The organism is Superficieibacter sp. 1612_C1 (assembly GCF_015234305.1).
In the GTDB taxonomy this organism is placed as follows: domain Bacteria; phylum Pseudomonadota; class Gammaproteobacteria; order Enterobacterales; family Enterobacteriaceae; genus Superficieibacter.
Genome location: NZ_JADGMI010000001.1, coordinates 1 through 919046 on the forward strand (window position 1 = coordinate 1; position 919046 = coordinate 919046).

Consider the following 919046-nt stretch of genomic DNA (forward strand, 5'->3'; position numbering starts at 1 on the left):
TAAACAGAATTTGCCTGGCGGCAACAGCGCGGTGGTCCCACCTGACCCCATGCCGAACTCAGAAGTGAAACGCCGTAGCGCCGATGGTAGTGTGGGGTCTCCCCATGCGAGAGTAGGGAACTGCCAGGCATCAAATTAGCAGTAAACCGGAGTGACATCCGGTCAGTGACAAAGAAATTCGGTGGAGCGGTAGTTCAGTCGGTTAGAATACCTGCCTGTCACGCAGGGGGTCGCGGGTTCGAGTCCCGTCCGTTCCGCCACTTATTAAGAGCCCTGAGTATTTACTCAGGGCTTTTTTTTATACTTTATTCATCCCGCCCTTTTAAACGCCTGTTAATGGCCGTACTCACTGAGAAAATCGATAAACGCTCTGATCCTCGCACTCACCGTTCTGTCGCTGTAATAGACAGCATTAAGCGGCATTTCAACAGGCACGCGCTTATCTGCCAGCAGTTCTACCAGTTCCCCGCGCTCAATTTCCTTATCAATCATATAGTCAGATAAACACGCAATGCCATTACCGCTAAGGCAAAGTTGTTTAAGCGTTTCACCGCTATTGGAAGAGATGCCACAAACAATCTCATAAAGCTGTGCGTCACAGCAATAAATGGGCCATGTATTCAGCGAGCCAGGCTCAGTAAAACCCAGGCAGACATGTTGTTTAAGTTCTTCCACGGTCTTTGGTTTCCCATGCCGGGAGATATAGTCCGGAGAGGCGATAATCTTGCGGTAGCTGGTCATTAATGGACGGGCGCGCAGGCTGGAGTCAGTCAGGATCCCGGCGCGGATAGCGACATCCACCTTACGTTCGATCAAATTGATAAACGTTTCTGAAGAAACCAGTGAGAGTGTGATGTCCGGATAACGTTCGCGGAAAGGTTTAATCAGCGGCATCAAATAATGCAGAAGCACGGGCGTGGCTGCATCTATACGTAATAAACCGCGCGGTGAATGTCGCGTCTCTATAATCTCATTCTCAGCCGCCGTCATTTCTTGTAAAACCACCTGCACGCGCCGGAAATAGCGTTCTCCCTCTTCCGTCAGGCTGAGCTGGCGGGTAGTCCGGTTTAGCAGGCTTACACCGAGCTTTGCTTCCAGCTTCTTAACCGTCCGGCTGATTGCCGAGTTTGCCAGACAAAGTTGTTCAGCGGCACGGCTAAAGCTTCCGCTTTCTACAACCGCCACAAACGTCGCGATTTCATCAGATGTTGCTTTCATTTTTGCCCCAAACGCAAAGCTATGCCGCTATTTTAGCGATCTTTGTTATTTAAACATTAACGTTTTTTGCAGGATAAAAACATTATGTAAAGCGTCATGAGGAATCTTTTGTTTACCAAACTCATCAATCTTTCTGTCGGTTAGCGTTGAAAGTATGCGCTAAAATCCCTATAACAATAGGAGTTGTTCGTTTTCCGGACCGGGTTGTAATTGAGGTGTAATGCCAAAAGTGCGAAAAAATACTTATGCAATGCGTTATGTCGCCGGGCAACCTGCGGAGCGAATTTTGCCGCCGGGATCGTTTGCGAGTATCGGCCAGGCATTGCCAGCAGGCGCACCGCTTAGCAGTGAAGAAAAGATCCGGGTCTTAGTCTGGAACATTTTTAAGCAGCAACGCGCGGAGTGGCAGTCGGTACTGCAAAACTTTGGTAAAGACGCCCATCTGGTATTGCTTCAGGAAGCGCAAACCACGCCCGAACTCATCCGATTCGCGACCTCGAACTATCTTGCCGCTGACCAGGTGCCGGCATTTGTTCTGCCTCAGCATCCCTCAGGCGTGATGACACTCTCTGCTGCACATCCGGTCTACTGCTGCCCGTTGCGCGAGCGTGAGCCGCTGTTACGCCTGTCTAAATCGGCACTGGTGACGGTCTATCCGCTGCCGGATGGCCGGTTGTTGATGGTTGTCAACGTTCACGCGGTCAACTTTAGTCTGGGCGTTGATGTCTACAGCAAACAATTGCTACCGATCGGCGATCAGATTGCGCATCACAGCGGTCCGGTGATTATGGCAGGAGACTTTAATGCCTGGAGCCGTCAGCGAATGAACGCGCTTTATCGCTTCTCCCGGGAAATGTCGCTGCGCCAGGTTCGTTTTACCGATGACCAGCGTCGCCGTGCCTTTGGACGTCCGCTGGATTTTATTTTTTATCGCGGTTTAAACGTCGGGGAAGCATCGGTTCTGGTGACCCGCGCTTCCGATCATAATCCACTACTCGTTGAATTCACGCCCGGCAAACCTGATAGATAAAGGATGTCAGGTCTGCCGTCGGGCAGACCTGTAATGGCGCTGCCCTTTTACTCTCACTCACAAAAGGACACACCATGACCACCACTACCCACCACGATCATATCAATAAACAATTTAGCTCACAGGCCGGAGCCTATCTGACCAGCGCCGTCCATGCTGCCGGTCGCGATTTGCAACAGTTGACCAGGCGTCTTGCCACTCTGCCACATGCTGAAGTGCTGGATCTGGGCTGTGGAGCAGGGCACGCCAGTTTTGCTGCCGCCAGTCAGGTCGCTCAGGTCACTGCTTATGATTTATCAGCGAGTATGCTGGAAGTGGTTGCCAGGGCCGCGCAGGAAAAAGGGCTGCATAATATTACGACCCAACAGGGCTATGCAGAGCACTTACCTTTTAATGATGAGCGTTTTGATGTGGTAATTAGCCGCTATTCCGCCCATCACTGGCATGATGTCGGGCAGGCGCTGCGAGAAGCAAAGCGGGTCTTAAAACCGGGCGGCGTGGTGATCATTATGGATGTCATGTCTCCTGGCCACCCGGTGCGGGATATCTGGTTACAAACCGTTGAGGCGCTGCGGGATACCTCACACGTCAGAAACTACGCCAGTGGGGAATGGCTGGCGTTGGCGAATGAGGCGGGCTTTATTACGGACGGCCTGACAACTGATCGTCTGCCGCTGGAGTTCTCATCCTGGATTGCGCGGATGCGCACTCCACAGCCCTTGAGCGACGCCATACGACTGTATCAGGAGAGTGCTTCTCAGGAGGTGAAAAACTATTTTGAATTGCAGGATGACGGATCATTTACCAGCGACACCATCATGTTTGAAGCTCACAAAGCGGCATAAATAAAAAAGGCACCGGGGGAAACGGTGCCTTTTTTGTCGTTCTGTCATCAGGAATCTGGCGTAGCACTATTTTTAACAAACAGCGTTATTCGATCGCCTGGTTGCAGATTATCCGTATCGCTATTCCAGCGCATCACATCTTTGATGTTTACGCCGTGATGCCTTGCAATGCTGGCGAGGGAGTCGCCTTTGCGCACGCGATAGGTAATGCTGTCGTCGTTGTTGGCCAGACGCTGTGCGCTACTACCAGCACCCACCGTCAGATTTTGACCAATTTTCAGACCTGAACCACGTAGATTATTCCACTGTTGCAAATCTTTCGACGTCACGCCAAGACGTGAAGCAATACCTGAAAGCGTATCGCCTGAGCGCACTTTATAGCTGCGGCTGGTGAGTGGCGTATTGTCAGCCAACAAACCTGGCTGGACAGCAGCGATTTCACCTGAAGCCAGAGACTCACGTAGCTGAGCGGCATGCTTTTGCGGCACCATCACATACTGAGGACCGCTGGCACCGAGGGTTGACCCCTTAACGCCTGCATTAAACGTCTTCAGCTTAGTGACAGACATACCTGCCATATCCGCCAACTGTGCCATCTCTACCGGGCTATTCAGGCGTACTCGTGCCAGTGCACGACTTTCATCGGTGCCAGGCAAGACAACACCATACCGTTTGCTGTTTTTGAGAATCTCGCTCAAGGCCAGCATCTTAGGCACGTAAATCTTCGTTTCCTGTGGCAATGAGAGCGACCAAAAGTCCGTGGGTAAACCGCGAGCTTTATTCGCTTTGATTGCCTTCATGACCCGACCTTCGCCGCTGTTGTAGGCCGCAACGGTTAACAACCAGTCGCCGTCAAACATGCGGTTAAGACGCTGCATCATGTCCAGTGCGGCCGTTGTTGAGGCCACAACATCACGACGCGCATCATAATTGCGAGTCTGTTTCAAACCGTAATTGCGCCCGGTGCTCGGTATGATTTGCCAGATGCCTGCGGCATTGGCACCAGACGTTGCGTGCGGGTTAAAAGCGCTCTCCACTATGGGTAGTAATACTAGTTCCATCGGCATGTTACGTTTCTTAACTTGCCCGGCTATCCAGTACATATACGGCTCTGCCCGTAAAGTTACATCGTGGAGATAGCTCTTGTTCTGTAAGTACTTCTGTTTCTGATCGCGAATCCGGCTGTTTTCCGGAATCCCCATCTTTAGCTCGTCGCCGATAAAAGCCCACAAGTCCTGATCCTGCCCAGAGAATGTTCCATCGTCCATCCACCGTGCTTGACTGGTAAACTTACCTGCTTCCCCTTGACCAGCTGCAGAAAGGCTCTGTGCGTGCTGTGTAACTTTGCCATCGTGCTGAGAAGACTGGCAACCTACAAGCAGGACAGAGGCGAATAATATCGCTTTTGCCTTCATGTGTGTGTCAATAGTTGCTTAAAAGACGACCGATCATAAAGGTGAAGCTGGCAAAACACAAGTCCGAATGTCAGAAATTATCTTTCTTTGCCCTTAACCAGGCAAAACGTTGTTCAGGTTGTTGCAAATTTGTTTCTTCTGAAATTACTTTAATTAAATCAATGTCATCAGTTCGTAAAAATAAATTTATCTGGCGCTCATTTTTCAGAATAACCGGAAGTGTCATCTGTTTCTTCGCGCGTAACCCTTTAACTTTAAGGTAATAATCATTTATGAACGAATCGTGCTGAAGGATACTTTTGGCAAACTCCATGTTTGATAAAGTATATTCATGTGCGCAACAAATAACCGTGTCTTCCGGTAATGCGTTAATCTTTTGAAAGGATTGATACATTTGTGCAGGAGTGCCTTCAAACAGGCGTCCGCAACCGCCAGAAAACAGTGTGTCGCCGCAAAAAAGGTAAGGATTATTGAAGAAACAAACATGGCCCGCGGTATGTCCAGGCGTAGCAAAAATAGTAAATTCGCTGCCCAAAACAGAGATCTTGTCGCCATCATTAACACGCCGGGTGGTTCCTTTATTTAGCGTCTCTTGTGGCCCATATACCGCTATATCCGGATAATGCTGGACGATTTCCTTCACGCCACCCGTATGATCGTTATGATGATGCGTCAAAAAGATTGCCGCTGGCTGCCACTTATTTTGCGCCAGAGCGTCCAGAACCGGACGGGCTTCTCCGGGATCCACAATGATACAACGATCGTTATCATCGCTTAATATCCAGATGTAGTTGTCCTGAAATGCGGGAATACTGTTAAGATTCATAATGACCTCATAAAGCGAAGCGGAAGAGTGTGATGAAACCGGCAAGGATTTCCCAGACAGCGCCATCCCCTAATCGCTGGAGCGAACTGCCCAGGGGGGAATACTATCGTGAGGCCCTGGAGCATCAGCTTAAACCGTGGCTGGCAAAAATGTATGGATTTCACTTGCTTAAAGTCGGCAATTTAAGCGCAGAAATCAATACTGATGCTTGTGCCATCTCCCATCAGGTTAATGTCTCGTTAAGCGGCGAACCGATGCAGGTCAAAGCCGATCCCTTGCATCTGCCGTTTGCTGAGAAATCGATCGATGCCTGCCTGTTGGCGCATACGTTGCCCTGGTGTCAGGATCCACATCAACTACTTCGCGAAGCCGATCGCGTACTCATCGATGATGGCTGGCTTATCATCACGGGCTTTAACCCGCTGAGCCTGATGGGATTGCGTAAGCTTGTACCGTTTATGCGAAAAAGGCCGCCGTCGAATAGCCGTATGTTTACCCTGATGCGCCAGATGGACTGGTTAACGCTACTTAATTTTGAAGTAATGCATTATAGCCGCTTTCAGGTTTTACCGTGGACGCGGCAGGGCGGGAAGTTACTAAGTACGCATCTTCCCGCGCTGGGATGCCTGCAAGTGATTGTGGCCCGTAAACGTACCATCCCGCTTACCCTCAATCCCATGAAACAGAGTAAAGCTAAGCGGCCGATAAGACAGGCCGTAGGCGCTACCAGGCAATATCGTAAGCCCTGAGGTCAGGCATCAGGCTGATAGCCGATGTCCTCCTGAGTGGGATGCGATGCCGCCGTACGTGCCAGTTCATCACAGCGTTCATTCTCGGGATGTCCGGCATGTCCTTTCACCCATTCCCAGCGGATTTGATGTTGCCCGAGCGCGGCATCGAGTCGCTTCCAGAGATCGACATTTTTAACCGGCTTTTTCTCTGCCGTCTTCCAGCCGCGTTTTTTCCAGTTGTGGATCCACTGGGTAATCCCCTGACGGACATACTGGCTATCAGTGCTCAGAACCACTTCACAATGTTCTTTTAAGGCTTCCAGCGCCACGATTGCCGCCATCAGCTCCATACGATTATTGGTGGTCAAACGATAGCCTTCGCTAAAGGTTTTTTCAGCCTGTTGATAGCGTAGAATAGCGCCATAGCCGCCCGGTCCTGGATTGCCGAGGCAAGAACCATCGGTGAAAACTTCTACCTTTTTTAGCATCTCTGGTAGACTTCCTGTGATTAAAAACGACAAGTCTGACACAAATGAACGATATGAGCACTGCTATTACACGACAGATCGTCCTCGATACCGAAACAACCGGTATGAACCAAATTGGCGTTCATTATGAAGGCCATAAGATCATTGAGATCGGTGCCGTTGAAGTGATCAACCGCCGTCTGACCGGTAATAACTTTCATGTCTATCTGAAACCGGACCGGCTGGTGGATCCGGAAGCGTTCGGCGTTCACGGTATTGCCGATGAGTTTTTGCTTGATAAACCCACCTTCGCCGACGTCGCGGATGAGTTCCTTGATTACATTCGCGGCGCTGAGCTGGTCATTCATAACGCATCGTTTGATATCGGTTTTATGGATTATGAATTCAGTAAGCTGAATCGCGGGATTCCAAAAACAGATACGTTTTGTAAAGTGACCGACAGCCTGGCGCTGGCGAGGAGAATGTTCCCCGGCAAACGTAACAGCCTTGACGCGCTATGCTCACGTTATGAAATAGATAACAGTAAGCGAACCCTCCACGGGGCACTGCTTGACTCCCAGATCCTCGCCGATGTTTATCTGATGATGACCGGCGGCCAGACCTCCATAGCCTTCGCCATGGAAGGAGAGAGCAAGCAGCAGGTCGATACCGGTATTCAACGTATCGTTCGTGCGGCCAGCAAATTACGGGTTATTTCTGCCAGTGATGAAGAGCAGGCCGAGCATGAATCACGGCTGGATTTAGTGCAGAAAAAAGGTGGCAGCTGTCTCTGGCGCGCCTGATAAGCCGGAAGATGCTGATTAAACCATCGTCCGGGCGATTTTTGCAGCAAACAATTCAAAACGTGAGAAAAACCGTTGACGATCTGAGAGGCACACCGTACTATTCGCAACGTTCCCAAGGGAACACAGCGGAGCGGTAGTTCAGTCGGTTAGAATACCTGCCTGTCACGCAGGGGGTCGCGGGTTCGAGTCCCGTCCGTTCCGCCACTATTCAGTTTTCGGGAGTTCCAGAACGTCCGAAAGAGTGAAAAAAAGGTATCGCTATCAATGCGATACCTTTTTTTTCGTCTGTATGTGTCTCTCCCGATTCCCGGGGATCGGCCACAAATGGTTTATGGAATGGTGCACAGGCCAGAAAGGCAAATGTCACAGGCTTTTTTTAATTGATGGCTGATAAATAAAGATGTATTCAAGTATTGGCGTCGTTCCCGTTGCTCGATATTGACGACAACTGAAGCAATAAACGATGGTATGACTCGCCGCCTGCTTACTGCCCTCGGTGTAAAAGGCAGAGCCTTCTGATTATGATCTGGGCCATGGGCTGAAGCTCTCTATCAGAACCATCAGTAAAAAATTAGCGTTTTCATTATCAGCATTCGGATTCAACTTATGTAATTTTGATGTTTAAAATTTATTTATAGAGTGGGTTGGTTAAATCTGATATTACATATAATGGCGGCAGTATTTTTTACTACTTGTTTATGGGGTGGTGATAATAAATTAATAAACCAGAAAAAATAAAAAAACACTCTACATCATTTTTATTTATGATGCTTATATTTCATTTGATTGTCATAAGATATATGAATGGTTTATTTTTTCCATATTACATGAAAATAGCGGTATAATGATTATCAGATTTGGGAGTGTTGATCCTATATAATACGAAGATAAGGACTCATCTATGAATATGAAGCCGCTGTCCGTTGTAATTTGCATCCTTTTACTGGCCGGATGTTCAAAATCATCATCTATTGATGGCAGGAAAACAGGAGCGGCTACACCGCGTATGGATGCGATTTCCACTTCCACATCACAGCTTACCGACCGGGATGTTTTTGGTGATGAGCTTACGCTGGATATTACGGAAGAAGATATTGAGAATGCGGTGGAGGAAGCCTCAAATGGGTTTGAGATCCCGCAGAATTCTGCCATTATTCTGGTGGAGTCAGGAGCACGCGCACCTGATGTTATTATGCAGAAGGAAATGCAGCGATATTACCGGGTTTCCACTTTCTCAGGCATTCCTGTCGCCAGGAAAAAACGGGCGGTTCAACCGGTAACACCTGTAAAGGAAACAGACAGCGACACGGAAAATTTTTCAGATAGCAAAAGCGGTGTAATCAACGCCAATTATATGCAGGCGCTGCGATACATCGGTGCAAAGGGAAGGCAAAAAACCATTGTGGTTTACTGGAGCGAACTGGAATCCGGAAAATATAATGCTGCCACAAAAGAGGTGGTCTGGAAAAAGTATATGGGTGGAAATATTTCTGGATCATCACTGCGCTATCTGATCCGGTTTGCCCTGGTAGATGTTGCGACCGGGGAATGGGCAATGTATTCACCGGTTAATACAGAATTGATGGCTGTTCCATTGACCGGAAAAGCAGATGAAAAAAAGGATATGACAGAGCAGCAAATTGCAGATCTGAAAAAGCAAACCTGTAAGATGGTGGTTGAGGATTTAGTAAATCGATATAGCAGTAAATAGTATTACATTATTTATGTATCAGCAGGGTTGCCGCAAATGAACTGTGGCGGCAACCAGAGTAGAGATAATTAAACTATTTTATTCTGGATACACCAGTAGAGTGTTTTTTGTGATAGCTATCATTAACGCAAAACGACTTGTCCGATAAAAATAAAAATGTCAGATTAAAAGAAATCCATTTCTTTCTGTTTTTATTGAGTATTAGTGAGCCAGAAATTGAATGTATATGATGCGATACTAAACTCACTTTATTTTCTGAATACCAGATATTAACAATAGATTTGAGTATAAATCATAAAATTATTTATGGCTTTTATTTTCTATCAGCGTCTTTTTATACTCGTCATATATTGTAATGGTATCATCATAGACAGTTAGTCTTGCTGAATAATCTTTGTTATTCTTGTATTTGTTTTTCATTGCGGATAGTTTGTGTTCAATATTTGAGCAATTTTCTTTAATAACACTTTCAACAATTTTGTAAGTTGTTTCTTCTAAGCGTGGGTCAAAGTCACTTACCCAAAGCTCGCAAGCATCAGCACTTTCAAAAAAATCCTGAAGATCTTGTGGCATTTTTTCTATAATAACTTTATCCACCGCAAATAATAAACTAGAGTGTAAGGTAAATAATATCATTAAAATAATTTTGAATAAATACTTGTTATTCATGACGTCATCCTAGATGGTGTTTTTAATCCATTGTATTTGTGATAGATTCATATTAGTTTTACAATATAGTGACGAAATTGAGGGGCGATAGCCAGGAAGCGCTCCATCACTTTGTGAGGCGTATTTACATTGTTTTTCGCGATAAAGAATAAATGAGCGATGCAGTTCCGGAAATGTTATTCTTGCTATATGAATATAAGGTTCGTAATCAATCGAGCCATCTTCATTAAGCCCTCTCGCTCCTTCAGTATCATATTGCTCTAGTCTTTTTTCTGCGCTGTCTTCCTCATGTTTTAACGCCAAAACGCTCTGCTGATATTTGTCCATAAGACACCAGTAAACTTTATCTTGCTGTATTAATAGGTCGTATGAACAATCAGATATTTTTATATCGTGTGCGTTTGCAATATTACATAACAATAATAAAGAAAAATATTTTTTTAGTTTCATTTGCATTCCTTAAATGAATTACCTTTTTTCACTCCCCTCAGCAATAAGGAGATTATAAATATATCCAACTTTTTCAGCATAATTCTTATCGCCTGGATTACTGGCTGTTGCTCTCTTTGGATCTCCATTATACTGTATTTGAATATTTTGTGGAGTAAACAATGTCCATCCGGGTATATACTGCTCTAGATGCGCTTTTTTATACTTAAGTTTATCTCCAGGGTGGATGATTTTAACTCCATTCAGTTTAGTAAGAACACTCTGTGTTGTATCTATTTTCTTGGCTATAGAACTATAGCCAAAATCGCCTTTAACGACTTCATAGTTATATACTTTTTCATCGTCATACACAATTCTATCTTTTTCTTTTTCTGACATTTTTATCATTAAAAGAGCAATGCCTGCCCGAATATTATATTCAGGATTACTTTTTATCATGTCAGTCTTATTTTTTAAATATTTGTCCCAAGTTTTCGGGACTATAATATTGTATTTTCTCGGACGAGCAGGAACTGTCACCTCGAGGATTCCTTCATCACCGATATTTCCTATCTGCATAGGTCTTGTTTTCCACGCGGCCGAAGTCGCACCTGTTTCGGTCCATATCATCGCCTTAACCAATTTCCAGTCAAGTGGTGTGTAATGTTCGATATTTTTTGACGTGGATAAATGCTGATTAATCTCAGACACAAGTTTCCTGATTGTATCATCATAACTTTCCCAGTCAGAATTTCCAATCACTTTTTTCCGCCCAGCCTTCCATTCATCAAGAGGACTGAGTTTTTTCTGTGGCGGTGTAACTGGCTGTTTTTGGTGGGGGTGTCCAGATCCTTTCCCTGTTGTCCTGGAATTTGTTTGGGATTTTGCCCTTGGATGTTCTGTTGCAGGAATGCCTTTTTGTCTGGACGCTGTGCGCGTTACCATGTGAAACCCTCCATTTGTTTGTAAAATTATTACTAGTAAACTCTCTCATCCCATAAACTGTATGCACTGGTCCCGGCAATGCAATGCTCCCAGTTTATTGATTCATATATAAAAGAAATGCTTTCTTGTGGCTGTAATTCGCTGTCAATGACAACATGCGCTATCGAGAAATTAATGTCACTAATCCGGGCGTTTGTTAATGTCAGCTTGTAAAACTTTTCATTAATGCCAAATCTATTTGTTCTATAAAATTCAAAAACACAGTTCAGTTTTTCATTGTCATTAATTGCTTTTCCCAGTAAAGGGGATGATTTGTCGACAGGTTTTTTTATCGTAACTGAATGATGATTGACATTTTGATCACGGCTTATCCCATGTGTTAGTTCATATACCATAATATGATCAATATGTTGCAACTGAGCTTTATTACCAATAGAGTCCAGTGAAGAACAACCTGCTGAAATCAGTCCCTGTTTTTCTCCGTTCAGTGTCAGATAAATTAAATTTGCCATGTTAATCTCCTTTTAGATAATGGTTATTTTCCGGTTTTTATATCCGCTGCCGTCTCCGGCAGTACATTGTTTTTCAGCAAAAACCAGCGGCTTAATACGCCATCCAGTTGTTCGCTAATCTGTTTTTCCAGCGCATCGGTATTTTTTCCCTGTGCGCGGTCATCCTGATACTGCGTCAGCAGGGATTCCAGCGGGGTTTCCTGGTTCAGGGTCCGCTCGGCCTGCCAGACAACATTTTTGATATATGAAAGGGTTAATCCCTCTTTTTCCCGCTGCATTACCAGGTCGGCGAAAGCCCTCAAATCCTGCCGGGTTTTCAGCCAGCCACGCAGTTGCGGGCTGTTTTGCGCGCGGGTTTTCAGTATGTCATTCCATTGTGCCGTCGCCTGTTGCTGTTGCAGACTCTCCGGCCAGCGACTGTCTGCGGTGCGCATCATCTGCATACCGGTCTCCAGCAGTTGCAGCGGCGAGGCTTGAGGAAGCTGTTGCAGCCGTTGTCCGTAACTGTCCAGTTCTGGCGAAGCCAGCCAGACCGTTGCTGCACCCTGTGCCGTATCCCTGACCTGCGCCAGTTGTTGCTGCATCGGATACACCTGCCACCACCAGAGTACGGCAGCCACAGCTGCCGTGCAGGCAACACCCGCCATAAAGCCTGTAATATTCAGGCCTGACGTGGCTCTACTCCCCGATTTTATATCCTCCACTGCGCCGTGGTGGACTTCCACCTTCATTTCCGGCAGGTCTGGCAGGGGAGAAAGATTTTCCCCCGTGGCAGGTTGCGTGCTCTCCGGTGCGTAGATAAGCGTCCTGAAGGTGGTTTGCGACGGCGTGTCCACGCTGCTTTTCGGCTGTGGTTCAAGTCGTTTGCGCGTGTTCTGCACAAAATACAGCAGGTTTTCTACATGCGGCTGGCGCTTCAGATCTACCTGCTGGAGTTTATCGCAGATAAGCTGTAGCGCGCGTTCAGTCCGGTAACCGCCCAACCAGGGAGAGTTCAAATGAAGCCCCCATATATTTGAAATGTGGTCTTGCGGAAATCGCCACCTGATACCAGCCCGGTTCGCCATCCACATCCATCACCTCAACCCGTGCGCCACGCAGAGGTTTACGGCTGCGGACGTCAGCGGGTGGGTTCTCCTGGTCAGCAACATACTGGCGAATCCAGGTGTTGAGTTCGCGCTCCAGGTCGCTTCTTTCTTTCCACGAACCGAGTTCAGGAATTCCTGCATAACGTGACTGTGCCAACCGATCCACAGTCTGGTCAGCCCGCAGGTCAGCGTGCCCACAAGCCATTCATCTTTACCGTGGCGCTGAATAAAGCGGTTCCGCTGATGTACAACGCGCTGGCTGCCGGTGAAATGCTGCCGAAAGTGGAACTGCACTGGTGGCGTACCTCTGTCGAAGGTAAGCAGGAGCACTATTTCACTACCCGCCTGACTGACGCGACCATTGTAGATATGAATCTGCATATGCCGCACTGCCAGGACCCGACACAGCGTGAATTCACGCAACTGCTCGCCGTATCACTGGCGTACCGTAAAGTTGAGTGGGAACACATCAAGTCAGGTACTTCTGGTGCCGACGACTGGCGTGCGCCGCTCGAAGCATAAGTATCAGTCCACAGCATCCCGCCTTATGGCAGGGTGCTGTTTTTTTATGTTCTGAATGAAAAAAGCAGTGTCAGTAAGGAGTTACGTTTTTTCACGGGAGATGGCGGACGCCGGAAACTTCGGCGGTACCTGAGCAGCCAGTCGGCGGGCTGTTACCGTACAGGCGATGATGACCTGTACCAGCGTGGACACCGCCTGAAACGGTCGGGGAACACGGAATATGAATACGACGCGGCAGGACGGATGGTCAGCCGCATAAGACACCGCGACGGGTACAGGCCGGAGCGGGAACAGTTCAGGTGGGACAGCCGTGACCAGCTAACGGGGTACAGTAACGGGAAGGGCGAGCAGTGGGAATACCGTTATGACGGCAGCGGACGAAGAACAGAAAAACGCTGCGATAACCAGGGAATTCGCCTCACGTACCTGTGGGACGGGGACAGTATTGCGGAAATCCGGGAATACCGCCATGATGTGCTGACCAGCGTGCGGCACCTGGTGTTCAGCGGTTTTGAGCTGGTGAGCCAGCAGGTGAGCCGGGAGCGACAGGTACACCCGACGGAGCCGGTGCGCTGGATGACGCGAACGGTTCATGCGATGAGTGAACAGACAGGCCGTCCGCTGATGCTCTTTAACAGTGCAGGTGAGGCAGTCAGACGTCCACTGGACATCACGCTGTGGGGGCGGACAGCGGCAGCCTTAACGGCAGACCCCGAGCTACCACGCAGGCGGGAGGATGAGGAAGCGGATCCCGGCCTTCTGTATGCGGGCCAGTGGCGGGATGCGGAATCAGGGCTGTGCTACAACCGGTTCAGGTACTACGAGCCGGAAAGCGGGATGTACCTGGTGAGTGACCCGCTGGGGTTGATGGGTGGAGTTAACCCGTATGCATATGTGCCAAACCCTCTATCTGCAATAGATCCTCTGGGTCTTGCTACGTGTCCTGTGATTAAGCAAAGGGTTCTGGATAATATTGCTGCGAGTAAGGCGGCGAGAGATGCATCTAAATTCCCTACAAAGAAAATTCCTGAATATGATCCCCGGATTAGGAAAAGAGCGGTTGAAGATCCTCGTGGACATCATTTCCCGTTCAGTTTTGATAAAACAATCTTGAATACCTCTCCTACTATAATTCGAGGTGGAGCTGAAGGTTATGCTGTTCGTGGTTATAAAAATGGTAAAGAGGTTATATATAATATTATTGTGAAAAACGGTGTTATTAATCATAGAGATATGATTGACGTTACAAAGTGGGGACAACGGAGTAAAAGTTTTGGTTGGCCTATTGATATTAATGATATACCGAAATTTGTTAACTAAAGGTTGGCTAAAAATGTTAAGCTTAATTATAAATTGTGAGGAAGGTGGGTGTTTAAGCCTTAATTCATTTATCTTAGAAGATGATTTTTTCAAGGCTAATGCAGTAGTTAAGTCAGATTGGTATGAAGCTAAGGCATCCTTTTATGTCTCGAAAGAAAGAATAGATGAGCTAGTTTCAGATTTAGAAAAAATGTCTCATGAGAGTAATAACGAAGTTGTCTTTATTAATGAGGATGGGAATTTTGAGATGAATTTTTCTATAGATTATCTAGGTAAAGTAAGGATTGCTGGTGTATTAATTAAAAGTATGATGGACTCATCTTCTCTAAATTATGAACTATACTCAGACTTACAATCTATAATGGATTTTTGTGGGCAGCTGAAAGCCATTGCAAATCAATAGGTTGATGAAGTTGAAATGATGATATTTAAAGCCGGAAAGCTTCCCCTTGGGAAAGACATTAAATCTTCCCGGCTTTTTTATTATCTAATCCACGTTCATCCCACTAAACAAGCACATCCTTAATCTCCTTAACCACCTGTTTAGGCTGTGTCCCTCAATTACATAATCTTCTGAGAAAAAGACGGATGCTCCCCAATTTTAACATCATAAGATAGTTTCTTGCTGTTTTTTCATAACGGGTAGCCACCCGACGGAACCACGCAGGGCAGACGGGCGATTGAATACCACTACCCGGATGAACGGACGGTCACGTGCTGCATCCTGCCGCCGGAAGGGGAGCAGGACCGGCACCCGGACGAGCAGCTGCTGAAAACCACATACCGTTATAACGCGGCGGGCGAGCCGGAGCACATTACCCTGCCGGGTGGCGAAACGCTGACGTTCACGCGGGATGAGGCGGACGGTTCATGGGGTGAGTGAACAGACAGGCCGCCCGCTGATGTTCTTTAACAGTGCAGGTGAGGCAGTCAGGCGTCCACGGGACACCACGCTGTGGGGACGGACCGCGGCAGCCTTAACGGCAGACCTCGACCTTCCGCGCCGGCGGGAGGATGAGGAAGCGGACCCTGGATTGTTGTACACCGGCCAGTGGCGGGATGCGGAATCAGGGCTGTGCTACAACCGGTTCAGGTACTATGAGCCGGAAAGCGGGATGTACCTGGTGAGTGACCCGCTGGGGTTGCAGGGGGGAGAGCAGACTTACCGGTATGTGCCGAACCCGAATGAATATCTTGATCCATTCGGATTAGCAAAAAGTTCGATTCCAACATTGATATCAAATCCTGGAAGAATAACTGGTGAGTTTAAAACTATTCGAGAGAAGTTAAGGCTTGCCAGGAACGGTGATGTTTCTGCACAAGCTGAAATTGCATATGCTAGATATATGCGTGGTCAGGGCAATCATGTATATTTTGATACACCACCAAATCGTTCAATATCTATGGCAGATTTCACTATTTATGGAGTCCAGGTTGATACAAAACTTTTGAGCGGTATTGGTGGCAATGCGGCTAAGAACGTTAGCAAGGGCGTGGGCCAGGTTGGTGACGGAGGGATTGTTCAGGTAATCAGGAGTTCCAATTCAAAAAATACACTTCAACAGTTTGATGAGTTTTTTGGTGGATTTAAACCTAATAACCCAACAGTTCGCATAGATGTAATCGACCAGTCAGTATTGGATCCTTTTTGGAGATTTTAAAATATGATTACCAAATCAAGTATTCTCACAGATTTCACGGATAAAAACAGATTAAGTGAGTCTATTTCTAATTTATTGTCGGTTTTTGATATCGACTTTACTATATTAAATTATGACTATTTTGATGTGGATGGGTATAAGGAATTTGTCAGGGGTGGTGCAATTTCTATTGAAGAGGATTTACGTTTCATTGACTTGCTAAGTGAAATTGATTTTCTGTATGAAATTGATTTTGGTACATCATTGAACTCAATTGAAAGTAATTATCTTCCATCCCTTACTGACTTTATATCTCAATCCTTATCAAGTCAATTAAGTTGTAACATGATAACCAGTTTTAAGCCATTGAGTAGTGATGAGTATTGCCCGGTAACATATTTCTCTAAAGATAAAGAAATTATCAATTTTATATGTTTTGCTTCAGATTTCTGGAGTAATGTATCTTGGGTGAAATTGGGAGTCAGCAATAAAAAAGAGTAAGCTAATTGCAGAGCCTTGGCCGTGCTATAACCGGTTCAGGCACTACGAGCCGGAAAGCGAGATGTACCTGGTGAGTGAGCTGCTGGGGTTGCAGGGTGGGAGACCTATCGGTATGTGCCGAATCCGTGTAGGTGGGTTGATCCTTTTGGGTTGGCGGCAACTTCTAAAATACTTAACAATTTAACATCAGCGAAAAATTTAACAGAGAAGAAGGCTGCTGAATTATTGGCGGGAGCAACCTCTAATACTCAACGAAGTAAATTACCTAGAGCAGTTTCAGCTGTTGTTGATAAAAAACCGGAAAGGTTTTCTTTGGGGAAAGTGAATGGCCTCATCCGATAGATATTCACCCCACTTTGCAGGTAAATATGCCTTCGACTAGTTTAGAATGATGGGCGATAGCGAATTGTGCAGAATTTAAAGGAGTTAATGAGGCATTAAAAGCAGGGGCTAAATTGGTGATCTTGAGGCCCATACAGTGTTGGTTAAAACAGGTGAAGCATTTCCAATGTGTAAAAACTGTCAAGTAACAATATTTGGTATAATTGTTGCTAGTGGGTAATATTATGTGTGACTTAATTGATTTTGCATCTAAGTATGGTAAGGTTACATTACAAAAAATAGATATTGAAGGCTGTTGCGAAAAATTATCTGAAGAAGGTTATTGCATATTTCCATTATTCCTTGATTTTATATCAAAATATGGTGGGGTTTATGGGTTTCATTCGGTATATAAAAATAATGATAAGAGTGAACAGTTTTTCATAGATCCTGAAAGAGCTGTTGATCGCATTTTTATTGAAAGAGTGAATAATTATATTGAAAGGTCCGGGGGCAATATGATTCCTGTTGGTGAATGTAGCAATGGTATATAACATTAATGTATGGTGAAAACGGTGCCATATACGGAGGCTGTGACGATTATCTTTGGAAATATGGATGCAATATATCTCTAGCAATGGATGCGATAATTAATGGTAAAGAAGCCATAGAAATACCAAATAGTGCATCCAATCCGTAGGTTGATGTAAACTTCTTTAAGTACTGGCTAATCGGGGGTGAGTCACACGAACGGCCCGGCTGCGGCTGGTCTACCACGATAGTGGCTGTCTGAAAGCCATTTAGCGGACAGATACTGGCGGAGTACCGCCAGGATGCACAATGCAGGCTGACGGAAGCGGATGCGCGGCTGAACTACCATCTGTTTTACAACTATGACAACGCGGGCAGAATAGCCCGCTGGTCGGATAACGACCAGACGTGGAGTTCTTTACATATGACACGCGAGGGTGGGTTATCGCCACTGGCGGGGCAGAAGGATACTATATGGGGTGAGTGAGCCGACAGGCCTTCTGCTGATTTCTTTTACAGCGCAGGTGAGGTGGTCCCGCAGGACACCACGCTGTGAGGGAAGACAGCGGCAGCCTTAACGGCAGCCCCCGAACTACCGCGCAGGCGTGAGGATGATGAAGCGGACCCCGGCCTTCTGTATGCGGGCCAGTGGCGGGATGCGGAGTCAGGGCTGTGCTACAACCGGTTCAGGTACTACGAGCCGGAAAGCGGGATGTACCTGGTGAGTGACCCGCTGGGGTTGATGGGTGGAGTTAACCCGTATGCATATTTGCCAAACCCTCTATCTGCAATAGATCCTCTGGGTCTTGCTACATGTAAAGTATACAGACAAATAACGCCTGATGATTTGGCTAGACTGGAACAAGGATTGGGGATAAAACCAAAAGGAATTAGTGGGTCAATTGCAGATCATGTCAATGGTCTTGATACCGGGCATATTTCAGCATCTCTCACAAAAGAAGCAACAAACCGGTTTAGAAGTGGTAATGGATTAATTGAAATTGACGTAAAAAAAGCCATACAAGGTGGGGCAAAATTCATTGATCATAATAACGTTCTTCAAGCGGCTGAAAAATTTGGTTCACTTATTACTAGAAGGGATGCCAAAAGGGCCTTAGAAGTCTTGTTTAAAGGCGAAATACCTTTTGATGCTATAAAAATCATTGGAAAATAAAGGAGTAATAAAATGCCTGCTTTGTCTGAGTATACAAATGTATATAATACTGCGTTGAATGTTCTTGATAAGAAAGGTTTTAGAACTTGGTATGATGATGAGGTGGATATGTTTTGCGCTGAGAAGGATGGATGGGATTTTATGGCGGAATCGCCTTGTGCTCTCCTTGGTATCGTATCTATCTTTGAATATAAAAAACCTAGCTCTTATAGTGAGTATTGGTGGAAGTTAGAAGAGAAAAAACTTTTCCCTGACACAAAAACGGAAAAACCATCTTATATATCGGTTATAGAAAAGAAATGATAATAAAGCCAGGGAACACCTCTTTGGTTCTCCCTGGCTATTTTTATCTGTTGTTTGCTAATACATTATCCTGCTGAATCTGCATAATCACCTTACTAGGCATCATGCCGAGCGCTAGCGGTTGCCCGGTCAGGCCGCATTGCGTTAGCCAGTCCCCCGCCAGATACAACTCGTCGTTATCCCGTATCCAGTCCACGCCGATATGGGCGATGTTCTTGTACCTCAACCAGTCTGTATTTGTCTTATCATTTGATTTAAAATGATTTTGTGCAGATAAAACTATCACGGTATGGCGGTAGCACATAAAATACGATGTAAAATGTTTGACTCATTACGCCCCAAATTAGGTAGTACGATCTACAAATTGGTTGGTTTCCTCCCTATGACCCGCTGGGGTTGCAGGGACGTGGAATACTTATGCTTATGTCCCAAATCCGTTAATATGGACAGACCCTCTTGGATTAGCTAAGTGCCCTCATGTCGAGTTAGCAAATAAAATTCAAGAGAGAGCAATTGACGGGAAGATCCCTAAAATAGCTCCGGGGAAAATATCTCCCAAGGGGTATCATGGTAGGCTTTCAGAGCAAAGAATGCAGGAGATAATTAAAAATCCTGATGGTGTATATGTTTCCACTGGAGGTAATAATAATATTATCCTTGCCAAGGATGGAAATATTGTGATTTTAGCAGGAAATAAGGCAGGAGCATATAAAGGGCAAACGATTGCATCTTATGGTTCTTCAGGGCCAAGAGACGAGAGTGGTGCAGCTATCTATGGTGGGCGAGCTAGTGACCCTGGGCTACCAATAACTGATAGCATGATTATAAATGGACAAATTCCGATCCCAGGTGGTGGATTTTTACCTCCTGCAACAGCTATAGTACTTTGAGGTTAACAATGAAAGCTATTTTTGGGATCTTGCCCATTTTAATGTTTCAATGAAAAGTCAGTATGGCGACATCTATGTGCTAGAAAATGACATAAGTAAATTTTTGGGAAGCAGTAATTTTAGTGAGATGGATTCGTTAGATTGTTTTTAATAGATAAGGAAACCAAAGAACTATCTTTTTTATTACTAAGCATACCATCGTACTTTTGTAGTTCACTAAATATAAGTTAATTAATGCTAGTAAATGGCATAATATAAAATTATCAGATTGTATAGATGAATTTGTATCTGATGTGACAATTCAAGATATGGCTTTCTTTTCAAGCGAAGAAAATACTTTAATTGTTACATCTGATTCGTCGTTAATTTATTATAAAACTCTCATTTCAGATGATCTCTATTTTTTTATTGAGCGATGATTTATCATACTGTGGTTTTGTGTTGACTAATGCAATCAATCATATTCCCGGGAATATTGAATCGTCAGATAAACAAGTGTTCAATTTACTTTTTTCAAGAATGCTTGATTTATGTAATCAGGAATTTTATGACGCAATGGATGAAAAAGATGAGTATTGCTTAAATGTTATAAATGCCTTGGAGAAGGATTGTTTATTTTATCAGAGTGTAGATAATAGGGTGCTCCAAATTATAGAATTTATAAAAAATATTAAATATACGTTTTATGATATAGATTTCGATTGAGGGTCGTGCCTCCAATCCGTAGCCATCAGTGATCTTTTATTGTGAAAAGGATCACTGATGGTGACGATTTTGACTCCGTGTTGTCTGTATTGCAGACATGCTCAATGTAACACCGAACAGCGGAAGATCCCAGTTCATCACCAGGATCGCTCTGTCACTTGCTACGTTTGATTACCGGAATATCGCCAGTATTATTCAGCGCACCGGGAAAATCTTTCAGCCACGCTTTAACTTTTCGCTGATTGATATAGGCTACGCTCATTCCTTCAATGCAGCCCCACAGTTCGAGGGTATTTTGCGGCGTAATAACGATGTAGTCTTTCATCACCCTAATTTTAACGGGCATCCTATTAATCAGGGAAATCGCATGAAAATCACATAAAATTCAGTATGATATAATGTCGTTCAAAGTCCGGATAGAAATCAATCTTAAAATACGGCCCTGAGGCGGGACTACCGAGCCAGCAGGTGAGCCGGGAGCGGCAGTTACACCCGACGGAGCCGGTGCGCTGGATGACGCGGGCGGTTCATGGGGTGAGTGAACAGACAGGCCGTCCGCTGATGTTCTTTAACAGTGCAGGTGAGGCAGTCAGACGTCCACTGGACATCACGCTGTGGGGGCGGACAGCGGCAGCCTTAACAGCAGACCCCGACCTTCCGCGCCGGCGGGAGGATGAGGAAGCGGACCCCGGCCTTCTGTATGCGGGGCAGTGGCGGGATGCGGAATCAGGGCTGTGCTACAACCGGTTCAGGTACTACGAGCCGGAAAGCGGGATGTACCTGGTGAGTGACCCGCTGGGGTTGCAGGGAGGGGAGCAGACTTACCGGTATGTAGCAAATCCGTGTGGGTGGGTTGATCCGCTGGGGTTAAGTAAAAGCTCGATATTAACCCGAGGGAGTAACGCTGGTCATGGATATGCTGCCAGTGTGAGTTCTGGAGGGCGAGGAACGGTGTTAGCCGGGCATGGGGGCAAGGTTTGGCGATAAAATGATAGTCCCAGAGGGAACTTCTATAACTATACCGAGAGATGGTATCAAGATATCTGATGTAACGGGAAGATTATTGGAATCTGGTAATATTGAGGATATTATGAAGGTTGCAAAAGATAATCCACGAGTAGCTGATGATCTTGAAGGATGGGTTACACATTTTCCTGGGTCTCAGATTCCTGACTATATATTAAAACCGTCGGTCAAACTTAATATATTGAGTAACTCAACTACAGTAGATTCGACAACGTATTTATCTCAACTAGTTACGTCTAATCAAGGTAATGTTATCTGGGCTGCTTGCACTGAGTTTCTAAAATAGAGAGGCTTTATGTATTTTGAAGATAATTCTGAATATACGTATTTTCTCCCTGAATGTGTTTCTTTACCGGAGGTTAAGAACATTGGATGGCTGGATTGTGAATTTCCTTTTGTTAAGGGGCAGGTTGATTTTTGTGTTGTTAATAAATTGATGGGAATAGTTCTAAGGGATAACAAATCCACTAGTTATATAGTTAATAGAATAAGAGGGTTCTATAAGTGTGTTTTTTGTGAGGATGAAATGATAAAAATCACAAATGGAGAGAATGTGGAATATCTTGGTATGAGTGAAATTTGGATACCATCAATCTGCGAAGGCGAGTACTATGCTTTTCCTTCTCTAATGCTGCACTATATACAATCTCATGAATATAGACCGCCAGACAAATTCATTGCATCTGTTTTGAATTTAGATTTGAATAAGAAATTCATAGCTCAAGATATTTATAAGGAAAGAATTAAAAAATTAAACATAGATTTTTGGTTTGGATGAAAGTAGTATTTGGGTGTTCATTACTCTAAAAAATTATAAATAATGTATTCAATTAATAGAAGATATTTTTTAGATAAAGGTACTATGACCTTTTCATGTAATGCTACAGAGAATGTAGTATTACAGCTATGACAGTTGCGGCTACCTGAGCGGCCAGTGGGCGGGAAAATACGGTACAGGCGATGATGTCCTGACCAGCGTGCGGCACCTGGTGTTCAGCGGTTTTAAGCTGCTGAGCCAGCAGATGAGCCGGGAGCGGCAGGTACGCCCGACGGAGCCTGTGCGCTGGATGACGCGAACGGTCCATGCGGTGAGTGAGCCGACAGGCCGTCCGCTGATGTTCTTTAACAGCGCAGGTGAGGCGGCCAGGCGGCCGCGGGACACCACGCGGGTGTACAGGGCTTTACAGATGGCATGGAAAAGCCGCGGCAGGCCGGAAAATATAATGTTCCACAGCGGACAAGGCAGTCAGTATATGGACCTGGCATGTCAGTAACTTCTGTGGAGATGCCGGATAAATCAAAGTGTCAGTCGTTGAGGAAACTATTGGGATAACGGCCTATTCAGAAAGCCTGAATCAGAAATGATGCAGGCTTTCGTCGTTTATACCCTCCACGCCTTCGATCGCAATTAACAAAACATAAACCAAAAATGTGCATTTAATTAACATTCGCACACATTTAGTGCGTTATGCGCACCAATAACGTGCAATCCTCCACCCGTTTTACTCCCGCTTACCCCGCCCTATAACCTCCCTGTAAAAAATAACCCTCCCATTATCAACCCTTTACCCAAAAAATCCAAAAAACTCCCGAACCAATACGTTATTGGTTCGTAAATTGCTTATTCATTAGAGCGATAAGTAAACATCCATACTAATAACTTATTGTTAATAAAAATAAAGCAATGATGAGAGCAGGCGAACCAATATGGAAAAACCGTCACGGTTTCTGGCAAATTCCAGCACCGCGCTTGAACAACTGCGTGGGCTGATCAACCAGCATGAGTCAACACCAGGCGTTCCGCTTCCCACCGAGCGTGAGATGGCGGAAATACTCGGCGTGGGGCGACGCGAAGTTCGCCGTGCGCTGGACGTGCTGGAAGAAGAGGGCCGCATCTGGCGCAAGCAGGGGAAGGGGACATTTATTGGTCCTGCTGCTCCGGTAGAGCCGCTGGCCCTTCAGGGGCTGGTGCAGCAAACTAACCTGCTGGAAATCATGGAAGCTCGCCTGCAACTCGAACCCGGCTTAGCCCGTCTTGCGGCGTTACGCGCCACCAGGGAAAACCTCGCGCTGATGCAGCGCATGCTGGAACGTATTAATAAGGTCAGCCCGGACGACCGCGATCTTAACGAATTGTGGGACAGTGCTTTTCACCGGGCTATTGCCGAGGCCGCCGGAAATCGCCTGCTGCTGGGGCTTTTTGACGCCATCGATGCTGTGCGTCGTGAACCTGCCTGGCAGCATCTGCGTGAACTGGCGCGTACGCCCGAACGTGTCGATCACTATAACTCCCATCATCACGCCATTATCAATGCGATCGTTCAACGTCAGCCCAACGAGGCGGCGGCCGCGATGCGCGAACATCTGCTCTCCCTGCAAAATGCCCTGATCCAGGCCATTCACCTTGAGGACGATATCACGCTATGACGACGATCCCCTTTAAGGAGTCCAAACCCGTACTACGCCTGCAAAACCTTAACGTCAAATTTGCCGGTTCGCCGGTCAGCGTGCTGGATGGCATTTCCCTGACTGTCGAGGCGGGAGAAACGCTGGCGCTGGTGGGCGAGTCCGGCTGCGGAAAAAGTATTACCTCGCTGGCGCTGATGGGGCTGCTGCCTGCTAGCGCACAGATTGTCAGCGGCGACATGCAGTTCCGCCGTCACGACCTGCGTAAACTCTCCCCCCGGGAATATGCCGATCTCCGTGGGCGCGAACTGGCAATGATTTTTCAGGAGCCGATGACCTCGCTGAACCCCGCCTTTACGCTTGGCGATCAGCTGAGCGAAGCGGTGATGCGTCATCAGAATGTTGGCCGTACTGAAGCAATGGCCATCGCCCTGCAAATCCTGGAAAAAGTACAGATCCCGGCGGCAGAAATGCGCCTTAAAGCGTATCCACACCAGCTCTCGGGCGGGATGCGCCAGCGTGTGATGATCGCCATGGCGCTGATTAATCACCCTCGTCTGTTAATCGCCGATGAACCCACGACCGCGCTGGACGTGACGATTCAGGCCCAGATCCTCGCCCTGTTAAATGCCCTTAAGGAAGAGACCGGCACGGCAGTTCTGATGATCACCCATGATTTAGGCGTGGTCGCCGAAGTGGCACAGCAGGTAGCGGTGATGTACGCCGGGCAGGTGGTGGAGCAGGGGAGCGTCGAGGCCATTTTTGCCGATCCGCAGCATCCTTATACCATCGGTCTGATGGGCTCGATCCCGTCTCTTGGCGCACGCAAAGGGCAGCTTTCAACCATACCCGGTTCCGTACCGCTACCCGAAGCGATGCCGCAGGGCTGTCGTTTTGCCACCCGCTGTCCTTTTGCGCAAACCCGCTGCCATGAGCATAAACCTTCCTTACAGACGATGGGTGTAAACCATCAGGTCGCCTGTTTCCGTGCGCCGCTGGAACAGCATATCGCGCTGGGAGAAATCGCATGACTATACCGATCCTTGAAGCCCGCGACCTGAGCAAACGCTTTCCGGGGCCGAAAAAACTGTTTACCCCGGCGCGTTATGTTACGGCGGTCGACCGCGTTTCGCTCGCCGTGATGCCGGGAGAAACCCTGGCCATTGTCGGCGAGTCCGGTTCGGGTAAATCGACACTCGGTCGCCTGTTGCTTCGTCTTCTGGCAGCCAGCGAAGGACGAGTCTTTTATCAGGGGGAAGAGATCACCAGCGCCACCGGCGCACGCCTGAATCAGCTGCGGCGTGAGCTGCAAATCATTTTTCAGGATCCCTTCGCCTCGCTGAATCCGCGCATGACGGTGGAGCAAATCGTCGGCGAGCCGCTGTGGCTGCATCAGAACATGAACAAGTCCGACCGTCGCTATCAGGTGGCCGAACTCTTGAAAACCGTCGGGTTGCCCGCCGCATGGGCTGACCGCTTTCCGCATGAATTCTCCGGCGGGCAGCGACAGCGTATCGGCATTGCCCGCGCCCTGGCGTCCGGGCCAAAACTGCTACTGGGTGACGAGCCGGTCTCGGCGCTGGACGTCTCGGTTCAGGCGCAGGTGGTCAATCTGCTGGAAAGCCTGAAACATCAGCTTGGTCTGACAATGATTATTGTTGCTCACGGTCTGGCGGTGATCCGCCATATGAGCGATCGCGTGGCGGTGATGTATCTCGGGCAAATCGTGGAGCTCGCCACTGTCGATGAAATTTTTGACGCGCCGCTGCACCCTTATACCCAGGCGCTGATTGCCTCCGCGCCGCAAATGCAGCCGGGCATGCAGCGCGATGCGCCGCTGTTACAGGGTGATTTACCGAATCCGGCCAGTCCACCCAGCGGCTGCCGCTTTCATACACGCTGTCCCTACGTGACCGATCAGTGCCGCCAGATTGAACCCATTAATCAGGTTCTGAATGGTGGACGGCAAATTGCCTGCCACCGCTGGCAGGAACTTAACCGCGATCGCAGCGTGATCCAGATTGCGCCGCCCTCTGCCGCCTTTTTACGTCGCCGCGCGCTGTTCGAACAGGCGGCAACCCACTCCTCTCTTCCACCAAGGAACTCATGATAATGACAATGCGTAACTCTCTTTTGACCGTACTGGGAAGTGTTATGTTGCTTGGCGCGGCGCTACCTGCGCATTCGGAAAACGTGCTGCGAATTGGTCTGGGTGCAGATCCGGATATGCTCGATCCACATCTGGCGCGGACCTACTATGGCCGATTTGTCTTCGCCTCGCTGTGTGATCGGCTGGTGGATGTGGATGAAAATCTGAAAGTGGTGCCGGGCCTGGCGAAAGACTGGGCGTGGAGCGATGACGGCAAAACCCTGACCATGAACCTGCGCGAAGGGGTGACGTTCCACGACGGCGAGAAATTTGACGCGGCGGCGGCCAAATACAACCTCGACCGGGCATTGACGCTGAAAGGTTCGCTGCGCAAAAGCGAAATCTCCTCTATCGAATCGGTAGAAGTGACCAGCCCGATGCAAATCGTCCTGCATCTGAAAACGCCGGACGCCGCGCTGCTGATGCAGTTGACCGATCGCGCCGGGGCGATGCTGGCTCCGGAAGCTGCCAAAAAACCTGACTTTGCCGCGCATCCGGTCTGCTCCGGTCCGTACAAATTTGACAGCCGCGTGTCGCAGGATCGCATCGTACTGAGCCGTTTCGACAATTACTGGAACAAAAGCGCGTATCACTTCGACAAAATTATCTATCTGCCGATCCCGGATGCCTCGGTGCGGCTGGCTAACCTGCGCGCGGGCGACCTGGACCTCACCGAAGGCATCGCCGCCAGCGATGTGAAAACCGTTGAGGCGGACAGTAAACTGGCGCTCGCCAAAGTCACCGGCCTCGGCTATCAGGGCATTACCTTCAATATCAATAACGGCAAGGTTCCGGCTAACGATCCGTTCAAAGATGCCCGCGTGCGCGAAGCCTTTTCGCTGGCAATCGACCGTGACGCACTGAATCAGGTGGTGTTTGAAGGGTTATACACGCCATCAAACCAGGCGTTCTCGCCGGTAAGCCCTTATCACGTAAAAGTGCCGGTGCCACAACGTAATGTGGAAAAAGCGCAGGCTCTGCTGAAAGCGGCAGGCGTGACCACGCCGCTGAAGGTTAACCTGCTGGTGCCGAACAACCCGACGTCACAGCAGGTCGGCCAGGTATTGCAGGCGATGGTCGGCGAAGCTGGCTTTACCCTTAATCTGCAAATGACCGAGTTTGCCACGCTGCTCGACCGTCAGCAGAGCGGCGATTATCAACTGAGTTTCTCCGGCTGGTCTGGTCGCCCGGATCCGGACGGCAGCATCTACAGCTTTATCAACAGCAAAGGCACCCTCAACGATGGCCGATACAGTAATGCACAGGTTGACGAATGGCTGGCTCAGGCGCGCCTGAGCAACGATCCGGCCGTGCGCCAGCCGCTGTATGACAAGGTAGTGAAACAACTGCAAACCGATATGCCGATTGCTTATCTCTACTTTGAACCGCGCATTTTTGGTCTGAATAAAAAAGTGCAGGGCTTTAAACCTTACCCGGACGGCATTGTGCGCGTAGCGGGTCTGACGCTGGCGCAATAACCGGCGCGAGGAGAAATCATGCTGGAACTGATTTGCAAACGGCTGTTGCTGGCGATCCCTACCTTATTGCTGGTGAGCATGATGGTCTTTGGCCTGCAAAAACTGCTGCCCGGCGATCCGCTGATCGCCATGGCGGGTGAGGAGCGTGACCCGGCGGTCATTGCCCAGCTTCGTGCGGAGCTGAATCTGGACGCGCCGATACCGGTGCAGTACTACAACTGGCTGACCCGCGCGCTACAGGGCGACCTCGGTTCGTCATTGCGCACCCACGAGCCGGTGACGCAGCTTATTGCCAGCAAGCTGCCGGTGACGGTGGAGCTGTCGCTGCTGGCGATGATCATCGCGCTGGTGTTCGGTATCAGCATGGGGATCCTCGCAGCGGTCAACAAAAATAGCTGGGTCGATCACGGGGCTAACTTTGTGGCGATCTCGGGGATCTCAATACCGCACTTCTGGTTAGGGATCCTGCTGATCCTGGTGTTTTCCGTGAATTTGCAGTGGTTACCCGCGTCAGGCTATGTGCCGTTTAGCGAAGATCCGCTGCAAAACCTGCGCACGCTGCTGCTTCCGGCGTCGGTGTTGGGAACCGGGCTGGCGGCAACCCTGATGCGTCATACCCGCGCCTCAATGATTGCGGTGCTGAAAGCGGATTACATCCGCACCGCGCGGGCGAAAGGACTACTGCCAAAAGCGGTGATTTTAAAGCACGCCTTTCGCAACGCGCTGGTGCCGGTAATCACCCTGACCACGCTGCTGTTTGGTGAGTTGTTGGGCGGCGCGGTGTTAACCGAACAGGTTTTCACCATTCCGGGCTTCGGCAAGATGATCGTCGATTCCGTTTTTAACCGTGATTATGCGGTGGTGCAGGGCGTAGTGCTGATTGTGGCCATTGGCTTCCTGTTGCTCAACCTGCTGGCGGATGTGCTTTACGTCCTTATCAACCCGAAAATGCGAGGCTAATTATGGCGGAACTCACAACGCAAAACGTGGCGCTGACAACACCGCGCGCGCAGAACCGGGTGCTGAAAAAATTCCTCGCCAATAAAAGCGCGATGATCGGTGCGGTCGTGGTCGGCATCTTCGTGCTGATTGCGCTGCTGGCACCGTGGATCGCCCCATTCGATCCGGTCAAAGCCAACTTCCTGACGGTGCGTAAACTGCCGTCAGAGCTTTACTGGTTCGGCACGGATGAACTGGGGCGCGACATTCTCTCGCGCATTATCTGGGGCGCGCGTACCTCGCTAATGGCGGGCTGCGTGTCGGTGATCATCGCGGTCGTCATCGGCGTGCCTCTCGGGCTGGTGGCGGGCTATTTCCAGGGGATCTGGGACGGGGTGCTCTCGCGTTTCATTGAGGCGCTGCTGGCCTGTCCCTTTTTGATCATGGCTATCGCCCTGGGCGCGTTTCTCGGGCCGAGCCTGAGCAACGCGATGATCGCTATCGGACTCTCCGCCATGCCGATCTTCGCCCGTCTGACGCGCGGGCAGGTGATCGCGATCCGTAACGAAGAGTATATCGACGGCGCGCGGGCCATCGGCCTGCCGGACCGCTGGATCATCGTGAAATACGTGCTGCCGAATGTGATGTCGCCGATCCTCGTGCAGGCCACGCTGGCGATTGCCTCGGCCATTATTGCTGAAGCCAGTCTCTCATTTTTAGGGCTGGGCCAGCAGCCGCCTAACCCTTCATGGGGCTCCATGCTCAACACGGCGAAAGGGTTTCTCGAACAGGCACCGTGGATGTCCGTTTTCCCCGGCGTCGCCATTTTCCTGGCGGTGCAGGGCTTTAATCTACTCGGCGACGGGCTGCGCGACGCGCTCGATCCGCGCCACGACTAAGGAGTCATGATGACCAAAGTGCTTGATTTTTCTACCGGTTACGCTTCACGACGCCCGCCGATGCTCGGTCATAATGCCGTGGCGACGTCTCAGCCGCTGGCGGCACAGGCCGGGATGCGAATGCTGCAACTGGGCGGCAATGCGGTAGACGCCGCTATCGCCACGGCAATGGCGCTCACCGTGGTAGAGCCGACGGGCTGCGGTATCGGCAGCGATGCGTTCGCCATTATCTGGGACGGGGAAAAGCTGCACGGCCTGAATGCCTCCGGGCGCTCACCGGCCAGCTGGCACGCCGACCTGTTTGCCGGTAAAACGGCGGTGCCGGAAATCGGCTGGGACGCGGTAACCGTACCTGGCGCGGTCTCCGGCTGGGTAGCGCTGGCGGAGCGTTTTGGCACGCTGCCGCTGACTACCCTGGCGCAGCCTGCGATTGACTATGCCCGTAACGGCTTTCCGGTATCGCCGCTGATCGGTCATCTGTGGCAGCGCGGCTATAACAAACTGAAAGATCAGCCGGGCTTCAGCGCCTGTTTTGCCCCGGAAGGGCGTGCACCGCGCATCGGTGAAATTTTCCGTAACCCGGCGCAAGCGAAAACGCTGGAACTGATTGCGCAAACCAAAGGTGAAGCATTTTATCGTGGCGAACTGGCGCAGAAAATTGCTGCTTTTGCGCATGAGCATGGCGCGCACCTGACGGCACAAGATCTGGCGAATCATCGCGTCGACTGGGTCGAACTCTTGTCGCGCGATTTTGCCGGTGGATCGGTGCAGGAACTGCCGCCGAACGGGCAGGGGATTGCCACGCTGATCGCGCTCGGGATCCTGGAGCAGTGCGATATTGGCCGTTACGATCCGGACTCGGTGCAGTCGCTGCATCTTTCCATTGAGGCGATGAAGCTGGCGCTGGCGGATCTCGATCGCTACGTGGCGGATGAAGCGCATATGGAGTTTGCCGCCAAAGAGCTGCTCAGCGACGCCTACCTGAAATCCCGCGCCGCACTGATCGACCCGGATCGTGCCTCTGATTTCACCTACGGCTCACCGACGCAAAGTGGGACGGTGTACGTCTCTACCGCCGATGCCAGCGGCATGATGGTGTCGTTTATTCAGTCAAACTTTATGGGCTTTGGCTCCGGCGTCGTGGTGCCGGATACAGGAATCAGCCTGCAAAACCGCGGCTGTGGTTTTGTGCTCGACCCGAATCATCCGAACGCGCTGGCGGGGAGCAAGCGACCGTTCCATACCATCATTCCGGGTTTTGCAATGGGCGGCGACGGTAAACCACTGATGTCGTTTGGCGTGATGGGCGGACCAATGCAGGCGCAGGGACATATGCAAATGGCGCTGCGCATTATGCTGCACGGGCAGAATCCACAGGCGGCGATTGACGCGCCGCGCTGGCGTGTGGTGCAGGGGAGAGAGGTGATTGTCGAATCGACCTTCAGCCGCAACGTCATTGCCGGGCTGCGTGAGCGTGGGCACCTTATTACCGTGGAAGATCCGCTACAGGATTATAATTTCGGCGGTGCGCAGGTAATTTACCGGATGCCGGAAGGGCACTACGTGGCGGCGACCGAAAGCCGCAAGGATGGTCAGGCGCTGGTCAGCTGACGCTAATGCCCGGTGGCGCTGCGCTTACCGGGCCTACAAAGTTTTTCTAACGTGCTGAAGTAGTGCGTCTTTATGCACCTGTAGGCCGGGTAAGGCGAAGCCGCCACCCGGCATTTTTATCACCCAAGGCTAAACGGGTCCGCATCCTGCCAGGCCGGAAACTTCTCCCGATACTCCTTCAGCGCCGTCAGCGACAGCTCGGCGTCAATCCGCGTCGCCTGATGCGGCTCGGCGGTGGCGAGGATCTCACCCTGCGGGGTGATCACCCGGCTATCCCCACGATAGTGGTGGCCGTTACCATCGGTGCCGACGCGGTTACAGCCCGCCACATACGCCTGATTCTCAATGGCGCGCGCCACCAGCAGCGCCTGCCAGTGCAGGGAGCGCGGCGCGGGCCAGTTAGCGACATACAGTGCCAGATCGTAATCATTACGGTTGCGAGACCACAGCGGGAAGCGCAGGTCATAGCAGACCAGCGGTAAAATACGCCAGCCGCGCCACTCAAAAATAACGCGCTCGCTGCCCGCTTCATAATGACGATGTTCCTCCGCCATGCGGAACAAATGGCGCTTATCGTAATAGTGAACTTTCCCTTCCGGCTCCACCAGCAGGAAGCGGTTCACCGGGCCGCGTTCGCTTTGCAATGCGGCGCTACCGGCAATCAGCGCGTTGGTTTGCTGAGCTTTGGCATGCATCCAGGCCAGCACATCATCCTGCGCCAGCGATTGCTGCGCGGCCTCCATCGCAAAACCGGTGGTAAACATCTCCGGCAGCACGATGATATCGCGCCCGGCGATCCCTTCCAGTTGGCGATCGAAATGGCGCAGGTTAGCCGGACCGTCCATCCAGACCAGCGGTTGTTGCAACAGGGTAATTTTCAGACCAGGCACGATCGTACTCCTCGTTTTACAGCATCCAGTCACTCTAGCATGGCATAAAAAATAAAAAACCCCGCCTGAGCGGGGCTGATAAGTGAGTGAACGTTATGCCGCTTCAGGCTTGCGCAATTTTACCGGCGGCTTTTTTACCGGTTTAGTCGCCAGCGCATCAGGCTCAAAATCGTCCACGTTGATGCTGCGTAAGCGGCTCTCTTCCGCCTTGATGAGCAGCGCGGCCTCATCCTGATTGATAAGCCCTTTGGACAGCGCGTTCTTCGCCAGTTCGTCCAGACGGGTAAATGGCAGATTTTTACCGATTTCTTTACAGATGCGCTGGTGAATGGGATCGGCCGCCATCACATCACGCAATGCCTCTTCCAGCAGCCCTACCGGATTATGCTCGTCCGGTGTCAGATACTGACCGCGGCCGATGCGTGCACGGGTAGCGCACGGCGTTTGCAGGATCTGGGCAACTTTATGATCAAGCTTATCGGACGGCGCATCATAGTGGCGGCCTGTCGGGAAGATCGTCGCGCCCAGCAGCCCGGCCACCGCACGGTTCGGGAAGTTGCGCAGCAGTTCGCCGATGGCGATCTCAGCCTGGTTGAGCGCATCCTGCACGCCCCAGTGAACCAGCGGCAGATCCGCTTCGTGGCGACCTTCATCGTCATAACGTTTCAGTACGGCCGAGGCGAGATAGAGCTGACTCAGCACGTCGCCCAGGCGGGCGGAAATGCGCTCGCGACGCTTCAGGCTACCGCCCAGTACCGCCATTGATACATCTGAAAGCAGGGCCAGGTTGGCGCTCAGGCGGTTAATATGCTGGTAATAGCGTTTAGTCGCATCCTGCGCTGGCGACGCGCTGGTAAGCCCACGCGTCAGGCCCAGCCAGAAACTCCGCACGACGTTAGAACCGACATGGCCGATATGTTTAAACAGCAGGGTATCAAACGCGTCGGCGTCGTTATTCTGTGCGGCGGCCATCTCATCCAGCACGTAAGGATGGCAGCGGATCGCCCCCTGACCGAAGATCATCATGCTACGGGTCAGAATATTCGCGCCTTCAACGGTAATCGCAATCGGTGCGCCCTGATAGGCACGTGCCAGGAAGTTACCTTCGCCCAGCATAATGCCTTTACCGCCGGTGATATCCATCGCGTCAATAATGGCGCGCTGTCCACGGTGGGTACAGTGATACTTCACGATGGCAGACAGCACGGCAGGTTTTTCGCCCAGCATAATGCCGTAGGTAATCAATGAGGCTGCGGCATCCATCACGTAAGCGTTACCGGCAATACGCGCCAGCGGCTCTTCGATACCCTCCATTTTACCGATGGAGACTTTGAACTGGCGACGGATATGCGCATACGCGCCGGTCGCCATCGCCGCCGACTTCAGGCCGCCCGTGGAGTTGGAAGGCAGAGTAATACCGCGTCCGACGGAAAGACACTCAACCAGCATACGCCAGCCCTGACCGGCCATTTTCGGCCCGCCGATGATGTAATCAATCGGGACAAACACGTCCTGACCGCGGGTTGGCCCGTTCTGGAATGGCACGTTCAGCGGGAAGTGACGGCGACCAATCTCAACGCCCGGCGTGGTGGTGGGGATCAGCGCGCAGGTGATACCGAGGTTCTCTTCGCCGCCCAGCAGTTTATCCGGATCGGTTAACTTAAAGGCCAGACCCAGTACGGTGGCGATTGGAGCCAGCGTAATATAGCGTTTGTTCCAGGTCAGGCGCATACCCAGCACCTGCTCGCCTTGCCAGTCGCCCATACAGACGACGCCGGTATCGGGGATAGCGCCCGCATCGGAGCCAGCTTCCGGGCTGGTCAGCGCAAAACAGGGGATCTCCTGACCGCGCGCCAGACGCGGCAGGTAATGATTTTTTTGCTCTTCAGTACCGTAATGCTGCAACAGTTCGCCCGGCCCTAAAGAGTTCGGAACGCCGACGGTAATCGCCAGGATGCCGGAGACGCCGGAGAGTTTTTGCAGTACGCGAGACTGTGCATAAGCGGAGAATTCCAGGCCGCCGTACTCTTTCTTGATAATCATCGCAAAGAAGCGATGTTCTTTCAGAAATGCCCACAGTTCCGGCGGCAGGTCGGCCAGTTCATGCGTGATCTCGAAATCATTCGCCATACGGCAGGCTTCTTCCGTCGGACCATCAATAAAAGCCTGTTCCTCGGCGGTCAGATGCGGCTGCGGGTAGCTGTGCAGCTTTTTCCAGTCCGGCGTACCGCGGAACAAATCGCCTTCCCACCAGGTTGTGCCCGCGTCAATCGCCTCTTTTTCTGTCCGCGACATTGGCGGCATCACTTTACGGAAGCTGCGGAATGCCGGAACGGAAATCATCGATTTGCGCATGGGCTTAAGATTAAGCGGGAGCAGGAGAAGCAAAACGGGTAGCAGCATCCACAGCGACCAGATGCCCGCCGCGCCCAGCGCCGCCGTCCAGGCAATTAAAATCAGACTACTCAAAACTAAGCTGACCCGGTGATAAAACAGCACGCCGAGCAGAATAACGGTGGCAACAATACTCAAAATCATCATAAAGAAAAGCTCCCTGGTTTGTAGGAGGTCTGACCACTTGTGATGATATGGTTGTAGTGGATGTTATTTTTTTTATCAATGTATTTACAATATAATTACAACCTCGCTCACATTGTTGCCGTTTTTCAGCGCACGGAAAATCAAAACAGCGGCGGATCGCCCCGGCTTCTGCTTCCCGCTTCTGGTGCGATTGGGTACACTGCATAGTGTCATTTTTATAAAATCTGAAGGATATCCTCATGTACCAGGATCTGATTCGTAATGAACTGAACGAAGCGGCGGAAACGCTGGCTAACTTTCTGAAAGATGAAGCCAATATTCACGCGGTCCAGCGCGCGGCGGTGCTGCTGGCCGACAGCTTCAAGGCGGGCGGAAAAGTGCTCTCCTGCGGCAACGGCGGTTCTCATTGCGATGCGATGCACTTTGCGGAAGAGCTGACGGGACGTTACCGTGAAAACCGTCCGGGCTACCCGGCGATCGCCATTTCCGACGTTAGCCATATCTCCTGCGTGAGCAACGATTTTGGCTATGATTATATTTTCTCCCGCTACGTTGAGGCGGTGGGACGTGAAGGTGATGTGCTGCTGGGGATTTCTACTTCTGGTAACTCTGCGAACATCATTAAGGCTATTGAAGCCGCTCGCGAGAAGGGAATGAAAGTGATTACCCTGACCGGGAAAGATGGCGGTAAGATGGCAGGAACGGCGGATATTGAAATTCGCGTGCCGCATTTTGGTTATGCCGATCGCATTCAGGAAATCCATATCAAAGTTATTCATATCCTGATCCAGCTGATCGAAAAAGAGATGGTTAAAGCCTGATGTTGCGGGGCGACCCGCACTGTTGTATGAGGTGAGCTATGTGTGAATTGCTCGGGATGAGCGCGAATGTGCCAACTGATATCTGCTTTAGTTTTAGCGGGCTTGTACAGCGCGGGGGAGGCACCGGGCCGCATAAAGACGGCTGGGGCATTACCTTTTACGAAGGCAAAGGTTGTCGTACATTCAAAGATCCGCAACCGAGCTTTAACTCACCGATCGCCAGACTGGTGCAGGACTATCCGATTAAGTCCTGCTCCGTGGTGGCGCATATTCGGCAGGCCAACCGGGGTGAAGTGGCGCTGGAAAACACGCACCCCTTTACCCGCGAGCTGTGGGGACGCAACTGGACCTACGCGCACAACGGGCAGATGACGGGGTATAAATCGCTTGAAACGGGGATGTTTCGCCCGGTGGGCGGGACCGACAGCGAGAAGGCATTTTGCTGGCTGCTGCATAAACTGACTCAGCGCTATCCGCGCACGCCGGGTAACATGCTGGGGGTATTTAAATATATTGCGAGCCTTGCCGGAGAAATGCGCCAGAAGGGCGTGTTTAACATGCTACTGTCAGACGGGCGTTATGTGATGGCGTTCTGCTCGACGAATTTGTACTGGATCACTCGTCGTGCGCCGTTTGGGCTGGCAACGCTTATCGATCAGGATATGGAAATTGATTTTCAGCGGGAAACCACACCGAACGATGTGGTCTCCGTGATCGCGACTCAACCCTTAACGGGTAATGAAACCTGGCAAAAAATTATGCCAGGCGAGTGGGCGTTATTTTGCCTCGGGGAGCGTATAGTTTGACGCCAGCTGCGGATGCACAATCTCGTGGCTCAGCGGCTTGCTGACCACGTAGCGTCCGTCAACGACGGAGACCATCGGCGGCTCCTGAGTTAGCGCAAAGTAATCGTAGCCGGGTTTCAATTGCTTCCAGAAATCGATATATGCGGAGTACTTATGCCGCTGCATATTGGCATCGGTCATACGGAACGGGTAGATGCTGACCTGCACCACCGGCTGACCAAACACCAGGGCTCCGGTAACAAACTGGAAGATCTCATCAATGCCGGAATCGGTCATGGCATAGCAGCCGATAGACACGCAGTTTCCGTGGATCATCAGGTATTTGCCTTCATAACCGTGCGCGCGATCGTACGCGTTCGGAAAACCAATGTTAATGGCTTTATAGAAGCGACTGTCGGGTTTTAGCTGGCTACGTTGTACGGTGTAGAACCCTTCAGGACTCTTGAAGTCGCCCTGACGCTGCTTAGGTCCCAGTCCGCCGGAATACTTGCAGATGTTGTAGCTATCAAGGAGCTGATACTTCTCGCCCATTTTGACGTAAAGATCGAGGGTGCGCTCTTCCTTAAAGATCTGGATGTAAACCGGCGACCCCATTAACTGCTGCTTATACTCTTTGTTCACCGGCGCTGCTGAACCGGTCAGGCCGGCAAATGAGACACACGGCATCAGAAGCATCGCAAGAAAAAATGCGATTATGCGCATACTGCTTGTTCCTTGATAAACGTTACCACATTGCCAGAACGGCAAAAGAGACCCGAAATCAGACTTATCTGGATTAGGAGCGCTCACATTAGCACCACCGTATTTTTTCGCAAGCCTGATGTACAGCGTTTACAAACAAGTTTGCGTTTAAACGTCTTTTTACGGACTTTCGAACGAAACGGCGACTGCTGTGCTCTGGACAAGGATAAACAGGCTTCTCAATTTATTCAATGTCACTGTATACTTATCCAGTGACTGACGGGGGCCGATGATGCGTAAGATCATACATGTCGATATGGACTGCTTTTTCGCAGCGGTAGAGATGCGTGATAACCCGTCCCTGCGTGATATCCCCATCGCTATTGGCGGCAGCCGCGAGCGGCGTGGCGTGATCAGCACCGCCAACTACCCGGCGCGTAAATTCGGCGTGCGCAGCGCGATGTCCACGGCAATGGCGCTGAAACTGTGCCCGCATTTAACATTATTACCAGGGCGCTTTGAAGCTTACCGTGAAGCCTCTGACCATATTCGCGAAATCTTCTCCCGCTATACGTCGCTGATTGAACCGCTGTCGCTGGATGAAGCCTATCTGGACGTCACTGATAGCCTTCACTGCCACGGCTCCGCGACGTTAATGGCGCAGGCGATCCGCAAGACCATTTATGATGAACTCAATCTCACCGCCTCGGCGGGTATTGCGCCGATTAAATTCCTCGCCAAAATTGCTTCCGATCTGAATAAACCTGATGGGCAATATGTCATCACGCCGGAAGAGGTGCCGAATTTCATTAAAACGCTGCCGTTAAGTAAAATTCCCGGCGTCGGCAAGGTATCGGCGGCGAAGCTGGAAAATATGGGGCTACGCACCTGTGAAGACGTGCAAAATAGCGATTTAGCGCTGCTGCTTAAGCGCTTTGGCAAATTTGGCCGCGTATTGTGGGAGCGTAGCCAGGGCATTGATGAACGCACGGTCAATAACGAACGGCTGCGAAAATCGGTTGGCGTCGAGCGCACGCTGGCGGAGGATATTCACGAATGGCACGACTGCGAAGCCATTATTGAACGTCTTTATCCGGAACTGGAAAGTCGGCTGATGAAAGTGAAACCCGATCTGCTTATCGCTCGTCAGGGCGTTAAACTCAAATTCAATGATTTTCAGCTTACGACCCAGGAACACGTCTGGCCGCGGCTCAATAAAGAAGATTTGATCGCTACCGCACGCAAAACCTGGGATGAACGCCGGGGAGGACGAGGCGTCAGGCTGGTCGGGCTGCACGTCACGCTGCTTGACCCGCAGCTGGAGCGACAGCTGTTGCTGGGGTTATAAGTCAGACCTTTAAGATTTAATAACCATTGCACAACCCGAATTTGAGTATTACTATACGCGCGTTTTCTACTCTCAATAACTGCAAAGGAGGTTCATCATGACATTTAATTCCCTGAACGCACTTTGCAGACATTTCCAGGATTAATCTTCCTTTATTGCCCTGGATTCGTCTGCCATTTCCTGATTTTTTAATTCATATATGGAATGGTATATGGGCAATTATATTCGTCCTTTATCCGATGCGGTATTTTCCATCGCTTCCGATAACCTGTGGATCGAAGGTTCTGCGATCCAACAATTACACACTACCGCTAAATTAGCGGGCATGACGCGCGTCGTCGGGATGCCCGATCTGCATCCGGGACGCGGCTATCCCATCGGCGCGGCGTTTTTCTCCCGCGGGCGTTTTTACCCGGCGCTGGTGGGCAACGATATTGGCTGCGGAATGGCGCTGTGGCAAACCGATTTACTGACCCGCAAATACAATGCGGATAAAACGGAAAAGCGGCTGGCTGAGCTACCGGATGTGGCGGACGCGCAGTGGCTGGCGGAAAATGTCCCCGCCGCAATGCAACATCATCCCTGGCGCTCCGCACTGGGATCGATTGGCGGCGGCAATCATTTTGCCGAGCTTCAGCAAATTGATAACATCGCCGATGCCGACACCTTCGCTCAGTCAGGTTTACAGAAAGCGCAGCTATTACTGCTGGTACACAGCGGTTCGCGCGGTCTGGGGCAGGCTATTTTACGTCGTCACGTCGAGGCATTTTCACATGACGGTTTGCCGGAAGAGAGCGACAATGCACGGCGCTATCTTAATGAGCATAACGATGCGCTGGCCTTTGCCCGCTGCAATCGTGAACTGATTGCCCGGCGGATCCTGCAACAGATCAAGGCAGAAGGCGAACCGCTGCTGGACGTGGCGCATAACTTCGTCGAACCCTGCACGGTAGCGGGTGAAGCGGGTTGGCTGCATCGCAAAGGGGCCACGCCGGACGGGCAGGGACTGGTGATCATTCCCGGTTCACGCGGCGACTATAGCTGGCTGGTAAAACCGATTATCAGTGACGAGAGTCTTTTCTCACTGGCGCACGGCGCGGGGCGGAAATGGATGCGCACCGAGTGTAAGGGCCGATTATCGGCAAAATTTACCCCGCTTCAGCTCAGCCGTACCGAGATGGGCAGTCGGGTGATTTGCCGCGATCGCCAGCTGATTTATGAAGAAGCGCCGCAGGCGTATAAATCTGTCGACAGCGTGGTGGACTGTCTGTTCGACGCCGGGCTGGTTACGCCGGTTGCCCGCTTGCGCCCGGTACTGACGCTGAAAACCGCAGGGGAGAAAAACGCATGATCTTATTGCAACTCTCTTCTGCTCAGGGGCCGGACGAGTGCTGTCTGGCGGTGCAAAAAGCGCTGAACCGTCTGGTTAAAGAGGCCGCCAGTGAGAAGGTCTCGCTGACGCTGCTCGAAACGGAGCCGGGCCGATTACCCGACACGCTGCGCTCCGCGCTGGTCTCGCTGGACGGCGAAAAGGCAATAGCGCTCAGCGAACGCTGGTGCGGCACGCTACAGTGGATTTGCGCCAGTCCGTATCGCCCGCACCACGGACGCAAAAACTGGTACGTTGGCGCGGCGCGTTTTACCCCTTCGGAGCAGGCGTTTTCCGCAGAGATACGCTTTGAAACCCTGCGCTCGTCCGGGCCGGGCGGGCAGCATGTCAATAAAACCGACTCGGCGGTACGCGCCACGCATATTGCGACGGGGATCAGCGTTAAAGTGCAGTCGGAGCGCAGCCAGCATGCCAATAAGCGGCTGGCCTGTTTACTGATAGCACATAAGCTGGAGCAGCGGCAGCAGGAACAGGGCGCGGAATTAAAGTCGCAGCGGCGGATGTTTCATCATCAAATCGAGCGGGGGGATCCCGTGCGGACGTTTAAAGGGATGAATTTCAGCGCGGTATCGTAACGGTTCTGAACCCAGCAAGCGTTTACCGCCGGGTTCATCATCAAAAAATCCGCGCCTCTGTTATGGCGCGGATATTATTACTTCTGCGGAATCGCCTTCAGCAGCTCGGTCAGCAGCGTCCAGTACTGGCCCACGCTTTCGATATGTACCTGCTCATCCGGGGAGTGCGGACCGGTAATGGTTGGCCCGATAGACACCATATCCATCTGCGGATACGGCTTCTTGAACAGACCGCATTCCAGACCGGCGTGGATCACCTGAATGTTCGGCGTTTTGTTGAACAGACGCTGGTAGGTTTCACGCACCAGCTGCATTACCGGTGAGCTGGCATCCGGCTGCCAGCCTGGATAGCCGCCTTTCGGCTGAGTTTTGGCTCCCGCCAGTTTACCCAGCGATTCCAGCATGCTCACCACGTAGTCTTTACCGCTGTCGATCAGCGAGCGGATCAGGCAGTGGATCTCAACGTTATCGTCAGTCATGGTAACGACGCCCACGTTCAGCGAGGTTTCCACCACGCCTTTAGCCACGTCTGAATTGCGGATCACGCCGTTCGGCGTGGCGTTCAACAGGTGCACAAAGCTGTCGCGAGACTGGGCGTTAAGCGCGCCTTTATCGGTGGTAGCGGGTTCCAGCACGATGGTCAGATTTTTTTCTTTGATCGACAGTTCGTTTTTCAGGATGTCCAGATAAGTGGCAACCTGCGTTTTTAACTGTTCTGCTTTTTCGGCAGAGACGGCAACGGTGGCAAAGGCTTCACGCGGGATTGCGTTGCGCAACGTGCCGCCGTTAAAATCCACCAGACGCAGATCCAGTTCGGCCGCATGGGCCGCCAGGAAGCGCGCCAGCAGTTTGTTGGCGTTACCCAGACCTAAATGGATATCGCCGCCGGAGTGGCCGCCTTTCAGACCTTTCAACGTCAGCTTAACGCTCTGGAAGCCCGCCGGGATCGCTTCGCGCGTCAGGGTCAGCCTGGAGGTAAAATCGATACCGCCCGCACAGCCCATGTAGATTTCACCTTCCTCTTCAGAGTCGGTGTTAATCAGAATATCCGCCTGTAACCAGCCCGCCTGTAGACCAAACGCACCGTCCATACCGGTCTCTTCAGTCATGGTCAGCAGCACTTCCAGCGGACCGTGCTCAACGCTCTCGTCAGCCAGCACCGCCAGCGCAGAGGCCATACCGATGCCGTTATCCGCACCCAGCGTGGTGCCGCGTGCTTTTACCCATTCGCCATCAATATAGGGCTGAATAGGATCTTTCGCGAAGTCGTGCACCGTATCGTTATTCTTCTGCGGCACCATATCCAGGTGCGCCTGTAACACTACCGGCTTACGATTTTCCATACCCGCAGTGGCTTTCTTACGGATCAGGATATTGCCCACAGCATCACGATCGACAAACAACCCTTTCTCTTTAGCCCAGCCCATAATGTGCTGCGCGAGTTCTTCTTCATGGTGAGAAGGGTGTGGAATGGAACAAATTTTGGCAAAAATATCCCACAGCGGCTGCGGAGATAGTTGAGACAGTTCAGACACGATAAGTCTCCTTTCGACTTTCTGCAAAGAGGCTTGCAGGTCAAGGGTTAGCAAAAAAGATCACACGACAAGTCAGGCTTGCGGATGAGCTTGAGAATACCACTTTATCCGGTTACGACCAGTATTAAGCACGCAAAAACACCCCGCAATACCGCTTAACACTGGTTTTTAGCGTTTCAGATCTCTATAATCTCGCGCAACCTATTTCCCCCTCGAACACTTTTTAAGCCGTAAAAACAGGCTGGGACACTTCACATGAGCGAAAAATACGTCGTCACCTGGGACATGTTGCAGATTCACGCACGCAAACTGGCCACTCGCCTGATGCCTTCAGAACAGTGGAAAGGCATTATTGCCGTTAGCCGTGGGGGTCTGGTTCCTGGCGCGCTGCTGGCGCGTGAACTGGGTATTCGTCATGTAGATACCGTTTGCATCTCCAGCTATGACCACGACAACCAGCGTGAGCTGAAAGTCCTCAAGCGCGCTGAAGGCGATGGCGAAGGCTTCATCGTTATTGACGATCTGGTTGATACCGGCGGCACCGCCGTTGCGATCCGCGAAATGTACCCGAGAGCACATTTCGTCACTATCTTTGCAAAACCGGCTGGCCGTCCGCTGGTGGATGATTATGTTGTTGATATCCCGCAGGATACCTGGATCGAACAGCCGTGGGATATGGGCGTTGTCTTCATTCCGCCTATCTCAGGTCGTTAATTTCCATGCTTTTCAGCGCCCGGTTTACCGGGCGTTGTTCATTTTAGCCTCTGACGCGTTACAATGAGCCTCAATGACGTCATCATGGAGGCTGCGCGCAATGACCCAGGCCAATCTCAGCGAAACCCTGTTCAAACCTCGTTTTAAACATCCTGAAACGTCGACGCTGGTGCGCCGGTTTAATCCGGGCGAACAACCGCTGATGCAATCCACGCTGGACGGTAAAAACGTTCCACACTGGTATCGCATGGTTAACCGCCTGATGTGGATCTCGCGCGGCGTTGATGCGCGTGAAATCCTCGACGTGCAGTCGCGCATCGTGATGAGTACCGCCGAACGTACCGATCCCAACCTCTATGATACGGTGGTCGGCTATCGCGGCGGCAACTGGATTTATGAATGGTCGAAGCAGGCGATGCTCTGGCAGCAAAAAGCCAGTCAGGAAGAAAATGCGACCCTCTGCGGCCGCCACTGGCTGCATGCCTGTAACCTTTACAGTATCGCAGCCTACCCCCATCTGAAAGGCGATGAACTGGCCGAGCAGGCGCAGGTGCTGGCAAGCCGTGCCTACGAAGAAGCGGCGCAGCGTCTGCCGGGACAGATGCGTGAAATGGAATTTGCCATTCCCGGCGGCTCTCCCGTGACCGGTTTTTTACATATGCCGGAAGGGGAAGGCCCTTTTCCCACTATCCTCATGTGTGGCGGCCTCGACTCGCTGCAATTTGACTACTACAGCCTGTTTGAGCGCTATTTTGCGCCGCAGGGAATCGCCATGCTGACGCTGGATATGCCCTCGATCGGCTTCTCTTCAAAATGGAAGCTGACGCAGGACTCCAGCATGCTGCATCAGCAGGTATTAAAAACCCTGCCGAATATCCCCTGGATCGACCATACCCGCGTGGCGCTGTTTGGATTTCGTTTCGGTGCCAACGTGGCGGTGCGGCTGGCCTATCTTGAATCGCCGCGGCTGAAGGCCGTCGCCTGCCTCGGGCCGGTGGTGCATTCGCTGCTTAACGATCCCCTGCGTCAGGGACGGGTGCCAGAGATGTACCTGGATGTGTTAGCTAGCCGCCTGGGGATGCACGACGCCTCAGATGAAGCATTGCGCGTTGAACTGAACCGCTATTCGCTGAAAACGCAGGGATTACTGGGTCGCCGCTGTCCGACGCCGATGCTGTCCGGCTACTGGAAAAACGATCCTTTCAGCCCGGAAGAGGAGTCCCGGCTTATCGCTTCGTCATCCGCTGACGGCAAGCTGCTGCCCATCGCTTTTAGTCCGGTGTATCGCAATTTTGACAAGGCGTTGAAAGAAATTACCGCCTGGATTAATCATAGATTTGGTTAATAGTTTGCTAATTTCTATTGATTTGGTAAAACAGTTGCATCACAAAAGGAGATAGCAATGACGTTACCGAGTGGACACCCGAAAAGCAGACTGATTAAGAAATTCACGGCGTTGGGCCCTTACATCCGTGAGGAGCAATGTGAAGATACCCGCTTCTTTTTCGATTGCCTGGCAGTTTGCGTCAATGTCAAACCGGCACCTGAAAAGCGTGAGTTCTGGGGATGGTGGATGGAGATGGACGCAGAGGAAAAGCGCTTTACCTATCGCTATCATTTCGGCCTGTTTGATAAAGAAGGTAAGTGGCAGCCCACTGAGATCAAAGATCCTGAAGTCACCGAACGTCTTGAGCATACCTTACGTCAGTTTCATGAAAGAGCGCGCGAACTGCTGAAGACGCTTGAGCTTTCTCTGGAGCCAGCAGAGGGTTTCTCCGAGCAGGTACTTAAATACCCGTCCTGAGACAGTGATAAACACGGTCAATAAAAAAAGCCCTGTCATGGACAGGGCTTTTTCGTATGAAACTTTAAAGATATCAGAACTGATAGGTCAGGCCAGCGGCCACGATGTCATCGCTGTTGATGCCAAGTTTGTTATCGTCATCAAGCTGGTTAATTTTATAATCAACAAAGGCGGACATGTTTTTGTTGAAATAATACGTCGCGCCCACATCGATGTATTTCACGATATCTTCGTCACCGACGCCTTCAATATCTTTTCCTTTAGACTGGACATAGCCCAGAGACGGACGCAGACCGGAATCAAACTGATACTGCGCGACCGCTTCAAAATGCTGAGCCTTATTCGCGAAACCACCGGAAATTGGCGTCATATTGCGCGTTTCGGCATACATGGTTGCCAGGTAAATATTATTCGCGTCATATTTCAGGCCGGTTGCCCAGGCTTCCGCTTTGTCGCCGTGACCGCGGGGAGCCAGCGCCAGATTCTGCTGATCGTCGGTACGATCAGAGTTAGTATACGCGCCGCTGATGGCGAAATCGCTGCCGCCGAAATCATAGGTCAGAGAGGTGCCGACACCGTCGCCGTTCTGTTTCTTAACGTCGCTACGACCTTCGTTTTTGCCCTGGTACTGAATGGTCAAATCCAGACCGTCGATTGCGCCGAAGAAGTCGGTATTACGGTAGGTTGCCAGCCCGCTGGAGCGCTTGGTCATAAAGTTATCGGTCTGACCGGAAGAGTCGCCGCCGAACTCCGGGAACATATCGGTCCAGGCTTCGACATCGTACAACGCGCCAAGGTTACGACCGTAATCAATCGAGCCAAATTTGCTAAATTTCAGACCAGCAAACGCCAGACGCGTTTTCTGCGTGCTGCTGTTGCCTTCTTCTTTGTTACCGGCGAATTCAGCTTCCCAGCGACCAAAACCGGTCAATTGATCGTTAATTTGCGTTTCGCCTTTAAAACCAAAACGCACATAAGTCTGGTCGCCATCTTTACTATCGTTATCGCTGAAGTAATGCATAGCTTTTACTTTGCCATACACATCAAGTTTATTGCTGTTCTTATTATAAACTTCAGCCGCATGTGCCGCAGAGGAGGCGACAACACCCATTACCACTAATGCCAGAATGCTCTTTTTCATTTTTAACCCTGCTTCTTTGAAAGACGTGCTAATAAATATCGGGCGACAGCCCCGTTGAAAACATGAAGGGTTTTAACGTTTGCACATGAACGATTTATGACAGTTTCAGAATATTTCTAAAATATTCATTTTAATTATGTTTGTAATGGTAATGTAAACATCAGCCGCTACGCTTGCTGATCCTGCGCAACAAAATGTCACGCCCGATGCCGCGAGAGTTGGCAAGTGCTCTCACTCCTGTTACAACATTTGCCTGATATCCATTTATGATTTGTATAACGGCAGAAAATGATGAGTGACAGCCAGACGCTGGTGGTAAAACTGGGCACCAGTGTATTAACGGGCGGATCGCGCCGCCTCAATCGGGCCCATATTGTTGAGCTGGTACGCCAGTGCGCGCAGCTACATGCCGCCGGGCATCGTATCGTTATTGTAACCTCTGGCGCGATCGCTGCCGGACGCGAACACCTCGGCTATCCGGAACTGCCGGCCACCATCGCCTCTAAACAGCTGCTGGCCGCCGTCGGGCAGAGCCGCCTGATCCAGCTCTGGGAACAGCTCTTCTCCATTTATGGCATTCATATCGGTCAGATGTTGCTGACCCGCGCCGATATGGAAGACAGAGAGCGGTTCCTCAACGCCCGTGACACCCTGCGCGCGCTGCTCGACAACAACATTGTGCCGGTCATCAATGAGAATGACGCGGTGGCGACCACGGAAATTAAAGTTGGCGACAACGATAATCTCTCGGCGCTGGCGGCGATCCTCGCCGGTGCGGACAAACTGCTGCTGCTGACCGATCAGCAGGGGCTTTTTACCGCCGATCCGCGCAGCAATCCCGACGCTGAACTGATTAAAGATGTTTACAGCATCGATGACGCGTTGCGCGCCATCGCGGGCGATAGCGTCTCGGGCCTCGGAACCGGTGGTATGGGCACCAAACTTCAGGCCGCCGATGTCGCCTGCCGGGCAGGTATTGACACTATCATTGCCGCTGGCAGCCGCCCCGGTGTGATTGGCGACGTGATGGAAAATCTCTCCGTCGGCACGCGCTTTCACGCCCAGGAATCACCGCTGGAGAACCGTAAGCGCTGGATCTTCGGCGCGCCGCCCGCGGGCGAAATCACCGTTGATGAGGGGGCAACCTCTGCCATTCTGGAACGCGGAAGCTCATTACTTCCTAAAGGCATTAAAAGCGTGACAGGAAACTTCTCCCGTGGTGAAGTGATCCGTATCCGTAGTCTCGATGGTCGCGACATTGCCCACGGCGTCAGCCGCTACAACAGCGATGCGCTGCGACGCATCGCCGGGCATCACTCTCAACAGATTGACGCTATTCTCGGCTATGAATATGGCCCGGTGGCGGTTCATCGCGACGATATGATCACCCGTTAAGGAGCGAAGTATGCTGGAACAAATGGGTAAGGCGGCCAAAGCGGCCTCTTACCAGCTGGCGCTGCTCGGCAGTAAAGAGAAAAACCGCGTTCTGGAAAAAATTGCTGATTATCTGGAAGCGGAAGCGCAGCAAATTCTGACGGCCAACGAGCAGGATCTGCTGGAAGCGCGCCGTAACGGCCTCAGCGACGCGATGCTCGATCGCCTGGCGCTGAACCCGGCGCGTCTGAGCGCGATGGCCAATGATGTCCGTCAGGTCTGCCAGCTGGCCGATCCCGTCGGGCAGGTGATCGATGGCGGCCTGCTGGATAGCGGCCTGCGTCTCGAACGTCGCCGCGTGCCGCTGGGCGTCATCGGTGTTATTTATGAAGCACGTCCGAACGTGACGGTGGACGTTGCCTCTCTGTGCCTGAAAACCGGCAACGCTGCGATTCTGCGCGGCGGGAAAGAGACCTGGCGCACTAATGCCGCAACAGTAAAAGTGATCCAGCAGGCGCTGGAAGAGTGCGGCCTGCCCGCAGGCGCGGTGCAGGCGATTGAAAGCCCGGATCGCGCGCTGGTCAGCGAACTGCTGCGCATGGACAAGTACATCGATATGCTGATCCCGCGCGGCGGGGCAGGGCTACACAAGCTGTGCCGCGAGCAGTCGACGATCCCGGTAATCACCGGCGGGATTGGCGTCTGCCATATTTTCGTCGATGATTCCGCAGAAATCGCGCCAGCCCTCGACATCCTTGTGAATGCAAAAACCCAGCGCCCGAGTACCTGCAACACGGTAGAGACGCTGCTGGTGCATCAGGGGATCGCCGGGCGTTTTCTGCCTGCGCTGAGCGAGCGGATGGCGGAACGTGGCGTTACGCTGCACGCCGACGCTAACGCGCTGGAAGCGTTACAAGCGGGGCCGGCGCAGGTTGTTGCGGTCAAAGCAGACGAGTATGACAACGAGTATTTGTCGCTGGATTTAAGCGTCAAAATCGTTGCGGATCTGGATGACGCCATTGACCATATCCGTCAGCACGGCACGCAGCACTCCGACGCTATCCTGACGCGCACGCTGCGTAATGCCGCACGTTTCATTAACGAGGTGGATTCTTCCGCCGTTTACGTTAACGCCTCCACCCGTTTCACCGACGGCGGCCAGTTTGGTCTCGGCGCAGAAGTGGCGGTCAGCACGCAAAAACTGCACGCGCGCGGCCCGATGGGACTCGAAGCCCTGACCACCTATAAGTGGATCGGCTACGGCGACGATACTATTCGTGCTTAAATACGGCCGGGTGATGCAAAAATAGTCGGTTGATTCATAAGACCATTGACGCATCGCCCGGTTAGTTTTAACCTTCTTCCCCGTGATTTACCGCTGGTAAGTTACTCCCTTCTCAGGGCCGATATAGCTCAGTTGGTAGAGCAGCGCATTCGTAATGCGAAGGTCGGAGGTTCGACTCCTCTTATCGGCACCAGTTAAATCAATAAGTTATAAAACATCCTTCCATAAAGTTTTCTGATTTTCCTTCTCTCGTGCCTGGTGGCGTGCGTACTTAGTATGGAATAACGACAAGCATATTAGTCCGGAAACCTCCATATCGATATTTATCATACTTACAGTATATATATCCCAGGGATCTGCCACCCCAGCCAGCACCCCATAAAATCAGCATTGCTTATTCTATTTACGGTTTTGCGCCCGCTAAAAAATACATTATGAATGGAGTTTTCATTATTGAAGGAAAAAAGGGATGAAAACAGGGGCATTAACTACCATCGCTTCGGCGTTACCAGAGTTCTGGAAGTCCGTCCTGATAGGCCGGGTTGGGAACGCTGCGATAAAACTCATCAAAATGGGAGGCGAGGGGATACCTGAAGAATCACATGCGGAATACGATGAGCTTCTGGTCGTTATTGATGGTGAGTTAGTATTACGAGTTGATGACCACTCAGTCACGTTGAAAAGCGGTGAATTTTACCTGATTCCGGCAGGAACCCTTCATTCTGTGCCTTCCGGAAGTTACGGTACCCTGTTATTAATTGATAAATAAAAGAGATTTGTCGGGGAGATTTTACCGCCTTATGCGAATAGCGCTGCATCGGGGGAAAAACCAGCAGGAAGGATGGCTATCAAAAGCTCTGGCGACAGCGACATCACAACTTCGCCAGATAATGCAGATGAAAAATTTTGTATAAGTCTTCCTGACCTGATGAGTTATAGCTGACGTTCGTAAGATTGGATAACGCGAATTTTTTGTGCTGCCGGTTCGTCTGTTTTATCGTGGATGATACTACAAGCGTGCTAACTGACTTTACGCTGGGATACAGATAAAAACCGCTACGTTCAATTCGTCAAGCCGCGTTATGCGCAAAATAGTAGCTTAATCACCACCATTGTTACTGGCTTTTTAAAAAAATGACGGTGAGCTAATGTAGACTACGGAAATCAGCATTCCCTTACAGAAGACGAAAATGCGTCAAGCGGCTAAAAATATTCTTTCTCTCTACCAGCGCCATGCTGACGCCTTCGCAAGCCAGCGCTCATGTGCGCTGTTCGAAAAAAGCTGGCTGGATAAGTTTATAGCGACAATGGAGGGCGCAGGGCATATCCTCGATATCGGATGCGGCAATGGTCAGCCCATTGCAGAATATTTTATTCAGCAGGGCTTTTTGCTCACCGGGATTGATGGTGCCGCCGCGATGCTTAACCGTGCCCGAAGTCGTTTTCCCGACCATTGCTGGCGTGAGCAGGGTTTTACGGTGATTGAGATGGTTAAAGAAGATCCACACTGCGCCGGACATACGATATGGCTGGCGAAAAAAGGATAGCTAAACAGCGCGAATACCGCAGTAACCATGCCTGATGCTACCGTTTATTCTGGTTTACTTCTGCGTCTTTCAGAAGCATGCGCTCGGCACGGTGCATCTGTTGATGAAGGAAGCTAACCTGCTTTACTTTGTCATTGCCTGCCTGGTGGTAGGCAACATCTGTTATCGCCACGCCTGTCATGCCGCATGCCGCCCGCTTTTTACCCGCAAATGTTATTTATATGTAAATAATGAGAGTGGCGCGCTTTGCAAAAAGAAAATTCCACGATGTTACGCTACGCTTTGCAAACACCCTCTGGAAAGCAGAGTACGCGCTCACGCGGCTTTGAACAGAACGTTAAACAGGCCAGTACAGCAGGCAAGACGGCTGTGATGCGCTCAACGTGTCCTCCAGGCAACCTGTCGACAAGTAAGTAGCCGTAAAAATGAATGTAAATGACGAAGATGAAATGCAGGCGTTGCGCGTTGCGCTGCAACAACGCCTTGAACAGTTATTACCTGTCGGCAACCAGCAGGATCTGGTCTGTGAAGCGATGCGGGGAGGGACGCTGGCAGCGGGAAAACGCATACGTCCGCTGTTATTGCTGTTAACGGCGCAAGACTTAGGGTGTCACGTTGAAAAGCCCGGGCTTCTCGATCTGGCCTGTGCGGTGGAAATGATCCACGCCGCCTCACTGATGCTGGATGATATCCCGTGCATGGACAATGCCATGCAGCGGCGCGGCATGCCGACGATTCATCGCCAGTATGGCGAAAGCGTCGCCATCCTCGCGGCAATCGGGCTGCTCAGCCGCGCGTTCGGCGTGGTGGCTGAGGCGAACGCGCTGCCGCCCGGCGTCAAAACGCAGGCGGTCACTGAGCTTTCCTCGGCGGTGGGTATGCAGGGGCTGGTTCAGGGCCAGTATCGCGATCTCGTTGAAGGCAAACAGGCGCGCAGCGCTGAAGCGATCCTCCTGACGAACGATCTTAAAACCAGCCGTTTATTCGATGCCACGCTGCAAATGGCGGCGATTGTTGCCGATGCGCCTGTACAGGCGCGTCAGCGCCTGCGCTGTTTTGCGCAGGATCTGGGGCTGGTTTTTCAATTGATGGACGATTTAACCGATGGAGTAAGCGGCACCGGAAAAGATATCAATCAGGATAACGGTAAATCCACGCTGGTTGAAATGCTGGGCGCGGAGGCCGTGCATCAGCAGTTGCGCGAACATCTGCGTAGTGCCGACGAGCATCTGGCAAGCGCCTGTGACAAAGGCACTTCGACAAGGCGTTTTATGCGGGCCTGGTTTGATAAACAAAAAGCGATGTTTGGTCTGGACTGGTCTTTACCGGAGTGCTGATGAAGGATCTGATTCAACGTAAAAACGACCATCTGGATATCGTGTTACATCCGACGGCGACTGTGAAAAAGTGCACAACGGGGTTCGAACAGTGGCGTTTTGACCATTGTGCGCTGCCTGAACTGAACCTGGATGATATTGATCTGCGGACCTCGCTGTTTGGTAAAACCCTCAATGCGCCATTGCTCATTGGTTCGATGACCGGAGGTGCCAGCCGCGCAGCGGAAATTAATCGTCATCTGGCACAGGCGGCACAAGCCCTGGGACTGGCAATGGGCGTAGGATCGCAGCGCGTTGCGCTGGAGAGCGATGTGAACAGCGGCCTGACGCGTGAACTGCGCCAGTTTGCGCCCGACATCGTTCTGCTGGCCAACCTGGGCGCAGCGCAAATTGCCTCCCGGAAAGGTCAGGATTACGCTCGCCGGGCGGTGGAAATGATTGATGCTGATGCGCTGATCATTCACCTCAATCCCTTACAGGAAGCCCTGCAACGCAACGGCGATCGCGACTGGCGCGGCGTACTCAACGCCATTGAAGAGACGGTAAAAGCCTTGCCGGTTCCGGTGATCGTTAAAGAGGTCGGGGCCGGGTTATCCGTTGACGTCGCGCGTCGTTTACTGGAAACAGGCATCGCCATGCTGGATGTGGCTGGTGCTGGCGGCACCAGCTGGGCAGCCGTAGAGGGAGAGCGAGCAACGACGGCTCACGGGCGTACTGTGGCAATGGCGTTTGCCGACTGGGGTATTCCCACTGCACAGGCGCTACACGATCTACATCAGGCCTTACCGCAGGCGCAGTTGATCGCTTCCGGAGGCATCGTGGACGGTATCGATGTGGCCAAAGCATTACGGTTAGGGGCAAGCATCGTAAGCCAGGCAGCAGGCGTTCTGGGAAGCGCAACCTCTTCTGCGCAGGCGGTGGTGGACCATTTTCAGATTATCCTAAATCAATTACGTATCGCCTGTTTTTGCACCGGTAGCGCCAGCCTCGATCAGCTTCGCCAGGCAACGCTGGTGCGTGTGTAATGGGCCACTTTGCGGTCATTACCCCTCCATTTTATAGCCATGTACGCGCGCAGGAAGCGCTGGCCCAGCAGCTTATGGCGCGCGGGCATCGGATTACCTTTATTCAGCAGGCGGAAGCCTGCACTTTACTCCGCGATGAGCGGATCGCGTTTTGTGCCGTGGGCGAACGTAGCCATCCGCCCGGCAGTCTGGCACGAACGCTGGCGCTTGCCGCGCGGCCTTCGGGGACGGGCATTTTCCGCATGATTGATAATCTGGCGCACACCACTGACATGCTGTGCCGGGAACTGCCTGGCGCGCTGGAAAAAAATGGCATCGACGGCGTGATTGTTGATCAGATGGAACCCTCAGGCGGGCTGGTCGCTGAGATGTTGGGCCTGCCGTTTGTGTCGGTGGCCTGCGCGCTGCCGGTCAATCGCGATGCGACTATCCCGTTGGCGGTAATGCCGTTTCTCTATGCCACCGATGCGCGCAGCAAAAAGATCTTTCGCTCCAGTACCGGGGTTTATGACCTGTTGATGCAGCGACAGAATAACGTTATCACGCGTTACGCCCGCGCGTTTGGCCTCGGCGAACGTCGTGGGTTGCACGACTGCCTCTCATCGCTGGCGCAGATCGGTCAGATCATTCCCGGTTTTGATTTCCCGCGCCGGCTGCCCGCCTGCTTTCATGCGGTGGGGCCGCTGCGTTCTGCTCAACGTGCGCCGTTCACGCCCGCCGATATGCAGAGCGGAAAGCCGTTGGTATTTGCGTCGCTGGGAACGCTTCAGGGCCATCGCTACCGTTTATTTCGTACCATTGCACGCGCCTGCCGTCAGGCTGATGTGCGGCTGCTGATTGCCCATTGTGGGGGATTAACGCTGGCGCAGACGACGCGGCTGAATGATATCGGTGCCAGGACCGTCGACTTTGTCGATCAGCCAGCGATCTTGCGACAGGCGCAGGTTGTGATCACCCACGCCGGACTGAATACCGTGATGGATGCGATAGCCAGCGCGACGCCGGTGCTGGCTATTCCGCTGGGATTCGATCAGCCTGGCGTGGCAGCGCGCGTGGTCTACAGCGGTATCGGCCGTCGGGCATCACGCTATGCCAGCCGGCATACGCTATCTGCGCATCTTGATGAACTGCTGAATAATCCGTGCTACCGGCAGCGTCTGACGGCATTGCAACCCGCGCTCAGGCAGGCGGGAGGTGCCACGCTTGCTGCACAGATCGTCGAACAGGCATTAACTACCCGTCGCCCGGTGCTGGCAGGGAGGGCACAATGCAGCAGCACTGGGATCTGATTTTCGTCGGCGGCGGTCTGGCAAATGGGCTTATTGCGTTGCGGCTGCGGCAGCAGCGCCCGGAATTGCGGATATTAATGCTGGAGGCTGGCGCGCGGCCCGGCGGCAATCACACCTGGTCGTTTCATCAGGACGATCTCTCAGCCGAACAGCATCGCTGGCTGGCCCCGCTGGTAGCGTACCGCTGGTCCGGTTATAACGTCCGTTTCCCGACACGCCACCGTACGCTCCCCGGCGACTATTTTAGCGTAACCTCAGAACGCTTTGCGGCGGTTATCACGCAGGCGATGGGCGATGGCCTGCTGACCGGGGTTTCTGCCACCCGCGTGACGCCGGAGGCGGTCACGCTTGACGACGGGCGGACGCTGACGGCAACGGCAGTGATTGACGGACGTGGTTACCGCCCCAGCGCGCATCTGATCGCCGGCCGTCAGGCTTTTTTAGGCCAGCAGTGGCGGCTCCGTCAACCGCACGGCCTGACGCGGCCCATTTTGATGGATGCCACGGTCGATCAGCGCGGCGGATATCGATTTGTCTATACGCTGCCCCTGTCGCCCACCGAGCTGTTAATCGAAGATACCCATTACATCGATCGCGCCACTCTCGATAACACGGTACTGCGTCAGCATATCGCGGAATACGCACAGCAGCAGGGCTGGATGCTGGATCGGCTAGTACGTGAAGAACAGGGCAGTTTACCGATTACGCTCGCTGGCAATGCCCGCGCCTTCTGGAATGAGGTGCATGATCAGCCCTGTAGCGGCCTGCGGGCCGGGCTTTTTCATGCGACGACCGGCTACTCTCTGCCGCAGGCGGTTCAGCTTGCGCAAGCCATTAGCCGACAACAGGATCTCTCTTCCGCGGCATTGTTTCATCTGATCCAGCAGACGGCGCTTCACCAGTGGCGCAAACAGCGTTTTTTCCGCTTGCTTAACCGCATGTTGTTCCTTGCCGGACGTCCCGATCGGCGGTGGCAGGTCATGCAGCGTTTTTACGGTTTAAATGATGGGCTAATTGCCCGCTTTTACGCCGGTCAGCTCAGGCTGACCGATATGGCGCGGATCCTGATGGGGAAACCACCGGTACCGGTGGGGGAAGCCCTGCGGGCCGCGCTCAACTCTTCTTCCCGGCTGCGAGCTTTCCATAATGAGTAAAACAGTAGTCATCGGCGCAGGTTTCGGCGGCCTCGCCTTAGCCATTCGTCTTCAGGCCAATGGTATTCCCGTGGTATTGCTTGAGCAGCGCGATAAGCCGGGTGGACGCGCCTACGTCTATCAGGATCAGGGGTTTACCTTTGACGCCGGACCAACGGTGATCACCGATCCTGGGGCAATTGAAGCGCTTTTTACGCTCAGCGGGAAGCGAATGGAAGAGTATGTGGATCTGCTGCCGGTAACGCCGTTTTACCGTCTGTGCTGGGAGACGGGGGAGGTTTTTGATTATGATAACCATCAGGAGAGGCTGGAAGCACAGATTAGACGTTTTAATCCGCAGGATGTCGACGGCTACCGGCGTTTTCACGCCTATTCGCAGGCTGTGTTTGAAGAAGGCTATCTGAAACTCGGCACCGTACCGTTTTTATCCTTCCGCGATATGCTACGCGCTGGCCCCAAACTGGCGAAGCTGCAGGCCTGGCGCAGCGTGTACAGTATGGTGTCGACATTTATTCAGAATGAGCAACTGCGGCAGGCCTTCTCATTTCATACGCTGTTGGTCGGCGGCAATCCGTTTGCTACCTCCTCTATCTATTCACTTATTCACGCGCTGGAGCGGGAATGGGGCGTCTGGTTTGCTCGCGGCGGCACCGGAGCGCTGGTGCAGGGGCTGGTGAAACTTTTTCAGGATTTAGGCGGCACCCTGGAACTGAATGCCCAGGTCAGTGGAATGGAAGTGGAAGATTCGCGCATCAAGGCCGTTCAGTTAAAAGATGGCCGACGCATTGAAGCCACCGCCGTGGCGTCAAACGCGGATGTAGTGCATACCTATGAAACATTACTGGGCCATCATCCTGTGGGCGCGAAGCGCGCGGCTTCCCTGAAGCGCAAACGGATGAGCAACTCGCTGTTTGTACTTTATTTTGGTCTGAATCATCACCACAGCCAGTTAGCCCACCACACCGTGTGTTTTGGCCCGCGCTATAAAGAACTGATTAACGATATTTTTACTAAAGCCACGCTGGCGGAGGATTTTTCGCTTTATCTGCACGCGCCGTGCGTCACCGATCCGTCCCTCGCGCCGCCGGGTTGCGGCAGTTATTACGTGCTGGCTCCGGTGCCGCATTTAGGTACGGCCGATCTGGACTGGACGGTCGAAGGGCCACGTCTGCGCGACCGTATTTTTGCCTATCTTGAGCAGCATTATATGCCCGGCCTGCGCGAGCAGCTGGTCACGCACCGTATGTTTACGCCGTTTGATTTTCGCGACCAGCTAGGCGCGCATCTGGGATCGGCATTCTCCATTGAGCCGATCCTGCAACAGAGCGCCTGGTTCCGGCCGCATAACCGCGACAGCCACATTCCAAACCTTTACCTTGTCGGCGCAGGAACGCATCCTGGCGCAGGGATCCCCGGTGTGATTGGCTCAGCGAAAGCGACCGCCGGGTTAATGCTGGAGGCGCTTTTATGAGCAACAGTACCCTGATGGATCACGCGACTGATACCATGGCGGCAGGCTCGAAAAGCTTCGCCACCGCCGCGAAGCTCTTTGATGCGACGACCCGGCGTAGCGCGCTGATGCTGTATGCGTGGTGCCGTCATTGTGATGATGTGATTGATGGTCAGGCTCTGGGATTTCCCTCCCGATCGCAGAGCGATGCCACTGCGTCACAGCGCCTGCTGATGCTGGAAACGCAGACACAGCGCGCGTTTTCCGGCGCGCCGGTGCAAGAACCTGCTTTTGCGGCTCTCCAGGAGGTGGCGACGCGGCACGCGCTTCCCCCACAGCTGGCGTTCGATCATCTGGACGGTTTTGCGATGGACGTGCGTGAAACCCGTTATGAGACCTTCGCAGACACTCTGCGCTACTGTTACCACGTCGCGGGGGTGGTCGGTCTGATGATGGCGCGCATTATGGGAGTACGTGATGAGGCGGTGCTGGACCGGGCCTGTGACTTAGGGCTGGCGTTTCAGTTAACCAATATTGCCCGTGATATTGTGGAAGATGCTGAGGCCGGACGCTGTTATCTTCCCGCAGAGTGGCTGGCGGCTGAGAATATAGCGCTTACGCACGTCAGCGATCCGCTACAGCGGGAAAAACTCGCCCGGCTGGCGCAGCGGCTGGTGACGGAAGCCGAGCCGTACTATGACTCTGCGCGGGCGGGGCTTTCCGGGCTACCGTTGCGCTCTGCATGGGCGATTGCCTCAGCGCATGGCGTCTACCGTGAAATTGGCATTAAAGTGAGCGCGGCGGGCGCACGCGCCTGGGATACACGGCAGGGCACATCACGATCGGAGAAGCTGGCGCTGCTGCTGAAAGGGGCATCTATGGCACTCCGCTCTCGTGTGTCTTCTCCTCTGCCGCGTCCGTCCGGGCTGTGGCAGCGTCCCGTGCGTTAAGCGTCTCACGGTGCGCTTCCTGCTTGCGGCTGCGCAGCGTCGCCTGTAATTTTTCCACCGGCGGTGCATAAAGAAAACCGAATGAAACGCAGCCTTCTTTACCGCGCACCGCATGATGCAGACGGTGCGCCATATACAATCGTTTCAGATAGCCCCGGCGCGGCACATAGCGAAACGGCCAGCGCTGGTGCACCAGTCCATCGTGGACCATAAAGTAGAGCGCGCCGTACAGCGTCATACCCGCGCCAATCCATTGCAGCGGCCAGACGCCTGCGGTCCCCACGGCAATCAACGCAATTGCCAGTGCTGCAAAAACCACAGCATAAAGATCGTTGACCTCAAACCAGCCGGTACGCGGCTCATGATGGGAGAGGTGCCATCCCCATCCCCAGCTGTGCATGATGTACTTATGCGCCAGCGTAGCGATGATTTCCATCGCGGCGACAGTTGCCAGAACGATCAGGGTGTTCCACAGCACAAGCATCGGCATTCCTCTTAAGACCTGTAAAGCGCGTTTCAGCGGCTTGCGTAATAGTAGCTGTCTTTGCAAAAAGCGTGATTTATCTCTGGTGGAGATGGGTAAATATGCTGGCCTGTCCGGTCATAATTACGTCAAAATACGCCTTTCTCTCTTAACTGGCGAGTAACATGAACAGCACCGTTTACGATGCCTTCCGTTGTCTGAATCTGCTCGCTACCGGCTCCCGACCGTTCGGCATTCGTGAAATCGGCCGTATGCTGGATCTGGATTCGGCAAAAGTAACACGGCTGATGCAAACATTGCTGGTGCTGGAGATGGTGCAGCAAAACGCTAAACGAAAATACAGTCTCGGCATGGGGATCCACCGCCTCTCCGCCAGCGCGATTCACAACTCGGCGTTTTATACGGCGGTACTGGATATGCTGGAGGAGACCGGAAGCCATTCGGTCTCCATCGTTATTGGCGTGCTGAGCGGCAAGGACGTGGTCTATTTACTGCATACCCGCGGCGGGAAAAGCATTGCCCGTGCGATCGGTAATTATGAATCGTTTCCGGTACGCGATTCAGTGATTGGGATTAAATTGCTGGCGACCATGAGCGATGAAGAAATTATCGATCGCCTCGGCATTCATGATTATCACCTGCTGAAAAAAGACATTGAAGAGGCCAGACATCATCAGGTGTTTGGCAAAGCTTACGGACCCGATGATTACCGTCTGGCCTGTATTATTCCCGGTATGCAGGCGGCGATCGCGCTGTCGAACATTCAGGGCGATCGATTAAATATTGAGAGCCTGCGCCAGTTTTTAGTCTCGGCGGCGCGAAAAATTAGCGGAGAGTCATTCCCCGGCGTTCAGTAATATCTGACAGCGTTCGGTGGTGAGTGAAACGGGCTGGCCGGGGCGATAAAGGGATGAGCCAATGCCCACGCTGTCGTAATAACGCAGATATTCCGCTGCGTTATCAACATCCACGCCGCCCACCGCGGAGAAAATAACGGCGGAAGAGAGCGGGCCTTTGATTAACTGCGGATAATTCAACGGTAGCGCGGCGGCAGGAAATATCTTCAGTACCTCCACGCCAAGTTCGCAGGCGGTGAAAATTTCGCTGGCGGTAAACACACCCGCGCAAATGCGCAGGCCGTGGCGTTTTGCGGCTTCCACCACGCGCGAGTCGAGATTCGGCGTCAGAATAAATTCCGCGCCCGCCTCTGCGCAGGTTTCAACATGGTCGGGCGTTAACACGGTTCCCGCGCCAGGTTGCACGCGGTCACCGAAGGCTGAACGCACACGTTTCAGGCTGATCGCCCAGTCGGGCGAATTGGTGGTGATTTCTACCGTCTTGATGCCATGATCCAACAGGCACGCGACCTGCTCTACGCTCTCCTGCGGCGTTATGCCGCGCAAAATGGCAACGATCTGCTTAGCAACTATCATGACGGAAGACCTCATTCAGTCCGGCAATGAGCGCCGTTTCAGCCTCAAGGGTAGAGCAGGGAAGCCCCAGCGCATCGCTGGCTTTCCGGTAATGGACAAGCAGTTCACGGCTGCCGATAAAACAAACCGGCGCGTCCCCCGGATGCCCCTGAAGTATTTCATGAGCAATCAGCAGCCCGGACAGCCATGCGCCCGCCGCCGCCGGGTCCAGCTCTCCAAGAATATAGCGACCGCGACAGCGGAACAGCTCGCTGACCAGCGCCTTCTCATGGCGTTCAATGGACTGCGCCGTTGCCACCCCGTCGAGAAACGCCTCGGGCGACGCGATTTGTGCGGGCAGCCCTTTACCAACCACCGAGTGATTGAGCACCAGATGATAAAGCTCTCCGGTCATCAGCGTTTGCAGGCTTTCGACGCGTTGCTGCTGACGATCCACCGTCATCCATTTGCTGTGAGTACCGACGGCAGCAAAGGTTGTGCTATCGCTCAGGGTCAGCGCGCCGGCCAGCTGCATCTCTTCGCCCCGGCAAATCTCGTTAACCCGGCGATCGCAGATACCGGGACGCAGGGTCAGCGGGTTGGACAATATGCCCGGCAGCGCCCGCCCTTTGCCCGTTAAATCAGAGAAGCTGAGCGGCAGTTCCATATAGCCCGCGTCGGCAATGCCGATATTGCTGCCGATCATCCCGCATAACAGTACCGGCAGGCGTTCGTCCCACGCATCGCCCAGCCGAAGCAGTTGCTCACGCAGAATAGCCGGAAGCGCCTCGCGCTGGCATTTGCCAACGCCGCAGGTATCCTGCACGGTGCGAATGACGTCGCCATTGCGCACGCTCATCGCACGAAAATTGCTGGTGCCCCAGTCAACGGCAATATAGTTCATCGACTGGCCCCCAGTGCTGCCAGCGACAGCGCATCGGTCAGATCGCGCAACTCTTCCCGCGTGACGTCATCAATGCGTTTTGCCGGTTCGCGCACCACATCGGTGGCGAAAATCCCGGCCTGATGCAGCACCGTTTTATGCACCGCTACGCCGATGCCAGGCTGAACGCCATAGCGCAGGAAAGGCAGGTAGCGATAGAACAGCGCCTGCGCTTCGCGGCGATCCCGCTGCCAGGCCTGAAGAATGGCATTGATCACATCGGGAAATTCGCAGGCGGGCATGGTGCCAATAATCCCCCGGCGCAGTTCTTCATAGAGAAAACCGGCGTTTAGCCCGCCAAACAGACCGATGCTGTCGCCCAGCGCCGTCTTCAGCGCGGTGATTTTTAGCGTGGTGGGAGGCTGCTCCACTTTGATATATTTGATGGTCAGAAAATCCTGGCACAGCTTAACCAGCGTCGGGACCGGCAGCGTAACGCCGGTCATCAGCGGCGCATCCTGGATCATAATGTCGATGTCGCAGGCATGGCAGATATCGCGCCAGAAATGGTAAATCTCGTCCGGGCCGGGTTTGACCACCGACGGCGGGTTGACCATCGCCACCTGCGCGCCCCAGCGCTGGACGCGCTGAATATCCTCGATTGCCACCGCGGCAGAGGCACCGCCCGCAGCGGCTACCAGCGGCAGATCGCCCGTCAGCCGCTTCACGCAGGCAAACAGCGCCTCTTTTTCACCGCCGGTGAGCGCGTAGCCCTCGGAAGCATTGCCGAACAGCGCCAGCCCGTCCACGCCCTGATCGAGCAAAAATCTCACCAGCTTCTCAATGGAAGCGAAATCCACCTCGCCATTTTCATCAAACGCCGTTGCCAGGATTGGCACATTACCTTTTAACATGTAGCCCCCATTACCGATTCGCGAACGCGATCTTCATTGATTTCAATACCCAGCCCGGCTGTCTGCGGGAGTTGATAATGCCCCTGTTCGCAGATCAGCGGCGTGTTAAGCAACTGGTTAGCAATGGCGAAGACAGGCGGCTGATACTCCAGCATAAAAAGATTCGGGATCGCCGCCGCCACATGGATGGAAGCCGCGATGCATGGACCCAGCCCGACGCTGAGATGCGGTGCAACCTGCAAATTCCACGTTTCCGCCAGCGCGGCGATATGCATGATTTCGCTGATGCCGGTACGGCCCACGTCCGGCTGGAGAATGTCGGCGGCGCGCTGCTCAATAAACGGCTTAAACTGGTAGCGGGTACGTTCCGTCTCGCCCAGAGCCACAGGAATCGGGCTTTTCGCGCGCAGCTCGCGGTGTCCGGCGATATCCTCCGGCAGTAGCGGCGCTTCGAGAAAACCCAGCCCCAGCGGATGCAGCGCGTTCGCCAGTTCTGCCGCCTGCGCGACGCTGTAGTTCCAGTGGGCGTCGAGAAAAATCTGTGCGTCTTCGCCCAGCGTCTCCCGGATGGCACGGACATTCTCAACGTCTTCTTTCACGCCGTAGCCCAGCGCGAGTTTTACTGCGGTAAAGCCTTTTTCCTGCCAGCGTTTTGCCAGCGCGCAACGCGCCGCAAGATCGGGTTCCGGCAGTCCTGAAACGTAACAGGGGATCGTGTCCCGGTACGCGCCGCCAAGCAGTTGATAAACGGGCAGGCCGAGAATGTTGCCTTTCAGATCCCAAAGCGCGATATCCACCGCCGCGAGCGCATCAATGTGATAGCCGGTGATATGCCCACGATCGCGCATCGCGTCATACATTTGTGAATTCAGGACCGCGCTGGCGAAGGGCGACTGCCCGGTCAGCAGTGGGGCGAATAAGTGGGTAATCAGTTCGGCAATCACCTGCGGCACCACCGGGGCCAGCGCTTCGCCCCAGCCAACATGTCCATCGTCGGCAGTGATTTTTACCAGGCAGGTTTCCATTTTGCGTGAATAGACGCAGCGATACTCGGGGCGGTAGTAGTAATCCGCCTGCTCTTCACTGACGCTGCCGCCCAGATACGCCTGTTGCGGCGTGATCCTGAGGGGAAAGCATTCAACTTGGCTGATTTTCATAACGACTCCAGGTCACGTTAATCGAGGATCTTGCCGGCGGTTTCTTTGGCGAACCACACGGCGATAAAAGAGATAAGCGCGGTGATCATCACGTACCACGCGGGAGAGAGCGGGTCGCCGGTCCAGGAAATCAGACTTGCCGAAGCCAGCGGCGTGACGCCGCCAAACAGCGCAACGGTCAGGTTATAGGCGATGGCAATACTGCCGTAGCGAATCGCAGTGGGGAACAACTCCACCATTGCCGCGCCGCAGCCGCCGTTAAACATGGCGACAAAGATGCCGAGCATGCTCATGGCGGCAATGGCATTCGTCACCGAGCCCTGGCTCATCACCAGCATCGCCGGATAGGTCAGGAGAATGAATCCCCCACAGCCCATGAGCATCAGCGGGCGTCGTCCCCAGCGGTCGGAAAGATAGCCGGTGAGCGGCATACAGACTGCCACGCTTAACAGTCCCAGCGTGGTAATAAGATAGGAGTCGGTGCGGCTGTAGTGCAGGTGCGTAGACAGATAGCCCGGCATAAAGGATTGCAGCACCCAGCTACTCACCGCTTTGACCACCACAAAGCCGGTACAGAACAGCAGTGCGCGCATGGAGGTGGACAGGGTTTTACGCAGCGGCGATTTTTCCAGTTTGCCGCTGGCTTTCAGTTTATGAAACTCGGCGGAGTCTTCCATATTGCGCCGCATATACAGCCCGCCGAGGCCCAGCGGTGCCGCCAGCAGGAACGGTATGCGCCAGCCCCAGTCATTCATCGCCGCCTCGCCCAGCATATGCGTCAGGAAAAGTACCAGTCCGGAACCGCAAACGAAGGCCATAAAGCTGAAGTTTTCGCTCCAGCAGGTGAGCGTTGCCCGGCGGTGCGGCGGCGCGCTTTCCGCCAGATAAGTAATGACGCCCGAGCTTTCGCCGCCTGCGGCAAAACCCTGTACCAGACGAGTCAGCACCAGCAGAATGGGAGCGAGGATCCCCGCCTGCTGCCAGGTCGGCAGGATCCCCATCACGAAGGTGGAAATCGAGGTAATGACGATAACCGTCACCAGTACTTTGCGTCGTCCGAGGCGGTCACCCATCGAACCGAAGAACAGCCCGCCCAGCGGACGCATCAGAAAGCCTGAGCCAAATACGGCGAAGGATTTCAGCAGCGCGACAGCCGGGTCGCTACTGACGAAAAAGTTGCTGGCGATAATCGCGGCCAGCGTGCCGTAAAGCCCGAAATCAAACCACTCGATAAAATGGCCGACGCCCGCCGACAGCATTATTTTGGCGGTGCGTCTGGCCGGCATTTTCTGCTGTCCGGCAGCATCGTCTCCGGCGTAGTGAATACCTGTTTGTTCCATGTAACCTCCTGAGGTTAAGCAGGGTAGCTGTCGGTGTGATGTTGTTGTTGTCAGTACGCTGAGTGTAGGGATTGCAGGCAGGCTGGCGAGTGCAGTGGCAGGTTGCGTGAGGCTTATCAAAGATTGCTGGCGCAAAGTGCTTCACATAGTGAAGCACTAACCTCCAGCGCCACGTAACGCATGCAGGAAGACTATCATTGCGTCATAATTTGTTATGTTATATTGTAACAATAAATATCAACATCACATTGAGGGTACTATTTTGGCGGTTAATTACAAAACTCTGGCGATGGCACTGGGCGCGCTGCTGGTTAGCGGACAGGCGCTGTCTCACGCGCACCATTCACATGGCAAACCGTTAACGGAAGCGGAACAGAAAGCGGCGGAAGGCGTTTTTGACGATAAGGACGTTAAGGACCGCACTCTGTCGGACTGGGACGGCGTATGGCAGTCCGTTTATCCGCTGCTGGTCAGCGGCGATCTGGACCCGGTGTTCAAAAAGAAAGCCGAAAAGGATAAAAGCAAAACCTTCGAGGACATTAAGGAGTATTACCGTAAGGGATACGTCACTGATGTTGCGACTATCGGCATTGAAAATGGGGTAATGGAGTTCCATACCGGCGACAAAGTGGACTCCTGTAAGTACGACTACGCCGGACATAAGATCCTGACCTATACCTCCGGCAAGAAGGGCGTTCGCTACTTATTCGAGTGTAAAGACGCCAGCAGCAAAGCGCCGAAGTACGTGCAGTTCAGCGATCATATCATCGCGCCCCGCCAGTCGGCTCACTACCATATCTTTATGGGCAACACCTCACAGGACGCCTTGCTTAAGGAGATGGATAACTGGCCGACGTATTACCCGTTCCAGTTGACCAACGAGCAGGTGGTTGATGAGATGCTGCACCACTGATCGTCTGGCCCTGCGCCTGGCGGCGCGGGGCCAACTAACGCTCATAGCTATCGTTGTCATCGCAGGTTGCCGCGGATGCGCTTACCTGCACATCATTAAATGACAGCCTGCTCACGCCTGAAATTTTACCGAACTCGGTCGCCTCAATAGCGATAGAGGATAACTGAAGTTTCTCGACGGGCCGTTCAGGATAGCCTTCAATAAAAAAAGCACGTGAAAAAATCGTATCGCCCGAACGGCGGGCGGTAATATCACTTAGCGCCACATTTGATACCTGCGTTAAGCCCGCCTCGCCGTCAACGCCCTCCGCCAGTTTTTGCCAGTGCGGCGGCTTATCGGTCAGATTACCTTTCTCGCCGTAGCTGTACTGCGGGAACCAGTTGAGCTGGATCATGACCGGAAAAGTGACGTCGGTGAGCGTCAGATGTCGTACCGCGATATCGCGGATAAACCCGCCGCGATTGCGGGCCGATTTGATGCGAAAACCGACGCCAGTGCCGTTAAACTGATTGTGTTCAATGGTCACCCGTTCAATACCGCCGGAGGTTTCGCTGCCGATGGTAATCCCGGAGCCTTTATTGAGCGTGCAGTGGCGGATAGTAATATCCCTGGCGCTGATGGCCTTTTGCGCCGCCTCTTTACCCCGGCCTGCTTTGATACAGATATTGTCATCGTTACAGGAGACCACGCACTTTTCCACGCGGACCTGTTCGCAGGCATCGATATCAATACCGTCGGTGCTGGGACCCGCGGAATTCGCAATCTGCACGCCGGTTACGTTAACGTGCGACGAATAGCAAAGATGGAGATTCCAGAAACCGGACTCGCGGCTGGTAAAATTATTCAGGGTAATGTTCTTGCTGTGGTAAACCACAATATTGCGCGGACGCTGACAGTCGTAATCCACCACCCAGCGCAGACCGCGGGCACTGTAGTCGGCCAGCATGCCGCCCTGTTCATCTTCGCCCCAGAAGCGATGCCACCAGACCGCGCCCTGACCATCAATAGTCCCCGGACCGCCGATCTGCACATCCTGACAGTGATTAACATTCACGATCCCGGCAGGCCAGACCATATCAATCCCGGCGACCCGGGTCTCAATCAGGGGATAGTCGGCCAGATTTTCGCTGCCCAGCAATACCGCGCCTTCCGCAAGATAAAGCGATAAGCCACTCTTCAGAAACAGCGCGCCGGTTAAAAAGCGGCCGGCAGGAATAACGAGGGTATCGCCAGGCTGCGCATCATCGATCATGCGCTGGAGAATATGGGTGATGACAAACTGTCCGTTGGCAAACGTATCCGGATGATCAAACGTAAGCTGCGCCATAAGGTGTCCTGTAAACCGAGATCTGAATACGGTTGTAGCGGATTATCGTCAGGAAAACCTTTTTCTGATGGACATCGTTATCGGGAGGATGGCAAAAAGGCCGTTAACCTGCCAGCGCGGGTAACCTGCCGGGTGACGCTTCGCTTGCTCGGCCTACAAAGTCACCTAATATCAATGCATTACGTATAACCTGTAGGCCCGCGCAAGCACAGCGCCGCCGGGCAAATGGAGACGCGCAGGCATAAAAAAGGACCGCCCTGAGGCGGTCCCTGTAGATCATATCGCTCGTAAATTATTTACGGGCGAGCAGGAAACCCAGCACAATCCCGACCGCACCCGCGATGGCTAAACCGCCCAGCGGATTAGTAGACACCTGGTCGCGAACCGTATCGGCTGCGTCACGTACCGCATAGCCTGCCTGCGATGCGTATTTACGGGTGGCACCTTTCACGGTGTCATCGTGGTTGTCAGTCGCGCGACCAAAAACTTCCTGCGCTTTACCCGCGGCTTCGTTTACTTTATTTTCTGCTTTCTCGAACATGTCAGGCTCCTTAGGTACGTGTGTACCTTAAGTATAGGAGCCCTTATGTCAGTGTGTAGCAAGTCCGGAAAATTCTCATCGCCTCGTCTCTTTCCCGGACGTGTCGGCTACCCGCGCGCCAGCGAGGCGCGAACATCGCGCCGCTGCCAGCGTTTTGCCAACAGGCCCAGGCCGCTACACAGCAGGTAATACACCACGCCAGTGAAAATAAAAATGGCGGTAGGGTAGATCTGAACCCGGTTATTAACCTGCCCGGCGACGGTGGTGAGTTCCGGTACGTTAACGATAAACGCCAGCGAGGTGTCTTTCATCAGGCTGATAAAAATACCGACCAACGAAGGCAGCACGTTGCGCAGCACCTGCGGCAGTAAAATAAGCCGTAGCGTCTGTCCGGGGCTGAAACCCTGCGTTTGCGCGGCTTCATACTGGCCGACCGGCAGCGCCTGAAGCCCTGCCAGCACCGAGTGCATCACCGAGGCGGCGGTAAACCACGCCAGCGCCAGCGTGACGGTGACCGCGCCGGGCAGGTCGCTGCCGGTGAGCATCGGCAGCAAATACCATAGCCAGAAAATAACGAAAATCAGCGGAATGCCGCGAATAAGCTCAGCCCACAAAAACAGGATTCGCCGTATGAATCCAGGATAGCGCCACGCGGCGCAGGCCAGCACAATGCCGCCGGGCAGGGCGAGGATCCCGGCACCCAGCGCCATGAGCAGCGTCAGTACCACGCCGCCTGGCTCGCCGTCAGCCAGTCGTCCCCACAGCAGATAATCGAGGTTATCGGTAATAACGGTAATATTCGCCAGCATCAGGCATTCCTCCTTTTTGCCGCAACGCGGGCGTGCTTCGGACCCAGACGGACCAGAATCGCCCCGGCGATGATACCGGTGAACAGATACAGCACGGTGCCAACGGCAAAGGCTTCCAGCGCGTGCGCGTTATAACTTTCGATCTGGCGCACCTGATAGGTCAGCTCGGCGAAGCCGATGCCGCTCGCCAGCGACGAGAGCTTCATCAAATTGAGATACTGTCCGATGATGGGCTGCCAGGCGTTTGCCAGCCCCTGAGGCAGCAGGATCAGCCGAAAAAGCCGCCACGTGGAGAATCCTTGCGCCAGCGCCGCCTCACGCTGTCCGCTCGCCACCGCCCGCAGACCGGATTCAATCTCTTCAATCAGGAAGGCGGAGGTAAACACGCCCAGCCCCCATGCCGAACAGATAAACTCCGGCGTCAGCCACCAGACATCGCCTGGCAGGATCGACCAGCGATGATCGGCATTAATAAAGTCGCGGAAAGCCAGCGGCAGCAGGTTCCAGGCGGCGAAATACCAGAACAGCAGTTGCACCAGCAGCGGCGTATTACGAAATAACGAGACCCAGACGGCCACCAGCCCATTGCCGACGCGCCCACCCGCCAGACGCAGCGCCAGAAACAGCACCGCCAGAACGGTTGCCAGCAGAATGCCCGCCACCGTGACCCATAAGGTGGTCAGAAAACCGGAAATAATCCATTGCAGGGGCTGCCCGGTCAGCACCCCCTGCCAGTCCAGTAGCTGATTCACTCCGGACGCTCCTGATGCAGCGGATCCAGCACTTTTTGCAGAAAGCGTTGCGCACGCGGATGGCGTGGCTGAGTGAAGAATTCCGCAGGCGGTGCCACTTCGCAGATATCGCCGCCGTCAATAAACACCACCCGGTCGGCGATTTCCCTGGCGAACTGCATCTCGTGGGTCACCACGATCATCGTGATGCCGCTGTGCGCGAGAGTTTTCATGACGTACAGCACTTCGCCGATCATTTCCGGATCCAGCGCTGAGGTCGGCTCGTCAAACAGGATGATTTGCGGCGAGGAGGCAAGGGCGCGGGCAATCGCCACGCGCTGCTGCTGGCCGCCGGAAAGCTGTGACGGCATATGCTGCGCTTTGTCAGTCAGTCCAACCTGATGTAGCAGTTCCAGCGCGCGCTTTTCAGCATCCGCTTTTTTCCAGCCGTGCACCGCTTCCAGCGCCAGGGCAATATTCTGCGCTGCGTTAAGATGGGCATACAGATTAAACTGCTGGAACACAAATCCCACCCGGCTGCGAAGCTGGCGTAGCGCACGTCCCTGCAACTGGCGGGTCGATTTATTGTCGACCAGTATATCGCCACTGCTCAGGGATTCGAGCTGATTGATGAGGCGAATCAACGTGGATTTACCGGAGCCGGAAGGGCCGAGGATCGCTACCACTTCGCCGGGGTTAATCGTTAAATTGATACCGTTTAATACGCGGTGATCGCCGAACGCTTTCACCACGTCGCGAAATTCAACGCTGGCGTTTTCCAGACGTGAAAAATCCGCAGACCCTGCTGCGGATTGAGAGAGTAAACCTGACAACATATTACTTTGCTTCGATAGTAAATGAACGTGGCTGTGGGGTTTTGGTGGAAGGACCAAACCAGGTATCGTAAATTTTGGCGGCCTGGCCGTTTTTCTCCAGATTCACCAGCTCGTCATTCACCGCTTTCAGCAGCGCCGTCTCGCCTTTCTTCACGCCAACGCCGATCTCTTCTTTACTCAGCAGATCCGGCAGGATCTTGAATTTCGCCTTGTCCGGCGCTTCCGCCAGCAGGCCCGCAAGAATGGTGCTGTCCTGAGTGATTGCCTGCACATTACCGTTACGCAGCGCGGTCAGCGCCAGGGGAATATCGTCATAGGCCAGCACGCGAGCCTGCGGATAACGCTGATGCAGCGCCTGCTCGCCGGTGGTGCCTTTTACCGCGCCAATACGGGCGCGGCTGTACTCATCCAGTTTGTCCGGGGATTTCGCCGGCACCAGGAACTGCTGTCCGGTGACAAAGTAAGGCGTAGAGAAATCAACCACCTGCGCGCGTTCCGGGGTAATGGTGATATCCGCGACGATCAGATCCGCTTTACCGGATTGCAGCAGCGGAATACGGTTCGCCGGATTGGTCGCCACCAGTTCCAGCTTCACGCCGAGCGCTTTAGCCAGTGCTTTTGCGAAATCCACATCGTAGCCGACGATGTCGTGACTTTTTGGATCGACCGAGCCAAACGGCGGGTTAGCGTCAAACGTCGCCACTTTTACTACGCCTGCGGCTTTGATATCCGCCAGCTGATCGGCATGAGCGGCGGAGCCCAGCGTTAACAGGCCCAGCGCCAGCGCCAGTGTTTTCATTGTGTGTAATTGATGTGCCATAGATTCCTCTGCGTACCCTGTTTTAGTTTTGTAGCGCTACGCTCCCACAATGCTTCATCGACCACAAAGAAGAAAAAGTTCTTATTTATGTCAGAAAAACTATAAGTAAAAACGATGTTATGACCAGGTAAATTGAATGAGTTTTTACTTCGCCAATGCCTGACGAAGGTCATCAATTAAATCCTGCGGATCTTCAATACCCACCGACAGACGAATAAGCTGCGGCGTAATGCCGTTCGCCAGCCGCTGCGCCAGCGGAATGGAGGCGTGGGTCATGCTGAAGGGCTGGCTGACCAGACTTTCCACACCGCCCAGGCTCTCGGCCAGGGTGAACAGTTTCAGTTTCTGGATAATGGTTGTGGCACGCTGGTCATCGCCCTTCACTACGATGGAGATCATCCCGCCCGCCTGCGACATCTGCCTGCGCGCCAGTTCAAAATGTGGATGCGATTCCAGCCCCGGATACCACACTTTTTCCACCTGCGGCTGCTGCTCCAGCCAGCGGGCCAGCGCCAGCGCGTTACTGCTGTGACGCTCAATACGTAGCGCCAGCGTGCGAATACCGCGCAACGTCAGGAAACTGCTGAACGGGTCAAGCACGCCGCCGATGGCGTTTTGCAGGTAGCCAAGCTTTTCCGCAAGTTCGGGGTTATCGCCCACCACGACCAGCCCCGCCACGACATCGGAATGACCGTTGAGGTATTTAGTCGCTGAATGCACGACGATATCAAAACCCTGCTCCAGCGGGCGTTGCAGTATCGGTGAGGCAAAGGTGTTATCCGCCACGCTAATCAGATGATGCCGTCTGGCGATGGCGGCAATTGCCTCCAGGTCGGCCAGTTTCAGCAGTGGGTTGGTCGGCGTTTCTACCCAGAGCATTCGGGTTTCCGGGCGGATCGCCGCCTCAATCGCCTGTACATCGTCTGGTTTCACCCAGCTCACCTGTAGACCAGCGGTGCGGCATCGTACGTTCTCGATCAGGCGGTAAGTCCCGCCGTAAACGTCGTCTACCGCCACGATATGACTCTCTTTATCAAGCAGTTCGAGCACGGTGGCGATCCCGGCTAGCCCCGAGGCAAACGCATAGCCGCGGCTGCCGCCTTCCAGTTCGGCGATGGCCGCTTCCAGTGTATCGCGGGTCGGATTGCCGCTGCGTGAATATTCGTAGCCGGTGTGCTGACCCGGTGCAGGCTGGGCAAAGGTAGAGGTGGCGTAAATCGGCGGCATGACCGCGCCGTGCTGGTCGTTAAACGCACCGCTGTGAACGCTAAGAGTGGCTAAGTTTTTCATAGGAGTTCCCTGTTATGACAGGCGGTTACGCCAGGTAGTTAACACATCGCTGCGGGTCACCAGGCCCAGAAAACGATGGTTATCGACAACAATCGCGACCAGGCCGCGATCGAAAATGGATTTGAGGGCGCTTTCCGGCTCGCGGCGGTCGATAATTTCTACCTCGCGGGTCATGGCGTCTTTAACCGGCAGGGCGAAACGCTGGCTGTCGCCTTTGACGTGGCTAATCAGATCCCACTCATCAATAATCCCCACCACCTCATCGTTGTTCAGCACCGGAAGCTGAGAGATATCGTACAGACGCATGCGGGCCAGCACGGTGGAGAGAGTATCGTCCGGCGCAGCGGTGACGGTGGCACCTTCATCATGACGCAGCGCGATAAAATCACTGAGATCGCCAGCCTGCGGACGGGAAATAAACCCCTGCTGGCGCATCCAGTCGTCATTGAACATTTTGGACAGGTACTTATTGCCACTATCGCAGGCGAAGGTCACGACGCGCTTCGGCGTGGACTGCGCCCGGCAGTAGCGCAGTGCGGCGGTGAGAAGCGTGCCGGTAGAGGAGCCTGCCAGTATTCCTTCAACTTTGAGTAATTCACGGGCGGCGGTAAACGCTTCGCTATCGGTTACCCGCAGCGCCTGTTTTACGCCGTCGAGATGGGAGAGGGGAGGAATAAAATCCTCGCCGATGCCTTCGACCAGCCAGGAGCCAGCGTCATCATAACGACCGTTTTCAACCTGATCGGCAAGGACAGAGCCTGCCGGATCGGCCAGAACAAACTCCGTATGCGGAGAGTGCTCAGCAAACCATGCCTGCAATCCACCAAGGGTGCCGCCGGAACCGACGCCGACCACGATGGCGTCAATACGTCCGTCCAGCTGCTCATACAGTTCCGGCGCGGTAGTGGTGGCGTGGGCCAGCGGATTGGCGGCATTGTTAAACTGATCGATATAAAACGCGCCGGGCGTTTCATCCGCCAGCCGCCTGGCATAATCCTGATAGTAAGCCGGATGACCTTTTCCGACGTCCGAGCGGGTGAGTAACACCTGCGCGCCAAGCGCCCGCAGATGAAATATTTTTTCGCGGCTCATTTTATCCGGCACGATCAGCAGCAGTGAATAGCCTTTCTGCGCGGCGATCAGCGCCAGGCCGAGGCCGGTATTGCCCGCGGTTGCTTCAATAATCGTCCCGCCGGGCTTGAGCAAACCCTTTCTCTCAGCTTGCGCAATCATCGACAGCGCGACGCGGTCTTTAATCGACCCGCCGGGGTTCTGGTTTTCCAGTTTTAAAAACAGTTCGCACGGTCCGCTGTCCAGCTTATGTAGCTGAAGCAGCGGCGTATCGCCGATTAAATCGGTCACAGAATGAAAAACGGTCATGGTATTCCACCAGCATTTAAGAACATGGCGGAATAGTAGATGCGCAAAAAAACGCTGATAAAGAATCTTTCTCTGTGGTTTATGCGTAAAGGTAATATAAACAACTGATTAGACATCAGGAAGGAAAGCCGTGCGGGGGTGCGCATGGATAGACGGCTAATTGTAGCGGAAGAATGCGCTTTACAGCGCTGTCAGCCGTCTGGCTCAGGAGGGCGTTATTCAGGCCGCGCATATGCTTTGCCGAATTCTCTCATAGCCAGCGAAGCCGCTAAGGCTGCTCTATAGCGCTTTTTGTTATAACTAATATCAATCAGTTTGTTTAAAAGATAATTTAGGCTGATTACTATCATATGGACGTCCATACTGCTAAACTGCCGTTCGCATCACAATTACGTAACACATAAGAAGCATCGGGTAACCAGATAAGATGATCCTACTCAGGAATATTTCGAAGATTTTTGACCACGGTAAGACGCCAGTGGTCGCCGTGGACAGCGTAGATTTAACGATCGAACAGGGGCAGATTTACGGCATTATTGGCTACAGCGGCGCGGGAAAAAGTACCCTAATCCGTCTGTTAAACGGGCTGGAGAAACCCAGCTCGGGCAGTGTGACCATCAACGGTCACGAGATCTCGTCGGCAAAAGGCGAGGCGCTGCGCCAGGCCAGACTGAAAATCAGCATGGTGTTTCAGCACTTTAATTTGCTGTGGTCGCGCACCGTGCGGGAAAACATTGCCTTTTCCATGCAAATCGCTGGCGCGCCGAAAGCGCAAATTCGCGCACGGGTGGCGGAGCTGATTGAGCTGGTGGGACTCACCGGGCGGGAAGACGCTTATCCTTCCCAGCTCAGCGGCGGGCAAAAGCAGCGCGTTGGCATCGCCCGCGCGCTGGCCAATAGCCCGGACGTCCTGCTCTGCGATGAAGCGACGTCGGCGCTGGATCCGCAGACCACCGATCAGATCCTGGATTTGCTGCTGGATATTAATCGTCGCTTTAAGCTGACCATCGTGCTGATCACCCATGAAATGCACGTGGTGAGGAAGATCTGCGACCGCGTGGCGGTGATGGAAAACGGCAAAGTGGTGGAAGAGGGCGAGGTGCTGGAGGTGTTTACCCGTCCGCAGCAGCCGATCACTCAGCAGTTTGTGCGTCAGGTGAGTCAATATAAAGAAGAGGAAGCGTTTAATCCTGATCTGACCAACGATCTGGCTGGCGCAGTCATTAAGCTGACGTTTACCGGATTAAACACCCATCAGCCGGTAGTAGGGGAACTGACCCTGCGTTACGGACTGCCGTTTAATATTCTGCACGGCAAAATGTCGCAAACCGCTCACGGCGTGTTTGGGCAACTGTGGCTTCACGTGATTGCAAACCAGGATCAACTGAACAATATCCTCGCGGATTTGCACAACAGCGGTATTGAATGCGAGGTGATTAAACATGCTTGATCAACTTTTACCCCATCTGAAATGGGACCAGCTGTGGGCGGCTACGCAGGAAACGTTATACATGACGGCGCTCTCCGGCATCGCAACCTTCGTGCTGGGGATTATCCTCGGGCTGGCGTTGTTTTTAACCGCGCGCGGCGGACTGTTCCAGAACCGTACGCTCTACAGCGTGATTTCGATTATCGTGAACGTGTTCCGCTCTATTCCGTTCATTATCTTAATCGTGCTGCTGATCCCGTTTACCAAAACGATTGTCGGCACCATTCTCGGTGCCAATGCGGCGCTGCCAGCGCTGATTGTCGGCGCGGCTCCATTTTACGCCCGGCTGGTGGAGATTGCCCTGCGCGAAGTGGATAAGGGCGTTATTGAAGCCACGCGATCGATGGGCGCACGTCTTAGTACCTTAATTTTTCGGGTTTTACTGCCGGAGTCCTCTCCTGCCCTGGTGTCAGGCATTACGGTGACACTGATTGCGCTGGTCAGCTACAGCGCGATGGCAGGGGTCATTGGTGCCGGTGGATTAGGGAATCTTGCTTATCTGGAAGGATTCCAGCGCAACCATAGCGACGTCACGCTGGTGGCGACGGTGACTATTCTGATCGTCGTCTTCATCATTCAGTTCTGTGGCGACGTTATTACCTCTCTGTTAGACAAACGCTAATAATACGGAAACCAACATCATGACGAAAACACTGACACTGATCGCCGCAGCAACCTTAAGCGCCATGAGCTTTGCCTCCTGGGCCGATACCCTGACCGTGGGCGCGTCCAACGTACCGCATGCTGAAATTCTGGAGCAGGCAAAGTCGATCCTCGCGAAAGAAGGCATCGATCTCGAAATCAAACCGTTCCAGGACTACATCCTGCCGAACACCGCGCTGGCCAGCGGCGACATCGACGCCAACTACTTCCAGCACATCCCGTATCTGAACAGCGTCCTGAAAGATCATGCTGGCGATAAGACATTCGACTTCGTCAGTGCCGGGGCGATCCACATCGAGCCGATTGGCATTTACTCTAAAAAATACAAATCGCTGAAGGATCTGCCGCAGGGCGGGAAAGTGATTATGCGTGATGCGGTGTCTGAAGAGGGACGTATCCTCTCCATCTTCGAAAAAGAGGGCGTGATCAAGCTGAAACCGGGCATCGATAAAGTAAATGCACGTATCAGTGACATCGTGGAGAACCCGAAAAAATTGCAGTTCCAGCCGAATGTAGAAGCCGCGCTGCTGCCGCAGATGTATAACAATGACGAAGGCGACGCGGTGGTGATCAACGCCAACTACGCCATCGACGCTGGTCTGGATCCGGTTCACGATCCTATCGCCGTAGAAAGCGGTGAGAACAACCCGTACGCCAACATCATTACCGTGCATCGCGGTGACGAGAAGAAAAAAGACATCGTGGAACTGGTGAAGGTACTGCACTCAAAAGAGATTCAGGACTGGATCCGCACCAAATATAAAGGCGCAGTCATTCCGGTAAACAACTAATTGCGCAGCGCCATCCGCTTTTACGGCGGATGGCGCAAGCTTGTTACCACCCGCGGCTCACCTGACTTACGCTTTTACGCCAGCCTGATGTAGGCCCGTGCAAGCGCAGCGCCGCCGGGCAGAGCCACACCAAATCTTACAGAATTTTCTTTTCCGCCAGATCGAGCGCGAAATAACTAAAAATCAGATCCGCGCCTGCACGCTTAATCGCGCCCAGACTCTCCAGCACCACTTTCTTTTCATCAATCGCGCCAGCCTGTGCCGCGAACTTAATCATCGCGTACTCACCGCTAACCTGATAAGCGCCCAGCGGCAGATCGCTGCGTTCCCGAATATCCCGCAGAATATCCAGATAGGCACCCGCCGGTTTAACCATCAGACAGTCCGCGCCCTGTGCCTCATCCAGCAGCGATTCACGGATCGCTTCCCGGCGGTTCATCGGGTTCATCTGATAGGTTTTGCGGTCGCCTTTCAGCGCGGTCCCGGCGGCTTCGCGGAACGGACCATAAAAGGAAGAGGCGAACTTGGTTGAATAGGACATGATCGCCGTATCAAAAAATCCAGCGGCATCCAGCGCCTGACGGATCGCCTGAACCTGTCCATCCATCGCGGCGGAAGGGGCGATGAAATCCGCGCCCGCGGCGGCGGCCACGACTGCCTGCTTACCGAGGTTGGCAAGGGTCGCATCGTTATCCACACCGTGCTCGCACAGCACACCGCAGTGGCCGTGAGACGTATATTCGCAGAAGCAGGTATCGGACATCACGATCATCTCCGGCACCGTCTGTTTGCAGATGCGGGACATACGTGCGACCAGACCGTCTTCTTTCCAGGCATCGCTGCCTGTGGCGTCGGTATGGTGGGAGATCCCGAAGGTCATTACCGAGCGGATCCCCGCGTTGGCGATGCGTTCAATCTCGCGCGCCAGATGCTTCTCGGGGATGCGCATCACGCCCGGCATCGCCTCGATGGCCTTGTACTCATCGATCTCTTCTTCAACAAAGATCGGCAACACCAGGTCGTTTTTGCTCAGTGTTGTCTCTTCAAACATGGCGCGCAGCGCGGGGGACTTGCGCAGGCGGCGGGGGCGAGTGATTAAATCGGTCATGATATGCCTGATGCTTGTGAAATATGACGTTATTGTACCTGAATTATCTCTATTGTGTTTTACTAAAGTTGCCGTTTAGCCGTGCCGTCCGGCGATTCCACTGATTATAGGCATCTCTCGGGGCGCTGAAATATTTTTAAATAGTTTGAGTGAATATAAATACGGCTTTCAATATTATCTATTATATATTCGGTTAATGGTGATGGGCGATTAATAACTAACGTTTTTCAGGGCGACAGGCGGCGCAATGCTCCTTGTTCCACGCTTTTGCAGTTTTAGGCGAACAGTTTTTATTATTTATTTTATGAATGCTTTTTTATGTATTTATGGGAATAATATTAAGTGGTCAATGTATTGATTTCTTTAACTTGATGCTTTTTAAGGCTTTTTTGTAATAGGTTTAGGGGTTTCAAGTTGCTCTTAATTTTGAAATGGCTTGTCTTTAAAGATAATTTGTCCGATTTCGGACTTTGGGCAAAGATTAATTGAACCTTCTACCCCTAAAACCGCATAATTCGGGCTGCAATGTAACATTACTTATTTTGATTGCATTAATTATTGATGGACCAACTAGATTACGTCCCTGAGGAGGGATGACAAATGCAAACCTGGAAAAAGAAACTGGTAGTATCTCAATTAGCATTGGCCTGCACTTTGGCGATCGCTTCTCAGGCAAATGCGACAACTTATGATACCTGGGGGTATCACGATAACGCTACAACTGCACTTGACTGGTCAAATATGGATGCGCCGGGCTCTGACGGCAACTATGTCACCTATAACGGCTTTGTTTATTACAACAATGCTAACGGTGACTTCGATCAGTCTTTCAACGGTGATACCGTAAATGGTACCATTTCTACTTACTATTTGAACCACGATTATACCGATGGTACAAATGGTAACGCGAACCAGTTGGATATTGCTAACTCAGTAATTCATGGTTCAATTACCTCAGAATTGCCGTTTGGTTATTATGGTACTCATATCGATGATCAAGGCACTCTTGTCTATGATGGTTACAGGTATAACAATGGTACCACTGTTGACGCACACGACTGGATCGATGGTGACGTATTCACTCTGAACATCGCTCATTCTACTATTGATGATGACTATGAAGCTCTCTACTTCACCGATAGCTATAAAGATGGCGATGTAGCAAAATCTACAGACGAAGCATTCTTTACCGCTCTTGGTGTTGCTGTAGATCTGAATGTAGAAAGTAATATCAATATTACTGATAACTCACGTGTCGCTGGTATTGCATTATCTCAGGGCGATACAACAGAAGATGCTTATACCACAGGCGATCATCAGTGGGATAACAATATCAAAGTGGTTAACTCAACTGTGACTTCTGGATCTGTGTATCCATTAGAAGAGATCACAGGACATTTTGGTAATTCTGATGAACCAAGCGACTACAACGGCAGCTATACTTCGCATGGCGTGACAGACGACACTGCCCTTGCTTTCATTGACAGTAACGCTTCTGATTACCGTATGGTAAACAAGGTAGAATTTGATAATTCTACCTTAATGGGAGATGTGTATTTCGAAAGCACGTTTAACCATGACTTCTCTGCAAATGGTCGCCTTGTTGACGGTTCTGATAAGGTCTACACCCATGGTGGCTGGGCTGATGATGACCAGAACGTTGATCACCTGACGCTGACGCTGAACCATAGCAAGTGGATCGGTGCTGCGTATATTGATTATCAGCAGGCAGAATATAACAGCACCTATGGCTGGGCTGACATCGCGCCAAACAGTCTGAATCCTGACGCATCATACTCTTATGATAACTGGGGCCGTACTGATAACGCCGATACCTTCCAGAGTGGTATCTTTGATGTTGTGCTGAACAACGGTTCAGAATGGGATACGACTAAAGATTCCCTGATTGACTCTCTGGCGATCAACACTGGTTCTCAGGTAAACGTTGCGGATGGTTCTTCACTGACCTCTGATAGCATCATTCTGAAAGATGGTTCAGCGTTGAATATCAGCGAAGATGGCGCGGTTGATACCGACAGTCTGACCATCGATTCTTACAGTACCGTTAAACTGTCTGATGAAGTCAGCGCATCCTGGGGTATCGATAACGCTGCTCTTTACGCTAACCATATCACCGTTACTAACGGTGGTGTGTTGGATGTGCAGACCAGCAATACCGGTGCTTCCAGCCTTTTCGAAACTGATACTCTGAACCTGACCAGCGGTGACGTTGCTCATAGCAATGATTACGTTAATTCTGGTGTCTTTAACATCCATAGCAATGACTATGTGCTGAATGCCGACCTGGTGAACAATCGTACTAACGATAAAACTCAGGTTAACTACGGTTACGGTACTATCGCGATGAACTCCGATGGTCACCTGACTGTAAACGGCAACGGTAACCTGGCAACAGACAGCAACACCAATGTTAATCCTGACGAAGTCGATAATAACGACAACGTGTATGCTGGTGGTAACGACAACGTCGTAGCCGCAACCGGTAACTACAAAGTCCGCATTGACAACGCTACTGGCGCTGGTTCTATCGCCGATTACAAAGGCAAAGAACTCATCTATGTTGATGATGTAAACACTGACGCTACCTTCAGCGCTGCCAACAAAGCTGACCTGGGTGCTTACACCTATCAGGCACAGCAGGAAGGCAACACTGTTGTTCTGCGCCAGATGGAGCTGACCGACTACGCTAACATGGCACTGAGCATTCCTTCTGCAAACACCAACATCTGGAACCTGCAACAGGATACTCTGTCCGACCGTCTGACCAGCTCTCGTCATGGCTTTGATGACAACGGCGGCGCATGGGTGAGCTACTTCGGTGGTAGCTTCGACGCTGATAACGGCACGATCAACTACGATCAGGACGTTAACGGCATCATGGTCGGTGTTGATACCAAAGTTGACGGTAACAACGCTAAATGGATCGTCGGTGCTGCGGCTTCCTTCGCGAAAGGTGACATGAGCGACCGTACCGGTCAGGTAGATCAGGACAGCCAGTCTGCCTACATCTACTCTTCTGCTCACTTCGCTAACAACATCTTTGTTGATGGCAACTTGAGCTATAGCCGTTTCGACAACGACCTGACTGCGACCATGAGCAACGGCGCATATGTTGATGGCAACACCACTGCTGATGCATGGGGCTTTGGCCTGAAACTGGGTTACGACTGGAAAATCAACGATGCAGGTTATGTAACGCCTTACGCCAGCATCAATGGTCTGTTCCAGTCTGGCGACAGCTATCGTCTGAGCAACGACGCCAACGTCGGTGGTCAGGATTACGACAGCCTGCGCTATGAAGCGGGTCTGAATGCGGGTTACACCTTCAACTACGGTGACCAGGCGCTGACTCCTTACTTCAACCTGGCCTACGTATACGACGACTCTGACAACGATTCCGACTTCAATGGCGATAACATTGATAACGGCGTTAAAGGTTCTGCGGTACGTGTTGGTGCGGGCGGACAGTTCAGCTTCACCAAAAACTTCAGCGGTTATACCGGCGTTACCTACCTCGGTGGCGGCGATGTTGACCAGGATTGGGCAGCAAACGCTGGTGTTAAATACACCTGGTAATCAGGTGCAAAGGGGAGGAAACTCCCCTGTTTTACCCTTTTGTCACAATGCCTGTCATGGATATGACGGGCATTTTTCGCAAGGAAGGCATAGACATGACTACTCTGAGTAAACCGCTAAACGAATTCAACGCGCTTGATAAATACCTGTCCCCTCATGGCACCCGCTTCGTGTGCAACGAAGGTGAGACCATTACCGTTGAGGGCGATCAAACGCAAAATTACACCATCGTCATTCAGCAGGGCGTCATCTCATTAAGCCGTAAATACAACGATATTCTGCTTGGCTTCGCTAACGCTCCCTTCATTGTCGGGCTCTCTGCTGGCGCGATAAAAAATACCAGCGACTACATTTTAATGGCGGAGAGCGAGTGCAGTGGTTATTACCTGCCCGCAGAAGCCACGCTGGCGCTGCTGGAACAGGGAGGGCTGTGGCGCGAGGCATTTTACTGGATGACCTGGCAGCACCGACTGCTGGAAAAACGCGATATCCATCTGGTAGGCACCAGCAACTACAATCAGATCCGCTCTACGCTATTAACAATGGCGCAATGGGACGACGCTTTACGTTCTCGCATTGGGGTGATTAATTATATTCAGCGGCGCACGCGCGTCTCCCGCTCCGTCATTGCTGAGGTGCTCTCAGCGCTACGACGCGGAAGCTACATCGAAATGCATAAAGGCAAACTGGTTAATATCAACCGTCTGCCTTATGACTATTGAGTTAAGAAGCGGGCACGACCAGCGGCTTATTACCGCTCAGCTCGCTTATCAGATCGTTTACGCCGTCGCTCATATTCATAAATTTAGTCAACGGCGAACGAGTGACCACCACAAAAGCACCAATATTATGCTGGGGGATCATCGCCATATAGGTGATGAATCCACCACCGCCACCCGTTTTTTGGATGATCCCCGGCCGGCCATCTTTCGGGGCCATATACACCCAGCCCATTCCTAACGCATCGGCCTTGCCAGGCACGTCCATTCCCGTTACGCGGGTCAGCTGGCTACGCTGATAAATCAACGTCTGCATTCTGTCTGCCTGAGTATTACGCGTATAGAAATCGGAGGAAAGGAACTGCTGCATCCAGCGCATCATATCGTCGGGCGTGGAATACACGCCGCCGCTACCAATTGCCGCCAGCGTATTATTGCACGGGCTGGCACCTTTCTCGGCCACCATCAGACGTTTGCACTGATCCGGCGACGGCGTGAAGGTGGTGTCTTTCATTCCGAGCGGGCGGGTGATCTGCTGCTCAAAAAGCTGCGAATAAGGTTTACCTGCGGCGTTCGCCAGTGCGTCAGCCAGCAAATCAAAGCCGAGATTGGAATAGGCCGCCTGAGAGCCCGGCGCGGATTTTAGCGTCGCGGTAGAAAGCCAGCTCCAGCGCTGCTCGCGGGTCGGCCAGACAAAGACCGCACGATGTGCCGCGCCGCCGGGCTGTTCACGTGGAAGCGCACTGGTATGGGTCGCCAGGTTGACCAGGGTAATTGGCGAGCCTTTATAGGTGGGTACCCGTGCGCCAGGCGGGGCGTATTTACTCAGCGGATCGTTCAGTTTTACCACCCCCTGATCGAGCAGCTTCACCAGTATTTCACTGGTCATCAATTTGCTGAGCGAGGCGATGCGGATCACTGAGTCAAGCTGAGGACGGACGTTATTACCCGGCCGCGTCTCGCCAAAGCTACGGAATACGCGCTGATTACCATCAATAACCACCAGCGCCATCCCGGTCGCCCCGCTGCCATAAAAAATATGGTTGGCGTAACGATCGACAATATCAGAGGCAAAAACCGGATCGGGTGAGGTCTGTGCGGCATGAGTGACTGGCACCGCGGCCGCATAAAGCGCGGCGAATAAGAGAAGGCAACGTTTCAACGAGAGGATCCATAAATGAATTGAGAAAACTATGCCTATTTATACTACTTAATCCGCCGTTGCAAAGCGTCTTTCAGGCGAATCGATAAGGGAAAAAACCAACCCCGGAAAAACAACGCATTTTTTTTACAGTAAAGCGGTCCCGGTTCAGGCGCTTACGTCGGTCTGAATGCCGCATCGCCTGTAATCCGTCGATACAATTCCTCACGCATCGTCAGAGGACAACGCTTTACGCTTGAGAACTTGATTTTGCAGCGAAGTCTGCGCCACCCATCACCCTAAGATCGATCCGGGAGCTCATATGTTTAACTCTTTTTTCCCAAAACCGGGGCCATTTTTTCTCTCGGCCTTTCTTTGGGGGCTGGCAGCCGTGCTGTTCTGGCAAACCGAAGGCGGGGCCTGGCTGCTGCATCTTTTTTCCGCTACTGCTGATGCACCCATCAGCGCCGCGCGATTCTGGTCTCCTGGCTACCTGGTGTTTTATGCGTACTATGCTGTTTGCGTCGGGCTTTTTGCCCTGTTCTGGCAGGGGTACTGTCCGCATCGCTGGCAGCGCTGGTCCATCTGGGGCACCGCACTGATTATTTTTGTTACCTGGTTTTTGGTAGAAGTCGGCGTGGCCGTAAACGCCTGGTATGGTCCTTTTTATGATCTGATTCAAAAGGCGTTGAGCAAGCCGAATTCAGTCAATATTGAACAGTTCTACCATGGCATTGTTACCTTCCTCGGTATCGCGCTGATTGCGGTGGTCGTTGGCGTGTTGAACAATTTTTTCATTAGCCATTACGTTTTTCGCTGGCGTAGCGCAATGAACGAATACTATACGAATTACTGGCCGAAACTGCGGCACATTGAAGGGGCAGCTCAGCGTGTGCAGGAAGATACCATGCGTTTTTCCTCCACGCTTGAAGATATGGGCGTCAGTTTTTTGAACGCGATAGTGACCTTAATTGCGTTTCTCCCCGTGCTGGTCACGCTGTCTGCGCACGTGCCCGACCTGCCGGTGATTGGACATCTGCACGATGGACTGGTGATCGCCGGGATCGTCTGGGCGTTGTTGGGTACCGCTCTGCTGGCAGTGGTTGGTATTAGGTTGCCAGGGCTGGAGTTTAAAAACCAGCGTGTTGAGGCGGCGTATCGTAAGGAGCTAGTGTACGGCGAAGACGATCCGACTCGCGCCACGCCACCGACCCTGCGCGAACTGTTCACGGCGGTGCGGCAGAACTATTTTCGCCTTTATTTTCACTATATGTATTTTAATATTGCACGCATTCTGTACCTGCAAGTGGATAACGTTTTCGGCTTGTTCCTGCTGTTTCCGTCCATTGTTGCCGGTACAGTAACGCTGGGTTTGATGCGCCAGATCCTCGACGTCTTTGGTCAGGTACGCGAATCCTTTCAGTATCTCATCAATTCATGGCCTACTCTGGTAGAGTTGATGTCGATTTATAAGCGTCTGCGCAGCTTTGAACGCGAACTGGATCAGCCGGACACAGGGGAGGCTGTTAACACCTATTTTTAACTACAGGGATGCCTGAATAATGGCCGCACCGCACACTAGCTCTGCCGTAATCACCGTATTAGCCGCCCTGATCCTGGCTGGCTGTAGTACAGAAAAAGCGCCGTTGAAAAAAGGCGAAAAGGCCATTGATGTGGCGAGTCTGGTGAAGAAAAAAATGCCAGCCAGCGTTAAAAATCGTGATGAATGGGCACAGACCCTTGCTCGCACTTTTGAGAGTCAGAAGCTGGCCCCAACGGAAGAAAACGTCTGCTCGGTGCTGGCCGTCGCACAGCAGGAATCAAATTATCAGGCCGATCCTGCCGTGCCCGGCCTGAATAAAATTGCCTGGCAGGAGATTGAACGTCGGGCGGCAAAACTGCACATTCCGGCGCTGCTGGTGCATACCGCGCTGAAGATAAAATCACCCAATGGCAAGAGCTACAGTGACCGGCTGGATACGGTTAAAACCGAAAAGCAGCTTAGCGCTATCTTCGATGATTTAATTGATACCGTGCCGCTCGGGCAGCAGCTTTTTGGCTCGTTTAACCCGGTCCATACCGGCGGGCCGATGCAGGTCAGTATTGCTTTCGCTCAGGAGCACACGCGCGGCTATCCGTGGAAAATGGAAGGCACCGTGCGTCAGGAAGTATTTACCCTGCGCGGCGGCCTGTGGTTTGGCACATACCATTTGTTAAATTATCCCGCCAGTTATTCCGCGCCGCTCTACCGCTTTGCCGACTTTAACGCCGGTTGGTACGCCAGCCGCAACGCCGCATTTCAGAACGCGGTCAGTAAAGCCAGCGGCGTGAAACTGGCGCTGGACGGCGATTTGATCCGCTATGACAGTCGCGAGGCGGGTACTACGGAGCTGGCGGTAAGAAAGCTGGCGGGGCAGCTTGAGATGAGCGATAGCGAGATCCGCAGCCAACTGGAAAAAGGCGATTCACTCGCTTTCGAGAAGACCGATCTTTATCGTGGGGTGTTCAAACTGGCGGAGAGAAAAAGCGGGAAAGCATTACCGAAAGAGGTGTTGCCGGGCATTCAACTGGAAAGCCCGAAGATCACGCGCAATCTCACAACCGCATGGTTCGCGAAACGCGTCGATGATCGACGGGCTAAATGCATGGCGCAGAATTAACCATAGTGACGCCACCGCAGGAGCAATGCTACAACGCCAAGGATCATACAACCTATCAGGAAGGGTACCAGCCCAAAAAGGGTACCCACCGCCAGCCCCATTTCAACATGTGGTCGACCGGTGTCCTGTATTTGCATTAACTGCTCATACACGCCCGGCGCATGCACTACCAGATTAAGGATCTGCGCGCCCACCCAAAAGCAGAGCAATACGAATAGCGCGTATGCAATATTCCCTGGAGTGGACCGATCTTTCTTTTTTCCACGCAGCATAGGTTTGGAAAAGGTGAACTCTGTCATACCGACCTCCCGGACGCATTCTTTCAGACTTCATGCCCGTACTGATGCTTAGTTTGACAGGTCATTACCATTGTCAATATCAGATTCATGGTAATTTCGACGCTGGAATTTTCCTGGTTGCATAAGTTTGTGTTGTGTCACAAATTTTTAACTTAAGTTTAACTTATGCCGCTTTTAAGAATTTCCGCACCTGCCACAGACGTCCGGCTGAAAATATGCGAGGATGCGCTTTTCCTCTGTCGGAGTTGTCATGAAGCTGCCTGTAAAAATCCGTCGTGACTGGCACTATTACGCGTTTGCGATTGGCCTGATCTTTATTTTGAATGGTGTGGTGGGGCTATTGGGCTTTGAGGCGAAGGGCTGGCAATCTTACGCTGTCGGGCTGTTAACCTGGGTTATCGGCTTCTGGCTGGCCGGATTAATCATTCGCCGCCGCCCCGAGGAAGAGACGACGGCGAAACAGGATTAGGGGTTTATCGTGCATTTTAACTGGCTGTTGGCGCGATGACGCTCCAGAGCCAGTTCGATCAGACGGGTGATGAGTGCAGAGTAGCCAAGGCCACTGGCCTGCCATAACTTAGGATACATGCTGATATTGGTAAAGCCGGGCAGGGTGTTAATTTCGTTAATCACCACCTTGTTCTCAGTGGTGAGGAAAACGTCCACCCGCGCCATGCCGCTGCATCCCAGCGCTTGATATGCCTGAACCGCGACGTCACGAATGTGGTCATTAATAGCCGCATCAATATTGGCCGGGACCACGACCTGCGCGCCGCCATCGTCAATATATTTGGTGTCGTAGGCATAAAACTCGCTATTAAGCACAACTTCACCGCAGGTGCTGGCCTTGGGATACTCATTCCCCAGCACGGCGCATTCGATTTCACGTCCTTTAATGCCTTGCTCGACAATAACCTTATGATCGAACTCAAACGCCAGCGCGACGGCCTGCTGGTACTGGGTTTCGCTGGTCACTTTGCTGACGCCGACAGAGGACCCCTGGTTCGCTGGCTTCACAAAGAGCGGCAGGCCAAAGCGCGCTTCAACCTCGGCAAAGGTTACGCTGTGGCGATTAGTGCGGGTCAGGGTCACAAAAGGAGCAATAGCCAGCCCGGCATCACGCAGCAGGCGCTTGGTGATATCTTTGTCCATGCAGGCGGCGGAGCTTAATACGTCCGAGCCGACAAAGGGCAAATTGGCGATGCGCAGCAGGCCCTGCAATGAACCATCTTCTCCCAGCGTGCCGTGGACGATGGGGAAAATAACGTCTATCCTGGCAGACAACTGCCCGTTAGCGGCATCAATAAATTGTTCCGTTTGTTTACCGGGAATATGGGCGAGGGTAGTCGTGGAAGGCGCGAGCGCGATGTGCGCGGGATCGTGAGCGTTCAGCAAATAGTGGCTTTCATCATTAATATGCCAGCCGCCTTGTTTATCGATTCCTAAAAGCACTACCTCAAAGCGTGATTTATCAATCGCCTCGACGATATTTTTTGCCGATTGTAATGAGACTTCATGCTCTGCTGATTTCCCACCAAAAACGATACCTACCCGCAACTTAGCCATTTCAACACTGATCCCTGGTAAACGTAAAACACATAACATATCACGTCAAAATCGGCCCTTCTGCCATAATCTTAAGTAAATCGATAAAGGGGGTGCAGTGAAAGGAAAAGGGTTGATTGTTTTCGCCTTACTGGCTGGCGCTGCGTGGTGGGGATATCGCTATCTGCCCTCATACTACAACCCGTTTGCGCCGCTTCAGCTTACCGATCCTCCGGGGCGCATCACGCAAATCAAATTACGTCGGCTTTCTGAGGATGCGTGTCAGGCATTACTGGCGCAGGCAAATAAGCAGCACCTTATTACCACTCAGGCGGTGGCGGACAGTGGCGGAACCTGCCCGTTAAGCAATGTCGTGCGGGTGCGCGATTTTGGTGATGTCAGACTAAGCAGCAGTTTTCTCGCCAGTTGCCCTCTGGCACTCAGTAGCGCACTGTTTGTTGAACAGCAGGCGAAGCCGCTTGCGCAGCAGCTTATTGGCAGCCCGCTGCGGCAGGTTGATCATCTTGGTAGCTATGCCTGTCGTAATATTTATCATCGTGAAAATGCCCGTCTGAGCGAGCATGCGACCGCGGAAGCGCTGGATGTGAGCGGTTTTCGCTTCGCCAATGGGAAACGCGTAACGGTATTGAAAGGCTGGCCCGACCCGCAAACGCAGCCTTTTTTACGCGCCTTACTCTCCAGCAGCTGCCATTATTACGGCAACGGTCTGGGCCCGGAATATAATGCGGCGCATGCCAACCATTTCCATCTTGGTATGCGCGGATATGGCCTGTGCCGGTAAAGTGAAATGGTATCAAAATGCGTAAAACGCATCTCTGGCCCTGAAGGACGAAGGATAACTTGTTACACTGTCAGCTAATGAGTAAAAACTTAATTACTATATACGTTTATGGAATCCTGGAAGGTTAATCTTATTTCGGTCTGGCTCGGTTGCTTTTTTACCGGGCTGGCGATCAGCCAAATTTTACCCTTCCTGCCGCTTTATGTCTCACAACTGGGCGTCACCTCACATGAGGCGCTTTCTCTGTGGTCTGGCCTGACCTTCAGCGTGACGTTTCTGGTCTCGGCGATTGTCTCGCCGATGTGGGGCAGCCTTGCGGACCGTAAAGGGCGTAAGCTGATGCTGCTGCGCGCGTCGCTGGGCATGGCGATTGCGATTTTGCTCCAGGCCTTCGCCACTAACGTCTGGCAGCTCTTTTTCCTGCGCGCGGTGATGGGTCTGACATCAGGGTATATACCCAACGCTATGGCGCTGGTGGCCTCGCAGGTACCGCGTGAGCGCAGCGGTTGGGCGCTGAGCACCCTGTCGACGGCACAAATCAGCGGCGTGATTGGCGGGCCGCTACTGGGTGGTTTTCTCGCGGATCATGTTGGTTTGCGCGCGGTATTTTTTATTACCGCTATCCTGCTCACCGTGAGTTTTCTGGTCACGCTTTTCCTGATTAAAGAGGGTGTCAGGCCGCAGGTGAATAAAGCCGACCGGCTGAGCGGTAAAGCGGTTTTCGCCACGCTGCCTTATCCCGGGCTGGTGATCAGCCTGTTTGTCACCACCATGGTTATTCAGCTCTGTAACGGTTCCATTGGGCCTATCCTGGCGCTGTTCATTAAATCAATGCGCCCGGACAGCGATAACATCGCTTTTTTAAGCGGTATGATTGCCGCGGTGCCCGGCGTCTCCGCGCTTATCTCCGCGCCCCGTCTCGGTAAGCTTGGCGACCGCATTGGCACCGCCCGTATTCTGGTCGCGACGTTATGCTGCGCGGTAGTGATGTTTTTCGCCATGTCGTTTGTCACCTCGCCGCTACAGCTCGGGATCCTGCGCTTTATGCTCGGTTTTGCCGACGGCGCGATGCTGCCCGCCGTGCAGACGCTGCTGCTGAAATATTGCAGCGATCAGGTGACGGGGCGTATTTTTGGCTACAACCAGTCTTTTATGTATCTGGGCAATGTGGCGGGGCCGTTAATTGGCGCGTCAGTCTCTGCCGTTGCCGGGTTTCGCTGGGTGTTCCTTGCTACCGCCATCGTGGTGTTGATTAACCTGTGGCAACTGATTGTCATGCTGCGTCGTACCCGACAGAACGGTTAATCTCATCGCTATTTATGTACAGACCGCTTTTTAGAGGGAACTTACTGTGGCGTAAATAGATTGCGTTATTAATGAGTCCTGAAAACAAAAAAGCATAAAATTAAACGCCAGGCATACGTTTTGCTGATAACAATGGCATCTGCAAGGCTGACCGCGCAAAATGATGCGGCTGTCTTGAAATAACCCTCGTTCTCATGTATTTATTAGCACGGCTTAATAACAGGTTTAACCGGATTCGTAAGGACATCGCGCCATGAAAAATCTTATTGCGGAATTACTGGTCAAACTGGGGGAAAAGGAAGAGGAATCAAAGGAACTGTTAGCGCAGGTTGAAGCGCTGGAAATTGTTGTCACCTCGCTGGTGCGCCATATGGCACAGGATGAACAGCAAAAGCTGATACACAGTATTGAATCCGCGATGGAGGGTGCCAGCCCGGAACCACCCATTCCTGACGGTGATAGTGAACTCCTGCGACAATACGTAAAAAAGCTGTTAAGGCATCCCCGCTCCTGATAGCAATAAAACGATAACCCTGTCATCGTTCTGTCATTTCAGGTTTATACAGTCTTCGTGTTTTATTTATTTCTACATGGAGACTGTATAAATGAAACATTCCGCTATATTAATTGCGTTATTTCCACGCTTAACATCCTCTGGTTGCCGGGCGTAACTGTGCCGGGTAATCGAGGCCCGCAGGGCGATATCACGTTGTCTGATGGTTATTTTAAGGGCATTGTTGTGCTGTCGGCGATGAAATTTACCTCGCCGGGTGGTTTTTTTAGCGCAACGGACCAGACTTAGAATGAACCTCTTACTGAAGGACGACATAATGAAAATAATATTTCTGGTTACCCTGGTCTTTGGCATGGTTATTCTTTCCACGGTGGGCGCGGCTGAAAAAACGCTTACCCCTCAACAACAGCGGATGGCAACCTGTAACCAGCAGGCGGCGGATAAAACGCTGAAAGGGGATGAGCGTAAGCGTTTTATGAGCGAGTGCCTGAAGGGTGGAAAAGCAAAAGATGAAAAAGGGCTCACGCCGCAGCAATTAAAAATGCGCGATTGCAGCTCGCAGGCGACACAGCAGTCGCTTAAGGGTGAAGATCGCAGCAAATTTATGAGCGGCTGCCTGAAAAAACAGGCGTAAACGAAACGGGTGAGACCGACGTGCCTCACCCGTTCTTGATCAGGCGCGGCTAAGCTGTTCTGATTTCTCCATACAGCTGACCATCGCTTCGATCACCGCCGCACGAAAACCACGTTCTTCTAAGACGCGTACCGCTTCAATGGTCGTCCCGCCAGGTGAACACACCATATCCTTCAGCTCGCCGGGGTGCTTACCGGTTTCCAGCACCATTTTTGCCGAGCCCATCACCGCCTGGGCCGCAAACTTATACGCCTGTGCACGCGGCATGCCGCCCTGAACGGCAGCGTCAGCCATCGCCTCAATAAACATAAACACATACGCCGGTGCCGAGCCGCTCACCCCGACAACCGGGTGAATAATGGCTTCGGCGACGACTTCCGCTTCGCCGAAGCTGCGAAAAATCGCCAGGGCTTCCTGCGTTTCGTCATCATTGACCAGCGCGTTGGGTGTCAGTGAGGTCATCCCGGCGTTAACCAGCGACGGCGTGTTGGGCATGGCGCGAATAATTTTGCGGTCGTGGCCCAGCGCGGTCGCCAGTTGTGCCAGCGTCACGCCAGCCGCAATGGAAATCACCACCGAGTCCTTATTAAAGCTGGAGGCGATGTCATTCAGCGTTTTAACCGTGATGGCGGGCTTCACCGCGCTGAAGACGATATCCGCTGCCTGCGCCACTTCCTGAGCACTGTGCGCCCCGTTTACACCATACTGCTCATGCAGCGCCGCCACTTTTTCCGGTGAGGGGGTATAGACCCAAATCTTTTCTGGCTGTACCTGGCCGCTGGCGATAAGCCCCCCGAGGATCGCTTTACCCATATTCCCGCAGCCGATAAACCCAATTTTTTTCTCCATCACCTTTCTCCGCGTGTAATTTATCTGGGCGATAAGCTTAACGCGGATTATTCTTCAGGGCTAAAGCTTCCTGCGCCCTGGCGGCAGATTGCAGGGGGCACTGAACAAACAGGAGTGAGGATGGCTATTTGGGTTGATGCGGACGCCTGTCCGAATGTCATAAAAGAAATTTTATTCCGCGCTGCCGAGCGCACGCAGACCACGCTTACGCTGGTGGCGAATCAGTCGCTGCGCACGCCGCCGTCACGCGTGATCCGCACGCTACGCGTCGAAAGCGGTTTTGACGTAGCCGATAACGAAATCGTCCGTCTGTGCGCGGCGGGCGATCTGGTGATCACCGCTGATATTCCGCTGGCCGCCGAAGTGCTGGCCAAAGGCGCAGCAGCATTAAATCCGCGCGGTGAACGTTACACAGAAGCCACTATCCGCGAAAGGCTGACGATGCGTGATTTTATGGACACGCTACGCGCTAGCGGGATCCAGACCGGTGGCCCGGACACGCTTTCGCAACGCGACCGCCAGCGTTTTGCCGCCGAGCTGGATAAATGGCTCCTCCAGCAAAAGAAATAGAAGTGCAGATAGGGGATGAGTAACAAATTATGCAATAATATGTTTACACTTTTGCTACCCTCTGACGCGATTACCTCGCTGTTCTCAGGGCATTAATCGCGTATCGTAACTAAAGATTTACATGCCTTTTTGTACTAGTTTGATAGTATATCGTTCTTTGGTGCAAATTCATTGCCTCGCAGTATTCGGGAGAATTCCATTTTATGACGCAACCCGTTTTCTTCATTGGCCCACGCGGCTGCGGTAAAACCACCGTTGGTCAGGCGCTGGCACAAGAGCAAAACTGGCATTTTGTTGATACCGACCACTGGCTTCAGGAACGGGCGCAAATGGACGTCGCAGGGATTGTTGCGAAAGAAGGGTGGGAAGGATTTCGCGCTCGCGAAACACAGGCGCTGCAAGCGGTGGCTGCGCCGTCCACGGTGATTGCCACCGGGGGCGGGATGGTACTGGCAGACGTCAATCGTCGCTTTATGCGCGAAACGGGGCAGGTCATCTACCTGCGCGCGCCGGTCGCCGTTCTGGCGGCTCGTCTCGAAGCCTTTCCGCAAGAAGGACAGCGTCCGGCGTTAACCGCTAAACCGCTTGGGGAAGAAATCCGTGACGTGCTGGCGGAGCGTGAAGCGCTGTACTGCGAAGCGGCCCACTCTATTGTCGATGCCGCGCAGCCTCTTGAGCGTATTATTGCCGATGTACTGGCGGCGCTAAGCCTGTCCGCGTCTGACAGCCTGCGTCTATACTCATAGTTCTGATAACGAATAATGAGGAATATCTATGCCGACCAAGCCTCCCTATCCGCGTAAAGCCCGTATTGAAGTGGTTGAAAAAGGGACCGATCAACCAAAAGTGACCTGGTATCAACTGCGAGCGGATCATCCGGAGCCGGATTCGCTGATTAGCGAGCATAATACTGAGCAGGAAGCGCTGGATGCCAAGCGGCGCTATGAAGATCCGGACAAGAGCTGAATCAGGCGGGTGTCCGTACCTGAATATATTCCTAAAGCATGATTAACCTGGTATGAATCACATTTTTCACCTGTTGAAAATGTTACCAAACGATTAGTATCAAGCTTTACTGGTACATTCCGGAAGCATTCAGGAATTTATATGCACTTTGAACGCTCACCTGCGGCTTCGCCTGCTGAGCGTTTTCCTCTCGCACCCTGGGTGCAGCAGGGCTGTATAAGTTTCGTAGTAACGGTAGTGAATAAGGTGACAGACATGAGTGCGACTTTGGCGATGTTAACGATTGGCGTAGTTCCCATTCGTGAAGTATTGCCGCTCCTGACCGAACATATCAGGGAAGACCAAATCACCCATATCAGCCTGTTGGGCAAAATGTCGCGTGAAGATGTTATGGAAGATTACGCCGTTGAGCCGGGAGAAGAAGCGATCCTGACCATGCTCAGCGATCTGCAACCTGCCGCCGTTTCACGCGCAAAAGTTGAGCGCGATCTCCAGGCGGTCATCGAGGTGCTGGATACCCAGGGCTATGATGTCATCATCCTGATGAGTACCGCTCAAATTATCGGCATGAGGGCGCACAACGCGATCCTTCTTGAACCCCTGCGGATCATTCCGCCGCTGGTTGCCTCAATTGTGGACGGTCATCAGGTTGGCGTCATTGTGCCGATGGAAGAGCTGATCGCCGCCCAGAAAATTAAATGGCAGGTGCTGGAAAATCCACCGCTTTATTCGCTGGCGCATCCGCTCTACTCCTCCGATGACGAGCTGGTTGCGGCGGGACGAGAACTGCTTGAGCGCGGCGCGGACGTCATAATGCTCGATTGCCTCGGCTTTTATCAACATCATCGCGATCTGCTGCAAAAAGCGCTGGATGTGCCGGTTTTACTTTCCAATGTCCTGATCACCCGGCTGGCCTCCGAGCTGCTGGTATAGTGTTAATTTCGCGTGACAGCAAGGGAGTTTGCCCCCTATATTGGTTAATCATCAATTGCTTATAAGGGTCAGCTATGCTTCAGAGTAACGAATACTTTTCAGGGAAAGTGAAATCTATCGGCTTTACCAGCAGCAGCACTGGCCGGGCCAGCGTCGGTGTGATGGCCGAGGGTGAATATACGTTTAGTACCGCCGCGCCGGAAGAGATGACGGTAGTGAGCGGCGCGTTGAATGTGTTGCTACCGGGTGAAACCGAGTGGAAAGTCTACACCGCCGGGCAGGTGTTCAACGTGCCGGGTCACAGTGAATTTCATTTGCAGGTAGCTGAGCCGACTTCCTACCTTTGCCGCTATCTGTAATATCACCTTTCTCGTCGACGGTGGGATGAGGTTATCATCCCACTGCGTTATTAGCGCTGAGCTTCGCCGCCCAACCCTTCTACCAGGTTTTTGATCAGGGCGGCCAGTTCGCCGGTCATCAGCGTAAAGTCGGCATCAAAGCGCTGGGCTACGTTTTCGCGTTCGATATCATCGTTCTGATCGCGCAGTTCATCGGCAAATTTCAGGCGCTTGAGTGAACCGTCCTCGCAGATCATAAACTGAATGCGTTGCTGCCAGTCCAGCGCCAGTTTCGTCACCACTTTACCCGCTTCGATATGCACGGCAATTTCATCGCTGACCAGATCCTGTTTTTTCGCCCGGATCACGCCGCCATCTTCCAGCATCGCTTTCAGTTCGGCTTCATCCAGCAGTTGAAAACCCTGCGCGACGGTGCCGGAGCGTACCCACTCGGTTAGCGTCAGCTCAATCGGGTTTTCCAGCGCCAGCGGGACCACCGGTAGCGAGCCGAGGCTCTTACGCAGCAGCGCCAGCGTATCTTCCGCTTTTTTGGCGCTGGCGCAGTCCACCATAATCAGATCGTTCACGGTGTCGATCCACATCATCGTCTGGTTAAAACGACTGAAAGCCCGCGGCAGCAGTGAGTGCAGCACTTCATCCTTCAGGGAATCTTTTTCGGTTTTCTTCAGCTTACGGCCCTGATCGGCTTCGAGCTTCGAGATTTTAGCTTCCAGCGCCTGCTTGATCACCGGGGAAGGAAGGATCTTCTCCTCTTTACGCGCGCAGATAATGATCTGCCCGTTAACTTCGTGGGTAAATGCGTCGCTCTGTGACCCCATCGGCGGCACCCAGCCGGTTTTCGCCATATCCTGACTTCCGCAGGGGGTAAACGATAGCTCGGCTAACTGCTTTTCCATCTCTTCGACGCGTAAGGAGATGTCGCGGCTTAGACGGTAAACCATTAAATTTTTGAACCACAGCATGATAATTTCCACGGCGTTGTCGTTAAATCCAGCCGGCATGATAACGAATTGTCGCTTTGCTTGCATTGCTAATCCGGGCTGGCGGTTTTACGCTTTGATATTGTGAACAATTGAGGACGAAAGTATGCGAATCGGGATTGATTTAGGCGGCACCAAAACTGAAGTTATTGCGTTGGGTGATGACGGGCAGCAGCTATTCCGCCACCGTCTGCCGACCCCTGCCCATGACTATGCGCAGACGATTGAGACCATCGCCACGCTGGTGGCGATGGCAGAAAAAACGACCGGCATGGAGGGCACGGTCGGCGTCGGTATTCCGGGATCGATTTCACCTTTCAGTGGGGTGGTGAAAAATGCCAACTCGACGTGGCTGAACGGTCAGCCTTTTGATAAGGATCTGAGCGCGCGGCTGAAACGCGAGGTAAGAATAGCCAACGATGCCAACTGTCTGGCCGCCTCTGAAGCCGTGGACGGGGCCGCCGCCGGGGCAGAAACGGTTTTTGCGGTGATTATCGGCACCGGTTGCGGGGCAGGCATTGCGCTGAACGGGCAGGCGTATAGCGGTGGCAACGGTACCGCAGGCGAGTGGGGGCATAACCCTCTGCCGTGGATGGATGAGGACGAACTGCGCTATCGTGCCGAAGTGCCCTGTTATTGCGGTAAGCAGGGCTGTATTGAAACCTTTATTTCCGGCAGCGGTTTTGCGACCGATTATCAGCGGTTAAGCGGTCGCTCGCTAAAAGGTAATGAAATCATGCGACTGGTAGATGAACAGGACCCGCTGGCGGAGCTGGCGCTCAGTCGGTATGAATTGCGGCTGGCAAAGTCGCTGAGTCACGTGATTAATATTCTCGATCCGCAGGTGATTGTGCTGGGCGGCGGAATGAGTAATGTCGACAGGTTGTATAAAACGGTGCCGCAGCTTATTAAAAATTGGGTGTTTGGCGGCGAGTGTGAAACGCCGATCCGCAAAGCGGTTCACGGTGATTCCAGCGGTGTACGTGGTGCCGCCTGGCTGTGGCCGCAGCGTTAATTACAGGTGGTGAGAACGGTTTTGCTCTGTACCCTGTTATGCCGGGTGGCGCTGCGCTTACCCGGCCTACAAAGGCAAAAATATCAACCATTTGCATTCATCGTAGGCCCGCGCAAGCGCAGCGCCGCCGGGCAGGTAACGCCCCGCGTCAGCGCCATATCCCGACCGTAAGCCCGCGCAAGCGCAGCGCCGCCGGGCAGGTAACGCCCCGCGTCAGCGCCATACCCCGACCGTAGGCCCGCGCAAGCGCAGCGCCGCCGGGCAGGTAACGCCCCGCGTCAGCGCCGTACCCCGACCGTAGGCCCGCGCAAGCGCAGCGCCGCCGGGCATGAAGCGCCACCGGTGCCAGCGCCATACCCCATCCCTGTTTTACCCTGTTTCGCTTGCCCACACGCGAATGACTCGTCGTCATTCCCCAACAGCGAATACTCTGTCGAGCTTGCTATACCCTAACCCGTTCACTTTTTTCACCTTAATCTGCACCGGGATGCGCTCCTTCATCGCCTCGACGTGACTGATGACGCCAATGGTTTTGCCGGTGGCGTTCAGCGCATCCAGCGCGTCCAGCGCAGCGTCCAGCGTTTCGCTGTCCAGGGTGCCGAACCCTTCATCAAGGAAGAGGGAATCAATGCGCGTTTTATGACTCACCAGGTCAGAGAGCGCCAGCGCCAGCGCGAGACTGACGAGGAAGCTTTCGCCGCCGGACAGAGTACGCGTGTCGCGTACCGCATCTGCCTGCCAGGTATCGACCACCTCCAGCTCCAGCGCATCGCTAACCTTCCGTTTGAGCAAATACCGGCCGTGAAGACGGGTAAGCTGTTTATTCGCCAGCCAGACGAGATTGTCGAGCGTCAGACCCTGGGCGAATTTACGGAATTTATCGCCGTCACGGGAACCAATCAGACCGTTAAGCAGGCTCCAGTCGGCCAGTTCCTGCGCGGCTTGCTCAATATGCTGCATCAGCGTCTGCTGGTGCTGACGGTTAACCGCATCCTGTTTTAACTGCTGGCGGATCTCGCCCTGCCGTAAGCCGATGTCGCGAAGCCGCTGATTCAACTGCTCCAGGGTTAAGCGGAGTTGCTCACTATTCTGCTGCGCCGAGAGTCCTTCGGGCATGTGCTGCTGATGCGCCTGCCGCTGGTTTTGCGCCTGAGCCGCCAGCGTCTGACATTGCTGAAGCTGGCTTTCCAGCGCTTGCTTCAGGGACTCCAGCTGGCGACGGGCCGGTTCATCCAGCAGTGCGGCCAGAAATGCTTGGCGATCGGCAAACTGGCTGGCGCTAAGCGCGGCATCAAATTGCGCCTGCGCCTGCTGTAAACGCGATTTTTCCAGCGTTTCCTGTTGTTGCAGGGTTTGCCACTGGCTCTCGAGCTTCACGCAGTCGTCATGCGTGCTGCGCCAGCCCTCCAGCGACACTGGCCCGGAAGTGACCGTTGCCCCGGTGTGCGGCAACGTTTCCAGTAAAGGAATAAGCTGCGCCAGCGCCTCCTGAAGGGAGGCCAGCTCCGTCTGGCGGGCTTGCCACGTCCGGGCCTCTTCTTCCCGTGCCGCCAGCCAGGCGGATTCATCGCCTTCAGCAGGCCAGCTCAGCGATAGCGCCTGAAGCGCGGTTTCCAGCGTCGTCCGCTGGGCAGTGATGTGTTGGGCGAACCCGGCGATTTGCTGGCTCAGCTCAGCAATTTGAGTCTCCAGACGTTGACGCTGACTAAGCTGATGGAGCTGCTCTTCATAGCGATCCTGCTCCTGCTGCCAAGGCGTGATGTCGTCCTGCGGTTGCAGGGCTATTTGCAGCGTGGCGCTAAGCGTCTGCCATTCTTGGGTAAGTGCTTGCTCCTCCTGAGTGAGCGTCTGGATCTCACTTTCGTCGCGTTGCTGCTGGCGTTGCAGCGCATCCGTCTGGCCGCGAAGTTTGCCACCTTCATCGGCCAGCGATCTGACCTCTTTTTCCAGCGCATCACGGCGAGCCTGATTCACACTGGGTTCGAGCGTGCGATACTGCTCGACAGCAGGATGGGTCGTAGAGCCGCAAAGCGGGCAAGGGTGGCCGGATTGCAGCAGCGCACGTTGGCTCTCCAGATCCTTAATGCGCGCTTCAAGCTGGCAAAGGGTCTGCACATCCACAAGCTGCTGATTTTTTTCTTTATAACGCTGGCGCAGATTGACAATTTTTTCATTTAACGCGGCGTATTCCGTCCGGGATGCCTGAACGGTGCCGTGTAGCTTTTGCAGGTTCTGATGGACGGCGGTCAGACGCATATGTAATGCGTTTAATCGCTGGCGCAGCGGGCGCTGTTGTGTATGACGCGCCTGCGCCTCGCTGACCTCTGGCGGCGTAAGGCCGAGCGTCACGGCGGGTAGCGCAGCCAGTTCAAGCTGATGGCCGGCTAATTGCTGCTGGCGTTGTCGTAGCTGAGCATTGTCGCGCGTTTGCTGGGCAAAGGCGTGCCGCCAGCCTGTCAGTTCGCTGCTCCACAAACGCCAGCGATCGTGTTCCTGAAGCCAGTCAGTCAGATGTTTATGCGTCGTTTGCAGCGACGCCTGCTGGTGTTCCGCGCTGGCCCGCAGTTGAGCGCGCCGGGTTAGTGCGGTTTGTAAGCGAGCATTCACTTCCTGCGTCTGCCGCTGCGTTTGCTCCACGGCGCTGATCTGCTCCTGGCAACGGCTCCACAGAGGACGCAACTGTTCTGCGGGCTGGGCCAGCGTTAATGCGGTCAGCTGCGGTTGCGCCTGAGCCAGCGCCTGTTGCGCTGCGGCGAGGGCCGTTTGCGAACGCTGATGCTCCTCATCCAGTTCGTGCTGGCGATTCAACCAGTTAAGATGGTGTTGCGTCTGCATTTGCAGGCCTGACTGCTGGCGTTCCTCGTCAGTAAGCGCCTGCAAACCTTGCTCCAGCGCCTGCTGCTGCTCCGCGCTGAGCAGGGCCACGCCGGTGGCCTGCGCCTGCAATTTCTCCAGCGCGGTACGGGTGGTTTTATGCTTTTCAAACACCATCGCTGAGATGTGACCATAAATCTCGGTACCGGTCAGTTCTTCCAGTAACTCTGCACGCTCGCCGGGTTTGGCATTCAAAAAGGCCGCGAATTGACCCTGAGAAAGCAGCATTGAGCGGGTAAAACGCTCGTAATCCAGCCCGGTCAATGTGGCGGTCAGCTCCAGCTTATCTTTCACTTTATCGGCAAGGATTTTACCATCGGCACAACGCGCCAGCTCCACCCGGGGAGCCTGCAAATTACCGTCCGGCTGATTGCGCGCCCGGTTCTGGCTCCAGAAAGCGCGATACGCTTCGCCTTTAACCTCAAATTCGACCTCGGCCAGACAGTCGGCGGTGTCACGGGTCATTAAATCGTTTTGCGATTGCGACAGCGTACTGAGGCGTGGCGTCTGGTGATACAGCGCCAGACAGATCGCGTCCAGCAACGTCGTTTTGCCTGCGCCGGTCGGGCCAGTGATGGCGAACAGACCGTTGCTGGCGAAGGGTTCTGCGGCGAAATCAATTTTCCATTCGCCTTTCAGTGAGTTCAGGTTTTTCAGGCGCAGACTGACAATCTTCATGCTTCATCCTCTTCGGACAGGGTTTCCAGCGTTTGACCGAAAAGGGTAAACAGCCGCTTTTGCTGAGCCTCGTCGAGATCTTCCTGTGTCAGTCGGCGCTCAAATACATCTTCAACACTCAGTTCGCTGAGCGTTTCGCGCAATTCACCTTCCAGAATACGCTGGCGGTGCTCGCGGCTGCGTCTGACTAAAAGCACCTCAACCGGTAAATCTTCGGTCAGGGCCTGGATGCGCCGCTGGATATCATGCAGGTATTCTCCGCTGGTGATTTCGATATCCAGCCAGACCTTTGGCGTCGCGGGCGCATCACGCCACTGCATAAGCTGCTCGCTGATGCTGGCAAAATCGCCTTTGATCACTGCCAGCGGCTGCGTGACGGGGACCTCAAGCGGTGTCACCTCAGCGAGTTTGCCCTCCGCAAAGGTGACAAGATTGACGCTTTTATTTTTTCCCGTCTCATCGAAGCTCAATGAAATGGGCGAGCCGCAGTAGCGAATATGCTCGCTGCCGTTAATTTTCTGCGCGCGGTGAATGTGACCCAGCGCGAGGTAATCAACGGGCGGAAAATTTTGGGCCGGGAAGGCGTCCAGCGTGCCGATATAAATGTCGCGCACGGCATCGCTTTTGCTGGCTCCGATGGTCGTCAGATGTCCGCTGGCGATAATCGGTAATGGCTGCTCACCCCGCAGCTCGCAGGCGTTCTGATACTGCTGCTGATAATAATCAGTGATGGCCGTCAACAGACGTTGCTGCTTCTGGCTGCCGGATTGCCCCGCCTGGCTAATCACCATGTCGCGCGGACGCAAAAACGGCACCGGGCAAAATACCGCGCCCGGCGTGCCGTCGCGCTTTAACAGAAGGTGCGGTTTGCTGCCTGCGCTGGCAATCACGGTTGTCCTGAGAAACGCCAGAATATCGCGGGATTCATTAAGCGTGGCCACCGAATCATGGTTTCCCGCCAGCACCACCAGATGACAGCCGGTCTGCTGTAAATCGACCACAAAGCGGTAATATAATTCGCGGGCATAGCTCGGCGGCGAGCCGGTATCAAAAATATCGCCTGCCACAATAATGACATCAACCTGCTGCGTTTGAGCGGTCTCCAGCAGCCAGCCAAGAAAAGCGCTATGCTCAGCGGCACGGCTTTTACTGTAGAAATTCTGGCCGAGATGCCAGTCTGAAGTATGAATGATGCGCATGTCGGTTCCGTGGCAAAAAAGCGTATAACGGATTATACCCCCTGAAGCAGGTGGGGGCGAAGCCGACTGTCACATCGCGTTTACGCAATCGTCACATGGTCATCTTTTTCATAAATCTGTCATAAATCTGACGCATAATGACGTCGCTATCCATAATGATGATAAACAGGGTAAAAAATGGCGAGACGTATTCTGGTCGTAGAAGATGAAGCTCCAATTCGTGAGATGGTTTGCTTTGTTCTCGAGCAAAATGGCTTTCAGCCTGTAGAAGCGGAAGATTATGACAGCGCGGTGAATCAGCTCAATGAACCCTGGCCAGATCTGATCCTGCTGGACTGGATGCTTCCCGGCGGTTCCGGCATTCAGTTTATTAAACATATCAAGCGTGAGGCACTGACGCGCGAAATCCCGGTGGTGATGCTCACCGCACGCGGTGAAGAAGAAGATCGCGTTCGCGGACTGGAGACCGGGGCGGATGATTACATCACCAAGCCGTTCTCGCCAAAAGAGCTGGTGGCGCGTATCAAAGCGGTGATGCGCCGCATTTCCCCGATGGCCGTTGACGAGGTCATTGAAATGCAGGGATTGAGTCTCGATCCCTCCTCGCACCGGGTCATGACCAGTGAAAGCCCGCTTGATATGGGGCCGACTGAATTTAAGCTCCTGCACTTCTTTATGACCCATCCCGAACGCGTTTACAGCCGTGAACAACTGTTGAATCATGTCTGGGGAACCAACGTCTACGTGGAAGACAGAACGGTGGATGTTCATATCCGCCGCCTGCGCAAAGCGCTGGAGCAGAGCGGGCACGATCGCATGGTTCAAACCGTTCGCGGCACGGGTTATCGTTTTTCGACCCGTTTCTGAGATCTGACAGGAGTGTGACGCGTGCTGGAACGTCTGTCATGGAAAACGCTGGTTTTTGAACTGATTGTCTGTTGTCTGCCTGCGCTGATACTGGGGGCATTTTTCGGTTATCTGCCGTGGTTTTTGCTGGCGGCGGTGACCGGGCTTCTGGTCTGGCATTTCCTTAATTTGCTGCGTCTTTCCTGGTGGCTGTGGGTGGATCGCAGCATGACGCCGCCGCCGGGTCGCGGTAGCTGGGAGCCTCTGCTTTACGGGCTGCATCAGATGCAGCTACGCAATAAAAAGCGTCGACGTGAACTGGGGAACCTGATCAAACGTTTTCGCAGCGGCGCGGAATCGCTGCCGGATGCAGTGGTGCTGACGACCGAAGAAGGCACGATTTTCTGGTGTAACGGTCTGGCGCAACAGGTGCTGGGGCTGCGCTGGCCGGACGATAACGGACAAAATATTCTTAACCTGCTGCGTTATCCCGAATTTACGCTCTATCTGAAGCATCGCGATTTCAGTCGGCCATTAAATCTGGTGCTCAATAATGGCCGTCACCTCGAATTTCGCGTGATGCCCTACAGTGAAAACCAGCGGCTGATGGTGGCGCGTGATACCACGCAAATGCACCAGCTTGAAGGCGCAAGACGCAATTTCTTTGCCAACGTCAGTCATGAACTGCGCACGCCGCTAACCGTGTTACAGGGCTACCTGGAGATGATGCAGGAGCAGACGCTTGAAGGCGCGCCGCGCGAAAAGGCGCTGCATACCATGCGCGAGCAGACGCAGCGCATGGAATCACTGGTGAAACAATTATTAACCCTCTCCAGGATTGAAGCGGCACCTGCGCTGGCCCTCAACGAAAAGATTGACGTGCCGATGATGCTGCGTGTGATAGAGCGCGAGGCGCAAACCCTCAGCCACGATCGCCATACGCTGCGTTTTACCGTGGATGATTCGTTAAAAGTGCTGGGCAATGAAGAACAATTGCGTAGCGCTATCTCCAATCTGGTGTACAACGCGGTGAATCATACGCCTGCCGGAACCACTATTTCGGTCAGCTGGCAGCGCGATCCGCATGGCGCGCTGTTTGCGATTGACGATAATGGACCGGGAATTGCTGCTGAACATATTCCGCGTCTGACCGAGCGTTTTTATCGTGTCGATAAGGCCCGCTCGCGGCAGACCGGAGGCAGCGGGCTGGGGCTGGCGATTGTGAAACATGCCTTAAATCATCACGACAGCCGCCTGAATATTGCCAGTAAGCCGGGTGAAGGAACGCAATTTAGCTTTTTGCTTCCGGAACGATTGATTGCCAGAAATTAGCGGATTTATCGCGCTTGTAAGAGTAACTTTCCGCAGACCAGCCCAGGCTGGTCTGTTTACTTTGCAGACAAGCGAAACGGATGCCATATCCTCGCGCCTGCTGCTTTTTTGTTCGAATGATCAGCCATCAGTTTTTCTGATAAGTGGTCTGTCATGCTGGCTGAATATCCCGAATTAGCATAATCATCTGGTTTTACGATCCCACCTTGCTTTAAAACGTTATAAGCGTTTAAATTGCGCCCCAGAGGCTGTCATACCGACTGCTTTTGCGTGATAAATCGAAAAACAATACTTCATCACGTCAGTCAGGGAGTATATCCCGCTGGAAATATATGCAATTGCTGCGCGATCGTTCCGCATGGAAAGCAACAATTCATTTACAACACCACATCCACAGGCAGTAAATATTTATGACCCATCAGTTAAAATCTCGCGACATCATTGCTTTGGGCTTTATGACCTTTGCGTTGTTTGTTGGCGCTGGCAATATCATTTTTCCTCCGATGGTTGGTTTGCAGGCGGGCGAGCACGTCTGGACAGCGGCCATTGGCTTTTTAATTACCGGGGTCGGCCTGCCGGTACTGACGGTCATTTCGCTGGCGAAAGTCGGCGGCGGGATTGATAGCCTCAGCACGCCGATCGGTAAAGGCGCGGGCATCCTGCTGGCGACGGTCTGCTATCTGGCGGTGGGTCCGCTGTTTGCCACCCCGCGTACCGCAACGGTTTCCTTTGAAGTGGGGATTGCACCGCTGACGGGTGACGGGGCGATGCCAACCCTCATTTACAGCCTGGTCTATTTTGCGCTGGTGATCGTGGTCTCTCTCTATCCCGGCAAGCTGCTGGATACAGTGGGTAACTTCCTCGCACCGATGAAAATCCTAGCCCTGACGGTGCTTTCCGTCGCCGCGCTGGTATGGCCTGCCGGCCCGATCAGCCATGCGATTGACGCTTATCAGACGGGATCGTTCTCTAACGGCTTCGTTAACGGCTATCTGACGATGGATACCCTGGGCGCAATGGTCTTCGGTATCGTGATTGTCAACGCTGCCCGTTCTCGCGGCGTGACCGAAGCGCGGCTGCTGACTCGCTATACGGTCTGGGCGGGGCTGATGGCGGGTATTGGGCTGACGCTGCTGTATCTGGCGCTGTTCCGTCTCGGCTCCGACAGCGCTACGCTGGTTGATCAGTCTGCTAACGGTGCGGCTATTCTGCACGCGTATGTTCAGCACACCTTTGGCGGGGCGGGAAGTTTACTGCTGGCGGCGCTGATTTTCATTGCCTGTCTGGTCACTGCTGTTGGCCTGACCTGTGCGTGCGCTGAGTTCTTTGCGCAGTATCTGCCGTTCTCCTATCGCTCGCTGGTCTTTATCCTTGGCGTGTTCTCTATGGCGGTCTCCAATCTGGGGCTGGACCAGTTGATTCAAATTTCAGTGCCGGTGTTAACGGCGATCTATCCGCCGTGTATCGCACTGGTTGTGTTAAGCTTCACCCGCCCATGGTGGCATAATTCATCGCGCGTGATTGCGCCCGCCATGTTCATTAGCCTGCTTTTTGGTATCATTGACGGCATTAAAGCCTCGGCATTGAAAGATGTCCTGCCTGCGTGGACCGAGCGTTTACCGCTTACCGAGCAGGGGCTGGCGTGGCTGATGCCAACGGTAGTGATGATTGTGCTGGCTGTTATCTGTGATCGCCTCATGGGGCGTCAGGTAACTTCCAGCGCACATTAATCGTTGCACGGCGGTTCGTTTAACCACGGAACTTAGGGTTTCGTGGTTTTTTATTTTTTGTGTTGAATGGCATTTGAAACGATGGAAAGTACTAACAAGCTGAAGCGGGGACTGAGCACCCGTCACATTCGCTTTATGGCACTCGGGTCGGCAATTGGCACCGGCCTTTTTTATGGCTCGGCGGATGCTATAAAAATGGCAGGTCCCAGCGTACTGCTGGCCTATATTATCGGCGGCGTTGCTGCTTATATCATCATGCGTGCATTGGGGGAGATGTCGGTCCACAACCCCTCTGCCAGCTCCTTTTCGCGCTATGCTCAGGACAATCTCGGCCCGCTGGCGGGCTATATCACCGGCTGGACCTACTGCTTCGAAATCCTGATCGTTGCCATTGCCGACGTTACGGCGTTCGGCATCTATATGGGCGTCTGGTTCCCCGATGTGCCGCACTGGATTTGGGTGCTTAGCGTGGTGATGATCATCTGCGCGGTTAACTTAATGAGCGTGAAGGTGTTCGGCGAACTGGAGTTCTGGTTCTCCTTCTTTAAGGTCGCCACCATTATTATTATGATCGTGGCGGGCATCGGCATCATCGTCTGGGGGATTGGCAACGGCGGGCAACCGACCGGCATCCATAACCTGTGGAGTAACGGCGGCTTCTTCAGCCACGGCTGGCTGGGGATGGTGATGTCGTTGCAAATGGTGATGTTTGCTTACGGCGGTATCGAGATTATCGGTATTACCGCGGGCGAAGCGAAAGATCCTCAGACCTCCATTCCTCGCGCAATCAACTCTGTACCGATGCGTATTCTGGTGTTCTACGTCGGTACGCTGTTTGTGATTATGTCCATCTACCCGTGGAATCAGGTCGGCACAGACGGCAGTCCATTTGTCCTGACGTTTCAGCATATGGGGATCACCTTTGCTGCCAGTATCCTGAACTTTGTGGTGCTGACCGCCTCGCTTTCCGCTATTAACAGCGACGTTTTCGGCGTGGGGCGTATGCTGCACGGCATGGCAGAGCAGGGCAGTGCGCCGAAGTTTTTCGCCAAAACCTCACGTCGCGGTATTCCGTGGGTGACGGTGGTGGTGATGACCTTCGCATTGCTGCTGGCGGTTTATCTTAACTACATCATTCCAGAGAACGTCTTCCTGGTAATCGCCTCGCTGGCGACCTTCGCGACGGTGTGGGTGTGGATAATGATCCTCTTGTCGCAGGTGGCTTTCCGCCGCCGCCTGTCGCCAGAAGAGACTAAAGCGCTGAAGTTTAAGGTGCCGGGTGGTGTGGTGACGACGATTGTCGGGCTGATTTTCCTGGTCTTTATCATCGCGCTGATTGGCTATCATCCGGACACGCGTATTTCGCTGTACGTCGGCTTCGGCTGGATTGTACTGCTGCTGATTGGCTGGATGTTTAAGCGCCGCCAGGCATAATTCCGCAGTATAACGTTTGCCAGCAATCTGAGACCGGGAGATATCCCGGTCTTTTTTTTGCTTACATTTGCATTCTCTCGTGCACTAAAAACCGATCTATCCTGAATGTTCTGCGCCCCCGGCTTCACCCCTGGAAAAACAGCCAAAAGAGGAGGGGGAGCGGCGCGGCTTGTGTCATGGTGGGCTGATTTTTTAAGGAAAGAGGATTGATGATGTTACATGCCTGGCATCTTCCCGTTGCGCCTTTTGTCGCGCAGCGACAGGAACGGCTAACTATCACGCTGTGGCTGAGTGGGGAACACCTGCCGACGCGTGTTGTCCTGCGCAGCGAGCTGGATAACGAAGAGATTTCACTGCCCATGCGGCGTTCCGCGCATGCGCCGCATCCGGGGGTTGTCGCATGGCGCGCGGACATCGATTTGAACGAAGGGCAGCCCCGTCGCCGCTATCTGTTTAAGCTGCTGTGGGAAAATCGACAGCGGTGGTTTGGCCCGCAGGGAATCAGTCAGTTTCCGCCTGCGCGCCTCGAACATTTCGCGCTGGATCTGCCCGATAGCGGCCCGGACTGGGTGGCTGACCAGGTATTTTACCAGATCTTTCCCGATCGCTTCGCGCGCAGCAAACCGGGGCCGATTGCTAAAGACAACGTCTACTATCACCACGCGGCCGGGCGGGAAATTGTTCTGCGCGAGTGGGATGAGCCGTTAACCGCCGAAGCCGGGGGATCGACCTTTTACGGCGGCGATCTCGACGGGATCGGAGAGAAACTTCCATATCTGAAAAAGCTTGGCGTCACCGCCCTTTACCTGAACCCGGTTTTTGTCGCCCCCAGCGTGCATAAATACGATACCGAAGATTATCGCCAGGTCGATCCGCAGTTTGGTGGCAACGTTGCGCTGCTGCGCCTGCGGCAGACTACGCTGGCACAGGGAATGCGGCTGATCCTCGACGGCGTATTTAACCATAGCGGCGACTCCCATGGCTGGTTCGATCGCCATAACCGGGGAACCGGCGGTGCGTGCCATAACCCGGAATCCCCCTGGCGCGACTGGTACAGTTTTTCCGAAGAGGGACGCGCACTTGACTGGCTGGGCTATCCGAGCCTGCCGAAGCTGGATTATCGGTCAGAAACGCTGGTCGATGAAATTTACGGCGGCGAGGACAGCATTGTTCGCCACTGGCTGAAAGCGCCGTGGAATATGGATGGCTGGCGGCTGGACGTCGTGCATATGCTCGGCGAGAACGGCGGTGCGCGCAATAATATGCACCATATCGCCGGGATTACGCGTGCGGCGAAAGAAGCGCGCCCGGATGCGTTTGTTTTTGGCGAGCATTTTGGCGACGCCCGCCAGTGGCTGCAAAACGATGCGGAAGATGCGGCCATGAACTACATGGGCTTCACCAAGCCGCTGTGGGCGTTTCTGGCGAACACCGATCTCTCTTACGATCCACAGGATATCGACGCGCAAATCTGTATGGCGTGGATGGATAACTATCGCGCCTCGCTCTCCCATCAGCAGCAGCTACGCATGTTTAACCAGCTCGACAGCCACGATACCTCACGTTTTAAAACGCTGCTTGGTAAAGACGTGGCGCGTTTGCCGCTGGCGGTGGTGTGGCTGTTTACCTGGCCCGGCGTGCCCTGTATTTATTACGGCGATGAAGTGGGGCTGGACGGCGCGAACGATCCCTTCTGCCGCAAACCGTTTCCGTGGGATAAACGTCAGCAGGACGGTGAGTTACTGGCGCTGTATCAGCGAATGGCGATGCTGCGTCGGCGTAGTCAGGCGCTGCGTCGCGGCGCTTGCCAGGTGATCTATGCCGAGGGCGACGTGGTGGTGTTCGTGCGGGTGCTGAAGCAGCAGCGTGTACTGGTGGCGATTAACCGTGGTCAGGCGTGTGAAGTGGTGGCCGGTGATTCGCCGCTGTTAAACGTTAAGGCGTGGTATCTGAAAGAGGGGAAAGGCACGTTTGAGGGAGATCTCCTGACGCTGCCCGCGGTTTCGGCTTCGGTGTGGGTGGGGAACTAACGCGCTCAATCAGCGTAAAACGTGCCCGGTGGCGGCTTCGCCTTACCGGGCCTACGATCTGGTGTGATTGAGAAGGCGGGCGTCAAACGTAGGCCCGGTAAGCGCAGCGCCACCGGGCATCACGGCGCGACAATACTTTGCCCGGTGGCGGCTTCGCCTTACCGGGCCTGCGATCTGGTGTGATTGAGAAGGCGGGTGTTAAACGTAGGCCCGGTAAGCGCAGCGCCACCGGGCATCACGGCGCGACAATACTTTGCCCGGTGGCGGCTTCGCCTTACCGGGCCTGCGATCTGGTGTGATTGAGAAGGCGGGTGCCAAACGTAGGCCCGGTAAGCGCAGCGCCACCGGGCAACGCGTACTACAACTCCCCCCGCTGCGCCTGTACCATCATCCGCGGATAAAATTGCCAAAATAGCGTCTCCAGCTTCTCATAATGCGCATCCAGATCGTGCCAGGAGTCGCGTAACGCATCAAGACGCGGACGGCGGCTGGCCATACCGTTCAGTACGTTCTGAATAAAGGCCATATCGCGATAGCGTTCCAGCCAACGTTCGGACCATAAGTAATCATTAAGATTAATAAAACGCGGCGGCGAATCGGGCAGAATGCCGCCAATCTGCGCCTCGGCGTAGCCCACGAACTCCACCAGCGGCAGTTCGGGCGAGACTTCTTCCCAGTGCAGCGAAAGAAAATGATCCCACATGACATCCAGCGTGATCGGCGCAACCCGGCGTGTCTCCGGGCGAAACCACTCCCGCGCCGTTTTCACTTCCGGCAGATTATCCGTCAGCACATCGATACGCCGGTGCATATAAATGCCGTCCACTACCGCCTGTGGGTAGAGCGACTGCGGATTACCGCGGACGAAATCCGCCAGTAGATTGCCCGACAGCGAACTGTCAGCGAGATGAGCGAGGTGCAGGTGAGCGAGAAAATTCATGGTTTATTGCTATCTCCGGCAGGGTAAAGGTTGCAGGGAAAACGCCCCGGCACTAGACTACCCGCCTCTTTATTTGTCCTGGTTACCGTCATGCGTCTTGCCGATTTTTCCTTTGAACTCCCTGAATCCCTGATTGCTCACTATCCGCAGCCTGAACGCAGCGCGTGTCGCTTGTTATCGCTGGACGGGCCGACAGGGGCACTGACGCATGGTACTTTCACCGATCTGCTCGACAAGCTCAACCCCGGCGATCTTCTGGTCTTTAATAATACCCGGGTGATCCCGGCGCGTCTGTTTGGTCGTAAAGCCAGCGGCGGCAAGATTGAAGTGCTGGTCGAGCGGATGCTGGATGATAAACGTATTCTGGCACATATTCGCGCCTCTAAAGCGCCAAAGCCCGGTGCGGAACTGCTGCTCGGCGATGATGAAAGCATCAACGCAACGATGACCGCCCGTCACGATGCATTGTTTGAAGTTGAGTTTCACGATGAGCGCCCGGTGCTGGATATCCTCAACGCCATCGGCCACATGCCGCTGCCGCCGTATATCGACCGCCCGGATGAAGATGCTGACCGCGAACTGTATCAGACCGTCTACAGTCAAAAGCCAGGCGCGGTAGCCGCGCCGACCGCCGGTTTGCACTTCGATGAACCGCTGCTGGAACGCCTGCGGCAGAAAGGTATTGAGATGGCGTTTGTCACCCTGCACGTGGGGGCGGGGACGTTCCAGCCGGTGCGCGTCGAGAGCATTGAAGATCACATCATGCACTCTGAATATGCTGAAGTGCCGCAGGACGTGGTTGACGCGGTGCTGACCGCCAAAGCGCGCGGCAACCGGGTGATTGCTGTGGGCACGACTTCGGTACGCTCGCTGGAGAGCGCGGCGCAGGCGGCGAAAAATGACCTGATCGAGCCGTTCTTTGGCGATACGCAAATCTTTATCTATCCTGGCTATCAATACAAAGTCATTGATGCGCTGGTGACTAACTTCCACCTGCCAGAATCCACGCTGATTATGCTGGTCTCGGCATTTGCGGGTTATAAACACACCATGAATGCGTATGAGCAGGCGGTTAACGCCGAATATCGCTTTTTTAGTTATGGCGATGCGATGTATATCACGTACAATCCGTCGGCGATTAATGAACGTGTCGGGGATGACTCCGCGGCATAAGCTTTTCACGTTGGACTGTTTTTCCGGCGTACTGGAGAAAAAATGAAATTCGAACTGGATACCACCGACGGACGCGCCCGCCGCGGCCGCCTGGTGTTTGATCGTGGCGTAGTGGAAACGCCTGCGTTTATGCCCGTTGGTACCTACGGCACCGTTAAAGGCATGACGCCGGAAGAAGTTGAAGCGACCGGCGCGCAAATCATTCTCGGTAACACTTTCCACCTGTGGCTGCGTCCGGGCCAGGAAATCATGAAGCTGCACGGCGATCTGCATGATTTTATGCAGTGGAAAGGGCCGATCCTCACCGATTCCGGCGGTTTCCAGGTCTTCAGCCTGGGTGATATTCGCAAGATCACCGAGCAGGGCGTGCATTTCCGCAACCCGATCAATGGCGATCCGATCTTCCTCGATCCGGAAAAATCGATGGAAATCCAGTTCGATCTTGGTTCCGACATTGTCATGATCTTCGACGAATGTACGCCATACCCGGCGGACTGGGACTACGCGAAGCGCTCAATGGAAATGTCGCTGCGCTGGGCAAAACGCAGCCGCGACCGTTTTGACGGGCTTGGCAATAAAAACGCGCTGTTCGGTATTATTCAGGGCAGCGTTTACGAAGATTTACGCGATATCTCCGTCAAAGGTCTGGTGGAGATTGGCTTTGATGGCTACGCTGTCGGCGGACTGGCGGTTGGCGAGCCGAAGGCAGATATGCACCGCATTCTGGAGCACGTTTGCCCGCAAATCCCGGCAGACAAACCACGCTACCTGATGGGCGTCGGCAAACCGGAAGATCTGGTTGAAGGCGTGCGTCGCGGTATCGATATGTTTGACTGCGTGATGCCGACGCGTAACGCCCGCAACGGTCATCTGTTTGTGACCGACGGCGTGGTGAAAATCCGTAACGCGAAGTATAAAAGCAATACCAGCCCGCTCGATGCCGAGTGTGATTGCTACACCTGTCGCAATTATTCACGCGCCTACTTGCATCATCTCGACCGTTGTAACGAAATACTGGGCGCGCGTCTCAATACCATTCACAACCTGCGATACTATCAGCGTTTAATGGCTGGTTTACGCAAGGCTATTGAAGAGGGTAAATTAGAGAGCTTCGTCGCCGATTTTTACCAGCGTCAGGGGCGACCCGTACCACCTGTCAACGTTGATTAATTTTAATAATGAGGGAATTTGAATGAGCTTTTTTATTTCTGATGCGATAGCAGCACCAGCCGCAGGTGCAGGCCAAAGCCAGTGGACGTTGATTCCGATGCTGGTGGTTTTTGGTCTGATTTTCTACTTCATGATCTTACGTCCTCAGCAGAAGCGTACTAAAGAGCATAAAAATCTGATGAGCTCTATCGCGAAAGGCGATGAAGTATTGACCAACGGCGGCCTGGTTGGTCGCGTCACTAAAGTGGCTGAGACGGGTTATATCGTCATCGCTCTGAACGACACCACTGAAGTGGTTATCAAACGTGATTTCGTAGCTGCCGTTCTGCCGAAAGGCACGATGAAGGCGCTGTAATTTATTGATTTCCCAAAGGGAACTGCCGTGTTAAACCGTTATCCTTTGTGGAAGTACATTATGCTGGTCGTCGTGATTATCGTCGGCCTGCTTTACGCACTTCCCAACCTTTATGGTGAGGATCCGGCTGTTCAGGTCACTGGCGCGCGCGGCAGCGCCGCCAGTGAGCAAACGCTGATCCAGGTCCAGAATACGTTACAAAAAGAAAAAATCACCGCGAAGTCCATGGCGCTGGAAGAGGGTGCTATTTTAGTGCGCTTCGACTCCACGGATACCCAACTGCGTGCACGTGAAGCGCTGGTTGACGTGCTGAGCGACAAATACGTCGTGGCGCTTAACCTCGCACCGGCAACCCCGCGCTGGCTGGCAGCCCTCAAAGCAGAGCCGATGAAGCTCGGTCTTGACCTGCGTGGCGGCGTTCACTTCCTGATGGAAGTGGATATGGACACCGCACTGGGTAAACTCCAGGAACAAAATATCGACGGCCTGCGCAGCGATCTGCGTGAAAAAGGCATTCCTTACACTACCGTTCGTAAAGAAAATAATTATGGCCTGAGCATTACTTTCCGTGATGCGACTGCCCGTGATGAAGCGGTTTCTTATCTGAGCAAGCGTCATCAGGATCTGGTGATTTCGAGCCAGGGCGATAACGCGCTGCGTGCGGTGATGACCGATGCGCGTCTGAGCGAAGCCCGTGAATATGCGGTCCAGCAGAACATCAACATTCTGCGTAACCGTGTAAACCAGCTGGGCGTTGCCGAGCCGGTGGTTCAACGCCAGGGCGCAGACCGTATTGTGGTCGAGCTACCAGGTATTCAGGACACCGCGCGGGCGAAAGAGATCCTTGGTGCAACCGCAACGCTGGAATTCCGTCTGGTTAACACCAACGTCGATCAGGCTGCCGCCGCGTCTGGCCGTATTCCCGGCGACTCAGAAGTGAAGCAGATGCGTGAAGGCCAGCCGGTAGTGCTGTTCAAACGCGTGATCCTGACCGGTGACCATATTACCGACTCCACCTCTAATCAGGATGAGTACAACCAGCCGCAGGTTAACATCTCGCTCGACAGCGCAGGTGGTAACATTATGTCTAACTTCACCAAAGACAACATCGGTAAACCGATGGCGACCCTGTTTGTGGAGTATAAAGACAGCGGTAAAAAAGATGCCAACGGGCGTGCGGTTCTGGTGAAACAGGAAGAGGTGATTAACGTCGCCAATATCCAGTCTCGTCTGGGTAACAGCTTCCGTATTACCGGTATTAACAACCCGAATGAAGCGCGCCAGCTCTCGCTGCTGTTGCGTGCCGGTGCGTTGATTGCGCCGATTCAGATTGTTGAAGAGCGCACTATCGGGCCAACGCTGGGTATGCAGAATATCAAGCAGGGTCTGGAAGCCTGTCTGGCTGGTCTGGTGGTTTCCATCCTGTTTATGTTGGTCTTCTACAAGAAGTTTGGTCTGATTGCGACCAGTGCGTTAGTGGCGAACCTGGTGCTGATCGTCGGTATCATGTCACTCCTGCCGGGCGCAACGCTAAGTATGCCGGGTATCGCAGGTATCGTCCTAACCCTTGCGGTGGCGGTCGATGCTAACGTACTGATTAACGAACGTATCAAAGAAGAGTTAAGCAACGGACGTTCGGTGCAGCAGGCGATCCACGAAGGCTATGCGGGCGCGTTCAGCTCCATCTTCGATGCGAACATTACCACGTTGATTAAAGTTCTGATCCTCTATGCCGTAGGCACCGGGGCCATTAAAGGGTTCGCGATCACTACCGGTATTGGTGTGGCGACGTCGATGTTTACCGCGATTGTCGGTACGCGTGCCATCGTAAACCTGTTGTATGGCGGCAAACGCGTCAACAAGCTGTCAATCTGAGGAGTGCGATGTGGCACAGGAATATACTGTTGAACAATTGAACCACGGCCGTAAAGTCTACGACTTTATGCGCTGGGACTACTGGGCTTTCGGCATCTCCGGTTTGTTGCTGGTGGCGGCCATTGTCATTATGGGCGTGCGCGGATTTAACTGGGGTCTCGATTTCACCGGCGGTACCGTTATTGAAATCACCCTGGAAAAACCGGCGGATATGGACGTGATGCGCGAAGCGCTGCAAAAGGCGGGCTTTGAAGAGCCGCAGTTGCAGAACTTTGGTAGCAGCCACGACATCATGGTGCGCATGCCGCCAACCGAAGGTGAAAACGGCGGGCAGGTACTGGGTAGCAAGGTGCTGAGCGTCATCAATGAAGCCACCAGCCAGAACGCGGCGGTTAAGCGCATTGAATTCGTCGGGCCGAGCGTCGGTGCCGATCTGGCGCAAACCGGTGCGATGGCGCTGATGGTGGCGCTGATCTCCATCCTTGTGTATGTCGGTTTCCGCTTCGAGTGGCGACTGGCGGCAGGGGTGGTTATCTCGCTGGCGCACGACGTGATCATCACCTTAGGGATCCTGTCGCTGTTCCATATCGAGATTGACCTGACCATCGTTGCATCGTTGATGTCGGTTATCGGTTACTCACTGAACGACAGCATCGTGGTATCGGACCGTATTCGTGAAAACTTCCGCAAAATTCGTCGCGGGACGCCTTACGAAATCTTTAACGTGTCTTTGACCCAGACGCTGCACCGTACGTTGATTACCTCCGGTACAACGTTGGTGGTTATTCTGATGCTGTATCTCTTCGGGGGTCCGGTACTGGAAGGCTTCTCACTGACCATGCTGATCGGTGTTTCCATCGGTACCGCATCGTCAATCTACGTGGCTTCGGCGCTGGCGCTGAAACTGGGTATGAAGCGCGAGCATATGCTCCAGCAGAAAGTCGAGAAAGAAGGGGCGGATCAGCCGTCGCTTCTGCCGTAAACTGGCTTTTATGTCATACTAAAATCCCGGTCATTTGACCGGGATTTTTTTACGCAGGCGTCAGGCCGGGGGCGCGTAAATTTCCGTTTGCGCCGTCATGATCACCGGTTGGATCTGCCCGTCTTTAAACGCCAGCTTGTCCAGGCACAGCATTCGGTGTCCTGCTTCGCTATCGCCTGGAATGCGCCGGTGATAGGCAATTAGCCAGCTATCGTCATTCCCGAGCGAAATACAGCTGTGGTGTCCTGGGCCGTCGGCAATGGGCTGTGCGGTGAGGATCACGGTTCTCGGACCGGAGAAATCGAATGGCGTGTCGCTGTCTGCGGCCACTGCCCGGTAGGTTCCATTCTTCCAGTTGCCTTCCGACCACATAAAATGATATCTCCCCCGGCGTTTTATCATGCACGGCGCTTCAACATAGCCGGGAATGTCGATTTCCCGGAACTTTTCGCCATTCTCAAAGGGAACAAATCCATCCATTTGCGGGTTCATCTGCGCGACGTTGCAGTGTCCCCATCCACCGTAATAGAGGTAGATTTTGCCGTCGTCATCGGCAAAAAGATGCGCGTCGATGGGCTGTGCGCCGTTGATAAAATGGTCAATAAGAGGGTGTTTAAGCAGCGCGCGGAACGGACCGGCGGGGGTATCCGCGACGGCGATTTCCAGACCGCCCTGTTCTTCATCGCGCTGAATGTCGTTAGAGGCAAAGATGAGGTAATACTTGTCGTGCGCGGCGACGATGGTCGGTGCCCAGACCGCACGCCAGATCCACGGAAAATCTGCCATCTCAACGATCCCCGAATGCTTTTGCCAGTGCACTAAATCCGGGGAGGAGAAGGCGTCAATATTGAGCTGCTTTTCATATTCCGTGAAGGAGCGCGTAACGTAAATCCAGTACTGGCCTTCGTAGAAACGTATTTCCGGGTCGGCATACCAGCCCTCGACCAGCGGGTTATGAAGCGTGACAGGCATGGTGTTTATTCCTTAACGTTAAGTTAATCAGCGAGCTGTTACGGTGAGATCCACGCGATAGCACCGACTCGCCTTTCGACGAGTCAGTGGGGTCAAGCGGGCAGGCGAGGGCACGCCTGTTCGTTATGATCAAAAAGATGACAACAGTGTGCCGGGAGGTGCAGCCTAACGGTGCTGTAGCACTGATGTTGATGATGGCCCGTGAGCTTCGCCGTGATGTCGCCGTCCAGATACAGACAGGTGGCGTCGCCAAGCTGCTCGATAAAATGGATACTCCGCTCAAGGACGTTCTCGCGCGCATCCGCCGTCAGGGTAATGTGCTCCGGGCGGACCCCTACCGTCACGTTTTCACCGCATGATAACTGCTTGCCGCTCACCCCTGCGCTCAGAATCTCACCACCCGGCAGCCTGACCTCCACGCGGTCAGCATGGATTTGGATTACCTGGGCGGGCAAGAAATTCATCCGCGGCGAGCCGATAAAGCTGGCGGTAAATTTATTGCGCGGATGTTCGTAAAGCGCCATTGGCGAGCCAATCTGCGCCACGCTGCCGTATTTATTGACGTTTTCGCCGCTGTTAAGCAGCACGATTTTATCCGCCAGCGTCATCGCCTCCACCTGATCGTGGGTGACATAAATGGTGGCGATGTTTTCAAATTCCCGATGCAGGCGGCCAATCTCAAGACGCATTTGCGCACGCAGACCTGCGTCCAGGTTGGAGAGCGGTTCATCAAACAAAAAGGCACCGGGTTTGCGCACGATAGCGCGTCCGATCGCCACGCGCTGTCGCTGCCCGCCGGAGAGCGCGGCGGGGCGACGGGTAAGCAGTTCCTCCAGCTGCAAGGATTTCGCCGCCGCGGCCACCTGTTTTTTTATCTCATTCTCGGGCATCTTCGCCATCTTCAGGGCGAAGCCCATGTTTTCCTCGACGGTCATATGGGGATAGAGCGCATAGTTCTGAAACACCATCGCGATGCCCCTCTCGGAAGAGGGGACCTCGGTCATGCGTTTATCATCAATATACAACTCACCTGCAGAGATCTCCTCCAGCCCGGCGATCATCCGCAGCAGGGTAGATTTTCCGCAGCCGGACGGGCCAACGATGACGCAAAACTCACCTTTGTTGATGGTCAGGTTGATATCGTTAATCACGATCTGTTTTGCCGAATACGCTTTGTAAACGGACTCTAATCGTATTGTTGCCATTGCCTTACCCTTTAATGTGCTTCCGCTTGCTTCTGGCGTCCGTCAACCCACGGGAATTCGGCGATGCGAATACGCGCGCAGCCGTAAGGCACCAGCGTGACCGTCGACGGGCACGACATTGCGTCGTACGCCGGGCTGTTCGGCACCGGGCCTGCCGAGTTATCCACGACTTTCCAGGTGGGGAGCCGACGTGCGCTGGCGCGCAGGGTCAGCGGGGCACTGGCTAGCGCAAACGGCTGCTCGCCGGAAGGCCGATAGTGGATCTCACGAATATCCGCGCCGGTTTCCGGCTGGACGTCGAGCGCATAGTTCCAGGTGGAACGTGGACGCACTTCCCAGTCGCCGGTGATCGCGCCGCCGGGAATTTTTTCCCAGATTTCGCCGGGCGTCAGCGCCATCAGCAGCGGACCGTAATAGAGGCTGACCGCGTTGTGATGACGCGGTTCAACGATAACCTCACGTTCAAAGATGACGGTAACATTGTCTCCGGTCTGCCACTGCCGGGTGAGGGGCAGATAGCCGCTTTCATTCACCACGGGAAGGGTATTGCCGTTGAGGGTGATAAGCGCGCCGCAGCTCCATTGCGGTATGCGCAGCCACAGCGTTTTCTCTCCGACAGGCGCGGAATGCACCGTAAAGATCAGATCGGCGTTGAAGGGATAATCGGTATCCAGCGATACTTTCCAGTCGCCCGATTCGACGGTAGCAGGGGCGTATACCATACAGGCCAGATCGCCTGCGCCGACGCGCATGAACAGGCTGTTACAGAACTTCGGCCAGCCCTGATGATAATTCGCGGTACAGCAGCCGAAGTTAGGCTCCAGACCGAAGGTATTACATTCGTCTCCGCTATAGGTCCAGTTGCGCTGGGCAACGCTGGCAGCAATCTGGTTCGGCTGTTGATGGTATTGGTGCGCCATCATGTCTGCGGTGATCCCGGCGGGCAGGGCGTTAAACGCGATGCGTTCGAGACGATCGGCAAAGCTGGCCTCGCCGTAGATCCGCAGCAGGTTTTCCAGCGAATACATTAATTCGACTATGGCGCATAGCTCCACGCCCTGTTCCGGTGCGTTGCCCGCCAGCCACTCATCGCCGGAGAACATGCCCTGCGCCTGCCCGTGGTGGCGATCCAGTTCGCTAAAGCAGCGCTGAATTTCTGTCAGCCGCTGGCGCTGTTGATCAATATCGTCATGCATGGCGGAGTATTTCATTCCCATCGCGACGTTAACCACATGCGTCAGATGAGAGAAATAGTTAACCGGGCCGGTGGGCAAATGATGGAGGATAAAGTCCGGCCAGTGATTTCCCTGCGCCAGCAGCAGTTGGGCAAGTTCGGGCAGTTTGTCATCATCCGGCTGCTGTTTCCACGCCCACAGTACCGGGAGAACGTTATCGGCGGCGCGGGCTTTCCCCCAGTCGCTCAGCGGGCGTTCAGGAAGATGTTGAAGCTGATAATGGAAGTAGCGCTGCATAAAAGGCAGAACGCGGGGATCGCTGGTGGCGTCGGCGTACTGCATCAATACTTTCAGCGCCACCATGCGCGGCCACCAGTCATTATTCTGCCGGGGTCCAAACCAGCCCTCCGCATCCTGACTATTGAGCATCCACTCAATCCACTTCTGCGTTTTCTTGATCAGCTTTTCATCATGCAGGCAGTACGCCAGCGGAAGCAGCCCGTCGAGGTAATAAGGGCCGCGCTCCCAGCTCTCGCCGCTACCGCCCAGCCAGCCGCTGTTTTCACCGACATCGGGCCAGACCTCTTCCAGTTGCCCGGAAAGACCCTGCGCCTGTAGTGTTAACTGACGCTTCAGCCATCCGAGAGGCTGGATATTGCCCGGATTAATAAACGACAGCGTTCCCGGAATGGCAGATACCGTATTTAGCTTCATGCTCGATCTCCATGAAATAATAGACAAGTATTGGATTAGCCTTTCGTGGCACCGCTGGTTAATCCGCTGACATAATGCTTTTGTAAAAACAGGAAAATAATGATGCAGGGCAGCATGGTGAAGGTGGTGCTGGCCTGGAGTAAGCCCCAGTTAACGGTGCCATACTGCCCGGAGCTGGTGGTAAACAGTAAAATAGGCATGGTGTAGTTCTCTGAATCGGTCATAAATACCAGCGCAACTAAGAACTCATTCCATGCGGCAATAAATGTGGTGACGATGACGGTGACAATGCCGGGGGAAATCATGGTCGGCATGACCCGGAAAAGGATTTTTAGCGGTGAGCAACCGTCAAGCTGTGCCGCTTCATCTATTTCTTTTGGAATGCTGTCAAAGGTGTTGCGCATCATAAAAACGCTAAACGGCAGCTGGAAAGTAATATAAACCAGCACCAACCCGATAATGTTATTTTGCAGCCCCATTTTGGTAATAATAATAAATAGCGGCGTCAAAATTGGCTGGAAAGGGATCATCATCGTTAACAGGATGATGACAAAAAAGAGGTTCTTACCGCGAAAATTAAAGCGTGAAAAACCATAGCCAGCCAGCGTGGACAAGATCACCGTTCCGATCACCGTCAGGAGTGATATTATCCCTGACAGCATAATTGCTCTGGTCATACTGTTACTGGAGAGCAACAGTTCGCTAAAGTTATCGATAGTGAAAATAGACGGCCACCATGTCGGCGGCGTCATTACCAGGTCGCCAGGGATTTTCAATGACGAAATAAATACGCACGCTAAGGGATACAGGAACCCTATCACTAACAGGCCATTAACCGCATAGAATAAGATCCCGGTGAGGGTGTTTCTCTGGCGGTTAAACTGTAAAACGACGTCGTTGCTCATGATTAAGCCCGTCCCTCTTTATCGCGTAAGAACCAGATTTGCAGAATGCTAATAACCATTAAGATGAATAGCTGGACAATAGATAACGCAGCACCATAACCCATACGACCATAAAGAAAGGAGTTGTTGTAAATATAAAATACGTTGGTGATGGTCTTATCCATCGGGCCGCCATTGGTAATAATATAAAACTGATCGAAAGCCAGCAGCGAGCCGGATACGGAGAGGATCAGCGTTAGCATAAAGGTGCGTCGCATCAGCGGCAGCGTGATGTAGCGTAGCCGCCGCCAGCCTGTTGCACCATCGACCTGCGCCGCATGATAAATATCTTTATCGATCCCCTGTAGGCCAACCAGCAGCAGGATCATGTTAAAACCCGCCGTTTTCCATAACACCATCGCGATAACGACACAGAAGCTGGCGTTAAAAGAATCCTGATAAATTACCGGTGCGTCAAACACCCCTAGCGAGACGCCGAGATGATTCAGCAGGCCGTAGCGCGGATCGAGCAACCAGCGCCACATAATACTGGCCGCGCCAAAGCCAATCACCGTAGGCAGAAAATAGACGCTGCGGAAAAACGCGACGCCGGGTTTGTGGTTCTCTTTCACCAGCGACGCCATGACCATCGACAGTATGAATATCAACGGCGTAATAATGATGGCGTACATAAACGTGAACTTTAATGCATGCCAGAAAATATCATCATCAATAATATTAAGATAATTCGTCAGGCCAATAAATTTGACCTTGCCAAACAGGGGCCACTTATAAAAAGACATCCATGCGGTCATAATGAGCGGGGTAATAAAGAACAGCCCCACGACGATCAGCACCGGCAGGATGAATAAAAACCCCAGATAACCTTTGGTGTTGTTTTTACGGAATTTCAGCCCGGACAATGCAGCATTTTTTTGTTGAAGCCATTGCTGAAAAAGCTGGGGTTGATACTCTTCTGTTTGTGTAGACATTCTCAACGCCTCACCGACAGGCGATCTGCCAGTAGTAACGTACTGGCAGAGGCCTTATTTAGAACGATTTTAGTAAATCTTACTGTTCCGATCTTTTTAAAATTTGCTTAATTTTATGGTCAGCCGTTTTCAGCGCGTTATCCACATCGCCTTCAAAAATGGATTTTTGTATCAGCGTCAGCAGCGGGCTATTTTGGGCATTAATGGTTTCATTATAAGGGACCAGATAAGGCACATGTCCTTTGGCCAGCGCTTTACTGGCCAGTAAATATTTGGCGTCTTTCTGGCTGTACGGATTTTCGCTGGCGTCCTGGCGCGTGGGAATATAGCCATTTTTCGCCAGGACTTCGATCTGCGTCTCTTTCGATAAGGTCCAGTTGATAAAATCAATGGCTTCTTTCTCATGCTTGCTACCGACCGGAATGGCAAAAGCGTCGCCGCCAGAGAAGGAGGCCCAGTCGCCTTTTTTCTCACCGGGGAAATAAGCTACGCCATAATCAATATCAGGGTAGTTATCTTTAAATACTTTAAAGGTGAATGCGCCAGAACCCACCATGCCGATTTTCCCGGAGGCAAACGAGTCGTTGAGGGAGGAATCGGCCCGGGAGAGCGGCGAAATTAACCCGTCTTTGTACATGTTGTGGAAAAAGGTGAGCGTTTTTTTGTTATTTTCTGAGTTAACCACCGAGGTTTTGCCGTCAGCGGAGACCAGATCGCCGCCGTTGGCCCAGAGATAAGGCACAAAGGTAAACGCCAGACAACCGGAACATCCGCCGGGGAGCGCAAAGCCGTAATAGCCGTCGCCAAGTTTGGTGATCTTCTCAGCATCCTCACGTAATTCCTGTAGCGTCTCCGGCGGTCGTTGCGGGTCTAAACCAGCCTCGCGGAAAAGCTTTTTATTGTAATAGAGGAAAGAAGATTCAGCGGCAAAAGGAACGCCATAAATATGGCCTTCATAGCTGCCAATCGCTTTCAGCGTGTCGCTAAACTGGCCTATATAATCTTTGGTGCCGATTTTGTCCGTCAGATCCACCAGCTGTTCAGAGCGGTTAAGTTCGGGGAAATAGACAATATCAAGCGCCACCAGATCGGGAGGATTCCCGGCGGCAATGGATGAGCTCAGTTTAGACATTAAGGAGGAGTTGGGAATGACATTCAGGCGAACGTTAACCTTATCCTGGGATTTATTGTATTCATTAACAATAACCTCCAGAGATGACTGATCGCTGCGGCCCCAAAAGGTTATTGTTTCTTTTGCCTGCGCAATTCCATTAAATGAGGCGGAAATAATACACGCGGCAACGGTGGTATGGACAAATTTAGAAATCATAAAATCCCCTAATTTGTTACGCTTGAGAATATTTACAACTTGATTCTCCGGGTTGTAAGTAGCAGGGGACCATAATTTTCCCTCTGCGATCCTGACCATCTATTTTTTCTATTAAACACTCACCGGCAATGCGGCCTAATTCTTTCAGTTGAAAATCAATACTGCTTAATGTGGGGCGGCACAATTCCGTGATGACCTGCCAGTTATCAAAGCTCACCACCGCTACATCGCCGGGGACGGATTTGTGGTATTCATATAACGCCTGTAGTACGCCGTGACCAATTAAATCATTCCCGGTAATGACGCCGTCGATCCCGATGCCCTGAGCCAGAAGATCCCGCACGGCGCTGTAGCCATGTTCCGAGGTCCAGCTTCCGTAGCTAAGAGGATAATTACGCAAACCCTGCGCCATCAGCACCTTCTGACAGCCCGCGTCACGCTGCTGCACGGCCATAAAACGCTCAGGCCCGGTGATTTGCACAATATTTTTGCAGCCCTGCTCGACCAGATGTTGACAGGCCAGCTCGCCCGCGCCGAAGTCGTCAGGCAGCACGCACATCGCATTGTCATCATCCACGTCGGTATAGGCATACACCACCGGCGTATTATTTTTTAAATTCAGCGGTTCGCGTTTATCCGTTTTGGCGGCGGTGACAATAATGCCATCTACATGTTTTGCTAATAAGGAGGCAATATGCCGTTTGAATTCCTGCGGCGAACCGCTGGCATTACACAGGAAAACGGAGATCTGCGCTTCTGCCAGCGCGCTTTCAATTCCTTTCAAAATAGGCAAACTAAATCGTCCGTAGCCGTCGCTGGATAATAAGCCGATGGTATAGGTTTTCTTCTGATGCAGCGAGCGGGCCAGTTCGCTGGGGCGATAATCCATATCATTAATGACGCGCGTAATTTTATCTTTGGTATGCTGACTAATCGACCCGGTGCCATTCATCACTTTGGATACGGTACTAATACTGACATTAGCCGCGCTGGCAATGTCTTTTATTGTGATGCGAGTTTTGTTATCGGCTTTTTTCATCATTTCTATTGCATCGGTTCGATCCTGTTGGCTGTGATTATAAAAAAAGGAAAACGTTTTCCTATTCGGTTTTGAGCAGAGTGAGAAAATGATCACAAATATACGCCGTGGATGACGAGTAACGTGATCCGTATAGCGTTTATACAATATTAAATATATTATTGAAATTAATAGGATGTGTATTTATATATCTGGAGATTATGTTTTTAGTTTTATAAATAGGCTCGGGGTATGGTTTATTAAATATTATTGACGATGTGATTATATAAATGCGAGCGGGGAAGGGGGAGCAGTAAAATAGCCCCCGATAAGTCGACAACACAGCCGACTTACCGGGAGAGCGGGGATTAGAAGTTATACCCTGCGACCAGATACCAGCCGAAGCCGTTAGACTTGATCGGCTCCGCCTGCCATACCGGCTGATCGCCATCGTTCCACTGACCACCGTTGTGGAAGTAACGCGCGACCACAGAGTAGTGCCAGTGATCGTAGTTCAGCCCCAGAACGTGACTGGAAGCAATGGAGTTGCTGGTGCGATACTGATCGTCGCCCAGGTCTGAACCCCAGTCAAAGTTGGTGAAGCCGATGTAGCTCAGGTGGCCGCCCCAGACGTCGGTGATCGGCACAAAGTATTTAATTTTGAAGCGGTAGCCATCCCACTCGTTTTCGTTAGAGGCACCGTAGTTTTGCCACTGGTACTTGGCATAAATGTTCAGATTAAGGCCAATTGGCAGACCGGTTTCCACGTCTGTACCCAGACCCATATACCAGGTGCTCTGACGACCCGCCTCGTTACGGCCCATATCGTAGATATAGTTGTTGGCGAAGTACCACTCTTTGAACGGGCCAACGCTCAGGTCGGAGTTGGTCAGTTTATCAATTGAAAAACGCGGTTCGATTTCGGTAAACAGTGGCGAACCGTGGTTCCAGATGCCGCGTGAATCGCCGTCACCGCCGAAGAAACGCGGCGCATCCACATAGCCGTAGAAGTCAAACCAGTCTTTTTTAGCGAACGCTTCGTATTCCAGATAGGTATCGTTACGTAATGCTGGCCCAAAGCGGGTGTGATAGCTGCCGACCACGTTGACGCTCTGATGCCACCAGTCGGAGAGGAACTGCGGTTTTTCCGCGTCGGCTGCCTGAGCGGTGAAGCCAGAAGAGAGCGCCAGCACTGCGCCTGCTGCAAGAATTGTATGTTTCATAGTTATGCCACTGTTTGAAAAATCCCTGACGGGAATGAAAAAGATGACTGCGCGTTACTAAATATTTCGAATTTCTGTGGTGCCTATTATAAGAATCATTGCTCACAAAAATATGTGTTGTTTCACATTCCTGTCACACACGTAATCGATTGCGTTCACGTTTGCGTACATTAACGGCGGCGATTGTACTGATAAGAGTGTTTGTTGCCAATATTTACCGGATTTAAATAAGTATGAGTGATGGTAACGGCCAGGCAGTGACCAGAAAAAACGATGGCAATCGGAAGCAGGGTGACAACAAAGACCGGTGGGTAAAGCAGGAATAGGGTTAGTGGGAACAAAGCCCAACCCGACAGCTGCGTCGGGTTGGGGCAATTATCCTGCGTCTGAAGGCTTACAGTACGTTGTCAGGGTTGCTGCGCGGGCTGAATATCATGGATTCGAACGAAACCTAATTGCTCAGGCGTAATACCGTTAAGCTGGAGCGGAATCTCAACATCGCTCGGAGCCAGCGTGCTGGCTGGAGCATTGATCAGCTGGTTCTTAACGTTAACTTCCTGATAATCCTGCGTCGTGCCCTGAAGTTGTCCCCACTCAACCGTGCCGCTGAAGGCTGGTAACGGATCGTTTGACTCCCCCTGAATACGCAGCGTGACGCGCGTGCCGTCTGCGTTCGGGGCAATATTTGCCAGCGACATACGCAGCATCCCAATCTGGCTGTTCAGGCGGGCTGGCGTATTCGCTCCCGGCAGCAGGTAGACGCCACTGGCCGATTTTTTATTCAGCGTATTTTGTTGGGTAATTTTTACCGTTTCCTGATTGAGCTGCGTCATCTCTTTATTGAGCGTACTGACGCTCTGATGCAGCTGGCGAACTTCACTTTGCGGCGCGCAGGCGGTCAGAGCAAACAGGCTTCCCAGCGCAAACACTTTCAAATAACGTCTTGTCATCGTGTCGATCCCTTTAAAAGGACAATTATTGTCATTATGGTAGAGGATAACGGCGCGTCTGCCATCGATCCATAGTCTCAAAAAAGCTCTTCCTTTGTAGTCCCGCCAGTTCAGGGTAAACTATAGGTCACATTCACCCCTCGTCAGGACGCGATATGCACTGCCCATTTTGTTTAGCCGTAGATACCAAAGTCATTGATTCTCGTCTGGTGGGTGAAGGATCTTCCGTGCGCCGTCGGCGACAGTGCCTGGTATGTAATGAACGTTTTACCACCTTTGAAGTGGCAGAACTGGTGATGCCGCGGGTGATAAAAAGCAACGATGTGCGCGAACCCTTTAATGAAGACAAGCTGCGCAACGGCATCCTTCGGGCGCTGGAGAAACGCCCGGTAAGCGCCGACGATGTTGAAATGGCGCTCAATCATATTAAATCGCAGCTTCGGGCAACGGGTGAACGCGAAGTTGCCAGTAAGATGATCGGTAACCTGGTGATGGAACAACTTAAAAAACTCGATAAAGTCGCCTATATCCGTTTTGCTTCGGTTTACCGTAGTTTTGAAGACATCAAAGAGTTCGGCGAAGAGATCGCCCGCTTACAGGATTAACCTCATGCAGGATGAAATATTCATGGCGCGAGCGCTGAAACTGGCGCAGCGTGGTCGTTTTACGACTCATCCCAACCCTAATGTGGGTTGTGTCATTGTGAAAGAGGGCCGGATTGTCGGCGAAGGTTATCATCGCCGTGCCGGCGAGCCGCATGCAGAAGTTCACGCCCTGCGTTTGGCGGGGGAGAATGCTCGCGGCGCGACGGCCTACGTTACGCTGGAGCCATGCAGCCATCACGGGCGCACGCCGCCGTGCTGCGAGGCGCTGATTGCCGCAGGCGTGACGCGCGTGGTTGCCGCCATGCAGGATCCTAACCCTCAGGTCGCCGGACGCGGGTTGTATCGCCTGAAGCAGGAAGGCATTGACGTCAGCCACGGGCTGATGATGAGCGAAGCTGAAGCGTTAAATAAAGGATTTCTCAAGCGGATGCGCACTGGTTTTCCGTATGTACAGCTTAAGCTGGGCGCATCGCTTGACGGACGAACGGCGATGGCGAGCGGGGAAAGCCAGTGGATCACCTCCCCGCAAGCGCGACGCGACGTGCAGCGTCTGCGCGCGCAAAGTCACGCGATCCTCACCAGCAGCGCGACGGTACTGGCGGACGATCCGCAGCTTAACGTGCGCTGGGACGAACTCTCCTCCGATACACAAGCGCTTTACCCGCAAGAAAGCCTGCGTCAGCCGGTCCGTATCGTAGTGGACAGCCAAAACCGCGTCACGCCTGAGCATCGCATCGTACAGCAGACGGGAGAAACCTGGTTTGCCCGCACCCAGGACGATGCGCGTGACTGGCCGCAGGGTGTCCGTACGCTGAAAATTCCGCCGCATAACGGGCATCTGGATTTGGTCGTATTGCTGATGCAACTGGGTCGTGAACAGATTAACAGCGTCTGGGTCGAAGCGGGTGCAACGCTTGCAGGCGCACTGCTTCAGGCCGGACTGGTCGATGAGCTGGTGGTCTATATTGCGCCTAAACTGCTGGGCAGCGATGCCCGCGGCCTGTGTGTTCTGCCAGGGCTTGAGAAACTGGCCGCTGCGCCCCATTTTAAATTCAATGAGATACGTCAGGTTGGCCCGGATATTTGTCTGCATCTGACTAACCTGTAGCGCCTGCGGTAAAAGAGAAGCAGCGCCTGAATTATTATGATAAAATCCGCCCCCCTGCGGGGCCATATGAACCCATAGGAAGAATATGAACATTATTGAAGCTAACGTTGCTGCCCCGGACGCTCGCGTCGCCATCACCATTGCGCGTTTTAACAATTTCATCAACGACAGTCTGCTGGACGGCGCGATTGACGCCCTCAAGCGTATTGGTCAGGTGAAAGACGAAAACATCACCGTTGTTTGGGTTCCAGGTGCTTACGAGCTGCCACTGGCGGCGGGCGCGCTGGCAAAAACCGGTAAATATGATGCTGTCGTGGCGCTTGGCACGGTGATCCGTGGCGGTACTGCCCACTTCGAATATGTGGCGGGTGGCGCAAGCAACGGTCTGGCGCATGTCGCTCAGGAGAGCGAAATCCCGGTTGCGTTTGGCGTACTCACTACGGAAAGTATTGAGCAAGCCATCGAACGCGCGGGAACCAAAGCCGGTAACAAAGGTGCAGAAGCTGCACTGACCGCGCTCGAAATGATTAATGTATTGAAAGCCATCAAGGCCTGAATTTTGTAAGGGGAATTCCGTGAAACCTGCTGCTCGTCGCCGCGCCCGTGAGTGTGCCGTCCAGGCGCTTTACTCCTGGCAGTTGTCCCAGAACGACATCTCTGATGTTGAATATCAGTTCCTGGCGGAACAGGATGTCAAAGATGTCGACATCGTGTATTTCCGCGAACTGCTCTCCGGGGTGGCGACTAACAGCGCATATCTCGACGGCCTGATGAAGCCGTACCTGTCCCGTCTGCTCGAAGAGCTGGGCCAGGTTGAGAAAGCCGTACTGCGTATCGCGCTGTTCGAGCTGTCCAAACGTGATGATGTGCCGTATAAAGTGGCCATCAACGAAGCCATCGAACTGGCAAAAACCTTTGGCGCTGAAGACAGCCACAAATTCGTAAACGGCGTGCTGGATAAAGCAGCCCCGGCGATCCGTCCCCGCAAAAAGTAATCTCCAGGCCGGAAGGGCAGAGCGGTCTCGCTCTGCCGCCGGCCTTATTCTTTGTTACTGCTGAGGCATAACGTATGGCATGTGGCGAATTTTCCCTGATTGCCCGTTATTTTGACCGCGTAAGAAGCTCCCGTCTGGACGTTGAAACCGGCATCGGCGACGACTGCGCGCTGCTCAATATTCCTGAAAAACAGACGCTGGCAATCAGTACCGACACGCTGGTCTGTGGCATCCACTTCCTTCCTGACATCGATCCTGCGGATTTGGCCTGTAAGGCACTGGCGGTGAACGTTAGCGATCTCGCCGCCATGGGAGCCGATCCTGCATGGTTAACGCTGGCGTTGACGCTGCCGGAAGTGAACGAGCCGTGGCTGGCGGCGTTTAGCGACAGTCTGTTTGAACAGCTTAATTATTATGATATGCAGCTGATTGGCGGCGACACCACCCGTGGTCCGCTGTCGATGACGCTGGGTATTCACGGCTTCGTGCCGCTGGGGCGTGCCCTTAAGCGCTCGGGAGCCAGACCGGGTGACTGGATCTACGTTACCGGTACGCCGGGTGACAGCGCCGCCGGGCTGGCGATATTGCAGGGCCGGCTTCAGGTTAATGATGAGGCTGACGCCGCGTATCTGGTAAAACGGCATTTGCGCCCAACCCCGCGCGTGCTGCACGGGCAGGCGCTGCGTGACCGCGCCAGCTCGGCTATCGATCTCTCTGACGGTCTGATTTCCGATCTCGGGCATATCCTGAAAGCCAGCGGCTGCGGCGCACGTCTCGATCTTGACGAGTTTCCGTTTTCTGCGCCGCTATTACGCCATGCCGAGCCTGAGCAGGCGCTGCGCTGGGCGCTGGGAGGCGGGGAAGATTATGAACTCTGCTTCACCGTGCCGGAGCTTAATCGTGGCGCGCTGGACGTGGCGCTGAAGCATCTGGGCGCGGCGTTTACCTGTATCGGACAGGTGGTTCCTGAAAGCGAAGGACTACAGTTTTTACGTAACGGTCAGCCCGTCACGTTTGACTGGAAAGGGTACGATCATTTCGCGTAATACGCATTGTTGACCCGGCCATAATATATGCAATGTCAATGCGTTACATATAACCGGTAGGCCCGGTAAGCGCAGCGCCATCGGGCAGAACCACAGCGGGTGCGTCAGCGCAGCTTTGCCGGGTGGCGGCTTCGCCTTACCCGGCCTACAATGTATGCAATATCAATGGGTTATACATAACCTGTAGGCCCGGTAAGCGCAGCGCCACCGGGCAGAACCACAGCGGGTGCTACAGCGCAGCTTTGCCGGGTGGCGGCTTCGCCTTACCCGGCCTACAATGTATGCAATATCAACGAGTTACATATGGTCTGTAGGCCCGGTAAGCGTAGCGCCACCGGGCAGAACCCGAATGGGTGCTACAGTGCAGCTTTGCCGGGTGGCGGCTTCGCCTTACCCGGCCTACAATGTATGCAATATCAACGAGTTACATATGGTCTGTAGGCCCGGTAAGCGCAGCGCCACCGGGCAGAACCACAGCGGGTGCGTCAGCGCAGCTTTGCCGGGTGGCGGCTTCGCCTTACCCGGCCTACAATGTATGCAATATCAACGAGTTACATATGGTCTGTAGGCCCGGTAAGCGCAGCGTCACCGGGCAGAACCACAGCGGGTGTTTCAGCGCAGTTTTGCCGGGTGGCTGTCTTATTTAAAACCTACCACCGGATGCTGTTGATACGGCGTTTCCAGCTCGGCAATCTGCTCAGGTGTTAACGCTAAATCCACCGCCTGCAACAGCTCATCAAGCTGCTCCTGCCGCGAGCTGCCGATAATCGGTGCGGCGACGCCGGGTTTACTGAGCAACCACGCCAGCGCCACCTGCGCCCGTGTTGCGCCAGTGTCTTCCGCCACACCTGCAAGCCGTTCGGCAATCTGTGCGTCGTTATCTTCTGTGGTGTTATACAGCGTGCTGCCAAACTCATCTGAAACCGAGCGGGCGGTCGTTTCGCCCCACGGGCGAGTCAGGCGACCCCGCGCCAGCGGGCTCCACGGGATCACCGCGACGCCCTGCTGGTAGCACAGCGGTAGCATCTCGCGCTCTTCTTCACGATAGATAAGATTGTAGTGATCCTGCATGGTAACGAACGGTGCCCAGCCGTGCTGTTTTTGCAGCGCCAGCGCCTGGGCAAACTGGGAGGCGTGCATGGATGAGGCACCGATATAACGCGCCTTACCCGCTTTCACCACGTCATTCAGGGCTTCCAGCGTCTCTTCAATGGGGGTGTTGTAGTCCCAGCGGTGGATTTGCAGCAGATCAACATACTCCATATTCAGACGGCGCAGGCTATCGTCGATGGAGCGCAGGATCTGCGCACGGGACAGTCCTTCTGCCAGATCACCCACCTGGTGATACACTTTGGTGGCGACAACGACCTCTTCACGACGCGCAAAGTCGCGCAGCGCGCGGCCGACAATTTCTTCACTGCTGCCGTCAGAATAGCTGTTTGCCGTATCGAAAAAATTGATGCCGCCTTCCAGCGCGCGTTGAATGATGGGACGACTGCTCTCTTCCGGTAAGGTCCAGGCGTGCTTGCCGCGATCCGGTTCGCCGAAGGTCATACAGCCGAGACAAAGGCGGGAAACCCTGAGGTCTGTTTTTCCTAACATGTTGTATTGCATGGTTCCACTCCTGCTATAAGGGTATCGTTAAGCATAGCAGGAGTGGGGAGGGGAGTTATGCGAGCCAGTTGCGGATTTTCGTTTCAATCCCTTCGGCATCAAGGCCAATTTCGGCACGGGCTTCTTCCTGGGTTCCCTGAGGAATAAAGAAATCCGGCAGGCCGAGGTTCAGCACTGGCACCGCTTTGCGCTGTGCCATCAATACTTCGTTCACGCCGCTGCCCGCGCCGCCCATAATCGCATTCTCTTCCAGCGTTACCAGCACCTCGTGCTGTTCGGCCAGTTGCAGGATCAGCGCCTCATCGAGCGGCTTCACAAAGCGCATATCCACCAGCGTAGCGTCCAGCGATTCCGCCACCTGCGCGGCGTCCGCCAGCAGGGTACCGAAGTTCAGAATAGCCACTTTCTCGCCCTCACGTTTCACGACCCCTTTGCCGATGGGCAGGGAGTGAAGCGGCTCCAGCGTCGCGCCGGTACCCGAACCGCGCGGATAACGTACCGCGCTTGGGCCATCGCTATAGTGATAGCCGGTATAGAGCATCTGACGGCATTCGTTTTCATCGCTCGGCGTCATGATCACCATATCGGGGAGGCAGCGCAGGAACGAGAGATCGAATGCGCCCTGATGCGTCTGACCATCGGCCCCGACGATCCCCGCGCGATCGATAGCAAACAGCACCGGCAGTTTCTGAATGGCAACGTCGTGGATCACCTGATCGTAGGCGCGCTGTAAGAACGTGGAGTAGATCGCGACGATCGGTTTATAGCCGCCAATCGCCAGCCCGGCGGCAAACGTCACCGCGTGCTGTTCGGCAATGGCGACGTCAAAATAACGATCGGGGAATTTGCGCGAGAACTCGACCATGCCAGAGCCTTCACGCATTGCGGGCGTCACCGCCATCAGCTTGTCGTCTCTGGCCGCCGTTTCACACAGCCAGTCGCCGAAGATTTTTGAATACGAGGGCAATCCGCCGCTGCTTTTCGGCAGTACGCCGCTGGTATGATCGAACTTTGGCACCGCGTGAAAAGTAATGGGATCTTTCTCGGCAGGCTCATAGCCGCGACCTTTTTTCGTCATAATGTGCAGGAACTGCGGACCTTTCAGGCCGCGCATATTCTTCAGGGTGCTCACCAGACTCAGGACATCGTGACCGTCAACCGGGCCGATATAGTTAAAGCCCAGCTCTTCAAACAGCGTGCCCGGCACCACCATGCCTTTAATATGTTCTTCGGTGCGCTTGAGCAGTTCTTTAATCGGCGGCACACCGGAGAAGACCTTCTTGCCGCCTTCGCGCAGGGAGGAGTAAAGCTTGCCGGAGAGAATTTTCGCCAGATGATTATTCAGCGCGCCAACGTTCTCGGAAATCGACATTTCGTTGTCGTTGAGGATCACCAGCATATCCGGGCGGATGTCGCCCGCGTGGTTCATCGCCTCAAACGCCATGCCAGCAGTGATAGCCCCGTCGCCGATCACACAGACCGTGCGCCGCTGTTTGTCCTCTTTTTCCGCTGCGACTGCGATACCGATGCCCGCGCTGATCGAGGTTGAGGAGTGGCCGACGCTCAAGACGTCATACTCACTCTCACCGCGCCAGGGGAAGGGATGCAGCCCGTCTTTCTGGCGGATGGTGTCGATTTTATCCCGTCGACCGGTCAAAATTTTATGCGGATAAGCCTGATGGCCGACGTCCCAAATCAACTGATCGAACGGGGTGTTATAGACATAGTGCAGCGCCACGGTAAGCTCAACCGTGCCAAGCCCGGAGGCAAAGTGTCCGCTGGAACGGCTCACGCTGTCGAGCAGGTAACGACGCAGTTCGTCGCACAGCTTCGGCAGGCTCTCTTTCGGCAAAAGGCGTAACTCCTGGGTGGAGTCGACCAGCGCCAGGGTCGGGTATTTGGCTATATCAAAACTCATAGAGACTCATCGCGGTGTTTGTTTATTTATCACGCTGGATTATGTAATTCGCCAGTGCTTCCAGTGCTGAGGTGTCGAGAGACTGTGCGGCCAGTTGACTGAGAGACTGGCGGGCATCGTCAATCAGATCCCGGGCTTTATCGCGAGCTTGCTCAAGGCCTAAAAGTGCGGGGTAGGTACTTTTGCCAAGCTGCTGATCGGCACCCTGACGTTTCCCTAAGGTCGCAGTATCGCCCACCACGTCGAGAATGTCATCCTGAACCTGGAAGGCCAGACCGATAGATTCTGCATATGTATCAAGAATGGGCAGTGCGTCACGTCCTTTATCGCCAGCGCTCAGCGCACCCAGCCTGACCGCCGCGCGGATCAGCGCCCCGGTTTTATGGCGATGGATACGTTCAAGCGCCGCCAGATCAACATGCTGTCCTTCCGCTTCCAGATCCAGCGCCTGTCCACCGCACATTCCCGCCACGCCGCTGGCCTGCGCCAGTTCTGCGACCATCGCCAGCCGATCGCGATCGGCAACATCCGGCATGGGCGCGCTGCTGAGGATCGAGAAGGCCAGCGTCTGCAACGCATCGCCAGCCAGGATCGCGCTCGCCTCGCCAAATTTAATATGGCAGGTGGGCTGACCACGGCGCAGATCGTCATCGTCCATCGCCGGGAGATCGTCATGGATCAGCGAATAGGCGTGAATACATTCAATGGCCGCCGCGGGCGCGTCCAGCGTCTGCGAAGTGACGCCGAACATCTCGCCGGTGGCATAAACCAAAAAGGGGCGCAGGCGTTTACCGCCTAACAATGCACCATAATGCATCGCCTCTACCAGCGGAGTGTTCTGAAACGGCTGCGGCTCAATAAACCGACGCAGCGCGCCGTTCGCCCGCTCAACACAAACGTGCAGTTGTTGGCTAAAGTCCATTTACTCAGCGTCCGGCGCAAAGGGGGTAAGAGGGGCCTCATCATTATCTGCCAGCAGGATCTGCACCCGTTGCTCAGCCTGTTGCAGTTTTTTCTGCCCCTGACGCGCCAGCTGCACGCCCTGTTCGAATTCGTTTAGCGCCTGCTCCAGCGGCAGGTCTCCGCTTTCCAGACGAGTGACAATTTGCTCCAGTTCGCTTAGCGCATTTTCAAAACTGGCAGGTGCATCGTTTTTCTTAGGCATAGTAAATGTCTGACTCTCAGTAGTTTCAGCTCAGGGGCTATGGTAACGGACCCGGAGTGATTAGCAAATAACGCGCAATGGTGAGGGCAGATGCACAGAATGACCGCGATGGTGGTATACTTGCGCACCTGGATGCAGCCGCAGGGTTGGGCTGCTGTACTATTCCCACTACAAGTCGCTTAAGACTTGCCAAAGAACCATTGCCGCCATGAAGTTTATCATTAAATTGTTCCCGGAAATCACTATCAAAAGCCAATCTGTGCGTTTGCGCTTTACTAAAATTTTAACCGGTAACATTCGTAACGTTCTTAAATCCCATAAAGACGATCTTGCCATCATTCGCCACTGGGATCATATCGAAGTTCGTGCTAAAGACGAAAACCTGCGTCCCGTTATTCGCGACGCGCTGACCCGCATTCCGGGTATCCATCATGTTCTGGAGGTTGAGGATGTTCCTTTTACCTCGGTACATGACATCTTTGAAAAAGCACTGGCGCTGTATCGCGAGCGACTGGAAGGCAAAACCTTCTGCGTGCGCGTTAAGCGTCGGGGCACCCATGAGTTTAGCTCTATTGAGGTTGAACGCTATGTCGGCGGCGGGCTGAATCAGCATATTGAATCCGCCCGCGTGAAGCTGACGAAACCAGACGTCACGGTTAATCTCGAAATCGAAAACGATCGCTTGCTGCTGGTGAACAACCGCGTAGAAGGGATTGGCGGTTATCCGATTGGTACGCAGGAAGACGTGATGTCGCTGATCTCCGGCGGTTTCGACTCCGGCGTCTCCAGCTACATGCTGATGCGTCGCGGTTGCCGCGTCCACTACTGCTTCTTCAACCTCGGCGGCGCGGCGCATGAAATCGGCGTGCGTCAGGTGGCTCACTATCTGTGGAACCGCTTCGGTAGCTCACATCGCGTGCGTTTTGTGGCGATTAACTTCGAGCCGGTGGTCGGCGAGATCCTTGAAAAAGTGGATGATGGCCAGATGGGCGTGGTGCTTAAGCGTATGATGATCCGTGCCGCCTCGAAAGTCGCGGAGCGCTACGGCGTTCAGGCGCTGGTCACCGGTGAAGCGCTGGGTCAGGTGTCCAGCCAGACGCTGACCAACCTGCGCCTGATCGACAACGTTTCCGACACTCTGATCCTGCGTCCGCTGATTTCACACGACAAAGAGCACATCATCGATCTGGCGCGTGAGATTGGCACGGAAGACTTTGCCCGCACCATGCCGGAATACTGCGGCGTGATCTCGAAAAGCCCGACCGTGAAAGCGGTGAAGGAGAAGATCGAAGCGGAAGAAGCGCACTTTGATTTTAGCATCCTCGACCGCGTGGTTGAAGAAGCCAACAACGTCGACATTCGCGAAATCGCCCAGCAGGCCGGGCAGGAGGTGGTGGAAGTCGAAACCGTCAGCGGCTTTGGCCCGAATGACGTGATCCTCGACATCCGCTCTGTCGATGAGCAGGACGATAAGCCGCTGAAAGTGGAAGGCATCGACGTGGTGACTCTGCCGTTCTACAAGCTGAGCACCAAATTCGGCGATCTCGATCAGAACAAAACCTGGCTGCTGTGGTGCGAGCGCGGCGTGATGAGCCGTTTGCAGGCGCTCTATTTGCGCGAGCAGGGGTTTAAGAATGTGAAGGTGTATCGGCCTTAATACTTCATACGCTGTGTTGTCTCGCAGCGTTACTTCCCGGCAGGCGTCTGCCGCCGGGTTTTTTACTCATAGTAATTATAAATCCCCGCCGCTATCACCAGTTGCGACGCCACTTCATGCGCTTTTTCACGCCCGACCAGCAGGTCGATAATCTTCAGGCCGAAATCAATCGAGGTTCCCGGTCCCTGGCTGGTTAACAGCTTCACGCGCGCATCCCACACTACACGTCTGTCCTGCCACTGTGCTTCGGGGATCTTATCTTTGAGCGCCGGAAAACCGGTCATATTCGCGCCAGGGAAAATATCGTGTGGCACCAGCACCGTGGCGGCAGCCGCGCAAATAGCGGCGACGATGCGCCCGGAGCGGTGGAACTGCTTCACGGTTTCGACCAGCAGCGGACTGTCGCGGAAACACTCCGCGCCTTTATTGCCGCCGGGCAGGATAATTACGTCGTAGTCGCCGTCGGCCACTTCGACCAGCGGCGCATCGGCGAGGATTTTCACGCCGCGTGAACAGGTGATAGTCAGGTTGCCATCGCTGGCGACGCTGGCAACCGTGACGTTAATACCGCCGCGAACCAGCAGGTCGATGGTGGTGACAGCTTCGATTTCTTCACTACCAGGGGCGAGGCATATCAGTGCTGCTGCGCTCATATTCACTCTCCTTTCGTTTCACCTGTTCAAACAGGCGGGTATTTTCCGGAACGGCGATCCCATGCGCGCGGGCGCGCTTAAGCAGGTAGCCGGTAATATAGTCAATCTCGGTATGACGCTGGCTGCGGATATCCTGCAACATGGAGGAGATATTGTCCGCCGTGCTATCAATAACCTGATAAACATAGTAAAGCAGATTTTCCAGCGAGGTATGGAATCCTTCGCGTTCCATCACTGCCGCTATCTCCTGGCACAGAGATTCAATTAATTCTGAATGACCACGCAACTCGCCGTTGCGGCAGTTCCACAGCGCAGTAATCGGGTTGATGACGCAATTAACCGCCAGTTTCCCCCAGAGGGCTGAATGGATATTGTTGTGCCAGGCGACGTCGGGGAGGACCTTTTGCAGGATATCTGCCAGCGTGCTGTAATCCTTCGGGTAGCTGCGAGCCGGGCCAATATGGGTGATCCCACTCGCCACGTGAACAATCACGTTGCCATCATGCCGCGCCGCGTGGGTGGTCGCGGAGACTAACAGCGGCTGTTTCAGGTTATGCAGCTCATCTACGGCACCCATCCCATTATGGATGAGCAGAATAGGGGACGTTTCAGGGAGGATCGCTGCCAGCGCTCGCACGGCGTCAGAAACTTGCCAGGCTTTAAGCGTGACCAGCAGTAAATCGCTCTGCGCCAGAAAGTCGGGATCGTTGGCTATCAGGGATTTGTTAAAGATCGAGCCATCCAGCTCAACCAGATTAACGCTGCAATACGGTTGCGGCACCCGTAGCCAGCCCTGTACATCATGCCCGCGTTTATGCAGCGCGGTTAGCCATAATTGTCCCAGTGCACCGCATCCGAGTACGGTAATTTTCATTCATCCTCCTCACCTGCAATACGTCCAGTATAGCGTTTTCAGCTATGCTTCTGGACAGAACAAGTTGAGTTATGCCGTGTGGCGGGTATTATGCATCGCAAAAGAAACGAAGGGAGAGGAAAAGATGCCATCTTTCGATATTGTCTCTGAAGTTGATCTTCAGGAAGCACGTAACGCGGTAGATAACGCCAGCCGCGAAGTTGAGTCACGCTTTGATTTTCGCAACGTTGAAGCCACATTTGAGCTGAACGATGCAAATAAGACAATCAAGGTACTGAGCGAATCTGATTTCCAGGTTAATCAGCTTCTGGATATTTTGCGCGCCAAGCTGCTCAAACGCGGCATTGAAGGGACGTCGCTGGACGTGCCGGAAACGTTCGTTCACAGCGGCAAAACCTGGTTCGTTGAAGCGAAGCTGAAGCAGGGCATTGAAAGCGCGATTCAGAAGAAAATCGTCAAGCTGATTAAAGACAGCAAGCTGAAAGTGCAGGCGCAGATCCAGGGCGAAGAGATCCGCATTACCGGAAAATCCCGCGACGATTTGCAGTCGGTGATGGCGCTGGTGCGCGGCGGCGATCTGGGGCAGCCGTTCCAGTTTAAGAATTTCCGCGATTAATGCTGTCGTCAGGGCGCGTAATATCGCCCTGACGTTTTTATACCGGTTTTATTGCCATTTCAATCTCAAAGCGGTTCGTCACTTTGCTGTCGATTTTGACGTACGCTGAATGTTCCTCTTTCACGACCAGCACTTCGCTAACGCCCTCTTTCGCCAGCAAACGTTCCTTCAACGCTTCGTCAGCCGCAACCTCCGGCGGAATTTCCACCCGCAGGCTACTAACATACGGCGGTTCTTTCATGGTGCTGGCGACCAGCAGCCAGAGCGTCGCCAGTAACGCGCCGGCGAGAAACACGGTCTGCGAGTCAAAAAGACCATCAACCCAGCCGCCCAGCGAGCCGCCAATCGCCACGCCGATAAACTGGCTGGTGGAGTAGACGCCCATCGCCGTGCCTTTATAGCCCGCCGGAGACTCTTTGCTGATCAGCGACGGCAGCAGCGCTTCCATCAGATTAAACGCCAGAAAGAACAACTGAACGCCAGCGATCAGTTCCCAGAAGTGCGGGCCTGCGCCCCACAGCACAATTTCGGCAATCAGCAGGATCGCGACGCACACCAGGAATACCCGCTTCATCCGCCGTTTTACTTCGGCATAAATAATAAACGGCACCACGGACACGAACGAGATCAGCATGGTGACCAGGTAAACCTTCCAGTGTTCCGCCGCCGGGAAACCCGCTTCCTCCATCTGGCCGGGGAGGGCGACAAAGGTCGACATCAGCAGAATATGCAGGCACATAATGCCGAAATTAAGCTTCAACAGTCCCGGCTCCATCAGCACTTTGCTAAAGCAGCCCTTTACCATCCCGGACTCGCGGTTCAGCACGTGACTGGTGCTATTGGGCACCACCCATAGCGTCAGGGCAATACCGACCGAGGCGAGGATGGCAATCATCCAGAACAGCGCGTTCAGCCCGAGCTTATGGGTGATCACCGGTCCCAGAACCATCGCAATCGCAAAGGTGATGCCAAAGCTGACGCCAATAAACGCCATCGCTTTGGTACGGTTTTGCTCACGGGTTAAATCGGAAAGCAGCGCCATCACCGCCGCGGCAATCGCGCCAGATCCCTGGAGCGCGCGCCCAAGAATAATGCCCCAGATGGAACTGGAGAGCGCGGCAATAATACTGCCGATGATAAAAATCGCCAGCCCGCCAACGATCAGCGGTTTACGGCCGATACGGTCGGAGAGCAAACCAAAAGGGATCTGGAAGACGGCCTGCGCCAGCCCGTAGATGCCAATCGCCAGGCCGATCAGCGCCTCGCTTGCGCCCTGGAGAGCCATGCCATAAGTGGTCAGAACCGGCAGGACCATAAACATGCCGAGCATACGCAAAGAAAATACGGTCCCTAAACCCCAGGTGGCGCGCAATTCGCCTGGCGTCATTTTATAATCGTTCATTACTACCTCGACGTGAAAATCGAACATAGTGTAGTGCGGCGAGGGGCAAGGGTAAACAAAGGGTTATTTAACAAATATTACATGGTGAAAACATTGTTCTAAAAATGAAAAAGGGGCCGCAAAACGATTCTGATAACCAGACGTAAGCCAGCGGACCATATGAATTCAGCTTCCTCAAATCCACGGATATCATCACGTCAGCACGATAACGAAACGTTATACGCTTAGACTTTATCCTCTCCGTTATAGCCGTCGCGCTCCTTTTTTCACTTCCAATATCCTTATATAAATTTTTTAACTTATTTATCAGCAGGTTAAAACAAAAATAATGATGGTTATCACATTATTTAATCAACTCTGTTGTCATGGTTTTTCCTGCGCATTACTTTGCTAACTCGAGTTAGCATTAGGGCAAAGCAGTATCGCAACGTTAACTTGAGCAGACTTTAACTACAGAGGTAGTACGTTACGTTTATCCGCCAGTGAAGGGAGGCGATGGAGATGTCAGTAGAAAAAATTGGCTTTATGCAGGATTTATGCCGCGTGAAAAATGCATCCAGCGGTCGGGTGTCAAGCTGGGACCAAAGCGGGCGCAATCAGGATTACTGGATGATACCGGCAGGTGAAACCGTCAGATTGGCGGATATCAGCGGGAGCGGGTGTATAACGCATATTTGGATGACCCAGTTTTGCCGGAAGATTATCGGTCCAGGGTTGATCGACCCGACGCTGGGGCAATACGTTGCGCCGATCAATGAAATCAATAATGCGCTGGGCGTCAGTTGGGAAGAACATGACGAAGCGTATTACCGTAAGGTGCTGCTGAAATTTTACTGGGATAACCAGCCTCAGCCCTCCGTTATTGTTCCGCTGGGGGATTTTTTCTGCATTGGGCATTCCATCCCGGGCAGCTTTACTTCACTGCCTTTTATGGTTTCTTGTCGTCCTGAAGAAAATTATAAGCCGGGCGCTACCGCCGCCTGTAATTGTTATCTGCCGATGCCGTTTAATGAGCGGGCGATTATTGAAGTAGAGAATCAGAACGATATTCCCTACGGACAATATTTCAACATTGATTTTGAATTTTATCCAGAAAAGCACGCTGCTGATATTGCGTATTTTCATGCATGGTGGAAACGCGAAAACCCCTGCAAAGGCTGGGCACCAGAGCTACAGGTTAACAGTCCGGAAGTCAATATCGCTAATGAAACTGGCGACGATAACTATATCCTTCTCGATATTGCCGGCGAGGGGCATTATATCGGCTGCAATCTCTCCGTTCGCCATCGCCAGTCGACATGGTGGGGAGAAGGGGATGAGATGATTTTTATTGATGATGATCCCGCCTGGCCGCCGACTATCCACGGTACAGGTACGGAGGACTATTTTAACCATGCGTGGGGAATGCAGGACTGTTCTGCGCCATTTATAGGTTCCTCTCTGCATGATTCACACGTGCCGGGGTTCCAGACCAGCTATCGTTTCCACATTACCGATCCGGTACATTTCAAAAAGCGAATTCGGGTGACGATGGAGCATGGTCACGCTAACCACCTGGCGGATGACTGGGCTTCAACCGTTTACTGGTATCAGAAGCTGCCTTCGCCATCGTTGACGATGCAGCCGGTTGAGGAGCGCATTCCGGCCAGACCCGGCGAGCCTTTTGCACCGCTGGAGGAGGTTGCGTTAAGCCCGGAAATGCTCAGGAGTAAAGAAAATGCCCGGCAACGACTGATGACGTGGCAGGAAAAAAGGCAGGCCGAGGTTGATAGAAAAATCGCTGCAACCTGGGTGAAAACGCAAAAAAATAAAGTGGTCAGCCCTTTTAGCCATAAATAAATATTAAGGCATACGCATTACTTTTTATATTTGCTGACGGATGCGTATGCCTGTTATTACCTTGTCCGGATTACGGGAATAATATTATGAGCTCACGTTTATCGGTTCTCGAAAAGAGCGCCTATGGCGCAGGGGATATGGCGCTGACCATATCTATTATTTCAGCTTCTATTTTAATTTATGCCTTTCTTGTTCAGGTGGTGGGTTTAACGCCTGTTGATGCAGGCTGGATTTTAATGATCGTCAGAACCATCGATGCGGTGTCCGATCCATTAATGGGGATATTGACCAGTAAATTTCGTACCCGGCTGGGACGTTACCGGCATTGGTTAATTATCGGCGCATTACCTTTCGGCGTTTCGCTCTGGTTATTGTTCACGACCTTCGGTCAAACCTATGGCGAGAAAATGGCGTGGTCTACCGGCGTTTATATTTTTAATAGCCTTTCATTTACCGTGCTGGCCATTCCCTATATTTCATTAATTGGTGTAATAACCTCCGATCCGCAGGAACGCCTGAATGCCAATGCGTTTCGCTTTCCGATGGCAAAAGTCGCCACGCTGATTGTCTCGACATTTGTTCCGTGGTGGGTCACTCAGGGGAGCGATCCTCGCAGTAATTACGCGATGGCATTTGCCGTCGTCGGCGCAGTCAGCGTGGCGATTATGCTGTTCTGCGCCTTCAACGTAAAAGAGCGCGTCATGAAGACCCAGGCAGCCGAACCTCTGGCGCGCCAAATCAAAGGCCTGGTCAGGAACGATCAGTGGCAGGTTATCAGCCTGGCGATGATCGTGTTGTTTATTGGTTTTCTGGTCAACGGCAGCGTTGCTATTTTGTATGGAAAAGAATTTGCGGGTGCCAGCGATGGGTTTGGCATCGCGCTATTTATGAGTATGGGATCGATAGGCGGCATTCTGGGTCCGTTGGTTTCCACCTGGCTTACCCGCTTTTACTGTAAAGTAAAAGTCTTTCGTTATTCCATGTATGCGTCAGCGTTGATGTCCGTTCTGGCATGGTGGATGGTAGGCAAAGGCGATATTTATGGCGCGACGATTTTTTATTTGCTGTGCTCGATCGTATCGCAAATCAATACGCCCATTCTCTGGTCTTCTATTACCGAAGCGTCTGATTACGGATTATGTAAAACCGGGATTGATGCGTCCGGGCTGGCAATTGGCATGATTTCGTTTTGTCAGAAATTGGGTATGGGGATCGCAGGACCCATTACCGGATACCTTCTGGCGTGGGTTGGCTATACGTCGCTGGGCGCACAGAGCGTGGAAGCGGTGGCCGGATTGTCCTGGATTATGCTCCTGGTACCCGCGTGTTTCTATCTCCTGACCGGATTCATTATGCGTTATTACTTTATTAATAATACCTATTACTCACAGATGATGAGCTCAGGCGTATTGCAGGAAATTGACGGGCCATTAAAGCCTGAGGCGGAATAAGCCACGACAAAAACCTGCGTGGTAACAGAATGCTACGCAGGGAGCGTTAATCGTTTTTTTTGCGGCTAATGAGCTTCATCTGTACTTTTATGGTTTCATTGACCGGATTATCATCAAGCGCTTTTCGCATAAGTTCAAACGCCTTTTCTGCCCAGCTATCTTCATCCTGTTGCATTGACCAGACGTTATTCCCCAGGAAACCCAACATAGGGTGCTCATCGAAAGTGCCAATATTAATATCGGCTGGAATGAAGCCAAAACGTTCGCGTAACGCGTCTATTGCCCCTTCAAGTACCGGCAGGGAGGAGGCAATAAACGCATCAGGTTTTCCATGAGCATCAAGCAGCTGGTTCATCATCTGGTAACCCCCTTCGTGGGAATTACCTGAGCCGGTCATGACCCAGCTTTCCGCAGGTAAGCCGCGTTCCACTAGCGCTTTTTGATAACCCGCTATGCGTTCACGAATGCTGGGTAGCTGTGGATCGCCCACCAGTAACCAGATTGGCAGTTTACCTGCATCGAGTACGCTGTTGGCGAGCGTTTCTCCCCCGGCAAAATTATCGCTCTCAACCAGCGGCGTCGTGGCAAAGGTGAAGTCCCTGTCCAGAAGAACCAGCGGCTTTTTGACCAGCCGTAAATGGTGCTGCTGGTTTTCCAGCGTGGCGGGCACGATGAACAGCCCGTCGACATTGCGCGCGATGAGGGATTTGACCAGTTTATTTTCATAATCAACGTCATCGTAGGTACAGGTGATCATTAACTGATAACCCGAGCGGCGGCAGCGAAGCTCCAGCTTTTCAGCGAGCGTCGCGAAAAATACGTTTGAAATATTAGGAACAATTAACCCTAACGTATCCGTTTTGTTCAGTTTAAGGCTGCGTGCAGAGTGATTGAGAACATAACCATAACGCTCAACGTGCGCGTGTATTCTGTTTTGTGTTTTGGCGCTAATTCGGTATTGCTCCGCTTTACCGTTTAGCACCAGCCGCACGGTGGTGACGGATAAGCTCAAATCGTTCGCAATCTGTTCAACTGTTTTGGCCATCTCTGCCTGTCTCTATCTCATTCATTACTGTGAATATTTCACCCTTATCCGGTCAGTATACCCCTTATCTGTTCATATCGCGTTCTCTCCCTGTCAGTTATTGAGATGTGATGCCGTTCACAAGTTGCAGTGAAATTGATTGTTTTTAGCGTAGTGGAATTCATATGCTAACTCGAGTTAGCTAAGGTTTTTATTTATCTATCTGAAAGTAAGGAGCGATTATGGCGGGTAAAACGATATTGCCGCGTGTCGGCATCCGTCCGGTGATTGATGGACGGCGGATGGGAATACGCGAATCTCTTGAAGATCAGACGATGGCAATGGCCCAGGCCGCGGTCAGTCTGATCACGCAGAAATTACGTCATGCCTGCGGAAGGGCGATTGAGTGTGTGGTTGCCGATACGTGCATTGCCGGGCTGGCGGAGGCCGCTGCCTGCGAAGAAAAGTTTGCGGCGCACAATGTTGGTTTAACGCTGACGGTAACGCCCTGCTGGTGCTATGGCAGCGAGACGATTGATATGGAGCCGCAGCGTCCGAAAGCGATTTGGGGCTTTAATGGTACAGAGCGGCCGGGAGCGGTGTATCTGGCGGCGGCGCTTGCCGCGCATAATCAAAAAGGGCTGCCAGCGTTTGCTATCTATAGTCAGGACGTCCAGGATGCGGGGGATACCGCTATTCCGGCGGACGTTGAAGAAAAGATCCTGCGTTTTGTCCGCGCCGGATTAACCGTCGCCGCTCTGAAGGGGAAAAGCTATCTTTCGTTAGGCGGCGTGTCGATGGGGATCGCAGGTTCCATTGTCGATCATGCTTTTTTTGAATCCTGGCTGGGAATGAAAGTCCAGGCTGTCGATATGACCGAATTACGCCGCCGCATCGACCATCATATTTATGATGAAGAAGAGGCCGAACTGGCGCTGAACTGGGCGCAACGACGTTTTCATTTTGGTGAAGATAAAAACACGCCAGCCCTGCGTCTTAGCGCGGAGCAAAACCAGCATGTACTGCGTGAAAGTTTGCTCATTGCGATATGCATTCGCGACATGATGCAGGGTAATGCCAGACTTGCCGACCTCGGCAGAGAGGAGGAGGCGCTGGGGTATAACGCCATCGCCGCGGGGTTTCAGGGGCAGCGTCACTGGAGCGATCAGTATCCCAACGCGGATATGGCAGAAGCGCTGCTGAACAGCTCTTTCGACTGGAACGGCGTACGGCAGCCAGCGATTGTGGCGACGGAAAACGACAGTCTCAACGGCGTCGCGATGCTGTTTGGGCATTTGCTGACGGGAACCGCGCAAATCTTCGCGGACGTCAGAACCTACTGGTCCCCGGCGGCCGTTGAACGCGTAACCGGGCATCAGCTTAGCGGCCGGGCTTCCCATGGCATCATTCATTTAATTAACTCTGGTTCGGCGGCGCTGGATGGCACCGGTCAGCAAATGGATACGTCCGGCCATCCGACGTTAAAACCGCACTGGCAGGTGACGCCGCAGGAAGCCGATGCCTGTCTTGACGCGACGACCTGGTATCCCGCTATGCGCGAGTATTTTCGCGGCGGCGGCTACTCTTCCAGTTTTCTGAGCCGCGGCGGCATTCCCTTTACCATGACGCGAATTAACTTAATCGCGGGCCCTGGTCCCGTTTTGCAAATTGCCGAAGGCTGGAGCGTGGAACTGCCGCAGGGGGTTCATCACATCCTTAATCAGCGTACCGATCCGAGCTGGCCAACTACCTGGTTTGCGCCGAGGCTAACAGGGCAGGGGGCTTTCCGCGATGTGTACACGATGATGGCGAACTGGGGCGCTAATCATGGGGTATTAACCGCCGGCCACGTCGGCGCGGATTTCATCACTCTGGCATCAATGCTGCGTATTCCGGTCTGCATGCATAATCTGCAAAATAAAGATATCTGGCGTCCTTCCGCCTGGGCGGCACATGGCATGGACGTTGAAGGTCAGGATTATCGGGCCTGTCAGAATTACGGGCCGCTGTACAAGCGTTACTAAACAGGGAGTCCCGGCATGCTTAAAAATATTTCGCCATTCCTCTCGCCGGCGCTGCTTAAAACGCTGGCGGAGATGGGACACGGCGATGAAATTCTCTTAGCCGATGCGCATTTCCCGGCGTACTCGCTGAGCGACAGAGTGATTCGTGCCGATGGGCTGTCGGTAAGCCAGCTACTGACGGCGATTATGCCGCTGATAGAACTGGACGACCGCGTTGAACCGTTAGTCATGATGGCGTTTGACGAAGGGAGAGCGGGAGAGGATATCGTAGAACAGCGCTACGGTAAGGCGCTTGAACCTTTCCGCACTGAGGTTCGCTTTGCCCGGATTAGCCGTGAAGATTTTTATGGAAGGGCACGTCAGGCTTACGCCATCGTGCTTACCGGCGAGACTGCGGCATACGGCAATCTGATCCTGAGAAAAGGGGTAACGGTATAAAGAAAAAAGGCATAGCCTGCGCTATGCCTTTTATAGGCTTACCAGACGTAAGCCAGCAAACTATGTGAATCCGGCACCATAAAGTCCACGGACATCATTACGCTCAGCGCGGTAATGGCGATAATGGAAAAGCCGAACAGCTTGCGCGCCCAGACCTTATCATCTTCCACTTTATAACCGCGCAGCGCCATGCCGAGCCACCAGACGCTTACCGCAGCGGCGACGATCAGATATTTATATCCGGCGTAGCCGCCCAGCGTCAGCATCAGCGTTGCCACGGCAAAGGCGATGATATACAGCGTAATGTGGTTTTTTGCCACTGAAATACCTTTCACTACCGGCAGGACCGGAATGTTCGCCGCCTGATAATCCTTAAAGCGGAAAATCGCAATGGCGTAGGAGTGGGGCATCTGCCACAGGCTGAAAATAGCCAGCAGAATAGCCGCGCCACTGTCGAACTGATTCGCGACCGCGCAGTAGCCAATCACCGGCGGCGCAGCGCCGGAGAGAGAGCCAATCAGCGTGCCATAGACCGAGTGACGTTTCATATACAGGCTATAAACGCCCACATACACCACGAAACCCATCACCCCCAGCCAGCAGGCCAGCGGGTTGGCACCGAACCACAGCAGCATAAAGCCAGCAATACCCAACAAGGTGGCATACACCAGCGAGACTTTTGGCGAGATCAGCCCCTTGACCAGCACCCGGTTTTTCGTCCGCTCCATCTTACGATCGATGTCGCGGTCGATATAGTTGTTGAAAACACAACCAGAGGCGACCACCAGAGATACGCCAAGCAGCGTATAGATGAACAGCGGATAGTTGATGCTGCCCTTTGAGGCCAGCAGGAATCCGCCAATCACCGAGATCAGGTTGCCAAAAATGATGCCTGGTTTTGTTACTTGCAGGTATTGCTTAAACATACTCGCCGCTCTTAGTGAAGCATCATGTTGTAGTTGAGGTTCCACATAATCCAGATCGAACCCACTACCAGGATGGCGATGATAATCACGGTAAAGACAAAGGCCGTCAGGTTCCAGCGCTCCTCAGAAGAGGTGTTCATGTGCAGGAAGCAGACCAGATGTACCAGAATCTGTACCACCGCGGTAACCAGAATGGTCCCGAGAATAGCGCCGTGCGATATCGCCCCTGTCATCACCAGCCAGAACGGGATCACCGTCAGGATGATCGACAGGATAAAGCCTGTCATGTAGGTTTTTACGCTACCGTGGGACGCGCCGTTGTGATCGGTTGAATGACTCATTACATCGCCCCCATCAGATAAACTACAGAGAACACACAGATCCACACCACGTCGAGGAAGTGCCAGAACAGGCTCAGGCACATAATACGCGTGCGGTTTGTGCTGGTCAGGCCACGACGGGACACCTGAATCATCAGGATCGCCATCCATACCAGACCAGAAGTCACGTGCAGACCGTGAGTCCCTACCAGCGCAAAGAACGCCGACAGGAAGCCGCTACGGTCAGGACCAAAACCTTCAGCAATCAGGTGATGGAATTCATAGATTTCCATTCCCACGAACCCGGCACCAAACAGGAAGGTGAGGGCAAGCCAGGTGATGACCTGGCTTTTGTTGTTTTTGTGCATGGCGATAGCCGCCATGCCGTAGGTGATGGAGCTAAACAGCAGCAGGAAGGTCTCTACCAGCACGAACGGCAGTTCAAAAATGTCCTTACCGGTCGGGCCGCCCGCGGTGCCGTTAACCAGCACCGCATAGGTCGCGAACAGGCATGAGAACAGAATGCAGTCGCTCATCAGGTAGATCCAGAAACCGAACACTTTGTTCGATCCTGCATCGTGGTGCCCATGGTCATGCGCATGGGCTGTGGTTTGATTAAAGGTGCTCGTTGCCATTATTTCAGCCCTGCCTTAGTGATTTCATCGAAATGCTGGTTTTCCAGTTTTTCGACTTCCGCTACCGGCACGTAATAATCCACATCTTCGTCAAAGCTTTTCACAATCCAGGTGATGATCATGCCTGCGAAGCTTGCGATAGCCAGCCACCAGATATGCCAGATCATAGCGAAACCAAACAGCGTGGTGAAAGCAGCAATAATGATGCCTGCGCCGGTGTTTTTCGGCATATGAATCTCTTCATAGTGCTGCGGCTTTTTGTACGCGTCGCCTTTGTCTTTCATTTCCCAGAAGGCATCACGCTCATGAACGTGCGGCACTACGGCAAAGTTATAGAACGGCGGCGGAGAGGAGGTAGACCACTCCAGGGTACGGCCACCCCACGGATCGCCCGTCAGGTCGCGGTTCAGATCGCGGTCGCGGATGGACACGTAGAACTGCGTCAGCTGGCAGAGGATACCGCAGGCAATCAGTGCTGCGCCGCCTGCGGCAATCATCAGCATTGAGTGGAACTGTGGATCGATCTGCTGGCTCAGACGACGGGTCATCCCCATGAAGCCCAGCACGTACAGCGGCATAAAGGCCACGAAGAAACCGATAATCCAGAACCAGAACGCGCGTTTACCCCAGGTTTCGTTCAGGGTGAAACCAAAGGCTTTCGGCCACCAGTAGGTCAGACCGGCGAAGCAACCAAATACCACACCACCGATAATTACGTTATGGAAGTGGGCGATCAGGAACAGGCTGTTATGCAGAACAAAGTCCGCGCCCGGCACCGCCAGCAGAACGCCGGTCATACCGCCCACCGAGAAGGTGACGATAAAGCCGATGGTCCACATCATCGCGGTATTGAACTGGATACGGCCCTGATACATGGTGAACAGCCAGTTGAAGATCTTCACCCCGGTCGGGATGGCGATGATCATGGTCGTAATACCAAAGAAGGCGTTTACGTTCGCGCCCGCACCCATGGTGAAGAAGTGGTGCAGCCAGACGATGAACGACAGAATGGTAATACAGACGGTTGCCCACACCAGTGAGGTGTAGCCGAACAGACGTTTACGCGAGAAGGTTGCAGCGATTTCAGAGAACACCCCGAACACCGGCAGAACCAGAATGTACACTTCCGGATGGCCCCAGGCCCAGATCAGGTTGATGTACATCATCATGTTGCCGCCCATATCGTTGGTAAAGAAATGGGTACCGATATAGCGGTCAAGGGTCAGCAACGCGACGGTGACGGTCAGGATCGGGAACGAGACGATAATCAGGATGTTCGCACACAGCGACGCCCAGGTGAATACCGGCATTTTAAACATCGTCATGCCCGGCGCACGCATGCGCAGGATGGTGACGAAGAAGTTAATCCCGGTCAGCGTCGTCCCGATACCCGAGAGCTGTAGGCTCCAGATCCAGTAATCGACCCCCACGCTTGGACTGTACTCTATTCCCGAGAGCGGCGGATATGCCAGCCAGCCGGTCTGTGCGAATTCGCCCAGGCCCAGTGACAGGTTTACCAGGATCACCCCGACCACCGTGAACCAGAAGCTCAGGTTGTTCAGGAACGGGAACGCAACGTCGCGCGCGCCGATCTGTAGCGGAACCACCAGGTTCATCAGACCGATAACGAACGGCATCGCCACGAAGAAGATCATGATCACGCCGTGGGCGGTGAAGACCTGATCGTAGTGGTGAGGCGGCAGAAAGCCTGCTTCGCCCGCCGAGGCCAGCGCCTGCTGGCTACGCATCATGATGGCATCCGCAAAGCCACGCAGCAGCATAACAATCGCTACGATGACATACATGATACCAAGTCGTTTGTGGTCCACAGACGTGAGCCACTCTTTCCATAACCAGGACCACTTACCGAAGTAAGTGATCGCCGCTAATACCGCCAGACCCCCGACGATGATGGCGGCGATCGTAACCATGATAATGGGTTCATGGTACGGCACTGCATCCAGTGTAAGTTTTCCGAACATCGTTTTCTTCCTCGGCCCCTTAGTGAGAGGATTCCGCGTGGCTCATGTCCATGCCTTCCATACCGTCGTGCGAAGCGTGCTCGCCTTCCGGTTGGGTCATGTCCATGCTCTTCCCGTGGCCCATAAATTTGTTAACAACATCTTTAAACAAATCGGGTTTCACGCTGGAGAAGTACTCCACTTTGTTATATTCGCTGGGCGCAGCGAGCTTATCGAACGTCGTCATATCGCTCATGGCGGTCGGAGACTGTTTCGCCTTCGCCACCCACTGATCGAATGCCGCACGGTCCGGTGTCGCGATAGCTTTGAACTTCATGCCAGAGAAACCTGGACCGCTATAGCTGGCGGAGATACCGTCATACGTGCCCGCTTCATTAGCGATCAGGTGCAGGTTGGTCTGCATACCCGCCATCGCATAGATCTGGCTGCCCAGACGCGGGATAAAGAACGAGTTCATCACGGAGTTAGAGGTCACTTTGAATGCGACCGGCGTATTCGCCGGGAAGGCGATTTCGTTTACGGTTGCAATGCCCTGTTCCGGATAGATGAAGAACCATTTCCAGTCCATCGAAACCACTTCGATGGTGATGGGTTTCTCGTCGTGAGCCAGCGGCTTGCTGGGTTCAAGCGAGTGCGTGGTTTTCCATGTCAGTACGGCAAGGAACAGGATGATCAGAATCGGCACCGTCCAGACCACAGCTTCCACTTTATTGGAGTGTGACCAGTTGGGGCTATACTTCGCATCTTTATTGCTCGCTCGGTACTTCCAGGCAAAACCTACAGCCATCAAGATGGCGGGAATAACGACAATCATCATCAGGCCAAAAGCCGTCAGTATCAGTGAGCGTTGCTCCAGTCCAATCTGTCCTTTGGGGTCAAGGAGTGCAGAATCGCAGCCACTGAGTAAAAAAGTGCCTGCGAATAATGACAACCATCCCAAACTTTTATTGTATTTCCTGAGTCTCATGTAACGACCTCAATTCCACGGGATCTGGTGGCGTTTAAAGAGTATGGTCATTTTAAGGGAAGGTTACATTACTGTAAACATGAATGGAGCAGTGTCAGTTAAGTGTTACTGTCTTCTGCCGTCTATGTCACACATGTTGCGCATTGTGTCTATTTTTCAACCAGCGCAGGCGCGGCGCGGGTGTTATAACGAAACCGGACGCAAAAGAAGGGCTGGCAGGGCAATTGGTATAACCATTGCTGAAAATATACAAATAATTAACAAATGCATATCAAATAAAAGACATTTACCGCGCAGGAAATTAAATCGCTAGCAGCTGAATCGGTTTAGGGGGAAATATTTTTTTGGAAAATTGCTAATAATTTCCAGAATTCTATAACGCACAAAACAACAAATATTTTAAAAAATAAAAAATGAGAGGTCGCCGTTATAATTACCCGCGGTGATTACAACGGTAAATAACATTTTCTTATCGCTGAGCGACCGGGATCTGACGCAGGGCGAGGTAATCCAGCATCCCGCCGCATACGACACCGGCTATGGCGATCAGTGCCCCGGCCTCCAGCAGCAGTGGCGCAAAGCCTATGCTGATTGCGCCTGTCGCGTTAATGATGACTGTTACCAGCCACAGACCAAGCACCAGGCAGCCCAGCATCAGCAGCCTTAGCGCCAGGCGATAGGCGCGGGGGAAGCGGGTACGCGGCAGGAAGCCCGCATGTTGCCGCGTATACTCCAGCGTCTGCCGACACACCAGTAACAGCAATAATCCCGGTACGGCAGCGACCACGCTGAACAGGTAGAACTCAGACCAGCCGTGCGCTTCGACAAACCAGCCAGCAATCGGACCAACATACACGCGTCCCACGGCTGAAAGCGCAGACAGCAGGGCAAACTGGGTGGCGGAGAAGGAGCGGTTACACAGCGTCATCAGTAATGCGACAAACGCCGCCGTCCCCATTCCGCCGCACAGATTCTCAAAGAATACTGCCGCCCCCATGCTGATCATGTTTTTATCCGTCACCGACAGCAGCCAGTACCCGGCGTTCGACGCCCCTTGCAGCACGCCAAAAATCAGCAGGGCGCGAAACAGAGACAGGCGCTGCATTAGGATGCCGCCGTATAGCGCGCCGATAATGGTGGCCAGCAGTCCCAGCGTCTTATTCACCACGCCGACGTCACCGGCATCAAAGCCCACGCCGCGGATCAAAAAGGTGGTGGTTAAGCTCATGGCAAAGGCATCGCCGAGTTTATAGAGCACGATCAGCAGCAGAATAAGCCAGGCATTGTTACGACCGAAAAAGTCACGCAGGGGAGCCGCAACGGCCTGCTCCAGCGTTTTGGGGACCGGGATGGTGTCTGCGGGTTCCGGAGCCAGTAGCGTGGCGATAATACACGGAATGAGCAGCGCCGCCATCAACCAGTACATTCCCTGCCAGCCGAGCCAGCGGTCCGCCAGCCACAACGCCAGTCCACCGGAAACCAGCATCCCAAGGCGGTAGCCGAGAACGCTTATCGCCGCCCCGGTACCGCGTTCTTCCGCGGGCAACACGTCTGTTTTCCACGCGTCAAAAACGATATCCTGCGATGCCGAACAGAAGGCGATCACCACCGCCAGCGCCGCCATCCAGCGCAGCTGGCTGCCGGGTTCGAGAAAGCCCATCCCGGCAATCGACAGCAGCAAAAGAAGCTGGGTTGCCAGCAGCCAGCCGCGTCGGCGACCAAACAGCGGCGGCGTATAGCGATCCATCAGCGGCGACCACAGAAATTTAAAGACGTACGCCTGACCGACCAGCGAAAAGAAGCCGATGGTTTTAAGATCGATATTTTCGACGGTCATCCACGCCTGGAGCGTGCCGGAGGTGAGCGCGAGCGGTAAGCCTGAGGCAAAACCCAGGATCAGCAGAATGGCAGATTTAGGCTGCCGAAAGCGTTGCAAATAGTGGCTGGACATAAATGATAAGCACTGACCCGGCCTGCGCCGGGTCAGTAAACAGAATTAATGCGCGTTCTGTTTGATGAAGTCGTGAATGCTGGTGTCCTGCGCCATATCGGCGATGGTATCCGTCAGGACGTTGTTAACCGCATTGGCGATGTTCTGGTTCGATGCCTGGAACGCGCCCTCAATAGAGTAATTAGCACGGTAGTTTTTGGTCATTTTACTGCCGTTCGCTGCGGTGGCGATAATCGCGATATCCGCTTTGGTGGCAATGTTGTAACGCACGTTACCCTGCGACACATCGGCGTACAGCTGGTTAACGATAATTTGCAGATCTACCGCACCGTTTGGTCCGATCATATAGCCGCGTGCGGACATCTGTTTCTCCAGCACTTCCTGCAACAGGAAACGCAGATCGCGGGAGGCCGTCAGGGTGACCTGCTGGTTGTCGCGGGTGACTTTCGCCAGCGCCTGATCCGGACGCTGATCCGCGCCGTTAATGCTCACCGTGACGCCCATCAGGCTCGGATCCTGCTGCGGCAGGGTGATTTTTGGTGAAACATCAATGGTCGTAGGCGGCGTGGCACAGCCAGCCAGCATAAACATAGCCATTAACGGAAAGAGTAATTTTTTAAACATTTTCAGGTTCTCAGCGCAATGTGTACTTATTAGAAGAAAATTCCCGCCATCATAACATCGCTAACAATTAGGGGAAGTGCCTGGCGCAGGTAAATTCACCATGTTGTCCGTTTTCTGACCTGTTAACATCTTAAGGGAGGATATCTGTGGCAAATCAGGGGCATCAGGCCGTTAACTTTACTCGTCTGACAGATAAAATCAGCTGAAAGCTAAATTTTTGTTGTCTAAATGTAATGGAAACGGTAAAAGCGGCTACGATTTAAAGGGATGGGCGACATCTCAACGTTGTCGGAGGAGTAAATTCATGATGATACGCGAACAAATCGAAGATAAATTAAGGGCAGCGTTTGACCCCGTGTTCCTCGAAGTGGTTGATGAAAGCTACCGCCACAACGTACCGGCTGGCTCAGAAAGTCATTTTAAAGTGGTTCTGGTCAGCGATTGTTTTACCGGCGAACGTTTTCTTAGCCGCCATCGGATGATTTACAGCACCCTGAGCAGCGAACTGTCTTCCACTGTGCACGCCCTGGCGTTGCATACCTACACGCATAAAGAGTGGGAAGGATTACAGGATACGATTTTCGCCTCGCCTCCGTGTCGGGGCGCGGGCAGCATCGCATAGGCAATCCTGGTTGCATCAATAAGAACTTTTCCAGTATGTTGCTACAGATTATGTGAAAACGGCCTGCGGGCCGTTTTGTTTTGTCTGAATTTTGCGCAAAATGTACAGCGTTCAGACAAAATTAGCCGTGAATTGTGAAAAGTGCAGCCGCACGCGCAATAACCGTTCTCGACTCATAAAAGTGATGCCGCTATAATGCTGCGTCTTATTTTTCGGAATGTCTTCGGGATGATTCTGACGCAGGGAATGGGTTTCTGATTAGAGAGAACATCCCGGTACTGTGAAACACAGACATGTTTCCAGGTAGAGTTGACCGAGCACTGTGATTTTTTGAGGTAACAAGATGCAAGTTTCAGTTGAAACCACTCAGGGCCTTGGCCGCCGCCTGACTATTACAATCGCTGCTGACAGCATCGAGACCGCTGTAAAAAGCGAGCTGGTCAACGTCGCGAAGAAAGTACGTATTGACGGCTTCCGTAAGGGTAAAGTACCGATGACCGTTGTTGCTCAACGTTACGGTGCTTCTGTTCGCCAGGACGTTCTGGGCGATCTGATGAGCCGCAACTTCGTTGATGCGATCATCCAGGAAAAAATTAATCCGGCCGGTGCGCCGAACTACGTTCCGGGCGAATACAAACTGGGCGAAGACTTCACCTACTCCGTAGAGTTTGAAGTTTACCCGGAAGTTGAGCTGAAAGGTCTGGAAACCATCGAAGTTGAAAAACCGGTTGTTGAAGTGACCGACGCTGACGTTGATACCATGCTGGACACCCTGCGTAAGCAGCAGGCGACCTGGTCTGATAAAGACGGCGCAGTGGAAGAAGACGATCGCGTTACCATTGACTTCACCGGTTCTGTAGACGGCGAAGAGTTCGAAGGCGGCAAAGCCTCTGACTTCGTACTGGCGCTGGGCCAGGGTCGTATGATCCCAGGCTTCGAAGACGGTATCAAAGGCCACAAAGCGGGTGAAGAGTTCACCATCGACGTGACCTTCCCGGAAGAGTACCACGCTGAAAACCTGAAAGGTAAAGCGGCTAAATTCGTTATCAACCTGAAAAAAGTTGAACAGCGTGAGCTGCCGGAACTGACCGAAGAGTTCATCAAACGTTTCGGCGTTGAAGATGGTTCTATCGACGGTCTGCGTGCTGAAGTGCGCAAAAACATGGAACGCGAACTGAAAGGCGCGGTACGTAACCGTGTTAAAACACAGGCTATCGAAGGTCTGGTTAAAGCGAACGAAATCGATGTTCCTGCTGCCCTGATCGACAGCGAAATCGACGTGCTGCGCCGCCAGGCTGCACAGCGCTTCGGCGGTAACGAAAAACAGGCGCTGGAACTGCCGCGTGAACTGTTCGAAGAACAGGCTAAACGTCGCGTAGTTGTTGGCTTGCTGCTGGGCGAAGTGATTCGTACCAACGAGCTGAAAGCTGACGAAGACCGCGTTAAAGGTCTGATCGAAGAGATGGCTTCTGCCTACGAAGATCCGTCAGAAGTGATCGAATTCTACAGCAAAAACAAAGAACTGATGGACAACATGCGTAATGTTGCTCTGGAAGAACAGGCTGTGGAAACCGTTCTGGCAAAAGCCAACGTGACTGAAAAAGCCACCAACTTTAGCGAACTGATGAACCAGCAGGCGTAATTTACAGCGCCTTTTGTTCGATGTTTGTACAAAAACCCGTCACCTTCCGGTGGCGGGTTTTTTTTGCTGCCGTTAATGCTCTGAAAGAGTGCCAAAACGCTATTTCAGTGTTAGCGTAACAGCAAAAGATTGTTATGCTTGAAATAGAGTGATGTCGTACCCATAACGGGGAGACGGTCGTAAAGTTTCTGACTGATATACCGAAATAGCGTTAATGCGTTTAGTAAGAGGCGGCCAACGAAGGGCAGCCTGAAGGATGAAGAAGTGTATAATCCGTCTACGTGGTAACCATCAGTACAGCGCTTTTTTCAATTATTATCCAGGAGACGGAAATGTCATACAGTGGCGAACGAGACAATTTTGCACCGCACATGGCCCTGGTGCCCATGGTCATTGAGCAGACCTCACGTGGTGAGCGTTCTTTTGATATTTACTCCCGTCTGCTCAAGGAACGCGTCATTTTCATGACCGGCCAGGTCGAAGACCATATGGCTAACCTGATTGTGGCGCAGATGCTCTTTCTGGAAGCGGAAAACCCGGAAAAAGATATTTATCTGTACATTAACTCGCCAGGCGGGGTAATCACTGCCGGGATGTCAATCTATGACACCATGCAGTTCATCAAGCCGGACGTCAGCACCATCTGTATGGGGCAGGCGGCGTCAATGGGTGCTTTCCTGCTGACCGCAGGGGCGAAAGGCAAGCGTTTCTGCCTGCCGAACTCACGCGTGATGATCCACCAGCCGCTGGGCGGCTATCAGGGCCAGGCGACGGATATCGAAATTCATGCTCGCGAGATCCTGAAAGTGAAAGGTCGCATGAATGAACTTATGGCACACCACACGGGTCAATCTCTTGAGCAGATCGAACGCGACACCGAGCGCGATCGTTTCCTGTCTGCTACAGAATCCGTAGAATATGGTCTGGTAGACTCTATCCTGACCCAACGTAATTGATGCCCAGGCAGTAAGTGTGCCGCTATACTATAGGTACGGCGGCACAACGCTTGCGAAGCGGCTTGCGCTTAAGAATGGCATTTGCGTCGTGATGTGCGGCACAAAGAACTTAAAAAGAGGTTTTTACTCATGACAGATAAACGCAAAGATGGATCGGGCAAACTGTTGTACTGCTCTTTTTGCGGCAAAAGCCAGCATGAAGTGCGTAAACTGATTGCCGGACCGTCCGTGTATATCTGCGACGAATGTGTCGACTTATGTAATGACATCATTCGCGAAGAGATCAAAGAAGTGGCACCGCATCGCGAACGTAGCGCACTGCCGTCGCCGCACGAAATCCGTCATCACCTGGACGATTATGTTATCGGTCAGGAGCAGGCGAAAAAAGTCCTGGCGGTTGCGGTTTATAACCACTACAAGCGCCTGCGCAATGGCGATACCAGCAACGGCGTTGAGCTGGGCAAAAGTAACATTTTGCTGATTGGCCCGACCGGTTCCGGTAAAACCCTGCTGGCGGAAACGCTGGCGCGTCTGCTGGACGTTCCGTTCACGATGGCCGATGCTACCACCCTGACCGAAGCGGGTTATGTGGGTGAAGACGTCGAAAACATTATCCAGAAACTGCTACAGAAGTGCGATTACGACGTACAGAAAGCCCAGCGCGGCATCGTCTATATCGATGAGATTGATAAAATCTCCCGCAAGTCTGATAACCCGTCTATCACCCGCGACGTGTCCGGGGAAGGGGTGCAGCAGGCGCTGTTGAAACTGATCGAAGGGACGGTAGCGGCCGTTCCGCCGCAGGGCGGACGTAAACATCCGCAGCAGGAATTTTTGCAGGTTGATACCTCTAAAATCCTGTTTATCTGTGGCGGTGCCTTTGCCGGTCTGGATAAAGTCATTGCTCACCGCGTAGAAACCGGCTCCGGCATTGGTTTTGGTGCCACGGTGAAAGCGCTGTCTGATAAAGCGAGCGAAGGCGAGTTGCTGGCGCAGGTTGAACCGGAAGATTTGATCAAATTTGGTCTGATCCCTGAGTTCATCGGTCGTCTGCCGGTGGTTGCCACCCTGAGCGAACTGAGCGAAGAAGCGCTGATTCAGATCCTGAAAGAGCCGAAAAACGCCCTGACCAAGCAGTATCAGGCGCTGTTTAATCTGGAAGGCGTAGAACTCGAGTTCCGCGACGAAGCGCTGGATGCAATTGCCAAAAAAGCAATGGCGCGTAAAACCGGTGCCCGTGGTCTGCGTTCCATCGTTGAAGCCGCGCTGCTGGATACCATGTACGACCTTCCGTCCCAGGAAGAAGTCGAAAAAGTGGTCATCGACGAGTCGGTCATCACCGAGCAAACCAAACCGCTGCTGATCTACGGCACCTCCGAAGCACAGCAGGCATCTGGCGAATAATTAGCCAGTTCATACAATCAGTTAATCAAAAAGGGGGGATTTTATCTCCCCTTTTATTTTTCCTTTAAACATAGCGTTGAATGTATGGGAATCATCCCCATATACTGAATCACATGTTAAAGATGCATGAAGTACAGTGCTATCTGTTTACCTGGCGGACACTAAACTAAGAGAGAGCTCTATGAATCCTGAGCGTTCTGAACGCATTGAAATCCCCGTATTGCCGTTGCGCGATGTGGTGGTTTATCCGCACATGGTCATACCCTTATTTGTAGGGCGGGAAAAATCTATCCGTTGCCTTGAAGCCGCTATGGATCATGACAAAAAAATCATGCTGGTGGCGCAGAAAGAAGCGTCAACGGATGAGCCGGGTGTAAACGATCTTTTCACCGTCGGGACCGTGGCCTCTATTTTGCAGATGCTGAAACTCCCTGACGGCACCGTAAAAGTGCTGGTAGAAGGGTTGCAGCGTGCGCGTATTAGCGCGTTGTCTGACGATGGCGAACATTTCTCTGCGAAAGCGGAGTATCTGGAATCGCCAGCGATGGACGAGCGCGAGCAGGAAGTGCTGGTACGCACCGCGATTGGTCAGTTTGAAGGCTATATCAAACTGAACAAAAAAATTCCCCCGGAAGTGCTGACCTCGTTAAACAGTATTGACGATCCCGCACGCCTGGCGGACACCATCGCCGCGCATATGCCGTTAAAACTGGCAGACAAACAATCCGTACTTGAGATGGCCGACATCAACGAGCGTCTTGAATATCTGATGGCGATGATGGAGTCCGAAATCGATCTGTTGCAGGTTGAGAAACGTATTCGCAACCGCGTCAAAAAGCAGATGGAAAAATCGCAGCGTGAGTATTATCTGAATGAGCAAATGAAAGCCATTCAGAAAGAACTCGGCGAGATGGATGATGCGCCAGATGAAAACGAAGCGCTGAAACGTAAAATCGATGCCGCGAAAATGCCGAAAGAGGCAAAAGAAAAAACCGAAGCTGAACTGCAAAAGCTGAAGATGATGTCGCCGATGTCAGCCGAAGCGACCGTGGTTCGCGGTTATATCGACTGGATGGTGCAGGTGCCGTGGAACGCGCGTAGCAAGGTCAAAAAAGACCTGCGTCAGGCGCAGGAGATCCTCGATACCGACCATTACGGCCTGGAGCGCGTCAAAGACCGTATCCTTGAGTACCTCGCGGTACAAAGCCGTATGAACAAGCTGAAAGGGCCGATCCTGTGTCTGGTAGGGCCGCCGGGGGTGGGTAAAACCTCGCTGGGGCAGTCCATTGCCAGAGCCACCGGGCGTAAATACATCCGTATGGCGCTGGGCGGCGTGCGTGACGAAGCGGAAATTCGCGGTCACCGTCGTACCTATATCGGTTCGATGCCGGGCAAACTGATTCAGAAAATGGCGAAAGTCGGGGTCAAAAACCCGCTGTTCCTGCTCGATGAGATCGACAAAATGTCGTCCGACATGCGCGGCGATCCGGCCTCTGCGCTGCTTGAGGTACTGGATCCTGAGCAGAACGTGGCGTTTAGCGATCACTATCTGGAAGTGGATTACGATCTCAGCGATGTCATGTTTGTGGCGACCTCTAACTCCATGAACATTCCGGCTCCGCTGCTGGATCGTATGGAAGTGATCCGTCTGTCCGGTTATACCGAAGATGAGAAGCTGAACATTGCTAAACAGCACCTGCTGCCGAAGCAAATCGAGCGTAACGCGCTGAAAAGCAGCGAGATCACCGTAGACGATAGCGCGATCACCGGCATCATCCGTTACTACACCCGCGAAGCTGGCGTGCGTAACCTTGAGCGTGAAATCTCCAAACTGTGCCGTAAAGCGGTAAAACAACTGCTGCTCGACAAAACGCTCAAACACATCGAAATCACTGGCGATAACCTGAAAGATTTCCTTGGCGTACAGCGCTTTGACTATGGCCGTGCGGACAACGAAAACCGCGTGGGGCAGGTTACCGGTCTGGCGTGGACCGAAGTGGGCGGCGATCTGCTGACTATCGAGACTGCCTGTGTGCCAGGTAAAGGCAAGCTGACCTACACCGGCTCGCTGGGTGAAGTTATGCAGGAATCCATCCAGGCTGCGCTGACCGTGGTCCGTGCGCGTGCGGAGAAGCTGGGCATCAACGGCGACTTCCACGAAAAACGGGATATTCACGTTCACGTTCCGGAAGGGGCAACGCCGAAGGATGGTCCGAGCGCCGGTATTGCCATGTGTACCGCGCTGGTATCTTGCTTAACCGGCAACCCGGTACGCGCCGATGTCGCTATGACCGGTGAAATTACGCTGCGTGGTCTGGTCCTGCCGATCGGCGGGCTGAAAGAGAAACTGCTGGCAGCACATCGCGGCGGGATCAAAACGGTCCTTATTCCTTACGAGAATAAACGCGATCTGGAAGAGATCCCGGACAACGTGATTGCCGACCTGGAGATTCATCCTGTGAAGCGGATTGAGGAAGTTCTGAGTCTCGCATTGCAAAATGAACCGTCAGGAATGCAGGTCGTAAGCGCAAAATAGTGACCTTGCGCAAAGAGCGCTAATAAAAATAGGGCTGGCAGGCCAATTCGGACTTGCCAGCCTTTTTTTGTATAGCTAATTTAGATTGCTGGGCTGACACGCCATAGGTAACGAGTGTTGTAAGGGCATGTCAGTCCTGTTATAACTGCTGCGCGGTCGTACGATGAAGGATTCATGTACGATATAAATTATAAAGAGAGGAAGAGAACAGTGAATAAATCTCAACTGATAGATAAAATTGCTGCAGGGGCTGATATCTCTAAAGCTGCGGCTGGACGTGCGTTAGATGCTTTAATTGCTTCTGTTACTGAATCTCTGCAAGCCGGAGATGACGTTGCACTGGTGGGTTTTGGTACTTTTGCTGTGAAAGAGCGTGCTGCCCGTACTGGTCGCAACCCGCAAACAGGTAAAGAGATCACCATCGCTGCCGCTAAAGTCCCGGGTTTTCGCGCGGGTAAAGCGCTGAAAGACGCAGTTAACTGATCGTCTCCCGTAAGGGATGTGACACAGTATGAGGGCGCATCATTTGATGTGCCTTTTTTATTTGTGATGAGGGATTTCTGCTTTTGCTGCTGACAACCGCCCCGTTTTCTTGTCACAATACCCCCTTACGCGCAGGGTTCGTGCTATGCTGCGCGACGTATAAAGTCATCTACAGCGGAGCGTTGTTACACCATGATGGACAACTTACGTACGGCGGCTAACAGCCTCGTACTCAAGATTATTTTCGGTATCATTATCGTGTCGTTCATTTTGACCGGCGTGAGCAGCTACCTGATTGGCGGTAACAATAATTACGCCGCAAAAGTGAATGGCCAGGAGATTGGTCGCCAGCAGTTTGAAAATGCGGTTGCCAGCGAGCGTAACCGGATGCAGCAGCAGATGGGCGATCAATACTCTGAGCTGGCGTCTAATGAAAATTACATCAAACAGATGCGCCAGCAGGTGCTGACTCGTTTGATTGATGAAGCGTTGCTCGACCAGTATGCCCGCGAACTGGGCCTCGGCATCAGTGACGATCAGGTTAAAAAAGCCATTTTCGCAACCCAGGCTTTCCAGAACAACGGCAAGTTCGATAACACCCGCTATAACGAGCTGGTGAACCGTATGGGGATGACGGCCGATCAATACGCGCAGGCGCTGCGTAATCAACTGGTGACTCAGCAATTGATTAATGCCGTGGTTGGCACCGATTTTATGCTGCCGGGTGAAACGGATGAACTGGCGGCGCTGGTCTCTCAGCAGCGAGTGGTCCGTGAAGCGACTATCGACGTGAATGCGCTGGCAGCGAAACAGCAGGCCAGCGATGCAGAGATTCAGGCGGCCTACGCGCAGAATAAAGGTCAGTTCGTCTCGCCTGAGCAGTTCCGCGTAAGCTACATCAAAATGGACGCAGCATCGATGCAGCAGAACGCGTCTGACGAAGAAATTCAGGCGTACTACGATGAGCATCAGGATCTGTTTACCCAGTCCGCGCGTAACCGCTACAGCGTGATCCAGACCAAAACCGAAGCTGATGCGAAGGCGGTACTGGATGAGCTGAACAAAGGGGCGGATTTCGCCACCGTGGCGAAAGAAAAATCCACCGATATCATCTCTGCCCGCAACGGCGGTGATATTGGCTGGATGGACGATGCGGGTACCCTGCCGGAACTGAAAGACGCGGGCCTGAAAGAAAAAGGCCAGATCTCCGGGGTCATTAAATCCTCCGTAGGTTTCCTGGTGGCCCGTCTCGATGACACTCAGCCTGCGAAAGTAAAACCGCTGGCGGAAGCGCATGATGACATCGCCGCGAAAGTGAAACAGGAAAAAGCGCTGGATGCGTACTTTGCCCTGCAACAGAAAGTCAGCGAAGCCGCCAGCAATGACAACGAGTCATTAGCGGGTGCAGAGCAGGCGGCAGGTGTAAAAGCGGTTGAAACCGGCTGGTTTGACCGTAACAGCCTGCCGGAAGAGCTGAACTTCAAACCTGTCTCCGACGCGATTTTCAGTGGCGCGCTGGTCGGGCAGAACGGCACGCCGGGTAGCAACTCTGACATCATCACCGTTGATGGCGACCGTGCTTTTGTGATCCGCGTGAGCGAGCACAAAGCTGAAGCCGTTAAGCCGCTGGCAGACGTGAAAGAGCTGGTAGCTGCGAACGTCAAACGTGAGAAAGCGACGCAGCAGGCGAAGCTGGATGCCGAGAAACTGCTGGCTGCCCTGCAAACGGGTAAAGGCGATGAGGCGATGAAAACTGCGGGTCTGAACTTTGGGGAAGCGAAAACGCTGACCCGTACAGGTCAGGATCCGGTAAGCCAGGCCGCGTTCACGCTGGCGCTGCCGGCTGAGGGCAAACTGTCCTACGGCATTGCCAACGACATGCAGGGTAACGTCGTACTGCTGGCGCTGGATGAAATTAAAGCCGGAACCATGCCAGATGAGCAGAAAAAAGCGATGGTACAGGGGATCACCCGTAACAATGCGCAAATCGCCTTTGAAGCGCTGATGAGCAATCTGCGTAAACAGGCCAAAATCAAATACGGCGATATCGTCGAGCAGCAACAATAACGAGCTTGCTTCCACAATTTTGCAACTCGTTGCAATAACCAAAGGCCGCTTTCGCGGCCTTTTCCATTTTTGAAATTCGCCATTTGTTTCCTGTTTTGCATCCCGCTATCGTGGCTTCGCTGTCAACAAACAAGGAGATAACAGCATGAAAAGTGGAATCAAAATAGCGCTCATCACCGTCGCACTGACCTGTGCCGGGATCAGCTTTCAGGGGCTGGCTGCACAACCTGCGACAAAAGCCCAGGCGACGCAAACCGCATCTGAGGCAAAACCAGCCGCGCACGCTAAAGCAGTTGATGCGGCGAAGGCCAGCGATGATGAAGGCACCAGGGTGAACGTTAACACGGCCTCGGCTGAGGAGCTGGCTCAGGCGATGAACGGGGTAGGGTTGAAGAAAGCGCAGGCGATCGTCAGCTACCGTGAAGAGTATGGTCCCTTTAAGTCGCTTGAGGATTTGCAGCAGGTTCCGGGGATGGGCAGCTCGCTGGTGGAACGTAACCTTGCGCACCTGACGCTATAAATTTCATCTGAAGAGTTGCACGGCGGCAAATTTTTGCCAGACTAAAGAGGTCATACCAGTGGTGTGGCCTCTGTCTCTTATTACAACAATAAAGGTTATCGCGCTATGCAGACTCAAATCAAAGTCCGGGGCTTTCACCTCGACGTCTATCAGCACGTGAACAACGCCCGCTACCTGGAGTTTCTGGAAGAGGCGCGCTGGGACGGGCTGGAAAACAGCGACAGTTTTCAGTGGATGACCGCGCACAACATCGCTTTTGTGGTGGTCAATATTAATATCAACTACCGCCGTCCGGCGGTGTTGAGCGATCTGCTCACCATCACCAGCCAGTTACAGCAGCTTAACGGCAAGAGCGGCGTGCTAAGTCAGGTAGTAACGCTTGAGCCAGAAGGGCAGGTCGTTGCCGACGCGTTAATCACTTTTGTTTGTATCGACCTGAAAACCCAGAAAGCGCTGGCGCTGGAGGGAGAACTGCGGGAGAAACTTGAAGCGATGATGCCGGGAGAAGGGAAGGCGGACTAACGCCGTCACCGTGCCGGAAATGCCCGGTGGCGGCTTCGCCTTACCGGCCCTACGATTTGGCGCAAGCAATTGATTCACAAGGTATGATTAAACAGTAGGCCGGGTAAGCGCAGCGCCACCCGGCATAACTCACGCCAGCCCGGTTTTTTCCTGCATTGCCGCTTTCACCGCCTTCGAGTCCGCCAGATAGTGCTTTAGCCCGTTGGCGCGCAGGTTACAGGCGGCGCACTGACCACAGCCATCGCCCTTAATACCGTTATAGCAGGTCAGCGTTTCACTGCGCACCAGATCCAGCTTGCCCCAGTAATCGGCCAGCGCCCAGGTCTCGGCTTTATCCAGCCACATTAGCGGCGTTTCAAAGCGAATATCTTTCGCCATTCCCAGACTGACCGCGTGATTAAGCGCCTTTACAAATTCATCACGGCAATCCGGGTAGCCGGAGAAGTCGGTCTCACACACGCCGGTGATCACCGCTTCCGCTTTCACCTGGTAGGCGTAAATCGCCGCCAGCGTTAAAAACAAAATATTGCGCCCCGGCACGAAGGTATTGGGAATGCCGTTTGCGTCGGGTTCATAATCCGGCACAGGAATGCTGTCGCGGGTCAGGCTGCTGACCGCCAGTTCATTCAGCAAGGTCACATCCAGCACTTTATGCGCTCGCGCGCCCAGCTTGAGCGCCAGTTCGCATGCCACATCAATCTCTGCCCGATGGCGCTGACCATAATCAAACGTGACGCAATGAACCTCGTCATACTGATGCAAAGCCTGAATCAGGCAGGTGGTGGAATCCTGTCCTCCGCTAAAAACCACAACGGCGCGTTTCATTACTTTTCCCGCTCATAACATAAAAAAGCTATGGTAACGTCTGCGGGCCACGACGACCAGCTTCTTCACCGTATTGAAGCCGGAAGCCATGCCGAACAAAAATCAAACCAGCCGCGGGTGTTGAGGCGAATGCCGTTTACGCCCGGCGGCGCGCTGACCCGATAGTGATAATTAAACAGCGGCGTCAGAATAGCCTGCGACATCAGGGCGGCGAAAACCCGCTCCAGTGCGGCAGATCGCTGCGGTGCGTCTGGATGCCGCTGCACCTGATCCAGCGTCGCTTTCAACTGGCTGAAGTGTTCGTCACTGAGCAGCGCAGGCCACAGCGGATCGCAGCGCAGCCACTGTTCAAGCGTGTATTCCGCCGACTCGCCAATCAGCCTGTCGCCCATAATGATGTCTGCGCGCGTCAGGTCGGCACATCCCTCCCAGTTTTTCGCATCATAAAAAATCAGCGTCAACTGACAGCCCTGCGCTGCCATCGCGGCTTTAAGCTGTTGCGCCATGGTATGCAGTTCAACGGGAAGATGGTAAAGCAGCGTTAAGGTTGATGGCAGCGGCGTGTCGTTATGTGCTGAACCTTCCGGAATCGCCCAGCCGGGCAAAAGTTCATGACTGGGGGTAATCAGCCCCTCATCCAGCGGCAGCGTTTGCAGTAGGGCAGTGCGGTGGATCAGGTCGATCACCCGCTGCGCCTGTGGCCGGGTTAATCGCTCGCTCTGGCGCAGGGCAAGGTAGCAAAAGCCGAGGCTGATACTATTGCTGACCAGCCTGAGCTGGCTCAACTCTTCAGGATCCCCGATGGCAATTTGCACCGGATGACGACAGCTGGTCCCCAGATCCTGCTCAAAAAGCTGCGGCGTGATCCAGTATTCGATGGCCTTCAGCAGGGGATGCGTCAGGTGATAGCGGTCGTGGTTTTCCAGCCGCACCAGTTCCGGCTCGAAGATTTTCAGGCAAAACGGCCCGGTGCCTACCGCCGGATGTTCCGGATGAGCCAGCACGCTGCAATAGCTGGCAAGCCGGTGCGCCAGCCAGTAATCCGGACGATCAAGAATGAAGGTCAGGCATTGCGCGTGAGTCATCTCAATACGGCTGACGCTGGCAAATAGCCTGCGCAGGGCAGGCAGCGTTAACAGCATCTGCAAACGCGCCTGAAGTTGCCCGGTGGTAACCGCGTCGCCATTGTGCCAGTAGAGCGTAGAGCGGATATAAAATTGCCAGCACAGCCCGTCGTCTGAAACTTCCCAGTGATGAGCAAGATCGCCCTGTGGCTGCGTCGAATCCTGTGAAAAGCGGGTCAGCCCGGAGAACACCTGCTCCGCCAGATGCTGCTCTGCGCGGCCGGATAAAAAGCCCGGATGCAGCGGCTCAAGCGGCCGGTAATAAGGAATGCGCAGGGTAGGCGTATTGTTTTGCCACTGACCGCCGAGAAAAGGGTGTAACAGCGCCCGCAGTTCAATCGGTGCCAGCTGGGCCAGTTCAAGCGCGTTGTGCTGCTGGCCTTTATTGAGTGCCTGCTCCATCATCTCATTGCGCAGCGTCACCGGAGAAATCAAAAACGTCAGCATGCCGCGCTTCCCCCGTCCCGAACGGGCTTCCCAGCGCAGCCAGCCCGCCTCCTGTGCCTGGCGCAATAGCGTGCGCATATGCCGATCGCTGCAAAAACAGCGGGCGGCCAGTTCGGTAATGGTGACTTCCTGCGGCTCACCATCCGAAGGTTGCCACAGGCGCTGATACTGATTCAGTCGATTAAGCAGTCGCATAAAAACCCGGAACAATATTCATCAACTATTCACTATTACTTCCGTATATCTCAGTGGATACTTCAGAGCAAGAGAATTGCATCACTTAGCGGAGAAATTCATGGTCAAACTGGCTGCATTTGATATGGACGGCACATTATTAATGCCGGACCATCGTCTGGGAGATCAAACGCTGACGACCCTGAAACGCCTGCGCGATCGCGATATTACGCTGACGTTTGCCACCGGTCGTCACGCGCTGGAAATGCGCCATGTGATTGGCGAACTGGCGCTGGATGCCTTTCTGATCACCGGTAACGGAACGCGGATCCACTCTCTTGAAGGAGATCTGCTTCACCAGCAGGATCTGGCTCCCGACGTGGCTGAAGCTGTTCTGCACGGCAAGTGGCAGACCGATGCCAGTATGCACATCTTCAATGACGACGGCTGGTTTACGGACAAAGAGGTCCCGCTCCTGCTTCAGGCGCACGCCTTTAGCGGCTTCCGTTATCAGATCCGCGATCTACAGCGCGTGGCGAGTGATGAGGTGACGAAAATCTGTTTTTGCGGCGAGCATGACGATCTTTGCCGTCTGCAAATTCAGCTTCAGGAAGCGCTGGGCGACCGCGCCCATCTCTGTTTCTCTGCGCTTTACTGCCTGGAGGTTCTGCCGGTGGGATGTAATAAAGGCGCGGCGCTTACCTCGCTAACTCAGCATCTCGGCATTTCAATGCAGGAGTGCATGGCATTTGGCGACGCGATGAACGACAGCGAAATGCTCTCCAGCGTCGGGCGCGGGCTGATTATGGGCAACGCCATGCCCCAGCTTATCGATGGTCTGCCCCATTTAACGGTTATAGGAGACTGCCAGACGCAGGCGGTATCCCATTTTTTGGCTCACTGGCTGGATACTCCACATCTTCCTTATTCCCCCGAATAGCAAGATTTTTTCCAGCAAGCCAGGCCGTGTGCCTGGCTTTTTTTATTGATTTTGTGAATATAAATATTTTCCTAAAATCGCTTTGTCCTGTTCTGTATCTTACTTTCCTCTCTCGCTGAATAGTAGTCTCCTTTCGTGCAGTATTTTTAACAGAGGGATTTGACGATGAGCGGAAAACCAGCGGCACGGATGGGCGACATGACCCGGTACGGTGGCCCGATAGTTCAGGGTTCGGCGGGCGTCATGATTGGGGCACCGACGGGCGTGGCCTGCTCAGTATGTCCGGGCGGGATGACCTCGGGCAACCCGGTGAACCCGCTGCTGGGGGCGAAGGTGCTGCCGGGGGAGACGGATATCGCGCTGCCCGGCCCGCTGCCGTTTGTGCTTACCCGCGCCTACAGCAGCTACCGCACGAAAACACCTGCTCCGGTCGGGATACTGGGTCCCGGCTGGAAAATGCCGGCGGATAACCGATGGCGCAGGCCGCCGTTTCCGGCTGGTGCTGACCACACAGGCGCAGCGGGCGGAGGCGGCAAAGGCCGCTTCCGGTACCATCATGGCCGCCGCCTCCCCTTTTCCGGTATCTCTGCCGCCTTATACGGAATACGGCCGGGATAATGGTATCCGCCTGTCGCAGGTGTGGCTGGTGGCTGACCCTGAGTACCCGGATGCGTTGCCCGCCACGCCGCTGGCGCGCTATGACTACACGCCGCGCGGGGAACTGCTGGCGGTGTACGACCGTGGCGGCGTGGCGGTGCGTCACTTTGAGTATAACCCGCAGCATCCGGGGCGAATGACCGCGCACCGCCACGCGGGCAGGCCACAGATGCGCTACCGCTATGATGAGGCGGGACGCGTCACGGAGCAGTTAAACCCGGAAGGGCTGAGTTACCGCTACCGGTATGAGAAGAACCGCGTCACCATCACCGACAGCCTGAACCGTCGGGAGATACTGCACACGAAAGGTGAAGGTGGCCTGAAACGGGTGGTGATGAAGGTGTCAGCCGACGGCAGCGTGACGCACAGTGAATTTGACCCGGCGGGACGCCTGATGGCGCAGACGGATGCCGCCGGGAGAAAGACAACGTACTGGCTGAATGTGGCGAACGGCACCGTTTCGTCGGTGACCGGCCCGGACGGCAGAAAGACGCAGTTTTACTATCAGGGCGGACAGCTGACATCCGTCATTTATCCGGACGGGTTACGCAGCAGCCGGGAGTATGATGACAGGGGCAGGCTGACGGCGGAGACGTCGCGCACGGGCGGGACAACGCGGTATTTTTATGCCGACCTGCGGAGTGAGCGGCCTTCTGCCATGCAGGACGCCACCGGCAGCCGGAAGCAGATGACCTGGAGTTCTTACGGCCAGTTGCTCACGTTCACCGACTGTTCAGGATACGAGACGCGGTATGAGTACAACCGCTTCGGCCATCCGGATGCACGACGAGCGGACGCACCGGTATGAATACGACAGCCAGCACCGGCTGGTCCGTTATGTGCGCACGCAGTACGGGGAGACGCAGGTGGAAAGCCGGTATGTGTACGACCCGTCGGGCCGGCGCATCAGTAAGCGGATGTGGCGGCGCGAACGCAGCCTGGCGGGGTATATGGCGCTGACGAAAACGCCGGACGTGACATGGTACGGCTGGGAGGGGGACAGGCTGACGACCATCCAGACACAGCAGAGCCGCATCCAGACGGTGTACGTGCCGGGGAGCTTCACGCCGCTGGTGCGCATCGAAACGGACAGTGCAGAGCTGGCGAAGGCGAAGCACCGCAGCCTGGCGGAGAAGCTTCAGCAGGAGGGGAGCGGGGACGGCCAGGACGTGGTGTTCCCGGCAGTGCTGGTGCAGATGCTGGACCGGCTGGAGGGCGAGCTCAGGCGCAACGCGGTGAGCGAAGAGAGCCGGGCATGGCTTGCGCAGTGCGGGCTGACGCCGGAGCAGATGGCGGCGCAGCTGGAGCCACGGCATGAGCCGGAGAGGAAGCTGCACCTTTACCACTGCGACCACCGTGGTCTGCCGCTGGCGCTGATTAACCCGGACAATACGGTGGCGTGGCGTGCGGAATATGACGAGTGGGGAAACCTGCTGGTTGAGGAGAACCCCGAACACCTGGAGCAGCTGATAAGGCTGCCGGGACAGCAGTATGATGAGGAGTCGGGGCTGTATTACAACCGGCACCGGTACTATAATCCGGGACAGGGAAGGTATATCACGCAGGATCCGATTGGGCTGGAGGGGGGATGGAATCTTTATACGTACCCCCTGAACCCGATAGTAAATATAGATCCATTAGGTTTAACCTTATCTGATATACCAATCTATAAATTTAATAGTCAAGATGAAGCTGCGCTTTTTGCCATAAAAATGTGTAATAGCACATCAATTATAGAAAATAGAGAGTATGGTGGGTTAGTTTGTAAAACCTCTAATAATAAATATATTGCAACTGAAGCTAAGCAGGGAAGCTTGGCTGGTTTTTCTCCGTCAAATAGCTCTTGTCCTTTTGGCTCGACTAAGGTTGGTGATTATCACACACATGGCTTTTACTCTGATCTAAACGGGAATCCAGTATCACCTCAAAATGATGCATATGACTCTTTACATTTTTCACCGCAAGATATTTCTGGGATTGCAAGTGATGGCATAGGTAATCCAAATTATACTGGCTATTTGGGGACTCCAAATAATAAATATTATAAGTTTACCCCTGAAACTGGAAAAGTTGAGGGAATGAAATGAAATATTTTATTTTTACATTTATTTTTCTAATTCCGTTAAGATGTATGAGTGAGAAAGTTGTTTTTTTAAATGAAATACAAACAAAAACTATGTATGTTGCTTTTTCACATTTTAGAGAGCATACAAACTGGGGTTCATTTAATACCATAATACAGGATGATGATGAAAATATTAAAATTTCATTCTATTGTAAATCTCATCTGGAAGAAACCCGTGGTGGAGGTATGGAGCAAATTATTTATATAATCTCAAAAAAAGATTTTAGAATTAAAACCATAAACAAAAGTTATAGCAAATGAAGTAATGTAAATTATTGAGTAATTGGTGAATGTTATATCGTTTTTGCAGCGAGAATGAGAAAATACACCATTATCGTTATGACACCCAGCACCGTCTGGTGCATACCACCAGTACCGGGCTGGACATTACCCTGCCGTATGCCACGGACCCGGCAGGGAACTGGCTGCCGGACCCGGAGTTTTATCCGCAGAGCCGCAGCACGGTATGGGCGGATAACCGCATCACGGAGGATGCGCAGTACCTGTACCGGTATGACCGTTACGGGAGACTGACAGAGAAAACCGACCGTATCCCGGAGGGCGTTATCCGGATGAACGACGAGCGGACGCACCGGTATGACTATGACAGCCGGCACCGGCTGGTGCACTATGTGCGCACGCAGTACGGGGAGACGCAGGCGGAAAGCCGGTATGTGTACGACCCGTCGGGCCGGCGCATCAGTAAGCGGATGTGGCGGCGCGAACGCAGCCTGGCGGGGTATATGGCGCTGACGAAAACGCCGGACGTGACGTGGTACGGCTGGGAGTGCGACAGGCTGGTGACGGTGCAGAAACAAGAGAGCCGCATCCAGACGGTGTACGCGCCGGGGAGCTTCACGCCGCTGGTGCGCATCGAAACGGATAATGCCGGACTGGCGAAGGCGAAGTACCGCAGCCTGGCGGAGAAGCTTCAGCAGGAGGGGAGCGGGGACGGCCAGGTCATGCAGTTCCCGGCGATGCTGGTACAGATGCTGGACCGGCTGGAGGGAGAATTGAGACAGAATGCGGTGAGTGAGGAGAGCCGGGCATGGCTTGCGCAGTGCGGGCTGACACCGGAGCGGATGGCGGGTCAGCTGGAGCCACGGCATGAACCGGAGAGGAAAATCCACCTTTACCACTGCGACCACCGTGGTCTGCCGCTGGCGCTGATTAGCCCGGACAATACGGTGGCGTGGCGTGCGGAGTATGACGAGTGGGGAAACCTGCTGGGTGAGGAGAATCCGGCGCACCTGGAGCAGCTGATACGGCTGCCGGGACAGCAGTATGATGAGGAGTCGGGGCTGTATTACAACCGGCACCGTTACTATAATCCGGGGCTGAGGCGGTATATCACGCAGGATCCGATTGGGCTGGAAGGGGGATTAAATCCTTATACGTACCCACTCAATCCTGTTGAGCATATAGATCCTTTGGGGCTGGCTGATGTAACGCCACAAATGATGTTTGGGGCTAATTTTTATAATACTATGCAGGGTGCAAATGTTGGGTTCGTCCCGAACCTGTCAGATGAAGAAAGAGCAAAAGCTTTAGACAATTTTTCAAATATGCGTGGAATATATGATCCCATGGATAAGTATATTCAAGGTTGGGTATACGGTTCCGCTTTATATGCTTCCGTATCTCTGGCTGCATGTTCCTCCCCTGCTTTCGCCATGTCTGGTGCTTTAACTGGTGGAGCTAATGCTTTAAATCAAATATGGAATGGTGGGAATTTTAGTTTTAGTGATGTATATATGGCAACGAATGCAGGGATTCTAACCGAAGGCCGTGGTCTGTTAGCCACAATAGGTATAAATTTTGTCGGATATTCAATCAGTAATATGATTAAGGGAGCAACTCAGACGAAGGAAGGTGCTGTTGCAACGGTCTTTGGTTCAGTTATCGGCTTTGGGGCAGGGAAAGTTGTTGGAACAGTAGCTAATGGCACCACTACTACAGCAACTGGGGCAGTGATAACTGAAATGGCCACAAGTACAGCGAATGAGAATCTCAATGAGTAAGAGTAATAAAATGGATGCTGAGCGAAATCCTTTTAAATTTATTATGGTTTTTATAATAAGGTATTTTATAGTGTTAACAGTTGTATTTTATCTGGTACGATTTGGTATAACCGCCTTGGTTGGGTTAAAAACAGGAGAATTCAATTTTGATTTTCGCAATGTTTTTTTAAAATCCATTAAAGATGGTCTATTTTGGGGGGTGGTATTTGGCATCGGTGAATGGGCAATGCGAAAAGCAAAGGCGATCGATAAAGGCAAAAAATAGAGCGGCAGACGCTGAGTGACCCGCAAATGGGGGTACTATTATGGCAGCATGAAAAGCAGTAGTCATATAGTGAATAGGGAATTAGCGAACCGATTTAAACCAGATAATCTGACATTTATGGAGCGGCTATGTAACGGGAAGGAAGCCAAGGGATCCCGGAGGATGCCATCCGGATGAACGACGAGCAGACACACCGGTATGACTATGACAGCCAGCACTGGCTGGAGCACTATGTGCGCACTCAGTATGGAGAGACGCAGGCGGAGGGACGTTATATCTACGACCCGCTGGGTGGGTAAACGGGTATGGAAACGCGAGCCGGTCCACTGGAGCGAAACGCGGACGGAGCTGTCGCGCAGGCCTTATGAGACATGGTATGGCTGGGAGGGCGACAGGCTGACGACGATGCATACACCGCATAACCGCGTCCAGATGGTATACGCGCCGGGAAGCTTCACGCCGCTGGTGCGCATTGAAACGGATAATGCAGTCGGATGGCGATATTCAGCCTGTCATATTATCTTTGCAAAATCGTTACGCGATATCATAGCTCTGTGCCATTGAAGCGTTGGCATACATACTCTACGATATCGCGTTAATCAGTCGTTATTCAACCAGCCGCGCGATTTCCGCCTTCCACGGCGTCACATCGCCAATATTTTCCGTGACCCACTGCGGATTGTAATAGGTCTCCAGATAGCGCTCGCCACTGTCGCAGAGCAGCGTGACGATAGCCCCCTGGCGTCCCTCCTCGCGCATTCTGGCAGCCAGTTGTAATGCCCCCCACATGTTCGTGCCGGTGGAGGCCCCGACTTTGCGGCCAAGCTGCGTTTCCAGCCACTGCGCGGTGGCGACGCTGGCGGCATCCGGTACGCGCAGCATCTCATCCACCACGTCGGGGATAAATGACGGCTCCACGCGCGGGCGACCAATACCCTCAATCTTGCTGCCGACCGTGCTGCGCAGGCTGGCATCGCGGGTCTGCCAGTAGTCCATAAACACGGAGTTTTGCGGGTCGACGACCGCTAAGCGGGTGTTATAACCCTGACAGCGAATATAGCGGCCAATAGTGGCGGATGTGCCGCCGGTGCCGGCGCTCATCACGATAAACGACGGCACCGGATGCGGTTCGTTCTGCATCTGGCGAAAGATACTGTCGGCAATATTATTATTGCCGCGCCAGTCCGTTGCGCGCTCGGCAAAGGTGAACTGATCCATATAGTGACCGTTCAGCTCGCGGGCCAGCGTTTCAGAGGCGGCGTAAATCTCGCAGGCGCTTTCCACAAAGTGACAGCGGCCACCATAAAATTCGATTTGTTCGATCTTACGTCTGGCGGTGCAGGCAGGCATCACGGCAATAAACGGCAGCCCCAGCAGGCGGGCGAAGTAGGCTTCCGATACTGCCGTTGAACCTGAAGAGGCTTCGATGATCGGCGTCCCCTCCTGGATCCAGCCGTTGCACAAGCCGTAAAGAAACAGCGATCGCGCCAGACGGTGTTTCAGGCTGCCGGTCGGATGGGTACTTTCATCTTTCAGATAGAGTGGGATGCCGGTAAATCCCGGTAGCGTCAGACGAATAAGATGCGTGTCGGCGGAGCGCTGATAGTCAGCATTAATTTCACTGATGGCATGATTTACCCAGGTGCGGTTCATGGTGGTTTTCCGTTTGTCATTTTGTGCCCAGATTAGCGAATCGCACGGAAAAAATTGTTGCTATTTAACCTTTAAATTACAATTGAAAGAGAAATTTATTCTCCGGGAGAGGACAGTGTTAGATAAAATTGACCGTAAACTGCTTTCACTGCTTCAGCAGGACTGCACCCTGTCTTTGCAGGCGCTGGCGGATGCCGTTAATCTGACCACCACCCCGTGCTGGAAGCGGCTGAAAAAGCTGGAAGATGACAAAGTGCTGCTCGGCAAAGTGGCGCTGCTGGATGCGGAAAAGCTCGGGCTGGGACTGACCGCCTTCGTCCTCATCAAAACCCAGCATCACAGCAGTGAGTGGTATAACCAACTGGTGAAGGTGGTCACCGAACTGCCGGAGGTGCTGGGTGTCTGGCGCATGGCAGGGGAGTATGACTATCTGATGCAGGTGCAGGTCGCCGACATGAAACGCTACGATGATTTTTATAAACGGCTGGTGAGCCGCGTGCCAGGCTTATCTGACGTCACATCAAGCTTTGCGATGGAGCAAATCAAACATACGACGGCGCTCCCCATCGACTAATTTCCCGGCGTTATCGTCGGGCCAATCGGGAATTCAGGATTTTATCGCGTGCGATTATTTGCTCAACTAAGCTGGTACTTCCGCCGGGAGTGGCGACGCTATCTCGGGGCAGTAGCTCTGCTTATCATTATTGCTATTCTGCAACTGATCCCGCCCAAAGTGGTGGGCATCATCGTCGACGGCGTCACCCAGCGGCACTATAGCGCCACCCAGGTGCTTCAGTGGCTAGGGCTGATGGCGCTGATTGCGGTAGTGGTGTATCTGCTGCGCTACGTCTGGCGCGTGCTGCTGTTCGGTGCGTCCTACCAGCTCGCGATTGAGCTGCGCGAAGATTATTACCGCCAGCTCAGCCGCCAGCATCCTGAGTTTTACCTGCGCCACCGTACCGGCGACTTAATTGCCCGTGCGACTAACGATGTCGATCGCGTGGTTTTTGCCGCCGGGGAAGGGGTATTAACCCTGGTCGATTCGCTGGTGATGGGCTGCGCGGTGCTGATCGTCATGTCCACGCAAATTAGCTGGCAGCTAACGTTGCTGGCGCTGGTGCCGATGCCGGTGATGGCAATGATGATCAAGCGCAACGGCGATCAACTGCATGAGCGTTTCAAACTGGCACAGGCGGCGTTTTCATCGCTGAACGACCGCACCCAGGAAAGCATGACCAGCATCCGCATGATCAAAGCCTTTGGCCTGGAAGATCGCCAGTCGGCGCTGTTTGCTGCCGACGCTGCCGATACCGGGGCGAAAAACCTGCGCGTTGCCCGCATTGACGCGCGTTTCGATCCCACCATCTACATTGCGATTGGCACGGCAAACCTGCTGGCGATTGGCGGCGGGAGCTGGATGGTGATCAACAACACCTTAACCCTTGGCGAGTTGACCAGTTTCGTTATGTATCTCGGGCTGATGATTTGGCCGATGCTGGCGCTGGCGTGGATGTTTAACATCGTTGAACGCGGCAGCGCCGCCTACAGTCGTATCCGCGCCATGCTCTCTGAAGCGCCAGTGGTCAACGACGGAACCGAAACCCTGCAGCCGGAGCGCGGCACGCTGGAGGTGGCTATCGCGGCGTTCCGCTGGCCGCATGCGGCGCATCCTACGCTTAACAATGTCAACTTCACGCTAAAACCAGGGAAAATGCTGGGAATTTGTGGGCCGACCGGCGCGGGCAAAAGTACGGTGCTGGCGCTGATCCAGCGGCACTTTGACGTCGATAGCGGTGAGATCCGCTTCCACGATATTCCGCTCCCTCACCTGCAAATCGATAACTGGCGCAGCCGTCTGGCTATCGTCAATCAGACGCCGTTCCTGTTTTCCGATACCGTTGCCAGCAATATTGCGCTGGGCAAACCGGGGGCTACACAGGAGGAGATTGAGCAGGTGGCGCGCCTTGCCAGCGTCCACGAGGATATCCTGCGTTTGCCCCAGGGATATGAGACGGAAGTGGGCGAGCGCGGGGTGATGCTTTCCGGCGGACAAAAACAGCGCCTTTCCATCGCGCGGGCGCTGCTGGTCAATGCGGAGATCCTGATCCTCGACGATGCGCTTTCGGCGGTCGATGGTCGCACCGAACATCAAATTTTGCATAACCTTCGCCAGTGGGGCGAGGGGCGTACCGTGATTATCAGCGCGCATCGCCTCTCTGCCCTGACCGAGGCGGATGAGATTATCGTTATGCAGCACGGGCATATCAGCCAGCGCGGCGAGCATGAAACGCTTGCCGCCCAGCCAGGCTGGTATCGCGATATGTACCGCTATCAGCAGCTTGAAGCGGCGCTGGACGACGAGCCGGAGGAGGCCACCAATGCGTAGTTTTGGCCAGTTATGGCCCACGCTCAAACGTCTGCTGAAATATGGCTCGCCCTGGCGTAAACCGCTGGCACTGGCCGTCGGAATGCTGTGGGTCGCGGCCATTGCGGAAGTCAGCGGTCCGCTGCTGATCAGCTATTTTATCGACAATATGGTCGCAAAACGCACGCTACCGCTGGGGCCGATTTGCGGCCTGGCAGCGGCCTATATTGGCCTTCAGTTGCTGGCCGCCGGGCTGCACTATGCCCAGTCGCTATTGTTCAACCGGGCAGCGGTGGGCGTGGTTCAGCAATTACGCACGGATGTGATGGATGCGGCGCTGCGCCAGCCGCTCAGCGCCTTTGATACCCAGCCTGTCGGTGAGCTGATTTCACGCGTTACGAATGATACTGAAGTGATCCGCGATCTCTACGTCACCGTCGTCGCCACGGTACTACGCAGTGCGGCGCTGGTCGGGGCGATGCTGGTGGCTATGTTCAGCCTCGACTGGCGGATGGCGCTGGTGGCCATCACCATCTTCCCGGCGGTGATCATTGTGATGCTGATTTATCAGCGCTACAGCACGCCGATTGTCAGACGAGTACGCGCCTGGCTTGCTGAAATCAACGACGGTTTTAATGAAGTCATCAACGGCATGAGCGTGATCCAGCAGTTCCGCCAGCAGGCGCGTTTTGGCGAGCGGATGCGTGAAGCCAGCTATGCGCACTATCAGGCGCGCATGCAAACCCTGAAGCTGGACGGCTTTTTACTACGTCCGCTGCTCAGCCTGTTCTCCGCGCTGGTCCTGTGCGGATTACTGATGCTGTTCGGCTTTACCTCCGTCGGCACTATTGAGGTCGGGGTGCTGTATGCGTTCATTAGCTATCTGGGAAGGCTCAACGAACCGCTGATTGAGCTGACGACCCAGCAGTCAATGCTCCAGCAGGCGGTAGTTGCTGGCGAGCGCGTTTTCGAATTGATGGACCGTCCTCGCCAGGATTACGGCGGTGATGACCAGCCATTGCGCAGCGGAACCATTGATATTGAGAATGTCTCTTTTGCCTATCATCAGGACCGACTGGTGTTGCAGGATATTAACCTGCACATCCCTTCGCGCAGCTTTATTGCGCTGGTCGGGCATACCGGCAGCGGCAAAAGCACCCTTGCCAGCCTGTTGATGGGTAACTATCCGCTCACGCAAGGCGAGATCCGTCTCGACGGGCGGCCGCTGGCCTCGCTGAGCCACTCGACGTTGCGCCACGGCGTAGCGATGGTCCAGCAGGATCCGGTGGTGCTGGCGGATTCGTTCCTCACCAACGTCACCCTTGGCCGGGCCATCAGTGAAGAACAGGTGTGGCAGGCGCTGGAGACGGTCCAGCTTGCGGAGCTGGCGCGCGGGATGAGTGACGGTATCCACACGCCGCTGGGCGAGCAGGGGAATAATTTGTCGGTCGGGCAAAAACAGCTTCTGGCGCTGGCGCGTGTGCTGATTGATACCCCGCAAATCCTGATCCTTGACGAAGCCACGGCCAATATCGACTCCGGCACGGAACGGGCGATCCAGCTGGCGCTGGCGGCGGTGCGCAAGCAGACCACGCTGATTGTTATCGCTCACCGCCTGTCGACGATTGTTGATGCAGACACCATCATGGTCCTGCATCGTGGACAGGTGGTGGAGCGCGGGACGCATCAGCAGCTTCTGGCGGCGCAAGGACGTTACTGGCAGATGTATCAACTCCAGCTTGCCGGAGAAGAACTGCAGTCCGACAACCAGAACGAATCCCTGAGCGCCTGACGCACCACTTTCAGGCATCTCGCTCGCGACGGGATTTTCTGGTGCAATAACATAACGCATCATGCACCAGCATGGTGCGTTTTTTTTGACCAGCCACACTCTGAGCCCCGGTCACACTTTCTGCCTGCATATTCTCCGCGCTCCGCCACACAAAATCATTTCTGGCACGCCACTTGCTTTGTTCATCCGTGTGAGCTGCGGCCAAAACTGAATTCTGACTGGAGGGGATCTATGAAGCTGGTAACAGTGGTAATTAAGCCATTTAAACTCGAGGACGTGCGTGAAGCGCTCTCTTCTATTGGTATTCAGGGGCTTACCGTGACCGAAGTGAAAGGCTTCGGACGTCAAAAGGGGCATGCCGAACTTTATCGCGGGGCAGAATATAGCGTGAACTTTCTGCCGAAAGTGAAGATTGATGTGGCTATCGCTGACGATCAGCTGGATGAAGTGATCGACGTCATCAGCAAAGCGGCCTACACCGGAAAAATTGGCGACGGCAAGATTTTTGTCGCCGAGCTGCAACGCGTTATTCGTATTCGTACCGGCGAAGCCGACGAAGCGGCACTTTAACTCCTGGCACACAGTGATAGGGAACAAGACAATGAAGATAGCAACGATCAAAACGGCTCTGGGGATGGTGGCGCTGTTACCAGGTCTCGCCATGGCAGCACCGGCGGTGGCGGATAAAGCCGACAACGCCTTTATGATGATTTGTACGGCGCTGGTGCTGTTTATGACCATCCCCGGCATTGCGCTGTTTTACGGCGGTTTGATCCGCGGTAAAAACGTGCTTTCCATGCTCACGCAGGTGACGGTAACGTTCGCGCTGGTCTGTGTGCTGTGGGTGATTTACGGCTACTCGCTGGCCTTCGGCGAAGGCAACAGCTTCTTCGGTAACTTCAATTGGGTGATGCTGAAAAACATCGAGCTGACGGCGGTGATGGGCAGTTTCTATCAGTATATCCACGTTGCCTTCCAGGGCTCTTTTGCCTGCATTACCGTTGGTCTGATTGTCGGTGCGCTGGCGGAGCGTATCCGCTTCTCTGCGGTGCTGATTTTTGTCGTGGTCTGGCTGACGCTCTCCTATATCCCGATTGCGCACATGGTCTGGGGCGGCGGTCTGCTGGCGACCCACGGCGCACTGGATTTCGCAGGCGGTACGGTCGTTCACATTAACGCCGCCATTGCCGGGCTGGTGGGCGCGTATCTGATTGGTAAACGCGTTGGCTTTGGCAAAGAAGCGTTTAAACCGCACAACCTGCCGATGGTCTTCACCGGCACCGCTATCCTGTATGTCGGCTGGTTTGGCTTTAACGCTGGCTCAGCCAGTGCGGCTAACGAAATCGCGGCGCTGGCCTTTGTGAATACTGTCGTCGCCACGGCGGCCGCTATCCTGGCGTGGGTCTTTGGCGAGTGGATCACCCGCGGTAAACCTTCCCTGCTGGGGGCCTGTTCCGGTGCCATTGCCGGACTGGTTGGCGTCACGCCTGCCTGTGGTTACATCGGCGTCGGCGGCGCGCTGATCGTTGGTATCGCGGCGGGTCTGGCGGGACTGTGGGGCGTTACCATGCTCAAACGCGTGCTGCGCGTTGACGATCCGTGTGATGTGTTTGGCGTTCACGGCGTGTGTGGCATTGTCGGCTGTATCCTGACCGGGATTTTTGCGGCAACGTCGCTGGGTGGCGTTGGCTATGCGGAAGGCGTGACCATGGGGCATCAGGTGCTGGTACAGCTGGAAAGCATTGGCATCACGATTGTCTGGTCGGCAGTAGTGGCCTTCATCGGCTATAAACTGGCTGATATGACAGTTGGACTGCGCGTACCGGAAGAGCAGGAGCGCGAAGGTCTGGACGTCAACAGCCACGGCGAGAATGCGTATAACGCGTAATCGATATTAACGAAACTGAGTCGCTGGCCCGGCAGAGCAATCATGCCGGGCCTTATTGTTTTAACCGCGGTTACGCATCACCCCTTCCTGCACGGTTGAGGCGACCAGCACGCCGTCCTGAGTATAAAACTCGCCGCGCACAAACCCGCGTGCGCTGGAAGCGGAGGTGCTTTCCACGCTATAAAGCAGCCACTCGTTCATATTAAATGGACGATGGAACCACATAGAGTGGTCGATAGTCGCGACCTGCATCCCTTTTTCCAGGAAGCCCACGCCGTGTGGCTGTAGCGCCACCGGTAAAAAGTTAAAATCTGAGGCGTAGCCCAGCAGATACTGATGGACGCGTAAATCTTCCGGCATCGGACCGTTGGCTCGCATCCACACCTGACGCGCGGGCTCGGCAACGTGGCCTTTCATCGGGTTATGAAACTCGACCGGGCGGATCTCCAGCGGCTTATCACTGAGAAACTTATCTTTTACCTGTGGCGGTAACAAATGCGCCAGCGAGCGGGCGATATCGGTTTCCGATTTCAGCGAATCAGGTGCGGGCGCGGGCGGCATCGTTTTCTGATGTTCATAACCCGATTCCGGAGCCTGAAATGAGGCCGTCATATAAAAAATCGGCTTGCCGTTTTGCACAGCGGCCACGCGGCGAGCGCTGAAGCTGTTGCCATCGCGTAAAACCTCAACGTCATAAACGATTGGTTTCTGACTGTCGCCGGGGCGCAGAAAATAGCTGTGAAAAGAGTGCACCAGCCGTTCTTCCGGCACGGTCTCTTTTGCCGCATAAAGCGCCTGACCCACCACCTGACCGCCAAAAACCTGACGCAGGCCTAAATCTTCGCTCTGGCCGCGAAATAATCCTTCTTCAATTTTTTCCAGATTTAATAATGTCAGCAAATTGCTTAACGCCTGACTCATAGCTTTCCTCAAGTAAATAGCGGGCTGTGCAGTTCATTATAACCCAGAAAAGTAAGTGGTCCGATGGGTTCAAAAATCTGATTAACGGCCTGATTCCAGGCAAAAATAAGTGACTTGTGCCACACTTAATCACGTTGTCTTTCAGTTAACCACTCATCTGGTGGGAATCAATCTCGCAGTGCATAGCGTATAAGGAGAACGTAATGAAAGTCGTGCACATGTTAAGTGGTATTGCCGTAGCGGTTGCTCTGGCGGCCTGTGCTGATAAAAGTGCAGATATTCAGACCCCAGCACTCAACCCAAATACTTCTGGTGTAGCTTCAACGTCTGTCATAAAGCAGCCGAATGTTTCTGGTACGGTATGGATCCGTCAGAAAGTGGCATTACCGCCTGACGCCGTCCTCACCGTGACCGTTTCTGATGCTTCTCAGTCAGACGCGCCGTCGAAAGTCATTGCGCAGAAAGCGGTTCGTACCGACGGCAAACAGCCGCCGTACAGCTACGTGCTGCCGTTTAACCCAGCGGACATCCAGCCGAATGCCCGGATCCTGTTAAGCGCGGCGATTACGGTTAAAGACAAACTGGTATTTATTACCGATGGCGTAAAACCGGTTATCAATCAGGGCGGCACCAAAGTCGACCTGACGCTGGTCCCGGTTCCGCAGACGGCCGTGCCGTTACAGTCTAATGATGGTGCTGCAACGACGGTTCCTTCAACGTCGCCAACGCAAATTACGCCGTCCTCCGCTGTTCCTGCTCCGACCGTGTACTAATGACAACGCCCTCATCCTGAAAGATGAGGGCGTTTTAAAATACCCAGCGATAATGCTGGAGATCGATTTTCCCGCTCCCCGAGACCTGTACACCTTCCGCAAGCAGCGCCTGTCGTTGACGCTGAAGATCTGGTCCGGTCAAAGAGATAATCCCGTGTCGGTTTACCACCCTGTGCCAGGGAAGGGTCGATCCCTCCGGCAGACGCTTTAACACGCCTCCCACCTGACGCGCCGCCCGTGGCGATCCCGCCAGACGCGCAACATCACCATAGGTCGTCACAAAACCCTCGGGTATTGCCGCCACGATTTGCCACACGCGCTGGGGAAATGAGTCTTCTGGATCCATGGTCTGCTCCTGAATGAGGACGGTAGCCAGCATAAGCGCAGGAAGAGGGCGTGTGAAGTCAGAAAAAGCGCTTGTGCAATAAACCAGCATACGGTTCTCCCTGGCTTGCAATTGCCGGTCTCAGCAGTGATAATGCGCCTGCGCGTTGGTTACAACGCTCTCAATGGGGGCTCTGTTGGTTCTCCCGCAACGCTACTCTGTTTACCAGGTCAGATCCGGAAGGAAGCAGCCAGAGCAGATGACGTGTGTGCCGGGATGTAGCTGGCAGGGCCCCCACCCAATTCTTCAGTCTCAACTCCCTTTAATCTCCTGAACTCGCCGGTTTCAGCCTCCTTTTAGTGCCGTTAAGCCTCTCCACGGCTAAGTCTTCATCATTATTTTTTCCTGAAAAGCTATCGGTCATCATCCTGAAAAAATTCCTTCATTCTTCTGTCATAAATCACAGGCAGAATAACAATGAGATTAGTTTCGGGATAAGAATTATCTGTGGAACGCACAATAAATCAACGTTGTATATTACCTACAAGGGAAGCGTTAAACATGACTACTGTAGTCTTGAATGTCAAAATTGAAGAGACGCTGAAAGATAAGCTTCGTCAGTATGCAGAAGCGAATAATGAGAATTTGAGTACCGCAACGGAGAAATTATTGCAGTCGGCGTTCGAACTGGCCGATGATGTGGACGTTTCGGAAGATGACATTGATAGTCAGCATACTGAAGAGGAAGTTAATCCATTCACTCCTAAAGAAATCAAAGCATTACGAAAAATTCTGAAGAAGAGAAAATGAAACCACAAACCTCAGTAGCGCGTAGTTATACCGAAGCCTGTGAGCTGTTGCGTTCAGGCTATGTTAAACAGGTTCGCCTTAACTGGAATGTTGGCAGCGATGAGTTTTTTCGTATCGCGTCAGACTGGTGCGATACCGGGGCGAAAATTAAAAAAGAGGGCGGAAGCTTTATCATTTCGCTGAAAGGATTCCCGATCCCCCCTCAGCAATAATATTGCTGTCACACCTGAATCATTAAAGTGAAATAGCAGAACGTCATGATGACGAAAATGAGAAAGTTATTTTACCACCTCATCTTGTTCAGGGATGACGTTTACGGCGGGGATGTTACCCGCCGCTATTTTCTTTGGCGCATACGATTCAGGATACTTTGGTAAACCATTTCTTGCGATCGATGACGTCGCCATCGGTACGAAATATCCCGTCACCCGTATAGTGCAGGGTTTGCGGCCATTCCGGCTCAGGTTTAACGCGAGCGGCAACCACTTCAAAAATGAAAAAGTTGTAGCGCTCAATCATCGCGTCGTCGTACAGACGGCATTCGAAATTGGCATGGCATTCTGCAATGGACGGCGCGCTGACCTGCTGGCTTTTTTCCGCCGTCAGAGAGAAGGCGTCAAACTTACTGGTGGTCTCCGCGCTACAGTTGCCGATTTTTGCCACCGTGTCAGCCATCGTGACGTCGGGCAAATTAATCACGCATTCACCGCTCTGACGAATACGCTCAAAGCTGGCATTGCCTGCTGAAATCATGCAGCCTACCAGCGAAGGGGAGAACTCAAGGATGGTATGCCAGCCAAGCGTCATAATATTATCCTGTTCCCGCCAGCGGCTGCTGATAAGGACGACAGGGCCCGGTTCCAGCCAGTGACGAACATCTTCCACCGGCCAGCTTTGCTTTTTCATCGACGTTACCTCCTTTCGGTCCAGGCAATAAATGCCTGTTTATCAAGAGCCTTACTGTAAAGCCAGCCTTGCCCAAACTCGACGCCATGCTCGCGTAGCCAGGCTTCCTGCTGTGGGGTTTCGATACCTTCCGCCACCATTTTGAGATGTAGCGTTTTTGCCAGCGTAATGATGTGCGGCGTGACGTTGTTATATTCCAGCGCCTCAACGAAAGACTTATCGATTTTAAGCAGGTCGGCTTCCATCCCATGTAGATAGCTAAGACTGGAAAAGCCGGTGCCAAAATCATCAATATAAATAGCATGGCCCATTTTTCGATAACCTGCGATAACCGGGGCGCTCATTTTAGAATCGACAAAACTGCGTTCGGTCAACTCCAGCGCAATTTGTCCGGCATCAAGATGCCAGTAGGCGATATGCTGCTCCAGTAGCGTCGGGAGGGCGGGATTGCCCAGATCGGTTGCCGAAATATTAATGGAAATATGCAGATCCGGATGCTGTTGCAGCCACTGCCCTAAATCGGCGAAAACGCTCTCCACAATCAACTCCGTAAGTGGCGTTATAAGCCCGGTTTGTTCCGCCAGGGAGATAAAAATATCCGGCGCGAGAAAGGTGCCGTCGGGTTGCGGCCAGCGGGCCAGCGCTTCCGCGCCCGCCAGTCGTCCATCTTCAAGTACCATGATCGGCTGATAATGAACAACAATCTCCCTGGCGCGGATCGCCTCCAGCAGCCGCTGGCGTGGCGACTGAAGGCGGCGCAGGATGCGCAGGATGCGCAGGATAAGCCAGGCCGCCAGCAGGCTTACGGCCCCGCCAAAGGGAAGCCAGTACAACAACTGGCGTTGCCAGTCCCGATCCAGCGGGGTAGTCGAGGTCCAGGTCAGCGTGGCCACGTTGAGCGCCGGGTAGCGCGTAATATGGTACATAATATCGTGATGCTGGAACTGCGTCTGATGCGTGTGTATCGCCTGTACCCAACCGTTGTCCGCCAGCGGCGCGCTGCTGGCAATCACCAGGTTTCTTTTGATGCCGATCAGGGCGACGTTGATCGGCCAGGCTCCATAGGGCAGAACATCAATCAACGATTCGGGGTCGATCATCACGACATAGTGCGCGCTGCCGAGCGCGACCATATCATGCTCAATACCCAGATCGCTTTTTGCGGTATACCAGAAGCGATAGCCTTTGGGCGTCATCGCTAACGGCTGCGGAAAAGCGGCGCTTTTTTTGATGCCCTCCAGCGACGAGCAAACGGGCTGAAGCCCTCTGAAATAAAGGATTTCCTGAATATAGCGGCGGCTGTAAGAGACGCGACGCATCTCCAGTAAATGCTCGCGACTGCACGGTGGGACGTTAATCGCCTCCAGCCGTTGCAGCGCCTCTTCAGCCTGGTTGGCGACCATCGTGGTACGTAACATCACTCTGGCAGAAAAGCTTTCTAGTTCACCGGTAAAAAGCCGGGTGGCGTTTTGATGCGCCACCCAGACGCTCAGGCTGACCAGCAGTAGCGCGGTAATAATCAGTACAGCGGAGATCAACACGATCAGACGCCGGGTTCGCATAGTTGATCTTCCTGTCTGGCGACAAATGGCGCGCTACTAAAGAAAGTATCTGCAAATAATAGCGCTGGATCCGCTATTATACTTTGATCTAATTTAGCGAGAGCGCTATGAAAAAAAGCGAATTTGTTACGCAGGATCTGCTTAGTAAAATCTATCAGAACGATCCCTCTGGTTCGCGTAAACTTCCGCCGGAGCGCCAGCTTGCTGAAGAGTATGGCGTGTCGCGCTTCACGATCCGGCAGGCGCTGGAAAAGCTGGTACGGATTGGCGTCGTGCGGATTGTGCAGGGCTCCGGGATCTGGATCAACGCGTCGGCGCATAGCAATCCGCTGGTATACAACTCCATTACCGAAAAACGCTTCGATCAGATCCGCTTTCGAATGATTAGCCTGCATAAAAAGCGGCCTGACCGCGATGAGCAGCAGATTTTTGGCATCGGCGAAGAGACGTTTATCTGGCAGTTTTGCCGGCTGCGCTATGTCGATGAGATGGCCGTGCAGATTGAAATCTCGCGTATGCCGGTTACGCTGTTTGCCGATCTTAATCAGCAGGTGATTGAGCAATCGCTACAGCGATATGTGCTGAGCAAGGGCTATCAGATTTCACATCTGCTGACCAGTTATCGGGCGGTCAGCGTCAGCCGTGAGCAGGCAGCGCTGTTGGGCTGTAAAAAAGGCAGCCCGGCGATGCATATTAATAATCGCGGGATATTAAACGGCGGCCAGGTGTATGAAATCAGCGATATTATTGATATCAACTACACCTGCACGTATGTCATTCCCCACAATCGCGATAACCTCGCCTGGCGTCAGGGGGTGTGAATCGCGCCGTCGGCGAGGCGGCTTTGCGTCCAGTCGTGCGGGCGGTACACCACCGGATACTGCTTCGCCAGCGTTTCATCAAATGCTACCCCAATACCTGACTGCTCCGGCGGATAAATAAACCCCTCTTTAACCTGCGGCGCACCGGGAAAAACGGCGTCGGTAGCGGCAGAACGAGGAATAAACTCCTGAATCGCCGCGTTGTGCAGATGGATATTCAGGTGGGTATTCACCGCGACGCCAATGGGACTCATATCGCCCGGCCCGTGCCACGCGAGGCGAACGCCAAATGCCTGACACAGAACGGCCAGCTTAAGCGCAGGCGTGATCCCGCCGATCTGCGAAATATGGCAGCGAATAAAATCAATGCGCCGGTTCACGATCAGATCGTGCCATTCGGCAGGATTATTAAACAGCTCGCCCATCGCCAGCGGCACGCTGCTGTGCTGGCGGACCTGCTCCAGCCAGGCGCTCTGCTGGGGCGGCAGGATATCTTCGATAAACCACGGACAGTAAGGCTCGAGCTGTTTTGCCAGTTGTACCGCCTGCTGCGGAAACAGCCGCTCATGCACATCATGCAAAATATTCAGTTTTTCGCCGTACTTCTCCCGCAGCGCCCGGAACATGGCGACGGTGTTATGCAGGTACTCTTGTTGGGAATAATACGCTCCGGTAGTGGGATTATCCGGCGTACGCAGCTGCTCAGGCGTGCCGCCGTAAAAGCCGAGCTGGCAACGGATGTGCTGGTATCCCTGCGCCAGTAACCCATCGACAGCCGTGAACAGTTGTTCCAGCGTCTCGCCGCTGGCGTGCGTATAGGCGGCAATCGCGTCGCGTGATTTCCCCCCAAGCAACTGGTAGAGCGGCATGTCGGCCAGCTGCGATTTAATATCCCACAGCGCCATATCGACACCCGAAATAGCGTTATTCATCACCGGACCGTTACGCCAGTAAGCGTTAACGTTCATCATCTGCCACAGGTCCTCAATGTGATTGGCATCACGGCCCGTGAGCAGAGGCGTCAGATACTCCTCGACCATCGTTTTTACGGCCAGTGGACGCTGCTGGAACGTCGCGCAGCCGTGGCCGGTGACGCCTTTATCCGTGGTCACGCGAACGGTAACCAGATTATGACGGTCGGGACGGGTGACGAAACACTCGATGTTTTTGATGATGGTTGGGGTCACGGCAATTACTCCTGTGCTGCGGTGAACTCATTCACTGAATGCAATATGCTGATTATCATCCTCTAAAATTTACGGGCAGGTAAACGGTTTTTTTATTATTTATTTTGGTCAGTTATTTTTTATTTTTTTAATTAAAAAACGTACCAATTACAGGTTTTATTCCCTTTATCCTCTTTGTAGTAAGTAAAGTGTGAGCGCGTTCATATTTTATTGGTTTGTTTTGTCCTGTCGGTTTCTCTACCCTCTGTAACAGCACTTAACACTATCAGGGTAGCGGGCAGGAGTTGTTATGGGAACGGAAGAAGCGATTACCAGTATTATTCGGCTGGTGGGCGGGCAGGACAATATCAATAACGTCTGGCATTGCATGACCCGTCTGCGTTTTGATTTAGTGGATGATAATAAAGTCGATCAAAGTGAGATTAAGAAATTGCCGGGTGTGCTGGGCGCGCAGATCCAGAGCGATCAGTTTCAGATTATTATCGGTCCAAAGGTCAACGGCTGGTACGAGCAACTGCTGACGGCACTGGGGCAAAAAGCGCCGGCGGCCCCGCGCGGTAAGCAAGAGCGGAAAAGCCTGGTATCGCTGTTTATGGATACGGTATCCGGCGTGTTTGGTCCTATCGTACCGGCCATTGCAGGGGCCGGGATGATCAAAGGCTTGCTGGCCGGGCTGGTTGCGCTACAGGTGGTGCCCGCCAAAAGCGATACGGTGATTATCATCGATCTGATTGCCAGCGGCGTGTTCTACTTTCTGCCGTTTTTCCTCGCGGTATCGGCGGCGAAGATTTTCAAAACCAACGAATACCTCGCCGCCGCCGTAGCCGCCTGCCTGATGTATCCTTCGCTGATTGAAGCAGCCAAAGCCCTGGCGGCGCATCAGGACGGGGCGGCCAGCGCGTTCTGGCTGCTCGACGCGGTGCCGGTCCCGGTATTTAATTACGCCTCCAGCGTGATCCCGGTGATCTTCTCCATTCTGGCATTGAGTTACATCCATCGCTGGGTGGATCGTTTTATGCCGGACATCCTGAAAACGGTTTTTACGCCAACGCTTACCCTGTTTCTGGCGGCATTAGCGGCGCTGGTGATCATCGGGCCTATCGGTATCTGGCTGGGTAAAGCGCTGGCCTGGTTTATTGAAGGACTGTTTAGCGTATCGGCGAGTTTCGCGGGATTAATCGTTGGGGCCATTCGCCCGGTGGCGATTTTGACCGGTATGCATCACGCGATGACGCCCATTGCGCTGCAAAACTTCAGCGATCGCGGCTATGACATGCTGATGCCGATGATGTTCATGGCGAATATGGCGATTGCCGGTGCCACCTTTGCTATCTGGCGTATCAGTCGCGATCGCCAGGAAAAAACGGTGACGCTGTCGGCGGCTATCTCGGCGCTGCTGGGGATCACCGAGCCTGCGCTGTTTGGCGTACTGACGCGCTACAAGAAAGCGTTTATCGCGGCAACGGTTGCCAGCTCGCTGGCTTCGGCGTTCATTGCGTTCTTCGGCGTGCGGCTGTACGGCTATATTTTATCAAGTATTTTTAGCCTGCCAGCCTATATCGGGCCCTATTTTGTCTTCGCGATTTCCGGCGTGGCGATGGCGCTGATCCTCTCGTTTGTGCTGACGACCATGCTGGTTGGCAGAGAACCATGATCCGTTGCCACTCTGCACGCAGAGTGGTGCCTTTTACGCGAGACGCCACTTGATCTTTCATTACGGCCAGGCTATTTTAGTGTTATGTTATAACATATGAATTGGGGTTGTTATGAAACCGGATATCCATCCGCATTACCGTACCGTCGTATTTCACGACACCAGCGTGGACGAATATTTTAAGGTTGGCTCTACCATCAGGACCGATCGTGAAATTGAACTGGAAGGGGTGACGTATCCTTACGTCACGCTTGATGTCTCATCTGCTTCTCATCCTTATTACACCGGGAAACAGAAAACCCTGAGTAATGAGGGCAGCGCCGCCCGTTTCCAGCAGCGCTACGGGCGTTTTATTGGCGCAAAAAGGAGCTAAATTATGCAGGTACTCAATTCCTTACGCAGCGCTAAACAGCGCCACCCGGATTGCCAGATTGTTAAACGCAAGGGACGTCTGTACGTCATCTGCAAGTCAAACCCGCGCTTTAAAGCGGTGCAGGGACGTAAGAAAAGACGTTAAGCACGCAGGCTTTGCAGGGCGCGTTTCTGCCTGCCGTCGGCAGTAAAATTGTCGGCGGCAAGCCAGGCCCGCAGCGCGCGATCCACGGCGGGCCATTCACTGTCGATAATCGAAAACCAGTCGGTATCGCGATTGTGCCCCTTAATCACCAGCGCCTGACGAAAACGTCCTTCATACTGAAAACCCAGCCGCTGCGCCGCCCGGCGCGAAGGTTCATTCAAACTGTTGCATTTCCATTCGTAGCGTCGATAACCGAGGGTGTCAAAAGCGTAGCGCATCAACAGCCACTGGGCTTCGGTTGACATCGGCGTCTGGCTGAGCCGCGGTGAAAAGTGAACATGTCCCACCTCCACTACGCCATTATTGGCATCAATCCGCATCAGCGCCAGCGTGCCTGCGGGTAAACCGGTTCGCCGGTCGATAACCGCAAAATGGATCGGATCGCTCAGGTCAGATACGCTCTCAATCCACTGGCGATAAGCCTCTTCACTGGCGTCCGGTTCGCGTAATAGCCAGGTCCAGCTCCGGGTATCGTCGGCGGTGGCATACGCTGAAAACAGGGCGCTGGCGTGACGGCTTTCCAGCGGCTCCAGTCGGCAATAGTGCCCTTCAAGCGTAACGCGTTGGGGATGGGGGCGCGACTGCCAGTCGGGCAGGGCATCGCCCACGGGCTGACCAAATTGATTCAGTTCACTCATCATAAACTCCTTCAGTAGCTGGGAAGGTCAGCGTATGCTCACTGTGGCTCTATAGAAAGTGCCAGATCATTGGTTTTCAGTAGTACCACGCAAGAGAGGGCAGGGTGAATATTCCGGATGAAGCGTTATACAGGCTACTGCGACAGGCGCTGGAAACGCGCGCGACCGATACGCGCCAGCGCGCGCTATACCGTGTGCTGCGGGAGGTTATTCTTGCGGGTAAATTGCAGCCGCGCAGTCGTCTGCCGGGCTCGCGCATACTGGCAGAAGCGCTAACGGTCTCGCGCAATACGATAAACGCCGCGCTGGAACAGCTCGCCATCGAAGGTTACCTCACGCGCAACCGGCAGGGTACCACCGTTTCCCCTTTACCTTCTTCGCCAGGGGCCGACGTGTCATCTGCTCAGCCCGTCACGCTGGCCGCCCGATTACTACATTTGCCAGTCGGCACCCGTCGCGATTCTCCCGCGCTCTGGCTGACGCCCGGTTTGCCTGCGACCAATTATTTCCCGCTCTCTCTCTGGCGTCGCCTGCTGGATAAAGTGCTGCGCAGTGAAGGCAGTTTGCTGCTGGGCTATGGCGATCCGGCGGGAGAACCGCGCTTAAGAGTGGCGATTGCCCGCCACCTCGCGCTGTCGCGCGGCATTCATTGCGATGCCAGTCAGATAGTGATCACCGAAGGTTCTCTGGAGGGGATGAGTTTGTGTACCCACATTCTTAGCCAGGCGGGTGATGTGGCGTGGGTAGAAGATCCCGGTTATCCGGGAGCGAAAAGCGTCTTTATGACGGCGGGCCTGCGGGTTATCGGCATACCGATTGATGAAGAAGGCCTGGCGTTAGATAAAACGTCGGCGACACCCGCGCTGATTTTTACCTCACCGTCGCATCAGTACCCGCTCGGCCAGGTGATGAGCGCATCGCGCCGTCTGGCACTGCTGGAGTATGCGCAGCAGCAGAGCGCATGGATTGTTGAAGATGACTACGACAGCGAGTTTCGTTATAGCGGCGAGCCGATCCCGGCAATGCTGGGGATGCGGGAGAATGCGCCAGTGGTCTATCTGGGCACGTTCAGCAAAACGCTGTTTCCCGCTTTGCGCATTGGTTTTATGGTGATGCCGCCCGCGCTGGCGGAAGCGGTAAAACCGATCGTTGCAGCGTTATTGCGTGGCGGCCATCGCGCTGAGCAACTGGCGCTGGCGCACTTTATCGAAGAGGGGCACTATGCCCGCCATTTAGCCGCGATGCGCCGCCTGTACCGTAAACGGCAGGGCGCGCTGCGTGACGCGCTGGCGAGTGAACTGAGCTGTCCGCATCAGGTTCGGGGCGGAGAAGGGGGCCTGCACCTGACGGTGGTGCTGGACAAGGTGAACGATGTTGCGCTGGCAGAGCAGGCGCGGCGTTATCAGTTAGCGCCGGGCGCGCTCAGCCGTTTATATCTTGATCTCACCGCCGCGCAGTGCGGATTGATCCTCGGCTATGGCAATACGTCGGCTTCGCACTACCTGACCGCAGTACGTACGCTTAACCGGCTGATTGCGCAGCCTCAGCGCGGGCAAGGGTAAAAATATCATAGAAAGAGAGATCGCCTTTGGTGGCGATCATCTTCTGCAACTGCGCCTTATAGGGCTCTTCAACGCGCGGCGATTGCAGGATGTTGTTAATCAACTGCTCAGGAGCGAAACGGGTGTTATACCACTCGCCGTTAAAACAGACGCGGAAATCCAGCACGTCGATATCTTCATAACGGTAGCGGGGATTGACGTCAAAAAAGAAGAAAGCGTTGAACAGAATAAACAGCACCACCAGTAGCCAGACGGAATCTGCCAGCGTTTCGGAACGCAGCATTACGACCAGCGTGGCAAACCAGGCGATGTACATACCGACAAACAGGCCGGGATGATTGCGAATGAAGCTGATGCTAAAGCGCGGGCGATTATCGCGTTTTTCGCGGGCATTAAGTTCGTCAATGGTTGTCGTCAGCAGTCGCTGTATTTCTGTCATGTTGGGCCTTTATTCTTCTACAAACGCAGTGAAACATCCCATTTTAAGTTGTAATAAAGCCAACAAAAAGTAACAGATGGGTTGCGAAAAAGCATAACAGTTACACGGGGATGGTTTTAATCACCCGTGCCGGATTGCCGCCGACCACGACATTGTCAGGAACATCTTTGACCACCACCGCGCCGGAGGCAACCACCACGTTATTCCCGATGGTGACGCCCGGATTGATAATCGCGCGTCCGCCGATCCAGACGTTATCGCCAATCGTTACCGGTTTGCCCAGTTCAATGCCGCTATTACGCTCGGTGGGATCCAGCGGATGCGTTGCGGTGTAAATATGCACGCCGGGAGCCAGCATGCAGTTATCACCGATGTGGACAGGACACACGTCCAGCATCACACAATCGAAATTGGCATAAAAATTAGCGCCGAGATGGATATTGTAACCATAATCGCAGCGAAAGCTCGGTTCGATATACGCGCCCTCACTCTTGCCCAGCAGATCGCCCAACAGCGCTTTACGTACAGCACGTTCGTCGGGGTCGGTATGGTTATAACGATGGATTAAATGCCTGGCGCGCAGACGGTCTGCCCTGAGCGTTTCATCTCCAGGGCGGTAGCGTTCACCGGCGATCATTTTGCGTTTTTCTTCACTCATACGGCGCTCCTGTTTACACGGAGCTACCTTAAAGGGTATCCATGCCGCAGGGAACGTTCCCCGTCATACAGTGTGATGCGAATCCCATTTTACGGCTGAGATAAAGGAAAAAGAGGAGAAATCGTAACGTAATTCATATCCTGAATAATAAACAAGGTATTAGCGAATAAATTGCCATACAGAAGGCGGGATTTTATCGTAAAGCTTATTCATGGTCAGTTCTGCAAGACGATGATCGGCGGCTGAGTAAAATACAACCAGCTCATTATCTGATAATTCATATTTGTTCTTTTCAATGACACGTTCGAGGGTGTCGATTGTCTGACAGCGCCTCAAACGCATCAAATAATCAGTCTTGGTTAATGCTTTGTCAGTCATAGATGTACCTTGTTGATTGTTATCGTATTAGCAGGAGAGTCTCGCCGGATTAGCCTGGCTCACATTAACAAAGCAGTGAAACAGGTTATTACCGGATTTACGCCACTTCTGCAAATCCTGCGTGCTAATGCCATAGTTGCTGAACAACATAAAAGTGTCGTCCAGATATTCATCAATCTGCATAACCAGATTATTATCTTCGTTGTACTTAATTTTATAATTAAGCGCGAAGGTAGCAATGTGTTCGATAAGATCGTTTAACTGAAGGTTGATCGCCGAGGTGGGATCGTTCACCCAGCCATGATTGCTCTCATCGAGGTTGGCAATACAGTCATGATACAGGTTTTCACAGAGAAATTTAAGCTGTGCGATATCGTGTCTTTTTGGCGAGTATTCGTCCATAGCGCATCCCCTTATAAATGTTTTAGACACCTGCTAGCGAACACTGTGTGGGATGGATACAACTCACTAACCTGAAGCTTACGCTCATTCCTGATACTCTAACTATAATCTACTCTTAAACAGATTTCACCGCTCTGGAACGAAAAATTACAATTCTGACGTTTTAATACTTTTCTGAACACCGCAGCGTAACAGAAATGATTTTAAACATTATTGCGCAAACTTCGATTGCGTGCTCATGAGAAATAGGGCCCATGTTTCTATTATGGTGATGATAGCAGCCAGGAAATTTCTTAATATTATGTGATAATTCCGCTGACTTATTTGTCACACATAAATAATAAATGTTTTGTTGTTTGCTGCTCAGCACATAAAAAAGGCCGCTTGCGCGGCCCTTGTTATGTATCAGCGTTACGGATGCTTAACCGAATGACTGTGCTCAACATCTTCATTCTTGCGGCTAAAGCGGCGGCGAACCACCACGAAGAACACCGGAACAAAGAAGACTGCCAGAACGGTCGCCGTCACCATCCCGCCCATTACGCCAGTACCGACGGCGTTCTGCGCGCCGGAACCTGCGCCGGTACTGATGACCAGCGGCATTACCCCAAGGATAAACGCCAGCGAAGTCATCAGGATAGGACGCAGACGCATACGCACCGCATCCAGCGTCGCCTCTATCAATCCTTTGCCTTCTTTCTCCATCAGATCTTTGGCGAATTCAACGATTAATATCGCGTTCTTCGCCGACAGACCAATGGTGGTCAACAGCCCTACCTGGAAGTAAACGTCGTTGGTCATCCCGCGGGACGTCGCCGCCAGCAGCGCACCGATAACCCCAAGCGGCACCACCAGCATTACGGAGAACGGAATAGACCAGCTCTCATACAACGCCGCCAGACAGAGGAAGACCACGATCAACGAGATAGCGTACAGGGCAGGGGCCTGGTTGCCAGACAACCGTTCCTGATAAGACATCCCCGTCCAGTCGTAGCCGATCCCGGTAGGCAGTTTGCTCGCCAGCTGTTCCATCAGATCCATCGCTTCACCGGTACTCTTACCGGCGGACGCTTCACCGAGAATTTCCATCGACGGCAGGCCGTTATAACGCTCCAGACGCGGAGAACCATACTCCCAGTGGGTCGTCGAGAAGGCCGAGAACGGCACCATCTGACCATCGCTGCCGCGAACGTACCAGTTATCGATATCGCTCGGCAGCATACGGTATTTCGCCTGCGACATCACATATACTTTCTTCACACGACCGCGGTCGATGAAGTCGTTGACGTAGCTGCCGCCCCAGGCCGCGCCCAGCGTGGTGTTGATATCACTGATAGAGACACCCAGTGCCTGCGCTTTCTCCTGATCGATGTCGATTTTAAACTGCGGCGTGTCTTCCAGCCCGTTTGGACGAACACCCGTCAGCATATCCGAATGTTTCCCCACCTCGCCCAGAAGCTGGTTACGCGCCTGAGTCAGTTTTTCGTGGCCGAGACCGCCCTGATCGATAAGCTGGAAGTCGAAGCCGGTAGCCGTACCCAGTTCCACAATCGCCGGCAGGTTAAACGCAAACACCATCGCATCTTTAATTTGCGAGAAGGTGCCCGTCGCCCGCCCGGTGATGGCGGCAACTTTGTTTTCATCACCTGGACGATCGGCCCAGTCTTTCAGCGAAACGAAGGCGATACCGGTGTTCTGACCACGACCGGCAAAACCAAAACCGTTAACCGCAAAGACGGACTGAACGTTGGCTTTCTCTTTATTGAGGTAGTAATCCGTCACCTCATCCAGCACCTTCTGGGTACGTTCCTGCGTCGCGCCCGCCGGAAGCTGCGCCATCGTCAGAAACACGCCCTGGTCTTCATCCGGCAGGAAGGAGCTTGGCAGACGAACGAACAGGAACGCCATGCCCGCCACGATGATGATATAGAGCAGCAGATAACGCCCGGTGCTGCGCAGAATGTTACCTACGCTGTCGGTGTAGTGATGCGTGCTCTTATCAAAGGTGCGGTTAAACCAGCCGAACAGACCTTTATGCTCGCCGTGGCCCCCTTTCTGAATCGGTTTCAGCATAGTGGCGCACAGGGCAGGGGTCAGGATCAACGCCACCAGTACGGAGAGCGCCATTGCCGACACGATAGTAATCGAGAACTGACGATAAATAGCCCCGGTCGAACCGCCGAAGAACGCCATCGGGATAAATACCGCCGACAGGACCATCGCAATACCGACCAGCGCCCCCTGGATCTGCCCCATCGATTTGCGCGTGGCCTCTTTCGGGGGGAGCCCCTCTTCGGCCATCACACGCTCGACGTTCTCCACCACCACGATGGCGTCATCCACCAGCAAGCCTATCGCCAGCACCATCCCGAACATCGTCAGGGTGTTGATGGAATAACCAAACGCGGACAGCACCGCAAACGTGCCGAGCAGAACTACCGGCACCGCGATCGTTGGGATCAGCGTCGCGCGGAAGTTTTGCAGGAACAGATACATCACCAGGAAGACCAGGATGATCGCTTCGACCAGCGTTTTCACCACTTCGTGAATCGAGATCTGTACGAACGGCGTGGTGTCATATGGATAAACGATCTTCATGCCTGACGGGAAGAACGGCTCCATCTTCTGTATTTCAGCACGGATCGCGGTAGCGGTATCCAGCGCGTTCGCGCCGGTCGCCAGTTTGATCCCAAGGCCCGACGCCGGCTGGCCGTTAAACTTCGCCACTACATCGTAGTTTTCACCGCCCAGCTCAATTTGCGCCACGTCTTTCAGGCGAACCTGAGAGCCATCCGGGTTCACTTTCAGCAGGATTTTGCCGAACTCATCGGTTGAGGTCAGACGGGTCTGCGCAATGATCGAGGCGTTAAGCTGCTGGCCTTTCACCGGCGGCGTACCGCCTAACTGACCGGCAGCGACCTGGGCGTTCTGCGCGTTAATGGCGCTGATCACATCGACCGGGGTGAGCTGATAATTATTCAGCTTATTCGGGTCCATCCAGATACGCATCGCGTACTGCGAACCAAACAGCTGAACATCACCCACGCCGGAAGTACGGCTGATAACGTCCTGCATATTGGCGGCAACATAGTCGGAAATATCCTCCTGGGTCATGGTGCCGTTGGTGTTAATAACACCGACAACCATCAGGAAGCTACTTGACGACTTCTCAACGCTTACGCCCTGCTGCTGAACTTCCTGCGGCAGTAACGGCATCGCCAGCTGCAATTTGTTCTGCACCTGAACCTGCGCAATATCCGCATCGGTTCCGGACTCAAAGGTCAGCGTGATCTGCACTGTACCGGTGGAGTCACTGTTGGAGGACATATACATCAGGTTGTCGATACCGTTCATATTCTGTTCGACAACCTGGGTTACGGTATCCTGAACCGTTTTTGCATCTGCGCCAGGATAGGTGGCTGAGATCGAAATGGCTGGTGGGGCAATCGTTGGATATTGCGCCACCGGCAATTTGAGGATCGCAAGCCCCCCTGCCAGCATGATGATGATCGCGATGACCCAGGCAAAAATGGGGCGATCGATAAAAAACTTAGCCATGACTTAACGGCTCCTGTTTAAGTTAAGACTGAGTTTGTTCTGACTGGCCAGCGGCAGGCGCTTGCTCTTTTTTGTCAGAAGTGACTTCCTGGGCTTTAACCTGAGCGCCCGGACGTACTTTTTGCAGTCCTGTCACAATCACGCGGTCGCCGGTCTTCAAACCGTCAGTCACCAGCCATTTATCGCCAATCGCCTGAGAGGTTTTGATCTGGCGGACTTCAACTTTGTCGCCCTCACCAACCACCATGGCAGTAGCTTCCCCGCGCGGGGTGCGGGTTACGCCCTGCTGTGGAACCAGCAGCGCATTCGGGTTAGTGCCTTCTTCCAGACGCGCGCGGACAAACATGCCCGGCAGTAACGCATTGTCAGGGTTAGGGATCACCGCACGCAGAGTGATAGATCCGGTCGTCTGATCGACCGTCACATCAGAAAATTCCAGCGTACCGCTCTGAGCATAGGTCTTGCCGTCGTTGCCGATAACTTCAACCTTCGCTTTGCCGTTTTCCTGCTTCAGCGTGCCGTTGGCCATTTCCTGACGTAAACGCAGGAAATCATCGCTCGACTGGGTCACATCGACGTAAATCGGGTCCAGTTGCTGAACGGTAGCCAGCGCATTGGTTTGCCCGCTCTGCACCAGCGCACCTTCGGTCACGGACGATTTACCGATCCGACCGCTGATAGGGGAGGTCACTTTGGTATAGGCGAGATTAATACGCGCCGTTTCGACTGCGGCTTTCGCGGCAATGGCGGCGGCGTTCGCCTGCTGGTAATCCGCCTGCGCCGTGTCGTAATCCTGCTTGCTGATATATTGTGTGCCGATCAGTTTCTGATAACGGTTCACCGTGACCTGGGCAATTTTCGCGGCGGCTTCTGCCTTCGCTAAATCGCCTTTTGCACTTTCATAGGATGCCTGATAGGTGGCCGGATCAATCTGATAAAGCGAGACACCTGCTTTAACGTCGCTGCCTTCTGTAAAGTTACGTTTCAGGATAATACCGCTGACCTGAGGACGAACTTCCGCAATGCGAAAAGCGCTGGTGCGGCCGGGCAACTCGGTTGTCATTTGTAGAGGTTCAGATTTGAGCGTGACGATACCGACTTCCGGCATCTGTTGTGCTCCTTGTTGTTCCTGTTTGTCGTCACATCCTGTTAGCGCTAAGCTGCCTGAAAGCATCAGAACGACCGCCAGAGGCGTAAACCCTCTGTTTTTGTTCATAAGTAAACCTCAAGTGTCCGATTTCAAATTGATCAATGGCGCTATCGCTCATCAACCCATTGCTGCGTTTCTATTATCGTCGTGCTATGGTACATACATTCACAAATGTATGTAAATCTGACCTCTGTAAATTCACCTGCTTATGGCACGAAAAACCAAACAACAAGCACTTGCAACGCGCCAGCATATTCTGGATGTGGCGATGCGTCTGTTTTCTCAGCAGGGGGTCTCAGCAACCTCGCTGGCTGATATTGCCAAATCAGCCGGGGTGACGCGCGGTGCTATCTACTGGCATTTCAAAAACAAGTCAGAACTTTTCAGTGAAATATGGGAGCTATCAGAATCCAGCATCGCCGACCTCGAGATTGAGTATCAGGCAAAATTCCCGGACGATCCACTGTCAGTGTTACGAGAAATATTAATTTATGTCCTTGAAGCGACGGTCATGGTGGAGCGGCGGCGCTTGATGATGGAGATTATCTTCCATAAATGTGAATTTGTGGGGGAGATGGCGGTCGTCCAGCAAGCGCAACGTAGCCTTTGCCTGGAGAGCTACGACCGGATAGAACAAGCGCTAACCCGCTGTATTGAATCCAAAATGCTGCCTGAGGATCTGCTTACCCGCCGCGCCGCGATTCTGATGCGCTGTTATATCTCCGGCATTATGGAGAACTGGCTATTTGCGCCGGAGTCTTTTGATCTAAAAAATGAAGCTCGTGACTTTGTGGCTATTTTGTTGGAAATGTATCAGCGCTGCCCCAGCCTGTGCGCGCCCCATTCCTGAAAACCATGATTTTCCCAGGGGATACTACTCTGCTTTCCTGAGCCGTGATATTCTTCGCCCGCAACCATCCCCGGTGGAACCGGTCTATTAATCACTCACGCTAATACTATGCTACGCAACGTAAATTTACGGAAAGCTGTCGGCCTGTTTTTGCTGGCCTGGATGCTTTTTCTCGGCAGTTTTTCACCGCTTCAGGCTCGCGCCCCGGCGACAGGCGATGTCAATGACCGTGCTGAACTTCAGTCACAGTTAACGGCCCTTAATAAGCAAAAAGATCTCTCCGCTCAGGATAAACTCGTTCAACAAGATCTCACGGACACGCTGGATGCCCTTGATAAAATTGAACGGATCAAAGCTGACATGGCCCAGTTTCGCCAGCGGGTCGCGCAAGCGCCCGAAAAAATGCGCCAGGCGACAGAGGGCCTGAACGCCCTCGGTGATAAAGACAGTGATGACGAGACGCGTAACACCCTGGCGGCACTCTCGTTGCGCCAGCTTGAAGCGAGGGTGACGCAAACGCTGGATGATTTGCAGACCGCCCAAAACGATCTGGCCAGCTATAACAGCCAGCTGGTATCGCTACAAACGCAGCCGGAGCGCGTGCAGAACGCGATGTTTAACGCGTCGCAGCAGCTTCAGCAAATCCGTAATCGCCTGAACGTGTCCGGCGAAGCGGCGTTGCGTCCCTCCCAGCAAACCCTGTTGACGGCACAGCAGGCGCTGCTTAACGCGCAAATCGATCAGCAACGTAAAAGCCTGGAAGGCAATACTGTCCTTCAGGATACCCTGCAAAAGCAGCGCGATTATGTCACCGCCAACAGTAACCGGCTGGAGCACCAGTTGCAGCTATTGCAGGAAGCGGTCAACAGCAAGCGTTTAAGCCTGACCGAAAAGACCGCGCAGGAGGCCATTTCACCGGATGAAACCGCGCGTATCCAGGCCAATCCGCTGGTGAAACAGGCACTGGAGGTTAACCATCAGCTCAGCGAGCGGCTCATTCAGGCCACGCAAAATGGCAACGATCTGGTTCAGCAGAATATTAAAGTAAAGAACTGGCTGGATCGCGCGCTTCAATCTGAACGCAATATTAAAGAGCAGATTGCCGTGCTGAAAGGCAGTCTGCTGCTGTCGCGTATTTTGTATCAGCAGCAGCAAACTTTGCCTTCGGCCGAAGAACTGGAGGATATGACCAACCGCATCGCGGATCTGCGCCTCGAACAGTTTGCCATCAACCAGCAGCGCGATGCGCTTTTCCAGAGCGATGCCTTCGTGGCAAAACTGGAAGAGGGGCATGAAAATGACGTTAATGCGGATGTGCATGACGCTCTGATGCAGGTCGTCGACATGCGTCGTGAACTGCTGGATCAACTGAATAAACAGCTTGGCAACCATCTGATGATGGCGATTAACCTGCAAATTAATCAGCAGCAGTTAATGAGCGTGTCGAAGAATTTGAAAGGCATCCTCACCCAGCAGATTTTTTGGGTCAACAGTAATAAGCCGATGGACTGGGAATGGCTGAAAGCGTTTCCCAAAGCAGTCCAGGATCAGTTTGCCGCCATGAACATCACCGTCAACTGGGAAAAAGCCTGGCCTGCGGTGTTTATCGCTTTTCTGGCGGGGCTGCCGTTATTGCTGATGGCGGGGCTTATTCGCTGGCGTCTGCAATGGTTAAAGGCGCGGCAGGCAAAACTGGCCTCCGAAGTGGGGCAGTTGCGTCATGATAGCCAATTGCATACGCCAAAAGCGATCCTGATTGACCTGATTCGTGCCTTGCCCGTCTGCCTGATCATCCTCGCGCTGGGGCTGATCCTGCTGACGATGCAGCTCAGTATCAGCGACATTCTATGGGCGTTCAGCAAGAAACTCGCTATGTTCTGGCTGATCTTCGGACTGTGCTGGAAAGTGCTGGAAAAAGACGGCGTGGCCATTCGCCACTTTACGATGCCAGCCCAGCTCACCGGCCACTGGCGTCGGCAAATTGTGCGTATCAGCCTGGCATTACTGCCACTGCATTTCTGGTCGGTGGTTTCCGAACTCTCACCGCTGCACCTGATGGATGACGTGCTGGGGCAACTGGTGATTTTCCTCAACCTGGTGGTGATCATCATTCTGACCTGGCCGGTCTTTGTCGACAGCTGGCGGGATAAAGAGTCGCGCGGCATTCGCCTGGTGACGATCACCGTACTCTCTATTGTGCCCATCGCGCTGATTGTGCTGACGGTAACGGGATACTTCTACACCACGTTGCGCCTTGCCGGTCGCTGGATTGAAACGGTTTATCTGGTCATCATCTGGAACCTGCTTTACCAGACCGTGTTGCGCGGGCTGAGCGTGGCGGCACGGCGTATTGCCTGGCGGCGCGCGCTGGCCCGCCGTCAGCATATTATTAAAGAAGGTGCCGAAGGCGCAGAGCCGCAGGATGCCCCTGCGATGGCGCTGGAGCAGGTGAGCCAGCAAACGTTGCGTATCACCATGCTGCTCATGCTCGCGCTGTTCGCGGTGGTATTCTGGACCATCTGGTCAGATCTCATCACCGTGTTTACCTATCTGGACAGTATCACGCTGTGGCATTACAACGTCAGCGAGGCGGGCGTCAGCGTGATTAAAAACGTCACGATGGGCAGCCTGCTGTTTGCGCTGGTCGCCGCGATGGTTGCCTGGGCGCTGATCCGCAACCTGCCGGGTCTGCTGGAGGTGCTGGTACTCTCGCGGCTGAATATGCGTCAGGGGGCCTCCTACGCTATCACCACGGTGCTGAACTACGCCATTCTGGTGGTCGGCACGATGACCGTCTTCGGGGCGCTCGGCGTCTCGTGGGACAAACTGCAATGGCTGGCGGCGGCGTTGTCGGTCGGTCTCGGCTTTGGCTTACAGGAAATTTTCGGTAACTTCGTCTCGGGTCTGATCATTCTGTTCGAGCGTCCGGTGCGTATTGGCGATACGGTTACTATTGGCACCTTTTCCGGATCGGTCAGTAAAATTCGTATTCGTGCCACCACGATCACCGACTTTGATCGTAAAGAGGTGATCATTCCTAATAAAGCGTTCGTGACGGAGCGGCTCATCAACTGGTCACTCTCCGATACCGTGACCCGCGTGGTTATAAAACTTGGCGTGGCGTATGGTTCGGATCTGGACAAAGTTAAAGAGGTGCTGCTTAAAGCGGCGAAAGAGCATCCGAAAGTGATGCACGATCCTGAGCCGTCGGTTTTCTTTACCACATTTGGGGCCAGCACTCTCGATCACGAACTGCGTCTCTATGTTCGTGAACTGCGCGATCGCAGCTATACCGTCGATGAAATCAACCGCTCAATCGACAAACTGTGCCGCGAGAACGATATCAACATCGCCTTTAATCAGCTCGAAGTGCATTTGCGTAATGAGAAGGGTGATGAGCATCTGGAAGTAAAACGCGAGGTGCAGGGCGACGATCCGATGCCAGCGCCGCGTTAAATAGTGAAGGCCGATTTACCGGTAATGCCCGGCGGCGCTGCGCTTGCACGGGCCTACATATTTGTTCAACCTTTTGATATTGTAGGATTTTGTAGGCCGGGTAAGGCGAAGCCGCCACCCGGCATTACACCACTCAGCGGTTAGCGCCGTACCACCCAGTGCCTGATGGCGCTGCGCTTATCAGGCCTACATTTTCGTACAACATTTTGATATTGTAGGATTTTGTAGGCCGGGTAAGGCGAAGCCGCCACCCGGCATTACACCACTCAGCGGTTAGCGCCGTACCACCCGGTGCCTGATGGCGCTGCGCTTATCAGACCTACATTTTCGTACAATGCTTTGATATTGTAGGATTTTGTAGGCCGGGTAAGGCGAAGCCGCCACCCGGCATGATGAGGCTGGGCGCAGGTGCTGTTTTACACGTCACGCGATGACTTGTCCCCTTCCTCCAGGCAAGTTAATTTATTTTCAAAATCGCGCTGCACAATCGCCAGCGCTTTCAGCACCGTTTCCGGCGCTATCGCATGTTCTTCCAGCAGCATAATCAAATCGACGGCCAGTTTTACGTCGTCAGGGGCGTTTTCAAGTGACATTCTCTCTCCTGTAATTAGCGGGTCAGACGTGCCAGCACACTTTCGATATCGACCAGCGCGCGGTGGCAGCGCTCGATCCGGCCGGTAAACGCGTCAATTTCGCGCGCCAGACGCTGCTGATCGGCGAGCGACGTCGCCTGCGCATGCTGCTGAACGCGCTGCGCCTTCATCTCAATCAGACGGCGTTCAAACTCCTGGTGCTGGAGTCGCTTACGCTGCCATTTTGTAATACCGGCAGAGCCGTTATCCCAGCCGCGTAGCGTCCAGCTCGCGGTTTCGCGCGTAATGGCTTCAATCTGTGCGCTCAGATGCTCTGCCAGCCAGGCGACCTGCGGGAGCTGCCGCCGCTCCACCGCCTGGCACAGTTCGTCATAGTGCCCCTGTGCCTCATCAACGCAAGCCTGTAATAATGTACTGCGGGTTTTGAACAGATGACGATCGAAGCGGGCGCTCAGCGTGGCATAGTGCGCCAGTGGCGCAACGCGGGTGCGGAGTTCTTCGAGCTGTTGATGCAGAATATGCAGTAGCCGGGTGGTTTTCACCGCATTCTCTCCTGTAAATTACAACAGCTATGTTACATTAGCCGTTCAGTTACGTAACGATTCGTACTATGCGACGCACTATTCTACTCATCATTGGCTGGCTGGCGGTAGTCCTCGGTACGCTCGGCGTGTTTTTGCCGCTGTTGCCGACCACGCCATTTATTTTACTCGCGGCCTGGTGCTTTGCGCGCTCTTCGCCACGCTTTCATCACTGGCTTGTGTACCGATCGTGGTTTGGCGGCTATTTGCGCCACTGGCAAACGTATCGCGCAATGCCGCCGGGGGCGAAACCGCGGGCGATTATTATGATCCTGCTGACCTTCGCGCTCTCACTATGGCTGGTGAAGATGTTATGGGTGCGCATCCTGCTGCTGGTGATTTTAAGCTGCCTGCTGATTTTCATGTGGCGGATCCCGGTGGTTGATGCAAAACAACAAAAGCACTGAAGGGTAATAAACGCTGTTGCAATTGTCCGGCACAGCCAGTAAATTCGACCGTTTTCGAGCACGCGCGCGCCTGGTCAAAGGTTAAACAAAGGTTTCTTTTGATCTCTTTCGGCTGCGCGGTGAGTAACACCGTATTAATCAGGCATATATCTATGACCGCAACTGCACAGCAGCTTGAATTTCTGAAAAACAGCATTAAAAGTATCCAGGATTATCCAAAGCCTGGCATCCTTTTCCGTGATGTCACCAGCTTAATGGAAGACCCCAAAGCGTATGCGCTCAGTATTGAATTGCTGGTTGAGCGTTATAAAAACGCCGGGATCACCAAAGTCGTTGGGACTGAAGCGCGCGGTTTCCTGTTCGGTGCGCCGGTTGCGCTGGGTCTGAACGTCGGTTTTGTACCGGTGCGTAAGCCGCGTAAACTGCCGCGTGAAACCATCGCCGAAAGCTATGAACTGGAATACGGTACCGATCAACTGGAGATCCACGTTGATGCAATTCAGCCGGGCGACAAAGTGCTGGTGGTCGACGATCTCCTCGCTACCGGCGGCACCATCGAAGCAACGGTTAAGCTGATCCGCCGTCTGGGTGGCGAAGTGACCGACGCCGCATTTATCATTAACCTGTTCGATCTGGGCGGCGAGCAACGCCTGGAAAAACAGGGTATTACCAGCTACAGCCTGGTCTCCTTCCCGGGGCATTAATCCCCTGATGCACAACCTCGCTCAATGGGTGAGGTTGTGATAGCATTACCCCTTCATGAATCCACCTTCCAGCGTCAGAGCCAGCCAATGAGTTATCAGGTCTTAGCCCGCAAATGGCGTCCACAAACCTTTGCTGACGTCGTCGGCCAGGAACACGTGCTGACCGCCCTGGCAAACGGCTTATCGTTAGGGCGTATTCATCACGCATACCTTTTTTCCGGCACCCGGGGCGTCGGTAAAACCTCTATCGCCCGCTTGCTGGCGAAGGGACTTAACTGCGAAACCGGCATCACCGCCACGCCGTGCGGCGTGTGTGATAACTGCCGTGAAATTGAGCAGGGGCGCTTTGTCGATTTAATTGAAATCGATGCCGCCTCACGCACCAAAGTTGAAGACACCCGCGACCTGCTGGATAACGTCCAGTACGCGCCTGCGCGCGGTCGCTTCAAGGTCTACCTGATCGATGAAGTTCACATGCTGTCGCGCCATAGCTTCAACGCCCTGTTGAAAACACTGGAAGAGCCGCCGTCACACGTGAAATTCCTGCTGGCGACCACCGATCCGCAGAAGCTGCCGGTAACCATCCTGTCGCGCTGCCTGCAATTTCACCTTAAGGCGCTTGACGTTGAGCAGATCGGCCATCAGCTTGAGCACATTCTTGATGAAGAGAAGATTGTCCACGAACCGCGTGCGCTTCAGCTCCTGTCGCGTGCCGCAGACGGCAGCCTGCGCGATGCGCTCAGCCTGACCGATCAGGCGATTGCCAGCGGGGACGGGCAGCTTACCGCCGCCGCTGTCAGCACCATGCTGGGGACGCTTGACGACGATCAGGCGCTGTCGCTAATCGAAGCGCTGGTCGCGGCGAACGGCGAGAGCGTGATGACGCTGGTCAATGAGGCTGCGCTACGCGGAATTGAGTGGGAAGCCCTGCTGGTGGAAATGCAAAGCCTGCTACATCGCATTGCGATGGTGCAGCTTTCGCCCTCGGCGCTGGGCGCGGACATGGCAGCCATTGAACAGCGGATGCGTGAATTAGCCCGCACCGTGCCGCCGACCGATATCCAGCTCTATTACCAGACCTTATTAATGGGTCGCAAAGAGCTCCCCTATGCGCCCGACCGGCGGATGGGCGTTGAGATGACACTCCTGCGTGCGCTGGCGTTTCATCCGCAGATGCCGCTGCCGGAACCGGAAGGTGTCCAGCAGTCGTTTGCACCAGTTGCGCCGACGGCGGTGCTGACGCCAACGCAGGTGCCGCAACAGTCCGCGCCTGCGCCCGCCGCGCCGGTTGTTCAAAATGAGGCTACCAGCAATGTGCTGGCGGCCCGCAGCCAGCTTCAACGTGCTCAGGGAGCAACCAAACCAAAAAAGAGTGAACCGGCAGCCGCTTCCCGCGCGCGGCCGGTGAACAACGCTGCGCTGGAAAGACTGGCTTCCGTTTCCGAACGGTTGCAGACGCGTCCGGCGCAAGCGACTCAGGAAGCGGTTTCGGCGAAGAAAGAAGCCTACCGCTGGAAAGCGACGACGCCGGTAAGCGAGACGGCTAAAGAAATTATCGCCACGCCGAAAGCGTTAAAAAAAGCGCTGGAACACGAGAAAACGCCGGAACTGGCCGAGAAACTGGCGGAAGAAGCGATGGTGCGTGACCCGTGGGCGGCCGAGGTCAAACAGCTGCAACTGCCGAAACTGGTCGAGCAGGTGGCGCTTAACGCCTGGAAAGAGCAGAACGGCGATGCCATTTGTCTGCATCTGCGTCCTGCCCAGCGTCATTTAAATTCCTCCGGCGCGCAGCAGAAACTGACTGAGGCGATGAGCACGTTATATGGTAAGCCGGTTGAACTGACTATCATAGAAGATGATAATCCGGCAATTCGCACGCCGCTGGAGTGGCGTCAGGCGATTTACGAAGAAAAACTCGCGCAGGCGCGCGAGGCAATTATTGCGGATAACAACATCCAGACGCTGCGTCGTTTCTTCGATGCGGATCTGGATGAAGAGAGTATCCGCCCCATTTGATCTTACGCTATGCGCAGGATCGTCAACCGTTAATGAGAGAGAAGCCTATGTTTGGTGGTAAAGGCGGTCTGGGTAATCTGATGAAACAGGCCCAGCAGATGCAAGACAAAATGCAGAAAATGCAGGAAGAAATCGCTCAACTGGAAGTCACTGGTGAATCCGGTGCCGGTCTGGTGAAAGTGACCATCAACGGTGCGCATAACTGCCGCCGCGTGGAAATCGATCCGAGCCTGCTGGAAGACGACAAAGAGATGCTGGAAGATCTGGTCGCGGCGGCATTTAACGACGCTGCACGTCGTATTGAAGAAACCCAGAAAGAGAAAATGGCTTCCGTTTCCTCTGGCATGCAGTTGCCGCCTGGCTTCAAGATGCCGTTCTGATGCAAACCAGTCCGCTGTTAACTCAGTTGATGGAAGCCCTGCGCTGTTTACCGGGCGTCGGCCCGAAGTCGGCGCAGCGCATGGCGTTTACGCTGTTGCAGCGGGATCGCAGCGGCGGAATGCGCTTGGCGCAGTCGCTGACGAAGGCGATGTCAGAAATCGGCCACTGCGCGGATTGTCGGACCTTCACCGAGCAGGAAGTCTGTAACATCTGTGCGAACCCGCGCCGTCAGGAAAACGGGCAAATCTGCGTGGTAGAGAGTCCGGCGGACATCTATGCCATTGAACAGACCGGCCAGTTTTCCGGGCGCTATTTCGTGCTGATGGGGCACCTGTCGCCGCTGGACGGTATCGGCCCGCAGGATATCGGTCTCGACCGGCTGGAGCAGCGGCTGGAGACGGAAACGCTGAAGGAAGTGATCCTCGCCACCAACCCGACGGTGGAAGGGGAGGCGACAGCTAACTACATCGCTGAACTCTGCGCGCAGTACGGCGTGGAAGCCAGCCGCATTGCCCACGGCGTGCCGGTGGGCGGCGAGCTGGAAATGGTCGATGGCACCACGCTGTCACACTCCCTCGCCGGTCGCCACAAGATTCGTTTTTAACCAAACGGGAGCAGAAATTTTTGCTCCCGCTTGAAATTTTCCTGCCGTAACCCCATCTCACCCTCATCACTTTTTTTACCTGATAAACGGTATTGTTGAGGTTGAACACGATGAAAGGACAAGAAACTCGCGGCTTTCAGTCAGAAGTAAAACAGCTTCTGCACCTGATGATCCACTCTCTCTATTCCAATAAAGAGATCTTCCTGCGTGAGCTTATCTCGAACGCGTCGGATGCGGCGGACAAGCTGCGTTTTCGCGCGCTGTCTAACCCGGATCTGTATGAAGGCGACGGTGAACTGCGCGTGCGCGTCTCGTTCGATAAAGAACAGCGCACCCTGACCATTGCCGATAACGGCGTGGGCATGAACCGTGATGACGTGGTTGACCATCTGGGCACCATCGCCAAATCAGGGACTAAATCCTTCCTCGAATCGATGGGTTCCGACCAGGCAAAAGACAGCCAGCTCATCGGCCAGTTTGGCGTCGGCTTCTACTCGGCGTTTATCGTGGCGGATAAAGTCACCGTGCGTACCCGCGCGGCGGGCGACAGCGCTGAAAACGGCGTGTTCTGGGAATCTGCTGGCGAAGGCGAATATACCGTTGCCGATATCACCAAAGACGATCGCGGCACCGAAATCACCCTGCATCTGCGTGAAGGGGAAGACGAGTTCCTCGACGACTGGCGTGTCCGTTCGATCATCAGCAAATACTCCGATCATATCGCGCTGCCGGTCGAGATTGAAAAACAGGAAGAAAAAGACGGCGAAACCGTGGTCTCCTGGGAAAAAATCAACAAAGCGCAGGCGCTGTGGACCCGCAACCGCGCGGAAATCAAAGACGAAGAATACACCGAGTTTTATAAACACATTGCCCATGACTTTACCGATCCGCTGACCTGGAGCCACAATCGCGTGGAAGGGAAGCAGGAGTACACCAGCCTGCTGTACATTCCGTCGCAGGCACCGTGGGATATGTGGAATCGCGATCATAAGCACGGCCTGAAACTGTACGTCCAGCGCGTCTTTATTATGGATGACGCCGAGCAGTTTATGCCGAACTACCTGCGCTTCGTGCGTGGCCTGATAGACTCCAGCGACCTGCCGCTCAACGTTTCCCGTGAGATTTTGCAGGACAGCACCGTCACCCGTAATCTGCGCAGCGCGCTGAGCAAACGCGTTCTGCAAATGCTGGAAAAACTGGCGAAGGACGATGCGGAAAAATACCAGACCTTCTGGAAACAGTTCGGCCTGGTGCTGAAAGAAGGCCCGGCGGAAGATACGGCCAACCAGGAAGCGATTGCTAAACTGCTGCGTTTTGCCTCCACGCATAACGACTCTTCCGAGCAGACCGTGGCGCTGGCGGACTATGTCTCCCGCATGAAAGAGGGCCAGGAGAAGATCTACTACATCACCGCCGACAGCTATGCGGCCGCGAAGAGCAGCCCGCATCTGGAACTGCTGCGTAAGAAAGGCATCGAAGTGCTGCTGCTTTCCGACCGTATCGATGAGTGGATGATGAACTACCTGACCGAGTTCGACGGTAAATCTTTCCAGTCCATTTCGAAAGCTGACGAATCGCTGGATAAACTGGCGGATGACGTTGACGAAAGCACGAAAGAAGCGGAAAAAGCGCTGACGCCGTTTGTTGAGCGCGTAAAAACTCTGCTGGGCGAGCGTGTGAAAGAGGTGCGTTTGACGCATCGTCTGACCGATACGCCGGCGATTGTCACCACCGACAACGACGAAATGAGCACCCAGATGGCGAAACTGTTCGCCGCAGCGGGTCAGGCAGTGCCGGAAGTGAAATACATCTTTGAACTGAACCCGGATCACGTGCTGGTGAAACGCACGGCGGATACACAGGACGAAGCGCAGTTTAAGGAGTGGGTGGAACTGCTGCTCGATCAGGCGCTGTTCGCCGAGCGCGGTACGCTGGAAGATCCTAACCAGTTTATCCGCCGGATGAACCAGCTGCTGGTATCCTGATAGCGGCCTTGTGGTGCCCGGTGGCGGCTGCGCCTTACCGGGCCTACGGTTTTGCTGATGTGAATTCTCTGGCTTGACGTTGTGATGCCCGGTGGCGGCTGCGCCTTACCGGGCCTACGGTTTCATGGGGGATGCGCTGGTTTACAGTTTTACTGGCGTGACCGCTTGCCACTCGTAGGCCCGGTAAGCGAAGCGCCACCGGGCATTCCGGCTCCATACCGCTGCTTTTCTCCTCATTCTTCCCCATTAACCGTTTCAGCCCCGGCCCCTTCCTTGAGACAATAGCGTGATGGTGGTATCGTTTAGCGCTTTGTTTAAAAATGACAACCTTTGAGGGGATTTTCGTAATGCGTATCATTCTGCTTGGCGCTCCGGGCGCAGGTAAAGGAACTCAGGCACAGTTCATCATGGAGAAATATGGCATTCCGCAAATCTCCACCGGTGACATGCTGCGCGCCGCCGTAAAATCCGGCAGCGAACTGGGTAAACAGGCGAAAGACATCATGGACGCAGGTAAGCTGGTGACTGACGAACTGGTGATCGCGCTGGTCAAAGAGCGTATTTCTCAGGAAGACTGCCGCAACGGTTTTCTGCTCGACGGCTTCCCGCGCACCATTCCGCAGGCTGACGCCATGAAAGACGCTGGTATCGCCGTTGACTACGTACTGGAATTCGACGTACCGGACGAACTGATCGTCGACCGTATCATTGGCCGCCGCGTCCATGCCGCATCAGGCCGCGTATACCACATCAAATTCAACCCGCCGAAGGTTGAAGGTAAAGATGACGTCACCGGCGAAGAGCTGACCACCCGTAAAGACGATCAGGAAGAAACCGTGCGTAAACGTCTGGTGGAATACCATCAGATGACCGCGCCGCTGATCGGCTACTACCAGAAAGAAGCGCAGGCGGGTAATACCCAATACGCGAAAGTTGACGGTACCAAAGCCGTCAGCGAGGTGCGCGCTGAACTGGAAAAAATTCTCGGCTAACGCATTTCTCACCCGGTTCACGCCGGGTGAGTCTCACCTTTCACAGCGATTAGTTCCTCGCCCGCGCTTTTCAGCTACAATTATCAGCCGTTTTAATGGATAAGAGGCGGTAATGCGTCAGACGAAAACTGGTATCCTGCTGGCTAACCTCGGCACTCCCGATGCACCGACCGCCGGTGCGGTTCAACGCTATTTGCGACAATTTTTAAGCGATAAACGCGTGGTCGATACGCCTCGCATTCTGTGGTGGCCGCTGCTGCGCGGGGTTATCCTGCCGATTCGCTCGCCGCGGGTAGCGAAACTTTACCAGTCGGTATGGATGGAAGAAGGCTCCCCGCTGATGGTTTACAGCCGTCGACAGCAGCGCGCGCTGGCTGAACATCTGCCCGACGTCCCCGTTGCGCTGGGAATGAGCTATGGCAAACCTTCACTTGCCAGCGCCGTTGATGAACTGCTCGCCAGTGATGTCGATCATATCGTGGTGCTGCCGCTCTATCCGCAATACTCCTGCTCAACGGTGGCGGCGGTGTGGGATGAACTGGGACGTCTGCTGGCGAAAAACCGTCGCGTGCCCGGCATTACTCTGATCCGCGACTATGCTGATGATTCGGCCTACATTCAGGCGCTGGCGAACAGCGTGCGCGCCTCTTTTGCTACGCATGGTGAGCCGGATCTGCTGTTGCTCTCCTATCACGGCATTCCCCAGCGCTATGCCAATGAAGGGGACGATTATCCGCAGCGCTGTCGCGATACCACTCGCGAGCTGGTCTCCGCGCTGGAACTGCCGCCGGAAAAAGTGATGATGACCTTCCAGTCCCGCTTTGGCCGTGAGCCCTGGCTGACGCCTTATACGGATGAAACGCTGAAAATGCTGGGTGAAAAGGGCGTTAAGCATATTCAGGTGATCTGCCCTGGCTTTGCGGCTGACTGTCTTGAGACGCTGGAGGAAATTGCGGTACAAAACCGTGAATTTTTCCTCGAAGCGGGCGGGGAAAAATATGAATATATTCCGGCGCTCAATGATTCAGCAGACCATATTCTGATGATGGACGAGATCACCCGCCCTTATCGCTAATCGCGCCGCAGGCGGGGAATATGCTACTATTCTCCGCCTGTTAACTGCCATCAGAACCCTGTTCATGAAATTTCCCGGTAAACGCAAGTCCAAACACTATTTCCCCGTCAATGCCCGCGATCCTCTTCTGCAACAAATTCAGCCGGAAAGCGAAACCGGCACCTCATGGATTGTCGGTATCGATCAGACGCTGGTAGATATCGAAGCTAAAGTCGACGATGAGTTTGTGACCCGTTACGGCCTCAGCGCCGGGCATTCACTGGTGATTGACGATGATGTCGCCGAGGCAGTTTATCAGGAGCTGATGCGTGACAACCTGATCACCCACCAGTTTGCCGGCGGGACGATTGGCAACACTATGCACAACTATTCGGTGCTGGCCGATGACCGGTCGGTGCTGCTGGGCGTGATGTGCAGCAATATTGAGATCGGCGGCTATGCTTACCGCTATCTGTGCAATACCTCCAGCCGCACCGATCTCAACTATCTACAGGGCGTAGACGGGCCGATTGGCCGCTGCTTTACCCTGATTAGCGACAGCGGCGAGCGTACCTTTGCCATTAGCCCCGGCCATATGAACCAGTTCCGCGCCGACAGCGTACCGGAATCGGTGATTGCCGGCGCGTCCGCGCTGGTGCTGACCTCCTATCTGGTGCGCTGCAAGCCGGGCGAGCCGATGCCTGAAGCGACCATGAAAGCCATCGAATACGCCAAAAAGCACAACGTTCCGGTGGTGCTGACGCTGGGCACCAAATTTGTGATTGCCGATAACCCGGAGTGGTGGCAAGCGTTCCTCAAAGAACACGTCTCGATCCTTGCCATGAATGAAGAAGAGGCCGAGGCGCTGACTGGCCTTAGCGATCCGCTGCTGGCCTCAGATAAGGCGCTGGACTGGGTTGATTTAGTGCTGTGTACCGCTGGTCCGGTTGGTCTGTATATGGCAGGTTTTACCGAAGATGAAGCCAAACGCAAAACCCAGCATCCGCTGCTGCCGGGGGCGATTGCCGAATTTAACCAGTACGAATTCAGCCGGGCGATGCGCCATAAGGATTGTGTTCATCCGCTGCGTATTTTCTCGCATATCGCCCCGTATATGGGTGGCCCGGAGAAAATCATGAATACCAACGGGGCAGGGGACGGCGCGCTGGCCGCACTGCTGCACGATATCACCGCCAATAATTATCACCGTAATAACGTGCCGAACTCCAGCAAGCATAAATACACCTGGCTGACCTATTCCTCGCTGGCGCAGGTCTGTAAATACGCTAACCGCGTGAGTTATCAGGTGCTCAACCAGCACTCCCCACGCCTGACGCGCGGCCTGCCGGAGCGGGAGGATAGTCTGGAAGAGTCGTACTGGGAGCGGTAAGACAACCGATGCAGGGTGGGCGGGGTGCATAAACCTGCCCGGCGGCGCTGCGCTTGCACGGGCCTACGGTGAGTACATGGCGTGGTTCTGTTTGCCTGCAATAGATTGATATTATTGGTTTTGTAGGCCGGGTAAGCGCAGCGCCACCCGGCATAGCGGCTGCCTTGATTAATACCGATTAACCCGTCACCGCCTCTTCCATTGGCGGTTTAGTCAGCAGCGTCATCATCGTATTGGCAATTTCCCGTTCGCCCATCACCACCTGATTGGCCCCGCGCTCGGTAATGTAATCCACTTCATCATCATAATGCGCACGGGCGATAATCTCGATTGTCGGGCACTTCTCGCGCGCGGTCGTCACGATTTCGCCCGCTTCATAGCCGTTGGGGATAGTCAGCAGCAGCCAGCGGGCGCAGTCGAGATGCGCCAGGTTGAGGATCTCTTCATTGGCGGCATTCCCCAGCACCGCACGGATGCCGCGCTCGCGTAGCTCATCCACGCGGGTACGTGACGTCTCCACCACCACCAGCGGAATGCCCTGCGCCATTAGCTTCTCACCCAGCAGGCTGCCGACACGACCAAAACCGACCAGCAGCGCATGGTTGCAGATATCGACCGGAATTTGCTTTTCCTCTTCGGTCACTTCCTCCAGCGTCTGCTCTTCCAGCGTTTCGGTTTTATCGAGATAACGCTCAAGGAGGACAAACAGCACCGGGTTAAGCATAATCGACAGGATTGCGCCCGCCAGCACCAGATTTTGCCCCGCCTGCGGCAGCAGGTTGAGTGCCATCCCCAGGCCTGCAAGGATAAACGCAAATTCACCAATCTGCGCCAGACTGGTGGCGATAGTGAGCGCGGTACGCTGCGAGTGGCCGAACATGCGTACCAGCAGGAGCGCCGCCACCGACTTACCAAAAATAATAATCGCCAGCGTGCCCAGCACGGCCAGCGGCTGATCGAGCAGGATCATCGGATCAAACAGCATTCCCACCGAGACAAAGAACAACACCGCAAACGCATCGCGCAGCGGCAGAGTATCGTGCGCCGCCCGGTGGCTCAGCTCAGATTCGTTTAATACCATTCCGGCGAAGAAAGCCCCCAGCGCGAAGGAGACGTCAAACAGTTCCACCGCACCAAAAGCGATGCCCAACGCCAGCGCCAGCACGGAGAGGGTAAACAGCTCACGTGATCCGGTGGCCGCGCTGCGGGCCATGATCCACGGCACCAGGCGGCGGCCCACCACCATCATAATGGCGATGAACGCGACCACTTTACCGATGGTGATCCCCATATCCAGCGACAGCGACGCCAGCCCGACGTTGCCTTTTTCAAGCATCCCGGCCACCGCTGGCAGCAGAACCAGGGTTAATACCATCACTAAATCTTCGACGATCAGCCAGCCGATGGCGATTTGCCCGCGCTGACTATCAATAAGCTGTCGCTCTTCAAGCGCGCGCAGCAGCACCACGGTACTGGCGGTTGAAAGACACAGACCAAAAACGATACCGGTCATCAGCGACCAGTCCATTAGTGCGGCAAGCCCCATTCCCAGTAGCGTAGCGACCGCTATCTGTGCAATCGCACCGGGAATGGCGATAGACTTTACCGCCATCAAATCCTTTAAGGAGAAATGCAGTCCTACGCCAAACATCAGCAGGATCACCCCCAGCTCCGCCAGTTCAGGAGCCAGTTTGGTATCTGCCACAAAGCCCGGCGTAAACGGTCCGGCCAGAACGCCCGCTAACAAATATCCCACCAGTGGAGAAATACGTAGTTTATTGGCAAGCATGCCAAGGATAAAAGCGAGCACAAGGCCGCCGACAATGGTGGTGATAAGCGGGGTGGCGTGATGCATTCCGTCTCCTTTCGTGTAGGCGTTGATCCATTTTTGGCAGGAAACCAAAAACCCGAGTAATAGTTTATGACAAAATTAATCATCATGTTGATGAATTATTGTTGAATTTTGATGAAAATTGGGATTTGCCGCAAAAAAAGCACAGAACGGAAAAATGGGCAGGACAAGTGCGGGGCAGAGCAGGAACTACGCGGGAATGCAGCGGCCAAAAAACGCTTTTGGCCGCAGGAAACTACGCCTTATGCCGGTTATCAGGCAGGAATATAGTGAGTATCCCCAGAAGTGGCAGGAAAGCGCAGATTTTATAAACCAAATCAATACCGTGATGATCGGCGATCAGCCCCAGCACGGCTGCCCCAAGGCCACCCATACCAAAAGCAAAGCCAAAGAACAGGCCAGAGACCATCCCAATACGCCCCGGCAACAGCTCCTGGGCATACACCAGAATGGCCGAAAAGGCAGAGGCAAGGATAAAACCAATAATCACGGTTAAAATGCCGGTCCAGTAGAGAGTGGCATAGGGCAAAAGCAGGGTAAACGGTGCCACGCCAAGGATAGAGCCCCAAATCACATACTTACGACCAATTTTATCGCCGACAGGCCCGCCAATCACCGTTCCGGCGGCCACCGCAAACAGGAAAGCAAATAGATGAAGCTGGGCGTTTTGCACCGAAAGATCGAACTTATGCATCAGATAAAAGGTGTAGTAGCTGCTGATACTCGCCATATAAAAATATTTTGAGAAAATCAGGATCAGCAGCACGCTAACGGCCAGGATCACCTTATTACGCGGTAACGGATTCATCACCGGCGCAGATGTTTTGCCCTTGTTCACCCGGTGCTGCGCGGCATACCAGCGGCTGACCTGTGCCAGCACCACAATCGCCAGCAGCGCGGCCAGCACAAACCATGCCACGTTTCCTTTGCCATACGGCGCGATAATCACCGCTGCCAGCAATGGACCCAGTGAACTGCCAAAGTTGCCGCCCACCTGGAAAATGGACTGCGCCAGCCCATGACGCCCGCCCGAGGCCATACGCGCGACACGGGATGATTCCGGATGGAACACTGACGAACCCGTACCTACCAGCGCTGCCGCCAGCAGAACCGTACCAAAACTTCCTGCTAACGCCAGCAGCACCAGACCGCTTAACGTAAAGCACATGCCGATCGGTAACGACCAGGGCATCGGATGTTTGTCGGTCCAGTAGCCCACTATCGGCTGAAACAGCGACGAAGCGAGCTGGAAGGTCAGGGTAATTAAGCCGATCTGCACGAACGTGAGCGAGAACTCAGATTGCAGAAGCGGATAAATGGCCAGTATCAACGACTGGATCATGTCGTTTAATAAATGGGAAAGGCTGATTGCGCCAAGGATACCAAACGCAGTACGCGCTTTTGGCGGCGGAACGGTGGAGCGGGTTTCACTGATTGCCATAAATTTCACTTTTAATGGTTTTACGATGCAGGGGAAAAGCAGGTTAGAAATTATTATGCCGCTAAGATACCTGTCTGAAAGCACCGAAGGAAGTCGCATTCTGCAAACAAAGTTGTCTACTATTTGATTACGCGGTAATTTCGCCATTACACATTGAGTCAGGGAGAGAAATATGACGTTTTTAAAACGGGGCATCGCGCTGGCAGTGCTGACAGCCTGTACGCTGGCGAGCCTGTCAGCTCAGGCGTATGAGAAAGATAAAACCTATAAAATCACCATCCTTCATACCAACGATCATCATGGTCACTTCTGGCGCAGCGAATACGGTGAATACGGCCTGGCAGCGCAAAAAACGCTGGTTGATAGTATTCGCAAAGATGTCGCCGCAGCAGGCGGCAGCGTCCTGCTGCTTTCCGGTGGCGATATCAACACCGGCGTGCCGGAATCGGATCTTCAGGATGCCGAGCCGGATTTTCGCGGCATGAACTTGATTGGTTATGATGCGATGGCGGTCGGCAACCACGAGTTTGATAACCCGCTGAGCGTGCTGCGCCAGCAGGAGAAGTGGGCAAAATTTCCGTTCCTCTCCGCCAATATTTATCAAAAAAGTACCGGCGAGCGGTTATTCAAGCCGTGGGCGCTGTTCAAGCGTCAGGATCTGAAAATCGCCGTGATTGGCTTAACCACCGACGATACGGCGAAAATCGGCAACCCGGAATATTTTACCGACATTGAGTTCCGCAAACCGGCAGACGAAGCGAAGCTGGTGATTCAGGAACTGAATGAGACCGAAAAGCCGGACTTTATTATCGCCGCCACCCATATGGGCCATTACGATAACGGGGAGCACGGTTCTAATGCGCCGGGCGATGTCGAAATGGCGCGCAGCCTGCCTGCCGGATCGCTGGCGATGATTGTCGGCGGCCACTCTCAGGATCCGGTCTGCATGGCCTCTGAGAATAAAAAGCAGGTTGATTACGTGCCGGGAACACCGTGTGCGCCAGATCGTCAGAACGGCATCTGGATTGTGCAGGCACACGAGTGGGGTAAGTACGTTGGCCGTGCGGATTTTGAATTCCGCAACGGTGAGATGAAACTGGTCAACTATCAGCTCATCCCGGTTAACCTGAAGAAAAAAGTCACCTGGGATAACGGCGAGAGCGAGCGCGTGCTCTACACGCCAGAAATCGCCGAGAACGCGCAGGTGCTGTCGATGCTGACCCCGTTCCAGAACAAAGGTAAAGCGCAACTGGACGTCAAAATAGGTAACGTCAACGGCAGGCTGGAAGGCGACCGCAGTAAAGTGCGCTTCGTACAGACCAACCTCGGTCATGTGATCCTCGCCGCGCAAATCGCCCGCACCAACGCCGATTTTGGCGTCATGAGCGGCGGTGGCATACGGGATTCCATCGAGGGGGGCGATATCACCTATAAAAACGTGCTTAAGGTGCAGCCGTTTGGCAACGTGGTGGTGTACGCCGATCTGAGCGGGCAAGAGGTGATCGACTATCTGACCGCCGTCGCGCAGATGAAACCGGACTCCGGCGCGTATCCGCAGTTTGCCAACGTCAGTTTTACCGCTAAAGATGGCAAACTGAACGATCTTAAAATCAAAGGCGAAGCGGTCGACCCGGCGAAAAAATATCGCATAGCGACACTGAGCTTTAACGCCACGGGCGGCGACGGTTATCCGCGTCTTGACGATAAACCCGGTTACGTAAACACCGGCTTTATTGACGCTGAGGTGCTGAAGCAGTTTATCCAGCAGAACTCTCCGCTGGATGCCAATGCGTATGAGCCGAAAGGCGAAGTGAACTGGGAATAAGGTTGCTTTCGTTAATAGTGGCGAAAACCGAGGAGGGGATATTTCCCCTCCTCGGTGAATTTTCTCTGCCGGGTGAAATAATAACGGTGAGCAAAATGCACGCATACACGATAATTGCAACTGGCATAGTGATGATTAATCCAGCCAGGAGAAAAATCAATGTCTGACTATCCTGAGATCGCTCTACTCGGTCCGGGGGCTATCGGAACGACGATTGCTGCCGTACTGCATGAGGTTGATCGCACGCCGGTGCTTTGCGGGCGCACTGCGCATCCACAGTTAATCCTGCGTCACGATGAGGGTGAAATTGTGGTACCAGGCCCGGTATTGAGCGATCCGGCGGCTATCCATCACCCGGTCGAGTTGCTGTTTGTCGCGGTAAAAACCACTCAGGTTGCAGACAGTGCTGCCTGGCTGGCCGCGCTATGCGATAAAAATACCGTCGTCTGTGCGTTGCAAAATGGGGTTGAGCAGGAAGACCTGCTGGAGCCTTATGTCAACGGCGCAACGGTGCTGCCTTCGGTCGTATGGTTTCCGGCACAGCGCGAGGCGGATGCTTCGGTCTGGCTACGGGCGAAACCGCGCCTGACGCTACCGGATGTGCCGCAGGCCAGACGCGTCGCTGATGCGCTTAAGGGCACACGCTGTAGCGTGGAACTGGCAACGGATTTTATCTCTATCGCCTGGCGCAAATTGTTGCAGAATGCGGTCGCTGGCCTGATGGTGCTTGCTAATCGCCGCGCCGGGATGTTTGCGCGCGAGGATATCACTGCACTGGCTCTGCTCTATCTGCGTGAATGTCTGATGGTCGCGCGTGCGCAAGGTGCGGTATTAAACGATTCCGTACCCCAGGAAATCGTTGACGGTTTTCATCGTGCCCCGGCAGATTTAGGCACCTCGATTCTTGCTGACCGCCAGGCTAACCGCCCGCTGGAGTGGGATATCCGTAACGGCGTGATACAACGTTATGGACGAGCGCAGGGGATCCCAACACCGATTAGCGATGTGCTGGTACCGCTGCTGGCGGCAGGGAGCGAAGGGCCAGGCTGATGCTGTGAACGGCAGGTGAGATTGAAATCGAACGGGTTTCACGCCTTCGCGTGTCCGATCTGCTCGCACTGCGGAAATTTATCGTCCAGACTTAACCCAAAGCATAGTCTGCGCAGGCATTGTGCTTTACACTGCGCGCTGCAAAAATAGGGCAGATAAACGATTAATCAGGCGGTAATGGCGATGAACGGAACGATCACAACATGGTTTAAAGATAAAGGTTTTGGTTTTATCAAAGATGAAAACGGTGATAACCGCTATTTTCATGTGATTAAGGTCGCCAACCCTGATCTGATTAAGAAAGATGCCGCGGTCACTTTCGAACCCACGACCAATAACAAAGGATTGTCGGCGTATGCGGTGAAAGTCGTACCGGAAAGTAAGTACATCTATATCGCGGGCGAACGCCTTAAGCTTACCTCGATCAAGTCTTACCTGGTCTACAGTGAGGAAGTGCCTGCTGAGACCCGCATCGATAAAGAAAACGCGGTACTGTCCGTAGGCGTCCTGATGGGAAGTATCAGACCCAAATCAGCCGCAAAATCTGGCGAAATGCGCACGCTGAAAAAACTGGCGATCACCACTTTCCAGGGAACGACGTTAATTTTCTCGGAAGATGAGATTGACATCGATGCCACGGTGAAACTGCTTAAGGTTTGAGATTAACCCCACATTTTTGACCGGATTAGAAACGACAATGACAAAACTTACCTTACAAGAGCAGATGCTAAAAGCTGGCTTAGTGACCAGTAAAAAAATGGCTAAAGTGCAGAGGACGGCTAAAAAATCGCGGGTTCAGGCTCGCGAAGCAAAAGAGGCGGTGGAAGAAAATAAAAAAGCGCAGCTTGAGCGCGATAAGCAGCTAAGTGAGCAACAAAAACAGGCTGCCATCGCTAAAGAATATAAAGCCCAGGTGAAGCAGCTTATTGAAATGAACCGCATTAGTATTGCAAGAGGCGATATTGATTTTAATTTCACGGATAATAACCTCATTAAAAAGGTCGCTGTGGATAAGCCAACTCAGGCGCAGCTGATAAATGGTCGTCTCGCCATTGCACGTTTGGTGGTCGATAACAAAAATGAGTATGAATACGCTATTATCCCTGCCAGCGTAGCCGATAAAATCGCGCAGCGGGATGCGAGCAGCATTGTATTGAACAGCGCGCTAAGTCAGGAAGAGCAGGACGAAGACGATCCGTATGCCGACTTTAAAGTGCCCGACGATTTGATGTGGTAACAGACCATAGCTGTTACGCATCAGCCGCTTTCAGAACGGGGAGGCATGATGCATCTTGATCGCAGCATTGCTGACGGGATGAACAAAATGCAGTTCGCTGGCATGCAGCATCAGGCGCGGCGTCAGTTCGGTGCCTGGCAGCAGGCGACCCCCGTACAGATCGCATCCCAGAATAGGGTGGCCCAGCAGCTGACAGTGAATGCGTAGCTGGTGGGTACGACCCGTTTCAGGGGTAAGCCGGACTCGCGTCAAGGGCACAAGCACCTTGTCTTCCTGTTCCTGATAAAAGCGCTCGATGACCCGATAACGCGAGCGAGCGGGCTTACCGTGGCGTGAACAAATCGACATCAGCGGAAACCGCGCCGGATCTTTGGCAATCGCCGCGTCTATCACCCCTTCATCCTCCTCCAGATGTCCATAAAGCAGGGCGCTGTATCCTTTGGTGACAGCGCGCTGACTGAACTGCTGGCAGAGGGCGGCATTGATCGCCTTAGTGCGGGCAACCACCATCAGCCCGGACGTCCCGAAATCAAGGCGGTGAACCAGCGTGCAGCCGGGGAATAGCTGTACCAGCCGGTGATGCACCGAGTCGAGATTTTGCGGATTTTTTCCCGACAGACTGAGCAGCCCGGTGGGTTTATTGATCAGCACCAGGTGCTCGTCCTGATAGAGGATCTCTATCTCTTCATGGCACGGCGGGGCAATAAAGGTATCAAAAATAGTCGACATCAGGCTGCCCGGCGGGAAAGTAGGAGCGGATCATAACCAATTTTTAGCAGGCTGGCGAATGGTCAGCGATCCATCATAACGTTCTCTCCCGTGACCTCCGGATTACTCGCGCCGCGCAATATCAGCAAATTTGGCACCAAGCGTCTTCGCCAGATCGTTAGCCGCCAGTTCAATATCTAACCCGCGCTTGCCGCCGGAAACAAAGATGGTGGCAAACTGCTGGGCGGGAGCGTCTATCAGCGTTGGCAGACGTTTTTTCTGCCCCAGCGGACTGATACCGCCAACCAGATATCCGGTGGTGCGCTGCGCGAGCTGCGGATCGGCCATCTCAACTTTCTTCGCGCCCAGTGCTTTAGCCACTTTCTTCAGATCCAGCTGGGTCGCCACTGGCGTCACCGCCACCGCCAGGTTTTTGGCCTCGCCGTTGACGGCGACCAGCAACGTTTTATAAACCTGTTCCGCATTCAGACCGAGCTTGCGCACCACTTCATCACCAAAATTGGTTTCGCCGGGATCGTGATCGTAAGTGTGGATCTGGAAAGAAATCTTCTGTTTCTCAAGTAACTTAACGGCGGGCGTCATGATAATCCTTACCTGCAAGCCAACAATGCTTCAAGCTTACGCCTGAAGCCGCAGGAAAAAATAGTATAATCTTGCTTATTAGTATTGGCAGTAACGATGCTTTGAGCGACAATTCATCAACCGGAGTTCGCTCCGGCATAATAATAAAGATGAAATTCCTCTTTGACGGGCCAATAGCAATATTGGCCACTTTTTTATCAATTTGCGCGTAAGACCTCGCTCAATCGGGCGGGGAGTACGTCAACGCATGATCTCCGGCAGGCTGCCTTCACCATAGAGATGCAGCGCGCCCACCGCCACAACGTAGCGTCCCGCAGGTAGTGCGCGGAGCATATCGCGCCAGGCGCGGTTACGCTGATGCATCAACACATCATACAACCCTGCGCTGAAGGTATTTGGCAGCTTAACGTCATGAGCCGCGGGCGGATGTTCCAGCCACCAGCTGATCATCATCTGTAACAGCCGCGCGTTGGTGTGCCAGTGGGTGAGGGTATCGTCCAGCAGCGCCATGCCGTTATCGGGCAACTCGCAGAGCAGGGCAATTTGCCGCGCGGCACCTTCCAGTTCGACGATACGGATCTGTTCCACCTGCGCCGCCTGAATAAGCTGAAGATCGACACCGTATTCCGGGCGCAAACCCAGTTGCTGTGCCTGTGTTGCCTGTAGCGCCATGGCAATTTGCCACAGCGGCTGCGTGCTAAACAGCGAAAGCGACAGACCCAATTCGTCGGCCTTATTATTCAGTTGAGCTAACTGCGGTTCACTCAGACGTTCTTCCAGCGGCGGAAACACAGGCAGATCGTGAAAGGGCGTTTCATCGCCAGCGATATTGGCTTCAACAATCAGCGCATCGGCCTGCTGGATTTTTTGCCGCAGTTGCGGGGGAAGCGGGGACATATTCTGCGTCCCCATATGAATGCTGCCGACGAGATGAAACTCGCGCCCGCCGGGGAGCGAAATGTCAATGGCAGGCCAGGAGTAAGCATTGCCGCGAAATGCAGCGAAAAACGTTTTTAGCCGGTAAAACAGATCCATGCGGCCTCCCCTAATGAAGCCCCATGCTAGCGTGCGCCTGGACAGCGCGCAATGCAATTGTTAAGCCCGGGGTTTGGATTCGGATGTTGAGAAATCCTTGCTGATGTGGGAATGTTGAACTTCGATAGCTCAGGAGAAAGCGACGATGACGATACTGGTTACGGTTCAGGGGCAACTGATCACAGGCGACAAGCAGGTCATAGAGAGTATGGCTCCGGAAGGTCCCTTTGCCGCCGTGTTCGAGGATGACGGAAGCACGGGATATTTTTATGCTCTGGATACATCGGGTGACGATAACCCTATTCAGGATGCCCTGCATATTTATAATGCCGACGAGGTTTCAGATGGTGATATCCCTTCTGATGTAAAAATTGGATGGTCGGAGGATAGTAAAAAATGTGTCCTTTTGATCAATGGTTATCCACATGGCGTGTTTGATTTCGATGGTAAAAGGGGATATTGCCGAACCGGTTTTCCTCCTCCGGTAAGTCATGACTGGTCAAAGACCGGCCATGAATGGGATGATGCTGTTGACGATTTTTTCAGATAGCAAAGAGGCGCTTTTGCTACATAAATATCTACAGGCAGCATTACGCGTTGTAGTGCTGCCATGATGGAGCGTTATACCTAAAGTTGTAGCAGTTACCGGTTATTCTTTCGGTTTAAACCGCAGCAGCCGATTGGCGTTACTCACCACCGTAATCGACGATAGAGCCATCGCCGCGCCTGCCACCACTGGATTGAGCAGCGTACCGGTTAGCGGCCAGAGGATCCCGGCGGCAATCGGAATGCCCAGCGAATTATAAATAAACGCGCCCAGCAGGTTTTGTTTCATATTCCGCAGTGTGGCGCGGGAAATCGCCAGCGCATCCGCGACGCCCATCAAACTGTGGCGCATCAGGGTGATGGCCGCTGTTTCAATTGCCACATCGCTGCCGCCGCCCATCGCGATGCCAACCTCTGCCTGCGCCAGCGCTGGCGCGTCGTTAATGCCGTCGCCGATCATGGCTACCTGCCGACCTTCGCGTTGCAGTTGCTGAATGGCATCGGCTTTGCCATCCGGCAGGACGCCAGCGATGACATCGTCAATGCCCGCTTCTCTGGCGATGGCGTTGGCCGTCGTCTCATTATCGCCGGTCAGCATGATCAGCCGGTATCCTGCCCGATGTAAACGCTGGAGCGCCGCCACGCTGTCTGCCCGCAGCGGATCGCGGATGGCAAAAAGCGCAGCGGCTTTACCGTCAACCGCCAGTAGCACCGGCGTCGCGCCCTGAGAAGCCTGAGCGCCGATTTCGCTTTCCAGTTCCCCGGCGGCAATGCCGTTCTCTTTAAGCAACGCCAGGTTGCCCAGCAACAGCGTATGACCGTCCGCCTCACCGCTCACGCCCAGCCCGCGCAGGGTGCGAAAACCGTTAACCTGCGGCAGCGTGTGTTCCTGCGCTTTGTCGAGGATCGCGCGGGCCAGCGGATGACTGGAACCCTGCTCAAGCGCCGCGGCCAGCCGTAACGCCTGCGCCTCTTCAATAGTGCCTGCGATTTTTACCGCCACCACCTGCGGTTTGCCTTCGGTCAGGGTGCCGGTTTTATCGAACACCAGCGTATCCAGCGTGCTGGCGCGTTGCAGGGCATCGGCATCGCGGACCAGCACGCCAAATTCGGCGGCGCGACCGACGCCGGAGATAATCGACATCGGGGTGGCGAGACCGAGCGCACACGGGCAGGCGATGATCAGTACGGTGGTGGCAATCACCAGCATATAGACGATTTGCGGCGCAGGGCCGAAGAAGTACCAGATCGCGGCGCTGAACAGCGCAATGGCGACCACTACCGGCACAAAAATAGCGCATATTTTATCAGCCAGCTGACCGATTTGCGGCTTGCTGCTTTGCGCCTGGCGCACCATACGAATAATGCGCGACAGCGTGGTCTGGCTACCTACCGCGCTGGCCTGAAACAGTACGCTGCCGTCCTGAACCACCGTGCCCGCATGTACCTCGTCATCGGGGCCTTTTTGTTGCGGCACCGGCTCGCCGGTCAGCATGGCTTCATCCAGCCAGGCTTCACCATGGGTAATTGTGCCGTCTACCGGCACGCGATCGCCGGTGGTCAGGCGCAGCGTCATGCCAGCGGTGACTTCCGCCAGCGGCAGATTTTTTTCGCCCTCATCCGTCACCACGCGCGCAGTGGGAGGGGTCAGATCAAGCAGTTTTTCCAGCGCCCGGGACGAACGCTGACGCGCCCGCGCTTCAAGCATATGACCGAGATTAATCAGGCCAATAATCATCGCGCTGGCTTCATAATAGAGGTGCCGCGCTTCCATCGGAAACCACTGCGGCCAGAGATTGACGCTCATCGAGTAAAGCCAGGCCACGCCGGTTCCCAGCGCCACCAGCGTATCCATGGTTGCGGTTCGGTTGAGCAGGCTTTTCCAGGCGCTGCGGTAGAAGTGGCCGCCAGCAAACACCATCACGCCGAGAGTGATTATGCCGATGACCAGCCACAGGCTGCGGTTGCCCTCCGTGACCATCATGTTGTCACCGAGCATTCCCCAGACCATTACCGGAATGCCCACCGCCAGCGCGATAATCGCCTGCCAGCGGAAGCGTTTCATGGTGGCGATGGCCGTTTCCTGCTGGCGCTCGCGGCGTTTGAGGTCATCTTCAATCGCCTCTGCGCCGTAGCCCGCGTTTTCTACCGCCTGCACTAATTCCGTGGCGGAGGCGCTGCCCATTACCAGCGCGGTGCGCTCCGCCAGATTCACCCGCGCCTGCGTAACGCCCGGTACGCTTTGCAGCGCTTTCTGGACGCGTGACACACAGCTGGCGCAGCTCATGCCGCTTAACAACAGCTGCTGGCTGTCGTCATCGGTTTGCGCTGCCGGAAGCTCAGGGGTAACCGCTGTCAGCGCTTCCGACGGGATTGATGACTCCGCCAGCGGTTTAGCCTTTGGGTGGCTTAACTCAGCACCGTACCCGGCTTGTTTGATGGTTTCGATCAGCGCATCGGCGCTGGCGCTGCCGGTTACATGCGCCTCGGTAATGGTGACGTCCGCCTGCTCAACGTCAGGACGCTGCTCAAGGCTTTCTTTAACGCGTTTAACGCAGTGGCCACATGAAAGGCCATCCAGCGTCAGGTCAATAATGTGAGACATGTTCTAACTCCTGTATCATAGATCGTAAAAATATTGATCTTAGCAAGCACTTTCGCTAACTCTTACTAAGGTTAAACCTTCCCGCAAGGGGAAGGTCAAGGGGGAACGATGAATATTAGCGACGTAGCGAAAAAGACGGGCTTAACCAGTAAGGCGATTCGCTTTTATGAAGAGAAGGGGCTGGTGACGCCGCCGCTGCGCAGTGAAAACGGCTATCGCAGCTACACGCAACAGCATCTCGACGAGCTGACCCTGTTACGCCAGGCGCGGCTGGTGGGGTTTAATCTCGAAGAGTGCGGCGAGCTGGTGGAGTTGTTCAACGATCCTGCCCGCCATAGCGCCGACGTAAAAAAACGTACCCTGGAGAAAGTGGCTGAGATTGAGCAGCATATTGTGCAGCTTCAGGAGATGCGCCAGCAGCTTTTGACGCTGGCGGAAAGCTGCCCCGGCGATGAGGGAGCAGACTGTCCGATTATTAACAATCTTGCGGGCTGCTGTCATCGTCACGGTTAGCGTTGGCGAAAATAGTCATGACAAAAGCTGGCCCAGGAAAGCGCCAGCTTTATCTCAGGCGACAGGAGAAGACGCTCTGACGATCAGCACAATTCCCTCGACCGCCACTACGTCTACCGGGGTTCCCGCCGGAAGATCGGTGTCCGCGCTGACCATCCACGAACTGTCGCCGACGCGCATATGCCCGCGCCCGTTAATCAGTGCGTTATCCAGCGTGAAGCGGCGACCAATAAGCTGCTGTCCGCGCTGGTTAAGCTGACTGTCGGCGGGTTTTTGCTCGCGCACACGCTGTGCCAGCCAGCGCCACCACAGCCACGCGGCCAGCAGCGTCAGCAGGGCGAACATCAGCCCTTGCCACTCCCAGCCCAGCGGCAGCAGCCAGACCACCAGCCCGACGATCACCGCCGCAACGCCGCTCCATAACAGGTAGCCGTTGCCACCGAGCATTTCTGCGGCGAGCAGCAGCCCGCCGAGAGTGAGCCAGAAGACATGTGGATGCGTCAGGATCAGTTCCATCATAGGCGTTTCCGCTCGCTGGCGCTGTCCTTGATAAGTTCACTGATCCCGGCAATCGAGCCCATCAGGCTGCTGGCATCCAGCGGCATCATCACCACTTTACTGTTATTGGCCGAACCAATTTTTTGCAGCGCTTCGGTGTATTTCTGCGCCACAAAGTAGTTCACCGCCTGGATATCCCCGGCAGCGATAGCCTCCGACACCATCTGGGTCGCGCGGGCTTCTGCTTCCGCTGAACGTTCACGCGCTTCCGCCTGCAAAAACGCCGACTGGCGTTCGCCTTCTGCGGTAAGGATCTTCGACTGCTTTTCCCCTTCCGCTTTAACGATCTGCGCCTGGCGAATACCTTCGGCCTCAAGAATATAGGCGCGTTTAGTACGTTCCGCTTTCATCTGGGCGTTCATTGCATCGATAAGTTCGGCAGGGGGGCGCACATCGCGGATCTCGATACGGGTGATTTTAATGCCCCACGGGTTAGTCGCTTCATCGACGATATGCAGCAGGCGCGTATTGATGTTATCGCGCTGGGAGAGCATTTCATCGAGCTCCATCGAGCCAAGCACGGTACGGATGTTGGTCATCGTCAGGTTGATGATCGCCAGCTCCAGATTGCTGACCTCATAGGCCGCTTTCGGCGCGTCAATTACCTGAATAAAACAGACGGCGTCGATAGATACGTTGGCGTTATCTTTGGAGATGATCTCTTGGGAGGGAATATCCAGCACCTGTTCCATCATGTTGATCTTACGACCAATACGATCCATAAACGGCACGACCAGACTCAGGCCCGGTTGAAGGGTAGTGGTATAACGACCAAAGCGCTCCACCGTCCACTGATAGCCCTGGGGAACAATTTTCACCCCGGCAAAAACCACGATGAGCGCCACGAGAATGACGACGGGGATCACAATCAACATTAAGCAAACCTCCTGTTATGACTGACTCACTATATCCTTTATCCGCCGTCGGCTCAGGTCCGGGAACAGACTTAGTACAGCAGCGAATAAAGCTTGCGACGATACTGGCTGGCAAGGGCGTCGCCAGTGCCGAGCGCCGCGAGGATTTCCTGCAACATTTTGCGTGCCTGACCGTCTGCCGCACCAAGGTCTTTTTGCAGATGGCTAAAGAGTAACGCTAACGCCTCTTCATTACGACCTACCTGATGTAGCTGGAGCGCAAGCTGCGAGGCCAGCGCCGCGTCTTCCGGGCTCGCCGCGACCTGCTGCTGAAGCTGCTGAATTTCGGGCGTATCGGCGGCCTGTTTCAGCAATTCAATTTGGGCGACCAGACCCTGATAGCGGGTATCCTGATCCTGAAGCGGGATCGTTTTCAGCACCGCTTCCGCGTCTTCTGAACGATTCAGGGCGATTTGCGTTTCTGCCAGCAGCAGGCCGATTTCGCTATTCTGCCCGGAGAGCTGCCAGGCTTCTTTAAGCAGCGGCAGCGCGTCCGCGTGGTTGCCTTCTTCAATAAGCTGGATCGCCTGCTGCGCTTTCAGCTCTTCTTCACGCGGCAACACTTTTTCCAGCAGCGCACGGATCGCCTCTTCCGGCTGCGGACCCTGGAAGCCGTCGACCGGTTGTCCGTTCTGGAACAGATACACGGTCGGGATGGCGCGCAGGCCAAATTGGGAGGCGACCATCGGCTCGGCATCGCAATCCAGCTTCGCCAGAATAAATTGTCCGCTGTACTGGGCGGCGAGGCTTTCCAGCACCGGTGTTAACTGCTCACAGTGCTGGCTGCGTTCGGACCAGAAATAGAACAGCACCGGGACGGTCATCGACTGTTCCAGCGTCTGTTGCAGGTTCGTTTCGTTAATATTGACGATATTCTGTACGGACATAGTGCACTCTCTATAAGCTATTTTTGTAATACATGGGGGTCAGCGCGTTAGCTTCAACTCACCCCTGCAAAATTTTATCCATCAGGCGGCCCGGCAGCAGGCGTTTTAGCACGTTTACCGCATGGGTCACTAAGGTCACGGGATAGCGCATTTTGGGCCGTTCGCTGGTAAAAGCATGGCGCACTTTCGCCACGACCGCCTCTGGCCCGAGGGTAAAACGTGCGGCAATACCCGGATTTTCGACCGGCTTATCGCTTTGGGTCTGATTAACGTTTTCCGTAAAGCGGGTGCGAATGGGGCCGGGTTCGATCAGGCTGACGTGGATGCCGCTATGGCGCAGCTCCATGCGCAGTGCGTCAGACCACGCTTCCAGCGCGTATTTACTGGCGGCATAGGCACCGCGGCCTGGCGTAGAGATCAGCCCCATTACCGATGACGTCATGACAATCCGCCCCTCGCCGTGGGGGATCATCGCGGGCAGCAGCCGCATGGTGAGCTGATGTGCGCCAAAAAAGTTGGCGGAAAATTGCTGCTCCAGCTGGGTACGGCTGATGGTCGGCAGTTGACCATACACGCCGTAACCCGCGTTATTGAAAATGCCGTACAGGCGATTTCCCGTCAGGGCAATGACCTCGTCGGCGGCACCATCGACGCTCTCTGGCTTATCGAGATCGAGTAAAATTCCCGTCAGCCCCAGGCTATTCATTCGCGCCACATCGTCCGTTTTACGGCAGGCGGCCAGCACCCGAAAGCCCTGACGCTGAAGTTCAAGCGCGCTTTCCAGACCGATACCGCTGGAACATCCTGTTATTAAGACTGATTTTTGCATAACTTTACCTGAGTGCGCCCCTGCAAGATTAAGACTCATGTTTTACTAAAGGAGCCAGCCGCGTCGCCATCCAGTCGGCAATAAATGGCTGCGCGTCGGGGTTAGGGTGAATACCGTCGTCCTGCATCCACTGAGGCTTCTGATAAACCTCTTCCATAAAAAATGGAACCAGAGGAATATCGAATTCTTTGGCGAGCGCCGGATAGATCGCGCTAAAGGATTCATTATACCGACGACCGTAGTTAGCGGGCAGGCGAATTTGCATCAGTAGCGGCTGCGCACCGCCATCTTTAACGCCCTGGAGTATCTTGCGCAGCGTCGCTTCGGTCTGCTGCGGCTGAAAACCGCGCAGGCCGTCGTTGCCGCCCAGCTCCACCAGCACCCAGCGTGGTTTATGCTGGGTAAGGAGCGCCGGCAAACGCGACAGTCCCTGCTGTGACGTATCGCCGCTAATACTGGCGTTAATTACCGTCGTCTGCGGCTGCCATTTTTTATTTAACAGCGCAGGCCAGGCGCTGGTGGCCGCCATACGATAACCGGCGCTAAGACTGTCGCCCAGAATTAATAGCGTGTCTGCTGCGGCAGCGCGGAAGCTTAACAGAGCCAAAAACAGGAACGGCAAATGCCAGCGGAAAACATTGTTGAAGTTCATCGTCTTAAGAAGTCCGTCGGTCAGGGGGAGCATGAACTCTCCATCCTTACCGGAGTTGAGCTGCTTGTCAAACCATCCCAGACCATTGCGCTTATCGGCGAGTCGGGTTCCGGTAAGTCAACCCTGCTGGCGATCCTCGCCGGACTGGACGACGGCAGCAGCGGCGAAGTCTCCCTGCTTGGGCAAGCGCTGCACAAGATGGATGAAGAGGCCCGCGCCGCGCTGCGTGCGCAGCATGTCGGCTTTGTCTTTCAGTCCTTCATGCTAATACCGACGCTCAACGCGCTGGAAAACGTAGAGTTACCGGCATTGCTGCGCGGTGAAAACAGCCGCGAAAGCCGCGCGCAGGCGAAGGCGTTACTGGAGCAACTCGGGCTGGGTAAACGGCTCGATCATCTGCCTGCACAGCTTTCCGGCGGCGAGCAACAGCGCGTGGCATTAGCCAGAGCCTTCAACGGTCGACCGGGCCTGCTGTTTGCCGATGAGCCGACCGGCAACCTCGACCGTCAGACCGGCGATAAAATCGCCGATCTGCTGTTCTCTCTCAACCGCGAGTACGGCACGACCCTGATTCTGGTGACGCACGATGCGCAGCTGGCCGCGCGCTGCGACCGCCGTCTGCGGCTGGTAAATGGTCAGTTGCAGGAGGAAGCATGATTGCCCGCTGGTTCTGGCGCGAATGGCGCTCGCCCTCGCTGCTGATTGTCTGGCTGGCGTTAAGCCTGGCGGTGGCCTGTGTGCTGGCGCTGGGCAATATCAGTGACCGGATGGAAAAGGGACTAAGCCAGCAAAGCCGGGAGTTTATGGCTGGCGACCGGGCGCTGCGCAGTTCGCGCGTGGTGCCGCCGGAATGGATTGCTGAAGCGCGCAAATTGGGGCTGAAGGTGGATGAGCAAATCACCTTTGCCACCATGACCTTTGCCCGCGACACGCCGCAGCTGGCGAACGTCAAGGCGGTGGGCAATCTCTATCCGATGTACGGCGAGCTGCAAACCGATCCGCCGGGGCTGAAACCTGTCGCAGGCACCGCGCTGCTGGCCCCGCGATTAATGGCGCTGCTCAACCTGAAACCGGGTGATTCGATTGACGTTGGCGACACCACGCTGCGCATCGCGGGCGAAGTGGTGCAGGAGCCGGACGCCGGGTTTAATCCGTTTCAGATGGCCCCGCGCCTGCTGATGAACGTTGCCGACGTGGCAAAAACGGGCGCGACAGGGCCGGGCAGTCGCGTCAGCTGGCGCTATAAATTCGGCGGTACGCCGTCCCAGCTTGCCGCCTATGAAAAATGGCTGCTGCCGCAGTTAAAACCGGAGCATCGCTGGTACGGCCTTGAGCAGGATGAGGGCGCGCTGGGGAAATCGCTCGAACGCTCGCAGCAATTCCTTTTACTCTCAGCGCTGTTAACGCTGCTACTGGCAGTGGCCGCCGTGGCGGTGGCGATGAGCCATTATTGCCGTAGCCGCTACGATCTGGTGGCAATCCTGAAAACCCTCGGTGCCGGAGGGAGGCAGCTACGCAAGCTGATTATTGGCCAGTGGCTGCTATTGATGCTGCTTTCTATTGTGACCGGCGGCGTGCTGGGGCTGGCGTTTGAGCAGGTGCTGATTATCCTGCTTAAACCGGTGCTGCCGGTGGCGCTTCCTGCCGCGAGCCTGTGGCCGTGGCTGTGGTCCGCCGGTGCAATGACCACCATTTCCCTGCTGGTAGGTCTGCGACCTTACCGGCTGCTGCTGGCGACGCAGCCGTTGCGTGTATTGCGCCGGGATGTGGTGGCTAATGTCTGGCCGCTGAAAATCTATCTCCCGATCATTACCGTGGTGGTGGTCGCCCTGCTGGCGTGGCTTATGGGCGGCAGTACGCTGTTATGGGCGGTGCTGGCGGGTGCGCTGGTGCTGGCACTGCTGTGTGGCGTACTGGGCTGGATGCTGCTCAACGTCCTGAAGCGCCTGACCATCAATGCGCTGCCGCTGCGGCTTGCGGTCAATCGTCTGCTGCGCCAGCCGTGGTCGACGCTCAGCCAGCTGGCGGCATTCTCTCTCTCCTTTATGCTGCTGGCGCTGCTGCTGGTGCTGCGCGGGGATTTACTGGATCGCTGGCAGCAGCAGTTGCCGCCGGAAAGCCCGAACTATTTTCTGATCAACATTGCCCCGGAGCAGGTTGAGCCGGTTAAGCAGTTTCTGGCTGAGCATCAGGTGCGCCCCTCGACGTTCTATCCCATCGTTCGCGCACGTCTGACGCAAATCAACGGCCAGCCGACGGAGGGTAATAAGGATGAGGCGCTTAATCGCGAGCTTAACCTCACCTGGCTGAGTCAGAAACCGGACCATAACCCGATTACCGCAGGCCACTGGCCGCCTGTCGCAGGGGAGGTCTCTATGGAACAGGATCTGGCGAAACGGCTGGATATTTCCCTGGGCGATAGCGTGACGTTCACCGGGGACACTCAGGACTTCACCGCCAAAGTGACCAGCCTGCGTAAGGTGGACTGGGAGAGCCTGCGCCCCAACTTCTACTTTATTTTCCCGACCGGGGCGCTGGACGGACAGCCGCAAAGCTGGCTCACCAGTTTCCGCTGGGATAATGGCAGTAGCCTGCTGACGGAACTTAACCGTGCGTTTCCGACGGTCAGTTTGCTGGATATCGGCGCGATCTTAAAACAGGTCGGGCAGGTATTGGAGCAGGTCAGCCGGGCGCTGGAAGTGATGGTGGTGCTGGTAACGCTGTGCGGCGTGCTGTTGCTAATGGCGCAAATTCAGGTCGGTATGCGCCAGCGTCATCAGGAGCTGGTGGTGTATCGCACGCTGGGCGCGGGTAAACGCCTGCTGCGGACAACGCTATGGTGTGAGTTTGCCCTGCTGGGGCTGGTGGCGGGAGTGGTTGCAGCCATCGGCGCAGAAACCGCGCTGGCCGTACTGCAAACCCGCGTCTTTGACTTCCCGTGGGAGCCGGACTGGCGCTTGTGGGTTGTCCTGCCGTTTAGCGGTGCGCTGTTGCTCTCCCTGTGCGGCGGCTGGCTTGGCGTGCGGTTGCTCAAAGGCCGGGCGCTGTTCCGCCAGTTTAGCGCTTAGCCCTTGCTATGCGCCGATCGTCGGATCGGCGCATACTGCATCATCCTTCGCCATTCAGTGACACACTTCAAAACATCATGAAATAATTTCAATTACACCGGCTGGCGGAGTGTGACATCTTAGAATCTCCCTGCGTTTTGCGGGTGAAAAATAACAGCGCCGCATTGCACGGCGCATGCAAGACAACACCACATTTTATCCAGGAGAAATTATGGGACTGCGTCACAGCCTCCGCATCGCGGCTGGAACATTATTGCTGGCCTGCGGCTTACAGTTTGCCCACGCCAACAGCGATCCGCACACCATCGTCTTTGGCGTCGCGCCGGGACCTTATGGCGACATGGTAAAACAGGCGATTGCGCCTTCCTTAAAAGAGAAGGGCTATAAAGTCGTGGTGCGCGAGTTCAGCGACTACGTGCAGCCGAATATGGCGCTGTCCAACGGCAGCATTGATGCCAACCTGTTCCAGCACTCGCTCTATTTCGATAAATTTACCGCTGATAAAGGGCTGAAGTTGAGCAATCTTATCAGCGTGCCGACCGCCGGAATGGGCTTTTACTCGCGCAAGATTAAAAGCCTCGACGAGCTAAAAAAAGGCGACGTGATCACGCTGTCTAACGATCCGACCAACCTTGCACGCGGTCTGCGCTTCCTGCAATCGCTGGATCTGATCACCATCAAACCAAATATTGATCCGACCAAAGCCTCCGAGCGCGATATCGCCACTAACCCCAAAGGGCTGGTGTTCAAGCCGCTGGAAGCCGCGCAACTGCCGCGCACCCTTGACGGCGTGACTGCCTCACTGGTGAACGGTAACTTTGCGGTCGCCGCGGGGCTGGATCTCTCCAGTGCCATCAAGCAGGAAAATCTTGATGAGAACCTGAAAAATATTATCGCCGTGCGCACTGAAGATGCGGACAAACCGTTCGCGAAAGATATTGTCACCGTGGTCAAATCACCGGCTTACCGTGCGGTGATCGACGATCCGAAAAATATCTACAGTGCGTTCCAGAAGCCTGAATGGATGACGGCGGAAAAACAGTAACGGCGAGTATTTCTGAGGTTTGGCATGATTGAAATAGAAAAGGTCTGCGTCGATTTTACCGCAGGCCGCGGCCCCTCCACCCGCGCGGTGGATGAGGTCAGTTTACGTATCGCGCCCGGTGAGATCTTTGGCATCGTCGGCACCAGCGGCGCGGGCAAAAGCACCCTGTTGCGCACGCTGAACGCATTAACCCGTCCCAGTCAGGGCCACGTTAAGATTAACGGCGTGGAGATTTCGGCGCTGGAAGGTCAGGCTTTGCGTAAGGCACGTCAACGCATCGGGATGATTTTCCAGCATTTTAACTTAATGCACACCCGTACCGTGGCGCAAAACGTCGCCTTCAGCCTGAAAGCCGCGGGCTGGGAGCGCAGCAAAATTGCGCCCCGCGTGGCGGAGATCCTCGCGCTGGTCGGTCTGGCAGATAAAGCGAACCGCTTTCCGGTACAGCTCAGCGGCGGACAAAAGCAGCGCGTCGGCATTGCCCGGGCGATTGCCAATCACCCGGACGTGCTGCTTTGCGATGAACCTACCTCGGCGCTGGATCTGGAAACCTCTGCCACGATCCTCGCGCTGTTAAAGCAAATCAGTCAGCAAATGGGTATTACCATCGTGCTGATCACGCATGAAATGGACGTGATCAAGACGATCTGTGACCGCGTGGCGGTGATGTCTGGCGGGAAAGTCGTGGAGGAGGGCGAGGTCTTTGATGTGTTTGCCCATCCGCAGCATCCGTTTACGCAGCAACTGGTCTCGCATACCCTCAACCTGGACCTGCCGGAGCGACTGCGTCAGCATTTGCCGGGGCAATTGCTGAAAATCCTGTTTATCGGGGATTCTGCCGAACAGCCGGTACTTTCTGAGGTGGCGGTCAAATTTGGTGTGGCGGTGAATATTCTGCACGGCAAAATTGAATATATCGCTGAACGAGCGCTGGGCATTCTGGTGGTGCAGCTTACCGCCCCGAATGATCCCGCTGCCGTGGACGCGGCGGTGGAGCATATTCGTCAACGCACCGCGCAAGTGGAGGTGATCCGTGGATGACATGTTGCCTGATTTAACCCTGGCGTTTAACGAAACCTTCCAGATGCTCAGCATTTCGACGGTGCTGGCGATTGTCGGCGGCCTGCCGCTCGGCTTTTTAATTTTCGTCACCGACCGTCATCTGTTCTGGCAAAACCGGTTTGTTTATCTGCTCAGTTCGGTGCTGGTGAATATTATTCGTTCGGTGCCGTTTGTGATCCTGCTGGTCCTGCTGTTGCCGCTTACCCAGTTTCTGCTGGGCAATACCATCGGACCGATTGCCGCCTCCGTTCCCCTGTCGGTGGCCGCGATTGCTTTTTATGCCCGTCTGGTGGACAGCGCGCTGCGCGAAGTGGACAAAGGCATTATCGAGGCGGCGGAAGCGTTTGGGGCCAGCCCGATGCGCATCATCTGTACCGTGCTGCTGCCAGAAGCCAGCGCCGGGCTGCTGCGCGGCCTGACCATCACTCTGGTGAGCCTGATTGGCTACTCGGCGATGGCCGGAATTGTCGGCGGCGGCGGCGTGGGCGACCTGGCGATCCGCTACGGCTACTACCGCTATGAAACCGAAGTCATGATTGTCACCGTGGTGGCGCTGATTATCCTGGTGCAGATTGTGCAGATGCTCGGCGACTGGCTGGCGCAGCGGGCAGATAAGCGGGAACGGCGTTAAAGAAACTAGCTGGCCGAAAGGGTGATTCGGCCAGCTAGTTTTTAAAGCATTTAATTTTTTACAAGGAGTCAGGAATGCCCGATTCCTGTCGCTGACGCTGAGTTACTGCCTGCGGTTGATGACAAAGCCGTTGGCTATTGTATACACTGCTATGCCGGGTGGCAGCTTCGCCTTACCCGGCCTGTGAAAACCATCAATATCAAAAGCTTATTCTTAATCCGTAGGCCTGTACAAGCGAAGCGCCGCCAGGCATCATTCCACGGTATGACGTTTGTCAGTAGTCTGGGGCTGGGTACTGTCGCAAACTTGCACGCCATTTTCCCCTTCATATTTTTATAATCAATATATCTGGCTGGACTGCTATTTTTATAACAAATTTATAAAATTAAAAAATCTGCCATAATGACAGATTTCTTTAATTTATAATTAGAGATTTGCGACGTTATGATATACTTTTTGGACATCATCGTCATCTTCAAGGGCATCAACAAGTCCTTCAAAGATTTCTAAATCTTCTGGTGAAAGTTCAATTTCTGATTGAGCGATCATTTCTAATTCGGTTGTTGAGAATTCAGTAATTCCAGCTGCTTTCAGAGCTGCAATTCCTTTATGAAGGTCTGTAGGTTCGGTATAAATAACGATGTTTCCTTCTTCTTCGGTCACATCACGAACGTCAACTTCAGCTTCAAGCAAAATTTCAAAAATATGGTCAGGGTCTGTTCCTTTAAATACAATCACCCCGGTGTTGTCAAACATATAGCTGACAGCACCCGCCGCACCGATATTCCCGCCTTTTTTATTGAAAATCATGCGAACGTTAGCAATGGTACGGTTAACATTTGAAGTCAACGTTTCAACGATAATCATTGAACCACTTGGTCCAAAGCCTTCATAACGCCCCTGGACGAAGGTTTCATCTCCGCCACCTTTGGCTTTATCAATGGCTTTATCAATAACGTGCTTTGGAACTTGTGCCTGTTTCGCACGTTCAATAACGAACTTTAACGCTGAGTTTGATTCTGGGTCTGGTTCACCTTGTTTAGCCGCAGCATAGATTTCTACACCGAATTTTGCATATATATTAGACGTTGCACCGTCTTTAGCCGTTTTTTTAGCAACAATATTGGCCCATTTACGTCCCACTGGAACAGTCTCCTGGATAATTTATTTACATTACTAACAGGTTAATAACCTGCATGTTTTTCCGCCATATTATATCATAACATGTAAATTCTCGTCTATGAGAAATAAAAACATCTCAATTTTACGGGGTGTGACTTTAATTTTATTAATGGTTGATAGTGTGGGTAAACTATTTCCAGTTTTTTTTCTGGTTCTTTTATTTTTATTCTTAATAATTGAGCCGCAGTAATAATACATAATACAAGAGAAACAAAAGTAATAATTCAGGCCGAAACATCTGTTATTAACGTTGCCGCTGAACTGCTTACAGAGCGCTACAGGCTATGGTGCGCAGCGCCTTATTGAGAGTGTTTTCGCTGATCGGCTTACGTGGAGTGAGGTCACAGGGAAACCGTTTTAGCTATAGGGCAGAACTGTCTATCGGGACCAGTTAATGTAGTAAGCACGTAGCTGCTGGTCTTGACGGTTACACTCCCGGATGCGTTACGCCAGGATCTGGCCCGGCAATCAGGTGCGGTCCACATTCGTGAGCCTCTCAATTCCGTCATTTCTGCTGTCTCAGACCTTTCATCTATACTGACTATTGCAGTGGAAATTTGCACAGGAGGCCGCGCCGTGGTCAACGTTCTCATTGTGCTGACAAAGCAAGAAGCGCACAGACTGCAAAAGATACTTAAGGCATAGCAAGATGCAACTCAGTGCTCAGAGGAAAAGCGTTTAAATAACGTGAACATGTCAATGCGCTGATTAAACCGGGAGTTCCTGGCTTACACCCCAGAAAACTTAAAAATAATAAAATTCTATTTATCCGGGAGATAAAGAATGAAAATAAGTAAGTTTGTTTATTCCGCCTTAATCGGCGTTGTCGCCAGTTGCCGTTCTATGACGCCGATGGCGGCCCTCGCGGCAGCGCGCCTTGCCAGACGCGATACATCGGGCAGTCTCAAGCTGCTGGACCTTCCGCTATTCAAATATGGTGCGTTAGCGATGGGAGCAGGTGAGCTATTGGGCGATAAGATGAAGTCAGCGCCAGACCGCACCGTGTTTTTGGGTTTATCAGCACGTGTAGCCAGCGCAGGAATTGCGGGTGCCGCGTTGGCACCCGCGGGAGAAGAAAAAACCGGCGCAGCGATCGCTATCTCTGCTGCTGTGCCACTTGCCTATGTCACATTAGCGGCACGCAAAAAAGCCATGGCAGAAATTGGGCAGACCAGAAGTGGCTTGATTGAAGATACGCTCATCGTCGCTATCGGTGCGGCGGTTGTCTTCCTCGCAACACGGCCAAAACGTATTTAAATGTTCTCAGTCACGCCATAATGAAGAGCTCAGCGACTGCTCCTGGCACAGAGTGGTCGAAGCGAAAACGGATCTATCGGCTCCTGGCGCAGGCTGCATCACGATGCAGCCTGCTGCTTGATGAGAGTTTCAACATTCATAAATCCCTCAGGTTTATTTTTGCCATATTGTCACCAGAAGATTCAATCACCGTCATACTGGGCTCTTGTTTCCCGGAAATAGCTGGCGGATGTGATAATCCAGGACCACAAAGGCAGCATCCGCAGAAGCATTTCTTTTCCCATATCTGTAATCGCATAAACCACCCGGGGCAATTTTTCCTCATAATCATAGCGGGATATCAGCCCGTCCCGCTCCAGATGGCGTAGCGTTCGTGTCAGCATCCTTTGAGTGACATCCGTAAGGCAGCGGCGTAACTCTCCGTAGCGAAGAGGCCCGCTGGTACCAAGAATATGCAGCACGCCCAGCGACCAGCGATTACCTGCATGAGCCAGGATCTCACGCTTCAGGCCCTCATCATCGTTGCTTAATTCCTCACAAAATTCTTTGGAAAATTGCAACAGCGCTTCCCGTTCAGACGCCATATCACCTCCGGTATCATGCGTGTGCCTAATTGAACCCGACCATGTCAGCTGTCAGGATGACCTTTTAATACAACAGGACGCAATAATGAATACCGAAAAAAAACCTAAATATACTGTTCTGATACTCGGTGCAGGCGAGCTTGGTATACAGGTATTGAGAGCGATGAGCAGTAAAGTGCAGGAACATACCGATGTAAAAATTAGCGTGTTACTCAGAAGCGAAGCCGCTCACGCCGTTTCTGGTTCGCGCAAGACACGGCTGGATGAACTAATGAGGCTTGGAGTCACTGTGGTAGAGGGCGATTTGCAGGAAAACAGTGTTGATGAACTGAGTGCGCTATTTGCTGCTTTCGACGCCGTCATCAACTGTAGTGGTTTTGTCAGCGGACCGGGAACGCAAATAAAAATTACGCGGGCGGTATTGAAAGCGGCTGTAGCCCGCTACTTCCCATGGCAGTTTGGTGTCGATTATGACGTAGTAGGTAAAGGCAGCGGGCAACAAGTCTGGGATGAACAGCTTGACGTTCGCCACCTTTTACGCCAGCAAAATGCGACAGAGTGGGTCATTGTATCTACAGGTATTTTTACCAGCTACCTGTTTGAACCCGGTTTTGGCGTGATTGACGCGCAAAGTAAAACCGTCTGTGCGCTGGGAGACTGGCAGTACGCGATAACGCTGACCACGCCTGAAGATATCGGCCAACTGACTGCGGACATTTTCTTCCATCAGCCCACGTTGCGAAACGAGATTGTCTATATTGCAGGTGATACGCTGACTTATAGTGAGCTTGCTGATTTAATGCATGCTCACTGGGGCACTGACGTAAACAAAAAATTACTGGACGGGCAACAGCTTCAGGATGATATGCAGCGCAATCCGCAAGATGTCGGTGCAAATTACCGACTCGCTTTCGCACGGCCAGACGGCGTAGCCTGGAGTAAGAGCAATACTTACAATCACCGTAAGGGAATTGCAACTATAACGGCAAGTCAGTGGCTGGCAAAACAGCACGGGGTATAGCACTCCGGTAATGTTAAGTACAATTAACAGCGGTGCAGATCAAAATCAGATGCCAACGTCGTTACTCTCTGTTGTTCTTATCTTCAGCGCAAAAAAAGTCTCTGCAGTTTTGCTGACATTGTGGTTTACCCATCTATCCAAAGAGCCAGAGCTTAAAGTGATAGCCCTGATATAGTCAGGGCCCGCCTTTGCCCTGAATCAATTTTTCAACGTCTGGTTGAATTCACAGCACGAGGCGGACGAGCCAATTGAGCATAAGGTCCGCAGTGAGCGAGAAGCGGACATTGGCATGAAAAAAAGCCCCGGCGTTTAAGCTGAGGCTGTTAATTAAGCATGCGGCTCAATTCCGGCAGTTAAGGGAACAGTCAGCTTTCGTTCTGGCCGTCCATCCATACAAAATCATCAGACTGAACAAAATTAAGGCAGTCCCACTGAAAAAATCCATCTTGGTGCTGAGGTTGTCGACGATCACGCCACCGGCTGCCGAGCCTGCGGCTATAGCGACCTGAGCCGTGAAAGTGAACATCGCTGAACCTGCCTCAATCAGCTCGCCAGAGGCCTTGCGGTTATTAATATTCAGGCAAAGTGGTAACGCGCCCCATGCGGCTCCCCACAGCAGCACTCCCGCAACCAGCCATGCCGTACTGTGCCCTGCAGCCATCAGCAGCAGCGACACCACCATAACCAGCAGTGCTGTTGCCAGCGTACTTTTCAGGTGACTGCTGACAAAAGCAGAAGCCACAAAATTGGATACAAAGCCTGTTACGCCAAAGCCCAGCAGGCTCCAGGTGATTATGGCCGGCTCAATCCCGGCCTCAGCGAGCAGTGGAGCCAGAAACGTATAGGTGCCGAAGTGCGTACCAAAAATCAGTAAAATCAGCACAATACTTTTTCTCGCCTCAATGAGGCGAATAAAATTCATCAGAGAGGCAGGGCGCAGTTTGTCTTCAGCCGGCACTGACGGCAGAAAGATAAGCTGCAGGACAAGCGGCACGACGGCAATCAGCGCAGCGGCCATGAATGCTGTTCGCCAGTCGAAAAGGCCGGCGACAAACGTGCCGAAAGGCACCCCCAGAATCATGGCCGCCGTGACGCCGCCAAACACGGCCGCAATGGCCTTACCGGCGCTGTCCTGGCTGACGAGCCGGCCCGCAACAGCCAGCCCCATGGCCCAGAATGCACCAAGGCTGATACCGGCCAGCCCACGGCTCAGCAGCATGATATGCCAGTCCGGCGCCCATGCCGACATTGAAGCCGAGATAAGCAGCAGAAAGGAGAGCCCGATAAGCAGCCATCGCCTGTCCGCTCTGCCCGCCGCCATCATAACGCCCGGCGCAGCGACCGCGGCGAGCAGCCCCGGCAGGGTCATCATCAGTCCCGCCTCACCGGTTGTGATCCCATAATCACCCGCCACGTCGGGCAAAAGCCCGACCGGCAGGAACTCTGTGGTCACCGAGGCAAATGAACCCAGCGCCAGCGACGCAACGCCTGCCCACCCCCGGTTTTTTAGTCTGGTATTTTCCATATTCCGCGCTTATTTCAGGTTAACCGTAATGGAGCCGACCGCCTCACGCGACGTCAGACGTGCGTACCCTTTCTCAAACTCATCTGTGGGCCAGGTGCTGTCTATCATCGGGCGCACCGCTCCCCTGAAGGCCAGCTCGCTGAGTTTTTTCAGTGCCTCAACAGACTGCTCGCGGGTATCCGCATGAAGAGAGTAACCCTCGATAACTTTTTCAGAGGCGATAATGCTCAGCAGGTCAATTTCTGCTTTTCGCCCAGCGGTGAAGCCAATCGATACAATCCGGCCGCGCGGACGCGTAGCGTCAAAAAGCTTGCTGAAAATGGGTCCACCAACCGGATCGAACGCATGGTCGGCCCCCTTGCCCCCGGTAAGCGCATTCACCTTCTCCGTCACGTCCTCTTTCGTCCAGTCAACCGCAGCAAAGGCGCCGGCCTGAAGCGCCAGCTCCGCTTTTTCTGCGGACGACACCAGAGCAATGACTTTGACGTTGAGCGCGCGGCCGATCTGCACCAGGGCGTTGCCGACCGATCCCGTGGATCCGGACACGAGCGCGTATTCTCCCGCCCGTACCTGCGCGGTGCGGGTCAGGGCATTGAGCGCCGTCAGGTAGTTGACTGTCAGGGTGGCGCCTTCATCGAAGCTCATTGCGTCCGGCAGCGGCATCAGGCGCCAGTCATCCACGACCACCCACTCCTGAAAGAGGCCGTCCCGGGTCACACCTAAGTCATTGCCGCCAAAAATCGCCACACGGATACCTTTGTCCAGCGTGTCGCTCTCTTCGACGATGCCGGCACCCTCGTTTCCCAGCACCAGAGGCACCGGCGTGTTGCCAAAGCCCCCCGTGCGGATGGTATTTGACAGCTGATTAATGGTGGCGGCCTGCATTCTGACAAGAGAGGTGCCCGGACGGCGCTGCGGCAACCGACGCTCTTCAACGCGCATTTCTGGCGGGGCGTCGGCTTTGAAGGTCACAATCGCTTTCATGATGTTCTCCATGGTTCTCCCGGCACTGCCGGGCAGATTAGAAAATAATGCTGCAGGTAGTGAGTACCGGTGCAGCAGTAACGTATAGCGATCAGGATAAGCGCTGTGACTGAAAGAAAAAGTGTACTAACCTGTCATCTGTGTCCATGTGTATGGATAATCACTTTGGTGAATGAGTAAGATGAATCAGCTTCTGGCTATGCGCGCCTTTGTACGGGTTGTTGAGGCGGGCTCGTTTAATCGCGCCGCCGATCAGATGGGAATGCCGCGCTCCAGCCTGAGTAAACTTGTCAGCGATCTTGAAAAACATCTCGGGACAAAGCTTATTCACCGAACAACCCGAACCATTTCCGTGTCGGCTGAAGGTTTTGAGTATTTTCATCAGGCTGAACGGGTCATCGCCGCGGTGGACGCCGCCGACACGGCGGTCCGGGGGAAGAAACACAAGCCGGGCGGGCATCTGCGTATTGACGCGCCCGTTTCATTTGCCCATCGACTGCTTATTCCGGCCCTGCCGGACTTTCATCGCGAGTACCCGGACATCACCCTTTCGCTGGGCATCAACGACCGCACCGTTAACATTGTGGGTGAGGCCGTTGACTGCGCCATCCGCGCCGGCGCGCTCAGCGACATGACCATGATAGGACGTAAGCTCTTTGAGCTTGATTATGTCACCTGTGCCTCTCCTGATTACCTCGCGCGTCACGGCGAACCGACGTCGCCTGAGGATCTGCGGGATAATCACCGTATCGTAAGCTATTTCTTTGCGGCAACCGGTAAACCGGAGCCGCTTGTCTTCACCGCAAACGGTGACACGCAGGAAATTTACGCCAGCCAGTTTGCGGCAAACGAGGGGGACGGTGTGATAGATATGATCCTGGCAGGACTGGGCGTTGGTCAGCATCTCCGGCGCTTTGCTCAGCCGCACATTGACGCCGGTGACCTGATCCCGGTACTGACCCGCTGGAGCCAGCCTCGCCTGCCCTTTCATCTGGTGTACCCGCCTAACCGCCACCAGAGCGCCAGACTGCGCGTGTTCGTGAACTGGATGATCGAACGATACAGTACCTGACCGGCCGGAGGTACACCTCGTGATTATCCATCGGCATGAACACAGATGTCAGCTATACACACTTTTTCTGTCCTGCTGACTGAGTATGCTGATCCCTGATATCACTTCTTATCAGGAACAGCTATGAACGCTTTATTTACGCCGCACGCTCTCCCGGCGCTGGAACTGCCTAACCGCATTGTGATGGCGCCCATGACGCGTTCCCGCGCCGTAACGGAAAGTCCGGATGACGCCACCGCAGAATATTACGCACAGCGCGCCTCAGCAGGCCTTATCATTACCGAAGGGGCCGTCATTTCTCCGGAAGCCCGCGGCTATCTCTGGACGCCGGGCATCTATACCACCGGACAGATTGCCGGCTGGAAAAAGGTCACCGACCGGGTTCACGCCAAGGGCGGGCGCATATTTGCCCAGCTGTGGCACGTTGGCCGCATGTCGCATACCTCGCTGCAGCCTGACGGCCAGCTGCCCGTCTCTTCCGTCTGCTCCCGGTCGCTTAACTGGCCCGTTTTTGCCTGGGATGAAAACGGCCGTCCGGCTCAGGTCACCGCCAGCCCCGCCCGTCAGCTGACCGTGGATGAAATTCATCGCATCACTGATGAGTTCGTGCTGGCGGCCACATCCGCACAGGAAGCGGGTTTCGACGGCGTGGAGCTTCACGCTGCAGGCGCCTATCTCTTCGATCAGTTCATTAACGGCGGTATCAATACCCGCAGCGACAGCTATGGCGGAGCGGAAACGCATAACCGCCTGCGCTTTTTGCTGGAAACCGTGGATGCGGTTGTGGCCGCGACAGGCCGGGAGCGCGTCGGCGTGCGTATTTCTCCCGAGGCGCGCATTCACGACGGTCCGGGGTATGAGGACGAATTCAACACCTTCGTGACCCTGGCTAAAGCGTTGTCTTCACGTGGCATTGCCTACCTGCACATCAATGAAATGGGCACCAGCCAGCGCATGCTTGACGCCGTTCGTCAGGCGTTCAGCGGCACGCTGATACTGGCGGGCGAATATACCCGCGAAAAAGCGCTGGCGACACTGGAAGCCGGCGGTGCAGACCTGATCGCCTTTGGCCGTCCCTTCATCGGCAATCCGGACCTGGTGGAAAGGTTCCGCAATGACTGGCCGCTGACCGTTGCAGATCGTGATACCTACTACGGCGGAGACGAGCACGGCTACACCGACTTTCCGCCGTTTCAGAAGAGTGAACAGCGCGGCTGAAGATATCCGGGTGCGCCTTCAGGCGCACTTCTTATAGTGAATCATCAACGATGAGGAAAACCTGTGAAAAATGACACCAGCACGCTCCGGCTCGTTTTCCCCCAGTGGCAGGGCGGCGGCCCGATCGACACTTACGTCCCTGAGCTGCCGGCGGAGGACGCGTTCAGGGGGTATTTCCTGGGGTCCCAGCTGCTCAGTTTCCTTGCCCCTGAATCCAGCGGGCTAAAGGCCGAAATACCCGTCTCGCTGGATTTAGCCAATCGGACGGAAAAGAACGGCATTATTGCCTATGACGCCGTGGTTAAAAACACCCGGGCCGCGCTGAACGTCATACGCGAGCACGCGCCGGATCGTATCGTCACGCTCGGGGGGGAATGCTCCGTCAGCGTGGTGCCTTTCACCTGGCTGGCCGACAAATACCGGGATGACGTGGCCATCGTGTGGGTCGATGCGCATCCCGACCTCAATTATCCGGGCGAAGGCTCGCGAGGCTATCATGCCATGGCGCTCGCAAGCGTGCTGGGCCAGGGCGACGAACATCTGCAGAGTCTGCTTCCGGCAAGCGTTGACCCGTCGCGCGCCTTAATTGTCGGCCTGCGGACCTGGGAGAAAGAGGGAGGTACCCCTGAGCGCCAGCGCGAGCTGGGTGTGAAAAGCTGTCCACCGTCAGATGTATCCACTGAGAGCACTTCGGTCATCAACTGGCTGAAAAGTACCGGAGCCAGCAGGGTTCTTATCCATTTTGACCTCGACGTTGTCGATCCGTCAGACATGATTGCCGCCGTGGGCACCGATCCGGACGGTATGAAAATCAGCGAAGTGTCGCGCCTCATCAACGACATTGCGCGGGACTTTGACGTGGTCGGCCTGACTGTTGCGGAGCCTATGCCGCGCGTCGCCATCAGGCTGAAAAATCTTCTCTCAGGCCTGCCTCTGCTGCGTCAGGAGCAGAGCAGCAAACAGGAATGAGGCATCGGGTAGGTTTCTGAGACCGCCTGTCCCATGTTCATAAGGATGAACAGAGATGCCAGGCCGGTGTCATTCAACATTACTGTTCAGGCACTACATTAAATAAGTAACCGGGCCGGAGCGGCAGCGCTCGGGCCAGTAACCTTTAAGAAGAGGATTCTATGAGCAATTCAAAAACTGAAGCCAATAAAGCCGCGTTTCGTCTGCTGATTGAAGATGCCATGCCAAACGGTAACTTTGACGTTATCCGCAGCCTGGTGTCCAGAGAATGTGTGACCGAGCGCGCCGGGTTTGCCAACCTGTATAATGCCATCGGCGATGCTATTCCGGAGCGTGGCAACTTTCTTGAGTGGATCGAAAAGGGCTGGAAGCCGCTTTCAGAAGCGCTGAACGGCCAGAAAGTCACCATCCGTGAGGTGGCAGGCGACGGCAATACCGTCATGATGATGTGGGATTATGAAGTGCAGCATATCGGTACTTTTGCCGGCGCGCCTGCCACGAATAAGACCCTTTACTGGCAGGAGGTAGGCATGGCGCATTTTAATGACGAAGGTAAAATTGAAAAAATGTGGTTCATGTGTGAAGAGCTGAAGCTGGCCACACAAATCGGTTACAAACTGGAATTAGAGTAACTCTCTCATCAGCCCGTACGTGAATGCGCTGACGAGCTGCATAATTTGCAAAAAGTTACGAGCAACATCTCTGAGAGATAAATGAGTCAGCAACCTTAAAATGCCGCAATGTCCGCTCTTGGCACATAGCGGCCTAAGGCATCGTCCTTAGATAGCGATCTCCTGTAAGTTTCTTCTGCCCTGAATTAATCTCTTTCGCCAGCGTTTGCAGCTTTGCCTTCAGCCAGTTAGTCGCGCCTCGCTGAACGCTCCGTTTATGGGAATAAATCTTCACTTCAAACGAGCGTATTGCGAATGGTAATGGGAAAATCTTGATATTCATTGCCGGAATCAGTTTCTCAGCGGCAAAACGAGGGATCGCCATCAGCAGATCGCTTTCTGCAACAATAAATGGCGCGCTGAGCATAGACGGCGTTTTGATCGCTATCTGCCGTGTATGTCCCATCTGCTCAAGCTGTAAATCCACAACGCCCCGCTTTTCATTCCAGGGCGTGACAACAAGGTGCCGTGCGGCAAGATAATCCTCCAGCGTCAGCTGTGTTCGGTTGGTGTTGCCGATGACGACATACTCATCTTCGAACCAGCCGATCTCGTCCAGTTCCGGATGCCGGATATCATCCGACGTGCTGAATCCAAGTGCCAGATCCACTTCGCCCGCCAGCAGTTCCGTCAGCGCCGGGCTGTGCGGCAAATAGAGTAGCTCAAAGCGCAAGCCGGGCGCTTCGTGCTGCAGTTTGTGCATTAGGGAAGGGAAAATACAAAACGCGGTAAAATCCGTAATCGCAATCTGTAAACACTCCGTACTACCGGCGGCTGCAAAATCCGTTTGCGGCGTCAGCTCCTGATTGAGGAATCTCAGGGACGAAGCAATAGAAGGCGCAAGCTGTGTGGCGTATACGCTGGGGCACATACGGTGGCCTTCCCGGTAAAATAATGGATCATTAAGAGTGATACGCAGTCTTGACAAGGCATGGCTCAGCGCCGAGGTGCTCATGGCCAGTTCATCCGCCGCCAGGCGAACGGAACGGTGACGATAAATCGCGTCAAAAACAGGCAGAAGGTTTAAATCAAGTCGCCTCAATACTGGATGCATAATATTCATCATTTGGTGATTTCATTGCACTTAATTCTCCTGACAATAACCTTTATGCTTAGTGCCATCAATGTCGACACCATTCAGAAAGGACAGGAAAACTAATGAGTATCACGATTCGCCAGGCCCGCCCGGAAGATGCAACGGCAATTTACGATATGATCTATGAGCTGGCTGCATATGAAAAAGCGCCGGAAGAAGTGATCACCACGCCGGACGAGATCCGGAAAACCCTCTTTGGTGCAGACAGTAAAACCGAAGCGTTAATCTGTGAAATTGGAGGTAAAACCGTAGGGTATGCCGTTTTCTTCACCAGCTATTCCACATGGCTCGGGCGTAACGGTATTTATATGGAAGATTTGTACATTTCCCCTGATTATCGCGGCCAGGGTGCGGGAAGATCGCTGCTGAAAAATATCGCGCAATGCGCAGTGAAACGCCAGTGCGGCCGCCTTGAATGGAGCGTGCTGGACTGGAACCAGCCCGCCATTGATTTTTACCTGAGCATTGGTGCATTGCCGCAGTCTGAATGGGTACGCTATCGCCTTGATGGTGAAGCCCTACTGAAATTAGCCGAATAATAAAAGTATCTTAAATAGTGAGAAGATACCGTCGAAGCGGGGTCTTCTTCTTCTGTCATTATGACGCCTGTACTCTATTAACCCGAGCTCTTCAAACCGTCATTTAAGATATAGTCTGGAGATTTTTTATTACCTGTGGAGAGGTATGGCAAGTTTTACCGCGACTGTTGGCTGGAAAATCAATACGTTAAATGTCCGCTTCACGCCCTGAGACATTCGACAAGCTTTTTATGGCTTCAGTAAGGGCGACTTTCGCGCTTCCAGTGCCAGCAAGTATTTCGCTTCGTCGTATCGGGTTCAATGGCTTTTATCTTGTTGGGATAACGTAGCATCAGGTCTAATGCCAGCTCAGCATCCTGCGGATCATCCTTCGCACCGCTGGGCCAGAAAGCCTGTCGGTAGCGGGCCAGTGACAACGCGTGTACTGGAAAAACAGTGACAAATGGGTACTTCTGGAGTGCATACACCACCGGGCCTTTCTTCAGCTCAACGGCAATAGCAATCCTGCCTTTCACCCTCTGGTGTAACTCATTGAGCCAGATATCAAGTGCCTCAGGCGTATGTTCAATCACATGAAATATGCGATCACCGTTTTTAAACTGAACGCAGACATCGTGTTTTTTATCCGCCCAGTCCAGACCAACATGAGCAGCAAACTGATCTTTCGCAGTCATCACCAACTCCTTTTTATCGGGGATTGGTATGCATTCCACGCTCTTCGAAAGAAATATAGTCAGCAGTTTTTCTGCATGCCCTGAGTATTCGTTAGCGAACGTGGAGCACTTACTGGCTCGAAAGCAAAGCGGCAATCATCAAATCACATGATTCTGGCACAATATTCGTAACCAATAAGCGCATACCCTGAATCACTTAAAAGTGTAACTCTCAGGGTGTGAATGACTATATCTGGCACAGAGCAGACATGCGTACATTGCACGGTCCGCTTTGAACGAACAACGGACATATTGACTAAGTTGAAAAAAAACATTTTGAACGCTGTGTTTTTCAAAAGATGTCCGGCATTTAGTATCAATGCCGGATTGCCGATAACGCATTAAGGCACATTACTTGAAACGTTGTAGTCAGACCAACAGTGCTTTTGTTGCTAATGGCTTATAAGCGGGAAAATCGGTGTAACCTCGTTCATCTCCGCCGAAGAAAGCGTCACGGTTGTACGCCGCAAGAGGAAATGCATTTCGAATACGCTCCGGAAGGTCCGGGTTTGAGGTAAACAGACGACCAAAAGCAATCAGGTCGGCCTCATTTTTTTGCAACGTTTCTTCGGCATCTTCCGGATTAAAGCCGCCTGCTGCAATAATTTTCCCATGATAGAAAGCGCGTAAATCGCGGCTGGCGACCGGCTCCGCATACTGTCCCGCTTCCCTGTCGTCCGGTCCCACGATGCGGGGCTCTATGATATGCAAATAGGCCAGTTCTGAGCGATTCAGCTGTTCTGCAAGATAACGGAAGGTAGCTGATGGATCGCTGTCATGCATATCACCGTATATACCGCTTGGAGAGATACGTACAGCAACACGTCCCGACCCCCAGACATCCTTCAGGACGTCAACGGACTCAAGCAGAAAGCGCGCCCTGTTTTCAAGTGAACCGCCATAGCGGTCGGTGCGTTGGTTACTACCATCCAGCAGAAACTGTTCGGGTAAATAGCCATTCGCTGCATGGAGCTCTACGCCATCAAATCCTGCGGCTTTGGCCCGAATGGCTGCCTGGCGTAATTCATCCATGAGCGCATGAATTTCATCCAGTTCAAGCGCTCGTGGGGCGGGAAAAAGCTTACCTTCATAGGCTCCCTGCTTATTCTTGACCACACCATAGGTGTCTCTGGCGATGAGTGCGGATGGCGCTATGGGCTGGCGTCCTGATGACAGTTCAGGCAGAGACTGACGGCCCGGGTGCCAGAGTTGTAGCACGATCTGACTGCCGCGGGCGTGTACAGCCTCCACCAGATGCTGCCATCCCGCCTGTTGCTCGTCAGTGAAGATACCCGGCGCATCTTCATAAGCATTTGCAAAGGGTGAAACCGCCGTGGCCTCAGCGATAAGGAGCCCGCCGCGACTCGCGCGCTGGCGGTAATATTCAGTCATCAGGGTGCCAGGGATGCCGCCATGCACGGTTCTCATGCGTGTGGTGGGTGCCATGACGACACGGTGATCCAGCTGCAGTTTTCCTGCTGTAACAGGCGAGAATAACGTTTTCATAATAGGTTCCCCACGGTGAGCCAGAGCCCTCCCAAAAGGGCTTTGGCGCAATATCAAAATGAATTCAGCGATGCCGAAGATCCGAAATGTTTTTCCGGGACTTACAGTTAGGCCATAGTGTGCGCAACCTGAGCCGCGCTGATACCTTCCAGCGCCAGACCATAACCCAGACCTTCATCCACCAGACGCTTAAGACGCTGAGTCAGTGCAATCCTGGTATAGCGCGAAGTCAGTGGGGGAAGGGCTGCAATCCCGTCGGCAATTTCATGGGCGCGGGTCAGAAGTTTATCAGCCGGCACAATTTCATTGACCACACCCCAGTCCTTCGCCGTTTCCGCATCCAGCACCTGACGGGTCAGCAGGAAGTGGCGGCCGCGAATTGAGCCAATGACTTCCGGCCACAGAATGTGAACGCCGTCACCGGGGACAATGCCAAATTCGAAATGCGGCTTGTCCTGGAAAACGGTCTGTGGGGTGGCCAGAATGGTATCGGTCAGCAGGGCATACTCGCTGTGAAGCAAAACCGGGCCGTTGAGCGCGGTAATCATCGGAACTTCAATATCCAGAATGTTGCTCAGCACCTTTCTGCCTTCGCGCAGAATTTTGTCGAAACCTGTTGGGGAAAAGAAATCAAATCCTTCCGGGCTGATTGCATCCATGAAGGCATCACCTGAACCGGTAAGAATAATCACGCGATTTTCACGATCTTCGCCGATGGCATGGAACAACTCAACGAACTGCTCATGGGTATAACCGTTAAAAACCAGTTTTTCACCGTCGGTGTGGAACTTCACTTCCAGTACGCCATTTGCTTTACGGGTTAAAAGGGCGTTTGGGAAAGCATTACGATAAGTTTCAAACATTGACATGGTGGCGATCCTTGTTGTTACCAGTCCGAAGTGGCTGGCCCTGAAACAACAATATGTCATTCCTTTTTAATTGGGATCGCCTCGGAATTAGATAACAACTATTCCTATATGGAATTACTATTCCAACTTTGCCGCCATGATGGATTCGACAAAACCCGCGAACTGCCGCGCCTTGGCGCTGGCCAGACGGCCATTAGGGAAAACGGCCCACAGGTCGATCGAAGGCAGTTGCCATGATGTCAGCACCTTGCGGACAGCCCCGTTCCTTAATTCCTCTGCAAACATCCAGTCGGAGGCAATGCACAGCCCCATATGACCTAGCACGGCAGCACGCTGCCCTTCAGCGGCGCTGACGCGAATGCGACCGCTCAGGGTGGTGGAAACAACGGCACCCTGACAGGTAAATGTCCAGTGACTGGGCTGTGGGTTGTAGAGGATGGCTTCATGTTCTGCGAGCTCAGCCGGGGTATTAGGCTCACCTTTTTTAGAGAGATAGGCCGGCGTGGCAATTACCGAGCGGGCGCTGGTTGCCAGCTTTCGCGCGACGACTCCCGAGTCGGGCAGCTTACCCATGCGCAGTGAGACATCAATACCTTCAGCAATCAGATCGATCACCCTGTCATCAAGAATCACGTCGACATCCAGTTCCGGGTGTTCCTGCAGAAACACCGGGAGATGGGGAATGATATGCAGCCGGGCAAAAGTGGTTGCGGCTGAAATTCGCAGCTTTCCGGACAACCCTTTTCCAGCCCCCCTGGCAGCCAGCTCGGCCTCGTCGGCTTCCTGCAGGGCAGCCAGTGCCCGCTCGTAATAGCGTTGTCCAGCCTCGGTTGGCGTCAGGCCGTGCGTTGAACGTGTCAGCAATCGGGTCTGCAATCGTAACTCTAACTGGGCAACGATTTTGGAGACTGCAGGCTGGCCGACATTGAGTTGTCGGGCTGCAGCAGAAAAAGAACCCGTGTCGACGACACGTACATAGGTAGCCATTGCCTGAAATCGGTCCATGGTATTCCTTATAAGAATAGATGTTATCTCACGAGCTTACCTACCATTCCCCCAAGGTGCCAGCCATTATTGTTTCAACTTGTCGGGACCGGCCCCTCAACAATCTCAACAGGGAAATGACCATGATTGATATTTATGCATTCGCCACGCCTGACAGCATTAAGGTGCCTGTCGCACTTGAGGAACTTTGCCTGAAATATGATTTGCACGCGGTAAATGTGCGTAAAGGAGAGCAGAAGTCAGCCGAATTTCTCGCCCTAAATGCGCTTGTTCCACAGGGAGTATTGCCCGTCTTTTACAGCCAAAAGCATCGTTAATGTGCTGCTTAGGCAAGTTCATATAGCTAACGATCAAAAAGGATCGATTATTTATATACCTGACTAAAACCAGATCATGTCCGTCAACAAGAGCAGAAAGAGACGCATCGTTCTTTATGACGTGTCCCTGGCCAGTATGACCCATCCTGAGCTTTTGCAGGATATGTCAGAGGTCATTAACCGGAGTAAATGATGAAAAGAACTTTTTTAATTACGGGTGCTAGCAAAGGTATCGGGCTGGCACTGGCTCACAGACTGACCGGGGCCGGTCATCATGTTGTAGGGATTGCTCGGGGAGTTCCGGAGTATTTCCCCGGAACGTTAATTAGCGCAGATCTTGCCGACATTCAGCAGACACAAAGAACCTTTGAAGCGTTAAGCCAGCGATATGCATTTGATGGAATCGTCAACAATGTGGGACTGGTTAAGCCGCAGCGTCTCGGTCAGGTTGATTTAGCCTCTTTCGAAGAGGTTATGCGCGTTAATCTCAACCCGGCAATACTGGGAACACAGGCCTTACTCCCAGGCATGAAAGGCAGAGGCTGGGGAAGAATCATCAATATTTCCAGCCTTACCGTACTTGGTAGTGTGGAGCGGATCGCATATGCTGCAGCAAAAGCTTCACTGATCAGCTTTACCCGTAACTGGGCACTGGAGCTCGCTCAGACCGGTATAACAGTAAACGCCGTTGCGCCTGGACCAACTGAAACGGAGCTGTTTCGGGAAAATAATCCACTGGGGAGCGTGGGTGAAGAGCGATATCTCAAAGGCGTGCCAATGAAGCGATTTGGAAAACCAGACGAAATCGCGGCAACCATTGCTTTTCTGATGTCAGAGGATGCGGCCTTCATGACCGGGCAGACACTGTATGTGGACGGTGGTGCATCGATAGGAAACTTAATTTTCTGAAATCCTTGCGTTCTGAGGGGGATGGCTTGATTACCCCCTCAGGCAACAACAGTGTTTTTTAATGTCCGCTCCTGGCACAGATTTGCCCATCCGCTTAGGTTTATCCTATGCCATAACCCCACCCGATCAACATAAAGCTAATGCCCTTTACACCCTGTATACACCCAGCCTGCTCATCTTTATCGATATAAATCACCGCCATCTCCTTCAGGCCCATACCCGCATGTGTGCTGCTCAGCTATTGGCAGCAATCAATCATTCTCCCGACACACCCGACTCTCATCCCCTCATGCCCATAGCCAGCCCCCGGCATCCGGCGCAGTAAGCGGCGTTTCACCACGCCGCCAGCCACGCCTCCACCTCCGGCCCTGTGCCGCGAAACACAATCTTCCCGGCTTTTTTCTCCAGCTGATAGCGGTACATCGGGTCGTAATACTCCTCAAGCAGCGGCACCAGCCAGCTAAAGTGGGCGTCAGTGCTGTCGTTTTCACGCTGGCTGGCGAGGGCGAGATCCAGTAGCGCCGTTAGCTCGGCAAAGCGTTGCAGGCCGAGACGGCGGCGGATGGCAAACAGGCCGTGATGCAGGTAGTCGCTGTATTCCTGCCAGCCCTGTTCTTCACCATACGCCTGAGTGAAGTCATGGTACATACGGGTAAAATACTCCTCCCGTAGCCGCTCCAGGCGCAGTTCAAACGGATCTTCCACTACCACTACCGGCGCAACCTGCATCTGCAACCGCAGGCACTCCGGCAGATGGTTCGCGCCAATCATCTGGCCTTCATCTTCCAGCACCCAGCGCACCGGTTCCTGCTGCGCTTTTTTCAGCAGCGCCACCGCCAGATGATTTTCAAACGTTGCCTGAAAATGCTGCGCCTGCACGGTGCGCCCGAAAGAAGAGCCGCGATGGTGGGCCAGTCCTTCGAGATCGATCCCGCGGGCATGATCGCGCACATGCTGCGTTTTGCCATTGCCGGTACAGCCGCCAACCAGCACTATCGGATGCTGTACAAGCTCTTCCGTTGCCTGCATAGCCACCTGACGCAGCGCCTTATAGCCGCCGGGGATCAGCGGATACTCGACGCCATTTTCACGCAGCCACTGCTGTACGATATGCGAACGTTGCCCGCCTCGCGCACAACACAGATAGCCCTGCGGTGCACGTTGAGCGGCATCAATCCAGCCTGCGATACGTTGCGCACGCGTTTCGCCACTGACCAGTCGATGACCCAGCGCCAGCGCGGCTTCCGGTCCCTCGCGTTTATAGGTAGTGCCGACCGCGGCTCGTTCATCATCAAACATTAACGGTAAATTGAGCGCAGAAGGCATCGCGCTGCGCTGGAATTCGACGGGCGCGCGCACGTCAATCAGGGGAGTATCCGCGGCGAGAAGGGCGCGCAGCTGGGGGTCTTGCATCATGAATCAAACACCTCAAACATATTATCGCTCCATTCTACGCTCCTCTTGCGCCAGCAATTTGATTTTTCACCATCTTAGCCATCCAGCGTCGTTAAAAATCCGCTAATCTCCGGCTGACGCTGCTGAAACAGTCTGACGATATCGGTGACGGCTTTACCGGCATGATGAGTATGCCAGGCCAGACTGAGCGGAGACGGCGGGCGCATGGAAGGAATGGTGCAACTCACCAGCGCCTGCTGGTCAATCAGCGGCTGGCAGAGCGAGCGGGGCAAAAAACCGATGCCAACGCCCGCCATATGCGCGGCGATTTTGGTTTCAATATCCGGCACGATAATCTCCTTTTGCCCGGGCAGACGCCAGGCCACGCGCTTGGTTAAGGTGCGGGCGGTGTCTTCAACATTCACCGCCGGATAGCGCCGCAGTTGCGCTTCGGTCAGTAATACGCCGGGCTGATTGAGCGGATGATCCGGTGCCATTACGAAAAGCCATTCGACTTCACCCAGCGGCTCCAGGGCGATAGTCTCCGACAGCGGCTCAGTACCGGTCACCCCAATCGCCAGCGAAAAGCCGTCGTGTAAAAGCGTATCCCAGACGCCCATATAAATCTGCCGCGAAAAATGAAACTGGGTAAAGCGGTAGCGCTGCGTCAGCCACGCCAGCAGCCGGGCGATAGCAGTGGCATCATAAAGCAGATTATTCACCACGATATTCACCTGACGTTCAACCCCGTCGTTCACCTGCTGAAGCTCACCGGGCACGCTTTCCAGCCACGCCAGCCATTCCCGTGCCTGAGTGAGTAAATGCATACCGGCCGGTGTCAGGGTGACGCTGCGTGTGGTGCGGGTGAACAGCGCGGCTCCCATATCCTCTTCCAGCAGTTTGATGCGATAACTGATTGTGGCCGTGGTTTTGTATAGCCGTTCAGCAGCCCTGGAGAAACTTTCTGTTTCCGCCACGCTGATGAAGGTGCGAAGCGTTTCTTGATCGAGCATGCGTAATGGCTCCCGTTGCTGAAATGTCTTTCTCGCTGATTTTTAAGTATTTTTGCATAATAGCCTTTTGTAAATTGTGGACTAAATCTTGTTTTGGAAAAATATTCCAACTTTATGGTTGATGTCGACGCCAGAAGGTTTTAGATTGCATGACAGATAAGCCGTCAATGCCTTCAGGCAGGGTGAAAGGATTTTGGTTATAAGGAAACTATGATGAAACTTCAGGTACAACCGCTGAGCCAGCAGGCGTTTCAGGCGTATGGCGATGTTATTGCGACAGAGGATCGTGATTTTTTTCACATCAACGGCGGAAAAGTTGAGCGTTATCACGATCTGGCGAAAGTCGAAATCCTGGAGCAGGACCGCACCCTGATCAGCATCAACAGGGCGCAGCCTGCGGCATTGCCAATTGTGGTCACTGAGCTGGAACGTCATCCGCTGGGAACGCAGGCGTTTATTCCGATGAACGGCGAACAGTTTGTGATAGTGGTGGCCCTCGGGGACGACACCCCCGACTTAAGCACCCTGCGCGCGTTTATGACTAACGGTCAGCAGGGCGTCAACTATCACCGTAACGTCTGGCATCATCCGCTGTTTGCCTGGCAGACGGTCACCAACTTTTTAACCGTTGACCGCGGTGGTAGCGACAACTGTGATGTACTGAAGATCGCCGCACACGAACTGTGCTTTGCATGAGGTAACACGTGACGCTTCTGAACTTCTTGCTTAAGATGAGGGCATTTTTCATCGCTATGCTCAGAGTGTGAGCCGGAGTTTAGACGGGAATGACAGAAGTAAGAAGGCGAGGAAGGCCAGGCCAGGCAGAGCCGGTGGCGCAGAAAGGCGCGCAGGCGCTGGAGAGAGGGATCGCAATTTTGCAGTATCTGGAAAAAAGCGGAGGCAGTTCTTCCGTGAGCGATATCTCTGTGAATCTGGATCTTCCTCTCTCCACCACTTTTCGCTTATTAAAAGTGCTGGAGGCGGCAGATTTTGTCTATCAGGACAACCAGTTAGGCTGGTGGCACATTGGGCTGGGGGTATTTAACGTCGGTGCGGCGTATATCCATAACCGCGATGTACTGTCGGTCGCCGGACCGTTTATGCGCCGGCTGATGCTAATGTCCGGAGAGACGGTGAACATCGCGATACGCAACGGTAATGAAGCGGTGTTAATCGGGCAACAGGAGTGTAAATCGATGGTCAGGATGTGCGCCCCGCTGGGGAGTCGTCTGCCGCTGCACGCTTCTGGTGCAGGGAAGGCACTGCTTTATCCGCTCTCAGAACCGGAACTGCTTGATACCATTCTGAAGACCGGATTGCAGCGGTTTACGCCGACAACGATGGTCGATTTACCTGTATTGCAAAAGGCGCTGGATGCGGCGCAGCAGCAGGGTTATATCATCGATCAGGAAGAGCATGTTGCCGGACTTAACTGTATTGCTTCAGCTATTTTTGATGACGTAGGTTCCGTGGTTGCCGCCATCTCTATTTCCGGGCCGTCCTCCAGGCTGACGCCGGAGCGGTTTCTGAGCCAGGGGGAACTGGTACGTGATACGGCGCGCGATATCAGTAAAGCATTAGGGCTTAAAGCGCCCCAAATGTAAGCCAAACCCGCTCTCAGGAGCGGGGCTTTTTTGACATATTTTTAAGTTGGAAAATTTTTCCAAAATATGAGGTAGGAGAAAATGGCAAAAATGAGAGCCGTGGATGCGGCAATGTATGTTCTGGAAAAAGAGGGTGTGAATACCGCATTCGGCGTACCGGGCGCGGCGATCAACCCTTTCTATTCCGCAATGCGTAAACACGGTGGGATCCGTCACGTGCTGGCACGTCACGTGGAAGGCGCGTCTCATATGGCGGAAGGTTATACCCGGGCAACGGCGGGAAATATCGGCGTGTGCCTGGGCACCTCCGGCCCGGCAGGGACGGATATGATCACCGCGCTGTACTCTGCCTCTGCGGATTCCATTCCTATTCTTTGCATCACCGGCCAGGCACCGCGCGCGCGTCTGCATAAAGAGGATTTCCAGGCCGTTGATATCGAGGCTATCGCCAAACCCGTCAGCAAAATGGCGGTGACCGTCCGTGAAGCGGCGCTGGTGCCGCGCGTGCTGCAACAGGCATTTCATCTGATGCGTTCCGGGCGTCCGGGGCCGGTACTGGTTGACCTGCCGTTTGATGTGCAGGTTGCTGAAATCGAATTCGATCCGGATATGTATGAACCGTTACCGGTCTACAAACCGGCGGCAACGCGTCCACAGGTTGAACGTGCACTGGACATGCTGATCGCGGCGGAACGTCCGGTGATTGTTGCAGGCGGCGGCGTGATTAATGCTGATGCGGCAGACCTGCTGCAACGTTTTGCTGAACTGACTGGCGTACCGGTGATCCCGACGCTGATGGGCTGGGGCTGTATCCCCGATGACCATGAACTGATGGCGGGGATGGTGGGTCTGCAAACGGCGCATCGCTATGGTAACGCCACGCTGCTGGCCTCTGACCTGGTGTTCGGTATCGGTAACCGCTTTGCCAACCGTCATACCGGCTCCGTCGAGAAGTACACCGAAGGCCGGAAGATTATTCATATCGATATCGAACCGACGCAAATTGGCCGTGTTCTGTGCCCGGATTTAGGCATTGTTTCCGATGCGAAAGCGGCGCTGACGCTGCTGCTTGACGTCGCACAAGAGATGAAAAAAGCGGGCCGTCTGCCGTGCCGTAAGTCATGGGTTGCGGATTGCCAGCAGCGTAAGCGCACTCTGCTGCGTAAAACCCACTTCGATAACGTGCCGGTCAAACCGCAGCGTGTGTATGAAGAGATGAATAAAGCTTTCAGCCGCGACGTGTGCTACGTCACCACTATCGGGCTGTCACAAATCGCCGCCGCACAAATGCTGCACGTGTTTAAAGATCGCCACTGGATCAACTGTGGTCAGGCTGGCCCGCTGGGCTGGACCATTCCTGCGGCGCTCGGCGTGTGCGTTGCCGATCCCAAACGTGAAGTGGTGGCGATTTCCGGCGACTTCGACTTCCAGTTCCTGATTGAAGAACTGGCGGTGGGCGCGCAATTCAATATTCCGTACATTCACGTGCTGGTGAACAACGCCTATCTGGGCCTGATCCGTCAGTCGCAGCGTGCCTTTGATATGGATTACTGCGTCCAGCTGGCCTTTGAAAATATTAACTCCAGCGAAGTGAACGGCTACGGTGTCGATCATGTGAAAGTGGCGGAAGGTCTGGGCTGTAAAGCCATTCGGGTCTTTAAACCTGAAGATATTGCTCCGGCATTCGAGCAGGCAAAAGCGCTGATGGCGCAGTACCGCGTACCGGTCGTGGTCGAAGTTATCCTTGAGCGCGTAACCAATATTTCGATGGGCAGCGAACTGGATAACGTGGCGGAATTTGAAGAGATTGCCGATAACGCCGCCGATGCACCCACTGAAACCTGTTTTATGAAATATGAGTAAGTGAGGCGAACTATGTTACGTTTTTCTGCCAATCTTTCGATGCTGTTTACGGAATATGATTTTCTCGATCGCTTTGATAAAGCGGCGGCCTGCGGTTTTCGCGGCGTGGAATTTATGTTTCCGTACGATTACGACATCGACGTATTAAAAAATAAACTGGCGAGCAATAACCTCGACCATACGCTGCACAATTTACCGGCGGGTGACTGGGCGGCAGGGGAGAGAGGCATTGCCTGTATTCCGGGGCGCGAGGAGGAATTTCGCGAAGGCGTCGAGGCTGCGCTGCGATATGCACGCGCGCTGGGCAACCGCAAAATTAACTGCCTGGTCGGTAAAACGCCTGCGGGATTTAGCGCAGACGTTATTCACGCGACGCTGGTGGAAAACCTGCGCTACGCCGCCACTCTGCTGGCGCGGGAAAACATTCTGCTGCTGATTGAGCCAATCAACCACTTCGATATGCCGGGATTCCATTTGACCGGAACCCATCAGGCGCTGGCGCTCATTGAAGACGTCGGCTCTGACAATATTAAGATCCAGTACGATATTTATCACATGCAGCGTATGGAGGGGGAATTAACCCATACCATGCAAACTCATGCCGATAAAATTGGTCATCTGCAAATTGCAGATAATCCACGCCGGGGTGAACCTGGTACCGGGGAGATTAATTACGAGTATCTGTTTAATGCGATTAAAACGTCGGATTATGATGGCTGGGTAGGGTGTGAATATAAACCGCTCACCACCACTGAAGACGGAATTAAGTGGATTAAGCGTTACCTTTAATTTTTAACTGTTCAGGCAGCATTTATTTCTTCGTTCTTACGGAAGGGATTGCTGTTGCCTGAATTCGGGAAAAGTACGTTTCCAGAAAGAGGATTACTATGAAACTGGGATTTATTGGTCTGGGTATTATGGGCACGCCGATGGCCATCAACCTGGCAAAAGCGGGTCATTCACTGCACGTCACCACCATTGGTCCGGTGGCAGAAGATCTGCTGGCTCTGGGCGCAGTCAATGTTGAGAGTGCGCGCCAGGTCACTGAAAATTCAGATATTATCTTTATCATGGTGCCTGATACTCCTCAGGTAGAGGACGTTCTGTTTAGCGATAACGGTTGTGCAAAAGCCGCGCTGAAAGGCAAAACCATTGTTGATATGAGTTCTATTTCACCCATTGAAACCAAGCGTTTTGCCCGTCAGGTGAATGAGCTGGGCGGTGATTACCTTGATGCACCGGTCTCCGGCGGTGAAATTGGCGCTCGTGAAGGTACGCTGTCAATTATGGTCGGCGGCGAGCAGGTGGTATTTGACCGGGTCAAACCGCTGTTTGAACTAATGGGTAAAAATATTACCCTGGTGGGCGGGAATGGCGACGGCCAGACCTGTAAAGTGGCTAATCAGATTATCGTTGCACTGAATATTGAAGGGGTGTCTGAAGCACTGGTCTTCGCTTCGAAAGCGGGTGCCGATCCGGCGCGCGTCCGTCAGGCGCTGATGGGCGGTTTTGCCTCATCGCGTATTCTGGAAGTGCACGGCGAACGCATGATCAACCGCACCTTCAATCCGGGCTTTAAGATCGCCCTGCATCAAAAAGATCTGAACCTGGCGTTGCAAAGCGCGAAAGCCCTGTCGCTCAGTCTGCCAAATACCGCAACCTGCCAGGAGTTATTCAATTCCTGTGCGGCTAACGGTGGTAGCCAGCTTGACCACTCCTCGCTTATTCAGGCGCTGGAATTAATGGCAAATCATAAAATTAGTTAATATAAAACCCGCCGCAATATGACGGCGGGAATCATCATAAAATTTATTTTTTTGTTCCTCATAGCTGAACCCATAAGCGTTATTTCGATGCGTGAAAAGAGGGAATTATGGAACACCAGAGATCTATTTATAAACAACGCGGTTACAGTGAAGATTTATTACCTAAGATAGAGGAACAACGAACCTGGAAAAAATTTAACTATTTCACATTATGGATGGGGTCGGTACATAACGTACCAAACTACGTTATGGTTGGCGGCTTCTTTATTCTCGGTTTGTCAACCTTCAATATTATGCTGGCGATTATTCTTAGTGCATTTGTTATCGCATTAGTCATGGTAATGAATGGCGCTGCGGGCAGTAAATATGGCGTACCTTTTGCCATGATCCTGCGTGCGTCCTACGGGGTGCGTGGTGCGTTATTTCCGGGCTTATTACGCGGTGGTATTGCGGCAATTATGTGGTTCGGCCTGCAATGCTACGCTGGCTCGTTAGCTTTCCTTATTTTATTAGGAAAACTATGGCCTGCATTCCTGACTCTGGGCGGTGATTTTAATCTGCTGGGGCTGTCGTTACCTGGTCTGATTGCTTTCCTGGTTTTCTGGCTGATTAACGTTGGGATTGGTTTTGGCGGCGGTAAAGTCCTGAATAAATTTACCGCTATCCTGAATCCCTGTATCTACATCGTATTTGGCGGCATGGCTATCTGGGCCATCTCGCTGGTCGGTATCGGTCCGATTCTGGACTACCTGCCTTCCGGCGTGCAGAAGTCACAGAATAGCGGCTTTTTGTTCCTGGTGGTGATTAATGCGGTGGTAGCAGTATGGGCCGCCCCTGCGGTAAGCGCCTCCGACTTTACACAGAATGCGCGTTCATTCCGTGAGCAGGCATGGGGACAAACCTTGGGTCTGGTGGTGGCGTATATTCTGTTTGCTATCGCCGGGGTATCTATTATTGCCGGGGCCAGTATCCACTACGGTATGGATACCTGGAACGTGCTGGATATTGTCCAGAAATGGGACAGCCTTTTCGCCTCGTTCTTCGCCGTACTGGTTATTTTGATGACGACGATTTCGACGAATGCCACCGGTAATATCATTCCGGCGGGTTACCAGATTGCCGCTATTGCGCCAACAAAATTGACCTATAAAAACGGTGTGTTAATTGCCAGTATTATTAGTTTGGTTATTTGCCCATGGAAGCTGATGGAAAATCAGGACAGTATTTATTTATTCCTTGATATCATCGGCGGTATGTTAGGTCCGGTTATTGGGGTCATGCTGGCACACTATTTTGTGGTGATGCGGAGCCAGATTAACCTCGATGAACTTTATACCGGAGCAGGTGATTTTAAATATTATGATAATGGCTTTAACCTGATCGCCTTTTCAGTCACGCTGGTTGCCGTGGTGCTTTCGCTCGGCGGGAAATTCATTCCGTTAATGGAACCATTATCCAGAGTGTCATGGTTTGTGGGGGTTATTTTCGCCTTCGTTGCTTACGCCTTGCTGAAAAAGCGTAGCGTGGCGGTAACTAACCATCCACAAAACAATGCAATTTAACGTTCTACCAGGGATTTTTTAATTCACGGATGACTCGTACTCAAAAACTGTATCTATACATGGAGTATTAATTATGTCTTTTGATCTGATTATTAAAAACGGCACCGTTATTTTAGAAAACGAAGCCCGGGTGATTGATATCGCTGTGCAGGGTGGAAAAATTGCGGCTATCGGCAGCAACCTTGGCGAGGCTAAGCAGGTGATGGATGCCTCTGGTCTGGTGGTTTCTCCGGGCATGGTGGATGCGCATACGCACATCTCCGAACCGGGCCGCTCGCACTGGGAAGGGTACGAAACCGGAACGCGTGCGGCGGCGAAAGGCGGGATCACGACCATGATCGAAATGCCGCTGAACCAGCTTCCGGCAACGGTCGACCGTGCCAGCATCGAACTCAAATTCGACGCGGCGAAGGGCAAACTGACCATTGATGCGGCGCAGCTGGGCGGCCTGGTCTCCTATAACCTGGATCGTCTGCACGAGCTGGATGAAGTTGGCGTGGTTGGCTTTAAATGCTTCGTCGCCACCTGCGGCGACCGCGGCATCGACAACGATTTCCGCGACGTTAACGACTGGCAGTTCTTCAAAGGGGCGCAGAAACTGGCTGAGCTGGGCCAACCGGTGCTGGTGCACTGCGAAAACGCGCTGATCTGCGATGAACTCGGCGAAGAAGCGAAGCGCGAAGGCCGCGTCACGGCGCACGATTATGTGGCCTCGCGTCCGGTATTCACCGAAGTGGAAGCCATCCGCCGGGTCCTGTATCTGGCTAAAGTGGCGGGTTGCCGCCTGCACGTCTGCCATATCAGCAGCCCGGAAGGCGTTGCCGAAGTGACCCGCGCTCGTCAGGAAGGTCAGGATGTTACCTGTGAATCCTGCCCGCACTATTTTGTGCTGGATACCGATCAGTTCGAAGCGATTGGCACCCTGGCAAAATGCTCTCCGCCGATCCGCGATCTGGAAAACCAGAAAGGGATGTGGGAAAAACTGTTCAACGGTGAAATCGACTGCCTGGTCTCCGACCACTCTCCGTGCCCGCCGGATATGAAAGCAGGCAACATCATGCAGGCGTGGGGCGGCATTGCTGGTTTGCAGAGCTGCATGGACGTGATGTTTGATGAGGCGGTACAGAAGCGTGGAATGTCCCTGCCGATGTTCGCCAAACTGATGGCCACTAACGCCGCCGATATTTTCGGTCTGGAAAACAAAGGCCGCATCGCCCCAGGGAAAGATGCTGACTTCGTCTTCATTCAGCCCAACAGCAGCTATGTGCTGAAAAATGAAGACCTGGAATATCGTCACAAAGTCAGCCCGTACGTTGGCCGCACCATTGGCGCGCGTATTGCCAAAACCATCCTGCGCGGCGATGTCATTTATGACATCGAGAAAGGCTTTGCGGCTGCACCGAAAGGTCAGTTCGTTCTCAAGCACAAGCAGTAAGTTAATCTGAATCAATGCCCGTCTTATGAACGGGCATTCAGACCGCTGACAAAGTGGGTTGTCAGGGGAAACACCGGGATTGGGTTCCCGGAGGGAGGCCCAACCCGGTGGTCGCCCCGTGTTCCACGGACGGTTTGTCATCAACCTCAATGCCCGTCTTATGGACGGGCATTATTTCTTTCAGGGGATGTTTATGATTGCCTCTTCTGGTCGCCGTGAGAGTCTATTTTCAGGCTTTCAATGGTTTTTCTTTATTTTTTGTAACACCGTGGTGGTTCCACCCACGTTAGTTTCCGCTTTTCAGCTCCCCGCCGCGGCGCTTTTCACGCTCACACAGTATGCGTTTATGACTACCGGCATCGCCTGCCTGGCGCAGGCATTTTTCGGCCATCGGCGCGCCATTATGGAAGGGCCAACCGGTTTGTGGTGGGGGACGATCCTGACCGTCACGCTCGCCGAGGCCGCGCGAGGAACGCCGATTGCCAGCATTGCCTCAAGTCTGGCCGTGGGCATTGCGCTGTCAGCCGCGATCACCATTATGATTGGCATCAGCGGGTTAGGAGAATGGCTGGCACGCTTATTTAGTCCGGCCGTCATGGTGGTATTTATGCTGCTGCTGGGCGCGCAGTTAACCACCATTTTTTTCAAAGGCATGCTGGGTCTGCCTTTTGGGGTAGTCAGCGGCACCGTGACGGTCCAGATGACGCACTTTGTGCTGGCGGCGGCGGTAGCGCTGCTGGTGATTGCGATGATCGTCTTTCTTCCGATCAGGATGGGCCGCTACGCGTTGCTGCTCGGCACGCTGGCAGGATGGGCGCTATATCGCTTCTGTTTTCCCGCCGCGCTGTCGCTGACCGGCGACGTTCACTGGCCGTGGTTTCCGCTCGGAAGCGGCGGAGCATTGCGTCCGGGGATCATTCTGACAGCGATCCTGGCCGGGGTGGTCAATATCTCGAACACCTACGGCGCGATCCGCGGTACGGAATGTTTCTATACCGATGCTCCTGCCACGCGACAGACCTGGCGCGGCAGTTTTATTGTTTCCGGGCTGATGACGCTGGTCACCGTGCCGCTCAGCGTCGTGCCATTCTCCCCCTTTGTTTCCTCCATTGGCTTAATAACCCAGACCGGAGACAGCACCCGCCGGGCATTTGTGCTGGGCAGTCTCTGTTGCCTGCTGGTGGGTATTATTGCCCCGTTAACCCGCCTGTTTTGCTCATTGCCGCTACCGGTGAGTAGTGCGGTTATGCTGGTATCGTATTTACCGCTGCTTTTTTCCAGCCTTACATTTAGCCAGCAGATATCGCTGTCGAGCCGCAATATCTATCGTCTGGCGCTGCCGCTGTTTAGCGGAATATTTCTGATGGGACTCTCTCCGGTCTATTTGCAGGATCTGCCCCTGACGCTACGCCCATTACTGAGTAACGGGCTGCTGGTAGGCATTTTACTGGCGGTAGCGATGGAAAATCTTATTCCGTGGAAACGGATCCCCTGATTTCATATAAAAAGGATGAACGATGAAAATAGTTATTGCGCCAGATTCATTTAAAGAAAGTGTAAGCGCGGAGAAATGCGCGCTGGCGATTAAAGCAGGTTTTAGTGACGTCTTTCCTGACGCAGAATATCTCTGCCTGCCCATTGCCGACGGCGGTGAAGGCACGGTGGATGCCATGGTGGCGGCTACCGGCGGACGCCTGGTGACGCTGCCAGTCACCGGCCCGATGGGCACGCCGATGCAGGGATTTTATGGTCTGACGGGGGATGGTAAAACCGCCGTAATTGAAATGGCGGCGGCGAGCGGTCTGATGCTGGTGGAGCCTGAAGCACGTAATCCGCTGCTGGCGACCAGCTACGGCACCGGGGAGCTGATCCGTCACGCGCTGGAGGCGGGAATTCGCCATATCATCCTCGGCATCGGCGGCAGTGCGACCGTTGACGGCGGGATCGGCATGGCGCAGGCGCTGGGCGTGCGTTTTCTCGATGCCGATCAACAGGTGCTTGGCGCGGGCGGCGGTGAGCTGATGCGTATTGCCAGCATTGAGATGGCCGACCGCGATCCGCGTCTGAGCGACTGCCGAATTGAAGTCGCCTGCGACGTCGATAATCCGCTGGTCGGCGCGCGTGGTGCGGCGGCGGTATTTGGCCCGCAAAAAGGAGCGACGCCGACGATGGTCGATGCGCTGGAGCGTGGGTTGGTCAACTATGCGCAGGTTATCCAGCGGCTGACGGGGCAGGATGTTGCGCAGATCCCCGGCGGCGGCGCGGCGGGCGGCATGGGCGTGGCGGCGGGTGTGTTCCTGAACGCCACGTTAAAACCGGGCATCGACATCGTGTTAAATGCCGTTAACCTCGACGGTGCGGTTCGGGACGCGACGCTTGTGATCACCGGAGAAGGGCGAATCGACTCACAAACCGCAGGGGGCAAAGCACCCATCGGCGTCGCGCAGATTGCTAAACGCTATCATATTCCGGTAATTGGTATTGCCGGCGTGCTGGGCGATGGCGTGGAGGTGGTTCACCAGCACGGCATCGATGCGGTATTCAGCATCCTGCCTCGTCTGGCTCCTTTGCCCGACGTGCTCGCCAGCGGCGAAACTAACCTTCGACAGTGCGCGCGTAATATTGCGATGGCGCTGAAAATGGGTAATTGTTTCCAGGCATAATCAGCAAATTACGCAACCTCTAGGCCCGTGCAAGCGCAGCGCCGCCGGGCAACGGTGGCACGGCGTCAGCGCCAGCCTCGCCGTTTTGCCGGGTGGCGGCTACGCCTTACCCGGCCTACAATGGATTTATAATCAGCAAGTTACGCACCCTGTAGGCCCGTGCAAGCGCAGCGCCGCCGGGCAACGGTGGCACGGCGTCAACACCTGGCTCGCCGTTTTGCCGGGTGGCGGCTGCGCCTTACCCGGCCTACAATGGATTTATAATCAGCAAGTTACGCAACCTGTAGGCCCGTGCAAGCGCAGCGCCGCCGGGCATTATTCCACGGTATAACGTTTGCCAGCACTCTCTTTTCTATTGTTTTTATTATAATAAAAAAAAGCCACGGTGTTCACCGTGGCAAAATCCTACATAGCTAAAATAAACCTTTTACTCTCAACAGGGTGGTATTAAATCTCGACGTCGCGATTACAATCTTTTGAATAGATATAGCTGAACGCTTCACCACGTCCGACGCCATACCCGGCCTGCAATGAGTAGGCTCCCATAAAGATATAATCCCCTTTTTGTACCGGTACCCAGTTATTATCCAGGTTATAAACCCCTTGACCGGAAAGAATATAGGCACCATGCTCCTGGACATGGGTTTCGATATAGCCGTGGCTGGCACCGGGCGCGAATGACAGAATGTGCATATTCATATCAAAACCCAGATCTTTTGGCAGGAAATCCAGCAAAATAACATCATCCATGCCTTCATAATGAATGCGTTCCAGCTGGCTGGTATTGCCGCTCACCAGATAAGGCGCGTGCCCGGCCACCGGAATATAGCGACGTTTATACAGGAAGATCTGGCTGTCGCCACTCTGATCGTTGGTAAACGTCATGATGACGCCTGGCGGACAATACAGATAACCGCCTTCGGTTAAGCTAAAGGTTTTCCCTTCGGCCTGGGCGGACACTTTCCCGGAAATGACATAACAGAACGTTTCAATGCCTTCGCCGCCAAATCCTGCCGTATTACCGCCGCCCTGATGCAGCGTCACCAGATAATCGACAAACGTCGCGCCCAGTTTTGGCGTCGACAGGATCGTCGCATCGCAGTTTTCAAAGCCGGGAATGCTATTTTTTACCAGGCCATCAGGCGTCAGTAGCGCATAGTTACCGTGTTTAACAATGGCACGGTTTGCCAGTAGATCGTTACGATAACCGGTAACGTTATTCAGATATCCCATGAGTGATCCTTAATTTTTCCAGGCCAGTTGATACAGCATCAGCGCCAGCGTTTTAACGCCTTCCGCCAAATCGTCGATATGGGTGCGTTCTGCCGGGTTGTGGCTGATCCCTTTTATGCTGGGCATAAAAATCATGCAGGTCGGCACGCGCGGGGCGAAAATCTGCGCATCGTGACCAGCACCGCTGTGCATCACGCGATAATTCAACCGCTCTTTTTCACACAGTGCGGTGAGCTGCTGCACCAGCCCGGCATCCATCGGCACCGGGGCTTCATCCATCCACAAATCGATATCAATAGCGATATTCATCTCAGCGCAGATGGCGCGCATGTCGCCTTCGAGAACCTCGGTAAAAGCACGCAGCGCCTGCGCATCGGTATGACGGCAATCGATGGTAAAGACGGTTTTACCCGGCACCACGTTTACCGTATTGGGCTGCGGCTCGACTTTACCGAAGGTCAGCACCAGCGGATCGCCATGCGCTTTGGCTTTGGCGATCGCTTCGCAGCAAATGCGGCTGAAAGCGTGAACCGTATCGCGGCGATAGCGCATTGGCGTGGTGCCCGCGTGGTTCGATTCACCGTCAAGGGTGATGGTATAGCGGCGCTGGCCGACAATCGCGTTCACCACGCCGACGGACTGGCCGTTCGTTTCCAGTACGCAGCCCTGCTCGATATGCAATTCCACAAAGGCTTTAATATCCTGACGCGGCGTCAGCGGCGCGGCGGGCAACGCAAAGCCGCACTCATTCATCGCCGTCACGAAATTAATCCCGTGCGCATCGCTGATATTTTTTACCTCCGCCGGGTTGGCGAGGCCGAAAATATTTTTGCTGCCCCAGAAGACATACGGAAAGCGGCTGCCTTCCTCTTCTGCCATTGCGACTGCTTCCACCGTGCGCAGCGGTGCGCCGTAAGTCTCTTTTAACCAGCGCAGCGCCAGCCAGGCGGCGAGTGCGCCAAACTGACCGTCCAGATTGCCACCGTTAACCACGGTATCAATATGCGAGCCGCTTAAAATCACCTCGTCAGGAAATTGTGTTCCGGTCAGGCGACCATATAAATTTCCCACTTCATCAAAACGGGTGTCAAAGCCGCTTTCGGCCATGCGTTTTTTAAATTGCTGCTGCGCTTCCAGCCATTCACGAGAATAAAGTAGTCTGGTCATCCCGCCTGTAGGATCGGCCCCGAAAGAGGAGAGCCAGGGTAATGTTTCTGCGATGGCATTGCGAAAATGATTTAACATTCTTCGTACCTGTTTAAGATATTATTGAGCAAACGGATCGCCGGTTTCATACGAGCGCAGATATAGCGCATCAGAAACCAGATAGTCATAAATATCATTAACAATCTCGATACCTTCTATCTCAGACTGTTTTTCATTAATATCCAGGTTCTGCCCTGGGTAATAAACCTGCTTAAAGCCAGGGGCCGGAGCGATCGCATTTAATTCACGCATTGTCTGGCTTAAATGCTGACGGAATAACGCGCCGGAGCCAAAGAATTCAGGATTAATCACCACGTGGAGCTGTCCTAAATTGCGGCCGGAGTTTAAGTCATCGTACATAGAGCTCACCTGACGGCCAAAAGGCAGGTTGAGCAGAATGCCGGAAAGTACGTCGATCATCATCATCAACCCGTAGCCTTTCGGCCCGGCGGCGGGTAACAGCGCGTGTACCGCAAAAGGATCCTTCGTGGGATGCCCTTTTTTATCGACAGCCCAGCTCTCCGGGATGCTCTCATTACGCGAGCGGGCATCCAGCACCTTTCCCCACGCCTGAACCGTGGTTGCCATATCGAAGGTCAGAATCTCACCGTTTTCTGCCGGTGCACAGAAGGCGAGCGGGTTGGTGCCATAGTAGATTTCTGCGCCGCCAAACGGCACCACCATCGGATCAGACTGGCAAAAAGAGAGGCCGATTAACCCTGCTCTGGCTGCCATCTGAGTGAAGTAAGAAATGGCACCGCTATGGCCCATGCGGCTGATACCGACCACCGCCACGCCGTTTTCCTGCGCCATCGTGATGGCGTGCTCCATGCCCAGTTTGGCCGCGACCTGACCCGCCGCGTTATTGGCATGCAGCGTGCCGGTACAGGGACCGGATTGTTCAAAACGGAATGTGGGATGGCAATTCGTACCCCCTTTCGAGATCCGTTCCGCATAGTATTCCACGCGGACGGCACCATGCGAGTGAATACCTCGTGCGTCAGCATAAACCAGTACATCCGCCACCGTAGCGGCGTGCTCACGTTTAAGTCCTGCTTTGCTCAGCTTATTTTCGATAAGCTGATGGAGTGTTTCCCGACTGACTTTCATCTGTCTTCCTTTTTTACGACGGTGTAGAGCATGACTGCGGTAAACATACCGGGAAAATAAACTAAATTTGTGATCCAGACAGGCAAATAAATATAGTTAGAATTAATTTGATAATCATTTTGTCTTTTGTAGAGAAATTAAATTAATCACTATTTTTAAAAAACGGCCATCAATGAACGGGCGAATATTTAAATCCATTTGCTAATAAAATGAGTGTGACGTTAATCACTCTCTTCGCATTCAGATCTGTATACCGTGAACGCACATTAACCATGCTCGTTCAATTGCAATGAGTGCAATTACTGGGGAGTCGTTATGATCCATGCCTTTATAAAAAAAGGGTGTTTTCAGGATTCAGTCAGCTTAATGCTTATTTCACGGAAATTAAGTGAATCAGAAAATGTTGATGATGTATCGGTCATGATGGGGACGCCGGCGAATAAATCGCTGCTGGAAACCACCGGTTTCTGGCACGAGGATTTCGCGCAGGCCACGCCAAACGATATTTGTGTTGCGGTGCGGACTGACATCGACGACACAACGATTATGCAGACCATTCTTCAGCAGCTGGAAGAGGCGCTGAAAACGCTGGCGCAGGGCGCGAGCGGTGGGCAGTCACTGCAACAGGTCAGGCGCTGGGAAAGCGCCTGCCAGAAGCTGACCGACGCTAACGTCACGCTGATTTCAATTGCCGGAGAGTACGCTGCGGAGCTGGCGCATCAGGCGCTCGATCACAACAAAAATGTGATGATCTTCTCCGATAACGTGTCGCTGGAGGATGAAATTGCGCTGAAAACGCGCGCCCGTGACAAGGGGCTGCTGGTGATGGGGCCGGACTGCGGGACGGCGATTATTGCCGGCACGCCGCTGGCGTTCGCTAACGTTATGCCGGAGGGAAGTATCGGCATTATTGGCGCATCCGGCACTGGTATTCAGGAGCTGGCTTCGCAAATTGCCCTGCATGACGGAGGGATCACCCATGCGATCGGCCTGGGCGGTCGCGATTTAAGCGCCGGGGTGGGCGGCATTAGTGCGCTGACGGCGCTTGAGATGCTGGCAGCGGATCAAAAAAGTCGCGTGCTGGCCTTCGTTTCAAAGCCACCCGCTGACGCGGTGCGCCAGCGCATTATTGCGGCAATGAAAGCGAGCGGCAAACCGGTGGTGGCACTGTTCCTCGGCTACCGTTCTCCGGTTTCGCGCGACGGTAACGTCTGGTTCGCGACGACGCTGGATGAGGCCGCACGTCTTGCCTGCCTGCTGGCGCGGGTGGCGGATCGTCGTCAGGCGCTTTCTGCTACCCGTAGTGGTGTGATCCGTGGACTTTACACCGGCGGCACGCTGGCCGCAGAGGCCGCAGGCTTACTGGCAGATTATCTCAATGTCACTACTGACGCCGCGCACCCGCACGGGATGATGCTGGATGCGGCCGGTCATCAGGTTGTGGATCTGGGGGATGATTTTTATACCGTCGGGCGTCCGCACCCGATGATCGACCCTGCGCTGCGTAATCAGCTGATTGCCGATCTCGCCTTTAAACCGCAGGTTCGCGTCCTGCTGCTGGATGTGGTGATTGGTTTTGGTGCCACCGCCGATCCGGCCGCTTCGCTGGTTGAGGCGTATCAGCGTGCGCGTGGCGGACGCGATACCGATCAACCGCTGTTTGCCATCGCCACCGTGACCGGTACTGAGCGCGATCCGCAGAGTCGCTCCCGACAAATCGCCACCCTGGAAGATGCGGGTATCACGGTGGTGGATTCGCTCCCCGAAGCGACGCTGCTGGCCGCTGAGCTGATCCGCTCACCCATCCCACAGAACCATCTCAAACCCGCCCGATTGCTGGAAGGCGTGGCGGTGATCAACGCCGGGTTGCGCAGCTTTGCTCTCGATCTTCAGGCTGCCGGAACGCCGGTTATTCATTATCAGTGGGCACCCATCGCGGGTGGCAATAAAAAACTGGCTCGTTTATTAGAACGTTTGCAATAAGAGGTCCCTATGTATACATCACTGGCGCAAGCCAATGCCGCAGTAATTGAAAAAATTCGTTGTGCGCGTCCGCACTGGCTGGATGTAAAGCCCGCGGGTTCACTGATTAGCGTGTTAAATCAGGGGAAAACCTTATTGCACGCGGGGCCGCCGATGCGCTGGGCCGATATGACCGGCCCGATGAAAGGAGCCTGTATTGGTGCGTCGCTGTTTGAAGGCTGGGCGAAAAATGAAAAAGCCGCGCTGGATATGCTCGAAAGTGGTGAAGTCACCTTTATTCCCTGTCATCACGTTAACGCCGTTGGTCCGATGGGCGGTATCACCTCCGCCAGTATGCCGATGCTGGTGGTGGAAAATGCCACCGATGGCAACCGCGCGTATTGCAACCTTAATGAAGGGATTGGCAAAGTGATGCGCTTCGGTGCTTATGGTGAGGATGTCCAGGCGCGTCTGCGCTGGATGCGCGATGTGCTGATGCCGGTACTGAGCGCGGCCTTAAACACGATAGAACGTGGTATCGATCTGACTGCCATGATGGGGCAGGGCATTACCATGGGGGATGAATTCCACCAGCGTAATATCGCCACGTCGGCATTGCTGATGCGCGCGCTGGCACCGCATATCGTCCGCCTCGACCATGATAAGCAGCAGATTGCAGAAGTGATGGACTTCCTCAGCGTCACCGATCAGTTCTTCCTCAATCTGGCGATGGCCTATTGCAAAGCGGCGATGGACGCCGGGGCGCAAATTGAGGCGGGCAGTATTGTCACGGCGATGACCCGTAACGGCAATATGTTCGGCATCCGGGTGAGTGGGCTGGGCGAGCGCTGGTTTACCGCGCCGGTCAATACGCCGCAGGGGCTGTTCTTCACCGGCTTTTCCCAGCAGCAGGCCAACCCGGACATGGGCGACAGTGCGATCACCGAGACCTTCGGCATCGGCGGCGCGGCGATGATTGCGGCCCCGGGCGTGACGCGGTTTGTTGGTGCAGGCGGCATGGAAGCGGCGAAATCGGTCTGTGAAGAGATGGCGGAAATTTTCCTCGAACGCAATATGCAGTTGCAGATCCCCGGCTGGGATTTCCAGGGCGCTTGCCTCGGGCTGGATATTCGCCGCGTCGTGGAAACCGGGATCACGCCGCTGATCAACACCGGGATTGCCCATAAGGATGCGGGTATCGGGCAGATTGGGGCCGGTACGGTGCGTGCGCCGCTGGCCTGTTTCGAGCAGGCGCTGGAAGCGCTGGCCGACGCGATGGGCGTCAATTAAGGGCACCTGATGAACATCATCCAGCCCATCCTTGCCAGCCAGCACGCGGCGGATTATCGCCAGGCGTGGCACCTTGCGGGCGTCTGGCGGCGGTCAATCAATCTGTGCAGCGACAGCGGCGAATTGTTAACGCTGCACCGTCGCGGCAGTGGATTCGGGCCTGGGGGATGGGTGTTGCGCTGCGAGGATTTTGACGCGCTTCGCGAGGCGCTGGACGGTAACGAGAGGCCGCAGGTCATCGCTGAGGGGATGAGGTTAGGGGCATTCACTCTGCGGACGCCGCGAAAATACTGTTCGTTACGTCTGATGCCTCACGCGCAGCCTTCTGGCCTTGCCGGGCATATGCTGATGCAGGGGGAGGAAACGGGGCTGTTCGGTCTGCTGGTGCAGGCCGTCAGCGCGCCGCTCGACGCTGAGTTGCTGCACTATCAGCGGAGTTTTGCCGCCGCGCTTACCGGAGAGGGCGTTGACTGGCGTCCCTGGCTGGGAAAAGGGCCGGGGCTGACGCCCAGTCACGACGACACGCTCACCGGCATGATGCTGGCAGGCTGGTACTTCGGTGCCCTGAAGCCCGCCGTTGCCCGGCGTTTTTTTGCCGCCTCCGGCAATCTGGCAGAGGTAACGACTATGGTGAGCGTGAGCTATTTGCGCTACGCCGCCGAAGGCTGCTTTGCCTCTCCACTTCTGCATTTTACCCACGCATTAGGCCGTAGCCGCCGCGTCCCTGAAGCGACGGAAGCGCTGCTGGCGCTCGGCCATACCTCCGGGGCCGACACCCTGCTGGGCTTCTGGCTGGGCCAACAAATTATAAAAGGATAAATCATGAAAACGCTGGTCGTTGCCCTCGGCGGCAACGCATTATTACAGCGCGGGGAAGCGCTGACGGTAGAGAATCAGTACCGCAATATTGAGAGTGCCGTCCCGGCGCTGGCGCGTCTGGCGCGGCAGTATCGGTTAGCGATTGTTCACGGCAACGGGCCGCAGGTAGGGCTGCTTGCATTGCAGAATCTGGCCTGGAAGGAGGTTGCGCCTTATCCGCTGGATGTGCTGGTGGCGGAAAGCCAGGGGATGATCGGCTATATGCTGGCGCAGCGTCTCGGTAGAGAACCCGATATGCCACCGGTCACCACGATTTTAACCCGTATTCAGATAGATAAAGACGATCCGGCCTTCCACTCGCCGGAGAAATTTATTGGCCCGGTCTACGCGCCGGAACAGCAGAATGAACTGGAAGCCACCTACGGCTGGCAGATGAAACGCGACGGTAAATACCTGCGCCGGGTGGTGCCTTCGCCGCTGCCAAAGCGCATCGAAGAGAGCCAGGCGATTGAACTGCTGCTTAAAGAAGGGCACGTGGTCATTTGCAGCGGCGGCGGCGGTGTGCCGGTGGCGCAGAATGGTCAGGGAACGGAAGCGGTCATTGATAAGGATCTGGCGGCGGCGCTGCTGGCAGAACAGATCAATGCCGACGGCTTAATTATTCTCACGGATGCGGATGCGGTATATGAAAACTGGGGGACGCCACAACAGCGGGCAATTCGTCAGGCTACGCCGGATAAACTGGCTCCGTTTGCAAAAGCGGACGGTTCGATGGGACCGAAAGTGGCCGCCGTCAGCGGATACGTCCAGCGCCGGGGAAAACCCGCCTGGATTGGCTCGCTGACCCGGATTGACGAAACGCTGGCAGGGCAGGCGGGGACCTGTATTCGTTTATAATATCCGCCTCTGCACCCGATTTGCCGGGTGGCGGCTTCGCCTTACCCGGCCTACAACAATTGTGTAATCAGCGGGTTACGTTGAGCGTAGGCCCGCGCAAGCGAAGCGCCGCCGGGCATTACGCGCAACCCGCCTTACGCCAGTTTCCCCTGTGCCCAGGTCAACCCGCTGGCATACTCCGGCGGTAACAGCGGCATCAACGCTTCCAGAGTAGCGCTGAGGCGATCCGTATCACTGTCATTAAGATTAAGATGCCCCACCTTGCGGCCCGGACGCACCTCTTTATCGTACCAGTGTAGATGGACCAGCGGCAGCTTCAGCCAGTCGTAATTAAGATCGGTGCCGATCAAATTCACCATCACCGACGGACTGTCGATCACCGGCTGTGGTAGCGGCAGATCGGTGATCGCCCGTAAATGCAGTTCGAACTGACTGATAGACGCGCCGTTCTGCGTCCAGTGGCCGCTGTTGTGCACGCGCGGGGCCAGTTCGTTGATCAGCAACCCGCCTGGCGTAATAAAACACTCCATCGCCATCACGCCGACATAATTCAGTTCGTGCAGGATGGCAGAAAGCATCGTTTCCGCCTGCGCCTGCTGCTCAGCATTGGCGCGCGGAAACGCCACGCTGGTACGCAAAATACCGTCCTGATGCAGGTTATGCGTCAGCGGATAAAACACCGTGGCACCGTCATGCCCGCGCGCGCCGACCAGCGACACTTCGCCGCTAAAGTTAATGCCCTGCTCAACGATGCATTCGCCGTAGCAATCGTCCGGTAACTGTGCCGTCTCTGCCGCGCGTAGACGCCACTGCCCGCGACCATCATAACCGCCGACCCGGCGCTTAACGATTGCCAGCTCGCCGAGACGGGCAAAAACCTCCGGCCATTCGTCGCGATTTGCCAGCAGCTGCCACGGGGCGGTCGCCAGACCGAGTTTATCGAACAGCTGCTTTTGCGTAAGACGGTCGGCGATAATCGGAAACACATCGCGATTCACAAACGCCGGATGACGCGCCAGCTCGCGGGTCAGGGCAGTCTCCGGCCAGCGTTCGATTTCAGCGGTGATCACGCTCTGCGCAAACGGCACTGCTTCCGGTTCGGCATCCAGTCCGACCGGCCATACCGGGATGCCCAGCGGCTCACCTGCCTGACGCAGCATCCGGCCAAGCTGACCGTTGCCCAGAATACAAACCTGTTTCATGCTGCACCCCGCGGATCCGGATTATCCAGCACCTCGTCGGTCTGCGTCTTACGCCACTCGACCAGACGCTGATGCAGTTCAGCATCATGCTGCGCCAGAATTTGCGCCGCCAGCAGCGCCGCATTCGCCGCGCCCGCTTTACCAATTGCCAGCGTACCCACCGGAATGCCGCGCGGCATCTGGACAATAGAATAAAGGCTATCGACGCCGCTCAACGCCACGCTTTGAACCGGCACACCCAGCACCGGCACCAGCGTTTTTGCCGCGATCATCCCCGGCAGATGCGCCGCACCGCCTGCGCCCGCAATAATCACCTGATAGCCGTTCTCCTCTGCGCTTTCGGCAAAGCTGAACAGCTTATCGGGGGTGCGGTGAGCGGAGACAACTTCAACATGGTGCGGGACGTTCAGAACGTCGAAAATTTCGGCGGCGAACTGCATGGTAGCCCAGTCGCTTTTGGACCCCATCACGATGGCGACACGCGCCGGGTTATTGCGGGAAGACATGCGTCTGAAAACTCCTGTGGGTGTGCTGCACAGACTGCTAAGGCCACAAAGAATAGCATGGAAAAACGGCAAGGAAAACGGTTGCGTAGCTGAATAGACCGATGATGACTACCACAAATTAGAACGGAAAATAAATCAACTCCACATCATCCTGCGTCACTTTTACCATCGATCCTTCGCTGTGCCAGGCACCTAACACCACGCGAAACGCAGGCTCGCCATTAGCCGTAAGCTGATGCACTGCGGGGCGATGAGTATGACCGTGGATCAGCCACTGTACGCGGTGGCGTTCCATCGCGTTGACCACCGCCTGCGGGTTGACGTCCATAATCTCCAGCGATTTGGTGGAGTTCGCCGCCTTGCTGTTGGAACGCATTTTCGCGGCGATCCGCTGGCGCACGAAGAGGGGGAGGGCCAGAAACAATTTTTGCAACCAGGGCTGGTGAACTTTGGCCCGAAACGCCAGATAGCCTGTGTCGTCAGTACACAGCGTATCGCCGTGCAGGATCAACAATTTGCGGCCATATAGCTCGAGGACGTTTTCTTCCGCCAGCAGGATCATGCCGCTTTCGCAGGCGAAGCGCTTGCCGAGCAGGAAATCGCGGTTGCCGTGGATGAAGTAGCAGGGCACGCCAGCATCGACCAGAGATTTAATCGCTGCGGCAATTTCGCGGTGCAGTGGTACCGGGTCGTCATCGCCAATCCACGCCTCAAACAGGTCGCCGAGAATATAGAGCGCGTCGGCCTTGCGGGCATCACCCGCTAAAAAACGCAGAAAACCGGCGGTGATCGCCGGTTCTTCGGTACATAAGTGCAGATCTGCGATAAAAAGTGTTGCCACCAATTACTCGCTAACGTCCACGCTTTCAATGATTACGTCTTCTTTCGGCACGTCCTGATGCATGCCGCTGCGGCCAGTGGACACGCCTTTGATTTTCTCAACCACGTCCATGCCTTCAACTACTTCAGCAAAGACACAGTAGCCCCAGCCCTGCAAGCTTTCACCGGAGAAGTTCAGGAAGTCGTTATCCGCCACGTTAATGAAGAACTGAGCCGTTGCAGAGTGCGGAGCCTGAGTACGGGCCATCGCCAGCGTGCCACGGGTGTTTTTCAGACCGTTATTGGCTTCGTTTTTGATCGCTTCTTTGGTTTCTTTCTGACGCATACCGGGTTCAAAACCGCCACCCTGAATCATAAAGCCGTTGATCACACGGTGGAAAATGGTGTTGTTATAAAAACCTTCGCGGCAGTAGTCCAGGAAGTTTTTAACTGTTTCAGGCGCTTTGTCATCAAAGGTCTTGATTACGATATCGCCGTGATTAGTGTGGAATGTAACCATTTTTGCATCCTGTTCCGTTATAGTGGTGCGTCGACCCGACAGCGGGTCACAGCCAGAGGCATGTTATAGCATATGCGAGAGGTTCGATCATCCCGCAAAGTGTGCTGCTTCATCGCCAAATTATAGGTATTATACGGCTTTTACGATCCACACACGTCTACTACATGGAATCTTCGATGTTAAAAATTTTTAATACTCTGACGCGCCAAAAAGAGGAATTTAAACCTATTCATGCCGGGGAAGTGGGCATGTACGTGTGTGGTATCACCGTTTACGATCTCTGTCACATCGGTCATGGCCGTACGTTTGTCGCCTTCGACGTGGTGGCGCGCTACCTGCGTTTTTTAGGTTACAGGCTGAAATACGTGCGTAACATCACCGATATTGACGACAAAATCATCAAACGTGCCAATGAAAACGGCGAGAGTTTTGTTTCACTTGTTGACCGGATGGTGAAAGAGATGCACGCGGATTTCGACGCGCTGAACATCCTGCGCCCGGACAGCGAACCGCGCGCCACCCAGCATATCCATGAAATCATTGAGATCGTTGAACGGCTGATACAGCGCGGCCACGCTTACGTGGCGGATAACGGCGATGTGATGTTCTCCGTCGAAACCGATGCCGATTACGGCAAGCTGTCGCGTCAGGATCTGGACCAGCTCCAGGCGGGCGCACGCGTTGAAATCGCTGATGTGAAGCGTAATCCGATGGACTTCGTGCTGTGGAAGATGTCCAAGCCGGGCGAGCCAAGCTGGACCTCGCCGTGGGGCGAAGGGCGTCCGGGCTGGCATATCGAGTGCTCGGCGATGAACTGCAAGCAGTTGGGGTCGCACTTTGATATTCACGGCGGCGGCTCGGATCTCATGTTCCCGCACCACGAAAATGAAATCGCCCAGTCGACCTGCGCCCATGACGGCGAATACGTCAACTACTGGATGCACTCCGGGATGGTGATGGTTGACCGCGAGAAGATGTCGAAATCGCTCGGCAACTTCTTTACCGTGCGCGACGTGCTGAAGTACTACGACGCCGAAACCGTGCGCTACTTCCTGATGTCCGGTCACTATCGTAGCCAGCTTAACTACAGCGAAGAGAACCTCAAGCAGGCGCGTTCGGCGCTGGAGCGTCTGTATATCGCCCTGCGCGGCACCTCAAATACTGATGTGGCGTTTAGTCGCGGGGAGTATTACGAGAACCGCTTTAAAGATGCAATGGATGATGATTTTAATACTCCAGAAGCGTACTCAGCACTTTTTGATTTAGCTAAAGAGATTAATAACGCTAAACAAACGGGCAATAATGAGGAAGCGAACGCCGCAGCGACCATGTTACGTAAGTTGGCTAAGGTACTGGGCCTGCTTGAGCAGGATCCGGAAGCCTTCCTGCAAAGCGGTGCGCAGGCTGACGACGGTGAAGTGGCGAATATTGAAGCATTGATCCAGCAGCGTCTGGACGCCCGTAAAGCGAAGGACTGGGCAGCGGCAGATGCAGCACGCGATCGTCTAAGCGAGATGGGGATCGTGCTGGAAGACGGTCCGCAGGGAACCATCTGGCGTCGTAAATAACTCCGGGGAACGAATGCCGGATGGCGACGCTGACGCGTCTTATCCGGCCTACAAAAGTTAATACTCTACCTTCAGCGCACGAATAATGTAGGCCGGGTAAGGCGAAGCCGCCACCCGGCATTTTCGACGCAAGGGCAAACTTACACCAACCCTCGTTACCGTCTGCGCCACCACCACAGCATCCCCGCCAGCAGCACGCCCGGCAACCACACCCACATCAACTCTGACACAATAACCTGATGTCCGTAAGGCGTGGTATAGCGTGACAGCGCGAACGGCGCGACCTTAATCACCTGCCACGGCGCGAAAAAGCGTTCATCCGACCACGGCCATAGCCAGCCGACGCCTTTACCGCCGGTAGTGACCGAATCCAGCAGGCTATGCGACAGCAGCGATACGGTGAGAAACAGCCAGCAGCGCACCAGTCCGGCCTTAAACCATCGTCGCCCGGCCAGCACGCAGAGCAGCGGCACCACAAAAGCAAAAAGCAGGGAGTGGGTAAAGCCGCGGTGACCGAACATATTGCCGTACGCAATGCCGAAGTGAAAAGACAGCACATCCGCATCCGGCAGCATGGCGAGTACCACCCCGGCGAACAGCAGGCGCGGCGGGATAATGCGTAACCCCAGTCCAGCGCCCAGACACAGAGGAACGGCGGCATGAGTAATGATGGTTGGCATAACGGCTTATCCGCAACGTGATAATCAGGCCGTTATACGTCTGTCAGGCGGAGATGTACAGAAGGCGCGCTGGGCATCACTCTGAAAATCTCAGGCCGACTCGCGCACCACCAGTTGCCCCGAGAGCGTAACGCGCTGATTAAGCAATTCCGGCTCGTTGATTTTGCGGATCATCAGCGTCGCGGCCTGGCGGCCCGACTCTTCGCTGGCGGAGGAGACATAGGTAAACGATGGCGAGGTCAGATTCACATGCAGCATATCTTCAAACCCCAGTAGCGCCACCTGCTGCGTCAGAAACACATCTTTACCCACCGTGCGTCCGACCTGATGAATACCGTTAATACAGCCGATAATAGCATCCGGCGAGTGGCAGAGCAGGGCAGTGATGGTGTTGTTATTTTCCAGTAAATGCCGGGTGGCATTACTGACGGCGCGGGTATCTTCGCTACAGGCGGCAACCGCTTCATCACGATAGACCATCCCGCTTTGCGTCAATGCGCTGCGAAAACCTAACAGCCGTTGATGACGAATGCGATCGTTCTCATTGCCGCCAACATACGCGATGCTGCGATGCCCGCGCTCAATCAGGTAGCGCGTGGCAAGCGTGGCCGCCTGACGGTTGTCGCGCATCACCAGATTACACTCTTCCTCTATCAGTGACTGCGACACCACCACCAGCGGCAGCGGACAATGGCGGATTTGAGAGGGCAGTTTCGCTGAGGTCGTATCAGAGGAGAGATAGATAACGCCCGCCACACCCTGTTGTTTAAAAGAGAGCAGGCAGCGTTCCAGATGCTCGCCTTCGTTGAGCGGCTGGCCGAGAAACACCATAAACCCTTGCTTCTCCAGCTCCTGTACGATGCTGGCCATCACTTTAATCGAGTAGCTGTCGCTGAAGTCACGCAGAATAAGGCCAATCAGATTCGAGCGATTCGCGCGCAGGTTGGCCGCCGCCACGTTATGCACGTAGCCCAGCTTGTTGATAGCGACGTGGACTTTTTCAATCGTCGCGCTGGAAATTTTCCCTTTCTGACGCAGCACCAGAGAAACGGTAGAAACAGAGACCCCCGCTTCTCGTGCGACATCAATAATACTGACCTTCTTCAAGTCTGCTCCCTGAAATCAGATGCCTCGCCTCCTGAAACGGCTCAGGAGGCGAGGCTATCATCATTTGCCAATCATTGACGACATCGTTTGTGCGATAAACTGCGCGCGAGCACCAAAAATAATCTGCACGCCCTTATCGCCGACGTAGACCACACCGCGCGCGCCTATGCCGTTAAGCCCGTCTTTATCGACCATATCGCCTTTCGCCACTTCCAGACGCAGGCGGGTAATACAGGCACCGACAGAGTTGATGTTCTGCTCACCGCCAATCAGACCGATAATTTCCGAGGCCAGCTCGTCGTCTGTTTTTGCACTGGCATCAGCGGTGACTTCCGTGCGTCCCGGCGTTTTAACATCAAAGCGGCGGATCACAAAGCGGAAGGTGAAGTAATAGATCAGTGCCATCGGCACCCCAACGATAATCGCATTGAGGAAGTTGGTCTGATAGCCGTTAAACGAGGGCAGTATACCAAATGAGATGTAGTCGATAAGCCCGGCAGAGAACGATTTTGCGATGTGCGCATGGAGTAAATACATGCACATATACGAAAGACCCGCCATGATGGCGTTAAACACATACAACACCGGCGCGACAAAAATAAAGGTAAATTCGACGGGCTCGGTGATGCCGGTTAAAAAGCAGGTTAAGCCCGCAGAGAACAGGATACCCGCCGCGATCTTTTTGTTGCGGGTATGCGCTTCCTGATACATTGCCAGACAGGCGGCGGGCAGGGCAAACAGCATCAGCGGGAACTCGCCCTGCATAAATTTACCGGCGTTCTGGTAAGAATCGCTGCTAAAGGATTTCACGCCATCTTCCAGCATTTTGAACCAGATAGTCTGGTCGCCGTGGATCACCTGACCGGCCTGGGTAGTGTAATCGCCGAAGGAGTACCAGAATGATGGATACCAGATGTGATGCAGACCCAGCGGGATCAGCGCACGTTCGACAAGTCCAAAAATAAAGGTCGATGCTGCCTGATTATCGCCGTTCACAATGACCGACAGAGCATCAATCCCCGCCTGAATATGCTGCCAGATATAAGGTAACAGCAGGCCCATGATGAACGACAGAAACGCGGTAGCGATGGCCACAAAACGCTTACCCGAGAAGAAGCCGAGAAACTCCGGCAGCTGCATGGTGTGGAATTTGTTATAGCACCACGCCGCGAGGATCCCGCAAATCAGCCCGCCGAAGACGCCCATTTGCAGCGTCGGAATGCCGACAACCATTGCATATTTGCCGCCCTGCGACGCCATTTCCGGCGTAATGGACAGCATGGTACTGATAGTGATGTTAGTGACGAAGACTGAGACCGCCGCCGATAACGCTGCGATACCCGATTCCGACGCCAGCCCCACGGCCGAACCAATAGCGAACAGCATGGGCAGGTTGTCAAAAATGACCCCGCCCGCGTTCATCATCAGCGGCAGATGGAACTTGTCCCCGAACGCCAGCAATAAGCCGGCCGCTGGCAACAGTGAAATTGGCAGCATTAATGCGCGACCAATCATAGAGAGCTTTGAAAGCGATTTTACAAACCCTGATATCAGACTCATGCTGACTTCCCCCGGTGTTGGCACACTACGCGCCCGATCTTTTATTATGTGAGTATAACGTTTTAGTAGAACGTTCTACTTATCGTGTGAGATCGCAGTAAAACTGGCAACAGAAATTTCACCGCCAGTCAGAGGAAATCGTAATTCTTTGAAGTGGATCGGATAATGAGCCCTTATGACTAAGGGCTTTTCAGGAAAGGCTTATGCGGTAACGGTCACTTTTTGTCTGTCAAAGGCGACGGTCTGACCGGCCACGATTTTGCAGCGCTTGCGCGTTTCAACCGCGCCATCAACGGTTACCTGGCCTTCAGCGATGACAATTTTCGCCTGTGCGCCGCTTTCGCTCCAGCCTTCCAGCTTCAGCAGATCGCACAGTTCAACGTGCGGGTGTTTCCCTAAGGAGAATGTAGCCATCTTACGCGACCTCCACGTCGTGATACTCTTCGCAAGCCTGTAGTGTATTTTCAATCAGCGTGGCAACGGTCATCGGACCGACGCCGCCCGGAACCGGTGTGATAAATGAGGCGCGTTCAACGGCGTCTTCAAACACCACATCGCCGACCACTTTGCCGTTTTCCAGACGGTTGATACCGACATCAATCACGATAGCGCCTTTTTTGATCCACTCGCCGGGAATAAAACCGGGTTTACCGACGGCCACGATCAGCAGATCGGCATGTTCAACGTGATGACGCAGATTGCGGGTGAAACGGTGGGTCACCGTGGTGGTGCAGCCAGCCAGCAGCAGCTCCATACTCATCGGGCGACCGACGATATTGGACGCGCCAATGACCACCGCGTTCAGACCGTAGGTATCAATGTTATAACGCTCCAGCAGCGTTACAATCCCGCGCGGCGTACAGGGACGCAGACGCGGCGCGCGCTGGCACAGGCGGCCAACGTTATAAGGGTGAAAACCATCGACGTCTTTATCCGGACGAATGCGTTCCAGCACCTTCACATTGTCGATACCGGCAGGCAGCGGAAGCTGCACCAGAATACCGTCAATTGCGGTATCGTTGTTCAGCTTATCGATCAGCTCAAGCAGCTCGGCTTCGCTGGTGGTCGCAGGAAGATCGTATGAGCGGGAGATAAAGCCCACCTCTTCACACGCTTTGCGTTTACTGCCAACGTAAATCTGCGACGCCGGGTTGCTGCCGACCAGTACCACGGCCAGCCCCGGCGCGCGTTTTCCGGCTGCGATGCGGACCTTCACTTTTTCCGCAACCTCAGAGCGCACCTGCTGCGCAATCGTTTTACCATCAATAATCGTTGCTGCCATCAGAGAGAGGATTCCATCTGTCACAATACATAAGTGGGATGGTTATATTTTGTCAGAAGCGCGGCGTGCTGTCAGTCTTCGTTTTTGATATTCGTCACTTTTCAGCGGTGGGAGGCCAGCTGGGGCGCTTATTTACCGAGCATCCAGTTGTAAAGCCATTGACTCAGCAGGCATTGACCGTATAATTCCACGCGTTTCACCCACCGCGAAGCTATCCCGCTTCTCAGTGCGCCCTTAGCTCAGTTGGATAGAGCAACGACCTTCTAAGTCGTGGGTCACAGGTTCGAATCCTGTAGGGCGTACCATTTCTCCTGATATTTTGTCTCAAAAATACCCCAGCTTGCCCGAAAGCCGCAACGGAATGAGAGAGGCAGCCAGGCACTCACAAAAGCTTGTTCATATTTATCCCCGTAACGCAAAACCCATTCGCTGAGTACAGCTGTCTCGCCTGCTGATTACCCTCCGCAACCCGCAGTTTCAACTGCATAAATTCTTCCGCACGCAATTTTTGCTCAAGCGCTTTCATGGCCGCGCTACCGTAGCCTTGACGTCTGAAGCGCTCAAAAATATAAAAATCATTGATATACGCCGACTTCAGCACGGTGTCTGCCTTATACCAGAAATAACCAATATGCTGTTCCGAACCATCCTGCTGAAGGGTGATACACAGGACAATCTGGTCCGGCGTCTGTTCCGCCTGCGGAAAACTCTGTTCCGCATCGCGGGTGGCCTGCGTCAGCGCATCCTGTTCAGAGAGGCGATAATTTACCGTGATTTCAGCGGCGTAATCCTGAATGAAATAGTCGAGAAAAGCAGAAAACTCGTCCTTATGGATTGGCCTTAACGCGATCATAGGTTCTCCTGAGGGGACTACTAATAACGCCCATTTTTTTAAGATGATATCGCCAGTCCCGGTTATCAATGCCCACTATATTTGGCAGGCAAAGCGCCGTTATCTTGCTGAATGGCTGTGGTAAGGTCATTACCCCTGTACCGACATAAACGGCTAAACCATGCTTTCAGCGCTTGATAAATTAAAATCCCGCTACCCAAAGGCGCACGTCTGGTCGTTTGGCGACTCCGCTGAGATGGCGGACGAACTGGCACAGTTAGTGATTGCCGGCGATAAACAAGCCAGCTGTGGTTCGTTAGCCGCCTGGCAGCAGGGTGATGAGACGGTCTCACCGGGAGACTATCATATCGTGCTGGATGGGCGTGAAAATCCGGCCTGTGTGATCAGAACCACCAGCCTGAAAATGATCCGCTTTAATGAGGTCACCGCGCAAGATGCCGCCGCAGAGGGTGAGGGTGATAAGAGCCTGCAATACTGGCGCAAAGAGCATCAGGAATTTTTTACGCGGGAAGGAACGTTCAGCGAAGAGATGGAATTAATTTTCGAAACGTTCGTGCTGGTCGAATCCGTTCTGCGCGATTAAAGGGCGTTACGCGTCGTCGGGTTGTCACGCTAGCGTGATGGCCCGAGGAATATACTTATTCCTGTTCTTCGCTCCGCTTCCCTTGTCTGTCGTTTCGCCTTTAATATCCTAATTAGTTACAACATACTTAAAGGTCGAAGTAGTCGAAAAACGTTGGCCCCGATCCTGAAATAATAGTCTTTATTGCCAAATGAATTGTTCTTAATTCAGAACAATTGGTATTTATCTTAAAACAGGTAAATCATTATTTTGGTATTGCTTAAGAAATTAAGCATATTGTATTTGATAAATTAGGTTTTCATATAAAACAAAGGGTTATGCATTAAATTTAGAGGGGTCTTATTTTATTTTAAATCCTGTAATGTGACCATCCTCATAAAACCATTTTATCGCGATAGACGCCTGCGGATATTTCCTCCTATTGTATATGTATTGTATACAATTCGTTTTTAGCTATTTTCCCGATTCACGCTGTAAAAGTACGTGTATTTGTTGTGTCGCCAACACCGTTTCACATTACCGATTTATCACGCTGTAAATACATATAAAAATCATAGTCTTTATACTGATAATTAATGAGGTCAGCTGCAATGCAACTGGAAAATTCAAAACCTATTGCTGTACAAAGCGAAACCGGCACCAAAAGAACAAATGTGCGCTGGCTGGTGGTCGCCATGCTGTTTTTTATGACGCTCATCAACTATGCCGACCGTTCGTCCATTTCGCTGGCCGGTCCGCAAATGGCCAAAGATCTTGGCCTCAGCCCGGTGGATATGGGGATTATCTTCTCCGCTTTCGGCTGGGCGTACGTTATGTTCCAGTTGCCCGGCGGCTGGCTGCTGGATAAATTCGGCTCGCGACTTATCTATAGCCTGAGCATTTTCTTCTGGTCGCTGTTTACCTTAATGACCGGTCTGGCAGGCTTTGTGACTGGCGCGACGGCGGTGGCATTTATTTTCGCCATGCGCTTTATGGTCGGCACTTCGGAAGCGCCGTCCTTCCCGGCAAATAGCCGCATTGTCGCCTCGTGGTTCCCGGCCTCTGAGCGCGGCACGGCGGCGGCGATTTTCAACTCGGCGCAGTACGGCTCGACGGTGTTTTTTGCACCGTTAATGGGCTGGCTGGCCCATACCTGGGGCTGGCACTCGGTCTTTACGGTGCTCGGTTTACTGGGGATCGCCTTCCTGCCGCTGTTCCGTAAGATCGTGAAAAGTCCGAAAGAACATCCGCAGGTGAACGACGCGGAAATTGAGTATATCTCTGCTGGCGGCGCGCTCATTTCACTGGATGAAAATAAGGCCGCACAGCAAGCGCCGGAAGGGCCAAAGTTACGCTATCTTAAACAACTCCTCAGCAGCCGCATGATGCTCGGGACCTACCTGGCGCAGTATTGCCTGAACGCCATTGGCTTCTTCTTTATCACCTGGTTCCCCATCTATCTGGTGCAGGAAAAAAACATGTCCATTATGAAGGCGGGCATGGTGGCGGCCATTCCGGCGATATGCGGATTCCTGGGGGGATTGCTCGGCGGTTTCTTCTCCGATTTTCTGATCAAAAAAGGCGTTTCCGTTTCGGTAGCACGTAAGATCCCCATCATTAGCGGGATGATGCTGTGCTGTGTGATGGTGCTGTGTAATTACACCGATTCAGAAACGGCGGTGATCGCGATTATGGCGATGTCCTTCCTCGGAAAAGGCATCGGCGGTATGGGCTGGACGATTAATACCGATACCGCGCCGCGTGAAATCGCTGGCTTATCTGGCAGCATGTTAAATACCTTTAGTAATGCCTCAAGTATTACCACGCCAATCATTACCGGCTACATCCTGGATATCACCGGATCGTTCCATGCGGTGCTCTGGTTTGTCATTTCTCATGCTGTGATGGTTATTTTCTTCTATTTATTTATGGTAGGAAAAATTCAGCGTCTGGTTCTCAAATAAACCCGGTAGCATAAAGGTGGATGTCCATTATGGTAATAGCTGATACACCTGATACTAAAAGATCGTTGAGTCTGGTCGCGTATGACGAAATTAAAACGATGATCCTCAACCTGCATCTTAAGCCCGGCGCGTCGATTACGGAAATGTGGCTTATTGAGCGGCTACAAATGAGCAGGACGCCGATCCGGGAAGCATTGTATCGACTCCAGCAGGAGCATTTTGTTGAGCTGGCACCGCGTAAAGGCTGGTTTGTGAGCGACATAAAACTCACGGATATCAAAGAACTGTATGTGATCCGTGAAGCGCTGGAGGGGATCTCCGCACGCCATGCGGCAGAGCGGATCAGTGACGATGAACTGGTCAACATGGAGCAGTACCTTGATTCATTGCAGGTCCTGCTGGAGGAAGATGAAGAGTCGGTCGACGATCCGGGGGATTCTATTCATAACCTGATATTCCGATTTTCCGGTAATGATTTAATTAATGAAGTGATGTGTATTCACCTTGAACGACTGCAAATGTTCCATTTAATCACCAGCAGTCTGCCGGGCCGAAAATACCAGTCGTGGATTGAACACCGGGAGATATTTTTTGCCTTAAAAGCCCGCGATGGCGAACTGGCAGAAAATGTCATGCGCAAGCATATCCGTAGCAGCCTGGAAAGCCTGTTACAGAGTTTGATTGAAAACAAAATTGACTATCAAAAGGCAATAAACCAGTCACGGCCAGGTCAGTTGAAATAACAGCGACAACGACGAAGGAGTCAGTAATGAAAAAAGTTATTCTTTTCGGGGTAGACGGGTTATCGATGCCCCTGCTGCAACGTTACGCCGGGGAAGGCGCTTTGCCGCATATTGCACGCATGCTGAAACAGGGGGCAGCGACTGAACTGCTGCCGTTTATCTCCGCCTGGGGCGACATCAACTTCGTGACCTTCCTGAGCGGGCAGGCTGTAGGCACCTCATGGATCGGGCAGGGGATGCCGCAGGACAATGCGCGTACCGGGAATTTGCTGGAGCAGATGAGCAAACGGGATCTCCGCGCGGCGCTGGTGCATTTTCCGGAAAGCATCAACGCTGATAAAGCGCATTTCAGCTATGCGCCCTACTGGGGCCGCAGTGAAGCCTGGCCGGCGGAAATCTTTAAACCTATGGGCTACACCACCCATTACGCGGCGCGGACCGGCGATAAGCAGGTAAAACAGCAAAAACTCGGCTGGCCGCCTAACTCCGCGCTGGCCTACCACGACAAAGGCGCGTGGCAACCGCTGAGTAAAACGGCGGAAGGCTATCAGTTTACCATGACGGGTAATCAGGGCGAATCGCTGACGGCTACGCTAACCACACAGGAGAGCAAACCGTTACTGCAACTGGCCGGACGTGCCCTGGCACTGGAGCCGCAGAGCTGGAGCGAGTGGATCACCTTCGACGCGGCAGGTACCGCCTGCCAGGTGCGCTTTTATATCGGCGCGTTCGATCCGGCAAATGATGATGTCGAAATCCTGCAAAGCCAGGTAACGCACCGTCAGCGACTGTTGGCAAATTCGCAGGCTGGCGATCTCTTGAATACCCCTGCGCCGTTTTACAGTAAATGGGTGGTGAAGGCATCGCCGCAGGAGGCGTATTTGCAGGCCACGCTTCAGGAGGCGGAAGAGCAGTCGCTGTGGCTGGTCAACAGCGCGTTGGAGCTGACCCAGCGGCAGAATTATTCCTTGTGGGCGACCGTTCACCGTCTGGTGGATGAATCCCATCATAACTGCCTCGGCCAGTGCGACCCGGCCTCGCCATTCTACGATCCGGCCCAGGCGGAGAGCTATGATGACGTGATGCGCCAGTGCTATCAGGTGCTGGACCGCTCGATCGGCAAACTGATGCAGGAGATGGATGACGACACCGTGCTGATGCTGGCTTCCGATCACGGCGCGGTCCCCAACAGCTATATGTGCGATATCTACCGCTATCTGGAAAAACATCAGCTGGTGACGCTCAACGAGGATGGCCTGCCGGACATGGCGCAAAGCCAGGTCTATCTGAAAGATGAACGTGGCGGTCTGGAGATCTTCGTTAACCTCGCCGGACGAGAAGCGTCAGGCATCGTCAGCGAACAGGACTACGACGCGGTATGCGCCCGCACCTTGCTGGCGCTGGGCAACTGGCAGGTTGACGACAACGGCGTCACGCGTAACGCCGTGAGCCTGGCGCTGCTGAAAGACGATGCGGTGGGGATTGGTTTCTGGGGTGAGTGCGCGGGCGATATCGTCTTCGCCTATAACAGCGGCTTTGTCTGGGGCGTCAGCCAGGGCAAAGAGGATATCTGTCCGGTTGAGGTGCCGGGGGCAAACCACGGACCGCAAAAACCGACCGCCGAAACCACGCTCTCCAACAATTACGGCGCGCTGCTGATGTACGGCACAGGCGTTCGTCAGGGCTATTACCGCAACCGTAAAACGCTGGGGCCACACACCATGACCGCCCCGGCGGCGACCATTGCCCATCTGCTCGGCTTACCGCTGGACACCCTGGATGGGCGCGTTATGCACGATATGATTTTGTCACCGAACTCAGGCGTATGAGGACACCATGAAAATTACTGCGGTAAAGACGCATCTGCTGTCAGCAAAATTAAAGGAACCCTTTTCTTACTCACGCGCCCGCTACGACACGCGTACCGCCATGCTGGTCGAAATTGAAACCGACGAGGGGATTTGCGGCTGGGGAGAATGCTACGGCCCGGCGCGGATCACCAAAGCGGTGGTCGACGAACTGGGCAGCATGATTATCGGCAGCGATCCGCTGAACAGCGAGTTTATCTGGCAGGATCTCTATGCCCGCCTGCGCGATCACGGGCAAAAAGGATTGCTCATCGAAGGACTCAGCGGCATTGATATCGCTTTGTGGGATATTCGCGGTAAATATTTTGACGTCCCGGCGTATACCTTATTGGGCGGGCAACTGCGTAGCGAAGTGCAGGCATACGCAACCGGCCTTTACCGTCGCGACGGCGGTAACGCGGCGGACTATCTTGCGGAAGAAGCGGCCAGCTACGTTGAACAGGGTTTCCGGGCGATGAAGCTGAAGGTGGGCTTTGGCGTGGAGGAAGATTATCGCATCACCCGCATCATTCGCGAGACTATCGGTGATGATGTGGCGCTGATGGTCGATGCTAATCACGCCTACGATGCGGTTGCCGCTATCGCCCTGGCGCGCAAAATCGAGCCGCTGGACATTGCCTGGTTTGAGGAGCCGGTGCCGCCGGAAGATCTCGATGGCTATCGCAGGGTCAAAGCGGCAACCTCGATCCCCATCGCCGGTGGGGAGTGCGAATTTACCCGCTACGGGTTTAAGAACGTAATTAGCGCGCAGGCGATGGATATTCTCCAGCCTGATATCTGCGCCGCGGGCGGACTCAGCGAATGTAAAAAGATCGCCGACATGGCGCAGGCGTTTGGCATTCGCACCAATCCGCACGTCTGGGGCAGCGGTGTTGGGATTGCCGCATCGTTACAGTGGATGGCGCTGGTGCCGACCCATACCCCGGTCTCCCTCACGCCGGCACAGCCACTGCTCGAATTTGACCAGACCGAGCACCCAATTCGTCAGGCCATTTTACAAAGCCCGATTACCCATCATCGTGGTGTAGTGCAAATTCCGACTGCACCAGGATTAGGTATCGACATCAACCGCGACGCGCTGGCGTTTTTTAAACCGTAAATCCGAAAGGCGTTTCGCTGCTTTTTCATGAAACGCCTTTTATCAGGAGCAGTCAGCACTCATGACCGAAAATTTTATTGCGATTGACTGGGGATCGACGCAGCTACGCGCCTGGCATTTCAGCCAGGGTATCTGCGTCAATAGCCGTCAGCAGGAGGCGGGGATCACGCGGCTGGCGGGGCGTCATCCGCGCGAGATCCTGCATGCCATTACCGATGGCTGGCGGACGTCATCCACGCCAGTGGTCATGGCGGGAATGATTGGCAGCCAACAGGGCTGGCAGAACGTGCCCTATTTGCCTTGCCCGGTCATGCTCAACGACCTCGGCAGGCAGCTTTATCCGGTGGACGATGCCACCTGGATTGTTCCCGGCGTTAATATCGTCGATGGGCGCGACGTGAATATTATGCGCGGCGAAGAGACGCAACTGCTGGGCGCATGGCAACTGGCCCCGGCGTCGCTCTATATCCTGCCCGGCACCCACTGCAAATGGGCAGAGGTCGATAACGGCTTCCTGACGCGTTTCAAAACGGTAATGACGGGAGAGCTGCATCATCTGCTTATGACGCATTCGCTGATTGGCAATGCGCTGCCGCCGCAGATCGCCAATCGCGAGGCGTTTATTCACGGCCTTGAATGCGGGCTTCTGGACGGGGAAATATTAGCGCGTTTATTTGAAACACGCGCGGCCTGGGTGCTGGGAAAACTGGCGCAGGATGCGGTGAGCGAGCGGCTGTCAGGGCTGCTAATCGGCGCGGAAGTAGCGCAAATGACGCGCCTTTACGCTTCATTTGCCGAACGGCGAATTGTCATTGTTGGCGGCGAACAACTGGCGTTACGCTACCAGACGGCGCTGGAGCTCATCGGTATTCAGGCAGACATTATTTCCGGCGAAACTGCCTTTCTACAGGGCATCAGGAGCATGATTAATGAACGGGTCATTTGATATTTCACCGATCGCGATTTTGCGTGGGATAACCCCTGAAGAGGCGCTGAGTCACACAGACGTCCTGCTGAACGCGGGATTCACCGCGATTGAAATTCCCACTAATTCTCCGCGCTGGCAGCAAAGCGTCGCCAGCCTGGTAAAACGCTTTTCCGGGCAGGGTTTATTTGGTGCGGGTACGGTACTGCATGTGGACCAGGTCGATGAGCTGGCGTCGCTCGGAGGGAAGATGATCGTGACGCCCAACACCAACCCCGCCGTCATTCGCCGCGGCAGAGAGCGCGACATGATGGTGTGCGCAGGCTGCGCCACCGCCACCGAGGCCTTCACCGCTCTTGAGCACGGCGCGCAGGTGCTGAAAATATTCCCGGCGGCAAATTTTGGACCTGATTACATTAAGGCGCTGAAGGCGGTTTTGCCCGCAGACGTTCCGGTATTCGCGGTAGGCGGCGTCACGCCGAATAATTTGGGCCAATGGTTAGCGGCGGGATGCGCGGGGGCAGGGCTGGGCAGCGATCTGTATCGCGCCGGACAATCGATCGAGCAGACCAGAACGCAGGCGCAGGCGTTTATGGAGGCCTGGCGGCGTTTTCATGACTAATGCGGGAGAGTGACGTACTACTGGCGCGACGCCGAATATTGTCGTCGCGCCAGCGTTAAGCGTTATTTCTCTTTCGGCTCACCAGAACCTAATTCAACGCCGGTGATCGGCTCTACATCGGGCGCGGATTGCGTCCGTTGCGTCATGGCTTTCACCAGCGCCAGCTGTTCGACGGACAGGGTGACGGTCGCTGTACCATCGCCTCCATCGACAGCCGGTTGCGGATCGGCTACATATTCAAAGTTTTCGTCGCTATTCCAGCTTCCGCGCGGATCGTCGCCTTCAGACATGTTGTAATACACATTGCTGTATTGCTCGATAGGCGGCAGTTTACCAGGCGGGAAGTTGTTACGAATGGAATAAAGCGCTTTCTCAAAAGAGAGCATATGCGCGGCTTCACGCGTCATCAGGAAGCCAAGCGCATCTTTAACGCCGGGATCGTCGGTGACGTTGATTAAACGTTCATAGATAATTTTGGCACGCGCTTCTGCGGCGATGTTAGAGCGCAAATCCGCGGTCACCTCGCCGATAGTGTCAATATAGGCTGCGGTCCACGGAACGCCCGCGGAATTGGTCAGCGCTGGCCCGCCGCCATAGAGCAGGGAGGTGATATGGCTGTCGTTGCCATTGCTGGTCAGCGAGCGGTAAAGATCCGCTTCACTCTCTACGCCTTCGGCCAAATCGCCTTTAGCGCCTTTATTAAGCATACCGACCATGGAGCCAATGATTTCCAGATGGCTTAACTCCTCAGTCGCGATATCCATCAGCATTTCTTTACGACCGACATCGTCATCGCTCAACCCCTGGGTGAAATAACGACATGCTGCCGCCAGTTCGCCCTGCGGGCCGCCAAACTGTTCGAGTAAAAGGTTCGCCAGCCCCGGATTCGGCTCGCTTACACGTACGGTATATTGCAATTGCTTCACATGACGAAACATACTCACTCCTTCGCGCAACAGGCACGAAATAAATTAAAAGATTATTATTTTTTAGCTTCTACGCCGGGCGTTTCTGAACGCAGAAGAAATTGTTGGGTAACATTGGGGAGGTGCTCAAGCGCCCATTTCGCCATCGCTTCTTCTTCGGCCAGAATGGTTTTAAAGATCTCTACGCCTTCGGCGTCGCCAGCCTGTTCAGCGGCGGCAATGAGCGAGGTGTAGCAGGCAATTTCAAACTGCTCGAAAACATAGCTGCTGATCGCGCCCTTAACGATTTCATCAGGCGTAAACATGCCGCCGACCGACTGGCCGAAAGCCGCCATCTTGCTCATGGAATCTTTTACTACCGAACGGGAAATATCGTTTCGATCGAAAACGCTTTCCAGCAGGGCAATCTGATGTTTTGTCTCAGAAAGATGCTGCTCAATACGTGCTTTGAGATCAGGGTAGTTATCAATACGTCCTGCCATTGCTTCAAGCATCGATTCCGCTTGTTTTTCCATTGCATGAGCGTCGCGTAGCCAGTCGTGATAATGTTCTGTTTTATTCATTTTTAATCCTCATGAAATCTATTTAAATCGTCAACAGGGCCGCGCGCTTTATCGCGTGAAGAAAAAAAGCACGGCTAAAATAATATGCTAAATAAGAAGACTTACCTTTTAAGTAAAGCCGTCCTGTCGCAGAACGATTAGGGTAATAATGTCGGCATGCGGCAGGCTAAAGAAATGAGGTGAATAAAAACAGATTTCTTCTGTTTATATTCATCCTCATTATGGAAGCAATCTACAGATGATGAAATCCGTAGATCGCCTCATTAGCTTACGTATTAATCGTAATCAAGCCAGGTCTTACTTGCGTCCGCCGCCATGGCTTTGCTGACCGCCTTTTTTGCCAGCTTCGGAGGCTTTCTCGCGATCGTTAGCGAAATTACCGCCGCTCTTACCACCGCTCTGCTGACCACCTTTCTTACCTGCTTCAGAAGCCTTTTCACGGTCTTCTGCGAAGTTACCTGAACCACCACGATGTTCGGCCATTTGAACCTCCACGTTAGCATTTAAAAGTGATATAAGGCAGATTTAAGAAACTAAAATGCTGCCACGGAATTAACTGTAGTTGGTGTTGCCAGCTTCGCAAGGGATAATTTATTTCGAAGAGGAAAAGGGGACGAAGAGATATTTCAAAATAATCTGTTTATTGTCTCAAATGTAACTGCATGTGTTTTATATTGTTCAGTACAACGGCTGACTATATATGAATCAGTAACAAATACAGCAGGGTGAAATGTTTTTAGCAGCAAGAGACAGAATTCTCTTAATAAACGAAACGCCACCACCGGGTGGCGTTTTCTTTTTTATCGACTAGCCTGGCAGACTGCTATTTCTCCTCAGCATCGGGGTGATTCAGCCCCTCCTCAATCACAATCTCATCGATTTCATCGGCGTTGCCCGGATGATCGCGCCCGGAGAGCAGGTTCCAGCAGGCGATAAACAGCGCGGCGATCAGCGGGCCGATCACAAAGCCGTTAATGCCATACACTTCCAGCCCGCCTAAAGTGGTGATCAGGATCAGATAGTCCGGCATGCGGGTGTCTTTACCGACCAGAATCGGGCGCAGGATGTTATCCGCCAGCCCGACGATCACCACAAAGAAGCCAATCATAAAGAAGCCCTGCCACAGCTGTCCGGTGGCGAACAGATAGATGGTCGCAGGTACCCAGATGATCGCCGACCCTACCGCTGGAACCAGCGACAGGAATGCCATCAGCGCGCCCCAGAGAATGCTGCCGTCGAGACCCGCGATATAAAACGCCAGCCCGCCAAGTACGCCCTGAACAATGGCCACTACGACCGTTCCTTTCACGGTGGCCCGAGAGACGGCAGCGAATTTAGCAAACAGGTGATGCTTCATATACTTCGACAGCGGCAGCGCCTCCAGCGTCACGCGTACCAGATACGGCCCGTCTTTCAGCAGGAAAAAGAGCAGATACAGCATAATGCCGAAGCTGATAGTAAAGCCAAACGTTCCCTTACCAATCAAAAACGCGCTGCCCGCTAAATACTGTCCGCCTCTCAGAGCCACGCCGGAAAGTTTCTGTTGGATGTCGGTGGCGTTATCCAGATCATGCTCGGCAAGGAAATGCTGCGCCCAGGCGGGAAGATGCTCAAGCACTCTGGCGATGACTACCGGAAACTCGGTGTTATGCTGCTGCAACTTGCTGTAAACCAGATTGATTTCAAACGCCAGCGACGAGAGGATCACTGCCAGCGGCGTGAATACGATCAGGCATATGATTAATAGCGTAAGCAGCGATGCCAGCACGTTGCGCTCGCCCAGCTTCTCGCGCAGTTTGCTTTTGAGCGGATAGAAGATGATCGCCAGAATGGCGGCCCAGAGTATCGCTGAGTAATAGGGGGAGAGGACATCAAAAAATGCCCAAGTGACGATGATAAGTATCAGTATGAAAAAGCCTTTGGTCAGACCCTTGAATCTCATAAGTACATCCTGTAAATGCCATGTTTAACATGGGGTAGAGTATAGTTACAAACCGGCCATGTGTTTGAAACCTTACTGTTTTATTCATGGTTTAAACACCACAAGTGAAAAAGGGTCGATCGCTAATCGTTTACATTTTGCATTGCTTTTTATGCCATAAATAATAAGAAAATTATTGGTAAGAATATTATTCTGCCGCTTCGTTTATGCCATTGTCGGGCTTGCATTATAGTGGTCAATATAAGATTGCTCTGAGAGATATAGCGGTTTTTGGCGACTTGCGAAGCTGGGCGCAGCGACTAGTATTAACTCTGCTTAGCAAGGGCGCAGGCCCTGATTTATTAACCATAAACATGTAATGAGGTAATTGTTATGACTCAACATCGTGGCGGTTCAGGTAATTTCGCAGAAGATAAAAACCGTGCAGCTGAAGCCGGACGTAAAGGCGGCCAGCAGAGCGGTGGCAACTTCAAAAACGACCCACAGCGCGCGTCTGAAGCGGGCAAGAAAGGTGGCAAGAACAGCCATAGTGGCGGTCGTTCATCCTCATAACTCTATTTTTATAGCACCTTAATCAATTCAGTCCGTTACGGTTTGTATGTAGCGACACTGCTGTAGTGATTAACTGGCTATAATAACGTGATAGTAATGGCACCTTGATATTTGTCAGTGGTGCCACTTTATTTATTTCTTATTTTACGACGAGGTTATAATTATGCCAACGGTAAAGAGCCTGAACGATCTATTCATTCATGAATTATCAGATATTTACAGCGCCGAGAAACAAATTACCAAAGCATTACCAAAAATGGCCAGAGCGGCCACCTCGCCAAAATTAGTGGCTGCCTTTGAAGCGCACCTTGAGGAAACTCAGGGGCAGATCGAAAGACTCGATCAACTGGTGGACGTGACGGAAGGCGTGCGTATCAAGCGCATGAAATGTCATGCTCTCGAAGGGCTGGCAGAAGAAGCGCAGGAAATTATCGAATCCGTTGAGGCGGGCGAGCTTCGTGACGCCGGGCTGATCGGGGCGGCGCAGAAGGTCGAACACTACGAAATTGCCTCTTACGGGACGCTGAGAACGCTGGCGCTCAAACTGGGCTATAACGAGGCGGCGAAGCTGCTTGAAGAGACGTTAAAAGAAGAAAAAGCCACCGACAGCAAACTGACCGTTATCGCCGAAGGCGGTAAATAAAATCCTTCCCCCGGCGGCAGTTAGCTGCCGGGCTAGCCTTTTCTGACTCGCTTTTCCCCCCGCACTCTGTTTCCCATCGTTAATCCTTGTAACATTTAGACTTGATAATACAAAGAGAATGAGTATAGTTCTCATTCTCTTTGTTATTCGCAGGCGCAACAGGATCTACCTGCACGACAGTGAACGCTTTCACAGGGAAACACTGAGGCACACGGTGGAGCGCGCGTAAGAATGACCGGAACGTAAAATCATAATCCGGGATGCCTCCACGTTTTTGCTATTTTGAAGGTGAAGGACTTCCCTGATGAAAATGAAAATCTCCGCCCTTGCGCTGCTGATGACCGTCGCGCTGAGCGGCTGCACGGCGCAACAATCCACCGCGACCAAACCTGCCGCTGAACCCCAGAAAACCACTGTCGCTGCGCTGCCTGCGAATGTACAAAAACGCGATCTGGCGGATGGCCTGTATGAAATGGCGCTCAGCCCGAAAGGGGATGCGCTGTACGTTGCCAGTTCTGAAGGCTTCAAGGATGTACAGGGTGGGGTGATCTACAAACTTGACCCGCGCACGCTGAAAACCATCGGGGCCAGCCATACCGATCTGAAAAACTTTGCCCTCGCACTGTCTGATGACGGACAAACCCTGTATGTCACCAACTCTCTGGACGGCGGCGTCAGCGCCATCAACACCGCCGACGGCAAAGTCAAAAACCGCATTCTGTTCCCGGAGCGTAACGACGAAGGCTTCCCTTACGGCGCGCGCCAGATCCTGCTGCATAACGACACGCTGTATATCGGCGCGGTTGCCGATCCGGCCATCATCTGGGTCGTTGATGCGAAAACGCTGAAGCTGAAAACCCGCATTAAAAATACCGGTAAATGGATGACCGGTCTGCATTACTCCGCAAAAACCGATCGCCTGTATGCGGCCAATGGCGGCGGCGAAATTCTGGTGATCAATCCGCGCACCAATCGTATTGAACACCGCTGGAAACCGCTGGGTGATAAACCGGCGCTGCTGCTGAACATCGCAGAAGACAGCGAAACCGGCCGTCTGTTCGTTACCGACAACTCAAAAGCCAAAACCACGCTGGTGCTGGATATCCGCAGCGGTGACGTGCTTAAGCAGCTTGATATCGGCGACTCGCTGTCGGTGAAATACAACGCCAAACGGAACGAGATCTACGTCTCCCGTCGCGACGGCGGCAAAGTTGTCAGCCTGGACGGCACCTCTTACGCCGTGAAGCAGTCGTGGGATCTGCCACCTAACCCGAACAGCCTGGAACTCTCTGCCGACGGCCAGACGCTGTTCGTGACCGTGAAGCAGAAGTTCAACAAAGATCATTCGACCAGCGGACCGGATAGCGTCGTCCGCATTGATTTGACTAAATAAATATCCGGCCCGGAGACGGGCCTTTTTTTCACTTTACCCTTTTTTCGAGTGAATTATGCACAACACCAACGTTTCATTCCCGCTGCGTAAAACGCTGCTGGCGCTGGCCATCGGTGCGGCAAGCCATACCGTCTGGGCCGCCACTGCGGACGACAGCAAAACCAAAGAAGACACCATTGTGGTCCAGGCGACGCCGGAGGCGGATTTCACGCCGGGCGGCAACGATCTGGTCCCTGCCTACCTGGACGGACAGATTGCCCACGGCGGACGAATGGGGATGCTCGGCGAACAGAAGGCGATGGATGTGCCGTTTAACGTCATCGGCTACACCTCGAAGCTGGTTCAGGATCAGCAGGCGAAAACCATTGCCGATGTCGTCAACAATGACGCAGGCGTGCAGGCCGTACAGGGTTACGGGAACTATGCCGAAACCTACCGCATTCGCGGCTTTAAGCTGGACGGCGACGACATGACCTTCGGCGGCCTGCCGGGCGTGGTGCCGCGTCAGGTGATGGATACGCAGATGCTGGAGCGCATCGAAGTCTTCAAAGGCGCGAATGCGCTGGTCAACGGCGCGGCGAGCAGCGGCGTTGGTGGGATGATCAACCTCGAACCGAAACGCGCGCAGGATACGCCAAACGCCACGGTGGGCGTAGACTACACCTCTGACTCTCAGGTCGGCGGTACGGTAGACGCCGGACGTCGTTTTGGCGATAACAACCAGTTTGGCGCGCGCGTAAACCTGGTGCATCGTGAAGGCGAAACCGCGGTAGAAGATGATAAACACCGTACTACGCTGGCCGCCATTGGCCTTGATTACCGTGGCGACCGCCTGCGCTCCTCGCTGGACTTTGGCTACCAGAAAAAAACCTTCCACGGCGGTGAGACGGGCCTGAACATCAGCGGCGTCGATTTTATCCCCCGCGTGCCGGATCCGACCAAAAACTACAGTCAGAAATGGGCCTTCAGCGATATCGAAAACGAATTCGGCATGGCGAAAAGCGAATACGATCTGACCGACAACTGGACCGCTTATGCGGCACTCGGCATGCAGCACGCGCATGAAACCGGCGTTTACAGCGGGCCAAAACTGCTAAACGCCAACGGCGATGCCACCGCCGGTCGTCTGGATACTAACCGTATTACCGACGCCTGGAGCGGAATGGGCGGCCTGCGCGGTGATTTCGACACCGGCTTTGTCTCGCATAAAGTGAACGTTGGTTACTCGGCACAAATCGAAAAAGATAAAACCGCATGGACAATGTCGTCGGTTAACCCGACCACCAATATCTATGATAATCATGCGGTGCCAATTCCTGACAACGCGATCTTCGGCGGTAACTACTCCGATCCGCTGACCACCACCCGTAACCGTACTCAGGGCTGGCTGTTAAGCGATACCCTTGGCGTACTGGACGATCAACTGCTGTTCACGGTTGGCGCGCGTCATCAGAAAGTGGTGGTGCGTAACTACAGTAACGCCACGGGCGCGGAAGATACCACCAGCCGCTACACCGAAAGCCGCTGGATGCCGACCTACGGCGTGGTCTACAAGCCGTGGGAAGAGCTCTCCCTGTATGCTAACCATACCGAAGCGTTGCAGCCTGGTACCGTGGCACCGAGATCGGCTACCAACTACGGTAAGAGTACCGGTATCGCGCACTCCAAACAGAACGAAGTCGGCGTGAAAGTGGATTTCGACCGCGTCGGCGGCTCGCTATCGCTGTTTGAAATCAAAAAACCGTCTGCGCTTCAGGACAGTTTAACCGGCGTCTACGCGCTGGATGGCGAGCAGCGTAACCGTGGCGTTGAGCTGAACGTGTTTGGCGAGCCGACGCTGGGGCTGCGTCTGAACGGCAGCACCGTCTGGCTGGATCCGGAAATGACCAAAACCAAAGACGGTGCCAATAACGGTAAAGATGCGATTGGCGTACCGCGCTTCTACATGGTGCTTGGGGCGGAATATGACATCAAACCGGTGGACGGTCTGACGGCAACCGCGCGAGTGAACCACTCCGGTTCGCAGTATGCAGATTCGGCGAATACCAAAAAACTGGACGACTACACCACCCTGGATCTGGGCGTGCGTTACCGTATGCACCTGAATCAGGAGAAGAACGACATGGTAGTGCGTGTCGGCGTGGATAACGTTACCAACGAGAAATACTGGTCGGGCGTTGAAGATAACGGCACCTACATCTTTGAAGGTGAACCGCGCACGGTCAAAGTTTCCATGAGCTACGACTTCTGATTATAAGAGCACCTCGTAAGGCGGGCAGGGAAGCCCGTTCTCGCCGCATAACTTGAAGTGTGACATCTATAAGTGTTAAAAGGTGCCCCTTATTACAAATAGCACAGGGGTAGGGCGTGAAAAACGCGTCACTGGCATCCGGACACTCTGCGGATGCGTCTTCAGAAAATAATCCAGCATTACACCGGGGTTTACAAAACCGACATATTCAGTTGATCGCGCTGGGCGGCGCTATCGGTACGGGGCTGTTCCTCGGCATCGGCCCGGCGATCCAGATGGCAGGCCCGGCGGTGGTGCTGGGATACGCTATCGCCGGGATCATCGCTTTCCTCATTATGCGCCAGCTTGGCGAGATGGTGGTCGAAGAACCGGTCTCCGGCTCCTTCGCCCACTTTGCTTACAAATACTGGGGACCGTTTGCCGGCTTCCTCTCCGGCTGGAACTACTGGGTCATGTTCGTGCTGGTCGGCATGGCGGAACTGACGGCGGCTGGCATCTACATGCAGTACTGGCTCCCGGATGTCCCGACCTGGATTTGGGCGGCGGCTTTCTTCATTGTGATCAATGCGATTAACCTGGTTAACGTGCGTCTTTATGGCGAAACCGAGTTCTGGTTTGCGCTGATCAAAGTGCTCGCCATTATTGGCATGATTGGTTTCGGCATCTGGATGCTGGTCTCCGGCCATGGCGGCGAGCGCGCGACGCTGAGCAACCTGTGGGTCCACGGCGGCTTTCTGGCGACCGGCTGGCATGGTCTTATTCTGTCGCTGGCGGTGATCATGTTCTCCTTTGGCGGCCTTGAACTGATCGGCATTACGGCAGCGGAAGCGCGCGATCCGGAGAAATCGATTCCTAAAGCGGTCAATCAGGTGGTTTATCGCATTCTGCTTTTCTATATCGGCTCGCTGGTGGTCCTGCTGGCGCTCTATCCGTGGATGGATATCAAATCCAGCAGCAGCCCGTTTGTGATGATTTTTCACGATCTCGACAGTAACCTGGTGGCCTCCGCGCTGAATATGGTGATTCTGGTGGCGTCGCTGTCGGTCTATAACAGCGGGGTGTATTCCAACAGCCGGATGCTGTTTGGCTTGTCGGTTCAGGGCAACGCGCCGAAATTCCTCACCCGCGTCAGCCGTCGCGGCGTGCCGGTCAATTCGCTGCTGCTCTCCGCGGTGATTACCTCGCTGGTCGTGCTGATCAACTACCTGCTGCCAAAACAAGCCTTCGGCCTGCTGATGGCGCTGGTGGTGGCGACGCTGCTGCTGAACTGGATCATGATTTGCCTGGCGCATCTTAAATTCCGCGCGGCGATGCGTCGCAAAGGACGCCTGCCGAAATTTAAAGCGCTGCTTTCGCCGGCCAGCAACTATATCTGTATTGCCTTTCTGCTGATGATCCTTGGGCTGATGTGCACCATGGAGGAGATGCGTCTGTCGGCGATTTTGCTGCCGATTTGGGTTCTATTCCTGTTTATCGCCTTCAAATGTCTGCGTCGTAAAGCATAACCTTTCAATGCAACGGGCCTGCCGGATAGCGCAGGCCCTGTCCGCAACGATCTGCCTGAACCCTGAATTACGCGCCTGAAACGGCGGTGGATCGCTGCTGCTTTTTTGTTCGTGATCGCTCTCCCACTTTCACCTCAAGACGCTAGATCTTTATTTGTAATCGATTACTTTCAGAGTAAACGTGTTTTGTAATCGATTACTTTTGAGGGTGGAGCGAAAAATGGTATCTACAACTGAAACCACTGGCAGAGGAGGCGTTCAATACCGCCTGCTGGTGCCGCGTCTGTCGTTAATGATGTTCTTACAGTTCTTTATCTGGGGAAGCTGGTCGGTGACGCTCGGGCTGGTGATGACTCAGCACAACATGTCGCTGCTGATTGGCGATGCGTTCTCCGCCGGGCCGATCGCCTCCATTCTCTCGCCGTTCGTGCTGGGGATGCTGGTGGATCGCTTCTTCGCCTCGCAAAAGGTGATGGCAGTGATGCACCTGCTTGGGGCGGCGATCCTGTGGTTTGTGCCGCAGGCGCTGGTAGCGCAGAACGGCGCGCTGCTGATCGGCCTGCTGTTTGGCTACACGCTGTGCTATATGCCGACGCTGGCGCTGACCAATAACATTGCCTTTCACAGCCTGGCGAACATCGATAAAACCTTCCCGGTGGTGCGCGTTTTCGGCACTATCGGCTGGATTGTGGCGGGGATTTTTATTGGCGTGACCGGCATCTCCGATACCACCGGCATCTTTACTCTCGCCGCGATCTGCTCGGTGGCGCTGGCGCTCTATAGCCTGACGCTGCCACACACGCCTGCGCCCGCGAAAGGGCTGCCGATCCAGGTGCGCGATCTGTTCTGCGCCGACGCCTTCGCGCTGTTGAAAACGCGCCACTTCTTTATCTTCTCGCTGTGCGCCACGCTGATTTCAGTGCCGCTGGGTACCTATTACGCTTACACCGCGTCGTACCTTTCTGACGCGGGCGTCGGCGACGTCAGCACCGCCATGTCCTTCGGCCAGATGTCGGAAATCGTCTTTATGCTGGTTATCCCGCTGCTGTTCCGTCGCCTTGGCGTCAAATATATGCTGCTGATCGGCATGCTCGCCTGGTTCGTGCGTTACGCGCTGTTTGCACTCGGGGTGAATGAAGAAGCGCGGGCGCTGCTGTATCTCGGCATTCTGCTGCACGGCGTCTGCTACGATTTCTTCTTTGTCGTCGGCTTTATCTATACCGACCGTGTGGCGGGCGACAAGGTCAAGGGCCAGGCGCAAAGCATGATCGTGATGTTTACTTACGGTATCGGAATGCTGCTGGGCTCGCAGATCTCCGGCGCGCTGTATAACCGCCTGGTGGCCGGACAAACCGTGCCGCAGGCGTGGGTGACCTTCTGGTGGATCCCGGCCATTGCCGCCGCCGTTATTGCACTGCTTTTCCTTTTCTCTTTCCACTATAACGAGAAAGAGCCTGAGTAATTCTGGAGGTGTTTATGAAAACCATTAAGGGACCGGGACTTTTTTTATCGCAGTTTCTCGGTGACCAGCCGCCGTTTAACACCCTCGAGGGGCTGGCGGGCTGGGCGGCGGGGCTGGGCTATAAGGCGTTACAGATCCCCTGCCATAATAAGGCGATTTTCGACCTGCAACGGGCGGCGGAGAGCCAGACTTACTGCGACGAGGTTAGCGGCAAGCTGGCTGCGCACGGGCTGGTTATCAGCGAACTGTCCACCCATCTGGAAGGGCAACTGGTGGCGGTGCATCCGGCCTACGATGCGGCCTTTGATGGATTCGCGCCGCCGGAGGTGCGCGGCAATGCCGGGGCGCGTCAGGCCTGGGCAACCGATATTCTCAAACATGCAGCGGCGGCATCCGCACGTCTCGGCCTCACGGCCCACGCGACGTTTTCCGGCGCGCTGGCGTGGCCCTATTTTTACCCGTGGCCGCCGCACAACACCGCGCTGCTTGAAGAGGCTTTTGACGCGCTGGCGCAGCGCTGGCGGCCGATCCTCGACTGCTTCGATGAGCATGGCGTAGACGTATGCTACGAAATCCATCCGGGTGAAGACCTGCACGATGGCGTCACCTTTGAGCGCTTCCTGGAAAAGGTCGACAACCATCCGCGCTGCAATATGCTCTACGATCCGAGCCACCTGCTGCTGCAACATATTGACTATCTGACCTGGATCGATATCTACCATTCACGCATCAAAGCCTTTCATGTTAAGGATGCCGAGTATCGTCAGAACGGGCGCAGCGGCGTTTACGGCGGTTATCAGCCGTGGCTTGAGCGGGCAGGGCGCTTCCGCTCACCGGGCGACGGGCAGGTCGATTTCAAAACCATTTTCAGCAAGCTGGCACAGTATGATTACCCTGGCTGGGCGGTACTGGAGTGGGAGTGCTGTCTGAAAGACGGAGAAACGGGCGCGCGCGAAGGCAGCGAGTTTATCCGTCGCCACATCATTCCGGTTTCCACACATGCTTTTGACGATTTTGCCGCTGGAAACGGGGTGCGCAAATGATTCAGGTCGGTATTATTGGTAGCGGGTTTATCGGCCCGGCGCATCTGGAAGCGCTGCGTCGGCTGGGGGATGTCGAGGTGGTGGCGCTGTGCGACAGCACGCGTGAGGCCGCAGAAAGCAAAGCGCGGGCGCTGCATGTGCCGCACGCTTATGACAACGTGGACGCGCTGCTGGCGCATCCGGGGCTGGCGGTGGTGCATAACTGCACGCCGAACCATCTTCACGCGGCGATTAACCGGCAGATCCTGCGGGCGGGGAAACATGTTTTCTCCGAGAAACCGCTATGTATGACCAGCGAGGAAGCCCGTGAACTGGTACAGCTGGCGGAACAGGCGGGCGTGGTTCATGGGGTGAGCTTTGTTTATCGCCAGTTCGCGATGGTCCAGCAGGCGGCCAGTATGCGCCGGGCGGGGAGCGTCGGACGGCTTTTTTCCGCCCACGGCACCTATTTGCAGGACTGGATGCTGCTGGAAACTGACTACAACTGGCGGGTGGATGCCGGGCAGGGCGGCGCATCGCGGGCGGTAGCGGATATCGGCTCGCACTGGTGCGATACGGTGCAGTTTGTCACTGGCAAGCGCATTGTCGAGGTGATGGCTGACCTGTCGATTGTCTGGCCGACGCGTAAAGCCAGCGTCTCCGGCGCGGCGACCTTCAGCCATGACGACGACGCCCGTTATGTCGATCGCCCGGTTTCCACCGAGGATATCGGCTCGGTCCTGTTCCGTTTTGAGGACGGCAGCAAAGGCTGTTTTCACGTTTCGCAGGTCAGCGCCGGACGGAAAAACCGCCTGAGTTTTGAAATCAACGGCAGCGCGTGCTCCCTGGCGTGGGATCAGGAAACGCCGCAGCGACTGTGGATCGGCCAGCGCGCGCAGCCCAATCAACTGCTGAGCGACGATCCGGGCCTGATGAACGCCGACGTTGCCGCCAGCGCCCATTTTCCCGGCGGTCATATCGAAGGCTGGCCGGACGCTTTTAAAAACATGCTCAGCCAGTTTTATCAGGCGGTGCGGGAAGGGCGAAAACCGTCACGTTCTGAGACCTTCGCCTCTTTTTATGACGGCGCAAACGTGATGTATCTCATTGAGGCAATTGTAAAAAGCCATCAGGAGCAGCGCTGGATACGCGTCGGGCAGTAAATCAATGCCCGGTTCGCCGGGCAACGCTTTTGTGGTAGCCTGCAATTATTAACGCTAACCGCAGGATTTGCCGTCACTATGTCCATTCAAAAAATTGCCCGTCTCGCCGGTGTCTCGGTGGCGACGGTATCGCGCGTGCTCAATAACAGCGATACCGTCAAAGCGAAAAACCGCGAACGGGTGCTGGCGGCCATTGCGGAAAGTAACTATCAGCCCAACCTGCTGGCCCGGCAGTTGCGGACCGCGCGCAGTTATATGATTCTGGTGATGGTCTCCAATATCGCCAACCCGTTTTGCGCGGCGGTGGTAAAAGGTATCGAAGAAGAGGCAGAGAAAAACGGCTACCGCATTCTGCTCTGTAACTCCGGTTCGGACATCGAACGTTCGCGTTCCGGCCTGAAGCTGCTGTCAGGCAAAATCGTTGACGGCATTATCACCATGGATGCTTTTTCTAAGCTGCCAGAACTGTCTACGATGATTGGCGATGCGCCGTGGGTGCAGTGCGCCGAATATGCCGACAGCGGCGCGGTTTCCTGCGTGGGCATTAATGATGTCGATGCCGCCCAGCATGTTGTCTCCTGGCTGGCGGATAAAGGCCGGCAGCGTATTGCGCTGATTAATCACGATCTCAGCTATAAATACGCCCGCCTGCGCGAGCGCGGTTATAAAAGCGTGATCCATACCCGCAGTCTGGCGTTTCAGTCCGTCGAATATGCCAGTGAGCTGAGCGTGGCAGCCGGAAAAGCCGCCGCCGAAAAACTGCTGACGGCAGAGCGTCGGCCCGACGCTATTTTCGCCGTTTCCGATACCCTGGCCGCCGGGGCGATCCGCGCGATTGAACAGGCCGGGCTGAACGTGCCGGACGATATTGCGGTGGTTGGTTTCGACGGCACCGAACTGGCGGAGATGATCTCGCCCCAGCTCACCACCGTTGAACAGCCGTCGCATGAAATGGGCCGTAAGGCCGTCGGGCTGCTGCTCAATAAAATCGACAATCCTGACTCCAGAGCCGAGCGGGTGATGATGGCGTGGCATCTGACCACCCGCGCCAGCGCCTAAAAGCGTTTATCCAGCGTCAGGTAGATATTGCGCTGGGTATAATCGTAGAAATCGATATTGCTGTTAACCTTTTTGTAGACGAAATTCAGCTTTGGCATCACCGACATAAAATGCAGATCGCGATGCCAGAGTGACACCATCGCAATCTGCTCATCATCCCGACGGCGAACGCCGAAAATATCGTTGTCATCGTCATAATGACGTTTAGCGAGCGCCCCCATCAGGCCAGCCGACACGCCCCACGGCAGATCCGTTTCCAGCCCGCCGCGCAGGCTATAGCGCTGGTTGGTTTCGCTGGCGGTGGTAGTGTTCTGCCACGCCACATCGCCGCCGACGAACACCGACAGCCGCGCGTTAACCACATGCGACAGGGTAGTTGAAACGTAGCGGTTATCCCCGGCTAAAAAATCATACTGCGCGTTGTCGTAATGCAGCTTCTGGTATTCCAGTACCTGACTGACTTGCCACGCCGGAGAGAGTAAATAGCTGTACTCCATACGCATACCCGGCCCGGAGGAATAAGCTTCGGTGCCGTACCAGCGTTTCTCATAAAAGGGCAGCAGCGAGATCTGCTGACGAAAATCCTGCCAGCGATATCCGGCGTACAGGCGGCTGGTAATATCGTCGAAGCGATGATTGTTCCAGTAGCTTTTGCCCGTTACCGTGCCGAGAAAACGAAGGGAGTGGCGGTCATAAAGATGCACATCTTTTTGCAGCGCGCCGTTAAACCAGAAGCCTTCGCCACGCTGCGGATAAGCCTCTTTATTACGGATAAACAGCTTGTCGCCGATACGAATATATTTATTGGTCGAGGCGTTATTCACATTACTGTCGTTAAGATAGCTGAGGCTGAGATTTCCCGTCAGCCGATCCTGTGACTGGATGCGCTGAAGGTAGGCGTTGATGCGCTGCGCCACCTCAGGCGGCGGACTGGCGGCTCTCACCCGTTCAAAATGATATTCTGCGGCGTCGAACTGCCGGTCTTCGTATAACGCACGGGCGAGATCGAGGCGAACGGCGGCAAAATCGGGATGTTCGCTGAGGATCGCCCGATAGTTTTTAATCGCCTCGCCGTAGTGACCTTCACTGCGCGCCACGCCCGCTTTCGCATAGTGAATGAGTACGTTGTCCGGGGCGGGTGAGCGTTCGTAAAGAGGCAGAACGCTTTTCACCACCGGCCAGGCTTCATCGCGTACCGCCTGATCCAGTAATGCCTTCGCCAGCTCCGGCTGCGCGGCAAGCTGCTGGTCTGAGACGTGCAGCGTATCGCCGGAAACCGTTTCACCCGACGTTTTCGGCGTTAAGCGTTCGAAATGGGGGGCCGCCGGGATCAGGGTATTGTCCGTGGGAGCCGCCGTGGCGACAGCGGGTAAAAAACAGGTTAATAACAGGGAGCGCAGGCGCAGGGAGGACATACCGCAGATTACCATCATCAGGAAAACCGGCCAGCGACGCTGGCCGGTAAAATATTATTGTTTTGTTGCGCCAAACGACGCGCTTTTGCTGGTATCGGCGAATTCCGCGATGCCGCCCAGCTCTTCTGCCGCAGGACCGTTGAAGTGGCCGACAAAGGTGCCGTTATCGCCGCCGGACTGCGCGTCACCCCTGAAGCCACCGTCAACAATAGCGCCCTGCATCGCCACCGCTGAACCAAAATCGTCGTTGCCGGTGATATTACCGTTGATGGTTTTCGCGGCGAAATCAACGTTAAAGCTGGCGTCGGTGCGCACGCCGTCACGCATACCGGAACCGACATAGGTGGCGGTGCCCTGCGTTGGCACATTGGCTGCTGCGGTGCCTTCCCCACTGTAGAATACGCCGTGCTCGCCTTTTTCCTGCGACGTCCAGCTACCGAACAGGGTGTAGCTCATCGGGCCACAACACCAGCTGGTGCTGGAAACCCGGGTGCCGTCGGCTTTGACCAGCCCTTCCGTCCAGGTACCGCCAAACGTAATGCCATCACGGCGCATCTGATATTCAATGCCATCCGGCGTGGTGTAGGTGACGCCGGAAACGCTCCCCAACGTGGCCTTACTTTCCGGCGGCGACAGGGGCTGCTCTGGCGCTGGCGTGGTGCCGGTATCCGGCTGAGACGGTGTACTGGTTTCTGGTGCTGAACCACTATCATGATGACCGCCGCCACCGCCGCCGCCACAGGCAGTAAGCGCAAGAAGGGAAAGCAAAATTGCAGGTTTAAGGTGTGCCATAGTAAACGTCCTGTTTCAGAGGAAATATGCCAACGAGGAAAATAAGATTTTGGACATATTAAGACATATTTTTTTACATGGATTATAAGAATAGTCCTGGATGGGAAGGCAAGCGGATAATGACTTAACGGAAATTGAAATTAGCGAAATTGTAATAGTCTGAATTTTATAGCTTTTTATTAAGGTTTTTTTAATTCGTTATCCCTGCACCCTAATTATTAGTAGGGGTGAAATATCCCCGGCGGGCATTATTTTTAACCCGCCGGGGAGGTATTTTATCCTTTTACGGACACACAGCGATTATCGACTGCAATAAAAAGACGCTGGCGATAGGCCACGGCGACGACACCTAATAACACCATCATCACCGCTTCCACGCCGAGAAAACCGACCATCGCCCGCGGGTAATTGCCCTGGCCGTGGTGCGCCAGCGCCAGAAATAACGATCCCAGCACCGCAGGCCCTAATCCCAGCGTCGCCTGTTGCAGGGTGCTGAGGATCGCACTGCCCGCACCGGCATCGCAGGCGCTGATGTCTTTCATGCCCACCCGATAAAAGCTGTTGACGATCAACGCCTGCCCGTAGCCAATGAGTATGGTCGAGGGCACCAGCGCCAGCGCGGTGGTCGCGCTGTCAAAACGCCAGAACGTGTACATCAGCGCCAGCAGTCCCACCATCTGCACCGCCAGACCGGTCATCAGGATGCGCCCGGTGCTGTAACGGGCGATCAGGCGCGGGGCGTACAGTGCGGAGGCAAAATAGGCGATGCCGAGCGCAATAAAGCTGTTGCCGGACTGCCAGGGAGCCATCCCCAGACCTTTTTGCATCGTCAGCGCCATGCAGAACATAAAGCCAGACCAGGCGCTGAAGAACAGCAGGGCGATAACCATACCAAAACGGATGCTGGCAAGTTGCAGCAGGCGCGGCGGCAGAAGAGGTTGTCCGCCCTGAGATTGTTGACGCCGGGCGCTGGCACGCATCCACAGTCCCAGCGGCACAATCGCCAGCAGCGCCGCCTGCGTCGGCCACGGCCAGTGCAGTTCCGGACCCAGCGCCATCGGAAATAGCAGACAGCAGAGGATCACCGCCAGCAAAAAGGTGCCCAGCCAGTCAATACGGGAAGGCATTTCGCGACGCGTTTCCGGCACGTAGCGTCGGCTCAGCGCCAGCACCAGCAGGCAGATGGGCACATTGATAAAAAAGGCGTTACGCCAGCCCAGCCCGGCAATATCGGCGGAGACCAGCCAGCCGCCGCCCATCTGCCCGACGATAAAAGCAATACCGCCAATGCCGCCGTACAGGCTGATCGCCCGCGCGTGCGCCCTGCCTTTTAACGTGACGTGCAGCGTCGCCAGAATTTGCGGCACGATCAACGCCGCGCCTGCGCCCTGTAAAATGCGCGCCGCCAGAAGTTCCGTTATGGTAGTCGCCATTCCGCACAGCAGCGAGGCGACGCCGAATGCCGCCACGCCCCACATAAACAGGCGGCGGCGACCGTAGTTGTCGCCAAGCTTACTGCCCATCGCCAGACACACCGCGAAGGCTACGCCATACAGCGCGACGATAAGTTCAAGCTGGGTGGCGCTGGCGTGCAGCGATTGGGTGATCGATTCCAGCGCCACATTGGTAATTGAGGTATCAATCAGCGGCAGCATCTGGCCGGTTAACAATAAAATCAGGGCCGCACGGCCGGGTGAAACAGCAGACGTATTCATGGTCACTCCATTGCGTCATTCAGCGAATGGACGTAGCATCGCTGATATAAAAAACGGGTACCAGTTCTTGCTTATACTGGTACTGGCACTACCCTGCTGGAGAGACTATGAGCCTGATAAGCGAACGTGAAGCGCCGATCCTGCCGCAGGACGACACGCGCAAACAGCTCGGCGCGTTTTTGCGTGCGCGGCGTGAAAGCCTCGATCCGCAGCGCCTTGGCCTGCCGCGCAGCGGGAGACGTCGCACGCCGGGATTGCGGCGCGAAGAGGTGGCGATGCTGGCGGATGTCGGCGTCACCTGGTACACCTGGCTGGAGCAGGGGCGGGAGGTTAACCCCTCTCCCGCCGTAATGACCGCGGTTGCCGCAGCGCTGCAATGTTCGCCGCTGGAGACGCGTCACATTTTCGTGCTGGCCGGACTAACGCCGCCGGAAAGCCCGCAGCTGGCGCAGTGTGAAGGCATCAGCGCGGGCACCCGGCGGCTGCTTGACAGCCTGATGCCGCAACCCGCCAGCATTCAGAAACCCAATTTTGACATCGTCGCCTGGAATGACAGCTTTTGCCGTCTGATGGGCGTCGACTTCAGTACGCTGCCAGAAGCCGATCGTAACTGCATCTATCTCTATTTAACCCATCCCACCTGGCGTAGCCGCCTGGGCAACCCGGATGTCTTACCGACCTTCGTTTCGTATTTCCGCGCCGCCATGGCGGAGCATCGCGGCGAGGCGGCATGGGAAGATAAGCTGGCGCGTTTTTTTGCTGTCTCAACGGAGTTTGAGGCGCTGTGGCACCAGCGCTATGATGTCCGCGGCGTGGAAAACCAGCTCAAGAGCTTTAATCACCCGCTGGTAGGGTGCTTCAGTCTTCAGCAGATGTACTGGTACTCCGCGCCGCGTAACGGCTCGCGGCTGCTGGTATATTTGCCGGTAGATGAGGCCGGGGAGAAGGCGCTGGCGCGGCTGGATGCCGGGGCGTCTTTTTAGAGTGAGTCTTATGGAAAATTATTAGCGTAAGGTGTACTATGTACCCCGAAAGGAGAGTTTGACAGTGAGTCATGCGATAGAGTTTATAGAAACACCAATATTTACCCGTCAGATAAAACAGATAGCGACAGATGATGAGCTTCGCTTACTTCAAAAAGAGCTTATTGCCTCTCCACAAAAGGGCGACCTGATACAAAGTACGGGTGGATTACGGAAGGTCAGAATGGCAACCGGATCTCAGGGGAAGAGCAGTAGTGTGAGGGTTATTTATTTTTTAGCCACTGAAGAGGCTATTTATTTAGTGATGGCTTACCCCAAAAGCGACAAAGTTAGCCTGACCAATATTGAAAAGGCAGAACTGAAAAAACTGACTAAGTTATTAAAAGGCGAGGTATAAAATGACTTTTTTTGATGAGCTAAAACAATCACTTGAAGAAGCTATTGATATCAAAAAGGGTGTTAAAGGACCTGCTCGAGTGACTCGTTATGAAGTCGCAGATGTAAAAAAAATTAGAGAGCAGCTAAATGTTTCCCAAAGCGAAATGGCAAAAGCACTTGGTACGAGTCTTGATACGATAAAAAGTTGGGAATCAAGGCGGCGTAACCCTACCGGGCTGGCGGCAAAAGTGCTCGCGGTCATTCAAACTAACCCTGCTTTTTTTCATGAACTTGCTGCCCGCTAAGTCAGCAACAGGGCACAGCATATAAAGGCGCGCGACCCCTCGCGCGCCTGAACATTAACACTCGGTCAGCGTGGTGCTGAACGGCAGGCGGGATTTCGGCAGGGCAGCGTTGAAATCTTCCACGCTATGCTGGCCGACCGGCACCACGACCAGGCTGGTGTAGCCTTGTTCGCGCAGGCCGAATTCCTCATCAAGAATAGCAGCGTCAAAGCCTTCAATCGGCACGGCGTCCAGACCCATCGCCGCCACGCCCAGCAGGAAGTTACCGACGTTCAGGTAAACCTGTTTTGCCATCCAGTGATGATCGTCTTGCAGATCTTTACGGTGCATATCGGCGAAGAACGTGCGGCCTTTGTGGTTAGCGGCTTTGGCTTCGGGGGTGGCGAAGCGGCCATCGGCCTCTTCCTGATTGACTACGCGTTCCAGCCAGGCGTCATCCATCGCGGTTTTAGCGCAGAACACCACCACGTGAGAGGCATCACGCATTTTACGCTCGTTAAACACGTAGGTGCCGGCGGCGGATTTGGCGACGCGCGCTTTACCTTCTTCCGTGCTGGCGACGATAAAGTGCCACGGCTGCGAGTTGGTGCTGGAGGGGCTATAGCGCAACAGCGTTTTCAGATGTTCAGCCTGCTCGGCGGTCAGTTTTTTACTCGGATCGAATGCCTTGGTGGAATAACGTTTTAAGGCAACGGAAACAATATCCATAACAACTCCTGGTGTTTTTGAATGCGCACCGCGCGGGTGCGCCCGACGGGCAGCAGAGTAGCGCTGCCGGACGAAAAAAATAAAGCGGCTTACGTCGATAACTATTATCGTTTTGTGCGACGACTCTCAAAGGGCGGAGGCGGGAATATTCAACGCCTTGCCGTCATCAGGCTTTCTCGGTGGAAAGCGCGCGCCACATGGTTTCAAAACCAATGGCTTTAAATTCGCTGGCGCGGGCAGGTTCGCGCGTCGCAAACTCCATCGTGGTTTCGGCCAGCGCAAGGAAGCAGGCATCGCCGAAGGCATTGAACTCTTCTGATTTAAATACCGGCAGGATAGACTGGCGGCACAGCGTTTTCATCTCCGGGAACATATCTTCCACCTGCTGTTTTGTTTCTTTGGTGATCTTCTCGCTCACCGCCAGCTGGCGCACGGTGCGATTACCCAACGGGTTCTGCATGCCCCAGTCGATGTAGTTATTCCAGATGTAGCGGGTATTTTCCACCGGATCGACAACCGCCGGATCGCGATTAGCCAGCATTGCCCGACAGAGCTGCTGTTTAAGATGGAGATAAAGCGCGTTAAGGAGATCGTCCTTGGTGGCGAAATAGCGGAACAGCGTTCCCTCTGCAACCCCCGCGCTGCGGGCGATGGTAGCGGTTGATGCGGTGATCCCGGATTGGGCAAAAGCGATAGTCGCCGCTTCCAGTAACGCCTGTTTTTTATCTTCACTCTTCGGACGAGCCACTACGCTTTACCTTTCTGTCTGTAAAAACCACGATTGAAACATGCCCTTAGCGGCACTTCAACGGCGAATGTCAAAAAATGAAAAACGTCTTGACGACATTCGGTCTCTTTCTATAATGAGTGCTTACTCACTCATAATCAAGTCACATTACACCGTCTTACGGAAAAGGCGTGTTTCAGGTCAGGATATGAAGCGTCTAATAATAAGTGTGGTTGCCGTAATGATGATCGCCTGCGCAGCAAGTTTACCGTTTGTATGCAACGCCGGATTCGGCCAGGCCCCGCAGGGGAACGGGCTGACGGAAGTCGAAAAATCGCCGCATTACCGCGACGGACAATTTCATAATCAGCTTCCCACGCCGGGGTTTACCGGCAAGAAAAACATGCTGGCCGCGTGGTGGGAGTTTCTGACCACCCGGCGGGAAAACTCACGACCCGCGCAGCCGCTGCCGCTGGTGAAAACCGATCTGGCGAGCCTTCCGCCAGAACAGGAGGTCGCCGTCTGGCTAGGCCACTCCTCATGGTATTTGCAACTGGGCGGCAAACGTATCCTCATTGACCCGGTATTCAGCGCCTACGCCGCGCCGTTTTCGTTTTTGAACAAGGCGTTTGACGGCGACTATCCGTGGACGGCGCAGGGAATGCCGGAGATCGACCTGCTGATCATTTCGCACGATCACTACGATCATCTCGACTACGCCACCATTCGCGCGCTCATGCCGAAAATCCACCGGGTCATTACGCCGCTCGGCGTAGGTTCCCATCTGCGTTATTGGGGTATGAACCCGGACATTATTACCGAAGCCGACTGGAACCGGGCGATTACCGTCGATGACCAGTTAACGGTGCACGTTCTGCCTGCCCGCCACTTCTCCGGGCGCGGCCTGAAACGCAACCAGACGCTGTGGGCCAGCTTTATGTTCGTCACGCCGGAAGAGAAGCTTTATTACAGCGGCGACTCGGGCTACGGACCGCATTTTAAAGCCATCGGCGAGCAGTTTGGCACGGTGGATCTGGCGATTATGGAAAATGGCCAGTACGACGAAGACTGGAAATATATCCACATGATGCCGGAGCAAACGGCACAGGCGGCGGTCGATCTTAACGCCAGCGCGATTTTACCCGGCCATTCGGGGCGCTTTGTGCTGGCAAAACATACCTGGGACGACCCCTATAAAAGACTGGCGCAGGCCAGTCTGAATAAACCGTACCGGCTGTTAACGCCGCAGTTGGGCGAACCGGTAAACATTTCTGATCGTATGCATCAATTTAGTGCCTGGTGGGAATAACCCACCATTACAGTAGAGAGGGGGAGCCATATGACCATTTCCGCTCAGGTTATCGACACCATCGTCGAGTGGATAGATGACAATCTGCATCAGCCGCTGCGCATTGAAGAAATCGCCCGTCATTCCGGGTATTCAAAATGGCACTTACAGCGTCTTTTTTTGCAGTACAAAGGCGAAAGTCTGGGGCGCTATATTCGCGAGCGTAAACTGCTGCTGGCGGCGCGCGACCTGCGTGATACCGATCAGCGCGTCTACGATATCTGTCTGAAGTACGGTTACGAATCGCAGCAAACCTTTACCCGCGTCTTTACCCGCACCTTTAATCAGCCGCCGGGTGCCTATCGTAAAGAGAATCACAGCAGCACGCATTGAGACGGGTTCAGGGGGATGTCCGAATGATGTACCCCTTTAGCCGGGCGGCGGCTGCGCCTTACCCGGCCTGTAAAACCTGCTTTACCGATGGGCTATGCCTCCCCGTAGGCCCGTGCAAGCGAAGCGCCGCCGGGCATCACCGGCGGGGCGCTGCGCTTTTCTTACCAGGAATAACCCAACGTTGCGGTCATCGTCCGGCCAATACCGTAGAAGCAGGCGGTATCGCTGGCACATGACGCCACGTACTTGGTATTCGCCACGTTATTGACGTTAAACTTGACGGTTGCGCCCTTCAGGCTGCTGTTCAGCTCGCCCAGTTCGTAGCTCACCATCGCATCATACAGATCCACCGACGGCACTTTGAAGGTGTTCTTCGCATCGCCATAGCTGGTGCCGAGGTAGCGCATACCGACACCGGCAGTCAGACTTTTCAGCGGGCCGCGGGGGAAGGTATAGCTGGCAAATGCGGAAGCCATATGCGTTGGAATACGCGCCGGCGTTTTACCTTCGGTCCCGGCGACCGTGGTGCTGGCGACCTCAGCATCGGTATACGTGTAAGAGCCGATCAGGTTGACCGTCTCATCCCACAGCGCGGAATGGATCTCGGTCTCGATGCCTTTCGAGCGCACTTCACCGGCGTTTTCATACCAGCCCTCGGTGCTGTTATAGGTCGGCACGTTGTTCTGGCGCAGATCGTAAAGCGCCACGCTCATCAGCGTATTTTGTGCCGGCTGATATTTCACACCCACTTCCGCCTGCTTACCGGTGGTCGGCGCAAATGGCGAGACGCCCGGCGCACGGTTGGTTTGCAGGTTAGGCTCGAACGAGGTGCTGTAGCTCACGTAAGGCGAGAGACCAAAATCGAAAGCGTAAAGCAGGCCGGTACGCCAGGTAAACTTGTCATCATTCTGCTGGGTTTTATCGGCGGCGGTTAAATCAGTCGTACGCACTTCCGACCAGTCATAGCGCCCGGAAAGCAGCAACTCCCAGTTGTTCCAGCTCATCTGATCCTGAAGATAAACCCCCATCTGATCGAGATTTTGCTGCTCGTTGGTCATGGTAGCGAAAGTGCTTTCATCGACGTTGACGCCATAAACCGGCTGCGTCCAGTCCAGGTCGTACTGGCTACCGGCACCGCGTCCCAGATACTGCTTATCATGGCTGGATTTATAATCAAGCCCGCCAAGCACGGTGTGATCGAGCATCCCGGTTGCCAGATGCGCTTCAAGCTGGTTATCGAGGCCGAATTCATTGGTTTCGCGCTCCTCATGCTGCGCGCGACGGGTTAGCAGCGTGCTGTTGGCCGCGCTGTTGGCATACACCAGGTAGCGATACTTTTGTTTGATGGTGGCGTAACGGGCGTTCTGACGGAAGGTAAAAACATCGTTGAACTGGTGTTCAAACTCATAGCCCACCATCGTCTGCTCGCGCCAGGACTGGTCGTAGTTCGGATCGCTGACGTTAAAATCCCACGGAATATACTGGCCGTTGGCGCTGACCACCGTGCCGTAGTACGGCAGGAAGTTACGGTAACCGGCATCGGGATCTTTCTGGTAGCTGGTCAGCAGGGTAAAGCGGGTCTGATCGTTGGGAAACCAGGTAATCGCCGGGGCAATCGCCATCCGCGTCTCTTTGTAATCCTCCACCTGATTATGCTGCGTGCGGGCGATACCGTTCAGGCGGTACAGCACCCGTCCGTCGTCGCTCAGCGGGCCGCCGAAATCAAACGCGCCTTCCGCCAGATCGTGATTGCCGGTGCGGAACTGCACTTCATGAACAGGCTCGCTGGTGGGACGTTTGCTGGTCATGCTAATCAGGCCGCCAGGGTTAACCTGACCGAACAGCACGGAGGCCGGGCCGCGCACCAGTTCCACCCGCTCCAGCAGCCACGGATCGACGGTGCCGGTTTGCGATGAGGCGGTGGCCCCGAAGCTCAGGCCGTCGAGGAATTTTGGCACATAGCTAAAACCGCGTACGAACACTTCATCATTACGGTTAGATGAGCCGCGATACTCGGTAAACACGCCCGGCGTATAGCGCAGCGCTTGCGACACGGAGGTCACATCCAGCGCGTCCATCTGATCGCGTGTGACAACGGAGACCGACTGAGGCGTTTTGACCAGATCCGCCGAGGTTTTGGTCGCCGACAGCGTTTTGGTCGCTACCATCCCTTTCAGCGGCGCGGTGGGATCTTCACTGTTTCCCTGCGTGACGACCATGGTTTCCTCGGCTGCCTGCGCCGGATGGCTGACTGCGGCGGTGGCTATACTCATTAACCAGAGATGCATTATCTTATTATTTTTAAACATGTTTTAAATAAAACCCCGTGAACGATGCCATAGAAAAATCCCGTATTGACGACCTCAATAACGGGAGATGAAAACGTAAACGGCGCTAATGATATTGCAAATTGTTATCATTTGCATTAGCGTTGTTACAAATTTCATCGGGAACCGTGCTGTAATGAAAATGGCGTGGAGTGGTTTATTAATTGGGCTGAGCGCGACACCTGCGCTTGCCGCGAATTGTGATTCCATGTCGGTGCAGGGAGAACAGCAGGGCAAGTTTGACGCCAGCGGCGAAATTTGTTTTGTGCTCCCGGCGCTGGGTGAAAATTATGTTTCTGCGACGTTGAGCGGCGTTACCGATGCGCGTCTTCTTGATCGGAATAACCGCCGTTTGCGCACGTTGCTGGAAGGGGAGCCGGGCGACAGTGAACAAACGCTCTTATTTTCTCTGCCGCTGAATCAGCCATCCTCGCTGATGTTACATGGCGAAGAGGGCACGCGCTGGCGCTTTAGCTGGCGGATCAAAGAAACCGCTTCCCTTGCCAGAACGCAGGTGCTCGATCCGGTCAGTCCACTGTTGCAGCAATTAGCCCGCGAACTTCAGGCGGGCGGGTCTACCGAGGCATTCTGGCAGGACCGTCGCCAGCAGGGGACGCCGCTGGTCGAGCCTGTCGATGCGACCCATAAGCGGGTGACTTTCCTGTGGCGCGGCGCGCGGAATAACGTCTTTATTCTTGGCTCGCCTGCGGGCGACCACGATCCGCTGTTCCGCCTCGGCGACTCCGATGTCTGGTTCCGCAGTTATGTCGTGCCTGCCGATACACTGATGCAGTACAAGCTGGCTCCGGACGTGCCGGTGGTGCAGGGAACGGCGCGCGATCAGCGGCGGGCGATCCTGGTCAGCGCCCAGGCCGATCCGCTGAATCCCTCTACGTTAACAACCGATCGCGCCGATCGCTGGAATCGTTATTCATTGCTGGCGCTGACGCCCGCCCGCTACTGTACGCCGCAGCGGATGATGCAGCCGGTTAAACACGGCACGCTGACGCGGCAATCCTTTTACAGTCCAGCGCTCAACAATCAGCGCGATATCATTCTCTACCGCCCGCGCGTGGCGCAGCCGGCACGCTGGACGCTGATGTTGTTTGATGGTCAGGTGTATCAGGACGATTATCGCTTCGCCAGTGTGATGGACGACCTGATTGCCCGCCACGTGGTGCCGCCGGTGAATATTGTCTTCATCGACAGTCTGGATCATGTCCGCCGGGGTAAAGAGCTACCGCCGAATCCGGCGTTTGCCGATTTTATGGCGCATGAACTGGTGCCGTGGCTGCGGCAGAAGGGCATCCCGGTACTGCGGCAAAAAACGGTGCTGGCGGGCTCCAGTTACGGTGGACTGGCATCCTCCTGGGTGGCGCTACGCTACCCGCGCGTCTTCGGCAACGTGCTGAGTTTGTCCGGCTCGTACTGGTGGTCGCCGAAAGGTGAAGCGCCGGGCTGGCTGACGCGACAGTATCAGCAGTCGCCGCGCTACCCGATCCGCTTCTGGCTACAGGCCGGACGCTTTGAAAGCCAGGGGCCGGACGGCGGTATTTATCGTAATACCGAGACGTTTGCTCAGGTGCTGCGCGATAAAGGCTATCGCGCCAGCTTCCATCCGTGGTCCAGCGGTCATGACTATGCTGCCTGGTGTGAAGCGCTGGTGGCCGGAATGCGCGACTTTACCGGCTTAACCCGCCAGCGAAAACCAGCGACGCCAGACAAAGCGAATGATCAGATACTCGATAATGCCGAGCATCAAAAACCACAGGCAGAACAGCAGGGTATATAGCTGGCCGAGATCCATCAGATGAAACACGGCGACCAGTTTCTGCGCCAGTACCAGTCCGAGCGACGGTGCTGGCAGCAGCAGGCAGGAGAGGAAGGCCAGCAGCAAAATGCCGCCAGCGATGGTCAGGGATTCAAGCGGATGTTTCATGTACCGTTAATCTTCTGTTAAAAATCATCAGGCGCATTGTAAAGCCTGAGCCGGGGAGCGGCTAGCCTGCCGCCCAGATTTCAGCGTGCTTTTGCACCAGCCCGGTAAGCGAGCCGCCATCGGCGATAAAATCGCGCATATTCTGCGCCTCACTTTTACCCCCTTTAAGCATCACGCCGATATCGTCCAGCGCGCTGGTGGCATCCAGCTTGTCCGCGTAAGGCGTCAGCCGCTCAAGCAGCCGCGAAATATCGTCGGCGATAGTGCATTGCTCGCCAGAATGCACATCCGTCAGCACGCCTTGCAGTCCATAGCGACACGCCTGGAAGCGGTTAAATTTGTATAGCAGGTAGTCCCGCTCCTGATGTTTGAAGGGGCGCTCCGTTAACAGCCAGCAGGCAAGCGCCTGAATAAACCCGGCGGTATTCACCGCATGTGTTAACGTCAGCGGCGTGTCCATCACCCGGACCTCCACCGTGCCGAAGCCAGGGCTGGGGCGAATATCCCAGTGCAAATCTTTAATACTGTCGATCATGCTGGTATAGCTCAGGCGACGAAAAAGCCCTTCAAATTCCTGCCAGCTATTCACCCACGGCATCGGGCCGTTATCCGGGAAAGAAGAAAAAATATTCAGCCGCGAGGACGCAAATTTACTGTCGGACCCCTGAATATACGGCGAGGCGGCATTCAGGGCGATAAAATGCGGCACAAAACGCGACAGGCCATGCAGCAGATAAATCGCATCATCGCCACTCTGGCAGCCGACGTGTACATGTTGCCCGAACACCGTGGCCTGCTGAGTCAGATAGCCGTAATACTCCAGCGTTTGCTCATAGCGGGCGCTTTTACTTACCTCCTGCCGTTGCCACGTCTGAAACGGGTGCGTCCCGCCACCGCAGATTTGCAGGTGATGCTTTTCAGCGGCGCGCAGAATGATCTGTTGCATCGCCGAATACTCCGCCGCCACCTGATGAATATCCCGGCAAACCCCCGTCGCAATCTCCAGCATACTTTCTGTAATGTCGTGCTTTACTTCGCCCGCGTTCACATCGGCTTTCACGGCATCAATCAGCGTGGAAGACTCCTGACTGAGATCGTAGCCCGGCGGGTTCACCACCTGTAACTCCAGCTCAACGCCAAGGGTGAAAGGGTCGGAGATATGGAAATCGGGTAAGGGCATAAAAAACCTCTTATGTTGTGTTTCGGTAAGTATAGAAGGGAGAGACCTGTTCGTCGTATAAACTCCAGGCGGAGAGGGAATGTTGGGCACCGGCGAGAAATAATAGTTTTAACGAGGTGGCATGCTGGTTTTATTAGAAGCAATAAGTAATGCAGTGCGCAAAATTATATTGCAGGATTGTGTTTTTCTCTTTTTCTTTTCAGCAGGGTTGGAAAGGCAATTTTGAAACGGCCCTACAATATCAGGTGATAGCCAAAAAATTTTTTGCAGAGTATAATTCGGCTGTTAACTCACTATTTTTATAAGGATATATCAATGGATACCCCACTTATCACTTGCCCACACTGCCGCAGTGAAATTCCCCATGGCGCGAATGTCTGCCGGGGATGCCGGGCAGAGATCAAGTACGGTACGCCGAAATTTTTTATTTGGCTGGGGTTGCTGTTACCGGTTGTGGTGGGCTATTTTATCGCACGCTTTTTACATCTTACTGTTGGCGCAGATGAGACAGTCGCTTACGTCGTCTGGGGTATTGTCACTTTGGCGGGCTGGTATGGCTGCATCCGCATTTGCAAGCGGTTGTTCAAAAACTATGTAAGCTTTATCCGGCAGATGAACCGTTAATTTCTGCTTTTATCGTAGCAGGCGCATCACGTTGCCTGCTCCCACATTCCCGCCTGCCACATTTTTTGCAGAACTTATATATCATTAAGCATCATTAAAGTTATTAATAACAACCTCTGTAGTCAAATAATTTACTTACGGAATTGTTATTCACGTACTTTCTATGGTGCATTTTCACAACATATTTCCCAACCCCGGTGCAGCCATATTGTAAGCAATAAGAATATATGATGCATCAGTGGGTAATATCTCTGGCAGCTATAATTAATTCTGATTTTATCGCTTGCTTCACAGTTAATTTCAATAAAAAGCGATCTGGTACGCATCTTGCCTGTTAATTACGCCACTTATTTTAACAGGGACCATGCGATGACGAACTCCTTCTTTATACGTAAAGGTTATCTTGCTGCCGCCATCGGCATCATGACGCTTTCAGGCGTCCAGCTGGCGCAGGCCTCGACGCTGCGTATTGCGATGACTGCCGCCGATATTCCGCTGACGCTCGGACAACCGGATCAGGGTTATGAAGGAAACCGTTTCACCGGTATCCCCATTTACGATGCGCTGGTGGAGTGGGATCTGTCGCAGGGTGAGAAACCCAGCGGTCTGGTGCCGGGACTGGCTAGCGAGTGGCATGTTGATCCGCAAAACCAGAGCCGCTGGATCTTCACGCTGCGTCCAGGGGTAAAGTTTCATGACGGCACGGAGGTCAACGCTGATGCGATTGTCTGGAACGTCGGTAAAGTGCTGGACAAGAACGCGCCGCAATACGCGCCAGGGCAGATTGGCAATACGATTTCCCGTATGCCGACCCTGACCGGGGCTGAAAAAATTGACGATCAAACCGTCGTGTTGACCACCTCCGAACCCGATGCGCTGCTGCCTTATAACATCACTAACCTGTTTATCGTCTCGCCGACGGCGTGGCAAAAAAGGTATGACGCGGTGCCCGCCTCGACAGGCGATACGGCGGCGCGTAGCAAACAGGCATGGACCGATTTTGCCGCTCATGCAGTAGGTAGCGGCCCATTTAAAGTGGAAAAACTGGTGCCGCGCCAGCAGCTAATCCTGGCGAAAAACCCGGACTACTGGAATAAAGATCGCGTCCCACGAGTAGATAAAATCGTGCTGATCCCGCTGCCGGAAGCGAATGCCCGTACCGCAGCGCTGCTCTCGAAGCAGGTAGACTGGATCGAAGCGCCCGCGCCGGATGCCGTCGATCAGATTAAAGCCCAGGGCTATAAGATTTATGCCAACACCCAGCCGCATATCTGGCCGTGGCAGTTCTCCTTCGTCGACGGCTCGCCGTGGAAAGATATCCGCGTGCGTAAAGCCGCCAACCTGTGCCTGAACCGTTCTGAATTAAAAAGTTATCTCGGCGGCTATATGACCGAGGCGACGGGCATCTATGAAGCGGATAACCCGTGGCACGGCAAGCCCACTTTCCAGATCAAATACGACGCGGATGCCGCACGTAAATTGATGACCGAGGCCGGCTACAGCGAAAGCAAGCCGCTGCATGTTACGGTCGCCACCTCCGCCTCCGGATCCGGACAGATGCAGCCGCTGCCGATGAATGAATACATCCAGCAAAGCCTGAAAAGCTGTTTCTTCAATGTCGATATTAAAGTCACCGAGTGGAACACCCTGTTCACCAACTGGCGTCTTGGTGCGAAAGATCCGTCAGCGAAAGGGGTAGATGCCATCAACGTGAGCGCCGCCGTCAACGATCCTTACTTCGGCATGCTGCGTTTTTCCACCGCCAAAGCCTTCCCGCCGGTGGCGACTAACTGGGGCTATTTCTCCACGCCGGAGACTGAAAAGCTGGCGACAGCGGTGAAACATGCCTTTACCCCTGCCGAGATGGATAAAGCGGCCAGCGAGCTGCATGCCGCGATGGTCGATCAGGTGCCGTTCCTGTACGTCGCGCATGACGTTGGACCGCGCGCCATCTCCCCGGCGGTGAGCGGGGTGGTGCAGCCGCAAAGCTGGTTTATTGACCTCAGTCTGGTGAGTAAGAAAGAGTAATCATTACGAGGAAATCCTATGATCAGCACGCTCTTTTATCGCGTTCTACTGGCTATTCCTACCATGCTTGGCGTCGCCGTGATTTGCTTTTTGCTGGTGCAAATTGCGCCCGGCGATCCGCTGGTCTCGGTGATGCCGCCGGATGCCTCGGAAGCCCTGCGCCAGACCTTAATGCAGGCATATGGCTTTGATAAACCGCTGCCGCTGCAATTTTTTCACTGGCTGTGGCGGGCGCTTCAGGGCGACCTGGGATTATCCGTTGCCACTGGCAGGCCGGTGATTGATGAGGTGATGAACGCCGTCAGCTACTCGCTGCGCCTCGCGCTGCTGGCCACGCTGATTGGCTTTGTCCTCGGCAGTCTGTTTGGTTTCGTGGCGGGCTATTTTCGCAACAGCGCGGTCGACCGCGCAGCGTCCATCCTCTCCGTGTTCGGCGTTAGCGTGCCGCATTACTGGCTGGGGATGCTTCTGGTGATCATCTTTAGCGTGAAAATGGCGCTCCTGCCTGCCACCGGAGGTGGGCCGATTGGCGAAAGCGGCTGGCAGTGGGACTGGGCGCATTTGCAGTTCATGCTGCTGCCCGCCGTCACGCTCTCGGTCATTCCGGTCGGTATTATTGCCCGCACCGTGCGCTCGCAGGTGGCGGACATTCTGAGTCAGGAGTTCATCATTGGCCTGCGCGCCCGCGGTCTCAATGAGTCACGGATCTTTCTGCACGTGGTGAAAAACGCCGCGCCCACCGCGCTGGCGGTGATGGGGCTTCAGGTTGGCTATCTGATGGGCGGCTCGATTTTAGTCGAGACCGTCTTCTCATGGCCCGGCACAGGGATGCTGCTCAATACCGCCATTTTCCAGCGCGATCTGCCGCTGCTTCAGGGCACTATCTGGGTGCTGGCGCTGTTCTTCGTGTTGCTCAACCTGCTGGTGGATATCCTCCAGACCTCCCTCGACCCGCGTATTAAAAGGAGCTGATGATGGTGGATACCGTTACGACAAAAATGGGCTCCGTCGCGGCCCCCGCGAACGTGACGCACGGCTACTGGCGCGGCGTGATGATGCGCCTGCTGCGCGATCCGGGCGGCGTTGTGGTCGGCAGTATTATTTTGCTGCTGCTGATGCTGGCGCTGTTTGGCCCCTGGCTTATCACCAAAGATCCTTATCAAACGTCAATGTTTATGCGCCTGAAGGCACCCGGATCAGAGGGCTTTCCGCTCGGCTCGGATGAACTGGGCCGGGATATGCTCTCACGGCTGATCCTCGGCACTCGCCTGTCGCTGTTTATGGGCATTGTCCCGGTGGTGCTGGCCTTTTTTATCGGCGGTGCCATCGGCATTATCGCCGGTTATGTGGGGGGCAAGACCAATACCCTTATCATGCGCACGATAGACGTTTTCTACGCCTTTCCATCGGTACTGCTGGCAATTGCGCTTTCCGGCGCGATGGGGGCCGGGGTGGGTAACGCGCTGTTGTCACTGACTCTGGTGTTCGTCCCGCAGGTGACGCGCATTGCCGAGAGCGTCACCGCGCAGGTCCGCCATATGGATTATATCGAGGCTGCCCGCGCCACGGGGGCCAGCGCGCTGACCATTATTCGTGTGCAAATCCTCGGCAATGTGCTCGGCCCCATTTTTGTCTTTTCAACCGGCCTGATTTCCGTGTGCATGATCCTCGCCTCCGGCCTCTCTTTTCTCGGGCTGGGCGTGAGACCCCCCGAGCCGGAGTGGGGACTGATGCTTAACACGCTACGCACGGCGATTTACACCCAGCCGTGGGTGGCGGCGCTGCCGGGGGTGATGATTTTTATCACGTCTATTTCCTTCAATATTCTGGCGGACCGCCTGCGCGCCGCAATGGCGATTAAGGAGTAAACGATGCAACCTTTTATCAATGTCGATATCGGCGGACCGGCGCAGCCGCTGCTGAAAGTGAATAACCTGGTCAGGCATTTTCATCTGGGCGCACGTAAAGGTCATGAGGTAGTACGGGCCGTGGATAACGTCAGCTTTGAGGTGATCAAAGGCGAAACGCTGGGCGTGGTCGGCGAGTCGGGCTGCGGCAAATCGACGACGGCGCGCCTGCTGATGCAGTTGCTCAATCAGGATCGCGGCGAGCTGATTTTTGATGGCCTGGAGGTCGGTTCATCGCGCCTGCCGATGAAAGCCTATCGCCGTCAGGTGCAAATGGTGTTTCAGGACAGTTATGCTTCGCTCAATCCGCGGATGACCATGGAGGAGAGCATTGCTTTCGGCCAGCGCGTTCACGGCGTCAGTCAAAAAGAGGCGAAAGCCTACGCCCATTATCTGCTCGCGCACGTCGGGCTGGAGCCAGGGCGTTTTGCGCATCGCTATCCGCATGCGCTCTCCGGCGGCCAGCGTCAGCGGGTCAATATTGCCAGAGCGCTGGCGATGAAACCGCGCCTGATGATCCTGGATGAGGCGGTCTCCGCGCTGGATAAATCGGTCGAGGCGCAGGTCCTTCAGCTTCTTCAGGAGTTAAAACGCACGCTGGATCTGACCTATGTGTTTATCAGCCACGATCTGCACGTGGTGCGCTGGCTATCGGACCGGATCCTGGTGATGTATCTCGGCGAGGTGGTGGAGATTGGTCCGGCGGAAAAATTGTTCACTGATTCTGCGCACCCTTATACCCGTGCGCTATTAAATTCCATGCCGTCGATGGACCCGCAGCACCGCACCCTGGTGTCGCCGCTGTCAGGCGATCCGCCGAGTCCGATTTCGCCGCCTTCTGGCTGCCGTTTTCATACCCGCTGTAACCATGCCAAAGCGGTTTGCGCACAAACATCACCGCGGCTGGAAACGGTTGGCGAGGGGCACCAGAGCGCCTGTCTGATGGCACAGCCGGACTCCGCCTGGCATCGTGAAATTATCGTACAGGAGGTCAGCCATGTCGCATGAACCCTGGGTGCACATTCGCGATCTGCGGGTCGAATTTCGTCGCGACGGTCAGACGGTAAACGCCGTCAACGGTGTCTCCTTCGACGTGCAAAAAGGAGAGGTGATGGCGCTGATCGGCGAATCGGGATCCGGCAAGAGCGTCACGCTGCGTGCGCTGATGCGTTTGCATCCACCTGCCAGTTCATTTCTTTCCGGCACGTTGCAGGTAGGGGGTGAGTCGGTGCTGGCGATGAATGCGGCCCGCCTGCGCCAGTACCGTGGCGCACGCTGCGCAATGATTTTTCAGGAGCCGCTGCTGGCCTTCGATCCGGTGTATACCGTGGGCCAGCAGATCGAGGAAGGGCTGCGGCGTCACGAAGGATTGTCGCGTCAGGCGGCCAGAGCGCGGGCGCTGGAGGCGTTGCGCCAGGTGCGGATCCCCAGCCCTGAGCGGCGGCTGGATGCCTTTCCCCACGAGATGTCCGGCGGGATGCGTCAGCGGGCAATGATTGCGCTGGCGCTTTCCTGCAATCCCCAACTGTTGCTGGCAGATGAACCCACCACCGCGCTGGATGCGACGGTGCAGATCCAGATCCTGATCCTGCTGCGCGAGCAGCAAAAACAGCGTGACCTGTCGATTATCTTTGTCACCCATGACATCGGAGCGGCGGTGGAGATTGCTGACCGGGTGGCGGTAATGTACGCCGGTCGAATTGTGGAAGAGGCACCGATAGCGCAAATCCTTAACCAGCCGCGTCATCCTTATACCCGCGTGCTGCTGGGCAGCCGACCGAAAGACGGGCTGAAAAAAGGCGAGGCGCTGCACTGTATTCCCGGCTCACCGCCGGATCTGGCCCATCTGCCGCCGGGCTGCGCGTTTGCTGACCGCTGTGCGCATGCGAAGCCCGTGTGTCGCGAGCAGCAGCCTGTCACTGAACAGGCCGGGGAACGTCATGTGGTCAGTTGCCATCGCTGGCGTGAGCTGTCAGAGCCCGCCGCTACGTCTATTGCTGTTGCCTGAAACCGAGGAGAAAACCATGCAGGACGATCACCATGCTTTTATGCCTTACCCGTTCGTACCGGTACAACATGCGTCCAGTGGGCCACTGGCCGGGCTGACCTTCGCGGTGAAAGATCTCTTTGACGTAGCCGGGTATCCCACCGGCGGCGGCAACCCGCATATGCTGGCGCTGTCCGGAATTAAAACCGTAAACGCGCCGGTGGTGCTAACGTTACTGAATAACGGCGCGCGATTTATCGGCAAGACGCACACCAGTGAGCTGGCGTATTCGATGAGCGGGCATAACGTTCACTATGGCACGCCGCGCAACGGGGCCGCACACGACCGTATCCCCGGCGGCTCGTCATCGGGTTCCGCATCGGCAGTGTCCAACGGCGTGTGTGATTTTGCGCTCGGAACGGATACCGGCGGTTCAGTACGTACGCCTGCCAGCTACTGCGGCCTGTTTGGCCTGCGCCCGACGCACGGCCGTATTTCGCTGGCGGGCTGCCAGCCGCTGTGCGCCACGATGGATACCTGCGGTTTCTTCGCCCGCACGCCTGAGATATTCAGTGCTGTGGCCGACAGCCTGCTGGGAGACGATCCTCATCCGCCCGCGGCAATACAACTGGCCTGTCATCACGCCCTGTTTGATCGCCTTCCCGCACATAGTCAGCAGGCACTCCAGCCAGTGATGCAACGTCTGGGTGAGACATTTGGTGACATAACAACGATCGCCGGGGCGCTGCCGCCCCTCGACGACGTTTATATGGCCTTCAGGCAAATCCAGGGCTATGAAGCGTGGCAATCGCAAGGGCAGACGATTGAGCGCTACGGGCTGCAACTGGGGCCGGACGTCAGAGAACGCTTTTTCTGGGGCAAGGCGGTGACGGCGGCGCAGTTTGAACACGCCTGTCAGCTGCGCAAACAGTTTACCGGGTGGTGGGAGAGCCAGTTAGGCAATGCCATTCTGGTCATGCCCACCGTGCCGGATGTTGCGCCGCTGCTGAGCGCCACGGCGGAAGAAATTGAATCCACCCGCCGCCTTTCGCATGATTTGCTCCTGCTGTCGGTGTTGACGAAACGTCCGCAGGTTACGCTGCCTGCCGCCCATATCAACGGCGCTCCGCTCGGTATCTCATTACTCGGCCCCCGAAACAGCGATCGCCTGCTGGTTTCGCTGGCCGCCACCTTTTTTTCAGGAGAAGACGATGAGCAGTGATGTATTGACCACTCTGGCCGCAGAGATAAAAAATTCGCGTATTAACGGTGAACGACTCTGGGCATCGTTGATGGAACTGGCAAAAATTGGCGCAACACCTAAAGGTGGCTGTTGTCGGCTGACGCTCACGGATCTGGACCGACAGGGACGCGATCTCGTCATTAGTTGGGCGAAGGCGGCGGGGCTGTCCGTCACCGTCGACAAAATCGGTAACGTCTTTATGCGCCGCGAAGGGCGCAACCCGTCTCTGCCGCCGATTGTTTCCGGCAGCCATATTGATACCCAGCCCACCGGCGGTAAATTCGACGGCAACTACGGCGTGCTGGCGGCGCTGGAAGTCGTCCGCACGCTCAACGATCTGCATATTGAAACCGAAGCCCCGGTCGAAGTGGTGTTCTGGACTAATGAAGAGGGATCGCGCTTTGTGCCGGTGATGATGGGGTCCGGCGTCTTTGCCGGCGTCTTTGCGCTGGACAACATCTACGCGGCCACCGATAGCGAGGGCAAAACGGTGGGCGAGGAGCTGAAGAACATCGGCTATCTCGGCACGCAGACGCCGGGCGATCACCCGATTGGCGCGTATTTTGAGGCGCACATTGAGCAGGGGCCGATCCTCGAAGAGGAAGAGAAAATTATCGGTGTGGTGCAGGGCGTACTGGGGATCCGCTGGTACGACTGCATCGTCACCGGGCAGGAGTCGCACGCCGGGCCGACACCGATGCACCTGCGCCAGGACGCGATGCAGGTTGCCGCGCGCGTCATGCAGGAGGTGGTGGCTATCGCGCGTCGCAGTGAACACGGGCGGGGGACGGTGGGCATGGTACAGGTGTATCCCAACAGCCGTAACGTGGTGCCCGGTGAGGTTAAATTCTCTATAGACATGCGCAACATCAGTGACGACGAGGTGGCGAAAATGGATGTCGCACTGCGGGAATACATCAATACGGTAAGCCAGGAGGCCGGGATGGCGATTACGCTGGAAGAAGTGAGCCACTATCCTGCCGCACCGTTTCATCCTGACTGTCAGGCAGCCATTAGCAGGGCGGCAGATCAACTGGGCTACCCGTCCCGTCCCATTGTCTCTGGTGCAGGCCACGACGCAGTGTATATGAGCTATCTTGCCCCCACCGGGATGATCTTTATTCCGTGTAAGGACGGCATCAGCCATAACGAGATCGAATATGCCTCGCCGGAGCATGTGACTGCCGGGGCGAATGTGCTGCTGCAAGTCATTCTGGACTATGCAAGCGTCGTCTAGCGTCACCTTTCTCGCCCTTCCAGGAAGGGCGCTCAGCGGGTTACCCCATCTGCATTAATTGTCCCTTCAACACGTCCACCCCTGGCGCGATTGCCTGCGGATCAATCGCGTGAAAGCCCATGCGGAAAAAGTGATCCGGCGGTGCGTCGCCGAGAAAATGACGGGCACCCGGCTCAATCAGCACGCCCGCATGCGCCGCGCGCCAGGTGAGTTGCCGGGTACTGATATGCTGCGGCGTGCTCAGCCAGAAGGCATTAGCATGTTCGCTGCCGGCCATCATGTTGCACTCAGGCAGCGATGTGCGTAATGCGTCATGCAGGCGGTCCCAGCGGCGGGCAGAATCGTCATGATAGCGTCGCAGATGCGTTTCGTAGTGGCCCTGCGCCAGAAAATGCGCCATCTGATACTGAATATTGGTCGGCGGATGGCGGTACATGAGACGGCGCAGCGCGCGGGCTTCATCGATCAGATCCGGATCGGCGACCATAAAACCCAGCCGCAGCCCGGGCGACAGCGCTTTTGACAGGCTGCTGACGTAAATCACCCGACCGCTGCGGTCGCTGGCTTTTAAGGCGGGGAGCGGGTTAAGGGTAAAATTACTCTCCGAATCATAATCATCTTCAATAATCACCGCGTCATGACGAACGGCATGGGCCAGCAGCTGCTGGCGGCGCGCCTGGCTCATGGTGACGCCGGTTGGCACCTGATGTCCGGGCGTCACGTAGTAATAATCGCAGGCAGCGGCATCGTTAAGTTTTATACCCTCGTTGTCCAGCGGATGCGGCACGATGGCCGTTTCGCTCAACAGAAACGTATTAATGGCCTCGCGAAATCCCGGATCTTCCACTGCCACTCGCGTCTCCCGGTTCATCAGCAGACGGGTCAGCAGATAGAGCGCATTTTGTGAACCCAGGGTGATCAGGATTTCATCCGGCGAGGCGGCGATACCGCGTTTAGGCAGCACGCGGGTGCGGATCTGCTCAATCAACATCGGCACGTCCTGATCGATATGATCAACCACCCACGCCGGATCGCGCACTCCGCCGTGCAGCCAGTTAGCCGTGGCACGCCAGCTGGCGATCGGAAATTGCCGGGTGTCCGGCTGGCCATAGATAAACGGGTAGCGATAGTTCTTCCAGCCAGCGGGCTTCAGGATCGACTCCTGCTGACTGGGCGAAATTTTCATGCGTGTGCTCCAGGATGGTGCAGTTTCATCATGGATGAGCAGATCCTGGGCCGCAGAAGGGGGTGTCAGGTGGTAATCCGGATGCAGATAATAGCCGCTGCGCGGGCGGCTGATCAGATAGCCTTCACTCACCAGCCCCTCGAAGACCAGCGCCGTGGTATTACGTGAAACATGGAGCTGGCTGGCGAGCTGACGGCAGGAGGGAAGCGGGCTGTCTGGCGGAAACAGGCCGCTCAGGATCGCGCTTATGAGGGATTCGCGGACCTGCTCCTGCAAACCGCGCTGCCGGTCAAATTCCACATGCATCAGGTGTCGGATCATGGTGTCCTCCTCAAAATCTGCCTGTTAGTCATTCAGCAAATTCCGTACCAGCCTGAAAAGCACTGACACACGCGTTTAACGCAACTGGCTCTATTCAGATTGCAAAAAGGCTCCCTACAGTAAAAACGAATTTAACCGACGTGTGGGGTCGCTGATATCGGCATGCAATTTGCAGCGCATCAGCAATGGCTACCGCGTTTCAGGCAACGCAACAGAGGGCGGGGAAATGAAAAAATTATTGGGCGCATATTATCTGGCAGCGGCGGTGACGATGGCGTTTTCCTGCCACGCTATCGCCGCCGATTTACCTGAAATCGAAAAGGCTGGCACGCTGAAAGTGGCGACGGAGGACGATTACGCGCCGTTTAACTTTATGACCAACGGCCAGACCGACGGCTTTAATAAAGATATGCTTGAAGAGTTACGCAAATATGCCAAATTCAACGTCGATCAAAGCATTCTGCCGTGGACCGGCTTATTAGCGGCGGTCTCCACCGGACAATATGATATGGCGCTCACCGGCGCGGTGATTACCGATGAACGCCTGAACGTCTTTAATTTCACTCCGCCGTGGGCTTCCGCGCAGCACTATTTTGTCAAGCGTGCGGGCGACGACTCCTTAAATACCATCGCCGCGCTGAACGGCAAAAAAGTCGGTTTACAGGCGGGCAGCGCGCTGCTGGCGCGACTACCGGAACTCAAAGCGATGGTGGAGAAAACCGGCGGCAAGCTGGGGCCGGTGGTGGAATATCCCTCTTATCCGGAAGCCTATGCTGATTTAGCCAATAAGCGTCTGGACTATGTGATTAACGTGGTGATCTCGGTAAACGATTTAGTGAAAGCCAAACCGAAAGTGTTTGCCAAAGGTCTGGCGGTATCCGGTCCGGGCTATATGGCCTGGCCAATCCCCAAAAATTCGCCGGAGCTGCTGGCGTATATGACCAAATTTATGGATCACCTGCGCGAAACCGGCAGGCTGGCGGAGCTACAGAAAAAGTGGTTTGGCGAAACGTATGACAATCTGCCGAAAGAGCCAATTACCAGTGCCGATCAATTCCATAAATTAGCGGGTCTGTAATATCGTGCGGCGGGCAACCGCCGCCCGTGAAAAAGGGAGGGCAATATGGACGTAATGGCATGGCAATTATTGATTGAGGGCGCATGGACTACCCTTTGGATCTCGGGGCTGGCGATTCTGTGTGGCGTGGTTATTGGGCTGTTTATTGCCTTTGTCCGCATGATGAAATTGCCAGTCATCGATCAATTATTGGTGGTCTATATCAGCCTTGCGCGAGCGACACCGCTGGTGACGCTGGTGCTGTTTCTCTTCCTGTCGTTGCCGACGGTGGGAATTAATCTTGATAAAACCGTTGCCGCCATCGTCGCGTTAACCCTGAACACCTCTGCGTTTAATGCTGAGATTTGGCGTAACGCGTTTCGCAATTTTCCCCGCGAGCAGCGCGAGGCAGCGGAATCGGTGGGGATGCGGCGCTGGACATGGTTCCGGCATATTATGCTGCCGCAAATGTGGATTGAAAGTTTACCCGCGCTGGTTAATGAAATGTCCTTTTTAATTAAGGGCAGTCCGGCGATTGCAGTGATTGGGGTGGTGGATTTAACCCGTGTGACGAATCGGATCTCATCGGTGACCTACGAGCCGCTGTCGCCCATTCTGGCGGCGGCGTTGCTTTACATCATTATTATTGGCCTGCTGCTGCGCCTTCAGGGATTGGCGGAGCGGAAAGCCAAACGTCTGGCGCGTTAATGACGGGAGGAGATATGAATCAATGGGCGATTATCTGGGGTGCGCGTGAAAGCTTTGTTAACGGCCTGCTGGCGACGCTGGAGTTGTTTATTATTGCTGCTGTCGCAGGGCTGATGATCGGCATCATTCTGTGTTACTTAATGGAATATCAGAATAACGTAATTAACCGACTAATTATTGCCTTTGTCAGTTTAATGCGGGCCATTCCCTTTCTGATCCTGGCGTATCTGCTCTATTACGGATTGCCAGAAATAGATATCAGCCTTGAACCCTGGACCGCCGGATTACTGGCGCTGATTATTTATCACGGAGCCTACTTCTTTGAGATCCTCCGCAGTCAGCGGCGGCTATTTTCTGGTGGTTATATCGAAGCGGCAACCTCGCAGGGCTTTTCCCGCTATAAAACCTTTCGCCGGATTATTTTGCCCAATATCTTTTCATCGGCACTACCGCTGATGGGTAATCAGCTTATTATCTGCCTGAAAGACACCGCCTTTCTGTCGATTATTACCGTGCAGGAAATTACCGCAGCCGCTAACAGCGTGCAGGCGACCTGGTTTATTCCGTTTAATGCCTTTATTGTCGCTATTGCGCTCTACTGGGGGATTAGCATTTTGCTGGAATTACTGATTAAGCGGTTAAGTGTTTATGGAGCCAGAAGGGGATTAACGCATGCCTGATACTACAGCGGTGAGTGTAAAAAATGTCTCTAAGCAATTCGATAATATCGAGGTTTTGCGCGACATTAATTTGACGGTAGAAAAGGGGACGGTGGTCAGTATTCTGGGGTCGTCAGGATCGGGTAAGTCAACGCTGCTGCGTTGTATGAACTGGCTGGAGCAGCCGGATCGCGGTGAGATCCGCATCAGTGGTCAGCGTATCGGGGTGGATGAAGCCTCCGGCAAAAAGATGTCGCATCGCGAACTGTCGCGGATCCGCGAGCGGGTCGGGATGGTGTTCCAGAGCTTTAATCTCTGGCCGCATCTGACGGTGCAGCAAAACGTCAGCGAAGCGCTGCTCCACGTTAAAGGCATGAAACGCGCCGAAGCCAGCGACATTGCCCGTCACCAGCTGGAAAAGGTGGGCATGATGCACAAAGCGGACGCCTATCCGATCACCCTTTCCGGCGGGCAAAAACAACGGGTGGCGATTGCCCGCTCGCTGGCGATGTCGCCGGAAGTGATCCTCTTTGATGAACCCACCTCGGCGCTCGATCCTGAGCTGGTCAACGAAGTGCTGGGGGTGATGAAAGCGCTGGCGGCAGAGGGATATACCATGGTGGTGGTGACGCATGAGATGGAGTTTGCCCGCCAGGTGTCGGATGAAGTGGTGTTTCTGGAGAAGGGGCTATTAATTGAAAAGGCCCCGCCGGAAAAGTTCTTCAGCCAGCCGGATTCAGAGCGGGTAAGGCGTTTTTTGCAGAATAGCCGTTAATAGCCAGCCCTCTCATGGTGAGAGGGCGAAAAAATCAGTCGCGATCGATAGCAAATGGCTGCCAGGCCTGGCGCACCGGCATCACCTCAATGCGGTTAATATTCATATGGTCCGGCAGCGTGGCAATATAAAATATCTGTTCGGCGATATCCTGCGCGCTTAGCGGCGTGGTACCACGATAAAGCGTGTCTGAGGCGGCGCGATCGCCTTTGGTTCGCACCAGCGTAAATTCGGTTTCAGCGATACCGGGGGCCAGATCGGTTACCCGCACGCCCGTGCCCAGCAAATCACAGCGCAGGTTGTAGCTGAACTGTTTCACAAAGGCTTTACTGGCCCCGTAAACGTGACTGCCGGGATAAGGCCACTGTCCGGCAATCGACCCGATATTAATCATCGTCGCCCCTGCACCGTGGCGCAGCAGTGCGGGCAGCACCGCGTGCGTCACATTGACCAGCCCGCTGACGTTGGTGTCAATCATCGTCTGCCAGTCCTCCAGATCCACCTGCTGAGCTGGCTGCGGAGCCAGCGCCAGCCCGGCATTATTGACAAGGGTCGTAATGTCGGCAAATTCCGCAGGCAGGGCATCGATCGCCTGTTTCACCGCCGTGCTGTCACGGACATCCATTTCAATAATATGCACTGGCACCTGCTGCGCCAGCTTCTCTTTAAGCATTTCCAGACGTGATAGACGTCTGCCGCACACGATCAGCGACCAGCCCGCCGCGGCAAAAACCTGCGCTGCCGCTTCCCCAAATCCGGACGTTGCGCCGGTAATCAGCACCACTTTATTTGCCGTCATAATGTTCTCCCGTGTTGGTAGCCAGTCTTCACTATAAAAATCCCGATAAAGAGAGAACAGGGACAGACTGCCATCAGCGTTGTGACACAGGTGTCACACCTTTTTAACAAAACTGGCACTACCTCGTGAGGGTCCGGCGGCAGATGATGCAGACATCAACCATCATCAAAGAGGGGCAGCGAATGAAACTGGCACTTCAGGACGATATTGCAATCACCAATAACGATGTACGTCAGCTGGATCGCGCATATGTATTTCATTCATGGTCGATGCAGGGCAACCTCAATCCGCTGGTTATTGCCGGGGCGCAGGGGTGTGAGCTGTGGGACTACGAGGGCAATAGCTGGCTGGATTTCAGCAGCCAACTGGTGAATGTCAATCTCGGATACCAGCACCCACGCGTGCTGGCGGCGATGAAAGCGCAGATCGATGAACTGGTCACTATCGCCCCGGCGACCGCTAACCTGACGCGCGGCGAAGCGGCACGCCGTATTATCGAACTGGCCCCGGAAGGGTTCAGCAAGGTTTTCTTCACCAATGCGGGCGCGGATGCGAATGAAAACGCCATTCGCATGGCCCGGCTCTATACCGGGCGCGATAAAGTGCTGTCGGCCTACCGTTCGTATCACGGCAACACCGGCAGCGCGATTGCCGCCACCGGTGACTGGCGACGCGTACCGAATGAGTTCTCGCGCGGCCACGTTCATTTCTTCAATCCGTATCTGTATCGTAGCGAGTTCAATGCAACCAGCGAACAGGAAGAGTGCGAGCGGGCGCTGGCCCATCTGCGGCGGATGATTGAATGCGAAGGGCCAGCGGCGATTGCGGCAATTTTGCTGGAGTCGATCCCCGGCACCGCAGGCATTCTGGTGCCGCCAGCAGGTTATATGCAGGGCGTGCGGGCGCTGGCCGACGAGTTCGGCATTCTTCTAATCCTGGATGAAGTGATGGCGGGCTTTGGCCGCACCGGAAGCTGGTTCGCTTTCGAACAGGACGGCATTGTGCCGGACTTAATCACCTTCGCTAAGGGCGTCAACGCCGGTTATGTTCCGGCAGGTGGCGTCATTATCAGCGAGCCGATTGCCCACTATTTTGACGATCATTTCTTTGCCGGAGGGCTGACCTATTCAGGACACCCGCTGGCAATGGCGGCGATTGTCGCCACCCTGGACGCGATGAAAGAGGAAAAGGTGGTGGAGAATGCCGCGTATATCGGCGACAGCGTGCTGCGACCAGGGCTGGAAGCGCTGGCAGCAAAACACCCGCTGATTGGCGAGGTGCGCGGGCGCGGCGTGTTTCAGGCGATGGAGCTGGTGACGAATGCGCGGAGCAAAACGCCTGTAAGCCCGACGGAGATGGCGAGCATTAAATTCGCCCTGACCGAAGCAGGCGTGCTGAGCTTTGTGGTAGAAAACCGTATCCATGTCGTACCGCCGTGCACCATCAGCGCGGAGCAGGTGCAAAAGGGGCTGGCGATTTTTGATAGCGTTTTATTGCGATTTAGCGGGCTGGTACGGTAAGTCAGAAGCCAGAAGGTTAACGCGCGTCGGGTGGCAAACTGCCCGGCGGCGCTGCGCTTGCACGGGCCTACGGTGGGGACGGCGTGACGGCGGTGGTTTTGCCTGCCCGGCGGCGCTGCGCTTGCACGGGCCTACGGTGGGGACGGCGTGACGGCGGTGGTTTTGCCTGCCCGGCGGCGCTGCGCTTGCACGGGCCTACGGTGGGGACGGCGTGACGGCGGTGGTTTTGCCTGCCCGGCGGCGCTGCGCTTGCACGGGCCTACGGTGGGGACGGCGTGACGGCGGTGGTTTTGCCTGCCCGGCGGCGCTGCGCTTGCACGGGCCTACGATGGGGAACGGCGTGACGGCGGTGGTTTAACCTGCCCGGCGGCGCTGCGCTTGCGCGGGCCTACGGTGGGGGACGGCGTGACGGCTGTGGTTTAACCTGCCCGGCGGCGCTACGCTTGCGCGGACCTACGGTGGGGAACGGCGTGACGGCGGTGGTTTTGCCTGCCCGGCGGCGCTGCGCTTGCGCGGGCCTACGGTGGGGACGGCGTGACGGCGGTGGTTTTGCCTGCCCGGCGGCGCTGCGCTTGCGCGGGCCTACGGTGGGGGAGGGCGTGACGGCGGTGGTTTAACCTGCCCGGCGGCGCTGCGCTTGCACGGGCCTACGGTGGGGAACGGCGTGACGGCGGTGGTTTTGCCTGCCCGGCGGCGCTGCGCTTGCGCGGGCCTACGATGGGGGACGGCGTGACGGCGGTAGTGTAGCCTGCCCGGCGGCGCTGCGCTTGCGCGGGCCGACGGTGGGGATGACGTGACAACGTTAAATGGTTCTTTGTAAGGGGTTGATATTATGGCTTTTGTAGGCCGGGTAAGCGCAGCGCCACCCGGCATAACTACCACTGAACGTCGACCTGTCACACGGGCATAATGTGCTTCTGGCCGCGTGCCATCTCCACCGCATTCTGCCATTCATGCCACCGTTTTTGCAGGCGGCCATGACGTACCATATCGGGTTCGAAGATCGCATGTTCCGGTAAATACTGACGTAATGCGCCAACGTCCGCTTTCAGCAACGCCTTGCGCGCCAGCAGCGCCGCGCCAGTGGCGGAAAGCTCTGCGACGTCGCTGCGCATCACCGGACAACCCAGCAGATCCGCCTGATACTGCATCAGCCATCCATTCTTCGTCGGCCCACCGTCCACCATCAGCGCCTTCAGGGCAAAATCGCTGTGCTGACGCATGGCGACCGCCACGTCGGCAATCTGATAGGTGATCGACTCCAGCGCGGCGCGGATCAGATGCGCGCGCTTCACGCCCCGGCTCAGGCCGTGGATTAATCCGCGCGCCTGCTCGTCCCACCACGGCGCACCGAGGCCGGTTAACGCTGGCACAAAATAGACGCCAAGGGTGGATTCGACGGAGGCGGGCAGGGTATTTAGCTGCTGCGCCAGCTCCGCGGCGGGAAGCTCGCTTAAGCCGGTGCTGTCAGCCATCCACGCCACCGCATCGCCGGTATGCGGAATATTGCCTTCCAGACCGTATACCAGACGTTCGCCATCGTGCCAGGCCACGGTGGTCGCCAGCGTGTTAACGCCAAATTGCGCGGAAGAGACCGGGGCCATCACTGACGATCCGGTGCCATAGGTGGCTTTCACGCGCCCCTCTTCGCCCAGACTGTGCGCGAACAGCGCCGCGTGAGAGTCTCCAATCATCGCGAGGATCGGAATGCCATCCGGGATGCCTTTCAGCCCCTTCGTACGGCCAAACTCGCCGCTCGACGGGCGGATTTCCGGCAGCGCAGCATGGGGAATGCCGAACAGGGCCAGCATCTCCTCATCCCAGCCAGCGGTTTGCAGATTAAAGAGCTGCGTGCGTGAGGCGTTCGAGTAATCGCAGCAGAACGCTTCACCGCCGGTGAAATGCCACAGCAGCCAGCTGTCCACCGTTCCCAGACAAATCTCCGCCTCGGCAGCGAGGGCCTGGCCGCCTGGTACGGCATCCAGCAGCCAGCGCATTTTAGAGGCGGAAAACAGCGGAGCGACGGGCAGGCCGGTGATGGCTTTTATCCGCTCCTCGCTGCCCTGCTGACGCAGGCTCTGGCAAAACGCCGCTGTGCGTGAGCACTGCCAGCTGAGCGCCGGACCAATCGCCCGACCGTTGCTGCGATACCAGCCGACCGCCGTCTCGCGCTGGTTGCTGATCGCCAGCGCGGCGACACGATCGGCACCGACCGCGGCCACCGCCTGCGAGACCACATCCAGGGAAGCTTCAATCAGCAGATCCGCCGACTGCTCCACCCAGCCTTCGCGCGGCGTCTGGATCGACAACCCGCGGGAAAACGTCGCCACGACCTTGCCCGCCGCATCGATTGCCACCGCTTTCGCGTTGGTGGTGCCCTCATCAAGCGCAATAACGATCTCTTTACTCACCGACATAGTGTGCTCCGCCGTCCTTACTGGTGCAGGTAGGTGCTGACGCCGAGATAGCGCGTGAAGGCTTCGTGTAACACGTCGGCGCTGGCGGAGTGGTTCATCGCTACGTGATGCTCAAAGCCGTTGCGGCAAATCCAGTTCAGCAGATTTTCCAGATGCGGCACTTCAATTACCGCACGGCAGCCTACCGTATCCAGCGGATCATCCACCGATTTACCCGCGCCGACGTAAGCTTTGATTTCCCCGGTCAGGTCATCGGTGCTCAACCGGAAATAGGTAAGATCGCCGCTGCGAAAACGTCCGTGCACCGCGCCGCAGGTATTCTCTTTGCCGACGGTCGTACCGATGATATCCGCCGTGCCCATATGCGGAGTATCCAGGCTGGCGGCGGCGAAGTTACCGCAGTGAAACAGCACGCATTTGTTGCGATCGTCGCCGAAGTTATTGTTCCAGTCGGCAATCGAAGCCGGACTCATATTGCTGCTCGCCAGCGCGTACATCGACAGCGCGCCCATCACGTCCACTTCGCAGGCGCTAGGCATCAGCTGGCCGGACATCACGCTCATAATGGAGCACACGTTGATCCCGAGGTTTTCCTGAAGAGAAGTCCAGCACTGGATAGCGGTGGTGTCGATGTCGTTGGCAATCACCCATTCGCTGATCACCACGAACAGTTTCGCCATCGTCACCAGTTTGTCCGCCGGAATGCCGCTGGCGTCGGCGTTGTCGATCAGCAGGCGGCGTTTTTCATCCACGCGAATATCGTCGTCGCGCAGCAGTTTGATGCGGGTAAAGACTTCGGAGAGGTCAAGGGTTTCAACCGCAATACCGAGACGCTCAAGCAGTTTTTCGCTGTAGCGCACGGTATTAAAGCCCGCCGGACGAGCGCCGATGGCCCCGACGCGCACGCCGCGCATGCTGCTCACCACGCGACAAATCTGCTCAAACCGCTTCAGATCCTGCGCGAAGACCTCGCCATCCAGCGCGCAAACGTGCTGGGTTGTCAGGGTGAAGGGAATGCCGTACTGGCGCAGGTTATTACACAGCGAGATTTTACCGCAGAAGCTGTCGCGGCGGGTGGCAAGACCCATTTTATCAAGGTTGTCTTCCTGCGCCTGGACCAGCACCGGTACATTCAGACCGGACAGCCGCAGCGTTTCGGCGACGGCTTTTTCATCGCCAAAGTTCGGCAGCAGCACCACGACGCCGTGGATCTCATCGCGATGCGCGCGAAACAGCTCCGCGCAAACCTTCGCGTCCTGACGCGTTTCCACGCCGCCGAGTTCGGTCTGCGTTTCGTCCACCATAATGGTGTTAATGCCAAGGCGGGCAAAAAGCGCCACCGCCTGTTCACGCGCCTCAGCCACCAGGTAGCTGGGGAAAAATCCCCGGTTGCCAATAATGACCGCCATGGTTAATTGTTGCGGGATTCGGGACATTGCATAATCTCCAGTAAGGTTCAGCGTAATTATTGTTATCGTTGTGCCTGACAGAGCGCGGTTGCGTTTTTCACTACGCCTGCCGCGTCGATTTCATGTCGTGCGCGGGTGGAGGCGCGGTCGGCGGCAATAGCGTACTGACCATCGGGAATACCGAGTCGGCGCAGGGGAATGCCGCATCCTGCTTCCGCCAGCACTTCCGCCACCAGGCTGCCCACGCCGCCGTTGACGTTATGTTCTTCCACGCTGACCACCGCCTTGTGCTGCTTCAGCAGCTCAAGAAGCTGGGTGGTATTACACGGACGAATAGAAGGTACACTGATCACGCTGGCCTCAATACCGGCTTGCGCCAGTTGTGTGGCGGCCTCGACAATTTCATGCACCGTCGAACCCATCGCCACCAGCGCGACATCCGTACCTTTGCGCAGCACGTCAATATTGCCGGGCGTGAAGCGATAGTCGTCATCATGCAGTTCCGGCAGGGCTTTACCATCCAGGCGAATATAAACCGGGCCAATATGTTCCAGCGCGTAATCAATAATCTGTCGGCACTCCAGCGGGCTGGAAGGGGCGTAGATTTCGATATTGCCGAAACCGCGTAGTACGGAGATATCGTCAATACTGTGGTGGGTACTGGCCAGCGGGCCGTAGCTCGCCCCGGCATTCAGGCCGAACAGCTTGACGTTAGTGTTGTTGTAGCAAATATCGACTTTAATCTGCTCGTTGGCGCGGGAAATCAAAAACGGCGCGGCGTTACAGGTGACGGCGATTTTACCGCCGATGGCCAGCCCGGCTGCCGCGCCAACCAGCGTTTGTTCTGCGATACCGACGTTGACCAGACGGTCGGGGAATTTTTTAATAAACGGCGAGATTTTGGCGGTAGAGGTCGAATCCGCCACTACCGGCACCAGGTCCACACCGCGATCGACGGCATCAATAAAGGCATTCACCATCACCGTGGCGAGATGTTCGCTATTACTCATCTTTCAGTTCCTCCAGCGCCAGTTCAATCTCTTCACCTTTCGGCACCCGGTGGTGCCATTCAGGGCGTCCCTGAATAAAGGAGATCCCCGCGCCTTTCGTGGTATTGGCAATCACCACATGCGGTTTACCGTTAGGCTGTAACCCTTCCAGCGTGGCGACCACATCCGCCATGTCGTTGCCGCGGCATTCGGTGACTTCCATCCCAAACGCGCGCCATTTTTCATCCAGCGGATCGGTGTTCATGATCTCTTTGGTCGATCCTGCCAGTTGCAGGTTGTTTTTATCGTTAATGATGATCAGGTTATCGAGCTGATAGTGCGCTGCCACCAGCGCCGCTTCCCAGTTACTGCCTTCCGCCAGTTCGCCGTCACCGGTGATGGCGAAGACGCGACGTTTACTGTTACTGCGTTTCGCAGCAAGGGCGATCCCCACCGCCACTGGCAGGCCGTGACCCAGCGCACCGGTATTGAGTTCGATACCCGGCGTTTTGTGTTTCACCGGATGGCCAGGCAGATGCGAGTCCGCGTGTTGATAGGTAGAGAGCCATTCGACCGGAATAAACCCGGCTTCGGCGAGCACGCAGTAATAGCCGCCGACGGCGTGGCCTTTGGACTGAATATAAATATCGCGCTCGTCGCTCTCTTGCAGCGCGGGCGAGCAGTTCAGGATACGAAAATAGAGGGCGGTCAGCAGTTCGACCTGTGACAAATCAGCCCCGGTATGGCCCCCTGCCGGACTTTCCGCATTGAGGACAATAATGCGACGACGGACGGCACGCGCTTTTTTCTCAAGCTCCTCGACGGAGAGCGAAAACGGATTCATAAAGCACCTCTTGAATGTATAATCTGTTATGAATAAATATTCCAGCAGGGTAAAAGTGAACTCCGAACGTGGCATAACCAGTCAGGCTACATCGCCATTTCTTACTGCTCGGAATATATATTCACTACTGATTTATTATTCATGAGGTAAAGATATGCCTTGTTGAACGCTTTGTCTACGACAACAACCGTGTTGCTTTACAGAAAAGCGAGTACGATCACAAATGATCGCGCGTGCAGACGGCGGCTGGCTTGTTAAATATTCATCAATGCATAAAAATAACAGGCAGTAAATCAAGGGGAACACTATGTCTAAGCAGGATGAGCAGCGCTTGCTGGTGAAGATCGCCACGCTTTATTACAGTGAAAATAAAAAACAGTCCGAGATAGCCTCGCTGCTTCATCTCTCCCAGTCTTTCGTCTCGCGGGCGTTAACGCGCTGTCAGAAAGAAGGGCTGGTGAAAATCACCGTCGTGCAGCCGACCAATATTTTTGTCTCGCTGGAGAAAGCCATTGAGGAGCAGTACGGCATTCGCCAGGCGATTGTGGTCGATACCGGCGAAAACCCCGGTAACGCGCAGATCAAGCATGCCATCGGCAGCGCGGCGGCGCACTACGTCGAGACCCGCCTGCGCCCGGAAGACCTGGTGGGGATCTCCTCCTGGAGCAGCACCATTCGCTGCATGGTAGATGAAATGCATCCGCAGAACATCCGCGCGGCCGGGGTGATTCAGCTATTAGGTGGCGTTGGCCCCAATGGTAACGTGCAGGCCACGATCCTGACCCAACAATTAGCAGCGCATCTGGGGTGCCCGGCCTGGCTGCTGCCGTCACAGAGCATCGAACACTCGGTTGAGGAACGCACCCGGCTGGTCAGCAGCCCGGACGTTGCCGCAGTAGTGGAAAAGTTTGCTCAGGTGGACGTAGCGATTGTCGGCATCGGCGAGCTGGAACCTTCCCAGCTATTGAAAAATTCCGGTAACTATTACAACGAACAGATGCTGACACTGCTCTCCGAACGCGGCGCGGTAGGGGATATCTGTCTGCATTATTACGACGCAGCGGGTAACCCGGTTCTGAGCCATGAAGAAGATCCGGTAATTGGTATGGAGCTGTCGCAGATCCGCGCCTGTCCGCAGGTGATTGCGCTGGCAGGCGGACCGGAAAAAAGGAATGCCATTCGTGGGGCGTTGCAGGGAAATTATATCGATGTGTTGATTACGGATTACCCGACGGCGCGGAGTCTGGTGAAAGGCTGAAAATTCACGCAGCAGGAAAGTCATTTAAAATGGAAAAACGTATTACCGAAGCCAGTAAGTTTTTAAGTTTTGTACTGCGCCATCAGCCTGAAGCCATTGGACTGAGGCTGGACGCTGAAGGCTGGGCAGATATCAATGAACTGATTGTCCGCGCTACCAGCGATGGCAAGGTATTAACTCGCGAACTGATAACCACCGTCGTTGAAACCAGCGATAAAAAACGTTTTACCCTATCGGAAGACGGAGAACGTATCCGCGCCGCGCAGGGGCATTCGACGCCGCAGGTGGCGATAAACTACCCGGAAAAAAGGCCGCCCGAGTTTTTATATCACGGCACGGCGAGCCGCTTTCTTGAGGCGATTAACGCGCAGGGACTGCGCCCCGGCTCGCGTCACTATGTGCATCTCTCTGCGGATGAAGAAACGGCCAGATCGGTAGGTCTGCGCCATGGTAAGCCGGTGATATTAAAAGTAAAGGCGGGAGAGATGTATCAGCGCGGCGTAAAGTTTTATCTGGCCGAGAATGGGGTATGGCTGGTAGCGGAGGTAGGAAGGGCGTTTTTACTGGGTGAGACAGATCAATGATGAGAGCATCAAAAGGAGCCGTTGTACTTTGATCTGACTCAAAATGAAAATAACCGTAATAAAATCAACCTGATTTTATTTTTCACTTCTTAACAGGGATACCCATGCGCTTACAAACGATTCTTTTACTGTCAGGGATCCTGAATTTAACCGGATGCGTGGTCGCGGATATGGACTCGTCCAATTATCGCTACGTTCCCTGGATACAGGTGTTTCAAAAAGTGGATTCGACAGGTCAGACAAACATTCGCGAACGCAAGGAGGCGCTCTACAGCTGTGGCGTGGATCGAAGCGAAAACCTTGACGATAAAAACTGGGGATTAAACATTCAGCATGGGAATGAAACCCTGAAAGAAAGTGTCGACAGGAATCAAAGGATCTTCAGATGCATGGAAAGTAAAGGCTATCAGGTCTATGGCTTTGATGAATGCGGGCCACTGAAAAAGCCCAGCGGTTTATGCCCTAACTAAATACCGTATATCCCGTTTCTGCACACAGCATTAACATTGCTCCCTGCAATTCATAATAACGCTTTAGCGTAAAGTCATCCCTGACGGTTTCTCCGGCCGGTACACGCTTGCGCGCGACCGATGAGGCCATCTCTCGCTGTCGTCTTCCGGCCGGAGCCGGACTACGTCCATTGGCGTTAGTTCTTTTCTTCGTTCAGGCCTGCCAGTGTATGCAGGTACGGCACATGTTGAGCAGCAATTTCCGGTGTATTCATCGATTTCAACCAACTTCTGGCCTCATTGATTTCAACAAGTCGTTCGTCGCTGGCTTCCTCTCTGGCCATGTAACTAAGCTCATTGATAAGAGAAAAAACGCTTATCTCTTTTTCACTGAGCGCCAGGCTAAGTGCCGCTTCGCCAATAATGACGTGGCCTATCTCGTCTTCTGGAAATAACACTATAAAACCTCCTTTGGTACGAGTGGATGACAACCTCACTACACACTGTAGACCCTTGCTACGGATAAGACGCAAGATTAAGGCCAGCAAGACAAATAAAAGAGATATTCGGATTAATCGATAAAATACGGCGGCGTTAAGGGCGTCAGAGCACAAAATGGCAGCCAGAAGTTTCGCTTAAAGCGCGCGAGATGTTACACTGTATATACATCCAACAGTCGGAGGGGCTTTGACAAAAGATCATACAGGAAAGGGATTTGATTTAAGTGAACTTATCGGACAAGTTGTCGTTGACATGCTGGCACCCGCCAGGGTTATTACGGTCCACGATATTATCGAGTCGCTTCACAGCGTAATGGAGATAACAGAAAATCAATCCAGACGTGAAAACTGCAAGCTGTTGATTGAAACGCTTGCTCGTAAAATGCACTAAGGCATCTGGCACAAAAGGTTTTCTACCTCCAATACGAGGGTTATTTTCTACTCCGAACAGACATGCCGCCAGCAACGGTGCGATCTGCTCGAATCAGTGTGTATGCCGGGCGCTGGCTGAACGAGGAAAAAAGTAATCTTCATCTTCCGTTTTGCGACCCACTACGATTTCAAGACAGCTCCGCAGAATATCCAGTTGTACAACATCAGAGCATTTCTCAAGCTCGCTAATGAGACAAAGAATGATGGCCTTGTTAGTCAGCGTGACGTTATTGATCAGCAATTGCTTAATGATCCCATCAAGGACATGCTGCTCGGCGGCATACATATCTCCGTTGTCCAGAAACCACGCATGAAAGGCGGGTTGATTTGTTGTCTGGCGCATACTATTTCCTTCAGTGATTAATTTAAGCCGACAGATTGTATTGACGTAACCTCAGATTTTCAGCAGCTGACGACTCAGCTGCCGGTCAGATTACTTTCGTCAGGGATAATCTGCTCCGCAGGGACTAACTTTGCTTTTACCTGTGCCACGGCATGATTGAGTGCATGTGAATGCTGGCTATCCTTACTTGCATCCAGTGCGGTTTCCAGCTTCTGAAGCACGATCTCCGGGGTAAAAGAACATGTTTCATTCAGCAATTCCATCACAATGTCTCCAATAACGACATGGGTCTGGTTCTCTTTCATCTCTACTCTTCAGGATAATGATTAACCTCCTGGCAACAATACCGCTTCCTTGCTGCTGGAAGGAGGTCTAGTTCCGGAAAAGCAAACCTAACAGGTCCTGATAATGCTGTTTCTCTTCGCTGGATGACGACTGATCCATACGCGCCAGCAGGCGCAGACAAAGGGCTTTACGGTTCAGCGTTCTGCCTGATTTTAAAACCTCCACAACGATAGCGCCGAGCGTCTGTTGCTGAGAAGGCAGCGTTGCCTGACCGAGCAAGGCAGTAAGGTGGCTTGATATTGCATGGGATGGCATAATCTGTTGCATATTTAGCCTTGTTGTATGTTTAGTGTTGTCGATGGTGTTAAAGAAAGTTATACAATAATTGTAATCTTGTACAGGTTTTTTCTTGTTAGAAGTTTTCTGTTGATGGATTAATTATAAAAATCATTTTAAAACAGTAAGTTGAAGGAATGTAAAGTTGTACAATATTCAGAATGGCTAATGCAGAGTTGCCTTTATCAGGCTGTAGATATGCGAAAATGCTGCATGGTCAATGATGCGAGAAGGGGTGTTCACAGACAGACGTTGCCCGCGTTAATCGCTTATCGCGGGCAGAAACGTCTTACTTAGGCAGAATACCGTAACCTCTGAACCTGCCCGTTTGCTCTACAAAGGCGTTGTAATATTCATTCTCTTCAACCGTATTTTTCGCCGCAACCTTGACGTCAGCCGAGACCAGATCGCTGGTGGCCTGGAAGAACTCTTTTCTGACGTCCTCATGAATACCCGGATCGGTAGAGTCGTTGATCTTCTTCAACAGCGAAACTATTTTCTCCGCCTGCTTTTGCGTGGCCGGATCTTTAAATTTCGGTTCAGGAATACGGTAGTCGAAGACCGTATTCACAGAATCGCTGGCGTCACCGTTATCAGAAGACGGGTCGAGCTTTTGATTATATTCTTTTTCGAAGTAGGTCAGCAGTTCTGTTTTATCAAAACATTTGTTATAGATGTTGCCTTCGGTATTTTTATCAAGCGTCGTAATGTTATCAGGGAAAGGTTCACCTAACTGATATTTACAGGCAAAGAAAGTGTGGTCAATAATAGTGGCATTGGCACTGAGAAGCGGCATTTTGAGATTATGGCCGTTGATGGTGACCGCGTATTCCGCGGGTCTGAAACGCTGTTCATGTCCTTTAACGGCGTAGACTTCAGACAACATATAGTACATCTGATGATCCGGGTTAATAATCCCGCCGGTATTATTATCAAACACCATGAACTGATTTTTTTCACCCTTTGCGTTCACCATAGTGTGCATACCGGGTGACAGGCTCAGCTGTCCGGTTGCGCCGGGTTCCACTTTGTAATCCTTATCATCAACCTTAAAGGTCATCGTGTTATTAGTGGGATTACTGTAATGAAATTCCCCTTTGGTGCTGGTGGGATCCAAACTATCACACGCGGCAATGGAGAGAATAATTGCGCCCGATAACCCTGCTTTGACTGCCCATTTCATCAATATCATCCTTTTTTGCGATGTCTTATTAGAACAACTTATCATAATCGCTGGTGAGCGAAATGCTATGTTTATTGCCGGGTAGCAATAAAAACATATTCTCATCAAAACAGTGCTTTCGTTGTCCAGACGCGGCTGCGCCAGCGACGGTACATCAGCAGCGCACGTACCCCTTCATCGATGATATAGGCCAGCCACACGCCGACCAGCCCGAGACCGCAGGAAATGCCCAGCAGATAAGAAAAGGGCAGGCTGACAATCCACATCACAATAATGCCGCAGATAAAGGGAAACCGGACGTCGCCGGTGGAGTTAAGGCTGCTAATCACAATGATATTGGTGGCGCGGCCCATTTCAAGCAGTATGGCGAGCAGGAAAAGTTGTTTGGTCATCGCAATGATGTCGTGATTTGGCGTAAACCATTGCATGATTGGCTGCGCGAAAAGATAAATGATGACGCTTATCAGAAAGGCAATGACCAGGCCTATTTTCCAGCTTCGGATGCCCTGACGATAAGCGCGTTCAATTTCACCGGCTCCCGTCGCGCGTCCAATTATAATTTGCGATGCCTGGCCGATGGCGATAGCGAACATCGCTACAAACTGACTGATGCTCGAGGCATACACTTTGGTGGTCAGCGCCTCCGTTCCCAGGTACGCAATAATCGCCGTGACCACCAGTTGCGAACCAGCGTAGGAGAGGTTTTCGCCCGCAGAGGGCAGGCCATAACGTAATATTGAACCGAGCATCTTCTTCGAGCAGTGCTTCAGTTTTTGCCAGCGGAAGCGGTAGCCAATATATTTTTTTATCATCCAGACCGTGATCGCCATCCCCACAATATTGGCGAAGCTGGTGGCAATCCCGACACCGGTGACGCCCAAATTAAGATAGCTGAGCTGCCCGTAGAGAAATAAGTAGTTAAAAATGACGTTAATAATACCGACGGTGATGGGAACAATCATGGCCTGACGTACATAGCCATGCGTTCGCAGGATCGGTAACAGAGAGGAGTAAATCGCGATAATAACCGAGCTGCCGCCGATAATTTTAATAAACGGTGAACCAACGGCCACCAGTTGTTCGCTCAGACCAAGCCAGCGCAGGAAGGTATCGCCCAACACAATAAAAATGCCGCTCATCGCGATACCAATAATAAATGCCACCACCAGCCCGTTGGTGATCACTTTTTTGACCAGATGTTTTTTCTTCGCGCCCAGTAACTGAGCAATGACAATTTGCACGCCAACGGTCAGAAAACCATAAAAGATAACGGAGAGCGTCAGGATCTGGCTGGCAACGCCGGTTGCCGCCACGGCTTCATCGGAATAATGCCCGAGCATAAAGACGCTGACGTAATTCATCAGCAGACGAAGCAGTTGTTCGATAAAAATCGGCCAGGCAAGCGTATATAAGCCGAGTGGTAATTTATTATCTGTCCCTGACATAACTATCAATCTCCTTATCACTTATTTATTACAAAACGTGTCCCCGCTCTGGCATAAAAAAAGCGGACCGTCTTAGTCGACGATCCGCTTTTTATCATTAAGATACGCAATGATTTTTTGCTGAAGAATAATTATTGTGAATGTAATTGGCGTCCAGGTTGTCATCATTGCGTCCTGCTAAAAACCAGAAGCTAATGATAATAATCCCGTTGGTCATTATTCTCCATGATTTAATAACGAAGGCAGGTAGATAACTTTCCGCCTGCCGCGAGAGTTACTTGCCCTCAATCACCGCTTTTTGCGCCACCACCGCGGCTTTCTGCTGCATGCGGTTCTGCATCTGGTCGATAATCACCGCGACGATAATCACGATCCCTTTGATCACCATCTGCCAGAACTCACTGACGCCCATCATCACCAGACCATCGGCTAGGAAGCCGATAACGAACGCGCCGATCAGCGTGCCGAGAATGGTGCCGCGTCCGCCGGCCAGCGAGGTGCCGCCCAGTACCACGGCGGCGATGGCATTCATCTCAAACGCGGTGCCGTTGGCCGGATGGCTGGCGAGCAGTTGCGCAGAGACGACGATCCCGGCGATGGCCGCACACAGGCCGGAGAGCATATACACCAGCACTTTAATCTGCTTAACCCGCACGCCGGACAGTTCCGCCGCGCGTTCGTTATCGCCGATAGCATACACATGACGACCAAAGGGCAGGCGACGGGCAATGTAGGCGATGATCAGCGCCAGCACGATCATCATCCAGATGGCCCACGGAATGCCGAGCAGCGAGCCTGCGCCAATCTCGTCGAAACCGGTGTTACCAAGCTGCGGATTGCCCGACAGGCCGGGGAAAGTCTGGCCGTCGGAGGTAAGCATCGCCGCCCCGCGCAGCACGTACATCGTGCCGAGAGTACAGATAAACGGTGCCACGTTGTAACGGGTGATGATCCAGCCGTTAACGCCGCCAATCAGCGCGCCTATCAACAATACAATCGGCACAATCACCCACACGCTCGGGAAAATGGCGATGCCAAACATCGGCAGCACGATGCCTTTGGTGATAAGCCATCCGGCGATCATCCCGCACAGGCCAAGCGTGGCCCCAATCGACAGGTCGATCCCGGCGGTGATGATGACAAAGGTGATCCCCAGCGCCAGAAAGGCGTTGATGGCGATATGCTTAATCATAATCACCATACTGCCCGCCGAGAGGAAGCCCGGCACGGTGATGGTAAAAAAGCCGACGATCAGAAACAGCGCGATAAAGGTGCGCAGCTTCAGCAGCATAAGCAGGATATTTTCCCGCGACAGCGACGCCCCGGCGCGCGGCGCTAATGCGACAGACTGTGTTGTTTTCATCTTAGAACCCCTGAGCACTTGCCGTTACCAGTGCCGACTCTTCGGCCCGATCGCGCACGATGTCGGCGGTCAGTTTGCCGCCGGACATCACCAGAATGCGGTCCGATACCGCCATAATTTCTTTCAGATCCGACGTCGAGAAGACCACCGCAATGCCCTGTTCAGAGAGCTGGACCATCATGCGGAACACGTCCGCCTTGGCCCCGACGTCAATACCGCGCGTCGGCTCGTCCAGAAACAGGATCTTCGGATTGGTCAGCAGCGAACGTCCGATCACCACTTTTTGCTGGTTGCCGCCGCTGAGCGCCTGGATCTCCACCTCCGGCGAGGAGACTTTAATCGACAGGCTGCCGATGGTGCTGGCGACGACTTTTTCCTCATCCTTTTGCGCGATGGCAAAACCGCGCTGCAACCGTCGCCACAGACTGGCGATGGTGAGGTTGGTGGCGACGGAGGAGATGGGAAATATCCCCGTCCGTTTGCGATCTTCCGGGACCAGGCTCATGCCCATTTTGATGCGATCGGCAGGCGTCAGCCGCTGCGGCACCGGTTTGCTGTCCAGCCACAGTTTGCCGAGATAGTTGCGTTGCGTTCCCAGCAGGCATTCAAATAGCTCGGTGCGTCCCGCGCCCATCAGCCCGTAAATGCCGACGATTTCCCCGGCGTGAACGTTAAACGAAACGTCATTGACCACCGCATTGCCGCTGGCATTGACGCAGGTGATATGTTCCGCTTCCAGCACCGGTGCGCCAAAAGTGCGGCCCGGCGTCAGGAAGTTCGTCACCGGATCGCTGCCGAGCATTTCACGCACGATCCACGGCACGTCGATATCGCTTACCTTCGCTTCGGACTGGAACTTGCCGTCGCGCAGGATGGTTATCACGTCACCAATCGCCATCAGCTCTTCCAGGCGGTGCGAAATATAGATGATCGACACCCCCTGGCGGGTCAGTTCGCGGATCACCCGGAACAGGATCTCCACTTCGGTTTTACTCAGCGCCGAGGTGGGTTCGTCGAGGATCAGGATGTCCGCATCCTCGGCCAGCGCTTTGGCAATCTCAATCAGCTGCTGCTGGCCGACCTTCAGATTGCCCACCAGTTCGCGGGGAGAGATTGGCTGATCGAGACGCTTAAGCAGTCCGGCGGCGCGTTTTTCCTGCTCGGCTTCGTTAATCGGCGTAATGCCTTTCTGTAGCTCGCGGCCCAGAAAGATATTCTCCGCCACGGTGAGGTTCTCAAACAGGTTGAGTTCCTGATGCACCATACCGATGCCGTGCGCTGCGGCAGCGCGGGTGTCAGGAAAATGCACCTGCTTGCCGTTGAGCCACATTTCACCGAGGCTCGGCTGCTGCACACCGGCGAGAATTTTCATCAGCGTGGATTTCCCCGCGCCGTTCTCGCCGATAATCACATTTACTTTGCCGCGCCAGACGTTGTAATCCACATTGTCCAGCGCGATGGTGCCGGGAAAGAGCATCGAAATACCGCGCGTGCGCAGGATAATGTCATCCACAGGGCTGTCGCTCATTATTGTGCCTCCTGTTTCAGCTCCAGCGCGGCCGCGTTTTCGGCTTTGCCACCGTTAAGGGTCACGGCCATCAGTACGGTGGCGGTTTTACCCGTCCAGCTGTCGTCGATCTTCGGCAGGCTTTTTACGGCTTCCCGGTTATAGGCGCGCGACAGTTGGGCAAACTGTACCTGGTTAGTAAAATCTTCAAATTTAAATCCGGTTGCGTCGCGAATAGCGTTGCCGCGCATCACCGGGCCGGTCTGTACCTCCAGCGGCTGACCGTTAAATGTCATAATCAGTTTTTGTTCACGCTCGTTGCTAAGGTCAACGCGCTCCACTTTACTGGTGAGGCGGACGAAGACGCTTTCAGCTTCGGGTGATGGCGTTTTTAACTGCGTTGAGAGTGCGGTGGCGTCAAGCGCCTTTTTGTGTGCCGCATCAATCACGCGTTCCTGCCAGGTTTGTTGCGCGATCTGCTGTGGGGTCTGGTTGTCAAAGTTGGCTTTGGCGTTGGGATCGGCAGGCATAATCGGCTTGCCGTTCTCATCCAGATCCACCACCGTGCAGGCCGTCAGCAACAGGGTGGCACAACCCAATAGCGCGACACCCCATTGTTTTAACGACATAACGCCTCCGCTTACTTACTGAGGTTGAACATGTTCAGTTTGCTGGCGTTGGTTTCATCAATCAGCACGCAGTCCATCAGTTGTTTCTCTTCCTTCTGGGCTTTGCCGTTTTTCAGGAAGTAGTCCGCCTGCTCAACAGCCATTTGCGCCTGCTGCCAGCCAGGTTGCAGGACGGTAGCCTTGATGTTGCCTTTATTGATGATGGAATCACGGGTGTAATCGCTGCCGTCAAAGCCGACAACAACAACGTCTTTCTTACCTGCGGCTTTCAGCGCGGCTTCTGCGCCGAGCGCCATGGTGTCGTTACCGGAAATGACGCCGACGATATCCGGGTTGGTTTGCAGCATCGCTTCCATACGGGTGAAGGCTTCGGTCTGGCTCCAGTTCGCGGTCTGCTGAGCGACCATTTTCAGGTCGGTGTAATCATCCAGCACATCGTGATAACCCTGCGAACGAACTTTGGCATTGGTGTCCGACTGACGCCCCAGCAGTTCGACATATTTGCCTTTACCGTTCAGCAATTTGGCAAATTTCTCCGCACCTAACTGCGCGCCCTGATAGTTGTTAGAGACGATCTGCGCGACGGCGATACCGGTTTTGTTAATTTCACGATCGATAAGGAACGCCGGAACGCCTGCCGCTTTCGCCTTTTCCAGCGGACCAACGGTGGCGTCCGCGCCGGCGTTATCCAGAATGATGGCCTTCGCTTTGCGGGCGATGGCGGTTTCAATCAGCTGGTTTTGTTTATTTACGTCATCGTCATGAGAGGCCACCAGCGTGGTATAGCCCAGCTCTTTGGCTTTGGCGGCAGCACCGTCCGCTTCGGCTTTAAAGAACGGGTTATCGTGTGAAGGGGTAATAATGGCAATCAGACCACCGTCGGCAGCAAACAGCGAGCCGGACGCGGCGAGAGTGGAAGCCAGTAATACGGATTTTGCAAAGGTCATGTTCATCGTTTTCTCCACATTGAATATTTATTCAATAATGATTTATTATTCAAGTTAACGATAAAGCGCCCGACTCAAACTGTCTACGGTTTACGCAGGTAATTTCTTAAAAGGAGAAAAGGATCACGATCCTGAGGGGGTTTATTGCGTCACGGTGACGATCTGTTGTGCAATTTTTGCCCAGCGAAGGGTAAGGATTTGGCCTGCCAGACGCGGTGAAAAATGCGCGGAGGGTTGCAGATGCAGGCTGTCCGGGCCAATGGCGATGACCCTGGCGCTGTGAAAACCGGGATGGGGAGCGGCAATAGCGGACCAGGCTTTAAACAGGCTCTCTTTGGCAGAGAAGGCCACGGTTAACGCCAGCGGGAAGGGGAGAGGGGCGGCGCGCAGCAGCCTCTGTTCCTGGAGATCGACGATGCTGTCGGCAAGCTCATCGCTAAGCGCCGGAGTAAAAAGCGTCTCTAAATCCACGCCCACCGGCTGACGAGAAACCACCGCCAGCGCCGTTGACTCGCTGTGGCTGATGCTGCCATAAACCCCGGCAGGCCACAGCGGCTGACGCTGTTCACCTATGCCCGGCACGCCTTTCTCATCATATTCACTCAGTGCATGGATAGCGGCGATGCGTCCGGCGAGATGCTCAGCTTTACGTTTGCGTCCGGCGCGAGCGAGTTGAGCGTAGTGGGGTAGCCAGAGGAGATCTTGCTCGCCAAAGGTCGCCAGTTCGAAATCAATCCGGTGCAGGCGATGGTGGGAGAGGGGGAGCGTGGTATGAACGGTTATCATCATCAGCGGGTGAAAACCCCTCTCCGTGCAGGAGAGGGGAGGCTATCAGAAGTGCGTATTCACGCTCATATACCAGGTGCGGCCAGACTCGTTATAGGTCTCAGCGCCCGCGCCATACATATAACCCGTCGTGCCGCCGGTGGTCTGGGCGTTACCCGCACGCCAGTGACGTTTGTCAAAGACGTTATCCACGCCGCCGGTCAGGCTGACGTTTTTGGTCGCATCCCACGTCGCGCTCAGGCCAACAATGCTATATGGACTAACTTCGTTGGTTTCTGAGCCGGAGACCGGTTTACCCTGGTAGTTATACTTCTTCGGCTGCTGTTTGCCATACCAGGTCAGGGTGGACTGCACAGAGAAATCCTGTTGTACCTGCCAGCTCAGCGTAGAGTTAACCGTGTACTCCGGGATAATTGACAGGCGCTCGCCGGTCTCTTTGTTTTTACTCTGCAACATGTAGGTCATGTTGTTGGTCCAGTTCACGGTATCGCTGACCGGCACGTTAATCGTCCCTTCCAGCCCTTCCACCACCGCTTTAGGAATGTTTTCCCACTGGTAGATATCGGTAGTGACTGTACCGGTCCCGGTCTGGCTAATTGGCGAGTAACCCGCTTCAATCTTGTTACGATAATCGTTACGGAACCAGGTCAGCCCGGCCAGCCAGCCGTCGCGTTTGAACTCCAGGCCAATCTCTTTGTTGTTGCTGGTTTCCGCTTTCAGGTCATCGTTACCCATCATATAGCAGCCGACACCAGTGCCGCTGGCGTAGCAGCCCTGGCCTTTACTGTACAGAATGTAGTTCGGGTTGGTCTGATACAGGCTTGGCGCTTTGTAGGCGCGGGCAATCCCCATCTTCAGCGTGAAGTCATCGCCGAGACCCTGCGACAGGTTAAGCGACGGACTCCAGTTATTGCCCACGATGCTGTGATGATCAAAACGCACTCCTGGCGTCAGCATGGTGGTGTCGGTCAGCTCAATATTATCCTCGGTGAACAGCGAGAAGATCTCCGCTTTCGAGTACGGGCTGCGGTCGGTGCTGTCGTAGCCAGGAATATTGCCGCCCATAAAGGTCTGGCTATTCGATGCCATATCCTTCATGCGCTGCTGGTTCCACTCGCTGCCCAGCGTCAGGTTCTGATTGACCAGGAAGTCGAAGGGCAGGTTAACTTCACTGTGCAGCAGCACATCGTCTAAATCGATATCGACAAACTTCTGCGAGGCATTCGGATCGAAGATCCCTTCCGTACCACCCGCCAGACCTTCAGGCGTGCGCGAGTTACGCGTATGTTCGTACTGTGCCCAGTTACTGGTGGTAATGCCGTTATCCCAGCTGCCGTTCCAGGTGACGGAATACTTCTGGCGATAAAGACGGTTGGTCTCTTTGCCATAGTTTTTCTTCACCAGCGCGTTGGTATTGGTGTTCTGCGTGTCGCCCGCGTAGAGGTTATTCTGGCGGCTGTAGCCGGATTCAAACTCCAGCGACTGCATCGGCGCGAAGTCCCAGCGCAGTACGCCGTTGATATCTTTGTTTTCCACGCCTTCACGGCCAGCCGCCATCGTATCGGCGTAAATGCCGGTACGTTCCGACTGATGATTCCGGTTAATGTCCCAGGCGTCAGCCTGCGTTTTATCCAGGTTGCCATACAGTCGGAAGCTAACGTCGCCGCCCAGCGGACCGGTCAGATTAAAGTTGGTGCGTTTGGTCGACCCTTCATCTTTATGTTCCGGGGCGTCGAGATAGGTATCCCACGAGCCGTGCCACTCGCCGTCGCTTTTTTTGGTGATGATATTCACCACACCGCCCGCCGCGCCGTTACCGTAGCGTGCGGCGGCAGGACCGCGGATCACTTCGATGCGTTCAATAAGCTCCGGCGGCACCCAGCTGGTATCGCCGCGGGTGTCACGCTCGCCACGCCAGCCGAGACGGACCGAGTTACGGCTTGTGACCGGCTTACCGTCGATGAGGATCAGGGTGTTTTCCGGACCCATGCCGCGAATATCAATCTGGCGATTGTTGCCGCGCTGGCCGCTGGTGGAGTTACCGGTCAGGTTAACGCCGGGCATGGTGCGGATAATTTCAGACACATCGCGGGCGGGAGGATTTTTGCGGATCTCGTCGGCGGTAATGGTGGAAACGCCGGGAGCCTGAAGGTTTTGCTGTGCGGCGGTAACGACCATCGTTTCGCCGTCGGAGGAGGTCTGCGTTGAGGCAGCCTCCTCCGCATGCAGCGGAAGCGCTACCCCGTAAATTCCCAGATTGACCAGCAAGGCCAGGGAGTGAATTTTGTTATTCATTGTGAGTCCTGCTTTTCGTTGCCGCATCCCCGTTGCATCCTTCCCAGTGGGTGAGGTGCTGGCATTATCATTGCCTGGTTGCTGATAACCGGTTCATTTCCCTGAATCGCTCAGCCCATAGCATGTTTTTAGGATTTTGCGCTGCCACGGCGCGTCAATACGCTATTGCAAATGCAAATAGTTATCAATAATATTATCAATATATTTTAACGATTAAAAAAAACGCTCCGGTAAACATAGGGTTATTAATGTGGTGAGTTTATCTACGGGTAGCGATGCCTGGTGGGAAATCCAAACGGGTCCGCATATTACGCGCGAAGGGGACAACTATCGGGTCACATTCCGCTGGCGCGATCCCGGCGGAGCGCAATCCCAGGTGCGACGGGTGTGGATTTATATCACCGGCGTCACCGATCATCACCAGAACGCTGTCCCGCAGACCCTGCAACGCATCCCTGGCACCGACGTCTGGCAGTGGCAGACGCTTCTCGCGCCTGACTGGCGGGGCAGCTACTGCTTTATTCCTTCTGAACATGACGGCGATTTTTCGCCTGACGTCTTTATTGACGGCGCGCCGGATCGGATGGCGCTGCGTGAAGGGTGGCGCAAACTGTTGCCGCGCGCGGTGGCCGATCCGCTGAATCCGCAGAGCTGGAAGGGCGGGCGCGGCCATCCGGTTTCTGCGCTGGAAATGCCTGAAGCGCCGGTTCAACCCGGCTGGACTGCCCCGGCGCAGGAGTGGCCTGCGCCGCATGTAATGGAATGGCGCAGCGCACGGTTAGGTAATACGCGCCGGGTGTGGGTGTTCGCCACCGGCGAGGGCAACGCCGACCGCCCGCTGGCAATCCTGCTGGACGGCCAGTTCTGGGCTGAGAGTATGCCGGTCTGGCCCGCGTTAACGGCGCTGACCGATGAAGGCCAGCTTCCCGCCGCCGTCTATGTGCTGATTGACGTGATTGATACCGCGCACCGCAGCGTCGAGCTGCCGTGTAATCCTGACTTCTGGCTGGCGGTCCAGCAAGAACTGTTGCCGCAGGTTAATGCCGTCGCGCCGTTCACCGATCGTGCCGACAAAACGGTGGTCGCCGGGCAGAGTTTTGGCGGGCTGTCGTCGCTGTACGCCGCGCTGCACTGGCCGAAGCGCTTTGGCTGCGCGCTGAGCCAGTCGGGATCGTACTGGTGGCCGCATCGCGGCGGTAAGCAAACCGGAGAGCTTGAGGAGAAAATCGCTCGCGGCGAGCTGACGCCGAACGGGCTGAAGCTGGTGCTGGAAGCGGGCGTGCGTGAGCCGATTATTCTGCGCGCCAACCTGGCGATGCGCGAACAGCTTCAGCAGGCGGGACAGCCGGTGGAATGGCGGCAGGTCGAAGGCGGTCACGATGCGCTGTGCTGGCGCGGCGGGCTGACCTCGGGCCTGATTTATCTTTTGCAGCCGCAGTCATAACGGGAGTTGGCGATGCAATTTAGTAATCCTTTCGATAACCCGCAGGGGCAATTTTATCTTCTGCAAAACGCGCAACAGCAGTTCAGCCTCTGGCCGCAATCCGTTTCCCTGCCGGACGGCTGGGACATTATCTGCGAGCCGCAATCCCGGCAGGCCTGTGATGACTGGCTAACCGCCCACTGGACCACATTAAAACCTGCGCATTTTGCCCGTTAAGGAATTTGTTATGACCACTCGTCTGCCGCTGGTAGCCGCTCAGCCTGGGATCTGGATGGCTGAAAAACTCTCCACGCTGCCGAACGCCTGGAGCGTGGCGCACTACGTTGAACTTCACGGCGAGCTGGACGCCGCCCTGCTGCAAAAGGCGATTATTGCCGGGGTGATGCAGGCCGACACCCTGCGCATGCACTTTACGGAAGAGGAGGGCGACGTCTGGCAGTGGGTCGATGAGCAGGCTGAATTCCCGCTCCCCGCGCTAAGCGATCTGCGCGGGCAGGCCGATCCGCATCAGGCCGCGCTGGCGCAAATGCAGGCGGATTTACACCAGAATCTGCGCGCCGATAGCGGTAATGCGCTGGTGTGTCACCAGATTATCCAGGTCGGTGAGCGTTGCTGGTACTGGTATCAGCGCTATCATCACCTGCTGGTCGATGGCTTTAGTTTCCCGGCCATTACTCGCCAGATTGCGGCGATTTATCGCGCCTGGCGGCAAGGCGAACCCACGCCCGAATCGCCCTTTACCCCCTTTGCTGAAGTGGTTGAGGAGTACCAACGCTATCGCGATAGCGACGCCCGGACGCGCGATGCGCAATTCTGGGCGGAGCAGCGCCGCCAGCTTCCTGCACCCGCTTCGCTCTCTCCGGCACCGCTGCCGGGCAGGGCGGCAAGCAGCGATATTCTGCGCCTGAAGCTCAGCGCCAGCCGGATGGCATTTAATCAGCTTGCCGCCGCCGCGCCTCACTGCCAGAGAGCGGATCTCGCTCTGGCGCTGGCCGCATTGTGGCTGGGGCGGTTGTGCGGACGTAACGATTACGCCGCCGGGTTTATCTTTATGCGCCGGATGGGCTCGGCGGCACTCTCCGCTACCGGGCCGGTGCTGAACGTGCTGCCGCTGGCGGTGACTATCGATCCGGCTGAGACGCTGCCCGAGCTGGCGGCGCGTCTTGCCGGACAGCTTAAAAAAATGCGTCGCCACCAGCGCTATGACGCCGAGCAAATTATCCGCGATAGTGGACGTGCCGCGGGTGATGAGCCGCTATTTGGCCCGGTATTTAATATTAAAGTTTTTGAGTATCAACTGGATCTCGACGGCATCACGGCGACCACCCATACGCTGGCAACCGGCCCGGTGAACGATCTTGAACTGGCGCTGTTTCCGGATGAAGAGGGCGGACTGTCGCTGGAAGTGCTGGCTAATCAACAGCGCTATGACGAGGCAAGTCTGACACGCCATGTCTCCCGGCTGAACGCTCTGCTCACCCAGTTTGCCGCCTCTCCACAGCTGCGCTGCGGCGAGGCAGAACTGATTTCGGCTGAGGAGCGCCAGCAGATCGCCGGGATCAACCATACCGCGCATGATCTGCCGCTGACCACCTTAAGCGCGCTGGTGGCTGAGCAGGTGCGTAAAACGCCGGACGCGCCAGCGCTGGCCGACGCGCAGTACCGGCTTAGCTACCGCGAAATGCGCCAGCAGGTGACGGCGCTGGCGCTAATGCTGCGCGAGAAAGGGGTAAAACCAGGCGACAGCGTGGCGGTCGCCCTGCCGCGCTCGGTATTTTTAACGCTCGCGTTGCACGCCATTGTGGAGGCAGGTGCGGCCTGGCTGCCGCTGGATACCGGCTACCCGGACGATCGTTTACGGATGATGCTGGAGGACGCCCGTCCACAGCTGCTGTTAACCTCAGACGATCAGCGCCACCGCTTCAGCGATTTACCGGATCTGGAGACGATCTGCTATGACGCACCGCTGCCGCCGTCGGACGCGCCGCCGTTGAGCCTTTCGTGCCCTGAGCACACCGCCTATATCATCTTTACCTCCGGCTCCACCGGACGACCGAAGGGCGTAATGGTAGGGCAGACGGCCATCGTTAACCGCCTGCTGTGGATGCAGGATCATTATCCGCTGAGTGCCGACGATGTGGTGGCGCAGAAAACGCCGTGCAGCTTCGACGTCTCGGTGTGGGAGTTCTTCTGGCCGTTTATCGCGGGCGCAAGCCTGGTAATGGCGGAGCCTGAAGCGCATCGCGATCCGCTCGCCATGCAGCGTTTCTTCGCGCAATACGGCGTGACCACCACCCACTTTGTGCCATCGATGCTGGCGGCGTTCGTTGCCTCGCTGGATCCCGCCGATGCCGCCGAACGGTGCCAGTCTCTTAAACGCGTTTTCTGTAGCGGAGAAGCGTTACCTACCGCGCTATGCCGTGAGTGGGAGCAGCTTACCGGCGTACCGCTGCATAACCTTTACGGCCCTACGGAGGCGGCGGTAGACGTAAGCTGGTATCCGGCATACGGGCCGGAACTGGCGGCGGTGCAGGGGAACAGCGTGCCGATCGGCTGGCCGGTGTGGAATACCGGGCTGCGCATTCTGGATGCGATGATGCGCCCGGTGCCGCCGGGCGTGGCGGGCGATCTTTATCTCACCGGCATCCAGCTGGCGCAGGGCTATCTTGGACGTCCCGATCTCACCGCCAGCCGCTTTATTGCCGATCCCTTCGCCCCCGGCGAGCGGATGTACCGCACTGGCGACGTCGCCCGCTGGCTGGACAACGGCGCGGTGGAATACCTGGGGCGCAGCGATGACCAGCTAAAAATCCGCGGCCAGCGTATTGAACTGGGCGAAATTGACCGTGTGATGCAGTCGCTACCGGGAGTGGCGCAGGCCGTCGCCCACGCCTGCGTATTTAACGAGGCGGCGGCCGTGGGCGGCGATGCCCGACAGCTTGTCGGCTATCTCGTGTTTGAGTCCGGACTGCCGCAGGAGACCGACGCGCTGCTTGAACAGCTGCGTGAACGTTTACCGCCGCATATGGTGCCCGTCGTACTGATCCCCTTGAGTGAACTGCCGCTGAGCGCCAACGGCAAGCTGGATCGCAAGGCGCTGCCGCTGCCAGTGCTGACAGCGAAAAATTCGGGGCGCGCGCCGCTTCCCGGCACCGAGACGTCCGTCGCTCACGCGTTTTCACAGCTGTTAGGCTGTGAGGTAAATGATGTGGATGCGGATTTCTTCGCCCTCGGTGGTCATTCGCTGCTGGCGATGCGGCTGGCGGCACAGTTAAGCCGCCAGTTTGCCCGCGAGGTTACGCCGGGGCAGATTATGGTCGCGTCAACCGTCGGTAAACTGAGTTTGCTGCTGGAGTCGACCTCTGGCGATGAACAGGTCTCACGGCTGGGCTATGAGCCGCTACTGCCGCTGCGTGAAAGCCACGGCCCGACGCTGTTCTGCTTCCACCCGGCGTCCGGCTTTGCCTGGCAGTTTAGCGTACTGTCGCGTTACCTGCCTGAGCGCTGGTCAATTACCGGCATCCAGTCGCCGCGTCCGCACGGCCCGATGGCGACGGCGGCCACGCTGGATGCTGTCTGCGAGCATCACCTGGCCACGCTGCTGGCGCAGCAGCCGCACGGTCCGTACTACCTCTTCGGCTACTCGCTCGGCGGAACGCTGGCGCAGGGCATTGCCGCACGGCTTCGGCAAAGGGGAGAGGAGGTGGCGTTCCTCGGCCTGCTTGACACCTGGCCGCCGGAAACCCAGAACTGGGCGGAAAAAGAGGCCAACGGGCTGGATCCGGAGGTACTGGCGGAAATCGCCCGCGAGCGCGAAGCCTTTATCGCCGCTCAGCAGGGACAGGGTTCCAGCGAGCTGTTCACGGCCATCGAAGGTAACTACTCCGACGCGGTACGCCTGCTTACCACCGCGCACAGCGCACGCTTTGATGGTAAAGCCACGCTGTTCGTCGCCGAGCGCACGCTGGCAAAAGGCATGGACCCGCACCGCGCCTGGTCGTCGTGGGTCGGCGAGCTGGACGTGTACCGCCAGGACTGCGCCCACGTGGAGATAATTACGCCGCAGGCGTTTGAGTCGATAGGGCCGGTGTTGAGGGAGATTTTGGGGTAAAAGGTTGCCGGGGAAACCCGGCCTACGAAAAGCATCAATATCAACGGGTTATTTTAAATCTGTAGGCCTGTGCAAGCGCAGCGCCGCCAGGCATCATTCCACGGTATAACGTTTGTTAACAGTCTGAGATCTCTTCTTACCCCCGCGCCCCCCTTCGCCCCAGCGGTACCACCAGCGGCGTTCCCGCTACCGGGTCATCGATAATCACGCACTTCATGCCGTAGATCCTCTCAATCAGCTCCGCCGTGACGATCTCCTTCGGCGCGCCCTCGGCGACAATCTTGCCTTCCCGCAGGGCAATCAAATGCGTGGCATAGCGACAGGCCTGATTGAGATCGTGCAGCACCGCCGCCAGGGTATAGCCCTTCTCGCGGTTCAGCTCGCTCAGCAGTTCCAGCAGTTCAATCTGATGGCTGATGTCCAGCCAGGTGGTTGGCTCATCCAGCAGCATGATGGCGGTTTCCTGGGCCAGAACCATCGCAATCCATGCCCGCTGGCGCTGGCCGCCGGAGAGGGTATCGACATTCTGCCCGGCTAAATCAGTAATGCGGGTGGCCTGCATCGCGCGGGTGACCGCCTGCTCATCCTCCTGCCGCCAGCGGGTAAACAGCGGCTGGTGCGGGTAGCGACCGCGCGCTACCAGTTCCTGAACGGTGATATCGCCGGGCGTGGTGGCATTCTGCGCCAGCAGGCCGATGCGCTTTGCCACCTCTTTACTGGCAAAGCGCTGGATCTGCTCGCCGTCGAGATACACCTGACCGTGCGTCGGCGTCATCAGACGGCTTAAGGTGCGTAGCAGCGTGGATTTGCCGCAGCCGTTCGGGCCGATAATCGCGGTGAAATGACCGTCAGGGATCGCCACGCTCAGCGATTCGGCGATAGTTTTTTTGCCATAGGCCAGGGTCAACGTATCGCCGTGCAGGCGGGTTGAAGTGTCGGTCATCTTTTGCGTGACTCCTGAATAAGTAACACGATGAGGTAGATACCGCCGAGGCTGACGGTGACCACGCCCACCGGAAGCTGGTAAGGCAGGAAAACGCGCTGGGCGCAGAAATCAGCAGCCAGCAGCAGTAACGCACCACACATTGCCGACTGGGTTAAGCCCCAGCGCGTGGTGCCGCTGATACGGCGGGCGATATGCGGCGCGACCAGCGCGATAAACGAAATCGGTCCGGCGAGGGCGGTAGAGGCGGCGGTCAGCAGCACCGCGACCAGCATCAGCAGCAGGCGGGAGCGCTCAACGCTGACCCCCAGCGCGCAGGCGGTATCGTCGCCCATTTCCAGCAGCCGCAGCCGCCGCACCAGCAGGGTGGCACAGGCCAGCATGATGAAAATCAGTGGCGCAGCAGGCCAGGTTTTAGCCCAGGTCAGTCCGTTGAGCGACCCGGCGAACCATAATCCGGCGGACAGCGCCGTCTCCAGCGATGCTTTCAGCAGCAGCCAGGTATTAAAGGCCATCAGCATGGCGCGAATGCCGATGCCGATAATAATCAGACGAAAGGTCTCAATTCCGTTGCGCCATGCCAGCGCCCACACGATAAGCGCGGTCAGAATGCCGCCGATCATCGCCGCCAGGGTAATGGCGGTCAGATGCTGACCAAAAAGCACCATCGCCACCAGCACCCCACTCCATGCGCCGGTGTTCAGGCCCATCACATCCGGGCTGCCAAGCGGGTTGCGCATCAGCGACTGGAAGATCGCCCCGCTCACCCCGAGCGCAGCCCCGGTCACCAGCGCCATCAGCACGCGCGGCAATCGCCATTCGTTGACCACCAGAGCAATGTTGCGCGGTGCATCGCCAAACAGCGCGGCCAGTACCTGAGCAGGTTGCAGCGTCACCGCGCCGCTGCACAGGCTCCACAGGGCCAGCAGCAGACTGACTACCAGCAGAATGAAAAAGCAGATAATCAGACGGCGGGAAGGCGCGTTCATCGCAGACCTCCCGCCTGGCGGCGACGAACCAGCCAGATCAGCACCGGCGCGCCAATAAACGCGCTGACCACCGAAACACGCAGTTCCCCCGGCACCAGCAGCCGTCCGAGAACATCAGCAAACAGCAGCAAAGAGGGCGTCGCCAGCAGCGTGGCGGGTAAGGACCAGCGGTGATCGGCTCCCATCAGCCAGCGCGACAGATGCGGCATCATCAGGCCGATAAAGGCAATCGGCCCGACTACCGCCGTCGCACTGCCGCACAGGACGGTAATGGTCAGTAAACCCACGATCTGCACGCGGGCCACGTTGTTGCCCAGCGCGGTTGCCGTATCGCTGCCGAGGCTTAGGCTGTTCAGGCTACGACTGAGCAACAGCGCGCAGGCGGCGGCAATCGCGACCGGAATAACCACCACTTTCAGGGTTTGCAGGGTACGAATATCCAGCGATCCTGCCTGCCAGAAACGCAGCTGATCGTAAACGTCCGGGTTAAGCAGCGCGATGCCGCTGGAAAGCCCTTCCAGCACGGCGCTCAGCGCCACGCCCGCCAGCGTCAGGCGAACCGGGCTGAGCTGCCCTCCACCCTGACTGCCGGTGAAGGCAACCAGCAGCGTCGCCGCCAGCGCGCCGCAAAAGGCCATCATGAGTTGCTCCTGCGGGGAGGCGATACCGAGCAGGGCGGCACCCAGCACGATGGCAAAACTGGCACCGGCGTTGACGCCGAGAATGCCGGGATCGGCCAGCGGATTGCGGGTGAGGGTCTGCATTAACGCGCCAGCCAGCCCGAGGGCAGCGCCAGCCAGCAGTCCGGCAAGGGTGCGCGGCAGGCGCGCGTCAAGGACGATGGTGCAATCGGCGCTCTGGCAGGTCCCCGTCAGGGCATCTACAACCACGGTGAAGGGCAGAGGCTTTGCGCCAATGAGCAAACTGAGTGCGACGGCGGCCAGCAATAATATCAATAGTCCCGGTAGCGCAATGGCCCGAACCAGGGAAGGGGAGTGCGACATAACAGCTTCCATTGCATGATAATGATAGTAATTATCGTTATCGATCTTATTTGATTATGGTAGCATGTGCGGCGACAGAATGGGTATACACAAAATCAATCACAATGCATTCTGCCGGAGAATGCGTTAGGTACAGGCACCGTAATGAACCGACAATCCTGGCTACTGAATTTAAGCCTGCTAAAGACACATCCTGCTTTTCGCGCCGTTTTTCTCGCCCGCTTTATTTCTATTCTCTCGCTCGGTTTGCTGGGCGTTGCTGTCCCCGTGCAAATCCAGCTGATGACCCATTCGACCTGGCAGGTCGGGCTTTCCGTCACGTTAACCGGCAGCGCGATGTTTATCGGCCTGATGGTCGGCGGCGTGCTGGCCGACCGCTATGAGCGCAAAAAAGTGATCCTGCTGGCGCGCGGCACCTGCGGTATTGGCTTTATCGGCCTGTGCCTTAATGCGCTGTTGCCTGAACCGTCACTGGTGGCGATCTATTTATTAGGTCTATGGGATGGCTTTTTCGCCTCGCTCGGCGTCACCGCGCTGCTGGCGGCGACGCCTGCGCTGGTTGGGCGGGAAAATCTGATGCAGGCCGGGGCGATTACCATGCTGACCGTGCGCCTGGGGTCAGTGATCTCGCCGATGCTGGGCGGCATCCTGCTGGCGAGCGGCGGCGTGGCATGGAACTACGGGCTGGCGGCGGCAGGCACCTTCATTACCCTGTTGCCATTGCTGAGCCTGCCCTCACTGCCGCCTCCGCCGCAGCCGCGCGAACATCCGCTGAAATCGCTGGTGGCCGGTTTTCAGTTTTTACTCCGCAGTCCGCTGATTGGCGGTATTGCGCTGCTCGGCGGGTTATTGACCATGGCAAGCGCCGTGCGGGTGCTCTATCCGGCGCTGGCGATCAACTGGCACATGTCCGCCGGACAAATAGGGTTATTATATGCCGCCATTCCGCTGGGCGCGGCACTGGGCGCATTGACCAGCGGCAGACTGGCGCAGCGCGAGCGACCGGGGCTGATTATGCTCGCCACCACCGTGGGATCGTTTCTGGCAATTGGCCTGTTTGCGCTGATGCCGGTGTGGATACTGGGCGCGCTGTGCCTGGCGCTGTTCGGCTGGCTGAGCGCCATCAGTTCGCTGCTGCAATATACGCTGATCCAGACCCAGACGCCGGAAAATATGCTCGGTCGCATCAACGGGTTATGGACGGCGCAAAACGTCACCGGCGATGCCATCGGCGCGGCGCTACTCGGCGGACTCGGTGCCATTATGACGCCCGCGACGTCTGCCAGCGTCAGCGGGTTTGCGCTGGTGGCGACAGGCGTTGTGCTTCTGCTGGTACTGAACGAATTACGGCGTTTTCGCCAGTCGCCTCCCTCCGTGGAAGCAACCGGCAGCTAACGCTTATTTGAACTGTGACGCCAGACGTTGCAGTACCAGCATCGCGCTGTAGTAATCAAGGCGGAAGGTCTCGGTGCCCAGCGCCCAGACCTGTTTATGTTGCACCGCAGGCAGGTGGGAAAGCAGCGGATTGGCGTAAATCGCGTCGGCGTCCTTCTGGTCGCCGGCAAAGAGGAACAGCGACTGGCCGTTAAGGCCCGCCGCCAGATTTTCGCCGCCGAGCTGGATTATGTCGTGACGTTTGCCCTGACTCTGGCTGGTGTGCAGCCCGGCTGGCAGCGTCGCCAGCGTAAAGCCGAGCTGTTGCAGGAGCTTGCCCTGCGCCGAGTCGGCGGTCCACAGATTCGCGCTGTGGGCCGCAGCAGTATACACCAGCGCGCTGACCGGCTGCGGCGGCAGTTTCATCTGCTGCTTCACGGTCGCAAGCTGGCGATCGAACTCGGCAATACGGGCGGCGGCCTGTTTTTCCTGGCCGGTGATCTGGCCCAGTTCGGTTAACAGCGCCTGCCAGCTTTTATCGTCGTAATTAATGACCAGCGTCGGGGCAATCGCCGAGAGCTGGTCGTAAAGTGCCAGCGCGGAGTCGCCGCCGGTGGCGCTAATCAGGATCAGGTCCGGCATTTGCGCCGCCACCGCTTCGGCGCTGGGTTCGCCGATGTACAGGCGCGCGAGCTGGCGTTGTTTTGCCACCTCGCCCCACTGGCGTAAAAAGCCCTGGGCGTCGGCGACGCGGTTATTCGGGGTGGTCGCCCCGCTGGCGATCACCGGCGCATCAATCGCCAGCAGGGAACCGGTGAGGGTGACGCTGGTAGAGACAATGCGCAGCGGCTTGTGATCGAGCGTCTGTGTACCACGGCTGTCGGCGATCTGCCGCGGCCAGTCAGCCGCCAGCGCTGAGGTTACTCCGAAAAGAAAAAGGCACAGCATCAGCAGCGCGTCGCGTCGCAAAGAGAGAAAATTCACGGACCGGTATCCTGTTTTATTGTGGTGAATGCTTCTCATTTTCAGCTTTGCCTCACGCGGATGCAAGCCTTACCCGCACAAGATGCTATCCCCGGCGGTTGACACAGGGCAGTTTTGCTTTTAGGTTAGCGAGCCAAAATATAATGATAATTATTATCTTTATCGTTTTTGGAGAGGAATATGGAAACGTCACTGGCTGAAGAGCTTCAGCAGGCAAAGGCGACGCTAAGCGCCGATCGCTTTCTTTTTATGTCGCCGTTCCGCAGTTTCACGACGACCGGCTGTTTTGCGCGGGTGAGCGAGCCCGCCGAAGGGGGAGACCTTGCGCACAGCGCATTCCAGCAGGCGCTGACGGAGGCGTTCGCCCGGGCAAAAGCGGCAGGAATCGAAAAACCGGTGATGGTCGGTGCGATCCCGTTTGATACCACCCAGCCCAGCGAACTGTTTATTCCCGAGCGCCATGAGACCTTCTCCCGCAAAGAGAAACAGCACTCCGCACGCTACGCTGCCCAGCAGCCGCCGCTGAATATCACCGCGCGCCGTGAGATCCCACAGCAGGATGAGTTTATGGCGATGGTCGCCCGCGCTGCCGCGCTGACCGCCACGCCAGAGGTTGATAAGGTCGTCTTATCCCGCCTGATTGAGATTGCCACCGACGCGCCGGTTAACAGCGGCGAATTACTGGAGCGTCTGATTGCCCAGAATCCGGCCAGCTATAACTTCCATCTACCGCTCAGCGACGGCGGCGTCTTGCTCGGTGCCAGCCCGGAACTGCTGTTGCGTAAAGAAGGCACCCAGTTTAACTCGCTGCCGCTGGCCGGTTCAGCGCGACGCCAGCCGGATGACGTGCTGGATCGCGAAGCGGGCAATAAGCTGCTGGCCTCGGAAAAAGATCGCCACGAGCACGATCTGGTGACCCAGGCGATGAAAGCCGTGCTGGCACCGCGCAGCCGCCATTTAACGCTGCCGGAATCGCCCCAGCTGATCACTACGCCAACGTTATGGCATCTGGGCACGCCGATAACCGGCGAGTGTGACGCGCAGGAAAACGCGCTGTCGCTGGCCTGCCTGCTGCATCCGACGCCAGCGCTGAGCGGTTTCCCGCATCAGGTCGCGAAGAAACTGATCGCCGAACTGGAGCCGTTTAACCGCGAACTGTTTGGCGGCATCGTCGGCTGGTGTGACGATGAAGGTAACGGCGAGTGGGTGGTAACGATTCGCTGCGCCCGGCTGTATCAGAATCAAATCCGGTTATTTGCCGGCGCGGGGATTGTGCCCGCATCGTCTCCCGTCGCGGAGTGGCGAGAAACCGGCACCAAGCTTTCTACGATGCTGAACGTCTTTGGCTTACAGTGAGGAACGATGATGAGCATTCCTTTTACCCGCTGGCCTGACGATTTAGCCCGACGCTATCGTGAAAAAGGCTACTGGCAGGATCTGCCCTTGACCGACATTCTGACCCGCCATGCGCAGAGCGATAAGATTGCGGTCATTGATGGTGAGCGCCATGTCAGCTATCGCGAGCTTCATCAGGCTTCGGATAATCTGGCCGCCGCATTACAGCGTCAGGGGATTAAGCCTGGAGAGACCGCGCTGGTACAGCTTGGCAACGTGGTCGAACTCTATATTACCTTTTTCGCATTGCTGAAGCTGGGCGTCGCGCCGGTGATGGCGTTGTTCAGCCATCAGCGCTCGGAACTGAACGCCTACGCTGCGCAAATCGAACCGGCGCTGATTGTGGCCGACCGCGAGCACGCGCTGTTTGCCAGCGATGCGTTTCTGAATCAGTTTGTGGCCGAATGCCACTCAGTCCGGGTGGTGCTGTTACGTCATCATCAGGGCGAACACGATCTTGGCGCGGCGATAGCGCAACCGGCAGACGATTTTATCGCCACGCCGTCACCGGCTGACGAGGTGGCGTATTTCCAGCTCTCCGGCGGTACGACCGGCACGCCGAAACTGATCCCGCGTACCCATAACGACTATTACTACAGCGTGCGGCGCAGTAATGAAATCTGTCAATTTAGCGAACGAACACGCTTTTTATGCGCGCTTCCGGCGGCGCATAACTACGCCATCAGCTCACCCGGCGCGCTCGGCGTATTTCTGGCGCAAGGGACCGTGGTGCTGGCCGCCGATCCCAGCGCTACGCTCTGTTTCCCGCTGATTGAAAAGCATCGCATCACGGTGGCACCGCTGGTGCCGCCTGCGGTGAGCCTGTGGTTACAGGCGTTACAGGAAGATGGCAGTAAGGCCCAGCTCGCCTCGCTGGAGCTGCTCCAGGTCGGCGGGGCGCGCCTGCCCGCGACGCTTGCCGCGCGCATTGTGCAGGAGATTGGCTGCCAGCTTCAGCAGGTTTTCGGCATGGCGGAAGGGCTGGTCAACTATACCCGACTGGACGATCCGTTGGATCGCATTCTCAATACCCAGGGCCGCCCGATGTGCCCGGACGATGAAGTGTGGGTCGCGGATGCCGACGGCAATCCGCTACCGCGCGGCGAAGTGGGACGCCTGATGACCCGCGGCCCGTATACCTTCCGTGGCTATTTTAAAAGCCCTGAGCACAATGCCAGCGCCTTTGATGAGAATGGCTTCTACTGCTCCGGCGATCTGATTGCGATTGATGAGCAGGGCTATATCACCGTGCAGGGGCGGGAAAAAGATCAGATCAACCGCGGCGGTGAAAAAATCGCTGCCGAAGAGATCGAGAACCTGCTGCTGCGCCACGAGTCGGTGATCCAGGCCGCGCTGGTCAGTATGGAAGATGAGCTGATGGGCGAAAAAAGCTGCGCGTGGCTGGTGGTTAACGCGCCGCTGCGCGCGGTACAGGTCCGCCGTTTCCTGCGCGAGCAGGGCGTTGCCGAATACAAACTGCCGGATCGCGTGGAGTGCGTAGAAGCGCTGCCGCTCACGCCGGTCGGTAAAGTGGATAAAAAACAGTTGCGTCAATGGCTGGCGTCCCGTTCGCCGGTCTGAAGGAGAGAAAGTCATGGCCATTCCAAAACTACAGGCGTACGCGCTGCCCACCGCCAGCGATATGCCGGATAACAAAGTCAACTGGACCGTTGATCCCGCGCGGGCGGCGCTGCTGATCCACGATATGCAGGATTATTTCATCAGTTTCTGGGGCAATAACTGCCCGATGATGGAGCTGGTCGTCGCCAATATCGCCGCTCTGCGCCAGTACTGCAAACAGCACAATATTCCGGTGTACTACACCGCCCAGCCGAAAGAGCAGAGCGATGAAGATCGCGCGCTGCTCAATGACATGTGGGGGCCGGGGCTGACCCGTTCGCCGGAGCAGCAAAAAATTGTCGACGCGCTGGCCCCGGATGAAAGCGATACCGTGCTGGTGAAGTGGCGCTACAGCGCATTTCATCGCTCGCCGCTGGAGGCGCAGCTTAAGGCCACGGGGCGCAACCAGCTGATCATCACCGGCGTCTATGCTCACATCGGCTGCATGACCACCGCCACCGACGCCTTTATGCGTGATATTCAGCCGTTTATGGTCGCCGACGCGCTGGCTGATTTCAGCCGCGAGGAACACCTGATGGCGCTGAACTACGTTGCAGGCCGCTCGGGACGCGTGGTCATGACCGAAGAACTGTTGCCTGCGCCGGTGCCGAAAAGCAAGGAGGCGCTGCGGGCGCTGATCCTGCCGCTGCTGGATGAATCCGATGAACCGCTGGATGATGAAAACCTGATCGACTACGGGCTGGATTCGGTACGCATGATGGCGCTGGCGGCCCGCTGGCGGAAAGTGCACGGCGACATTGATTTTGTGATGCTGGCGAAAAACCCGACCCTGGATGCCTGGTGGACACTGCTCTCCCGCGAGGTGAAGTGATGCCCGGTTTTGACTTTCGCGGTAAAACGGTGTGGGTGACCGGAGCAGGCAAAGGCATTGGTTATGCCACGGCGCAGGCATTTGTAGAGGCGGGCGCGACGGTGACTGGCTTCGATGTGGCCTTTACGCAGCACGACTATGCTTTCGCCACCGAAACGCTGGACGTGGCGGATGCCGCGCAGGTCGCCGAGGTATGTCAGCGTCTGCTGGCCGCTTGCGAGCGGCTGGACGTGCTGGTCAACGCGGCGGGCATTTTGCGCATGGGGCCTACGGACGGTCTCAGCCTTGAGGACTGGCAGCAGACCTTTGCCGTTAACGTCGGCGGCGCGTTTAACCTGTTTCAGCAGACCATGCCACAGTTTCGTCGTCAGCAGGGCGGGGCGATTGTCACCGTGGCGTCCGACGCGGGGCACACGCCGCGCATCGGCATGAGTGCCTACGGCGCGTCTAAAGCCGCCCTGAAAAGCCTGGCGCTGACGGTGGGGCTGGAACTGGCGGCAAGCGGCGTGCGCTGTAACCTGGTGTCGCCGGGGTCTACCGATACCGACATGCAGCGCACGCTGTGGGTCAGCGACGACGCGGAACAGCAGCGCATTCGCGGTTTTGGCGAGCAGTTTAAGCTCGGCATTCCGCTGGGCAAGATCGCCCGTCCACAGGAGATTGCCAACACCATTCTGTTTCTTGCCTCCGATCTCGCCAGCCATATCACGCTCCAGGATATTGTGGTGGACGGCGGTTCAACGCTGGGAGCCTGAAGATGATCTGGAAACGCCATTTGACCCTGGATGAACTCAACGCCACCAGCCTGAACACCATGGTAGCGCATCTGGGGATCGTTTATACCCGTCTCGGCGATGATACGCTGGAGGCCGACATGCCGGTGGATGTCCGCACCCATCAGCCGTTCGGCCTGCTGCACGGCGGTGCCTCGGCGGCGCTGGCGGAAACGCTGGGATCGATGGCCGGTTATCTGATGACCCGCGACGGTCAGTGTGTGGTGGGGATGGAACTCAACGCCTCCCATCACCGCGCGGTATCGCAGGGGAAAGTGCGCGGCGTCTGCCAGCCGTTGCACCTCGGTCGTCAGAATCAGAGCTGGGAGATTGTGGTATTTGACGAGCAGGGAAGGCGATGCTGCACTTGCCGTTTGAGTACGGCGGTGCTGGGGTAACGGTGGCTTCTGCGAAGATAACACCCTCACCCGTTTCACTCCTTTGCCGCCCTAAAGTGATCCCGTTAACATTGTCATGTAAATAAACGGTTTTAGCTCAGATCTCCAGTGTTTCACAGTTGTTAAATCCTGCCGAATGCTCTAGAAACAAAATGTAACATCTCTCTGGCTGAGGCAGCGGAACACAACTATGAACAATTCAGGGAAATACCTCATATGGGCAGTGCTCTCTATTGTGGGCGCATTTGCTCTGGGCTTCATTGCCCTCAATCGTGGTGAACAGATTAACGCGCTGTGGATTGTGGTCGCGTCCGTATGCATTTATCTCATCGCCTATCGGTTCTACGGGCTTTTTATCGCCCGCAAAGTGCTGGCGGTAGATCCGACGCGCATGACCCCCGCCGTGCGTTATAACGACGGGCTGGATTATGTGCCAACCGACAAAAAGGTGCTGTTCGGCCACCATTTCGCGGCGATTGCAGGCGCGGGTCCGCTGGTCGGTCCGGTGCTGGCGGCGCAGATGGGTTACCTGCCGGGGATGATTTGGATACTGGCGGGCGTGGTGCTGGCGGGGGCGGTACAGGACTTTATGGTGCTGTTCGTCTCCACCCGCCGCGACGGGCGTTCGCTGGGCGAGCTGGTGAAAGAGGAGATGGGCGCGACGGCGGGAATTATCGCGCTGGTGGCCTGCTTTATGATCATGGTGATCATCCTCGCCGTGCTGGCGATGATTGTGGTCAAGGCACTGACCCACAGTCCGTGGGGGACGTATACCGTCGCCTTTACCATTCCGCTGGCGCTGTTTATGGGGATTTATATCCGCTATCTGCGCCCCGGCCGGATTGGTGAAGTCTCGGTCATCGGGCTGTTTTTCCTGATTTTCGCCATCATTTCCGGCGGCTGGGTAGCGGAAAGCGCAACCTGGGCACCGTATTTTGACTTTACCGGGATCCAGTTAACCTGGATGCTGGTGGGCTACGGATTTGTGGCGGCGGTGCTGCCGGTCTGGCTGCTGCTGGCCCCGCGCGATTATCTCTCTACTTTCCTCAAAATCGGCACCATCATCGGTCTGGCGATCGGTATTCTGATCATGCGTCCGACGCTGACCATGCCTGCCATGACCAAATTTATTGATGGCACCGGGCCTGTGTGGACGGGGAATCTCTTCCCGTTCCTGTTTATCACTATCGCCTGCGGTGCGGTCTCCGGCTTCCATGCGTTGATCTCCTCCGGCACCACGCCGAAGATGTTGGCGAATGAGGGGCAGGCCTGCTTTATCGGTTACGGCGGTATGCTGATGGAGTCCTTCGTAGCCATCATGGCGCTGGTCTCGGCGTGTATCATCGATCCGGGCGTTTACTTTGCGATGAACAGCCCGATGGCGGTGCTGGCACCGGCGGGTACGGCGGATGTGGTGGCTTCTGCCGCGCAGGTAGTGACTAGCTGGGGCTTTAGCATTACTCCGGAAACGCTGGCGCATATTGCTAACGAGGTCGGCGAGCAGTCCATTATCTCCAGGGCTGGCGGCGCACCGACGCTGGCGGTAGGGATGGCCTATATCCTGCACGGCGCGCTCGGTGGCCTGATGGATGTCTCCTTCTGGTATCACTTCGCCATTCTGTTTGAGGCGCTGTTTATTCTCACAGCGGTGGATGCCGGGACCCGCGCGGCGCGCTTTATGCTTCAGGATCTGCTGGGCGTGATGGCTCCCGGCCTCAAGCGTACCGACTCGCTGCCAGCCAACCTGCTGGCGACGGCGCTGTGCGTGCTGGCGTGGGGATATTTCCTCCATCAGGGCGTGGTCGATCCGCTGGGCGGCATCAATACCCTGTGGCCGCTGTTTGGTATTGCCAATCAGATGCTGGCGGGGATGGCGCTGATGCTGTGCGCGGTGGTTCTGTTCAAGATGAAGCGTCAGCGTTACGCCTGGGTGGCGCTGGTACCTACCGCGTGGCTGCTGATTTGTACCCTGACCGCCGGGTGGCAGAAATCCTTCAGCCCGGATGCGAAAGTCGGCTTCCTTGCCATCGCCAATAAGTTCCAGGCGATGATAGACAGCGGCAATATTCCGTCGCAGTATACGGAGTCCCAGCTGGCGCAACTGGTGTTTAACAACCGTCTTGACGCGGGGCTGACCATCTTCTTTATGGTAGTGGTCGTGGTGCTGGCACTCTTCTCCATCAAAACCGCGCTGGCGGCGCTGAGGCAGAATGGGGTGACGGCAAAAGAAACGCCGTACCAGCCGATGCCGGATAACCTGGACCAGATCGTCGCGCAGTCAAAAGGCGCGCACTAATTACTCTCTGAAGAGTCCCTCCCTCAACCGGGGGAGGGATGACGTTATGGAGCAGCTATGTTTGATACCCTTTCTAAAGCGGGAAAATATCTGGGGCAGGCGGCAAAAATGATGATCGGGGTGCCGGATTATGACAACTACGTTGAACATATCCGCATCACCCATCCGGATCAGACGCCGATGACCTATGAAGAATTTTTCCGCGAACGCCAGGACGCGCGCTACGGCGGTAAAGGTGGCATGAAGTGCTGTTAAATACGCAGGCTGATTTGCTCCTGGGTACAGCCATAGAGCGCGGCCAGCTTTTCGCGGGTGCGCTTTTGCGGTCGGGAATCCGGTGATTCAAGCTGAGAAACCGCGGACTGGCTGATCCCCAGCTTTTCCGCCACCTCCTGCTGTGACAGACCTCTATAAATACGCCAGGCGGCCTGTAAGCTCACTTTCTCGTCGCACATCACGGCGATGATTTCGTCGGGAATACCGACGTCGTCATATTCATCCTGTTCGCACGGAATATCTTCCCAGCCTTCCGCCTCGCTTGCTGTTTCGAACTCCGCCATTTGCAGGCGCATTTGGAAAAAGACGTCATACGGGATCACCACATACTGCGGGTTCCCTTTTTCGTCTTTAATATATTGAATTCCCATAGGGTGCACACTCCTCATGCAAATAAGTGGTGGATGTTCTGCGCTTAACCGCCACGATGTAGCAGATATCGCACAACTCGCCTTGCAGCATATAGATGACGCGGTAATCCCCCACACGCAGCCGATAATGGTCTTTGGGCACCGACAGCTTTTTGACGTCCAGCCTTAACGTATCGGGATCGCCGATATCGTATAGCGCCTGCCTGATCCTGCGACGGTACCGCTCATCAATCTGATAAAACCGCTTTGACGCACTCCTTGACCACACAAACTTCATTTCGACCTCCACTGTACGCTCTGTCTGAATATAAGTAAATAATAAGATAATTAGATTTTTACATTATCTTATATCGGACACCATAGAGCGGATCGGCAGACACGAAAAGCGGCAACATCAGGGATTACGAGCAGGATCGCAAATGCCTCTGTCAGGCGACAGAGGCGTGCAAAAAAGGTGGATTAACGGCCGAAAAATTCGACTTTTTCGATGGCGGCGCGCAGGGTTTCCGCGGTCAGGTTGACTGGCAGGAAGTGAATGGATTCTACCGGGCGCAGCGTGTGGGCAATCACCCGGTCCAGCTCTTCGCGATTGTTGATGTCCACCTCCAGCTCGGCCAGACGGGTGGGCAGATGAAAACGATGATACGCGGCATTAAGCTGCGCCAGCACGTCGTCCTGACCAAGCAGCGCGCTCTGCACCAGAATGCCGTAAGCGACTTTGGTGCCGTGAAGGAATTTCTCGGTTTGCGGCAGTACCGTCAGGCCATTATGCACCGAGTGCGCCGCGGCGACGCGGGTATAGCGCTCGCCCAGGCCGCCCACCATGCCTCCGCCTGCGATAATTGCATCTACCACATCACGAAAATCCTGGGTCAGTTCGCCGCGCTGCTGATCGGCCAGCGCCTGCTCGCTTTGCGCCAGCAGCACGTCGCGGATCGCCAGCGCGCCGTTAATGCCCAGACGTACTGTGAGCGGCAATTCCTCCGGCTGCGGGGCCAGCACCACCGCTTCATACCATTTCGCCAGCGTGTCGCCAATGCCCGCCAGCAGATACTCCGCCGGGGCGTTGAGGATAATCTGTGGTTCTACCAGCACGAGAAAATTGGCATCGTCAAAAATTTCAAAATGCAGCGCCTGACCGGCATCGTTGTACCACACCGAAAGCGGCGTCCAGGCCGCGCAGGTGGCGGCGATGGTGGGGATCGCCACAAACGGCAGGCCGAGACGACGCGCCAGCGCTTTGGCGGTATCCAGCAATGCACCGCCGCCGATGCCAATAATGACCGCGCGATCGTCGCCTGCGGTTTGTGCCAGTTGGGCCACGTCCGTTTCGCTACAGTGGCCGGTAAACAGGCAGCGTTTTGCGCCGGGAGCGTCAAAAGCCTCGGGCAGAAAAGGACGCGCGCCAGCAATGGCCCGTTCGCCGTAAATCCAGAACGCGCGTGAAAGTTGCTCATCGCTGTAGAAATCAGCCAGCCGCGCGAGGCTGCCGCGGTGGGAAAAATAGTTAGCGGGGCCGGGAACGACGCGAATATCAGTGCTGCTCATGAGTGTTGTCCTTATGCGTAATCGCTAACCTGATGTTATGTCTGGACATCCGGATGGCTAATAATATTTTGTTTTATGTTATGCCTTTTCTGTCGTTGCCAGTCAAGGTGTTCGCAGGAAATATACGCTAAATCAAAACATTAATAACGGGGAGCCGCAGCCGATGAAAGCCAATCGCCTTGAGATGCGTGGGATCGGGCTGGCCTTTGCGGGGGTTAAGGCCCTCAACCAGGTGAATTTCACCCTGACAGGCGGCTCGGTACATGCCTTAACCGGTGCCAACGGCGCGGGGAAATCAACGCTGATGGCGGTGCTGTCGGGCACCTGGGACCATTATGAAGGCGAGATTGCCATCAATAATTCGGTGGTGACTATTCGCTCGCCGCTGGACGCCAAACGGCTCGGTATTCATCTGGTGCAGCAGGAGGTGGACGTGGCGCTGATCCCCGGCCTGAGTATTGCGGAAAATATTATGCTCGATGCGCTGGCCGAGCCGGGTCATCGCTACCGCTGGGGTGAGATCCGCCGTCAGGCACGCGCCGCACTGGCGCAGCTTGATGTGGCGATGGACGTGCGGCGGGCTATTGAGAGCTGCTCGCTGGCGGAGAAACAGCAAATCCTGCTGGCGCGGGCACTCTCTCATCACTGCCGTTTTTTGATCCTTGATGAGCCGACCGCACCGCTGGATCGCCATGAAAGCGAGCGCCTTTTTACCGTGGTGCGCCGTTTGCAGCAACAGAGGATTGCGGTGGTGTTTATCTCGCACCGTATCCATGAACTGAAAGCCATCTGTGACACCCTTACCGTGCTGCGCGACGGCAAGCTGATTGAAAGCGGCCCCATGGCAACACTGAGCGCGGAAGCTATCGTCGAGAAAATGCTCGGTCATGAACTCAGCGATATTTACCCGCCGCGCCGTCCGCCGTGCGACGATCGGGTACTGCTGAGCGTTGATGGCCTGCATGATGCGACCCTGCTGAAAGATATTTCGCTGCGCCTGCGCCAGGGGGAAATCCTCGGCATCGCCGGGCTGGCGGGGGCGGGAAAAACCGAGCTGTGTAAGGCGCTGTTCGGCGCGACGAAAAGCCGCAGCGAACGGGGCGAACTGAACGGCCAGCCGTGGCGTCCGCGCGATCCGGCGGACTCGGTCGCGCGCGGGCTGGCGCTGGTGCCGGAAGAACGGCGCAAAGAGGGCATCTTTGTTGATGAGTCTGTCGCCATGAATCTGGCGGTCAGCGCCGATAACAGCTTTTCACGCTGGAGCCTGTTCGGACATCGGCAGGCGTGGCGCTGGGCGCAGGAGACCATCGCCCGCGTCGGCGTCAGAACCACCGGACCGGGGCAGCATCTGCGACGCTTATCCGGTGGTAACCAGCAAAAAGTCGCCATCGGCAAATGGCTGCGCGGCAACGCCAGCGTACTGATTTTTGACGAGCCGACCAAAGGCGTGGACGTTAAAGCCAAAACGGATCTTTTTCAGTTGATAGATGGCCTGGCGCGGGAAGGTCGCGGCGTGATTTACGCCTCGGGCGAATTTAGCGAACTGGTCGGGCTGTGCGATCGGATTTGCGTGCTCTGGGACGGGCGCATCGTGGCGGAAATTCAGGGCGAGGATGCCCGCGAAGAGACACTTCTCTATTACTCGACCGGAGGAACGGCGGCGTGAGCAAAGCCCTTTCAGTAAACGCGACGGCATCACCCCGTCAGCAATTTTTCGATTTTCTCTATAAATGGGGCATGCTGCTGACCGTGGTGGCACTGATCGCCATCTTTGGTCTGGCATCGGATAATTTTCTCGATCCCTTCAACATCATCAACATTCTGCGCTCAATTGCGATTGTCACGGTGATCGCGATTGGCGTCTCGATCTCGCTCACCGTCGGCGGGTTCGATCTCTCGGTCGGCTCGACGGCATCGCTGGCAAACTCATTGGTGATCTCGCTGTTTGTCTGGCACGGCTTCGGCTCCACCGGGGCGATCCTGCTGACGCTGGCGCTTTGCCTGCTGGTCGGGCTGTTTAACGCCTTTCTGATTGTGGTGCTGCGCATTCCCGATATGCTCGCCACCCTCGGCAGCCTGTTTGTGATCCAGGGCGTAGCGATGACCTACAGCTACGGCGGCTCCATCACCGAAAACATGGTGCTGCCGAGCGGCGAAATGGCAGAGGGGACCATCCCGGCGGCGTTTAGCCTGCTCGGGCAGGTGCCGACCATTGTGATCATTATGCTGGTGGTTACTGTGCTGGCGCAGCTCGGCCTGTCGCTCACCACCCACGGGCGGCGGATGTACGCCATCGGCGGCAATGCCGAGGCGGCGCGCCTGTCGGGAATTCGTACCACTCGCTATAAAGTGGCGGCGTACCTTATTGCTTCTTTACTCGCGGGGCAGGGCGGCATTCTGCTGGCCTCACGCATCGGCTCTTCACAGGTGAATGCTGGCGGCGGCTATCTGATGGATGCCGTGGCCGCCGCGTGGATAGGTTTTTCGCTGGCTGGCTCCGGTAAGCCCAATGCGCTGGGCACGCTGGTCGGGGCGGTGATTCTGGGCGTGCTTTCCAACGGGCTGGTGATGCTCTCCGTACCGTATTACGCCATGGACATTATTAAGGGGCTGGTGCTGGCTGGCGCTCTTGCTTTGACTTACTTCCAGCGACGTTAATCATTCAGGGGAAACAGAGAAATGAAAAAAATGACGCTTTCACTGCTGGCGCTCAGTTTAGTCAGCGCAATTCCGGGGTATGCCGCCACGCCTGCGCCGGTTCCTGCGGCCATCGCTGAGCATCAGGGGCCGATCCGTATTGCGGTGATCCGCAATCTGGGATCGGATGACAATACCACCCAGTTTGTTTCCGGGGCGATCCTTGAAGGTAAAAAGCTGGGCTTTAAGGTCAGCACCTTTCTCAGCAACGGCGACGACGCCAAATTCCAGGACTTTGTAAATCAGGCGATTAGCCAGAAGTATGACGGCATTATTCTCTCGCAGGGGCGCGATCCTTACGCTACCGCGCTGGTCAAAAAGGCGGTTGAGGCCGGGATTAAAGTCTCTGTCTTTGATACCGCGGTGAACGGCGACATTCCTGGCGTGACGGTCACTCAGCAGGACGACGCCTCGCTGACGAATTTGTCGTTTGGTCAACTGGTTAAGGACTTCAACGGCAAAGCCAATATTATCAAGCTGTGGGTCGCGGGCTTCCCGCCGATGGAGCGTCGTCAGGCAGCCTATAAGGAACTGTTGAAACAGAATCCGGGGATTAAAGAGCTGGAGTCTATCGGTGCGGTTTCATCCGACGTGCAGGGCGACACGGCGAATAAGGTCGGCGCGGTGCTGGCGAAGTATCCGAAAGGACAAATCGACGCCATCTGGGGCACCTGGGATGCCTTCAGTCAGGGGGCGTATAAAGCGCTGAAAGAGAACGGACGCACCGAAATCAAACTCTACAGCATTGATATCTCCAATCAGGACCTTCAACTGATGCGCGAAGCGGGCAGCCCGTGGAAAGTCAGCGTGGCGGTCGATCCGAAACTGATTGGCGCGACGAATGTGCGCTTGATCGCCAATAAGATTGCCGGTGAGCAGACGCCTGCCACTTATGATTTTAAAGCGGCGACAATTCCGCAGGCGCTGCTGGCAAGCCAGCCGGGGGCGGTAAACGTGGCGGGCCTGGGTAAAATCATTCCGGGCTGGGGTCAGACTCAGGACTTTATTGCACCGTGGTTTGCCACGCTGGAAGCGAAGAATAAATAACGCTTACCGCGCGGATTGGTTGGTCGGATGAATTTACAGGCCGGATAAGGCGAAGCCGCCATCCGGCAGAAGGAGGGAATATGGCGAATGATTTACCCACCCCCGATTACAGCCGCAATATGCGGCTGATCGGCCATAGCGATCAGGGCGGGCGTCCCGACGGCGTGCAGCTGATGGTACACCGCGGTTATGCCTATATTGGTCATATGGTGTCGCAGGGATTTTCGGTAGTCGACGTGCGCGATGCGAAAAACCCCAAAGCGGTTGGCTATGTTCCCGCGCCGCCGGGCACCTGGAATGTGCATCTTCAGGCGCATGACGATCTGCTGCTGGTGATTAACGCCCGCGATCTGTTCGCCGATGCCCGCTTTGCTGATGAGAAAGTCTACTACACCCGCCAGGTGGGCGAGACGGTCAGCGATGTGCAGGACAAAGGCTGGAGTGCCGGGCTGCGCGTGTTTGATATTTCCGTGCCCGATAAACCTCGCGAGATTGGCTTCCTGTCGCTTAACGGGATCGGCATTCATCGCATCTGGTACGTCGGTGGGCGCTGGGCCTATGTGTCGGCGCTGATCGACGGCTTTACCGACTATATTTTCCTCACCATCGATCTGGCCGATCCGCGGAAACCGGAAGTGGCCGGGCGCTGGTGGTTACCGGGCATGAACCCCGCAGCAGGCGAGAAACCGACGTGGCCCGAGGGAAAACGCTACGCTCTGCATCATGCGATTATTGCCGGAGATACCGCCTACGGAAGCTGGCGCGACGGCGGTCTGACGCTGCTGGATGTGAAAGATCGCACGCAGCCGAAGCTCATCAGCCACCGCAACTGGAGTCCGCCGTTTGGCGGCGGTACCCATACCGCCTTGCCGCTGCCGGACCGGGATCTGCTGGTGGTGCTGGACGAAGCGGTGCTGGATAATCAGGAGGATGGCGAAAAGCTGATCTGGCTGTTTGATATCCGTGAACCGTCGAATCCGGTGAGTATCTCCACCTTCCCGCAGCCGAAAGAAGCGGATTATGTGGCGAAGGGCGCGCATTTCGGACCGCATAACCTGCACGAAAATCGCCCCGGCAGTTTTATCAGTTCGACGCTGATTTTTGCCACGTATCAGAATGCGGGCGTGCGCGCGTATGATATTTCGGACCCGTATCGCCCGGTGGAAACGGGGGCGCTGGTGCCTGCTGCGCCAGCGAAGATGATGGATACGCGGCCCGGCAGACCGCGGGTAATTCAGTCCTGTGATGTGTTTGTGGATGCACAGGGGATTATTTACAGTACCGATTATAACGGCGGACTGTCGGTGATTGAGTACCGGGGGTAAACCATCCTCTCCCTGAGGGAGAGGGACCTGTCCAGCATCCAGGGTGAGCCATCAGCTGTATTGCCTTACCCGCGCAATCAACGCTTCCACGTTCTCAATTCGATCGGCAATCACGATGAGCGCCTTGCCGAGGGTAATAGCGTGACGCAGGCAGGCGTGGCGCATTTCCTCATCGGGAATGGTGTCAATGTCCGCCACGTGGGAAAGCCCCACGCTGCGGCGAATCAACTCCGTGCCACAGAACCCCACCGCATCGTGCCAGATTTTTTGCAGGAACTGCGAGACATAGCCGGGGTAGCCCAGCGCGTCGTCACGGCTTTTCGCCACCGCCAGCGCCTGAAAACGTTCGGCAAAGGTCGTCCATACCTCGCGGATATCCACCAGCCGCTGTTCGCGGGCGGCGGCGGCATCGCGAATGCCCAGGTGCCCCGGCGCGCCGCAGAAGTTGAGCAGCAAATTGCCGATGGCCGTACCGACGTCAAAACCGATGGGGCCGAAGAAACCGAACTCAGCGTCTATTGCTTTCAGGCTGCCTTCGGCGACAAAAATGGAGCCGCTATGGATATCACCATGCAGCAGCGCCTCGGCGTGGGAGAAAAAACGGTGCTTCAGGGCGGCGACCGCAAGCTTAAGCGCTGCATCATCGCGCAGCGCGGCCACGTTCTGCTCAAGTTCTGGCGGGTAATTATTCCGCTCGTGAACCTGATAAGGATCGTTAAAGAATAGATCCTCGGTGATCTCACACATTTCAGGGTTAACGAAATTCGCTACCTGCGCTTTTTTATGGTGAGGATGCAGCCAGAAATCGCTGGTATGAAACAGCGTTTGCGCCAGATATTCGCCCAGTTGACGGGGAGCCTGCGGGTAATTTACCCCTTTAATAAGCTCCCCACGCCAGATGCGATGGTCGGAGAGATCTTCCATCACCATCACCGCAAGTTCAGGGTCGAAATGCACAATATTTACCGTGTGCTGCGGACAGTGCTGATAATGCTCGCGCAGCGTCTGCGCCTCCAGCCGGGCGCGGTCAAGAGTTAGCGGCCAGGACTCACCCACGCAGCGCACGTAGGGCAGCGCCTGCTTCACAATAATGCGGCTCACGCCCTGCGCATCAAAGATCTTAAAGACCAGATTAAGGTTGCCGTCGCCCACTTCCTGCGCCCCGACCAGCGCTGACGGGTTTGCCAGCCCGCCAAATTCCTGCGCATACGCTACGGCGTCTCCGGCGCTGAACGTTCGATATTGCGACATTGCCTTACTCCTTCACTCTTTTTGATTAAAGCCATTCAGACGTCTATACATCTGGAATTCATCCTGACACAATGTGATACATCAACGCAACAGGGATTTAACGAGATGCAGACACTACAGACGACCAGCCTGCGGGTGAGCCAGAATCAGCTTTTTATCCTCGACCAGCAGGCGCTGCCGCAGAAGAAAATCTGGCTGCCTGCCGACAATGTGGGTGAGCTGGTGGGGCATATTCACGCCCTTCGGGTGCGCGGTGCGCCGCTAATCGGGCTGTCTGCCAGCCTGCTGTTAGCGCTGCTGGCAGAGCGCGGAGCAGGGCGAGAGGAACTGGCGGTGGCGCTGGAGAGATTACGCGCATCGCGCCCGACGGCGGTTAACCTGATGAACAATCTTGACCGTATGAAAGGGGCGCTGGCGCAGGCCGATTTTGTTCCGGCGCTGGTCGCCGAAGCGGAACGTCTGGTTGCTGAAGACAAACAGCTCTGCGAACGTATTGCCGATGCCGGAAGTGCCCTGGTGAAGCCGGGCAGCCGGATACTGACCCATTGCAACACCGGCGGGCTGGCAACGGCGGGTGTGGGGACCGCGCTGGGGGTTATCGCCCGCGCGCACCACCAGGGGAACATCGCCAATGTCTGGGTGGATGAGACGCGTCCGCTGCTCCAGGGCGGGCGACTGACGGCGTGGGAGCTGGGCGAACTGGGTATACCTTATCAGCTGATTACCGATTCGATGGCCGCCAGTCTGATGGCGAAAGGCCAGGTGGATGCGGTGTGGGTCGGGGCAGATCGCATCGCCGCGAATGGCGACGTGGCAAATAAAATCGGCACCTATTCCCTGGCGGTGCTGGCGACGTTTCACGGCATTCCCTTTTATGTGGCTGCGCCGCACACCACGCTGGACTGGCAGTGTCCGCACGGCGACGCCATCCCTATTGAGCAGCGGGCGGCCAGCGAAGTGAGTGGCGTGGCGGGCACTTTTGGTGCCGTGCAGTGGGCACCGCACGATGCGCAGGTTTACAATCCGGCTTTTGATGTTACGCCAGCCGCGCTGATCAGCGGCTGGGTGCTGGATACAGGCGTTGTCTCGCCGCAGACGGTGGCAGAGGGCATCTTCGCGCCAGGCCGCTAGTATCGGCTGAGTTATTATAAGGCAATTTGGACGTCTAAGCGTCTTGATTGCCAAATGCATTGAGCGTGTTATAGTGATTTTAACCGTCTCAAGTCAATGGATAGAAACAATGAGTAGCCGCCCTTTGATCCCACAAAGTAAATTGCCCACTCTCGGCACGACCATCTTTACGCAAATGAGCGCCCTGGCGCAGCAGCATCAGGCCATCAACCTGTCGCAGGGTTTCCCTGATTTTGACGGTCCGCGTTATTTGCAGGAGCGGCTGGCATACCATGTTTCGCAGGGGGCTAACCAGTATGCCCCGATGACCGGCGCGCAGGCGCTGCGAGAAGCGATTGCTGATAAAACCGCGGAACTTTACGGGCATCGCCCGGATGTGAACAGCGATATCACGATCACCGCCGGGGCGACCGAGGCGCTGTACGCGGCGATCACCGCGCTGGTACGCGAAGGGGATGAAGTGATTTGCTTTGACCCCAGCTACGACAGCTATGCCCCCGCCGTTGAACTGTCCGGTGGCGTACTGAAACGCGTGGCGCTTCAGCCACCGCATTTTCGCGTTGACTGGCAGGCGTTTGCCGCGTTGCTCAGCGATCGTACCCGGTTAGTGATCCTCAACTCGCCGCATAATCCTTCCGCGACCGTCTGGCGCAAAGATGACTTCAACGCGCTGTGGCAGGCGATTGAGGATCGCGAAATTTACGTGTTGAGCGACGAAGTCTACGAGCACATATGTTTTGCACAGGAAGGGCATGCCAGCGTGCTGGCGCATCCGCAACTGCGGGAGCGTGCGATTGCCGTGTCGTCATTTGGTAAAACCTACCATATGACCGGCTGGAAGATTGGGTACTGCGTGGCCCCGGCGGCGATCGGCGCGGAACTGCGCAAAGTGCATCAGTATTTAACCTTTGCTGTTAACACCCCGGCGCAACTGGCCCTGGCGGATATGCTGCGTGCCGAGCCGCAGCATTATCGCGAGTTGCCTGCGTTTTATCGCCAGCGGCGGGATCTGTTTATTAGCGCGCTAAGCGCCAGCCGACTGGAGATCTTGCCCTGCGAAGGTACCTATTTCCTGCTCGCTGATTACAGCGCGATTTCCGATCTGGATGATGTGAGCTTCTGCCAGTGGCTGACGAAAAACGCGGGCGTCGCGGCGATCCCGCTATCGGTATTTTGCGCTGATCCTTTCCCGCATAAGCTGATTCGCCTGTGCTTTGCGAAACAGGAATCGACGCTGCTGGCCGCTGCCGAACGGCTGTGCAAACTGTAGTTATTTAACAGTCCAGCCTTCGGAGTACTGACGGCCGCTGAACAGTTCCAGCAGGCCGTTAATCTGTTTTAAGCGCAGGACTTCGTCGGCATCCATTCCCAGCTCCTTGCCTATTTTTATGTCCTCCCATCCCAGCTGTACCAGTTCGCGGACAATCTCAGACATGGCGTTAATTTGATGGCGGCCACGGGCGCGATTATGACGAATGGTGGAGGCCATCTGTGAAGAGCGCCGGTCAGGTCTCTCTTTCAGGGTCGCCACGGGCACGTAGCCTTTCAGTTTTCGTGCCAGCGAACTTTTATGTTGCGCCAGCTGTTGACGATGAAAACCATCGACAATTTCATACCTGCCCCAGTTGTTTTCAGCGACGACGACGGGCTGGGTAAAACCATCGGCTTCCAGTGAACGGAAAAGCAGCCGGTTTTCGGGCGGCGCTACATTATTAGGATTATAGTTATTAGGCGCGAGCCTCTCATGTTTTACCCATAATACACAATCGACAGGGTTGTCACTAAAAGGACTAAATTCGTGTAACACCCGGCGGAAATTATTGATTGCCTCAATACGCTCAGCCTCTGGCAACTTATCAAGGTAGGCTGCCAGTACTAACATTATTCGCTGTTGCATAATATGTTCCACTCCTTGCGTTTATTTTTTATCCGTTCATTGTAGCGCTGGTAGTGCCCTGGTTTATTCGGGCTAAAAGAGAGCATCCGGCACCAGTAATCGTTATTGAGTAAAACCTTACATATACGTCGCCAGGATGGAATATCTTTTGAACCGATATCACCAGGTTGGGTATCAGGAATATCCATAATTCCCCTTTTTTGATACCAGTGTAAATAAACGGCAATTTTGTTACGGTAATGCTCGGCCGTTTTCTGCGGCATACTGTCGAGTAAAAAGAGCGCATAGCTCTTCCACGTATGGTTAGCGGGTTTCATTAACTGGCGATGGCCGTAAAATTTGCTGTCCTGCCCGGCATAGACACCGCCGCTATGAACGCCGCTCACCCGTTCGCACATCAGGCCCCAACGCTCCGGCTCCAGCACATGATACAACCATAGTCCCTGGCGCTGCTCCGGGCCAAAAGGCTCACAAATACGCATATAGCGCGGCGGTACCCCCGCCTGAAACATAAGATTGTAGAGCGGGTTATATGGCTGATGGCTTTTGGCAAACCACGTCCAGATATCGGCTGTTTTCCAGTCGTATATCGGATAGACATACCACGCATGTGCGCCGGGCGCGAGTGTGGTCCAGGGTTTATCATCCGAAAAGCGATGCTTACGCCGGGACGCAATCGACAGAAAACGATTATAAGATTCGTCGGCGCGGATGCCAACCATGACAGCGGCGGGGCGCTTTTGCGAGAACCATTCGGCAAATTCCTGAACGAAAACCTCGAACGTCATACCTTGTTTATAAAACGGGAAGAAATTGTGGGCGGTGATCGCGTATTCCGGCGGTTGCCTGACCCATTCGACCCCCGGCTCCCAGCATTGCCATTCAGGCGTGAATTGCGAAAGCGAATTTTGTGTGGTCAGCGGTAAAGCAACCCAATAAAACGTGTCGATGACATCGCTGTAGTAATCATGCAGACGTTCACAATGCGCGATGGTGCAAGAAAATTGTGCTTCCCAGTCAATAAACAGGACGCTGATTTTTTTCCCTGATTCGCGAGCAAGCTGGGCGGTAAGGTGAAGCATTAAGGTTGAATCCTTGCCACCCGAAAAAGAAACGCATACGCGAGGGAAATTTTCCAGCGTCCACCGGATACGTTCCCGGCTGGCTTCCAGAACATTCTGGACCAGAGGAAATTTATGCAGAGACATTTTTCTACCGCTTTGAAGGGTTGAATTAGATTAGCAGAGCTTATAAATAATCTGCGTTAAATAGCAAGAGGATTATCACGCATCTTTTTACGTTAGTAAAATATTTTATTTATATATGCGATGTGAATAATATTTTTTTTAATGATGCTACTGGGGCTGTATTTTATTAATAAGGTCCGCAAAGGTGGTATTGTTGAGAGAGGCGCGGTTATACATCATGTAGATATTAAAAGGGGAAAAGCTCACCGGGAGGGCAACTTTTTTCAGACCCAGCGATTGTTTAAATGCTTCATAAGATCCCTCAGTCATTAGTCCTACCAGATCGGTGGCACTGACTATATTCATAATACTAATAAATGAATCGCTGCGAAAGGCAATTTTGCGCCCCGGTAGAAACGTTTCGACTTCAGACTGAAACTGACGTAAACCGATTTCATTATTATCAAGAAACGTGAAATCTTCGCGTAGTAACTCTTTAAGAGTACAGCTACTGCCAAGGCGAGGATGCTCTTTTCGGCATACGGCGACGACCGGGAGTTGTTTATAAACTGAGCAGCAAATCGAACGATTGGTGGTAGGGGAGATCGAAAAAATAAGATCGGCTTTACGGTAAGCCAGTAAATCTTCTGCGGATTCCGAAGACATCAACATATCGTGATGTTCGATTTCAAACTGGCTACTTTGTAGGAAAAGGCGCAGTGGCTGGATCAATCCGGACGCCAACAGCAGCTGCGGACAATAGATAACAAAATTCTTACGCAGCGAGGAGCTATGGGTAATGTTGATTGTTTGTTCAATTTGGTTAAGGTTTTGTTCAAGGTGCAAGTGCAGGTTAATCCCTACCGTTGTTGGCGTGATGCCTTTTCCGGAGCGGATGAACAGCGGGTCATCAAGTTGAACGCGTAGCCGCTGTAAGGACTGGCTGACGGCTGACGGGGTAATATAAAGGGTGGCTGCGGCTTTACTGATACTCAAATGCTGATAGATGCATTCAAAAATAACCAGCAGGTTGAGATCGAATTTTTTAAGATCGTAGAGATTAGCCATAAACCAGCCTTATGAATTACAGTTTGACCGAGTGTGTTATATAATTTATAGCAATGAGTTTATTTTATATATCTACAAAACGCATGATTTTAAATCTGCTGGCGATTTGACTTAGAATAAAGATATCATAAAAACCAATACTTAACCAGACGATTTGCGGAAGTGACATGCATAACAACGATTGTTTACATTTCTGCGATGAATTAAGTTTTTGTACCCTGGGAAAATCTTACTCTGCTTTCGCTAAATTAATTATTCGTATAATTAATGAAAATAAGTATCGGTTGCGTTTCAGCGGTAGGGCTGCGGCACATAAACATGACGTCTATTGATAGATTCTGTGATTAAATGGTGTTGGCTATCAGAGCCATAGGCAGCGCCTGTTAAATCTTGATTGCCCTTTCAATTGTAGGGTGATGTAATCCCGGACTCTGGATCCCAGTCCAGCATTTGCCAGCCCATCGATCCTGGCTGCATTGAGATTGTTAACTTTTAAGTAACATTGTCAATGACGCCATGTTGCGCGATTGCATTCAATGTCCGGGGTTCACAGCATCGTCATGTGATAGTTGTTAGCTAACGCTTATTGATTTGATAATGGAAACGCATTAGCCGAATCATCAAAATTTCGTTACCTTACATCTCAACGAAAACACGGAGGAAGTATAGATGTCCTTGATCAACACTAAAATCAAACCTTTTAAAAACCAGGCATTCAAAAACGGTGAATTCATCGAAGTTACCGAAAAAGATACCGAAGGCCGCTGGAGCGTATTCTTCTTCTATCCGGCTGACTTCACCTTCGTCTGCCCGACCGAACTGGGCGATGTAGCGGATCATTACGAAGAACTGCAGAAACTGGGCGTGGATGTTTACTCTGTTTCCACCGACACCCACTTCACCCATAAAGCATGGCACAGCAGCTCTGAAACCATCGCTAAAATCAAATATGCAATGATCGGCGACCCGACTGCTGCACTGGCACGTAACTTTGAAGTGCTGCGTGAAGACGAAGGTCTGGCTGACCGCGGTACGTTCATCGTTGACCCGCAGGGCATCATCCAGGCAGTTGAAGTGACTGCTGAAGGTATCGGCCGTGACGCGTCTGACCTGCTGCGTAAAATCAAAGCGGCTCAGTATGTGGCTTCCCACCCAGGCGAAGTGTGCCCGGCTAAGTGGAAAGAAGGCGAAGCGACTCTGGCTCCGTCCCTGGACCTGGTCGGCAAAATCTAAAATTCACTGCGTCTTTCGCGCTACAGATGCGTTGGCTGCGCTTAATAACCCCGGTCACTTACTTAGGTAAGCTTCCGGGGATTCATAAGCTTGCCGCCTTCCTGTAACACGAAATACTGGTGAATTTCGCTCAGGAACGGGTGCATAGTGCCCGTTTCTTTTCTAACACCATGATTCAAGATGCATTCAGGCACCGCAAATAAGGCAGCTTGCATGATGATGTTTTAAGCCCAGGAGATACCCATGCTCGACACCAATATGAAAACCCAGCTCAAAGCCTATCTTGAGAAGCTGACTAAACCTGTTGAGCTGATTGCCACGCTGGATGACAGCGCCAAATCGGCAGAAATCAAGGAATTGCTGGCTGAAATTTCTAACCTGTCAGAAAAAGTCTCTTATAAAGAAGATAATTCACTGGCGGTGCGTAAACCTTCATTTCTGATCACTAACCCAGGCTCCACGCACGGCCCGCGCTTTGCTGGCTCGCCGCTGGGTCATGAATTTACCTCGCTGGTGCTGGCGCTGCTGTGGACCGGCGGACATCCGTCGAAAGAAACGCAGGCGCTGCTGGAGCAGATCCGCGATCTGGACGGCGACTTTGAATTTGAAACCTACTATTCACTCTCTTGCCATAACTGCCCGGACGTCGTGCAGGCGCTGAACCTGATGGCGGTGCTGAACCCGCGCGTTAAGCATACGGCGATTGACGGCGGCACCTTCCAGAACGAAATCACCGATCGTAACGTGATGGGCGTTCCGGCGGTGTTCGTCAACGGTAAAGAGTTCGGTCAGGGTCGTATGACGCTGGCGGAAATCGTAGCCAAAGTAGACAGCGGTGCGGAAAAACGCGCGGCGGAAGAGCTGAATCAACGTGATGCTTATGACGTACTGATCGTTGGCTCCGGCCCGGCGGGCGCGGCGGCGGCGGTCTACTCTGCGCGTAAAGGTATCCGTACCGGCCTGATGGGCGAGCGCTTTGGCGGTCAGGTACTGGATACCGTTGATATCGAAAACTACATCTCCGTGCCGAAGACCGAAGGTCAGAAGCTGGCGGGCGCGCTGAAGGCGCACGTTAACGACTATGCGGTAGATGTGATTGATTCCCAGAGCGCATCACGGCTGGTTCCGGCGGCGCAAGAAGGTGGATACCATCAGATTGAAACCGCCTCCGGCGCAGTGCTGAAAGCGCGCAGCGTGATCATCGCTACCGGCGCAAAATGGCGCAACATGAACGTGCCGGGTGAAGATCAGTACCGCACCAAAGGCGTGACCTACTGCCCACACTGTGACGGCCCGTTGTTTAAAGGCAAGCGCGTCGCGGTGATCGGCGGCGGCAACTCTGGCGTGGAAGCGGCAATCGATCTTGCGGGTATCGTCGAGCACGTGACGCTGCTGGAATTCGCACCGGAGATGAAGGCCGACCAGGTGTTGCAGGATAAAGTCCGCAGCCTGAAAAACGTCGACATCATTCTTAACGCGCAGACCACCGAAGTGAAAGGTGACGGCGCTAAACTGACCGGACTGGAGTATCGCGACCGCGTCAGCGGCGACGTGCATCACGTTGCACTGGCGGGCATCTTCGTGCAGATCGGCCTGTTACCAAACACCACCTGGCTGGAAGGCGCGATTGAGCGTAACCGGATGGGCGAAATTATTATCGATGCGAAGTGTGAAACCAGCGTCAAAGGCGTTTTCGCTGCGGGCGACTGCACTACCGTACCGTATAAGCAGATCATCATCGCCACCGGCGAAGGGGCAAAAGCGTCTCTTAGCTCGTTCGATTATTTGATTCGCACCAAAACCGCATAATCAAAAAAGTAAGATAATACCTGCAATGTGAGCGGGCCACCTTCGGGTGGCCCTTTTTTTGCGGTCCGTTGTGGGTGAAAGTGGTGGCGCTGCGCCACCGGGCAGGTAAGTCAAAAGCAGCCATGATGCGGTGTAATGCCGGGTGGCGGCTTCGCCTTACCCGGCCTACGCATGGTGCCTTCGTCGGGTTTTGTCCCGTAGGCCCGGTAAGCGTAGCGCCGCCGGGCAGATGTCAACCAGCGCTTAACGTTAGCGCACCACCAGCACCGGGATATGCGCGTGGCGGATCACGTTTGACGCGTTCGAACCTAACAGATGCGTGGCGATAGACGGATTGCGCGATCCAATCACCACCACATCGGCATTCAGCTCTTCCGCCAGCTCGTTTACCGCGTCGCGCACGCTGCCCATCCGCACATGAACCTGAATGCGCGACGGATCGATACTGAAATGCGCAACCATGGTTTTCAGGCGGGTTTCCGCTTCCTGTTGTAAATGCTCTTCAAAGCGACGGAGATCGGCGGCAAAACGCTGCATCGTCATACTGGCGGACCCCGGAAGGACGTGTAGCAGATGGATGACCCCTTTCTGCTGCGCCAGAAATTCTGCATGGCGGACAGCCTTATCGCTGAGCTCCATTTCAAAAACATCAACCGGCATAATGATAGTGTTATACATATCTGCTCCTCCTTGTGATTGCTGCTGATATCAAAGCATATTTTGTCAGGAAGAGATGTCTGCGGGCTCGCAAAATTGCCGCCTGTTAACGCAAGCGCTGTAAAGTTTTGTATCCGGATATGGCGAGATGAGAAGGGCGGAAAGAGGATGCAAAAACATCCTCTGAAAAGCGGCTGGCGCTTAAGGCAGAACGTTAACGCTGATAGTCACCAGCGGCTTCGGGCTGATAGAGTAGCTCAAGCACTTCGAGATGGGCAGACGCGCCGCCGGGGAGTTCCCAGTGAATTGAACTGCCCACTTCAAGCCCCAACAATGCCGCGCCCACCGGGGCCAGTACGGAAAGCTGAGTGCCGCTGTCGGTCATCTGCGCCGGAAAAACCAGGGTACGCACGCGCTCCTCACCGCTGGTAAGGTCGCGGAACCGGACGGTGCTATTCATACTCACTACGTTACCCGGCAGCGACTCGGGAGAACACATCTGTGCGCGATCCAGCTCTGCATTCAGCGCGTCGGCAACCGGCAGCGCGGCATAAGCGGGTTTCTCCAGCAGACGGTCAATACGCTCGGCATCAAACTCATTGATGATAATCGCAGGTCTGGACATTTTTTACTCCGTGTTATTGTTGGCAGCTATGCGCTGCAAAATCCAAAAGAAAACCCCCACCGTCAGAGGTGAGGGTTAGCTATGCCCATCATACTGAGAGTTGGCCTGACTTTGAAGTGACCTGGCGCACAGAAGTTAGCGCGTAATACCCAGGTGTTTTTTGCGACAGCCGTCACTTTTCATCATTCTGGATTATGCTTTTAAGCATCGTTGCATACGGCAGCGTCCAGGCGTAACAGGAGATCCCATGAGCGGTTTCGATAAACTTACTTTGAAAGACGGCAGCTATCTCTATTTTAAAGACTGGGGCAGCGGGCAGCCAGTGGTGTTCAGCCACGGCTGGCCGTTAACGGCCGACGCCTTTGAAGATCAAATGCTCTATCTGGCTTCAAAAGGGTTTCGGGTTATCGCCCACGACCGACGCGGCCACGGTCGCTCCGCGCAGCCCTGGGAAGGGCACAATATGGATCAATACGCCGACGATCTGGCCGAGCTTACCGCGCATCTCAATTTGCAGGACGCGGTGCATGTCGGGCACTCGACCGGCGGCGGCGAGGTAGCACGCTATATTGGCCGTCATGGCACCGGCCGCGTGGCGAAAGCGGTGCTGATTGGTGCCGTGACGCCGATTATGATCAAAACTGATTTTAACCCGGACGGCGTCGATAAAAAGGTGTTTGACGGCATCCGTGAAGGGGTGATCGACGATCGTGCCGCTTTCTTTTATGAGCTGACCAAAGCGTTTTATGGCTACAACCGCTTTGGCACCAAAGAGTCGAAAGAGGTGCGCAGGAGTTTTGTCCGCCAGGGATTGCAGGGGTCGATCAAGGCGCTTTATGACTGCGTCGCGGCATTTTCAGAAACCGACTTTCGTCAGGATCTGCAAAAGATGACCCTCCCGACGCTGGTGATCCACGGCGATGACGATCAGATTGTGCCGTTTGAAACCTGCGGCAAAGCAGCGGCGGAGCTGCTGCCCAATGCGCAACTGAAAGTGTATAAAGGCGGCTCGCACGGCATTTGTACCACCCACAAGCAGGATATTAATGTCGATCTGCTGACCTTTATTCAGTCGTAGAAAATGGGCCTGGCGTCACAGGTTTGTCGCCAGGCCAGAAAACATTTTGTTTTCTGGATAAAATAGCGCATCTGTTATTACCGGAATACGCTTCATGCCCGTGCTGTCACTCCCCGCCGATCAACAATTTTTTGCCGATTTACTCAGTGGGCTGGTGCTCAATCCGCAGCGGCTGGGGCGCGTCTGGTTCGCCAGCGCGCAAAAGATGGTCAACGCGGGTGAACTCTGTATCGACTTCCCGCGTCTGGAAGTGGTGCTGCGCGGCGAGTATGGCAACCGGCTGGAATCCGGGCAGCAACATATCGGCCAGGGAGAGATGCTATTTATCCCACCGCGCGCCGCCAATGCGCCGCGGTTTGATAAGCCGGTCATGGTGCTGAGTCTGGTATTCGCTACCGCCTGGCTGGGGCTGGCGTTTTACGATAACCGCGGCGGCGTTACGCCGGTGCCGCTGCGAAAAATTGAATTGCCGCAGATCCAGCGGGGGGAGGGCGAGGCTATCCTTACAGCGCTCACGCTGCTCAGCCGCTCCCCGCAGGATCAGGATATTATCCAGCCGCTAACGTTAAGCCTGCTCCATTTGTGCCGCAAAGTGGTTAACGCTGAGCCTGACAGAACGCAGTCGCGTCCGGCGTTTCTTTATCAGAGCATTTGTAACTGGTTGCAGGATAATTATGCCGAGCCGCTGACGCGGACAAGCGTGGCGAAATTTTTTAATATCACGCCGAATCATCTCTCCCGGCTGTTCAGCGAGCAGGGGACGATGAGCTTTGTTGATTATGTGCGCTGGGTGCGGATGGCGAAGGCGCGCATTATGTTGCAGAAGTACCAGTTTGCGGTAGGGGACGTGGCACGCCGCTGTGGCTACCCGGACAGCGACTACTTTTGTCGTCTATTCCGGCGTCAGTTTGGGCTGACGCCGGGAGAGTATCAGGCGCGTTTCCAGTAATCGTCAGAAAGTGAGCTCTGCGTTAAGCAGATCCAGAATGGCCTGGGCGTCGCGGGCGGAGAACAGCGCTTCGCGAAAACCTTTGTTCACCAGCTTACGCGCCAGTTGAGAGAACACTTTGACGTGGTTGATCGCTTCGTTTTCGCCCAGCGTCAGCATGATCACCAGTTCGACCTCGCCCATTTCCGATTCCCAGTCTATCGGGGCCGGGAGGCGGGCGATGCTGATGCTGGAGTGGCGGATCCACGGCGATTTGGTGTGCGGTATCGCCACGCCAAAACCGACGCCGGTCGTCACAATCTCTTCGCGCTGCCAGATGTCTTCCTCCAGCTCCACCGGCCGGTCGGTACGTCCGTTGACCGCCAGATTGCCGCACAGGTACTGGATCACCTGCTCTTTACGGGTGAGGTTATCCACGAAGCAGATATTTTCCAGCGCCAGCAGCGGACGGGCGTCCTCCTGCGGGGTGAAATCCGCAAGCAGTGCTTCTATTTCGTCCGCGCTTCGACATTCGCAGGCTTTATCAGCCAGCTCGCGGCAGGTCTGGCTATCAAGCTGGCGCAACAGGCTTTTGATCGCCGGGATGCGCGGACCGCTCATGCTGAGTTCATCCAGTTCCATGCCGAGCAGCAGCGGCAGATAGCGCGATTCGCCACCCAGTTCACCACAGATACCGACCCATTTACCGTGGCGATGAGCCACGCTGACAATCTGGCGCAGCATGCGCAGGAAAGAGGGCGTAATGGGATTGTACAGCGGCGAGACGCGCGGATTATTGCGATCCACGGCGTAGAGATACTGGGTCATATCGTTGGAGCCGATGCTGAAGAAATCCACCTCATCGCAGAAATGGTCGATGATATAGCAGACCGACGGCACCTCAACCATGATCCCCAGCGGCAGCGCGGCAGCAAAGCGTAGTCCCTGTGACTGAAGCTGGGGGCGTACCCGCTCCAGCTCCTGTTTCACCCACAGGATCTGATCCAGACTGTGTACCATTGGGATCATCAACAGCGCGTTGCCAAACGCCCCGGCGCGCAGAATCGCCCGTAGCTGAGTGCGAAACAGATCGGCAAACTCCGGGTAAATACGCACCGCGCGATAGCCGAGGAAGGGGTTTTCCTCCTGCGGAATGTTCAGGTAGGGCAGCGGCTTGTCACCGCCGATATCCATGGTGCGGAAAATAACCGGTTTGCCTTCTGCGGCCAGTAACACCTGCTGATAGGCTTCAAACTGCTCCTGCTCATCCGGCGCACGATCCCGGTCCATATACAGCATCTCGCTGCGGAACAGGCCGATGCCTTCCGCCCCCAGAGAAAACGCCCCCGGCGCTTCCAGCGCGCTGCCGATATTGGCGGCGACTTCCAGACTTTTACCATCCCGCGACAGGGCCGGTAAGGCGGCGGCCTGCGCCTGCTGATGAGCCTGTTTATCTGCAAGCTGGTGGGCGATAGCGTAATAGCCTTTGATCGCCTCGTTCGGTGTCATCACCAGTACCCCGCACTGGCCGTCGAGCACGGCCTCGCGGTTTACCAGCGGCGCAAGCTGGGCCACGCTAATGCCGCTCAGCACCGGCACTGAGGAGGCGCGCGCGAGAATTAAGGTGTGCGAGGTGCGTCCGGTTTTCTCCAGAATCATCCCTTTCAACTGGCTAAGATCGAGACTCAGAAACTGGCTCGGCGTGAGATCTTCGGCGATCAGCAGCGTCGGCTGCGTGAGGGTGCGGGTGACGTTTTGGCGCAGATCCGGCCAGGTAATATGCAGAAGCTGCTCGCTAATGTCGCGGATGTCGCTGACCCGCTCGCGCAAATATTCACTGCTGGAGGCGGAGAGTTTTTCGCTGATCTGCTCCATGTTGACGATGATCGCCGCCGCCAGCCCCAGCTTACTTTCCCGCATCAGACGGCGGATGTTGCTGGCAAATTCATCATCCTGAATTAAGGACAAATGGGCACTGACGATGGTTTTACTCTCCCCGCCCAGCACCTGAAGCTGCTGGTTAAACTGCTCGGCGAGCGCAGCGAGGCTGTGTTCAAGGCGGGTATTATCTTCCGGGCTGGCGGCGATGGCGCGATAGCACTCAAGACTGTCGCTGTGCCATAGCGTCAACATGCCGCTGCCGATACCGGCGGCCAGCACGGTGCCGGCGAGCAGATCCGGGTTTAAGCGGGAAAGCGAGCGGGGCAGCGGCTGGTTCACCGGGACGGAATTGATCGGTTGTTCGCTGTCGCTGTCGATAAAACGGTGTTCAAGATAATTTTCCAGCGCACGCCGCGCCTGTTCTTCGTCGCTACCGCTAATTTCAAGGCTACAGCTGTCGTTGAACAGCGTGCCGGTGCCGATCAGCGCCAGCGAGCTTTTGGCATCCGCCTGACTGTTGAGGCGGTGATTAATAAAACGGATATCGCTGTGCCACTGGCTGCACTGCTCTTTCAGCTCCCAGGCGGGGCGTGCATGCAGCCCGTTGGGTAGCGGGCAGAGAAACGGAATGGTTAACATAACGGCTCCTGTAAACGCAGAATCAGCATCTGAAATCCGTCAGATGAGCTACGGTTTCGGCGTTAGTGTGGGTTAACATCGCCACCAGAAGCTGGTGGGTAAGGGCAATATCATTAGCGTCGGCAATGGAGGCGGCGCAGTGGCCGTGGCGCGTTGGCGGGCCAATGACCACGGTCGGGACACCGGTGCCGCTAAGGTGTACCGCGCCGCCATCGGTGCCGCCGTTGCTGAACATGTCGATCTGAAGCGGAATATCGGCGCGGGCCGCGATATCTTCCACCCAGGCGGTCAGCTTCGGCGGGGCCATCATCGACTTGTCGTGGATCACCAGCATCGGACCCGCCCCGGTCTGGCGGTGGTTATCATGGCCGTAGTCGAAGTTTTTGGCCCAGCAGGCGGTGTCGAGGACAATCGCCAGATCCGGGTTAACTTTACGCGTGGCGGTGTGTCCGCCGCGCAAACCCACTTCTTCGCTGGAGCTGGCGACCAGCCAGATCTCCGCGTCGAGTGGCGTCTGGTACAGTTCGCGCAGCAGTGAGATCAGCAGATAGCAGCCGAGCCGGTCATCAAACGCTTTGCCCATCACCTGATTGTGCGGTAGCTCAGCAAAGGTGGTGTCAAAGGTCACACGATCGCCGGGGGCAATGCCGGCATCTTCGACCTCTTTCGCGCTGCGTGCGCCAATATCGACGCGCAGTTTACCCACCTCGTTATCCTGGCGTTCACCCTCCAGCAGGCCGCTGATTTTGTCGCCTTTGCGGGTGGTAATACGCACCGTTTGCAGCTCGCGCGCCGCCATCCGCACGTTGCCGATGGGCAGGACGTCAATCCCGCCCGTACTGGTGATGCTGCGCACGATAAAGCCCACTTCATCCATATGCGCGCAGACCATAATTTTCGGGCCGCTGCTTTCATTAAGCCGAATAAGCACCGAGCCGAGGCCGTCAAACAGGACGGGCTTGCCGAGGTTATCGGCTTCATTGAGGATAATCTGCCGGACTTCCTGCTCGGCGGCGGCAATGGCATCCGCCTCGCTTAAGGCTTTGAGTAATGCTACATCCATGATCCTTCTCCTGTCGCCAGCAGCGTTTTGGGCAGGGTATAAAGCACCTCTGCCCCGTCAGCCGTGACCAGTACAACATCTTCAATACGCACGCCGCCCTGGCCTTCAAGATAAATTCCCGGTTCAACCGTCAGCAGCATGCCGGGCTGTAAAATCGTCGTGTCGGTAGGGGAGAAGCGTGGGTTTTCGTGGACGTCAATGCCGATGGCATGACCGGTGTTATGGCCGAAATTCGCGCCATAGCCAGCCTCAGCAATGACGTTGCGGGCAGCGGCATCAACGTCACAGCAACGAACGCCGGGACGGATGGCCGCGATGGCCGCCAGTTGCGCGGTGAGCACGGTGTGATAGACAGACCACAGCGGCATTTTTTCCGGGGCAGGGTCGCGCCCTGTCACCAGAAACGTCCGCGTCATGTCAGAACAATACCCCTGGTATTGGGCACCAAAATCCAGCGTCACCAGCTCACCCGCCACGATAACCTTCTCAGAGGCTTTACCGTGCGGCAGCGCGCCACGCGGGCCGCTGGCAACGATGGTATCAAAGGAGGGTTTTTCCGCTCCCTGTTGTTTCATAAACCATTCCAGTTCCGCTGCTACTTCGCGCTCGCGCATTCCCGGCTGGATAAAGCGGCGAATATGCGCCGCGCTGCTATCCGCAATACGGCAGGCTTCGCGAATAATGGCGATCTCCTGCGGCGTTTTGATTTGTCGCAGCGCATCCAGCGACACGGCTACCAGAGTGGCGTTGAGCTGTGTTTGCCAGTCGCTGCCGGTTTGCCAGCTCACCTGTTCGCCCTCAAAGCCAATCCGCTGAAGATTTTCGCTGGCGATGATCGGGTTGACGATCGCCGGCATCGGCTTCTGGCTTTCCAGCAGATGAAGCTGGTAGCCGCTGGTCTGTTCTGCGACCTGCGCGTAGTAGCGAAAATCCACCACAATATGCGCCGTGTGCCGGGTGACCAGCACATAGCCTGAGCTGGTGGCAAAACCAAAATGTGGCTGCTTGTTTTGCCGTGAGGAAATCAGCACTGCATCCAGTTGCTGTTGATCGAGCCAGTCGCGAAGCGTAGCAAGCAGCGTCATGGTATATCTCCTTATCTTACAGCGAGTCGATCAACAGCTTGCCTCTGCGGTACTGAATGTTGCGCAGAAAGAGCACCATCAGCGCAGTGATCACTGCCCCCAGCACAATGCCAAACATATAGACGCCAAGATTGCTCACCAGCGGCCAGGCCCAGATAGCAGATTCCGGGAACCACTGCACGGCACCGAGCCATACCGCGGTGGTGGAGCCGACAATGGCACCGACCATATAGGACGGGATCGCGGTGATCGGGCTTTCCAGCGCGAAAGGTATCGCCCCTTCGCTGATCCCCATAAACGCGAGGAACATTGCGGTTTTACCCTGCGGATAAAGCTGGGCGTTGAACAGGCGTTTGCCGGTCAGACGACGGTCGAGAATGGTGGCCAGCCCCAGACCAATCGGTGGGATCACAATGGCGATAGAGCGTGCGGTCACGGGTAGCACGTGGTCAGTAGTAAAGCTAAAGGCAACAAACCCGGCCGCCTTGTTAATCGGGCCGCCAAGGTCAATGGCCGTCGCCGCCGAAATACCGGCAGCATACATCAGCATGCCTCGTTCACCTGCTGCGGTCAGCAGCGTGCGGATACCGCCGTTGATCCAGCCGCCAAACGGGGTGATAACGTAATACATCGCCAGCATGACAAAAATAGCGGAGAGGATCGGCAGCAGAAACGTTGTTTTAAAGGCCAACAGGAAGTCCGGCAGCTGGATTTTCTGATTCATCCATTTCACCAGATAGCCCGCCACGATGGAGATAATCAGCGCACCGATAAAGGTCGACGGCACGGGCGCGGTGGTCACCCACTGTAGCGAAGAGGGATCGAAATTCAGTACCTGCGTCGGCTGGGTAGACATCAGGCCGCCGATAAATCCGGCCGGGAAAGCCAGTTTGCCACCGATAGAATTGGCAACGAAGGCCGCAAACATCGGGATGGCAAAACCAAACAGCACGCCGCCAAAAGACTGCGATAGCCAGGCAAACTTTAATAATGAGAGATCAAAACCGGTAAATTTACCGGAATTGAGCGCATCCATAATCCCGGTATCGGCAGGAATATGTAGCCAGCTGTAAGCAATGAGCTGCGAAAAAGCGAGGATTACCCCACCCATAATCAGGGTGGGAACCATCCGCGAAATACCGGACATCACATGTTGTGGCAACTCGCCCCAAAAGCTATTGCGGGTGGCCGGGGAATTTTTTACCACGGCTGCCCCGGATGTGCCGGGGACGACCGTGGCGCTGCGTTTTTTAATGGCCATAAGAGGTATCCCTGAAAACAGTTATTGTTGTTCGGCGGCAATCAACTCTTCGATTTCTTTGATGATGCCCGCTGCATTTTTGATCGCGTCCTGAAGGGTGATTTCGTAAACATCACGGGTCTCAAAACGTTCGTTGTCTTCGGGGGTAACCGCAACGGAATGGATGATGATATCGGCCTCGGCAATATCCTGTGCAGTAAGGCGATTCTGGATACCATCCGCGCCCTGGGTTTCAATTTTGATTTCGTCGTAACCCGCTTCCTGTGCGGCTTCTTCAAGCGCCTGGGCTGCCATAAAGGTATGAGCAAGGCCCATAGGGCAAGCGCAAAGTGCAATAAATTTCTTAGCCATGATGAACTCCTTTTAGTAAAGACTGAGCGGATTATGGTCAGGAAAAAGGAGGGGGGTTATCAGACAAATGATGCATTCACTGCACAATTGATGCACTGAATCTGAAATGTGACGCGCGTCCGCTTATAAGTAAACGGCATGAGAAATTCCGCCGGGCAGCGCGTCAGCGGGATGAAAATTAATAGCCAACCGCGTCGAGAACAAACGATTTGCTACAGTTGCCGGGATGCGGCTGGGGCAAAAACGAGGCGGCACCGAGCGGGGAATTAATGGCGGACGATTTAATCGAGATTTGCATTTCCGTCATGTAAGCCGGATTACCGTTACAGGTGAGCTTAAAGGCGTTAACGTTACTGGCTCCAAACGTCTGGGCAACGGCGGCGTTAAACGCCGTGCGGTCGACCGTTTTGCCATAGTTTTCCGCGATAAATCGCCCCAGCGCGCTTTGCCTGACTTCCTGATTGAGGCGCACCATCGTGCCGACCCAGGCATCAGGATCGAAACCGAAACAAACGCCATGTTTAGCATATTCATAGCGCTCAAGGCAGGACGTGCCGCCCGCGCCCGGCATGACGCCATTCAGTTTGTCCGCCATTTCCAGCGAGATGCCGGTTTCCGCTGCCTGACACTTACGATTGGCTCGGGCTTCCGGCAGGTTGGGGACGGGGCGTGAGGCGCAGCCAAAGCGCATCCAGCGGCGGTCATCCACGCCGCGAGCGGCAATCGATTTGGGCAAACCGGGCCACAGGCCGTGAACGGTAAGAAACGCGGCTTTGTCGTCATTTTCTTTTTGCAAACGGCACTCGTCAGGCTCGTTACGCTGCCTGTCGTGCTGGCTCTGGCAAAAGCCCGTTTGCCAGGAAAGTGCCAGGACGTAGCGGTCAAAATCGGCATAGCGGGTCGCGACAAGCGGTGTCGCACCAGCGCTTGTCGCGCACAGCAGCGTGATACAGGCGATACGCTTCCTGAACATTTGTGATCCTGATGGTCTGGCTGAATTAATTACTGAAGATTATTAAAGCATAAAATGAGGCGACGAGAGGCGCGGAAAGGGAAAAAGCCCGGCGAGAACACTCGCCGGGCCAAAGATTAGTGTGCCGGAAGACCGGGAACGAGAATTTCTGTCGCGACGATAACCACAATCAGACCGATGATGACCGGCACCGAGGTGCGTTTTACGACTTCGAAAGGCGAAATTTTCGCCATCCCGGCCACCGCGACGACCACGCCGGACACCGGAGAAATGGTACGGCCCAGATTAGACGCCTGGAGCATCGGAATGGAAAGATAGGCCGGGTTGATGCCCGACTGATGCGCCAGTTTAGGGATCATCTCCACAAAGGCGTAGAACGGCGCATTGCCGGAGCCGGTGGTCATCGCCGCCAGCATGGTCAACACCACCAGTACCAGCATCAGGATAATACTGGCCGAACCAAACGAGGTGGCAATCGAGATCAGGCTTTGAATAAAGCCGATGGTGCTCAGCCCCTGCGCAAACACGCCCGCCGCGACCAGCAGCATTACCACGCCGGCAAAGGCATCCGCCATCCCGCGCCAGGCGACATCCAGCCCGGAGAACACGTTCTGAATATTAAAGCCGCGCAGGAATTCCAGCACCGCCGCCAGCAGCATACAGACAACCAGAATGGCGATGATGTGCAGTTCCGGTCCCCATTTACCGTCGAAAATCAGCACGCCGATAATCGGTGTAAACGGCAGAATGGCGTAGAACGACGGGGCGGTGGTGGTGATTTCACTGACATCGAGCATCTCAGGGACAATTTTCTCTTTCTTATCCAGATAGCGCTGCCAGAAGAAATGGGCAATCGCCATGCTGATAATCGCGGCGATAGAGATGGGAAGCGTGGTTTTAAAGGCAAAATCAATGAGCGGCATTTCAGCGGCTTTTGCCGCCAGCACTACGTCACCCGAGGTGGGGGAGAGGATAATGGCGGCAGGCGACGCGCAAATGGCGGCGGCGGCACCGCGGCTGATCCCGACGTTGACCATCACCGGGAACAGCGTCGCCATCAGCAGCACGCCCAGGCCGGTGGCGGACGAGACGGCGAGCGACATCAGGCAGGCGACGAAATAGGCGGCAATCATCAAAATATAGGGGGAGTTGATGTAACGCAGCGGTTTAGAGGCCAGCTTGACGACCATATCGTTGGCCCCGATATGGGTCATGTAGGCGGCGAAGCCACAGAGCATCATGATCATCATGCCGAGATCGCCACCGCGGCTCATCAGCAGGATTTTGATATATTCGACGATGTCGGTAGCTGAATAACCCGTGCTGGGGTTAGCCGCAGGTAATATTTGATGCCCCAGAATCGCGCTGAGGATCAGCAGCAGCAGACCGCCGACGAACAGGACGCCGGTCGCGGAATAACCTTTGATGATGTATCGGGCAACGCCGACGATAACCACCACTCCGATAAGGAGTTCAATAAACGTTAACATTATTATCACCTGTGAAGTGGTAACCCAGAGAAAATGCTGCCTGAACAGTAATATGTAAATAATCTGCGGGAAATGTGCCGAAAAAATGGACGATATGTGCTGATAAAAATCAATAAACCCGTGATTAAAAAAACGCGGTGAGTATATTTCATTCGACCTGCAAAGGGGAGGTTAAACATTCATTAGGTGAATATATTCAAGATGTGAATATGATATAAAAATGATAAATAAAAGTTAATATTTAATGAAATAACGCCTGAATCAAACACAAACGTAAATATCCTAAAAAATGCTTTAATTTAAAAATCTACGCTGCGTATACTCGCTGCACGATTCATTGATTTGCGAAATGATATGCACGCCTACTGGAGCCACCGCCTGCGCTTTCTGAAAAAGCATCTGCTGATGCTTTTGCTGGCGTTTGGCTGGCTGCTGATCCAGAGCCAGATGGCGCTTGCCTCTCATGATTGCGCCATCGCGCCGCAGGGTGAAACCGTCATGATGCAGCATCTGGATCACCAGATGACGCATCCGCAGGTCGCCAACGCGCCGTTGTGCGATAAGCACTGCGTGCCGGATACGGTGCAAAAAATCGATCATCCTCCGCTGGTGGCGCTGCCGATCGCCGTTACGCTCGACGTTGTGCCGCTGCCGTGCCAGGCCGCGCCGCGCAGCGAATGGTCGTTAACCCCGCCCGCGGTGGGTCCGCCCGCCACCATTCGCTTCTGCCGCTTCAGAGAATAGCCTTCCCGATAATTCGCCGTTTTTTTATCTAAAATTCACGATTATCAGGAGTTGCTATGTCTATTTTTTTCCGCGCGCTGGCTGGCGTGCTGCTCAGTTTTTCCCTGTTTGCCGCTCAGGCACACGATCATCAATCTACTGTCGCTGCGACAGGCCCGGTGTATCACGCCCAGGGCACCCTCAAAAAAATCACGCCACAAACGGTGACTATCGCCCATCAGGCGATTGCCGATCTCAACTGGCCGCCGATGACCATGCAGTTTGCGCTTCCGCCCGGTGCTGAGCGCGCGTCACTGACGCCCGGTGAAAAAGTCGATTTCACCTTTGTTCAGGGTGAGAGCGGTTATCAGATCGTTTCTTTGACCGCGCTGCGCTGATCCGGAGGCCGTATGAAAAAACCTGCGCTGAGCCTGTGGCTCGGCGGGGTCCTGCTCGGTCTGATCCATGTCTCTGCTCAGGCAGAGTCGTGGACCCTCGCGCAAACCCTGACCGCTGCCCAGCGCTATTCTGCCGGACTTTCCGCCAGTCATAATGAGGCCCGCGCGCTTGAGTCGATGGCGAATTCCGCCCGCGAACTGCCGGACCCAAAGCTTAAATTTGGTATTGAAAACCTGCCCGTGCAGGGCAGTAACGATCGCCGCTTCACCCGTGAAGGGATGACCATGCAGCGGGTGGGCGTAATGCAGCGTTATGTCAGCAGCGAGAAGCGCGAGCGTAAGGCGCTGACCCTGGAGGCGCAGGCGCAAAGCGTCACCGCGCAATCAACGGCGCTTCAGGCTGCCCTCCAGCGCGATGCCGCTCAGGCCTGGCTGGATCTGGCGCTATCGGAAAAGGCGCTGACGACGGCGCGGCGCATCGTGGCCGAAACCACCCGTCAGCAGGCGGCACAAACGGTGAGCGTCAGTACCGGCAGCGCGATGCCCGACAGCGTGCCTGAGCTTCAAATGACGCTCAGCGCCATGCGCGATGAGGTCACGCTGGCAGAACGCGACGTGCAGCTTGCCCGCGCGCAACTGGTGCAGCTTACTGGCGAGTCGGTGACGGCGATTGCCGGAGCGCTGCCGCCGTATCAGCGTTTACCCGCCGATGAGAAAACGCTCCAGCAGGGCGTTGCGCTGCATCCGGAGGTGATCGCCGCCGCACGGGAGGCCGATACCGCCAAATCGCGCTCGGCGCAGTCGGCCATTGCGGCCATTCCGGATGTCGAGGTTGAGGTCTATTACGCCCACCGGGCGGAAGGGTACGACGATATGGCCGGGGTGATGTTTACCGTCGACCTGCCGCTGTTCCAGTCGCGCCGTCAGGATAAAGACCATGCTGCCGACGTGTCACTGTCGATGCAGGCAAACGATCGCCTGGCGCAGACGGCGCGCGAACATACCGCCTAGCTCAGTTCGCTGATCGCCCGGTATCAGGCGGCACACACCCTCTGGTCGCGCCAGCGTGACGACATTCTTCCCTTACAACAGCGTCGACTGGATCTGTTAACCGCCCAGTACCGCGCCGGGCAGTCATCGCTTTCTGCGCTATTAACCGCGCGGCGCGATCTGCTCACCAGTGAACTGGCGGCCAATAAGGCCGAAAAAGAGGTTGCCCGTAACTGGGCGGCGAGCCGCTGGCTGATCCCTCAGGAGATAACACAATGAAAAAAGGACTTCTGGCCGCGTTAATTCTGGCCGTTGTAGCGGCAGGCATCGGCTATTACGCCGGACGGCAGGCTTCCCAACCGGCCGCGCAAACACCAGCGCAGGCCGGGCGTAAAGTGCTCTACTGGTACGATCCTATGGTGCCCGACCGCCGCTTTGATAAGCCCGGTAAATCGCCGTTTATGGATATGCCGCTGGTGGCCCGTTATGCCGACGACTCTCCCGCGCAAGGTGGCGTGACGATTAGCGCAGAACAGCAGCAGAATCTGGGTATGAAAGTGACGACGGTCGAAAAACGGCTGTTAGCGGCAGATTTTTCCGCCTTTGCCACCGTGACCACCGACGAGCGCAGTCTGCGGGTTATCCCTTCTCCGGCTTCCGGCGTGGTGGAAAAACTGTTTGTCCGGGCTCCACAGCAGTGGGTGAAAGCCGGAGAGCCGCTGGCGCAGCTGTGGATCCCCGACTGGACGGTGGCGCAACAGGAGTATCTGGCAGTGCGGCAGCTAGGCGACGCTGCGCTGACCCGCGCGGCCCGTGAACGGCTGGGGTTGCAGTTTATGCCTGCCGCCACTATTCGCGAGCTGGAGCGCAGCGGTAAGCCGCAAACGCGTATCACCCTGCGTGCGGAGCAGGCGGGTTACGTAGCAAAACTGGAGACCCGTGAAGGGGCGCAGGTTGCCGCCACCGCGCCGCTCTTTGAACTGGCCTCGCTCGATCCGGTATGGCTGATTGTCGATTATCCGCAGACGCAGGCCGCGCGGCTTGCGCCTGGCAGCGAGGTCATCGCACTGTCCGATAGCTGGCCCGGCGAGCAATTCCACGGGCAGGTGAGCGAACTGTTGCCGCAGCTTGAAACCACCACCCGGACGCTGCGGGCGCGCATTGTGCTGGAAAATCCGCAGCAAAAACTGAAGCCCGGCATGTTTTTAACCGTCAAAAGCGCACGGGCGCAGCAGGGTTTACCGGTGCTGGCGGTGCCGGAAGAGTCGCTGATCGCCACCGGTAATGATGCCCGCGTCCTGCTTACCGACGGGAAGGGGCATTTCAGCCCTGTCGCTGTTACCACGGGCATCACGGCGAATGGCTGGACGGAAATTAAAAGCGGTCTGCAAGAGGGAGCGCAGGTTGTTACCTCCGGCCAGTTCCTGATCGACTCGGAAGCCAGCCTGCGTAGCGCACTACCGGAGCATGCCACGGTTAAAACTTATGAAACCACCGGCGTTGTTCAGGCGCTGGACGGCAATATCATTACCCTTGCGCATCAGCCGGTGCCTGAACTGAACTGGGGCGCGATGACAATGGACTTTACGCTTAAGCGGCCCGTCAGCGGGATTAGTACAGGCGACAGGGTAACGTTCAGTTTCACCCTGGATGATGAACAGGGGGCAACGATCGTCCATCTGATGCCCGCCGGGGAGGTGATGAAATGATTGCTGCTGTGATCCGCGCCTCGCTGCGCAACCGTCTGCTGGTGATCCTCGCCGCCATCGGCATGGCCGTCTGGGGACTGTGGGCAGTGCAGCGTGCGCCGCTGGATGCGCTGCCGGATCTCTCCGATGTGCAGGTGATCGTCCGCGCCAGCTATCCGGGCAAAGCGCCGCAGATTATTGAGGATCAGGTGGCCTGGCCGCTGACTACCTCGATGCTGTCGGTCCCGGGGGCGAAAAACGTGCGCGGCTATTCGATGTTTGGCGATGCCTATGTTTATGTCCTGTTTGAAGACGGTGTCGATCTGTACTGGGCGCGCTCCAGGGTGCTGGAGTACCTGAGCCAGATCCAGTCCCAGTTACCGGAGGGCGTGACGGTGGCGCTGGGGCCGGATGCCACCGGGGTCGGCTGGGTCTATGAATATGCGCTGGTGGATCGCAGCGGTAAGCATAGTCTGGCGGATTTACGCGCGTTGCAGGACTGGACGCTGCGCTACGAGCTGAAAACCGTGGCTGGCGTTGCTGAAGTGGCAAGCGTCGGTGGGATGGTGAAACAGTATCAGGTGATCCCCGATCCGGCGCGAATGCGGGCGCTGAATATTACCCATCAGCAACTGGTTGATGCGCTGAAGGCTGCCAATCAGGAGAGTGGCGGAGCGGTGCTGGAGATGGGCGAAGCCGAGTATATGGTGCGTACCAGCGGTTACCTGCAAAACACCGATGCGTTCCGCCAGGTGGTGATCGCCAGCCGTGAGGGCTTGCCGGTCATGCTGTCAGATGTGGCAGATGTGCGTATCGGCCCGGAAATTCGCCGTGGCGTGGCGGAATTAAACGGCGAGGGCGAGGTGGCGGGCGGCATTATCGTCATGCGCTACGGGCAGAATGCACTGGAGACCATTCGGGCGGTTAAAAGCAGACTCCATGCGCTGCAACAAACTCTGCCGTCCGGGGTGGAGATCGTGCCGGTTTACGATCGCTCAACGTTGATTGAACACGCCGTTGAGACCCTAAGCCATAAACTGCTCGAAGAGTTTATTGTGGTCGCCGCAGTCTGCACGCTGTTCCTGTTTCATTTCCGCTCGGCGCTGGTGGCGATTGTCTCACTGCCGCTGGGGATCCTCGGCGCGTTTGTGGTTATGCATTATCAGGGAGTGAATGCCAATATTATGTCGCTCGGCGGCATTGCCATTGCCATCGGGGCGATGGTGGATGCGGCCATCGTGATGATTGAAAACATGCACAAAACGCTGGAGCAGTGGCGGCACGACAATCCCGGTCGCCAGCCGGAAAACGCCGACTACTGGCGCATCTCCGAACAGGCGGCGGTAGAGGTGGGACCCGCGTTGTTCTGTAGTTTGCTGATTATCACCCTCTCTTTCATTCCGGTTTTCTCACTGGAGGCGCAGGAAGGGAAGATGTTTTCGCCGCTGGCCTTTACTAAAACCTGGGCGATGGCGGTCGCCGCCGGGCTTGGCATCACGCTGGTGCCGGTGCTGATGGGCTATTTTATTCGCGGTAAAATTCCTGATGAAAAAGCTAACCCGCTTAACCGCTGGCTGATCCGCGCCTATGAACCGCTGCTGGATCGTGTTCTCCAGTGGCCGAAAGCCACGCTGGGGCTGGCGTTGGTTCTGTTGATCGTCACCTTCTGGCCGCTTAGTCGGCTGGGCAGCGAATTTATGCCGCCGCTGGACGAAGGGGATTTGCTTTATATGCCGTCAACGCTGCCGGGGATTTCTGTTCGTGAGGCGACACGGCTGTTGCAGCAGACCGACAGGCTGATTAAAAGCGTGCCGGAGGTGGAAAGCGTGTTCGGTAAAGCCGGGCGCGCGGAATCGGCGACCGATCCTGCGCCGCTCACCATGCTGGAAACCACCATTCGCTTCAAGCCCCGCGACCAGTGGCGTAGCGGCATGACGCCCGACAAACTGGTGGCCGAACTCGATCGCACGGTAACGATTCCCGGTATTGCTAACGTCTGGGTGCCGCCCATCCGTAATCGCCTCGATATGCTGGCGACGGGGATCAAAAGTCCGGTGGGGATTAAGGTGAACGGCAATAATATTGCCGATATTGAGCGTGTTGCACGGCAAATTGAAGGCGTGGTGAAGGACGTTCCCGGCGTGACCTCGGCGCTGGCAGAACGGCTTTCCGGCGGGCGCTACGTCGATATTACTATCAACCGGCTGGCGGCGGCGCGCTATGGCGTTTCGGTGCAGGAGCTGCAATCGCTGGTGGCGACGCTGGTAGGCGGCGATAACATCGGCCAGACCATCGAAGGACGTGAACGTTATCCTATTAACGTGCGTTATCCGCGTGAGTTGCGCGATAACGTCGATAAACTCCGCAACCTGCCGGTCGTGACCGCCAGCGGTAGTCAGATTGCGCTGGGCGATCTGGCGGACATTACGATCAGCGAAGGGCCGCCGATGCTGAAAAGCGAAAATGCCCGCTTGTCTAACTGGATCTATGTGGACTTGCGCGGTCGCGATCTGAAATCTGCCGTCGATGAGATGCAGCAGCGGGTGACGCAGCAGGTCAAACTGCCACAGGGTGTAACGCTCTCCTGGTCAGGGCAGTTTGAATATCTCGAACGCGCGACGGCGAAGCTGAAAATAGTATTGCCGGTAACGTTGATGATTATTTTTGTGCTGCTGTGGCTGACCTTCCGGCGTATTTCCGATGTGCTGCTGATTATGGGCACGCTGCCGTTTTCGCTTATTGGCGGTGTCTGGCTACTCTGGCTGTTGGGATATAATCTGTCAGTTGCTGGCGCGGTCGGATTTATAGCCCTGGCAGGCGTGGCAGCGGAATTTGGCGTCATTATGGTGCTGTATCTTAATCACGCTAAAGAGAAATATCGTCGCCTGGAGCCGGAAGGCGGTAATGCCACACTGTTACGGGCAATTCATGAGGGGGCCGTCCTGCGCGTGCGTCCTAAAGTAATGACCGTGGCGACGATTATGACCGGATTATTGCCGGTAATGTGGGGCAGTGGCGCAGGTTCGGAGGTCATGAGCCGCATCGCCGCGCCAATGATTGGCGGCATGATCACCGCGCCATTACTTTCTATGCTGGTTATTCCGGCGGTGTATAAGTTACTGCATCGGATGAAATAAACAGAGTGCGCCCTCGCGGGCGCACTCTGATAATAAATATTTGTCATGCATATTATTTTGGTTAATCCATTCTTGCAAAAAATAATTTACATTCCAGATGCATGGCGTTAGATTTATATTTTTAATAAGAGATTAAAAATGGATACGGTTGAAGAAGTTAATGGAACTTACTTTTATGGCGGCTTTGTAAATCTGACGCCTGCGGACCTATTCAAGGCTATCTTATTGGAGAAATTTGCAAGATATACAGAAATAGAATTGTCAGCAGCGTCGCTTATATTGTCAGGCATGCCTTTAATCCCTACCAGGACCAAACCTGGTGGTGCTGTATGGGGAACCAGTTTAGCTTCAATAATTTCTCGTTCAGCACTTAATAAAATACATTTTCCTGAAGGTTTTCATATGTATACGCCAATAGGTGTGAATCCCAGCAAAATTCATTTTGCTAAAACGAATAAGTTAGGTACAGTGATTGGTCGATACATACCGTATATAGGCTGGGCTGGCGCTGCTGCTACCGCATGGCGTATTGCCTATGAAACCAGGCGGCACTATAATCTTATCGCCAGACCTGAACATCGTATTCAATGGGCAGCATTTTAATGAGTATTGAAGAGAGAGTTAAACAACTCGTAATAAAACACGCCTGGGAAATGGCAGATGATTCTTCGTTGAGTAGTGGCGATAATCAACTCTTGCCTGAAGATGCTGAACAACTGTTGAGTGAATATTTTACGGTGTTTAATGTTGATGATTCATCCTTTGATTTTAGACGATATTATCCTAATGCCGGAATTTGGTTTCTTCCCAACTGCATCCTTCCTCGCTATTTAAAAACTGATAAAAATGATCCTGAGCCGCTGACGATTAAAATGCTTGTAGCCTGCGCTAAAGCAGGGTATTGGATATATTGAGCGAAACCTTTTACGAGCATTTAAATGAACTGGTGATCGAAAGGTCAGGCGAACTACAATGCAGGCAAATAAACCAGACTAACCTTATACAAACTTGTTAATTTCTCGTTTAGATACTTTATACTATCCTAATGCGCGAATTAACAGAGTGGTTATACATGTGAAAAAATTCAAATGCTTTCTTCTTATTATGTTTTTTATTGTGCCTCCGGCGTTTGCCTCAACCATCGGTGCGATGATACATGATGGAGCCACAACGCTCAGCGATAACGTCGCCGAAACCTGGCAGGAGCCGCAGCATTACGATCTGTATATTCCGGCGATCACATGGCATGCGCGCTTTGCCTACGATAAAGAGAAAACCGATCGCTATAACGAGCGACCGTGGGGCGCGGGGTTTGGTCAGTCACGCTGGGACGAAAAGGGGAACTGGCACGGCCTCTATTTTATGGCGTTCAAAGATTCCAATAACAAGATCGAACCGATTGGCGGCTACGGCTGGGAGAAAACCTGGCGGCCGCTGGCGGACGATAATTTTCGTCTGGGCTTAGGATACACCGTCGGGGCAACCGCGCGAGATAACTGGTACTACATTCCGGTACCGGTTCTGCTGCCGCTGGCGTCGGTGGGCTATGGACCAGCGACCTTCCAGATGACCTATATTCCTGGAACCTATAATAATGGCAACGTCTACTTCGCCTGGCTGCGTTTTCAGTTTTAAGTTCGGTAAAAGCACGCTGTCACGCGTGTCATCATGACGGCTGAGTCAAAAGGGCGAATAATGTGATGCACTTAAAAAAGTTAGCGCTTTTTATCACTTTTTCGCACGGTTGGACTGGACAAATCGCACCACAATTGTTGTACTGATACCCGACACAGCATTTGTGTCCTTTTTTCATGTAAAGGTAATTTTGATGTCTAAGATTAAAGGTAACGTTAAGTGGTTTAATGAGTCCAAAGGATTCGGTTTCATTACTCCTGAAGATGGCAGCAAAGATGTGTTCGTACACTTCTCCGCTATCCAGACTAATGGTTTCAAAACTCTGGCTGAAGGTCAGCGTGTAGAGTTCGAAATCACTAACGGTGCCAAAGGCCCTTCTGCTGCAAACGTAACTGCTCTGTAAGTTCAACGACAGCATGAATTCAAAACCCGCTCACAGGCGGGTTTTTTTTCGTCCATAAAACGCTCAGCGTGCGCCCGCCGCGGAAAATAACCAGAAGGCCATCGCCGTCATGGCGAAGGAGCCCAGCAGGTTGACGGCAATGTTTAACAGCGCCCAGCCAAACCGCCCGTCCTGTAACAGAAATACCACCTCGGCAGAGAACGTGGAAAAGGTGGTCAGCCCGCCGCAAAAACCGGTAGTAATAAGCAGCTTCCAGACGGGATCAACATCCGTCAAACGATTGAACCACGCCAGACCTGCGCCAATGATAAACGCGCCTAACAGGTTTGCGGTTAAGGTTCCCAGCGGAATAGCATGATGCAGCGGGTTAAATTTCATCCCCAGCCACCAGCGCAGCACGCTACCAGTGCCCCCGCCAATAAATACCGCTACCATGACTTGTAACACGGTTATTACCTGCTATTTCATAATAAAGACGATAGTGTAACGTCAGCGTTGCGTTGCTGGAACACCCGGAGTGTATATGATTATTGCCGCTGGACAATTTGCCGTCACGCCCCACTGGGAAACCAATGCGCGACGCTGTGTTAATTTGATGGCTCAGGCCGCAGAGAAAGGGGCCGCGCTGCTGGTCCTGCCTGAGGCGCTACTGGCGCGCCAGGAAGACGATCCTGATTTGTCGGTAAAATCCGCTCAGCCGCTGGACGGCGTGTTTTTAACCCTGCTACGGGAAGAAAGCCGCAAGAATACCATGACCACCATCCTGACGCTGCACGTGCCCTCTGCGCCGGGCAGAGCGGTTAATACGCTGGTGGCGCTACGGGGCGGAGAAATTATTGCCAGCTACGCTAAACTGCATCTGTACGACGCCTTTAGCATTCAGGAGTCGCGGCGTGTTGACGCGGGCAACGTTGTCCCGCCGCTGATTGAGGTCGCCGGGATGCGGGTAGGGCTGATGACCTGTTACGATCTGCGCTTTCCTGAACTGGCTATCGCTCACGCCTTACAGGGCGCGGAAATTCTGGTTCTGCCGGCAGCATGGGTACGCGGACCGCTGAAAGAGCATCACTGGGCGACGTTACTGGCCGCCAGAGCGCTGGATACCACCTGTTATATCGTGGCAGCCGGTGAGTGTGGCACTAAAAACATCGGTCAAAGCCGGATTATCAGCCCCTCAGGGGTGACGCTGGCGGGGGCCGATGATGCCCCTCAACTGATCGTGGCAGACGCCGACCGGGAGGTGCTTCAGCAGTTTCGCGCAAAATTACCGGTATTAGTTAACCGAAAGTTTGCGCCTCCGCAACTATTGTGACGTTTTTTTAAACAATGCTTGATTCACCTTGTTACAGATTGCTATTGTGTCTGCGCCGCAAATGTCCGTTAATAGAGACTGGTCTTTGTGGCGTATTACGCAGCCTGTTTTTTTGAAGAAGGTATCTATGGGTGAGATAAGCATTACCAAACTGCTGGTGGTTGCAGCACTGATTGTTCTGGTGTTTGGTACGAAGAAACTACGTACGCTGGGCGGAGACCTGGGCACGGCAATCAAGGGCTTCAAGAAAGCCATGAACGATGACGACACTACTGCGAAGAAAAGCGCAGCAGAGGATATTCCGGCAGAACGGATCACACATAAAGAGTAACAGCAACGCTCTAAGGCTTGCGAAAAAAAACCGGCACTATCTGAGGCCGGTTTTTTTATGGTAAATGTAAGCGGCTGTATCTCGCTTATTTGACCTCAATACCTTTTGCCTGCAAATCGGCATGGTAAGACGAGCGGACAAATGGACCACAGGCGGCATGGGTAAAGCCCATCGCCAGCGCTTCGGCTTTCATTTCATCAAACTCATCCGGGCTCACGTAGCGTTGCACCGCCAGGTGATGGCGGCTCGGTTGCAGGTACTGACCAAGGGTCAGCATCGTTACGCCATGACGACGCAGGTCGCGCATCACCTCGATGATTTCGGCATTGGTTTCGCCAAGCCCGACCATCAGGCCCGATTTGGTCGGGATTTCCGGGTGCGCTTCTTTAAAACGCTCGAGCAGCTTCAGCGACCAGTTGTAATCCGCGCCGGGGCGCACCTGACGATAAACACGCGGCACGTTTTCGAGATTGTGGTTAAACACATCCGGCGGCGTGGCATTGAGGATTTCCAGCGCCCGATCCATACGGCCACGGAAGTCCGGGACCAGCGTTTCGATGCGAATGGACGGGCTTTTCTCGCGGATCGCCGTAATACAATCGGCAAAGTGCTGCGCGCCGCCGTCACGTAGATCGTCGCGATCCACGGAGGTAATAACCACATAGCGTAGCGCCATATCGGCAATCGTCTGCGCCAGCTTCTGCGGTTCGCCCGCATCAGGGGTGACCGGACGACCATGCGCCACGTCGCAGAACGGACAGCGACGGGTACAAATGGCACCGAGGATCATAAAGGTCGCGGTGCCGTGGTTAAAACATTCTGCCAGGTTAGGGCAGGAGGCTTCTTCACACACGGAGTGCAAGCCGTTTTTGCGCATTGCCGCTTTGATACCCTGGATACGAGAGGAGTCAGCCGGAAGCTTAATTTTCATCCATTCCGGTTTTCTTAACATCTCGGTACGCTCGGTAGCGACGTTTTTAACCGGGATAAGGGCCATTTTATCGGCGTCGCGGTACTTAACGCCGCGTTCCATCACAATGGGTTTACTCATAGCATGCGTGTTCCAGTTGCGGATAACGGGGGAAAACGTTTCTATTCAATGAAATGTCGTATTTATCAACTATTTTTGAATAAACTCCACGCAGTATACCATTGATAGCGAGGGGAAAGCAGCCTGCCAGGACAGCTATTTGTGAAATAGTTGTTGTTTTTGTTCACATGCCCTGGCGGAAGTTGGCGATGTTTTTTAACCGAGAGAGATCAGAACGCCTGACGAATCGCGTTTATCACGTTTTGTAAAACCGGATCGCGCAGGCTCAGCTTGTTGTAATGCAAAGAAAATTCTAATTTCTCCTCGTTCAGCGGCGGATAGTCAATCGTACGCAGCGGCCAGCAGGAGGCAAAAAGACCGTGGATGAGGGCAGGCATGAGCCCGATAAGATCGCTGTCCGCTATCAGCGCCGCAATGGTAAACAGGTTATAGCTGCTAAAACTGACCTGCCGGTCCGGGAACAGTTCATAAATACGTTTACGCAGGTCGCCGTGGTTTTGCCCGTCCACCATCAATAGCGTGTGCTCATACTGCCGGAGCGTATCGATATTCATCGGCTGCTCCAGCGCTGGATGCCCCTCGCGGCAGACCAGTACCAGTTGGTCGGTATAAAGAACGTGATGGGCCAGCGCACGGGCGGTGATGACGTAACTGTCGATGACTAAATCGGCCTGAAACTGGCTCAATTTATCGATAGCGTCCGTTACCGGAATATTGCGCAGCAGCAGTTGTGGAAACTCTTTTCTGACCGCCTTATAGATGGTCGGCATCACCAGCGCGCCGACGGAGGAGGAGGTGGCAATGGTGATGGTTCGCTGCTTGTCATAGCTGCCGGTTAAATCCAGCGCGCCGAGGATCGACTCCATGCCCTGACTAATATACTCATGGAGATGGCTGGCGTAAGCGGTGGGAGTGACGCCCTGGCCTTTACGAATAAAAAGAGGATCGGGAAATATAGCTCGCAGTTTCTGAATCGACTGGCTAATAGCCGACGGCGTCAGGTTCAAAATTTTGGCTGCGTTAACAATCCCTTTATGCACATAAACTGCCTCAAAAATAGTCAACAGATTGAGGTCAATATTTCGGAGCGTGCGGAATATTTGCGGGTTATCGTCCTCACGCAATGGTTTTATTCGTTTTTCTGGCAGATCGTTGTAATCCACGCTTAGGCTCCATTTCCATTCACAGTATGAATGATAGTTGATGCAAATCTTGTTGTTATTATCGTCTCAATTATCGCAAGGGTGAATGATCTTTATCTTAAATATTAAAAAGTTACCTGCGTATCAAAGCGGTAGATCCCCCTCGCGTCAAAAAAACCACCGCGCTCTGCTACTTTCCAACTCATTCATAATTAAAGCAAATCAAGCGAAATGAAAATATAGAAAGTTCAGGAGGTTGTAAAGAAAAAAGGGGATAAAGCGGGGGCGGACGCCAAATTAACATCCCGCCACGCTTAATCAGTTAAGTAGGGATATATTCATAACCTGGATTGTTTAGCAGTGCTAAAAAATGCTCCACTAATACAGGGGAAATAGAATCGGGGGTGGCATCGTTGACCCATTCACTTACCTGCGCCATTTCCATTCCCGCATAACCGCAAGGATTGATGCGCAGGAAAGGAGAGAGATCCATCGCAATATTCAGTGCCAGCCCGTGAAATGAGCATCCTTTGCGAATGCGCAGCCCCAGCGAGCAAATTTTCTTTTCACCGACGTAAACGCCAGGCGCATCGGCGCGAGGATGGGCTTCAATGGCAAAGTGCGCCAGCGTATTCACCACGGTTTGTTCAAGCAGCGTGACCAGTTCACGGACGCCCAGCTTACGGCGCTTCAGATTAAGCAGGACGTACATCACCTGCTGGCCCGGCCCGTGATAGGTCACCTGACCCCCCCGGTCACTCTGGATAACAGGAATATCACCGGGGACCAACACGTGCTCGGCTTTACCGGCCTGGCCCTGAGTGAAAACCGGGAGATGTTCAACCAGCCAGATCTCGTCCGGCGTATTGTCATCGCGGGTATCGGTAAAATCGTGCATCGCCTGCGAGACGGCTGCATAGGGCTGAAGGCCGAGGCGGCGAATAAGGATGGTGTCCTGAAGCAAAACGGTATCTCCGGGGGAAAAGCAGTATCGGGATGCCGGGGATTATATCATAGCGGGGAATGCGTTACCCGGCGGGAACCGGGTAACTGAATGACTTAAAGCACCATCCGAACAATGTCGATGTTGCCCAGCTCTTCATAGAGCGTCTCAACCTGCTCAATATGGGTCGCGTTAATCGTGATGGAGACCGAGTGGTAGTTGCCTTTGCTGCTCGGTTTTATCTGCGGAGAGTAGTCACCAGGCGCATGGCGCTGTACCACTTCGACCACCTGATCAACCAGCTCAGGTTTCGCCAGACCCATCACCTTGTAGGTAAACGGTGTAGGGAATTCCAGCAGTTCGTTCAGTTTGGTTTTCATGTCAGCTCCGGCGTTACAAAAAAGAATAACTCCCCAGGAAAGGGGAGTTATCAGGATGAGTAGTATATGGGGGTGGAAACCCGCTTTTCAATAGGCTAAATGTTAACCAAACCAGTGGTGGAACATTAGCTTGATGTAATCAATGATTTTACCGAAGAAGTTGCCTTCCGGGATCTCCTGGAGCACCACCAGCGGGCGCTGCTCAATGACTTTGCCGTCCAGCTGGAAGTTGATAGTACCAACCACCTGGTTCTTTTGCAGCGGCGCGTGCAGTTCCGGATTGGTCAGCACATAGCTGGCTTTCAGATCTTTCATTCGACCGCGTGGAATAGTCAGGTAGACGTCTTTATCAACGCCAAGAGAGGCGCGATCGCTGTCGCCGAACCAGGCGGGCTCAGAAGCGAACTCTTTACCTGCCTTCAGCGGGTTAACGGTTTCAAAGAAGCGGAAGCCCCAGGTCAGCAGTTTTTTGCTTTCCGTCTCGCGACCTTTAAAGGTGCGACCACCCATGACGGCGGAAATCAGGCGCATCTGGCCTTCGGTTGCAGAAGCGACGAGGTTATATCCCGCTTTTTCTGTATGCCCGGTTTTGATGCCGTCAACGTTCAGACTGTTATCCCACAGCAGGCCGTTGCGGTTGGTTTGGCGAATACCATTAAACGTAAACTCTTTTTCTTTATAGATAGAGTATTCGTTCGGCACGTCGCGGATCAGCGCCTGACCAATCAGCGCCATATCACGCGCGGAACTATATTGCCCCTCGGCGTCCAGGCCGTGAACGGTCTGGAAGTGGGTGTTTTTCAGGCCCAGCGCCCCGACATAGCTGTTCATCAGACCAACAAAGGCATCCTGGCTACCGGCAGCGAAATCTGCCATAGCCACACAGGCGTCGTTACCTGATTGCAGGTTAATGCCACGGATAAGCTGCGAGACCGGTACCTGCATCCCTGGCTTCAGGAACATCAGGGAAGACCCCTTGAATACCGGATTACCGGTGGCCCAGGCGTCGTTATTGATGGTGACCAGATCGCTCTCTTTGAACTTACCGGCTTTCATCGCCTGTCCAATAACGTAGCTGGTCATCATCTTGGTCAGGCTCGCCGGATCGCGTCGCGCGTCAGCGTTTTGTTCTGCCAGGACCTTACCTGAGTTGTAATCAATCAGGATGTAGGATTCAGCGTCGATCTGCGGAACGCCCGGGATCATGGTTTTAATGTTCAGATCGTCAGCATGCGCGGCAGTAGCAAGCGTGGCAATGGACAGGACTGAGGTGAGCGCAAGGCGCTGCACGGAACGAACGGAGAAAGTGGTCTTCATGGTCAGAAAAACGACATCCGTGATGGAGTTAAAAAAAGTGCCCTACTATAGCAAAAGCTATACGGACCGGCATCTGACATTGCGCATGACTTTGTTAATGTCATTTACATAATCTGACAAAGCCAGATGCCACTAAAGTTAATTTGCGCCAGTGATGAATGACTGGAGCTGCGCTTCGTTTTGCAAACGTTGCTGTAAGGCACTGGCATCAGCTTTGGAACTGAACGGACCCAGCTGGATACGCCATACCGCGCCGTTTTGCATCACCCGACCCGGCACAGAAAATTGCTGGCCAAGACGCTGCTGATACTGTTGCGCACGAGCCTGATCGCTGACAGCACCGACCTGCACCATATAGTTCCCGCTGGCGGCGGCTGGCGCTGGCGTGGCAGTTGCTGTCGGGGCGGCGGCGGGCGCAGCACTGGCGGCAGGCGCAGCGAGGTTACCCGGCGCGCTCACCGGCGCATTCTGACCCGCAGGCGCGCCAGCAGGCTGTACGGCAGCAGGTTCACTGCTCTCCAGGACGCCAGAGCTTAACGTCGTTGGCGCACCGAGGAAACCGCTGCTTTTCACTGGCGCACCGGCTCCGCCATCTTCAGGCTGTAAGGTATCATTGCTGATTGCCCGAATGTTGCCATCAGACGGCTGTACGGCTTGCGGTGCAGAAGAGGCGCTACCCATACCCCCGCTGAGATCGGGGCGATCCGGGAGAGCATAGGTCTGCTTCGCCACGGTAGTACAGGCCATGCCCGGCCCGGAAAGCGTACCATCCTGCGCGACGATAATCGGATCGATGCGCACTTTGGTATTATTGGACGTATTCAGCCGATCGGCCGCCGCCCGTGAAAGCGAAATAACGCGATCGTTGCCATAGGGGCCACGGTCGTTAATCCGCACCACAATCATCCGGCCATTCGCGGTATTGGTTATCCGCGCATAGCTTGGGATCGGCAGCGTTGGGTGCGCGGCGGTGAGCTGCATCGGATCAAACGTCTCTCCTGAGGCAGTCAGATTGCTACCCGGCTCAGCGTCATAAATCGCAGCCAGTCCCGCCTGGCTAAAACGTGAAGGGTCCTGAACGATTTTGTAGCTTTTGCCGTCGCGTTCATAATCCTGATTGACCGTTGCGTTCAGAGGTTCATAGCGCGGATCGGCCCCGCTAATCTCTGTTGTCGGACCATTACAGACCGCTGGCTGCGGTGCAGCAACATTTTGCTGCTGCTGATTTCCCGTATCCGTACAGGCTGCCAGTAGTCCTGCTGCTATGCAGATCCCAAGCCATTGCTTACGCATTGCGCACCCCTTAAACGCTTTTTGACAACATTTTCCTGTGAGTATGGATCGACATAACGATACCAAACCCGGCCATGAGTACAATCAGGGCAGATCCCCCGTAGCTCACCAGCGGCAATGGAACGCCCACTACCGGTAAGATACCACTCACCATACCAATATTTACAAACACATATACGAATAAAATCAACATCAGGCCACCGGCCATGACCCGGCCAAAGGTGGTTTGTGCCCGAGCAGCGATCCACAATCCGCGCATGATCAGTAATACATACAGCGCCAGCAGAACAAGGAAGCCCACCAGCCCCAGTTCTTCTGCCAGCACCGCAAAGATAAAGTCGGTATGGCGCTCGGGTAGAAACTCAAGCTGGGACTGGGTGCCGTGTAGCCATCCTTTGCCACGTAGCCCGCCGGACCCGATAGCAATTTTCGACTGTATAATATGATAGCCCGCGCCCAGCGGATCGGTTTCCGGATCGAGGAGCATCATTACGCGCTGGCGTTGATAATCATGCATCAGAAAGAACCACAGGATCGGAATAAACGCGGCGACCAGCAGCACGGCGATGCCAATCAGCTTCCAGCTTAACCCGGACAGGAACAGTACAAACAGTCCGGAAAGGGCGATAAGAATGGAGGTCCCGAGATCGGGCTGCGCCGCCACCAGCAACGTAGGCATAAAAATAAGCACCAGCGCGATGGCCGTGTTCTTTAACGAGGGCGGACAGACGTCGCGGTTAATAAAGCGGGCGACCATCAGCGGCACGGCGATTTTGGCAATTTCCGACGGCTGGAAGCGCACCACGCCTAAATCCAGCCAGCGCTGCGCGCCTTTAGATATCGCGCCAAAGGCATCGACCGCTATCAGTAAGATGACGCAGAAAATGTAGAGATAGGGTGCCCAGCCTTCGTACACGCGGGGCGGGATCTGCGCCATGACGACCATCATCACCAGCCCCATCGCGATCTGGCCAATTTTGCGTTCCATCATGCCAATATCCTGGCCGCTGGCGCTCCAGATCACCAGTGAACTGTACACCAGCAGCGCGAGGATGATCAGCATCATCGTCGGATCGATATGGATTTTATCCCAGAACGACTTTTTATTTGGATTATCGGTCATGATTATTGGTCCTCCGCCGCCGCTGTCGCCGGGTTTTCTGCTGGCAGATCGGTGTTGTTATCACCGAGCATAATATGGTCAAGGATCTGGCGCATAATCGTCCCGACGGCCGGACCTGCGCCGCCGTTTTCCAGGATCATGGCAACCGCAACGCGCGGGTTATCGTAAGGCGCAAACGCCGTCATTAACTTATGGTCGCGCAGACGTTCGGCAATCTTATGCGCGTTATACGTTTCGTTCGCCTTCAGGCCAAAGACCTGAGCCGTACCGGATTTTGCCGCTACTTTATACGGCGCATTCATAAAATATTTATGCCCGGTGCCGTTAGGGCGGTTCGCCACGCCGTACATGCCGTCTTTGGCGATTTCCCAGTAGCCGGAATGGATATCACCTACCGGTGGCTGTTGTGGCTGTACCCACGGAACCTGTTTACCGTCTTCCATGGTGCTCATCAGGAAATGGGGCACTTTGACCACGCCGTCGTTAATCAGGATCATCATCGCTTTGTTCATCTGGATTGGCGTGGCGGTCCAGTAGCCCTGGCCGATACCTACCGGAATAGTGTCCCCCTGATACCAGGGCTTTTTAAAGCGTTTCTGTTTCCATTCACGGGTCGGCATATTACCCGAGCGCTCTTCGGAGAGATCGATACCGGTATAATGGCCATAGCCAAATTTACCCATCCACTCGGAAAGGCGGTCGATGCCCATGTCATAGGCCACCTGGTAGAAGAAGGTATCGGCGGACTCTTCCAGCGACTTGGTGACGTTAAGATGACCGTGTCCCCATTTTTTCCAGTCGCGATAGCGTTTTTCCGAGCCGGGCAGCTGCCACCAGCCGGGATCGAACAGGCTGGTATTGCGCGTAATGACCCCCGCGCTCAGGGCGGAAACCGCAACGTAAGGCTTCACCGTCGAGGCCGGAGGATAAACCCCCTGCGTGGCACGGTTAATCAGCGGCGTGTCGGGATCGTTCAGCAGTGCGGCGTAATCCTTGCTGGAGATGCCGTCAACGAACAGGTTCGGGTTATAGCTTGGCGTAGACACCAGTGCCAGAATCCCGCCGCTACGCGGATCGGTGACTACTACTGCGGCGCGACTGCCGGCCAGCAGAGTTTCAATATAGGTCTGAAGCTTGAGGTCGATCGTCAGATAGATATCGTGCCCGGCCTGCGGCGGCACCTCTTTTAGCTGACGGATAACGCGGCCACGGTTGTTGACTTCAACCTCTTCATAGCCGGTCTGACCGTGCAGAACATCTTCATAATAGCGCTCAATACCGAGCTTACCGATATCGTGCGTTGCCGCATAGTTTGCCAGTTTGTTTTCTTTATCCAGCCGCTCAACGTCTTTATCGTTAATTTTTGAGACGTAGCCAATGACGTGGGTCAGGGCGGAACCATACGGATAGTAGCGACGTTTATAGCCCTTCACCTCAACGCCCGGAAAGCGATACTGATTGACCGCAAAACGTGCGACCTGGACTTCCGTCAGGTTGGTTTTCACCGGAATAGAGGTAAAGCGATGTGAGCGGCTACGCTCTTTTTTAAAGTTGGCGATGTCTTCATCGTTAAGATCGACCACCTCACGCAGGGCGTCGAGGGTCTGCTGCACGTTGTCGACCTTCTCCGGCATCATCTCAATCTGATAGATAGTCCGGTTCAGCGCCAGCGGCGTACCGTTCCTGTCGTAAATAATGCCGCGGCTTGGGGCGATCGGCACCAGCTTGATGCGGTTTTCATTCGAACGGGTCTGGTAATCGGTAAATCGATTAATTTGCAGATTATAGAGATTGGCAACCAGCACGCCGGAAAGCAGCAAAATCCCCGTAAAGGCGACCAGCGCCCGGCGCACAAATAGCGCGGACTCAGCCGAATAGTCGCGAAAAGAATTCTGTAATTTCATCCGCTGCTTAGTCTACCCTGATCATCGTTACTCGCGGTGGTAGGGGTGGTTAGTGGTGATACTCCACGCCCGATAAAGGCTCTCAGCGACCAGTACCCGAACGAGGGGATGGGGCAGGGTCAGCGTAGAGAGAGACCAGCTTTGTTCTGCCGCTGCTTTGCAGGCAGGAGACAGCCCTTCCGGCCCGCCGATCAACAGGCTGACATCGCGGCCATCCTGTTTCCAGCGCTCCAGCTCAACGGCAAGCTGCGGCGTATCCCAGGGCTTACCGGGAATATCAAGGGTCACGATGCGATTCTTGCCAGCCGCAGCCAGCATCAGCTCACCCTCTTTATCGAGAATACGCTTGATATCCGCATTTTTGCCGCGTTTACCGGCGGGAATTTCCACCAGTTCAAACGGCATATCTTTGGGAAAGCGACGTAGATACTCTGTAAATCCGGCTTGCACCCAGTCCGGCATTTTGGTGCCGACGGCTACCAGTTGCAGCTTCACGCATTAACCCCAGAGTTTTTCCAGTTCATACAGGCGACGGCTATCTTCCTGCATCACATGGACAATCACATCGCCTAAATCAACAACGATCCAGTCGGCGGAGTTTTCGCCTTCCACGCCCAGCGGCAGCATGCCAGCGGCGCGCGACTCCTGCACGACGTGGTCGGCAATCGACATCACGTGGCGGCTGGAGGTGCCGGTACAAATAATCATGCAATCCGTAATACTGGATTTACCCTGAACATCCAGAGCCAGAATGTCCTGACCTTTAAGGTCATCAATTTTGTCGATTACAAAATCCTGAAGTGCTTTACCCTGCAAGAGTTCCCCCTGGGGATGAGATAATTAACAATAATAAACAGCCTGCCAGTATACCTGAAACGCAGACATTATCGGGACAAATGTCGCCGGGCAGACGTTTAAAAGTGGGCCATCATCCCACCCCTTGCACAGGAATGCATCGCCATTTTTGTAAAACAATTTTCAAACGGGCGTAAGGGCAGGAAAAGTCTGGCGCGGAGAATAGCAGTCTGCCGTAGGGTGTCAATGGGGATGACGCTGAGAGGGCAGAAAATTAACGGTAAAGGCCCTGCTGATGAATATACTCCTCCACGGCGGACGGCAACAGATCCTGACACGACTCCTGACGCGCCAGCCGCTCGCGGATCTCTGTGGAGGAAATGTTATACCACGGCGTTTCCGCCAGATAGATTTTCCCGGCGGGCAAAACGTGCAGTGCTTCTGGATCGTGGATCAGATGGCGTTCAAGCCACATCTGGCGGTCGGGGTCGGGCAGGGTGGACGGATAGCCCGGGCGACGGCAAACGAGCAAATGGGCGTAGTCGAGGATGGTTTCGTAGCGGTGCCAGGTGTGAAAGGTCAGGAGGGAATCCTGGCCGATAATAAACGCCAGCGGTTTATCCGCGCCTTGCTCTTCGCGCCACTCCTGTAATGTCTGCGAGGTCCAGGAGGGCGTATCGCGGCGCAGCTCCCGCTCATCAAGGGTAAACAGGGGCTTATCGGCAATCGCCAGTTCAAGCATGGTTTTACGCTGCTCGCTGCTCGCCACCGGCTGCGGGCGATGCGGCGGAACGTTATTGGGCATTAAGATTGTGCGATCCAGCCCCACAAGGTTAGCCAGCGTTTCGACTGGTTTAAGATGCCCGTAATGGACAGGATCGAACGTGCCGCCAAACAAGGCCTGTAATCTGGTCATATCACCCGTCAATGAAAATCTCTGCCAGCGCTTTATGACAGAGTAGCAGAGAAAGGCTTTCCACACTGGTCCACACGGACTGACTGTAATCCTGCTTGAGCGTCAGTTCGGCGCGGCTTAATAGCGTCACCGCCTGACGCAGCTGGTTTTCACTCAGACGATTAAGCGCCTCACCGACCATCGCGCGGCGGTTTTGCCAGACGCGATACTTATCGAACAGAGAACGTAACGGCGTATGGGCCATCTGCCGTTTAAGGTTTACCAGCATCAGCAGTTCACGTTGCAGGGTGCGCAGCAGGATCGCCGGTTCGCTGGCTTCCAGCTGAAGCTGATGCAGGATATGCAGCGCGCGTTTACTTTTGCCAGCCAGCAGCGCATCGACCCAGTGAAACGGAGTAAAGTGCGCGGCATCGTTGACCGCCTGTTCAACGCGCGGCAGGGTCAGTTTCCCGTCCGGCCACAGCAGCGCAAGCCGCTCCAGCGCCTGTGCCAGCGCCAGTAAATTGCCTTCGTAGCAGTAGCACAGCAACTGACTGGCCGCATCGTCTATCTGCAAGTTGTTCTGCTTAGCGCGTGCGGCGAGCCAGCGCGGTAGCTGCGCCTGCTCCGGCGTCTGGCAGGTCACCAGTACCGAGCGGTTGGCGAGGGCGGCGATCCACGGCGCATTTTCCTGCGCTTTAGTCAGCTTGTTACCGCGCACGATCAGCAGCAAGTCATCGTGCAACAGACTCACCAGCGTAGAGAGCGGTTCATTAAACGGCGCGCCAGGCCCGTTTTCCGGCAGCAGCAACGTCAGCGTCTGGCGACTGGCAAAAAGACTCATCGCCTGACAGAGTGAATAGAGGGCGTTCCAGTCGGTGCTGGCATCCAGCGTAAAGGTATGATGTTCTTCAAACCCTTGCGCAACGGCAGCCTGACGCACCGCGTCCTGGCTTTCCTGTACCAGCAGGGGATCGTTTCCGAGAAGCAGATACGCCGCGCGCAGCCCTTCAGAGAGCTGCGCGCGGAGTTGTTCCGGGTACAACCGAATCATCAGTTGCTCAGCGTCGTCGTTACACGGCCTGACGTTGGGGCAACCGAATCAGAGGTCGTAGCATTCTCTTCTTCATCGGCGGCCTTCACGCTTGGCAGTTTACGAATCAGCTGTTCAGCGGCTTTATCGTACATTTCACTGATAATCATGCTTTGCTCGGCATCTTTCGCCAGTGCGCGCTGCGGGTTGTCAAAGAACGAACGGTAGACCCGGGTATTGATAGGGTAGATATCGTGGCCCGGGATCAACACGGATGCGCTGACCTCCATCACCATCTGATACTCTGCCGTCTGACCGTTCTGGAATACCGACGCCGTATCCTGCGAAACAGACGCCGCGCCCAGACGCAGAGACGGAATATCTTTCCGCGTTGTCTCTTTTTGCTCTACAACCTCAATGCCGTTCAGACGCAGTTGATTGCGCACCGCGCGGCTCAGCGGGCCATTTGGATCGCCTGAGTCCAGGATCATCGTTTTCATGGTTGTCGGCACCTGCGTCGTACTACGCAGATGCCAGCCACAACCGGCGGTGGCAAGCACCGCCAAAGATAACAACAGAGTAACCAGATGTCGCACGCTTCCTCCCGCGTTTAACCCACAACCAGATTGAGCAGTTTACCCGGCACGTAAATCACTTTACGCACGGTAACGCCGTCAAGGTATTTTGCGACCAGATGTTCCTGACCCGCACGTTCACGAACCTGTTCTTCGGTAGCATCTACCGCGACAGTAATTTTACCACGTACTTTGCCGTTGACCTGCACCACAACCAGCGTGCTGTTTTCGACCATGGCTTTTTCATCCGCTACCGGCCACGGCGCATTGTCGATGTCGCCTTCACCGTTCAGTTCCTGCCACAGGGTGAAGCACATATGCGGCGTGAACGGGCTGAGCATCCGCACTACCGCCAGCAGGGCTTCCTGCATCAGGGCGCGATCCTGCTCATCTTCCTGCGGTGCTTTCGCCAGCTTGTTCATCAGCTCCATGATCGCCGCAATAGCGGTGTTAAAGGTCTGACGACGGCCAATATCGTCGGTGACTTTGGCGATGGTTTTGTGAACATCACGGCGCAGCGCCTGCTGATCTTCGCTCAGTGCATCCACGTTCAGCGCGGAAGCGGCACCTTTAGCGGTATGTTCGTACACCAGACGCCAGACGCGTTTCAGGAAGCGGTTTGCGCCTTCTACGCCAGATTCCTGCCATTCCAGCGTCATATCTGCCGGAGAGGCAAACATCATAAACAGACGCACGGTATCCGCGCCGTAGCGTTCAACCATCTCCTGCGGGTCGATGCCGTTGTTTTTCGACTTGGACATCTTGCTCATGCCGGTATAGACCAGCTCATGACCTGCGGCATCTTTCGCGTTAACAATACGGCCTTTGTCATCACGCTCGGTAATGGCGTCTTTCGGCGACACCCAGTTACGCTCGCCGTTTTCACCCACGTAATAGAACGCGTCAGCCAGTACCATCCCCTGACACAGCAGTTGTTTAGCCGGTTCGTCAGAGTTAACCATGCCCGCATCGCGCATCAGCTTGTGGAAGAAGCGGAAGTAGAGCAGGTGCATAATGGCGTGTTCAATACCGCCAATGTAGATATCGACCGGCAGCCAATAGTTCGCCGCTTCCGGGTCCAGCATGCCTTCATTGTACTGCGGGCAGGTGTAACGCGCGTAGTACCAGGAGGACTCCATAAAGGTGTCGAAGGTGTCGGTTTCACGCAGCGCAGGCTGGCCGTTCACGGTGGTTTTAGCCCACTCAGGATCGGCTTTGATCGGGCTGGTGATCCCATCCATTACCACGTCTTCCGGCAGGATCACCGGCAGTTGATCTTCCGGCGTCGGCAGCACGGTGCCGTCTTCCAGCGTGACCATCGGGATCGGCGCACCCCAGTAACGTTGACGAGACACGCCCCAGTCGCGCAGACGGTAGTTAATTTTACGTACGCCCACACCTTTGGCCGCCAGCTTGTCAGCAATGGCGTTGAATGCCTCTTCAAACGCCAGTCCGTCAAATTCGCCGGAGTTAAACAGCACGCCTTTTTCCGTCATCGCCTGTTCAGACAGATCCGGTGCGGAACCGTCGGCGGCCAGGATAACCGGCTTGATGGTCAAACCATATTTGGTGGCAAATTCATAATCGCGCTGATCGTGACCCGGAACGGCCATCACCGCACCCGTACCGTACTCCATCAGCACAAAGTTCGCCGCCCATACCGGAACCTCTTCGCCGGTCAACGGGTGAACCGCTTTAAAGCCGGTATCGACGCCTTTTTTCTCCATCGTTGCCATATCGGCTTCGGCCACTTTGGTATTGCGGCATTCATCGATAAAGGCAGCCAGTTCAGGATTTGTCGCGGCGGCTTTTTGCGCCAGCGGGTGACCTGCGGCCACGGCCAGATAGGTGGCACCCATAAAGGTGTCCGGGCGCGTGGTGTAGACGGTCAGCGTGTTTTCGTAACCGGTCACGTCGAAGGTGATTTCCACGCCTTCAGAACGACCGATCCAGTTGCGCTGCATGGTTTTCACGGTGTCCGGCCACTGATCCATATGGTCCAGATCGTTGAGCAGCTCGTCAGCGTAGGCGGTGATTTTAATAAACCACTGCGGGATCTCTTTACGCTCGACTTTGGTGTCGCAGCGCCAGCAGCAGCCGTCAATGACCTGCTCGTTCGCCAGCACGGTCTGGTCGTTCGGGCACCAGTTCACCGCGGACGTTTTCTTGTATACCAGACCTTTTTTAAACAGCTCGGTGAAGAATTTCTGCTCCCAGCGATAGTATTCCGGCGTACAGGTCGCCAGCTCGCGGCTCCAGTCATAGCCAAAACCCAGCGTTTTGAGCTGGTTTTTCATGTAGGCGATATTTTCGTAGGTCCACGGTGCTGGCGCGGTGTTGTTTTTCACCGCAGCGCCTTCTGCTGGCAGACCGAACGCATCCCAGCCAATCGGCTGGAGCACGTTTTTACCCAGCATGCGCTGATAACGGGAGATCACATCGCCGATGGTGTAGTTGCGCACGTGGCCCATATGTAGTCGGCCAGAAGGATAGGGAAGCATCGACAGGCAGTAATACTTCTCTTTACTTGCGTCTTCGGTCACTTCAAATGTGCGCTTCTCTTCCCAGTGAAGCTGTACTTTGGATTCTATCTCTTCCGGGCGATATTGCTCTTGCATGGCAGCCAGTAGTCCTGTTTTGCGAATAGCTACAACGGTAGCCGTTTAATGTGGTAATTAAGATCCGCATAGCATAGCCCAAACGCCCGCGCCAAAACAGCCTTTCACACACTCCCCCGGCGCAAAAAGCTTGCAGGAATTTACACACTCTGTGGTGCACTCAACAGAGCGTAGCGTAAATAACGTCTATCATTATAGGTAGTTAACGACCCAGGAGACGAAATGATGAACAAGGTTGCTCAATTTTACCGGGAACTGGTAGCCACATTAACGGAGCGGCTGCGCAATGGCGACCATGACATCGATGCGCTGGTCGAGCAGGCGCGCCTGCGGGTAACGCAAACCGGGGAGTTAACGCGAACCGAAATCGACGAGCTGATCAAAGCCGTGCGACGCGACCTGGAAGAGTTCGCCAGAAGCTATGAAGAGAGCCAGAGCGACGTCGCAGATAGCGTCTTCCTGCGGGTGATTAAAGAGAGCGTCTGGCAGCAGCTGGCGGATATCACCGACAAAACGCAGCTGGAGTGGCGAGAAGTGTTTCAGGATCTCAACCATCACGGCGTGTATCACAGCGGGGAAGTGGTGGGGCTGGGCAACCTGGTATGCGAGAAGTGCCACTTCCATCTGGCAGTGTATACCCCTGACGTACTGCCGCTGTGTCCGAAATGCGGGCACGATCAGTTCCAGAGACGGCCATTTGAGCCTTGATAGCCGCAAAGCGTCGGCGCAGAATGCACTTACACTGCGCCGGCGCGTTAGCACTCGTCAGGGAGGCGTTATCGCGTGCTGATAATCATATCGACAGGGATGAAACACGATGAAGCAATCTTTATTACCCTTTATCCACGGCCTCACCACGTTGCTCCTGTGTCTGGGCGCATTCTCCGTTCACGCTGATATCACCCTCACCGCCAGCGATGAGCAGCAAATTAATGCGCTGGTGGATCGCTGGAATGATGTGCTGAACCGGGCTGAGAACGCCCGGCCGCAGTCGCTTTATGCTGAGAATGTGGAGTGGTTTGGCAAGACGCTACCCGCGCAGCAGGTGATTGCCAACAGCCAGGCTTTTCTGGCAAAGAATAAGGAATATCAGCAACGTATTGTCAGCACGCTGAATATTCAGCCTGTAAGCGAGAGTGACGATCGTGTAATGGTACGTTTTGTGAAATCCGCCGGGCTGGAAACGTTTAAGGAAAAAAATTATCCGGCAGAGCTACAGATGAGAAAAACTCCCGCAGGCTGGCGCATTGTCAGCGAAACGGATGCCATTACTCGCGCTAATCAGAATAAAGATGTTTATGCCGGGGTGATCAAAGGTAAATTCGACGGCAAAAATAGTAGTTACGCGTGGATGAGCGATGCCGATCCGCGTACCGGCGGCATGTGCACCGAAGAGAGCGATTGCGACTGTACATTGTGGAACAGCGATCCTCATGTCAAACCGGTTAAAATATCACAATGTCTGGTAGGGCATATGGAAATGCTGTCCGGGCTGGATGATAGCGGCCGCGACCGGGTAGTGGCGTTTCCGGAATGGTGGACCAGCGCAATGCGTGTAGTGTATGTCTACGATATTCAGCAGAAGCAGTGGATCAAGACGATGTCGGGCTTCTCCATGAATATTAATCTCCAGGAAGCGGCTTCGGCGGCAGATCTGGTTAAACGTGATCCGCAGCATCCGGGTAAAGTGAAAGTGACGCAGGCCACCTTTGATGAGGCCGCGGAAGAGGCGACAACGGAAGTGGTAAGCCAGACGCTGTTAACGCTGAAGTAGAAGGTCGCTCCCCCGACCCTGAAATACGCGGGCGAAGGGGAGCGCGGCGCGTCTGTGGCTATCGCGGCGTTGACGCGTAATACGTTAGCCGCTCCGCCAGCAAATCAATGAACGCCTTACGGTCAATGTCCACCATCACGCTGGCGTTTGGTTTATTTGTCGTCAGGAAATAATAATCCACCACCGTCATGCCCTGCGTATATTTCCCTCGGGTTTCTACGCCAACCCAGCGATCAATAGTGGTAAATATTTCTGGTTTCAACAGCCAGGCAATAGTACAGGGATCGTGCAGTGGCGCGCCGCTAAAGCCCCATTTTTCATCTTTATGGTATTGCAGGAAGAAGTCGAGCAGCTCAGCAACGACGGTGGCGACAGGATTGCCGATGGCGCGAAAGCGCTCAATATCTTCCTCATGAATTTGCGCTTTATGGGTGACGTCCAGCCCGGCCATGACTACCGGCAGGCCGGATTGAAAGACGATCTCTGCCGCTTCAGGATCGACGTAAATATTAAACTCGGCGGCGGGCGTCCAGTTACCCAGCGTCATAGCACCGCCCATGATCACAATCCGGTCAATTTTATGGTGCAACTGTGGATAGCCGTTAAGCAGCAGGGCGACATTGGTTTGAGGGCCGGTGGCAACAAGGGTAACGGGCGTCTCGCTCTCGCGCAGGACTTTCGCCATCAGTTCAACCGCAGTACAGTCCTGCGGCGTGAATGCCGGCTCAGGCAGGGTGGGACCATCCAGTCCGCTCTCGCCGTGTACGTTATCGGCAATAATCAGATCGCGCATCAGTGGCCGGGCGGCACCGCCCGCCACCGGAATATCCTGACGGCCCGCCAGCGTCAGCATCCGCAGGACATTACGCAGCGTTTTATCCGGCGTTTGATTCCCGGCTGATGAGGTGATGGCTTTAACCTCCAGTTCCGGGGAGGCGAGGGCGAGAACAATGGCGATCGCGTCGTCATGACCTGGATCGCAATCAATAATGATCGGGTGGCGCATTTCATTTTCCTTATGCACATGAATTCTGTGACAAGGTTAACGTCATGTCGTTCAGGAAACGAGATTGTGCGCAGAAAAACGTGATATGGCGCGCACACTGCGGTGCGCACCAGAAGATTAATGCAGGATTTTGGCGAGGAAATCTTTCGCACGGTCGGAGCGGGGGTTGGCAAAGAACTCCTCTTTCGCGGAATCCTCAACGATTTTGCCTTCATCCATGAAAATCACCCGATTTGCCACTTTGCGCGCAAAGCCCATCTCGTGCGTCACCACCATCATCGTCATCCCTTCATTCGCCAGCTCGACCATCACGTCCAGCACCTCGTTGATCATCTCCGGATCGAGGGCAGAGGTCGGTTCGTCAAACAGCATCGCCACCGGGTCCATACACAGGGCGCGGGCAATCGCCACGCGCTGCTGCTGGCCGCCGGAAAGCTGCGACGGGAACTTATTGGCATGTGCGGAAAGGCCGACGCGTTCAAGAAGCTTCAGCCCTTTTTCCCGCGCGGCGGCTTTGTTGCGCTTAAGCACTTTCACCTGCGCCAGCGTCAGGTTCTCAATAATCGACAGATGCGGAAAAAGTTCGAAGTGCTGGAACACCATCCCCACGTGCGAGCGCAGCTCGGCGAGATTGGTCTTCTTATCGTTGACTTTGGTGCCGTTAACGACAATCTCGCCTTTCTGTACCGGCTCAAGACCATTGACGGTCTTGATCAGCGTCGATTTACCGGAGCCGGAAGGGCCGCAAACTACTACCACTTCGCCTTTTTTCACTTCGGTTGAGCAGTCGGTCAGCACCTGAAAGTGACCATACCATTTAGAAACATTTTTCAGGGAAATCATGACACTGTCCTTTTCTTCAAGTAGCTGACCAACAGCGAAGCACTCAGGCTGATAACAAAATACACTGCCCCGGCAAAGAGGATCATCTCGACCTGGGTACCATCACGCTCGCCGATAGTGGAGGCGGTGCGGAAGAAGTCGGCGAGACTTAATACGTATACCAGTGACGTATCCTGGAACAGGACAATCCCCTGGGTGAGCAACAGTGGCACCATCGCACGAAACGCCTGCGGCAGAATAATCAGTTTCATCGACTGCCAGTGGGTCATCCCCAGCGCCAGCGCGGCGCTCGATTGTCCGCGAGAAATACTCTGAATACCCGCACGGATAATCTCTGAGTAATAGGCCGCTTCAAACATCGAAAAGGCGACCATCGCAGAAATAAGCCGGATATCGGTTTTCGGCGAGAGTCCCAGCACATTTTGCAGAAAACCGGGGACAATCAGGTAAAACCACAGCAGCACCATCACCAGCGGGATGGAGCGGAAGACGTTAACGTAAGCTTTGGCGAACCAGGCAACGGGTGCAAAACTCGACAGCCGCATGACGGCGAGGAGAGTACCCCAGACAATCCCGATAATTACCGCCGTGACGGTAATCTTCAACGTAATGATAAGTCCGGCCAGCAGATATGGCAGAGAAGGAACGATTGAACTCCAGTCAAACTCGTACATTATTTGCCTCCCATATTGCCAGGCAGGCGGATTTTACGTTCTACCAGATTCATCACCAGCATGATAATGGCATTGATCAACACATAAGCGAGGGTGATGGCGGTGAAAGACTCCCAGGCGTGCGCGGAATAGTCCAGCAATTTGCCGGCCTGCGCCGCCATATCCACCAGACCAATGGTGGAGGCGATGGCCGAGTTTTTCACCAGGTTCATCATCTCAGAGGTCATCGGTGGAACGATGACCCGATAGGCATTCGGCAGCAGCACGTAGCGGTAGGCTTGCGGCAGCGTTAACCCCATCGCCAGCGCGGCATTTTTCTGCCCGCGCGGCAGCGACTGAATAGCGGCGCGGACCTGCTCGCAGACGCGGGCGGCGGTAAACAGCCCCAGACAAATCATCGAGGAAAGGAAAAACTGGATATTAGGATCCAGTTCGGCTTTAAACCACATGCCGAGATCTTCAGGTAATAGCTCCGGCACCACCAGGTACCAGGTAAAAAACTGGACGATCAGCGGAACGTTACGGAACAGTTCAACGTACAGCGTGCCGAGGCCGGATAAAAAACGGTTGGGCACGGTGCGCAGGATGCCAAACAGTGAGCCAATAAGAAAGGCGATAATCCAGGCGGTAATCGACAGTGCGACGGTGACCTGGAAGCCGTTCCACAGCCAGCCCAGGTAAGTCGTATTGCCGAACGGAGCCTGCTGTAAAAAAATACCCCAGTTCCAGTCTATGGACATACATCTACTCCAGAAAAAAAAGGGTAGCAGCGCTACCCTCGAAGATCGTTAAACAGCGTACTGCGGTTTTCGCGTCGGGTGGGGAACGACCCCCCGACGTATAGTCTGTCCGTGCTGTTCAGCAATCGAGAGGGCAGATAACCCTGCCCCTGTTTCTTTTTAATTAGTTCAGAGCTTTGTCATTCGGTTCTTTGAACAGTGCTTTCATCTCATCAGAGAGTTCGAAATTCATGTTCAGGTTTTTCGGCGGGATAGGATTTTTAAACCACTTATCAAACCATTTTTCCGCTTCGCCTGAGGTTTGCGCCTGGGCGATGGTGTCATCCATCAGCTTTTTAAATTGCGCATCATCTTTACGCAGCATACAGCCGTAAGCTTCCTGGGACTGCGGCTTGCCGACGATCTCCCAGTTATCCGGTTTCTTCGCCTTGGCGCGTTCGCCGGCCAGCAGGGCGTCATCCATCATAAAGGCGACGGCGCGGCCGCTTTCCAGCGTGCGGAAGGAATCGCCGTGATCTTTGGCGCTGATAATGCGCATATCCATTTTCTGCTCATCGTTGAGCTTATGCAGCAGCACTTCTGAGGTCGTACCGGAAGTCACAACCACCGCTTTGCCTTTCAGGTCCGGGAAGTCTTTAACGTTGCCGCCTTTTTTGGCCAGCAGGCGAGTCCCGACCACAAAGATGGTATCGGAGAAGGACGCTTGTTTTTGACGCTCAAGGTTGTTGGTGGTGGAACCGCACTCAAAATCAAAGGTGCCGTTTTGCAGCAGCGGAATACGGTTCTGGGAGGTGATAGGAATAAGCTTCACCTGTAGGTCAGGTTTGTTGAGCTTTTTCTTCACCGCTTCAACGATGGCGTTAGAGTAGTCCTGAGAATAACCGACCACTTTTTGCTGATTATCGTAATAGGAGAATGGCACGGATGATTCGCGGTGACCGACAACAATGACGCCGTTTTTAGCGATTTTATCCAGCGTGCTGCCTGCCGCCGGGGCCGCATCTTCTGCATGGACCACGCCCGCCGAGACGCCCATCACCAGCATTGCCGTGGCCAGTTTACGTAATTGCATATCCAACTCCTTTTTATCGTCAGCGCCGGGGACGCTATTGATACCCGTTATGAGTGTTGTGTTGTTATGACCTGCGACTTAAGCGTGCAGTGTTATTGCCATTTGTTAACATTTAGTCTGGCTTAATGTAAAGATTTTGCTGCGTTATTGTTTATTTTTGCGAAGTGACCCGCACCATTTGAAGGCAAAAATAGGGGCTTGCACTTTTCGGGTGCTACCGGTGCGCCAATATGGTGCGACCGGGTTGCGCCTTATGCGTATTTCGCAGCCTGCTATAAATAATAAGCAAAGGATGTGCCAGGAATGGGTGAGGATGGGGATGACATCGCATATACGGCACAGAGAAATGAGCCGTAATGCCGGGTGGCGGCTTCGCCTTACCCGGCCTACAGAACTGACGAACTTGCGCCCCGGGGCATGTATGGGGCAGAGCATTGACGTCGTAATGCCGGGTGGCGGCTTCGCCTTACCCAGCCTACATAACGGAGCGCGTTTTAGACTGTAGGCCCGGCAAGCTTGCGCCGCCGGGCATGTAGGGGCAGAGCGTTTAGTGCTTACGGCGCTGGCGCAAACTCATCACCAGCCCGCCAAAGCCAAACAGCGCGGTCAGGATCCACAGCGGCCAGTTACCGGTACGTGCGTAAGGCGTCAGGCCGGTGGTTGGCGTCACGTTAGCGGTCAGCACCTGGCGGGTAAACTGCGGGATCATCGCCTGAACGTCACCGTCGGCACCAATCACCGCCGTAATACCGTTGTTGGTGCTGCGCAGCAGCGGACGTGCCAGCTCCAGCGCACGCATCCGTGCCATCTGGAAATGCTGCCACGGGCCGATGGATTTACCAAACCACGCGTCGTTGGAGATCGTCAGCAGGAAATCATTCTCCGGACGGAAGTTATCCCGCACCTGCTCGCCGAGGATGATCTCGTAACAGATCGCCGCCGTCAGCTTATAACCATCTACCGACAGCGGAGGCTGAACATACGGCCCACGGCTGAAAGAGGACATCGGCAGGTCAAAGAACGGTGCCAGCGGACGCAGGATAGCTTCCAGCGGCACGAACTCACCAAACGGCACCAGATGGTTTTTATTGTAACGATCGTCGGAGTTGTAGCTGTACGGCGATCCTTTACCCAGGGTGATGATGGTGTTGTAGGTGTCGTAACGATTCTGCTTATTCAGCCGCGCATCGACAATGCCGGTGATAAGCGAACTGCCTTTCTCGCGCAACATGCCGTCCAGCTCGCCGAGCAACGGCTGCTGGTTAATCTCCAGATCGGTAATCGCCGATTCCGGCCAGATAATCAGTGATGATTTACCCATCAGCGGTTTCGTGGCATCGATATAGACTTTCAACGTGGCGAGGAGCTGGCCCTCATCCCATTTTAGCGACTGAGGGATATTGCCCTGCACCAGCGACACCTGGGTCGTCTTTTCCGGCTCCGGCTGATACCACTGGATATAACGCAGCGGGAAGGGCAGGGCAAACAGCACAACAGCTGCCGCCAGCGGTCGCCAGCTGCGCGTTGCCGCGGCCAGTACCAGCAGACCGCTCACCACCATTAACAGGAAATTGATGGATTCAACGCCCATCACCGGAGCCATGCCTTTCAGCGGACCGTCGATCTGGCTATAGCCGAACTGTAGCCACGGGAATCCGGTTAGCACCCAGCCGCGTAAAAACTCGCTGATTTGCCAGACCACCGGCGCGGCGATTGCCACACGAACCCAGTTTGTTTTCGGCCACAGTCGCGCGAGAATGCCGCCGAAAAGCCCGGTATAAAGCGACATATACGCGGCGAGCAACACGACCAGGAAAACGTTAATCGGCCCCGGCATGCCGCCAAACTGCGCGATACTGACATAGACCCAGTTAATGCCGCTGCCAAAAAGGCCAAAGCCCCAGAAGAAACCAATCGCGGCGGCCTGTAACGGACGGCGGTTAAGCGTCAACCCCTGAAGCCCCATCAGCGAAACAAGCGCAGCGGGCCAGACGTCATAAGGAGAAAAAGCCAGCGTTCCGCTGGCTCCCAAAAGTAGCGCCAGCAGCAGACGTACGCGCTGGCGTTCAAACAGTGAGGCAAATGCCATTTACATTACTCGTCCAGTTTAGGTTGCGCTGCATCGTCCGGGAGTTTGACGTGGACCTGAATAACCCGACGGCTGTCGGCCATAGCGACTTTGAACTGATAACCATCGATATCAATCGTTTCACCCCGGGCAGGAAGATGACCAAACGCCTGCATCACCAGACCGCCGATGGTATCCACTTCGTCATCGCTAAAATTCGTGCCGAAAGTTTCGTTAAAGTCCTCAATAGAGGCCAGCGCGCGCAGGGTCCAGGTATGGCGACTCAACTGACGGAAGTCGATATCCTCTTCTTCGTCGTATTCGTCTTCAATTTCACCGACGATCAGTTCGAGGATGTCTTCAATGGTCACAAGACCAGAGACGCCGCCAAACTCGTCGATAACAATCGCCATGTGATAACGCTGAGAACGGAACTCCTTGAGCATCCGGTCAACCCGTTTGCTTTCAGGAACAACCACCGCCTGACGTAACACCTTTTCCATGCTGAAGGCTTCGGCATCGCTGCGCATAAACGGCAGCAGATCTTTGGCCATCAGAATCCCTTCAACGTGATCTTTATCTTCGCTGATGACCGGGAAACGCGAGTGGGCGGATTCGATGATGACATCGAGGCATTCGTCCAGCGTCTGGTTGCGTTTCAGGGTGACCATCTGAGAGCGGGGGATCATGATATCGCGGACGCGCTGGTCGGCAATGTCCATTACCCCTTCGAGCATGTCGCGCGTATCTTCATCGATAAGCTCGTTCTGCCCGGAATCACGGATCAGCGCCAGCAGTTCATCACGGTTTTTCGGTTCGCCGTGGAAGAGTTGGCTTAATAACAGGGAGAAAAATCCCTTCTTGCTATTTATTGTGTCACTACTGTGTGAATTGTCGTCGCTCATGGCGTCGTGTGGGTTCTCATGTTAGTTAAAATGTCGCCGCGGCGCGCATCGTCAGCGCCGGGCGTGATGCCTGCGCGCCAGCGGACTGGCGCACGGGTTATTCCTTCTCGGCAATGTACGGATCCTCGTAGCCCAGAGCAAGCATTATCTCTGTTTCGAGCGACTCCATCTCTTCTGCTTCATCGTCTTCAATATGGTCGTAGCCCAGCAGATGCAGACTGCCGTGAATGACCATATGCGCCCAGTGCGCTTCCAGCGGTTTCTCCTGCTCTTTTGCTTCCTGTTCAACCACCTGGCGGCAGATGATCAAATCGCCCAGCAGCGGCATCTCAATGCCCGGAGGCGCTTCAAAAGGAAAGGAGAGCACGTTGGTGGATTTATCCTTGCCGCGATACGTCAGGTTAAGCTCGTGGCTTTCTGCTTCATCTACCAGACGAATCGTTACCTCTGATTCTTCCTGAAACTGGGGGATAACGGCATCCAGCCATGTCTGAAACTGACGTTCTTCCGGCAGGCCCGCGTTGTTTTCGCAGGCCAGTTGAAGGTCGAGGATCACTGCACTCATTTTTGCTCCTGCGCGTCGCGCTTGCGTTCTTCGGCCAGTTCAGCGCGACGTTTTTGATCGGCCTCTTCCCAGGCTTCATAGGCGGTGACGATACGGGCCACGACCGGGTGGCGCACCACGTCTTCGCTGTGGAAAAAGTTAAAGCTGATTTCCTCGACGTTCGCCAGCACTTCGATGGCGTGACGCAGCCCCGATTTGGTGCTGCGCGGCAGATCGACCTGGGTGATGTCACCGGTGATCACCGCTTTGGAGTTGAAGCCGATACGGGTCAGGAACATTTTCATCTGTTCGATGGTGGTGTTCTGGCTCTCATCGAGGATGATAAACGCATCGTTCAGGGTGCGACCGCGCATATAGGCCAGCGGCGCGACTTCAATAACATTGCGCTCCATCAGCTTCTCAACTTTCTCAAAGCCGAGCATTTCAAACAGCGCGTCATATAGCGGACGCAGATACGGGTCGACCTTCTGGCTGAGATCGCCCGGCAGGAAGCCCAGCTTTTCACCGGCTTCCACCGCCGGACGGGTCAGCAGAATACGGCGGATTTCCTGACGCTCAAGGGCATCTACCGCTGCCGCGACCGCCAGATAGGTTTTCCCCGTACCGGCAGGACCGACGCCAAAGGTGATGTCGTGATCAAGAATATTGGCGATGTACTGCGCCTGGTTCGGCGTGCGCGGTTTGATTACTCCGCGTTTGGTCTTGATATGGATCGCTTTGCCGTACTCCGGCACGCTCTCGGCGCTTTGCTCCAGCACCCGCGCTTCTTTAATGGCGAGGTGGATTTGTTCCGGCTCGATATCCTGGATCTGGCCGCGCATCGGGGCGGTATCAACATACAGGGTACGCAGGATATCCGCCGCGGCATTGACGCAGATCGGCCGGCCAGTGAGTGTAAAGTGGTAGTCGTGGCGATTGATCTCGATGCCCAACCGACGCTCCAGATGTTTGATGTTGTCATCAAATGGTCCGCACAGGCTCAACAGTCGGGCGTTATCGGCGGGCTCAAGGGTAATTTCACGAGATTCTGTATTCAAACTGTTCCTCTTTTACCGGTATGGCCGGATCGCGTGTCTTAGGCAGGGATCGGGCGGGATGTCATCTGTAATAACGAAATTATTCACGCCACAGAAAAAGGCGCAAGCTCTGAAGTCAATATGGGGGAGGAGAAGAGGGAAAACAAGGCCTGCCGTGAGGCAGGCCGGAGGAGATTATGGCTGGTAAATGCCGACGCCAATCTCGTTTTCTTTGCGGGTGCGGGCAATCACCGATGCCGGGGATTCATTGATGCGCAGGCCCATTTCCTCTTCGGTGCGTACCAGCTTGCCGCGCAGGGAGTTCGGGTAAACGTCGGTAATTTCAACGTCGACGAACTTGCCAATCATCTCCGGCGAACCTTCGAAGTTCACCACGCGGTTATTTTCGGTTCGGCCCGACAGTTCCATAATGCTTTTACGCGAGGTGCCTTCCACCAGGATGCGTTGGGTGGTGCCGAGCATACGACGGCTCCAGGCCATCGCCTGCTGATTGATACGTTCTTGCAGAATATAGAGACGCTGCTTCTTCTCTTCTTCCGGTACGTCGTCGACCATATCGGCGGCGGGTGTACCCGGACGGGCAGAGAAGATAAAGCTGTAGCTCATGTCAAAATTGACGTCAGCAATCAGCTTCATGGTCTTCTCAAAGTCCTCGGTAGTTTCACCGGGGAAGCCGACGATAAAGTCAGAGCTGACCTGAATATCCGGGCGTGCGGCACGAAGCTTGCGAATGATCGCCTTGTACTCCAGCGCGGTGTGGGTACGGCTCATCAGGTTCAGCACACGGTCGGAACCGCTTTGTACCGGCAGATGGAGGAAACTCACCAACTCCGGCGTATCGCGATAGACTTCAATGATGTCGTCAGTAAATTCGATCGGATGGCTGGTGGTGAAGCGCACGCGATCGATACCGTCAATGGCGGCAACCAGACGCAGCAACTCGGCGAAGGAACCGGTGGTACCGTCGTAGTTCTCACCACGCCAGGCATTCACGTTCTGGCCGAGCAGGTTAACTTCACGCACGCCCTGCGCTGCCAATTGAGCGATTTCAAACAGAATGTCGTCGCACGGACGGCTGACTTCTTCACCACGGGTATAGGGCACCACGCAGTAGGTACAGTATTTGTTGCAGCCTTCCATAATAGAAACGAAGGCGGTCGGGCCATCAGCGCGCGGTTCCGGCAGACGGTCGAATTTCTCGATTTCCGGGAAGCTGATATCAACCACCGGGCTGCGATCGCCGCGGACGGAGTTGATCATCTCTGGCAAGCGGTGCAGGGTCTGCGGTCCGAAGATAATATCCACATTGTTGGCGCGCTGGCGAATATGGTCGCCTTCCTGTGAGGCTACGCAGCCGCCGACGCCGATAATCAGGTCCGGATTTTTTTCCTTTAATAATCTCCAGCGACCTAACTGATGGAAGACCTTCTCCTGGGCCTTCTCGCGGATTGAGCAGGTGTTAAGCAGCAGCACATCCGCCTCTTCCGCTACCTCAGTGAGTTGGTAGCCATGCGTGGCGTCCAGCAGATCGGCCATCTTTGATGAATCGTATTCATTCATCTGACAGCCCCAGGTTTTAATGTGGAGTTTTTTTGTCATTGACTTGCTCTTGCGAAATAGTACCAGGAATGCAGGGCGCGTATTGTAATGCTTTGGCGCGGTTGTGACCATAGTTCATCTTCCGGCCAAATAAAAGCGAAAATCCTGTAAACTTAAGGGATTCTCTCAAAAGGATGGGTGGCCATGAAAAATCAAGCGGGTGAAGTCGCGGTTATCGGCGGCGGGATGGTCGGCGGCGCGCTGGCGTTGGGACTGGCGCAGCACGGTTTCACGGTGACGGTCATTGAGCGAGCAGCGCCGCCTGCCTTTGATCCCACCTCTCCGCCGGACGTGCGTATTTCGGCAATCAGCGCCGCCTCGGTCTCGCTGCTACGCGGTCTGGGCGTCTGGGACGCGGTGCTGGGGATGCGCGCGCACCCGTACCGCCGTCTTGAGACCTGGGAGTGGCAAAACGCGCATGTCGCTTTTGACGCCTCAGAGCTTAAGCTGCCGCACCTGGGTTACATGGTGGAAAATAACGTACTCCAGCGGGCGCTGTGGCAGGCGCTGGAAGCGCATCCGCAGGTGACGCTACGCGTTCCCGCCAGCGTGAAGTCAATGCGATATGACGGCGACAGGCAGGTGCTGGCCCTAGACGATGGCGATACGCTGACGGTGAAGCTGGTGGTGGGCGCGGATGGCGCGAACTCGCAGGTGCGGCAGATGGCGGGTATCGGTATTCACGCCTGGCACTATCAACAGGCCTGTATGCTGATCTCCGTCGAGTGTGAAAACGCACCGGGCGACAGTACCTGGCAGCAGTTTACTCCCAGCGGGCCGCGTGCGTTCCTGCCGCTGTTTGATAACCGGGCCTCGCTGGTCTGGTATGACACTCCGGCGCGTATTCGTCAGCTTCAGACGCTGAGTATGCCGCAGCTTGAACGCGAAATTGCGCAGCATTTTCCGGCGCGGCTAGGCAAAGTGACGCCGGTTGCCGCGGGCGCATTTCCGTTAACCCGTCGTCACGCTCTGAAATACGCGCTGCCAGGACTCGCGCTGGTGGGCGATGCGGCGCATACCATTCATCCGCTGGCGGGGCAGGGGGTTAACCTTGGCTATCGCGATGTGGATGCGCTGCTCGACGTGCTGACCAGTGCCCGCAGCCACGGCGAGGCGTGGGCCAGCCATCAGGTGCTGAAGCGCTATCAGATGCGACGGATGGCGGATAATTTCATTATGCAGTCCGGGATGGATCTGTTTTATGCCGGGTTCAGTAACGATCTGGGACCGCTGCGCGTACTGCGCAACGTGGGGCTGATGGCAGCCCAGCGCGCGGGCGTACTGAAGCGTCAGGCGCTGAAGTATGCGCTGGGATTGTAACCCTGTAAGACGAGCCACTGGCGACGCTGCGCTTGCACAGGCCTACAGATCGGACTTGTAGGCCGTGGTAAGCGTAGCGCCACCCGGCAACATCACCCCATCAGCCTCAGTTCAATCTTAAAGCCGATTAAACATCGGCTCCCTGCCGCGTTTCGTTGTTATAAACCCCTGATACCAGATGCTACCCGTGCGGGTCGTCAACAATTCACTTTCCCAGCGGTTGTAGATCAACGTATATAACAAAGCGAAATTCTTGCCCATCGCATACAGCAAGCCCAGTAAAACGATGCACGCTAACGACGGCGTAACCGGGTCGTTTTTCGGGTACAGAAATTCATGCGCAAGGATCCCCATGCTTAATAACGTCATTGCGGTTTTCCCGACAGCACAGCGAATAAAAAATTGCCGTAATCTGTCAACGGAATAGAAACAGGGGTTTTTAAGTACCGCACGTTGTTCCTGTGCCGGAAACCCATAAATATAAGCGATCCATTGCGTACTCTCGGTTAACGTTAACGCGCAGCCAGACTCATTGAGTCGGTGCAGACGCATCGCCACCATGACCGGGAATAGCAGCCCTGACAGGATGAAATAGAAGAGAGGGGTCGACAGGCCACAAAAAGTGAAACCCAAACCTACAACGAGCAATAGCAGATGGCTGAGGCGAGTGTAAAAGGGAGAGAAAAGCTGATAGTTCATCACAAAATCCTTATTGTGTGGTTATGAACACATCATAACATCGCGCTGTAGGTTACTGAATAGCCCGATCCTTTTCAGGATTTTAGAAAACAAAAAAGCCCGCCGAAGCGAGCTTTTTTGTTTTGTGTGGCTGGGGTACGAGGATTCGAACCTCGGAATGCTGGTATCAGAAACCAGAGCCTTACCACTTGGCGATACCCCAATGGTTTGTCGGATATGACTCCAACAGGTGCGCTCAGTACAACGAACGTCTTTTAAAATTGGCTGGGGTACGAGGATTCGAACCTCGGAATGCTGGTATCAGAAACCAGAGCCTTACCACTTGGCGATACCCCAACAATTTGTTCCGGAGATAACGAGTTAAACTCACTACATCCTGTAACTGGTGGCTACGACGGGATTCGAACCTGTGACCCCATCATTATGAGTGATGTGCTCTAACCAACTGAGCTACGTAGCCAAATACTATCACATTCTTTGATGGCTGGGGTACCTGGATTCGAACCAGGGAATGCCGGTATCAAAAACCGGTGCCTTACCGCTTGGCGATACCCCAATGCCTGTCGCGGTAAACCCGCACATATCAAAGAATTTGGCTGGGGTACCTGGATTCGAACCAGGGAATGCCGGTATCAAAAACCGGTGCCTTACCGCTTGGCGATACCCCAACAAATCTTCTTCCAGATAAGATTTCTTCGGGCAATATCGCAAGTGGCCTTAGAGGCTCACTTACCGCCTGGAGAAACCCTATCCGCGCAACGCTTATCGGAAATGGTGCGGGAGGCGAGACTTGAACTCGCACACCTTGCGGCGCCAGAACCTAAATCTGGTGCGTCTACCAATTTCGCCACTCCCGCAAAAAGATGGTGGCTACGACGGGATTCGAACCTGTGACCCCATCATTATGAGTGATGTGCTCTAACCAACTGAGCTACGTAGCCATCTTTTTTCGCGTTACCTTATCGGCGTTGCGGGGCGCATTATGCGTATTGGACCCTGAAGCGTCAACACCTTTTTCACTGAAAGTAGCCCGAAAGTGACTGTTTGGTTAGGTTGCGAACAGCGTGGCGTAATATTCGTCAATTATTGAAAAAGGGTTGCGGATTGTATGCTTAAAAACAGCAGCGGACCCCGCAGGGTCCGCTGTGAGGCAGGCGTAATTATTTGTACGCCGACTGGTGCACACCAACCGCGCGGCCTGATGGATCGTTCATCGTTTTAAACGCTTCATCCCATTCGATAGCTTTGGCTGAGGAGCAGGCGACTGACGGGCCACCCGGCACACATTCTGCGGCGCTCGGGACCGGGAACAGCTCTTCAAAAATTTCACGGTACAAATACGCTTCTTTCGACGATGGCGTGTTGTACGGGAAGCGGAAGCTGGCGGTTTCCAGTTGTTGATCGGAAACCTGCTTCGCTGCCACTTCTTTCAGCGTATCGATCCAGCTGTAGCCTACGCCATCGGAGAACTGCTCTTTCTGACGCCATGCCACGCTTGCCGGCAGATAGGATTCAAAACATTCGCGCAGGATATGTTTTTCCATTTTGCCGTTGCCGCACATTTTGTCCTGCGGGTTAATGCGCATCGCCACGTCGAGGAATTTTTTATCGAGGAAGGGCACGCGTGCTTCCACGCCCCAGGCCGACATCGCCTTGTTAGCGCGGGCGCAGTCGAACATATGCAGCGCCTGCAACTTACGCACAGTCTCTTCGTGTAACTCTTTTGCATCTGGCGCTTTATGGAAATAGAGGTAGCCACCAAACACTTCATCGGAGCCTTCGCCGGAGAGCACCATTTTAATGCCCATCGCTTTGATTTTACGCGACATCAGATACATCGGCGTCGAGGCGCGGATGGTGGTGACATCATAGGTTTCGATGTGGTAAATCACGTCACGGATGGCATCCAGACCTTCCTGCACGGTGAAGTGGATCTCATGATGGACGGTGCCAAGGTGGTTAGCCACTTCCTGTGCGGCTTTCAGATCCGGCGCACCTTCCAGCCCGACGGCAAAGGAGTGTAGCTGTGGCCACCAGGCTTCTGAGCGCTCCTGATCTTCCACGCGGCGGGCCGCGAATTTCTTGGTGATCGCGGAGATCACGGAAGAGTCCAGGCCGCCAGAGAGCAGCACACCATACGGCACATCGGACATCAGGTGGCTTTTCACCGCCTCTTCCAGTGCCTGACGCAGTTCGTTTTTATCGGTAACGTTGTCTTTTACCGCCTCGTAGCTGAACCAGTCGCGATGATAGTACGGACGAATTTCACCGTCCTGACTCCACAGGTAGCTGCCTGCCGGGAACTCTTTAATGGTGCGGCATACCGGCACCAGCGCTTTCATTTCTGAGGCAATATACAGGTTGCCGTGTTCGTCGTGCCCCATATACAGCGGAATAATACCGATATGATCGCGACCAATCAGGTACGCGTCTTTTTCACTGTCGTAAAGCACGAAAGCAAACATGCCCTGTAGTTCATCGAGGAATTCGGGACCTTTTTCCTGATACAGCGCGAGGATAACTTCACAGTCGGAGCCCGTCTGGAAATGATAACGGTCGCCATATTCAGCGCGCAGTGCCTGGTGGTTGTAGATCTCACCGTTAACGGCCAGCGCATGCGTTTTTTTCTCGTTATACAGCGGCTGGGCACCGGCGTTAACGTCGACAATCGACAGACGTTCGTGTGCGAGGATGGCTTTATCGCTTGCGTAAACGCCGGACCAGTCCGGACCACGGTGGCGCATCAGACGTGACAGCTCCAGCGCTTTTTTACGCAGCTCACCCGCGTCAGTTTTAATATCCAGTACGCCAAAAATAGAACACATAACCTTCTCCGTTAACCCTGTGATGTTGCCTGATAATGAAAATGCCGCAAAGCCGGGCGGTGCGCAAGGGTTTTGGTGGAGGGATCGGAAAAAATGCAATAGCGATTAGCGAATGATGAAAAAACGCTGTCTCCAGAGAAGATATATTAGCGAATATGCATTTTTAAGGCGTTTTTATTGAATAAGGGTTTCGAGGAGGGCGGAGATAAAACCCGTTTAGGTAAGGTTGATGGCAAACCGTCCGTGGATATCGGGGCGACCACCGGGTTGGGCCTCCCTCCGGGAACCCAATCCCGGCGTTTCCCCTGAGAGGCCATGCTGGCAGCCGTCTGACCACGTCCGCAGGCGTGGTGTTGTTAAAAAATATCAATCTCGGCGACGGAGGGATAAATCCACGATGGCCGAAAAGGCATGCTATCAATATCATCCAGCGTCGACACGCCAGAGAGCACCAGAATAGTTTCCAGCCCGGCCTGAAAACCGGCCAGAATATCGGTGCGCAGGTTATCGCCAACAATCACCGTCTGCTCGGAATGCGCCTGCATGGTGTTCAGCGCGGCGCGAATAATCCACGGGCTGGGTTTGCCCACGCAAAACGGTTTACGTCCGGAGATTTTCTCAATACCCGCGCAGAGCGCCCCGCAGGCCGGATAGAAGCCGCGGCCGTGGGTGTCCGGGTTGGTGGCGATAAACCGTGCGCCGTTAGCGACAAAGAAGGCCGCTTTGTGCATCATTTCCCAGTTGTAGGAGCGGGTTTCGCCGACGATAACAAAGTCCGGGTTCACGTCAGTGATGGTAAAACCGGCTTTATACAGTTCATGAATCAACGCGCCTTCACCCACTACGTATGCTTTTTTCCCCTCCTGCTTGCGCAGAAAGTCGGCGGTCGCCATGGCGGAGGTATAGAAAACGCTGTCCGGCACGTTGATACCGGCGGTGGCAAAACGGTTAGCCAGGTCTTGTCCGGTCTGTGAAGGATAGTTAGTCAACAGGACCAGCGGCAGGCCCTTCTCCAGAATACGGGTTAAAAACTCTGCGGCACCTGGTACAGCAACGTTATCGTGCATCAGCACGCCGTCAATATCACAAATGATGTTTTGAATGGTCATGAACAACCCAGTTGTAAAAATAAGGTAACGACTATAAGCCGCCGTTAATTTTCCAGCAAACGTTGCAGCAAAATCCCGTTTAGCATGGCGCGTTTGACCAGCGCGAAAGCGCCAATCGCGGAGCGGTGATCCAGCGTCGAGCGCACCACCGGGAGGTTTTTACGGAACGCCTGTAGCGCCTGAGTATTGATGCAGCTTTCAATGGCTGGCAGGAGGATCTTTTCTGCTTCGACGATTTCCCCGGCGATCACCACTTTCTGCGGATTAAAGAGGTTGATGGCGATGGCAATGGTTTTACCCAGATGACGCCCCACGTGCTCTATGACTTCACTGGCGAGCGCATCGCCTTTATTAGCGGCCTTACAGATTGTTTTGATCGTACAGTCATCCGGCTTCACACGGCTCTGATGACCCTTTTCCAGTAACTGACGAACGCGTTGTTCAATGGCGGCATTGGCGGCAACGGTTTCCAGACAGCCAAAATTGCCGCAGTGACAGCGCTCGCCCAGCGGGTCGACCTGAATATGGCCGATCTCGCCGACGTTGCCGTTACGGCCGATGAAAATGCGACCATTGGAGATGATCCCCGCGCCAGTCCCGCGATGCACGCGAACCAGAATGGAGTCCGCACAATCCTGGCTGGCACCGAAATAGTGTTCCGCCAGCGCCAGGCTGCGAATGTCGTGACCCACAAAACAGGTGACGTTGAAGCGTTTTTCCAGCGCCTCTACCAGCGACCAGTTTTCCACCTGAATATGCGGCATGTAGCGAATGACGCCGCTCTCTGGATCGACCAGTCCCGGCAGGATCACCGAGATGGCGATCAGTTCGCGTATCTTGCGCTGGCAGTCCTCGATAAAGCGGGCAATGGTGTTAAGCAGCGCGTGTTCGAGTGTTTCCTGGGTGCGCTCTGGCAGAGGGTAGTGCTCTTCAGCCAGCACTTTGCTGCTCAGATCGTAAAGGGTGAGGGTGGTGTCGTAGCGACCGAGCCGGACGCCGATAGCATGAAAATGACGGGTTTCTGTGATGATGGAAATAGCGCGGCGGCCCCCGGTAGAGGCCTGCTGATCGACTTCTTTGATCAGACCGCGCTCGATAAGCTGACGCGTGATTTTGGTCACGCTGGCCGGGGCGAGCTGGCTCTGTTCGGCAATCTGAATGCGCGAGATAGGCCCGTGCTGATCAATCAGGCGGTAGACAGCCGCACCGTTGAGCTGTTTAACGAGGTCAACATTACCAATCTGAGCTTGCCCGCCTGATGTCATACTTTCTCTTTACCCGTTGACGACCTCGTTACCATTAACGATAGTCTTGATGATCTTATAATCGCGCGTGAACGCGGTCAGGTTGGCCACCATGCCTGGTGCAATGCTGCCCAACTGCTTATCTACGCCAATGGCGCGTGCCGGATAAAGTGTTGCCATGCGCAGTGCTTCATCCAGTGCGATATTCACGTGCTCGACCAGATTGCGCACCCCCTCAATCATGGTCAGCGACGAACCGCTTAACGTGCCGTTTTCATCCACGCACAGTCCGTTACGGTAGTATATTGTTTTACCAGCAAAAATGAACTGATCAATATCTGCGCCAGCGGGCGCGGTGGCGTCCGTTACCAGACAAAGTTTATCGCCTTTCAGACGCTTAGCGTTACGAATATTCACATAATCAACGTGAAGTCCGTCAGCAATAATGCCACACCATACGTCTGGCTCGTCAAAAATTGCGCCAATTAACCCCGGTTCGCGGCCGCTGATATATGGCATCGCGTTATAAAGGTGGGTGGCGAAAGTGATCCCGGCGCGGAAGCCGCGTTTTGCTTCTTTTACCGTGGCATTAGAGTGTCCGGCAGAAACAACGATTCCCGCCGCTGCCAGTTGAGTAATGACCTCAGGCGCAACCTGCTCCGGCGCGAGGGTGATTTTGGTGATCACATCGGCGTTCTCACACAGAAAATCGACCAGCGCGGCATCCGGCATACGTACAAACTGCGGATTATGGGTGCCTTTTTTAACGATGTTGAGCCACGGCCCTTCCAGATGCAGACCCAGCGCCTGATGCGGATGTTTCGCCAGGTATTCGCGCATCACGCGGACGCCCTGTTTCATTAGATCGTCGCTGGTGGTAATCAGCGTCGGCAGGTAGCTGGTACAGCCCGATTTTTCATTGGCGCGCTGCATAATTTCAAGCGTTTCAATGCTGACCGCATCGGCGGTGTCGTTAAACTGCACGCCGCCGCAGCCGTTCAACTGAACATCAATAAAACCGGGGGAGACGATGGCCCCGTTCAGCGACCGCTGTTCAATCCCCGCAGGCAGTTCCGTCAGCGGACAAAGACGTTCGATCAGGCCATTGGCGATAACAATCGCATGGTCATCAAGGATTTCGTGACCGGTATAAATCCGGCCGTGGGTTAATGCATACATGTCGACCCCCGGTGGGAAAAATAACCGTCCTGCGCACGAGGGCAGGACGGTGGGATATTACAGACCTTTGATATTTTCAGCTTCCAGCTCGTTGAAATATTTCAGGGTCTTCACTTTCAGTTCCATGGTAGACGGTTCGTCACAGACCACGATGGCTTTCGGATGCAGTTGCAGGCAGCTGATGGTCCACATGTGATTAACGTTACCTTCGACCGCCGCCTGCAACGCCTGCGCTTTCACACCGCCCAGCACCAGGATCATTACTTCTTCGGCATCCAGCAGGGTGCCGACGCCCACGGTCAGGGCATATTTGGGCACCTGGTTAACGTCATTATCAAAGAAGCGAGAGTTTGCCACGCGAGTGTCATGGGTCAGCGTTTTAATACGGGTACGCGATGCCAGAGACGAGGCGGGTTCGTTAAACGCAATGTGACCATCGTTGCCCACGCCACCCATAAACAGGTGAATTTTACCGTAGGAGCGAATTTTATCTTCATAGCGACGGCATTCTGCGTCAATATCTGGCGCGTTACCATTCAGCAGGTTGATGTTTTCAGCCGGGATATCAACGTGATCGAAAAAGTTATGGTGCATAAAGCTGTAGTAGCTTTCCGGATGCTCTTTCGGCAGGCCAACGTATTCGTCCATGTTGAAGGTCACAACATGTTTGAAGCTGACTTCGCCCGCTTTATGCATAGCAACCAGCGCTTTATAAGCGGTCAGCGGGGTGCCGCCGGTCGGCAGGCCAAGAATAAATGGACGATCCGCGGTCGGTTTAAAGGCATTGATGCGGTTAACGATATGGCGTGCCGCCCATTTTCCGACCTGCTCAGCCGTTGCCAGTGGAATCAGTCTCATTGTTCACCTCTAAAGTATAAGAAAAAAGTGTGCAGATTGAGCGTCTGTGCAGTGATAAGAGTAATGCACTTTGTCACTGAGCGGGGTAAATCTGCCTTGATTTTTTGAATTGTAAAATAAGTTTTGCCGCATGACCAGCATTATGCCGGGTTGAAAACGATATTTGGTGATTAAAATCACAAAAAACACGGATTTAATTTGCGATACGAATTAATTTTGCAGAGAATCATCATCTGTGTGAATTCAATCAGTGATTGCAGCAGTTGTCTCACAATAAAAAGGCTGTCTTAAACGAGCCTTATCAGGGTTTCTCAGGGGGAATGACAATGAACGTTTTAGGCTTTTTTCAGCGGTTGGGCAGGGCGTTACAGCTCCCTATCGCTGTACTACCGGTCGCGGCGCTGCTGTTGCGCTTCGGTCAACCCGATCTGCTTAATGTGCCGTTTATCGCCCAGGCGGGCGGCGCAATTTTTGACAACCTGGCGTTAATCTTTGCCATCGGTGTTGCGTCAAGCTGGTCTAAAGACAGCGCGGGGGCAGCGGCGCTGGCAGGCGCTGTGGGTTACTTCGTGTTGACCAGAGCGATGGTCACGATTAACCCGGAAATTAATATGGGTGTGCTGGCCGGTATCATTACCGGTTTAGTGGGCGGTGCGGTCTATAACCGCTGGGCGGATATCAAACTCCCTGACTTCCTGAGCTTCTTTGGTGGCAAACGCTTTGTGCCGATCGCCACCGGATTCTTCTGTCTGATCCTGGCGGCGGTTTTCGGCTACGTCTGGCCGCCGGTGCAGCACGCAATTCATTCTGGTGGTGAATGGATTGTTTCTGCTGGCGCACTGGGTTCCGGTATTTTTGGCTTCATCAACCGTCTGCTGATCCCCACGGGCCTGCATCAGGTGTTGAATACCATTGCCTGGTTCCAGATTGGCGAGTTTACCAATACCGCAGGCGTGGTCTTCCATGGCGACATCAACCGTTTCTACGCGGGTGACGGTACTGCCGGGATGTTTATGTCCGGCTTCTTCCCGATCATGATGTTCGGTCTGCCGGGTGCTGCGCTGGCGATGTACTTCGCCGCGCCGAAAGCGCGTCGTCCGATGGTCGGCGGCATGCTGCTGTCGGTCGCCATTACGGCGTTCCTCACCGGCGTTACCGAGCCGCTGGAATTCCTGTTCATGTTCCTCGCGCCGCTGCTGTATCTCCTGCACGCGCTGCTGACCGGGATCAGCTTGTTTGTGGCGACCGCGCTGAATATCCATGCCGGGTTCTCCTTCTCTGCCGGTGCCATCGACTACGCGTTGATGTATAACCTGCCAGCGGCCAGCAGCAACGTCTGGATGCTGGTGGTGATGGGTCTGATTTTCTTCGCTATCTACTTTGTGGTGTTCAGCTTTGTGATCCGCATGTTCAACCTGAAAACGCCGGGCCGTGAAGATGAAGAAGTCAATATCGTAAAAGAAGAAGCCAACAGCAATACCGAAGAGGGCTTAACCCAACTGGCGACTAACTATATCGCTGCGGTTGGCGGTACAGATAACCTGAAAGCCATCGATGCCTGTATTACGCGTCTGCGTCTGAGCGTTGCGGACTCTGCGCTGGTGAATGATGCCATGTGCAAACGCCTCGGCGCTTCTGGGGTGGTGAAACTGAACAAACAGACTATTCAGGTCATCGTGGGAGCAAAAGCGGAATCCATCGGCGACGTGATGAAACGCGTGGTGGCGCGTGGTCCGGTACCGGCGGCGACAGGTTCTGTCTCTCCGGTGGCGGCTGCCCCTGTCGCGGCGAAGCCACAGGCCGTACCCAATGCCAGAGTAATAGCCGAACTGGTTTCGCCAATTACCGGTGAAATTGTCGCGCTGGACGCGGTGCCTGATGAAGCCTTCGCCAGCAAAGCGGTTGGTGACGGCGTGGCGGTGAAACCGACGGATAAAACCGTGGTTGCACCGGCGGCGGGGACTGTTGTCAAAATCTTCAACACCAACCATGCCTTCTGTCTGGAAACAGAAAACGGCGCGGAAATTGTAGTCCATATGGGCATTGATACCGTGGCGCTGGGCGGCAAGGGCTTTACGCGTCTGGTAGAAGAGGGCGCGAAAGTGGTGGCGGGGCAGCCGGTTCTCGAACTGGATCTGGACTTCCTCAACGCCAACGCGCGTTCGATGATTAGCCCGGTGGTGTGTAGCAACAGCGACGACTATAGCGCGCTGGTGCTTCAGGCGACAGGCCATGTCGTCGCGGGGCAGACGCCGCTGTATGAGATCAAAAGCAAATAATCTGACCACATCATTGTGATGACGGAAGCGGCGGGGGCGACCTCCGCCGCTTTTTTTTGCGCCGTTCATCCCCATAATTCTCATCCGAACCGTAATTTCCGCAACTAATGGTTGTCTCTGGCACTGGCTTATAAGATCATACCCCGTTATCTGTTGTTTACGCTTTGAGGAACCCAAGATGAGTGAGGCAGAAGCCCGCCCGACTAACTTTATTCGTCAGATCATTGATGAAGATCTGACCAGCGGTAAGCACACTACCGTGCATACCCGTTTTCCGCCGGAGCCGAACGGCTACCTGCATATTGGACATGCAAAATCGATTTGTCTGAATTTTGGCATCGCCCAGGATTACCAGGGCCAGTGCAACCTGCGTTTCGATGACACCAACCCGGCGAAAGAAGACATCGAATACGTTGAGTCGATTAAAAACGACGTGCAGTGGTTAGGTTTTCACTGGTCGGGCGACATCCGCTACTCCTCTAACTATTTCGACCAGCTGCATCAGTATGCGATCGAGCTGATTAATAAAGGTCTGGCGTACGTTGATGAACTCTCGCCTGATGAAATCCGCGAGTACCGCGGCACGCTGAAAGCACCAGGCAAAAACAGCCCGTATCGCGATCGCAGCGTGGAAGAGAACCTCGCGCTGTTTGAAAAAATGCGCAGCGGTGGTTTTGAGGAAGGTAAAGCCTGCCTGCGTGCCAGGATCGATATGGCATCGCCCTTTATCGTGATGCGCGATCCGGTTATCTATCGCATTAAATTTGCCGATCACCACCAGACCGGCAGCAAGTGGTGCATCTACCCGATGTACGACTTCACCCACTGCATCAGCGATGCGCTGGAAGGTATTACCCACTCGTTGTGTACGCTGGAATTCCAGGACAACCGTCGCCTGTATGACTGGGTGCTGGACAACATCACCATTCCGGTTCACCCGCGCCAGTACGAATTCTCGCGCCTGAATCTGGAATATACCGTGATGTCGAAGCGTAAGCTCAACCTGCTGGTCACCGACAAGCACGTAGAGGGCTGGGACGATCCGCGTATGCCGACCATCTCTGGCCTGCGTCGTCGTGGTTACACCGCGGCGTCTATCCGTGAGTTCTGCAAGCGCATCGGCGTGACCAAACAGGACAACACCATTGAGATGGCCTCGCTGGAATCCTGCATTCGCGAAGATCTCAACGAGAACGCGCCGCGTGCCATGGCCGTTATCGATCCGGTTAAACTGGTTATCGAAAACTACCCGCAGGGTGAAAGCGAAATGGTCACCATGCCCAACCATCCGAACAAACCGGAAATGGGCAGCCGTGAAGTGCCGTTCAGCGGTGAAATCTGGATCGACCGCGCTGACTTCCGCGAAGAGGCCAACAAGCAGTACAAGCGCCTGGTGCTCGGTAAAGAAGTGCGCCTGCGTAATGCTTATGTGATCAAAGCTGAGCACGTGGAAAAAGACGCCGATGGTAACATTACGACCATCTTCTGCTCTTATGATGCCGAAACGCTGAGCAAAGATCCGGCTGATGGCCGCAAGGTAAAAGGGGTAATTCACTGGGTAAGCGCAACGCACGCGCTGCCGGTTGAAATTCGCCTGTATGACCGTTTGTTCAGCGTGCCTAATCCAGGTGCAGCGGATGATTTCCTGACGGTCATTAACCCGGAGTCACTGGTTATCAAACAGGGCTTTGCCGAGCCATCGCTGAAAGCGGCTGAAGCAAGCAAGGCGTATCAGTTCGAACGCGAAGGCTACTTCTGCCTTGACAGCCGCTACGCAACCGCAGACAAGCTGGTGTTTAACCGCACCGTCGGCCTGCGCGATACCTGGGCTAAAATCGGCGAGTGATCTTCGGTTAAGATGGCTGGCGACCATGTCAGCCTCGTTGATGTCGTTTTGCCGGGTGGCGGCTTCGCCTTGCCCGGCCTACAAAACCATTAATATCAACGTGTTAAGGCAATATGTCGACCTGTGCAAGCACTGCGCCGCCAGGCATCATTCCACGGTATCTCGTTTGTCAGCAGTCTGAACGCCGCGCTCTGCGGCGTTTTTTATTTTCACTATGTGCAAAATAATCACATAGCTAAATATATTCGCGACGCGAATTAATGATTTTGATCCTTTATCGCCGGTGATCTTCATTCTTAATAATATCAGATCTAACGCACTGTTTAATCGGCGTTATCGCCCTTGTGACACTTTCATTTTGGCGCATGAAATTGTTACAAAATACGATTAATTATGTGCGCTTCGTCATACTCCTGCATTTTCCCCGCTAAAAAAGATTGATAATTCGCGTCGCGAAAAATATTCTGAGTTACAGTAGCCAGTCACATTTTTAGCTGGCCACTTTTTAATTTTATTTTTATCGCCGCTTTAGTCGGCGTTTTTAAAAGTCAAAGAGGATCACTCCATGCGTACGTTCAGTGGCAAACGTAGTACGCTGGCGCTGGCTATTGCCGGCGTCACAGCAATGTCTGGTTTGATGGCTTCCCCGCAGGCCAAAGCCGAAGGATTTTTCGACGATTCAACCCTCACTGGCGGTATCTATTACTGGCAGCGTGAACGTGACCGTAAAGATGTCACTGATGAAGATAAGTACAAAGTTAACCTTTCTCATGCTACCTGGAACGCGAACCTTGATTTCCAGTCGGGCTATGCCGCCGATATGTTCGGCCTTGATATTGCTGCCTTTACGGCGATTGAAATGGCTGAAAATGGCGACAGCGCACACCCGAACGAAATTGCCTTTTCTAAAAGCAACAAAGCCTATGATGAAGACTGGTCCGGCGATAAAAGCGGGATAAGCCTGTATAAAGCGGCAGCAAAATTCAAATATGGACCCGCCTGGGCGCGCGCGGGTTATATTCAGCCAACCGGGCAAACCTTGCTGGCCCCGCACTGGAGCTTTATGCCGGGCACCTATCAGGGCGCTGAGGCCGGGGCGAATTTCGACTATGGCGATGCGGGTGCGTTGAGCTTTTCGTATATGTGGACCAACGAATACAAATCGCCCTGGCACATCGAAATGGATCATTTTTACCAAAACGATCAGAAGACCCATGTCGATTACCTGCATTCCATTGGCGCTAAGTACGATTTCAAAAATAACCTGGTCCTCGAAGCCGCTTTTGGTCAGGCAGAAGGCTACATCGATCAATACTTTGCGAAAGCCAGCTATCAATTCAATGTGGCTGGTGCACCTTTAACCACCAGCTATCAATTCTATGGGACTCGCGACAAAGTTGACGATCATGGCAGCAATGATATTTACGATGGCACAGCCTGGCTACAGGCACTGACGTTCGGCTATAAAGCGGCAGAGGTCGTCGATCTGCGTCTGGAAGGCACGTGGGTTAAAGCGGATGGTCAGCAAGGGTATTTTCTGCAACGTATGACGCCAACCTATGCTTCCTCAAACGGACGTCTTGATATCTGGTGGGATAACCGTTCTGACTTTAACGCCAATGGCGAAAAGGCCGTTTTCTTTGGTGCAATGTATGATTTGAAAAACTGGGATCTGCCAGGCTGGAACGTCGGCGCTTCCTATGTGTACGCCTGGGATGCGAAGCCTTCAACCTGGCAGCTTAACCCGGACGCTTACTACGATAAAGACCGGACCATTGAAGAGTCCTCGTACAGTCTGGATGCGGTTTACACCCTTCAGGATGGCCGGGCGAAGGGAACGATGTTCAAACTGCACTTCACCGAATATGACAACCACTCCGATATTCCGAGTTACGGTGGCGGATACGGCAACATCTTCCAGGATGAGCGCGATGTGAAATTTATGGTTATCGCGCCGTTTACCATCTTCTGATGCAGGCAACACTCTTCCAACCCGGCCGCGCAAGCGTGCCGGGTTTTTTAATGGATATCAGGAAGATGGTTAATTCGCGTAAGCTTGCCTTTATTGATCTCAATCGCGTTTTGCTGGCGCAAAAAGGCCATCGATTTCATGACGATACTCCGCGATAAGTTAGTCGACTTAACCACGAAATCGGCAACGTTCGTACTGGCGCGGATCGCCGGTTCAAGCCGATCAAGCAGCACAATTGCCCCCTGAACAGCAACCAGACTACTGTAGCCTAAAAGTAGCTCTTCCCGCTGGTATTGCCGCGTAATCTGCGCCAGCAAGAGGGTATGCATTTGCTGGTGGGCCTGCTGCTTATCGATCTGCGTAAAAAAAGCGTCATGGCTGACCAGTTGATAGTCACAATCACTGTCTGCGCGGATCGTGACAAACTGTTCCGCCGTATCGGGCAGGATCAGGCCGACGATGCCGGGAGCCAGCGCTCGGGTCAACAGCAACTCATCATGGCGACGCAGAAGCGAATAATCACCGGCATACAGCAAACAAATCGTATCCGCCTGAAACGTCAGGTAGTTGTGACGCAGTAAACGACGTTTGTTAGCGCCATCATCGAAAATAGTCAGAATGTGGGCAAGCGCCTTCTGAAGGGGGAGGTGTTGCTGCATGACGCGATCCTTGTCAACTTCATTGTCGTACAGGCATAGCGCCTGAAAGCGGGCATACTAGCCAGGCTGAGGAGTAAAAAGTATTGATGAAATCTGAATATACGGGCGGGGGAAGGGAATAAAAAAAGCCAGCCGGGGAGGCTGGCTTGTGATGCCGTTACTTGCTCACGCCTTCGTGGGCATTATCGTCTTCGCGGCAGTCGCCTTCAGCACAGTGACCATACAGATAAAGGCTATGGTTAGTGAGACGAATACCGTGTTTAGCGGCGATCTCACGCTGACGGGACTCAATCGAGTCATCGCTGAATTCAATCACTTTGCCGCAGTCGAGGCAAATCAGGTGATCGTGGTGATGCTGCTGAGTCAGTTCGAAAACGGACTTTCCGCCCTCAAAATTGTGGCGGGTGACAATGCCAGCATCGTCAAACTGGTTCAGAACGCGGTAGACGGTGGCGAGACCAATCTCTTCACCCATGTCAATGAGGCGTTTGTATAAATCTTCCGCGCTGACGTGATGATTGTCAGGTCCCTGAAGCACTTCCAGGATTTTCAACCGGGGAAGCGTGACTTTCAGGCCTGCTTTCTTTAATGCGGTATTGTTGTCAGTCATGCGGAATCTGTCCTGTTGCTATAAGATTCACTCCCCACAGGGAAGTATTTACAGAGAGTGCATCGCTCATAATGCCTCTCATTATAGAACTGCCATGCCTGATTGAAAACTGCAAGTATCAGACAAAGTTAGCGTTTAAAACGAGGGGTGGCCCGCAAAGCGGTACTGACCTCGTTAAATCAGTGGCTATTGTACAGATATGTACTGAAAAGTTAAAAAATTGTAGCAATTATTTTGATTGCTTTTATCTATCAGTATGACGCAACCAGAAAGTTGCGTCATATCAGCATCAGGCGTTGATGATATCGTTCAGGTGCAACTCTTCAGAAATCTGCTTCACCCACTGCTCTACGCGTTCAGCTGTCAGTTCTGGCTGACGGTCTTCATCGATTGCCAGGCCGACAAAGTGATCGTCATCAGCGAGGCCTTTTGACGCTTCAAAGTGATAACCTGCCGTTGGCCAGTGACCTACAATTGTTGCACCGCGCGGTTCAATGATATCGCGAATGGTGCCTAACGCGTCACAGAAGTACTCGGCATAATCTTCCTGGTCGCCGCAGCCAAACAGCGCCACCAGCTTACCATTGAAGTCTACCTCTTCCAGCGTCGGGAAGAAGTCGTCCCAGTCACATTGTGCTTCACCGTAGTACCAGGTAGGAATGCCCAGCAGCAGAATATCGTAGCCCGCGAGATCTTCTTTGCTGCTTTTGGCAATGTCATGCACATCGGCGACATCCTTACCTAGCTGCTTTTGAATCATCTTCGCGATATTTTCGGTATTGCCGGTATCGCTGCCGAAAAAGATGCCTGTGATTGCCATGAGTAAAATAACCTCTTGATACTTATTGATATGGTGGTGGCGTATTGCACACGGATAAGGGCAATCATAGCAGAACAGAGAAGTACGCGGAAATAGCAATCACGCCCGACTGCACTCTCTGCTACATGAAAAGGGGGATTGGGTGCTTTTTCAGACAATATCCTGCCCGTGCAACTGCGCGAGCTGGCTGAGTAAAATCTCTTCGATCAGCTCACTGCGGCTGATCTGGCGCGCATCCGCCAGTTCGTTGAGGGCATCAACCGCGTCAGCGTTGAGTTTTAACTCAACGCGCTTCAGGCCGCGTACTTTGTCGCGTTTTAACTGATTGCGCTTGTTGATGCGTAACTGTTCATCACGCGCAAGGGGATTGGTTTTGGGTCTTCCCGGGCGACGCTCATTCGCGAACAGATCTATTGTCGTACGGTCCGTTTGTTCTTTTGCCATGATTAAGAGTGACTTCGGGGAAACAAGCAGCCGGGCCATTGCCCGGTTGGGTAGCGCGCCATCATACATCAGTGCAGGAAGCACGCCAACGCCCGCGGGCAATCTGGCGTGCGGACGTTGGATTTTTAATCAGGCGCGTTCGGCCAGATAGCGGCGGATCGCCCGCAATACCGCCTCCGGTTTTTCTGCATGTACCCAGTGGCCCGCCCCGGCAATCACATGCGCCTTCGCCTGCGGAAATTGTGCCAGCAGTGGCTCACGGTATGCTTCGGTGACGTAGGGCGAATTGCCGCCGGGAATAAACAGCGCCGGGCGATCCCAGGCCGGGACCGGGTCCCAGCCGACAATGTGCGGATATTGTTCCCACAGTACCGGCACGTTGAAACGCCATTCGCCGTCGACAAACGATTTCAGTAAAAACTGGATCACGCCTTCTTCACTAAGGTGTTCGCGCATCACCGCAGCCGCCTGTTGACGCGTGGTGCTGCCCGCGTCGGTAACGGCATTAATCGCGGCAAAGATTTCATCGTGGCGACGCACGGCGTAATCCACTGGCGCAATATCGATGGCGACAAGTCCGTCAATCCGCTCTGCCGCCAGCGCGGTCAGGGCCATGACGGCTTTACCGCCCATGGAATGACCTATAAAGGTGGCTTTCTCGATCCCATGTTCATCCAGCGTATCCCGCAGATCCTGCGCCATCGCGGAATAAGTCATCTCCGGGGCGCGGGGCGAGAGACCATGATTGCGCATATCTACCTGAAGGATGTCGTAATCGCTGACCAGATCGCGGGCGAGGATGCCCAGATTATCAAGGCTGCCGAACAGCCCGTGAACGAGTACGATGGGTGAAGCATCAGACGAATGTTGTGCAGATTGCGTACGGGTATTTAATTTCATGGCAAAGATCTTTTTTTCGCTCTGGCAGGTTAAGGTATTATGGTGAACATTCTGCCGCCGGGCTGCAAGCTTTCAGAAGTTTCCGGACTTTTGCGGTCATCCAGGCTTGACGCTATCCGCAGTTGAGATTTGCCCTTATAATCTCAATAACTTGTACTTAAAAATATCGTACTGGATCAAGATGAAAACGATCGAAGTTGATGATGAGCTCTATCGCTATATTGCCAGCCACACTCAGCACATTGGTGAGAGCGCGTCCGACATTTTACGGCGCATACTGAAATTTTCCGCCGCATCACAGCCTGCCACGCCGGTAAGTAAAGCGGTGAGTGCACCCGCTCCGGTGGTTGAGAAAAAACCGGTTAATACCCCTAAAGATAACGTCCGCGCGATGCGTGAGCTGCTGTTGTCTGATGAATATGCCGAACAGCGCAAGGCGGTAAACCGCTTCATGCTGATCCTGTCTACACTGTATTCACTGGATAACACGGCGTTTGCCGAAGCCACCGAGTCACTGCACGGACGTACCCGCGTGTATTTTGCGGCTGACGAACAAACGCTGTTACAAAGCGGTAATCAGACTAAACCGAAACAGGTGCCGGATACCCCATACTGGGTGATTACTAATACCAATACCGGTCGTAAATGCGGCATGATTGAACACATCATGCAATCAATGCAGTTCCCGGCGGAACTGATTGAAAAGGTTTGCGGCACTATTTAACCCTTGCATCAGAAGGATCAGGCAATGGCAGTTCACAATCGTGCGGGTCAGCCTGCACAACAACGTGATTTGATCAACGTCGCTCAGCTGACGTCTCAGTATTATGTCCTGAAACCGGAAGCGGGCAATCCGGAACACGCCGTTAAGTTCGGTACCTCCGGCCACCGTGGTAGCGCAGCGCGCCACAGCTTTAACGAGCCGCATATTCTGGCGATTGCGCAGGCGATTGCCGAAGAGCGTGCGAAAAACGGCATCACCGGTCCTTGCTACGTTGGTAAAGATACTCACGCGCTGTCAGAACCGGCATTTATTTCCGTTGTGGAAGTGCTTGCCGCCAACGGCGTGGACATGATTGTCCAGGAGAACAACGGCTTCACCCCGACGCCTGCGGTTTCAAACGCCATTCTGGTGCATAACAAAAAAGGCGGCGCACAGGCTGACGGCATCGTCATCACGCCGTCGCACAACCCGCCGGAAGATGGCGGCATCAAATACAATCCGCCAAACGGTGGTCCGGCCGATACTAACGTCACCAAAGTGGTGGAAGATCGTGCTAACGCGCTGCTGGCAGACGGTCTGAAAGGCGTGAAGCGTCTGGCTCTGGATGCCGCGCTGGCGTCAGGTCATGTGAAAGAGCAGGATCTGGTGCAGCCGTTTGTCGAAGGGCTAGCTGAGATCGTCGATATGGCGGCGATCCAGAAAGCGGGCCTGACGCTGGGTGTCGATCCGCTGGGTGGTTCCGGTATCGAATACTGGAAACGCATCGCTGACTATTACAAGCTCAACCTGACCATCGTGAACGATCATGTCGATCAGACGTTCCGCTTTATGCATCTGGATAAAGACGAAGTGATCCGTATGGACTGCTCTTCGGAATCTGCGATGGCGGGGCTGCTGGCGCTACGTGATAAATTCGATCTGGAGTTTGCTAACGACCCGGATTATGACCGCCACGGGATTGTGACCCCCGCCGGTCTGATGAATCCTAATCACTATCTGGCGGTGGCGATCAACTACCTGTTCCAGCATCGCCCGCAGTGGGGCAAAGACGTTGCGGTCGGTAAAACACTGGTGTCGTCAGCGATGATTGACCGTGTGGTGAACGATCTGGGCCGTAAGCTGGTGGAAGTGCCGGTAGGCTTTAAATGGTTTGTTGACGGTCTGTTTGACGGCAGCTTCGGCTTCGGCGGTGAAGAGAGTGCGGGGGCTTCGTTCCTGCGTTTCGACGGCACCCCGTGGTCGACAGACAAAGATGGCATCATCATGTGCCTGCTGGCGGCAGAAATCACCGCCGTTACCGGGAAAAACCCGCAGCAGCATTATGACGAGCTGGCCGCACGCTTTGGTGCGCCGAGCTACAACCGTCTGGGCGCGAGCGCCACGTCAGCACAGAAAGCCGCGCTGTCTAAACTCTCTCCGGAGATGGTCAGTGCCGACACCCTTGCAGGCGACCCGATCACCGCGCGTTTAACCGCGGCACCGGGCAACGGCGCAGCGATTGGTGGTCTGAAAGTGATGACTGACAATGGCTGGTTCGCCGCCCGTCCGTCTGGTACCGAAGATGCTTACAAAATCTATTGTGAAAGTTTCCTGGGTGAAGAACACCGTAAGCGCATTGAAAAAGAAGCGGTAGAGATTGTCAGCGAAGTACTGAAGAACGCCTGACGGGTCTGTTTACCGTAACGCCTCCTGCGGGAGGCGTTTTGCGTTATGGTAACCGTCCGTGGATATCGGGGCGACCACCGGGTTGGGCCTCCCTCCGGGAAGCATTCAGACGGCTGACAAACGTTATGCCGTGCACTTATGCCTGGCGGCGCTTCGCTTGCACAGGCCTACGGATTGCGAATAACGTGTTGATATTGATGGTTTTCGTAAATCGACGGGAATTGAATAACATATTGATATCGTTGGGTTTTCGTAGGCCGGGTAAGGCGAAGCCGCCACCCGGCAAAGCGGCGCACATACTCGCAAAACCAGGTTCTTCACCAACCGTAAAGGCTCCCGCAGGAGCCTTTCCTCTTCATCCCCTTACCCGTGCTTATTCTTCAGTTCAAACCTCGGCGACACCAGACCGTACAGCGTCCAGCCCATAAAGGTAACTATCGCACCGTACAGCATCGCTTCCTCTCCCGAGGAGTAGAGCGCGTAAAAGCTATACACCGCGCCGATAAATGCCACCACGTTTGCCGCCTTTGCCTTACGCGGATCGACTTTCGCGACCTTCTGAATAATCACCAGCGCCGCCATCGACAGGATATAGGGGATGATATTGGTCACCACCGCCAGATTGACCAGCACATTAAACTGACTGTTCAGCGACGGGCTGATAGTCATCAGTGACAGTCCGCTCTGGAAAATCACAATCGCCAGCATCCCCTGAATCGGCGCGTCGGCTTTACTGAGGCGCGAGAAGATCTTCGGGAAATAGCCTTCGTCGGCAGAGGATTTAAACACCTGAGCAATGGTAAACTGCCAGCCGAGCAGGGAGCCGCAGCACGACATCACCATTAGTCCCATGATGATTTTACCGACGCCTGGCGTAAACATCTGGGCAAACGCCACGCCGAACGGGGCGGTGGAGTGGGCGAGATCCATATTCGGCACAATCCCGGCAATCACGTTGGTCGAGACGATGTAAATCACCGCCGCGCCAAGCGTACCGCCGAGAACGGCAATAGGCACGTTACGCTCCGGATTTTCCACGACGTCGGTATTCGCACAGGCGGATTCCAGCCCGAGAAACGCCCACAGCGTCATGGCGATGGAGGACCCCACCGCGCTGAAGAACGGCACGTTATGCGGATTCCACGACGCCGCGTACAGCGATGGGCTGAACCAGAACCAGCCAATCAGGCACAACCCTACCACCGGGATAATCACCCCCCAGACGGTGATGCTACTAATCTGCCCGGTGATGCGCGCGCCGCCGAAATTGGCTACCGTACAAATCCATAACACGCCGATGGTTGCCAGGCCAATCTGCACCGGGCTGAGGGATAATCCCAGCAGCTCAGTACCGTAACCCACTGCCGAAATGGCAATCGCGACGTTGGCAATCAGCAGCGACACACCGTAGGTATAGTTGGCCATAAAGTTGCCGGACTTGCCGAAGGCATACTCGGCATAGCCGCCCATCCCGCCGGATTTGCGGCTGAACATCCCGCATTTGGCGAAGGCCCACGCCAGCGCCATGGAGCCAACGGCGGTGACCAGCCAGGAGATAATCGAAATGGTGCCCACCTCGGCCAGTTTGGTCGGCAGCATAATGATCCCGGAACCCATCATGTTGACCATCGTCAAAATGGTGAGCTGGACCACGCCCATTTTATTGGACTTGCTCATAATTGTTCTCCTTTCAGCAGCGTGGAGGAGGCTTTCTCCGGCGTAATGACGTTGCACCACACCTGTTTGCGGCCATCCTGCTCCTGGATATAGACGCCCTGTAATTCCGGCGCAAAACCCGGCAGAAGATTAATGCCTTCTTCGAGCGCGCTGAAGTAACGCAACACCGCGCCACCCCAGATCTCCCCCGGCACGACGCACAGCACGCCCGGCGGGTAAGGGAGCGCACCTTCTGCCGCAATGCGACCTTCAGCGTCCTGCAAGCGCACCAGTTCAACCTGACCGCGAAGGTAGGCGTAGTTGGCTTCCTGAGGATTCAGGCTGACGCGCGGGAAATGCGCCTTGCGGAACATCTCTTTTTGCAGCTGCTTCACATTATGCCGGGCGTAGAGGTCGTGCATTTCCTGGCAAAGCTGGCGCAGAGAATAATCCGCGTAGCGATCCTGATACTGACGATACAGTGACGGCAGCACCTCTCGTAACGGCGCGTCGGTCTCCAGCAATTTTTCAAAACGTACTAACAACGCCACCAGCTGTTGTAGCTTGGCCATGTCCTCCGCCGGGGTCAGCAGGAACAAAATGGAGTTGAGATCGCATTTTTCCGGCACAACGCCATTTTCACGCAGGAAGTTGGCGAGAATCGTGGCGGGCACGCCGAACGACTCGTACTCGCCGCTGGCGGTGTTGATGCCAGGCGTGGTCAGCAGCAGTTTGCAGGGATCTACAAAATATTGGTGGTCGGCGTACCCCTCAAAGGCGTGCCAGTGTTCGCCCGGCACAAAGTGGAAGAAACGCAGGTCGCAGGCAATGTCGGAGGTCGGCCAGTGTTGCCACGCTTTTCCATCTACCTGTTCAGGCACGAACGGGCGAATATGCTGACAGTTTTCGAGGATCAGCTTGCGCGCGTCGATCCCCTGGGTTACGCAGTCCATCCACATATTTCGTCCGCACTGGCCCTCGTGCATCTGTGCATTAATGTCCAGGGCGGCAAAGAGCGGATAAAACGGGCTGGTGGAGGCGTGCATCATAAAGGCGTTATTCAGGCGTTTATGCGGAACGTAGCGCGGCTGGCCTTTAATGTGGCGGTCCTTTTTATGGATTTGTGACGTCTGGGAGAAGCCGGCCTGCTGTTTATGCACCGATTGGGTCACCAGAATACCCGGATCGTTTTCATTCAGCTCCAGCAGCAGCGGCGAGCAGTCCGCCATCATCGGGATAAATTGCTCATACCCGACCCACGCGGAGTCGAACAGGATGTAGTCGCAAAGATGACCAATTTTATCCACCACCTGACGGGCGTTATAAATGGTGCCGTCGTAGGTGCCCAACTGGATCACCGCCAGGCGGAATGGTCGCGCGTCACGGGCGTGCTGCGGCGCGACTTCGGCGATCAGCTCGCGCAGGTAGCGTTCTTCAAAACAGTGCGCATCGATGCCGCCGATAAAGCCATACGGATTACGGGCGGTTTCGAGATACACCGGCGTTGCGCCTGCCTGCAACAGGGCACCATGATGGTTCGATTTATGGTTATTGCGGTCGAACAGCACCAAATCCCCCGGCGTTAGTAATGCATTCAGCACCACTTTGTTTGCCGATGAGGTACCGTTGAGGACGAAATAGGTTTTATCGGCGTTATACACGCTGGCCGCATGCTGTTGCGCCGCGCAGGGTGCGCCTTCGTGGATCAATAAATCGCCCATCGCCACATCGGCATTACAGAGATCCGAGCGGAACAGCGTTTCGCCAAAGAATTCGACAAACTGGTTGCCCGCCGGATGGCGGCGGAAAAATTCGCCACCCTGATGACCGGGGCAGTCAAAGGCGCTGTTGCCCTGGTTCACGTAGTCTACCAGGGCACGGAAGAAGGGCGGGCGCAGTTGCGTTTCATATTTTTGCGCGGCGGCTTCGAGCTGGCGACCATAGTAGTCATTGCGGGTTTCATCGTATTCAAATACACCCTGAATGCGTGCCAGATATTCTGCCGGCACCCGTTCATCGTTATTTATGGCAATAAATACCGGGAGGTGATAACCGGTAGCGTCGATCTCATCAAGTTTCCCCGCTTCTACCTCGTCGATGGTTAAAACTACGGCAGCAACATTAATAAAGTGGGTTTCAGTAGTATTGACAATATCGCGCTGGGTACAAAAACAGTCAGGGCAGGCACGGCTAACGGCAATTTTTAATTGAGACATAATAAACTCTTTATTTTAGATAATAGTGTTCCCTCAATTTCCTGAGCAGGAAATTGATCGCGCCGGAAAAAAAGCAATAGTTACCCGCTGATGAAATATCAGTAATATGCTTTTTTTAAGATGACATAAACCCTGCCAGTCCGGGGGCTGGCAATGCAGGATTTAGCTAAGGCGAGCGCTGTCTGCTACAGGTAACGTCCTGTATTACAGAGATTTCAGGAAAGTTGCTATGCTGAAGCGCCCGAGGTCAGAAGACTATCGGGCGTTGAAGAAATGAAAGTCAAAACTATTGCGGTGGGCAAACATCATAATATGTGTTGTCCGCCTGATATGTGGCATAATTCGGCTATTGTTTTCCATAATAATCACCATTCATGAGTCAATTGAAGGTATGCTCATTTTATCCAGAAAAAAGCCTTTAACTGTGAAGCGGATCACCAAAATCCGATCTATCCAGAAATAATTACCCACGTTTTATGCATATTGGCTGATAAATATTATTTGTGTAAATGGGTTGTGAATAATATGTAATTACTTTTATTTTAATAAATCTTTTCGCCAGCCAAAATAATTGCCGGAAAAAGAGGGTGATAAATAAGAGGGGAAAATGAATAGTTATTCAAAACATAAAACGATAGCCAATGCCGGTTTCCGTTAATAAATGGCGGGGGCGGGCCGGATCGACCTCTACTTTCTGGCGTAAATGCCCCATATAAATGCGCAAATAGTGACTATGTTCGACGGCGTTGGGTCCCCAGACCTGGTTTAATAGCTGACGCTGGGTTAATACTTTTCCGGCATTGTTAAGCAACACCGCCAGCAGGCGGAATTCAATTGGCGTCAGATGGACCTCTTCACCGTCACGTAAAATTCGCCGTGCGGCCAGGTCGACCACCATTGCGCCAAATGCCACCTGCGGTTCATTTTTTTGCCCGCTGGCGTGGCGAGGCAGCGCTACCCGCAGGCGGGCCTGCAATTCCCCGATCCCAAAAGGCTTACTGAGATAATCATCGGCACCTGCATCAAGGGCGTCGATTTTGTCCGCCTCTTCAGTGCGTGCCGAGAGCACGATAATCGGCATCTGGCTCCACAGCCGGACTTCACGAATAAAATCGATGCCGTCGCCGTCCGGCAGCCCGAGGTCGAGGATGGTCAGGTCCGGTTTACGGCTGGCGGCTTCGAGCAGGCCGCGCTGGAGGGTATCGGCTTCATATACGCGCAGCCCGTCCGCTTCCAGCGCGGTGCGCAGAAAACGGCGAATCGCCTGTTCATCTTCAATAATTAAAACGTTAATTACAGTGCTCATCAAATTCCTCAAGCCGGGGTGCCGCGTCCTGCGGTAGGGTAACACGAAAACAGGCTCCGCCCTGTGGACGGTTACTGGCGGTAAGCGTACCGCCGTGAACGCTGACGATGGCCTGACAAATTGCCAGTCCTAATCCCACGCCGGGAATGGCTGACTCCTTCATGCCGCGGGCAAACTTATCGAAAATACGCTTTTCCTGCCCGGCAGGAATGCCAGGCCCACTATCCCACACCTCCAGTACCAGTTGTGCATCCTCCAGCCAGGCGTTAAGACCGATTTGCGCCCGTCGTCCGGCATATTTGAGGGCGTTTTCCAGTAAATTAATCAGCACCCGCTCAAACAGCGGACCGTCAACATGGATAAGTGTCAACGGCTCGCAAAGCGCCAGGTCAATGGGACGGCTGCCCGGCTCAAGGCTTTGAAGTGCGCTGCCGACCACTTCCTCCAGCGTCAGCCACTCTTTCTTAAGATTAAAGCCGCCAGACTGGATGCGCGCCATATCCAGCAGGTTATTGACCAGCCGCGTGGTGTTCAGCACGTGCTGGCGAATTTCACTGGCTTGCGGCGCGTGCTTCGAACCTTCACTGGCCAGATCGAGGGTCAGGATTTCCGCCTGACCAAACAGCACCGTCAGCGGCGTGCGCAAATCATGCGAAAGTGCCGCAAGCAGGGCATTACGCACGCTCTCACGCTCGCTCGCCAGCCGCGCCTGTTGTTCACTGGCGGTCAGCGCCAGACGTTCCAGCGCGCTGGCAATCAGTAGCGTAAAAGTTTCCAGCAGCCGTTGTTGTTCCGGGATCATCAACTGACGCAGGCTACCCGGCTCCACGATCACCAGCCCGTGCGTCCGGCTGGCGCTTTTCAGCGGCAGAATTTGGTACGGTACGCCGGGCAGGGTATCGGTGCCGGCTCCGGCGGGCTGGCCGCGATCGTAGCTCCAGCGGGCAATCGCCTCGTCCCAGGGCGTAATGCCGGGCTGCGGCGTCAGCGGCATCAGCCGGGCCTCAGCGTCGGGAAGTAACAGCTGACTGCGGGCCTGAAAGGTGGACTGTATAAACTGCTCGCCGATGGTCGCAATATCCTCCGCGCTGCGACTGACCGCGAGCCGCCGCGACATCTCATACAGATGACGGGTACGCTGCTCACGATAGCGCGCCACCCGCGCCTGGTAGCGCATTCCCGCCGTCAGATTACCGATCACCAGCCCGACAATCAGCATCACGATAAAGGTCAGAATATACTGCACGTCTGAGACGGCGAGGGTGCCGTGCGGGGCGATGAAAAACAGATCGAAGCTGACCACATTCACCACGGTCGCCAGTACCGACGGCCAGCGTCCGTAGCGCAGAGCGACCAGCACCACCGCCAGCAGATAAATCATCACCAGGTTGGTGGGATCGAACGCCGTGAGCCACTGCATTGCCATCAGCGTGATCCCGGCGCACAGCACGAGCGCGACAACGCAGCCCTCAAACTGAACGCGCCAGCGTTCCAGCAACGAACGCGTATCGCTGGCGCGTGGCGGCGTAGCGGGAGGGTCATCCAGCGCGACAATCACTAAATCTAAATCCGGCGCGTGGCAGGCCAGTCGCCCGGCAAAAGAGTCGCCCTGCCACCAGCGACGGCGGGTTTGCCGCCCCAGCACGATCTTGCCAAGATTGTGCTCGCGGGCATAACGCAGGACCGCTTTCTCTTCCGACGGATCGGCGAGGGTCGCGGTCTCCGCCCCCAGCTCCTGCGCCAGCCGCAGCGCGTTGAGGATCGCCTGGCGCTGGGCACGTGCAAGACGGTGCAGACGGGGCGTTTCGACATACACCGCATGCCAGACGCTACCGAGTTTTGCCGCCAGACGCGCGGCGGTGCGCACCAGCTTTTCGCTGCCGGTCTGATGACCGATACACAGCAAAATGGCATCGCGGGTATGCCACACCTTTTCCTGCCCCTGATGTTCCCGCCAGACCCGCATCTGGTCATCAACACGGTCGGCGGTGCGGCGCAGGGCCAGCTCGCGCAGGGCGTAAAGGTTGCCTTTACGAAAGAAGTTTTCAATCGCCCGTTCAGCCTGCCCGGCAAGGTAAACTTTTCCCTCGTGCAGACGCTGGCGCAGATCGTCGGGAGGCAGATCGACCAGCACGACGTCATCGGCGGCGTCGAACACCGGATCGGGTACGGTTTCCCGCACCTGAATGCCGGTGACGCCGCTGACCACGTCGTTCAGACTTTCCAGATGCTGCACATTGAGGGTGGTAAAGACATCGATGCCCGCCTCAAGCAGTTCCTCAACATCCTGCCAGCGCCGGGGATGACGCGAGCCGGGCGCATTACTGTGCGCCAGTTCATCCATCAGAATCAGGGCCGGACGCCGTGCCAGCGCCGCATCCAGATCAAACTCCTGCACCTTGCGCCCACGATGGGTGAGGGAGCGCGGAGCCAGTACCGTCAGCCCGTCAAGCATCGCTGCCGTCTCTTTACGCCCGTGCGTCTCCACCACGCCCGCCACAATATCCCGCCCCTGAGCGCGCAGACGCTGCGCCTCTGCCAGCATTGCCCAGGTTTTCCCCACCCCCGCGCAGGCACCAAAAAAAATCTTCAGCTTGCCCCGGTGCGCGGTGGCAGTTTGTTCCAGCAGCCGATCGGGATCGGGACGCTGCGGCTCGTCGGTCATTTATTATCCTTTACCCCATCGAGGGCAATATTCAGCTCAACAATATTTACCACAGGTTGACCGAGAAAGCTGAACAGCGGTTTTTGCGTGGCGTGGTCAATCAGCGGCGCGATCTGTTCAACCGATAAATGACGCGCTTTAGCCACGCGCGGCAGTTGCCAGAGGACGGCCTGCGGCGTGAGGTTGTTATCCAGACCGCTGGCGGAGGCGGTGACCAGTTCGGTCGGCACCGCGCCAGCCGCGTCCGGGTTTTCCGCTCGCAGCGTTTTAACTCGCTCAGCAATGACGCTATCCTGCGCCGGATTGCTCACCGCAAGGTTGCTGCCGCCGGATGCTTCGGGGTTATATGGCCTCTCCGCCGTTGCCGACGGGCGACCGTGAAAATAATCAGGCCGGGTAAAATTCTGGCCGATCAGATAAGAGCCGCGCACGCCATTTTCATCCTCAATAAGCGAGCCGTTAGCGCGGTCGCTAAACCACCATTGACCCAGCGTGGAGGTCAGTAGCGGATACACGCCGCCGGTCAGCACGGTTAAAAAAATCATCAACGAAAATGCAGGACGTAACAGAGTCATATTCACCTCACGCCAGACCCAGCAGGGTCAGCAACAGATCGATAAGCTTAATGCCAACAAAAGGCACAATCAGACCACCCAGACCGTAGATCCATAAATTGCGCCGCAGCATGGCAGAGGCGGACAGCGGCTTATAACTGACGCCACGCAGCGCCAGCGGAATTAGAAAGACAATAATCAGCGCGTTAAAAATCACCGCGCTGAGGATGGCGGAGGTGGGGGAGTGCAGGTGCATAATATTCAGCACGCCAACCTGCGGCCAGGTGGCAACGAACGCCGCCGGGATAATGGCAAAATACTTCGCCACATCGTTTGCCAGGCTGAAGGTAGTCAGCGAACCACGGGTCATCAGCATCTGTTTACCGATATGCACCACTTCAATCAGTTTGGTGGGGTTGGAGTCCAGATCCACCATATTGCCCGCTTCTTTTGCCGCCTGGGTGCCGGAGTTCATCGCCACCGCCACATCAGCCTGGGCCAGCGCCGGGGCGTCGTTGGTGCCGTCCCCGGTCATGGCAACCAGACGACCCTCTGCCTGATACTGGCGGATCAAGGCCAGCTTCGCCTCCGGCGTGGCTTCCGCGAGGAAATCATCCACCCCGGCTTCGGCTGCAATAGCGGCGGCGGTCAGGCTGTTGTCACCGGTGATCATCACCGTCTTGATCCCCATCTCCCGCAGGCGGGCGAAACGCGCTTTAATGCCGCCTTTAACGATGTCTTTCAACGCGATGACGCCCAGTACCCGCGCACCTTCCGCCACTACCAGCGGTGTAGAACCCTGACGGGCGACCTCTTCAACGTTGCGCTCAACGTCTGCCGGAAACTGTCCGCCATTGCTTTCCACATGGCGGCGAATAGCCTCTACGGAACCTTTGCGGATCGCACGGTTATCAACGTTAATCCCGCTCATTCTGGTTTGGGCCGTAAACGGAATAAACGTGGCGTGCAGAGACTGGATGTCACGCTCGCGCAGATTGAAGCGCTGTTTTGCCAGCACCACGATACTGCGGCCTTCCGGGGTTTCATCGGCCAGCGAGCTGAGCTGGGCCGCGTCAGCCAGCGTTTTCTCCTCCACGCCCAGCGCAGGAATAAACGCCGACGCCTGCCGGTTACCGAGCGTAATGGTGCCGGTTTTATCCAGCAGCAGGACATCCACGTCGCCCGCCGCTTCTACCGCGCGTCCGCTGGTGGCGATGACATTAGCGCCCAGCATCCGGCTCATCCCGGCAATGCCGATGGCCGAAAGCAGACCGCCGATGGTGGTCGGGATCAGACACACCAGCAGGGCAATCAGCGCGGTCACGCTCACCGGTTCGCCTGCATATGCCGAGAAAGGCCACAGTGTCGCAGTCGCCAGCAGGAACACGATGGTCAGGGCGATCAGTAAAATGGTCAGCGCAATCTCGTTGGGGGTTTTACGCCGCTGCGCACCTTCCACCATCGCAATCATCCGATCCAGAAAGGTTTCGCCCGGATTGACGCTGCATTCGATCACCAGCCAGTCGGAGAGAATACGCGTTCCGCCAGTAACCGAGGCAAAATCACCGCCGGATTCGCGGATCACCGGTGCGGATTCGCCGGTGATCGCGCTTTCATCCACCGAGGCACCGCCTTCAATCACTTCGCCATCGCAGGGGATGATGTCACCGGCGTCGACCCGCACGATATCGCCTTTACGCAGACTGGCGGCCGGAACGCGTTCACCGTCGGCATCATGCGTTGAGCCGTGAAGTTTCCAGGCAAATGCCGTTTTCTGCACCCCTTTCAGGCTGCTGGCCTGCGCTTTACTGCGTCCTTCGGCCATCGCTTCTGCTACGTTGGCGAACAGCACCGTAAACCACAGCCACAGGCTAATGGCGGCGGTAAAGCGCCAGTCGCCCGACGACAGGCCCATCAGCATGGCGATAGCGAGTCCGGAGGTGAGTACGCTACCCACCCAGACGATAAACATGACCGGGTTGCGAAGCTGAACATGCGGGCTTAATTTTTTTAGCGACTCAACGGCGGCTTGCCGCATCAGCGCAGGTTCGAATAACGCCTGTTTTTTGCGATTCATCATGTGTTCCACCGGCTCAACGTAACGAAAGAAATTCTGCCACCGGTCCGGAGACCAGCGCGGGAATAAAGGTCAGGGCACCGACCAGCAATATCGTGCCCATCAGCAGGCCGACAAACAGCGGCCCGGTGGTGGTCAGCGTTCCGGCGCTGGCCGGCTGGATTTTTTTCGCTACCAGCGAACCGGCGATTGCCATTAGCGGAATAATCACCCCGAAGCGACCCACCAGCATGCAAAATGCCAGCAGCCCGTTCCAGAAGGGTGTATTGGCGCTCAATCCGGCAAAGGCGCTGCCGTTATTGTTGGCGGCGGATGAGACGGCATACAGCACCTCGCTAAAACCGTGCGCGCCGGGATTTAACATCCCGCTACGCCCGGCTTCGGTCATCATCGCCAGCGCTGTGCCACCTAACACCAGCGCCGGGGTGACGAGGATCGCCAGCGCGGTCATTTTCATCTCGCGGACATCGATTTTTTTACCCAGATATTCCGGCGTGCGTCCGGTCATCAGCCCGGCGATAAATACCGCCAGCAACACGAACAGCAACATGCCGTATAGCCCCGAGCCGACGCCGCCAAAAACCACCTCACCGATTTGCATTAGCCACAGCGGGACCATGCCGCCGAGCGCGGTAAAGGAGTCGTGCATGGCGTTGACCGCCCCGCACGACGCCGCGGTAGTGACGACCGCGAACAGGCTGCTGGCCAGAATACCGAAGCGGCTCTCTTTGCCCTCCATATTCAGGCTGCTGTCAGCGCCCAGCGGCATCAAATGCGGATTGCCCTGGGTTTCGGCCCACATCACTACCGCAGCACTGACGATAAAAATCAGCGTCATGGCCCACAGCAGCGTATGACCCTGACGGCGATCGCCCACCGCCTCGCCAAACGCAAAACAGAGCGCGGCGGGAATAAGGAAAATTGCCAGCATCTGTACGAAATTGGTCAGAGCCGTCGGGTTTTCAAACGGGTGCGAGGAGTTAGCGTTGAAAAAGCCACCGCCGTTGGTGCCGAGCATCTTGATCGCTTCCTGCGAGGCGGCGGGCCCCATCGGCAGCCATTGCTGAACGCCTTCGAGCGAAGTAATGGACTGGTACGGCAACAGATTCTGGATCGCGCCCTGTTGAATGAAAAACAGCGCCAACAGCAGCGACAGCGGTAGCAGGATCCACAGCGTGATCCGGGTGAGATCCACCCACGCATTGCCCAGCGTTTCCCTGCTCCGGCGAGCAAAGGCGCGCGCCAGGGCAAAGATCACCGCTATCCCGCTGGCAGCAGAAAGGAAGTTTTGCACCGTCAGCCCGACCATCTGACTGAAATAGCTCATGGTGCTTTCGCCACCGTAGGATTGCCAGTTGGTATTGGTGACAAAACTCACCGCGGTATTCAGCGCCAGATGCCAGGAGAGGCCGGGCAGGTGCTGCGGATTCAGCGGCAGCCCATCCTGAAAGAGGAGTATAAAAAACAGGACCAGCAGACCCAGCAGGTTAAAGAGCAGGATCGCCAGCAGGTAGTGCCGCCAGTTCATCTCCTCACCGGAAATGCCCAGCAGTTTCCACAATGCGTTTTCCACACGGCTAACGCCGGGGAAGGTATTGCCAGCAATCATCCCCGCGAGTAGCGCCCCTGTCGGACGGGCGAGAATAAACAGCACCAGCAGAAAGCTGGCGATCAGTAAAAATCCTTGCACGGCCATCAGAATGCCTCCGCGTTAAGCAGGGCATACACCAGCCACGCCAATAACAGGATCACCAGCACCACGCCAGCTATTACGCCTGTACCCACACTTCACCTCCACAACGATTAGCGATATGCGCTGAAGGTAGGCGTTGGCGTGCAAAGATTTTGCAAAAATCCACGCTGGGGATGTAAAAAAAGTATAAAAATGCGGTCGCGGGTACCCCCGTTTGCGGGATGTGCGCCGTTTTGCCGGGTGGCGGCTTCGCCTTACCCAGCCTACAAATTACACATTCTCAGTAAGTTAAGTGGATTTCGTAGGCCCGGTAAGCGCAGCGCCACCGGGCATCATTCAAATCCGACATTATCAATAAGTTATGTGGATATCGTAGGCCCGGTAAGCGCAGTGCCACCGGGCATCATTCAAATCCGGCATTATCGATAAGTTACGTGGTTATCGTAGGCCCGGTAAGCGCAGCGCCACCGGGCATCCTTCCCCGGTATAACGTTTGTCACCAGTCTGCTAAAAATGACAATACCCATTATTTAACTAATGATTAGTATTATTTTAACCTTTATGTAACTTAATTACGCTGTGAATGTAAATGATGCTTAAATAACCCAAAAATAGTGGTCGGATGAGTAGTAAAATTACACAAAAAAAGTTACTATTTTAATCAGAGAACGATTTCCGGTTAACGTTACCGACCAACTTAAGGGGGAGAACTCTATGAATATGTATAAAGATTACTCAGCGAGCACCGTGTTATTTCGTCGTATTTTCGCCCTGCTGGCGGGAATCATTGCCTTACCGGTGATGCTGTTCTGGAAAGATCGCGCACGCTTCTACAGCTATCTGCATCGTATCTGGTCGAAAACCAGCGAAAAACCGGTATGGATGGATCAGGCCGAAAAAGCAGCCTGTGATTTTTACTAAGCAAGACGACACACAGCAATAATAATTTTTCCATCCTCTTATGGCCCGTCTTAACCAGACGGGCCATTTTTTTGTCTGATGCTGACTACACTTACTCCTGAGAATAATCAGGAGCCGTTATGAGTGACAAAATTCCTGTGGGCGTCAGCGCCTGTGTGGTAGGGGAACAGGTCCGTTTTGATGGCGGACATAAACGGCTGACCTTTGCCGTCGATGACTTAGCCTCGTGGGTCCGTTTTGAACCCGTTTGCCCGGAGATGGGCATTGGTCTGCCGGTGCCGCGTCCCGCGCTACGGCTGGTCAAAAACAGCGAAGGCGACATCGGCCTGCGCTTTAGTGATAAACGCGAAGGTGACTTAACGGCGGACATGGAAGCCTTTGCCCGTCAGCGTATCCGCCATTTCGAACATTTATGCGGCTATATTGTCTGCGCGAAATCGCCCAGTTGCGGTATGGAGCGCGTGCGCGTCTACGATGCCGATGGCAAAAACAATCGCAAAGCGGGACGCGGCATTTATACTCGTGTACTGATGGAGACGTTTCCGTGGCTGCCGGTTGAGGAAGACGGGCGATTGCACGATCCGCTGATCCGCGAGAACTTCGTCGAGCGCATTTATGCTCTGCATGAACTTAATACCCTTCGCGAAGCCGGGCTGACGCGCGGTGAGCTGATCGCTTATCACAGTCGCTACAAGCTTTTGTTGTTGGCCCATTCACAGCCAAAATATCGCGAGCTGGGACGGTTCGTGGCGGCGATCAACGAGTGGGCATCGCTTGAGGACTATTTTGCTGAGTATCGTCAGCGGCTGATGGATCTCATGTCCATCCCCACCTCGCGTCGCAACCATACGAATGTGTTGATGCACGTGCAGGGTTATTTCCGTAAACAACTCAATTCACGCCAGCGTCAGGAGCTGGCGGCGCTGATCGACCGCTATCGTCAGGGGCTGCAACCGTTGCTGGCTCCGGTCACGCTGATTAAACATTACATGGCAGAATACCCGGATGCTTATCTGGCGGGACAACGTTATTTTGATCCCTGGCCCGAAGAATTACGCTTACGTTACGGACATTAATTTATGACCACCCATCTGGTCTGGTTTCGGGCCGACTTACGTCTTCATGACAATCTGGCGCTGGCAGCGGCGTGTCGGGACCGACACGCCAGGGTACTGGCGCTGTTTATCGCTACTCCTGAACAGTGGCAAGCGCATCATATGTCGCCGCGTCAGGCGGCGCTGCTGGTCTCGCAGCTTAACGCTCTACAACAGGCGCTGGCGGAGAAGGGCATTCCATTAATTTTTAAACAGGTCGCCGATTTTGCCGCCAGCATTGAGGCGGTAAAGCAGGTTTGCGAGCAGGAGCAGGTCAGCGATCTTTTTTATAATTACCAATATGAGCTGAATGAACGGCAGCGTGATGCGCAACTGGAAAAAACGCTCAATGACGTGGTGTGCCAGGGCTTTGATGACAGCGTCATGCTGGCACCGGGCAGCGTGATGACCGGCAATCATCAAATGTATAAAGTATTTACCCCGTTCAAAAATGCGTATTTACGTCGCCTGATGGACGGACTGCCGGAATGCGTTGCCGCGCCGTCAGTTCGCGAGAGCGGGCCGCTGACGGGCACACTTGCGACGATTAACATTCGCTATCCGCAGGAGCCGTTTGACGAGCAGCTTTTTGCTGCGGAGGAAACCGCCGCTATTGCCCGTCTGCGCGAATTTTGTCGCCACGGAGCGGGGGAGTATGAGCAGCGACGTGACTACCCGGCGATTGACGGCACCAGCCTCCTGTCGGCCTGTCTGACCCTCGGCGTCCTTTCCCCGCGCCAGTGCCTGAACCGCCTGCTGGCGGAACAGCCGGACGCGCTGTCCGGCGGGGCGGGGGCCGTCTGGCTGAACGAGCTGATCTGGCGGGAATTCTATCGTCATCTGATGACGTACAATCCGTCACTGTGCCGCTATCGGCCTTTCATTGCCTGGACGGATAATGTGCAGTGGCAGCAGGATGACGCGCAGTTTGCGGCGTGGAAACATGGCAAGACCGGTTATCCCATCGTCGATGCGGCCATGCGGCAAATGAATGCTATCGGCTGGATGCACAACCGGTTACGGATGATTACGGCCAGTTTTCTGGTAAAAGATCTGCTAATCGACTGGCGGGTCGGCGAGCGTTATTTTATGTCGCGGCTGATTGACGGCGATCTGGCGGCCAACAACGGCGGCTGGCAGTGGGCTGCCTCGACCGGCACAGATGCCGCGCCCTATTTCCGCATCTTCAACCCGACCACCCAGGGCGAGAAATTCGACCGTGACGGCGAGTTTATCCGCCAGTGGCTACCAGAGCTGAAAGCGGTGCCGGGGAGGGCGATACATTCGCCGTGGGAATGGGCAGAGAAGAACGGCGTGACGCTCGATTATCCGCGTCCGGTAGTGGATCATAAGCAGGCGAGAAAAACCACCCTGGCGGCTTATGAAGCCGCGCGCAAAGGGGCATAACAAATTGCCCGGCAATATCGCTGCCGGGCAACAGGATAATCAGCTTTCGGCCACCGCCATCCGCTGATTCCGTACCTTTATGGCCTGGTACAGCCAGATGAGCAATACACATCCCACGCAGGCCAGCGCGCCCCAGGTGATTTCACTAAACACATCAATATACGCATTAATGGAATAGTTAATCGCCCCGGAGGCATCGAACGCGCCCTGCGAGGTCCGGTCAGCGATGACGCCTGCCAGATAGTTGGCAATCGCGCCGGAGAGCAGCATATAGATGCCGGTCAGCACGCCAGTGACGCCAGGGATTTCAATGCGGGTGATTTGCGACATCGCCACCGGGTCAATGAACAACTCGGCGAAGCCCATCACCGCCAGACCGAGGACCATTAACGGCATGGAGGAGTGACCGTAGGTGGCCGACCAGCGGGCGCTGAGGGTCAGAATGCAGAACCCGGCGCTCATCAGGCCGAGGCCCAGCGCAAATTTACCCCAAATTCGCACGGTGCGATTGCCGCTGACGCTCTCTTTCACCAGCCACGCCAGCACCACGCCGCACAGCATGACGGCAAAGGCATTCACCGACTGGAACATGGCGGTCGGGACGTCATAACCGAAAATGCCACGGTCGACAAAACGGTCGATATAGAGGCTAATCGAACTGCCGCCCTGCTGAGCAAAGGCCCAGAACAACAGGCTAAACAGCGTCAGAGTGACAATGAGTCCCAGCTCTTTACGCTGCTTCTGCGTTTGCGCCTGACGATAAATTTTCACCAGAACGGCAAAGCCTATCAGGGTCGCGGCGATCAGCGCATAGACTGACCACGCTTTCCAGAACAAAACGGTGATCCCGAGCGGGGCGACGACTAGCAGCACCAGCAGCCAGCTCCAGTTAGGCAGAACGAAGGTTCTGGCGCGCAGCGCCGCATGGTTCACCCCGGCGGTATGGGCAAAATGGCGATTGCCGCACAGGAAGATAATCAACCCGGCCAGCATACCGATGGCCGCCAGCGCGAATCCCATTGCCCAGCTGTACTCTTCCTGCACGTAACCACAGGCGATAGGGGCAACAATGGAGCCGACGTTGCCCGCCGCGTACAGCAGAGAAAACCCGCCGTCGCGACGCGGATCCTGCGGTTCATACAGTTCACCCAACAGGCAGCTAATATTCGACTTAAACAACCCGTAGCCGCAGACGATAATCGCCAGCGAAAGATAGAGGAACGTTGGCGCAACTTCGCTGGCACCGAGCACCAGATGCCCGATAGCCATCAGACACGCGCCAATCATCACCGCCATCCGGTTGCCCAGAATTTTATCGGCCAGATAACCGCCGAGGATCGGCGTGACGTAGACCAGAGAGCAGTAAGCGCTAAACAGTTCGTAAGCGTGATTGTCGTCGTACTTGAGCTGGTTGGTGAGATACAGGATCAGCAGCGCGCGCATGCCGTAAAAACTGAAGTATTCCCAAATTTGCAGTGCGACCACATAGTAAATGGCGCGTGGCTGTGAAGCTTTTTTGTTCATGATATTCCCGGTCTAAATCCTACGCAGGGCAGAAGCCCGAGGCGTAACTGCTTACAGTGATGTAGATCTAATAATCTATGCAATATGCTGTTTGGTTGCATAAATATACATGAAGCGTGGCGGATAACGGTAAGCAATTTGAGTCTTTATGCACGATGATCCGCAAGATTATGCGAGGTATCATTAAGGCGAATAATTGGCTGTCGACGAGGACGCGTGGGGACGCTATGGTAGTTCTGTAAATGGCACAAGGGGTAAGTCAAACAATGATGAAAAACACCGAACTGGAACAGCTGATCAACGAGAAACTGAACAGTATCACCTTCAGCGACTATGGTCCGAATGGCCTCCAGGTTGAAGGCAAAGAGACGGTGCAGAAGATCGTCACGGGCGTCACCGCCAGCCAGGCGCTGCTTGATGAAGCCGTGCGCCAGCAGGCTGACGCGGTGATTGTGCATCATGGTTATTTCTGGAAGAACGAGTCGCCGGTCATTCGCGGTATGAAGCGCAACCGCCTGAAAACGCTGCTGCAAAACGATATCAACCTCTATGGCTGGCACCTGCCGCTGGATGCGCATCCGGAACTGGGCAACAACGTTCAGCTTGCCGCGCTGCTGGGGATCACGGTGAAGGGCGAAATCGAACCGCTGCTGCCGTGGGGTGAACTCTCTATGCCGGTGCCGGGGCTGGAACTGGCCTCGTGGATTGAAGCTCGTCTGGGGCGTAAACCGCTGTGGTGCGGCGATACCGGACCGGACCTGGTGCAACGCGTGGCATGGTGTACCGGCGGCGGTCAGGGATTTATTGATAACGCGGCGCGCTTCGGTGTGGATGCTTTTATTACCGGCGAGGTCTCCGAACAAACCATCCATTCCGCGCGTGAGCAGGGGCTGCATTTTTACGCGGCCGGGCATCACGCAACCGAACGCGGCGGTATTCGCGCCCTGAGCGAATGGCTGACTGAAAATACCGATCTGGATGTCACCTTTATCGATATCCCGAACCCAGCGTAAAAAAGAGGAAAAAAAGTGCAGCGAGCGCGTTGTTACCTGTCAGGAGAAACCGCCGTGGTGCTGGAGCTGGAACCTCCCGTCACCCTGGCGAGCCAGAAGCGGATTTGGCGTTTAACACAACGAGTCGCCGAAATGCCGAACGTGGTGGAAGCCATTCCCGGAATGAACAATATTACCGTTGTGCTGCGCGATCCACAGTCGCTGGCGCTGGATGCGCTTGAGCGTTTGCAGCGCTGGTGGGAGGAGAGTGAGGCGCTGGAGCCGGACTCCCGCGCCATTGAAATTCCGGTGGTCTACGGCGGCGCGCAAGGGCCCGATCTGGAGGAGGTCGCCCGCCACAGCGGATTAACGCCGCGGCAGGTGGTGGAACTTCACGCCTCGGTGGATTATGTGGTCTGGTTTTTGGGCTTCCAGCCGGGCTTTCCCTATCTTGGCGGCCTGCCGGAGCAGCTTATTACGCCGCGTCGGGCTGAGCCTCGTCTGCTGGTTCCCGCGGGCTCGGTCGGCATTGGCGGCGCGCAGACCGGGATTTATCCGCTCCCCACGCCGGGAGGCTGGCAGCTTATTGGGACGACGCCGCTGGCGCTGTTCGATCCTGCCAAAAGCGAACCCGTATTGCTGCGTCCCGGCGACAGCGTGCGCTTTATTCCACAGACGGAGGGCGTATGCTGAATATAATTCGCGCCGGTATGATGACGACGGTGCAGGACGGCGGTCGGGTAGGGCAGCGTCAGTCCGGCATCAGTCAGTGCGGCGCGCTGGATCTTCCGGCGTTGCGTACAGCTAATTTACTGGTCGGTAACGATAAAGATGCGGCAGCACTGGAAATTGTCCTCGGCCAGTTTTCCGTTGAGTTTTCACAGGATGGCTGGTTTGCGCTGACCGGCGCGGGCTGTGATGCCACCCTTGATGGCGCTCAGGTGTGGACCGGCTGGCGGCAGCATGCCCGCGCAGGGCAGCGTCTGACGCTGAAGACGCCCCGTCACGGCGTGCGTAGCTATCTGGCGATTGCCGGTGGCATCGATGTGCCGCAGGTGATGGGATCGCGCAGTACCGATCTTAAACTGGGCATTGGGGGCCTTGACGGCCGGTTATTACAGGATGGCGACTGTCTTGCCGTCCATGTTCCGACGCGTGATTTCAGCGGGCCGCACGGTATCAAACAGCTTTTATGGAGCAACCGACTGCGGGCGCTGCCGGGGCCAGAATATAATGAGTTTGATGCGGCGTCGCAGGCCGCGTTCTGGCGCTTGCCGTGGCGTCTGAGTCCGCAAAGCGATCGCATGGGGTATCGGCTACAGGGGCAGATCCTCAGACGTACTACCGATCGCGAGTTGCTTTCCCACGGTCTGCTGCCGGGCGTCGTTCAGGTGCCGCATAACGGGCAACCGATCGTATTGATGAACGACGCGCAGACCACGGGCGGCTATCCACGGATTGCCTGTGTGATCGAGGCGGACATGTACCATCTGGCGCAAATTCCGCTCGGGCAGCCGATTCATTTCGTTCCCTGCACGCTGGAAGAGGCGCTTAAAGCGCGCAGCGATCAGCATCGCTATATCGAACAGCTTGAATGGCGGTTGAATGATGATCAGTGAAATGCCGGGAGCTTCTGGTAAAAGCCTTTCTGGTGCAGGAGGATCTATCGATCTTAACGCCGATGTGGGAGAGGGCTGCGCCAGCGATGCCGCGCTCTTTTCTCTGATCTCCTCAGCCAACATTGCCTGCGGCTTTCATGCGGGCGATGCGCTGACCATGCAGTTTTGCGTGCGGGAAGCACGTAAAAATGGCGTGGCCATCGGGGCGCATCCAGGATTTGCCGACCGGGAAAATTTTGGCCGCACCGCGATGCAACTGCCGCCGGAGACGATTTTCGCCCAGACCCTGTACCAGATTGGTGCGCTGGCCGCCATTGCCCGTGCCGAGGGCGGGGTCATGCGTCACGTTAAACCGCACGGTATGCTCTATAATCAGGCCGCACGCGATCCGCAGATGGCGGATGCCGTTGCCCGGGCCGTTCATGCCTGCGATCCGCAGCTTATTCTGGTGGGTCTGGCGGGAAGCGAGCTGATCCATGCCGGGCAGCGTTATGGTCTGGCGACCCGGCAGGAAGTATTTGCCGATCGACGATATCAGCGCGACGGCAGCCTTGTCCCCCGCACTCAGGCGGGCGCGCTGATTGAGGATGAAGAACAGGCGCTGACGCAGACGCTGGCGATGATCCAGCAGGGTCGGGTAATGAGCATGGAGGGGGTATGGGTGCCGGTTGAGGCGCAAACGGTATGTCTCCACGGCGACGGTGAACAGGCGCTGGCGTTTGCCCGCCGTTTGCGGGCCGCATTTGCAGCGCAGGGGATCAGGGTTAGCGCGGAATAACGTTTTGCGCGGATAGGGTGTCCGGTCTATGCATCATGCACGCCGCGTCTGGGCTATTGCGAGAAATGCCAGCCGCATTCTGGCTACCTGCCGGATGACGGCTGTGCCTTATCCGGCCTGGATTCAGAGTACAAACCGCGGTGGTAACGCCGCCATTCGTAGCCGTTCGTAGGCCCGGTAAGCGCAGCGCCACCGGGCATTTAACCCCCGATGGCCGGAGAATCGCTTTACCTCTCAGAGCCACTATACGTTCAGGAGAAATCATGCCAGAAGGACCGGAAATTCGCCGTGCTGCCGACAATCTGGAAAAGGCGATCAAAGGTAAACCCCTGACCGAAGCCTGGTTTGCCTTCCCCCACCTACAGCGTTTCGCCGCCGATCTGACAGGCGAACGGGTAGACGCCATTGAAACGCGCGGCAAAGCATTGCTTACCCACTTTTCTAATGGCCTGACGCTCTATAGCCACAATCAGCTGTACGGCGTCTGGCGCGTCGTTAACGCAGATGAACATCCGCAATCCACCCGCATCCTGCGGGTCAGATTACAAACGCAGGATAAAGCGATTTTGCTCTACAGCGCGTCGGATATCGAAATGCTGACGGCAGACCAGCTGGCGCAGCATCCTTTTTTACTGCGCGTCGGGCCGGATGTGCTGGATATGACGCTAACCGCTGAAAGGGTAAAAGAGCGCTTGCTGTCGACGCGTTTTCGCCGTCGCCAGTTCTCCGGACTGCTGCTCGATCAGGCGTTTCTGGCCGGGTTGGGCAACTATCTGCGCGTGGAGATCCTCTGGCATACGGGGCTTGCGCCCAGCCACAAAGCGGCCGACCTGACACAGACGCAACTGGATGCCCTGGCCGACGCGCTGCTGGCGGTTCCGCGGCTTTCTTATACCACCCGGGGCAAGGTCGACGAAAAACGCCACCACGGTGCGCTGTTCAGCTTTAAGGTCTTCCATCGGGCGGGGAAAAAATGCGAACGCTGCGGAGGGATTATTGAGAAGACCACGCTGTCGTCGCGGCCTTTTTACTGGTGCCCTGGCTGCCAGCATTAAAAAGCCCTCTCCAGAAGGAGAGGGCATGTCGACTAGCGTTTTTCCACGTCGGATTTAAAATCGCGCTGATCGTAGCCGGTATACAACTGACGCGGACGAGCGATCTTAATGCCGTCGTCGTGCATCTCGTTCCAGTGGGCGATCCAGCCCACGGTACGCGCCATCGCAAAGATAACGGTAAACATGGATGATGGAATGCCCATCGCTTTCAGGATGATGCCAGAGTAGAAGTCAACGTTCGGATAGAGTTTACGCTCGATGAAGTACGGATCGTTGAGCGCGATATTCTCCAGCTCCATCGCCACTTCCAGCAGGTCGTCTTTGGTGCCCAGCTCTTTGAGCACTTCATGACAGGTTTCACGCATCACGGTGGCGCGCGGATCGTAATTCTTGTACACGCGGTGGCCGAAGCCCATCAGACGGAACGAATCGTTCTTATCTTTGGCGCGGCGCAGGAATTCCGGAATGTGTTTAACCGAGCTGATCTCTTCGAGCATTTTCAGCGCCGCTTCGTTGGCACCGCCGTGCGCCGGTCCCCACAGCGAGGCGATGCCCGCCGCGATACAGGCAAACGGATTCGCGCCGCTGGAGCCTGCGGTACGCACGGTAGAGGTTGAGGCGTTCTGCTCGTGATCCGCATGCAGGATCAGGATACGGTCCATCGCGCGTTCCAGTACCGGATTCACCTCGTAAGGTTCGCACGGCGTGGAGAACATCATATTCAGGAAGTTACCGGCGTAGGAGAGGTCGTTACGCGGATAGACAAACGGCTGGCCGATAGAATATTTGTAACACATCGCGGCGACGGTCGGCATTTTGGACAGCAGGCGGAACGCGGCGATTTCACGATGGCGTGAATTGTTAACATCCAGTGAATCATGATAGAACGCCGCCAGTGCGCCGGTCACGCCGCACAGCACCGCCATCGGGTGAGAGTCGCGACGGAAACCGTGGAACAGACGGGTGATCTGCTCGTGGATCATGGTATGGCGGGTGACGATAGTCTGGAATTCTTCATACTGCTCCTGAGTCGGTTTCTCGCCGTACAGCAGGATGTAACACACTTCCAGATAGTTGGACCCGGTGGCCAGTTGGTCAATCGGGAAGCCGCGATGCAGCAGGATGCCTTCGTCACCGTCGATAAAGGTGATTTTGGATTCGCAGGATGCGGTAGAGGTGAAACCAGGATCGAAGGTGAATACGCCTTTTGATCCAAGACTACGGATATCGATTACATCCTGACCCAGCGTGCCTTTTAGCACGTCCAGTTCAACAGCAGTATCACCGTTTAGAGTGAGGTTTGCTTTTTTATCAGCCATTTACGGTCTCCTTAGCGCCTTATGCTTAAGACTGCCGCCAGCCGGATTTACCTTCAGCCTGAAGTTTAACGTGACCAGTTTGTTATGTGGCTTACGGCTCTGCTTATAGAGGAAAAACCAGGGTACAGAGCGATGGGCGCTGGCAGGTACGCGTCAAAACTACACTGAAACAACGGCAAATCAGGGTGTTGCAATCCGAATAATTCAAACCTGTATATCACTAATACCTGTACTGATTACTGCGGTCAATATCATCTCACTGTTACATAACTTATTCGCAGGTGAAAGAGTGACCCCATAACTTTTACGCATTATATGACTTTTCGGCTTACGTTTGTAACAATAATGTTTAATATTTGTCAAATCAGATGATTAAATTTTAAAATAATGTTGTTATCGTGATGCGGATCACTGTTCGGCATAAAACCCGACAAACTATATGTAGGTTAATTGTAATGATTTTGTGAACATCCTATACTGCCGCCAGGTCTCCGGAATATCCTGCACTCCCGAGCCACCCAGCGTAAGCCCGCGTCATTTGAACTGGTATCACCCGTTTTTATCCATGACGTGAGGTTATAGAAAGGACGCTGTCTGACCCGCACGCAGACCGGAGGAAGGGAACAATAAGAACAGCATGTGGGCGTTATTCATGATAAAAAATGTCAAAAAACAAAGACCTGTTAACCTGGATCTGACAACGATCCAGTTTCCTGTAACGGCTATAGCGTCCATTCTCCACCGCGCGTCCGGCGTGATCACGTTCGTGGCGGTTGGGTTGCTGTTGTGGCTGTTGGGCACCAGTCTCTCCTCGCCTGAAGGCTTTCTCACCGCATCGTCCATCATGGATAGCTTTTTCGCTAAATTCATTATGTGGGGCATTCTTACCGCGCTGGCGTATCACGCTGTCGGTGGGATCCGTCACATGCTGATGGATGTCGGTTATCTGGAAGAAACCTTTGCCGCAGGGCAGCGTACCGCCTGGCTTGCTTTTGTTATTACTGTCGTGCTTTCAATTCTCGCAGGAGTCCTCGTATGGTAAGCAACGCCTCAGCATTAGGACGCAATGGCGTACATGACTTCATTCTGGTTCGCGCTACGGCCATCATTCTGACTTTGTACATTATTTACATGGTCGGTTTCTTTGCCCTCACCAGCGACGTTACCTGGGAAGTCTGGTCTGGTTTCTTTGCTTCCGCTTTCACCAAAGTGTTCACCCTGCTGGCTCTGTTTTCAGTCTTGATCCATGCCTGGATTGGCATGTGGCAGGTGTTGACCGACTACGTTAAATCACTGGCGCTGCGTCTGACGCTGCAACTGCTTATTGTTATTGCGCTGGTGGCTTACGTTATTTATGGATTCGTTGTGGTGTGGGGTGTGTAATGAAACTGCCAGTCAGAGAATTTGATGCTGTAGTTATTGGTGCCGGTGGCGCGGGTATGCGCGCGGCGCTGCAAATTTCCCAGAGCGGCCAGACCTGTGCGCTGCTCTCTAAAGTTTTTCCAACCCGATCGCACACCGTATCGGCGCAGGGCGGGATCACCGTGGCGCTGGGCAATACCCATGAAGATAACTGGGAATGGCATATGTACGACACCGTCAAAGGGTCGGACTATATCGGTGACCAGGACGCGATTGAATATATGTGTAAAACCGGGCCGGAAGCGATTCTGGAACTGGAGCACATGGGCCTGCCTTTCTCACGTCTGGACGACGGTAAGATTTATCAGCGTCCGTTCGGCGGCCAGTCAAAGAACTTCGGCGGCGAGCAGGCAGCTCGTACCGCGGCGGCGGCGGACCGTACCGGCCATGCGCTGCTGCACACGCTCTATCAGCAGAACCTGAAAAACAAAACCACCATTTTCTCCGAGTGGTACGCGCTGGATTTGGTAAAAAATGAAGACGGTGCCGTAGTCGGCTGTACCGCACTGTGTATCGAAACCGGCGAAGTGGTGTACTTCAAAGCGAAGGCCACCGTACTGGCGACCGGCGGCGCGGGCCGTATTTATCAATCCACCACCAATGCGCACATCAATACCGGCGACGGCGTAGGCATGGCCCTGCGTGCAGGCGTCCCGGTGCAGGATATGGAAATGTGGCAGTTCCACCCGACCGGCATCGCTGGCGCGGGCGTACTGGTGACCGAAGGCTGCCGTGGTGAAGGTGGCTATCTGCTGAACAAACACGGCGAGCGCTTTATGGAGCGTTATGCACCGAATGCGAAAGATCTGGCGGGGCGCGATGTGGTAGCGCGTTCTATCATGATCGAAATCCGTGAAGGCCGCGGCTGCGAAGGTCCGTGGGGGCCGCATGCTAAACTGAAACTGGATCACCTTGGCAAAGAGGTTCTCGAATCTCGCCTGCCGGGTATTCTTGAACTGTCGCGCACCTTTGCGCACGTTGACCCGGTCAAAGAACCGATTCCGGTGATCCCGACCTGCCACTATATGATGGGCGGTATTCCGACCAAAGTCACCGGTCAGGCGCTGACCGTGAACGAGCAGGGTGAAGACGTGGTGATCCCGGGGCTGTTCGCGGTCGGCGAAATCGCCTGCGTCTCGGTCCACGGTGCTAACCGTCTCGGCGGTAACTCGCTGCTGGATCTGGTGGTATTTGGCCGCGCCGCAGGGCTGCATCTGCTGGAGTCCATCGCCGAGCAGGGCGAGCTGCGCGATGCCAGCGAAGAGGATATTGAAAAATCGCTGGAACGTCTTAACCGCTGGAACAACAACCGCGACGGTGAAGATCCGGTGGTCATCCGTAAAGCCTTGCAGGAATGTATGCAGCATAACTTCTCGGTATTCCGCGAAGGGGATGCGATGGCGAAAGGGCTGGAGCAGCTTAAGCAGATCCGCGAGCGGCTGAAAAACGCCCGTCTGGACGATACCTCCAGCGAGTTCAACACCCAGCGCGTTGAGTGCCTGGAGCTGGATAACCTGATGGAAACGGCGTATGCGACGGCTGTTTCCGCTAATTTCCGCACCGAAAGCCGTGGCGCACATAGCCGCTTCGACTATCCGGATCGTGATGATGCAAACTGGCTGTGTCATAGCCTGTATCTGCCGCAATCGGAATCCATGACGCGCCGAAGCGTCAATATGGAGCCGAAACTGCGCCCGGCGTTCCCGCCGAAGATTCGTACTTATTAATGCGGAGACAGGAAGATGAAATTCGAATTCTCGATTTATCGCTATAACCCGGATGTTGACGACGCTCCGCGCATGCAGGATTACACCCTGGAAGGCGAAGAGGGTCGCGACATGATGCTGCTCGACGCGCTGATGCTGATCAAAGAGCAGGACCCCAGCCTGTCGTTCCGCCGCTCCTGCCGCGAAGGCGTCTGTGGTTCGGACGGTCTGAATATGAACGGCAAAAACGGCCTGGCCTGCATCACGCCGCTGTCAGCGCTGGGTAACGGCAAGAAGAAAATTGTTATCCGCCCACTGCCAGGATTACCGGTGATCCGCGATTTGGTGGTGGACATGGGACAATTCTATGCACAATATGAGAAGATTAAGCCTTACTTGTTGAATAATGGGCAAAATCCACCCGCTCGCGAGCATCTCCAGATGCCTGAACAGCGGGAAAAACTCGACGGACTGTATGAGTGTATTCTCTGTGCCTGTTGTTCTACGTCCTGCCCGTCATTCTGGTGGAACCCGGACAAGTTCATCGGCCCGGCAGGTCTTCTGGCGGCATATCGCTTCCTGATCGACAGCCGCGACACGGAAACCGATAACCGTCTTGAAGGATTAAGCGATGCTTTCAGTGTATTCCGCTGCCATAGCATCATGAACTGCGTCAGTGTATGTCCGAAAGGGCTGAACCCGACGCGCGCTATCGGGCACATTAAGTCGATGTTGTTACAACGCAGCGCCTGAGCCATTAATGCCGGATGGCGCTACGCTTATCCGGCCTACAAGTGGTGGAATAGTAACGTAGGCCCGGTAAGCGAAGCGCCACCGGGCAACAGAGCACGGAGCGTTACATGCCGGATGGCGACGCAAGCGTCTTATTCGGCCTACAAATGGTGGAATAGTAATCCAGGCCCGGTAAGCGCAGCGCCACCGGGCAACGCAGGAAAAGTGCAGGAAACCTTTAAAAACTGCCGGATGGACTTTCTCCTTTCATAAAGGAAACGAGGCAGAACCAGGGGGAAACCCTCGGACAGTTTTTAAAGGTTCCTTCGCGGGCCAGTGTAGACAAGAGCTCGCAAGTGAACCCTGGGACGTGCGCCTTGCCGCGTACGTTGTAGTTATCCACGGCGAAGTAAGCATATAGATGCTTAAGGGATCACGATGCAGAACGGCGCAATGAAAGCCTGGCTGGACTCTTCTTACCTCTCTGGTGCTAATCAGAGCTGGATAGAACAGCTCTATGAAGACTTCTTAACCGATCCTGACTCTGTCGACGTCAAATGGCGTTCGATGTTCCAGCAGTTACCTGGCACCGGAGTTAAACCGGATCAATTCCATTCCAAAACGCGTGATTACTTCCGCCGCCTGGCGAAGGATGCCTCACGTTACACCGCGTCAGTGTCCGATCCTGATACCAATGTGAAGCAGGTTAAAGTCCTGCAACTGATCAACGCCTACCGTTTCCGTGGCCACCAGCATGCGAATCTCGATCCGCTTGGGCTGTGGAAGCAGGAGCGCGTGGCGGATCTTGACCCCTCGTACCATGATTTAACCGAAGCCGATTTCCAGGAAACCTTTAACGTAGGGTCTTTTGCCATCGGCAAAGACACCATGAAACTTGGCGATCTGATCGACGCCCTGAAACAAACCTACTGCGGTTCCATCGGCGCAGAATATATGCACATCACCTCCACGGAAGAGAAGCGCTGGATCCAGCAGCGTATTGAATCGGTGGCAGGCCACGCCAGCTTTAGCGTCGAAGAGAAAAAACGCTTCCTCAGCGAGCTGACGGCGGCAGAAGGGCTGGAGCGTTACCTTGGCGCGAAATTCCCCGGCGCGAAACGCTTCTCGCTGGAAGGCGGCGACGCGCTGATCCCGATGCTCAAAGAGATGATCCGCCACGCCGGTAAAAGCGGCACCCGTGAAGTGGTGCTGGGTATGGCGCACCGTGGTCGTCTGAACGTGCTGATCAACGTGCTGGGCAAACAGTCGCAGGATCTGTTTGACGAGTTTGCCGGTAAACATAAAGAACATCTCGGTACCGGCGACGTGAAGTACCATCAGGGCTTCTCGTCTGATATCGAAACTGAAGGCGGACTGGTTCACCTGGCGCTGGCGTTTAACCCGTCGCACCTCGAAATCGTCAGCCCGGTGGTGATGGGATCGGTACGCGCGCGTCTGGATCGTCTGGACGAACCGAGCAGCAATAAAGTGCTGCCCATCACCATTCACGGCGACGCCGCGGTGACCGGACAGGGCGTGGTTCAGGAAACCCTGAACATGTCGAAAGCCCGCGGCTATGAAGTCGGCGGCACCGTGCGCATCGTCATTAATAACCAGGTCGGGTTTACCACCTCTAATCCGCTGGATGCGCGCTCCACGCCGTACTGTACTGACATTGGTAAAATGGTGCAGTCGCCGATTTTCCACGTCAACGCGGACGACCCGGAAGCGGTGGCCTTCGTGACCCGCGTGGCGCTGGAATTCCGTAATACCTTTAAACGCGATGTGTTCATCGATCTGGTCTGCTACCGCCGTCACGGCCATAACGAAGCCGATGAGCCGAGCGCTACCCAGCCGCTGATGTATCAGAAAATCAAAAAGCACCCGACGCCGCGTAAAATCTACGCTGACCGTCTGGAGCAGGATCGGGTTGCCACTCTGGAAGACGCTACCGAGCTGGTGAATCTTTACCGCGACGCGCTGGACGCCGGCGAGTGCGTGGTTAAAGAGTTCCGTCCGATGAATATGCACTCCTTTACCTGGTCGCCGTATCTTAACCACGAATGGGACGAAAGCTACCCGAACAAGGTAGAGATGAAGCGCGTGCAGGAACTGGCGAAGCGCATCAGTACCGTGCCGGACGCGATTGAAATGCAGTCGCGCGTGGCGAAAATCTATGCCGATCGTCAGGCGATGGCCGCCGGTGAAAAACTGTTTGACTGGGGCGGCGCGGAAAACCTCGCTTACGCCACGCTGGTTGACGAAGGCGTTGCGGTGCGTATTTCCGGGGAAGACTCCGGTCGCGGCACCTTCTTCCACCGTCACGCGGTGGTCCATAACCAGGCCAATGGCTCAAATTACACCCCGCTGCAACACATTCACAATGCGCAGGGGCAGTTCAGAGTCTGGGACTCCGTGCTCTCTGAAGAGGCGGTACTGGCTTTTGAATACGGTTACGCTACCGCCGAACCGCGCACGCTGACCATCTGGGAAGCGCAGTTTGGCGACTTCGCCAACGGCGCGCAGGTGGTAATTGACCAGTTCATCTCCTCCGGCGAGCAGAAGTGGGGCCGGATGTGTGGGCTGGTCATGCTGCTGCCGCACGGCTACGAAGGGCAGGGCCCGGAGCACTCCTCCGCGCGTCTGGAACGTTATCTGCAACTCTGCGCTGAGCAGAACATGCAGGTTTGCGTACCGTCCACCCCGGCGCAGGTTTACCATATGCTGCGTCGTCAGGCGCTGCGCGGTATGCGCCGTCCGCTGATCGTGATGTCGCCGAAATCGCTGCTGCGTCACCCGCTGGCGGTTTCAACCCTTGACGAACTGGCGAACGGCACCTTTATGCCCGCCATTGGCGAGGTGGATGAACTGGATCCGCAGGCGGTGAAACGCGTGGTCATGTGTTCCGGCAAGGTATACTACGATCTGCTGGAGCAGCGCCGTAAAAACGATCAAAAAGATGTCGCCATCGTGCGCATCGAACAGCTCTATCCATTCCCGCATCAGGCGATGCAGGAAGCGCTGAAGCCATACGCCCACGTACATGATTTTGTCTGGTGCCAGGAAGAGCCGCTTAACCAGGGCGCATGGTATTGCAGCCAGCATCATTTCCGTGAAGTGGTTCCCTTTGGGGCATCCCTGCGTTATGCAGGTCGCCCGGCCTCTGCCTCACCGGCGGTAGGATATATGTCCGTTCACCAGAAGCAGCAGCAAGATCTGGTCAATGACGCGCTGAACGTCGATTAATTAAAGGATAAATAATGAGTAGCGTAGATATTCTTGTTCCCGACCTGCCTGAATCCGTTGCGGATGCGACCGTCGCCACCTGGCACAAAAAACCAGGCGATGCGGTAAAACGCGATGAAGTTCTGGTAGAAATCGAAACTGACAAAGTGGTACTGGAAGTACCGGCGTCGGCGGACGGCATTCTTGATGCCTTACTGGAAGATGAAGGGGCTACCGTTACCTCTCGTCAGATCCTGGGCCGCCTGCGCGAAGGCAACAGTTCTGGTAAAGAGACCAGCGAGAAATCCGAAGCGAAAGAATCGACCCCGGCCCAGCGTCAGCAGGCGTCGCTGGAAGAACAGAACAACGATGCGCTCAGCCCGGCGATCCGTCGCCTGCTGGCTGAGCATAATCTTGACGCCAGCGCCATCAAAGGCACCGGCGTGGGCGGACGCCTTACCCGTGAAGATGTGGACAAACATCTTAACAACGCCCCGGCAAAAGCAGAACAGAAAGCGCCTGAAGCTGCTCCACAGGCGGCACCGCAGCTGGGCAACCGCTCTGAAAAACGCGTGCCGATGACCCGCCTGCGTAAGCGCGTGGCCGAGCGTCTGCTGGAAGCGAAAAACTCCACCGCGATGCTGACCACCTTCAACGAAGTGAACATGAAGCCGATTATGGATCTGCGCAAGCAGTACGGCGACGCCTTCGAGAAACGTCACGGCATCCGTCTGGGCTTTATGTCCTTCTACGTGAAAGCGGTGGTGGAAGCGCTGAAACGCTACCCGGAAGTTAACGCCTCTATCGACGGCGACGACGTGGTGTATCACAACTACTTCGACGTCAGCATGGCAGTCTCCACGCCGCGCGGTCTGGTTACGCCGGTGCTGCGCGACGTTGACGCGCTGGGCATGGCTGATATCGAAAAACGCATTAAAGAGCTGGCGGTGAAAGGGCGCGACGGCAAACTGACGGTAGAAGATCTGACCGGCGGTAACTTCACCATTACCAACGGCGGCGTTTTCGGCTCCCTGATGTCCACGCCGATCATCAACCCGCCGCAGAGCGCAATCCTCGGCATGCACGCCATTAAAGATCGTCCGATGGCGGTTGCCGGTAAAGTGGAAATCCTGCCGATGATGTACCTGGCGCTCTCTTACGATCACCGTCTGATTGATGGCCGTGAGTCGGTAGGCTTCCTGGTGGCGATTAAAGAGCTGCTGGAAGACCCGACCCGTCTGCTGCTGGACGTGTAGTTATTAAGAATATCACCTGCCTGTAGGCCGGATAAGCGTAGCGCCATCCGGCATTCAGGCACAATGATAACGATTCTCTGAAGGATGGACAGAAGACATGAACTTACATGAATACCAGGCAAAACAACTCTTTGCCCGCTATGGTTTGCCTGCGCCAGTAGGTTATGCCTGTAACACGCCGCGCGAAGCTGAAGAAGCGGCCTCAAAAATCGGCGCTGGCCCGTGGGTGGTAAAATGCCAGGTTCACGCTGGCGGTCGCGGTAAAGCGGGCGGCGTGAAAGTGGTTAAAAGCAAAGAAGAGATCCGCGCCTTTGCCGAGCACTGGCTGGGCAAACGCCTGGTGACCTATCAGACAGATGCGAACGGCCAGCCGGTCAACCAGATCCTGGTCGAAGCGGCGACCGACATTGATAAAGAACTGTACCTCGGCGCGGTCGTTGACCGTAGCTCCCGCCGCGTGGTCTTTATGGCCTCCACCGAAGGCGGCGTGGAAATTGAAAAAGTGGCGGAAGAAACCCCGCATCTGATCCACAAAGTCGCGCTCGATCCGCTGGCGGGCCCGATGCCGTATCAGGGCCGCGAACTGGCGTTCAAACTGGGTCTGGAAGGCAAGCAGGTTCAGCAGTTCACCAAAATTTTTATGGGCCTGGCGACCATTTTCCTTGAGCGCGACCTGGCGCTGATAGAAATCAACCCGCTGGTGATCACCAAACAGGGCGACCTGATCTGCCTCGACGGCAAACTGGGTGCGGACGGCAACGCGCTGTTCCGCCAGCCGGATCTGCGCGAAATGCGCGATCACTCACAGGAAGATGCCCGTGAGTCTCAGGCGGCGCAGTGGGAACTGAACTACGTGGCGCTGGATGGCAACATCGGCTGTATGGTCAACGGCGCAGGTCTGGCGATGGGCACCATGGACATCGTTAAGCTGCACGGCGGCGAACCTGCTAACTTCCTTGACGTGGGCGGCGGCGCGACCAAAGAGCGCGTGACCGAAGCGTTCAAAATTATCCTCTCTGACGATAACGTCAAAGCGGTGCTGGTTAATATCTTCGGCGGCATCGTACGCTGCGATCTGATCGCTGACGGCATTATTGGCGCGGTGGAAGAAGTTGGCGTGAATGTGCCGGTGGTGGTGCGTCTGGAAGGTAACAATGCTGAACTGGGTGCGAAACGCCTGGCGGACAGCGGCCTGAATATTATTGCAGCGAAGAGTCTGACGGATGCAGCCCAGCAGGTCGTTGGCGCAATGGAGGGGAAATAATGTCAGTTTTAATCGATAAAAACACCAAAGTGATCTGCCAGGGTTTCACAGGAAGCCAGGGAACATTCCACTCCGAACAGGCGATTGCCTACGGTACGCAGATGGTCGGCGGCGTAACGCCGGGCAAAGGCGGCACTGAACACCTCGGTCTGCCGGTATTCAATACCGTGCGTGAAGCGGTAGAAGCCACCGGCGCGACCGCCTCGGTGATCTACGTTCCGGCACCGTTCTGCAAAGACTCTATCCTTGAAGCCATCGATGCGGGCATCAAACTGATCATCACCATCACCGAAGGTATCCCGACGCTGGATATGCTGACCGTGAAAGTGAAACTGGACGAAGCGGGCGTGCGCATGATTGGGCCGAACTGTCCGGGCGTGATCACCCCTGGCGAATGTAAAATCGGCATTATGCCGGGCCACATTCACCAGCCGGGTAAAGTGGGTATCGTTTCCCGTTCCGGTACCCTGACCTATGAAGCGGTTAAGCAGACCACCGATTACGGTTTCGGCCAGTCCACCTGCGTGGGCATCGGCGGCGACCCGATCCCCGGTTCTAACTTCATCGATATTCTGAAGCTGTTCCAGGAAGATCCGCAGACCGAAGCGATCGTCATGATCGGCGAGATCGGCGGCAGCGCGGAAGAAGAAGCGGCGGCTTATATCAAGGATCATGTGACCAAGCCGGTGGTTGGCTACATCGCTGGCGTGACCGCACCTAAAGGGAAACGTATGGGCCATGCGGGGGCGATCATCGCGGGCGGCAAAGGTACGGCGGATGAAAAATTCGCTGCGCTGGAAGCGGCGGGTGTGAAAACCGTGCGTAGCCTGGCAGATATCGGCGAAGCGCTGAAATCCATCATTAAATAAAATCGCTGCTCCCCGCCAGAGGGAGCGTGTTTTCGACATGGTTGGCCGCTGAAAAGCGGCCTTTTTTATTGGTGGCGAATGACATGATCGTCGCTTAAACGTATCAAGCCGGGGCTGCGGAAGGGGACGTTCACCTGCGGGCAATACCCTCGTGCACATTCTCAAAAAAGGGAAACTGACGCCAGCGGGAACTGATTTCATTATTCAGGGTTATAATCAATCAGGGGTGTTAATTTTTAGGTTCATGCGGTAAATGAAATGTAATAATTATCGGCACTCTTCCTGCTCCCGGGGAAATAATGCGATCTGGCTAACAATATCGTTGGCCTCGGAATGAGAATAACGCTTTATTTATTAAATATCTTTTCCTCCCCGCTCTAATTATCCAATAATTGATAACCAGCAACGTCATTTAAAGATCATGCTGTTAACATAAACTTTACGATATGCTTTACTTGCAAACATCATTAACAAAAAACATTAATATTGATTTATATCAAAAAGTAATCCTTTGATAAAATCACCGAAAAGAGCTAAATTGTTGCAGATCAAACAAGCCCTATAATCGTAAAATGGGCAGATATTGATCGGCATCGAAAATCGTAAAATTACTCGATAAAAACCTGTTTATTGTAAGGGTTTTACAGCGTAGTATATTTGCGGGATCAATTTGAGTTTTTTATTAACGTATTTGTAACTTTTCGAGCGGCCTGGCATAACGATTTGAAAAAATCCGCCTTCTGCGGCAGAAAAGTCACAGATAATTTGTATTGGGGCATGCGTGTGATCCTGTTTGATGGGGTTCACTCTCGGAGTCTTCATGCGATGAGCAAGGAGTCATAATGTTAGATATAGTCGAACTGTCGCGCTTACAGTTTGCCTTGACTGCGATGTACCACTTTCTGTTTGTGCCGCTGACGCTGGGTATGGCGTTCCTGCTGGCCATTATGGAAACGGTTTATGTCCTTTCCGGCAAACAGATTTATAAAGATATGACCAAATTCTGGGGCAAGTTGTTTGGTATCAACTTTGCACTGGGTGTGGCAACCGGTCTGACTATGGAGTTCCAGTTCGGGACAAACTGGTCTTACTACTCTCACTACGTCGGCGATATCTTCGGTGCGCCGCTGGCCATTGAAGGGCTGATGGCCTTCTTCCTTGAGTCCACCTTTGTCGGTCTGTTTTTCTTCGGCTGGGATCGCCTGAGCAAAGTTCAGCACATGGCAGTCACCTGGCTGGTGGCGCTCGGCTCTAACCTCTCTGCGCTGTGGATCCTCGTCGCTAACGGCTGGATGCAGAACCCTATCGCATCGGATTTCAACTTCGAAACCATGCGTATGGAAATGGTCAGCTTCTCCGAGCTGGTGCTTAACCCTGTCGCGCAGGTGAAATTCGTCCACACCGTTGCCTCTGGCTACGTCTGCGGCGCGATGTTCATTCTCGGTATCAGCGCTTACTACCTGCTGCGCGGTCGTGACATTGCGTTTGCTAAACGTTCTTTTGCTATCGCGGCCAGCTTCGGTATGGCGGCGGTGCTCTCTGTTATCGTCCTGGGTGATGAATCCGGCTACGAAATGGGCGACGTGCAGAAGACGAAACTTGCTGCTATCGAAGCTGAATGGGAAACCCAGCCGGCACCAGCGTCCTTTACGCTGTTCGGTATTCCCGATCAAGATTCGCAGGAAAACCATTTCGCCATTCAAATTCCTTACGCGCTGGGCATTATCGCCACCCGCTCTGTCGACACGCCGGTTATCGGCCTGAAAGATCTGATGGTGCAGCATGAAGAGCGTATTCGTAACGGGATGCGTGCGTATCACCTGCTGGAAGAACTGCGTGCTGGCTCTACCGATCAGGGTGTGCGTGAGCAGTTTAATAACGTGAAGAAAGATCTGGGATATGGTCTGCTGCTCAAGCGCTATACCGAGAACGTAACTGACGCGACCGAAGCGCAAATCCAGCAGGCAACGAAGGATTCTATCCCTCGCGTGGCACCGCTGTACTTCGCGTTCCGTATCATGGTGGCCTGTGGCGTGCTGATGCTGCTGATCATCGCCGCGTCGTTCTGGAGCGTGATCCGCAACCGTATCGGGCAAAAACGCTGGCTGCTGCGCACCGCGTTCTATGCCATTCCGCTGCCGTGGATCGCTATCGAATCCGGCTGGTTTGTCGCTGAATACGGTCGTCAGCCGTGGGCTATCGGTGAAGTTCTGCCGACCGCCGTGGCGAACTCATCACTAACTCCGGGCGATCTGATCTTCTCTATGCTGTTAATTTGCGGCCTGTACACACTGTTCCTGGTGGCAGAGTTGTTCCTGATGTTCAAATTTGCACGCCTTGGCCCGAGCAGCCTGAAGACCGGTCGTTATCACTACGAACAGTCCACCGTCGCTTCCCAGCCGGCACGCTAAGACAGGAGTCGTCAAATGATCGATTATGAAGTATTGCGTTTTATCTGGTGGCTGTTGATTGGCGTTCTGCTGATTGGTTTTGCAGTCACCGACGGCTTCGACATGGGGGTGGGCATGCTCACCCGTATCCTCGGTCGTAATGACACCGAGCGTCGAATCATGATTAACTCCATCGCCCCGCACTGGGACGGTAACCAGGTATGGCTGATCACCGCCGGTGGCGCGCTGTTTGCTGCCTGGCCGATGGTCTATGCCGCTGCATTTTCCGGCTTCTATGTGGCGATGATCCTGGTGCTGGCCTCTCTGTTCTTCCGTCCGGTAGGCTTTGACTACCGTTCGAAGATCGAAGTGTCGCGCTGGCGCAACATGTGGGACTGGGGCATTTTCATCGGTAGCTTCGTGCCGCCGCTGGTGATTGGCGTGGCGTTCGGCAACTTGTTGCAGGGCGTACCGTTCAACGTCGATGAATATATGCGTCTCTACTACACCGGAAACTTCTTCCAGTTGCTGAATCCGTTTGGCCTGCTGGCGGGCGTGGTTAGCGTGGGGATGATCATTACTCAGGGTGCAACCTATCTGCAAATGCGTACCGTCGGCGAACTGCATCTGCGCACTCGCGCGACCGCGCAAATTGCCGCGCTGGTTACGCTGGTCTGCTTTGCGCTGGCAGGCGTCTGGGTGATGTACGGTATTGATGGTTATGTGGTGACGTCCGCAGTCGATCATCACGCTGCCTCCAACCCGCTGAGCAAAGAAGTGGTGCGTCAGGCTGGCGCATGGCTGGTTAACTTCAATAATATGCCAGCCCTGTGGCTCATTCCTGCGCTGGGCGTAGTTCTGCCGCTGCTGACCATCCTGCTGTCACGTCTGGGAAGAGGGGCGCTGGCGTTTGTCGTCTCGTCATTAACCCTGGCCTGTATCATTCTGACGGCTGGTATCGCGATGTTCCCGTTCGTGATGCCGTCCAGCACGATGATGAATGCGAGCCTGACAATGTGGGATGCGACCTCCAGTCAGATGACGTTGAACCTGATGACCTTTGTTGCGCTGGTGTTCGTGCCGATCATTCTGCTCTACACCGCATGGTGTTACTGGAAAATGTTCGGTCGTATCACCAAAGAACATATCGAAAGCAACACTCACTCTATGTACTAAGTAAGGAGCACATTATGTGGTATTTCGCATGGATCCTCGGAACGCTTCTTGCCTGTGCATTCGGCGTGATCACCGCCCTGGCGCTGGAACACGTTGAAGCGTCGAAAGCGGGTGAAGAAAGACTCTGATGGTAAAAATTATCGCGACGCTGTATGCGGTAATGGATAAGCGCCCGCTACGGGCGCTTTCTTTGATCATGGCATTAGTGCTGGCAGGCTGTATGTTCTGGGATCCGACCCGCTTTGCGGCGAAGACCAGTGAACTCGCCATCTGGCACGGCTTAGTATTAATGTGGGCAGTCTGCGCGGGCGTGATTCACGGCGTGGGGTTTCGTCCGCGAGCCGTTGTCTGGCAGGGCGTTTTTTGCCCACTACTCGCTGATTTTGTCCTGATTACCGGCTTGATTTTTTTCTTTAATTGAGCAAGCACACATCTTTACGTTTATGGGCTTGCAAAAGCCCATAAATTTTTACTCTACGTTTACGTCAACCCATTCCAAACCACCTTTCCCGCGCGTATAGTAGCGAAGTTTGAAAGCGCTAACCTTTTTTGCGTTACTGGGATGTAAAGTGAATACAACGCTGTTTCGATGGCCGGTACGTGTCTACTATGAAGATACTGACGCCGGTGGTGTGGTTTACCACGCCAGCTACGTGGCTTTTTATGAAAGAGCTCGCACGGAGATGCTGCGCCACCATCACTTTAGCCAGCAGGTACTGTTGGCTGAGCGAGTTGCCTTTGTGGTGCGTAAAATGACTATTGATTATTTTGCGCCCGCCAGACTCGATGACATGCTCGACGTTCAAACGGAAATAACATCGATGCGTGGTACCTCGCTGGTGTTCACGCAGCGTATCGTCAATGCAGAGAACACGATCCTGAACGCAGCTGAAGTTCTTATCGTCTGTGTTGATCCACTCATAATGAAGCCTCGTGCGCTTCCCAAGTCTATTGTCGCGGAGTTTAAGCAGTGACTGACATGAATATCCTTGATTTGTTCCTGAAGGCTGGCCTTCTGGTGAAACTAATCATGCTGATTTTGATGGGTTTTTCAATCGCATCATGGGCCATCATCATCCAGCGAACTCGTATTCTCCGTGCTGCCACGCGTGAAGCGGAAGCATTTGAAGACAAATTCTGGTCGGGCATCGAGCTGTCTCGTCTCTACCAGGAGAGCCAGGGCCGTCGCGATAGCCTTGCCGGGTCCGAACAAATTTTTTACAGCGGCTTTAAAGAGTTTGCCCGTCTGCACCGTGCCAACAACCATGCACCCGAAGCGGTGGTGGAAGGGGCGTCGCGGGCGATGCGTATTTCAATGAACCGCGAGCTGGAAACGCTGGAAACGCACATTCCTTTCCTGGGTACGGTCGGTTCCATCAGCCCATATATCGGCCTGTTCGGCACGGTATGGGGGATCATGCACGCCTTTATCGGCCTCGGCGCGGTAAAACAGGCAACCCTGCAAATGGTTGCGCCGGGTATCGCAGAAGCGTTGATCGCTACGGCAATCGGTCTGTTTGCCGCCATCCCGGCGGTCATGGCCTATAACCGTCTGAACCAGCGTGTTAACAAGCTTGAACTTAACTACGACAACTTTATGGAAGAGTTCACCGCCATTCTGCACCGTCAGGCGTTTACCAGCAGCGAGAGCACTAAGGGGTAAATCATGGCTAAAGCACGTGGAAGAGGTCGCCGCGAACTGAAGTCTGAGATCAACATCGTACCGTTACTGGACGTGTTACTGGTACTGGTGCTGATTTTTATGGCAACGGCACCGATCATTACTCAGAGTGTTGAAGTCGATCTCCCGGATGCGACAGAAACGCAGGCGGTCAGTTCGAATGACGAACCCCCTGTGATCGTTGAAGTTTCCGGCATCGGACAGTACAGCGTCAACGTGGGGCAGGATAAGCAATCTCAGTTGCCGCCGGAGCAGGTGATCGCGGAAGCACAGCGCCGCCTGACTGCGAATCCGAAAGCGGTCTTCTTAATTGGTGGCGCGAAAGACGTGCCATATGATGAAATTATTAAAGCGCTGAACCTGCTACATACTGCGGGTGTGAAATCGGTTGGTTTGATGACGCAGCCTATTTGATCATCTGCACACTCCTGACGTTAATACGACGGGTAGCGGGCAAACTGTTTTTGGGAACCGAGAGTGTCAAAGGCAACCGAACAAAACGACAAGCTTAAACGGGCGATCATCATCTCGGTCGTACTGCATATCATTTTGATTGCGGTACTGATCTGGGGATCGTTCGACGAGCATATTGAAGCTTCTGCGGGTGGGGGAGGTGGCTCCTCTATCGACGCCGTGATGGTCGATTCCGGCGCGGTTGTTGAGCAATATAACCGTACTAAATCACAGGATGCGAGCGCTAAGCGTGCTGCGGAGCAGCGGAAAAAGCAGGAGCAGCAGCAGGAAGAAGAGCTGCGTCAACAGCAGGCGGCAAAACAGGAAGAGCTGAAAAAGCTGGAGAAAGATCGTCTGGCCGCCCAGGAAAAAGCACGGGAGCAGGCAGAAGAGCAGAAGCAGGCAGAAGCCAGGGCGCAACAAGCGAAAGAGCAGCAGAAGCAGGCTGAGGAAGCTGCGGCGAAAGCCGAAGCTATCGCAAAAGCGAAAGCCGATGCTCAGGCGAAAGAAGCGGCCGAAGCTGCCAAAAAAGCCGCTGCGGACGCGAAGAAGCAGGCCGAAGCTGAAGCGACCAAAGCCGCAGCCGATGCGAAGAAGCAGGCTGATGCTGCAAAAGCCGCGGCCGATGCGCAGAAGAAAGCGGAAGCTGACGCGGCTAAAAAAGCCGCTGCTGAGAAAGCGGCCGCTGAGAAGAAAGCGGCGGATAAGGCGGCTGCCGACAAAGCTGCCGCAGATAAAAAAGCGGCTGCCGCTAAAGCTGCGGCGGATAAGAAAGCCGCCGACAAGGCTGCGGCGGATAAAGCTGCGGCGGATAAAGCTGCGGCCGATAAAAAAGCCGCGGCTGCGAAAGCGGCTGCCGATAAGAAAGCAGCGGCAAAAGCGGCCGCCGACAAAGCCGCCGCTGAAGCAGACGATCTCTTTGGCGATCTCAGTTCCGGTAAGAATGCACCGAAATCGGGTAATCCTTCCTCGCAAGGACAGGGTAATAATAAAGCAAATGGCCCTACTCAAGGCGAAATTAATGATTACGGTTCGCAAGTTCAGGCAGCAATTAAGAATTACCTGCATGACTGGAGCAGTTATCAGGGTAAAGTCTGTACCTTGCGTATCCGGCTGGCAAGAGATGGGACGCTGCTTGATGCTAAGATAGAAGATGGAGATCCAGCATTTTGTCAGGCTATGCTTGCAGCCACCAATCGAATGTCGAAATTCCCTAAACCTCCGAGTGACGGGATTTATGAGACTTTCAAAAATGCGCCAATGGATTTTAAACCTTAAGCTATTTCTTCCTATGCAAACAGGGAAAAATAGACCAGGTTTAGTCGCAGGGTGAAAGTAGTTTTGTCCATTTTAGTTTGTTAACATTCTGCTAAATTATCGTGGGCTTTCCGCCTGGATAAGGGAGATATGATGAAGCAGGCATTACGAGTAGCATTTGGTTTTCTGATGCTGTGGGCAGCTGTGCTGCACGCGGAAGTACGTATTGAGATCACCCAGGGGGTGGACTCAGCACGCCCGATTGGCGTTGTGCCATTCCAGTGGGCGGGGCCGGGTGCCGCGCCTGAAGACATTGGCGGCATTGTCGGTGCGGACCTGCGTAACAGCGGGAAATTTAACCCGTTAGATCGCGCCAAGCTGCCACAGCAGCCGGGCACGGCGCAGGAAGTTCAGCCAGCGGCATGGTCGGCGCTGGGCATTGATGCCGTCGTTGTCGGTAAGGTTTCACCTAATCCTGACGGTAGCTACAGCGTATCTTATCAGCTCGTCGATACCGGCGCGGCTGCGGGTAGCGTGCTGGCGCAAAACACCTACAAAGTGAACAAGCAGTGGCTGCGTTATGCAGGCCACACCGCCAGCGACGAAGTATTTGAAAAGCTGACCGGTATCAAGGGCGCATTCCGTACTCGTATTGCTTACGTAGTGCAGACCAACGGCGGTCAGTTCCCGTATGAACTGCGCGTCTCTGACTACGATGGTTACAATCAGTTTGTGGTTCACCGTTCGCCGCAGCCGCTGATGTCTCCGGCCTGGTCTCCGAAAGGCGATAAACTGGCTTACGTTACCTTCGAAAGCGGTCGTTCCGCGCTGGTTATTCAGACGCTGGCTAACGGCGCTGTGCGTCAGGTCGCTTCCTTCCCGCGTCATAACGGTGCGCCGGCATTCTCACCGGATGGTAGCAAACTGGCTTTCGCTCTGTCGAAAACCGGTAGTCTGAATCTGTACGTGATGGATATCGGTTCTGGCCAGATCCGCCAGGTCACCGATGGTCGCAGCAATAACACTGAACCGACCTGGTTCCCGGACAGTCAGAACCTGGCATTCACCTCTGACCAGGCGGGTCGTCCGCAGGTTTACAAAGTGAACGTTAACGGCGGCGCGGCTCAGCGTATTAGCTGGCAGGGTTCACAAAACCAGGATGCTGATGTAAGCACCGATGGTAAATTTATGGTAATGGTAAGCTCCGATGGTGGGCAGCAACACATTGCCAAACAAGATCTGGTAGCGGGTGGCGTACAGGTTCTGTCGTCAACGTTCCTGGACGAAACGCCAAGTCTGGCACCTAACGGCACTATGGTAATCTACAGCTCTTCTCAGGGGATGGGATCTGTGCTGAATCTGGTTTCAACAGATGGGCGTTTCAAAGCGCGTCTTCCGGCAACTGATGGTCAGGTTAAATTCCCTGCCTGGTCGCCGTATCTGTGATAATAATTAATTGATTACTAAAGGAATTAAAGAAATGCAACTGAACAAAGTGCTGAAGGGCCTGATGATTGCCCTGCCTGTTATGGCAATCGCAGCGTGTTCGTCCAACAAAAATGCCAGCAATGACGGTAGCGAAGGCGGCATGCTGAACGGTGCCGGCACTGGTATGGATGCTAACGGCAGCGGTAATGCCTCTTCTGAAGAGCAAGCTCGTCTGCAAATGCAACAGCTGCAACAGAACAATATCGTTTACTTCGATCTGGACAAGTACGATATCCGTTCTGACTTCGCTGCAATGCTGGACGCGCACGCTAACTTCCTGCGTAGCAACCCGTCTTACAAAGTCACCGTAGAAGGTCATGCGGACGAACGTGGTACTCCTGAGTACAACATCTCCCTGGGTGAACGTCGTGCTAACGCCGTTAAAATGTACCTACAGGGTAAAGGCGTTTCTGCTGATCAGATCTCCATCGTTTCTTACGGTAAAGAAAAACCCGCAGTACTGGGTCACGACGAATCGGCCTATGCCAAAAACCGTCGTGCCGTACTGGTTTACTAAGAGAATGGCATGAGCAGTAACTTCAGACATCATCTGTTGAGTCTGTCGTTACTGGTTGGAATAGCGGCCCCCTGGGCCGCTTTTGCTCAGGCACCAATCAGTAGTGTCGGCTCCGGCTCGGTCGAAGACCGCGTCACTCAACTTGAGCGTATTTCAAATGCTCACAGCCAGCTTTTAACTCAGCTCCAGCAGCAGCTTACTGATAATCAGTCCGACATCGATACCCTGCGCGGTCAGATTCAGGAAAATCAGTATCAGCTTAACCAGGTGGTTGAGCGACAAAAGCAGATCCTGTTGCAGATGGATAGCCTAAGCAGTGGCGGTGGCTCAGCCGCGCAGCCAGCGACGGGCGATCAGAATGGGGCCGCGTCACCTGACGCTGGTGCTGCCACCTCTGGCGCACCGGTGCAGAGCGGTGATGCGAATACCGATTACAATGCGGCTATCGCGCTGGTGCAGGACAAATCGCGCCAGGACGATGCGCTCACGGCGTTTCAAAACTTCGTCAAGAAGTACCCGGATTCAACTTACCAACCCAATGCTAACTACTGGCTGGGTCAGTTGAATTACAACAAGGGGAAAAAGGATGATGCGGCGTACTATTTTGCCAGCGTGGTAAAAAATTACCCGAAATCACCAAAAGCGGCTGATGCGATGTTCAAGGTCGGGGTCATCATGCAGGATAAAGGCGATACGGCAAAGGCCAAAGCGGTTTATCAGCAGGTGATCAACAAATACCCCGGCACCGATGGTGCCAAACAGGCGCAAAAACGTCTCTCCGGTTTGTAATGATTAGCGCATGACCAGAAAGCGCTCTATTTCTGGTCTTGCCGCATGAATCGTAAGCAGTTAAGTGATCTTCCTCAAAATTTTTGTTGCGCTCAATTCTTAAATCAGTAATATATGCCGCCGTTGCCACGGGATATTAAACAAGCCTGAAGCAGCAAAAAAGCGGTGTAAAGTGGGTCGTTAGCTCAGTTGGTAGAGCAGTTGACTTTTAATCAATTGGTCGCAGGTTCGAATCCTGCACGACCCACCAATTGCTAAGACAGAATGCGAAAGTAAAGCGTGAAGGATAACGTTGCGACAGCAACGGCCCGTAGGGCGAGGCGAAGCCGAGTCATCCTGCACGACCCACCAATCGCTAAGAAGTATCCAGCGCAGTATCGGGTGATTAGCTCAGCTGGGAGAGCACCTCCCTTACAAGGAGGGGGTCGGCGGTTCGATCCCGTCATCACCCACCACTCGGGTCGTTAGCTCAGTTGGTAGAGCAGTTGACTTTTAATCAATTGGTCGCAGGTTCGAATCCTGCACGACCCACCAATCTAATATCAAACTCAGATGTTAGACGTGAAGGATAACGTTGCGTCAGCAACGGCCCGAAGGGCGAGGCGAAGCCGAGTCATCCTGCACGACCCACCAATCTAGCATCAAACTCAGATGTAGACTGGCCCGAGTAAAAATCTTTCAGGCAACACCCAAATGGGTCGTTAGCTCAGTTGGTAGAGCAGTTGACTTTTAATCAATTGGTCGCAGGTTCGAATCCTGCACGACCCACCATCCTTATCGGTGGTTACTGGTAGAGAACGTGAAGGATAACGTTGCGACAGCAACGGCCCGTAGGGCGAGGCGTAGCCGAGTCATCCTGCACGACCCACCATCCTGAATGATTACAGCAGTAAAATCCCCCAAGGGGTCGTTAGCTCAGTTGGTAGAGCAGTTGACTTTTAATCAATTGGTCGCAGGTTCGAATCCTGCACGACCCACCATTCGTTAAGACAGAACGCGAACTAAAACGTGAAGGATAACGTTGCGTCAGCAACGGCCCGAAGGGCGAGGCGAAGCCGAGTCATCCTGCACGACCCACCATCTCAACGCGTTTATCTTGCCTTTACTGTTATCTAAAACCGCTGTAGGTTTATCTTTAAATTCTGTAAATCTTCTTCTCCATTCCACAAAACCATCGACTGTATAAAAATACGTGTTCCCGATGACATTCCCTTTGCTATCGGCTATCTTGTTTAGTATATAAAACGATAATGCCTGCCAGTGCTTTTAGAAGCGAAAAAGGCAGGTTTTACGTTAAGCCCATAAAACGAGAAGCCCATGAGCACCCTTTTTGAACCGCAAAACGCCATTTACCCGTTTCCGCCAAAGCCCGCTCCGCTTAGTGGGGATGAAAAGCACTTTTACCGTGAGAAGATCACGCGCCTGCTAAAAGAGCGCGATGCGGTAATGGTGGCGCACTATTACACCGATCCGGAAATTCAGCAACTGGCGGAGGAGACCGGCGGGTGTATCTCTGATTCTCTTGAGATGGCAAGATTCGGTGCCAGACATCCGGCCTCCACGCTGCTGGTTGCGGGCGTTCGTTTTATGGGCGAAACGGCGAAAATTCTCAGCCCGGAGAAGACCATTCTTATGCCGACGCTTCAGGCAGAGTGCTCACTGGATCTCGGCTGCCCGATTGAGGAATTCAGCGCCTTTTGTGATGCCCATCCGGACCGCACGGTGGTGGTGTATGCCAATACCTCTGCGGCGGTAAAAGCACGAGCTGACTGGGTGGTCACCTCCAGCATTGCTGTCGAATTGATTGAGCACCTTGATAGCTTAGGTGAAAAAATCATCTGGGCTCCGGATCGACATCTGGGCCATTATGTGCAAAAACAAACCGGGGCGGACGTACTGTGCTGGCAGGGTGCGTGCATTGTTCATGACGAATTTAAAACGCAGTCCCTGATTCGTATGAAAGGGCTTTATCCCGATGCTGCCGTGCTGGTACATCCTGAATCGCCGCAGGCCATTGTCGATCTGGCGGATGCCGTAGGATCCACCAGCCAGTTAATCAACGCGGCAAAAACGTTGCCTCACCCGCAGCTTATTGTTGCCACCGATCGCGGGATTTTCTGGAAGATGCAACAGGCGGTACCCGATAAAGTATTGCTCGAAGCGCCGACGGCAGGTGAGGGCGCGACCTGTCGCAGCTGTGCCCATTGTCCGTGGATGGCAATGAACGGCCTGAAGGCCATCGCTGAAGGGCTGGAGACAGGTGGTGTAAGCCACGAAATCCACGTTGACGCGCGGCTGCGAGAAGGTGCCATGATCCCGCTTAACCGTATGCTTGATTTTGCAGCTACACTACGTCCATAACAATATCAACGCGTGACTACGCTCTGGGGAAAAGATGGATTTTTTGAGTACACAAAACATTCTGGTTCATATTCCGTTTGGTACCGGTGGCTACGATCTCTCATGGATTGAGGCGATTGGCACCATTGCGGGACTGCTCTGTATCTGGCTCGCCAGCCTGGAAAAAATTATTAACTACTTTTTCGGTCTGATTAACGTCACGCTGTTTGCGATTATCTTTTTTCAGATCCAGCTTTATGCCAGCCTATTGCTGCAAGTCTTCTTCTTTGCCGCCAACATTTACGGCTGGTACGCCTGGTCGAGGCAGACCAGCCATAACGAGGCTGCGCTGCAAATACGCTGGTTGCCAATGCCAAAAGCGATATTGTGGCTTGCCATCTGCGTGGTCGCCATCGCCTTGATGACCCTCTTTATTAACCCGGTGTTTGCTTTCCTGACGCGGGTGGCAGTGAATATCATGTCGGCGCTGGGGCTGAATGTTGCCATGCCTGAGTTGCAGCCGGATGCGTTCCCCTTCTGGGATTCCTGCATGATGGTATTGTCGATTGTGGCCATGATCCTGATGACGCGAAAGTACGTCGAGAACTGGATCCTGTGGGTGATCATTAACGTGATAAGCGTGGTTATCTTTGCGCTCCAGGGCGTTTATGCGATGTCGCTGGAATATCTTATTCTGACCTTCATCGCCCTGAACGGTACGCGGATGTGGATAAACAGCGCGCGTGAGAGAGGCTCACACGCCCTTTCCCATTAATGGTGATGATGATGAGCATGGCCGGCGTGCACCTCGTTGAGGTGGCATTCCGGCCCGCTGCAAGGCTGATACTCCATCTGCACGGTCGCATGGGCGATCTGATAATGGTGCTCAAGGAAATGATGGATGCGCTCCAGCAGCGCGTCATGATCGTGCGGAGGGATCACCTGAACATGTAACGTCATCAGCGGCTTTTCACCGACCAGCCAGACGTGTACATGGTGAACATCGCGCACTTCCGGGATCTCGCGACGTAACTTCTTCTTTAGCGCCGGAATATCCAGCGTCACCGGTGCGCCTTCAAGTAATTCATTCACGCTTTCTTTAAGCAATCGCCAGGCGCTACGCAACACCAGACACGAGACCAGTACGGAAAGAATCGGGTCGATTGGCATCCATCCTGTCGTCATTATCACGATTGCCGCGGCAATCGCACCCACCGAACCCAGCAGATCGCCGAGGACATGCAGCATGGCGGCGCGCACATTAAGATTTTTATCTTCGCTACCGCGATGCAGGATCCAGAAGGCCAGTATATTTGCCACTAATCCAGCAATGGCAATCACCAGCATGGTGGTGCCCGCAACCGCACGGGGATGATAAAAACGCTGGATGGCTTCCCAGACAATAAGAACGGTGATCGCGACCAGTGCAATGGCATTAACAAACGCAGCGAGGGTCGTCAGGCGCAGCCAGCCAAAGGTGTGACGGGCATTGGGTGGCCGCCGGGAAAATTGTACCGCCAGAAAGGCAAACAGCAGGGCAGCGGCGTCTGTCAACATATGTCCTGCGTCGGCGAGAAGGGCCAGGGAGTGAGCAATCAGCCCACCCACCACCTCAATAACCATAAAGCCAGCGGTAACGCCAAAAGCCAACAGCAGACGCCGGGCGTTGCTGTCTTCGGGCAGATGGGAATGCGAGTGCGCCATAACATTGTCCTGCAACGTTTAGAATTATCTATGCATTACATCATATCGGCATCTCTGGCGATTGTGCATAAAAAAGGAGAGCCGAAGCTCTCCGTTGTCGTGCCGGTATTACGCCGTATTAATGGGTAGTACCGTCAGTTTTGGTGTCGACGTCATTATTCACGCCGTCGCCAGTTTCCACTTTTTTGTTAATATCCGGGCAACGACCATCTTTACACATGGTGTTTTTATGGATGTCTTCTTTGCTCATGCCATCAGCGTCGGTGGTTGAGCTATCCGAATGCAGCATGGTGCCTGTAGAAGTAGTGCCCGTAGAACTGGTACCAGTAGTGCCAGTCGAATTAGTATTAGTGTTACCGGTGTTGATTTTACTGTTATCAACATTATTCGGTGCCACGTTCTCTTTCGCGCCCGGCTCTACCTGACCCGCGTCGGCGGAAGAGTTAGCCGTACCATTATTCGATTGGCTGCTTGCAGCAAAGACTGCGCCGCTGGTCATTGAGAGGGTTGCTGCCAGAAAAATTGTAGCCAGTTTAGTCGTTTTCATCATGCTGCTCCTGTTCTCATCGTTGTGTCGGATAACATCATCCAACAATACCGTTATGAAAATCGTCTGCTCAGTAGTAAAAGATCCTGTGACAAATATTTCCGTCAGCATAGAATCTGGTAATTAAAAACAATCTCAGTAGTTACATTTAAAAAGTGTAGATTAGATCTCGTTCTGCGCTACTTTCTGGTGTTTTTTTCGCTAATTCCAGGAATATTCTGCCCGAACTGTAAAAGCCCGTTTACAGTACCGGGCTGACGATATAGATTGAAGGGATTGCAAACACATTCATAAGTATGGCACGGCTGGAAAGAAGATGAATTATCAGAACGACGATTTACGTATTAAAGAGATTAACGAGTTATTGCCTCCTGTTGCACTGCTGGAAAAATTCCCCGCTACTGAGAACGCAGCCAACACCGTCGCGCACGCCCGCAAAGCGATTCATAAAATCCTCAAGAGTAATGATGACCGCCTGCTGGTGGTGATTGGTCCATGCTCCATTCATGATCCTGCTGCTGCCAAGGAATACGCCTCGCGTCTGCTTACGCTGCGGGAAGAATTGCGCGGTGAACTGGAAATCGTGATGCGCGTTTATTTTGAAAAACCGCGCACCACCGTCGGCTGGAAAGGGCTGATCAACGATCCGCATATGGACAGCAGCTACCAGATCAATGATGGCCTGCGCATCGCCCGTAAGCTGTTGCTGGATATTAACGACAGCGGTCTGCCTGCGGCGGGTGAGTTTCTCGACATGATCACCCCGCAATACCTGGCGGATTTAATGAGCTGGGGCGCAATCGGCGCGCGTACCACAGAATCTCAGGTACACCGTGAACTGGCGTCAGGGCTTTCCTGCCCGGTAGGATTTAAAAATGGTACTGATGGCACCATCAAAGTGGCTATTGATGCCATCAATGCTGCCGGAGCACCGCACTGTTTCCTGTCGGTCACCAAATGGGGCCATTCCGCGATTGTGAACACCAGCGGCAATGCCGACTGCCACATTATCCTGCGCGGCGGCAAAGCGCCGAACTACAGTGCGCAGCACGTAGCGGAAGTGAAAGAGGGATTGATAAAAGCCAGTCTCGCGCCGCAGGTCATGATCGATTTTAGCCACGCTAATTCCAGCAAACAGTTTAAAAAACAGATGGATGTTGGTGCAGATGTTTGTCAGCAGATTGCCAACGGTGAAAAAGCGATTATTGGTGTAATGATTGAAAGTCATCTGGTTGAAGGTAATCAGAACCTTGAGAGTGGTGAACCGCTCGCCTACGGCAAAAGTATTACCGACGCCTGCATTGGCTGGGATGATACCGATACGCTACTGCGCCAGCTGGCGAACGCGGTGAAAGCGCGTCGCGGTTAAGCATAAAAAAGCCGGACGGGATCGTCCGGCTTTACTCTGTTCTTATGCCCGGTTAGCCTGATAATGCTAACCGGGCTTTTTATTACTTCGCTTTGCCCTGATTCGCTACCGCTGCCGCTTTGGCCGCGATCTCGTCAGCATTACCCAGATAGTAATGTTTGATCGGCTTGAAGTTCTCGTCGAATTCATACACCAGCGGTACGCCGGTCGGGATGTTCAGTTCAAGAATTTCGTCTTCGCCCATATTGTCGAGGTATTTGACCAGCGCGCGCAGGGAGTTACCGTGAGCGGCGATGATCACGCGCTCGCCGCTTTTCAGGCGCGGCAGAATGCTTTCATTCCAGTAAGGGATCACGCGATCGATAGTCAGCGCCAGGCTTTCTGTCAGCGGCAGTTCCTGCTCGGTCAGGGAAGCGTAACGCGGATCGTGGCCCGGGAAACGCTCATCTTCTTTGGTCAGTGCAGGCGGGGTCACGGCAAAACCACGACGCCACTGTTTAACCTGCTCGTCACCGTATTTTTCTGCGGTTTCGGCTTTGTTCAGACCCTGTAGCGCACCGTAGTGACGTTCGTTCAGCTTCCAGGATTTCTCCACCGGCAGCCACGCCTGATCCAGACCATCCAGAATGTTCCACAGGGTGTGGATTGCGCGTTTCAGCACGGAGGTGTAAGCAAAATCGAAGCTATAGCCTTCTTCCTTCAGCAGCTTGCCCGCCGCTTTGGCTTCAGATACGCCTTTCTCGGACAGATCAACGTCGTACCAACCGGTAAAGCGGTTTTCGTTGTTCCACTGACTTTCACCGTGACGAACCAGTACCAGCTTAGTTACAGCCATACACTTACTCCTCAAGCTTTATTGAACGATAATAATTCTCATTATATTGCTATGACGCTGTCAGCAGCAATGCTTAACCCTAACCATAGCGAAAATAGCGGGGGAGTGTAAGATGCTTGTGAATTTGTGGTTATGATTTTGTCTTTGAACGGCGTTAATTTCAGCAAAGCGGGTAAAAAAAGCCCTCTTTTCAGAGGGCTCAGGTTCAGGCAGGAATAAACTGATATTCCGTCAGGCTGACGTACTCTTCACCCGGCCGCAAAATACAGTTCGGTTGCGGCCATTCCGGATGGTTTGGCGAGTCGGGTAAAAACTCGCTTTCCAGCGCCAGACCCTGCCAGGCATCATAGGTGCCTGGCTCACGGGATGAGGTGCCTTCGAGGAAGTTGCCAGAATAGAATTGCAGCGCAGGTGCGGAGGTAAACACCGCCATCTGCAATCTTTCATCGTCAGACCACACATGCGCGGCTTCACTTTTCACATCACCTTTTGCCTGAAGCAAAAAGGCGTGATCGTAGCCGTTAACCTTTTTCTGATCGTCATCGCTTAAGAAGTCGTCGGCAATGCGCTTCGGCGAGCGGAAGTCAAAGCTGGTATTCGCTACTTCTTTCAGGCCATGGCGCGGAATACCGCCTTCATCCACCGGCAGATACTGGTCGGCAAGAATTTGCAGCTTGTGGTTGCGCACGTCGGAGCGTTCACCGTTGAGGTTGAAGTAGACGTGGTTGGTCATGTTAACCGGGCAGGGCTGGTCTACCGTGGCGCGATACTCGATGGCGATACGGTTATCGTCGGTTAAGGTATAGCGCGCGGTGGCTTTCAGGTTGCCGGGAAAACCCTGATCGCCGTCAGCGGATTCCAGTGAGAAAATGACCTCGTGATCGCTCAGGCTCTGATAGCTCCAGCGGCGCTTGTCGAAGCCTTCCGGCCCGCCGTGCAGCTGGTTGACGCCCTGGCTGGGTACGACATTGACGACTTCACCATCCAGTTCAAAACGGCTGTCGGCGATGCGGTTAGCGTAGCGACCGACGGAGGCACCGAAAAAAGCCTCATGCTGCGGATACTGTTCCGGACCGGCGCAGCCGAGGATTGCTTCACGCACGCTGCCGTCGGAGAGTGGCACGCGTACAGAAAGCAGCGTTGCGCCCCAGTCCATCAGGGTCACTACCAGCCCTGCATTATTGCGCAGGGTAAGCAAACGAAACGGCAGCCCATCAGGGGCGCTCGCGGGCGTATTTCTTAGCACAGACCTGCTCCTTGTGATGGTTTACAAACGTAGAAGGTTTCTTTAATACCGGTTTTAGCTTCGTACTGTTCGGCGACCGCTTTTTTAACCTCAGAGACTAAATCTTCCGGGATTAGCGCGACGATACAACCGCCGAAGCCGCCGCCGGTCATACGTACGCCGCCTTTGTCGCCAATCACCTCTTTCACAATCTCCACCAGCGTGTCGATCTGCGGCACGGTGATTTCAAAGTCATCGCGCATGGAAGCGTGAGACTCGGCCATCAGTTTGCCCATCCGTTGCAGGTCGCCTTTTTCCAGCGCCTCAGCGGCCTCGACGGTGCGAATGTTTTCCGTCAGTACGTGACGCACGCGTTTAGCAACGACAGGGTCCAGCTCGTTCGCCACCGCGTTAAATTCGTCCAGCTTAACATCGCGCAGTGCAGGCTGCTGGAAGAAACGCGCCCCGGTTTCGCACTGTTCGCGGCGGGTGTTGTATTCACTGCCCACCAGCGTACGTTTGAAGTTACTGTTAATAATAACCACCGCCACGCCTTTTGGCATAGAAACCGCTTTGGTGCCAAGTGAACGACAGTCGAGCAGCAGGGCGTGATCTTTTTTGCCCAGCGCAGAAATCAGCTGATCCATGATGCCGCAGTTACAGCCGACGAACTGGTTTTCCGCTTCCTGACCGTTAAGGGCGATTTGCGCGCCGTCCAGCGGCAGATGATAAAGTTGCTGGAAGACGGTACCGACCGCCACTTCCAGCGAGGCGGAGGAGCTGAGGCCCGCGCCCTGCGGAACGTCGCCGCTGATGACCAAATCCGCGCCGCCAAAACTGGCGTTGCGCTGCTGAAGGTGTTTCACCACGCCGCGGACATAGTTGGACCACTGCTGATTTTCATGCGCCACAATCGGCTCATCCAGCGAAAATTCGTCAATCTGATTATCGTAATCTGCCGCAATCACCCGCACGGTACGATCGGTACGTGCCGCACAGCTGATCACCGTCTGATAATCAATCGCGCAAGGCAGCACAAAGCCATCGTTATAGTCGGTGTGCTCGCCAATCAGGTTTACGCGGCCCGGTGCCTGAATGACGTGGGTAGCAGGGTAGCCGAATTTTTCAGCAAACAGGGACTGTGTTTTTTCTTTCAGACTCATTGTTATTCTCCGGATTCGCGAAAATGGACGTCGCTGACCGCACGCAGGCGTTCGGCGGCTTGTTCTGCGGTAAGATCGCGCTGGGTTTCCGCCAGCATTTCGTAGCCAACCATGAACTTACGCACGGTGGCAGAGCGCAGCAGCGGCGGATAAAAGTGGGCGTGTAACTGCCAGTGTTGATTTTCTTCGCCGTTAAACGGTGCGCCGTGCCAGCCCATTGAGTAGGGGAAAGAGCACTGGAACAGATTGTCGTAGCGGCTGGTGAGTTTCTTCAGCGCCAGCGCCAGATCCTGACGCTGCTCGTCGGTTAAATCAGTGATCCGCAATACATGTGCCTTAGGCAGCAGTAGCGTTTCAAACGGCCATGCGGCCCAGTAGGGCACCACCGCCAGCCAGTGCTCTGTTTCCACTACGGTGCGGCAGCCGTCCGCCAGTTCGCGCTGAACATAGTCGACCAGCATCGGCGAGTGTTGTTCGGCAAAGTAACTTTTTTGCAGGCGATCTTCACGCTCGATTTCATTAGGCAGGAAGCTGTTGGCCCAAACCTGACCGTGCGGGTGCGGGTTGGAGCAGCCCATCGCCGCGCCTTTATTTTCAAACACCTGTACCCAGGGATACTCTTTCCCCAGCTCCGCCGTTTGCTGCTGCCAGGTTTCAACGACTTCCGCCAGCGCGTCGACGGTTAATTCCGGCAGCGTTTTGCTGTGGTCGGGTGAGAAGCAGATCACCCGGCTGGTGCCGCGTGCGCTCTGACAGCGCATCAGCGGATCGTCGCTTTCCGGCGCGTCAGGCGTGTCGGTCATCAGCGCGGCAAAATCGTTAGTAAAAACGTAGGTGCCTTTGTAGTCCGGGTTCTTGTCGCCGGTAACACGGGTATTGCCTGGGCAGAGAAAACAGTCCGGATCGTGCTGAGGCAGTTTTTGCTGCGAAGGCGTTTCCTGCGCCCCTTGCCAGGGGCGCTTCGCACGGTGCGGTGAAACCAGGACCCATTGCCCGGTTAACGGGTTATAGCGGCGATGCGGGTGATCGACCGGGTTAAATTGTGTCATCACTGTTCCTTAGTCTGAATAACCTTGCGGATGGCGAGACTGCCAGTGCCAGGTGTCCTGCGCCATTTGATCAAGGGTGCGGGAAACGCGCCAGTCCAGTTCTTTATCTGCCTTGCTGGCATCAGCCCAGTAAGCCGGAAGATCGCCATCACGACGCGGGGCGAAATGGTAATTGACCGGTTTACCACAGGCTTTGCTGAAGGCGTTGACCACATCCAGCACGCTGCTACCCACGCCTGCGCCCAGGTTGTAGATATGTACGCCAGGTTTATCCGCCAGTTTCTGCATTGCCGCGACGTGGCCATCGGCCAGGTCCATGACGTGAATATAATCGCGTACGCCGGTGCCGTCTTCGGTCGGGTAGTCGTTACCAAAGATGGCCAGCGATTCGCGGCGACCCACGGCAACCTGCGCGATATACGGCATCAGGTTATTCGGGATACCCTGTGGATCTTCGCCCATATCGCCCGACGGATGCGCGCCGACCGGGTTAAAGTAACGCAGCAGGGCGATGCTCCAGTCCGGCTGGGCTTTTTGCAGGTCGGTAAGGATCTGCTCGACCATCAGCTTGCTTTTGCCGTAAGGGCTTTGCGGCGTCCCGGTCGGGAAGCTTTCAACGTAAGGGATTTTTGGCTGGTCGCCATAGACGGTTGCAGAGGAGCTAAAAATGAAGTTTTTAACGTTGGCTGAGCGCATGGCCGAAATCAGACGCAGCGTACCGTTAACGTTGTTATCATAGTACTCCAGCGGCTTAGCCACGGATTCACCGACCGCTTTCAGACCGGCAAAGTGGATCACGGCATCAATATTGTGATCGTGCAAAATTTCCGTCATCAGCGCTTCGTTACGGATATCGCCTTCGACAAAGGTCGGATGTTTGCCGCTAAGACGTTCGATAACCGGCATTACGCTGCGTTTGCTGTTACACAGGTTGTCCAGAATGATGACATCGTGGCCGTTTTGCAGCAGTTGCACACAGGTATGACTCCCAATGTAACCGCTACCACCAGTAACCAGAACTCTCATTTTTCGCTCCATCATGCTTATGATATGTGATTAAGATAGCATAACAAAGATGCGAAAAGTGTGACATGGAATAAGTTTGTGGAATCGCTTACACTAAAATTCAACGCCAGCGTAAAGCGACAAAAGAACCTTAAAATCAAAAAGTTACATAAAGGTATGATAAATCCTAAAATCGCTTTGCGTAATATCGTTGTTTTCACTCACCAATTACCCTTGCCGTCATTAATGAAAACCGTAAATGGGCGGTGTTAAAATGTTTTGAAACAAAAGGAGCAAGAAATGAATACGTTTTACTCGACGGTCGCGGGCGGCAAAGTGCGCTGGCAGGCGCTACCGGGAAAAGGCGATCCGGTCGTATTTATCCATGGACTCGGCTGTGCTTCCTCTTATGAATACCCGCGCATCGTCGCAGATGAACAATTTGGCGGACGAGCGGCAATCCTCATCGATTTACCAGGAAGCGGTTATAGTGAACGGCCGATGGCATTTAGCTACCGTACCAGCGATCAGGCGCGGGCGATAATAGAACTGCTGGGTAACCTTAATTTGCCGCGTTTTTATTTATATGGTCACAGTATGGGCGGCAGTATTGCGATTGAAATCGCCACGCTTATCATCGATCGCGTTCTGGCGCTGGCGGTCTCTGAACCGAACTTTTCGGCTGGCGGCGGGATGTTTAGTCGCCAGATTGTCGCGCAGCCGGAAGAGGCGTTTGTGCGCGATGGCTACGCTGCGCTGTTAGCCGCTGAAACAACGGCCTGGGCAGGATCGCTGCAAAGTAATGCCCCGTGGGCGGTATGGCGCGGAGCAAAGAGTTTAGTCGATGGCATAACACCTTCGTGGCTGACGCTATTTCAGTCATTGCGCTGCCCGCATACCCTTATCGTGGGTGAACTGACGGAGCCTGATACCGATGTGGAAAGGGTACGGGCGTCGGGTATTCCTGTCCTGACGATTGAAAAGGCAGGGCACTCAATGTCATGGGAAAACCCGTCCGCGCTGGCGGATGCGCTCGCCAGCGTATTCCGTTAAAGCGCGTCCAGCGAGTAACGGTAGCTTTCGCCCTCCGGCACAAATGCTAACCGGTGGGTGATGCATTCTGGCGCGTCTTCCGCATGGTGCGAAACGAACAGGAGTTGTGTTTCGCCTTCACCAATCAGAATATCGACAAAGCGGCGAACGAGCTGGCGGTTAAGCGGATCGAGTCCCTGAAGCGGCTCGTCAAGGATCAAGAGCGTCGGATGTTTTACCAGCGCGCGGGCAATCAGCGCCAGCCGCTGTTGTCCCCAGGAAAGACTGTGGAAAGGGGCGTCGGCGGTGCGATTATCCATGCCAAGGATATCCAGCCACTGCTGTACCAGTTTATGCTGCCGGTCGGACACCGCCTGATAAATCCCGATCGAGTCAAAATAGCCGGAGAGGATCACGTTACGCACGGTGGTACTGACGCGGTAATCCAGATGCAGGCTGCTGCTGACGTAGCCGATATGTTTTTTGATGTCCCAGATGGTTTCTCCGCTGCCGCGACGACGACCGAATAGCGTCAAATCGTTGCTGTACCCCTGGGGATGGTCGCCCGTAATCAAACTCAGTAGCGTCGATTTGCCTGCGCCGTTAGGGCCGATGATTTGCCAGTGTTCGCCGGGGTTTACCGTCCAGCTAAGATGATTGAGAATGGGGCGATCGTCATAAGAGACGACGCCATCATTGAGAATAATACGCGGGGCGTTGGCGGCAAGCGTCAGGCGCACCGACGGCTCGTCAGGTTCAGGCAGCATAATACCTTCCAGACGTTCACTGTGCGCCAGCTGACCGATCAGCGCCTGCTGCAATAAGGTCTCTTTTTCGCCCGTGTCGATCAGCGTGCAGTCAGCCAGTACGCCAGCGTGCCGCACGAAAGCGGGGATCTCATCAAAGCGATTGAGGACCAGCACAATCGTATAGCCCTGATCATTAAGCGTCGCCAGCAGCGCAGCCAGCTGTTCACGCGATGCCACGTCCAGCCCGTCAAACGGCTCGTCAAGGATCAGCAAATCCGGCTCGGACATCAGCGCCTGGCAGAGCAGAGTTTTACGGGTTTCCCCGGTAGAAAGGTATTTGAAACGGCGGGTAAGCAGCGATGTGATACCAAACCGGGCGGCAAGCTGTGCACAGCGTTCGGGATTTTTTACCTCATCCTGAATAATGTCTGCCGTCGTGCGCCCGGTATCGTCTTCGCCCGGACTCAGCAGATCGGTATTGTTACGCTGCCATTCATCGCTGACCAGCTTTTGCAGTTGTTCAAAAGAAAGGCGGATTGTGCGCGAAAAACGACTCTCTCGCGTGCCTTTACCCAGTGGCAGTTCGCCAGCGAGTGCCCTGGCGAGGGCCGATTTACCGCTGCCATTCGTGCCGACAAAGGCCCAGCTTTCACCAGTACCTAGCGTCAGTTCAGGAATGGTAAGAACGCGTGTATCGCTCAGATGAAACGTGCCTTGCGAAATATGCAACAATGACATTCTGTATCCCGTTTTTTGCAGTGTTTTAAACAGGGATACGATTTCCTGGACGGATTGTCAATAATTCAACACAGCGTGGCGATAATCACCCGATCGGCATTGAAATACGCGATCACCTCGCTACCGGCTTCAAGCCCGACCGCGCGATCAACAGGAAGAGTAGCGCAAAGAATCTGACCGTCCGGGAGCGTCATCAGCACTTCGCACTGTTCCACACCACGCTCAATATGGCTTATAACACCGGTGAGCTGGTTATCAGCTTCCGCCGCCTCGGCGCGATCCTGCGTTATATTGACCCAGGGCGCTTTCAGGAGCACCAGCACTTCCTTTCCTTCATCCAGCCCAAGACGCTCGCCGCTCTGCGCAGTAATCGCCACTTTCATCCGGGTCTCACCATCCGCCAGTAAGATGTCCACATGCTGCTGAACCCGATCGTGATCGCGTCCGGTGACGGTGCCGAACCACTGATTACGGGCGCTGGTTTGCAGCGAGAAGCGGGAGATCGCTGCCAGCAGGCTGTTCAGCGGCAGGCCGTCATCCAGACTCAGCACATCAAACGCTTTTTGCTGGATCTGCGCCAGCAGATCGTATAGTTCAATCAGCCGTTGACCGTAGCGGGTGAGCAGTGCACCGCCGCCGCCTTTACCGCCGGTGGCTCTGTCCACCAGCGGCTGATCGCTGAGCTGATTCATTTCATTGATCGCATCCCAGGCGCTTTTATAGCTGATCCCCGCATCTTTTGCGCCCTGGCTAATAGAGCCGGTTTGCGCGATATGCTTGAGCAGAGTAATGCGGCGCGGATCGGCAAAAAGGCGCTGCTGGAGTTTCAGTGTGAGAAGAATTTCAGCCTGCATAACCATGTCCTGGCAAAAAGCGTATTGTGACGTAAATGGCTGCGGACGCCAACCACACCGCACAAATCGGCAGTGCTTTTCACCGAAATCCGGTTAGAATAGACTTATTCACAATGTCTGGAGTTCACCATGTTAGAGTTGTTGAAAAGTCTGGTTTTTGCCGTAATCATGGTCCCGGTGGTGATGGCTGTCATCCTGGGGTTAATCTACGGCCTCGGTGAAGTGTTTAACATTTTCTCCGGGGTGGGTCACAAAGACCGCTCTGAGCAACGCCGCTGATTCCCCAAACGCCCGTTTTTAACGGGCGTTTCTCCCTTAAGTTTTCTCCTTTATTGCCGATAGACTACCCATTGCACGGTAGCAATTAACGCTGGGAAAAATCTGAGCTTGTCGCTATATTATCGCATATATAACGACACTCACAGGAGTTAAAGATGGCACGTACATGGGTACGCTTTTTTGCAGGGGCAACGTTAACACTGACCGTCGCCGGACATGCGCTGGCAGATGAAGGTAAAATCACCGTTTTCGCCGCCGCGTCGCTGACCAATGCGATGCAGGACATTGCTAAAGAATACAAAAAAGAGAAAAACGTCGAAGTGGTCTCTTCTTTTGCCTCTTCGTCCACGCTGGCGCGGCAGATTGAAGCCGGTGCCCCTGCGGATCTGTTTATTTCTGCCGATCAGAAATGGATGGACTATGCGGTAGATAAAAAAGCTATCGACACGTCCAGCCGTGAAACGCTGCTGGGTAACAGCCTGGTCGCCGTTGCGCCAAAAGCCAGCAAACTGGACAAGATAACGATTGACGCCAAAACCGACTGGACACGCCTGTTAGACGGTGGCCGTCTGGCCGTTGGCGATCCGGACCACGTTCCGGCGGGCATTTATGCCAAAGAAGCGCTGCAAAAATTAGGTGCATGGGAGACGCTTTCCCCGAAACTGGCTCCGGCGGAAGACGTTCGCGGCGCGCTGGCACTGGTGGAACGCAATGAAGCCCCGCTGGGTATCGTGTACGGTTCCGATGCTGTTGCCAGCAAGGGCGTGAAAGTGGTCGGTACCTTCCCGGAAGATTCACACAAGAAAGTGGAATACCCGCTGGCAATTATCGACGGGCATAAAAACGCTACCGTCAGCGCGTTTTACGACTATCTGAAAGGACCGCAGGCGTCTGCGATTTTTAAACGTTACGGATTCACTACTCGCTAATGATACTGACCGATCCCGAATGGCAGGCCGTGCTGCTGAGCCTCAAAGTCTCTTCTCTGGCAGTTATCTTCAGTTTGCCTTTTGGGATCTTCTTCGCCTGGTTGCTGGTGAGACGCCATTTTCCAGGCAAAGCGCTGCTGGATAGCCTGCTCCATCTACCGCTGGTGCTGCCGCCGGTGGTGGTGGGCTATTTGCTGCTGGTGTCGATGGGCCGCCGTGGGGCGATCGGCGCGTGGCTCTACGACTGGTTTGGCATCACGCTGGCATTTAGCTGGCGCGGTGCGGTACTGGCGGCGGCGGTGATGTCCTTCCCGCTGATGGTGCGCGCCATCCGGCTGGCGCTGGAAGGGGTGGACGTCAAACTGGAGCAGGCAGCCTGTACCCTTGGCGCTGGCCGCTTTCGCGTCTTCTTTACCATCACGCTGCCGCTGATGCTGCCGGGAATTATTGCCGGTACGGTGCTGGCGTTTGCCCGTTCGCTGGGAGAATTTGGCGCGACCATTACTTTTGTGTCTAACATCCCTGGCGAGACGCGAACCATTCCTTCAGCGATGTATACCCTGATCCAGATGCCCGGTGGCGAAAGCGCCGCCGCCCGCCTGTGTGTGATTTCCATCGTGCTGGCGATGATTTCTCTGCTCATTTCTGAATGGCTGGCGCGGATAAGCCGCGCGCGGACGGGGAAATAACCATGCTGGAACTTAACTTTACCCAGACGCTCGGCAACCACTGTCTCTCTATCAACGAAACGCTGCCTGCCAGCGGGATCACGGCGATTTTCGGCGTCTCCGGCGCGGGTAAAACGTCGCTTATCAACGCCATTAGCGGTCTGACGCGTCCGGAAAAGGGACGTATTGTTTTAAATAATCGGGTGCTCAGCGACGCGGATAAACGCCTCTTTCTGTCGCCGGATAAGCGCCGCGTGGGCTACGTTTTTCAGGATGCCCGCCTGTTCCCGCACTATAAGGTGCGCGGAAATTTACGCTACGGGATGGCAAAAAGCATGGCCGGGCAGTTCGATAAGCTGGTGGCGCTGTTGGGTATCGAGGCGCTACTTGATCGCCTGCCGGGAAGCTTGTCCGGCGGTGAAAAGCAGCGGGTAGCGATTGGTCGTGCGCTGTTAACTGCGCCGGAACTGCTGTTGCTTGATGAGCCGCTGGCCTCACTGGATATTCCCCGCAAACGCGAACTGCTGCCTTATCTGCAACGGCTGGCGCGGGAGATCAATATTCCGATGCTGTACGTCAGTCATTCGCTGGATGAAATTCTGCACCTGGCAGATAACGTGCTGGTGCTGGAAGGGGGACTGGTTAAAGCGTTTGGCCCACTGGAAGAGGTCTGGGGCAGCAGCGTGATGCATCCCTGGTTGCCGCAGGATCAGCAGAGCAGCATCCTGAAGGTCAGCATACTGGAGCATCATCCGCACTATGCGATGACCGCACTGGCACTTGGCGATCAGCATCTGTGGGTGAATAAAATTGATCGTCCGGTCCAGTCAGCGCTGCGAATACGCATTCAGGCGTCGGACGTGTCGCTGGTGCTCCAGCCACCGCAGCAGACCAGCATTCGTAATATTCTGCGCGCGAAAGTGGCGCAGTGCCTGGACGATAACGGTCAGGTTGAAGTGCAACTGGAGATTGGCAGCCGCACGCTGTGGGCGCGGATCAGCCCGTGGGCCAGGGATGAGCTGGGGATCAAACCTGGCCTGTGGCTGTACGCACAAATCAAAAGCGTGTCGATAACCGCCTGATCATAGCAGGTGCGAGTAGATAAACTGCGCGATGCTGTCTTCGGTGTTTTCGCCGATCACCACATTGGCTCGCGCTTTCACTTCCTCAACCGCATTACCCATCGCTACGCCAGTGCCTGCGGCTTCCAGCATACTAATGTCGTTCTGGTTATCGCCAAAGGCTACCACGTCCTGCATGGACCAGCCCTGCGACTCAACCCACTGCGTCAGACGCTTGCCTTTGCTGTTGCCGTGCCGCGCCACATCGACCTGATCCTGCCACGACCATTCGCACTCCAGCGCCAGCGTCTCGCCCACGTTAAGGGCAAAGTCCTGAAGCTTGCTAATGTTCTCGTCCGTCAGGGCAAATTTCCACACCGCGTTGACGTCCTGCGCCGCCTGGCTCAGTGAATCAACCTGCGTGAAGACAGGACGTTGCGCTTCCGGCAGGGTTTGCGCCCATTTGCTCATCCGGATCACGTGCCCGGTTGGGCGTTCATATAGCATGGCGTCATCCACATACATCAGTCCGTGGATATTGTAGTCATTCAGCATTTCAATTAGTTGCAGCGCTTTAGGGACTGGCATCGGATCGGCGGTCAGGACTTTTTTTGCATGATAATCATACAAATAGGTGCCATTACAGCAGATAGCAGGTGTATCTAACGCCAGTGCCTGATAAAAAGGATGAATAGCAACGTGATGTCGCCCGGTGACAATAATCAGTTGATAGCCTGCCGCTTTGGCACGCATAAGGGCTTCAACGGATGAAGGGAGAAAAGTTTTTTGCGGGGTCAGCAGGGTGCCGTCTAAATCCAGGGCGATAACGCGCGTGGTCATTCGTTTTTCCTGTCACAGAGTTAATATAATAGCGTTGTGCGATGGTACACCGCAGTGCAGACAGGACAAATAAATTCAGCATTTACGGTCAAAAAAGACTATCCTGGTTATTTACTTCCACTCTGTTGTAAGGAAAGGAGTATTCATGAAACAAACCGTTTATACCGCCAGCCCGGAAAGCCAGCAGATCCATGTCTGGAGCCTTAATCCAGAAGGTTCGCTGACCCTGGTTCAGGTCGTCGACGTGCCGGGTCAGGTGCAGCCGATGGTGGTCAGCCCGGATAAACGCTACCTCTATGTTGGCGTGCGTCCCGAGTTCCGCGTGCTGGCGTATCGTATTGCGCCGGACAACGGTGCCCTCACTTTCGCGGCAGAAGCGCCGTTACCGGGCAGCCCGACCCATATCTCTACCGATCATAGCGGACGCTTTATTTTCAGTGCCTCCTACAATGCGGGCAGCGTCGGCGTAGTACGTTTGCAGGAGGGGTTGCCGGTCGAAACGGTCGACGTAGTGGAAGGGCTGGAAGGTTGCCATTCAGCGAATATCTCTCCGGACAACCGCACGCTGTGGGTGCCAGCGCTGAAACAGGATCGTATCTGCCTGTTTTCCCTTAGTGACGACGGTAAACTGGTCGCGCAAACGCCGGAAGATGTTAAAACGGTGGAAGGCGCAGGGCCGCGTCATATGGCGTTCCATCCGAACCACCAGTACGCCTATTGCGTGAACGAGCTGAACAGTTCGGTCGATGTCTGGGAGCTTAGCAACGCCCACGAGCAGATAGAGTGTATTCAGACGCTGGATATGATGCCTGCCGATTTTACCGATACCCGCTGGGCGGCGGATATCCATATCACGCCGGATGGTCGCCATCTGTACACCTGTGACCGCACCTCAAGCACCATCACCATTTTCAGCGTCTCCGAAGATGGCAGCGTGCTGGCGGTTGAAGGTCATCAGCCGACTGAAACGCAGCCGCGCGGCTTTAACGTTGATCATAGTAATCAGTATCTCGTTGCCGCCGGGCAGAAGTCTCATCATATTGCCCTGTATGAAATTCAGGGCAAGCAGGGACTACTGGAAGAGAAAGGCCGCTACGCGGTAGGACAGGGGCCGATGTGGGTGGTGATTAACGCTTACTGACAGACAAAAAACCTCGCGAGCGCGAGGTTTGACGTTAATGACAGATCTGGTTTTGCTATTGTGTGCACTTTTGCCGGGTGACGGCTTCGCCTTACCCGGCCTACAAAACCATCAACATCAATAAGTTATGCGTAACCCGTAGGCCTGTGCAAGCGAAGCGCCGCCAGGCATAATTCCACGGTATAACGTTTGTCAGCAGTCAAAGGGGGATTTATTCCCCCTTTTTGCTGTACAGATTTTACTACTTCGCCTGCGCAACAACCTGGCTACCCACGCCGCGGTTATTAAATTCCCACATGCGGTTGAATTGGGTATCGTTCAGGTCACGCTGGATTTCGCCTTTCTCATCCTGCGCACCGGTATTCCCGCTGAATGGACGTTTAGACATCGCGGCATCGGCCCACGGTTTTTCCATATTAAAGCCCTGGTTAATGACGCTGTCGCGGATCACCACCTGGCCGTTGACGTTACCGTCGACATCCAGCGAGCGGCCGAGCTGCGCCACGCCATCACCGGCGGCGGTGAAGCGGCTGTTGGTCGCCAGGAAACCATAATAGACGTTGGACAACGTTGCCGGGGCGAATACGTAGCCTTCCTGCTGGGTGCGGGAGTTAACGATGCGGAAGTCGGTGTTATCAAATACGACCGCGCCGCGACCGGACACCAGATCAACATCGCCTTCAACATAGCTATTCGTGACCAGCGTGCGGGTCTGGCGATCGTTTTGCAGCACGTTCTGCACGCCGCTGTTGGTCACAAAAAAGGTGTTCTGACGACCCAGAATGTTGACGTTGTTAATCTGTACCTGATCGCCATCGCTGCGCAGGGCAACGGCCTGATGGGTGCCAGCGTCAACGCTGTCGCCAAGATTGTTTTCGATAGTCAGGTTCTGTAATTGCAGGCCATTATTCTGCGACCATACGACCGCGGAGCACATTACGCCAACGGTGGCTGCACGTTTGCTCTGGCATTTGTCAAACATATACCATGCCGGTTTACCCGGCATATATTTGCCTGCCGGGTTGACCAGTCGACGCCAGCTTGTCGGATCGATTTCGGAATCAATCGCGGCGCTGATTTTCACGTCGATGGCTTTATCGCCTGTGCCGTACAGGGTCAGGCTGCCGGAAGCGATGGGCACATAGACGGTGCCTTCATACTCGCCTGGCATGATGGCGATGTATTGACGCTGGCCGGTATGACGCGCGATTGCCGCGTCCACGGCTGCCTGAATCGTGGTATGCGTCACGCCTGCCGTTCCGGCTGGTCCCACCACAAAGTCGGGCTGTGCGGGAAGAGTGATCGCCGAAGGTTTCCACGGCGCGGCGTTCGGATTCAGGGACAGGAAATAGTGATCTGCGGTGAAGTTTTTGGCTTCCCCGGCCGTCAGGATGGGACGCGCTGTAGTGCCGGGCGCAGCCTGGGAGGACGGCTGTTGATCGGCGGGGGTTGAACTACAGGCGGTCAGCGTCGCGCCCACAAGCAGTGTCAGAGTCAGGCGAGAAACCGAAAATGTGTTCAAGAGGATGCTCCAGACTTTTAATCGTTAAAGGGTCTTTAAAGCCTGCTGTTTTATACTAAGTTGAGCGAAACGGGAAGCCAAATTACGCAAAAGACACAACGAAACGTGTTGATTTACAAAGGCGGGGGATCCCCGCCGAAAGAAGGTGCAAAATCAGGGGTGTAGCGACAGGCCTTTAATCACCTTATCGACGGCCTTTTTCGGGCCGCGCAGCGCGAGGCCGACCAGATTCATCGCATCGGCATCTTCCTGCAGGAATACCGCGCGGTTATCCGCATCGTTGCCCGTGGCGAACATCGCCTGCACGTAAGGCACTATCGTCAATTCGCGCTCAAGACCTTTGCGATGCGTACGCCGGAGATCGTCAAGCCCACCGGCAAAAATCAGCATTGGCTGGCCCGAAATGCGTGAATAGTGACGGCCCACGGCATCGATGTAGTTCTCGCCGAGGACCTCAGGCGCGGCAGAAACAATACCGGTTGCCAGAAAAGCAACAACGTTCAGCCGCTGCCAGCTCTCGAGGTCGTCGCGTACCACCAGGGCAATTTTTGTGTCAAACATGCGTATTTCTTCTCCATCAGCACTGAAAAGCTCATCATCAAAGAAAGCGTGTCAGCGGGATAGAACGTTTGTGCACTGTTGCTGAAAGGCGGCGGGGGACATCCGGTACGCGCGCTGGAACCATCTTCCCAGATGGCTTTGATCGGCAAAACCTACCTGAGCCGCGACCTGTGCAGGCTCTTGTCCATGCGCCAGTAACGCTCTGGCACTGCGCAGACGCAGCCTGACAAGATACGCGTGTGGCGTTTGACCAAAGGCTTTGGAAAACTGCCGGCTGAGGCGAAAACGATCGATACCCGCGAGGCGGGATAATTCATCAAGGCCAATATCTTCCGCCATTCGCTCATGCAAAATCTCCCGGATCCGCTGCATGTGCAGTAGCGTATCGCTCTTTTGCGAGGGGGAAGCCACCTTGATATGGCGGGTGAGTAAACTGAGAAGCCGATCCATGCTCTGATCGCGCGCCAGTTTGCCCTCCTGATGATGAAAGGCGAAAAAGGTCTGCTGGATGGCGCAGAAAAGCGTGACATCGTCAGTGAGGGTATGGCGAAAGGCCGCCTCGATCAGGGAGATATCGGCCAGCCCACGCTGTGCAAGCTGGGTCGAAACCCAGGCTTGTGGCAGATAAAGCATGGAGTAGGTGAAGCCGTCGGTGTCCGGGGCGTGTCCATCATGAACTGCGCCCGGTTCAATCAGAATGGCGCGGCCTGGGCTGCTGGTATGAAGTGCACGATGGCAGCGAAAGCGCTGCACGCCCTGCTGGGTAAAACCCACCAGCACCTCATCGTGGTCGTGCGGATCGTAGGCGTGGCCGGTGAAATGAGCGCTCACGCTTTCAATGCCGCTTTCAGCCTCACGACGGAAATCAAGCCAGTCGCCGCTTTTTTCACCGTTCATATCGGAAGATCAGATATACCACGTCGTCAGCGACGCGCTGCCGAGGGTATGAAAGTGAACGTTAAAACCCACCATCGCCCCGCTGGCACCTTCATCGACCTCAATACGTTCAACGTTCAGCGCATGAACGGTGAAGATATAGCGATGCGATTCACCCTTCGGCGGCGCGGCACCATTGTAGCCCGTCTTGCCAAAGTCGGTACGGGTCTGAATCGCGCCTTCCGGCAGAGGAACCAGATCGGAGCCGGAACCCTGCGGCAGCACGCGCGTATCCGCCGGAATATTGGCGACTACCCAGTGCCACCAGCCGGAACCCGTCGGGGCATCGGGATCGTAGCAGGTGACGACGAAACTTTTGGTTCCCGCCGGAACGTCATCCCAGGCGAGATGGGGGGAAATATTATCCCCTTCATAGCCCATGCCGTTAAAGACATAGCGATTATGTAATTTGTCACCATCCTGGAAGTCTTTACTGATTAACTTCATATACATCTCCTTCAGGTTAATCCACGGTCGATCACAGGAGTGTAGCCCGAGCGGGCGAGCATCGCAGTACCTTATTCACTAAAAAGTGTTTCATCCTGCACCGCCAGATTGATCGCACGCGTCAGACGCGACAGCTGCTCCGGTTTAATTGGATAGGGCGGCATCAGGTAGATAAGCTTGCCAAAAGGCCGGATCCACACGTTTTGCCCGACGAAAAAGCGCTGTAGCGCCGCCATATTCACTGGACGGGTGGTTTCCACCACGCCAATCGCCCCCAGCACGCGCACATCGGCGACCAGTGCGGTCTCACGGGCGGGAGCCAGTTCTCGCTTCAACTGCGCCTCAATCGCCGCCACCTGCGCCTGCCAGTGATTTTCCTCCAGCAGCGCCAGACTTTCCGTTGCCACCGCGCAGGCCAGCGGATTGCCCATAAAGGTGGGACCGTGCATAAAGCAGCCCGCGTCGCCGTTGCTGATGGTTTCGGCGACTGTACGGGTGGTCAGGGCAGCGGAGAGCGTCATGGTGCCGCCGGTTAATGCTTTTCCGAGGCAAAGAATATCGGCGGTGATGCCCGCATGTTCACAGGCGAACAGTTTACCGGTGCGGCCAAAGCCGGTGGCGATCTCATCGGCGATCAGCAGAATGCCCTCCCGGTCACACATCTTGCGGATACGTCGCAGCCACTCAGGATGATACATCCGCATCCCGCCCGCGCCCTGCACGATAGGTTCAAGGATCACCGCCGCGATTTCATGGCGATGTGCGGCCATCAGGCGGGCAAAGGCCACCATATCGTGCTCATCCCACTCGCCATCGAAACGGCTTTGCGGGGCCGGGGCGAACAGATGCTGCGGCAGATACCCCTGCCACAGGCTGTGCATCGAGTTATCCGGATCGCACACCGACATCGCGCCGAAAGTATCGCCGTGATAGCCGTTACGGAAAGTCAGAAACCGCTGACGCGGCTCGCCTTTAGCCTGCCAGTATTGCAGCGCCATTTTCATCGCCACTTCCACCGCCACCGAGCCGGAATCTGCCAGAAACACGCACTCCAGCGCCTCAGGCGTCATCGCCACCAGCTTGCGGCACAGCGCCACGGCGGAAGGGTGGGTGATGCCGCCGAACATCACATGCGACACATGGTCGATCTGCGCCTTCATCGCCGCGTTCAGACGCGGGTGATTATAGCCGTGGATCGCCGCCCACCAGGAGGACATGCCATCCACCAGCTGCTCACCGCTGGCGAGCTGAAGCTCACAGCCCTGCGCGCTAACCACCGGGTAAACCGGCAGGGGGGAGGTCATCGAAGTATAGGGGTGCCAGATATGGCGTTTATCGAAGGCGAGATCGTCCAGGGTCATAATCGACTTGTAAACCATTTTGAAAAGTTTTAGGTTTACGATTCTACACCGAAGCAGAAATTAACTAAACCCTTTGGAGAGGCCCGATGGCTCACCACCCACGCTGGACAATGTCGCACGTTACCGAACTTTTTAATAAACCGCTGCTGGATCTGCTGTTTGACGCGCAACAAATTCACCGTCAGCACTTCGACCCGCAGCAGGTGCAGGTGAGCACGCTGCTGTCGATCAAGACCGGGGCCTGCCCGGAAGACTGCAAATACTGTCCGCAAAGCTCCCGCTATAAAACAGGTCTGGAAGCCGAACGTCTGATGGAAGTGGAGCAGGTACTGGACTCGGCACGCAAAGCAAAACTGGCTGGCTCCACCCGCTTCTGCATGGGCGCGGCGTGGAAAAACCCGCACGAGCGCGATATGCCCTACCTGGAGCAGATGGTGCAGGGCGTTAAAGCGATGGGCCTGGAAGCCTGTATGACCCTCGGCACCCTGGATGAAACCCAGGCGCAGCGTCTGGCCTCGGCGGGGCTGGATTATTACAACCACAACCTCGATACCTCGCCGGAATTCTACGGCAACATCATCACTACCCGCACCTATCAGGAGCGTCTCGACACGCTGGAGAAAGTGCGCGAAGCCGGGATTAAAGTGTGCTCCGGCGGCATCGTCGGTCTGGGCGAGACGGTGAAAGACCGCGCCGGGCTGCTGATGCAACTGGCGAATCTGCCGACCCCGCCGGAAAGCGTGCCGATTAACATGCTGGTGAAAGTCAAAGGCACGCCGCTGGCCGATAACGAGGATGTGGATGCCTTCGACTTTATCCGCACCATCGCCGTCGCACGCATTATGATGCCGACCTCTTACGTTCGTCTCTCCGCCGGGCGTGAACAGATGAACGAGCAGACTCAGGCGATGTGCTTTATGGCCGGGGCGAACTCGATATTCTACGGCTGCAAACTACTGACCACGCCAAACCCGGAAGAAGATAAAGATCTGCAACTGTTCCGCAAGCTGGGGCTGAATCCGCAGCAGACCCTGGTGCAGGAAGGGGATAACGAGCAGCAGGAGCGTCTGGAGCAGGTGCTGCGCACGCCGGATACCGACACGTACTACAACGCGGCAACGGTATGAGCTGGCAGCAGCGAATTGATACAGCGCTAGCGGCACGCCGCGCGGCCAGCACCTTGCGACGCCGACAAGCGGTGGAGCAGGGCGCGGGTCGCTGGCTTACTGCGCAAGGGAAACGGTATCTCAATTTCTCCAGCAATGACTATCTGGGCCTGAGCCAGCATCCGCAGGTGGTAGCCGCCTGGCAACAAGGCGCGGCACGCTTTGGCGTCGGCAGCGGCGGCTCGGGCCACGTCAGCGGCTACAGTTGCGTCCACCAACAGCTTGAAGAGGAGCTGGCGCAGTGGCTGGGCTACCCGCGCGCGTTGCTGTTCATCTCCGGCTTTGCCGCTAATCAGGCGGTGATTACCGCACTTGCGGCGAAAGACGATCGCATCGTCGCCGACCGCCTGAGCCATGCCTCGCTGCTGGAAGCCGCCAGCCTCAGTCCGGCGCAGCTTCGCCGTTTCGCCCATAACGATCCGGCGCAGTTGCAGACGCTACTGGCAAAATCCGTCAGCGGGCAGCAACTGGTGGTTACGGAAGGCATTTTCAGCATGGATGGCGACAGCGCACCGCTGGCTGAAATCGATCGCGTGAGCCGCGCCGCCGGGGCCTGGTTGCTGGTGGATGACGCCCACGGCATCGGTGTCAGTGGTAACGGTGGACGCGGTAGCTGCCATGCGCAACAGGTGCAGCCGGACCTGCTTATCATCACCTTTGGCAAAGGCTTCGGCGTGAGCGGCGCGGCGGTGCTGTGCAGTGAACCGGTAGCGGCGTATTTAGTGCAGTTCGCCCGCCATCTCATCTACAGCACCTCCATGCCGCCAGCCCAGGCGGCGGCATTGCAGGCTTCGCTGGAGGTTATTCGTGGCGATGAAGGCCAGCAGCGACGCGACAAGCTTCAGCAGCATATTGCGCTTTTTCGTCGCGGCGCGGCAGCGCTGACGATGGCGATGACAGATTCAGCCAGCGCCATTCAGCCGCTGATTGTCGGCAACAACGCCCGCGCCCTGCGGATGGCGGAGGCGCTGCGCGAGCACGGGTGCTGGGCCACGGCCATCCGTCCGCCTACGGTGCCTGAAGGGACGGCACGCTTACGCTTAACGCTGACGGCGGCGCATGAGACCGACGATATTATCCGCTTACTGGAGGTGCTGGATGCCGCCAGTCGATAAACAGGCGGTGGCCGCCGCCTTTGGTCGCGCCGCGTCGATCTATTTGCAGCATGACGATCTTCAGCGTCAGAGCGCCGCCGCGCTGCTGGCCGGGCTATCTGAACGTTCTTTTCCACGCGTGCTGGATGCCGGATGCGGGCCGGGCGGTATGAGCCGTTACTGGCGCGAGCAGGGCAGCCGCGTCACCGCGCTGGATCTGTCGTCGCAGATGCTGGCCGAAGCACAACGCCAGGACGCCGCGCATCACTACCTGCTGGCGGATATTGAAGCTATCCCGCTGGCGGACGCGCAGTTCGATCTTGTCTGGAGCAACCTGGCCGTACAGTGGTGTGAAAATTTACAGGCTGCGCTTACCCAGCTTTACCGCGTGACCCAGCCGGGCGGACAGGTGGCATTTACCACCCTGATGGCCGGATCGCTCCCCGAAGTCGCGCAGGCGTGGCAGGCGGTAGACGGTCGTGCGCACGTTAATCGCTTCTTGCCTCCAGAGACTATCCACCACGCGCTGTCCGGCTGGCGATATCGCCATCATATGCAGTCGATCAGCCTGCGCTTTCCCGATGCCCTCAGCGCCATGCGCTCGCTAAAAGGGACCGGAGCCACGCATCTGCATGAAGGGCGGACCCCTCGCCCGCTGACCCGCAGCCAGTTACGCCAGCTTCAGCTGGCATGGCCACAGCAGCAGGGCGTTTGTCCGCTGACCTATCATCTTTTTGTGGGAATTATTGAACGTGACTAACCGTTTTTTTGTCACCGGCACCGACACCGAAGTTGGCAAAACCGTCGCCAGCTGTGCGCTGCTTCAGGCTGCCAGACGCCAGGGAGTGATTACCGCGGGCTATAAGCCGGTCGCCTCGGGCAGCGAGTCCACGGCGGAAGGGCTGCGCAACAGCGACGCGCTGGCGCTTCAGCGTAACAGCAGCCTGCCGCTGGGCTATCAGCAGGTTAACCCGTACACTTTCGCTGAACCGACCTCGCCGCATATCGTCAGCGCCGATGAGGGACGCCCCATCGACGCGGCGGTACTCTCTGCGGGCCTGAGACAGCTGGAAGCACTGGCGGAGTGGGTGCTGGTGGAAGGGGCCGGTGGCTGGTTTACGCCGCTCTCACCGACTCTGACTTTTGCCGACTGGGTGATAGCTGAAAAACTGCCGGTGATCCTGGTGGTAGGCGTCAAACTGGGCTGCATTAACCATGCCATGCTGACCGCACAGGCCGTTCAGCAGGCAGGATTAACGCTCGCAGGCTGGGTGGCAAATGACATCACGCCGCCCGGCCGCCGTCATCAGGAGTATCTCGCCACCCTCAGGCGCGTACTGCCCGCGCCCATGTTAGGCGAGATCCCCCGGATCGAACACGCTGTGGAAACGGCCGATCTCAGTCAGTATCTCGATCTTAGCCTCCTGGCGTCGGGGTCATCCACTGTGTGAGTAGCTGCTGGTCAAGCTGGTTAACCTGTCCCTGCGCGACGTTGCGGCCCTGATGCAGTAGCAAGAAGCGATCCGAAACGTGATGGATAAACGACAAATGCTGTTCTGCCAGCAGAATGGTCAACCCCAGCTCGCGTTTCAGGCGCAGGATAATCTCGCCCAGCTTATGTAAAAACGCCTGACCCGCGCCGCGTGTCGGCTCATCCAGGATCAGCAGGCGAGGGCGAGTGACCAGCGCATTCGCCAGCGCCAGCTGGTACTGATTCTCATCTGACAGCGTCGCCGCTTTCACCTGACGCAGAGCGCAAAGCTCCGGGAACAGATCGTAGATCCCACTGTTTACCGCGCCATCCCCGCTGGCGGCGTGGGCGATATGCAAATTCTCCTCCACCGTCAGCTGCGAAAAAATTCGCCTCTCCTGCGACACATAGCCAATCCCCAGAGCAATCCGGTTTGGCGCAGAGAGCGGCAGCAAATCGCACGGCGGGGCGTCATTGCCATGCCAGAAAATCGTGCCGCTCTCAATCGGCACGATGCCGGTTATGCAGTTAATGAGCGTGGTCTTGCCCATGCCCGGCAGCCCGATAACGCTGGTGCATTTCCCCGGCTGGAGTTCAAGGGTGATATTCCACAGCGTGTGCTGGCTTCCATAAAATTGATTTACAGCGCGCAGACTCAACATCGGTAGCTCCTCAATTCAGTTCGTGCGTTTCGACCATCAGGTATTGCAAAAGGCTTGCCAGAGACGGTCTGAGGCCCAAAAAAGGCACTTATTTCGGATAGCGCTGAGGATCCGGAGGAAAATAATGAGCATTTGGTCAGAGGCATGCACTTTGTCGGTGCCAGGGGCAGAGTGTAGTGGTGCAACCGCCACAGGATGAGGGTGCCCTTACTCAGCGTCCTTAAGCTGATAAAAGACAAAAAATAGTGGGAAATATTTTTTATGATCGCGTTTTGTCAGCGGCTTCGCTTTTTTGCCAGAGAGCGGTGGCTAAGGGCTGGCGCGAGTTATCCACTATTCCTGTGGATAACCTTGTGTATTAGAGTTAGAAAAGGCGTGGTAAACGAGAGAATACGCGGCCTGCGGATGAATTGACGGCAAACGCGTCTTTTATCTTATGTCTTTTATATTCAACGAGTTAAATAAAAGCAACTAGTGCAAGAAAAGTGTCATCTGCTGCCATAAAACCGTCATGACATTACTTGACAAAGTTAAAAAGCGAATTCTTTTGGGGATAACCCGTTTCAGCTGGCATTTTTCTTGTCTGACGCTACGCTTTTGCTGATGATTCCGGGGCAACGAGGCGATATTTTACGCTTACTGTTTTTTTATCCAGTATAAACTGTTGGCAAAATCGCCAGTGACGGGTAAAATTACGCCCCTGCCCGCTTATTCCTTTCAGGTAGCCATTAATGAGTAAACCGTTCAAACTGAATTCCGCATTCCGTCCATCTGGCGATCAGCCGGAGGCGATTCGTCGTCTGAAAGAAGGTCTTGAAGATGGCCTGGCCCATCAGACGCTTCTTGGCGTAACGGGGTCAGGGAAGACGTTTACCGTTGCCAATGTTATCGCCGATCTTCAGCGTCCGACCATGGTGCTGGCACCGAATAAAACCCTGGCAGCGCAGCTGTATGGTGAAATGAAGGAGTTCTTTCCGGACAACGCCGTGGAGTATTTCGTCTCCTACTACGACTATTACCAGCCGGAAGCCTACGTTCCCAGTTCCGATACGTTTATTGAGAAGGACGCGTCGGTCAACGAACATATTGAGCAGATGCGTCTGTCGGCGACTAAAGCGCTGCTGGAGCGTCGTGACGTCGTGGTGGTGGCTTCCGTGTCGGCGATTTACGGCCTTGGCGACCCGGACCTGTATCTGAAAATGATGCTGCACCTGACCATCGGCATGATTATTAACCAGCGCGATATTCTGCGTCGTCTGGCGGAATTGCAGTACGCCCGTAACGACCAGGCCTTCCAGCGCGGGACGTTCCGCGTGCGTGGTGAGGTGATTGACATCTTCCCGGCGGAGTCGGATGACGTGGCGCTGCGCGTCGAACTGTTTGACGAAGAGGTGGAACGCCTGTCGCTGTTTGATCCACTCACCGGGCATATTGAATCGACGATCCAGCGTTTTACCGTCTATCCCAAAACGCACTACGTGACGCCACGCGAGCGTATTGTGCAGGCGATGGAAGATATCAAAGTTGAACTGGCCGACCGGCGCAAAACGCTGATGGCGAATAATAAATTGTTAGAAGAGCAACGAATCACCCAGCGCACGCAGTTCGATCTCGAAATGATGAACGAACTGGGCTACTGCTCAGGTATTGAAAACTACTCGCGCTATCTCTCTGGCCGTGGGCCGGGCGAAGCGCCGCCAACGCTGTTTGACTATCTGCCCGCGGACGGCCTGCTGGTGGTGGACGAATCACACGTTACCATCCCGCAAATTGGCGGGATGTATCGCGGTGACCGGGCGCGTAAAGAGACGCTGGTCGAGTACGGGTTCCGCCTGCCGTCCGCGCTGGATAACCGCCCGATGAAGTTTGAAGAGTTTGAGGCGCTGGCCCCGCAAACCATTTATGTTTCAGCGACGCCGGGCAAGTATGAGCTGGAAAAATCCGGCGATGAAATTGTCGATCAGGTGGTGCGTCCTACCGGCCTGCTGGACCCGATTATTGAAGTGCGTCCGGTGGCGACGCAGGTCGATGATTTGCTCTCAGAAATTCGCAAGCGCGTGGTGATTAACGAGCGCGTGCTGGTCACCACCCTGACCAAACGAATGGCCGAAGATTTAACCGAATACCTCGACGAGCACGGCGAGCGGGTTCGTTATTTGCACTCAGACATCGACACCGTTGAGCGTATGGAGATTATCCGCGATCTGCGCCTCGGCAAGTTCGATGTGCTGGTCGGGATCAACCTGCTGCGAGAAGGGCTGGATATGCCTGAGGTGTCGCTGGTCGCCATTCTGGATGCTGACAAAGAAGGCTTCCTGCGCTCTGAGCGCTCGCTGATCCAGACTATCGGGCGTGCGGCGCGTAACATCAACGGTAAAGCGATCCTCTACGGCGATAAAATCACGCCGTCAATGGAGAGGGCCATCGGCGAAACCGAGCGTCGTCGCGAGAAGCAGCAGCAGTACAACGAAGAGCACGGCATCGTGCCGCAGGGCCTGAACAAGAAAGTGGTCGATATTCTTGCGCTGGGTGAAAACATCGCGAAGACCAAAGCCAAAGGCCGTGGTAAAGCGCGTCATCCGGTGGAAGAGGATGCAGCACTGCCGCTGACGCCGAAGGCATTGCAGCAGAAAATTCACGAACTGGAAGCGAAGATGATGCAGCACGCCCGCGATCTGGAGTTCGAGGAAGCGGCGCAGGTCCGCGACCAGCTGCACCAGCTGCGCGACCTGTTTATTGCCGCCTCGTAGCCTCGTAGGCCGGATAAGGCGAAGCCGCCATCCGGCATCACAACGCTGCTGTAGCCGCTGTGGGTTTCCTGCCCGGTGGCGCTGCGCTTACCGGGCCTGGAATATCTCGTAGCCCGGCTGCGCGCTCTTTGCGGGTATGTACACCTCGTAGGCCGGATAAGGCGAAGCCGCCATCCGGCATTATGCGGCACCGGGGCTAAACGTATTACCCGCGTAACGGCCTGAATTTCACCCAGGCCCGCGCGCCCGTCTGCGACTGGCGATTGTGCAAAAAAAACTGCGCGTCGTGCAGCTGGGCGATGCGCGTGACGATGCTTAACCCGAGGCCAATACCGCCGTAGCGGCTGTCCATACGCACAAACGCCTTGCTCAGCTCGCCGCCTTTCGACTCGTCAATCCCTGGCCCTTCATCTTCAACCACCAGCATGGGCTCGTTTCCGGGCTCAATATGAACGACGATCACGGAACCTACAGGGCTGTAACGATAGGCATTTTCCACCAGATTTCTGAGCAGCACGCGTAACAGCGTGGCGTCGCCCAACACGGCGACCTGGCTTTCCACCGGCAATGTCAGATATTGCTGACGCTGCGACAGCATGGTTTCAAGCTCACCCTGAAGCGGCAGAACCACATCGTGATAGAGATTAACCTGCTGATAGCTGCCAGCGGAAAAGGATTGACCCACACGCGCCAGTTGCAGAAGCTGGGCAATGCTGGTGGTCATCTGATCGAGGCGTTGCAGCAGCGGCTCGACATTCGCGTTTCCGGCCCGACCAATCAGCTCAAGGTGTAAACGCAGACCGGCCAGCGGCGTGCGCAACTCGTGGGCGACATCGGCGGTAAACAGCCGCTCGCGCTCGAGCGTCACGGTGAGTCGTGAAACCAGTTGATTGATGGCGGAGGTTACCGCCTCCACTTCGCTGACCGTCGCGTTAATGGCGATGGGCTGAAGGTTATCGGGCGTGCGTTCGCTTAACTCGCGTTGCAGCTCTGCCAGCGGACGGGTGATCTTTTTCACCGCGTGAAAGCAGATAACCAGTGCCAGGCCGATAATCAGCAGACTGGGCACCAGCAGGCTGGCGATAGCTTCGCGTACTTCATGCGCAATGTGTTTACTGTTGTCATGATTCTGGACTGCGCTTTGTACCAGCAGTTGAATCTGCTCCTGGCTTTCATGCCAGAGCCAGAAAACGCTATAAACCTGGCACACCACCAGAATTGCACCGATGGTCAGCAGCAGCTGGCTGCGCATCGTCGTCTTTCGTCTGCGAAAGCGCGCCATTATTTATCCCGATCCGGCATCATATAGCCGAAGCCGCGCACCGTGCGAATACGCGTTTTGCCGATCTTTTCGCGTAAATTATGGATATGCACCTCCAGCGTATTGGTCGAGGGTTCGTTTTCCCAGCTATAAATATCGTTATAGAGAATTTCACGATGCACCGGGCTACCCGCTTTTAGCATCAGTCTTGAGAGGAGCGCGTACTCTTTCGGCGTGAGCTCCAGCAAATGTCCTTCCAGCCAGACCTGACGGCGCGTGACGTTGAGCGTCAGATCGTCGATCGTCAGTTCGCTGTCGCCCTGATTATAATGGCGGCGCAGCAGCGCGCGGATGCGTGCATTCAGTTCATCCAGCGCGAAAGGTTTGATCAAATAGTCATCCGCGCCGGTATCCAGCCCGGCGATGCGATCGCCGACGGTATCGCGCGCGGTGAGGATCAGCACCGGCTGGGTGAATTTATCGCGTCGCAGATGGGCCAGCAGATGCAACCCATCCTCATCGGGTAAACCGAGATCCAGCACCACCAGACTGTAGTGGGCGCTGGCCAGACAACTCTTCGCATCGCGGGCGGTCGCCACACCATCGCAGACATATCCCTCGTTTTGCATGGCAAGGATCAATCCCTGTAACAGTAAAGCATCATCCTCAATAACTAATATTTTCACTTAGTTAGCTCCTTTGCACGACAATAAAATATCATCTTTTCCCTGATAGACCTGCGTGGTGACGCCCACCATCCCAAGCATAGTGGAGAAAAGATTATCCTGTGAGTACTCCTGGGTGTCAGCCCTTTTTTGCAGACACTGCTGGCTTACGTGATAGCGTTTCTGATAATCCTCTGAGATCCACATCAGCATCGGAATATGGGTTTGCATCTGCGGGGCAATTGACCACGGCAGTCCATGCAAATAGACCCCGTCTTCCCCCAGTGATTCACCGTGATCCGACAGATACACCAGGCTGGTGGTAAACCTGTCCTGCTTGCTTTGTAGCAGCCTGATTGCTTTATCGACGATATAATCCACATACAAAACGGTATTATCGTAAGTATTGGCCAGTTGCTCCTTACTACAGGTCTGTATCTCATTGGTGTCGCAGGTCGGGGTAAATTTACGGAACTGGGGCGGATAGCGGTTGTAGTAGGTTGGGCCGTGGCTGCCTATGGTGTGCAGAACAATCACGCCATCCCCCTGAAGCGTATCGATGTAATGGCTCAAACCGTCGAATAAAACCTCATCGTAGCATTCGCCATCAATACACTGGCCCGGCAGTTTCAGACGCGTCATATCCTGCGTCGGCACCCGCTCGCAGGCACCTTTACAACCGCCGTCATTTTCATTCCACAGCACCTTTATTCCGGCACGCTGAATGACATCCAGCACTCCTTCCTGATGGTGCGCCAGTTGCGCGTCGTAATGCTGGCGCGGCATGTCAGAGAACATGCAGGGGACGGACACGGCGGTTGCGGTGCCGCAGGAGGTCGTTTGCGGGAAGTAGATAACGTTATCCTGCTTTAAACGCGGATTGGTCTCGCGCTGGTAGCCGCCAAGGGAAAAGTTGGCCGCCCGCGACGTTTCGCCGACGATGAGGATCGTCAGGTTCTTACGCGGACCCTGCGCCATTCGGGGATCCTGCCGCGCATCTTCGCCAATCCGCACCAGCGGCAAATTATCCATTCGGTTATGGATGTACCAGGACCAGCTGGCAACGATACTGTTGGACGGATTAAGCGATTTCACCAGCTCTTTGTTGTTGCGAAACAGAGAGGCGTAATCTTTATAGAACAGTAGCGCCACCAGCAGGATCGCCAGAACGGAAAGGGTGAGGCTCGCCGCCCGCAGCACTCCGCCCCTGACGAGCGTCGCGGGATAGAGAATTTTCACCCACCAGGCCAGCGCTGCCATTAATACGCCGGAGAACAGCAGCGATAGCACCAGCCGGGTAGAGAGCAGGGCAAAACTTTCCGCAGGCGTGGTATCAAGGATGTTATCGATCATTGAGCGATCCATCACGATACCGAAGTTAAGAATAAAATATTGCACCGCCGCGCCGAGCAAAACGAAAAGGCTGATAACCAGCCGGTGCAGGCGTATAAGCGACGCCAGCGTCAGCAGAATATTGATGCCGGCAAACGCCACGACGGGCATAGAGATAAACACCAGCGCCGAATGCAGAGAATTCACCGGCAGCAGGTTAAATGCCTGATGCCAGAAGGCGATATTTAAAAAAAGTGCGATATAGAGCGCAAAAAGAACCAGAAACGTCAGCAGACCGAGGGTCGGTCTGCGCAGATGAAACGCCCGCATAATGTGATCTCGCCAGGAAAGGAAACGGCATCGTGGCAGAGAAGGTTTAAGCCAACCTTAAGAAACAAATAAAGATGAGAAGATTAGCCCAGCGCCTGAACCGCCTGTTCCAGCGCTTTGCGCAGCAAATGGCGATCGTGAAGGTAAGGAATATCGCTGGCTTCCAGCGGCTGCTGAACCACGATGCGATCGTCTGTTCCACGAATATCGGTATCCGGTCCCACCACCACCGCATCAATAACCCGTTTGCCGATAGCGCGCTCCATCAGGGCCAGCTTATCCACAACCTGAAGCTCAGCCGCCGGGAGGCTGACTTCACGGCCTAAATTGCCGATGTAGATCATCGGAGCCGGAGCGCGTCGTAGGGCCTGGGTAATATCAGACAGCAGCAGGATCGGCATCAGGCTGGTGTAAAAACTGCCTGGCCCGATGAGAATAAGATCGGCTTCGGCGATGGCCTGGACGGCTTCACGGGTGGCCGGAACGTTAGGGGAGAGCAGCAGGTCCGCTGGCGGTTGTTTAAGCTGGTCGATATTCACTTCGCCATAGACTTCATGGCCTTCGCTATCCACAGCCATCAAATCCACCGGCACTTCCGACATCGGGATCAGTAACGCGTCCACCTTCAACAAGTTGCGAATTAAATTAATGGCCTCCAGAGGCCGCACGCTCAGGTGATCCAGCGCCTTTAACATCAAATTTCCGAGATTATGCCCGGAAAGCTCACCGTTACCGCCAAAACGGTACTCAAACATTGCGGATGCGACGCTGGGTTCAGTAATCAGCTGATTGAGACAGTTGCGCATATCCCCCCAGGCGATGCCGCCCTCCGCACGCCGGATACGTCCGGTCGAGCCGCCGTTGTCGGTGGTGGTCACAATCCCGGTCAGCCGCGAGCCCAGCGATGAGAGTGAAGACATGACTCGTCCCAGGCCGTGTCCGCCGCCCAGCGCGACGACTCTGTCCAGATCCGCAAACGTGCGATTACGCATAACTTTCCCTTATTTAATCATTCCGCGTAACAGTAGCGTAACTACCCCTAAAAGACGATGGGCTAACGACGCTAAAATGACGCATATCAATGCAAAAACCTGATTTACGCGTAGTCTGTAGCGAAATTGCACGATTGTGTCGCTATATACATAATTATATAGCGTTTTGCGAGTGGCGGAAACGTGTTTGACGCGCTACTATCGGCATAATCACTCTAGCCTCTGCACCTGGGTCTTTCGATACGGTGCTTTGGCCGTGGCATAAGCCACCAGGGTACAGGAAGAAATGACTGTGCCTCCCGAACTGGAAAGGTGTACATGGCTTCACAACTTACCGATGCGTTCGCCCGCAGGTTTTACTATCTGCGTTTGTCGATCACCGATGTGTGCAATTTTCGTTGCACGTACTGTCTGCCCAACGGCTACCGGCCCAGCGGCGTCACCAATAACGGTTTTTTGTCCGTCGATGAAGTGCGGCGGGTGACTCGCGCCTTCAGCGCGCTCGGCACGGAAAAAGTACGTCTCACCGGCGGCGAACCTACGCTTCGTCGCGACTTTAGCGAGATTATCGCCACCGTGCGTGAAAACCCGGCGATCCGCCAGATTGCGGTGACCACCAACGGTTACCGGATGGCGCGCGATGTCGCTAACTGGCGCGACGCGGGGCTGACCAATATCAACGTCAGCCTCGATAGCCTCGATGCCCGTCAGTTTCACGCTATCACCGGGCAGGACAAATTTCGTCAGGTGATGGACGGCATTGACGCCGCATTTGACGCCGGTTTTACGCGCGTTAAGGTCAACACCGTTCTGATGCGCGACGTCAATCATCACCAGCTTGATACCTTCCTCGCGTGGATCAAACCTCGCCGCATTCAACTGCGTTTTATCGAGCTCATGGAAACGGGTGAGGGCAGCGAGCTATTCCGTAAACATCATATCTCCGGCATGGTGCTGCGCGACGAACTGCTCAGACGCGGCTGGATCCACCAGCTTCGCCAGCGCAGCGACGGTCCGGCACAGGTGTTTTGCCATCCCGACTATGAAGGCGAAATCGGCCTTATCATGCCGTATGAAAAAGATTTCTGCGCCAGCTGCAACCGCCTGCGTATCTCCTCTACCGGCAAACTGCATCTGTGTCTGTTTGGCGAGGGCGGCGTCGATTTGCGTGATTTGCTGGCGGACGACCAGCAGCAGGCGGCGCTGGAATCGCGTATTGCCGCCGCGCTGACCCACAAAAAGCAGACCCATTTCCTGCATCAGGGAAATACGGGCATTACTCAGAACCTTTCTTATATTGGCGGATAACCGCCTGCAAGGAGATCTCTATGAGTCAGGTAAGCGCTGAATTTATCCCGACGCGAATCGCTGTTCTTACCGTTTCCAGCCGCCGTGGCGAAGAGGACGATACCTCCGGCCATTATCTGCGCGACGCTGCGCACGAGGCGGGGCATCAGGTGGTGGATAAAGCCATCGTTAACGAAAATCGCTACGCCATCCGCGCTCAGGTATCCGCCTGGATTGCGCGTGAAGACGTTCAGGTGGTGCTGATCAATGGCGGCACTGGCTTTACCTCGGGCGATCAGGCACCGGAAGCGCTGCTGCCGCTGTTTGACCGTGAAATTGAAGGCTTCGGCGAAGTATTCCGTATGCTCTCCTTTGAGGAGATCGGCACGGCGACGCTGCAATCGCGCGCGGTGGCGGGCATCGCCAACAACACGCTGATTTTTGCCATGCCCGGCTCCACCAAAGCCTGCCGCACGGCGTGGGAGAATATCATTGCGCCGCAGCTCGATGCCCGTACCCGTCCCTGTAATTTCCATCCTCATCTGAAGAAATAATCATGTCACAACTGACCCATATCAACGCCGCCGGTGAAGCGCATATGGTGGACGTCTCCGCCAAAGCGGAGACGGTGCGCGAAGCGCGCGCGGAAGCCTTTGTTACCATGCTGCCGGAAACGCTGGCGATGATCGTCGAAGGCAGTCACCATAAAGGTGACGTATTTGCCACGGCCCGTATCGCCGGCATTCAGGCGGCGAAGCGCACCTGGGAGCTGATCCCGCTGTGTCATCCGCTGCTGCTCAGCAAAGTGGAGGTTCAGCTTCACGCCGAGCCGGAACATAACCGCGTGCGTATTGAAACCCTCTGCCGTCTGACCGGGAAAACCGGCGTCGAGATGGAAGCGCTGACCGCCGCGTCGGTAGCGGCGCTGACGATCTACGATATGTGCAAAGCGGTGCAGAAAGATATGGTCATTGGCCCGGTGCGTTTGCTGGCGAAAAGCGGCGGCAAATCGGGCGATTTTACGGTGAAAGCACATGATTAACGTTCTCTTTTTCGCTCAGGTGCGCGAACTGGTCGGCACCGATCGTCTGTCCCTGGAAGCAACGTTCGCCAACGTGGAAGCGTTGCGCCAGCACCTTGCCACACAGGGCGACCGCTGGGCGCTGGCGCTGGAAGAGGGCAAGCTGCTGGCTGCCGTCAATCAGACGCTGGTCGCCTTCGACCATGCCATCGTTGACGGCGATGAAGTGGCGTTCTTTCCACCCGTCACCGGAGGCTGAGATGGCTGAGACCCGTATTTGTGTCGGCCACGCGCCGTTTCGCGTTGGCGATGAGTATCCGTGGCTGGCAGAGCGTGATGAAGACGGTGCGGTTGTCACCTTTACCGGCAAAGTGCGCAATCATAACCTCGGCGACAGCGTAAAAGCGCTGACGCTTGAGCACTACCCCGGCATGACGGAAAAAGCGCTGGCGGAAATCGTGGCTGAGGCCCGCGCCCGCTGGCCATTAGGCCGCATCACCGTGATTCACCGGATTGGCGAACTGTGGCCGGGCGAGGAGATTGTCTTCGTCGGCGTCACCAGTGCCCATCGTAGCAGCGCCTTTGAAGCCGGGGAGTTTATTATGGACTACCTGAAAACCCGCGCGCCGTTCTGGAAGCGCGAAGCGACGCCCGAAGGAGAACGCTGGGTCGAGGCGCGCGATAGCGACAAGCAGGCGGCGCAGCGCTGGTGATGCGCCTTTTTCGTAAGATGTAGTAGGCTTACAAGAGTATTCATCTTATAAGGAGTTTCTCATGGATAGATATCCACGTTCAGATTCGATAGTCCAGCGCTCGCGTACCGGCTTGCAAACCTATATGGCGCAGGTCTATGGCTGGATGACCTGCGGCCTGTTACTCACGGCTTTCGTCGCCTGGTATTCCGCCAATACCCCCGCCGTGCTGATGTTTGTCTTCTCCAGCCAGATCACGTTCTTTGGCCTGATTATCGCGCAGCTGGCGCTGGTTTTCGTGCTCTCCGGGCTGGTGCATAAGCTCAGCGCCGGGATGGCGACCACGCTGTTTATGCTCTATTCGGCGCTAACCGGGCTGACGCTCTCAAGCATTTTTGTGGTGTACACTTATTCATCCATCGCCAGTACCTTTGTGGTGACGGCGGGGATGTTCGGCGCGATGAGCCTCTACGGGTATACCACTAAGCGCGATCTCAGCGGTTTCGGCAATATGCTCTTCATGGGCTTGATAGGGATTATTCTCGCCTCGCTGGTGAACTTCTGGCTGAAGAGCGAAGCGTTGATGTGGGCGGTAACCTATATCGGCGTGGTGATCTTCGTTGGCCTGACGGCTTATGATACCCAGAAGCTGAAAAATATCGGCGAGCAGATCGACACCCGTGACGGCAGCATGCTGCGTAAATACTCCATCCTCGGCGCGCTGACACTGTATCTGGACTTTATCAACCTGTTCCTGATGCTGCTGCGAATTTTCGGCAACCGCCGTTAAAGAGGGTGAGGCCGGAAACAAGCCTGTTTTAGAGAATGTATGCGTTACCTGCCGGGTGGCGCTTCGCTTACCCGGCCTACAATAACGTGCAATATCAAACCATTAACCGTTACCTGTAGGCCCGTGCAAGCGCAGCGCCGCCGGGCAGCGCGAGGCGAGGGCGCTTTATCCGCCCTTACGACTTCGCCATCGCTTTTTCGTTTTTCTCCCTGAGCTTTTTCGCCCGGCTTTCCAGCACCAGATATCCCACCAGCGCCAGCAGCAGCGGGGCGATATAATAGAGCATTCGGTACGCCAGCAGCGCGGCGATGATCGTGCCCTGCGAAGTATGTTCGCCTGCCAGCAGGGCGATGAAAACCGCCTCCAGTACACCAATCCCCGCCGGAATATGCACGATAACCCCGGCAATACTACTGACCAGTAGCACGCCGAGGACAAAGAAGTAGTTCACATCCTGGCCCAGCAGCAGCCAGATAATCAGCCCCATCACCATCCAGTTGATGCTGGAAATCACCATTTGGGCGATGGCAAACTTCCACGACGGCAGCACCAGTTTCTGCCCCTTAATGGTGATATGACGGCGCTTCGCAAAAGCGCAGCCCCACATATAGACCACCACCAGCAGCAGTAACACGATACCGACAATCCGCAGCGTACCTTCATCGATATACCAGTGAGAGGGAAGCTGGACCACGCCAAAGGTAAATATCAGGCCGCCTAGCAGGATATAGCCCAGCCAGTTAGTCGTGATGCTCAGCGAAAAAATGCGCGTGATGGTACTGCTCGGCAGGCCCAGCCGCGAATAGAGCCGGTAGCGCATGCCGATGCCGCCGACCCAGGTACTTAACGTCAGATTAAAGGCATAGCAGATAAACGACACCAGCATCACCTGCCGCTTCGCCAGCTTATGCCCGCAGTAGGCCCGGCCTAACAGATCGTAAAAGCCGTACATGACATAGCTGACAATCACCAGCGCCACTGCGCTCAGCAGGGCGAGGCGGTTATAGTCGCGGATCACCTTCCAGACATCTTCCCAGTTCACCTTTTTGGCATACACCACCAGCAGGACCGCCACGGCAATAAAAAACAGCCAGGTGAGAATTTTTTTCGCCAGCCGCCAGCGAGGATGTGATTTAGCCATCAGGATTTCACTCCGGAATTTTCGGTATCGACGCGATCCTGCGTTTCAAGCTCCGGTTGCACCGGAGGATCAACTTCTGCCATGAGTGGCGTATGTGCCGGAAGCCAGCCCACCAGCGCCGGAAAATGACGCAGGAAGTGGAACACCACTACGCTCTTGCCCAGATTCCACCAGGTCCGCTTCGGCATCATGGTTTCATCCACCAGCTTGCAATCTTTGCTAATAATGGCATTCAGATTTTCCCGCAGCGTCTGGTTAAATTCCCGGTCATGGATAATCAGGTTGGCCTCAAGGTTCAGCGACAGACTCAGCGGGTCCAGGTTGCTGGAGCCAACGGTGGCCCAGTGATCGTCCATCAGCGCCACTTTGCCATGCAGCGGACGGCGGCAGTATTCATAAACATCGACGCCGCCTTTAATCAGATAGTTATACAGCAGCCGTGCGCCGACTTTGACAATCGGCATATCCGGCTCGCCCTGGACGATCAGCTTGACCTTAACGCCACGCCGGGCGGCGTTACGCATCGCATGCAGCAAACGGTAGCCGGGGAAAAAGTAGGCGTTGGCGATAATCACTTCCCGGCGGGCATTGGCCAGCATTTTCAAATAGTGGCGTTCAATATCGTCGCGGTGCTCTTCATTATCGCGCCAGACAAACAGCGCCTGCGCTTCGCCAGGCTTACGGTTTTCCACCGCGCGGTGATGGCGTCGCCACCAGCGGCGCACCGAGGCGTTGCCCGGCAGGTTTTCGACTTCAAATTGCAGAATATCCTGTACCACCGGGCCTTCAATGCGGATGGCATAATCCTGCTTAGCCTGCGGGCCATAGCTGGACATATGCTCGTCGGAATAGTTAATCCCGCCAACGAAGGCAATATCGGTGTCGATAACCACAATTTTGCGATGCATGCGGCGAAAGACGTTAGTGCGCATGCCCATCATTCGCGGACGCGGATCGTAATAGCGGAACACCACGCCCGCTGCCGTCAGTTCGTTAACGAAGTTGTCGCTCAGATCCGGCGAACCATAACCGTCTAATAGCACGTCAATTTTTACGCCGCGCTGAGCCGCCCGCAACAGCACCGCGTGCAGTTGCTTACCCACTTCATCTTCAAACCAGATGAAGCTTTCGAGAATAACCCGACTTTTGGCGTCATCAATGGCGGCATGTACCGCCGGATAAAACTGCTCGCCGTTCTCCAGTAACTCGATGCGGTTTCCCTCTCGCCAGTCACATTTCATAGGTGGATCTCCGCACTCAGGGGGGCATGATCGGACAGATGACGCCAGTGGCGTAAGAGTAGCGCTGAAGGACTACTGGCGTGCGCATTCTTCACATAAATACGATCAAGGCGTAATAAAGGAAAACTCACAGGAAATGTGCGCGCGGGTCGTCCTTTCGCCCGGCTAAATATCTCCTCCAGGCCGGCCCGGGATTTCAGCGGATAATTGGCTTTTTGTCGCCAGTCATTGAAATCGCCCGCGACTACCACCGGTTCGCCTTCGGGAAAGGTATTTACCCAGTCAGCCAGCATGGTGAGCTGCGCCTGACGATGGGCTTCACGCAGCCCCAGATGAACGCAAATAACATGAATCGGATGATCGAGATCCGGTGGAGCAATCCGGCAATAGAGCAGACCGCGCTTTTCACTGCCGTCCACGGACACGTCGCGATTCTCATAATGTTCAATAGGGTAGCGCGACAGTACCGCGTTGCCGTGATGGCCTTCCGGATACACGGCGTTGCGGCCATACGCAAAATCGCTCCACATGGTATCCGCCAGAAACTCGTAATGGGTGGTATCCGGCCAGTTCTCCACGTGCAGCGGATGCACTTCATGCGCGCCCATCACTTCCTGAAGGCACACGATATCGGCACCGACGGTGCGTACCGCATCACGCAACTCAGGCAAAATAAAGCGTCGGTTAAATGCGGTGAATCCTTTGTGTGTATTAATCGTAAGTATTTTTAATGAAAAATGCTGCGCGTGTTGGGTCATAATTCTCCTGCCAGCGTCACTGTCCTGTTTAAAATAGTGTAGTAGGCGTCACAAAAAGATGCGTTGTTACGGAATTTTCCGTAAAGTCCGGTAGTCTGAGATATCAGTTAAAAATTCTTCAGGAGAAATGCCATGAAGTGGCAACAACGTGTTCGTGTCGCAACGGGTCTTAGTTGCTGGCAGATTGTGTTGCATTTGCTGATTGTGGCGCTATTGGTTGCCAGCTGGATGGGCGGCATAATGGTCCGTGTCGGGCTGGGTTTATGCGTGGTTTACAGCGTGACGGTAGTGCTGATGCTGGCGTTGCAGCGCCACCACGACAGGCGCTGGCGCGACGTTGCTGATGTCCTGGAAGAGCTGACGACCACCTGGTACTTTGGCACCGCGCTGATTGTGCTGTGGCTGATCTCCCGCGTCGTGCACAATAATCTTCTGCTGGCCGTCGCCGGGCTGGCGATCCTGGCCGGCCCTGCCGTGGTTTCCCTGCTGGCGAAAGATAAAAAATTAGGCGATCTTGCGACGAAACATCATATACGCCACTGATCCCGTGGTGGCCGCTATGACCAGTAGCGGCCACAGGCTTCCCCAGATAATCTCCAGACTCGCATCCTTCAAATAGATCTGCTTGGTAATATCGGTAAAGTGGCGGATCGGATTGACCCACGTCAGGTTCTGCAACCATACCGGCATGTTCTCAACGGGCGAAACGTAGCCGGAGAGCAGAATGGCGGGCATCATAAAGACGAATACGCCGATAAACGCCTGCTGCTGCGTCGAGCACAGGGACGAGATCAGCAGCCCAAAACCGACCAGCGACAGGCCGTAGATAATCATCGTGAAGTAAAACAGTCCCAGCGATCCGGCGAAGGGGATATGGTAGGCCCAGATGCCGACAGCGAGTACCACTGAGGCCTGAAACGTCGCCACCACCAGCGCCGGGACCGCCTTGCCGATAAATATTTGCCAGGTTGCCAGTGGCGACACCAGTAGCTGATCCAGCGTTCCCTGTTCGCGTTCGCGTGCGACCGAAAGCGAGGTGACAATCATCACGCCGATGGTGGTGATCATCGCAATCAGCGACGGCACGATAAACCATTTGTAATCCAGATTCGGGTTGTACCAGTTGCGCACCACCAGCTCGCTGTTGTTTGGCTTCGGTTGATTTTCGGTAAGCTCCAGTTGATAATTTTTGACGATCTGCTGGAGGTAGTTGGCGGCGATTTGCGCACTGTTGGAGTTGCGCCCGTCGAGGATGAGCTGCATGGGGGCGGGCTGAAGGGCGTCAAGATTGCGCGAGAAATCCGCCGGAAAGCGCACCAGCAGCAGCGCCTTTTGCCTGTCCAGCGTCGGCTGGATCTCCTGCGGGCTTCTCAGCAGCAAAACGTGGGTAAAGGCTTTCGCACGGGCGAAACGCTGGGTTAACTCTACCGCGTGCTTTCCGTTATCTTCGTTATAGATAGCGATAGTAGCGTTGCTGACCTCAAGCGTGGCGGCAAACGGAAACAGAAATACCTGAATCAGCACCGGCAGGATCAGAATGGCGCGCGTCTGCGGCTCGCGTAGCAGCGACTGTAGCTCTTTGCGAATCAACGTCCATAAGCGATAAAACATAGCGTCTCCTGTTAACACCATCAATCCAGCCGCCGTTTGGTTTTCATCCACGTCAGCCCGATAAACATCACCGCCGAGGCAATCAAAAACAGCACGTTTATCACCAGCACCGTGGGAATATTTCCCGCCAGAAACAGGCTTTGCAGCGTATTGACGAAATAACGCGCCGGGATGATATAGGTCACCACCCGGATCGCCGCGGGCATACTGTCTATCTGGAAAATAAACCCGGACAGCATAATCGACGGTAAAAACGCGGCGTTCAGCGCCACCTGCGCGGCGTTAAACTGGTTGCGGGTAATGGTGGATATCAACAACCCCATTCCCAGCGTGCTGAGTAAAAACAGGCTGGTGGTAATAAACAGTACCAGCAGCGAACCGCGGTACGGCACGCCGAGAATAAACACTGACACCAGCATGCACAGCAGCATCGCCAGCATGCCGAGAAAATAGTAGGGAATAAGCTTACATAACAGCAATTCAGTGCGCGTCACTTCGGTCGAGAGCAGCGCCTCCATCGTGCCGCGTTCCCATTCGCGTGCCACTACCAGCGAGGTGAGGATCGCGCCGATTACCGTCATAATAATGGTCACCGCCCCCGGAATGATAAAGTGCTGGCTGATCGCCGCCGGGTTGAACCAGTAGCGGGTCTGCACATCAATCAACGGCTCAAAGGTTTCCCCCCGATCCTCTGCCCGCTGCATTTGCCAGATCTGCCAGATCCCCTCGACATAACCCTGGACAAAGTTGGCGGTATTCGGCTCGCTGCCATCGGTAATCACCTGAATGGGCGCATCGTCGCCGTCACGCGCCATCTTGCGGGCAAAGTCTGTCGGGATCACCACGATCCCACGAATGCGTCCGGCCTGCATCAACTCAACAAGCTGCTGGCGACTGTCACCGATAGTGGCGTCTATATATGGCGAACCGGTCATCGCGTGGGTGAAGTCCAGCGCCTCTTCGCTGTGCTGCTCCAGCAAAATACCGACCCGCAGCTTACTGGAGTCGAGGTTAATGCCGTAGCCGAAGATAAACAGCAGCAGCAGGGGGATCACCACGGCAATCAGCCAGCTACTCGGGTCGCGGACGATTTGCCGCGTCTCTTTGACGCATAACGCGCGGACGCGTCGCAAGGAGAGGGCGCTACTGCTCATCGGCATGCTCCTTATCCCAGTTATTGATAAGCGTGATAAATGCCTGCTCCATGGTGGGATCACTCTGTTCATCGTCGGCAGCCTGGGCTTTCAGATCGTCCGGCGTGCCGTGGGCGATAAGTTTGCCGCGATACACCAGCCCGATGCGATCGCAGTATTCCGCCTCATCCATAAAGTGTGTCGTGACCATCACCGTTACCCCTTTTTCCACCATGCTGTTAATGTGCAGCCAGAATTCGCGGCGGGTGAGGGGATCGACGCCAGAGGTCGGCTCATCAAGAAACAGAATGTCCGGCTCGTGCATTAGCGAGCAGGCCAGCGCCAGGCGCTGCTTAAAGCCCAGCGGCAGCGCGTCGGTGGCATGGCTGGCGATGCTTTTCAGTCCGAACGCTTCGCTCATCCTGGAGATTTTTTCATTCTGCGCGCGACCCCGCAGCCCGTAGACGCCGGAGAAGAAACGCAGATTTTGCTCGACGGTCAGGTTGCCGTAGAGGGAAAATTTCTGTGCCATATAGCCCAGATGCTGTCGCGCTTTACCGGAGCTCACTTTGAGATCCATATTCAGCACCAGCGCTTTGCCGGAGGTTGGCACCAGCAGGCCGCACATCATTTTGAAGGTGGTAGATTTTCCCGCGCCGTTCGGCCCCAGCAGGCCAAAGATTTCTCCACGCTTGACGGTAAAATCCACATGATCGGTAGCCGCGAAATCCCCAAATTTCTTCGTAAGCTGTTTCGCTTCAATCACCGTTTCGCCCGGCGTCCCCTCTACCGTATGCAGGATCGCGCCCAGCGGCGACTCAGCGGTGCCCGCGCCGCCCAGCAGATCGATAAACGCATCTTCAAAGCGCGGCGAGGTTTCGCGCATCTCGACGTCCGGCATCCCTTCTGCATGACGAACCTCGTCAGCTACCGCGTCTTTTTTCAGGATCAGCCGCACCGATTTCCCCTGAATCATGCCGTCGCTGACCTGTGGCAATTTCAACGTCCGCTGTAACAACTGACGGTTATTTTCCTGCGGGCTGTGGAGTAAAAAACTGCGTCCGCCAATAGTCCGGGTCAGCGCTTTCGGTTCACCCTGATAGAGCAACTCTCCCTCGTTCATCAGCAGCACGTCGCGGCACTGTTCCGCCTCGTCAAGATAGGAGGTGCTCCAGAGGATCAGCATGCCGTCGCCCGCCAGTTCATGCACCATCTGCCACAGTTCGCGGCGGGAAATGGGATCGACACCGACGCCCGGCTCGTCGAGGAGCAATACTTTTGGCTCACCCACCAGGGTGCAGGCCAGCCCCAGTTTTTGTTTCATTCCGCCGGACAGCTTGCCCGCTAATCGGCCGGTAAACGGTCCCAGCGAGGTAAATTGCAGCAGGCGCTCGAAAGTTTTCTGCCGGGTATCGCCGGTGATGCTGCGCAAATCGGCATACAGCGTCAGGTTTTCCATCACCGTCAGATCTTCGTACAAACCAAACTTTTGCGGCATGTAGCCGAGCACGGCGTGCAGCGCGCTATCATCGGTAATCGGATCAAGGCCGATGACGCTGGCGCTGCCGCCGTTGGGTTTCAGCAGACCGGCCAGCATCCGCATCAGGGTAGTTTTGCCTGCGCCGTCGGGGCCGACCAGCCCGGTGACGTAGCCTGCGCGGATCGTGCAGTCCAGCGGGGCAACGGCGGGTTTATCCATCCCGGCAAAGCGTTTTTCCAGCCTGTTAAGGGTGATAAGCGCTTCACTCATCAGCCGCGTCCTGATTGAATCTCAGCGTGACGGGCATCCCCTGACGCAGGGCATCGTCGGCGTCCGTCACAATAATACGCATCCGGTAAACTAAATCGGTGCGCAGATCCGGCGTCTCCACGGTTTTTGGCGTGAACTCCGCCGTCGGCGAAATAAAGCCAATTTTTCCGTGGTAAGGCTTATCCGGACGACCATCGGTATAAAGCAGAATTTCACGGCCCGGCTGCGCCTGATGCAAATTGCGCTCATCCACATAGGCACGTACCCATACCGGACGGGTGAGCGACAGGGTAAGTACCGTGCTGCCAGCGTTTAACATGCTGCCCGGCTCCACGGCGCGGGTTAATAGCGCACCGCCGGCGGGGGCGATAAGGGTGGTATCCTGCAAATCCAGTTCGGCCTGTGCCAGTTGTGCCTGCGCCTGTTCGAGGCTGGCTTTCGCCTGAGCGATCTCCTGTGGCCGATTACCGGCGCGGAACTGGCTGAGTTTATCCTGGGCGGATTTCAGGCTGGCCTGCGCCTGATCGCGTGAGGAGCGGGCGTTTTCCAGATCGTTGGCCGAAATGGTGCGGCTTTTCCATAGCCCTTGCTGGCGCTGATAAAAGTTCTGCGCGTACTGATACGCCGCCTGCGCCTGATTAACCGCCGCGCTGGCCTGAGCAATTTCTTCCGCCCGATACCCTGCCATGGTGAGATCGTATTTCGCCTGGGCAGTTGAAACGTTGGCTTTGGCCTGCATCAGCGCATTTTGATAAGGCGCGCGATCCAGTTCGCCCAGCACCTGACCCGCCTGAATGGTATCCCCTTCATCCACCTTAAGCGTAGCCAGCCTGCCTCCCACGCGAAAGCTCATATTGACCGTGCGAATATCCACGTTGCCATACAGCGTCAACGGCTGATTCTGCCTGCTGTGATACCACATCCAGCCGCCGCCGATGGCGGCCAGCAATACCACGACAACCAGCGCAATAACGACAGGTTTTTTCATGACGTCAGGCTCCTTTGGATAAACCATGCAGAATAAGATCGATATGGCAGGAAATGGTCTGGAAAATCAGCCCGGCTTTCTCCTCATCAAACTGTGTCCAGCCCGTGCGCAGCAGTATGGTTTCACGTACCAGGCGGAAGGCGAGGATCTCACCTAGCAGGGCATGGGTATGCAAAATCGTCCGGGTGTCTGTGGCATCCAGCCCGGTATACGCGGCAATCAGCCGGGTGAAATGCGTATGCATCGGGGCAATCACCTGGTCATGAATGAGCCGGTAGGCGGCAGTGGGAGAGAGCTGCTCGCGGGAGATAAATTTACTCAGGTTCACCGTTTCATCGCGGGTCAGCAGGGCGATCATATTTTCACAGGCGTTGAGGATCAGCTGACGAACCGCGTCTTTGTCTACGGTCGGCTGGGCCAGCAGCTTCTCCGCGGCCTCGGTATGGGGCTGAAACTGCACGCTGATAAAGTCCGCGATCCACTGGGCGCAGGCGAGGTACAGATCGTCTTTAGAGCCGAAATAATAGGGGATCGCCGCAATATTTTGCCCGGCCTGAGCCGCTATCTCGCGGGTCGTGGCATTAAGCCCATATTCGCCAAACTGCGCCAGCGCCGCGTGAATAAGCTGGCTTTTAGCCTGTTCGCCTTTGGTCGTGGCGGGAGTGACGTTCATCGGATGCTCGCAATATTAATCAATCGATTGATTAATATTATGATGGATTTTTAAGCTTGTCCATTCACGGCAGGCATTTTTATCAGGCGAACTTCAGCGTTGTGAAGAGGGTGATATTTCATGGTAAGTTATGCCGTATTAACATTATCGAGGGGCTGACGTGGCAGATTATGATGCATTCCCCGAGCAGCGGTTATCGCTGATCGAGCAGATGCTCACCGAAACGGGGCGCGTAATTGGTGTCGATCTCGCGCGTAAACTGGGTGTTTCGGAGCATACGATCCGCCGGGATTTACAAGAACTCGCCCGGCGAGGGATCTGCAAAAAAGTCTACGGCGGTGCCGTCAGCCAGATTAAACAATCCGCACTTTTTGACGTGCGGACTACGCAAAATATCGAAGAAAAATCGCGCATTGCCAGACGATGCGCAGAAATGATCGGGCCCGATAGCTGTATTTTTATTGATGCAGGCTCCACCTACCTTCAAATGGTCGAATTTATCCCCGCTGCGTTGACGCTGACCATCGTCACCAATTCACCGCAAATCGCCACCGCCCTCAGTAGCCGCCGCAACGGCGAGGTCATTCTGCTGGGCGGGAAGATTAACCCGTTGACCGGAAGCACACTCAGTTCAGATACGGTGAAGCAAATCCAGGGGATAATTTTCGATCAAACGTTTATTGGCGTTTGCGGGCTTGATCCCCAGGCAGGACTGAGCGCGGTTTGCTATGAAGATGCCTGCTTCAAAAAAGAGGTGTTAAGCCAAAGCAATGAGGTGATTGCGGCGGTCACGGCAGATAAAATGTCCCAGGTGGCTCGCTATAAAGTCGCCTCCTGTGAAGATATCGACATTGCCGTGGTAAGTGCCGACACCAGTATCGCTGATTTTTCCCACGTCAATATGCGCATCGACATGGCTACATAATCGGTAAAGAGGCTGTGCAATGTGATAATAATTTATGCGTGATGTCGCTCGCTGACCGGCAGAGTCCTTACGTCAGGTGGGATATTTATGCGCCACGTCACAAAAACTGCTACACTCCGCCCCTTCATGACATTGTGGTTTTTGTCATCTGCCTTATTGCTATCGCCCTGAAAACTACACCGGTAACGGTCAGGGTGGTATGGAGCTGTTATGTCTTTTGATTCCCTTGGCCTGAGCCCTGAAATTCTGCGCGCTGTTGCAGAGCAGGGATACCGTGAGCCGACTCCCATTCAGCAGAAGGCGATCCCCGCCGTGCTGGAAGGCCGCGATATTATGGCCAGCGCCCAGACCGGGACGGGTAAAACCGCCGGATTTACGCTGCCGTTGCTTCAGCATCTTTCAAAACGAGCACCGGCAAAAGGGCAACGCCCGGTCCGCGCCCTGATCCTGACGCCTACCCGCGAACTGGCGGCGCAGATCGGCGAAAACGTCCTTGAGTACAGTAAATACCTCAACATCCGTTCCATAGTGGTGTTTGGGGGCGTAAGCATTAACCCGCAGATGATGAAACTGCGCAGCGGCGTGGATATTCTGGTCGCCACGCCGGGCCGCCTGCTGGATCTGGAACATCAGAACGCGGTCAAATTAGACAATATTGAAGTGCTGGTGCTGGATGAAGCCGACCGCATGCTGGACATGGGCTTTATTCACGACATCCGCCGCGTGCTGGCTAAACTGCCAGCGAAGCGTCAGAACCTGCTTTTCTCCGCCACCTTCTCTGACGACATCAAGGGACTGGCCGAAAAGCTGCTGCGTAACCCGCTGGAAATTGAAGTGGCGCGCCGTAATACCGCTTCTGAGCAGGTGACTCAGCATGTGCATTTGGTTGATAAGAAACGCAAACGTGAACTGCTGTCGCAGATGATCGGCGAAGGTAACTGGCAGCAGGTGCTGGTCTTTACCCGTACCAAACACGGCGCTAATCACCTGGCGGAACAGCTGAATAAAGACGGGATCCGCAGCGCAGCGATCCACGGCAATAAAAGCCAGGGCGCGCGTACCCGGGCGCTGGCCGACTTTAAATCTGGTGATATACGTGTACTGGTCGCGACCGACATCGCGGCGCGCGGTCTGGATATCGAAGAACTGCCGCACGTCGTGAACTACGAGCTGCCGAACGTGCCGGAAGATTACGTACACCGTATTGGTCGTACCGGGCGTGCAGCGGCCACCGGCGAAGCGCTGTCGCTGGTTTGCGTTGATGAACACAAACTGCTGCGCGACATCGAGCGCCTGCTGAAAAAAGAGATCCCGCGTATTGCGCTGGCAGGCTATGAGCCGGATCCTTCGATTAAAGCGGAGCCAATTCAGAATGGTCGTCAGCAGCAGCGTGGCGGCGGCGGTCGTGGACAGGGCGGCGGTGGTCGCGGTCAGCAACAGCCTCGTCGTACCGACGGCGGCGCGCCGAAAGGCAGAGGTCCGCGCAGCAATGACGGCAAACCGGCCGGTGAGAAACCGCGTCGTCCCCGTCCGCGCAAACCTTCAGCAGTATAATTCTCAGGCCGGACCATCCGGCCTCAGATCGTTGACAAAGAGTGCGAAAAGGGGAAACACCAGAATTTGGTTCCCGGAGGGAGGCCCAACCCGGTGGTCGCCCCGTTTTCCACGGGCGGTTTGTCATCAATATCAGGCCGGATCATCCGGCCTGTTTCTTTTCAGCCAGGCGCGTCTTTTCTTAAGAGACGTTGTCACTTTGCGGCCGGGTAGTTAACATAATACTCTCTACAGGGAGCATCGTTAATGATTGATAAACACTCTACCGTGCCGGTCTATCTGCAACTTGAACAATACCTTACCGGGCAAATTACCGCAGGATTACTGCGTCCCGGCGATGCCATCCCTTCCGAGAATGAACTCTGTCAGCAGTTCACTATTTCCCGCATGACCGCGCGTAAAGCGGTGGATTATCTGGTCCGGCAGGGCAAAGTCGAACGTCGGCGCGGGCAGGGAACATTCGTGGTACAGAACAGCAAAAATCTGCGCATCTCACTGCCGCTCGATCGTCATCTTTCCTCCAGCGAGGCCACGCTGGGGCTGGATGAACCGGTGGTTAATCGTCTGATATGCCTCATTCGCCAGCCCGTCACGGCAGAGATTGCGCACACGCTCCTCCTTACACCGGGTGAGGATGTCTGGTTTATGAAGCGGCTACGGCTGGTGGGCGATATTCCCTTTGTTTTTGAGCAGTCGTGGATGATCGCTCAGCCCTTTGCCGATTTGAGTGAAGCCGATCTGAATGCGTCAAAATATGCGTATATTAGCCGCAAAGGTTTTACCGTTGAACGGTCTGAAAAGGAGATCCGCGCCGAACTTCCTTCGCAGGAGGTGCGCGATATGTTAGGCATTAGCCGCGACGAGCCGGTGCTGCATGCGACCTCTGTTGCCATACTACGCGACAACACCCCCTTTGAAATCTCAGAAATTTACTACAACCAGCAGCATTACCGCTTTACCCTCACCGCCGCGCGTCCCTGATCAGCACCCGCTGATGATTATGTGATCAATCTCCTGTTTTTAAATTAGTGGGCTAGACAACTATACATGTAAATCACCTATACTCGACTTAACGTGTAGTCTGTTAAGCCACTTCTACCTTACAGGGAATGCGATATGAGTCGGGCAGGTGAGTTTTTACAAGATTTAGGTAAGGCATTAATGATGCCGATCTCGGTGATCGCCGCCGCCGGTATTTTTCTTGGCCTGGCGGCGGCCTTGCAGAATCCGGCAATCGTCGGTGAAAGCATTATCCATGCTGAAATGATGCAGCAGGTGATTGGCTTTATTCGCAAGGTCGCCGGGGCCTTATTCGCCAATCTACCGCTGCTGTTTGCCATTGCCTGTGCGATTGGTCTGGCACGCGATGAAAAACCAACGGCGGCGCTCGCGGCGGTCATTGGTTTTATCACCTTTCACGTTGGCGTCAATTACAGTTTGCTGGCGCAGGGATTAACGCCAGAGACCACGTCGGCGGCGGCTTTTATGGCGAAAGGCTATAGCCAGACCGAGGCGGTGATGTATTCCGCAGAATTTGCCAATACCCTCGGTATTTTTTCCTACCAGATGAGCGTCCTCGGCGGGGTGATCGCCGGGATGGTAACGGTGATTCTGCATAACCGCTTTTATACGATTAAACTCCCGGCGGCCATCGCCTATTTTGGTGGCCGCCGCTTTGTTCCCATCATTACCGTTATTGTTCTGCCGCTGGTGGGCGTTTTAATGTCGCTGGTGTGGCCGGTGATTGCCAGTGCCATTATTCATTTAGGGCAATTTATTGGTGAATCCGGCCCATTCGGCACCTTTATCTATGCCTTCACCGAGCGCATCTTAATACCCACCGGGCTGCATCATATTCTTAATGAAACTGTGCGCTTCACCCCGGTCGGCGGCATGGTTAATGTCAATAACGAAAGCGTCATCGGCGCGCTCTCCATATTTAATTACGCGCTGGCCCATCCTGGCGCGCTGGCTGACGATATTACCCGCGAAGCCACGCGCTTTCTGGCACAGGGCAAAATTCCGGTGATGATGTTTGGTCTGCCCGCCGCCGCGCTGGCGATGTATCGCTGTGCGAAGCCGGAGCATAAACAGCGGGTGAAAGCCTTAATGATGGCCGGTGCCCTGGCCTCATTCACTACCGGCATTACTGAGCCGCTGGAGTTCAGCTTTATCTTTGTCTCGCCGCTGCTGTTTATTTTCCACGCCGTTATGACCGGGCTGTCGTTTGCCTGTGCGCAACTGCTTGAGATGATGATCGGCAATATTCAGGGCGGATTGATTGATTTTATTGTCTTTGGCGTATTGGGCGGCGCGAAAACTCACTGGTGGTTTAGCCTGCTGCTCGGCGCTATTTGGGCACCGGTCTACTACTTCGCCTTTAAGTGGATCATTTTACGCACCAACGTCAAAACGCCAGGCCGCGAAGAGGAAAGCGCGGTGCCGGTAGCCAGTGCCAGGGAATTACCGGCGGATGAACATAGCGCGCATATTATTGCCGGTCTCGGCGGTCAGGAAAATATCCAGCAGGTCGACTGCTGCTTCACTCGCCTGCGGGTAAAAATAATCGATATGCAAAAAGTCGATGAAGCTGCGCTCAGGCGCAGCGGTGCCAGCGGGTTTATCCGCGCGACGGATAATGACATTCAGGTTATTTACGGGCCGCAGGTAGAAAGCATTGCCAGCGCGGTGAAACAACATTTACTCGTTCAACAGACGCAATAAGAGAACTGATGATGAAAAAACATTTTAATATCGTATTAGTCGGTGGGGGTTCCACATGGACGCCGGGATTATTAAAAGCATTATGCAAACTCAAGGCGCGTCTGCCCTTAAAAAAACTGGTGATGTTTGACGTGAATAGCGAACGCCAGGCGGTGATTGGCGACTACGCTAAAGTCTTATTCAGCGAAGAATATCCGGAACTGGAATTTACCTATACCACCGACGAAGAGGTCGCGTTTAATGATATGGATTTCATCTTCTGTCAGATGCGCACCGGCGGCTATGCGATGCGCGAGAAAGATGAAAAAATTCCGCTAAGCCTCGGCGTCATCGGGCAGGAAACCTGCGGCGCAGGCGGCTTTGCCTACGGTATGCGCTCCATTCGCGACATGATTGCGCTGGTCGAAAAAGTCCGCGCCCGCTCGCCGCAAGCCTGGATCCTCAACTACACCAACCCGGCGGCAATCGTGGCGGATGCCCTGAACAAGCGTTTCCCGCAAGATAAACGCATCCTCAATATCTGCGATCAGCCGGTCAACCTGCTGCGCTCTTACGGACGCTTGTTGAACCGCGACCCGGCAACCTTCGATCCGGTCTATTTCGGCCTCAATCATTTTGGCTGGTTTACCCACCTGTATGATGAAAACGGTAATGACCTTGCTCCGGAACTGAAGGCCTATATTGCCGCCAACGGTTTTAAACCAGTGGATGCCGAGCAACGCGATAAATCCTGGCTGGAAACCTACGCGGCGGTGGCCGATATGCTGCGTGATTTCCCGGATTATCTGCCGAACACCTATCTGCAATATTACCTTTACCCGGAGTATAAATTCTCCAAACTGGACCCCAACTTTACCCGCGCCAATGAAGTGATTAACGGGCGCGAAAAGCGGGTGTTTGAAGAGTGCCGCACCGCGGTTGCAGAAGGAACGACGCGCAATGTCCACGTGGTACACAACGACGCGCACGGCGACATGATCGTCGAGCTGGCCGAGGCTATCGCCTTCAATCTGAAGAAAAAATTCATTGTGATGGTGCCCAATAACGGCCTGGTCGAAAACCTGGATGACGATGTCATGGTCGAACTGACGGCCGAAATTGGCTGCAACGGACCGCGTCCGTACGGCGTCGGCAAAATCCCGACTTTCTATAAGGGCTTGATTGAGCAGCAGTTTGCTTATGAGCGGCTGACCGTTGAGGCGTGGTTTGAAGGCTCCTACACTAAAGCCCTACAGGCGTTGACGCTTAACCGCACGATCATCGATGCGAAAAAAGCGCGTCAGGTGCTGGATGCGCTGATTGAAGCGAATAAAGAGTACTGGCCGGAGCTGCGTTAACGCTTTTCCCCTCTCCTGTCAGGGAGAGGGGCCCGTTTAAACCTGTGAATTATTTGCGAGTTGCTTTCCACAATTCCAAAAACCCATACCCCGTCAGGCTGAAAAATGGCACAATAGTGGCTGTTTATACAGTATCTCAGGTTTTACGATGGCCCTTACTCCCGCGCTAAAAGCGCAAATCGCCGCCTGGTATAAGGCGCTGCAACAGCAAATCCCGGAATTTATCCCGCGTCCGCCGCAGCGGCAGATGATTGCTGACGTGGCGAAAACCCTCGCTGGCGAGGAAGGGCGGCATCTGGCGATTGAAGCACCTACGGGCGTCGGTAAAACGCTGTCATACCTGATCCCCGGTATTGCCATCGCCAGGGAAGAGCAAAAAACGCTGGTGGTCAGCACCGCCAACGTCGCGCTTCAGGACCAGATCTACAGCAAAGATTTGCCGCTGCTGAAAAAAATCATTCCTGAGCTGCGCTTCACGGCGGCATTTGGGCGCGGTCGCTACGTTTGCCCGCGTAACCTCACCGCGCTTGCCAGCACGGAAGAAACCCAGCAGGATCTGCTGGCCTTTCTTGATGATGAGCTGACGCCGAATAATAAAGAAGAGCAGCAGCATTGTGCAACGCTAAAAAGCGATCTCGACAGCTATAAATGGGATGGCCTGCGCGATCATACCGACCGCGCCATCAGTGACGATCTGTGGCGACGCCTGAGTACCGACAAAGCCAGCTGCCTGAACCGTAACTGTCACTACTACCGGGAATGCCCGTTTTTTGTTGCCCGGCGTGAGATCCAGGAAGCGGAGGTGGTGGTGGCCAATCACGCGCTGGTGATGGCGGCAATGGAGAGCGAAGCGGTGCTGCCGGAAGCGAAAAATCTGCTGCTGGTGCTTGATGAAGGCCATCACCTGCCCGATGTCGCGCGCGACGCGCTGGAAATGAGCGCTGAAATTACCGCGCCGTGGTATCGGCTTCAGCTCGATCTTTTTACCAAACTGGTCGCGACCTGCCTTGAGCAGTTCCGCCCGAAAACCCTGCCGCCGCTCGCCACGCCTGAGCGCCTTAACGCCCATTGCGAAGAACTTTATGAGCTGATCGCCTCCCTGAATGCGATTCTGAATGTATACCTTCCGGCTACCCAGGAGGCCGAGCATCGCTTTGTGATGGGGGAGTTACCGGAAGAAGTCATGACCATTTGTCAGCGGCTGGCAAAACTGACCGAGCTGCTGCGCGGACTGGCCGAGGCATTTCTCAACGATCTGGGTGAAAAAACCGGCTCGCACGATATCGTTCGCCTGCATCGGGTGATCCTGCAAATGAACCGCGCGCTGGGGATGTTTGAGGCGCAGAGTAAACTCTGGCGTCTGGCCTCGCTGGCGCACGCCTCCGGTGCGCCGGTGTCAAAATGGGCGACGCGGGATGTCCGTGAAGGACAAATGCATATGTTCTTTCACTGTGTCGGCATCCGCGTCAGCGATCAGCTGGAAAAATTACTCTGGCGCAGCGTGCCGCACATTATCGTTACGTCCGCCACGTTGCGTTCGCTCAACAGTTTTTCCCGTTTGCAGGAGATGAGCGGCTTAAAAGAGAAGGCGGGCGACCGTTTTGTGGCGCTGGACTCGCCCTTCAACCACGTGGAACAGGGCAAAATTATTATTCCGCAGATGCACTATGAGCCGCTGATGGAAAACGAAGAGCAGCACGTTGCCGAAATGGCGGCGTTTTTCCGTCAGGAGCTGGAGAGCAAAAAGCATCGCGGTATGCTGGTACTGTTTGCCAGCGGTCGCGCGATGCAGCGCTTTCTGGAGCACATTACCGATCTGCGCCTGCTGTTGCTGGTGCAGGGCGACCAACCGCGCTATCGGCTGGTGGAGCTGCATCGCAAACGGGTGGAAGCTGGCGAGCGCAGTGTGCTGGTCGGGCTGCAATCTTTCGCCGAAGGGCTGGATCTCAAAGGTGAGCTGTTAAGCCAGGTCCATATTCATAAAATCGCTTTTCCGCCTATCGACAGTCCGGTAGTGATCACCGAAGGCGAGTGGCTGAAAAGCCTGAAGCGTTATCCGTTTGAAGTACAAAGCCTGCCCAGCGCCTCTTTCAATCTCATTCAGCAAGTGGGGCGCTTGATCCGCAGCCACAGTTGCTGGGGGGAAGTGGTGATTTATGATAAACGCCTGCTGACGAAAAACTACGGTAAGCGGCTGCTGGATGCGTTGCCGGTGTTTCCGATTTCCCAACCTGTCGTGCCTGACGTTATAGTTAACAAAACCAAAACAAAACCAACTCGTCGCAAACGACGTTAATGATGTGAGCCGCAGGAGGATGTTGGATGGATTACCGCAAGATCATCAAAGAAGTGGGGCGGGGGAAAAATCACGCCCGCGATCTGGATGTCGACACCGCGCGAGAGCTCTATACCCGGATGCTTAACGGCGAGGTGGACGATCTCGAAATGGGCGGCATTCTGATTGCCCTGCGTATCAAGGGCGAGGGTGAAGCCGAGATGCAGGGGTTCTATCAGGCCATGCAAAAGCAGGTGATGCGCCTGACGCCACCGGTGGCGAAGCCAATGCCTGTTGTTATTCCGAGCTACAACGGGGCGCGAAAGCAGGCCAATCTGACGCCGCTGCTGGCGATCCTGCTGCATAAGTTCGGCTTTCCGGTGGTGGTTCATGGGGTGAGTGAAGATCCTGGACGCGTGCTGACGGAAACCATCTTTTCCCTGCTGGGTATCGAAGCCACGCATCATGCCGGGCAGGCGCAGGCGAAACTCGACGGCTCGCAGCCGGTGTATATTCCGGTCAGCGCGTTCTGCCCGCCGCTGGAAAAACAGCTGGCGCTACGCTGGCGGATGGGCGTACGTAACAGCGCGCACACCCTGGCAAAACTGGCAACGCCGTTTGCAGAAGATGCCGCCCTGCGTCTCTCCAGCGTTTCGCACCCGGAATACGTTACCCGGGTGGCGCAATTTTTCACCGATATCGGCGGGCGCGGCTTGCTGATGCAGGGGACCGAAGGCGAAGTGTACGCCAGTCCGCAGCGTTGCCCTCCGATCAGCCTGATCGACGCAGGCGGCGTGCGGGTTATCAGCGAACGTCAGGAACTCAGCGAAGCCAGTGAACTATCGCTACCGGAGAGTAAAGATCCTGAGGTTACCGCGCGCTGGATTGAGCGCTGTGTCAGCGGCTGCGAGCCGGTACCGCAGTCATTGAAAATTCAGATTGCCTGCTGCCTGTTAGCAACCGGCGAAGTGGATTCTCTGGCGTCCGGGCTTGCCCGCGTTGCGCAGAGTTACTAAGCGGACGCCAAAAAAAAGCCCGTCCATCATGGACGGGCAAAAAGGGTAACAAACACAGAGTCAATAATGAGGGTTAATACGCCCCGCAAGTGGGTGGCCAGCGGGTCAGGTCAAAACAAGGCTGCAATTAGTTATAGATAACCGCAGTGCCGCTCATTTTGTTGTTACCGTTGGTAGAGGTGATGCTATAGCCTTTTGCGCCAGCGGCAGCAGCTTTCTCTGCCAGACGTGCTTCCAGGCCATCCAGCGTGGTCGCACCGTTAGCGGAGACCACGCCGACTTTATTCATGCTCTGTGCCTGAGCCGGGTTGACGGCTTCAGCAGCAAAAGCGCCAAAGGAAAGGGTAGAAAGGGCAATAGCAGCAACAGCATATTTGATGGTTTTCATAGGTAATCTCTCGCAGGTTATTCTGTTAATGTGACGATGTTCCGTCGATGTAATAAGTATCACGCTTTTTTTCGAGAGATAAAATCGAAGAGAATTGACGACGTTGTTCGAAAAATTTGATGGATTAATAATTTATTGATTATTAATAAATTATTTTCGACTTTTAATCTGGAAGAGAGATGAGCACGGTCAGAAACGTTTTAAAGGCACAGTTTGCTACTCTGGCCTTTAAAATTCGTGCTCGTAAGGTTACGGTGAGATCCTGTCAGCATCGGCAAAGAACAGTCAGCGTAACTGGCTATCCTTCGAACCTCTGCGATTATATCCTGAAAATTTCGCATTTTTTAAATCTTTCTTCTGCTGACAGTTAACGCACAGCCGCACGCCGGGAATCGCTTTACGACGCGCCTCCGGAATACGCTCATCGCATTCTTCACAAAATTCGACGCTTTCACCCGTTGGCAGGTCACGACGCGCGCGTGCAACCGCATCTTCAATGGTACTGTCGATTTGATCCTGTACAGCACTGTCATTTGCCCAACCTGATGCCATTTTTACCTCCTGAGGTTTACTTCATTATAGCAAAATGGGGTCAAATTTTGTGCAGACAAGGGCGCGGCGCGGGGTTTTAGGACCATTCGCGGCACGCCATATAAGGCCTAAGGATGAGTGAGAAGGGTAAAAATTATTCCTGCCGCGCATCCGGGCGGATCAGGTCAAAGCGGTGGGCTTCATCAATGCTGTAATACGCTGATGGCCCGCCCGCCCGCAGCACCGGCTGCGCTTTGGCGGTCTGATAGATGCCATCCTCCAGCAGCGACTCATCAATATGTACCGCCACCACTTCTCCCAGTACCAGCCAGGTGTCTACCGCCGTGCCGTCCGCGCCTGTGAGCTGAATGCACTGCGACAGACGGCATTCGAAGTTGACCGGACTTTCTGCCACGCGCGGGGCGCTGACGAGGCGGCTGGCCGCAGGCGTCAGGCCGGCGCGTAAAAACTCATTCTCGCCGTGCGGCAGAGTGGCGGAGGTTTCGTTCATCTGACGCGCCAGCGGTAGGGTGGTGAGATTCCAGACAAACTCTTTGGTCTCGACGATATTGCGCACGCTGTCTTTCCAGCCGCTACTGGCAAAACCGATAATCGGTGGCCGATAATTAAAGCAGTTGAAAAAGCTATACGGGGCCAGATTAGCCTTCCCCTGCGCGTCCTGCGAGGCGATCCAGCCAATAGGACGGGGGCCAATAATCGCGTTAAGCGGATCGTGCGGCAGGCCATGCCCCTGCGACGGCTGATAAAAATACATAGTTTTCCTCTGCAAAAAACGGATTTCTCCAGACTCACTTATTTACCCGCCCGGCGTCAACGGGTATCTTACGCGGCAATCGACAGGAGAAAGCTATGAATGCCCAGAAACCGGGATTACACCCGCGTAACCGCCACCGTGACCGCTACGATCTTCCCGCCCTCTGCGTGGCGTGCCCGGAGCTTGCTGAATTTATCACCACCAACCCCTCCGGCGAAGAGACCATTAACTTCGCCGAGCCGCGGGCCGTTAAGGCACTGAACAAAGCGCTGCTGATGCATTTTTACGGCGTACAGCAGTGGGATGTCCCGGACGGTTTTCTTTGCCCGCCGGTGCCGGGAAGGGCGGATTATATTCATCATCTGGCCGACCTGCTGTCAGAGACCGGCGGTGAAATTCCCCGTCAGGCCAGCGTGCTGGATATCGGCGTCGGCGCTAACTGTATCTACCCACTGATTGGCGCGTATGAGTACGGCTGGCGCTTTACCGGCACCGAGGTCAATGCCGAGGCGTTCGCCAGCGCTCAGGCCATCGTGAACGGCAATCCAGGCATGAATCGCAGCATTCGCCTGCGTAAACAGAAAGATGAAGCGGCTATTTTTCGCGGCATCATTCATAAAAACGAGCAATACGACGCGACTATTTGTAATCCGCCGTTCCACGATTCCGCTGAAGCGGCGCGTGAAGGCAACGAGCGCAAGCGGCGTAACCTGGGGCAAAAGCAAACTGATGCGCGTAACTTTGGCGGCCAGCAGCAGGAGCTGTGGTGCGAAGGCGGGGAAGTGCGCTTTATTCAGCAGATGATTGAAGAGAGCAAGCTGTTCGCCCGTCAGGTGATGTGGTTTAGCTCGCTGGTGTCCCGTGGTGAAAACCTGCCGCTGTTGTATCCTGCGCTGACGGCAGCAGGCGCGGTGAAAGTAGTGAAAAAAGAGATGGCCCAGGGTCAAAAGCAGAGTCGCTTTATCGCCTGGACCTTCCTCGACGAAGACCAGCGTCGTCGTTTCGCGGCCCGCGCTCGCTAAAGCGTCGGCTCGGCAGGCGGCTGGGGAGCCACGCCCGTTGTCGGCATGGCTCCCGGCTGCTGCATCGCTGCCCCTGGCGACGGCAGGATCTGCCAGGTTTGCACCGGGGCGCGGACATCGGCCCGGTCGAAATGTTTTTTCACCTGGCTGTCCAGCGCGAAACGGACGGTCCACTGTTTCAGCGGCTGAGTGGTAAACGAGACGCGCAGGGTAAAGGCGGTGTTAGTCAGGCCGACAATGCCCGCAAACGACGGCTCGCCAATCACCAGCGCGCGAATATCCGGCATTTCCATCAATTCGTTTACCGCCTCTTTCAGCGCCTGATTCGCTTTATCGGCATCCTCATGACGATCGACGTCATAGTTCGCTACCACCGAGCCGATGCCGCGCACGAAGTTGGCGAAGGTGGTGATCGAGGACCACGGAATAATGTGGTACGCGCCGGTATCCTGACGCACCCCGACCGAGCGAATCGACATCCGTTCGACCGTACCAGTGAGCGGTCCGATGGTCACCAGATCGCCGGTATTCATCCCGTTCTCAAACTGGATAAAGACCCCGGTGATAATATCTTTCACCAGCGTTTGTGAGCCGAACGATATAGCCAGCCCCAGTGCCCCGGCACCCGCCAGCAGCGGGGCGATATTCACGCCGATTTCAGAAAGTACGATCATGATAGTGATGGTACTGATAATCACCGCCAGCGCATTACGGAACAGTGTCAGCAGCGTACGGGTACGTGCGCTCGGTAGCGGGCGACCATGAATATCGGAAGACAGGCGATTCTCAATCAGGCTTGCCAGTACCGTCCAGCCCACCGCTGAGAAGAACAGGATCAGCGCGATGCGGATCAGAATATCAACGGTCCTCTCACCCGCGCCGTTGTGCAGCCAGTTCCAGAAATCAAACAGTCCCCACGCGCTGAGCAGCAGCATAATCGCTACGCAAACCACCAGAATGCGCGCGGCTTTCAGCGCCGTGGAAAGCCAGCCGTTAAGCCGCTTTTGCAGTTCAGGATAGTTACGCTGCGTTTGTGGAGACAGGGTAATCCGCTTGGCGATCCAGCGCGAAAGGATGCCGGACGCAAACGCCCCCAGGCCGATAATCGCCAGACTGCGTACCGTAGCACCCATCATAAATTTCAGGCTATTGCCCGGATCGAAGAGGGAGAAGAAGAACAGCACGATGAAATAGGCGGTGGCCAGCCAGTGCCACACCAGGGCAAAGGCGCGGATAAACAGGCTAAAAAATGAGAGCGACCGCTCGGCCAGATGCAGCAAATCCTCGGTGATTTTCTGTTTGTTATGGAAAATCAGATACAGCGCCCACAGCGTAATACACAGCATGATCGCCACGTTCGCCATCGCCCCGAACTGGACATTCACCTGGTTGGAGATAATCGGCACCGCCACGATCAGCCCGTAGCCAATTAAGCTACTGAGCGCGCTTAGTCGCAGATTCCAGTAGTGGGCCGACTCATCGGTGATTGAAAACGGACGCAGTTCAGGGACGCGCGGACAGAATATCAGGCGCAGAATCGCTTTGAAAAACTCGATCAGGGCAAAAGCGCTCAGGAACAGACTCTGCTGGAACGCGATGGTTTGGCTGCCTGAATTGAAATTATCAATCAGGATTTGGCCGACAAAAAGCGCCAGTGCCAACAGCAGTAAATCGATGATAAACGCGCCGATGATCATGCCGGGAAGCTGAAGCCAGTTGCCGTGCTCGCGATTTTTTTTGCGTCCCCAGCGGCCCATTCTGCGATAAAGCGGTAGCGCGGCGATGCGGATCACCGCGTAGAAGGCGAAGACCATGCCTGCCAGCATCAAAAAATGGGTGAGCGCATTAGTAAACGTATGGGGATTGAAAGCCTTATGCGGGGAGCCGGTGATATTACGATAAAGCTGGGCAAAGCGGGAGGAGAGTTGTTCGCCGTAATAACGGCCTACGGTGGTGACGTTTTCCAGCACCGTTGTCTCTTCTTTTGCCTCCGGCGGCGCAATGGCCGGGACCGGTTCCGGCGGCGGCGTAGCGGCCACCTGACGAAGCTGTTCAATCAGCTCGTCGCGGGATGTATCGTTAGCCAGGACGTCAGCCAGCGCGGCATAAGCCGCTTTTTTCTGGGCGAGATCCGGCTCGCTGGGCTCGGCTTTTTTATCCGTCGCTGCGGGGGCGCTGGTGGTGACGCCTGGGATAGACGCTGCGTGCAGCGGGGCGCTGAGTAAGCTAATGAGTAGCAGTAAAATCCACGGCACGGACTCCTCCAATGAGAATCTATAGCAAAAGGTTAAGTATAGATCCCAGAGAAGACGCGGCGGGAAATGAGACAATTCTGGCGATCCGCCCCCGAAGAGGCGGAGGGGGATCAGGAGACGTGCTGCAAAAACTCTTGCAGGCGCAGGCTGGGTGGGTTTTCGATCAGCGTTTGTGGATGACCATCTTCGGCAATCCGCCCCTTGTCAATAAAGATCAGACGCGAGGCAACCTTCTCGGCAAAGCCAATTTCATGGGTCACGATAACCATCGTCATGCCTTCTTCTGCCAGATCCTGCATCACTTTCAGCACTTCGTGGCGCAGCTCCGGGTCGAGGGCAGAGGTCGGCTCATCAAACAGCATCATCTTCGGTTTCACCGCCAGCGCACGGGCAATCGCCACGCGCTGCTGCTGGCCGCCAGAAAGCTCCGACGGATAATGGTGCGAACGTTCGGCAAGGCCCACTTTCGCCAGCAGCGACAGCGCCAGCTTTTCAGCCTCCGCTTTTTTCGCTCCGCGCACCCGCAGCGGGCCGAACATCACGTTTTCCAGCGCCGTCAGATGTGGGAACAGATAGAACTGCTGGAACACCATCCCGGCTTCCTGGCGAATTAAACGATCGTCCACTTTCGGATCGTTTACCTTCAGACCATCAACAATCAGCTCGCCGCTGGTAATCTCTTCCAGCTTGTTGATACAGCGCAGCAGCGTCGATTTTCCCGAACCTGACGGGCCGATAATGACCACCACTTCGCCCTGGGTGATGTGCAGATCAATATTGTGCAGCACTTTAGTGGGACCAAAATGCTTGGAGACGTTTTTAAATTCAATCACAGGATTTTCATCCTTTTTTCAAGACGGCGCAGAACGAAGCTCAGAACCAGAGTGATGATCAGATAGATGACGGCGACGGCGCTCCAGATCTCCAGCGCGCGGAAGTTACCGGCAATAATTTCCTGGCCCTGACGCGTCAGTTCGGCAACGCCGATGACGATAAACAGGGAGGTATCTTTGATGCTGATGATCCACTGGTTACCCAGCGGCGGGAGCATACGGCGCAGCGCCAGCGGCAGAATGACGTGGCGGATGGTTTCGTATCGTGACAGACCCAGTGCCAGCCCCGCTTCGCGAAAGCCTCTGTGAATCGACAGTACCGCGCCACGGGTGATCTCCGCGATATACGCCCCGGAGTTGATCATAATGGTGACTACCGCCGCGCTGAAGGGATCGATGCGCAAATCATTGAAGGCCATCGGCAGCGCAAAGTAGATAAACATCACCTGCACAACAATCGGGGTGCCGCGAATGATTTCAATAAACACCAGGGCGATGAAATTGATGATCCTGCCACCGAAAGAGCGGGCAAACCCCGCCAGCAGACCAATGATCAGACCGCCTGCAAGGCCGAGGACCGAGATCCACAGCGTCATTTTGGCCCCTTCCAGCAAAATCGGAATGGCAGGCCAAATGGCACTCCAGTCAAACTCCATAATAAATTCCTGTTACCGCGTTAAATAGAACAGGGGGCGAAAGCCGCCCCCGGAGATTGATGACAAAACGTCCGTGGAACGCGGGGCGACCACCGGGTTGGGCCTCCCTCCGGGAACCCAATCCCGGTGTTTCCCCTGACAACCTCTTTTGTCAGCAGTCTGGGGGGCGAAAGCCGCCCCCAGAAGCGTGCATCAAAGCGTATTATTTAGGTTCAGTACCGAACCATTTTTTGTAGATTTCGTTATAGGTACCGTTGTCGTGCAGTTTTTTCAGTGCGCCGTTCACTTTTTCACGCAGATCGTCGCTGCCTTTCGGGAAGGCGATGCCGTACTGCTGTGCTTCAAGCGACTCGCCTACGGCTTTAAATTTGCCGTTGCCCGCCGTTTTGATGAAGTAAAGAATGTTTGGCGTATCATGTATTACCGCGTCTGCACGGTTGGTGCCCAGTTCCATATAGGCGTTATCGATGTTCGGGAACTGACGCAGATCTTTAGTTTTGATGTTCGCTTTCGCATAATCAACGGAGCCGGTGCCGCTCTTCACGGCAACCACTTTACCGTCCAGATCTTTTACCGATTTCACATCGTTATTATCCGCTTTGACCATCACCAGCAGGCCGCTTTTGTAGTAGCCATCGGAGAACTCGATCGCTTTTTTACGCTCTTCCGTAATGGTGATGCCGGCCAGAGCCAGGTCGATGTTTTTGGTTTGCAGAGCGGGGATGATGCCGCTGAAATCCATCGGTTTCAGGGTGTAATCCAGCTTCAGTTCTTTCGCGATGGCGGCCCACAGGTCGACATCAAAACCAATATATTTATCGCCTTGTTTGAATTCGAAAGGAACGAACGCGGTGTCGGTGGCGACAACCAGTTTTTTATCTGCTGCGTGAGAAGAAACTGCGAAAGCCAGCGCGAGCGTAGCCAGGGAAACTTTAAATAGAGACTTCATAGCATTTCCTTTTATATTCACGGGGCGATCCCCTGCAAGAACAAACGGTGGTATGAAAAAATCGTGCCACTTTTACAACTCATTGTTTTTACAGTAACCGAGCGGCAGGCGAGTGCACGAAAATGATCGTTTCGCGATTTCATGCACTATCTCAGGGCACCATTTTGGTGCGCCAGTCTGATGTTATAGCCTGAGTTGATTTTTATCGCAGAATCCGGGGGGAAAACAATCTTTTATTAACGATTTTGTGAGGTGCTTGTTACGAGTGCTTAACTTTAGCCCGCGCAGGGCAAAAAAAATGCACCTTCACGGTGCATCATACCCCGCCGGATGACGACGGGGTGACAGGATTTTCTTATGGTTATTCGATGTTAGATTCGATAAACCACAGGAATTTATCCAGATCGCGTGAGGCAGCGGTCAGGATATCCGCAGTATCTTCGTCTTTCGCTTCGGTAATGCCTTTGCGCACATCGTTTGCGACGATCGCATAACGATCGGCCAGCTCTTTCAGGTGGTCCTGAACGGTGTGGATATCCAGCGGGTAGCTTTTCAGCGCCGTTTTGCTGTTAACGACCTGAGTGGTACCCAGGGCCACGCCGCCCAACTGAACGGCACGTTCAGCGATGGTATCCAGATGATCGGTTAATGCCGTGCGAAAGCCATCCAGCATTTCATGAACACCAATGAAGTTAGCACCGCGCATGTTCCAGTGAGCCTGTTTGGTGATCAGCGACAGGTCGATAAACTGAACCAGCTGACGATTTAACAGTTCAATGGTGGCTTTCTTCTCGCTGTCCGAAACATCGTTGCGAGTATAAAGCAGATTAGACGCTTTTGTTTTGACTAGTTTAGCGGTACTCATAATCTCATATCCTCTTGATGTGGGTTCCTAAGTAAATTTCGAGATTAAGTATAGCACCGCTTTTTAACTCTGCTATTCAGTCTGTACCTATCGGTTTAATAGCATGAGACGGCTGTTAATATAGGTATCTTTATATATCAAAGGGTTATTTTGGCATCATGGTAAATGATTCTTAATTCCGCTGCAAAGCCAAATGGCCTTAGCATTATTATTTATATGGCGATCAAAAACGGCAGAATAACGCTATGAATAAGATGCGAATATTCTGCATGGCTATGCACACCATGCAGAATAGTATTATTTTTTGATTTTAACGCGTTTAATCTCCGGCTCCCGACGCTGGGTTAACGTAGAGCCCATGGAGGCCGCAATAATGGCACCCAGCGCCAGTGTCTGTGTGGAGGTTAAGGTTTCACCAAGGAAAATGATGCCCGAAATGGCAGCCAGCGCCGGTTCCATACTCATCAGTGTGCCGAAGGTGCGCGTCGGCAGACGGGTGAGGGCGATCATCTCAAGCGAGTAGGGCAGCGCCGTCGACAGAACGGCAATCGCCAGCCCCAGCGGCAAAATAGACCAGTGCCATAAGGCATCTCCCGCCTGCAATGCGCCTAAAGGCACGAAAATAATCGCCGCAATCAGCGATCCCATCGCCACCGTCGCCGGACCATGTTCCGCCCCGGCGCGCTGACCCGAGAGAATATAAACCGCCCAGCACGCCCCCGCGCCCAGCGCCAGCAGGGTACCCGTCAGGTCAACGTGTGCCACGTCCTTGCCCAGCGGCAGCAGAAACCAAAGACCGAGAACCGCGAGGATCACCCACACAAAATCAACCGCCCGACGCGAGGCAAAAAGCGCCACCGCCAGCGGACCGGTAAATTCCAGCGCTACCGCAATACCTAACGGAATACGCTGGATAGCCAGATAGAACAGGTAGTTCATCGCCCCCAGCGACACGCCGTAGCACAACAGGGGTAAGCGCTGATCTTTTGCGAAACGCAATCGCCACGGCTTAAAGACGGCAATCAAAATGAGCGTCCCCAATGCCAGACGCAGGGCCGTCACGCCGGGTGCCCCTACCAGTGGAAAAAGCGTTTTTGCCAGCGAAGCGCCGCTTTGAATGGAGGCCATCGCGACCAATAAAATAACACAAGGTAACCAGATCGGCATTTTACGCTGTAGCCCAGGCATCCTTTCTCCCGTCAATATTTGTCAAAAGAGGTAAAAGTCACCAGTGTAATGGACCCGGCGTCGACAGTTTAGTCCCCGTTGAAAAAAGAGTGCTTATAATTCATCGTGTGAATCAGAATGTGCGCAAAAAAATCTGTCGGAGATTGAGAGTATTCCGATGATTGCAATCACCGGGGCGCGTCATAATAACGGCCTCTGCGACAAAAGCGCTGTTTTTTGAAAGGGATAGTCAAGAATGGAAATGTTTCGTTACAGGAAATGACCGACGGGACAACGCAATTTGCAAAAAGTTTCTTAGCATTTTGATATATTTAAAACTTAGGACTTACTTGAAGCACATTTGAGGTGGTTATGAATAAAATTGCATGTCTTTCAGCACTGGCCGCAGTTCTGGCCGTTTCCGCAGGTACTGCCGTAGCTGCAACTTCTACCGTTACCGGTGGTTACGCTCAGAGCGATATGCAGGGCGTGGCTAATAAAGCTAACGGTTTCAACCTGAAGTATCGCTACGAAAATGATACTCCGCTGGGCGTTATTGGTTCCTTCACCTATACCGAAAAAGATGACACCTCTAACGGTCTGTACAACAAAGCGCAGTACTACGGCTTCACTGCTGGTCCGGCTTACCGTATCAACGACTGGGCAAGCGTGTATGGCGTAGTCGGCTTTGGCTACGGTAAAGTTCAGGCGAACGACATTCCTGACAACCACAGCACCAGCGATTACGGCGTAGCTTACGGTGCTGGTCTGCAGTTCAACCCGATGGAAAACGTTGCTCTGGACGTCTCCTACGAGCAGAGCCGCATCCGTAGCGTTGACGTTGGCACCTGGATCGCGGGCGTCGGCTACCGTTTCTAATAACGACGTGATTTTACGTTGTAAAAAATCCGCCCTAGGGCGGATTTTTGTTTTTACGGGCAAGCGGGCTGATTTCACTAACGACTTTTTGTACTAAAAACGTCAGTGCCCAGATGGTTATAGTCCACTTTCTCCAGCCGGAAGTTGGTGATCCACGTCGGCCCGGCTTTCTGCGTCGAAATAAACTTGTAGCGATTTTTGATCTCTTCTGCGGTGATGCCGGTCCACTGCGAGAAAAAGGCGAGGAAATCATTGGCCGAGCGGCGCGTTTTGATTATCCGATGGGTTTTATCATCGCTGGACAACACCATAAACGGTACCTGGAAATTCTGCTGGTATTTATCGTCATGGGCGAGGTACTGCACCTCTTTGCCGCGCTCTTTAAACGCCAGCCCGTGATCGGAGAAATAGACCAGAGAGAAACTTTCGCCCGTGTTTTGCAACTGTGTATAAAGCTGACGTAATAAATCGTCGGTTTGCGTCATGGTGTAGAGGTAGCACGAGGTCTCTTTTGACTGCACAAAGACGCTATATTTTCCCTTTGTACGATCGCAGGCCTGCGGATGCGACCCCATCAGATGCAGAACGATCAGTTGCGGCTGGCTGCGCTGGGTGGCAAACACCTGCGAGGTCATTTTCAGCAGCGCCGTATCCTGCGTATTTTTATCCGCTTCGAAATCACCGCTCTTTAGAAACTGCGCTTCGTCAGCGCGTTTAGCGATGCTGGCGATCGCGGAGTCATACTCGCCGATTTGCCCCTGATTGGAAAACCACCACGTCTGGAAGCCCGCACGGTTTGCCAGCGTCACAAAACTGTCCTGATACTGTGGCTTATTATCGACGACCCGGTTAAGCGTCAGTCCGAGCGATTTTTGCGTCGAGCCGCTGGCGGCAATATAGTCGGTAAACAGCGTACCGTTGACTGAACTGGCAAACGGCGTGTTATCCCAGTGTCCGCCAAATGCGCCCAGCGCATCACGGCGCGCGCTTTCACCAATGACCACGATGTAATAGTGATATTTCGGTTTAACCGCTAAGACGTGCCAGGTATCTTTCACGCTCGCCAGCTGCGCCATTCGCGCCTGTTCTTCCAGCACTTCCTGATTGTTTACCACCACGTCTTTGACGAAGCGCACGGCCGGATAGCCCGTATCCTTAAGTTTAAATACGCCGCCCCACGCCAGATTCTGCACCGGCTGAACAAAAAACGTTCCCACGCTAAACAGCAGGCACAGGGTGTCCATTTTTCCCCATGATGACTGAGTTACCGGTTTACGGCGCACGGCAATCACGCCGAGGGCAAAAATAAACAGTCCAATAACGTAGCTGTACCAGGGAAAAATGGTCAGAATTTCGCTGGACTCTTCCATATTGGTCGAATGCATCGCCAGCAGGGTATTAAAGTTGGGAGAGCCATAGGCCTGGCCGAAGGGGTAATAGCTGGCGGCCACCAGGGAATAAATACCGATTATCACTTTTTGCGTCTTCGGCATCGTGCGCCATAGCAGGTGCAGCACGCAGGTAAACGCCACGGTATACAGCAGGCTAAAGGGATAGCCGAGCGCCAGGTTAATTAATAACGATTGCAGGAAATAAAAACCAATCCACGGGCTTAACGCCAGGCGTCGGGAGGCAAGCGATTCTTTCAGGGTGTAATTCATATGCCACTGTCATAAAACGCCATGTGCTCACCCTGGCGTCAAGGGTCAAAACCTGCCGGTGAGTGCGTGAAGAGGGGAGAGTGTCCGCATCTGCGAGCCGCAATAGTTGCAGGGCTGCAAGAAGATAAAGCGCCGTGAATATAAGGTCAACTAGCCGTCAGAAATTGTTTTGCGAGGTGGATTGCAAATACGGAAGAAAAAAGGGGTTTTAACAACAAAACCGTCAGCGTAACGCCGAAAGATGACAGGAAAATGAAGCGGCGTACCGCGACGCCGCATTAGTGAGAGGATTTATCATCCTGCCGGGGTTTACCGTTGATCATCTCGCACAGCATGTTCAACAGCATCAAGCGTACTTTAAAAGGAGAGTGGCTAAACACGCGTATACACCTCTGAAATTCGTTCATATGACCTCCTGACCGTTTGCCCCTTCGTCCGTGAAGAGTGACTGCATTACATACAGATATAGCATAGGCTATATTTTATAGCTATGGCTAAAAAGTTAATTTTTTGTACTCCCATCACAATCCTATACAATGAGCGTTCTTTACCTGATGCCCCGGGGGTATCGCATGAACGAGGAAGCACAATGAGTCGTCGCACGGGAAAACCAACAACAAAAAAAGTGACGCAATTGGTGAATGTTGAAGATCACGTAGAGGGCTTCCGCCAGGTGCGGGAGGCGCATCGTCGTGAGCTGATTGATGACTACGTTGAGTTAATTTCCGATCTTATCCGCGAAGTGGGCGAGGCGCGTCAGGTGGATATGGCCGCGCGTCTTGGCGTCTCACAACCCACCGTTGCCAAAATGCTCAAGCGACTGGCGAGCGTTGGACTGATTGAGCAGATCCCGTGGCGCGGCGTCTTCCTGACGCCGGAAGGTGAAAAGCTGGCCGAAGAGAGCCGTCAGCGTCATCACATCGTGGAAAACTTCCTGCTGGTGCTGGGCGTCAGCCCGGATACCGCGCGCCGCGACGCTGAAGGCATCGAACATCACGTCAGCGAAGAAACGCTGGAGAAATTCCACCAGTTCAGCCAGCAACACGGAACGCCCGCTGAATGAATCTGCCGTTCCTGCACGCGCTGGCCCGCGATCGTTTCCTGCATCTGCTAATTATCATTGCCATCATTCTCAGTCTGTTTGTCCCGTTTACTCCTGAGCGCTGGCCTGCCGCCGTGGACTGGCACACCATTATTACCCTCAGTGGTTTAATGTTGCTGACGAAGGGCGTTGAGCGGAGCGGCTGCTTTGACGTGCTGGGACGCAAAATGGCGCGCCGCTTTGTCACCGTGCGGCAACTGGCGCTGTTTATGCTGTGTGCGGCGGCGCTGCTATCGACGTTTTTAACGAATGACGTGGCGTTGTTCATTGTGGTGCCGCTGACGTTGACGCTGAAAAAGTGGTGTGAAATCCCGGTTAACCGGCTGATCATCTTTGAAGCGCTGGCGGTCAATGCCGGTTCGCTGCTCACGCCCATCGGCAATCCACAAAATATCCTGCTGTGGGGGCGATCCGGTCTCTCGTTTCCGGCGTTTATCTGGCAGATGCTGCCGCTGGCGCTCAGCATGATGATCACCCTGCTGGTGCTGTGCTGGCTCGCCTTTCCGTCTCAGGCCCTGCAATTTCGCAGCGGGGACAAATTACCCCAGTGGCAACGGCGGCTGGTCTGGGGCTGTCTGTTTTTTTACCTGCTGTTTCTCGTGGCGCTGGAGACAAAGCAGGAGTTGTGGGGACTGGGCATTCTGTTTATCGGTTTCCTGATCGTCGCCAGAGAGGTGGTGCTGAAGGTGGACTGGTCGCTGCTGCTGGTCTTTATCGCCATGTTTATTGACGTTCATCTCCTGACCCAGCTTCCTGTTTTACACAGTCTTCTGGAACGGGTCGGCGGACTTTCACCGCTTCAGCTCTGGCTGACGGCGATCGGCCTGTCGCAGGTGATCAGTAATGTTCCCTCAACCATTCTGCTGCTGAATTATGTGCCGCCGTCCGCGCTGCTGGCGTGGGCGGTCAACATCGGCGGATTTGGTCTGCTGCCGGGCTCGCTGGCGAATCTGATCGCGCTGCGCATGGCGGGCAACCGGCGTATCTGGTGGCGCTTCCATCTTTATTCTCTGCCGCTGCTGGTGTGGGCAGCGCTTGTCGGATACGGATTATTCCTTGTCAGTTAGTGCTGATTTGTCAGTTTTTCCTGGAAAATGTATAGCAACCTCCTAACTTTAGTTATCAGGCCCCATTACGCCGTTAACTGACAGGACCGTTGCAACTTATGGCAGAACAAGACGAAAAACCTGACAACCAGCAGGAAGAAAAAAAAGCGGAAAATCAGCAGGAAGACAAAAAATCCGAAAATCAGGAAGATAATCAGAAGAAGGACCAGCGCAAGCGTCCGGGTAAAAAGCCACTCATTATTCTTGGCATTGTGGTGATCGTGATGATTATCGTGGCGCTGGTGTGGTGGCTGATGACCCGTAATGAGGAAACCACCGATGATGCGTTTACCGATGGCGACGCCGTCACCATCGCGCCGAAGGTCGCAGGTTATGTGACCGATCTGCGGGTGAAAGACAACCAGCGCGTGAAGAAGGGCGATCTGCTGGTGGTTATCGATCCGCGAGATGCGACGGCCCAGCGCGATCAGGCGAAAGCGCAACTGGGGCTGGCCGAGGCGCAGCTGCATCAGGCGCAGGCGCAACTGGCGCTCTCTAAAGTTCAGTATCCGGCCCAACGCGATGAAGCGCGGGCGCAGGTGCTGAAGGCACAGGCCGATCAGGCGAATGCCGAGGCGGCTTACCGTCGTCAGCGCGGTGTCGATCCGCGTGCGACCACCCAACAGAATATTGATTCGGCTAACGCGCAACTGCGCAGCGCCCAGGCACAGATGGCCAGCGCCAAAGCGCAACTTGAAGTTGCAGAGCAGGTCGAATTGCAGATCCGCCAGCAGGAAACCAACGTTGAAGCGCGCGAGCGTCAGGTCGATCAGGCCCGCGCCCAGCTCGAAACGGCGGAGCTGAATCTCTCGTGGACCGAAGTCCGCGCGCCGTTTGACGGCTTTGTCACTAAGCGTAACGTGCAGAACGGCACGCTGGTGCAGGCCGGCACCGCGCTGTTTTCCCTGGTCTCCCCCGATATCTGGATTGTGGCGAACTTCAAAGAGTCGCAGCTGGAACGCCTGCGTCCGGGGAATAAAGTCAGCATTAAAATTGATGCCTTCGGCGATATGGAACTCGAAGGTCACGTCGACAGTATCCAGCAGGGGAGCGGCTCGAAATTCGCCGCCTTCCCGTCGGAAAACGCCACCGGCAACTTTGTGAAAATCGTTCAGCGTGTGCCGGTCAAAATCGTCATCGACAAAGGGCTGGATCCGAATCATCCGCTGCCGCTTGGCCTCTCCGTGGAACCGAAGGTAACGCTGGAATGACCGACCAGAGCCATGAAAACTGGCGTCCGGCCAGTAATCCGTGGGCGGTGGCAATGGTGGTCACCCTCGCGGTATTTATGGAGATCCTTGATACCACGATCGTGAACGTGGCGCTGCCGCACGTCGCCGGATCGCTGTCGGCCAGCTACGATGAATCCACCTGGGTGCTGACCAGCTATCTGGTGGCGAACGGTATCGTGCTCCCCATTTCTGCCTTCCTCAGCCGCGTTTTTGGCCGCAAACAGTTCTTCCTGATCTGTATTGTGATGTTCACCATCTGCTCCTTCCTGTGCGGGATCGCCACCGAACTGTGGCAAATCATCCTGTTTCGTATTATGCAGGGCTTTTTCGGTGGTGGGCTCCAGCCGACCCAGCAGTCGGTGCTGCTGGATTATTTTAAGCCGGAAGATCGCGGTAAGGCATTTGGCCTGTCGTCGATTGCGATTATTGTGGCCCCGGTGCTGGGCCCGACGCTCGGTGGCTGGATCACCGATAACTACTCCTGGCGCTGGGTGTTTTTCATTAACATTCCGGTCGGCATCGTAACCGTACTGGCGATTTATCAGTTGCTGGAAGATCCGCCGTGGGAGCGTAAATCCGAAGAGAAATTAAGCATCGACTGGACCGGGATCGGCCTGATTGCCCTGGGGCTTGGCTGCCTGCAAGTGATGCTCGATCGCGGCGAGGATGAAGACTGGTTCTACTCTAACTTTATCTGCACCTTTGCGGTGCTGACGCTTATCGGCATTATTGGCGCGATATACTGGCTACTCTACGCCCGCAAACCGGTGGTCGACCTGCGCTGTATGGCGGATAAAAACTTTGCCGTCTCCAGCCTGCTGATGGCAGGGATGGCGATGATCCTCTACGGTAGCTCGGTGGTGATCCCGCAGCTGGCGCAGCAGGATTTGGGCTATACGGCAACCTGGTCGGGACTGGTGCTTTCGCCGGGCGCGGTGCTGATTGTGCTGACCATTCCGCTGGTGCTTAAGCTGATGCCGGTGGTGCAGACCCGCTATATCATTGCGTTTGGTTTCTTTCTGCTGGGGGCCGCCTTCTTCTGGTCGCGAACGCTGACGCCGGACGTCGACTTTGAAACGCTGGTGCTGTTCCGCAGCGCGCAGTCGCTGGGGCTGGGCTTCCTGTTCGTGCCGCTGACCACCATCGCCTTTATTACCATTCCGCGCCAGCTTAACGCCGACGCCTCGGCGCTGTTTACCATGTTCCGTAACGTGGCGGGGTCGGTCGGCATTTCGCTCTCCACCGCAGCGATCACCGAGCGGGCACAGGCGCACAGCGCCCATCTGGCTTATCACACCAGCCCGTTCAACGAACAGTTTCAGCAGGCGATCCGCCAGTCGGCGCAGGCCATTCGTGATTTTACCGGGCTGGTGGGCGATCCAATCAGTCTCGCCACCGGACAGATGTACCAGACGATGATTGAGCAGTCGCGCATTCTGGCCTATATCGACGTCTTTACGATCCTTAGCGTGGTTGCGCTACTGTTGATCCCTTTTTGTCTACTGCTGTCACCGGTGAAGAGTGAAGGCAGCGCAGGAGCACATTAATATGCACAGACGCAACATTTTCTCCCTGACCGTGATGGCGCTGATGGTGGCAGGGTGCAGCGTGGGACCCGACTACAAGACGGCAGTGCCGCAGACGCCAGCCCGCTGGAATGATGCGGGCAGCAGCGATGTGCCGTCGCAAACCCGGCCCCAGGCAGTTGATCCGCGCTGGTGGACAACCTTTAACTCACCGCAGCTGAATAGCCTTATAGAGCGGGCGATTGCGGGCAATCTGTCACTGCAACAGTCGGTGTTGCGTATTGCCGGGGCGCGTGAGCAGTTGAATCAGGCCGGCGGCGCATTTATGCCTTCGGTTAACGGCAACTTACAGGCCACCCGGCAGCAGCTGGGACTAAAAGGCGAGCTGGAATCGCATGATGTCTACGGCCAGCTCGATGATGTCGACCCGGAACTGCGTAGTGCGCTGGGACCATTGACCCAGCCAATCAACCTCTATCAGGGGAGCTTTGACGCGCAGTGGGAACTGGATTTATGGGGTAAAGTTCGCCGCCAGGTGGAAGCCGCGGATGCGCAACAGCAGGCGGCCATTGAGCAGCGTAACGACGCGCTGGTGTCGCTGGAGGCGGAGGTCGCCCGTGCGTGGCTGCAACTGCGCGGCGCACAAAGCATCATCCATACCATGAATACGCAGATTGCCACCGCGCAGCAGACGCTGGAGCTGACCGAAAACCGCCAGCGCGGCGGGCTGTCGCCGCAAATGGACGTGGAAAACGCCCGCGCCCAGTTGGGTAATCTCGAAGCGCAATTGCCGCAGTATCAGGCGCAGCAGCGTCAGGCGATGAACGCCCTTGCCGTATTACTGGGGAAAGCGCCCGGCACGCTGGATAACGAACTGCGCGGTGAACAGCCGCTGCCGCCGCTGCCGAATATCGTCAAAACCGGTATTCCGTCAACGCTGGCGCGTCGGCGTCCTGACGTGCGAGAGGCGGAGGCTAATCTGCATGCCGCCACCGCGCAAATCGGCGTTTCTGTCGCCCAGTTATTCCCCAGCCTGACCTTAAGCGGCCAGTTTGGCATGCGTAACAGCGAGGCCGACTGGTTGACCGACTGGAGCAGCCATTTCTATAGCTTTGGCCCGCAGGTCTCGATCCCTATTTTCCAGGGCGGACGTCTGGTCTCCAGCGTCAAACTGGCGCGCGCGCAGCAGGGGGCAAGCGTACTGCAATATCGTCAGACGGTACTCACCGCGCTGAACGATGTGGAAAATGCGCTGGTCAGCTACCGCAGCGATCAGCAGCAGGAGCAGGGGCTGGATAAGACCATCGAAGCGCTACAGAACGCCTTTAATCTGGCCAGCGACAGCTACCGTCAGGGGCTGGCGACCTTTATTGACGTGCTGGATGCCCAGCGACAATTGGCGCAGGCGGAACAGCAGCGCGCGCAGGCGAAAGTGCAGAGCAGTCTTGACCTGGTCGCCCTGTATAAGGCGCTGGGCGGCGGCTGGGAACCTTACCAGACCGTGCGCCTGCCAGACTATTCCGTCTTCGGCGACGCGCCGCGCGGATAATTTCAGAGGATTGGGCAAGAAAAGGACAGGAACGCCACATTCGCAATGGCCCCCTGACGGTTATAACTATGGGGTACTCACGTTATCATCCTGAAAGGAGAGTCCTGTGCGATATCAAAAACTTGGCAATACCGGTCTGTTTGTCTCTGAGCTGTGCCTCGGCACCATGACCTTTGGCGGCGAAGAGGGGATGTGGGGGAAGATTGGTCAGTTACGTCAGGCTGAGGCGGAAAAACTGGTCGGCACCGCGCTGGAGGCGGGGATCAATTTTATTGATACGGCGAATGTTTATTCAGAAGGCCGCTCGGAGGAGATCACCGGTCAGGCGTTGAAAAACCTGAAGATCCCGCGTGAAGATGTGGTGGTGGCCACCAAAGTGTTCGGCGAAACCGGCACCAAAGGCGTGAACTCGCGTGGCAGTTCACGCTATCACATTATCAATAGCGTGAAGGAGAGCCTGCGCCGTCTGCAACTCGATCATATTGACCTCTATCAACTGCACGGTTTTGACCCGGCGACGCCGATGGAAGAGACCCTGTACGCGCTGGATAACCTGGTGCAGCACGGTCACGTGCGCTATATCGGCGTGTCGAACTGGGCAGCGTGGCAAATCACCAAAGCGCTGGGGATTTCCGAGCGCAAAGGACTGGCGCGTTTCGCGTCGCTCCAGGCGTATTACACCATCGCCGGACGCGATCTGGAGCGTGAACTGGTGCCGATGATGCAGAGCGAAGGGGTCGGGCTGATGGTCTGGAGTCCGCTGGCAGGTGGCCTGCTGAGTGGTAAATACAGCCGCGACGGCGGAAGTGAAGCCGGTAGCCGCCGCCAGGAATTTGACTTCCCGCCGGTGGAGAGCGATCGCGCGTTTGATTGCGTCGATGTGATGCGTAATATCGCCGACAGCAAAGGCGTATCGGTAGCGCAAATCGCGCTGGCATGGCTGTTACATCAACCGGTGGTCAGCAGTGTGATTATCGGGGCGAAGCGCCCTGAACAGCTGACCGATAACATTGCCGCCACGGCGATCCGTCTCAGCGAAGAGGAGCTTAAACAGCTTGATGCGGTCAGTGCGCTGCCGCGGGAATATCCCGGCTGGATGCTGGAGCGGCAGGGCGAATATCGCCGTAATCAGCTGAAAGGGTAACGCGTTACGTTGTGGCCGCGGGCCTGCATTCCTGGTAATACGTTGATTTCAGAGGAAACGTAGACCGGATAAGCGTAGCGCCATCCGGCAAATCACCACCGGGGCAGGCATTATCCGTTTCACCAACACCGCCCGGCTTTCGCCGGGCTTTTCTTTTGCCGATCGCCACGATCTTTTCGAATCCGCTCACATTTTCGTCCATTACTTTTTGCCAGCCTGGGCTTTATGGGTATATGACTAGTCATATAGTTTAAATGACTTTACATATACGCACGAGGAGCCAGTAAATGACAAAAAAATTAGCTGACGGTTTTTTATGGGGAAATTCAGTCTCCAGCATGCAGACTGAGGGTGCCTGGAACGAAGGGGGAAAAGGGATGTCGGTTTACGATATTCGCGAGGCCAGCGAATTCGCCTCTGACTGGAAAGTGGCGACGGACTCTTATCACCGCTACCGGGAAGATTTCGACCACATGCAAAACCTGGGCATGAACTGCTACCGTTTCCAGATCTCATGGAGCCGGGTGTGCCCGCAGGGTGACGGTGAGTTTAATGAAGAGGGCATCGCGTTTTACGACCGCTTTATCAACGATCTCCTCGCCCGTGGTATTGAACCGATGGTATGTCTTTACCATTTTGATATGCCGTTAGCGCTGGCCGAGCAGTACAACGGCTTCACCGACCGCCGGGTGATGGACGCGTTTATCCGTTATGGCCAGCAGATGATCGATCGCTTCGGTGACCGGGTGAAATACTGGCTCACCTTCAACGAGCAGAATATTTTTCACATGCCGGAAGCGTTTAAGGTCTCGGGCTACCTGCGCGGAGATAAAACGCTGCGCGACCTGTATCTGATCCAGCATCACACCATGATGGCCCACGTCCATTTGACGCAATACCTGCACGACACCAAACCGGGCAAGCTGATGGGTGGCATGCTGGCGCATCAGTTGATTTACCCGGCCACCTGCAAACCGCGTGATATCTTTTGCGCTCAACAGTTCGATGAATTCCTGAATCAAAACCTGCTGCGGGTATACGCGGGAGAAGGGTACAGCCCGGAAGTGCTGGCGGTGGTGAAACGGGAAGGGTTCGAAGATATCTATCGAGAAGACGATCTTGCCCTGCTGCCGACGGTGAAAAACGATTTTATGGCCTTCAGCTATTATGCCAGTCGAACCCTGGACAGCGACGCTATCCCGGAAAATACGCCAGTAAATGATTACCTGCTGCACGGCGATAAGCCTAACCCGTGGCTGAAAGCAACGGAGTGGAACTGGCAAATCGATCCGCTGGGTTTTCGCACTATCATCACCCGTTACTACAACGACTGGCGTCTGCCGGTTTTCCCGATTGAAAACGGTATCGGCGTGATTGAATCCTGGGACGGCGTCAACATGATTGAAGATGACTACCGCATCGACTATCACCGTGAGCATATCAACGCTATGAAAGCGGCCATTTTTGAGGATGGGGCACAGGTAATTGGCTATCTCGGCTGGGGACTGATCGACATTCTCAGTTCTCAGGGCGATATGCGTAAGCGTTACGGCGTGGTGTACGTCAACCGTGAAAACCACGACCTGAAGGACCTCAAGCGGGTGCCGAAGAAAAGTTACGCCTGGTTACAACAGGTGATTCACAGTAATGGCGAGAAAATGTAGTTCACTGCCAAACCGGGTTTGTACTGATGACAGGTTGCAGGGGCCTGCAACCTGTATTGTCCAGGGGATAAAAGAAAGGGTTCTGCTATGTCTGGTACAAATATGCAGTCTTTTACCGATCGCTTTGTCGATATTTCCGCACGTATTGCCGGGCAGGTGCATTTGCGTTCGCTACGTGATGCTTTCGCCGCCATCATGCCAATTTTTATTCTGGCCGGGCTGGCGGTACTGGTGAACAACGTGGTGTTTCCGTGGGTGATGGAAGGGGAGACCCTAACGAAGTTCAAACTGTGGGGGGACGCGATTATCAACGGGACGTTGAATATTGCCGCCCTGCTCATCGCCCCGATGATCGCCTGGTCGCTGGCGCGAAATAAAAAAATCGACAACCCGGTTTCGGCGGTCATTATTGCGATATGTAGTTTTATCATCATGATGCCCATGCAGGTGGATCTGGTGCCGCTGGGCGCGAAGACCACGGTCAGTATTACCCAGGTATTGACCTTCGCCAATATCGGCACCACCGGGATTTTTGCCGGGGTGATTATCGGCCTGCTGTCGACCGAGATTTTCATTCGTATTTCGCGGCTTGAGCGGCTAAAAATTTCATTGGGTGAAAATGTCCCTCCGGCAGTCAGCCAGTCGTTTTCATCATTAATCCCCACCATTCTTACGCTGTCGCTGTTTGCTTTATTTGCTGCGTTACTGGCTAACCTGCTGCATACCGATCTGATTCATTTGATCACCACCCTGATCCAGCAACCGCTGCGCATGATTAATACCAGCCTGCCGGGGACGCTTTTTATCTATAGCTTCGGTAACTTCTTATTTACGCTGGGTATTCATCAGGCGGTGGTCAACAGCGTGATCCTTGAGCCGTTCCTGCTGATCAATACCAATGAAAATATGCTGGCGTTCGCTAACGGACAGCCCATTCCGCATATCATTAACAATATTTTCGTCCCGACCTTCGGCATGATTGGCGGCACTGGCAGTACGTTCTCGTTACTGATTGCTATTTTTATCTTCTCGCGGCAGAAAGCTGCGAAGCAGGTCGCCCGTCTGGCGATCTCTCCGGGCCTGTTTAATATCAACGAACCGGTCATTTTCGGCTTGCCAATTGTGTTTAACATTCCGCTGATGATCCCCTTTGTCCTCCTGCCTGCTATCGGCATCTTTTTTGCCTGGATGTGTACGTCGCTGGGGTTGATATCACGCTGCGTGGTGATGATCCCGTGGACCACGCCGCCGGTGCTCAGCGCCTGGCTTGCCACCGCGGGCGACTGGCGCGCCGTGGTGGTGCAATTGATCATCATTGTCTTTGGTGTATTCTTCTACCTGCCATTCCTCAAAATCGCCGAGAGAGTGGCGCAAAAAAATAGCGAAATAGCGTAAATAAAAAGGAAGGGTAATGGCTGCGAAGTATGTGTTGATCGCGCGGGAAATCAGGCAGCGTATTCTGAGTAAGCAGTATCCCGCGAGCGAGCCGTTGCCCGATCAGTTTGCGCTGGCGGCCGAGTTCAGTACCAGCCGAATGACCATCCAGCAGGCGATGCGCCAGCTGATTATCGAAGGGCTGGTCTATACCCGTCAGGGGCAGGGCACGTTTATTCGCAAAAATTTTCACCAGTTGTCGCAGTGGGAACTGGCCGGAAGCGACTATTTTGGCGCGACGCAAACGTGGAAGGATAAAGGCACGGTAAGCAGCGAAGTCGTTCGCTTCGAACTGCGTTTTCCCGACGAAACAGAGCAAACCTCGCTGCTCATTGGTGCTGACGCGCCAGTGTATGACTTTATCCGCCTGCGGCTGCTTAATGGCGAACCGATGTCGCTGGATGCCACCATTATGCCCGTGAGCCTGGTGCCGGGCCTGAATAAATCCCATCTGGAAAGTTCGGTTTTTCGCTACATTCAGCAAACGCTGGGGCTGAAAATCATGGGATCGTATCGGGTAGTGCGGGCGTTAAAGCCGAATGCGCTCGATATGCAGTATTTGAACTGTCAGGAGACGGACCCGGTGATGGAGGTAGAGCAGGTGATTTATCTGGAGGATGGAACGCCGCTGGAGTATGCCCACTGCCACTATCGCTACGATCACAGCGGGATTGTGATTGTGAATAACGGTTAAACATTTGCCCGGCGCGCGATGCGGCCGGGCATTCCAGTCTTAGTTCAGACGAACCGGCATACCGGAACGGTTCTGGATCGCCTGCTCCAGTACGGTCTGATCGACATCCGCCTGGTCGGTGACTTTTTTCACCGCTTTGGTCAGCGTGACCGGGACTTCTTCGTCACCACTAAACTGCGCTTCAGTCGTGGAAAGCGGGTTATGAACTTCAACATAACGGCTACCGTCTGGCTCAGTGGTGGATTTCACCGGCTCATCAATAAACTGTACGCGCGTACCTACCGGCACGTTCTGGAACAGGAATTTGATGTCGTCGTTACGCAGACGCACGCAGCCGTGGCTCACACGCAGACCGACGCCGAAGTTAGCGTTGGTGCCATGAATCGCATACAGGCGGCCAATGTACAGGGCATACAGACCCATCGGGTTGTCCGGACCTGCCGGAACGACTGCCGGAAGCGGCTGACCCGCTGCGGTATATTCAGCATGCATTTTTGCGGTTGGCGTCCAGGTCGGACCCGCTTTTTTGCGCTCAACCTTGGTAGTCCAGGCAATCGGCGTATCTTTACCTAACTGACCGATACCGATAGGCAGCACGATCACGGTGTTGGTGCCTTTCGGGTAGTAGTACAGACGCATCTCGGCGCTGTTGATAACAATCCCTTCATGCACGGTGTCCGGCAGGATCAGCTGTTGAGGGATATTCAACACGGTGCCGCCCTTCGGCAGATAGGTGTCCACGCCCGGGTTAGCTTCCAGCATATTGGACAGGCCCATTTGATACTCGGCCGCAAAGTACTCCAGCGGCTGTTTGTTATCATCCGGGATCTGAATCACCTGGTTTTCACCGATCAGACGGCTGCCATCGGTTGGCAGAGGATACGTAACGGCTGAAGCCGTTTTGCAAAAGCCCACGACAGCCAGCGCCGCCGCAAAGAGGGTCGTTAGTTTCATATTCATGTTATGCAAGATACCAGTGCCACAGGCTGTTGATTTAAAGTCCACTATCATTTGGAGCGCATTATAGGTGCATTCCGGTTTAGTGGGAAATAGATGTGTGCAAAATCACACTTTTTTCCGCTGACTACATTTTAGACGTAATTGCAGGGGACTGATTTTAATTCAGAATGTTGGCATAAACCCGGATTTTAACGCAGCGCTGAGGGTGAGCGTATTTCACCTGGTGAAAAAGCTGCGCTAAAGTGGCATAATTAGCGGTTTGTCACACTTTTTTCAGGAAATACCCGTGTTAGTTTCCAGCAACGTCACCATGCAGTTCGGCAGTAAGCCGCTTTTTGAAAATATTTCCGTCAAATTCGGCGGCGGCAACCGTTACGGCCTGATTGGCGCGAACGGTAGCGGTAAATCCACCTTTATGAAGATCCTCGGCGGCGATTTAGAACCGACGCTGGGCAACGTTTCTCTCGATCCGAACGAGCGCATCGGTAAACTGCGTCAGGATCAGTTCGCCTTTGAAGCGTTCTCCGTACTCGATACGGTCATCATGGGCCACGGCGAGCTGTGGGAAGTGAAGCAGGAGCGCGATCGTATCTACGGTCTCGCAGAGATGAGTGAAGAGGACGGCTATAAAGTGGCCGATCTCGAAGTGCTGTATGGCGAGATGGACGGTTATTCTGCCGAGTCACGTGCCGGTGAGCTTCTGCTCGGTGTTGGCATTCCGGTTGAGCAGCACTACGGCCCAATGAGCGAAATCGCCCCCGGCTGGAAGCTGCGTGTGCTGTTGGCCCAAGCGCTGTTCTCCAACCCGGATATCCTGCTGCTTGATGAGCCGACCAACAACCTGGACATCGATACCATTCGCTGGCTGGAGCAGGTGCTTAACGAACGTAACAGCACCATGATTATCATCTCGCACGACCGTCACTTCCTTAACATGGTCTGCACCCATATGGCGGATCTGGATTACGGTGAACTGCGCGTGTATCCGGGCAACTACGACGAATACATGACCGCCGCAACCCAGGCGCGCGAGCGCCTGCTGGCGGATAACGCCAAGAAAAAAGCGCAGATTGCCGACCTGCAATCCTTCGTCAGCCGTTTTAGCGCTAACGCCTCCAAATCTCGTCAGGCCACCTCGCGTGCCCGCCAGATTGATAAAATTAAACTTGATGAGGTGAAAGCCTCCAGCCGTCAAAACCCGTTCATTCGCTTCGAGCAGGATAAAAAGCTGTTCCGTAACGCGCTTGAGGTGGAGAAGCTGACTAAAGGCTTCGACAACGGTCCGCTGTTTAAAGACGTTAACCTGCTGCTGGAAGTGGGGGAAAAACTCGCGGTCCTTGGCACCAACGGCGTCGGTAAATCCACGCTGCTGAAAACGCTGGTGGGTGAGCTCGAAGCCAACAGCGGCACGGTAAAATGGTCTGAGAACGCCCGTATTGGTTATTATGCCCAAGATCATGCTGACGACTTCGCCAACGATCTGACCGTGTTCGAGTGGATGAGCCAGTGGAAACAGGAAGGCGATGACGAGCAGGTCGTACGTAGCTTCCTCGGCCGTCTGCTGTTCAGCCAGGACGACATCAAAAAGCCCGCCAAAGTGCTTTCTGGTGGCGAGAAGGGGCGTATGCTGTTCGGCAAACTGATGATGCAGAAGCCGAATATCCTGGTGATGGATGAACCGACCAACCACCTGGACATGGAGTCGATCGAATCGCTGAACATGGCGCTGGAGATGTACGAAGGCACCCTGATTTTCGTTTCTCACGACCGTGAATTCGTCAGCTCGCTGGCGACCCGCGTACTGGAAATCACCCCGCAGCGCGTGGTGGACTTCAGCGGCAACTACGAAGATTACCTGCGCAGCCAGGGTATCGAGTAAGTGTTGTCACGGGCTTTCAGGCAGTGAAAGCCCGCAAAAAAGTGACAAACGTTATACCGTGGAGTGATGCCTGGCGGCGCTTCGCTTGCACAGTCCTGTGGTTTACAGCTAAGCGGTCGATATTGATGCTTTTTGTCGGCCGGGTAAGGCGAAGCCGCCACCCGGCAAAAAGCCGGAGTCACTGGCTCCGGCTAACAACGTCAGTCGTTAAACGGCGGCGTATTATCCAGCACGGCCTGAATAACATTCAGTGCGCCATGATGATTGTTGTCATCGGTCGCATAGCGGGAGAGCGCCCTAATATTGTCCGCGGCGTTGCCCATCGCGAAGGAGTATTTCGCCAGTTTTAGCATTTCCGCATCGTTGCCGCTATCGCCAATGGCGACGCACTCCTGCGGGGAAATTTCCCAGCGTTTCAATAAACGGCTAATGCCGTTCGCTTTGTGCAGGCCGGGAATAATCAGGTCGATAAAGCCAAAACCGCTGGTGACCGGCTTCATTACGCCCTCAAGAGAAATATGCAGCGCGTCTACCAGTTGCGGGATCTGCTCGTCCGGCAGATTAAGCGAGAACTTAAACAGTTTATCATTGATTTCGCTGTAATCGTTGATGCGTTTCAGGCGGTAATAGTGCTTCGACATCAGTTCTACGAAGGCCTCCGGGGCTTTGTCGCTGACGTAAGCGCTATCTAAACCGCAGGCAACAAAATTAAGCTGCGGATCTTTGAGCAGTTCACCGATGACGATCTGCGATTCATGCTGCGTTAACTCACCGTGGAAGAGCTCCTGACCGTGCTCATACACCAGCGCGCCGTTTTCGGCGACGTAGGAAATGGCGTCGCGAACCTCGGGGAAGAAGGTAATAAGCTGGTAGTACTGGTTGCCGCTGGCGACCACAAATTCAATACCGCGCTGCTGAAGCTGGTCAAACTGGGCTAAAAAACGCTGGCGATCATAGGTCTTGGCGTCACTAAGAAACGATCCATCCATGTCGGTGACGATAACTTTAACGGTCATAACTACGCTCCTGGCGAAAACGGCAATGCGACGTATTTTAATGCGTAAGCGAAGCAATGCACGCATAAATTACCCGGCCCTGACGAATGCGCAGATTTCTGTGCAGCCCATTCCAGCGCAATGAACAGGTTGCAGACAGACGGATTCTTTTCTGAATTCGTCACGTAAAACGGAAAAGGGTCGCATGAATCTGCATCTGATAGCGGCTAAAGTCCGGCCATCGTAATTACCCTCTGATGGATAGCCATGGAAAAGGTCACCACTTCAACGCCGCATGATGCGGTGTTTAAACAATTTTTATGTCACCCCGATACGGCACGAGACTTTCTTGATATTCATCTTCCACCTGCGTTGCGCAAGCTCTGCGATCTGGACACGCTTGCGCTTGAACCTGCCAGTTTTATTAAAAAGGATTTACGCGCCTGGCACTCGGACGTGATCTGGTCGGTGAATACTTCTGCTGGTCAGGGCTATATCTACGTGGTGATTGAACATCAAAGCTCGCCTGACAGGCTCATGGCCTTCAGGCTAATGCGCTATACCATGGATGTTATGCAGCGTCATCTGGATAAAGGTCATCAACAATTGCCGCTGGTGGTGCCGATGCTGTTTTATCACGGTGTCGACAGTCCCTATCCGCATTCTCTGTGCTGGTTTGATGAATTTACCGATCCTGCCCATGCTCGCCAGCTCTATACCACACCGTTTACGCTGGTTGATATTACCGTCACGCCGGATGAACAAATCATGCAGCATCGCCGGGTGGCCCTGCTGGAACTGGTACAAAAACATATACGCCAGCGGGACTTACTGGTGATGGCAGAGCAACTGGCCTCGTTACTGGCGATGGGATACACTACGCACATTCAGCGAGAAACGCTGTTTAATTACATGGCGCGGTGCGGCGATGCCGTCGACTTCAGTACCTTTTTTCGCAGTCTCGCCAGGCGCGCCCCACAACACAAGGAGGAACTGATGACGATTGCTGAAAGATTGCATGCAGCGGGCTGGAATGATGGCAAACATGAAGGCCGTCAGGAAGGCCGCCAGGAAGAAGCTCTGCGTATCGCGCGTACTATGCTTGAAAACGGTATCGACCGCGAAGCGGTATTGAAGATAATAGGCCTGCCCAGCGAAGTGTTGCGGGCTCACGGCCTTTAATCACCGACAGCCAACAGGCACCTTGATTCCGGGTGCCTGGCCTTTACTCTCCACAAACCTCACATCCCGCCGCCCGCATCAGTTTCATTTCGCGGAACTGACAGGTCATGGCGTCATACATCACAATCTTTCCTGCGGCTGGCGTACCATAATGAGCTAACACTTTGATGGCTTCCATCGCCTGCATTGAACCGATCACGCCCACCAGCGGGGCCATTACGCCAGCCTCAACGCAGGTGAGGGCGTTCTCGCCAAACAGACGGCTGAGGCAGCGGTAGCAGGGTTCGCCTTGCTGCCAGGTAAACACGCTGATCTGTCCCTCCATGCGGATGGCGGCACCGGAAACCAGCGGGATTTTATGCGCAAAGCAGCCTGCGTTAAGCTGCTGGCGAATGGCGACGTTATCAGTACAATCCATCACCACATCGTGTTCTGCAATTAATGCAAAAAGCGCGGTATCGTCGAGCAAGGCATTAACGGGCGTCAGGGTGATATGCGGGTTAATGCGCGCCAGCGCATCGCGGGCGGAATCAACTTTAGGCTGGCCGATAGTGGCGTCACTGTGCAAGGTTTGCCGCTGAAGATTGGATACGGAGACCGTATCGAAATCCAGCAGCGTCAGTTGCCCGACGCCGGCACCCGCCAGATACTGCGCTGCCGCACAGCCCAGTCCGCCCAGACCAACAATCAGCACCCGCGCGGCTTTCAGGGCTTCCTGACCCTCAAAGTCAAACCCGTGCAGCACGATTTGCCGGTTATAGCGCATCATCTCTGTATCGCTGAGCTCCTCTGCCATTACAAACCTCCCAGCAGCGCGTTAAACGGCTCTACCTCAACCCATTCGCCAGCCTCAACGTTACCACGCTCGCGTTCCAGCACGATAAAGCAGTTGCCCTGGCTGAATGAGCTGAAAATATGTGAACCCTGATGCCCGGTGGTATGCACTTCCAGCTCGCCCTGTGCGTTCGGCTGTAAAATACCGCGCTGAAAATCGAGACGTCCCGGCGATTTTTTTAAGCGGCTGGCGCAGCGCACGCGCTGACGAGGTGGCAGAAGAGGGGCATTATTGCCGCTGAGTTTTGCCAGCAGTGGCTGCACCAGCTGGTAGAAGGTCAGCGCCGCTGAAACCGGGTTACCCGGTAGCCCACAAAACCAGCTGTCGCCCAGTTTGCCAAAGGCGAAAGGTTTACCCGGCTTGATCGCCAGCTTCCAGAAGGCAATCTCGCCCAGTTCTTCAAGAATCGTTTTAGTGTAATCCGCCTCGCCAACCGACACGCCGCCCGAGCTAATCACCACGTCCGCCTGGTCGCGGGCGCGAATAAAGGTCTCGCGTAGCCGTTGTGGCTCGTCACGAACGATACCGAGGTTAATGACCTCGCAACCAAGCTGCTCAAGCATCAAATGTACCGTCAGGCGGTTGGTATCATAAATCTGTCCTTCCGCCAGCGGCTGACCCGGCAGCTGGAGTTCATCGCCGGTGGAAAAGAGCGCCACCCGTACCTTGCGCACGACGTTAACCTCAGCAATACCCAGCGAAGCCAAAATCGGCAGTTCAGCGGCGGTGAGGCGGGTCCCGCGTGGCAGCACCGTCGCACCGCTGCGAATATCCTCTCCGCGACGGCGGATGTTTTGCCCTTCACGTACCGGTGCAATAAAGCGCACGCCTGCGTCAGACACCTCCGTCTCTTCCTGCATAACGACCGCATCGCAGGCCGCAGGAACCGGCGCACCGGTCATAATGCGGATGCAGGTGCCCTCGGGCCATTCATCCTGAAATGGCTGTCCGGCAAAACTTTTCCCTGCGACTGGCAGAGTCTGGCCATCGTTGAGATCCGCCCGTCGAACGGCATAACCGTCCATCGCTGAATTATCAAAACCGGGAACGTCCAGCGGCGAAACGGTATCCTGCGCCGTCACGCGACCAAAAGCCTGAACCAGCGGAACGCTTTCGGCTTCCGTCAACGGGACGATGCGGTTGAGCATCTGCGAAAGGGCGTCGTCGAGCGGTATCAGTCCGGCGTTAAAATTCATGGCAAACTCCTGCGGATAAAAATCGAATGCGCCATTATGGCAGAAAACGGCTTTTAGCTGTATGCCACCATCGGCTTAACCTTTACATCACCGCCGCATCTTTCTATATTCAAAAATTGTATATAAGAGTCGCCACGGTAATGATATCTATAGAAAAAGCCGTGACGCCGTCATGACAGGAAGGGAAAGATGGGAAATGCGGTTATTGCTATTCACGCAGGAGCAGGCGCGATAGCCCGTGCGCAAATGACGCCGGAGCGTGAACAGCAGTACATTGCCGCGCTCTCGGCGGTCGTTGAAACCGGGCAGGCAATGCTGGAAGCCGGGAGCAGCGCACTGGATGCGGTGACCGAAGCGGTGAGGCTGCTGGAGGAGTGCCCGCTGTTTAATGCCGGCATTGGCGCGGTCTTTACCCGGGATGGAACGCATGAGCTGGACGCCTGCATCATGGACGGTAGCAGCCTGAAAGCGGGCGCGGTGGCAGGCGTCAGCCATCTGCGCAATCCTATCCTGGCTGCGCGGCTGGTGATGGAGCACAGCCCCCATGTGCTGCTTATTGGTGAAGGGGCCGAAAATTTTGCCTTCCGGCACGGCATGGAGCGCGTCGACAGCGCCCTTTTTTCCACGCCGGAGCGCTATGAACAGTTGCTTGCCGCGCGCGCCAACGGCGAGCTGCGGCTGGATCACCACGCCGCGCCGCTGGATGAAACCAGCAAAATGGGCACGGTTGGCGCGGTGGCGCTGGATAAAGCCGGAGACCTGGCGGCCGCGACGTCTACAGGCGGGATGACCAACAAACTCCCCGGACGGGTGGGTGATAGCCCGATTCCGGGTGCCGGATGTTATGCCAATAACGCCAGCGTGGCGGTCTCCTGCACCGGCACGGGCGAAGTTTTTATGCGTACGCTGGCCGCTTATGATATTGCTGCATTGATGGAATATGGTGGTCTTAGCCTGCTGGAAGCCTGCGAACGTGTGGTGATGGAAAAACTCCCGGCGCTCGGTGGTAGCGGCGGGCTGATTGCCATTGACCGGGAAGGTAATGTGGTCCTGCCATTTAATAGTGAAGGCATGTATCGCGCCTGGGGCTATGCAGGTGATACGCCAACGATTGGAATTTACCGCGAATAAGGAGACGCTGTTGCCGCAAGGTCAACCATTCGCTGCCAGCGACGTGCTGGCGGTTAACAATCTGAACATCTCCTTTGCCCAGGAGCAGGGAAGTGTCTCTGCCGTGCGCAATCTGTCGTTCACCTTGCAGCGCGGAGAGACGCTGGCGATTGTCGGCGAGTCAGGCTCGGGGAAGTCGGTCACGGCGCTGGCGCTGATGCGCCTGATTGAACAGGCCGGGGCAACGGTTTCCTGCGACCAGTTTTTACTGCGCCGCCGCAACGGTCTGACGATTGAACCTGATAAGCTCTTGTCATCGCAGATGCGCCGGGTGCGCGGTGCGGATATCGCCATGATTTTTCAGGAGCCGATGACCTCGCTGAATCCGGTATTTACCGTCGGCGAGCAAATTGCCGAGTCGATTCGTTTACATCAGGGACTGGGGCACCATCAGGCGCTGGCTGAAGCCAAAAAAATGCTTGAACAGGTGCGTATCCCGGAATCGCAGTCGGTGCTCAACAGCTATCCCCATCAGCTTTCCGGCGGTATGCGTCAGCGGGTCATGATTGCCATGGCGCTGTCGTGCCGTCCGGCGGTGCTGATTGCCGATGAGCCGACCACCGCGCTGGACGTCACTATTCAGGCGCAGATTTTACGCCTGATCGACGTTTTACAGCAGGATATGGCGATGGGGGTGATTTTTATCACCCACGACATGGGCGTGGTCGCCGATATCGCCGACCGGGTTCTGGTGATGTACCAGGGCGAAGCGGTGGAAACAGGCAGCGTGGAGCAGATCTTTAACGCACCCCAACATCCTTACACCCGCGCGCTGCTGGCTGCCGTACCGCGCCTGGGCGCGATGCACGGCAGCGATTTACCGCGTCGCTTTCCGCTCTCTGCCGATGAACAGGATGACGACGCCGGGCAGGATACCGTGGTGCCCGGCAAGCCGGTCCTTCAGGTCCGCGATCTGGTTACTCGCTTTCCGCTGCGCGGCGGCATTCTTAATCGCGTGACACGCGAAGTTCACGCAGTAGAAAAGGTCAGCTTTGATTTATGGCCGGGTGAAACGCTGTCGCTGGTCGGGGAATCCGGCAGCGGTAAATCGACCACCGGGCGGGCCTTATTGCGGCTGGTCGAATCACAAAGCGGTACCATTACCTTCAACGGTGAGCGCATCGACACGTTGCCCACCAGTAAGTTACAGCCGCTACGCCGCGATATTCAGTTTATCTTTCAGGATCCTTACGCCTCGCTGGATCCCCGTCAGACGGTGGGCTATTCGATTATGGAGCCGCTGCGGGTCCACCGACTGCTGGAAGGTGAAGGTGCCCAGCGGCGGGTGGCTTGGCTGCTGGAGCGCGTCGGGCTTAAGCCGGAGCACGCCTGGCGCTATCCGCATGAGTTTTCCGGCGGTCAGCGCCAGCGCATCTGTATTGCCCGTGCGCTGGCGCTGAATCCGAAGGTGGTGATCGCCGATGAATCGGTGTCCGCGCTGGACGTGTCTATCCGTGCGCAGATCATTAACCTGCTTCTCGATCTCCAGCGCGAGATGGGGATCGCATTTTTGTTTATCTCACATGATATGGCGGTGGTGGAGCGTATCAGCCACCGCGTCGCGGTGATGTACCGGGGGCAGATTGTGGAAATTGGCCCGCGCCGGGCGCTGTTCGAAAATCCACAGCACCCGTATACCCGCAAATTGATGGCGGCCGTTCCGGTGGCCGATCCTGCGCATCGTCGCCCACAGCGCGTGCTGCTGTCCGATGATATTCCGGGAAATATTTACAAGCGAGGAGAAGAGGTGGCTATTGCACCGTTGCAGCAGGTTGCGCCGGGGCACTACGTTGCGCGTTCTGGTTCGCAATTATAAATAATAAGGCAGGGGCCTCAGGAGAATAACATGACACAACGCATGACAGGTAAATGGCTTATTGCCGCCGGGATCGCTTCCGCGCTGGCGGCAACACCGGCATTCGCAGCAAAAGATGTCGTCGTGGCGGTAGGGTCGAACTTTACTACCCTCGACCCGTACGATGCGAATGACACACTGTCGCAGGCCGTGGCAAAGTCGTTTTATCAGGGATTGTTTGGCCTTGATAAGGACATGAAGCTGCAAAACGTGCTGGCGGAAAGCTATACCGTTTCCGATGATAACCTTTCGTACACCGTTAAATTACGCCAGGGCGTCAAGTTCCAGGACGGTACGCCGTTTGACGCGGCGGCGGTCAAGGAAAACCTCGATCGCGCCAGCAACCCGGAAAATCATCTCAAGCGTTTTAATCTGTATAAAAACATTGATAAGACCGAAGTGGTCGATCCTTCAACGGTGAAAATCACCCTGAAGCAGCCGTTCTCCGCGTTTATTAACGTACTCGCGCATCCGGCCACGGCGATGATCTCCCCGGCAGCGCTGCAAAAATACGGTAAAGAGATCGGCTTCCATCCGGTCGGCACCGGGCCATATGAGCTGGAGACCTGGAATCAGACCGATTTCGTGAAGGTGAAGAAGAATCCGGACTACTGGCAAAAAGGGCTGCCGAAGCTGGATACTATCACCTGGCGTCCGGTGGTCGATAACAATACCCGCGCCGCCATGTTGCAGACCGGCGAGGCGCAGTTTGCCTTCCCGATCCCTTACGAGCAGGCCCCGCTGCTGGAGAAAAACAGCAAGCTGGAACTGGTCGCCAGCCCGTCGATTATGCAGCGTTATATCAGTATGAACGTGACGCAAAAACCGTTCGACAACCCGAAAGTGCGCGAAGCCATTAACTACGCGATTAACCGTCAGGCGCTGGTGAAAGTGGCCTTCGCCGGTTACGCCACGCCAGCGACGGGCGTGGTGCCGCCTGCGATTGCGAATGCCCAGAGTTATAAGCCGTGGCCTTACGATCCGGCGAAAGCGCGTGAGCTGCTGAAAGAGGCGGGTTATCCCAACGGTTTCAGTACGACGCTGTGGTCGTCACATAACCACAGCACTGCGCAAAAAGTCCTGCAATTTACCCAGCAGCAGCTGGCCCAGGTTGGCATTAAGGCGCAGGTGACGGCGATGGATGCCGGCCAGCGGGCGGCGGAAGTTGAAGGAAAAGGGCAGAAAGAGAGCGGCGTGCGCATGTTCTATACCGGCTGGTCGGCCTCGACTGGCGAAGCGGACTGGGCGCTGTCGCCGCTGTTCGCGACGCAAAACTGGCCGCCAGCGCTGTTTAACACCGCGTTCTACAGCAATAAGCAGGTGGATAGCGATCTGACCGATGCGCTGAAAACCAACTCCGCTGAAGAGAAGACGCGGTTGTATAAAGACGCGCAGGATACTATCTGGAAAGAGTCGCCGTGGGTGCCGCTGGTGGTGGAAAAACTGGTCTCCGCCCACAGCAAAACGCTGACCGGATTTTACATCATGCCGGATACCGGCTTCAGTTTCGACAATGCGGACCTCAAGCAGTGAGGCTGGCCGCCTTTTGCCCCCAGGGACGGGGGCTGACATCAGCCAGTATGGGGGTGGCGTGAAATAATGCTTAACTATTTCGTCAAACGCCTGCTGGGGTTGATCCCAACGCTGCTGATTGTTGCGGTGCTGGTGTTTTTATTCGTGCATCTGCTGCCTGGCGATCCGGCCCGGTTGATTGCCGGACCGGAAGCGGATGCCCAGGTGATCGGTATGGTGCGTCAGCAACTAGGGCTGGACCAGCCGTTGCATGTTCAGTTCTGGCACTATATTAGCAACGCCCTTCAGGGTGACTTCGGACAGTCGATGGTCTCCCGACGTCCGGTCTCGCAGGAGATCGCCAGCCGCTTTATGCCGACGCTGTGGCTGACGCTGGCGAGTATGGCCTGGGCGGTGCTGTTTGGCCTCGCGGCGGGGATTGTCGCGGCCGTGTGGCGCAACCGCTGGCCGGATCGTATCGGTATGACGCTGGCGGTCACCGGCATCTCCTTTCCGGCGTTTGCGCTGGGGATGCTGCTGATGCAGGTGTTCTCCGTTGAACTCGGCTGGTTGCCTACCGTCGGTGCGGATAGCTGGCGACATTATATTCTGCCTTCGCTGACGCTGGGCGCGGCGGTGGCAGCGGTAATGGCCCGCTTTACCCGCGCCTCGTTTGTCGATGTGCTTAACGAAGACTATATGCGCACCGCCAGAGCGAAAGGCGTCAGTGAAACCTGGGTGGTGCTCAAACACGGCCTGCGTAATGCGATGATCCCGGTAGTGACGATGATGGGTCTGCAATTCGGCTTTTTGCTCGGCGGCTCCATCGTGGTGGAAAAAGTCTTCAACTGGCCGGGGCTGGGGCGTCTGTTGATTGATTCCGTGGAGATGCGCGACTACCCGGTGATTCAGGCGGAAGTATTGCTGTTTTCCCTGGAATTTATTCTTATCAATTTAATGGTGGATCTGCTTTATGCCGCGATTAATCCCGCTATCAGGTACAAATAAGTGCGACTGTTAAACTGGCGGCGTCAGGCCATTATGGATGCCATGCCTGGCGTTAAACCCGACCGGGTGCGCACGCCGTGGCACGAATTCTGGCGTCGATTTCGTCGCCAGCCGCTGGCGATTGCCGCCGGGATCTTCGTCCTGCTGCTGATTGTGGTCGCGGCCATCGCGCCGTGGATTGCTCCTTTTGATGCGGAGAACTACTTTGATTACGACCGGCTGAATGCCGGACCTTCCGCATTGCACTGGTTCGGCGTTGATTCGCTGGGGCGCGATATTTTCAGCCGGGTGCTGGTCGGCGCGCAGATTTCGCTGGCAGCAGGAGTGTTCGCGGTCCTGATCGGTGCGCTGATCGGAACGGTGCTCGGTCTGCTGGCGGGCTATTACGAAGGGTGGTGGGATCGTATCATCATGCGCATCTGCGACGTGCTGTTTGCCTTCCCCGGTATTCTGCTGGCGATTGCGGTGGTGGCGGTGATGGGAAGCGGTATGGCGAACGTGATTATCGCGGTTGCCATTTTCTCGGTTCCCGCCTTTGCCCGACTGGTACGCGGCAATACGCTGGTGCTCAAGCATCAGACCTTTATCGAATCTGCCCGCAGCATTGGTGCCAGCGACATGACGATTCTGTTCAGCCATATCCTGCCGGGGACGGTGTCGTCGATTGTGGTTTATTTCACCATGCGCATCGGTACGTCGATCATCTCCGCCGCGAGCCTATCCTTCCTTGGCCTGGGCGCACAGCCGCCGACGCCGGAGTGGGGCGCGATGCTCAACGAGGCCCGCGCCGACATGGTAATGGCTCCGCATGTGGCGTTGTTTCCGGCAATCGCTATTTTTCTGACGGTGCTGGCGTTCAACCTGCTGGGGGATGGACTACGGGATGCGCTGGATCCGAAGATTAAGGGTTGACGGCTTCATGTTATCCGACCTTTGTTTGCCTCAAGGACCTGATGTACGCTGTGCTGGTCTGAGGACGTTTGTAGGCCGGGTCAGGCGCAGCGCCACCCGGCATGATGGCTGAGACTCTGTGCCAGTTTTGCCCGGCGGCGCATTCGCTTGCACGGGCCTACGGAATGTTATCAACCTTCGAAAATGTAGGCTGGGTAAGCGCAGCGCCACCCGGCATGATGGCTACGACTCTGTGCCAGTTTTGCCCGGCGGCGCATTCGCTTGCACGGGCCTACGGAATGATATCAACCTTCAAAATGTAGGCCGGGTAAGCGCAGCGCCACCCGGCATTTAGCCGGATATGGCGACGTTAACTTTTTCCATCAGCGTGGCCTTTGCCTGCGTCGTCAACGACAGTACGCCGTTGTGTACCTCAATCTCCCTCTGCTCGATCCGCGCTTTCAGCCACTCTTCAATAAAACCTGGTGCATAGCCGCCGGTGCTAAATGCGCCTCCGAAAGCAATGATATTCGGGTAAGCTTGTAGATAGTCTGCATGGGTCACCTGCGGATGAGTGTTGGTATACAGCCAGAACTGGATATCGTAAAGCAGGTAGGAACGCTCGTCGGCGTGAAGCGCGAAGAAGCCTTTTTCTTCAACGATCTGGCGGGCGATTTCACGAATGGCCTGTTCGATGTTCAGCGCGCTATCCGCGCGGGAGCAGAGATCGGCGAGGGTGGCGGAAAACGCGCCGTGCCGTGCCATCTCCAGATCCGCCTGTTTATCTTCGGCAGAGGTATCATAAACCTCGTCATTCACCAGCCCGCAAATAAAACTTTCGAAATTATCCGCCAGGTGCGTTATGCGAAAATCGTCTTCCTGATCGACATGCACCACGGCAGGCTCGCCTTCAGGTCCGCACTCGCGATAATCAAGAAAAACCATATCATGGCCCGCGGAAGGACAGTCGCAGATAGCGATACCAATATTCGGGTATTCCCACTCTGCTATCCAGAAGCGGCTACCAAAAGCGCCGCCCAATGAGTTCGCCTTTTCCCGGCCAATGCCCATAATGCCGGTGATAGCGATATGATCTTCCGCCCAGCTTGTCGGTTCACTGGTGGGGAAATTCAGGTTGCGCGGGATGCCGCCATTTTGCTGCTTCATCAGCCAGATATAGGAGGCCGGTAAGCGATAACCCAGCTCCAGCTCCAGTTCGCGAATGAGTACATCGTCAGGTGGGGCGCTGATATATTCTTTGCGCGCATAATCGCTGTCTTCCCAGAATTCGGTCAGATCGAGGTTCTTAAAGAAGGGTGCAGTCATTAAAGCACTTCCTTTTCGCTAACGAGAAAAAAGCACTGTAACATTGAATAGGTTAAGCGGAAGAGCGCCGTCCGTAAACGGCGCTGTAAATTACACCCGACTTCCCCACAAATCATATTCGTCAGCGTTTTCGACTTTCACCCGCACGACGTCGCCCGGCTTGACGTTGGTCTCACCGTTGAGATAAACCGCGCCGTCGATTTCTGGTGCATCGGCCATACTGCGGCCAATCGCGCCTTCTTCATCCACTTCATCAATAATGACGAGGATTTCCCGGCCGATTTTCTCTTGCAGACGGCTGGCGGAGATCTCCTGCTGTAGCTGCATAAAGCGGTTCCAGCGCTCTTCTTTTACCTCTTCAGGCACCTGATCCGGCAGGTCGTTTGCGCCTGCGCCTTCGACCGGGCTGTATTTGAAGCAGCCCACGCGATCCAGCCGCGCTTCTTTCAGGAAATCCAGCAGCATCTGGAAATCCTCTTCCGTTTCGCCGGGGAAGCCGACGATGAAGGTTGAGCGCAGGGTCAGTTCTGGACAGATTTCACGCCACTGCTTAATGCGCGCCAGCTGGCGGTCGACGGAGCCTGGCCGTTTCATTAGCTTAAGAATGCGCGGGCTGGCGTGCTGGAGCGGAATATCCAGATACGGCAGGATTTTGCCCTCCGCCATGAGCGGGATCACGTCGTCGACGTGCGGATATGGATAGACGTAATGCAGACGCGTCCAGATGCCGAGTTTCGACAGCTGCTCGCACAGGCTGACCATGCTGGTTTTAACCGGCTCGCCGTTGTGGAAGCCGGTACGGTGCTTCACGTCCACGCCATAGGCCGACGTGTCCTGAGAAATAACGAGGATCTCTTTAACACCCGCATCCACCAGACGTTTGGCTTCGCTTAACACGTCGCCGATTGGACGACTAATCAGATCGCCGCGCATGGACGGGATAATGCAGAAGGTGCAGCGATGGTTGCAGCCTTCAGAAATTTTCAGGTAGGCGTAGTGACGCGGCGTCAGCTTCACGCCCTGTTCCGGCACCAGGCTCAGGAACGGATTATGCTTCGGTTTCGGGACATAGTGGTGAACGTGTTCCAGTACCTGCTCATAGCTGTGTGGCCCGGTGATCTCCAGAACCTTAGGGTGCACTTCGCGGATCTGATCCTCTTTGGCTCCCAGGCAGCCGGTGACAATCACTTTGCCATTTTCATTCAGCGCTTCGCCGATGGCTTCCAGCGACTCCTGTACGGCGCTGTCGATAAACCCACAGGTATTGACGATCACCATGTCGGCATCGTCATAACGGGGAACGACATCATAGCCTTCAGTGCGCAGCTCGGTCAGGATGCGTTCAGAATCGACAAGGTTTTTTGGGCAGCCAAGAGAGACAAAGCCGATACGCGGTTGTTGCATGCTAGTACGCTCACAAAGTAAACAGTAAAAAAACCGGGCGATTTTACACGCCTTTGCAGAGAGTCTCTACTGGAAGTTTTTGCGGATCGGGGATGAAAAGAAGAACTGATATGGCGGTTTATTGACCTTGCGCACCATTTTGTACAAAAAATAGTCATATCATATACAGTGCCGATAGCTGACACAGGAGGGAAAAAGCATGTCATTCGACAGACTTCATCACAACCTGCTGAATAAGCTCATTGATGCTCGTGTTGACATTGATGCTTATCTGCAACTGCGGAAGGCAAAAGGCTATATGACGGTGAGCGAAAGCCAGGCTTTACGCGACCACCTGTTTACGCTTTGTGCCGAACTGCGGCAAAACGCGCCGCAACTAAAGAGAAATTGCGCTCCACAGGAATTTGAGGCGCTGCGTCACGCAGGGGAATCTATCGCCAAAGCCGCCGTGTGCCTGATGAGCGGTCATCACGATAGCCCCCAGTACGTGACTGTTGATACTCACAAGCTGGGAAGCTGCCTGAGTACCTTAACCCACAGCATTCACTGCCTGCGCAATACGACGCCGCTTACCGAGGCGTAACCCTCCGGGGGAGGCTGCTCCCCCGTTTTCATTAAGTTTTTGTAAAAGTGCCCGCATCGCCGGCACTGCTGGCTAACCTTATGAGATAACGCCTGAAAGGAGCCCGCTATGCGACCACTTGCGACCTTTTTTACTCTCAGTTCACTGTTCTTTCTTACACCTCTGTATGCCGAACCGCTGAAGGTAGAGATCTTACAGAATAAGCTGGATCACCCGTGGGCGATGGCATTTTTGCCGGACAACGGCGGCATCCTGATCACCCAGCGGGGCGGACAGCTTCTGCACTGGCAGCCGGGTAAGGGGCTTTCCGATCCGATCACCGGCGTGCCTCGCGTGTGGGCTAACGGGCAGGGCGGGCTGCTGGATGTGGCGCTGGCTCCCGATTTTGCCGATTCTCGCCGCGTCTGGCTGAGCTACGCCGAAGCGGGAAAAGACGGCAAAGCGGGAACGGTCGTGGGCTATGGGCGTCTCAATGATGATTTAACGCGGCTGGAGAGTTTCCAGGTGGTTTTCCGCCAGATGCCTAAACTCTCCACCGGCAACCACTTTGGCGGCCGCCTGGTCTTTGACGGCAAAGGCTACCTCTATATCGGACTGGGCGAGAATAACCAGCGGCCAACCGCCCAGGATCTCGATAAATTGCAGGGTAAAGTGGTACGTCTGACCGATCAGGGCAAAATCCCTGACGACAATCCTTTCGTCAACAAAGCGGGCGCACGCCCGGAAATCTGGTCATACGGTATCCGCAACCCGCAGGGCATGGCGATGAACCCCTGGAGTAATACGCTGTGGCTGAATGAACACGGCCCGCGCGGCGGCGATGAAATCAACATTCCCGAAAAAGGCAAAAACTACGGCTGGCCGCTGGCAACCTGGGGAATTAACTATAGCGGTTTAGCCATTCCGGAAGCGAAGGGCGAAATAGTGGCGGGGACGGAGCAGCCTGTCTATTACTGGAAAAAATCGCCTGCCATTAGCGGCATGGCGTTTTATAACGCCGACACCTTCCCGCAGTGGAAAAACAAAGTGTTTATCGGCGCGCTGAAGGATCAGGATGTGATTGTGATGAGCGTCAACGGTAATAAAGTGACCGAAGACGGCCGCATTCTCGGCGATAAAAAGCAGCGTATTCGCGACGTTCGCGTCGGGCCGGACGGCTACCTGTATGTGCTGACTGACGAGTCGGAAGGTGAGTTACTGAAGGTCAGCCCCGCCGGTTAAGACGGGGCAGCGTCGCACATCAGGTGACCGGGATCATCACCACGTCCCGCCAGGCCTGGCGTTCAGCAAGCTGCTGATACCAGCGCTCAAGGTGAGGATGCGGCTGCCACTGCTCGACGGCGTTAAACAGATTGTAGACGAACGGCCCGACGGCGATATCCCCGAGACCGAACTGTTGGCCCGACAGCCACGGCTGCGTCGCCAGCGCATCATCCAGCAGGGTAAAAAGCGTTTCACAGGTCTTGATTCCCTCTTCGATGGCCCTGTGATCGCGCTTCTCCGGCGGCGTTCTGACCAGCCCCATCAGGATCACCCGATGCGCTGGCGAGAGCGTGCCGTTGGCCCAGTCCATCCATTTATCTCCCTGCGCCCTTTCGGCAGGCGCGTCGAGCCACAGACGGTTTTGCCCGTATTGCGCGGCCAGGTAGCGGACAATACTGTTAGATTCCCACAACACCAGGTCAGTTTCATCATCGCGTAACAGTGGGACGAGACCATTGGGATTCATCGCCAGATACTCGGCGTCGTGATTAAGGCCATACTCCAGCCCGGCAAGAATTTGCTGGTAGGGAAGCTCCAGCTCCTCCAGCGTCAGGCGCACTTTTTTAACGTTGGTCGAATTATTTCTGCCCCATAGCGTAATCATAGAAACCTGCCTTTAAGTGGATGTGAATCGAGTATGTTATGGATGATGTTGAAATAAAGTAAACATTCAGGCAACCGGGATCAAAAAAATCGTACTCGCTTCGGCACGACCAGGCGAGATTGCGTAAGCTTTTAAAACCGCACCCTCTCAGGGTATGCTTGCATAAGTTTGTAAGTTACTCCCCGGCAGGTGTTACAGCATGTTATGTTGTCGTGATTTTAAAAGGACATTTGGGTGGCATTTATGACGCGTTCCGCTTTTTCTCTTCGCGGCCTTATGGCTGGCTCGACTCTGTTACTTCTCGTTTCACCTGCGCTCCAGGCCGCTGAACAGCTCCCCGCTGCGCCGACTCTTGACGCGCGTGCGTGGATATTAATAGATTACGCCAGCGGTAAAGTGCTCGCCGAGAGCAATGCCGATCAGCAGCTTGATCCGGCGAGCTTAACGAAAATTATGACCAGTTACGTGACCGGGCAGGCGCTGAAAGCGGGCAAAATCAAGCTGACCGATATGGTCACTATTGGTAAAGATGCCTGGGCGACCGGCAACCCGGCGCTGCGTGGGTCGTCGCTGATGTTCCTGAAACCCGGCGATCAGGTATCGGTTGAGGACCTGAACAAAGGGGTCATCATCCAGTCCGGTAATGATGCCAGCATCGCCATTGCTGACCATGTGGCGGGCAGTCAGGACGCGTTTATCAGCCTGATGAACACTTATGCGCAGAAACTTGGGTTGACTAATACCACCTTTAAGACGGTACACGGCCTGGATGCGCCGGGGCAGTTCAGCACCGCGCGCGATATGGCGCTGCTGACCAAAGCGATGATCCACGATGTGCCGGAAGAGTACGCTGTCCACAAAGAGAAAGAGTACACCTTCAATAAAATCCGCCAGCCTAACCGTAATCGGCTGCTGTGGAGCACCAGTATCAATGCCGACGGGGTAAAAACCGGTACTACCGCTGGTGCAGGGTATAATCTGGTCGCGTCTGCTACTCAGGGCGATATGCGCCTGATTTCCGTGGTGCTGGGCACCAAAACGGACCGCATTCGTTTTAATGAATCGGAAAAGCTGCTGAGCTGGGGCTTCCGTTTTTATGAAACCGTCACGCCAATCAAACCAAATGCCGCTTTCGTCAATCAGCGCGTCTGGTTCGGCAATACCAGCGAAGCGAAGCTGGGTGCCGGTGAGGCGGGCTCGGTCACTATTCCTCGCGGGCAGCTTAAAAACCTCAAGGCCAGCTACAACCTCAATCAGCCGCAGCTCACGGCACCCCTGGCGAAGGGACAGGTGGTGGGCACCATCGACTTCCAGCTTAATAATAAAACCATTGAGCAGCGTCCGCTGATTGTGATGGAAGCGGTGGAAGAGGGCGGGTTCTTCAGCCGTATGTGGGATTACGTGTTAATGAAATTCCACGAGTGGTTTGGCGGCTGGTTCTCCTGATTCAGTAAAGCAGATCGATGGACTGCGCTTTTGCCAGCGCAGTCAGTTCCTCATCCGGACGACTGTCGCTGACGATGGCGTCAAAGCAGGTCAATTCTCCCATCCGCGCCGGACGGACTTTACCAAATTTACTGTGATCGACCACCAGCACATGATAGCGCGCATGGCGCATCGCCCACTGTTTCACCGGCAGTTCATCAAGATTAAAACAGGTTGCGCCGTGCTGCGGATCGACGCCTGCCGCGGAATAAAAGGCGACATCCGGGCTAAGATGGCCCAGCGTTTCCTGAAGGGTCAACGGCTTGAAAATAGCGTTGCTGGCGTGAAACTCACCGCCGCAGAGGATCACCCGGCACAGCGGTTTTTCCTGTAGGGCAAGAAAGGTATTGAGCGAGTAGCAGACGCCGGTAAAGGGAAGTTCATCGCTGATAGCGTCGATAACCCACGGCGTGGTGGTGCCGCAGTCAAAAAAGGCCATTTGATGTGGCTTGAGCAGGCTGGCGGCGAGGCGGGCTGCTTTACGCTTCTCCTCAACCAGCCGCGTTTTTTGATCGCTTATCAGATAGTGGCTGGCCCCGCGCGGCTCAAGCACCACATAGCCGCCGAGTAACACCACCGGTCCGCCGTGGCTGTTCAGATCGCGACGAACCGTCATTTCTGACACATCGAGCAGAGCGGCTGCCTCTTTCAGATGCAGTTTATCGCTGCGTTTCAGCGCATGGATCAGTTTGCCAATCCGTTCGTCGCGTCGCGTTTCCATAAATCCCCGGCAGGTCTTGTTATAAGCCAGCAATATTACCTGCCCGCAGGCGACTAGTCACGCACCCACCCTTTACGGATAGGCATTGAGAAGCAGAGACGATATAACTGCTGTAGCCGCTGATAGATCGCGTTGCCTGCCATCAGCCAGAGCATCTGCGCGGCCAGACAGCCGGTGATGGCCGCCAGCAACCCGCCCAGCATATCCAGCGGCCAGTGTACGCCAAGATAAACGCGTGACCAGGCGATAGCGCAGGCCATCACCAGCAGGACCGCCCCCGACCACAGGCGGTGCCAGAAAAGGAACGCCAGCGCGAAAGTAAAGGCAATCGTCCCGTGGTTGCTGGGGAAGGCGTTATTCGCTTTGTGCATGAGGAAGTTATAGCCGACGCCTGCCGCAAAAGGGCGCTCGTGAGGGAAAAGCGCCCCGATAAGCCAGGAGACAGTCAGGCTCACGGCCATCGCCAGCGTCACTTTAATCACCAGTTTGCGCTGCGCGCAGAGCTGCTCGCGCGGTCCCCATAGCCAGAGCGCAACCGCCATCAGCGGCACGATTTTGATCAGATCGTCAGCAATCATCCGGGCGAGGGTAAGACTCCATTGCGCAGAATCAGGGGTGGCGTTGATGACGTAAAACAGGGCGTAGTTAATATTTTCCAGCATACATTCCATACTCATGCGTAAGTGGGCGGCTCCGGTACGGCGCTAACCTTAAAAGTCCATCGCGAAGCGGTAAAGCGGTTTTGTCTTAATAGTCTGTCCGTTAGCGGATCGCTGATAAGCATTATGTCAGTAATGTGACAGTATTCTCTGACTATAATCCGGCAAGATTAAGCGAACCTTAAACCGCCGGGATTTCATATTTGCTTTTCCCGGTTATAATCTCCCCCTTGCTTCTCCACGCGTCCGATCATCGGGCGCGTTTTTTCGTTATTTAAGAGATTTCATGCAAAACCGTTTATCTTCCGGCAAGCGCCTGGGCCGTCAGGCATTGCTGTTTCCGCTGTGTCTGGTGCTTTACGAATTTTCCACCTATATCGGCAACGATATGATCCAGCCGGGAATGCTGGCGGTGGTGGAAGAGTATCAGGCTGGTGTCGAATGGGTGCCGACGTCGATGACGGCGTATATGGCTGGCGCGATGTTTATTCAATGGCTGCTGGGGCCGTTATCCGACCGTCTGGGCCGTCGTCCAGTGATGCTGACCGGCGTGGTGTGGTTCATCGTGACCTGTCTGGCGACGCTGCTGGCGCAAAATATTGAGCAATTTACCGTGCTGCGCTTTCTACAGGGCATCAGTCTGTGCTTTATCGGCGCGGTGGGGTATGCAGCGATTCAGGAATCTTACGAAGAGGCGGTATGTATTAAGATCACTGCCCTGATGGCAAACGTCGCGTTGATTGCGCCGCTTTTCGGCCCGCTGGCCGGAGCGGCGTGGGTGCATGTCGCTCCATGGGAAACGATGTTTGTTCTCTTCGCGCTGTTGTCGGCCATCGCCTTTTTTGGTTTGCAGCGTGCGATGCCGGAGACCGCCACGCGCCTCGGCGAAAAACTGTCGCTGGGTGAGCTGGGCTACGATTATAAGCAGGTGCTGAAAAACCCTTTATTTGTGGCGGGGGCGCTGGCGACCGGGTTTGTCAGTCTGCCGCTGCTGGCGTGGATCGCCCAGTCTCCGGTCATTATTATCAGTGGTGAACATGCCAGCAGTTATGAGTACGGCCTGCTGCAAATTCCCATTTTTAGCGCACTGATTATGGGAAACCTGGTGCTGGCGCGGCTGACGTCACGGCGCACCGTGCGTTCGCTCATTATTACGGGCAGTTGGCCGATCGTGGCCGGGCTGCTGCTGTCGGCGGTGGCCACGGTGGTCTCTTCCCATGCTTATCTGTGGATGACCCTTGGGCTAAGCCTGTATGCTTTCGGTATCGGGCTGGCAAATGCCGGGCTGGTGCGTCTGACGCTGTTTGCCAGCGACGTCAGTAAAGGGACCGTCTCCGCCGCGATGGGGATGCTGCAAATGCTGATTTTCACCGTGGGCATTGAGCTAAGCAAGCACGCGTATCTGCTGGGAGGGAATGGCCTGTTTAGCCTGTTCAATCTGGCGAGCGGCGTTCTGTACGGTGGGCTGATCATTGCCTTTCTTAAGAACAAAGCGGTGGGGCAGTCTCAGTAATCCAAATGACGTAAACTGCCGGGTGAGGGGAGTATCACCCGGTACGGCATTAATGAAACGGTGCCTTGCGATCCAGCACGTTATCAATAATCCCCAGTACGCCTTCATCATTATTCAGCGGAGCCTCAAAGCGAGCCACCGCTTTGACCGCCGGCGAGGCGTTAGACATGGCAAAACTGAACCCTGCCTGACGCAGCATTTCTATATCGTTGCCGCTGTCGCCAAACGCGACCACTTCACTATCATCAATGCCCCAGCGCTCCTGCAAAATCCGCAGGCCGTTAGCCTTATGTACGCCGGGGATGATCAGATCGATACTGCCGTGGCCGGTTGTCACGGCGGTCATCATATCGCCCAGCGCCGTATGCAGTAATTGCTGCATCTCCGGTACCAGCGTATCCGGAATATTCAGCCCGAATTTGAGGAAGGTATCGTCAATATTATCGAAATTATCCACCTCTTCCAGACGGTGATAATAGCGGGCAGCGATCGCTTTAAACGCCTTGTCATAATGTCTGAGCGTATAAGCGCTATTCTTCCCGCAGGCGATAATTTCAATATTGGTCAGCGTTTGCAGATGCTCAACCACCGCGTCGAAATGGGCTTTCGGCAGATTGCAGTTAAAGATATCTTGCTGTGCATCGACCACCCAGCCGCCGTTTTCGGCGACAAAGGCGATTTCATGCGCAATCTCCGGGAAAAAGGAGATCAGCTGGTAATACTGGTTGCCGCTCGCCACCACAAAGCGAATACCCTGCTGCTTCATGCGCTGGTACTGGGCCAGGAAACGCTCGCGATTATAAATCTTGGCATCGCTGAGAAAGGTGCCATCCATGTCGACGGCGATAAGTTTAATGCTCATCAATGACTCTCCATAGCAGGGGCCGGTGAAGGTTTAGCGACCGCCTTGGCCACCACGGCGGCGATCAGGACCAGGCCCAGAACCACCATCATAGCGCTACGCAGGCCATAATGCTCGCCGAGGAAGCCGAGCAGCGGCGGACCGACCAGGAACGCGAGATAGCCGGTAATGGCGACCACGCTCACCCGGGTTGGGGCATCCGGTCCGGTATCGCTGGCCGCAGAGATGGTCAGCGGGAAGCCCAGCGACGCGCCCAGCCCCCACAGGATCACCGACATGCCCGCCACCCAGGCGCTGTCGACGAAGATAATCAGCGCAATCCCCAGCGCACCCATCACCGCGCTGGCACGCACGACCGCCACCCGGCTGTAGCGATCGATAAACCAGCCGCCGGTAAAGCGTCCCACCGTCATGCCGAGGGTGAATCCGGCGTAGACCAGCGAGCCGGAAGTGGGGCTGAAGCCGTGGCCGTCGACCATCAACAGCGGCAGCCAGTCATTCGCCGAGCCTTCGGCAAACGCCATCGCCAGCACGATCACGCCAATCAGCAGCAGCTGGATATCGCGGTAAAACGGTAGTCCTTTTTCCGCCGTGGCGGCCGTTTCCGCGCTGTTTTTGCCGGTGCCATCCGGAATGGCTTTGATGGCAATCGCAATGGGGAGGATAGCGAACAGCGCGGCGAGCAGAATATGGATATTGGCCGAAATCCCAAACGCGGTCAGCATCATACCTACGCCCGCACCGGCCAGCGTACCGAAGCTATAAAAACCGTGCATCATCGGCAGCACCGTTTTATTCATCTCCCGTTCAACCGCCGCGCCTTCAACGTTAATGGCGACTTCTGCCGCGCCAAAGCTACCGCCAAAAATGGCCAGTCCAAAGGCAAAGCACAGCGCCGATGAAAGCCACAGCGCCCCGCTCAGCACCAGCATGCCCAGCACCGCGCAGGACATGGTGGCGCGGATCACTTTACGGGTACCGTAACGTTTGACCAGCCAGGCGGAAGACAAAATGCCGCTCATTGAACCCACCGAAAGGCCAAACAGCACCACGCCCATCTCAGCGGTTGAAACCGACAAAATATCGCGAATTGCCGGGGTACGTGTCGCCCAGGAGGCCATCAACAGGCCAGGTATAAAGAAGAAGGTAAAAAGGGCCCAGGTGCGTAACTGTAGGGCCTTGCGAGGCGTCATGGCTATTTTTCCCTATGCGCTAAAAATATCACCGCAGACAACACTAGCAACTCCGTGTACATTTGTACATAAACTGGATATGAGGAATTCTAATGGCTCGTCCGCCCAATGATCCGCTGCGCCGGGAGAAAATTCTTCAGGCGACGCTGGAAACGATCGCCGCCCACGGCATTAACGCGGTCACACATCGAAAAATCGCGCAGTGTGCCGGTGTGCCGCTGGGATCGCTGACCTACTATTTCGCCGGTATTGATGCCCTGCTGGAAGAGGCGTTCAGCGGTTTCACCGGGCAAATGTCCGTTCAGTATCTGGCTTTTTTTCAGGATGTACAAAATCGCGAGCAGGCGGCGGAGGCGGTAGCCGAACTGATCTTCAGCGCCCAGATGACTACCGTCAGAAACATGGAGCTGATGTATCAGCTTTATGCCTATATGAGCAAAAAGCCGGCGTTAAAGGGCATCATGCAAAACTGGATGCGCCGTAGCCAACAAACGCTGGAGTACTGGTTTGAGCCGGTCACTGCCCGCGCGCTGGACGCGTTTATTGAAGGGATGACGCTGCATTTTGTCATTGACCGCCAGCCGCTGACGCGGGATGAAATACGCTGCATGGTGGCAAGAATTGCGGGTGGGGATGAATCTCAGGCAACAAAAAACCCATCAACCTTGAACCAAAACGGCGGGGTTGATGGGCTCCACAAATTGGGGACATCAAAGAAAAGCAGTGGCACTAATTATGACTAGCGCCCAAAGGAAAAGTTCTCCGCGGTTGCAAAAAATTTTCGTTATGCTGCAAACTTCAGTTTTATCCTATGCCGGGCCAGATCACGATAATCAGTGTCCCTGCCAGGGTGAGGAGTACGTTGGCGATAGCGTAGGTGCCCGCATAGCCCAGCGCCGGAATATTACTGCGGGCCGTATCGCTGATAATTTCCATCGCAGGCGCGCAGGTTCGCGCGCCCATCATGGCACCAAACAACATCGCGCGGTTCATCCGCAGCACGTAAGCACCGAATAAAAAGCAGATAACCACGGGGACCAGGCTGACAATCAGCCCGGCGATCAGCATTTGTCCACCTACCGCGCCGAGACCATGGCCGATGCCGCTACCGGCACTTAACCCGACGCCAGCCATAAAGACCATCAGGCCAAACTCTTTGACCATCGTCAGTGCGCCCTGCGGGATGTAGCCGAAGGTGGGGTGGTTGGCACGCAAGAAGCCGAGCATGATACCGGCGAACAGCAGCCCGGCGGCGTTGCCCACGCCAAAGCTGAACGAGCTGAACTGGAAGGTGATCATGCCGATCATCAGACCGACAATGAAAAACGCGCAGAAGGCCAGCAGGTCGGTAACCTGACTGTGGATAGAAATAAAGCCGATACGGTCAGCGATGGTTTTGACGCGCCTTGCATCGCCGCTCACCTGTAAGACGTCGCCTTTGTTGAGCACGACGTTATCGTCAATTGGCATTTCGATCTGGCTGCGGATCACCCGGTTCAAAAAGCAGCCGTGATCGGTAAGCTTAAGCTGTGCCAGGCGGCGGCCTACGGCGTTGTGGTTTTTCACCACGATCTCTTCCGTGACGATGCGCATGTCCAGCAAATCGCGGTCAAAGACTTCTTTACCATTACGGAAGCTGGGGTCGAGACGGGCGTGGGCATCGGGGTAGCCCACCAGCGCAATCTCATCGCCCATTTGCAGTACGGCGTCGCCGTCCGGGCTTGCCAGGATACCGTTGCGACGAATGCGTTCGATATAGCAGCCTGTCTGGCGATAAATCCCCAGCTCGCGCAGGTTTTTACCGTCGGCCCATTCGACCAGTTCGGGGCCGACACGATAGGCGCGGATCACCGGCAGATATACTTTACGGTTTACGTCGGTATCCAGACCACGCTCACGGGCAATCTGCTGGGCGCTGGTCTGTAAATCCTGATGCTGCAACTTCGGCAGATAGCGCGCGCCGAAAATCAGGCTGACCAGACCAATTAAATAGGTCAGGGCATACCCCAGGCTCAGGTTATCAAGCGCCTGAGATAGCTGGCTGCCCTGCATACCCGAATGGCGGAGCGTATCCCCGGCACCCACCAGCACCGGCGTTGAGGTCATTGAACCTGCCAACATACCGGCCGTCAGGCCGATATCCCAGCCAAATAGCCGACCTAACCCCAGGGCGATCAGCAGTGCGCTACCGACCATTACCAGTGCCAGCATTAAGTAATTTTTTCCATCGCGAAAAAAAATGGAGAAAAAATTGGGCCCGGCCTCCACGCCGACACAAAAAATAAACAGCATAAAACCCAGATTCAGAGCATCTGTGTTAATGCTGAAGTGCTGCTGTCCCAGTAATAGTGAGACAACTAAAACGCCAATGGAATTACCGAGTTGTACCGAACCAAGGCGCAATTTTCCCAGGCAAAGGCCCAGTGCCAGAACAACAAATAATAACAGGATGTAATTCCCGTTTAACAATTCTGCGACGTTTATATTCACGGAAGCTAACTTCTTGTTTACGAGTAACTTGTTGAAAGAGAAAGTATTTTGGGCTACTGTTTTGACGCGGATTCATAAGAACAGTAAAAGTAATCCGCGGTGTTTATTACAGTAAAACAGGTCGTTAGTTTAATCGTTCCTGAATGCAACGGCTAGTGAGAATCGTATGTGCTCATATGGGCGCTTTTTTGGGCAGGGGATGCCGTAATGCTTTATCTGACCAGGTCCTGAAAAGGTTAAAAGTAGGTTTGGTAGAGGAAGAGTCAGGAGGATCCTTTGAAGTCAGAACGGGGTTGGGCCGGCGTTATCTGTTGCTTTTTACTTTTCATTGTTGTGTGTTTTGGGCTGGCAATGAAAATGCACGGTGCGTTTCGTGCGGCAGGTAATCCGGAACTGGGACTGTTGTTTTTTATCCTGCCGGGCGCGGTTGCCAGCTTTATGTCAACCCGTCAGCGTGTATTACGTCCGCTGTTGGGGGCTGTTTTGGCGGCTCCGCTGTGTCTGGTGGTGATGCATCTGTTTTTTGCCACTCACCGTTCATTCTGGCAGGAGCTTGCATGGCTGCTGAGTGCCGTATTCTGGTGCGCGTTGGGGGCATTATGTTTTCTGTTTATCAGTTCGCTGCTGGAAGGTAAAGACAAGTAACCGCTTATCTCTGGCTAACTACCGGCGGGAAGTTATACCCTATACTGGTATCGCTCTCCCGCCTGTAGCAGCGCGGGGAAGCGATAATCTTTTTTTCGCCAGACAGGAAAATGTAATGACGCCGACTATCGATCTTCTGCGCAGCCATCGCTCAATTCGCCATTTCACCGATCGCCCCATCTCTGACGAGCAGCGTCACGCTATCATCGCCAGCGCTCAGTCGGCCTCCAGCTCCAGTTTTTTGCAGTGTAGCTCCATTGTACGCATTACCGACCGCCAGATGCGCGAGTCGCTGGTAACGTTGACCGGCGGACAGAAACATGTCGCCGAGGCAGCGGAGTTCTGGATTTTTTGCGCCGATTTTAATCGCAATCTGCAAATTTGCCCCGATGCGCAGCTCGGGCTTGCCGAACAGCTTTTGTTAGGCGCGGTGGATACGGCGATGCTCGGACAAAATGCCATGACGGCGGCGGAGTCGCTGGGATTGGGTGGGGTATATATTGGTGGGATCCGTAACAGTATTGAGGCCGTGACCGAACTGCTCCAGCTGCCGAAATACGTGCTGCCGCTGTTCGGATTATGCCTCGGCTGGCCTGCGGACGATCCAGATGTCAAACCGCGCATGCCGGAAGCGATGCTGGTTCATGAAAATCACTATCAGCCGCTAGATGCACAGGTGCTGGCGCAGTACGATGACGAACTGGCGAATTACTATTTACATCGCGACAGCAACACCCGCCGCGATACGTGGAGCGATCATATTCGCCGCACCATCATTAAAGAAAGCCGCCCCTTTATCCTCGATTATTTGCATAAGCAGGGATGGGCAACGCGCTAAGAATCGGTATTATACGCCGGATCTTCAGGTTTTCTCAGAGAGGTAAAGGGTGAAAATTGCCATTTTGTCCCGGGACGGAACGCTCTATTCCTGTAAACGTCTGCGCGAGGCCGCGATGCAGCGCGGCCATATCGTTGATATTCTCGATCCGCTTTCCTGCTATATGAATATCAATCCCTCGGTCTCCTCTATTCACTATAAAGGCCGCCAGTTACCGCATTATGATGCGGTGATCCCACGTATCGGGTCAGCCATTACCTTTTACGGTACGGCGGCCCTGCGGCAGTTTGAACTGCTCGGCAGCTACCCGCTGAATGAATCTGTCGCGATTTCCCGTGCGCGCGACAAGCTACGCTCCATGCAGCTTCTGGCGCGTAAAGGCATCGATTTGCCGCTCACCGGGATGGCACATTCGCCGGATGACACCAGCGATCTTATCGAGATGGTGGGAGGCGCGCCGCTGGTCGTGAAGCTGGTAGAAGGCACGCAGGGCATCGGCGTGGTGCTGGCGGAGACGCGTCAGGCAGCGGAAAGCGTCATTGATGCGTTTCGCGGGCTGAACGCGCACATCCTGGTTCAGGAATATATCGCGGAAGCGAAAGGGCGCGACATTCGTTGCCTGGTGGTGGGCGATAAAGTAGTCGCGGCGATTGAGCGCTGTGCCAAAGAGGGCGATTTTCGCTCGAATTTGCACCGGGGTGGCGTCGCAAGGATCGCCACCATCACCGATCGCGAAAGGGAAATTGCCATTACTGCCGCGCAAACGCTGGGCCTTGACGTGGCTGGCGTCGATATCCTGCGGGCTAACCGTGGGCCGCTGGTGATGGAGGTCAACGCTTCACCCGGTCTGGAAGGCATTGAGAAAACCAGCGGTATCGACATTGCGGCCCGCATGATCCAGTGGATAGAATGCCAGGCAACGCCAGGTTTCTGTCTTAAAATCGGCGGATAACGCATTTTCACAGCGCATCATGGTATGCGCGGCGCTTTTTGCGTAAGCTATGGCGCTGATATTTTATTTCATGAGGTCGTACGCACTATGGATTCACTCGTCGTTCCGGGTCTGGATACGCTACGTCAATGGCTCGACGAATTGGGCATTAGCTTTTTCGAGTGTGATACCTGTCAGGCGTTGCACCTCCCGCACATGCAGAATTTCGACGGCATCTTTGATGCCAAAGTTGATATTATCGATAATATCATTCTGTTCTCAGCCCTGGCGGAGGTGAAGCCTTCCGCGCTGCTGCCGCTGGCCTGCGACTTATCGGCTATTAATGCCAGTTCGTTGACCGTAAAAGCGTTCCTCGATATTCAGGATGATAACCTGCCCAAGCTGGTGGTGTGCCACTCGCTCTCTGCCGCCGTCGGCGTAACCAAAGAGCAGTTTGCCTGGTTCCTGAGCCACAGTGAAGAACAGATCTCCATGGTGATCCTCGAGGCGGGCGCAAACCAGCTTCTCTTTACGGGCGAAGAAACGGAAGAAACGCCGCAGGAAGATATCCAGTACCATTTTCTTCACTGATCCTTTCTCTGAATAGCGCAGTCGCCACCAGCGCGGCTGCGTATTACCTGTTTTTATTCTGCTTTTAACCTCCTTTTAAAGAATTATTCACCTCCCTTTACGATGTTTTGCCTTATCCCATAGACAAAAACTGCATAAAAAATTGATAAACGGCGTTTTTTAATCTGGGCTATAGCCTCGCACTCTGGCTAAAGTTATTCTTGCCGGGCTTAAAGTAGCGAGTAATGCTTCCAGGAAGAGGGTCTTCTCTTCTGGTCAGCGTGTCCGAGAAAATATGCACGAATCTTGCATATCCTGAAATGCATACATTTTTGTTCGTTTGTTAACGAACGCTGAGAAGGAAAAGAGATATGACCGCCTTGAGTAAAAAATGGTTAACAGGTCTGGTTACGGGTGCGCTGATGGCCGTCTCTGCTGGCACGCTCGCGGCTGAGCAAAAAACGTTACATGTCTATAACTGGTCTGACTATATTGCCCCGGACACGGTGGCTAATTTCGAAAAAGAGACCGGGATCAAGGTCGTGTACGACGTGTTTGATTCTAACGAAGTGCTGGAAGGCAAGCTGATGGCGGGCAGTACCGGGTTTGATCTGGTGGTGCCGTCGGCCAGTTTCCTTGAGCGCCAGCTTTCCGCTGGCGTATTTCAGCCGCTGGATAAAAGCAAACTGCCAAACTGGAAGAATCTCGATCCGGACCTGCTGAAGCTGATTGCAAAGCACGATCCGGAAAATAAATTCGCCATGCCCTATATGTGGGCCACCACTGGCATTGGCTATAACGTTGAGAAAGTGAAAGCCGCGCTCGGCGCTGATGCCCCGGTTAACAGCTGGGATCTGGTGATGAAGCCGGAAAACCTGGCGAAGCTGAAAAGCTGCGGCGTTTCATTCCTCGACGCGCCGGAAGAAATTTTCGCCACCGTGCTGAACTACCTGGGCAAAGATCCTAACAGTACTAAAGCGGATGACTACACGGGTCCGGCAACCGATCTGCTGCTGAAGCTGCGGCCGAATATTCGCTACTTCCACTCTTCGCAGTACATCAACGATCTGGCAAATGGTGATACCTGCGTGGCTATCGGCTGGGCGGGGGATGTGTTGCAGGCTGCAAATCGCGCTAAAGAAGCGAAAAATGGCGTAAACATTGCTTATTCTATTCCGAAAGAGGGTGCACTGGCGTTCTTTGATGTCTTCGCAATGCCTGCGGATGCGAAAAATAAAGAGGAGGCTTATCAGTTCCTCAACTATCTGCTGCGCCCGGATGTGATTGCCCACGTTTCGGATCACATTTATTACGCCAGCGCCAACAAAGCCGCGACGCCGCTGGTCAGCGCTGAAGTACGCAATAATCCGGGGATTTATCCGCCGGACGATGTGCGCGCGAAAATGTTTACCCTTAACGTTCAGGAACCCAAAATCGATCGCGTGAGAACGCGTGCGTGGACGAAGGTGAAAAGCGGTAAATAACGGCGGATAAGTTTGCCCGCGACGTTAACGCTGGCGGGCAACCTCTTCTCCTGGCCGGGCACGCTTCGTTGTCCGGTACCTCGCACCATCCTGATGCATTTGCACCATTTTTGTTTTATGCCGGAGAGCAACTGAGTGAATGACGCGATCCTCCGCCCGCAGGCGAAAACCCGTAAAGCGCTGACACCGCTGCTGGAAATCCGCAATCTGACGAAATCTTTCGACGGTCAGCATGCCGTGGACGATGTCAGCCTGACTATCTATAAAGGCGAAATCTTTGCCCTGCTGGGCGCGTCCGGCTGTGGTAAATCCACGCTGTTGCGCATGCTGGCAGGCTTCGAACAGCCCACCGCCGGGCAAATTGTTCTCGATGGCGTGGACCTGGCCCATGTGCCGCCGTATCAACGTCCCATCAATATGATGTTTCAATCCTATGCGCTTTTCCCGCACATGACCGTTGAGCAAAATATCGCCTTTGGCCTGAAGCAGGATAAGCTGCCGAAAAGCGAAATCAGTGCCCGAGTGGCGGAAATGCTGGCGCTGGTGCATATGCAGGAATTCGCCAAACGCAAGCCGCACCAGCTTTCCGGCGGTCAGCGGCAACGCGTGGCGCTGGCTCGTAGCCTGGCGAAACGTCCCAAATTGCTGCTGCTGGATGAGCCGATGGGCGCGCTGGATAAAAAACTGCGCGACCGGATGCAGCTTGAAGTGGTGGATATTCTGGAGCGCGTCGGTGCAACCTGCGTGATGGTGACGCACGATCAGGAGGAAGCGATGACCATGGCCGGGCGCATCGCCATTATGAACCGGGGAAAATTCGCCCAGATTGGCGAGCCGGAAGAGATTTACGAGCATCCCACCACCCGCTACAGCGCGGAATTTATCGGCTCGGTAAACGTGTTTGAAGGATTGCTGAAATCGCGGGAAGACGATGGCCTGATCATTGAATCACCGGGGCTGGTCCATCCGCTGAAAGTCGATCCGGACGCCTCCGTGGTTGATAACGTTCCGGTTTACATCGCCCTGCGTCCGGAAAAAATCATGCTCTGCGATGAGGTCCCGGCGGACGGTTTCAACTTCGCCGTGGGTGAGGTAGTGCATATTGCCTATCTCGGCGATTTGTCGATTTACCACGTGCGGCTAAAAAGCGGGCAGATGCTGAGCGCTCAGCTACAGAACGATCATCGCTATCGCAAAGGGACGCCGACCTGGGGCGATGAGGTGCGTCTGTGCTGGGACGCAGATAGCTGTGTGGTACTGACGGTTTAAGGAGCGGCAATGAGTACATTAGAACCCCCGGCTCGCGCCCGTCAACCAGGCGGTGTTGCACGCTGGCTGGCAAAAATGCAGATGAAGCACGGGCGTAAGCTGGTGATCGCGCTGCCTTATCTCTGGCTGACCTTGCTGTTTCTGCTGCCGTTTTTGATTGTCTTTAAAATTAGCCTCGCGGAGATGGCGCGTGCCATTCCACCCTATACCGATCTTATGGAATGGGCGGACGGGCAACTGTCGATTACCCTCAATCTCGGTAATTTTCTGCAACTGACCGACGATCCGCTCTATTTTGAAGCCTATCTTCAGTCGTTGCAGGTGGCGGCGATTTCAACGTTGTGCTGTCTGGCGCTGGGCTACCCGATGGCCTGGGCCGTCGCGCACAGCAAGCCTTCAACGCGCAATATTTTGCTGCTGCTGGTACTTCTGCCGTCGTGGACGTCGTTTTTGATCCGCGTGTATGCGTGGATGGGCATACTCAAAAACAACGGCGTGCTGAATAACGTTTTACTGTGGCTCGGGGTTATCGATCAGCCGCTGACTATCCTACATACCAATCTGGCGGTTTATATCGGCATCGTGTATGCCTATCTGCCGTTTATGGTGCTGCCAATTTATACCGCGCTGACGCGTATTGATTATTCGCTGGTGGAAGCGGCGTTGGATCTCGGCGCACGTCCGATGAAGACCTTTTTCAGCGTGATCGTGCCGCTAACCAAAGGCGGGATTATTGCCGGGTCGATGCTGGTGTTTATTCCGGCGGTTGGGGAATTTGTGATCCCCGAACTGCTCGGCGGCCCGGACAGCATTATGATCGGTCGCGTGCTGTGGCAGGAGTTCTTTAATAATCGCGACTGGCCGGTCGCGTCTGCGGTGGCAATCGTGATGCTTTTGCTGCTGATCGTGCCGATCATGTGGTTCCATAAGCATCAACAAAAAACGGTGGGGGAGAACGGATGAATAATCTGCCGGTAGTACGCTCGCCGTGGCGAACTCTTATTCTGATCGTCGGGTTTACGTTTCTCTATGCCCCAATGCTGATGCTGGTCGTTTACTCCTTCAACAGCTCAAAACTGGTGACGGTGTGGGCAGGCTGGTCAACGCGCTGGTACGGTGAGCTGTTTCGCGACGACGCGATGATGAGCGCGGTGGGATTGAGCTTAACCATCGCCGCCTGTGCGGCAACGATGGCGGCGATCCTCGGGACGATTGCCGCGGTGGTGATGGTGCGCTTTGGCCGTTTTCGCGGCTCGAACGGTTTCGCCTTTATGATCACTGCGCCACTGGTGATGCCGGATGTGATCACCGGCCTGTCGCTGCTGCTGCTGTTTGTTGCGCTGGCGCATGCGATTGGCTGGCCTGCCGATCGCGGCATGCTCACTATCTGGCTGGCGCACGTTACCTTCTGTACTGCCTACGTGGCGGTGGTGATTTCGTCGCGTCTGCGCGAACTGGATCGTTCGATTGAAGAGGCGGCGATGGACCTGGGTGCCGCGCCGCTGAAGGTTTTCTTCGTCATTACCCTGCCGATGATTATGCCGGCGGTGGTTTCTGGCTGGCTGCTGGCATTTACCCTGTCGCTGGACGATCTGGTGATTGCCAGCTTCGTGTCGGGTCCGGGGGCGACGACGTTGCCCATGTTAGTCTTCTCCAGCGTGCGGATGGGGGTTAACCCGGAGATTAATGCGCTGGCAACGCTGATCCTTGGCGTGGTCGGAATTGTCGGATTTATCGCCTGGTGTTTGATGGCGCGCGCAGAAAAGCAGCGGACGAGAGATATCCAGCGTGCAAGACGCGGATGATGCGCCTAAAATCTTTGCAGAAATGGGCAATCGGTACGATTGATGACAAACCGTCCGTGGAACGCGGGGCGACCGCCGGGTGGGGCCTCCCTCCGGGAACCCAATCTTGGCGTTTCCCCTGACCATCCCTTTTGTCAGCAGTCTGTCGGTGCCGCCTTTTAGCGGCACCGTTTTTCATGGAAGGCGACCATATTGGGATTTTTTACTAAAACTCGCCGCTCTGGCGCTCGTCTGAACGTCCCTGCCCTGGTGCAGGTGGCGGCGATTGCGATCATCCTGATTCGCTGCGTTGACCTGCTGATGCTGTTTAACCTGCTGGGCTGGAAAGGACTCCAGGAACTGATCTTTCGTAGCGCCCAGACCTGGAGCCTGACGCTGGTGTTTATGGCGAGTCTGGTGCTGCTGTTTGTCGATATCCTCTGTGCTTTCTCAGTGGTCAAGGGGCGAAGCTGGGCGCGCTGGCTCTATCTGTTCGCCCAGGCGTCAGCAGGTGCGTATTTGTGGGCCGCTTCCATTGGCTACGGTTATCCGGAACTTTTCAGCATCGCCGGAGAGAGCCGGGGTGAAATTTTTCACGCGTTAGTGATGCAGAAATTGCCGGATATTATGGTCCTGATGCTGCTTTTTCTCCCGTCGCCCAGCCGCCGCTTTTTCCGTCTGCAATAACAGTGGTACAATCGCCGCCCCTGAAATTCAGAAGGTTTTATTATGCAGTGCGCACTTTATGACGCCGGTCGCTGTCGCTCCTGTCAGTGGATTGATCAGCCGGTTGCCGATCAACTCTCCACCAAAATGGCCGATCTTCGTGCATTGCTCGGCACGCTATCGGTGGGAGAGTGGTGCGCGCCGGTAAGTGGACCGGAGCAGGCATTTCGTAATAAGGCCAAAATGGTGGTAAGTGGCAGCGTGGAAAAGCCGCTGCTCGGCATGCTGCACCGCGATGGTACGCCGGAAGATCTCACCTCCTGTCCGCTCTATCCCGCTTCCTTCTCGGCGGTTTTTTCCGCGCTTAAACCTTTTATTGCCCGCGCCGGGCTGACGCCCTATAACGTGGCGCGTAAACGCGGAGAGCTGAAATATCTGTTGCTGACCGAAAGCCAGCAGGATGGCGGGATGATGTTACGCTTCGTCCTGCGTTCCGAAGCGAAACTGGCACAGCTGAGCGCGGCGCTACCAGCATTACAGGCGCAACTCCCGCAGCTAAACGTGATTTCAGTGAATATTCAGCCGGTCCATATGGCGATTATGGAAGGTGAGAAAGAGATCTTCCTCACCGATCAGCAGGCGCTGGCCGAGCAATTTAATAACGTGCCGCTGTGGATCCGCCCGCAGAGTTTTTTCCAGACTAACCCGACCGTTGCCAGCCGTCTGTATGCCACTGCCCGCGCGTGGGTGCGGGAATTGCCGGTACAGCATATGTGGGATCTGTTCTGCGGTGTTGGCGGCTTCGGCCTGCATTGTGCCACGCCTGAGATGAAACTGACGGGAATAGAAATTGCCCCGGAAGCGATTGCCTGCGCCAGACAATCCGCTGAGCAATTGGGGCTGCATAATCTGCATTTTCAGGCGCTGGATTCCACGGCGTTTGCGACCGGGCAGGGCGATGTTCCCGATCTGGTGCTGGTCAACCCGCCACGCCGGGGGATTGGTCAGGCGCTATGTGATTATCTCAGCAAGATGGCCCCGTCATTTATTATCTACTCCAGTTGTAACGCACAAACGATGGCGAAAGATTTGCAGCAACTTCCGGGCTATCGGATTGCGCGCGTACAACTTTTTGACATGTTCCCGCATACTGCCCATTATGAAGTGTTGACGCTACTCATGCGCGATTAACATTACCAGAGGGAAAGGTATGCGAACGCCTTCACGTTTTCTTTTTGCTGCGCCACAGGCACGGTTCAATGCAACCGGCTGGCTGGTGATTGCTTTGCTATGCGCCGCGCTTCTGTACGGGTTTTATCGTATGGTTGCGGCTTTTATCATTGATGGCGACCCGCTGATTTTTTTTATTTCGGCTCTCGTGGCGTGGCTGGTGATTGCCAGTATCCGGGGTAACCGCCAGTGGCGTGTGCATCTTCGTACGCTGGCTCAGCAGCGCAGGGATTACAGTATCTGTGATTTTGCCCGCAGCTTTGATTCGCGTGAGGTGGATACGTGGATTATCCGTGCCGTCTGGAATGTGTTGAGTGAAGGGGTAAACCGGGACGGCCCGGATGGGTTTACGGTGCCGATTTTCGCTGACGACCGCCTGGCAGATGAGTTTATGCTGGAAGATGACGAGGATCTGCTGGATACCCTGGAAGAGATGGCGCACAGAGCCGGGCGCAGCACTGAATTGTTGGGCACGGAAGGGTTTTCCGGTCCGGTGATCACCGTGCGGGATGCCGTGCTGTTGCTGAACGCGTTGCCGATGACCGGGGAGCGCAAGGGGCGGATGTGGACCGCGGTGTGATCGTCAGCCCAAACAATTTTCGGCTGCGGTGCCTTTTATGCCGGGTGGCGGCTACGCCTTACCCGGCCTACGAAAATCCAGCCCTTTCAGTCAGTTAATCCCGCTGCAAGCAAAATTCCACCGAAGTTCGCCGTTCATCTGTAGGCCCGCGCAAGCGAAGCGCCGCCGGGCACGTTCGGCTTATCGGGCCTGAAAACTTACTGCGGGAACCACTGGTCGCTGATTTTTTGATACGTACCGTTATCTTTAATCGCTTTCAGCGCGGCGTTCAGTTTTTCCAGCAGCGCTTTATTATCCGGGCGAACGGCAATGCCAAGGCCGGTGCCGAAGTACTGCGGGTCCGTCACTTTCTCGGTTGCGGTGCCCAGCTGCGGATTGGTTTTCAGCCACTCGTTGACCACGGCGGTATCGCCAAATACGCCATCAATACGGCCATTTTTCAGGTCTATAATCGCATTCTGATAGCTGTCATAGGCCACGGTTTTGACTTCCGGATGCTTATCCTGAATATATTTCTGATGCGTGGTGCCGTTTTCCATCCCGATACGTTTGCCCTTCAAATCGGCAAAGGTTTTGTAAGCATCTTTTTTCGCGATAACCACCGCGGAGTTAGCGTAGTACGGCTGGGTAAAGGCAACCTGTTTGCTACGTTCAGGCGTAATGTCCATTCCGGAAATCACCGCATCATATTTTTTGAATTTTAGCGACGGGATCAGGCTGTCAAACGCGTGATTGGTAAAGGTGCAATCGGCCTGCATTTGGGTGCACAGGGCTTTTGCCAGGTCAATATCAAACCCAACGATCTGGTTGCTGGCATCCAGCGATTCAAAAGGAGGATAGGTAGCAGAGACGCCAAAGTTGATTTTGTCTGCGGCGCTCGCGCCCGCTGCGAAAGTGGCAAGTAGTGCGGCCAGAACTAACTTTTTCATGATGAAGCTCCCGTCGGTCAATCTTATGTGGTGTGCCGGTAAGCGGCGTAAAAATACAATGCCACTATTTGAATTTGTATGCAATATAAATGAGTATTTATTGTTTTAATGGCATAAAAAAGCGGATAAGTGAGAGGCTTATCCGCTGAGGGTTTTCATGCTTATGCAATCGGCATCGCAGGTTCCCGGCAGATCGGGATGCAGCATCATGCGACGGCTTATGCTCAGTTACGGCGCTCAAACACCAGCGCGCGGCGCTCAATCAGACGCATCAGCAGGGTTAGCAGGCCGTTGACCACCAGATAGATCAAACCCGCTGCGCCAAATACCATCACGTCGTAGGTGCGTCCGTACATCAGCTGGCCATGTCCCATCACTTCCATCAGCGTGATGGTGTAGGCCAGAGAGGTACTTTTAAACACCAGCACCACCTCGTTGGAATATGAGGAGAGGGCACGTTTAAACGCATAGGGCAGCAAAATCGCGAGGGTGTCTTTCTTACTCATTCCCAGCGCGCCACAGGACTGCCACTGGCCGTCCGGAATCGCCCGGATGGCACCGTAGAACAGCTGCGTGGTATACGCGGCGCTGTTCAACGACAGGGCGATCAGCGCGCACAGCCACGGCTCGGAAATTAAGTGCCAGATCAGCGGATAATCCTGTAGCGTCGGAAACTGGCCCGGACCGTAGTAAATCAGGAAGATCTGCACCAGCAGCGGCGTACCGGTAAAGAGGGTGATATAGACACGCACGATCCACACCAGTACCGGCGTTTTTAGCGTCAGGATAATGGTGAAAATCAACGCCAGGATCAGGGCAACAACAATCGAAGCCACCGTCAGCGTCAGACTGGTATGCAGTCCCTTCAGAAGCTCAGGTAAATACTCAAACATCAGCCCGGCCTCCGTTCAAAACGCGTCGCGCGCAGGTCAATACGCTTAAGGATGTACTGGCTCAATAACGTAATCACCAGATAAATCGCCGCCGCCACGATATACCAGGTAAAGGGCTCCTGAGTTCGCGTGGCGATGCTTTTGGTTTGCAGCATCAAATCGTTAACGCTGATAAGCGACACCAGCGCGGTATCTTTCAGCAGCACCAGCCACTGATTGCCGAGACCCGGCAGCGCGTGCCGCCACATTTGTGGCATCACCAGGCGGAAAAAGATCGCACTCTTAGAAAGGCCCAGCGCCTGACCCGATTCCCACTGTCCCATCGGCACTGCTTTCAGCGCGCCGCGCAGGGTTTGCGAAGCATAGGCAGCGTAGAGTAAGGAAAGCGCAATGACGCCGCACAGGAACGGACTGACGTCAAAGTTTTCAATCTCCATCTGCACCGGGATCTGGGTGAAGCCGAGGTTAATCGAGAAACCATCAGACAGCGTCAGCAGTAGCTGTGAGGAGCCAAAATAGATAAACAGGACCACCAGGATTTCCGGTAGCCCGCGCATAATCGTCACCAGCGCCGTGCCCAGCCACGCGACGGGACGCCATTTTACTGACTCCCAGACCGCGAACAGCATTGCCAGCGCCAGGCCAATGACCAGCGCACAAACGGCAAGGCCGACGGTCATCCCGGCGGCGCTTGCAAGAGGAAAGAATTCGTTCATCAAAGATTACTTCTGGAACCATTTGTTGTAGATGGTCTCGTACGTCCCATCTTTCTTCACTTTTTCCAGCGCAGCATTGAATTTCTGCTGTAGGTCAGTGTTGCCCTGACGGACAGCGATGCCAAGACCCGTGCCGAAGTACTCTTTGTCGGTCACTTTATCGCCAACGGCTGCCAGTTTCGGGTTGGCTTTCAGCCACTCGGTGACCACGGCGGTGTCACCAAATACGCCATCAATACGGCCGTTTTGCAGATCCAGCTTGGCGTTCTGGTAGCTGTCGTAAGGCACCGTCGTGATTTCCGGATGTTTATCCATGATGAATTTCTGGTGAGTGGTGCCGTTCTGCACGCCCACTTTTTTACCTTTCAGCTGGTCAATGCTGGTGAATTTACCCTGCTGACCGATAAACAGCGCCGAGTTGTCATAGTACGGGGTCGTAAACAGCACCTGCTTTTCACGTTCCGCAGTAATGTCCATTCCGGCCATCACCGCTTCAAAACGGCGGAATTTCAGGCCCGGGATGAGGCTGTCGAACGCCTGATTAGTGAAGGTACAGGTGGCATCAATCTCTTTGCACAGCGCGTTCGCCAGATCGACATCAAAACCCACAATTTTGTTGTTGGCATCGACTGATTCAAACGGAGGATACGACGCTTCGGTGGCGAAACGAATGGTCTGGGCTGCCGTGGCGGAAAGACTGGCACTGGCGATTAGCGCGGCGATCAAAACTTTTTTCATTGTCATTTTCCCGATCTTCAGTGTGATAAATAGTGTTTAAAGGCGTCGGTTTGCGGATGCGTAAAGCAGCCTGCATCCCCTTGCTCAACAATATAACCATTTTCCATATACACCACGCGGCTGGCGGTTTTACGCGCCACTTCTACCTCGTGGGTCACAATCACCTGGGTGATGTTGGTTTCCGCCAGCTCGCGAATAATGCTGACGATCTGCGCGGTGATTTCCGGATCGAGCGCCGCAGTGGGCTCATCAAACAGCAATATCTGCGGTTCCATCATCAGGGCGCGGGCAATGGCCACACGCTGCTGCTGGCCGCCGGAGAGATGCAGCGGATAGCGATCGCTGTACGGCTTCAGGCGCAGACGTTCAAGCAGCTTATCCGCACGTTCCATCGCCTGCGCTTTACTCAGACCCAGCACCCGGCAGGGCGCTTCAATCAGGTTTTGCACCACCGTGAGGTGCGGCCACAGATTGTACTGCTGAAACACCATGCCGACGTTCTGGCGCAGTTCGCGAATCGCTTTATCCGACGGTGTTTTTGCGAAATCAAATTGATTGCCAGCGATGCTGAGGGTGCCGGAACGCGGCATCTCAAGCAGGTTGAGCACGCGCAACAGCGAGCTTTTACCCGCACCGCTTGGGCCAAGCAGCACCAGCGTTTCACCCTGCGGGCAATTAAGCGTGATGTCGAACAGCGCCTGGTGTGCGCCGTAGAAGCAATTTATGCCGTTTAATTGAATACTCATCGGGGCAGTCTTGTAGCAATTGAGGCCGCAAATAGTACCTTTCACAGAATAGTTATGCAATATTTCTGCGTTAAAAGTTAACTATAAGCCGCAGGATATCTTAAACTTAGCACAAAATAGCGCCGGGGGAAGAGGCGAGGGAGAAATGTCGGTCCGCTTTCGCTAAGACCGACATTTAAATTTAAGGCGGTAAAATCGTTAGCGTTTTTCCAGCGACTGACGCAGTGTGCCAGCCGGTGCGTGGCTTGCCCCGAGGTAGCGCACATCGTCAACCGCCCAGCACTGGCCTTCGCGGATCATTAAGACTTCATCCTGCCAGGCATCGCTGCCCTGTTTCAGGTCTACACGCAGAGGAATGTTTCGCGCATCCGTATTAGGAATAGTCGACGCGCTGGCAACGCGGGCGCTTTCTGGCGGCGTGTTACGACTGGAGAAAAGATCGGATTTCAGTAGCGCATTGTGGCTACTGTCACGACTGGCATCGCTCAGCATTTTCGCCAGATCGTCACTTAAGTAGGGGCGCAGCGCGGTGATATCGTTATTCCGGTTCTGGATACGCGCGTCATAAAATTTCTGGGCCACCGTATCCGGACCGCCTTCAACACAAGGGCCGCTGCGGGTGCCGATGTCATTAAATGCCGGCGTGACGGTAGTGCAGGCACTCAACAGCAACGCGCACGGGATAAAAAGAGCGAGAGCAGAGTAGCGCATTCTGATTTCCTTATAAGCAATCTACGATAATAATGGTTATGCTTTTCAAGCATAGCGTATCAGTTCGATAATGCGTTTGGCATCCAGAGCTAAGGCATTGAACGTAAAACAAGGAGACAGACGATGCAATTTTCGACGACACCGACTCTCGAAGGGCAGACAATCGCTGAATACCGTGGCGTAGTGACCGGAGAAGCCATTCTCGGGGCCAATATCTTCCGTGATTTTTTCGCCGGGATCCGCGACATCGTTGGTGGCCGCTCCGGTGCCTATGAAAAAGAGCTGCGCAAGGCCCGTGAAATTGCCTTTCAGGAACTCGGCGAGCAGGCTAAAGCGCTGGGAGCCGATGCGGTGGTGGGCATTGATATCGATTACGAAACGGTGGGTAAAGACGGCAGTATGCTGATGGTCAGCGTCTCCGGCACGGCGGTGAAACTACGCTAATGAGACGTTTTGTATGGAGTATTGCGCTGGCGCTGCTGTTAACGGGCTGCGCAGGCGAAAAAGGGATTATTGATAAAGACGGGTATCAGCTGGATGTCAGGCATCCGGCACAGGCGGCGTATCCGCGAGTAAAAGTGCTGGTGATCCACTATACCGCCGATGACTTTGACACCTCGCTGGCAACCTTAACCGACAAGCATGTCAGCGCGCACTACCTGATACCTGACGTGCCTCCACGGCATAACGGTAAACCGCGCATCTGGCAACTGGTGCCGGAGCAGGAGCTGGCCTGGCATGCCGGGGCGAGTTTCTGGCGGGGGGCCACGCGCCTTAATGACACCTCTATCGGCATTGAACTGGAAAACCGCGGCTGGCAGAAACGAGACGGGGTAAAATATTTTGCGCCGTTTACTCCCGCGCAGATAGCCGCGCTGGTGCCGCTGGCAAAAGATATCATTGCGCGTTACCACATTGCGCCACAGAACGTGGTTGCGCATGCGGATATCGCCGCCCAGCGCAAGGACGATCCCGGCCCGTTATTTCCCTGGCAGGCGCTGGCGGAGCAGGGGATTGGCGCGTGGCCTGATGCGCAGCGCGTCGCGTTTTACCTGAACGGGCGAGCGCCGTCTGAGCCGGTGGACACGGCGTCGCTGCTGGATCTTCTGGCCCGCTATGGTTATGAGGTCAAGCCTGAAATGACCGAGGCGCAACAGAAACGGGTGATTATGGCGTTTCAGATGCACTTCCGTCCGGCGCGCTGGGATGGTGTCGCAGATGCACAAACCCAGGCCATCGCCGAGGCGCTGCTGGAAAAATACGGCCAGGGTTGATGCTCTTCGCCCTCACCCTAACCCTCTCCCCCAGGAGAGGGGACCGTCCGGCGAGCGGTTGCGGCCAGTCGGCACATTCTATGGTAAAAGCAGTCAACCAGACGTTCCGCGAGGCACTGACTGCTCCCTCTCCCTGAGGGAGAGGGCTGGGGTGAGGATCAGCGGTGCAATTTCCCATGATCCCGCAGCCAGGCTGCCGTGCGCGTGATACCTTCATCCAGCGTCACCACCGGCTGATACCCCAGCTCTTGCTGCGCCCGGCTAATATCCAGCGTGAAATCAAAATTCAGCTTGGACACACCATAGTGCGTAAACGTCGGTTCTTTCGCGGTTTTACTGCCAAAGCGCTCCATACTGCGGGCGACGATATCCAGCATCGGATAGGGCACCGACCGGATGCGGCAGTGAATATTTAGCTCGTCGATGAGCTTCTGCACAATATCATGCAGTTTCTGCGGCTCGCCGTTGGTGATGTTAAATGCACGGCCGGAAGGCAGGGCGTCGCACGAGGGCTGGCTGGCCAGCCACATGGCGTGGATGGCGTTTTCAAAATAGGTCATATCGACCACCGCATCGCCGCCGCGTGGCAGGAGAACGCTGCCGTAGTGGTGCATCATCTGCGCCAGACGCGGAATAAATACCTTATCATGGGGGCCAAATAAACTTTGCGGGCGCAAAATAGTAAAACGCGTCTGCGGATTGGCACGTGCCAGCAGCTGAATCACCTCTTCGCCAGCCGCTTTGCTGCGGGCAAATTCATTGGCAAATCGCTGCGGGCGAAATTCTTCCTTCACATCGTGATGATGATGGTAATCGAAGTACAGGGAAGGTGACGAAATATGCACAAAATTGCGCACGCCCCAGGCGACGGACCACTCCCCCAGACGACGCGTGGCGCGCACGTTGGCGAGATCAAACGCCTCCTGCGTTCCCCACGGTGAGGTAAAGCTGGAGCAGTGCCACAGGGTATCGATACCGGCGAGCATGACCTTAGCCTGCGAAGAGACCAGTTCAGTGAGATCGGCCTGCACGAATTCTGCGCCCATTTTTTGCAGCAGCTTGCCCATCGCTTCATTACGACCGGTTGCTCTGACGCTGATGCCTTTACGACGCAAAAACTCGACCGCGTTTCGGCCTAAACCGCTGGTTGCGCCCGTTACCAGAACCTTCATATCGATCCGCTGTGTTTTAAAGAATTTCGTGCGCATTCTTCCGGTATTTTCGGCGGTATGCAATGGGAAAAATGAAAGAATCTGAGGTTAATGGCAAACCGTGTGCGGTTTTTAGTGCTCAGGCCATATCCCGGGAACATCGCCCCGACGTTTCTCCTGTTACCCTTTCTCTGCCAGACTGGCGATACGTTTTGCCATGCCGCGAAAGATGAACAAATGCGCCGGGATCATTAACAGCCAGTAAAACAGCCCCGGCATTCCGTGCGGGTGCCACCAGGCGCGGACGTCAAGCTGCCGATAATCACCTTTATCTTCCATAGTAAAGCAAAGGCGGCCCAGCCCCGGCGCTTTCATGCCAAACAGCAGCGCCAGCTCTTTTTCCGGATCGGCGATAATCACCTTCCAGCTATCAACGGCATCGCCTGGCTGCAAAAACGGGCGCGCCGGGCGGCCTTTTGCCAGTGGATGACCGATAATCTTGTCGATTAAGGCGCGGGTTTGCCACAGCGGATTGCCAAAAAAGTAGCGTTCCTTGCCGCCAAGCTGGTTTACTACCCGCCACAGGGCGCTAAGGCTGGCGGGCGTTTTCAGCGTAAAGCCCGCCTGTTTGGCAAAATAGCCGTAGTCCGGCCGCCAGCGGGCGAACGCCTGCGCGTCGTAACCCCAGTCGCTTGAGTTAACCAGCCTCTTTTCTTCTTCCAGCGTGCTGCGCACCGCATCATCAAACGGGATCAGCGTCTGCGGAATTAACGCCCGGAGCGGGCCGTCATCAGCGAGAAGATCGTGTTTGAGCCCCTGAATCAGCGCTTTTGCCGTGGTGGGAGGCACCGAGGTAATGACAGTCAGAAACCAGACTGAAATCCAGCGGGTAGGGAAGGGGATGGGAATTAGCGGGCGATGCCGACCGCTGACCAGCATAAAACGCTCAAACTGTTGCTGATAGCTCAGCACCTGTGGCCCGGCGGCTTCAAAAATGCGATGTTCGCGAGCGGGATGATCCAGTAACGCCACCAGATAATGCAGCAGATTATTCAGCGCAATGGGCGTGGTCCGTGAGCGCACCCAGCGCGGCGGGGTGAGCACGGGCAGGTTATAGACCATATCGCGCATCACCTCAAAGGCGGCAGAACCCGCGCCGATGATAATCCCGGCGCGCAGTTCAGTCACCGGCACACCGGACTCGCGCAGGGTGTCTGCCGTGAGCTGCCGGGCGCGCAGATGGTCGGACTGCTGGTGCGCCGGTGCCTGGAGCGAGCTGAGGAAAATCAACTGGTTCACTGGCGTCTCGCGCAGTGCATCGCGAACGTTGAGGGCAACCTGACGCTCATGAGCGACAAAATCGCCGCCTTCGCCCATGCCGTGAACCAGATAGTAAACGGTCTCACTATTTTTCAGCAGTTCCGGTAACGCCCTGGGCCAGCAGAGATCCAGTGAATGACAGCTGACGCCAGGCAGCGCCATCTTCTCCAGCCGCTCAATGCGCCGTGCCGCCGCCAGCACCTGATGCCCCTGCTGGCTCAGCGCTCTGATCAGGTGTTGACCAATATAGCCACTGGCCCCCAGCACCAGAATACGTTGCGGCACGGTGTGCTCCTTAGCGGTTGAGAAACGCTTTCCAGTGAGCAACGAGTTGCTCTAGCTGCTCGCGGCTGACATCAAGATGCGTCACCAGACGCACCACCGGAGAGGCATTGATCAGGATATCCTGCGCACGCAGATGTTCGCCCAGCGCAGCGGCATTTTCTTCACCGACCCGGACAAACAGCATGTTCGTGTCATGACGCATGACATCCGCACCAATTTCTTTCAATTGGGCAGCAAGCCAGGCGGCGTTGTCGTGATCTTCACGCAAGCGGGCAACATTATGCTTTAACGCGTACAAACCGGCCGCCGCCAGAATCCCTGCCTGACGCATACCGCCACCGGTCATTTTCCGCCAGCGGATAGCGCGTTTAATATAGTCGTGACTGCCGACCAGCAGCGAGCCTACCGGCGTACCTAATCCTTTCGATAAACAGATGGTGAAGGAATCGCAGTACTGCGTAATCTCTCTCAATTCGCAACCATACGCTACCACGGCGTTGAAGATGCGCGCACCGTCAACGTGCAAACCCAGCCCGCGGCTACGGGTAAATTCCCACGCCGCCTGGAGGTACTCTCGCGGCAGAACTTTGCCGTTATGGGTGTTTTCCAGACTGAGCAGCTTAGTGCGGGCGAAATGGATGTCGTCGGCTTTGATTTTGGCGGCGACTTTATCCAGCGGTAGGGTGCCATCGGAGGCGGCATCAATAGGCTGCGGCTGAATGCTGCCGAGCACGGCGGCACCGCCTGCTTCATAGAGATAATTATGTGCGCCCTGGCCGACGATATATTCTTCGCCACGCTCACAGTGGCTGAGAAGGGCAACCAGGTTGGCCTGGGTGCCGGTCGGCAGAAACAGCGCCGCCTCTTTGCCAGCCAGATCGGCGGCATAACGCTGGAGTTCATTAACGGTAGGATCGTCACCATAAACGTCGTCGCCGACCGGAGCGGTCATCATGGCTTCAAGCATGGCACGCCCCGGACGGGTTACGGTATCACTGCGTAGATCAATCACGGCATTTCCTTTTTGATTCAGGATGATGCCCTATTTTTACCTGAGCCAGTTGGTTTTTGCCAGTTCCAGCACCTCGTCACCGCGCCCGTTAATGATCGCGCGCAACATATAGAGGCTAAAGCCTTTGGCCTGTTCGAGTTTAATTTGCGGCGGCATGGCCAGTTCTTCTTTCGCCACTACCACATCCACCAGTACCGGGCCCTCGGTGGCAAAGGCGCGTTGCAGTGCGTCGTCAATATCAACCGCTTTCTCGACGCGAATACCGGTAATGCCGCAGGCATCGGCGATACGGGCAAAGTTTGTGTCGTGGAGATCGGTGCCGTCAGTCAAATAACCCCCGGCCTTCATCTCCATCGCCACAAAGCCCAGTACGCTGTTGTTGAAGACAATAATTTTTACCGGCAGCTTCATCTGCACTACTGACAGGAAGTCGCCCATCAGCATACTGAAGCCCCCGTCGCCACACAGGGCAACGACCTGACGGTTCGGCGCGGTAGCCTGTGCGCCCAGTGCCTGTGGCATGGCGTTGGCCATCGAGCCGTGGTTAAAGGAGCCTAACAACCGACGCTGACCGTTCATTTTAAGATAGCGGGCGGCCCAGACCGTAGGCGTACCCACGTCGCAGGTAAAAATGGCGTCGTCATCGGCATAATGGCTAATCTGCTGCGCCAGATACTGCGGATGGATCGCTTTCTCACTGGGTTTCGCCAGCGCGTCCAGATCTTTACGCGCGTCGCGGTAGTGCTTCAACGCGGTATCCAGGAAGCGGGTGTCGGTGTTTTCTTCCAGCAGCGGCAGCAGGGCGCTTAATGTGGCTTTGATATCGCCAATCAGCGCCATATCAACCTTGCTGTGCGCGCCGATACTTCCCGGATTGATATCAATTTGGATAATTTTGGCGTCGGTCGGGTAGAAGGCGCGATAGGGGAATTGGGTACCCAGAAGCACCAGCGTGTCGGCATTCATCATGGTGTGAAAACCGGAGGAGAAGCCGATAAGCCCGGTCATTCCCACATCATAAGGGTTGTCATATTCGACATGTTCTTTGCCACGCATCGCATGGACGACAGGCGCTTTTAATTTACCGGCGAATTCTACCAGCTCAGTATGCGCCCCGGCACAGCCGCTGCCGCAGAGCAGGGCGATTTTGCTGGAGTAACGCAGTAGCTGAGCCAGCTTTTTCAGTTCGTCTTGTGCGGGGGTGACCACTGGTTGCGGGGCAGGATACCAGTGGCTGCTGGCATTTTCCGGCGCAGCCTGAAGGGCAACATCACCTGGCAACACAATGACCGACACGCCGCGATTAAGCACAGCTTTACGCAGGGCAATGGCCAACACCTGAGGGATCTGCTCTGGCGATGAGACCAGTTCACAATAGTGGCTGCATTCGCGGAACAGTTCCTGCGGATGCGTCTCCTGGAAATAACCGCTGCCGATTTCGCTGGACGGAATATGCGCGGCGATGGCCAGTACCGGAACGTGGTTACGATGACAGTCAAACAGGCCGTTAATTAAATGCAGGTTGCCAGGCCCGCAGGAGCCAGCACAGACTGCCAGTTCGCCCGTCAACTGCGCTTCTGCACCGGCGGCAAACGCGGCCACTTCTTCGTGGCGGGTAGGCATCCAGTCAATCGTGCCCATTTTGTTCAGACTGTCGCTCAGGCCATTCAGTGAATCACCTGTGACGCCCCAGATACGTTTAACACCCGCTTGTTCCAGCGTTTTAGCAAGATAAGCGGCAACGGTTTGTTTCATGGGTTTCCATCTCCTTTGTGTGATACCGCTTACAAGCTTAGGTCAGATCCTGAGGGTCGCGCAGAAAACCTCCGTGTATAAAGGCGCTATCTTTCGCATTGCGGAAGGCGTAATGTGAAGCAGTCGCATTTAAAACAAGAGGCATTTCAAATGGTTAAGAAATTGTTAATTGCCGTCAATAGAACCCTTTCACATGAAGATTTTGGCAAGCTGTTGTTACGCATTGCCGTGGGCGGGTTAATGCTTTTCCACGGGTTACACAAGCTGTTTGATGGCATCGACGGGATCCGTGGCATGGTGGTTGCGCAGGGATTACCGGGGTTTGTTGCCTACGGCGTGCTGATTGGCGAAGTGTTAGTGCCGTGTTTGATTATCCTGGGTATTTTGACGCGTCCGGCGGCGCTGGTATTGTCTTTTACCATGCTGGTGGCGTGGTTGATGGTAGGGATTAATAATACCTGGATGCTGGATAAAACCGGCGCATGGGCGATTGAAAATATTGCTTACTTCTTTATTGGCGGGCTGGCGATTGCTTTTATGGGGGCGGGGCGTTACTCAGTCGTGCGCGATCCGGCGTGGCGGTAAAACGGTAGCGACGTGCCATTTTGCCCGGTGGCGCTGCGCTTACCGGGCCTACAGACAAGATGACAACCGTGATCCGTAGGCCGGGCAAGCGCAGCGCCACCCGGCATATTTTACTCCTCAGGCCAGCACCAAATCCCCTTGCGGATGACATGAGCATGCCAGCACATACCCGTCAGCAATTTCCGCATCGCTCAGCGTCATGGTACTGCTGACCGTATATTCACCGGAAACCACTTTGGTTTTGCAGCAGCCACACACGCCTGCGCGGCAGGCAACGGTGATCGGCACCTTATTGCTCTCCAGAGCCTCCAGCAGCGTGGTGCCCACCGGCGCATAAAACTCCTGCACCGGTGCAAGCTTCGTGAACTTCAGACCCTCACTCGCCGCCTGCGCAACCGGCGTAAAGAACTTCTCTTTAAAGAATTTCGTCACTCCAAGCGCTTTCACTTCCTGCTCGACCAGTTCCATATACGGCGCGGGCCCGCAGGTCATTACGGTACGTGAAGCCAGGTCCGGCACTTTCTGTAATAGCTCAGGTGTCAGTCGACCGGAGACAAATTCCCCGGTCGCCTCGTTTTCCGCGACCAGCGTGACCGGATACTGCTGCCACTCTTCGGCAAAAATCACATCCTGCGGTGAACGGACGTTAAAGATCACCTGCACGTCGGCCTTTGGACGATACTTCGCCAGCCAGCGGCGCATCGACATTACCGGCGTCACGCCGCAACCTGCTGCCAGCATCAGGAATTTGTCTTCGGCTTTGTCTTCGCAGGTGAAGTCACCCATCGCATCGGACAACCAGATATAGTCGCCGCGTTTCACGTCGCGGGTTAACCACTGTGAACCTGCACCCTCGTCAATCCGGCGGACGGTCAGGGTAATATACTCGCTTACCCCCGGTGTGGACGAAATCGTATAGGCGCGCAGCGTCTCTGCGGAATGGCGTACGCTGACCAGCGCATACTGGCCCGCGCGGTACGGGTAATAATCGTGACACAGCAGCGAAAGGGTCCACACATCCGGCGTTTCCTGATGAATGTGGTGAACCTGCATCCGCCATGGACACTGCGTGGTGGGTATCGTCATCATCGCACTCCTTACGCGCTCAGCAACTGCTTCATATCTTCTTCAACTGTGGTCACGGAACGCAGACCAAACTTCTCGTTGAGAACCGCCAGCAGATCCGGGGTGAAGAAGCCTGGTGCGGTTGGCCCGGTAACGATGTTTTTCACGCCGAGAGAGAGCAGGGTCAGCAGAATGACGATGGCTTTCTGTTCAAACCAGGAGAGCACCAGCGACAGCGGCAAATCATTCACGCCACAGCCCAGTTTTTCTGCCAGCGTCACCGCCAGAATAATCGCGGAATAGGCATCGTTACACTGACCGGCATCCACCAGACGCGGCAGACCTTCGATATCGCCAAAGTCCAGTTTATTGAAACGGTATTTACCGCAGGCCAGCGTCAGGATCAGGCAGTCGTCCGGCACGCTGGTGGCGAAGTCGGTGAAATAATTACGCTCGCCGCGCGCGCCATCACAGCCGCCCACCAGGAAGATGTGACGCAGTTTTTCACGGCTCACCAGGTCGATCAGGGTATCGGCAGCGCCCAGCAGGGTCTGACGGCCAAAGCCAACGGTAATCAGGTGCGGAATTTCGCTGTAAGGAAAGCCCGCCATCTGCTGCGCCTGAGCAATTACCGGCGCGAAGTCGTCGCCTTCAAGATGGCTAACACCCGGCCAGCCGACGATGCTGCGGGTCCAGATACGGTCATCATATGCGCCGACGGTCGGGTCGATAATGCAGTTAGAGGTCATCACAATCGGGCCCGGGAAGCGGGCGAACTCTACCTGCTGGTTCTGCCAGCCGCTGCCGTAGTTACCGATCAGGTGTTTAAATTTACGCAGTTCCGGATAACCGTGCGCGGGGAGCATTTCACCGTGGGTATAGACGTTAACGCCGGTACCTTCGGTCTGCTCCAGCAGGTTATAAAGATCTTTCAGATCGTGACCGGAGATCAGGATGCATTTACCTTCGGTCGCTTTAACGTTGACCTGAGTCGGCGTCGGGTGACCATATTTGCTGGTTTCACCGGCATCCAGAATGCTCATCACTTTGAAGTTCATCTGGCCGATTTCCATCGAGCACTCCAGCAGAGCGTTCATATCGGAAGGCCACGTCCCCAGCCATGCCATGATTTTATGGTACTGCGCGTAGATGTCGTTATCGTACTGACCGAGAACGTGCGCGTGTTCCATATAAGCCGCCGCGCCTTTCAGGCCGTACAGGCACAGCAGACGCAGGCCGAGAATGTTCTCGCCAATATCGACTTTATCTTTATTCGGGGTGAAATCTGCCGCCTGACGCTGTAAGTCGCCTAAATCGTCACTGACCAGTTCCAGGTCGGCCATGGGATTAGTCACGGCGGCGCTGGCATCCACGCTCAGGCAATGCGCTTTCAGCGCCTCGCGCAGGGCAATGGCATCGCGTGCATAGCCCACGATACGCGGGGAGTCGAAGTTAACGTTAGTTAAGGTTGAGAAGAACGCGCGCGGCGCAAAGTTATCGATATGGTGGTCGATAATGCCATATTCGCGCGCCTTGATGGCCCAGGCGGAAAGACCCTGCAACGAGGCGATCAGCAGATCCTGTAGGTCAGAGGTTTCAGCTGTTTTTCCGCACATACCCTGCGCGTAAGAGCAGCCGTTCCCTGCCGGGGTACGGATGGTTTGTTCACATTGCACACAAAACATGGTCACACCTTTTTTAAAGTTATATTTGAAATACATGTTTAAGGTTATGCTGGTCGCAGGGGGATGAAAAGGGATTTGTGCGGTAAGTTAAAGGGAGATTGATTTAGCTCAATTTTGGCGGCAGAGGTCTACCGCCAAAGAGGGATCAGGCGGTGAAAAAGGCCATCAGTAACGGCACCAGAAGACTCAGGAGAAAGCCATGAACAATGGCGGCAGGGACGATCTCCAGACCACCGGAACGCTGTAAAACCGGCAGGGTAAAATCCATTGAAGTGGCACCGCACAACCCCAGCGCCGTCGAGCGGCTGCGGCGTACCAGTCCAGGAATCAGCATGATCGCGATAAGCTCGCGCGCCAGATCGTTAAAGAAAGCGGCACTGCCAATGACCGGGCCAAAGGATTCGGTGAGCAAAATACCGGAAAGTGAATACCAGCCGAAGCCGGAGGCCATCGCCAGACTGGTCCGCAGCGGCAGATCGAGTAAAAACGCGTTTAGTGCGCCGCCTGCCAGCGAGCTGACCACCACCACCACGCCTACCATCATCCCCCGGCGGTTCAGCACAATCTGTTTTAGCGTCATACCGCTGTTACGCAACTGAATGCCGATCAGAAACAGTAAAAAGATCAGCGTGTATTCGCTGGCCTCGGTGGCGTGCTGTAAGAGCGGAAAATGGGTCAGACCAAGGGCAAAGCCCAGGATCACCACGCCGCACAGTTTCAGCGACTCCAGCGCCATCGCAATACGCGACGGTAATTTCTCCTGCTGATGGGTATGCCGCCAGGGAATGACGCGATCAAGCCAGACAAGCGCCGCAATATTACACAACAAAATGACGGTAATACTGACCGAGGAGTAGTGAAAAATTGCCAGCAGGTTGCTGGCCAGGTTTTCCAGAAACGCGAGGCTGATCCCCATAAAAAAGAGGATGACGTAAACAATCCAGCTTAACAGACGATTGATAACTTTAAGGGCGGCAGCATGGCGCAGAGGGATCAGATAACCAATAATCAACGGCAGAAGAATAATTAACAAACCCGAAAACATGAAACCCCAGTCCCTTCATTCAATGAATAACGCTTGCTGACACTACCCAAAACAGCAGAGTGAGTAAAGGTGCAATAAAAAAGAAAAGTTATGCATATCTGATGTAGCCATACCCGGTTTGTTTCGCCGTCGGGAAACCATAACCCGGTGCCAGAAGAGAAAATTGGTGATATACAGTCAGAAACAGGGATATAACGAAAGTAAAGGAGACGCTATGCTTCTTGAACGAGTGGATATCGTAGGTTTTCGTGGCATCAATCGTCTGTCATTGATGCTGGAAGAGAATAACGTCCTGATTGGCGAGAACGCCTGGGGGAAATCCAGCCTGTTGGATGCGCTCACGCTGATCCTCGCGCCGGGCAACGAGTTGTACCATTTTGTGCACGACGATTTCTGGTTCCCCGCCGGCGATGTCCAGGGTCGCGAACATCATCTGCATATTATTCTGACGTTTCGTGAAGCGTTCCCCGGTCGCCATCATGCCCAACGCTTTCGCCCGCTATCGCCATGCTGGGTGCCTGGCGAGGATGGTTATCATCGCCTTTTTTACCGTCTGGAAGGTGAACTGGCTGACGATAATTCCGTCATGACGCTGCGTGGATTTCTGGACGCCGCAGGAAATCCGCTCCCCATCGCTGAAATAGACGAAATAGCCCGCCATCTGATCCGGCTGGTGCCGGTACTGCGGTTACGCGACGCCCGCTTTATGCGGCGCATTCGTAACGGTACGGTGCCGAATTTCCCCGATGTGGAAGTGACCGCCCGCCAGCTCGATTTTCTGGCACGCGAACTGGTGGATCGTCCGCAGAATCTTTCCGACGGGCAGCTTCGCCAGGGGCTGTCGGCGATGGCGCAACTGCTGGAGCACTATTTTGCTGAGCACAGTTCAGGTGAAACCCGCCATCGTTTAATCCGCCGCCGCTCGCGCAACGAGCAGCAGAGCTGGCGCTATCTGGACGTGATTAACCGGATGATTGATCGCCCCGGCGGACGCAGCCACCGGGTGATCCTGCTGGGGCTGTTTTCCACGTTATTGCAGGCCAAGGGAACAGTAAAACTGGATAAAGACGCCCGGCCGTTATTGCTGATTGAAGATCCCGAAACCCGCTTGCATCCCATCATGCTCTCAGTCGCCTGGCATCTGCTGAACCTGTTGCCGCTGCAACAGGTGACCACCACCAATTCGGGTGAACTGTTGTCGCTGACCCCGGTCGAGCATGTTTGCCGCCTGGTGCGAGAATCCTCGCGCGTGGCCGCATGGCGTCTGGGGCCGGGAGGACTGAGTGCAGAGGATGGGCGACGCATCGCCTTCCATATTCGCTTTAATCGCCCGTCATCGCTGTTTGCCCGCTGCTGGTTGCTGGTCGAGGGCGAGACGGAAACATGGGTTATTAACGAACTGGCACGGCAGTGCGGACACCATTTTGATGCTGAAGGCGTCAAGGTTATTGAGTTTGCCCAGTCCGGATTAAAGCCGCTGATTAAATTTGCCCGACGGATGGGGATTGAATGGCATGTACTGGTGGACGGCGACGAAGCCGGGAAAAAATATGCCGCCACCGTGCGCAGTTTACTTAACAACGATCGCGAGCAGGAGCGCGACCATTTAACGGCGCTGCCGGCGCTGGATATGGAGCACTTTATGTATCGTCAGGGATTTGCCGACGTTTACTACCGGGTAGCGCAGATCCCGGAAAACGCGCCGGTCAATCCGCGCCGGGTGATCGTTAAGGCAATCCATCGCTCGTCAAAACCGGATCTGGCGATTGAAGTGGCAATGGAAGCAGGGCGACGAGGGACGGAATCTATTCCGCTGTTGCTGCGGAAAATGTTCTCCAGGGTGCTGTGGCTGGCGCGTGGCCGCGCTGATTAACAGTTATTGCTTATCATTAACCTTTCGTTGACAGCGTATTGCGATAGAATTAGCACCTCGCATCAAAAGCTCAGGTATCTGGAATTTTTATGAATTTGAAGGGAAGAGGCAAAAAGCGCTGGCTGCTGCTGTTAGTGGTCATTGTGGTGGCAGCATTCTGGCTGTGGCAGAAGCTTAATGCCCCGCAGCCGCAGTACCAGACGCTGATCGTGCGTAAAGGCGATCTGGAGCAGGCGGTACTGGCTACCGGTAAGCTGGATGCGCTGCGTAAAGTGGATGTCGGCGCGCAGGTCAGCGGGCAGCTCAAAACCCTGTCGGTGAATATCGGCGATAAGGTGAAAAAAGATCAGCTGCTGGGCGTTATCGATCCTGAGCAGGCGGAAAACCAGATCAAAGAAGTCGAAGCCACGCTGATGGAACTGCGTGCGCAGCGTCGTCAGGCGGTCGCCGAAATGCAGCTGGCGAAGGTGACGCTCTCCCGTCAACAGCAACTGGCGCGTACCCAGGCGATTTCTCGTCAGGATCTGGATACCGCCGCGACCGAGCTTGAAGTGAAACAGGCGCAAATCGGCACGCTGGACGCCCAGATCCAGCGCAATCAGGCAACTCTGAGCACCGCCAAAACCAATCTCGACTATACCCGCATCATTGCGCCGATGGCGGGTGAGGTAACGCAAATTACCACCCTCCAGGGACAAACGGTGATCGCCGCTCAGCAGGCTCCAAACATTTTGACGCTGGCGGACCTGAGCACCATGCTGGTCAAAGCGCAGGTATCCGAAGCCGACGTTATTCATCTGAAACCGGGGCTGAAAGCGTGGTTTACGGTGCTCGGCGATCCGCTGTCCCGCTATGAAGGGACGCTAAAAGACGTGCTCCCGACGCCGGAAAAGGTGAACGACGCCATTTTTTACTATGCCCGCTTTGAAGTGCCAAACCCGAAAGGCATCCTGCGCCTGGAGATGACCGCGCAGGTGCATATCCAACTGTCCGGCGTGCGCAATATTCTGACCATTCCGCTTTCCGCGCTCGGCGACGCCACCGGCGATAATCGTTACAACGTCCGGTTGTTGCGTAACGGCGAGGTCCACGATCGCGAAGTGACTATCGGCGCGCGTAATGACACCAGCGTAGAAGTCGTCAAAGGGCTGGATGAAGGCGATGAAGTGATCGTTGGTGAAAAGCAGCCCGGAGATAAATCGTGACGGCACTGCTTGAGCTGACGGATATCCGCCGCAGCTATCCTTCCGGCGAGGGCAGCGTTGAGGTACTGAAAGGGATCTCTTTGCGTATTGAGGCCGGGGAGATGGTGGCAATTGTCGGCGCGTCCGGCTCCGGTAAATCCACCCTGATGAATATCATTGGCTGTCTGGATAAGCCCACCGGCGGAACCTATCGGCTTGCCGGGACGGATATTGCTACCCTGGACAGCGATGCGCTGGCACGCCTGCGACGCGAGCACTTTGGTTTTATCTTTCAGCGCTATCATTTGTTGTCCCACCTTACCGCGACGCAGAACGTTGAAGTGCCAGCCGTATATGCGGGTACGGAACGCGCGGCGCGACTGAAACGCGCCCGTGAACTGCTTGATCGGCTGGGGCTGACTGAGCGAGCAGATTATCAGCCCTCACAGCTCTCAGGCGGGCAGCAGCAGCGTGTCAGTATCGCCCGCGCGCTGATGAATGGCGGCCAGGTGATTTTGGCGGATGAACCTACCGGTGCGCTGGACAGCCATTCTGGCGAAGAGGTGATGGCGATCCTGCACCAGTTGCGCGATCGCGGGCACACGGTGATTATCGTCACCCACGATCCAGAAGTGGCAGCCCAGGCCGAGCGGATTATTGAAATCCGCGATGGTGAAATCATCAGTAATCCGCCCGCTAAAACGACCTCTCCAGGCCCGTTAAAGCAGGCGCATCAGGCGACGGTTCCGGGCTGGCGGCAGTTTAGCAGCAGCTTTCGCGAGGCTTTGACGATGGCGTGGCTGGCGATGGCGGCGAATAAAATGCGCACGTTGCTGACGATGCTGGGGATCATCATCGGTATCGCTTCAGTGGTCTCGATTGTGGTGGTGGGGGATGCCGCCAAGGAACTGGTGCTGGCGGATATTCGCGCAATCGGCACCAATACCATCGATGTGTATCCTGGTAAAGATTACGGCGATGACGACCCGCAGTATCAGCAGGCACTGAAATATGACGACCTGACTGCGATCCAGAAACAGCCGTGGGTAAAATCAGCAACGCCGGCCGTGTCGCAGAACCTGCGGCTGCGCTATAACAATCTCGATATGGCCGCCAGCGCCAACGGCGTGAGTGGGCAATATTTCAACGTCTACGGGATGACCTTCAGCGAGGGCGCGACCTTCAACGACGAGCAGCTGAAAGGGCGGGCACAGGTCGCCGTGCTCGACAGCAATACCCGGCGTCAGCTATTCCCCAACAAAACCAATGTGGTCGGAGAGATTATTCTCGTGGGCAATATGCCTGCAACGGTGATCGGCGTGGCGGAAGAGAAGCAGTCGATGTTTGGCAGCAGTAAAATTCTCCGCGTCTGGCTTCCCTATACCACGATGGCTGGACGGGTGATGGGCCAGTCGTGGCTGAATTCCATCACGGTGCGTATCAACGATGGCTATGAGAGCGCCCAGGCCGAGCAGCAGCTTACTCGCTTGCTGACTCTGCGTCACGGTAGAAAGGATTTCTTCACCTGGAACATGGATAGCGTCTTGAAAACGGCAGAAAAGACCACACGTACTCTTCAGCTGTTCTTAACGTTAGTGGCGGTAATTTCGCTGCTGGTCGGCGGGATAGGGGTGATGAATATCATGCTGGTCTCGGTCACCGAGCGCACGCGTGAAATCGGCATTCGTATGGCGGTTGGCGCACGGGCCAGCGACGTGCTGCAACAGTTTTTAATCGAAGCGGTGCTGGTCTGCCTGGTGGGCGGGGCGCTGGGCGTCAGTTTATCGATGCTCATTGCCTTTACGCTACAGCTTTTCTTGCCGGGCTGGGAAATTGGTTTTTCTCCCCTCGCGCTGCTGACCGCTTTTCTCTGTTCAACGCTGACTGGTGTGTTGTTCGGCTGGCTTCCGGCGCGTAACGCCGCCCGGCTCGATCCGGTGGATGCGCTGGCGCGTGAATAAAGATAAAAAAATGCCAGTCATAAGGGCTGGCATTTTGACGGCGGGATGTACACAATGGAGCTGGAGCTATGCAACCGCTTCGGCTTCGAAAGGGACGATCAGGCTGGCATGATTGCCTTTTGGCCCCTGGTGTACATCAAACCGGACGGCCTGCCCGGCTTTTAGCGTTCTGTAACCATCCATCTGAATGGTTGAATAGTGGGCGAAAATATCCTCGCCACCGCCTTCGGGGCAAATGAAGCCAAACCCTTTGGCGTTGTTAAACCACTTAACTGTACCCGTTTCCATGCTTCGACATCCTTCAGAGATCTTTTGCAAGTAAGATGGAATGAACCGGTGTTGGAATGGGAGTTGTTCAAAACCTCGTCAACTCCAGCTTGTACAATTTAGAGAAATCGGGCATCGCGTCAAGTGATTCGCAAAGGGTGACGGGGTAAAATGCGCTAAAATTTGAAGCAGTTAACGCTATTGACCAGGAATGTGACAGAAGTCGCGGATGATAACGATAGATGATAGTTATCTAAGATCTATTGTAGATTCATAGTATGCATAGACTCACGTCAGCGGTAATAAAAGCGAGCCGGTAACCGTAACTGAAGATGACGACTGACAATGAGTAAAGCGAAAGATTGGCTGGATTTCGACCAAATTACACAAGATGAGCTGCGCGACGCGCTAAAACCGCCATCTATGTATAAAGTTATGTTAATGAACGATGATTACACGCCGATGGAATTTGTTATTGACGTGCTACAAAAGTTCTTTTCTTATGATGTAGAACGTGCAACGCAACTGATGCTTACGGTTCACTATCAGGGTAAGGCCATTTGTGGGGTCTTTACCGCCGAGGTCGCGGAGACGAAAGTGGTGATGGTGAACAAATACGCAAGGGAGAACGAGCATCCGTTGCTGTGTACGCTGGAAAAAGCCTGATTAAGGCAAACTATTGAGGGGGGTGCCCAATGCTCAACCAGGAACTGGAACTCAGTTTAAATATGGCTTTCGCCAGAGCGCGCGAGCACCGACACGAGTTTATGACCGTAGAGCACTTGCTGCTGGCTTTGCTCAGTAACCCATCTGCCCGCGAAGCGCTTGAAGCCTGCTCCGTGGATCTGGTGGCGCTGCGTCAGGAACTCGAAGCCTTCATCGAACAAACCACACCGGTGCTGCCCGCCAGTGAAGAAGAGCGCGACACACAACCGACGCTCAGCTTCCAGCGTGTTTTGCAGCGCGCGGTCTTCCACGTTCAGTCCTCCGGCCGTAGTGAAGTGACCGGCGCGAACGTCCTCGTGGCCATCTTTAGCGAGCAGGAATCGCAGGCCGCCTACCTGTTACGTAAACACGAAGTCAGCCGCCTTGATGTGGTGAATTTCATCTCTCACGGCACCCGTAAAGACGAGCCGAGCCAGTCTTCCGATCAGGGAGGCCAGCCCGGTACTGAAGAGCAGGCAGGCGGGGAGGAACGGATGGAAAACTTCACGACCAATCTTAACCAGCTTGCTCGCGTAGGCGGTATCGACCCGCTGATTGGCCGCGATAAAGAACTGGAACGCGCTATTCAGGTACTGTGTCGCCGTCGCAAAAATAACCCGCTGCTGGTGGGCGAGTCTGGCGTAGGTAAAACCGCCATTGCGGAAGGTCTGGCGTGGCGTATCGTGCAGGGTGACGTGCCGGAAATTGTGGCTGACTGCACGGTCTACTCGCTGGATATCGGTTCACTGCTGGCCGGTACCAAGTATCGCGGCGACTTTGAGAAACGCTTTAAAGCGCTGCTCAAACAGCTCGAGCAGGACGAAAACAGCATCCTGTTTATCGACGAAATCCACACCATCATCGGCGCGGGTGCGGCCTCAGGTGGTCAGGTGGATGCGGCTAACCTGATTAAACCGCTGCTTTCCAGCGGCAAAATCCGCGTGATGGGGTCTACCACCTATCAGGAATTCAGCAACATCTTTGAGAAAGATCGTGCGCTGGCGCGTCGTTTCCAGAAAATTGATGTCACTGAGCCTTCCGTGGAAGAGACGGTGCAGATCATCAATGGCCTGAAGCCGAAGTACGAAGCGCACCACGACGTTCGCTATACCGCTAAAGCGGTGCGTGCGGCGGTTGAGCTGGCGGTAAAATACATCAACGATCGTCATCTGCCAGATAAAGCCATTGACGTAATTGATGAAGCGGGCGCGCGGGCGCGTCTGATGCCGGTCAGCAAGCGCAAGAAAACCATCAACGTGGCCGATATCGAGTCCGTGGTGGCACGTATTGCGCGTATTCCTGAGAAAAGCGTCTCGCAGAGCGATCGTGATACGCTGAAAAATCTCAGCGACCGTCTGAAAATGCTGGTCTTCGGTCAGGATAAAGCCATTGAGGCCTTAACTGAAGCTATCAAAATGGCGCGCGCCGGGCTGGGACACGACCACAAACCGGTCGGCTCCTTCCTGTTTGCCGGGCCAACGGGCGTAGGTAAAACCGAGGTGACGGTACAGCTGTCAAAAGCGCTGGGTATTGAACTGCTGCGTTTTGATATGTCCGAGTACATGGAACGTCACACCGTCAGCCGCTTGATCGGTGCGCCTCCGGGATACGTTGGCTTCGACCAGGGCGGTCTTCTGACCGACGCGGTGATCAAACACCCGCACGCGGTTCTGCTGCTCGATGAAATCGAAAAAGCGCACCCGGATGTCTTTAACCTGCTGTTGCAGGTGATGGACAACGGTACGCTGACCGACAACAACGGGCGTAAAGCAGACTTCCGCAACGTGGTGCTGGTAATGACCACCAACGCCGGGGTACGTGAAACAGAACGTAAATCGATTGGTCTTATCCATCAGGACAACAGTACCGACGCGATGGAAGAGATCAAAAAGATCTTCACGCCGGAGTTCCGTAACCGTCTGGACAACATTATCTGGTTTGATCACCTCTCAACCGAGGTTATCCATCAGGTTGTCGACAAGTTTATTGTCGAGTTGCAGGTTCAGCTGGATCAGAAAGGCGTCTCTCTGGAAGTCAGTCAGGAAGCACGCAACTGGCTGGCGGAAAAAGGTTACGACCGGGCAATGGGCGCTCGTCCGATGACGCGTATTGTCCAGGATAACCTGAAAAAACCGCTGGCTAACGAGCTGCTGTTTGGTTCGCTGGTCGATGGCGGCCAGGTAACGGTTACGCTGGATAAAGAGAAAAATACGCTGGCCTATGGTTTCCAGAGTGCGCAGAAGCACAAGGCGGAAACGGCGCATTAAGGCTTTTTAACGTAAACGGGAAGCGGGCTGGTGACAGCCCGCTTTTTTTATAGTTACTGTCGGAAAGGGTATGTTACCTTCAGGTAGCGCGTATTCGTTCAAATCCAGCTTAAAAAACGCCCACCCCAAAGTCTTTCATGATGTTCGCGGATCACTTCAGCTGAAAGCAACTCACCATCAACGGTCGTATGCAGCCCTTTCTTCATAAAAATGTGGTAGCCAAGCCCGTGTGCCATCCGAATTGTTGTATCCACACAATACTCGGTTTGTGCTCCGCAAAATTCAATTTCATTAACGTCAAGCCGTTTCAAAAGAGCGGCTAATTCTGTCTTATAAAAAGAATTCGCATGCGTTTTAGCCACAAAATAATCATCGTCCTGCGCATCCAGTTCGTCCATCAACGACCATTGCAAGGAATGGCGGGGTAAGTCTTCATCCTGATGTTGAATAAATACAATCGAATCGCCTGCTTTTCGGTATAACGCGATCCGGTTGTTGATGTCCGCTAAAATATTCTCAAGGTTGAAAAGGGGCTTTTCAGGAGTATGAAGCCCCTTTTGCAGGTCAATGACAATTAAAGCACGCTTCATCTTTTCCATTTTCCTTTTTTAAAAAGCATAAAAGGTTCTTTCAGCCCGCCTTTAGCGATCCTTTTTAGTTTCGTTTGAAACCACTTAACATTCGGACAAAGCGCTCGACGGACCACTCTTTAGTGTCAGAAACCTGCCCATCGCCGATTTCAACCAGCCGTAGTTCACCTTTGTCATTATTGATGACGTCAATAGAAAAAAACGGGCTACGCATGCGCTTTGCAATATCAATAACCTTATCAGGTATTTCATCCCGTGGCCCATATACGTGACCATCCATGACAAAGAACCGTTGTTCGCTGGTGGAATCAAAGGCTTCTACGCGACGCAGGCAGACACCTCCCTCGATCTCACCGCGGTACTGTTTTAATAAGCTAATTATTTCGCGAATTTCCTGTGCACTATGAGCGATAGAACCTCGCGAGGTGGTCAGCGACTTGACATAGTCTTTTACAAACCATGCTGACCACTGGCTTGCCAGTGTCAGGAGATCGAAATCGGCATCAGGATGAGTAATGATGGTTTCCGGCGTGAGATCCCGGCATTGTTCGTACCAGCCGGGCAAATGATGACAGCTAAGATACGTCTCTGTGGAGGTAAGCATTTGCGCGCCTTTTTTGATAACCGCGCGAGATAAATTTTCGTATTCATCCTGACGCAGCATCCATCCGCGCCATATTACAGAAACATTTTCCAGAAGCGGGGAAGAGAAACGGTACTCACCTAATGCCGCAGCTTCTGATGAAAGTAGCACGCAGTGAATATTATGCTGACATGCCTGCGTATATTCTGCACTAAACGTTTCATCTGCCAGGGAAGGGGTGAGCATGTCGTTCGGATAGATGATTTGTAAAGTGTTCATTTTGCGTCCTGCGAAAATGATGTCATCGTTGACAGTAGGGAGAATTATATCATCATCAAAAGTTGTATTAATCGTTGTATGCAACAAAAAAGGCCGGGGAAATTCCCGGCCTTTCGGTATCTGTTCGCCTCTACAGGGCGTGAAAACAATCAGCGGCTACGGAAGACAATGCGGCCTTTGCTCAGGTCGTACGGGGTCAGTTCAACAGTCACTTTGTCGCCCGTCAGAATGCGGATATAGTTTTTACGCATTTTACCGGAGATGTGCGCAGTGACCACGTGACCGTTTTCCAGTTCTACGCGGAACATAGTATTAGGCAGCGTTTCAAGAACGGTACCCTGCATTTCGATATTGTCTTCTTTGGCCATCTAGTCCTCTGGGGTATCACTACCATTTTTTTGAATCGGCAAGATAATGCCGAAGTTCATCAATTAAGTAAAGTTTTGTGCGCATAAAACGCAAAAAGTAGTTTTGGCGCATTGCTCTGCTTCACACGGCTTCGCCGTACGACAAGCGCAAACGTAAAGGGGAGACGAGGGTGAAACCTGAGTCGAACTGTTCCCAAACGGTGGCGGGGCAACGGGCAAAAGCTACTTTGCGCGACAATTATAACACCCTGACAAAGATTGTGCCGAAAACATTTACCTTCCCGGCGTAAATAACGTGCGCGGTTGCCAGAAATCGTCGGCAAGGGAGAGGGACAACAGCTTTTCGAGGTATTCCAGATAGTTGCGGCGAGGGATTTCCACCGCGCCCAGAGAAGCAGTGTGGCTGTTTAATACCTGACAGTCGATTAATTGACCGCCCTGGCGCTGGAATTCTTCACAAAAGAGGTATAAGGCGGTTTTGGAGGCATTTTCAGCGCGGCTAAACATCGATTCTCCGCAAAATAACGCTCCCTGAGATACTCCATACATCCCGCCAACCAGTTCTTCGCCCAGCCAGACTTCAATAGAATGGGCATGGCCCAGCTCGTGTAAACGCTGATAGGCACGGATAATTTCACGGGTGATCCACGTCCCTTCATCGCGCTCGTGCGCACAGCTTTCAATGACCTGGTCAAAAGCATGATTGAGCGTCACGCGATAGGGCGAGTTTTTATGAAACCGCTTCATGCTGCGGCTCAAATGAAACTGCTGTGGCCACAGAACGGCCCGCGGATCGGGCGACCACCATAAAATAGGATCGCCGGGCGAAAACCACGGGAATATGCCGTGCTGGTAGGCCATTAACAGCCGCGCCGGGCTGAGATCGCCCCCTAAGGCCAGTAAACCATTAGGTTCACGTAGCGCGCCTTCAGGGGAGGGGAACGCAATTGAATGACGGGACAGCTGGACCAGGCGCATGCTATGACAACTCCACTGCAAGACAAACCGCTCAATAATAGCCTACAGGCGCTGCTTAAACTGGTAATAACGCCCCTTGTTCGCCAGCAGTTCTGCGTGATTACCATGCTCAATAATTTGTCCGTTGTCCATCACTATTATATGGTCGAAGTGCGCCAGCCCGCGCAGGCGATGGGTGACCATCAGCAGCGTTTTATCTCGCGCCACGTCTGCCAGTAAATCAAGGATCTGGCTTTCAGTAGTGGCGTCCAGCCCTTCGGTGGGTTCGTCAAGCAGCAGCAGTGGCGCATCGTGCAGCAGTGCGCGAGCGATAGCCAGACGGCGCAGTTCACCACCGGAAAGCTGGCGTCCGCCTTCGCCCAGCCAGCTATTCAGACCACCATCTTCCAGCAGTTTTTGCAGACCAGTGCGCGTTAACACGGTGGCAAGCTGCTCATCGGTGGCCAACGGCGCGGCGAGAAGCAGGTTGTCACGCAGCGTGGCGCTGAAAAGATGAACGCGCTGCGGCACCAGGGTCATAGTGCGGCGAAGCGTCGGTTCGTCCAGTTCAGCGATGGGCGAACCGTTAATTAACAGTTCGCCATGCTGAGGATCCCAGGCGCGGGTCAGCAGTTGCAGCAGCGTGGATTTACCGCAGCCGGTGCGACCGAGAATGGCGATATATTCTCCTGCCGCCACGTCCAGATTGATGTTATTCAGCGCGGGTTGCGCCTGCTGCGGATAACGGAAAGTAATATCGCGAAGCTGCACATTCACTTCGGCAGGCGGCGTGACTGACTCTGACGGGAATATTACCTCCGGCGGCTGCTCGATAATTTGCGTGATGCGCAGGGCCGAGGCCATCACCTGACCGAGATGCTGAAACGCACCGGTCACGGGTGCCAGGGCTTCAAAGGCGGCGAGCGCGCAGAACACAAACAGGGCAATTAACGCGCCGGGCTGAGCGTTATCGCCTACGCCACCGGCGGCCATCCACAGCATCACCACCACGGCGATGCCGCCGATGAACAGCATTAACGCCTGCGACAGCGCCGTGAGCTCAGACTGTCTGCGTTGGGCATCGTGCCAGCTCAGTTCGGTATTCTCCATCTGCTGACGGTAGCGATCGCTGGCATTGAAGAGCGAAAGTTCTGCCTGCCCCTGAAGCCAGGCGGTTAACTGCTGGCGATACTGACCGCGCAAATGGGTCAGGTTTTCACCCACCGGTTTTCCCGCGCGATAGAACAATGGCGGGAGCAACAACAGCGTGAGCAGCATAATCCCGCCCAACGTCAGCGCCAGCGTCACATCCAGCAGGCTAAGACCGAGGGTCACCACCACGATCACCATCAGCGCGCCAACCAGCGGAGAAATGACCCGCAGGTAAAGATGATCGAGGGTATCAACGTCCGCCACCAGACGATTTAATAATTCGCCCTGCCGAAAACGGGCCAGCCCGGCAGGGGAGAGGGGCAGCACCTTGCTGAAGGTAAACACGCGCAGATGCTGAAGCACCCGGAAGGTGGCGTCGTGGCTCACCAGACGTTCAAAGTAACGCCCGGCGGTACGGATAATCGCCGCGCCGCGCACGCCAGCGGCAGGGAGCATATAGTTAAAGCTGTAGGCTCCGGCAAACCCGACCACCGCAGAAGCGGATAAAAACCAACCGGACAGGGTCAATAACCCTATGCTCGCCAGCAGGGTGACGATAGCCAGGATCACCCCCAGCGTCAGCAGTCCTTTGTGACGTTTATAAAGTGCAAGGTAAGGCAGCAGCACGCGCATTCAGATATCCTCCTGGCGGTGAGCAAGCAGGCTGGCAAATACGCCGTTGGCATGCGTTAAGGTCGTGAAATCACCCTGTTCGGTAATATGCCCGTCCTGCATGACCCAAATGGCGTCCCACGCGGCCAGATCTTCAAGCTGATGAGTTACCATCAACGTGGTTTGTCGCCGCGAGGCGTCGTTCAATGCTTGCATGACGCGCTGCTCACTGTGGGCATCAAGACTGGCAGAGGGTTCATCCAGCAGCAGTAGCTGGCACGGAGTAAGTAGCGCACGCGCCACGGCAACGCGCTGCGCCTGGCCAACGGAAAGTCCTCCTGCCTGGTCACCCAGGGGTGTATCAATCCCTTGCGGTAGCTGCGAGGCAAATTCGCTTACCCACGCCCGTTCCAGCGCTGAGCGCAGTTCTGCTTCGGTGGCGTCTGGCTTAGCCAGTAACACGTTATCGCGAAGCGTCGCCGCCGGAAGCTGCGGGTTTTGTCCCACCCAGCTTAACTGCCGCCGCCAGAGTTCAGGATCAAGCTCGCGTAGTTCCACGTTATTAATCAGCAGTGAACCTTCGTAAGGCAGAAAACCGGAAAGCGTATTCAGCAGCGAGCTTTTCCCCGAACCGCTCTGCCCGACCAGCACCACGCGCTGCCCGGCGGCAAGGTCAAAATTAAGCGGCCCGGCAAGCACTTTACCTTCCGGGGATTTGATAAACACATCGCGTGCCGTCACGGAGACCGCCTGCGTGGCGTTAAGCTGCTTCTCCCCACGCTGCGGCGATGCCAGCGGCGCTTCAAGGAAGGTTTTCAGACTGTCTGCCGCGCCGACCGCTTGCGCTTTCGCATGGTAAAACGTACCGAGATCGCGCAGTGGTTGAAAAAACTCGGGGGCGAGGATCAGCGCCAGGAAGCCTGCCGCTAACGTGACGCCCGCGCCGTAATGACCAAAATTCAGTTCGCCCAGATAGGAGAAGCCAAAGTAAACCGCCACCAGCGCAATCGAAAGCGAGGCGAAAAATTCCAGCACGCCGGAGGAGAGAAAGGCGAGACGCAGGACTTCCATTGTGCGTTGACGAAAATCCTGTGATGCCTGGCGGATATTCTCGATTTCAGCTTCGCCGCGCCCAAAGGTACGCAACGTTTCCATCCCGCGCAGGCGGTCGAGGAAATGACCGCTTAGCCGCGCCAGCGCCTGAAAGTTACGTCGGTTGGCGTCGGCCGCTCCCATGCCAACCAGCGCCATAAACAGCGGGATCAGCGGCGCGGTACCGAGCAAGATTAGCGCGGCAGCCCAGTTAGACGGGAAAATAGCGATCACAATCAGCAGCGGAACAAACGTCGCCAGCGCCATCTGCGGCAGATAGCGCGCATAGTAATCATGCATATCGTCGATCTGTTCAAGGATAAGCGTGGCCCAGCTTCCGGCGGGTTTACCCTGAATCCAGGCCGGGCCTGCCTGCTGAAGGCGATCCAGCACCTGACGGCGAATAGCGAAACGAATATGTTGTCCGGCGTGAAAGCCCACTTTTTCACGTAGCCAGACGACCCAGGCGCGGACAATAAACACCAGAATCAACTGTGCGAAAGGCAATAACAGCGCTTCACGCGGAATGTTGTCCATGATCATGTGCTGGAGGATCTGCGCCAGCATCCAGGCCTGGGCAACAATTAAGATGCCACTCACCAGGCCCAGCAGACGAGACATCATCAGCCAGCGGCGGGAAATCACACTTTGCTGTTTTAACCAGCGGGTTAGCTCTTGTTGACGGGTTTTATTCATTACGTGCTTAGCAGGTGAGTTATCAGAATATCAGGCACGGCAATGTTACAACGGCACAAAAATAAAGGCGACCTATAGTCGCCTTCTTTACCTTTGTTACTGATTTGTAAAAATTATTTGCTGTTTTCAGCCAGCCCGTCGAGATAACGTTCAGCATCCAGTGCGGCCATGCAGCCAGTCCCGGCGGAGGTGATCGCCTGGCGATAGATATGATCCATCACATCGCCTGCGGCAAAGACGCCGGGTACGCTGGTCTGGGTGGCGTTACCGTGGATGCCGGACTGCACTTTGATATAGCCATTTTCCAGCGCCAGTTGCCCCTCAAAAATAGCGGTGTTCGGGCTGTGACCGATAGCGACAAACAATCCTGCCACGTCCAGTGTTTCAACGTTGTCGCTTTGGGTATCGCGCAGACGCAGGCCGCTGACGCCCATCTGATCGCCAGTCACTTCTTCCAGCGTGCGGTGGGTATGCAGCACAATATTGCCGCTTTCCACTTTATCCATCAGGCGCTTGATAAGGATTTTTTCCGCGCGGAAGCTGTCGCGACGGTGGATCAGATGCACCTCGGAGGCGATGTTTGCCAGGTAGAGCGCTTCTTCGACCGCCGTATTGCCGCCGCCGATCACCGCGACTTTCTGGTTACGGTAGAAAAATCCATCGCAGGTGGCGCAGGCAGAAACCCCACGACCTTTAAAGGCATCTTCAGAAGGCAGGCCCAGGTAGCGTGCCGACGCGCCGGTGGCAACGATCAGCGCATCGCAAGTGTATTCCGCGCTATCACCGGTCAGGCGGAAAGGGCGGTTTTGCAGATCGACCGTATGGATATGATCGAAAAGAATTTCGGTCTCAAATTTGGTCGCATGCTCATGCATACGTTCCATCAGCAGTGGGCCGGTCAGATCGTTCGGATCGCCCGGCCAGTTTTCTACTTCCGTGGTGGTGGTCAGCTGACCCCCTTTTTCCATCCCGGTGATTAACACGGGTTGCAGATTCGCGCGTGCAGCATAGACAGCAGCGGTGTATCCCGCAGGTCCGGAGCCAAGAATTAATAGCTTACTGTGTTTCGCCGTGCCCATGAGATCCCCATAATTGTTGGCAGACATTGGACGAGATTGTAGGGAATTTGTAGCGTTAAAAAAAGAGCGCAAAATTTTTGTTAACGATGTGTGCAATAGGAGGGAACAATGGATTGCCGCTTTTCTGGGCCGCGTGCATAACTATTTCTACTGAAAATAAGTGGATTATAAGGTGATAACATGAGGAACACGCCTCATGAATGATGAATATCTGGCATGTCGTGCTAAAAAGCGATGTTTTGCTTTGACAATCCCCTGTGCATTTGCGAAAACATTCAAGGAAGAAAAAAACCGTATTCCGTGTGGAGTCATATTTCAGCACGTAATGGTCATTTTTTACCGGGCTAATGAAATCTACGCATGGTGTGGACAGATGCCATACGTGATGTCGGTAGCTGCCTGCGGGCAACGGTCTTCTCACCGCATACCCTGGAATACGATTTGCAGCACTCACAGAGCGTGCGGCACGTAAACAACGGGCGAAGACCCTGAACAGTGATGTGCACAGGGTCAAGACAGGAGTAGGGAAGGAATACAGAGAGACAATAATAATGGTAGATAGCAAGAAGCGCCCAGGCAAAGATCTCGACCGTATCGATCGCAATATTCTGAACGAATTGCAAAAGGATGGGCGTATTTCCAACGTCGAGCTCTCTAAACGAGTGGGACTTTCACCGACGCCGTGCCTTGAGCGCGTTCGTCGACTGGAAAGGCAGGGTTTTATTCAGGGCTACACTGCGCTGCTAAACCCGCATTATCTGGATGCATCACTTCTGGTTTTTGTTGAGATTACTCTGAATCGTGGCGCACCGGATGTGTTTGAGCAATTTAACACCGCAGTACAAAAACTTGAAGAAATTCAAGAGTGTCATTTGGTCTCCGGTGATTTCGACTACCTGTTGAAAACACGCGTACCGGATATGTCAGCGTATCGCAAATTACTGGGCGAAACCCTGCTGCGCCTGCCTGGTGTCAACGACACCCGCACCTATGTGGTGATGGAAGAGGTTAAACAGAGCAATCGTCTGGTAATTAAGACTCGCTAACACGGAACAGGTGCAAAATCAGCGTAATTTGATTACACTCCTGTTAATCCATACAGCAACCGTGCCGGGGAAACCTGGCACGGTTGTCCGTTTAGCATCAAGGACCTGGAGAGCCTTTCTTGAGCCAGGAATATACAGAAGACAAAGACGTCAAAATTACCCGTTTAAGCAGCAGCCGCCGACTTCTGGAGGCCATGCTTATCCTTTGCTCACTTTTCGCCATCTGGCTGATGGCGGCGCTATTGAGCTTCAATCCGTCCGATCCCAGCTGGTCGCAAACCGCGTGGCATGAGCCTATTCATAATTTAGGCGGTGTGCCCGGCGCATGGCTTGCCGACACGCTCTTTTTTATCTTCGGTATCATGGCTTACACCATTCCCGTGATTATCATCGGGGGATGCTGGTTTGCGTACCGGCACCGGGCCAACGAAGAGTACATCGACTATTTCGCCGTTTCGCTACGCCTCATAGGCGTACTGGCGCTTATCCTCACCTCGTGCGGGCTGGCCGCCATCAATGCCGATGACATCTGGTATTTCGCTTCTGGCGGGGTTATTGGTAGCCTGTTAAGTACTACGGTACTCCAGCCTCAGTTGCACAGCAGTGGCGGCACTATTGCGCTTCTCTGCATCTGGGCCGCTGGCCTGACGCTGTTTACCGGATGGTCCTGGGTGAGCATCGCTGAGAAAATTGGCAGCGTCATCCTGAATATTCTTGCCTTCGCCAGCAATCGCACCCGTCGTGACGACACCTGGGTCGAGGAGGAGTATGAAGAATACGAAGAGGACGAAGAAGAGTTGCAGGACGCGCCGCGTGAATCTCGCCGCGCCCGTATCCTGCGCAGCGCGCTGGCACGACGTAAACGCGTAGCTGAAAAATTTGCCAACCCGCTGGGTAGAAAAACCGATGCGGCGCTTTTTTCAGGCAAACGGATGGACGATCCGGAAGAGATTACCTATAGCGCACGCGGCGTTACCGCCGATGCTGATGACGTTCTCTTTTCGGGACATCGCGCGACCCAGGCTGAAGAGTATGACGAGTACGATCCGCTCTTAAACGGACATTCCGTCACTGAACCCGTCGCTGCGGCTGCTGCGGCAACGATGGCGACGCAGGCATGGGCAGCGCCTGTCGAACCGGTTATTCCGCAGCCACACATTCAGGGTGCGGAGCCGGTTATTACCCAGCCCGATGCTGCCTGGCAGGCGACACAGCCGCCTCATATAGCATCAGAAAGCTGGACGCCGCCTCAGCCCGTCCCCCCGGTTGACGCACCGGCCTATCAGACCACGCAGTATGAACAACCTTACGACGCTTATGCACAGCCTGCTGCGCAACCGCAGTATGAGCCTTACGTAGAGCCTACCGTTGCTCAGCCGCAGTACCAGCCGTACGCGGAGCCACCGGTTGCTCAGCCGCAGTACCAGCCGTACGCAGAGCCGCCGGTTGCTCAGCCACAGTACCAGCCGTACGCAGAGCCGCCGGTTGCTCAGCCACAGTACCAGCCGTATGAAGAGCCGCCGGTTGCTCAGCCACAGTATGAGCCGTATGCAGAACCACCGGTTGCTCAGCCACCGTACCAGCCTTATGAAGAGCCGGTAGCGCAGCCGCAGTATGAACCGTATGCAGAACAACCGCCGGCAGCGCATGAAGCTCCACAGCCGCACGAGATTGTGCAGGAAGAGGTGAAATCAAGCCGTCCTCCGCTCTACTACTTTGAAGAGGTAGAGGAGAAACGTGCCCGTGAACGCGAACAACTGGCCGCCTGGTATCAGCCGATCCCTGAGCCGGTACAGCAACCTGTTACACCACCGCCTGTGGTTGAACCCGATCCCGCCCCGGTTATTGCGCCCGTTGCCGCCAGTGTGCATCAGGCGACAACTGCCGCCGCCGTCGCTGCACCTGTCTTTAACCTGGCTACCGGAGGCGTGCGCACTCAGGTAAAAGAAGGTATTGGTCCGCAACTGCCGCGTCCTAACCGCGTCCGTGTGCCGACGCGCCGTGAACTGGCCTCCTACGGTATTAAATTACCTTCGCAACGGATGGCGGAGGAGCGTGCCCGTCAGGCAGAGCAACATTCTGACGACGATGCTGACGACTTTGAACAGCAAGAATTGGCTCGCCAGTTCGCTGATTCCCAGGAGCAGCGTTATGGTGTTGCTCCTGAGCAGGCTGAAGAAGACAATGCTGAGGAAGAGGAGCTGGCGCGTCAGTTTGCCGCCTCTCAACAGCAGCGCTACGCCAGCGAACAGCCGGAGGGAGCCAATCCCTTCTCACTGAGTGATTTTGAGTTTTCGCCGACTAAAACCCTGGTCGACGACGGTCCGAGTGCGCCGTTGTTCACCCCCGGCCGGATGGATGAGCCTCAGCCTGCTGCACAGCAGCAGTCGGTGCACCAGCCAGCCGCGCCGCAGTACCAGCAGCCGCAGCCGGTGCACCAGCCAGCCGCGCCGCAGTACCAGCAGCCGCAGCCGGTTCATCAGCCAGTTGCGCCGCAGTATCAGCCGCCGCAGCAGGCACACCAGCCAGCCGCGCCGCAGTACCAGCCGCCGCAGCCGGTGCATCAGCCAGCCGCGCCGCAGTACCAACAGCCGCAGCCGGTACATCAGCCAGCCGCGCCGCAGCCGAAGGAAAGCTTAATCCATCCGCTGCTGATGCGTAATGGCGACAGCCGTCCGCTCCAGAAGCCGACCACGTTGTTACCGTCGCTGGATCTGCTCACGCCTCCGCCGACCGAAGTCGAACCGGTTGATACCTTCGCGCTGGAGCAAATGGCGCGTCTGGTCGAAGCGCGTCTGGCCGATTTCCGCATTAAAGCTGATGTCGTGAACTACTCTCCAGGCCCGGTGATTACGCGTTTTGAACTCAACCTGGCTCCTGGCGTAAAAGCCGCACGCATCTCCAACCTGTCACGGGATCTGGCGCGCTCCTTGTCCAGTGCAGCCGTGCGCGTAGTGGAAGTTATTCCAGGCAAACCTTACGTTGGTCTGGAACTGCCGAATAAAAAACGGCAGACCGTGTACCTGCGCGAAGTGCTGGACTGTGCAAAATTCCGCGATAACCCATCGCCGCTGACCGTGGTACTGGGTAAAGATATCGCCGGGGATCCGGTGACTGCCGACCTGGCGAAAATGCCGCACCTGCTGGTCGCGGGGACCACCGGCTCGGGTAAATCGGTGGGCGTTAACGCCATGATCCTCAGCATGCTGTATAAAGCACAGCCGGAAGACGTGAAGTTCATCATGATCGACCCGAAAATGCTCGAACTGTCGGTTTATGAAGGGATCCCACATCTGTTGACGGAAGTCGTGACAGATATGAAAGACGCGGCCAACGCTTTGCGCTGGAGCGTTAACGAGATGGAGCGTCGCTATAAACTGATGTCAGCGCTGGGCGTGCGTAACCTTGCGGGCTACAACGAGAAAATTGCTGAGGCCGCGCGGATGGGACGTCCGATTCCGGACCCATACTGGAAGCCTGGCGATAGCATGGATGCCACGCACCCGGTACTGAAAAAAGAGCCGTATATCGTCGTACTGGTCGATGAATTTGCTGACCTGATGATGACCGTTGGTAAGAAAGTGGAAGAGTTAATTGCGCGTCTGGCACAGAAAGCGCGCGCCGCAGGTATCCACCTGGTACTGGCGACACAGCGACCTTCCGTTGATGTCATTACGGGCCTTATCAAAGCGAATATTCCGACGCGTATAGCCTTCACGGTGTCGAGCAAAATTGACTCCCGTACTATCCTTGACCAGGGCGGTGCGGAATCACTGTTAGGCATGGGGGATATGCTCTATTCCGGCCCTAACTCGACCATACCCGTGCGTGTTCACGGTGCCTTTGTGCGCGATGAAGAAGTTCATGCCGTCGTGCAGGACTGGAAAGCGCGCGGGCGTCCGCAGTATGTTGAAGGCATTACCTCCGACAGCGAAAGTGAAGGCGGTGGCGGTGGTCTGGAAAGCGGTGAAGAACTGGATCCGTTATTCGACCAGGCAGTTAACTTTGTGACTGAAAAGCGCAAGGCTTCTATCTCCGGGGTTCAGCGCCAGTTCCGGATCGGTTATAACCGTGCGGCGCGTATCATTGAGCAGATGGAAGCGCAGGGGATCGTCAGCGAGCAGGGGCATAACGGCAACCGTGAGGTGCTGGCACCGCCGCCGTTTGATTGATTGCAAAGTTAGGTAAGCAAGTCAAAATTCAGTATTTTCTTCTGTCGCCTGGCTGGGATGAAGCCTAGAGTAGATGACAAAGAGGACTCCCGTAGTGGGAAGACGTATTTGAGGAATAACAATGAAAAAAATCGCTATCACCTGTGCATTACTTTCAGGCTTCGTGGTAAGCAGCGTCTGGGCTGATGCCGCTGGCGATCTTAAAACCCGCCTGGATAAAGTCAGCAGCTTTCACGCCAGTTTTACGCAAAAAGTAACGGACGGCAGCGGCGCGGCGGTACAGGAAGGTCAGGGCGATTTATGGGTTAAGCGTCCTAATCTGTTCAACTGGCACATGACGCAGCCGGATGAGAGTACCCTGGTATCCGACGGCCAGAATCTGTGGTTCTACAACCCGTTTGTAGAGCAGGTGAGCGTTAACCTGCTGAAAGATGCTACCGGCAATACGCCGTTTATGCTGATTGCCCGTAACCAGGCTAGCGACTGGCAGCAGTACAACATCAAGCAAAACGGTGATGACTTTGTGCTGACGCCAAAAGGCAGCAGCGGCAATCTGAAACAGTTCACCATTAACGTGGGTCGCGACGGCACTATCCATCAGTTCAGTGCGGTAGAGCAGGACGATCAGCGCAGCAGCTATCAGCTTAAATCCCAGCAAAACGGAGCGGTAGATCCAGCTAAATTCACCTTCACTCCGCCGCAGGGAGTCACTGTAGACGACCAGCGTAGTAAGTAGAGGCCTACGTGAACAATATGTCGCTCGACTTTTCCGATAACGAGTTTCAACCTCTGGCCGCGCGTATGCGGCCAGAAAATTTAGCGCAGTATATCGGTCAGCAGCACCTGCTGGCAGCGGGTAAGCCGTTGCCACGGGCGATTGAAGCGGGCCAGTTGCACTCGATGATCCTCTGGGGGCCGCCCGGCACCGGAAAAACGACGCTGGCTGAAGTGATTGCCCGCTATGCCAGCGCCGACGTCGAGCGGATCTCTGCGGTGACCTCGGGGATCAAAGAGATCCGCGAGGCGATTGAGCGCGCGCGGCAAAATCGCAACGCCGGACGGCGGACGATCCTGTTTGTGGACGAAGTCCATCGCTTTAATAAAAGTCAGCAGGATGCTTTCCTGCCGCATATTGAAGACGGCACCATCACGTTTATCGGCGCGACCACCGAGAACCCTTCGTTTGAACTCAACTCCGCATTGCTCTCACGCGCCCGCGTTTATCTACTGAAATCGCTGACCACGGACGATATTGAACAGGTGCTCGATCAGGCAATGAACGACAGCGCGCGTGGTTACGGTGGCAAAGATATCGTGCTGCTGGAAGAGACCCGGCGGGCGATTGCCGAACTGGTCAACGGCGATGCGCGTCGTGCGCTGAACACGCTCGAAATGATGGCCGACATGGCAGAGCTGGACGATGCGGGCAAGCGCGTGCTCCAGCCTGCGCTGTTGACGGAGATCGCCGGTGAGCGCAGCGCGCGCTTTGATAATAAAGGCGACCGCTTTTACGATCTTATCTCGGCGCTGCATAAATCAGTGCGCGGCAGCGCGCCGGATGCGGCTCTTTACTGGTATGCGCGTATTATCACCGCTGGCGGCGATCCGCTGTACGTGGCGCGGCGCTGCCTGGCGATTGCCTCTGAAGATGTCGGCAACGCCGATCCGCGTGCAATGCAGGTTGCCATTTCCGCCTGGGACTGCTTTACCCGCGTGGGTCCGGCAGAGGGCGAACGCGCCATTGCCCAGGCGATTGTCTATCTGGCCTGTGCCCCCAAAAGTAACGCCGTCTATACCGCTTTCAAGGCGGCGATGGCCGATGCCCGTGAACGCCCGGATTATGACGTTCCGGTCCATCTGCGCAATGCCCCGACCAAACTGATGAAAGAGATGGGTTACGGTCAGCAGTATCGCTACGCCCACGATGAGCCGAACGCCTATGCCGCTGGCGAGCAGTACTTTCCGCAGGAAATGGCGCAAACGCGCTATTATCAGCCAACAAATCGCGGCCTTGAAGGCAAGATTGGCGAAAAGCTCGCCTGGCTTGCTGAACAGGATCAAAATAGCCCCACAAAACGCTACCGCTAATGCAGGCGTTGCGGTAAGGTTATCCGTGAATCTTTGCGATCGCAGGCTGCGGTCGCATTCTCCTTTTACTCATTCGATAAGCACAGGATAAGCATGCTCGATCCCAATCTGCTGCGTAACGAGCCAGACGCAGTCGCAGAAAAACTGGCACGCCGGGGCTTTAAGCTGGACGTAGATAAGCTGCGCGCTCTTGAAGAGCGTCGTAAAGTGTTGCAGGTAAAAACTGAAAATCTGCAGGCTGAGCGTAACTCACGATCGAAATCCATCGGCCAGGCGAAAGCGCGCGGGGAAGATATCGAGCCATTACGCCTGGAAGTGAATAAGCTGGGTGAAGAGCTTGATGCCGCGAAGGTCGAACTGGACGTGCTGCAAAGCGAAATCCGTACTATCTCGCTGACCATCCCGAACGTTCCCGACGATTGCGTGCCGCAGGGCAGAGATGAAAACGACAACGTCGAAATCAGCCGTTGGGGTACGCCGCGCCAGTTCGATTTTGAAGTGCGCGATCACGTCACGCTCGGCGAAATGCACAACGGCCTGGATTTCGCTGCCGCCGTTAAACTCACCGGCTCACGTTTTGTGGTCATGAAAGGGCAGATCGCCCGCATGCACCGCGCGCTCGCACAGTTTATGCTGGATTTGCACACTGAGCAGCACGGTTACAGTGAAAACTATGTGCCGTATCTGGTGAACCACGACACGCTTTACGGAACCGGGCAACTGCCGAAGTTTGCGGGCGACTTGTTCCATACGCGTCCGCTGGAAGAAGAAGCGGACAGCAGTAACTATGCGCTGATCCCCACCGCAGAAGTTCCGCTGACCAACCTGGTGCGTGATGAAATCATCGATGAAGACGACCTGCCGATCAAAATGACCGCGCACACGCCGTGCTTCCGCTCAGAAGCCGGTTCTTACGGTCGTGATACCCGTGGTCTGATCCGTATGCACCAGTTCGACAAAGTTGAAATGGTGCAGATTGTGCGTCCGGAAGACTCAATGGATGCGCTGGAAGAGATGACCGGTCACGCGGAAAAAGTGCTTCAGCTGCTCGGCCTGCCGTATCGCAAAATTTTGCTTTGCACCGGCGATATGGGCTTTGGTGCCTGCAAAACTTACGATCTGGAAGTCTGGGTACCGGCGCAGAATAACTACCGTGAAATCTCCTCGTGCTCTAACGTATGGGATTTCCAGGCGCGCCGTATGCAGGCTCGCTGCCGCAGCAAATCCGACAAGAAAACCCGTCTGGTTCATACCCTTAACGGTTCCGGTCTGGCCGTAGGCCGTACGCTGGTTGCCGTAATGGAAAACTACCAGCAGGCAGATGGCCGTATTGAAGTGCCGGAAGTGCTACGCCCGTATATGCAAGGTCTTGAGTATATTGGTTAAGCCTCACATTTTTCTCATATCAAGCGCCTGCGGGCGCTTTTTTTATAGCCATTTTGATACCGGACAATAACCACTAATTTATAAGGGTTAATATACTTTCGTTCGAAAGTAGCATTAACTGCTGCCATTTTGAATTATCGATATATAAAAACCTATATAACGAATTTTTGCTCTGACTCTTCCGGGCAAACAAAGTGAGCAATTATGAAAACAATTAACCCTGAAGTCGTACTGTCGGTGGAAATGAGCCGCCGTGGCTTAATGAAAACGACAGCCATCGGCGGCCTGGCCCTCGCCAGCAGCGCTTTTACTCTGCCCTTTACCCGTATCGCCAGCGCCGCAGAAGCTATAAGTCCTTCTGAAACGAGCGAGAAAATTATCTGGAGCGCGTGCACGGTAAACTGCGGTAGCCGCTGTCCGCTACGGATGCATGTCGTTGATGGCGAAATTAACTATGTCGAAACGGATAATACCGGCGACGATAACTTTGAGGGGCTGCATCAGGTGCGTGCCTGCCTGCGTGGGCGCTCAATGCGCCGCCGGGTTTATAACCCGGACCGGCTGAAATATCCGATGAAACGCGTCGGTAAACGCGGGGAAGGAAAGTTCGAGCGTATTAGCTGGGATGAAGCTTATGACATCATCGCCAAAAATATGCAGCGCCTGATTAAAGACTATGGCAATGAATCTATTTATCTCAACTACGGCACCGGCACGCTCGGCGGCACCCTAACCCGTTCGTGGCCGCCTGGAAAGACGCTGGTCGCTCGCCTGATGAACTGTTGCGGCGGCTATCTGAACCACTACGGTGACTACTCCTCAGCGCAAATTGCCGCCGGCTTGAATTACACCTATGGTGGCTGGGCAGATGGCAACAGCCCATCCGATATTGAAAACAGTGAGCTGGTCGTCCTGTTTGGCAATAACCCCGGTGAAACGCGGATGAGTGGCGGCGGGGTAACGTACTACCTCGAACAGGCCCGGCAGAAATCTAATGCGCGGATGATCATTATCGATCCTCGCTACACCGATACGGGGGCAGGACGTGAAGATGAATGGATCCCGATCCGCCCCGGTACAGACGCTGCCCTGGTGAGCGGACTGGCGTGGGTGCTGATTACTGAAAATCTTATCGATCAGCCGTTTCTGGACAAATACTGCGTTGGCTATGACGAGAAAACCTTGCCTGCTGACGCCCCGCAAAACGGGCATTACAAAGCGTACATTCTTGGACAGGGAAACGATGGTATCGCTAAAACGCCAGAGTGGGCGGCGCGTATCACAGGTATTCCAGCCGATCGCATTATTAAGCTGGCGCGAGAAATCGGCAGTGCTAAGCCCGCCTATATCTCGCAGGGCTGGGGTCCACAGCGTCATGCCAATGGTGAAATCGCCACCCGCGCTATTTCCATGCTGGCGATCCTGACCGGCAACGTTGGCATTAACGGCGGCAACAGTGGCGCACGTGAAGGTTCGTATGACCTGCCGTTCGAACGTATGCCGACGCTGGAAAACCCAATCCAGACCAGCATCTCTATGTTTATGTGGACCGACGCGATTGAACGCGGCACGGAAATGACCGCGCTACGCGATGGCGTTCGCGGCAAAGATAAACTTGATGTGCCAATCAAGATGATCTGGAACTATGCCGGTAACTGCCTGATTAACCAGCATTCAGAGATCAACCGCACGCATGATATTTTGCAGGATGACAAGAAGTGCGAAATGATTGTCGTCATTGACTGCCATATGACATCGTCTGCGAAATATGCCGATATCCTGCTGCCAGACTGCACTGCATCTGAACAAATGGACTTCGCGCTGGACGCGTCATGCGGCAATATGTCCTACGTCATTTTTGCCGATCAGGTGATTAAACCCCGCTTCGAGTGCAAAACGATTTATCAGATGACCAGCGAGCTGGCGAAACGGCTGGGCGTCGAGCGGCAATTTACCGAGGGACGTACTCAGGAAGAATGGATGCGTCATCTGTATGAGCTGTCGCGCCAGGCTATACCAGAACTGCCAACCTTTGAAGAGTTCCGCCAGCAGGGGATGTTTAAAAAGCGCGATCCTGAAGGGCATCATGTGGCCTATAAAGCGTTTCGTGACGATCCGCAGGCCAACGCACTGACCACGCCATCGGGTAAAATCGAAATCTATTCGCAGGCGCTGGCAGGGATTGCCGCCAGCTGGGAGCTGCCGGAGGGGGATGTGATCGATCCGTTGCCCATCTATACGCCAGGGTTTGAGAGCTACAACGACCCGTTAGTCAAAAAATTCCCGCTTCAGTTGACCGGTTTCCATTACAAAGCCCGCGTTCACTCGACCTACGGCAATGTGGACGTGCTGAAAGCGGCCTGCCGTCAGGAAATGTGGATCAATCCGCTGGATGCACAGTCACGCGGTATCAGTAACGGCGACAGGATACGTATTTTTAACGATCGCGGTGAAGTCCATATTGAGGCCAAAGTGACTCCGCGGATGATGCCGGGCGTCGTCGCGTTAGGTGAGGGGGCCTGGTATAACCCGGATGAGAAACGCGTGGATCAGAGCGGCTGTATCAACGTGCTGACCACTCAGCGACCTTCGCCGCTTGCCAAAGGGAACCCCTCCCACACGAACCTCGTTCAGGTTGAAAAAGCGTAAGGAGTAGCTGATGACAACCCAGTATGGATTTTTTATTGATTCCAGCCGTTGCACCGGTTGCAAAACCTGCGAGCTGGCCTGCAAGGACTATAAAGACTTAACCCCGGACGTGAGCTTTCGGCGCATTTATGAATATGCTGGCGGCGACTGGCAGGAGGATAACGGCGTCTGGCAGCAAAATGTCTTTGCTTATTACCTCTCCATTGCCTGCAACCATTGCGAGGATCCAGCCTGTACTAAAGTGTGCCCCAGCGGTGCCATGCACAAGCGCGAAGATGGCTTCGTGGTGGTTGATGAAGAGGTATGTATTGGCTGTCGCTATTGCCATATGGCCTGCCCTTATGGCGCACCGCAGTACAATGCGACGAAAGGACATATGACCAAATGCGATGGCTGTCATGACCGCGTGATAAATGAGGGAAAAAAACCGATTTGCGTTGAGTCCTGTCCATTACGTGCGCTGGATTTCGGCCCGATTGACGAACTGCGTAAAAAGCATGGCACTCTGGCGGCGGTTGCTCCTTTGCCGGGCGCACATTTTACGAAGCCGAATATCGTCATTAAACCGAACGCTAACAGCCGTCCCTGTGGAGATACCACCGGTTATCTGGCAAATCCGAAGGAGGTATAAAATGGGAAACGGATGGCATGAATGGCCGTTAATGATCTTTACGGTCTTTGGACAATGCGTGGCGGGCGGTTTTATCGTACTGGCGCTGGCGCTAATGAAAGGCGGTCTGCGCGCAGATGCGCAACAACGGATTATTACCAGCATGTTTGGGCTATGGGTATTAATGGGGCTGGCTTTTGTTGCCTCAACAATGCATCTCGGCTTTCCGCTGCGGGCATTTAACTCGTTAAATCGCATCGGTGCATCGGCGCTGAGTAATGAAATCGCCAGCGGCTCGCTGTTTTTTGCCGTGGGTGGCCTCGGCTGGCTGTTGGCGGTGCTGAAAAAAATGCCTTCAGCGCTGCGGATGCTGTGGTTGATGGCGACGATGATCCTGGGCGTGGTTTTTGTCTGGATGATGGTGCGCGTCTACAACAGCATTGACACGGTGCCGACCTGGTACACGGTCTGGACACCGCTGAGCTTCTTCCTGACGATGTTTATCGGCGGACCCTTACTGGGTTATCTGCTGCTGAGTATGGCGGGCGTGAGTGGACGGCCGTTACGTTTATTGCCGATGGTATCGCTGCTGGCGCTGATCGTCAGTCTGGTCACGGGATTGATGCAGGGCATCGAACTGGCGACGATCCACAGTTCGGTACAGCAGGCGTCCGCGCTGGTTCCGGAATATGGTTCGCTGATGGCCTGGCGGGCGGTGGCGATTGTTGTCGCGCTGCTGTGCTGGATCCTGCCGCAACTGAAAGGCAAGCGACCGGCCATATCGTTGCTGACCGTCGCTTTTGTGCTGGTGCTGGCAGGTGAATTGATTGGCCGGGGAGTATTCTACGGTTTGCATATGACCGCGGGTATGGCCATTGCAGGGTAATGACGTATAAAAGGCGTAAAGTCAGGGGCTTGCTCTGGCTTTACCGCTTTATTTGATCATGAAATTTTTCGACTGACTGGCGGCGAACTCTTATAATTTAATACAGTAAAATTAATGACATAATTTTTAATGTCACCTTTCTTATTCTGTTCTGGATAAGCAATTTCAATCGTCGAAAAACAAAGCGTGCTATGGCTGAAAAACGCCAATTGACTTTGTTTCTGGCGGTGGCATGATGCGCTCGAATTCTGATCTTCCTCACGGTTTATTATCCATGTCCACCTATACCCGCCCGGTGCAATTGCTGCTCTGTGGCCTGTTGTTATTGACCCTGGCGATCGCGGTATTAAACACGCTCGTCCCGCTCTGGCTCGCCCATGAAAACCTGCCAACGTGGCAGGTCGGGATGGTGGGATCGTCTTATTTCACCGGTAACTTAGTCGGTACGCTGTTGACCGGATATGTGATCAAACGCCTTGGCTTTAACCGTAGCTATTATCTTGCTACGCTGATTTTCGGCGTGGGCTGTATCGGTCTGGGGATGATGGTCGGTTTCTGGAGTTGGTTAAGCTGGCGTTTTATTGCCGGCGTTGGCTGCGCGATGATTTGGGTGGTCGTTGAAAGTGCGCTGATGTGTAGCGGCACCTCAAACAACCGTGGTCGCCTGCTGGCGGCCTATATGATGGTTTACTATGTGGGCACCGTGCTGGCTCAGCTGCTGGTTAGCAAACTGCCTACCGACCTGATGAGCGTGCTGCCGTGGGTGACCGCCGTAACGCTGGCTGGCATCTTACCGCTACTGTTTACGCGCATCGTTAACCAGCATAGCGAGCATCAGGATACCACCCGTATATGGCCGATGCTGAAACTGCGTCAGGCTCGCCTTGGAGTGAACGGCTGTATTATTTCCGGCATCGTTCTTGGCTCATTGTATGGTCTGATGCCACTGTATCTTAACCATCGCGGCGTCAGCGATGCCGGGATCGGTTTCTGGATGGCGGTGCTGGTGAGCGCAGGGATTTTTGGCCAGTGGCCGATTGGTCGACTGGCGGACCGCTATGGTCGTTTGCTGGTGCTGCGGGTGCAGGTTTTTGTGGTGATCCTCGGCTGTCTGGCGATGCTCAGCCACGCGGCGATGGCACCGGCCCTGTTTGTGCTTGGCGCGGCAGGTTTTACGCTCTATCCGGTGGCGATGGCATGGGCCTGTGAGAAGGTTGAACATCATCAACTGGTGGCGATGAACCAGGCGCTGCTCCTGAGCTATACGATTGGCAGCCTGCTTGGCCCATCGTTAACTGCGATGCTGATGCAAAATTATACCGATAACCTGCTGTTTATCATGATCGCCAGCGTATCATTCATCTACCTGCTGATGTTGCTGCGCAAAGCGGGTCAACATCCGACGCCTGTGGCTCACGTCTGATATTGCATCCTGCCGGTTAACGCCGGCAGGGTACCATTCCTTAATACATCACCTTATGACCATACTGCTCAAGAATACCCTTGACGCGTTCCATGGTCTCTTTTTTCGGTGGATGCACGCCGTCAAGTTTATATTCCTCGCCCATCGCTACCCATTTATGTTTACCCAGCTCGTGATACGGCAGCATTTCGATTTTCTCGACGTTGCCCATATCGCGGGTAAATTCGCCCAGGCGGTGCGCAGAGTCATCATCGTCTGACCAGCCGGGAACCACGACATAACGGATCCACACCTTGATGCCTTTATTAGCAATGTATTTGGCGAACTCCAGCGTGCGATGATTGGACACTCCGACCAGATTCTGATGGATCTCATCGTTCATCTGTTTCAGATCCAGCATCACTAAATCGGTCACTTCCAGCAGTTCATCAATCACCGGATCGTAACGACGGACGAAGCCGTTAGTGTCGAGACAGGTGTGAATGCCTTCTTTTTTGCAAGCGCGGAACCAGTCACGCACGAACTCGGCCTGCAAAATAGCTTCACCGCCCGATGCCGTAACGCCACCGCCGGAAGCATTCATAAAGTGGCGGTAGGTCACCACCTCTTTCATCAGCTCTTCCACGGTGACTTCTTTGCCGCCATGGGTATCCCACGTATCACGGTTGTGGCAATACAGGCAGCGCATCAGGCAGCCCTGGAAGAAGGTAATAAAACGGATGCCCGGGCCATCAACGGTGCCACAGGATTCAAAGGAGTGAATGCGACCAATTACTGACATTGCGGTGGTTTCTCCAGCTTTGGCCTTCCTGGCCTGTGAGTGCACAACTCGTTAAGGTTGTGTCGGGTCTGTTTTGACGGTTACCCATCTAAGTATAGATAACTGGCGAACCAGACTGCGGGTGTTAAAAAGGCCCCACTGCTGTGGAGCCTTTATTTTACGCTTTTTTAATCGCGATTTCAGTCAAAACCCATTACATGGTCTGAGTGAAAGTACGGGTAATAACGTCCTGCTGCTGTTCTTTGGTCAGGGAGTTAAAGCGTACTGCGTAGCCAGATACACGGATGGTCAGCTGCGGATATTTTTCCGGGTTTTCCATCGCATCAAGCAGCATTTCACGGTTCATCACGTTCACGTTCAGGTGCTGACCACCTTCGATGGACGCTTCATGATGGAAGTAACCATCCATCAGGCCAGCCAGGTTGGTTTTACGAACTTCGTCGTCTTTACCCAGTGCGTTAGGAACGATAGAGAAGGTGTAAGAGATACCATCTTTAGCGTAAGCAAACGGCAGTTTAGCAACGGAGGTCAGAGAGGCAACAGCACCTTTCTGGTCACGACCGTGCATCGGGTTAGCACCTGGTCCGAACGGCGCGCCAGCACGACGACCGTCTGGGGTGTTACCGGTTTTCTTACCATACACTACGTTAGAGGTGATGGTCAGAACAGACTGAGTCGGGATAGCGTTGCGGTAAGTGGTCAGTTTCTGAATTTTCTTCATGAAACGTTCTACCAGGTCAACCGCCAGGTCATCTACACGCGCATCGTTGTTACCAAACTGCGGGTATTCGCCTTCGATTTTGAAGTCGGTAGCCAGACCGTCTTCATCACGAATCGGAGTGACTTTCGCATATTTGATAGCAGACAGGGAGTCAGCCGCAACGGACAGACCAGCGATACCACACGCCATGGTGCGGATAACGTCACGGTCATGCAGCGCCATCAGAGAGGCTTCGTAGCTGTACTTGTCGTGCATGTAGTGAATCACGTTCAGCGCGGTGACATACTGTTTCGCCAGCCAGTCCATGAAGTGATCCATACGCTCCATAACTTCGTCGAAGTTCAGGACGTCGCCTTTGATCGGTTCAGATTTCGGACCAACCTGCATTTTCAGTTTTTCATCAACGCCGCCGTTGATAGCGTACAGCATGGTTTTCGCCAGGTTTGCACGCGCACCGAAGAACTGCATTTGTTTACCAACAACCATCGGGCTTACGCAGCACGCGATAGCATAGTCATCGTTGTTAAAGTCAGGACGCATCAGATCGTCGTTCTCATATTGCAGAGAAGAGGTATCGATGGAGACTTTAGCCGCATATTTTTTGAAGTTCAGCGGCAGTTTTTCAGACCACAGGATTGTGATGTTCGGTTCCGGAGACGGCCCCATGGTGTACAGGGTGTTCAGGAAGCGGAAGCTGTTTTTGGTTACCAGAGTACGGCCATCTACGCCCATACCGGCGATGGATTCTGTTGCCCAGATCGGGTCACCAGAGAACAGTTCATCATATTCCGGGGTACGCAGGAAGCGAACCATACGCAGTTTCATGACCAGGTGGTCAACCATTTCCTGCGCTTCTTGCTCGGTGATTTTACCGGCTTTCAGGTCGCGTTCAATGAACACGTCCAGGAAGGTGGCGGTACGACCGAAGGACATTGCTGCACCGTTCTGAGACTTAACAGCGGCCAGGTAGCCGAAGTAGGTCCACTGAATAGCTTCCTGAGCGGTAGTTGCCGGACCAGAGATATCGCAGCCATATTTTGCTGCCATTTCTTTGATCTGACCCAGAGCGCGATGCTGGTCAGCGATTTCTTCACGCAGACGGATGGTAGCTTCCAGGTTTACGCCGTTTTCCATGTCAGATTGCAGAGACAGGAACTGTGCGTATTTGTCTTTCATCAGGAAGTCGATACCGTACAGCGCAACGCGACGGTAGTCACCGATGATACGGCCACGGCCATAGGCATCCGGCAGACCAGTCAGAACACCGGATTTACGGCAGTTCAGAATGTCTTTGGTGTAAACATCGAAAACGCCCTGGTTGTGGGTTTTACGATATTCAGTAAAGATTTTTTTCAGTGATGGGTCCAGCTCGCGGTTGTACGCTTTGCAAGAACCTTCAACCATTTTGATGCCGCCGAACGGGATAATCGCACGTTTCAGCGGAGCTTCGGTTTGCAGACCAACGATTTTCTCAAGCTGTTTGTTAATGTAACCAGCGTCGTGAGAGGTGATAGTGGAGGCAACAGAAGTGTCGAAATCAACAGGCGCGTGAGTGCGGTTTTCCTGTTTTACGCCTTCCATTACGCTGTCCCACAGCTTGGTGGTAGCTTCAGTTGCGCCAGCCAGGAAAGACTCGTCACCCTCGTAAGGAGTGTAGTTTTTCTGGATGAAGTCACGGACGTTTACTTCATTCTGCCAGTCACCTTTCGCAAAACCTTCCCAGGCTGTGGCTAACTTTTCATTAAGCTCGGACATTGTAATACCTACCTTCTTAAGTGGACTTTTTATTTACGCCTGGAACAATCATTAATGATGATCGTTACCACGCAGGTAAATGACCCAGTATGTCAACCCAACTAACAAACCGCCGCCGATAATATTCCCGATAGTCACGGGGATCAGGTTATCAGTGATAAAGTTCATAATAGTCAGGTGAGAAAAATTGTCCGGAGAGGAACCGACTGCGGTCCAGAATTCCGGGCTGGCGAAATGACGTATTACGATACCCATTGGGATCATAAACATATTCGCGATGCTGTGCTCAAAGCCGCTGGCAACAAACATAGCGACCGGCAAAATCATAATTAGTGCTTTATCAGTTAAGCTACGGCCTGAGTAGCTCATCCAGACGGCAAGGCAGACCATCAGGTTTGCCAGAATACCGAGGCTAACTGCCTCAATAAAAGTGTGATGCATTTTGTGGTCAGCGGTTTGCAGAACGTTAAGCCCCCAGCCACCGTTGGCGGTCATGTACTCGCCAGAAAGCCACATTAAAAGTACAAAGAGCAGTGCGCCGATCAGGTTGCCGACGTAAACGTTCAGCCAGTTGCGACCCAGTTGACCCCAGGTAATGCGACCGCTGGCTTTCGCCACGACAATCAGTACCGTTGAGGTAAACAGGTCAGCCCCGCAGATAACGCAAAGAATCAGGCCCAGTGAAAAGCAGATGCCGCCTACCAGTTTTGCCATACCAAACGGCATGGAAGCAGTACCCGTGGTGGCAGTGATGTAGAAAACAAAAGCAATGGAGATGAAAACGCCTGCGGTAATCGCCAGGAAAAACGTGGTCATCGGTTGTTTCGTTGCTTTGTAGACACCCGCCTCTTCAGCCACTTTGGCCATTGCTGCAGGAAGTATTAGATCAAAAGGGTTGTCAGCTTTCACACTAACTCTCTCTTTATTAAGTCGGCGACGAGATACTAACAAAGCATTATAGAAGAGAATTTGATGTAGATCATATCTCGCCTGGCTTATAGGCCTTCATAGTGTATGGTTTTACAGCTATTTAGGGGTAATGTATTGATTATCCAAATAAAAATAAATTTTAAAAATTATAAATTGTGTTGAATTTTTTTATGACCTCATCAGCATGCGGTTAATTAAAATGGAGTATTTACAATATAAAGTAACATTAAGGAAAAGATAAACTTAATAAAATTTACTCATATTTAACTTTAACATTACATTTTCAGTTTAATACGCAAAATATAAAAAAACGGAGCGGTAAATGCGCTCCGTAATATAACGCAGACTCAGGTGTAAGCCTATGGTTTGCGCGGTTATTTAGCCCTGGTGTGACCAGAAAGCCGCTTTCGCTCGCTGTAGCTTCTCATAGGCTTTTAACAGTGACTGATGAGCCGGGAAAGCGGCCAGATCGCTATCAACCGCCTGCAAGCCGTAGAATGCAGATTCACCGCTTAAGGCGGCGCTGGCGGCTTCTACCGCGTCGGCACCGTACATCCGTACAAAGGCGTTCAGGTACTGCAACGGCTCGCGTTCATCTTCCTGGGTCAGCAGCAACAGCGTTTGCAGGCAACGGTAGTAGTTAGCCCGCTCGGCGCTGAAAACAGAGGCGTTAAATTCCATGGTCCATTCGGTCCAGATCAGCGCCTGCTCGGTGTCGCCACCGGCCAACGCCAGCATCGCTTTAAGCTCGCCAATACGCAGCGTATACCAGCCGTTATTGCTGCCTGTCGCCAGGCCCAACAATTCGCGCACGCGGGTAAAATCATCATGGCCTTCTTCATCAAGCTGGGCGATCAGGTTGAGATAATCTTCTTTATCCCAGTTGCTGTCCGGCAGCGCCAGAATCGTGTCGCGCAGATGGCTGCCCATGCTGTTGTTCGCCATCCATAAATCTTCCGCCGGATAGATGTCAGACATGCCCGGTACGATAATGCGGCAGGCGTAGACGCTGAGGTGTTCGTAATCGGCGATGTAGACCTCTTTGTCTTCTTTCCTGAAGATAGCCATCAGGGTCGCGAACTCTTCTTCAGTGGTGCCAGCAAAGCTCCAGTCAACAAACGGATAATCAGCGTCCTGCTTGAACAGATCCCAGGAGATAAGGCCGCTGGAGTCAATGAAGTGAGTTTCCAGATTGGTATGCTCGGCCACTTCTTCATCATCAAAGGTGGGCGGCGTGAAGACATCAAGATCTTTCAGGCCCCGACCCTGTAACAGTTCAGTGACGGTACGCTCCAGCGCCACGCCAAAATCAGGATGCGCGCCGAAAGAGGCAAAGCAGGTGCCATTTGCCGGATTAAACAGTACTACGCAAATCACCGGATACTGACCACCCAGCGAACCGTCATAGGCGAAAATCGGGAAACCTTCCGCTTCCAGCGTCGCAATGGCCTCTACCACGCCTGGATAGCGAGCCAGCACCTCGGCCGGGATCTCCGGCAGGCTGATCGATTCGGCGATAATGCGATTTTTGATATGACGCTCAAAAACTTCCGACAGCCCCTGGACGCGCGCTTCATTGGCCGTATTACCCGCAGACATGCCGTTGGAAACGTACAGGTTGCCGATGATGTTCATCGGGATATACACGGTCTGATTGTCAGATTGACGAGCGAAAGGCAGGGCGCAGATCCCGCGATCTTCATTACCGGATTGCAGGTCAATCAGCATCCCGGCGCTCAGATCGTTTTCCGGATCGTAAAACGCGCGCAGACGGGCATCGAGGATCCCTTCCGGCAGCTCGTCGTTTTCCGGCAGCGGGAACCATTTTTCATTCGGATAATGCACGAACGGGCCATTGGCAATGGTGTCGCCCAGCCAGAAATCGGCGAAGAAGTAGTTCGTTGACAGGCGCTCGAAATACTCACCCAGCGCAGAGGCCAGCGCCGCTTTTTTGGTAGCTCCTTTTCCGTTAGTGAAGCACAGGGCGCATTCTTTATCGCGAATATGCACAGACCAGACGTTAGGGACGGGATTCAGCCAGGAAGCCTCTTCAATATCGAAGCCGAGGTCCTGTAATTTTTGCTGGAAGCGAGCGATGGAATCTTCCAGAGCGGCGTCTTTGCCGGGGATGAAGGTTTGGGTCATGACATTCACTTTTATCGTACGGAAAGCGCGCAATGATACGGGTTTTAGCTGACCGGCGCTATCTTCCCGGCGTGCGGCGCGGAAATAAAAGTATTGGCTATGCTTATGGATAGTAACGTGCTGTTTGAGAATAAAAAAATGAAAGCATTCGATCTTCAACGTATGGCGCTGGATAAAGTGCCGTTTGAGTTTCTTGGGGAAGTGGCGCTGCGTAGTGTGTATACCTTTGTACTGGTATTCCTGTTTCTTAAGATAACCGGGCGGCGCGGCGTGCGTCAGATGTCGCTGTTTGAAGTGTTAATCATCCTGACGCTGGGTTCAGCCGCAGGTGACGTGGCGTTTTATGATGATGTCCCGCTGTTGCCGGTGCTGATGGTCTTCATTACGCTGGCGTTTTTGTACCGGCTGGTGATGTGGCTGATGTCACACAGTGAAAAACTGGAAGATCTCCTGGAGGGTAAGCCCGTCATCTTTATTGAGGAGGGGCAGCTGGCATGGGAGAAAGTCAATGCCGCTAACATGACCGAGTTTGAGTTTTTCATGGAGCTTCGGATCAGTAGCGTTGAGCACCTCGGGCAAATTAAGCTGGCGATAATGGAAACTAACGGCCAGATAAGCGTGTATTACTATTCTGATGATGAAGTAAAACCGGGGCTGTCAATTCTGCCATCGGGTATTGAGCGCTATACCACCGTGCCGGATGACGGCGAATACGCCTGTAATAAATGCAGCGCGGTGTATGTAATGAAAGCGGGTGACCATCAGCTTTGTCCCCGTTGCGCGCATCCGGAGTGGTCAAAGGCCAGCCGGGCAAAGCGGATCACCTGATAGCGGTTTTGTCGGCCTTTATTCGTCAATACGATAGATTATATTGTGTGATAAAGGACACATTTTTACCCTGCGGTTGATTACCCGTTGCGACACGTGTCACTGAATGGTAAAACCGATATCCACAGGAATAACGTATACCCATTGCGGTGGGTAGATCTAAGCAGCGTGGTGAGGGGAAATGACTCAGGTCTTCAATTTTAGTTCAGGTCCGGCAATGATACCGGAAGCAGTGCTTAAACTGGCGCAACAGGAACTGTGCGACTGGCATGGTCTGGGAACGTCGGTCATGGAAATCAGCCACCGCGGTAAGGAATTTATCCAGGTCGCTGAAGAAGCAGAAAAGGATTTTCGCGAGCTGCTGAACATTCCTTCAAACTACAAAGTGCTGTTCTGCCACGGTGGTGGGCGCGGTCAGTTCGCCGGCGTGCCGCTGAACCTGCTGGGTGACAAAACCACCGCTGATTATGTTGATGCGGGATACTGGGCGGCGAGCGCGATTAAAGAAGCGAACAAATACTGTACGCCAAACGTGATTGACGCCAAAGTGACGGTTGACGGACTGCGCGCAGTGAAACCGATGCGCGACTGGCAGCTTTCCGACAACGCAGCCTATCTGCACTACTGTCCTAACGAGACTATTGACGGTATCGCCATCGAAGAAATTCCTGATTTTGGTAACGACGTCGTGGTCGCTGCCGACTTCTCCTCGACGATTCTTTCCCGTCCGCTGGATGTCAGCCGTTTCGGCGTGATCTACGCTGGCGCGCAGAAAAATATCGGCCCGGCAGGGCTGACGCTGGTGATCGTACGTGAAGACCTGCTGGGTAAAGCGCATCAGTCTTGCCCCTCAATTCTTGACTACACTATTCTCAATGACAATGACTCCATGTTTAACACGCCGCCGACCTTTGCCTGGTATTTGTCCGGCCTGGTCTTCAAATGGCTGAAAGAGCAGGGTGGCGTGGCGGCGATGGATAAGATCAACCAGCAAAAGGCCGATCTGCTGTATGGCACCATTGATCATAGCGATTTCTATCGTAATGACGTCGCCAAAGCCAACCGTTCCCGCATGAACGTGCCGTTTCAGCTGGCAGACAGCGCGCTGGACAAACTCTTCCTTGAAGAGTCTCTCGCGGCCGGTCTGCATGCGCTGAAAGGACACCGCGTCGTCGGCGGCATGCGCGCCTCAATTTATAACGCGATGCCGTTAGCCGGTGTCAAAGCGCTGACCGATTTTATGGCCGACTTCGAACGTCGGCACGGTTAATTACCCGTTTCATTCTTCCCCGCAGCCTGTCTGCGGGGCTTTATTTTGCTTTTGCTTCTGAGAGTTAAGCTTCATGGATTCCCTGACGTTACAACCCATCGCGCGCGTAGACGGTGTTATCAATCTGCCTGGTTCAAAAAGTGTCTCTAACCGGGCGCTGCTGCTGGCTGCATTAGCCCAGGGCACCACGGTGCTGACGAATTTGCTGGACAGTGATGATGTCCGCCATATGCTGAACGCCCTGAGTGCGTTAGGCATTCATTACACCCTTTCCGCCGACCGTACCCGTTGCGAAGTGACCGGCAATGCGGGTCCTTTACAGGCGAACGGCGATCTGGAACTGTTTCTCGGCAATGCGGGCACCGCTATGCGTCCGCTGGCCGCCGCGCTGTGCCTGGGCAGTGGAAACGTTGTGCTGACCGGCGAGCCACGGATGAAAGAGCGACCGATTGGTCATCTGGTCGATGCGCTGCGTCAGGGCGGGGCAGACATTACTTATCTGGAGCAGGAGAATTATCCGCCGCTGCGTCTGCGCGGTGGTTTTACCGGCGGTCATGTAGAAGTGGACGGCAGCGTTTCCAGCCAGTTTCTGACGGCGTTACTGATGACCGCACCGCTCGCCGCACAGGATACGACCATCACCATCAAGGGCGACCTGGTGTCGAAACCCTACATTGATATCACCCTGAACCTGATGGAAGCCTTTGGCGTTGAGATAGAAAACCAACGCTATCAGCGCTTTGTTGTGCGTGGCGGTCAGACGTATCGTTCACCGGGTGAGTACCTCGTGGAAGGCGATGCCTCCTCTGCCTCGTATTTCCTCGCGGCGGCGGCAATAAAAGGCGGCACGATCAAAGTGACCGGCATCGGCCGTCACAGTGTCCAGGGTGATATTCGCTTTGCCGACGTGCTGGAAAAAATGGGTGCGGTAATCGACTGGGGCGATGACTTCATCAGTTGTACTCACCGTGAATTACACGCCATTGATATGGATATGAACCATATTCCCGATGCGGCGATGACCATTGCCACAACGGCACTCTTTGCCCGCGGCACGACGACGCTGCGCAACATCTATAACTGGCGGGTGAAAGAGACCGATCGCCTGTTCGCGATGGCGACCGAATTGCGTAAAGTCGGGGCGGAAGTGGAAGAGGGCGAGGATTACATCCGTATCACTCCGCCCGCGCAGCTGCATTTTGCTGAAATCGGCACTTATAACGATCACCGAATGGCGATGTGTTTCTCGCTGGTGGCCCTGTCAGATACGCCGGTGACGATTCTCGATCCGAAATGCACCGCCAAAACCTTTCCTGACTACTTCGAGCAGCTTGCCCGCGTCAGTACCCCGCAATAAATCCTCCTGAGCGCCGACACGTCGTCGGCGCTGTTATGTCCGTTTTCAAACTTTTTTGCTCTTACGGGTAATGCTATTTTCGTTGATGAATTTCATATCGTTTTAGGGCGATTGTTATAAATATCAACGGAAGATTACTATGAAGAATAAAAAGCTATTGCTGGCGCTCACGCTGTCAACGCTTATGCTGGCCGGCTGTAAAAATGGTGTAGATGGCAACATGCTTGCCAGCTCGGGTCTGTCAGCCTATAAAGCCGTGACGCTCAGCGATGCCGATGCAAAATCCATCGCCGATCAGGGCTGTAAAGAGATGGACAGCCAGAATCAGCTGGCGGGTTCTTCCAGCAAGTACAGCAAACGCCTGGCGAAAATCGCCAAAGCGCTGGGCAATAACATCGACGGCACGCCGGTAAACTACAAAGTTTATATGACCAGCGACGTGAACGCGTGGGCGATGGCTAACGGCTGCGTTCGCGTCTATAGCGGTCTGATGGACATGATGAACGACAACGAAGTGGAAGCCGTTCTGGGACATGAACTGGGACACGTAGCGCTGGGCCACTCTTTGCAGGAAATGAAAGCAGCCTATGCCACCGTTGCGGCGCGTGATGCTATCTCCGCCACCAGCGGCGTAGCAGCTCAGCTCTCTAAATCTCAGCTTGGTGATATTACTGAGGGAGCTATCAACGCTAAGTTCTCCCGCGCTAAAGAGTCTGAAGCAGATGACTTCTCCTACGATCTGCTGAAAAAACGTGGCATTAAGACGCAGGGACTGGTCGGCAGCTTTGATAAACTGGCAAGTCTTGACGCCGGTCATACCAAATCGCTCTTTGACTCTCACCCACCGTCAGCGGAACGCGCGCAGCATATCGCACAGGATAAAAAGTAAACCTGTGTCATTTCTGGGCTGGCACCACGCCAGCCCGCTTAACCCGCTATAATTCGCCAGGCGTCTCTCATTTTACGTTCAATATTCTGCAATTTGCATGCAAAGGTAACTCTCAGGCGCGGACACGCGTATAATGCGCGGCGTTTATGTTGACGGTATGCCTGTTTAAGGAGAAAAAGATGACGGCAATTGCCCCGGTTATTACCATTGATGGCCCAAGCGGCGCGGGTAAAGGCACCTTATGCAAGGCGATGGCGGAAGCGTTGCAGTGGCATCTTCTGGATTCAGGCGCGATCTATCGTGTGCTGGCGCTGGCGGCATTGCACCATCACGTTGATGTTGCCTGCGAAGATGCGCTGGTGCCGCTGGCCACGCATCTGGATGTGCGTTTTGTTTCGACTGACGGCACGCTGGAGGTGATCCTTGAAGGGGAAGACGTCAGTGGTGAAATTCGCACGCAGGACGTGGCAAGTGCGGCATCACAAGTCGCTGCTTTCCCTCGGGTACGCGAAGCGCTTTTACGTCGTCAGCGTGCTTTCCGTGAGTCTCCCGGACTAATTGCCGATGGCCGCGATATGGGAACCGTGGTGTTCCCCGAAGCACCGGTGAAAATTTTCCTTGATGCTTCCTCGGAAAAACGCGCGCATCGCCGTATGCTACAGTTGCAGGAAAGTGGCTTTAGTGTTAACTTTGAACGCCTTTTGGCCGAGATTAAAGAACGCGACGATCGCGATCGTAATCGCGCTGTAGCGCCGCTGGTTCCCGCTGCCGATGCTTTAGTTCTGGATTCCACCAGTTTAAGCATTGAGCAAGTGATTGAAAAAGCGTTACAATACGCGCGCCAAAAGTTGGCCCTCGCTTAAATGCGTCCGAATTAGTAGTACCCCCGCAGCAATGGAGTGTTAGCGGGTATGTGAAACAACCCCATCCGGCACGGAGTCAGATGGACGTTAATATGAAACCTGAAGATTAAACATGACTGAATCTTTTGCTCAACTATTTGAAGAATCCTTAAAAACAATCGAAACCCGCCCGGGTTCCATCGTTCGTGGTGTTGTTGTTGCTATCGACAAAGACGTCGTACTGGTTGACGCCGGTCTGAAATCTGAGTCCGCCATTCCGGCAGAGCAGTTCAAAAACGCCCAGGGCGAGCTGGAAATCCAGGTTGGTGACGAAGTTGACGTTGCTCTGGATGCAGTAGAAGACGGCTTCGGTGAAACCCTGCTGTCCCGTGAGAAAGCTAAACGTCACGAAGCTTGGATCACGCTGGAAAAAGCTTACGAAGAAGCTGAAACTGTAGTCGGTGTCATCAACGGCAAAGTTAAAGGTGGCTTCACTGTTGAGCTGAACGGTATTCGTGCGTTCCTGCCGGGTTCACTGGTAGACGTTCGTCCAGTTCGCGATACCCTGCACCTGGAAGGCAAAGAGCTTGAATTCAAAGTAATCAAGCTGGACCAGAAACGTAACAACGTGGTCGTATCACGTCGTGCCGTTATCGAATCCGAAAACAGCGCAGAGCGCGATCAGCTGCTGGAAAACCTCCAGGAAGGCATGGAAGTTAAAGGTATCGTTAAGAACCTCACTGACTACGGTGCATTCGTTGATCTGGGCGGCGTTGACGGCCTGCTGCATATCACTGATATGGCCTGGAAACGCGTTAAGCATCCGAGCGAAATCGTGAACGTTGGTGACGAAATCAACGTTAAAGTCCTGAAATTCGACCGTGAGCGTACTCGTGTATCTCTGGGTCTGAAACAGCTGGGCGAAGATCCGTGGGTTGCTATCGCTAAACGTTATCCGGAAGGTACCAAACTGACCGGTCGCGTAACCAACCTGACCGACTACGGCTGCTTCGTTGAAATCGAAGAAGGCGTTGAAGGCCTGGTTCACGTTTCCGAAATGGACTGGACCAACAAAAACATCCACCCGTCCAAAGTTGTTAACGTTGGCGACGTAGTGGAAGTGATGGTTCTGGATATCGACGAAGAACGTCGTCGTATCTCCCTGGGTCTGAAACAGTGCAAATCTAACCCGTGGCAGCTGTTTGCTGAAACCCACAACAAGGGCGATCGCGTTGAAGGTAAAATCAAGTCAATCACTGACTTCGGTATCTTCATCGGCCTGGACGGTGGCATCGACGGTCTGGTTCACCTGTCTGACATCTCCTGGAACGTTGCAGGCGAAGAAGCCGTTCGTGAATACAAAAAAGGCGACGAAATCGCTGCCGTTGTTCTCCAGGTTGACGCAGAACGTGAACGTATCTCCCTGGGCGTTAAACAGCTCGCAGAAGATCCGTTCAACAACTACGTTGCTGTGAACAAGAAAGGCGCAATCGTAAACGGTAAAGTCACTGCAGTTGACGCTAAAGGCGCAACCGTAGAACTGGCTGACGGCGTTGAAGGTTACCTGCGTGCTTCTGAAGCATCCCGTGACCGCATTGAAGATGCAACTCTGGTTCTGAGCGTAGGCGACGACGTTGAAGCTAAATTCACTGGCGTTGACCGTAAAAACCGTGTTGTAAGCCTGTCTGTTCGTGCGAAAGACGAAGCTGACGAGAAAGATGCAATTGCTACTGTTAACAACAAACAGGAAGAAGGCAACTTCTCTAACGCAATGGCTGAAGCATTCAAAGCAGCTAAAGGCGAGTAATACTCTCAATCCTTGAAGAAGGATGATGAGTAACTTGACAGATTACAGTTTTCGTTCTGTAATCAAGCACAAAGGGCGGCTACGGCCGCCCTTGTTCAAGCTGTTAGCGAATATGGCCATTAAGGAAACCGGAGGAATCATGACCAAGTCAGAGTTAATCGAAAGACTTGCAAGCCAGCAATCGCATATCCCGGCAAAAGCGGTTGAAGATGCCGTGAAAGAGATGCTGGAACATATGGCCTCTACCCTTGCCGTTGGGGAGCGTATTGAAATCCGCGGTTTCGGCAGCTTTTCTTTGCATTACCGAGCTCCTCGCACCGGGCGTAACCCAAAAACAGGTGACAAAGTGGATTTGGAAGGTAAATACGTTCCACACTTTAAACCGGGTAAAGAACTACGCGACCGCGCCAATATTTATGAAGGCGATTGATTTATCGCCGGAAATTGAACACGAAAAAAAGCACCTGCGGGTGCTTTTTTCATCTCTGTCTCCTGATGAAAAATGGAATGCTCCTCGCAACATTGCCTGCACATTGCAGCAATCCTGCCGATTCCTCACAAAGCTTGCCGCAAACCAGGCAAATCCCTGCGGACAACCTCATGACGTAGCGCGACACTCTCCGTAACAGGAAGGTGTCTATGCGTTTGCCACAACTGGCGATCTGTGTGATTGCAGGTCTCGCCCCGTTAATCTGGCTGCCGAAACTGCCGGGGATGGGCTGTACAGAAACTATCGTTATTATCGCGATGCTGCTGGCATGGTGCCGTCCACGAGCCCTTCAGATTACCGGGTTAACAGGTCTGTTTTTCTGCTGGGGTATCCTGGCTGCGCATCAGATAGTATGGCCTGCACAGCATCTTACCGGCAAAAATCAGCCTGTAGAAATCACCCTTACCGCGACCGATGGGGCAACGACGCATCAGGGCGTAATAACGCGCTATGACGGAAAACGCCTGTTCCCGGCACCGGGCATTACCCTTTACGGCAATTATTTACCCGAGGCGGGCTGCGCCGGGCAGCGTTGGGCGATGACCATTCGCGCAAGGGCCGTTCACGGCGAGCTAAACGACGGTGGATTTGATACCCAGCGCAGCGCATTTGCGCGACATAACCCACTAACCGGTCGTTTTATTGAGGCAAAAGCGCTGGATGCCCGCTGTAGTTTACGGGCGCGCTATCTGGCTTCACTCTCTGCGACGCTGACCGATTATCACTGGCAGGGGGTGATCTTAGGTCTGGGCTTAGGTGAGCGTCTGGCGGTATCCACTGAGGTCAAAAAATTGATGCAGCAGACCGGCACCCTGCATCTGATGGCGATCTCGGGTCTGCACATCGCTCTCGGCGCGTCGCTCGGCTGGCTGTTGATTCGCGGCCTGCAATTTTTCTTGCCATGCCGTCTGATTAGCTGGCGAACGCCATTAATTTTTGGCTTCCTTTGTGCAACAGGTTACGCATGGCTCACGGGATTACAGCCGCCTGCGCTACGAACCATTGTGGCGCTGGGAATATGGTATGGTCTGCGTTTAAGCGGGCGTCAATGGTCGTCATGGGACATCTGGCTGTGCTGTATTGCCGCCATTCTGTTCTGCGATCCACTGGCCGTGCTGTCACAAAGCCTGTGGCTCTCGGCGTTCGCCGTGGCAGCGCTGATTTTCTGGTACCAGTGGGTGCCTTTGCCAGCGTGGAAAATGCGGACGCCGCTGCGTCAGCTTGTTCGATTGATCCATCTTCAACTGGGGCTAATGATATTGCTGTTACCGCTCCAGGTGCTGCTGTTTCACGGCATCAGCATGACGTCGCTGCTGGCAAACCTGGTGGCGGTCCCGCTGGTCACCTTCGTGATTGTGCCGCTGATCCTGGCAGGAATGCTGCTGCACCTGACCGGACCTCAGTTATTCGAACAGGGGATCTGGTACCTGGCGGATCGGCTACTGGCGCTACTGTTTTACCTGTTGCGGCAATTGCCCGATGGCTGGCTGGATGTAGACGAACGCTGGCAGGGCATTATTGTGATGCCGTGGATAGCGCTGGTACTCTGGCGTTGTCGGGCCTGGCGCGCCATTAACGCCGTGACACTGGTCCTGTTGGTGGTACTGACCTTTCCGCTATGGCGGCAGGTGCGAAAGGACGTATGGGCGGTACATATGCTCGATGTCGGGCAGGGGCTGGGTATGGTCATTGAACGTCACGGCAAAGCCATTTTATATGATACCGGTCTGGCGTGGCCCGGTGGTGATTCCGGGCAACAGCTGATTATCCCCTGGCTGCGCTGGCATCACCTGCGACCCGAAGGCATCATCATTAGCCATGAGCATCTCGATCATCGCGGCGGGCTCAACGCCATTCATCAGGCGTGGCCTGAGGCATGGATCCGTAGCCCGCTAAAGTGGGAAGGGCACCTGCCTTGTTTTCGGGGGGAACGCTGGCAGTGGGAAGGGCTAACCTTCAGTGCTCACTGGCCGTTAAAGAATAATAAAACGCAGGGTAACAACCGCTCCTGCGTGGTAAACGTTGATGATGGCCAGCACAGTATTTTATTAACCGGCGATATCGAAACGCCAGCGGAACTCGCTATGCTTAGCCACTACTGGCAGCATCTGGCGTCTACCATTATTCAGGTACCCCATCACGGCAGCAATACCTCATCGGGGATCGCGCTGATACAGCGGGTGAACGGAAAAGCGGCGCTGGCATCCGCCTCGCGTTACAACGCATGGCATTTTCCGTCGCCAAAAGTAGTGAAACGCTACCGGCAGCAGGGATATCAATGGCTTGATACCCCTCATCAGGGGCAAATTACGGTCACTTTTTCCAATGATGGGTGGCAAATCAGCAGCCTGCGGGAGCAAATTTTGCCCCGCTGGTATCATCAGTGGTTTGGCGCGCCCGCAGATAACGGGTAGAATATGCGGCTATTTCAACAAATGCTGGTTTTTTGAATGCATAACGATAAAGATCTCTCTACGTGGCAGACCTTCCGCCGACTTTGGCCGATTATTGCCCCTTTCAAGCCGGGTCTAATCGTGGCGGCAATTGCGTTAATCCTCAACGCAGCCAGCGATACCTTCATGTTATCGCTCCTTAAACCATTACTGGATGATGGTTTTGGTAAAACAGATCGCTCGGTGCTGCTATGGATGCCGCTGGTAGTGATTGGGCTGATGATTGTGCGAGGTATCACCAGCTACATCTCCAGCTATTGCATCTCATGGGTGTCTGGCAAAGTGGTGATGACCATGCGTCGCCGCCTGTTCAGCCATATGATGGGGATGCCGGTTTCCTTTTTTGACAAGCAGTCCACCGGGACACTGCTGTCTCGCATTACCTATGATTCAGAGCAGGTTGCCTCCTCCTCTTCCAGTGCGCTCATTACCGTGGTGCGTGAAGGGGCGTCGATTATCGGCCTGTTTATTATGATGTTCTACTACAGCTGGCAATTGTCGGTGATCCTGATCGTCCTCGCACCCATTGTCTCATTTGCGATTCGACTGGTCTCCAAACGTTTTCGCAGCATCAGTAAGAATATGCAGAATACCATGGGGCAGGTCACCACCAGCGCAGAGCAGATGCTGAAAGGGCACAAAGAGGTGCTGATTTTTGGTGGTCAGGCCGTCGAAACGAAGCGTTTCGATAAAGTCAGCAACAAGATGCGCTTACAGGGAATGAAGATGGTCTCTGCCTCTTCCATTTCAGACCCGATTATCCAGCTGATTGCCTCCCTGGCGCTGGCCTTTGTGCTGTATGCGGCCAGTTTTCCCAGCGTAATGGAGACCCTGACTGCCGGTACCATCACCGTGGTATTCTCGTCAATGATCGCGCTGATGCGTCCGTTAAAATCACTGACCAACGTTAACGCCCAGTTCCAGCGCGGGATGGCCGCCTGCCAGACGCTGTTTTCCATTCTCGACTCCGAGCAGGAAAAAGACCAGGGCACCTTTGCCGTTGAACGCGCGAAAGGCAACCTGGAATTTCGCAACGTCACCTTCACCTACACAGGACGTGAAGTCCCGGCGCTGCGCAATATCGATCTGACGATCCCTGAAGGCAAAACGGTCGCGCTCGTCGGCCGTTCTGGTTCCGGTAAGTCAACCATTGCCAGTTTGATCACACGCTTTTATGACGTTGATGAAGGGCAGATCCTGCTTGATGGTCATGACCTGCGGGAATACACGCTCTCGTCGCTGCGTAATCAGGTCGCACTGGTGTCGCAGAACGTGCATCTGTTTAACGATACGGTTGCCAACAACATTGCCTATGCGCGCACCGACGTATACAGCCGTGAGCAGATCGAAGAAGCCGCCCGTATGGCGTATGCGATGGATTTTATCAACAAAATGGATAACGGCCTCGACACCATTATTGGTGAAAACGGCGTGATGCTCTCTGGTGGTCAGCGTCAGCGTATCGCGATTGCCCGTGCGCTGCTGCGCGACAGTCCGATCCTGATCCTTGATGAAGCTACCTCCGCGCTGGATACCGAATCTGAACGGGCGATCCAGTCCGCTCTGGATGAGTTGCAGAAGAACCGCACATCGCTTGTGATTGCGCATCGCCTGTCAACTATTGAACAGGCCGATGAAATTGTGGTGGTTGAAGATGGCCGCATTGTTGAACGCGGAAACCATCACGATCTGCTGGAACTGCGTGGGGTTTACTCGCAGCTACATAAGATGCAGTTCGGTCAATGATCGCCCGTATCTGGTCCGGTGAATCTCCGCTCTGGCGGCTATTGCTGCCGCTTTCCTGGCTTTATGGGCTGGTGAGCGGCCTTATCCGTCTGAGCTACCGCCTCGGTCTGAAAAAACCGTGGCGGGCACCGGTCCCGGTGGTGGTGGTGGGAAATCTGACCGCCGGAGGTAACGGCAAAACTCCCGTAGCCATCTGGCTGGTTGAGCAACTCCAGCAGCGCGGTATCCGCGTTGGTGTGGTGTCTCGCGGCTACGGTGGCAAGGCGGACCGCTATCCTCTGCTTCTCGACGCTAGCACAACGCCTGCCAGCGCAGGTGATGAACCTGTGCTTATCTGGCAGCGCACCGGTGCGCCTGTCGCCGTTTCGCCAGTGCGGGCTGACGCCGTTCGCGCACTGCTGGCAGAGCACGATTTACAGCTCATTATTACCGATGACGGCCTGCAACATTATCGTCTGGCACGTGACGTAGAAATTGTGGTGGTGGATGGCGTACGCCGTTTTGGTAACGGCTGGTGGCTTCCTGCCGGACCCATGCGCGAGCGTGCGTCACGGTTGCAAACGGTCGATGCGGTAATTACCAACGGCGGCGAGCCTGCGCCGGGTGAAATTCCCATGACTCTGCGCCCGGGACAGGCGGTAAATTTGCTAACCGGTGAACGCTGCGAGATGTCCACGCTGCCGAATGTGGTGGCAATGGCCGGTATTGGTCATCCGCCGCGTTTTTTTACCACCCTGGAAAAGGGCGGCGTGCGACCAGTCAAAACCGTCGCGCTGGCCGATCATCAGGCACTGCTCCAGGCCGATGTACAGGCGATGACCCAACCAGGAGAGACCCTGCTCATGACCGAGAAAGACGCGGTCAAATGCCGGGCCTTTGCTCAGGATAACTGGTGGTACTTACCGGTCAATGCCGAACTCCAGGGCGATGGCGCGCAACGACTGCTGGCGAAACTTACTCTTCTGGCGCAGCGTTAGCCTCCTGCTGCAAACGCCGGGATCGATGATGAGGAAATAAATGCTCTCTCTACATGCCGCGCGTTGTCTTCATCTTGCTGCGCAGGGGCTGCTTAAAAAGCCCCGACGCCGCGCTCAACCTGATGACATCCTGCGCACTATCCGCCAGATGTCGCTCCTGCAAATTGACACCATTAACATTGTTGCCCGTAGCCCGTATCTGGTGCTGTTCAGCCGTCTGGGGAATTATCCGCAGTCCTGGCTGGACGAGGCGTTAAGTCGCGGTGAACTAATGGAGTACTGGGCGCATGAAGCCTGTTTCCTGCCCCGCAGTGATTTTTCGCTGGTACGCCACCGGATGCTGGCCCCGGAAAATATGGGATGGAAATATCGTCAGACGTGGATGGAAGAGAACGTCGAGGAAATTGAACAGCTAATGGCGCATATCCGCGAGCAGGGTCCGGTACGCTCAGCGGATTTTGCCCATTCAGCAAAAGGTTCAAGTGGATGGTGGGAGTGGAAGCCGCATAAGCGTCATCTGGAGGGATTATTTACCGCCGGAAAAGTGATGGTGGTAGAGCGGCGCAACTTTCAGCGGGTTTACGATCTCACCAGCCGGGTATTACCGGAGTGGAATGACACGCGCGATGCGCTCAGCCAGGAAGCGGCGGAAGAGGTGATGCTGTTAAACAGTGCCCGCAGTCTGGGGATTTTTCGCCCTCAATGGCTGGCGGACTATTACCGATTGCGCCAGCCAAAGAGCGCTGTATTACTGGCACGCTGGCAGGAACAAAATCAGATTGTCCCCGTTGAGGTTGAAACGCTGGGACAGCTATGGCTGCACACGGATCTTCTGCCTTTGCTGCCTGCGGCGCAGGAGGGCAAACTTAACGCCACGCATAGCGCGGTGCTCTCGCCATTTGATCCCGTTGTCTGGGATCGTAAACGCGCTGAACAGCTTTTCAACTTTAGCTATCGGCTGGAGTGCTATACGCCTGCTCCGAAACGTAAATACGGCTACTTTGTACTGCCGCTGCTGCACCGGGGAGGGCTGGTAGGGCGCATGGACTGTAAAATGCACCGTAAAGCGGGCGTGCTGGAGATCATCTCGCTATGGCTGGAAGCGGGTGAGAGCGTCAGCCGTACGCTTGAGCAAGGGCTACAGTCCGCCATCGACGATTTTGCCCGCTGGCAGGGCGCATCGCGTATTCAGGCCGGTTTCCTGCCCGAAACGCTCTTTACGCATCAGCGCAGCGGCTGGGAAATTGACGTAGCCTGATATGCCATTATGATAGGTTGCAACCGGACCTTTTCGGTCCATCAGGAGGAATTATGGATCATCGTTTGCTTGAAATCATTGCCTGCCCGGTCTGTAACGGCAAGCTATATTATAGCCAGGATAAACAGGAGCTTATCTGTAAAGCCGATCACCTGGCGTTTCCGCTGCGTGAAGGTATTCCGGTGCTGCTGGAAACCGAAGCCCGTCAGCTCAATGCTGAAGAGAGCCGTCCATGAGCTTCGTGGTTATTATTCCGGCGCGTTACGCCTCGACCCGTCTGCCGGGTAAACCTCTCCAGGATATCAACGGCAAACCAATGATCCTGCACGTGCTGGATCGCGCACGCGAATCCGGCGCGGCGCGGATTATCGTGGCGACCGATCACCCAGACGTGGCCAGCGCCGTAGAAGCGGCCGGGGGCGAAGTCTGCATGACGCGTGCCGATCATCAGTCCGGCACCGAAAGGCTGGCGGAAGTGGTGGAGAAGTGCGCTTTCAGCGATGACACCATTATCGTCAATATTCAGGGTGACGAGCCGATGATCCCTTCGGCGATTGTGCGTCAGGTGGCAGAAAATATTGCCGCGTGTGAGGCGGGCATGGCGACGCTGGCGGTGCCGATCCACAATGCCGAAGAGGCTTTCAACCCGAACGCGGTTAAAGTGGTGATGAATGAACAGGGCTATGCCCTCTATTTTTCTCGCGCCACTATTCCCTGGGATCGCGATCGTTTTGCTCACTCGCGCGAGGCCATTGGCGATACGCTGCTGCGCCATATTGGCATTTATGCCTACCGTGCCGGTTTTATCCGCCGCTATGTTAGTTGGGCACCCAGCCCGCTTGAGCAAATCGAAATGCTGGAGCAGCTTCGCGTGCTGTGGTACGGCGAAAAAATCCATGTTGCTGTTGCCCAACAAGTACCTGGCACCGGTGTGGATACGCCAGAAGATCTGGAACGCGTGCGTGCAGAAATGCGCTGATCCCCGTCTCCCTTCCAGCCGGAAGGGAGAATAATTTTCGTTATTTTTCAACTTTTCTGTAGCACCTTTGATCTTACCCGGTGACATCCTGCCTTCAGGCGCTCATTATGAAATCAGTAACATTCATAAGGGTTATCCGTGATGGAACAATTGCGTGCCGAATTAAGCCACCTGTTAGGTGAAAAACTCAGTCGGCTGGAATGCGTCAATGAGAAAGCCGACTCTTCGCTGTGGTCGTTATACGATTCGCAGGGCAACCCTATGCCGTTGATGGCGAAAAGCTTCACCACGCCGGGCCTTGCCAGACAGCTTGCCTGGAAGGTATCCATGCTGGCGCGTAGCGGCACGGTAAGAATGCCCGTGGTCTATGGGGTACTTACCCATGAAGAGCATCCGGGGCCGGATGTCTTACTGATTGAACGGTTACGTGGCGTGCCGGTGGAAGCGCCCGCGCGTACCCCCCAGCGCTGGGAGCAACTGAAAGATCAAATCGTCGAGGGTCTGCTGGCGTGGCATCGTCAGGATAGCCGTGGCTGCGTAGGGATGGTGGATAATACCCAGGAAAACCTGTGGCCGCAGTGGTATCGCCAGCGGGTCGAAATGCTCTGGAGCACGCTCAATCTTTATAATAATACCGGGTTAACCATGCAGGATAAGCGGCTGCTGTTTCGCGCCCGCGAATGCCTGCCGTCGCTGTTTGAAGGCTTTAACGACAACTGCGTGCTGGTACACGGTAATCTGACGTTGATGAGCATGCTTAAAGATGCGCGTACCGATCAACTGCTGGCGATGGTCGGGCCGGGCATCATGCTGTGGGCTCCGCGAGAGTATGAGCTGTTTCGCCTGGCGGATAACCGGCTGGCAGAAGATCTGCTGTGGCATTACCTGCAACGTGCGCCGGTAGCGGAAGCCTTTCTCTGGCGGCGCTGGCTCTATCTGTTGTGGGATGAAGTGGCGCAGCTGGTGAATACCGGACGCTTTGACCGCGCCCGGTTCGATCTGGCGGCAAAATCACTCGTGCCCTGGCTCACCTGACGCGCCTTTTAACCATTGCCAGACACGGCCCAGGGTTTCATACGCGACGCGGTCGCTGTGGCCCAGCCACACCGGGGAAGGGATCGCCCGCTCCCAGGGATTAAGCGGTGAATCAATCGCCAGCTGATTCGCGGGGGCGGGAAGCGGATGCAGACCGACGTGCTCAAAGAAAATCATCGCGCGCGGCAGATGCGAGGCGGACGTTACCAGCAGGAAAGGCGCATCACCGATGGCCTTTTTAACCGCAGCGGCTTCTTCTTCCGTATCTTTCGGTTGGTCGAGGGTAATAATGTCGCTGCGCGGTACGCCAAGGCTTTCGGCGACTCTGGCCCCAACCTCAGCGGTACTGACATTATTACTCACCGCGACGCCCCCGGTAAAAATCAGCTTTGATCCCTGATTCGCACGCCATAACCGTATTCCCTCATTCAGCCGCGGCAAACTATTGTTAATCAGATTTGAACTCGGGGCCCACTGCGGATTCCACGTATACCCGCCACCCAATACCACCACGTACTGAGCCTGCTCGCGGCCGTGCCAGGTGGCGTATTTATTTTCAATCGGACGGAGTAAACTGTCTGCTACGGGTTGCAGACTCAGCAGCAGGAGCACCAGCCAGCCGAGGGTAATAAATGATTTGCCGGTTTTTTGAAAACGACTGAACCAGACCAGCAGCACGCCGCAGCCAATCAATAAAAGTAACAGAGGCAGGGGCAGCATCATCCCGCCGATGAACTTTTTTAGCGTAAAAAGCATCCTTCGTGGCTCCTTTTTTAACCATACAACCTTGCTTTGTCCGGGATATTACACCAGATTGCTTCATTCTCTGCCCGGCTGTGACAAAATAGCGCCTTTGACAGGATCGCGGAGTGAAGTTATGCAGGATCGCAATTTCGATGACATTGCGGAAAAGTTTGCCCGCAATATTTATGGCACCACCAAGGGCCAACTGCGTCAGGCGATCCTGTGGCAGGATCTCGATAGTCTGCTCGCATCATATGGCGACCGTCCGCTGCGCATCCTTGATGCGGGCGGCGGGGAGGGGCAGACGGCGATTAAAATGGCGGAACGTGGGCATCACGTAACGTTATGCGATCTTTCCGCTGAGATGATCGCGCGTGCGAAACTGGCGGCGGCGGATAAAGGTGTGAGCGACAACATGCATTTTGTACAATGCCCCGCTCAGGAGATCGCTCAGCATTTGGAATCGCCGGTTGATCTGATATTGTTTCACGCGGTGCTTGAGTGGATCGCCGAACCGCAGCGCATGTTGCAAACGTTATGGTCGGTGTTACGTCCCGGCGGTGCGCTGTCGCTGATGTTCTATAACGCCAACGGTTTTTTGATGCACAATATGGTGGCCGGGAATTTTGACTACGTGCAGGCGGGAATGCCGAAAAAGAAAAAGCGAACCCTCTCGCCGGACTATCCGCGCGATCCGCAGCAGGTCTACGGCTGGCTGGAAGAAGCAGGGTGGCAGATTACCGGGAAAACCGGCGTACGGGTATTTCATGATTATTTGCGCGAAAAACATCAGCAGCATGATTGCTACGCCGCGCTGCTGGCATTAGAAACGCGCTATTGCCGTCAGGAACCCTATATTAGCCTGGGCCGTTACATTCACGTCACTGCGCGTAAACCGCAGGAAGATGCAAGGATAACCGATGAGTGAATTTTCCCAGACAGTCCCCGAACTGGTTGCCTGGGCCAGAAAAAATGATTTCTCCATTCAGTTGCCGGTCGACAGGCTCTCATTTTTGCTGGCTGTCGCCACGTTAAACAGCGAACGGCTGGAGGGCGAAATGACGGAGGGCGTTCTTATCGACGCTTTCCGTCACGTCAGCGATGCGTTTGAGCAAACCAGCGAAACCATTGGCGTGCGCGCGAATAACGCCATCAATGATATGGTGCGTCAACGTCTGCTGAACCGCTTTACCAGTGAACAAGCGGAAGGCAACGCCATTTACCGCCTGACGCCGCTGGGAATTGGCATCACCGACTACTATATTCGCCAGCGTGAATTTTCCACCCTGCGGCTGTCCATGCAGCTATCGATTGTGGCCGGCGAATTAAAACGCGCCGCCGATGCCGCCGTCGAAGGGGGAGATGAGTTCCACTGGCACCGCAACGTTTATGCCCCACTGAAATATTCGGTGGCGGAGATTTTTGACAGCATCGATCTCACCCAGCGTTTGATGGATGAACAGCAACAGTCGGTCAAAGACGACATCGCCCAACTGCTGAACAAAGACTGGCGGGCAGCGATCTCCAGCTGCGAACTGTTGCTCTCTGAAACCTCCGGTACGCTGCGTGAGTTGCAGGATACACTGGATGCGGCAGGCGATAAGCTTCAGGCTAACCTGCTGCTCATTCAGGATGCCATTCTGCCTCGTGACGATCTGAATTTTGTCGATCGGCTGGTGTTCGATCTGCAAAGTAAGCTGGACCGCATCGTCAGCTGGGGACAACAGGCGATTGACCTGTGGATCGGTTACGACCGTCACGTGCATAAATTTATCCGTACCGCGATTGATATGGATAAAAACCGCGTCTTTGCCCAGCGGCTGCGTCAGTCGGTGCAAACCTATCTGGATGCCCCCTGGGCGCTGACCTACGCCAGCGCCGACCGTCTGCTCGATATGCGTGACGAAGAGATGACGCTGCGTGATGAAGAGGTCACCGGTGAGCTTCCGGCAGATCTTGAGTTTGAAGAGTTTAACGAGATCCGCGAGCAGCTTGCCGCCATGATTGAACAGCAGCTGGAAGTCTATAAATCCAGAAACCTGCCGTTGGATCTTGGCCTGGTTGCGCGCGAGTATCTGGCGCAGTATCCGCGCGCGCGCCATTTTGACGTGGCGCGTATTGTTGTGGACCAGGCCGTGCGCCTGGGCGTTGCACAAGCAGATTTCAGTGGGCTGCAAGCACAATGGCAGCCAATTAATGATTACGGAGCCAAGGTACAGGCGCATGTCATTGACAAATATTGAACAAATGATGCCAGTTAAAATGGCACAGGCTCTGGCCAACCCGCTTTTTCCGGCGCTGGATAGCGCGCTACGTTCGGGTCGCCATATTGGTCTTGACGAGCTGGATAACCATGCCTTCCTGATGGATTTCCAGGAGTATCTGGAAGAGTTTTACGCCCGCTATAACGTAGAGCTGATCCGCGCGCCGGAAGGATTCTTCTACCTGCGTCCGCGTTCTACTACGCTTATCCCGCGTTCGGTCCTTTCCGAACTGGATATGTTGGTGGGTAAAATCCTCTGTTACCTCTATCTCAGCCCGGAACGGCTGGCTAACGAAGGCATTTTCACCCAGCAGGAGCTGTACGATGAACTGCTCACCCTGGCAGAAGAGAGCAAGCTGCTGAAGCTGGTCAACAACCGTTCTACCGGTTCTGACGTTGACCGACAAAAACTTCAGGAAAAAGTGCGCTCGTCGCTTAACCGCCTGCGCCGTCTGGGAATGGTGTGGTTTATGGGTCATGACAGCAGCAAGTTTCGCATTACGGAATCCGTTTTCCGCTTTGGTGCCGACGTGCGCAGCGGCGACGACCCGCGCGAAGCCCAATTGCGAATGATTCGTGACGGTGAAGCGATGCCGATTGAAAATCATTTGCAGCTGAATGATGAAGCCGAAGAAAGTCAGTCTGATAGCGGAGAGGAAGAATAATGTTAGAACGCGGTAAGTTTCGTTCGCTAACGCTGATTAACTGGAACGGCTTTTTTGCCCGTACTTTTGACCTTGATGAACTGGTCACCACCTTATCCGGGGGTAACGGGGCCGGTAAATCCACAACCATGGCGGCTTTCGTCACGGCGCTGATCCCGGATCTTACGCTGCTGCATTTCCGTAACACCACCGAAGCCGGGGCCACCAGCGGTTCCCGCGATAAAGGTCTGCACGGTAAACTGAAGGCCGGGGTATGTTACTCGGTGCTGGATGTGATCAACTCCCGTCATCAGCGGGTGCTGGTGGGTGTCCGATTACAGCAGGTTGCCGGACGCGATCGCAAAGTCGATATCAAACCTTTTGCCATTCAGGGCCTGCCGATGTCAGTCGGGCCGACCGAACTGTTGACCGAGGCATTAAACGAGCGTCAGGCGCGGGTGTTAACGCTTCCGGAGCTGAAAGAGAAACTTGAAGCGACGGAAGGCGTGCAGTTCAAGCAGTTTAACTCCATTACCGACTATCACTCGCTGATGTTTGATCTGGGCGTGGTGGCGCGTCGTCTGCGCTCGGCCTCAGACCGCAGTAAATACTATCGTCTGATTGAAGCCTCGCTGTATGGCGGTATCTCCAGCGCAATCACCCGCTCCCTGCGCGACTATCTGCTGCCAGAAAATAGCGGCGTGCGTAAAGCCTTCCAGGATATGGAAGCCGCGCTGCGCGAAAACCGGATGACGCTGGAAGCCATTCGCGTAACGCAGTCGGATCGCGATCTGTTCAAGCACTTAATTTCCGAAGCAACAGACTATGTGGCAGCGGACTATATGCGTCACGCCAACGAGCGCCGGGTCCATCTCGACAAGGCGCTGGAGTTCCGCCGTGAACTATTTACGTCGCGTAAGAAACTGGCGGCGGAGCAGTACAAACACGTCGAGATGGCGCGTGAGTTGCAGGAGCACAACGGTGCAGAAGGCGATCTGGAAGCCGATTACCAGGCGGCCAGCGATCATCTGAATCTGGTACAAACCGCGCTGCGCCAGCAGGAAAAAATTGAACGTTACGAGTCGGACCTGGAAGAGTTGCAAATCCGTCTCGAAGAGCAGAATGAGGTGGTCGCCGAAGCGGTCGACCGCCAGGAAGATAACGAAGCGCGGGCGGAAGCCGCTGAACTGGAAGTGGATGAGCTGAAAAACCAGCTTGCCGACTACCAGCAGGCGCTGGACGTGCAGCAAACCCGCGCCATTCAGTACAACCAGGCGTTACAGGCCCTCCAGCGCGCGCGCGAACTGTGCCATCTGCCGGACCTGACGGCGGAGAGCGCGGACGAGTGGCTGGAAACCTTCCAGGCGAAAGAGCAGGAGGCCACCGAGCGCCTGCTGTCGCTGGAACAGAAGATGAACGTGGCACAAAGTGCGCACAAGCAATTTGAGCAGGCGTTTCAACTGGTGGAAGCCATCAACGGCCCGCTGGCCCGTGATGAAGCCTGGGATATTGCCCGTGAATTACTGCGTGACGGCGTCAATCAGCGCCATCTGGCTGAGCAGGCACAACCGCTGCGTAGCCGCCTGAGCGAGCTGGAGCAGCGGCTGCGCGAGCAGCAGGATGCGGAGCGCCTGTTAACCGAATTCAACAAGCGCCAGGGTAAGCGTTACGATATCGAGGAACTTGAGGAACTGCATCAGGAGCTAGAAGCGCGTATTGCCAGCCTTTCCGATAGCGTCTCAAACGCCCACGAAAAACGCATGAACCTGCGTCAGGAGCTGGAGCAAACGCAGACGCGCATTCAGGCGCTGCAAAAGCGTGCCCCGGTCTGGCTGGCTGCGCAAAGCAGCCTGAACCAGCTTGCCGATCAGTGCGGCGAAACCTTCGAAACCAGCCAGGACGTAACGGAATATCTGCAACAACTGCTGGAGCGTGAGCGCGAGTCTATCGTTTTACGTGATGAAGTTGGCGCACGCAAAAATGCCGTTGATGAAGAGATTGAGCGTCTCAGTCAGCCGGGCGGGTCGGAAGATCAGCGTCTTAACGCGCTGGCCGAGCGGTTTGGCGGCGTACTCCTGTCTGAAATTTATGATGACGTCAGCCTCGAAGATGCGCCGTACTTCTCCGCGCTGTACGGGCCGTCACGTCATGCGATTGTGGTGCCGGATCTGTCGCTGCTGACCGAACAGCTCGAAGGGCTGGAGGATTGCCCGGAAGATCTGTACCTGATCGAGGGCGATCCGCAGTCCTTTGACGATAGCGTATTCGCCGTCGATGAACTGGAAAAAGCGGTGGTGGTGAAAATCGCCGACCGCCAGTGGCGTTACTCCCGCTTCCCTGAACTGCCGCTGTTTGGTCGCGCCGCGCGCGAAAGTCGTATTGAAAGCCTGCACGCCGAGCGTGAAACGCTTTCCGAACGCTTTGCCACGCTGTCCTTCGACGTGCAGAAGACCCAGCGTCTGCACCAGGCTTTCAGCCGCTTTATCGGCAGCCATCTGGCGGTGGCCTTTAAAGACGATCCGGAAGTGGAAATTCGTCAGTTAACCACTCGCCGTGGCGAGCTGGAACGTGGGCTTACCAGCCACGAAAGTGACAACGAGCAGCAGCGCGCGCAATTTGAACTGGCGAAAGAGGGCGTTTCACAGCTCAACCGTCTTCTGCCGCGCCTGAACCTGCTGGCGGATGAAACGCTCGCTGACCGGGTTGATGAAATTCAGGAGCGTCTGGACGAGGCGCAGGAAGCCGTGCGCTTTATTCAGCAACACGGCAATCAGCTGGCAAAACTTGAACCGCTGGTCTCCGTTCTGCAAAGCGATCCGGAGCAGTTTGAACAGCTCAAAGAAGATTACGCCTGGTCGCAGCAGACCCAGCGTGAAGCTCGCCAGCAGGCGTTTGCGCTGACGGAAGTGGTCCAGCGCCGGGCGCACTTTGGCTATTCCGACTCGGCAGAAATGCTCAGCGGCAACAGCGATCTGAATGAAAAATTGCGCCAGCGTCTTGAGCAGGCGGAGGCCGAACGTAGCCGCACGCGTGATGCGCTGCGCACGCATGCGGCCCAGCTCAGTCAGTACAATCAGGTGCTGGCGTCGCTGAAAAGCTCGTACGACACCAAAAAAGAGCTGCTGGGCGACCTGCATAAAGAGTTGCAGGATATCGGCGTACGTGCCGACAGCGGCGCGGAAGAGCGTGCGCGTAGTCGTCGCGATGAACTGCATAGCCAGTTAAGCAATAACCGTGCACGTCGCAATCAGCTGGAAAAAGCATTGACCTTCTGCGAAGCGGAGATGGACAACCTGACCCGCAAACTGCGCGCGCTGGAGCGTGACTACCTCGCCATGCGTGAGCAGGTGGTCACCGCCAAAGCGGGCTGGTGTGCGGTCATGCGGCTGGTGAAAGATAACGGCGTTGAGCGTCGTCTGCATCGTCGTGAGCTGGCCTATCTTTCTGCTGATGAGCTGCGTTCTATGTCGGATAAGGCGCTGGGTGCGCTGCGTCTGGCGGTGGCCGATAACGAACATCTGCGCGATGTGCTGCGCATGTCGGAAGATCCGAAACGTCCAGAGCGTAAGATTCAGTTCTTCGTGGCCGTCTATCAGCATCTGCGCGAGCGTATCCGCCAGGATATCATTCGTACCGACGACCCGGTGGAAGCCATCGAGCAGATGGAAATTGAGCTGAGCCGTCTGACGGAAGAGCTGACCACCCGCGAGCAGAAACTGGCGATCAGCTCAAAAAGTGCGGCGAACATTATCCGTAAGACCATTCAGCGCGAGCAGAACCGTATCCGGATGCTCAACCAGGGGCTGCAAAGCGTCTCCTTTGGTCAGGTCAACAGCGTGCGTCTCAATGTCAACGTCCGCGAAGCCCACGCGACGCTGCTGGATGTGCTTTCAGAGCAGCACGAGCAGCATCAGGATCTGTTTAACAGCAACCGTCTGACCTTCTCGGAAGCGCTGGCGAAGCTGTATCAGCGTCTGAACCCGCAGATCGACATGGGCCAGCGCACGCCGCAAACCATCGGTGAGGAACTGCTGGACTACCGCAACTATCTGGAGATGGAAGTGGAAGTTAACCGTGGTTCTGACGGCTGGTTGCGTGCGGAATCCGGGGCATTGTCGACCGGTGAAGCGATCGGTACCGGGATGTCTATCCTGGTGATGGTGGTGCAGAGCTGGGAAGATGAATCGCGTCGTCTGCGCGGGAAAGATATTTCGCCGTGCCGTCTGCTGTTCCTCGACGAAGCAGCGCGTCTGGATGCGCGCTCCATTGCCACGCTTTTTGAACTGTGTGACCGTCTTGAAATGCAGCTCATCATCGCTGCGCCGGAAAACATCAGCCCGGAAAAAGGCACTACCTATAAGCTGGTACGTAAAGTCTTCCAGAACACGGAACACGTACACGTGGTAGGGCTGCGTGGCTTTGCGCCGCAGTTGCCAGATCCCCTGCCGGGCACCGCAGACGCATCGTAATAGTCCTAAAAAGGACCAAAAAGGCGGCAGCGATGCCGCCTTTTTTGTATTCAGTATTACCTTAGAACGGTGATAATATCTTTAATCTTCTTTACATTAGGGAAGGCAAAACCCGTTTTGTCTTTATATACTGAAAGTAAGCGGAAATGACATCGTCAAAACAGGGGGCAAGGGATGTTGCTAAAGCGTAATTATGGTCGTCGATTGTCAGCATTAAGTTTGTGCCTGGCCTTCGCATTTGCTCCACTGTTCAACGCTCAGGCTGATGAGCCTGAAGTGGTTCCCGGAGATAGCGTCGCCGCGATGAGCGAAGGCGCACAGCCGCTGGTCCAGTCCAGTGCCGTCGAAATGATGACCGGTGCGCGGGCTTTCCCGGAGAACCATTCTCCGCAGGCGGGACGTACCGAGATTGAGTCACTGCTTCCGGCAGGTTACTCGCCCGTCTATCTCAATGCGCTGGCATCGCTGTATGCCGCGCGAGAAATGAAACCGATGTGGGAAAACCGCGAGGCGGTAAAGGCGTTCCAGCAGCAGCTGGCGGAAGTGGCCATCGCCGGTTTTCAGCCACAGTTTACCACCTGGGTGCAGTTATTGACCGATCCTGCTGTCACCGGGATGGCGCGTGATGTCGTGTTATCCGATGCCATGATGGGCTATCTGCACTTTGTCAGCGGTATTCCGGTCAAGGGCAACCGCTGGCTCTACAGTAGCAAACCTTACGCGCTGGCAACGCCGCCGCTGTCGGTCATCAATCAGTGGCAGATGGCGCTGGACGACGGTTCTCTGCCGCAGTTTATCGCCACGCTTGCCCCGCAGCATTCCCAATATGAGGCGATGCATCAGGCGTTGCTTGCGCTGACGGAAGATCGTCGTCCGTGGCCGCAACTGACCGGTAAAGCCTCGCTGCGCCCAGGACAGTGGAGTAACGATATTCCGGCGCTGCGAGAAATCCTTGAGCGTAACGGTATGCTGGATGGCGGTCCTGATATTGCGCTTCCCGGCGATGTCGCCGTCAGCCCTTCAGCGGCTTCGACAGACACTAACGCGAAGGCGAAAAAGCCAGCTCAGGCAGTGCGCGCGGCGTACGATAAAACGCTGGTGGACGCGGTGAAGCGCTTCCAGGCGTGGCAGGGGCTGGGCGCTGACGGCATTATTGGCGGTGCGACGCGTGACTGGCTGAATGTGTCACCTGCGCAACGTGCGGGCGTATTAGCGCTTAATATTCAGCGTTTGCGACTGCTGCCGGGCAAACTCTCTACCGGCATCATGGTGAATATTCCCGCCTACTCGCTTGTGTATTATCAGAATGGCGATCCAGTGCTGGATTCGCGAGTCATCGTCGGTCGTCCCGATCGCAAGACGCCGATGATGAGCAGTGCGTTAAATAACGTCGTGGTTAACCCGCCGTGGAACGTGCCGCCTACGCTGGCGCGTAAGGACATTCTGCCGAAGGTCTGGAACGATCCGGGGTATCTGGAGCGTCATGGTTATACGGTCAAGCGCGGCTGGAACAGCAACGAGACAATCGATCCGTGGAATGTAGACTGGGCGACCATTACGCCGTCTAATTTACCGTTCCGTTTTCAGCAGGCACCGGGGGCGCATAACTCGCTTGGTCGTTATAAATTTAATATGCCAAGTTCAGATGCTATTTATCTGCACGATACGCCGAACCATAACCTGTTCCAGCGCGACGCGCGTGCGCTGAGCTCCGGCTGCGTTCGCGTTAACAAAGCCGCGGAACTGGCGAATATGCTATTAACCGATGCAGGCTGGAATGACGCCCGCATTTCGGGCGCGTTAAAACAGGGCGATACCCGCTACGTTAATATTCCGCAAACTATTCCGGTCAATCTCTATTATTTAACGGCGTTTATTGGTGCGGATGGCAAAGCGCAGTATCGAACAGATATTTACAATTATGATCTCACCGCGCGATCTGGCGCACAAATTATGGAAAAAGCTGAACAATTAATCAGGTAAATGAAGCAGTTCAGAAAAACTAAGTACCGAAAGTATCAGTAAAAAAACGGGCCTGCATCGCTGCATGGCCCGTTTTTGCTGGGTTTGGTAGCCTTGACGCCAGTGATAATGCCCGGTAAGGTGCTTTCGTGCGCCAGAAGTGCATAAATTATCAACACTAATACTTTTACTGTAGACCTGATTATCATGGACAAATTTGACGCTAATCGCCGCAAACTGCTGGCGTTAGGTGGCGTTGCGCTGGGCGCAGCCGCCATCTTACCGACGCCTGCATTTGCCACCCTCTCGACCCCACGGCCGCGTATTTTGACGTTAAACAACCTGCATACGGGTGAGTCAATTAAGGCGGAGTTTTTCGATGGCAGAGGCTATATTCAGGATGAATTAGCAAAACTTAACCATTTTTTCCGCGACTATCGCGCGAATAAAATAAAGTCCATCGATCCGAAGTTGTTCGATCAGCTTTACCGTTTACAGGGACTGTTGGGCACGCGCAAACCGGTGCAGCTTATCTCCGGCTACCGTTCGTTGAATACTAACGACGACCTGCGCAGGCACAGTAGCGGGGTGGCAAAAAACAGCTACCACACCAAAGGCCAGGCAATGGATTTCCATATCGAAGGCCTTTCATTAAGCAATGTTCGCAAAGCAGCGTTATCTATGCGCTCAGGTGGTGTAGGATATTACCCGAGCAGCAACTTTGTGCATATTGATACCGGGCCGGTGCGCCACTGGTAATCAAACGCTTAATGAAACAGGAGCAGCATGAACTATCGTATTATTCCGGTAACCGCCTTCTCGCAGAACTGTTCACTGATCTGGTGTGAGCAGACAACACAGGCGGCGCTGGTCGATCCCGGCGGCGATGCCGAACGCATTAAACAGGAAGTGGCCGCGTCCGGCGTGACGCTAACGCAGATCTTGCTTACTCATGGACATCTCGATCACGTTGGAGCCGCTGCGGAGTTAGCAGAATTCTACAGCGTACCGATTGTGGGACCGGAAAAAGAGGATGAGTTCTGGCTTCAGGGGTTACCCGCACAGAGCCGGATGTTTGGACTGGAGGATTGTCAGCCGCTGACGCCGGATCGCTGGCTGAATGAGGGCGACAAGGTGAGCGTTGGTAACGTGAATCTTGAGGTGCTGCATTGTCCCGGACATACGCCAGGGCACATCGTGTTTTTCGATCCGCTTTCCCGTTTGCTGGTCTCAGGTGACGTAATTTTTAAAGGTGGAGTAGGGCGCAGTGATTTCCCGCGCGGCGATCATGGGCAACTTATTGATGCCATTAAGCGCAAATTGCTGCCGTTGGGTGATGACGTCACCTTTATCCCCGGCCACGGCCCGATGTCGACGCTCGGCCATGAAAGGCTGCATAATCCTTTCCTGCAGGATGAAATGCCGGTCTGGTAACGCTGTACTGCTATAAAAAATGCCGCATTCCGATGCGGCATTTTTAATGGTCGCAGGCTTATAACACCGCGACAATCGCTTCGCACAGCGGAGCCATGTTATCCGGCGTCATCCCGGCAACGTTGACGCGTCCGGATGCCACCGCATACACACCAAACTCTTCACGCAGACGCAGTACCTGAGCTTTGGTCAGACCGCTGAATGAAAACATGCCGTTCTGTCTGGTAATAAAGCTGAAGTCACGGTTGGCACCTTTTTCCTGAAGCGTATTCACAAACAGCAAACGCATACGCTGGATGCGCTGGCGCATGTCGGTCAGCTCCTGCTCCCAGATGGCGCGGAGCGCGTCATTACTGAGGATTGTCGCAACTACCGCAGCACCGTGTGCCGGTGGGTTGGAGTAGTTAGCGCGAATGGTCGATTTCATCTGGCTGAACGCGCGATCGGCGGTTGCCGCATCACCCGCCACCAGCGTACAGGCCCCGACACGCTCGTTGTACAGGCCGAAGTTTTTGGAGAATGAACTGGCGACAATCAGCTCCTGATGCAGCGCCGCAAACGCGCGCAGACCTTCGGCATCCTCTTCCAGCCCGCGGGCAAAGCCCTGATAGGCGAAATCAAACAACGGCAACCAGCCTTTTTCTACCGACAGCTGTGCCAGCTGCTGCCACTGTTCCAGCGTCGGGTCGATACCGGTCGGGTTATGGCAGCAACCGTGGAAAAGCACGACGTCGCCCGCTTGTGCCTCGTTCAGACTTGCCAGCAGGCCGTCAAAATCGAGAGCATGGTTAGCTGCGTCATAGTAGTTGTATTCACGAACTTCCAGCCCCGCCGCGTTAAATACGCCCTTATGGTTCGGCCAGCTCGGATTGCTGACCCAGATACGTTTAACGTCGGTATTTTTGGCGATAAAATCAGCCGCCACGCGCAGTGCGCCCGTGCCGCCTGGAGTCTGAGCGGTGCGCGCACGCGTGTCGCTGACAATGGCACTGCCTTTACCGAATAATAATTCCTGCGTGCAACGGCCAAATTCCGGGATACCGTCAATACCCAGATAGTTTTTCGTATTTTCGTTTTCCAGCAGATATTGTTCTGCTTTCTTCACGCTGGTCAGTACCGGCGTCTTGCCGGTTTCATCTTTATAAACGCCGATACCGAGGTTGATTTTTGTCGGGCGGTCATCGGCACGAAACAGATCGGCAAGGCCCAGAATAGGGTCGGCAGGGGCTGCGGTAATGTTCTCAAACATGGCGAAGTTCCATTGTGATTACAGAAGGGAGATCCGCTATCAGGTTAACGGTAGATGGCGCAAATGCCAACCGTTTGCGACAAAAAGCGCGGGTCTTTTTACAAGAGAAAATTTTTCGCTGACGGACATAAAAAAACAGGACCGAAGTCCTGTTTTTCAAGTATCTGACAGAATAGTTTCTGATTAGAACTGGTAAACGATACCCACTGCAACAGTGTCATCAGAACCAATGCCCAGCTCGTTGTCGCTGTCGATCTGGTTGATGATGTAGTCTACGTAGGTAGACATGTTTTTGTTGAAGTAGTAGGTCGCGCCCACTTCGAAGTAGTTCACTACGTCAACGTCACCGATGCCTTCAACATCTTTCGCTTTAGATTTGGTGTAGCCCAGGGACGGACGCAGACCGAAATCGAACTGATACTGTGCAACCAGCAGCACGTCTTCAGTTTTGTTCGCGTAACCGCCAGGGATACGGCTTGCGTTACGGGTTTCGCTGTAAGTACCGGCCAGGTAGATGTTGTTCGCATCATACTTAACAGAGGTCGCCCACTGCTCAGCAGTCGCGCCGTCACCCAGTGCCAGAGCTTCCTGGTCATTGGTACGGTCAGCGGCACCGTAAGCACCCACCACGCCGAAGCCGTCAACTTCGTAGCTCAGAGAGCCAGCCCAGCCGTCGCCGTTAGAACGGTTAACGGTAGAACGTTCGTTTTTGCCCAGGTACTGTGCAGCAAAGTTCAGGCCGTCAACCAGACCGAAGAAGTTGGAGTTACGGTAAGTAGCCAGACCACCGGTACGGCCAGCGAAGAACTGGTCGGAACCTGCGGTGTCGCCGCCGAACTCAGGCAGCATATCGGTGTAACCCAGCGCGTCGTATACCAGGCCGTAGTTACGACCGTAGTCGAAAGAACCCGCGTCGCCGAATTTCAGACCCGCGAATGCCAGACGGGTTTTGTTACCGTCCTGAGCGTCAGAACCTTCGGAGTTGTTGCCGTTGAACTGATATTCCCACTGGCCGTAACCGGTCAGTTGGTCATTAATCTGAGTTTCCCCTTTGAAACCAAGACGGGCATAGGTCTGATCGCCGTTACCACCGTAGCTGTTATCGCCATTGTCTTTAGAGAAGTAGTGCAGACCTACTGCTTTACCGTAGATATCAACTTTGTTGCCATCTTTGTTGTAAACTTCAGCAGCGTTAGCCGCACCCGCTACCAGCAGGGCAGGGATAACCACTGCCAGGATATTGCGCTTCATCATTATTTATTACCCTCATTGGTTTTTTTTTGAACACCTGCCACTGCCGCCAATAAATTCTGTCAATATAAATTTACGGAACCATTGATGAGAGTTTGGTGTCTTTCTGTGTCTGAGAGGCATCTTTCCATTCATAACAACGTTTCGCTAGCCTGAAAGTGCTACAAATGTCTAAAATGAGTAACAAAAAGAAATAATGTGTAAATAAATATTAATTTTAAGGAGCTTTGTGAGACACCTCTAAATTCCGGAGCGATCGCTTATTAAAACAGCGTCTTATACTCTATATATATGAAATGCTTATATTTAATTTAGATAAAAGCCTTTCTTATCGTCGGACCAATCCAATCACGTTTTTTCTTCTGATGTTATTTAGCCATCCAGATAGCCGATATGAACGGTCAAATTATGCTATGTGATAAGAAATAACTTAGGCGCAATAAGAATGTGGGATTATTTTTGTACATTTTTGTAACATCGAAACGGAGTGTTACAGTCCTGGCTGGAAAGGGGGTTGAAAGAGGGATTTGCTGAAGATTATTGACAAAACGGGCAGAGAAACAAAAAAAGCCAGCCGAAGCTGGCTTTTGGGAACATCAGAATGTGGCGTTGCGCGGGGTACGCGGGAACGGGATCACATCGCGGACGTTTTGTACGCCAGTGACATACGCAATCAGGCGTTCAAAGCCAAGACCGAAACCGGAGTGCGGTACGGTGCCATAGCGACGCAGATCGCGATACCACCAGTAATCCTCTTTGTTGAGGCCCATTTCAGCCATGCGCGCGTCCAGCACATCTAGACGCTCTTCACGCTGCGAACCACCGATAATCTCACCGATACCCGGCGCGAGAACATCCATGGCAGCCACGGTTTTCCCGTCATCGTTAAGGCGCATATAGAACGCCTTAATGTCTTTCGGATAGTTTTTGACAACTACCGGCGCTTTGAAGTGCTGCTCGGCGAGATAACGCTCGTGCTCGGAGGAGAGGTCTACACCCCAGTAAACCGGGTTCTCAAACGTCTGGCCGCAGTTTTCGAGAATGGTTACCGCGTCGGTATAATCTACCTGCGCGAAATCGGCGGAAATAAAGCGTTCCAGACGTTCGATGGCGTCTTTATCCACGCGTTCTGCGAAGAATTTCAGGTCATCCATACGCTCGTCAAGCACCGCTTTAAAGACGTATTTCAGCATGGCTTCCGCCAGGCGGGCGTTATCTTCAAGATCGGCAAAGGCGATTTCCGGCTCCAGCATCCAGAACTCTGCCAGATGGCGGCTGGTGTTGGAGTTTTCGGCGCGGAAGGTTGGCCCGAAGGTATACACTTTTGACAGCGCGCAGGCATACGTTTCGGCGTTAAGCTGCCCGGACACGGTCAGGAAGGCTTCTTTACCGAAGAAATCCTGGTCGAAGTCGATTTTGCCCTGATCGTTGCGCGGCAGGTTTTCCAGATCCAGCGTGGAGACGCGGAACATTTCGCCGGCACCTTCGGTATCGGAAGCGGTGATAAGCGGCGTCGACACCCAGAAAAAGCCCTGTTCGTGGAAGAAACGGTGCAGCGCCTGTGCCAGGGTATGACGTACGCGGGCGACCGCGCCAATCAGGTTGGTGCGCGGACGCATATGCGCCACTTCACGCAGGTACTCGATGCTGTGGCGTTTAGCTGCCATCGGGTAGGTATCCGGATCGTCCACCCAGCCCGCAACGTCTACTGAGGTCGCCTGAAGTTCAAAGGCCTGGCCCTGTCCCGGAGAGGCGGTAACCACGCCGGTGACGATAACTGAACAACCCGTCGTCAGGTGCAGCACATCATCATTGTAATTGGGCAGAGAATTATTTATGACGGCCTGGACAGGATCAAAGCAGGAACCGTCATAAACGGCGAGGAAGGAGATGCCAGCTTTTGAATCTCGACGGGTACGTACCCATCCGCGCACGGTGACTTCACTGTCAACGGCAACGCGGCCCTGGAGTACGTCGGCTACAGGCACAACGCTCATAAATAGTCTCTCTGTTATCTGTTAATAGTCCAATGAACATATAAATATCCACCCCTGGCGGGGGGATACCTATGTTACCTGTCATCCGCTATCAGACAAGCAGAATTCGCAGCGTGAAGGGAATAAATCGGAAAATAACAATGACAAAGGGAGCCGTTACGGCTCCCTTTTCAGACCAGACGTGACTCAGACTGATACTAGCTGGCTTTTTTCACTTTAGGCAGGTCGAACGCCTTACGCAGCGCGCGCACAAACGCTTTATCGTGGCAAATAGTTTTACCCGGACTGTCGGACAGTTTGGCAACCGGCTTGCCGTTACATTCTACCAGTTTAATGACAATATTCAGCGGTTTCACCTGGGGAATATCACAGGTCAGACGGGTGCCGATGCCAAAGCCCAGATTGACGCGATCGGCAAAGTGCCGGTACAGGTCAAAGGCTTTATTGAGATCGAGATTATCGGAGAACACCAGCGTCTTGCTTAACGGGTCGATACCCAGCTTTTGATAATGCGCAATGGCCTTTTCACCCCATTCAACCGGATCGCCGGAATCGTGGCGCAGCCCCTGATAGCGGGTGGCAAACTCGGGGCCAAAGTCGCGCAGGAAGGCGTCCATGGTAATACAGTCGGTGAGCGCAATACCCAGCTGATCCGGATATTCCGTTAACCAGGCGGCAAGCGCGGCACGCTGGCTGGTGGCAAGGTCCGGGCTGATTTGCTGATGCGCCTGGAACCATTCATGCGCCTGAGTCCCCATCGGCGTAAGCGACAGACGACGAGCGAGATCGTAATTGCTGGTGCCGACGAACCACGGTTCCTGCTGTAAACGGTGGACGATGGCCTGCTGCACGTCGCGGGAAAAGCGGCGGCGGGTGCCGAAATCCATCAGCCGGAACGCAGACATGTCTGTCTCTGCGGTCAGCGTGGAAAACGTCGCAAGCTTTTGCTCCAGCGCGTCCAGCGCCAGTTGCGTGGTCGCCTCGGGTGAGCGGTAGCGATGAACCAGTTCACTCACCACCGCCAGCAGGGGCACTTCCCACATAATCACTTCCCGCCACGGCCCGGCAAGACGAATGCTCAACTTGCCATCTTCATTACTGACCGTCACCTGTGATGAGTCGTAACGGAAATCGCGAAGCCAGTCGAGGTAGTCTTTTTTAAAGAAGGGCAGGCCGGACAGCCACTGATATTCGTCATCCTGCAAGCGGAGGGATTGCATCGCCTCGACCTGTTCACGAATAGCATCGGCATAAATACCCAGCAGATCGTCTCCACGACAGCGGAACTCAGCCGCAACCTGTACGTCGTAGTAGTGGTGGAAAACCGCCTGCTGCATGTGCAGCTTGTAGGCGTCGGTATCAAGCAGCGAATACAGTATAGGAGAAGCGAATTGTCTCATGGTGCGCTGTAGCGTCCTCTTACAGGAGCGTTTCCATCTCAAACCGGGTAGATAAAAGACGCAGGAGTATACCCTGATTATCTGTTTATTAAACCCCGATCACAACACAAGCTGCCAGTTGGATCGAGAGCATTTCGTGCCACATGTTACCTGAATGTAGAAAAAATTACTTAACCCTTAGAAAATTAAGCCTTTTAAGCACTAACTCGTTTCTGGCAAGTTTCAACGGGTAAAAAATTTCTCTATGGCTTTTGTTTAGTATAGCGAACCATTTGCCGGGGGAACATCAGGCGGTCTTATCCTGATCGTCAACGCCGTAATACAGTTTTCCCAGTTTAATGAGGCCGCGCCCCTGCGCTTTGCGGTGCAGATTGCTATCACGCAGGGAATAAATACAGCCGCAATACTCCTGCTGATAAAACTGCTCGCGCTTGCTGATTTCGATCATTCGCGCAGAGCCTCCCTGTTTGCGCCAGTTATAATCCCAGTAAGTCAACTCATAAGCAGCGGCGGCGCGATGACCGCAGTCGTTAATCTGCTGCATGTTTTTCCAGCGGGAAATACCCAGTGAACTGCTGATAACCTTAAATCCATTTTCCGCCGCGTATAAGGCGGTACGCTCAAAACGCATATCAAAGCACATGGTGCAGCGCACGCCGCGCTCTGGCTCCCACTCCATGCCCTTTGCCCGCTCAAACCAGTTGTCGGTATCATAATCCGCATCAACAAAAGGCACGCCGTGTTTCTCGGCAAAACGGATATTCTCCTCCTTGCGCAGCAGGTATTCCTTTTGCGGATGGATATTCGGGTTATAGAAGAAAATGGTGTAGTCAATACCAGACGCCTGTATGGCTTCCATCACTTCGCCTGAGCAAGGGGCACAGCAGGAGTGCAACAGCAGTCGGGTTTCATTATCAGGTAGCGTCAATTGTGGGCGGGTGAATTCTTGCATTTTTTTGGCCTTTAGCCCGATCATCATTACGCTAGACCATAACAAAAATTGAACAGTATTTTAACCTTTAGGGCGATAATCTGGATTTCTGGCGCTGACCTGACATAGAGTGTCAGGCATTCAACTTGTCAAAACGACTATAACTGGACCCGTTGATGCATGAGCGTAAGAAATGGTGCAATTTGCGCCCTCAACGGCGAAAGATGTTTATTCTGCATAGCGCGATCCAGGCAACAGGAATAGACTGGAATCGATACCTAACTGAAGATGCTAAAGGTTTTTTATGACACAACAGCCACAAGCCAAATACCGCCACGACTACCGTGCGCCTGACTACCTGATTAGTGATATTGACTTGACCTTTGACCTGGATGCCACAAAAACCGTGGTAACGGCGGTAAGCCAGGTCTCTCGCCAGGGAGCGTCTGAGGTTCCACTGAAGCTGGACGGCGAAGAGTTGACGCTGGTGTCCCTGCATGTCAATGACCAGCCGTGGACTGAGTATCAGCAGGAAGAGCGGCATCTGGTGATTTCCGGACTACCGGAGCAGTTTACGCTGCGCATTGTTAATGAAATCAGCCCGTCAGCGAATACCGCTCTTGAAGGGCTTTATCAGTCGGGTGATGCACTCTGTACCCAGTGCGAGGCTGAAGGCTTCCGTCACATTACCTGGTATCTTGATCGTCCGGACGTGCTGGCGCGGTTTACGACTAAATTAATTGCTGACAAGACCAAATACCCGTTCCTGCTCTCTAATGGCAATCGTATCGACCAGGGCGAGCTGGAAAATGACCGCCACTGGGTGCAGTGGCAGGATCCGTTCCCGAAACCGTGCTATCTGTTTGCGCTGGTGGCCGGTGATTTCGATGTGCTGCGCGATACCTTTACTACCCGTTCAGGCCGTGAGGTCGCGTTGGAGCTGTTTGTCGATCGTGGCAATCTCGACCGTGCGCCGTGGGCGATGACCTCGCTGAAAAATTCGATGAAATGGGATGAAACGCGTTTCGCTCTCGAATACGACCTCGATATCTATATGATCGTGGCGGTGGATTTCTTCAACATGGGCGCGATGGAGAACAAAGGGCTGAACGTCTTTAACTCCAAATATGTGCTGGCCCGTACCGATACCGCGACCGACAAAGACTATCTTGATATTGAGCGCGTGATTGGCCACGAATATTTCCATAACTGGACCGGCAACCGCGTAACCTGCCGCGACTGGTTCCAGCTCAGCCTGAAAGAGGGGCTGACCGTCTTCCGCGATCAGGAGTTCAGTTCCGATCTCGGCTCGCGCGCCGTCAACCGCATTAATAACGTACGTACCATGCGCGGCCTGCAATTCGCTGAAGACGCCAGCCCGATGGCGCACCCGATCCGCCCGGATCAGGTTATCGAAATGAACAACTTCTATACCCTGACGGTGTATGAGAAAGGGGCGGAAGTGATCCGTATGCTGCATACGCTGCTGGGCGAAGAAAACTTCCAGAAAGGCATGCAGCTCTATTTTGAACGCCACGACGGTAGTGCAGCGACCTGCGATGACTTTGTGCAGGCGATGGAAGATGCCTCAAACGTCGATCTCTCCCATTTCCGCCGCTGGTACAGCCAGTCGGGTACGCCGGTCGTGACCGTGCGCGACGATTTCGATGCTGAGAACAGCCAGTACACCCTGACAATCAGTCAGCAGACGCCGCCGACCGCCGAGCAGCCGGAGAAAGCGCCGCTGCATATCCCGTTTGATATCGAACTGTATGACAGCGAAGGGCAGGTTATTGCGCTGCAAAAAGGCGGGCATCCGGTGCATCATGTGCTGAATGTGACCGAAGCTGAACAGAGCTTTATCTTTGATAATATCACGACGCCGCCGATACCCTCATTGCTGCGTGAATTCTCCGCGCCGGTGAAACTTGAGTATAAATGGAGCGATCAGCAGCTTACTTTCCTGATGCGTCATGCGCGTAACGATTTCTCCCGCTGGGATGCGGCACAAAGCCTGCTGGCTATCTGGATCAAACTGAACGTGGCTCGCTATCAGCAGGGGCAACCGCTCTCCTTACCGATCCACGTCGCCGATGCCTTCCGCGGCATCCTGCTGGATGAGCATATCGATCCGGCGCTGGCCGCGGAGATCCTGACTCTGCCGTCGGCAACGGAAATTGCTGAGCTGTTCGAGATCATCGATCCGATTGCCATCGTTGCGGTGCGCGAAGCGCTGACCCGTACGCTGGCGACCGAGCTGGCGGATGAATTCCTTGCGGTCTACAACGCCAACAAACTTGATGCTTATCGCGTGGATCACGCCGATATTGGTAAGCGCACGCTGCGCAATGCCTGCCTGCGCTACCTGGCGTTTGGCGACGAGACGCTGGCGGTGAAACTGGTCAGCCAACAATATCATCATGCCGATAACATGACCGATGCGCTGGCGGCGCTCTCTGCTGCCGTGGCGGCGCAACTGCCGTGCCGCGATGCGCTGATGCAGGAATACGATGATAAATGGCATCAGGATGGTCTGGTGATGGACAAATGGTTTGTGCTGCAATCCACCAGCCCGGCTGAAAACGTGCTTGAGACGGTGCGTGGTCTGCTGAATCACCGTTCGTTCACCCTCAGCAACCCGAACCGCATCCGCTCGCTGATCGGCGCATTCGCCAGCAGCAACCCGGCGGCGTTCCATGCGGAAGATGGCAGCGGCTATGCGTTTATGGTTGAAATGCTGACCGAGCTGAACAGCCGTAACCCGCAGGTGGCGTCACGGCTGATCGAACCGCTGATCCGTCTGAAACGCTATGACGAAAAACGTCAGGCGTTGATGCGTTCTGCGCTTGAGCAGTTGAAAGGTCTGCCGAACCTCTCCGGTGATTTGTACGAGAAAATCGTCAAAGCGCTGGCCTGAGTATTACCTGACCAGCGTAACCCGGCGTATCTGCCGGGTTACGCTGGTGACGCGTTGTAAGTTATTTGATCGGATACGGCGTTGATGCCGCGATCCGGTTTTATTTAACCGTGCCTGAGTGCTTTTTTCTCCGTTTCTCCACGCTGCATCACGCGATTCAGAACTTCCTCTTCCAGCTCGACTAACCTGACCGACGCCAGCTGCCGCGGGCGCGGAATATCGACCGTCAAATCCAGACCGATTTTTCCATCTTCAATCAGTAAAACGCGATCGGCCATCGCCACCGCCTCGCTGACGTCATGGGTCACCAGCAGGACCGTAAATCCATGTTCCTGCCAGAGCGAGACGATCAGGTCCTGCATTTCCAGCCGGGTCAATGCATCCAGCGCACCGAGAGGTTCATCCAGCAGCAGTAACCCCGGACGATGAATTAACGCCCGGGCCAGCGCCACACGCTGTTTCTGTCCGCCAGATAACGCGGCGGGCCACTCAGCCGCGCGATTTTCCAGGCCGACGGCCGCCAGCGCCTGACGAGCCGCGCTGCGCCAGTCGCCTTTCAGACCCAGCCCGACATTATCAATCACCGATTTCCACGGCAAAAGGCGTGCTTCCTGAAACATAATACGCGTATCGTCCTGAATGTCCGCCAGCGGCGTCGTTCCGGCCAGTAACTCGCCTCCGGTGGGCGCTTCCAGTCCGGCCAGCAGGCGGAGCAGTGTGCTTTTACCGCCGCCGCTGCGCCCGACCACCGCAACAAATTGCCCCGCCGGAATGTGCAAATCCAGTTCATTGAGTACGGTATTCGCGGCGTAACGCTTAGTCACCGCATTAAGCAGCAGCGGCGTTCCCTGATTCAATCGCGCAGTATTCATACGCTTGCCTCCTTCACATGATAAGCGGGATTCCAGCGCAGCCAGATGCGCTCGAGTAATTGCGCGCTGACGTCGGCAAACTTACCCAACAGGGCGTAGAGAATAATCGCGACCACCACGACATCCGTTTGCAAAAATTCACGTGCATTCATCGCCAGATAACCGATACCCGAATTAGCGGAAATCGTCTCCGCAACGATCAGCGTTAACCACATCAACCCGAGTGCGAAACGTACGCCGACCATGATTGAGGGCAGGGCACCGGGCAGGATCACATGCGCAAATAACGAAAAACCGGACAGGCCATAGCTGCGCGCCATTTCGACCAGGCCGCGATCGATATTGCGGATACCGTGCCAGGTATTGATATAGACAGGAAAAAGTGTGCCAAGGGCGACGAGAAAAATCTTCGCGGTTTCATCTATACCGAACCACAGGATCACCAGCGGGATCAGCGCCAGATGCGGTACGTTGCGTAGCATTTGAATGGAGGTATCCAGCAGCCGCTCCCCCCAGCGCGAGAGACCGCTGATCAATCCCAGCGTCAGACCTATTGAGCCGCCGATGGAAAAGCCAATCAGCGCGCGCCATGAACTGATCGCCAGATGCTGCCAGAGCTCGCCGCTGGCAGAGAGCGTCCAGAAGGCCTCCACCACCCCTTCTGGCGAAGGAAAAATACGACCTGAAAGCCAGCCCATTGAGGACGCCAGCTGCCAGACCGCCACGATACCCACTGGCAGAAACCAGGGAGCAGCGCGCAATAACCACTTATTTGTCGGCGTCGCCATGATCGTCACCCTCAGCTTTGCGCCGCTTTACGCGGAATATAGTCGTTGGCCACGGCCTCACCCTGCTGATGCAGGCGCTGCGGCTGAGGGATTTCCGGGATAGCGACATCAAGATGCGGGAACAATAATTCGCCCACCTTATACGCCTCCTCCAGATGCGGATAGCCGGAAAGAACAAAGCTGTCGATGCCGAGCGCCGCATATTCATTGATCCGCGCCGCCACCGTCGGGCCATCGCCCACCAGCGCAGTCCCGGCTCCGCCGCGCACCAGGCCGACGCCCGCCCACAAATTCGGGCTAATCTCCAGCCGATCGCGTTTACCGTTGTGCAGCGCGGCCATACGGTGCTGACCCACGGAATCGGTCCTGGCGAAGGCAGCCTGCGCTTTGGCAATGGTGTCATCATCCAGATGTTCGATTAGCCGATCCGCGGCCTGCCAGGCTTCCTTATTCGTCTCGCGTACGATCACATGCAGACGAATGCCGAAACGTATTTTGCGCCCGTGCGCCGCCGCTTTCGCCCGTACCTGGTCAATCTTTTCTTTTACCTGCTGCGGAGGCTCGCCCCAGGTGAGATAGAGATCGACCTGCTCGGCAGCCAAGTCCTGCGCCACGTCCGACGAACCGCCGAAGTAGAGGGGAGGATGGGGCTGTTGCACAGGCGGAAAGAACAATTTGGCACCACGCACATGAATATGCTTACCGGCAAAATCTACCGTTTCACCCTGTAACAGGCGACGCCATACCTGCGTAAACTCCGACGAAGCTTCATAGCGTTCGCTATGATCGAGGAATACCCCATCGCCCGCCAGCTCCTGAGGATCGCTTCCCGTCACCAGATTAAACAGTGCCCGTCCATTGGAGAGTCGGTCTAATGTCGCTGCCTGACGCGCGGCAACCGTAGGCGAAGTAACGCTGGGGCGCAGTGCGACGAGAAATTTCAGCCGCTGCGTCACCGGGATCATTGAGGCCGCCACCAGCCAGGCGTCTTCGCAGGAGCGCCCGGTCGGGATCAGCACACCGGTAAAACCCAGACGATCAACGGCTTGGGCGATCTGCTGTAGATAAGCCTGGTCCACCGGGCGCGAACCCTTTTCCGTTCCCAGATAATGACCATCACCGTGCGTGGGTAAAAACCAGAAGAGATTCAGGCTCATGATTTATCTCCTTTTAAAGCAGTTGGGTGCCAGATACGGGTGCGAATATCGACCTTTTTCGGTACTAATCGATTTTCAAAGAACAAATCGGCGGTCTGTTGTTGCAGTTCTGCAGTCGTGTCGCTTACAGGCCGGATAGTGGCGGGAGGTCGATGCTCGAGATAGCTTGCGATGACAGCCTCAGGGAGGCCAATGGTCTTAGCCAGTAGCGCGATGCTCTCCTGACGCTGGCTAACGGTTAGCGCATCCGCCTGGCTAAAGGTATCCAGCACGCCCTGAATAAACTCGCCATTTTTTTCGGCGTAAGGGCGGGAGGCGAGATAAAACGAACCGGTTTGTTTTAAATCGGTACCATCTTTCAGCACGCGCACGCCGCCCTGTAGCAGCGCCGCAGAGTAATAGGGATCCCAGATAACCCAGGCGTCTACATTGCCCTGCTGAAAAGCGGCCCGGGCGTCGGCAGGCGTCAGGTAGGTTGGCTGGATATCGGTGAACTTAAGCCCCGCCTGCTGTAAGGCGCGTAACAGTAAATTGTGCGAGCTGGAGCCTTTCTGAAACGCCACTTTATGACCTTTCAGTTCGGCAACGGTTTTGATCGGGCTATCCTGGGGAACGAGAATAACTTCTGCTTTCGGCTTCGCGGGCTCTGAGCCGACATACAGCAAATCAGCACCGGCCGCCTGAGCGAAGATTGGCGGAATATCCCCGGTACTACCTAAATCAATACTGCCGACATTCAGCGCCTCCAGCATTTGTGGCCCGGCCGGAAACTCGATCCAGGATATTTTGCTGTCAGGATAGCGTTTTTCCAGTAGTTGATGGCTTTTGGCCAGTACCATACTGACGCTACCCTTCTGATAACCAATGCGTAAAGACTCTGCGGCATGCTCTGCCGCCTGACTCCAGGCGGACAGTGTGAGCAGACCTCCCAGCGCCAGCCACTGAGCCCGGTGTTTAAAAAGATTAAACATGCGCGACTCCTTCTGGAAGCGTAAAGGAGGGAACATGAATATCGCGGCGATGCAGTGCCTGCCAGAAGGTATCCAGCGCATTATCGAGCCGACGTTGTAGCCCCGGCGTAAAGCGCGGTCGGTGCTCGTAATCGGTGATCTGGGTATCATCAGCGAAAACGCCATGTAAGATTTCCTGCGCCTTCAATGCGCTTAACACCGGCTTCAGCGCATAATCCACCGCCAGCATATGAGCAATCGTGCCGCCGGTTGCCAGAGGCAACACGACTTTCCCTTCCAGCGCCCGCTCGGGTAATAAATCCAGCAGCGTTTTCAGCGCACCAGAATAGGCCGCTTTATAGACTGGCGTGGCGACAATCAGGCCATCCGCACCCGCCAGCTGCTCGTTGAGTGCCAGTAACGCCGGGCTGTCAAAGCGGGCGTAGAGCAGATCCTCCGGGGCAAAGTTTTGCAAATGCCAGTGGCATACCTCCACATTAACGGCAGCGAGTTTCTCACGAACATACTCAAGCAGCGCGCTTGAACGTGACGGGAAGCGAGGGCTGCCCGCCAGGGTAATGATGCGCATATCCACTCCTTATAACCAAAAAATCACTTTTAGGTAAAATTGATAACATTTCAGTGGAGTGTGACAGAGGGGTTTTATTTGAATAAATGATTTATCCGGCGATGAATTTTCGAAAAAAGCATAACTCTCAACTTGAAAAGAAACCGTTTGCGTGTAAACGGCTGTTTTTTGCCGCAGGTCAATTCCTTTTCTCCTGAATATCACCCATAATACGCCCCCGGTTTGCACACCGGGAATCCAGGAGAGTTCATGTACTACCCCTTCGTTCGTAAAGCCCTTTTCCAGCTCGATCCAGAGCGCGCTCATGAATTTACCTTTCAGCAATTACGCCGCCTTTCAGGAACGCCACTGGAAGCGTTGGTGCGCCAGAGGGTGCCGCAAAAGCCAGTCACCTGCATGGGATTGACGTTTAAAAATCCCCTCGGCCTGGCCGCCGGACTGGATAAGAACGGCGAATGCATTGATGCGCTGGGCGCAATGGGTTTCGGTTCGGTTGAAATCGGCACGGTCACGCCGCTGCCTCAGCCTGGCAATGATAAACCGCGGATCTTTCGGCTGGTGGAGGCCGAAGGTCTGATCAACCGCATGGGCTTTAATAATCTTGGTGTTGATAATCTGGTTGAGAACGTCAAAAAAGCGCATTTTGATGGCGTGCTGGGGATTAATATTGGTAAAAATAAAGATACGCCAGTCGAGCATGGTAAAGATGACTATCTGATTTGTATGGAAAAAGTCTATGCCTGGGCCGGTTATATCGCGATTAATATTTCCTCGCCAAATACCCCCGGTCTGCGCACGCTGCAATACGGCGAGGCGCTGGATGATTTATTAAGCGCGATAAAAAATAAACAAAATGAACTCCAGGCGCGGCATCACAAATATGTTCCGATCGCGGTAAAGATCGCCCCGGATCTTTCTTCTGAGGAGCTGATTCAGGTCGCCGATAGTTTATTACGCCATAATATTGATGGCGTTATTGCGACCAATACGACATTAGATCGGTCTCTGGTTCAGGGGATGAAACATTGCGATGAAAGCGGCGGTTTAAGCGGCCGTCCATTACAGTTAAAAAGCACTGAAATTATCCGCATGCTGTCTGCGGAATTAAAAGGTCAATTGCCCATTATTGGCGTCGGCGGCATTGACTCAGTGATGGCTGCCCGTGAGAAGATGGCGGCGGGGGCTTCGCTGGTGCAAATCTACTCCGGATTTATTTTTAAAGGCCCCCCGTTGATTAAAGACATCATTTCTCACATCTAATCCTGAATTTTGTGACCTGCCAGGGCTTTATTTTCAGCCCTGGTTGTTTTATATTCCCCTCTTGTTGCTTATTTATACGTTCTGGTCTTTTATTATTGAGGCAACAAACGAAGCGGCAAAGGACGATGCCGAAATCAACATCTGAAGGGGACAGAAACATAATGCGTATTAAACCCGACGATAACTGGCGCTGGTATTTCGACGATGAGCACGATCGAATGATGCTCGATTTAGCGAATGGTATGCTTTTTCGCTCTCGTTTTCCCCGACGGATGCTGACGCCGGATGCCTTTGAATCCTCTGGCTTTTGTGTTGACGATGCCGCGCTTTATTTCTCCTTTGAAGAGAAATGCCGCGACCTCGATCTCAAAAAAGAACATCGTGCCGAGCTGGTGCTTAATGCACTGGTCGCCATTCGTTTTCTGAAACCTCAAATGCCGAAAAGCTGGCACTTCACCTCGCATTCCTCCCACTGGGTGCCTATGATGGGCGATGCCGCCTGTGTATGGCTTAGCGACTCCCTGGAGCAGGTTAATTTGCTGGTGGTTGAACCTGGCGATAACGCCGCGCTCTGCCTGGTGGCTCAGCCCGGCGTAATGATTGCCGGGCGTATGATGCAGTTAGGGGATGCGATAAAAGTGATGAATGACCGACTCCGTCAGGTCGACTGCGTCAGTCACTATCTGGAGCATGCGGTTTAATTTTGCAGGCGTAGTGCTGTTTTTGGCACGCAGCTACAGCACAGGATGGTTCCGTCCTGAGCGATAGCCCCTTTCCTTAATTCGCTCACCTCTCCCTCAACCAGACGAATACGGCAGCTGCCACAGAGTCCGGCACGACAAGAGTAGGGTACGCGGATCCCCTGTTGTTCCAGTTGCTCGAGTAAGATCTGCTGATTGTTACCGCTAAACGTTTGCCCCTGCCAGTCGATATCGACCGCCGCGTTCTCCTGCTGCGCAACGGCAATATTTTCAACGACCTCACCCGCGCCATAGGGTCTGGCCGGACCGGTAGCCAGAACGGTTATCTCATCGCCCACCCGAACAACGCCGCTATTACGGGCAATCAGATTTTGGCCAAAATCGACATCGCCGTTGTCCGCCGTACGGAACGTTTGCAGGGTGGCCAGCGGTTCACCGGCGGGATGTTTCTGGCCTCGTTCGGGGCTGACGGTGGTTAATACGCAGCGGCTACAGGGTTTAACGATGTCAAAGATAACCTCGCCGATGCGGATCGTTTTCCACGTATCTTCTTCCCACGGTTGCGTGCCCGCCACCACCAGATTAGGGCGAAACTGTTCCATCTTCACCCCGGCAGAGCAGCGGTTTTGCACATCGCGCAGCGAGGCTTCACTGGTCAGCAGAAACGGAAAGCCATCGGCGAAGGACAGCGGCACCGCATCGAAGCGCTTAACGCGTCGCGTTGGCTCGGGTCCCACCCAGCGCAACTGGACCTCGCGGGCGAAAAAGCCCGAAAGCCAGCGGTTAATTTCCCCGGGAGCCACGAGTGCGGTAAAATGATTTCCCCATACTTCAGTGGGCTCGCCGTGGTCGGCAAAATCGCTAAAACGAACCAGCGCGCTGCTGCCATCAGGTGCGGTAAGATGAAGCCCGTTATGCAAAGGCGCAGGCGTAAAGCGAACCATCTGTGGAAACTGACGGGCGGTAATGAACGTGCCATCAGGTTCAGTGATCATAAAGATCCGGTCAAATGCCAGGCCGCTGATATCCGCAAGGGCATGCGTCAGGCCAATGCCGCGCATCGATTTTACCGGATGAATGAAAAGTCTGGATAACGTGGCCACAACCTGCCCCTTATGCATGAAAATAAGCCCTCAACTTTATGACATAGCGTTGAGATTGGCTATAATGCGCAACAATTTTATTAGAGTAAAAGTGACGATATGAATTCTCTGTTTGCCAGTACGGCCCGTGGGCTGGAAGAGCTGTTAAAAACTGAACTGGAAGGACTTGGTGCGGTGAATTGCCAGGTGGTCCAGGGTGGTGTCCACTTTGAAGGGGACGCGCGGCTCTTATATCAAAGCCTGATGTGGAGTCGTCTGGCGTCGCGCATCATGATGCCGCTCGGAGAATGCAGCGTTTACAGCGATCTCGACCTGTATCTCGGCGTACAGGCGATCCCGTGGACGGAAATGTTCAACCCTGAGGCGACCTTCGCGGTTCACTTCAGCGGCCTCAACGACAGCATCCGCAATAGCCAGTACGGTGCATTAAAAGTTAAAGATGCTATCGTCGATGCCTTTATGCGTAAAAACCTGCCGCGTCCGAACGTTGACCGTGAGTCTCCGGATCTGCGCATTAACGTCTGGCTGAATAAAGAGACGGCGCACATTTCTCTCGATCTGAGCGGTGACGGTCTGCACCTGCGCGGCTATCGCGATCGCACCGGCATGGCCCCCATCAAAGAAACGCTTGCCGCTGCCATCATAATGCGTTCCGGCTGGCAGCCGGGTACGCCGCTGCTGGATCCGATGTGCGGTTCGGGGACCTTGCTGATTGAAGCCGCTATGCTGGCGACGGACCGTGCGCCAGGCCTGCATCGTGGACACTGGGGCTTTGGCGGCTGGGCACAGCATGATGAAGCGCTGTGGAAAGAAGTTAAAGCCGAGGCGCAGACGCGCGCTCGTCAGGGACTGGCAGACTATGGCTCACGCTTTTATGGCTCTGACGTTGACGGCAGAGTCGTTGAGCTCGCGCGCGGCAACGCCCGCCGCGCCGGCGTTGGCGAACTGATTACCTTTGAAGCAAAAGATGTGGCGCAGCTGACCAATCCGCTGCCGAAAGGACCTTACGGCACCGTGGTCAGCAACCCGCCTTACGGCGAGCGTCTGGAGAGTGAACCTGCACTGATCGCGCTGCACAGCCTGCTGGGTCAGATCATGAAAAACCAGTTTGGCGGCTGGAATTTGTCGATGTTCAGCGCCTCGCCGGATCTGCTTAACTGCCTTCAGTTGCGTGCCGATCGCCAGTTCAAAGCCAAAAACGGCCCGCTGGACTGCGTGCAGAAAAACTATCATCTCGCCGAAACTACCGCTGAGAGTAAACCGGCCACGGTAGCGGAAGATTACGCTAACCGTCTGCGTAAAAACCTGAAGAAACTGGAAAAATGGGCGCGTCAGGAGGGGATTGAATGCTATCGCCTGTACGATGCCGACCTGCCGGAATATAACGTGGCGGTCGATCGCTACGGTGACTGGATCGTCATTCAGGAATATGCGCCGCCGAAAACCATTGACGAGCATAAAGCACGTCAGCGTCTGTTTGATATTATCGCGGCAACGATCGCTGTCCTTAATATGGCTCCGAATAAGCTGATCCTGAAAACTCGCGAACGGCAGAAAGGCAAAAATCAGTATCAAAAGCTGAGCGAGAAGGGTGACTTCCTTGAAGTGAGCGAATACAACGCGAAACTGTGGGTGAACCTGACCGACTATCTGGATACTGGCCTGTTCCTCGATCACCGCATTGCCCGCCGGATGTTGGGGCAGATGAGCAAAGGGAAAGATTTCCTCAACCTCTTCTCTTACACCGGCAGCGCCAGCGTTCACGCAGGGCTGGGCGGCGCACGCTCAACCACCACCGTTGATATGTCACGTACCTATCTGGAGTGGGCCGAACGTAACCTGCGCCTGAACGGTCTGACCGGGCGTCAGCATCGCCTGATGCAGGCCGATGTCCTGGGCTGGCTGGCCGAAACCGATGAGCAATTCGATCTGATCTTTATCGATCCGCCGACGTTCTCTAACTCTAAACGGATGGAAGAAACCTTTGACGTGCAGCGCGATCACCTGCGTCTGATGCGCGATCTCAAGCGCCTGCTGCGCAAAGGCGGCACCATCATGTTCTCTAACAACAAACGCGGTTTCCGCATGGATAACGACGGGCTGGCCGAGCTGGGACTGAAAGCACAAGAAATCACCCAAAAAACGCTGTCGCAGGACTTTGCCCGCAATCGTCAGATCCATAACTGCTGGCTGATTACCGCCGCCTGAAAGGAAAAGTAAATGTCATTAATCAGTATGCACGGTGCATGGCTGTCGTTTAGCGACTCGCCGCTGCTGGATAACGCAGAACTGCATATCGAAGATAACGAGCGCGTTTGTCTGGTTGGCCGTAACGGCGCAGGCAAATCCACGCTTATGAAAATCCTCAATCGTGAACAGGGGCTGGATGACGGTCGTATCATCTATGAGCAGGATCTTGTCGTGGCGCGTCTGCAACAGGATCCGCCGCGCAACGTGCAGGGCAGCGTCTATGATTTCGTTGCGGAAGGGATTGCAGAACAGGCGGTGTATCTCAAGCGTTACCACGATATCTCGCATCTGGTCATGACCGATCCGAGTGATAAAAATTTGCACGAGCTGGCGAAAGTGCAGGAGCAACTGGATCACCACGGCCTGTGGCAGCTTGAAAACCGCATTAATGAAGTGCTCGCGCAATTAGGCCTGGAGCCGGATACCGAGCTGGCTGCGCTCTCCGGCGGCTGGCTGCGTAAAGCGGCGCTGGGGCGGGCGCTGGTCAGCGCTCCGCGCGTTCTGCTGCTCGACGAGCCGACTAACCACCTGGATATTGAAACTATCGACTGGCTGGAGGGGTTCTTAAAATCCTTCAACGGCACGATTATTTTTATCTCCCACGACCGTTCCTTTATTCGCAATATGGCGACGCGCATTGTCGATCTCGATCGCGGCAAGCTGGTGACTTATCCAGGCAATTACGATCAGTACCTGCTGGATAAAGAAGAGGCGCTGCGCGTTGAAGAGCTACAGAATGCGGAGTTTGATCGCAAACTGGCGCTGGAAGAGGTGTGGATCCGTCAGGGTATCAAGGCGCGTCGTACCCGTAATGAAGGGCGTGTGCGGGCGCTAAAAGCGATGCGTAACGAGCGCAGCGAACGCCGTGAAGTAATGGGCAGCGCGAAGATGCAGGTTGAAGAGGCCACCCGTTCCGGGAAAATTGTCTTCGAAATTGAGCATGCTAATTACCAGGTCGACGGCAAAGTGCTGGTAAACGATTTCTCGGCCCAGGTACAGCGCAGCGACAAAATTGCCCTGATTGGGCCTAACGGCTGTGGCAAAACCACCTTGTTAAAATTGATGCTCGGTCAACTTAAGGCGGACAGCGGACGGATCCACGTCGGTACTAAGCTTGAAGTGGCGTACTTCGACCAGCACCGGGCGGAGCTCGATCCAGATAAAACGGTCATGGATAACCTCGCCGAAGGCAAACAGGAAGTGATGGTCAACGGTAAGCCGCGTCACGTGCTGGGATACCTACAGGACTTCCTGTTCCATCCAAAACGGGCGATGACGCCGGTACGGGCGCTCTCCGGCGGGGAGCGTAACCGCCTGCTGCTGGCACGGTTATTCCTCAAACCCAGCAACTTATTGATCCTCGATGAACCGACCAACGACCTCGATGTCGAAACGCTGGAACTGCTGGAAGAGTTGATCGACGGTTATCAGGGCACGGTTCTGCTGGTGAGCCACGATCGTCAGTTTGTTGATAATACCGTGACGGAGTGCTGGATCTTCGAAGGTAACGGCAAAATTGGCTGCTACGTTGGCGGCTATCACGACGCGCGCGGTCAACAATCTCAGTCGCAGACGCAGGCAAAAAAAGCGGTTGCCAGTAGCAAAGCGCCGGAGCCAGCGGCGACAAAAGCGGAAAATGTTAAGCGCGGTGGTGCAAAGTTAAGCTATAACCTACAACGTGAACTGGAACAGCTGCCGCAGAAGCTGGAGAGTCTGGAGGCGAATCTGGAGTCGCTTCAGGCTCAGGTCGCTGACGCTACGTTCTTTAACCAGCCACACGATCATACGCAAAAAGTGCTGGCGGAGATGGCCGCCGCTGAGCAGGCACTGGAAGAGGCGTTTGAGCGCTGGGAATACCTGGAAGCGCTTAAAAACGGCGCATAACCCGAGGAACGAGTATGTGTGATAGCCATCATGCTGCGAGGCATATTTTATGCCCGCAGTGTGATTTGCTGGTGGCCTTACCGCCGCTGGAACACGGTCATAAAGCCACGTGTCCACGTTGCGAAACGACCCTGACAACCGAATGGTTTGCGCCCAGGCAGCGCCCGACCGCCTACGCGTCGGTGGCGCTGTTCATGCTTTTGCTGTCAAACCTGTTCCCCTTCGTCAATATGAACGTGGCGGGCGTTAAAAGCGAAGTGACGCTGCTGGAGATCCCGCGCGTTATGTTCTCTGAAGATTACGCCAGCCTGGGGACGTTTTTTATCGTCTTCGTTCAGTTAGTCCCCGCGTTTTGTCTGATCACCATTTTACTGCTGGTGAATCGCCTTGAGATGCCGGAGCCCGTAAAGCGGCTACTGGCACGGGTGCTCTTTCAGCTTAAAAGCTGGGGTATGGCGGAGATTTTCCTCGCGGGCGTGCTGGTGAGCTTCGTTAAGCTAATGGCCTATGGCGATATTGGCATTGGCAGCAGTTTTATTCCGTGGTGCCTGTTTTGCATCGTCCAGCTGCGCGCGTTTCAGTGCGTGGATCGCCGCTGGCTGTGGGATGACATCGAACCGATGCCCGCCATTTCGCAGCCTCTGACACCGGGTGTTACGGGGATCCGTCAGGGGCTGCGTTCGTGCGCCTGCTGCACGGCGATCCTGCCCGCCGATCAAAAAACCTGCCCGCGTTGCCACACGGAGGGCCATGTGCGGCGCAAAAATAGCCTGCAATGGACGATGGCATTGCTGGTGACCTCCATCCTTCTCTATCTTCCGGCCAATATCCTGCCGATTATGATCACCGATCTGCTGGGCGATAAAATGCCGTCCACTATTCTCGCTGGCGTCGTCCTGCTGTGGAGTGAAGGGTCTTATCCGGTCGCAGGGGTCATTTTCATCGCCAGTATTATGGTGCCAACCCTGAAGATGATCGCTATTGCGTGGCTGTGTTGGGACGCCAAAGGGCATGGTCAGCGCGACCGGGAAAGAATGCACCTGATTTATGAAGTGGTGGAGTTCGTTGGCCGCTGGTCGATGATTGATGTATTTGTAATCGCAGTCCTCTCGGCGCTGGTGCGCATGGGCGGATTAATGAATATTTATCCTGCTATGGGCGCGCTCATGTTTGCGCTGGTGGTGATAATGACCATGTTCTCGGCAATGATCTTCGATCCCCGTTTGTCCTGGGATCGGGAGCCGGAAAGCAGCCATGAGGAATCGTTATAACATGGAAACAAAAAAGGGTGAGGCCCAGGTGAAGAAGGTGAAAAACTGGTCCCCGGTCTGGATATTTCCTATCGTCACTGCGCTGATTGGCGCATGGATCCTGTTTTATCACTACAGCCATCAGGGGCCAATGGTAACGCTTATCACCACCAATGCGGAAGGCATTGAAGGCGGTAAAACCACCATTAAAAGCCGCAGCGTTAACGTTGGCGTTGTCGAAAGCGCCACGCTGACCGACGATCTGACGCATGTTGAAATCAAGGCGCGGCTTAACGCTGGAATGGAAAAACTGCTGCATAAAGACTCGGTCTTTTGGGTGGTGAAACCGCAGGTCGATCGCGAAGGAATTAGCGGCCTCGGAACGCTGCTGTCAGGGGCTTACATTGAGCTTCAGCCGGGTAAAAAGGGCAGCGAGCCGGAAAACTATCAATTGCTGGATTCACCGCCGCTGGCACCGCCGGATGCGAAAGGGATCCGCGTCATTCTTGACAGTAAAAAAGCCGGACAGCTCAGCCCCGGCGATCCGGTGTTGTTCCGTGGCTACCGCGTCGGCTCTGTCGAAACCAGCACGTTCGATCCGCAGAAACGCGCCATAAGCTATCAGCTGTTTATTAATGCGCCTAACGATCGTCTGGTGACCAGTAACGTTCGCTTCTGGAAAGACAGCGGGATCGCCGTCGATCTTAACTCAGCCGGTATGCGCGTTGAGATGGGATCGCTGACCACGCTGTTTAGTGGCGGAGTAAGCTTTGACGTGCCGGAAGGACTGGAACTGGGACAACCGGTGGCGGAAAAAAGCGAATTCAATCTTTACGACAGCCAGAAAAATATTCAGGAGTCGCTGTATACCGATCACATCGATTATCTGATGTTCTTTAAAGATTCGATTCGTGGCCTTCAGCCCGGTGCGCCGGTTGAGTTCCGCGGCATCCGTCTGGGTACGGTCGGTGAAGTCCCGTTCTTTGTGCCGGGTCTGCGCCAGGCGCTGAATAACGATTACCGGATCCCGGTATTGATCCGCATCGAACCAGAACGTCTGGCCAGTCAGCTTGGCGAAAATCCGGACGTGGCGGGGCATCTGGCGGATCTGCTTAAACGCGGTCTGCGTGGCTCGCTGAAAACCGGTAATCTGGTCACTGGCGCGCTGTATGTCGATATGGACTTCTACCCCAAAGCCACACCCGTTACCGGGATGCGTGAGTTTGGCGGCTATAAAGTCATTCCGACGGAAAGCGGTGGGCTGGCGCAAATCCAGCAGCGCCTGATGGATACCCTGGATAAGATCAATAATCTGCCGCTTAATCCAATGCTTCAGCAGGCGACCAACACGCTTAGCGAAAGTCAGGCAACGCTGCGCCGCCTGCAAACGACGCTGGATAATCTTAATAAGCTGACTGCCAGTCAATCCGCGCAGGAACTGCCTGCGGATATGCAGAAAACGCTACGTGAACTCAATCGTAGTATGCAGGGCTTCCAGCCAGGCTCCGCCGCCTATAACAAAATGGTGTCGGATATGCAGCGTCTGGATCAGGTATTGCGTGAGCTACAACCGGTACTGAAAACGCTGAATGATAAGAGCAACGCGCTGGTCTTTGAAGCGAAAAGCAAAAAAGATCCTGAGCCGAAGAGGGCAAAACAATGAAAAAGTGGCTGATGGTCATAATGGTACTGGCGTTAACCGCGTGCAGCAGCAGTGAAGAGAGCAAGACCTGGTACCAGCTGCCTTCTTCACAGTTATTAACGCAGAGCGTTGCCAGCCAGGGAAATCGCCTGCTGTGGGTTGAGCAGGTGGCGGTGCCGGATTATCTCGCCGGAAACGGCGTGGTTTATCAGACCACCGATGTTCAATATGTTATCGCCACCAGTAATCTGTGGGCCAGCCCGCTGGATCAGCAGTTGCGCACCACGCTGGTGGCTAATCTGAGCAACCAGCTTCCGGGGTGGGTGGTTGCCTCGCAGCCGCTGGGCAGCGATCAGGACACGTTAAACGTGACGGTGACGGGTTTTCACGGACGCTATGACGGGCATGTCATTGTCAGCGGTGAGTGGCTGTTAAACCATCAGGGTCAGATCATTAAGCGCCCGTTCCATGTTGAACTGGCGCAGCAAAAAGATGGTTACGACGAGATGGTAAAAATGCTGGCCCAGGCATGGGGTCAGGAAGCATCGGCTATTGCCAGTGAGATTAAGCGTCTGCCATAAGTAAAATTAATACTGCTAAAGCCGCCCCGGGCATTCTGCCGGTGCGGCTTTTTTTTGCATTTATCTTCAGTCCGTTACTCGTTCTGGCTCACAGATTTTCCACAAAACAGAATTTGCATACCTCACAAATATGACATCGGTATGAAATTTGCGCATTGACGCTCAGCATTTTTCGCGGTATTCGTTAGATGTGATTGCGCGTTTAGTAATCACTGTTTTCTTTTCCACCAGACCAAAACGATGAGGGAAACGAGGCATGAAGAGACAAAAACGAGATCGCCTGGAACGGGCACATCAAAGAGGGTATCAGGCGGGTATTGCCGGACGCTCAAAAGAACTTTGCCCCTATCAGGCGCTGAATCAGAGGTCATACTGGCTTGGAGGCTGGCGAGAAGCCATGGAGGACAGGGCCGTTATCGCCTGATTCTGTCTCTTTAATAAAGAAACCTCCGCCTGGCGGAGGTTTCGCCTGTTAACCCATCAGAATGCTGAAGTGTCCTGGAACAGACCCACTTTCAACTCTTTTGCAGTATAAATCAGATGGCCGTCAACCAGCACTTCGCCATCGGCAAGGCCCATCACCAGGCGGCGGTTAACCACACGCTTGAAGTGAATACGGTAGGTGACTTTCTTCGCGGTCGGCAGGATCTGACCGGTAAATTTCACTTCACCGACACCCAGCGCGCGGCCTTTGCCTTCACCGCCGAGCCAGCCAAGATAGAACCCTACCAGTTGCCACATCGCGTCGAGGCCCAGGCAGCCAGGCATCACCGGATCGCCGATGAAATGGCAGCCGAAGAACCACAGGTCAGGATTAATATCCAGTTCGGCTTCAACATAACCTTTGTCATAGTTGCCGCCCGCTTCCGTCATTTTAACGACACGGTCCATCATCAGCATGTTGGGTGCCGGTAACTGCGGGCCTTTAGCGCCAAACAGTTCACCGCGACCAGAGGCAAGAAGGTCTTCTTTTGTATAGGATTCGCGTTTATCTACCATGTTCTCAGTAAGCCTTATTTTAGTGAAGCACGCAGGATAGCTAACACGTGTACGCTGAACAAGTCCGATCAGTTTGAACTAAATCGGTTGAACCAGCGTAACGGCCAGGGATAGCGATGACGCGCATCCGGCTGATTGGCCTGTGCTATCCGCTCCTGAATTGTTTGCAACAGCGTGGTCTGCCCTTCACCATCCCACACAAGGCGGGTTAGCAGAGGCAGCGCGTCGGTAACATCATCGACAGCCCAAATGAAAAATTGTTCCGCTTCCACAGCCTGTAATAACGCCTGCGTGAGGCTGAGGTGGCGCACGTTAGCCGCCGGAATAATGACCCCCTGGCTACCCGTCAGGCCACGCTGCTGGCAAATCGTGAAGAAACCTTCAATTTTCTCATTCAAACCGCCGACCGGCTGGACGCGACCAAACTGGTCTACCGAGCCGGTAATGGCAATACTTTGATTAATCGGCGCGCAGGCCAGGGCGCTAATCAGCGCGCACAGTTCGGCCAGCGAGGCGCTGTCGCCATCGACCTCACTATACGATTGTTCGAAGGTGAGCGACGCCGAGAAGGGAATCTGCTGGTCAAGCTCAAGCTCGGTCATCAAAAACGCCTGCATAATCATCATGCCTTTAGCATGAATGTTGCCGCCCAGCTCCGCTTTGCGCTCGATATCGGTAAACTCGCCGTCGCCGACATGGACTACACAGCTAATACGCGAAGGTTCACCAAAGGCGCGCGGATGCCCCGGAAACTCAACCACCGACAGGGCGTTGATTTGTCCAACCTGTTCACCCTCAGTTTCGATGAGGATTTGCTCAAGCAGGATCTCATCCTGGATGCGCTCGGCCAGGAAACCTTCCCGCCACTCACGCTGGGTCAGCATGACCTGAAGCTGTTCCGCCGTAAACGTCGACGCTTCGGTAAAGGCAGCCGCTTCACGCAGCTGACGTGCAATCCACAACGGGCAGAGCGGCAGAGTGTCCTGATCGCCGGTATATCGCACGGCTTCACGGACGAAAATGGGCCAGGCATCAGCAGCCGGTTTCGGCAGCTGATAATAATCCGCCACCTGGTAAATCCAGCGGCACCATCGCTGCATATCATCGGCATCGGCGACCTGGAAATTATCTTCAAATTCGCTGTAGATGGCGTTGGCAGTCAGCTCTGGCTCCATCTCCTGAAAATCAGCCAGCGAGTCTCGCTCGCCCACGAGGATCACTTTTAAGGAGAGCGGCATAGACGGCACGCTGACCGGCAGGGGACGTGACTCGTCAAAAGCCACCCAGTCAAAGCGCTGGAGGGCGACAATCATTTTCAGACGCATCCATAACAGGGGCTGGGTTAACAGCGTGCGCAGGGAGACCATCAGCACACCGCCGTTTGCCTGATGTACCAGGCCCGGATGCAGGCTTACTTCGCCATTAAACTGGCGCACGCAGCCAAAAAGCTGTTCCGCTTCAACCCAGTCGGCACAAATGATTTTACCCGTGCCGGCAAAGTTGTCGTCCGGGGACTGCGCAGGGTGTAGCGTAATATGGTGTCGATCAATCTGATAGCGAACACCGGTAAGTTGTTCTTCCGGCGGGCAGAGTTCACGGGCCGTTGCCGCCAGCAGATGCAGGTACTCGGTTTCTTCTGGTGCTTTCACCAGCATAAAGGAGGATACCGACAGCGGACGAAGCAACTGCTCAAGCGCATAGAGCAGACGGTCCTGGGTGCCGTTCAACAGCGTGTCGTCAACAGATGCGAAATCAGGCTGTGCAAACACATTCTGATAGCTTTCGGTATCAGGCGTAAGATCGCGCCAGGCAAGTTTATTTATGGTCAAAGTCGATATTTTTAGTCAGATTCAAAGCGCGCGATTATACCGCATGCAGCAGGTGAGCACACGGATAATAGATAATCAACGTGCGGTTAAACTCATTTCGAATTAGGGCCTGCGATTTCTGCTCAGCACAACGCAAAAAAACTGTTATCCTGAATGAGTTACACGGTCACATTGAGATCGCGATGAAATATCAACAACTGGAAAATCTTGAGAGCGGCTGGAAGTGGAAATACCTGGTGAAAAAACACCGGGAGGGTGAGTTGATCACCCGTTATATTGAATCCAGCGCCGCCAGAGAAGCCGTCGATGTCTTGCTGAAGCTCGAAAATGAACCCGTTCAGGTGAACGACTGGATTGAGCAGCATATCAATCCGGATTTGTTGAACCGCATGAAGCAAACGATCCGCGCGCGGCGCAAGCGGCACTTTAATGCCGAGCATCAGCACACGCGCAAAAAATCCATCGATCTGGAGTTTGCCGTCTGGCAGCGTCTGGCGGGTCTGGCTCAGCGTCGGGGTAAAACGCTATCCGAAACGATTGTGCAGCTGATTGAGGATGCGGAGAATAAAGAGAAGTATGCCACGCAAATGAGCAGCCTGAAGAGCGATCTTAAAGCGCTATTGGGTAAAGAGTGAGTGCAAACTGTGCGAAAGACATAAAAAAAACCCCGCAGCGCGGGGTTTTTTATTGGACGATAACTTAAGCCTGCGGCTGAGTTACAACGTCTTTGATACCTTTAACTTCGATCTCAACGCGACGATCCGGTGCCAGGCAGTCGATCAGCGCAGCACGAGCTTTCACGTTGTCACAGGTGTTGCCGGTAACCGGGTTAGATTCACCCATACCACGTGCGGAGATCTTGTTGGACGGGATACCTTTAGAGATCAGGTAGTCAACAACAGACTGAGCACGTTTCTCGGACAGACCCTGGTTGTAAGCGTCAGAACCGATACGGTCGGTGAAGCCCAGAACCACGACAGAACCATCTTTCGGATCCAGGTTGCTCAGCTGGGAGTACATCTGATCCAGCGCCTGCTGACCTTCCGGTTTCAGGGTAGCTTTGTTGAAGTTGAACAGAACGTCAGACTTCAGCGTGAAGTGTTTGGTCTGTACTTCTGGAGCCGGAGCCGGAGCCGGTGCAACTACCGGTGCAGCTTCTTCCTGACCAAAGCGGTAGGAAACACCTACGCTCAGCAGGCCGTTGTCCGGACGAGTACCAACGGTGTTAGCGTCGCCGATGTTGTTGGTCCACTGGTATTCCAGACGGGTAGCAACATCACGAGTCACAGCCCACTCCAGACCACCAGCGAATACCGGAGAAACGCCAGTATCGTGATCTTTGAAGGTGTCGCCGCTTACGCGAGACTGAGCTTTAGCATCTGCACGCCAAACCATACCACCCAGACGAGTATAGATGTCCAGGTCGTCAGCTACCGGGTAGCTCAGTTTGGTGGTCAGCTGGATGCCCTGTGCTTTGAAAGCACCGTTTACGTTGTCGCCTTTATAAGGCATACGGCCTAACCAGTCGTAACCCAGTTCGAAACCAACGTACGGGTTAACCTGGTAACCACCGAAAGCGCCAGCGCCAAGCTGGTTTTCGTGGGTCGGGCCATCATTCGGGATAAAACCGGTGTCATGGTACTGAGACCAGCCCAGTTTAGCACCAGTATACCAGGTTTCGTCTTTCGGAGCGGCTTGCGCTACGGTAGCGAAGCCAGCCAGTGCCACTGCAATCGCGATAGCTGTCTTTTTCATTTTTTGCGCCTCGTTATCATCCAAAAATCGCCATGAATATTCAAAGAAACTCACGGTTAAATCCTTCACCGGGGGCGCGACTTATTAATTACGCTGCCGTTATTAACGGCTTAAGACGAGCACCCCTGGCGATGTAAAGTCTACAACGTAGTTGGAAACTTACAAGTGTGAACTCTGTCAGGCATATGAAAAAAAAAGGTTGCTGAACATAATATGAAACATTTGTGTGTCATTTTTGGACTGGAGACAATGCGGGAAACCGCACCAGACAAGCTTTGTCGCGAAATTTGCTAGTACAATAAAAAGGTTGCCAACAATTTAAAATATTTGCCAGGAAAATTCTTAATTGCGATTAATGATACAAATTTGAGTGAATTTTTAACCCACTTGAGTGTCTGCCGTTACGATCCCCCCCTCGAATGGGACGCATAACAAACCCCATCGCATGACCTTCTTCTGCTGCCTGCGCCAAAAGTGAATATTCATCAGGCGTTAACTCTTCAGATAACCAACCAATCACCACGCTGTAGTTTCCGGTGCGTAATGCGCGGATCATGGACGCCAGCGTATTGCACGGAGACAGCTGGTTAATCTGCATAACTTTAGTCAGGGGGAGACCCGCCGCCTGAACCCACTCACGGCTCAGCTTTTGTTGAGGGGTGAGCCAAAGCTGCCAGCGAGATTGTTGGCCCAGCTGCTGTAGCAGAGGCAATAGCAGAAGTTGCGTCATCATGGGCTGGTCTTCGTGATAGACAATTTCGCTGATAAGACCCATTGAGGATGGCTCAGTCGCGGAGTAAGCCCCGGCGGTAGACGTTGTCGAAAATGAAGAGGTACGATTTGCATGACCTGAAGTGTACATAATCAATCCAGCCCTGTGAGTTACTGTATGCATATACAGTACCCCTGCCACGTATAAAGATCAACCTCATTTTCTGAAAGCGACTCGCAAATTTGAACTTCAGTTCTGTAGATTGTGAAATTCATCTTGCCGCGAGACGTGAAGTTGCCTATTTTCCTGATTAGCGGATCCGTTAGTAAAATTTATAGTTTATATACATGATTTTTAAGGAATAATCATGAGCAATATCTCATACAAACGGATTTATCAGTCGCAAGAATATCTTTCGCCGCTGGGAACTGTCCGCTATCGGGCGCTGTTTGGCGGATATAGTCTGGCGATAGATAACACGGTCTTTGCGATGGTGGCTGAAGGGGATTTGTACCTGCGAGTTTGTGAACAAAGTGCACCCTATCGGGTTAATCATCCCACCTCGTTACTTACGCTTCAGAAAAGGGGGCGTCCGATCCTGCTGAATTATTACCGGGTTGACGACGCGCTCTGGAGCGACCGCCAGACGCTTTTGCACCTAAGTTCATTCTCACTTCAGGCCGCGCAACAGGAAAAAGTTCGCCGCGGGGGCATCAAAAGATTGAAGGACCTGCCGAATATTACCTTTCATCTTGAAATGCTGCTGATGGAGGTGGGGATCCGTACCGAAGAAGACCTGCGTGCGCTGGGCGCAGAACTGGCGTGGTTAAAGATAAGGGAAAAGAAACGGTATCTGTCGGTCAGGCTGCTTTATGCACTGGAAGGCGCTATCGCCGGTATGCACGAAGCCATGCTTACCGTGCAACGACGTCAACAGCTGACGGACTGGTTTAATACGTTGCCAGAACTCAGCAATGATTAACGGCTAGCCTGGCCTGTATTGACACGGTGATCGGCAATCGTTGCGGGCGGCATGCGTCAGGGGTGCCGCCCTTTAAGGCTACCCGCGCGTTTTATTAATATTGGGTGCTGCTGTAAGTGAACGATCCGGGGACAACGCGCTGTGGATCGTAGGTTTCCAGTAGTTTGACGTATCGCGCTTTGTAATCATTATCCACCTTAAGCTGCGGGATGACCGTGGAGGCTTCATTTAAGAAATGCAGTGAATCCCGGCCCATCGCCACGCCGCGTCGGGTATGCTTATCCAGCGCAATATCGGGGATCACCGGCAGCTCTCCCATGGCCACGCTTTTAATGATGATGTTCTTCAGCAAATCACTGGAGCGGTCTTTCTCGCTGCTGCATAAAACACGAATGGCGTGGATAAAAAAGATGGGCTGATCGCCATCATCATAAGGAAAGTTTTTACGCATTTCGCACAGATTCTGAACCAGCCCTGCCGCATCCAGATTACCAAAACCGATATCCTCAACCGAAATAGCCAGCAGCCTGCGCCACAGCTTATCCAGCAGCAGGGGAGAGGTAATGTACAGCTCGTAAGCAAATCGACAGGCGTCTTCGACCAGACCGCGACGGATGGACTTCTGTAGCGCCGAGATGATCTCATCCGCTGGAAAATCATTTTTGGTTTTTAATTCAGACCAAATATTGTAGGCCATTGTTTTTTTCCTCTTATCTTTGAGTAAATTCCATCAGCTCTTTTACACCTTCGAGGCCGCGTTCTCTTTCCTCAACTCCTCCGCTTCCATCGCTTTAAAGAAGGGATAGTAGAACGCCGTCATGAGAAGCAGACACACCGCGACCAGGAGCACTGCTTTGATATCCAGCGTCATCAAAAAAGCACCGACGCCAGGCGGCAGGAAGCCTGGCGGCTCGGCTATCGGGTGACCAACAAGGCCTGTACTTATCGCAAAGTAACACATGCAGGTCACTACCAGCGGACCGAAGACAAAGGGAATAAATAGCCAGGGGTTCAGTATGATCGGTGTGCCAAAAATGACCGGTTCATTGATGCCAAAACAGGACGGTACGATGGCCGCTTTGCCCATTGAACTTAGGTTTTTCGAGCGGGAAAAAAACATCAGGAGCACCAGGCCGAGCGTCAGGCCAGAGCCCGACACCTGAAGCAGAGCGTAGTAGTAGCCAAAGGTAAAATAATGCTCGACCGGTTGCCCTGCACCGTAGGCGGCAATATTCGCCGCGCCATAGGTTACGGCAAAAGGGACCCAGACGGCGGAAGTGATTGCCGGCCCATGAAGCCCGAAAAACCACAATAGCTGAGTCAGGAAAATAATAATCAGCATCGCCGGTAAGGTATCCATTGAATTAACGGCCGGTGCCAGAATGGTCATTAGCCATTGTGGGAAAGGTTGCCCGGTTAATGAGACAATACCCACTGAAACCGCCGCCGCTAAAATAACGGTGACAATTAATGGCAGCAGGGCTAAAAAACTTTCCATCACCATCGGCGGTACGCTGTCAGGCATTTTAATAACCAGCTTACGCTGGATCATAATACGGGTAATTTCAACCGTAACGATGGCGGAAACAATACTGGTGAAAAGACCTTCAGCCCCGAGATAAGCGGTGCTTAAATTACCGTCAGTAATGGCAGCACTTAACATGACATGCATAATAATAGTGGAAATGCCGGTAATCAGTGACGAAATACCATAAAGTTTCGCCAGAGCATTGGCGATAAAAAAGGCAGCGTAGAGTGAAATCAGCCCGGTCGTAAACTGGCTGGCCAGCGTCAGGCCGTGCAGATGCGCGCCGATAAAGTCTGCCGCCGGGCCTGTGCCCAACAGATTTTTAATGGCAATAGGTAATAACGAGAATGAACCCACAATGATAACGGGAATGATAGCAATCATGCCATCTTTAATCGCCTGTAAGTGTTTTTGCTGCGCAATCTTATTGGCAACCGGCACGAGAAATTTTTGTAATGTTTCCTGGAATGCTGACAAACTCATATTAAATCCTTTTATAAAGACGCTTTCCCATTCACTCAATGTATTATTATTGTAAACGTGTTTTCTCTGTATACCGAAGGAGCGGAAATTTTGCAAATGATAATGCAGATGCCGTCCATAAAAGGATCGCCGTGATAAATACGCTGTTGTATTGTTAAAATAGAGAAATGAAAACGACGTAAATTTAATTTTCCTAGTCGGTTTGTTATTGGCCTTTTCGCATAAGGTGAATCATCAATGTTATTAATGCGATTAAGTTTGGTGGCAGGTTATATTAAGCGTGTTCACGCGCCTGACCGGAAAATGTCAGGCGCGGATCGACGGCTATTGAGAAGGCGGCGTAACCTGTTGCTGCAAGCGATTAATCTCAGGAAGCAACGCAATGAGCAGCCCAATCTGTTGCAGAACCAGCGGCTCGGTGCTGCGGGTATGAGGCTCCAGATGGTGAATACGCCGGGTGAGATCGTCCAGCGCCTGACGCACGCGGGGTTCGTCGTCCGGCGCATGGTGAAAGGCATCATCAACGTAACATACCGCGTCATCCAGTAGCGCCAGCACCTCGTCGCTGCTTAACTTCTCGCGATGTGCCCCCAGCGCCGAAATATAGCTGGTAAAGGTATGATTAAGGCACAGCAGCCGGAAGGCGTTTTCCCGCAGCTCAGCGGAGGCGTCGGGTTCGGTTGACATATTTGACACCACCGACGCCAGTTCCGCGTTGCGGTTGTAAGCGTCACGGCGCGCAATGCGGTAGGCCAGACGGTTATCACGGCCCTGATGGTATTGCTCAAGAATGGCATCGAGATAGCGGCAGTTGGCGTTAATCGACTGCTCCAGCACGCGCGGCAGATTACGAAACCGCCAGTCTGGCCAGATAAAGCTCACCGCCGCCCAGGCGATAGCACAGCCGATAAGCGTATCGAAAATGCGCGGCAGGGCGACCTCAAATCCTTCACCGAGCAGGTTAAAGCACAGCAGGACCAGCAGGGTAATAAACATCGTCGCATGGGCATACTGCACATTTCGAAAGGCAAAAAACAGGACGCCGGTCAGCACGATCAGAATCAGTTGCCCTTCAATCGACGGCACGAAAAACAGTACCGGCAGGCCAATCGCCACGCCAATGATGGTGCCGATGACCCGCAGCGCCAGCCGGTGACGCGTGGCGTTGTAGTTTGGCTGGCAGACGAACAGGCTGGTCAATAAGATCCAGTAGCCATGATGCAGGCCGGTAAACTGGATAAATGCATAACCGACACACAGCACCAGCGACATGCGGACAGCATGGCGAAATAGCGCGGCCTCTGGCGTGAAGTTGCGGGCTAATCGCGTGCGAATATCGCTGAAGCCGTGCAGTCGGTCATCGGCCAGCAGATTTTCGGTCTCATTGTGGGATTGCGGCTGCGGCTGCCCGGATTCAATGGTCGCCAGCTGCGCATCAATCGCCCGCAGGTTATTGAGCAGAAAGCCCAGCGCCTTGACCTGATCGTCCGGCACGCCCGAGGCGCGTACCCGATCCAGGGCGGCATCAAGATGGATAAACGCTTTTTCGAAACGCGGATCGTGCTGCCACGGCGTGCGCATGCGAATAGCCTGGGCGAGATGCTGACAAGCCTGCGCCTGCATCGACAGCAGCCGCTGGAAACGAAACATCACATCGCTGTAGCGAAAACTGTCGCGCAGCGTCTGATACTGAATGTGCGAGGAGCTGGCGCGCTCGTGGATGTCCTGAGCGACGAAATAATAGTGCAGTGTTTGCCGCGTGCCGCGCTGTCCCCGGTCGCCACGCAGGCGAGTCAGCAGTGAGGCTTTGGTTTGATTTAAGGTCGAGATCAGTTGCCCGTTGGCCAGTGCCAGATCGTACATCGGGGCCTGGCTTTCCTCTTCGATATCCGGATCGAACAGCCGGGACTTCAGCTCCAGATAGTGCGCTAACTGCTCGTAACTGCGGGCGAGGTTATCCTGCAATGGCCGGATGGGGAAAATAAGGTGCCCGCTGAGCGTCAACAGGTTATACCAGACGGCTCCCGCCAGCAGCAGTAGCGGTTGCTGATACCAGTGTTCGTACAGCGACACGCCAAGCATGGTGTAGATGGCAATTAATAGCGCGCCAAAGGCAATAGTGGCATAGCGCTGCCCCAGCCCGCCTAACAGAATAAAACTGCTGGTGGAGATGGTCAGGCCAATTGCAAACAGCCACGGCCAGTCAAATAACAGTTCCACTGACGCGGAGGCGATAAAAAAGCTCACCAGGGTGATCGCCAGATTACGCAGCCGCCCGGTAAGCCGGTCATCAAGATCAGCCAGCGCCGCTGCCACCACGCCCAGCGTCAGTGGGATGGTCAATTTAACCTCTCCCAACCACCAGGGCAGAGAGACGGTGCCGCACAGGGCGATAAAGATCCTGACGTTATAAAGCCAGACGCTGTTGCCGGTAAAACGGCGTATCAGAGGGCTGAGCATAGCGTTAGCGATCCTGTGCTGAAAGCGAGGTTGCAGGCCAAAGGAGGGCAACTACAGCCTCTCCCGGAACAAAATTGAGGATATTCAGGACGGTGCACATACAGCCTCAGTAAAACTATGGGAATAATCGTTCCCGATGATTGTAACGTTTTTTTGGCTGGAGCACCCGGTATCTGACGGTTAAACTGGGTGACAACAGGTATTGTCAGGGTCGAACGTCGCATGGAACTGAAAGCCACATCGCTGGGCAAACGCATGGCGCAGCATCCCTATGATCGGGTGGAAATTCTGCACGCCGGGGTGAAAGTCTCTGGGGAACGTCATGAATATCTTATTCCTTTCAATCAGTTAATCTCAGTTCGCTGTAAGCGCGGCCTGGTCTGGGGCGAACTGGAATTTGTGCTGCCGGAAGATAAAGTGGTGCGCCTGCATGGGACCGAGTGGAGTGAAACGCAGCGCTTCCACAGCCATCTGATTTCGCTCTGGGACGCGTGGAGCGCGCAGATGAGCGAGATTGCCGCTCAGGTGCTTAACGAACAATTAGACGACATTGCCCGCAGCAGCGGTGAAGGCAAATGGCTGACGCGTCAGCAGACGCAGGGGCTTCAGCAGCAGATCCGTAACGCGCTTGATGCCTTGCCGGTGCCCACCAGCCGTCTTGATAGCTTTGATAACTGCCGTGAGCCGTGGCGGCAGTGTCAGGCATGGCTGAAAGATAGTGAAAGCTGCCGCCTGGCGCATAACCAGACCTTCACCGACACCATGCTCAGCCAGTATGCAGACTTCTTTGAGCAGGTAGAAAGCTCTCCGCTGAATCCGGCGCAGGCACGGGCGGTGGTGAATGGCGAACAATCATTACTGGTATTAGCCGGGGCGGGGAGCGGTAAAACCTCGGTATTGGTGGCGCGGGCCGGTTGGCTGCTGGCGCGCGGTGAGGCCGCGGCGGATCAAATATTGCTGCTGGCGTTTGGTCGCAAGGCCGCTGAAGAGATGGATGAGCGCATCCGCGAACGACTACATACCGAAGAGATTTCCGCGCGCACTTTTCATTCGCTGGCGCTGCATATTATCCGCCAGGGAAGCAAAAAGGTTCCGCAAGTCAGCAAGCTGGAGAACGATTCATCTGCACGCCAGAAGTTGTTTACCGACGCCTGGCAGCAGCAGTGTCAGGAGAAAAAAGCCCAGGCTAAAGGCTGGCGGCAGTGGCTGGAAGAGGAAATGGCGTGGGAGCTACCGGAAGGCAGCTTCTGGAATGACAAAAGCGTGCTGCGGCGGATGGGGAGCCGTCTTGACCGCTGGGTAAGCCTGATGCGGATGCACGGCGGGGCGCAGACAGACATGATCGCCGCTGCGCCAGAGGAGGTGCGCGATCTGTTTAGCCGTCGTATTAAGCTGATGGCCCCGTTGCTGAAAGCGTGGAAGACAGCGCTGAAAGCAGAGAACGCGGTGGATTTCTCGGGGCTGATCCATCAGGCCATCAACATCCTGGAAAAAGGGCGTTTCGTTAGCCCGTGGAAGCACATCCTGGTCGATGAGTTTCAGGATATCTCGCCGCAACGCGCTGCATTGTTGGCGGCATTACGCAAGCAAAACTCGCAAACGACGCTGTTTGCAGTCGGTGACGACTGGCAGGCTATCTATCGTTTCAGCGGTGCGCAAATGACCTTAACTACCGCCTTTAATCACTACTTCGGTGAAGGGGATCGCTGCGCGCTGGATACCACTTATCGCTTTAACGGACGTATCGGTGAGGTTGCCAACCGTTTTATCCAGCAAAACCCGCACCAGCTTAAAAAACCGCTTCACAGCCTGAAGACGGGCGATAAAAAAGCGGTCACGCTAATGGCGGAAGAGCAGCTTGATGCACTGCTGGACAAGCTCAGCGGCTATGCCACACCGCAAGAGCGGATCCTGCTGCTGGCACGCTACCATCATCTGAAACCGACGGTTCTGGAAAAGGCTGCTACCCGCTGGCCAAACCTGGATTTACGGTTTATGACCATTCATGCCAGTAAAGGCCAGCAGGCAGATTACGTGATTATTCTCGGGCTTGAGGAGGGGCAGGAGGGTTTTCCGGCACCCGCACGCGAGTCGGTGATGGAGCAGGCGCTGCTTCCCCAGCCAGAGGATTACCCCGATGCGGAAGAGCGTCGTCTGCTGTACGTGGCGATTACCCGGGCACGTCAGCGCGTCTGGTTACTGTTTAATAAAGACCGGCCGTCCAGCTTTGTTGAGGCATTAAAGCAGCTTGACGTACCGGTCGCGCGAAAACCCTGAGGGCCTATTGCAGGCGTTCGGCAAGATAGCGTTGATAATCGGGGATCAGAATATCAATGCTGTCGCTGAATTGCGGCGACTGAATAATAAAATCGGCGGTCGAGACATTGGTCGCCACCGGAATGTTCCAGACCGTTGCCAGGCGCAACAGCGCCTTCACGTCCGGATCGTGCGGCACGGCGTTTAACGGGTCCCAGAGAAAAATCAGTACGTCAATTTTGCTTTCCGCAATCATCGCGCCGACCTGCTGATCGCCGCCCATCGGGCCGCTGAGCATGGCATTAACCTCAAGCCCGGTTGCCCGCTGGATCAGATTACCCGTCGTCCCGGTGGCATATAAAACGTGCTGCTCCAGCAGAGGCTGGTGGCGCTGCACCCATTTCATCAACGTGGTTTTGCAATGGTCGTGGGCCACCAGCGCAATATGCTTACGCGGCGGGAGAGAGCGTGTTGTGAGTTCCATGGTAAATATCCGTAGTGTAATTTGCTTACAGAGTACTGAAAGTGATTGCGGCTGCAAGCCACACCGTCAAAAAATGTGAATTATTCGAAGCAGCGATTTTCAGACGTCTCCCTGGGGGTTTTGTAGTGGCTCTGCCAGGATTATCGTACACTGGCTGAAACTGCCCGGAGGATAAGATGAAAGAGCACGATATTGCAGGCATTCTGACGTCAACACATACCATCGCGCTGGTGGGCGCGAGCGATAAGCCCGACCGGCCCAGCTATCGGGTCATGAAATATCTGCTGGACCAGGGTTATCACGTTATTCCGGTCTCACCTAAAGTGGCGGGAAGTACACTTCTGGGGCAGCAAGGCTATGCAACACTGGCCGATGTGCCGGAGAAAATCGATATGGTCGATGTTTTCCGTAATTCAGAAGCCGCATGGGGCGTCGCGCAGGAGGCCATCGCCGTGGGGGCCAAAACCCTGTGGCTACAGTTGGGTGTAATTAACGAACAGGCGGCGGTGCTGGCACGCGATGCTGGTCTGAACGTGGTGATGGATCGCTGCCCGGCGATTGAAATTCCTCGCCTGGGCCTGGCGAAATAAGTAAAAAGCCCGCCGCGGTGTGAACCGGGCGGGCTTTTTCATATACGGAGTTTAGTGGCAAAGTCGGGGCGACTGAAGCTGGCGACGGATGGTGCGGGACAGTTCGTCCATCGAAGGCTGTTCCGGGTGCTCCTCCAGCATCTCACCGCTAAGCTGCGCTTCGGCGAGATAGGTATGCACTGGCTGGCCGCTGTCGTCTTCCATTACCACATGATACCAGGGCGCGGCGCGAAGCTCGTCATTGACCGCAAGTTCTTCAGGTGCTGGCTCTTCAAGGGAATACTCAGCATCGACATCCACAATAACGCCCAGATAGCCCAGCAGGGTGTGGCGAACCTGCTGACCAATGCCATATTTGCTGGCAATCATTGTCACCTCCAGGGGAAAATTGCTCTACAGGTTATGTGGGGCAAAATTTCCCTTTTTCAAGTTACATGACGCGACAGGCAAAGCCTTTCAGATAAAGTCCTTCTGGATAGGTAGCAATCACCGGGTGATCGGCGGCCTGACGGAACTGCTCTATAAATTGTATATCACGTCCGGCATCAATTGCGGCATCAGCGACAATTTTCTGGAATAAATCGGTGGTCATCAGCCCGGAGCAGGAGAAGGTCAGCAGTACGCCGCCGGGGTTAAGCAGCTGAATCGCCAGCATATTGATATCTTTATAGCCACGGCAGGCACCCTGTAACTGGCTTTTATTTTCAACAAACTTCGGCGGATCCATTACGATCACGTCAAATTTCTCGCCGCTATCGCGATATTTACGCAGCAGTTTGAATACGTCATCGCGCACAAATTCAGCTTTGCTGAGATCCAACTGGTTTAGCTCAACGTTCTGCTTCGCCACGTCCAGCGCTTCCTGTGAGGTATCGACGCTGATGACCTGACGGCAACCGCCCATCAATGCGGAAACCGCAAAGCCGCCGGTATAGGAGAAACAGTTCAGCACGCGCGCATTTTCGACATAGCGACGGGTTGCCAGACGGCTGTCGCGCTGATCGAGATAATAGCCGGTTTTATGGCCTGCTTTGATATCCACCAGCAGCTTCATGCCATGTTCCTGAATTGGCAGCAGGGCAGGCGGTTGCTCGCCGGTGACCGGCCCCTGCGTCAGCTCCAGACCCTCTTTCTTACGCACCGCCACATCGCTGCGATCGTAAATTGCACATTCCGGCCACAGTGACTGGAGCGCCGAGATCAGCGCTGCACGCTGATATTCTGCTCCGGCGCTCAGCAGTTGCAGCACCAGGAAATTGCCGAAGCGGTCGATGGTCACGCCCGGCAGACCGTCAGACTCTCCGGCGATTAAACGCCAGGCATCCAGCCCGTCGCGTTTCGCCAGCCAGTCACGCCAGGTCTGCGCACGCTGAAGGCGGCGAATGAAAAAGTCGATATCCACCGACTCCTGCGGATCGAATGTCCAGACGCGGGCGCGGATCTGTGAATCGGGAGAATACGCGGCGCGTGCCAGCCATTTGCCCTGATGATCGACAATATCAATGGTCTCACCCTGGCTGGCCTTGCCTTCCATACGGGCAACGGCACCGGAAAAAATCCACGGATGGCGGCGCAACAGCGATTTCTCGCGCCCTTTCGCTAACACTAAACGTACGCTCATAGTTTACTTTTCTGTCGAATTAAGAAATTTGGCGCATTTTCCCGACTTCGCCCGGAAATTGCAACGCGTTAAGCGAAACCCACCTTCAGTATCCTGCAATCCAGCATGTGCTGTTAAACTTAGCCTGAGGTTTTTGAACAGTGAGGTTATTATGTCTGATGAAAAATCGACCCGCTGCGTAAAATGTTGGGTTCACGGCATGGTGCAGGGCGTTGGGTTTCGCTATACCACTCAGCATGAAGCGCAAAAGCTGGGGCTTACCGGCTACGCACGTAACCTGGATGACGGCAGCGTGGAAGTGGTGGCCTGTGGCGACGGTGAGCGGGTAGAGCAATTACTGGCATGGCTGAAAGCGGGTGGTCCGCGCAGCGCCAGGGTGGAGAAGGTTCTGACTGAACCCTCTCAGGGCGATCCGTCATGGACCAAATTCAGCATTCGCTATTAAATGCATTTCACCGGTTTAGGCAGGCCGGCAATTTTTGTCGCCTGCTTCGCGGGACCTTTCGGAAACAGGCGATAGAGATAGCGGCTGTTGCCTTTCTCTTCGCCAAAGGTATTCGCCATCGCTTTGACCAGCATCCGAATCGCCGGTGAAGTGTTAAATTCAAGATAAAAGGCGCGCACAAAACGCACCACTTCCCAGTGTTCCGCTGAGAGCGCAATTCCTTCCTGCTCGGCAATCACTTCAGCGAGTGCTTCGCTCCACTGATGAGTATCCTTCAGATAGCCTTCGCTATCGGTTTCAATGTCATGGCCTGCAAAGTTAAGCATCATCTTTCACAATGTCATTCGGTAAACTGGCGGCAGTGTAGCAAAAAACAAAGCCCCGCATAAGCGGGGCCTGGTGACAGCATATTACCTGTTAATCCCGGCTGGCGAAGCCCAGGATGCTCAGCAGGCTGATGAAGATGTTGTACAGCGAAACATACAGGCTGACGGTCGCACGAATATAGTTGGTTTCACCGCCGCGAATAATGTTGCTGGTCTCGAACAGAATCGCGCCCGATGAGATCAGAATAAACACCGCGCTAATTGCCAGGTGCAGCGCCGGAAGCTGTAGGAAGATATTGGCTACCATTCCCACCAGTACCACCACGATCCCCGCCATCAGCATACCGCCGAGGAAGGACATATCTTTGCGCGTGGTCAGCACATAAGCGGAACAGCAGAAGAACACCAGCGCCGTACCGCCCAGCGCCATCCCGATCACATCTCCCATGCCAGCGGAGAGATAGGCGTTAAGGATTGGCCCAAGGATATAGCCGAGGAAGCCGGTAAACGCGAAAGCCGCCAGGATACCTGAAGGCTGATTAGCCAGCTTGTAGGTCAGGAACATTAACCCGTACATGCCGACCAGCGTCAGGATCAGGCCCGGCGACGGCAGCGCCAGCAGCGTGCTCGCCGTGGCGGTAATCGCTGAAAACGCCAGCGTCAGGCTCAGCAGGAAATAGGTATTACGTAGCACTTTATGCGTGCTAAGCAGCGATGAACTCTCTCGGGAAACGGTAATAAAACGATCCATGAGTCACTCTCTTATGACAGATGTAATTAGCAAGAATAATAGAAAATCAAAGCCTAACGGCATATCGGTTTTACCCATCTTTACTCATTTTACGGTTTTCTGCACAGAATAAAATAATACGAATCAGGTTCCGGGCAGGATGAATAAGCGATCTCAGGAAAAGACGAGATCAATATCTTATAGGTCGCTAAAAAGGTTTGCTTTGCCCGCTAACTGTCGTTAAGAGTGGAGAGAGCGTGACGAGAAGTATCCCATTGATGAGGCAAAGGAAATGAATCGAGTTACCTATAAAACATACAATTACACCTTGCTGGCAGCGAGTTTACTGTTGACAACGACCTCCGTACTGGCGGCAACCGTCCCTCCCGGAACAGAGCTTGCTGCGCAGCAGGAAGTGGTGAGAAATAATGGTAGCGAGCCAGCATCGCTGGATCCGCATAAAGTAGAAAGTGACGTTGAGTTTAATCTTATCAGCGATATGTTCGACGGTCTGGTCGGGGTTAATCCCGACGGCACCATTGCGCCCCATCTCGCGGCGAGCTGGGAGAATAAAGATAATACCGTCTGGACGTTTCATTTGCGCCCCGGCATAACCTGGTCCGACGGTACGGCTATTACCGCGCAGGATTTTGTCTTTAGCTGGCAGCGGCTGGTGGATCCTAAAACCACCTCTCCCTACGCCAGTTATCCGGGCAATATGCATATCGTCAATGCGGCTGATATTGCGCAGGGTAAAAAAGCACCGGATACCCTGGGCGTGAAAGCTATTAACGATACCACGCTCGAAGTCACGCTAACCCAGCCTACCGCTGCATTCCTCGCGATGCTCGCCCACCCGTCGCTGGTCCCGGTCGATAAAGTGCTGATTACGCGTTTTGGCGATAAATGGTCGAGACCTGAGCACGTTGTCAGCAGCGGGGCGTATAAGCTTTCGGAGTGGGTGGTCAACGAGCGCATCGTGGCGCAACGCAACCCGCGCTACTGGGACGACAAAAACACGGTCATTAATAAAGTGACCTATCTTCCGCTCTCTTCCGAGACCGCCGACGTCAACCGCTATCGCGCAGGGGAAATTGATATTACCAATACCGTGCCGGTCAATCAGTTTGCCCAGTTGAAAAAAACGCTGGGCGATCAGGTTAACGTCTCGCCGCAGCTCGCCACTTACTACTATCAGTTCAACACCACTAAAGCACCGTTTAACGATCCGCGCGTGCGCCGGGCGCTCAATATGGCGCTGGATAAGGACATTATTGCTCAGAAAGTCATGGGGCAGGGGCAGCGTGCGGCGTGGGTCATTAGCCAGCCGGAAATTGGTGGTGTTACTCTGAAAGGACCTGACTATGCCAGCTGGCCGCGCGAAAAACGTCTTGCCGAGGCGAAGAAATTGCTGGCCGACGCGGGCTTCGGTCCGGATCACCCGCTCTCCTTTAGTTTGCTTTATAACACCATGGAGACCCATCAGCGCATCGCCATCGCTGCCAGCTCCATGTGGAAGAAAAATCTCGGCGTGGAGGTCAAACTCCAGAACCAGGAGTGGAAAACGATGCTGGACGCGATGCACACCGGCAGCTTTGACGTGGTGCGCTACGCCTGGATTGCCGACTATGACGATGCGGCCACCTTCCTTAATAATTTCCGTACCAACGACAGCGAAAATACCAGCAAGTACAGTAATACCGCGTACGATGAGGCGCTGGCAAACGCCGCCCGCGCGGCGGATGTGAAAGCACGCGGTCAATATTATCAGCAGGCAGAGGAGATTCTGGGGCATGATGTGCCTGCGATCCCGGTTTATCACTATGTGCGCACGCATCTTGTGAAGCCGTGGGTCGGCGGATTTACGCCCGACAGTCTGGGGTATTACTACACCAAAGACCTTTACATCAAAAAACATTAAGCGCACGCGTATCGTTTGTGTTGATTAACTGCTCAATATGCTGTTATTTCAGCCGAATAATCACATTTTGACGCTTTTTCAGGCAAACGATCGGATTAGTGCTTTACACGGCGCATGGAGATGTTTATATTGCGCCTCAACCCGGAAGCGTGGCCGAGCGGTTGAAGGCACCGGTCTTGAAAACCGGCGACCCGAAAGGGTTCTAGAGTTCGAATCTCTACGCTTCCGCCAAATTTAACAAGGGGTTACCGAAAGGTAACCCCTTTGTTTTTTTGGGTCTGCTGACACAGGATGTTGCTATATTTTCGTGATTACCATCCCATTTAGTCTTCTCGCGTCAGCGATGGCCCCATCGCGAGTTTTCCAGAAAATGTGACTTTGTTTCTCGCCAGCGATGAGCATCGTTATATCGCTGGCACAGTGAACGGTATAAAGGGGCGTTTCCCCCTTATCATCACCTCTCTTCTGACAAATAAATTTTATAACCCGACCTGGCGTCTCTTCATCCTGACCAGTTGCGGATAACGCAATGCTCTTATCGACAAGCCCGACATCAGAGCGCCGATGATCCCAATTTTCGAAATTCTATCCTGAAAGCCTTCCTGCTCGCCATGCCCCATCATCCGGCCAGGAAAACCAACCCTGCATAACGGCAATTACGGCCAGAAGCGGTAAATGTACACTCGATCACAAAAAGAAAATTAGCCCAATTTTTCTTCTTTTGTTTTAACTGTTACGCGTATACAGTTACCGATAACGTCAAAAGGAGGCGGTATGGAAAATTTGTTTGGACTCGCCGGAAAACGTGCGTTGATCACCGGTTCTGCGCAGGGTATTGGTAATTTGCTGGCAAAGGGATTAGCCGCGCACGGCGCTGAAATTGTGATTAATGATATTACGCAAGCGCGGGCAGATGAGGCGGCGCGCATGCTGGTAGAGATGGGTTACAAGGCGGTGGGATATGGCTTCGACGTCACCCACGGGGGAGAAGTTGAGCAGGCCATTGCGCACATTGAGCAATCCGTAGGCTCTATCGACATTCTTATCAACAATGCCGGGATCCAGCGTCGCTATCCCTTTACTGAATTCCCCGAAGAAGAGTGGGACAGGGTTATCGACGTCAACCAAAAATCTGTTTTTCTGGTATCAAAGCAGGTGGCTAAATATATGATGGCGCGGCGTCAGGGCAAAATCATTAATATATGTTCCATGCAAAGTGAACTGGGCAGAAAAACCATAACGCCTTACGCCGCGTCAAAAGGGGCAGTAAAAATGCTGACGCGTGGAATGTGTGTGGAACTGGCAGAATATAACATACAGGTGAATGGGATCGCGCCTGGCTATTTTGCAACGGAAATGACCTCTGCACTGGTCAATGATGAGAATTTCTCTGCCTGGCTGTATCAAAGAACGCCTGCTGCCCGCTGGGGAAGACCGGAGGAACTTATTGGCGCTGCGGTTTATCTGTCTGCACCGGCTTCCGATTTTGTCAATGGACACGTTCTTTTTGTCGATGGAGGAATGCTGGCGGCAGTATAAAAATAAATAACCTGTTTTGATTGCAAATTAATTTTTATCGCTGAAATTCTCAGGAATTATTATCGCCTGAGTCGGGAGCGCTTTACCTTTTTTGCCCTCCTGAAGTGACAGCGAAATAAATATTTATTGATCATCTGAGGATTACTTATGAATATACAAAAATTACCAGCTCGTCGCTGGTGGTATTTGATGCCTGTTATTTTTATTACTTACAGCCTGGCGTATCTTGATCGCGCAAATTATGGTTTTGCGGCAGCTGCAGGTATTGAGCACGATCTTGGTATTACCAAAGGCACCGCCTCATTAATTGGCGCGCTGTTCTTTTTAGGGTATTTTTTCTTTCAGGTGCCGGGCGCTATTTACGCCGTAAAGCGCAGCGTAAGAAAAATGATTTTCTGTAGCCTGATATTATGGGGATTTTGTGCCGCCGCCACCGGTTTTGTCAGTAATATTCCGACCCTGATGGTCCTTCGTTTTACGCTGGGTATCGTGGAAGCGGCAGTGATGCCCGCCATGCTGATTTATATCAGTAACTGGTTTACCAAAAGCGAACGTTCACGGGCTAATACCTTTCTTATCCTGGGAAATCCGGTGACGGTATTGTGGATGTCTATTGTCTCCGGCTATCTTATCCAGGCGTGGGGCTGGCGCGAAATGTTTATGATTGAGGGCTTACCGGCGGTCATCTGGGCGGTCTGCTGGTGGGTACTGGTACGTGACAAACCCTCGGAAGCGACATGGCTGAGCGCGCAGGAAAAGCAGACCCTGCAACAGGCGATGGATAGCGAGCAGAGTGATATCAAACCCGTGCGTAATTATGGCGAGGCCTTACGGTCGCGCAATGTCATTATGCTGTGCGCGGTACATGCCTTGTGGAGTATCGGCGTATACGGCTTCATGATGTGGATGCCGTCCATTCTTAAAAACGCTGCGCAAATGGATATCGTCTCCGTCGGCTGGCTGGCCGCTGCGCCTTATCTGGCGGCGATTTGTCTGATGCTCACCGTCTCCTGGCTATCGGATAAATTCCAGAACCGTAAGCTTTTTGTCTGGCCGCTGTTGTTAATCGCCGCCGTGGCGTTTTTTGGTTCCTGGATGCTCGGCAACCACGCGTTCTGGCTCTCTTATGCCTTACTGGTCATTGCCGCAGCCTGCATGTATGCGCCTTATGGACCTTTCTTCGCCTTAATTCCGGAACTACTGCCGCGTAATGTTTCCGGCGTTTCGATAGGCCTTATCAACAGCTTCGGCGCGCTGGGCGCGTTTCTGGGGGCATGGCTTGTGGGCTACCTTAACGGATTAACGGGAGGGCCGGGTGTCTCTTACTCTTTTATGGCCATTTCTCTGCTGGCTTCGGTCTCGCTGATGTACAACGTGCGCGCCGGCAATAAAACCTCTGCCACCCCGCTGACAACGGGCAACGTCGCTGGCTGAACGGATATCGGTGATGCGTGCCCGCATGGACTATGTTAAGGTTCTCTGCGATAACAGTTTGACGTATATCGCAGAGAATCATATGAAAAACAATCGGATGACATTGCAGGATATTGCGGATCTGGCTGGACTGAACAAGATGACAGTGAGCCGTTATTTGCGCGACCCGAATCAGGTATCGCAACGCAGCCGGGCAATTATTTCGAAAATTATGGAGGAGAATAATTACATTCCGAATCGCGCCCCGGAAATTTTACTTAATGCCCGCAGCAAAACCTTCGGCGTACTAATTCCCTCTTTTCGTAATTTAATTTTCGCCGACGTATTGGCGGGAATTGAGTCTGTGACGTCTGTGCGTCAATACCAGACGCTGATTGCCAATTATGAATACGATCCAGAGCGTGAGGAGCGAGAAGTCCTTACTCTGCTCTCTTACAATATTGACGGGCTTATTCTGACTGGCAGGCAGCATACCGCACGGATGGTGCAGTACGTACGTGCCAGCGGGATTCCCGTCGCCGAACTGATGGATCTCACCGAAAATCCCATTGATATACAAATAGGTTTTGATAACGAAAAAGCCGCATTTGAAATGACGCAGGCGTTTATCGAAAGCGGAAAACGCGCCATCGCCTATTTTGGATCTATGGACGATCCCCGTGATATTAGCCGTTTTCGCGGCACCGAAACGGCGCTGGCGGCGCATGGCCTGCGTCCTGTCCATTTCGCGCCCAAAAGTATTTCCTCCATTACGCTTGGCCGCCAGATGTTTCAGCAGGTTATGCGTGAAAGGCCGGAGACTGACGCTATCTTCTGTACCAACGACGATCTGGCCGTTGGCGTTCTGCTTGAATGTCTGTCACAGCAACGCAACGTCCCCGGCGATATCGCCATAGCAGGCTTTCATGGCCTGGAAATCGGCCGCGCCAGGCTTGAGAAGATCGCCAGCGTGGTTACGCCGCGCTACGACATTGGCAAAGTCGCAGCAGAGTTATTAATGCAGCGGCTTAGCGGCAAAGATACGCCGCAAAGCGTTAACCTTGGTTATCAAATTTATTATGGCGATACGCTATAAAACGATCCTCCAGGCGAGCGTCAGGGCCCGGAAAAAGCACCACTCATAATGCTATCCTTCAAAAATGCGAGACATTGGGGGCGCGGTCGTTTTCCAGCAAAAGGAACTGACGCCAGCTGACCTCGTCGACCTCAATACCATGACTCAACCGATGCTGCTGATGACGCCGCTCCGCCTCGCCGGGCAAGAGTACATCGCGGTCGCCATGGCCTTCTCGGGTCCACTGTAATTGCGCAACCAGCTCATCTTGCCACTCCGGTCCCGCACCCAGCAGGTCGGGATTAACTATCAACGACAACATACTATTCACCACCCCGGCACCTTTGCTCTTTTTCAGACGTTCGCTTTCGCCGCCGGTTAACGCCGCGCCAAGCAGGCTACACACCAGCGCCAGACCGGAACCTTTATGGCCGCCAAACGCCAGCAGCGCGCCGAACGGTTCCTGCACCAGCCAGCGCGGATCTTCGGTCGGGTTGCCGTGGTCATCCACCGCACAGCCAGGGAGGATGCTGCGACCTTCGTTCCAGGCGATACGCGCTTTATTGCCCGCAATTGTGCTGGTGGCGAAATCGAGGATAAGAGGCGGCTGCCCGGCGACGGGAATACCGACGCAGAAGGGATTGGTGCCAAAGCGCGGCGACAGGCCGTTAAACGGCAACACCACCGGACGAGAAGCGACGTTGGCGAAGTGAATAGCAATCAGCCCTGCATCGGTAATTTGCTCGGCAAAGGCACCGATACGTCCCAGATGGTGCGACTGCGCCAGTCCCACCACCGCGATGCCGAAACGGCGGGCGCGTTCGATACCATGAACTATCGCGTCGCGTCCCTGTACCTGACCGAACCCGAGGCCGCCGTGAAACGAGAGTAACGCGCCTTCATCGCGCGTCAGACGCAGCGGGGCGGTTGGGATGAGCTCACCGGCGCGGATGGCTTCGATATAGCGTGGCAACAGGGTCACCCCGTGCGAGTCGTGGCCTTTTAACGAGGCGTCCACAAGGTTATTCGCCACCACGCTGGCAATGTCCGGTGCAACATCAACCCGTTGCAAATGCTGTGTAAGATAATCACGTAAGAAGGTATGGCTTAGAAGAGGCATAATCTGACCTTAAACAGAATAGAACCGGTCCGGGAACGCCCCGGACGACAGTAAGCCGGGTTAGCGTTGCATTCCCCAGCGTTTGATGGTGAGGCGTTCGATAGTGGCGAAGATCAGCGTCTCCACCAGTAAACCAATCAGGATCACCGACGCCAGTCCGGCAAAAACCCGGTCGGTATAAAGCTCGTTACGGTTCTGGAAAATGTACCAGCCCAGACCGCCCTGGCCGCTGGAAGCGCCAAATACCAGTTCGGCAGCGATTAACGTCCGCCAGGAGAAAGCCCAGCCGATTTTTAAGCCAGCAAGAATAGAGGGTAAGGCGGCAGGCACCAGAATATGCCAGACGTAACGTAATCCGGTCAGGCCGTAATTCCGCCCGGTCATCCGCAGCGTCTCGCTGACGCCAAGAAAGCCCGACCAGGTATTCAGCGCCATCGGCCACAGCACCGCGTGGACCAGTACAAATATCAGGCTGTTGGTACCCAGACCAAACCACAGCAGCGCCAGCGGCAGCAGGGCGATAGCGGGCAGGGGATTGAGCATAGCGGTCAGGGTAGAAAGCAGATCTCGTCCCAGGCGGGTGGAGACCGCCAGCGCGCTAAATGCCAGCGCCAGTAGCGAGCCAATCGCATATCCTTTCAGCAAGGTGCCCAGTGAAATCGCGATTTTTGCCGGCAGTTCGCCGCTGCGCATATCCTCAACGAAAGCGTGGATGACCTGTACGATGCCTGGCAGCATCAGATCGTTGTTTTGCCAGCGCGCGCCCGCTTCCCACAGTATCGCCAGCGCCAGTACCAACAGCGTTTTACGCAGCGGAGTAAAATTCCACAGACGTTGCGTCCACGGCAACGTCTGCTCCAGGGGAACATCATCTAATGGTACCAGGTCCTGTAAATATTCCGGGCGCACCGGAGGTAATCGCTTCATCATCAAGGCCTTATTCGCTTAATAAAGGGAGCGGGGCGTCCTGGCCTTGCAACAGGCGAGCGGACGCAGAATAGGGGGCGGTGGTGGGCGGAAACAGCAGATCGTGAATGCGTCGCGCCGCAGCCTGGAACGCCTCTCCGCCCTCTTCGCGGCGCTCAAACTGATGACTGTTAAGCTCGGCGCGCACGCGCCCGGGATGCGGAGAGAGCAAAAGAATGCGGCTGCCGATAAGCAGCGCCTCTTCAATTGAATGGGTGACAAACAGCAGGGTAAAACGCACTTCGTCCCACAGTTCAAGAAGCTCTTCCTGCATCTTGCGTCGCGTCAGGGCATCCAGCGCGGCAAACGGCTCATCCATGAGCAGCACTTTCGGTTTCATGGCCAGCGCGCGGGCAATTGCCACCCGCGCTTTCATACCGCCGGAGAGGGTGTGCGGCCAGGCGTCGGCAAAATCCGCCAGTCCGACTTTTTCCAGATAGTGCAGCGCCTGGTCGCGCGCCTCGCGGGCTGAAAGCGTGCCGGTAACGCGCAGCGGGAACTGTACGTTATCCAGCACCGTTTTCCAGGGTGGCAACTGGTCAAATTCCTGAAATACCATCATCCGATCGGGACCCGGATGCGTAATCGCGCGTTTGTCCAGTAGGATCTCGCCGCTGAGCGGCGGTAAAAAGCCGCCGACGGCCTTTAGCAGGCTTGATTTTCCGCACCCTGACGGGCCCAGCAGGACGAAACGATCGGCAGGAAAAACATTGAAGCTCACGTTATGCGTGGCGCGCACGCGTCGTTCGCGGGTAGCATATTCCAGGCTCAGCGCTTTCACCTGTAATAACGGCTCAGGCGTATCTGACGGCTGAAAACTCATCATTCTTTTCTCCATTAGTCCTGTTGCGCTTATTTACCCTGATAGCCGCTTAGCTGCCCGAGGCGATATGCGGGTCTTCAAAGAAGTAATCTTTTATCGACACTGGGTTGTGCTTAATGGCACCGACGCGATACAGGAATTGCCCAAGCGACAGGGTATTTTGCGGCGCGACGGTGAATTTCACTTCCGGACTCTGCAAAATTTTCAGCAGCAGCGTACGGTCAATTTTCGATTTATTGACCCGAATAAACGCCTCAGCGGCTTCTTGCGGATGCTGGGTCGCGAATTGCGCCGCTTCGGCGATAGCGCTGACAAAGGCGCGGTAAGTGCGCGGGTTGTCTTTACGGAATTTTTCCGTGGTGTAAAGCACCACCGGCGTATTGGGCCCGCCCGCCACGGTGTAAGAATTGAGTACGATGTGGGCTTTCGGATTCGCCGCCAGCGCCTGTTCCTGGAATGGCGAGTTGCTGAAGTGGGCGCTGATTTCCGTCCCGTTGCTAATAATTGCCGCCGTGGCGTCAGGGTGCGGAACCGCCACCTGGAGTCTGTCGAGGCGATTATAAGCTTTATCTCCCCATAGCTGCGCCGACGCCTGTTGCAGGAAACGCGATTGTACCGAGACACCGACCGCCGGTACGGCGATACGGTCCTTGTCGCTGAAATCAGCGATGGTTTTCACGTTGGGGTTGGTACTAATTAAATAATAAGGGAACTGTCCGGTGGCGACGACTGCCCGCACGTTTTGCCGATCTTTAGTCCTGTCCCACAGGGTAAACAGCGGACCGATGCCCGCCCCGGCAATATCAACGGAACCCGAAAGCAAGGCTTCATTGACCGCCGCACCGCCGGATAACTGCTGATAATCCACCTTAATATCCAGCCCTTCTGCCTTACCGTGTTTTTCAATAAGATGCTGATCCTGCGCGATATTCAGTAGCAAGTAGACGACCCCGAACTGTTACGCAATCCGCAGCTGGCCTTCCGCGCTCGCGCCAAAGGGGAGTGTCAACGACGCCAGCAGCAGACCGGCGCTGGCAAGGGGGGTGGTATTAAGCTTTATTTTTTTCATCATCATTCGCCATTTAAATGATTACAGTGAAAGCAGATTCAATCCTGCAAGAAAAATAAGCGAGGCAGCGACAAAGCTATTTCAGCCGAAAAACAATGCTGCTGACGTTATTGTTTTTGTAGAATAAATGGCGAATGACGGCTGTTAAATAACATTTCATTCTAAGTTAGATGATGCAGGCGTTTTCATGATTATCTGCGTCCAGTACCTCACTGTTCGCGGTATTCGTCTTTACAGTCGGGAAATAAAAGTTAATAAATTGTTGGGCTGTTTATTTGTTTTTATCATAACCTTATCTATTAAAAATCATTAGCAGGGAAGAGATTAATAGCGCCGTGATAATATTCACTGCGCAATAAACGGTTGGCGTTAATATATGCGCGGCGGCCAGCGATTAATTCGTATGGCGCATGGCGCTTTCTTATAGGTCATTTATAAGCAGGCTCCGATCGCTGTTTGTCGCGTCGCCGTACCCACCTCCGGCGACATTATAACGCGATGACCAGGTTGGCTGAATGGCAGCGCGAGCAGCACAGCGCTATATGCTGTTCAGCGGCGCTTTTTTCTTCCTCCGATTGCACCGTATCCCGATGGTCAACGACGCCATCAATAACCGGAGTAAGGCAGGCACCGCAGATCCCCATTTCACAGGACAACGGCACATCGACGCCATTTTCGATTAACACCTGGGCGATCGTTTTATCGCCGGGCACCGGCCATTTTTCCCCGCTGGAGGCCAGGGTGATGGTAAAGGTCTGCGTATTGTCTTCAATCGCCGGCGAAGGCACAGGCTGGAAAGCTTCGCTGTGGACCCAGGCTTGCGGCCATCCTTTGGCTGTCGCGATCTCTGTGGCGGCGGACATAAACCCCGCAGGCCCGCAGGTGTACAACCGCTCCCGCCCTTTAGGTGCGGAAATCGCGTCATTCAGGCCGTGGCGCGCGCTTTCGCCCTCATCAGAACAGTGGATCAGGCAAACGCCGTTTTTTAGCGGCCGGGAGAGTTCGCGCAGAAAAGCGGCGCTGGCGCGGCTTTTGACATAATAGTGGAGCGTAAACGACGTGCCGACAGCCTCCAGGTGAAGCGCCATGGCATACAGCGGGGTAAGGCCGACGCCAGCCGCCAGCAGCAGGACGTGGTCAGCATCATGCAGTGGGAACAGGTTACGCGGCGGCGAGATCAGCAACGTCTGGCCGGGGCGCAGGGTTTCATGGACATACTGCGATCCGCCGCGTGATGCGCTCTCTTTCGCCACACAGATAAGATAACTCTCCCGGGAGGCGCTGGTGCCGGTCAGCGAATATTGACGAATAATGCCGCAGGGCAGGTGGACGTCAATATGCGCGCCCGGCTGCCAGGCGGGTAGCGGTTCGCCGTTTTCCGCCACCAGCCTGACGGCAAGGCTTTTATCGCCCTGCCGCCAGAGTCCATCAACTATTACCTTCAGCACATCATTCATCTCTCTTCTCCGTCAAACGAGGAAAAATTCGCCAAAACCCATCTTTTTCAATCCGCGGCGGTAGGCGATCGAACTCCTGTCGGCAGGAATATGCGCCTCTAGCGTCAGATCCAGCGGCAGTTTTTCCGGGCGCTGCGTCTCCACCATCAGGCGATCTTCTTCGAATACGCGTAAATTGAATGCATGGACGTCCTCAACCGGCACATGGAGATCGAAATTACGCGCGATGGGCGCATACATGCGGGTGATGCGCGACGATACCGGCGAGGCGGCGTTCATAATCACCAGGCGGGCCTCGCCGGGAAAATGGATGGTCAGCGTGGCGGTAAAAGGCAGATGCATTTCAAAATGGCGTAGCCACTGAAATCCTTCCGGCGCGCGAAAGTCTGAACTGGCGGGGTAATTACCCACCGAACTCCAGTAATCCGCAATAAAGCCCGTCGCCGTTTCCTGCGGATGATACGCTGGCACAACCTGATTATCCGGGTCGGCGAAGGTGTCGGTGTGGATCCAGGCAAAATGAGCGACATCAAGAAACCCTTCCACCTGGCGACCGGCAAAACCATTAACCTCAAAGGCCGGGCAGTTGATCTGCTGAAAACCGTCGTCGTGCCAGTGCGGCATGGTGGGCAGCGGCACCGGGTTCTGCGGATCGAAGGCCAGACAGGCCCAGATCAGACCGTAACGCTCCTCCGTCGCATAGCTTGTCAGGTTGAGCTTCGCCGGAACCGGCTGATCCGGGCTGGAGGGAATGCGGTTGCAGCGGCCATCCTCGCCAAAACGCAGCCCGTGATACGGGCAGATAATTCCTTCGTCATCGTGAAATCCGAGGGTCAGCGGTACGCCGCGATGCGGACAGACATCGCGGGCTACCACGACCTGATTTTTTATCCGGTAGATCACCAACTGTTCGTCCAGCAGCGTAGCCTTCACCGGTGCCGCGCCGATATCGCAGGCGCGGGCCACCGGATGCCAGCATTTTGCCAGGCGCAGCCAGTCTTCCGGATCGAAGGTGCAATGGGCGGGCGGCGTGGGATGTTGTGTTTTCATGGGTGTCCTTCCTGCTCACGGAAAAGTATTTGTTTAATTGTTGTGACTTTATTGTTGCCATATTAAGGTGTTCACATCCATCGCCATTAATTCACTAACCCGTTGCAAAAAAGCGTACAGGTGGCATATGAGTCCATTTTCCCGTTTCGCCCTCTATTTTTCCGCAGTGGCCCGCAGCGGCAGCCTGCGCCGGGCTGCGGAAAAATTGCATATTTCTCCCTCGGCGATTAATCGCCAGATCCTACAGGCCGAGGAGACGTTCGGTACGCCGCTGTTCGAACGGCTGCCGGAAGGGCTGCGTATGACCACGGCGGGAGAGTTGCTGTATGACAATCTGCTGCGCTGGCAAAAAGAGTTTCAGCTCACCCGGCAAAAATTTGATGAGCTACAGGGATTAAAACGCGGAACGGTCAGCGTCGGAATGGTGCAGGCGCTGGCAGAAGGCAGTTTTGCCGGGGCGCTGGCCAACATCATTGCCGACTGGGACTGGCTTGAACTGGAGCTACAGGTGGCGGACAGCTATACGGTCAGCCAGAAGGTGCGTCAGGCCGATCTTGATTTCGGCCTGATCCTCGACCCCGAAGGGCAGGCAGGGCTTAGCGTCCTGGCGTTTGCCGAGCTGGAGATGGGCGTGGTCATGCGCCCGGAACATCCGCAGGCCCGCTCCGCCACGCTCTCTCTGGGCGCGCTAAGTCAGGAACGGCATATTGTTCCCGGCGCGCCGCTTATCGTCCACGATCGCGTGGAAATGCTCTACCGACATTACGACTTTTACCCGGCGAATAGCATCCGTTGTAACGATATCAGGCTGATTAAATCGCTGGTACTCAAAGGTAGTGGCGTGACGGTGCTCAGCCTGCTGGACGTTCTGGACGAGGTGAAAGGCGGTCAGCTGGTCTTTGTGCCGCTACGTAACAAACTGCTGCGGCCTTTGACGCTGGCATTGTGTACCGCGCCATCGCGCCAGCTCTCCCGCCCGGCGCAAATGGCGATTCAGAAACTGACGACCGTCATTGAGGAGATGCAGATCGTCGGGGGAGCATCATCCTAACGGCCCGCCCTGAATGGTATCGCACAGGCCGTTGATGATCCGCTCACCGGTCTCTTCTTTCAGTTCCTGATACCAGGCCTGCGTCAGCGCCATATCCTTGCCATGCGTTATATCGCAGCGCTTACGGGCCTTAAGCACCAGATCGCGTACCCGATCGCAGCGCAGCGCTTCATACTGGCGCAGGGCGGCGGTGATATCACGGGTGCCGCGGAAAATATCGCCCAGCACCACCGCATCTTCCATCGCCGCGCAGCCGCCCTGACCAATATCCGGGGTGGTGCTGTGCCCGGCATCGCCCAGCAGCGCCACTTTACCGCGTACCAGCCGGTCAAAAGGCTCAATATCGTGGATCTCGATCCGATTGGTGGTCTGCGGATTAAGCGCGGCGATCAGTTTTTGCACCTGCGGTGCCCAGCCGCTGAAGTAGCGGGTAAGATCCGCGCGTAGCGTGTCACGGTCCTCGGTAAGGCCTGCCGGAAGAGGAACGTCGAAGAAAAAGTAAAAGCGCCCGTCGGAAACGGGCATCAGGGAGACCCGCTTGCCTTCGCCGACGAAGGTCGTCCACTGATCGGCAGGTGCAATGCTTTCATCGATCTCCACCAGCCCATTCCAGTTTACATATCCCGCGTAGCGGCGCTCCGGCGTGTAACCCAGCACAAAGGGACGCAATGCCGAGTGGCTGCCGTCGGCGGCAATCAGGAAATCGCCCTGTGCCGATGTTCCGTCGGTAAACCACACGGTCACGCCATCGGCGTCTTCCTGCGCCCGTGCAACCCGTTTGCCGAACTGCACCGTCTCGCGCCCCCAGAATTCCAGCATCTCACGCTGCAATTCAGCGCGGGAGACGGGGCAGGGGCGACCGCCGGTGCGTTCAACTAACGGCGCGAGGCTAAAGCGAGTCAGGGTCTCTCCCCGCTGATAATCCTGATAGGCCATAAAGCGCATCGGACCGCCGTAGGTTTCCATTATCTCGCCCATACCGAGATGATTCATACACTTTACGCCGTTGGGCCAGATGGAGATAGCGGCACCGACGGGCTTAATCTCTTTTACCGCTTCAAAGACCTCGCAGGCGATGCCCGCGTTTTTTAGCGCGACGGCCGCGCTCAGACCGCCGATACCCGCGCCGATAACCAATGCTTTCATTCCGTTCTCCTTAAATAAACCCGGTAAGAGTCAGGAGCAATTTGCGTACCAGAATGATCGCTGCCCTGATAGCGGGGCGGTAATGCACAAAATAGCGCTATCGCGCACCTTATTGGTGCGCATACACCCATGCATTGCCTTTTTATGAATCAAAAGTTTCTTTAGTCATCAGCAAGAATCTAATGTTTCAACAGGGGTAAGGCGGAATGGAGGATGACAGCGGACTCTGGCCTGCTTTGTGCATAGGACAATGCACACTTGTTCATAACGGGATGGAATCACCATGTCAGAAGAAAAGAACGACACGTTATTGTACGGCCTGGAGCAGAAGATCCCGCCGCTGCCTGCGTTCTTTAGCGCACTACAGCATGTGCTGGCCGGGCTGGTGGGAATTATTACCCCGCCGCTAATTATTGGTGCCGCGCTGGGGCTGGGAGAGTGGATGCCGTACCTGATTAGCATGTCGCTGCTGGCGTCGGGCATCGGCACTTTTTTACAGGCCAACCGCGTGTGGGGCATCGGGGCCGGGATGATCTGTATGCAGGGCACCAGCTTCGCCTTCCTCGGGGTGGCTATCGCCGGCGGCATGTGGGTGAAGGGGCAGGGCGGCACGCCGCAGGACATTATGGCGATGCTGTTTGGCGTTAACGCGGTGGCAGCGCTGGTGCCCATTATTGTTAGCCGCTTCATTGAGCCGCTGAAGAAAATCTTTACCCCAATCATTACCGGCAGCGTGATTGCGCTGATCGGCATCAGCCTGATTAAAGTGAGCGTGATCAACTGGTGCGGCGGCGAGCAGGCGAAGGATTTCGCCAGCATGAGCAATATCGCGCTGGGCGCGGGTACGCTGGGCGTTATTGTCCTGCTGAGCTGCGCCCATAACCGCTGGCTGCGCCTCTCTTCCGTCGTGGTGGGGATTGCCATCGGCTGCCTTGCCGCCGCGTTTACCGGCAGGTTTCATTTCAGCGGCGCAGGCGACGTCTGGTTCCGCCTGCCCGCGCTGTTTCCGTTTGGTTTCCAGTTTAACAGCGCCATCTTTTTGCCCATCGCCCTGGTCTCGCTGGTCTGCATTCTGGAGGCGGTAGGCGATCTTACGGCGAATTGCCTGATCTCCCGGCAGTCCATCGACGATAGCGCGTTTCGCTCGCGGCTGAAGGGCGGTATCCTGGCCGACGGGATTAGCTGCCTGGTTGCCGCCATGCTGTGCGCCTTTCCTAATACCACCTTTGCGCAAAATAACGGCGTGATCCAGATGACCGGCGTCGCCAGCCGGTTTGTTGGCCGCTATATCGGCGGGATCCTGATCCTGCTGGGGCTGTTCCCGCCGTTTGGCGAGGTGCTACGCCAGATCCCAATCCCGGTGCTGGGTGGGGCGACAATGGTGATGTTCGGCTGCGTTGTCGCTGCGGGCATTCGTATTATTACGCAGAAACCGTTAACCCGCCGCGATATGCTGATCGTCGGCCTGGCGTTTGGCTTCGGGATGGGCGTGGAAGCCGTTCCGGCATTTCTCACCCATTTCCCGCCGATTATCGGCAACCTGTTCGGCTCGGCAGCCACCTGTGGCGGCGTGGTGGCTATTGTTCTGAACCTGGTGATTCCTGAAGAAAAAAGCGCGGCGACAGCGGCGGCAAGGAGCAATGATGATCGCGCTGAATCACTTTAACCAGTTATCGACGATTGAAGCCCTCGCCGTGTTGCAGCCCTGCGTGGCGATCCCCTCCTGGTCGGCGGCACTGGTGGCGGCGCGGCCCTATGCCAGCCTGGCCAGGCTGCGAAAAGAGGCTTACCAACAGACGCTGGGCTGGGGGGCGGCTGAGCTGGAGACGGCCCTCGGTGCGCACCCGCGGATTGGCGAAAAACCCGCAGGTCCGCAGACGCACGCGGCACTCTCGCGCCAGGAACAGTCAGCGGTGGATGACCGTGATGCCCGGCTAACGCAGGCGCTGAAAGAGGGCAATGCCCGCTATGAGGCGCGCTTTGGCCGGGTGTTTTTGATCCGCGCCAAAGGACGCAGCGGCGAGGAGATCCTCGAGGCGCTGGCGCAGCGTCTGGCCCATAGCGATGATGAAGAGCTTCGGGTTACCCTTGAACAGCTTCGCGAGATTACGTTATTACGACTGGAAGGAGTGATTGGCGAATGAGCAGTCTTAGCACCCATATTCTGGATATTTCCACCGGCAAACCCGCCGAAGGGATAACAGTTCGCCTGGAACGCGACGATCGGGTCGTTGCCGCTGGCACGACCAATGCCAACGGGCGCATCAGCGAACTCGGCGCGGATCTGCCGCCGGGAAGCTACCGGCTGGTGGCGGACATCGGAGAGTGGTTTGCTAACCACGGGCGCGCCACTCTCTTTTGCCGGGCGCAAATCGACTTTGCAATCGGTGATGCGGCAGACGAACATTTTCATCTGCCGTTTTTAATCGCGCCCGGCGGCTGGTCAACCTATCGCGGAAGCTGACGCCTGCCATACGCGCTGGCCGTTAACCCAGGTTTCATGGATATTTCGTTCATCACCCAGGGTCATTAGTACAAAAAGCCGTTCATAAATATCCTTACAGCGCCCGATTCGCAGGCGCTGTAAAGGTGTCACCGCCGGATCAATGACCACAAAGTCGGCCTCTTTGCCCGGCGCAAAATTGCCAATCCGATCGTCAAGACGCAGCGCGCGAGCGCCGCCCAGCGTGGCGTGATAGAACGCTTCGCTGGCGCGTAGCCGGTAGCTTTGCAACTGGCATACTTTATAGGCTTCGCCCAGCGTGCGCAGCATACTGAAGGTAGTGCCTGCCCCCACGTCGCTGCCCATCCCTATCCGCACCTTGTGCTGCCAGCTTGCCGGCAAGCGAAACAGTCCGCTGCCGAGGAAGAGATTCGACGTCGGACAGAAGGCGACGGCGGACCCGGTATCGTGCAGGCACTGCCACTCCCGCTCGTCAAGATGAATACCGTGGGCAAAGACGCTGCGCTCGCCGGTCAACTGATAATGATGATAAACATCCAGATAACGCTCGTGCTCCGGCCAGAGATCTTTCACCCACGCCACTTCATTCGGGTTTTCGCTCAGGTGCGTCTGTAGCCAGGTTTGCGGAAATTCTTCCCTGAGTTGACGCACTGCCTCCAGTAAAGCGGGGGTGGAGGTGGGCGCAAAGCGCGGGGTGATGGCGTAGCCAAGCCGTCCCTGATGCTGCCAGCGCTGAATGAGCTCCCGCGTCTGCCGGTAGCTCTCTTCGGCCGTCTCGCTCAGGTAGTCAGGCGCATGTCGGTCCATCATCACTTTTCCGGCGATAAGGCGCATATTCAGTCGCAGTGCCTCGCTAAACAGGGCATTGACCGATTCAGGATGCAGCGTACAAAACACCAGCGCGGTGGTGGTACCGTGGCTTAAAAGCTGCTCCACGAAGAAGCGGGCTATCTCTGCCGCGTAGGCTTCGTCGGCAAACTGGCTTTCCACCGGAAAGGTATAGGTCGTCAGCCATTCCAGAAGCTGCTCGCCAAAGGCACCAATCATCTCCGTTTGCGGATAGTGGACGTGCGCATCAATAAAACCAGGGAGCAGGATTTTACCGCGCAGATCGGTATAGCCCGTTTGCGGGTGCAGATACTGCTCGCCCTCCTGCCAGGGCATCAGCGCCTGAATATGGCCGTCCCGAATGAACAACAGCCCGTCATCGACATGCCGCGCGTAACGGGCGATATCATCGGCAGTCTCGGCGGGGTGGGCGATATCAAAAAACGTACCGCGAATAGCGGCATGATAGTCAATCATGGTTTCTGCCTTAGTGGATGTCATGCCGGGTAAGATCGAAAAGCAAAATAAATGCCAGTATTGAGATAGCCGCGACGGTACGCCGCGGCAAAAGGGGAAGGGTTACTCTTTTTGCGCGGCGACGCTGGCGTTAAAACCTGCCGACGCGGCGACAGTACGCTCTTCACGCGCCAGCCAGCGATAGGCCCCCGCCCCCAGCAGCACCCCGATAAACCAGCTAAAGTTGGCGACGTCATGCAGCGACGGGATAAAGCTGATAATCAGACCCACCGCAACCGACGGCAGCAGCGCGGCGATGGCTTTCGGGTTAAAGCCGTTGCGATACCAGTACTTGCCGTTCGGCGTATCGTCAAACAGATCGTCAACGAACACTTGCCCGCGCTTAATCAGATAAAAATCGGCAATCAGGATGCCGAACAGCGGGCCGATAAACGCGCCCAGCACGTCGAGGGTGTAGTGGATAAGTTCCGGCGAGTTGAACAGATTCCACGGCGTCAGCAGAATCGAGCCGACGGCGGCGATCATGCCCCCGGTGCGGAAACTGATCTTTTGCGGCGAACAGTTTGAAAAATCAAACGCCGGGGAGACAAAGTTCGCCACGATGTTGATGCCGATGGTGGCGGTAATCATCGTCAGCAGGCCAATCGCCACCGCCAGGTCGTTACCCACGCGGCTGACGGTTTCGATAGGGTCGGTGATCATCCGGCCAAACAGCGACTGGGTGCCGGAAACAATGACCACGGTAACCACCGAAAACAGCAGGAAGTTAAACGGTAAACCCCAGCGGTTGCCGCGACGAATTTCTCCCATACTCTTGCCGTAGCGCGAAAAGTCGCCGAAGTTCAGTAGTGGCCCGGAGAAGTACGAGACCACCAGCGCGGTAGCGGTGATCATCTGCCAGGTCTGTTCGCCTGCGCTTAGCGATTTGCTGGCAAGGGTAAAGGAGATACCGTCAAAACCTGTCTTGTATACAATCCATCCGGCCAGCGCCAGCATAACGACGTATACCGCCGGTCCGGCAATATCAATAAAGCGTTTGATGGCGCTCATCCCATGCCAGAACACCATCGCCTGCAATAGCCACATGGTGGCAAAACACAGCCAGCCGAGATACGACAGGCCGAGGAACGCACTCTGGGTCAGCGGCGTCAGCGAGGGCCAGAATTTCAGGATCACCAGCATCAGCGCATTCGCCGCCAGATAGGTTTGAATGCCATACCACGCAAAGGCGATCAGTCCGCGGATCACCGCCGGAATATTGGCACCGAAGACGCCGAACGCCTGACGGCAGATAACCGCGTAAGGCACCCCGGCCATCTGACTGGGTTTTGCCACCAGGTTCGCACACAGCTGCACAATACAAATTCCCACCAGCAGGCAGAGTAAGACCTGCCAGCTTGCCAGACCGAGCGTAAAAAAGCTGGCCGCCACCACGTAGCCGCCCATGCTGTGCACGTCCGACATCCAGAAAGAGAAAATGTTGTACCAGCTCCAGTTTTGATGGCGTGTGGGGGCCAGATCGTCATTGCAAAGCCGTGGGCTGTAGCCTGCACCGGAACCCGTGGTTTTTATCTGATGCGCATTTTGTCTGTTTGGCATGAAACCTGCTCCTGTGAATGTAAACCCGTTAGAAAGGGAGTGCTGAGGACGTTGCAGGATCCGGGCCAGAATAATCATTTTTGTATGCAATATTTTATTTTTATGTATACGATTCGATATCAAAAAGTAAAAGGTGGAGTGGTTAATGAACGATGAAAAAAGCCTGCATGCCGCGCCAGCGTTGCAGGACAAGGATGAATCCATTTACCAGGCGCTGATGACGGCCATTGTTGAACATCAGCTGCTACCGGGCAGTAAATTGCCGGAAGAGGCGCTGGCCGATGTGTTTGGCGTGAGCCGCACAGGGATCCGCAAGGTGCTGCAACGACTCGCCACTGTGCAAATGGTCACCCTGACGCCCAAACGTGGTGCACACGTCGCCAGCCCTTCCGTTGAAGAGGCCCGGGAAATTTTCCGCACCCGTACCTTGCTGGAAGTCGCCAACCTTCCCGACATACTGGCTCACTGCCAGCCGCCGCACCTGGCGGCGCTGAGCGCCATTATCGGCCAGGAGCAGCAGGCGCATGAAATCTATGACGGCCCCGCCGCTATTCGCGCTTCCGCCGAATTTCATATTCAGCTCCAGGCCATCTCCGGAAATCAGGTCCTGACGGAGATGGTGACCAGCCTGAGCCAGCGCTCGTCGCTGGTCATCGCCGCGTGGGGCGCGCCGTGGCGGCAGGGGTGCCGCTGCCACGATCATGAGCATCTGGTGGAGTTGCTCCGTCAAAAAGCGCTGCAACCGTTAAGTGCGGCACTGACACACCATTTTGAACATATTGTCGCCAGCCTGCGCTTTGAGCGCGCTGGCGTTTGTCTGCCGGATTTTGCCCGCCTGTTCGGCGATCGCAAGGAGTCATAATGTCTGCCCTTCGTATACAAGTGATTAACCCCAACACCAGTCTCGCCATGACGGAAACCATCGGCGCGACCGCGCGGTCGGCAGCCGCGCCGGGTACCGAAATCCTCGCGGTCTGTCCTGACGACGGCGTGCTGTCCATTGAAGGCCATTTTGACGAGGCGATAGCCGCTATCGGCGTGCTTGAACAAATCCACGCCGGGCGTCAGCAGGGAGTGGACGGTCATGTCATCGCCTGCTTCGGCGATCCGGGACTGCTGGCGGCACGCGAGCTGGCGCAGGGGCCGGTCATCGGTATTGCCGAAGCCGCCATGCATATGGCCACGCTGGTGGCAACCCGCTTTTCCGTTGTGACCACGCTGCCGCGCACGCTGATTATCGCCCGCCATCTTTTGCACCAGTATGGCTTCCACGATCGCTGCGCCGGGCTGCACGCCATCGATTTACCGGTGCTCGCGCTGGAGGATGGCAGCGGTCTGGCGCAGGAGAAAGTACGCGCGCGCTGCCTTCAGGCGCTCCGGGAGGACGGCTGCGGCGCGATTGTGCTGGGCTGCGGCGGTATGGCCGATCTGGCGCAGGCGCTGACCCGCGAACTACAGGTTCCGGTGATTGACGGCGTCAGCGCGGCGGTGAAGATGGTCGAGTCGCTGGTGGCGCTGGGATTGTCTACCAGCAAACACGGCGATTTAGCCTTTCCGGAAGCCAAAGCCGTCAGCGGTAAGTTTCAGATGTTCAATTCATTTTAATGAGAAGGGAGAGGGGCAATGACCGATTTCGAACCGCACTATCCGCGCGATTTGCGAGGCTATGCCGGAAAACCGCCGCATGCGCAGTGGCCCGGCCAGGCCCGGATTGCCGTACAGTTTGTGCTGAACTATGAAGAGGGATCGGAAAATCACATCCTGCATGGTGACGCTGGCTCTGAACAATTTCTCTCCGATATCATCGGTGCCGCCAGCTATCCCGACCGGCACATGTCAATGGATTCGCTATATGAATACGGTAGCCGCGCCGGATTCTGGCGCATCCACGACGCGTTCAGCACGCGCGGCCTGCCGCTGACCGTATTTGGCGTGGCGATGGCGCTGGCGCGACATCCCGATATCGTCGGGGCGATTAAAAGCGCGAACTACGACGTGGTAAGCCACGGCTGGCGCTGGATCCATTATCAGAATCACGATATTGAGACGGAGCGCGAGCATCTGCAAAAAGCGGTGCAGGTATTAACCGATCTCTTCGGCAAAGCGCCTACCGGCTGGTATACCGGGCGCGACAGCCCGAACACCCGGCAACTGGTGGTCGAGCACGGCGGGTTTGATTACGATAGCGACTACTATGGCGACGATCTGCCGTTCTGGACCGAAGTCGAGTGTAGCAACGGTTCACGCAAGCCCCATCTGATCGTCCCTTATACCCTCGACGCGAACGATATGCGCTTCGCCACCGCGCAGGGCTTCAACACCGCCGAGCAGTTTTATACCTATCTGAAGGACAGTTTTGATGTGCTTTATGAGGAGGGCGAAAGCGCGCCCAAAATGATGTCTATCGGGATGCACTGCCGCCTGTTAGGACGTCCGGGCCGTTTTCGCGCGCTCCAGCGGTTCCTTGATTATATTCAGCAGCACGATCGCGTCTGGGTTTGCACCCGCCAGCAGATTGCCGATCACTGGCGTCAGGTTCACCCCTTTCAAAAATGAAGATCGTGCCCGGACGATGCGCCGGGCCGATCGTATCAACGCATCAGGCTGACCTGCGCCGCCACGATGCGCCAGCCGTCAGGAAAGCGCACCCAGGTTTGCTGCTGGCGGCCAATTGAATCGCTACTTTCACGGGTAAATTCGGTACTGCATACCGCATAGTCTTCGCCAAAGGTGGTGATTTGCGTATGGCGTAACGTGCGTTGCAACCCGGCGGCGGGGCGCGCCGCGCGAAATGCGCGTATGTCGTCAATGCCGTAGAGATTTTCCCCGGCACCCAGGCGCACCGTGCGGGCGTCGTGCCAGAAAAGCTCGTCGAGCACCTCGATGTGGTTGTTTACCAGCGCATCTTCATAGCGATAAAACGCCGCCGTGACCTCGGCGACAACCTGTGGACGATTAATGTCATCCCGAATCATCATACTCTCTCCTGTGCAGGACGGGCATCGGTAACGCCGCTTGCTTCAAGCACGCGGGCGGCGCGCAGGCAGGCTTGTTCATTAAACGGCGCGGCAATCAGTTGCAGGCCAATCGGCAATCCGCCAGCCATGCGCAGCGGCACCGAGGCGACCGGCAGGCCCAGGAACGAGATTGGCTGCGTCAGCATCCCCATGCTGGCGCGCACCGGAAGCCTCTGGCCGTTAATCTCCATCGTTTGCTCGCCAATGCGCGTGGCGCAACGCGGCGTGGCGGGCGCGATCAGCACATCTGCGTGGGCGAACAGCGTCTTAAACGCCTCCCGCGCATGGCGGCGAAAACGCTGGGCCTGGATATACCACGCCGACGGGATCATCGCTCCCGCCAGCAGGCGCTCGCGGGAGTGCGGCTCCACGCGCTGCGGTTCCCGGCGCAGCGCAGGAAGGTACTGATTGCCGCCCTCAGAGGCGCTGATAATAAACGCCGCCGAACGGGAAAGTTCCGCCTGCGAAAATATCAGCTCATCGGTGGCGTCCAGCACGCGAGCGGCGCGGGTGACGGCTTCCCGGGCGTCGTTATCGCACCAGGCGCTGAAATAGCCGCCCAGCACCGCGCAGCGCAACCCCTCCAGCCCGTGCGTCAGCATGGTGGAGACGGGCGCGTGTGGCGTGTCGGCCTGAAAGGCGTCGCGGGGATCGCGCCCTTGCAGGGCGTCATACACTGCCGCAAGATCTTCAACCCGGCGGGCGAAGGGGCCGATATGATCGAGGCTTGGCACAAATGGATGGCTTCCGGCGCGGGAGAGGCGGCCAAAGGTCGGCTTTAGCCCGAAGATCCCGCACAGCGAGGCCGGAACGCGTATGGAGCCGTTGGTGTCGGTACCGAGCGCAAAGTGCACCAGCCCGGCAGCGACGGCGGCGGCGGAACCACCCGACGATCCGCCCGCAATGCGCGTTAAATCGTGCGGATTGCGCGTCGCGCCGTAATGGCTATTTTCAGTGGTAAAGCCGTAGGCATAGGCGTCCATGTTCACCATGCCCGTCAGCATCCCGCCTGCGCTGTGCAACTGGCGCACCGCCCAGCTATCGACGGTTGCCGCCGGGCGATCGCTAAACAGTTCTGCGCCCGCAAGCGTCGTATGTCCGGCCACGTCAAACAGGTTTTTCACGGCGTAAGGAATGCCGGCCAGCGGCGGTAGCGGCTGTCTGGCCCGGCGCAGGGTATCAATTGCGTCCGCCTCCGCCAGCAGGCGTGATTCGGTGACGGCGGTCCACGCGTTGATCTGCGGATTGACGCGCGCGATGGACGCCAGCGTCTGACGGGCAATCTCGCGGGCGCTGAGATCGCCCGTTATCAACGCCTGACGGATGTCGCTAATACGCATTTCATGCAGCTTCATGCTTTATAGACTCCTGCAATCTCCAGACGGTCATCAAGAGGGAAGGCCATCAGCGGTTCGGCCATGGCGGCAATCCGGCTGAACTGCAACCGCAGCTCCGCGCGGCGATCATCATCAAGTTCCACATTCAGGATCTGCGTCATTTGCGTCAGGTACGCGTCCCATTCACAGGGTTCGTTATTCATGGTTTTCTCCTCAAAAACCGGCGGCGGAGCCGTTGCTGCGGGGATCGAAGGCCCCTTCAATCAGGCCGTTGGGATGAAGGACTATCGCGCCAGCATGGCCCATGGCTTCGCTGAAATCCGTCAGGATATCTATCTCATGACCCGCTTCGCGCAGGCGGGCGACCGTCTGCGGCGAAAAGCGGCCTTCCAGTTTTAGCGTGTCCGAGCTTTGCCCCCAGGTGCGCCCCAGCAGCCAGCGCGGACGGCTAATGCTCTCCTGCAACGGCGCGCCCTGTACCACGTAGCGGGTAAAAAGGGCCGCCTGAGTTTGCGGCTGACCGTCGCCGCCCATCGAACCGTAAACCATCACCCGTCCGTCGCTCAGGCGCGCCGCGGCAGGGTTAAGCGTGTGAAACGGCTGTTTTCCTGGCGACAGCGCCAGCAGATGCGCAGGGTCGAGGCTGAACGATGCGCCGCGGTTTTGCCAGACGATGCCGGTATCCGGGAGGACCACGCCGCTGCCGAATTCGTGATAAATGCTCTGAATAAAAGAGACCGCCAGCCCGCTTTCATCCACAACGCCCATCCAGACCGTATCGCCCGGTCCTTTCCCCGTACCCCACGGCGCAGCCTGGCGATCGTCAATGTGCCGGGACAGCACGCTCAGCGCGTCGGGCTCCAGCAGGCGTTGAATATCGGTATTCAGATGACGCGGATCGGTGATATGGGCATCGCGCAGGCCAAAGGCCAGCTTAGTGGCTTCGACGATACGGTGTACGGTGGTCGCATCATCGGCATCGGCCATATCAGGACGGTCGGTTATGCCGAGGATGGCCAGCGAGACCAGTCCCTGAGTGGGCGGTGCCAGATTCCACACGTCGCCGTGGGTATGTTGCAACCTGAGCGGCGTCGTGCGACGGGCGCGATGCTGCTGTAAATCTGCAAGGGTGATGGGCAGGCCGCACTGCGCCATGCCGTTTGCCAGGCACTCCGCCAGCGGACCGCGGTAAAAACTGTCCAGCCCCTCGTCGGCCAGCCGTTTCAGGGTGGAGGCAAGCGCGGGCTGGCGAAAGCGGCTTCCGGCCAGCGGGGCCGCGCCCTCCACCAGCCAGGTTTCAGCAAAACCTGGCAGATCGCGCAGTTCCGCCAGTTTATCGGCGGTGGCATTGGCCTGAGACGCCGTAACCGGCATTCCGTCTTCGGCATAGCCGATAGCATCGGCAAGCAGACGGCGCAGCGGCAGCGCCTGACCGGTGAGCGACTGCGAGAGACTGAGCGCATCGTCCCAGCCGCTTACGGTGCCCGCAACGGTCAGCGCGGCGCGCGGGCCGCGGTGAGGGATCTGCGACACATCGCTGTAGGCTTCCGGCGTCGCCAGCGAACCCGCCGCGCCGCTGGCGTCAATGGCAACAGGCTCGCCTTCCGGCGGCACGATAAGCCAGAAGCCGTCGCCGCCCAGCCCGTTCATATGCGGGTAGACCACCGCGATGGTTGCGGCAGCGGCGACCATCGCCTCTATAGCGCTACCGCCTTCGCGCAGGATCGCCAGCGCGCTTTGGCTGGCCAGATGATGGGGGGCTACCGCCATCCCGCGTGTCGATACGTTACTCTGCATAAGGCATCCTCATGACCGAAAGAGATCGTGAAGTTGCAAAAGCTGTTCCACATCTGAATAAAAAGTTTCAGCCAGCGGGCCGAAGGGATTTTTTGCACATCGGGTATGCATTGTGAAAGCGTTTAGCGATATAGTGCGGTGAAACGAAAGTTACAGAGGTCATATGCAACAGCTTGATGAACGACTGAAAGGGCAGTATGCCGCTTTGACGCCGCAGGAACAGCGGGTGGCCGATTTTATTTTCGATCACTTTGACGATCTCATTAGCTATAACAGTGCCGAGCTGGCAACGCTGAGCGGGGTATCAAAAGCGACGGTGAGCCGTCTGTTCAGGCGGCTGGGCTACGAAAAATATAAGGATATGCGCGATGAGCTGCGTACCCTGCGCCAGAGCGGAATGCCGCTGACCGATAATCGCGATGCGGTGCAGGGCAATACGCTGCTGGCGCGCCATTATAAACAGGAGATGGCAAACCTGACCCAGTGGGTCAACGCCCTGGATGCACAGCAATTCGCTGACGCGATAGCCAGCATGGTTGCCTCGCGGCGCATTATTATTATCGGCATGCGTAATGCCTATCCCGCCGCGTTACACCTGCGTCAGCAGCTGCTACAGGCGCGCGGGCAGGTGCTGGTACTGCCGCAGCCGGGACAAAGCCTGAGCGAAGAGCTGGTGGATCTCACGGCTGACGATCTGGTGGTCGTGATGGCCTTTCGTCGTCGCCCGCGCATTATTCGCCCGTTATTACAGCAGCTTCAGAACAACGGTATTCCGGTATTGCTGATGTGCGAACCGCAGGCGCACAGCCTGTTTCCGCTCACGCGCTGGCAGCTCTGCGCGCCGCTGGACAGCGTATCGGCGTTTGATAGCTATGCCTCGGTTAACAGCCTGATCAACCTGCTGGCTAACGCGCTACTGCACGGCATTCTCGATAAAGGCCGTCCGCGCATTCACGATATCGCCACGCTCTATCAGCAACTCGACGAGCTGGAACAGCGATAATGGGGCGTCAGGCTGGTGCTTTGCCTTATTCCGGTGCATTAACAGAACCGCTAAACGCAGCCTTATTGCCTGCCTGCTCTCCTCAGGGCGTTTCTTTCCCGCTGTTTTACTGTTTTCGCCGTGGCGCAGCGGGTAAGGCTTCTCTGGCACATTAGTTGCAAATGTCTATTTATAGAATCTTTTGTTTCATGCTAACGTAACGGGCCAGGCACCGATCAACATGCGGGCTGCGCCTGACCGCTGACAACATCATTGAGGCGGCTCCCCCCGTGCGCGGCCTTATTAAACCAAAGGAACGTCATATGGATATCGCTCAATTTCCGCAAATTAATCCGCCGCAGCGCCTGCTGATGGGACCCGGACCGATTAACGCCGATCCGCGCGTGCTGCGCGCGATGTCGAGCCAGCTTATTGGTCAGTACGATCCGGCGATGACCCACTATATGAATGAAGTCATGGCGCTGTACCGCGGCGTATTTCGCACTGAAAATCGCTGGACGATGCTGATTGACGGCACCTCGCGCGCCGGTATTGAGGCGATCCTCGTCTCCGCCATTCGTCCCGGCGATAAAGTGCTGGTGCCGGTGTTTGGCCGCTTTGGACATCTGCTGTGTGAAATCGCCCGCCGCTGCCGCGCGGAGGTTCACACCATCGACGCGCCGTGGGGTGAGGTATTCACTCCGGACCAGATAGAGGACGCCATCAAACGGGTGCGTCCGCGCCTGCTGCTGACGGTGCAGGGCGATACGTCGACCACTATGCTGCAACCGCTGGCGGAGCTGGGCGAGATTTGCCGCCGTCACGACGTGTTGTTCTACACCGATGCGACCGCTTCGCTGGGCGGCAACGCCCTTGAAACCGACGCCTGGCAGCTGGACGCCGTCTCGGCGGGAATGCAGAAATGTCTCGGCGGCCCATCCGGCACCTCGCCCATTACCCTGAGCGCACGGATGGAGGAGGCCATTCGCCGCCGCAAATGCGTGGAAGAGGGCATCCGCACCGATGCGCATCGTGATGGCGTTGATGAAATGGTCTACTCCAACTACTTCGATCTCGGCATGGTTATGGATTACTGGGGACCGGAGCGTCTCAATCACCACACGGAAGCCACCTCGGCGCTGTTCGGCGCACGCGAATGTGCGCGCCTTATCCTTCAGGAAGGGCTGGATAACGGCATTGCGCGTCACAAATTGCACGGCGATGCTCTGCTGAAGGGGATTCAGGCGATGGGGCTGGAAACGTTCGGCGATCTGAAGCACAAGATGAACAATGTGCTGGGCGTGGTTATCCCCTCCGGCGTGAACGGCGATCGGGTGCGTAAGCTGATGCTGGAGGATTTTGGCATTGAAATCGGCACCTCGTTTGGCCCGCTGCACGGCAAAGTGTGGCGCATCGGCACGATGGGCTATAACGCCCGCAAGGATTGCGTGATGACCACCCTCAGCGCGCTGGAGTCGGTACTGAACTATCTGAAGTTTCCCACCTTACAGGGTGCGGCAATGCAGGCGGCATGGGATCATTATCGCAGCGAGGCGTCACAATGAGTGTGTCAGCGTCCCTGAGGGTGGATATTCAGCAGGCGGCGCGGGTAATGGCGCGCGCCGACGAGCTGGCGGCAATTAGCGAAGCGCCGGACGCGCTGACCCGGGTCTATCTTTCCCCGCAGCATCTACAGGCTAATCAGCGGGTAGGCGAGTGGATGCGTCAGGCGGGAATGACCGTCTGGCAGGACAGCGTTGGCAATATCTGCGGACGCTACGAGGGCGAACAGGAAGGCACGCAGGCGATTTTATTAGGTTCGCATCTGGATACCGTGCGCAACGCCGGGCGCTACGACGGCATGCTGGGCGTACTGACCGCCATTGAGGTGGTGCACAGCCTGCATCAACAGGGTAAACGGCTGGCGAAAGCCATCGAAGTTGTCGGTTTTTGTGATGAAGAAGGCACGCGCTTCGGCATTACGTTATTGGGCAGCCGCGGCCTGACCGGCACCTGGCCCGACGGCTGGCTGGCGCAAACGGATGCGAACGGCATCAGCGTGGCGCAGGCGATGGTGAATGCGGGGCTTGACCCGACGCGGACCCACCTTGCCGCCCGCCGGACGGAGGAGTTGGCCTGCTACCTTGAGCTTCACATTGAACAGGGTCCCTGTCTTGAACAGCAAGGGCTGGCGCTGGGCGTGGTTGAGGCGATCAACGGCGCGCGTCGCCTGAATTGCCGCTTTACCGGCGAGGCGGGGCACGCGGGAACGGTGCCCATGCACCACCGTAAAGACGCGCTGGCCGCCGCTGCCGAGTGGATAATGGCGGTGGAAAGTACCACCCGACAGCGCGGGGGCAATTTGGTTGCCACAATAGGAACCCTGGACTGTACGCCCGGCGCGGTGAACGTTATCCCCGGCGAGGTCACGCTGACGCTGGATATTCGCGGACCTGAAGACGCGCCGCTGGATGCGCTGTTACACGATCTGCTGGCGCAGGCACAGGACATAGCCACCCGTCGGCATATGCGCTTTGGTGCGCAGGAGTTTTACCGCATTGCCGCCACGCCGTGCGATGCACAGCTACAAACGCTGCTTGCCGACGCGGTAACCAGGGTGCAGGGGCGTGCGTTGCACCTGCCGAGCGGCGCGGGACACGACGCCATCGCCATCGCTGAACGCTGGCCGACAGGCATGCTGTTTGTACGTTGTCAGGGGGGGATCAGCCACCATCCGGCTGAATCCGTTAACGTCGATGATGTCGCGCTGGCAATAAGCGCATTCACCAGCGCGGTAGAGACGCTGGCGCAACGTTAACCGCTCGTCATTAATCCGGCTAAGAGAGGTTTGCTCTATAAGCGTTTTCGACCACACTGTATTTGACAGGGAGTGTTTTTCAGCCTTCTGCAAACGGTTTGCGCCTGACAGCGCGCCGACTTCCTGCAAACAGATGATCGAAAAACTTCGGACGAACATTCATGAAAAAGATCGCGATAGTCGGCGCAGGCCCCACCGGTATTTATACTTTTTACTCGCTTCTAAAAAAGAACGTGCCGCTTTCCATCACGGTTTACGAACAGGCGAATGAAGCCGGCGTGGGAATGCCTTACAGCAATGAAGACAATTCAAAAATGATGCTGGCGAATATCGCCAGCATTGAAATTCCGCCTATTTTTTCCACCTATATCGACTGGCTGCGCGCGCAGGATGAAGCACATCTGGCGCGCTATCGCGTTGATTATGCGTCGCTCCACGTTCGCCAGTTCCTGCCGCGTATTCTTCTCGGCGAATATTTTCGTGACCAGTTTGTGCAGCTTGTCGCCGAGGCAAGAAAGCAGGGCTTTGAGGTTAACGTACATGAGGCTTGCCAGGTCACCGATCTGGAAGCCACTGAAACGGGCGTCAAACTGTGGGTTGAAAATGAACTCGCGGCAGAGCGCTTTGACCTGGCGGTGATTGCAACCGGCCACGTCTGGCCTGATGACAGCACCTCGACCCGCACCTTTTTCCCCAGCCCCTGGTCGGGGCTGATGGAGGCCAATATACGGGCCTGCAACGTCGGGATCATGGGCACGTCGCTGAGCGGCATCGACGCGGCGATGGCGGTGGTGGTCCAGCACGGCGCATTCGTGGAGTCCGACGACGGTCATCTTCAGTTTACACTGGACCCGCAGAGCCAGGCACTCAACATTACTCTGATGTCGCGCTCAGGCATCCTGCCGGAAGCGGATTTTTACTGCCCGATCCCTTATGAACCGCTGAATGTGGTGACAGAAAACGCGATCCAGCGTGAAATAGACGCTGGTACCGATGGGCTGCTCGACCGCGTATTCCGGCTGCTGGTGCAAGAGCTTGAGCAGGCGGACCCGCAGTGGAGCGAGCGTATTGCCCTTCAGACGCTGAATGCCGATACGATTAACGAGGCATGGTTCGCCGACCGCAAAAAACACGATCCTTTCCGCTGGGCGCAAGCCAATCTTGATGAAGTCGAACGTAACAAGCGTGATAAGCGCACGGTCGCCTGGCGCTATACCATTCTGCGCCTGCACGAAAAGGTGGAGGAGATTGTTCCGCACCTCAATGAGCAGGATATGCAACGTTTTACATCGGGGCTGGCGCGCATCTTTATTGATAATTATGCCGCTATTCCTTCGCAGTCAATTCGTCGCCTGCTGGCGCTGCGCGAAGCGGGGATCATCGATATTCTCGCGCTTGGGCAGGAGTACGAGATGAAGGTGGAGGAAAACCAGACGCGGATTTTCAACCAGCAAAATAGCTGGTCCTTCGACGTGTTTATCGATGCGCGCGGACAACAGGCGCTGAAGACGAAAGATCTTCCGTTCCCGACGCTGCGCCAACAGCTGCTTGCGACGGGGGAAGACATTCCGGATGTGGGGGATGACTACACCTTACAGGAGCCGGCACTGGCCCGCGGCCATATTGCCTTTGGTGCGCTGCCTTATCTGATGCACGACAGACCGTTCGTTCAGGGGATCACCGCCTGCGCTGAAATTGGTGCGGCGATGGCAAGGGCGATAACTCAGCCCGCCGCGTGGTCGCGTCGTCGCCTGCCCTTTATTGAGGTATAACGAAAAGGCGGGGCGTTGACCTCAGTTCTGCGCCTCGCTTCCCTGTATCGGCATTAACGTTAACGTGCCGCTGAATACCGCGCCGGTATCTATATAAAACTGATTGGTGAAATGCAGCGGGACCGCGACCGGCGTGTGGCCGAAAACAAAGGCGTCCGCACCGCTGATGGCTTTCCGGTGACCACGCTGTGAGGCCGCGATCCGCTCCCGGCTCCAGACTACGCGCTCTTCATCAACCGGCTGGTCCCGCTGGTAATGCTCAGCGGGGTAATCGGCGTGGCAAATCACATAGCGGCCCAGCGGCATTTCGACCTCGATAATCAACGGCAGCGCGGCGACCTGCGGCAGTAATCTCTGCACGCGGGTTTTATCGGCGTCATCAAGCGTAAAAAACCACTCCCCGCCATTCATTCTCCACAACCCGGCATCGCGGTGATTCACCAGCGCGTCCAGCATCATCTCTTCATGATTGCCGCGAATGACGCGAAACCAGGGTTCGCTGATAAGCGAAAGGCAGGCGACATTCTCCTTTCCCCGGTCGGCAAGATCGCCAACGGAAATAAGTAAATCCTCATCTTTATTGAAATTTACCGCCGCCAGTTTGCTTTGCAGCAAGGAATAACAGCCGTGCAAATCACCCACGACCCAGATGTTGCGCCAGTCTGCGCCATTGAGGTACTGGTAAACCGTCATCGTCGTCTCCGGATTATCTGTTTAATGGCAGGTCACAACAGTATGGATGTTCGCAGGCGACTGAGATTAATCTTAGTTTAGAAATATCGGGGTTGACGCGGTGAATAAATAAACGCTGATCGGAGGACTGCTTACTATGTTGGGTTTCGTTTAACTATATGTTTTAAAATGAAAATAAGTAGATTTGTCCGGCGGGCAGTGTCCATGTCAACGGTCCCCGTTCAGCGAATTACCCATAAATAATGGTGATTGTTGTGCCACGCGTTACGTGGATAATGCGCGTAAATTTTACAGAAATTAACATTAATCACTATTTCCTTACATCACAGGGAACGTCAGATGGGCAGCCGCCGAACCGCATTACGTTACGCTTTTTTCACCACGACCGGCCTGCTTCTGACGCCAGTCGTGAGCGCCGCCGACGGCATCGCCGGGGCTGATGAACAACTCATTATTCAGCAGCAGCGCCAGAAAGCGCTGGAGCAGCAGCTTACGCCGCCAAAACCTGACGTGCGCCTGTCGCCGCCATCCTCCGGCTTTGGCCGCATTAACTATCCTGCTGAAACGCCCTGTTTCCCCATTAAACATGTGGTATTGCGCGGAGAAGAAAAACTGCCGCGCTGGCTGCCTATTCAGCATCTCGGGAAAGAGGCCGAAGGACAGTGCCTCGGCGCGCAGGGCATTAATCTGCTGATGAGCACCCTACAAAACCGGCTGGTGGATCATGGCTACATCACCACCCGCGTGCTGGCCCCGTCGCAGGATCTGAACAGCGGGGTATTAACGCTGGTGCTGGTGCCGGGCTACGTCCGCCACGTCAGACTGACGCCGGACAGCGATCGCTATATCCAGCTCTACAGCGCCTTCCCGCCGCGTGAGGGCGCACTGCTTGATTTGCGCGACATTGAACAGGGGCTGGAAAACCTTCAGCGTCTGCCCACCGTCAAAGCGGATATGGAGATCGTCCCCGGCGAGCAGCCCGGCGAAAGCGATATTGCGGTGAGCTGGAAGCAGGACAAAATGTGGCGTATCGGCGCGTCGCTGGACGATGCCGGAACCAGAAGCACCGGGCGTTATCAGGGCGGGTTAACGCTCTCGCTGGATAACCCGTTCTCGCTCAGCGATTTGCTCTATTTTTCCGCGTCCCATGATTTACAGGGCGAGGGCGGCAAAGGCAGCAAAAACTACACCGGGCACTATTCGGTGCCGTTCGGCTACTGGATGTTCTCGGTCACCGGCAATGATTACGACTATCACCAGACGGTTGCCGGCGCTAACGAAGACTATCGCTACAGCGGCAAAAGCAAAAACCTCGATGTCCAGCTAAGCCGCGTGCTGCACCGCAGCGGCACGCAAAAAACCACCATGAGCTATGACGTGCTGGTGCGTAAAACCCGCAGCTACATTGACGACACCGAAGTGGACGTGCAGCGCCGTCAGACCTCCGCCTGGCGCATTGGTTTACAGCACCGGCATTACATCAGCCAGGCGACGCTGGACGCGGGCATCAGCTATCAGCGCGGCACCCGCTGGTTCGGCGCGACGCCTGCGCCGGAAGAGTATTTCGACGAAGCCACCGCGCTGAGCAAAATCCTGCAATTCAACGCGCAGCTTAACGTTCCCTTTGAGATTGGTTCGCAAAACTTCCGCTACAACGTGCAGTACCAGCGCCAGATGAGCAGCACGCCGCTGACGCCGCAGGATCAGTTTGCCATCGGCAACCGCTGGACGGTGCGCGGCTTTGACGGCGAACGCACGCTGAACGCCAGCCACGGCTGGTATGTGCGCAACGACATCGCCTGGAGCACGCCGCTGCCGTCGCAGGAATTTTACCTCGGGGCGGACTACGGCGAAGTGGGCGGTGCCGGATCGGAATATCTGGTCGGTAAGCACATGGCGGGTGGTGTCGCGGGCCTGCGCGGCTACGCGTTTAATACCGGCTACGACATGTTTGCCGGGACGCCGTTCTCGAAACCGGACGGCTTCGATACCAGCGACTTAACCCTCGGGTTTAACCTCAACTGGGACTGGTAAGGAGCGGCAGATGCGCGCTGGTGAGTACGACATTAAAGCCCCGCTGATGCTGGGCGGGCAGGAGAGCGAAGCCGAAGTGCTCGGCGCAACGGTATGGCTGTGGATGCACTCGCCGATGCACCGCGACGCGCCCCTGCACGCGCTGCCCACGCTGCTGCTGCCGATTATCAAACGCGGCCAGTACGTGCTGGTCACACAGCATGCGCGGCCGATCTTCTTTCTGAGCTGGGCCTGGCTTAATCCTGAATCAGAAGCCCGCTTTCTCACCCGCGCATCGATTCATATGCCGGAAGAGGACTGGGACAGCGGCGACCGGATGTGGTTTTGCGACTGGATCGCACCCTTTGGTCATACCCGTGACATGTATCGCCTGATGCACAACGAGATTTTCCCCGACAGCTGCGCACGATCTCTCTGGCACCGGGGACAACAGCGCGGAAAACGCGTAATGAATTTTCATGGCACGCGGGTCAGCCGTGAAGCCGCACGACACTGGCGACGCGAGCACCCGCTGGCGGTCAATCTGCCGGAAGCTTAACAAGGAACACCCATGAACAAGAACCTGTATCGTATCGTCTTCAACAAAGCGCGCGGTATGTTAATGGTGGTGGCGGAGATCGCCCGCTCGGGCCGGGCGTCGTCAGCGCGATCTTCCGGCACCGGACATACGCACAGCCGCCTTATCGGTAAAGTGGGGGCGTTAAGCTTCAGTCTGTGGCTGGCGACGGGCGTGATACAGCCCGTCCACGCTAACGTGGTGGCCGACGGCAGCGCGCCGGCAAATCAGCAGCCCACCATCATCAACAGCGCTAACGGTACGCCGCAGGTCAATATTCAGACACCGTCCGCCGCAGGCGTCTCGCATAACAAATACGGCCAGTTCGACGTTAACCAGCAGGGCGTCATTCTTAACAACTCGCATAAAAACGTCCAGACGCAACTGGGCGGTATGGTGGCAGGCAACCCGTGGCTGGGCAAAGGCGAAGCCAGGGTCATTCTTAACGAAGTAAACTCCCGCGATCCAAGCCGCCTCAATGGTTACGTGGAAGTGGCCGGGAAAAAAGCGCAGGTGGTGATTGCCAACCCGGCAGGCATTACCTGTGACGGCTGCGGCTTTATTAACGCTAACCGCGGCACGCTGACCACCGGGCAGCCGCAGATGAATAACGGCCAGCTGACCGGCTATAACGTCGAGCGCGGCGAAATCCGCATTGACGGCAGGGGGCTGGACAGCTCCCGCGCCGATTACACCGATATTATTGCCCGCTCGGTTAAAGTGAACGCCGGGGTATGGGCCAATGAACTGAACGTCACCACCGGGCGTAACCAGGTGGATACGGAACATCAGCAGATCAGTAAAACCAGCGATGACCCGGCGACCCGTCCGCAGATGGCGCTGGATGTTGCCAGCCTCGGCGGCATGTACGCGGGTAAAATTCGTATGGTCGGCACCGAAAGCGGCGTCGGCGTGCGCAACGCCGGGAATATTGGCGCACAGGCGGGCAATGTCACGATAACCGCCGACGGCCGCATTGAGAACAGCGGCAACATCAGCGCCAGCGGCGACACGCAAATTGCTGCGACGGGTGGTATCGATAACCACGGCGCGGTGTATGCGGGCAACAACGCCAGCGTGCAGAGCGGCGGCGAGCTGAACAACCGTGGCTCGGTGGTGGCGCGTAACAACGTCCGCGTCCAGGCGGCCAGCCTGACCGGATCGAAACAGGGCGTGCTGGCCGCCGGGGTGCAGGATGACGGCAAACTGGCTGCGCAGGGCGATCTGGACCTCAGCACCCGCGGGCAACTGGCCGCGCACGGGCAGACGCTGGCGGGCGGTAATCTCAGCGCGCGCGGGCAGGGGGTCGATCTCAGCGGCAGCCAGACGCAGGCGGATAACATCACGCTCGACGCCGGGAACGGCGATCTGAACACCTCCGGCGCACTGGTCAGTGCCCGCCAGCTGACCGCCCGCAGCGGCAAATTACTGAATAACGACGGCGGCACGATTAACGCTGATGCCATGTCCGTGCAGGCCAGTGCGCTGTCCAACCAGAAAGGCAGTCTCGTGCAGACCGGCAGCGGCGATCTGTCGCTGGATCTACCGGGGGAACTGAATAACCGCGAGGGGCAGATTGCCGCCAACGGTAACGTGGCGCTGCACGCGCAGTCGCTCAATAACCGGAGCGGGCAGGTGGTAGCCGCGCAGAACGGCAGCCTGAACACAGAAATTCGTGACGGGCTGGATAACAACAGCGGCTCGCTGGCGGCCAGCGGCGATGTGCGTGTGAACGCGGGCGCACTGAATAACGACGACGGGCTGATTTCCGCCTCAGCGGGCACGTCTGACCTCACCAGCCGCGGCGCGGCCAGCAACCGGAAAGGCCGCCTGGAAAGCGCCGGCGCGCTGACGCTGAATGCTGCCAGTCTTGATAATACGTCAGGAGAGGTGGTTGCCAGTGGCACTACCCTCCAGCTTAATGGCGGTGCGCTGACGAATACCTCCGGCACGCTGTTCTCGCAGGGCGACCTGCGCCTCGACAGCGGGGCGCTGGACAACACCGCGGGACTCATTCAGGCGGCAGGCAACAGCTGGCTGGACACCCACGGCGCGGCGCTGACTAACCGCGACAGCGGCACCACCGGCGGCATCAGCAGCGGCGGCACGCTGAACCTCGCGGCGGGCAACATCGATAACCAGCAGGGCGTGCTGGTCAGCGGCGGTGCGCTGGATCTCACAGCCGGGTCGCTGGATAACCGCCAGGGCCAGCTGGGTTCGGAGCAGGCGCTGACGGCCCGCACGGATACGCTCCTCAACGTGGACGGCTCGCTGAAATCCGGCGGCGATATGGTTCTTGCGACCACCGCCCTGAATAACACCGGCGGGGTGATCGGCGCAGGTAAGGCGCTGGATCTTGATGCCGCCACCCTGGCTAACCAGAGCGGCGTAGTGGTCAGCGGCAACGGCGCAGACATTCAGGTGCAGTCGCTGGACAACCATGCAGGCCAGATTGCCGCGCAGCAGGCGCTGACGCTTGGCGGTAAAAATATCAATAACGACGACGGCGGACTGATCCAGAGCGGCGACGCGCTGACCCTCAACGCCGGCACCCTGAGCAACCGTCGCAGCGGCGACACCGGCGGTATTACCAGCCTCGGTGACATGACCCTTACCGCCGACAGCGTGGCGAACAACGACGGTGTTCTGCTCTCGGCAAAAGCGATCGCGCTTAACAGCGGCACGCTGGATAACACCTCCGGGGAACTGGTTGCCACGGATGCGCTGAATCTGGCGCTCGACGGCTCGCTCACCAACACCAGCGGCCTGATGCAGGGCGGCAGCGTAACCGTGGACACCGCCGGACACGCCTTCACCAACCAGGACGGCACGCTCAACAGCCTCGGCGCGCTGACCCTCAGCAGCGGCGCGCTCAATAATCAGAACGGCACCCTGGCGGCAAAAGGCGCGTTCGACCTCAGCACCGCCAGCCTCGATAACCGCAGCGGCGGGCGCATCATCGGTGAGCAGGACACCACCCTGACCAGCGGCAGCCTGCAAAACGGCGGCGGACAAATTCAGTCGGTGGGCGATCTGCTGCTGGACACGGAGAAAGGGGCGATTGATAACGTCTCCGGCCTGATCCGCAGCGGTGCGGACCTGACGGTCAATGCCGCAAGCTTCGCCAACCAGAACACCCAGGGCAGCAATCAGGGCGTTGAGGCGAGTACGGTGACCTTCACCACCGGGACGCTGAACAACCAGCGCGGCACCCTTCTGGCGGATAAGGCGCTCAGCATCACTAACGGCGGCCTGCTGGACAACACCGGCGGCGCGCTGGCCTCCTCGGGCAGGCTCACGCTTAACGGCGCGGGGCTGGACCTGGTGAATACCGGCGGTGTGGCAAAAGCCGGCGAACTGCTGGATATCAGCGCGCAGCGTGTCAGCGGCGACGGCGATCTGCTCTCGCTCGGCGACATGATCCTGCGCAGCAACAGCGCGCTGGACAACAGCGGCTCGATTATTGCCAATGACAGCCTGCAACTGACCACGCCGGGCAGCATCAGCAACAGCGGCAAACTGCTGGCCGGGAAAAAACTGGACCTGCACGGCGGCAGCCTGAGCAACGCGGAGAGCGGCGAAATCAACGCCGGGGAAAACCGCCTCACCGTCAGCGGGACGCTGACCAACTACGGGCTTATCGACGGCGGCTATACGCGCATTGACGCGAATACCCTGAACAACATTGGCACCGGGCGGATCTACGGCGACGCCATTGGCATTAACACCGTCACCTTCAACAACCTCGCCGCAGGCGGCAAAGCGGCGACGCTGGCCGGGCGCGAGCGGGTGGATATCGGCACCGGCACGCTGAATAATTATGATCACGCGCTGGTCTACAGCGGCGGCGATATGGCGATCGGCGGCCAGCTTGATGACATGGGCAACGTGGCGGGCCGCGCCGGGGTTATCAATAACCACAGCTCGACCATCGAATCAGCCGGGAATATGGGGATCGCCGCCGGGCAGATCAACAACATTAACGATCATTTCTCTACCGAACTGGTGACGGTATCTCAGGAGCAGATCCGGGAGTACCAGCACAGCGGTTCACCAACCCGCTGGGACGCCACCACCGAAGGCGTATTCGTTGACGGCAACTCCGCTGACCGTCTGCGCAACCTCAACACCCCGGATGACACTGGTTCGAACAACGACAACTTCAACCAGTATGACTACAACCGTACCGTTGAAGAGACGCGGATTAAGGAAACCGATCCGGCGAAGATCATTGCCGGTGGCGATATGACCATTGTGGCCGATGAACTGTTTAACGATAAGAGCCAGGTTATTGCCGGGGGAACGCTATTTACCGATGGCATTAAATCGACCCGTAACGAGGCGGTGGACGGGGAGCGTCATACTACTGATGTTGGTACGGTCACCCACTATTACCGTATCCGTCATAAAGGTTCAGACGAGCAGGGACGCGATCGCACGGCTTACCAGCCGCCAACGGTGATCCAGACCATTTCGCTCAAGCCAGGCCAGATTATCAGCCAGGGCGACGTGCAGGGCAGCAATGTGACGATTGCGCCGCTGACGACTCAGGGCACCGACGTGGCGATTGCTAAATCTGGCCCGGTAACCGGCAAAGTGGACGCCAGCACCCCTGCGCCGTGGCAGCAGACCGTTTCAGACGGCGAGCCGGTAACGCCGCCGCCGGGGCAGCAGTTTGCAGTAACGCCTGGTGAGGAGACCATTCGCATCGTCGGACCAAACACGCAGTTGCCGGATAACAGCCTGTTTAAAATTAATCCGTCGGCCAGCGAATCGTACCTGGTCGAAACCGATCCGCGCTTCACCAATGAAAAAGAGTGGCTCGGCAGCGACTATATGCAGGACGCGCTCGGTCAGGATCAGGACAACAAACTCAAACGGCTGGGCGACGGCTACTACGAGCAGCGGCTGATCCGTGAACAGGTGGTCGATCTCACCGGTCAGCGCTATCTCGAAGGCTATACCAGCGATGAAGAGCAGTACAAAGCGCTGATGGATGCCGGGGTGGCCTTCGGTAAACAGTACGCGCTCAAACTTGGCGTGGCGCTGACGCCGCAGCAGATGTCCTTGCTGACGGGCGATATCGTCTGGCTGGTCAATACGCAGGTGAAAATGCCGGACGGCTCGATGCAGTCGGTGCTGATGCCGCAGGTGTACGCCAAAGTGAAACCGGGCGATATCAGCGGGTCCGGGGCATTAATCGCCGGCAACAACGTGGTGATGAAACTCGACGGCGACCTGTTCAACCGGGGCACTATCGCCGGACGCCAGGTGCTGCAACTGGATGCCGACAATATCACTAATCAGGCAGGCACGATCCAGGGGGCCAGCGCCAGTCTGACCGCCCGCACCGATGTGAATAATATCGGCGGCGTACTGCAGGGCACGGACAGCCTGCTGGTTAATGCCGGGCGGGATATCAATGCCACCACCACCACCCGCAGCGCCGAAAGCGCCGTGAGCCAGAACCGCTTCTCGCGTACCACTATTGACAGCGTATCCGGGATCTACGTGCAGGGTGATGACGGCAAACTGTCACTGAAAGCGGGCCGTGACGTCAATCTGACCGGGGCGCAGGTGATTAACAGCGGTGAGAATGGACAGACCCAAATCGGTGCCGCGCGGGATATTAACCTCGGCACGGTCACGACCTCCGCTCGCGACAGTCTGGTGTGGGACAAAGACAACACCCTCAATCAGGGCCGCGTCGACCGCATCGGTACGCAGATTAAAACCCGGAATGATACCGCGCTTGCCGCCGGACAAAATATTAACCTCGATGGCTCGTCGATTACCTCCGAAAAAGCGCTCAACCTCAACGCCGGAAACGATGTGAACATACGCGGCGTGCTGAACAGTACCGACCTGGATGAGCGCCATAAAGTCACTGGCAGCAGTGGCTGGCTGTCGAAGAAAACCACCACCACCCGCGATACGGTCGATCGCCAGACCGTGCAGGGCAGTGAACTCAGTGCCGACAGCGTGAAAGTGATCGCCGGGAACAATATCGGCGTGGTCGGCAGCAGCATCGCGGGCACTGGCGACGTGGCGATGAAGGCGGGCAATGATTTAACCATCAGCAGTATGGCGGGTCGTAACGACGAAACCCACCTTAAGCAGGAGAAAAAATCCGGTCTGATGGGCTCTGGCGGCATCGGCTTTACTATCGGTTCACGTAAAGAGTCTACCGATCAGGCCAGCCAGGCGCAGAGCGGCGAAAGTTCGCTGGTCGGCAGCCTTCAGGGCGACACGGTACTGGTCGCCGGCAATAACTACCGCCAGACCGGCAGCACCGTCTCCTCGCCGAATGGCAACGTAGTGATTGAAGGGAAAAACGTCACCATCGAAGCGGCGCAGGACACCTATGCCTCGCAGTTTAAACATTCTGTTGAGCAGAAAGGCTTTACCCTTGCTGTCAACGTGCCGGTAATTCAGGCCCTGGAAGCGGCGGCTGCCTCGGTTAAACGCGTGGGTGAAAGCAACGACGATCGCATTAATATGCTGGCAGCGGCGAATGCCGGATGGGACAGCGCGCGGGCGGCGAATGCGATGATGGACAGCGCCCAGGGTGTGATGCAAAACGGCGCGCAGGGCGCGGCGCAGAACGTCAGTGTTTCCCTGACCTACGGGCAAAGCAAGCAGAGCAGCACTCAGGACACCACCAGTACCAGCGCGCTGGCCAGCAAGGTCAATGCCGGGAAAAATGCCGTCGTGGTGGCGCATGGCGGCGAACGTTCGGATATCAATATCATTGGTTCGGACGTCAGCGGCAAACAGGGCACGCTGTTGCAGGCGGATAACGACGTCAATATTCTTGCCGCACAGCAGGAGCGCCACGAGCGTTCGGATAATAAATCCAGCGGCTGGAATGCGGGCGTGGCGGTGAGCTACGGCCAGGGCGGCGCGTCCTTCGGCATTACCGCCGGGGCCAATAAAGGTAAAGGCTACGGTAACGGCGATGAGGTCTCCTGGCGCAACAGCCACGTCGGCGATATGGACAGCCAGACGCAAATCGTCAGCGGCGGTGACACCACCCTGCGCGGCGGTCAGGTACTCGGCAAAGGCGTGGATATCGTCGCTGATAACCTGAATATCGAAAGCCTTCAGGACACTATGAAGTACCAGGGCAAGCAAACCGATATGGGCGGCCAGGTGACGGTTGGCTACGGCTTCGCGGCCTCGGGTAACTTCAGCAAATCGAAAGTTGATGCCGACTACGCCTCGGTGGCGGAACAGTCGGGGATCTTCGCCGGGGACGACGGCTATCAGATTGATATTAACGATCTGACCAACCTGAAAGGCGGTCTGATCACGTCTAACGAGAGCGCCGAGCAGGCGGGTAAAAACCGCTTCAGCACCGGCACGCTGACCTGGAGCGATATTGATAACCATTCTGAATATGAAGGAACGGGCATCGGGCTGGGCGGCTCAATGAGCATGAACGCCGATCTGGGGCTGGGCGACAATGCCGCGCCGCAGAGCAGCAAAACGGTGACCGATAAGAATGGCAATACGCAACTGGCGACGGGCTATGGTTCATTGCAAAAAGACGTTTCATTCGGGATTGGCCATGACAGCGATAGTCAACAATCAGTGACCCGTAGCGGCATCAACACCTCTGCTATCACGATTACCGACGCCGACGCCCAGCAGCGCCTGACGGGAAAAACGGTAGATGAAACCCTGGCCGAGATTAAAACCGATATCACCACGGAAAATGCCGCTGCTAATGCCGGATATCTCGAAAATAACTTCGATAAAGATAAAGTTTTTAAAGAGCTTAACCTTCAGGTCAAGGTAACCAAAGACTTTAAGCAGAATGCGAACAAGCAGATAAGTTCATATCTGGATGATAAGCAGGCAGCGGCGCGGGATGTGCTTAAAAAAGCGATTGCGAGCGGGGATCGGGAAAAGCAGCAGGAGGCTGTGAACGACATTTATAAGCTACAGTATCAACGCCGCTTCCTGCAAACCCTGGTGGGCGTCGTGGCAGGTTCACCCGACACGGCAATTACGCAAGGAACACTCTCGCTTGCCGCCACGAAAATGCGCGAAGAGACTATTCAAAACTCGCTTATTTTTGAAGGCGTTAAAGACAGAACAACAGGGAAAGTTTATAGCAACGTTTCCGGTGACAGTACTGCACTTTATGACGGTGTAAAAGCGGGTGGTACCCGAATCGGCTTAGATATTATTTGTGGTAAAGATAATGGTCGTTGCGAAACGGTAGACAAGGCGGGACTCATTTTGAAACGCGATACCGAAGGGCATGTTATTTACAAAGGTAACGATGACTACAAAACGATGGATGAATTTTTGCAAAGTTCATTGGCAAAAGATTTATACGGTGCAACCGGCGGCTCTCAGGCGCTTGGTGGAATACTGAAACCGTTCGGTACTTATACGCCCGGCGGGTTCTGGGGAGATATTGGTGATAATATTGTTGAAAGCTTCGCAGGCGCTCACGATCTTATTGGTGGTCAGTTGCCTGGTTTCTACGATCAGGAAGGGAATACCGCCCGTGGCCGAAGCCCTCTGACAAATGCTGCTGCTGAAACCTGGACGATTGCCGCAATACCCATTGCTGCTCCTTTTGCGGCAAGTGAGCTGATTTCTCCAGAACTACTGGAATTTATTTTTAATGCGCAGCCTTAAGGGGGAAATAATGCGACTTAGTTTGATGTTTATTCCGTTCAGTGTATTTACATTAAGTGGCTGTGTCGTAGCGGATATGGATTCATCCAACTATGATTTTCCGCCATATATACAGACTTTCCAAAAACAGGGACAACTGGGGCATACTGACACGGTTCAACGTAAAAACGATCTCTATGCCTGCGGTTTAGATCGCAATACCGATCCTGACAGCAAATTATGGCGTAGAAATGTCGCTCTGGAAGGCGAGACGATGGAGCAGGAGGATCGCCGAATTGCCAGTCTTGAGGCTTGTATGAAAAACAAAGGTTATGTTCTATTAGATCCGGGCAGATGTGGCCCGCTTAAAGCGCCAACCGGTATGTGCAATTAATGCCTTCTCAGCTTATAAAAAAATTGAGAGCACGTGTGTTAATCTTGCTCTTGCCGCTGGGATTGAATGGGTGCGTCGTGGGAGATATGGATTCATCAAATTATCGTTTTCCACCCTACGTGCAAACTTTTCAACAACGGGGACAAATGGGTCACACCGATCCTGTTCAGCGTAGAAACGATCTTCACGCTTGCGGCTTAGATCCGAAGATTAATCCTGATACTGAACAATGGAGAAGAAACGTTTTAGTTGACGGTGAAACAATGGAAGAACATGACAAGCGGATCTATAAACTTGAAAGCTGTATGGATAATAAAGGATACGCAATACTGGATCCGGGAAGCTGTGGCCCGCTTAAAGCGCCGACCGGCAAATGTAACTAAGCTGCCCAGCCGATAGTCTATACTTATCCTTCCAGACGTATTCGAAGGAGAAAACCATGCTGACTATCGAAAAAGACGATCCGCGCGAAGCCCCGGAATCCGGTGATAAAAAACCTACCCCTGAGAAGAAGTAATCGCAACAGGTCGCTACGGCGGCCTTTTTTTTGCCCCGAATACGCGCAACGTCACAGAATCAATAACCCGAGCGCCGCGGGAGCGTGGGGTGTGTCATAAATCTGTCACAATTAACGAACGATTAACCTCTGAGGGGCAAGGAATGAAAAAAACACTACTTGCAGCGACCATTATGGGCTCGCTGGTCATGACCTGTGGCGTGCAGGCGCAAACCGCGCCGGACGGGTACAAGCTCCAGCAGGTGCTGATCATGAGCCGTCACAATCTGCGTGCCCCGCTCGCCAATAACGGTAGCGTGCTGGAACAGTCTACGCCGCAAAAATGGCCGGAGTGGGATGTGCCGGGCGGTCAGTTAACGACCAAGGGCGGCGTGCTTGAGGTGTATATGGGCCACTATATGCGCGAGTGGCTGGCGCAGCAGGGGATGGTGACCTCCGGCGAATGCCCGACTTCCGATGCGGTCTATGCCTATGCAAACAGCCTGCAACGCACCGTGGCGACCGCGCAATTCTTCATTACCGGCGCGTTTCCCGGCTGTGATGTCCCGGTCCATCACCAGGAAAAAATGGGCACTATGGACCCGACCTTTAACCCGGTGATCACCGATAATTCGGAAGCCTTCAGCAAAACCGCCACCACCGCGATGGATAAAGAGCGTCAGCAGATGAAGCTGGCGGAAAGCTATCAGTTGCTGGAGAAAATAGTCGATTATAAAGACTCGCCCTCCTGTAAAGAGAAGCAGACCTGCTCTTTGACGGAACCGAAAGACAGCTTCAGCGCGAAATATCAGGAAGAGCCGGGCGTCTCCGGGCCGCTGAAAGTCGGCAACTCGCTGGTGGACGCATTTACGCTGCAATACTACGAAGGTTTCCCGATGGACCAGGTGGCATGGGGCGAAATTAAAACTGACGAGCAGTGGCGCGTGCTCTCGCGTCTGAAAAACGGCTACCAGGACAGTCTGTTTACCTCGCCGGAAGTGGCCCGTAACGTCGCCGCGCCGCTGGTGAAATATATCGATAACGCGCTGGTCAAAGACGCGAATAAAACGCCAAAAATCACCCTGCTGGTCGGCCACGACTCTAACATCGGTTCGCTGTTAACCGCGCTGGATTTCAAACCTTACGAACTTCACGATCAGAACGAACGCACGCCGATTGGCGGGAAACTGGTGTTCCAGCGCTGGCATGATGAGAAGGGCAACCGTGATTTGATGAAGATTGAGTATGTGTATCAGAGCACGAAGCAGATCAGAAATGCCGATAAGCTAACCCTGGAAGCGCCGCCGCAGCGCGTTACCCTGGCGCTGAATGGCTGCCCGGTTGATGCAGAAGGCTTCTGCCCTATGGAGAAATTTAGCGAAGTGATGAACGAGGCGGTGAAATAACGCTTTTGCTCCCCTGTGGATGCAGGGGAGCCTGTGTATTACACGTTCTTCCGCTCAATCGTCTGTTCACCCCAGAACAGCGAATCTTTATCGGTTTTCTCAAAGGCGCGAATCAGCACTTCGTCGTTGCCTTCCTCCCAGATTTTCTCGACCAGCGTTTCGTCATAATCGGCCAGCTCAAAGATGGCTTCGGCGATCTCTGGCGACGTATTGCGCAAACTGGCCCATTCTCCAACGCGATGAGCTTTAGCTTCTTGAGTAGGCATACATATTCTCCTGTGAAAGATTAGCCGTTGAGTTTTACTACCAGTCCTGCAACGTACTCGCCCTGATAGCGAGCGATTGCCAGCTCCTCCTCGCTGGGCTGGCGGGAACCGTCGCCTCCTGCGATTGTGGTCGCGCCGTAAGGCGTGCCGCCGCGTACCTGCGAGATGTCAAAAAGTTCTGGGGCACCGTAGCCAATCGGCACGATGATCATCCCGTGATGAGCAAGCGTCGTCCAGGTTGAGGTGATGGTTTGTTCCTGCCCGCCGCCGGTGCCGGTTGAGCTAAACACGCTGGCGATTTTGCCGCGTAGGCTGCCGTTGGCCCATAAGCCGCCGGTCTGATCAAGAAAGGTACGCATCTGTCCGGTCATATTGCCGAAGCGGGTTGGCGTACCAAAGATGATGGCGTCGTAGTCCGCCAGTTCCTGTGGGGTGGCGACAGGCGCGCTCTGCTGCTTACCGCCGGATTTTTCAAACAGTTCAGCGGGCATGGTTTCCGGGACGCGTTTGAGTACGACGTCGGTGCCGGAGACTTTCTTTGCCCCTTCCACGACAGCGTTCGCCATCGTTTCGATATGTCCATACATGGAATAATAGAGCACTAAAATTTTTGCCATTTCTTTCGCTCCTCAATACGGCCGTTATGTTTAAACGCACTCCCTTAACTCTATGTCGAGATGCTAAAAGTGCAAATTTACCGCCTTATGGATTGATTTTTGTACAGAAAAGAGGCTAACAGGGGTGAAGAGGGGAGGCGTAGCAAAATGAAACATTTTCCGCGGCGCTATTTTTTCAAAACATAATAAACGCTTATGTTTGCGCGCAGGAAAAACGGTCATTTTTAGCGCCGATCCTGTTGCAGAATATTAATATCCGCTGGCTAACAAACCTCATTCCACTATGCTTAATCTCACGCGGCGCAGTTAAAGATTCTTGTAGTTTGCCGTGAGGTGAAAGAATACTCTTTTACTGAATGCAGTATGATGTCTAATCAATAATGGAGGTCAGTAATGACAACCCATCGTGGTGGTTCCGGTAACTTCGCAGAAGACCGAGACAGAGCATCAGAAGCAGGCCGTAAAGGTGGTCAGCAGAGCGGCGGGAATTTTAAGAACGATCCCCAGCGCGCCTCTGAAGCTGGCAAAAAAGGGGGTAAAAGCAGTCATGGCGGCGGTCGTAGTAGCTAGCTGACTGTTTTTCAGAAGTGGTAGTAAGTGACTGAAGTAGCAGTAAGTTGAAATGAAGTAAGTAACTGAAGTTGAAGTACTGAAGTTGAAGTACTGAAGTTGAAGTACTGAAGTAAGTAGTTCATGTAAGAAACTGAAGTTGAAGTACTGAAGTAAGTAGTTGAAGTTAGTAACTGAAGTTGAAGTGCTGAAGTAAGCAGTTGAAGTTAGTAACTGAAGTAAGTAGTTCAAGTAAGTAACTGAAGTTGAAGTACTGAAGTAAGTAGTTCGAGTAAGTAATTGAAGTTGAAGTAAGTAACTGAAGTCACTCCCCCAGCCGCCGGGTTCGCGCCCGGCGGCATTTTAATTTCTGCGCTCCAGAAAAGGGTAAGTCAGTTTGCAGGCGGCAGCGGACAGCTTAAATCGCCTTCTTCACACTGCAACATCGACCCCAGCCAGGCGTTACGCTCTTCCGTTTTTTCCGTCAGACACTGGTTATGGATCAGCGGTTGCACGCTGCCGCCTTCGGTGCCAGAGGCAATCAGCTCACAGTCGGCGTCGCGTAAGGCAATCCATTTTTGCTGCGCTTTCTTCAACAACTCTTTTTGCGGTGCCTGGGCGCGGTTTAGCGCGGTAGTCCACGTCTCGTTCAGCTTTTTGTCTGCCGCCTGGTACTGTTCGGCGCTGCACTGGTTCATCTCCAGCTGCGTCGAGGCGTTGTCGCAGTTATCGGCAAAAGCCGGAATGCTGACCAGCAGGCTGGTCATCAGTAACGTCATTCGCTTCATTATGGACCTCGAATATCTGTGCCGTTTTGCCGGGAGGCGGTTTTGCCTTACCCGGCCTGGGAATTTTTGGCTGTACCATTTTTCCAGACCCGTGCAAGCGGAGCGCCGCCGGGCATCATTCCACGGTATAACGTTTGTCAGCAGTCTGAGGCTCCTGTAGCAGGAGCCTTTACAGAGTAACGAGTGTTTAACCGATTGTCATCAGGCTGGCGTTGCCGCCTGCGGCAGCGGTGTTAATACTCAGCGAGCGCTCAAGGTAGAGACGCTCCAGCGGCAGATCCGTCTCGCCGCGGGCAAAGCCGAGCACCGGAACGATCGCGCCCTCGCGTTCGGCGATATCGCTGCACAGCTCGCGGAGTTTATCGGAATCGCCGTGGAAAATAACCGCATCGAATGCCTCCGCGGTTAGCGCCTGGACGTTAATGAACCCGATACGCGCCTGTACCCCGGCTGGCAACGACTGCCAGAGGTCGCGATGCAGCGTTCCCTCCGGCCACAGGACGCGTCCGCCCGTCGCCAGGACTGCCGCCAGCTGGGTCAGCGCATCGTCCTCATTATCCGCAAGACATACTACCGTTTCACGCGGCATCAGCGTCCAGCTATTACGCTCCCCGGTAGGACCGGGCAGCAGACGCTGCGTGCCGGTCTGCGCCTGTTCGCCAAAACGCTGGCACAACGTCTGTAGCGCAGGACGGTCCGCGGCCCACGACGTTAACGCCGTCAGCGGCTGCGTCAGTAAGTTCTTCAGCTGTGTATCTGCCGGGCGTTCACCATCCTGACGGGTGAGGGTGATAGCTGGCGCATTCTGCGGACGGCTTGCCAGCAGACGGTAGAGATAAAGCGGGCCACCGGCTTTCGGTCCGGTACCGGATAACCCTTCACCGCCGAACGGTTGTACCCCAACCACTGCGCCCACCATATTGCGGTTGACGTACAGATTGCCGACCTTCGCTGTGCCGGTCACCTGAGCGATGGTCTCATCAATACGCGTGTGGACACCCAGCGTCAGGCCATAGCCTGCGGCGTTGATCTGCTCAAGCAGCTGCGGTAGCTCACGGCGAGAGTAGCGCACCACATGCAGGACCGGGCCAAAGATCTCTTTTTTGATCTCATCCACGCTCTCCAGCTCAATAAGCGTCGGCGGAATAAAGGTGCCGCTTCGCCACTCGCGGCTGTCATCACCCACCTCGCGTGCGGCCTGGAATACGGTGCGTCCTTTCGCGCGCATTTCCTGAATATGGCGTTCAATATTCGCCTTCGCGTCGGCATCAATAACCGGGCCGATATCGGTGCTGAGGCGTCCCGGATTCCCCATCCGGCACTCGGCCATCGCGCCGCGCAGCATGGTTAACGTATGATCGGCGGCGTCTTCCTGTATACACAGCACGCGCAGCGCCGAGCAGCGCTGCCCGGCGCTGTCAAAGGCCGAGGCCAGCACGTCGACGACCACCTGTTCCGTCAGTGCCGAAGAGTCAACGATCATCGCATTGAGCCCACCCGTTTCCGCGATGAGCGGGGTTGGACGACCCTGCGCGTCCAGACGTGTGGCAACGCTACGCTGCAACAGGCTGGCGACGTCCGTGGAGCCGGTAAACATCACCCCGCGTACGCGTTCATCAGCGGTGAGTTTTGCCCCCACCGTCTCTCCACGTCCCGGCAGCAGCTGAATAACGCCGGGCGGGACGCCCGCTTCCAGCAGGATCGCCACACCCTGAGCAGCGATGAGCGGCGTCTGCTCGGCCGGTTTGGCCAGTACGCTGTTGCCCGCCGCCAGCGCCGCCGCTATCTGCCCGGTGAAGATCGCCAGCGGGAAGTTCCACGGGCTGATACAGACCACGGGACCCAGCGGGCGATGTGTTTCGTTATCAAAATCATCGCGCACTTGAGCGGCATAGTAGTGCAGGAAATCTACGGCTTCGCGCACTTCCGCAATCGCATTACTGAAGGTTTTCCCGGCTTCACGCACCAGAATGCCAATCAGCGTTTGCATCCGGTCTTCCATCAGCACGGCAGCCCGTTGCAGGATCGCCGCACGCTCCTGCGGCGGTGTGGCGAACCAGATGGGCCCCTGGTTAACCGCACTGACCAGCGCCCGATCGACCTCTGCCTCGCTGGCTTCGCGGACAAAGCCGACGATATCTCCCGGTTCAGCAGGGTTGACCAGCGGCGTCATTTCACCTTCTTCTGTGGCCTCAGCCAGCACTGGCAGCGCCAGCCATTTTTGCGCCGCGCTATTCAACAGCGCTGAGGAGAGCGACGCCAGGCGGTGCTCGTTCGCCAGATCCAGCCCGGCGGAGTTAAGCCGTCCCGCGCCGTACAGATCGCGCGGCAGCGGGATTTTCGGGTGCGGCAGGCCGATTTCACCCTCTTTAACCGCCAGCTGCTCGACTGCGGTTACCGGGTTCGCCACCAGTTCGTCGAGCGGCAGGGTGCCGTCGGCGATGCGGTTGACGAAAGAGGTGTTGGCACCGTTTTCCAGCAGGCGACGGACCAGATAGGCCAGCAGCGTTTCATGCGTGCCCACCGGCGCATAAATGCGGCACGGACGGTTCAGTTTGCCGTCGGCGACTTTCCCGACCACCTGCTCGTACAGCGGTTCGCCCATTCCGTGCAGGCACTGGAATTCATATTGCCCCGGATAGTAGTTTTGCCCGGCAAGATGATAAATCGCCGCCAGCGTATGCGCGTTGTGGGTAGCGAACTGCGGGTAAATAAGATTGGGCACCGCCAGCAGTTTTTTGGCGCAGGCAAGGTAGGAGACATCGGTATAAACCTTGCGGGTATAAACGGGATACCCCTCCAGCCCCTCCATCTGTGCACGTTTGATTTCGCTGTCCCAGTACGCGCCTTTTACCAGACGGATCATCAGCCGGCGGCGGCTACGGGTCGCCAGGTCAATCAGGTAATCAATGACGAACGGGCAGCGCTTCATATACGCCTGAATCACGAATCCAATGCCGTGCCAGCCCTCCAGCTCCGGCTCGAAACAGAGTTTTTCCAGCAGGTCGAGGGAGATTTCCAGACGATCCGCCTCTTCGGCATCGATATTGATGCCGATATCGTACTGGCGGGCCAGCAGCGTCAGCGACTTCAGTCGTGGATACAGTTCCTCCTGCACCCGATCATACTGGGCGCGGCTGTAACGAGGGTGCAGCGCGGAGAGCTTGATGGAGATCCCTGGTCCTTCATAGATGCCGCGCCCGTTAGAGGCTTTGCCGATGGCGTGGATCGCCTGCTGGTAAGAGACCATATAAGCTTCAGCATCCGCCGCGGTCAGTGCCGCTTCGCCCAGCATATCGTAGGAGTAGCGGAAGCCTTTTTCCTCAAGCTTGCGGGCGTTGGCCAGCGCGGCGGAGATGGTTTCGCCCGTCACAAACTGCTCGCCCATCAGACGCATCGCCATATCCACGCCTTTACGGATCAGCGGCTCGCCGCTTTTGCCGATGATGCGGTTAAGCGAGTGCGAAAGGTGAGATTCGTTATGGGTCGAGACCAGCCGGCCGGTAAATAACAGCCCCCAGGTGGCGGCGTTAACAAACAGCGACGGGCTGCGGCCAATGTGCGACTGCCAGTTGCCATTGCTGATTTTATCGCGGATCAGCGCGTCGCGCGTGGCTTTATCCGGAATACGGAGCAGCGCCTCGGCGAGACACATCAGCGCCACGCCTTCCTGTGAAGAGAGGGAAAATTCCTGGAGCAGACTTTGCACCATCCCGGCGCGGCCGCTGGCATTTTTTTGCTGACGCAGCGATTGCGCCAGTTGGTATGCCAGCTTGTGCGACTGCTCATCAATCGTCTGCGGCAGACGCGCCTGCTCCAGCAGCATCGGGACGGCGTCGGTCTCGGGCCGGCGATAGGCGGCGGTAATGGCGGCGCGGTTTACCGACTGCGGCAGGATCTGCTCGGCAAAATCGAGAAAAGGCTGGTGGATCTCTTCAACCGGCGCGACGTTATCCTCGTGTTCAGCGGCATGGCTGAGCAGGGCAGGGATCTCGGCAACGGGCTCGTTGCTTTCCAGCCGCTCCAGATAGTTAAAAATCGCCTGCTTGATCAGCCAGTGCGGTGTGCGATCGATACGATTTGCCGCCGCTTTAATCCGCTCGCGCGTGGCGTCGTCAAGTTTGACCCCCATGGTGGTCGTCCCCATGCCTTACTCCTGTTGTTCTGTACGTTATGGCAAAAGACTATCGGGCATGTTGCAACTTTGTGCAACCTTGTTAAATGTGACGGCGGTAGCAAGGCTGAAAATAGGGTGAATGTTAATTAAAAGTTACTACCATTGCCGACGCCGGGAAGATCGTTGGCTGTGGTTTTATGCGTTGGTTAACACTTTCTTCGGGTGCAACCCGTAAAAACGTGAGCGAGTGCAACCTAAAGGAAAATCATATTTGTACTTAACAAAAAATGATGTGAATGCTGTGTTAAACCATTTGTGAATAGCAAAAGGTTACGGCAGGATACGGTCGCCTGATGATGACAGCATATTGCCACCCCGTTCCGGTGGCGCAATAACAGATAAAACACTCTGGAGATGGTTAATGGCTATGAGCACCCCAATGCTGGTGACATTCCTTATTTATATTTTTGGCATGATATTGATTGGCTTTTTTGCCTGGCGCTCGACAAAAAACTTTGGCGATTACATTCTCGGCGGGCGGCGGATGGGGGCGCTTGTCACGGCGCTCTCCGCTGGCGCGTCTGATATGAGCGGCTGGCTGTTGATGGGGTTGCCGGGCGCGATTTTCATTTCCGGGATCTCGGAAAGCTGGATCGCCATCGGCCTGACGCTCGGCGCATGGATTAACTGGAAGCTGGTGGCCGGACGCCTGCGTGTGCATACTGAGGTGAATAATAACGCGCTGACCTTACCGGATTATTTCACCGGGCGCTTTGAAGACGGCAGCCGCCTTCTGCGGATTATTTCGGCCCTGGTGATCCTGCTTTTCTTCACCATCTACTGCGCCTCGGGCATCGTTGCCGGTGCCCGTCTGTTTGAAAGCACGTTTGGTATGAGCTACGAAACCGCACTCTGGGCGGGCGCGGCGGCGACGATTATTTATACCTTTATCGGTGGTTTTCTGGCGGTCAGCTGGACCGATACCGTGCAGGCCAGCCTGATGATTTTCGCCCTGATCCTGACCCCGGTAATGGTGGTTATGTCCGTCGGTGGTTTTGACGAGTCACTGGCGGTTATCCGGCAAAAAAGCGTCGAAAACGTTGATATGCTCAAGGGGCTGGATGTGGTCGCCATTATATCCCTGATGGGCTGGGGGCTGGGCTATTTTGGTCAGCCGCATATTCTGGCGCGTTTTATGGCTGCGGATTCTCATCACACTATCGTTCACGCCCGCCGCATCAGCATGACGTGGATGATCCTCTGTCTTGCCGGGGCGGTGGCAGTCGGTTTCTATGGCATCGCTTACTTTACCAATAACCCGTCGCTGGCAGGCGCGGTGAATCAGAACGCTGAACGTGTGTTTATCGAACTGGCGCAGATCCTGTTTAATCCGTGGATTGCCGGGGTGCTGTTGTCGGCGATTCTGGCCGCAGTGATGTCCACGTTAAGCTGCCAGCTGCTGGTCTGCTCCAGCGCGATAACTGAAGATCTCTATAAGGCGTTTCTGCGCAAAGGAGCCAGCCAGAAAGAGCTGGTGTGGGTCGGCCGGATGATGGTGCTGGTGGTGGCACTGGTTGCCGTCGCGCTGGCGGCCAATCCGGAAAACCGCGTGCTGGGCCTGGTGAGCTACGCCTGGGCGGGCTTCGGTGCCGCATTCGGGCCAGTCATTCTGTTCTCCGTGCTGTGGTCGCGGATGACCCGCAACGGCGCGCTGGCCGGGATGATCATCGGTGCCATCACGGTGATCGTCTGGAAACAGTTCGCCTGGTTCGGCCTGTATGAAATCATCCCCGGTTTCATTTTCGGCAGCATCGGCATTGTGGTATTTAGCCTGCTGGGCAAAGCGCCATCGGCCGCGATGCAACAACGTTTCGCCGAAGCGGATGCGCACTATAACAGCGCACCGCCTGCACGCGTAGCGGAGTAATTTCCCTCAGAACCTACTGATGAGGCGGGGTAATACCCGCCTTTTTTGTCGCTTATTTTGAATTTGTAACCTGAGTTACTATTAACCAACGCATCAACTTTTCCCGCCGCTAAACGAGATTTCGCTTGTTTTTCTTCTTTCCGTAATGATAATCACTATCACTGCTATTTACGTTTCTTTTCAACTATTGACCTTACTTGATATAAGGGCGCGTCGATGTTTGTTCCATTTCTCATCATGTTACGCGAAGGGCTGGAAGCGGCGCTGATTGTCAGCCTGATTGCCAGCTACCTGAAGCGAACCCAGCGGGGACGCTGGATTGGCGTTATGTGGGTTGGTGTGGTGCTGGCAGCGGCGCTGTGCCTCGGGCTTGGCATCTTTATTAACGAAACCACCGGCGAGTTTCCGCAAAAAGAGCAGGAGCTGTTTGAAGGGCTGGTCGCCGTGGTGGCGGTCATCATCCTCACCTGGATGGTGTTCTGGATGCGCAAAGTATCCCGCAACGTTAAGCAGCAGCTGGAGCAGGCGGTCGATAAGGCGCTACACAATGGCAATCATCACGGCTGGGCGCTGATCCTGATGGTTTTCTTCGCCGTCGCGCGGGAAGGGCTGGAATCGGTGTTTTTCCTGCTGGCGGCCTTTCAGCAGGATCTGGGGATCTGGCCGCCGCTGGGCGCGGTGCTGGGGCTAACCACCGCCGTCGTACTGGGGTTCCTGCTGTACTGGGGCGGTATTCGCCTTAACCTCGGCGCGTTCTTTAAGTGGACCAGTGTGTTTATTTTGCTGGTCGCGGCGGGGCTGGCGGCGGGCGCTATCCGCGCCTTCCATGAGGCCGGACTGTGGAATCAGTTTCAGGACGTGGCATTTGATTTAAGCAACGTGCTGTCGACGCATTCGCTATTCGGCACCCTGCTGGAAGGCGTTTTTGGCTACCAGGAGGCACCGAGCGTCAGCGAAGTGGCGGTGTACTTTATCTATCTTATTCCGGCGCTGGCGCTGTTTATCTGGCCGCCGCGCGCCGCTGTGGCGTCCAGTACGCCTGCGCCCTGATTCATACAATGACTTTATTAGTTACAACATACTTATTAAAGGATGTGCTATGACCACCAACGTTAGCCGTAGTGCCCTGCAACTCAGCCTCGCAGCGCTGTTTGCGTCCGCCTTTGCCGTACAGGCTGCCGATGTGCCGCAGGTGAAAGTGACCGTCACCGATAAACAGTGCGAGCCGATGAACCTGACGGTGAAGGCGGGAAAAACGCAGTTTATTATTCAAAACCATAGCCAGAAAGCGCTGGAGTGGGAGATCCTGAAGGGCGTGATGGTGGTTGAAGAGCGGGAAAACATCGCGCCGGGCTTTACCCATAAGATGACCGCCAACCTCCAGCCGGGTGAATATGATATGACCTGCGGTCTGTTGACCAACCCTAAAGGTAAGCTCACGGTGACGGGGACGGCCACGGCGGATGCTGACAAAGGGAATGCGCTACTTTCTCTGAGCGGCGCTATCACGGAGTACAAAGCCTACGTGACGGCGGAAACGTCGGCGCTGGTGAAAGGCACCAAAGACTTTACCGATGCGGTTAAAGCCGGTGAAGTTGAGAAAGCGAAAGCGCTGTATGCGCCGACCCGCCAGCATTACGAGCGCATCGAGCCGATTGCCGAGTTGTTCTCCGATCTTGATGGCGCGATTGATGCCCGTGAAGACGATTACGAACAAAAAGCCGCCGATCCAAAATTCACCGGTTTTCACCGGCTGGAAAAAGCGCTGTTTGGCGATAACAGCACCAAAGATATGGATCGCTACGCCGACGGGCTTTATACCGATGTCGTTGATCTCCAGAAACGCATCGAAGAACTGGCATTCCCGCCGTCAAAAGTGGTGGGCGGTGCGGCTGGCCTGATCGAAGAAGTGGCTTCGAGCAAAATCAGCGGTGAAGAAGATCGTTACAGCCATACCGACCTGTGGGATTTCCAGGCCAATATCGACGGCGCGCAGAAAATTGTCGACCTGTTGCGTCCGCAGTTGCAAAAAGAGAATGCGGCGCTGCTGGCGAAGGTGGATGCCAACTTCAAAAAAGTGGATGCCATCCTCGCTAAATATCGTACCAAAGAGGGATTTGAAACCTATGACAAACTCACCGATGCCGATCGCAATGCGCTGAAAGGGCCGATCACCACGCTGGCGGAAGATTTGGCGCAGCTGCGCGGTATCCTGGGTCTGGACTAAGCGCGATGTCTGATTACGATCCCTCCGGCGTCGACGAACCGTCGCGCCGTCGTTTACTGAAGCACATCGGCGCGCTGGGTGGCGCGCTGGTTGTTGGCGGCGGTTGTCCGGTTGCCCACGCGGCGAAACCGCAAAGCGCGCCGGGCACGCTGTCGCCGGATGCGCGAATGGAGACGCAGCCGTTCTACGGCTCTCATCAGGCAGGCATCCTCACCCCACAACAGGCGGCGATGATGCTGGTGGCGTTTGACGTGCTGGCGAGCGACAAAGCCGAACTGGAACGTCTGTTGCGTCTGCTCACCCGGCGGTTTGCCTTTCTGACTGCGGGAGGCCCCGCGCCGCAGACGCCCAATCCCCGCCTGCCGCCGACCGATTCCGGCATCCTCGGTAAATTCATCGCGCCGGATAACCTGACCATGACGCTATCGCTGGGCCATTCGCTATTTGACGACCGTTTCGGTCTGGCGCAACAGACGCCGAAAAAGCTGCAAAAGATGACTCGCTTTCCCAATGACTCGCTGGACGCCGCGTTATGTCATGGCGATCTGCTGCTGCAAATCTGCGCCAACACTCAGGACACGGTGATCCACGCGCTGCGCGATATCATCAAGCACACGCCGGATTTATTAAGCGTGCGCTGGAAACGAGAAGGGTTTATTTCCGATCACGCCGCGCGCAGTAAGGGTAATGAGACGCCGATCAATCTGCTGGGGTTTAAAGACGGCACCGCTAACCCGGACAGTCAGAATAACGCGTTAATGGATGAGGTGGTCTGGGTGACGGCGGAGCAGGGCGAACCGGCGTGGGCCACGGGCGGCAGCTACCAGGCGGTACGGATCATTCAGTTTCACGTTGAATTCTGGGACCGCACGCCGCTAAAAGAGCAGCAGACCATATTTGGTCGTGACAAAGCCACCGGCGCGCCGCTGGGCATGCAGAAGGAGCACGATACGCCTGATTATGCGCAGGACCCGGACGGCGAGGTGATTGCGCTGGATAGCCATATCCGGCTGGCAAATCCGCGCACGCCACAGACCCAGTCCAGCCTGATGATGCGACGCGGCTACAGCTACTCGCTCGGCGTCACTAATTCTGGTCAGCTGGATATGGGCCTGCTTTTTGTCTGTTATCAGCACGATCTGGAAAAGGGTTTTCTGACGGTGCAGAAGCGTCTTAACGGGGAAGCACTGGAAGAGTACATCAAGCCGATTGGCGGCGGCTTTTTCTTCGTTCTGCCAGGCGTACAAAACGCGGAAAGCTATCTCGGCCAGGCGTTACTGGAGGCGTAAATTCCACGATCTGACGCGCGTTATGCTCGTCAGATCATAATTTTTTCCTCTTTCCCGGGCATTGTTATATTTCTGTAATATAAATATAAGAGGCTTGTGCAAACAAAAAGTTAACCGTTTTTGTTATTTTTAAGTAAATATAATGTTGCAATTTTGGAAAGATTTGTTTTACTTTTTATATGAACGGGAAACCACGACAGGATGTCGCTACAACGGGAGATCGTGAATGGTAGCGTCCGGCACTGGACATTCAGCATCGATAATCCATCCCTGCATCAGCGGAGGCAGCGCCTTCGTCACCCCCTTCTTTACCACCTTATTTTCCCCATCAAGGGCAGCTAACGAGTTTACCGACGGATCGTATGACGCGGTTGGTCGTACGTTCACGTCCGTTAAAACGCAAGTCATGGCTTACAAGGAAGCCAAACCTCAGATGTTTGTGTACATAATCGCGCCGATCGTAGCGTGTGGATGTTAATTAACAACTCAAGGTGCTATCCATGGGAAGACAAAAAGCAGTGATCAAAGCTCGTCGTGAAGCTAAACGTGTGCTGAGACGGGATTCGCGTAGTCATAAACAGCGTGAAGAAGAATCGGTCACCTCGCTTGTCCAGATGAGCGGCGTAGAATCAATCGGTATGGCGCGGGATTGCCGGGATAACTCACCGATTGAGGCGCGTAATGAAGCTCAGGCGCACTACCTGAATGCTATCGAGACCAAACAGCTTATTTTTGCTACCGGTGAGGCAGGTTGCGGTAAAACCTGGATCAGCGCGGCTAAAGCGGCTGAGGCTCTGATTCATAAGGATGTGGAGCGGATCATTGTCACACGTCCGGTCCTGCAAGCCGACGAAGATCTCGGCTTCTTACCCGGAGATATTTCCGAGAAGTTTGCACCTTATTTCCGCCCGGTCTACGACGTGCTGGTCAAACGACTGGGGGCTTCTTTTATGCAGTACTGCCTGCGTCCGGAGATCGGCAAGGTAGAAATCGCGCCGTTCGCCTATATGCGCGGACGTACCTTTGAAAATGCGGTCGTCATTCTCGACGAGGCTCAGAACGTGACCGCTGCGCAAATGAAGATGTTTTTAACACGCCTCGGGGAGAACGTGACGGTCATCGTTAACGGCGATATCACCCAGTGCGACCTGCCGTCGCACGTAAAATCAGGGTTGAGCGATGCGCTGGCACGTTTTGAAGAAGATGAGATGATTGGCGTGGTGCGTTTTACGACGGACGACTGCGTGCGCTCCGTGCTGTGTCAGCGCACGCTGCAAGCCTATTATTGATATTTATTTTGTGTGCAAAGCCCGGGGAACCGGGCTTTGTTGTTTTTGGCAAACTCCTTTCGCTATGCATACGCCGTTTTCCCGGGTGGCGGCTTCGCCTTTCCCGGTCTACAAATTCATCAAGAATCAGCAGGTTATGCGCAATCCGTAGGTCTGTGCAAGCGCAGCGCCGCCTGGCATAATTCCCCGATATAACGTTTATCAGCTCTGAAGTCCGGCAAGCAGAGCCAAAAGAGGTTTGGTTAATTTTTTAGTGTTATGTTATAACATATCTATAGGTGAGTGAGGCGCAACATGAATGCGGTTAACCGTATTCCCGTTGCCGTTCTGACCAGTTAAACGAAAAGAGAACCGCCAACGATATGCGCAATCAGGATGCTGCCAGCCTCCTGATTACCCGTACCGAAATCGAGAAGAGCACCGTGAAGCGCAATACCGCACATACGCTAAAAGATGATTTTGATCCGCTGGAAAGTGTTCTCAGCGTCGATATTCAGTCTCTGCCGCGACCCGGCGGCGGCGAGTTGCTTTCAGCCATTCATTTTGCGGTCAACGCCGGAGAGTGTCTGGCCGTTATCGGACCTAACGGCAGCGGTAAAACGTCCCTGGTGAGGGCGATTAGCCAGGAACTGACCCATCTGAAAGGGGAAATTCGTCTGCGGGGCCGCGCCATGTCTGCTTTATCCCGGCAACAGCGGGCCAGACAGGTTGCTGTTCTGGCGCAGAACGATACACCCGATATGAGACTGTCCGTTGAGGACTATGTGGCGCTGGGGCGTATCCCTCATGCCGGGGATGTCCCGCGCAATGCAGATGATGCGATTGTCGCAAAAGCCATTAAAGATACCGGATTGCAGCGGCTACGCAGGCGGTCTCTGGTTGCGCTTTCCGGTGGCGAAAGACAGCGGGCCGCGCTGGCACGGGTACTGGCACAGACGCCCGAGCTGGTATTGCTTGATGAACCCACCAACCATCTCGATCCCCCCGGACGTGCGGAGCTCCTTTCGCTGGTGAAAAGTAAGGGGATCACCGTCGTGGCGGTATTACACGATCTGACACTGGCAGGATCCTTTGCTGACCGTGTTCTTCTCCTGTCTCAGGGGCAGTCAGTGATCTGTGACACGCCGGAGAGGGTACTGGTATCAGAATACCTTTATCCCGTCTTTGGCTTGACCAGTTTTACCGTACCGCATCCTCACACAGGAAAGGCGTTACGTATTTTTGAAGTGCCGCATTGTGCATAAATTATTCCCTGAGAGTCAGTAATGAAAAAAAGGTTTATATCCCTGCTGGTGGTACTGTCTGCTTCAGCAGCCAGTGCTGCCGATTTCCCGGTGACGATTGAAAGTTGTGGGACGCCTGTCACCTTCGCCAGTCCGCCGAAAAGGGCGGTTATTAACGACCTTAATATGTCAGAAATGGCGTTTGCACTGCATTTGCAAGATCGCATCGTTGGGCTGACCGGTATTAGTGGCTGGTACAAAATGACGCCGGAATTTAAACAGGCGATGGGTTCGATCCCGGAACTGGCACCAAAATATCCCACCCTTGAAACCTTACTGGCCGCCGAACCTGATTTCTTTTTCGCTGGCTGGAACTATGGAATGAAAGTGGGCGGCGAAGTGACGCCGGATACGCTAAGCAAATATGGCATCAAGACTTTTGTTCTGAGTGAAAGCTGTGTGTTCACCACTGCGCACAAAAATAAAGCCACGATGGATCTGCTGTATAACGATGTCCTCACGCTGGGTAAGATTTTTGGCAAGCGCAATGATGCACAGACCCTGGTCAGCGGCTGGAAAAAGCGGTTGAACGAACTGCCGAAGCCAGCGGCAGGTACCCGTCCTTTAAAGGTGTTCGTCTACGACTCAGGCGAGGATAAACCGTTTACCAGTGGTAAATATGCGATGCCTACGGCCATTATTGAGGCGGCTGGTGGTAAAAATGCAATGGAGGCGCTGGATACCAGCTGGGGCACAACCTCCTGGGAAAGCGTCGCGGCGGCTGAGCCGGATTTTATTATTTTGTTGGATTACCAGACGGGTAGCGGGGCAGATGCGCTGCGTCGTTTTCTGGAGAAACATCCATTAATGAAACTGACTCCGGCGGTACAGCATCAGCGCTACCTGAAGCTGCAATATGCTGAACTGACGCCGGGACCTGCTAACGTTGATGCGGTGGAAAAACTCGCGCGGGCAATGTACCCGGCAGCGGCGAAGTAATACTCATGTCCTGCCGTTATCACTGGGCGATGTGGGGAGCGATGGTAGTGCTGATCGGATTGATGTTATTCAGTATTACCAGAGGGACAGTGCCACTGTCGCTAATGCAGGTGCTGGGAGCACTGAAGCTGACGGATGAGCCGGTATCTGCCATGGTCAGCAGAATCGTGACGGATTTACGCGTCCCCCGGATGTTACTCTCTGTGCTGACCGGGGCGGGACTGGCGATGGTGGGGGCGTTGTTACAGACGACCACCCGTAATGATCTGGCCGATCCTTTTTTATTCGGGCTATCCTCCGGCGCGTCAGCGGGGGCGGTACTGGTGATCACCCGCTTTGGCGATCGACTCGGTGCATTTACGCTTCCGGTATCGGCGTTTGTCGGTGGCGTGTGTTCCGCCATCGCAGTGATGCTGCTGTTTCATTTTAAAAAGCAACGCGGAGCTGAGCATCTTATTCTCTGTGGGCTTGCCATCTCTTTTTTGTTCGGCGCGCTGACCAGTTATTTCATTTTTTCCGGCGATCAGCGGGCGGCCAGCTCTGTACTGTTCTGGTCTCTGGGCGGCCTGGGATTAGCCAGCTGGGACAATTTGCCCTTTGCCGTGTTCAGCCTGGTGCTACTGATTGCCTTTGTCCTGTTGCGGTGGCGCTCGCTGGATGGCGTGCTGGCAGGAGAACAGACAGCGCTGTCACTGGGGATTAACGTCAGTCGTCTGCGGATCGAGATTTTTCTCTGTTGTGCACTGGCAACATCGTTGTTGGTGGCATTAACCGGCGTGATTGGATTTGTCGGCTTAATGGTGCCTCATCTGTGTCGGCATTTTGCAGGGGTGAAGCATCTGTTGCTGTTACCCTTGTGTGGCGTCTGGGGAGCAATACTACTGTGTGGTGGTGACATCGTCAGCCGGACGATACTGGCTCCGCAGGAACTGCCGATCGGCATTATTACGGCGGGCATTGGTGGGGTGTTTATTATCACCATACTTGCACGGAATTCGTCCTGAAGCACAGGGCATTAAGGTTAACTATGTCAGTGAAAATAACAAAAGCAGGCTCTGGGATTACTCATTAATGACTATGCCTGTTATAGCCTGAGATAATATTGGGATGGTTTATTTTTAGCATTTTTCTGGTTACTGCTTTTGTCGACAATCAGGGCAAATCACCCGAATTTCAATGTTCTTTTTTTGTACCGCGCAGCCATATTCCATGGCGTTTTTTTCAATATAAGCATCAATATTATTGTCAGTATGCTGAATAATAGTCCCGCAGCTTGAGCAAATCATAAAAAGAGTCATCACCTCAGAGGATAAATTGTCTTTTCTGACAAATTTACTACAGCATTCTATTTTTACGATAATGCCTGCCTGTTGCAAATAATCCAGAGAACGGTAAACCGTAGTGGGTTTTGCATTCGGATTATATTTTTTCATTAATTCCAGTATCTGATATGCGCTAATGCCTTTTTCTTTTGCATGCCTGACGAAATGGTAAACTCTCTCCCGGAGCGGTGTGAGCCGCACCTTTTTACTCTCAATCAGCTCCCTCAGCCCGGCACCATCCGATGACGATAGCGCAGCTTCCCTTGTAATCAGAGAATAGGGTTTATTGCTCACCGATTCTGGCCTCCTGTCGTTGTCAACGCGATATCTTCTTTTCTTACCCCGGACGGCAGGAACGCTGCTGACGCAGTGATGGTGCGGAATTAAAAAGAAGGACTGGCAAACTTAATTGTTACGTTATAACATAGCACAAGCTAAGTGAGGTGCCAATGTTTCTGTTACTGGAAAAAGCCCATGCAGGCGCAGTGTTTCAGCTTGAGGATATCCTGCCGTCAATCCCCTGGGACAGTCATGGCTTGATCGCTGCCGTCGCTCAGCAATACAACTCAGGAGAGGTTCTGATGCTTGCATGGATGAATCGACAGGCCTTAGAAGAGACATTAAAGACGGGCCGGGCCTGTTACTGGTCCCGATCCCGGTCATGCCTGTGGCGCAAGGGTGATACCTCTGGTTGTATCCAGCAGGTGCTTGATATTCGTCTGGATTGTGACGGCGATGCCGTACTTTTGCTTGTTGATCAACTGGGAGGCGCTTGCCACACAGGTCGGCGAAGCTGCTTTTATAACGCCATTAAAGGCGAAGAGGTGGTCGTACTTAACGACCCGGTTAATCCAGTCTGGAGCAACAAAACAGGAGAGGTAAGTTAATGTCCGAAGTCAGTGCAACTGTTTATAACGATAAACGTCTGCCGGTTACCGTACTTTCGGGATTTCTGGGGGCAGGGAAAACGACCCTGCTTAACCATATTCTGAACAACCGGGAAGGCCGACGGGTGGCCGTTATTGTGAACGATATGTCAGAAGTGAATATTGATGCTGCGCTGGTCAGGGATGGCGGTGCAGAGCTCTCCCGTACGGATGAAAAGCTGGTAGAAATGAGCAACGGGTGCATTTGCTGTACATTGCGCGAAGATCTGCTCCTTGAGGTTAATCGTCTGGCGAAAGAGGGGCGTTTCGATCAGCTTGTCATTGAGTCCACGGGGATCTCTGAACCCCTGCCTGTTGCTGAGACGTTTACCTTTGCGGATGATGACGGTGAAAGCCTTTCGACAGTGGCCCGCCTTGATACCATGGTTACCGTGGTGGATGCATACAATTTTCTGAAGGACTATGGTTCGCAGGACAGTATTCAGTCACGCGGAGAATCGCTCGGTGAAGGCGATGAAAGGAGCGTGGTTGACCTGCTGATCGATCAGATTGAATTCTGCGATGTGCTGGTCCTTAATAAAGTCGATCTTATCAGTGAAGCGCAAAAAGAAAAATTGATGGCGGTTTTACGCTCGCTTAATCCACGGGCGAGGATTGTTGTTTCACAATTTGGTCAGGTCCCCCTGGATAACGTACTCAATACCGGCCTGTTCGATTTCGATCAAGCCGCTCAGGCACCCGGCTGGCTTAAAGAATTGCGCGGTGAACATAAACCGGAAACAGAAGAATACGGAATTTCCAGCTTTGTCTTTCGCGCCCGTCGGCCTTTTCATCCGACCCGTTTCTGGCAGGTGATGGAAAACGAGCTGGATGGCGTCGTTAGATCAAAAGGGTACTTCTGGCTGGCCAGCCGTCCGGAATTTGCAGGTTCATGGTCACAGGCTGGCGGGGTTGCGCGCCAGGGACTGGGTGGCATGTGGTGGGCAAGCGTGCCGAAAGAACGCTGGCCAGAAGACGCAGAATCACTGGAGTTCATCATGTCTCACTGGATGGATGGCATAGGTGATGCCCGCCAGGAACTCGTTTTTATTGGCATGGAAATGAATGAATCAGAACTGCGCAACAGGCTGGATTCAGCCCTGTTAACGGATGCCGAAATGGCTGAAGGACCGCAAAAGTGGCGTCATTATCCCGATCCTGTTGAGCCCTGGTTCGAGGAGTGAATTAAAGGCACCCGCATTTGCCGGGTGCCTGAGTATGAAAGCGAAACAGGCTGTCATTTTTACGACACGCCTTCCTGCACTTTTTTAAACCATTGAACAATACTGTTCAGATGAGATTGTCCATATAACGAGACAAAGCGTCTGGTTTCCTGGTGTCCGGGGTCCTGAAGAACAGCCAGGCGGGATGTAATGAATGCCTGCGTAAGGGGAATGCCACATTCTTCTGTAATGCATCGGTACCATTGCTGGTAAGTTTTGGGGATCATATTCATGCTCCATGAATGAATAACAGGGATATCACCAGAGCCACAACCAACGAACTCAGCGCTTGTCTTCCTGCTATTGCCGCGGCGAACCGCCAGCTTATTTCCCGGGCGATGGTAAATACCGTGACAAGGCATGCCATCAGGGTAGAGGCGAGCCAGACAAGCAACAGAAGCTGAGATGTGCTGAGGGACTGTAATATGCTGCCGCCATCCTGATTCAGCACCATAAGGCCATCTTTTCGTAACAGTGAAAAGATGATCCCAGGCATCAGTTCTGCTGGCAGTTTAAAAAGATGAAGTAAAGGCGCAGTAGTTTCGCTCAGCCAGCGGGTGATACCTGCGTAATCAAGCACTCCCGCAATAAGACAGATGATCAGGAACAGTGGCATGGCTTGCATAAGGAACTGACGGAGGATATTTCTCAGCATCCACGTCACGTTTCGCCAGCGCGGCCATTGTAGCCAGGTCAACTCTGTCAAACGCGGATTCTCGCCAGGCTTTAACGGCCTGTTCCAGAGCCGCGTATGTATTGCGCCAGTGATAAAAAGCAGGCTGAGATAAGGTGCAAAGAGCCAGGGATGATGAGAAGCATTAAAAAGTGAAAGCGTCGCCCCCGTCTGATAGCTGCAAGCAGAGCCAAAGCTAATCATGCTGATACAGGCATGCCGCGTACAGCGCGAACATGAACGGCTCTGAAAAACTGCCACCACGTTACAGCCGAAACCACTTAATACGGGAATAAGATCCTGACCGCTGAGACCCACTTTTCGCAACCAGGGATCCAGCGTCGCGGTAATTCTTTCCTTAAGCCCACTGTCGTCTGTCAGTGAAAGAGATATGCCGACCAGTACCACCACAGGAAAAGCCCATACGAAAGAATAGAGTCCGAGGCTAAAAAGACCGTAATTGCCAACAAATAATGCTTTCAGAACATCGGGCCAGTTGGTCGTTATATTCTCAAGCGGCTGAATAACCGCACTGTCAATGACAGGCTGAATGAAATCTGACAGCAGCCATGCCCCCCATACCGGAACGGCAAACAGCAGGAAAAGGCATACTATTGCAGCAACTTTTCCAGCCCAGCGATGTTCAAATATCGTTTGTTGAGGCGATTCAGCCAGCAGATTAATTACCGGTATCTTATGGCGGGGTAAAGAGACAGCGGAAGGTGCTGGTTTATCCTGCAACAGCAACTGCACTATTTCCTGGCGAACATTGCTGCCAGCTTCCCGGGCATTGACTGCCAGTACAGGCGCACCTGATGTTTCGCTCAGGTATTCAGTCACTTCCCGAAGGCCCTTTCTGATCTTATCAGCAAAGGTCAGGAGTATAACAAGGTGTTTTACCTGTGGCGGTATGAGGTGACAGAGCGTTTGCCACTCCTGCTGAGCGTGCGTGGCTCGCAGAACCACCAGAATGCCATCATGCTGGTTTAGCGCATCAAGGGCGAGTTTCGTGGTTTCACTGTCGCTCTGAAAACGTATGCCTGGCGTATCAACCAGGCAGATCCCTGCATCATTGATGAGACCTTCCCGACATACAACGGTCGATCCCCTGAAATTACGCTCATCACTGGCAGCACTTTCCGTCAGGATATTAAACAGGGTAGATTTTCCTGCACTTTCTAATCCCATTAAAACGAATGATTGCATAAACACGGACCTCAGCATGCACAGTCATCATCGGCACAGCAGTCAGGCTCTGAAGGCAGAACCCACCAGTCCCGTACTCCTTCAGAGGACAGGCCCAGATGACGCGTGATACTTTCTGCCACGACGGGAAAGCGCTGGCGGAACTTATAGATAAAACAATAAATATTTCCGGCATGCCGGACATGGGGGCCGACAAGGTACAAACCGGGAAAAAGAGTTGAGCAGTCGTCGTCCGTCAACACCGGATAGCCATCATCATTCCATTCAAAAAAAGCAGCCAGTTGACTTGCTCCCCCGCCACACTGGAAGCCGGTGGCAAGCACAGGCACCTCGTCAGTGGCCCAGGCGCGTCCGTTAGTGGTATGGACCTTGTAGGAACTCCCCGGGCCGGGCATCCTGACCACCTCACAGACATCCGCATCTTCATAAATTTCGAAAAGACGGTTATTCATCGCCCTGTTAAGTCGCTCACGGGTATAAGGAGAGAGCGACAGACTGGGATCGCTGATATGGTTAGTTGACCAGGGGGCAGAGCGGGTCAACATTTTTACCGATGAACCATTTTCCAGCAGGTTTACAGCGGCATCCACCGCGCTTTCATAGCCGCCGATCACGATGTAATCGCCTTTTCGGAAGTCCTTCCAGCTGGACACATCAGCGTAATGGCAACACATTTTTGCTCCCGGAAAAATCTGCCGGTCAGGGAACTGGAATTCACCTGTAGCCCATATTAATGAGCGCGTTTCAATTCTCTCTCCTGTTTCTGTTGTCAGCATAAAATGACCTGAACTGAGCAAGGCCACCTTTACAACCCTGGCGGGGGCCATGACAGGGATCTGATACTCATCCAGCACGGCATTGAGGTATTTTGCGTACGTGTTTCCCCCGGCGTGTTCTTCACCGCAGAAAAGCGCCAGGGAACTGTCAGGCGTCACAGCATTAAGATCGGCTTGTCCGAACGGATTGGAAAAAAAAGAAGGAGTAATAAAGCGGGTTTCTTCCGGCCAGCGCATAAAGGAGGCACCCACTTCGTGACTATCCACGACGAGGATATCCTGCACGGCGCTCCGACGAAGAAGCGCCGCCATACCCACCCCAGCCGGACCCGCACCGACAATAACGACTTCGCGTGGTTGGTTCATAGAATCACCTTTTATGTTACGTTATAACATAACATATCACATTGAAATTTTTTTTCCTCCTGATGTTCGATTTATCGGATGCGCCAGGAGGTGTTTTCGCCGACATCTTCAAGCTCGATGCCTTGCTCCGCTAATTCATTTCTTAAACGATCGGCCTTGCCCCATTCGCCCATACGTCGTGCTTCGCTACGCTGATGGATTAGGTTTTCAATAAGCTGCAACTCTGCTGGGTGAAAGTCATCGCGGTTGGTCAAAAAGGCAGCCGCGGATTGTTCAAACAACCCCAGCACATTGCCCAGATCTTTCAGCGTGGTGGCAAGTGCTGCCGTTTCGTCTTTATTCATTGCGTATAGCCGATTAATTTCTCTTGTTAGCTCAAACAGAACGGCAAGCGCCTGAGGCGTATTAAAATCATCATCCATTGCCTCACAGAACCTGGCCTGCCAGGCATCATGCTCTTCAGACCGGGAGCCATCAGCAAACTGGCATGCGGTATAGAGCCGTGTCAGCGAGGCGCGCGCCAGATGAATATTTTCCTCGCTGTAATTTAATGGCTTACGATAATGGGCACTTAGCAGGAAGAAACGCAAGCTCTGGGCATCGAACCGGTTCAGAATATCGCGCAGGGTAAAAAAGTTATTCAGCGATTTCGACATCTTTTCTTTATCTACCGTCACCATGCCGGTGTGGAGCCAGTAGTTCACGTAAGGGCCATCGTTGGCTGAGGTAGACTGAGCGATTTCATTTTCATGATGTGGAAAAATGAGATCCGAACCGCCGCCATGAATGTCGAAATGCGTTCCGAGGTAATGACAGTTCATCGCAGAGCATTCAATATGCCATCCCGGTCGCCCTTCTCCCCATGGAGAGGGCCAGGCCGGCTCGCCGGATTTCGCCCGCTTCCAGAGAACAAAATCCAGCGGGTCACGTTTATACTCATTGACGTCGATGCGGGCCCCGGCGCGAAGCATGGTAATATCCTGTCCCGAAAGCTTTCCGTAGTCTTGTGCCGATGCAGTGGAGAACATGACGTCACCACTCTCTGCAATGTAAGCATATTGTCGATGCAGAAGTCGTTCGATCATACTGATGATTTGTGGAATGTGCTCTGTGGGGCGGGGTTCGATATCTGGCGGCAGGATGCCTAACTTTGCAAAATCAATGTGCATTTCATGCACCATTCGCTCTGTCAGGCTGCGCCAGTCCTCTCCGGTTTCACGGGCGCGCTGAATAATTTTGTCATCTATATCGGTAATGTTGCGCACGAAAGTCACATCGTAGCCGCGAAAGCGCAGATAGCGCACGATCATATCAAAAGCCACAAAGGTTCTGGCGTGTCCCAAATGGCAAAGGTCATAGACCGTGACACCGCAGACGTACATGCCAATTTTGCCTTTCGTGATCGGAACCAACAACTCCTTTTGCCCATTCATTGTATTTGTCATTTTTATCATGGCGCTTACCTCATTACTTTGCATAGCAGTACGCGAGCACGCCTGGTGCTAATCAACGGTCGCATGGAATAAGAAAAAGATTATTTAGTCAGAGTACGATTACAGTCCGGACAGATACCATGGCTGGAAAGGGTAATTTCCCGTTCGGTCATACCATGTCCGGTGAGATGCGACTTTACCATTTCAATGGCTGCTTCCAGCGCTGGATCCTGTTCAATAGGAATAACATGATGGCAGTTATCGCATTCAAAAACCCCTACGGCAGCCCGTTGGGTCAGAGCGAAACGCTGAGTTCTTGCCGAGTCGGTATAACGCTGAACAATACTCACCTGCATTAGCCGCTCCAGAATGCGGTAAAGGGTGACGCGATCGGGAGCCTGCTCGCCGAGTTGCTGAGTCAAATCGTCGTGGCTCATGGCCTGGCTGGCATGTTCAAGGCATTGCAGCGTAGCAAGGGTGGATGGCGTTGCCCGCAAACCCTGTGCGCGTAACGTTTGCTTCCAGTCATACGTTTTGGCCACTGGTGTTGTCATATTTTCCCCTGTGAGTCTTGTCATTTGAATTTTGGCAGTAAGTCGGTATTATTGCAACTTGATTGCATTAATGTTTGGCGACATAAGATCAGACGCTATGAAAAGAACACCGCTCATTATCCTTAATGGTTTTCTGGGTGCAGGGAAAACCACGCTATTAAAAAACCTTCTTGCTCAGGCGCACAAACGGCAAATGGCGGTATCGGTCATCGTTAATGACATGAGCGAGCTTGATGTGGATGGCGTGCTGATAGCCAACACAGAAATCGTTGATGCAACCAGTAACAACTTTGTGAGTATTTCAGCAGACAGTATTAGCAGCAGAAGCGGGATCCAGAAGCTGGATTCGGCGCTGAAAAACCTGCTTGAAAAACGGCATCCGGCGTTTATTTTACTGGAAACGTCAGGCAGCAGTCATCCTCTTCCCCTGGTCCACTATCTGCGTGAGCATACCCAGGTAAGTCTCAAAGCATTTTTATCGCTTGTTGATACTGTGATGCTTAATGATGACTATGACGGAGGAAAGGATCTTATTCCCGTTTTTCAGGAGCACCTCAACAAAGGAACCCGGGGAGTGGAAAGCCTGCTGGCGGAACAGATTATGTTCTGTAATAAGCTCCTGTTAACCAAAAACGACCGGTTGCCCTTCTATGTGGTTACTGATGTGGCCAGGGCCATACATCCTCTTAATCCGCAGGTGGCAATTATGGCTGTGCCCTGGGGGAACTTACCGCTGGATGAATTGCTTTCCATGCCGGATTACGATTTTCATCGGGTGGCGTTACTTATCGATGAACTTCAGGAGGAAACCGACTCCGTTTCATCAGATGAATCGGTGAAACAGTATGATATCTCCTGGCGAGTCATTGAGGATGACCGCCCGTTTCATCCGCAGCGGCTGTGGGATACCTGCCATCGCTTTATGGGCGCAGGCGTTTACCGCAGTAAAGGGTTTTTCTGGTTACCGGGAAGGGATGACCTGGCATTACTGTGGAACCAGGCCGCAGGAAGCATCAATCTCGAATTTATAAGCTACTGGAAAGCCGGGGTCCTGACGCACACTGATAATTCACTGACAGAGGAAGAACGTTCAGCTATTCGTCAGCAACTGGCAAAAATGCCGGGCAGATTTGGTGACCGACGCTGCCGCCTGACGGTTATTGGCGAGAGCGGCGAAATTGACGATTTTGCCCTCGCGTTGCGCCAGTGCTTACTCACTGAAGAGGAAATCCGCTGGTGGCAGCAGGGGGGGATTTTCCACGATCCCTGGCCCACGAAAGTGGCCCGGCTGGCTTAACAGGTTATTTTGCAGCGATAGTTAGTGTTATGTTATAACGTTTCAACATGAAATTTTATCGGTACAGGACATGACTAAACCTACCCGCGCTGAACGAGAAAAAATCCTGGCAATGCCGCCAGAAGACTACATGAACCCTGTGCAACAGGACTACTTTCGGCGGCTTATGCGCTATGAGAGGCAGGAGGTGCTTGATCATATCGATCAGATGAAGCAACAGTTGCAGGAGAATCCCGAAACGGGTGACGAAGGAGATATCGCCATTCGTGAAGAGCAGTTACGTCTGCTGTTCAGACAGATAGACAGGGAAAGCCGCCTGCTGCCGAAATATGACGCTGCGCTGATACGGCTGGAAAAAGGAGAGTATGGCTTCTGCCGGGATACTGGCGAACCTATCGGCCTGCAACGCCTGCTACTCAGGCCCACCGCAGAATTAAGTATTGAAGCCAAAACCAAGGAGGAAAAAGTTGAGGTTCAGTACCGAAAGAAATAAAGCCGCCCGGGGCGCGGGTAGGGACAGGAACGAATAACAGATCAGGCAGGTATATATGAGTATGGCAGCGAAACAAACCTTATGCCCCGGCATGCTACCGGATATTCAGTCCACTAAGGGCGACGATGAGGGCGAGTCATTATCCTGGGTTGGTATGGAGCAAATCGATCTGCCGGTAGAGATCGCAGGCAGGCCGGTAGCCGCAAAGGTTAATGCCGGCATCAACCTTCTCAGTTCACCTGAAGCCGAAAAGGGGATCCATATGTCTCGCCTTTATCTGCTACTGGATGAACTAACACAAGGGGAAATGACGCCGGATTTATTGCAACGTGTGCTGAAAGCATTTCTGGTATCGCATCAGGGACGTAGTGATGAAGCCAGTATTGAGATTTCAGGGGAGGTGTTACTGTCGCGTAAGTCGTTAAATTCTAATCACTCCGGCTGGAAAGCCTATCCTCTGACTCTGAGCGCCGAACTCAGGCAATCTTTTACGGTTACCCTCAAAGTGGGTATCCCTTATTCGTCAACCTGTCCTGCTTCCGCTGCGCTTAGCCGCCACGTCGCGGGTTTGCAGTTTAGCAAAGACTTTGGTAACCGGATCGACAGGCTCCCGGCAGCAGAAATAGCGGACTGGCTTGTTGAGAAAGGAATGCCGGCAACCCCGCACAGCCAGCGAAGCTGGGCATGGGTGAGTATCCGGCTTAATCCTGAAGCAAAATCACTGCCTGTGATTGAGCTAATTGATTATGCTGAAGTTGCTCTCGGGACAGCAGTGCAAACGGTCGTCAAGCGGAGCGACGAACAGGCTTTTGCGGTGGCTAACGGTCAGAATCTGATGTTTTGCGAAGATGCTGCCCGTCGGCTCCATAATGTTTTTTGTTCGGCACCCTTTTGTGAAGCATTTGATATCAGGGTCGAGCATCAGGAAAGTCTGCATCCTCATAATGCCGTTGCCCGTATTCACTGGAAAGGAAGTAATAATGTTACGTAAAAACCCATCGGGTCATACCCCCGTTGTTTCCACTAAAGCCTATATTGATCCCACCGCGGTCATTTGTGGGCGTGTTATTATTCATGATTATGTTTACGTCGGACCTTATGCGGTTATCCGGGCTGACGAGCTAAATGCAGACGGGGATATGGATCCTATCATTATCCATTCCCACTCTAATATTCAGGACGGGGTGGTTATTCACTCAAAAAGCGGCGCACCAGTGACGATAGGAAGCGGAACGTCTATCGCCCACCGTGCAATAGTGCATGGCCCCTGTCAGGTTGATGAGCGGGTATTTATTGGATTCAACAGCGTGTTATTTAACTGTCATATTCAGACTGGTTGTGTTATTCGCTATAATGCAGTTGTGGATGGCGTTACCCTGCCTGAGAATACCTATATTCCATCAACGGAACGCGTGGGGCCTGATTCCGATCTTAAAAGTTATTCGAGGGTAGACCCCGCTTCTTTACAATTTTCAGAAGAAGTGGCCAGTACCAACGTTAAGCTGGTCGAAGGTTATCAGAAGTTACGCAATGAATTCTGAGTATAGCTCGGCTAGTGCCGTTAACATAACACCGTATTATTAACGATTTGTTATTAATGTAGCAAAATGATGCTTGCCTCTTCAATATTTTTGCGGAAGAGGCTTTTCTGTTTTATTAAAGAGGTAGCGGTGAAACTTTTTATTAATGATCTGACGGTCATGGATTTTAGTTTCCTTGATGCGGAAGCCGGACTGATTGGCGATAGCCTTATCGTTGATATTATTGTTGAAGGGGAGCTGAGTGCTGAATCAATGGTAATGGATTTCTCACATGCAAAAAAAACTATCAAGCATGAAATTGATAAACTGGCCGATCATGTCCTGATTGTGCCGGAACAAAATAGTCATATTATTGTTAGTCATGCAGGCACTACGATGGGAGTCGCCATGCTGCGTAAGAACGGGGAGACCCAGTGTTTTATTTCCGGACCGCAGGAGAGTTTCTGGCTGGTGCAGGCAGATAATATTACTTCCCGTTGCCTTGAGTCCCAAATAGAAAAACATTTACTGGCGTGTTTGCCGCAGGGAGTAAAGGATATAACGATAACGTTACGGCCGGAAAGTATTAATGGTGACAGTTATCATTATTCGCATGGGCTGAAAAAACACCGCGGAAATTGCCAGAGAATAGCGCATGGGCATCGCTCTGCGATCAGAATTTTTGTGGATGGCGAGCGAAGCCATCTGTGGGAACAGGAATGGGCAACGCGATGGAATAACGCTTATCTGTTAAGCCGGGAAGATGTCGCTACAGTGACAACACTTTCACCGCGTGCCATAGCATACTGGCATAAGGGGCTGACATGTTCTTCCTGGCGGAGTTCTCAGGGATACTTTGAAATCATGCTTTGTTCTGAGGTAGTAGATATTCTGCCGTGTGATACCACGGTTGAGTCACTGGCTTTATTTATCAGGCAGTCAATTGAGCACGGTTTACCCGCAGCGAAAATAGAAGTCCATGCCTTTGAGGGAGTGGGTAAAGGCGCTATTGCCTGACACATTATTCTACTTTTCAGGGGTATTGATCTGTTTTCTCTCGTAAAACTACAATGCCCGGTTTTGTAGCTATGTATCTAATAAAAGGTGAGTCAACTACCTTTCTGTTTTTCGCTAATGACGATGCATTTCTGAACCAGATGTTATTGTGTTCTTTGATAATGATCCCAACATGTGAAACATCCAGTCCTCTTTTTGTTGAATAAATACCTACGTAATCACCTGTTTGCAGTTTATTTATTACCTCGTTATCTATTGCAGAAGCCGGTATATAACTTATCCGGCGTGAGATAATGCCGAGACCCTTAACATATTCTTGTTTTTTATTCTTCTGGCTTAGCTGTTTGTTGACTGTAATAGTATACGGGCTGATGTCCTGAGTAACATCTTGTGCATTTCGCGGAGATATGACAGCCCAGTCCGTGAAAAAATGTTTTCTGCCAGTAAAATCAATCATTCCGTTTGTATAACGGGTCTTAACAAGTTCAGATACATAAGTTTGCCAGCTACTGGCGTGCGCCATGGAGCGAACATAATCAATAAAAGTAAAACAATCCACAGTACTGGGGTTAGTGACCAGCCTCTCTTGCATCGAAGATGATCCAATCAGTGTATGCGCCTGGTAAGGCGTTCCGAGGAAACGGGAAGATATCTCAGCAACGCGTTCACTATAGCTGAGGCCCTTCCTGTACAAAGAAGTGGTATGAAGGATTTTGTTAACTTTAGCCTGACTTTCTTCAGTAGAATAGTCGCTTCGTGCCTGCTGAGACTCAGCAAATCCCGCGCAGCTATAAAATGAAAGGAGAAAGATAATTGCTTTTTTCATAAAACATTAACTCCCTCAGAGGTATTTCTCATTATATTTAAAACTTGAGTATATAAAAATAGCTATAAATACCAGAGCAAAAAGCAAGACAATCGTTGGAGCAGGCGCACTATCAATGAAATAAGAGAGGTAAACGCCGGTCGTTGACACCAGAGCCGATAAAGCTACAGCGATGAATATTGCGCTGCTAAATCGTTGCGTCAAAAGAACTGCAATGGCACCGGGCGCGATAAGCAAAGAGACGGATAAAATAATCCCCACGGACTTTAGCGTGGCGACCACGGTAAGCGAAACCATGCACAGTAATCCGTAGTAAAGCCATCCCGTACGTAGTCCACTGACCCTGGCCTGCTGAATATCAAAACAGTAAAGCAGGAAATCACGCCATTTAATTCCGGTAATCAGTAAGATAAACAAGGCAATGGTGCCCGTCTGGAGTATGTCGGTGGCGTTTATACCAAGCATGTCGCCAAAGAGGATATGTTCAAGCGGAACATCCGGGCGGACTGAAACATACAAAATCAGTCCGGAGGCGAACATACCTGAAAAAATGATACCCAGCAGCGTATCCTGCTTTATGCGGCTGTTATCTTTAATATATCCGGTAAGTAAAGCACAGGATAATCCGGCCACAAAAGCGCCGACACCTAATGGCAACCCTACAATCCAGGCCAGTACAACGCCGGGAAACACGGCATGGCTCATGGCATCTCCCATCAGAGCCCAACCCTTCAGCACGAGAAAAACAGAAAGCAGGGCGCAGGGAACAGAGACCAGCAGCGCGATTATCAGGGCATAATTGATGAAGTCAAAGTGGAAAGGTTCAATGAGCACATTCAGCATTTACGCGGTCCTTTTGCCTGAGAAACCGATCGGCGGTTCGCCAGTAAGCCATGTACCGGGGCGAAAATGAACACCAGTAAAAAAATGAGGGTCTGAGCGACCACGATAATGCCACCCGTTGCGCCATCAAGGTAATAACTTGCCCACGCACCCAAAAAGCTGGTGACACTGCCTATGGTTACCGCAATACAGACCAGGCGGGGGAAGCGATCGGTCAGCAGCCAGGCGGTTGCGCCAGGCGTTACCACAAGGCAGATCACCATGAACGCGCCTACGGTCTGTAATGCCGCAACGGTGGAGAGGGTTAACAGAAAGAAAAATAATATCTTAAGCCTTTCCGGATGTAATCCTACCGCCCGCGCATGATTTTCATCGAAAAAGGTCAGTAATAAATCTCTCCATTTTAACAACAACGTAATAACCGAAATAATGCCAATGACGGTAAGCTGAAGAATATCTTCTGGCGGAACCGCCAGGATATTTCCCAGAATGATTGATTGTATATTTACTGAAACAGGATTCAGCGAGACGATAAATAATCCAAGCGCGAAGAAGGATGAAAAGATCAAACCAATGATGACATCTTCTTTTAGACGGGTACGTTGATTAAGAAGGAACATGCTGCCTGCTGCCAGCCCGCCAGAAACAAACGCACCCACCGAGAAGGGCAGTCCCAGCATAAAAGCGCCAGCTACTCCGGGTACGATAGAGTGGGACAGCGCGTCGCCAATTAGTGACCAACCCTTCAACATCAGATAACAGGATAAAAAAGCACATATGCCCCCGACCATTGCTGAAATCCACATGGCATTGAGCATGTATTGATACCCAAAAGGCTCCAGAAGCCAGCTCATGATGACCTGCCTTTATCTTTATATTCAGCGGAAGGTTTATAATTTGGCTGTGTTGATCCTCCCTTGTCTGGCAATATATCTGACTCACTCTCTCTGTTTGCACTAAACGTCTTTTTTATATTTTCCGGCGTAAATGTCGTGGCGACAGGTCCGCTTGCCAGCACGGTGCCCTTCACCAGAACGGTATAATCACAATATTCGGATACGGAGGTAAGGTTATGCGTTGAAACCAACAAAGTGCTGCCTTCTTCTTTCAGTTCACCAAGCAGCGTGATGATTTTCTTTTCTGTATTGACATCCACACCAGTGAAAGGCTCATCAAGAAGGATTACTTTGCCCCGTTGTGCAATAGAACGCGCGAGAAACACCCGCTTCTTTTGCCCGCCGGATAATTCACCAATCTGCCGGTGACGGTAAGGAAGCATATCTACGCGCTCAAGCGCATCATTAATGATCCTGCGATCTTCTTTACCCGCTCTACGCAGCATACCCATATGACCATACCGGCCCATCATGACGACATCTTCCACCAGTACCGGAAACGACCAGTCAATTTCCTCGGACTGAGGGACATAGGCAATGATATTGCGGCGAAGCGCCTGAGCAGGAGGCATTCCCAGAAGTGAAATCGTTCCGCATGAAGGGGATACGAATCCCATCATTGCCCTGAATAATGTCGATTTCCCGGAACCATTTACCCCCAGCAGGGCCGCGATCGACCCTTTGGGTACGCTGAATGAGGCATTTTGTAATGCCTTATGGCCATTACGATAAACAACGGTTAAGTCCGCTACTGTGATGCCTGCCGCCTGGCTCATCTTTTACTCCTTCATTCCGCTGTGCAAACCCTGAACCACTGTCCGGGTAGTGACGTTCAGCAGATCAAGGTAGGTGGGAACGGGGCCATTTGCTGCGCTCAGGGAATCCACATAAAGTACGCCCCCATAATGCGCACCTGTTTCGCGTGCGACCTGACGGGCTGGTTTATTGGAAACGGTACTTTCGCTGAATACCGCCGGAATTTTATTCTGCCGGACTTTATCGATTACGTTACGAACCTGCTGCGGGGTTCCCTGTTGATCGGCATTAATCGGCCACAGATAGAGTTCTTTCAGTCCCAGATCGCGTGCCAGATAAGAAAATGCGCCTTCACTCGATACCAGCCAGCGCTGTTCGGCAGGGAGGGTTTCTATCTGTTTACGCAGCGGTTCAAGCGTCTGACGAATTTTTTGTTTATAAGCATCGGCATTGGCTTTGTAAGTTTCCGCGTTTGCCGGATCGTATTTCACCAGCGCATCACGAATATTATCTACATAAATCAGTGCATTATCTGGCGACATCCAGGCATGAGGATTCGGTTTTCCATCATACGGTCCCTCGGTAATGCTTATTGGAGTGATGCCCGTAGTGACTACCACATCCGGTACGTTTTTCAGTCGTTGATAAAATTTCTGAAACCAGAGTTCGAGGTTGAAGCCATTCGAAAGGATGAGCTGCGCCCCCTGGGCTCGCTTTATATCGCCGGTTGTAGGCTGGTATTCATGGATTTCTGCGCCAGGCCTGGTGATCGAACTTACTTCTGCGGCGTCTCCTGCCACGTTCTGTGCCATGTCAGCAATTACCGTGAAGGTTGTGATGACCTTAAACTTTTCAGCAGCGTAAGCGCCCTGGATAGCTGTCAGTCCTGTGATGAGCGTGCTTAACAGGATTATCTTTACCGTGTTGAGTTGAAGCATGGTTATCTCCTGATGAAATCACTGTTTGTCAATGCTACGTAATGTTATAACATAACTTTATCTGTAAAACATAGCACAGGCTATATTTAAATGAGAGGAATTATCTTTATCATTTAAGGCCTGATGCCGCAATTTTTTATGGCTTACGCAGGGATTGATATTTCAGACATGCGACTTTTAATGCAACAAGGTTGCGTTAATTTGTGGGTTAATGCAACATAGTTGCTGTTAATCACTGAGCTGTGTCGGGATACGAAAATGTCAGAAGCACTTATAACAGAGTCAGAACCTCTCACCTTTACTCTTCCTGATGGCTCTCTGAAGCTCGTCAGAAAAGGGACCACCTTGCAGAACGTCGCGGAAAGTATCGGTTCTTCCGTCGCGAAAAACGCCGTGTATGCTGAAATCGATGGCCAATACATCGATCTGATCGAGGCAGTGCAGAAAAGTGGCACGCTCAATATCATTACGCTTTTTGACGAAGAAGCGTTGGACCCGATTCGCCGTGGCTGCCTTCTCCTTCTTGCTGCGTCTGTAAATCAGCTGTTTCCCTCTGCCAGGGGGGTTGAAGGGCATCTGACAGAAGAGGGGTTTTATTACGATTTCGCGACGGATAAGCCTTTCACTAGCAGCGATCTGCTGAAAATTGAGCAGCACATGACCAAATTGATCGCCGAAAACCCGCCGGTTTTTAAAGAGCAGGTTACGCGAGCGCAGGCAATTGACTGTTTTGAGCGGCAGGGAGAGAAATTCAAATCAACGAGGCTGATGGAAATACCGGCAGATGAGTCGGTGACATTATGCCATCTCAGGCATTTTACGGACGACTTTAATGGCCCACTGATTCCGGATCTTCGTTTTCTGAAAAATATGAAGTTGCTTAACGTATCCGGTGCGTACTGGCAGGGGGAAGCCAGCAACGTACAGCTACAGCGGATTTATGGCACGGCATGGGCCAGCAAAAAACAGCTTGATGGCTGGCTTGAGAAAACAGCCGAAGCGGAGAAACGCGACCATCGTAAGCTGGGGCGGGAGCTGGATTTGTTTCATTTTCAGGACAATGCGCCTGGCGCGGTTTTCTGGCATCCCAGGGGGTGGACAATCTTTCAGTCGCTTATTGCCTATATGCGTAATCGCCATGAGGTGGCGGGTTACGTTGAGGTCAATACGCCTGATGTCATGGACCGCAGCCTGTGGGAAATTTCCGGTCACTGGGACAACTATCGCGATCATATGTTTACAACGCAAACGGAGGATGGTCGACGTTTTGCTCTCAAGCCAATGAACTGTCCGGGGGCGGTATCGCTGTTTAAATACGGGCTCAAGAGCTACCGCGATTTACCCGTTCGCCTGTCTGAATTTGGTAAAGTCCATCGTTATGAACCCTCTGGATCGCTGCATGGTTTATTACGGGTCCGCCATTTTACTCAGGATGACGCGCATATCTTTTGCACGCTGGAACAGGTAGAGGGGGAGTGTAAAAGTATCCTTCAACTGGTGCTTGATATTTATAAGCAGTTTGGATTTGAAGAGGTCGCAATCAAGTTATCCACCCGTCCTGAAAAGCGCATGGGAAGCGACGCCGACTGGGATCGGCTGGAAAATGCGCTTTCAGCCTCTCTGGAAGCGCAGGGATTACAATGGTCGGTAAATCCCGGTGAAGGTGCCTTCTATGGCCCTAAACTGGAGTTTGTGTTGCGCGACGCGATTGGCCGTGACTGGCAGTGCGGAACGCTACAGGTGGATATGAATCTGCCTGAGCGATTTGATATTGGCTACATTGCCGAGGATGGCTCGACAAAACGCCCGGTGATGTTGCACAGAGCGCTCTTCGGCTCTCTTGAGCGTTTTACCGGTATTCTTCTTGAACATTACGCCGGTAAACTGCCCGCCTGGCTGTCGCCGGTTCAGGCCGTGGTCATGACGATTACCGACAAGCAGCACCAGTATGCGGAGCAGGTTTTGAAGGCGCTTCGCAAAAAAGGGCTGCGTTGTGAGGCCGACCTCCGCAATGAAAAAATTGGATTTAAAATCCGTGAACAGACTCTGGCCCGCATTCCTTTCCTGCTGATCGTTGGCGATGCGGAGGAGAATGCGGCGCGTGTCACCGTACGCGATCGTACCGGGAAGTGCATGGGAACGCTGTTACTCAATGAGGCGGCAGACGCTATCAAAATATGTTGCCAGCCACCGGAGGTTCACCTTGATTAAGCAAAGCGGAAGCGATATCCCCCGGCGCGAGAACGGTCGTCACGTCTGGCCAGTGAAGAAGGATGATACCCAAAGCAACGATATCGCGTTTTATGAAACAGCCTTCAGAGAACAATCCAGGCGATGGGGGCTTTACGAGATTGTTTTGGGAAGCGTTGTTGACGGCACAATATCATTGTATCAGTCCGTCAATCAGGGTGCCGACGTTCCGCACATTCTGATTGCGGCAGGGTTTCATGGAGAAGAACCCGCGGGATGCTGGGGGATGCTGGATTTTCTGCGCGAGGGCTCCCCTGAATTGTTTGATAACGTGGCCGTGAGTTTTTTACCGCTTGTGAACCTGTCTGGCCTGAGTGCTGGCTGTCGGCTTAACAGTATTGGACAGAACCCAAATCGCGGCTTTACCAATGGGGCAGAGGTCGAGCCTTCTGTTGAAGGAAAAGTACTGCTTAATTATGAAGCGCTTCTGAAAAACGCAGCCAGACACGGTGTGCTCTGTTGTCATGAGGATATTCTTCGCCAGCAGGCGTATCTCTACACCTTTGAACATACTGCCCGTCCAGGCCATTTTAGCGTGGCATTACGTGATGAATTTGAACGTTTTTTCCCGGTCATGGAAAAAGAGCGGGTTGATGGCTGTGAATGTGAGGATGGCATCATCTTTAACCATTTTGATTCGTCATTTGAATCCTGGTTGTTTTCTTCAGGTTCCGACGTCGCAGCGTGCACTGAAACGCCGGGGTTGCAACCCTTTGCAAAGCGAACAGAGGCAAACCGTTATTTAATCGGCGCGTTTATCTCATCCATACTGGAGCGCAACAGTATCGGGGGCGGGATGTCATGAAGCCTTTATTACTGACCAATGCATTAATAATCAGTGAGGACATGCGCTATCAGGCCGACATCCTTATTGATAAGGGACGGATCCAGAAAATTGCCTCGCTTATTCCCTCCCGACCGGAATGGCAGGTTATTGATGTGCGAGGAAAATGGGTGATCCCCGGTATGATTGACGATCAGGTTCATTTCCGCGAACCCGGTCTGACGCATAAGGGAAGTATTGCCACTGAATCCGCCGCCGCAGTAATGGGAGGCATTACCAGTTTTATGGAAATGCCGAACGTTACGCCACCCACGACAACCCGTCAGGCGCTGCGTGAGAAATTTCAGCGTGCCTCGCGTTCTTCGCTGGCGAACTACAGTTTTTACTTCGGCGCGACGAACGATAACCTTGACGAACTGAAAGCGCTTACGGCTTCGCAAGCCTGCGGGGTGAAGGTCTTTATGGGGGCTTCTACCGGGAATATGCTGGTGGACGATGAACAGGTGCTGGAAAGTATTTTCGCTAATGCCCCGTGTCTTGTGGCAACACATTGCGAGCATACCCCGACAATAAAGCAAAATGAGGCGATATGGCGGGCTCGTTTTGGGGATGCTATTCCTCCCGGCGAGCATGCCGCTATTCGTTCTGTGGACGCCTGCCTGACATCCTCCCGCCAGGCCGTCTCTCTGGCGAAAAAACATCGTACCCGATTACATGTTCTGCACATTACCACAGCAGATGAACTTGTACTCTTTGATGCAGCCACCACGCTGGAGGCGCTGCGCCAGAAAACCATTACGGCTGAAGCCTGCGTTCATCACCTGTTTTTTAATCATGACGATTATGAAACGCTGGGACATAAGCTCAAATGTAATCCATCCGTAAAGACCTCGTTTCATCAGGAAGCCCTCTGGAAAGGCGTTAATGAAGGCATTATCGACGTTATCGCAACTGACCATGCGCCGCATTTACTGGAGGAAAAGCAGAATGACTATTTTGCTGCGCCTTCCGGCTTACCGCTGGTGCAGCATGCTCTTCCTGCACTGCTGGATATGTGCAGCAGGGGGATTTTTACCCCGGAAATGGTGGTGAGAAAGACCAGCCATGCTGTAGCCGAGCGCTTCCAGCTCAAAGATCGCGGCTATATCAGGGAGGGCTATTGGGCGGACCTGGTGGTTATCGATCCGTTCAGTCATCAACAGATAATCCGGGAAGATGTGGCATACAAATGCGGATGGTCCCCCTTTGAAGGCCGGATTTTGTCAGGCGGTGCGGTGGATATGACGCTGGTAAACGGCCACGTTGTCTGGAATGGGCGCGCCATACAGCAGAAGTACGGCCTGCCACTGGAATTCTGTCGCTAGCCACGTATTTATTTTGCTCAGGCTTAACTTCTCCCTGAGAACACAGAAAAGGTACATTTTGTGAGTATTATTATTCCTGGTTCTTTCCCGGCGCGACGGCTGCGCCGTTCTCGCACCCATTCTTTCAGTCGCCGTCTGGTCGCTGAAAATCAGCTGACCGTAAACGACCTGATTTTACCTGTATTCATTATTGAGGGACGAAACCTGCGGCAGGAAGTGCCGTCGATGCCGGGCGTATTTCGTCTGTCGGTTGATATGTTGCTTCATGATGCCGCGCAATTTGTTCAGGCAGGTATACCGGCTATTGCACTATTTCCGTGTATAGAAAGTTCTGCTAAATCGCTGATGGCAGACGCTTCGTGGGATCCATCCGGTTTAGTACCGCGAGCTGTAAGGGCGCTGAAAAAGGCTTTTCCTGAACTTGGGGTGATAACTGACGTTGCTCTTGACGCCTATACGTCACATGGTCAGGACGGCATCATTGACGAACATGGATATGTGCTTAATGAGCCGACAAAAGAAATTCTCACCAGACAGGCGCTTACGCACGCCGAAGCGGGTGCAGATATTGTCGCGCCAAGCGACATGATGGATGGCCGCATCGGGCATATCAGACAGGCATTTGAAACGAATGGTCTGCTGACTATTCAGATCATGGCATATTCAGCGAAATACGCGTCAAACTATTACGGTCCTTTTCGCGAAGCCACTCAATCTGCCATGGCACTGGGCAAGCGGGACAAAAAGAATTATCAGATGGACCCGGCGAATGCGATGGAAGCGTTGCATGAAATTGCCCAGGATTTGCAGGAGGGGGCAGACATGGTGATGGTTAAGCCGGGCATGCCATATCTGGATATTATCAGGGAAGCCAGGAACACTTTTGCGGTACCCGTCTTTGCCTATCAGGTTTCCGGCGAGTATGCGATGCATATGGCTGCGTTCCAGCATGGCTGGCTCGACGAAGAGAAAACGGTGCTTGAATCACTTATATGCTTCAAACGCGCCGGGGCGGACGGCATATTGACCTACTTTGCCAGCTCGGTAGCCCAGTGGCTTAATCAACATCAGCGGGAATACTGATTTCTTGTTCACTCGTTTTCCTGGCGGCTCAGCAGAATAACCGCAGAGAACAACGGTCATCACCCGCGAAAATGTTATGTTATTATATAGCGTTAGGGCGTATGATTTACATACAGTCATGTGAATTACTGTTATCGTTTTGTTTCCGCCGCTGCGAAAGACGATCCAGAAAGAGGTTGATATGAAAATCAGTAAGATAATTGCCCTGACGCTAACAATGGCTTCAATACACGCTCTGGCATTTCAGGCAAAGGACAGGGCGGGCGCAGAGCTTTCCGGCCAGCAGTTACGCACGGCGGAAGATAACATTCTCAGTAATTTTTACAGCCAACACGGTATTCAGTCTCAGGCAACGACGTTGGGAACGTGCGCCGCCGTGCCGGTACCCGGCTGCCAGTGCCCGTTCTGCTCAATGCTGCGTAGCCAAAAGGCCTGAGCCGATTATCGGGTGCTTTGCTGAGTACGGTACCTGCTTGTGGGTAAGATGGAAGGCTCCGCCGCGTTCAATGAGACTTATACCGATTTGATCAAGCTTCATGCGGCATATTTTTGACGGTTTACCCATGCGTTGGCGAGGCTATTTACAGGTTTTCTGCAATCACATCATTCACCAGCCAGTCGTGAAACACCTTCACTTCATGACGCATGACATTCTGCTGAGGTGTGACGACATAATAGGACCATTTTAGCGGCCAGCGATGTTCTGGATGCAGCTGGACAAGTTGCCCTGTCTCCAGAAGTTGTTTCACCAGGGCATGGCGAACGATCGCTACTCCGCGGCCACTGAGAGCCGACAAAATCACTGCCGACGTCGAGTTAATATGCAGGCCGCTCTCCTGTGCTTCAGGCGCATTAACGGTGTTGAGCACATCTTCCCATGATGGAAAATCTGCGCCGGGATGCGGGGTGTCGTCATGGATTAATTTTTGCGTAGCGAGCCACTTACCGCAGGCAATTTTCTCTGATGGAACAAGTCGTGGACTGCATACCAGCACGGCCTCTTCATTTATCAGCCAGGTTTTATTCACGCCCTGCCAGTCTCCCTGACCACAACGAATACCTATATCTGCCTCGCCGTGTGAGACATCCATCAGCCTCTCGGTCACGTTGAGCCGCAGATCAATATTTTCGTGGCTTTCAGAAAAACGGTTAAGACGATCCATTAGCCAGTTCATTACCAGAACCTGTGATGCGGTTACTACCACAACAGAACGCGCCCGACGGCCGCGCAGTTTATTTAATCCCGTTTCCAGTTTATCCAGCCCCTGAGTGATGTCCTGCAAGGCGTCCTGAGCTTCATCAACCAGAGTAAGACGCTCTTTACCCGTGCGGGTACGGTTGAGGAGCGGGTGCCCGACCCATGACTCAAGCGAGCGGACCAGTTGTCCTACGGCCGCAGGGGTAACACCCAGCTCTTCGGCAGCCCCTGTAAAGCTGCCGTGCCTCGCTGCGGCTTCAAAAGCGTGCAGCCATTTTAGTCGGTTAAGCGATCGCACTTGTGACTCCTTATATCGTCTGCCAGCCATTATATCTTATCAAGAAAGTTTTTCTTTTCCGGCTCGCAACTTCTTCTCATTCGTCATCACCGATTCGCGGTGGCAATCTACCGCCACACGATAAGAGGCAACGGCTCTTATTAACACCCATCAAAATGATTTTAAAGAGGTTAGCGATGAACGCATCATTTACCGGTAAAAAACTGTTAGTGGTCGGTGGAACAAGTGGTATGGGTTTCGAAACTGCGAAACAGGTTCTGAAAAACGGCGGTAGCGTAGTGCTGGTGGGCAATCGGCAGGATAAAGCTGAACATGCTCGCAAGGCGCTGGCAGCTGACGGTCAGGTGTCAATTATCATTGCTGATTTGATGAAAGAACAGGGGATGCAGCATGTGATGGATACCATCAACGCTGAGCATAAAGACATCAGCCTGCTGGTGAATGCGGCGGGTGTTTTCTTCCCGAAACCGTTTACCGGGCATGACGCCTGCGACTATGACATGTATATGAATATCAACCGGGCGACTTTCTTCATTACCCGTGATGTCGTGCGCAACATGCTTGACGCTGAAATTAAAGGATCTATCGTCAATATCGGATCCATGTGGGCACAGCAGGCTATCGGCGCAACACCATCATCCGCCTATTCTATGGCGAAAGCGGGTTTGCATGCGATGACCAAAAACCTGGCGATTGAGCTTGGCGGAAAAGGTATCCGCGTAAATGCCGTTTCTCCGGCGGTTGTACATACTCCGATTTATGAAGGCTTCATTCCTAAAGACGATGTGAAAGAGGTAATGAATAGCTTCGACAGTTTCCATCCCATTGGTCGCGTGGGGACACCTGAAGATATCGCTGAAACGGTAGCGTTTCTGCTTTCTGACAGGGCGGGCTGGGTCACCGGAGCCATCTGGGATATTGATGGTGGTGTGATGGCGGGCCGAAACGCCTGATGAGGATGCCACATGCGGCAAACCGCATGTGGCACGGGAGTTTTTATGGAAAATGACGTTACACAATATGAACTCGTGACGACATGGCGAGGCGGTATGACCAGCCGGACACGCTGCCAGTCATGTACGGTCGGGGGGCGCGTACAATCCTCCCAAAAATATATTATCGATTCAGATGAGCCTGAAGCGCTGGGCGGAACAGGGCTGGCACCTGGTCCCCGGGAGCTGATGCTTGCCGCATTTAACGCCTGTATGACGGCAGCTTTTATTTCTGAAGCTGACCGGCTGAACGTCACGGTAACGCATCTGGAAATTCAGACCGCCGGTAAACTCCATACAGGGTTGCCGGTCTCTTCCGTTCAGGACGTGGATGACTGGATCCACTACACCCTACACGTGAGGGGAAGTGGAGGTATCCGGGAGTTCGAGAATATTCATAGCGGCGTTATTAGCTCGTCACCTACCCGATGGCTACTGGCGCAGAATATGACTATCGAAGGCGATCTCATTGTTAACTGATCACGCCAGCTATCTATTTCACCTGCAAATTAATTCGGGATAATGCCTTAGATGACCACAGAACATGCTCTTTCAATATCAGAGCAAAATAATAATATCATCCGCCTTGCCGCAGCTCAGGCGCTTGCCGGAGCGAACTCGGTGGTGTTCTACGCCACCGGCGCTATTGTCGGTAATGTCATTGCCCCCAGCGCTTCGCTCTCAACGCTGCCCATCACCATGTTTGTGCTGGGGATGGCGGCGTCGATCCTGCCTTTCGGGGCACTGGCAAAAAAAGAGGGAAGAAAAGCCGCTTTCATGACAGGAACAGGGGCCGGGGTGATTACTGGCCTGACGGCTGCTCTTGCGGTGGTGTTGGGCTCTTTTTTGCTTTTCTGTCTTGCCGCGTTCCTGGGCGGGGCCTATGCGGCAGTTGCGCTCAGTTTCCGCTTTGCAGCGACAGACGGTGTCTCTCATGAACGCCGTGCCCGGGCGTTGTCACTGGTGATGGGGGGCGGGGTGGTAGCGGGCGTCATTGGCCCAATGCTGGTTACCGGAACAATGAATCTCTGGCCCCCCCATACTTTTGCCATCACGTTTATCGCTCAGGCGCTGGTGGCTGCGATTTCGGCTTTCATCCTGAAGGGCGTAATTCCTGCGGAGTCTGCAATAACGACAACATCCGGTGGTCGTCCTCTGCGCGAAATTATTCGTCAACCGGGATTTGCCAGAACCGTATTCAGCGGTGCCGTGACATATATGGTCATGAATTTCTTAATGACGGCTGCGCCTTTGTCTATGCATATGCACGGTATTTCTCAGGAGGCCTCAAATCTTGGGATCCAGTGGCATGTGATCGCCATGTACGGACCGGGATTTTTTACCGGTAAGCTTATAAACCGTTTTGGCGCTATGCGCGTTGCGGCTGCGGGGCTGCTGCTCACCGCAGGATCGGTCGTTGCCGGACTAAGCGGAACAGAGGTCCACCATTACTGGCTGTCATTGATCCTGCTGGGGCTTGGCTGGAATTTTGGGTTTATTGGTGCATCAGCAAAAATCATTGATTATCATCGGCCTGAAGAGAAAACACAGGTTCAGTCCCTGAATGATTTTGTGGTGTTTGGCGTCATGATCGTGGGCTCTTTTTCATCAGGCGCGCTTTTGAACCTCTATGGCTGGAATGCAGTATTATGGGGCTCGCTGGTGCCGGTGGGGCTGGCATTTCTGGCAATCATTCTTGCTCGCCGCGATTCATCAGCGAGGAACTAAATAAAGCCTGTAAAGAGGCGTCTTTATGCCTGCTAAGATCGAGGTGTTATCGTAAGCCTTTGGTTTTAATTGATTAGAGTGAGGGGGACTGGCTGCGCTCGGCCGTTGTCGAACCCCGGTCGGGGGTTCTCATCCCCCCCTGGCTTGGGGGATATACATAAGCAAAAAGCCCGTACTTTCGTACAGGCTCTCAACTCGAATATGGCGGTGAGGGGGGGATTGACTCGCTGCGCTCGCCCTGCGGGCAGCCTCCTCGCAGGCTCGTCGTCTGTCCAACGGGCTGTCGCCCGTTGTCGAACCCCGGTCGGGGGTTCTCATCCCCCCTGGCTTGGGGGATATATATAAGCAAAAAGCCCGTACTTTCGTACAGGCTCTCAACTTGAATATGGCGGTGAGGGGGGGATTGACTCGCTGCGCTCGCCCTGCGGGCAGCCTCCTCGCAGGCTCGTCGTCTGTCCAACGGGCTGTCGCCCGTTGTCGAACCCCGGTCGGGGGTTCTCATCCCCCCTGGCTTGGGGGATATATATAAGCAAAAAGCCCGTACTTTCGTACAGGCTCTCAACTTGAATATGGCGGTGAGGGGGGGATTGACTCGCTGCGCTCGCCCTGCGGGCAGCCTCCTCGCAGGCTCGTCGTCTGTCCAACGGGCTGTCGCCCGTTGTCGAACCCCGGTCGGGGGTTCTCATCCCCCCTGGCTTGGGGGATATATATAAGCAAAAAGCCCGTACTTTCGTACAGGCTCTCAACTTGAATATGGCGGTGAGGGGGGGATTCGAACCCCCGATACGTTGCCGTATACACACTTTCCAGGCGTGCTCCTTCAGCCACTCGGACACCTCACCATATTGTCTGTCACCGTCCTCGAGGGGGGCGACGGGGCGCTACTATAGGGAGTTGCGGGGAAACGGTCAAGCATAATTTCTGCTTTATGTTTCTTTCGGTTAAGCAATAAGCATCCCCCGCGCTGGTGACAGCGTGGGGGATAGGGTATTAGCGCTGGGAGTCCAGTTTTTCGCTGTTTTGCGCCACTTCCTGCGCTTTGGTGTAGCTTTCCATCAACAGCTGATAGGCCGGGAACACTTTGGTGTACACTTCTGCCCACTCGCCCGCATCTTCGCGGTTCCACGTCGCCTGAAGCTCCGATGCCACGGCACCGGTATCTATCGGTACTACGCCCGCCTGAACGATGCGAGCCAGCGTAATTTCCTGCGCCATCTTGCTGTATGTACCGGACGCGTCGATTACAGCAAACACTTTATACCCTTCAGCCACGGCGCTGATTGACGGGAATGCCATGCAGACGCTGGTGATGGTGCCAGCAATAATCAACGTTTTTCGCCCTGTGGCTTTTACTGCGGCGACAAATTCCGGGTTATCCCAGGCGTTAATCTCGCCTTTACGGGCAACATACTGAGCGTGCGGCGCGTTAGCATGAATTTCCGGGATCAGCGGGCCGTTTGGCCCCTGTGGTACAGAGGCCGTGGTGATCACTGGCAGTTTCGCCAGCGTCGCTATTTTCGCCAGCGCGGCGGCACGCGCCCGCAACTCCGGCATTGGCATATCGCCAACGGTTTGAAACAGGCCGCTTTGATGATCGATCAGCAGCATGACTGCATCATTCGCATCAATGACCGGACGGGCACCATTAAAGTTAGCTGGAGTAGACATCGTATTCTCCTGTATCGTTTACATCTGGCCAAAGCGGCCGGTATTGAAATCACGGATGGCTTCCGCAATTTCAGCATTGGTGTTCATTACGAAGGGGCCGTAGCCGACAATCGGTTCGTTTAACGGTTCTCCCGCCAGCGCCAGCACTTTGGCGTCGCTGTTGGCGCGAAGATGGATTTTGCTCTCTTCCTCACTCAGTACGATCAACTGCGATTCATGAGCGGTGGTATCGCCGTTGATCTCCACACTGCCTTCGGTAACAACCAGCGCGCTACTCCAGCCGACCGGTTGTTCAAGGGTAACTTCACGATTCTGACGTAAGGCTATATCCCACACGTTTATTGGTGAGAACGTATGCGCCGGGCCTGGTGTACCCGCGTAATTCCCCGCGATAACGCGTATCTGGCCGCTGTCGTCGGAAAGCGCGATAACAGGGATCGCGGCGTCAGTGATACTTTGATACCCCGGAGAGGTCATCTTGTCTTTAGCCGGCAAATTGACCCACAGTTGCGCCATTTTCAGCTCGCCTCCCTGGCGTGAAAATGCCTCCGAATGAAACTCCTGATGCAGAATGCCTGAGCCTGCCGTCATCCACTGCACATCGCCTGGCCTGATAACGCCGCCGTTGCCGGTTGAGTCGCGGTGTTCAACTTCACCGGCGTAAACGATAGTGACAGTTTCAAACCCGCGGTGCGGATGCTCGCCAACGCCGCGTTTCATATCATCCGCAGGGAAGGTGTGCGGTCCGGCATAATCCAACAATAGAAAAGGACTCAGGCTTTTGCCGTGCGACTGATAAGAAAATAATGAACGAACCGGGAAGCCATCGCCCACCCAGTGTGGATGTGGCGCGGTATATACACCCGTAATCTGTTTCATTTGTTTCTCCTTTATAATGAGCTTTGATGTCAATTAGCTTATATTTAGATTTAATACTTCGGTAGATAACTAAAATGGTTCACACTGTTGCAGAAAATGGAACGATGGGATGGCGATGCAGGATCTGAATGATTTCGTTTGGTTTGTTCACGTTGTTGAGCATGGCGGTTTTGCGGCGGCCGGACGAGCACTGGATACGCCAAAATCAAAACTTAGCCGTCGCATTGCGCAACTGGAGGAGAATCTCGGCGTCCGGCTTATTCACCGCACGACGCGAAAATTTACGGTAACGGAAGTGGGTCACGCTTTCTACCAGCACTGTAAAGCGATGCTGATTGAGGCAGAGGCGGCTCAGGATGCGATTGCCATGGTGCGTGCCGAGCCGAGAGGAAGGGTAAAACTCACCTGTCCAGTGACGCTGCTGCATGTCCATATCGGCCCGATGTTGGCAAGATTTATGATGCGTTATCCAGGGATCCATCTGCAACTGGAAGCGACAAATCGGCAAGTGGATTTGGTGGGCGAAGGCGTTGATGTCGCTATACGTGTACGTCCTCGTCCCTTTGATGACAGTGATTTAGTTATGAAGGTATTGGCCGATCGGGGACATTGCCTGGTTGCCAGCCCTGCGCTGGTACAAAAAATGGGAAAACCGCAATCGCCTGCGGAGTTGAGTCAGTGGCCGGGATTAAGCATGTCGGCTGGCAAGCATATTCATAAATGGGCGCTTGGCCGCATGGACGGCGCGCGAGCGGAGATCCACTTTACGCCGCGATTTATCACTTCCGATATGCTGGCGCTACGGGAAGCGGCAATTGCCGGCGTCGGAATTGTGCAGTTACCGATCCTGATGGTTCGCGATCAGTTGGCTTCCGGCGAGTTAATCGGGTGCTATCCGAATGGGAGCCGCGGCGTGAAGTTATCCATGTGGTTTTCCCTTCCCGGCGGGGACTCTTGCCTGCGGTCAGAGCGTTGGTTGACTTTTTGACCGAAGAGTATGAACGAATGGTAGAGGAATAAAAGGGGAAGTGGGATTAACTCGTTGCGGGCAGCCTCCTCTGCACTCACGCCTGCATGTGTTCACGACTTCCTGTGGAAAATGGCTGGCATCGGTAGGGTACTCACTCAACGCTTACGGTAAAAGATGCATTGTGCGTCTACACTACTAACAGTTGCAACGGCGGAAGTGCTTGAACAGTAACCCAATTGCTACGTTCTGCTCTCTGGAGCGAAAACCTGAAAAATCGGCCTCCATCGACTCTCCATAATTGTATAAAAAAAGAACAGCAATGTGTTGTTATGTGACAAGTGAGAATGAGTTTTATTTTTAACATTTATAGGGATCGACTTTAACAGATGTTATACATTTCGTTATAAAAGTCCTTGTACACAGGATATTTTTGTCCATTTTAGTCGGACGTAACTTCTATAATCCGTTTGATTTCCTTATGTTACTATGTGTAATTATATTATATCTACTCTAGTTAAATAAAATGTTACACACCGCGAGATTCTTAATGTTTGACATAGGAATTTGCTTAAAACTAATCTATGTGCATTATGAATATTTGATTTTGTTAATTTTCTTCTGGCGGGGTGAATTAAAATGAGAAACCTTATTTAATGTTTTACTAAGCAGTTTTGAAATCATCACATAAATAGAGCGTGTTTTACGACTCTCATTTTTTTGGCGTATTTTAATACGGCCTGGTTTACTGATGGTTGCAGCATTGCTTGTGTTTCGTTGAAGAATGAATATTAACTATAATTTTTTCTCTTAGGGTGCATCATGAAATTTAAGCAAAACTTGATGGCTACTTCAATAACGTTAGTGCTGACGGTGAGTACAAAAGCTTCAGGATTTTACAAAGAGAAAAAGAAAAACGATCATAATCACATTCAGAATGTTGGGCTTGAGCATTCGAATGATAGCTTTCATCAAACGGACTCGTTGATCTGAAAAAAGCTGCCGGAAAAGATAAATAATAAACGTAAACCGAGGGGAGCTATGGCACACCAGATTGGTGCTAAAAGCTTTAGTGACGGCTGTATACCGCTTGACCTTTATACCTGTTATTTCTTTTACCTTATAGGGTGGTAAAAGATTATTAATCTCAGAGGGATAGTTTTGTATGAGAAATGGCGAAATAATGATTTCAAAACGTGCAGCCTGGATTATGGTTTTCATAATTGGTGTTTTATTTTGGATTACATTTGGATTTGGAGTTTATTTTGTCTTCTTCTGATAAAGATGATTCTTTCAGCCACGAAGAGGCAAATGTAAGGAAGGACGATGCAGAAATCTTTCCTTCCTTAATGTTGTCTGAAGATCAGGTAGCATTCATTAAACTTTTGCTTGAGAGTTGCGATAAAGACGAATAATTCATTCTGAATGACGGAATTTCCTTGTGAAATTTATAATTAAAAATGCACGCACATCTCTCGGGGTTCAGGCCCATAACGCTAAGCGAACAGCAAATGATAATAGTCGATATTGCTGCTTATAATGCAATGCGGTTATGGTGTGATAACGCCAAAGAAAAAGAGATCAGGGAAATTGAAATGGAGCAACCTCAAGAGCTTCGGCCGTACTTCAGAAAACAGTTTAAATATTGGTTAAGTCTCTATACCGAACCATTATTTTTTCTTAGTGAGGATTAAAAAGTATCATATAAGCTGTATGTGCTTCCCATTGCGTTTTTTTACTTGCTACGCAGGTTAAGGTGGGATTTTTAAGCTTTGAAAGATTTTATCATTTTTAGATGATAACCCTTTACTGATGTCTGGATGATATTGATTCTTGTATGCCCTCTGATACAGCTTCGCTTGCCTCTGCCAGATACCCCGAAAATGAAAGCACTATTACAGTTTTTTTCGTCAGCACACCTTCACAAACCGAACATGCACTGCGATTCAGCCACCTCTTTCAGACCCTGCCAGTAATAGAGCTGACGCCGTTTGAAAGGGCAAACGAAGTGCTCTACAGTCTAAAACAGGGTCAGGCGCGCTACTGAATAGTACTTACAATGAATCAGAATAATTAATCATATGTCGACAGAATATAACTGCGTGGCCTTTTATGTCACCGGAGCATGTGTTGGTCATGGCGGAAAAACTGGGCATTCAGGTTATACCGGCGCTGGCGAAGCGTAAATCATAACATTAACGGTAGAGGTGACAGCCTCTGCCATCGGGACGGACGACATTATGTTGCAAAAACAGTTGGCGCTATTCAGCGCATTCCCCCTGCTGGTCTGGGCCAGCGAGCCGATCCGTTCTGCCCGTACTGCAAACAATTCTGGGCAGCTGCCCGACCATGGATCAGTTCCGGTAAAGTGGAACTGAACACGCTGTTAGTGGCGGTGATTAACCCGAAAAGCGGGCAATATGCGTCGGCAATCCTTAACGCTGATGATCCTGCGAAAGCCTGGAGCGACTATGAAATGTCTAACGGGAAAAAGCGCCCTGAACCGCCAGCCAGTACACCGAAAGAGACCTTCAACCTGCTGCAATACCATCAGCAGCTGATGGACGAAACCGGTGCAGTAGCAACCCCGGCAATTTATTACATGAATGACAAACAGGAGCTTCAGCAGGTTGTCGGAATGCCTGACGAGAAACAACTGGAAGCTATGTTCGGGCCTAAACCCCCTTCAGCTTAAGCTCAAAGCGGGCTCTGCATTGCGACAGCCAACTATATGCAGGGCCGATTGTATTCTGGGACAGGCGCACTCTAACAACGATCCTGATACGCCTGGATTATCGTGGCGAGCCAGCGGCTGTGATAAGCATCACAGTCGTTTTAAGTAATTGAATTTCCAGGCACAGTAAAGCCATTTCAACTCCTCCCAGGCAACACGCATGTAGTTCAACAGCGTTAGTTTTCTGCCACTCAATTTTTTACCAGCGATACCAGCGTTCCCACAACTGAACGCGGGTAGTTAACCACTCTATCCATACGTTGTGTGAATCAGATCGCAAAAAGCTGCCAGCGCGCTTACTATTCGTAATACTAGTATGGTAGAAAAGTGTTTTTACTTTAAAGGTGGTAATAGGTATGCAAATGACAATGCGCTGGTTTGGACCAGTGGAAGATAAAATTTCGCTGGAATATATCCGCCAGGTTCCCGGTGTTGAGGGAGTTGTAGGGGCGCTGTATGACGTTCCGGTTGGCGATGTGTGGCCAGCGGAAAAAGTCCGCGCCCTTGCCGACCAGGTTCAGCAGGCCGGTCTAAAAATGGAAGTGATTGAAAGCGTGAACATTCACGATGATATCAAAATTGGTCTCCCCAGCCGTGACCAGCTGATTGCTAATTACCAGCAGACGATCCGTAACCTGGCGGAAATCGGTGTTAAAGTCATCTGCTATAACTTTATGCCAGTCTTTGACTGGATGAAAACAGACATGAATTACGTCCTGCCGGATGGTTCATTGACCATGGCGTTTGAAAAAAATGGTATCGATAAAACCCTCGATGAAGTGGTGAAAGAGGTACTGGAAAATTCCAACGGTTTTGCCCTGCCAGGCTGGGAGCCAGAACGTCTGGCGAAAGTTCAGGAGTTATTCGCCAAATATAAAGATGTTGATGATGCAAAACTGCGGGAAAACCTGGTCTATTTCCTTGAACGCGTTATTCCGGTATGCGAAGAAGTCGGTATTAAAATGGCCATTCACCCGGATGATCCGCCGTACTCTATTTTCGGATTGCCTCGCATTGTTAAAAGCAGAGACGATCTCGACTGGATTTGTAATGCAGTAAATTCTGAAGCCAATGGAATTACGTTATGTACTGGCTCCATTGCTGAGGATCCTGATAACGATGTTTATCAAATTCTCGCTGAATTTACCCGCCGCAAGCGTATCCATTTCGCTCATGTGCGCAATATCAAATTGATTAAAGATAAAGATTTCTACGAATCCGCACATTTATCACGCTACGGTTCTCTTGATATGTATGAGGTGATGAAAGCCCTGCATGATAATAGTTTTGACGGTTATATCCGACCGGATCACGGACGTTTTATCTGGGGAGAAACCGGGCGTCCGGGTTATGGGCTGTACGATCGCGCCCTCGGCGTCACCTACCTGCACGGATTGTGGGAAGCACTGGAAAAACAACACCAATAATGTATGGGCCGGAGGCTTCTCCGGCTTCTCTTGACGCACCATCTGTAAGGAATGCTCTATGTCCCCGCTGTTAGCATTATTTTGGGTGCTGGTAGGTATTGCGCTCCTGGTTCTCATGAACCTCCGCTATAAATTCCACAATATTTTCGCCTTGCTGATTGCCGGTATTTTTGTCGCTATCATGGAAGGTATTCCGCTGGATAAAATTGTCACAGTAATCCAGGACGGGTTGGGCAGTATTCTCGGTCACCTGGCGTTGATTATTATTTTCGGTGCCGTCATCGGAAAATTTATGACCGAGTCAGGTGCCAGCCAGCGGATCGCTGATACAGTTATTGAACACTGCGGTACGCGATTTCTTTCTGTTGGATTAATGTTTATCGGCGTTATTTTTGGCATTGCCATGTTTTATGAAGTGGCATTCCTGATTGCAATGCCGCTGGTATTAAATATCGCCAAAAAAGCAAATATCCCGTATATGAAATTAGTGGTCCCAACGGTTGTAGGTGCAACAATGGGGCATAGCCTGTTCCCGCCGCAGCACGGCCCGGTTGCACTTATTAGCGCCTTTAATGCCGATATTGTACAGGTTTATCTGTATGGCATTTTAGTGATCCTTCCGGCGCTGTTTTGTGCAGGCATTCTGCTGCCAAAATACCTGCCGGGCATCAAAGCAATTCCGCTCAATTCGCTGCTAAAACCGGTCGAGGAAAAAACCTCACAGGATTTACCCTCCTTCGGCATCAGTATATTAATCCCGCTGATCCCGGCGGTACTAATGATTGTGGCTTCCATCATTAAAGGATTTATGTCCACCAGCCCGGAACTGGTTAAAGTGTGCACCTTTTTCGGCAGCGCGGAAATCAGTATGCTGCTGGCAACACTTGCCGCCGTCTGGTTTCTCGGCGTGAAGCGTGGCATGACGGCGGATGGTGTAACGCATTGCGTGAGCGACGCTATTGCGAAAATAGCTAACGTTTTATTTGTGATAAGCGCTGGTGGCATTCTGAAACAGGTGATTGTGGTTTCCGGCGTCGGCGATCATATCGTCACGATTATGGGTGACTTACCTTTATCGCCGTTTATTGTCGCGTGGATAATCACCGCGATTATTCGCATTCTTACCGGCCAGGGCGCGGTAGCGGCTATTACTTCTGCCGGGATTGTTGCACCAATGGTCAGTGCGTTTCATCTCAATCCGGCTCTGATGTGCCTCGCTGTTGCCTGCGGCAGTAATACCATCACGCTAATGTACGATGGCGGCTTTCTGTTGTTCAAAGAGACATTCGGCATTTCAATGAAAGACACCTTTAAAACCTGGGGTTTGCTGGAGTTGATTAACTCTGTGGTCGGCCTGGGGATGGTGCTGGTGCTGAGCCTGTTTATCTCTTAATCCTTCAAAACGTGTACCTGCTAGCGTAGTAAGCGCTTTGCGCTAGCGGGCTCAGGGGCAGCCAGTAGTGCAGAAGGCATCTGCGTCTTCTCAAGAGCATAAACGGGTCAGTGAGCCTGTCGCTCAGAAGGTGACTTTTTCCTTCATGTGGACAAACATTCCCAGGTTATTCCAGTCCCGTTTATTAATACACTTTATGTATTCACGATATGAGGCTTCAGGATTCATCGGCATTTTCCGGGGCAGAAAGAACTATTTACAGCCTGTACGGCACGGCGGGCCGGGCGAGTTTGAGTTCAGCATAACCCATTTTCAGCTACGCTTCTTGATAAGCATTTTAGCCGCAGCCAGGAGATTATGATGCCCCCGTTGAATTCCCCTTTACAGTCCGATCTGAATCGTTCATTTAAAGCCACTGTTCCGCTTGGTATAGGAATGATGGCTGCAATTGATGAAGTGGTGTTTCATCAGATTCTGGCCTGGCATCACTTTTTTGACTGGGGCACGCCAGCTTTCAGCCTGCTTTCGGATGGGCTGCTGCATTCAGGTGAGCTGATTTTTTTTGTGCTCGGTTTTTTTATGTTTGCGGATCTGCGTAGCCGTAGCAAACTTAACCGGACGTCGGCATGGGCGGGCTTCGTTTTTGGTCTGGGTGCATTTCAACTGTTTGACGGGATTGTCGATCATAAGCTGCTCAGGCTGCATCAGATCCGCTACGTTGACAACGTACTGCTTTACGACCTTGTCTGGAACGTGTCTGGTCTGCTGTTGTTACTGGCAGGATACCTGATATTTCGCCACGCACGTGCGACTACACACTATGTGGCGGGAGGCTAATCAGTGGAGCATGCGATGCACCATACTGGAGGGGCCCCTTCAGCCGCGCTTTTTATTCTTCTGGTTATTATGCCTGCCGCACTGCTGTGTTTATATCTGTTAGCCGCCGTCCGGATACGACGCACTGCCAGATGGAGCGCCTGGCGCATTGCCAGCTTCACGACCGGAATCGCTTTAATCGTGACATCCATGTTGCCGCCTCTGGCAGGCTGGGCCCATAACGATTTGCGCAGTCACATGCTACAGCATCTGTTGCTGGGGATGTTCGGGCCTCTCGGGCTGGTATTTGGTGCGCCGGGTTCACTTTTTCTGCGCAGCGTTTCTGCGCAGACGGCACGCGGCACAATGAACGTTCTTCGCATCCGACCGGTGCGTTTTTTAATCCATCCGGTTACCGCTGCTTTTCTTGATATTGGCGGGATGTACCTTCTTTATCTCACGCCTTTTTATGCGTTGAGTATGGGCAATCCTGTACTGTTTGTTTTCCTTCATCTGCATTTTGTTCTCTCCGGCTACCTGTTTACCTGGTCTGTCGCCGGGCCAGATCCCGCTCCTCACCGTCCGTCGAGGGCCGTTCGGCTTACGGTAATTTTCCTGGCCACGGCCGCTCACGCCATTCTCGGTAAACTGATGTACGGCTACGGATATCCGCAGGGTATCTCAGCCAGCATTGAAGAAATTCAGGCGGCTGCGCAGTGGATGTATTACGGAGGGGACGTTGCCGAGTTTTGCATTATTATTGGCTTTTTCGCAGCGTGGTTCCGGCAGCGCAGTACGCTACCGGATGCGTTGGCAGATTAAACTATTAATCCTTTGTTTTCGTCCTGAGGTTGGCTAATGTGGCTGCGACAGGTTTCTCCAGCCAGAGTCTGAAAACGTGATTCGCCAGGGTTTTGGATGTGCGGATACGCGGTTTTCTGACCGAGGAAGTGGGCTGACGCCCGTTGTCGAACCCCGGTCGGGGGTTCTCATTCCCCTGGCTTGGGGGATATATATAAGCAAAAAGCCCGTACTTTCGTACAGGCTCTCAACTCGAATATGGCGGTGAGGGGGGGGATTGACTCGCTGCGCTCGCCCTGCGGGCAGCCTCCTCGCAGGCTCGTCGTCTGTCCAACGGGCTGACGCCCGTTGTCGAACCCCGGTCGGGTGTTCTCATCCCCCCTGGTCCGGAGGTATATGCGAAAAAAAAGCCCGCACGTGAGTGCGAGCTCTTCTTCAAATATGGCGGTGAGGGGGGGATTCGAACCCCCGATACGTTGCCGTATACACACTTTCCAGGCGTGCTCCTTCAGCCACTCGGACACCTCACCATATTGTTGTTCCGGCGTCACCGGAACGGGCGCTAATGTAGGGAAATCCGTTACATCCGTCAATGTTCTTTTTACCGGAAGCGGTGCGTTTAGTTAAACTTCCGCCAGGTTGCTTCCGGAATAAACAAAAAGTGTCTTTTTTGTCGCCGGATGGCTTTTTACAAAACTCCGCGCAGAAATTTGATATCCTCAAAAACGATACAGATCAAACAGAAACCGTCGCGTCCGCTACAGGACAAGCGTTGGATAACGTCAGGAGTTCACATGGATATCATCTTTTACCATCCCACCTTTGATTTTCACTACTGGAAAGCGCAACTGGAAAATAAACTGTCGGGTGCCACGGTGCGCCAGTGGGAGGAAGGCGATCATCAACCTGCGAATTATGCACTGGTCTGGGAGCCGCCGGTGGAGATGCTGAAAGGCCGCCAGCTAAAAGCGGTATTTGCCCTGGGCGCGGGCGTCGATTCGATTCTGAAAAAGTTGCAGGCGCACCCGGAGATGCTGGCGGAGTCGACCTCGCTCTTTCGCCTCGAGGATACCGGTATGGGCGAGCAGATGCAGGAATATGCGGTAAGCCAGGTGCTGCACTGGTTCCGGCGCTTTGACGATTATCATGCGCAAAAGCTTCAGGCGCGCTGGGAGCCGCTGGAGGCGTATAATAAAGAGGATTTTACCATCGGCATTCTCGGCGCGGGCGTGCTTGGCGGTAAGGTCGCGCAAGCGTTGCAGGCATGGGGATTTCCGATCCGTTGCTGGAGCCGCAGCCGGAAATCATGGCCCGGCGTAAAAAGCTTTGCCGGCCAGACCGAGCTGACCGAGTTTTTAAGCGGCACGCGCGTGTTGATTAACCTCCTTCCGCACACGCCGGAAACCGTCGGTCTTATCAATGCCGGACGTTTAAGCCACTTGCCGCAGGGGAGCTATTTATTAAATCTGGCGCGCGGCGTTCATGTCGTGGAAGCGGATTTATTGCAGGCGCTGGAAAGCGGCCAGTTAAAAGGCGCGATGCTGGATGTCTTCAGCCGCGAACCGCTGGACCCGCAAAGCCCGCTGTGGGCGCATCCGCGCGTGGCGATGACGCCGCATATCGCCGCTGTAACGCATCCCCCGGAAGCCATTGCCTGGATCGCCCGTACCATTACCGGGCTTGAGAAAGGCGAGGAGGTTACCGGGCGCGTCGATCGCGTTCGCGGTTACTGAGTCGAATCCGGCTCCGGCCGGGTTTTGCTTAATATCGCAGGGCAATACCTGCTATCCTTGCGCAAAACATCAGAGGAGAGAACGATGTATCCCGTCGATCTGCATATGCACACCGTCGCCAGCACCCACGCTTACAGCACGCTTAGCGACTACATTGCGCAAGCAAAGAGTAAGGGAATTAAGCTCTTTGCGATCACCGACCACGGTCCGGATATGGTAGATGCGCCGCATCACTGGCACTTTATTAATATGCGCATCTGGCCGCGAATTGTCGATGGCGTAGGTATCCTGCGCGGTATCGAAGCCAATATTAAAACCACGCCCGGCGAGATTGACTGTACCGGTCCGATGCTGACCTCGCTCGACCTGATTATCGCCGGTTTTCATGAGCCAGTATTTCCACCGCAGGATGAAGCTGCCCATACCGAGGCGATGATCGCGACGATGGCCAGCGGCACTGTCCACATTATCAGCCACCCGGGTAACCCGAAGTATCCTGTCGATATTCCGGCGATTGCTGCCGCGGCCGCGAAGTATCATGTGGCGCTGGAAATTAATAACTCGTCGTTCGTGCATTCGCGTAAAGGCAGTGAAGAAAACTGCCGGGCGGTAGCGGCTGCGGTTCGTGATGCGGGCGGCTGGGTCGCGCTGGGATCGGATTCCCATACGGCGTTTACGCTGGGCGATTTTAGCGAATGCCGTAAAATCCTTGATGAGGTCCATTTCCCGGAAGATCGCATCCTCAACGTTTCGCCCCGGCGTTTACTTGATTTTCTGGAGTCGCGCGGCATGGCTCCCATCCCTGAATTTGCCGATTTTTAAATCTCATACTGGAATTAATGCATGAACGAGTTTTCAATCCTGTGTCGCGTCCTCGGTTCGCTCTACTATCGTCAGCCGCAGGATCCACTGCTGGTGCCGCTGTTCACCCTGATTAAAGAAGGCAAACTGGCCGCCAGCTGGCCGCTGGAGCAGGATGACCTTCTGGCCCGCCTGCAAAAAAGCGTTGATATGGACGTGCTGACCGCCGACTACAACGCCTTGTTTGTCGGTAACGACTGCCGCGTTGCGCCGTTCCGTAGCGCGTGGGTGGAAGGGGCTACGGAAGGCGACGTGCGCACATTCCTCAGCGATCGCGGTATGCCGCTGGCGGAAAGCCCGGCGGATCATTTCGGTACGCTGCTGCTGGCAGCCTCCTGGCTGGAAGATCAATCCACTGAAGATGAGAGTGAAGCCCAGGACATCCTGTTTGCCGAATTTTTACTACCGTGGTGCGATACCTTCCTCGGTAAAGTAGAAGCGCATGCTCAAACGCCATTCTGGCGCACGCTGGCGCAACTGACGCGCGATGCTATCGCGGCCATGTGGGAAGAGTTGCAGGAAGATGAAGTCGAGAAATTGTGATTTAAATCACAAATAAAATGTAATTAAGTGAGAAATGTTGCACATGTTGTGCGGCAGATCTCTTTTGTTTGGTGCGCATCTGTTATGATGCGCGCCATGAGCACACTTCTCGCTATCGCAATCACCACAGGCATCCTCTCCGGGTTATGGGGCTGGGTTGCCGTCTCCTTAGGTTTATTGAGCTGGGCCGGATTTCTTGGCTGTACGGCCTATTTTGCCTGTCCGCAAGGTGGCCTGAAAGGGCTGGGTATTTCGGCCTGCACACTGATAAGCGGTGTGCTCTGGGCGCTGGTGATTATTCACGGCAGCGCGCTGGCACCGCACCTGGAGAGTGTCGGCTATATAATGACCGGCATGGTGGCGTTTTTAATGTGTATCCAGGCGAAGCAGCTTTTATTGTCCTTCGTGCCCGGCACGTTTATTGGAGCCTGCGCGACGTTCGCCGGGCAGGGCGACTATAAACTGGTGGTCCCCTCTGTCATGCTGGGTCTTGTTTTTGGCTATGCCATGAAAAACAGCGGCCTGTGGCTGGCCTCCCGCGCGGCTAAAAAGCGCCTTCCGCTGAACGCGCCCGAATAACAACCCTATGCGTTAAACTAGTATGTCTTCTTCTGCGGCGACCCGTCTCTGACGATGTCGCCCGCATTTCCTTTTTCCGTCCTCACTCATCATTCCCCGCTATAAATTTGCGCAAATATATTCATTTGCTGAATATATTTGTATTAAAGTTTAATATTTTGTGAAAATAATCGATTATTTCGTTAATACGTATTTCTTTCTTTGTTAATAGAGAGTAGTAAAGATAATTAAATGTTCAGTTTTACTTCCGTTTTCAGAAACGTTTTCTGGCAGAGGAGAGTGACCATGAAATTATCTTTTCACGTTTTTTTCGGCGTCCTGGCGGTAATGGCGGTGGGTTTCTCTGTTGACGCTGTCGCAGGCAAGGAAACCACAGGCGGTGTGATCCATTTTCATGGGCAGATTGTCGAATCTCCCTGTGAAGTCACTAACAACAGCCGTGATATTGCGGTGACATGTCAGCGTGAAGGCAAAACCGTGACGCTGCACCGTTCTTTAAGCTATACGGCGCACCAGGAGATCGCTCACGAACTGTTTGACGCGGCATCGCTGAAATACCTTAACCCGGAACGGACGCTCGCCATCTATACCATTGAGTACCGTTAGCATAGCGGCGCGCTCCTGCCTTTTCGCAGGACGCGCATTTCTCCCGGCAGCGAAGTAAGATAAAGTAAACGCTACCGATGCCAGCAGGAGAAAATTATGCAATCACGCATTCAGGTTATCCGGGGAGACATCACGACCATGCAGGTGGATGTCATCGTTAATGCGGCCAACGCTTCTCTGATGGGCGGCGGCGGTGTGGATGGCGCTATCCACCGCGCGGCCGGGCCTGCATTGCTGGACGCCTGCAAAGTGGTGCGCCAGCAGCAGGGAGAGTGCGCGCCGGGCCATGCGGTGATTACCCTGGCCGGTAACCTTCCGGCAAAAGCGGTCATTCATACCGTGGGACCCGTCTGGCGCGGGGGAGATCACAACGAAGCGCGACTGCTGGAAGATGCGTACCGCAACAGTTTGCAACTCGCCCGCGACAACGATTTTCACTCCATCGCTTTCCCTGCTATCAGTACGAGTATTTACGGTTATCCGAAAGCGGCTGCCGCCGAAATCGCAATTAATGCCGTTTCGGATTACATTACCCGGCGTCCTCAGCCAGAGCAGATATACTTTGTCTGTTATGATGAGGAAAATGCAGGACTTTATGAGCGATTACTCACCCGGCAGGGAGACGAGCCAGTCGCATAATACGCGACTGGGGCGAGCAATCGCCCCGGCCCGTGCGGCGCATCCTGACCTTTGTGGTCTTTTACCCCTTGATGATAGCCTTGACGCCTTTGCTGCCCGTTACCGGCTGGCGCAAATGGCGGAACGGACTCTGGATGTGCAGTACTATATCTGGGAGGACGATATGTCCGGACGCCTGCTGTTTCGCGTGCTGGTTGAAGCGGCGGAGCGGGGCGTTAAGGTGCGGCTTCTACTGGATGACAACAATACGGTCGGGCTTGATGATACGCTGCGCCTTCTGGACGCCCACCACAATATCGAAGTGCGTCTGTTCAACTCCTTTTCCTTTCGCACGCTGCGTATCCTCGGATATCTGACGGATTTCGCGCGCCTTAACCGCCGGATGCACAACAAAAGTTTTACCGTCGATGGTGAAGTGACCATTATTGGTGGCAGAAACGTGGGCGATGCCTATTTTGGTGCGGGCAAGGAGCCGTTATTTACCGATCTCGACGTTATGGCGCTGGGCGACGTGGTTCAGGATGTGGCGGAGGATTTTCAGCGTTACTGGGAGTGTAAATCGGTCTCGACACTCCAGCAGGTGCTGGATATTTCGGAAGAGGATATTACCCGACGGGTAGAGATCCCCGATGAATGGCTTAATGACAAATACGCCCAGCAGTACCTGCACAAGCTCAAAACCACCTCCTTCGTTTCTCGCCTGGAGGCTGGCACGCTTCCTTTGCTCTGGGCGCATACCCGTCTTCTGAGTGACGATCCGCGGAAAGGGCAGGGGAAAGCCCGCAAGCGCACGCTGCTGCCCCAGCGTCTGATGAACGTGATGGGGGCACCGGAAAAGCAGATTGATATTATCTCTTCTTATTTTGTGCCCGGCCGCGCGGGGGTGGCGATGATCCTGCAAATGGTCCGCCGGGGCGTTAAAGTCGCGATTCTGACCAACTCGCTGGCCGCCAACGACGTGGCGGTGGTCCATGCGGGTTACGCCCGCTGGCGTAAAAAACTACTGCGTCATGGCGTGGCACTTTTCGAGCTAAAGCCGACAAGCAGGCCGACGCCGGGCCTGCACGATAGCGGACTTACCGGTAACTCCGGCTCCAGCCTGCATGCCAAAACCTTCAGCGTGGATGGCGGCAAAGTGTTTATCGGCTCGTTTAATTTCGATCCGCGTTCAGCGATGCTGAACACCGAAATGGGCTTTGTGATCGACAGCGAGCCGCTGGCGCAGAAGATCCATCACAATTTTCTGAAGAGCCAGCGTCACGCCGCCTGGCAACTCAAACTCGATCGCTGGGGACGGATTAACTGGATCGAAGAGCGGGATGGGGAGACTATCGTGCTGAAAAAGGAGCCGAATTCACGCTTGCTGAAGCGGTTATTGGTGCGTCTGGTTTACCGTCTGCCGGTGGAGTGGCTGCTGTAATTTGAGTCGCCCCCTCAGGCGAGGGGGCGGGGTGTTATCTGGCGGTAACCGGCGGTTTATCCTGCTTCGTCTGCGGCTTGCCTGAGAACAGGAAACGCAGGAGCGGAATACGCAGGTGAATTTCATAAAGCACCAGCGCGCAGCCCACCACAAATACCAGTCCGGTAAAGAAGCCCAGCGTATTAGAGCTGATGTGCGGCGTAATATACGCGCCGAAAAACAGCGTTAACGGGTGATGTACCAGGTAAATAAAGAGTGATGCGTTAACGAAATAGGTCACCCGCGCCGACTGGAAATTGAGCAGCCGGTGTCCGAAGGAAAAGACCACGTTCACCATCCACAGGCCAAATACCATCGTAATGACCGACTCGGTTTCATACATCCAGGCGTCACCGCTGCCGTAGCGCTGATTGAGTAAATAGGCGGCAAATCCTGCAATCGCGCCGAGCATGCACCACGGCGAAGGCGTCGTGAAAAGATCCTTCAGGCGGGGGTTAATAAAGGCCAGCGCGCCGAGCACAAAGAAAGGGATATAAAACAGGGTCTGCATGACCACGAAGTTAAACAGGCCGTCGCTAAGAATTGGCGAGTAAATAATTAGCAACGTACGACGCAGGGCGGCGTAAGCAATACCAAGCAGTAAAAAGATCAGCGTCAGTTTGCCGAGCGTCAGGCTGGCGAACAGGACGCCATCCTGCTGTTCCTGCCGCTTGCGAAGCACGCTAAACAGCCACAGCCCCGCGGTGGTCAGGATGGTCAGAACCAGTAAAAACCACAGGTGCGAAGTCAGCTCCCAGACCAGGGTATTATACTTTTCATACAATGAGAGCGTGTGCCAGGTTTCGGTTTTACCTTTCACATATTGCAGCATCATAAACTGCGGCAGCGTTAATAAAGGTATGGCGGTGAGCATAGGAATACCGACGCGCTCGACACGAACTTTCCACCATTTTTTTAATGGATAGCGTAAAAATAACATGTATGAAAAATAACCGGAAATAACAAAGAAAACCTGCATCCGGAAGGAATGAATAAAATCGTTAAACAGGGTAAGCCACCATGACGCCTCGGCACTATTTACGTGCCAGGTATGGCTGGAATAGATTAACGAGATATGAAAGGGGATCCCCAAAAGCATCAACCATGCGCGAATGGAATCGAGGAAATATTCACGTTGTGCGGGTACTTTACTCATATAATTGTTTGCATTCTCAGACTTTTCGTCTTATCACCAGACGCGATAATGTTAACATCCGCTGCAACCCTACACCAAGTCCGAAAAGCTGTCTCCAGGATAAGCACGTAAAGTGCAAAAGGTCGCTGACGGTTGCTTAAACCCTAAGCCGCTAGCTGAACAAAATGGGGATTATGTTGTCGGATTGCCAGAGTTTCCATTAAAATGGATCGGATCGATTTAAGCACACAAAGGGGGAAGTGCTTACTTATTATGAAAAATAAATCACAGATGATGAAAATGCGCTGGTTAGGCGTAGCCATAACGTTGTCCCTGTGCACCTCATCTGCATGGGCGTTCTCCATTGATGATGTGGCAAAGCAGGCACAGTCACTGGCAGGTAAAGGCTATGAGGCTCCTAAAAGCAATCTGCCCTCCGTCTTCCGCGACATGAAATATGCGGATTATCAGCAGATTCAGTTCAACCACGACAAGGCTTACTGGGGCAAGATTAAGACTCCATTCAAGCTCGAATTTTATCATCAGGGGATGTACTTTGACACGCCGGTGGCCATCAACGAAGTGACCTCCAACGCCGTGCGTAAGATCAAATACAGCCCGGACTACTTCAATTTTGGCAATGTTCAGCACGATAAAGACACCGTAAAAGATCTGGGCTTTGCAGGTTTTAAAGTGCTTTACCCGGTTAACAGTAAAGACAAGAACGACGAGATCGTCAGCATGCTTGGCGCAAGCTACTTCCGCGTACTGGGGCAGGGTCAGGTTTACGGCCTTTCCGCCCGTGGTCTGGCGATTGACACCGCGCTGCCGTCAGGCGAAGAGTTCCCGCGTTTTCGTGAGTTCTGGATTGAACGTCCGAAACCGACTGACAAGCGCCTGAATATCTATGCACTGCTGGATTCTCCGCGTGCCACCGGCGCTTACCGCTTCACCATTATGCCAGGCCGCGATACCGTCGTTGACGTACAGTCGAAAGTGTATCTGCGTGATAAAGTCGGCAAGCTTGGCGTCGCGCCGCTGACCAGCATGTTCCTCTTCGGGCCGAACCAGCCCTCTCCAACCACCAACTTCCGCCCTGAACTGCATGACTCCAACGGTCTGTCGATTCATGCTGGTAACGGTGAATGGATCTGGCGTCCGCTTAATAACCCGAAACATCTGGGTGTGAGCAGCTACGCGATGGAAAACCCTCAGGGCTTCGGTCTGTTACAGCGTGGCCGCCAGTTTAGTCGCTATGAAGATCTCGACGACCGTTACGATCTGCGTCCAAGCGCCTGGATTACGCCGAAAGGCGAGTGGGGCAAAGGCAAAGTTGAGCTGGTCGAAATTCCGACCAATGATGAAACCAACGATAATATCGTGGCCTACTGGACGCCGGATCAGCTGCCTGAAGCCGGTAAAGAGATGAATTTCAGCTACACCATCACCTTCAGCCGCGATGAAGACAAGCTGCACGCGCCGGATAACGCGTACGTGACGCAGACTCGCCGCTCGGCTGGTGACGTTAAACAATCTAATCTGATCCGTCAGGCGGACGGTACGCTGGCCTTCGTGATTGATTTCGCCGGTCCGGATATGAAAAAACTGCCTGCGGATACCCCGGTCACTGCGCAAACCAGTATCGGTGACAACGGCGAAATCGTTGAGAACAGCGTACGCTATAATCCTGTCACCAAAGGATGGCGTCTGACGCTGCGCACTAAAATCAAAGATCCTAAGCAGACCACTGAGATGCGCGCCGCGCTGGTTAACGCTGACCAGACGCTGAGTGAAACCTGGAGCTATCAGCTACCTGCCAATGAATAATACAACGAAGTATATCGACGCTCTGCCGCTTACGGATGCTGAAAAAGCGGCACTTCCTGCCGATATGGATATCCGCGCAGTCCATGAAGCGCTTGATGCCGATCATCAGCGATTCGAGCCTGAAGATGACGCTCCGCTGGGGTCAGTCAAGTCACGTCTGGAACACAGCTGGCCGGAGTCACTGCACAACGATCAGCTGATCAAAGACGATATGGGCCGCACGCAGTTGCACGCGATGCCAAAGGCGAAGCGTTCCTCAATGTTTCCCGACCCGTGGCGTACCAACCCGGTTGGCCGTTTCTGGGACCGCCTGCGCGGTCGTGAAAAACAGCCGCGTTATCTTTCCCGTCTGACCAAAGAGCAGCAGGTCAGCGAACAACAGTGGCGTTTGATGGGGACGATTCGTCGCTATATTCTGCTGGTGTTAACGCTGGCGCAAACCGTAGTGGCAACCTGGTATATGAAAACCATCCTGCCATACCAGGGCTGGGCGCTGATCAATCCGGGCGACATGATGGGTCAGGATTTACTGGTCTCCTTCATGCAGCTTCTGCCGTATATCCTGCAAACCGGGATCCTGATCCTGTTTGCGGTGCTGTTCTGCTGGGTCTCTGCGGGCTTCTGGACCGCGCTGATGGGCTTTCTGCAACTGCTTATCGGGAAGGATAAATACAGTATATCCGCCTCAACGACCGGCAATGAGCCGCTCAATCCCGAGCACCGTACGGCGCTGATCATGCCAATCTGCAACGAAGATGTGGATCGTGTTTTCGCCGGACTACGGGCAACCTGGGAGTCGGTGAAAGCCACGGGTCAGCAGCAGCACTTTGACGTTTACATCCTCAGCGACAGCTACAATCCGGATATCTGCGTTTCCGAGCAGAAAGCCTGGATGGAGCTTATCGCGGAAGTGCAGGGCGAAGGGCAGATCTTCTATCGCCGTCGTCGCCGCCGCGTGAAGCGCAAAAGCGGTAACATTGACGACTTCTGCCGCCGCTGGGGCAGCCAGTACAGCTATATGGTGGTGCTGGATGCGGACTCGGTGATGACGGGGGAATGTCTGACCGGTCTCGTGCGTCTGATGGAAGCGAATCCTAACGCGGGTATCATCCAGTCGTCGCCGAAAGCCTCCGGCATGGACACGCTATACGCGCGCTGCCAGCAATTTGCCACTCGCGTCTACGGTCCGCTGTTTACCGCCGGTCTGCACTTCTGGCAGCTGGGTGAATCGCACTACTGGGGGCATAACGCCATTATTCGCGTGAAGCCGTTCATTGAGCACTGTGCGCTGGCACCGCTGCCGGGCGAGGGCTCTTTTGCCGGATCGATTCTGTCGCATGACTTCGTGGAAGCCGCGCTGATGCGCCGTGCGGGCTGGGGCGTGTGGATTGCCTACGATCTGCCGGGCTCTTATGAAGAGTTGCCGCCAAACCTGCTGGACGAGCTGAAACGCGACCGTCGCTGGTGTCACGGCAACCTGATGAACTTCCGCCTGTTCCTGGTGAAAGGGATGCACCCGGTTCACCGTGCGGTATTCTTAACCGGCGTCATGTCCTATCTCTCCGCGCCGCTGTGGTTTATGTTCCTCGCGCTTTCGACGGCCTTGCAGGTGGTACACGCCCTGACGGAGCCGCAATATTTCCTTCAGCCGCGTCAGCTGTTCCCGGTATGGCCGCAGTGGCGTCCGGAGCTGGCGATTGCGCTGTTTGCGTCGACGATGGTACTGCTGTTCCTGCCGAAACTGCTCAGTATCATTCTGGTGTGGTGTAAAGGGCCGAAAGAGTACGGCGGTTTTATTCGCGTCACGCTCTCCCTGCTGCTGGAAGTGCTGTTCTCAGTGCTGCTGGCTCCGGTCCGTATGCTGTTCCACACCGTCTTCGTGGTCAGCGCGTTCCTCGGCTGGGAAGTGGTCTGGAATTCACCGCAGCGTGATGATGACTCAACCTCATGGGTAGAAGCGTTTAAGCGTCATGGCTCGCAAATGCTGCTCGGTTTGGTGTGGGCAGTAGGTATGGCCTGGCTGGACCTGCGTTTTCTGTTCTGGCTGGCACCGATCGTTTTCTCGCTGATCCTCTCGCCGTTTGTTTCGGTCATTTCCAGCCGTTCGACGGTGGGGCTACGCACTAAGCGCTGGAAACTGTTCCTGATCCCGGAAGAGTACTCACCGCCGCAGGTGCTGATCGATACCGACCGCTTCCTGGAGCTGAATATCCAGCGCTCGCTGAAAGATGGCTTTATGCATGCGGTATTCAACCCGTCCTTCAACGCACTAGCCACGGCGATGGCGACAGGGCGTCACGGTAAGGGGAACATCCTTGAAATTGCCCGCGACCGCCATGTTGAGCAGGCGCTGAACGAGACGCCGGAAAAACTTAGCCGCGACCGTCGTCTGGTGCTGCTGAGCGATCCGGTGACGATGTCACGGCTGCATTACCGCGTGTGGAGTTCGCCAGAACGCTACTCTTCATGGGTGAGTTCGTATCAGCAACTGGCGCTAAACCCGCTGGCGCTGAAGATAAAATCATCCAGTTAAGGCAGGGTAAACACAGCACTATGGTGCGTAGGCCGGGTAAGCGAAGCGTCACCCGGCATTACAAGGCACCAAACCATAGATACTGTTATCCGTTCAATACCGGCCTCAGGCCGGTATTTTTTTAGGGCAGGGGAAAATCATGAGAATGGTACTGGTCGTAGCGATGTCGATAATGCTGTGCGGCTGCGGCAGTGTTATCAGCCGTACCATTCCCGGACAGGGGCATGGTAATCAGTATTATCCTGGCGTGCAGTGGGACGTGCGTGATTCCAGCTGGCGCTGGCTGACCGTTCTGGATCTGCCGTTTTCTCTAATTTTTGATACGCTGCTATTACCGCTGGATGCCAGTCACGGGCCCTATGAATAACAGGCCCGTGATCGGCGGCAAGGTTAGACGTTAATCACGAATATCCCATTCGTCAGCCGCTGCCTGGCCTTCTTCGGTATCCAGCGGCGGCGCGAGCTGAAACTCGCCGTCATCCCACTCATGCAGCGTATTTTCTTCCAGCCACTCCTGACGAAGTTCGATTTCGTCATAGTCGTCGTCGAATACGCTTTGCGCTGCCTCTCCACTGAGGACAGGCAGACATTCACCGTTCTCACCCTCCTCGGCGAAGAATTCGGCTTGCCACATGATGTCGCCATCCTGTAACACATACTTCTGGATGCTTAACTGCTGAATGTTGGCCTCTTCCTCTTCAACACCGGGGGTATTGGCAAGAAACTCTTCGCGCGCCGCATCAATGGCTTCTTCGAGTGTGGCATACATAGTCATTGGTATCTCCCTGTGATTCGACGTGTTGTTCAGGGAAAGAATAGCTGAATATTGGCCAGTGCAAGGTTGAACAGCAAAAAATCATCCACATCGCGTATGACCTGGCGAAAAACCCGCTTAATCAACCGGTTGTTCAGGTGCCCGGGCAGGACGTCGGCGACGCAGACTGAAGGTCGAGTAGATAACGTTAAATAACACCACGCCAGCGGTCACCAGGAAGACAGCACGGAAGCCATAGCTGGCGGATACGGCCGCACCAATCAGCGGACCGGTGACGTTGCCGATATCGCGGAATGACTGGTTATAGCTAAAAATACGCCCGGCGATTTGATTGGTGGAGTTATACACCAGCAGCGTTTGTACGGCGGGCAACAGCGCGCCATCGGCGGCACCGAGCAGAAAGCGTAAAATACCGAGCTGGAGCGGCGTTTGCACAAATGACATCGGGATCAACAGCAGTACCGAAACGACGAGTGCCGCAATCAGGATTTTCTCCGGGCCGATGCGATCACCCAATTTACCTAAACGGGGAGCGCTTAACAGCGCCGCCACGCCGGGCACAGAGGCGATCATCCCGCTGATAAACGCGATGTTGCTGACGTTGCCTGCCAGCTCGCGCACGTAAAGCGTCAGAATTGGCGCAATGGAACCGGTAGCGACCTGAATAATCAGGGTGGTGATAAACAGACTCAGCACCAGCCGGGGGCTTTTCAGTGAGGCAATGACCTGGCGGGCATTGAGCATCTCTTTTTTCGCTACCGGGACAAATTGTTCGTGAATACAAAACAGCGTGAGCAGGAAACACAAAAACAGCACGCCAGCGGTCATAAAGAACACCGGGCGCAGGCCGTAGCTGTCGGCGAGCAGGCCGCCCACCAGAGGGCCTAACAGCGCGCCGCTGACCGCCCCCGTGGAAAGTGTGCCCAGCGCCCAGCCGCTTTTATTACGAGGGATTTGCGTGGCTATCAGCGCGTTCGCATTCGGGATGAAGCCGCCGAGCAGCCCGAGCAGCGCCCGCAGGATCAAAAACTGCCAGATGTTTTGCGCCATTCCCATCAGCATCATTACTATCGCCATGCCGAGGGCAGAACGCAGCAGCATAATTTTGCGTCCTTTACGGTCGGCGAGGCCACCCCACAGCGGCGAGGCAAAGGCGGAGAACAGGAAGGTGATACTGAAGACCAGTCCCGACCACATATTCAGTGCGCTGTGATCGGTGATGCCGAGTTGTTCGACGTAGAGTGGCAGGAAGGGCATGACCAGGCTAAACGCGGCACCCGTTAAAAAACAGCCAAACCAGGTGACCGTAAGATTACGTTTCCAGTTGATCGGGGTATCTGAAGAGGCCATAGGCTCCCGCAATGCAGCACAGAATAAACTAAGTTTAGCTAAAAATATGATAAGCCCGCTAATTATGCGCCCGGCCACGGGGAGCTGCAAACGGGATAGCTTTTAAAGCTTAGAATGGGGGCTGGCGGGTGGATTGAGCGCAGGCCCGGCAAGCTTGCGCCGCCGGGCAGGTCGGGTAAAAGCCTGGCATCCCGGCATCAATAACGGGAAGGCACACCCTGAGGACGCGTTTTAAAACGACGATGCAGCCACATATACTGCTCGGGGGCCATCATGATGCACTTCTCGACGATCTTGTTCATCCACGCGGCGGTCGTTTCGGCGCTATCCAGAGGGGGATCGCATTCCGGCTCAAGCGCGATAAGTTCATAACCTTTGCCATCGGGTTTACGACGCGGCACGAACGGCGCAATGCAGGCTTTGGAGGTGCGGGCCAGCATCCAGGTCCCGGAAGTAGACGCTGCCTGCTCTACCGCAAAAAACGGCACGAACACGCTGGTGCGCGGGCCGTAATCATGATCGGGAGCATACCAAATTACATCGCAGTTTTTCAGCGCGCGGATCATGCCTTTTACGTCTTTGCGGTCGATCATATCTTTATTGGAGCGCATCCGCCCCCAGGTCTGCAACCAGTCCAGCACCGGGTTATCATTAGGACGATAAACGCCAATGCCCGGAAGATGCATGCCAAAAATACGCGCGCCCATTTCCAGGGTCAGAAAATGGACGCCGATCAGTAAGATCCCGCGACCCTGCGCGATTTGCTCCTTAATCGCATCCATGCCGCGCTCCTCGGTCCAGCGTGCCATCCGGCGATCCGACCAGAACCAGGCCATGCCGGTCTCAAGCAAGCCCATGCCAACAGATTCGAAATTTTTATGCACCATCTCGTCGCGCTGCGTCTGGCTCATCTCAGGAAAACAGAGCTCCAGATTACGCGCGGCAATTTTTACCCGACGTTTCATAACGCGTTGTGCCAGATGACCAAGACCATGTCCAAGGCGATAAAGAACCGGGTAGGGTAGCTGCACGACCAGCCATAACATGCCAATGCCCAGCCAGGTTAACCAGTATCGCGGATGAAGCAGCGCCACGGTGAATTTTGGTAAATGCGTCATGTCATTCCTGTAATTAAATTTACAACTGGCTCTATTGTCGCACTTTTTTATCTGATGCCAACATTTTACGCGACGAAGTGAGTAGTAAAACAGCAGTTGTGGATTGTAAGTTTTGTAGATGATGCAAATGTAGCTAAAAATGTGGGGATGTAAATTGACAGTTATTGCTATATGATGCCGCCCGCTTATCTTTTTTATTCATGATTGCAGGAACGTACACCATGCCAGTGTTACACAACCGCATTTCGAATGAAGAACTGAAGGCGCGGATGCTGGCCGAGACCGAACCGCGCACGACGATCTCATTCTATAAATATTTCACCATTGCCGATCCCAAAGCGACGCGCGACGCGCTGTATACTGCCCTGACTGAGCTCAACGTCTTTGGCCGTATTTACCTGGCGCACGAAGGGATTAATGCCCAAATCAGTATTCCGCAAAGCAAAACCGACGCGCTGCGGGCGCTGCTGGAGAATGTCGATCCTGCGCTTCAGGGGCTGCGCCTTAATATTGCCCTCGACGATGACGGTAAATCATTCTGGGTGCTGCGCCTGAAAGTGCGCGAACGTATTGTCGCCGACGGAATTGAAGACGCCAGTTTTGATGCCAGCGATGTCGGTGACTACCTTAAAGCCGCCGAAGTTAACGCCCTGCTCGACGATCCGGACGCCCTGTTTATCGATATGCGCAACCACTACGAATATGAAGTGGGGCACTTTGAAAACGCGCTGGAAATCCCTGCTGATACCTTCCGTGAGCAGTTGCCGAAAGCGGTGGAAATGATGCAGGAGCATAAAGACAAAAAAATTGTCATGTATTGCACCGGCGGGATCCGCTGCGAAAAAGCCAGCGCCTGGATGAAACATAACGGTTTTAACAAAGTCTCGCACATTGAAGGTGGCATTATTGAATACGCGCGCCGGGCGCGTGAACAGGGATTGCCGGTACGGTTTATCGGTAAAAACTTTGTCTTTGACGAGCGGATGGGCGAGCGCATTTCCGATGATATCATTGCCCATTGCCACCAGTGCGGCGCGCCCTGTGACAGCCATACCAACTGCCTGAACGACGGGTGCCATCTGCTGTTTATTCAGTGCCCGAGCTGTACAGAAAAGTATTCCGGATGTTGCAGTGAAGCGTGCCAGACGGAGAGGGCATTGCCTGAAGAGCAACAGCGCCAGCTACGCGCGGGGCGTGAAAACGGTAATAAGATCTTCAATAAGTCCCGGGGGCGTCTGAACACTAAACTGGGTATTCCCGACCCGGAATAACACGTAGCCCGGCAGCCTGAACTGCCGGGCTAATCATTACTTCTGCTGTACGCCTTCCACCGAAATAATCAGCTCTACATCCTGCGATGCCGGGCCGAGATCGGTCTTAATATTAAACTCTTTCAGGCTGATTTTACCTGCCGCCTCAAAACCGGCGCGTTTGCCGCCCCATGGATCGTCACCCTGACCGATCATCTTCGCCTTCAGCGTCACGGGTTTAGTCACCCCGTTCAGCGTCAAATCACCGGTCACATCCAGCGCATCGCCGTCGGCTTTAACCGCGGTCGATTTAAATGTCGCCTGCGGGAATTTTGCCGCATTCAGAAAATCGGCGCTGCGCAGATGTTTATCGCGCTCTGCATGGTTGGTATCCACGCTGTTGGTATTCAGCGTCACGTTAACTTTATCGGCAGACGGGTTCTTCTCATCAAAAGTAAACGTACCGTCGAAGTCGCGGAAGGTGCCGTACAGCCAGCTATAACCGAGATGCTGAATGCGGAAATTGACGAAGGCGTGCTGGCCTTCTTTATCAATTTTATAATCTGCGGCAATGGCTGAACCAGCGGTCAGCAGCAGACTTCCCAGTAACAATCCTTGCAGGCTTTTTTTCATATTACGCTCCAGAGTCAGGGGACGATTTTCCCAGCATGCGGCGCAGGGTATCGTCTTTATCGATGAAATGGTGTTTGAGGGCGGCAAGCGCGTGCAGGACGGACAGGACCACCACGCTCCATGCCAGCCATAAATGCAGATTGCCCGCCAGATCGGCCTGTACGCCCGCGTCGGTCAGCGTGGCAGGAACGTCGAAAAGGCCAAAGACGCTGATCGGTTGACCGTCAGCCGTGGAGATCAGATAACCGCTAATCACGATGGCAAACAGCAGCAGGTAAAGCGCAATATGGGCCAGCACTGCGCTGATGCGAGTAAGTTTTGAGTAGTGGCTCAAGGCTGCCGGAGTCGGGGAAACGGTGCGCCAGATCAGGCGAACCACCAGCGTAAGCATCAATATAATACCGATGCTTTTATGCAACTCAGGCGCTTTGTGATACCAGCCGTCGTAGTAGCTGAGCGTGACCATCCACAGTCCCAGGGCAAACATTCCATAGACCGCGATAGCCACCAGCCAGTGCAACGCAATTGAAACAAATCCGTAGCGATGTGAGGAATTACGCAGGTTCATACCCGGTATCTCGTAACTGAATTAAGAGTGCTTACAATGATGGGCGATAAACTATATTGCAACATCAAATTAGCATAATTTTATAACTATTTTAACTTATTCAGTAATATTGAATAAAAGTAAGTTTTTAGTTCAGGATGTTCGCGTTTTCAGCGGCTTGATGTCGAGTTGGCAGGCTTTTTAATCTAAGCTATCATTCAAATTTTTATAGCTAATTTTATATTTTTATCAATCTGTGTCAGCTTTTGTCAGTAAAATTCGCGTCACTAATACAATACTGCGCAAAGTAAGGCTGCTAAGTAAATAACGTATTCGCCAGGATGAAAACCCAGAAAATAAGCTGCGGCCACAAAGACCGCAACCGGATTAATGTTGAAAGCGGGCGAGGGAGAAAGGCGATAAATCAAATTCGCTGGATTCGCCTTTAGCAAACTGTACGGCAATTACACCCAGCGCCGGGGCAAATTTAAAGCCGTGGCCGCTAAGGCCGGTGATTAACAGCGTATTCAAATGACCGGGAAGAGTATCGATAATGAAATCCTCGTCCGGCGAATTATCATAGGTACAGGCTTCACCATGCAGGCATCCGCCGATGCCCGGCAGGATCTGTCGCAGGAACGAAAATGACTCAGCGCCGTCGCTTCCGATGGTGCCAAAAGGTTTACGTTCTTGTGGGGAATGAATGACCTGCCCACCGTTGTGTTTGCCTATTTTGAGGGCGTTATCCTCGGCCGGGAAACCGTAAAACTGATCGCCATCAGGCAGCTCGCCGGTGAACGCCGGGAAGTGATTTTTGCTGCTGTAGCGCCCGTCGGCCTGGTGCCAGGCGAAAATCTTACGTACCGGTTGCAGCGGCAGCGACGGCACCAGTTTCGTCACCCAGGTACCGGCGCTAATGAGCGCTTTACGGGCATGGTACTCGCCATCGGCAGTGGCAATCGTGACGCCGGCGTCATGATGATGAATAGCCGTCACCGGGCAGTTGAACAACTGCGCGCATCCCGCTTCGCGCGCCTGCTGCACCCAGGTTTTAATCGCCAGTTCGCTGCGCAGTACGCCTGAATTGGCCTCAAAAATGCCGATATAATTTTCCGGCACGCGAATTTCCGGCCAGCGCGTCATGATGGCGGTGGCATCAAGCTGCTCTGTCGCCAGTTGCCAGCGCTGAGCGCTGCTGGCGACGTTCGCCAGAAAAGGGGAATCTGCCGGACCCAGGTTAATGACCCCGGTGCGTTCGAATACCGCCTCGCCGCTTTCCGCGGCAAATGTCTCCCACAGCGCCTGCGCACGCAGCACCAGCGGGACGTATTTTTCACCTTCACCATAGGCATGACGCATAAGCCGCGTATCGCCGTGGTGACTGCCTTCCTTATGCGGAGGCAGATGGGCATCGGTCATAAGTACGTTCAGCCCGGCGCGTGAAGCATAATAGCCCGCCGCCGCCCCGACGGAGCCACTGCCAATAATTACCAGATCGTATTGCATCGCGCTCCCGTAGAATGAGATTAATTAACAACAGGTAGCATACGTTTTTTAAGATGTAGCGCAAATAAGAAAGGCACCCTGTGGGTGCCTTTTGAGTGAATGTACAGCATTAATCTGGGTGATATTAATGCCTGCGATACTCATTTTCCTGGTAGTCGCCGGATTCAATTTTAGCGATACCTGCTTCTAAAATAGAAATAAACTGACGTGCAACATCAGTTGTCAGCCATAGTGTCTGACCGATCTCTGCATCTTCGGTCTCGGGCTGATTGGGGGTCTGGTAATGTAAACGCAGCATCAGCGCATCGTAGCTGTCTACGGTGCTGATGTCCCATCCAACAAGGGGATGGGTCTGGATGACTTCATTATTTTTTTCCATCATGACCCCTTTGTAAGCGTGAAAAAACGATACCTGCTGGGTTCAATGCGTCTTTTTTTGAAGCAACTTAAGTATATCAATAAAAAGATAAAATGTTCCAATAAATATATTTGCGCTGGAATATTTTTTCATGGTGTGTCTTTTTTGAACGATTAAGCGCGGGATTGTTCTTTAATTTTTATTAAGTATTACGATCAATAAGAAAGTGACTAAAAAACCAGCAGGAAAAAGATGAAAAAAAGCCGGGGCGACCCGGCAAACATGCACAATGAGGGAGCAAAAATTAATCGGTAATGAACCAGTCGTCAGCGCTTTCCCAGGTCTCCTGGAGAATTTCACTGATGCGATCTTTGTCTTCTTTAAGCCCACCAAACACGGAGAGGTTATTGGCAGCAGCATAACGCACGCTGACGTTACCGTCACAGTCAGGAAAATGAGTGAGAACCCGCCGGGACAGTTCGCCCGCAAGAGCGTCCAGCGCACCGGGCGGTAAGGATGTGGTTCTGGCGATAGTGACTTCAATACGCATAATTGCCCCCTGTGTAATGCACTGTATATTTATACAGTTTAGCGCATTAACTTACAACAGGGGGCTTCAAATTATTTTACCAGCGTCCAGCGCACGGTTTCGCCCGCAAGGAACGGAATCAGCGTATCGTCAGCCAGGGCGATAGACTCGGCGACCTGGCTCTCCTGGCGAACCAGCTCAACAAACGTGTCGTTCACCGGCAATTGATAGAAGCGTGGACCGTTAAGCGAGCTGAACGCTTCCAGGTGCTTCAGCGCATTCATCTCCTCAAACACGGACGCATAACTGGCAAGCGCGGTAGGGGCATTGAAACAGCCCGCGCAGCCACAGCTGGCTTCTTTACGATGACGCGCATGCGGGGCGGAGTCAGTGCCGAGAAAAACGCGGTCAAAGCCGCTGGCGACCAGCTCACGTAGCGCCTGCTGGTGAACGTTGCGCTTGAGGATCGGCAGACAGTAAAGATGAGGCCGCACGCCGCCAACCAGCATATGATTACGGTTAAACATTAAATGCTGCGGGGTGATGGTCGCCGCCAGCCGCTCATTGCCTTCACGCACGTAATCCGCCGCGTCTTTGGTAGTGATATGCTCAAATACCACTTTCAGCCCCGGCAAGCGCTGGCGCAACGGTTCCATAACGGTCTCAATAAACCGCGCTTCACGATCAAAAATATCAATATCCGCGTGGGTGACCTCGCCATGCACCAGCAGCGGCATACCCAGCTTTTCCATGCGCTCCAGCACCGGCATAATGGCATCAATACTGGTCACGCCGTGGCTTGAGTTGGTGGTGGCATTGGCCGGATAAAGTTTGGCGGCGGTAAAGACACCCTCGTTAAAACCGCGCTCCAGTTCTGCCGGATCCAGCGAATCGGTCAGGTAACAGGTCATCAGTGGCGTAAAAGTATGTCCGGCAGGGACGGCATCCAGAATGCGCCGACGGTAGGCTATCGCGGCATCTACCGTCACGACAGGCGGTGCCAGATTGGGCATGACAATCGCACGGCCATAAATTTCGCTGGTATAAGGGACGACGGTTTTCAGCATTTCCCCATCACGCAGATGGAGATGCCAGTCGTCAGGGCGGCGGATTTTGAGTACTTGCGGTTGATCAGTCATTAGAGCGCTCCGGCGGGTATCAGGGCTGTTTCTTGCCGGGCACTAAGAATAGGCGGAAACGTTTTCGTTTGCACTCTTTTATTGTATTACGCAAGCCAGAGGGAGCACCTTGCAGGCTTGCGCGGGAGGCCAGCAAAACGATCAATCGGTGAAAGGAATGACGATTTCACCCGGCTTCACTTCAATGCCTTTAGCGTATTTTTTAGCCAGTGCTTCGCCTTTTCCACCGTCATCTTTCAGCATATAAGCCGGCTGATGGTTAAAGTAGTTGCGCAGTGACTGATTCAAATAAGGGAGCAGGGTTTGCACCACCGGCTGCATTTTGTCTGGCTTCACGTCAGCATCCACCACTTCCATTTCCTGCAAGTAGATCGCGCCCTGCTCTTTGTTAAAGGCGGGGAGCGCTTTCAGCTTCAGGGTAATCGTGGCTTTCTGGCTACCGAACAGGGAGTTCATATCCAGCAACGCATCGCCGCTCAGCGTCACTTTATCCGCCTCTTCACGGCCAATGGCGCTGGTGAGGTTGTTCAGGACAATATGTGCGTCAGCCACGCCCGGCAGGCCAATGTCTTTGGAGAAATTATTCCGTTTTTGTAGCGCCTGATTAATTTCCGACTCACTGACGGTGTACTGGGTAAGCTGGTTACATCCGACGATCAGGCCGCTGACGATCAGCGCGGCGGCAACAACAATCTTCTTCATGGGTTTCCTCTGCATCATGCCTGTCATCTATCCTGACACAGGCAGCATGTACTGTCAGCACAGAAATTAACAGAGGAAAAGGCTTAAAAGTACTGGCGGACGGACGTCCGTCCGCCAGATGGTTACGACGCGATAGAAGAGAGCAGATTGATTTGTGTCTGTTTCGCCATGTTGTCGCGATAATCAGCAACCCGGGTCGGCCAGTTAATCCCGGCGACGATGGTCAGATTACGCAACAGCGGAAACAGGTGAATGTCATCTTCCGAAAGCTCACCGTTCACCGCGTTGGGTTTCACAATGTGTTTATCCAGAATGCGCAGATCGTCGCTGATATTCTTAATAAGCCCGGCGGAATGGGCAAGGTGATCGGCAAAGCTGCCCAGCTGGGCCTCTTTTTTCTCCGTGAAATAACGACGTGCTTCCGGGGTGGAAAATTCATCAAACGGTGATTTCGCAAAACGCGGGATCAGCAAACGGTTAGCGTAGCCGTTCACTTTACGCAGCCACTCTTCAATAGCAGGGTTGCGATCGCCGGTCAGCAGCGGTTTTCGGTCAACGTTATCGACGTAATGCACGATGTCGAGGCTTTCCGGCAGGTAACGGCTGTCATCTTTTTGCAGGATAGGAGCCATCTTCTGACCGATCATTCTGACCGGCGTTGCCTCGTCGTCGCTGAGCAATGTGTTCAGCTCAACAGGGATATTTTTGAGGCCGAAGATCATTCGGGCTTTTACACAGTAAGGGCAGTGGTCGTAAATATAAAGCTTCACGTTTCTCCTCCAGGTATTACCGTCCAGACCTTCAGTATGGAAGAGAAACAGAGGCTAATCAAATCAGGTCCACGGCTCCAGCATACCCGGCGCGGCGCGTTTCTGGCTGAATTGCCACCACAGGGCCAGCAGCGTCATCAGGCCAATCATCGCCAGCATAAACCAGGGAAGCTCGGCCTGGCCGGAGGCTTTGCCGGCGTCAAACAGCCAGCCGCCGCCGGCGTAGCCCAGTGCGCCGCCAAAGGCTAATCCCAGACGGCTGAAGCCCATATAGCTACCGCGTGCGCGGGCATCCGCCAGCTCGGCACTCAGCGTTTCGCGCGCCGGTTCAGCGATAATCGAGCCAATGTAGAAGGTGCAGATCAGCGAGAAAAGCTGTTGCAGGCTGCCCACCAGCCCGATGGGCAGCATACTGAGCGTCATGATCAGCAGGCCTGCCATTAAGCGATGTTCAAGACGAAACCGTTTTTCGCTCCAGCGCGCCAGGGGGTAAAGCAGGCTAAGCGACAGCGTGGCTTCAATCGCATACATCCACTTAACCGCCGACGGGGTGCCGGCAATGTCGTTGACCATAATCGGTAGCATCAGCATCACCTGCACGGCCAGCATATAGTAACCGGTCAGGGTCAGAACATAGGTGACAAAACGCTTGTCACGCAGCACGCGAGCAAGCCCTTCACGCACCGGCACCTTCACCGTTGACAGCTTCCAGGCAGGAAGATACCAGGCATTAAACGCGGCGCAGGCAATAAACAGCACCGCGCCGACGCTGCACACCAGACTAAAGTTGTACTGTAAAAGCCAGCTGCCCAGCAGGGCACCAATCACCGCGCCTGCGCTGTCCTGCATCATGAGTAGTGAGAAAAAGCGACCACGCTGATGCGGTCGAACTAATTTCACCACCAGCGCCGAGCGCGGCGGGTCGAACAACGTGCCGCCAAGGCCCGAAAGCAGGCAGGAAAGCCACAGCATCCACGGCTCCTGCGCGATTGCCATGGTGGCAAAACCGGCGGCGCGCATCAGCATTCCGGTGACAATCATGGGTTTCGCGCCAAAGCGGTCGGCAATGGCTCCGCCAAAAATACCGAGACCCTGCTGGATAAGCTGGCGCAAACCGAGAGCAATACCGACCATCAATGCGGCCCAGCCCATTTGATCGACAAAGCGAATCGAAATCAGCGGAAAGACCACGAAAAAGCCGAGCACGACCAGCATGTTATCTATCAGCAGGAAATATTTACCCAGGCTCCGTGCCTGCGAGATACGGGACATTTCCCCTCCGGGAAACAAAAAGGCGAGTACCCGCCTATTTTGCGGCCCGTCCACCATTTTTCCCACCTTTTGCGCGACGATATTTTTTAATCAAACGGCCGCTTTGATTGATACCTTTTATCGAAAAAGGGACCTGGCGCAGAAAATGGTATGTTGTTGTTTTCACACCAGCCCTGTGGGCAGGTATAGTGAAGTGACCAGGGCAAGAAGTAAGTGAAGGAGTCTACATGTTTGGCTATCGCAGTAACGTGCCGAAAGTACGCCTGACCACGGACCGGCTGGTCGTGCGTCTGGTTCACGACCGTGATGCCTGGCGGCTGGCGGAGTATTACGCGCAGAATCGACAGTTTTTAAAACCCTGGGAGCCGGTGCGCGATGACAGCCACTGTTATCCCTCAGGCTGGCAGGCGCGGCTTGGCATGATTAACGAATTCCACAAACAGGGCACGGCGTTTTATTTTGCGCTGCTCGACCCGGAAGAAAAAGAGATTATCGGCGTAGCTAACTTTTCTAACGTGGTTCGCGGATCGTTCCACGCCTGCTATCTCGGCTACTCCATCGGCCAGAAATGGCAGGGGCAGGGGCTGATGTTCGAGGCGCTTACCGCCGCCATCCGCTATATGCAGCGGACCCAGCATATTCATCGCATCATGGCGAATTACATGCCGCATAATCAGCGCAGCGGCGGACTGCTGGCACGGCTGGGTTTTGAGAAAGAGGGTTACGCCAAAGACTATCTGTTAATTAACGGCGAGTGGCGCGATCATGTACTGACGGCACTGACTACCCCGCAATGGACCGCCGGTCGATAAGGAGAAAAAAATGAAATATACGTTAACCGTAACGGAAGCGCGCGTTATCGGTTGTCTGCTGGAAAAGCAGGTGACTACCCCTGAACAGTACCCGCTGTCCGTTAATGCGGTCGTTACCGCCTGCAATCAGAAAACCAACCGTGAGCCGGTGATGTCGCTGAGCGAACAGGAGGTTCAGGAGGTGCTGGATGCGCTGGTGAAACGCCACTATCTGCGCACCGTCAGTGGCTTTGGCAATCGGGTGACTAAGTACGAGCAGCGTTTTTGTAATTCTGAATTTGGCGATCTGAAATTGTCTCCGGCGGAGGTTGCGCTGATCGCCACGTTGCTGTTACGCGGCGCGCAGACGCCGGGAGAATTGCGCAGTCGCGCCCAGCGCATGCACGAATTCAGCGATATGAACGAAGTAGAAAATGCGCTGGAAAAACTGGCCAGCCGGGAAGATGGCCCTTTTGTCGTGCGGCTGGCACGGGAGCCGGGACGGCGCGAAAGCCGTTTTATGCATCTGTTTAGCGGGGAGGTCGACATCGCCACGGCAGCGCCTGACGCTGCCCCTGCGGCGTCTGACGATCTCTACGCCCGTGTCGACGCGCTGGAAGGCGAAGTCGCTGAACTTAAACAGCGGCTTGAATCGCTGCTGGCGCATTTGGGAGAGTAAACGTGACCAATAAATTACGCATTGGTGTGGTCGGGCTGGGCGGGATCGCCCAGAAAGCCTGGCTGCCGGTATTAAGCGCGGCGACGGACTGGACGCTACAGGCGGCCTGGTCGCCGACGAAAGAGAAAGCGCAGCGGATCTGTGAGAGTTATCGTCTGCCCTGTGCGGATTCACTCCCGCAACTGGCAGCCCAGTGTGACGCCGTATTTGTCCACACCTCCACCGCATCGCATTATGCGGTGGTCAGTGAGCTGCTCAACGCAGGCGTTCACGTCTGCGTGGATAAGCCTCTGGCGGAAAACCTGGAAGATGCTGAGCGGCTCATCGCCCTGGCTGAGCGTAAGCATCTGACATTGATGGTCGGTTTCAACCGGCGTTTCTCGCCGCTCTACCGAGAGCTGAAAGACAACATGGGCGCGGCGTTCTCGCTGCGGATGGACAAACACCGCAGCAACAGCGTCGGCCCGCACGATTTACGCTTTACGCTGCTGGACGATTATCTGCACGTGGTGGATACCGCACTGTGGCTGGCGGGCGGTGAAGGTGCGCTTAAAAGCGGAACCCTGCAAACCACGGAACAGGGCGAAATGCTGTATGCCGAGCACCATTTCAACCACCGTCAACTGCAAATCACCACCAGTATGCATCGCCGCGCGGGTAGCCAGCGCGAAGCGGTACAGGCGGTGACCGACGGCGCGCTGATCGATATCACCGATATGCGCGAATGGCAGGAAGAGCGGGGGGCAGGCATCGTTACCCGGGCTATTCCCGGCTGGCAGACGACTCTGGAACAGCGCGGCTTCGTCGACTGCGCGCGCCATTTTATCGAGTGCGTGCAAAATCAGACCGTTCCGCAAACGGCGGGCGAACAGGCCATTCTGGCTCAGTCCATCATTGAAAAATTGTGGCGCGAGCGGGCACAGGGATAACCCGCTGTAACATCTGGCAGTAGTAATTCACGGCAATCCAGGTAGACTAATCGCCTTTTCCAGCGCCTGCACGCAGGCGTTCTGCTCTGTGTTGTGGAAAACACATTAATGAACCTATTAAAATCGCTGGCTGCCGTCAGCTCTATGACCATGTTCTCTCGGGTGCTGGGATTTGCACGCGATGCAATCGTGGCGCGCGTTTTTGGTGCGGGTATGGCAACGGACGCCTTTTTTGTCGCCTTTAAATTGCCCAACCTGTTGCGGCGTATTTTTGCCGAAGGGGCATTCTCTCAGGCGTTTGTGCCGATCCTCGCGGAATATAAAAGCAAGCAGGGTGAAGAGGCTACGCGAGTTTTCGTGGCCTATGTTTCGGGAATGCTGACGCTGGCGCTGGCGATTGTCACCGTTGCCGGGATGCTGGCCGCGCCGTGGGTGATCACCATTACCGCACCAGGCTTTGCGGATACTGCCGATAAATTCCTGCTCACCACCCAACTGCTAAAAATTACCTTCCCCTACATTTTACTGATTTCGCTGGCCTCGCTGGCAGGGGCGATCCTTAATACCTGGAACCGTTTCTCGGTACCGGCATTTGCGCCGACGTTTCTGAACGTCAGCATGATCGGTTTTGCGCTGTTTGCCGCACCGTACTTCCATCCGCCGATCCTGGCGCTGGCGTGGGCGGTGACGGTCGGCGGCGTGTTGCAGCTGTTTTATCAACTGCCGCACCTGAAGAAGATCGGTATGCTGGTGTTGCCGCGTCTCAATTTTAAAGATGCTGGCTCAATGCGGGTGTTAAAGCAGATGGGACCGGCGATCCTCGGCGTGTCGGTCAGCCAGATCTCGCTTATCATCAATACCATTTTCGCCTCCTTCCTGGTCTCCGGCTCGGTCTCCTGGATGTATTATGCTGACCGCCTGATGGAATTTCCCTCCGGCGTGCTGGGAGTGGCGCTGGGGACTATCCTGCTGCCGTCGCTGTCTAAAAGCTTCGCCAGCGGCAACCACGATGAGTACAACCGCCTGATGGACTGGGGGCTGCGTCTGTGCTTCCTGCTGGCGCTGCCGAGCGCGGTGGCGCTGGGGATCCTGGCCAAGCCGCTGACCGTCTCGCTGTTCCAGTACGGTAAGTTCACCGCGTTTGATGCCGCCATGACCCAGCGCGCGCTGGTGGCCTACTCGGTGGGCTTAATGGGGCTGATCGTGGTGAAGGTACTGGCTCCGGGTTTTTACTCGCGTCAGGACATCAAAACGCCGGTCAAAATCGCTATTGTGACGCTGATCATGACCCAGGTAATGAACCTGGCGTTTATCGGTCCGCTGAAACACGCCGGGCTGTCGCTCTCAATTGGTCTTGCCGCCTGCCTTAATGCCAGTTTGTTGTACTGGCAGTTGCGTAAGAAAAAAATCTTTACTCCGCAACCGGGCTGGGGCAGTTTTCTGCTGCGCCTGATTGTTGCGGTTGTGATTATGGCGGCAGTGCTGCTGGGCGTGATGCATCTGATGCCGGAGTGGTCGCAGGGCGAGATGCCAGTGCGCATCCTGCGTCTGATGGGCGTGGTGGCGGCGGGCGTCGTCGCTTACTTTGCGACGCTTGCGGTACTGGGCTTTAAAGTGAAGGAGTTTGCGCGCCGGACGGCGTAAGTGAGATTTGGGGAGTGGCCTCGCTGGCCGCTCCCAATACCATTAAATAGAGATTTTTTTGCCGCCGCGACTGGCGGATGACGCCTGACCATCGGCCCCATACAGGCCAGGTTCCTGGTGCGGCTTAAGCACCGCAAGCGCCTGCTGGTTACGCACGATCTGCCCTTCAAGCAGCCAGCCGTTATGCTGGTTCAACTCGCGCAGTTGCAGCGTTTTTTCGGTAATACTCTGCCAGCGGTCGGCCACATCATCATTAGCGCTACGCTGCGCGTCCTGCTCATGCCGACGCTGGCTTTCAAGGTAATCGAGCGTCGCCAGCAGCGAACTTTTTTGCTCAGTAATACGCTGTAATGCGCTGCCGTTGACGCTGCCAACGGAAAGCTGCTGCTGCTCGGCATCCATAATGCCTTTAAGGGCATTAAGGGTAACGGTCATTTGGTCCAGTATTTCTGGCAGACGACTCATACGGTTATTTACTCTGCCAGTCACTCTGTGCTTCACGGATCAACGCGTCGGCGATTTTGCCGGTATCCATCTTCAGTTCGCCGTTACGAATAGCCGTTTTCAGCGCTTCGACGCGTTCAACGTTGATGTCATCTTTGCCCGCCTGCGTCAGTTTGGCCTGCGCATCACTCAGCGTGACGCTGGTGCTGTTAGCGGTAGTGGATTTCTCCGCGCGTGCTTTCGGCGTAGTGAGATCGCTGGTTTCGCGAGGCTGAACGGTGCTCACTGGCTTCAGGGACGATGTACGATCAATGCTCATTCTGTTGTCCTCATCGAGGTTATGGTGCTGCTGCCATCTATATCAATTGTTAGCTAATTATCGGCAACGGTCGTTATTTCTTTAAAAAGATTATAGGTTAATCAGAACATTCCCATCCGCGTTCACCGTGCCGCTAATTACCTGGCCTGAGGACATCCGCACCCGGGCATTCTGGGCAATGGCGGCATTGTTGAGCGCCTGACCTTCACTATTAATACTAAAACCCTCTCCGCTGGCAATGACCTGCACGCGCTGTCCGGCTTTGACCCGCCACGACTGGCGCAGCATAAATTGCTGTACGGGCTGGCCAGCCGCCAGATCGCGTAATGCCACCGCGTCCTGCACCTGGTTCATCTCCAGCAGCGTACGCGGCGGTAACTGATCGAGACGTCCGCGTTTTAGCGTCACGCTGGCGGGAGAGAGCGTACTCCCCCGGGACAACGGCGCGGCGGCTACCACATAATTTCCGGTCGCCTGAACCTGCACCTGAATATAACGCTTCTCGCCGCCGCACTGGGCCAGCACGTTCACGTTGCCCCACAGTTTGCCGTTGCCCTGGACGCTCAGCGCAGGCTGCTCACAGTGTGGCAGCAGGTTGCTCGCCGTTTTGACCTTCACCACGACTTCATCGCTGAATCCCGTCAGACGATGAGCAAAAAATGCCGACAGTTGGGCATTAAGATCCTGCGCCTGTGCCAGAGGGCACAGAACGAGCAGGGCAGCAGTGAGGGTGCCTTTCAGGGCGGACATCGCGAACTCCAGCCGGTTAAGGAATGGAAGGATTTTACCCGTTGTCGCTTTCTATCAACGCAACAAATAGCGACGCATTATGCGTTTATTCCGTCGATAACGCGCGCGTAAGGAGAATTAAGCTACTGGCTGAAATTTTGCCATCAGCGGAGGAGATATGCTCGATAGACTCGACGCCGCGTTACGCTTCCAGCAGGAAGCGCTGAACTTACGGGCGCAGCGTCAGGAAGTCCTGGCGGCCAACATTGCCAATGCGGATACCCCAGGGTATCAGGCGCGTGACCTGGATTTTGCCAGTGAACTGAACAAAGTGATGGAGCGTGGACGCCCTGAAGCCTCCGGAATGCAGCTGGCGGTAACGTCGGCGCGTCATATCCCTGCCCAGACGCTATCTGCCCCTTCTGTTGACCTGATGTACCGTATACCCGATCAGCCTTCGCTGGATGGCAACACTGTCGATATGGATCGGGAGCGGACGCAGTTTGCTGATAACAGCCTGCAATATCAGACCGGGCTGACGGTATTAAGCGGACAAATTAAAAGCATGATGAGCGTGCTTCAGGGGAATTAATTCATGGCGTTACTGAATATTTTCGACATCGCTGGTTCCGCGCTTACCGCGCAGTCGCAGCGGCTTAACGTGGCGGCCAGTAACCTGGCAAACGCCGACAGCGTAACCGGGCCGGACGGCGAACCTTACCGTGCAAAGCAGGTGGTTTTTCAGGTAGATGCGGCGGCGGGAGCGGCTACCGGCGGCGTCAAAGTTGCCAGCGTGATTGAAAGCGAGGCCGCTGACAAACTGGTGTATGAGCCAGGGAATCCGCTGGCTAACGCCCAGGGCTACGTGCGAATGCCTAACGTAGATGTAGTGGGCGAGATGGTGAACACCATGTCCGCTTCGCGCAGCTACCAGGCCAACGTCGAAGTGCTCAATACCGTTAAAAGCATGATGCTAAAAACCCTGACGCTCGGACAATAACAATAAAGGAAACGCCCATGTCTATCGCTGTAAACGTAAACGATCCAACCAATACTGGCGTCAGTACAACCAGTACCAGCACCAGTACGGTGACGGGTAATAGCTCCGCCGACCTGCAAAGCAGCTTTTTAACGCTGCTGGTGGCGCAGTTAAAAAATCAGGACCCGACCAACCCGATGGAAAATAACGAGCTGACCACCCAGCTGGCGCAAATCAGTACCGTCAGCGGCATTGAAAAGCTCAATACCACCCTCGGCTCGATTTCCGGACAGATTGATAATAATCAGTCTTTACAGGCCACAACGCTGATCGATCATGGCGTGATGATCCCCGGCACCACCGTGCTCTCCGGTAATAGCACCACCACCCCATTTGGCGTGGAACTTCAGCAGGCAGCGGATACCGTCACCGCCACCATTACCGATAAGAGCGGCAAAGTGGTGCGGACTATTGATATCGGTGCGCTAACCGCTGGGGTGCATACCTTTAGCTGGGACGGCACCTCAACTGACGGCACTGCGGCACCGGAAGGCTCTTATAACGTCAGCATCGCCGCCAGTAACGGCGCGACGCAGCTGGTGGCCCAACCGCTGCAATTTGCACTGGTGCAGGGCGTGACCCGTGGCGATAGCGGTAGCCTGCTGGATCTGGGTACCTACGGCACCACCACACTCGACGAAGTTCGGCAGATTATTTAAGCCTCTTTACTTATCAGGAGTAAGTTATGGCCTTTTCTCAAGCGGTTAGCGGCCTGAATGCTGCGGCCTCCAACCTCGATGTCATTGGCAACAACATCGCCAACTCCGCCACCTATGGCTTTAAGTCGAGCACGGCGTCGTTTGCCGATATGTTCGCCGGTTCTAAAGTCGGTCTGGGCGTAAAAGTGGCGGGCATCACTCAGGATTTTAACGACGGCACTACGACCAACACTGGCCGTGGGCTGGACGTGGCTATCAGCCAGAACGGGTTTTTCCGTATGGTCGATACCAACGGTTCGGTTTACTACAGCCGTAACGGCCAGTTCAAACTGGATGAAAACCGTAATCTGGTAAACATGCAGGGGCTTCAGTTGACCGGCTATCCGGCAACCGGCACGCCGCCTACCGTACAGCAGGGGGCAAACCCGACCGGCATTTCTATCCCTAACACCCTGATGTCGGCCAAAACTACCACCAGCGCTGCGATTCAGATCAACCTGAACTCCTCGGATGCGGTACCGGCGAAGACCACGTTTAGCGCCAGCGATGCCGACACCTACAATAAAAAAGCGGCGATCACCGTCTTTGATACCCAGGGTAACGCCCACGACGTCAACGTGTATTACGTTAAGACAGCGGAAAACAAATGGGATGTCTGGACTCAGGATTCCAGCGTGGCTGATGCGGCGGTCGTGAAAGCTGCGCAGATGAACTTTGACAGTAATGGTCAACTGGAAGGCGTATACAACTACGCTGCCAACGGCACCCTGAGCGAGAACGCCAATCCACAGCCGCAGATCGACGTCACTACCGGCGCGATGAACGGGGCAACCCCGGCGACCTTCGCCCTCAGCTTCTTTAATTCCATGCAGCAGAACACCGGCGCGAACAACGTCGTTGCCAGCTCGCAGAACGGCTACAAGCCGGGCGATCTGGTGAGCTATCAGATTAACGACGACGGCACGGTGGTGGGTAACTACTCCAACGAACAGTCGCAGGTACTGGGACAGATCGTACTGGCTAACTTTGCCAATAACGAAGGTCTGGAGTCTCAGGGCGATAACATCTGGGCCGCGACTCAGGCCTCCGGCGTGGCGCTGCTGGGCACCGCCAACAGCGGTAACTTCGGTTCGCTGACCAACGGCGCGCTGGAAGCCTCCAACGTCGATCTGAGTAAAGAACTGGTGAACATGATTGTCGCCCAGCGTAACTATCAGTCCAACGCGCAGACCATCAAAACCCAGGATCAGATCCTCAACACGCTGGTTAACCTGCGCTAAGCGCCTGACGGGATAGCTTAATGGATCACGCAATATATACCGCGATGGGCGCGGCCAGCCAGACCATGAATCAGCAGGCGGTCACGGCCAGCAACCTCGCTAACGCGTCCACGCCGGGCTTTCGCGCCCAGCTAAATGCCCTGCGCGCGGTGCCGGTTACCGGGTTGTCTCTTGATACCCGTACGCTGGTGACTGAATCCACGCCGGGAGCGGATATGACGCCCGGTCAGATGGACTACACCTCGCGTCCGCTGGACGTGGCGGTGCAGGAAGAGGGCTGGCTGACGGTGCAAACCGCCGATGGCGGCGAAGGATATACCCGCAACGGTAACATCCAGGTCAGCCCGACCGGCCAGTTGACCATTCAGGGTCACCCGGTGATTGGCGAAGCGGGTCCGATTGTGGTGCCGGAAGGGGCAGAAATTACCATTGCCGCCGACGGTACGCTTTCCGCCCTGAATCCTGGCGATCCGGCCAACACCATCGCGCCAGTGGGAAAATTAAAGCTAGTGAAAGCCGACGGCAACGAAGTGCAGCGTGGCGATGATGGCATGTTCCGTCTGACGCAACAGGCACAGGAAACGCGCGGTGCCACGCTTCAGGCCGATGCCGGTATCCGCGTCATGTCCGGCGTGCTGGAAGGCAGTAACGTGAAACCGGTGGCGGCGATGACCGATATGATCGCCAGCGCGCGACGTTTTGAAATGCAGATGAAGGTTATCAGCAGCGTGGATGAGAACGCGCAGCGGGCTAACCAGTTGCTGTCAATGACCTAATAGCAGGATACCTATGAACAGTTCTTTATGGATCGCCAAAACTGGCCTCGACGCGCAGCAGACCAATATGGATGTCATCGCCAACAACCTGGCGAACGTCAGCACCAACGGCTTTAAGCGTCAGCGTGCGGTTTTCGAAGATTTGCTGTACCAGACCATTCGCCAGCCGGGTGCTCAGTCTTCTGAGCAAACGACGCTGCCGTCCGGTTTACAGATCGGTACCGGCGTGCGTCCGGTCGCCACCGAACGTCTGCATAGCCAGGGTAACCTGTCGCAGACCGACAACAGTAAAGACGTCGCTATTAAAGGCCAGGGCTTCTTCCAGGTGATGCTGCCGGATGGTACCTCGGCTTATACCCGCGACGGCTCGTTTCAGGTCGATCAGAACGGTCAACTGGTGACAGCGGGCGGATTTCAGGTTCAGCCTGCGATCACGATTCCGGCCAATACCCTGAGCATTACCATCGGGCGTGACGGCGTGGTGAGCGTCACCCAGCAGGGACAGGCCGCCCCGGTACAGGTGGGGCAGCTTAATCTGACCACCTTCATGAACGACAGCGGCCTGGAAAGCCTCGGCGAGAATCTGTATGCCGAAACGCAATCCTCCGGCACGCCGAATGAAAGTACGCCGGGTCTGAACGGCGCGGGGCTGTTGTACCAGGGCTATGTTGAGACCTCGAACGTCAACGTGGCGGAAGAGCTGGTCAGCATGATCCAGGTTCAGCGCGCCTATGAAATCAACAGTAAGGCCGTGTCGACGACCGACCAGATGCTGCAAAAACTGACGCAACTCTAAGAGGCGGCCGGTGTGACGTTGTCACATCGGCGCTCTGATTTTAAAGATGAAGGCAATGCAAAAATACGCGGCGTACCGTTATTCACTTCTGGCTGTGCTGGCAATGTCCGTTACCGGCTGTGCCCTGATCCCGTCAACGCCGCTGGTGCAGGGCGCAACGTCGGCACAACCCGTTCCCGGACCGTTGCCGGTGGCCAACGGCTCCATTTTTCAGTCGGCGCAGCCGGTGAATTATGGCTATCAGCCGCTTTTCGAAGATCGTCGCCCGCGTAACGTCGGCGATACGCTGACTATCGTGCTCCAGGAAAACGTCAGCGCCAGCAAAAGCTCGTCGGCGAACGCCAGCCGCGATGGCAAAACCAATTTTGGCTTTGATACTACGCCGCGTTACCTGCAAGGGCTGTTTGGTAATGCCCGTGCGGATGTTGATACCTCCGGCGGCAATACCTTCAACGGCAAAGGCGGAGCCAATGCCAGCAATACCTTTAGCGGTACGCTGACGGTGACGGTGGATCAGGTGCTGGTCAACGGCAACTTACATGTAGTGGGTGAAAAACAGATCGCCATTAACCAGGGCACTGAGTTCATTCGCTTCTCCGGGGTGGTTAATCCGCGCACCATCAGCGGCAGCAATACCGTCGCCTCAACGCAGGTGGCGGATGCGCGTATCGAATATGTCGGCAACGGCTATATCAATGAAGCGCAGAATATGGGCTGGCTCCAGCGTTTCTTCCTTAATTTATCGCCGATGTAAGCGAGGTGGTTATGTTTAAATCCCTGATGGGTATTGCCCTGATCCTGCTGGCAGGCGTGACGCAGGCCGAACGTATTCGCGACCTGACCAGCGTGCAGGGCGTGCGGGATAACTCGCTGATCGGCTACGGGCTGGTAGTGGGGCTTGACGGTACGGGCGACCAGACAACGCAAACCCCGTTTACCACCCAAAGCCTGAACAACATGCTCTCGCAGATGGGCATTACCGTGCCAGCGGGCACCAACATGCAGCTGAAAAACGTGGCGGCGGTGATGGTGACGGCGAAATACCCGCCGTTTGGCCGTCAGGGGCAGGCGATTGATATTGTCGTCTCCTCAATGGGTAACGCCAAAAGCCTGCGCGGCGGTACGCTGCTGATGACCCCGATGAAAGGGGTCGATAACCAGGTTTACGCGCTGGCGCAGGGCAATATTCTGGTCGGCGGGGCGGGTGCGTCCGCTGGCGGTAGCAGCGTGCAGGTTAACCAGCTCAACGGTGGACGTATCACCGGCGGTGCGGTGATCGAGCGCGAAATTCCCACCCAGTTCGGCTCCGGCAATACCATTAACCTTCAGCTCAATGAAGAAGACTTCACTCTGGCGCAGCAGGTGGCGGATACCATTAACCGCAACGGCGGCTATGGTGCCACCGCGCTGGACGCGCGAACCGTGCAGGTTCGGGTCCCGGCAAGCAATAGCTCACAGGTGCGTGCGCTGGCCGACATTCAAAATATGAACGTCAACGTGACGCCGCAGGATGCCAAAGTGATCATCAACTCCCGTACCGGATCGGTGGTTATGAACCGTGAAGTGACGCTGGATAGCTGCGCCGTCGCGCAGGGGAATCTCTCGGTCACGGTTAACCGTCAGGCCAATGTCAGCCAGCCGGATACGCCGTTTGGCGGCGGTCAGACGGTGGTCACCCCGCAAACGCAAATCGATCTGCGCCAGAGCGGCGGCTCGCTGCAAAGCGTCAACGCCAGCGCCAACCTGAATAGCGTGGTGCGCGGACTCAACGCGCTGGGCGCAACGCCGATGGAGCTGATGTCAATTTTACAGTCGATGCAAAGCGCCGGTTGCCTGCGGGCCAAAGTGGAAATCATCTGATGTTAAGCGATAGCAAACTGCTGTCCAGCGCCGCATGGGATGCACAATCGCTGAACGAACTGAAAAACAAAACCGGTCAGGATCCGCAGGCGAACCTGAAGCCGGTGGCGCGTCAGGTCGAAGGGATGTTTGTCCAGATGATGCTGAAAAGTATGCGTGAGGCATTGCCGAAGGATGGGCTGTTCGGCAGCGATCAAACGCGGCTTTACACCAGCATGTACGACCAGCAAATTGCCCAGCAGATGACCGCCGGCAAAGGACTGGGGCTGGCCGAGATGATGGTCAAACAAATGGTGGCGGGTCAATCCCAGCCGTCAGAGCAAACCGCGCAGACGCCGATGCGCTTCGACCTCGAAACGGTGACCAGTTATCAGAATCAGACGCTGACGCAGATGGTGCGTAAAGCGCTACCGAAAGTACCGGAAACCACCGACACGGCGCTCTCCGGCGACAGTAAAGATTTTCTGGCACAGCTCTCGCTTCCGGCGCGGCTGGCAAGCGAGCAGAGCGGCATTCCTCATCATCTGATTCTGGCGCAGGCGGCGCTGGAATCCGGCTGGGGACAGCGGCAGATCAAACGTGAAAACGGCGAGCCCAGTTTTAACCTGTTTGGCGTGAAGGCGACTTCCAGCTGGAAAGGGCCGGTGACCGAAATCACCACCACCGAATTTGAAAATGGCGAAGCCAAAAAGGTCAAAGCCAAATTCCGCGTCTATAGCTCGTATCTGGAAGCGCTTTCTGACTATGTCGGGCTGCTGACCCGCAATCCGCGCTATGCGGCAGTGACTACCGCTTCCAGCGCAGAGCAGGGCGCGCAGGCATTGCAGAATGCCGGTTATGCCACCGACCCGGCCTATGCCCGTAAGTTGACCGGGATGATCCAACAAATGAAGGCCATGACTGACAAAGTCAGCAAGGCTTACGGTAACGCTCTCGAAAATCTGTTCTGAAACGTCTCAAGTTCAACGGAGTCCTGCCGATAACTGTTAGCGGGACTCATGTCTGAAAGTGTAAAAGGAACCTCCATGTCCAGTTTGATTAACAGCGCCATGAGCGGGCTTAGCGCAGCGCAGACCGCGCTCAATACCGTCAGTAATAACATTTCCAGCTATAACGTTGCGGGCTATACCCGTCAGACGACGGTATTTGCCCAGGCGAACAGCACTCTGGGGGCGGGCGGCTGGATCGGTAACGGGGCGACTGTCACCGGTGTTCAACGCGAATATGATGCCTTCATTACCAACCAGCTGCGTTCTGCGCAAAACCAGAGCGCCGGGCTGACCACGCGTTATGAGCAGATGTCAAAAATCGATGACATGCTCTCCAGCAGTACCAATACACTTTCAACGACGCTGCAAGATTTCTTCTCCTCGATGCAGACCCTGGTCAGTAACGCGGAAGATCCCTCTGCGCGTCAGGCCGTTATCGGCAAGGCCGACGGGCTGGTGAATCAGTTTAAAGTGACCGATCAGTATCTGCGTGACCAGGATAAGCAGGTCAATATTGCGGTCGGCTCCAGCGTCGAGCAGATCAACAACTACAGTAAGCAGATCGCCAATCTTAACGATCAGATTTCGCGCCTGACCGGCGTTGGCGCGGGCGCATCGCCTAATGATTTGCTGGATCAGCGCGACCAACTGGTGTCCGAGCTGAATAAAGTGGTCGGCGTCGAAGTGAGCGTGCAGGACAGCGGCACCTATAACGTGACGATGGCGAACGGCTATACGCTGGTGCAGGGTTCCACGGCGCGTCAGCTGGCGGCCGTACCGTCCAGCGCCGATCCGTCGCGCACCACGGTGGCGTATGTTGACCCGACCGCCGGTAAAATTGAAATTCCCGAGAAGCTGCTGACCAGCGGTTCGCTCGGCGGCATGCTGACGTTCCGCTCGCAGGATCTGGATCAGACGCGCAATACGCTTAACCAGATGGCGCTGACATTTGCGGATGCCTTTAATCAGCAGCATGCTCAGGGTATTGATGCTAACGGCGATGCGGGCGGTGATTTCTTTAACATCGGTAAACCGGCGGTGGTCAGTAACAGCCGTAATACCGGTACCGCAGCGCTTAGCGCAACGATTAGCGACAGCACCAGCGTGCAGGCTACCGACTATAAAGTGACCTATGACGGCAGCAACTGGCAGGTGACGCGTCTTGCTGATAATACGACGTTCACCCCGACGCTGGATAAAAGCGATAACTCGCTCAGCTTTGATGGCCTGAAAGTGACCGTCAGCGGTACAGCCGCAAAAGATGACAGCTTTACGGTGAAGCCGGTGAGCGACGCCATCGTTAATATGAGCACCGCGATCAAAGATCCGGCCAAAATCGCTATGGGCCTGGACGATAGTGAAAGCGGTGAAAGCGATAACCGTAACGGCCAGGCGCTGCTGGATTTACAGAGTGCGAAAAAGGTCGGCGGTAGCAAAACTTTTAACGATGCGTATGCCACCCTGGTGAGCGACATCGGTAACAAGACCTCAACGCTTAAGACCAGCAGCACTACCCAGACGAACGTCGTCACGCAGTTGAGCAATCAGCAGCAATCGATTTCCGGGGTTAACCTCGATGAAGAGTATGGCAACCTGCAACGTTACCAGCAGTATTATCTGGCGAACGCGCAGGTGATGCAGACCGCCTCGACGCTATTCGACGCGCTTCTCAATATGCGCTAAGGGACCTGAACAATGCGTGTTAGCACCCAAATGATGTACGAGCAAAATATGCGCGGCATCTCCAGCTCGCAGACCGAGTGGCTGAAGTATGGTGAGCAGATCTCCACCGGTAAACGGGTAACCAAACCGTCAGACGATCCGATTGCCGCCTCGCAGGCGGTGGTGGTTTCTCAGGCGCAGGCGCAAAATAGCCAGTATGGTCTGGCGCGTACCTTCGCGACTCAGCGTGTTTCGCTGGAAGAAAGCACGCTCGATCAGGTGACCAAAGCGATCCAGAGCGCGCAGGAAAAAATCGTCAATGCCGGAAACGGCACGTTAAGCGATGACGACCGCGCCTCGCTGGCAACGGACTTGCAGGGGATCCGCGATCAGATCATGAACCTGGCCAACTCCACTGACGGTAACGGGCGTTATATCTTTGCTGGCTATAACACCGATAAAGCGCCGTTCTCACAGGAGGATGGCACCTACTCAGGCGGTAACACCAGCGTTACTCAGCAGGTGGATGCCGCGCGTTCGATGGTCATCGGCCATACTGGCACGCAGGTATTCGCCAGTCTGACCAGTAACGCCGTTGCTGAGCCGGACGGGTCCGCCTCCGAGAAAAACATTTTCTCCATGCTGGACAGCGCCATCGCGGCCCTGAAAGTACCGGTAGCGGATGATGAAGAGGCGCAGGCCCAGTCACAGGCGGCGATTGATAAGACTAACCGTGGCCTGAAAAACTCGCTTAACAACGTCCTCAGCGTGCGTGCAGAACTCGGTACTCAGCTTAATGAACTGGATGCGCTGGATGCACTGGGCGACGATCGTAGCGTATCCCAGGCGCAGCAGATGAGCGATCTGGTTGACGTGGACTGGAACTCGGCCATCTCGTCTTACATGATGCAGCAGGCAGCGCTCCAGGCGTCGTATAAAACCTTCAGCGATATGCAGGGGATGTCCCTGTTCCAGCTAAATAAATAATCGCCATTTCGCTCCGGTTCGCCGGAGCGTTTTTTTACGTGCGATATGCCTGGCAGTGATGATGCGGCGGTTCGCCATCACCCTATCGTCAGCGCGATAATCCCCATCACCGTTGTTGCCCCTCGTCCAGCCCGTCAGATGATAAACGTTATACCGTGAAATTATGCCTGGCGGCGCTACGCTTGCACAGGCCTGGATTTTGCTGCGTTCTACGTGCAAATTGTAGGCCCGGTAAGCGAATGCGCCACCGGGCAAAGGTGTACGAGGCTGGCGTTTTCGGGGTGTTGTTAGCGGGCGTAAAAAAGCCGACCCTGAGGTCGGCTTTTTAGTTTACTCCGCTGACTGCGGTCGCGTTGGTGCGGCCGTAGCGTGGTGGGTGGCGCTGTGACCACCCGCTGAGCCTTTGCCGTCAAAGTCGAACGACGGGCGTACCCAGTCACTCTGACGTGGCGCTTCCGGCGTATATTCCGGCGCAGGGGCGCGGGTCATCGGCGCGGTTGCGTGGCTGCGAGCTTTCTTCAGCTCAGCGCTGGAAGCGACGATTGTTGGTTTAGCAACGAGCGCTGGCTCAACGACCGGCGTTGGCTCGACAGCTTCAACTGGCGGTTTAGCGACCGGTGCTGGTTCAACAGCCTCAACTGGCGGTTTAACAACCACCGCTCGCTCAGCCGCTACTTCTGACTCAACCGCAGGTTTGGCAACCGGGACATGTGCCGCAGGCTGTTCTGCCACTGGCGCAGCAGGTTCTTCCTCTGCCGGTGTCGCTTCAACAGGAGGCTGTGCAACGGGTGCCTCTTCCGTTACCGGCGCTTCTGCAACCGGTTCAGCAGGCGTTGCCGCCGCAGCGGTTTCTTCCGCCTTTGCTTCATCGGCATCGGCAATCAGCTGTGGCTGCTCGTCGACCGGTGCTGCAATCACTTCCGGATGCGTCGTTTCAATGGCCGGGGTCTGCGGTTCAGCGACCGGAGACTGCGGTTCTGCAACCTCTACCGCGGCTTCCGCCTGCGCTTCTTCGATGACGGCCACGATTGCCTGTTCAACTTCCGCAACAATCGGTGCTGACGCTTCCTGCTGCTCCATCTCGCTTTCCTGAGCGCGGGCAACCGGATAGCGGATCCACACTTTACCGGAGGCCATTTCTGGCGAGGCGCAGGCGACGGTCAACGGCATTGGCGACTGGGTCGGATAACGCTCATCACGATAGCGACGACGACGCTGACCACTCACGCGCAGATGGCGCGGTGAACGGCGTGAACGACGTGGCATACCGTTGTTATCGCGGTTTTCACCGTTTTCATCCTGCTGCTCAGAAGAGGTTTCAACCACCGCTGGCAGGTCAATTTTTGCCAGTTCGGTACGCTGAGCCGGTGCGTTTTGCACGTGCCCAGTGACGGCAGAAGGCTGCGCGGTAACCACAGCTGGCTGTTCAGTTGTTTCAGTCGCTTCTGGTGCCACATCAAAACGCACCTTTTGATTCAACTGGCGCTGTTTACGGCGCGGCATTGTCTGAACGCGTTCTTCCTGCTCTGCTACCTGAACTGGCTGTTCTTCGCGTTCGGTAACGTCCTGCTGATTCTGACGCTTATCGTCATTACGGCGGCGGTTACGCTCACGGCGAGGCTGTTGCTCGTCACGCGCTTTTGGCTTCTCGGCCTCATCGCTTACCGCTGTCTGACGCACATCACGCGTTTCGGCATTCTGCGGTTTTTCACGACGGTTGCGACGGTTATCTTCGCGCGTTTCACGGGCTTCGCTGCCGTCGTTACGTTCGTTACGTTCGTTACGGTTGTCACGGCGGTCGTTGCGGTCGCGACGGTTGTTCTGACGTGGCTTACGGCGTTCCTGAGGACGTTCCTGTTTCTCTTCCACCTTCACTGGCGGTTGTTCAACAGGTTTGCTCTCTTCTTCACCGGCAAACATTTTTTTCAAGGCGCTGATAATGCGCGAGAACAGTCCCGGGCCTTCAGCGCTCTGGCTGGCGGCAGAAGCAGGTTGCGCTGCCGGGGTTGCTTTGACAGTCTCTTCAGACACTGGCGGAGCAGGAGGAATATCCGGCATGGCAAAGGTTGCCAGTGCAGGCTGTTCCGGACGTTTACGCTCCGGCGTGTCTTCTTCAGACGGTAGCGCCATCGCTTCTTCGTGCAGTTTCGGCAGCAGATAGCTGAGCATCGGCGTTTCTTCGCCTTTACGCACGCGCAGCACGTGGTAGTGCGGGGTTTCCATCTGATCGTTCGGCACGATCACACAGCGCACACCGTCCTGACGGGTTTCGATGGCATTGACCGCGCTACGTTTTTCATTCAGCAGGTAGGAGGCAATGGGCACCGGAACAATGGCATGCACTTCCTGAGTATTTTCTTTCAGCGCTTCTTCTTCAATCAGACGCAGAATCGACAGCGACAGGGATTCGTTATCACGCACGGTGCCGGTACCGCTACAGCGCGGGCAAACGTGATGGCTGGATTCACCCAGCGACGGGCTCAGACGCTGACGCGACATTTCCAGCAGGCCGAAGCGAGAAATATGGCTAATCTGAATACGCGCACGGTCCTGACGCACCGCTTCACGCAGACGGTTTTCTACCGCGCGCTGGTGGCGAACCGGGGTCATATCGATATAGTCGATGACAATCAAACCGCCGAGGTCGCGCAGACGCAGCTGGCGGGCGATTTCATCAGCCGCTTCAAGGTTAGTATTGAATGCGGTCTCTTCGATATCGCCGCCGCGGGTCGCGCGAGCAGAGTTGATATCAATGGCAGTCAGCGCTTCCGTAGAGTCGATAACAATGGAACCACCGGACGGCAGACGCACCTCACGCTGGAAGGCGGATTCGATCTGCGATTCAATCTGGTAATGGCTGAACAGCGGGATTTCACCGGTGTACAGTTTAATTTTGCTGCTGAAATCCGGACGGCCCAGCGCAGAGATATGCTGACGCGCCATCTCCATCACTTTCGGGTTATCAATGAGGATTTCGCCGATGTCCTGACGCAGATAGTCACGGAACGCGCGAACGATAACGTTGCTTTCCTGATGGATCAGGAACGGGGCAGGGCGGCTGTCAGCGGCTTTTTTAATCGCTTCCCAGTGCTTCAGACGGAAGCTCAGATCCCACTGCAATGCTTCGGCAGATTTGCCAACGCCCGCGGTACGCACGATGAGGCCCATGCCATCCGGCAGTTCAAGACTGGCCAGCGCTTCTTTCAATTCGGTACGGTCGTCACCTTCGATGCGGCGTGAAATACCACCTGCACGCGGGTTGTTCGGCATCAGCACCAGATAGCTGCCCGCCAGACTGATAAAGGTGGTCAGCGCTGCGCCTTTATTACCGCGCTCTTCTTTATCAATTTGAACGATGACTTCCTGGCCTTCGCGCAACACATCTTTGATGTTCGGGCGGCCATGAGAGTTATAGCTGGCAGGGAAATACTCGCGAGCGATCTCTTTGAGGGGAAGGAAACCATGTCTTTCAGCGCCATAGTCAACAAACGCGGCTTCAAGACTGGGTTCAATACGGGTGATTTTACCTTTATAGATGTTCGCTTTTTTCTGTTCGTGGCCCGGGCTTTCGATATCCAGGTCGTACAGGCGCTGCCCATCTACAAGGGCAACACGCAACTCTTCCTGCTGAGTTGCGTTGATTAACATTCTTTTCATCGTAACTTACTCATTATTCTTACATTGACGACTAAGCTACGGGCAGAGTATTGCCTTTCCGGGGATGACCGATGGCCTCGTGTCTGTTCACGTCGCCAACCTCACGGTTGTCGCTCGCTTATAGAGGCGCAGAGTGTCGGTTGCCTGTCTTTCATACGGAAACACAGCGCAATTAACTGGGAAACAGCCTGGGGAAACTCTCCAGGGACGAATCCATTTACCGGTAAGGACTACAACCCGTAGCCCGCTAACTGTCTGAAAGGTCAATACGTCTTACGCCATTGCTGCGTTGATGACCGGACAGACAAAACTGGTAATTCCGCAAAATTCCTTGTCTTAACAAGATTCAACACGGAAAACCGCATCATTATTCCATTGCTAACCTTATTATAGCAAGCTGGCTTTTACCTTTTATCACCCGGTTACTCACAGTTTTTACACGTCAGGGTCAGATTGTTCTAATAACAACCACAACGACATCATGTAAACCCGATGAGATCGGATGATGTTAAATATAAGCACAGAAAAATGAGTGGCGCTAATGAGGATGGCTAATTAAAATCGCCGACTATGAAAAATGAGAATCCATCCGTAAAAATGATTGCCATTACCGCTGATGACGCGGGGCAACGAATCGACAACTTTTTGCGCACCCAGTTAAAAGGGGTCCCAAAGAGCATGATTTATCGCATCCTGCGTAAAGGCGAGGTGCGGGTGAATAAGAAGCGCATCAAGCCTGAGTATAAGCTGGAGGCGGGGGACGAAATTCGTATTCCTCCGGTGCGCGTCGCTGAACGTGAAGAAGTGGCCGTCTCGCCGCGCCTGCAAAAAGTGGCCGCGCTGACGGATGTCATTCTTTATGAGGACGAGCATATTCTGGTGCTCAACAAGCCGTCAGGGACGGCGGTCCACGGCGGCAGCGGTCTGAGCTTTGGCGTGATTGAAGGTCTGCGTGCGTTACGCCCGGAGGCGCGCTTCCTTGAGCTGGTACACCGTCTCGACCGCGACACCTCCGGCGTGCTGCTGGTCGCCAAAAAGCGCTCGGCGCTGCGTTCGTTGCATGAGCAGTTGCGCGACAAAGGCATGCAGAAGGATTATCTGGCGCTGGTACGCGGTCAGTGGCAGTCGCATATGAAAGTTGTCCAGGCTCCGCTGCTGAAAAATATTCTGCAAAGCGGTGAGCGCATTGTGCGAGTGAATCAGGAAGGCAAACCGTCAGAAACGCGGTTCAAGGTGGAAGAACGTTACGAGCATGCCACCCTGGTGCGCTGTAGCCCGGTGACCGGGCGCACGCACCAGATCCGCGTGCATACGTTACATGCGGGCCATCCGATTGCGTTTGACGATCGCTACGGCGACCGTGAGTTTGACAAGCAACTGGCGGGAACCGGCCTTAACCGTCTGTTCCTGCACGCGGCAGCGCTGAAGTTCACCCATCCGGCCACAGGGGAGGTGTTGCGTATTGAAGCGCCGCTGGATGATGAGCTGAAGCGGTGTTTGCAGGTATTACGTAACGCGAAGTAGCCCCGCAGCCGTCATGCCCGGTGGCGCTGCGCTTACCGGGCCTACGATCAAGGCTTAACGATACCATCATTCGCACGGTACAAGGCCCGACGATACCGCTATTTGTAGGCCGGATAAGGCGAAGCCGCCATCCGGCATATAGTGCACCGCTGCCGGATATCAACTCCATACCCGCAGTTCTTTTATCCCAACAGCGGGTTCATCTCTTCACGACGCAGCATCTGGCACAGCGCAATAAGTGGCAGCCCCACCAGCGTATTGGGATCGCGTCCCTCCAGCCTGTCAAACAGCGCGATCCCCAGCCCCTCGCTTTTAAAACTACCCGCGCATTGCAGTGGATTTTCTCTGCGCAGATAATCGCCTATTTCCTGCTCACTCAGATGGCGGAAATGGACATCAAACGGCTCACATTCAGTTTGTAAATGCCCGGTCGCCGAATTATAAAGCGCCAGCCCGGTATAAAAAGTAACAATATTGCCACTGGCCTGCATTAATTGCCGCCGTGCGCGTTCTTCGGTTAACGGTTTACCGGCTATTTCACCGTCCAGAACGCATATCTGATCCGAACCAATGATCAAATGCTGAGGGAACCGCTTGGCCAGCGACTGTGCTTTAGCCTGCGCCAGACGCAGCACCAGATGACGCGGCGTTTCGCCGGGCATCGGCGTTTCATCGGTATCCGGCGCGGCACATTCAAAGGTAAGGCCAAGCTTTTCAAGCAGCATGCGCCGCCACGGCGAAGTGGAGGCAAGAATAAGACGGGTCATATATTTTTTCATTCAGATATAGCGTATCAGATGACCTCATTTTAAACTAAAGGCCGCAATGTGTGCGAATTATTGGCAAAAGGCATCCTGAGGTTGCCTTTTTCTTTGACTCTATGACGTTACAAAGTTAATATGCGCGCCCTATGCAAAAGGTAAAATTACCCCTGACTCTTGACCCGGTTCGCACGGCTCAAAAACGCCTCGATTACCAGGGCATTTATGCTCCCGATCAGGCAGAGCGTGTTGCCGCGTCTGTAGTCAGTGTGGACAGTGATGTAGAATGCACGATGTCGTTCGCTATCGACAACCAGCGCCTCGCGGTCATCAACGGCGATGCAAAGGTCACGGTAACGCTCGAATGTCAGCGTTGCGGGAAACCGTTTACTCGTCATGTTCACACAACGTATTGTTTCAGTCCGGTCCGTTCCGACGAACAGGCTGAAGCACTCCCGGAAGCGTATGAACCGATTGAGGTTAACGATTTCGGTGAAATCGATCTGCTGGCGATGGTTGAAGATGAAATCATCCTCTCCTTGCCGGTAGTTCCGGTGCATGATTCTGAACACTGTGAAGTGTCCGACGCGGACATGGTCTTTGGCGAACTGCCTGAAGAGGCACAAAAACCAAATCCATTTGCCGTATTAGCCAGCTTAAAGCGTAAGTAATAGGTGTTTCCCGCGAGCGCGGGGAGAAGCCGTAATTAAGGAGTAAGGTCCATGGCCGTACAACAAAATAAACCAACCCGTTCCAAACGTGGCATGCGTCGCTCTCATGACGCTCTGACCGCAGTTACCAGCCTGTCTGTAGACAAAGCGTCTGGTGAATCCCACCTGCGTCACCACATGACTGCCGACGGTTTCTACCGTGGCCGCAAGGTCATCGCTAAGTAATCACGCGATCCTCAACGACTTTCGCGTTACCGTTGCGGTGACGTGAAAGACGAAGAGTGGAAGCGTGGTGAAGCTTAGTGAGGAACTCCCCGTGCAGACGGGGATAACCAAACCGGGCAGCGACGATACCTTGACTCATCTAACCCTGGCGTTAGATGTCATGGGGGGCGATTTTGGCCCTTCCGTGACAGTGCCTGCAGCTTTGCAGGCACTGAACTCTAATTCGCAACTCACACTCCTCCTTGTCGGCGATCCCGACGCTATCACGCCATTACTTGCCAGAGCTGACTTTGAACAACGTTCGCGTTTGCAGGTTATTCCTGCGCAGTCAGTTATTGCCAGTGATGCTCGACCCTCTCAGGCTGTGCGTAACAGCCGGGGCAGTTCTATGCGTATTGCGCTGGAACTGGTGAAAGAAGGACGTGCCGAAGCCTGCGTCAGCGCGGGCAATACCGGTGCGCTGATGGGGCTGGCGAAATTACTGCTCAAGCCGATTGACGGCATTGAGCGCCCGGCGCTGGTGACTATCCTTCCTCACCAGCAGAAGGGAAAAACGGTAGTGCTCGATCTGGGTGCTAACGTAGACTGCGACAGCAAAATGCTGGCGCAGTTTGCCGTTATGGGCGCGGTGCTGGCGGAAGAGGTCATCGGCATTACTCAGCCTCGCGTGGCGTTGCTGAATATTGGTGAAGAAGAAATCAAAGGACTTGATAATATTCGCCAGGCGTCCGAACTGCTGAAAAAAGTGCCCTCGATCAATTATATTGGCTATCTTGAAGCCAATGAACTGTTGACCGGAAAAACCGATGTTATGGTCTGTGACGGATTTACAGGCAATGTCACATTAAAGACCATGGAAGGTGTTGTAAGGATGTTTCTTTCGCTGCTGAAGTCTCAGGGCGAAGGTAAAAAAAGGTCGTGGTGGCTGTGGTTATTAAAACACTGGTTACAAAAAAGCCTGACAAGGCGATTCAGTCACCTCAACCCCGACCAGTATAATGGTGCCTGTCTGTTAGGATTACGCGGCACGGTGATTAAGAGTCATGGTGCTGCCAATCAGCGAGCCTTTAGCGTAGCGATTGAACAGGCAGTGCAGGCGGTGCAGCGACAAGTCCCCCAGCGGATTGCCGCTCGCCTGGAATCTGTATTAGCAAAAAGTGACTGAGCGTACATGCATACGAAGATTATTGGTACCGGCAGTTATCTGCCCGAACAAGTGCGAACCAACGCCGATCTGGAAAAAATGGTCGACACGTCTGACGAGTGGATTGTCACTCGTACAGGTATTCGTGAACGCCGTATCGCCGGGCCGAATGAGACCGTTGCTACAATGGGCTTTGAAGCTGCAAAACGTGCGCTTGAGATGGCGGGCGTTAATGCCGAACAGATCGAACTGATTATTGTTGCCACCACCTCGGCAAGCCATGCGTTTCCGAGCGCGGCCTGCCAGATCCAGAACATGCTGGAGATCAAAGGCTGTCCGGCTTTTGATATTGGCGCAGCCTGTGCAGGTTTTACCTATGCACTGAGCGTGGCTGACCAGTATGTAAAATCCGGGGCGGTGAAACACGCGCTGGTGATCGGCTCTGACGTACTGGCACGTACCTGCGATCCCACCGATCGCGGTACGATCATCATCTTTGGCGACGGTGCGGGTGCGGTGGTGCTGAGCGCGTCTGAAGAACAGGGAATTATTTCTACCCATCTTCACGCTGACGGCCGCTACGGTGAACTGTTGACGCTGCCGAACCTCGATCGCGTGCATCCGGAAAATTCTACTTACCTGACGATGACCGGTAATGAGGTCTTTAAGGTAGCGGTCACTGAACTGGCGCACATCGTCGATGAAACGCTGGAAGCCAATAATCTGGACCGTTCGCAGCTGGACTGGCTGGTGCCGCATCAGGCTAACCTGCGTATTATCAGCGCGACCGCGAAAAAGCTGGGTATGTCAATGGACAACGTGGTAGTGACCCTTGACCGCCACGGCAACACGTCAGCGGCCTCGGTGCCTTGTGCGCTTGATGAAGCCGTGCGCGATGGACGCATCAAGGCAGGACAACTGGTGCTGCTGGAAGCCTTCGGCGGCGGTTTCACCTGGGGTTCGGCGCTGGTTCGTTTCTAAAAAAGGATAATAACATGACGCAATTTGCATTCGTTTTTCCGGGACAGGGCTCGCAGACCGTTGGGATGCTGGCTGATATGGCCGCTGCTCATCCGGTTATTGAAGAGACCTTCCGCGAAGCCTCTGCGGCGCTGGGCTACGATCTGTGGGCACTGACCCAGCAAGGTCCGGCAGAAGAACTGAATAAAACATGGCAGACGCAGCCTGCGCTGCTGGCCGCTTCGGTTGCACTGTATCGCGCGTGGCAGCAGCAGGGCGGTAAAACGCCGGAACTGATGGCGGGTCATAGCCTGGGTGAATACTCGGCGCTGGTCTGTGCTGGCGTGATTGATTTCGCCGACGCGGTACGTCTGGTTGAACTGCGCGGTAAATTTATGCAGGAAGCTGTACCCGCAGGAACCGGTGCGATGTCTGCCATCATTGGCCTTGACGACGCGGCGATTGCTAAAGCCTGCGAAGAGTCAGCGCAGGGTGAAGTCGTCTCTCCGGTGAACTATAACTCGCCGGGCCAGGTGGTTATCGCCGGGCATAAAGACGCCGTTGAGCGCGCTGGCGCGGCCTGTAAAGCTGCCGGAGCCAAACGTGCACTGCCGCTGCCTGTCAGCGTTCCGTCTCACTGCGCGCTGATGAAACCCGCCGCAGAAAAACTGGCAGCCGAGCTGAAAAATATCACCTTTAACGCGCCGTCCGTTCCCGTTGTCAACAACGTCGACGTTAAGTGCGAAACCACGCCGGACGCCATCCGCGATGCGCTGGTACGCCAGCTCTACAGCCCGGTCCAGTGGACGAAAAGCGTAGAATTTATGGCTTCACAGGGCGTTGAGCACCTCTATGAAGTCGGTCCAGGCAAGGTATTGACCGGCCTGACCAAACGTATTGTTGACACCCTGACCGCATCGGCGCTTAACGAGCCGGAAGCACTGTCAGCGGCGATTGCACAATAAAAAGAGGAATATCATGAGTTTTGAAGGAAAAGTCGCACTGGTAACGGGCGCAAGCCGTGGCATTGGCCGCGCGATTGCGGAAACCCTCGTTGCACGCGGTGCAAAAGTGATCGGTACCGCGACCAGTGAGAATGGCGCGCAGGCCATCAGCGAATATCTGGGCAGCAACGGTAAAGGCTTAATGCTGAATGTGACCGATCCTGCATCTATCGAATCTGTGCTGGGAAATATTCGCGCAGAGTTTGGTGAAGTCGATATTCTGGTGAATAATGCCGGCATCACGCGTGACAACCTGTTAATGCGCATGAAAGATGACGAATGGAATGACATCCTGGAAACCAACCTTTCATCGGTTTTCCGTCTGTCAAAAGCAGTATTGCGCGCTATGATGAAAAAGCGTCATGGGCGTATCATCACCATCGGTTCTGTCGTTGGAACCATGGGAAATGCAGGTCAGGCCAACTATGCTGCGGCAAAAGCGGGTCTGATCGGCTTCAGTAAATCGCTGGCGCGTGAAGTGGCGTCTCGCGGGATTACTGTAAACGTTGTTGCTCCGGGCTTTATTGAAACGGACATGACGCGTGCGCTCTCTGACGAGCAGCGTGCGGGTATTCTGGCGCAAGTTCCGGCGGGTCGCCTTGGTGATGCAAAAGAGATCGCCAGCGCGGTGGCATTCCTGGCGTCTGACGAAGCAGGTTACATCTCTGGTGAAACCCTGCACGTCAACGGCGGAATGTACATGGTTTAACCACGATGCACCCGAAATGCTCAGGAACCGCGCAAACCGCACGTTTTAGAGCATAAACAGGTGCAAAATAGTTTGCGTTATTGAGGGGTTCACCCGCAAAATAGCGTAAAATCGTGGTAAGAACTGCCGGGATTTAGTTGCAAATTTTTCAACATTTTATACACTACGAAAACCATCGCGAAAGCGAGTTTTGATAGGAAATTTAAGAGTATGAGCACTATCGAAGAACGCGTTAAGAAAATTATCGGCGAACAGCTGGGCGTTAAGCAGGAAGAAGTGACCAACAATGCTTCCTTCGTTGAAGACCTGGGCGCAGATTCTCTTGACACCGTTGAGCTGGTAATGGCTCTGGAAGAAGAGTTTGATACTGAGATTCCGGACGAAGAAGCTGAGAAGATCACTACCGTTCAGGCTGCCATTGATTATATCAACGGCCACCAGGCGTAAGTGAACATCTCCAGGCGGTCACTCGACCGCCTGAGTTTTATCTGGCACTTTTTTTTTCCCTCCCTGGAGGACAACCGTGTCTAAGCGTCGTGTAGTTGTGACCGGACTGGGCATGTTGTCTCCTGTCGGCAATACCGTAGAGTCTACCTGGAAAGCTCTCCTTGCCGGTCAGAGTGGCATCAGCCTGATCGACCATTTCGATACTAGCGCCTATGCAACGAAATTTGCTGGCTTAGTAAAGGATTTTAACTGTGATGACATTATCTCGCGCAAAGAACAGCGCAAGATGGATGCCTTCATTCAATATGGAATTGTTGCAGGCTGGCAGGCCATGCAGGATTCTGGCCTTGTTGTGACGGAAGAGAACGCGACACGTATTGGTGCCGCTATCGGTTCTGGTATTGGTGGTCTCGGTCTTATCGAAGATAACCACACCTCGTTGGTGAACGGCGGTCCTCGTAAGATCAGCCCGTTCTTCGTGCCGTCCACAATTGTTAACATGGTGGCGGGTCATTTGACCATCATGTTCGGCCTTCGTGGTCCAAGCATTTCTATTGCCACTGCCTGTACTTCTGGCGTGCATAACATCGGCCAGGCCGCGCGTATGATCGCTTATGGCGATGCTGACGCCATGCTGGCTGGTGGGGCTGAAAAAGCCAGCACACCGCTGGGCGTGGGCGGATTTGGCGCAGCGCGTGCGTTGTCTACTCGTAATGATAATCCGCAGGCGGCAAGCCGTCCGTGGGATAAAGACCGTGACGGTTTTGTCCTCGGCGACGGTGCTGGCCTTATTGTGATTGAAGAGTATGAACACGCGAAAAAACGTGGCGCTAAAATTTATGCGGAAATCGTCGGTTTCGGCATGAGCAGCGATGCGTATCACATGACGTCGCCGCCGGAAAATGGCGAAGGTGCCGCACTGGCGATGGCGAACGCTATCCGCGATGCGGGTATCGACGCAAGCCAAATCGGCTACGTGAATGCGCACGGTACGTCTACACCAGCAGGCGACAAAGCAGAAACTCAGGCAGTGAAAACGGTCTTTGGTGACGCAGCTCGTCGCGTAATGGTCAGCTCGACCAAATCCATGACCGGTCACCTGTTAGGTGCAGCAGGGGCAGTAGAGTCCATCTACTCCATCCTTGCGCTGCGCGATCAGGCTATTCCGCCAACCATCAACCTGGATAACCCGGATGAAGGTTGCGATCTGGATTTCGTTCCGCACGAAGCCCGTCAGGTCAGCGGACTGGAGTACGCTCTGTGTAACTCCTTCGGCTTTGGCGGGACTAACGGTTCGCTGATCTTTAAAAAGATTTAATGAAACGCTAGCGCTCCCTCTTAAAGGCCCGCCTCGGTGGGCCTTTTCAATTCAGTTTTCTCCGCTTGTTCTTCGTCAGTCATCCTGCCAAACTGTCCGGCCAAAAAGGAGCCTCCATGTTCTTGATTAATGGCTGTGAACAGAACACCTTAGCGGCGGCAGACCGGGCAACGCAGTATGGCGATGGCTGCTTTACCACCGCCAGAATCGTCGCGGGCGGTATCGCGCATTTTGATGATCACGTGCAGCGTTTGCGCGTCGCCTGCGAACGACTGTGGATCCCGTTTGATCAATGGGACTCGCTTACGCAGGAAATGCAGCAGCTTGCCGAGGTGAAGGGCGATGGCGTGCTTAAAGTCATTATCAGCCGGGGAACGGGGGGGCGTGGTTATAGCGCCGCTACGTGCCATAGCCCGACGCGCATTCTCTCTGTCTCCGATTATCCTGCCCACTTTGCCCGCTGGCGTGAAGAAGGCATTACGGTGACGCTCAGCCCGATACGGCTGGGGCGCAATCCGCATCTGGCCGGGTTAAAACATCTCAATCGTCTTGAGCAGGTGCTGATTCGCACGCATCTTGAGCAGACAGAGGCTGACGAGGCGCTGGTGCTTGACAGCGAGGGGGCGTTAACGGAATGCTGTGCCGCCAATATATTCTGGCGTAAGGGCCAGCAGGTCTTTACCCCGCGCCTCGACAATGCTGGCGTGGCAGGAATTATGCGTCAACGCTGTCTCGATCATCTGGTCGCATCGGCCTATCACGTTGTCGAATCAGAGACACCGGTTACGGCGCTGCACGAAGCCGATGAAGTCATTATTTGCAACGCGCTGATGCCGCTGGTGCCGGTTCGTCGCTGGGAAGATACCGTCTGGTCGTCGCGCGAGCTTTATCATTTTTTAGCCCCACTTTGTGAGCCATTGATTACATCATGAAGAAAATGTTGCGTTTTATCCTCCTGTTGCTGGTTGTGCTGGGTATTGCCGCTGGCGCAGGAGCCTGGAAAGTTCGCCACCTGGCAAACAGTAAGTTGCTGATTAACAACGAGACCATTTTTACCCTGCAAGCAGGCACCGGTCGGCTGGCGCTGGGCGAACAGCTTTATAAAGAGAAAATCATTAACCGTCCGCGCGTGTTTCAGTGGCTGCTGCGCCTTGAGCCCGATCTGTCGCACTTTAAAGCCGGGACCTACCGCTTTACGCCGGGGATGACCGTCCGCGAGATGCTAAAACTGCTGGAGAGCGGCAAAGAGGCGCAGTTCCCGCTGCGTCTGGTAGAGGGGATGCGCGTCAGCGATTACCTGCGCCAGCTTCGCGACGCGCCCTATATTAAACATACGCTGAAAGACGACAGTTACTCCGCCGTCGCCGACGCGTTAAACATGGAGCATGCGGACTGGGTCGAAGGCTGGTTCTGGCCGGATACCTGGATGTATACCGCCAATACTACGGATGTGGCGCTCCTTAAGCGTGCACATAATAAAATGGTTGCCGCCATTGATAAGGCCTGGGAAGGGCGAGTCGACAATTTACCGTACGCGGATAAAAACCAGATGGTGACCATGGCGTCAATCATCGAAAAAGAGACTGCCGTCGCCAGCGAGCGCACGCGGGTCGCCTCCGTATTTATCAACCGTCTGCGCATCGGGATGCGCCTGCAAACCGATCCGACCGTGATTTATGGGATGGGCGAGAGTTATCATGGCAATCTGACGCGTAAAGATCTGGAGACGCCAACCGCGTATAATACCTATATCATCGCGGGATTACCGCCGGGGCCGATTGCCGTGCCGGGCGAAGCATCGCTTAATGCTGCGGCGCATCCGGAAAAAACGCCGTATCTTTATTTTGTTGCCGACGGGAAAGGCGGGCATACCTTTAATACCAACCTTGCCAGCCATAACCGCTCGGTGCAGGATTACCTGAAAGCACTTAAGGAAAAAAATGCGCAGTAAATATATCGTCATTGAAGGGCTGGAAGGCGCGGGAAAAACTACCGCGCGTGACGTCGTGGTGCAAACGTTGCAACAGCAGGGCATCAGCGACCTGCTGTTTACCCGTGAACCCGGCGGTACGATACTGGCTGAAAAACTGCGCAGCCTGGTGCTGGACATTCAGTCCACGGGCGATGAAAAAATTGACGTTAAAGCCGAAGTGCTTATGTTTTACGCCGCCCGCGTGCAGCTGGTTGAGACGGTGATTAAACCGGCATTAGCGAACGGGCAGTGGGTTATCGGCGACCGTCACGATCTCTCGACCCAGGCTTATCAGGGGGGCGGACGCGGCGTTGACCGTACCATGCTCGCCACCATGCGCGATGCGGTGCTCGGCGATTTTCGCCCGGATCTCACCCTGTATCTCGATGTAACGCCTGAAGTGGGGCTAAAACGCGCCCGCGCCCGCGGTGAACTGGATCGCATTGAGCAGGAGTCGCTGAACTTTTTCAACCGTACCCGTGCGCGTTATCTGGAACTGGCGGCGCAGGATGCCAGTATTCGCACTATTGATGCGACACAACCGCTGGAGAAGGTGATGAGCGATATCCGTGACACCATTATTGCCTGGGTTAGGGAGCAGGGGGCATGAAATGGTATCCGTGGCTGCGCCCGCATTTCGAATCGCTGGTCGCCAGCTATCAGGGCGGGCGCGGCCATCATGCGTTACTGATCCACGCCTTGCCGGGGATGGGCGCGGAGTCGCTGATGTATGCCATCAGCCGCTATTTAATGTGCCAGCGTCCGGAGGGGCATAAAAGCTGCGGCCAGTGTCATAGTTGCCAACTGATGCAAGCGGGAACGCATCCGGATTATTACGCGCTGGCTCCCGAAAAAGGCAAAAGTTCGCTTGGCATTGATGCGGTGCGCGAACTGAGCGAAAAACTGTATGAACACGCGCGGCTTGGCGGGGCGAAAGTGGTCTGGTTAAGCGACGCGACGCTTCTGACCGATGCTGCCGCCAATGCATTGCTGAAAACGCTGGAAGAGCCGCCGGCAAATACCTGGTTCCTGCTGGCCTGCCGTGAACCGGTGCATCTGCTGGCCACCTTGCGTAGCCGCTGTCGAATGCATCACCTCGCACCGCCCGGGGAGCCGTATGCGCTGGCCTGGCTGGCGAGAGAAGTGACAGCGTCACAAGAAATGCTGCTTACGGCGCTGCGCCTGAGCGGCAACGCGCCAGCCGCGGCGCTTCAGCTTTTGCAGACCGACGCCTGGACGGCTCGCCAGCAGCTCTGTCAGGGGCTGGAAAACGCGCTCACTCGCCGTGACTGGCTGTCACTTCTGCCGGTACTGAATCACGAAGATGTCGCTTCGCGCCTGCACTGGCTGGCGACGCTGATGCTTGATGCGCTGAAAGTGAATCAACATATTACCCGCTTAACCAATGCGGACGTCGTCCCGCTGGTTACTCTTCTGGCGCGGGAACTTACCGGAGCCAGATTGCGGACCCTGGTGCAGGAGATCTGCGCATGCCGTCAACAGTTGCTTAACGTGACGGGCCTTAATCGCGAATTGACGCTGACCGATTGCTTGCTACGCTGGGAGCACTACCTGCAACCCGGCGTGACGCTCCCTGTTTCACACCTCTGAGAGAGACATTATGTTTTTAGTCGACTCACACTGCCATCTTGATGGCCTTGATTATCAATCTCTGCATAAAGACGTCGATGACGTGCTGGCGAAAGCCGCCGCCCGCGATGTGAAATTCTGCCTTGCGGTCTCGACCACGCTGCCGGGCTATCGCGGTATGCGCAAGCTGGTGGGCGATCGCCCGAACGTGGTGTTCTCCTGCGGCGTTCACCCGCTTAATCAGGACGAGGCGTATGACGTTGAAGAACTGCGTGCGCTGGCGGCGGAAGAGGGCGTGGTGGCGATGGGGGAAACCGGCCTCGATTACTTTTACACCCCAGAAACCAAAGCGCAGCAGCAACGCTCTTTCCGCGATCACATCCGCATCGGGCGCGAGCTTAATAAGCCGGTTATTGTCCACACGCGCGATGCGCGAGCTGACACCCTGCAAATCCTGAGTGAAGAAAAGGTGACGGAGTGCGGCGGGGTACTACACTGTTTTACGGAAGATCGCGAGACGGCAGGTAAGCTCCTGGATATGGGGTTCTATATCTCGTTTTCCGGCATCGTGACCTTCCGCAACGCAGAGCAGCTGCGCGACGCCGCGCGCTACATTCCTGTCGATCGTCTGCTGGTGGAGACGGATTCGCCTTATCTGGCACCCGTTCCGCATCGGGGTAAAGAAAACCAGCCTGCCATGACGCGCGACGTGGCGGAATATATGGCCGTGCTGAAAGGGGTAACGCTTGAACAACTGGCGCAGCAGACCACACAGAACTTCGCCAGCCTGTTTCACATCGATCCGCTTCGCCTTCAGTCAGTCTGAGCCACTAATTTTTTTAGTACTCGTAATTAATGTCAGAAACGAGTAAAGTCCACCGCCTGAAAACAGGCGGTGAAGTTAATTTATAAGCTTCTTTGTTATCAAGATTGTAAATATATGCAAAGTTTCTAATCATTGATAGTGGAAACGTGATTGTCGTCAAACAAAGATCCTATGAATTATTTTACTCTGTGTAATAAATAAAGGCCCTAAGAGGCCTGGTTAACGATGAGGCTCTCCCCCCTCATCCAGGCGCGAAAGCGTAAAAAAAGCACAAATACTCAGGAGCACTCCAATTATGTTTAAGAATGCATTTGCTAACCTGCAAAAGGTCGGTAAATCGCTGATGCTGCCAGTCTCCGTACTGCCTATCGCAGGTATCCTGCTGGGCGTCGGGTCGGCAAACTTCAGCTGGCTGCCAGAAGTTGTTTCGCACGTTATGGCGGAAGCTGGCGGATCTGTTTTCGCTAATATGCCTCTGATCTTCGCCATCGGCGTTGCGCTGGGTTTCACCAATAATGACGGTGTTTCTGCCCTGGCTTCCGTTGTCGCTTATGGCATCATGGTTAAAACCATGGCTGTAGTTGCGCCGCTGGTGTTGCATTTACCCGCCGAAGAAATCGCGGCTAAACATCTGGCAGATACCGGCGTATTAGGCGGTATTATTGCGGGTGCGATTGCGGCATATATGTTCAACCGCTTCTACCGTATTAAGCTGCCTGAGTATCTGGGCTTCTTTGCCGGTAAACGTTTTGTGCCGATCATCTCTGGCCTGACGGCGATCTTTTTGGGTATCGTGCTCTCCTTCATTTGGCCACCTATCGGTACGGCTATTCAGACCTTCTCGCAGTGGGCTGCTTACCAGAACCCGGTAGTCGCTTTCGGTATCTACGGCTTCATTGAGCGCTGCCTGGTGCCGTTTGGTCTGCACCATATCTGGAACGTTCCTTTCCAGATGCAGATTGGTGAATACACCAACGCGGCAGGTCAGGTGTTCCACGGCGATATCCCGCGCTACATGGCAGGTGACCCGACGGCGGGCAAACTGTCCGGCGGCTTCCTGTTCAAAATGTACGGTCTGCCTGCTGCTGCCATTGCTATCTGGCACTCTGCGAAGCCGGAAAACCGCGCGAAAGTCGGCGGTATCATGATCTCCGCGGCGCTGACCTCGTTCCTGACCGGCATCACCGAACCGATTGAATTTTCGTTCATGTTCGTTGCGCCGATCCTGTATGTGATCCATGCGATTCTGGCCGGTCTGGCTTTCCCGATCTGTATCCTGCTGGGAATGCGTGACGGTACCTCGTTCTCACATGGTCTGATCGACTTTGTGGTTCTGTCTGGTAACAGCAGCAAACTGTGGCTGTTCCCGGTAATCGGTATCTGCTATGCGATCGTGTACTACACGGTTTTCCGCGTGCTGATCAAAGCGCTGAACCTGAAAACGCCGGGTCGTGAAGACACCAGTGAAGATGCCAAAGCGGGCGCGACCAGCGAAATGGCTCCGGCTCTGGTAGCGGCGTTTGGTGGTAAAGATAACATCACCAACCTTGATGCCTGTATCACCCGTCTGCGCGTAAGCGTGGCTGACGTGGCTAAAGTCGATCAGCCTGGCCTGAAACGTCTGGGAGCAGCAGGTGTGGTGGTGGCAGGCTCTGGCGTGCAGGCTATTTTCGGCACCAAGTCTGACAACCTGAAAACTGAGATGGACGAATATATCCGTCACAGCTAAGCAGTCAGTTGGGGAGATAAAAGGCAGCGGAAACGCTGCCTTTTTTACGTCAGGATCGGGAGGTTATTTACCTTCCTGCTCCAGATAATCCGTCAGGAAATGTTCGGCATTGCCTTCCTGTGATAGCGATTGACTATAAGCGACCCAGGTCGATGAAGATTCGCCAGGCAGGTAAAGCTCACCTGAGCCATCTTTTACACGCAGCAGTTCCCACGATTTGCCATCAATTTCCGTTTTATAACTGGTTGCGCCGCCGCTCGCTGGCTCCACTTTGCAACGAATAATCTTCTTATCCAGCGCGTTATCAACATTCGCAATCTGTACTAACGACTCGTTAGCCTCTTTTGGTCCAATACGCAGCGTCCATACCTGAATGCCTTCCTGACCTTCATAGCCTTTGACGTATTTAGCAATTTCAGGACGGGAAGCGTCTGCGAAGGCCGATTGGATAATCATTAACGAGCCGAGGATGGCAATAATAAAGCGAAACATGTTTTCTCCTGTTGAAGTCGATCCCTGCACAAAGATGCGTCAGAGCAGGGAAGTATCCCCTGAAAATATAAACTGTAACAACATCAAAATTGGTGGGCAGTAAAGGCTTGAAAAGCAGGGAGCCGGGCGGCCCCCTGTAGAAGATGACAATCAGAAGCTGTAATTGGCAGTAATTGAGAAGTTACGCGGTTCGCCGTAAACGATAGAGCCTTCGATATTAGTATCGTAAGTTTTATCAAGCAGGTTATTAACGTTACCCTGCACGGAGAAGTTTTTGGTGACCTGATAACGGGTAAACAGATCTACCAGCGCGTAGCTGCCCTGTTCTGCACGGAAGGTACCGAATGGGGTCGCGGTATCGGTGTAAACGCGGTTCTGCCAGTTCACGCCGCCGCCAACGGTCAGTTCCGGTACAGCCGGTAGACGGTAGCTGGAGAACAGCTTCACGCTGGTGCGTGGCAGGTTAGGATTCACCGCGTTGCCTTCGCTGTCCTCAGCAACATAGCGCGTTGCACCAAAGGTCATCTGCCAGTTATCGGTTATCGCGCCGTTAATTTCAAATTCGACGCCTTTGCTTACCGTGCCGTCCACCGCTTTGTACGCGGTCTCATTGTTGCTGCCAGCGATAGGTGAGCCGGTAGACTGTGCGACGTTATCCTGTTCAATACGGAACACGGCCAGCGTGGTGGTCAGACGGCTGTCCATCCAGTCTGATTTCAGGCCCACCTCGTAGTTATTACCCGTGATTGGCTCAAGGTATTTACCTGAACTGTCGCGGGAATTCTGCGGCTGGAAGATAGAGGTATAGCTGGCATAGGCCGACCAGTTATCATCAATGTCGTAAACCAGTCCCGCATAAGGCGTGGTGTGGTTTTTCTCCATGCTGTAGGTCAGCGTATCGATCTGCCAGTTGGTATAGCGGGCACCGAGGATCAGGTGTAGCGGGTCGGCCAATGAAATGCGCGTCGCAGCATACAGCGATTTCATATGGGTGGTATCATCCTGCGCCAGAGACTGCTGTCCCCAGTTGGTTTCCGGGAAGTTGCCGTCGTAGTTATAGAAACTACCCAGCTCATCCGGGAACACGTTGGCCCAGGTGTTCACGTAGCGGTTATTCTGCTTACTGTAGCTTCCGCCGATCATCAGGTTATGCTGACGGCCGAACAGATCGTAGCTGCCGTCGGTAAAGAGATCCACCGCGTCGACTTTACGCTTGCCGCTGTTCCAGCCGGTGCCGCCGACATAATCATAGCCCGGACCATAGCTGCTGTAAGGGCCAACCAGCATTCCATCGGCTTTGTTGACATACGCATCAACGTACATCGTTTTACTGTCGAACTTCACTTCGGAGTGGGTCGCGTTCAGTGTGGCTTGCCAGGTTTCGGCGAAACGCTGTTTAAGCGTCACAAAGACTTTATTAATTTCTTTATTATTGTAAGCCCAGTCCGGCGCGGTGCTGCGCGAGCGATCATAGTGATTAGTACTGCCGTCAGTATTCCAGCGCGGCAGACCGCCCCAGGTCGGGCTGTTGACATCTATGCTCTGGTATTCATAGCCTGCGGAAAGGGTGGTGAGATCACCCAGATCGGCATCGATAATGCCGGAGAAGAATTTTTTTTCATTGTTGTAGCGATCGAGCCAGGAGTCATTATTCTGATAACCCGCCACAATGCGACCACGCACTTTACCATTATCGGTCAGCGGGCTTTGTAAATCCGCGACGTAGCGCTGTTTGTTCCAGCTTCCGTACTCCGCAGAAACGTTGCCTTTAAATTCCTGACTGGTCGCATGCTTACGGATCATATTGATGGAGGCGGAGGGATTCCCCGTTCCGGTCATCAACCCGTTCGCGCCGCGCACCACTTCCACTCGCTCGAACAGGGCGGTATCAGATAAGGCATCGCCCAGGTTCCAGCGGGACTCAAAATAGGTTGGAATGCCATCAACCATGTAGTTATCAATCTGGAAGCCACGCGAATAATAAAGACTGCGATCGGAGTCCGCCTGACTTTTACTGATGCCTGTGGTGTTGTCCATCACCTCCCCCAGGGATTGCAGTTGCTGATCTTCCATGCGCTGCTCGCTAATAATGCTCACCGACTGTGGAATATCACGCTGTACCAGCATCATTTTCGTGCCGGCGGTACTGGCTTTAACGCTGTAATCCTGCTCCTGCGTATCCGCTGCGGCCTGAGCGGCAGCATCAACCACAATGGTATCTTCTTTTTTAGTATCAGCAGCGAAAACGGCGGAAGGCATCAGCGCAAAGGCGATGCAGGCGGCCAGACGAGTTGGGGTGGTGGCAGGCGTATGCTGGTCATCCCTGGTTGAATGAGTGAAAGACATGTTGAACCCTTTGTTATGTTTACTATTTGCCTCAAACCGATGCGGTGCCGGTAGTAAGTGCAAGGTAATAATTCTGATTTGCATTCGCGCATGTAAATGCAAATGCGAAATATACGCATTTATGCTCATGCTGTAAACAGATGTTACACCGCTTTCCAGAACGTTGTTTTGATCGCGCGGACCGCGTTTCGGCAGGATTTCTGCTTAAACCAGCAGCGCCTGAGCGAGAAGGGGAAAGAAAACGTCGGATAAAGTTGAAAGAGCGGGAGTAAGTCGCTCATACTCTTATGGATGTTGTATTCTGTATGTCAGGTTTGCGCACTCATAATGAATTAAGGAAATGTCATGGCCGAAGAGACCATTTTTAGTAAGATTATCCGCCGCGAAATCCCGTCGGATATCGTGTATCAGGATGAACTTGTCACCGCGTTTCGTGATATCTCCCCGCAGGCTCCCACCCATATCCTGATCGTTCCTAACATTCTGATCCCAACGGTGAACGATGTGACAGAAGCGCACGAGCAAGCCCTGGGCCGGATGATCACCGTCGCGGGCAAGATCGCTCGCGATGAAGGCATTGCCGAGGATGGCTACCGGCTGATCCTGAATTGTAATCGTCATGGCGGGCAGGAGGTTTACCACATCCATATGCACCTGCTGGGTGGCCGCGCATTGGGTCCTATGCTGACGCAGAAAGGTTAATATGATGAGAAGAGGACGTTATGCTGCGTTGCTGACGATGGTTCTGCTGGCTGGCTGCGTTTCCTCGCGTCCGGAAATTCCGGTCGGCGATAACCAGACGCTGGTTATGGAAGCAACGGTGCTGGCCGCCGGGATCAGCGCTCAGCCGCCTGAAGTTAAAAACTCCGATATTCAGGCGATTGCGTCCTCTGCTCTGTTTAATGAACGACGCGAACCGGTCACCGTACACTACCGTTTTTACTGGTACGACGGTCGGGGTCTGGAGATGCACCCGCTGGAGGCACCGCGCAGTGTGATCATTCCTGGACATTCCGGCGTAACGCTGTTCGGGACGGCAAACGGTCTGGGTGCCGAGAAGGTCAGACTTTATCTCTATTTATAACAATATAACGGGGTAACCTTGATGATAACTATGCGTCGCTTTGCGCTGATTAGCGCCCTCGCGATTTTTCTTGCAGGGTGTGTGACCAAAGAGCAACAACCTGCCCCAGTGGATACCGCCCAGCCGGGCGCGCAGCCGCAACCGACCCAGCCGCAGCAGCCGGTGCCGGTCGTGCCGACGGTGCCGACCATCCCTGAACAGCCAGGACCGATTGAGCATCAGGATGATACCGCCGCACCGGCACCGCGTGAGCGCCACTATGACTGGAACAGTGCGATTCAGCCGCTGGCCGGAAAAATGCTTCAGGCAGACGGCGTGAACAGCGGCAGCGTTCTGCTGGTAGACAGCGTGAACAACCGCACTAACGGTTCCCTTAACGCGAGTGAGGCGACCGAGGCGCTGCGTAACGCGCTGGCTAACAACGGTAAATTTACGCTCGTTTCCGCTCAGCAGTTGTCTGTGGCAAAACAGCAGCTTGGCCTGTCTCCGCAGGACAGCCTCGGTAGCCGCAGTAAAGCCATAGGCATCGCCCGTAACGTTGGCGCGCATTATGTGCTGTACTCAAACGCGTCGGGTAATGTGAATACGCCAACTCTGCAAATGCAGCTGATGCTGGTGCAGACTGGCGAGATTATCTGGTCGGGTAAAGGTGCAGTTCAGCAACAATAAGCTGTCACGTGACCAGCTACTGTCACGCTTTTTTCCGCAGTATCATCCCGTCGCGCCGGGGTCCTCCTCCGGGTTAGGCGGCGGGAGTTGCATCATTGAGAAGGGCTTGCAGAGAAGGGTGCTACGTCAGCACCACGATCCGCAGGCCCCTGAATTTCACTTTCTGCGCCAGTACCATGCGCTTCGCCGCCTGCCTGCCACGCTCGCGCCGTCGGCGTGTTTTTACACGCGCGGCTGGATGGTCGTCGATTATCTGCACGGCGCAGTAAAAAGCACGCTGCCCGCGACTGCCGAACTGGTAAAGGTGCTGTATCATCTCCATCAGCAGCCGCGTTTTGGCTGGCGCATTACGCTTCTCCCGCTGCTGGAGTATTACTGGCAGAACAGTGCCAGCGAGCGGCGCAATCCGTTCTGGCTCAGGCAGTTAAAACGGTTAAAACGCGGCGGCGAACCGCAGCCGTTGCGGCTGTCGCCGCTGCATATGGATGTTCACCCGGGCAATATCGTGCACACCGCCAGCGGACTGCGGCTGATTGACTGGGAATATGCCGGTGATGGTGATATCGCGCTGGAGCTGGCGGCAGTGTGGATGACAGAACAGGCGGAAAGACGCCAGCTGGTTAAGGACTATGCGGCAGCGGCGGGCATAGCGCCCTCGTTGCTCTGGCGACAGGTCAGACGCTGGCACCCGTGGGTGCTGATGCTGATGGCGGGCTGGTATGAGCGCCGCTGGCAGCAAACCGGTGACGGGCAGTTTATCGTCCTCGCCGATGAAACATGGAAACAGCTACATAAAATACAGGAGAGATAAGCGTGGGTCCGGTAATGTTGGATGTCGAAGGTTTTGAACTGGATGCGGAAGAGCGTGAGATTCTGGCGCATCCGTCGGTAGGCGGATTAATTCTTTTTACCCGCAACTACCACGATCCCGCGCAGTTGCGCGAGCTGGTGCGCCAGATCCGCGCCGCCTCGCACCATCGGCTGGTGGTGGCCGTCGATCAGGAGGGTGGACGCGTTCAGCGTTTTCGCGAGGGTTTTACCCGCCTGCCTGCCGCCCAGTCTTTTGCTGAATTGCACGGTCTGGAGGCGGGTGGCAAGCTGGCCGAAGAGGCGGGCTGGCTGATGGCGAGCGAAATGATCGCCATGGACATTGATATCAGTTTTGCCCCAGTGCTGGATGTCGGCCATATTAGCGCCGCGATTGGCGAGCGTTCTTATCATGACGATCCGCTGAAGGCGCTGGCAATGGCCCGCCGGTTTATTGACGGTATGCACGCGGCGGGAATGAAAACAACCGGTAAACACTTCCCCGGCCACGGCGCGGTGACGGCGGACTCGCATAAAGAGACGCCGCAGGACCCGCGCGCTGAAGCGGAGATTCGCGCCCGGGATATGACCATCTTCCGTACCCTGATTGACGAAAATCGTCTCGACGCCATTATGCCCGCGCATGTGATCTACACGCAGGTCGATCCGCGTCCGGCCAGTGGTTCGGCGCACTGGCTGAAAACCGTCCTGCGTGGTGAACTTCATTTTGACGGCGTGATTTTTTCCGACGACCTGTCGATGGAAGGTGCGGCGATCATGGGAAGCTACGCCGAGCGCGGTCAGGCATCGCTGGATGCAGGTTGCGATATGATCCTGGTCTGCAATAATCGTAAAGGAGCGGTCAGCGTTCTGGATAATCTGTCGCCGATCAATGCACAGCGTGTTACGCAATTGTATCATAAAGGGACGTTTACTCGTCAGGAACTGATGGATTCCGCCCGCTGGAAGACGATAAGTGCGCAACTGAATCAGCTGCACGAGCGCTGGCAGGAACATAAAGCAATCCATTAATCCCTGCGGGATACAGAGTATGGTGAGGATGCGATGATTATTTATTTACACGGTTTTGACTCAAACAGCCCGGGCAATCACGAAAAGGTATTGCAGTTGCAGTTTATCGATCCGGATGTGCGACTGATTAGCTACAGTACGCGTCACCCGAAGCATGATATGCAGCATCTGCTGAAAGAGGTCGATAAGATGCTCCAGTTGAATGCGGACGATCGCCCGCTGATTTGCGGCGTCGGGCTGGGCGGTTTCTGGGCAGAACGCATTGGCTTCCTCTGCGATATCCGCCAGGTGGTGTTCAACCCGAACCTGTTCCCGGCGGAGAATATGGAAGGCAAAATCGATCGCCCGGAAGAATATACCGATATTGCCACTAAGTGCGTGAGTAATTTCCGGGAGAAGAACCGCGACCGGTGTATGGCGATCCTGTCGCGCCGGGATGAGGCGCTTAACAGCCAGCGCAGCGCAGAGATTTTGTGCCCGTGGTACGAAATCGTCTGGGATGAAGAGCAGACTCACAAGTTCAAAAATATCTCGCCACACTTACAGCGTATTAAGGCGTTTAAAACACTCGGATAAACGTTCTGTCAGATAAAGGGTCAGCCATCGGGCTGGCCCTTTTTTTTGCCTGTGTCTACAGTTGTTCATCTTTTCAGCGGCAAAACTTGATGTACATCAATTTTGGTATGACCAATGACCCTGACGTGTTATTCTCATGGGAGTGATACGGTTTCATAGCGGTAACTTGTTGTTAACTAAAAGTTATTCTCATAACCTTTAGTTAACAATTGGTTAATAATTTTAGGGGGTCACGTTGACTACACCATTGAAGAAGATTGTGATTGTAGGCGGTGGTGCTGGCGGTCTTGAACTGGCAACGCAGCTGGGCAAAAAGTTAGGGCGGGGTAAGAAAGCCAAAATCACCCTTGTCGATCGCAACCACAGCCACCTGTGGAAGCCGCTGCTGCATGAAGTGGCGACGGGTTCACTGGATGAAGGTGTGGATGCCCTGAGCTATCTGGCCCACGCGCGAAATCACCATTTCCAGTTCCAGTTGGGGTCGGTTATCGATCTTAATCGTGAAAGTAAAACGTTGACCCTGTCTGAACTGCGCGATGAAAAAGGCGAGTTACTGGTGCCTGAGCGCAAACTGCCTTACGACACGCTGATCATGGCGCTTGGCAGTACCTCTAACGACTTCAATACGCCGGGCGTTAAAGAGCACTGTATTTTCCTCGACAACCCGCATCAGGCGCGTCGTTTCCATCAGGAGATGCTCAACCTGTTCCTTAAGTTCTCGGCGAATCTGGGGGCTAACGGCAAGGTGAATATCGCGATTGTCGGCGGTGGGGCGACCGGGGTTGAGTTGTCGGCGGAGCTGCATAATGCGGTGAAACAGCTCCACAGCTACGGCTACAAAGGGCTGACCAATGAAGCGCTGAATGTGACGCTGGTGGAAGCCGGCGAGCGTATTCTGCCTGCGCTGCCGCCGCGTATTTCGGGTGCGGCGCATAACGAACTGACCAAACTCGGCGTGCGTGTCCTTACTCAAACGATGGTGACCAGCGCCGACGAAGGCGGATTGCACACTAAAGAAGGCGAGTATATTAAAGCCGATTTGATGGTCTGGGCCGCAGGCATCAAAGCTCCGGACTTTATGAAAGAGCTGGGAGGACTGGAAACAAACCGCATCAATCAGCTGGTGGTCGAGCCGACACTGCAAACGACGCGCGATGCGGATATTTACGCCATTGGTGACTGCGCCTCCTGCGCTCGTCCGGAAGGCGGATTTGTACCGCCACGCGCGCAGGCCGCGCACCAGATGGCAACCTGCGCGCTGCATAACATCCTGGCGCAGGTGAAGGGGAAACCGCTAAAAGCGTACCAGTATAAAGATCATGGTTCGCTGGTGTCGCTGTCTAACTTTTCGACCGTCGGTAGCCTGATGGGGAACCTGACCCGTGGCTCGATGATGATCGAAGGGCGCATTGCACGCTTTGTGTATATCTCGCTATACCGTATGCATCAGATCGCGCTACACGGCTATTTTAAAACCGGTCTGATGATGCTGGTCGGCAGCATTAACCGGGTGATCCGTCCGCGCCTTAAACTGCACTAAGGTATGCAGCCGGGCGGCGCAAGCTCGCCCGGCCTGTGAATCCACCACACGTTGCCTGAATACCGTAGGCCTGATAAGCGTAGCGCCATCAGGCATTCAGCCCACCCGACTACCTCCGTAGGCCTGATAAGCGCAGCGCCATCAGGCAATTTCCCTCCCTGGCAAAATATAATCCTGCCAAACAGGCGTACAGCACTAAGACTCCTCTGAATCATTCTGTTTTACCCGCCGATCCCCCGTTTTTAGGCGCTGTTCTGATTGGCGAAATATCCTCTTGATTGCAAAATTATGACCAACAGCAACGAAGGAGGAGCTCCCGTGAATAAATCAATGTTGGCGGGTATAGGGATTGGCGTAGCCGCTGCGCTGGGTGTGGCAGCCGTGGCCAGTCTGGACGTCTTTGAACGTGGCCCGCAGTATGCGCAGGTAGTCTCAGCAACGCCGATAAAAGAAACGGTTAAAACGCCGCGTAAAGAGTGTCGGAACGTCAATGTGACCCACCGACGCCCGGTGCAGGACGAAAACCGCATTACCGGTTCCGTGCTTGGTGCGGTCGCAGGCGGAGTTGTAGGCCACCAGTTTGGCGGCGGACGTGGTAAAGACATTGCCACAATCGCGGGCGCGCTGGGCGGCGGCTATGCCGGTAACCAGATCCAGGGCTCAATGCAGGAATCGGATACGTACACCACCACGCAGCAGCGCTGCAAAACGGTGTACGACAAATCGGAAAATATGCTTGGTTATGATGTGACCTATAAAATCGGCGATCAGCAGGGGAAAATCCGCATGAAAGACGATCCGGGAACGCAGATCCCGCTCGACAGCAAGGGGCAGCTGGTCCTGAATAACAAAGCATAAAAAAGCGTTATTACTGTTTGCCCCTCATCGCTCAGGCTGAGGGGCTTTTTTGTGGCTTACAGCGTAAGCATTTTTGGCCACAGGCAGAAGGTAGTGCGGATAATCTGCTGCAAATCCTCAAGGCTTGCGCCTTCGCGCGCGCTAATCGACATGCCCTGCAAAATACAGTTCAGAAACTGCGCCAGCGCCTGAACATCTTTTTGCGCCGGGAGTTCACCGCGCTGCTGTCGGGAAAGCAGAAACTTGCAAAGCGTCTGTTCCTGCTGCGCATGGCGCGTTTTCAGCGTGCGGGCAATCTCTTTTGACGAGGCGGCAAGCGTCGCCGAGGTGTTGATCATAAAGCAGCCGGCCGGGGTTTCTTTGCTGGTAAAGCAGGTAGCAACCGCCGTGAAATAGTCCTGCAACGACTGCTCTACGGATTTCTCCTCATTGAACAGAGCGGCTTCATGACGCGCGGCGAAACGCGAGATATAGCGATCGAGCACCGCCCGAAATAAACCCTCTTTATTAATAAACTCCGCATAGAGCGTCGGGGCTTTAGCGCCCGTCGCTTCGACCAGATCGGCGAGCGAGGTTGCTTCATACCCGTGTTCCCAGAAGAGTGTCATGGCCTTATCCAGCGCCGCGTCCCTGTCGAACACTTTTGGTCGGCCACGGCTTTTTTTTGTGCAACTTTGAACGTCAGCTGTCATGGTGCCGTTGTACCTGAGTCAGTTAAGTGAATAACCATTATAAAAATAAATGTATCGCGGTGCCACCTCAGAACCAACAAAAATTTAATAAGCTTATGTTTATGAAAGATAATGGTTTTTATTTTATTATAACGATCGTTATAGAATAAACTTGACTGTGATATTGATCACATTTATGATTTACCTATCGATCGTTAATTAAATGCGGTCCACCGTTCATCTGCATAAGGTCAATATTATGAAAAACGTCAAAACCCTCATCGCCGCCGCTGTACTGAGTTCACTTTCTTTTGCAAGCGTTGCTGCCGTTCAGGTGCAGTCCACCCCAGCCGATCAGCAAAAAGCTGGCGTTATCTCTGCGGATGCCGGGACAAATTTAGGCTCGCTGGAAAATCAGCTGGCGCAAAAAGCGGATGCAATGGGCGCGAAATCTTTCCGCATCACCTCCGTAAGCGGTCCGAATACGCTGCATGGCACCGCTGTGATTTACAAATAAGATAACCCTCTACCTGGTATTTACAGGAAGCCCCACGGTGATTACCGTGGGGCTTTTTTTATCACAGACTCAGGCTATTGCATTTTCCTCAAGCTGGCGCATAAAGTTGCGCACCCAGTCCATACGGACTTTCCGCTCGTTGAGATCCTGGAAAAACTTTAGCCGCGTCGGGCCATCAAGCCGGAAATGCTGCGGCTCCTTTTGCAGCAGGCCAATCAGCCAGGCAGGGTTAACGTGATTATTCTCCGCAAATTCGATCTGCCCGCCTTTATCATTGCCCTCAAGCTTACGGATCCCCAGCCGCTGCGCCTGCTGACGCAGACCCGCAATATCCAGCAGATTACGCGCCGGATCAGGCAGCAGGCCAAAGCGATCAATCAACTCGACTTTAATCTCTTCAAGCGCATTATCATTTTTGGCGCTGGCAATGCGTTTATAGAAGGAGAGGCGGGTGTTAACGTCCGGAATAAAATCATCCGGCAGCAGCGACGGCATTCGCAGTTCGACCTCCGTTTGCTGACTGGTGAGATCCTCAAGCGACGGCTCGCGACCCGCTTTCAGGGCGTCTACCGCATTTTCCAGCAGATCCATATACAGCGAGAAGCCGATGGTTTCCATCTGACCGCTCTGATCTTCCCCCAGCAGTTCACCGGCACCACGAATTTCCAGATCGTGCGTTGCCAGCGCAAAGCCCGCGCCTAAATCTTCCAGCGAGGCAATCGCTTCCAGCCGTTTCTGCGCGTCGGTGGTCATCGCCTTCGGATGCGGCGTCAGCAGCCACGCATAGGCCTGATGGTGCGAACGACCGACGCGCCCGCGTAGCTGATGTAGCTGCGCCAGTCCGAAATGATCGGCGCGTTCGATGATGATGGTATTGGCGGTCGGAATATCAATCCCGGTCTCAATGATGGTGGTACACACCAGCACGTTAAAACGCTGGTGGTGAAAGTCGTTCATCACCCGTTCCAGTTCGCGCTCGCGCATCTGACCGTGACCGATGGCAATGCGCGCCTCCGGCACCAGCTCGGCGAGGCGCGCCGCCGCTTTCTGGATGTTTTCGACGTCGTTATAGAGATAATAGACCTGCCCGCCGCGCAGGACTTCACGCAGGATCGCCTCACGGACCACCAGATTATCGTACTCGCGCACGAAGGTTTTCACCGCCAGACGGCGGGCCGGTGGGGTAGCGATAATCGACAGATCGCGCATTCCGCTCATCGCCATGTTCAGCGTGCGCGGGATTGGCGTGGCGGTCAGCGTCAGAATATCCACGTCAGAACGCATCGCTTTAATACGCTCTTTATGCCGCACACCGAAGCGGTGCTCTTCATCGACAATCAGCAGGCCCAGATCGCGCCATTTGACATCCGCCTGCAACAGTTTGTGGGTGCCGATCAGAATATCGATTTTTCCTTCGGCCGCCTGTTCGAGAATTTGCGCCTGCTCTTTGGCGCTGCGAAAGCGCGACAGCATCTCGATACGCACCGGCCAACTGGCGAAACGGTCGCGGAAATTGTCAAAATGCTGCTGGGCGAGCAGGGTAGTGGGAACCAGTACCGCGACCTGCTTATTATTTTCTATCGCGAGAAAGGCGGCGCGCATGGCGACTTCAGTCTTACCAAAACCCACATCGCCACAGACCAGACGATCCATCGCCAGCGGCTGACACATATCACTCAATACGGCATTGATTGCCAGCGCCTGATCGGGCGTGGTCTCAAAGGGGAAACTGTCGCAAAACAGCTGATACTGTTCGCGGTTATGCTTAAAGGCAAAGCCTTTTTTCGCCGCGCGCTGGGCATAAATGTCCAGCAGCTCTGCCGCCACGTCGCGCACCCGCTCGGCGGCTTTCTGCCGGGCGCGGGTCCAGACATCGCTGCCCAGTTTATGCAGCGGCGCATTCTCTTCTGCACCGCCCGCATAGCGGCTGATCAAATGCAGGGAGGAAACCGGAACGTACAGTTTGGCCTCGTTGGCGTAGGTCAGCATCAGGTATTCCGCGGTGATGCCGCCTGCTTCCAGGGTGGTCATGCCCGCGTAGCGGCCCACGCCGTGTTCCAGATGTACTACCGGTTGCCCGATATGCAGCTCAGCGAGGTTGCGGATCAGCGTATCCGGGTTGATGGTGCGGCGACTATCCTGGCGACGACGCGCCACGCGCTCGCCCAGCAGATCGCTTTCGCAGATCAGGGCACGGTTGCGCAGGGTGTCGATAAAGCCGTGCTCGGCCGCACCGATCATCACGTAGCGTCCTTTGTCCGTCGCCTCATCCAGCCGCAGGATGCGTTTTGGTGACAGCTTGATACGGGCTACCAGCTCGCCGAGCGCTTCACGGCGTCCTTCACTTTCCACCGAGAAAATCACCGGACCGTCGAAAGACTCCAGAAACTTACGCAGATTGTCGAGCGGGGACTTTTGCTGCGCCTGTACCGACAGGTCGGGCAATGTGCGATAGCCCAGATTAGTAAAGGCCGCTTTATCTGCCAGACTCTCGGTTTTTAACTGTATGCGCGGCCAGCGTTTTAATTCGCCGAGCAGCTCATCGGTGCGCATCCACAACTGTTCTGGCGGCAGCAGGGGACGCATCGGATCCACGCCCCGGTTCTCATAGCGGGCATGGGCATCGGCCTGAAAACGGGTGGCGCTACCTTCGACGTCGCCGGTATTGATAATCAGCGTATTGGCCGGGAAATAGCTGAACAGCGGCGACAGCGGCTCGCTAAAAAATAAAGGCTGCCAGTATTCGATCCCGGCAGGCAATGTACCTTTACTCACCTGCTGATAAATATGCTCGGCGTCGCGTTTTACATCGAACTTATCGCGCCACTGGCTGCGAAAAAGTTCGATCGCTGCTTTATCCGTAGGAAATTCGTGCGCGGGCAGCAGGTTGATGGCGTCGACTTCTTCCAGCGTGCGCTGGGTATCGGCATCAAAAAGGCGCAGGCTGTCGATTTCGTCATCAAAAAAATCCAGACGATAGGGCTGCACGCTACCCATCGGGTAGAGATCCAGCAGCGCGCCACGGGTGGCATATTCACCGTGCTCCATGACCTGATCCACATGACGATAGCCTGCGGATTCCAGCTGCGCGCGTAGCGCATCGCGCGACAGGCGCTGCCCTTTTTTCATCACCAGCGCATGACCGTGCAGATAGCTGTGCGGACAGACGCGCTGCATCAGCGTATTCACCGGCAGGATCAACACGCCGCGCTGCATGGTGGGAAGCTGATAGAGCACCGAAAGGCGCGAGGAGATGATCTCCTGGTGCGGTGAAAAACTATCGTAAGGCAGCGTTTCCCAGTCGGCGAGGTTGATAACCAGGTTATCCGTAAACTGGGTGATTTCGTCGTGCAGGCGCAGGGCGTTTTGCATGTCGGGCGCAACCAGCACCACCGGCCCAGAATGGCGCTCGACGATCCCGGCGATCTCTGTCGCGCAGGCCGCGCCGGTTAACTCTCCCAGTTGGCGTTGATCGCCTGCTTTGACAGGCAAGGAATAACGGTGTTGTTCAGGCATAGGTCGTGTCGGGGTCTCTGATAGGTTTGCCCAGAAGATATGGGGACAACGTGCTGATTCTCAATGCAGATTATTATCCGCGTTCAGTTTACATAAGCAAATGGTAGATCAATCTGCGCCTGCGCGCGTGAATCAATAATAGCAAATTGATTTATCTGAACTTTTTGACAGTCCGATGACGAACTCTTACGGTTTCCCTCATTTACGCTGTGCGCTTTCGCTTATATACTTCCTCTTCTGCCACAGCAACCAGACGGATTACATGTACCAACCTGTCGCACTATTTATCGGCCTGCGCTACATGCGTGGGCGCGCAGCGGACCGCTTCGGTCGCTTTGTCTCATGGCTTTCCACTATCGGCATTACGCTTGGCGTGATGGCGCTGGTGACGGTGCTTTCCGTTATGAACGGCTTTGAGCGCGAGCTGCAAAACAATATTCTGGGGCTGATGCCGCAGGCCATTCTTTCTTCCACGCAAGGGTCGCTGGACCCGCAAAAAATTTCTGAAAAGGCGGTGACGCTTCAGGGCGTAAATCGCGTTGCGCCCATCACCACGGGGAATGTGGTATTGCAGAGCGCGCGCAGCGTGGCAGTGGGCGTGATGCTGGGCGTCGATCCGGCGCAAAAAGATCCGCTCTCACCGTATTTAGTTAATGTGAAGCAGACCGATTTGCAGCCGGGACGTTACAACGTCATTCTCGGCGAGCAGCTGGCCGGGCAATTGGGTCTTAACC

Annotated in this window: 831 protein-coding genes, 19 tRNA genes, 1 rRNA gene, 1 other RNA gene, 22 pseudogenes, 1 riboswitch and 1 other annotated feature (1 of these 876 running past the window's edge); of the genes and pseudogenes, 496 read left to right on the plus strand and 378 right to left on the minus strand. The window is 54.6% G+C overall.

What is annotated here, in order from left to right:
* The first annotated feature begins 13 nt into the window (after positions 1-13).
* Both rrf and INT84_RS00010 read left to right on the plus strand, forming a co-directional pair.
* A 5S ribosomal RNA gene (gene rrf / locus INT84_RS00005) occupies positions 14-129 on the plus strand.
* Positions 130-183: 54 nt separating this feature from the next.
* Positions 184-260, plus strand: a tRNA-Asp gene (locus INT84_RS00010).
* A 73-nt stretch (positions 261-333) separates the two neighbouring features.
* Here INT84_RS00010 and yafC read toward each other — a convergent pair.
* The gene (gene yafC / locus INT84_RS00015; RefSeq protein WP_194205136.1) at positions 334-1218 is read right to left on the minus strand and encodes a DNA-binding transcriptional regulator YafC; all 885 of its coding nucleotides are present in this window, start codon (positions 1216-1218) and stop codon (positions 334-336) included.
* Between the two features lie 229 nt (positions 1219-1447).
* Between yafC and INT84_RS00020 the strand changes: the two genes are divergently transcribed.
* Positions 1448-2248: an endonuclease/exonuclease/phosphatase family protein gene (locus INT84_RS00020; protein WP_176918697.1), complete on the plus strand. Its 801-nt coding sequence runs from the start codon at positions 1448-1450 to the stop codon at positions 2246-2248.
* 74 nt (positions 2249-2322) lie between these two features.
* On the plus strand, positions 2323-3093 hold the full coding sequence (locus INT84_RS00025) for a class I SAM-dependent methyltransferase (protein WP_194205137.1): 771 nt from the start codon (positions 2323-2325) through the stop codon (positions 3091-3093).
* 47 nt (positions 3094-3140) lie between these two features.
* On the opposite strand, the gene mltD is transcribed toward INT84_RS00025, so the two are convergent.
* The gene (mltD, locus tag INT84_RS00030) at positions 3141-4508 is read right to left on the minus strand and encodes a murein transglycosylase D (protein WP_194205138.1); all 1368 of its coding nucleotides are present in this window, start codon (positions 4506-4508) and stop codon (positions 3141-3143) included.
* Between the two features lie 70 nt (positions 4509-4578).
* The gene (gloB, locus tag INT84_RS00035; RefSeq protein ID WP_194205139.1) at positions 4579-5334 is read right to left on the minus strand and encodes a hydroxyacylglutathione hydrolase; all 756 of its coding nucleotides are present in this window, start codon (positions 5332-5334) and stop codon (positions 4579-4581) included.
* A 32-nt stretch (positions 5335-5366) separates the two neighbouring features.
* On the opposite strand from gloB, the gene INT84_RS00040 reads away from it, so the two are divergent.
* Positions 5367-6083, plus strand: a complete 717-nt coding sequence (locus INT84_RS00040) for a class I SAM-dependent methyltransferase (protein ID WP_194205140.1) — start codon at positions 5367-5369, stop codon at positions 6081-6083.
* Positions 6084-6085: 2 nt separating this feature from the next.
* Here INT84_RS00040 and rnhA read toward each other — a convergent pair.
* Positions 6086-6659 (minus strand): annotated as a pseudogene (rnhA, locus tag INT84_RS00045) (ribonuclease HI).
* Between rnhA and dnaQ the strand changes: the two are divergent.
* The 3 genes from dnaQ to INT84_RS00060 all read left to right on the plus strand — a co-directional run bounded on the left by dnaQ (position 6607) and on the right by INT84_RS00060 (position 9049).
* Positions 6607-7335, plus strand: coding sequence for a DNA polymerase III subunit epsilon (dnaQ, locus tag INT84_RS00050; RefSeq protein WP_176918691.1), 729 nt, complete (start codon positions 6607-6609; stop codon positions 7333-7335). The pseudogene rnhA and the gene dnaQ overlap by 53 nt on opposite strands.
* 130 nt (positions 7336-7465) lie before the next feature.
* Positions 7466-7542 (plus strand) — tRNA-Asp (locus INT84_RS00055).
* Positions 7543-8239: 697 nt separating this feature from the next.
* Positions 8240-9049: a hypothetical protein gene (locus INT84_RS00060; protein ID WP_194205141.1), complete on the plus strand. Its 810-nt coding sequence runs from the start codon at positions 8240-8242 to the stop codon at positions 9047-9049.
* 300 nt (positions 9050-9349) lie between these two features.
* Here INT84_RS00060 and INT84_RS00065 read toward each other — a convergent pair whose 3' ends face one another.
* The 6 genes and pseudogenes from INT84_RS00065 to INT84_RS00090 all read right to left on the minus strand — a co-directional run.
* Complete coding sequence (locus INT84_RS00065; RefSeq protein ID WP_194205142.1) at positions 9350-9718, minus strand: hypothetical protein; 369 nt, start codon at positions 9716-9718, stop codon at positions 9350-9352.
* Between the two features lie 9 nt (positions 9719-9727).
* Positions 9728-10168, minus strand: coding sequence for a hypothetical protein (locus INT84_RS00070; RefSeq protein WP_194205143.1), 441 nt, complete (start codon positions 10166-10168; stop codon positions 9728-9730).
* A gap of 18 nt (positions 10169-10186) precedes the next feature.
* Positions 10187-11092 carry a LysM peptidoglycan-binding domain-containing protein gene (locus tag INT84_RS00075; protein ID WP_194205144.1) on the minus strand — a complete coding sequence of 302 codons (906 nt, stop codon included), beginning with the start codon at positions 11090-11092 and terminating at the stop codon, positions 10187-10189.
* Between the two features lie 32 nt (positions 11093-11124).
* A complete protein-coding gene (locus INT84_RS00080; RefSeq protein WP_194205145.1) occupies positions 11125-11604 on the minus strand; it encodes an Hcp family type VI secretion system effector in 480 nt (159 codons plus the stop codon).
* 23 nt (positions 11605-11627) lie between these two features.
* A pseudogene (locus tag INT84_RS00085) lies at positions 11628-12578 on the minus strand (VasL domain-containing protein); the annotation flags it as partial.
* Positions 12568-12819, minus strand: a pseudogene (locus tag INT84_RS00090) (type VI secretion system contractile sheath large subunit); the annotation flags it as partial. The pseudogenes INT84_RS00085 and INT84_RS00090, both read right to left, overlap by 11 nt.
* Here INT84_RS00090 and INT84_RS00095 point away from each other — a divergent pair.
* The 3 genes and pseudogenes from INT84_RS00095 to INT84_RS00105 form a co-directional block, all read left to right on the plus strand.
* Positions 12816-13214 (plus strand): annotated as a pseudogene (locus tag INT84_RS00095) (Hcp family type VI secretion system effector); the annotation flags it as partial. The pseudogenes INT84_RS00090 and INT84_RS00095 sit on opposite strands and share 4 nt — an antisense overlap.
* Before the next feature lie 126 nt (positions 13215-13340).
* Positions 13341-14168: pseudogene (locus INT84_RS24380) on the plus strand (RHS repeat-associated core domain-containing protein); the annotation flags it as partial.
* 379 nt (positions 14169-14547) lie between these two features.
* Positions 14548-14937 (plus strand): hypothetical protein, encoded by a 390-nt coding sequence (locus tag INT84_RS00105; protein WP_194205147.1) that lies wholly within the window; start codon positions 14548-14550, stop codon positions 14935-14937.
* A gap of 154 nt (positions 14938-15091) precedes the next feature.
* On the opposite strand, the pseudogene INT84_RS00110 reads toward INT84_RS00105, so the two are convergent.
* A pseudogene (locus INT84_RS00110) lies at positions 15092-15193 on the minus strand (IS5/IS1182 family transposase); the annotation flags it as partial.
* 201 nt (positions 15194-15394) lie between these two features.
* Between INT84_RS00110 and INT84_RS24115 the strand changes: the two are divergent.
* From INT84_RS24115 to INT84_RS00140, 6 genes and pseudogenes are all read left to right on the plus strand, one after another.
* Positions 15395-16195: pseudogene (locus tag INT84_RS24115) on the plus strand (RHS repeat-associated core domain-containing protein); the annotation flags it as partial.
* A gap of 3 nt (positions 16196-16198) precedes the next feature.
* Positions 16199-16675, plus strand: coding sequence for a hypothetical protein (locus INT84_RS00120; protein ID WP_194205148.1), 477 nt, complete (start codon positions 16199-16201; stop codon positions 16673-16675).
* A gap of 7 nt (positions 16676-16682) precedes the next feature.
* Positions 16683-16846: pseudogene (locus tag INT84_RS00125) on the plus strand (RHS repeat-associated core domain-containing protein); the annotation flags it as partial.
* A 395-nt stretch (positions 16847-17241) separates the two neighbouring features.
* Positions 17242-17550, plus strand: coding sequence for an SUKH-3 domain-containing protein (locus INT84_RS00130; RefSeq protein WP_228065761.1), 309 nt, complete (start codon positions 17242-17244; stop codon positions 17548-17550).
* 572 nt (positions 17551-18122) lie between these two features.
* A pseudogene (locus INT84_RS24120) lies at positions 18123-18701 on the plus strand (RHS repeat domain-containing protein); the annotation flags it as partial.
* 12 nt (positions 18702-18713) lie between these two features.
* The gene (locus INT84_RS00140; protein ID WP_194205149.1) at positions 18714-19004 is read left to right on the plus strand and encodes a hypothetical protein; all 291 of its coding nucleotides are present in this window, start codon (positions 18714-18716) and stop codon (positions 19002-19004) included.
* A 43-nt stretch (positions 19005-19047) separates the two neighbouring features.
* On the opposite strand, the gene INT84_RS00145 is transcribed toward INT84_RS00140, so the two are convergent.
* Positions 19048-19308 (minus strand): SymE family type I addiction module toxin, encoded by a 261-nt coding sequence (locus tag INT84_RS00145; protein ID WP_194205150.1) that lies wholly within the window; start codon positions 19306-19308, stop codon positions 19048-19050.
* A gap of 286 nt (positions 19309-19594) precedes the next feature.
* Here INT84_RS00145 and INT84_RS00150 point away from each other — a divergent pair, with 286 nt between their 5' ends.
* The gene (locus INT84_RS00150) at positions 19595-19894 is read left to right on the plus strand and encodes a hypothetical protein (RefSeq protein WP_194205151.1); all 300 of its coding nucleotides are present in this window, start codon (positions 19595-19597) and stop codon (positions 19892-19894) included.
* Between the two features lie 859 nt (positions 19895-20753).
* On the opposite strand, the gene INT84_RS00155 is transcribed toward INT84_RS00150, so the two are convergent.
* The gene (locus tag INT84_RS00155; RefSeq protein WP_194205152.1) at positions 20754-20945 is read right to left on the minus strand and encodes a toxin-module SymE; all 192 of its coding nucleotides are present in this window, start codon (positions 20943-20945) and stop codon (positions 20754-20756) included.
* A 107-nt stretch (positions 20946-21052) separates the two neighbouring features.
* Here INT84_RS00155 and INT84_RS00160 point away from each other — a divergent pair.
* The 12 genes and pseudogenes from INT84_RS00160 to INT84_RS00200 form a co-directional block, all read left to right on the plus strand.
* Positions 21053-21481 (plus strand): annotated as a pseudogene (locus INT84_RS00160) (RHS repeat-associated core domain-containing protein); the annotation flags it as partial.
* A 106-nt stretch (positions 21482-21587) separates the two neighbouring features.
* Positions 21588-21911 carry a putative adhesin gene (locus INT84_RS24385; protein WP_370529634.1) on the plus strand — a complete coding sequence of 108 codons (324 nt, stop codon included), beginning with the start codon at positions 21588-21590 and terminating at the stop codon, positions 21909-21911.
* Between the two features lie 9 nt (positions 21912-21920).
* A complete protein-coding gene (locus INT84_RS00165) occupies positions 21921-22403 on the plus strand; it encodes a hypothetical protein (protein WP_194205153.1) in 483 nt (160 codons plus the stop codon).
* A gap of 181 nt (positions 22404-22584) precedes the next feature.
* Positions 22585-22791: pseudogene (locus INT84_RS24390) on the plus strand (hypothetical protein); the annotation flags it as partial.
* A 12-nt stretch (positions 22792-22803) separates the two neighbouring features.
* Positions 22804-22938 (plus strand): annotated as a pseudogene (locus tag INT84_RS24125) (IS3 family transposase); the annotation flags it as partial.
* Between the two features lie 394 nt (positions 22939-23332).
* Positions 23333-24052, plus strand: a complete 720-nt coding sequence (locus INT84_RS00170) for a FadR/GntR family transcriptional regulator (RefSeq protein WP_176916884.1) — start codon at positions 23333-23335, stop codon at positions 24050-24052.
* Complete coding sequence (locus tag INT84_RS00175) at positions 24049-25062, plus strand: ABC transporter ATP-binding protein (protein ID WP_194205154.1); 1014 nt, start codon at positions 24049-24051, stop codon at positions 25060-25062. The genes INT84_RS00170 and INT84_RS00175 overlap by 4 nt, the downstream gene beginning before the upstream one ends.
* Positions 25059-26141, plus strand: a complete 1083-nt coding sequence (locus tag INT84_RS00180) for an ABC transporter ATP-binding protein (RefSeq protein ID WP_194205155.1) — start codon at positions 25059-25061, stop codon at positions 26139-26141. Before INT84_RS00175 ends, INT84_RS00180 begins: the two co-directional genes overlap by 4 nt.
* A gap of 2 nt (positions 26142-26143) precedes the next feature.
* Positions 26144-27658 carry an ABC transporter substrate-binding protein gene (locus INT84_RS00185; protein WP_194205156.1) on the plus strand — a complete coding sequence of 505 codons (1515 nt, stop codon included), beginning with the start codon at positions 26144-26146 and terminating at the stop codon, positions 27656-27658.
* An 18-nt stretch (positions 27659-27676) separates the two neighbouring features.
* Positions 27677-28618, plus strand: coding sequence for an ABC transporter permease (locus INT84_RS00190; RefSeq protein ID WP_176916880.1), 942 nt, complete (start codon positions 27677-27679; stop codon positions 28616-28618).
* A 2-nt stretch (positions 28619-28620) separates the two neighbouring features.
* Entirely contained in the window at positions 28621-29496 is an 876-nt protein-coding gene (locus INT84_RS00195; protein ID WP_194205157.1) for an ABC transporter permease, read from the plus strand.
* A 9-nt stretch (positions 29497-29505) separates the two neighbouring features.
* Complete coding sequence (locus tag INT84_RS00200) at positions 29506-31107, plus strand: gamma-glutamyltransferase family protein (protein WP_194206075.1); 1602 nt, start codon at positions 29506-29508, stop codon at positions 31105-31107.
* A 119-nt stretch (positions 31108-31226) separates the two neighbouring features.
* On the opposite strand, the gene INT84_RS00205 is transcribed toward INT84_RS00200, so the two are convergent.
* Complete coding sequence (locus INT84_RS00205) at positions 31227-31997, minus strand: amidohydrolase (protein WP_194205158.1); 771 nt, start codon at positions 31995-31997, stop codon at positions 31227-31229.
* Between the two features lie 93 nt (positions 31998-32090).
* Positions 32091-34538, minus strand: a complete 2448-nt coding sequence (gene fadE, locus INT84_RS00210) for an acyl-CoA dehydrogenase FadE (RefSeq protein ID WP_194205159.1) — start codon at positions 34536-34538, stop codon at positions 32091-32093.
* Between the two features lie 239 nt (positions 34539-34777).
* Between fadE and lpcA the strand changes: the two genes are divergently transcribed.
* Positions 34778-35359, plus strand: a complete 582-nt coding sequence (gene lpcA / locus INT84_RS00215; RefSeq protein ID WP_176916876.1) for a D-sedoheptulose 7-phosphate isomerase — start codon at positions 34778-34780, stop codon at positions 35357-35359.
* Positions 35360-35397: 38 nt separating this feature from the next.
* Entirely contained in the window at positions 35398-36165 is a 768-nt protein-coding gene (locus INT84_RS00220) for a class II glutamine amidotransferase (protein WP_194205160.1), read from the plus strand.
* Here INT84_RS00220 and dpaA read toward each other — a convergent pair.
* Complete coding sequence (dpaA, locus tag INT84_RS00225; RefSeq protein ID WP_194205161.1) at positions 36136-36867, minus strand: peptidoglycan meso-diaminopimelic acid protein amidase; 732 nt, start codon at positions 36865-36867, stop codon at positions 36136-36138. The genes INT84_RS00220 and dpaA overlap by 30 nt on opposite strands.
* 271 nt (positions 36868-37138) lie before the next feature.
* Here dpaA and dinB point away from each other — a divergent pair, with 271 nt between their 5' ends.
* The 3 genes from dinB to prfH all read left to right on the plus strand — a co-directional run bounded on the left by dinB (position 37139) and on the right by prfH (position 40159).
* Positions 37139-38194 (plus strand): DNA polymerase IV, encoded by a 1056-nt coding sequence (gene dinB / locus INT84_RS00230; protein WP_194205162.1) that lies wholly within the window; start codon positions 37139-37141, stop codon positions 38192-38194.
* Between the two features lie 211 nt (positions 38195-38405).
* Positions 38406-39545 carry an RNA ligase RtcB family protein gene (locus tag INT84_RS00235; protein WP_194205163.1) on the plus strand — a complete coding sequence of 380 codons (1140 nt, stop codon included), beginning with the start codon at positions 38406-38408 and terminating at the stop codon, positions 39543-39545.
* Complete coding sequence (gene prfH / locus INT84_RS00240; protein ID WP_194205164.1) at positions 39542-40159, plus strand: peptide chain release factor H; 618 nt, start codon at positions 39542-39544, stop codon at positions 40157-40159. The genes INT84_RS00235 and prfH overlap by 4 nt, the downstream gene beginning before the upstream one ends.
* A 77-nt stretch (positions 40160-40236) precedes the next feature.
* Here prfH and pepD read toward each other — a convergent pair whose 3' ends face one another.
* Positions 40237-41694 carry a cytosol nonspecific dipeptidase gene (gene pepD / locus INT84_RS00245; protein WP_194205165.1) on the minus strand — a complete coding sequence of 486 codons (1458 nt, stop codon included), beginning with the start codon at positions 41692-41694 and terminating at the stop codon, positions 40237-40239.
* Positions 41695-41949: 255 nt separating this feature from the next.
* Here pepD and gpt point away from each other — a divergent pair, with 255 nt between their 5' ends.
* The 3 genes from gpt to crl all read left to right on the plus strand — a co-directional run bounded on the left by gpt (position 41950) and on the right by crl (position 44212).
* The gene (gpt, locus tag INT84_RS00250) at positions 41950-42408 is read left to right on the plus strand and encodes a xanthine phosphoribosyltransferase (protein WP_176916867.1); all 459 of its coding nucleotides are present in this window, start codon (positions 41950-41952) and stop codon (positions 42406-42408) included.
* 100 nt (positions 42409-42508) lie between these two features.
* Positions 42509-43753, plus strand: coding sequence for an esterase FrsA (gene frsA / locus INT84_RS00255; protein ID WP_194206076.1), 1245 nt, complete (start codon positions 42509-42511; stop codon positions 43751-43753).
* Between the two features lie 57 nt (positions 43754-43810).
* Positions 43811-44212, plus strand: coding sequence for a sigma factor-binding protein Crl (gene crl / locus INT84_RS00260; RefSeq protein WP_194205166.1), 402 nt, complete (start codon positions 43811-43813; stop codon positions 44210-44212).
* Positions 44213-44285: 73 nt separating this feature from the next.
* Here the strand turns inward: crl and phoE are convergent, their stop codons facing one another.
* Positions 44286-45353, minus strand: a complete 1068-nt coding sequence (gene phoE, locus INT84_RS00265) for a phosphoporin PhoE (protein ID WP_194205167.1) — start codon at positions 45351-45353, stop codon at positions 44286-44288.
* A gap of 291 nt (positions 45354-45644) precedes the next feature.
* On the opposite strand from phoE, the gene proB reads away from it, so the two are divergent.
* From proB to crtB, 12 genes and pseudogenes are all read left to right on the plus strand, one after another.
* Complete coding sequence (gene proB / locus INT84_RS00270; RefSeq protein ID WP_176916892.1) at positions 45645-46748, plus strand: glutamate 5-kinase; 1104 nt, start codon at positions 45645-45647, stop codon at positions 46746-46748.
* 10 nt (positions 46749-46758) lie between these two features.
* Complete coding sequence (gene proA / locus INT84_RS00275; protein ID WP_194205168.1) at positions 46759-48012, plus strand: glutamate-5-semialdehyde dehydrogenase; 1254 nt, start codon at positions 46759-46761, stop codon at positions 48010-48012.
* A 117-nt stretch (positions 48013-48129) separates the two neighbouring features.
* Positions 48130-48205: transfer RNA gene (locus tag INT84_RS00280), tRNA-Thr, on the plus strand.
* Positions 48206-48481: 276 nt separating this feature from the next.
* On the plus strand, positions 48482-48781 hold the full coding sequence (locus tag INT84_RS00285) for a cupin domain-containing protein (RefSeq protein WP_194205169.1): 300 nt from the start codon (positions 48482-48484) through the stop codon (positions 48779-48781).
* Positions 48782-49202: 421 nt separating this feature from the next.
* Positions 49203-49559: a class I SAM-dependent methyltransferase gene (locus tag INT84_RS00290; RefSeq protein WP_194205170.1), complete on the plus strand. Its 357-nt coding sequence runs from the start codon at positions 49203-49205 to the stop codon at positions 49557-49559.
* 28 nt (positions 49560-49587) lie between these two features.
* Positions 49588-49719, plus strand: a pseudogene (locus INT84_RS00295) (2-hydroxycarboxylate transporter family protein); the annotation flags it as partial.
* A 265-nt stretch (positions 49720-49984) separates the two neighbouring features.
* Positions 49985-50896 (plus strand): polyprenyl synthetase family protein, encoded by a 912-nt coding sequence (locus tag INT84_RS00300; RefSeq protein WP_194205171.1) that lies wholly within the window; start codon positions 49985-49987, stop codon positions 50894-50896.
* Positions 50896-51921, plus strand: a complete 1026-nt coding sequence (gene fni, locus INT84_RS00305) for a type 2 isopentenyl-diphosphate Delta-isomerase (RefSeq protein WP_194205172.1) — start codon at positions 50896-50898, stop codon at positions 51919-51921. Before INT84_RS00300 ends, fni begins: the two co-directional genes overlap by 1 nt.
* Positions 51921-53210 carry a glycosyltransferase gene (locus INT84_RS00310; protein ID WP_194205173.1) on the plus strand — a complete coding sequence of 430 codons (1290 nt, stop codon included), beginning with the start codon at positions 51921-51923 and terminating at the stop codon, positions 53208-53210. The genes fni and INT84_RS00310 overlap by 1 nt, the downstream gene beginning before the upstream one ends.
* Positions 53189-54364 carry a lycopene beta-cyclase CrtY gene (crtY, locus tag INT84_RS00315; protein ID WP_194205174.1) on the plus strand — a complete coding sequence of 392 codons (1176 nt, stop codon included), beginning with the start codon at positions 53189-53191 and terminating at the stop codon, positions 54362-54364. Before INT84_RS00310 ends, crtY begins: the two co-directional genes overlap by 22 nt.
* Positions 54357-55835, plus strand: a complete 1479-nt coding sequence (locus INT84_RS00320) for a phytoene desaturase (RefSeq protein ID WP_194205175.1) — start codon at positions 54357-54359, stop codon at positions 55833-55835. The genes crtY and INT84_RS00320 overlap by 8 nt, the downstream gene beginning before the upstream one ends.
* Positions 55832-56764 (plus strand): 15-cis-phytoene synthase CrtB, encoded by a 933-nt coding sequence (crtB, locus tag INT84_RS00325; protein WP_194205176.1) that lies wholly within the window; start codon positions 55832-55834, stop codon positions 56762-56764. The genes INT84_RS00320 and crtB overlap by 4 nt, the downstream gene beginning before the upstream one ends.
* On the opposite strand, the gene INT84_RS00330 is transcribed toward crtB, so the two are convergent.
* Entirely contained in the window at positions 56691-57248 is a 558-nt protein-coding gene (locus INT84_RS00330) for a sterol desaturase family protein (RefSeq protein WP_194205177.1), read from the minus strand. The two genes, crtB and INT84_RS00330, sit on opposite strands and share 74 nt — an antisense overlap.
* Positions 57249-57412: 164 nt before the next feature.
* Here INT84_RS00330 and INT84_RS00335 point away from each other — a divergent pair, with 164 nt between their 5' ends.
* Positions 57413-58105: a helix-turn-helix domain-containing protein gene (locus INT84_RS00335; RefSeq protein ID WP_176916862.1), complete on the plus strand. Its 693-nt coding sequence runs from the start codon at positions 57413-57415 to the stop codon at positions 58103-58105.
* On the opposite strand, the gene INT84_RS00340 is transcribed toward INT84_RS00335, so the two are convergent.
* From INT84_RS00340 to INT84_RS00360, 5 genes are read right to left on the minus strand one after another with little or no spacing between them, the layout of a single operon-like run.
* The gene (locus INT84_RS00340; protein ID WP_194205178.1) at positions 58085-58681 is read right to left on the minus strand and encodes a 2-dehydro-3-deoxyphosphogluconate aldolase; all 597 of its coding nucleotides are present in this window, start codon (positions 58679-58681) and stop codon (positions 58085-58087) included. The genes INT84_RS00335 and INT84_RS00340 overlap by 21 nt on opposite strands.
* A complete protein-coding gene (locus INT84_RS00345; RefSeq protein ID WP_194205179.1) occupies positions 58668-59564 on the minus strand; it encodes a 2-dehydro-3-deoxygalactonokinase in 897 nt (298 codons plus the stop codon). The genes INT84_RS00340 and INT84_RS00345 overlap by 14 nt, the downstream gene beginning before the upstream one ends.
* On the minus strand, positions 59561-60457 hold the full coding sequence (locus tag INT84_RS00350; protein WP_194205180.1) for a dihydrodipicolinate synthase family protein: 897 nt from the start codon (positions 60455-60457) through the stop codon (positions 59561-59563). Before INT84_RS00350 ends, INT84_RS00345 begins: the two co-directional genes overlap by 4 nt.
* Complete coding sequence (locus INT84_RS00355) at positions 60451-61614, minus strand: mandelate racemase/muconate lactonizing enzyme family protein (protein WP_194205181.1); 1164 nt, start codon at positions 61612-61614, stop codon at positions 60451-60453. Before INT84_RS00355 ends, INT84_RS00350 begins: the two co-directional genes overlap by 7 nt.
* A 17-nt stretch (positions 61615-61631) precedes the next feature.
* Positions 61632-62954, minus strand: coding sequence for an MFS transporter (locus INT84_RS00360; RefSeq protein WP_228065765.1), 1323 nt, complete (start codon positions 62952-62954; stop codon positions 61632-61634).
* A gap of 262 nt (positions 62955-63216) precedes the next feature.
* On the opposite strand from INT84_RS00360, the gene zinT reads away from it, so the two are divergent.
* Complete coding sequence (zinT, locus tag INT84_RS00365; protein ID WP_194205182.1) at positions 63217-63867, plus strand: metal-binding protein ZinT; 651 nt, start codon at positions 63217-63219, stop codon at positions 63865-63867.
* Between the two features lie 34 nt (positions 63868-63901).
* Here zinT and INT84_RS00370 read toward each other — a convergent pair whose 3' ends face one another.
* From INT84_RS00370 to INT84_RS00405, 8 genes are all read right to left on the minus strand, one after another.
* Positions 63902-65194: a glycoside hydrolase family 28 protein gene (locus INT84_RS00370; RefSeq protein ID WP_194205183.1), complete on the minus strand. Its 1293-nt coding sequence runs from the start codon at positions 65192-65194 to the stop codon at positions 63902-63904.
* Between the two features lie 292 nt (positions 65195-65486).
* Positions 65487-65735, minus strand: a complete 249-nt coding sequence (locus INT84_RS00375; protein WP_176916855.1) for a DUF883 family protein — start codon at positions 65733-65735, stop codon at positions 65487-65489.
* Positions 65736-65842: 107 nt separating this feature from the next.
* Entirely contained in the window at positions 65843-66544 is a 702-nt protein-coding gene (locus tag INT84_RS00380) for an amino acid ABC transporter permease (protein ID WP_194205184.1), read from the minus strand.
* Positions 66544-67296: an amino acid ABC transporter permease gene (locus tag INT84_RS00385; RefSeq protein ID WP_194205185.1), complete on the minus strand. Its 753-nt coding sequence runs from the start codon at positions 67294-67296 to the stop codon at positions 66544-66546. Before INT84_RS00385 ends, INT84_RS00380 begins: the two co-directional genes overlap by 1 nt.
* Positions 67293-68111, minus strand: coding sequence for an amino acid ABC transporter ATP-binding protein (locus INT84_RS00390; RefSeq protein ID WP_194205186.1), 819 nt, complete (start codon positions 68109-68111; stop codon positions 67293-67295). The genes INT84_RS00385 and INT84_RS00390 overlap by 4 nt, the downstream gene beginning before the upstream one ends.
* A 1-nt stretch (position 68112) precedes the next feature.
* The gene (locus tag INT84_RS00395) at positions 68113-68910 is read right to left on the minus strand and encodes an ABC transporter substrate-binding protein (protein ID WP_194206078.1); all 798 of its coding nucleotides are present in this window, start codon (positions 68908-68910) and stop codon (positions 68113-68115) included.
* Positions 68911-69075: 165 nt separating this feature from the next.
* A complete protein-coding gene (locus INT84_RS00400; protein ID WP_194205187.1) occupies positions 69076-70221 on the minus strand; it encodes a PLP-dependent aspartate aminotransferase family protein in 1146 nt (381 codons plus the stop codon).
* A 12-nt stretch (positions 70222-70233) separates the two neighbouring features.
* The gene (locus tag INT84_RS00405; protein WP_194205188.1) at positions 70234-71601 is read right to left on the minus strand and encodes a cystathionine beta-synthase; all 1368 of its coding nucleotides are present in this window, start codon (positions 71599-71601) and stop codon (positions 70234-70236) included.
* Positions 71602-72028: 427 nt separating this feature from the next.
* Here INT84_RS00405 and INT84_RS00410 point away from each other — a divergent pair, with 427 nt between their 5' ends.
* Genes INT84_RS00410 through INT84_RS00420 form a run of 3 tightly spaced genes read left to right on the plus strand, consistent with a single transcriptional unit; the run spans position 72029 to position 74544 of the window.
* A complete protein-coding gene (locus INT84_RS00410) occupies positions 72029-73051 on the plus strand; it encodes a methionine ABC transporter ATP-binding protein (RefSeq protein ID WP_194205189.1) in 1023 nt (340 codons plus the stop codon).
* On the plus strand, positions 73044-73712 hold the full coding sequence (locus INT84_RS00415; protein WP_194205190.1) for a methionine ABC transporter permease: 669 nt from the start codon (positions 73044-73046) through the stop codon (positions 73710-73712). Before INT84_RS00410 ends, INT84_RS00415 begins: the two co-directional genes overlap by 8 nt.
* Before the next feature lie 19 nt (positions 73713-73731).
* Positions 73732-74544: a MetQ/NlpA family ABC transporter substrate-binding protein gene (locus tag INT84_RS00420; protein ID WP_194205191.1), complete on the plus strand. Its 813-nt coding sequence runs from the start codon at positions 73732-73734 to the stop codon at positions 74542-74544.
* A gap of 136 nt (positions 74545-74680) precedes the next feature.
* Here INT84_RS00420 and hemB (INT84_RS00425) read toward each other — a convergent pair whose 3' ends face one another.
* Positions 74681-75652 carry a porphobilinogen synthase gene (hemB, locus tag INT84_RS00425; RefSeq protein ID WP_194205192.1) on the minus strand — a complete coding sequence of 324 codons (972 nt, stop codon included), beginning with the start codon at positions 75650-75652 and terminating at the stop codon, positions 74681-74683.
* Positions 75653-76252: 600 nt separating this feature from the next.
* Here hemB (INT84_RS00425) and INT84_RS00430 point away from each other — a divergent pair.
* Both INT84_RS00430 and INT84_RS00435 read left to right on the plus strand, forming a co-directional pair.
* Positions 76253-79249, plus strand: a complete 2997-nt coding sequence (locus INT84_RS00430) for an autotransporter outer membrane beta-barrel domain-containing protein (RefSeq protein ID WP_194205193.1) — start codon at positions 76253-76255, stop codon at positions 79247-79249.
* Between the two features lie 95 nt (positions 79250-79344).
* Complete coding sequence (locus INT84_RS00435; RefSeq protein WP_194205194.1) at positions 79345-79971, plus strand: helix-turn-helix domain-containing protein; 627 nt, start codon at positions 79345-79347, stop codon at positions 79969-79971.
* A 1-nt stretch (position 79972) separates the two neighbouring features.
* Here the strand turns inward: INT84_RS00435 and ampH are convergent, their stop codons facing one another.
* On the minus strand, positions 79973-81130 hold the full coding sequence (gene ampH, locus INT84_RS00440) for a D-alanyl-D-alanine-carboxypeptidase/endopeptidase AmpH (RefSeq protein ID WP_194205195.1): 1158 nt from the start codon (positions 81128-81130) through the stop codon (positions 79973-79975).
* A 301-nt stretch (positions 81131-81431) separates the two neighbouring features.
* On the opposite strand from ampH, the gene sbmA reads away from it, so the two are divergent.
* Positions 81432-82652 (plus strand): peptide antibiotic transporter SbmA, encoded by a 1221-nt coding sequence (gene sbmA / locus INT84_RS00445; RefSeq protein ID WP_194205196.1) that lies wholly within the window; start codon positions 81432-81434, stop codon positions 82650-82652.
* Between the two features lie 19 nt (positions 82653-82671).
* The gene (locus INT84_RS00450) at positions 82672-83769 is read left to right on the plus strand and encodes a DUF1615 domain-containing protein (protein ID WP_194205197.1); all 1098 of its coding nucleotides are present in this window, start codon (positions 82672-82674) and stop codon (positions 83767-83769) included.
* Here the strand turns inward: INT84_RS00450 and INT84_RS00455 are convergent.
* Entirely contained in the window at positions 83766-84068 is a 303-nt protein-coding gene (locus tag INT84_RS00455; protein ID WP_176916840.1) for a DUF2755 family protein, read from the minus strand. The genes INT84_RS00450 and INT84_RS00455 overlap by 4 nt on opposite strands.
* 250 nt (positions 84069-84318) lie before the next feature.
* Here INT84_RS00455 and INT84_RS00460 point away from each other — a divergent pair, with 250 nt between their 5' ends.
* Positions 84319-84537 carry a DUF2754 domain-containing protein gene (locus tag INT84_RS00460; RefSeq protein WP_194205198.1) on the plus strand — a complete coding sequence of 73 codons (219 nt, stop codon included), beginning with the start codon at positions 84319-84321 and terminating at the stop codon, positions 84535-84537.
* Here the strand turns inward: INT84_RS00460 and ddlA are convergent.
* Complete coding sequence (gene ddlA / locus INT84_RS00465; RefSeq protein ID WP_194205199.1) at positions 84534-85634, minus strand: D-alanine--D-alanine ligase; 1101 nt, start codon at positions 85632-85634, stop codon at positions 84534-84536. The genes INT84_RS00460 and ddlA overlap by 4 nt on opposite strands.
* 97 nt (positions 85635-85731) lie before the next feature.
* Between ddlA and INT84_RS00470 the strand changes: the two genes are divergently transcribed.
* The 4 genes from INT84_RS00470 to psiF all read left to right on the plus strand — a co-directional run bounded on the left by INT84_RS00470 (position 85732) and on the right by psiF (position 88868).
* Positions 85732-86415, plus strand: coding sequence for an extensin family protein (locus INT84_RS00470; RefSeq protein ID WP_194205200.1), 684 nt, complete (start codon positions 85732-85734; stop codon positions 86413-86415).
* 108 nt (positions 86416-86523) lie between these two features.
* Positions 86524-87720 (plus strand): multidrug efflux MFS transporter, encoded by a 1197-nt coding sequence (locus INT84_RS00475; protein ID WP_194205201.1) that lies wholly within the window; start codon positions 86524-86526, stop codon positions 87718-87720.
* A 253-nt stretch (positions 87721-87973) separates the two neighbouring features.
* Positions 87974-88234 carry an anti-adapter protein IraP gene (gene iraP / locus INT84_RS00480; protein ID WP_194205202.1) on the plus strand — a complete coding sequence of 87 codons (261 nt, stop codon included), beginning with the start codon at positions 87974-87976 and terminating at the stop codon, positions 88232-88234.
* A gap of 316 nt (positions 88235-88550) precedes the next feature.
* A complete protein-coding gene (gene psiF / locus INT84_RS00485; protein WP_194205203.1) occupies positions 88551-88868 on the plus strand; it encodes a phosphate starvation-inducible protein PsiF in 318 nt (105 codons plus the stop codon).
* Positions 88869-88907: 39 nt separating this feature from the next.
* Here psiF and proC read toward each other — a convergent pair whose 3' ends face one another.
* Positions 88908-89717 (minus strand): pyrroline-5-carboxylate reductase, encoded by an 810-nt coding sequence (gene proC / locus INT84_RS00490; protein ID WP_194205204.1) that lies wholly within the window; start codon positions 89715-89717, stop codon positions 88908-88910.
* Between the two features lie 120 nt (positions 89718-89837).
* On the opposite strand from proC, the gene INT84_RS00495 reads away from it, so the two are divergent.
* The 5 genes from INT84_RS00495 (at position 89838) to ppnP (ending at position 92545) form a co-directional block, all read left to right on the plus strand.
* On the plus strand, positions 89838-90287 hold the full coding sequence (locus tag INT84_RS00495; protein WP_194205205.1) for a YaiI/YqxD family protein: 450 nt from the start codon (positions 89838-89840) through the stop codon (positions 90285-90287).
* A 203-nt stretch (positions 90288-90490) separates the two neighbouring features.
* Positions 90491-91033, plus strand: coding sequence for a shikimate kinase AroL (gene aroL, locus INT84_RS00500; protein WP_194205206.1), 543 nt, complete (start codon positions 90491-90493; stop codon positions 91031-91033).
* Positions 91034-91061: 28 nt separating this feature from the next.
* Positions 91062-91253: a YaiA family protein gene (locus tag INT84_RS00505; RefSeq protein ID WP_194205207.1), complete on the plus strand. Its 192-nt coding sequence runs from the start codon at positions 91062-91064 to the stop codon at positions 91251-91253.
* A 255-nt stretch (positions 91254-91508) separates the two neighbouring features.
* Complete coding sequence (locus INT84_RS00510; RefSeq protein WP_194205208.1) at positions 91509-92186, plus strand: AroM family protein; 678 nt, start codon at positions 91509-91511, stop codon at positions 92184-92186.
* A gap of 74 nt (positions 92187-92260) precedes the next feature.
* Complete coding sequence (gene ppnP / locus INT84_RS00515) at positions 92261-92545, plus strand: pyrimidine/purine nucleoside phosphorylase (protein WP_194205209.1); 285 nt, start codon at positions 92261-92263, stop codon at positions 92543-92545.
* Between the two features lie 50 nt (positions 92546-92595).
* On the opposite strand, the gene rdgC is transcribed toward ppnP, so the two are convergent.
* Positions 92596-93507 carry a recombination-associated protein RdgC gene (rdgC, locus tag INT84_RS00520; RefSeq protein ID WP_176916889.1) on the minus strand — a complete coding sequence of 304 codons (912 nt, stop codon included), beginning with the start codon at positions 93505-93507 and terminating at the stop codon, positions 92596-92598.
* Between the two features lie 124 nt (positions 93508-93631).
* Between rdgC and mak the strand changes: the two genes are divergently transcribed.
* On the plus strand, positions 93632-94540 hold the full coding sequence (gene mak, locus INT84_RS00525; RefSeq protein ID WP_194205210.1) for a fructokinase: 909 nt from the start codon (positions 93632-93634) through the stop codon (positions 94538-94540).
* A gap of 148 nt (positions 94541-94688) precedes the next feature.
* On the opposite strand, the gene INT84_RS00530 is transcribed toward mak, so the two are convergent.
* From INT84_RS00530 to sbcD, 3 genes are read right to left on the minus strand one after another with little or no spacing between them, the layout of a single operon-like run.
* Entirely contained in the window at positions 94689-94952 is a 264-nt protein-coding gene (locus tag INT84_RS00530; protein ID WP_194205211.1) for a hypothetical protein, read from the minus strand.
* Complete coding sequence (sbcC, locus tag INT84_RS00535) at positions 94949-98092, minus strand: exonuclease subunit SbcC (protein WP_194205212.1); 3144 nt, start codon at positions 98090-98092, stop codon at positions 94949-94951. Before sbcC ends, INT84_RS00530 begins: the two co-directional genes overlap by 4 nt.
* Complete coding sequence (sbcD, locus tag INT84_RS00540) at positions 98089-99291, minus strand: exonuclease subunit SbcD (protein ID WP_194205213.1); 1203 nt, start codon at positions 99289-99291, stop codon at positions 98089-98091. Before sbcD ends, sbcC begins: the two co-directional genes overlap by 4 nt.
* Before the next feature lie 177 nt (positions 99292-99468).
* Between sbcD and phoB the strand changes: the two genes are divergently transcribed.
* The 5 genes from phoB (at position 99469) to malZ (ending at position 106663) form a co-directional block, all read left to right on the plus strand.
* Entirely contained in the window at positions 99469-100158 is a 690-nt protein-coding gene (gene phoB, locus INT84_RS00545; protein ID WP_194205214.1) for a phosphate response regulator transcription factor PhoB, read from the plus strand.
* A gap of 21 nt (positions 100159-100179) precedes the next feature.
* Entirely contained in the window at positions 100180-101469 is a 1290-nt protein-coding gene (gene phoR / locus INT84_RS00550; RefSeq protein WP_194205215.1) for a phosphate regulon sensor histidine kinase PhoR, read from the plus strand.
* Positions 101470-101879: 410 nt separating this feature from the next.
* The gene (gene brnQ / locus INT84_RS00555) at positions 101880-103199 is read left to right on the plus strand and encodes a branched-chain amino acid transporter carrier protein BrnQ (RefSeq protein ID WP_194205216.1); all 1320 of its coding nucleotides are present in this window, start codon (positions 101880-101882) and stop codon (positions 103197-103199) included.
* Between the two features lie 81 nt (positions 103200-103280).
* Positions 103281-104633, plus strand: coding sequence for a proline-specific permease ProY (gene proY / locus INT84_RS00560; protein WP_194205217.1), 1353 nt, complete (start codon positions 103281-103283; stop codon positions 104631-104633).
* 212 nt (positions 104634-104845) lie between these two features.
* Complete coding sequence (gene malZ / locus INT84_RS00565) at positions 104846-106663, plus strand: maltodextrin glucosidase (RefSeq protein WP_194206079.1); 1818 nt, start codon at positions 104846-104848, stop codon at positions 106661-106663.
* Positions 106664-107021: 358 nt separating this feature from the next.
* On the opposite strand, the gene acpH is transcribed toward malZ, so the two are convergent.
* Positions 107022-107603 carry an ACP phosphodiesterase gene (acpH, locus tag INT84_RS00570; RefSeq protein ID WP_194205218.1) on the minus strand — a complete coding sequence of 194 codons (582 nt, stop codon included), beginning with the start codon at positions 107601-107603 and terminating at the stop codon, positions 107022-107024.
* Positions 107604-107693: 90 nt separating this feature from the next.
* Between acpH and queA the strand changes: the two genes are divergently transcribed.
* Genes queA through secF form a run of 5 tightly spaced genes read left to right on the plus strand, consistent with a single transcriptional unit; the run spans position 107694 to position 113158 of the window.
* Entirely contained in the window at positions 107694-108776 is a 1083-nt protein-coding gene (gene queA, locus INT84_RS00575) for a tRNA preQ1(34) S-adenosylmethionine ribosyltransferase-isomerase QueA (protein WP_194205219.1), read from the plus strand.
* A 42-nt stretch (positions 108777-108818) separates the two neighbouring features.
* Positions 108819-109946 (plus strand): tRNA guanosine(34) transglycosylase Tgt, encoded by a 1128-nt coding sequence (tgt, locus tag INT84_RS00580; RefSeq protein WP_194205220.1) that lies wholly within the window; start codon positions 108819-108821, stop codon positions 109944-109946.
* A gap of 22 nt (positions 109947-109968) precedes the next feature.
* Positions 109969-110301 (plus strand): preprotein translocase subunit YajC, encoded by a 333-nt coding sequence (gene yajC, locus INT84_RS00585; protein WP_176916817.1) that lies wholly within the window; start codon positions 109969-109971, stop codon positions 110299-110301.
* 27 nt (positions 110302-110328) lie between these two features.
* A complete protein-coding gene (secD, locus tag INT84_RS00590; protein ID WP_194205221.1) occupies positions 110329-112176 on the plus strand; it encodes a protein translocase subunit SecD in 1848 nt (615 codons plus the stop codon).
* Positions 112177-112186: 10 nt separating this feature from the next.
* The gene (gene secF, locus INT84_RS00595; protein ID WP_194205222.1) at positions 112187-113158 is read left to right on the plus strand and encodes a protein translocase subunit SecF; all 972 of its coding nucleotides are present in this window, start codon (positions 112187-112189) and stop codon (positions 113156-113158) included.
* A 60-nt stretch (positions 113159-113218) separates the two neighbouring features.
* On the opposite strand, the gene INT84_RS00600 is transcribed toward secF, so the two are convergent.
* The 9 genes from INT84_RS00600 to INT84_RS00640 all read right to left on the minus strand — a co-directional run bounded on the left by INT84_RS00600 (position 113219) and on the right by INT84_RS00640 (position 123621).
* Positions 113219-114130 (minus strand): glycoside hydrolase family 43 protein, encoded by a 912-nt coding sequence (locus INT84_RS00600; RefSeq protein ID WP_194205223.1) that lies wholly within the window; start codon positions 114128-114130, stop codon positions 113219-113221.
* 92 nt (positions 114131-114222) lie between these two features.
* Complete coding sequence (locus INT84_RS00605; RefSeq protein ID WP_194205224.1) at positions 114223-115335, minus strand: ABC transporter ATP-binding protein; 1113 nt, start codon at positions 115333-115335, stop codon at positions 114223-114225.
* A gap of 11 nt (positions 115336-115346) precedes the next feature.
* Positions 115347-117224, minus strand: coding sequence for a beta-L-arabinofuranosidase domain-containing protein (locus tag INT84_RS00610; protein WP_194205225.1), 1878 nt, complete (start codon positions 117222-117224; stop codon positions 115347-115349).
* 35 nt (positions 117225-117259) lie between these two features.
* Positions 117260-118129 carry a carbohydrate ABC transporter permease gene (locus INT84_RS00615; protein ID WP_194205226.1) on the minus strand — a complete coding sequence of 290 codons (870 nt, stop codon included), beginning with the start codon at positions 118127-118129 and terminating at the stop codon, positions 117260-117262.
* A gap of 2 nt (positions 118130-118131) precedes the next feature.
* Positions 118132-119100 (minus strand): carbohydrate ABC transporter permease, encoded by a 969-nt coding sequence (locus INT84_RS00620; protein ID WP_194205227.1) that lies wholly within the window; start codon positions 119098-119100, stop codon positions 118132-118134.
* Between the two features lie 79 nt (positions 119101-119179).
* Complete coding sequence (locus INT84_RS00625) at positions 119180-120430, minus strand: sugar ABC transporter substrate-binding protein (RefSeq protein ID WP_194205228.1); 1251 nt, start codon at positions 120428-120430, stop codon at positions 119180-119182.
* Between the two features lie 16 nt (positions 120431-120446).
* Positions 120447-121472 (minus strand): LacI family DNA-binding transcriptional regulator, encoded by a 1026-nt coding sequence (locus tag INT84_RS00630; protein WP_194205229.1) that lies wholly within the window; start codon positions 121470-121472, stop codon positions 120447-120449.
* A 344-nt stretch (positions 121473-121816) separates the two neighbouring features.
* Entirely contained in the window at positions 121817-122671 is an 855-nt protein-coding gene (locus INT84_RS00635; RefSeq protein WP_194205230.1) for a nucleoside-specific channel-forming protein Tsx, read from the minus strand.
* A 407-nt stretch (positions 122672-123078) separates the two neighbouring features.
* Positions 123079-123621, minus strand: coding sequence for a DUF3251 domain-containing protein (locus INT84_RS00640; protein WP_194205231.1), 543 nt, complete (start codon positions 123619-123621; stop codon positions 123079-123081).
* A 155-nt stretch (positions 123622-123776) separates the two neighbouring features.
* Here INT84_RS00640 and nrdR point away from each other — a divergent pair, with 155 nt between their 5' ends.
* The 5 genes from nrdR to thiL all read left to right on the plus strand — a co-directional run bounded on the left by nrdR (position 123777) and on the right by thiL (position 127375).
* Complete coding sequence (gene nrdR, locus INT84_RS00645; protein ID WP_194205232.1) at positions 123777-124226, plus strand: transcriptional regulator NrdR; 450 nt, start codon at positions 123777-123779, stop codon at positions 124224-124226.
* A 4-nt stretch (positions 124227-124230) separates the two neighbouring features.
* Positions 124231-125334 carry a bifunctional diaminohydroxyphosphoribosylaminopyrimidine deaminase/5-amino-6-(5-phosphoribosylamino)uracil reductase RibD gene (ribD, locus tag INT84_RS00650; RefSeq protein WP_194205233.1) on the plus strand — a complete coding sequence of 368 codons (1104 nt, stop codon included), beginning with the start codon at positions 124231-124233 and terminating at the stop codon, positions 125332-125334.
* Between the two features lie 85 nt (positions 125335-125419).
* Positions 125420-125890 (plus strand): 6,7-dimethyl-8-ribityllumazine synthase, encoded by a 471-nt coding sequence (gene ribE / locus INT84_RS00655; RefSeq protein ID WP_176916803.1) that lies wholly within the window; start codon positions 125420-125422, stop codon positions 125888-125890.
* 19 nt (positions 125891-125909) lie between these two features.
* Positions 125910-126329, plus strand: a complete 420-nt coding sequence (gene nusB, locus INT84_RS00660; RefSeq protein WP_176916802.1) for a transcription antitermination factor NusB — start codon at positions 125910-125912, stop codon at positions 126327-126329.
* A 74-nt stretch (positions 126330-126403) separates the two neighbouring features.
* Entirely contained in the window at positions 126404-127375 is a 972-nt protein-coding gene (gene thiL / locus INT84_RS00665; protein WP_194205234.1) for a thiamine-phosphate kinase, read from the plus strand.
* A 639-nt stretch (positions 127376-128014) separates the two neighbouring features.
* Here thiL and INT84_RS00670 read toward each other — a convergent pair.
* From INT84_RS00670 to xseB, 4 genes are read right to left on the minus strand one after another with little or no spacing between them, the layout of a single operon-like run.
* Positions 128015-128989, minus strand: coding sequence for an aldo/keto reductase (locus tag INT84_RS00670; RefSeq protein ID WP_194205235.1), 975 nt, complete (start codon positions 128987-128989; stop codon positions 128015-128017).
* Positions 128990-129044: 55 nt separating this feature from the next.
* Positions 129045-130907 carry a 1-deoxy-D-xylulose-5-phosphate synthase gene (gene dxs / locus INT84_RS00675; RefSeq protein WP_194205236.1) on the minus strand — a complete coding sequence of 621 codons (1863 nt, stop codon included), beginning with the start codon at positions 130905-130907 and terminating at the stop codon, positions 129045-129047.
* A 22-nt stretch (positions 130908-130929) separates the two neighbouring features.
* A complete protein-coding gene (gene ispA / locus INT84_RS00680; RefSeq protein ID WP_194205237.1) occupies positions 130930-131829 on the minus strand; it encodes a (2E,6E)-farnesyl diphosphate synthase in 900 nt (299 codons plus the stop codon).
* Entirely contained in the window at positions 131830-132072 is a 243-nt protein-coding gene (gene xseB / locus INT84_RS00685) for an exodeoxyribonuclease VII small subunit (protein ID WP_194205238.1), read from the minus strand.
* Between the two features lie 208 nt (positions 132073-132280).
* Between xseB and thiI the strand changes: the two genes are divergently transcribed.
* On the plus strand, positions 132281-133729 hold the full coding sequence (thiI, locus tag INT84_RS00690) for a tRNA uracil 4-sulfurtransferase ThiI (RefSeq protein WP_176916796.1): 1449 nt from the start codon (positions 132281-132283) through the stop codon (positions 133727-133729).
* Positions 133730-133791: 62 nt separating this feature from the next.
* Here thiI and yajL read toward each other — a convergent pair whose 3' ends face one another.
* Entirely contained in the window at positions 133792-134382 is a 591-nt protein-coding gene (yajL, locus tag INT84_RS00695; RefSeq protein WP_194205239.1) for a protein deglycase YajL, read from the minus strand.
* Positions 134345-135256: a 2-dehydropantoate 2-reductase gene (gene panE / locus INT84_RS00700; RefSeq protein ID WP_194205240.1), complete on the minus strand. Its 912-nt coding sequence runs from the start codon at positions 135254-135256 to the stop codon at positions 134345-134347. The genes yajL and panE overlap by 38 nt, the downstream gene beginning before the upstream one ends.
* Positions 135257-135380: 124 nt before the next feature.
* Between panE and INT84_RS00705 the strand changes: the two genes are divergently transcribed.
* Positions 135381-135872: a YajQ family cyclic di-GMP-binding protein gene (locus INT84_RS00705; RefSeq protein WP_103674902.1), complete on the plus strand. Its 492-nt coding sequence runs from the start codon at positions 135381-135383 to the stop codon at positions 135870-135872.
* 37 nt (positions 135873-135909) lie between these two features.
* Here the strand turns inward: INT84_RS00705 and INT84_RS00710 are convergent, their stop codons facing one another.
* Positions 135910-137274, minus strand: coding sequence for an MFS transporter (locus tag INT84_RS00710; protein ID WP_194205241.1), 1365 nt, complete (start codon positions 137272-137274; stop codon positions 135910-135912).
* Between the two features lie 501 nt (positions 137275-137775).
* Here INT84_RS00710 and INT84_RS00715 point away from each other — a divergent pair.
* Together INT84_RS00715 and INT84_RS00720 are read left to right on the plus strand one after the other, a co-directional pair.
* Entirely contained in the window at positions 137776-139113 is a 1338-nt protein-coding gene (locus tag INT84_RS00715) for a glycoside hydrolase family 172 protein (protein ID WP_228065769.1), read from the plus strand.
* Positions 139114-139199: 86 nt separating this feature from the next.
* Positions 139200-140564 carry an MFS transporter gene (locus tag INT84_RS00720; RefSeq protein WP_194205242.1) on the plus strand — a complete coding sequence of 455 codons (1365 nt, stop codon included), beginning with the start codon at positions 139200-139202 and terminating at the stop codon, positions 140562-140564.
* A 46-nt stretch (positions 140565-140610) separates the two neighbouring features.
* On the opposite strand, the gene INT84_RS00725 is transcribed toward INT84_RS00720, so the two are convergent.
* Positions 140611-141609, minus strand: a complete 999-nt coding sequence (locus tag INT84_RS00725) for a LacI family DNA-binding transcriptional regulator (RefSeq protein WP_176916784.1) — start codon at positions 141607-141609, stop codon at positions 140611-140613.
* A 221-nt stretch (positions 141610-141830) separates the two neighbouring features.
* Here INT84_RS00725 and fucI point away from each other — a divergent pair, with 221 nt between their 5' ends.
* Positions 141831-143612: an L-fucose isomerase gene (gene fucI, locus INT84_RS00730; RefSeq protein ID WP_194205243.1), complete on the plus strand. Its 1782-nt coding sequence runs from the start codon at positions 141831-141833 to the stop codon at positions 143610-143612.
* A 15-nt stretch (positions 143613-143627) separates the two neighbouring features.
* A complete protein-coding gene (gene fucU / locus INT84_RS00735) occupies positions 143628-144050 on the plus strand; it encodes an L-fucose mutarotase (RefSeq protein WP_194205244.1) in 423 nt (140 codons plus the stop codon).
* A gap of 38 nt (positions 144051-144088) precedes the next feature.
* On the opposite strand, the gene cyoE is transcribed toward fucU, so the two are convergent.
* The 7 genes from cyoE to INT84_RS00770 all read right to left on the minus strand — a co-directional run bounded on the left by cyoE (position 144089) and on the right by INT84_RS00770 (position 151455).
* Complete coding sequence (gene cyoE / locus INT84_RS00740) at positions 144089-144976, minus strand: heme o synthase (protein ID WP_103674909.1); 888 nt, start codon at positions 144974-144976, stop codon at positions 144089-144091.
* Positions 144977-144987: 11 nt separating this feature from the next.
* A complete protein-coding gene (locus INT84_RS00745) occupies positions 144988-145317 on the minus strand; it encodes a cytochrome o ubiquinol oxidase subunit IV (protein ID WP_176916780.1) in 330 nt (109 codons plus the stop codon).
* Complete coding sequence (locus INT84_RS00750; RefSeq protein ID WP_176916779.1) at positions 145317-145931, minus strand: cytochrome o ubiquinol oxidase subunit III; 615 nt, start codon at positions 145929-145931, stop codon at positions 145317-145319. The genes INT84_RS00745 and INT84_RS00750 overlap by 1 nt, the downstream gene beginning before the upstream one ends.
* A complete protein-coding gene (cyoB, locus tag INT84_RS00755) occupies positions 145931-147913 on the minus strand; it encodes a cytochrome o ubiquinol oxidase subunit I (RefSeq protein ID WP_176916778.1) in 1983 nt (660 codons plus the stop codon). Before cyoB ends, INT84_RS00750 begins: the two co-directional genes overlap by 1 nt.
* 19 nt (positions 147914-147932) lie before the next feature.
* Positions 147933-148880 (minus strand): cytochrome o ubiquinol oxidase subunit II, encoded by a 948-nt coding sequence (gene cyoA / locus INT84_RS00760; protein WP_194205245.1) that lies wholly within the window; start codon positions 148878-148880, stop codon positions 147933-147935.
* Between the two features lie 469 nt (positions 148881-149349).
* Positions 149350-150831 carry a muropeptide MFS transporter AmpG gene (gene ampG, locus INT84_RS00765; RefSeq protein WP_194205246.1) on the minus strand — a complete coding sequence of 494 codons (1482 nt, stop codon included), beginning with the start codon at positions 150829-150831 and terminating at the stop codon, positions 149350-149352.
* Between the two features lie 45 nt (positions 150832-150876).
* The gene (locus INT84_RS00770) at positions 150877-151455 is read right to left on the minus strand and encodes a lipoprotein (RefSeq protein WP_194205247.1); all 579 of its coding nucleotides are present in this window, start codon (positions 151453-151455) and stop codon (positions 150877-150879) included.
* Positions 151456-151759: 304 nt separating this feature from the next.
* Between INT84_RS00770 and bolA the strand changes: the two genes are divergently transcribed.
* The 9 genes from bolA (at position 151760) to fadM (ending at position 162207) form a co-directional block, all read left to right on the plus strand.
* Positions 151760-152077, plus strand: a complete 318-nt coding sequence (bolA, locus tag INT84_RS00775) for a transcriptional regulator BolA (RefSeq protein ID WP_176916774.1) — start codon at positions 151760-151762, stop codon at positions 152075-152077.
* Positions 152078-152420: 343 nt separating this feature from the next.
* Positions 152421-153719 (plus strand): trigger factor, encoded by a 1299-nt coding sequence (gene tig, locus INT84_RS00780; RefSeq protein ID WP_176916773.1) that lies wholly within the window; start codon positions 152421-152423, stop codon positions 153717-153719.
* A 332-nt stretch (positions 153720-154051) separates the two neighbouring features.
* On the plus strand, positions 154052-154675 hold the full coding sequence (clpP, locus tag INT84_RS00785; RefSeq protein ID WP_176916772.1) for an ATP-dependent Clp endopeptidase proteolytic subunit ClpP: 624 nt from the start codon (positions 154052-154054) through the stop codon (positions 154673-154675).
* A 129-nt stretch (positions 154676-154804) separates the two neighbouring features.
* Entirely contained in the window at positions 154805-156079 is a 1275-nt protein-coding gene (clpX, locus tag INT84_RS00790) for an ATP-dependent protease ATP-binding subunit ClpX (protein ID WP_176916771.1), read from the plus strand.
* A 181-nt stretch (positions 156080-156260) separates the two neighbouring features.
* The gene (lon, locus tag INT84_RS00795) at positions 156261-158615 is read left to right on the plus strand and encodes an endopeptidase La (RefSeq protein ID WP_176917431.1); all 2355 of its coding nucleotides are present in this window, start codon (positions 156261-156263) and stop codon (positions 158613-158615) included.
* A 210-nt stretch (positions 158616-158825) separates the two neighbouring features.
* Entirely contained in the window at positions 158826-159098 is a 273-nt protein-coding gene (hupB, locus tag INT84_RS00800) for a nucleoid-associated protein HU-beta (protein ID WP_002444653.1), read from the plus strand.
* 192 nt (positions 159099-159290) lie between these two features.
* Positions 159291-161165, plus strand: coding sequence for a peptidylprolyl isomerase (gene ppiD, locus INT84_RS00805; protein WP_194205248.1), 1875 nt, complete (start codon positions 159291-159293; stop codon positions 161163-161165).
* Between the two features lie 145 nt (positions 161166-161310).
* Positions 161311-161685, plus strand: coding sequence for a helix-hairpin-helix domain-containing protein (locus tag INT84_RS00810; RefSeq protein ID WP_194205249.1), 375 nt, complete (start codon positions 161311-161313; stop codon positions 161683-161685).
* A 105-nt stretch (positions 161686-161790) separates the two neighbouring features.
* Positions 161791-162207, plus strand: a complete 417-nt coding sequence (fadM, locus tag INT84_RS00815) for a long-chain acyl-CoA thioesterase FadM (RefSeq protein ID WP_194205250.1) — start codon at positions 161791-161793, stop codon at positions 162205-162207.
* A 129-nt stretch (positions 162208-162336) separates the two neighbouring features.
* Here fadM and queC read toward each other — a convergent pair whose 3' ends face one another.
* Positions 162337-163032, minus strand: a complete 696-nt coding sequence (gene queC, locus INT84_RS00820; RefSeq protein WP_194205251.1) for a 7-cyano-7-deazaguanine synthase QueC — start codon at positions 163030-163032, stop codon at positions 162337-162339.
* A 65-nt stretch (positions 163033-163097) separates the two neighbouring features.
* Entirely contained in the window at positions 163098-164798 is a 1701-nt protein-coding gene (locus INT84_RS00825) for an SgrR family transcriptional regulator (RefSeq protein ID WP_194205252.1), read from the minus strand.
* 100 nt (positions 164799-164898) lie between these two features.
* Between INT84_RS00825 and cof the strand changes: the two genes are divergently transcribed.
* From cof to INT84_RS00855, 6 genes and pseudogenes are all read left to right on the plus strand, one after another.
* Positions 164899-165717, plus strand: coding sequence for an HMP-PP phosphatase (gene cof / locus INT84_RS00830; RefSeq protein ID WP_194205253.1), 819 nt, complete (start codon positions 164899-164901; stop codon positions 165715-165717).
* Between the two features lie 288 nt (positions 165718-166005).
* Positions 166006-168461, plus strand: a pseudogene (locus tag INT84_RS24395) (RHS repeat-associated core domain-containing protein); the annotation flags it as partial.
* Positions 168458-168760, plus strand: a complete 303-nt coding sequence (locus INT84_RS00840; RefSeq protein ID WP_194205254.1) for a hypothetical protein — start codon at positions 168458-168460, stop codon at positions 168758-168760. The pseudogene INT84_RS24395 and the gene INT84_RS00840, both read left to right, overlap by 4 nt.
* Before the next feature lie 71 nt (positions 168761-168831).
* Positions 168832-170520, plus strand: a pseudogene (locus INT84_RS00845) (RHS repeat-associated core domain-containing protein); the annotation flags it as partial.
* Positions 170513-170785 carry a hypothetical protein gene (locus INT84_RS00850; RefSeq protein WP_194205255.1) on the plus strand — a complete coding sequence of 91 codons (273 nt, stop codon included), beginning with the start codon at positions 170513-170515 and terminating at the stop codon, positions 170783-170785. The pseudogene INT84_RS00845 and the gene INT84_RS00850, both read left to right, overlap by 8 nt.
* 137 nt (positions 170786-170922) lie before the next feature.
* Positions 170923-171274: pseudogene (locus INT84_RS00855) on the plus strand (hypothetical protein); the annotation flags it as partial.
* Between the two features lie 117 nt (positions 171275-171391).
* Here the strand turns inward: INT84_RS00855 and INT84_RS00860 are convergent.
* Entirely contained in the window at positions 171392-172438 is a 1047-nt protein-coding gene (locus tag INT84_RS00860; protein WP_194205256.1) for a PLP-dependent cysteine synthase family protein, read from the minus strand.
* A gap of 115 nt (positions 172439-172553) precedes the next feature.
* Between INT84_RS00860 and INT84_RS00865 the strand changes: the two genes are divergently transcribed.
* The 5 genes from INT84_RS00865 to amtB all read left to right on the plus strand — a co-directional run bounded on the left by INT84_RS00865 (position 172554) and on the right by amtB (position 178483).
* Positions 172554-173012, plus strand: a complete 459-nt coding sequence (locus INT84_RS00865) for an Lrp/AsnC family transcriptional regulator (protein ID WP_176917439.1) — start codon at positions 172554-172556, stop codon at positions 173010-173012.
* Between the two features lie 48 nt (positions 173013-173060).
* Positions 173061-174824, plus strand: a complete 1764-nt coding sequence (locus INT84_RS00870) for a SmdA family multidrug ABC transporter permease/ATP-binding protein (RefSeq protein ID WP_194205257.1) — start codon at positions 173061-173063, stop codon at positions 174822-174824.
* On the plus strand, positions 174817-176595 hold the full coding sequence (locus INT84_RS00875) for a SmdB family multidrug efflux ABC transporter permease/ATP-binding protein (RefSeq protein WP_194205258.1): 1779 nt from the start codon (positions 174817-174819) through the stop codon (positions 176593-176595). The genes INT84_RS00870 and INT84_RS00875 overlap by 8 nt, the downstream gene beginning before the upstream one ends.
* Positions 176596-176826: 231 nt before the next feature.
* Positions 176827-177165, plus strand: coding sequence for a P-II family nitrogen regulator (gene glnK / locus INT84_RS00880; RefSeq protein WP_002891893.1), 339 nt, complete (start codon positions 176827-176829; stop codon positions 177163-177165).
* Positions 177166-177196: 31 nt separating this feature from the next.
* Entirely contained in the window at positions 177197-178483 is a 1287-nt protein-coding gene (amtB, locus tag INT84_RS00885) for an ammonium transporter AmtB (protein WP_194205259.1), read from the plus strand.
* Positions 178484-178543: 60 nt separating this feature from the next.
* Here amtB and tesB read toward each other — a convergent pair whose 3' ends face one another.
* Complete coding sequence (gene tesB, locus INT84_RS00890) at positions 178544-179404, minus strand: acyl-CoA thioesterase II (RefSeq protein ID WP_176917443.1); 861 nt, start codon at positions 179402-179404, stop codon at positions 178544-178546.
* Between the two features lie 203 nt (positions 179405-179607).
* Here tesB and INT84_RS00895 point away from each other — a divergent pair, with 203 nt between their 5' ends.
* Positions 179608-180177 carry a YbaY family lipoprotein gene (locus INT84_RS00895; protein ID WP_176917444.1) on the plus strand — a complete coding sequence of 190 codons (570 nt, stop codon included), beginning with the start codon at positions 179608-179610 and terminating at the stop codon, positions 180175-180177.
* Between the two features lie 34 nt (positions 180178-180211).
* Here INT84_RS00895 and INT84_RS00900 read toward each other — a convergent pair whose 3' ends face one another.
* Positions 180212-180523 (minus strand): MGMT family protein, encoded by a 312-nt coding sequence (locus tag INT84_RS00900; RefSeq protein ID WP_194205260.1) that lies wholly within the window; start codon positions 180521-180523, stop codon positions 180212-180214.
* Positions 180524-180696: 173 nt separating this feature from the next.
* Between INT84_RS00900 and ffs the strand changes: the two genes are divergently transcribed.
* The 3 genes from ffs (at position 180697) to INT84_RS00915 (ending at position 181524) form a co-directional block, all read left to right on the plus strand.
* Positions 180697-180793: signal recognition particle sRNA small type (ffs, locus tag INT84_RS00905), an RNA gene on the plus strand.
* Between the two features lie 270 nt (positions 180794-181063).
* Positions 181064-181312 (plus strand): DUF6364 family protein, encoded by a 249-nt coding sequence (locus INT84_RS00910; protein WP_194205261.1) that lies wholly within the window; start codon positions 181064-181066, stop codon positions 181310-181312.
* On the plus strand, positions 181309-181524 hold the full coding sequence (locus INT84_RS00915) for a hypothetical protein (RefSeq protein WP_176917447.1): 216 nt from the start codon (positions 181309-181311) through the stop codon (positions 181522-181524). The genes INT84_RS00910 and INT84_RS00915 overlap by 4 nt, the downstream gene beginning before the upstream one ends.
* A gap of 148 nt (positions 181525-181672) precedes the next feature.
* Here INT84_RS00915 and INT84_RS00920 read toward each other — a convergent pair whose 3' ends face one another.
* Positions 181673-182218: a flavin reductase family protein gene (locus INT84_RS00920; RefSeq protein WP_194205262.1), complete on the minus strand. Its 546-nt coding sequence runs from the start codon at positions 182216-182218 to the stop codon at positions 181673-181675.
* Between the two features lie 5 nt (positions 182219-182223).
* Positions 182224-183780: an EAL domain-containing protein gene (locus INT84_RS00925; protein WP_194205263.1), complete on the minus strand. Its 1557-nt coding sequence runs from the start codon at positions 183778-183780 to the stop codon at positions 182224-182226.
* Between the two features lie 107 nt (positions 183781-183887).
* Between INT84_RS00925 and INT84_RS00930 the strand changes: the two genes are divergently transcribed.
* Positions 183888-184601 (plus strand): GntR family transcriptional regulator, encoded by a 714-nt coding sequence (locus INT84_RS00930; RefSeq protein ID WP_194205264.1) that lies wholly within the window; start codon positions 183888-183890, stop codon positions 184599-184601.
* Here the strand turns inward: INT84_RS00930 and INT84_RS00935 are convergent.
* On the minus strand, positions 184589-185788 hold the full coding sequence (locus INT84_RS00935) for an enolase C-terminal domain-like protein (RefSeq protein WP_194205265.1): 1200 nt from the start codon (positions 185786-185788) through the stop codon (positions 184589-184591). The two genes, INT84_RS00930 and INT84_RS00935, sit on opposite strands and share 13 nt — an antisense overlap.
* Before the next feature lie 289 nt (positions 185789-186077).
* Between INT84_RS00935 and INT84_RS00940 the strand changes: the two genes are divergently transcribed.
* From INT84_RS00940 to ykgO, 3 genes are all read left to right on the plus strand, one after another.
* Positions 186078-187442 (plus strand): PTS transporter subunit EIIC, encoded by a 1365-nt coding sequence (locus INT84_RS00940; RefSeq protein WP_194205266.1) that lies wholly within the window; start codon positions 186078-186080, stop codon positions 187440-187442.
* A 112-nt stretch (positions 187443-187554) separates the two neighbouring features.
* Positions 187555-187815 carry a type B 50S ribosomal protein L31 gene (locus INT84_RS00945; protein WP_103674942.1) on the plus strand — a complete coding sequence of 87 codons (261 nt, stop codon included), beginning with the start codon at positions 187555-187557 and terminating at the stop codon, positions 187813-187815.
* A gap of 3 nt (positions 187816-187818) precedes the next feature.
* Positions 187819-187959 carry a type B 50S ribosomal protein L36 gene (gene ykgO, locus INT84_RS00950; RefSeq protein WP_003859006.1) on the plus strand — a complete coding sequence of 47 codons (141 nt, stop codon included), beginning with the start codon at positions 187819-187821 and terminating at the stop codon, positions 187957-187959.
* Here ykgO and INT84_RS00955 read toward each other — a convergent pair.
* The gene (locus INT84_RS00955) at positions 187956-188657 is read right to left on the minus strand and encodes a GNAT family N-acetyltransferase (protein ID WP_194205267.1); all 702 of its coding nucleotides are present in this window, start codon (positions 188655-188657) and stop codon (positions 187956-187958) included. The genes ykgO and INT84_RS00955 overlap by 4 nt on opposite strands.
* A 104-nt stretch (positions 188658-188761) precedes the next feature.
* Between INT84_RS00955 and INT84_RS00960 the strand changes: the two genes are divergently transcribed.
* Entirely contained in the window at positions 188762-190219 is a 1458-nt protein-coding gene (locus tag INT84_RS00960; RefSeq protein WP_194205268.1) for a PLP-dependent aminotransferase family protein, read from the plus strand.
* On the opposite strand, the gene INT84_RS00965 is transcribed toward INT84_RS00960, so the two are convergent.
* The 6 genes from INT84_RS00965 to acrA all read right to left on the minus strand — a co-directional run bounded on the left by INT84_RS00965 (position 190179) and on the right by acrA (position 196870).
* Positions 190179-190658, minus strand: coding sequence for a YlaC family protein (locus tag INT84_RS00965; protein WP_176917455.1), 480 nt, complete (start codon positions 190656-190658; stop codon positions 190179-190181). The genes INT84_RS00960 and INT84_RS00965 overlap by 41 nt on opposite strands.
* 100 nt (positions 190659-190758) lie before the next feature.
* Complete coding sequence (maa, locus tag INT84_RS00970; RefSeq protein WP_176917456.1) at positions 190759-191316, minus strand: maltose O-acetyltransferase; 558 nt, start codon at positions 191314-191316, stop codon at positions 190759-190761.
* A 159-nt stretch (positions 191317-191475) separates the two neighbouring features.
* On the minus strand, positions 191476-191694 hold the full coding sequence (locus INT84_RS00975) for an HHA domain-containing protein (protein ID WP_176917457.1): 219 nt from the start codon (positions 191692-191694) through the stop codon (positions 191476-191478).
* Positions 191695-191721: 27 nt separating this feature from the next.
* The gene (gene tomB / locus INT84_RS00980) at positions 191722-192096 is read right to left on the minus strand and encodes an Hha toxicity modulator TomB (protein ID WP_176917458.1); all 375 of its coding nucleotides are present in this window, start codon (positions 192094-192096) and stop codon (positions 191722-191724) included.
* A gap of 411 nt (positions 192097-192507) precedes the next feature.
* The gene (acrB, locus tag INT84_RS00985) at positions 192508-195654 is read right to left on the minus strand and encodes a multidrug efflux RND transporter permease subunit AcrB (RefSeq protein ID WP_194205269.1); all 3147 of its coding nucleotides are present in this window, start codon (positions 195652-195654) and stop codon (positions 192508-192510) included.
* A gap of 22 nt (positions 195655-195676) precedes the next feature.
* Positions 195677-196870 (minus strand): multidrug efflux RND transporter periplasmic adaptor subunit AcrA, encoded by a 1194-nt coding sequence (gene acrA / locus INT84_RS00990; protein WP_194205270.1) that lies wholly within the window; start codon positions 196868-196870, stop codon positions 195677-195679.
* 142 nt (positions 196871-197012) lie between these two features.
* On the opposite strand from acrA, the gene acrR reads away from it, so the two are divergent.
* Together acrR and mscK are read left to right on the plus strand one after the other, a co-directional pair.
* Positions 197013-197654, plus strand: coding sequence for a multidrug efflux transporter transcriptional repressor AcrR (acrR, locus tag INT84_RS00995; RefSeq protein WP_194205271.1), 642 nt, complete (start codon positions 197013-197015; stop codon positions 197652-197654).
* A gap of 108 nt (positions 197655-197762) precedes the next feature.
* Positions 197763-201110 carry a mechanosensitive channel MscK gene (gene mscK / locus INT84_RS01000; RefSeq protein WP_194205272.1) on the plus strand — a complete coding sequence of 1116 codons (3348 nt, stop codon included), beginning with the start codon at positions 197763-197765 and terminating at the stop codon, positions 201108-201110.
* 416 nt (positions 201111-201526) lie between these two features.
* Here the strand turns inward: mscK and rsmS are convergent, their stop codons facing one another.
* Positions 201527-201703 (minus strand): pleiotropic regulatory protein RsmS, encoded by a 177-nt coding sequence (gene rsmS, locus INT84_RS01005; RefSeq protein ID WP_194205273.1) that lies wholly within the window; start codon positions 201701-201703, stop codon positions 201527-201529.
* Between the two features lie 14 nt (positions 201704-201717).
* Entirely contained in the window at positions 201718-202245 is a 528-nt protein-coding gene (gene priC / locus INT84_RS01010; protein ID WP_194205274.1) for a primosomal replication protein N'', read from the minus strand.
* Between the two features lie 68 nt (positions 202246-202313).
* Between priC and INT84_RS01015 the strand changes: the two genes are divergently transcribed.
* The 9 genes from INT84_RS01015 (at position 202314) to INT84_RS01055 (ending at position 211817) form a co-directional block, all read left to right on the plus strand.
* Positions 202314-202691, plus strand: a complete 378-nt coding sequence (locus INT84_RS01015) for a DUF454 family protein (RefSeq protein WP_176917465.1) — start codon at positions 202314-202316, stop codon at positions 202689-202691.
* A gap of 152 nt (positions 202692-202843) precedes the next feature.
* Positions 202844-203395 (plus strand): adenine phosphoribosyltransferase, encoded by a 552-nt coding sequence (gene apt / locus INT84_RS01020; protein ID WP_194205275.1) that lies wholly within the window; start codon positions 202844-202846, stop codon positions 203393-203395.
* An 87-nt stretch (positions 203396-203482) separates the two neighbouring features.
* Complete coding sequence (gene dnaX, locus INT84_RS01025; RefSeq protein ID WP_194206081.1) at positions 203483-205411, plus strand: DNA polymerase III subunit gamma/tau; 1929 nt, start codon at positions 203483-203485, stop codon at positions 205409-205411.
* Positions 204741-204805 (plus strand) — a sequence feature (DnaX frameshifting element). Its footprint overlaps the gene before it by 65 nt.
* A 47-nt stretch (positions 205412-205458) precedes the next feature.
* Entirely contained in the window at positions 205459-205791 is a 333-nt protein-coding gene (locus INT84_RS01030) for a YbaB/EbfC family nucleoid-associated protein (RefSeq protein WP_176917575.1), read from the plus strand.
* Positions 205791-206396, plus strand: coding sequence for a recombination mediator RecR (gene recR, locus INT84_RS01035; protein WP_176917467.1), 606 nt, complete (start codon positions 205791-205793; stop codon positions 206394-206396). Before INT84_RS01030 ends, recR begins: the two co-directional genes overlap by 1 nt.
* Positions 206397-206506: 110 nt before the next feature.
* Positions 206507-208381, plus strand: coding sequence for a molecular chaperone HtpG (htpG, locus tag INT84_RS01040; RefSeq protein WP_194205276.1), 1875 nt, complete (start codon positions 206507-206509; stop codon positions 208379-208381).
* Between the two features lie 347 nt (positions 208382-208728).
* Entirely contained in the window at positions 208729-209373 is a 645-nt protein-coding gene (gene adk / locus INT84_RS01045; protein ID WP_194205277.1) for an adenylate kinase, read from the plus strand.
* Positions 209374-209485: 112 nt separating this feature from the next.
* Entirely contained in the window at positions 209486-210448 is a 963-nt protein-coding gene (gene hemH / locus INT84_RS01050; protein WP_176917470.1) for a ferrochelatase, read from the plus strand.
* A 64-nt stretch (positions 210449-210512) separates the two neighbouring features.
* Entirely contained in the window at positions 210513-211817 is a 1305-nt protein-coding gene (locus tag INT84_RS01055) for an inosine/guanosine kinase (RefSeq protein WP_194205278.1), read from the plus strand.
* A gap of 178 nt (positions 211818-211995) precedes the next feature.
* Here the strand turns inward: INT84_RS01055 and ybaL are convergent, their stop codons facing one another.
* Together ybaL and INT84_RS01065 are read right to left on the minus strand one after the other, a co-directional pair.
* On the minus strand, positions 211996-213672 hold the full coding sequence (ybaL, locus tag INT84_RS01060; protein ID WP_194205279.1) for a YbaL family putative K(+) efflux transporter: 1677 nt from the start codon (positions 213670-213672) through the stop codon (positions 211996-211998).
* 232 nt (positions 213673-213904) lie between these two features.
* The gene (locus INT84_RS01065) at positions 213905-215110 is read right to left on the minus strand and encodes an MFS transporter (RefSeq protein ID WP_194205280.1); all 1206 of its coding nucleotides are present in this window, start codon (positions 215108-215110) and stop codon (positions 213905-213907) included.
* A 172-nt stretch (positions 215111-215282) separates the two neighbouring features.
* On the opposite strand from INT84_RS01065, the gene ushA reads away from it, so the two are divergent.
* From ushA to INT84_RS01085, 4 genes are all read left to right on the plus strand, one after another.
* Positions 215283-216935 carry a bifunctional UDP-sugar hydrolase/5'-nucleotidase UshA gene (gene ushA, locus INT84_RS01070; RefSeq protein ID WP_194205281.1) on the plus strand — a complete coding sequence of 551 codons (1653 nt, stop codon included), beginning with the start codon at positions 215283-215285 and terminating at the stop codon, positions 216933-216935.
* 159 nt (positions 216936-217094) lie between these two features.
* Positions 217095-217985 (plus strand): oxidoreductase, encoded by an 891-nt coding sequence (locus tag INT84_RS01075; protein WP_194205282.1) that lies wholly within the window; start codon positions 217095-217097, stop codon positions 217983-217985.
* Between the two features lie 177 nt (positions 217986-218162).
* Positions 218163-218645 carry a cold-shock protein gene (locus INT84_RS01080; protein ID WP_194205283.1) on the plus strand — a complete coding sequence of 161 codons (483 nt, stop codon included), beginning with the start codon at positions 218163-218165 and terminating at the stop codon, positions 218643-218645.
* 37 nt (positions 218646-218682) lie between these two features.
* The gene (locus tag INT84_RS01085) at positions 218683-219222 is read left to right on the plus strand and encodes a DUF2058 domain-containing protein (protein WP_194205284.1); all 540 of its coding nucleotides are present in this window, start codon (positions 218683-218685) and stop codon (positions 219220-219222) included.
* A 30-nt stretch (positions 219223-219252) separates the two neighbouring features.
* Here INT84_RS01085 and INT84_RS01090 read toward each other — a convergent pair whose 3' ends face one another.
* The 3 genes from INT84_RS01090 to INT84_RS01100 all read right to left on the minus strand — a co-directional run bounded on the left by INT84_RS01090 (position 219253) and on the right by INT84_RS01100 (position 221568).
* Positions 219253-219951 (minus strand): RluA family pseudouridine synthase, encoded by a 699-nt coding sequence (locus tag INT84_RS01090; protein WP_194205285.1) that lies wholly within the window; start codon positions 219949-219951, stop codon positions 219253-219255.
* Between the two features lie 102 nt (positions 219952-220053).
* Complete coding sequence (gene ybaK, locus INT84_RS01095) at positions 220054-220533, minus strand: Cys-tRNA(Pro)/Cys-tRNA(Cys) deacylase YbaK (RefSeq protein ID WP_194205286.1); 480 nt, start codon at positions 220531-220533, stop codon at positions 220054-220056.
* A 240-nt stretch (positions 220534-220773) separates the two neighbouring features.
* Positions 220774-221568, minus strand: coding sequence for a TraB/GumN family protein (locus INT84_RS01100; RefSeq protein WP_194205287.1), 795 nt, complete (start codon positions 221566-221568; stop codon positions 220774-220776).
* 145 nt (positions 221569-221713) lie between these two features.
* On the opposite strand from INT84_RS01100, the gene INT84_RS01105 reads away from it, so the two are divergent.
* Positions 221714-222118 carry a DUF2251 domain-containing protein gene (locus tag INT84_RS01105; RefSeq protein ID WP_194205288.1) on the plus strand — a complete coding sequence of 135 codons (405 nt, stop codon included), beginning with the start codon at positions 221714-221716 and terminating at the stop codon, positions 222116-222118.
* A gap of 99 nt (positions 222119-222217) precedes the next feature.
* Here INT84_RS01105 and copA read toward each other — a convergent pair whose 3' ends face one another.
* Positions 222218-224719 carry a copper-exporting P-type ATPase CopA gene (gene copA, locus INT84_RS01110; protein ID WP_194205289.1) on the minus strand — a complete coding sequence of 834 codons (2502 nt, stop codon included), beginning with the start codon at positions 224717-224719 and terminating at the stop codon, positions 222218-222220.
* A 108-nt stretch (positions 224720-224827) separates the two neighbouring features.
* On the opposite strand from copA, the gene cueR reads away from it, so the two are divergent.
* On the plus strand, positions 224828-225232 hold the full coding sequence (cueR, locus tag INT84_RS01115) for a Cu(I)-responsive transcriptional regulator (protein ID WP_194205290.1): 405 nt from the start codon (positions 224828-224830) through the stop codon (positions 225230-225232).
* 54 nt (positions 225233-225286) lie between these two features.
* Here cueR and INT84_RS01120 read toward each other — a convergent pair whose 3' ends face one another.
* The 5 genes from INT84_RS01120 to tesA all read right to left on the minus strand — a co-directional run bounded on the left by INT84_RS01120 (position 225287) and on the right by tesA (position 229072).
* Positions 225287-225751: an NfeD family protein gene (locus INT84_RS01120; protein WP_176917484.1), complete on the minus strand. Its 465-nt coding sequence runs from the start codon at positions 225749-225751 to the stop codon at positions 225287-225289.
* Complete coding sequence (locus tag INT84_RS01125) at positions 225748-226665, minus strand: SPFH domain-containing protein (protein WP_176917485.1); 918 nt, start codon at positions 226663-226665, stop codon at positions 225748-225750. Before INT84_RS01125 ends, INT84_RS01120 begins: the two co-directional genes overlap by 4 nt.
* Before the next feature lie 71 nt (positions 226666-226736).
* The gene (locus INT84_RS01130; RefSeq protein WP_194205291.1) at positions 226737-227591 is read right to left on the minus strand and encodes a co-chaperone YbbN; all 855 of its coding nucleotides are present in this window, start codon (positions 227589-227591) and stop codon (positions 226737-226739) included.
* A gap of 58 nt (positions 227592-227649) precedes the next feature.
* Positions 227650-228459 carry an SDR family oxidoreductase gene (locus INT84_RS01135; RefSeq protein ID WP_228065781.1) on the minus strand — a complete coding sequence of 270 codons (810 nt, stop codon included), beginning with the start codon at positions 228457-228459 and terminating at the stop codon, positions 227650-227652.
* Complete coding sequence (tesA, locus tag INT84_RS01140) at positions 228449-229072, minus strand: multifunctional acyl-CoA thioesterase I/protease I/lysophospholipase L1 (RefSeq protein WP_194205293.1); 624 nt, start codon at positions 229070-229072, stop codon at positions 228449-228451. Before tesA ends, INT84_RS01135 begins: the two co-directional genes overlap by 11 nt.
* Between tesA and ybbA the strand changes: the two genes are divergently transcribed.
* The 5 genes from ybbA to INT84_RS01165 all read left to right on the plus strand — a co-directional run bounded on the left by ybbA (position 229043) and on the right by INT84_RS01165 (position 234878).
* Positions 229043-229729 carry a putative ABC transporter ATP-binding protein YbbA gene (gene ybbA / locus INT84_RS01145; protein ID WP_194205294.1) on the plus strand — a complete coding sequence of 229 codons (687 nt, stop codon included), beginning with the start codon at positions 229043-229045 and terminating at the stop codon, positions 229727-229729. The genes tesA and ybbA overlap by 30 nt on opposite strands.
* Entirely contained in the window at positions 229726-232140 is a 2415-nt protein-coding gene (ybbP, locus tag INT84_RS01150) for a putative ABC transporter permease subunit YbbP (RefSeq protein WP_194205295.1), read from the plus strand. The genes ybbA and ybbP overlap by 4 nt, the downstream gene beginning before the upstream one ends.
* Positions 232141-232351: 211 nt before the next feature.
* Positions 232352-233185: a MetQ/NlpA family ABC transporter substrate-binding protein gene (locus INT84_RS01155; protein ID WP_194205296.1), complete on the plus strand. Its 834-nt coding sequence runs from the start codon at positions 232352-232354 to the stop codon at positions 233183-233185.
* A 24-nt stretch (positions 233186-233209) separates the two neighbouring features.
* On the plus strand, positions 233210-234226 hold the full coding sequence (sfbB, locus tag INT84_RS01160; RefSeq protein WP_194205297.1) for a virulence-associated ABC transporter ATP-binding protein SfbB: 1017 nt from the start codon (positions 233210-233212) through the stop codon (positions 234224-234226).
* Positions 234219-234878 (plus strand): methionine ABC transporter permease, encoded by a 660-nt coding sequence (locus INT84_RS01165; protein ID WP_194205298.1) that lies wholly within the window; start codon positions 234219-234221, stop codon positions 234876-234878. The genes sfbB and INT84_RS01165 overlap by 8 nt, the downstream gene beginning before the upstream one ends.
* A gap of 426 nt (positions 234879-235304) precedes the next feature.
* Here the strand turns inward: INT84_RS01165 and INT84_RS01170 are convergent, their stop codons facing one another.
* The gene (locus INT84_RS01170) at positions 235305-236021 is read right to left on the minus strand and encodes a YebC/PmpR family DNA-binding transcriptional regulator (RefSeq protein WP_194205299.1); all 717 of its coding nucleotides are present in this window, start codon (positions 236019-236021) and stop codon (positions 235305-235307) included.
* Positions 236022-236843: 822 nt separating this feature from the next.
* On the opposite strand from INT84_RS01170, the gene INT84_RS01175 reads away from it, so the two are divergent.
* A complete protein-coding gene (locus INT84_RS01175) occupies positions 236844-237317 on the plus strand; it encodes a hypothetical protein (protein ID WP_194205300.1) in 474 nt (157 codons plus the stop codon).
* Positions 237318-237499: 182 nt separating this feature from the next.
* Here the strand turns inward: INT84_RS01175 and INT84_RS01180 are convergent, their stop codons facing one another.
* Positions 237500-237901 carry a helix-turn-helix domain-containing protein gene (locus tag INT84_RS01180; RefSeq protein ID WP_194205301.1) on the minus strand — a complete coding sequence of 134 codons (402 nt, stop codon included), beginning with the start codon at positions 237899-237901 and terminating at the stop codon, positions 237500-237502.
* 85 nt (positions 237902-237986) lie between these two features.
* Here INT84_RS01180 and INT84_RS01185 point away from each other — a divergent pair, with 85 nt between their 5' ends.
* Entirely contained in the window at positions 237987-238922 is a 936-nt protein-coding gene (locus tag INT84_RS01185) for an aromatic alcohol reductase (protein ID WP_194205302.1), read from the plus strand.
* A gap of 340 nt (positions 238923-239262) precedes the next feature.
* On the opposite strand, the gene INT84_RS01190 is transcribed toward INT84_RS01185, so the two are convergent.
* Together INT84_RS01190 and INT84_RS01195 are read right to left on the minus strand one after the other, a co-directional pair.
* Positions 239263-240447 carry an MFS transporter gene (locus INT84_RS01190; protein WP_194205303.1) on the minus strand — a complete coding sequence of 395 codons (1185 nt, stop codon included), beginning with the start codon at positions 240445-240447 and terminating at the stop codon, positions 239263-239265.
* Between the two features lie 9 nt (positions 240448-240456).
* Positions 240457-241443: a zinc-binding alcohol dehydrogenase family protein gene (locus tag INT84_RS01195; protein ID WP_194205304.1), complete on the minus strand. Its 987-nt coding sequence runs from the start codon at positions 241441-241443 to the stop codon at positions 240457-240459.
* Between the two features lie 160 nt (positions 241444-241603).
* Between INT84_RS01195 and INT84_RS01200 the strand changes: the two genes are divergently transcribed.
* The 4 genes from INT84_RS01200 to INT84_RS01215 all read left to right on the plus strand — a co-directional run bounded on the left by INT84_RS01200 (position 241604) and on the right by INT84_RS01215 (position 245322).
* Positions 241604-242503 (plus strand): LysR family transcriptional regulator, encoded by a 900-nt coding sequence (locus INT84_RS01200; protein WP_228065783.1) that lies wholly within the window; start codon positions 241604-241606, stop codon positions 242501-242503.
* A 123-nt stretch (positions 242504-242626) separates the two neighbouring features.
* Positions 242627-243721 (plus strand): alkene reductase, encoded by a 1095-nt coding sequence (locus tag INT84_RS01205; protein ID WP_194205305.1) that lies wholly within the window; start codon positions 242627-242629, stop codon positions 243719-243721.
* A 63-nt stretch (positions 243722-243784) separates the two neighbouring features.
* On the plus strand, positions 243785-244690 hold the full coding sequence (locus tag INT84_RS01210; protein ID WP_194205306.1) for an arginase family protein: 906 nt from the start codon (positions 243785-243787) through the stop codon (positions 244688-244690).
* A 161-nt stretch (positions 244691-244851) separates the two neighbouring features.
* Entirely contained in the window at positions 244852-245322 is a 471-nt protein-coding gene (locus INT84_RS01215; protein ID WP_194205307.1) for an ester cyclase, read from the plus strand.
* Positions 245323-245455: 133 nt separating this feature from the next.
* On the opposite strand, the gene INT84_RS01220 is transcribed toward INT84_RS01215, so the two are convergent.
* A complete protein-coding gene (locus tag INT84_RS01220) occupies positions 245456-246427 on the minus strand; it encodes a LysR family transcriptional regulator (RefSeq protein WP_194205308.1) in 972 nt (323 codons plus the stop codon).
* A 92-nt stretch (positions 246428-246519) separates the two neighbouring features.
* Between INT84_RS01220 and INT84_RS01225 the strand changes: the two genes are divergently transcribed.
* Positions 246520-246996 carry a GNAT family N-acetyltransferase gene (locus INT84_RS01225; protein WP_194205309.1) on the plus strand — a complete coding sequence of 159 codons (477 nt, stop codon included), beginning with the start codon at positions 246520-246522 and terminating at the stop codon, positions 246994-246996.
* Positions 246997-247283: 287 nt separating this feature from the next.
* Here INT84_RS01225 and INT84_RS01230 read toward each other — a convergent pair.
* The 4 genes and pseudogenes from INT84_RS01230 to INT84_RS01245 all read right to left on the minus strand — a co-directional run.
* Positions 247284-247670 (minus strand): annotated as a pseudogene (locus INT84_RS01230) (transposase); the annotation flags it as partial.
* 408 nt (positions 247671-248078) lie between these two features.
* Positions 248079-249215 (minus strand): alkene reductase, encoded by a 1137-nt coding sequence (locus INT84_RS01235; RefSeq protein ID WP_194205310.1) that lies wholly within the window; start codon positions 249213-249215, stop codon positions 248079-248081.
* Positions 249216-249322: 107 nt separating this feature from the next.
* The gene (locus INT84_RS01240) at positions 249323-250084 is read right to left on the minus strand and encodes an enoyl-CoA hydratase/isomerase family protein (protein WP_194205311.1); all 762 of its coding nucleotides are present in this window, start codon (positions 250082-250084) and stop codon (positions 249323-249325) included.
* Between the two features lie 117 nt (positions 250085-250201).
* On the minus strand, positions 250202-251089 hold the full coding sequence (locus INT84_RS01245) for a LysR family transcriptional regulator (RefSeq protein ID WP_194205312.1): 888 nt from the start codon (positions 251087-251089) through the stop codon (positions 250202-250204).
* A gap of 122 nt (positions 251090-251211) precedes the next feature.
* Here INT84_RS01245 and INT84_RS01250 point away from each other — a divergent pair, with 122 nt between their 5' ends.
* Both INT84_RS01250 and INT84_RS01255 read left to right on the plus strand, forming a co-directional pair.
* On the plus strand, positions 251212-251406 hold the full coding sequence (locus INT84_RS01250; protein ID WP_228065785.1) for a hypothetical protein: 195 nt from the start codon (positions 251212-251214) through the stop codon (positions 251404-251406).
* 189 nt (positions 251407-251595) lie between these two features.
* The gene (locus tag INT84_RS01255; RefSeq protein WP_194205313.1) at positions 251596-252315 is read left to right on the plus strand and encodes an SDR family oxidoreductase; all 720 of its coding nucleotides are present in this window, start codon (positions 251596-251598) and stop codon (positions 252313-252315) included.
* A 333-nt stretch (positions 252316-252648) separates the two neighbouring features.
* Here INT84_RS01255 and mnmH read toward each other — a convergent pair whose 3' ends face one another.
* Positions 252649-253731, minus strand: a complete 1083-nt coding sequence (gene mnmH, locus INT84_RS01260; RefSeq protein ID WP_194205314.1) for a tRNA 2-selenouridine(34) synthase MnmH — start codon at positions 253729-253731, stop codon at positions 252649-252651.
* 74 nt (positions 253732-253805) lie between these two features.
* The gene (gene allS / locus INT84_RS01265; RefSeq protein WP_194205315.1) at positions 253806-254723 is read right to left on the minus strand and encodes an HTH-type transcriptional activator AllS; all 918 of its coding nucleotides are present in this window, start codon (positions 254721-254723) and stop codon (positions 253806-253808) included.
* A gap of 213 nt (positions 254724-254936) precedes the next feature.
* On the opposite strand from allS, the gene allA reads away from it, so the two are divergent.
* The 9 genes from allA (at position 254937) to glxK (ending at position 265616) form a co-directional block, all read left to right on the plus strand.
* Positions 254937-255419, plus strand: a complete 483-nt coding sequence (gene allA / locus INT84_RS01270) for an ureidoglycolate lyase (protein WP_194206083.1) — start codon at positions 254937-254939, stop codon at positions 255417-255419.
* Between the two features lie 89 nt (positions 255420-255508).
* The gene (gene allR, locus INT84_RS01275; RefSeq protein ID WP_194205316.1) at positions 255509-256327 is read left to right on the plus strand and encodes an HTH-type transcriptional repressor AllR; all 819 of its coding nucleotides are present in this window, start codon (positions 255509-255511) and stop codon (positions 256325-256327) included.
* Positions 256328-256408: 81 nt separating this feature from the next.
* Complete coding sequence (gcl, locus tag INT84_RS01280) at positions 256409-258190, plus strand: glyoxylate carboligase (protein ID WP_194205317.1); 1782 nt, start codon at positions 256409-256411, stop codon at positions 258188-258190.
* Positions 258191-258202: 12 nt separating this feature from the next.
* The gene (hyi, locus tag INT84_RS01285) at positions 258203-258979 is read left to right on the plus strand and encodes a hydroxypyruvate isomerase (protein ID WP_194205318.1); all 777 of its coding nucleotides are present in this window, start codon (positions 258203-258205) and stop codon (positions 258977-258979) included.
* A 98-nt stretch (positions 258980-259077) separates the two neighbouring features.
* Positions 259078-259956, plus strand: coding sequence for a 2-hydroxy-3-oxopropionate reductase (gene glxR / locus INT84_RS01290; RefSeq protein ID WP_194205319.1), 879 nt, complete (start codon positions 259078-259080; stop codon positions 259954-259956).
* A gap of 107 nt (positions 259957-260063) precedes the next feature.
* Positions 260064-261518 (plus strand): putative allantoin permease, encoded by a 1455-nt coding sequence (locus INT84_RS01295; RefSeq protein WP_194205320.1) that lies wholly within the window; start codon positions 260064-260066, stop codon positions 261516-261518.
* Positions 261519-261591: 73 nt separating this feature from the next.
* On the plus strand, positions 261592-262953 hold the full coding sequence (gene allB / locus INT84_RS01300; RefSeq protein WP_194205321.1) for an allantoinase AllB: 1362 nt from the start codon (positions 261592-261594) through the stop codon (positions 262951-262953).
* 187 nt (positions 262954-263140) lie between these two features.
* Positions 263141-264448: a uracil/xanthine transporter gene (locus INT84_RS01305; RefSeq protein WP_194206084.1), complete on the plus strand. Its 1308-nt coding sequence runs from the start codon at positions 263141-263143 to the stop codon at positions 264446-264448.
* 22 nt (positions 264449-264470) lie between these two features.
* A complete protein-coding gene (gene glxK / locus INT84_RS01310) occupies positions 264471-265616 on the plus strand; it encodes a glycerate 3-kinase (RefSeq protein ID WP_194205322.1) in 1146 nt (381 codons plus the stop codon).
* Between the two features lie 447 nt (positions 265617-266063).
* Here glxK and allE read toward each other — a convergent pair whose 3' ends face one another.
* From allE to allD, 3 genes are read right to left on the minus strand one after another with little or no spacing between them, the layout of a single operon-like run.
* Complete coding sequence (allE, locus tag INT84_RS01315; RefSeq protein ID WP_194205323.1) at positions 266064-266849, minus strand: (S)-ureidoglycine aminohydrolase; 786 nt, start codon at positions 266847-266849, stop codon at positions 266064-266066.
* A 9-nt stretch (positions 266850-266858) separates the two neighbouring features.
* On the minus strand, positions 266859-268094 hold the full coding sequence (gene allC, locus INT84_RS01320; RefSeq protein WP_194205324.1) for an allantoate deiminase: 1236 nt from the start codon (positions 268092-268094) through the stop codon (positions 266859-266861).
* A gap of 21 nt (positions 268095-268115) precedes the next feature.
* Positions 268116-269165: an ureidoglycolate dehydrogenase gene (gene allD, locus INT84_RS01325; protein ID WP_194205325.1), complete on the minus strand. Its 1050-nt coding sequence runs from the start codon at positions 269163-269165 to the stop codon at positions 268116-268118.
* Between the two features lie 315 nt (positions 269166-269480).
* Here allD and INT84_RS01330 point away from each other — a divergent pair, with 315 nt between their 5' ends.
* From INT84_RS01330 to INT84_RS01345, 4 genes are read left to right on the plus strand one after another with little or no spacing between them, the layout of a single operon-like run.
* Positions 269481-271148: an acyl-CoA synthetase FdrA gene (locus INT84_RS01330; protein WP_194205326.1), complete on the plus strand. Its 1668-nt coding sequence runs from the start codon at positions 269481-269483 to the stop codon at positions 271146-271148.
* A 9-nt stretch (positions 271149-271157) separates the two neighbouring features.
* The gene (locus tag INT84_RS01335) at positions 271158-272417 is read left to right on the plus strand and encodes a DUF1116 domain-containing protein (protein ID WP_194205327.1); all 1260 of its coding nucleotides are present in this window, start codon (positions 271158-271160) and stop codon (positions 272415-272417) included.
* A 9-nt stretch (positions 272418-272426) separates the two neighbouring features.
* Complete coding sequence (locus INT84_RS01340; RefSeq protein ID WP_194205328.1) at positions 272427-273236, plus strand: DUF2877 domain-containing protein; 810 nt, start codon at positions 272427-272429, stop codon at positions 273234-273236.
* A gap of 3 nt (positions 273237-273239) precedes the next feature.
* Entirely contained in the window at positions 273240-274133 is an 894-nt protein-coding gene (locus INT84_RS01345; RefSeq protein ID WP_194205329.1) for a carbamate kinase, read from the plus strand.
* Positions 274134-274267: 134 nt separating this feature from the next.
* Here the strand turns inward: INT84_RS01345 and purK are convergent, their stop codons facing one another.
* The 4 genes from purK to ppiB all read right to left on the minus strand — a co-directional run bounded on the left by purK (position 274268) and on the right by ppiB (position 277180).
* The gene (gene purK, locus INT84_RS01350) at positions 274268-275335 is read right to left on the minus strand and encodes a 5-(carboxyamino)imidazole ribonucleotide synthase (protein ID WP_194205330.1); all 1068 of its coding nucleotides are present in this window, start codon (positions 275333-275335) and stop codon (positions 274268-274270) included.
* On the minus strand, positions 275332-275841 hold the full coding sequence (gene purE / locus INT84_RS01355; protein ID WP_194205331.1) for a 5-(carboxyamino)imidazole ribonucleotide mutase: 510 nt from the start codon (positions 275839-275841) through the stop codon (positions 275332-275334). Before purE ends, purK begins: the two co-directional genes overlap by 4 nt.
* A gap of 118 nt (positions 275842-275959) precedes the next feature.
* On the minus strand, positions 275960-276682 hold the full coding sequence (gene lpxH / locus INT84_RS01360) for a UDP-2,3-diacylglucosamine diphosphatase (protein WP_194205332.1): 723 nt from the start codon (positions 276680-276682) through the stop codon (positions 275960-275962).
* Between the two features lie 3 nt (positions 276683-276685).
* The gene (gene ppiB, locus INT84_RS01365) at positions 276686-277180 is read right to left on the minus strand and encodes a peptidylprolyl isomerase B (RefSeq protein WP_176917503.1); all 495 of its coding nucleotides are present in this window, start codon (positions 277178-277180) and stop codon (positions 276686-276688) included.
* A gap of 176 nt (positions 277181-277356) precedes the next feature.
* Here ppiB and cysS (INT84_RS01370) point away from each other — a divergent pair, with 176 nt between their 5' ends.
* A complete protein-coding gene (gene cysS, locus INT84_RS01370) occupies positions 277357-278748 on the plus strand; it encodes a cysteine--tRNA ligase (protein ID WP_194205333.1) in 1392 nt (463 codons plus the stop codon).
* Between the two features lie 155 nt (positions 278749-278903).
* Here cysS (INT84_RS01370) and INT84_RS01375 read toward each other — a convergent pair whose 3' ends face one another.
* From INT84_RS01375 to folD, 5 genes are all read right to left on the minus strand, one after another.
* Positions 278904-279428 carry a metal-dependent hydrolase gene (locus INT84_RS01375; RefSeq protein ID WP_194205334.1) on the minus strand — a complete coding sequence of 175 codons (525 nt, stop codon included), beginning with the start codon at positions 279426-279428 and terminating at the stop codon, positions 278904-278906.
* A 90-nt stretch (positions 279429-279518) separates the two neighbouring features.
* Complete coding sequence (gene malI, locus INT84_RS01380; protein WP_194205335.1) at positions 279519-280535, minus strand: Mal regulon transcriptional regulator MalI; 1017 nt, start codon at positions 280533-280535, stop codon at positions 279519-279521.
* 60 nt (positions 280536-280595) lie between these two features.
* Positions 280596-282095: a PTS transporter subunit EIIC gene (locus INT84_RS01385; protein ID WP_194205336.1), complete on the minus strand. Its 1500-nt coding sequence runs from the start codon at positions 282093-282095 to the stop codon at positions 280596-280598.
* A gap of 201 nt (positions 282096-282296) precedes the next feature.
* Positions 282297-282509 carry a ribosome-associated protein YbcJ gene (gene ybcJ / locus INT84_RS01390; protein ID WP_194205337.1) on the minus strand — a complete coding sequence of 71 codons (213 nt, stop codon included), beginning with the start codon at positions 282507-282509 and terminating at the stop codon, positions 282297-282299.
* Between the two features lies 1 nt (position 282510).
* Positions 282511-283377: a bifunctional methylenetetrahydrofolate dehydrogenase/methenyltetrahydrofolate cyclohydrolase FolD gene (folD, locus tag INT84_RS01395; RefSeq protein ID WP_194205338.1), complete on the minus strand. Its 867-nt coding sequence runs from the start codon at positions 283375-283377 to the stop codon at positions 282511-282513.
* Between the two features lie 228 nt (positions 283378-283605).
* Between folD and INT84_RS01400 the strand changes: the two genes are divergently transcribed.
* Positions 283606-283682 (plus strand) — tRNA-Arg (locus INT84_RS01400).
* A gap of 77 nt (positions 283683-283759) precedes the next feature.
* On the opposite strand, the gene INT84_RS01405 is transcribed toward INT84_RS01400, so the two are convergent.
* The gene (locus tag INT84_RS01405; protein ID WP_194205339.1) at positions 283760-284230 is read right to left on the minus strand and encodes a GNAT family N-acetyltransferase; all 471 of its coding nucleotides are present in this window, start codon (positions 284228-284230) and stop codon (positions 283760-283762) included.
* Positions 284231-284390: 160 nt separating this feature from the next.
* Here INT84_RS01405 and INT84_RS01410 point away from each other — a divergent pair, with 160 nt between their 5' ends.
* The 7 genes from INT84_RS01410 (at position 284391) to INT84_RS01440 (ending at position 292013) form a co-directional block, all read left to right on the plus strand.
* Positions 284391-284813 (plus strand): ASCH domain-containing protein, encoded by a 423-nt coding sequence (locus tag INT84_RS01410; protein ID WP_194205340.1) that lies wholly within the window; start codon positions 284391-284393, stop codon positions 284811-284813.
* Between the two features lie 590 nt (positions 284814-285403).
* Positions 285404-286756: an MFS transporter gene (locus INT84_RS01415; RefSeq protein WP_194205341.1), complete on the plus strand. Its 1353-nt coding sequence runs from the start codon at positions 285404-285406 to the stop codon at positions 286754-286756.
* A gap of 29 nt (positions 286757-286785) precedes the next feature.
* Positions 286786-287499, plus strand: a complete 714-nt coding sequence (locus tag INT84_RS01420; RefSeq protein ID WP_194205342.1) for a GntR family transcriptional regulator — start codon at positions 286786-286788, stop codon at positions 287497-287499.
* Between the two features lie 26 nt (positions 287500-287525).
* Complete coding sequence (locus INT84_RS01425; RefSeq protein WP_194205343.1) at positions 287526-289328, plus strand: alkaline phosphatase family protein; 1803 nt, start codon at positions 287526-287528, stop codon at positions 289326-289328.
* Between the two features lie 7 nt (positions 289329-289335).
* Positions 289336-290466 carry a mandelate racemase/muconate lactonizing enzyme family protein gene (locus INT84_RS01430; protein WP_194205344.1) on the plus strand — a complete coding sequence of 377 codons (1131 nt, stop codon included), beginning with the start codon at positions 289336-289338 and terminating at the stop codon, positions 290464-290466.
* A 61-nt stretch (positions 290467-290527) separates the two neighbouring features.
* Positions 290528-291412 carry a 2-dehydro-3-deoxygalactonokinase gene (locus INT84_RS01435; protein ID WP_194205345.1) on the plus strand — a complete coding sequence of 295 codons (885 nt, stop codon included), beginning with the start codon at positions 290528-290530 and terminating at the stop codon, positions 291410-291412.
* A complete protein-coding gene (locus INT84_RS01440; protein WP_194205346.1) occupies positions 291396-292013 on the plus strand; it encodes a 2-dehydro-3-deoxy-6-phosphogalactonate aldolase in 618 nt (205 codons plus the stop codon). Before INT84_RS01435 ends, INT84_RS01440 begins: the two co-directional genes overlap by 17 nt.
* Before the next feature lie 62 nt (positions 292014-292075).
* Here the strand turns inward: INT84_RS01440 and INT84_RS01445 are convergent, their stop codons facing one another.
* The 4 genes from INT84_RS01445 to INT84_RS01460 all read right to left on the minus strand — a co-directional run bounded on the left by INT84_RS01445 (position 292076) and on the right by INT84_RS01460 (position 295444).
* The gene (locus INT84_RS01445) at positions 292076-292951 is read right to left on the minus strand and encodes a manganese catalase family protein (RefSeq protein ID WP_194205347.1); all 876 of its coding nucleotides are present in this window, start codon (positions 292949-292951) and stop codon (positions 292076-292078) included.
* Positions 292952-292995: 44 nt separating this feature from the next.
* On the minus strand, positions 292996-293502 hold the full coding sequence (locus tag INT84_RS01450) for a ferritin-like domain-containing protein (RefSeq protein ID WP_176917520.1): 507 nt from the start codon (positions 293500-293502) through the stop codon (positions 292996-292998).
* A gap of 297 nt (positions 293503-293799) precedes the next feature.
* Entirely contained in the window at positions 293800-293985 is a 186-nt protein-coding gene (locus INT84_RS01455) for a general stress protein (RefSeq protein ID WP_194205348.1), read from the minus strand.
* 340 nt (positions 293986-294325) lie between these two features.
* A complete protein-coding gene (locus INT84_RS01460; protein WP_194205349.1) occupies positions 294326-295444 on the minus strand; it encodes an AI-2E family transporter in 1119 nt (372 codons plus the stop codon).
* A 372-nt stretch (positions 295445-295816) separates the two neighbouring features.
* Here INT84_RS01460 and INT84_RS01465 point away from each other — a divergent pair, with 372 nt between their 5' ends.
* From INT84_RS01465 to INT84_RS01505, 9 genes are all read left to right on the plus strand, one after another.
* Positions 295817-295996, plus strand: coding sequence for a general stress protein (locus tag INT84_RS01465; protein WP_103677080.1), 180 nt, complete (start codon positions 295817-295819; stop codon positions 295994-295996).
* A gap of 163 nt (positions 295997-296159) precedes the next feature.
* On the plus strand, positions 296160-296639 hold the full coding sequence (locus INT84_RS01470; RefSeq protein ID WP_194205350.1) for a ferritin-like domain-containing protein: 480 nt from the start codon (positions 296160-296162) through the stop codon (positions 296637-296639).
* A gap of 304 nt (positions 296640-296943) precedes the next feature.
* Positions 296944-298032 (plus strand): YncE family protein, encoded by a 1089-nt coding sequence (locus INT84_RS01475; protein WP_194205351.1) that lies wholly within the window; start codon positions 296944-296946, stop codon positions 298030-298032.
* Between the two features lie 55 nt (positions 298033-298087).
* Positions 298088-300283, plus strand: a complete 2196-nt coding sequence (locus tag INT84_RS01480; protein ID WP_194205352.1) for a TonB-dependent siderophore receptor — start codon at positions 298088-298090, stop codon at positions 300281-300283.
* A gap of 116 nt (positions 300284-300399) precedes the next feature.
* Positions 300400-301788, plus strand: coding sequence for a phenylalanine transporter (gene pheP, locus INT84_RS01485; protein ID WP_194205353.1), 1389 nt, complete (start codon positions 300400-300402; stop codon positions 301786-301788).
* A 220-nt stretch (positions 301789-302008) separates the two neighbouring features.
* The gene (locus INT84_RS01490; protein ID WP_194205354.1) at positions 302009-303250 is read left to right on the plus strand and encodes an MFS transporter; all 1242 of its coding nucleotides are present in this window, start codon (positions 302009-302011) and stop codon (positions 303248-303250) included.
* Positions 303251-303264: 14 nt separating this feature from the next.
* Positions 303265-304293, plus strand: a complete 1029-nt coding sequence (locus INT84_RS01495; RefSeq protein ID WP_194205355.1) for a sugar phosphate isomerase/epimerase — start codon at positions 303265-303267, stop codon at positions 304291-304293.
* Complete coding sequence (locus INT84_RS01500) at positions 304290-305435, plus strand: Gfo/Idh/MocA family protein (RefSeq protein ID WP_194205356.1); 1146 nt, start codon at positions 304290-304292, stop codon at positions 305433-305435. Before INT84_RS01495 ends, INT84_RS01500 begins: the two co-directional genes overlap by 4 nt.
* Before the next feature lie 78 nt (positions 305436-305513).
* Positions 305514-306494, plus strand: a complete 981-nt coding sequence (locus INT84_RS01505; RefSeq protein ID WP_194205357.1) for a LacI family DNA-binding transcriptional regulator — start codon at positions 305514-305516, stop codon at positions 306492-306494.
* Here INT84_RS01505 and INT84_RS01510 read toward each other — a convergent pair.
* The 3 genes from INT84_RS01510 to INT84_RS01520 all read right to left on the minus strand — a co-directional run bounded on the left by INT84_RS01510 (position 306491) and on the right by INT84_RS01520 (position 310416).
* Positions 306491-307927, minus strand: a complete 1437-nt coding sequence (locus INT84_RS01510; protein WP_194205358.1) for a porin family protein — start codon at positions 307925-307927, stop codon at positions 306491-306493. The genes INT84_RS01505 and INT84_RS01510 overlap by 4 nt on opposite strands.
* Before the next feature lie 36 nt (positions 307928-307963).
* Positions 307964-308701: a Slam-dependent surface lipoprotein gene (locus INT84_RS01515; protein ID WP_194205359.1), complete on the minus strand. Its 738-nt coding sequence runs from the start codon at positions 308699-308701 to the stop codon at positions 307964-307966.
* A 275-nt stretch (positions 308702-308976) separates the two neighbouring features.
* The gene (locus INT84_RS01520) at positions 308977-310416 is read right to left on the minus strand and encodes an MFS transporter (RefSeq protein WP_194205360.1); all 1440 of its coding nucleotides are present in this window, start codon (positions 310414-310416) and stop codon (positions 308977-308979) included.
* Positions 310417-310523: 107 nt separating this feature from the next.
* Here INT84_RS01520 and INT84_RS01525 point away from each other — a divergent pair, with 107 nt between their 5' ends.
* The 3 genes from INT84_RS01525 to nadS all read left to right on the plus strand — a co-directional run bounded on the left by INT84_RS01525 (position 310524) and on the right by nadS (position 312082).
* A complete protein-coding gene (locus tag INT84_RS01525) occupies positions 310524-311399 on the plus strand; it encodes a helix-turn-helix transcriptional regulator (protein ID WP_194205361.1) in 876 nt (291 codons plus the stop codon).
* Between the two features lie 64 nt (positions 311400-311463).
* Positions 311464-311796 carry a type II toxin-antitoxin system RelE/ParE family toxin gene (locus INT84_RS01530; RefSeq protein ID WP_194205362.1) on the plus strand — a complete coding sequence of 111 codons (333 nt, stop codon included), beginning with the start codon at positions 311464-311466 and terminating at the stop codon, positions 311794-311796.
* A 1-nt stretch (position 311797) separates the two neighbouring features.
* Positions 311798-312082, plus strand: a complete 285-nt coding sequence (gene nadS, locus INT84_RS01535) for a NadS family protein (RefSeq protein ID WP_194205363.1) — start codon at positions 311798-311800, stop codon at positions 312080-312082.
* A 54-nt stretch (positions 312083-312136) separates the two neighbouring features.
* Here nadS and nfsB read toward each other — a convergent pair whose 3' ends face one another.
* A complete protein-coding gene (gene nfsB / locus INT84_RS01540) occupies positions 312137-312790 on the minus strand; it encodes an oxygen-insensitive NAD(P)H nitroreductase (protein WP_194205364.1) in 654 nt (217 codons plus the stop codon).
* Between the two features lie 166 nt (positions 312791-312956).
* Entirely contained in the window at positions 312957-313538 is a 582-nt protein-coding gene (locus INT84_RS01545) for a TetR/AcrR family transcriptional regulator (protein WP_194205365.1), read from the minus strand.
* Positions 313539-313725: 187 nt separating this feature from the next.
* Here INT84_RS01545 and INT84_RS01550 point away from each other — a divergent pair, with 187 nt between their 5' ends.
* Both INT84_RS01550 and INT84_RS01555 read left to right on the plus strand, forming a co-directional pair.
* On the plus strand, positions 313726-314826 hold the full coding sequence (locus tag INT84_RS01550; RefSeq protein ID WP_194205366.1) for an MBL fold metallo-hydrolase: 1101 nt from the start codon (positions 313726-313728) through the stop codon (positions 314824-314826).
* A gap of 30 nt (positions 314827-314856) precedes the next feature.
* Positions 314857-315198, plus strand: coding sequence for a RamA family antibiotic efflux transcriptional regulator (locus INT84_RS01555; protein ID WP_176917538.1), 342 nt, complete (start codon positions 314857-314859; stop codon positions 315196-315198).
* Positions 315199-315359: 161 nt separating this feature from the next.
* On the opposite strand, the gene INT84_RS01560 is transcribed toward INT84_RS01555, so the two are convergent.
* Positions 315360-317507: a TonB-dependent siderophore receptor gene (locus INT84_RS01560; protein ID WP_194205367.1), complete on the minus strand. Its 2148-nt coding sequence runs from the start codon at positions 317505-317507 to the stop codon at positions 315360-315362.
* A gap of 154 nt (positions 317508-317661) precedes the next feature.
* On the opposite strand from INT84_RS01560, the gene INT84_RS01565 reads away from it, so the two are divergent.
* Positions 317662-319317: an alpha/beta hydrolase-fold protein gene (locus INT84_RS01565; RefSeq protein WP_194205368.1), complete on the plus strand. Its 1656-nt coding sequence runs from the start codon at positions 317662-317664 to the stop codon at positions 319315-319317.
* On the opposite strand, the gene INT84_RS01570 is transcribed toward INT84_RS01565, so the two are convergent.
* Both INT84_RS01570 and INT84_RS01575 read right to left on the minus strand, forming a co-directional pair.
* Positions 319216-319464 carry a DUF1158 domain-containing protein gene (locus tag INT84_RS01570; protein ID WP_194205369.1) on the minus strand — a complete coding sequence of 83 codons (249 nt, stop codon included), beginning with the start codon at positions 319462-319464 and terminating at the stop codon, positions 319216-319218. The genes INT84_RS01565 and INT84_RS01570 overlap by 102 nt on opposite strands.
* A 61-nt stretch (positions 319465-319525) precedes the next feature.
* Positions 319526-320644 (minus strand): YbdK family carboxylate-amine ligase, encoded by a 1119-nt coding sequence (locus INT84_RS01575; RefSeq protein WP_194205370.1) that lies wholly within the window; start codon positions 320642-320644, stop codon positions 319526-319528.
* A 315-nt stretch (positions 320645-320959) separates the two neighbouring features.
* Between INT84_RS01575 and INT84_RS01580 the strand changes: the two genes are divergently transcribed.
* From INT84_RS01580 to INT84_RS01615, 8 genes are all read left to right on the plus strand, one after another.
* Positions 320960-321268 carry a hypothetical protein gene (locus INT84_RS01580; protein WP_194205371.1) on the plus strand — a complete coding sequence of 103 codons (309 nt, stop codon included), beginning with the start codon at positions 320960-320962 and terminating at the stop codon, positions 321266-321268.
* A gap of 369 nt (positions 321269-321637) precedes the next feature.
* Complete coding sequence (locus INT84_RS01585) at positions 321638-323296, plus strand: ABC transporter substrate-binding protein (protein WP_194205372.1); 1659 nt, start codon at positions 321638-321640, stop codon at positions 323294-323296.
* Positions 323297-323314: 18 nt separating this feature from the next.
* Positions 323315-324268 carry an ABC transporter permease gene (locus INT84_RS01590; protein ID WP_176917545.1) on the plus strand — a complete coding sequence of 318 codons (954 nt, stop codon included), beginning with the start codon at positions 323315-323317 and terminating at the stop codon, positions 324266-324268.
* A gap of 2 nt (positions 324269-324270) precedes the next feature.
* Positions 324271-325164 carry an ABC transporter permease gene (locus tag INT84_RS01595; RefSeq protein ID WP_194206085.1) on the plus strand — a complete coding sequence of 298 codons (894 nt, stop codon included), beginning with the start codon at positions 324271-324273 and terminating at the stop codon, positions 325162-325164.
* Between the two features lie 3 nt (positions 325165-325167).
* On the plus strand, positions 325168-326211 hold the full coding sequence (locus INT84_RS01600) for an ABC transporter ATP-binding protein (protein WP_194205373.1): 1044 nt from the start codon (positions 325168-325170) through the stop codon (positions 326209-326211).
* On the plus strand, positions 326201-327211 hold the full coding sequence (locus INT84_RS01605) for an ABC transporter ATP-binding protein (RefSeq protein ID WP_194205374.1): 1011 nt from the start codon (positions 326201-326203) through the stop codon (positions 327209-327211). Before INT84_RS01600 ends, INT84_RS01605 begins: the two co-directional genes overlap by 11 nt.
* Before the next feature lie 16 nt (positions 327212-327227).
* Complete coding sequence (locus INT84_RS01610; protein ID WP_194206086.1) at positions 327228-328412, plus strand: amidase; 1185 nt, start codon at positions 327228-327230, stop codon at positions 328410-328412.
* Complete coding sequence (locus INT84_RS01615; RefSeq protein ID WP_194205375.1) at positions 328402-329670, plus strand: Zn-dependent hydrolase; 1269 nt, start codon at positions 328402-328404, stop codon at positions 329668-329670. The genes INT84_RS01610 and INT84_RS01615 overlap by 11 nt, the downstream gene beginning before the upstream one ends.
* Before the next feature lie 40 nt (positions 329671-329710).
* Here the strand turns inward: INT84_RS01615 and INT84_RS01620 are convergent, their stop codons facing one another.
* Positions 329711-331177, minus strand: a complete 1467-nt coding sequence (locus INT84_RS01620) for a PLP-dependent aminotransferase family protein (protein ID WP_194205376.1) — start codon at positions 331175-331177, stop codon at positions 329711-329713.
* Positions 331178-331403: 226 nt separating this feature from the next.
* On the opposite strand from INT84_RS01620, the gene INT84_RS01625 reads away from it, so the two are divergent.
* The 4 genes from INT84_RS01625 to INT84_RS01640 are packed head-to-tail and all read left to right on the plus strand — an operon-like array spanning position 331404 to position 334376.
* Positions 331404-332255: a transporter substrate-binding domain-containing protein gene (locus INT84_RS01625; protein WP_176917550.1), complete on the plus strand. Its 852-nt coding sequence runs from the start codon at positions 331404-331406 to the stop codon at positions 332253-332255.
* A 45-nt stretch (positions 332256-332300) separates the two neighbouring features.
* On the plus strand, positions 332301-332942 hold the full coding sequence (locus INT84_RS01630) for an amino acid ABC transporter permease (RefSeq protein ID WP_176917551.1): 642 nt from the start codon (positions 332301-332303) through the stop codon (positions 332940-332942).
* 14 nt (positions 332943-332956) lie between these two features.
* Positions 332957-333622, plus strand: a complete 666-nt coding sequence (locus tag INT84_RS01635; protein ID WP_194205377.1) for an amino acid ABC transporter permease — start codon at positions 332957-332959, stop codon at positions 333620-333622.
* The gene (locus INT84_RS01640; protein ID WP_194205378.1) at positions 333615-334376 is read left to right on the plus strand and encodes an amino acid ABC transporter ATP-binding protein; all 762 of its coding nucleotides are present in this window, start codon (positions 333615-333617) and stop codon (positions 334374-334376) included. The genes INT84_RS01635 and INT84_RS01640 overlap by 8 nt, the downstream gene beginning before the upstream one ends.
* 34 nt (positions 334377-334410) lie before the next feature.
* On the opposite strand, the gene INT84_RS01645 is transcribed toward INT84_RS01640, so the two are convergent.
* Positions 334411-335175: an SDR family NAD(P)-dependent oxidoreductase gene (locus INT84_RS01645; protein ID WP_194205379.1), complete on the minus strand. Its 765-nt coding sequence runs from the start codon at positions 335173-335175 to the stop codon at positions 334411-334413.
* Between the two features lie 182 nt (positions 335176-335357).
* On the opposite strand from INT84_RS01645, the gene INT84_RS01650 reads away from it, so the two are divergent.
* Positions 335358-336695 carry an aspartate aminotransferase family protein gene (locus INT84_RS01650; RefSeq protein ID WP_194206087.1) on the plus strand — a complete coding sequence of 446 codons (1338 nt, stop codon included), beginning with the start codon at positions 335358-335360 and terminating at the stop codon, positions 336693-336695.
* Between the two features lie 443 nt (positions 336696-337138).
* Positions 337139-337312, plus strand: coding sequence for a hypothetical protein (locus INT84_RS01655; RefSeq protein ID WP_194205380.1), 174 nt, complete (start codon positions 337139-337141; stop codon positions 337310-337312).
* Positions 337313-337591: 279 nt separating this feature from the next.
* On the opposite strand, the gene INT84_RS01660 is transcribed toward INT84_RS01655, so the two are convergent.
* From INT84_RS01660 to INT84_RS01675, 4 genes are read right to left on the minus strand one after another with little or no spacing between them, the layout of a single operon-like run.
* Positions 337592-339112, minus strand: a complete 1521-nt coding sequence (locus INT84_RS01660; RefSeq protein ID WP_194205381.1) for an FGGY family carbohydrate kinase — start codon at positions 339110-339112, stop codon at positions 337592-337594.
* 17 nt (positions 339113-339129) lie between these two features.
* Complete coding sequence (locus INT84_RS01665) at positions 339130-340548, minus strand: L-fucose/L-arabinose isomerase family protein (protein ID WP_194205382.1); 1419 nt, start codon at positions 340546-340548, stop codon at positions 339130-339132.
* Between the two features lie 35 nt (positions 340549-340583).
* Positions 340584-341531, minus strand: coding sequence for a transketolase family protein (locus tag INT84_RS01670; RefSeq protein WP_194205383.1), 948 nt, complete (start codon positions 341529-341531; stop codon positions 340584-340586).
* Positions 341524-342354: a transketolase gene (locus tag INT84_RS01675; RefSeq protein ID WP_103677116.1), complete on the minus strand. Its 831-nt coding sequence runs from the start codon at positions 342352-342354 to the stop codon at positions 341524-341526. Before INT84_RS01675 ends, INT84_RS01670 begins: the two co-directional genes overlap by 8 nt.
* A 307-nt stretch (positions 342355-342661) precedes the next feature.
* Between INT84_RS01675 and INT84_RS01680 the strand changes: the two genes are divergently transcribed.
* The 3 genes from INT84_RS01680 (at position 342662) to INT84_RS01690 (ending at position 344666) form a co-directional block, all read left to right on the plus strand.
* On the plus strand, positions 342662-343612 hold the full coding sequence (locus tag INT84_RS01680; RefSeq protein WP_194205384.1) for a sugar-binding transcriptional regulator: 951 nt from the start codon (positions 342662-342664) through the stop codon (positions 343610-343612).
* Positions 343613-343641: 29 nt separating this feature from the next.
* Positions 343642-344196, plus strand: a complete 555-nt coding sequence (kptA, locus tag INT84_RS01685) for an RNA 2'-phosphotransferase (RefSeq protein ID WP_194205385.1) — start codon at positions 343642-343644, stop codon at positions 344194-344196.
* Positions 344197-344300: 104 nt separating this feature from the next.
* Positions 344301-344666 (plus strand): hypothetical protein, encoded by a 366-nt coding sequence (locus INT84_RS01690; RefSeq protein WP_194205386.1) that lies wholly within the window; start codon positions 344301-344303, stop codon positions 344664-344666.
* 176 nt (positions 344667-344842) lie between these two features.
* On the opposite strand, the gene INT84_RS01695 is transcribed toward INT84_RS01690, so the two are convergent.
* Positions 344843-345103: a hypothetical protein gene (locus INT84_RS01695; protein WP_194205387.1), complete on the minus strand. Its 261-nt coding sequence runs from the start codon at positions 345101-345103 to the stop codon at positions 344843-344845.
* Between the two features lie 229 nt (positions 345104-345332).
* Between INT84_RS01695 and INT84_RS01700 the strand changes: the two genes are divergently transcribed.
* Positions 345333-345536 (plus strand): hypothetical protein, encoded by a 204-nt coding sequence (locus tag INT84_RS01700; protein ID WP_194205388.1) that lies wholly within the window; start codon positions 345333-345335, stop codon positions 345534-345536.
* 93 nt (positions 345537-345629) lie between these two features.
* Here the strand turns inward: INT84_RS01700 and INT84_RS01705 are convergent, their stop codons facing one another.
* From INT84_RS01705 to INT84_RS01755, 11 genes are all read right to left on the minus strand, one after another.
* Positions 345630-345920, minus strand: a complete 291-nt coding sequence (locus INT84_RS01705; protein WP_194205389.1) for a biofilm development regulator YmgB/AriR family protein — start codon at positions 345918-345920, stop codon at positions 345630-345632.
* Positions 345921-345994: 74 nt separating this feature from the next.
* A complete protein-coding gene (locus INT84_RS01710) occupies positions 345995-346225 on the minus strand; it encodes a hypothetical protein (protein ID WP_194205390.1) in 231 nt (76 codons plus the stop codon).
* 67 nt (positions 346226-346292) lie between these two features.
* Positions 346293-346532, minus strand: coding sequence for a regulatory protein YcgZ (gene ycgZ / locus INT84_RS01715; RefSeq protein WP_194205391.1), 240 nt, complete (start codon positions 346530-346532; stop codon positions 346293-346295).
* A gap of 298 nt (positions 346533-346830) precedes the next feature.
* Positions 346831-347724: a hypothetical protein gene (locus tag INT84_RS01720; RefSeq protein WP_194205392.1), complete on the minus strand. Its 894-nt coding sequence runs from the start codon at positions 347722-347724 to the stop codon at positions 346831-346833.
* Positions 347725-347828: 104 nt separating this feature from the next.
* A complete protein-coding gene (locus tag INT84_RS01725) occupies positions 347829-349169 on the minus strand; it encodes an MATE family efflux transporter (RefSeq protein WP_194205393.1) in 1341 nt (446 codons plus the stop codon).
* 274 nt (positions 349170-349443) lie between these two features.
* Positions 349444-350532, minus strand: coding sequence for an ABC transporter permease (locus INT84_RS01730; protein ID WP_176917563.1), 1089 nt, complete (start codon positions 350530-350532; stop codon positions 349444-349446).
* 1 nt (position 350533) lies between these two features.
* The gene (locus INT84_RS01735) at positions 350534-352060 is read right to left on the minus strand and encodes a sugar ABC transporter ATP-binding protein (protein ID WP_194205394.1); all 1527 of its coding nucleotides are present in this window, start codon (positions 352058-352060) and stop codon (positions 350534-350536) included.
* Positions 352060-352668, minus strand: a complete 609-nt coding sequence (locus tag INT84_RS01740) for a DUF2291 family protein (protein ID WP_194205395.1) — start codon at positions 352666-352668, stop codon at positions 352060-352062. The genes INT84_RS01735 and INT84_RS01740 overlap by 1 nt, the downstream gene beginning before the upstream one ends.
* An 11-nt stretch (positions 352669-352679) precedes the next feature.
* On the minus strand, positions 352680-353621 hold the full coding sequence (locus tag INT84_RS01745; RefSeq protein ID WP_194205396.1) for a D-ribose ABC transporter substrate-binding protein: 942 nt from the start codon (positions 353619-353621) through the stop codon (positions 352680-352682).
* 135 nt (positions 353622-353756) lie between these two features.
* Positions 353757-354401: an enterobactin synthase subunit EntD gene (gene entD, locus INT84_RS01750; RefSeq protein WP_194206088.1), complete on the minus strand. Its 645-nt coding sequence runs from the start codon at positions 354399-354401 to the stop codon at positions 353757-353759.
* A 45-nt stretch (positions 354402-354446) separates the two neighbouring features.
* Positions 354447-356696 (minus strand): TonB-dependent siderophore receptor, encoded by a 2250-nt coding sequence (locus tag INT84_RS01755; RefSeq protein ID WP_194205397.1) that lies wholly within the window; start codon positions 356694-356696, stop codon positions 354447-354449.
* Between the two features lie 250 nt (positions 356697-356946).
* Here INT84_RS01755 and fes point away from each other — a divergent pair, with 250 nt between their 5' ends.
* The 3 genes from fes to entF are packed head-to-tail and all read left to right on the plus strand — an operon-like array spanning position 356947 to position 362251.
* Complete coding sequence (gene fes, locus INT84_RS01760; RefSeq protein WP_194205398.1) at positions 356947-358140, plus strand: enterochelin esterase; 1194 nt, start codon at positions 356947-356949, stop codon at positions 358138-358140.
* Between the two features lie 12 nt (positions 358141-358152).
* Complete coding sequence (locus INT84_RS01765) at positions 358153-358356, plus strand: MbtH family NRPS accessory protein (RefSeq protein WP_176917570.1); 204 nt, start codon at positions 358153-358155, stop codon at positions 358354-358356.
* A gap of 10 nt (positions 358357-358366) precedes the next feature.
* Complete coding sequence (gene entF / locus INT84_RS01770) at positions 358367-362251, plus strand: enterobactin non-ribosomal peptide synthetase EntF (protein ID WP_194205399.1); 3885 nt, start codon at positions 358367-358369, stop codon at positions 362249-362251.
* A 136-nt stretch (positions 362252-362387) separates the two neighbouring features.
* Here entF and fepC read toward each other — a convergent pair whose 3' ends face one another.
* Genes fepC through fepD form a run of 3 tightly spaced genes read right to left on the minus strand, consistent with a single transcriptional unit; the run spans position 362388 to position 365187 of the window.
* Positions 362388-363194 carry an iron-enterobactin ABC transporter ATP-binding protein gene (gene fepC / locus INT84_RS01775; RefSeq protein WP_194205400.1) on the minus strand — a complete coding sequence of 269 codons (807 nt, stop codon included), beginning with the start codon at positions 363192-363194 and terminating at the stop codon, positions 362388-362390.
* Complete coding sequence (gene fepG / locus INT84_RS01780; protein ID WP_194205401.1) at positions 363191-364183, minus strand: iron-enterobactin ABC transporter permease; 993 nt, start codon at positions 364181-364183, stop codon at positions 363191-363193. The genes fepC and fepG overlap by 4 nt, the downstream gene beginning before the upstream one ends.
* Positions 364180-365187 carry a Fe(3+)-siderophore ABC transporter permease gene (gene fepD / locus INT84_RS01785; RefSeq protein ID WP_194205402.1) on the minus strand — a complete coding sequence of 336 codons (1008 nt, stop codon included), beginning with the start codon at positions 365185-365187 and terminating at the stop codon, positions 364180-364182. The genes fepG and fepD overlap by 4 nt, the downstream gene beginning before the upstream one ends.
* A gap of 144 nt (positions 365188-365331) precedes the next feature.
* On the opposite strand from fepD, the gene entS reads away from it, so the two are divergent.
* Positions 365332-366582 (plus strand): enterobactin transporter EntS, encoded by a 1251-nt coding sequence (gene entS, locus INT84_RS01790; RefSeq protein ID WP_194205403.1) that lies wholly within the window; start codon positions 365332-365334, stop codon positions 366580-366582.
* 3 nt (positions 366583-366585) lie between these two features.
* Here the strand turns inward: entS and fepB are convergent, their stop codons facing one another.
* Entirely contained in the window at positions 366586-367545 is a 960-nt protein-coding gene (gene fepB / locus INT84_RS01795; protein ID WP_370529628.1) for a Fe2+-enterobactin ABC transporter substrate-binding protein, read from the minus strand.
* Positions 367546-367725: 180 nt separating this feature from the next.
* On the opposite strand from fepB, the gene entC reads away from it, so the two are divergent.
* The 7 genes from entC to INT84_RS01830 all read left to right on the plus strand — a co-directional run bounded on the left by entC (position 367726) and on the right by INT84_RS01830 (position 375114).
* Positions 367726-368901 carry an isochorismate synthase EntC gene (gene entC, locus INT84_RS01800; protein WP_194205405.1) on the plus strand — a complete coding sequence of 392 codons (1176 nt, stop codon included), beginning with the start codon at positions 367726-367728 and terminating at the stop codon, positions 368899-368901.
* A 9-nt stretch (positions 368902-368910) separates the two neighbouring features.
* Positions 368911-370521 carry a (2,3-dihydroxybenzoyl)adenylate synthase EntE gene (gene entE / locus INT84_RS01805; RefSeq protein ID WP_194206089.1) on the plus strand — a complete coding sequence of 537 codons (1611 nt, stop codon included), beginning with the start codon at positions 368911-368913 and terminating at the stop codon, positions 370519-370521.
* Positions 370522-370534: 13 nt separating this feature from the next.
* Positions 370535-371392 (plus strand): isochorismatase, encoded by an 858-nt coding sequence (locus INT84_RS01810; protein ID WP_194205406.1) that lies wholly within the window; start codon positions 370535-370537, stop codon positions 371390-371392.
* Entirely contained in the window at positions 371392-372147 is a 756-nt protein-coding gene (entA, locus tag INT84_RS01815; protein WP_194206090.1) for a 2,3-dihydro-2,3-dihydroxybenzoate dehydrogenase EntA, read from the plus strand. Before INT84_RS01810 ends, entA begins: the two co-directional genes overlap by 1 nt.
* A gap of 2 nt (positions 372148-372149) precedes the next feature.
* Entirely contained in the window at positions 372150-372563 is a 414-nt protein-coding gene (entH, locus tag INT84_RS01820; protein ID WP_194205407.1) for a proofreading thioesterase EntH, read from the plus strand.
* A 190-nt stretch (positions 372564-372753) separates the two neighbouring features.
* Positions 372754-374859, plus strand: coding sequence for a pyruvate/proton symporter CstA (cstA, locus tag INT84_RS01825; RefSeq protein ID WP_194205408.1), 2106 nt, complete (start codon positions 372754-372756; stop codon positions 374857-374859).
* A gap of 57 nt (positions 374860-374916) precedes the next feature.
* Complete coding sequence (locus INT84_RS01830) at positions 374917-375114, plus strand: YbdD/YjiX family protein (protein ID WP_176919712.1); 198 nt, start codon at positions 374917-374919, stop codon at positions 375112-375114.
* Here the strand turns inward: INT84_RS01830 and INT84_RS01835 are convergent.
* The 3 genes from INT84_RS01835 to INT84_RS01845 form a co-directional block, all read right to left on the minus strand.
* Positions 375111-375506 (minus strand): helix-turn-helix domain-containing protein, encoded by a 396-nt coding sequence (locus tag INT84_RS01835; protein WP_194205409.1) that lies wholly within the window; start codon positions 375504-375506, stop codon positions 375111-375113. The two genes, INT84_RS01830 and INT84_RS01835, sit on opposite strands and share 4 nt — an antisense overlap.
* The gene (locus tag INT84_RS01840) at positions 375487-375783 is read right to left on the minus strand and encodes a type II toxin-antitoxin system RelE/ParE family toxin (RefSeq protein WP_194205410.1); all 297 of its coding nucleotides are present in this window, start codon (positions 375781-375783) and stop codon (positions 375487-375489) included. The genes INT84_RS01835 and INT84_RS01840 overlap by 20 nt, the downstream gene beginning before the upstream one ends.
* Positions 375784-375965: 182 nt before the next feature.
* Entirely contained in the window at positions 375966-377054 is a 1089-nt protein-coding gene (locus INT84_RS01845) for an oxidoreductase (RefSeq protein WP_194205411.1), read from the minus strand.
* A gap of 163 nt (positions 377055-377217) precedes the next feature.
* Here INT84_RS01845 and INT84_RS01850 point away from each other — a divergent pair, with 163 nt between their 5' ends.
* The 4 genes from INT84_RS01850 to INT84_RS01865 all read left to right on the plus strand — a co-directional run bounded on the left by INT84_RS01850 (position 377218) and on the right by INT84_RS01865 (position 382123).
* Positions 377218-378720 carry a sugar ABC transporter ATP-binding protein gene (locus INT84_RS01850; RefSeq protein ID WP_194205412.1) on the plus strand — a complete coding sequence of 501 codons (1503 nt, stop codon included), beginning with the start codon at positions 377218-377220 and terminating at the stop codon, positions 378718-378720.
* On the plus strand, positions 378717-379712 hold the full coding sequence (locus tag INT84_RS01855; protein WP_194205413.1) for an ABC transporter permease: 996 nt from the start codon (positions 378717-378719) through the stop codon (positions 379710-379712). Before INT84_RS01850 ends, INT84_RS01855 begins: the two co-directional genes overlap by 4 nt.
* 21 nt (positions 379713-379733) lie before the next feature.
* Positions 379734-380798: a sugar ABC transporter substrate-binding protein gene (locus tag INT84_RS01860; protein WP_194205414.1), complete on the plus strand. Its 1065-nt coding sequence runs from the start codon at positions 379734-379736 to the stop codon at positions 380796-380798.
* Between the two features lie 80 nt (positions 380799-380878).
* On the plus strand, positions 380879-382123 hold the full coding sequence (locus tag INT84_RS01865; protein ID WP_194205415.1) for an LVIVD repeat-containing protein: 1245 nt from the start codon (positions 380879-380881) through the stop codon (positions 382121-382123).
* A 51-nt stretch (positions 382124-382174) separates the two neighbouring features.
* Here the strand turns inward: INT84_RS01865 and mtnK are convergent, their stop codons facing one another.
* Positions 382175-383374, minus strand: coding sequence for an S-methyl-5-thioribose kinase (mtnK, locus tag INT84_RS01870; RefSeq protein WP_194205416.1), 1200 nt, complete (start codon positions 383372-383374; stop codon positions 382175-382177).
* A gap of 105 nt (positions 383375-383479) precedes the next feature.
* On the opposite strand from mtnK, the gene mtnA reads away from it, so the two are divergent.
* Both mtnA and INT84_RS01880 read left to right on the plus strand, forming a co-directional pair.
* Positions 383480-384505, plus strand: a complete 1026-nt coding sequence (gene mtnA / locus INT84_RS01875; RefSeq protein WP_194205417.1) for an S-methyl-5-thioribose-1-phosphate isomerase — start codon at positions 383480-383482, stop codon at positions 384503-384505.
* Positions 384506-384614: 109 nt separating this feature from the next.
* The gene (locus tag INT84_RS01880) at positions 384615-385775 is read left to right on the plus strand and encodes a pyridoxal phosphate-dependent aminotransferase (RefSeq protein ID WP_194205418.1); all 1161 of its coding nucleotides are present in this window, start codon (positions 384615-384617) and stop codon (positions 385773-385775) included.
* On the opposite strand, the gene INT84_RS01885 is transcribed toward INT84_RS01880, so the two are convergent.
* The 3 genes from INT84_RS01885 to INT84_RS01895 form a co-directional block, all read right to left on the minus strand.
* Positions 385776-386402 carry a ParB/RepB/Spo0J family partition protein gene (locus INT84_RS01885; RefSeq protein WP_194205419.1) on the minus strand — a complete coding sequence of 209 codons (627 nt, stop codon included), beginning with the start codon at positions 386400-386402 and terminating at the stop codon, positions 385776-385778.
* On the minus strand, positions 386387-387610 hold the full coding sequence (locus tag INT84_RS01890; RefSeq protein WP_194205420.1) for a phosphoadenosine phosphosulfate reductase: 1224 nt from the start codon (positions 387608-387610) through the stop codon (positions 386387-386389). The genes INT84_RS01885 and INT84_RS01890 overlap by 16 nt, the downstream gene beginning before the upstream one ends.
* 147 nt (positions 387611-387757) lie before the next feature.
* Positions 387758-388657, minus strand: coding sequence for a LysR family transcriptional regulator (locus INT84_RS01895; protein WP_194205421.1), 900 nt, complete (start codon positions 388655-388657; stop codon positions 387758-387760).
* A 669-nt stretch (positions 388658-389326) separates the two neighbouring features.
* Between INT84_RS01895 and ahpC the strand changes: the two genes are divergently transcribed.
* Both ahpC and ahpF read left to right on the plus strand, forming a co-directional pair.
* Positions 389327-389890: an alkyl hydroperoxide reductase subunit C gene (gene ahpC, locus INT84_RS01900; RefSeq protein WP_194205422.1), complete on the plus strand. Its 564-nt coding sequence runs from the start codon at positions 389327-389329 to the stop codon at positions 389888-389890.
* Positions 389891-390133: 243 nt separating this feature from the next.
* Positions 390134-391699 (plus strand): alkyl hydroperoxide reductase subunit F, encoded by a 1566-nt coding sequence (gene ahpF / locus INT84_RS01905; protein ID WP_194205423.1) that lies wholly within the window; start codon positions 390134-390136, stop codon positions 391697-391699.
* A 249-nt stretch (positions 391700-391948) separates the two neighbouring features.
* On the opposite strand, the gene uspG is transcribed toward ahpF, so the two are convergent.
* Together uspG and rnk are read right to left on the minus strand one after the other, a co-directional pair.
* Positions 391949-392377: a universal stress protein UspG gene (gene uspG, locus INT84_RS01910; RefSeq protein ID WP_194205424.1), complete on the minus strand. Its 429-nt coding sequence runs from the start codon at positions 392375-392377 to the stop codon at positions 391949-391951.
* Between the two features lie 193 nt (positions 392378-392570).
* Positions 392571-392981 (minus strand): nucleoside diphosphate kinase regulator, encoded by a 411-nt coding sequence (gene rnk, locus INT84_RS01915; RefSeq protein WP_176919694.1) that lies wholly within the window; start codon positions 392979-392981, stop codon positions 392571-392573.
* Between the two features lie 247 nt (positions 392982-393228).
* On the opposite strand from rnk, the gene INT84_RS01920 reads away from it, so the two are divergent.
* Together INT84_RS01920 and INT84_RS01925 are read left to right on the plus strand one after the other, a co-directional pair.
* A complete protein-coding gene (locus tag INT84_RS01920) occupies positions 393229-394059 on the plus strand; it encodes an alpha/beta fold hydrolase (protein ID WP_194205425.1) in 831 nt (276 codons plus the stop codon).
* Positions 394060-394153: 94 nt separating this feature from the next.
* The gene (locus INT84_RS01925; RefSeq protein WP_194205426.1) at positions 394154-395008 is read left to right on the plus strand and encodes an AraC family transcriptional regulator; all 855 of its coding nucleotides are present in this window, start codon (positions 394154-394156) and stop codon (positions 395006-395008) included.
* Positions 395009-395011: 3 nt separating this feature from the next.
* Here the strand turns inward: INT84_RS01925 and ptsP are convergent, their stop codons facing one another.
* The 7 genes from ptsP to dcuC all read right to left on the minus strand — a co-directional run bounded on the left by ptsP (position 395012) and on the right by dcuC (position 403730).
* Positions 395012-397507 (minus strand): phosphoenolpyruvate--protein phosphotransferase, encoded by a 2496-nt coding sequence (gene ptsP, locus INT84_RS01930; RefSeq protein ID WP_194205427.1) that lies wholly within the window; start codon positions 397505-397507, stop codon positions 395012-395014.
* 22 nt (positions 397508-397529) lie between these two features.
* Complete coding sequence (ypdE, locus tag INT84_RS01935; RefSeq protein ID WP_194205428.1) at positions 397530-398570, minus strand: aminopeptidase; 1041 nt, start codon at positions 398568-398570, stop codon at positions 397530-397532.
* Positions 398561-399655 (minus strand): aminopeptidase, encoded by a 1095-nt coding sequence (ypdF, locus tag INT84_RS01940; RefSeq protein WP_194205429.1) that lies wholly within the window; start codon positions 399653-399655, stop codon positions 398561-398563. The genes ypdE and ypdF overlap by 10 nt, the downstream gene beginning before the upstream one ends.
* 16 nt (positions 399656-399671) lie before the next feature.
* Positions 399672-400916 carry a PTS fructose transporter subunit IIC gene (locus INT84_RS01945; protein ID WP_194205430.1) on the minus strand — a complete coding sequence of 415 codons (1245 nt, stop codon included), beginning with the start codon at positions 400914-400916 and terminating at the stop codon, positions 399672-399674.
* A gap of 21 nt (positions 400917-400937) precedes the next feature.
* The gene (locus tag INT84_RS01950) at positions 400938-401267 is read right to left on the minus strand and encodes a PTS fructose transporter subunit IIB (protein WP_103677414.1); all 330 of its coding nucleotides are present in this window, start codon (positions 401265-401267) and stop codon (positions 400938-400940) included.
* A gap of 178 nt (positions 401268-401445) precedes the next feature.
* A complete protein-coding gene (gene rna / locus INT84_RS01955; RefSeq protein ID WP_194205431.1) occupies positions 401446-402240 on the minus strand; it encodes a ribonuclease I in 795 nt (264 codons plus the stop codon).
* A gap of 116 nt (positions 402241-402356) precedes the next feature.
* Positions 402357-403730: an anaerobic C4-dicarboxylate transporter DcuC gene (gene dcuC, locus INT84_RS01960; protein ID WP_194205432.1), complete on the minus strand. Its 1374-nt coding sequence runs from the start codon at positions 403728-403730 to the stop codon at positions 402357-402359.
* A gap of 354 nt (positions 403731-404084) precedes the next feature.
* Here dcuC and INT84_RS01965 point away from each other — a divergent pair, with 354 nt between their 5' ends.
* From INT84_RS01965 to cspE, 9 genes and pseudogenes are all read left to right on the plus strand, one after another.
* Positions 404085-404474 (plus strand): DUF2946 domain-containing protein, encoded by a 390-nt coding sequence (locus INT84_RS01965; protein ID WP_194205433.1) that lies wholly within the window; start codon positions 404085-404087, stop codon positions 404472-404474.
* 56 nt (positions 404475-404530) lie between these two features.
* Positions 404531-404851: a copper-binding protein gene (locus INT84_RS01970; RefSeq protein ID WP_194205434.1), complete on the plus strand. Its 321-nt coding sequence runs from the start codon at positions 404531-404533 to the stop codon at positions 404849-404851.
* Positions 404852-404863: 12 nt separating this feature from the next.
* Positions 404864-406120, plus strand: a pseudogene (locus tag INT84_RS01975) (TolC family protein).
* Complete coding sequence (locus tag INT84_RS01980) at positions 406117-407550, plus strand: efflux RND transporter periplasmic adaptor subunit (RefSeq protein ID WP_194205435.1); 1434 nt, start codon at positions 406117-406119, stop codon at positions 407548-407550. Before INT84_RS01975 ends, INT84_RS01980 begins: the two are co-directional and overlap by 4 nt.
* Positions 407547-410666 (plus strand): efflux RND transporter permease subunit, encoded by a 3120-nt coding sequence (locus tag INT84_RS01985; protein WP_194205436.1) that lies wholly within the window; start codon positions 407547-407549, stop codon positions 410664-410666. Before INT84_RS01980 ends, INT84_RS01985 begins: the two co-directional genes overlap by 4 nt.
* A gap of 138 nt (positions 410667-410804) precedes the next feature.
* The gene (locus INT84_RS01990; RefSeq protein WP_194205437.1) at positions 410805-411269 is read left to right on the plus strand and encodes an STM2901 family protein; all 465 of its coding nucleotides are present in this window, start codon (positions 410805-410807) and stop codon (positions 411267-411269) included.
* A complete protein-coding gene (locus INT84_RS01995) occupies positions 411269-411580 on the plus strand; it encodes a DUF1493 family protein (RefSeq protein WP_194205438.1) in 312 nt (103 codons plus the stop codon). The genes INT84_RS01990 and INT84_RS01995 overlap by 1 nt, the downstream gene beginning before the upstream one ends.
* Positions 411581-411767: 187 nt before the next feature.
* Positions 411768-412301: a lipid IV(A) palmitoyltransferase PagP gene (gene pagP / locus INT84_RS02000; protein WP_370529635.1), complete on the plus strand. Its 534-nt coding sequence runs from the start codon at positions 411768-411770 to the stop codon at positions 412299-412301.
* 193 nt (positions 412302-412494) lie between these two features.
* Entirely contained in the window at positions 412495-412704 is a 210-nt protein-coding gene (gene cspE, locus INT84_RS02005) for a transcription antiterminator/RNA stability regulator CspE (RefSeq protein ID WP_000034826.1), read from the plus strand.
* Positions 412705-412767: 63 nt separating this feature from the next.
* Here cspE and crcB read toward each other — a convergent pair whose 3' ends face one another.
* Positions 412768-413139 (minus strand): fluoride efflux transporter CrcB, encoded by a 372-nt coding sequence (gene crcB, locus INT84_RS02010; RefSeq protein ID WP_228065865.1) that lies wholly within the window; start codon positions 413137-413139, stop codon positions 412768-412770.
* 88 nt (positions 413140-413227) lie between these two features.
* Between crcB and INT84_RS02015 the strand changes: the two genes are divergently transcribed.
* Positions 413228-414016 (plus strand): deaminated glutathione amidase, encoded by a 789-nt coding sequence (locus tag INT84_RS02015; protein WP_194205440.1) that lies wholly within the window; start codon positions 413228-413230, stop codon positions 414014-414016.
* A 127-nt stretch (positions 414017-414143) separates the two neighbouring features.
* Positions 414144-414347: a twin-arginine translocase subunit TatE gene (gene tatE / locus INT84_RS02020; protein ID WP_194205441.1), complete on the plus strand. Its 204-nt coding sequence runs from the start codon at positions 414144-414146 to the stop codon at positions 414345-414347.
* Between the two features lie 85 nt (positions 414348-414432).
* Here the strand turns inward: tatE and lipA are convergent, their stop codons facing one another.
* The 14 genes from lipA to leuS form a co-directional block, all read right to left on the minus strand.
* Positions 414433-415398, minus strand: a complete 966-nt coding sequence (gene lipA / locus INT84_RS02025) for a lipoyl synthase (protein ID WP_176917689.1) — start codon at positions 415396-415398, stop codon at positions 414433-414435.
* 209 nt (positions 415399-415607) lie between these two features.
* The gene (locus INT84_RS02030) at positions 415608-416561 is read right to left on the minus strand and encodes a YbeF family transcriptional regulator (RefSeq protein WP_194205442.1); all 954 of its coding nucleotides are present in this window, start codon (positions 416559-416561) and stop codon (positions 415608-415610) included.
* Between the two features lie 301 nt (positions 416562-416862).
* Positions 416863-417504 (minus strand): lipoyl(octanoyl) transferase LipB, encoded by a 642-nt coding sequence (lipB, locus tag INT84_RS02035; protein ID WP_194205443.1) that lies wholly within the window; start codon positions 417502-417504, stop codon positions 416863-416865.
* 95 nt (positions 417505-417599) lie between these two features.
* On the minus strand, positions 417600-417863 hold the full coding sequence (ybeD, locus tag INT84_RS02040) for a DUF493 family protein YbeD (RefSeq protein WP_176917686.1): 264 nt from the start codon (positions 417861-417863) through the stop codon (positions 417600-417602).
* A 102-nt stretch (positions 417864-417965) separates the two neighbouring features.
* Positions 417966-419180 (minus strand): D-alanyl-D-alanine carboxypeptidase DacA, encoded by a 1215-nt coding sequence (dacA, locus tag INT84_RS02045; protein ID WP_176917685.1) that lies wholly within the window; start codon positions 419178-419180, stop codon positions 417966-417968.
* 138 nt (positions 419181-419318) lie between these two features.
* Positions 419319-420473, minus strand: a complete 1155-nt coding sequence (gene rlpA / locus INT84_RS02050; protein ID WP_194205444.1) for an endolytic peptidoglycan transglycosylase RlpA — start codon at positions 420471-420473, stop codon at positions 419319-419321.
* Positions 420474-420483: 10 nt separating this feature from the next.
* Positions 420484-421596: a peptidoglycan glycosyltransferase MrdB gene (gene mrdB / locus INT84_RS02055; protein ID WP_194205445.1), complete on the minus strand. Its 1113-nt coding sequence runs from the start codon at positions 421594-421596 to the stop codon at positions 420484-420486.
* Positions 421597-421598: 2 nt separating this feature from the next.
* Positions 421599-423500 carry a peptidoglycan DD-transpeptidase MrdA gene (mrdA, locus tag INT84_RS02060; protein ID WP_176917682.1) on the minus strand — a complete coding sequence of 634 codons (1902 nt, stop codon included), beginning with the start codon at positions 423498-423500 and terminating at the stop codon, positions 421599-421601.
* Between the two features lie 27 nt (positions 423501-423527).
* Complete coding sequence (gene rlmH / locus INT84_RS02065; RefSeq protein WP_176917681.1) at positions 423528-423995, minus strand: 23S rRNA (pseudouridine(1915)-N(3))-methyltransferase RlmH; 468 nt, start codon at positions 423993-423995, stop codon at positions 423528-423530.
* A 3-nt stretch (positions 423996-423998) separates the two neighbouring features.
* A complete protein-coding gene (gene rsfS, locus INT84_RS02070) occupies positions 423999-424316 on the minus strand; it encodes a ribosome silencing factor (RefSeq protein WP_176917680.1) in 318 nt (105 codons plus the stop codon).
* Positions 424317-424569: 253 nt separating this feature from the next.
* Entirely contained in the window at positions 424570-425211 is a 642-nt protein-coding gene (gene nadD, locus INT84_RS02075) for a nicotinate-nucleotide adenylyltransferase (RefSeq protein ID WP_194205446.1), read from the minus strand.
* A gap of 1 nt (position 425212) precedes the next feature.
* Positions 425213-426244: a DNA polymerase III subunit delta gene (holA, locus tag INT84_RS02080; RefSeq protein WP_194205447.1), complete on the minus strand. Its 1032-nt coding sequence runs from the start codon at positions 426242-426244 to the stop codon at positions 425213-425215.
* Positions 426244-426819, minus strand: coding sequence for an LPS assembly lipoprotein LptE (gene lptE, locus INT84_RS02085; RefSeq protein ID WP_176917677.1), 576 nt, complete (start codon positions 426817-426819; stop codon positions 426244-426246). Before lptE ends, holA begins: the two co-directional genes overlap by 1 nt.
* Before the next feature lie 14 nt (positions 426820-426833).
* Positions 426834-429416 carry a leucine--tRNA ligase gene (gene leuS, locus INT84_RS02090; RefSeq protein WP_194205448.1) on the minus strand — a complete coding sequence of 861 codons (2583 nt, stop codon included), beginning with the start codon at positions 429414-429416 and terminating at the stop codon, positions 426834-426836.
* A 225-nt stretch (positions 429417-429641) separates the two neighbouring features.
* Between leuS and INT84_RS02095 the strand changes: the two genes are divergently transcribed.
* The gene (locus tag INT84_RS02095) at positions 429642-430124 is read left to right on the plus strand and encodes a zinc ribbon-containing protein (protein WP_194206092.1); all 483 of its coding nucleotides are present in this window, start codon (positions 429642-429644) and stop codon (positions 430122-430124) included.
* Positions 430125-430233: 109 nt separating this feature from the next.
* The gene (locus INT84_RS02100; protein ID WP_194205449.1) at positions 430234-431190 is read left to right on the plus strand and encodes a hypothetical protein; all 957 of its coding nucleotides are present in this window, start codon (positions 430234-430236) and stop codon (positions 431188-431190) included.
* 58 nt (positions 431191-431248) lie between these two features.
* On the opposite strand, the gene rihA is transcribed toward INT84_RS02100, so the two are convergent.
* The 10 genes from rihA to miaB form a co-directional block, all read right to left on the minus strand.
* Positions 431249-432196 carry a pyrimidine-specific ribonucleoside hydrolase RihA gene (gene rihA, locus INT84_RS02105; RefSeq protein ID WP_194205450.1) on the minus strand — a complete coding sequence of 316 codons (948 nt, stop codon included), beginning with the start codon at positions 432194-432196 and terminating at the stop codon, positions 431249-431251.
* A gap of 117 nt (positions 432197-432313) precedes the next feature.
* On the minus strand, positions 432314-433039 hold the full coding sequence (locus INT84_RS02110) for an amino acid ABC transporter ATP-binding protein (protein ID WP_194205451.1): 726 nt from the start codon (positions 433037-433039) through the stop codon (positions 432314-432316).
* Complete coding sequence (gene gltK / locus INT84_RS02115) at positions 433036-433713, minus strand: glutamate/aspartate ABC transporter permease GltK (RefSeq protein WP_194205452.1); 678 nt, start codon at positions 433711-433713, stop codon at positions 433036-433038. Before gltK ends, INT84_RS02110 begins: the two co-directional genes overlap by 4 nt.
* Complete coding sequence (gene gltJ, locus INT84_RS02120) at positions 433713-434453, minus strand: glutamate/aspartate ABC transporter permease GltJ (protein ID WP_176917671.1); 741 nt, start codon at positions 434451-434453, stop codon at positions 433713-433715. The genes gltK and gltJ overlap by 1 nt, the downstream gene beginning before the upstream one ends.
* A gap of 163 nt (positions 434454-434616) precedes the next feature.
* Complete coding sequence (locus tag INT84_RS02125; RefSeq protein ID WP_176917670.1) at positions 434617-435525, minus strand: amino acid ABC transporter substrate-binding protein; 909 nt, start codon at positions 435523-435525, stop codon at positions 434617-434619.
* 547 nt (positions 435526-436072) lie between these two features.
* Entirely contained in the window at positions 436073-437614 is a 1542-nt protein-coding gene (gene lnt / locus INT84_RS02130) for an apolipoprotein N-acyltransferase (RefSeq protein ID WP_194205453.1), read from the minus strand.
* A gap of 5 nt (positions 437615-437619) precedes the next feature.
* Positions 437620-438498, minus strand: coding sequence for a CNNM family magnesium/cobalt transport protein CorC (corC, locus tag INT84_RS02135; RefSeq protein ID WP_176917668.1), 879 nt, complete (start codon positions 438496-438498; stop codon positions 437620-437622).
* 97 nt (positions 438499-438595) lie between these two features.
* Positions 438596-439063: an rRNA maturation RNase YbeY gene (ybeY, locus tag INT84_RS02140; RefSeq protein WP_176917667.1), complete on the minus strand. Its 468-nt coding sequence runs from the start codon at positions 439061-439063 to the stop codon at positions 438596-438598.
* Complete coding sequence (locus INT84_RS02145; RefSeq protein ID WP_176917666.1) at positions 439060-440100, minus strand: PhoH family protein; 1041 nt, start codon at positions 440098-440100, stop codon at positions 439060-439062. The genes ybeY and INT84_RS02145 overlap by 4 nt, the downstream gene beginning before the upstream one ends.
* Before the next feature lie 174 nt (positions 440101-440274).
* On the minus strand, positions 440275-441699 hold the full coding sequence (miaB, locus tag INT84_RS02150; RefSeq protein WP_194205454.1) for a tRNA (N6-isopentenyl adenosine(37)-C2)-methylthiotransferase MiaB: 1425 nt from the start codon (positions 441697-441699) through the stop codon (positions 440275-440277).
* 144 nt (positions 441700-441843) lie between these two features.
* On the opposite strand from miaB, the gene ubiF reads away from it, so the two are divergent.
* Positions 441844-443019 (plus strand): 3-demethoxyubiquinol 3-hydroxylase, encoded by a 1176-nt coding sequence (gene ubiF, locus INT84_RS02155; RefSeq protein WP_194205455.1) that lies wholly within the window; start codon positions 441844-441846, stop codon positions 443017-443019.
* 117 nt (positions 443020-443136) lie between these two features.
* Here ubiF and INT84_RS02160 read toward each other — a convergent pair whose 3' ends face one another.
* The 13 genes from INT84_RS02160 to nagB all read right to left on the minus strand — a co-directional run bounded on the left by INT84_RS02160 (position 443137) and on the right by nagB (position 450933).
* Positions 443137-443718 (minus strand): hypothetical protein, encoded by a 582-nt coding sequence (locus INT84_RS02160; RefSeq protein WP_194206093.1) that lies wholly within the window; start codon positions 443716-443718, stop codon positions 443137-443139.
* Positions 443719-443845: 127 nt separating this feature from the next.
* Positions 443846-443920, minus strand: a tRNA-Gln gene (locus INT84_RS02165).
* 59 nt (positions 443921-443979) lie between these two features.
* Positions 443980-444054 (minus strand) — tRNA-Gln (locus INT84_RS02170).
* Between the two features lie 47 nt (positions 444055-444101).
* Positions 444102-444178 (minus strand) — tRNA-Met (locus INT84_RS02175).
* A gap of 21 nt (positions 444179-444199) precedes the next feature.
* Positions 444200-444274, minus strand: a tRNA-Gln gene (locus INT84_RS02180).
* A gap of 37 nt (positions 444275-444311) precedes the next feature.
* Positions 444312-444386 (minus strand) — tRNA-Gln (locus INT84_RS02185).
* Positions 444387-444490: 104 nt separating this feature from the next.
* A tRNA-Leu gene (locus INT84_RS02190) sits at positions 444491-444575 on the minus strand.
* 7 nt (positions 444576-444582) lie between these two features.
* A tRNA-Met gene (locus INT84_RS02195) sits at positions 444583-444659 on the minus strand.
* Between the two features lie 219 nt (positions 444660-444878).
* Positions 444879-446543, minus strand: coding sequence for an asparagine synthase B (gene asnB, locus INT84_RS02200; RefSeq protein WP_176917662.1), 1665 nt, complete (start codon positions 446541-446543; stop codon positions 444879-444881).
* 356 nt (positions 446544-446899) lie between these two features.
* The gene (locus INT84_RS02205) at positions 446900-447652 is read right to left on the minus strand and encodes an HAD-IIA family hydrolase (RefSeq protein WP_176917661.1); all 753 of its coding nucleotides are present in this window, start codon (positions 447650-447652) and stop codon (positions 446900-446902) included.
* A gap of 44 nt (positions 447653-447696) precedes the next feature.
* Entirely contained in the window at positions 447697-448917 is a 1221-nt protein-coding gene (locus INT84_RS02210) for an N-acetylglucosamine repressor (RefSeq protein WP_194205456.1), read from the minus strand.
* A 9-nt stretch (positions 448918-448926) separates the two neighbouring features.
* Complete coding sequence (gene nagA, locus INT84_RS02215; RefSeq protein WP_194205457.1) at positions 448927-450075, minus strand: N-acetylglucosamine-6-phosphate deacetylase; 1149 nt, start codon at positions 450073-450075, stop codon at positions 448927-448929.
* A 57-nt stretch (positions 450076-450132) separates the two neighbouring features.
* Positions 450133-450933, minus strand: a complete 801-nt coding sequence (nagB, locus tag INT84_RS02220) for a glucosamine-6-phosphate deaminase (RefSeq protein WP_176917658.1) — start codon at positions 450931-450933, stop codon at positions 450133-450135.
* Positions 450934-451259: 326 nt separating this feature from the next.
* Between nagB and nagE the strand changes: the two genes are divergently transcribed.
* From nagE to chiP, 3 genes are all read left to right on the plus strand, one after another.
* Positions 451260-453212: a PTS N-acetyl glucosamine transporter subunit IIABC gene (nagE, locus tag INT84_RS02225; RefSeq protein WP_194205458.1), complete on the plus strand. Its 1953-nt coding sequence runs from the start codon at positions 451260-451262 to the stop codon at positions 453210-453212.
* Positions 453213-453390: 178 nt separating this feature from the next.
* Positions 453391-455058 (plus strand): glutamine--tRNA ligase, encoded by a 1668-nt coding sequence (glnS, locus tag INT84_RS02230; protein ID WP_194205459.1) that lies wholly within the window; start codon positions 453391-453393, stop codon positions 455056-455058.
* Between the two features lie 565 nt (positions 455059-455623).
* Positions 455624-457030: a chitoporin gene (gene chiP / locus INT84_RS02235; RefSeq protein WP_194205460.1), complete on the plus strand. Its 1407-nt coding sequence runs from the start codon at positions 455624-455626 to the stop codon at positions 457028-457030.
* A gap of 47 nt (positions 457031-457077) precedes the next feature.
* Here the strand turns inward: chiP and INT84_RS02240 are convergent, their stop codons facing one another.
* From INT84_RS02240 to ybfF, 5 genes are all read right to left on the minus strand, one after another.
* Positions 457078-457689 carry a helix-turn-helix domain-containing protein gene (locus INT84_RS02240; RefSeq protein ID WP_194205461.1) on the minus strand — a complete coding sequence of 204 codons (612 nt, stop codon included), beginning with the start codon at positions 457687-457689 and terminating at the stop codon, positions 457078-457080.
* A gap of 157 nt (positions 457690-457846) precedes the next feature.
* Complete coding sequence (gene fur, locus INT84_RS02245) at positions 457847-458299, minus strand: ferric iron uptake transcriptional regulator (RefSeq protein WP_176917653.1); 453 nt, start codon at positions 458297-458299, stop codon at positions 457847-457849.
* Between the two features lie 289 nt (positions 458300-458588).
* Positions 458589-459119, minus strand: coding sequence for a flavodoxin FldA (gene fldA, locus INT84_RS02250; protein ID WP_176917652.1), 531 nt, complete (start codon positions 459117-459119; stop codon positions 458589-458591).
* A gap of 150 nt (positions 459120-459269) precedes the next feature.
* Positions 459270-459563, minus strand: coding sequence for a LexA regulated protein (gene ybfE, locus INT84_RS02255; protein ID WP_176917699.1), 294 nt, complete (start codon positions 459561-459563; stop codon positions 459270-459272).
* 129 nt (positions 459564-459692) lie between these two features.
* Positions 459693-460463 (minus strand): esterase, encoded by a 771-nt coding sequence (ybfF, locus tag INT84_RS02260; protein ID WP_194205462.1) that lies wholly within the window; start codon positions 460461-460463, stop codon positions 459693-459695.
* Between the two features lie 181 nt (positions 460464-460644).
* Between ybfF and seqA the strand changes: the two genes are divergently transcribed.
* On the plus strand, positions 460645-461187 hold the full coding sequence (seqA, locus tag INT84_RS02265) for a replication initiation negative regulator SeqA (protein ID WP_194205463.1): 543 nt from the start codon (positions 460645-460647) through the stop codon (positions 461185-461187).
* Between the two features lie 24 nt (positions 461188-461211).
* A complete protein-coding gene (gene pgm / locus INT84_RS02270) occupies positions 461212-462852 on the plus strand; it encodes a phosphoglucomutase (alpha-D-glucose-1,6-bisphosphate-dependent) (RefSeq protein WP_194205464.1) in 1641 nt (546 codons plus the stop codon).
* Between the two features lie 363 nt (positions 462853-463215).
* Here the strand turns inward: pgm and potE are convergent, their stop codons facing one another.
* The 9 genes from potE to kdpF form a co-directional block, all read right to left on the minus strand.
* A complete protein-coding gene (potE, locus tag INT84_RS02275) occupies positions 463216-464529 on the minus strand; it encodes a putrescine-ornithine antiporter (RefSeq protein ID WP_176917641.1) in 1314 nt (437 codons plus the stop codon).
* Positions 464526-466724 carry an ornithine decarboxylase SpeF gene (speF, locus tag INT84_RS02280; protein ID WP_194205465.1) on the minus strand — a complete coding sequence of 733 codons (2199 nt, stop codon included), beginning with the start codon at positions 466722-466724 and terminating at the stop codon, positions 464526-464528. Before speF ends, potE begins: the two co-directional genes overlap by 4 nt.
* Positions 466725-466979: 255 nt before the next feature.
* Positions 466980-467084, minus strand: a complete 105-nt coding sequence (gene speFL, locus INT84_RS02285) for a leader peptide SpeFL (RefSeq protein WP_148872342.1) — start codon at positions 467082-467084, stop codon at positions 466980-466982.
* Positions 467085-467343: 259 nt separating this feature from the next.
* Entirely contained in the window at positions 467344-468030 is a 687-nt protein-coding gene (kdpE, locus tag INT84_RS02290; protein WP_194205466.1) for a two-component system response regulator KdpE, read from the minus strand.
* A complete protein-coding gene (gene kdpD, locus INT84_RS02295; protein WP_194205467.1) occupies positions 468014-470695 on the minus strand; it encodes a two-component system sensor histidine kinase KdpD in 2682 nt (893 codons plus the stop codon). Before kdpD ends, kdpE begins: the two co-directional genes overlap by 17 nt.
* Complete coding sequence (gene kdpC / locus INT84_RS02300) at positions 470692-471270, minus strand: potassium-transporting ATPase subunit KdpC (RefSeq protein WP_194205468.1); 579 nt, start codon at positions 471268-471270, stop codon at positions 470692-470694. Before kdpC ends, kdpD begins: the two co-directional genes overlap by 4 nt.
* A 7-nt stretch (positions 471271-471277) precedes the next feature.
* On the minus strand, positions 471278-473326 hold the full coding sequence (kdpB, locus tag INT84_RS02305; RefSeq protein WP_194206094.1) for a potassium-transporting ATPase subunit KdpB: 2049 nt from the start codon (positions 473324-473326) through the stop codon (positions 471278-471280).
* A gap of 16 nt (positions 473327-473342) precedes the next feature.
* Complete coding sequence (gene kdpA, locus INT84_RS02310) at positions 473343-475022, minus strand: potassium-transporting ATPase subunit KdpA (protein ID WP_194205469.1); 1680 nt, start codon at positions 475020-475022, stop codon at positions 473343-473345.
* Positions 475022-475111, minus strand: a complete 90-nt coding sequence (gene kdpF, locus INT84_RS02315; protein ID WP_194205470.1) for a K(+)-transporting ATPase subunit F — start codon at positions 475109-475111, stop codon at positions 475022-475024. Before kdpF ends, kdpA begins: the two co-directional genes overlap by 1 nt.
* Before the next feature lie 622 nt (positions 475112-475733).
* On the opposite strand from kdpF, the gene INT84_RS02320 reads away from it, so the two are divergent.
* The 3 genes from INT84_RS02320 (at position 475734) to phrB (ending at position 478441) form a co-directional block, all read left to right on the plus strand.
* On the plus strand, positions 475734-475940 hold the full coding sequence (locus INT84_RS02320; RefSeq protein ID WP_176916937.1) for a YbfA family protein: 207 nt from the start codon (positions 475734-475736) through the stop codon (positions 475938-475940).
* A 119-nt stretch (positions 475941-476059) separates the two neighbouring features.
* A complete protein-coding gene (locus INT84_RS02325) occupies positions 476060-477016 on the plus strand; it encodes a DUF523 and DUF1722 domain-containing protein (protein WP_194205471.1) in 957 nt (318 codons plus the stop codon).
* A gap of 3 nt (positions 477017-477019) precedes the next feature.
* Positions 477020-478441, plus strand: coding sequence for a deoxyribodipyrimidine photo-lyase (gene phrB / locus INT84_RS02330; protein WP_194205472.1), 1422 nt, complete (start codon positions 477020-477022; stop codon positions 478439-478441).
* A gap of 39 nt (positions 478442-478480) precedes the next feature.
* On the opposite strand, the gene dtpD is transcribed toward phrB, so the two are convergent.
* Positions 478481-479965 (minus strand): dipeptide permease DtpD, encoded by a 1485-nt coding sequence (dtpD, locus tag INT84_RS02335; protein WP_194205473.1) that lies wholly within the window; start codon positions 479963-479965, stop codon positions 478481-478483.
* Between the two features lie 269 nt (positions 479966-480234).
* On the opposite strand from dtpD, the gene INT84_RS02340 reads away from it, so the two are divergent.
* From INT84_RS02340 to nei, 5 genes are all read left to right on the plus strand, one after another.
* Complete coding sequence (locus INT84_RS02340; RefSeq protein ID WP_194206095.1) at positions 480235-480978, plus strand: type 2 GTP cyclohydrolase I; 744 nt, start codon at positions 480235-480237, stop codon at positions 480976-480978.
* Positions 480979-480993: 15 nt separating this feature from the next.
* Complete coding sequence (gene pxpB / locus INT84_RS02345; protein ID WP_194205474.1) at positions 480994-481650, plus strand: 5-oxoprolinase subunit PxpB; 657 nt, start codon at positions 480994-480996, stop codon at positions 481648-481650.
* Complete coding sequence (pxpC, locus tag INT84_RS02350; protein WP_194205475.1) at positions 481644-482576, plus strand: 5-oxoprolinase subunit PxpC; 933 nt, start codon at positions 481644-481646, stop codon at positions 482574-482576. The genes pxpB and pxpC overlap by 7 nt, the downstream gene beginning before the upstream one ends.
* A gap of 1 nt (position 482577) precedes the next feature.
* Positions 482578-483354 carry a 5-oxoprolinase subunit PxpA gene (gene pxpA, locus INT84_RS02355; RefSeq protein WP_194206096.1) on the plus strand — a complete coding sequence of 259 codons (777 nt, stop codon included), beginning with the start codon at positions 482578-482580 and terminating at the stop codon, positions 483352-483354.
* Between the two features lie 263 nt (positions 483355-483617).
* Positions 483618-484409 carry an endonuclease VIII gene (nei, locus tag INT84_RS02360; RefSeq protein ID WP_194205476.1) on the plus strand — a complete coding sequence of 264 codons (792 nt, stop codon included), beginning with the start codon at positions 483618-483620 and terminating at the stop codon, positions 484407-484409.
* Between the two features lie 32 nt (positions 484410-484441).
* Here the strand turns inward: nei and INT84_RS02365 are convergent, their stop codons facing one another.
* Positions 484442-485728, minus strand: coding sequence for a citrate synthase (locus INT84_RS02365; protein WP_194205477.1), 1287 nt, complete (start codon positions 485726-485728; stop codon positions 484442-484444).
* A 637-nt stretch (positions 485729-486365) separates the two neighbouring features.
* Here INT84_RS02365 and sdhC point away from each other — a divergent pair.
* The 26 genes from sdhC (at position 486366) to pnuC (ending at position 509068) form a co-directional block, all read left to right on the plus strand.
* Positions 486366-486770 (plus strand): succinate dehydrogenase cytochrome b556 subunit, encoded by a 405-nt coding sequence (gene sdhC / locus INT84_RS02370; RefSeq protein ID WP_176920467.1) that lies wholly within the window; start codon positions 486366-486368, stop codon positions 486768-486770.
* Positions 486764-487111, plus strand: coding sequence for a succinate dehydrogenase membrane anchor subunit (gene sdhD / locus INT84_RS02375; RefSeq protein WP_194205478.1), 348 nt, complete (start codon positions 486764-486766; stop codon positions 487109-487111). The genes sdhC and sdhD overlap by 7 nt, the downstream gene beginning before the upstream one ends.
* Entirely contained in the window at positions 487111-488877 is a 1767-nt protein-coding gene (gene sdhA / locus INT84_RS02380) for a succinate dehydrogenase flavoprotein subunit (RefSeq protein WP_176920469.1), read from the plus strand. The genes sdhD and sdhA overlap by 1 nt, the downstream gene beginning before the upstream one ends.
* Positions 488878-488892: 15 nt before the next feature.
* Entirely contained in the window at positions 488893-489609 is a 717-nt protein-coding gene (locus tag INT84_RS02385) for a succinate dehydrogenase iron-sulfur subunit (protein ID WP_176920470.1), read from the plus strand.
* A gap of 417 nt (positions 489610-490026) precedes the next feature.
* Positions 490027-492834 (plus strand): 2-oxoglutarate dehydrogenase E1 component, encoded by a 2808-nt coding sequence (sucA, locus tag INT84_RS02390; RefSeq protein ID WP_176920471.1) that lies wholly within the window; start codon positions 490027-490029, stop codon positions 492832-492834.
* 14 nt (positions 492835-492848) lie between these two features.
* Positions 492849-494069 carry a 2-oxoglutarate dehydrogenase complex dihydrolipoyllysine-residue succinyltransferase gene (odhB, locus tag INT84_RS02395; RefSeq protein ID WP_194205479.1) on the plus strand — a complete coding sequence of 407 codons (1221 nt, stop codon included), beginning with the start codon at positions 492849-492851 and terminating at the stop codon, positions 494067-494069.
* Between the two features lie 97 nt (positions 494070-494166).
* On the plus strand, positions 494167-495333 hold the full coding sequence (gene sucC, locus INT84_RS02400; RefSeq protein WP_194205480.1) for an ADP-forming succinate--CoA ligase subunit beta: 1167 nt from the start codon (positions 494167-494169) through the stop codon (positions 495331-495333).
* Positions 495333-496202 carry a succinate--CoA ligase subunit alpha gene (sucD, locus tag INT84_RS02405; RefSeq protein WP_176920473.1) on the plus strand — a complete coding sequence of 290 codons (870 nt, stop codon included), beginning with the start codon at positions 495333-495335 and terminating at the stop codon, positions 496200-496202. Before sucC ends, sucD begins: the two co-directional genes overlap by 1 nt.
* Before the next feature lie 842 nt (positions 496203-497044).
* A complete protein-coding gene (cydA, locus tag INT84_RS02410; RefSeq protein ID WP_194205481.1) occupies positions 497045-498613 on the plus strand; it encodes a cytochrome ubiquinol oxidase subunit I in 1569 nt (522 codons plus the stop codon).
* Between the two features lie 15 nt (positions 498614-498628).
* A complete protein-coding gene (cydB, locus tag INT84_RS02415; protein WP_194205482.1) occupies positions 498629-499768 on the plus strand; it encodes a cytochrome d ubiquinol oxidase subunit II in 1140 nt (379 codons plus the stop codon).
* A 14-nt stretch (positions 499769-499782) separates the two neighbouring features.
* Complete coding sequence (gene cydX, locus INT84_RS02420; protein WP_176920478.1) at positions 499783-499896, plus strand: cytochrome bd-I oxidase subunit CydX; 114 nt, start codon at positions 499783-499785, stop codon at positions 499894-499896.
* Positions 499896-500189, plus strand: a complete 294-nt coding sequence (ybgE, locus tag INT84_RS02425; RefSeq protein WP_176920479.1) for a cyd operon protein YbgE — start codon at positions 499896-499898, stop codon at positions 500187-500189. Before cydX ends, ybgE begins: the two co-directional genes overlap by 1 nt.
* Positions 500190-500337: 148 nt before the next feature.
* A complete protein-coding gene (ybgC, locus tag INT84_RS02430; protein ID WP_176920480.1) occupies positions 500338-500742 on the plus strand; it encodes a tol-pal system-associated acyl-CoA thioesterase in 405 nt (134 codons plus the stop codon).
* On the plus strand, positions 500739-501431 hold the full coding sequence (gene tolQ, locus INT84_RS02435; protein ID WP_176920481.1) for a Tol-Pal system protein TolQ: 693 nt from the start codon (positions 500739-500741) through the stop codon (positions 501429-501431). The genes ybgC and tolQ overlap by 4 nt, the downstream gene beginning before the upstream one ends.
* Positions 501432-501434: 3 nt before the next feature.
* Complete coding sequence (tolR, locus tag INT84_RS02440; RefSeq protein WP_176920482.1) at positions 501435-501863, plus strand: colicin uptake protein TolR; 429 nt, start codon at positions 501435-501437, stop codon at positions 501861-501863.
* Positions 501864-501926: 63 nt separating this feature from the next.
* Positions 501927-503180, plus strand: a complete 1254-nt coding sequence (tolA, locus tag INT84_RS02445; RefSeq protein WP_194205483.1) for a cell envelope integrity protein TolA — start codon at positions 501927-501929, stop codon at positions 503178-503180.
* A gap of 132 nt (positions 503181-503312) precedes the next feature.
* On the plus strand, positions 503313-504605 hold the full coding sequence (tolB, locus tag INT84_RS02450) for a Tol-Pal system beta propeller repeat protein TolB (RefSeq protein ID WP_194206097.1): 1293 nt from the start codon (positions 503313-503315) through the stop codon (positions 504603-504605).
* 34 nt (positions 504606-504639) lie between these two features.
* On the plus strand, positions 504640-505164 hold the full coding sequence (gene pal, locus INT84_RS02455) for a peptidoglycan-associated lipoprotein Pal (protein ID WP_103677514.1): 525 nt from the start codon (positions 504640-504642) through the stop codon (positions 505162-505164).
* A 9-nt stretch (positions 505165-505173) separates the two neighbouring features.
* Entirely contained in the window at positions 505174-505953 is a 780-nt protein-coding gene (cpoB, locus tag INT84_RS02460) for a cell division protein CpoB (protein WP_194205484.1), read from the plus strand.
* 174 nt (positions 505954-506127) lie between these two features.
* Positions 506128-506203: transfer RNA gene (locus tag INT84_RS02465), tRNA-Lys, on the plus strand.
* A 129-nt stretch (positions 506204-506332) separates the two neighbouring features.
* Positions 506333-506408, plus strand: a tRNA-Val gene (locus INT84_RS02470).
* Positions 506409-506411: 3 nt separating this feature from the next.
* Positions 506412-506487: transfer RNA gene (locus INT84_RS02475), tRNA-Lys, on the plus strand.
* Between the two features lie 161 nt (positions 506488-506648).
* A tRNA-Lys gene (locus INT84_RS02480) sits at positions 506649-506724 on the plus strand.
* 133 nt (positions 506725-506857) lie between these two features.
* Positions 506858-506933: transfer RNA gene (locus tag INT84_RS02485), tRNA-Lys, on the plus strand.
* Between the two features lie 337 nt (positions 506934-507270).
* Entirely contained in the window at positions 507271-508314 is a 1044-nt protein-coding gene (gene nadA, locus INT84_RS02490) for a quinolinate synthase NadA (RefSeq protein ID WP_194205485.1), read from the plus strand.
* 34 nt (positions 508315-508348) lie between these two features.
* Complete coding sequence (gene pnuC, locus INT84_RS02495; RefSeq protein ID WP_176920487.1) at positions 508349-509068, plus strand: nicotinamide riboside transporter PnuC; 720 nt, start codon at positions 508349-508351, stop codon at positions 509066-509068.
* Here the strand turns inward: pnuC and zitB are convergent.
* Complete coding sequence (gene zitB, locus INT84_RS02500) at positions 509065-509997, minus strand: CDF family zinc transporter ZitB (protein WP_194205486.1); 933 nt, start codon at positions 509995-509997, stop codon at positions 509065-509067. The two genes, pnuC and zitB, sit on opposite strands and share 4 nt — an antisense overlap.
* A 118-nt stretch (positions 509998-510115) precedes the next feature.
* Positions 510116-510544: a YbgS-like family protein gene (locus INT84_RS02505; protein WP_194206098.1), complete on the minus strand. Its 429-nt coding sequence runs from the start codon at positions 510542-510544 to the stop codon at positions 510116-510118.
* 316 nt (positions 510545-510860) lie between these two features.
* Here INT84_RS02505 and aroG point away from each other — a divergent pair, with 316 nt between their 5' ends.
* Entirely contained in the window at positions 510861-511913 is a 1053-nt protein-coding gene (gene aroG, locus INT84_RS02510; protein ID WP_194205487.1) for a 3-deoxy-7-phosphoheptulonate synthase AroG, read from the plus strand.
* 82 nt (positions 511914-511995) lie between these two features.
* Here the strand turns inward: aroG and gpmA are convergent, their stop codons facing one another.
* The 5 genes from gpmA to galE form a co-directional block, all read right to left on the minus strand.
* On the minus strand, positions 511996-512748 hold the full coding sequence (gene gpmA, locus INT84_RS02515) for a 2,3-diphosphoglycerate-dependent phosphoglycerate mutase (RefSeq protein ID WP_176920490.1): 753 nt from the start codon (positions 512746-512748) through the stop codon (positions 511996-511998).
* Between the two features lie 205 nt (positions 512749-512953).
* Positions 512954-513994, minus strand: a complete 1041-nt coding sequence (gene galM / locus INT84_RS02520; RefSeq protein ID WP_194205488.1) for a galactose-1-epimerase — start codon at positions 513992-513994, stop codon at positions 512954-512956.
* Complete coding sequence (gene galK / locus INT84_RS02525; RefSeq protein WP_194205489.1) at positions 513988-515136, minus strand: galactokinase; 1149 nt, start codon at positions 515134-515136, stop codon at positions 513988-513990. The genes galM and galK overlap by 7 nt, the downstream gene beginning before the upstream one ends.
* A 2-nt stretch (positions 515137-515138) precedes the next feature.
* Positions 515139-516185, minus strand: a complete 1047-nt coding sequence (galT, locus tag INT84_RS02530) for a galactose-1-phosphate uridylyltransferase (protein ID WP_194205490.1) — start codon at positions 516183-516185, stop codon at positions 515139-515141.
* Between the two features lie 9 nt (positions 516186-516194).
* Positions 516195-517211: a UDP-glucose 4-epimerase GalE gene (galE, locus tag INT84_RS02535; protein ID WP_194205491.1), complete on the minus strand. Its 1017-nt coding sequence runs from the start codon at positions 517209-517211 to the stop codon at positions 516195-516197.
* A 279-nt stretch (positions 517212-517490) separates the two neighbouring features.
* Here galE and INT84_RS02540 point away from each other — a divergent pair, with 279 nt between their 5' ends.
* A complete protein-coding gene (locus INT84_RS02540; protein WP_194205492.1) occupies positions 517491-518243 on the plus strand; it encodes an alpha/beta fold hydrolase in 753 nt (250 codons plus the stop codon).
* Here the strand turns inward: INT84_RS02540 and modF are convergent.
* Together modF and modE are read right to left on the minus strand one after the other, a co-directional pair.
* Positions 518240-519709, minus strand: a complete 1470-nt coding sequence (gene modF / locus INT84_RS02545; RefSeq protein WP_194205493.1) for a molybdate ABC transporter ATP-binding protein ModF — start codon at positions 519707-519709, stop codon at positions 518240-518242. The genes INT84_RS02540 and modF overlap by 4 nt on opposite strands.
* Positions 519710-519774: 65 nt before the next feature.
* On the minus strand, positions 519775-520563 hold the full coding sequence (gene modE, locus INT84_RS02550; RefSeq protein ID WP_194205494.1) for a molybdenum-dependent transcriptional regulator: 789 nt from the start codon (positions 520561-520563) through the stop codon (positions 519775-519777).
* Positions 520564-520692: 129 nt separating this feature from the next.
* Here modE and INT84_RS02555 point away from each other — a divergent pair, with 129 nt between their 5' ends.
* The 4 genes from INT84_RS02555 (at position 520693) to modC (ending at position 523521) form a co-directional block, all read left to right on the plus strand.
* A complete protein-coding gene (locus INT84_RS02555; RefSeq protein WP_176920497.1) occupies positions 520693-520842 on the plus strand; it encodes an AcrZ family multidrug efflux pump-associated protein in 150 nt (49 codons plus the stop codon).
* A 155-nt stretch (positions 520843-520997) separates the two neighbouring features.
* The gene (gene modA / locus INT84_RS02560; RefSeq protein ID WP_194205495.1) at positions 520998-521771 is read left to right on the plus strand and encodes a molybdate ABC transporter substrate-binding protein; all 774 of its coding nucleotides are present in this window, start codon (positions 520998-521000) and stop codon (positions 521769-521771) included.
* A complete protein-coding gene (gene modB / locus INT84_RS02565; protein WP_194205496.1) occupies positions 521771-522460 on the plus strand; it encodes a molybdate ABC transporter permease subunit in 690 nt (229 codons plus the stop codon). The genes modA and modB overlap by 1 nt, the downstream gene beginning before the upstream one ends.
* Positions 522461-522462: 2 nt before the next feature.
* The gene (gene modC, locus INT84_RS02570) at positions 522463-523521 is read left to right on the plus strand and encodes a molybdenum ABC transporter ATP-binding protein ModC (RefSeq protein WP_194205497.1); all 1059 of its coding nucleotides are present in this window, start codon (positions 522463-522465) and stop codon (positions 523519-523521) included.
* Here the strand turns inward: modC and INT84_RS02575 are convergent, their stop codons facing one another.
* Positions 523522-524340, minus strand: a complete 819-nt coding sequence (locus INT84_RS02575) for a pyridoxal phosphatase (RefSeq protein ID WP_194205498.1) — start codon at positions 524338-524340, stop codon at positions 523522-523524.
* Between the two features lie 145 nt (positions 524341-524485).
* Here INT84_RS02575 and pgl point away from each other — a divergent pair, with 145 nt between their 5' ends.
* Positions 524486-525481, plus strand: coding sequence for a 6-phosphogluconolactonase (pgl, locus tag INT84_RS02580; RefSeq protein ID WP_194205499.1), 996 nt, complete (start codon positions 524486-524488; stop codon positions 525479-525481).
* A gap of 241 nt (positions 525482-525722) precedes the next feature.
* Here pgl and INT84_RS02585 read toward each other — a convergent pair whose 3' ends face one another.
* From INT84_RS02585 to bioA, 5 genes are all read right to left on the minus strand, one after another.
* On the minus strand, positions 525723-527003 hold the full coding sequence (locus INT84_RS02585; RefSeq protein ID WP_194205500.1) for a putative acyl-CoA thioester hydrolase: 1281 nt from the start codon (positions 527001-527003) through the stop codon (positions 525723-525725).
* A gap of 153 nt (positions 527004-527156) precedes the next feature.
* Positions 527157-527564, minus strand: coding sequence for a DUF2000 domain-containing protein (locus INT84_RS02590; RefSeq protein WP_194205501.1), 408 nt, complete (start codon positions 527562-527564; stop codon positions 527157-527159).
* A 51-nt stretch (positions 527565-527615) separates the two neighbouring features.
* A complete protein-coding gene (locus INT84_RS02595; RefSeq protein WP_194205502.1) occupies positions 527616-528461 on the minus strand; it encodes an AraC family transcriptional regulator in 846 nt (281 codons plus the stop codon).
* A gap of 9 nt (positions 528462-528470) precedes the next feature.
* A complete protein-coding gene (locus INT84_RS02600; protein ID WP_194205503.1) occupies positions 528471-528947 on the minus strand; it encodes a kinase inhibitor in 477 nt (158 codons plus the stop codon).
* A 71-nt stretch (positions 528948-529018) separates the two neighbouring features.
* Positions 529019-530308 carry an adenosylmethionine--8-amino-7-oxononanoate transaminase gene (gene bioA, locus INT84_RS02605; protein ID WP_194205504.1) on the minus strand — a complete coding sequence of 430 codons (1290 nt, stop codon included), beginning with the start codon at positions 530306-530308 and terminating at the stop codon, positions 529019-529021.
* Positions 530309-530394: 86 nt separating this feature from the next.
* Between bioA and bioB the strand changes: the two genes are divergently transcribed.
* The 4 genes from bioB to bioD are packed head-to-tail and all read left to right on the plus strand — an operon-like array spanning position 530395 to position 534019.
* A complete protein-coding gene (gene bioB / locus INT84_RS02610; protein ID WP_194205505.1) occupies positions 530395-531435 on the plus strand; it encodes a biotin synthase BioB in 1041 nt (346 codons plus the stop codon).
* Positions 531432-532589: an 8-amino-7-oxononanoate synthase gene (gene bioF / locus INT84_RS02615; RefSeq protein WP_194205506.1), complete on the plus strand. Its 1158-nt coding sequence runs from the start codon at positions 531432-531434 to the stop codon at positions 532587-532589. Before bioB ends, bioF begins: the two co-directional genes overlap by 4 nt.
* Positions 532573-533328, plus strand: a complete 756-nt coding sequence (gene bioC / locus INT84_RS02620) for a malonyl-ACP O-methyltransferase BioC (RefSeq protein WP_194205507.1) — start codon at positions 532573-532575, stop codon at positions 533326-533328. The genes bioF and bioC overlap by 17 nt, the downstream gene beginning before the upstream one ends.
* A complete protein-coding gene (bioD, locus tag INT84_RS02625) occupies positions 533321-534019 on the plus strand; it encodes a dethiobiotin synthase (protein ID WP_194205508.1) in 699 nt (232 codons plus the stop codon). Before bioC ends, bioD begins: the two co-directional genes overlap by 8 nt.
* On the opposite strand, the gene INT84_RS02630 is transcribed toward bioD, so the two are convergent.
* Positions 533985-534701, minus strand: coding sequence for an ABC transporter ATP-binding protein (locus tag INT84_RS02630; RefSeq protein ID WP_194205509.1), 717 nt, complete (start codon positions 534699-534701; stop codon positions 533985-533987). The two genes, bioD and INT84_RS02630, sit on opposite strands and share 35 nt — an antisense overlap.
* 731 nt (positions 534702-535432) lie before the next feature.
* Between INT84_RS02630 and uvrB the strand changes: the two genes are divergently transcribed.
* The gene (uvrB, locus tag INT84_RS02635; protein ID WP_176920513.1) at positions 535433-537451 is read left to right on the plus strand and encodes an excinuclease ABC subunit UvrB; all 2019 of its coding nucleotides are present in this window, start codon (positions 535433-535435) and stop codon (positions 537449-537451) included.
* A 205-nt stretch (positions 537452-537656) separates the two neighbouring features.
* On the opposite strand, the gene pmrB is transcribed toward uvrB, so the two are convergent.
* The 4 genes from pmrB to yvcK all read right to left on the minus strand — a co-directional run bounded on the left by pmrB (position 537657) and on the right by yvcK (position 542031).
* The gene (pmrB, locus tag INT84_RS02640; RefSeq protein ID WP_194205510.1) at positions 537657-538733 is read right to left on the minus strand and encodes a two-component system sensor histidine kinase PmrB; all 1077 of its coding nucleotides are present in this window, start codon (positions 538731-538733) and stop codon (positions 537657-537659) included.
* Positions 538733-539398: a two-component system response regulator PmrA gene (gene pmrA / locus INT84_RS02645; protein ID WP_194205511.1), complete on the minus strand. Its 666-nt coding sequence runs from the start codon at positions 539396-539398 to the stop codon at positions 538733-538735. The genes pmrB and pmrA overlap by 1 nt, the downstream gene beginning before the upstream one ends.
* Positions 539399-541039, minus strand: a complete 1641-nt coding sequence (eptA, locus tag INT84_RS02650) for a phosphoethanolamine transferase EptA (RefSeq protein ID WP_194205512.1) — start codon at positions 541037-541039, stop codon at positions 539399-539401. It lies immediately after the preceding gene.
* 83 nt (positions 541040-541122) lie between these two features.
* Positions 541123-542031 (minus strand): uridine diphosphate-N-acetylglucosamine-binding protein YvcK, encoded by a 909-nt coding sequence (gene yvcK, locus INT84_RS02655; RefSeq protein WP_176920517.1) that lies wholly within the window; start codon positions 542029-542031, stop codon positions 541123-541125.
* A 199-nt stretch (positions 542032-542230) separates the two neighbouring features.
* Positions 542231-542362, plus strand: a riboswitch (molybdenum cofactor riboswitch).
* Here yvcK and moaA point away from each other — a divergent pair.
* From moaA to INT84_RS02685, 6 genes are all read left to right on the plus strand, one after another.
* The gene (gene moaA / locus INT84_RS02660; protein ID WP_194205513.1) at positions 542350-543339 is read left to right on the plus strand and encodes a GTP 3',8-cyclase MoaA; all 990 of its coding nucleotides are present in this window, start codon (positions 542350-542352) and stop codon (positions 543337-543339) included. It overlaps the preceding riboswitch by 13 nt.
* Positions 543340-543359: 20 nt before the next feature.
* Complete coding sequence (moaB, locus tag INT84_RS02665; RefSeq protein ID WP_194205514.1) at positions 543360-543872, plus strand: molybdenum cofactor biosynthesis protein B; 513 nt, start codon at positions 543360-543362, stop codon at positions 543870-543872.
* Between the two features lie 2 nt (positions 543873-543874).
* Complete coding sequence (gene moaC / locus INT84_RS02670) at positions 543875-544360, plus strand: cyclic pyranopterin monophosphate synthase MoaC (RefSeq protein WP_176920520.1); 486 nt, start codon at positions 543875-543877, stop codon at positions 544358-544360.
* On the plus strand, positions 544353-544598 hold the full coding sequence (gene moaD / locus INT84_RS02675; protein ID WP_194205515.1) for a molybdopterin synthase sulfur carrier subunit: 246 nt from the start codon (positions 544353-544355) through the stop codon (positions 544596-544598). Before moaC ends, moaD begins: the two co-directional genes overlap by 8 nt.
* 1 nt (position 544599) lies before the next feature.
* The gene (gene moaE, locus INT84_RS02680; protein WP_176920522.1) at positions 544600-545052 is read left to right on the plus strand and encodes a molybdopterin synthase catalytic subunit MoaE; all 453 of its coding nucleotides are present in this window, start codon (positions 544600-544602) and stop codon (positions 545050-545052) included.
* Between the two features lie 61 nt (positions 545053-545113).
* On the plus strand, positions 545114-545821 hold the full coding sequence (locus INT84_RS02685) for a Bax inhibitor-1/YccA family protein (protein WP_176920523.1): 708 nt from the start codon (positions 545114-545116) through the stop codon (positions 545819-545821).
* A gap of 175 nt (positions 545822-545996) precedes the next feature.
* On the opposite strand, the gene INT84_RS02690 is transcribed toward INT84_RS02685, so the two are convergent.
* From INT84_RS02690 to INT84_RS02700, 3 genes are read right to left on the minus strand one after another with little or no spacing between them, the layout of a single operon-like run.
* On the minus strand, positions 545997-546962 hold the full coding sequence (locus INT84_RS02690) for a YbhN family protein (RefSeq protein ID WP_194205516.1): 966 nt from the start codon (positions 546960-546962) through the stop codon (positions 545997-545999).
* The gene (gene clsB / locus INT84_RS02695; protein WP_194205517.1) at positions 546962-548203 is read right to left on the minus strand and encodes a cardiolipin synthase ClsB; all 1242 of its coding nucleotides are present in this window, start codon (positions 548201-548203) and stop codon (positions 546962-546964) included. The genes INT84_RS02690 and clsB overlap by 1 nt, the downstream gene beginning before the upstream one ends.
* Positions 548200-548961 carry an endonuclease/exonuclease/phosphatase family protein gene (locus tag INT84_RS02700; RefSeq protein ID WP_176920526.1) on the minus strand — a complete coding sequence of 254 codons (762 nt, stop codon included), beginning with the start codon at positions 548959-548961 and terminating at the stop codon, positions 548200-548202. The genes clsB and INT84_RS02700 overlap by 4 nt, the downstream gene beginning before the upstream one ends.
* Before the next feature lie 132 nt (positions 548962-549093).
* Between INT84_RS02700 and INT84_RS02705 the strand changes: the two genes are divergently transcribed.
* Complete coding sequence (locus tag INT84_RS02705; protein ID WP_194205518.1) at positions 549094-549504, plus strand: YbhQ family protein; 411 nt, start codon at positions 549094-549096, stop codon at positions 549502-549504.
* Here the strand turns inward: INT84_RS02705 and INT84_RS02710 are convergent.
* From INT84_RS02710 to cecR, 5 genes are read right to left on the minus strand one after another with little or no spacing between them, the layout of a single operon-like run.
* Positions 549466-550572, minus strand: a complete 1107-nt coding sequence (locus tag INT84_RS02710; RefSeq protein ID WP_176920528.1) for an ABC transporter permease — start codon at positions 550570-550572, stop codon at positions 549466-549468. The genes INT84_RS02705 and INT84_RS02710 overlap by 39 nt on opposite strands.
* 20 nt (positions 550573-550592) lie before the next feature.
* On the minus strand, positions 550593-551726 hold the full coding sequence (locus INT84_RS02715; RefSeq protein WP_194205519.1) for an ABC transporter permease: 1134 nt from the start codon (positions 551724-551726) through the stop codon (positions 550593-550595).
* Entirely contained in the window at positions 551716-553455 is a 1740-nt protein-coding gene (locus INT84_RS02720) for an ATP-binding cassette domain-containing protein (protein ID WP_194205520.1), read from the minus strand. Before INT84_RS02720 ends, INT84_RS02715 begins: the two co-directional genes overlap by 11 nt.
* Positions 553448-554443, minus strand: coding sequence for a secretion protein HlyD (hlyD, locus tag INT84_RS02725; RefSeq protein ID WP_194205521.1), 996 nt, complete (start codon positions 554441-554443; stop codon positions 553448-553450). Before hlyD ends, INT84_RS02720 begins: the two co-directional genes overlap by 8 nt.
* A gap of 4 nt (positions 554444-554447) precedes the next feature.
* A complete protein-coding gene (gene cecR / locus INT84_RS02730; protein ID WP_194205522.1) occupies positions 554448-555116 on the minus strand; it encodes a transcriptional regulator CecR in 669 nt (222 codons plus the stop codon).
* Between the two features lie 160 nt (positions 555117-555276).
* On the opposite strand from cecR, the gene INT84_RS02735 reads away from it, so the two are divergent.
* From INT84_RS02735 to ybiB, 7 genes are all read left to right on the plus strand, one after another.
* Positions 555277-556041, plus strand: coding sequence for a DeoR/GlpR family DNA-binding transcription regulator (locus tag INT84_RS02735; protein WP_194205523.1), 765 nt, complete (start codon positions 555277-555279; stop codon positions 556039-556041).
* Between the two features lie 210 nt (positions 556042-556251).
* Positions 556252-557595 (plus strand): ATP-dependent RNA helicase RhlE, encoded by a 1344-nt coding sequence (rhlE, locus tag INT84_RS02740; protein WP_194205524.1) that lies wholly within the window; start codon positions 556252-556254, stop codon positions 557593-557595.
* A gap of 246 nt (positions 557596-557841) precedes the next feature.
* Entirely contained in the window at positions 557842-558576 is a 735-nt protein-coding gene (locus INT84_RS02745) for a GntR family transcriptional regulator (RefSeq protein WP_194205525.1), read from the plus strand.
* 135 nt (positions 558577-558711) lie between these two features.
* The gene (locus INT84_RS02750; protein WP_194205526.1) at positions 558712-560319 is read left to right on the plus strand and encodes a PTS transporter subunit EIIC; all 1608 of its coding nucleotides are present in this window, start codon (positions 558712-558714) and stop codon (positions 560317-560319) included.
* An 8-nt stretch (positions 560320-560327) separates the two neighbouring features.
* Entirely contained in the window at positions 560328-561656 is a 1329-nt protein-coding gene (locus INT84_RS02755; RefSeq protein ID WP_228065792.1) for a 6-phospho-alpha-glucosidase, read from the plus strand.
* 148 nt (positions 561657-561804) lie between these two features.
* Positions 561805-563952 carry an ATP-dependent DNA helicase DinG gene (gene dinG, locus INT84_RS02760; RefSeq protein ID WP_194205527.1) on the plus strand — a complete coding sequence of 716 codons (2148 nt, stop codon included), beginning with the start codon at positions 561805-561807 and terminating at the stop codon, positions 563950-563952.
* Positions 563953-563978: 26 nt separating this feature from the next.
* On the plus strand, positions 563979-564947 hold the full coding sequence (ybiB, locus tag INT84_RS02765) for a DNA-binding protein YbiB (RefSeq protein WP_194205528.1): 969 nt from the start codon (positions 563979-563981) through the stop codon (positions 564945-564947).
* A 127-nt stretch (positions 564948-565074) separates the two neighbouring features.
* Here ybiB and ybiJ read toward each other — a convergent pair whose 3' ends face one another.
* The 3 genes from ybiJ to INT84_RS02780 all read right to left on the minus strand — a co-directional run bounded on the left by ybiJ (position 565075) and on the right by INT84_RS02780 (position 566641).
* Positions 565075-565335, minus strand: a complete 261-nt coding sequence (ybiJ, locus tag INT84_RS02770; protein WP_176920543.1) for a DUF1471 family protein YbiJ — start codon at positions 565333-565335, stop codon at positions 565075-565077.
* A gap of 285 nt (positions 565336-565620) precedes the next feature.
* Entirely contained in the window at positions 565621-565887 is a 267-nt protein-coding gene (locus INT84_RS02775; protein ID WP_194205529.1) for a DksA/TraR family C4-type zinc finger protein, read from the minus strand.
* 133 nt (positions 565888-566020) lie between these two features.
* Positions 566021-566641, minus strand: a complete 621-nt coding sequence (locus INT84_RS02780; RefSeq protein ID WP_194205530.1) for a flavin reductase family protein — start codon at positions 566639-566641, stop codon at positions 566021-566023.
* A gap of 95 nt (positions 566642-566736) precedes the next feature.
* On the opposite strand from INT84_RS02780, the gene rlmF reads away from it, so the two are divergent.
* Entirely contained in the window at positions 566737-567663 is a 927-nt protein-coding gene (rlmF, locus tag INT84_RS02785) for a 23S rRNA (adenine(1618)-N(6))-methyltransferase RlmF (protein ID WP_194205531.1), read from the plus strand.
* Here the strand turns inward: rlmF and ybiO are convergent.
* From ybiO to rhtA, 6 genes are all read right to left on the minus strand, one after another.
* Positions 567660-569918, minus strand: coding sequence for a mechanosensitive channel protein (gene ybiO / locus INT84_RS02790; RefSeq protein ID WP_194205532.1), 2259 nt, complete (start codon positions 569916-569918; stop codon positions 567660-567662). The genes rlmF and ybiO overlap by 4 nt on opposite strands.
* A 110-nt stretch (positions 569919-570028) precedes the next feature.
* On the minus strand, positions 570029-570751 hold the full coding sequence (glnQ, locus tag INT84_RS02795; RefSeq protein WP_194205533.1) for a glutamine ABC transporter ATP-binding protein GlnQ: 723 nt from the start codon (positions 570749-570751) through the stop codon (positions 570029-570031).
* On the minus strand, positions 570748-571407 hold the full coding sequence (gene glnP, locus INT84_RS02800; RefSeq protein ID WP_176920549.1) for a glutamine ABC transporter permease GlnP: 660 nt from the start codon (positions 571405-571407) through the stop codon (positions 570748-570750). The genes glnQ and glnP overlap by 4 nt, the downstream gene beginning before the upstream one ends.
* 202 nt (positions 571408-571609) lie before the next feature.
* Positions 571610-572356 carry a glutamine ABC transporter substrate-binding protein GlnH gene (glnH, locus tag INT84_RS02805; protein ID WP_194205534.1) on the minus strand — a complete coding sequence of 249 codons (747 nt, stop codon included), beginning with the start codon at positions 572354-572356 and terminating at the stop codon, positions 571610-571612.
* 361 nt (positions 572357-572717) lie between these two features.
* The gene (gene dps / locus INT84_RS02810) at positions 572718-573221 is read right to left on the minus strand and encodes a DNA starvation/stationary phase protection protein Dps (RefSeq protein WP_103675503.1); all 504 of its coding nucleotides are present in this window, start codon (positions 573219-573221) and stop codon (positions 572718-572720) included.
* Between the two features lie 297 nt (positions 573222-573518).
* Entirely contained in the window at positions 573519-574409 is an 891-nt protein-coding gene (rhtA, locus tag INT84_RS02815; protein WP_176920552.1) for a threonine/homoserine exporter RhtA, read from the minus strand.
* A 351-nt stretch (positions 574410-574760) separates the two neighbouring features.
* On the opposite strand from rhtA, the gene ompX reads away from it, so the two are divergent.
* Positions 574761-575267, plus strand: a complete 507-nt coding sequence (ompX, locus tag INT84_RS02820) for an outer membrane protein OmpX (RefSeq protein ID WP_176920553.1) — start codon at positions 574761-574763, stop codon at positions 575265-575267.
* A gap of 77 nt (positions 575268-575344) precedes the next feature.
* Here the strand turns inward: ompX and INT84_RS02825 are convergent, their stop codons facing one another.
* A complete protein-coding gene (locus INT84_RS02825) occupies positions 575345-576928 on the minus strand; it encodes a phosphoethanolamine transferase (RefSeq protein WP_194205535.1) in 1584 nt (527 codons plus the stop codon).
* Positions 576929-577206: 278 nt separating this feature from the next.
* Positions 577207-577335, minus strand: a complete 129-nt coding sequence (mntS, locus tag INT84_RS02830) for a manganase accumulation protein MntS (protein ID WP_176920555.1) — start codon at positions 577333-577335, stop codon at positions 577207-577209.
* Positions 577336-577517: 182 nt separating this feature from the next.
* On the opposite strand from mntS, the gene mntR reads away from it, so the two are divergent.
* The 9 genes from mntR to INT84_RS02875 all read left to right on the plus strand — a co-directional run bounded on the left by mntR (position 577518) and on the right by INT84_RS02875 (position 588379).
* Positions 577518-577991 (plus strand): manganese-binding transcriptional regulator MntR, encoded by a 474-nt coding sequence (gene mntR, locus INT84_RS02835; protein WP_176920556.1) that lies wholly within the window; start codon positions 577518-577520, stop codon positions 577989-577991.
* Positions 577988-579097, plus strand: coding sequence for an anion transporter (locus tag INT84_RS02840; RefSeq protein WP_194205536.1), 1110 nt, complete (start codon positions 577988-577990; stop codon positions 579095-579097). The genes mntR and INT84_RS02840 overlap by 4 nt, the downstream gene beginning before the upstream one ends.
* Before the next feature lie 98 nt (positions 579098-579195).
* Positions 579196-580347, plus strand: coding sequence for an HlyD family secretion protein (locus INT84_RS02845; RefSeq protein WP_194205537.1), 1152 nt, complete (start codon positions 579196-579198; stop codon positions 580345-580347).
* Complete coding sequence (locus INT84_RS02850; RefSeq protein WP_194205538.1) at positions 580344-581915, plus strand: DHA2 family efflux MFS transporter permease subunit; 1572 nt, start codon at positions 580344-580346, stop codon at positions 581913-581915. The genes INT84_RS02845 and INT84_RS02850 overlap by 4 nt, the downstream gene beginning before the upstream one ends.
* A gap of 1 nt (position 581916) precedes the next feature.
* Entirely contained in the window at positions 581917-583443 is a 1527-nt protein-coding gene (locus tag INT84_RS02855; RefSeq protein WP_194205539.1) for an efflux transporter outer membrane subunit, read from the plus strand.
* A gap of 106 nt (positions 583444-583549) precedes the next feature.
* Entirely contained in the window at positions 583550-584587 is a 1038-nt protein-coding gene (locus INT84_RS02860) for an aldo/keto reductase (protein WP_194205540.1), read from the plus strand.
* Between the two features lie 287 nt (positions 584588-584874).
* Entirely contained in the window at positions 584875-586251 is a 1377-nt protein-coding gene (locus INT84_RS02865) for a glycoside hydrolase family 1 protein (protein WP_194205541.1), read from the plus strand.
* A gap of 87 nt (positions 586252-586338) precedes the next feature.
* Positions 586339-587646, plus strand: coding sequence for a PTS sugar transporter subunit IIC (locus INT84_RS02870; RefSeq protein WP_194205542.1), 1308 nt, complete (start codon positions 586339-586341; stop codon positions 587644-587646).
* Positions 587647-587662: 16 nt separating this feature from the next.
* Complete coding sequence (locus INT84_RS02875; RefSeq protein WP_194205543.1) at positions 587663-588379, plus strand: GntR family transcriptional regulator; 717 nt, start codon at positions 587663-587665, stop codon at positions 588377-588379.
* Positions 588380-588418: 39 nt separating this feature from the next.
* Here the strand turns inward: INT84_RS02875 and ldtB are convergent, their stop codons facing one another.
* Complete coding sequence (gene ldtB, locus INT84_RS02880) at positions 588419-589339, minus strand: L,D-transpeptidase (protein ID WP_194205544.1); 921 nt, start codon at positions 589337-589339, stop codon at positions 588419-588421.
* A 286-nt stretch (positions 589340-589625) separates the two neighbouring features.
* Between ldtB and INT84_RS02885 the strand changes: the two genes are divergently transcribed.
* On the plus strand, positions 589626-591218 hold the full coding sequence (locus INT84_RS02885) for an ABC-F family ATPase (RefSeq protein WP_194205545.1): 1593 nt from the start codon (positions 589626-589628) through the stop codon (positions 591216-591218).
* Between the two features lie 200 nt (positions 591219-591418).
* On the opposite strand, the gene INT84_RS02890 is transcribed toward INT84_RS02885, so the two are convergent.
* Positions 591419-592234, minus strand: a complete 816-nt coding sequence (locus INT84_RS02890) for a Cof-type HAD-IIB family hydrolase (RefSeq protein ID WP_194205546.1) — start codon at positions 592232-592234, stop codon at positions 591419-591421.
* A gap of 246 nt (positions 592235-592480) precedes the next feature.
* Here INT84_RS02890 and INT84_RS02895 point away from each other — a divergent pair, with 246 nt between their 5' ends.
* Complete coding sequence (locus tag INT84_RS02895) at positions 592481-593395, plus strand: Rpn family recombination-promoting nuclease/putative transposase (RefSeq protein ID WP_194205547.1); 915 nt, start codon at positions 592481-592483, stop codon at positions 593393-593395.
* Positions 593396-593438: 43 nt separating this feature from the next.
* Here the strand turns inward: INT84_RS02895 and moeB are convergent, their stop codons facing one another.
* Entirely contained in the window at positions 593439-594191 is a 753-nt protein-coding gene (moeB, locus tag INT84_RS02900) for a molybdopterin-synthase adenylyltransferase MoeB (protein WP_194205548.1), read from the minus strand.
* Positions 594191-595426, minus strand: coding sequence for a molybdopterin molybdotransferase MoeA (moeA, locus tag INT84_RS02905; RefSeq protein ID WP_194205549.1), 1236 nt, complete (start codon positions 595424-595426; stop codon positions 594191-594193). Before moeA ends, moeB begins: the two co-directional genes overlap by 1 nt.
* Positions 595427-595615: 189 nt before the next feature.
* On the opposite strand from moeA, the gene iaaA reads away from it, so the two are divergent.
* The 5 genes from iaaA (at position 595616) to gsiD (ending at position 601883) form a co-directional block, all read left to right on the plus strand.
* On the plus strand, positions 595616-596557 hold the full coding sequence (iaaA, locus tag INT84_RS02910; protein WP_194205550.1) for a beta-aspartyl-peptidase: 942 nt from the start codon (positions 595616-595618) through the stop codon (positions 596555-596557).
* A gap of 10 nt (positions 596558-596567) precedes the next feature.
* Entirely contained in the window at positions 596568-598412 is a 1845-nt protein-coding gene (gene gsiA / locus INT84_RS02915) for a glutathione ABC transporter ATP-binding protein GsiA (protein WP_228065797.1), read from the plus strand.
* Positions 598413-598442: 30 nt separating this feature from the next.
* Positions 598443-599984, plus strand: coding sequence for a glutathione ABC transporter substrate-binding protein GsiB (gsiB, locus tag INT84_RS02920; RefSeq protein ID WP_194205552.1), 1542 nt, complete (start codon positions 598443-598445; stop codon positions 599982-599984).
* A 66-nt stretch (positions 599985-600050) separates the two neighbouring features.
* Positions 600051-600971, plus strand: a complete 921-nt coding sequence (gene gsiC, locus INT84_RS02925) for a glutathione ABC transporter permease GsiC (RefSeq protein WP_176920574.1) — start codon at positions 600051-600053, stop codon at positions 600969-600971.
* On the plus strand, positions 600972-601883 hold the full coding sequence (gene gsiD / locus INT84_RS02930) for a glutathione ABC transporter permease GsiD (RefSeq protein WP_194205553.1): 912 nt from the start codon (positions 600972-600974) through the stop codon (positions 601881-601883).
* Between the two features lie 330 nt (positions 601884-602213).
* Here the strand turns inward: gsiD and INT84_RS02935 are convergent, their stop codons facing one another.
* Both INT84_RS02935 and rimO read right to left on the minus strand, forming a co-directional pair.
* A complete protein-coding gene (locus INT84_RS02935; protein WP_194205554.1) occupies positions 602214-603188 on the minus strand; it encodes an SMI1/KNR4 family protein in 975 nt (324 codons plus the stop codon).
* A 90-nt stretch (positions 603189-603278) separates the two neighbouring features.
* Positions 603279-604592 carry a 30S ribosomal protein S12 methylthiotransferase RimO gene (gene rimO, locus INT84_RS02940; RefSeq protein ID WP_194205555.1) on the minus strand — a complete coding sequence of 438 codons (1314 nt, stop codon included), beginning with the start codon at positions 604590-604592 and terminating at the stop codon, positions 603279-603281.
* Positions 604593-604791: 199 nt separating this feature from the next.
* Here rimO and INT84_RS02945 point away from each other — a divergent pair, with 199 nt between their 5' ends.
* Positions 604792-605175 (plus strand): biofilm formation regulator BssR, encoded by a 384-nt coding sequence (locus INT84_RS02945; RefSeq protein ID WP_176920582.1) that lies wholly within the window; start codon positions 604792-604794, stop codon positions 605173-605175.
* A gap of 108 nt (positions 605176-605283) precedes the next feature.
* Positions 605284-606396, plus strand: coding sequence for a PQQ-dependent sugar dehydrogenase (locus INT84_RS02950; RefSeq protein ID WP_194205556.1), 1113 nt, complete (start codon positions 605284-605286; stop codon positions 606394-606396).
* 19 nt (positions 606397-606415) lie between these two features.
* Here the strand turns inward: INT84_RS02950 and INT84_RS02955 are convergent, their stop codons facing one another.
* Positions 606416-607042, minus strand: coding sequence for a glutathione S-transferase family protein (locus INT84_RS02955; protein WP_194205557.1), 627 nt, complete (start codon positions 607040-607042; stop codon positions 606416-606418).
* Between the two features lie 243 nt (positions 607043-607285).
* On the opposite strand from INT84_RS02955, the gene dacC reads away from it, so the two are divergent.
* The gene (gene dacC, locus INT84_RS02960; RefSeq protein WP_176920745.1) at positions 607286-608488 is read left to right on the plus strand and encodes a serine-type D-Ala-D-Ala carboxypeptidase; all 1203 of its coding nucleotides are present in this window, start codon (positions 607286-607288) and stop codon (positions 608486-608488) included.
* Between the two features lies 1 nt (position 608489).
* On the opposite strand, the gene deoR is transcribed toward dacC, so the two are convergent.
* A complete protein-coding gene (gene deoR / locus INT84_RS02965) occupies positions 608490-609248 on the minus strand; it encodes a DNA-binding transcriptional repressor DeoR (protein WP_194205558.1) in 759 nt (252 codons plus the stop codon).
* Between the two features lie 53 nt (positions 609249-609301).
* Positions 609302-609910 (minus strand): undecaprenyl-diphosphate phosphatase, encoded by a 609-nt coding sequence (gene ybjG, locus INT84_RS02970; RefSeq protein WP_194206100.1) that lies wholly within the window; start codon positions 609908-609910, stop codon positions 609302-609304.
* 283 nt (positions 609911-610193) lie between these two features.
* On the opposite strand from ybjG, the gene INT84_RS02975 reads away from it, so the two are divergent.
* On the plus strand, positions 610194-611420 hold the full coding sequence (locus INT84_RS02975) for an MFS transporter (RefSeq protein ID WP_194205559.1): 1227 nt from the start codon (positions 610194-610196) through the stop codon (positions 611418-611420).
* 49 nt (positions 611421-611469) lie between these two features.
* On the opposite strand, the gene INT84_RS02980 is transcribed toward INT84_RS02975, so the two are convergent.
* Complete coding sequence (locus INT84_RS02980) at positions 611470-612282, minus strand: Cof-type HAD-IIB family hydrolase (RefSeq protein WP_194205560.1); 813 nt, start codon at positions 612280-612282, stop codon at positions 611470-611472.
* On the minus strand, positions 612282-613475 hold the full coding sequence (locus INT84_RS02985; protein WP_176920588.1) for an MFS transporter: 1194 nt from the start codon (positions 613473-613475) through the stop codon (positions 612282-612284). Before INT84_RS02985 ends, INT84_RS02980 begins: the two co-directional genes overlap by 1 nt.
* Positions 613476-613567: 92 nt before the next feature.
* On the opposite strand from INT84_RS02985, the gene INT84_RS02990 reads away from it, so the two are divergent.
* Positions 613568-614218 (plus strand): TetR/AcrR family transcriptional regulator, encoded by a 651-nt coding sequence (locus tag INT84_RS02990; RefSeq protein ID WP_194205561.1) that lies wholly within the window; start codon positions 613568-613570, stop codon positions 614216-614218.
* 61 nt (positions 614219-614279) lie between these two features.
* Here INT84_RS02990 and INT84_RS02995 read toward each other — a convergent pair whose 3' ends face one another.
* A complete protein-coding gene (locus INT84_RS02995; protein WP_176920590.1) occupies positions 614280-615965 on the minus strand; it encodes an aspartate:alanine antiporter in 1686 nt (561 codons plus the stop codon).
* A gap of 276 nt (positions 615966-616241) precedes the next feature.
* Here INT84_RS02995 and INT84_RS03000 point away from each other — a divergent pair, with 276 nt between their 5' ends.
* The 11 genes from INT84_RS03000 to INT84_RS03050 all read left to right on the plus strand — a co-directional run bounded on the left by INT84_RS03000 (position 616242) and on the right by INT84_RS03050 (position 625962).
* Positions 616242-616610 (plus strand): inner membrane protein YbjM, encoded by a 369-nt coding sequence (locus INT84_RS03000; protein WP_194205562.1) that lies wholly within the window; start codon positions 616242-616244, stop codon positions 616608-616610.
* A 115-nt stretch (positions 616611-616725) separates the two neighbouring features.
* Positions 616726-617448 (plus strand): oxygen-insensitive NADPH nitroreductase, encoded by a 723-nt coding sequence (nfsA, locus tag INT84_RS03005; protein ID WP_194205563.1) that lies wholly within the window; start codon positions 616726-616728, stop codon positions 617446-617448.
* Between the two features lie 49 nt (positions 617449-617497).
* Positions 617498-618400 carry a 30S ribosomal protein S6--L-glutamate ligase gene (gene rimK, locus INT84_RS03010; RefSeq protein ID WP_176920593.1) on the plus strand — a complete coding sequence of 301 codons (903 nt, stop codon included), beginning with the start codon at positions 617498-617500 and terminating at the stop codon, positions 618398-618400.
* An 87-nt stretch (positions 618401-618487) separates the two neighbouring features.
* Positions 618488-618970 (plus strand): YbjN domain-containing protein, encoded by a 483-nt coding sequence (locus INT84_RS03015; RefSeq protein ID WP_176920594.1) that lies wholly within the window; start codon positions 618488-618490, stop codon positions 618968-618970.
* Positions 618971-619320: 350 nt separating this feature from the next.
* A complete protein-coding gene (gene potF, locus INT84_RS03020; protein WP_176920595.1) occupies positions 619321-620433 on the plus strand; it encodes a spermidine/putrescine ABC transporter substrate-binding protein PotF in 1113 nt (370 codons plus the stop codon).
* A gap of 135 nt (positions 620434-620568) precedes the next feature.
* On the plus strand, positions 620569-621702 hold the full coding sequence (gene potG, locus INT84_RS03025) for a putrescine ABC transporter ATP-binding subunit PotG (RefSeq protein WP_176920596.1): 1134 nt from the start codon (positions 620569-620571) through the stop codon (positions 621700-621702).
* A gap of 9 nt (positions 621703-621711) precedes the next feature.
* Positions 621712-622665, plus strand: coding sequence for a putrescine ABC transporter permease PotH (gene potH / locus INT84_RS03030; protein WP_194205564.1), 954 nt, complete (start codon positions 621712-621714; stop codon positions 622663-622665).
* Positions 622662-623507, plus strand: coding sequence for a putrescine ABC transporter permease PotI (gene potI / locus INT84_RS03035; protein WP_194205565.1), 846 nt, complete (start codon positions 622662-622664; stop codon positions 623505-623507). Before potH ends, potI begins: the two co-directional genes overlap by 4 nt.
* A gap of 192 nt (positions 623508-623699) precedes the next feature.
* Entirely contained in the window at positions 623700-624173 is a 474-nt protein-coding gene (locus INT84_RS03040) for a YbjO family protein (RefSeq protein ID WP_194205566.1), read from the plus strand.
* 42 nt (positions 624174-624215) lie between these two features.
* On the plus strand, positions 624216-625343 hold the full coding sequence (rlmC, locus tag INT84_RS03045; protein ID WP_194205567.1) for a 23S rRNA (uracil(747)-C(5))-methyltransferase RlmC: 1128 nt from the start codon (positions 624216-624218) through the stop codon (positions 625341-625343).
* 19 nt (positions 625344-625362) lie between these two features.
* A complete protein-coding gene (locus INT84_RS03050) occupies positions 625363-625962 on the plus strand; it encodes a hypothetical protein (protein WP_194205568.1) in 600 nt (199 codons plus the stop codon).
* Positions 625963-626159: 197 nt separating this feature from the next.
* Here the strand turns inward: INT84_RS03050 and artJ are convergent, their stop codons facing one another.
* The 6 genes from artJ to INT84_RS03080 all read right to left on the minus strand — a co-directional run bounded on the left by artJ (position 626160) and on the right by INT84_RS03080 (position 630695).
* Positions 626160-626891, minus strand: coding sequence for an arginine ABC transporter substrate-binding protein ArtJ (gene artJ, locus INT84_RS03055; protein ID WP_194205569.1), 732 nt, complete (start codon positions 626889-626891; stop codon positions 626160-626162).
* Between the two features lie 224 nt (positions 626892-627115).
* Positions 627116-627784, minus strand: a complete 669-nt coding sequence (artM, locus tag INT84_RS03060; RefSeq protein WP_194205570.1) for an arginine ABC transporter permease ArtM — start codon at positions 627782-627784, stop codon at positions 627116-627118.
* Complete coding sequence (artQ, locus tag INT84_RS03065; protein WP_176920604.1) at positions 627784-628500, minus strand: arginine ABC transporter permease ArtQ; 717 nt, start codon at positions 628498-628500, stop codon at positions 627784-627786. The genes artM and artQ overlap by 1 nt, the downstream gene beginning before the upstream one ends.
* A 6-nt stretch (positions 628501-628506) precedes the next feature.
* Positions 628507-629238, minus strand: a complete 732-nt coding sequence (gene artI, locus INT84_RS03070) for an arginine ABC transporter substrate-binding protein ArtI (protein WP_176920605.1) — start codon at positions 629236-629238, stop codon at positions 628507-628509.
* Positions 629239-629255: 17 nt separating this feature from the next.
* Complete coding sequence (artP, locus tag INT84_RS03075; protein WP_176920606.1) at positions 629256-629984, minus strand: arginine ABC transporter ATP-binding protein ArtP; 729 nt, start codon at positions 629982-629984, stop codon at positions 629256-629258.
* A gap of 198 nt (positions 629985-630182) precedes the next feature.
* The gene (locus tag INT84_RS03080; RefSeq protein ID WP_176920607.1) at positions 630183-630695 is read right to left on the minus strand and encodes a lipoprotein; all 513 of its coding nucleotides are present in this window, start codon (positions 630693-630695) and stop codon (positions 630183-630185) included.
* 123 nt (positions 630696-630818) lie between these two features.
* Between INT84_RS03080 and INT84_RS03085 the strand changes: the two genes are divergently transcribed.
* Positions 630819-631139 (plus strand): heavy metal-binding domain-containing protein, encoded by a 321-nt coding sequence (locus INT84_RS03085; RefSeq protein ID WP_194205571.1) that lies wholly within the window; start codon positions 630819-630821, stop codon positions 631137-631139.
* Positions 631139-631969 (plus strand): N-acetylmuramoyl-L-alanine amidase, encoded by an 831-nt coding sequence (locus tag INT84_RS03090; protein ID WP_194205572.1) that lies wholly within the window; start codon positions 631139-631141, stop codon positions 631967-631969. The genes INT84_RS03085 and INT84_RS03090 overlap by 1 nt, the downstream gene beginning before the upstream one ends.
* Before the next feature lie 158 nt (positions 631970-632127).
* On the opposite strand, the gene INT84_RS03095 is transcribed toward INT84_RS03090, so the two are convergent.
* The 4 genes from INT84_RS03095 to poxB form a co-directional block, all read right to left on the minus strand.
* Complete coding sequence (locus INT84_RS03095; RefSeq protein ID WP_194206101.1) at positions 632128-633141, minus strand: NAD(P)-dependent oxidoreductase; 1014 nt, start codon at positions 633139-633141, stop codon at positions 632128-632130.
* A 159-nt stretch (positions 633142-633300) separates the two neighbouring features.
* On the minus strand, positions 633301-634725 hold the full coding sequence (locus INT84_RS03100; protein ID WP_194205573.1) for an SDR family oxidoreductase: 1425 nt from the start codon (positions 634723-634725) through the stop codon (positions 633301-633303).
* Positions 634726-634735: 10 nt separating this feature from the next.
* Positions 634736-635737 carry a low-specificity L-threonine aldolase gene (ltaE, locus tag INT84_RS03105; protein WP_194205574.1) on the minus strand — a complete coding sequence of 334 codons (1002 nt, stop codon included), beginning with the start codon at positions 635735-635737 and terminating at the stop codon, positions 634736-634738.
* A 36-nt stretch (positions 635738-635773) separates the two neighbouring features.
* Complete coding sequence (poxB, locus tag INT84_RS03110; protein ID WP_194205575.1) at positions 635774-637492, minus strand: ubiquinone-dependent pyruvate dehydrogenase; 1719 nt, start codon at positions 637490-637492, stop codon at positions 635774-635776.
* Positions 637493-637642: 150 nt separating this feature from the next.
* Here poxB and INT84_RS03115 point away from each other — a divergent pair, with 150 nt between their 5' ends.
* Positions 637643-638077, plus strand: a complete 435-nt coding sequence (locus INT84_RS03115; protein WP_194205576.1) for a DoxX family protein — start codon at positions 637643-637645, stop codon at positions 638075-638077.
* A 117-nt stretch (positions 638078-638194) separates the two neighbouring features.
* On the opposite strand, the gene hcr is transcribed toward INT84_RS03115, so the two are convergent.
* From hcr to INT84_RS03130, 3 genes are all read right to left on the minus strand, one after another.
* Positions 638195-639163: an NADH oxidoreductase gene (gene hcr / locus INT84_RS03120; RefSeq protein WP_194206102.1), complete on the minus strand. Its 969-nt coding sequence runs from the start codon at positions 639161-639163 to the stop codon at positions 638195-638197.
* Positions 639164-639174: 11 nt separating this feature from the next.
* A complete protein-coding gene (gene hcp / locus INT84_RS03125) occupies positions 639175-640827 on the minus strand; it encodes a hydroxylamine reductase (protein ID WP_194205577.1) in 1653 nt (550 codons plus the stop codon).
* Between the two features lie 145 nt (positions 640828-640972).
* Entirely contained in the window at positions 640973-641872 is a 900-nt protein-coding gene (locus tag INT84_RS03130; RefSeq protein ID WP_194205578.1) for a lysine exporter LysO family protein, read from the minus strand.
* A 214-nt stretch (positions 641873-642086) separates the two neighbouring features.
* Here INT84_RS03130 and INT84_RS03135 point away from each other — a divergent pair, with 214 nt between their 5' ends.
* From INT84_RS03135 to macB, 3 genes are all read left to right on the plus strand, one after another.
* The gene (locus INT84_RS03135) at positions 642087-643745 is read left to right on the plus strand and encodes an ATP-dependent endonuclease (RefSeq protein WP_176920616.1); all 1659 of its coding nucleotides are present in this window, start codon (positions 642087-642089) and stop codon (positions 643743-643745) included.
* An 89-nt stretch (positions 643746-643834) separates the two neighbouring features.
* Positions 643835-644950 (plus strand): macrolide transporter subunit MacA, encoded by a 1116-nt coding sequence (macA, locus tag INT84_RS03140; protein ID WP_194205579.1) that lies wholly within the window; start codon positions 643835-643837, stop codon positions 644948-644950.
* Positions 644947-646890, plus strand: coding sequence for a macrolide ABC transporter ATP-binding protein/permease MacB (macB, locus tag INT84_RS03145; protein ID WP_194205580.1), 1944 nt, complete (start codon positions 644947-644949; stop codon positions 646888-646890). Before macA ends, macB begins: the two co-directional genes overlap by 4 nt.
* 66 nt (positions 646891-646956) lie before the next feature.
* Here the strand turns inward: macB and cspD are convergent, their stop codons facing one another.
* On the minus strand, positions 646957-647178 hold the full coding sequence (cspD, locus tag INT84_RS03150) for a cold shock-like protein CspD (protein WP_176920619.1): 222 nt from the start codon (positions 647176-647178) through the stop codon (positions 646957-646959).
* Positions 647179-647357: 179 nt separating this feature from the next.
* Between cspD and INT84_RS24145 the strand changes: the two are divergent.
* The 3 genes and pseudogenes from INT84_RS24145 (at position 647358) to clpA (ending at position 650129) form a co-directional block, all read left to right on the plus strand.
* Positions 647358-647403: pseudogene (locus INT84_RS24145) on the plus strand (hypothetical protein).
* Positions 647404-647502: 99 nt separating this feature from the next.
* Positions 647503-647823 carry an ATP-dependent Clp protease adapter ClpS gene (gene clpS / locus INT84_RS03155; protein WP_176920620.1) on the plus strand — a complete coding sequence of 107 codons (321 nt, stop codon included), beginning with the start codon at positions 647503-647505 and terminating at the stop codon, positions 647821-647823.
* Positions 647824-647852: 29 nt separating this feature from the next.
* Positions 647853-650129: an ATP-dependent Clp protease ATP-binding subunit ClpA gene (gene clpA, locus INT84_RS03160; protein WP_194205581.1), complete on the plus strand. Its 2277-nt coding sequence runs from the start codon at positions 647853-647855 to the stop codon at positions 650127-650129.
* A 98-nt stretch (positions 650130-650227) separates the two neighbouring features.
* Here the strand turns inward: clpA and INT84_RS03165 are convergent, their stop codons facing one another.
* From INT84_RS03165 to trxB, 7 genes are all read right to left on the minus strand, one after another.
* Entirely contained in the window at positions 650228-650719 is a 492-nt protein-coding gene (locus tag INT84_RS03165) for a cysteine hydrolase family protein (RefSeq protein WP_194205582.1), read from the minus strand.
* Positions 650720-650783: 64 nt separating this feature from the next.
* Entirely contained in the window at positions 650784-651581 is a 798-nt protein-coding gene (locus INT84_RS03170) for an ATP-grasp domain-containing protein (protein ID WP_194205583.1), read from the minus strand.
* A gap of 149 nt (positions 651582-651730) precedes the next feature.
* Complete coding sequence (infA, locus tag INT84_RS03175) at positions 651731-651949, minus strand: translation initiation factor IF-1 (protein WP_001040187.1); 219 nt, start codon at positions 651947-651949, stop codon at positions 651731-651733.
* A gap of 273 nt (positions 651950-652222) precedes the next feature.
* Positions 652223-652927, minus strand: a complete 705-nt coding sequence (gene aat / locus INT84_RS03180) for a leucyl/phenylalanyl-tRNA--protein transferase (protein WP_194205584.1) — start codon at positions 652925-652927, stop codon at positions 652223-652225.
* Between the two features lie 42 nt (positions 652928-652969).
* Complete coding sequence (gene cydC / locus INT84_RS03185) at positions 652970-654691, minus strand: cysteine/glutathione ABC transporter ATP-binding protein/permease CydC (protein WP_194205585.1); 1722 nt, start codon at positions 654689-654691, stop codon at positions 652970-652972.
* Positions 654692-656458, minus strand: a complete 1767-nt coding sequence (gene cydD, locus INT84_RS03190) for a cysteine/glutathione ABC transporter permease/ATP-binding protein CydD (protein WP_194205586.1) — start codon at positions 656456-656458, stop codon at positions 654692-654694. It abuts the gene before it with no gap.
* A gap of 113 nt (positions 656459-656571) precedes the next feature.
* On the minus strand, positions 656572-657537 hold the full coding sequence (gene trxB, locus INT84_RS03195; RefSeq protein WP_194205587.1) for a thioredoxin-disulfide reductase: 966 nt from the start codon (positions 657535-657537) through the stop codon (positions 656572-656574).
* 551 nt (positions 657538-658088) lie between these two features.
* Between trxB and lrp the strand changes: the two genes are divergently transcribed.
* The 9 genes from lrp (at position 658089) to INT84_RS03240 (ending at position 671797) form a co-directional block, all read left to right on the plus strand.
* The gene (gene lrp, locus INT84_RS03200; RefSeq protein ID WP_000228473.1) at positions 658089-658583 is read left to right on the plus strand and encodes a leucine-responsive transcriptional regulator Lrp; all 495 of its coding nucleotides are present in this window, start codon (positions 658089-658091) and stop codon (positions 658581-658583) included.
* 119 nt (positions 658584-658702) lie between these two features.
* Positions 658703-662755, plus strand: coding sequence for a DNA translocase FtsK (ftsK, locus tag INT84_RS03205; RefSeq protein ID WP_194205588.1), 4053 nt, complete (start codon positions 658703-658705; stop codon positions 662753-662755).
* 121 nt (positions 662756-662876) lie between these two features.
* The gene (lolA, locus tag INT84_RS03210; protein ID WP_176920629.1) at positions 662877-663491 is read left to right on the plus strand and encodes an outer membrane lipoprotein chaperone LolA; all 615 of its coding nucleotides are present in this window, start codon (positions 662877-662879) and stop codon (positions 663489-663491) included.
* 8 nt (positions 663492-663499) lie between these two features.
* Positions 663500-664843, plus strand: a complete 1344-nt coding sequence (locus tag INT84_RS03215) for a replication-associated recombination protein A (RefSeq protein ID WP_194205589.1) — start codon at positions 663500-663502, stop codon at positions 664841-664843.
* Positions 664844-664936: 93 nt separating this feature from the next.
* A complete protein-coding gene (gene serS, locus INT84_RS03220; RefSeq protein WP_194205590.1) occupies positions 664937-666229 on the plus strand; it encodes a serine--tRNA ligase in 1293 nt (430 codons plus the stop codon).
* Between the two features lie 204 nt (positions 666230-666433).
* Positions 666434-668878: a dimethylsulfoxide reductase subunit A gene (gene dmsA / locus INT84_RS03225; protein ID WP_194205591.1), complete on the plus strand. Its 2445-nt coding sequence runs from the start codon at positions 666434-666436 to the stop codon at positions 668876-668878.
* 10 nt (positions 668879-668888) lie between these two features.
* Complete coding sequence (locus INT84_RS03230; RefSeq protein WP_194205592.1) at positions 668889-669509, plus strand: DMSO/selenate family reductase complex B subunit; 621 nt, start codon at positions 668889-668891, stop codon at positions 669507-669509.
* Between the two features lies 1 nt (position 669510).
* Complete coding sequence (locus INT84_RS03235) at positions 669511-670374, plus strand: dimethyl sulfoxide reductase anchor subunit family protein (RefSeq protein ID WP_194205593.1); 864 nt, start codon at positions 669511-669513, stop codon at positions 670372-670374.
* A gap of 274 nt (positions 670375-670648) precedes the next feature.
* The gene (locus INT84_RS03240) at positions 670649-671797 is read left to right on the plus strand and encodes an MFS transporter (RefSeq protein ID WP_194205594.1); all 1149 of its coding nucleotides are present in this window, start codon (positions 670649-670651) and stop codon (positions 671795-671797) included.
* 40 nt (positions 671798-671837) lie between these two features.
* Here the strand turns inward: INT84_RS03240 and pflA are convergent, their stop codons facing one another.
* From pflA to ycaO, 4 genes are all read right to left on the minus strand, one after another.
* Entirely contained in the window at positions 671838-672578 is a 741-nt protein-coding gene (gene pflA / locus INT84_RS03245) for a pyruvate formate lyase 1-activating protein (protein ID WP_103675420.1), read from the minus strand.
* Positions 672579-672771: 193 nt separating this feature from the next.
* Positions 672772-675054, minus strand: a complete 2283-nt coding sequence (gene pflB / locus INT84_RS03250) for a formate C-acetyltransferase (RefSeq protein WP_194205595.1) — start codon at positions 675052-675054, stop codon at positions 672772-672774.
* A gap of 51 nt (positions 675055-675105) precedes the next feature.
* Entirely contained in the window at positions 675106-675963 is an 858-nt protein-coding gene (focA, locus tag INT84_RS03255; protein WP_194205596.1) for a formate transporter FocA, read from the minus strand.
* Positions 675964-676362: 399 nt separating this feature from the next.
* Positions 676363-678129, minus strand: a complete 1767-nt coding sequence (gene ycaO, locus INT84_RS03260; protein WP_194205597.1) for a 30S ribosomal protein S12 methylthiotransferase accessory factor YcaO — start codon at positions 678127-678129, stop codon at positions 676363-676365.
* A 138-nt stretch (positions 678130-678267) separates the two neighbouring features.
* On the opposite strand from ycaO, the gene INT84_RS03265 reads away from it, so the two are divergent.
* The 14 genes from INT84_RS03265 to INT84_RS03330 all read left to right on the plus strand — a co-directional run bounded on the left by INT84_RS03265 (position 678268) and on the right by INT84_RS03330 (position 694060).
* On the plus strand, positions 678268-678957 hold the full coding sequence (locus tag INT84_RS03265; RefSeq protein WP_194205598.1) for a DUF421 domain-containing protein: 690 nt from the start codon (positions 678268-678270) through the stop codon (positions 678955-678957).
* A gap of 181 nt (positions 678958-679138) precedes the next feature.
* A complete protein-coding gene (serC, locus tag INT84_RS03270; RefSeq protein WP_194205599.1) occupies positions 679139-680227 on the plus strand; it encodes a 3-phosphoserine/phosphohydroxythreonine transaminase in 1089 nt (362 codons plus the stop codon).
* A gap of 73 nt (positions 680228-680300) precedes the next feature.
* A complete protein-coding gene (gene aroA, locus INT84_RS03275; RefSeq protein WP_194205600.1) occupies positions 680301-681584 on the plus strand; it encodes a 3-phosphoshikimate 1-carboxyvinyltransferase in 1284 nt (427 codons plus the stop codon).
* A gap of 139 nt (positions 681585-681723) precedes the next feature.
* Positions 681724-682473: a M48 family metallopeptidase gene (locus tag INT84_RS03280; protein WP_194205601.1), complete on the plus strand. Its 750-nt coding sequence runs from the start codon at positions 681724-681726 to the stop codon at positions 682471-682473.
* A gap of 179 nt (positions 682474-682652) precedes the next feature.
* On the plus strand, positions 682653-683336 hold the full coding sequence (cmk, locus tag INT84_RS03285; RefSeq protein WP_194205602.1) for a (d)CMP kinase: 684 nt from the start codon (positions 682653-682655) through the stop codon (positions 683334-683336).
* 112 nt (positions 683337-683448) lie between these two features.
* Complete coding sequence (gene rpsA / locus INT84_RS03290) at positions 683449-685122, plus strand: 30S ribosomal protein S1 (RefSeq protein ID WP_194205603.1); 1674 nt, start codon at positions 683449-683451, stop codon at positions 685120-685122.
* Between the two features lie 139 nt (positions 685123-685261).
* On the plus strand, positions 685262-685552 hold the full coding sequence (ihfB, locus tag INT84_RS03295) for an integration host factor subunit beta (RefSeq protein ID WP_049840220.1): 291 nt from the start codon (positions 685262-685264) through the stop codon (positions 685550-685552).
* Positions 685553-685761: 209 nt separating this feature from the next.
* Complete coding sequence (locus INT84_RS03300) at positions 685762-688026, plus strand: ComEC family protein (protein WP_194205604.1); 2265 nt, start codon at positions 685762-685764, stop codon at positions 688024-688026.
* Between the two features lie 36 nt (positions 688027-688062).
* Positions 688063-689811 carry a lipid A ABC transporter ATP-binding protein/permease MsbA gene (gene msbA / locus INT84_RS03305; RefSeq protein ID WP_194205605.1) on the plus strand — a complete coding sequence of 583 codons (1749 nt, stop codon included), beginning with the start codon at positions 688063-688065 and terminating at the stop codon, positions 689809-689811.
* Positions 689808-690788, plus strand: a complete 981-nt coding sequence (lpxK, locus tag INT84_RS03310) for a tetraacyldisaccharide 4'-kinase (RefSeq protein ID WP_194205606.1) — start codon at positions 689808-689810, stop codon at positions 690786-690788. Before msbA ends, lpxK begins: the two co-directional genes overlap by 4 nt.
* Before the next feature lie 40 nt (positions 690789-690828).
* Positions 690829-692046, plus strand: a complete 1218-nt coding sequence (locus INT84_RS03315; protein WP_194205607.1) for a winged helix-turn-helix domain-containing protein — start codon at positions 690829-690831, stop codon at positions 692044-692046.
* Positions 692047-692099: 53 nt separating this feature from the next.
* Complete coding sequence (ycaR, locus tag INT84_RS03320) at positions 692100-692282, plus strand: protein YcaR (RefSeq protein WP_194205608.1); 183 nt, start codon at positions 692100-692102, stop codon at positions 692280-692282.
* Positions 692279-693025: a 3-deoxy-manno-octulosonate cytidylyltransferase gene (gene kdsB, locus INT84_RS03325; RefSeq protein ID WP_194205609.1), complete on the plus strand. Its 747-nt coding sequence runs from the start codon at positions 692279-692281 to the stop codon at positions 693023-693025. Before ycaR ends, kdsB begins: the two co-directional genes overlap by 4 nt.
* 141 nt (positions 693026-693166) lie before the next feature.
* On the plus strand, positions 693167-694060 hold the full coding sequence (locus tag INT84_RS03330) for a YcbJ family phosphotransferase (protein ID WP_194206103.1): 894 nt from the start codon (positions 693167-693169) through the stop codon (positions 694058-694060).
* Here the strand turns inward: INT84_RS03330 and elyC are convergent.
* The gene (gene elyC, locus INT84_RS03335; RefSeq protein WP_194205610.1) at positions 694037-694816 is read right to left on the minus strand and encodes an envelope biogenesis factor ElyC; all 780 of its coding nucleotides are present in this window, start codon (positions 694814-694816) and stop codon (positions 694037-694039) included. The two genes, INT84_RS03330 and elyC, sit on opposite strands and share 24 nt — an antisense overlap.
* A 121-nt stretch (positions 694817-694937) precedes the next feature.
* Between elyC and cmoM the strand changes: the two genes are divergently transcribed.
* The 7 genes from cmoM to INT84_RS03370 all read left to right on the plus strand — a co-directional run bounded on the left by cmoM (position 694938) and on the right by INT84_RS03370 (position 705576).
* Positions 694938-695732: a tRNA uridine 5-oxyacetic acid(34) methyltransferase CmoM gene (cmoM, locus tag INT84_RS03340; protein WP_194205611.1), complete on the plus strand. Its 795-nt coding sequence runs from the start codon at positions 694938-694940 to the stop codon at positions 695730-695732.
* On the plus strand, positions 695725-697047 hold the full coding sequence (mukF, locus tag INT84_RS03345) for a chromosome partition protein MukF (RefSeq protein ID WP_176920652.1): 1323 nt from the start codon (positions 695725-695727) through the stop codon (positions 697045-697047). The genes cmoM and mukF overlap by 8 nt, the downstream gene beginning before the upstream one ends.
* Positions 697028-697732 carry a chromosome partition protein MukE gene (gene mukE / locus INT84_RS03350; protein WP_194205612.1) on the plus strand — a complete coding sequence of 235 codons (705 nt, stop codon included), beginning with the start codon at positions 697028-697030 and terminating at the stop codon, positions 697730-697732. The genes mukF and mukE overlap by 20 nt, the downstream gene beginning before the upstream one ends.
* A complete protein-coding gene (mukB, locus tag INT84_RS03355) occupies positions 697732-702180 on the plus strand; it encodes a chromosome partition protein MukB (RefSeq protein ID WP_194205613.1) in 4449 nt (1482 codons plus the stop codon). Before mukE ends, mukB begins: the two co-directional genes overlap by 1 nt.
* Before the next feature lie 174 nt (positions 702181-702354).
* Positions 702355-704163 carry a L,D-transpeptidase gene (gene ldtD / locus INT84_RS03360; protein ID WP_194205614.1) on the plus strand — a complete coding sequence of 603 codons (1809 nt, stop codon included), beginning with the start codon at positions 702355-702357 and terminating at the stop codon, positions 704161-704163.
* A gap of 186 nt (positions 704164-704349) precedes the next feature.
* The gene (locus INT84_RS03365; protein ID WP_176920656.1) at positions 704350-704901 is read left to right on the plus strand and encodes a YcbK family protein; all 552 of its coding nucleotides are present in this window, start codon (positions 704350-704352) and stop codon (positions 704899-704901) included.
* Between the two features lie 27 nt (positions 704902-704928).
* Complete coding sequence (locus INT84_RS03370; RefSeq protein ID WP_194205615.1) at positions 704929-705576, plus strand: MBL fold metallo-hydrolase; 648 nt, start codon at positions 704929-704931, stop codon at positions 705574-705576.
* Between the two features lie 58 nt (positions 705577-705634).
* On the opposite strand, the gene INT84_RS03375 is transcribed toward INT84_RS03370, so the two are convergent.
* The 5 genes from INT84_RS03375 to INT84_RS03395 all read right to left on the minus strand — a co-directional run bounded on the left by INT84_RS03375 (position 705635) and on the right by INT84_RS03395 (position 712425).
* On the minus strand, positions 705635-706825 hold the full coding sequence (locus INT84_RS03375) for an amino acid aminotransferase (protein WP_194205616.1): 1191 nt from the start codon (positions 706823-706825) through the stop codon (positions 705635-705637).
* A gap of 183 nt (positions 706826-707008) precedes the next feature.
* Positions 707009-708079 (minus strand): porin OmpF, encoded by a 1071-nt coding sequence (gene ompF / locus INT84_RS03380; RefSeq protein WP_194205617.1) that lies wholly within the window; start codon positions 708077-708079, stop codon positions 707009-707011.
* Positions 708080-708672: 593 nt separating this feature from the next.
* Positions 708673-710073, minus strand: coding sequence for an asparagine--tRNA ligase (gene asnS / locus INT84_RS03385; RefSeq protein WP_194205618.1), 1401 nt, complete (start codon positions 710071-710073; stop codon positions 708673-708675).
* A gap of 197 nt (positions 710074-710270) precedes the next feature.
* On the minus strand, positions 710271-711473 hold the full coding sequence (gene pncB / locus INT84_RS03390) for a nicotinate phosphoribosyltransferase (RefSeq protein WP_176920661.1): 1203 nt from the start codon (positions 711471-711473) through the stop codon (positions 710271-710273).
* A gap of 286 nt (positions 711474-711759) precedes the next feature.
* The gene (locus INT84_RS03395; RefSeq protein ID WP_194205619.1) at positions 711760-712425 is read right to left on the minus strand and encodes an epoxyqueuosine reductase QueH; all 666 of its coding nucleotides are present in this window, start codon (positions 712423-712425) and stop codon (positions 711760-711762) included.
* Positions 712426-712708: 283 nt separating this feature from the next.
* Here INT84_RS03395 and pepN point away from each other — a divergent pair, with 283 nt between their 5' ends.
* The gene (gene pepN, locus INT84_RS03400; RefSeq protein WP_194205620.1) at positions 712709-715321 is read left to right on the plus strand and encodes an aminopeptidase N; all 2613 of its coding nucleotides are present in this window, start codon (positions 712709-712711) and stop codon (positions 715319-715321) included.
* 104 nt (positions 715322-715425) lie between these two features.
* Here the strand turns inward: pepN and ssuB are convergent, their stop codons facing one another.
* The 5 genes from ssuB to ssuE are packed head-to-tail and all read right to left on the minus strand — an operon-like array spanning position 715426 to position 719677.
* Positions 715426-716193: an aliphatic sulfonates ABC transporter ATP-binding protein gene (ssuB, locus tag INT84_RS03405; protein ID WP_194205621.1), complete on the minus strand. Its 768-nt coding sequence runs from the start codon at positions 716191-716193 to the stop codon at positions 715426-715428.
* Positions 716190-716981, minus strand: coding sequence for an aliphatic sulfonate ABC transporter permease SsuC (ssuC, locus tag INT84_RS03410; protein WP_194205622.1), 792 nt, complete (start codon positions 716979-716981; stop codon positions 716190-716192). The genes ssuB and ssuC overlap by 4 nt, the downstream gene beginning before the upstream one ends.
* 11 nt (positions 716982-716992) lie before the next feature.
* Positions 716993-718138 (minus strand): FMNH2-dependent alkanesulfonate monooxygenase, encoded by a 1146-nt coding sequence (ssuD, locus tag INT84_RS03415; protein ID WP_194205623.1) that lies wholly within the window; start codon positions 718136-718138, stop codon positions 716993-716995.
* Positions 718135-719109 carry a sulfonate ABC transporter substrate-binding protein gene (locus INT84_RS03420; protein ID WP_194205624.1) on the minus strand — a complete coding sequence of 325 codons (975 nt, stop codon included), beginning with the start codon at positions 719107-719109 and terminating at the stop codon, positions 718135-718137. The genes ssuD and INT84_RS03420 overlap by 4 nt, the downstream gene beginning before the upstream one ends.
* The gene (gene ssuE / locus INT84_RS03425; protein WP_194205625.1) at positions 719102-719677 is read right to left on the minus strand and encodes an NADPH-dependent FMN reductase; all 576 of its coding nucleotides are present in this window, start codon (positions 719675-719677) and stop codon (positions 719102-719104) included. The genes INT84_RS03420 and ssuE overlap by 8 nt, the downstream gene beginning before the upstream one ends.
* A gap of 249 nt (positions 719678-719926) precedes the next feature.
* Here ssuE and pyrD point away from each other — a divergent pair, with 249 nt between their 5' ends.
* The gene (gene pyrD, locus INT84_RS03430; RefSeq protein WP_194205626.1) at positions 719927-720937 is read left to right on the plus strand and encodes a quinone-dependent dihydroorotate dehydrogenase; all 1011 of its coding nucleotides are present in this window, start codon (positions 719927-719929) and stop codon (positions 720935-720937) included.
* Between the two features lie 161 nt (positions 720938-721098).
* A complete protein-coding gene (gene zapC / locus INT84_RS03435) occupies positions 721099-721638 on the plus strand; it encodes a cell division protein ZapC (protein ID WP_194205627.1) in 540 nt (179 codons plus the stop codon).
* Here zapC and INT84_RS03440 read toward each other — a convergent pair.
* Positions 721635-722741 (minus strand): YcbX family protein, encoded by a 1107-nt coding sequence (locus INT84_RS03440; RefSeq protein ID WP_194205628.1) that lies wholly within the window; start codon positions 722739-722741, stop codon positions 721635-721637. The two genes, zapC and INT84_RS03440, sit on opposite strands and share 4 nt — an antisense overlap.
* A 99-nt stretch (positions 722742-722840) precedes the next feature.
* On the opposite strand from INT84_RS03440, the gene rlmKL reads away from it, so the two are divergent.
* The 6 genes from rlmKL (at position 722841) to rmf (ending at position 730772) form a co-directional block, all read left to right on the plus strand.
* On the plus strand, positions 722841-724949 hold the full coding sequence (gene rlmKL / locus INT84_RS03445; RefSeq protein ID WP_176920672.1) for a bifunctional 23S rRNA (guanine(2069)-N(7))-methyltransferase RlmK/23S rRNA (guanine(2445)-N(2))-methyltransferase RlmL: 2109 nt from the start codon (positions 722841-722843) through the stop codon (positions 724947-724949).
* Positions 724950-724961: 12 nt separating this feature from the next.
* The gene (locus tag INT84_RS03450) at positions 724962-726875 is read left to right on the plus strand and encodes an ABC transporter ATP-binding protein (RefSeq protein WP_194205629.1); all 1914 of its coding nucleotides are present in this window, start codon (positions 724962-724964) and stop codon (positions 726873-726875) included.
* A 14-nt stretch (positions 726876-726889) separates the two neighbouring features.
* Positions 726890-728146: a membrane integrity-associated transporter subunit PqiA gene (pqiA, locus tag INT84_RS03455; protein WP_194205630.1), complete on the plus strand. Its 1257-nt coding sequence runs from the start codon at positions 726890-726892 to the stop codon at positions 728144-728146.
* A gap of 1 nt (position 728147) precedes the next feature.
* Positions 728148-729788 carry an intermembrane transport protein PqiB gene (gene pqiB, locus INT84_RS03460; RefSeq protein ID WP_194205631.1) on the plus strand — a complete coding sequence of 547 codons (1641 nt, stop codon included), beginning with the start codon at positions 728148-728150 and terminating at the stop codon, positions 729786-729788.
* Positions 729785-730348, plus strand: coding sequence for a membrane integrity-associated transporter subunit PqiC (gene pqiC, locus INT84_RS03465; protein ID WP_194205632.1), 564 nt, complete (start codon positions 729785-729787; stop codon positions 730346-730348). Before pqiB ends, pqiC begins: the two co-directional genes overlap by 4 nt.
* A 256-nt stretch (positions 730349-730604) precedes the next feature.
* Positions 730605-730772, plus strand: coding sequence for a ribosome modulation factor (gene rmf / locus INT84_RS03470; protein WP_103675379.1), 168 nt, complete (start codon positions 730605-730607; stop codon positions 730770-730772).
* A gap of 56 nt (positions 730773-730828) precedes the next feature.
* Here rmf and fabA read toward each other — a convergent pair whose 3' ends face one another.
* Positions 730829-731347: a bifunctional 3-hydroxydecanoyl-ACP dehydratase/trans-2-decenoyl-ACP isomerase gene (gene fabA, locus INT84_RS03475; RefSeq protein ID WP_194205633.1), complete on the minus strand. Its 519-nt coding sequence runs from the start codon at positions 731345-731347 to the stop codon at positions 730829-730831.
* A gap of 68 nt (positions 731348-731415) precedes the next feature.
* Positions 731416-733176: a Lon protease family protein gene (locus tag INT84_RS03480; protein WP_194205634.1), complete on the minus strand. Its 1761-nt coding sequence runs from the start codon at positions 733174-733176 to the stop codon at positions 731416-731418.
* Between the two features lie 182 nt (positions 733177-733358).
* On the opposite strand from INT84_RS03480, the gene matP reads away from it, so the two are divergent.
* Positions 733359-733811 carry a macrodomain Ter protein MatP gene (gene matP, locus INT84_RS03485; RefSeq protein WP_176920679.1) on the plus strand — a complete coding sequence of 151 codons (453 nt, stop codon included), beginning with the start codon at positions 733359-733361 and terminating at the stop codon, positions 733809-733811.
* Positions 733812-733875: 64 nt separating this feature from the next.
* Here matP and ompA read toward each other — a convergent pair whose 3' ends face one another.
* Entirely contained in the window at positions 733876-734931 is a 1056-nt protein-coding gene (gene ompA / locus INT84_RS03490) for a porin OmpA (RefSeq protein ID WP_176920680.1), read from the minus strand.
* Positions 734932-735283: 352 nt separating this feature from the next.
* Complete coding sequence (sulA, locus tag INT84_RS03495; RefSeq protein WP_194205635.1) at positions 735284-735793, minus strand: SOS-induced cell division inhibitor SulA; 510 nt, start codon at positions 735791-735793, stop codon at positions 735284-735286.
* A 217-nt stretch (positions 735794-736010) separates the two neighbouring features.
* Here sulA and INT84_RS03500 point away from each other — a divergent pair, with 217 nt between their 5' ends.
* Positions 736011-736625, plus strand: coding sequence for a TfoX/Sxy family DNA transformation protein (locus INT84_RS03500; protein ID WP_194205636.1), 615 nt, complete (start codon positions 736011-736013; stop codon positions 736623-736625).
* A gap of 94 nt (positions 736626-736719) precedes the next feature.
* Here INT84_RS03500 and INT84_RS03505 read toward each other — a convergent pair whose 3' ends face one another.
* From INT84_RS03505 to yccS, 3 genes are all read right to left on the minus strand, one after another.
* Complete coding sequence (locus INT84_RS03505; protein ID WP_194205637.1) at positions 736720-737322, minus strand: hypothetical protein; 603 nt, start codon at positions 737320-737322, stop codon at positions 736720-736722.
* Positions 737323-737364: 42 nt separating this feature from the next.
* Positions 737365-738636, minus strand: coding sequence for a PTS sugar transporter subunit IIC (locus INT84_RS03510; protein ID WP_194205638.1), 1272 nt, complete (start codon positions 738634-738636; stop codon positions 737365-737367).
* A 324-nt stretch (positions 738637-738960) separates the two neighbouring features.
* Positions 738961-741096 carry a YccS family putative transporter gene (yccS, locus tag INT84_RS03515; RefSeq protein ID WP_194205639.1) on the minus strand — a complete coding sequence of 712 codons (2136 nt, stop codon included), beginning with the start codon at positions 741094-741096 and terminating at the stop codon, positions 738961-738963.
* A 222-nt stretch (positions 741097-741318) separates the two neighbouring features.
* On the opposite strand from yccS, the gene helD reads away from it, so the two are divergent.
* Positions 741319-743373 carry a DNA helicase IV gene (gene helD / locus INT84_RS03520; RefSeq protein WP_194206104.1) on the plus strand — a complete coding sequence of 685 codons (2055 nt, stop codon included), beginning with the start codon at positions 741319-741321 and terminating at the stop codon, positions 743371-743373.
* A 4-nt stretch (positions 743374-743377) separates the two neighbouring features.
* Here helD and mgsA read toward each other — a convergent pair whose 3' ends face one another.
* Positions 743378-743836 (minus strand): methylglyoxal synthase, encoded by a 459-nt coding sequence (mgsA, locus tag INT84_RS03525; protein WP_176920687.1) that lies wholly within the window; start codon positions 743834-743836, stop codon positions 743378-743380.
* Positions 743837-744012: 176 nt separating this feature from the next.
* On the opposite strand from mgsA, the gene INT84_RS03530 reads away from it, so the two are divergent.
* The gene (locus tag INT84_RS03530) at positions 744013-744426 is read left to right on the plus strand and encodes a CoA-binding protein (protein WP_176920688.1); all 414 of its coding nucleotides are present in this window, start codon (positions 744013-744015) and stop codon (positions 744424-744426) included.
* A gap of 51 nt (positions 744427-744477) precedes the next feature.
* Here the strand turns inward: INT84_RS03530 and hspQ are convergent, their stop codons facing one another.
* Together hspQ and rlmI are read right to left on the minus strand one after the other, a co-directional pair.
* Positions 744478-744795, minus strand: a complete 318-nt coding sequence (gene hspQ, locus INT84_RS03535; RefSeq protein WP_176920689.1) for a heat shock protein HspQ — start codon at positions 744793-744795, stop codon at positions 744478-744480.
* Between the two features lie 61 nt (positions 744796-744856).
* Complete coding sequence (gene rlmI / locus INT84_RS03540; RefSeq protein ID WP_194205640.1) at positions 744857-746047, minus strand: 23S rRNA (cytosine(1962)-C(5))-methyltransferase RlmI; 1191 nt, start codon at positions 746045-746047, stop codon at positions 744857-744859.
* Positions 746048-746198: 151 nt separating this feature from the next.
* On the opposite strand from rlmI, the gene yccX reads away from it, so the two are divergent.
* A complete protein-coding gene (yccX, locus tag INT84_RS03545; protein WP_194205641.1) occupies positions 746199-746492 on the plus strand; it encodes an acylphosphatase in 294 nt (97 codons plus the stop codon).
* Here the strand turns inward: yccX and tusE are convergent.
* Positions 746489-746818, minus strand: a complete 330-nt coding sequence (gene tusE, locus INT84_RS03550) for a sulfurtransferase TusE (RefSeq protein ID WP_176920751.1) — start codon at positions 746816-746818, stop codon at positions 746489-746491. The genes yccX and tusE overlap by 4 nt on opposite strands.
* Before the next feature lie 91 nt (positions 746819-746909).
* Positions 746910-747569 carry an FtsH protease modulator YccA gene (gene yccA, locus INT84_RS03555; RefSeq protein ID WP_194205642.1) on the minus strand — a complete coding sequence of 220 codons (660 nt, stop codon included), beginning with the start codon at positions 747567-747569 and terminating at the stop codon, positions 746910-746912.
* A gap of 271 nt (positions 747570-747840) precedes the next feature.
* Between yccA and INT84_RS03560 the strand changes: the two genes are divergently transcribed.
* From INT84_RS03560 to INT84_RS03580, 5 genes are all read left to right on the plus strand, one after another.
* A complete protein-coding gene (locus INT84_RS03560; RefSeq protein WP_194205643.1) occupies positions 747841-749469 on the plus strand; it encodes an ABC transporter substrate-binding protein in 1629 nt (542 codons plus the stop codon).
* A 143-nt stretch (positions 749470-749612) separates the two neighbouring features.
* A tRNA-Ser gene (locus INT84_RS03565) sits at positions 749613-749700 on the plus strand.
* 543 nt (positions 749701-750243) lie between these two features.
* Positions 750244-751008: a gluconate 5-dehydrogenase gene (idnO, locus tag INT84_RS03570; protein ID WP_194205644.1), complete on the plus strand. Its 765-nt coding sequence runs from the start codon at positions 750244-750246 to the stop codon at positions 751006-751008.
* 147 nt (positions 751009-751155) lie between these two features.
* Positions 751156-752442: an MFS transporter gene (locus INT84_RS03575; RefSeq protein WP_194205645.1), complete on the plus strand. Its 1287-nt coding sequence runs from the start codon at positions 751156-751158 to the stop codon at positions 752440-752442.
* Positions 752443-752524: 82 nt separating this feature from the next.
* Positions 752525-753517, plus strand: coding sequence for a LacI family DNA-binding transcriptional regulator (locus tag INT84_RS03580; RefSeq protein ID WP_194205646.1), 993 nt, complete (start codon positions 752525-752527; stop codon positions 753515-753517).
* A gap of 58 nt (positions 753518-753575) precedes the next feature.
* Here INT84_RS03580 and INT84_RS03585 read toward each other — a convergent pair whose 3' ends face one another.
* The 6 genes from INT84_RS03585 to hpxD form a co-directional block, all read right to left on the minus strand.
* Positions 753576-754616 (minus strand): malate/lactate/ureidoglycolate dehydrogenase, encoded by a 1041-nt coding sequence (locus INT84_RS03585; RefSeq protein ID WP_194205647.1) that lies wholly within the window; start codon positions 754614-754616, stop codon positions 753576-753578.
* A gap of 60 nt (positions 754617-754676) precedes the next feature.
* Positions 754677-755543, minus strand: coding sequence for an ABC transporter permease (locus INT84_RS03590; RefSeq protein WP_194206105.1), 867 nt, complete (start codon positions 755541-755543; stop codon positions 754677-754679).
* A 10-nt stretch (positions 755544-755553) separates the two neighbouring features.
* Entirely contained in the window at positions 755554-756405 is an 852-nt protein-coding gene (locus INT84_RS03595; RefSeq protein ID WP_194206106.1) for an ABC transporter ATP-binding protein, read from the minus strand.
* Between the two features lie 49 nt (positions 756406-756454).
* On the minus strand, positions 756455-757345 hold the full coding sequence (locus INT84_RS03600) for an ABC transporter substrate-binding protein (protein ID WP_228065802.1): 891 nt from the start codon (positions 757343-757345) through the stop codon (positions 756455-756457).
* A 617-nt stretch (positions 757346-757962) separates the two neighbouring features.
* Complete coding sequence (locus INT84_RS03605) at positions 757963-758931, minus strand: PDR/VanB family oxidoreductase (RefSeq protein ID WP_194205648.1); 969 nt, start codon at positions 758929-758931, stop codon at positions 757963-757965.
* 12 nt (positions 758932-758943) lie between these two features.
* Positions 758944-759981, minus strand: a complete 1038-nt coding sequence (hpxD, locus tag INT84_RS03610) for a molybdenum cofactor-independent xanthine hydroxylase subunit HpxD (RefSeq protein ID WP_194205649.1) — start codon at positions 759979-759981, stop codon at positions 758944-758946.
* 127 nt (positions 759982-760108) lie between these two features.
* On the opposite strand from hpxD, the gene hpxR reads away from it, so the two are divergent.
* Positions 760109-761032 (plus strand): LysR family hpxDE operon transcriptional regulator HpxR, encoded by a 924-nt coding sequence (gene hpxR / locus INT84_RS03615; protein WP_194205650.1) that lies wholly within the window; start codon positions 760109-760111, stop codon positions 761030-761032.
* Here hpxR and hpxO read toward each other — a convergent pair.
* Positions 761024-762178, minus strand: coding sequence for an FAD-dependent urate hydroxylase HpxO (hpxO, locus tag INT84_RS03620; protein WP_194205651.1), 1155 nt, complete (start codon positions 762176-762178; stop codon positions 761024-761026). The two genes, hpxR and hpxO, sit on opposite strands and share 9 nt — an antisense overlap.
* A gap of 283 nt (positions 762179-762461) precedes the next feature.
* On the opposite strand from hpxO, the gene INT84_RS03625 reads away from it, so the two are divergent.
* From INT84_RS03625 to uraH, 3 genes are read left to right on the plus strand one after another with little or no spacing between them, the layout of a single operon-like run.
* Entirely contained in the window at positions 762462-763844 is a 1383-nt protein-coding gene (locus INT84_RS03625; protein ID WP_194205652.1) for a nucleobase:cation symporter-2 family protein, read from the plus strand.
* Entirely contained in the window at positions 763822-764322 is a 501-nt protein-coding gene (uraD, locus tag INT84_RS03630; protein WP_194206107.1) for a 2-oxo-4-hydroxy-4-carboxy-5-ureidoimidazoline decarboxylase, read from the plus strand. The genes INT84_RS03625 and uraD overlap by 23 nt, the downstream gene beginning before the upstream one ends.
* Positions 764319-764642 (plus strand): hydroxyisourate hydrolase, encoded by a 324-nt coding sequence (gene uraH, locus INT84_RS03635; RefSeq protein WP_194205653.1) that lies wholly within the window; start codon positions 764319-764321, stop codon positions 764640-764642. Before uraD ends, uraH begins: the two co-directional genes overlap by 4 nt.
* On the opposite strand, the gene guaD is transcribed toward uraH, so the two are convergent.
* Both guaD and INT84_RS03645 read right to left on the minus strand, forming a co-directional pair.
* Positions 764622-765947 carry a guanine deaminase gene (gene guaD / locus INT84_RS03640; protein ID WP_194205654.1) on the minus strand — a complete coding sequence of 442 codons (1326 nt, stop codon included), beginning with the start codon at positions 765945-765947 and terminating at the stop codon, positions 764622-764624. The genes uraH and guaD overlap by 21 nt on opposite strands.
* A gap of 102 nt (positions 765948-766049) precedes the next feature.
* Positions 766050-767546: an NCS1 family nucleobase:cation symporter-1 gene (locus INT84_RS03645; RefSeq protein WP_194205655.1), complete on the minus strand. Its 1497-nt coding sequence runs from the start codon at positions 767544-767546 to the stop codon at positions 766050-766052.
* A gap of 145 nt (positions 767547-767691) precedes the next feature.
* Between INT84_RS03645 and INT84_RS03650 the strand changes: the two genes are divergently transcribed.
* The 3 genes and pseudogenes from INT84_RS03650 to puuE all read left to right on the plus strand — a co-directional run bounded on the left by INT84_RS03650 (position 767692) and on the right by puuE (position 770102).
* Complete coding sequence (locus tag INT84_RS03650) at positions 767692-768408, plus strand: GntR family transcriptional regulator (RefSeq protein ID WP_194205656.1); 717 nt, start codon at positions 767692-767694, stop codon at positions 768406-768408.
* Positions 768408-769285, plus strand: a pseudogene (hpxA, locus tag INT84_RS03655) (allantoin racemase). Before INT84_RS03650 ends, hpxA begins: the two are co-directional and overlap by 1 nt.
* Entirely contained in the window at positions 769170-770102 is a 933-nt protein-coding gene (gene puuE / locus INT84_RS03660; RefSeq protein WP_194205658.1) for an allantoinase PuuE, read from the plus strand. The pseudogene hpxA and the gene puuE overlap by 116 nt, the downstream one beginning before the upstream one ends.
* A 35-nt stretch (positions 770103-770137) precedes the next feature.
* Here the strand turns inward: puuE and hpxZ are convergent, their stop codons facing one another.
* From hpxZ to hpxW, 4 genes are read right to left on the minus strand one after another with little or no spacing between them, the layout of a single operon-like run.
* On the minus strand, positions 770138-770524 hold the full coding sequence (gene hpxZ / locus INT84_RS03665) for an oxalurate catabolism protein HpxZ (RefSeq protein WP_194205659.1): 387 nt from the start codon (positions 770522-770524) through the stop codon (positions 770138-770140).
* Positions 770521-771918: an AtzE family amidohydrolase gene (locus INT84_RS03670; RefSeq protein ID WP_194205660.1), complete on the minus strand. Its 1398-nt coding sequence runs from the start codon at positions 771916-771918 to the stop codon at positions 770521-770523. The genes hpxZ and INT84_RS03670 overlap by 4 nt, the downstream gene beginning before the upstream one ends.
* Positions 771915-772103, minus strand: a complete 189-nt coding sequence (hpxX, locus tag INT84_RS03675) for an oxalurate catabolism protein HpxX (protein WP_194205661.1) — start codon at positions 772101-772103, stop codon at positions 771915-771917. The genes INT84_RS03670 and hpxX overlap by 4 nt, the downstream gene beginning before the upstream one ends.
* A gap of 10 nt (positions 772104-772113) precedes the next feature.
* A complete protein-coding gene (gene hpxW / locus INT84_RS03680) occupies positions 772114-773697 on the minus strand; it encodes an oxamate amidohydrolase (RefSeq protein WP_194205662.1) in 1584 nt (527 codons plus the stop codon).
* A 163-nt stretch (positions 773698-773860) separates the two neighbouring features.
* Between hpxW and hpxU the strand changes: the two genes are divergently transcribed.
* The 4 genes from hpxU to INT84_RS03700 all read left to right on the plus strand — a co-directional run bounded on the left by hpxU (position 773861) and on the right by INT84_RS03700 (position 779269).
* Positions 773861-774700, plus strand: a complete 840-nt coding sequence (hpxU, locus tag INT84_RS03685; RefSeq protein WP_194205663.1) for a MurR/RpiR family transcriptional regulator HpxU — start codon at positions 773861-773863, stop codon at positions 774698-774700.
* A 302-nt stretch (positions 774701-775002) separates the two neighbouring features.
* Positions 775003-776244 (plus strand): alanine--glyoxylate aminotransferase family protein, encoded by a 1242-nt coding sequence (locus INT84_RS03690; RefSeq protein WP_194205664.1) that lies wholly within the window; start codon positions 775003-775005, stop codon positions 776242-776244.
* A complete protein-coding gene (gene hpxK / locus INT84_RS03695; RefSeq protein WP_228065804.1) occupies positions 776241-777497 on the plus strand; it encodes an allantoate amidohydrolase in 1257 nt (418 codons plus the stop codon). Before INT84_RS03690 ends, hpxK begins: the two co-directional genes overlap by 4 nt.
* A gap of 161 nt (positions 777498-777658) precedes the next feature.
* Positions 777659-779269 (plus strand): FAD-NAD(P)-binding protein, encoded by a 1611-nt coding sequence (locus tag INT84_RS03700; RefSeq protein ID WP_194205665.1) that lies wholly within the window; start codon positions 777659-777661, stop codon positions 779267-779269.
* 21 nt (positions 779270-779290) lie between these two features.
* Here INT84_RS03700 and INT84_RS03705 read toward each other — a convergent pair whose 3' ends face one another.
* Positions 779291-779962 (minus strand): metallophosphoesterase, encoded by a 672-nt coding sequence (locus INT84_RS03705; protein WP_194205666.1) that lies wholly within the window; start codon positions 779960-779962, stop codon positions 779291-779293.
* A 339-nt stretch (positions 779963-780301) separates the two neighbouring features.
* On the opposite strand from INT84_RS03705, the gene INT84_RS03710 reads away from it, so the two are divergent.
* The 6 genes from INT84_RS03710 (at position 780302) to agp (ending at position 793482) form a co-directional block, all read left to right on the plus strand.
* Entirely contained in the window at positions 780302-781996 is a 1695-nt protein-coding gene (locus INT84_RS03710; protein ID WP_194205667.1) for a ShlB/FhaC/HecB family hemolysin secretion/activation protein, read from the plus strand.
* A 10-nt stretch (positions 781997-782006) separates the two neighbouring features.
* A complete protein-coding gene (locus INT84_RS03715) occupies positions 782007-782534 on the plus strand; it encodes a toxin-activating lysine-acyltransferase (RefSeq protein WP_194205668.1) in 528 nt (175 codons plus the stop codon).
* 12 nt (positions 782535-782546) lie between these two features.
* Positions 782547-791207, plus strand: a complete 8661-nt coding sequence (locus INT84_RS03720; protein WP_194205669.1) for a hemagglutinin repeat-containing protein — start codon at positions 782547-782549, stop codon at positions 791205-791207.
* Between the two features lie 10 nt (positions 791208-791217).
* The gene (locus INT84_RS03725; RefSeq protein ID WP_194205670.1) at positions 791218-791580 is read left to right on the plus strand and encodes a hypothetical protein; all 363 of its coding nucleotides are present in this window, start codon (positions 791218-791220) and stop codon (positions 791578-791580) included.
* Positions 791581-791726: 146 nt separating this feature from the next.
* Positions 791727-791963, plus strand: a complete 237-nt coding sequence (locus INT84_RS24150) for a hypothetical protein (RefSeq protein ID WP_228065805.1) — start codon at positions 791727-791729, stop codon at positions 791961-791963.
* A 277-nt stretch (positions 791964-792240) separates the two neighbouring features.
* On the plus strand, positions 792241-793482 hold the full coding sequence (gene agp / locus INT84_RS03735) for a bifunctional glucose-1-phosphatase/inositol phosphatase (RefSeq protein ID WP_194205672.1): 1242 nt from the start codon (positions 792241-792243) through the stop codon (positions 793480-793482).
* Between the two features lie 38 nt (positions 793483-793520).
* Here agp and INT84_RS03740 read toward each other — a convergent pair whose 3' ends face one another.
* Complete coding sequence (locus INT84_RS03740) at positions 793521-793748, minus strand: YccJ family protein (protein WP_176920730.1); 228 nt, start codon at positions 793746-793748, stop codon at positions 793521-793523.
* 20 nt (positions 793749-793768) lie between these two features.
* Positions 793769-794365, minus strand: a complete 597-nt coding sequence (wrbA, locus tag INT84_RS03745) for an NAD(P)H:quinone oxidoreductase (protein WP_176920731.1) — start codon at positions 794363-794365, stop codon at positions 793769-793771.
* A gap of 393 nt (positions 794366-794758) precedes the next feature.
* On the opposite strand from wrbA, the gene INT84_RS03750 reads away from it, so the two are divergent.
* Positions 794759-794935 (plus strand): general stress protein, encoded by a 177-nt coding sequence (locus tag INT84_RS03750; protein ID WP_176920732.1) that lies wholly within the window; start codon positions 794759-794761, stop codon positions 794933-794935.
* Between the two features lie 371 nt (positions 794936-795306).
* On the opposite strand, the gene INT84_RS03755 is transcribed toward INT84_RS03750, so the two are convergent.
* Together INT84_RS03755 and putA are read right to left on the minus strand one after the other, a co-directional pair.
* Positions 795307-795702 (minus strand): lysozyme inhibitor LprI family protein, encoded by a 396-nt coding sequence (locus INT84_RS03755; RefSeq protein ID WP_194205673.1) that lies wholly within the window; start codon positions 795700-795702, stop codon positions 795307-795309.
* A 187-nt stretch (positions 795703-795889) separates the two neighbouring features.
* Positions 795890-799849, minus strand: a complete 3960-nt coding sequence (putA, locus tag INT84_RS03760; protein WP_194205674.1) for a trifunctional transcriptional regulator/proline dehydrogenase/L-glutamate gamma-semialdehyde dehydrogenase — start codon at positions 799847-799849, stop codon at positions 795890-795892.
* Between the two features lie 391 nt (positions 799850-800240).
* Here putA and putP point away from each other — a divergent pair, with 391 nt between their 5' ends.
* From putP to INT84_RS03800, 8 genes are all read left to right on the plus strand, one after another.
* Positions 800241-801746: a sodium/proline symporter PutP gene (putP, locus tag INT84_RS03765; RefSeq protein ID WP_194205675.1), complete on the plus strand. Its 1506-nt coding sequence runs from the start codon at positions 800241-800243 to the stop codon at positions 801744-801746.
* A gap of 216 nt (positions 801747-801962) precedes the next feature.
* Positions 801963-802796 (plus strand): iron uptake transporter permease EfeU, encoded by an 834-nt coding sequence (gene efeU / locus INT84_RS03770; RefSeq protein ID WP_194205676.1) that lies wholly within the window; start codon positions 801963-801965, stop codon positions 802794-802796.
* Between the two features lie 49 nt (positions 802797-802845).
* Positions 802846-803973: an iron uptake system protein EfeO gene (gene efeO / locus INT84_RS03775; RefSeq protein ID WP_194205677.1), complete on the plus strand. Its 1128-nt coding sequence runs from the start codon at positions 802846-802848 to the stop codon at positions 803971-803973.
* A gap of 5 nt (positions 803974-803978) precedes the next feature.
* A complete protein-coding gene (efeB, locus tag INT84_RS03780) occupies positions 803979-805262 on the plus strand; it encodes an iron uptake transporter deferrochelatase/peroxidase subunit (RefSeq protein WP_194205678.1) in 1284 nt (427 codons plus the stop codon).
* Positions 805263-805762: 500 nt separating this feature from the next.
* Positions 805763-806551 (plus strand): phosphate starvation-inducible protein PhoH, encoded by a 789-nt coding sequence (gene phoH, locus INT84_RS03785; protein ID WP_176920739.1) that lies wholly within the window; start codon positions 805763-805765, stop codon positions 806549-806551.
* 422 nt (positions 806552-806973) lie between these two features.
* Positions 806974-807795: an ABC transporter ATP-binding protein gene (locus tag INT84_RS03790; RefSeq protein ID WP_370529636.1), complete on the plus strand. Its 822-nt coding sequence runs from the start codon at positions 806974-806976 to the stop codon at positions 807793-807795.
* Positions 807796-807816: 21 nt separating this feature from the next.
* Positions 807817-808773: an ABC transporter substrate-binding protein gene (locus INT84_RS03795; protein ID WP_194205680.1), complete on the plus strand. Its 957-nt coding sequence runs from the start codon at positions 807817-807819 to the stop codon at positions 808771-808773.
* A gap of 5 nt (positions 808774-808778) precedes the next feature.
* Positions 808779-809777: an iron ABC transporter permease gene (locus INT84_RS03800; RefSeq protein WP_194205681.1), complete on the plus strand. Its 999-nt coding sequence runs from the start codon at positions 808779-808781 to the stop codon at positions 809775-809777.
* Positions 809778-809906: 129 nt separating this feature from the next.
* Here INT84_RS03800 and INT84_RS03805 read toward each other — a convergent pair whose 3' ends face one another.
* Positions 809907-810389, minus strand: coding sequence for a Fur family transcriptional regulator (locus INT84_RS03805; RefSeq protein ID WP_194205682.1), 483 nt, complete (start codon positions 810387-810389; stop codon positions 809907-809909).
* A 155-nt stretch (positions 810390-810544) separates the two neighbouring features.
* On the opposite strand from INT84_RS03805, the gene hisI reads away from it, so the two are divergent.
* Both hisI and zigA read left to right on the plus strand, forming a co-directional pair.
* Complete coding sequence (hisI, locus tag INT84_RS03810) at positions 810545-810982, plus strand: phosphoribosyl-AMP cyclohydrolase (RefSeq protein WP_194205683.1); 438 nt, start codon at positions 810545-810547, stop codon at positions 810980-810982.
* Positions 810982-812205, plus strand: a complete 1224-nt coding sequence (gene zigA / locus INT84_RS03815; protein ID WP_194205684.1) for a zinc metallochaperone GTPase ZigA — start codon at positions 810982-810984, stop codon at positions 812203-812205. Before hisI ends, zigA begins: the two co-directional genes overlap by 1 nt.
* Positions 812206-812473: 268 nt before the next feature.
* On the opposite strand, the gene INT84_RS03820 is transcribed toward zigA, so the two are convergent.
* The 4 genes from INT84_RS03820 to INT84_RS03835 all read right to left on the minus strand — a co-directional run bounded on the left by INT84_RS03820 (position 812474) and on the right by INT84_RS03835 (position 817252).
* Positions 812474-814123 (minus strand): nucleoside recognition domain-containing protein, encoded by a 1650-nt coding sequence (locus tag INT84_RS03820; RefSeq protein ID WP_194205685.1) that lies wholly within the window; start codon positions 814121-814123, stop codon positions 812474-812476.
* Positions 814124-814134: 11 nt separating this feature from the next.
* The gene (locus INT84_RS03825; RefSeq protein WP_194205686.1) at positions 814135-815265 is read right to left on the minus strand and encodes an NAD(P)/FAD-dependent oxidoreductase; all 1131 of its coding nucleotides are present in this window, start codon (positions 815263-815265) and stop codon (positions 814135-814137) included.
* Between the two features lie 71 nt (positions 815266-815336).
* On the minus strand, positions 815337-816719 hold the full coding sequence (gene cysS / locus INT84_RS03830) for a cysteine--tRNA ligase (protein ID WP_194205687.1): 1383 nt from the start codon (positions 816717-816719) through the stop codon (positions 815337-815339).
* An 80-nt stretch (positions 816720-816799) separates the two neighbouring features.
* On the minus strand, positions 816800-817252 hold the full coding sequence (locus INT84_RS03835; protein ID WP_194205688.1) for a Fur family transcriptional regulator: 453 nt from the start codon (positions 817250-817252) through the stop codon (positions 816800-816802).
* A gap of 97 nt (positions 817253-817349) precedes the next feature.
* Here INT84_RS03835 and INT84_RS03840 point away from each other — a divergent pair, with 97 nt between their 5' ends.
* The 5 genes from INT84_RS03840 to INT84_RS03860 all read left to right on the plus strand — a co-directional run bounded on the left by INT84_RS03840 (position 817350) and on the right by INT84_RS03860 (position 821579).
* On the plus strand, positions 817350-818549 hold the full coding sequence (locus INT84_RS03840; protein WP_194205689.1) for a GTP-binding protein: 1200 nt from the start codon (positions 817350-817352) through the stop codon (positions 818547-818549).
* Positions 818550-818619: 70 nt separating this feature from the next.
* Positions 818620-819042, plus strand: a complete 423-nt coding sequence (dksA, locus tag INT84_RS03845; protein WP_194205690.1) for an RNA polymerase-binding protein DksA — start codon at positions 818620-818622, stop codon at positions 819040-819042.
* 55 nt (positions 819043-819097) lie between these two features.
* Positions 819098-820033: a GTP cyclohydrolase FolE2 gene (gene folE2 / locus INT84_RS03850; RefSeq protein ID WP_194205691.1), complete on the plus strand. Its 936-nt coding sequence runs from the start codon at positions 819098-819100 to the stop codon at positions 820031-820033.
* Positions 820023-820583 (plus strand): carbonate dehydratase, encoded by a 561-nt coding sequence (locus INT84_RS03855; protein ID WP_000944851.1) that lies wholly within the window; start codon positions 820023-820025, stop codon positions 820581-820583. Before folE2 ends, INT84_RS03855 begins: the two co-directional genes overlap by 11 nt.
* A 66-nt stretch (positions 820584-820649) precedes the next feature.
* Positions 820650-821579 carry an isocitrate dehydrogenase gene (locus INT84_RS03860; RefSeq protein ID WP_194205692.1) on the plus strand — a complete coding sequence of 310 codons (930 nt, stop codon included), beginning with the start codon at positions 820650-820652 and terminating at the stop codon, positions 821577-821579.
* Positions 821580-821595: 16 nt separating this feature from the next.
* Here the strand turns inward: INT84_RS03860 and INT84_RS03865 are convergent, their stop codons facing one another.
* From INT84_RS03865 to INT84_RS03885, 5 genes are read right to left on the minus strand one after another with little or no spacing between them, the layout of a single operon-like run.
* Positions 821596-822405 carry a DUF1460 domain-containing protein gene (locus tag INT84_RS03865; protein ID WP_194205693.1) on the minus strand — a complete coding sequence of 270 codons (810 nt, stop codon included), beginning with the start codon at positions 822403-822405 and terminating at the stop codon, positions 821596-821598.
* A 15-nt stretch (positions 822406-822420) separates the two neighbouring features.
* Positions 822421-823248, minus strand: coding sequence for a metal ABC transporter permease (locus INT84_RS03870; protein WP_194205694.1), 828 nt, complete (start codon positions 823246-823248; stop codon positions 822421-822423).
* Positions 823242-824102, minus strand: coding sequence for an iron/manganese ABC transporter permease subunit SitC (sitC, locus tag INT84_RS03875; RefSeq protein WP_194205695.1), 861 nt, complete (start codon positions 824100-824102; stop codon positions 823242-823244). The genes INT84_RS03870 and sitC overlap by 7 nt, the downstream gene beginning before the upstream one ends.
* Entirely contained in the window at positions 824099-824920 is an 822-nt protein-coding gene (locus tag INT84_RS03880) for a manganese/iron ABC transporter ATP-binding protein (RefSeq protein WP_194205696.1), read from the minus strand. Before INT84_RS03880 ends, sitC begins: the two co-directional genes overlap by 4 nt.
* 3 nt (positions 824921-824923) lie before the next feature.
* Complete coding sequence (locus INT84_RS03885; RefSeq protein WP_040173838.1) at positions 824924-825838, minus strand: metal ABC transporter substrate-binding protein; 915 nt, start codon at positions 825836-825838, stop codon at positions 824924-824926.
* Positions 825839-826096: 258 nt separating this feature from the next.
* Here INT84_RS03885 and thrS point away from each other — a divergent pair, with 258 nt between their 5' ends.
* From thrS to INT84_RS03910, 5 genes are all read left to right on the plus strand, one after another.
* Positions 826097-828049 carry a threonine--tRNA ligase gene (gene thrS, locus INT84_RS03890; RefSeq protein ID WP_194205697.1) on the plus strand — a complete coding sequence of 651 codons (1953 nt, stop codon included), beginning with the start codon at positions 826097-826099 and terminating at the stop codon, positions 828047-828049.
* A 265-nt stretch (positions 828050-828314) separates the two neighbouring features.
* Positions 828315-828893 carry a hypothetical protein gene (locus INT84_RS03895; RefSeq protein ID WP_228065807.1) on the plus strand — a complete coding sequence of 193 codons (579 nt, stop codon included), beginning with the start codon at positions 828315-828317 and terminating at the stop codon, positions 828891-828893.
* On the plus strand, positions 828890-830236 hold the full coding sequence (locus INT84_RS03900) for a dihydroorotase (RefSeq protein WP_194205699.1): 1347 nt from the start codon (positions 828890-828892) through the stop codon (positions 830234-830236). The genes INT84_RS03895 and INT84_RS03900 overlap by 4 nt, the downstream gene beginning before the upstream one ends.
* A 60-nt stretch (positions 830237-830296) precedes the next feature.
* Entirely contained in the window at positions 830297-831319 is a 1023-nt protein-coding gene (hemB, locus tag INT84_RS03905) for a porphobilinogen synthase (protein ID WP_194205700.1), read from the plus strand.
* A 181-nt stretch (positions 831320-831500) separates the two neighbouring features.
* On the plus strand, positions 831501-831755 hold the full coding sequence (locus INT84_RS03910; RefSeq protein WP_194205701.1) for a hypothetical protein: 255 nt from the start codon (positions 831501-831503) through the stop codon (positions 831753-831755).
* A 145-nt stretch (positions 831756-831900) separates the two neighbouring features.
* Here INT84_RS03910 and INT84_RS03915 read toward each other — a convergent pair whose 3' ends face one another.
* Positions 831901-832815, minus strand: a complete 915-nt coding sequence (locus tag INT84_RS03915; protein ID WP_194205702.1) for a LysR substrate-binding domain-containing protein — start codon at positions 832813-832815, stop codon at positions 831901-831903.
* A gap of 176 nt (positions 832816-832991) precedes the next feature.
* Here INT84_RS03915 and INT84_RS03920 point away from each other — a divergent pair, with 176 nt between their 5' ends.
* From INT84_RS03920 to INT84_RS03930, 3 genes are read left to right on the plus strand one after another with little or no spacing between them, the layout of a single operon-like run.
* The gene (locus INT84_RS03920; protein ID WP_194205703.1) at positions 832992-833768 is read left to right on the plus strand and encodes an SDR family NAD(P)-dependent oxidoreductase; all 777 of its coding nucleotides are present in this window, start codon (positions 832992-832994) and stop codon (positions 833766-833768) included.
* 45 nt (positions 833769-833813) lie between these two features.
* Positions 833814-834287 (plus strand): OsmC family protein, encoded by a 474-nt coding sequence (locus tag INT84_RS03925; protein ID WP_194205704.1) that lies wholly within the window; start codon positions 833814-833816, stop codon positions 834285-834287.
* A 51-nt stretch (positions 834288-834338) separates the two neighbouring features.
* A complete protein-coding gene (locus INT84_RS03930; RefSeq protein ID WP_194205705.1) occupies positions 834339-835535 on the plus strand; it encodes an MFS transporter in 1197 nt (398 codons plus the stop codon).
* A gap of 754 nt (positions 835536-836289) precedes the next feature.
* On the opposite strand, the gene INT84_RS03935 is transcribed toward INT84_RS03930, so the two are convergent.
* The 3 genes from INT84_RS03935 to INT84_RS03945 form a co-directional block, all read right to left on the minus strand.
* A tRNA-Ser gene (locus tag INT84_RS03935) sits at positions 836290-836377 on the minus strand.
* Between the two features lie 148 nt (positions 836378-836525).
* Positions 836526-837203 (minus strand): isochorismatase family protein, encoded by a 678-nt coding sequence (locus INT84_RS03940; protein WP_194205706.1) that lies wholly within the window; start codon positions 837201-837203, stop codon positions 836526-836528.
* A gap of 18 nt (positions 837204-837221) precedes the next feature.
* A complete protein-coding gene (locus INT84_RS03945; RefSeq protein WP_194205707.1) occupies positions 837222-838082 on the minus strand; it encodes a pirin family protein in 861 nt (286 codons plus the stop codon).
* A gap of 109 nt (positions 838083-838191) precedes the next feature.
* Here INT84_RS03945 and INT84_RS03950 point away from each other — a divergent pair.
* From INT84_RS03950 to INT84_RS03975, 6 genes and pseudogenes are all read left to right on the plus strand, one after another.
* Positions 838192-839102: pseudogene (locus tag INT84_RS03950) on the plus strand (LysR family transcriptional regulator).
* A 2246-nt stretch (positions 839103-841348) separates the two neighbouring features.
* Positions 841349-841744 (plus strand): annotated as a pseudogene (gene dsbG / locus INT84_RS03955) (thiol:disulfide interchange protein DsbG); the annotation flags it as partial.
* Between the two features lie 395 nt (positions 841745-842139).
* Positions 842140-843210, plus strand: a complete 1071-nt coding sequence (gene uxuA / locus INT84_RS03960; RefSeq protein ID WP_194205709.1) for a mannonate dehydratase — start codon at positions 842140-842142, stop codon at positions 843208-843210.
* Between the two features lie 58 nt (positions 843211-843268).
* Positions 843269-844603: a gluconate:H+ symporter gene (locus INT84_RS03965; RefSeq protein ID WP_194205710.1), complete on the plus strand. Its 1335-nt coding sequence runs from the start codon at positions 843269-843271 to the stop codon at positions 844601-844603.
* Between the two features lie 360 nt (positions 844604-844963).
* Complete coding sequence (locus INT84_RS03970) at positions 844964-845440, plus strand: DUF2243 domain-containing protein (protein ID WP_194206109.1); 477 nt, start codon at positions 844964-844966, stop codon at positions 845438-845440.
* Between the two features lie 15 nt (positions 845441-845455).
* A complete protein-coding gene (locus INT84_RS03975) occupies positions 845456-846241 on the plus strand; it encodes a cytochrome c oxidase assembly protein (protein ID WP_194205711.1) in 786 nt (261 codons plus the stop codon).
* A 421-nt stretch (positions 846242-846662) separates the two neighbouring features.
* Here INT84_RS03975 and INT84_RS03980 read toward each other — a convergent pair.
* Positions 846663-846750: transfer RNA gene (locus INT84_RS03980), tRNA-Ser, on the minus strand.
* Positions 846751-847014: 264 nt separating this feature from the next.
* Here INT84_RS03980 and ghrA point away from each other — a divergent pair.
* From ghrA to INT84_RS04015, 7 genes are all read left to right on the plus strand, one after another.
* Positions 847015-847953 carry a glyoxylate/hydroxypyruvate reductase GhrA gene (gene ghrA / locus INT84_RS03985; RefSeq protein WP_194205712.1) on the plus strand — a complete coding sequence of 313 codons (939 nt, stop codon included), beginning with the start codon at positions 847015-847017 and terminating at the stop codon, positions 847951-847953.
* 84 nt (positions 847954-848037) lie between these two features.
* Entirely contained in the window at positions 848038-848775 is a 738-nt protein-coding gene (locus INT84_RS03990) for a phosphatase (protein ID WP_176917829.1), read from the plus strand.
* A gap of 21 nt (positions 848776-848796) precedes the next feature.
* Positions 848797-849357 (plus strand): molecular chaperone, encoded by a 561-nt coding sequence (locus tag INT84_RS03995; RefSeq protein WP_194205713.1) that lies wholly within the window; start codon positions 848797-848799, stop codon positions 849355-849357.
* 96 nt (positions 849358-849453) lie between these two features.
* Positions 849454-849936, plus strand: coding sequence for a DUF1097 domain-containing protein (locus tag INT84_RS04000; RefSeq protein WP_194205714.1), 483 nt, complete (start codon positions 849454-849456; stop codon positions 849934-849936).
* Between the two features lie 285 nt (positions 849937-850221).
* Positions 850222-850542: a type 1 fimbrial protein gene (locus tag INT84_RS04005; protein ID WP_194205715.1), complete on the plus strand. Its 321-nt coding sequence runs from the start codon at positions 850222-850224 to the stop codon at positions 850540-850542.
* Positions 850543-850638: 96 nt separating this feature from the next.
* Positions 850639-851181: an O-acetyl-ADP-ribose deacetylase gene (gene ymdB / locus INT84_RS04010; RefSeq protein ID WP_194205716.1), complete on the plus strand. Its 543-nt coding sequence runs from the start codon at positions 850639-850641 to the stop codon at positions 851179-851181.
* The gene (locus tag INT84_RS04015; RefSeq protein ID WP_194205717.1) at positions 851114-852601 is read left to right on the plus strand and encodes a phospholipase D family protein; all 1488 of its coding nucleotides are present in this window, start codon (positions 851114-851116) and stop codon (positions 852599-852601) included. Before ymdB ends, INT84_RS04015 begins: the two co-directional genes overlap by 68 nt.
* A gap of 34 nt (positions 852602-852635) precedes the next feature.
* On the opposite strand, the gene mdoC is transcribed toward INT84_RS04015, so the two are convergent.
* Positions 852636-853796: a glucans biosynthesis protein MdoC gene (gene mdoC / locus INT84_RS04020; protein WP_194205718.1), complete on the minus strand. Its 1161-nt coding sequence runs from the start codon at positions 853794-853796 to the stop codon at positions 852636-852638.
* Between the two features lie 270 nt (positions 853797-854066).
* Here mdoC and mdoG point away from each other — a divergent pair, with 270 nt between their 5' ends.
* The 3 genes from mdoG to INT84_RS04035 all read left to right on the plus strand — a co-directional run bounded on the left by mdoG (position 854067) and on the right by INT84_RS04035 (position 858502).
* A complete protein-coding gene (mdoG, locus tag INT84_RS04025; protein ID WP_228065920.1) occupies positions 854067-855602 on the plus strand; it encodes a glucans biosynthesis protein MdoG in 1536 nt (511 codons plus the stop codon).
* Positions 855595-858135 carry a glucans biosynthesis glucosyltransferase MdoH gene (gene mdoH, locus INT84_RS04030; protein ID WP_194205720.1) on the plus strand — a complete coding sequence of 847 codons (2541 nt, stop codon included), beginning with the start codon at positions 855595-855597 and terminating at the stop codon, positions 858133-858135. The genes mdoG and mdoH overlap by 8 nt, the downstream gene beginning before the upstream one ends.
* 139 nt (positions 858136-858274) lie before the next feature.
* Positions 858275-858502 carry a YceK/YidQ family lipoprotein gene (locus INT84_RS04035; RefSeq protein ID WP_194205721.1) on the plus strand — a complete coding sequence of 76 codons (228 nt, stop codon included), beginning with the start codon at positions 858275-858277 and terminating at the stop codon, positions 858500-858502.
* 30 nt (positions 858503-858532) lie between these two features.
* On the opposite strand, the gene INT84_RS04040 is transcribed toward INT84_RS04035, so the two are convergent.
* From INT84_RS04040 to INT84_RS04050, 3 genes are all read right to left on the minus strand, one after another.
* Entirely contained in the window at positions 858533-858910 is a 378-nt protein-coding gene (locus INT84_RS04040; RefSeq protein ID WP_194205722.1) for a MysB family protein, read from the minus strand.
* Positions 858911-859027: 117 nt separating this feature from the next.
* Positions 859028-860260: a multidrug efflux MFS transporter MdtG gene (mdtG, locus tag INT84_RS04045; protein WP_194205723.1), complete on the minus strand. Its 1233-nt coding sequence runs from the start codon at positions 860258-860260 to the stop codon at positions 859028-859030.
* Between the two features lie 197 nt (positions 860261-860457).
* Entirely contained in the window at positions 860458-861378 is a 921-nt protein-coding gene (locus tag INT84_RS04050; RefSeq protein ID WP_176917817.1) for a Kdo(2)-lipid IV(A) acyltransferase, read from the minus strand.
* Between the two features lie 221 nt (positions 861379-861599).
* Between INT84_RS04050 and INT84_RS04055 the strand changes: the two genes are divergently transcribed.
* Entirely contained in the window at positions 861600-862649 is a 1050-nt protein-coding gene (locus INT84_RS04055; protein WP_194205724.1) for a rhodanese-related sulfurtransferase, read from the plus strand.
* A gap of 36 nt (positions 862650-862685) precedes the next feature.
* Here INT84_RS04055 and INT84_RS04060 read toward each other — a convergent pair whose 3' ends face one another.
* The 9 genes from INT84_RS04060 to mdtH all read right to left on the minus strand — a co-directional run bounded on the left by INT84_RS04060 (position 862686) and on the right by mdtH (position 870084).
* Complete coding sequence (locus tag INT84_RS04060) at positions 862686-863261, minus strand: YceI family protein (RefSeq protein ID WP_194205725.1); 576 nt, start codon at positions 863259-863261, stop codon at positions 862686-862688.
* 1 nt (position 863262) lies between these two features.
* Positions 863263-863829 carry a cytochrome b gene (locus INT84_RS04065; RefSeq protein WP_194205726.1) on the minus strand — a complete coding sequence of 189 codons (567 nt, stop codon included), beginning with the start codon at positions 863827-863829 and terminating at the stop codon, positions 863263-863265.
* A 366-nt stretch (positions 863830-864195) separates the two neighbouring features.
* A complete protein-coding gene (solA, locus tag INT84_RS04070; protein ID WP_194205727.1) occupies positions 864196-865314 on the minus strand; it encodes an N-methyl-L-tryptophan oxidase in 1119 nt (372 codons plus the stop codon).
* A 124-nt stretch (positions 865315-865438) separates the two neighbouring features.
* Complete coding sequence (bssS, locus tag INT84_RS04075; protein ID WP_194206110.1) at positions 865439-865693, minus strand: biofilm formation regulator BssS; 255 nt, start codon at positions 865691-865693, stop codon at positions 865439-865441.
* Between the two features lie 283 nt (positions 865694-865976).
* Positions 865977-866222: a DNA damage-inducible protein I gene (gene dinI / locus INT84_RS04080; protein WP_176917812.1), complete on the minus strand. Its 246-nt coding sequence runs from the start codon at positions 866220-866222 to the stop codon at positions 865977-865979.
* Between the two features lie 71 nt (positions 866223-866293).
* Positions 866294-867340: a dihydroorotase gene (gene pyrC / locus INT84_RS04085; RefSeq protein WP_194205728.1), complete on the minus strand. Its 1047-nt coding sequence runs from the start codon at positions 867338-867340 to the stop codon at positions 866294-866296.
* Between the two features lie 141 nt (positions 867341-867481).
* Positions 867482-868042: a lipoprotein gene (locus INT84_RS04090; RefSeq protein WP_194205729.1), complete on the minus strand. Its 561-nt coding sequence runs from the start codon at positions 868040-868042 to the stop codon at positions 867482-867484.
* 122 nt (positions 868043-868164) lie between these two features.
* Positions 868165-868812, minus strand: a complete 648-nt coding sequence (gene grxB / locus INT84_RS04095) for a glutaredoxin 2 (protein WP_194205730.1) — start codon at positions 868810-868812, stop codon at positions 868165-868167.
* A 63-nt stretch (positions 868813-868875) separates the two neighbouring features.
* A complete protein-coding gene (mdtH, locus tag INT84_RS04100; protein ID WP_194205731.1) occupies positions 868876-870084 on the minus strand; it encodes a multidrug efflux MFS transporter MdtH in 1209 nt (402 codons plus the stop codon).
* A gap of 227 nt (positions 870085-870311) precedes the next feature.
* Here mdtH and rimJ point away from each other — a divergent pair, with 227 nt between their 5' ends.
* From rimJ to murJ, 4 genes are all read left to right on the plus strand, one after another.
* Positions 870312-870896, plus strand: a complete 585-nt coding sequence (gene rimJ, locus INT84_RS04105; protein ID WP_194205732.1) for a ribosomal protein S5-alanine N-acetyltransferase — start codon at positions 870312-870314, stop codon at positions 870894-870896.
* A 10-nt stretch (positions 870897-870906) separates the two neighbouring features.
* Positions 870907-871554, plus strand: coding sequence for a YceH family protein (locus INT84_RS04110; protein WP_194205733.1), 648 nt, complete (start codon positions 870907-870909; stop codon positions 871552-871554).
* 2 nt (positions 871555-871556) lie between these two features.
* Positions 871557-872483: a Gfo/Idh/MocA family protein gene (locus INT84_RS04115; protein ID WP_194205734.1), complete on the plus strand. Its 927-nt coding sequence runs from the start codon at positions 871557-871559 to the stop codon at positions 872481-872483.
* 108 nt (positions 872484-872591) lie between these two features.
* Positions 872592-874127 carry a murein biosynthesis integral membrane protein MurJ gene (murJ, locus tag INT84_RS04120; RefSeq protein ID WP_194205735.1) on the plus strand — a complete coding sequence of 512 codons (1536 nt, stop codon included), beginning with the start codon at positions 872592-872594 and terminating at the stop codon, positions 874125-874127.
* Between the two features lie 42 nt (positions 874128-874169).
* On the opposite strand, the gene flgN is transcribed toward murJ, so the two are convergent.
* From flgN to flgA, 3 genes are all read right to left on the minus strand, one after another.
* On the minus strand, positions 874170-874592 hold the full coding sequence (gene flgN, locus INT84_RS04125) for a flagella biosynthesis chaperone FlgN (RefSeq protein ID WP_176917803.1): 423 nt from the start codon (positions 874590-874592) through the stop codon (positions 874170-874172).
* 4 nt (positions 874593-874596) lie between these two features.
* Complete coding sequence (gene flgM / locus INT84_RS04130; protein ID WP_194205736.1) at positions 874597-874890, minus strand: flagellar biosynthesis anti-sigma factor FlgM; 294 nt, start codon at positions 874888-874890, stop codon at positions 874597-874599.
* 90 nt (positions 874891-874980) lie between these two features.
* Entirely contained in the window at positions 874981-875640 is a 660-nt protein-coding gene (flgA, locus tag INT84_RS04135; protein WP_194205737.1) for a flagellar basal body P-ring formation chaperone FlgA, read from the minus strand.
* A 157-nt stretch (positions 875641-875797) separates the two neighbouring features.
* Between flgA and flgB the strand changes: the two genes are divergently transcribed.
* The 11 genes from flgB to flgL all read left to right on the plus strand — a co-directional run bounded on the left by flgB (position 875798) and on the right by flgL (position 885667).
* Entirely contained in the window at positions 875798-876211 is a 414-nt protein-coding gene (gene flgB, locus INT84_RS04140; RefSeq protein WP_176917800.1) for a flagellar basal body rod protein FlgB, read from the plus strand.
* A gap of 3 nt (positions 876212-876214) precedes the next feature.
* A complete protein-coding gene (gene flgC / locus INT84_RS04145; protein ID WP_176917799.1) occupies positions 876215-876619 on the plus strand; it encodes a flagellar basal body rod protein FlgC in 405 nt (134 codons plus the stop codon).
* Between the two features lie 17 nt (positions 876620-876636).
* The gene (flgD, locus tag INT84_RS04150; protein WP_194205738.1) at positions 876637-877317 is read left to right on the plus strand and encodes a flagellar hook assembly protein FlgD; all 681 of its coding nucleotides are present in this window, start codon (positions 876637-876639) and stop codon (positions 877315-877317) included.
* 26 nt (positions 877318-877343) lie between these two features.
* Complete coding sequence (gene flgE / locus INT84_RS04155; RefSeq protein ID WP_194205739.1) at positions 877344-878597, plus strand: flagellar hook protein FlgE; 1254 nt, start codon at positions 877344-877346, stop codon at positions 878595-878597.
* A 20-nt stretch (positions 878598-878617) separates the two neighbouring features.
* Positions 878618-879373 carry a flagellar basal body rod protein FlgF gene (locus INT84_RS04160; protein WP_194205740.1) on the plus strand — a complete coding sequence of 252 codons (756 nt, stop codon included), beginning with the start codon at positions 878618-878620 and terminating at the stop codon, positions 879371-879373.
* 13 nt (positions 879374-879386) lie between these two features.
* Complete coding sequence (gene flgG / locus INT84_RS04165; RefSeq protein WP_176917795.1) at positions 879387-880169, plus strand: flagellar basal-body rod protein FlgG; 783 nt, start codon at positions 879387-879389, stop codon at positions 880167-880169.
* Between the two features lie 55 nt (positions 880170-880224).
* Positions 880225-880923, plus strand: coding sequence for a flagellar basal body L-ring protein FlgH (locus tag INT84_RS04170; protein WP_176917794.1), 699 nt, complete (start codon positions 880225-880227; stop codon positions 880921-880923).
* Positions 880924-880934: 11 nt separating this feature from the next.
* Positions 880935-882029, plus strand: coding sequence for a flagellar basal body P-ring protein FlgI (locus INT84_RS04175; RefSeq protein ID WP_176917793.1), 1095 nt, complete (start codon positions 880935-880937; stop codon positions 882027-882029).
* The gene (gene flgJ / locus INT84_RS04180) at positions 882029-882979 is read left to right on the plus strand and encodes a flagellar assembly peptidoglycan hydrolase FlgJ (protein WP_194205741.1); all 951 of its coding nucleotides are present in this window, start codon (positions 882029-882031) and stop codon (positions 882977-882979) included. Before INT84_RS04175 ends, flgJ begins: the two co-directional genes overlap by 1 nt.
* A 75-nt stretch (positions 882980-883054) precedes the next feature.
* Positions 883055-884701 (plus strand): flagellar hook-associated protein FlgK, encoded by a 1647-nt coding sequence (gene flgK / locus INT84_RS04185; RefSeq protein ID WP_194205742.1) that lies wholly within the window; start codon positions 883055-883057, stop codon positions 884699-884701.
* A 12-nt stretch (positions 884702-884713) separates the two neighbouring features.
* The gene (gene flgL, locus INT84_RS04190) at positions 884714-885667 is read left to right on the plus strand and encodes a flagellar hook-associated protein FlgL (RefSeq protein WP_194205743.1); all 954 of its coding nucleotides are present in this window, start codon (positions 884714-884716) and stop codon (positions 885665-885667) included.
* A 330-nt stretch (positions 885668-885997) separates the two neighbouring features.
* Here flgL and rne read toward each other — a convergent pair whose 3' ends face one another.
* On the minus strand, positions 885998-889324 hold the full coding sequence (rne, locus tag INT84_RS04195) for a ribonuclease E (protein WP_194205744.1): 3327 nt from the start codon (positions 889322-889324) through the stop codon (positions 885998-886000).
* Positions 889325-889894: 570 nt separating this feature from the next.
* Between rne and rluC the strand changes: the two genes are divergently transcribed.
* Positions 889895-890848 (plus strand): 23S rRNA pseudouridine(955/2504/2580) synthase RluC, encoded by a 954-nt coding sequence (gene rluC, locus INT84_RS04200; protein WP_176917788.1) that lies wholly within the window; start codon positions 889895-889897, stop codon positions 890846-890848.
* A gap of 182 nt (positions 890849-891030) precedes the next feature.
* Here the strand turns inward: rluC and INT84_RS04205 are convergent, their stop codons facing one another.
* Positions 891031-891615: a nucleoside triphosphate pyrophosphatase gene (locus INT84_RS04205; RefSeq protein WP_194205745.1), complete on the minus strand. Its 585-nt coding sequence runs from the start codon at positions 891613-891615 to the stop codon at positions 891031-891033.
* 143 nt (positions 891616-891758) lie between these two features.
* Between INT84_RS04205 and yceD the strand changes: the two genes are divergently transcribed.
* Positions 891759-892280 (plus strand): 23S rRNA accumulation protein YceD, encoded by a 522-nt coding sequence (gene yceD / locus INT84_RS04210; protein WP_194205746.1) that lies wholly within the window; start codon positions 891759-891761, stop codon positions 892278-892280.
* A gap of 51 nt (positions 892281-892331) precedes the next feature.
* Complete coding sequence (gene rpmF, locus INT84_RS04215; RefSeq protein WP_049840331.1) at positions 892332-892505, plus strand: 50S ribosomal protein L32; 174 nt, start codon at positions 892332-892334, stop codon at positions 892503-892505.
* Here rpmF and INT84_RS04220 read toward each other — a convergent pair.
* The gene (locus INT84_RS04220) at positions 892498-892644 is read right to left on the minus strand and encodes a hypothetical protein (RefSeq protein WP_194206133.1); all 147 of its coding nucleotides are present in this window, start codon (positions 892642-892644) and stop codon (positions 892498-892500) included. The two genes, rpmF and INT84_RS04220, sit on opposite strands and share 8 nt — an antisense overlap.
* Between INT84_RS04220 and plsX the strand changes: the two genes are divergently transcribed.
* The 12 genes from plsX to ptsG all read left to right on the plus strand — a co-directional run bounded on the left by plsX (position 892636) and on the right by ptsG (position 904204).
* Positions 892636-893670 (plus strand): phosphate acyltransferase PlsX, encoded by a 1035-nt coding sequence (gene plsX, locus INT84_RS04225; protein WP_228065926.1) that lies wholly within the window; start codon positions 892636-892638, stop codon positions 893668-893670. The genes INT84_RS04220 and plsX overlap by 9 nt on opposite strands.
* A 6-nt stretch (positions 893671-893676) precedes the next feature.
* Positions 893677-894630, plus strand: coding sequence for a beta-ketoacyl-ACP synthase III (locus INT84_RS04230; RefSeq protein WP_176916730.1), 954 nt, complete (start codon positions 893677-893679; stop codon positions 894628-894630).
* A gap of 14 nt (positions 894631-894644) precedes the next feature.
* A complete protein-coding gene (gene fabD, locus INT84_RS04235) occupies positions 894645-895574 on the plus strand; it encodes an ACP S-malonyltransferase (RefSeq protein ID WP_194205748.1) in 930 nt (309 codons plus the stop codon).
* Between the two features lie 13 nt (positions 895575-895587).
* Positions 895588-896322: a 3-oxoacyl-ACP reductase FabG gene (fabG, locus tag INT84_RS04240; RefSeq protein WP_194205749.1), complete on the plus strand. Its 735-nt coding sequence runs from the start codon at positions 895588-895590 to the stop codon at positions 896320-896322.
* Between the two features lie 210 nt (positions 896323-896532).
* Entirely contained in the window at positions 896533-896769 is a 237-nt protein-coding gene (gene acpP, locus INT84_RS04245; protein WP_000103754.1) for an acyl carrier protein, read from the plus strand.
* A 76-nt stretch (positions 896770-896845) separates the two neighbouring features.
* Complete coding sequence (gene fabF / locus INT84_RS04250) at positions 896846-898087, plus strand: beta-ketoacyl-ACP synthase II (protein WP_176917254.1); 1242 nt, start codon at positions 896846-896848, stop codon at positions 898085-898087.
* Between the two features lie 116 nt (positions 898088-898203).
* On the plus strand, positions 898204-899019 hold the full coding sequence (gene pabC / locus INT84_RS04255) for an aminodeoxychorismate lyase (RefSeq protein ID WP_194205750.1): 816 nt from the start codon (positions 898204-898206) through the stop codon (positions 899017-899019).
* Entirely contained in the window at positions 899016-900038 is a 1023-nt protein-coding gene (gene yceG / locus INT84_RS04260) for a cell division protein YceG (protein ID WP_194205751.1), read from the plus strand. The genes pabC and yceG overlap by 4 nt, the downstream gene beginning before the upstream one ends.
* Positions 900028-900669, plus strand: a complete 642-nt coding sequence (gene tmk / locus INT84_RS04265) for a dTMP kinase (protein ID WP_194205752.1) — start codon at positions 900028-900030, stop codon at positions 900667-900669. The genes yceG and tmk overlap by 11 nt, the downstream gene beginning before the upstream one ends.
* The gene (holB, locus tag INT84_RS04270; protein WP_194205753.1) at positions 900666-901670 is read left to right on the plus strand and encodes a DNA polymerase III subunit delta'; all 1005 of its coding nucleotides are present in this window, start codon (positions 900666-900668) and stop codon (positions 901668-901670) included. Before tmk ends, holB begins: the two co-directional genes overlap by 4 nt.
* Positions 901671-901680: 10 nt before the next feature.
* Positions 901681-902475: a metal-dependent hydrolase gene (locus tag INT84_RS04275; RefSeq protein ID WP_194205754.1), complete on the plus strand. Its 795-nt coding sequence runs from the start codon at positions 901681-901683 to the stop codon at positions 902473-902475.
* Positions 902476-902770: 295 nt separating this feature from the next.
* Entirely contained in the window at positions 902771-904204 is a 1434-nt protein-coding gene (gene ptsG, locus INT84_RS04280) for a PTS glucose transporter subunit IIBC (RefSeq protein ID WP_194205755.1), read from the plus strand.
* Between the two features lie 63 nt (positions 904205-904267).
* Here ptsG and INT84_RS04285 read toward each other — a convergent pair whose 3' ends face one another.
* Together INT84_RS04285 and fhuE are read right to left on the minus strand one after the other, a co-directional pair.
* The gene (locus INT84_RS04285) at positions 904268-904696 is read right to left on the minus strand and encodes a hypothetical protein (protein ID WP_194205756.1); all 429 of its coding nucleotides are present in this window, start codon (positions 904694-904696) and stop codon (positions 904268-904270) included.
* Between the two features lie 150 nt (positions 904697-904846).
* Complete coding sequence (gene fhuE / locus INT84_RS04290) at positions 904847-907042, minus strand: ferric-rhodotorulic acid/ferric-coprogen receptor FhuE (RefSeq protein ID WP_194205757.1); 2196 nt, start codon at positions 907040-907042, stop codon at positions 904847-904849.
* Positions 907043-907387: 345 nt separating this feature from the next.
* Between fhuE and hinT the strand changes: the two genes are divergently transcribed.
* From hinT to INT84_RS04330, 8 genes are all read left to right on the plus strand, one after another.
* Positions 907388-907744: a purine nucleoside phosphoramidase gene (gene hinT, locus INT84_RS04295; protein ID WP_194205758.1), complete on the plus strand. Its 357-nt coding sequence runs from the start codon at positions 907388-907390 to the stop codon at positions 907742-907744.
* 4 nt (positions 907745-907748) lie between these two features.
* Complete coding sequence (locus tag INT84_RS04300; protein WP_194206111.1) at positions 907749-908126, plus strand: YcfL family protein; 378 nt, start codon at positions 907749-907751, stop codon at positions 908124-908126.
* Positions 908127-908147: 21 nt separating this feature from the next.
* Complete coding sequence (lpoB, locus tag INT84_RS04305) at positions 908148-908795, plus strand: penicillin-binding protein activator LpoB (protein WP_194206112.1); 648 nt, start codon at positions 908148-908150, stop codon at positions 908793-908795.
* Positions 908776-909606, plus strand: coding sequence for a thiamine kinase (gene thiK, locus INT84_RS04310; protein WP_194205759.1), 831 nt, complete (start codon positions 908776-908778; stop codon positions 909604-909606). Before lpoB ends, thiK begins: the two co-directional genes overlap by 20 nt.
* Positions 909607-909608: 2 nt before the next feature.
* The gene (gene nagZ, locus INT84_RS04315; protein WP_194205760.1) at positions 909609-910634 is read left to right on the plus strand and encodes a beta-N-acetylhexosaminidase; all 1026 of its coding nucleotides are present in this window, start codon (positions 909609-909611) and stop codon (positions 910632-910634) included.
* A 33-nt stretch (positions 910635-910667) separates the two neighbouring features.
* Complete coding sequence (gene ycfP / locus INT84_RS04320; protein ID WP_103678050.1) at positions 910668-911210, plus strand: alpha/beta hydrolase YcfP; 543 nt, start codon at positions 910668-910670, stop codon at positions 911208-911210.
* Between the two features lie 235 nt (positions 911211-911445).
* Positions 911446-912750 (plus strand): NAD(P)/FAD-dependent oxidoreductase, encoded by a 1305-nt coding sequence (locus INT84_RS04325; protein WP_194205761.1) that lies wholly within the window; start codon positions 911446-911448, stop codon positions 912748-912750.
* Between the two features lie 318 nt (positions 912751-913068).
* On the plus strand, positions 913069-913608 hold the full coding sequence (locus tag INT84_RS04330) for a glycine zipper 2TM domain-containing protein (protein WP_194205762.1): 540 nt from the start codon (positions 913069-913071) through the stop codon (positions 913606-913608).
* 56 nt (positions 913609-913664) lie between these two features.
* Here the strand turns inward: INT84_RS04330 and INT84_RS04335 are convergent, their stop codons facing one another.
* Positions 913665-914300 (minus strand): TetR/AcrR family transcriptional regulator, encoded by a 636-nt coding sequence (locus INT84_RS04335; RefSeq protein ID WP_194205763.1) that lies wholly within the window; start codon positions 914298-914300, stop codon positions 913665-913667.
* A gap of 238 nt (positions 914301-914538) precedes the next feature.
* On the opposite strand from INT84_RS04335, the gene bhsA reads away from it, so the two are divergent.
* The gene (bhsA, locus tag INT84_RS04340; protein ID WP_176917238.1) at positions 914539-914796 is read left to right on the plus strand and encodes a multiple stress resistance protein BhsA; all 258 of its coding nucleotides are present in this window, start codon (positions 914539-914541) and stop codon (positions 914794-914796) included.
* Between the two features lie 69 nt (positions 914797-914865).
* Here bhsA and mfd read toward each other — a convergent pair whose 3' ends face one another.
* Complete coding sequence (gene mfd, locus INT84_RS04345) at positions 914866-918312, minus strand: transcription-repair coupling factor (RefSeq protein WP_194205764.1); 3447 nt, start codon at positions 918310-918312, stop codon at positions 914866-914868.
* A gap of 262 nt (positions 918313-918574) precedes the next feature.
* Between mfd and lolC the strand changes: the two genes are divergently transcribed.
* Positions 918575-919046, plus strand: the start of a protein-coding gene (gene lolC, locus INT84_RS04350; RefSeq protein WP_194205765.1) for a lipoprotein-releasing ABC transporter permease subunit LolC. 728 nt of this gene lie beyond the right edge of the window; the window shows 472 of its 1200 coding nt (coding positions 1-472); the start codon lies at positions 918575-918577; its stop codon lies beyond the right edge, outside the window.

What these genes read in the sequence shown, in the direction of transcription:
- yafC (WP_194205136.1), bottom strand. Translation starts at nt 1,218, where the DNA reads ATGAAAGCAACATCTGATGAAATCGCGACGTTTGTGGCGGTTGTAGAA.
- INT84_RS00025 (WP_194205137.1), top strand. Translation starts at nt 2,323, where the DNA reads ATGACCACCACTACCCACCACGATCATATCAATAAACAATTTAGCTCA.
- mltD (WP_194205138.1), bottom strand. Translation starts at nt 4,508, where the DNA reads ATGAAGGCAAAAGCGATATTATTCGCCTCTGTCCTGCTTGTAGGTTGC.
- gloB (WP_194205139.1), bottom strand. Translation starts at nt 5,334, where the DNA reads ATGAATCTTAACAGTATTCCCGCATTTCAGGACAACTACATCTGGATA.
- INT84_RS00040 (WP_194205140.1), top strand. Translation starts at nt 5,367, where the DNA reads ATGAAACCGGCAAGGATTTCCCAGACAGCGCCATCCCCTAATCGCTGG.
- dnaQ (WP_176918691.1), top strand. Translation starts at nt 6,607, where the DNA reads ATGAGCACTGCTATTACACGACAGATCGTCCTCGATACCGAAACAACC.
- INT84_RS00060 (WP_194205141.1), top strand. Translation starts at nt 8,240, where the DNA reads ATGAATATGAAGCCGCTGTCCGTTGTAATTTGCATCCTTTTACTGGCC.
- INT84_RS00065 (WP_194205142.1), bottom strand. Translation starts at nt 9,718, where the DNA reads ATGAATAACAAGTATTTATTCAAAATTATTTTAATGATATTATTTACC.
- INT84_RS00070 (WP_194205143.1), bottom strand. Translation starts at nt 10,168, where the DNA reads ATGAAACTAAAAAAATATTTTTCTTTATTATTGTTATGTAATATTGCA.
- INT84_RS00075 (WP_194205144.1), bottom strand. Translation starts at nt 11,092, where the DNA reads ATGGTAACGCGCACAGCGTCCAGACAAAAAGGCATTCCTGCAACAGAA.
- INT84_RS00080 (WP_194205145.1), bottom strand. Translation starts at nt 11,604, where the DNA reads ATGGCAAATTTAATTTATCTGACACTGAACGGAGAAAAACAGGGACTG.
- INT84_RS00105 (WP_194205147.1), top strand. Translation starts at nt 14,548, where the DNA reads ATGTTAAGCTTAATTATAAATTGTGAGGAAGGTGGGTGTTTAAGCCTT.
- INT84_RS00120 (WP_194205148.1), top strand. Translation starts at nt 16,199, where the DNA reads ATGATTACCAAATCAAGTATTCTCACAGATTTCACGGATAAAAACAGA.
- INT84_RS00130 (WP_228065761.1), top strand. Translation starts at nt 17,242, where the DNA reads ATGTGTGACTTAATTGATTTTGCATCTAAGTATGGTAAGGTTACATTA.
- INT84_RS00140 (WP_194205149.1), top strand. Translation starts at nt 18,714, where the DNA reads ATGCCTGCTTTGTCTGAGTATACAAATGTATATAATACTGCGTTGAAT.
- INT84_RS00145 (WP_194205150.1), bottom strand. Translation starts at nt 19,308, where the DNA reads ATGTGCTACCGCCATACCGTGATAGTTTTATCTGCACAAAATCATTTT.
- INT84_RS00150 (WP_194205151.1), top strand. Translation starts at nt 19,595, where the DNA reads ATGCAGGAGATAATTAAAAATCCTGATGGTGTATATGTTTCCACTGGA.
- INT84_RS00155 (WP_194205152.1), bottom strand. Translation starts at nt 20,945, where the DNA reads ATGCCCGTTAAAATTAGGGTGATGAAAGACTACATCGTTATTACGCCG.
- INT84_RS24385 (WP_370529634.1), top strand. Translation starts at nt 21,588, where the DNA reads ATGATAGTCCCAGAGGGAACTTCTATAACTATACCGAGAGATGGTATC.
- INT84_RS00165 (WP_194205153.1), top strand. Translation starts at nt 21,921, where the DNA reads ATGTATTTTGAAGATAATTCTGAATATACGTATTTTCTCCCTGAATGT.
- INT84_RS00170 (WP_176916884.1), top strand. Translation starts at nt 23,333, where the DNA reads ATGGAAAAACCGTCACGGTTTCTGGCAAATTCCAGCACCGCGCTTGAA.
- INT84_RS00175 (WP_194205154.1), top strand. Translation starts at nt 24,049, where the DNA reads ATGACGACGATCCCCTTTAAGGAGTCCAAACCCGTACTACGCCTGCAA.
- INT84_RS00180 (WP_194205155.1), top strand. Translation starts at nt 25,059, where the DNA reads ATGACTATACCGATCCTTGAAGCCCGCGACCTGAGCAAACGCTTTCCG.
- INT84_RS00185 (WP_194205156.1), top strand. Translation starts at nt 26,144, where the DNA reads ATGACAATGCGTAACTCTCTTTTGACCGTACTGGGAAGTGTTATGTTG.
- INT84_RS00190 (WP_176916880.1), top strand. Translation starts at nt 27,677, where the DNA reads ATGCTGGAACTGATTTGCAAACGGCTGTTGCTGGCGATCCCTACCTTA.
- INT84_RS00195 (WP_194205157.1), top strand. Translation starts at nt 28,621, where the DNA reads ATGGCGGAACTCACAACGCAAAACGTGGCGCTGACAACACCGCGCGCG.
- INT84_RS00200 (WP_194206075.1), top strand. Translation starts at nt 29,506, where the DNA reads ATGACCAAAGTGCTTGATTTTTCTACCGGTTACGCTTCACGACGCCCG.
- fadE (WP_194205159.1), bottom strand. Translation starts at nt 34,538, where the DNA reads ATGATGATTTTGAGTATTGTTGCCACCGTTATTCTGCTCGGCGTGCTG.
- lpcA (WP_176916876.1), top strand. Translation starts at nt 34,778, where the DNA reads ATGTACCAGGATCTGATTCGTAATGAACTGAACGAAGCGGCGGAAACG.
- INT84_RS00220 (WP_194205160.1), top strand. Translation starts at nt 35,398, where the DNA reads ATGTGTGAATTGCTCGGGATGAGCGCGAATGTGCCAACTGATATCTGC.
- dpaA (WP_194205161.1), bottom strand. Translation starts at nt 36,867, where the DNA reads ATGCGCATAATCGCATTTTTTCTTGCGATGCTTCTGATGCCGTGTGTC.
- dinB (WP_194205162.1), top strand. Translation starts at nt 37,139, where the DNA reads ATGCGTAAGATCATACATGTCGATATGGACTGCTTTTTCGCAGCGGTA.
- INT84_RS00235 (WP_194205163.1), top strand. Translation starts at nt 38,406, where the DNA reads ATGGGCAATTATATTCGTCCTTTATCCGATGCGGTATTTTCCATCGCT.
- prfH (WP_194205164.1), top strand. Translation starts at nt 39,542, where the DNA reads ATGATCTTATTGCAACTCTCTTCTGCTCAGGGGCCGGACGAGTGCTGT.
- gpt (WP_176916867.1), top strand. Translation starts at nt 41,950, where the DNA reads ATGAGCGAAAAATACGTCGTCACCTGGGACATGTTGCAGATTCACGCA.
- frsA (WP_194206076.1), top strand. Translation starts at nt 42,509, where the DNA reads ATGACCCAGGCCAATCTCAGCGAAACCCTGTTCAAACCTCGTTTTAAA.
- crl (WP_194205166.1), top strand. Translation starts at nt 43,811, where the DNA reads ATGACGTTACCGAGTGGACACCCGAAAAGCAGACTGATTAAGAAATTC.
- phoE (WP_194205167.1), bottom strand. Translation starts at nt 45,353, where the DNA reads ATGAAAAAGAGCATTCTGGCATTAGTGGTAATGGGTGTTGTCGCCTCC.
- proB (WP_176916892.1), top strand. Translation starts at nt 45,645, where the DNA reads ATGAGTGACAGCCAGACGCTGGTGGTAAAACTGGGCACCAGTGTATTA.
- proA (WP_194205168.1), top strand. Translation starts at nt 46,759, where the DNA reads ATGCTGGAACAAATGGGTAAGGCGGCCAAAGCGGCCTCTTACCAGCTG.
- INT84_RS00285 (WP_194205169.1), top strand. Translation starts at nt 48,482, where the DNA reads ATGAAAACAGGGGCATTAACTACCATCGCTTCGGCGTTACCAGAGTTC.
- INT84_RS00290 (WP_194205170.1), top strand. Translation starts at nt 49,203, where the DNA reads ATGCGTCAAGCGGCTAAAAATATTCTTTCTCTCTACCAGCGCCATGCT.
- INT84_RS00300 (WP_194205171.1), top strand. Translation starts at nt 49,985, where the DNA reads ATGAATGTAAATGACGAAGATGAAATGCAGGCGTTGCGCGTTGCGCTG.
- fni (WP_194205172.1), top strand. Translation starts at nt 50,896, where the DNA reads ATGAAGGATCTGATTCAACGTAAAAACGACCATCTGGATATCGTGTTA.
- INT84_RS00310 (WP_194205173.1), top strand. Translation starts at nt 51,921, where the DNA reads ATGGGCCACTTTGCGGTCATTACCCCTCCATTTTATAGCCATGTACGC.
- crtY (WP_194205174.1), top strand. Translation starts at nt 53,189, where the DNA reads ATGCAGCAGCACTGGGATCTGATTTTCGTCGGCGGCGGTCTGGCAAAT.
- INT84_RS00320 (WP_194205175.1), top strand. Translation starts at nt 54,357, where the DNA reads ATGAGTAAAACAGTAGTCATCGGCGCAGGTTTCGGCGGCCTCGCCTTA.
- crtB (WP_194205176.1), top strand. Translation starts at nt 55,832, where the DNA reads ATGAGCAACAGTACCCTGATGGATCACGCGACTGATACCATGGCGGCA.
- INT84_RS00330 (WP_194205177.1), bottom strand. Translation starts at nt 57,248, where the DNA reads ATGCTTGTGCTGTGGAACACCCTGATCGTTCTGGCAACTGTCGCCGCG.
- INT84_RS00335 (WP_176916862.1), top strand. Translation starts at nt 57,413, where the DNA reads ATGAACAGCACCGTTTACGATGCCTTCCGTTGTCTGAATCTGCTCGCT.
- INT84_RS00340 (WP_194205178.1), bottom strand. Translation starts at nt 58,681, where the DNA reads ATGATAGTTGCTAAGCAGATCGTTGCCATTTTGCGCGGCATAACGCCG.
- INT84_RS00345 (WP_194205179.1), bottom strand. Translation starts at nt 59,564, where the DNA reads ATGAACTATATTGCCGTTGACTGGGGCACCAGCAATTTTCGTGCGATG.
- INT84_RS00350 (WP_194205180.1), bottom strand. Translation starts at nt 60,457, where the DNA reads ATGTTAAAAGGTAATGTGCCAATCCTGGCAACGGCGTTTGATGAAAAT.
- INT84_RS00355 (WP_194205181.1), bottom strand. Translation starts at nt 61,614, where the DNA reads ATGAAAATCAGCCAAGTTGAATGCTTTCCCCTCAGGATCACGCCGCAA.
- INT84_RS00360 (WP_228065765.1), bottom strand. Translation starts at nt 62,954, where the DNA reads ATGGAACAAACAGGTATTCACTACGCCGGAGACGATGCTGCCGGACAG.
- INT84_RS00370 (WP_194205183.1), bottom strand. Translation starts at nt 65,194, where the DNA reads ATGGCGCAGCTTACGTTTGATCATCCGGATACGTTTGCCAACGGACAG.
- INT84_RS00375 (WP_176916855.1), bottom strand. Translation starts at nt 65,735, where the DNA reads ATGTTCGAGAAAGCAGAAAATAAAGTAAACGAAGCCGCGGGTAAAGCG.
- INT84_RS00380 (WP_194205184.1), bottom strand. Translation starts at nt 66,544, where the DNA reads ATGCTGGCGAATATTACCGTTATTACCGATAACCTCGATTATCTGCTG.
- INT84_RS00390 (WP_194205186.1), bottom strand. Translation starts at nt 68,111, where the DNA reads ATGTTGTCAGGTTTACTCTCTCAATCCGCAGCAGGGTCTGCGGATTTT.
- INT84_RS00395 (WP_194206078.1), bottom strand. Translation starts at nt 68,910, where the DNA reads ATGAAAACACTGGCGCTGGCGCTGGGCCTGTTAACGCTGGGCTCCGCC.
- INT84_RS00400 (WP_194205187.1), bottom strand. Translation starts at nt 70,221, where the DNA reads ATGAAAAACTTAGCCACTCTTAGCGTTCACAGCGGTGCGTTTAACGAC.
- INT84_RS00405 (WP_194205188.1), bottom strand. Translation starts at nt 71,601, where the DNA reads ATGACCGTTTTTCATTCTGTGACCGATTTAATCGGCGATACGCCGCTG.
- INT84_RS00410 (WP_194205189.1), top strand. Translation starts at nt 72,029, where the DNA reads ATGATCCTACTCAGGAATATTTCGAAGATTTTTGACCACGGTAAGACG.
- INT84_RS00415 (WP_194205190.1), top strand. Translation starts at nt 73,044, where the DNA reads ATGCTTGATCAACTTTTACCCCATCTGAAATGGGACCAGCTGTGGGCG.
- INT84_RS00420 (WP_194205191.1), top strand. Translation starts at nt 73,732, where the DNA reads ATGACGAAAACACTGACACTGATCGCCGCAGCAACCTTAAGCGCCATG.
- hemB (WP_194205192.1), bottom strand. Translation starts at nt 75,652, where the DNA reads ATGACCGATTTAATCACTCGCCCCCGCCGCCTGCGCAAGTCCCCCGCG.
- INT84_RS00430 (WP_194205193.1), top strand. Translation starts at nt 76,253, where the DNA reads ATGCAAACCTGGAAAAAGAAACTGGTAGTATCTCAATTAGCATTGGCC.
- INT84_RS00435 (WP_194205194.1), top strand. Translation starts at nt 79,345, where the DNA reads ATGACTACTCTGAGTAAACCGCTAAACGAATTCAACGCGCTTGATAAA.
- sbmA (WP_194205196.1), top strand. Translation starts at nt 81,432, where the DNA reads ATGTTTAACTCTTTTTTCCCAAAACCGGGGCCATTTTTTCTCTCGGCC.
- INT84_RS00450 (WP_194205197.1), top strand. Translation starts at nt 82,672, where the DNA reads ATGGCCGCACCGCACACTAGCTCTGCCGTAATCACCGTATTAGCCGCC.
- INT84_RS00455 (WP_176916840.1), bottom strand. Translation starts at nt 84,068, where the DNA reads ATGACAGAGTTCACCTTTTCCAAACCTATGCTGCGTGGAAAAAAGAAA.
- INT84_RS00460 (WP_194205198.1), top strand. Translation starts at nt 84,319, where the DNA reads ATGAAGCTGCCTGTAAAAATCCGTCGTGACTGGCACTATTACGCGTTT.
- ddlA (WP_194205199.1), bottom strand. Translation starts at nt 85,634, where the DNA reads ATGGCTAAGTTGCGGGTAGGTATCGTTTTTGGTGGGAAATCAGCAGAG.
- INT84_RS00475 (WP_194205201.1), top strand. Translation starts at nt 86,524, where the DNA reads ATGGAATCCTGGAAGGTTAATCTTATTTCGGTCTGGCTCGGTTGCTTT.
- iraP (WP_194205202.1), top strand. Translation starts at nt 87,974, where the DNA reads ATGAAAAATCTTATTGCGGAATTACTGGTCAAACTGGGGGAAAAGGAA.
- psiF (WP_194205203.1), top strand. Translation starts at nt 88,551, where the DNA reads ATGAAAATAATATTTCTGGTTACCCTGGTCTTTGGCATGGTTATTCTT.
- proC (WP_194205204.1), bottom strand. Translation starts at nt 89,717, where the DNA reads ATGGAGAAAAAAATTGGGTTTATCGGCTGCGGGAATATGGGTAAAGCG.
- INT84_RS00495 (WP_194205205.1), top strand. Translation starts at nt 89,838, where the DNA reads ATGGCTATTTGGGTTGATGCGGACGCCTGTCCGAATGTCATAAAAGAA.
- aroL (WP_194205206.1), top strand. Translation starts at nt 90,491, where the DNA reads ATGACGCAACCCGTTTTCTTCATTGGCCCACGCGGCTGCGGTAAAACC.
- INT84_RS00505 (WP_194205207.1), top strand. Translation starts at nt 91,062, where the DNA reads ATGCCGACCAAGCCTCCCTATCCGCGTAAAGCCCGTATTGAAGTGGTT.
- INT84_RS00510 (WP_194205208.1), top strand. Translation starts at nt 91,509, where the DNA reads ATGAGTGCGACTTTGGCGATGTTAACGATTGGCGTAGTTCCCATTCGT.
- ppnP (WP_194205209.1), top strand. Translation starts at nt 92,261, where the DNA reads ATGCTTCAGAGTAACGAATACTTTTCAGGGAAAGTGAAATCTATCGGC.
- rdgC (WP_176916889.1), bottom strand. Translation starts at nt 93,507, where the DNA reads ATGCTGTGGTTCAAAAATTTAATGGTTTACCGTCTAAGCCGCGACATC.
- mak (WP_194205210.1), top strand. Translation starts at nt 93,632, where the DNA reads ATGCGAATCGGGATTGATTTAGGCGGCACCAAAACTGAAGTTATTGCG.
- INT84_RS00530 (WP_194205211.1), bottom strand. Translation starts at nt 94,952, where the DNA reads ATGACGACGAGTCATTCGCGTGTGGGCAAGCGAAACAGGGTAAAACAG.
- sbcC (WP_194205212.1), bottom strand. Translation starts at nt 98,092, where the DNA reads ATGAAGATTGTCAGTCTGCGCCTGAAAAACCTGAACTCACTGAAAGGC.
- sbcD (WP_194205213.1), bottom strand. Translation starts at nt 99,291, where the DNA reads ATGCGCATCATTCATACTTCAGACTGGCATCTCGGCCAGAATTTCTAC.
- phoB (WP_194205214.1), top strand. Translation starts at nt 99,469, where the DNA reads ATGGCGAGACGTATTCTGGTCGTAGAAGATGAAGCTCCAATTCGTGAG.
- brnQ (WP_194205216.1), top strand. Translation starts at nt 101,880, where the DNA reads ATGACCCATCAGTTAAAATCTCGCGACATCATTGCTTTGGGCTTTATG.
- proY (WP_194205217.1), top strand. Translation starts at nt 103,281, where the DNA reads ATGGAAAGTACTAACAAGCTGAAGCGGGGACTGAGCACCCGTCACATT.
- malZ (WP_194206079.1), top strand. Translation starts at nt 104,846, where the DNA reads ATGTTACATGCCTGGCATCTTCCCGTTGCGCCTTTTGTCGCGCAGCGA.
- acpH (WP_194205218.1), bottom strand. Translation starts at nt 107,603, where the DNA reads ATGAATTTTCTCGCTCACCTGCACCTCGCTCATCTCGCTGACAGTTCG.
- queA (WP_194205219.1), top strand. Translation starts at nt 107,694, where the DNA reads ATGCGTCTTGCCGATTTTTCCTTTGAACTCCCTGAATCCCTGATTGCT.
- tgt (WP_194205220.1), top strand. Translation starts at nt 108,819, where the DNA reads ATGAAATTCGAACTGGATACCACCGACGGACGCGCCCGCCGCGGCCGC.
- yajC (WP_176916817.1), top strand. Translation starts at nt 109,969, where the DNA reads ATGAGCTTTTTTATTTCTGATGCGATAGCAGCACCAGCCGCAGGTGCA.
- INT84_RS00600 (WP_194205223.1), bottom strand. Translation starts at nt 114,130, where the DNA reads ATGCCTGTCACGCTTCATAACCCGCTGGTCGAGGGCTGGTATGCCGAC.
- INT84_RS00605 (WP_194205224.1), bottom strand. Translation starts at nt 115,335, where the DNA reads ATGGCAACAATACGATTAGAGTCCGTTTACAAAGCGTATTCGGCAAAA.
- INT84_RS00610 (WP_194205225.1), bottom strand. Translation starts at nt 117,224, where the DNA reads ATGAAGCTAAATACGGTATCTGCCATTCCGGGAACGCTGTCGTTTATT.
- INT84_RS00615 (WP_194205226.1), bottom strand. Translation starts at nt 118,129, where the DNA reads ATGAGCAACGACGTCGTTTTACAGTTTAACCGCCAGAGAAACACCCTC.
- INT84_RS00620 (WP_194205227.1), bottom strand. Translation starts at nt 119,100, where the DNA reads ATGTCTACACAAACAGAAGAGTATCAACCCCAGCTTTTTCAGCAATGG.
- INT84_RS00625 (WP_194205228.1), bottom strand. Translation starts at nt 120,430, where the DNA reads ATGATTTCTAAATTTGTCCATACCACCGTTGCCGCGTGTATTATTTCC.
- INT84_RS00630 (WP_194205229.1), bottom strand. Translation starts at nt 121,472, where the DNA reads ATGATGAAAAAAGCCGATAACAAAACTCGCATCACAATAAAAGACATT.
- INT84_RS00635 (WP_194205230.1), bottom strand. Translation starts at nt 122,671, where the DNA reads ATGAAACATACAATTCTTGCAGCAGGCGCAGTGCTGGCGCTCTCTTCT.
- INT84_RS00640 (WP_194205231.1), bottom strand. Translation starts at nt 123,621, where the DNA reads ATGACAAGACGTTATTTGAAAGTGTTTGCGCTGGGAAGCCTGTTTGCT.
- nrdR (WP_194205232.1), top strand. Translation starts at nt 123,777, where the DNA reads ATGCACTGCCCATTTTGTTTAGCCGTAGATACCAAAGTCATTGATTCT.
- ribD (WP_194205233.1), top strand. Translation starts at nt 124,231, where the DNA reads ATGCAGGATGAAATATTCATGGCGCGAGCGCTGAAACTGGCGCAGCGT.
- ribE (WP_176916803.1), top strand. Translation starts at nt 125,420, where the DNA reads ATGAACATTATTGAAGCTAACGTTGCTGCCCCGGACGCTCGCGTCGCC.
- thiL (WP_194205234.1), top strand. Translation starts at nt 126,404, where the DNA reads ATGGCATGTGGCGAATTTTCCCTGATTGCCCGTTATTTTGACCGCGTA.
- INT84_RS00670 (WP_194205235.1), bottom strand. Translation starts at nt 128,989, where the DNA reads ATGCAATACAACATGTTAGGAAAAACAGACCTCAGGGTTTCCCGCCTT.
- dxs (WP_194205236.1), bottom strand. Translation starts at nt 130,907, where the DNA reads ATGAGTTTTGATATAGCCAAATACCCGACCCTGGCGCTGGTCGACTCC.
- ispA (WP_194205237.1), bottom strand. Translation starts at nt 131,829, where the DNA reads ATGGACTTTAGCCAACAACTGCACGTTTGTGTTGAGCGGGCGAACGGC.
- xseB (WP_194205238.1), bottom strand. Translation starts at nt 132,072, where the DNA reads ATGCCTAAGAAAAACGATGCACCTGCCAGTTTTGAAAATGCGCTAAGC.
- thiI (WP_176916796.1), top strand. Translation starts at nt 132,281, where the DNA reads ATGAAGTTTATCATTAAATTGTTCCCGGAAATCACTATCAAAAGCCAA.
- yajL (WP_194205239.1), bottom strand. Translation starts at nt 134,382, where the DNA reads ATGAGCGCAGCAGCACTGATATGCCTCGCCCCTGGTAGTGAAGAAATC.
- panE (WP_194205240.1), bottom strand. Translation starts at nt 135,256, where the DNA reads ATGAAAATTACCGTACTCGGATGCGGTGCACTGGGACAATTATGGCTA.
- INT84_RS00705 (WP_103674902.1), top strand. Translation starts at nt 135,381, where the DNA reads ATGCCATCTTTCGATATTGTCTCTGAAGTTGATCTTCAGGAAGCACGT.
- INT84_RS00710 (WP_194205241.1), bottom strand. Translation starts at nt 137,274, where the DNA reads ATGAACGATTATAAAATGACGCCAGGCGAATTGCGCGCCACCTGGGGT.
- INT84_RS00715 (WP_228065769.1), top strand. Translation starts at nt 137,776, where the DNA reads ATGTCAGTAGAAAAAATTGGCTTTATGCAGGATTTATGCCGCGTGAAA.
- INT84_RS00720 (WP_194205242.1), top strand. Translation starts at nt 139,200, where the DNA reads ATGAGCTCACGTTTATCGGTTCTCGAAAAGAGCGCCTATGGCGCAGGG.
- INT84_RS00725 (WP_176916784.1), bottom strand. Translation starts at nt 141,609, where the DNA reads ATGGCCAAAACAGTTGAACAGATTGCGAACGATTTGAGCTTATCCGTC.
- fucI (WP_194205243.1), top strand. Translation starts at nt 141,831, where the DNA reads ATGGCGGGTAAAACGATATTGCCGCGTGTCGGCATCCGTCCGGTGATT.
- fucU (WP_194205244.1), top strand. Translation starts at nt 143,628, where the DNA reads ATGCTTAAAAATATTTCGCCATTCCTCTCGCCGGCGCTGCTTAAAACG.
- cyoE (WP_103674909.1), bottom strand. Translation starts at nt 144,976, where the DNA reads ATGTTTAAGCAATACCTGCAAGTAACAAAACCAGGCATCATTTTTGGC.
- INT84_RS00745 (WP_176916780.1), bottom strand. Translation starts at nt 145,317, where the DNA reads ATGAGTCATTCAACCGATCACAACGGCGCGTCCCACGGTAGCGTAAAA.
- INT84_RS00750 (WP_176916779.1), bottom strand. Translation starts at nt 145,931, where the DNA reads ATGGCAACGAGCACCTTTAATCAAACCACAGCCCATGCGCATGACCAT.
- cyoB (WP_176916778.1), bottom strand. Translation starts at nt 147,913, where the DNA reads ATGTTCGGAAAACTTACACTGGATGCAGTGCCGTACCATGAACCCATT.
- cyoA (WP_194205245.1), bottom strand. Translation starts at nt 148,880, where the DNA reads ATGAGACTCAGGAAATACAATAAAAGTTTGGGATGGTTGTCATTATTC.
- ampG (WP_194205246.1), bottom strand. Translation starts at nt 150,831, where the DNA reads ATGTCCAGCCACTATTTGCAACGCTTTCGGCAGCCTAAATCTGCCATT.
- INT84_RS00770 (WP_194205247.1), bottom strand. Translation starts at nt 151,455, where the DNA reads ATGTTTAAAAAATTACTCTTTCCGTTAATGGCTATGTTTATGCTGGCT.
- bolA (WP_176916774.1), top strand. Translation starts at nt 151,760, where the DNA reads ATGATGATACGCGAACAAATCGAAGATAAATTAAGGGCAGCGTTTGAC.
- tig (WP_176916773.1), top strand. Translation starts at nt 152,421, where the DNA reads ATGCAAGTTTCAGTTGAAACCACTCAGGGCCTTGGCCGCCGCCTGACT.
- clpP (WP_176916772.1), top strand. Translation starts at nt 154,052, where the DNA reads ATGTCATACAGTGGCGAACGAGACAATTTTGCACCGCACATGGCCCTG.
- clpX (WP_176916771.1), top strand. Translation starts at nt 154,805, where the DNA reads ATGACAGATAAACGCAAAGATGGATCGGGCAAACTGTTGTACTGCTCT.
- lon (WP_176917431.1), top strand. Translation starts at nt 156,261, where the DNA reads ATGAATCCTGAGCGTTCTGAACGCATTGAAATCCCCGTATTGCCGTTG.
- ppiD (WP_194205248.1), top strand. Translation starts at nt 159,291, where the DNA reads ATGATGGACAACTTACGTACGGCGGCTAACAGCCTCGTACTCAAGATT.
- INT84_RS00810 (WP_194205249.1), top strand. Translation starts at nt 161,311, where the DNA reads ATGAAAAGTGGAATCAAAATAGCGCTCATCACCGTCGCACTGACCTGT.
- fadM (WP_194205250.1), top strand. Translation starts at nt 161,791, where the DNA reads ATGCAGACTCAAATCAAAGTCCGGGGCTTTCACCTCGACGTCTATCAG.
- queC (WP_194205251.1), bottom strand. Translation starts at nt 163,032, where the DNA reads ATGAAACGCGCCGTTGTGGTTTTTAGCGGAGGACAGGATTCCACCACC.
- INT84_RS00825 (WP_194205252.1), bottom strand. Translation starts at nt 164,798, where the DNA reads ATGCGACTGCTTAATCGACTGAATCAGTATCAGCGCCTGTGGCAACCT.
- cof (WP_194205253.1), top strand. Translation starts at nt 164,899, where the DNA reads ATGGTCAAACTGGCTGCATTTGATATGGACGGCACATTATTAATGCCG.
- INT84_RS00840 (WP_194205254.1), top strand. Translation starts at nt 168,458, where the DNA reads ATGAAATATTTTATTTTTACATTTATTTTTCTAATTCCGTTAAGATGT.
- INT84_RS00850 (WP_194205255.1), top strand. Translation starts at nt 170,513, where the DNA reads ATGAGTAAGAGTAATAAAATGGATGCTGAGCGAAATCCTTTTAAATTT.
- INT84_RS00860 (WP_194205256.1), bottom strand. Translation starts at nt 172,438, where the DNA reads ATGAACCGCACCTGGGTAAATCATGCCATCAGTGAAATTAATGCTGAC.
- INT84_RS00875 (WP_194205258.1), top strand. Translation starts at nt 174,817, where the DNA reads ATGCGTAGTTTTGGCCAGTTATGGCCCACGCTCAAACGTCTGCTGAAA.
- glnK (WP_002891893.1), top strand. Translation starts at nt 176,827, where the DNA reads ATGAAGCTGGTAACAGTGGTAATTAAGCCATTTAAACTCGAGGACGTG.
- amtB (WP_194205259.1), top strand. Translation starts at nt 177,197, where the DNA reads ATGAAGATAGCAACGATCAAAACGGCTCTGGGGATGGTGGCGCTGTTA.
- tesB (WP_176917443.1), bottom strand. Translation starts at nt 179,404, where the DNA reads ATGAGTCAGGCGTTAAGCAATTTGCTGACATTATTAAATCTGGAAAAA.
- INT84_RS00895 (WP_176917444.1), top strand. Translation starts at nt 179,608, where the DNA reads ATGAAAGTCGTGCACATGTTAAGTGGTATTGCCGTAGCGGTTGCTCTG.
- INT84_RS00900 (WP_194205260.1), bottom strand. Translation starts at nt 180,523, where the DNA reads ATGGATCCAGAAGACTCATTTCCCCAGCGCGTGTGGCAAATCGTGGCG.
- INT84_RS00910 (WP_194205261.1), top strand. Translation starts at nt 181,064, where the DNA reads ATGACTACTGTAGTCTTGAATGTCAAAATTGAAGAGACGCTGAAAGAT.
- INT84_RS00915 (WP_176917447.1), top strand. Translation starts at nt 181,309, where the DNA reads ATGAAACCACAAACCTCAGTAGCGCGTAGTTATACCGAAGCCTGTGAG.
- INT84_RS00920 (WP_194205262.1), bottom strand. Translation starts at nt 182,218, where the DNA reads ATGAAAAAGCAAAGCTGGCCGGTGGAAGATGTTCGTCACTGGCTGGAA.
- INT84_RS00925 (WP_194205263.1), bottom strand. Translation starts at nt 183,780, where the DNA reads ATGCGAACCCGGCGTCTGATCGTGTTGATCTCCGCTGTACTGATTATT.
- INT84_RS00930 (WP_194205264.1), top strand. Translation starts at nt 183,888, where the DNA reads ATGAAAAAAAGCGAATTTGTTACGCAGGATCTGCTTAGTAAAATCTAT.
- INT84_RS00940 (WP_194205266.1), top strand. Translation starts at nt 186,078, where the DNA reads ATGGGAACGGAAGAAGCGATTACCAGTATTATTCGGCTGGTGGGCGGG.
- INT84_RS00945 (WP_103674942.1), top strand. Translation starts at nt 187,555, where the DNA reads ATGAAACCGGATATCCATCCGCATTACCGTACCGTCGTATTTCACGAC.
- ykgO (WP_003859006.1), top strand. Translation starts at nt 187,819, where the DNA reads ATGCAGGTACTCAATTCCTTACGCAGCGCTAAACAGCGCCACCCGGAT.
- INT84_RS00955 (WP_194205267.1), bottom strand. Translation starts at nt 188,657, where the DNA reads ATGAGTGAACTGAATCAATTTGGTCAGCCCGTGGGCGATGCCCTGCCC.
- INT84_RS00965 (WP_176917455.1), bottom strand. Translation starts at nt 190,658, where the DNA reads ATGACAGAAATACAGCGACTGCTGACGACAACCATTGACGAACTTAAT.
- maa (WP_176917456.1), bottom strand. Translation starts at nt 191,316, where the DNA reads ATGAGTGAAGAAAAACGCAAAATGATCGCCGGTGAACGCTACCGCCCT.
- INT84_RS00975 (WP_176917457.1), bottom strand. Translation starts at nt 191,694, where the DNA reads ATGACTGACAAAGCATTAACCAAGACTGATTATTTGATGCGTTTGAGG.
- tomB (WP_176917458.1), bottom strand. Translation starts at nt 192,096, where the DNA reads ATGGACGAATACTCGCCAAAAAGACACGATATCGCACAGCTTAAATTT.
- acrB (WP_194205269.1), bottom strand. Translation starts at nt 195,654, where the DNA reads ATGGCTAAGTTTTTTATCGATCGCCCCATTTTTGCCTGGGTCATCGCG.
- acrA (WP_194205270.1), bottom strand. Translation starts at nt 196,870, where the DNA reads ATGAACAAAAACAGAGGGTTTACGCCTCTGGCGGTCGTTCTGATGCTT.
- acrR (WP_194205271.1), top strand. Translation starts at nt 197,013, where the DNA reads ATGGCACGAAAAACCAAACAACAAGCACTTGCAACGCGCCAGCATATT.
- mscK (WP_194205272.1), top strand. Translation starts at nt 197,763, where the DNA reads ATGCTACGCAACGTAAATTTACGGAAAGCTGTCGGCCTGTTTTTGCTG.
- rsmS (WP_194205273.1), bottom strand. Translation starts at nt 201,703, where the DNA reads ATGTCACTTGAAAACGCCCCTGACGACGTAAAACTGGCCGTCGATTTG.
- INT84_RS01015 (WP_176917465.1), top strand. Translation starts at nt 202,314, where the DNA reads ATGCGACGCACTATTCTACTCATCATTGGCTGGCTGGCGGTAGTCCTC.
- apt (WP_194205275.1), top strand. Translation starts at nt 202,844, where the DNA reads ATGACCGCAACTGCACAGCAGCTTGAATTTCTGAAAAACAGCATTAAA.
- dnaX (WP_194206081.1), top strand. Translation starts at nt 203,483, where the DNA reads ATGAGTTATCAGGTCTTAGCCCGCAAATGGCGTCCACAAACCTTTGCT.
- INT84_RS01030 (WP_176917575.1), top strand. Translation starts at nt 205,459, where the DNA reads ATGTTTGGTGGTAAAGGCGGTCTGGGTAATCTGATGAAACAGGCCCAG.
- recR (WP_176917467.1), top strand. Translation starts at nt 205,791, where the DNA reads ATGCAAACCAGTCCGCTGTTAACTCAGTTGATGGAAGCCCTGCGCTGT.
- htpG (WP_194205276.1), top strand. Translation starts at nt 206,507, where the DNA reads ATGAAAGGACAAGAAACTCGCGGCTTTCAGTCAGAAGTAAAACAGCTT.
- adk (WP_194205277.1), top strand. Translation starts at nt 208,729, where the DNA reads ATGCGTATCATTCTGCTTGGCGCTCCGGGCGCAGGTAAAGGAACTCAG.
- hemH (WP_176917470.1), top strand. Translation starts at nt 209,486, where the DNA reads ATGCGTCAGACGAAAACTGGTATCCTGCTGGCTAACCTCGGCACTCCC.
- INT84_RS01055 (WP_194205278.1), top strand. Translation starts at nt 210,513, where the DNA reads ATGAAATTTCCCGGTAAACGCAAGTCCAAACACTATTTCCCCGTCAAT.
- ybaL (WP_194205279.1), bottom strand. Translation starts at nt 213,672, where the DNA reads ATGCATCACGCCACCCCGCTTATCACCACCATTGTCGGCGGCCTTGTG.
- INT84_RS01065 (WP_194205280.1), bottom strand. Translation starts at nt 215,110, where the DNA reads ATGGCAATCAGTGAAACCCGCTCCACCGTTCCGCCGCCAAAAGCGCGT.
- ushA (WP_194205281.1), top strand. Translation starts at nt 215,283, where the DNA reads ATGACGTTTTTAAAACGGGGCATCGCGCTGGCAGTGCTGACAGCCTGT.
- INT84_RS01075 (WP_194205282.1), top strand. Translation starts at nt 217,095, where the DNA reads ATGTCTGACTATCCTGAGATCGCTCTACTCGGTCCGGGGGCTATCGGA.
- INT84_RS01080 (WP_194205283.1), top strand. Translation starts at nt 218,163, where the DNA reads ATGGCGATGAACGGAACGATCACAACATGGTTTAAAGATAAAGGTTTT.
- INT84_RS01085 (WP_194205284.1), top strand. Translation starts at nt 218,683, where the DNA reads ATGACAAAACTTACCTTACAAGAGCAGATGCTAAAAGCTGGCTTAGTG.
- INT84_RS01090 (WP_194205285.1), bottom strand. Translation starts at nt 219,951, where the DNA reads ATGTCGACTATTTTTGATACCTTTATTGCCCCGCCGTGCCATGAAGAG.
- ybaK (WP_194205286.1), bottom strand. Translation starts at nt 220,533, where the DNA reads ATGACGCCCGCCGTTAAGTTACTTGAGAAACAGAAGATTTCTTTCCAG.
- INT84_RS01100 (WP_194205287.1), bottom strand. Translation starts at nt 221,568, where the DNA reads ATGGATCTGTTTTACCGGCTAAAAACGTTTTTCGCTGCATTTCGCGGC.
- INT84_RS01105 (WP_194205288.1), top strand. Translation starts at nt 221,714, where the DNA reads ATGACGATACTGGTTACGGTTCAGGGGCAACTGATCACAGGCGACAAG.
- copA (WP_194205289.1), bottom strand. Translation starts at nt 224,719, where the DNA reads ATGTCTCACATTATTGACCTGACGCTGGATGGCCTTTCATGTGGCCAC.
- cueR (WP_194205290.1), top strand. Translation starts at nt 224,828, where the DNA reads ATGAATATTAGCGACGTAGCGAAAAAGACGGGCTTAACCAGTAAGGCG.
- INT84_RS01120 (WP_176917484.1), bottom strand. Translation starts at nt 225,751, where the DNA reads ATGATGGAACTGATCCTGACGCATCCACATGTCTTCTGGCTCACTCTC.
- INT84_RS01125 (WP_176917485.1), bottom strand. Translation starts at nt 226,665, where the DNA reads ATGTTGATTGTGATCCCCGTCGTCATTCTCGTGGCGCTCATCGTGGTT.
- INT84_RS01130 (WP_194205291.1), bottom strand. Translation starts at nt 227,591, where the DNA reads ATGTCCGTACAGAATATCGTCAATATTAACGAAACGAACCTGCAACAG.
- INT84_RS01135 (WP_228065781.1), bottom strand. Translation starts at nt 228,459, where the DNA reads ATGAGTCTTAATCTTGCAGGGGCGCACTCAGGTAAAGTTATGCAAAAA.
- ybbA (WP_194205294.1), top strand. Translation starts at nt 229,043, where the DNA reads ATGCCAGCGGAAAACATTGTTGAAGTTCATCGTCTTAAGAAGTCCGTC.
- tesA (WP_194205293.1), bottom strand. Translation starts at nt 229,072, where the DNA reads ATGAACTTCAACAATGTTTTCCGCTGGCATTTGCCGTTCCTGTTTTTG.
- ybbP (WP_194205295.1), top strand. Translation starts at nt 229,726, where the DNA reads ATGATTGCCCGCTGGTTCTGGCGCGAATGGCGCTCGCCCTCGCTGCTG.
- INT84_RS01155 (WP_194205296.1), top strand. Translation starts at nt 232,352, where the DNA reads ATGGGACTGCGTCACAGCCTCCGCATCGCGGCTGGAACATTATTGCTG.
- sfbB (WP_194205297.1), top strand. Translation starts at nt 233,210, where the DNA reads ATGATTGAAATAGAAAAGGTCTGCGTCGATTTTACCGCAGGCCGCGGC.
- INT84_RS01175 (WP_194205300.1), top strand. Translation starts at nt 236,844, where the DNA reads ATGAAAATAAGTAAGTTTGTTTATTCCGCCTTAATCGGCGTTGTCGCC.
- INT84_RS01180 (WP_194205301.1), bottom strand. Translation starts at nt 237,901, where the DNA reads ATGGCGTCTGAACGGGAAGCGCTGTTGCAATTTTCCAAAGAATTTTGT.
- INT84_RS01185 (WP_194205302.1), top strand. Translation starts at nt 237,987, where the DNA reads ATGAATACCGAAAAAAAACCTAAATATACTGTTCTGATACTCGGTGCA.
- INT84_RS01190 (WP_194205303.1), bottom strand. Translation starts at nt 240,447, where the DNA reads ATGGAAAATACCAGACTAAAAAACCGGGGGTGGGCAGGCGTTGCGTCG.
- INT84_RS01195 (WP_194205304.1), bottom strand. Translation starts at nt 241,443, where the DNA reads ATGGAGAACATCATGAAAGCGATTGTGACCTTCAAAGCCGACGCCCCG.
- INT84_RS01200 (WP_228065783.1), top strand. Translation starts at nt 241,604, where the DNA reads ATGAGTAAGATGAATCAGCTTCTGGCTATGCGCGCCTTTGTACGGGTT.
- INT84_RS01205 (WP_194205305.1), top strand. Translation starts at nt 242,627, where the DNA reads ATGAACGCTTTATTTACGCCGCACGCTCTCCCGGCGCTGGAACTGCCT.
- INT84_RS01215 (WP_194205307.1), top strand. Translation starts at nt 244,852, where the DNA reads ATGAGCAATTCAAAAACTGAAGCCAATAAAGCCGCGTTTCGTCTGCTG.
- INT84_RS01220 (WP_194205308.1), bottom strand. Translation starts at nt 246,427, where the DNA reads ATGATGAATATTATGCATCCAGTATTGAGGCGACTTGATTTAAACCTT.
- INT84_RS01225 (WP_194205309.1), top strand. Translation starts at nt 246,520, where the DNA reads ATGAGTATCACGATTCGCCAGGCCCGCCCGGAAGATGCAACGGCAATT.
- INT84_RS01235 (WP_194205310.1), bottom strand. Translation starts at nt 249,215, where the DNA reads ATGAAAACGTTATTCTCGCCTGTTACAGCAGGAAAACTGCAGCTGGAT.
- INT84_RS01240 (WP_194205311.1), bottom strand. Translation starts at nt 250,084, where the DNA reads ATGTCAATGTTTGAAACTTATCGTAATGCTTTCCCAAACGCCCTTTTA.
- INT84_RS01245 (WP_194205312.1), bottom strand. Translation starts at nt 251,089, where the DNA reads ATGGACCGATTTCAGGCAATGGCTACCTATGTACGTGTCGTCGACACG.
- INT84_RS01250 (WP_228065785.1), top strand. Translation starts at nt 251,212, where the DNA reads ATGATTGATATTTATGCATTCGCCACGCCTGACAGCATTAAGGTGCCT.
- INT84_RS01255 (WP_194205313.1), top strand. Translation starts at nt 251,596, where the DNA reads ATGATGAAAAGAACTTTTTTAATTACGGGTGCTAGCAAAGGTATCGGG.
- mnmH (WP_194205314.1), bottom strand. Translation starts at nt 253,731, where the DNA reads ATGATGCAAGACCCCCAGCTGCGCGCCCTTCTCGCCGCGGATACTCCC.
- allS (WP_194205315.1), bottom strand. Translation starts at nt 254,723, where the DNA reads ATGCTCGATCAAGAAACGCTTCGCACCTTCATCAGCGTGGCGGAAACA.
- allA (WP_194206083.1), top strand. Translation starts at nt 254,937, where the DNA reads ATGAAACTTCAGGTACAACCGCTGAGCCAGCAGGCGTTTCAGGCGTAT.
- allR (WP_194205316.1), top strand. Translation starts at nt 255,509, where the DNA reads ATGACAGAAGTAAGAAGGCGAGGAAGGCCAGGCCAGGCAGAGCCGGTG.
- gcl (WP_194205317.1), top strand. Translation starts at nt 256,409, where the DNA reads ATGGCAAAAATGAGAGCCGTGGATGCGGCAATGTATGTTCTGGAAAAA.
- hyi (WP_194205318.1), top strand. Translation starts at nt 258,203, where the DNA reads ATGTTACGTTTTTCTGCCAATCTTTCGATGCTGTTTACGGAATATGAT.
- glxR (WP_194205319.1), top strand. Translation starts at nt 259,078, where the DNA reads ATGAAACTGGGATTTATTGGTCTGGGTATTATGGGCACGCCGATGGCC.
- INT84_RS01295 (WP_194205320.1), top strand. Translation starts at nt 260,064, where the DNA reads ATGGAACACCAGAGATCTATTTATAAACAACGCGGTTACAGTGAAGAT.
- allB (WP_194205321.1), top strand. Translation starts at nt 261,592, where the DNA reads ATGTCTTTTGATCTGATTATTAAAAACGGCACCGTTATTTTAGAAAAC.
- INT84_RS01305 (WP_194206084.1), top strand. Translation starts at nt 263,141, where the DNA reads ATGTTTATGATTGCCTCTTCTGGTCGCCGTGAGAGTCTATTTTCAGGC.
- glxK (WP_194205322.1), top strand. Translation starts at nt 264,471, where the DNA reads ATGAAAATAGTTATTGCGCCAGATTCATTTAAAGAAAGTGTAAGCGCG.
- allE (WP_194205323.1), bottom strand. Translation starts at nt 266,849, where the DNA reads ATGGGATATCTGAATAACGTTACCGGTTATCGTAACGATCTACTGGCA.
- allC (WP_194205324.1), bottom strand. Translation starts at nt 268,094, where the DNA reads ATGTTAAATCATTTTCGCAATGCCATCGCAGAAACATTACCCTGGCTC.
- allD (WP_194205325.1), bottom strand. Translation starts at nt 269,165, where the DNA reads ATGAAAGTCAGTCGGGAAACACTCCATCAGCTTATCGAAAATAAGCTG.
- INT84_RS01330 (WP_194205326.1), top strand. Translation starts at nt 269,481, where the DNA reads ATGATCCATGCCTTTATAAAAAAAGGGTGTTTTCAGGATTCAGTCAGC.
- INT84_RS01335 (WP_194205327.1), top strand. Translation starts at nt 271,158, where the DNA reads ATGTATACATCACTGGCGCAAGCCAATGCCGCAGTAATTGAAAAAATT.
- INT84_RS01340 (WP_194205328.1), top strand. Translation starts at nt 272,427, where the DNA reads ATGAACATCATCCAGCCCATCCTTGCCAGCCAGCACGCGGCGGATTAT.
- INT84_RS01345 (WP_194205329.1), top strand. Translation starts at nt 273,240, where the DNA reads ATGAAAACGCTGGTCGTTGCCCTCGGCGGCAACGCATTATTACAGCGC.
- purK (WP_194205330.1), bottom strand. Translation starts at nt 275,335, where the DNA reads ATGAAACAGGTTTGTATTCTGGGCAACGGTCAGCTTGGCCGGATGCTG.
- purE (WP_194205331.1), bottom strand. Translation starts at nt 275,841, where the DNA reads ATGTCTTCCCGCAATAACCCGGCGCGTGTCGCCATCGTGATGGGGTCC.
- ppiB (WP_176917503.1), bottom strand. Translation starts at nt 277,180, where the DNA reads ATGGTTACATTCCACACTAATCACGGCGATATCGTAATCAAGACCTTT.
- cysS (WP_194205333.1), top strand. Translation starts at nt 277,357, where the DNA reads ATGTTAAAAATTTTTAATACTCTGACGCGCCAAAAAGAGGAATTTAAA.
- INT84_RS01375 (WP_194205334.1), bottom strand. Translation starts at nt 279,428, where the DNA reads ATGCCAACCATCATTACTCATGCCGCCGTTCCTCTGTGTCTGGGCGCT.
- INT84_RS01385 (WP_194205336.1), bottom strand. Translation starts at nt 282,095, where the DNA reads ATGAGTCTGATATCAGGGTTTGTAAAATCGCTTTCAAAGCTCTCTATG.
- ybcJ (WP_194205337.1), bottom strand. Translation starts at nt 282,509, where the DNA reads ATGGCTACATTCTCCTTAGGGAAACACCCGCACGTTGAACTGTGCGAT.
- folD (WP_194205338.1), bottom strand. Translation starts at nt 283,377, where the DNA reads ATGGCAGCAACGATTATTGATGGTAAAACGATTGCGCAGCAGGTGCGC.
- INT84_RS01405 (WP_194205339.1), bottom strand. Translation starts at nt 284,230, where the DNA reads ATGATCGCGTTAAGGCCAATCCATAAGGACGAGTTTTCTGCTTTTCTC.
- INT84_RS01410 (WP_194205340.1), top strand. Translation starts at nt 284,391, where the DNA reads ATGCTTTCAGCGCTTGATAAATTAAAATCCCGCTACCCAAAGGCGCAC.
- INT84_RS01415 (WP_194205341.1), top strand. Translation starts at nt 285,404, where the DNA reads ATGCAACTGGAAAATTCAAAACCTATTGCTGTACAAAGCGAAACCGGC.
- INT84_RS01420 (WP_194205342.1), top strand. Translation starts at nt 286,786, where the DNA reads ATGGTAATAGCTGATACACCTGATACTAAAAGATCGTTGAGTCTGGTC.
- INT84_RS01425 (WP_194205343.1), top strand. Translation starts at nt 287,526, where the DNA reads ATGAAAAAAGTTATTCTTTTCGGGGTAGACGGGTTATCGATGCCCCTG.
- INT84_RS01430 (WP_194205344.1), top strand. Translation starts at nt 289,336, where the DNA reads ATGAAAATTACTGCGGTAAAGACGCATCTGCTGTCAGCAAAATTAAAG.
- INT84_RS01435 (WP_194205345.1), top strand. Translation starts at nt 290,528, where the DNA reads ATGACCGAAAATTTTATTGCGATTGACTGGGGATCGACGCAGCTACGC.
- INT84_RS01440 (WP_194205346.1), top strand. Translation starts at nt 291,396, where the DNA reads ATGAACGGGTCATTTGATATTTCACCGATCGCGATTTTGCGTGGGATA.
- INT84_RS01445 (WP_194205347.1), bottom strand. Translation starts at nt 292,951, where the DNA reads ATGTTTCGTCATGTGAAGCAATTGCAATATACCGTACGTGTAAGCGAG.
- INT84_RS01450 (WP_176917520.1), bottom strand. Translation starts at nt 293,502, where the DNA reads ATGAATAAAACAGAACATTATCACGACTGGCTACGCGACGCTCATGCA.
- INT84_RS01455 (WP_194205348.1), bottom strand. Translation starts at nt 293,985, where the DNA reads ATGGCCGAACATCGTGGTGGTTCAGGTAACTTCGCAGAAGACCGTGAA.
- INT84_RS01460 (WP_194205349.1), bottom strand. Translation starts at nt 295,444, where the DNA reads ATGAGATTCAAGGGTCTGACCAAAGGCTTTTTCATACTGATACTTATC.
- INT84_RS01465 (WP_103677080.1), top strand. Translation starts at nt 295,817, where the DNA reads ATGACTCAACATCGTGGCGGTTCAGGTAATTTCGCAGAAGATAAAAAC.
- INT84_RS01470 (WP_194205350.1), top strand. Translation starts at nt 296,160, where the DNA reads ATGCCAACGGTAAAGAGCCTGAACGATCTATTCATTCATGAATTATCA.
- INT84_RS01475 (WP_194205351.1), top strand. Translation starts at nt 296,944, where the DNA reads ATGAAAATGAAAATCTCCGCCCTTGCGCTGCTGATGACCGTCGCGCTG.
- INT84_RS01480 (WP_194205352.1), top strand. Translation starts at nt 298,088, where the DNA reads ATGCACAACACCAACGTTTCATTCCCGCTGCGTAAAACGCTGCTGGCG.
- INT84_RS01490 (WP_194205354.1), top strand. Translation starts at nt 302,009, where the DNA reads ATGGTATCTACAACTGAAACCACTGGCAGAGGAGGCGTTCAATACCGC.
- INT84_RS01495 (WP_194205355.1), top strand. Translation starts at nt 303,265, where the DNA reads ATGAAAACCATTAAGGGACCGGGACTTTTTTTATCGCAGTTTCTCGGT.
- INT84_RS01500 (WP_194205356.1), top strand. Translation starts at nt 304,290, where the DNA reads ATGATTCAGGTCGGTATTATTGGTAGCGGGTTTATCGGCCCGGCGCAT.
- INT84_RS01505 (WP_194205357.1), top strand. Translation starts at nt 305,514, where the DNA reads ATGTCCATTCAAAAAATTGCCCGTCTCGCCGGTGTCTCGGTGGCGACG.
- INT84_RS01510 (WP_194205358.1), bottom strand. Translation starts at nt 307,927, where the DNA reads ATGATGGTAATCTGCGGTATGTCCTCCCTGCGCCTGCGCTCCCTGTTA.
- INT84_RS01515 (WP_194205359.1), bottom strand. Translation starts at nt 308,701, where the DNA reads ATGGCACACCTTAAACCTGCAATTTTGCTTTCCCTTCTTGCGCTTACT.
- INT84_RS01520 (WP_194205360.1), bottom strand. Translation starts at nt 310,416, where the DNA reads ATGAATACGTCTGCTGTTTCACCCGGCCGTGCGGCCCTGATTTTATTG.
- INT84_RS01525 (WP_194205361.1), top strand. Translation starts at nt 310,524, where the DNA reads ATGAGCCTGATAAGCGAACGTGAAGCGCCGATCCTGCCGCAGGACGAC.
- nadS (WP_194205363.1), top strand. Translation starts at nt 311,798, where the DNA reads ATGACTTTTTTTGATGAGCTAAAACAATCACTTGAAGAAGCTATTGAT.
- nfsB (WP_194205364.1), bottom strand. Translation starts at nt 312,790, where the DNA reads ATGGATATTGTTTCCGTTGCCTTAAAACGTTATTCCACCAAGGCATTC.
- INT84_RS01550 (WP_194205366.1), top strand. Translation starts at nt 313,726, where the DNA reads ATGAAGCGTCTAATAATAAGTGTGGTTGCCGTAATGATGATCGCCTGC.
- INT84_RS01555 (WP_176917538.1), top strand. Translation starts at nt 314,857, where the DNA reads ATGACCATTTCCGCTCAGGTTATCGACACCATCGTCGAGTGGATAGAT.
- INT84_RS01560 (WP_194205367.1), bottom strand. Translation starts at nt 317,507, where the DNA reads ATGTTTAAAAATAATAAGATAATGCATCTCTGGTTAATGAGTATAGCC.
- INT84_RS01565 (WP_194205368.1), top strand. Translation starts at nt 317,662, where the DNA reads ATGAAAATGGCGTGGAGTGGTTTATTAATTGGGCTGAGCGCGACACCT.
- INT84_RS01570 (WP_194205369.1), bottom strand. Translation starts at nt 319,464, where the DNA reads ATGAAACATCCGCTTGAATCCCTGACCATCGCTGGCGGCATTTTGCTG.
- INT84_RS01575 (WP_194205370.1), bottom strand. Translation starts at nt 320,644, where the DNA reads ATGCCCTTACCCGATTTCCATATCTCCGACCCTTTCACCCTTGGCGTT.
- INT84_RS01580 (WP_194205371.1), top strand. Translation starts at nt 320,960, where the DNA reads ATGGATACCCCACTTATCACTTGCCCACACTGCCGCAGTGAAATTCCC.
- INT84_RS01585 (WP_194205372.1), top strand. Translation starts at nt 321,638, where the DNA reads ATGACGAACTCCTTCTTTATACGTAAAGGTTATCTTGCTGCCGCCATC.
- INT84_RS01590 (WP_176917545.1), top strand. Translation starts at nt 323,315, where the DNA reads ATGATCAGCACGCTCTTTTATCGCGTTCTACTGGCTATTCCTACCATG.
- INT84_RS01595 (WP_194206085.1), top strand. Translation starts at nt 324,271, where the DNA reads ATGGTGGATACCGTTACGACAAAAATGGGCTCCGTCGCGGCCCCCGCG.
- INT84_RS01600 (WP_194205373.1), top strand. Translation starts at nt 325,168, where the DNA reads ATGCAACCTTTTATCAATGTCGATATCGGCGGACCGGCGCAGCCGCTG.
- INT84_RS01605 (WP_194205374.1), top strand. Translation starts at nt 326,201, where the DNA reads ATGTCGCATGAACCCTGGGTGCACATTCGCGATCTGCGGGTCGAATTT.
- INT84_RS01610 (WP_194206086.1), top strand. Translation starts at nt 327,228, where the DNA reads ATGCAGGACGATCACCATGCTTTTATGCCTTACCCGTTCGTACCGGTA.
- INT84_RS01615 (WP_194205375.1), top strand. Translation starts at nt 328,402, where the DNA reads ATGAGCAGTGATGTATTGACCACTCTGGCCGCAGAGATAAAAAATTCG.
- INT84_RS01620 (WP_194205376.1), bottom strand. Translation starts at nt 331,177, where the DNA reads ATGATCCGACACCTGATGCATGTGGAATTTGACCGGCAGCGCGGTTTG.
- INT84_RS01625 (WP_176917550.1), top strand. Translation starts at nt 331,404, where the DNA reads ATGAAAAAATTATTGGGCGCATATTATCTGGCAGCGGCGGTGACGATG.
- INT84_RS01630 (WP_176917551.1), top strand. Translation starts at nt 332,301, where the DNA reads ATGGACGTAATGGCATGGCAATTATTGATTGAGGGCGCATGGACTACC.
- INT84_RS01635 (WP_194205377.1), top strand. Translation starts at nt 332,957, where the DNA reads ATGAATCAATGGGCGATTATCTGGGGTGCGCGTGAAAGCTTTGTTAAC.
- INT84_RS01640 (WP_194205378.1), top strand. Translation starts at nt 333,615, where the DNA reads ATGCCTGATACTACAGCGGTGAGTGTAAAAAATGTCTCTAAGCAATTC.
- INT84_RS01645 (WP_194205379.1), bottom strand. Translation starts at nt 335,175, where the DNA reads ATGACGGCAAATAAAGTGGTGCTGATTACCGGCGCAACGTCCGGATTT.
- INT84_RS01650 (WP_194206087.1), top strand. Translation starts at nt 335,358, where the DNA reads ATGAAACTGGCACTTCAGGACGATATTGCAATCACCAATAACGATGTA.
- INT84_RS01660 (WP_194205381.1), bottom strand. Translation starts at nt 339,112, where the DNA reads ATGTCGGTGAGTAAAGAGATCGTTATTGCGCTTGATGAGGGCACCACC.
- INT84_RS01665 (WP_194205382.1), bottom strand. Translation starts at nt 340,548, where the DNA reads ATGTCCCGAATCCCGCAACAATTAACCATGGCGGTCATTATTGGCAAC.
- INT84_RS01670 (WP_194205383.1), bottom strand. Translation starts at nt 341,531, where the DNA reads ATGAGTAATAGCGAACATCTCGCCACGGTGATGGTGAATGCCTTTATT.
- INT84_RS01675 (WP_103677116.1), bottom strand. Translation starts at nt 342,354, where the DNA reads ATGAATCCGTTTTCGCTCTCCGTCGAGGAGCTTGAGAAAAAAGCGCGT.
- INT84_RS01680 (WP_194205384.1), top strand. Translation starts at nt 342,662, where the DNA reads ATGTCTAAGCAGGATGAGCAGCGCTTGCTGGTGAAGATCGCCACGCTT.
- kptA (WP_194205385.1), top strand. Translation starts at nt 343,642, where the DNA reads ATGGAAAAACGTATTACCGAAGCCAGTAAGTTTTTAAGTTTTGTACTG.
- INT84_RS01690 (WP_194205386.1), top strand. Translation starts at nt 344,301, where the DNA reads ATGCGCTTACAAACGATTCTTTTACTGTCAGGGATCCTGAATTTAACC.
- INT84_RS01705 (WP_194205389.1), bottom strand. Translation starts at nt 345,920, where the DNA reads ATGCGCCAGACAACAAATCAACCCGCCTTTCATGCGTGGTTTCTGGAC.
- INT84_RS01710 (WP_194205390.1), bottom strand. Translation starts at nt 346,225, where the DNA reads ATGAAAGAGAACCAGACCCATGTCGTTATTGGAGACATTGTGATGGAA.
- ycgZ (WP_194205391.1), bottom strand. Translation starts at nt 346,532, where the DNA reads ATGCAACAGATTATGCCATCCCATGCAATATCAAGCCACCTTACTGCC.
- INT84_RS01720 (WP_194205392.1), bottom strand. Translation starts at nt 347,724, where the DNA reads ATGAAATGGGCAGTCAAAGCAGGGTTATCGGGCGCAATTATTCTCTCC.
- INT84_RS01725 (WP_194205393.1), bottom strand. Translation starts at nt 349,169, where the DNA reads ATGTCAGGGACAGATAATAAATTACCACTCGGCTTATATACGCTTGCC.
- INT84_RS01730 (WP_176917563.1), bottom strand. Translation starts at nt 350,532, where the DNA reads ATGAAAACAACACAGTCTGTCGCATTAGCGCCGCGCGCCGGGGCGTCG.
- INT84_RS01735 (WP_194205394.1), bottom strand. Translation starts at nt 352,060, where the DNA reads ATGAGCGACAGCCCTGTGGATGACATTATCCTGCGCACGCGCGGTATT.
- INT84_RS01740 (WP_194205395.1), bottom strand. Translation starts at nt 352,668, where the DNA reads ATGTCGTTAAAACAATGGGGTGTCGCGCTATTGGGTTGTGCCACCCTG.
- INT84_RS01745 (WP_194205396.1), bottom strand. Translation starts at nt 353,621, where the DNA reads ATGAACATGACCTTTGCAAAATCCGTATTACTGGCTTCCACTCTCGCC.
- entD (WP_194206088.1), bottom strand. Translation starts at nt 354,401, where the DNA reads ATGATAACCGTTCATACCACGCTCCCCCTCTCCCACCATCGCCTGCAC.
- INT84_RS01755 (WP_194205397.1), bottom strand. Translation starts at nt 356,696, where the DNA reads ATGAATAACAAAATTCACTCCCTGGCCTTGCTGGTCAATCTGGGAATT.
- INT84_RS01765 (WP_176917570.1), top strand. Translation starts at nt 358,153, where the DNA reads ATGCAATTTAGTAATCCTTTCGATAACCCGCAGGGGCAATTTTATCTT.
- entF (WP_194205399.1), top strand. Translation starts at nt 358,367, where the DNA reads ATGACCACTCGTCTGCCGCTGGTAGCCGCTCAGCCTGGGATCTGGATG.
- fepC (WP_194205400.1), bottom strand. Translation starts at nt 363,194, where the DNA reads ATGACCGACACTTCAACCCGCCTGCACGGCGATACGTTGACCCTGGCC.
- fepG (WP_194205401.1), bottom strand. Translation starts at nt 364,183, where the DNA reads ATGAACGCGCCTTCCCGCCGTCTGATTATCTGCTTTTTCATTCTGCTG.
- fepD (WP_194205402.1), bottom strand. Translation starts at nt 365,187, where the DNA reads ATGTCGCACTCCCCTTCCCTGGTTCGGGCCATTGCGCTACCGGGACTA.
- entS (WP_194205403.1), top strand. Translation starts at nt 365,332, where the DNA reads ATGAACCGACAATCCTGGCTACTGAATTTAAGCCTGCTAAAGACACAT.
- entC (WP_194205405.1), top strand. Translation starts at nt 367,726, where the DNA reads ATGGAAACGTCACTGGCTGAAGAGCTTCAGCAGGCAAAGGCGACGCTA.
- entE (WP_194206089.1), top strand. Translation starts at nt 368,911, where the DNA reads ATGAGCATTCCTTTTACCCGCTGGCCTGACGATTTAGCCCGACGCTAT.
- INT84_RS01810 (WP_194205406.1), top strand. Translation starts at nt 370,535, where the DNA reads ATGGCCATTCCAAAACTACAGGCGTACGCGCTGCCCACCGCCAGCGAT.
- entA (WP_194206090.1), top strand. Translation starts at nt 371,392, where the DNA reads ATGCCCGGTTTTGACTTTCGCGGTAAAACGGTGTGGGTGACCGGAGCA.
- entH (WP_194205407.1), top strand. Translation starts at nt 372,150, where the DNA reads ATGATCTGGAAACGCCATTTGACCCTGGATGAACTCAACGCCACCAGC.
- cstA (WP_194205408.1), top strand. Translation starts at nt 372,754, where the DNA reads ATGAACAATTCAGGGAAATACCTCATATGGGCAGTGCTCTCTATTGTG.
- INT84_RS01830 (WP_176919712.1), top strand. Translation starts at nt 374,917, where the DNA reads ATGTTTGATACCCTTTCTAAAGCGGGAAAATATCTGGGGCAGGCGGCA.
- INT84_RS01835 (WP_194205409.1), bottom strand. Translation starts at nt 375,506, where the DNA reads ATGGGAATTCAATATATTAAAGACGAAAAAGGGAACCCGCAGTATGTG.
- INT84_RS01840 (WP_194205410.1), bottom strand. Translation starts at nt 375,783, where the DNA reads ATGAAGTTTGTGTGGTCAAGGAGTGCGTCAAAGCGGTTTTATCAGATT.
- INT84_RS01845 (WP_194205411.1), bottom strand. Translation starts at nt 377,054, where the DNA reads ATGAGCAGCACTGATATTCGCGTCGTTCCCGGCCCCGCTAACTATTTT.
- INT84_RS01850 (WP_194205412.1), top strand. Translation starts at nt 377,218, where the DNA reads ATGAAAGCCAATCGCCTTGAGATGCGTGGGATCGGGCTGGCCTTTGCG.
- INT84_RS01860 (WP_194205414.1), top strand. Translation starts at nt 379,734, where the DNA reads ATGAAAAAAATGACGCTTTCACTGCTGGCGCTCAGTTTAGTCAGCGCA.
- INT84_RS01865 (WP_194205415.1), top strand. Translation starts at nt 380,879, where the DNA reads ATGGCGAATGATTTACCCACCCCCGATTACAGCCGCAATATGCGGCTG.
- mtnK (WP_194205416.1), bottom strand. Translation starts at nt 383,374, where the DNA reads ATGTCGCAATATCGAACGTTCAGCGCCGGAGACGCCGTAGCGTATGCG.
- mtnA (WP_194205417.1), top strand. Translation starts at nt 383,480, where the DNA reads ATGCAGACACTACAGACGACCAGCCTGCGGGTGAGCCAGAATCAGCTT.
- INT84_RS01880 (WP_194205418.1), top strand. Translation starts at nt 384,615, where the DNA reads ATGAGTAGCCGCCCTTTGATCCCACAAAGTAAATTGCCCACTCTCGGC.
- INT84_RS01885 (WP_194205419.1), bottom strand. Translation starts at nt 386,402, where the DNA reads ATGCAACAGCGAATAATGTTAGTACTGGCAGCCTACCTTGATAAGTTG.
- INT84_RS01890 (WP_194205420.1), bottom strand. Translation starts at nt 387,610, where the DNA reads ATGTCTCTGCATAAATTTCCTCTGGTCCAGAATGTTCTGGAAGCCAGC.
- INT84_RS01895 (WP_194205421.1), bottom strand. Translation starts at nt 388,657, where the DNA reads ATGGCTAATCTCTACGATCTTAAAAAATTCGATCTCAACCTGCTGGTT.
- ahpC (WP_194205422.1), top strand. Translation starts at nt 389,327, where the DNA reads ATGTCCTTGATCAACACTAAAATCAAACCTTTTAAAAACCAGGCATTC.
- ahpF (WP_194205423.1), top strand. Translation starts at nt 390,134, where the DNA reads ATGCTCGACACCAATATGAAAACCCAGCTCAAAGCCTATCTTGAGAAG.
- uspG (WP_194205424.1), bottom strand. Translation starts at nt 392,377, where the DNA reads ATGTATAACACTATCATTATGCCGGTTGATGTTTTTGAAATGGAGCTC.
- rnk (WP_176919694.1), bottom strand. Translation starts at nt 392,981, where the DNA reads ATGTCCAGACCTGCGATTATCATCAATGAGTTTGATGCCGAGCGTATT.
- INT84_RS01920 (WP_194205425.1), top strand. Translation starts at nt 393,229, where the DNA reads ATGAGCGGTTTCGATAAACTTACTTTGAAAGACGGCAGCTATCTCTAT.
- INT84_RS01925 (WP_194205426.1), top strand. Translation starts at nt 394,154, where the DNA reads ATGCCCGTGCTGTCACTCCCCGCCGATCAACAATTTTTTGCCGATTTA.
- ptsP (WP_194205427.1), bottom strand. Translation starts at nt 397,507, where the DNA reads ATGTTAACCATTCCGTTTCTCTGCCCGCTACCCAACGGGCTGCATGCA.
- ypdE (WP_194205428.1), bottom strand. Translation starts at nt 398,570, where the DNA reads ATGGATGTAGCATTACTCAAAGCCTTAAGCGAGGCGGATGCCATTGCC.
- ypdF (WP_194205429.1), bottom strand. Translation starts at nt 399,655, where the DNA reads ATGACGCTGCTTGCTACGCTTCGCGACTGGCTCGATCAACAGCAACTG.
- INT84_RS01945 (WP_194205430.1), bottom strand. Translation starts at nt 400,916, where the DNA reads ATGGCCATTAAAAAACGCAGCGCCACGGTCGTCCCCGGCACATCCGGG.
- INT84_RS01950 (WP_103677414.1), bottom strand. Translation starts at nt 401,267, where the DNA reads ATGGCTAAGAAATTTATTGCACTTTGCGCTTGCCCTATGGGCCTTGCT.
- rna (WP_194205431.1), bottom strand. Translation starts at nt 402,240, where the DNA reads ATGTTCAGGAAGCGTATCGCCTGTATCACGCTGCTGTGCGCGACAAGC.
- dcuC (WP_194205432.1), bottom strand. Translation starts at nt 403,730, where the DNA reads ATGTTAACGTTTATTGAACTCCTTATCGGAGTGGTGGTTATCGTCGGC.
- INT84_RS01965 (WP_194205433.1), top strand. Translation starts at nt 404,085, where the DNA reads ATGCACGCCTACTGGAGCCACCGCCTGCGCTTTCTGAAAAAGCATCTG.
- INT84_RS01970 (WP_194205434.1), top strand. Translation starts at nt 404,531, where the DNA reads ATGTCTATTTTTTTCCGCGCGCTGGCTGGCGTGCTGCTCAGTTTTTCC.
- INT84_RS01980 (WP_194205435.1), top strand. Translation starts at nt 406,117, where the DNA reads ATGAAAAAAGGACTTCTGGCCGCGTTAATTCTGGCCGTTGTAGCGGCA.
- INT84_RS01985 (WP_194205436.1), top strand. Translation starts at nt 407,547, where the DNA reads ATGATTGCTGCTGTGATCCGCGCCTCGCTGCGCAACCGTCTGCTGGTG.
- INT84_RS01990 (WP_194205437.1), top strand. Translation starts at nt 410,805, where the DNA reads ATGGATACGGTTGAAGAAGTTAATGGAACTTACTTTTATGGCGGCTTT.
- INT84_RS01995 (WP_194205438.1), top strand. Translation starts at nt 411,269, where the DNA reads ATGAGTATTGAAGAGAGAGTTAAACAACTCGTAATAAAACACGCCTGG.
- cspE (WP_000034826.1), top strand. Translation starts at nt 412,495, where the DNA reads ATGTCTAAGATTAAAGGTAACGTTAAGTGGTTTAATGAGTCCAAAGGA.
- crcB (WP_228065865.1), bottom strand. Translation starts at nt 413,139, where the DNA reads ATGGTAGCGGTATTTATTGGCGGGGGCACTGGTAGCGTGCTGCGCTGG.
- INT84_RS02015 (WP_194205440.1), top strand. Translation starts at nt 413,228, where the DNA reads ATGATTATTGCCGCTGGACAATTTGCCGTCACGCCCCACTGGGAAACC.
- tatE (WP_194205441.1), top strand. Translation starts at nt 414,144, where the DNA reads ATGGGTGAGATAAGCATTACCAAACTGCTGGTGGTTGCAGCACTGATT.
- lipA (WP_176917689.1), bottom strand. Translation starts at nt 415,398, where the DNA reads ATGAGTAAACCCATTGTGATGGAACGCGGCGTTAAGTACCGCGACGCC.
- ybeD (WP_176917686.1), bottom strand. Translation starts at nt 417,863, where the DNA reads ATGAAAACCAAACTGAACGAACTGCTGGAATTCCCTACACCGTTTACC.
- dacA (WP_176917685.1), bottom strand. Translation starts at nt 419,180, where the DNA reads ATGAAGACCACTTTCTCCGTTCGTTCCGTGCAGCGCCTTGCGCTCACC.
- rlpA (WP_194205444.1), bottom strand. Translation starts at nt 420,473, where the DNA reads ATGCGTAAGCAATGGCTTGGGATCTGCATAGCAGCAGGACTACTGGCA.
- mrdB (WP_194205445.1), bottom strand. Translation starts at nt 421,596, where the DNA reads ATGACCGATAATCCAAATAAAAAGTCGTTCTGGGATAAAATCCATATC.
- mrdA (WP_176917682.1), bottom strand. Translation starts at nt 423,500, where the DNA reads ATGAAATTACAGAATTCTTTTCGCGACTATTCGGCTGAGTCCGCGCTA.
- nadD (WP_194205446.1), bottom strand. Translation starts at nt 425,211, where the DNA reads ATGACCAGATTACAGGCCTTGTTTGGCGGCACGTTCGATCCTGTCCAT.
- holA (WP_194205447.1), bottom strand. Translation starts at nt 426,244, where the DNA reads ATGATTCGGTTGTACCCGGAACAACTCCGCGCGCAGCTCTCTGAAGGG.
- leuS (WP_194205448.1), bottom strand. Translation starts at nt 429,416, where the DNA reads ATGCAAGAGCAATATCGCCCGGAAGAGATAGAATCCAAAGTACAGCTT.
- INT84_RS02095 (WP_194206092.1), top strand. Translation starts at nt 429,642, where the DNA reads ATGAACAAGGTTGCTCAATTTTACCGGGAACTGGTAGCCACATTAACG.
- INT84_RS02100 (WP_194205449.1), top strand. Translation starts at nt 430,234, where the DNA reads ATGAAGCAATCTTTATTACCCTTTATCCACGGCCTCACCACGTTGCTC.
- rihA (WP_194205450.1), bottom strand. Translation starts at nt 432,196, where the DNA reads ATGCGCCACCCGATCATTATTGATTGCGATCCAGGTCATGACGACGCG.
- INT84_RS02110 (WP_194205451.1), bottom strand. Translation starts at nt 433,039, where the DNA reads ATGATTTCCCTGAAAAATGTTTCTAAATGGTATGGTCACTTTCAGGTG.
- gltK (WP_194205452.1), bottom strand. Translation starts at nt 433,713, where the DNA reads ATGTACGAGTTTGACTGGAGTTCAATCGTTCCTTCTCTGCCATATCTG.
- gltJ (WP_176917671.1), bottom strand. Translation starts at nt 434,453, where the DNA reads ATGTCCATAGACTGGAACTGGGGTATTTTTTTACAGCAGGCTCCGTTC.
- INT84_RS02125 (WP_176917670.1), bottom strand. Translation starts at nt 435,525, where the DNA reads ATGCAATTACGTAAACTGGCCACGGCAATGCTGGTGATGGGCGTCTCG.
- lnt (WP_194205453.1), bottom strand. Translation starts at nt 437,614, where the DNA reads ATGGCATTTGCCTCACTGTTTGAACGCCAGCGCGTACGTCTGCTGCTG.
- corC (WP_176917668.1), bottom strand. Translation starts at nt 438,498, where the DNA reads ATGAGCGACGACAATTCACACAGTAGTGACACAATAAATAGCAAGAAG.
- ybeY (WP_176917667.1), bottom strand. Translation starts at nt 439,063, where the DNA reads ATGAGTGCAGTGATCCTCGACCTTCAACTGGCCTGCGAAAACAACGCG.
- miaB (WP_194205454.1), bottom strand. Translation starts at nt 441,699, where the DNA reads ATGACAAAAAAACTCCACATTAAAACCTGGGGCTGTCAGATGAATGAA.
- ubiF (WP_194205455.1), top strand. Translation starts at nt 441,844, where the DNA reads ATGAAAAATCAAGCGGGTGAAGTCGCGGTTATCGGCGGCGGGATGGTC.
- INT84_RS02160 (WP_194206093.1), bottom strand. Translation starts at nt 443,718, where the DNA reads ATGAACTATCAGCTTTTCTCTCCCTTTTACACTCGCCTCAGCCATCTG.
- asnB (WP_176917662.1), bottom strand. Translation starts at nt 446,543, where the DNA reads ATGTGTTCTATTTTTGGCGTACTGGATATTAAAACTGACGCGGGTGAG.
- INT84_RS02205 (WP_176917661.1), bottom strand. Translation starts at nt 447,652, where the DNA reads ATGACCATTCAAAACATCATTTGTGATATTGACGGCGTGCTGATGCAC.
- INT84_RS02210 (WP_194205456.1), bottom strand. Translation starts at nt 448,917, where the DNA reads ATGACATCAGGCGGGCAAGCTCAGATTGGTAATGTTGACCTCGTTAAA.
- nagA (WP_194205457.1), bottom strand. Translation starts at nt 450,075, where the DNA reads ATGTATGCATTAACCCACGGCCGGATTTATACCGGTCACGAAATCCTT.
- nagB (WP_176917658.1), bottom strand. Translation starts at nt 450,933, where the DNA reads ATGAGACTGATTCCACTGGCAACGGCTGAGCAGGTCGGAAAATGGGCG.
- nagE (WP_194205458.1), top strand. Translation starts at nt 451,260, where the DNA reads ATGAACGTTTTAGGCTTTTTTCAGCGGTTGGGCAGGGCGTTACAGCTC.
- glnS (WP_194205459.1), top strand. Translation starts at nt 453,391, where the DNA reads ATGAGTGAGGCAGAAGCCCGCCCGACTAACTTTATTCGTCAGATCATT.
- chiP (WP_194205460.1), top strand. Translation starts at nt 455,624, where the DNA reads ATGCGTACGTTCAGTGGCAAACGTAGTACGCTGGCGCTGGCTATTGCC.
- INT84_RS02240 (WP_194205461.1), bottom strand. Translation starts at nt 457,689, where the DNA reads ATGCAGCAACACCTCCCCCTTCAGAAGGCGCTTGCCCACATTCTGACT.
- fur (WP_176917653.1), bottom strand. Translation starts at nt 458,299, where the DNA reads ATGACTGACAACAATACCGCATTAAAGAAAGCAGGCCTGAAAGTCACG.
- fldA (WP_176917652.1), bottom strand. Translation starts at nt 459,119, where the DNA reads ATGGCAATCACAGGCATCTTTTTCGGCAGCGATACCGGCAATACCGAA.
- ybfE (WP_176917699.1), bottom strand. Translation starts at nt 459,563, where the DNA reads ATGGCAAAAGAACAAACGGACCGTACGACAATAGATCTGTTCGCGAAT.
- ybfF (WP_194205462.1), bottom strand. Translation starts at nt 460,463, where the DNA reads ATGAAATTAAATACCCGTACGCAATCTGCACAACATTCGTCTGATGCT.
- seqA (WP_194205463.1), top strand. Translation starts at nt 460,645, where the DNA reads ATGAAAACGATCGAAGTTGATGATGAGCTCTATCGCTATATTGCCAGC.
- pgm (WP_194205464.1), top strand. Translation starts at nt 461,212, where the DNA reads ATGGCAGTTCACAATCGTGCGGGTCAGCCTGCACAACAACGTGATTTG.
- potE (WP_176917641.1), bottom strand. Translation starts at nt 464,529, where the DNA reads ATGAGCAAGTCCAATAAAATGGGCGTGGTCCAGCTCACCATTTTGACG.
- speF (WP_194205465.1), bottom strand. Translation starts at nt 466,724, where the DNA reads ATGTCTCAATTAAAAATTGCCGTTAGCCGTGCCTGCCCTGACTGTTTT.
- speFL (WP_148872342.1), bottom strand. Translation starts at nt 467,084, where the DNA reads ATGGAAAACAATAGCCGAATTATGCCACATATCAGGCGGACAACACAT.
- kdpE (WP_194205466.1), bottom strand. Translation starts at nt 468,030, where the DNA reads ATGAGCACTGTAATTAACGTTTTAATTATTGAAGATGAACAGGCGATT.
- kdpD (WP_194205467.1), bottom strand. Translation starts at nt 470,695, where the DNA reads ATGACCGACGAGCCGCAGCGTCCCGATCCCGATCGGCTGCTGGAACAA.
- kdpC (WP_194205468.1), bottom strand. Translation starts at nt 471,270, where the DNA reads ATGACTCTGTTACGTCCTGCATTTTCGTTGATGATTTTTTTAACCGTG.
- kdpB (WP_194206094.1), bottom strand. Translation starts at nt 473,326, where the DNA reads ATGAATCGCAAAAAACAGGCGTTATTCGAACCTGCGCTGATGCGGCAA.
- kdpA (WP_194205469.1), bottom strand. Translation starts at nt 475,022, where the DNA reads ATGGCCGTGCAAGGATTTTTACTGATCGCCAGCTTTCTGCTGGTGCTG.
- INT84_RS02320 (WP_176916937.1), top strand. Translation starts at nt 475,734, where the DNA reads ATGAATATGTATAAAGATTACTCAGCGAGCACCGTGTTATTTCGTCGT.
- INT84_RS02325 (WP_194205471.1), top strand. Translation starts at nt 476,060, where the DNA reads ATGAGTGACAAAATTCCTGTGGGCGTCAGCGCCTGTGTGGTAGGGGAA.
- phrB (WP_194205472.1), top strand. Translation starts at nt 477,020, where the DNA reads ATGACCACCCATCTGGTCTGGTTTCGGGCCGACTTACGTCTTCATGAC.
- dtpD (WP_194205473.1), bottom strand. Translation starts at nt 479,965, where the DNA reads ATGAACAAAAAAGCTTCACAGCCACGCGCCATTTACTATGTGGTCGCA.
- INT84_RS02340 (WP_194206095.1), top strand. Translation starts at nt 480,235, where the DNA reads ATGAAAAACACCGAACTGGAACAGCTGATCAACGAGAAACTGAACAGT.
- pxpC (WP_194205475.1), top strand. Translation starts at nt 481,644, where the DNA reads ATGCTGAATATAATTCGCGCCGGTATGATGACGACGGTGCAGGACGGC.
- pxpA (WP_194206096.1), top strand. Translation starts at nt 482,578, where the DNA reads ATGCCGGGAGCTTCTGGTAAAAGCCTTTCTGGTGCAGGAGGATCTATC.
- nei (WP_194205476.1), top strand. Translation starts at nt 483,618, where the DNA reads ATGCCAGAAGGACCGGAAATTCGCCGTGCTGCCGACAATCTGGAAAAG.
- INT84_RS02365 (WP_194205477.1), bottom strand. Translation starts at nt 485,728, where the DNA reads ATGGCTGATAAAAAAGCAAACCTCACTCTAAACGGTGATACTGCTGTT.
- sdhC (WP_176920467.1), top strand. Translation starts at nt 486,366, where the DNA reads ATGTGGGCGTTATTCATGATAAAAAATGTCAAAAAACAAAGACCTGTT.
- sdhD (WP_194205478.1), top strand. Translation starts at nt 486,764, where the DNA reads ATGGTAAGCAACGCCTCAGCATTAGGACGCAATGGCGTACATGACTTC.
- sdhA (WP_176920469.1), top strand. Translation starts at nt 487,111, where the DNA reads ATGAAACTGCCAGTCAGAGAATTTGATGCTGTAGTTATTGGTGCCGGT.
- INT84_RS02385 (WP_176920470.1), top strand. Translation starts at nt 488,893, where the DNA reads ATGAAATTCGAATTCTCGATTTATCGCTATAACCCGGATGTTGACGAC.
- sucA (WP_176920471.1), top strand. Translation starts at nt 490,027, where the DNA reads ATGCAGAACGGCGCAATGAAAGCCTGGCTGGACTCTTCTTACCTCTCT.
- odhB (WP_194205479.1), top strand. Translation starts at nt 492,849, where the DNA reads ATGAGTAGCGTAGATATTCTTGTTCCCGACCTGCCTGAATCCGTTGCG.
- sucC (WP_194205480.1), top strand. Translation starts at nt 494,167, where the DNA reads ATGAACTTACATGAATACCAGGCAAAACAACTCTTTGCCCGCTATGGT.
- sucD (WP_176920473.1), top strand. Translation starts at nt 495,333, where the DNA reads ATGTCAGTTTTAATCGATAAAAACACCAAAGTGATCTGCCAGGGTTTC.
- cydA (WP_194205481.1), top strand. Translation starts at nt 497,045, where the DNA reads ATGTTAGATATAGTCGAACTGTCGCGCTTACAGTTTGCCTTGACTGCG.
- cydB (WP_194205482.1), top strand. Translation starts at nt 498,629, where the DNA reads ATGATCGATTATGAAGTATTGCGTTTTATCTGGTGGCTGTTGATTGGC.
- cydX (WP_176920478.1), top strand. Translation starts at nt 499,783, where the DNA reads ATGTGGTATTTCGCATGGATCCTCGGAACGCTTCTTGCCTGTGCATTC.
- ybgE (WP_176920479.1), top strand. Translation starts at nt 499,896, where the DNA reads ATGGTAAAAATTATCGCGACGCTGTATGCGGTAATGGATAAGCGCCCG.
- tolR (WP_176920482.1), top strand. Translation starts at nt 501,435, where the DNA reads ATGGCTAAAGCACGTGGAAGAGGTCGCCGCGAACTGAAGTCTGAGATC.
- tolB (WP_194206097.1), top strand. Translation starts at nt 503,313, where the DNA reads ATGAAGCAGGCATTACGAGTAGCATTTGGTTTTCTGATGCTGTGGGCA.
- pal (WP_103677514.1), top strand. Translation starts at nt 504,640, where the DNA reads ATGCAACTGAACAAAGTGCTGAAGGGCCTGATGATTGCCCTGCCTGTT.
- cpoB (WP_194205484.1), top strand. Translation starts at nt 505,174, where the DNA reads ATGAGCAGTAACTTCAGACATCATCTGTTGAGTCTGTCGTTACTGGTT.
- nadA (WP_194205485.1), top strand. Translation starts at nt 507,271, where the DNA reads ATGAGCACCCTTTTTGAACCGCAAAACGCCATTTACCCGTTTCCGCCA.
- pnuC (WP_176920487.1), top strand. Translation starts at nt 508,349, where the DNA reads ATGGATTTTTTGAGTACACAAAACATTCTGGTTCATATTCCGTTTGGT.
- zitB (WP_194205486.1), bottom strand. Translation starts at nt 509,997, where the DNA reads ATGGCGCACTCGCATTCCCATCTGCCCGAAGACAGCAACGCCCGGCGT.
- INT84_RS02505 (WP_194206098.1), bottom strand. Translation starts at nt 510,544, where the DNA reads ATGAAAACGACTAAACTGGCTACAATTTTTCTGGCAGCAACCCTCTCA.
- aroG (WP_194205487.1), top strand. Translation starts at nt 510,861, where the DNA reads ATGAATTATCAGAACGACGATTTACGTATTAAAGAGATTAACGAGTTA.
- gpmA (WP_176920490.1), bottom strand. Translation starts at nt 512,748, where the DNA reads ATGGCTGTAACTAAGCTGGTACTGGTTCGTCACGGTGAAAGTCAGTGG.
- galK (WP_194205489.1), bottom strand. Translation starts at nt 515,136, where the DNA reads ATGAGTCTGAAAGAAAAAACACAGTCCCTGTTTGCTGAAAAATTCGGC.
- galT (WP_194205490.1), bottom strand. Translation starts at nt 516,185, where the DNA reads ATGACACAATTTAACCCGGTCGATCACCCGCATCGCCGCTATAACCCG.
- galE (WP_194205491.1), bottom strand. Translation starts at nt 517,211, where the DNA reads ATGAGAGTTCTGGTTACTGGTGGTAGCGGTTACATTGGGAGTCATACC.
- INT84_RS02540 (WP_194205492.1), top strand. Translation starts at nt 517,491, where the DNA reads ATGAATACGTTTTACTCGACGGTCGCGGGCGGCAAAGTGCGCTGGCAG.
- modF (WP_194205493.1), bottom strand. Translation starts at nt 519,709, where the DNA reads ATGTCATTGTTGCATATTTCGCAAGGCACGTTTCATCTGAGCGATACA.
- modE (WP_194205494.1), bottom strand. Translation starts at nt 520,563, where the DNA reads ATGCAGGCTGAAATTCTTCTCACACTGAAACTCCAGCAGCGCCTTTTT.
- INT84_RS02555 (WP_176920497.1), top strand. Translation starts at nt 520,693, where the DNA reads ATGTTAGAGTTGTTGAAAAGTCTGGTTTTTGCCGTAATCATGGTCCCG.
- modA (WP_194205495.1), top strand. Translation starts at nt 520,998, where the DNA reads ATGGCACGTACATGGGTACGCTTTTTTGCAGGGGCAACGTTAACACTG.
- modB (WP_194205496.1), top strand. Translation starts at nt 521,771, where the DNA reads ATGATACTGACCGATCCCGAATGGCAGGCCGTGCTGCTGAGCCTCAAA.
- modC (WP_194205497.1), top strand. Translation starts at nt 522,463, where the DNA reads ATGCTGGAACTTAACTTTACCCAGACGCTCGGCAACCACTGTCTCTCT.
- INT84_RS02575 (WP_194205498.1), bottom strand. Translation starts at nt 524,340, where the DNA reads ATGACCACGCGCGTTATCGCCCTGGATTTAGACGGCACCCTGCTGACC.
- pgl (WP_194205499.1), top strand. Translation starts at nt 524,486, where the DNA reads ATGAAACAAACCGTTTATACCGCCAGCCCGGAAAGCCAGCAGATCCAT.
- INT84_RS02590 (WP_194205501.1), bottom strand. Translation starts at nt 527,564, where the DNA reads ATGTTTGACACAAAAATTGCCCTGGTGGTACGCGACGACCTCGAGAGC.
- INT84_RS02595 (WP_194205502.1), bottom strand. Translation starts at nt 528,461, where the DNA reads ATGAACGGTGAAAAAAGCGGCGACTGGCTTGATTTCCGTCGTGAGGCT.
- INT84_RS02600 (WP_194205503.1), bottom strand. Translation starts at nt 528,947, where the DNA reads ATGAAGTTAATCAGTAAAGACTTCCAGGATGGTGACAAATTACATAAT.
- bioA (WP_194205504.1), bottom strand. Translation starts at nt 530,308, where the DNA reads ATGACCCTGGACGATCTCGCCTTCGATAAACGCCATATCTGGCACCCC.
- bioB (WP_194205505.1), top strand. Translation starts at nt 530,395, where the DNA reads ATGGCTCACCACCCACGCTGGACAATGTCGCACGTTACCGAACTTTTT.
- bioF (WP_194205506.1), top strand. Translation starts at nt 531,432, where the DNA reads ATGAGCTGGCAGCAGCGAATTGATACAGCGCTAGCGGCACGCCGCGCG.
- bioC (WP_194205507.1), top strand. Translation starts at nt 532,573, where the DNA reads ATGCCGCCAGTCGATAAACAGGCGGTGGCCGCCGCCTTTGGTCGCGCC.
- INT84_RS02630 (WP_194205509.1), bottom strand. Translation starts at nt 534,701, where the DNA reads ATGTTGAGTCTGCGCGCTGTAAATCAATTTTATGGAAGCCAGCACACG.
- uvrB (WP_176920513.1), top strand. Translation starts at nt 535,433, where the DNA reads ATGAGTAAACCGTTCAAACTGAATTCCGCATTCCGTCCATCTGGCGAT.
- pmrB (WP_194205510.1), bottom strand. Translation starts at nt 538,733, where the DNA reads ATGGCGCGCTTTCGCAGACGAAAGACGACGATGCGCAGCCAGCTGCTG.
- eptA (WP_194205512.1), bottom strand. Translation starts at nt 541,039, where the DNA reads ATGCGGGCGTTTCATCTGCGCAGACCGACCCTCGGTCTGCTGACGTTT.
- yvcK (WP_176920517.1), bottom strand. Translation starts at nt 542,031, where the DNA reads ATGCGTAATCGCACGTTTGCGGATCTGGACAGAGTCGTCGCGCTGGGC.
- moaA (WP_194205513.1), top strand. Translation starts at nt 542,350, where the DNA reads ATGGCTTCACAACTTACCGATGCGTTCGCCCGCAGGTTTTACTATCTG.
- moaB (WP_194205514.1), top strand. Translation starts at nt 543,360, where the DNA reads ATGAGTCAGGTAAGCGCTGAATTTATCCCGACGCGAATCGCTGTTCTT.
- moaC (WP_176920520.1), top strand. Translation starts at nt 543,875, where the DNA reads ATGTCACAACTGACCCATATCAACGCCGCCGGTGAAGCGCATATGGTG.
- moaD (WP_194205515.1), top strand. Translation starts at nt 544,353, where the DNA reads ATGATTAACGTTCTCTTTTTCGCTCAGGTGCGCGAACTGGTCGGCACC.
- moaE (WP_176920522.1), top strand. Translation starts at nt 544,600, where the DNA reads ATGGCTGAGACCCGTATTTGTGTCGGCCACGCGCCGTTTCGCGTTGGC.
- INT84_RS02685 (WP_176920523.1), top strand. Translation starts at nt 545,114, where the DNA reads ATGGATAGATATCCACGTTCAGATTCGATAGTCCAGCGCTCGCGTACC.
- INT84_RS02690 (WP_194205516.1), bottom strand. Translation starts at nt 546,962, where the DNA reads ATGGCTAAATCACATCCTCGCTGGCGGCTGGCGAAAAAAATTCTCACC.
- clsB (WP_194205517.1), bottom strand. Translation starts at nt 548,203, where the DNA reads ATGAAATGTGACTGGCGAGAGGGAAACCGCATCGAGTTACTGGAGAAC.
- INT84_RS02700 (WP_176920526.1), bottom strand. Translation starts at nt 548,961, where the DNA reads ATGACCCAACACGCGCAGCATTTTTCATTAAAAATACTTACGATTAAT.
- INT84_RS02705 (WP_194205518.1), top strand. Translation starts at nt 549,094, where the DNA reads ATGAAGTGGCAACAACGTGTTCGTGTCGCAACGGGTCTTAGTTGCTGG.
- INT84_RS02710 (WP_176920528.1), bottom strand. Translation starts at nt 550,572, where the DNA reads ATGTTTTATCGCTTATGGACGTTGATTCGCAAAGAGCTACAGTCGCTG.
- INT84_RS02715 (WP_194205519.1), bottom strand. Translation starts at nt 551,726, where the DNA reads ATGAGCAGTAGCGCCCTCTCCTTGCGACGCGTCCGCGCGTTATGCGTC.
- INT84_RS02720 (WP_194205520.1), bottom strand. Translation starts at nt 553,455, where the DNA reads ATGAGTGAAGCGCTTATCACCCTTAACAGGCTGGAAAAACGCTTTGCC.
- hlyD (WP_194205521.1), bottom strand. Translation starts at nt 554,443, where the DNA reads ATGAAAAAACCTGTCGTTATTGCGCTGGTTGTCGTGGTATTGCTGGCC.
- cecR (WP_194205522.1), bottom strand. Translation starts at nt 555,116, where the DNA reads ATGAACGTCACTCCCGCCACGACCAAAGGCGAACAGGCTAAAAGCCAG.
- rhlE (WP_194205524.1), top strand. Translation starts at nt 556,252, where the DNA reads ATGTCTTTTGATTCCCTTGGCCTGAGCCCTGAAATTCTGCGCGCTGTT.
- INT84_RS02745 (WP_194205525.1), top strand. Translation starts at nt 557,842, where the DNA reads ATGATTGATAAACACTCTACCGTGCCGGTCTATCTGCAACTTGAACAA.
- INT84_RS02750 (WP_194205526.1), top strand. Translation starts at nt 558,712, where the DNA reads ATGAGTCGGGCAGGTGAGTTTTTACAAGATTTAGGTAAGGCATTAATG.
- INT84_RS02755 (WP_228065792.1), top strand. Translation starts at nt 560,328, where the DNA reads ATGATGAAAAAACATTTTAATATCGTATTAGTCGGTGGGGGTTCCACA.
- dinG (WP_194205527.1), top strand. Translation starts at nt 561,805, where the DNA reads ATGGCCCTTACTCCCGCGCTAAAAGCGCAAATCGCCGCCTGGTATAAG.
- ybiB (WP_194205528.1), top strand. Translation starts at nt 563,979, where the DNA reads ATGGATTACCGCAAGATCATCAAAGAAGTGGGGCGGGGGAAAAATCAC.
- ybiJ (WP_176920543.1), bottom strand. Translation starts at nt 565,335, where the DNA reads ATGAAAACCATCAAATATGCTGTTGCTGCTATTGCCCTTTCTACCCTT.
- INT84_RS02775 (WP_194205529.1), bottom strand. Translation starts at nt 565,887, where the DNA reads ATGGCATCAGGTTGGGCAAATGACAGTGCTGTACAGGATCAAATCGAC.
- INT84_RS02780 (WP_194205530.1), bottom strand. Translation starts at nt 566,641, where the DNA reads ATGTATTTTTATCAGCCGTCGCAGGGGCATGGCCTGCCGCACGATCCG.
- rlmF (WP_194205531.1), top strand. Translation starts at nt 566,737, where the DNA reads ATGAATGCCCAGAAACCGGGATTACACCCGCGTAACCGCCACCGTGAC.
- glnP (WP_176920549.1), bottom strand. Translation starts at nt 571,407, where the DNA reads ATGGAGTTTGACTGGAGTGCCATTTGGCCTGCCATTCCGATTTTGCTG.
- glnH (WP_194205534.1), bottom strand. Translation starts at nt 572,356, where the DNA reads ATGAAGTCTCTATTTAAAGTTTCCCTGGCTACGCTCGCGCTGGCTTTC.
- dps (WP_103675503.1), bottom strand. Translation starts at nt 573,221, where the DNA reads ATGAGTACCGCTAAACTAGTCAAAACAAAAGCGTCTAATCTGCTTTAT.
- rhtA (WP_176920552.1), bottom strand. Translation starts at nt 574,409, where the DNA reads ATGCCTGGGCTACAGCGTAAAATGCCGATCTGGTTACCTTGTGTTATT.
- ompX (WP_176920553.1), top strand. Translation starts at nt 574,761, where the DNA reads ATGAATAAAATTGCATGTCTTTCAGCACTGGCCGCAGTTCTGGCCGTT.
- INT84_RS02825 (WP_194205535.1), bottom strand. Translation starts at nt 576,928, where the DNA reads ATGAATTACACCCTGAAAGAATCGCTTGCCTCCCGACGCCTGGCGTTA.
- mntS (WP_176920555.1), bottom strand. Translation starts at nt 577,335, where the DNA reads ATGAACGAATTTCAGAGGTGTATACGCGTGTTTAGCCACTCTCCTTTT.
- mntR (WP_176920556.1), top strand. Translation starts at nt 577,518, where the DNA reads ATGAGTCGTCGCACGGGAAAACCAACAACAAAAAAAGTGACGCAATTG.
- INT84_RS02840 (WP_194205536.1), top strand. Translation starts at nt 577,988, where the DNA reads ATGAATCTGCCGTTCCTGCACGCGCTGGCCCGCGATCGTTTCCTGCAT.
- INT84_RS02845 (WP_194205537.1), top strand. Translation starts at nt 579,196, where the DNA reads ATGGCAGAACAAGACGAAAAACCTGACAACCAGCAGGAAGAAAAAAAA.
- INT84_RS02850 (WP_194205538.1), top strand. Translation starts at nt 580,344, where the DNA reads ATGACCGACCAGAGCCATGAAAACTGGCGTCCGGCCAGTAATCCGTGG.
- INT84_RS02855 (WP_194205539.1), top strand. Translation starts at nt 581,917, where the DNA reads ATGCACAGACGCAACATTTTCTCCCTGACCGTGATGGCGCTGATGGTG.
- INT84_RS02865 (WP_194205541.1), top strand. Translation starts at nt 584,875, where the DNA reads ATGACAAAAAAATTAGCTGACGGTTTTTTATGGGGAAATTCAGTCTCC.
- INT84_RS02870 (WP_194205542.1), top strand. Translation starts at nt 586,339, where the DNA reads ATGTCTGGTACAAATATGCAGTCTTTTACCGATCGCTTTGTCGATATT.
- INT84_RS02875 (WP_194205543.1), top strand. Translation starts at nt 587,663, where the DNA reads ATGGCTGCGAAGTATGTGTTGATCGCGCGGGAAATCAGGCAGCGTATT.
- ldtB (WP_194205544.1), bottom strand. Translation starts at nt 589,339, where the DNA reads ATGAATATGAAACTAACGACCCTCTTTGCGGCGGCGCTGGCTGTCGTG.
- INT84_RS02890 (WP_194205546.1), bottom strand. Translation starts at nt 592,234, where the DNA reads ATGACCGTTAAAGTTATCGTCACCGACATGGATGGATCGTTTCTTAGT.
- INT84_RS02895 (WP_194205547.1), top strand. Translation starts at nt 592,481, where the DNA reads ATGGAAAAGGTCACCACTTCAACGCCGCATGATGCGGTGTTTAAACAA.
- moeB (WP_194205548.1), bottom strand. Translation starts at nt 594,191, where the DNA reads ATGGCAGAGGAGCTCAGCGATACAGAGATGATGCGCTATAACCGGCAA.
- moeA (WP_194205549.1), bottom strand. Translation starts at nt 595,426, where the DNA reads ATGAATTTTAACGCCGGACTGATACCGCTCGACGACGCCCTTTCGCAG.
- iaaA (WP_194205550.1), top strand. Translation starts at nt 595,616, where the DNA reads ATGGGAAATGCGGTTATTGCTATTCACGCAGGAGCAGGCGCGATAGCC.
- gsiB (WP_194205552.1), top strand. Translation starts at nt 598,443, where the DNA reads ATGACACAACGCATGACAGGTAAATGGCTTATTGCCGCCGGGATCGCT.
- gsiC (WP_176920574.1), top strand. Translation starts at nt 600,051, where the DNA reads ATGCTTAACTATTTCGTCAAACGCCTGCTGGGGTTGATCCCAACGCTG.
- INT84_RS02935 (WP_194205554.1), bottom strand. Translation starts at nt 603,188, where the DNA reads ATGACTGCACCCTTCTTTAAGAACCTCGATCTGACCGAATTCTGGGAA.
- rimO (WP_194205555.1), bottom strand. Translation starts at nt 604,592, where the DNA reads ATGCAACAACCGCGTATCGGCTTTGTCTCTCTTGGCTGCCCAAAAAAC.
- INT84_RS02945 (WP_176920582.1), top strand. Translation starts at nt 604,792, where the DNA reads ATGTCATTCGACAGACTTCATCACAACCTGCTGAATAAGCTCATTGAT.
- INT84_RS02950 (WP_194205556.1), top strand. Translation starts at nt 605,284, where the DNA reads ATGCGACCACTTGCGACCTTTTTTACTCTCAGTTCACTGTTCTTTCTT.
- INT84_RS02955 (WP_194205557.1), bottom strand. Translation starts at nt 607,042, where the DNA reads ATGATTACGCTATGGGGCAGAAATAATTCGACCAACGTTAAAAAAGTG.
- dacC (WP_176920745.1), top strand. Translation starts at nt 607,286, where the DNA reads ATGACGCGTTCCGCTTTTTCTCTTCGCGGCCTTATGGCTGGCTCGACT.
- deoR (WP_194205558.1), bottom strand. Translation starts at nt 609,248, where the DNA reads ATGGAAACGCGACGCGACGAACGGATTGGCAAACTGATCCATGCGCTG.
- ybjG (WP_194206100.1), bottom strand. Translation starts at nt 609,910, where the DNA reads ATGCTGGAAAATATTAACTACGCCCTGTTTTACGTCATCAACGCCACC.
- INT84_RS02975 (WP_194205559.1), top strand. Translation starts at nt 610,194, where the DNA reads ATGCAAAACCGTTTATCTTCCGGCAAGCGCCTGGGCCGTCAGGCATTG.
- INT84_RS02980 (WP_194205560.1), bottom strand. Translation starts at nt 612,282, where the DNA reads ATGAGCATTAAACTTATCGCCGTCGACATGGATGGCACCTTTCTCAGC.
- INT84_RS02985 (WP_176920588.1), bottom strand. Translation starts at nt 613,475, where the DNA reads ATGACGCCTCGCAAGGCCCTACAGTTACGCACCTGGGCCCTTTTTACC.
- INT84_RS02990 (WP_194205561.1), top strand. Translation starts at nt 613,568, where the DNA reads ATGGCTCGTCCGCCCAATGATCCGCTGCGCCGGGAGAAAATTCTTCAG.
- nfsA (WP_194205563.1), top strand. Translation starts at nt 616,726, where the DNA reads ATGACGCCGACTATCGATCTTCTGCGCAGCCATCGCTCAATTCGCCAT.
- INT84_RS03015 (WP_176920594.1), top strand. Translation starts at nt 618,488, where the DNA reads ATGGATTCACTCGTCGTTCCGGGTCTGGATACGCTACGTCAATGGCTC.
- potF (WP_176920595.1), top strand. Translation starts at nt 619,321, where the DNA reads ATGACCGCCTTGAGTAAAAAATGGTTAACAGGTCTGGTTACGGGTGCG.
- potH (WP_194205564.1), top strand. Translation starts at nt 621,712, where the DNA reads ATGAGTACATTAGAACCCCCGGCTCGCGCCCGTCAACCAGGCGGTGTT.
- potI (WP_194205565.1), top strand. Translation starts at nt 622,662, where the DNA reads ATGAATAATCTGCCGGTAGTACGCTCGCCGTGGCGAACTCTTATTCTG.
- rlmC (WP_194205567.1), top strand. Translation starts at nt 624,216, where the DNA reads ATGCAGTGCGCACTTTATGACGCCGGTCGCTGTCGCTCCTGTCAGTGG.
- INT84_RS03050 (WP_194205568.1), top strand. Translation starts at nt 625,363, where the DNA reads ATGCGAACGCCTTCACGTTTTCTTTTTGCTGCGCCACAGGCACGGTTC.
- artJ (WP_194205569.1), bottom strand. Translation starts at nt 626,891, where the DNA reads ATGAAAAAGTTAGTTCTGGCCGCACTACTTGCCACTTTCGCAGCGGGC.
- artM (WP_194205570.1), bottom strand. Translation starts at nt 627,784, where the DNA reads ATGTTTGAGTATTTACCTGAGCTTCTGAAGGGACTGCATACCAGTCTG.
- artQ (WP_176920604.1), bottom strand. Translation starts at nt 628,500, where the DNA reads ATGAACGAATTCTTTCCTCTTGCAAGCGCCGCCGGGATGACCGTCGGC.
- artI (WP_176920605.1), bottom strand. Translation starts at nt 629,238, where the DNA reads ATGAAAAAAGTTTTGATCGCCGCGCTAATCGCCAGTGCCAGTCTTTCC.
- artP (WP_176920606.1), bottom strand. Translation starts at nt 629,984, where the DNA reads ATGAGTATTCAATTAAACGGCATAAATTGCTTCTACGGCGCACACCAG.
- INT84_RS03080 (WP_176920607.1), bottom strand. Translation starts at nt 630,695, where the DNA reads ATGCGCTACTCTGCTCTCGCTCTTTTTATCCCGTGCGCGTTGCTGTTG.
- INT84_RS03085 (WP_194205571.1), top strand. Translation starts at nt 630,819, where the DNA reads ATGCAATTTTCGACGACACCGACTCTCGAAGGGCAGACAATCGCTGAA.
- INT84_RS03090 (WP_194205572.1), top strand. Translation starts at nt 631,139, where the DNA reads ATGAGACGTTTTGTATGGAGTATTGCGCTGGCGCTGCTGTTAACGGGC.
- INT84_RS03095 (WP_194206101.1), bottom strand. Translation starts at nt 633,141, where the DNA reads ATGAAGGTTCTGGTAACGGGCGCAACCAGCGGTTTAGGCCGAAACGCG.
- poxB (WP_194205575.1), bottom strand. Translation starts at nt 637,492, where the DNA reads ATGAAACAAACCGTTGCCGCTTATCTTGCTAAAACGCTGGAACAAGCG.
- INT84_RS03115 (WP_194205576.1), top strand. Translation starts at nt 637,643, where the DNA reads ATGGTTAAGAAATTGTTAATTGCCGTCAATAGAACCCTTTCACATGAA.
- hcr (WP_194206102.1), bottom strand. Translation starts at nt 639,163, where the DNA reads ATGACGATACCCACCACGCAGTGTCCATGGCGGATGCAGGTTCACCAC.
- hcp (WP_194205577.1), bottom strand. Translation starts at nt 640,827, where the DNA reads ATGTTTTGTGTGCAATGTGAACAAACCATCCGTACCCCGGCAGGGAAC.
- INT84_RS03130 (WP_194205578.1), bottom strand. Translation starts at nt 641,872, where the DNA reads ATGTTTTCGGGTTTGTTAATTATTCTTCTGCCGTTGATTATTGGTTAT.
- INT84_RS03135 (WP_176920616.1), top strand. Translation starts at nt 642,087, where the DNA reads ATGCTTCTTGAACGAGTGGATATCGTAGGTTTTCGTGGCATCAATCGT.
- macA (WP_194205579.1), top strand. Translation starts at nt 643,835, where the DNA reads ATGAATTTGAAGGGAAGAGGCAAAAAGCGCTGGCTGCTGCTGTTAGTG.
- cspD (WP_176920619.1), bottom strand. Translation starts at nt 647,178, where the DNA reads ATGGAAACGGGTACAGTTAAGTGGTTTAACAACGCCAAAGGGTTTGGC.
- clpS (WP_176920620.1), top strand. Translation starts at nt 647,503, where the DNA reads ATGAGTAAAGCGAAAGATTGGCTGGATTTCGACCAAATTACACAAGAT.
- clpA (WP_194205581.1), top strand. Translation starts at nt 647,853, where the DNA reads ATGCTCAACCAGGAACTGGAACTCAGTTTAAATATGGCTTTCGCCAGA.
- INT84_RS03165 (WP_194205582.1), bottom strand. Translation starts at nt 650,719, where the DNA reads ATGAAGCGTGCTTTAATTGTCATTGACCTGCAAAAGGGGCTTCATACT.
- INT84_RS03170 (WP_194205583.1), bottom strand. Translation starts at nt 651,581, where the DNA reads ATGAACACTTTACAAATCATCTATCCGAACGACATGCTCACCCCTTCC.
- infA (WP_001040187.1), bottom strand. Translation starts at nt 651,949, where the DNA reads ATGGCCAAAGAAGACAATATCGAAATGCAGGGTACCGTTCTTGAAACG.
- aat (WP_194205584.1), bottom strand. Translation starts at nt 652,927, where the DNA reads ATGCGCCTGGTCCAGCTGTCCCGTCATTCAATTGCGTTCCCCTCCCCT.
- cydC (WP_194205585.1), bottom strand. Translation starts at nt 654,691, where the DNA reads ATGCGCGTGCTGCTGCCTTACCTTGCACTTTATAAACGTCACAAAGGA.
- cydD (WP_194205586.1), bottom strand. Translation starts at nt 656,458, where the DNA reads ATGAATAAAACCCGTCAACAAGAGCTAACCCGCTGGTTAAAACAGCAA.
- trxB (WP_194205587.1), bottom strand. Translation starts at nt 657,537, where the DNA reads ATGGGCACGGCGAAACACAGTAAGCTATTAATTCTTGGCTCCGGACCT.
- lrp (WP_000228473.1), top strand. Translation starts at nt 658,089, where the DNA reads ATGGTAGATAGCAAGAAGCGCCCAGGCAAAGATCTCGACCGTATCGAT.
- lolA (WP_176920629.1), top strand. Translation starts at nt 662,877, where the DNA reads ATGAAAAAAATCGCTATCACCTGTGCATTACTTTCAGGCTTCGTGGTA.
- serS (WP_194205590.1), top strand. Translation starts at nt 664,937, where the DNA reads ATGCTCGATCCCAATCTGCTGCGTAACGAGCCAGACGCAGTCGCAGAA.
- dmsA (WP_194205591.1), top strand. Translation starts at nt 666,434, where the DNA reads ATGAAAACAATTAACCCTGAAGTCGTACTGTCGGTGGAAATGAGCCGC.
- INT84_RS03230 (WP_194205592.1), top strand. Translation starts at nt 668,889, where the DNA reads ATGACAACCCAGTATGGATTTTTTATTGATTCCAGCCGTTGCACCGGT.
- INT84_RS03235 (WP_194205593.1), top strand. Translation starts at nt 669,511, where the DNA reads ATGGGAAACGGATGGCATGAATGGCCGTTAATGATCTTTACGGTCTTT.
- INT84_RS03240 (WP_194205594.1), top strand. Translation starts at nt 670,649, where the DNA reads ATGTCCACCTATACCCGCCCGGTGCAATTGCTGCTCTGTGGCCTGTTG.
- pflA (WP_103675420.1), bottom strand. Translation starts at nt 672,578, where the DNA reads ATGTCAGTAATTGGTCGCATTCACTCCTTTGAATCCTGTGGCACCGTT.
- pflB (WP_194205595.1), bottom strand. Translation starts at nt 675,054, where the DNA reads ATGTCCGAGCTTAATGAAAAGTTAGCCACAGCCTGGGAAGGTTTTGCG.
- ycaO (WP_194205597.1), bottom strand. Translation starts at nt 678,129, where the DNA reads ATGACCCAAACCTTCATCCCCGGCAAAGACGCCGCTCTGGAAGATTCC.
- INT84_RS03265 (WP_194205598.1), top strand. Translation starts at nt 678,268, where the DNA reads ATGAAAGCATTCGATCTTCAACGTATGGCGCTGGATAAAGTGCCGTTT.
- serC (WP_194205599.1), top strand. Translation starts at nt 679,139, where the DNA reads ATGACTCAGGTCTTCAATTTTAGTTCAGGTCCGGCAATGATACCGGAA.
- aroA (WP_194205600.1), top strand. Translation starts at nt 680,301, where the DNA reads ATGGATTCCCTGACGTTACAACCCATCGCGCGCGTAGACGGTGTTATC.
- INT84_RS03280 (WP_194205601.1), top strand. Translation starts at nt 681,724, where the DNA reads ATGAAGAATAAAAAGCTATTGCTGGCGCTCACGCTGTCAACGCTTATG.
- cmk (WP_194205602.1), top strand. Translation starts at nt 682,653, where the DNA reads ATGACGGCAATTGCCCCGGTTATTACCATTGATGGCCCAAGCGGCGCG.
- rpsA (WP_194205603.1), top strand. Translation starts at nt 683,449, where the DNA reads ATGACTGAATCTTTTGCTCAACTATTTGAAGAATCCTTAAAAACAATC.
- ihfB (WP_049840220.1), top strand. Translation starts at nt 685,262, where the DNA reads ATGACCAAGTCAGAGTTAATCGAAAGACTTGCAAGCCAGCAATCGCAT.
- INT84_RS03300 (WP_194205604.1), top strand. Translation starts at nt 685,762, where the DNA reads ATGCGTTTGCCACAACTGGCGATCTGTGTGATTGCAGGTCTCGCCCCG.
- msbA (WP_194205605.1), top strand. Translation starts at nt 688,063, where the DNA reads ATGCATAACGATAAAGATCTCTCTACGTGGCAGACCTTCCGCCGACTT.
- lpxK (WP_194205606.1), top strand. Translation starts at nt 689,808, where the DNA reads ATGATCGCCCGTATCTGGTCCGGTGAATCTCCGCTCTGGCGGCTATTG.
- INT84_RS03315 (WP_194205607.1), top strand. Translation starts at nt 690,829, where the DNA reads ATGCTCTCTCTACATGCCGCGCGTTGTCTTCATCTTGCTGCGCAGGGG.
- ycaR (WP_194205608.1), top strand. Translation starts at nt 692,100, where the DNA reads ATGGATCATCGTTTGCTTGAAATCATTGCCTGCCCGGTCTGTAACGGC.
- kdsB (WP_194205609.1), top strand. Translation starts at nt 692,279, where the DNA reads ATGAGCTTCGTGGTTATTATTCCGGCGCGTTACGCCTCGACCCGTCTG.
- INT84_RS03330 (WP_194206103.1), top strand. Translation starts at nt 693,167, where the DNA reads ATGGAACAATTGCGTGCCGAATTAAGCCACCTGTTAGGTGAAAAACTC.
- elyC (WP_194205610.1), bottom strand. Translation starts at nt 694,816, where the DNA reads ATGCTTTTTACGCTAAAAAAGTTCATCGGCGGGATGATGCTGCCCCTG.
- cmoM (WP_194205611.1), top strand. Translation starts at nt 694,938, where the DNA reads ATGCAGGATCGCAATTTCGATGACATTGCGGAAAAGTTTGCCCGCAAT.
- mukF (WP_176920652.1), top strand. Translation starts at nt 695,725, where the DNA reads ATGAGTGAATTTTCCCAGACAGTCCCCGAACTGGTTGCCTGGGCCAGA.
- mukE (WP_194205612.1), top strand. Translation starts at nt 697,028, where the DNA reads ATGTCATTGACAAATATTGAACAAATGATGCCAGTTAAAATGGCACAG.
- mukB (WP_194205613.1), top strand. Translation starts at nt 697,732, where the DNA reads ATGTTAGAACGCGGTAAGTTTCGTTCGCTAACGCTGATTAACTGGAAC.
- ldtD (WP_194205614.1), top strand. Translation starts at nt 702,355, where the DNA reads ATGTTGCTAAAGCGTAATTATGGTCGTCGATTGTCAGCATTAAGTTTG.
- INT84_RS03365 (WP_176920656.1), top strand. Translation starts at nt 704,350, where the DNA reads ATGGACAAATTTGACGCTAATCGCCGCAAACTGCTGGCGTTAGGTGGC.
- INT84_RS03370 (WP_194205615.1), top strand. Translation starts at nt 704,929, where the DNA reads ATGAACTATCGTATTATTCCGGTAACCGCCTTCTCGCAGAACTGTTCA.
- INT84_RS03375 (WP_194205616.1), bottom strand. Translation starts at nt 706,825, where the DNA reads ATGTTTGAGAACATTACCGCAGCCCCTGCCGACCCTATTCTGGGCCTT.
- ompF (WP_194205617.1), bottom strand. Translation starts at nt 708,079, where the DNA reads ATGATGAAGCGCAATATCCTGGCAGTGGTTATCCCTGCCCTGCTGGTA.
- asnS (WP_194205618.1), bottom strand. Translation starts at nt 710,073, where the DNA reads ATGAGCGTTGTGCCTGTAGCCGACGTACTCCAGGGCCGCGTTGCCGTT.
- pncB (WP_176920661.1), bottom strand. Translation starts at nt 711,473, where the DNA reads ATGAGACAATTCGCTTCTCCTATACTGTATTCGCTGCTTGATACCGAC.
- INT84_RS03395 (WP_194205619.1), bottom strand. Translation starts at nt 712,425, where the DNA reads ATGCAAGAATTCACCCGCCCACAATTGACGCTACCTGATAATGAAACC.
- pepN (WP_194205620.1), top strand. Translation starts at nt 712,709, where the DNA reads ATGACACAACAGCCACAAGCCAAATACCGCCACGACTACCGTGCGCCT.
- ssuB (WP_194205621.1), bottom strand. Translation starts at nt 716,193, where the DNA reads ATGAATACTGCGCGATTGAATCAGGGAACGCCGCTGCTGCTTAATGCG.
- ssuC (WP_194205622.1), bottom strand. Translation starts at nt 716,981, where the DNA reads ATGGCGACGCCGACAAATAAGTGGTTATTGCGCGCTGCTCCCTGGTTT.
- ssuD (WP_194205623.1), bottom strand. Translation starts at nt 718,138, where the DNA reads ATGAGCCTGAATCTCTTCTGGTTTTTACCCACGCACGGTGATGGTCAT.
- INT84_RS03420 (WP_194205624.1), bottom strand. Translation starts at nt 719,109, where the DNA reads ATGTTTAATCTTTTTAAACACCGGGCTCAGTGGCTGGCGCTGGGAGGT.
- ssuE (WP_194205625.1), bottom strand. Translation starts at nt 719,677, where the DNA reads ATGCGCATCATTACCCTGGCGGGCAGCCCTCGCTTCCCGTCACGTTCA.
- pyrD (WP_194205626.1), top strand. Translation starts at nt 719,927, where the DNA reads ATGTACTACCCCTTCGTTCGTAAAGCCCTTTTCCAGCTCGATCCAGAG.
- zapC (WP_194205627.1), top strand. Translation starts at nt 721,099, where the DNA reads ATGCGTATTAAACCCGACGATAACTGGCGCTGGTATTTCGACGATGAG.
- rlmKL (WP_176920672.1), top strand. Translation starts at nt 722,841, where the DNA reads ATGAATTCTCTGTTTGCCAGTACGGCCCGTGGGCTGGAAGAGCTGTTA.
- INT84_RS03450 (WP_194205629.1), top strand. Translation starts at nt 724,962, where the DNA reads ATGTCATTAATCAGTATGCACGGTGCATGGCTGTCGTTTAGCGACTCG.
- pqiA (WP_194205630.1), top strand. Translation starts at nt 726,890, where the DNA reads ATGTGTGATAGCCATCATGCTGCGAGGCATATTTTATGCCCGCAGTGT.
- pqiB (WP_194205631.1), top strand. Translation starts at nt 728,148, where the DNA reads ATGGAAACAAAAAAGGGTGAGGCCCAGGTGAAGAAGGTGAAAAACTGG.
- pqiC (WP_194205632.1), top strand. Translation starts at nt 729,785, where the DNA reads ATGAAAAAGTGGCTGATGGTCATAATGGTACTGGCGTTAACCGCGTGC.
- rmf (WP_103675379.1), top strand. Translation starts at nt 730,605, where the DNA reads ATGAAGAGACAAAAACGAGATCGCCTGGAACGGGCACATCAAAGAGGG.
- fabA (WP_194205633.1), bottom strand. Translation starts at nt 731,347, where the DNA reads ATGGTAGATAAACGCGAATCCTATACAAAAGAAGACCTTCTTGCCTCT.
- matP (WP_176920679.1), top strand. Translation starts at nt 733,359, where the DNA reads ATGAAATATCAACAACTGGAAAATCTTGAGAGCGGCTGGAAGTGGAAA.
- ompA (WP_176920680.1), bottom strand. Translation starts at nt 734,931, where the DNA reads ATGAAAAAGACAGCTATCGCGATTGCAGTGGCACTGGCTGGCTTCGCT.
- sulA (WP_194205635.1), bottom strand. Translation starts at nt 735,793, where the DNA reads ATGTACACTTCAGGTCATGCAAATCGTACCTCTTCATTTTCGACAACG.
- INT84_RS03500 (WP_194205636.1), top strand. Translation starts at nt 736,011, where the DNA reads ATGAGCAATATCTCATACAAACGGATTTATCAGTCGCAAGAATATCTT.
- INT84_RS03505 (WP_194205637.1), bottom strand. Translation starts at nt 737,322, where the DNA reads ATGGCCTACAATATTTGGTCTGAATTAAAAACCAAAAATGATTTTCCA.
- INT84_RS03510 (WP_194205638.1), bottom strand. Translation starts at nt 738,636, where the DNA reads ATGAGTTTGTCAGCATTCCAGGAAACATTACAAAAATTTCTCGTGCCG.
- yccS (WP_194205639.1), bottom strand. Translation starts at nt 741,096, where the DNA reads ATGCTCAGCCCTCTGATACGCCGTTTTACCGGCAACAGCGTCTGGCTT.
- helD (WP_194206104.1), top strand. Translation starts at nt 741,319, where the DNA reads ATGGAACTGAAAGCCACATCGCTGGGCAAACGCATGGCGCAGCATCCC.
- mgsA (WP_176920687.1), bottom strand. Translation starts at nt 743,836, where the DNA reads ATGGAACTCACAACACGCTCTCTCCCGCCGCGTAAGCATATTGCGCTG.
- INT84_RS03530 (WP_176920688.1), top strand. Translation starts at nt 744,013, where the DNA reads ATGAAAGAGCACGATATTGCAGGCATTCTGACGTCAACACATACCATC.
- hspQ (WP_176920689.1), bottom strand. Translation starts at nt 744,795, where the DNA reads ATGATTGCCAGCAAATATGGCATTGGTCAGCAGGTTCGCCACACCCTG.
- rlmI (WP_194205640.1), bottom strand. Translation starts at nt 746,047, where the DNA reads ATGAGCGTACGTTTAGTGTTAGCGAAAGGGCGCGAGAAATCGCTGTTG.
- yccX (WP_194205641.1), top strand. Translation starts at nt 746,199, where the DNA reads ATGTCTGATGAAAAATCGACCCGCTGCGTAAAATGTTGGGTTCACGGC.
- tusE (WP_176920751.1), bottom strand. Translation starts at nt 746,818, where the DNA reads ATGCTTAACTTTGCAGGCCATGACATTGAAACCGATAGCGAAGGCTAT.
- yccA (WP_194205642.1), bottom strand. Translation starts at nt 747,569, where the DNA reads ATGGATCGTTTTATTACCGTTTCCCGAGAGAGTTCATCGCTGCTTAGC.
- INT84_RS03560 (WP_194205643.1), top strand. Translation starts at nt 747,841, where the DNA reads ATGAATCGAGTTACCTATAAAACATACAATTACACCTTGCTGGCAGCG.
- idnO (WP_194205644.1), top strand. Translation starts at nt 750,244, where the DNA reads ATGGAAAATTTGTTTGGACTCGCCGGAAAACGTGCGTTGATCACCGGT.
- INT84_RS03575 (WP_194205645.1), top strand. Translation starts at nt 751,156, where the DNA reads ATGAATATACAAAAATTACCAGCTCGTCGCTGGTGGTATTTGATGCCT.
- INT84_RS03580 (WP_194205646.1), top strand. Translation starts at nt 752,525, where the DNA reads ATGAAAAACAATCGGATGACATTGCAGGATATTGCGGATCTGGCTGGA.
- INT84_RS03585 (WP_194205647.1), bottom strand. Translation starts at nt 754,616, where the DNA reads ATGCCTCTTCTAAGCCATACCTTCTTACGTGATTATCTTACACAGCAT.
- INT84_RS03590 (WP_194206105.1), bottom strand. Translation starts at nt 755,543, where the DNA reads ATGAAGCGATTACCTCCGGTGCGCCCGGAATATTTACAGGACCTGGTA.
- INT84_RS03595 (WP_194206106.1), bottom strand. Translation starts at nt 756,405, where the DNA reads ATGAGTTTTCAGCCGTCAGATACGCCTGAGCCGTTATTACAGGTGAAA.
- INT84_RS03605 (WP_194205648.1), bottom strand. Translation starts at nt 758,931, where the DNA reads ATGAATGATGTGCTGAAGGTAATAGTTGATGGACTCTGGCGGCAGGGC.
- hpxD (WP_194205649.1), bottom strand. Translation starts at nt 759,981, where the DNA reads ATGAAAACACAACATCCCACGCCGCCCGCCCATTGCACCTTCGATCCG.
- hpxR (WP_194205650.1), top strand. Translation starts at nt 760,109, where the DNA reads ATGAGTCCATTTTCCCGTTTCGCCCTCTATTTTTCCGCAGTGGCCCGC.
- hpxO (WP_194205651.1), bottom strand. Translation starts at nt 762,178, where the DNA reads ATGAAAGCATTGGTTATCGGCGCGGGTATCGGCGGTCTGAGCGCGGCC.
- INT84_RS03625 (WP_194205652.1), top strand. Translation starts at nt 762,462, where the DNA reads ATGTCAGAAGAAAAGAACGACACGTTATTGTACGGCCTGGAGCAGAAG.
- uraD (WP_194206107.1), top strand. Translation starts at nt 763,822, where the DNA reads ATGATCGCGCTGAATCACTTTAACCAGTTATCGACGATTGAAGCCCTC.
- uraH (WP_194205653.1), top strand. Translation starts at nt 764,319, where the DNA reads ATGAGCAGTCTTAGCACCCATATTCTGGATATTTCCACCGGCAAACCC.
- guaD (WP_194205654.1), bottom strand. Translation starts at nt 765,947, where the DNA reads ATGATTGACTATCATGCCGCTATTCGCGGTACGTTTTTTGATATCGCC.
- INT84_RS03645 (WP_194205655.1), bottom strand. Translation starts at nt 767,546, where the DNA reads ATGCCAAACAGACAAAATGCGCATCAGATAAAAACCACGGGTTCCGGT.
- INT84_RS03650 (WP_194205656.1), top strand. Translation starts at nt 767,692, where the DNA reads ATGAACGATGAAAAAAGCCTGCATGCCGCGCCAGCGTTGCAGGACAAG.
- puuE (WP_194205658.1), top strand. Translation starts at nt 769,170, where the DNA reads ATGACCGATTTCGAACCGCACTATCCGCGCGATTTGCGAGGCTATGCC.
- hpxZ (WP_194205659.1), bottom strand. Translation starts at nt 770,524, where the DNA reads ATGATGATTCGGGATGACATTAATCGTCCACAGGTTGTCGCCGAGGTC.
- INT84_RS03670 (WP_194205660.1), bottom strand. Translation starts at nt 771,918, where the DNA reads ATGAAGCTGCATGAAATGCGTATTAGCGACATCCGTCAGGCGTTGATA.
- hpxX (WP_194205661.1), bottom strand. Translation starts at nt 772,103, where the DNA reads ATGAATAACGAACCCTGTGAATGGGACGCGTACCTGACGCAAATGACG.
- hpxW (WP_194205662.1), bottom strand. Translation starts at nt 773,697, where the DNA reads ATGCAGAGTAACGTATCGACACGCGGGATGGCGGTAGCCCCCCATCAT.
- hpxU (WP_194205663.1), top strand. Translation starts at nt 773,861, where the DNA reads ATGCAACAGCTTGATGAACGACTGAAAGGGCAGTATGCCGCTTTGACG.
- INT84_RS03690 (WP_194205664.1), top strand. Translation starts at nt 775,003, where the DNA reads ATGGATATCGCTCAATTTCCGCAAATTAATCCGCCGCAGCGCCTGCTG.
- hpxK (WP_228065804.1), top strand. Translation starts at nt 776,241, where the DNA reads ATGAGTGTGTCAGCGTCCCTGAGGGTGGATATTCAGCAGGCGGCGCGG.
- INT84_RS03700 (WP_194205665.1), top strand. Translation starts at nt 777,659, where the DNA reads ATGAAAAAGATCGCGATAGTCGGCGCAGGCCCCACCGGTATTTATACT.
- INT84_RS03705 (WP_194205666.1), bottom strand. Translation starts at nt 779,962, where the DNA reads ATGACGGTTTACCAGTACCTCAATGGCGCAGACTGGCGCAACATCTGG.
- INT84_RS03710 (WP_194205667.1), top strand. Translation starts at nt 780,302, where the DNA reads ATGGGCAGCCGCCGAACCGCATTACGTTACGCTTTTTTCACCACGACC.
- INT84_RS03715 (WP_194205668.1), top strand. Translation starts at nt 782,007, where the DNA reads ATGCGCGCTGGTGAGTACGACATTAAAGCCCCGCTGATGCTGGGCGGG.
- INT84_RS03720 (WP_194205669.1), top strand. Translation starts at nt 782,547, where the DNA reads ATGAACAAGAACCTGTATCGTATCGTCTTCAACAAAGCGCGCGGTATG.
- INT84_RS03725 (WP_194205670.1), top strand. Translation starts at nt 791,218, where the DNA reads ATGCGACTTAGTTTGATGTTTATTCCGTTCAGTGTATTTACATTAAGT.
- INT84_RS24150 (WP_228065805.1), top strand. Translation starts at nt 791,727, where the DNA reads ATGGGTCACACCGATCCTGTTCAGCGTAGAAACGATCTTCACGCTTGC.
- agp (WP_194205672.1), top strand. Translation starts at nt 792,241, where the DNA reads ATGAAAAAAACACTACTTGCAGCGACCATTATGGGCTCGCTGGTCATG.
- INT84_RS03740 (WP_176920730.1), bottom strand. Translation starts at nt 793,748, where the DNA reads ATGCCTACTCAAGAAGCTAAAGCTCATCGCGTTGGAGAATGGGCCAGT.
- wrbA (WP_176920731.1), bottom strand. Translation starts at nt 794,365, where the DNA reads ATGGCAAAAATTTTAGTGCTCTATTATTCCATGTATGGACATATCGAA.
- INT84_RS03750 (WP_176920732.1), top strand. Translation starts at nt 794,759, where the DNA reads ATGACAACCCATCGTGGTGGTTCCGGTAACTTCGCAGAAGACCGAGAC.
- INT84_RS03755 (WP_194205673.1), bottom strand. Translation starts at nt 795,702, where the DNA reads ATGAAGCGAATGACGTTACTGATGACCAGCCTGCTGGTCAGCATTCCG.
- putA (WP_194205674.1), bottom strand. Translation starts at nt 799,849, where the DNA reads ATGGGGACGACCACCATGGGGGTCAAACTTGACGACGCCACGCGCGAG.
- putP (WP_194205675.1), top strand. Translation starts at nt 800,241, where the DNA reads ATGGCTATGAGCACCCCAATGCTGGTGACATTCCTTATTTATATTTTT.
- efeU (WP_194205676.1), top strand. Translation starts at nt 801,963, where the DNA reads ATGTTTGTTCCATTTCTCATCATGTTACGCGAAGGGCTGGAAGCGGCG.
- efeO (WP_194205677.1), top strand. Translation starts at nt 802,846, where the DNA reads ATGACCACCAACGTTAGCCGTAGTGCCCTGCAACTCAGCCTCGCAGCG.
- efeB (WP_194205678.1), top strand. Translation starts at nt 803,979, where the DNA reads ATGTCTGATTACGATCCCTCCGGCGTCGACGAACCGTCGCGCCGTCGT.
- phoH (WP_176920739.1), top strand. Translation starts at nt 805,763, where the DNA reads ATGGGAAGACAAAAAGCAGTGATCAAAGCTCGTCGTGAAGCTAAACGT.
- INT84_RS03795 (WP_194205680.1), top strand. Translation starts at nt 807,817, where the DNA reads ATGAAAAAAAGGTTTATATCCCTGCTGGTGGTACTGTCTGCTTCAGCA.
- INT84_RS03800 (WP_194205681.1), top strand. Translation starts at nt 808,779, where the DNA reads ATGTCCTGCCGTTATCACTGGGCGATGTGGGGAGCGATGGTAGTGCTG.
- hisI (WP_194205683.1), top strand. Translation starts at nt 810,545, where the DNA reads ATGTTTCTGTTACTGGAAAAAGCCCATGCAGGCGCAGTGTTTCAGCTT.
- zigA (WP_194205684.1), top strand. Translation starts at nt 810,982, where the DNA reads ATGTCCGAAGTCAGTGCAACTGTTTATAACGATAAACGTCTGCCGGTT.
- INT84_RS03820 (WP_194205685.1), bottom strand. Translation starts at nt 814,123, where the DNA reads ATGCAATCATTCGTTTTAATGGGATTAGAAAGTGCAGGAAAATCTACC.
- INT84_RS03825 (WP_194205686.1), bottom strand. Translation starts at nt 815,265, where the DNA reads ATGAACCAACCACGCGAAGTCGTTATTGTCGGTGCGGGTCCGGCTGGG.
- cysS (WP_194205687.1), bottom strand. Translation starts at nt 816,719, where the DNA reads ATGATAAAAATGACAAATACAATGAATGGGCAAAAGGAGTTGTTGGTT.
- INT84_RS03835 (WP_194205688.1), bottom strand. Translation starts at nt 817,252, where the DNA reads ATGACAACACCAGTGGCCAAAACGTATGACTGGAAGCAAACGTTACGC.
- INT84_RS03840 (WP_194205689.1), top strand. Translation starts at nt 817,350, where the DNA reads ATGAAAAGAACACCGCTCATTATCCTTAATGGTTTTCTGGGTGCAGGG.
- dksA (WP_194205690.1), top strand. Translation starts at nt 818,620, where the DNA reads ATGACTAAACCTACCCGCGCTGAACGAGAAAAAATCCTGGCAATGCCG.
- folE2 (WP_194205691.1), top strand. Translation starts at nt 819,098, where the DNA reads ATGAGTATGGCAGCGAAACAAACCTTATGCCCCGGCATGCTACCGGAT.
- INT84_RS03855 (WP_000944851.1), top strand. Translation starts at nt 820,023, where the DNA reads ATGTTACGTAAAAACCCATCGGGTCATACCCCCGTTGTTTCCACTAAA.
- INT84_RS03860 (WP_194205692.1), top strand. Translation starts at nt 820,650, where the DNA reads ATGATGCTTGCCTCTTCAATATTTTTGCGGAAGAGGCTTTTCTGTTTT.
- INT84_RS03865 (WP_194205693.1), bottom strand. Translation starts at nt 822,405, where the DNA reads ATGAAAAAAGCAATTATCTTTCTCCTTTCATTTTATAGCTGCGCGGGA.
- INT84_RS03870 (WP_194205694.1), bottom strand. Translation starts at nt 823,248, where the DNA reads ATGCTGAATGTGCTCATTGAACCTTTCCACTTTGACTTCATCAATTAT.
- sitC (WP_194205695.1), bottom strand. Translation starts at nt 824,102, where the DNA reads ATGAGCTGGCTTCTGGAGCCTTTTGGGTATCAATACATGCTCAATGCC.
- INT84_RS03880 (WP_194205696.1), bottom strand. Translation starts at nt 824,920, where the DNA reads ATGAGCCAGGCGGCAGGCATCACAGTAGCGGACTTAACCGTTGTTTAT.
- INT84_RS03885 (WP_040173838.1), bottom strand. Translation starts at nt 825,838, where the DNA reads ATGCTTCAACTCAACACGGTAAAGATAATCCTGTTAAGCACGCTCATC.
- thrS (WP_194205697.1), top strand. Translation starts at nt 826,097, where the DNA reads ATGTCAGAAGCACTTATAACAGAGTCAGAACCTCTCACCTTTACTCTT.
- INT84_RS03895 (WP_228065807.1), top strand. Translation starts at nt 828,315, where the DNA reads ATGCTGGATTTTCTGCGCGAGGGCTCCCCTGAATTGTTTGATAACGTG.
- INT84_RS03900 (WP_194205699.1), top strand. Translation starts at nt 828,890, where the DNA reads ATGAAGCCTTTATTACTGACCAATGCATTAATAATCAGTGAGGACATG.
- INT84_RS03910 (WP_194205701.1), top strand. Translation starts at nt 831,501, where the DNA reads ATGAAAATCAGTAAGATAATTGCCCTGACGCTAACAATGGCTTCAATA.
- INT84_RS03920 (WP_194205703.1), top strand. Translation starts at nt 832,992, where the DNA reads ATGAACGCATCATTTACCGGTAAAAAACTGTTAGTGGTCGGTGGAACA.
- INT84_RS03925 (WP_194205704.1), top strand. Translation starts at nt 833,814, where the DNA reads ATGGAAAATGACGTTACACAATATGAACTCGTGACGACATGGCGAGGC.
- INT84_RS03930 (WP_194205705.1), top strand. Translation starts at nt 834,339, where the DNA reads ATGACCACAGAACATGCTCTTTCAATATCAGAGCAAAATAATAATATC.
- INT84_RS03940 (WP_194205706.1), bottom strand. Translation starts at nt 837,203, where the DNA reads ATGTCTACTCCAGCTAACTTTAATGGTGCCCGTCCGGTCATTGATGCG.
- INT84_RS03945 (WP_194205707.1), bottom strand. Translation starts at nt 838,082, where the DNA reads ATGAAACAGATTACGGGTGTATATACCGCGCCACATCCACACTGGGTG.
- uxuA (WP_194205709.1), top strand. Translation starts at nt 842,140, where the DNA reads ATGCAAATGACAATGCGCTGGTTTGGACCAGTGGAAGATAAAATTTCG.
- INT84_RS03965 (WP_194205710.1), top strand. Translation starts at nt 843,269, where the DNA reads ATGTCCCCGCTGTTAGCATTATTTTGGGTGCTGGTAGGTATTGCGCTC.
- INT84_RS03970 (WP_194206109.1), top strand. Translation starts at nt 844,964, where the DNA reads ATGCCCCCGTTGAATTCCCCTTTACAGTCCGATCTGAATCGTTCATTT.
- INT84_RS03975 (WP_194205711.1), top strand. Translation starts at nt 845,456, where the DNA reads ATGCACCATACTGGAGGGGCCCCTTCAGCCGCGCTTTTTATTCTTCTG.
- ghrA (WP_194205712.1), top strand. Translation starts at nt 847,015, where the DNA reads ATGGATATCATCTTTTACCATCCCACCTTTGATTTTCACTACTGGAAA.
- INT84_RS03990 (WP_176917829.1), top strand. Translation starts at nt 848,038, where the DNA reads ATGTATCCCGTCGATCTGCATATGCACACCGTCGCCAGCACCCACGCT.
- INT84_RS03995 (WP_194205713.1), top strand. Translation starts at nt 848,797, where the DNA reads ATGAACGAGTTTTCAATCCTGTGTCGCGTCCTCGGTTCGCTCTACTAT.
- INT84_RS04000 (WP_194205714.1), top strand. Translation starts at nt 849,454, where the DNA reads ATGAGCACACTTCTCGCTATCGCAATCACCACAGGCATCCTCTCCGGG.
- INT84_RS04005 (WP_194205715.1), top strand. Translation starts at nt 850,222, where the DNA reads ATGAAATTATCTTTTCACGTTTTTTTCGGCGTCCTGGCGGTAATGGCG.
- ymdB (WP_194205716.1), top strand. Translation starts at nt 850,639, where the DNA reads ATGCAATCACGCATTCAGGTTATCCGGGGAGACATCACGACCATGCAG.
- INT84_RS04015 (WP_194205717.1), top strand. Translation starts at nt 851,114, where the DNA reads ATGATGAGGAAAATGCAGGACTTTATGAGCGATTACTCACCCGGCAGG.
- mdoC (WP_194205718.1), bottom strand. Translation starts at nt 853,796, where the DNA reads ATGAGTAAAGTACCCGCACAACGTGAATATTTCCTCGATTCCATTCGC.
- mdoG (WP_228065920.1), top strand. Translation starts at nt 854,067, where the DNA reads ATGATGAAAATGCGCTGGTTAGGCGTAGCCATAACGTTGTCCCTGTGC.
- mdoH (WP_194205720.1), top strand. Translation starts at nt 855,595, where the DNA reads ATGAATAATACAACGAAGTATATCGACGCTCTGCCGCTTACGGATGCT.
- INT84_RS04035 (WP_194205721.1), top strand. Translation starts at nt 858,275, where the DNA reads ATGAGAATGGTACTGGTCGTAGCGATGTCGATAATGCTGTGCGGCTGC.
- INT84_RS04040 (WP_194205722.1), bottom strand. Translation starts at nt 858,910, where the DNA reads ATGACTATGTATGCCACACTCGAAGAAGCCATTGATGCGGCGCGCGAA.
- mdtG (WP_194205723.1), bottom strand. Translation starts at nt 860,260, where the DNA reads ATGGCCTCTTCAGATACCCCGATCAACTGGAAACGTAATCTTACGGTC.
- INT84_RS04050 (WP_176917817.1), bottom strand. Translation starts at nt 861,378, where the DNA reads ATGACGCATTTACCAAAATTCACCGTGGCGCTGCTTCATCCGCGATAC.
- INT84_RS04055 (WP_194205724.1), top strand. Translation starts at nt 861,600, where the DNA reads ATGCCAGTGTTACACAACCGCATTTCGAATGAAGAACTGAAGGCGCGG.
- INT84_RS04060 (WP_194205725.1), bottom strand. Translation starts at nt 863,261, where the DNA reads ATGAAAAAAAGCCTGCAAGGATTGTTACTGGGAAGTCTGCTGCTGACC.
- INT84_RS04065 (WP_194205726.1), bottom strand. Translation starts at nt 863,829, where the DNA reads ATGAACCTGCGTAATTCCTCACATCGCTACGGATTTGTTTCAATTGCG.
- solA (WP_194205727.1), bottom strand. Translation starts at nt 865,314, where the DNA reads ATGCAATACGATCTGGTAATTATTGGCAGTGGCTCCGTCGGGGCGGCG.
- bssS (WP_194206110.1), bottom strand. Translation starts at nt 865,693, where the DNA reads ATGGAAAAAAATAATGAAGTCATCCAGACCCATCCCCTTGTTGGATGG.
- dinI (WP_176917812.1), bottom strand. Translation starts at nt 866,222, where the DNA reads ATGCGTATTGAAGTCACTATCGCCAGAACCACATCCTTACCGCCCGGT.
- pyrC (WP_194205728.1), bottom strand. Translation starts at nt 867,340, where the DNA reads ATGACTGATCAACCGCAAGTACTCAAAATCCGCCGCCCTGACGACTGG.
- INT84_RS04090 (WP_194205729.1), bottom strand. Translation starts at nt 868,042, where the DNA reads ATGAAGAAGATTGTTGTTGCCGCCGCGCTGATCGTCAGCGGCCTGATC.
- mdtH (WP_194205731.1), bottom strand. Translation starts at nt 870,084, where the DNA reads ATGTCCCGTATCTCGCAGGCACGGAGCCTGGGTAAATATTTCCTGCTG.
- rimJ (WP_194205732.1), top strand. Translation starts at nt 870,312, where the DNA reads ATGTTTGGCTATCGCAGTAACGTGCCGAAAGTACGCCTGACCACGGAC.
- INT84_RS04110 (WP_194205733.1), top strand. Translation starts at nt 870,907, where the DNA reads ATGAAATATACGTTAACCGTAACGGAAGCGCGCGTTATCGGTTGTCTG.
- murJ (WP_194205735.1), top strand. Translation starts at nt 872,592, where the DNA reads ATGAACCTATTAAAATCGCTGGCTGCCGTCAGCTCTATGACCATGTTC.
- flgN (WP_176917803.1), bottom strand. Translation starts at nt 874,592, where the DNA reads ATGAGTCGTCTGCCAGAAATACTGGACCAAATGACCGTTACCCTTAAT.
- flgM (WP_194205736.1), bottom strand. Translation starts at nt 874,890, where the DNA reads ATGAGCATTGATCGTACATCGTCCCTGAAGCCAGTGAGCACCGTTCAG.
- flgA (WP_194205737.1), bottom strand. Translation starts at nt 875,640, where the DNA reads ATGTCCGCCCTGAAAGGCACCCTCACTGCTGCCCTGCTCGTTCTGTGC.
- flgB (WP_176917800.1), top strand. Translation starts at nt 875,798, where the DNA reads ATGCTCGATAGACTCGACGCCGCGTTACGCTTCCAGCAGGAAGCGCTG.
- flgC (WP_176917799.1), top strand. Translation starts at nt 876,215, where the DNA reads ATGGCGTTACTGAATATTTTCGACATCGCTGGTTCCGCGCTTACCGCG.
- flgD (WP_194205738.1), top strand. Translation starts at nt 876,637, where the DNA reads ATGTCTATCGCTGTAAACGTAAACGATCCAACCAATACTGGCGTCAGT.
- flgE (WP_194205739.1), top strand. Translation starts at nt 877,344, where the DNA reads ATGGCCTTTTCTCAAGCGGTTAGCGGCCTGAATGCTGCGGCCTCCAAC.
- INT84_RS04160 (WP_194205740.1), top strand. Translation starts at nt 878,618, where the DNA reads ATGGATCACGCAATATATACCGCGATGGGCGCGGCCAGCCAGACCATG.
- flgG (WP_176917795.1), top strand. Translation starts at nt 879,387, where the DNA reads ATGAACAGTTCTTTATGGATCGCCAAAACTGGCCTCGACGCGCAGCAG.
- INT84_RS04170 (WP_176917794.1), top strand. Translation starts at nt 880,225, where the DNA reads ATGCAAAAATACGCGGCGTACCGTTATTCACTTCTGGCTGTGCTGGCA.
- INT84_RS04175 (WP_176917793.1), top strand. Translation starts at nt 880,935, where the DNA reads ATGTTTAAATCCCTGATGGGTATTGCCCTGATCCTGCTGGCAGGCGTG.
- flgJ (WP_194205741.1), top strand. Translation starts at nt 882,029, where the DNA reads ATGTTAAGCGATAGCAAACTGCTGTCCAGCGCCGCATGGGATGCACAA.
- flgK (WP_194205742.1), top strand. Translation starts at nt 883,055, where the DNA reads ATGTCCAGTTTGATTAACAGCGCCATGAGCGGGCTTAGCGCAGCGCAG.
- flgL (WP_194205743.1), top strand. Translation starts at nt 884,714, where the DNA reads ATGCGTGTTAGCACCCAAATGATGTACGAGCAAAATATGCGCGGCATC.
- rne (WP_194205744.1), bottom strand. Translation starts at nt 889,324, where the DNA reads ATGAAAAGAATGTTAATCAACGCAACTCAGCAGGAAGAGTTGCGTGTT.
- rluC (WP_176917788.1), top strand. Translation starts at nt 889,895, where the DNA reads ATGAAAAATGAGAATCCATCCGTAAAAATGATTGCCATTACCGCTGAT.
- INT84_RS04205 (WP_194205745.1), bottom strand. Translation starts at nt 891,615, where the DNA reads ATGACCCGTCTTATTCTTGCCTCCACTTCGCCGTGGCGGCGCATGCTG.
- yceD (WP_194205746.1), top strand. Translation starts at nt 891,759, where the DNA reads ATGCAAAAGGTAAAATTACCCCTGACTCTTGACCCGGTTCGCACGGCT.
- rpmF (WP_049840331.1), top strand. Translation starts at nt 892,332, where the DNA reads ATGGCCGTACAACAAAATAAACCAACCCGTTCCAAACGTGGCATGCGT.
- INT84_RS04220 (WP_194206133.1), bottom strand. Translation starts at nt 892,644, where the DNA reads ATGAGTCAAGGTATCGTCGCTGCCCGGTTTGGTTATCCCCGTCTGCAC.
- INT84_RS04230 (WP_176916730.1), top strand. Translation starts at nt 893,677, where the DNA reads ATGCATACGAAGATTATTGGTACCGGCAGTTATCTGCCCGAACAAGTG.
- fabD (WP_194205748.1), top strand. Translation starts at nt 894,645, where the DNA reads ATGACGCAATTTGCATTCGTTTTTCCGGGACAGGGCTCGCAGACCGTT.
- fabG (WP_194205749.1), top strand. Translation starts at nt 895,588, where the DNA reads ATGAGTTTTGAAGGAAAAGTCGCACTGGTAACGGGCGCAAGCCGTGGC.
- acpP (WP_000103754.1), top strand. Translation starts at nt 896,533, where the DNA reads ATGAGCACTATCGAAGAACGCGTTAAGAAAATTATCGGCGAACAGCTG.
- pabC (WP_194205750.1), top strand. Translation starts at nt 898,204, where the DNA reads ATGTTCTTGATTAATGGCTGTGAACAGAACACCTTAGCGGCGGCAGAC.
- yceG (WP_194205751.1), top strand. Translation starts at nt 899,016, where the DNA reads ATGAAGAAAATGTTGCGTTTTATCCTCCTGTTGCTGGTTGTGCTGGGT.
- tmk (WP_194205752.1), top strand. Translation starts at nt 900,028, where the DNA reads ATGCGCAGTAAATATATCGTCATTGAAGGGCTGGAAGGCGCGGGAAAA.
- holB (WP_194205753.1), top strand. Translation starts at nt 900,666, where the DNA reads ATGAAATGGTATCCGTGGCTGCGCCCGCATTTCGAATCGCTGGTCGCC.
- INT84_RS04275 (WP_194205754.1), top strand. Translation starts at nt 901,681, where the DNA reads ATGTTTTTAGTCGACTCACACTGCCATCTTGATGGCCTTGATTATCAA.
- ptsG (WP_194205755.1), top strand. Translation starts at nt 902,771, where the DNA reads ATGTTTAAGAATGCATTTGCTAACCTGCAAAAGGTCGGTAAATCGCTG.
- INT84_RS04285 (WP_194205756.1), bottom strand. Translation starts at nt 904,696, where the DNA reads ATGTTTCGCTTTATTATTGCCATCCTCGGCTCGTTAATGATTATCCAA.
- fhuE (WP_194205757.1), bottom strand. Translation starts at nt 907,042, where the DNA reads ATGTCTTTCACTCATTCAACCAGGGATGACCAGCATACGCCTGCCACC.
- hinT (WP_194205758.1), top strand. Translation starts at nt 907,388, where the DNA reads ATGGCCGAAGAGACCATTTTTAGTAAGATTATCCGCCGCGAAATCCCG.
- INT84_RS04300 (WP_194206111.1), top strand. Translation starts at nt 907,749, where the DNA reads ATGAGAAGAGGACGTTATGCTGCGTTGCTGACGATGGTTCTGCTGGCT.
- lpoB (WP_194206112.1), top strand. Translation starts at nt 908,148, where the DNA reads ATGATAACTATGCGTCGCTTTGCGCTGATTAGCGCCCTCGCGATTTTT.
- ycfP (WP_103678050.1), top strand. Translation starts at nt 910,668, where the DNA reads ATGATTATTTATTTACACGGTTTTGACTCAAACAGCCCGGGCAATCAC.
- INT84_RS04335 (WP_194205763.1), bottom strand. Translation starts at nt 914,300, where the DNA reads ATGACAGCTGACGTTCAAAGTTGCACAAAAAAAAGCCGTGGCCGACCA.
- bhsA (WP_176917238.1), top strand. Translation starts at nt 914,539, where the DNA reads ATGAAAAACGTCAAAACCCTCATCGCCGCCGCTGTACTGAGTTCACTT.
- mfd (WP_194205764.1), bottom strand. Translation starts at nt 918,312, where the DNA reads ATGCCTGAACAACACCGTTATTCCTTGCCTGTCAAAGCAGGCGATCAA.